The 908837-nt window shown below is 72.4% G+C and carries 764 protein-coding genes, 9 tRNA genes, 6 rRNA genes, 67 pseudogenes and 4 riboswitches (2 of these 850 running past the window's edge); of the genes and pseudogenes, 317 read left to right on the top strand and 529 right to left on the bottom strand.

Going from position 1 to position 908837, the window contains the following annotated elements; genetic code table 11:
• On the top strand, nt 1-742 hold the 3' portion of the coding sequence (locus NEH16_RS27900; protein WP_073969044.1) for an acyl-CoA thioesterase. It extends 143 nt beyond the left edge of the window; 742 of the gene's 885 nt are visible here — the last part of the coding sequence; its start codon lies beyond the left edge, outside the window; its stop codon occupies nt 740-742.
• Nucleotides 743-803: 61 nt separating this feature from the next.
• Complete coding sequence (locus NEH16_RS27895) at nt 804-1502, top strand: hypothetical protein (protein ID WP_265545677.1); 699 nt, start codon at nt 804-806, stop codon at nt 1500-1502.
• A gap of 9 nt (nt 1503-1511) precedes the next feature.
• On the opposite strand, the gene NEH16_RS27890 is transcribed toward NEH16_RS27895, so the two are convergent.
• Nucleotides 1512-2522 carry a hypothetical protein gene (locus NEH16_RS27890; protein ID WP_265545675.1) on the bottom strand — a complete coding sequence of 337 codons (1011 nt, stop codon included), beginning with the start codon at nt 2520-2522 and terminating at the stop codon, nt 1512-1514.
• Between the two features lie 118 nt (nt 2523-2640).
• Between NEH16_RS27890 and NEH16_RS27885 the strand changes: the two genes are divergently transcribed.
• Both NEH16_RS27885 and NEH16_RS27880 read left to right on the top strand, forming a co-directional pair.
• Entirely contained in the window at nt 2641-3285 is a 645-nt protein-coding gene (locus tag NEH16_RS27885; RefSeq protein ID WP_265545673.1) for a TetR/AcrR family transcriptional regulator, read from the top strand.
• A gap of 131 nt (nt 3286-3416) precedes the next feature.
• Nucleotides 3417-5168 carry a cation:proton antiporter gene (locus tag NEH16_RS27880; protein WP_265545671.1) on the top strand — a complete coding sequence of 584 codons (1752 nt, stop codon included), beginning with the start codon at nt 3417-3419 and terminating at the stop codon, nt 5166-5168.
• 7 nt (nt 5169-5175) lie between these two features.
• On the opposite strand, the gene NEH16_RS27875 is transcribed toward NEH16_RS27880, so the two are convergent.
• Complete coding sequence (locus NEH16_RS27875; RefSeq protein ID WP_265545670.1) at nt 5176-5607, bottom strand: DUF7144 family membrane protein; 432 nt, start codon at nt 5605-5607, stop codon at nt 5176-5178.
• A 214-nt stretch (nt 5608-5821) separates the two neighbouring features.
• Between NEH16_RS27875 and NEH16_RS27870 the strand changes: the two genes are divergently transcribed.
• Entirely contained in the window at nt 5822-6364 is a 543-nt protein-coding gene (locus tag NEH16_RS27870; protein ID WP_073968909.1) for a GNAT family N-acetyltransferase, read from the top strand.
• Between the two features lie 35 nt (nt 6365-6399).
• Nucleotides 6400-6891 (top strand): glutathione peroxidase, encoded by a 492-nt coding sequence (locus NEH16_RS27865; RefSeq protein WP_265545668.1) that lies wholly within the window; start codon nt 6400-6402, stop codon nt 6889-6891.
• 13 nt (nt 6892-6904) lie between these two features.
• On the opposite strand, the gene NEH16_RS27860 is transcribed toward NEH16_RS27865, so the two are convergent.
• Complete coding sequence (locus NEH16_RS27860; protein ID WP_265545666.1) at nt 6905-7303, bottom strand: hypothetical protein; 399 nt, start codon at nt 7301-7303, stop codon at nt 6905-6907.
• 140 nt (nt 7304-7443) lie between these two features.
• Nucleotides 7444-8670 carry an acyl-CoA dehydrogenase family protein gene (locus NEH16_RS27855; protein WP_073968911.1) on the bottom strand — a complete coding sequence of 409 codons (1227 nt, stop codon included), beginning with the start codon at nt 8668-8670 and terminating at the stop codon, nt 7444-7446.
• A 171-nt stretch (nt 8671-8841) separates the two neighbouring features.
• Here NEH16_RS27855 and NEH16_RS27850 point away from each other — a divergent pair.
• Nucleotides 8842-9490 (top strand): annotated as a pseudogene (locus NEH16_RS27850) (TetR family transcriptional regulator).
• Between the two features lie 7 nt (nt 9491-9497).
• Here the strand turns inward: NEH16_RS27850 and def are convergent.
• Nucleotides 9498-10043 carry a peptide deformylase gene (gene def, locus NEH16_RS27845; protein ID WP_265545664.1) on the bottom strand — a complete coding sequence of 182 codons (546 nt, stop codon included), beginning with the start codon at nt 10041-10043 and terminating at the stop codon, nt 9498-9500.
• A gap of 168 nt (nt 10044-10211) precedes the next feature.
• Here def and NEH16_RS27840 point away from each other — a divergent pair, with 168 nt between their 5' ends.
• Together NEH16_RS27840 and NEH16_RS27835 are read left to right on the top strand one after the other, a co-directional pair.
• The gene (locus NEH16_RS27840; RefSeq protein WP_265545662.1) at nt 10212-10889 is read left to right on the top strand and encodes a 2-phosphosulfolactate phosphatase; all 678 of its coding nucleotides are present in this window, start codon (nt 10212-10214) and stop codon (nt 10887-10889) included.
• Nucleotides 10890-11035: 146 nt separating this feature from the next.
• Nucleotides 11036-12241, top strand: a complete 1206-nt coding sequence (locus NEH16_RS27835) for a right-handed parallel beta-helix repeat-containing protein (protein ID WP_265545661.1) — start codon at nt 11036-11038, stop codon at nt 12239-12241.
• A gap of 40 nt (nt 12242-12281) precedes the next feature.
• Here NEH16_RS27835 and NEH16_RS27830 read toward each other — a convergent pair whose 3' ends face one another.
• A complete protein-coding gene (locus NEH16_RS27830) occupies nt 12282-13448 on the bottom strand; it encodes an alanine--tRNA ligase-related protein (RefSeq protein WP_265545659.1) in 1167 nt (388 codons plus the stop codon).
• 389 nt (nt 13449-13837) lie between these two features.
• Between NEH16_RS27830 and NEH16_RS27825 the strand changes: the two genes are divergently transcribed.
• The 5 genes from NEH16_RS27825 to NEH16_RS27805 all read left to right on the top strand — a co-directional run bounded on the left by NEH16_RS27825 (nt 13838) and on the right by NEH16_RS27805 (nt 18326).
• A complete protein-coding gene (locus tag NEH16_RS27825) occupies nt 13838-15076 on the top strand; it encodes a Mur ligase family protein (RefSeq protein WP_073968916.1) in 1239 nt (412 codons plus the stop codon).
• A gap of 34 nt (nt 15077-15110) precedes the next feature.
• Entirely contained in the window at nt 15111-15839 is a 729-nt protein-coding gene (locus tag NEH16_RS27820; protein WP_073968917.1) for a type 1 glutamine amidotransferase, read from the top strand.
• A gap of 167 nt (nt 15840-16006) precedes the next feature.
• Nucleotides 16007-17032, top strand: a complete 1026-nt coding sequence (locus tag NEH16_RS27815; protein WP_073968918.1) for a 6-phosphofructokinase — start codon at nt 16007-16009, stop codon at nt 17030-17032.
• Between the two features lie 118 nt (nt 17033-17150).
• The gene (locus NEH16_RS27810) at nt 17151-18101 is read left to right on the top strand and encodes a cytochrome c oxidase assembly protein (protein WP_265545656.1); all 951 of its coding nucleotides are present in this window, start codon (nt 17151-17153) and stop codon (nt 18099-18101) included.
• Between the two features lie 66 nt (nt 18102-18167).
• Entirely contained in the window at nt 18168-18326 is a 159-nt protein-coding gene (locus NEH16_RS27805) for a hypothetical protein (protein ID WP_185992839.1), read from the top strand.
• On the opposite strand, the gene NEH16_RS27800 is transcribed toward NEH16_RS27805, so the two are convergent.
• Nucleotides 18310-18789, bottom strand: a complete 480-nt coding sequence (locus NEH16_RS27800) for an HIT family protein (protein ID WP_265545654.1) — start codon at nt 18787-18789, stop codon at nt 18310-18312. The two genes, NEH16_RS27805 and NEH16_RS27800, sit on opposite strands and share 17 nt — an antisense overlap.
• Before the next feature lie 776 nt (nt 18790-19565).
• Between NEH16_RS27800 and NEH16_RS27795 the strand changes: the two genes are divergently transcribed.
• From NEH16_RS27795 to NEH16_RS27770, 6 genes and pseudogenes are all read left to right on the top strand, one after another.
• A complete protein-coding gene (locus NEH16_RS27795; RefSeq protein ID WP_265545652.1) occupies nt 19566-21119 on the top strand; it encodes an endo-1,4-beta-xylanase in 1554 nt (517 codons plus the stop codon).
• A gap of 192 nt (nt 21120-21311) precedes the next feature.
• Entirely contained in the window at nt 21312-24074 is a 2763-nt protein-coding gene (locus NEH16_RS27790; RefSeq protein ID WP_265547406.1) for a glycoside hydrolase family 48 protein, read from the top strand.
• A 165-nt stretch (nt 24075-24239) separates the two neighbouring features.
• On the top strand, nt 24240-26366 hold the full coding sequence (locus NEH16_RS27785; protein WP_276103596.1) for a glycoside hydrolase family 6 protein: 2127 nt from the start codon (nt 24240-24242) through the stop codon (nt 26364-26366).
• A gap of 192 nt (nt 26367-26558) precedes the next feature.
• Nucleotides 26559-28156: pseudogene (locus NEH16_RS27780) on the top strand (sigma-70 family RNA polymerase sigma factor).
• Between the two features lie 78 nt (nt 28157-28234).
• Nucleotides 28235-28969 (top strand): lysophospholipid acyltransferase family protein, encoded by a 735-nt coding sequence (locus NEH16_RS27775; protein WP_265545650.1) that lies wholly within the window; start codon nt 28235-28237, stop codon nt 28967-28969.
• A 42-nt stretch (nt 28970-29011) separates the two neighbouring features.
• Nucleotides 29012-30061, top strand: coding sequence for an NAD-dependent epimerase/dehydratase family protein (locus NEH16_RS27770; protein WP_265545648.1), 1050 nt, complete (start codon nt 29012-29014; stop codon nt 30059-30061).
• An 11-nt stretch (nt 30062-30072) separates the two neighbouring features.
• Here NEH16_RS27770 and NEH16_RS27765 read toward each other — a convergent pair whose 3' ends face one another.
• Nucleotides 30073-30702, bottom strand: coding sequence for a TetR/AcrR family transcriptional regulator (locus NEH16_RS27765; protein ID WP_265545646.1), 630 nt, complete (start codon nt 30700-30702; stop codon nt 30073-30075).
• A gap of 128 nt (nt 30703-30830) precedes the next feature.
• On the opposite strand from NEH16_RS27765, the gene NEH16_RS27760 reads away from it, so the two are divergent.
• The gene (locus NEH16_RS27760) at nt 30831-31820 is read left to right on the top strand and encodes an ABC transporter permease (RefSeq protein WP_265545645.1); all 990 of its coding nucleotides are present in this window, start codon (nt 30831-30833) and stop codon (nt 31818-31820) included.
• A 59-nt stretch (nt 31821-31879) separates the two neighbouring features.
• Here the strand turns inward: NEH16_RS27760 and NEH16_RS27755 are convergent, their stop codons facing one another.
• The gene (locus NEH16_RS27755) at nt 31880-32167 is read right to left on the bottom strand and encodes a type II toxin-antitoxin system Phd/YefM family antitoxin (protein ID WP_265545643.1); all 288 of its coding nucleotides are present in this window, start codon (nt 32165-32167) and stop codon (nt 31880-31882) included.
• A 96-nt stretch (nt 32168-32263) separates the two neighbouring features.
• Here NEH16_RS27755 and NEH16_RS27750 point away from each other — a divergent pair, with 96 nt between their 5' ends.
• The 3 genes and pseudogenes from NEH16_RS27750 (at nt 32264) to NEH16_RS27740 (ending at nt 34191) form a co-directional block, all read left to right on the top strand.
• Entirely contained in the window at nt 32264-32896 is a 633-nt protein-coding gene (locus NEH16_RS27750; protein ID WP_265545641.1) for an ATP-dependent Clp protease proteolytic subunit, read from the top strand.
• Nucleotides 32897-32903: 7 nt separating this feature from the next.
• Nucleotides 32904-33212 carry a hypothetical protein gene (locus NEH16_RS27745; protein WP_265545640.1) on the top strand — a complete coding sequence of 103 codons (309 nt, stop codon included), beginning with the start codon at nt 32904-32906 and terminating at the stop codon, nt 33210-33212.
• Between the two features lie 338 nt (nt 33213-33550).
• Nucleotides 33551-33715: riboswitch (cyclic di-AMP (ydaO/yuaA leader) on the top strand.
• 135 nt (nt 33716-33850) lie between these two features.
• Nucleotides 33851-34191 (top strand): annotated as a pseudogene (locus NEH16_RS27740) (C40 family peptidase).
• Between the two features lie 10 nt (nt 34192-34201).
• Here the strand turns inward: NEH16_RS27740 and NEH16_RS27735 are convergent.
• Nucleotides 34202-34633, bottom strand: coding sequence for an ATP-binding protein (locus NEH16_RS27735; protein ID WP_073968933.1), 432 nt, complete (start codon nt 34631-34633; stop codon nt 34202-34204).
• A 205-nt stretch (nt 34634-34838) separates the two neighbouring features.
• On the opposite strand from NEH16_RS27735, the pseudogene NEH16_RS27730 reads away from it, so the two are divergent.
• Both NEH16_RS27730 and NEH16_RS27725 read left to right on the top strand, forming a co-directional pair.
• Nucleotides 34839-35697: pseudogene (locus NEH16_RS27730) on the top strand (helix-turn-helix domain-containing protein).
• Between the two features lie 25 nt (nt 35698-35722).
• Nucleotides 35723-35920 (top strand): DUF397 domain-containing protein, encoded by a 198-nt coding sequence (locus NEH16_RS27725; protein WP_073968935.1) that lies wholly within the window; start codon nt 35723-35725, stop codon nt 35918-35920.
• A gap of 14 nt (nt 35921-35934) precedes the next feature.
• On the opposite strand, the gene NEH16_RS27720 is transcribed toward NEH16_RS27725, so the two are convergent.
• Nucleotides 35935-37077 carry an 8-amino-7-oxononanoate synthase gene (locus NEH16_RS27720; protein WP_265545638.1) on the bottom strand — a complete coding sequence of 381 codons (1143 nt, stop codon included), beginning with the start codon at nt 37075-37077 and terminating at the stop codon, nt 35935-35937.
• Nucleotides 37078-37219: 142 nt separating this feature from the next.
• On the opposite strand from NEH16_RS27720, the gene bioB reads away from it, so the two are divergent.
• The 11 genes and pseudogenes from bioB to mug all read left to right on the top strand — a co-directional run bounded on the left by bioB (nt 37220) and on the right by mug (nt 48744).
• A complete protein-coding gene (gene bioB / locus NEH16_RS27715; protein WP_265545636.1) occupies nt 37220-38422 on the top strand; it encodes a biotin synthase BioB in 1203 nt (400 codons plus the stop codon).
• A pseudogene (locus tag NEH16_RS27710) lies at nt 38415-39718 on the top strand (adenosylmethionine--8-amino-7-oxononanoate transaminase). Before bioB ends, NEH16_RS27710 begins: the two are co-directional and overlap by 8 nt.
• A gap of 3 nt (nt 39719-39721) precedes the next feature.
• The gene (bioD, locus tag NEH16_RS27705; RefSeq protein ID WP_265545633.1) at nt 39722-40411 is read left to right on the top strand and encodes a dethiobiotin synthase; all 690 of its coding nucleotides are present in this window, start codon (nt 39722-39724) and stop codon (nt 40409-40411) included.
• Between the two features lie 123 nt (nt 40412-40534).
• Complete coding sequence (locus NEH16_RS27700; RefSeq protein ID WP_265547402.1) at nt 40535-41146, top strand: class I SAM-dependent methyltransferase; 612 nt, start codon at nt 40535-40537, stop codon at nt 41144-41146.
• A gap of 201 nt (nt 41147-41347) precedes the next feature.
• A pseudogene (locus NEH16_RS27695) lies at nt 41348-42630 on the top strand (cytochrome P450).
• A 64-nt stretch (nt 42631-42694) separates the two neighbouring features.
• A complete protein-coding gene (locus NEH16_RS27690) occupies nt 42695-43135 on the top strand; it encodes a GNAT family N-acetyltransferase (protein ID WP_073968942.1) in 441 nt (146 codons plus the stop codon).
• Nucleotides 43136-43300: 165 nt separating this feature from the next.
• Nucleotides 43301-44638 carry a hemolysin family protein gene (locus NEH16_RS27685; RefSeq protein WP_073968943.1) on the top strand — a complete coding sequence of 446 codons (1338 nt, stop codon included), beginning with the start codon at nt 43301-43303 and terminating at the stop codon, nt 44636-44638.
• A complete protein-coding gene (locus tag NEH16_RS27680) occupies nt 44635-45654 on the top strand; it encodes a hemolysin family protein (RefSeq protein WP_265545631.1) in 1020 nt (339 codons plus the stop codon). Before NEH16_RS27685 ends, NEH16_RS27680 begins: the two co-directional genes overlap by 4 nt.
• 82 nt (nt 45655-45736) lie before the next feature.
• Nucleotides 45737-46606 carry an SGNH/GDSL hydrolase family protein gene (locus NEH16_RS27675; RefSeq protein WP_265545629.1) on the top strand — a complete coding sequence of 290 codons (870 nt, stop codon included), beginning with the start codon at nt 45737-45739 and terminating at the stop codon, nt 46604-46606.
• A 59-nt stretch (nt 46607-46665) separates the two neighbouring features.
• Nucleotides 46666-48108 carry an adenylosuccinate lyase gene (gene purB / locus NEH16_RS27670; protein WP_199879196.1) on the top strand — a complete coding sequence of 481 codons (1443 nt, stop codon included), beginning with the start codon at nt 46666-46668 and terminating at the stop codon, nt 48106-48108.
• 27 nt (nt 48109-48135) lie between these two features.
• Entirely contained in the window at nt 48136-48744 is a 609-nt protein-coding gene (gene mug, locus NEH16_RS27665) for a G/U mismatch-specific DNA glycosylase (protein ID WP_073968947.1), read from the top strand.
• Here mug and NEH16_RS27660 read toward each other — a convergent pair.
• Nucleotides 48678-49112, bottom strand: a complete 435-nt coding sequence (locus tag NEH16_RS27660) for a hypothetical protein (protein WP_265545627.1) — start codon at nt 49110-49112, stop codon at nt 48678-48680. The two genes, mug and NEH16_RS27660, sit on opposite strands and share 67 nt — an antisense overlap.
• Before the next feature lie 281 nt (nt 49113-49393).
• Here NEH16_RS27660 and NEH16_RS27655 point away from each other — a divergent pair, with 281 nt between their 5' ends.
• Nucleotides 49394-50551 (top strand): ROK family protein, encoded by a 1158-nt coding sequence (locus NEH16_RS27655; RefSeq protein WP_073968949.1) that lies wholly within the window; start codon nt 49394-49396, stop codon nt 50549-50551.
• 37 nt (nt 50552-50588) lie between these two features.
• Here the strand turns inward: NEH16_RS27655 and NEH16_RS27650 are convergent, their stop codons facing one another.
• Together NEH16_RS27650 and NEH16_RS27645 are read right to left on the bottom strand one after the other, a co-directional pair.
• Nucleotides 50589-51356, bottom strand: coding sequence for a GntR family transcriptional regulator (locus NEH16_RS27650; protein WP_265545624.1), 768 nt, complete (start codon nt 51354-51356; stop codon nt 50589-50591).
• Between the two features lie 152 nt (nt 51357-51508).
• The gene (locus NEH16_RS27645; protein WP_265545622.1) at nt 51509-52480 is read right to left on the bottom strand and encodes a DMT family transporter; all 972 of its coding nucleotides are present in this window, start codon (nt 52478-52480) and stop codon (nt 51509-51511) included.
• 47 nt (nt 52481-52527) lie between these two features.
• On the opposite strand from NEH16_RS27645, the pseudogene NEH16_RS27640 reads away from it, so the two are divergent.
• From NEH16_RS27640 to NEH16_RS27625, 5 genes and pseudogenes are all read left to right on the top strand, one after another.
• Nucleotides 52528-53974 (top strand): annotated as a pseudogene (locus tag NEH16_RS27640) (PLP-dependent aminotransferase family protein).
• A gap of 55 nt (nt 53975-54029) precedes the next feature.
• Complete coding sequence (locus tag NEH16_RS27635; protein ID WP_265545621.1) at nt 54030-55403, top strand: SWIM zinc finger family protein; 1374 nt, start codon at nt 54030-54032, stop codon at nt 55401-55403.
• Nucleotides 55400-57757 carry a DUF6493 family protein gene (locus tag NEH16_RS27630; protein WP_343299523.1) on the top strand — a complete coding sequence of 786 codons (2358 nt, stop codon included), beginning with the start codon at nt 55400-55402 and terminating at the stop codon, nt 57755-57757. The genes NEH16_RS27635 and NEH16_RS27630 overlap by 4 nt, the downstream gene beginning before the upstream one ends.
• A complete protein-coding gene (locus NEH16_RS33740) occupies nt 57682-58062 on the top strand; it encodes a hypothetical protein (protein WP_343299522.1) in 381 nt (126 codons plus the stop codon). The genes NEH16_RS27630 and NEH16_RS33740 overlap by 76 nt, the downstream gene beginning before the upstream one ends.
• Before the next feature lie 157 nt (nt 58063-58219).
• The gene (locus NEH16_RS27625) at nt 58220-59602 is read left to right on the top strand and encodes a GNAT family N-acetyltransferase (RefSeq protein ID WP_374215635.1); all 1383 of its coding nucleotides are present in this window, start codon (nt 58220-58222) and stop codon (nt 59600-59602) included.
• Here NEH16_RS27625 and NEH16_RS27620 read toward each other — a convergent pair.
• Nucleotides 59529-60776 carry a trans-sulfuration enzyme family protein gene (locus NEH16_RS27620; protein WP_265545619.1) on the bottom strand — a complete coding sequence of 416 codons (1248 nt, stop codon included), beginning with the start codon at nt 60774-60776 and terminating at the stop codon, nt 59529-59531. The genes NEH16_RS27625 and NEH16_RS27620 overlap by 74 nt on opposite strands.
• Nucleotides 60777-60835: 59 nt before the next feature.
• On the opposite strand from NEH16_RS27620, the gene NEH16_RS27615 reads away from it, so the two are divergent.
• Together NEH16_RS27615 and NEH16_RS27610 are read left to right on the top strand one after the other, a co-directional pair.
• Entirely contained in the window at nt 60836-61354 is a 519-nt protein-coding gene (locus NEH16_RS27615) for an Lrp/AsnC family transcriptional regulator (protein WP_073968956.1), read from the top strand.
• 38 nt (nt 61355-61392) lie between these two features.
• Entirely contained in the window at nt 61393-63078 is a 1686-nt protein-coding gene (locus tag NEH16_RS27610; RefSeq protein WP_265545618.1) for a DUF885 domain-containing protein, read from the top strand.
• Nucleotides 63079-63124: 46 nt separating this feature from the next.
• Here NEH16_RS27610 and NEH16_RS27605 read toward each other — a convergent pair whose 3' ends face one another.
• The gene (locus NEH16_RS27605) at nt 63125-63613 is read right to left on the bottom strand and encodes a rhodanese-like domain-containing protein (RefSeq protein WP_265545616.1); all 489 of its coding nucleotides are present in this window, start codon (nt 63611-63613) and stop codon (nt 63125-63127) included.
• 93 nt (nt 63614-63706) lie between these two features.
• On the opposite strand from NEH16_RS27605, the gene NEH16_RS27600 reads away from it, so the two are divergent.
• Nucleotides 63707-64153: an Lrp/AsnC family transcriptional regulator gene (locus NEH16_RS27600; protein ID WP_265545614.1), complete on the top strand. Its 447-nt coding sequence runs from the start codon at nt 63707-63709 to the stop codon at nt 64151-64153.
• On the opposite strand, the pseudogene NEH16_RS27595 reads toward NEH16_RS27600, so the two are convergent.
• The 3 genes and pseudogenes from NEH16_RS27595 to NEH16_RS27585 form a co-directional block, all read right to left on the bottom strand.
• Nucleotides 64143-67339: pseudogene (locus NEH16_RS27595) on the bottom strand (AAA family ATPase). The gene NEH16_RS27600 and the pseudogene NEH16_RS27595 sit on opposite strands and share 11 nt — an antisense overlap.
• Nucleotides 67336-68502: an exonuclease SbcCD subunit D gene (locus NEH16_RS27590; RefSeq protein ID WP_265545611.1), complete on the bottom strand. Its 1167-nt coding sequence runs from the start codon at nt 68500-68502 to the stop codon at nt 67336-67338. Before NEH16_RS27590 ends, NEH16_RS27595 begins: the two are co-directional and overlap by 4 nt.
• Nucleotides 68503-68652: 150 nt before the next feature.
• Nucleotides 68653-69279, bottom strand: a complete 627-nt coding sequence (locus NEH16_RS27585; RefSeq protein ID WP_265545609.1) for a YigZ family protein — start codon at nt 69277-69279, stop codon at nt 68653-68655.
• Nucleotides 69280-69338: 59 nt separating this feature from the next.
• Here NEH16_RS27585 and NEH16_RS27580 point away from each other — a divergent pair, with 59 nt between their 5' ends.
• The gene (locus tag NEH16_RS27580) at nt 69339-69746 is read left to right on the top strand and encodes a CoA-binding protein (RefSeq protein WP_265545608.1); all 408 of its coding nucleotides are present in this window, start codon (nt 69339-69341) and stop codon (nt 69744-69746) included.
• Here NEH16_RS27580 and NEH16_RS27575 read toward each other — a convergent pair.
• Nucleotides 69743-70315, bottom strand: coding sequence for a YbaK/EbsC family protein (locus NEH16_RS27575; RefSeq protein WP_265545607.1), 573 nt, complete (start codon nt 70313-70315; stop codon nt 69743-69745). The genes NEH16_RS27580 and NEH16_RS27575 overlap by 4 nt on opposite strands.
• 43 nt (nt 70316-70358) lie before the next feature.
• Complete coding sequence (locus tag NEH16_RS27570) at nt 70359-70931, bottom strand: helix-turn-helix domain-containing protein (RefSeq protein ID WP_265545605.1); 573 nt, start codon at nt 70929-70931, stop codon at nt 70359-70361.
• 92 nt (nt 70932-71023) lie between these two features.
• Here NEH16_RS27570 and NEH16_RS27565 point away from each other — a divergent pair, with 92 nt between their 5' ends.
• Entirely contained in the window at nt 71024-71890 is an 867-nt protein-coding gene (locus tag NEH16_RS27565; protein WP_265545603.1) for an EamA family transporter, read from the top strand.
• Nucleotides 71891-71895: 5 nt separating this feature from the next.
• Here the strand turns inward: NEH16_RS27565 and NEH16_RS27560 are convergent, their stop codons facing one another.
• Nucleotides 71896-72633, bottom strand: a complete 738-nt coding sequence (locus NEH16_RS27560) for an acyltransferase (RefSeq protein ID WP_265545601.1) — start codon at nt 72631-72633, stop codon at nt 71896-71898.
• Nucleotides 72634-72772: 139 nt separating this feature from the next.
• Here NEH16_RS27560 and NEH16_RS27555 point away from each other — a divergent pair, with 139 nt between their 5' ends.
• Nucleotides 72773-73303, top strand: coding sequence for a gamma carbonic anhydrase family protein (locus NEH16_RS27555; RefSeq protein WP_073968967.1), 531 nt, complete (start codon nt 72773-72775; stop codon nt 73301-73303).
• A 7-nt stretch (nt 73304-73310) separates the two neighbouring features.
• On the opposite strand, the gene NEH16_RS27550 is transcribed toward NEH16_RS27555, so the two are convergent.
• Nucleotides 73311-73976: a DedA family protein gene (locus NEH16_RS27550; protein WP_265545599.1), complete on the bottom strand. Its 666-nt coding sequence runs from the start codon at nt 73974-73976 to the stop codon at nt 73311-73313.
• A gap of 134 nt (nt 73977-74110) precedes the next feature.
• On the bottom strand, nt 74111-74548 hold the full coding sequence (locus tag NEH16_RS27545; protein ID WP_073968969.1) for a DUF4442 domain-containing protein: 438 nt from the start codon (nt 74546-74548) through the stop codon (nt 74111-74113).
• Between the two features lie 155 nt (nt 74549-74703).
• On the opposite strand from NEH16_RS27545, the gene NEH16_RS27540 reads away from it, so the two are divergent.
• A complete protein-coding gene (locus tag NEH16_RS27540; protein ID WP_265545597.1) occupies nt 74704-75795 on the top strand; it encodes a hypothetical protein in 1092 nt (363 codons plus the stop codon).
• A 54-nt stretch (nt 75796-75849) separates the two neighbouring features.
• Nucleotides 75850-77163, top strand: a complete 1314-nt coding sequence (locus tag NEH16_RS27535; protein WP_265545595.1) for an MFS transporter — start codon at nt 75850-75852, stop codon at nt 77161-77163.
• Here the strand turns inward: NEH16_RS27535 and NEH16_RS27530 are convergent.
• Together NEH16_RS27530 and tuf are read right to left on the bottom strand one after the other, a co-directional pair.
• Nucleotides 77125-77970: a spermidine synthase gene (locus NEH16_RS27530; protein WP_265545593.1), complete on the bottom strand. Its 846-nt coding sequence runs from the start codon at nt 77968-77970 to the stop codon at nt 77125-77127. The genes NEH16_RS27535 and NEH16_RS27530 overlap by 39 nt on opposite strands.
• 79 nt (nt 77971-78049) lie before the next feature.
• Nucleotides 78050-79219, bottom strand: a complete 1170-nt coding sequence (tuf, locus tag NEH16_RS27525) for an elongation factor Tu (protein WP_265545592.1) — start codon at nt 79217-79219, stop codon at nt 78050-78052.
• 365 nt (nt 79220-79584) lie between these two features.
• On the opposite strand from tuf, the pseudogene NEH16_RS27520 reads away from it, so the two are divergent.
• Together NEH16_RS27520 and NEH16_RS27515 are read left to right on the top strand one after the other, a co-directional pair.
• A pseudogene (locus tag NEH16_RS27520) lies at nt 79585-80294 on the top strand (TVP38/TMEM64 family protein).
• A 187-nt stretch (nt 80295-80481) separates the two neighbouring features.
• On the top strand, nt 80482-81354 hold the full coding sequence (locus tag NEH16_RS27515) for an undecaprenyl-diphosphate phosphatase (RefSeq protein ID WP_073968975.1): 873 nt from the start codon (nt 80482-80484) through the stop codon (nt 81352-81354).
• Between the two features lie 47 nt (nt 81355-81401).
• Here the strand turns inward: NEH16_RS27515 and NEH16_RS27510 are convergent, their stop codons facing one another.
• A complete protein-coding gene (locus NEH16_RS27510; RefSeq protein ID WP_199879199.1) occupies nt 81402-81779 on the bottom strand; it encodes a hypothetical protein in 378 nt (125 codons plus the stop codon).
• A 151-nt stretch (nt 81780-81930) separates the two neighbouring features.
• Here NEH16_RS27510 and NEH16_RS27505 point away from each other — a divergent pair.
• Both NEH16_RS27505 and lnt read left to right on the top strand, forming a co-directional pair.
• Nucleotides 81931-82799: pseudogene (locus tag NEH16_RS27505) on the top strand (universal stress protein).
• A gap of 108 nt (nt 82800-82907) precedes the next feature.
• Nucleotides 82908-84488 (top strand): apolipoprotein N-acyltransferase, encoded by a 1581-nt coding sequence (lnt, locus tag NEH16_RS27500; RefSeq protein WP_265545590.1) that lies wholly within the window; start codon nt 82908-82910, stop codon nt 84486-84488.
• On the opposite strand, the gene NEH16_RS27495 is transcribed toward lnt, so the two are convergent.
• Both NEH16_RS27495 and NEH16_RS27490 read right to left on the bottom strand, forming a co-directional pair.
• On the bottom strand, nt 84485-85384 hold the full coding sequence (locus NEH16_RS27495; protein ID WP_265545588.1) for a Gfo/Idh/MocA family protein: 900 nt from the start codon (nt 85382-85384) through the stop codon (nt 84485-84487). The genes lnt and NEH16_RS27495 overlap by 4 nt on opposite strands.
• Before the next feature lie 19 nt (nt 85385-85403).
• Nucleotides 85404-86618 carry an FAD-dependent monooxygenase gene (locus tag NEH16_RS27490; protein WP_265545586.1) on the bottom strand — a complete coding sequence of 405 codons (1215 nt, stop codon included), beginning with the start codon at nt 86616-86618 and terminating at the stop codon, nt 85404-85406.
• Nucleotides 86619-86711: 93 nt separating this feature from the next.
• Between NEH16_RS27490 and NEH16_RS27485 the strand changes: the two genes are divergently transcribed.
• Both NEH16_RS27485 and NEH16_RS27480 read left to right on the top strand, forming a co-directional pair.
• Nucleotides 86712-87299: a TetR/AcrR family transcriptional regulator gene (locus NEH16_RS27485; protein ID WP_265545584.1), complete on the top strand. Its 588-nt coding sequence runs from the start codon at nt 86712-86714 to the stop codon at nt 87297-87299.
• Nucleotides 87300-87397: 98 nt separating this feature from the next.
• Entirely contained in the window at nt 87398-87859 is a 462-nt protein-coding gene (locus NEH16_RS27480) for a hypothetical protein (RefSeq protein WP_430523772.1), read from the top strand.
• A 22-nt stretch (nt 87860-87881) separates the two neighbouring features.
• On the opposite strand, the gene NEH16_RS27475 is transcribed toward NEH16_RS27480, so the two are convergent.
• The 7 genes from NEH16_RS27475 to NEH16_RS27445 form a co-directional block, all read right to left on the bottom strand.
• The gene (locus NEH16_RS27475) at nt 87882-88367 is read right to left on the bottom strand and encodes a hypothetical protein (RefSeq protein ID WP_265545582.1); all 486 of its coding nucleotides are present in this window, start codon (nt 88365-88367) and stop codon (nt 87882-87884) included.
• 93 nt (nt 88368-88460) lie between these two features.
• Nucleotides 88461-89144, bottom strand: a complete 684-nt coding sequence (locus NEH16_RS27470) for a uracil-DNA glycosylase (RefSeq protein ID WP_073968984.1) — start codon at nt 89142-89144, stop codon at nt 88461-88463.
• A gap of 81 nt (nt 89145-89225) precedes the next feature.
• On the bottom strand, nt 89226-90818 hold the full coding sequence (locus NEH16_RS27465; RefSeq protein ID WP_265547398.1) for an ABC transporter substrate-binding protein: 1593 nt from the start codon (nt 90816-90818) through the stop codon (nt 89226-89228).
• A gap of 117 nt (nt 90819-90935) precedes the next feature.
• Entirely contained in the window at nt 90936-91691 is a 756-nt protein-coding gene (locus NEH16_RS27460; RefSeq protein ID WP_073968986.1) for an SDR family oxidoreductase, read from the bottom strand.
• Nucleotides 91692-91711: 20 nt separating this feature from the next.
• Nucleotides 91712-92473 (bottom strand): 3-oxoacyl-ACP reductase FabG, encoded by a 762-nt coding sequence (fabG, locus tag NEH16_RS27455; RefSeq protein WP_073968987.1) that lies wholly within the window; start codon nt 92471-92473, stop codon nt 91712-91714.
• Between the two features lie 214 nt (nt 92474-92687).
• Nucleotides 92688-93071, bottom strand: a complete 384-nt coding sequence (locus tag NEH16_RS27450; protein ID WP_073968988.1) for a DUF3037 domain-containing protein — start codon at nt 93069-93071, stop codon at nt 92688-92690.
• Nucleotides 93068-93919, bottom strand: a complete 852-nt coding sequence (locus tag NEH16_RS27445) for a HipA family kinase (RefSeq protein ID WP_265545579.1) — start codon at nt 93917-93919, stop codon at nt 93068-93070. Before NEH16_RS27445 ends, NEH16_RS27450 begins: the two co-directional genes overlap by 4 nt.
• Nucleotides 93920-93980: 61 nt before the next feature.
• Here NEH16_RS27445 and NEH16_RS27440 point away from each other — a divergent pair, with 61 nt between their 5' ends.
• The 7 genes from NEH16_RS27440 to NEH16_RS27410 all read left to right on the top strand — a co-directional run bounded on the left by NEH16_RS27440 (nt 93981) and on the right by NEH16_RS27410 (nt 100634).
• Nucleotides 93981-94751 (top strand): GntR family transcriptional regulator, encoded by a 771-nt coding sequence (locus tag NEH16_RS27440; RefSeq protein WP_265545577.1) that lies wholly within the window; start codon nt 93981-93983, stop codon nt 94749-94751.
• A 146-nt stretch (nt 94752-94897) separates the two neighbouring features.
• The gene (locus tag NEH16_RS27435) at nt 94898-96022 is read left to right on the top strand and encodes a TIGR03364 family FAD-dependent oxidoreductase (RefSeq protein WP_265545575.1); all 1125 of its coding nucleotides are present in this window, start codon (nt 94898-94900) and stop codon (nt 96020-96022) included.
• A 2-nt stretch (nt 96023-96024) separates the two neighbouring features.
• Nucleotides 96025-96726, top strand: a complete 702-nt coding sequence (locus NEH16_RS27430) for a phosphonatase-like hydrolase (protein WP_073969048.1) — start codon at nt 96025-96027, stop codon at nt 96724-96726.
• On the top strand, nt 96723-97808 hold the full coding sequence (locus NEH16_RS27425; RefSeq protein WP_265545572.1) for an ABC transporter ATP-binding protein: 1086 nt from the start codon (nt 96723-96725) through the stop codon (nt 97806-97808). The genes NEH16_RS27430 and NEH16_RS27425 overlap by 4 nt, the downstream gene beginning before the upstream one ends.
• A complete protein-coding gene (locus NEH16_RS27420) occupies nt 97801-98721 on the top strand; it encodes a 2-aminoethylphosphonate ABC transporter permease subunit (protein ID WP_265545571.1) in 921 nt (306 codons plus the stop codon). Before NEH16_RS27425 ends, NEH16_RS27420 begins: the two co-directional genes overlap by 8 nt.
• A complete protein-coding gene (locus tag NEH16_RS27415; RefSeq protein ID WP_265545570.1) occupies nt 98708-99505 on the top strand; it encodes an ABC transporter permease in 798 nt (265 codons plus the stop codon). The genes NEH16_RS27420 and NEH16_RS27415 overlap by 14 nt, the downstream gene beginning before the upstream one ends.
• A gap of 73 nt (nt 99506-99578) precedes the next feature.
• Nucleotides 99579-100634, top strand: coding sequence for a 2-aminoethylphosphonate ABC transporter substrate-binding protein (locus tag NEH16_RS27410; protein ID WP_265545569.1), 1056 nt, complete (start codon nt 99579-99581; stop codon nt 100632-100634).
• 82 nt (nt 100635-100716) lie between these two features.
• Here NEH16_RS27410 and NEH16_RS27405 read toward each other — a convergent pair whose 3' ends face one another.
• The 4 genes from NEH16_RS27405 to NEH16_RS27390 all read right to left on the bottom strand — a co-directional run bounded on the left by NEH16_RS27405 (nt 100717) and on the right by NEH16_RS27390 (nt 105095).
• Nucleotides 100717-101637 carry an NAD-dependent epimerase/dehydratase family protein gene (locus NEH16_RS27405; protein ID WP_265545567.1) on the bottom strand — a complete coding sequence of 307 codons (921 nt, stop codon included), beginning with the start codon at nt 101635-101637 and terminating at the stop codon, nt 100717-100719.
• A 78-nt stretch (nt 101638-101715) separates the two neighbouring features.
• On the bottom strand, nt 101716-102432 hold the full coding sequence (locus NEH16_RS27400; protein WP_265545565.1) for a type 1 glutamine amidotransferase domain-containing protein: 717 nt from the start codon (nt 102430-102432) through the stop codon (nt 101716-101718).
• A gap of 111 nt (nt 102433-102543) precedes the next feature.
• Entirely contained in the window at nt 102544-104139 is a 1596-nt protein-coding gene (locus NEH16_RS27395) for a succinic semialdehyde dehydrogenase (protein ID WP_265545563.1), read from the bottom strand.
• 29 nt (nt 104140-104168) lie between these two features.
• Nucleotides 104169-105095: an acetoacetate decarboxylase family protein gene (locus tag NEH16_RS27390; protein ID WP_265545562.1), complete on the bottom strand. Its 927-nt coding sequence runs from the start codon at nt 105093-105095 to the stop codon at nt 104169-104171.
• Between the two features lie 174 nt (nt 105096-105269).
• On the opposite strand from NEH16_RS27390, the pseudogene NEH16_RS27385 reads away from it, so the two are divergent.
• A pseudogene (locus NEH16_RS27385) lies at nt 105270-105868 on the top strand (TetR/AcrR family transcriptional regulator).
• 197 nt (nt 105869-106065) lie between these two features.
• On the top strand, nt 106066-107055 hold the full coding sequence (locus NEH16_RS27380; protein ID WP_265545559.1) for a LacI family DNA-binding transcriptional regulator: 990 nt from the start codon (nt 106066-106068) through the stop codon (nt 107053-107055).
• Between the two features lie 4 nt (nt 107056-107059).
• On the opposite strand, the gene araD (NEH16_RS27375) is transcribed toward NEH16_RS27380, so the two are convergent.
• From araD (NEH16_RS27375) to araB, 3 genes are read right to left on the bottom strand one after another with little or no spacing between them, the layout of a single operon-like run.
• A complete protein-coding gene (gene araD / locus NEH16_RS27375) occupies nt 107060-107773 on the bottom strand; it encodes an L-ribulose-5-phosphate 4-epimerase AraD (RefSeq protein ID WP_265545558.1) in 714 nt (237 codons plus the stop codon).
• Between the two features lie 35 nt (nt 107774-107808).
• The gene (araA, locus tag NEH16_RS27370) at nt 107809-109317 is read right to left on the bottom strand and encodes an L-arabinose isomerase (RefSeq protein WP_265545557.1); all 1509 of its coding nucleotides are present in this window, start codon (nt 109315-109317) and stop codon (nt 107809-107811) included.
• 44 nt (nt 109318-109361) lie between these two features.
• Nucleotides 109362-111068 carry a ribulokinase gene (gene araB / locus NEH16_RS27365; protein WP_265545556.1) on the bottom strand — a complete coding sequence of 569 codons (1707 nt, stop codon included), beginning with the start codon at nt 111066-111068 and terminating at the stop codon, nt 109362-109364.
• 317 nt (nt 111069-111385) lie between these two features.
• Here araB and chvE point away from each other — a divergent pair, with 317 nt between their 5' ends.
• From chvE to NEH16_RS27330, 7 genes and pseudogenes are all read left to right on the top strand, one after another.
• Complete coding sequence (gene chvE / locus NEH16_RS27360; protein WP_073969051.1) at nt 111386-112495, top strand: multiple monosaccharide ABC transporter substrate-binding protein; 1110 nt, start codon at nt 111386-111388, stop codon at nt 112493-112495.
• Nucleotides 112496-112542: 47 nt separating this feature from the next.
• Complete coding sequence (gene mmsA / locus NEH16_RS27355; protein WP_276104315.1) at nt 112543-114090, top strand: multiple monosaccharide ABC transporter ATP-binding protein; 1548 nt, start codon at nt 112543-112545, stop codon at nt 114088-114090.
• Nucleotides 114087-115334, top strand: a complete 1248-nt coding sequence (gene mmsB, locus NEH16_RS27350) for a multiple monosaccharide ABC transporter permease (protein WP_265545554.1) — start codon at nt 114087-114089, stop codon at nt 115332-115334. Before mmsA ends, mmsB begins: the two co-directional genes overlap by 4 nt.
• 91 nt (nt 115335-115425) lie before the next feature.
• The gene (locus tag NEH16_RS27345; RefSeq protein ID WP_265545553.1) at nt 115426-116415 is read left to right on the top strand and encodes a DUF6215 domain-containing protein; all 990 of its coding nucleotides are present in this window, start codon (nt 115426-115428) and stop codon (nt 116413-116415) included.
• A 64-nt stretch (nt 116416-116479) separates the two neighbouring features.
• Entirely contained in the window at nt 116480-117082 is a 603-nt protein-coding gene (locus NEH16_RS27340) for a TetR family transcriptional regulator (protein WP_073969004.1), read from the top strand.
• 78 nt (nt 117083-117160) lie between these two features.
• Nucleotides 117161-118762 (top strand): MDR family MFS transporter, encoded by a 1602-nt coding sequence (locus tag NEH16_RS27335; protein ID WP_265545552.1) that lies wholly within the window; start codon nt 117161-117163, stop codon nt 118760-118762.
• Between the two features lie 68 nt (nt 118763-118830).
• A pseudogene (locus NEH16_RS27330) lies at nt 118831-120965 on the top strand (prolyl oligopeptidase family serine peptidase); the annotation flags it as partial.
• Between the two features lie 97 nt (nt 120966-121062).
• Here the strand turns inward: NEH16_RS27330 and NEH16_RS27325 are convergent.
• Entirely contained in the window at nt 121063-121986 is a 924-nt protein-coding gene (locus NEH16_RS27325; protein WP_265545551.1) for a LysR family transcriptional regulator, read from the bottom strand.
• A gap of 74 nt (nt 121987-122060) precedes the next feature.
• On the opposite strand from NEH16_RS27325, the gene NEH16_RS27320 reads away from it, so the two are divergent.
• The gene (locus tag NEH16_RS27320; RefSeq protein WP_265545549.1) at nt 122061-123038 is read left to right on the top strand and encodes a DMT family transporter; all 978 of its coding nucleotides are present in this window, start codon (nt 122061-122063) and stop codon (nt 123036-123038) included.
• A 52-nt stretch (nt 123039-123090) separates the two neighbouring features.
• Here NEH16_RS27320 and NEH16_RS27315 read toward each other — a convergent pair whose 3' ends face one another.
• Nucleotides 123091-124422, bottom strand: coding sequence for an aminotransferase class I/II-fold pyridoxal phosphate-dependent enzyme (locus NEH16_RS27315; protein ID WP_265545547.1), 1332 nt, complete (start codon nt 124420-124422; stop codon nt 123091-123093).
• Nucleotides 124423-124457: 35 nt separating this feature from the next.
• Here NEH16_RS27315 and NEH16_RS27310 point away from each other — a divergent pair, with 35 nt between their 5' ends.
• Nucleotides 124458-125150: a pyridoxamine 5'-phosphate oxidase family protein gene (locus NEH16_RS27310; RefSeq protein ID WP_265545546.1), complete on the top strand. Its 693-nt coding sequence runs from the start codon at nt 124458-124460 to the stop codon at nt 125148-125150.
• On the opposite strand, the gene NEH16_RS27305 is transcribed toward NEH16_RS27310, so the two are convergent.
• Nucleotides 125147-126124: an EamA family transporter gene (locus NEH16_RS27305; protein ID WP_265545543.1), complete on the bottom strand. Its 978-nt coding sequence runs from the start codon at nt 126122-126124 to the stop codon at nt 125147-125149. The two genes, NEH16_RS27310 and NEH16_RS27305, sit on opposite strands and share 4 nt — an antisense overlap.
• 146 nt (nt 126125-126270) lie before the next feature.
• On the opposite strand from NEH16_RS27305, the gene NEH16_RS27300 reads away from it, so the two are divergent.
• Entirely contained in the window at nt 126271-126459 is a 189-nt protein-coding gene (locus tag NEH16_RS27300) for a hypothetical protein (RefSeq protein ID WP_073969012.1), read from the top strand.
• 61 nt (nt 126460-126520) lie between these two features.
• On the opposite strand, the gene NEH16_RS27295 is transcribed toward NEH16_RS27300, so the two are convergent.
• Nucleotides 126521-127135 carry a PadR family transcriptional regulator gene (locus NEH16_RS27295; protein ID WP_265545541.1) on the bottom strand — a complete coding sequence of 205 codons (615 nt, stop codon included), beginning with the start codon at nt 127133-127135 and terminating at the stop codon, nt 126521-126523.
• 537 nt (nt 127136-127672) lie between these two features.
• Between NEH16_RS27295 and NEH16_RS27290 the strand changes: the two are divergent.
• The 3 genes and pseudogenes from NEH16_RS27290 to NEH16_RS27285 all read left to right on the top strand — a co-directional run.
• Nucleotides 127673-127768, top strand: a pseudogene (locus NEH16_RS27290) (ATP/GTP-binding protein); the annotation flags it as partial.
• Nucleotides 127769-127798: 30 nt separating this feature from the next.
• Complete coding sequence (locus NEH16_RS33970) at nt 127799-128218, top strand: DUF6188 family protein (protein ID WP_430523782.1); 420 nt, start codon at nt 127799-127801, stop codon at nt 128216-128218.
• Entirely contained in the window at nt 128175-128585 is a 411-nt protein-coding gene (locus tag NEH16_RS27285; RefSeq protein WP_265545540.1) for an Imm10 family immunity protein, read from the top strand. The genes NEH16_RS33970 and NEH16_RS27285 overlap by 44 nt, the downstream gene beginning before the upstream one ends.
• Before the next feature lie 545 nt (nt 128586-129130).
• On the opposite strand, the gene NEH16_RS27280 is transcribed toward NEH16_RS27285, so the two are convergent.
• Nucleotides 129131-129340 (bottom strand): hypothetical protein, encoded by a 210-nt coding sequence (locus NEH16_RS27280; RefSeq protein ID WP_265545538.1) that lies wholly within the window; start codon nt 129338-129340, stop codon nt 129131-129133.
• A gap of 180 nt (nt 129341-129520) precedes the next feature.
• Between NEH16_RS27280 and NEH16_RS27275 the strand changes: the two genes are divergently transcribed.
• The 3 genes and pseudogenes from NEH16_RS27275 (at nt 129521) to NEH16_RS27265 (ending at nt 131822) form a co-directional block, all read left to right on the top strand.
• Nucleotides 129521-130486, top strand: coding sequence for a DUF1152 domain-containing protein (locus tag NEH16_RS27275; protein ID WP_265545537.1), 966 nt, complete (start codon nt 129521-129523; stop codon nt 130484-130486).
• 38 nt (nt 130487-130524) lie between these two features.
• Nucleotides 130525-131310, top strand: a pseudogene (locus tag NEH16_RS27270) (aminoglycoside phosphotransferase family protein).
• 20 nt (nt 131311-131330) lie between these two features.
• A complete protein-coding gene (locus tag NEH16_RS27265) occupies nt 131331-131822 on the top strand; it encodes a hypothetical protein (RefSeq protein WP_308286002.1) in 492 nt (163 codons plus the stop codon).
• Here the strand turns inward: NEH16_RS27265 and NEH16_RS27260 are convergent.
• A complete protein-coding gene (locus tag NEH16_RS27260; protein ID WP_265545536.1) occupies nt 131723-132292 on the bottom strand; it encodes a TetR/AcrR family transcriptional regulator in 570 nt (189 codons plus the stop codon). The two genes, NEH16_RS27265 and NEH16_RS27260, sit on opposite strands and share 100 nt — an antisense overlap.
• Before the next feature lie 84 nt (nt 132293-132376).
• On the opposite strand from NEH16_RS27260, the gene NEH16_RS27255 reads away from it, so the two are divergent.
• Nucleotides 132377-132802 (top strand): nuclear transport factor 2 family protein, encoded by a 426-nt coding sequence (locus NEH16_RS27255; RefSeq protein WP_265545534.1) that lies wholly within the window; start codon nt 132377-132379, stop codon nt 132800-132802.
• A 12-nt stretch (nt 132803-132814) separates the two neighbouring features.
• Here NEH16_RS27255 and NEH16_RS27250 read toward each other — a convergent pair whose 3' ends face one another.
• Together NEH16_RS27250 and NEH16_RS27245 are read right to left on the bottom strand one after the other, a co-directional pair.
• Nucleotides 132815-133807: a MerR family transcriptional regulator gene (locus tag NEH16_RS27250; RefSeq protein ID WP_265545532.1), complete on the bottom strand. Its 993-nt coding sequence runs from the start codon at nt 133805-133807 to the stop codon at nt 132815-132817.
• 19 nt (nt 133808-133826) lie between these two features.
• Complete coding sequence (locus tag NEH16_RS27245; RefSeq protein WP_265545530.1) at nt 133827-134495, bottom strand: HEAT repeat domain-containing protein; 669 nt, start codon at nt 134493-134495, stop codon at nt 133827-133829.
• A 144-nt stretch (nt 134496-134639) separates the two neighbouring features.
• Here NEH16_RS27245 and NEH16_RS27240 point away from each other — a divergent pair, with 144 nt between their 5' ends.
• Complete coding sequence (locus NEH16_RS27240) at nt 134640-135458, top strand: PhzF family phenazine biosynthesis protein (RefSeq protein WP_265545529.1); 819 nt, start codon at nt 134640-134642, stop codon at nt 135456-135458.
• Nucleotides 135459-135467: 9 nt separating this feature from the next.
• Here the strand turns inward: NEH16_RS27240 and NEH16_RS27235 are convergent, their stop codons facing one another.
• Nucleotides 135468-136247: a CPBP family intramembrane glutamic endopeptidase gene (locus NEH16_RS27235; RefSeq protein ID WP_073969021.1), complete on the bottom strand. Its 780-nt coding sequence runs from the start codon at nt 136245-136247 to the stop codon at nt 135468-135470.
• Nucleotides 136248-136431: 184 nt separating this feature from the next.
• Here NEH16_RS27235 and NEH16_RS27230 point away from each other — a divergent pair, with 184 nt between their 5' ends.
• On the top strand, nt 136432-138216 hold the full coding sequence (locus NEH16_RS27230; RefSeq protein ID WP_265545526.1) for a VWA domain-containing protein: 1785 nt from the start codon (nt 136432-136434) through the stop codon (nt 138214-138216).
• 34 nt (nt 138217-138250) lie between these two features.
• Here the strand turns inward: NEH16_RS27230 and NEH16_RS27225 are convergent, their stop codons facing one another.
• Nucleotides 138251-139756 (bottom strand): glutamate-cysteine ligase family protein, encoded by a 1506-nt coding sequence (locus NEH16_RS27225; RefSeq protein ID WP_265545525.1) that lies wholly within the window; start codon nt 139754-139756, stop codon nt 138251-138253.
• Nucleotides 139757-140236: 480 nt separating this feature from the next.
• Between NEH16_RS27225 and NEH16_RS27220 the strand changes: the two genes are divergently transcribed.
• Both NEH16_RS27220 and NEH16_RS27215 read left to right on the top strand, forming a co-directional pair.
• Entirely contained in the window at nt 140237-140833 is a 597-nt protein-coding gene (locus NEH16_RS27220) for a hypothetical protein (RefSeq protein WP_073969023.1), read from the top strand.
• A gap of 321 nt (nt 140834-141154) precedes the next feature.
• A complete protein-coding gene (locus NEH16_RS27215; RefSeq protein ID WP_073969024.1) occupies nt 141155-141361 on the top strand; it encodes a DUF5999 family protein in 207 nt (68 codons plus the stop codon).
• A 72-nt stretch (nt 141362-141433) separates the two neighbouring features.
• Here NEH16_RS27215 and gcvP read toward each other — a convergent pair whose 3' ends face one another.
• Nucleotides 141434-144319 (bottom strand): aminomethyl-transferring glycine dehydrogenase, encoded by a 2886-nt coding sequence (gcvP, locus tag NEH16_RS27210; RefSeq protein ID WP_265545522.1) that lies wholly within the window; start codon nt 144317-144319, stop codon nt 141434-141436.
• Nucleotides 144320-144512: 193 nt separating this feature from the next.
• Nucleotides 144513-144610, bottom strand: a riboswitch (glycine riboswitch).
• Between the two features lie 116 nt (nt 144611-144726).
• Here gcvP and NEH16_RS27205 point away from each other — a divergent pair.
• Complete coding sequence (locus NEH16_RS27205) at nt 144727-145095, top strand: PRC-barrel domain-containing protein (RefSeq protein WP_073969026.1); 369 nt, start codon at nt 144727-144729, stop codon at nt 145093-145095.
• Here the strand turns inward: NEH16_RS27205 and NEH16_RS27200 are convergent.
• From NEH16_RS27200 to NEH16_RS27140, 13 genes and pseudogenes are all read right to left on the bottom strand, one after another.
• Nucleotides 145020-146486 carry a DNA polymerase IV gene (locus NEH16_RS27200; protein WP_265545520.1) on the bottom strand — a complete coding sequence of 489 codons (1467 nt, stop codon included), beginning with the start codon at nt 146484-146486 and terminating at the stop codon, nt 145020-145022. The two genes, NEH16_RS27205 and NEH16_RS27200, sit on opposite strands and share 76 nt — an antisense overlap.
• A 91-nt stretch (nt 146487-146577) precedes the next feature.
• On the bottom strand, nt 146578-147195 hold the full coding sequence (locus NEH16_RS27195; protein ID WP_265545519.1) for a MerR family transcriptional regulator: 618 nt from the start codon (nt 147193-147195) through the stop codon (nt 146578-146580).
• A gap of 167 nt (nt 147196-147362) precedes the next feature.
• The gene (locus NEH16_RS27190) at nt 147363-147839 is read right to left on the bottom strand and encodes a bifunctional nuclease family protein (protein WP_026171779.1); all 477 of its coding nucleotides are present in this window, start codon (nt 147837-147839) and stop codon (nt 147363-147365) included.
• A gap of 53 nt (nt 147840-147892) precedes the next feature.
• Complete coding sequence (locus NEH16_RS27185) at nt 147893-148633, bottom strand: MerR family transcriptional regulator (protein ID WP_265545517.1); 741 nt, start codon at nt 148631-148633, stop codon at nt 147893-147895.
• A gap of 44 nt (nt 148634-148677) precedes the next feature.
• A pseudogene (locus NEH16_RS27180) lies at nt 148678-149432 on the bottom strand (FHA domain-containing protein).
• Between the two features lie 190 nt (nt 149433-149622).
• Nucleotides 149623-150375 carry a DUF881 domain-containing protein gene (locus NEH16_RS27175; RefSeq protein WP_374215599.1) on the bottom strand — a complete coding sequence of 251 codons (753 nt, stop codon included), beginning with the start codon at nt 150373-150375 and terminating at the stop codon, nt 149623-149625.
• Nucleotides 150375-150707, bottom strand: a complete 333-nt coding sequence (locus tag NEH16_RS27170) for a small basic family protein (RefSeq protein ID WP_003970459.1) — start codon at nt 150705-150707, stop codon at nt 150375-150377. The genes NEH16_RS27175 and NEH16_RS27170 overlap by 1 nt, the downstream gene beginning before the upstream one ends.
• Complete coding sequence (locus NEH16_RS27165) at nt 150704-151606, bottom strand: DUF881 domain-containing protein (RefSeq protein ID WP_079193047.1); 903 nt, start codon at nt 151604-151606, stop codon at nt 150704-150706. The genes NEH16_RS27170 and NEH16_RS27165 overlap by 4 nt, the downstream gene beginning before the upstream one ends.
• Before the next feature lie 105 nt (nt 151607-151711).
• Nucleotides 151712-154207 carry a mannose-1-phosphate guanyltransferase gene (locus NEH16_RS27160; protein WP_073969034.1) on the bottom strand — a complete coding sequence of 832 codons (2496 nt, stop codon included), beginning with the start codon at nt 154205-154207 and terminating at the stop codon, nt 151712-151714.
• Nucleotides 154208-154319: 112 nt separating this feature from the next.
• Nucleotides 154320-154928, bottom strand: coding sequence for a CDP-alcohol phosphatidyltransferase family protein (locus NEH16_RS27155; RefSeq protein ID WP_018105069.1), 609 nt, complete (start codon nt 154926-154928; stop codon nt 154320-154322).
• 147 nt (nt 154929-155075) lie between these two features.
• Nucleotides 155076-155192: ribosomal RNA gene (rrf, locus tag NEH16_RS27150) — 5S ribosomal RNA — on the bottom strand.
• 79 nt (nt 155193-155271) lie between these two features.
• Nucleotides 155272-158397, bottom strand: a 23S ribosomal RNA gene (locus NEH16_RS27145).
• A gap of 302 nt (nt 158398-158699) precedes the next feature.
• A 16S ribosomal RNA gene (locus NEH16_RS27140) occupies nt 158700-160225 on the bottom strand.
• The 16S, 23S and 5S rRNA genes sit together here, the layout of an rRNA operon.
• Nucleotides 160226-160923: 698 nt before the next feature.
• Here NEH16_RS27140 and NEH16_RS27135 point away from each other — a divergent pair.
• Complete coding sequence (locus NEH16_RS27135; protein ID WP_265545485.1) at nt 160924-161373, top strand: PTS sugar transporter subunit IIA; 450 nt, start codon at nt 160924-160926, stop codon at nt 161371-161373.
• A gap of 79 nt (nt 161374-161452) precedes the next feature.
• Nucleotides 161453-163123, top strand: coding sequence for a phosphoenolpyruvate--protein phosphotransferase (ptsP, locus tag NEH16_RS27130; RefSeq protein ID WP_073967707.1), 1671 nt, complete (start codon nt 161453-161455; stop codon nt 163121-163123).
• 68 nt (nt 163124-163191) lie between these two features.
• Here the strand turns inward: ptsP and NEH16_RS27125 are convergent, their stop codons facing one another.
• Together NEH16_RS27125 and NEH16_RS27120 are read right to left on the bottom strand one after the other, a co-directional pair.
• On the bottom strand, nt 163192-164139 hold the full coding sequence (locus tag NEH16_RS27125) for a hypothetical protein (protein ID WP_265545484.1): 948 nt from the start codon (nt 164137-164139) through the stop codon (nt 163192-163194).
• 40 nt (nt 164140-164179) lie between these two features.
• A complete protein-coding gene (locus NEH16_RS27120; protein ID WP_265545483.1) occupies nt 164180-166156 on the bottom strand; it encodes an acetoacetate--CoA ligase in 1977 nt (658 codons plus the stop codon).
• A gap of 232 nt (nt 166157-166388) precedes the next feature.
• Between NEH16_RS27120 and NEH16_RS27115 the strand changes: the two genes are divergently transcribed.
• A complete protein-coding gene (locus tag NEH16_RS27115) occupies nt 166389-167828 on the top strand; it encodes a TIM-barrel domain-containing protein (protein WP_265545481.1) in 1440 nt (479 codons plus the stop codon).
• A 15-nt stretch (nt 167829-167843) separates the two neighbouring features.
• Here NEH16_RS27115 and NEH16_RS27110 read toward each other — a convergent pair whose 3' ends face one another.
• Nucleotides 167844-168419, bottom strand: a complete 576-nt coding sequence (locus NEH16_RS27110; RefSeq protein WP_265545478.1) for an NUDIX domain-containing protein — start codon at nt 168417-168419, stop codon at nt 167844-167846.
• 56 nt (nt 168420-168475) lie between these two features.
• On the opposite strand from NEH16_RS27110, the gene NEH16_RS27105 reads away from it, so the two are divergent.
• Nucleotides 168476-169282 carry a M15 family metallopeptidase gene (locus NEH16_RS27105; RefSeq protein ID WP_073968113.1) on the top strand — a complete coding sequence of 269 codons (807 nt, stop codon included), beginning with the start codon at nt 168476-168478 and terminating at the stop codon, nt 169280-169282.
• Nucleotides 169283-169402: 120 nt separating this feature from the next.
• The gene (locus NEH16_RS27100; RefSeq protein ID WP_265545476.1) at nt 169403-169753 is read left to right on the top strand and encodes a DUF962 domain-containing protein; all 351 of its coding nucleotides are present in this window, start codon (nt 169403-169405) and stop codon (nt 169751-169753) included.
• Here NEH16_RS27100 and NEH16_RS27095 read toward each other — a convergent pair.
• From NEH16_RS27095 to NEH16_RS27080, 4 genes are read right to left on the bottom strand one after another with little or no spacing between them, the layout of a single operon-like run.
• Nucleotides 169750-170355, bottom strand: coding sequence for a GTP-binding protein (locus tag NEH16_RS27095; RefSeq protein ID WP_265545474.1), 606 nt, complete (start codon nt 170353-170355; stop codon nt 169750-169752). The two genes, NEH16_RS27100 and NEH16_RS27095, sit on opposite strands and share 4 nt — an antisense overlap.
• Complete coding sequence (locus NEH16_RS27090; protein WP_073967714.1) at nt 170336-170758, bottom strand: DUF742 domain-containing protein; 423 nt, start codon at nt 170756-170758, stop codon at nt 170336-170338. Before NEH16_RS27090 ends, NEH16_RS27095 begins: the two co-directional genes overlap by 20 nt.
• A gap of 9 nt (nt 170759-170767) precedes the next feature.
• The gene (locus NEH16_RS27085) at nt 170768-171211 is read right to left on the bottom strand and encodes a roadblock/LC7 domain-containing protein (RefSeq protein WP_265545472.1); all 444 of its coding nucleotides are present in this window, start codon (nt 171209-171211) and stop codon (nt 170768-170770) included.
• Nucleotides 171208-173925, bottom strand: coding sequence for a sensor histidine kinase (locus NEH16_RS27080; RefSeq protein ID WP_265545470.1), 2718 nt, complete (start codon nt 173923-173925; stop codon nt 171208-171210). Before NEH16_RS27080 ends, NEH16_RS27085 begins: the two co-directional genes overlap by 4 nt.
• 399 nt (nt 173926-174324) lie before the next feature.
• Between NEH16_RS27080 and NEH16_RS27075 the strand changes: the two genes are divergently transcribed.
• Nucleotides 174325-174774, top strand: a complete 450-nt coding sequence (locus NEH16_RS27075; RefSeq protein ID WP_265545469.1) for a hypothetical protein — start codon at nt 174325-174327, stop codon at nt 174772-174774.
• Nucleotides 174775-174789: 15 nt separating this feature from the next.
• Here the strand turns inward: NEH16_RS27075 and NEH16_RS27070 are convergent, their stop codons facing one another.
• The 6 genes and pseudogenes from NEH16_RS27070 to NEH16_RS27045 form a co-directional block, all read right to left on the bottom strand.
• A complete protein-coding gene (locus NEH16_RS27070) occupies nt 174790-179574 on the bottom strand; it encodes a hypothetical protein (protein WP_265545468.1) in 4785 nt (1594 codons plus the stop codon).
• 57 nt (nt 179575-179631) lie between these two features.
• Entirely contained in the window at nt 179632-180552 is a 921-nt protein-coding gene (locus NEH16_RS27065; RefSeq protein WP_073967718.1) for a hypothetical protein, read from the bottom strand.
• Between the two features lie 58 nt (nt 180553-180610).
• Nucleotides 180611-182136, bottom strand: a pseudogene (locus NEH16_RS27060) (hypothetical protein).
• A gap of 70 nt (nt 182137-182206) precedes the next feature.
• The gene (locus tag NEH16_RS27055) at nt 182207-185836 is read right to left on the bottom strand and encodes a hydantoinase B/oxoprolinase family protein (RefSeq protein WP_265545465.1); all 3630 of its coding nucleotides are present in this window, start codon (nt 185834-185836) and stop codon (nt 182207-182209) included.
• Nucleotides 185837-185937: 101 nt separating this feature from the next.
• Nucleotides 185938-187359: a HEAT repeat domain-containing protein gene (locus tag NEH16_RS27050; protein WP_265545464.1), complete on the bottom strand. Its 1422-nt coding sequence runs from the start codon at nt 187357-187359 to the stop codon at nt 185938-185940.
• Between the two features lie 233 nt (nt 187360-187592).
• Nucleotides 187593-187985 (bottom strand): ankyrin repeat domain-containing protein, encoded by a 393-nt coding sequence (locus tag NEH16_RS27045; RefSeq protein ID WP_265545463.1) that lies wholly within the window; start codon nt 187983-187985, stop codon nt 187593-187595.
• A 243-nt stretch (nt 187986-188228) separates the two neighbouring features.
• Here NEH16_RS27045 and NEH16_RS27040 point away from each other — a divergent pair, with 243 nt between their 5' ends.
• Complete coding sequence (locus NEH16_RS27040; protein ID WP_018103962.1) at nt 188229-188423, top strand: hypothetical protein; 195 nt, start codon at nt 188229-188231, stop codon at nt 188421-188423.
• A gap of 37 nt (nt 188424-188460) precedes the next feature.
• Nucleotides 188461-190049 (top strand): annotated as a pseudogene (locus tag NEH16_RS27035) (hypothetical protein).
• A 55-nt stretch (nt 190050-190104) separates the two neighbouring features.
• On the opposite strand, the gene NEH16_RS27030 reads toward NEH16_RS27035, so the two are convergent.
• The gene (locus tag NEH16_RS27030) at nt 190105-191604 is read right to left on the bottom strand and encodes a PLP-dependent aminotransferase family protein (protein WP_265545459.1); all 1500 of its coding nucleotides are present in this window, start codon (nt 191602-191604) and stop codon (nt 190105-190107) included.
• 102 nt (nt 191605-191706) lie between these two features.
• On the opposite strand from NEH16_RS27030, the gene NEH16_RS27025 reads away from it, so the two are divergent.
• From NEH16_RS27025 to NEH16_RS27010, 4 genes are all read left to right on the top strand, one after another.
• The gene (locus tag NEH16_RS27025; protein ID WP_265545458.1) at nt 191707-192348 is read left to right on the top strand and encodes a YczE/YyaS/YitT family protein; all 642 of its coding nucleotides are present in this window, start codon (nt 191707-191709) and stop codon (nt 192346-192348) included.
• Nucleotides 192345-193109, top strand: a complete 765-nt coding sequence (locus tag NEH16_RS27020; RefSeq protein WP_265545456.1) for a glycerophosphodiester phosphodiesterase — start codon at nt 192345-192347, stop codon at nt 193107-193109. Before NEH16_RS27025 ends, NEH16_RS27020 begins: the two co-directional genes overlap by 4 nt.
• Before the next feature lie 51 nt (nt 193110-193160).
• Nucleotides 193161-194537: an MFS transporter gene (locus NEH16_RS27015; protein WP_265545455.1), complete on the top strand. Its 1377-nt coding sequence runs from the start codon at nt 193161-193163 to the stop codon at nt 194535-194537.
• 274 nt (nt 194538-194811) lie between these two features.
• Nucleotides 194812-195186, top strand: a complete 375-nt coding sequence (locus tag NEH16_RS27010) for an RNA polymerase-binding protein RbpA (protein ID WP_003959706.1) — start codon at nt 194812-194814, stop codon at nt 195184-195186.
• Between the two features lie 134 nt (nt 195187-195320).
• On the opposite strand, the gene fxsA is transcribed toward NEH16_RS27010, so the two are convergent.
• The 4 genes and pseudogenes from fxsA to NEH16_RS26990 form a co-directional block, all read right to left on the bottom strand.
• The gene (gene fxsA, locus NEH16_RS27005; protein ID WP_265545446.1) at nt 195321-195899 is read right to left on the bottom strand and encodes an FxsA family membrane protein; all 579 of its coding nucleotides are present in this window, start codon (nt 195897-195899) and stop codon (nt 195321-195323) included.
• Between the two features lie 61 nt (nt 195900-195960).
• Nucleotides 195961-196728: a polyprenol monophosphomannose synthase gene (locus NEH16_RS27000; RefSeq protein WP_073967729.1), complete on the bottom strand. Its 768-nt coding sequence runs from the start codon at nt 196726-196728 to the stop codon at nt 195961-195963.
• 527 nt (nt 196729-197255) lie between these two features.
• Nucleotides 197256-198895, bottom strand: a pseudogene (locus tag NEH16_RS26995) (amidohydrolase).
• Between the two features lie 46 nt (nt 198896-198941).
• Nucleotides 198942-199382, bottom strand: a complete 441-nt coding sequence (locus NEH16_RS26990) for an Lrp/AsnC family transcriptional regulator (protein WP_018103953.1) — start codon at nt 199380-199382, stop codon at nt 198942-198944.
• Nucleotides 199383-199583: 201 nt separating this feature from the next.
• Here NEH16_RS26990 and NEH16_RS26985 point away from each other — a divergent pair, with 201 nt between their 5' ends.
• Nucleotides 199584-199979 (top strand): hypothetical protein, encoded by a 396-nt coding sequence (locus tag NEH16_RS26985; protein ID WP_265545445.1) that lies wholly within the window; start codon nt 199584-199586, stop codon nt 199977-199979.
• 398 nt (nt 199980-200377) lie between these two features.
• Here NEH16_RS26985 and NEH16_RS26980 read toward each other — a convergent pair whose 3' ends face one another.
• Nucleotides 200378-201550 (bottom strand): acyl-CoA dehydrogenase family protein, encoded by a 1173-nt coding sequence (locus NEH16_RS26980; protein WP_265545444.1) that lies wholly within the window; start codon nt 201548-201550, stop codon nt 200378-200380.
• Between the two features lie 391 nt (nt 201551-201941).
• Here NEH16_RS26980 and NEH16_RS26975 point away from each other — a divergent pair, with 391 nt between their 5' ends.
• Nucleotides 201942-203216: a glycoside hydrolase family 18 protein gene (locus NEH16_RS26975; protein ID WP_265545442.1), complete on the top strand. Its 1275-nt coding sequence runs from the start codon at nt 201942-201944 to the stop codon at nt 203214-203216.
• A gap of 62 nt (nt 203217-203278) precedes the next feature.
• Here the strand turns inward: NEH16_RS26975 and NEH16_RS26970 are convergent, their stop codons facing one another.
• Complete coding sequence (locus tag NEH16_RS26970) at nt 203279-203428, bottom strand: SCO1431 family membrane protein (RefSeq protein WP_107426861.1); 150 nt, start codon at nt 203426-203428, stop codon at nt 203279-203281.
• 194 nt (nt 203429-203622) lie between these two features.
• Nucleotides 203623-207429, bottom strand: coding sequence for a S8 family serine peptidase (locus NEH16_RS26965; protein ID WP_265545440.1), 3807 nt, complete (start codon nt 207427-207429; stop codon nt 203623-203625).
• A gap of 206 nt (nt 207430-207635) precedes the next feature.
• Between NEH16_RS26965 and NEH16_RS26960 the strand changes: the two genes are divergently transcribed.
• Nucleotides 207636-208490, top strand: coding sequence for a helix-turn-helix transcriptional regulator (locus tag NEH16_RS26960; RefSeq protein ID WP_265545439.1), 855 nt, complete (start codon nt 207636-207638; stop codon nt 208488-208490).
• A 57-nt stretch (nt 208491-208547) separates the two neighbouring features.
• Here NEH16_RS26960 and NEH16_RS33965 read toward each other — a convergent pair whose 3' ends face one another.
• Nucleotides 208548-212642, bottom strand: coding sequence for a S8 family serine peptidase (locus NEH16_RS33965; protein ID WP_374215600.1), 4095 nt, complete (start codon nt 212640-212642; stop codon nt 208548-208550).
• A 341-nt stretch (nt 212643-212983) separates the two neighbouring features.
• Here NEH16_RS33965 and NEH16_RS26945 point away from each other — a divergent pair, with 341 nt between their 5' ends.
• The 3 genes from NEH16_RS26945 (at nt 212984) to NEH16_RS26935 (ending at nt 217814) form a co-directional block, all read left to right on the top strand.
• Nucleotides 212984-214852, top strand: a complete 1869-nt coding sequence (locus NEH16_RS26945) for a S8 family serine peptidase (protein WP_265545438.1) — start codon at nt 212984-212986, stop codon at nt 214850-214852.
• On the top strand, nt 214753-217266 hold the full coding sequence (locus NEH16_RS26940) for a pre-peptidase C-terminal domain-containing protein (RefSeq protein WP_265545436.1): 2514 nt from the start codon (nt 214753-214755) through the stop codon (nt 217264-217266). Before NEH16_RS26945 ends, NEH16_RS26940 begins: the two co-directional genes overlap by 100 nt.
• A gap of 83 nt (nt 217267-217349) precedes the next feature.
• On the top strand, nt 217350-217814 hold the full coding sequence (locus NEH16_RS26935; protein ID WP_265545434.1) for an MSMEG_6728 family protein: 465 nt from the start codon (nt 217350-217352) through the stop codon (nt 217812-217814).
• Here NEH16_RS26935 and NEH16_RS26930 read toward each other — a convergent pair.
• A complete protein-coding gene (locus NEH16_RS26930; protein ID WP_265545433.1) occupies nt 217811-219220 on the bottom strand; it encodes an FAD-dependent oxidoreductase in 1410 nt (469 codons plus the stop codon). The genes NEH16_RS26935 and NEH16_RS26930 overlap by 4 nt on opposite strands.
• Before the next feature lie 72 nt (nt 219221-219292).
• Here NEH16_RS26930 and NEH16_RS26925 point away from each other — a divergent pair, with 72 nt between their 5' ends.
• On the top strand, nt 219293-219943 hold the full coding sequence (locus NEH16_RS26925) for a TetR/AcrR family transcriptional regulator C-terminal domain-containing protein (RefSeq protein ID WP_265545432.1): 651 nt from the start codon (nt 219293-219295) through the stop codon (nt 219941-219943).
• Nucleotides 219944-219968: 25 nt separating this feature from the next.
• Here NEH16_RS26925 and NEH16_RS26920 read toward each other — a convergent pair whose 3' ends face one another.
• Both NEH16_RS26920 and NEH16_RS26915 read right to left on the bottom strand, forming a co-directional pair.
• On the bottom strand, nt 219969-221018 hold the full coding sequence (locus tag NEH16_RS26920) for a glucose 1-dehydrogenase (protein ID WP_265545430.1): 1050 nt from the start codon (nt 221016-221018) through the stop codon (nt 219969-219971).
• A gap of 24 nt (nt 221019-221042) precedes the next feature.
• Entirely contained in the window at nt 221043-222395 is a 1353-nt protein-coding gene (locus NEH16_RS26915) for a peptidase C39 family protein (protein ID WP_265545429.1), read from the bottom strand.
• Between the two features lie 193 nt (nt 222396-222588).
• On the opposite strand from NEH16_RS26915, the pseudogene NEH16_RS26910 reads away from it, so the two are divergent.
• Together NEH16_RS26910 and NEH16_RS26905 are read left to right on the top strand one after the other, a co-directional pair.
• Nucleotides 222589-223211 (top strand): annotated as a pseudogene (locus NEH16_RS26910) (uridine kinase family protein); the annotation flags it as partial.
• Nucleotides 223212-223577: 366 nt separating this feature from the next.
• Nucleotides 223578-225467, top strand: a complete 1890-nt coding sequence (locus NEH16_RS26905) for an AAA family ATPase (RefSeq protein ID WP_265545425.1) — start codon at nt 223578-223580, stop codon at nt 225465-225467.
• A gap of 46 nt (nt 225468-225513) precedes the next feature.
• Here NEH16_RS26905 and NEH16_RS26900 read toward each other — a convergent pair whose 3' ends face one another.
• From NEH16_RS26900 to ribD, 10 genes and pseudogenes are all read right to left on the bottom strand, one after another.
• The gene (locus tag NEH16_RS26900) at nt 225514-226605 is read right to left on the bottom strand and encodes a hemolysin family protein (protein ID WP_073967744.1); all 1092 of its coding nucleotides are present in this window, start codon (nt 226603-226605) and stop codon (nt 225514-225516) included.
• A pseudogene (locus NEH16_RS26895) lies at nt 226602-227947 on the bottom strand (hemolysin family protein). Before NEH16_RS26895 ends, NEH16_RS26900 begins: the two are co-directional and overlap by 4 nt.
• Nucleotides 227948-228147: 200 nt before the next feature.
• The gene (locus NEH16_RS26890) at nt 228148-228612 is read right to left on the bottom strand and encodes a PH domain-containing protein (RefSeq protein ID WP_265545424.1); all 465 of its coding nucleotides are present in this window, start codon (nt 228610-228612) and stop codon (nt 228148-228150) included.
• A gap of 25 nt (nt 228613-228637) precedes the next feature.
• Entirely contained in the window at nt 228638-229486 is an 849-nt protein-coding gene (gene hisG, locus NEH16_RS26885; RefSeq protein WP_073967747.1) for an ATP phosphoribosyltransferase, read from the bottom strand.
• A 61-nt stretch (nt 229487-229547) separates the two neighbouring features.
• Nucleotides 229548-229820: a phosphoribosyl-ATP diphosphatase gene (locus NEH16_RS26880; protein WP_073967748.1), complete on the bottom strand. Its 273-nt coding sequence runs from the start codon at nt 229818-229820 to the stop codon at nt 229548-229550.
• Nucleotides 229821-229854: 34 nt separating this feature from the next.
• A complete protein-coding gene (gene ribH, locus NEH16_RS26875) occupies nt 229855-230340 on the bottom strand; it encodes a 6,7-dimethyl-8-ribityllumazine synthase (protein WP_073967749.1) in 486 nt (161 codons plus the stop codon).
• A gap of 40 nt (nt 230341-230380) precedes the next feature.
• The gene (locus NEH16_RS26870; protein WP_265545423.1) at nt 230381-231679 is read right to left on the bottom strand and encodes a bifunctional 3,4-dihydroxy-2-butanone-4-phosphate synthase/GTP cyclohydrolase II; all 1299 of its coding nucleotides are present in this window, start codon (nt 231677-231679) and stop codon (nt 230381-230383) included.
• Nucleotides 231676-232320 carry a nicotinamide mononucleotide transporter family protein gene (locus NEH16_RS26865; RefSeq protein WP_018103934.1) on the bottom strand — a complete coding sequence of 215 codons (645 nt, stop codon included), beginning with the start codon at nt 232318-232320 and terminating at the stop codon, nt 231676-231678. The genes NEH16_RS26870 and NEH16_RS26865 overlap by 4 nt, the downstream gene beginning before the upstream one ends.
• Nucleotides 232317-232934, bottom strand: a complete 618-nt coding sequence (locus NEH16_RS26860) for a riboflavin synthase (RefSeq protein WP_265545420.1) — start codon at nt 232932-232934, stop codon at nt 232317-232319. The genes NEH16_RS26865 and NEH16_RS26860 overlap by 4 nt, the downstream gene beginning before the upstream one ends.
• Nucleotides 232935-234035: a bifunctional diaminohydroxyphosphoribosylaminopyrimidine deaminase/5-amino-6-(5-phosphoribosylamino)uracil reductase RibD gene (gene ribD / locus NEH16_RS26855; RefSeq protein WP_265545419.1), complete on the bottom strand. Its 1101-nt coding sequence runs from the start codon at nt 234033-234035 to the stop codon at nt 232935-232937. It lies immediately after the preceding gene.
• Between the two features lie 155 nt (nt 234036-234190).
• Nucleotides 234191-234321: riboswitch (FMN riboswitch) on the bottom strand.
• A gap of 286 nt (nt 234322-234607) precedes the next feature.
• Here ribD and NEH16_RS26850 point away from each other — a divergent pair.
• Nucleotides 234608-236923 carry a chitinase C-terminal domain-containing protein gene (locus NEH16_RS26850; RefSeq protein ID WP_265545417.1) on the top strand — a complete coding sequence of 772 codons (2316 nt, stop codon included), beginning with the start codon at nt 234608-234610 and terminating at the stop codon, nt 236921-236923.
• A 196-nt stretch (nt 236924-237119) separates the two neighbouring features.
• Here NEH16_RS26850 and NEH16_RS26845 read toward each other — a convergent pair whose 3' ends face one another.
• A complete protein-coding gene (locus NEH16_RS26845; RefSeq protein WP_265545415.1) occupies nt 237120-238295 on the bottom strand; it encodes an ROK family transcriptional regulator in 1176 nt (391 codons plus the stop codon).
• 122 nt (nt 238296-238417) lie between these two features.
• Between NEH16_RS26845 and NEH16_RS26840 the strand changes: the two genes are divergently transcribed.
• Together NEH16_RS26840 and NEH16_RS26835 are read left to right on the top strand one after the other, a co-directional pair.
• Complete coding sequence (locus tag NEH16_RS26840) at nt 238418-239644, top strand: MFS transporter (protein ID WP_265545414.1); 1227 nt, start codon at nt 238418-238420, stop codon at nt 239642-239644.
• Nucleotides 239645-239798: 154 nt separating this feature from the next.
• The gene (locus NEH16_RS26835; RefSeq protein ID WP_265545413.1) at nt 239799-241190 is read left to right on the top strand and encodes a uracil-xanthine permease family protein; all 1392 of its coding nucleotides are present in this window, start codon (nt 239799-239801) and stop codon (nt 241188-241190) included.
• 12 nt (nt 241191-241202) lie between these two features.
• On the opposite strand, the gene NEH16_RS26830 is transcribed toward NEH16_RS26835, so the two are convergent.
• The 4 genes from NEH16_RS26830 to NEH16_RS26815 all read right to left on the bottom strand — a co-directional run bounded on the left by NEH16_RS26830 (nt 241203) and on the right by NEH16_RS26815 (nt 246040).
• Nucleotides 241203-242903 carry a flavin monoamine oxidase family protein gene (locus NEH16_RS26830; RefSeq protein WP_265545412.1) on the bottom strand — a complete coding sequence of 567 codons (1701 nt, stop codon included), beginning with the start codon at nt 242901-242903 and terminating at the stop codon, nt 241203-241205.
• Between the two features lie 53 nt (nt 242904-242956).
• Nucleotides 242957-243754 (bottom strand): carbon-nitrogen hydrolase family protein, encoded by a 798-nt coding sequence (locus NEH16_RS26825; RefSeq protein ID WP_265545410.1) that lies wholly within the window; start codon nt 243752-243754, stop codon nt 242957-242959.
• Between the two features lie 234 nt (nt 243755-243988).
• On the bottom strand, nt 243989-244444 hold the full coding sequence (locus tag NEH16_RS26820; protein ID WP_073967758.1) for an Lrp/AsnC family transcriptional regulator: 456 nt from the start codon (nt 244442-244444) through the stop codon (nt 243989-243991).
• Nucleotides 244445-244573: 129 nt separating this feature from the next.
• A complete protein-coding gene (locus tag NEH16_RS26815; protein ID WP_073967759.1) occupies nt 244574-246040 on the bottom strand; it encodes a GuaB1 family IMP dehydrogenase-related protein in 1467 nt (488 codons plus the stop codon).
• Nucleotides 246041-246347: 307 nt separating this feature from the next.
• Between NEH16_RS26815 and NEH16_RS26810 the strand changes: the two genes are divergently transcribed.
• Entirely contained in the window at nt 246348-247370 is a 1023-nt protein-coding gene (locus tag NEH16_RS26810; protein WP_265545409.1) for a terpene synthase family protein, read from the top strand.
• A gap of 77 nt (nt 247371-247447) precedes the next feature.
• Here NEH16_RS26810 and NEH16_RS26805 read toward each other — a convergent pair whose 3' ends face one another.
• The 4 genes from NEH16_RS26805 to fmt form a co-directional block, all read right to left on the bottom strand.
• Nucleotides 247448-248464, bottom strand: coding sequence for a sugar-binding transcriptional regulator (locus NEH16_RS26805; protein ID WP_018524258.1), 1017 nt, complete (start codon nt 248462-248464; stop codon nt 247448-247450).
• 147 nt (nt 248465-248611) lie between these two features.
• Nucleotides 248612-249295, bottom strand: coding sequence for a ribulose-phosphate 3-epimerase (rpe, locus tag NEH16_RS26800; RefSeq protein ID WP_073967761.1), 684 nt, complete (start codon nt 249293-249295; stop codon nt 248612-248614).
• 114 nt (nt 249296-249409) lie between these two features.
• The gene (locus NEH16_RS26795) at nt 249410-250843 is read right to left on the bottom strand and encodes an RsmB/NOP family class I SAM-dependent RNA methyltransferase (protein ID WP_265545407.1); all 1434 of its coding nucleotides are present in this window, start codon (nt 250841-250843) and stop codon (nt 249410-249412) included.
• 66 nt (nt 250844-250909) lie between these two features.
• Nucleotides 250910-251842: a methionyl-tRNA formyltransferase gene (fmt, locus tag NEH16_RS26790; protein WP_161211038.1), complete on the bottom strand. Its 933-nt coding sequence runs from the start codon at nt 251840-251842 to the stop codon at nt 250910-250912.
• Between the two features lie 243 nt (nt 251843-252085).
• Here fmt and NEH16_RS26785 point away from each other — a divergent pair, with 243 nt between their 5' ends.
• A complete protein-coding gene (locus NEH16_RS26785) occupies nt 252086-252562 on the top strand; it encodes a hypothetical protein (RefSeq protein ID WP_073967764.1) in 477 nt (158 codons plus the stop codon).
• A gap of 161 nt (nt 252563-252723) precedes the next feature.
• On the opposite strand, the pseudogene NEH16_RS26780 reads toward NEH16_RS26785, so the two are convergent.
• From NEH16_RS26780 to pyrR, 14 genes and pseudogenes are all read right to left on the bottom strand, one after another.
• Nucleotides 252724-254853 (bottom strand): annotated as a pseudogene (locus NEH16_RS26780) (primosomal protein N').
• A gap of 128 nt (nt 254854-254981) precedes the next feature.
• Nucleotides 254982-256190, bottom strand: coding sequence for a methionine adenosyltransferase (metK, locus tag NEH16_RS26775; protein ID WP_073967766.1), 1209 nt, complete (start codon nt 256188-256190; stop codon nt 254982-254984).
• Between the two features lie 239 nt (nt 256191-256429).
• Nucleotides 256430-257632 carry a bifunctional phosphopantothenoylcysteine decarboxylase/phosphopantothenate--cysteine ligase CoaBC gene (gene coaBC, locus NEH16_RS26770; protein ID WP_073967767.1) on the bottom strand — a complete coding sequence of 401 codons (1203 nt, stop codon included), beginning with the start codon at nt 257630-257632 and terminating at the stop codon, nt 256430-256432.
• 135 nt (nt 257633-257767) lie between these two features.
• Nucleotides 257768-258040 carry a DNA-directed RNA polymerase subunit omega gene (gene rpoZ, locus NEH16_RS26765; protein WP_003970369.1) on the bottom strand — a complete coding sequence of 91 codons (273 nt, stop codon included), beginning with the start codon at nt 258038-258040 and terminating at the stop codon, nt 257768-257770.
• 82 nt (nt 258041-258122) lie between these two features.
• Nucleotides 258123-258631 (bottom strand): annotated as a pseudogene (gmk, locus tag NEH16_RS26760) (guanylate kinase).
• Nucleotides 258632-258775: 144 nt separating this feature from the next.
• Complete coding sequence (locus NEH16_RS26755; protein WP_018103912.1) at nt 258776-259099, bottom strand: integration host factor; 324 nt, start codon at nt 259097-259099, stop codon at nt 258776-258778.
• A 246-nt stretch (nt 259100-259345) separates the two neighbouring features.
• Entirely contained in the window at nt 259346-260185 is an 840-nt protein-coding gene (gene pyrF / locus NEH16_RS26750; protein WP_265545396.1) for an orotidine-5'-phosphate decarboxylase, read from the bottom strand.
• Nucleotides 260182-261290 (bottom strand): annotated as a pseudogene (locus NEH16_RS26745) (quinone-dependent dihydroorotate dehydrogenase). Before NEH16_RS26745 ends, pyrF begins: the two are co-directional and overlap by 4 nt.
• Nucleotides 261291-261350: 60 nt before the next feature.
• The gene (gene carB / locus NEH16_RS26740; RefSeq protein ID WP_265545393.1) at nt 261351-264659 is read right to left on the bottom strand and encodes a carbamoyl-phosphate synthase large subunit; all 3309 of its coding nucleotides are present in this window, start codon (nt 264657-264659) and stop codon (nt 261351-261353) included.
• Nucleotides 264652-265791, bottom strand: coding sequence for a glutamine-hydrolyzing carbamoyl-phosphate synthase small subunit (gene carA / locus NEH16_RS26735; RefSeq protein ID WP_265545391.1), 1140 nt, complete (start codon nt 265789-265791; stop codon nt 264652-264654). The genes carB and carA overlap by 8 nt, the downstream gene beginning before the upstream one ends.
• Nucleotides 265788-266363, bottom strand: a complete 576-nt coding sequence (locus NEH16_RS26730) for a hypothetical protein (RefSeq protein WP_265545389.1) — start codon at nt 266361-266363, stop codon at nt 265788-265790. The genes carA and NEH16_RS26730 overlap by 4 nt, the downstream gene beginning before the upstream one ends.
• The gene (locus NEH16_RS26725; RefSeq protein WP_265545388.1) at nt 266360-267646 is read right to left on the bottom strand and encodes a dihydroorotase; all 1287 of its coding nucleotides are present in this window, start codon (nt 267644-267646) and stop codon (nt 266360-266362) included. The genes NEH16_RS26730 and NEH16_RS26725 overlap by 4 nt, the downstream gene beginning before the upstream one ends.
• A gap of 2 nt (nt 267647-267648) precedes the next feature.
• A complete protein-coding gene (locus NEH16_RS26720) occupies nt 267649-268644 on the bottom strand; it encodes an aspartate carbamoyltransferase catalytic subunit (protein WP_073967774.1) in 996 nt (331 codons plus the stop codon).
• 85 nt (nt 268645-268729) lie between these two features.
• Nucleotides 268730-269313: pseudogene (pyrR, locus tag NEH16_RS26715) on the bottom strand (bifunctional pyr operon transcriptional regulator/uracil phosphoribosyltransferase PyrR).
• Nucleotides 269314-269534: 221 nt separating this feature from the next.
• Between pyrR and NEH16_RS26710 the strand changes: the two are divergent.
• Nucleotides 269535-270035, top strand: a complete 501-nt coding sequence (locus NEH16_RS26710) for a transcriptional regulator BldD (protein ID WP_018103903.1) — start codon at nt 269535-269537, stop codon at nt 270033-270035.
• Nucleotides 270036-270187: 152 nt separating this feature from the next.
• Here the strand turns inward: NEH16_RS26710 and nusB are convergent, their stop codons facing one another.
• The 14 genes and pseudogenes from nusB to NEH16_RS26640 form a co-directional block, all read right to left on the bottom strand.
• The gene (gene nusB / locus NEH16_RS26705) at nt 270188-270619 is read right to left on the bottom strand and encodes a transcription antitermination factor NusB (protein ID WP_073967776.1); all 432 of its coding nucleotides are present in this window, start codon (nt 270617-270619) and stop codon (nt 270188-270190) included.
• Nucleotides 270620-270621: 2 nt separating this feature from the next.
• Nucleotides 270622-271188: an elongation factor P gene (gene efp, locus NEH16_RS26700; RefSeq protein ID WP_073967777.1), complete on the bottom strand. Its 567-nt coding sequence runs from the start codon at nt 271186-271188 to the stop codon at nt 270622-270624.
• 51 nt (nt 271189-271239) lie between these two features.
• Nucleotides 271240-272345: pseudogene (locus NEH16_RS26695) on the bottom strand (aminopeptidase P family protein).
• Nucleotides 272346-272414: 69 nt separating this feature from the next.
• A complete protein-coding gene (locus tag NEH16_RS26690) occupies nt 272415-273266 on the bottom strand; it encodes a Pro-rich N-terminal domain-containing protein (RefSeq protein WP_265545383.1) in 852 nt (283 codons plus the stop codon).
• Nucleotides 273267-273391: 125 nt separating this feature from the next.
• Nucleotides 273392-273832: a type II 3-dehydroquinate dehydratase gene (aroQ, locus tag NEH16_RS26685; protein ID WP_018524238.1), complete on the bottom strand. Its 441-nt coding sequence runs from the start codon at nt 273830-273832 to the stop codon at nt 273392-273394.
• Nucleotides 273829-274923 (bottom strand): 3-dehydroquinate synthase, encoded by a 1095-nt coding sequence (aroB, locus tag NEH16_RS26680; RefSeq protein ID WP_073967780.1) that lies wholly within the window; start codon nt 274921-274923, stop codon nt 273829-273831. The genes aroQ and aroB overlap by 4 nt, the downstream gene beginning before the upstream one ends.
• Nucleotides 274920-275462 (bottom strand): shikimate kinase, encoded by a 543-nt coding sequence (locus NEH16_RS26675; RefSeq protein WP_073967781.1) that lies wholly within the window; start codon nt 275460-275462, stop codon nt 274920-274922. The genes aroB and NEH16_RS26675 overlap by 4 nt, the downstream gene beginning before the upstream one ends.
• On the bottom strand, nt 275459-276643 hold the full coding sequence (gene aroC / locus NEH16_RS26670) for a chorismate synthase (protein ID WP_026171627.1): 1185 nt from the start codon (nt 276641-276643) through the stop codon (nt 275459-275461). The genes NEH16_RS26675 and aroC overlap by 4 nt, the downstream gene beginning before the upstream one ends.
• Before the next feature lie 146 nt (nt 276644-276789).
• Nucleotides 276790-277626: a shikimate dehydrogenase gene (locus NEH16_RS26665; RefSeq protein ID WP_265545379.1), complete on the bottom strand. Its 837-nt coding sequence runs from the start codon at nt 277624-277626 to the stop codon at nt 276790-276792.
• Nucleotides 277613-279382, bottom strand: coding sequence for an endolytic transglycosylase MltG (gene mltG / locus NEH16_RS26660; protein WP_265545377.1), 1770 nt, complete (start codon nt 279380-279382; stop codon nt 277613-277615). The genes NEH16_RS26665 and mltG overlap by 14 nt, the downstream gene beginning before the upstream one ends.
• 95 nt (nt 279383-279477) lie before the next feature.
• Nucleotides 279478-279951 carry a Holliday junction resolvase RuvX gene (ruvX, locus tag NEH16_RS26655; protein WP_199879170.1) on the bottom strand — a complete coding sequence of 158 codons (474 nt, stop codon included), beginning with the start codon at nt 279949-279951 and terminating at the stop codon, nt 279478-279480.
• Between the two features lie 8 nt (nt 279952-279959).
• Entirely contained in the window at nt 279960-282629 is a 2670-nt protein-coding gene (alaS, locus tag NEH16_RS26650) for an alanine--tRNA ligase (RefSeq protein ID WP_265545375.1), read from the bottom strand.
• A complete protein-coding gene (locus NEH16_RS26645) occupies nt 282629-282982 on the bottom strand; it encodes a DUF6167 family protein (protein ID WP_265545374.1) in 354 nt (117 codons plus the stop codon). Before NEH16_RS26645 ends, alaS begins: the two co-directional genes overlap by 1 nt.
• Before the next feature lie 7 nt (nt 282983-282989).
• The gene (locus NEH16_RS26640) at nt 282990-283430 is read right to left on the bottom strand and encodes a DUF948 domain-containing protein (protein ID WP_018103889.1); all 441 of its coding nucleotides are present in this window, start codon (nt 283428-283430) and stop codon (nt 282990-282992) included.
• Nucleotides 283431-283646: 216 nt separating this feature from the next.
• On the opposite strand from NEH16_RS26640, the gene NEH16_RS26635 reads away from it, so the two are divergent.
• Nucleotides 283647-285791 carry an ATP-binding protein gene (locus NEH16_RS26635; RefSeq protein WP_265545372.1) on the top strand — a complete coding sequence of 715 codons (2145 nt, stop codon included), beginning with the start codon at nt 283647-283649 and terminating at the stop codon, nt 285789-285791.
• Here the strand turns inward: NEH16_RS26635 and rpsD are convergent.
• Nucleotides 285779-286393, bottom strand: a complete 615-nt coding sequence (gene rpsD, locus NEH16_RS26630; RefSeq protein ID WP_018524225.1) for a 30S ribosomal protein S4 — start codon at nt 286391-286393, stop codon at nt 285779-285781. The genes NEH16_RS26635 and rpsD overlap by 13 nt on opposite strands.
• A gap of 188 nt (nt 286394-286581) precedes the next feature.
• Between rpsD and NEH16_RS26625 the strand changes: the two genes are divergently transcribed.
• On the top strand, nt 286582-287283 hold the full coding sequence (locus NEH16_RS26625) for a DUF2470 domain-containing protein (protein ID WP_265545371.1): 702 nt from the start codon (nt 286582-286584) through the stop codon (nt 287281-287283).
• 16 nt (nt 287284-287299) lie between these two features.
• Here the strand turns inward: NEH16_RS26625 and NEH16_RS26620 are convergent, their stop codons facing one another.
• From NEH16_RS26620 to NEH16_RS26605, 4 genes are all read right to left on the bottom strand, one after another.
• Nucleotides 287300-288679, bottom strand: a complete 1380-nt coding sequence (locus NEH16_RS26620) for a replication-associated recombination protein A (protein WP_073967788.1) — start codon at nt 288677-288679, stop codon at nt 287300-287302.
• A 72-nt stretch (nt 288680-288751) separates the two neighbouring features.
• A complete protein-coding gene (locus tag NEH16_RS26615; protein ID WP_073967789.1) occupies nt 288752-289387 on the bottom strand; it encodes a vitamin K epoxide reductase family protein in 636 nt (211 codons plus the stop codon).
• A gap of 275 nt (nt 289388-289662) precedes the next feature.
• Nucleotides 289663-290925 (bottom strand): histidine--tRNA ligase, encoded by a 1263-nt coding sequence (gene hisS, locus NEH16_RS26610; RefSeq protein WP_265545369.1) that lies wholly within the window; start codon nt 290923-290925, stop codon nt 289663-289665.
• A 13-nt stretch (nt 290926-290938) separates the two neighbouring features.
• The gene (locus NEH16_RS26605; RefSeq protein ID WP_265545367.1) at nt 290939-291634 is read right to left on the bottom strand and encodes an MBL fold metallo-hydrolase; all 696 of its coding nucleotides are present in this window, start codon (nt 291632-291634) and stop codon (nt 290939-290941) included.
• A 149-nt stretch (nt 291635-291783) separates the two neighbouring features.
• On the opposite strand from NEH16_RS26605, the gene NEH16_RS26600 reads away from it, so the two are divergent.
• Together NEH16_RS26600 and NEH16_RS26595 are read left to right on the top strand one after the other, a co-directional pair.
• Nucleotides 291784-292578 (top strand): peptidylprolyl isomerase, encoded by a 795-nt coding sequence (locus tag NEH16_RS26600; protein ID WP_265545366.1) that lies wholly within the window; start codon nt 291784-291786, stop codon nt 292576-292578.
• A 172-nt stretch (nt 292579-292750) separates the two neighbouring features.
• Nucleotides 292751-293980: a DUF349 domain-containing protein gene (locus tag NEH16_RS26595; protein WP_265545365.1), complete on the top strand. Its 1230-nt coding sequence runs from the start codon at nt 292751-292753 to the stop codon at nt 293978-293980.
• A gap of 69 nt (nt 293981-294049) precedes the next feature.
• Here the strand turns inward: NEH16_RS26595 and NEH16_RS26590 are convergent.
• The 15 genes and pseudogenes from NEH16_RS26590 to pgsA all read right to left on the bottom strand — a co-directional run bounded on the left by NEH16_RS26590 (nt 294050) and on the right by pgsA (nt 309195).
• Nucleotides 294050-296607: pseudogene (locus tag NEH16_RS26590) on the bottom strand (RelA/SpoT family protein).
• A gap of 150 nt (nt 296608-296757) precedes the next feature.
• Nucleotides 296758-297309, bottom strand: coding sequence for an adenine phosphoribosyltransferase (locus NEH16_RS26585; protein ID WP_073967794.1), 552 nt, complete (start codon nt 297307-297309; stop codon nt 296758-296760).
• On the bottom strand, nt 297309-298403 hold the full coding sequence (gene secF, locus NEH16_RS26580) for a protein translocase subunit SecF (RefSeq protein WP_073967795.1): 1095 nt from the start codon (nt 298401-298403) through the stop codon (nt 297309-297311). The genes NEH16_RS26585 and secF overlap by 1 nt, the downstream gene beginning before the upstream one ends.
• A 1-nt stretch (nt 298404) precedes the next feature.
• The gene (gene secD / locus NEH16_RS26575; protein ID WP_265545364.1) at nt 298405-300147 is read right to left on the bottom strand and encodes a protein translocase subunit SecD; all 1743 of its coding nucleotides are present in this window, start codon (nt 300145-300147) and stop codon (nt 298405-298407) included.
• A gap of 147 nt (nt 300148-300294) precedes the next feature.
• On the bottom strand, nt 300295-300756 hold the full coding sequence (gene yajC, locus NEH16_RS26570; RefSeq protein ID WP_073967797.1) for a preprotein translocase subunit YajC: 462 nt from the start codon (nt 300754-300756) through the stop codon (nt 300295-300297).
• A gap of 165 nt (nt 300757-300921) precedes the next feature.
• Nucleotides 300922-301994, bottom strand: a pseudogene (ruvB, locus tag NEH16_RS26565) (Holliday junction branch migration DNA helicase RuvB).
• A 77-nt stretch (nt 301995-302071) separates the two neighbouring features.
• A complete protein-coding gene (ruvA, locus tag NEH16_RS26560) occupies nt 302072-302698 on the bottom strand; it encodes a Holliday junction branch migration protein RuvA (protein ID WP_265545362.1) in 627 nt (208 codons plus the stop codon).
• The gene (ruvC, locus tag NEH16_RS26555; protein WP_265547393.1) at nt 302695-303270 is read right to left on the bottom strand and encodes a crossover junction endodeoxyribonuclease RuvC; all 576 of its coding nucleotides are present in this window, start codon (nt 303268-303270) and stop codon (nt 302695-302697) included. The genes ruvA and ruvC overlap by 4 nt, the downstream gene beginning before the upstream one ends.
• 131 nt (nt 303271-303401) lie before the next feature.
• The gene (locus NEH16_RS26550; protein ID WP_265545361.1) at nt 303402-304154 is read right to left on the bottom strand and encodes a YebC/PmpR family DNA-binding transcriptional regulator; all 753 of its coding nucleotides are present in this window, start codon (nt 304152-304154) and stop codon (nt 303402-303404) included.
• Between the two features lie 61 nt (nt 304155-304215).
• A complete protein-coding gene (pdxT, locus tag NEH16_RS26545) occupies nt 304216-304809 on the bottom strand; it encodes a pyridoxal 5'-phosphate synthase glutaminase subunit PdxT (RefSeq protein WP_073967802.1) in 594 nt (197 codons plus the stop codon).
• A 6-nt stretch (nt 304810-304815) separates the two neighbouring features.
• Nucleotides 304816-305736, bottom strand: coding sequence for a pyridoxal 5'-phosphate synthase lyase subunit PdxS (pdxS, locus tag NEH16_RS26540; RefSeq protein WP_073967803.1), 921 nt, complete (start codon nt 305734-305736; stop codon nt 304816-304818).
• 133 nt (nt 305737-305869) lie between these two features.
• Nucleotides 305870-306412: a hypothetical protein gene (locus tag NEH16_RS26535; protein ID WP_265545359.1), complete on the bottom strand. Its 543-nt coding sequence runs from the start codon at nt 306410-306412 to the stop codon at nt 305870-305872.
• 37 nt (nt 306413-306449) lie between these two features.
• Nucleotides 306450-307610 carry a glycosyltransferase family 4 protein gene (locus NEH16_RS26530; protein ID WP_265545357.1) on the bottom strand — a complete coding sequence of 387 codons (1161 nt, stop codon included), beginning with the start codon at nt 307608-307610 and terminating at the stop codon, nt 306450-306452.
• A complete protein-coding gene (locus NEH16_RS26525) occupies nt 307607-308548 on the bottom strand; it encodes a phosphatidylinositol mannoside acyltransferase (protein ID WP_265545355.1) in 942 nt (313 codons plus the stop codon). Before NEH16_RS26525 ends, NEH16_RS26530 begins: the two co-directional genes overlap by 4 nt.
• On the bottom strand, nt 308545-309195 hold the full coding sequence (pgsA, locus tag NEH16_RS26520; protein ID WP_265545353.1) for a phosphatidylinositol phosphate synthase: 651 nt from the start codon (nt 309193-309195) through the stop codon (nt 308545-308547). Before pgsA ends, NEH16_RS26525 begins: the two co-directional genes overlap by 4 nt.
• A 363-nt stretch (nt 309196-309558) precedes the next feature.
• Between pgsA and NEH16_RS26515 the strand changes: the two genes are divergently transcribed.
• Nucleotides 309559-311769, top strand: coding sequence for an elongation factor G-like protein EF-G2 (locus NEH16_RS26515; RefSeq protein ID WP_265545351.1), 2211 nt, complete (start codon nt 309559-309561; stop codon nt 311767-311769).
• Nucleotides 311770-311923: 154 nt separating this feature from the next.
• Nucleotides 311924-313579 carry a hypothetical protein gene (locus NEH16_RS26510; protein ID WP_265545349.1) on the top strand — a complete coding sequence of 552 codons (1656 nt, stop codon included), beginning with the start codon at nt 311924-311926 and terminating at the stop codon, nt 313577-313579.
• Between the two features lie 78 nt (nt 313580-313657).
• Here the strand turns inward: NEH16_RS26510 and NEH16_RS26505 are convergent, their stop codons facing one another.
• Nucleotides 313658-314218 (bottom strand): HIT family protein, encoded by a 561-nt coding sequence (locus tag NEH16_RS26505; RefSeq protein WP_073967810.1) that lies wholly within the window; start codon nt 314216-314218, stop codon nt 313658-313660.
• Nucleotides 314219-314284: 66 nt separating this feature from the next.
• Here NEH16_RS26505 and NEH16_RS26500 point away from each other — a divergent pair, with 66 nt between their 5' ends.
• Nucleotides 314285-314962 carry a potassium channel family protein gene (locus tag NEH16_RS26500; RefSeq protein WP_073967811.1) on the top strand — a complete coding sequence of 226 codons (678 nt, stop codon included), beginning with the start codon at nt 314285-314287 and terminating at the stop codon, nt 314960-314962.
• A 31-nt stretch (nt 314963-314993) separates the two neighbouring features.
• Here NEH16_RS26500 and thrS read toward each other — a convergent pair whose 3' ends face one another.
• The 3 genes from thrS to NEH16_RS26485 all read right to left on the bottom strand — a co-directional run bounded on the left by thrS (nt 314994) and on the right by NEH16_RS26485 (nt 318815).
• The gene (gene thrS, locus NEH16_RS26495; protein WP_265545346.1) at nt 314994-316970 is read right to left on the bottom strand and encodes a threonine--tRNA ligase; all 1977 of its coding nucleotides are present in this window, start codon (nt 316968-316970) and stop codon (nt 314994-314996) included.
• A 91-nt stretch (nt 316971-317061) separates the two neighbouring features.
• Nucleotides 317062-318249 (bottom strand): hypothetical protein, encoded by a 1188-nt coding sequence (locus tag NEH16_RS26490; protein ID WP_265545345.1) that lies wholly within the window; start codon nt 318247-318249, stop codon nt 317062-317064.
• On the bottom strand, nt 318249-318815 hold the full coding sequence (locus NEH16_RS26485; protein WP_265545343.1) for a DUF4365 domain-containing protein: 567 nt from the start codon (nt 318813-318815) through the stop codon (nt 318249-318251). The genes NEH16_RS26490 and NEH16_RS26485 overlap by 1 nt, the downstream gene beginning before the upstream one ends.
• A 200-nt stretch (nt 318816-319015) precedes the next feature.
• Between NEH16_RS26485 and NEH16_RS26480 the strand changes: the two genes are divergently transcribed.
• Nucleotides 319016-319741, top strand: a complete 726-nt coding sequence (locus NEH16_RS26480) for a 3'-5' exonuclease (protein WP_073967815.1) — start codon at nt 319016-319018, stop codon at nt 319739-319741.
• A gap of 68 nt (nt 319742-319809) precedes the next feature.
• Here the strand turns inward: NEH16_RS26480 and NEH16_RS26475 are convergent.
• A tRNA-Val gene (locus NEH16_RS26475) sits at nt 319810-319881 on the bottom strand.
• Between the two features lie 39 nt (nt 319882-319920).
• Entirely contained in the window at nt 319921-320367 is a 447-nt protein-coding gene (locus NEH16_RS26470; RefSeq protein ID WP_265545341.1) for an SRPBCC family protein, read from the bottom strand.
• A 58-nt stretch (nt 320368-320425) separates the two neighbouring features.
• On the opposite strand from NEH16_RS26470, the pseudogene NEH16_RS26465 reads away from it, so the two are divergent.
• Nucleotides 320426-322910 (top strand): annotated as a pseudogene (locus NEH16_RS26465) (SCO7613 C-terminal domain-containing membrane protein).
• Nucleotides 322911-322971: 61 nt separating this feature from the next.
• Here NEH16_RS26465 and NEH16_RS26460 read toward each other — a convergent pair.
• A tRNA-Val gene (locus tag NEH16_RS26460) sits at nt 322972-323043 on the bottom strand.
• A 55-nt stretch (nt 323044-323098) separates the two neighbouring features.
• Complete coding sequence (locus tag NEH16_RS26455; protein ID WP_265545340.1) at nt 323099-323590, bottom strand: TIGR02611 family protein; 492 nt, start codon at nt 323588-323590, stop codon at nt 323099-323101.
• Nucleotides 323591-323780: 190 nt separating this feature from the next.
• Here NEH16_RS26455 and NEH16_RS26450 point away from each other — a divergent pair, with 190 nt between their 5' ends.
• Together NEH16_RS26450 and NEH16_RS26445 are read left to right on the top strand one after the other, a co-directional pair.
• Nucleotides 323781-324194, top strand: coding sequence for an SsgA family sporulation/cell division regulator (locus NEH16_RS26450; RefSeq protein WP_003987206.1), 414 nt, complete (start codon nt 323781-323783; stop codon nt 324192-324194).
• A 192-nt stretch (nt 324195-324386) separates the two neighbouring features.
• Nucleotides 324387-324962 carry a CGNR zinc finger domain-containing protein gene (locus NEH16_RS26445; RefSeq protein WP_073967819.1) on the top strand — a complete coding sequence of 192 codons (576 nt, stop codon included), beginning with the start codon at nt 324387-324389 and terminating at the stop codon, nt 324960-324962.
• Nucleotides 324963-325273: 311 nt separating this feature from the next.
• Here the strand turns inward: NEH16_RS26445 and NEH16_RS26440 are convergent, their stop codons facing one another.
• Both NEH16_RS26440 and NEH16_RS26435 read right to left on the bottom strand, forming a co-directional pair.
• Complete coding sequence (locus tag NEH16_RS26440) at nt 325274-326245, bottom strand: acetylxylan esterase (RefSeq protein WP_265545328.1); 972 nt, start codon at nt 326243-326245, stop codon at nt 325274-325276.
• 238 nt (nt 326246-326483) lie between these two features.
• Entirely contained in the window at nt 326484-326945 is a 462-nt protein-coding gene (locus NEH16_RS26435; RefSeq protein WP_265545327.1) for a hypothetical protein, read from the bottom strand.
• 157 nt (nt 326946-327102) lie between these two features.
• On the opposite strand from NEH16_RS26435, the gene NEH16_RS26430 reads away from it, so the two are divergent.
• On the top strand, nt 327103-327618 hold the full coding sequence (locus tag NEH16_RS26430; protein WP_265545326.1) for a DsbA family protein: 516 nt from the start codon (nt 327103-327105) through the stop codon (nt 327616-327618).
• 11 nt (nt 327619-327629) lie between these two features.
• Here the strand turns inward: NEH16_RS26430 and NEH16_RS26425 are convergent, their stop codons facing one another.
• The 3 genes from NEH16_RS26425 to NEH16_RS26415 form a co-directional block, all read right to left on the bottom strand.
• Complete coding sequence (locus NEH16_RS26425) at nt 327630-328466, bottom strand: GNAT family N-acetyltransferase (protein ID WP_265545324.1); 837 nt, start codon at nt 328464-328466, stop codon at nt 327630-327632.
• A 66-nt stretch (nt 328467-328532) separates the two neighbouring features.
• The gene (locus NEH16_RS26420) at nt 328533-329354 is read right to left on the bottom strand and encodes an aminotransferase class IV (RefSeq protein ID WP_265545323.1); all 822 of its coding nucleotides are present in this window, start codon (nt 329352-329354) and stop codon (nt 328533-328535) included.
• On the bottom strand, nt 329351-330388 hold the full coding sequence (locus NEH16_RS26415; RefSeq protein WP_073967825.1) for a chorismate-binding protein: 1038 nt from the start codon (nt 330386-330388) through the stop codon (nt 329351-329353). The genes NEH16_RS26420 and NEH16_RS26415 overlap by 4 nt, the downstream gene beginning before the upstream one ends.
• 163 nt (nt 330389-330551) lie before the next feature.
• Here NEH16_RS26415 and NEH16_RS26410 point away from each other — a divergent pair.
• From NEH16_RS26410 to NEH16_RS26390, 5 genes are all read left to right on the top strand, one after another.
• Nucleotides 330552-330624 (top strand) — tRNA-Gly (locus NEH16_RS26410).
• 38 nt (nt 330625-330662) lie between these two features.
• Nucleotides 330663-330736 (top strand) — tRNA-Cys (locus NEH16_RS26405).
• A gap of 1 nt (nt 330737) precedes the next feature.
• Nucleotides 330738-330809, top strand: a tRNA-Val gene (locus NEH16_RS26400).
• Between the two features lie 37 nt (nt 330810-330846).
• A tRNA-Val gene (locus tag NEH16_RS26395) sits at nt 330847-330918 on the top strand.
• Nucleotides 330919-330940: 22 nt separating this feature from the next.
• Nucleotides 330941-331012 (top strand) — tRNA-Val (locus NEH16_RS26390).
• A gap of 50 nt (nt 331013-331062) precedes the next feature.
• Here the strand turns inward: NEH16_RS26390 and NEH16_RS26385 are convergent.
• The 4 genes from NEH16_RS26385 to NEH16_RS26370 form a co-directional block, all read right to left on the bottom strand.
• The gene (locus NEH16_RS26385; RefSeq protein ID WP_073967826.1) at nt 331063-331341 is read right to left on the bottom strand and encodes a zf-TFIIB domain-containing protein; all 279 of its coding nucleotides are present in this window, start codon (nt 331339-331341) and stop codon (nt 331063-331065) included.
• Nucleotides 331342-331409: 68 nt separating this feature from the next.
• Nucleotides 331410-332366: a phosphotransferase enzyme family protein gene (locus NEH16_RS26380; protein ID WP_265545321.1), complete on the bottom strand. Its 957-nt coding sequence runs from the start codon at nt 332364-332366 to the stop codon at nt 331410-331412.
• Nucleotides 332367-332573: 207 nt separating this feature from the next.
• Nucleotides 332574-332765, bottom strand: a complete 192-nt coding sequence (locus tag NEH16_RS26375; protein ID WP_073967828.1) for a hypothetical protein — start codon at nt 332763-332765, stop codon at nt 332574-332576.
• 187 nt (nt 332766-332952) lie between these two features.
• Nucleotides 332953-333213 carry a hypothetical protein gene (locus tag NEH16_RS26370; RefSeq protein WP_073967829.1) on the bottom strand — a complete coding sequence of 87 codons (261 nt, stop codon included), beginning with the start codon at nt 333211-333213 and terminating at the stop codon, nt 332953-332955.
• 205 nt (nt 333214-333418) lie between these two features.
• Here NEH16_RS26370 and NEH16_RS26365 point away from each other — a divergent pair, with 205 nt between their 5' ends.
• Entirely contained in the window at nt 333419-334702 is a 1284-nt protein-coding gene (locus NEH16_RS26365; RefSeq protein WP_265545316.1) for a serine/threonine-protein kinase, read from the top strand.
• Here the strand turns inward: NEH16_RS26365 and NEH16_RS26360 are convergent, their stop codons facing one another.
• The 8 genes and pseudogenes from NEH16_RS26360 to NEH16_RS26325 all read right to left on the bottom strand — a co-directional run bounded on the left by NEH16_RS26360 (nt 334703) and on the right by NEH16_RS26325 (nt 345345).
• A complete protein-coding gene (locus NEH16_RS26360; protein WP_265545314.1) occupies nt 334703-335521 on the bottom strand; it encodes a TrmH family RNA methyltransferase in 819 nt (272 codons plus the stop codon).
• Complete coding sequence (gene cobA / locus NEH16_RS26355; protein WP_265545311.1) at nt 335514-336752, bottom strand: uroporphyrinogen-III C-methyltransferase; 1239 nt, start codon at nt 336750-336752, stop codon at nt 335514-335516. The genes NEH16_RS26360 and cobA overlap by 8 nt, the downstream gene beginning before the upstream one ends.
• 264 nt (nt 336753-337016) lie before the next feature.
• Nucleotides 337017-340249 (bottom strand): annotated as a pseudogene (gene cobT, locus NEH16_RS26350) (nicotinate-nucleotide--dimethylbenzimidazole phosphoribosyltransferase).
• Nucleotides 340250-340580: 331 nt separating this feature from the next.
• Nucleotides 340581-341819, bottom strand: coding sequence for a precorrin-6y C5,15-methyltransferase (decarboxylating) subunit CbiE (gene cbiE, locus NEH16_RS26345; RefSeq protein ID WP_265545309.1), 1239 nt, complete (start codon nt 341817-341819; stop codon nt 340581-340583).
• A gap of 108 nt (nt 341820-341927) precedes the next feature.
• Complete coding sequence (locus tag NEH16_RS26340; RefSeq protein ID WP_073967835.1) at nt 341928-342605, bottom strand: GNAT family N-acetyltransferase; 678 nt, start codon at nt 342603-342605, stop codon at nt 341928-341930.
• A 102-nt stretch (nt 342606-342707) separates the two neighbouring features.
• Entirely contained in the window at nt 342708-343556 is an 849-nt protein-coding gene (locus tag NEH16_RS26335) for a MetQ/NlpA family ABC transporter substrate-binding protein (RefSeq protein WP_073967836.1), read from the bottom strand.
• Between the two features lie 74 nt (nt 343557-343630).
• Nucleotides 343631-344299 carry a methionine ABC transporter permease gene (locus tag NEH16_RS26330; protein ID WP_265545308.1) on the bottom strand — a complete coding sequence of 223 codons (669 nt, stop codon included), beginning with the start codon at nt 344297-344299 and terminating at the stop codon, nt 343631-343633.
• Nucleotides 344296-345345 (bottom strand): methionine ABC transporter ATP-binding protein, encoded by a 1050-nt coding sequence (locus NEH16_RS26325; RefSeq protein ID WP_073967838.1) that lies wholly within the window; start codon nt 345343-345345, stop codon nt 344296-344298. Before NEH16_RS26325 ends, NEH16_RS26330 begins: the two co-directional genes overlap by 4 nt.
• A gap of 551 nt (nt 345346-345896) precedes the next feature.
• Here NEH16_RS26325 and NEH16_RS26320 point away from each other — a divergent pair.
• Nucleotides 345897-346256, top strand: coding sequence for a hypothetical protein (locus NEH16_RS26320; RefSeq protein WP_018103833.1), 360 nt, complete (start codon nt 345897-345899; stop codon nt 346254-346256).
• Nucleotides 346257-346258: 2 nt separating this feature from the next.
• Nucleotides 346259-346693, top strand: a complete 435-nt coding sequence (locus tag NEH16_RS26315) for a hypothetical protein (protein WP_073967839.1) — start codon at nt 346259-346261, stop codon at nt 346691-346693.
• A gap of 25 nt (nt 346694-346718) precedes the next feature.
• On the opposite strand, the gene NEH16_RS26310 is transcribed toward NEH16_RS26315, so the two are convergent.
• Both NEH16_RS26310 and NEH16_RS26305 read right to left on the bottom strand, forming a co-directional pair.
• On the bottom strand, nt 346719-347225 hold the full coding sequence (locus NEH16_RS26310; RefSeq protein ID WP_265545307.1) for a GNAT family N-acetyltransferase: 507 nt from the start codon (nt 347223-347225) through the stop codon (nt 346719-346721).
• A gap of 204 nt (nt 347226-347429) precedes the next feature.
• Nucleotides 347430-348596 carry a glycerophosphodiester phosphodiesterase gene (locus NEH16_RS26305; RefSeq protein WP_265545305.1) on the bottom strand — a complete coding sequence of 389 codons (1167 nt, stop codon included), beginning with the start codon at nt 348594-348596 and terminating at the stop codon, nt 347430-347432.
• Nucleotides 348597-348830: 234 nt separating this feature from the next.
• Between NEH16_RS26305 and NEH16_RS26300 the strand changes: the two genes are divergently transcribed.
• Complete coding sequence (locus NEH16_RS26300) at nt 348831-349502, top strand: lysophospholipid acyltransferase family protein (RefSeq protein ID WP_073967842.1); 672 nt, start codon at nt 348831-348833, stop codon at nt 349500-349502.
• Nucleotides 349503-349569: 67 nt separating this feature from the next.
• On the opposite strand, the gene NEH16_RS26295 is transcribed toward NEH16_RS26300, so the two are convergent.
• The 4 genes from NEH16_RS26295 to argH all read right to left on the bottom strand — a co-directional run bounded on the left by NEH16_RS26295 (nt 349570) and on the right by argH (nt 354235).
• Nucleotides 349570-351114, bottom strand: a complete 1545-nt coding sequence (locus NEH16_RS26295) for an MFS transporter (RefSeq protein WP_073967843.1) — start codon at nt 351112-351114, stop codon at nt 349570-349572.
• On the bottom strand, nt 351111-351662 hold the full coding sequence (locus NEH16_RS26290) for a TetR/AcrR family transcriptional regulator (RefSeq protein ID WP_265545303.1): 552 nt from the start codon (nt 351660-351662) through the stop codon (nt 351111-351113). Before NEH16_RS26290 ends, NEH16_RS26295 begins: the two co-directional genes overlap by 4 nt.
• Before the next feature lie 63 nt (nt 351663-351725).
• Complete coding sequence (locus NEH16_RS26285) at nt 351726-352697, bottom strand: aldo/keto reductase (RefSeq protein WP_265545302.1); 972 nt, start codon at nt 352695-352697, stop codon at nt 351726-351728.
• Between the two features lie 65 nt (nt 352698-352762).
• Nucleotides 352763-354235: an argininosuccinate lyase gene (gene argH, locus NEH16_RS26280; protein WP_265545301.1), complete on the bottom strand. Its 1473-nt coding sequence runs from the start codon at nt 354233-354235 to the stop codon at nt 352763-352765.
• Between the two features lie 91 nt (nt 354236-354326).
• On the opposite strand from argH, the gene NEH16_RS26275 reads away from it, so the two are divergent.
• Together NEH16_RS26275 and NEH16_RS26270 are read left to right on the top strand one after the other, a co-directional pair.
• Nucleotides 354327-355514: a HEAT repeat domain-containing protein gene (locus tag NEH16_RS26275; RefSeq protein WP_265545300.1), complete on the top strand. Its 1188-nt coding sequence runs from the start codon at nt 354327-354329 to the stop codon at nt 355512-355514.
• A gap of 49 nt (nt 355515-355563) precedes the next feature.
• On the top strand, nt 355564-356271 hold the full coding sequence (locus NEH16_RS26270) for a L,D-transpeptidase family protein (RefSeq protein ID WP_073967848.1): 708 nt from the start codon (nt 355564-355566) through the stop codon (nt 356269-356271).
• Here NEH16_RS26270 and NEH16_RS26265 read toward each other — a convergent pair.
• From NEH16_RS26265 to argC, 5 genes are read right to left on the bottom strand one after another with little or no spacing between them, the layout of a single operon-like run.
• Entirely contained in the window at nt 356268-356804 is a 537-nt protein-coding gene (locus NEH16_RS26265; RefSeq protein ID WP_073967849.1) for an arginine repressor, read from the bottom strand. The two genes, NEH16_RS26270 and NEH16_RS26265, sit on opposite strands and share 4 nt — an antisense overlap.
• Nucleotides 356805-356814: 10 nt before the next feature.
• Entirely contained in the window at nt 356815-358026 is a 1212-nt protein-coding gene (locus tag NEH16_RS26260; protein ID WP_265545297.1) for an acetylornithine transaminase, read from the bottom strand.
• On the bottom strand, nt 358023-358925 hold the full coding sequence (gene argB, locus NEH16_RS26255) for an acetylglutamate kinase (RefSeq protein WP_073967851.1): 903 nt from the start codon (nt 358923-358925) through the stop codon (nt 358023-358025). Before argB ends, NEH16_RS26260 begins: the two co-directional genes overlap by 4 nt.
• Entirely contained in the window at nt 358922-360076 is a 1155-nt protein-coding gene (argJ, locus tag NEH16_RS26250; protein ID WP_265545295.1) for a bifunctional glutamate N-acetyltransferase/amino-acid acetyltransferase ArgJ, read from the bottom strand. The genes argB and argJ overlap by 4 nt, the downstream gene beginning before the upstream one ends.
• Nucleotides 360073-361101 (bottom strand): N-acetyl-gamma-glutamyl-phosphate reductase, encoded by a 1029-nt coding sequence (gene argC, locus NEH16_RS26245; protein WP_265545293.1) that lies wholly within the window; start codon nt 361099-361101, stop codon nt 360073-360075. The genes argJ and argC overlap by 4 nt, the downstream gene beginning before the upstream one ends.
• 101 nt (nt 361102-361202) lie before the next feature.
• Between argC and NEH16_RS26240 the strand changes: the two genes are divergently transcribed.
• The 4 genes from NEH16_RS26240 to NEH16_RS26225 all read left to right on the top strand — a co-directional run bounded on the left by NEH16_RS26240 (nt 361203) and on the right by NEH16_RS26225 (nt 365421).
• Nucleotides 361203-361637 carry a VOC family protein gene (locus NEH16_RS26240; protein ID WP_265545291.1) on the top strand — a complete coding sequence of 145 codons (435 nt, stop codon included), beginning with the start codon at nt 361203-361205 and terminating at the stop codon, nt 361635-361637.
• Nucleotides 361637-362587 (top strand): GlxA family transcriptional regulator, encoded by a 951-nt coding sequence (locus NEH16_RS26235; protein WP_073967855.1) that lies wholly within the window; start codon nt 361637-361639, stop codon nt 362585-362587. Before NEH16_RS26240 ends, NEH16_RS26235 begins: the two co-directional genes overlap by 1 nt.
• Nucleotides 362588-362743: 156 nt before the next feature.
• Nucleotides 362744-363742, top strand: a complete 999-nt coding sequence (gene gap, locus NEH16_RS26230; RefSeq protein WP_265545289.1) for a type I glyceraldehyde-3-phosphate dehydrogenase — start codon at nt 362744-362746, stop codon at nt 363740-363742.
• A 185-nt stretch (nt 363743-363927) separates the two neighbouring features.
• Entirely contained in the window at nt 363928-365421 is a 1494-nt protein-coding gene (locus NEH16_RS26225) for an FG-GAP and VCBS repeat-containing protein (protein ID WP_265545287.1), read from the top strand.
• Nucleotides 365422-365481: 60 nt separating this feature from the next.
• Here NEH16_RS26225 and NEH16_RS26220 read toward each other — a convergent pair whose 3' ends face one another.
• On the bottom strand, nt 365482-365886 hold the full coding sequence (locus NEH16_RS26220; protein ID WP_073967858.1) for a DUF5997 family protein: 405 nt from the start codon (nt 365884-365886) through the stop codon (nt 365482-365484).
• 58 nt (nt 365887-365944) lie between these two features.
• Here NEH16_RS26220 and NEH16_RS26215 point away from each other — a divergent pair, with 58 nt between their 5' ends.
• The 4 genes from NEH16_RS26215 (at nt 365945) to NEH16_RS26200 (ending at nt 368709) form a co-directional block, all read left to right on the top strand.
• The gene (locus NEH16_RS26215) at nt 365945-366772 is read left to right on the top strand and encodes a LysR family transcriptional regulator substrate-binding protein (protein ID WP_430523771.1); all 828 of its coding nucleotides are present in this window, start codon (nt 365945-365947) and stop codon (nt 366770-366772) included.
• On the top strand, nt 366769-367281 hold the full coding sequence (locus NEH16_RS26210) for a DinB family protein (RefSeq protein WP_265545286.1): 513 nt from the start codon (nt 366769-366771) through the stop codon (nt 367279-367281). Before NEH16_RS26215 ends, NEH16_RS26210 begins: the two co-directional genes overlap by 4 nt.
• A 45-nt stretch (nt 367282-367326) precedes the next feature.
• Nucleotides 367327-367824 carry a peptidylprolyl isomerase gene (locus NEH16_RS26205; RefSeq protein ID WP_265545285.1) on the top strand — a complete coding sequence of 166 codons (498 nt, stop codon included), beginning with the start codon at nt 367327-367329 and terminating at the stop codon, nt 367822-367824.
• Nucleotides 367825-367953: 129 nt separating this feature from the next.
• Nucleotides 367954-368709 carry a Clp protease N-terminal domain-containing protein gene (locus NEH16_RS26200; RefSeq protein WP_073967862.1) on the top strand — a complete coding sequence of 252 codons (756 nt, stop codon included), beginning with the start codon at nt 367954-367956 and terminating at the stop codon, nt 368707-368709.
• Nucleotides 368710-368748: 39 nt separating this feature from the next.
• On the opposite strand, the gene NEH16_RS26195 is transcribed toward NEH16_RS26200, so the two are convergent.
• Together NEH16_RS26195 and NEH16_RS26190 are read right to left on the bottom strand one after the other, a co-directional pair.
• Nucleotides 368749-369312: a histidine phosphatase family protein gene (locus NEH16_RS26195; protein WP_265545283.1), complete on the bottom strand. Its 564-nt coding sequence runs from the start codon at nt 369310-369312 to the stop codon at nt 368749-368751.
• A gap of 54 nt (nt 369313-369366) precedes the next feature.
• Entirely contained in the window at nt 369367-370836 is a 1470-nt protein-coding gene (locus tag NEH16_RS26190) for a PLP-dependent aminotransferase family protein (RefSeq protein ID WP_265545281.1), read from the bottom strand.
• Between NEH16_RS26190 and NEH16_RS26185 the strand changes: the two genes are divergently transcribed.
• On the top strand, nt 370835-371791 hold the full coding sequence (locus NEH16_RS26185; RefSeq protein WP_265545280.1) for a DMT family transporter: 957 nt from the start codon (nt 370835-370837) through the stop codon (nt 371789-371791). The two genes, NEH16_RS26190 and NEH16_RS26185, sit on opposite strands and share 2 nt — an antisense overlap.
• 49 nt (nt 371792-371840) lie before the next feature.
• Nucleotides 371841-372056, top strand: a complete 216-nt coding sequence (locus NEH16_RS26180) for a DUF1918 domain-containing protein (RefSeq protein ID WP_265545279.1) — start codon at nt 371841-371843, stop codon at nt 372054-372056.
• A 3-nt stretch (nt 372057-372059) separates the two neighbouring features.
• Here the strand turns inward: NEH16_RS26180 and NEH16_RS26175 are convergent, their stop codons facing one another.
• The gene (locus NEH16_RS26175) at nt 372060-373310 is read right to left on the bottom strand and encodes a glycoside hydrolase family 10 protein (RefSeq protein ID WP_265545278.1); all 1251 of its coding nucleotides are present in this window, start codon (nt 373308-373310) and stop codon (nt 372060-372062) included.
• Between the two features lie 235 nt (nt 373311-373545).
• Between NEH16_RS26175 and NEH16_RS26170 the strand changes: the two genes are divergently transcribed.
• Entirely contained in the window at nt 373546-374406 is an 861-nt protein-coding gene (locus NEH16_RS26170) for a 3-hydroxybutyryl-CoA dehydrogenase (RefSeq protein ID WP_073967866.1), read from the top strand.
• Between the two features lie 56 nt (nt 374407-374462).
• Here the strand turns inward: NEH16_RS26170 and NEH16_RS26165 are convergent, their stop codons facing one another.
• The 9 genes from NEH16_RS26165 to infC all read right to left on the bottom strand — a co-directional run bounded on the left by NEH16_RS26165 (nt 374463) and on the right by infC (nt 384196).
• On the bottom strand, nt 374463-374993 hold the full coding sequence (locus tag NEH16_RS26165) for an NUDIX domain-containing protein (protein WP_265545277.1): 531 nt from the start codon (nt 374991-374993) through the stop codon (nt 374463-374465).
• A gap of 50 nt (nt 374994-375043) precedes the next feature.
• Complete coding sequence (locus NEH16_RS26160; protein ID WP_265545275.1) at nt 375044-376396, bottom strand: transcriptional regulator; 1353 nt, start codon at nt 376394-376396, stop codon at nt 375044-375046.
• Nucleotides 376397-376705: 309 nt separating this feature from the next.
• Nucleotides 376706-379216 (bottom strand): phenylalanine--tRNA ligase subunit beta, encoded by a 2511-nt coding sequence (gene pheT / locus NEH16_RS26155; RefSeq protein ID WP_265545273.1) that lies wholly within the window; start codon nt 379214-379216, stop codon nt 376706-376708.
• Nucleotides 379216-380343, bottom strand: coding sequence for a phenylalanine--tRNA ligase subunit alpha (pheS, locus tag NEH16_RS26150; RefSeq protein WP_073967872.1), 1128 nt, complete (start codon nt 380341-380343; stop codon nt 379216-379218). The genes pheT and pheS overlap by 1 nt, the downstream gene beginning before the upstream one ends.
• Nucleotides 380344-380498: 155 nt before the next feature.
• Entirely contained in the window at nt 380499-381605 is a 1107-nt protein-coding gene (locus NEH16_RS26145; protein ID WP_374215601.1) for a sensor histidine kinase, read from the bottom strand.
• A gap of 118 nt (nt 381606-381723) precedes the next feature.
• Complete coding sequence (locus NEH16_RS26140; RefSeq protein ID WP_073967875.1) at nt 381724-382566, bottom strand: TrmH family RNA methyltransferase; 843 nt, start codon at nt 382564-382566, stop codon at nt 381724-381726.
• A 112-nt stretch (nt 382567-382678) separates the two neighbouring features.
• Nucleotides 382679-383062 carry a 50S ribosomal protein L20 gene (gene rplT, locus NEH16_RS26135; RefSeq protein ID WP_018103794.1) on the bottom strand — a complete coding sequence of 128 codons (384 nt, stop codon included), beginning with the start codon at nt 383060-383062 and terminating at the stop codon, nt 382679-382681.
• A 107-nt stretch (nt 383063-383169) separates the two neighbouring features.
• A complete protein-coding gene (gene rpmI, locus NEH16_RS26130) occupies nt 383170-383364 on the bottom strand; it encodes a 50S ribosomal protein L35 (RefSeq protein ID WP_018103793.1) in 195 nt (64 codons plus the stop codon).
• Nucleotides 383365-383425: 61 nt separating this feature from the next.
• Nucleotides 383426-384196 (bottom strand): translation initiation factor IF-3, encoded by a 771-nt coding sequence (infC, locus tag NEH16_RS26125; RefSeq protein ID WP_343299521.1) that lies wholly within the window; start codon nt 384194-384196, stop codon nt 383426-383428.
• A 341-nt stretch (nt 384197-384537) separates the two neighbouring features.
• Between infC and NEH16_RS26120 the strand changes: the two genes are divergently transcribed.
• A complete protein-coding gene (locus tag NEH16_RS26120) occupies nt 384538-384900 on the top strand; it encodes a DUF1844 domain-containing protein (protein ID WP_073967877.1) in 363 nt (120 codons plus the stop codon).
• Between the two features lie 78 nt (nt 384901-384978).
• Here NEH16_RS26120 and NEH16_RS26115 read toward each other — a convergent pair whose 3' ends face one another.
• From NEH16_RS26115 to NEH16_RS26100, 4 genes are all read right to left on the bottom strand, one after another.
• The gene (locus NEH16_RS26115) at nt 384979-385686 is read right to left on the bottom strand and encodes an MIP family channel protein (RefSeq protein ID WP_073967878.1); all 708 of its coding nucleotides are present in this window, start codon (nt 385684-385686) and stop codon (nt 384979-384981) included.
• Nucleotides 385687-385770: 84 nt separating this feature from the next.
• Nucleotides 385771-386499: an SseB family protein gene (locus NEH16_RS26110; RefSeq protein WP_265545266.1), complete on the bottom strand. Its 729-nt coding sequence runs from the start codon at nt 386497-386499 to the stop codon at nt 385771-385773.
• Nucleotides 386500-386533: 34 nt separating this feature from the next.
• Nucleotides 386534-387706 carry a type VII secretion-associated serine protease mycosin gene (gene mycP / locus NEH16_RS26105; RefSeq protein WP_265545264.1) on the bottom strand — a complete coding sequence of 391 codons (1173 nt, stop codon included), beginning with the start codon at nt 387704-387706 and terminating at the stop codon, nt 386534-386536.
• Complete coding sequence (locus NEH16_RS26100) at nt 387703-388563, bottom strand: hypothetical protein (RefSeq protein WP_265545262.1); 861 nt, start codon at nt 388561-388563, stop codon at nt 387703-387705. The genes mycP and NEH16_RS26100 overlap by 4 nt, the downstream gene beginning before the upstream one ends.
• Nucleotides 388564-388746: 183 nt before the next feature.
• On the opposite strand from NEH16_RS26100, the gene NEH16_RS26095 reads away from it, so the two are divergent.
• A complete protein-coding gene (locus tag NEH16_RS26095) occupies nt 388747-389949 on the top strand; it encodes an amino acid deaminase/aldolase (RefSeq protein WP_073967884.1) in 1203 nt (400 codons plus the stop codon).
• Here the strand turns inward: NEH16_RS26095 and NEH16_RS26090 are convergent.
• The 4 genes from NEH16_RS26090 to NEH16_RS26075 form a co-directional block, all read right to left on the bottom strand.
• Nucleotides 389946-390857 carry a DUF2510 domain-containing protein gene (locus NEH16_RS26090; protein ID WP_265545260.1) on the bottom strand — a complete coding sequence of 304 codons (912 nt, stop codon included), beginning with the start codon at nt 390855-390857 and terminating at the stop codon, nt 389946-389948. The genes NEH16_RS26095 and NEH16_RS26090 overlap by 4 nt on opposite strands.
• Nucleotides 390858-390904: 47 nt before the next feature.
• Nucleotides 390905-391846 (bottom strand): aminoglycoside phosphotransferase family protein, encoded by a 942-nt coding sequence (locus NEH16_RS26085; protein WP_265545259.1) that lies wholly within the window; start codon nt 391844-391846, stop codon nt 390905-390907.
• Nucleotides 391843-392343 carry a GNAT family N-acetyltransferase gene (locus NEH16_RS26080; RefSeq protein WP_073967888.1) on the bottom strand — a complete coding sequence of 167 codons (501 nt, stop codon included), beginning with the start codon at nt 392341-392343 and terminating at the stop codon, nt 391843-391845. The genes NEH16_RS26085 and NEH16_RS26080 overlap by 4 nt, the downstream gene beginning before the upstream one ends.
• Before the next feature lie 198 nt (nt 392344-392541).
• Nucleotides 392542-393480: a LysR family transcriptional regulator gene (locus NEH16_RS26075; RefSeq protein WP_073967890.1), complete on the bottom strand. Its 939-nt coding sequence runs from the start codon at nt 393478-393480 to the stop codon at nt 392542-392544.
• A gap of 70 nt (nt 393481-393550) precedes the next feature.
• Between NEH16_RS26075 and NEH16_RS26070 the strand changes: the two genes are divergently transcribed.
• Nucleotides 393551-394699, top strand: a complete 1149-nt coding sequence (locus NEH16_RS26070) for a TDT family transporter (RefSeq protein WP_265545257.1) — start codon at nt 393551-393553, stop codon at nt 394697-394699.
• On the opposite strand, the gene NEH16_RS26065 is transcribed toward NEH16_RS26070, so the two are convergent.
• The 4 genes from NEH16_RS26065 to NEH16_RS26050 form a co-directional block, all read right to left on the bottom strand.
• Nucleotides 394638-395345, bottom strand: a complete 708-nt coding sequence (locus NEH16_RS26065; protein WP_265545256.1) for a helical backbone metal receptor — start codon at nt 395343-395345, stop codon at nt 394638-394640. The genes NEH16_RS26070 and NEH16_RS26065 overlap by 62 nt on opposite strands.
• A gap of 8 nt (nt 395346-395353) precedes the next feature.
• On the bottom strand, nt 395354-395899 hold the full coding sequence (locus tag NEH16_RS26060) for a helix-turn-helix domain-containing protein (RefSeq protein WP_073967895.1): 546 nt from the start codon (nt 395897-395899) through the stop codon (nt 395354-395356).
• Nucleotides 395900-396072: 173 nt separating this feature from the next.
• The gene (locus tag NEH16_RS26055; RefSeq protein WP_265545255.1) at nt 396073-398706 is read right to left on the bottom strand and encodes an ABC transporter permease/substrate binding protein; all 2634 of its coding nucleotides are present in this window, start codon (nt 398704-398706) and stop codon (nt 396073-396075) included.
• Nucleotides 398699-399763 (bottom strand): quaternary amine ABC transporter ATP-binding protein, encoded by a 1065-nt coding sequence (locus tag NEH16_RS26050; protein WP_073967897.1) that lies wholly within the window; start codon nt 399761-399763, stop codon nt 398699-398701. Before NEH16_RS26050 ends, NEH16_RS26055 begins: the two co-directional genes overlap by 8 nt.
• Before the next feature lie 320 nt (nt 399764-400083).
• Here NEH16_RS26050 and NEH16_RS26045 point away from each other — a divergent pair, with 320 nt between their 5' ends.
• Nucleotides 400084-400992, top strand: a complete 909-nt coding sequence (locus NEH16_RS26045) for a 5'-3' exonuclease (protein WP_265547391.1) — start codon at nt 400084-400086, stop codon at nt 400990-400992.
• Nucleotides 400993-401080: 88 nt separating this feature from the next.
• Complete coding sequence (locus tag NEH16_RS26040) at nt 401081-401923, top strand: siderophore-interacting protein (protein WP_265545253.1); 843 nt, start codon at nt 401081-401083, stop codon at nt 401921-401923.
• A gap of 67 nt (nt 401924-401990) precedes the next feature.
• On the opposite strand, the gene NEH16_RS26035 is transcribed toward NEH16_RS26040, so the two are convergent.
• From NEH16_RS26035 to NEH16_RS26025, 3 genes are all read right to left on the bottom strand, one after another.
• Nucleotides 401991-402770 (bottom strand): ABC transporter permease, encoded by a 780-nt coding sequence (locus tag NEH16_RS26035; protein ID WP_265545252.1) that lies wholly within the window; start codon nt 402768-402770, stop codon nt 401991-401993.
• Nucleotides 402767-403777: an ABC transporter ATP-binding protein gene (locus NEH16_RS26030; protein ID WP_265545251.1), complete on the bottom strand. Its 1011-nt coding sequence runs from the start codon at nt 403775-403777 to the stop codon at nt 402767-402769. The genes NEH16_RS26035 and NEH16_RS26030 overlap by 4 nt, the downstream gene beginning before the upstream one ends.
• A 194-nt stretch (nt 403778-403971) precedes the next feature.
• Nucleotides 403972-404607, bottom strand: a complete 636-nt coding sequence (locus NEH16_RS26025) for a PadR family transcriptional regulator (RefSeq protein WP_073967903.1) — start codon at nt 404605-404607, stop codon at nt 403972-403974.
• A 205-nt stretch (nt 404608-404812) separates the two neighbouring features.
• Between NEH16_RS26025 and NEH16_RS26020 the strand changes: the two genes are divergently transcribed.
• Together NEH16_RS26020 and NEH16_RS26015 are read left to right on the top strand one after the other, a co-directional pair.
• A complete protein-coding gene (locus NEH16_RS26020) occupies nt 404813-405397 on the top strand; it encodes a sigma-70 family RNA polymerase sigma factor (protein WP_073967905.1) in 585 nt (194 codons plus the stop codon).
• Nucleotides 405394-406154 (top strand): annotated as a pseudogene (locus tag NEH16_RS26015) (anti-sigma factor). The gene NEH16_RS26020 and the pseudogene NEH16_RS26015 overlap by 4 nt, the downstream one beginning before the upstream one ends.
• 36 nt (nt 406155-406190) lie before the next feature.
• Here the strand turns inward: NEH16_RS26015 and NEH16_RS26010 are convergent.
• From NEH16_RS26010 to NEH16_RS25990, 5 genes and pseudogenes are all read right to left on the bottom strand, one after another.
• Complete coding sequence (locus NEH16_RS26010; protein ID WP_265545249.1) at nt 406191-406994, bottom strand: DUF1295 domain-containing protein; 804 nt, start codon at nt 406992-406994, stop codon at nt 406191-406193.
• A pseudogene (locus tag NEH16_RS26005) lies at nt 406991-408321 on the bottom strand (class I SAM-dependent methyltransferase). Before NEH16_RS26005 ends, NEH16_RS26010 begins: the two are co-directional and overlap by 4 nt.
• A complete protein-coding gene (locus NEH16_RS26000; protein ID WP_265545247.1) occupies nt 408318-409601 on the bottom strand; it encodes a class I SAM-dependent methyltransferase in 1284 nt (427 codons plus the stop codon). Before NEH16_RS26000 ends, NEH16_RS26005 begins: the two are co-directional and overlap by 4 nt.
• Entirely contained in the window at nt 409598-410320 is a 723-nt protein-coding gene (locus tag NEH16_RS25995) for a DUF1365 domain-containing protein (protein WP_265545244.1), read from the bottom strand. Before NEH16_RS25995 ends, NEH16_RS26000 begins: the two co-directional genes overlap by 4 nt.
• A gap of 7 nt (nt 410321-410327) precedes the next feature.
• Nucleotides 410328-411590, bottom strand: a pseudogene (locus tag NEH16_RS25990) (NAD(P)/FAD-dependent oxidoreductase); the annotation flags it as partial.
• A gap of 230 nt (nt 411591-411820) precedes the next feature.
• On the opposite strand from NEH16_RS25990, the gene NEH16_RS25985 reads away from it, so the two are divergent.
• The 3 genes from NEH16_RS25985 (at nt 411821) to NEH16_RS25975 (ending at nt 414757) form a co-directional block, all read left to right on the top strand.
• Entirely contained in the window at nt 411821-413365 is a 1545-nt protein-coding gene (locus NEH16_RS25985) for a molybdopterin-dependent oxidoreductase (protein ID WP_265547390.1), read from the top strand.
• A 113-nt stretch (nt 413366-413478) separates the two neighbouring features.
• Nucleotides 413479-414126 (top strand): fasciclin domain-containing protein, encoded by a 648-nt coding sequence (locus tag NEH16_RS25980; RefSeq protein WP_073967913.1) that lies wholly within the window; start codon nt 413479-413481, stop codon nt 414124-414126.
• A 184-nt stretch (nt 414127-414310) separates the two neighbouring features.
• Nucleotides 414311-414757: an SPW repeat protein gene (locus tag NEH16_RS25975; RefSeq protein WP_199879164.1), complete on the top strand. Its 447-nt coding sequence runs from the start codon at nt 414311-414313 to the stop codon at nt 414755-414757.
• A 54-nt stretch (nt 414758-414811) separates the two neighbouring features.
• Here NEH16_RS25975 and NEH16_RS25970 read toward each other — a convergent pair whose 3' ends face one another.
• The 12 genes from NEH16_RS25970 to NEH16_RS25915 all read right to left on the bottom strand — a co-directional run bounded on the left by NEH16_RS25970 (nt 414812) and on the right by NEH16_RS25915 (nt 426821).
• Nucleotides 414812-417646: a DEAD/DEAH box helicase gene (locus tag NEH16_RS25970; protein ID WP_265545240.1), complete on the bottom strand. Its 2835-nt coding sequence runs from the start codon at nt 417644-417646 to the stop codon at nt 414812-414814.
• A 44-nt stretch (nt 417647-417690) separates the two neighbouring features.
• Nucleotides 417691-418599 carry a diacylglycerol kinase gene (locus tag NEH16_RS25965; protein WP_265545239.1) on the bottom strand — a complete coding sequence of 303 codons (909 nt, stop codon included), beginning with the start codon at nt 418597-418599 and terminating at the stop codon, nt 417691-417693.
• A 17-nt stretch (nt 418600-418616) separates the two neighbouring features.
• Nucleotides 418617-419567, bottom strand: a complete 951-nt coding sequence (tatC, locus tag NEH16_RS25960; RefSeq protein WP_073967916.1) for a twin-arginine translocase subunit TatC — start codon at nt 419565-419567, stop codon at nt 418617-418619.
• A 51-nt stretch (nt 419568-419618) separates the two neighbouring features.
• Nucleotides 419619-419903, bottom strand: coding sequence for a Sec-independent protein translocase subunit TatA (gene tatA / locus NEH16_RS25955; RefSeq protein ID WP_265545238.1), 285 nt, complete (start codon nt 419901-419903; stop codon nt 419619-419621).
• A gap of 222 nt (nt 419904-420125) precedes the next feature.
• The gene (locus tag NEH16_RS25950; RefSeq protein WP_073967919.1) at nt 420126-420323 is read right to left on the bottom strand and encodes a hypothetical protein; all 198 of its coding nucleotides are present in this window, start codon (nt 420321-420323) and stop codon (nt 420126-420128) included.
• A gap of 14 nt (nt 420324-420337) precedes the next feature.
• On the bottom strand, nt 420338-420616 hold the full coding sequence (locus tag NEH16_RS25945; protein WP_073967921.1) for a hypothetical protein: 279 nt from the start codon (nt 420614-420616) through the stop codon (nt 420338-420340).
• 16 nt (nt 420617-420632) lie between these two features.
• The gene (locus NEH16_RS25940) at nt 420633-421589 is read right to left on the bottom strand and encodes a helix-turn-helix transcriptional regulator (RefSeq protein WP_073967922.1); all 957 of its coding nucleotides are present in this window, start codon (nt 421587-421589) and stop codon (nt 420633-420635) included.
• Nucleotides 421590-421603: 14 nt separating this feature from the next.
• On the bottom strand, nt 421604-422557 hold the full coding sequence (locus tag NEH16_RS25935) for a helix-turn-helix transcriptional regulator (protein ID WP_018103750.1): 954 nt from the start codon (nt 422555-422557) through the stop codon (nt 421604-421606).
• Nucleotides 422558-422670: 113 nt separating this feature from the next.
• Entirely contained in the window at nt 422671-423045 is a 375-nt protein-coding gene (locus NEH16_RS25930) for an FKBP-type peptidyl-prolyl cis-trans isomerase (RefSeq protein ID WP_265545234.1), read from the bottom strand.
• A gap of 43 nt (nt 423046-423088) precedes the next feature.
• Nucleotides 423089-424048, bottom strand: coding sequence for an FKBP-type peptidyl-prolyl cis-trans isomerase (locus tag NEH16_RS25925; protein ID WP_073967927.1), 960 nt, complete (start codon nt 424046-424048; stop codon nt 423089-423091).
• Nucleotides 424049-424190: 142 nt separating this feature from the next.
• Complete coding sequence (gene pafA / locus NEH16_RS25920; RefSeq protein ID WP_073967929.1) at nt 424191-425552, bottom strand: Pup--protein ligase; 1362 nt, start codon at nt 425550-425552, stop codon at nt 424191-424193.
• A 9-nt stretch (nt 425553-425561) separates the two neighbouring features.
• Nucleotides 425562-426821 carry an MFS transporter gene (locus NEH16_RS25915; protein WP_265545232.1) on the bottom strand — a complete coding sequence of 420 codons (1260 nt, stop codon included), beginning with the start codon at nt 426819-426821 and terminating at the stop codon, nt 425562-425564.
• A 179-nt stretch (nt 426822-427000) separates the two neighbouring features.
• Here NEH16_RS25915 and NEH16_RS25910 point away from each other — a divergent pair.
• A pseudogene (locus NEH16_RS25910) lies at nt 427001-427977 on the top strand (LacI family DNA-binding transcriptional regulator).
• Nucleotides 427978-428025: 48 nt separating this feature from the next.
• Here NEH16_RS25910 and prcA read toward each other — a convergent pair.
• The 6 genes and pseudogenes from prcA to arc form a co-directional block, all read right to left on the bottom strand.
• Complete coding sequence (prcA, locus tag NEH16_RS25905; protein WP_265545231.1) at nt 428026-428868, bottom strand: proteasome subunit alpha; 843 nt, start codon at nt 428866-428868, stop codon at nt 428026-428028.
• A gap of 62 nt (nt 428869-428930) precedes the next feature.
• The gene (gene prcB, locus NEH16_RS25900; RefSeq protein WP_265545230.1) at nt 428931-429779 is read right to left on the bottom strand and encodes a proteasome subunit beta; all 849 of its coding nucleotides are present in this window, start codon (nt 429777-429779) and stop codon (nt 428931-428933) included.
• Nucleotides 429731-429875, bottom strand: a pseudogene (locus NEH16_RS25895) (endonuclease VII domain-containing protein); the annotation flags it as partial. The pseudogene NEH16_RS25895 and the gene prcB, both read right to left, overlap by 49 nt.
• A 106-nt stretch (nt 429876-429981) precedes the next feature.
• The gene (locus NEH16_RS25890; RefSeq protein WP_018103742.1) at nt 429982-430200 is read right to left on the bottom strand and encodes a ubiquitin-like protein Pup; all 219 of its coding nucleotides are present in this window, start codon (nt 430198-430200) and stop codon (nt 429982-429984) included.
• A gap of 130 nt (nt 430201-430330) precedes the next feature.
• On the bottom strand, nt 430331-431842 hold the full coding sequence (gene dop, locus NEH16_RS25885; RefSeq protein ID WP_073967935.1) for a depupylase/deamidase Dop: 1512 nt from the start codon (nt 431840-431842) through the stop codon (nt 430331-430333).
• Nucleotides 431843-432082: 240 nt separating this feature from the next.
• Nucleotides 432083-433849, bottom strand: a complete 1767-nt coding sequence (arc, locus tag NEH16_RS25880; RefSeq protein WP_073967936.1) for a proteasome ATPase — start codon at nt 433847-433849, stop codon at nt 432083-432085.
• 242 nt (nt 433850-434091) lie between these two features.
• On the opposite strand from arc, the gene NEH16_RS25875 reads away from it, so the two are divergent.
• Complete coding sequence (locus NEH16_RS25875; protein ID WP_073967938.1) at nt 434092-434403, top strand: ferredoxin; 312 nt, start codon at nt 434092-434094, stop codon at nt 434401-434403.
• Nucleotides 434404-434439: 36 nt separating this feature from the next.
• Here the strand turns inward: NEH16_RS25875 and NEH16_RS25870 are convergent, their stop codons facing one another.
• From NEH16_RS25870 to NEH16_RS25860, 3 genes are all read right to left on the bottom strand, one after another.
• A complete protein-coding gene (locus NEH16_RS25870; RefSeq protein WP_265545228.1) occupies nt 434440-435030 on the bottom strand; it encodes a hypothetical protein in 591 nt (196 codons plus the stop codon).
• 199 nt (nt 435031-435229) lie between these two features.
• Nucleotides 435230-436135: a tRNA (adenine-N1)-methyltransferase gene (locus NEH16_RS25865; protein ID WP_073967941.1), complete on the bottom strand. Its 906-nt coding sequence runs from the start codon at nt 436133-436135 to the stop codon at nt 435230-435232.
• Between the two features lie 71 nt (nt 436136-436206).
• Nucleotides 436207-437457: a site-2 protease family protein gene (locus NEH16_RS25860; RefSeq protein ID WP_073967942.1), complete on the bottom strand. Its 1251-nt coding sequence runs from the start codon at nt 437455-437457 to the stop codon at nt 436207-436209.
• A 183-nt stretch (nt 437458-437640) separates the two neighbouring features.
• Between NEH16_RS25860 and NEH16_RS25855 the strand changes: the two genes are divergently transcribed.
• Together NEH16_RS25855 and NEH16_RS25850 are read left to right on the top strand one after the other, a co-directional pair.
• Nucleotides 437641-438486, top strand: a complete 846-nt coding sequence (locus tag NEH16_RS25855; RefSeq protein WP_242442217.1) for a RecB family exonuclease — start codon at nt 437641-437643, stop codon at nt 438484-438486.
• 9 nt (nt 438487-438495) lie between these two features.
• Complete coding sequence (locus NEH16_RS25850) at nt 438496-439167, top strand: response regulator (RefSeq protein ID WP_018103734.1); 672 nt, start codon at nt 438496-438498, stop codon at nt 439165-439167.
• A 22-nt stretch (nt 439168-439189) separates the two neighbouring features.
• Here the strand turns inward: NEH16_RS25850 and NEH16_RS25845 are convergent, their stop codons facing one another.
• From NEH16_RS25845 to metH, 3 genes and pseudogenes are all read right to left on the bottom strand, one after another.
• Complete coding sequence (locus tag NEH16_RS25845) at nt 439190-440794, bottom strand: ABC transporter substrate-binding protein (protein ID WP_265545227.1); 1605 nt, start codon at nt 440792-440794, stop codon at nt 439190-439192.
• A gap of 157 nt (nt 440795-440951) precedes the next feature.
• The gene (locus NEH16_RS25840) at nt 440952-441644 is read right to left on the bottom strand and encodes an HAD family hydrolase (RefSeq protein ID WP_073967947.1); all 693 of its coding nucleotides are present in this window, start codon (nt 441642-441644) and stop codon (nt 440952-440954) included.
• Nucleotides 441645-441763: 119 nt separating this feature from the next.
• A pseudogene (metH, locus tag NEH16_RS25835) lies at nt 441764-445275 on the bottom strand (methionine synthase).
• Between the two features lie 238 nt (nt 445276-445513).
• Between metH and NEH16_RS25830 the strand changes: the two are divergent.
• From NEH16_RS25830 to NEH16_RS25810, 5 genes are all read left to right on the top strand, one after another.
• Nucleotides 445514-446278 carry an IclR family transcriptional regulator gene (locus NEH16_RS25830; RefSeq protein ID WP_265547388.1) on the top strand — a complete coding sequence of 255 codons (765 nt, stop codon included), beginning with the start codon at nt 445514-445516 and terminating at the stop codon, nt 446276-446278.
• 240 nt (nt 446279-446518) lie between these two features.
• Nucleotides 446519-447310, top strand: a complete 792-nt coding sequence (locus NEH16_RS25825; RefSeq protein ID WP_073967951.1) for an MIP/aquaporin family protein — start codon at nt 446519-446521, stop codon at nt 447308-447310.
• A gap of 42 nt (nt 447311-447352) precedes the next feature.
• A complete protein-coding gene (glpK, locus tag NEH16_RS25820) occupies nt 447353-448894 on the top strand; it encodes a glycerol kinase GlpK (RefSeq protein WP_073967953.1) in 1542 nt (513 codons plus the stop codon).
• A gap of 5 nt (nt 448895-448899) precedes the next feature.
• Nucleotides 448900-450513 (top strand): glycerol-3-phosphate dehydrogenase/oxidase, encoded by a 1614-nt coding sequence (locus NEH16_RS25815; protein WP_073967955.1) that lies wholly within the window; start codon nt 448900-448902, stop codon nt 450511-450513.
• A gap of 109 nt (nt 450514-450622) precedes the next feature.
• Entirely contained in the window at nt 450623-451294 is a 672-nt protein-coding gene (locus NEH16_RS25810; RefSeq protein WP_265545226.1) for a FadR/GntR family transcriptional regulator, read from the top strand.
• Between the two features lie 108 nt (nt 451295-451402).
• Here NEH16_RS25810 and NEH16_RS25805 read toward each other — a convergent pair whose 3' ends face one another.
• Genes NEH16_RS25805 through NEH16_RS25785 form a run of 5 tightly spaced genes read right to left on the bottom strand, consistent with a single transcriptional unit; the run spans nt 451403 to nt 457180 of the window.
• Nucleotides 451403-452455 carry an ABC transporter permease gene (locus tag NEH16_RS25805; protein ID WP_265545225.1) on the bottom strand — a complete coding sequence of 351 codons (1053 nt, stop codon included), beginning with the start codon at nt 452453-452455 and terminating at the stop codon, nt 451403-451405.
• Nucleotides 452452-453969, bottom strand: a complete 1518-nt coding sequence (locus NEH16_RS25800) for a sugar ABC transporter ATP-binding protein (protein ID WP_265545224.1) — start codon at nt 453967-453969, stop codon at nt 452452-452454. The genes NEH16_RS25805 and NEH16_RS25800 overlap by 4 nt, the downstream gene beginning before the upstream one ends.
• A gap of 2 nt (nt 453970-453971) precedes the next feature.
• The gene (locus NEH16_RS25795; RefSeq protein ID WP_265545222.1) at nt 453972-455012 is read right to left on the bottom strand and encodes a sugar ABC transporter substrate-binding protein; all 1041 of its coding nucleotides are present in this window, start codon (nt 455010-455012) and stop codon (nt 453972-453974) included.
• Nucleotides 455013-455066: 54 nt separating this feature from the next.
• A complete protein-coding gene (locus tag NEH16_RS25790; protein ID WP_265545221.1) occupies nt 455067-455846 on the bottom strand; it encodes an SDR family NAD(P)-dependent oxidoreductase in 780 nt (259 codons plus the stop codon).
• Nucleotides 455843-457180 (bottom strand): enolase C-terminal domain-like protein, encoded by a 1338-nt coding sequence (locus tag NEH16_RS25785; RefSeq protein ID WP_265545220.1) that lies wholly within the window; start codon nt 457178-457180, stop codon nt 455843-455845. The genes NEH16_RS25790 and NEH16_RS25785 overlap by 4 nt, the downstream gene beginning before the upstream one ends.
• A gap of 234 nt (nt 457181-457414) precedes the next feature.
• On the opposite strand from NEH16_RS25785, the gene NEH16_RS25780 reads away from it, so the two are divergent.
• Nucleotides 457415-458527: a PAC2 family protein gene (locus NEH16_RS25780; protein ID WP_265545218.1), complete on the top strand. Its 1113-nt coding sequence runs from the start codon at nt 457415-457417 to the stop codon at nt 458525-458527.
• A 60-nt stretch (nt 458528-458587) separates the two neighbouring features.
• On the opposite strand, the gene NEH16_RS25775 is transcribed toward NEH16_RS25780, so the two are convergent.
• The 5 genes from NEH16_RS25775 to NEH16_RS25755 form a co-directional block, all read right to left on the bottom strand.
• Nucleotides 458588-461638: an NPCBM/NEW2 domain-containing protein gene (locus NEH16_RS25775; protein ID WP_265545216.1), complete on the bottom strand. Its 3051-nt coding sequence runs from the start codon at nt 461636-461638 to the stop codon at nt 458588-458590.
• Between the two features lie 122 nt (nt 461639-461760).
• Nucleotides 461761-462990 carry a cysteine--1-D-myo-inosityl 2-amino-2-deoxy-alpha-D-glucopyranoside ligase gene (gene mshC / locus NEH16_RS25770; protein ID WP_073967966.1) on the bottom strand — a complete coding sequence of 410 codons (1230 nt, stop codon included), beginning with the start codon at nt 462988-462990 and terminating at the stop codon, nt 461761-461763.
• A gap of 111 nt (nt 462991-463101) precedes the next feature.
• Nucleotides 463102-463941 carry an SCO1664 family protein gene (locus NEH16_RS25765; protein WP_265545214.1) on the bottom strand — a complete coding sequence of 280 codons (840 nt, stop codon included), beginning with the start codon at nt 463939-463941 and terminating at the stop codon, nt 463102-463104.
• Nucleotides 463905-464495, bottom strand: a complete 591-nt coding sequence (locus NEH16_RS25760) for a DUF3090 domain-containing protein (protein ID WP_265545213.1) — start codon at nt 464493-464495, stop codon at nt 463905-463907. Before NEH16_RS25760 ends, NEH16_RS25765 begins: the two co-directional genes overlap by 37 nt.
• Before the next feature lie 93 nt (nt 464496-464588).
• A complete protein-coding gene (locus NEH16_RS25755; protein WP_265545212.1) occupies nt 464589-465287 on the bottom strand; it encodes a histidine phosphatase family protein in 699 nt (232 codons plus the stop codon).
• A 74-nt stretch (nt 465288-465361) separates the two neighbouring features.
• Here NEH16_RS25755 and NEH16_RS25750 point away from each other — a divergent pair, with 74 nt between their 5' ends.
• Entirely contained in the window at nt 465362-466357 is a 996-nt protein-coding gene (locus tag NEH16_RS25750) for a magnesium and cobalt transport protein CorA (RefSeq protein WP_073967973.1), read from the top strand.
• 15 nt (nt 466358-466372) lie between these two features.
• Here the strand turns inward: NEH16_RS25750 and NEH16_RS25745 are convergent, their stop codons facing one another.
• Both NEH16_RS25745 and NEH16_RS25740 read right to left on the bottom strand, forming a co-directional pair.
• A complete protein-coding gene (locus NEH16_RS25745) occupies nt 466373-467161 on the bottom strand; it encodes a ferritin-like domain-containing protein (RefSeq protein WP_265547387.1) in 789 nt (262 codons plus the stop codon).
• A 251-nt stretch (nt 467162-467412) separates the two neighbouring features.
• The gene (locus tag NEH16_RS25740) at nt 467413-468462 is read right to left on the bottom strand and encodes an LLM class F420-dependent oxidoreductase (protein WP_265545211.1); all 1050 of its coding nucleotides are present in this window, start codon (nt 468460-468462) and stop codon (nt 467413-467415) included.
• Nucleotides 468463-468568: 106 nt separating this feature from the next.
• Between NEH16_RS25740 and NEH16_RS25735 the strand changes: the two genes are divergently transcribed.
• Together NEH16_RS25735 and NEH16_RS25730 are read left to right on the top strand one after the other, a co-directional pair.
• A complete protein-coding gene (locus NEH16_RS25735; protein WP_073967978.1) occupies nt 468569-469552 on the top strand; it encodes an aldo/keto reductase in 984 nt (327 codons plus the stop codon).
• Entirely contained in the window at nt 469549-471951 is a 2403-nt protein-coding gene (locus tag NEH16_RS25730) for a helix-hairpin-helix domain-containing protein (RefSeq protein WP_265545210.1), read from the top strand. The genes NEH16_RS25735 and NEH16_RS25730 overlap by 4 nt, the downstream gene beginning before the upstream one ends.
• 65 nt (nt 471952-472016) lie before the next feature.
• Here the strand turns inward: NEH16_RS25730 and NEH16_RS25725 are convergent, their stop codons facing one another.
• The gene (locus NEH16_RS25725) at nt 472017-472676 is read right to left on the bottom strand and encodes a hypothetical protein (RefSeq protein ID WP_265545209.1); all 660 of its coding nucleotides are present in this window, start codon (nt 472674-472676) and stop codon (nt 472017-472019) included.
• A gap of 47 nt (nt 472677-472723) precedes the next feature.
• On the opposite strand from NEH16_RS25725, the gene NEH16_RS25720 reads away from it, so the two are divergent.
• Nucleotides 472724-472912 (top strand): DUF5703 family protein, encoded by a 189-nt coding sequence (locus NEH16_RS25720; protein WP_265545208.1) that lies wholly within the window; start codon nt 472724-472726, stop codon nt 472910-472912.
• Nucleotides 472913-473012: 100 nt separating this feature from the next.
• Here the strand turns inward: NEH16_RS25720 and NEH16_RS33580 are convergent, their stop codons facing one another.
• The 3 genes from NEH16_RS33580 to NEH16_RS25700 form a co-directional block, all read right to left on the bottom strand.
• Complete coding sequence (locus NEH16_RS33580; protein WP_073967983.1) at nt 473013-473771, bottom strand: chaplin; 759 nt, start codon at nt 473769-473771, stop codon at nt 473013-473015.
• A gap of 135 nt (nt 473772-473906) precedes the next feature.
• Nucleotides 473907-474140 carry a chaplin ChpH gene (gene chpH, locus NEH16_RS25705; protein WP_018103706.1) on the bottom strand — a complete coding sequence of 78 codons (234 nt, stop codon included), beginning with the start codon at nt 474138-474140 and terminating at the stop codon, nt 473907-473909.
• Nucleotides 474141-474284: 144 nt separating this feature from the next.
• Nucleotides 474285-475619: a M20/M25/M40 family metallo-hydrolase gene (locus tag NEH16_RS25700; RefSeq protein WP_073967984.1), complete on the bottom strand. Its 1335-nt coding sequence runs from the start codon at nt 475617-475619 to the stop codon at nt 474285-474287.
• Nucleotides 475620-475777: 158 nt separating this feature from the next.
• Here NEH16_RS25700 and NEH16_RS25695 point away from each other — a divergent pair.
• The 4 genes from NEH16_RS25695 to NEH16_RS25680 all read left to right on the top strand — a co-directional run bounded on the left by NEH16_RS25695 (nt 475778) and on the right by NEH16_RS25680 (nt 481277).
• Nucleotides 475778-475865: transfer RNA gene (locus NEH16_RS25695), tRNA-Leu, on the top strand.
• A 132-nt stretch (nt 475866-475997) separates the two neighbouring features.
• Complete coding sequence (locus NEH16_RS25690) at nt 475998-478889, top strand: glycoside hydrolase family 2 TIM barrel-domain containing protein (protein ID WP_265545205.1); 2892 nt, start codon at nt 475998-476000, stop codon at nt 478887-478889.
• 148 nt (nt 478890-479037) lie between these two features.
• Entirely contained in the window at nt 479038-480108 is a 1071-nt protein-coding gene (locus NEH16_RS25685; protein ID WP_265545203.1) for a hypothetical protein, read from the top strand.
• A 14-nt stretch (nt 480109-480122) separates the two neighbouring features.
• Nucleotides 480123-481277, top strand: a complete 1155-nt coding sequence (locus NEH16_RS25680) for a hypothetical protein (protein WP_265545201.1) — start codon at nt 480123-480125, stop codon at nt 481275-481277.
• Between the two features lie 30 nt (nt 481278-481307).
• Here NEH16_RS25680 and NEH16_RS25675 read toward each other — a convergent pair whose 3' ends face one another.
• The gene (locus NEH16_RS25675; protein WP_265545199.1) at nt 481308-481739 is read right to left on the bottom strand and encodes an NUDIX hydrolase; all 432 of its coding nucleotides are present in this window, start codon (nt 481737-481739) and stop codon (nt 481308-481310) included.
• A 98-nt stretch (nt 481740-481837) separates the two neighbouring features.
• On the bottom strand, nt 481838-482380 hold the full coding sequence (locus tag NEH16_RS25670) for a flavoprotein (protein WP_265545198.1): 543 nt from the start codon (nt 482378-482380) through the stop codon (nt 481838-481840).
• 144 nt (nt 482381-482524) lie between these two features.
• Here NEH16_RS25670 and NEH16_RS25665 point away from each other — a divergent pair, with 144 nt between their 5' ends.
• Entirely contained in the window at nt 482525-483460 is a 936-nt protein-coding gene (locus NEH16_RS25665; protein ID WP_265545196.1) for an RluA family pseudouridine synthase, read from the top strand.
• 4 nt (nt 483461-483464) lie between these two features.
• Here the strand turns inward: NEH16_RS25665 and NEH16_RS25660 are convergent, their stop codons facing one another.
• The 3 genes from NEH16_RS25660 to NEH16_RS25650 all read right to left on the bottom strand — a co-directional run bounded on the left by NEH16_RS25660 (nt 483465) and on the right by NEH16_RS25650 (nt 485987).
• Nucleotides 483465-484094 (bottom strand): MBL fold metallo-hydrolase, encoded by a 630-nt coding sequence (locus NEH16_RS25660; protein ID WP_265545195.1) that lies wholly within the window; start codon nt 484092-484094, stop codon nt 483465-483467.
• On the bottom strand, nt 484094-485179 hold the full coding sequence (locus tag NEH16_RS25655; RefSeq protein WP_265545193.1) for an S-(hydroxymethyl)mycothiol dehydrogenase: 1086 nt from the start codon (nt 485177-485179) through the stop codon (nt 484094-484096). Before NEH16_RS25655 ends, NEH16_RS25660 begins: the two co-directional genes overlap by 1 nt.
• Before the next feature lie 106 nt (nt 485180-485285).
• Nucleotides 485286-485987, bottom strand: coding sequence for a FadR/GntR family transcriptional regulator (locus tag NEH16_RS25650; protein WP_265545191.1), 702 nt, complete (start codon nt 485985-485987; stop codon nt 485286-485288).
• Nucleotides 485988-486129: 142 nt separating this feature from the next.
• On the opposite strand from NEH16_RS25650, the gene NEH16_RS25645 reads away from it, so the two are divergent.
• Both NEH16_RS25645 and NEH16_RS25640 read left to right on the top strand, forming a co-directional pair.
• Nucleotides 486130-486639 (top strand): gluconokinase, encoded by a 510-nt coding sequence (locus tag NEH16_RS25645; protein WP_073968014.1) that lies wholly within the window; start codon nt 486130-486132, stop codon nt 486637-486639.
• 11 nt (nt 486640-486650) lie between these two features.
• Nucleotides 486651-488048 carry a GntP family permease gene (locus NEH16_RS25640; protein ID WP_265545189.1) on the top strand — a complete coding sequence of 466 codons (1398 nt, stop codon included), beginning with the start codon at nt 486651-486653 and terminating at the stop codon, nt 488046-488048.
• On the opposite strand, the gene NEH16_RS25635 is transcribed toward NEH16_RS25640, so the two are convergent.
• Together NEH16_RS25635 and NEH16_RS25630 are read right to left on the bottom strand one after the other, a co-directional pair.
• Nucleotides 488034-488717: a cytochrome b/b6 domain-containing protein gene (locus NEH16_RS25635; protein ID WP_265545187.1), complete on the bottom strand. Its 684-nt coding sequence runs from the start codon at nt 488715-488717 to the stop codon at nt 488034-488036. The genes NEH16_RS25640 and NEH16_RS25635 overlap by 15 nt on opposite strands.
• Entirely contained in the window at nt 488659-489396 is a 738-nt protein-coding gene (locus NEH16_RS25630; RefSeq protein WP_374215602.1) for a molybdopterin-dependent oxidoreductase, read from the bottom strand. Before NEH16_RS25630 ends, NEH16_RS25635 begins: the two co-directional genes overlap by 59 nt.
• 111 nt (nt 489397-489507) lie before the next feature.
• Here NEH16_RS25630 and NEH16_RS25625 point away from each other — a divergent pair, with 111 nt between their 5' ends.
• Complete coding sequence (locus NEH16_RS25625) at nt 489508-489948, top strand: ASCH domain-containing protein (protein ID WP_265545185.1); 441 nt, start codon at nt 489508-489510, stop codon at nt 489946-489948.
• Nucleotides 489949-489955: 7 nt separating this feature from the next.
• Here NEH16_RS25625 and NEH16_RS25620 read toward each other — a convergent pair whose 3' ends face one another.
• Complete coding sequence (locus NEH16_RS25620; protein WP_265545184.1) at nt 489956-491197, bottom strand: FUSC family protein; 1242 nt, start codon at nt 491195-491197, stop codon at nt 489956-489958.
• A gap of 100 nt (nt 491198-491297) precedes the next feature.
• Complete coding sequence (locus NEH16_RS25615; RefSeq protein WP_265545183.1) at nt 491298-492953, bottom strand: FAD-binding dehydrogenase; 1656 nt, start codon at nt 492951-492953, stop codon at nt 491298-491300.
• Nucleotides 492954-493135: 182 nt separating this feature from the next.
• Between NEH16_RS25615 and NEH16_RS25610 the strand changes: the two genes are divergently transcribed.
• Genes NEH16_RS25610 through NEH16_RS25595 form a run of 4 tightly spaced genes read left to right on the top strand, consistent with a single transcriptional unit; the run spans nt 493136 to nt 495315 of the window.
• Nucleotides 493136-494026, top strand: a complete 891-nt coding sequence (locus tag NEH16_RS25610) for a DMT family transporter (protein ID WP_265545182.1) — start codon at nt 493136-493138, stop codon at nt 494024-494026.
• Between the two features lie 29 nt (nt 494027-494055).
• On the top strand, nt 494056-494568 hold the full coding sequence (locus NEH16_RS25605; RefSeq protein WP_073968123.1) for an NUDIX domain-containing protein: 513 nt from the start codon (nt 494056-494058) through the stop codon (nt 494566-494568).
• A 43-nt stretch (nt 494569-494611) separates the two neighbouring features.
• A complete protein-coding gene (locus NEH16_RS25600; RefSeq protein WP_073968021.1) occupies nt 494612-495007 on the top strand; it encodes a YidH family protein in 396 nt (131 codons plus the stop codon).
• Nucleotides 495004-495315 (top strand): DUF202 domain-containing protein, encoded by a 312-nt coding sequence (locus tag NEH16_RS25595; protein ID WP_073968027.1) that lies wholly within the window; start codon nt 495004-495006, stop codon nt 495313-495315. Before NEH16_RS25600 ends, NEH16_RS25595 begins: the two co-directional genes overlap by 4 nt.
• Here NEH16_RS25595 and NEH16_RS25590 read toward each other — a convergent pair.
• Together NEH16_RS25590 and NEH16_RS25585 are read right to left on the bottom strand one after the other, a co-directional pair.
• Nucleotides 495312-496244, bottom strand: a complete 933-nt coding sequence (locus tag NEH16_RS25590; RefSeq protein WP_265545179.1) for an NADP-dependent oxidoreductase — start codon at nt 496242-496244, stop codon at nt 495312-495314. The genes NEH16_RS25595 and NEH16_RS25590 overlap by 4 nt on opposite strands.
• A gap of 47 nt (nt 496245-496291) precedes the next feature.
• The gene (locus tag NEH16_RS25585) at nt 496292-497581 is read right to left on the bottom strand and encodes a glucarate dehydratase family protein (protein WP_265545178.1); all 1290 of its coding nucleotides are present in this window, start codon (nt 497579-497581) and stop codon (nt 496292-496294) included.
• A 152-nt stretch (nt 497582-497733) separates the two neighbouring features.
• Here NEH16_RS25585 and NEH16_RS25580 point away from each other — a divergent pair, with 152 nt between their 5' ends.
• Both NEH16_RS25580 and NEH16_RS25575 read left to right on the top strand, forming a co-directional pair.
• Nucleotides 497734-498756 carry a phosphotransferase family protein gene (locus tag NEH16_RS25580; protein WP_265545177.1) on the top strand — a complete coding sequence of 341 codons (1023 nt, stop codon included), beginning with the start codon at nt 497734-497736 and terminating at the stop codon, nt 498754-498756.
• Between the two features lie 7 nt (nt 498757-498763).
• Nucleotides 498764-499978 carry an acyl-CoA dehydrogenase family protein gene (locus tag NEH16_RS25575; protein ID WP_265545175.1) on the top strand — a complete coding sequence of 405 codons (1215 nt, stop codon included), beginning with the start codon at nt 498764-498766 and terminating at the stop codon, nt 499976-499978.
• Between the two features lie 4 nt (nt 499979-499982).
• On the opposite strand, the gene NEH16_RS25570 is transcribed toward NEH16_RS25575, so the two are convergent.
• Nucleotides 499983-500144 (bottom strand): hypothetical protein, encoded by a 162-nt coding sequence (locus tag NEH16_RS25570; protein ID WP_265545173.1) that lies wholly within the window; start codon nt 500142-500144, stop codon nt 499983-499985.
• A gap of 74 nt (nt 500145-500218) precedes the next feature.
• Here NEH16_RS25570 and NEH16_RS25565 point away from each other — a divergent pair, with 74 nt between their 5' ends.
• The gene (locus tag NEH16_RS25565) at nt 500219-501112 is read left to right on the top strand and encodes a LysR family transcriptional regulator (protein WP_265545172.1); all 894 of its coding nucleotides are present in this window, start codon (nt 500219-500221) and stop codon (nt 501110-501112) included.
• On the opposite strand, the gene NEH16_RS25560 is transcribed toward NEH16_RS25565, so the two are convergent.
• From NEH16_RS25560 to NEH16_RS25550, 3 genes are read right to left on the bottom strand one after another with little or no spacing between them, the layout of a single operon-like run.
• Nucleotides 501102-501695: a TetR/AcrR family transcriptional regulator gene (locus NEH16_RS25560; RefSeq protein ID WP_018103668.1), complete on the bottom strand. Its 594-nt coding sequence runs from the start codon at nt 501693-501695 to the stop codon at nt 501102-501104. The genes NEH16_RS25565 and NEH16_RS25560 overlap by 11 nt on opposite strands.
• Before the next feature lie 39 nt (nt 501696-501734).
• Nucleotides 501735-503393 (bottom strand): class I adenylate-forming enzyme family protein, encoded by a 1659-nt coding sequence (locus NEH16_RS25555; protein WP_265545171.1) that lies wholly within the window; start codon nt 503391-503393, stop codon nt 501735-501737.
• Nucleotides 503390-504154 (bottom strand): SDR family oxidoreductase, encoded by a 765-nt coding sequence (locus tag NEH16_RS25550; RefSeq protein ID WP_265545170.1) that lies wholly within the window; start codon nt 504152-504154, stop codon nt 503390-503392. Before NEH16_RS25550 ends, NEH16_RS25555 begins: the two co-directional genes overlap by 4 nt.
• A gap of 201 nt (nt 504155-504355) precedes the next feature.
• Here NEH16_RS25550 and NEH16_RS25545 point away from each other — a divergent pair, with 201 nt between their 5' ends.
• Nucleotides 504356-505648, top strand: coding sequence for an exo-beta-N-acetylmuramidase NamZ family protein (locus NEH16_RS25545; protein ID WP_265545169.1), 1293 nt, complete (start codon nt 504356-504358; stop codon nt 505646-505648).
• An 88-nt stretch (nt 505649-505736) separates the two neighbouring features.
• Here the strand turns inward: NEH16_RS25545 and NEH16_RS25540 are convergent.
• A pseudogene (locus tag NEH16_RS25540) lies at nt 505737-508573 on the bottom strand (penicillin acylase family protein).
• 229 nt (nt 508574-508802) lie between these two features.
• Here NEH16_RS25540 and NEH16_RS25535 point away from each other — a divergent pair.
• Nucleotides 508803-509414, top strand: coding sequence for a hypothetical protein (locus NEH16_RS25535; RefSeq protein WP_073968047.1), 612 nt, complete (start codon nt 508803-508805; stop codon nt 509412-509414).
• 48 nt (nt 509415-509462) lie between these two features.
• Here NEH16_RS25535 and soxR read toward each other — a convergent pair whose 3' ends face one another.
• Nucleotides 509463-509993 carry a redox-sensitive transcriptional activator SoxR gene (gene soxR, locus NEH16_RS25530; RefSeq protein ID WP_265545167.1) on the bottom strand — a complete coding sequence of 177 codons (531 nt, stop codon included), beginning with the start codon at nt 509991-509993 and terminating at the stop codon, nt 509463-509465.
• A 129-nt stretch (nt 509994-510122) separates the two neighbouring features.
• On the opposite strand from soxR, the gene NEH16_RS25525 reads away from it, so the two are divergent.
• Complete coding sequence (locus NEH16_RS25525) at nt 510123-510584, top strand: MaoC family dehydratase (RefSeq protein WP_073968049.1); 462 nt, start codon at nt 510123-510125, stop codon at nt 510582-510584.
• Between the two features lie 71 nt (nt 510585-510655).
• On the opposite strand, the gene NEH16_RS25520 is transcribed toward NEH16_RS25525, so the two are convergent.
• The 3 genes from NEH16_RS25520 to NEH16_RS25510 form a co-directional block, all read right to left on the bottom strand.
• Complete coding sequence (locus NEH16_RS25520; RefSeq protein WP_018103660.1) at nt 510656-511279, bottom strand: TetR/AcrR family transcriptional regulator; 624 nt, start codon at nt 511277-511279, stop codon at nt 510656-510658.
• An 82-nt stretch (nt 511280-511361) separates the two neighbouring features.
• On the bottom strand, nt 511362-511652 hold the full coding sequence (locus NEH16_RS25515; RefSeq protein WP_265545165.1) for a YiaA/YiaB family inner membrane protein: 291 nt from the start codon (nt 511650-511652) through the stop codon (nt 511362-511364).
• 59 nt (nt 511653-511711) lie between these two features.
• Nucleotides 511712-512863, bottom strand: coding sequence for an acyl-CoA dehydrogenase family protein (locus NEH16_RS25510; protein ID WP_265545163.1), 1152 nt, complete (start codon nt 512861-512863; stop codon nt 511712-511714).
• Nucleotides 512864-512928: 65 nt separating this feature from the next.
• Here NEH16_RS25510 and NEH16_RS25505 point away from each other — a divergent pair, with 65 nt between their 5' ends.
• On the top strand, nt 512929-513585 hold the full coding sequence (locus NEH16_RS25505) for a TetR/AcrR family transcriptional regulator (protein ID WP_265545161.1): 657 nt from the start codon (nt 512929-512931) through the stop codon (nt 513583-513585).
• Here NEH16_RS25505 and NEH16_RS25500 read toward each other — a convergent pair.
• The 7 genes from NEH16_RS25500 to NEH16_RS25470 form a co-directional block, all read right to left on the bottom strand.
• Nucleotides 513582-514661 (bottom strand): Zn-dependent alcohol dehydrogenase, encoded by a 1080-nt coding sequence (locus NEH16_RS25500; RefSeq protein WP_265545159.1) that lies wholly within the window; start codon nt 514659-514661, stop codon nt 513582-513584. The two genes, NEH16_RS25505 and NEH16_RS25500, sit on opposite strands and share 4 nt — an antisense overlap.
• Nucleotides 514662-514705: 44 nt before the next feature.
• Nucleotides 514706-516100 (bottom strand): aldehyde dehydrogenase family protein, encoded by a 1395-nt coding sequence (locus NEH16_RS25495; RefSeq protein WP_265545157.1) that lies wholly within the window; start codon nt 516098-516100, stop codon nt 514706-514708.
• A 106-nt stretch (nt 516101-516206) separates the two neighbouring features.
• Nucleotides 516207-517565 (bottom strand): ABC transporter ATP-binding protein, encoded by a 1359-nt coding sequence (locus NEH16_RS25490; RefSeq protein WP_265545156.1) that lies wholly within the window; start codon nt 517563-517565, stop codon nt 516207-516209.
• A gap of 137 nt (nt 517566-517702) precedes the next feature.
• Nucleotides 517703-518320 carry a TetR/AcrR family transcriptional regulator gene (locus NEH16_RS25485; protein ID WP_073968055.1) on the bottom strand — a complete coding sequence of 206 codons (618 nt, stop codon included), beginning with the start codon at nt 518318-518320 and terminating at the stop codon, nt 517703-517705.
• A gap of 40 nt (nt 518321-518360) precedes the next feature.
• On the bottom strand, nt 518361-519845 hold the full coding sequence (locus NEH16_RS25480) for a hypothetical protein (protein ID WP_265545154.1): 1485 nt from the start codon (nt 519843-519845) through the stop codon (nt 518361-518363).
• The gene (locus NEH16_RS25475; RefSeq protein ID WP_265545153.1) at nt 519842-520672 is read right to left on the bottom strand and encodes a hypothetical protein; all 831 of its coding nucleotides are present in this window, start codon (nt 520670-520672) and stop codon (nt 519842-519844) included. Before NEH16_RS25475 ends, NEH16_RS25480 begins: the two co-directional genes overlap by 4 nt.
• Nucleotides 520669-522807: a right-handed parallel beta-helix repeat-containing protein gene (locus NEH16_RS25470; RefSeq protein WP_265545152.1), complete on the bottom strand. Its 2139-nt coding sequence runs from the start codon at nt 522805-522807 to the stop codon at nt 520669-520671. The genes NEH16_RS25475 and NEH16_RS25470 overlap by 4 nt, the downstream gene beginning before the upstream one ends.
• A 119-nt stretch (nt 522808-522926) precedes the next feature.
• On the opposite strand from NEH16_RS25470, the gene hmgA reads away from it, so the two are divergent.
• Genes hmgA through NEH16_RS25455 form a run of 3 tightly spaced genes read left to right on the top strand, consistent with a single transcriptional unit; the run spans nt 522927 to nt 526373 of the window.
• A complete protein-coding gene (gene hmgA, locus NEH16_RS25465; protein ID WP_265545150.1) occupies nt 522927-524255 on the top strand; it encodes a homogentisate 1,2-dioxygenase in 1329 nt (442 codons plus the stop codon).
• 28 nt (nt 524256-524283) lie between these two features.
• Nucleotides 524284-525084, top strand: a complete 801-nt coding sequence (locus NEH16_RS25460; protein ID WP_073968060.1) for a GntR family transcriptional regulator — start codon at nt 524284-524286, stop codon at nt 525082-525084.
• Nucleotides 525085-525092: 8 nt separating this feature from the next.
• A complete protein-coding gene (locus tag NEH16_RS25455) occupies nt 525093-526373 on the top strand; it encodes a type ISP restriction/modification enzyme (RefSeq protein WP_430523770.1) in 1281 nt (426 codons plus the stop codon).
• Here NEH16_RS25455 and NEH16_RS25450 read toward each other — a convergent pair.
• The 4 genes from NEH16_RS25450 to NEH16_RS25435 all read right to left on the bottom strand — a co-directional run bounded on the left by NEH16_RS25450 (nt 526355) and on the right by NEH16_RS25435 (nt 528946).
• The gene (locus tag NEH16_RS25450; RefSeq protein ID WP_073968124.1) at nt 526355-526996 is read right to left on the bottom strand and encodes a TetR/AcrR family transcriptional regulator; all 642 of its coding nucleotides are present in this window, start codon (nt 526994-526996) and stop codon (nt 526355-526357) included. The genes NEH16_RS25455 and NEH16_RS25450 overlap by 19 nt on opposite strands.
• A gap of 166 nt (nt 526997-527162) precedes the next feature.
• Nucleotides 527163-527426, bottom strand: coding sequence for a hypothetical protein (locus tag NEH16_RS25445; protein ID WP_073968062.1), 264 nt, complete (start codon nt 527424-527426; stop codon nt 527163-527165).
• A gap of 195 nt (nt 527427-527621) precedes the next feature.
• Nucleotides 527622-528422, bottom strand: coding sequence for an SGNH/GDSL hydrolase family protein (locus NEH16_RS25440; RefSeq protein ID WP_265545145.1), 801 nt, complete (start codon nt 528420-528422; stop codon nt 527622-527624).
• A gap of 149 nt (nt 528423-528571) precedes the next feature.
• Entirely contained in the window at nt 528572-528946 is a 375-nt protein-coding gene (locus tag NEH16_RS25435; protein ID WP_265545143.1) for a GntR family transcriptional regulator, read from the bottom strand.
• 70 nt (nt 528947-529016) lie between these two features.
• On the opposite strand from NEH16_RS25435, the gene NEH16_RS25430 reads away from it, so the two are divergent.
• The gene (locus NEH16_RS25430; RefSeq protein WP_265545141.1) at nt 529017-529937 is read left to right on the top strand and encodes a GNAT family N-acetyltransferase; all 921 of its coding nucleotides are present in this window, start codon (nt 529017-529019) and stop codon (nt 529935-529937) included.
• Nucleotides 529918-530415, top strand: coding sequence for a DUF402 domain-containing protein (locus NEH16_RS25425; protein WP_265545140.1), 498 nt, complete (start codon nt 529918-529920; stop codon nt 530413-530415). The genes NEH16_RS25430 and NEH16_RS25425 overlap by 20 nt, the downstream gene beginning before the upstream one ends.
• A 57-nt stretch (nt 530416-530472) precedes the next feature.
• On the opposite strand, the pseudogene NEH16_RS25420 reads toward NEH16_RS25425, so the two are convergent.
• The 4 genes and pseudogenes from NEH16_RS25420 to NEH16_RS25405 all read right to left on the bottom strand — a co-directional run.
• Nucleotides 530473-531042, bottom strand: a pseudogene (locus NEH16_RS25420) (class I SAM-dependent methyltransferase); the annotation flags it as partial.
• Nucleotides 531043-531123: 81 nt separating this feature from the next.
• The gene (locus tag NEH16_RS25415) at nt 531124-532017 is read right to left on the bottom strand and encodes an esterase/lipase family protein (protein WP_265545139.1); all 894 of its coding nucleotides are present in this window, start codon (nt 532015-532017) and stop codon (nt 531124-531126) included.
• A 176-nt stretch (nt 532018-532193) separates the two neighbouring features.
• On the bottom strand, nt 532194-533234 hold the full coding sequence (locus tag NEH16_RS25410) for a DNA polymerase Y family protein (protein WP_265547382.1): 1041 nt from the start codon (nt 533232-533234) through the stop codon (nt 532194-532196).
• Nucleotides 533231-536755, bottom strand: coding sequence for a DNA polymerase III subunit alpha (locus NEH16_RS25405; RefSeq protein ID WP_265545138.1), 3525 nt, complete (start codon nt 536753-536755; stop codon nt 533231-533233). The genes NEH16_RS25410 and NEH16_RS25405 overlap by 4 nt, the downstream gene beginning before the upstream one ends.
• Nucleotides 536756-536884: 129 nt before the next feature.
• Here NEH16_RS25405 and NEH16_RS25400 point away from each other — a divergent pair.
• From NEH16_RS25400 to NEH16_RS25390, 3 genes and pseudogenes are all read left to right on the top strand, one after another.
• Nucleotides 536885-537909: pseudogene (locus tag NEH16_RS25400) on the top strand (DUF3533 domain-containing protein).
• An 11-nt stretch (nt 537910-537920) separates the two neighbouring features.
• Complete coding sequence (locus tag NEH16_RS25395) at nt 537921-538472, top strand: hypothetical protein (RefSeq protein WP_265545136.1); 552 nt, start codon at nt 537921-537923, stop codon at nt 538470-538472.
• A gap of 137 nt (nt 538473-538609) precedes the next feature.
• Nucleotides 538610-539095, top strand: a complete 486-nt coding sequence (locus NEH16_RS25390) for a phospholipase (protein ID WP_073968070.1) — start codon at nt 538610-538612, stop codon at nt 539093-539095.
• A 62-nt stretch (nt 539096-539157) separates the two neighbouring features.
• Here the strand turns inward: NEH16_RS25390 and NEH16_RS25385 are convergent, their stop codons facing one another.
• From NEH16_RS25385 to NEH16_RS25365, 5 genes are all read right to left on the bottom strand, one after another.
• On the bottom strand, nt 539158-540057 hold the full coding sequence (locus NEH16_RS25385) for a S1 family peptidase (protein WP_265545135.1): 900 nt from the start codon (nt 540055-540057) through the stop codon (nt 539158-539160).
• Between the two features lie 190 nt (nt 540058-540247).
• On the bottom strand, nt 540248-541048 hold the full coding sequence (locus NEH16_RS25380) for a DUF1684 domain-containing protein (protein ID WP_265545134.1): 801 nt from the start codon (nt 541046-541048) through the stop codon (nt 540248-540250).
• A 5-nt stretch (nt 541049-541053) separates the two neighbouring features.
• Nucleotides 541054-541977, bottom strand: a complete 924-nt coding sequence (locus NEH16_RS25375) for an LLM class flavin-dependent oxidoreductase (protein WP_265545132.1) — start codon at nt 541975-541977, stop codon at nt 541054-541056.
• Nucleotides 541974-542948: an LLM class flavin-dependent oxidoreductase gene (locus tag NEH16_RS25370; protein WP_265545130.1), complete on the bottom strand. Its 975-nt coding sequence runs from the start codon at nt 542946-542948 to the stop codon at nt 541974-541976. The genes NEH16_RS25375 and NEH16_RS25370 overlap by 4 nt, the downstream gene beginning before the upstream one ends.
• A gap of 437 nt (nt 542949-543385) precedes the next feature.
• Nucleotides 543386-544555: a DUF5685 family protein gene (locus tag NEH16_RS25365; protein WP_374215603.1), complete on the bottom strand. Its 1170-nt coding sequence runs from the start codon at nt 544553-544555 to the stop codon at nt 543386-543388.
• Between the two features lie 365 nt (nt 544556-544920).
• Here NEH16_RS25365 and NEH16_RS25360 point away from each other — a divergent pair, with 365 nt between their 5' ends.
• On the top strand, nt 544921-545364 hold the full coding sequence (locus NEH16_RS25360) for a cell division protein SepF (protein WP_073968076.1): 444 nt from the start codon (nt 544921-544923) through the stop codon (nt 545362-545364).
• A 15-nt stretch (nt 545365-545379) separates the two neighbouring features.
• Here NEH16_RS25360 and NEH16_RS25355 read toward each other — a convergent pair whose 3' ends face one another.
• Nucleotides 545380-546591: an acyl-CoA dehydrogenase family protein gene (locus NEH16_RS25355; RefSeq protein WP_073968077.1), complete on the bottom strand. Its 1212-nt coding sequence runs from the start codon at nt 546589-546591 to the stop codon at nt 545380-545382.
• Nucleotides 546592-546632: 41 nt separating this feature from the next.
• Complete coding sequence (locus NEH16_RS25350) at nt 546633-548357, bottom strand: MFS transporter (protein ID WP_265545126.1); 1725 nt, start codon at nt 548355-548357, stop codon at nt 546633-546635.
• Nucleotides 548358-548823: 466 nt separating this feature from the next.
• Between NEH16_RS25350 and NEH16_RS25345 the strand changes: the two genes are divergently transcribed.
• Nucleotides 548824-549861 (top strand): phosphatase PAP2 family protein, encoded by a 1038-nt coding sequence (locus NEH16_RS25345; protein ID WP_265545125.1) that lies wholly within the window; start codon nt 548824-548826, stop codon nt 549859-549861.
• Nucleotides 549862-549929: 68 nt separating this feature from the next.
• On the opposite strand, the gene NEH16_RS25340 is transcribed toward NEH16_RS25345, so the two are convergent.
• Complete coding sequence (locus NEH16_RS25340; protein WP_265545124.1) at nt 549930-550145, bottom strand: I78 family peptidase inhibitor; 216 nt, start codon at nt 550143-550145, stop codon at nt 549930-549932.
• Between the two features lie 622 nt (nt 550146-550767).
• Between NEH16_RS25340 and NEH16_RS25335 the strand changes: the two genes are divergently transcribed.
• Together NEH16_RS25335 and NEH16_RS25330 are read left to right on the top strand one after the other, a co-directional pair.
• On the top strand, nt 550768-551550 hold the full coding sequence (locus tag NEH16_RS25335; RefSeq protein ID WP_265545122.1) for a hypothetical protein: 783 nt from the start codon (nt 550768-550770) through the stop codon (nt 551548-551550).
• Nucleotides 551551-551702: 152 nt separating this feature from the next.
• Nucleotides 551703-552029, top strand: coding sequence for a hypothetical protein (locus NEH16_RS25330; protein ID WP_265545120.1), 327 nt, complete (start codon nt 551703-551705; stop codon nt 552027-552029).
• 77 nt (nt 552030-552106) lie between these two features.
• Here NEH16_RS25330 and der read toward each other — a convergent pair.
• The 5 genes and pseudogenes from der to aroH form a co-directional block, all read right to left on the bottom strand.
• Nucleotides 552107-553575 (bottom strand): annotated as a pseudogene (gene der / locus NEH16_RS25325) (ribosome biogenesis GTPase Der).
• A gap of 64 nt (nt 553576-553639) precedes the next feature.
• Nucleotides 553640-554302, bottom strand: coding sequence for a lysophospholipid acyltransferase family protein (locus tag NEH16_RS25320; RefSeq protein WP_073968084.1), 663 nt, complete (start codon nt 554300-554302; stop codon nt 553640-553642).
• A complete protein-coding gene (gene cmk / locus NEH16_RS25315; protein ID WP_073968085.1) occupies nt 554299-555015 on the bottom strand; it encodes a (d)CMP kinase in 717 nt (238 codons plus the stop codon). The genes NEH16_RS25320 and cmk overlap by 4 nt, the downstream gene beginning before the upstream one ends.
• Before the next feature lie 125 nt (nt 555016-555140).
• On the bottom strand, nt 555141-556226 hold the full coding sequence (locus NEH16_RS25310; RefSeq protein ID WP_073968086.1) for a prephenate dehydrogenase: 1086 nt from the start codon (nt 556224-556226) through the stop codon (nt 555141-555143).
• Nucleotides 556223-556585, bottom strand: coding sequence for a chorismate mutase (gene aroH / locus NEH16_RS25305; RefSeq protein WP_073968087.1), 363 nt, complete (start codon nt 556583-556585; stop codon nt 556223-556225). Before aroH ends, NEH16_RS25310 begins: the two co-directional genes overlap by 4 nt.
• Nucleotides 556586-556714: 129 nt before the next feature.
• Between aroH and NEH16_RS25300 the strand changes: the two genes are divergently transcribed.
• Nucleotides 556715-557416 (top strand): nucleotidyltransferase domain-containing protein, encoded by a 702-nt coding sequence (locus NEH16_RS25300; protein WP_265545116.1) that lies wholly within the window; start codon nt 556715-556717, stop codon nt 557414-557416.
• A 7-nt stretch (nt 557417-557423) separates the two neighbouring features.
• Here the strand turns inward: NEH16_RS25300 and NEH16_RS25295 are convergent, their stop codons facing one another.
• The 13 genes and pseudogenes from NEH16_RS25295 to NEH16_RS25235 all read right to left on the bottom strand — a co-directional run bounded on the left by NEH16_RS25295 (nt 557424) and on the right by NEH16_RS25235 (nt 571824).
• Nucleotides 557424-558440 (bottom strand): ADP-ribosylglycohydrolase family protein, encoded by a 1017-nt coding sequence (locus tag NEH16_RS25295; RefSeq protein WP_265545114.1) that lies wholly within the window; start codon nt 558438-558440, stop codon nt 557424-557426.
• Nucleotides 558437-559171 carry an NUDIX hydrolase gene (locus tag NEH16_RS25290; RefSeq protein WP_265545112.1) on the bottom strand — a complete coding sequence of 245 codons (735 nt, stop codon included), beginning with the start codon at nt 559169-559171 and terminating at the stop codon, nt 558437-558439. Before NEH16_RS25290 ends, NEH16_RS25295 begins: the two co-directional genes overlap by 4 nt.
• Nucleotides 559168-560247: an AAA family ATPase gene (locus tag NEH16_RS25285; protein WP_265545110.1), complete on the bottom strand. Its 1080-nt coding sequence runs from the start codon at nt 560245-560247 to the stop codon at nt 559168-559170. The genes NEH16_RS25290 and NEH16_RS25285 overlap by 4 nt, the downstream gene beginning before the upstream one ends.
• Nucleotides 560244-560897, bottom strand: a complete 654-nt coding sequence (gene pnuC / locus NEH16_RS25280) for a nicotinamide riboside transporter PnuC (protein ID WP_265545109.1) — start codon at nt 560895-560897, stop codon at nt 560244-560246. The genes NEH16_RS25285 and pnuC overlap by 4 nt, the downstream gene beginning before the upstream one ends.
• Nucleotides 560898-561023: 126 nt before the next feature.
• Nucleotides 561024-562183, bottom strand: a pseudogene (locus NEH16_RS25275) (pseudouridine synthase).
• Complete coding sequence (scpB, locus tag NEH16_RS25270) at nt 562183-562824, bottom strand: SMC-Scp complex subunit ScpB (RefSeq protein WP_265545108.1); 642 nt, start codon at nt 562822-562824, stop codon at nt 562183-562185. The pseudogene NEH16_RS25275 and the gene scpB overlap by 1 nt, the downstream one beginning before the upstream one ends.
• Nucleotides 562821-563766: pseudogene (locus NEH16_RS25265) on the bottom strand (segregation and condensation protein A). The gene scpB and the pseudogene NEH16_RS25265 overlap by 4 nt, the downstream one beginning before the upstream one ends.
• A gap of 76 nt (nt 563767-563842) precedes the next feature.
• Nucleotides 563843-564427 carry a hypothetical protein gene (locus NEH16_RS25260; protein ID WP_265547380.1) on the bottom strand — a complete coding sequence of 195 codons (585 nt, stop codon included), beginning with the start codon at nt 564425-564427 and terminating at the stop codon, nt 563843-563845.
• A complete protein-coding gene (locus NEH16_RS25255; protein ID WP_073968097.1) occupies nt 564424-565542 on the bottom strand; it encodes a ParA family protein in 1119 nt (372 codons plus the stop codon). Before NEH16_RS25255 ends, NEH16_RS25260 begins: the two co-directional genes overlap by 4 nt.
• 368 nt (nt 565543-565910) lie before the next feature.
• A complete protein-coding gene (gene ald / locus NEH16_RS25250) occupies nt 565911-567026 on the bottom strand; it encodes an alanine dehydrogenase (protein ID WP_073968126.1) in 1116 nt (371 codons plus the stop codon).
• Between the two features lie 142 nt (nt 567027-567168).
• Nucleotides 567169-569231 (bottom strand): annotated as a pseudogene (locus NEH16_RS25245) (tetratricopeptide repeat protein).
• Between the two features lie 205 nt (nt 569232-569436).
• Nucleotides 569437-570063, bottom strand: coding sequence for an NUDIX domain-containing protein (locus NEH16_RS25240; RefSeq protein WP_073968099.1), 627 nt, complete (start codon nt 570061-570063; stop codon nt 569437-569439).
• A 90-nt stretch (nt 570064-570153) separates the two neighbouring features.
• Nucleotides 570154-571824: a CTP synthase gene (locus tag NEH16_RS25235; protein ID WP_073968100.1), complete on the bottom strand. Its 1671-nt coding sequence runs from the start codon at nt 571822-571824 to the stop codon at nt 570154-570156.
• A 402-nt stretch (nt 571825-572226) separates the two neighbouring features.
• Here NEH16_RS25235 and NEH16_RS25230 point away from each other — a divergent pair, with 402 nt between their 5' ends.
• Nucleotides 572227-574029, top strand: a complete 1803-nt coding sequence (locus NEH16_RS25230) for a glycoside hydrolase family 15 protein (RefSeq protein ID WP_073968127.1) — start codon at nt 572227-572229, stop codon at nt 574027-574029.
• A 69-nt stretch (nt 574030-574098) separates the two neighbouring features.
• Here NEH16_RS25230 and NEH16_RS25225 read toward each other — a convergent pair whose 3' ends face one another.
• The 6 genes from NEH16_RS25225 to NEH16_RS25200 form a co-directional block, all read right to left on the bottom strand.
• Nucleotides 574099-574998, bottom strand: a complete 900-nt coding sequence (locus tag NEH16_RS25225) for a sulfurtransferase (protein WP_265545105.1) — start codon at nt 574996-574998, stop codon at nt 574099-574101.
• A gap of 68 nt (nt 574999-575066) precedes the next feature.
• Nucleotides 575067-576140 (bottom strand): glycosyltransferase family 4 protein, encoded by a 1074-nt coding sequence (locus NEH16_RS25220; RefSeq protein ID WP_265545103.1) that lies wholly within the window; start codon nt 576138-576140, stop codon nt 575067-575069.
• A 207-nt stretch (nt 576141-576347) separates the two neighbouring features.
• The gene (gene recN, locus NEH16_RS25215; protein ID WP_265545101.1) at nt 576348-578093 is read right to left on the bottom strand and encodes a DNA repair protein RecN; all 1746 of its coding nucleotides are present in this window, start codon (nt 578091-578093) and stop codon (nt 576348-576350) included.
• Nucleotides 578094-578134: 41 nt separating this feature from the next.
• A complete protein-coding gene (locus NEH16_RS25210) occupies nt 578135-579040 on the bottom strand; it encodes an NAD kinase (protein WP_073968104.1) in 906 nt (301 codons plus the stop codon).
• Entirely contained in the window at nt 579037-579852 is an 816-nt protein-coding gene (locus NEH16_RS25205) for a TlyA family RNA methyltransferase (RefSeq protein WP_265545099.1), read from the bottom strand. The genes NEH16_RS25210 and NEH16_RS25205 overlap by 4 nt, the downstream gene beginning before the upstream one ends.
• A 7-nt stretch (nt 579853-579859) precedes the next feature.
• Nucleotides 579860-580114: a hypothetical protein gene (locus NEH16_RS25200; RefSeq protein WP_265545097.1), complete on the bottom strand. Its 255-nt coding sequence runs from the start codon at nt 580112-580114 to the stop codon at nt 579860-579862.
• A gap of 42 nt (nt 580115-580156) precedes the next feature.
• Between NEH16_RS25200 and NEH16_RS25195 the strand changes: the two genes are divergently transcribed.
• Complete coding sequence (locus NEH16_RS25195) at nt 580157-580504, top strand: SCP2 sterol-binding domain-containing protein (RefSeq protein ID WP_026171585.1); 348 nt, start codon at nt 580157-580159, stop codon at nt 580502-580504.
• 14 nt (nt 580505-580518) lie between these two features.
• Here the strand turns inward: NEH16_RS25195 and NEH16_RS25190 are convergent, their stop codons facing one another.
• The 4 genes from NEH16_RS25190 to NEH16_RS25175 all read right to left on the bottom strand — a co-directional run bounded on the left by NEH16_RS25190 (nt 580519) and on the right by NEH16_RS25175 (nt 584631).
• Nucleotides 580519-581340, bottom strand: a complete 822-nt coding sequence (locus NEH16_RS25190; RefSeq protein WP_073968107.1) for an ABC transporter ATP-binding protein — start codon at nt 581338-581340, stop codon at nt 580519-580521.
• 83 nt (nt 581341-581423) lie between these two features.
• Entirely contained in the window at nt 581424-582497 is a 1074-nt protein-coding gene (locus NEH16_RS25185; RefSeq protein ID WP_265545095.1) for a FecCD family ABC transporter permease, read from the bottom strand.
• Nucleotides 582494-583453 carry a FecCD family ABC transporter permease gene (locus tag NEH16_RS25180; protein WP_265547377.1) on the bottom strand — a complete coding sequence of 320 codons (960 nt, stop codon included), beginning with the start codon at nt 583451-583453 and terminating at the stop codon, nt 582494-582496. The genes NEH16_RS25185 and NEH16_RS25180 overlap by 4 nt, the downstream gene beginning before the upstream one ends.
• A 149-nt stretch (nt 583454-583602) precedes the next feature.
• Nucleotides 583603-584631: an HAD hydrolase-like protein gene (locus NEH16_RS25175; protein WP_265545093.1), complete on the bottom strand. Its 1029-nt coding sequence runs from the start codon at nt 584629-584631 to the stop codon at nt 583603-583605.
• Nucleotides 584632-584702: 71 nt separating this feature from the next.
• Between NEH16_RS25175 and NEH16_RS25170 the strand changes: the two genes are divergently transcribed.
• Nucleotides 584703-585965, top strand: a complete 1263-nt coding sequence (locus NEH16_RS25170) for a DUF1015 domain-containing protein (protein WP_265545092.1) — start codon at nt 584703-584705, stop codon at nt 585963-585965.
• 49 nt (nt 585966-586014) lie between these two features.
• Here NEH16_RS25170 and NEH16_RS25165 read toward each other — a convergent pair whose 3' ends face one another.
• From NEH16_RS25165 to NEH16_RS25145, 5 genes and pseudogenes are all read right to left on the bottom strand, one after another.
• Nucleotides 586015-586707: a tetratricopeptide repeat protein gene (locus tag NEH16_RS25165; protein WP_265547375.1), complete on the bottom strand. Its 693-nt coding sequence runs from the start codon at nt 586705-586707 to the stop codon at nt 586015-586017.
• A 1441-nt stretch (nt 586708-588148) separates the two neighbouring features.
• Nucleotides 588149-588264, bottom strand: a 5S ribosomal RNA gene (gene rrf / locus NEH16_RS25160).
• A 136-nt stretch (nt 588265-588400) separates the two neighbouring features.
• Nucleotides 588401-591525, bottom strand: a 23S ribosomal RNA gene (locus NEH16_RS25155).
• A gap of 299 nt (nt 591526-591824) precedes the next feature.
• Nucleotides 591825-593349: ribosomal RNA gene (locus NEH16_RS25150) — 16S ribosomal RNA — on the bottom strand.
• 565 nt (nt 593350-593914) lie between these two features.
• Nucleotides 593915-594555: pseudogene (locus tag NEH16_RS25145) on the bottom strand (DNA-3-methyladenine glycosylase).
• Between the two features lie 73 nt (nt 594556-594628).
• On the opposite strand from NEH16_RS25145, the pseudogene NEH16_RS25140 reads away from it, so the two are divergent.
• The 3 genes and pseudogenes from NEH16_RS25140 (at nt 594629) to NEH16_RS25130 (ending at nt 596649) form a co-directional block, all read left to right on the top strand.
• Nucleotides 594629-595410 (top strand): annotated as a pseudogene (locus NEH16_RS25140) (sporulation protein).
• Nucleotides 595411-595453: 43 nt separating this feature from the next.
• Complete coding sequence (locus NEH16_RS25135) at nt 595454-595993, top strand: YbhB/YbcL family Raf kinase inhibitor-like protein (protein ID WP_073968444.1); 540 nt, start codon at nt 595454-595456, stop codon at nt 595991-595993.
• A 149-nt stretch (nt 595994-596142) separates the two neighbouring features.
• Nucleotides 596143-596649 carry an HNH endonuclease gene (locus tag NEH16_RS25130; RefSeq protein WP_265545090.1) on the top strand — a complete coding sequence of 169 codons (507 nt, stop codon included), beginning with the start codon at nt 596143-596145 and terminating at the stop codon, nt 596647-596649.
• Between the two features lie 62 nt (nt 596650-596711).
• Here NEH16_RS25130 and NEH16_RS25125 read toward each other — a convergent pair whose 3' ends face one another.
• The 4 genes from NEH16_RS25125 to NEH16_RS25110 all read right to left on the bottom strand — a co-directional run bounded on the left by NEH16_RS25125 (nt 596712) and on the right by NEH16_RS25110 (nt 599832).
• On the bottom strand, nt 596712-597479 hold the full coding sequence (locus tag NEH16_RS25125; RefSeq protein WP_073968442.1) for a sulfite exporter TauE/SafE family protein: 768 nt from the start codon (nt 597477-597479) through the stop codon (nt 596712-596714).
• Between the two features lie 61 nt (nt 597480-597540).
• Nucleotides 597541-598470, bottom strand: coding sequence for an SPFH domain-containing protein (locus NEH16_RS25120; RefSeq protein ID WP_073968441.1), 930 nt, complete (start codon nt 598468-598470; stop codon nt 597541-597543).
• 74 nt (nt 598471-598544) lie between these two features.
• Complete coding sequence (locus NEH16_RS25115) at nt 598545-598976, bottom strand: NfeD family protein (RefSeq protein ID WP_073968470.1); 432 nt, start codon at nt 598974-598976, stop codon at nt 598545-598547.
• Nucleotides 598977-599034: 58 nt separating this feature from the next.
• Nucleotides 599035-599832, bottom strand: a complete 798-nt coding sequence (locus NEH16_RS25110) for an ABC transporter ATP-binding protein (RefSeq protein ID WP_073968440.1) — start codon at nt 599830-599832, stop codon at nt 599035-599037.
• Between the two features lie 153 nt (nt 599833-599985).
• Here NEH16_RS25110 and NEH16_RS25105 point away from each other — a divergent pair, with 153 nt between their 5' ends.
• Nucleotides 599986-600765 (top strand): hypothetical protein, encoded by a 780-nt coding sequence (locus tag NEH16_RS25105; protein WP_265545084.1) that lies wholly within the window; start codon nt 599986-599988, stop codon nt 600763-600765.
• Nucleotides 600766-600963: 198 nt separating this feature from the next.
• On the opposite strand, the gene NEH16_RS25100 is transcribed toward NEH16_RS25105, so the two are convergent.
• Both NEH16_RS25100 and NEH16_RS25095 read right to left on the bottom strand, forming a co-directional pair.
• Nucleotides 600964-601608 (bottom strand): response regulator, encoded by a 645-nt coding sequence (locus NEH16_RS25100; RefSeq protein ID WP_073968438.1) that lies wholly within the window; start codon nt 601606-601608, stop codon nt 600964-600966.
• Entirely contained in the window at nt 601601-602746 is a 1146-nt protein-coding gene (locus NEH16_RS25095; RefSeq protein ID WP_073968437.1) for a GAF domain-containing sensor histidine kinase, read from the bottom strand. The genes NEH16_RS25100 and NEH16_RS25095 overlap by 8 nt, the downstream gene beginning before the upstream one ends.
• A 439-nt stretch (nt 602747-603185) precedes the next feature.
• On the opposite strand from NEH16_RS25095, the gene NEH16_RS25090 reads away from it, so the two are divergent.
• Complete coding sequence (locus NEH16_RS25090) at nt 603186-603941, top strand: transglycosylase SLT domain-containing protein (protein WP_265545081.1); 756 nt, start codon at nt 603186-603188, stop codon at nt 603939-603941.
• Between the two features lie 85 nt (nt 603942-604026).
• Here the strand turns inward: NEH16_RS25090 and NEH16_RS25085 are convergent, their stop codons facing one another.
• Entirely contained in the window at nt 604027-606603 is a 2577-nt protein-coding gene (locus NEH16_RS25085) for an FHA domain-containing protein (RefSeq protein ID WP_265545079.1), read from the bottom strand.
• A 228-nt stretch (nt 606604-606831) separates the two neighbouring features.
• Here NEH16_RS25085 and serB point away from each other — a divergent pair, with 228 nt between their 5' ends.
• Nucleotides 606832-608088 (top strand): phosphoserine phosphatase SerB, encoded by a 1257-nt coding sequence (gene serB, locus NEH16_RS25080; protein WP_073968434.1) that lies wholly within the window; start codon nt 606832-606834, stop codon nt 608086-608088.
• Nucleotides 608089-608166: 78 nt separating this feature from the next.
• On the opposite strand, the gene NEH16_RS25075 is transcribed toward serB, so the two are convergent.
• The 4 genes from NEH16_RS25075 to NEH16_RS25060 all read right to left on the bottom strand — a co-directional run bounded on the left by NEH16_RS25075 (nt 608167) and on the right by NEH16_RS25060 (nt 610536).
• Nucleotides 608167-608685, bottom strand: a complete 519-nt coding sequence (locus tag NEH16_RS25075; protein ID WP_265545077.1) for a SixA phosphatase family protein — start codon at nt 608683-608685, stop codon at nt 608167-608169.
• Nucleotides 608686-608758: 73 nt separating this feature from the next.
• Nucleotides 608759-608959, bottom strand: coding sequence for a hypothetical protein (locus NEH16_RS25070; RefSeq protein ID WP_073968432.1), 201 nt, complete (start codon nt 608957-608959; stop codon nt 608759-608761).
• Between the two features lie 189 nt (nt 608960-609148).
• A complete protein-coding gene (locus tag NEH16_RS25065; protein WP_265547374.1) occupies nt 609149-609223 on the bottom strand; it encodes an SGM_5486 family transporter-associated protein in 75 nt (24 codons plus the stop codon).
• A 17-nt stretch (nt 609224-609240) separates the two neighbouring features.
• Complete coding sequence (locus NEH16_RS25060; RefSeq protein ID WP_265545075.1) at nt 609241-610536, bottom strand: CynX/NimT family MFS transporter; 1296 nt, start codon at nt 610534-610536, stop codon at nt 609241-609243.
• 100 nt (nt 610537-610636) lie between these two features.
• Between NEH16_RS25060 and NEH16_RS25055 the strand changes: the two genes are divergently transcribed.
• Entirely contained in the window at nt 610637-611311 is a 675-nt protein-coding gene (locus tag NEH16_RS25055) for a FadR/GntR family transcriptional regulator (RefSeq protein ID WP_073968430.1), read from the top strand.
• A 5-nt stretch (nt 611312-611316) separates the two neighbouring features.
• Here NEH16_RS25055 and NEH16_RS25050 read toward each other — a convergent pair whose 3' ends face one another.
• The 3 genes from NEH16_RS25050 to fabG (NEH16_RS25040) form a co-directional block, all read right to left on the bottom strand.
• On the bottom strand, nt 611317-611697 hold the full coding sequence (locus tag NEH16_RS25050; RefSeq protein ID WP_265545073.1) for a hypothetical protein: 381 nt from the start codon (nt 611695-611697) through the stop codon (nt 611317-611319).
• Nucleotides 611698-611867: 170 nt separating this feature from the next.
• Nucleotides 611868-612635, bottom strand: coding sequence for an enoyl-ACP reductase FabI (gene fabI / locus NEH16_RS25045; RefSeq protein ID WP_073968428.1), 768 nt, complete (start codon nt 612633-612635; stop codon nt 611868-611870).
• A gap of 5 nt (nt 612636-612640) precedes the next feature.
• Nucleotides 612641-613360 carry a 3-oxoacyl-[acyl-carrier-protein] reductase gene (fabG, locus tag NEH16_RS25040; protein WP_073968427.1) on the bottom strand — a complete coding sequence of 240 codons (720 nt, stop codon included), beginning with the start codon at nt 613358-613360 and terminating at the stop codon, nt 612641-612643.
• Nucleotides 613361-613582: 222 nt separating this feature from the next.
• Here fabG (NEH16_RS25040) and NEH16_RS25035 point away from each other — a divergent pair, with 222 nt between their 5' ends.
• From NEH16_RS25035 to tyrS, 3 genes are read left to right on the top strand one after another with little or no spacing between them, the layout of a single operon-like run.
• A complete protein-coding gene (locus tag NEH16_RS25035) occupies nt 613583-615106 on the top strand; it encodes a TldD/PmbA family protein (protein ID WP_265545070.1) in 1524 nt (507 codons plus the stop codon).
• Complete coding sequence (locus NEH16_RS25030) at nt 615103-616497, top strand: metallopeptidase TldD-related protein (RefSeq protein WP_265545068.1); 1395 nt, start codon at nt 615103-615105, stop codon at nt 616495-616497. The genes NEH16_RS25035 and NEH16_RS25030 overlap by 4 nt, the downstream gene beginning before the upstream one ends.
• Nucleotides 616498-616547: 50 nt before the next feature.
• A complete protein-coding gene (gene tyrS, locus NEH16_RS25025) occupies nt 616548-617816 on the top strand; it encodes a tyrosine--tRNA ligase (RefSeq protein ID WP_265545066.1) in 1269 nt (422 codons plus the stop codon).
• Between the two features lie 75 nt (nt 617817-617891).
• Here the strand turns inward: tyrS and NEH16_RS25020 are convergent, their stop codons facing one another.
• Nucleotides 617892-618167, bottom strand: coding sequence for a GlsB/YeaQ/YmgE family stress response membrane protein (locus tag NEH16_RS25020; protein ID WP_073968422.1), 276 nt, complete (start codon nt 618165-618167; stop codon nt 617892-617894).
• A gap of 198 nt (nt 618168-618365) precedes the next feature.
• Here NEH16_RS25020 and NEH16_RS25015 point away from each other — a divergent pair, with 198 nt between their 5' ends.
• Nucleotides 618366-618734: a DUF3099 domain-containing protein gene (locus NEH16_RS25015; protein WP_265545063.1), complete on the top strand. Its 369-nt coding sequence runs from the start codon at nt 618366-618368 to the stop codon at nt 618732-618734.
• A gap of 197 nt (nt 618735-618931) precedes the next feature.
• Entirely contained in the window at nt 618932-619171 is a 240-nt protein-coding gene (locus NEH16_RS25010; RefSeq protein WP_265545061.1) for a hypothetical protein, read from the top strand.
• Between the two features lie 10 nt (nt 619172-619181).
• On the opposite strand, the pseudogene moaA reads toward NEH16_RS25010, so the two are convergent.
• From moaA to NEH16_RS24995, 3 genes and pseudogenes are all read right to left on the bottom strand, one after another.
• A pseudogene (moaA, locus tag NEH16_RS25005) lies at nt 619182-620170 on the bottom strand (GTP 3',8-cyclase MoaA).
• Between the two features lie 151 nt (nt 620171-620321).
• Nucleotides 620322-621953 (bottom strand): solute symporter family protein, encoded by a 1632-nt coding sequence (locus tag NEH16_RS25000; protein ID WP_073968418.1) that lies wholly within the window; start codon nt 621951-621953, stop codon nt 620322-620324.
• Complete coding sequence (locus NEH16_RS24995; protein WP_073968417.1) at nt 621950-622315, bottom strand: DUF485 domain-containing protein; 366 nt, start codon at nt 622313-622315, stop codon at nt 621950-621952. The genes NEH16_RS25000 and NEH16_RS24995 overlap by 4 nt, the downstream gene beginning before the upstream one ends.
• A 287-nt stretch (nt 622316-622602) precedes the next feature.
• Here NEH16_RS24995 and NEH16_RS24990 point away from each other — a divergent pair, with 287 nt between their 5' ends.
• Nucleotides 622603-624141 carry a S8 family peptidase gene (locus tag NEH16_RS24990; RefSeq protein WP_265545059.1) on the top strand — a complete coding sequence of 513 codons (1539 nt, stop codon included), beginning with the start codon at nt 622603-622605 and terminating at the stop codon, nt 624139-624141.
• A 46-nt stretch (nt 624142-624187) separates the two neighbouring features.
• Here NEH16_RS24990 and NEH16_RS24985 read toward each other — a convergent pair.
• The 4 genes and pseudogenes from NEH16_RS24985 to NEH16_RS24970 all read right to left on the bottom strand — a co-directional run bounded on the left by NEH16_RS24985 (nt 624188) and on the right by NEH16_RS24970 (nt 627695).
• A pseudogene (locus NEH16_RS24985) lies at nt 624188-625230 on the bottom strand (zinc-dependent alcohol dehydrogenase family protein).
• Between the two features lie 21 nt (nt 625231-625251).
• Nucleotides 625252-625911: a lysoplasmalogenase gene (locus tag NEH16_RS24980; RefSeq protein WP_265545056.1), complete on the bottom strand. Its 660-nt coding sequence runs from the start codon at nt 625909-625911 to the stop codon at nt 625252-625254.
• Nucleotides 625908-626807, bottom strand: coding sequence for a sterol desaturase family protein (locus NEH16_RS24975; protein ID WP_073968413.1), 900 nt, complete (start codon nt 626805-626807; stop codon nt 625908-625910). Before NEH16_RS24975 ends, NEH16_RS24980 begins: the two co-directional genes overlap by 4 nt.
• Before the next feature lie 174 nt (nt 626808-626981).
• Nucleotides 626982-627695 carry a VIT1/CCC1 transporter family protein gene (locus NEH16_RS24970; RefSeq protein WP_265545054.1) on the bottom strand — a complete coding sequence of 238 codons (714 nt, stop codon included), beginning with the start codon at nt 627693-627695 and terminating at the stop codon, nt 626982-626984.
• Nucleotides 627696-627777: 82 nt separating this feature from the next.
• Here NEH16_RS24970 and NEH16_RS24965 point away from each other — a divergent pair, with 82 nt between their 5' ends.
• The 5 genes and pseudogenes from NEH16_RS24965 (at nt 627778) to NEH16_RS24945 (ending at nt 632605) form a co-directional block, all read left to right on the top strand.
• Nucleotides 627778-628785, top strand: coding sequence for a DEDDh family exonuclease (locus NEH16_RS24965; RefSeq protein ID WP_073968408.1), 1008 nt, complete (start codon nt 627778-627780; stop codon nt 628783-628785).
• 63 nt (nt 628786-628848) lie between these two features.
• Nucleotides 628849-629082 (top strand): hypothetical protein, encoded by a 234-nt coding sequence (locus NEH16_RS24960; protein ID WP_026171732.1) that lies wholly within the window; start codon nt 628849-628851, stop codon nt 629080-629082.
• Between the two features lie 71 nt (nt 629083-629153).
• On the top strand, nt 629154-629957 hold the full coding sequence (locus tag NEH16_RS24955; protein WP_265545051.1) for an SURF1 family cytochrome oxidase biogenesis protein: 804 nt from the start codon (nt 629154-629156) through the stop codon (nt 629955-629957).
• Between the two features lie 62 nt (nt 629958-630019).
• Nucleotides 630020-631845 (top strand): annotated as a pseudogene (locus NEH16_RS24950) (glycoside hydrolase family 15 protein).
• A 4-nt stretch (nt 631846-631849) separates the two neighbouring features.
• On the top strand, nt 631850-632605 hold the full coding sequence (locus NEH16_RS24945; protein WP_073968405.1) for an SDR family oxidoreductase: 756 nt from the start codon (nt 631850-631852) through the stop codon (nt 632603-632605).
• 53 nt (nt 632606-632658) lie between these two features.
• On the opposite strand, the gene amaP is transcribed toward NEH16_RS24945, so the two are convergent.
• Genes amaP through NEH16_RS24920 form a run of 5 tightly spaced genes read right to left on the bottom strand, consistent with a single transcriptional unit; the run spans nt 632659 to nt 634992 of the window.
• Nucleotides 632659-633246: an alkaline shock response membrane anchor protein AmaP gene (gene amaP / locus NEH16_RS24940; RefSeq protein WP_073968404.1), complete on the bottom strand. Its 588-nt coding sequence runs from the start codon at nt 633244-633246 to the stop codon at nt 632659-632661.
• The gene (locus tag NEH16_RS24935; protein WP_073968403.1) at nt 633243-633929 is read right to left on the bottom strand and encodes a DUF6286 domain-containing protein; all 687 of its coding nucleotides are present in this window, start codon (nt 633927-633929) and stop codon (nt 633243-633245) included. Before NEH16_RS24935 ends, amaP begins: the two co-directional genes overlap by 4 nt.
• Nucleotides 633926-634288, bottom strand: a complete 363-nt coding sequence (locus NEH16_RS24930; RefSeq protein WP_073968402.1) for an Asp23/Gls24 family envelope stress response protein — start codon at nt 634286-634288, stop codon at nt 633926-633928. The genes NEH16_RS24935 and NEH16_RS24930 overlap by 4 nt, the downstream gene beginning before the upstream one ends.
• Nucleotides 634285-634476, bottom strand: a complete 192-nt coding sequence (locus NEH16_RS24925; protein WP_018104700.1) for a hypothetical protein — start codon at nt 634474-634476, stop codon at nt 634285-634287. Before NEH16_RS24925 ends, NEH16_RS24930 begins: the two co-directional genes overlap by 4 nt.
• A gap of 33 nt (nt 634477-634509) precedes the next feature.
• Entirely contained in the window at nt 634510-634992 is a 483-nt protein-coding gene (locus NEH16_RS24920; RefSeq protein ID WP_073968401.1) for an Asp23/Gls24 family envelope stress response protein, read from the bottom strand.
• A 93-nt stretch (nt 634993-635085) separates the two neighbouring features.
• Between NEH16_RS24920 and NEH16_RS24915 the strand changes: the two genes are divergently transcribed.
• Nucleotides 635086-635796, top strand: a complete 711-nt coding sequence (locus NEH16_RS24915; protein WP_265545049.1) for a hypothetical protein — start codon at nt 635086-635088, stop codon at nt 635794-635796.
• A gap of 56 nt (nt 635797-635852) precedes the next feature.
• Here the strand turns inward: NEH16_RS24915 and NEH16_RS24910 are convergent, their stop codons facing one another.
• The 3 genes from NEH16_RS24910 to NEH16_RS24900 all read right to left on the bottom strand — a co-directional run bounded on the left by NEH16_RS24910 (nt 635853) and on the right by NEH16_RS24900 (nt 638897).
• Nucleotides 635853-636644 carry an enoyl-CoA hydratase/isomerase family protein gene (locus NEH16_RS24910; protein WP_265545047.1) on the bottom strand — a complete coding sequence of 264 codons (792 nt, stop codon included), beginning with the start codon at nt 636642-636644 and terminating at the stop codon, nt 635853-635855.
• A 113-nt stretch (nt 636645-636757) separates the two neighbouring features.
• The gene (locus NEH16_RS24905; RefSeq protein ID WP_018518904.1) at nt 636758-636979 is read right to left on the bottom strand and encodes a helix-turn-helix domain-containing protein; all 222 of its coding nucleotides are present in this window, start codon (nt 636977-636979) and stop codon (nt 636758-636760) included.
• A gap of 319 nt (nt 636980-637298) precedes the next feature.
• Nucleotides 637299-638897, bottom strand: coding sequence for an ABC-F family ATP-binding cassette domain-containing protein (locus NEH16_RS24900; protein WP_073968398.1), 1599 nt, complete (start codon nt 638895-638897; stop codon nt 637299-637301).
• Nucleotides 638898-639142: 245 nt separating this feature from the next.
• On the opposite strand from NEH16_RS24900, the pseudogene ypfJ reads away from it, so the two are divergent.
• Nucleotides 639143-640029: pseudogene (ypfJ, locus tag NEH16_RS24895) on the top strand (KPN_02809 family neutral zinc metallopeptidase).
• A 72-nt stretch (nt 640030-640101) separates the two neighbouring features.
• Nucleotides 640102-640509: a VOC family protein gene (locus tag NEH16_RS24890; RefSeq protein WP_073968396.1), complete on the top strand. Its 408-nt coding sequence runs from the start codon at nt 640102-640104 to the stop codon at nt 640507-640509.
• Nucleotides 640510-640724: 215 nt separating this feature from the next.
• Here the strand turns inward: NEH16_RS24890 and NEH16_RS24885 are convergent, their stop codons facing one another.
• The 3 genes and pseudogenes from NEH16_RS24885 to NEH16_RS24875 all read right to left on the bottom strand — a co-directional run bounded on the left by NEH16_RS24885 (nt 640725) and on the right by NEH16_RS24875 (nt 644060).
• Nucleotides 640725-642029, bottom strand: a complete 1305-nt coding sequence (locus NEH16_RS24885; RefSeq protein ID WP_265547372.1) for a hypothetical protein — start codon at nt 642027-642029, stop codon at nt 640725-640727.
• Nucleotides 642030-642213: 184 nt separating this feature from the next.
• A pseudogene (locus tag NEH16_RS24880) lies at nt 642214-643340 on the bottom strand (alpha/beta hydrolase).
• A gap of 60 nt (nt 643341-643400) precedes the next feature.
• Nucleotides 643401-644060, bottom strand: a complete 660-nt coding sequence (locus NEH16_RS24875; RefSeq protein WP_265545042.1) for a class II aldolase/adducin family protein — start codon at nt 644058-644060, stop codon at nt 643401-643403.
• A 132-nt stretch (nt 644061-644192) separates the two neighbouring features.
• Here NEH16_RS24875 and NEH16_RS24870 point away from each other — a divergent pair, with 132 nt between their 5' ends.
• From NEH16_RS24870 to NEH16_RS24840, 7 genes are all read left to right on the top strand, one after another.
• A complete protein-coding gene (locus NEH16_RS24870; RefSeq protein ID WP_073968392.1) occupies nt 644193-645458 on the top strand; it encodes an inorganic phosphate transporter in 1266 nt (421 codons plus the stop codon).
• Between the two features lie 32 nt (nt 645459-645490).
• Nucleotides 645491-645724 (top strand): hypothetical protein, encoded by a 234-nt coding sequence (locus NEH16_RS24865; protein WP_073968391.1) that lies wholly within the window; start codon nt 645491-645493, stop codon nt 645722-645724.
• A 147-nt stretch (nt 645725-645871) separates the two neighbouring features.
• A riboswitch (cobalamin riboswitch) is annotated at nt 645872-645999 on the top strand.
• Between the two features lie 123 nt (nt 646000-646122).
• The gene (locus NEH16_RS24860; protein ID WP_265545040.1) at nt 646123-647106 is read left to right on the top strand and encodes a cobalamin biosynthesis protein; all 984 of its coding nucleotides are present in this window, start codon (nt 646123-646125) and stop codon (nt 647104-647106) included.
• Nucleotides 647103-648656 carry a cobyric acid synthase gene (locus NEH16_RS24855; protein WP_265545038.1) on the top strand — a complete coding sequence of 518 codons (1554 nt, stop codon included), beginning with the start codon at nt 647103-647105 and terminating at the stop codon, nt 648654-648656. The genes NEH16_RS24860 and NEH16_RS24855 overlap by 4 nt, the downstream gene beginning before the upstream one ends.
• A complete protein-coding gene (locus NEH16_RS24850; protein WP_265545037.1) occupies nt 648653-650680 on the top strand; it encodes a putative cobaltochelatase in 2028 nt (675 codons plus the stop codon). The genes NEH16_RS24855 and NEH16_RS24850 overlap by 4 nt, the downstream gene beginning before the upstream one ends.
• On the top strand, nt 650680-651279 hold the full coding sequence (gene cobO / locus NEH16_RS24845) for a cob(I)yrinic acid a,c-diamide adenosyltransferase (protein WP_018104683.1): 600 nt from the start codon (nt 650680-650682) through the stop codon (nt 651277-651279). Before NEH16_RS24850 ends, cobO begins: the two co-directional genes overlap by 1 nt.
• On the top strand, nt 651273-652715 hold the full coding sequence (locus NEH16_RS24840) for a cobyrinate a,c-diamide synthase (RefSeq protein ID WP_265545036.1): 1443 nt from the start codon (nt 651273-651275) through the stop codon (nt 652713-652715). The genes cobO and NEH16_RS24840 overlap by 7 nt, the downstream gene beginning before the upstream one ends.
• A 5-nt stretch (nt 652716-652720) precedes the next feature.
• Here the strand turns inward: NEH16_RS24840 and NEH16_RS24835 are convergent, their stop codons facing one another.
• A complete protein-coding gene (locus tag NEH16_RS24835) occupies nt 652721-653443 on the bottom strand; it encodes a ZIP family metal transporter (protein ID WP_073968386.1) in 723 nt (240 codons plus the stop codon).
• A 6-nt stretch (nt 653444-653449) separates the two neighbouring features.
• Between NEH16_RS24835 and cobC the strand changes: the two are divergent.
• Nucleotides 653450-655081, top strand: a pseudogene (gene cobC / locus NEH16_RS24825) (Rv2231c family pyridoxal phosphate-dependent protein CobC).
• A 179-nt stretch (nt 655082-655260) separates the two neighbouring features.
• On the opposite strand, the gene NEH16_RS24820 reads toward cobC, so the two are convergent.
• Both NEH16_RS24820 and NEH16_RS24815 read right to left on the bottom strand, forming a co-directional pair.
• Nucleotides 655261-656373: an SCO1860 family LAETG-anchored protein gene (locus tag NEH16_RS24820; protein WP_265545033.1), complete on the bottom strand. Its 1113-nt coding sequence runs from the start codon at nt 656371-656373 to the stop codon at nt 655261-655263.
• A 323-nt stretch (nt 656374-656696) separates the two neighbouring features.
• On the bottom strand, nt 656697-657797 hold the full coding sequence (locus NEH16_RS24815) for an amidohydrolase family protein (protein WP_265545032.1): 1101 nt from the start codon (nt 657795-657797) through the stop codon (nt 656697-656699).
• 133 nt (nt 657798-657930) lie between these two features.
• On the opposite strand from NEH16_RS24815, the gene NEH16_RS24810 reads away from it, so the two are divergent.
• The 6 genes from NEH16_RS24810 to NEH16_RS24785 all read left to right on the top strand — a co-directional run bounded on the left by NEH16_RS24810 (nt 657931) and on the right by NEH16_RS24785 (nt 663679).
• Nucleotides 657931-659037, top strand: coding sequence for a pyridoxal-phosphate-dependent aminotransferase family protein (locus NEH16_RS24810; RefSeq protein WP_265545030.1), 1107 nt, complete (start codon nt 657931-657933; stop codon nt 659035-659037).
• Nucleotides 659038-659355: 318 nt separating this feature from the next.
• A complete protein-coding gene (ectA, locus tag NEH16_RS24805; protein ID WP_276103818.1) occupies nt 659356-659886 on the top strand; it encodes a diaminobutyrate acetyltransferase in 531 nt (176 codons plus the stop codon).
• A gap of 69 nt (nt 659887-659955) precedes the next feature.
• Nucleotides 659956-661218, top strand: a complete 1263-nt coding sequence (gene ectB / locus NEH16_RS24800; RefSeq protein WP_073968380.1) for a diaminobutyrate--2-oxoglutarate transaminase — start codon at nt 659956-659958, stop codon at nt 661216-661218.
• 53 nt (nt 661219-661271) lie between these two features.
• Complete coding sequence (locus NEH16_RS24795) at nt 661272-661670, top strand: ectoine synthase (RefSeq protein ID WP_073968379.1); 399 nt, start codon at nt 661272-661274, stop codon at nt 661668-661670.
• Between the two features lie 4 nt (nt 661671-661674).
• Nucleotides 661675-662568, top strand: a complete 894-nt coding sequence (gene thpD, locus NEH16_RS24790; RefSeq protein WP_073968378.1) for an ectoine hydroxylase — start codon at nt 661675-661677, stop codon at nt 662566-662568.
• 91 nt (nt 662569-662659) lie between these two features.
• Nucleotides 662660-663679 (top strand): VOC family protein, encoded by a 1020-nt coding sequence (locus tag NEH16_RS24785; RefSeq protein ID WP_265545028.1) that lies wholly within the window; start codon nt 662660-662662, stop codon nt 663677-663679.
• 10 nt (nt 663680-663689) lie between these two features.
• Here NEH16_RS24785 and NEH16_RS24780 read toward each other — a convergent pair whose 3' ends face one another.
• From NEH16_RS24780 to NEH16_RS24755, 6 genes are all read right to left on the bottom strand, one after another.
• The gene (locus tag NEH16_RS24780; protein WP_265545026.1) at nt 663690-664751 is read right to left on the bottom strand and encodes an aminotransferase class V-fold PLP-dependent enzyme; all 1062 of its coding nucleotides are present in this window, start codon (nt 664749-664751) and stop codon (nt 663690-663692) included.
• A gap of 122 nt (nt 664752-664873) precedes the next feature.
• Nucleotides 664874-665593 carry a DsbA family oxidoreductase gene (locus NEH16_RS24775; RefSeq protein ID WP_265545025.1) on the bottom strand — a complete coding sequence of 240 codons (720 nt, stop codon included), beginning with the start codon at nt 665591-665593 and terminating at the stop codon, nt 664874-664876.
• Nucleotides 665594-665702: 109 nt separating this feature from the next.
• Nucleotides 665703-666194 carry a GNAT family N-acetyltransferase gene (locus tag NEH16_RS24770; protein ID WP_073968374.1) on the bottom strand — a complete coding sequence of 164 codons (492 nt, stop codon included), beginning with the start codon at nt 666192-666194 and terminating at the stop codon, nt 665703-665705.
• 37 nt (nt 666195-666231) lie between these two features.
• Nucleotides 666232-666960: a hypothetical protein gene (locus NEH16_RS24765; protein WP_265545024.1), complete on the bottom strand. Its 729-nt coding sequence runs from the start codon at nt 666958-666960 to the stop codon at nt 666232-666234.
• A 129-nt stretch (nt 666961-667089) separates the two neighbouring features.
• A complete protein-coding gene (locus NEH16_RS24760) occupies nt 667090-667695 on the bottom strand; it encodes a DUF1349 domain-containing protein (protein ID WP_265545023.1) in 606 nt (201 codons plus the stop codon).
• Nucleotides 667692-669212 carry an aldehyde dehydrogenase (NADP(+)) gene (locus NEH16_RS24755; protein WP_265545022.1) on the bottom strand — a complete coding sequence of 507 codons (1521 nt, stop codon included), beginning with the start codon at nt 669210-669212 and terminating at the stop codon, nt 667692-667694. Before NEH16_RS24755 ends, NEH16_RS24760 begins: the two co-directional genes overlap by 4 nt.
• Nucleotides 669213-669380: 168 nt before the next feature.
• Between NEH16_RS24755 and NEH16_RS24750 the strand changes: the two genes are divergently transcribed.
• From NEH16_RS24750 to NEH16_RS24735, 4 genes are all read left to right on the top strand, one after another.
• On the top strand, nt 669381-670151 hold the full coding sequence (locus NEH16_RS24750) for an IclR family transcriptional regulator (protein WP_265545021.1): 771 nt from the start codon (nt 669381-669383) through the stop codon (nt 670149-670151).
• Between the two features lie 157 nt (nt 670152-670308).
• Nucleotides 670309-671754: a peptidoglycan D,D-transpeptidase FtsI family protein gene (locus tag NEH16_RS24745; protein WP_073968370.1), complete on the top strand. Its 1446-nt coding sequence runs from the start codon at nt 670309-670311 to the stop codon at nt 671752-671754.
• 95 nt (nt 671755-671849) lie between these two features.
• Entirely contained in the window at nt 671850-672422 is a 573-nt protein-coding gene (locus tag NEH16_RS24740) for a SigE family RNA polymerase sigma factor (protein WP_265545019.1), read from the top strand.
• Nucleotides 672419-673180 carry a hypothetical protein gene (locus NEH16_RS24735; protein WP_265545017.1) on the top strand — a complete coding sequence of 254 codons (762 nt, stop codon included), beginning with the start codon at nt 672419-672421 and terminating at the stop codon, nt 673178-673180. The genes NEH16_RS24740 and NEH16_RS24735 overlap by 4 nt, the downstream gene beginning before the upstream one ends.
• Nucleotides 673181-673190: 10 nt before the next feature.
• Here the strand turns inward: NEH16_RS24735 and NEH16_RS24730 are convergent, their stop codons facing one another.
• The 11 genes from NEH16_RS24730 to NEH16_RS24680 form a co-directional block, all read right to left on the bottom strand.
• Nucleotides 673191-674276, bottom strand: a complete 1086-nt coding sequence (locus tag NEH16_RS24730; RefSeq protein ID WP_265545013.1) for a pectinesterase family protein — start codon at nt 674274-674276, stop codon at nt 673191-673193.
• Between the two features lie 73 nt (nt 674277-674349).
• Nucleotides 674350-675696, bottom strand: coding sequence for a pectate lyase family protein (locus NEH16_RS24725; RefSeq protein WP_265545012.1), 1347 nt, complete (start codon nt 675694-675696; stop codon nt 674350-674352).
• Nucleotides 675697-675811: 115 nt separating this feature from the next.
• Nucleotides 675812-677146: an ABC transporter substrate-binding protein gene (locus NEH16_RS24720; protein ID WP_265545010.1), complete on the bottom strand. Its 1335-nt coding sequence runs from the start codon at nt 677144-677146 to the stop codon at nt 675812-675814.
• Nucleotides 677143-678720: a glycoside hydrolase family 43 protein gene (locus NEH16_RS24715; RefSeq protein WP_265545008.1), complete on the bottom strand. Its 1578-nt coding sequence runs from the start codon at nt 678718-678720 to the stop codon at nt 677143-677145. The genes NEH16_RS24720 and NEH16_RS24715 overlap by 4 nt, the downstream gene beginning before the upstream one ends.
• A complete protein-coding gene (locus NEH16_RS24710) occupies nt 678717-679544 on the bottom strand; it encodes a PmoA family protein (RefSeq protein ID WP_265545006.1) in 828 nt (275 codons plus the stop codon). The genes NEH16_RS24715 and NEH16_RS24710 overlap by 4 nt, the downstream gene beginning before the upstream one ends.
• Nucleotides 679541-680704 (bottom strand): Gfo/Idh/MocA family protein, encoded by a 1164-nt coding sequence (locus NEH16_RS24705; RefSeq protein WP_265545005.1) that lies wholly within the window; start codon nt 680702-680704, stop codon nt 679541-679543. Before NEH16_RS24705 ends, NEH16_RS24710 begins: the two co-directional genes overlap by 4 nt.
• 5 nt (nt 680705-680709) lie before the next feature.
• The gene (locus tag NEH16_RS24700) at nt 680710-681627 is read right to left on the bottom strand and encodes a carbohydrate ABC transporter permease (protein WP_265545004.1); all 918 of its coding nucleotides are present in this window, start codon (nt 681625-681627) and stop codon (nt 680710-680712) included.
• Nucleotides 681624-682553, bottom strand: coding sequence for a carbohydrate ABC transporter permease (locus NEH16_RS24695; RefSeq protein ID WP_073968362.1), 930 nt, complete (start codon nt 682551-682553; stop codon nt 681624-681626). The genes NEH16_RS24700 and NEH16_RS24695 overlap by 4 nt, the downstream gene beginning before the upstream one ends.
• A gap of 89 nt (nt 682554-682642) precedes the next feature.
• Complete coding sequence (gene araD, locus NEH16_RS24690) at nt 682643-684370, bottom strand: L-arabinonate dehydratase (RefSeq protein WP_265545002.1); 1728 nt, start codon at nt 684368-684370, stop codon at nt 682643-682645.
• The gene (locus NEH16_RS24685) at nt 684367-685269 is read right to left on the bottom strand and encodes a dihydrodipicolinate synthase family protein (protein ID WP_265545000.1); all 903 of its coding nucleotides are present in this window, start codon (nt 685267-685269) and stop codon (nt 684367-684369) included. The genes araD (NEH16_RS24690) and NEH16_RS24685 overlap by 4 nt, the downstream gene beginning before the upstream one ends.
• A 29-nt stretch (nt 685270-685298) precedes the next feature.
• Nucleotides 685299-685955 carry a GntR family transcriptional regulator gene (locus tag NEH16_RS24680; RefSeq protein WP_073864716.1) on the bottom strand — a complete coding sequence of 219 codons (657 nt, stop codon included), beginning with the start codon at nt 685953-685955 and terminating at the stop codon, nt 685299-685301.
• 264 nt (nt 685956-686219) lie between these two features.
• Here NEH16_RS24680 and NEH16_RS24675 point away from each other — a divergent pair, with 264 nt between their 5' ends.
• The gene (locus NEH16_RS24675) at nt 686220-687440 is read left to right on the top strand and encodes an MFS transporter (protein ID WP_265547370.1); all 1221 of its coding nucleotides are present in this window, start codon (nt 686220-686222) and stop codon (nt 687438-687440) included.
• On the opposite strand, the gene NEH16_RS24670 is transcribed toward NEH16_RS24675, so the two are convergent.
• Together NEH16_RS24670 and NEH16_RS24665 are read right to left on the bottom strand one after the other, a co-directional pair.
• Entirely contained in the window at nt 687426-688607 is a 1182-nt protein-coding gene (locus NEH16_RS24670; RefSeq protein ID WP_265544999.1) for a hypothetical protein, read from the bottom strand. The genes NEH16_RS24675 and NEH16_RS24670 overlap by 15 nt on opposite strands.
• Nucleotides 688604-689548 carry a 5-dehydro-4-deoxyglucarate dehydratase gene (locus NEH16_RS24665; protein WP_265544998.1) on the bottom strand — a complete coding sequence of 315 codons (945 nt, stop codon included), beginning with the start codon at nt 689546-689548 and terminating at the stop codon, nt 688604-688606. The genes NEH16_RS24670 and NEH16_RS24665 overlap by 4 nt, the downstream gene beginning before the upstream one ends.
• 197 nt (nt 689549-689745) lie before the next feature.
• Here NEH16_RS24665 and NEH16_RS24660 point away from each other — a divergent pair, with 197 nt between their 5' ends.
• From NEH16_RS24660 to NEH16_RS24650, 3 genes are all read left to right on the top strand, one after another.
• Nucleotides 689746-690561 (top strand): NAD-dependent epimerase/dehydratase family protein, encoded by an 816-nt coding sequence (locus tag NEH16_RS24660; protein ID WP_265544997.1) that lies wholly within the window; start codon nt 689746-689748, stop codon nt 690559-690561.
• Between the two features lie 52 nt (nt 690562-690613).
• Nucleotides 690614-690832 (top strand): hypothetical protein, encoded by a 219-nt coding sequence (locus NEH16_RS24655; RefSeq protein ID WP_073968354.1) that lies wholly within the window; start codon nt 690614-690616, stop codon nt 690830-690832.
• Between the two features lie 99 nt (nt 690833-690931).
• Nucleotides 690932-692110 carry a TerD family protein gene (locus tag NEH16_RS24650; RefSeq protein WP_265544996.1) on the top strand — a complete coding sequence of 393 codons (1179 nt, stop codon included), beginning with the start codon at nt 690932-690934 and terminating at the stop codon, nt 692108-692110.
• A 70-nt stretch (nt 692111-692180) separates the two neighbouring features.
• Here the strand turns inward: NEH16_RS24650 and NEH16_RS24645 are convergent, their stop codons facing one another.
• The 3 genes from NEH16_RS24645 to NEH16_RS24635 all read right to left on the bottom strand — a co-directional run bounded on the left by NEH16_RS24645 (nt 692181) and on the right by NEH16_RS24635 (nt 695642).
• On the bottom strand, nt 692181-692411 hold the full coding sequence (locus NEH16_RS24645) for a CarD family transcriptional regulator (RefSeq protein ID WP_073968352.1): 231 nt from the start codon (nt 692409-692411) through the stop codon (nt 692181-692183).
• Nucleotides 692412-692479: 68 nt separating this feature from the next.
• The gene (locus NEH16_RS24640) at nt 692480-693967 is read right to left on the bottom strand and encodes an alkaline phosphatase PhoX (RefSeq protein ID WP_265544995.1); all 1488 of its coding nucleotides are present in this window, start codon (nt 693965-693967) and stop codon (nt 692480-692482) included.
• 145 nt (nt 693968-694112) lie between these two features.
• On the bottom strand, nt 694113-695642 hold the full coding sequence (locus NEH16_RS24635; protein ID WP_265544994.1) for a hypothetical protein: 1530 nt from the start codon (nt 695640-695642) through the stop codon (nt 694113-694115).
• Nucleotides 695643-695859: 217 nt separating this feature from the next.
• On the opposite strand from NEH16_RS24635, the gene NEH16_RS24630 reads away from it, so the two are divergent.
• Complete coding sequence (locus NEH16_RS24630) at nt 695860-696303, top strand: GNAT family N-acetyltransferase (protein ID WP_265544993.1); 444 nt, start codon at nt 695860-695862, stop codon at nt 696301-696303.
• 113 nt (nt 696304-696416) lie between these two features.
• Complete coding sequence (dapA, locus tag NEH16_RS24625) at nt 696417-697310, top strand: 4-hydroxy-tetrahydrodipicolinate synthase (RefSeq protein ID WP_265544991.1); 894 nt, start codon at nt 696417-696419, stop codon at nt 697308-697310.
• A gap of 173 nt (nt 697311-697483) precedes the next feature.
• Here dapA and dapD read toward each other — a convergent pair whose 3' ends face one another.
• Both dapD and NEH16_RS24615 read right to left on the bottom strand, forming a co-directional pair.
• Nucleotides 697484-698473, bottom strand: coding sequence for a 2,3,4,5-tetrahydropyridine-2,6-dicarboxylate N-succinyltransferase (gene dapD / locus NEH16_RS24620; RefSeq protein ID WP_073968347.1), 990 nt, complete (start codon nt 698471-698473; stop codon nt 697484-697486).
• A gap of 10 nt (nt 698474-698483) precedes the next feature.
• On the bottom strand, nt 698484-699731 hold the full coding sequence (locus tag NEH16_RS24615; protein WP_265544989.1) for an MFS transporter: 1248 nt from the start codon (nt 699729-699731) through the stop codon (nt 698484-698486).
• A 129-nt stretch (nt 699732-699860) separates the two neighbouring features.
• Here NEH16_RS24615 and NEH16_RS24610 point away from each other — a divergent pair, with 129 nt between their 5' ends.
• Entirely contained in the window at nt 699861-700733 is an 873-nt protein-coding gene (locus NEH16_RS24610) for a winged helix-turn-helix transcriptional regulator (RefSeq protein WP_265544987.1), read from the top strand.
• 7 nt (nt 700734-700740) lie between these two features.
• On the opposite strand, the gene NEH16_RS24605 is transcribed toward NEH16_RS24610, so the two are convergent.
• Both NEH16_RS24605 and NEH16_RS24600 read right to left on the bottom strand, forming a co-directional pair.
• On the bottom strand, nt 700741-701277 hold the full coding sequence (locus NEH16_RS24605) for a TetR/AcrR family transcriptional regulator (RefSeq protein ID WP_265544986.1): 537 nt from the start codon (nt 701275-701277) through the stop codon (nt 700741-700743).
• On the bottom strand, nt 701277-701597 hold the full coding sequence (locus tag NEH16_RS24600) for a DMT family transporter (RefSeq protein WP_073968343.1): 321 nt from the start codon (nt 701595-701597) through the stop codon (nt 701277-701279). Before NEH16_RS24600 ends, NEH16_RS24605 begins: the two co-directional genes overlap by 1 nt.
• A 77-nt stretch (nt 701598-701674) precedes the next feature.
• On the opposite strand from NEH16_RS24600, the gene NEH16_RS24595 reads away from it, so the two are divergent.
• Nucleotides 701675-702739, top strand: coding sequence for a hypothetical protein (locus NEH16_RS24595; RefSeq protein WP_265544985.1), 1065 nt, complete (start codon nt 701675-701677; stop codon nt 702737-702739).
• On the opposite strand, the gene NEH16_RS24590 is transcribed toward NEH16_RS24595, so the two are convergent.
• The 9 genes and pseudogenes from NEH16_RS24590 to NEH16_RS24550 form a co-directional block, all read right to left on the bottom strand.
• Nucleotides 702736-703101 (bottom strand): VOC family protein, encoded by a 366-nt coding sequence (locus tag NEH16_RS24590; protein ID WP_073968342.1) that lies wholly within the window; start codon nt 703099-703101, stop codon nt 702736-702738. The genes NEH16_RS24595 and NEH16_RS24590 overlap by 4 nt on opposite strands.
• Before the next feature lie 89 nt (nt 703102-703190).
• Nucleotides 703191-703529, bottom strand: a complete 339-nt coding sequence (locus tag NEH16_RS24585; RefSeq protein ID WP_018104628.1) for a metal-sulfur cluster assembly factor — start codon at nt 703527-703529, stop codon at nt 703191-703193.
• Nucleotides 703526-703981 (bottom strand): Fe-S cluster assembly sulfur transfer protein SufU, encoded by a 456-nt coding sequence (sufU, locus tag NEH16_RS24580; RefSeq protein WP_073968341.1) that lies wholly within the window; start codon nt 703979-703981, stop codon nt 703526-703528. The genes NEH16_RS24585 and sufU overlap by 4 nt, the downstream gene beginning before the upstream one ends.
• Nucleotides 703982-704002: 21 nt before the next feature.
• Entirely contained in the window at nt 704003-705259 is a 1257-nt protein-coding gene (locus tag NEH16_RS24575) for a cysteine desulfurase (protein ID WP_073968340.1), read from the bottom strand.
• Nucleotides 705256-706020: a Fe-S cluster assembly ATPase SufC gene (gene sufC / locus NEH16_RS24570; protein WP_073968339.1), complete on the bottom strand. Its 765-nt coding sequence runs from the start codon at nt 706018-706020 to the stop codon at nt 705256-705258. The genes NEH16_RS24575 and sufC overlap by 4 nt, the downstream gene beginning before the upstream one ends.
• Before the next feature lie 7 nt (nt 706021-706027).
• Nucleotides 706028-706345, bottom strand: coding sequence for a bifunctional 3-phenylpropionate/cinnamic acid dioxygenase ferredoxin subunit (locus NEH16_RS24565; protein ID WP_018555702.1), 318 nt, complete (start codon nt 706343-706345; stop codon nt 706028-706030).
• Nucleotides 706345-707525, bottom strand: a pseudogene (gene sufD, locus NEH16_RS24560) (Fe-S cluster assembly protein SufD). Before sufD ends, NEH16_RS24565 begins: the two are co-directional and overlap by 1 nt.
• Before the next feature lie 60 nt (nt 707526-707585).
• Nucleotides 707586-709007: a Fe-S cluster assembly protein SufB gene (gene sufB, locus NEH16_RS24555; protein WP_073968337.1), complete on the bottom strand. Its 1422-nt coding sequence runs from the start codon at nt 709005-709007 to the stop codon at nt 707586-707588.
• Nucleotides 709004-709744: a helix-turn-helix transcriptional regulator gene (locus tag NEH16_RS24550; protein ID WP_265544980.1), complete on the bottom strand. Its 741-nt coding sequence runs from the start codon at nt 709742-709744 to the stop codon at nt 709004-709006. The genes sufB and NEH16_RS24550 overlap by 4 nt, the downstream gene beginning before the upstream one ends.
• 136 nt (nt 709745-709880) lie before the next feature.
• Here NEH16_RS24550 and NEH16_RS24545 point away from each other — a divergent pair, with 136 nt between their 5' ends.
• From NEH16_RS24545 to NEH16_RS24535, 3 genes are all read left to right on the top strand, one after another.
• Nucleotides 709881-710813: an ABC transporter ATP-binding protein gene (locus tag NEH16_RS24545; RefSeq protein ID WP_265544979.1), complete on the top strand. Its 933-nt coding sequence runs from the start codon at nt 709881-709883 to the stop codon at nt 710811-710813.
• Nucleotides 710810-711577, top strand: coding sequence for an ABC transporter permease (locus tag NEH16_RS24540; RefSeq protein ID WP_265544978.1), 768 nt, complete (start codon nt 710810-710812; stop codon nt 711575-711577). The genes NEH16_RS24545 and NEH16_RS24540 overlap by 4 nt, the downstream gene beginning before the upstream one ends.
• Nucleotides 711578-711653: 76 nt before the next feature.
• Nucleotides 711654-712667 (top strand): COX15/CtaA family protein, encoded by a 1014-nt coding sequence (locus NEH16_RS24535; protein ID WP_265544976.1) that lies wholly within the window; start codon nt 711654-711656, stop codon nt 712665-712667.
• Between the two features lie 84 nt (nt 712668-712751).
• On the opposite strand, the gene NEH16_RS24530 is transcribed toward NEH16_RS24535, so the two are convergent.
• Together NEH16_RS24530 and NEH16_RS24525 are read right to left on the bottom strand one after the other, a co-directional pair.
• Complete coding sequence (locus tag NEH16_RS24530) at nt 712752-713114, bottom strand: hypothetical protein (protein WP_265544974.1); 363 nt, start codon at nt 713112-713114, stop codon at nt 712752-712754.
• Between the two features lie 92 nt (nt 713115-713206).
• The gene (locus NEH16_RS24525; protein WP_073968464.1) at nt 713207-714154 is read right to left on the bottom strand and encodes a heme o synthase; all 948 of its coding nucleotides are present in this window, start codon (nt 714152-714154) and stop codon (nt 713207-713209) included.
• A gap of 452 nt (nt 714155-714606) precedes the next feature.
• Here NEH16_RS24525 and tkt point away from each other — a divergent pair.
• The 6 genes and pseudogenes from tkt (at nt 714607) to NEH16_RS24495 (ending at nt 721636) form a co-directional block, all read left to right on the top strand.
• A pseudogene (tkt, locus tag NEH16_RS24520) lies at nt 714607-716691 on the top strand (transketolase).
• Nucleotides 716692-716725: 34 nt separating this feature from the next.
• Complete coding sequence (tal, locus tag NEH16_RS24515; protein ID WP_073968330.1) at nt 716726-717844, top strand: transaldolase; 1119 nt, start codon at nt 716726-716728, stop codon at nt 717842-717844.
• Nucleotides 717845-717849: 5 nt separating this feature from the next.
• The gene (gene zwf / locus NEH16_RS24510) at nt 717850-719382 is read left to right on the top strand and encodes a glucose-6-phosphate dehydrogenase (protein WP_073968329.1); all 1533 of its coding nucleotides are present in this window, start codon (nt 717850-717852) and stop codon (nt 719380-719382) included.
• Nucleotides 719379-720401, top strand: a complete 1023-nt coding sequence (gene opcA / locus NEH16_RS24505) for a glucose-6-phosphate dehydrogenase assembly protein OpcA (protein ID WP_265544970.1) — start codon at nt 719379-719381, stop codon at nt 720399-720401. The genes zwf and opcA overlap by 4 nt, the downstream gene beginning before the upstream one ends.
• Nucleotides 720398-721183, top strand: a complete 786-nt coding sequence (pgl, locus tag NEH16_RS24500; protein WP_018104611.1) for a 6-phosphogluconolactonase — start codon at nt 720398-720400, stop codon at nt 721181-721183. Before opcA ends, pgl begins: the two co-directional genes overlap by 4 nt.
• A gap of 96 nt (nt 721184-721279) precedes the next feature.
• On the top strand, nt 721280-721636 hold the full coding sequence (locus NEH16_RS24495) for a VOC family protein (protein WP_265544968.1): 357 nt from the start codon (nt 721280-721282) through the stop codon (nt 721634-721636).
• Between the two features lie 46 nt (nt 721637-721682).
• On the opposite strand, the gene pgi is transcribed toward NEH16_RS24495, so the two are convergent.
• The 12 genes and pseudogenes from pgi to NEH16_RS24435 all read right to left on the bottom strand — a co-directional run bounded on the left by pgi (nt 721683) and on the right by NEH16_RS24435 (nt 734290).
• A complete protein-coding gene (gene pgi, locus NEH16_RS24490) occupies nt 721683-723335 on the bottom strand; it encodes a glucose-6-phosphate isomerase (RefSeq protein ID WP_265544966.1) in 1653 nt (550 codons plus the stop codon).
• 150 nt (nt 723336-723485) lie between these two features.
• The gene (locus tag NEH16_RS24485; protein ID WP_073864697.1) at nt 723486-723821 is read right to left on the bottom strand and encodes an RNA polymerase-binding protein RbpA; all 336 of its coding nucleotides are present in this window, start codon (nt 723819-723821) and stop codon (nt 723486-723488) included.
• Nucleotides 723822-723930: 109 nt separating this feature from the next.
• A complete protein-coding gene (gene secG / locus NEH16_RS24480) occupies nt 723931-724167 on the bottom strand; it encodes a preprotein translocase subunit SecG (protein ID WP_018104607.1) in 237 nt (78 codons plus the stop codon).
• 110 nt (nt 724168-724277) lie between these two features.
• Nucleotides 724278-725066 (bottom strand): triose-phosphate isomerase, encoded by a 789-nt coding sequence (tpiA, locus tag NEH16_RS24475; RefSeq protein WP_073968326.1) that lies wholly within the window; start codon nt 725064-725066, stop codon nt 724278-724280.
• Between the two features lie 6 nt (nt 725067-725072).
• Nucleotides 725073-726284 carry a phosphoglycerate kinase gene (locus NEH16_RS24470; RefSeq protein ID WP_265544963.1) on the bottom strand — a complete coding sequence of 404 codons (1212 nt, stop codon included), beginning with the start codon at nt 726282-726284 and terminating at the stop codon, nt 725073-725075.
• Between the two features lie 110 nt (nt 726285-726394).
• Nucleotides 726395-727405, bottom strand: a complete 1011-nt coding sequence (gap, locus tag NEH16_RS24465; protein ID WP_073968324.1) for a type I glyceraldehyde-3-phosphate dehydrogenase — start codon at nt 727403-727405, stop codon at nt 726395-726397.
• A gap of 260 nt (nt 727406-727665) precedes the next feature.
• A pseudogene (gene whiA, locus NEH16_RS24460) lies at nt 727666-728654 on the bottom strand (DNA-binding protein WhiA).
• Entirely contained in the window at nt 728645-729679 is a 1035-nt protein-coding gene (locus tag NEH16_RS24455) for a gluconeogenesis factor YvcK family protein (RefSeq protein WP_265544961.1), read from the bottom strand. Before NEH16_RS24455 ends, whiA begins: the two are co-directional and overlap by 10 nt.
• Complete coding sequence (gene rapZ, locus NEH16_RS24450) at nt 729676-730641, bottom strand: RNase adapter RapZ (RefSeq protein ID WP_073968322.1); 966 nt, start codon at nt 730639-730641, stop codon at nt 729676-729678. The genes NEH16_RS24455 and rapZ overlap by 4 nt, the downstream gene beginning before the upstream one ends.
• Nucleotides 730638-732686, bottom strand: coding sequence for an excinuclease ABC subunit UvrC (uvrC, locus tag NEH16_RS24445; RefSeq protein ID WP_265544957.1), 2049 nt, complete (start codon nt 732684-732686; stop codon nt 730638-730640). Before uvrC ends, rapZ begins: the two co-directional genes overlap by 4 nt.
• Before the next feature lie 114 nt (nt 732687-732800).
• Nucleotides 732801-733637 (bottom strand): hypothetical protein, encoded by an 837-nt coding sequence (locus NEH16_RS24440; RefSeq protein WP_265547368.1) that lies wholly within the window; start codon nt 733635-733637, stop codon nt 732801-732803.
• Between the two features lie 5 nt (nt 733638-733642).
• The gene (locus NEH16_RS24435; protein ID WP_265544955.1) at nt 733643-734290 is read right to left on the bottom strand and encodes a papain-like cysteine protease family protein; all 648 of its coding nucleotides are present in this window, start codon (nt 734288-734290) and stop codon (nt 733643-733645) included.
• Nucleotides 734291-734515: 225 nt separating this feature from the next.
• On the opposite strand from NEH16_RS24435, the gene NEH16_RS24430 reads away from it, so the two are divergent.
• On the top strand, nt 734516-735442 hold the full coding sequence (locus NEH16_RS24430; RefSeq protein ID WP_073968319.1) for a hypothetical protein: 927 nt from the start codon (nt 734516-734518) through the stop codon (nt 735440-735442).
• 16 nt (nt 735443-735458) lie between these two features.
• Here NEH16_RS24430 and NEH16_RS24425 read toward each other — a convergent pair whose 3' ends face one another.
• Together NEH16_RS24425 and uvrA are read right to left on the bottom strand one after the other, a co-directional pair.
• Complete coding sequence (locus tag NEH16_RS24425) at nt 735459-735887, bottom strand: Rieske (2Fe-2S) protein (protein ID WP_073968318.1); 429 nt, start codon at nt 735885-735887, stop codon at nt 735459-735461.
• Nucleotides 735888-736111: 224 nt separating this feature from the next.
• Entirely contained in the window at nt 736112-739114 is a 3003-nt protein-coding gene (gene uvrA, locus NEH16_RS24420) for an excinuclease ABC subunit UvrA (protein ID WP_265544954.1), read from the bottom strand.
• Between the two features lie 176 nt (nt 739115-739290).
• On the opposite strand from uvrA, the gene NEH16_RS24415 reads away from it, so the two are divergent.
• A complete protein-coding gene (locus tag NEH16_RS24415) occupies nt 739291-739980 on the top strand; it encodes a maleylpyruvate isomerase family mycothiol-dependent enzyme (RefSeq protein WP_265544953.1) in 690 nt (229 codons plus the stop codon).
• Between the two features lie 29 nt (nt 739981-740009).
• On the top strand, nt 740010-740666 hold the full coding sequence (locus tag NEH16_RS24410; RefSeq protein WP_073968315.1) for an MBL fold metallo-hydrolase: 657 nt from the start codon (nt 740010-740012) through the stop codon (nt 740664-740666).
• 31 nt (nt 740667-740697) lie between these two features.
• Here the strand turns inward: NEH16_RS24410 and NEH16_RS24405 are convergent, their stop codons facing one another.
• From NEH16_RS24405 to NEH16_RS24385, 5 genes and pseudogenes are all read right to left on the bottom strand, one after another.
• Complete coding sequence (locus tag NEH16_RS24405; RefSeq protein ID WP_265544951.1) at nt 740698-741681, bottom strand: TerC family protein; 984 nt, start codon at nt 741679-741681, stop codon at nt 740698-740700.
• A 266-nt stretch (nt 741682-741947) separates the two neighbouring features.
• Nucleotides 741948-743902 (bottom strand): annotated as a pseudogene (locus NEH16_RS24400) (TerD family protein).
• Between the two features lie 146 nt (nt 743903-744048).
• Nucleotides 744049-744627, bottom strand: coding sequence for a TerD family protein (locus NEH16_RS24395; RefSeq protein ID WP_026171720.1), 579 nt, complete (start codon nt 744625-744627; stop codon nt 744049-744051).
• 128 nt (nt 744628-744755) lie between these two features.
• Nucleotides 744756-746924 (bottom strand): excinuclease ABC subunit UvrB, encoded by a 2169-nt coding sequence (gene uvrB / locus NEH16_RS24390; RefSeq protein ID WP_073968312.1) that lies wholly within the window; start codon nt 746922-746924, stop codon nt 744756-744758.
• Between the two features lie 39 nt (nt 746925-746963).
• Nucleotides 746964-747842: an MHYT domain-containing protein gene (locus NEH16_RS24385; protein ID WP_073968311.1), complete on the bottom strand. Its 879-nt coding sequence runs from the start codon at nt 747840-747842 to the stop codon at nt 746964-746966.
• Between the two features lie 221 nt (nt 747843-748063).
• On the opposite strand from NEH16_RS24385, the gene NEH16_RS24380 reads away from it, so the two are divergent.
• The 4 genes from NEH16_RS24380 to NEH16_RS24365 all read left to right on the top strand — a co-directional run bounded on the left by NEH16_RS24380 (nt 748064) and on the right by NEH16_RS24365 (nt 751516).
• Complete coding sequence (locus tag NEH16_RS24380) at nt 748064-749002, top strand: glycerophosphodiester phosphodiesterase (protein ID WP_265544946.1); 939 nt, start codon at nt 748064-748066, stop codon at nt 749000-749002.
• 45 nt (nt 749003-749047) lie between these two features.
• Complete coding sequence (locus NEH16_RS24375) at nt 749048-749590, top strand: methylated-DNA--[protein]-cysteine S-methyltransferase (RefSeq protein ID WP_265544944.1); 543 nt, start codon at nt 749048-749050, stop codon at nt 749588-749590.
• An 85-nt stretch (nt 749591-749675) separates the two neighbouring features.
• Nucleotides 749676-750617: a pseudouridine-5'-phosphate glycosidase gene (locus NEH16_RS24370; protein WP_265544942.1), complete on the top strand. Its 942-nt coding sequence runs from the start codon at nt 749676-749678 to the stop codon at nt 750615-750617.
• A complete protein-coding gene (locus NEH16_RS24365; protein WP_073968461.1) occupies nt 750614-751516 on the top strand; it encodes a carbohydrate kinase family protein in 903 nt (300 codons plus the stop codon). The genes NEH16_RS24370 and NEH16_RS24365 overlap by 4 nt, the downstream gene beginning before the upstream one ends.
• Nucleotides 751517-751587: 71 nt before the next feature.
• On the opposite strand, the gene NEH16_RS24360 is transcribed toward NEH16_RS24365, so the two are convergent.
• Nucleotides 751588-752226 carry a uridine kinase gene (locus tag NEH16_RS24360; RefSeq protein WP_265544939.1) on the bottom strand — a complete coding sequence of 213 codons (639 nt, stop codon included), beginning with the start codon at nt 752224-752226 and terminating at the stop codon, nt 751588-751590.
• An 84-nt stretch (nt 752227-752310) separates the two neighbouring features.
• On the opposite strand from NEH16_RS24360, the gene NEH16_RS24355 reads away from it, so the two are divergent.
• Complete coding sequence (locus NEH16_RS24355) at nt 752311-752676, top strand: nuclear transport factor 2 family protein (RefSeq protein ID WP_073968460.1); 366 nt, start codon at nt 752311-752313, stop codon at nt 752674-752676.
• Between the two features lie 34 nt (nt 752677-752710).
• Here NEH16_RS24355 and NEH16_RS24350 read toward each other — a convergent pair whose 3' ends face one another.
• A complete protein-coding gene (locus tag NEH16_RS24350; protein WP_265544938.1) occupies nt 752711-753199 on the bottom strand; it encodes a cupin domain-containing protein in 489 nt (162 codons plus the stop codon).
• A 107-nt stretch (nt 753200-753306) separates the two neighbouring features.
• Nucleotides 753307-753972 (bottom strand): winged helix-turn-helix transcriptional regulator, encoded by a 666-nt coding sequence (locus tag NEH16_RS24345; RefSeq protein WP_265544937.1) that lies wholly within the window; start codon nt 753970-753972, stop codon nt 753307-753309.
• A gap of 85 nt (nt 753973-754057) precedes the next feature.
• Between NEH16_RS24345 and NEH16_RS24340 the strand changes: the two genes are divergently transcribed.
• The gene (locus NEH16_RS24340) at nt 754058-755269 is read left to right on the top strand and encodes a pyridoxal phosphate-dependent aminotransferase (protein ID WP_265544935.1); all 1212 of its coding nucleotides are present in this window, start codon (nt 754058-754060) and stop codon (nt 755267-755269) included.
• Between the two features lie 365 nt (nt 755270-755634).
• Here the strand turns inward: NEH16_RS24340 and NEH16_RS24335 are convergent, their stop codons facing one another.
• Nucleotides 755635-756366 (bottom strand): hypothetical protein, encoded by a 732-nt coding sequence (locus tag NEH16_RS24335; protein ID WP_265544933.1) that lies wholly within the window; start codon nt 756364-756366, stop codon nt 755635-755637.
• Nucleotides 756367-756572: 206 nt separating this feature from the next.
• Here NEH16_RS24335 and NEH16_RS24330 point away from each other — a divergent pair, with 206 nt between their 5' ends.
• Entirely contained in the window at nt 756573-757103 is a 531-nt protein-coding gene (locus NEH16_RS24330) for a DUF3574 domain-containing protein (protein ID WP_265544932.1), read from the top strand.
• Nucleotides 757104-757154: 51 nt separating this feature from the next.
• On the opposite strand, the gene NEH16_RS24325 is transcribed toward NEH16_RS24330, so the two are convergent.
• Nucleotides 757155-757664, bottom strand: a complete 510-nt coding sequence (locus NEH16_RS24325; protein WP_265547366.1) for an HXXEE domain-containing protein — start codon at nt 757662-757664, stop codon at nt 757155-757157.
• A 124-nt stretch (nt 757665-757788) separates the two neighbouring features.
• Here NEH16_RS24325 and NEH16_RS24320 point away from each other — a divergent pair, with 124 nt between their 5' ends.
• Nucleotides 757789-758373 (top strand): TetR/AcrR family transcriptional regulator, encoded by a 585-nt coding sequence (locus NEH16_RS24320; protein ID WP_265544931.1) that lies wholly within the window; start codon nt 757789-757791, stop codon nt 758371-758373.
• Nucleotides 758374-758391: 18 nt separating this feature from the next.
• Here the strand turns inward: NEH16_RS24320 and NEH16_RS24315 are convergent, their stop codons facing one another.
• The 3 genes from NEH16_RS24315 to NEH16_RS24305 form a co-directional block, all read right to left on the bottom strand.
• Nucleotides 758392-759735, bottom strand: coding sequence for an SWIM zinc finger family protein (locus tag NEH16_RS24315; protein WP_265544930.1), 1344 nt, complete (start codon nt 759733-759735; stop codon nt 758392-758394).
• A complete protein-coding gene (locus NEH16_RS24310) occupies nt 759732-762599 on the bottom strand; it encodes a DEAD/DEAH box helicase (RefSeq protein ID WP_265544929.1) in 2868 nt (955 codons plus the stop codon). The genes NEH16_RS24315 and NEH16_RS24310 overlap by 4 nt, the downstream gene beginning before the upstream one ends.
• 177 nt (nt 762600-762776) lie before the next feature.
• The gene (locus NEH16_RS24305; RefSeq protein ID WP_265544927.1) at nt 762777-763706 is read right to left on the bottom strand and encodes a slipin family protein; all 930 of its coding nucleotides are present in this window, start codon (nt 763704-763706) and stop codon (nt 762777-762779) included.
• 237 nt (nt 763707-763943) lie between these two features.
• Between NEH16_RS24305 and NEH16_RS24300 the strand changes: the two genes are divergently transcribed.
• Nucleotides 763944-764291: a hypothetical protein gene (locus NEH16_RS24300; protein ID WP_073968457.1), complete on the top strand. Its 348-nt coding sequence runs from the start codon at nt 763944-763946 to the stop codon at nt 764289-764291.
• A gap of 14 nt (nt 764292-764305) precedes the next feature.
• Here NEH16_RS24300 and NEH16_RS24295 read toward each other — a convergent pair whose 3' ends face one another.
• Together NEH16_RS24295 and NEH16_RS24290 are read right to left on the bottom strand one after the other, a co-directional pair.
• On the bottom strand, nt 764306-765001 hold the full coding sequence (locus NEH16_RS24295) for a class I SAM-dependent methyltransferase (RefSeq protein ID WP_265544925.1): 696 nt from the start codon (nt 764999-765001) through the stop codon (nt 764306-764308).
• A 40-nt stretch (nt 765002-765041) separates the two neighbouring features.
• A complete protein-coding gene (locus NEH16_RS24290) occupies nt 765042-766277 on the bottom strand; it encodes a PucR family transcriptional regulator (protein ID WP_265547364.1) in 1236 nt (411 codons plus the stop codon).
• 151 nt (nt 766278-766428) lie between these two features.
• On the opposite strand from NEH16_RS24290, the gene NEH16_RS24285 reads away from it, so the two are divergent.
• The 4 genes from NEH16_RS24285 to NEH16_RS24270 all read left to right on the top strand — a co-directional run bounded on the left by NEH16_RS24285 (nt 766429) and on the right by NEH16_RS24270 (nt 770892).
• Nucleotides 766429-767331 (top strand): SGNH/GDSL hydrolase family protein, encoded by a 903-nt coding sequence (locus tag NEH16_RS24285; RefSeq protein ID WP_265544923.1) that lies wholly within the window; start codon nt 766429-766431, stop codon nt 767329-767331.
• 3 nt (nt 767332-767334) lie between these two features.
• Entirely contained in the window at nt 767335-769317 is a 1983-nt protein-coding gene (locus NEH16_RS24280; RefSeq protein ID WP_265544922.1) for a hypothetical protein, read from the top strand.
• Nucleotides 769318-769355: 38 nt separating this feature from the next.
• Nucleotides 769356-770435: a tyrosine-protein phosphatase gene (locus NEH16_RS24275; RefSeq protein ID WP_265544920.1), complete on the top strand. Its 1080-nt coding sequence runs from the start codon at nt 769356-769358 to the stop codon at nt 770433-770435.
• Between the two features lie 163 nt (nt 770436-770598).
• Nucleotides 770599-770892: a DUF6343 family protein gene (locus NEH16_RS24270; protein ID WP_265544919.1), complete on the top strand. Its 294-nt coding sequence runs from the start codon at nt 770599-770601 to the stop codon at nt 770890-770892.
• A 38-nt stretch (nt 770893-770930) separates the two neighbouring features.
• On the opposite strand, the gene NEH16_RS24265 is transcribed toward NEH16_RS24270, so the two are convergent.
• From NEH16_RS24265 to rpsA, 5 genes are all read right to left on the bottom strand, one after another.
• Nucleotides 770931-771293, bottom strand: a complete 363-nt coding sequence (locus NEH16_RS24265) for a tetratricopeptide repeat protein (protein ID WP_073968291.1) — start codon at nt 771291-771293, stop codon at nt 770931-770933.
• A gap of 74 nt (nt 771294-771367) precedes the next feature.
• Nucleotides 771368-771973, bottom strand: a complete 606-nt coding sequence (gene coaE, locus NEH16_RS24260) for a dephospho-CoA kinase (protein ID WP_265544917.1) — start codon at nt 771971-771973, stop codon at nt 771368-771370.
• Nucleotides 771974-772051: 78 nt separating this feature from the next.
• On the bottom strand, nt 772052-772990 hold the full coding sequence (locus NEH16_RS24255) for a PAC2 family protein (RefSeq protein ID WP_073864671.1): 939 nt from the start codon (nt 772988-772990) through the stop codon (nt 772052-772054).
• Between the two features lie 83 nt (nt 772991-773073).
• Nucleotides 773074-774597, bottom strand: coding sequence for a flavin monoamine oxidase family protein (locus tag NEH16_RS24250; RefSeq protein WP_265547362.1), 1524 nt, complete (start codon nt 774595-774597; stop codon nt 773074-773076).
• 291 nt (nt 774598-774888) lie between these two features.
• A complete protein-coding gene (gene rpsA / locus NEH16_RS24245) occupies nt 774889-776397 on the bottom strand; it encodes a 30S ribosomal protein S1 (protein WP_073968288.1) in 1509 nt (502 codons plus the stop codon).
• A 408-nt stretch (nt 776398-776805) separates the two neighbouring features.
• Between rpsA and NEH16_RS24240 the strand changes: the two are divergent.
• Nucleotides 776806-777605, top strand: a pseudogene (locus NEH16_RS24240) (class I SAM-dependent methyltransferase).
• A gap of 49 nt (nt 777606-777654) precedes the next feature.
• On the top strand, nt 777655-780162 hold the full coding sequence (gene hrpB / locus NEH16_RS24235; RefSeq protein ID WP_265544915.1) for an ATP-dependent helicase HrpB: 2508 nt from the start codon (nt 777655-777657) through the stop codon (nt 780160-780162).
• A 45-nt stretch (nt 780163-780207) separates the two neighbouring features.
• Here hrpB and NEH16_RS24230 read toward each other — a convergent pair whose 3' ends face one another.
• Nucleotides 780208-781926 carry a lytic murein transglycosylase gene (locus tag NEH16_RS24230; RefSeq protein WP_265544914.1) on the bottom strand — a complete coding sequence of 573 codons (1719 nt, stop codon included), beginning with the start codon at nt 781924-781926 and terminating at the stop codon, nt 780208-780210.
• 222 nt (nt 781927-782148) lie between these two features.
• Here NEH16_RS24230 and NEH16_RS24225 point away from each other — a divergent pair, with 222 nt between their 5' ends.
• The gene (locus tag NEH16_RS24225; protein ID WP_265544913.1) at nt 782149-783024 is read left to right on the top strand and encodes a DUF4184 family protein; all 876 of its coding nucleotides are present in this window, start codon (nt 782149-782151) and stop codon (nt 783022-783024) included.
• Here the strand turns inward: NEH16_RS24225 and polA are convergent.
• Nucleotides 783010-785721 (bottom strand): DNA polymerase I, encoded by a 2712-nt coding sequence (gene polA, locus NEH16_RS24220; RefSeq protein ID WP_265544911.1) that lies wholly within the window; start codon nt 785719-785721, stop codon nt 783010-783012. The genes NEH16_RS24225 and polA overlap by 15 nt on opposite strands.
• A 169-nt stretch (nt 785722-785890) precedes the next feature.
• On the opposite strand from polA, the gene NEH16_RS24215 reads away from it, so the two are divergent.
• From NEH16_RS24215 to NEH16_RS24185, 7 genes and pseudogenes are all read left to right on the top strand, one after another.
• On the top strand, nt 785891-788164 hold the full coding sequence (locus tag NEH16_RS24215) for an FdhF/YdeP family oxidoreductase (RefSeq protein ID WP_265544910.1): 2274 nt from the start codon (nt 785891-785893) through the stop codon (nt 788162-788164).
• A gap of 79 nt (nt 788165-788243) precedes the next feature.
• Complete coding sequence (locus tag NEH16_RS24210) at nt 788244-788714, top strand: PaaI family thioesterase (RefSeq protein ID WP_265544908.1); 471 nt, start codon at nt 788244-788246, stop codon at nt 788712-788714.
• A gap of 648 nt (nt 788715-789362) precedes the next feature.
• On the top strand, nt 789363-790580 hold the full coding sequence (locus tag NEH16_RS24205) for a branched-chain amino acid ABC transporter substrate-binding protein (protein WP_265547361.1): 1218 nt from the start codon (nt 789363-789365) through the stop codon (nt 790578-790580).
• Between the two features lie 99 nt (nt 790581-790679).
• Nucleotides 790680-791609: a branched-chain amino acid ABC transporter permease gene (locus NEH16_RS24200; RefSeq protein WP_073968279.1), complete on the top strand. Its 930-nt coding sequence runs from the start codon at nt 790680-790682 to the stop codon at nt 791607-791609.
• Between the two features lie 5 nt (nt 791610-791614).
• Nucleotides 791615-793393: a branched-chain amino acid ABC transporter permease gene (locus tag NEH16_RS24195; protein ID WP_265544906.1), complete on the top strand. Its 1779-nt coding sequence runs from the start codon at nt 791615-791617 to the stop codon at nt 793391-793393.
• Between the two features lie 4 nt (nt 793394-793397).
• On the top strand, nt 793398-794279 hold the full coding sequence (locus NEH16_RS24190; protein ID WP_265544904.1) for an ABC transporter ATP-binding protein: 882 nt from the start codon (nt 793398-793400) through the stop codon (nt 794277-794279).
• Nucleotides 794276-794991, top strand: a pseudogene (locus tag NEH16_RS24185) (ABC transporter ATP-binding protein). The gene NEH16_RS24190 and the pseudogene NEH16_RS24185 overlap by 4 nt, the downstream one beginning before the upstream one ends.
• Nucleotides 794992-795055: 64 nt before the next feature.
• On the opposite strand, the gene NEH16_RS24180 reads toward NEH16_RS24185, so the two are convergent.
• Nucleotides 795056-795706: an ANTAR domain-containing response regulator gene (locus NEH16_RS24180; protein WP_018518762.1), complete on the bottom strand. Its 651-nt coding sequence runs from the start codon at nt 795704-795706 to the stop codon at nt 795056-795058.
• A 98-nt stretch (nt 795707-795804) separates the two neighbouring features.
• Between NEH16_RS24180 and NEH16_RS24175 the strand changes: the two genes are divergently transcribed.
• Nucleotides 795805-795879, top strand: a tRNA-Leu gene (locus NEH16_RS24175).
• A 109-nt stretch (nt 795880-795988) separates the two neighbouring features.
• Nucleotides 795989-796771 (top strand): transcriptional regulator, encoded by a 783-nt coding sequence (locus NEH16_RS24170; RefSeq protein ID WP_265544902.1) that lies wholly within the window; start codon nt 795989-795991, stop codon nt 796769-796771.
• A gap of 6 nt (nt 796772-796777) precedes the next feature.
• Here NEH16_RS24170 and pyk read toward each other — a convergent pair whose 3' ends face one another.
• Together pyk and NEH16_RS24160 are read right to left on the bottom strand one after the other, a co-directional pair.
• Nucleotides 796778-798211, bottom strand: coding sequence for a pyruvate kinase (gene pyk / locus NEH16_RS24165; RefSeq protein WP_265544900.1), 1434 nt, complete (start codon nt 798209-798211; stop codon nt 796778-796780).
• Between the two features lie 146 nt (nt 798212-798357).
• Nucleotides 798358-799059, bottom strand: coding sequence for an SIMPL domain-containing protein (locus NEH16_RS24160; RefSeq protein WP_265544898.1), 702 nt, complete (start codon nt 799057-799059; stop codon nt 798358-798360).
• A gap of 192 nt (nt 799060-799251) precedes the next feature.
• Here NEH16_RS24160 and NEH16_RS24155 point away from each other — a divergent pair, with 192 nt between their 5' ends.
• Nucleotides 799252-801063: a bifunctional metallophosphatase/5'-nucleotidase gene (locus tag NEH16_RS24155; RefSeq protein ID WP_265544897.1), complete on the top strand. Its 1812-nt coding sequence runs from the start codon at nt 799252-799254 to the stop codon at nt 801061-801063.
• 71 nt (nt 801064-801134) lie between these two features.
• Here the strand turns inward: NEH16_RS24155 and NEH16_RS24150 are convergent.
• From NEH16_RS24150 to pepN, 3 pseudogenes are all read right to left on the bottom strand, one after another.
• Nucleotides 801135-802537 (bottom strand): annotated as a pseudogene (locus tag NEH16_RS24150) (lysine N(6)-hydroxylase/L-ornithine N(5)-oxygenase family protein).
• Nucleotides 802534-803936, bottom strand: a pseudogene (locus tag NEH16_RS24145) (pyridoxal phosphate-dependent decarboxylase family protein). Before NEH16_RS24145 ends, NEH16_RS24150 begins: the two co-directional pseudogenes overlap by 4 nt.
• 219 nt (nt 803937-804155) lie before the next feature.
• Nucleotides 804156-806656 (bottom strand): annotated as a pseudogene (gene pepN / locus NEH16_RS24140) (aminopeptidase N).
• A gap of 127 nt (nt 806657-806783) precedes the next feature.
• Between pepN and NEH16_RS24135 the strand changes: the two are divergent.
• Nucleotides 806784-807296, top strand: coding sequence for a MarR family winged helix-turn-helix transcriptional regulator (locus NEH16_RS24135; protein WP_073968269.1), 513 nt, complete (start codon nt 806784-806786; stop codon nt 807294-807296).
• Nucleotides 807297-807383: 87 nt separating this feature from the next.
• On the opposite strand, the gene NEH16_RS24130 is transcribed toward NEH16_RS24135, so the two are convergent.
• The 11 genes and pseudogenes from NEH16_RS24130 to NEH16_RS24080 form a co-directional block, all read right to left on the bottom strand.
• Nucleotides 807384-808430 (bottom strand): aromatic ring-hydroxylating oxygenase subunit alpha, encoded by a 1047-nt coding sequence (locus NEH16_RS24130; protein WP_265544895.1) that lies wholly within the window; start codon nt 808428-808430, stop codon nt 807384-807386.
• A 7-nt stretch (nt 808431-808437) separates the two neighbouring features.
• A complete protein-coding gene (locus NEH16_RS24125; protein ID WP_073968267.1) occupies nt 808438-808668 on the bottom strand; it encodes a recombinase-like helix-turn-helix domain-containing protein in 231 nt (76 codons plus the stop codon).
• Between the two features lie 20 nt (nt 808669-808688).
• Nucleotides 808689-809645 (bottom strand): PDR/VanB family oxidoreductase, encoded by a 957-nt coding sequence (locus tag NEH16_RS24120; RefSeq protein ID WP_265544892.1) that lies wholly within the window; start codon nt 809643-809645, stop codon nt 808689-808691.
• The gene (locus NEH16_RS24115; RefSeq protein ID WP_265544891.1) at nt 809642-811312 is read right to left on the bottom strand and encodes a thiamine pyrophosphate-binding protein; all 1671 of its coding nucleotides are present in this window, start codon (nt 811310-811312) and stop codon (nt 809642-809644) included. The genes NEH16_RS24120 and NEH16_RS24115 overlap by 4 nt, the downstream gene beginning before the upstream one ends.
• Nucleotides 811313-811344: 32 nt before the next feature.
• Entirely contained in the window at nt 811345-812139 is a 795-nt protein-coding gene (locus NEH16_RS24110; RefSeq protein ID WP_265544890.1) for an SDR family oxidoreductase, read from the bottom strand.
• 106 nt (nt 812140-812245) lie between these two features.
• A complete protein-coding gene (locus NEH16_RS24105) occupies nt 812246-813004 on the bottom strand; it encodes an SDR family oxidoreductase (RefSeq protein WP_265544889.1) in 759 nt (252 codons plus the stop codon).
• A complete protein-coding gene (locus NEH16_RS24100) occupies nt 813004-813525 on the bottom strand; it encodes a cupin domain-containing protein (RefSeq protein ID WP_073968262.1) in 522 nt (173 codons plus the stop codon). The genes NEH16_RS24105 and NEH16_RS24100 overlap by 1 nt, the downstream gene beginning before the upstream one ends.
• Nucleotides 813526-813568: 43 nt before the next feature.
• Nucleotides 813569-814353, bottom strand: a pseudogene (locus NEH16_RS24095) (alpha/beta fold hydrolase).
• Nucleotides 814350-815189: an aspartate dehydrogenase domain-containing protein gene (locus NEH16_RS24090; protein WP_265544888.1), complete on the bottom strand. Its 840-nt coding sequence runs from the start codon at nt 815187-815189 to the stop codon at nt 814350-814352. The pseudogene NEH16_RS24095 and the gene NEH16_RS24090 overlap by 4 nt, the downstream one beginning before the upstream one ends.
• Complete coding sequence (locus NEH16_RS24085) at nt 815186-816133, bottom strand: VOC family protein (protein ID WP_265544887.1); 948 nt, start codon at nt 816131-816133, stop codon at nt 815186-815188. Before NEH16_RS24085 ends, NEH16_RS24090 begins: the two co-directional genes overlap by 4 nt.
• A gap of 38 nt (nt 816134-816171) precedes the next feature.
• On the bottom strand, nt 816172-817656 hold the full coding sequence (locus tag NEH16_RS24080) for an aldehyde dehydrogenase (RefSeq protein ID WP_265544886.1): 1485 nt from the start codon (nt 817654-817656) through the stop codon (nt 816172-816174).
• A gap of 344 nt (nt 817657-818000) precedes the next feature.
• Here NEH16_RS24080 and NEH16_RS24075 point away from each other — a divergent pair, with 344 nt between their 5' ends.
• Nucleotides 818001-819425: an MFS transporter gene (locus NEH16_RS24075; RefSeq protein ID WP_265544884.1), complete on the top strand. Its 1425-nt coding sequence runs from the start codon at nt 818001-818003 to the stop codon at nt 819423-819425.
• A 36-nt stretch (nt 819426-819461) separates the two neighbouring features.
• Here the strand turns inward: NEH16_RS24075 and NEH16_RS24070 are convergent, their stop codons facing one another.
• On the bottom strand, nt 819462-819800 hold the full coding sequence (locus tag NEH16_RS24070; RefSeq protein WP_073968256.1) for a chorismate mutase: 339 nt from the start codon (nt 819798-819800) through the stop codon (nt 819462-819464).
• Nucleotides 819801-819819: 19 nt separating this feature from the next.
• The gene (locus NEH16_RS24065) at nt 819820-820698 is read right to left on the bottom strand and encodes a helix-turn-helix domain-containing protein (protein WP_073968255.1); all 879 of its coding nucleotides are present in this window, start codon (nt 820696-820698) and stop codon (nt 819820-819822) included.
• A gap of 124 nt (nt 820699-820822) precedes the next feature.
• Here NEH16_RS24065 and NEH16_RS24060 point away from each other — a divergent pair, with 124 nt between their 5' ends.
• Nucleotides 820823-822601 (top strand): glycoside hydrolase family 35 protein, encoded by a 1779-nt coding sequence (locus NEH16_RS24060; protein WP_265544881.1) that lies wholly within the window; start codon nt 820823-820825, stop codon nt 822599-822601.
• 72 nt (nt 822602-822673) lie between these two features.
• On the top strand, nt 822674-823558 hold the full coding sequence (locus NEH16_RS24055; protein WP_265544879.1) for a hypothetical protein: 885 nt from the start codon (nt 822674-822676) through the stop codon (nt 823556-823558).
• Nucleotides 823559-823583: 25 nt separating this feature from the next.
• Here NEH16_RS24055 and NEH16_RS24050 read toward each other — a convergent pair whose 3' ends face one another.
• From NEH16_RS24050 to NEH16_RS24040, 3 genes are all read right to left on the bottom strand, one after another.
• Nucleotides 823584-825215, bottom strand: a complete 1632-nt coding sequence (locus NEH16_RS24050; RefSeq protein WP_265544877.1) for a DEAD/DEAH box helicase — start codon at nt 825213-825215, stop codon at nt 823584-823586.
• An 88-nt stretch (nt 825216-825303) separates the two neighbouring features.
• On the bottom strand, nt 825304-825507 hold the full coding sequence (locus NEH16_RS24045) for a cold-shock protein (RefSeq protein ID WP_018104519.1): 204 nt from the start codon (nt 825505-825507) through the stop codon (nt 825304-825306).
• Nucleotides 825508-825713: 206 nt separating this feature from the next.
• The gene (locus NEH16_RS24040; protein ID WP_073968251.1) at nt 825714-826199 is read right to left on the bottom strand and encodes a pyridoxamine 5'-phosphate oxidase family protein; all 486 of its coding nucleotides are present in this window, start codon (nt 826197-826199) and stop codon (nt 825714-825716) included.
• Nucleotides 826200-826264: 65 nt separating this feature from the next.
• Between NEH16_RS24040 and NEH16_RS24035 the strand changes: the two are divergent.
• A pseudogene (locus tag NEH16_RS24035) lies at nt 826265-827484 on the top strand (SLC13 family permease).
• 118 nt (nt 827485-827602) lie between these two features.
• Here the strand turns inward: NEH16_RS24035 and NEH16_RS24030 are convergent.
• From NEH16_RS24030 to NEH16_RS24020, 3 genes and pseudogenes are all read right to left on the bottom strand, one after another.
• Nucleotides 827603-829063 (bottom strand): glutamate synthase subunit beta, encoded by a 1461-nt coding sequence (locus tag NEH16_RS24030; protein ID WP_073968249.1) that lies wholly within the window; start codon nt 829061-829063, stop codon nt 827603-827605.
• Nucleotides 829056-833614: pseudogene (gene gltB / locus NEH16_RS24025) on the bottom strand (glutamate synthase large subunit). Before gltB ends, NEH16_RS24030 begins: the two are co-directional and overlap by 8 nt.
• A 411-nt stretch (nt 833615-834025) precedes the next feature.
• The gene (locus NEH16_RS24020) at nt 834026-834760 is read right to left on the bottom strand and encodes a VIT1/CCC1 transporter family protein (protein WP_073968247.1); all 735 of its coding nucleotides are present in this window, start codon (nt 834758-834760) and stop codon (nt 834026-834028) included.
• A 281-nt stretch (nt 834761-835041) separates the two neighbouring features.
• Here NEH16_RS24020 and NEH16_RS24015 point away from each other — a divergent pair, with 281 nt between their 5' ends.
• From NEH16_RS24015 to NEH16_RS23985, 7 genes are read left to right on the top strand one after another with little or no spacing between them, the layout of a single operon-like run.
• On the top strand, nt 835042-836133 hold the full coding sequence (locus NEH16_RS24015) for an ADP-ribosylglycohydrolase family protein (protein ID WP_265544875.1): 1092 nt from the start codon (nt 835042-835044) through the stop codon (nt 836131-836133).
• Entirely contained in the window at nt 836130-837362 is a 1233-nt protein-coding gene (locus NEH16_RS24010; RefSeq protein WP_265544874.1) for an ADP-ribosylglycohydrolase family protein, read from the top strand. Before NEH16_RS24015 ends, NEH16_RS24010 begins: the two co-directional genes overlap by 4 nt.
• On the top strand, nt 837289-838491 hold the full coding sequence (locus tag NEH16_RS24005; protein ID WP_265544872.1) for an ADP-ribosylglycohydrolase family protein: 1203 nt from the start codon (nt 837289-837291) through the stop codon (nt 838489-838491). Before NEH16_RS24010 ends, NEH16_RS24005 begins: the two co-directional genes overlap by 74 nt.
• Nucleotides 838488-839867 carry an ADP-ribosylglycohydrolase family protein gene (locus NEH16_RS24000; RefSeq protein WP_265544871.1) on the top strand — a complete coding sequence of 460 codons (1380 nt, stop codon included), beginning with the start codon at nt 838488-838490 and terminating at the stop codon, nt 839865-839867. Before NEH16_RS24005 ends, NEH16_RS24000 begins: the two co-directional genes overlap by 4 nt.
• Complete coding sequence (gene rbsK / locus NEH16_RS23995; protein WP_265544870.1) at nt 839864-840748, top strand: ribokinase; 885 nt, start codon at nt 839864-839866, stop codon at nt 840746-840748. The genes NEH16_RS24000 and rbsK overlap by 4 nt, the downstream gene beginning before the upstream one ends.
• Nucleotides 840745-841944 (top strand): CaiB/BaiF CoA transferase family protein, encoded by a 1200-nt coding sequence (locus NEH16_RS23990; RefSeq protein WP_265544868.1) that lies wholly within the window; start codon nt 840745-840747, stop codon nt 841942-841944. The genes rbsK and NEH16_RS23990 overlap by 4 nt, the downstream gene beginning before the upstream one ends.
• The gene (locus tag NEH16_RS23985) at nt 841941-842753 is read left to right on the top strand and encodes an HpcH/HpaI aldolase/citrate lyase family protein (RefSeq protein ID WP_265544866.1); all 813 of its coding nucleotides are present in this window, start codon (nt 841941-841943) and stop codon (nt 842751-842753) included. Before NEH16_RS23990 ends, NEH16_RS23985 begins: the two co-directional genes overlap by 4 nt.
• Nucleotides 842754-842921: 168 nt before the next feature.
• Here NEH16_RS23985 and lgt read toward each other — a convergent pair whose 3' ends face one another.
• The 11 genes and pseudogenes from lgt to hisI form a co-directional block, all read right to left on the bottom strand.
• Nucleotides 842922-843854 (bottom strand): prolipoprotein diacylglyceryl transferase, encoded by a 933-nt coding sequence (lgt, locus tag NEH16_RS23980; RefSeq protein ID WP_265544864.1) that lies wholly within the window; start codon nt 843852-843854, stop codon nt 842922-842924.
• A 115-nt stretch (nt 843855-843969) separates the two neighbouring features.
• Nucleotides 843970-844788: a thioredoxin domain-containing protein gene (locus NEH16_RS23975; protein ID WP_265544862.1), complete on the bottom strand. Its 819-nt coding sequence runs from the start codon at nt 844786-844788 to the stop codon at nt 843970-843972.
• A gap of 75 nt (nt 844789-844863) precedes the next feature.
• Nucleotides 844864-845676, bottom strand: coding sequence for a tryptophan synthase subunit alpha (gene trpA / locus NEH16_RS23970; protein ID WP_265544861.1), 813 nt, complete (start codon nt 845674-845676; stop codon nt 844864-844866).
• The gene (gene trpB / locus NEH16_RS23965) at nt 845673-846959 is read right to left on the bottom strand and encodes a tryptophan synthase subunit beta (protein WP_073968236.1); all 1287 of its coding nucleotides are present in this window, start codon (nt 846957-846959) and stop codon (nt 845673-845675) included. The genes trpA and trpB overlap by 4 nt, the downstream gene beginning before the upstream one ends.
• Nucleotides 846960-847057: 98 nt before the next feature.
• On the bottom strand, nt 847058-847198 hold the full coding sequence (gene trpM, locus NEH16_RS23960) for a tryptophan biosynthesis modulator TrpM (protein WP_374215639.1): 141 nt from the start codon (nt 847196-847198) through the stop codon (nt 847058-847060).
• A gap of 31 nt (nt 847199-847229) precedes the next feature.
• On the bottom strand, nt 847230-848039 hold the full coding sequence (gene trpC / locus NEH16_RS23955; protein WP_073968235.1) for an indole-3-glycerol phosphate synthase TrpC: 810 nt from the start codon (nt 848037-848039) through the stop codon (nt 847230-847232).
• A gap of 127 nt (nt 848040-848166) precedes the next feature.
• Nucleotides 848167-848535: a DUF2752 domain-containing protein gene (locus NEH16_RS23950; RefSeq protein WP_430523769.1), complete on the bottom strand. Its 369-nt coding sequence runs from the start codon at nt 848533-848535 to the stop codon at nt 848167-848169.
• Nucleotides 848536-848746: 211 nt separating this feature from the next.
• Complete coding sequence (locus tag NEH16_RS23945; RefSeq protein ID WP_073968233.1) at nt 848747-848995, bottom strand: HGxxPAAW family protein; 249 nt, start codon at nt 848993-848995, stop codon at nt 848747-848749.
• 121 nt (nt 848996-849116) lie between these two features.
• Nucleotides 849117-849773: a TIGR02234 family membrane protein gene (locus tag NEH16_RS23940; protein WP_265544859.1), complete on the bottom strand. Its 657-nt coding sequence runs from the start codon at nt 849771-849773 to the stop codon at nt 849117-849119.
• A gap of 55 nt (nt 849774-849828) precedes the next feature.
• Nucleotides 849829-851336: pseudogene (locus tag NEH16_RS23935) on the bottom strand (anthranilate synthase component I).
• A gap of 11 nt (nt 851337-851347) precedes the next feature.
• Complete coding sequence (gene hisI / locus NEH16_RS23930) at nt 851348-851731, bottom strand: phosphoribosyl-AMP cyclohydrolase (protein WP_265544858.1); 384 nt, start codon at nt 851729-851731, stop codon at nt 851348-851350.
• 84 nt (nt 851732-851815) lie between these two features.
• On the opposite strand from hisI, the gene NEH16_RS23925 reads away from it, so the two are divergent.
• Entirely contained in the window at nt 851816-852448 is a 633-nt protein-coding gene (locus tag NEH16_RS23925; RefSeq protein ID WP_073968229.1) for a TIGR03085 family metal-binding protein, read from the top strand.
• Nucleotides 852449-852464: 16 nt separating this feature from the next.
• Here the strand turns inward: NEH16_RS23925 and NEH16_RS23920 are convergent, their stop codons facing one another.
• The 13 genes and pseudogenes from NEH16_RS23920 to hisD form a co-directional block, all read right to left on the bottom strand.
• The gene (locus tag NEH16_RS23920) at nt 852465-853700 is read right to left on the bottom strand and encodes an MFS transporter (RefSeq protein ID WP_265544857.1); all 1236 of its coding nucleotides are present in this window, start codon (nt 853698-853700) and stop codon (nt 852465-852467) included.
• Between the two features lie 25 nt (nt 853701-853725).
• The gene (locus NEH16_RS23915) at nt 853726-854313 is read right to left on the bottom strand and encodes an ArsR/SmtB family transcription factor (protein WP_265544855.1); all 588 of its coding nucleotides are present in this window, start codon (nt 854311-854313) and stop codon (nt 853726-853728) included.
• A 114-nt stretch (nt 854314-854427) separates the two neighbouring features.
• On the bottom strand, nt 854428-855717 hold the full coding sequence (locus tag NEH16_RS23910) for a PucR family transcriptional regulator (RefSeq protein ID WP_265544853.1): 1290 nt from the start codon (nt 855715-855717) through the stop codon (nt 854428-854430).
• 177 nt (nt 855718-855894) lie between these two features.
• Complete coding sequence (locus NEH16_RS23905) at nt 855895-858006, bottom strand: LuxR C-terminal-related transcriptional regulator (RefSeq protein ID WP_430523768.1); 2112 nt, start codon at nt 858004-858006, stop codon at nt 855895-855897.
• Between the two features lie 185 nt (nt 858007-858191).
• Nucleotides 858192-858569 (bottom strand): annotated as a pseudogene (locus tag NEH16_RS33960) (AAA family ATPase); the annotation flags it as partial.
• A 126-nt stretch (nt 858570-858695) separates the two neighbouring features.
• Nucleotides 858696-859451, bottom strand: a complete 756-nt coding sequence (gene hisF, locus NEH16_RS23900; protein ID WP_018104491.1) for an imidazole glycerol phosphate synthase subunit HisF — start codon at nt 859449-859451, stop codon at nt 858696-858698.
• On the bottom strand, nt 859448-859852 hold the full coding sequence (locus tag NEH16_RS23895) for a RidA family protein (protein WP_073968224.1): 405 nt from the start codon (nt 859850-859852) through the stop codon (nt 859448-859450). Before NEH16_RS23895 ends, hisF begins: the two co-directional genes overlap by 4 nt.
• Nucleotides 859849-860574: a bifunctional 1-(5-phosphoribosyl)-5-((5-phosphoribosylamino)methylideneamino)imidazole-4-carboxamide isomerase/phosphoribosylanthranilate isomerase PriA gene (priA, locus tag NEH16_RS23890; protein ID WP_073968223.1), complete on the bottom strand. Its 726-nt coding sequence runs from the start codon at nt 860572-860574 to the stop codon at nt 859849-859851. The genes NEH16_RS23895 and priA overlap by 4 nt, the downstream gene beginning before the upstream one ends.
• Entirely contained in the window at nt 860574-861215 is a 642-nt protein-coding gene (gene hisH / locus NEH16_RS23885; RefSeq protein ID WP_073968222.1) for an imidazole glycerol phosphate synthase subunit HisH, read from the bottom strand. Before hisH ends, priA begins: the two co-directional genes overlap by 1 nt.
• Nucleotides 861216-861227: 12 nt before the next feature.
• Nucleotides 861228-861395, bottom strand: a complete 168-nt coding sequence (locus NEH16_RS23880) for a hypothetical protein (protein WP_018104487.1) — start codon at nt 861393-861395, stop codon at nt 861228-861230.
• The gene (hisB, locus tag NEH16_RS23875; RefSeq protein WP_073968221.1) at nt 861392-861988 is read right to left on the bottom strand and encodes an imidazoleglycerol-phosphate dehydratase HisB; all 597 of its coding nucleotides are present in this window, start codon (nt 861986-861988) and stop codon (nt 861392-861394) included. The genes NEH16_RS23880 and hisB overlap by 4 nt, the downstream gene beginning before the upstream one ends.
• Complete coding sequence (locus NEH16_RS23870) at nt 861985-863121, bottom strand: histidinol-phosphate transaminase (protein WP_265544850.1); 1137 nt, start codon at nt 863119-863121, stop codon at nt 861985-861987. The genes hisB and NEH16_RS23870 overlap by 4 nt, the downstream gene beginning before the upstream one ends.
• Nucleotides 863118-864440 carry a histidinol dehydrogenase gene (hisD, locus tag NEH16_RS23865; RefSeq protein WP_265544848.1) on the bottom strand — a complete coding sequence of 441 codons (1323 nt, stop codon included), beginning with the start codon at nt 864438-864440 and terminating at the stop codon, nt 863118-863120. Before hisD ends, NEH16_RS23870 begins: the two co-directional genes overlap by 4 nt.
• A gap of 146 nt (nt 864441-864586) precedes the next feature.
• On the opposite strand from hisD, the gene NEH16_RS23860 reads away from it, so the two are divergent.
• The 4 genes from NEH16_RS23860 (at nt 864587) to ybaK (ending at nt 868705) form a co-directional block, all read left to right on the top strand.
• Nucleotides 864587-866188 carry an oxidoreductase gene (locus NEH16_RS23860; protein ID WP_265544847.1) on the top strand — a complete coding sequence of 534 codons (1602 nt, stop codon included), beginning with the start codon at nt 864587-864589 and terminating at the stop codon, nt 866186-866188.
• A gap of 234 nt (nt 866189-866422) precedes the next feature.
• The gene (locus NEH16_RS23855) at nt 866423-867451 is read left to right on the top strand and encodes a hypothetical protein (protein WP_374215605.1); all 1029 of its coding nucleotides are present in this window, start codon (nt 866423-866425) and stop codon (nt 867449-867451) included.
• A 5-nt stretch (nt 867452-867456) separates the two neighbouring features.
• The gene (locus NEH16_RS23850; RefSeq protein WP_073968216.1) at nt 867457-868200 is read left to right on the top strand and encodes an LON peptidase substrate-binding domain-containing protein; all 744 of its coding nucleotides are present in this window, start codon (nt 867457-867459) and stop codon (nt 868198-868200) included.
• Between the two features lie 4 nt (nt 868201-868204).
• Nucleotides 868205-868705 carry a Cys-tRNA(Pro) deacylase gene (gene ybaK / locus NEH16_RS23845; RefSeq protein ID WP_265544845.1) on the top strand — a complete coding sequence of 167 codons (501 nt, stop codon included), beginning with the start codon at nt 868205-868207 and terminating at the stop codon, nt 868703-868705.
• Between the two features lie 165 nt (nt 868706-868870).
• Here ybaK and NEH16_RS23840 read toward each other — a convergent pair.
• The 4 genes and pseudogenes from NEH16_RS23840 to NEH16_RS23825 form a co-directional block, all read right to left on the bottom strand.
• A pseudogene (locus NEH16_RS23840) lies at nt 868871-869568 on the bottom strand (ABC transporter permease).
• A gap of 34 nt (nt 869569-869602) precedes the next feature.
• A complete protein-coding gene (locus NEH16_RS23835; RefSeq protein WP_073968213.1) occupies nt 869603-870388 on the bottom strand; it encodes an ABC transporter permease in 786 nt (261 codons plus the stop codon).
• Complete coding sequence (locus NEH16_RS23830) at nt 870385-871359, bottom strand: ABC transporter ATP-binding protein (RefSeq protein WP_265547357.1); 975 nt, start codon at nt 871357-871359, stop codon at nt 870385-870387. Before NEH16_RS23830 ends, NEH16_RS23835 begins: the two co-directional genes overlap by 4 nt.
• Before the next feature lie 154 nt (nt 871360-871513).
• Complete coding sequence (locus tag NEH16_RS23825) at nt 871514-872836, bottom strand: NYN domain-containing protein (RefSeq protein ID WP_265544843.1); 1323 nt, start codon at nt 872834-872836, stop codon at nt 871514-871516.
• Between the two features lie 222 nt (nt 872837-873058).
• Between NEH16_RS23825 and NEH16_RS23820 the strand changes: the two genes are divergently transcribed.
• Nucleotides 873059-873238, top strand: coding sequence for a hypothetical protein (locus NEH16_RS23820; RefSeq protein ID WP_073968210.1), 180 nt, complete (start codon nt 873059-873061; stop codon nt 873236-873238).
• An 81-nt stretch (nt 873239-873319) separates the two neighbouring features.
• Here the strand turns inward: NEH16_RS23820 and dnaE are convergent, their stop codons facing one another.
• Nucleotides 873320-876856, bottom strand: a complete 3537-nt coding sequence (dnaE, locus tag NEH16_RS23815) for a DNA polymerase III subunit alpha (RefSeq protein WP_265544842.1) — start codon at nt 876854-876856, stop codon at nt 873320-873322.
• Between the two features lie 201 nt (nt 876857-877057).
• Here dnaE and NEH16_RS23810 point away from each other — a divergent pair, with 201 nt between their 5' ends.
• Genes NEH16_RS23810 through NEH16_RS23800 form a run of 3 tightly spaced genes read left to right on the top strand, consistent with a single transcriptional unit; the run spans nt 877058 to nt 880062 of the window.
• Entirely contained in the window at nt 877058-878383 is a 1326-nt protein-coding gene (locus tag NEH16_RS23810) for a DUF2252 domain-containing protein (RefSeq protein ID WP_073968208.1), read from the top strand.
• A 58-nt stretch (nt 878384-878441) separates the two neighbouring features.
• Nucleotides 878442-879161, top strand: a complete 720-nt coding sequence (locus NEH16_RS23805) for a hypothetical protein (RefSeq protein ID WP_265544840.1) — start codon at nt 878442-878444, stop codon at nt 879159-879161.
• A 49-nt stretch (nt 879162-879210) separates the two neighbouring features.
• Nucleotides 879211-880062, top strand: a complete 852-nt coding sequence (locus NEH16_RS23800) for a thioredoxin domain-containing protein (RefSeq protein WP_265544838.1) — start codon at nt 879211-879213, stop codon at nt 880060-880062.
• A gap of 52 nt (nt 880063-880114) precedes the next feature.
• Here the strand turns inward: NEH16_RS23800 and NEH16_RS23795 are convergent, their stop codons facing one another.
• Nucleotides 880115-880693 carry a dienelactone hydrolase family protein gene (locus NEH16_RS23795; RefSeq protein WP_073968453.1) on the bottom strand — a complete coding sequence of 193 codons (579 nt, stop codon included), beginning with the start codon at nt 880691-880693 and terminating at the stop codon, nt 880115-880117.
• A 37-nt stretch (nt 880694-880730) separates the two neighbouring features.
• Here NEH16_RS23795 and NEH16_RS23790 point away from each other — a divergent pair, with 37 nt between their 5' ends.
• Nucleotides 880731-881864 carry a mechanosensitive ion channel family protein gene (locus tag NEH16_RS23790; RefSeq protein WP_265544836.1) on the top strand — a complete coding sequence of 378 codons (1134 nt, stop codon included), beginning with the start codon at nt 880731-880733 and terminating at the stop codon, nt 881862-881864.
• A 6-nt stretch (nt 881865-881870) separates the two neighbouring features.
• On the opposite strand, the gene NEH16_RS23785 is transcribed toward NEH16_RS23790, so the two are convergent.
• The 5 genes from NEH16_RS23785 to NEH16_RS23765 all read right to left on the bottom strand — a co-directional run bounded on the left by NEH16_RS23785 (nt 881871) and on the right by NEH16_RS23765 (nt 886373).
• Complete coding sequence (locus NEH16_RS23785; RefSeq protein WP_265544835.1) at nt 881871-883457, bottom strand: Na+/H+ antiporter; 1587 nt, start codon at nt 883455-883457, stop codon at nt 881871-881873.
• A 109-nt stretch (nt 883458-883566) separates the two neighbouring features.
• Nucleotides 883567-884043, bottom strand: a complete 477-nt coding sequence (locus NEH16_RS23780) for a GNAT family N-acetyltransferase (protein WP_265544833.1) — start codon at nt 884041-884043, stop codon at nt 883567-883569.
• A complete protein-coding gene (locus NEH16_RS23775; RefSeq protein WP_073968203.1) occupies nt 884040-884981 on the bottom strand; it encodes an RluA family pseudouridine synthase in 942 nt (313 codons plus the stop codon). The genes NEH16_RS23780 and NEH16_RS23775 overlap by 4 nt, the downstream gene beginning before the upstream one ends.
• A gap of 23 nt (nt 884982-885004) precedes the next feature.
• A complete protein-coding gene (gene lspA / locus NEH16_RS23770; RefSeq protein ID WP_265544831.1) occupies nt 885005-885658 on the bottom strand; it encodes a signal peptidase II in 654 nt (217 codons plus the stop codon).
• A gap of 58 nt (nt 885659-885716) precedes the next feature.
• Nucleotides 885717-886373 (bottom strand): TraR/DksA family transcriptional regulator, encoded by a 657-nt coding sequence (locus NEH16_RS23765; RefSeq protein WP_265544829.1) that lies wholly within the window; start codon nt 886371-886373, stop codon nt 885717-885719.
• A 551-nt stretch (nt 886374-886924) separates the two neighbouring features.
• Here NEH16_RS23765 and ileS point away from each other — a divergent pair.
• The gene (ileS, locus tag NEH16_RS23760) at nt 886925-890068 is read left to right on the top strand and encodes an isoleucine--tRNA ligase (protein ID WP_265544828.1); all 3144 of its coding nucleotides are present in this window, start codon (nt 886925-886927) and stop codon (nt 890066-890068) included.
• Nucleotides 890069-890336: 268 nt separating this feature from the next.
• Here the strand turns inward: ileS and NEH16_RS23755 are convergent.
• The 16 genes and pseudogenes from NEH16_RS23755 to rsmH form a co-directional block, all read right to left on the bottom strand.
• Nucleotides 890337-891463, bottom strand: a pseudogene (locus NEH16_RS23755) (DivIVA domain-containing protein).
• Nucleotides 891464-891512: 49 nt separating this feature from the next.
• The gene (locus NEH16_RS23750; RefSeq protein ID WP_018104460.1) at nt 891513-891797 is read right to left on the bottom strand and encodes a YggT family protein; all 285 of its coding nucleotides are present in this window, start codon (nt 891795-891797) and stop codon (nt 891513-891515) included.
• A 72-nt stretch (nt 891798-891869) separates the two neighbouring features.
• On the bottom strand, nt 891870-892487 hold the full coding sequence (locus NEH16_RS23745) for a cell division protein SepF (protein ID WP_018104459.1): 618 nt from the start codon (nt 892485-892487) through the stop codon (nt 891870-891872).
• A gap of 124 nt (nt 892488-892611) precedes the next feature.
• Nucleotides 892612-893331 carry a YggS family pyridoxal phosphate-dependent enzyme gene (locus tag NEH16_RS23740; protein WP_265544826.1) on the bottom strand — a complete coding sequence of 240 codons (720 nt, stop codon included), beginning with the start codon at nt 893329-893331 and terminating at the stop codon, nt 892612-892614.
• 6 nt (nt 893332-893337) lie between these two features.
• Nucleotides 893338-894096 carry a peptidoglycan editing factor PgeF gene (gene pgeF, locus NEH16_RS23735; protein WP_374215606.1) on the bottom strand — a complete coding sequence of 253 codons (759 nt, stop codon included), beginning with the start codon at nt 894094-894096 and terminating at the stop codon, nt 893338-893340.
• The gene (gene ftsZ, locus NEH16_RS23730) at nt 894093-895319 is read right to left on the bottom strand and encodes a cell division protein FtsZ (RefSeq protein ID WP_073968196.1); all 1227 of its coding nucleotides are present in this window, start codon (nt 895317-895319) and stop codon (nt 894093-894095) included. The genes pgeF and ftsZ overlap by 4 nt, the downstream gene beginning before the upstream one ends.
• Nucleotides 895320-895595: 276 nt before the next feature.
• The gene (locus NEH16_RS23725) at nt 895596-896390 is read right to left on the bottom strand and encodes a cell division protein FtsQ/DivIB (RefSeq protein ID WP_265544823.1); all 795 of its coding nucleotides are present in this window, start codon (nt 896388-896390) and stop codon (nt 895596-895598) included.
• Between the two features lie 51 nt (nt 896391-896441).
• On the bottom strand, nt 896442-897536 hold the full coding sequence (gene murG, locus NEH16_RS23720) for an undecaprenyldiphospho-muramoylpentapeptide beta-N-acetylglucosaminyltransferase (RefSeq protein WP_018104454.1): 1095 nt from the start codon (nt 897534-897536) through the stop codon (nt 896442-896444).
• A gap of 6 nt (nt 897537-897542) precedes the next feature.
• Nucleotides 897543-898876 (bottom strand): annotated as a pseudogene (gene ftsW, locus NEH16_RS23715) (putative lipid II flippase FtsW).
• Nucleotides 898877-898925: 49 nt separating this feature from the next.
• Nucleotides 898926-900353: a UDP-N-acetylmuramoyl-L-alanine--D-glutamate ligase gene (murD, locus tag NEH16_RS23710; protein ID WP_265547355.1), complete on the bottom strand. Its 1428-nt coding sequence runs from the start codon at nt 900351-900353 to the stop codon at nt 898926-898928.
• Nucleotides 900350-901420 (bottom strand): phospho-N-acetylmuramoyl-pentapeptide-transferase, encoded by a 1071-nt coding sequence (gene mraY / locus NEH16_RS23705; RefSeq protein WP_073968191.1) that lies wholly within the window; start codon nt 901418-901420, stop codon nt 900350-900352. The genes murD and mraY overlap by 4 nt, the downstream gene beginning before the upstream one ends.
• Entirely contained in the window at nt 901417-902823 is a 1407-nt protein-coding gene (locus NEH16_RS23700) for a UDP-N-acetylmuramoyl-tripeptide--D-alanyl-D-alanine ligase (protein ID WP_073968190.1), read from the bottom strand. Before NEH16_RS23700 ends, mraY begins: the two co-directional genes overlap by 4 nt.
• A 4-nt stretch (nt 902824-902827) precedes the next feature.
• Entirely contained in the window at nt 902828-904546 is a 1719-nt protein-coding gene (locus NEH16_RS23695) for a UDP-N-acetylmuramoyl-L-alanyl-D-glutamate--2,6-diaminopimelate ligase (RefSeq protein ID WP_265544820.1), read from the bottom strand.
• A gap of 17 nt (nt 904547-904563) precedes the next feature.
• On the bottom strand, nt 904564-906537 hold the full coding sequence (locus NEH16_RS23690) for a peptidoglycan D,D-transpeptidase FtsI family protein (RefSeq protein ID WP_265544818.1): 1974 nt from the start codon (nt 906535-906537) through the stop codon (nt 904564-904566).
• 4 nt (nt 906538-906541) lie between these two features.
• Complete coding sequence (locus tag NEH16_RS23685; RefSeq protein ID WP_265547353.1) at nt 906542-907021, bottom strand: FtsB family cell division protein; 480 nt, start codon at nt 907019-907021, stop codon at nt 906542-906544.
• A gap of 94 nt (nt 907022-907115) precedes the next feature.
• Nucleotides 907116-908081, bottom strand: coding sequence for a 16S rRNA (cytosine(1402)-N(4))-methyltransferase RsmH (gene rsmH, locus NEH16_RS23680; RefSeq protein WP_018104446.1), 966 nt, complete (start codon nt 908079-908081; stop codon nt 907116-907118).
• A 377-nt stretch (nt 908082-908458) separates the two neighbouring features.
• On the opposite strand from rsmH, the gene NEH16_RS23675 reads away from it, so the two are divergent.
• On the top strand, nt 908459-908837 hold the 5' portion of the coding sequence (locus NEH16_RS23675; protein ID WP_073968186.1) for a beta-class carbonic anhydrase. It continues 152 nt past the right edge of the window; 379 of the gene's 531 nt are visible here — the first part of the coding sequence; it begins with the start codon at nt 908459-908461; its stop codon lies beyond the right edge, outside the window.

The following is a 908837-nucleotide window of genomic DNA, read 5'->3' as shown; positions in this document are numbered from 1 at the left end:
CCGCACCACGGACGGGGACCGGCCGGTCCACTCGCTGCACGCCTACTTCCTGCGGCCGGGGCGCCCCGGGGTGCCGATCGTGTACGACGTGGAGCGCGTCCGGGACGGCAGGTCGTTCACGACCCGCCGGGTGACGGCCGTGCAGCAGGGGCGGACGATCTTCAACCTGACGGCGTCGTTCCACCGCCCGGAGGAGGCCGGCTTCGAGCACCAGCTGCCGCCTGCCCGGGTGGTGCCGGATCCGGAGGAGCTGCCGACGGTCGCCGAGGAGGTGCGCGAGCACCTGGGCGGTCTGCCGGAGGCCCTGGAGCGGATGGCGCGGCGCCAGCCGTTCGACATCCGCTACGTGGACCGGCTGCGGTGGACGCGGGACGAGATCAAGGACGCGGATCCGCGCAGCGCGGTGTGGATGCGTGCGGTGGGGCCGCTGGGCGACGACCCGCTGGTGCACACCTGCGCGTTGACGTACGCGAGCGACATGACCCTGCTGGACGCGGTCCGCATCCCGGTGGAGCCGCTGTGGGGGCCGCGCGGCTTCGACATGGCGTCGCTGGACCACGCGATGTGGTTTCACAGACCGTTCCGGGCGGACGAGTGGTTCCTGTACGACCAGGAGTCGCCGATCGCGACGGGCGGGCGGGGTCTGGCGCGCGGCCGGATCTACGACCGGGCGGGCAATCTGCTGGTGTCGGTGGTGCAGGAGGGCCTGTTCCGGCGGCTGGACGGCGCCCCGTCCGCGTAACCCCCTCCGACGGTAGGGCTACTGTTCGACTTCCCTGTCGTCACAACGGAGGAGCGCGTACGTGGCCGCCGTCCTGCAAGTGAGTGCCGTCGCGACGGGGAGGAAGCCGCGCAAGGGCGCACCGGCGCCCGCGCCCGTCTCGCGCTTCAGCCATGTCGTCAAGGTCGCGGACGAGCCGGGCGCGGAGTCGCGGGTGCTGGCCCATCTGGAGCGGGAGCTGCCGCCGGGCGGCATACCGGCGTACCTCGCCGCCCGGAAGACCGGCGCCCGCTCCTTCGTGCTGTGGGCCGACCCGGAGCGCCGCGCCCGGCTGGCAACGGTCGTCACCGCGTCGGCCGGTGACGGGATTTCGACGTACCGGGTGCTGGGCGGTCACGGGGAGGTGCTGGGGACCGTCGTCCGCGAGAAGGCGTGCTCGGGCAAGGGCCTGCGCACCCGCTGGACGGTCACCCAGGCCGGCTGTCCCGAGGCCGTCGGCCTCAAGGGCCGGATCTTCTGGTGGTACGTGTGGTGGCTCCTGTTCCCGCTGTGGCTGGCGATCGGCGTGGGCAGCCTGGTGAGTGGCGGCGGGGACGTGCCGCGCGGGCCCCGGCGCATCCGCTGGCGGGCGGCGGGCGAGACCCCGTTCGAGTTCCATGCCGACGGCGAGGTCGTCGTCCACGCGCAGTGGACCGACCGGCGGCTGGCGGCGGCGCTGACGGCGCTGGTCACCTCGTTCGACAGCTGGCTGGGCACGCCCTGGGACGACAAGCGGGAGTAGCGCACCCGGTCACCCGCGATACCGCTGTGCCACTGCCGCGAAGGCGGCCTTGGGCTCCCACTCCATGTCGGGGTAGGTCCGTCCCCGGCGCCCTTCGAGGAGCTTGACGATGCCCAGCCCCGCCCGGTCCAGGTCGTCCCTGGGATCGCCGTCCGGGCGGTGCGGGTAGCCGGGCAGGGCGAACAGGAAGACGAACGCGCTGTCCACGCCCTCGGTTTCGAAGACCTCCAGGAGTTCGCTCAGGTACGCGGCCTGGCCGGGCTCGTCGCGCTCGTGGACGCCGTTCAGCCGTACGGGGTCCTTGGTCACCGGGTCGTGCTCGACCACGTCCAGGACCCGCCCGCCCCGGTCCCCCGCGCCGCGGTAGGCCGCGGTGCCGAATCCGGTGACGGCGAGCGGCTTCGGACCCCGGGCCAGGGTGCGGACCGCGTCGCGGAACCGGTCGGCGATCTCGGCGGAGCGGATCAGCTCGTACGTCACGATGTCGAAGGGCGCCCAGTCGACCTGCTCGAACTGGATGGCCGCGTAGGTGAGGGTGCCCCGGTAGTGCTCGCGGACGGCGGCCACGGCGTCACCGAGGAACGCGTTGACGCGCACGCCGAGTCCACGGATCTCCTCGGCCCGTCGTTCGGGGCGGCTCATCAGCCGGCCGACCCGTTCCTCGGGGCTCTCCCCCGGCAGGAAGCCCCGGTTCATCACGCTCAGCTCGACGCCCGCGACGAACACGACCGCGGCGCCCTCCCGACGGAGCCGTTCCGCCCGCGCGGCGCAGTCGCGGAAGAGCGTGAGGATCTGCTCGGGCTCCAATTCCAGCGGGTAGGGCGAGAACCAGACCTCCAGGCCGAGTGCGGCGGCGGCGACCGCGGCCTGTTCCAGCCGGTCCGGGTCGCCGCCGATGATCTGAACGGCGTTGCAGTGCAGGTCGTCGCGGATGATCGCGAGCTCCCGCCGGACCACCGCGAGGTCGAAGTGCTCGCGGGATGTGCGGCCGTGCAGCACGAATCCGGTGTCGTAGGTCATTCCTCTGGCCCGCATGGTGCGTCCTCTCCGTCGGTCCGTCCTGGTCGGGCCGAGGCTGGCAGGAAAAGTGCGTGCGCGCAAGTTTGCGTGCGCGCATCCTCTGTGGAACGCTGGCGCCGTGACGACACCACCGGGACTGCGGGAGCGCAAGAAGCAGGCCACCCGCGAGGCGCTGCGCGAGGCGGCGCTGCGGCTGGCCATCGAGCACGGGCCCGACCGGGTGCGGGTGGAGGACATCTCCGAGGCGGCCGGCGTCTCGCCGCGTACCTACAACAACTACTTCGCCAGCCGGGAGCAGGCGATCGTCTCGGCCGTCACCGCCGACCGGGAGGCGCGCGTCGCGGCGGCCGTCACGGCCAGACCGGCGGACGTCCGCCTGGCCGACGCCGTCACCGACGCGGTGGTCGAGCAGTACACGGACCCCGGTGCGCGCGGCCGGGAGGCGCTGCTGCTCGTCACCACCCGGCCCGCGCTGCGCGACGCCTTCCTCGACGCCACCGCCGGCGTCGAGCCGCCGCTCACCGCGGCGATCGCCGCGCGCCTGGACGACGCATCGGCGCCGACCGCCCGCGTTCTGGCGGCGAGTACGGCCGCCGCGATCCGCATCGCGCTCGAAGGCTGGCTCCGGCCCGCCGGGGACGCCGCGAGTCCGGGCGCCGGAGGACTGGTCGTGGCCGCGGGCTCCCCGGCCGGTCTGCTCCGCGCCGCGCTGGCCCCGCTCGCGCCCGCGTTCGACGCCGCCGAGGGGCGCCTCGGGCCGTGAGCGGATAGCCCTTCCGGGCGATCCCGGCCGCCGAGTACGCCTCCCGGCGCGAGCCCTCGCGGGCGCCGCGTGCGGCGGCACCGAAGGTGGTGACGCGCGCCGCCGTGGGGCGCGCCGGAGGAGGCGGGCCGATGACGGCGGACCAGGTGTACGTGGGGCTCGGGCTGATCGTGGTGCTCGCGGTCGGTTCGCAGTTGCTGGCGAGGCGGCTGCGGGTGCCGGCGCTGCTGGTGCTGCTGCCCGCCGGGTTCATCGCGGGGGCGCTCACCGACGACATCGATCCCGAGCGGCTGCTCGGACCCGCCTTCTCGCCGCTGGTGTCGCTGGCGGTGGCCGTGATCCTCTACGACGCCGGGCTCGGCCTGGACCTGAAGCGGCTCAGGGGGCACAACCGGCGGGTGGTGGTCCGGCTGCTGTGGCTGGGGGCCCTGCTGACGCTGGTGTCCGCCGCGCTCTTCGCCGTGCCGGTGCTGGACATGTCGGCGCAGGCGGCGGTGATGCTCGCGGCGATCCTCGTCGTGTCGGGCCCGACGGTGGTGGGGCCGTTGCTCGCCTTCGTACGGCCCACGGAGCGATTGCGGCGCATCCTCGTCTGGGAGGGGGCTCTGATCGACCCGGTCGGCGGCATCCTGGGGGCGCTCGTCTTCCACGGGGTCCTGGCGGGCGGCCGGCCGGAGTTCGGCAGCGGGCTCGGGCACTTCCTGGCCAGTGCGGGGGTGGGCGTGGGAGCGGGCGCGGCCGGTGCGGCGGTGCTGTGGCTGGTGCTGCGTCGGGTACGGCTCAGCGAGGAGCTGGAGACCTCGCTCCAGCTGGCCGCCGTGGTCGGGGTGGCGGCCGCCTGCGACGCGCTGCGCGACGACACGGGGCTGATCTCGGCGGTCGTCATGGGGATGGCCATGGCCAATCTGCCCGGCCTCGATCTGCCCACGCGCCGCCCGTTCTTCGAGACGCTGGTCTCGCTGGTCATCGGCCTGCTCTTCGTCTCCATCTCGGCGACGGTCACCCCGGCGTCGCTGCGGCACGTCGTGCTGCCCTCGCTGGCGCTGACCGCCCTCCTCGTCCTGGTGACCCGGCCGCTCATCGCCCACCTCGCGGCGGCCGGCACCGACGTGCCCGCGCGGGAGCGGTGGTTCATCGGCTGGATGGCGCCCCGGGGCATCGTCGCGGCGGCCACCGCCTCCACGTTCTCCTCGGAGCTGGCCGCGCACCACATCGGCGGTGCGGAGCGCATCCTGCCCGCGACCTTCGTGGTGATCGTGGCGACGGTGTCGCTCTACGGCCTGACCGCTTTCCCGGCGGCGCGGCGGCTCGGGGTGCTGCGGCCGGCCCGGTCCCGGCCGCTGCTGGTGGGCGGGGCGCCGTGGGCGGTGGACCTGGCGGGCGCGCTGAGCGGGGCGGGGCTCGACGTGCTGATGTGGGCGGGCGCGGACGAGGAGCGGGCGCGGATCAGGGCCGCGGGGCTGAAGCTGGCACCCGGTGAACTGTTCGCCTCGGCCACCGGGGCCGGTGCGGAGCTGGAGGGGATCACCTCGGTGCTGCTGCTCACCGGCGAGGACGACTTCAACGCGCTGGCGTCGCTCACGCTGCGGGAGAGCGTCGAGGGAGAGGTGGGCCGGCTCGCCCCGCCCTCCGCGAGCCACGGGGTGGTGGCCCCGTACACCGGTGGCGACGCCCTCTTCGGGCCCGGCCTCACCCGGCCCGAGCTCGCCCGGAAGTACGCGGCCGGGGCGCGGGTGGTGACGCGGTCGGCGGACGGGCCGCCGGCGCCCGGGGAGCACCTGCTGTTCGTGGTGCGGCCGGAGGGCCGGCTCGTCCCGGTCACACGGAGCGGTCGCCCGGAGCCGGGTCCGGGCGACACGCTCGTACTGCTGCGGGAGCCGTGAGGCCCCGTCAGGCTTTCGCGCGGTCGGGGCCCGCGCAGAGCGCCCAGATGATGAAGATGTCGATGGCGATGAGCACGATGGACCACAGCGGATAGTGCGGCAGCCACGCGAAGTTGGCCAGTGCGCCGAGCCCGGCGAGGACGACGCCCACCGCCCGTGCCCAGAAGGCCCCGGTGAACAGTGCGCAGCCGGCGAGGACGATCACGATTCCGAGGATGAGGTGGATCCAGCCCCAGCCCGTGAGGTTGAACTGGAAGACATAGTTGCGCGTGGCGACGAAGACGTCGTCCTTGGCGATGGCCGCGATGCCCTGGAAGATCGCCATGGCACCACCGAAGATCATCAGGACCGCGGCGAACGCGGTCCAGCCCGTGCGGGCGGGGTGGTGTGATCCGTCGGTGCCGCGTGGTGCCGCCGGTGCGCTGCCCGTGTTGGCCATGTCGGCCTCCTTTGCTGGCACGGTCGCCCGGCGCGGACCGGAGCCGAACCGGACGTTCCGCTTCCAGAGTGTCACGGGGACGCGTGTCCGGCAGTACGGCGGGCAGGGGCTCACGGACCGGACGGCCGCTGCCGGCGGACACCCGCTTAGGATCGCGTCGCAGCCGGTCCGCGCGGAGATGCGGACCGGCGTTCCACGGAAGGACCTGACCCCCATGACCGAGATCGTCCCGGTGTCCGGCCCCGAGCTGGTCACCTACGCCGACGAGCTGGCCGCCCTGCTCGTGGAGACCGTCGAGAACGGCTCGTCCGTCGGCTTCCTGGCGCCCCTGGACCGCGGCACCGCTGCCGAGTGGTGGCGCGCCCGGGCCGCGTCCGTGGAGGCGGGGCGGCTCCAGGCGTGGATCGCCCGGGACGGGGAACGCATCGCGGGCACGATCGGCCTGGTCCGGGCGCCGCTGCCGAACGCCCGCCACCGCGCGGAGGTGACCAAGCTGATGGTCCGCCCCTCGGCGCGCGGGCGCGGACTCGGCCGTGAGCTGCTGGCCGCGGCCGAGCGCACGGCGGCCGACGACGGCGTCACGCTCCTGGTCCTGGACACCGAGAGCGGCAGTCCGGCGGAGCGGCTGTACCGTGCGGCGGGGTGGACGGAGTGCGGTTCCGTTCCGGACTACGCGGCCGGTCCCGACGGGGTCCTGAAGCCGACGACCTTCTACTACAAGTCGGTCGGCCGCGTCGCCGACGCACCCCTGGGGTGAGAATGGGCCGGGAAGACACCGACGAGGAGACATCCATGACGCTGTACGACATTCCGCTGCGCACCCTCACCGGCGAGCCGACGTCGCTGGGCGACTACCGCGGCCGGGCGGTGCTGCTGGTGAACGTGGCATCGAAGTGCGGGCTGACCCCGCAGTACGCGGGCCTGGAGCGGCTCCAGAAGGAGTACGGGGACCGGGGTCTCACCGTGCTCGGTGTGCCGTGCAACCAGTTCGGCGGCCAGGAGCCGGGGACCGCCGAGGAGATCGAGACCTTCTGCTCGACGACGTACGGGGTGAGCTTCCCGCTGCTGGAGAAGACCGAGGTGAACGGAGCGAACCGGCACCCGCTGTACGCGGAGCTGACCCGGGTCGCGGACGCGGACGGCGAGGCCGGGGACGTCCAGTGGAACTTCGAGAAGTTCCTGATCTCCCCGGCGGGTGAGCCGGTCGCCCGCATCCGCCCCCGCACGGAGCCGGACGCGCCCGAACTGGTGAAGGCGATCGAGGCGCAGCTGCCCGCCGCCTGATGGAGAACACGCGCTAGGCGCGGCTGAGCAGTACGGAGCCCTTGGGGTAAGTGGCATCTCCGCCCACGTTCGCCACCTGGACGAGGACGGGGGTGCCCTCCTTGATGTTGCCGGTCTTCCACGGCGTGCAGTACGGCGAGGTGTGGCCGCGCGTGGTGGCGATGCGGTCCCAGGTGCCGTCCCGGCCGATGTCCAGCTTGACCTCGATGCTCCAGCCGTCGGCGTCGGTGTCGCAGGCGCGGATCGAGTCGCCGGGGGCGGTGCCGTAGGGGTCCGCGTTCCACTCCCCGTAACCGCCGAAGACCGCGTCGACCGTCCGGGGGTCGGCGTGCGCGGTCGTCTGCGCGGTCACCACGAGCCCGAAGGCCGCCGCCGCGGTCATCGCGATCCGCGCCGCTCCGGATCTCGCCATGCCCTGCTCCCTCCATCACCCGGTCACGATCTCCACCGGGAATCTACAGGTACATGGCAGGCGCACACCATCGTGAGCACCCCACGCGTACGGCCCCCGCCCCCGGCGTGTGCCGGGCGCGGGGGCCGTATGCGGTGCGGTCAGCGGATGGGCATGCCCGACAGGGTGCGGGCGATGACCAGGCGCTGGATCTCGCTGGTGCCCTCGAAGATCGTGTAGATCGCGGCGTCCCGGTGCATGCGCTCCACCGGGTACTCCCGCGTGAAGCCGTTGCCGCCCAGGATCTGGACGGCCTGCGCGGTGACCTTCTTGGCCGTCTCGCTCGCGTACAGCTTGGACATGGAGCCCTCGGCCGACTCGAACGGCTTGCCGGTGGTGGCCATCCAGGAGGCGCGCCAGACGAGCAGCCGGGCCGCGTCGATCGCGGTCCGCATGTCGGCGAGCTGGAAGGCGACGCCCTGGTTGTCGATGATCGGGCGGCCGAACTGGGTCCGCGTCTTCGCGTAGTCGAGCGCCACTTCGTACGCGGCCCGGGCGGTGCCGACCGCCATGGCGCCGACGGCCGGGCGGGACGCCTCGAAGGTGGCCATCGCGGCGTTCTTCACGCGCTCGCCACCGGTGGCGGCGCGCTCGCGGGCGCGGGCGAGGCGCTGGTCCAGCTTCTCCTTGCCGCCGAGCAGGCAGTGCCCGGGAACGCGCACGTCCTCCAGGACGACCTCGGCGGTGTGCGAGGCGCGGATGCCGTGCTTCTTGAACTTCTGGCCCTGGGAGAGCCCGGGGGTGTTCGGCGGCACGATGAAGGAGGCGTGGCCCTTGGAGCCGAGCTCCGGGTCGACCACCGCGACCACTACGTGGACGTTGGCGATGCCGCCGTTGGTCGCCCAGGTCTTGGTGCCGTTGAGCACCCACTCGTCCTTGGCCTGGTCGTACACCGCGCGGGTGCGCATGGAGGCGACGTCGGAACCGGCGTCGGGCTCGGAGGAGCAGAAGGCCGCGACCTTCACGTCGTCCGCGTCCCCGTACATCTGCGGGATCCAGGTGCCGATCTGCTCCTCGGTGCCGTTGGCGAGGACGCCGACGGCCGCCAGGCCCGTACCGACGATCGACAGGGCGATGCCGGCGTCGCCCCAGAACAGCTCCTCCATGGCCATCGGGATGCCGAGCCCCGTAGGATCGAAGAACTGCTGGGCGTAGAAGTCGAGGGAGTAGATCCCGACCTTCGCCGCCTCCTGGATGACGGGCCAGGGCGTCTCCTCACGCTCGTCCCACTCGGAAGCGGCCGGACGGATCACGTCCGCGGCGAAGCCGTGGAGCCAGTCGCGGACCTGCTTCTGGTCATCGTTGAGCTCAAGCGTGAACTCGGCCATGTTCCCCTCCACGTACTGCCGTCGAAACGCTTCGTTACTTGCGGTAACAACAGTCTGTTACTGGCAAGTAGCCTGTGTCAACCACATGAGACGCCATCCGCACCCCGCCGGACAGGGTGTTACGTTGCGCAGGCACGACGGACAGGCACGGTCAGGGGTGGGAGAGACGACATGGAGACCACACGACAGGCCGAGCGCCAGCGGACCACGGCCGAACGCCGCCGCCGGGAGCTGCTCGACGCCGCCGACCGCGTGGTGCTCAGGGACGGCCCCGGGGCCTCGATGAACGCCATCGCGGCGGAGGCCGGCATCACGAAGCCGATCCTCTACCGGCATTTCGGCGACAAGGGCGGGCTCTACCGGGCCCTCGCCAAGCGGCACACCGACGCACTGCTGAGCGCCCTGCGCGCCGCGCTCGACGCCCCCGCCGAACGGCGCGCCCGGGTCGAGTCGACGCTCGACACCTACCTCGCGGCGATCGAGGCCCGCCCCCAGGTGTACCGCTTCCTGATGCACCCGTCCGACGACTCGGCCCCCGCCCCGAGCAGGGCTTCGACGTCGGCCGGCACTCCGCCCCGCTGCTGCGCCGCCTGGGCGAGGAGCTGGCCATGGTGATCGCGGAGCGGGTGGACCTCGGCCCGGACAGCGAGGCGATGGCCCGGATCTGGGGCCACGGCATCGTCGGCATGATGCACGCGGCCGGTGACTGGTGGCTGGGCGAACGCCCCTGTCCCGCGAGCAGTTGGTCCGCAGCCTCGCCGACCTCCTCTGGGGCAGACTGGCCGCGGCGGGCGACCGCGCGGACGGGCCCGGCTTCTGACGAGCCGTCAGCCGTTACGCGCCCACGGCGCCCGGCGGGCCGCGCGCAGCACCCGGGCCCGGCGCAGCCCGGTCAGCCGGTCGGTGTAGACCCGGCCCTCCAGGTGGTCGCACTCGTGCTGGAGGCAGCGGGCGAAGAAGCCGGTGCCGTCGATCCGGACGGGCTCGCCGGTCATGGTGACGCCCTCGACCACCGCGTGGTCGAAGCGCGGGGTGCCGGCCTCCAGGCCGGGGAGCGAGAGGCAGCCCTCGGAGCCGCGCACGGTGACCCCGTCCGCCTCCACCAGGACCGGGTTCACCACATGTCCGAGGTGGCGCACGCCCTCGTCGTCGGGGCAGTCGAAGACGAACACCCGTGACCGCACACCGATCTGGTTGGCGGCGAGCCCGACGCCCCGCGCCTCGTACATCGTGGCGAACATGTCCTCGACGAGCCGGGCGAGCGAGGGGCCGAACTCCGTGACCGGTTCGCACGGCGCGTGCAGCACGGGGTCGCCGAGCAGGGTCATGGTGCGGACGATGCCGGAGCTGCCGGGGATCGGGCGGTTGCGCATGGCGGTCATCGTACGTTCCACGAGGTGGCGCCGGGGACGCCGGACTTCCCGGCCGCGGACCTGCGTCAACACTGTCGCCCCGGTCACCCGGGCGGCCTTTCACGGCAGCCGGCGTGATGCGCACCACTGTCCGGGCGGGCACGGACGGCCAGGGGTGATCATGGGCGGATGGACGCCCGTTTCCTCGGCATCGCCGAGCTCTCCGCGACCCCCTCCGTGGCGGTCGTCGTCGATGTCATGCGCGCATACACCGTGGCAGCCTGGGCCTTCGCCCGGGGCGCGGAGAAGATCGTGCTCGCCGGCTCACTGGACGAGGCGCTGGCGCTCAAGGGCCGTCACCCGGACTGGATGGCACTCAAGGACGGTGCCCTCGCGCCCGGGTTCGACGCCGTCAACTCGCCGGGGCAGCTGCGCTCACGGGACCTGGGCGGCCGGACCGTGGTGCAGAAGACCACGGCGGGGACGGTCGGCGCCCTCGCGGTGAAGGACGCGCCCCTGGTGCTGTGCGCCGGCTTCGTGGTGGCGGAGGCGACGGCGCGGCTACTGCGGGAGCGCGCGGGCGGGAACGTCACCTTCGTGGTCACCGGTGAGGACGGGCGCGCCGACGAGGACCTGGCGTGCGCCCAGTACGTCGCACGCCGCGCGGCCGGGGAGGCGGTGGACGCGGAGCCGTTCCTGCGCCGGGCGGGCGATTCACGCGCCGCTGCCGAGCTGGCGCAGGGGGTGCGCGCGGGGACCCACCCGGAGGACGTGGCGCTCTGCCTCGAACTCGACCGGTTCCCCTTCGCCATGGTCGCGACGCAGGAGGACTCCCTCATGGTGCTGCGCCCGTACACCTTCGCGTAGAGCCATCACGGCGTTCACATACTGGTCTGGCAAACACATGCATGACCATTGACGTGCCCATGGCGTCACTCTACGGTCGATAGAAAGCGCTTGCACCACTCCGGGCGGAAGCCCGTCCGGTTCACTCCCCCCACCTGGAGTCAAAGATGCAGCTCAAGCCTGTTCTCGCCTGTGCCGCCCTGCTGGCCGGTTCATTCGCCGTCCTGGGCACCACCGCACAGGCCGCCCCTGGTCAGGAAACCGGTCGGGAAAACGCTTCCCTCGCGGCCGCCGCACTGTACGTTGCACCGGACGGAAGCGCCGATGCGGCCGGTACCGAGGCGGACCCCACCACGCTCGCCTCGGCGATCAGCCGGGTGAACGCCGGCGGGACGATCTACCTGCGCGGCGGCACGTACCGGTACGGGCAGACGGTCACCATCCCGCCGGGCAACGACGGCACCTCGGGCGCCCGCACCACCATGGCCGCCTACCCGGGTGAGCAGCCGGTGCTGAACTTCTCGGAGATGAGCGAGGACCCGGCGGCCCGCGGGCTCGCCGTGAACGGCGACTACTGGCACATCGACGGGCTCACCGTCGAGCACGCCGGTGACAACGGCATCTTCGTGGGCGGCAGCGACAACGTCATCGAGCACGTCGTGACCCGCTTCAACCACGACTCGGGGCTCCAGATCTCCCGGATCTCCTCCGACACCCCCGACGACGAGTGGCCCGCGAACAACCTCGTCCTCAGCTCCGAGTCGCACGACAACGCGGACTCCGACGGCGAGGACGCGGACGGGTTCGCCGCCAAGCTCACCGCGGGACCGGGCAACGTCTTCCGCTACACCGTCTCGCACAACAACATCGACGACGGCTGGGACCTCTACACGAAGAAGGACACCGGCCCCATCGGCCCCGTGACCATCGAGGACTCCCTCAGCTACGACAACGGCACCCTCTCCGACGGCACCGTGAACGAGGACGGCGACCGCAACGGCTTCAAGCTCGGCGGCGACGGGATCAAGGTCGACCACATCGTGCGGCGCAACATCGCCTACCACAACGGCCACCACGGCTTCACGTACAACAGCAACCCCGGCTCGATGACCGTGTCCGACAACGTGGGCATCGACAACGAGGAGCGCAACTTCTCCTTCGACAAGGGCACTTCGGTGTTCCGGGACAACACCTCCTGCCGCGGCGGCGACGGCTCCAACGACAAGACCGTCGGCGACGCGGACGGCTCCAACCAGTTCTGGACCGGCGCGAACGGCTCCCGCTGCTCCGCGTACGACGGGGCCCTGGACTGGTCGTTCGCCTCCGACGGCCGCCTGGTCGTCTCCTTCGGCGGGACCGTGGTCACTCCGTAACGCCACGAGCGGTGCCGGGGCCCCCGGCACCGCTCCCGTCTCACCCCTCCCGCAAGCTCGTCACCAGGTCGCGCGGCAGCCCGTGGGTGTCGTGGAGGTAGCGCAGGTCCTCCTCCGTGAGCGGCCCCCGGAACCGGGGCCGGGCCAGCACCTGCCTGCCGCGTTCCAGGAGCCGGACGAACCGGCGCTCCTCGTCGGCCAGCACGCGCAGCACCTCGCCGGGGTCCACGTCCTGCCGGAAGTGGTCCAGGGTGTGCCGGACCGGCTCGGGCGGCAGATCGCCGAGCGTGCGCGAGGGGTCGTCGCGGCGGAGCACGGTCAGGGCCCGTCGCAGCAGTCGGCGCAGCACGTAACCGCGCCCGGTGGCGGCCGGGCGGACCCCGTCGCCGATGACCACGACGGCGGAGCGCAGATGGTCGCAGACCAGCCGCAGCGAGGGCTCGTCCAGCGGCCACAGGTCCGGTACGGCACGGCGCCAGGGATCGAAGACATCGCACTCGAACACCGACCGTTTGCCCTGGAGCAGCGAGGCCAGCCGCTCCAGACCGAGCCCGGTGTCGACATTGCGCTGCGGCAGGGGCACCAGCGACCCGTCGTCGAGCCTGCGGTGGCTCATCGTGACGTGGTTCCACACCTCCACCCAGCGGTCGTCCCCGGTGGGCGTGGACACGGGCGGCCCCTCGCCGCTCCACAGGAAGATCTCCGAGTCGGGTCCGCACGGCCCGGTCGGCCCGTTGGACCACCAGTTGTCCTCGACGGTCGGCTCCACCGGCAGGCCCAGCCCCTGCCACATCCGCAGCGAGGCGGTGTCGGGCTCGGTGCGCTCGTCCCCGGCGTACACCGTGGCGTGCAGCCGGGCGGGGTCGATGCCCAGGCCCTCGGTGAGCAGCCCGTACCCCCATTCCAGGCTGCGCGGGCCCTCGTAATCACCCAGCGACCAGCTGCCGAGCATCTCGAAGACGGTGAGGTGGGTGGCGTCGCCGACCTCGTCCAGGTCGGTGGTGCGCAGGCAGCGCTGCCGGTTGACCAGCCGGCGGCCCAGCGGATGCGGGCGGCCCTCCAGGTACGGGGTGAGGGGATGCATCCCGGATGTGGTGAAGAGCACGGGGTCGCCGGGCGGCGGCAGCAGGGTCGAGCCGGTGATGCGGCGGTGGCCGCGCTCCTCGAAGTACTCCAGGAAGGTACGGGCGAGCTGTTCGGTGTCCATGGGGACGGCTCCTTCGCGGGTGGCGGGAAGGCGCCGGAGAACGGGACCGTTCGGTCACCCGGCCGGGGAGGAATCTCCTCGGCAACCACCGACGGACCGTTTCCGGTCGCCGGGGGAAGGGAAAGTCAGACGGCGGCAACCGGCGAGCTGGTCGCTCGCGCGGTCGCGGTGGTGGTGATGCCGTTGACGTCCATACGCCGACGGTAACGCGTCCCCGGCCGCCCGTGCACCCGGATTACGTCGCCGGCGGGCCCCTGGAGAACGCGACGGCCCGCTCACGCGTCCTCCATTCCACCGGAAGTCCACGAGCCGGACGGTGCCGCCGTGCGGTCACAGTGCCGGACATCGATAGGCTGGGCGGCGGACCGATGCAAGGAGGATCTAGGACGATGGCAGGCAACACGGAGCCGTTGTCGCCGCGGGCCAAGCTGGCCGTGACGGCGGGCAAGGCCGCTGCGGCGGTGTCGCGGGCGGCCGGGCGGGGCAGCGGATCGGTGATCGGCGGCCGGGTGGCGCTCAAGCTCGACCCCGACCTGCTCGGGCGGCTGGCGCAGCACCTGGACGTGATCCTCGTCTCGGCGACGAACGGCAAGACGACCACCACACGGCTGATCGCCGAGGCGCTGCGCGCCGCGGGCCCGGTCGTGTCGAACGCGCTCGGCGCCAACATGCCCGCGGGCATCACATCGGCGCTGGCCGGCGGCTCCGACGCGCAGTACGGCGTGATCGAGGTCGACGAGAAGTACCTCGCCGGGGTGGCCCGCGACACGACGCCCAAGGTGATCGCGCTCCTCAACCTCTCGCGCGACCAGCTGGACCGGGCCGCGGAGACGCGGATGCTGGCCGAGAAGTGGCGCGAGGGTCTTTCCGGCTCGAAGTCCGTGATCGTCGCCAACGCCGACGACCCGCTGATCGTCTGGGCGGCCTCCTCCTCCCCCAACGTGGTGTGGGTCGCGGCCGGACAGGCGTGGAAGGACGACGCCTGGTCCTGCCCGTCCTGCGGCGGGGTCATGCAGCGCCCCGGCGACGACTGGTTCTGCGGCGAGTGCGGTTTCCGGCGTCCGCCGCCGAGCTGGGTGCTGCACGGCGACTACGTGCTCGACCCGCACGGTTCGGCGTGGCCGATCCACCTCCAGCTGCCCGGCCGGGCCAACAAGGCCAACGCCACGAGCTCGGCGGCCGTCGCCGCGGTCTTCGGGGTGCCGCCGCAGGTGGCCCTGGAGCGCATGTACCAGGTGCAGGCCGTCGCCGGCCGCTACGACGTGGTGAGCTTCCTCGGCCGTGAGCTTCGGCTGCTGCTGGCGAAGAACCCGGCGGGCTGGCTGGAGACCTTCTCGCTGATCGACCCGCCGCCGACCCCGGTGATCCTCTCCGTGAACGCGCGCGGCGCGGACGGCACGGACACCTCGTGGCTGTGGGACGTCGACTACACCCAGCTCGCGGGCCACCCGATCTTCGTGCTCGGCGACCGCAAGCTGGACCTCGCGGTCCGCCTCGAAGTGGCCGGACTCGACTTCCGGGTCTGCGAGAACCTGGACGAGGCCGTGCAGCAGGCTCCGCCCGGGCGCATCGAGGTCATCGCCAACTACACCGCCTTCCAGGACCTGCGCCGCCGTGTCGGCAACTGACCCCGGCCCCGGGCCCCTCCGGAGAGGACGAAGCATGAGCAACAACAGCCTGCGGCTGGTGTGGGTGTACCCGGACCTGCTGAGCACCTACGGCGACCAGGGCAACGCCCTCGTGGTGGAGCGCCGCGCCCGCCAGCGCGGCCTGGACGTGGCGCGCGTCGACGTGCGCAGCGACCAGCCGGTGCCCACGTCGGGCGACATCTATCTGATCGGCGGCGGTGAGGACCGGCCGCAGCGGCTCGCGGCGGAGCGGCTGCGCCGCGACGGCGGGCTCGCCCGGGCCGCGTCCAACGGCGCGATCATCTTCTCGGTCTGCGCCGGGTACCAGATCCTCGGCCACGAGTTCATCAACGACCTCGGTGAGCGCGAGCAGGGTCTCGGTCTGCTGGACGTGGTCTCGACGCGCGGCGAGGGCGCGCGGTGCGTCGGCGACGTGCTGGCGGACATCGATCCGCAGCTGGGCCTGCCGCCGCTGACCGGCTTCGAGAACCACCAGGGCGTCACGCATCTCGGGCCGACGGCGCGGCCGTTCGCCCGGGTGCGCTTCGGCCGGGGCAACGGCACGGGGGACGGCACCGAGGGCGCGTACAACGACACCGTGTTCGGCACGTACATGCACGGTCCGGTGATGGCGCGGAACCCCATGATCGCGGACCTGCTGCTCAAGCTGGCCCTCGATGTGAACGCGCTCCCGCCGACCGACGACCGGTGGTACGAGGCGCTGCGCGCGGAGCGCGTCGCGGCTGCCACACAGCCCGCCTGACCAGGCAATTCACTGGTTGTCCAATGAGTGGCGCAGGGCTCGGATGAGCGGCGTCCAGCAGGCGGACGCCCGGTTCGGTCCCGCCACCCTGCGCCGGTAGGGTGGCGGGGATCCAACCGGACGACGTGGTCCGGTCGTCGGCCCACGTTGCAAAGGTTTCCCGGGCAATGCGAATTGGTGTGCTCACCTCCGGCGGCGACTGCCCCGGCCTCAATGCCGTCATCCGGTCCGTCGTCCACCGCGCTGTGGTCGACCACGGCGACGAGGTCATCGGCTTCCACGACGGGTGGCGGGGCCTCCTGGAGTGCGACTACCGCAAGCTCGACCTGGACGCCGTGGGCGGCATCCTCGCCCGGGGCGGCACGATCCTCGGCTCCTCCCGGGTCCAGCCGGCGCATCTGCGCGGGGGCGTCGAGACGGCCCGGGGCCACGTCAGGGATCTCGGTCTCGACGCGATCATCCCGATCGGCGGCGAGGGCACCCTCAAGGCGGCGAACCTGCTGTCCGAGGCGGGCCTTCCGATCGTCGGGGTGCCGAAGACCATCGACAACGACATCGCGTCGACCGACGTGACCTTCGGCTTCGACACCGCCGTCGGCGTCGCCACCGAGGCGCTGGACCGGCTGAAGACCACCGCCGAGTCGCACCAGCGCGTCATGATCGTCGAGGTCATGGGCCGCCACACCGGCTGGATCGCCCTGCACTCCGGCATGGCGGCCGGCGCGCACGCCATCGTCGTCCCGGAGCGCCCCTTCGACATCGACGAGCTGACCGAGGTCGTGGGCCGACGCTTCTCGGCCGGCAAGAAGTTCGCGATCGTCGTCGTCGCGGAGGGCGCGAAGCCGCGCGAGGGCTCCATGGACTTCCAGTCGGGCGCCAAGGACATCTACGGCCACGAGCGCTTCACCGGCGTGGCGACCCAGCTCTCCGTCGAGCTGGAGCAGCGTCTCGGCAAGGAGGCCCGCCCGGTGATCCTGGGCCACGTCCAGCGCGGCGGCACGCCGACCGCGTACGACCGCGTCCTCGCGACCCGGTTCGGCTGGCACGCGGTGGAGGCGGCGCACCGCGGTGAGTTCGGCATGATGACGGCGCTGCGCGGCACGGACATCACGCTGGTGCCCCTCGCGCACGCGGTGGAGACCCTGAAGACGGTCCCGGCCGCCCGGTACGCCGAGGCGGAGTGCGTGCTCTGAGCGACACCCCGACACGAGACCGCCCCCGGCCGCATCCTCGGCCGGGGGCGGTTCTAGTCTGGTCGGGACAACCAGCACGAAACAGGGACGTCCCGGCGTTCCCGTCGGGAGTGAACAGATGGATCACAGCGGGCACGGCATGAACATGGACCTGCCGCCGTTCACGCTGGGACGCGGCCTCCACTTCTCCGCGGACCCGTTCTTCCTGATCGGCTGCGTCCTGGCGGTGCTGCTGTACGGGTACGGGGTGCTGCGGCTGCGGCGGCGCGGGGACGCGTGGCCGGTGGGGCGCACGGTCCTGTTCATGATCGGGGTGCTGACGATCGCGCTGGTGATGTGCACCCGGCTCAACGACTACGGCATGGTCATGTTCAGCGTGCACATGGTGCAGCACATGGTGATCAGCATGCTGTCGCCGATCCTGCTGCTGCTGGGCGCGCCGGTGACGCTCGCGCTGCGCGCGCTGCCGGTCGCGCCGCGTGGCACGAAGGGGCCGCGCGAGCTGCTGCTGATGCTGTTGCACAGCCGGTACATGAAGATCGTCACGCATCCGGCGTTCACGATCCCGCTGTTCATCGCCAGCCTCTACGGCCTGTACTTCACGCCGCTCTTCGACTACCTGATGGGCTCCACGACCGGGCACCTCGTGATGATGGTGCACTTCCTGGCGGTCGGCCTGTTCTTCTTCTGGCCCATCATGGGCGTCGACCCGGGGCCGCACCGCCCCGGCTATGTGATGCGGATGCTGGAACTGTTCGCCGGGATGCCGTTCCACGCGTTCTTCGGGATCGCCCTCATGATGGCCTCCACGCCGATGGTGGAGGTGTACAAGGACCCGCCGGGCTCGCTCGGCATCGACGCGCTGTCCGACCAGAGCGCGGCCGGTGGCATCGCGTGGGCGTTCAGCGAGATCCCCTCGGTGGTGGTCCTGGTGGCCCTGGTGTTCCAGTGGTACCGCTCGGAACAGCGGACGGCGAAGCGCTCGGACCGGGCGGCGGACCGCGACGGGGACCAGGAGCTCCAGGCGTACAACGCGTATCTCGCGTCGTTGCAGGCGCGCGGACAGTAGCGGCGGACCCTCCTTTCGGGTGACGATGGCCTTTACGGCCGCGCGGCCGATGAGGAGGGTGCGCGCATGTCCGGATCCACGAAGACGATGGGAATGCTCACCGCCGGCGCCCTGGTGGCGGTCACCGCGTACACGGTGGCGCTGGGGAGCAACGGCTGGCTCTGGTTCGGCTGGGTGATCCTGGGCCTGATCACGATCGGGATGGCGGCTACGCGGGAGACGTAAGCCGGTCCAGCTCCTCGCCGATCGCCTCGCGGAGGGCGGCGTGCCGAGGGCCGACCGCGTGGCGTCCGTCGCGCCACCGCTCGGCCGGGTACAGCCAGACGGGCCCGCCCACCAGCTCCGGCGGCTCCCAGTCGTACCGGGGCCATACGTGCGCGTGCAGGAACGGATCGGTGTTCCCGAGGATCTCCAGGTTGACCCGCCGGAAGGCGGGGTCCAGCCGTCGGCAGGTGCGTTCGACGGCCTCGCCGAGGGCGTCCATGCCGGCCAGGAACGCCTGGCGCCGGGCCCGGGGAAGCTCCGACAACCGCTCTACGGCGGGGTCGTCCACGAGCAGCACCGAGTATCCCGGCAGGAACTGAACGTCCCCGATCACGGCGAATCCCGCGTCCAGCCTCCGGAGCACCGTGGGATTCTCGCCTCGGAGCGCGGTGCCGATCCGGTCCTGCCGCCAGTCGTCCGTCATGGGCGACGACTGTAGCGGCGGCCGGGGCGGGGCGGGGTGGAGCGCTCCCATGCGATGTTCCCGGTTCTTCCGGCGGGCGGTCCCGGCCGCGTTACGCCGGGGTGAACCGGTGCATACGGTGACCGGCCGGAACCGGTTCCGTGCGGGGCGCTCGGCCGGGCCAGCGCCGCCGGGGCGCGTGCACCGTTGCGGCGTACACCTACCGACCCGGGTACGGCGATGCGAACGCCGCAAACGCTCCGGGCGGCAGTCGCCGCTCCCGTATCTTCCGTCACTCCCCGTCCGTTTCGACGCACGGGTGGCCGTGGTCGCGGGAGCGGCGCCCACCTCGCGGAGGCGCCGCTCACTCGCGCCGGACCCGCCGCTGCCCTGGCGGTTCACCGCCGCCCGACGCGCCGTGGAGCCCGTCACCGTACCGGGCGCACACCTCACCCCGGGTGACCGTGCGGACTCCCACCGCGTGGAGGGGTCCGGCCGCTCGCGCGGCCCCGCGCATGCGATTGCGAACGTCCCCGCGGGCGCGGCGAGGCGTCTCCCCGCGCCCGATCACCGGCGACCACCCGGTCGTCAACTCCCCCGCACGGGCGCTCCGTTCGACGTGTGGCCGCGTTCACACGGCCGCAAGCCAGTTGCGCTTTAACTCTTGACAGGTGCCTGTCGCCACGCCACCTTGGGAGCGCTCCCACAATCAAGACTTGCACACTCCACCCCCTCCCCCTTCTCCCCCAACGCCGTTGAGCCGCAAGGGCGTCACCCGGCAGAGGAAGGCGTTTGTCATGAGCTTGGTGAAGCGTTGTAGGCCCCACCGCTCCCCGGGGCTCCCGGTCCTCGTGGTCGGCGCGCTCGCCCTGGCCGCAGGCCTGGCGGGCGGGCCGGCGTCGGCCGCTTCGCAGGACACACTGCACGACCTCGCCTCGGCCCAGGGCAAGTACTTCGGCTCCGCCACCGACAACCCCGAGCTCCCCGACGCGGCCTACGCGGCGAAACTCGGCAGCGAGTTCGGGCAGATCACCCCCGGCAACTCCATGAAGTGGGACACCACCGAACCGACCCGGGGCCGGTTCGACTTCGCCAAGGGCGATGTGATCACCGACTTCGCCCAGGAGCACGGCCAGACCGTGCGCGGCCACACCCTGGTCTGGCACAGCCAGCTGCCCGGCTGGGTGGGCGCACTCCCCTCCACCGAGGTGGAGACGGCCATGACCGACCACATCACCGCGGAGGCCACCCACTACCGCGGCGAGGTGGCCGCGTGGGACGTGGTGAACGAGCCGTTCAACGAGGACGGGACCTTCCGCACCAGCCCGTTCTACAACGCGATGGGCAAGGACTACATCGCCAAGGCCCTGCGCGCGGCGCACGCAGCCGACCCGGACGCCAAGCTCTACATCAACGACTACAACGTCGAGGGCAAGGGCGCGAAGAGTGACGCGATGTACAACCTGGTGAGCGACCTGCTCGACGAGGGCGTGCCGCTCGACGGGGTCGGGATGCAGGCACACCTGGCGATCCAGTACGGCTTCCCGTACCAGATGCAGGCGAACATGCAGCGGTTCGCCGATCTGGGCCTGGACGTCGCCGTCACCGAACTTGACGTGCGCATGCAACTTCCAGCCGATGCCGCCAAGCTCGCCACCCAGTCCTCCTACTACGCGCAGGTGGTCGACGCCTGCCTCGCCGTCGAGCGCTGCGTGGGCATCACGGTCTGGGACTACACCGACAAGTACTCCTGGGTGCCGAGCACCTTCCCGGGCGAGGGTGCAGCCAACCTGTACGACGACGGCCTGGCCCCCAAGCCCGCCTACGCCGCCGTGCGCACCGCCCTGGGCGACGACGGCGACGACGACGGGGGTGACGACGGCGGCGACGGCGGTACCCCCGGCACGCTGAAGGCCCTGTACCGCGCCAACGACACCGCGGCCGGCGACAACCAGATCAAGCCCGGCCTCCAACTCGTGAACACCGGCACGGCCCCGGTCAGCCTCCCCGCGGTGACCGTCCGCTACTGGTTCTCCGGCGACAACGGCGCCACCACGTACGGCAGTTGGTGCGACTGGTCCCCGATCGGCTGCTCCACCATCACGCACCGTGTGGTGGCCGCGAGCAGCCCGAAGTCCGGCGCCGACCACTACCTCGAAGTCGGCTTCACGGGCGGCACCCTCGCCCCGGGCGCAGCGACCGGGGAGATGCAGCTGCGCCTCAGCAAGACGGACTGGTCGAACTTCAACGAGTCCGACGACTACAGCCACGGCACCGGCGCCTCGTACGCGGACGCCTCGAAGGTCACCGTCTACGTCGGCGGCGCACTGGTCTGGGGCATCGAGCCCTGATCCCGGGGCCCCGCTCAGGCCCCCGCTCCCCTTGCAACACCCTCGCGCGACCCCACCCGTAAACCCTCCCGCGCATCCGCCGCACCCCGTCCCCACCTCTTCCCCCTCCTCCCCTCCCCCTCGACGACACCCGCCACTGGAGGATTTGTGTCGATATCACGGAGAACGTTCAGCAGCGCCCTCGGCGGCAGCGTGCTGGCCGTCGGTCTGGCCCAGGGCACCGCGACCGCCCGGCCCGCCTCGGCACAGACCGGTACCGGCGCCCGCGCGGCCGCCGCCGGTGACGACCCGTACACGCAGGCGTTCCTCACCCAGTACGGCAAGATCAAGGACGCCGCGAACGGCTACTTCAGCCCGGACGGTCTCCCGTACCACTCGGTCGAGACCCTGATGGTCGAGGCGCCGGACCACGGCCACCAGACGACGTCGGAGGCCGTCAGCTTCTGGATGTGGCTGGAGGCCGCTTACGGCAGGGTGACCGGCAACTGGGCGCCGTTCAACGCGGCCTGGGCGGTGGCGGAGAAGACGATCATCCCGCAGCACGCCGACCAGTCCACCAGCGACTCGTACAACCCCTCGGCGCCCGCGACCTACGCCCCCGAGCACCCGCTGCCCAGTGGCTACCCCTCGGCGCTGGACGGCACGGTGCCGGTGGGCACCGACCCGCTGTCGGCCGAACTCGCCTCGTCCTACGGGACGATGGACGTCTACGGCATGCACTGGCTGATGGACTTGGACAACGTCTACGGCTACGGCAACAAGCCGGGCACCGGCGGCGAGTCCGGGCCGGGGGCCGGCGCCTCCTTCATCAACACCTACCAGCGCGGTGCGCAGGAATCGGTCTGGGAGACCGTCCCGCAGCCGACCACCGACCTCTTCAAGTACGGCGGCCCCAACGGGTATCTGGACCTGTTCGTCAAGGACTCCAGTTACGCCAAGCAGTGGAAGTACACCAACGCGCCGGACGCCGACGCCCGTGCGGTGCAGGCGGCCTACTGGGCGTACCGCTGGGCCTCCGAGCAGGGCAAGGGGAGCCAAATCGCGGCCTCGGTGGCGAAGGCCGCCAAGATGGGCGACTACCTCCGCTACGCCATGTTCGACAAGTACTTCAAGCGCATCGGCGGCTGCACCGACCCCAAATCCTGCCCCGCCGCCTCCGGCAGGGACTCCCAGCACTATCTGCTGTCCTGGTACTACGCCTGGGGCGGGGCCGCCGCGGGCAGCGGCGGCGGCTGGGCCTGGCGGATCGGGGACGGCGCCTCGCACCAGGGCTACCAGAACCCGCTCGCCGCCTGGGCGCTGTCCAACGTTCCCTCGCTCACCCCCAAGTCGGCGACGGCCAGATCGGACTGGTCCAAGAGCCTGACCCGGCAGCTGGAGTTCCTGACCTGGCTCCAGTCCAGCGAGGGCGCCCTCGCGGGCGGCTGCACCAACAGCTGGGAGGGCAGCTACAGCGCGCCCCCGGCCGGCACGCCCACCTTCTACGGGATGGCGTACGACTGGCAGCCGGTGTACCACGACCCGGCGAGCAACAACTGGTTCGGCTTCCAGGCGTGGGGCATGGAACGCGTCGCCGCGTACTACTACGTGACCGGCAACGCGACGGCCGAGGCGGTGCTCTCGAAGTGGGTCGCCTGGGCGTCGAGCGAGACGACCATCGGCTCCGACGGCAGCTTCCGCTTCCCCTCGACCCTCAACTGGACCGGGCAGCCCGACACCTGGAACGCCTCCTCGCCCGGTGACAACGCCGGTCTGCACGTATCCGTGGTGGACTACGCCAACGACGTCGGCGTGGGCGCCGCGTACGTGAAGACGCTCACCTACTACGCCGCCAAGTCGGGCGACGAGGACGCGGCGGCGCTCGCCAAGGCGCTGCTGGACGCGATGGCGCTGAACGCCACGGACAAGGGCATCTCGGTGCCGGAGACCCGGCTGGACTACAACCGGTTCGACGACGAGGTGTACATCCCGTCCGGCTGGACGGGCACCATGCCGGGTGGCGACCCGATCCGCTCCGGCTCGACGTTCATCTCCATCCGCAGCTGGTACAAGGACGACCCGGACTGGCCGAAGGTGCAGGCGTACCTGGACGGCGGGGACGCGCCCGTCTTCACGTACCACCGCTTCTGGGCGCAGGCCGCGCTCGCCCTGGCCTTCGCGATCTACGCGGAGCTGCTGGTGGAGGGCGGCGGCGGTGAGCCGGGCGGCGACACCGAGCCGCCGACCGCGCCGGGCGGGCTCACGGTGACCGCGACCACCAAGGACAGCGTCTCGCTCTCCTGGTCCGCGTCCACCGACAACACCGCGGTGACCGGCTACGACGTGTACCGCAACGGTGTGCTGGCGGGCAACGCGACCGGGCGGACGTTCACCGACACCGGGCTCGCCGCCGACACCGAGTACACCTACGCGGTCGCGGCGCGGGACGCGGGCGGCAACACCTCGGCGCTGTCCGACGCGGTCCTCGCGAAGACGAAGACGGGCGGCTCGACCGGTACCGGCGCGGTGAAGGTGCAGTACAAGAACAACGACTCCTCCGCGAGCGACAACCAGATCCGGATGGGCCTCCAGGTCGTGAACACCGGCAGCGCGCCGGTCGACCTGTCGACGGTGAAGGTGCGGTACTGGTTCACCGCGGACGGCGGACCGAGCACCTTCGGCACCTACTGCGACTACGCCGCACGCGGCTCGTCCACCATCACGCACACGGTGGTCGCCGTCTCCAGTCCGAGGACCGGCGCCGACCGCTACCTGGAGGTCGGTTTCACCGGCGGTGCGGGCACCTTGGCGGCCGGCGCGTCGACCGGTGAGATCCAGTTGCGGCTCAACAAGAGCGACTGGTCGAACTTCGACGAGAGCAACGACTACAGCCGGGCCACCAACACGTCCTACGCGGACTCCACCAAGGTCGGCGCCTATGTCGCCGGCGCGCTGGCCTGGGGAGTCGAGCCGTAACAGGCGCTCGGCACCTCCCCCGTGACCTGCCGGAGCGCCGGTCACCCCACCCACTCCCGATGGCGGGTCTACCACTCACCCCGCTGAACCCGCCATCGGGCAGCACCCCCATGAACCCGTCTGCGGGGAGTTTCCGCAGGCGTACGAGAGGAGCACGGAGCCGCAATGAGTACCAGAGGCACCATCAAGCAAGGTCTGCGCCGGAGGCTGGCCGCAGCCTCCGCCCTGGCCATGGGCGCGGCGCTGGCGGTGGCGATCCCCACCACCGCCGACGCGGCGGCGGCCCGGGTCGACAACCCGTACGTGGGCGCCAAGGCATATGTGAACCCGGACTGGTCCGCCAAGGCGGCGGCCGAGCCGGGCGGCGCGGCCATCGCCAACACCCCGGCCTTCGTCTGGATGGACCGCATCGCGGCCATCGGCGGCACCCCCGGGGCGATGAGCCTGCGCGAGCACCTGGACACCGCCCTCGACCAGGGCGCGAACCTCTTCCAGGTGGTCATCTACGACCTGCCGGGGCGCGACTGTGCGGCGCTGGCCTCCAACGGTGAGCTCGGCCCCACGGAGCTCGACCGGTACAAGAGCGACTACATCGACCCGATCTCCGAGATCCTCGCCGACCCGGCGTACGCGAACCTGCGGATCGTCACCATCATCGAGCCGGACTCGCTGCCCAACATCGTCACCAACGCGGGCGGCACGGCCGGTTCGACCGACGCCTGCGCGACGATGAAGGCGAACGGCAACTACGAGAAGGGCATCGGGTACGCGCTGCACACGCTGGGCGCGATCCCGAACGTCTACAACTACGTGGACGCCGCCCACCACGGCTGGCTGGGCTGGGACACCAACATGGCCCCGGCGGGCCTGGAGTTCAAGAAGGCCGCGACCTCCGAGGGCGCGACCGTGAACGACGTCGCCGGCTTCATCGTGAACACGGCCAACTACTCGGCCCTCAAGGAGCCGAACTTCAAGGTCACCGACTCGGTCAACGGCACCACCGTGCGCCAGTCCAAGTGGGTCGACTGGAACTACTACGTCGATGAGCTGTCGTTCGCCCAGGCGCTGCGCACCCAGCTGGTGGGCCAGGGCTTCAACTCGAACATCGGCATGCTGATCGACACCGCCCGCAACGGCTGGGGCGGCGCCGACCGGCCCACCTCGGCGGGCCCGCTGACCAGCGTGGACGCCTACGTCAACGGCGGCCGCGTCGACCGGCGCATCCACGCCGGCAACTGGTGCAACCAGAGCGGTGCCGGTATCGGTGAGCGTCCCACCACCGCCCCCGAGCCCGGGATCGACGCCTATGTGTGGGCGAAGCCCCCGGGGGAGTCGGACGGCAACAGCCAGCCCGAGGACAACGACGAGGGCAAGGGCTTCGACCGGATGTGCGACCCGACCTACGAGGGCAACGGGCGCAACGGCAACAGCAAGACGGGCGCACTGCCCAACGCCCCGCTCGCCGGCCACTGGTTCTCCGCGCAGTTCCAGGAGCTGGTCCGCAACGCCTACCCGCCGATCAACGGCGGTGGCGAGAACCCCGGCGGTGGCACCGACACCCAGGCGCCGACCGCGCCCACGGGCCTGACGTCCACGGCGAAGACCAGCAGCAGCGTCTCGCTGTCCTGGTCCGCGTCGAGCGACAACAAGGCGGTGACCGGCTACGACGTGTACCGGGGCGGCACCAAGGTGGGTTCGACGACCACCACCTCGTACACCGACACGGGTCTGTCGGCCTCGACCGCCTACAGCTACACCGTCAAGGCGAAGGACGCGGCCGGTAACGTCTCGGCGGCCTCCTCGGCCCTCTCCGTCACCACCTCCGCCGGGGGCGGCACCGGAACGGGCTCGCTGAAGGTCCAGTACAAGAACAACGACTCCTCCGCGACCGACAACCAGATCCGGTTCGGCCTCCAGCTGGTCAACACCGGCAGCACGGCGGTGGACCTGTCCACGGTGAAGCTGCGCTACTGGTTCACCCCCGAGTCCGGCTCCTCCACCTTCGGCACCTCGTGCGACTACGCGGTCCTGGGCTGCGGGAAGCTGAGCCTGGCGGTGAAGTCGGGCGGTACGGCGGCCGGGGCCAGCCACTACCTGGAGGTCTCCTTCGGCAGCGGCACCCTCGCGGCCGGCGCCTCCACCGGTGAGATGCAGCTGCGGCTGAACAAGAGCGACTGGTCCAACTTCAACGAGGCGGACGACTACAGCCACGGCACGGGCACCTCGTTCGCCGACGCGTCCAAGGTCGGCGTGTACACGGCCGGTGCGCTCTCCTGGGGCACCGCGCCCTGATCAGTGACCGGATGACCCGGTGACTCCGTCCGGCCCCGCCACCTGTGTGGTGGGGCCGGACTTCCTTGCACACACCGGGCCGGACATCTTTACGCACAAGTGAGCGACAGGTTTTTGTTATGGTCTCCGGCCGGGCGGCATCTCCCAGGTGTGCGTGAAGCCAGAACAGGACTCCGGAAGAGTGAGCACAGCATGGGCCAGGACCGCGAACGGGCGTTGATCAAGGCGGCACGGGCCGGTGACGCCGACGCCAAGGACCAACTCGTCGCGTCCTGTCTGCCGCTGCTCTACAACATCGTCGGACGCGCGCTGAACGGCCACGCGGACGTGGACGACGTCGTGCAGGAGACGGTCCTGCGCATGCTGCGCGCCCTGCCCGGCCTGCGGAATCCGGAGAGCTTCCGCTCCTGGCTGGTGGCCATCGCGATGAACGAGATACGCGGGCACTGGCGCGACCGGCAGTCCGCCGCGATCCCCGTGGAGCCCCTGGCCACCGGCCACGACCGGGTCGATCCGGCGGCGGACTTCGTGGACGTGACGATCCTGCGGCTCGGCCTGTCCGGGCAGCGCCGCCAGGTCGCCGAGGCGACCCGTTGGGTGGACGAGGACGACCGGGCGCTGCTCTCGCTGTGGTGGCTGGAGGCGGCGGGGCAGCTGACCCGGGCCGAGGTGGCCGCCGCCATGAACCTGTCGCCCGAGCACACCGCCGTACGCGTGCAGCGGATGAAGGCGCAGCTGGACACCGCCCGGGTGGTGGTGGGCGCGCTGGCCGCGCAGCCCCGGTGCATCCTGCTGGACGACATCCTGGCCGGCTGGGACGGGGCGCCCTCGCCGCTGTGGCGCAAGCGCATCGCGCGCCACGCGCGCGGCTGCACGGTCTGTTCGGGGTTCGGCTCCGGCCTGGTGCCGGCCGAGGGCCTGCTCGTGGGCCTCGCGCTGGTCCCGCTCGCGGTGGCCGGGGCGGGCCGGGATCCCCGGCTGACCGAGGTCGCGGCGGCCGCCCCCCTCGGCGCGTCCGCGCGGCCCGGCCGGGCGGCGCGGCGGCGGGACCAGGCGCGCCGCCGCCGGCGCAACGCCGTGGTGGCGTCCGTTCTCGCGGTGGGCGTGCTGGGGGCCGGGGCGCCGCCGTCCATCTGTCCACGGATGACGAGGGCGGCGACGAGGTCTCCGTCGCGACCGCCCCCGAGGCCGACGGCTCCGTCACCGCGACCGCTTCGGCCGAGGAGTCCGCCTCCGCGACGCCGTCCGCCTCGCCCTCGCACTCCGCCGGGAGCCCCAGCCCGAGCGCCACCAAGAAGAAGGACCGGGCGAAGCCGCGGAAGACGGCGCCCGCGACCACACGCCCTCCGGCGACGAAGGCCCCCTCGGCGACCCGGCCGGCCCCGGTCGAGCCCGCGCCGAGCCCGCCGTCGGACGCGGAACAGGTGCTGGCTCTCGTCAACACCGAGCGCGCGAAGGAGGGCTGCTCGCCGGTGACCGGGAACGACGAGCTGACGACCGCCGCGCAGCGGCACTCCGAGGACATGGCCGCGCAGGACTACTTCTCGCACACCTCGCAGGACGGCTCGGGCCCCGGCGAGCGGATCACGGCGGCCGGCTACCGGTGGAGCACGTACGGGGAGAACATAGCGAAGGGGCAGCGGACGCCGGCCGACGTGATGAACTCCTGGATGAACAGCCCGGGCCACCGGGCGAACATCCTGAACTGCTCGTTCAAGGAGCTGGGCGTGGGCATCCAGGACAGCCCCGGCGGCCTTGTCTGGACCCAGGACTTCGGCGCGCAGATGTGAGGGCGCGGCGTCGCCCGGCGGGCGCGGGGTATACGTCTCCATCATCGACCCGCTGATACACCGGACCGGGGAGAGACCGTGTTCTACTACGTCCTCAAGTACGTCGTTCTCGGGCCGGTGCTGCGGCTGCTGTTCCGGCCGGTCATCGAGGGAGCGGAGCACGTCCCGGACGACGGCGCCGCGATCGTCGCGGGCAACCACCTGTCGTTCTCCGACCACTTCCTGATGCCCGCGATCCTCAAGCGGCGGATCACCTTCCTGGCCAAGGCGGAGTACTTCACGGGACCCGGCGTGAAGGGCCGGCTGACGGCCGCCTTCTTCCGCAGCGCGGGCCAGATCCCGGTGGACCGGTCGGGCAAGGAGGCGGGTCAGGCCGCGATCCGCGAGGGCATCGGCGTGCTGGAGCGGGGCGAGCTGCTGGGCATCTACCCGGAGGGCACCCGCTCGCACGACGGGCGGCTCTACAAGGGGAAGGTCGGGGTGGCCGTGATGGCCATCCGGGCGCAGGTGCCGGTGGTGCCGTGCGCGATGGTCGGCACCTTCGAGATCCAGCCGCCCGGCCGGCGGCTCCCCCGCCTCAAGCCCGTCACCATCCGCTTCGGCGAACCGCTGGACTTCTCGCGCTACGCGGGCCTGGAGAACGAGAAGGCGGCCGTCCGCGCGGTGACCGACGAGATCATGTACGCGATCCTGCGGCTCTCCGGACAGGAGTACGTGGACGAGTACGCGGTGAAGGTCAAGCAGGCGGCCGACGGGAAGCAGCCGGGCAGGTTCCCGAAACGGCAACGCCGACAGCGGATTCGCGAGCGGTGAACGTCGCTGGTCGGAGGCGTGGGCCGGGCCTAGCGTTCGGGCATGAGCAAGGGACGCGCATGGGTGCTGGGAGCGACGGGACAGATAGGGCGGGCCGCCGTGCGCGCGCTGTCGGAGGACGGCTGGGAGGTGACGGCGGCCTCGCGCGGCGGAGGCCGTGACGAGAGCTGGGACGACGGGGTCGGGGCGGTCGCCCTGGACCGCGACGAGGAGGGCGCCCTCGCGGCGGCGCTCGGACCGGGATGCGACGTCCTGGTCGACATGGTGGCGTACGGGCGGCAGCACGCCCGGCAGCTGACCGGGCTCGCCGGCAGGATCGGCTCGGTGGTCGTCGTCTCCAGCGGCGTGGTGTACGAGGACGAGAAGGGCCGCAGCTTCGACACGATGGGCGAACCGGGCCGGGAACCGCGCTACCCGGTGCCTATCCGGGAGTCGCTGGGCACCGTGGAGCCGGGCGAGGACACGTACGCGACGCGCAAGATCCGGCTGGAGCGCGATCTCCTGGCGGCCGGCGACGCGCTGCCCGCCACATTGCTGCGGGCGGGTGCGGTGCACGGCCCGTACTGCCGCTCGCCGCGTGAGCTGTACTTCGTCAAGCGGGCGCTGGACGGCCGGACCCGGCGCGTGCTGGCGTACGGCGGGGCGTCCCGCTTCCATCCGGTCCACTCGGCGAACGTGGCGGAGCTGATCCAGCTGGCCGCCGCCCGGCCCGGATCCCGGGTGCTGAACGCCGCCGATCCGCAGGCGCCGACGGTCGCGGAGATCGGCGAGGCGGTGGACGCGGTGCTGGGCCGGAGCACGGAGACGGTGCTGATGCCCGGCGGCCCGACCCCGGAGGGCGTCGGCTCGACGCCGTGGAGCGCGCCGCACCCCATCGTGTACGACATGTCGGCCGCCGAGCGGGAACTCGGCTACCGGCCGGTGACGGGGTACGCCGAATCGCTGCCGGAGACCGTCGAGTGGATCGCCGGGCAGCTGGCCGGACGGGACTGGCGGGAGGCGTATCCGGCCATGCTCCGGTCGTACGGGACGGGCCTGTTCGACTACGCGGCGGAGGACGCCTGGCTGGCGGAGCACGACCGGAAGGGGTGAGGCCGGGCGGGTCAGCCCGCCTTCACCGGGTCCATCGACATCAGTCCGCGCAGCCCGTTCTCCAGGACCTCCGGGCCGGTGTCGCCGAACATGGCGAGCTGAGCGATGAACCCCTGGGCCGTCGCGATCAGGGCCCGGGCGACGTGCTCGTCGGGCACGTCCGCCCGGAGCACCCCGGCCTCCCGGTACAGCCCGACCAGCTCCGTCCAGGCCCCGCGCAGCCCGCCGAACGCCTCGGTGAGGGCGGCCGACAGCCGTTCGCTGCGCAGCGTCTCGGACCACACCTGGATGATCAGTCCCGCGTACGCCCGGGGTTCGAGCCCCCGCCCCGATTCGAGGCCGTCCGCGAACAGGCTTCGCGACACCCGGCCGATCAGGACGTCCGGGGCGGGGACGGGGGTGTCCCGGGCCGCGCCCTCGAAGGCCCGGCGCACCCCGTTCACGGCCTCGGTCGCGATGGCCTCGATCAGGTCCTCCTTGCCGCTGAAGTAGCGGTAGACCGCGCCGGCCGACAGACCGGCCTCCTTCAGCACGTCCTGCATCGAGGTGCCGTGGAAGCCGTCACGGGCGAAGCAGCGCGCGGCGCCGTCCAGGATCTGTCTGCGGCGGGCGTCGAGGTGCGCCTGGGATACACGGGCCATGCCGCCAACTTAAAACGAACATTCATTCTTGACAACCGCCGACCGCGAGCGCGACAGTGTCGGAGTCAGATAAAACGAACGATCCTTCTCTTTGAGGGTTCGTCCTCTCCGAAATCGAGGCCCTTCCCATGTCCCTCACCCCGAACCGCCGCCTGGTGGGGGTGGTCCTGCTGGTTCCGCTGGTGGTGACCCTCGCCCTGTGGGCCTTCGCCTGGCCCGCCGCCCGCACCGCACCGCGCGACCTGCCGGTCGCGATCGCCGGTACCGCGCCGGCCGCCGACCAGCTCCAGCAGCGGTTCGAGGAGCGCGACGGGGCCTTCGAGGTGCACCGCTACGCCTCCGAGGCCGAGGCCCGGGACGCGATCGAGGACCGGACCGTCTACGGCGCGGTCGTCGCGACCGCCAAGGGCCCCGAGCTGCTGACGGCGAGCGCGGGCAGCACGGTGGTCGCCCAGCTGCTGCGCGAGGCGGTGACCGCCGGGGCACCGGCCGGCTCCGAGGTGCCGGTCACCGACGTGGTGGCCGCGCCCGCCGCCGACCCGAGGGGCGCCGTGCTCGGCTCCAGCATCCTGCCACTGGCCATCGCGGGGGTCGCCGCCGGCGCGGCCGTGACCGTGCTGGGGCTGCGCGGGGCGCGGGCCGGGGTCGCCCTGCTCGGAGTGGCCGTCCTGGTGGGGCTCCTGGCCACCGCCGTGACGGACAGCTGGCTCGGCGCCCTCACCGGCGACTGGTGGAGCGAGGCCGGGACCGTCGCCCTGATCGTGCTCGCCATCGGCGCGCCGGTCGCGGGACTCGCCGCCCTGCTCGGCACACCGGGCATCGGGATCGGCGCGCTGCTCATGGTGCTGCTGGGCAACCCCTTCTCGGGAGTGACCAGCGCGCCCGAACTGCTCCCCCGCCCGATCGCCGTGATCGGTCAGCTGCTGCCGCCCGGGGCGGGCGGGTCCGCACTGCGCTCGGTGGCGTTCTTCGACGGCGCGGCGGCGGGCGTCCCCGTCCTGACGCTCGGCGTGTGGGCGGTGCTGGGGCTGGTCGCGGTGCTCGTCGGCGGGCGCCGCAGGCCGGCCGCGGACACCACGGCGCCGGCATCGGCGCGGGAGCCCGCACTGGCCGGCTGACCATGCTCAGGAGTGCGCCCCCGTCCTGGTGGACGGGGGCGCTTCGCTGTGTACGGGGGTCAGTCGTCCCGGCCGCGGTGGCCCCGGTGCTCCGCCGCGATGCCGAAGCGCTGCCGTTCGCCCGGAGCGGACGGGGTGGAGCCGATCGAGGAGACGGAGCTGATCACCTGCTCCTGCTCCGCCGCCGCCTCCTCCTTCTCCAGTCGTTCCAGGTCAGCGGCCGATACGAGGGCGACGAGCGGTTTGCCGTGCCGCGTGACGACCACGCGCTCGCCGCCGTAGACGACTCGGTTGATCAGTTCGGCGAGTTCAGCCCGGGCTTGCGTCACCGGAATCTCGTAAGCCATGCTCCCATCATAACCTTCTGTACGTCCTGTACATTTTTTACGGAAGCGTGCGCGGGCGCCCCGCTGTGCCCGCGCGACCGGAGGAGAGGCACCGCCGTGTACCGTCCCGTCGCCCGTCACGTCCTGCCCGAGTTCACCGAGCGCACCTCCCAGGGGTCCCGGACCCTCGACCCGTACTCCAAGCTGCTCGCCGAGCGCGTCGTCTTCCTCGGCACCGCCCTGGACGAGACGGCCGCCAACGATCTGGTGGCCCAGCTGATGTACCTGGAGCACGACGCGCCGGACCGGCCCGTCTCGCTGTACATCAACTCGCCGGGCGGCTCGTTCGGCGCGATGACGACCCTGTACGACACGATGAACTTCCTCGGCTGCGAGGTGGAGACCTACTGCCTGGGCCGGGCGGGGGCCGGGGCTGCGGTGCTGCTCGCCGCGGGCGCCCCGGGCCGGCGGCACATGCTGCCCGGCGCCAAGGTGGTCGTCAGCCAGCCCGCGCTGGACGAGCCGGTCCAGGGGCAGCCGTCCGACCTGGAGATCGAGGCACGGGAACTGGCCCGGATGCGCGACACGATGACCGCCATGCTGGCCCGGCACACGGGGCGCTCCGCCGAGCAGGTCACCGAGGACACCGAGCGCGATCTCGTCCTCGACGCGGAGGCAGCTCTGGCGTACGGGCTGGTGGACCACATCGTGCGGAACCGGCTCCCGGTGCCGCCGCGCTCCGGGTGGTGAACCGGGGATGCAGCCACCGGAGTTCTCGCCGCTGCCCGCCCTGACCCGGGCCGAGTCCGAGTTCATCGACCGCTATCTGCATGTGGTCGACCAGGTGGGCCGGATCAACCCGGCGCACGGGGACGACACCTACGCGGCCCTGCGCGCCGCCCAGGCGCTCGCCTCGCACGCGGCGGCCTTACGGGACGCGCTCGCGCTGATGCACCGGCGCGGCGAATCACGTATCCACAGCGCCACGTTGACCCGCGCGCTGCGGGCGCTGGACGGCGAGCGGCGGGCGGGCCGGGTCGCCCTGCCGCCCGCCCCGCCGGACTGACACCCCCGCAGGTCACCGACACGCCCGAGGGGTGCGCCGGATTTCCTCGCTCGTTCGGCGTAGGAGTTCCCTCTCACGAGCGACGGGCCGATTTGCCTTTTCCTGATGCGCGGGGGGCGGATTCCTTCGCGACGCCGCTGGTACGGCCGTGGCCGCGGGCGGCCGGCGGACCGCCGTACGGGTTTCCGTCCACCTGAACGGGCCATCCGTGACGGTCTTCACCGATGGCTGTTCCGGCTCGGAAATCCGGCCCGAGGTGAGTCAAGATCCGTGGGACGACAAGCCCCCGCCACCGCGGCGGGGCGGTCCGGGCGGACGCCGAGTCCTGCCGCCGCCCGGATGACTGGTCGACAGGAGTGGATCGGCAGGAGTGGAGGACCCGAGCACTACGGGACCGCCGGATCTCCGGTTGTCCCTCGGGGTGAAGCCGCGTCACGCGGCCGGGCGACTTCGCCAGCCCGAACCCGACAGGTCATCCTTCACAGGCGGCTGACGAAGGGTTGCGCATGAGTGCGCAGGTTCATGTCCCGTCTCTGCTCGCCCGGGCCACCACGGCCTCGGTCATGACTCTCGCCGCCGTCGGCGGCACGCTGTGCGTCCCAGGAGCCGCGCCCGAGGCGCAGGCGGCCGGCCACGCGATGAAGGCCCTGAAGATCGCCGCGTCGAAGAAGGGGGCGCCCTACCGCTGGGGCGCCACCGGGCCCGGCAGCTTCGACTGTTCGGGGCTGACGCTCTATTCGTTCAAGAAGGCCGGCAAGAAACTCCCCGGACGGCCCAGCAGCAGTACAACAGGACCAGGCACATCTCGGCGTCCAAGCGCCAACGAGGTGACCTGGTCTTCTTCCATTCCGGGCGCAGCGTCTACCACGTCGGCATCTACGCCGGCAGCGGGAAGATCTGGCACTCGCCGAAGACGGGCGCCGTGGTCCGCCTGGAGAAGATCTGGACGCGGAGCGTCTACTACGGCCGGGTCGCCTGACCCGGCCGCCTCAGGGCTGGACGGGGACCTGCCACGGGAGCGCCACCCAGACGGTCTTGCCGCCGTCGGCGGTGGGGGTGACGGCCAGCCGGCCGCCGTACTCCTTGGCCAGCGAGCGGATGATGACCATGCCGCGGCCGTTGTCCTGCTGGACGGCGGCGGGCAGCCGCTGCGGCCGGCGGGGGTGGCTGTCCGTCACCCCGAGGCGCAGTTCCTCGTCCCGTTCCAGGCGCAGGTCGACGGTGAAGGTGGGCGACTGCCCGAAGGTGTGCAGGACGGCGTTGGTGGCCAGCTCCGAGAGGATCAGGCGGACGGTGTCGGCCAGCTCCGCGTCCTCGGGCAGGCCCCACTCCGTCAGTACCCGGGCGACGAACCCGCGGGCCGCGGAGACCGAGACCGGCTCGCTCGGCAGGGTGACGCGTGCTTCCTGATGGTCTGCCATGGCGAGCCGTCCCTTTCCCACCCGATACCGGACCGGCGAGCGGTCCGGTTGTGCTTCGCGCCAGATTGCCACCGATGCTCCCCTCCGTGGCGGCGATCCACCAAGATATGCATATATCTGTCCCTCAAACCGGTGAACTCTCCCCACACGGGCCCGCTCGGGCGCCACACTGTCTGCTCGTCGGGCAGCGGGAGGGAGCCATCGGATGCAGCACGGCCCTGCGGTGCGGCGCCGCAAGCTGGGAGAGGAGCTGCGGAGCCTGCGTCACACGTCAGGTCTCACGAGCCGGGAGGCGGCGGCGCTGCTCGGCTGGCACCAGTCGAAGGTGAGCAGGATCGAGACAGGTGTCAGCGGGGTGCGGCCGGATGACGTGAACCGGCTTCTCGACGCGTACGGCATGGACGATCCGAAGCTCCGCGAGGTCCTGGGCGCGCTCGCCGGTTCGGCGGGCGGGGCGGCGCCGGCTGGTGGCACGCCTACCGGGGGCTCATCCCGCCCAGTACCGCGACTTCATCAGCCTGGAGTCGCAGGCGCGCACCGCCCGCACGCTGGAGACCACGGTGGTCCCGGGCCTGTTGCAGACGGCCGACTACGCCCGCGCGGTGACCCGGGCATCGCTGGACGGACTGCCGTCCGGCCAGCTGGACTCGCTGGTGGAGGTGCGGCTGACCCGGCAGGGGGTGCTGCGCAGCGATCCGCCGCTGCGGCTGAGCGCGGTCCTGGACGAGGCGGTGCTGCACCGGGAGGTGGGTGGCCGAAGAGTGATGCGGGAGCAGCTGCGCCATCTCGCCCGGGTGGCACAACTTCCCCATGTGCAACTCCAGTTGCTTCCGTTCTCGGTCGGCGGCTATGTCAGCCTCACCAGCCCTTTCGTTATCTTCTCCTTTCCGACCGCTTCCGACCTTGACGTGGTCGTTCTTGACCACTTGACGAGTAGCCTCTATCTGGAACGGAAAGAAGACCTTGCGGCGTACAGCTCGGCCTTCGAGACCCTTCAGACGCACGCGCTGTCGCCGGAGCACACGCTGGACCGGATCGCCGCGATCGACCGCGGCGACCGGTGACCCCCCACCGCCCGGAGGAAGCGTCATGTCCGAACACCTCGCCCGGCACGCCTCGCGCTGGCGAAGCAGCAGCTACAGCACGGGGATGAACAACTGCGTGGAGACCGCGCCGTCCGGGAGCGGCCGGCTGCTGGCCGTGCGCGACTCGAAGGACGTGGCCCGGACGCCCCTGGAGTTCTCCACGGCGGCCTGGACGTCCTTCGTCTCCGGCTTGAAACGCTGAGCCGGACCACCGCCTCAGCTCTGCGGTGCGGTCCTCCGCACCGTCTCCACCGCCCGCGCGATCTGTTCGTCCGTCAGATCCGCGCGGGCGGTCAGCCGGAGCCGCGAGATGCCGTCGGGCACGGACGGCGGCCGGAAGCAGCCCACCGCCGTCCCGGCCGTCCGGCAGTCGGCGGCCCAGCGCACGGCGGCGTCGGCCGAGGGCGCCCGGACCGAGACGACCGCCGCGTCGGGCCGCACCGCGGTCAGCCCGGCCGCCGTCAGCCCCTCGTACAGCGCGGTGGCGACCGTACGCGCCCTGAGCGCGCGCTCCGGTTCGCGGCGCAGCAGCCGGAGTCCGCCCAGGGCCGCGCCGACGGCGGCCGGGGCGAGCCCGGTGTCGAAGATGAACGTCCGCGCGGTGTTGACCAGGTGGTCGATGACCCGGGCAGGGCCGAGGACCGCGCCGCCCTGGCTGCCCAGGGACTTGGACAGGGTGAGCGTGGCGACGACGTCCGCGTCGCCCGCGAGCCCCGCCGCGTCGAGCGCGCCGCGTCCGCCCTCGCCGAGCACCCCGAGTCCGTGCGCGTCGTCCACCAGGAGCGCGGCGCCCTCCGCCCGGCAGACGGCGGCCAGCGCGGCGAGCGGCGCGGCGTCGCCGTCCACGGAGAACACCGAGTCGGTGACGGCCAGCTTCCGGCCCCCGTGCCCGCGCAGCGTCTTGCGGACGGCCTCCGGGTCGGCGTGCGGGACGACGGCGGTCTCGGCCCGGGAGAGCCGGCAGCCGTCCACGATGGAGGCGTGGTTGCCCGCGTCGGACGCGATGAGGGCGCCGCGTCCGGTGAGCGCGGTGAGGGCCGCGAGGTTGGCGGCGTAACCGGAGGAGAGGACGAGCGCGGCCTCGAAGCCGCAGAACGCGGCGAGTTCGCGTTCCAGCTCGGCGTGGAGCGCGGTCGAGCCGGTGACCAGGCGGGAGCCGGTCGCCCCGCCGCCCCAGCGGCGCGCCGCGTCCGCCGCTGCGGAGGTCACCTCCGGGTGCCGGGTGAGCCCGAGGTAGTCGTTGCTCGCGAGGTCCAGCGGCTCCGCCTCGGCCTCGCGGGGCCGCAGCCTGCGGACCAGGCCCGCGTCCGCGCGCCGGCGCGCCTCGTCGTCGATCCAGTCGAACGGGGTGGCGGGCATGGGCGGTCCCTTTTGTAGGCAGCTCACAGACCCTAACCGGGCTCATGCCGAGACACGGTGTGGCAATGCACACACCCCCTGTCAGCTCTGTTGTCCGGTTCCTCCTTGGCTCGGGGCGGTGCGGTGCGTCAGGATCATCGCCATGGACCTCCTGAACACGCTGGTGGACAAGGGGCTGCGGCGCGAGCTGCCGACCCGTGAAGAAGCGCTCGCCGTGCTGGCGACCCCGGACGACGCACTGCTCGACGTGGTGGCCGCGGCCGGCGAGGTGCGCCGTCAGTGGTTCGGACGGCGGGTGAAACTCAACTATCTGGTCAATCTGAAGTCCGGGCTCTGCCCCGAGGACTGCTCGTACTGTTCGCAGCGGCTCGGCTCCAAGGCCGAGATCCTCAAGTACACCTGGCTGAAGCCGGAGGAGGCGTCGAAGGCGGCGGCGGCCGGGGTGGCCGGCGGCGCCAAGCGCGTCTGCCTGGTGGCCAGCGGCCGGGGTCCGACGGACCGGGACGTCGACCGGGTCTCGCAGACCATCGAGGCCATCAAGGAGCAGAACGAGGGCGTCGAGGTGTGCGCCTGCCTCGGCCTGCTCTCCGAGGGCCAGGCCGACCGGCTGCGTTCGGCGGGCGCCGACGCGTACAACCACAACCTCAACACGTCCGAGGGGACGTACGGGGAGATCACGACCACCCACACCTACGCCGACCGCGTCGACACGGTGCAGCAGGCGCAGGCCGCCGGGCTCTCCGCCTGCTCGGGGCTGATCGCGGGCATGGGCGAGAGCGACGAGGACCTGGTCGACGTGGTCTTCTCGCTGCGCGAGCTGGACCCGGACTCGGTGCCGGTCAACTTCCTGATCCCGTTCGAGGGGACCCCGCTCGCCAAGGAGTGGAACCTGACGCCGCAGCGCTGTCTGCGGATCCTCGCGATGGTGCGGTTCGTCTGCCCCGACGTGGAGGTGCGGCTCGCGGGCGGGCGCGAGGTCCATCTGCGCTCGATGCAGCCGCTCGCCCTGCACCTGGTCAACTCCATCTTCCTGGGCGACTACCTGACCAGTGAGGGCCAGGCCGGGCAGGCGGATCTGGACATGATCGCGGACGCCGGTTTCGAGGTGGAGGGGGCGGGTACGACGACGCTCCCCCGGCACCGCGCGGACGCGGCGGCGGGCTGCGGCTCCCATGCGGCCGAGGGCTGCGGTTCGCACGCGGGCGGCGGTTGCGGGCCGTGCGGGGAGGGCGCGGAGGCGGAGGCCGTTCCCGCCGCCGAGGTGCCGGAGACGCCGGGCGCCCGCACGGACCTGGTGGCGGTCCGCCGCCGCGGCGCCGGTACGGACCTCGCGCCCAATGCCTGAGCCGCTCTCCCCCGCCGTACTCCGGGACCTGGACCGGGCGCACGTCTGGCATCCGTACGGCCCCATGCCGGGCCGGCAGGAACCGCTGGTCGTGGAGTCCGCGTCCGGGGTCCGGCTGCGGCTCGCCGAACCCGCCCACGGACAGCGCGAGTTGGTCGACGGGATGTCCTCCTGGTGGTCGGCCGTGCACGGCTACAACCACCCCGTGCTGAACGAGGCGGCACGCGGCCAGCTGGACCGGATGAGCCATGTGATGTTCGGCGGGCTCACTCACGAGCCCGCCGTCCGGCTGGCGGCCCGGCTGGTGGAGATCACCCCGGAACCGCTGCGCCACGTCTTCCTCGCCGACTCGGGCTCCGTGTCGGTCGAGGTGGCCGTGAAGATGTGCCTCCAGTACTGGCGGTCGGCCGGGCGGCCGGCCAAGAAGCGGCTGCTGACCTGGCGCGGCGGCTACCACGGGGACACCTGGCAGCCGATGTCGGTGTGCGACCCGGAGGGCGGGATGCACGAGCTGTGGTCCGGCGCGCTGCCCCGCCAGGTCTTCGCGGACGAACCGCCCGCCGGTTACGGTTCCGGGCCCGACCCCGCGTACGCGGCGCATCTGCGCGAGCTGATCGCGCTCCACGCCGACGAGCTGGCGGCGGTGATCGTGGAGCCGGTGGTCCAGGGGGCGGGCGGCATGCGCTTCCACTCCCCCGGCTATCTGCGCGTACTGCGCGAGGCGTGCGACGCGTACGGCGTGCTGCTCGTGTTCGACGAGATCGCGACGGGCTTCGGCCGTACGGGACAGCTCTTCGCCGCCGACCACGCGGGGGTCTCCCCCGACGTGATGTGCGTGGGCAAGGCGCTGACCGGCGGCTATCTGACGATGGCGGCGACGCTCTGCACCGGCGAGGTGGCCGAGGGCATCTCGCGCGGCGAGGTGCCCGTGCTCGCCCACGGCCCCACGTTCATGGGCAACCCGCTGGCCGCATCGGTGGCCTGCGCCTCCATCGACCTGCTGCTCGGCCAGGACTGGCAGCAGGAGGTCAAGCGGATCGAGGCCGGGCTGAACGAGGGCCTGGCGGCGGCGCGGGAGCTGCCCGGGGTCCGCGATGTGCGGGTGCTCGGCGCGATCGGGGTCGTGCAGTTGGACCACGAGGTGGACATGGCGGCGGCCACCGGTGCGGCGGTGCGCGAGGGGTGTGGCTGCGGCCGTTCCGGGACCTCGTCTACACCATGCCGCCGTACGTGACGGGTGACGACGACGTGGCACGGATCTGCCGCGCGGTGTGCGCTGCGGCGCGGGAGGGCTGAGCCATGAGCGTTCTGGTGGTGACCGGTACCGGTACGGAGATCGGCAAGACGATCGTGACGGCGGCCGTGGCGGCGGCCGCCGCGCACCGCCGCGTCGCCGTCCTCAAACCGGCCCAGACCGGCCTGGAGCCGGGCGAGCCCGGTGACGTGGCGGAGGTGGCGCGACTGGCTGGCGCCCATGTCACGGCGGTCGAACTCGCCCGTTACCCCGAGCCGTTGGCGCCCGCGACGGCCGCCCGCCGGGCCGGGATGGAGCCGGTGCGCCCGTACGAGGTCGCCGAGGCCGCCGGGAAGCTGGCCGCCGACCACGACCTGGTGCTGGTCGAGGGCGCCGGCGGGCTGCTCGTACGGTTCGACGACGAGGGCGCGACCCTGGCGGACGCGGCCCGGCTCCTCGCGGCCCCGGTCCTGGTGGTCGCCCCGGCCGGTCTGGGCACCCTGAACTCCACGGCCCTGACGGCGGAGGCGCTGCGGGCCCGGGAACTCGACTGCCTGGGGGTGGTCATCGGCAGCATGCCGGCCGCGCCCGATCTGGCGGAGCGCTGCAATGTGGCGGACCTCCCGGTGGCCGCCGGGTCGCCGCTGCTGGGCGTCGTCCCGGCGGGCGCCGGGTCGCTGGCGCCGACGGAGTTCCGGGCGCGGGCGGCGAGTTGGCTGGCCGCACCACTGGGCGGCGACCGGCCGCTGGGCTGAGCCCCGGAAAAGGGGCAGAATTGGAGGAGCCGGTCCGTCGAGGAGGTCCGCCATGCGGCTGCGGAACACGACCATCCCCCGGACGCGGTGCACCACCCGGTCTTCGCGCGCTGTTACGCGCGGATGAGCGTGGCCGCCGAGTCCGCCGCCGGTCTCGCCGCGATCCGGGCGGAACTGCTGGCCGGGCTCACCGGACGGGTCGTCGAGATCGGCGCCGGGAACGGCCTGAACTTCGCCCACTACCCGCTCGCGGTGTCGGAGGTGGTGGCGATCGAACCCGAACGCACCCTGCGCCGGCTGGCGGTGCGCTCGGCGCTGCGCGCGGGCATCCCGGTGGACGTGGTGCCGGGGACCGCGGAGGCGCTGCCGGTGAAGAGCGAGGCGTTCGACGGGGCCGTGGCCTCCCTGGTGCTGTGCACCGTGCGGGATGTGGAGCGGTCGCTCGCGGAGCTACGGCGGGTCCTGCGCCCAGGCGCCGAGCTGCGCTTCTTCGAGCATGTGCGGTCCGACGGGCGGGCCATGGCGGCGGCCCAGCGCGCCCTGGACCGCACCTTCTGGCCCCGCCTGGCCGGGGGCTGCCACACCGCGCGCGACACGCTCGCCGCCCTCGCGGCGGCCGGTTTCACGGTGGAGTCGTACCGGCGGGTCAGCCTGCCGGAGCGCGGGGTCCGGCTGCCCACCTCGTCCTGCGTGCTGGGTGTGGCGCGGCGGCCCGACGCGGCGGTGCGGCGGTAGGAGTCACAGGCTCCGGGGGCGCCCGCGCGTCCGTCCATCCGCGTATCCCGGACGGATTCCGTACCCCGGCCCCCCATCGGTCGAACACCTGGTCATAATTCCTGCTCAAGGCTCAGGTAGCCGAAGTCACCGCGGTCGGCCACGTCCTGGCGCCGCAGGCGCGCCGACCGACCCGTTCTCGCGACGACTCATGGAGTGACATTGAGTACGACGACGTTCCGTTCCCGCATCACGGCCCGTCTCGGGCGCGGCTACCTGGCCAGGATCCAGAAGCACGGATTCGGCTCGACCACGATGAAGCTCCTCCCGGAACAGCTGCTGATGCCGCTGCGCAGGGACGGGCTCGACCCGGTCCGCCGGCTCGCCGAGACCAGGGCGAGCGCCCCGGTGTCCCGGGTGGTGCTGCCGTTCGGCATGGACGCCTGGGTGGTCACCGGCTACGAGGAGTCCAAGGCCGTGCTCGGCTCCGCGGAGGGCTTCAGCACGGACTTCGCCCATCTCGCGGGCAACGCGGGCATAGCCGCCGAGCACAGCCCCGGCGGCCTGGGGTTCAGCGATCCGCCGGTGCACACGCGGCTGCGCCGCATCCTCACCCCGGAGTTCACGATGCGCCGGCTGCGCCGGCTGACGCCCCGGATCGACGCCATCGTCGCGGAGCGGCTGGACGCGATGGCGGCCGCGCCGGGGCCGGTCGATCTGGTGCACGCGTTCGCGCTGCCCGTGCCGTCGCTGACCATCTGCGAACTGCTCGGGGTGCCCTACGAGGACCGCGACGACTTCCAGAAGCTGGCCATGGACCGCTTCGACCTGTTCCGGGGGCCACGGCGCCGTTCGGCGCCATGTCGGAGTCGCTCGACTACTTCCGGGGCGTGGTCCGGGACCAGCGCCGCGCGCCGGGCGACGGCCTGCTCGGGATGATCGTGCGGGAGCACGGGGACAGCGTGGACGACGAGGAACTGGCGGGCCTGGCGGACGGGGTGCTCACCGGGGGCTTCGAGACGACCGCCAGCACGATCGCGCTCGGCGCCCTCGTACTGCTGCGGAACCACGGGGTGGCGGACCGGCTGCGGACGGACGACGCCGTGGCGGCACCCTTCGTGGAAGAGGTGCTGCGCTATCTGTCGGCCGTGCAGATGGCGTTCCCCCGGTTCGCCCGCGAGGACATCGAGATCGCGGGGGTGGTGATCCCGCGCGGCGACATGGTGCTCTGCTCGCTCAGCGGCGCCAACCGCGATCCGGCGTACGTCACGGACGACGGGCGGTTCGACGTGGACCGGGTCACCCCGGCCGGGCATCTCGCCTTCGGGTACGGCATCCACCGCTGCATCGGCGCGGAGCTGGCCCGTATGGAACTGCGCTCCGCCTTCCCGGCCCTGGTCCGGCGCTTTCCCGCGATGCGGCTCGCCGTACCCCCGCAGGACCTGGCCTTCCGCAAGCTGTCGATCGTGTACGGCGTCGACTCGCTGCCCGCACGACTGCGCTGAGCCGTCCCCGTACCGGCGGGGAAAGCGTTCGCCCGGATGTGCGGCCCTCTGATTGGCTCGCCCCATGAGCGATCTCTCCCTGCGCCCCGCCGCCTCCTCCGACATCGACCCCGTGCTGCTGTTCTGGCGGACGGCCGCCGAGGGCACCAGCATCAGCGACGACCACGACGGGGTGGCCCGGCTCATCGACCGCGACCCGGGGGCACTGCTCCTCGCGGAACGGGAGGGCGTGCTCGTGGGGACCGTCATCGCGGGCTTCGACGGCTGGCGGTGCTCCGCCTACCGGCTCGCCGTCCACCCGGACCACCGCCGACAGGGCATCGCGACCGCGCTCCTCGAAGCGGCGGAGCGGCGCTTCGCCGAGCTGGGCGGGCGGCGGGTGGACGCCATGGTGCTGGAGGAGAACGAGCGGGCCCACCACACCTGGCGGGCCGCCGGCTATCACCGCGAGGACCACTGGCGGCGGTGGGTGAAGCCGCTCGGTCCGGGCACAGGGGGAAGGTGACCGGCAGCACCGGCGACTTTGCTGATCCTTTACTATGGGGAGGCACTCCTGCCCCTCCGACGAAAGGTGTGAGCGTCCGCCCATGGGCGAGCCTCCCAGTCCCAGAAGCCACCGACATCGCGCGGTCCTCCGGTCCCTGTCCGATCATGGGACGGAGGTGAACCGATGACCGAAGTGCTTCTCCTGCTCGTTGCGGTACTGCTCTCGCTCGCCTGCGGCGCCTTCGTCGCGGCGGAGTTCTCCTTGACCACGGTGGAGCGCGGCCAGCTGGAACGGGCCGTCGAGCAGGGTGAGCGCGGAGCCGCGAGCGCCATGAAGGCGGTCCGCAGCCTCACCTTCCAGCTCTCCGGGGCGCAGCTCGGCATCACCGTCACCAACCTGGTCGTCGGCATGCTCTCCGAGCCGTCCATCGCCAAGCTGATCCGGGGTCCGGTGGAGGCCGTCGGGCTCTCGCCCGGTGTGGCCTCGTCCGTGGCGCTCGTCATCGGCACGGCGCTGTCCACGGTGTTCCTGATGGTCGTCGGCGAGCTGGTCCCGAAGAACTGGGCCATCTCCTCGCCGCTCGCGGTGGCGAAGACGGTCGCCACTCCGCAGCGGGCCTTCACGGCCGTCTTCCGGCCCTTCATCAGCCACCTCAACAACACCGCCAACCGGATCGTGCGCCGCTTCGGGCTCGAACCGGCCGAGGAGCTGGCCTCCGCACGCAGCCCGCAGGAGCTGGTGGCGCTGGCCCGGCACTCCGCCAAGGAGGGCGCGCTGGAGGCGGACACCGCCGAGCTGTTCGTCCGTACCCTCAACCTCCCGGAGCTCACCGCCGAGAACGTGATGACCCCGCGCGTGCAGGTCACGGCCCTGGAGGTCAGCGCGACCGCCGAGGACGTCGCCAACGCGACCCGGGCCACCGGCCTCTCCCGCTTCCCCGTCTACCGGGGCAGCCTCGACACCGTCGTCGGCGTCGCCCACATCAAGGACGTGCTGGCGATCCCGGCCGAGCAGCGGGCCCGCAAGCGCGTCTCCGAGATGCTGCGCGAGCCGGTGCTCGTCCCCGAGACACTGACCGTGGACCGGCTGCTCGACCGGCTCTCCGGCAAGCTGGCCATGGCGGTCGTGATCGACGAGTACGGCGGCACGGCGGGCGTCGTGACGCTGGAGGACATCGTCGAGGAAGTCGTCGGCGAGGTGCGCGACGAGCACGATCCGCACGAGACGCCGGACCTGGCTCCGGCCGGCGAGGACGCCGACGGGCGCGTCCTGTGGTCGGCGGACGGCGCCGCCCGCACGGACCAGCTGGAGACGATCGGGCTGCGGGTTCCGGACGGCCCCTACGAGACGCTGGCGGGCCTGATCGCCACGGAGATCGGCCGCATTCCGGCCGTGGGCGACTCGATCGAGCTGGCCGGCTGGCGGCTCGACGTGGTGGACGCCTCCGGGCGCCGCGCCGCCCGGGCGCTGCTGCACGCACCGCTGACCGGTTCCCACCAGCCGTCGGAGGACGAACGATGACCGCCGTACAGCTCTTCATCGGTCTGCTGACGCTGGTCGTGAACGCCTTCTTCGTCGGCGCGGAGTTCGCCCTGATCTCGGTGCGCCGCAGCCAGATCGAGCCGCAGGCCGAGCAGGGGAACCGGCGGGCGCGCAGCGTCATCTGGGGCCTCGAACACGTCTCGGCGCTGCTCGCGGCGGCGCAGCTGGGCATCACGCTGTGCACCCTGGTGCTCGGTATCGTCGCCGAGCCCGCGATCGCCCATCTGCTGGAGCCCGTCTTCGACGCGGTGGGCGTGCCGCACGGCCTGGTCCATCCGATCTCGTTCGTGATCGCGCTGACGGTGGCCACCTATCTGCACATGCTGCTGGGCGAGATGGTGCCCAAGAACATCGCGCTGGCCGAGCCGGTGCGGTCCGCGCTGCTGCTCGGCCCGCCGCTGGTGACGCTGGCCCGGGCGCTGCGCCCGGTGATCTTCGCGATCAACGCCTTCGCCAACGCCCTCCTGAAGCTGTTGCGGGTGGAGACGAAGGACGAGGTGGAGGCGACGTTCTCGGACGACGAGCTGGCGCGCCTGGTGAAGGACGCCGGTGACGCCGGGCTGGTGGACGACCGGGCGGCCGAGCGCCTGCACCACGCGCTGGAGCTGGGCCGCCGCCCGGTACGGGACGTGGTGCTGCCCGTCGACAAGGTGATGTACATCCGGGTCGGGGCGACACCGGAGGAGCTGGAGCGGCTGTCGTACGAGACGGGCTTCTCGCGCTTCCCGGTGATGGACGCGGAGCAGCGCATCCTCGGCTACCTCCATGTGAAGGACGCCCTGGACGCCGCCCCGCGCGACATGCCGTTCCCGGTGTCCTCGATGCGGCCGATCGCCCGGGTCCGGGCCGCGACACCGCTGGACGACGCGCTGACCGCGCTGCGGCGCAGCCGTACGCACCTGGCGGCGGTCCTGGACGAGGACGGCAGGCTCGCGGGCATGGTGACGATGGAGGACGTGCTCCGGGAGCTGGTGGGGCGGCCGCAGAGCCGCTGAGCCGCTGCGGTTCCGGGCCCCCGGTCCGGAGCCGCCCAGCGCCCCCCGGGGCCGTACGGCACCGCGATACGATCGCATCGCCATGGACATCAATGCCTCATACACCAGTTTGGTCGCGGTCGGCGACTCGTTCACCGAGGGCATGTCGGACCTGCTGCCCGACGGCTCGTACCGGGGCTGGGCCGATGTGCTCGCCGCCCGGCTCGCCGCCCGTACGCCGGGCTTCCGGTACGCCAATCTCGCGGTACGCGGGAAGCTCATCGCGCAGATCGTGGACGAGCAGGTGGAGGTGGCGGCGGCCATGCGGGCGGACGTCGTGACGCTGGTCGGCGGCCTCAACGACACCTTGCGCCCCAAGTGCGACATGGGCATGGTGCGCGGACGCCTGGAGGAGGCGGTGGAGCGCCTGGCGCCGTCCTGCGGGAAGCTGGTGCTGATGCGCAGCCCCGGCCGCAACGGGCCCGTGCTCGACCGGTTCCGGCCGCGCATGGAGGAGCTGTTCGCGCTGGTGGACGAGCTGGCCGCGCGGCACGGCGCGGTGGTGGTCGACCTGTACGGCGCTCCGGCGCTGGGTGACCCGCGCCTCTGGGACGTGGACCGGCTGCATCTGACCGCCGAGGGGCACCGCCGGGTCGCCGAGGCGGTCTGGCAGGCCCTGGGGCTGCCGCCGGAGAGCGACTGGCAGGCCCCGCTGCCCGTTTCGGCCCCGGCGCGCTGGGCCGCCCGGCGGGTGGAGGACGTGCGCTTCGCCCGGCAGCACCTGCTGCCCTGGATCGGCCGGCGGCTCACGGGGCGCTCGTCGGGCGACGGACGGGCCGGGGCGCAGTTCGACGCCGAGCTGGGGCGGGGCTTCTGGGTGACCCCGGAGGAGGACGGCTGGACGGCCCCGGTGGCGACGTGGCGGCAGGTGGAGTCCGGCGGGCGGGAGGCGCGGGACGCGTCCGGTTCGTAGTAACGCACAAACCGGACCTGGGGGCTGAGCTGCACAAACCGCCAGTAGAATCCATGGACGTGACTGCTGTGTCTGCGAAGCCTCGCATCCCCAATGTCCTGGCCGGCCGCTACGCCTCCACGGAGCTGGCCGTCCTCTGGTCCCCCGAGCAGAAGGTGAAGCTGGAACGCCGGCTGTGGCTGGCGGTGCTGCGCGCCCAGAAGGACCTCGGGATCGAGGTGCCCGACGCCGCCCTCGCCGATTACGAGCGCGTCCTCGACCAGGTCGACCTGGCCTCGATCGCCGAGCGCGAGAAGGTCACCCGGCACGACGTGAAGGCCCGGATCGAGGAGTTCAACGCCCTCGCCGGTCATGAGCACGTCCACAAGGGCATGACCTCGCGCGACCTCACCGAGAACGTCGAGCAGTTGCAGATCCGGCTCTCCCTGGAGCTGATGCGCGACCGCACCGTGGCCGTCCTGGCCCGCCTCGGCAAGCTGGCCGCCGAGTACCGCGAGCTGGTCGTCGCCGGGCGCTCCCACAACGTGGCCGCGCAGGCGACCACCCTCGGCAAGCGCTTCGCGACCGCGGCCGACGAGCTGCTGGTGGCGTACGGCCGCCTCGAGGACCTGCTCGGCCGCTACCCGCTGCGCGGCATCAAGGGCCCGGTCGGCACCGCGCAGGACATGCTGGACCTGCTGGGCGGCGACGCCGGGAAGCTGGCGGAGCTCGAGGAGCGCATCGCCGCGCACCTCGGTTTCGCGCACGCCTTCACCTCGGTCGGCCAGGTCTACCCCCGGTCGCTCGACTACGACGTGGTGACCGCGCTCGTCCAGCTCGCGGCGGCGCCCTCCTCGGTGGCGAAGACCATCCGGCTGATGGCCGGCCACGAGCTGGTCACCGAGGGCTTCAAGCCCGGTCAGGTCGGCTCGTCCGCGATGCCGCACAAGATGAACACCCGCTCCTGCGAGCGCGTCAACGGCCTGATGGTCATCCTGCGCGGCTACGCCTCGATGACCGGCGAGCTTGCGGGCGACCAGTGGAACGAGGGCGACGTCTCCTGCTCGGTGGTACGCCGGGTGGCCCTGCCGGACGCGTTCTTCGCGTTCGACGGGCTGGTCGAGACGTTCCTGACGGTGCTGGACGAGTTCGGCGCCTTCCCGGCCGTGGTGGCCCGCGAGCTGGACCGCTACCTGCCGTTCCTCGCCACGACCAAGGTCCTGATGGGCGCGGTGCGCGCCGGAGTCGGCCGCGAGGTCGCCCACGAGGCCATCAAGGAGAACGCCGTCGCCTCCGCCCTGGCCATGCGCGAGCAGGGCACCGAGCGCAACGAGCTGCTGGACAAGCTCGCGGCCGACGAGCGCATCCCGCTGGACCGCGCCCAGCTGGACGAGCTGATGGCGGACAAGCTGTCCTTCACCGGGGCGGCCGGCGACCAGGTCACCGCGCTCGTCGCGCGGATCGAGGAGATCACCAAGCAGCACCCCGAGGCCGCCGGCTACGCGCCCGGCTCCATCCTCTGACGGCGACCCGCCGAACCGTCCCCGCAGATGACGCCCGAAGAACTCCAGGCCGCCCGCGACCGCGTCGTTCCCGACGTGGTCGCGGGCGGCCTGCGCGTCCTGTTCTGCGGGATCAACCCGAGCCTGACGACGGCGGCGACGGGCCACCACTTCGCCTTCCCCGGCAACCGCTTCTGGCCGGTGCTCCATCTGTCGGGCTTCACCCCGCGCCGGCTGGCCCCCGCCGAGCAGGCCCAACTGCTCGACCACGGGCTCGGCATCACCAACGTGGTCGCCAGGGCCACCGCCAGGGCCGACGAGCTGTCCGCCGAGGAGTTCCGGGAGGGCGGGCGGATCCTGACCGCCAAGGTCGAGCGGCTGCGCCCGCGGTGGCTGGCCGTTGTCGGCATCACCGCGTACCGCACCGCGTTCGGTGAGCGCCGGGCCCGGATCGGGCCGCAGGAGCGGACGGTCGGCGGGGCCCGGGTCTGGGCGCTGCCCAACCCCAGCGGCCTCAACGCGCACTGGACGGCCGCCACCATGGCCGAGGAGTACGCGCGGCTGCGCGCGGCCGTGGAGGCCGACGGCCCTCAGGGCGGGTCGGTCTCCGTCACGACCACGCTCAGCTCGCAGCCGGAGCCGCCCTCCTCCAGATAGAGGGCCAGCGCTATCCAGCGCTCCTCGATGTACCAGAGGCGCAGGTACTCGCAGCCCGCGACCGTGTCCGCCCACGGCTGCGGTATCTCCTCACCGGCGAGCATCCGCTCCTGGGCGCTGAACAGACTGACCAGCTGCGGCTCGCCCCAGCGGCTGCCGAGCAGGGTGACCAGTGCCTCGTGGTCCGCGAGGCACTGGGCGCGGCGCTCCAGCCGGCCGGCCTCGTCCTCCTCCCAGACATCGTCCACGTACAGGAACGCCGTGTGGTAACCGGGACCGCTGACTCCCGAATCCGACCGGACGCGCTGCGCGGGGAACTCCCGGGTGCGCATCCCGTCGATGAGGCGGAGGTGATGTGCGGTGGTCATGCCGTCAGTAAACCTTCCCCCACTGACAATCGGGGCTCCGCTCCGTACTTTGAGATGATTTCAGCCACCTCGTTCCGGCTGGCACACCCCCAGTTGGCACCCGCCGGGCACCAACTGGACGGTGTGCCGCAGAAGATGGCACCGGTCGCCGCACCCGGGTCCGCGGCGACCGCGGCCGACCCGCCGCATGCCTTCCTAACGGCTTCGCATCCCTCGGTCGCCTCCCCCCTGAGCAGCGAGTACGATCCGCCTGACATGCGCACTAGCTGGGAGGACACACCGTGGGCCGGCTGACCGGCGGGGATCCCTCGCTGCTGCGGCGGATCAATTCCGCGGTGGTACTCCATGCCCTCAGGGGCGCTTCCTCCTCGACCCTCACGGACCTGACCCGGATCACGGGCCTCTCCCGCCCGACGGTAGAAGGCGTCGTGGAAGGGCTCTTCGAGGCGGGTCTGGTCGTGGAGTGCGCTCCGGAGGGGGCCGAAACCCGCCGCCAGGGCCGTCCCGCCCGCCGCTTCCGCTTCCGCGCCGAGGCCGGGCACCTGCTGGGTATCGAGATCGGCCCGCACCGCGTCTCCGCACTGCTCTCCGGGCTGGACGGCCGGATCATCGGCGCCGGCTCCCGCGAGGTGTCCGAGACCGCCGGTGCCGACGACCGCCTCGACCGGGTCCGGGCCGTCGTCGCCGACGTCCTGCGCCGTACCGGCGTGGCCCGCAGCAGCCTGCGCGCGGTCGGCGTGGGCAGTCCGGGCATCGTGGAGGCCGACGGGACCGTGCGGCTGGGCACCGCGCTGCCGGACTGGACCGGCCTGCCCCTGGGCGAGCGGCTGAGGCGCTCCTTCCGCTGCCCCGTCCTCGTGGAGAACGACGCCAACGCCGCCGCCGTCGCCGAGCACTGGAAGGGCGCGGCCACGGAGTCCGACGACATCGTGTTCGTCCTCGCGGGGCTGAGCCCGGGCGCCGGTTCCCTGATCGGAGGGCGGCTGCACCGGGGGTTCGGCGGGGCGGCCGGGGAGATCGGCGCGCTGCATCTGCTCGGCCGGGACGTGACGCCGGAGCACCTGCTGTCCACGACGGACACCCCGCTGGACCCGCTGGACGAGCAGGCGGTGGCCGCGGTCTTCGCGAAGGCGCGGCACGGGGACGAGCAGGCGCGGGCCGCGGTGGAGCGGTTCATCCAGCGCCTGGTGCACGACGTGGCGGCGCTGGTCCTGGCGCTCGACCCCGAGCTGGTGGTGGTCGGGGGCTGGGCCGCCGGGCTGGACGGGGTGCTGGACCCGCTGCGGAGCGAGCTGGCCCGCTACTGCCTGCGCCCGCCCCGGGTGTGCCTGTCGCTCCTCGGCGAGGCGGCGGTGGCGACCGGTGCGCTGCGGCTCGCGCTCGACCATGTGGAGGAGCAGCTGTTCGCCGTCGAGGGAACGGTGACGGCCCGCCGCTGAACGCGACGGGCCGTGGGTGCCGGCTTGTGCTCGGGGGTCAGGAAGCCTGACGCTCCTCGGCCGGGTGGCTGATCTCCAGGTCGCCCGAGTCGCCGAAGGTGAGCCGGCAGGTGTCGGCCCGGTACGTGGCGACCGAGACCGCCGCCGTGCCGCCGGCGGCGAGGTAGCGGGTGGTGACGACGAGGACGGGGGCACCGGGGAGCCGGTCCAGCTCCTTGGCGTCGTCGGCGCGGGCGGAGCCCAGCTCGACGGAGCGGTCCTGGCCGTCGAGGCCGAGGCGGTGCAGTTCGCGGACGACGTTGCGGGCGCGGGCCGCGCCGGACGGGGCGTCTATCCCGGACAGCTCCGGCACGGAGGAGGACGGCACGTAGAGCAGCTCGGCGGCGACCACCTGGCCGTGGCTGGTGCGGATGCGGCGCACGATGTGCACGGGCTCCTCGGCGCCGGCGTTCAGCGTCGCGGCGACGGCGGCCGGGGCGGGAGCGCTCTCGCAGTCCACCGGCTGCCAGGCCGTGTCTGCGCCGCCGTCGGTCCAGTCGTTGCGGGCGGTGGAGACGGCCACGCCGACGCGGGGCGGGGCGACGGTGGTCCCGACGCCCCGGCGGCGGTGCAGCCGGCCTTCGAGTTCGAGCTGTTCCAGGGCCTGCCGGAGCGTGGCCCGGGCGACGCCGAACCGGGCGGCGAGCTCACGCTCGTTGGGAAGGATCTCCCCCACCGCAAAGTCCGAGTCGAGTGCCTCACTGAGCACGGTCTTGAGGTGCCAGTACTTCGGCTCCTGCACCGTTTCCAGCTGCGTGGTCCCCACCCTGTCCTCCGCAATCGCCCAGCGGCTTATTCCGCGACGTTATTTATTAAAGGTTCCTGTCTTAACGTTGAGACCATAGGACGGCGCAACCCCTTGGTCAAGACCAATCCTGCGCCGGAGACCCTGTGAATGGACGGTGCGCCGCACAGCGTTCACAGGACGTTCGCGGACCGGCGCACCGCGCGCGGCCCGGCGTCCGCCTTCGGAGCGGGGGCTTCCGCCTGCGGGGCGGTCGCGCCGCGCCGCCCCAGCACGCCCGAGCCGATCGCCACCCCGAGGCCCACGAGGCAGGATCCGGCGGCCTGAGCGAGGCCGTAGGAACCGGTGCCGACGAGCGGGGCGGTGAGCGCGGCGGAGACGGGGATGAGGCCGGAGAAGAGGGTGGCGCGCTCGGCACCGATGCGCTGCATGCCCATGTACCAGCAGACGAAGCCGATGACCGTCACGACGGCCGCCTGCCAGACCAGCGCCAGCGCCTCGGCCCCGGTCGGCAGGCGCAGGAAGCCGCCGCCGTCCAGCACCAGGCCGAGGACGGTCGACTCGGCCGCCGCGATGGCGCACACGGTCGCGGACAGCAGCTTCGGACCCAGCGGGCGCAGCACCGGCACCGCGATCACGGCGAAGCCCACTTCACCGGCCAGCGCGCCGACGGAGCACAGGATGCCGCTCAGGTCGGTGCGCCCCCAGCCCTGGACCGTGAACGCCCCGGCGGCTACCAGCCCCGCCGCGTACAGCACGGGCCGGGTGGGCCTGCGTCCTTCAAGGAGGGGCACGAGGACGGCGACGAGGATCGGGGCGCAGCCGACGAAGACGCCCGGAACCGCGGGTTCCGCTGAGCGTTCGGCGGCCAGTACGGCGAAGTTGAAGCCGACCATGCCGACGGCGGCGAGGAGCGCGAGCCGCCCCCACTGCCGCCCGGTGAGCAGGCGGAGCGTGGCGGCGGGGCGGGGTTCCCCGGGGCGGTGGATCAGGGGCAGCAGGAGGAGCGCCGCGAGGCCGTAGCGAAGCGCCTGGCCGCCCGCGTAGGGGTAGTCGCCGAGGACGCTGTTGGCGGTGAAGGAGGCGCCGACGAGGACGCAGGCGAAGGCGGCGAGCAAGGCGCCGCGCAGAGAGATCGCGTTCATGGCACCGACGCTAGGGAGCGCGGTGGTTCGGTTTAAGGTCCACTTCCATGACGGCTTCGGGGACCAATTCGCCTTCCGGTGGCAGCGGTTCGGACCGCGCGTCCGCTTCGACGGCCTGGGAGTTGCTGCTTCCGGTGGCGTCGGCTCCGGCGCGCGGCCGTGGCCGGGCGCTCCAGTCGGCGCTGCGCGAGGCGGTCCGCTCCGGCCGCCTGGCGCCGGGGACGCGGCTGCCGTCCAGCCGTGAGCTGGCCGCCGATCTGAGGGTCTCGCGCGGTCTGGTGACCGAGGCGTACGAGCAGCTGACCGCGGAGAGCTATCTGCGCAGCGGGCGCGGCGCGGGACCTGGGTGAGCGGGTCGGCTCGGGCGGCGGCGGGCGGTGCGCGGGATCTGGCGCCGCGCGCTCTCAGGGTGCGGGTCGACTTCCGGCCGGGGACGCCGGATCTCTCCCTCTTCCCGCGCAGCGCCTGGGCCGCCGCGCACCGCTCGGTGCTCGGCCGGCTGCCGCACGGCGCGCTCGGCTACCCGGATCCGCGCGGTCTGCCGGAGCTGCGCGTGGCCCTGGCCGCGCTGCTGACGCGGCGGCGCGGGGTGGTCGCCGATCCGGAACGGCTGCTGGTGTGTTCCGGGGTCGCGCAGGCGACGACGCTGCTCGGGTTCGTCCTGCACGGGCGCGGGGTGCGCACGGTCGGGTGGAGGACCCCGGAAGCCCGGAGCACACGGCGCTCTTCGCCTCCGCCGGGGTGGCGACCGCCATGCTCCCGCTGGACGCGGAGGGCCTGGCCCTGGAGCCGCTGAAACGTTCCGGGGTGCGGGCCGCGGTGACGACTCCGGCCCACCAGTTCCCGACCGGAGTGGCGTATTCCGCAGCCCGGCGCAGCCGGCTCCTGGAGTGGGCGCGAGAGGTGGACGGGCTGCTGATCGAGGACGACTACGACGGTGACTTCCGGTACGACCGCGCCCCGGTCGGCGCCCTCCAGGGCCTCGATCCGGAATCCGTCGCGTACACCGGCTCGGTCAGCAAGTCGCTGGCTCCCGGGCTCCGGCTGGGCTGGCTGATCGCGCCCGCGTCGATGACCGACGAACTGGTGGAGCGGAAGCGGATGATGGACCTCGGCAACCCGTCCCTCGAACAGGCGGTGCTCGCCGACTTCGTGGAGGGCGGCGGCTACGACCGTCAGCTGAGGCGCTGTCAGCGCGCCTACCGGGAGCGCCGGGACGTACTCACGCGGGCCCTGTCCGAGCACATCCCGGGCACGGAGGTGAGCGGGGTCGCGGCGGGGCTGCACGCCATCGCGCGGCTCCCCGGACGCTGGGGCCCGGACGAGCAGTTCGCCGAGCGCGCGGCGGGTGCCGGGGTCGCGGTGCGGCTGCTGCGCGAGTACGGGACGGAGCGGCCGGCGGACGGCTGCGTACGCCTCGTCCTCGGTTACGCCCATCTGGCGCCGGCCGACATCGCGCGCGGGGTGCGGGCGCTGGCCGACCTTGCCCAATAGCGCTGCTGACCTGGGGTGATGACCGATTGTCAGTGGTGGGTTCTACGGTTTTTCCATGACCCGAACCGTGCAGGCCCTGGCCTACTCACGTCCTTCCGTCCTGGCCTCCTCGGGGGCCGGGCGATCGCTCGGCCTGGAGACGGCCGGCGGCTCCACACCGCAGGGCGCCGAGGCGCATCCCCGGTTCTTCTCCGGGTTCCTGGCCTCGCCGCAGATAGCGGCGCGGGGGCTGCTCGCGGTCGCGGACGTCGCCGCCGCGCGCTACTACCAGCGGACCCTGGCGGCCTCGCTGGACCCGGTGGTGACGGGCAACGGGGACCGGCTGCGCTTCGAGTCGTTCTCCGGCTGCTGCGGGGTGTACGCGCGGCTCGACGTGCTCGGCGAGGGTCTGGAGGGCGTGAAGACGGGCCACGGCACCACCAATGTGGACGTGAACCATCCGCTGCGGGAGGCGCTGTCCCGGATGGGCGGCGACGAGCCGCTGCATCTGCGGGTGGGCCCGGACGAGATGGCGGTGACCACGACGGGCGGTGCCGTCGTGGAGAAGAAGGTGCCGTTGCCGGACCGCTGGCTGCGGGGGTTCGCGGAGGCGCAGGTGGCGTCCGCCGCCTTCGACCTGCGGGCGGAGCTCCCGGCGGCGGAGGCCGTACGGTTCCTGAGGTCGCTGCCCACGTCCTCGGGGGCGGCCGCGCGCGGCGCCCGGTGGGTGGTCCCCGCCGGGCGGACGCTCCGGCCCACGACCAGGCCGGTGCCCGGTGCCGTCTGCCTTCCCGGACCGCAGCGGCTGACCGCCCTGCAACGGGTCCTGCGGTACGCGTCGGCGCTCCGCGTGTACGGGCCGCCGGCCGACGGCGCGGCCGCCGCGAGCGCCTGGGAGGTCGTGCTGCCCGGAATGCGGCTCACGCTGACGCTGTCGCCCGACGCCTCGCGCGGCTTCTCCGGCGAGGGCGGCGTCCTGGAGGCGCTGGCCACGGACGAAGCGGCGGCCGACGCGGAGCTGGTGTCGGTGCTGCTGGCGTGGGAGCCCCGGATCGAGCCGGACCGGCTGGCGGAGCAGGCGGGCCTTCCGGTGGAGCGGGTCCGGGCCGCCCTGGTCCGGCTGGGCACGGCCGGCCGGGTGGGCTACGACCTCGCGGACGCCGCGTACTTCCACCGCGAGCTGCCGTACGACGCGGACCGGGCCGAGCGGCACAATCCCCGGCTGGTCGCGGCGCGGCGGCTGGCCCGGGAGGGGGCGGTGGTCCTGGACGGCGAGCTGGCGGCGGTGCGTTCGGGCGACCGGCGCTACCAGGTCCGTGAGCGGTCGGGGGCGCTGAGCTGCACCTGCCAGTGGTGGGCGGACTACCGGGGCCGCCGGGGCCCGTGCAAGCACGCCCTCGCGGTCCGGATGGTCCGCCGTGGCGCGGCGGTCGCCGGGGGTGCGCGATGACCACCCTGCTGGACGCGGTCCGCGAGGGCCGCACGGACGACATCCGGCCCCTGCTGGCCCGGCTCGACCGGGGCGGACGCAAGGCGGCCCTGGAGGAGTTGAAGGCGCTGCGCAAGGAGGCCCGTGGCTGGCGCTGGGGCGAGCGCACCCGGGTCCGCAAGGCGATCCTGGTGGCCGGTGCGGGCTGCCACACCGGGGCGGCGGGCTGCGCGACCTGGCTCGGCGCCAGGGACATGCGGGACTGGGTGCACTCGCCGTACCCGTGGGTCCTGGAGGTGCTGGGCGACCGCGAGCCGGACTGGCTCGCCGATCTCGCCCGCCGGCTGGCCGCGCGCGCCGTGGAGTCCGAGGCGGAGTACCGGCTGGTCGAGGAGCTGGCCCGCCGGGCGGGCTGTCCGCTGCCCGTCTCGGACGGCATGGTCCGGGCGTGGGCGGAGCGGGTCAACAGCGCGCGATGGCACGGCGGCTCCGGTAAGCCCCTGCTCGATGTGTTGCGGGCGGACGCCCGTCTCGACGTCCTCGTGCCGCATCTCCTGACCATGCCGGAGCTGCCCTCGGTGGTGGCCTGGGTCGACAGCGGCTCCCCCGACGAGTACTGGCCGGCCGCGCTGACCGCGCTGGTGGCGGAGGGGCGGCTCGACCGGGCGGCCCTGCTCGACGGCTGCACCGCGCGGCTGCTGCGGGGCGGGAAGCCCACCGATCTCCGCTTCTGCCTGCTGGTCGTGCGGGGGCTCGCTCCGACCGCCGAGGAGGAGGCGGCGCGGGTCGCCGACTGGATGGCGATGGCGGCCGACGGGCCCTCCCCGGTGGCCGGACACGCCCAAGAGGTGCTGGCCCGGCTCGACGCGCGGGGGGCGCTGTCGGTCCGGCAGCTGGCGGAGGTCTCCGGTGGGGTGCTCTTCCGTACGGAGAAGAAGCTGGTGCGCGCCCAGTTGATCCACCTGGGCAAGGTGCTGCGCCGGGAGCCTTCGGCGGCGGACGAGCTGGTGCCGGTGATCGCGGACGCCTTCGGGCATCCGGACACCGACGCGCAGGAGCGGGCGCTCAAGCTGGCCGCCCGCGCCCTGCCCGCCGCCTCTCCGGAGGTCCGCGCGGAGGCGGCCGGGATGGCCTCGCTGCTGGCGCCGGTGCACCGGGAGACGGCGCGCGCGGTCTTCGGGGAGCTGCTGGAGGACGCGCCGGGGACCGCCGCCTACGAGGAGATCCTGCCGCCGCCCCCGGCCCCGCGCCCGCTCGGCCCGCCGGCGGCGTCCGTGGCCGAGCTCACCGAGGAGGTGACGGCGGTCCTGCTCCGGTCGGACCAGGAGGACGTCAGCGCGTTCGAACGGGCGCTGGACGGGCTGGTCCGGCAGGCCCACAGCGGCCGGGAGGAGCTGATCACCGCCCTGGAGTCCGCACTCGCCGGACAGTGGTGGGCCAAGGCCCCCCGGGACGACGTCGACCGGCGGATGCTGCGCGGCGGCGACGGCCTGCACCTCGTCGCGGCCTCGCTGCTCGGGCGGATCTCGCGGCGCGCCGTCCACGACGGACAGACCCGCGGGGAGGCGAAGGGCACCTGCTGCCACGCGGCTCTCGACGCGATCGTGTACGCCCGCCTGTGGGAGGCCGCCGCCGTGGTAGGGGCGGGCACGCTGCCGTATCTGCTGGCCACGCCCACCTGGCACACGGGGGCCATCGACGCCCCGGAGCTGGTGGAGCGGCTGCGCGGATACGGGGAGCTGGGCGTCAAGGCGGGGCCGGTGGACTTCGCGCAGGCCCTGCTGCGGGTGCGGCGCACCGGCGAGGAAAAGGCCGCGGAGCGGGCCGCCGCGCTGGGCACGGCGGAGGGCGACCGGCTGGCGGAATGGCTCCGGGCGGACCAGCCGGTGGCGACCGTGCTGCCCCAGCATGTGGAGACGGATGTGCCCGTAGCCCGGGACTGGCTGCGGCAGACGGTGACCACGGTGCGCCGGGTGCTGCTGTCCACCGACGGGAACCGCCTCGTCCAGCAGCGGCTTCCCCGGACCTTCCACTGGCTCGGCAGCCCGCACGCCCCGCTCAACCACCGCTGCTACCACTGGTTCGTGGAGTCGCCGCACTGGACCGCCGTCCTCCCGAGGACGGCGAGACCCTGGCGGCGTGGCTGCTGCCCACCGTCGCGTCGTGCGTGGACGAGCAGCGGGGCACCACCTGGCTGCTGCCCGCGCTCGCCGAGACCGGCGGACCCGCCGCCGGGGCGGTGCATCTGGCCCTGGCGTACGGGCTCGGCGCCCGGGACGCGGAGGACCGGCTCTCGGCGGTGGACGCCCTGCTGGTGCTGGCGGCCCGGGGCCGGCTGGACGCGGAGCTGCTCGGCGGCGAGCTGGCGCGGCTGATCCAGCGGGACTCGGTCAAGCCGGGGCGGCTGGCGGACGCGGCACGGACGGCTGCGGGGACCGGGGCGTACCGGACGGTCCTGTCCTTCCTGGTGCCGGTGCTGCCCGCGCTGCTGGCGCGGGAGCGGGCGCCCCGGGGGCTGAGCGATCTGCTCGCCGTGGCGGCGGAGTGCGCGGAGCGCTGCGGCCCTCCGAAGACCGGGCCGGTCCCGGGGCTCGCGGAGACGGCCGCGCGCGGCGGGACGACCCAGCTGGTGCGGCAGGCGATACGCCTGGAGACGGCCTGCCGGGCGGGGACCGGGTGAGACCCGTGCGGGGCGCCGCTCCCCGGGGCGCCCCGCGAAACGCCCCTCCAACGCCTTCGAAACCGACGACGGGAAGCCGGATCGCCCTTTAACCCATCGGTCACAAAGCGTTCGTGATCAGGCAACACCGTACGGTCACAGTGGATTCATGACTGATGTGACATCCGCGAAGAGTGCCCGCCGCCCCCACCACTGGCGGCGGGACGTGATCGAACTCGCCGCGCTGTTCACGGCGGTGGCGGTCGCCGACGCGATCGCCAACCTGATCGGGCACCAGCCGGACGGCCCCTACCTGCTCATCGCCTCGGCCGTGGCCCTGACCGCGACGGCCGCGTTCCACACCTGGTGGGCACGGCGCCACAGCCACGCGCCGCCTCCCGCACCGGCCACCGATACCACCGCCGCATCCGATGCCCACGACACCTCCGCCGCCCCCGGCGAGACCGTGCTGTGGCGGATGCGGACCACCGTGCGGGACGTCCCCGGGAGCCTGGCCGCGCTGTGCACGGTGCTGGCCCGGCACGGCATCGACATCCTCACGCTCCAGACGCACCCGCTGGCGCGGGGCACCGTGGACGAGTTCCTGCTGAGGGTGCCCGCGTCGCTGCCGGCCCGGGAGCTGTCGCGCGCGGTCGCCGCCGCCGGGGGCAGCTCCACCTGGACGGAGCGGGCCGACGCCCACGACCTGGTGGACGCCCCGACCCGGCTGCTCGGCCTCGCCACCCGTACCGCCCTGGACGCCGCCGAACTTCCGCTGGCTCTGCGTCAGTTGCTCGGGCGGTGCACGATCCACTCGCTGCCCGCCGTCTCCGTGACCGGGCGTGCCACCGGTGAGACCGCCCCGGTCGAAGGGGTGCTGGAGGAGACCGTGATGCGGCTGCGCGACCCGTCGGGCGGCGTCATCACCGTGGAGCGGCCCTATCTGCCGTTCACGCCCACGGAGTTCGCGCGGGCCCGTGCGCTGGTGGAGCTCGACGCCCGGCTCGGCCCCCGGGTCCCGCGCGGCGAGCAGGTGCTCAGGCTGCCCGAGGGCGACGAGATCACCGTGCGCCGGGCGGACCGGGCCGACCTCGACGCGGCCGTGGAGATGCACGGGCGGTGCTCCGAGCAGACCCTGCGGCTGCGCTACCACGGCCCGGTCCGGGACGCCGACCGCTATCTGGACCACCTGCTGAGCCCGCGCTTCGGCCGTACCCTCGCCGTGCAGACGGCGTCCGGGCGGATGGTCGCCCTCGGCCACCTGCTCTGGGACGGCGACGAGACCGAGGTGGCGCTCCTGGTCGAGGACGAGTGGCAGCGGCGCGGCATCGGCTCCGAGCTGCTGGCCCGCCTGGTGGCGCTGGCCGTCGAGGCCGGCTGCGAGAACGTCTACGCCGTCACCCAGGCGTCCAACACCGGGATGGTGGCCGCCATGCGCGCGCTCTCGCTGCCGCTCGACTACCAGATCGAGGAGGGCACGCTCGTGATCACCGCACGCCTCGCGGCGACCCCGGCGCGCCCCCTGCCGCAGCTGCCGCCGTACGAACAGGCCGAGCACTGACCCCACCGCGTACGGAATCGCCGCCGCCCAGCGCCTGGCACAGGTCGGCCCACAGGTCCTCGACGTCCTCCAGGCCCACCGACATCCGCAGCAGCCGGTCTCCGACGCCGGAGGCGTGCCGGTCTCCCTCGTCCACGATGCGGTGGCTGATGGAGGCCGGGTGCTGGATGAGGGTGTCCACGCTGCCGAGGCTGACGGCCGGGGTGATCAGCCGCACCCCCGCGATCACCTGGTGCGGGTCTCCGTACACCTCGAACGCGACCATGGCGCCGCCGATCTCCGGGTAGTGCACCCGCGCCACCCGGGGGTCGGCGGAGAGCCGGCGGGCGAGTTCGGCGGCGCTCGTGGAGGCGGCCCGGACCCGCACCGGCAGGGTGGACAGGCCCCGCAGCAGCAGATAGCCGGCCATCGGGTGCAGGACCCCGCCGGTGGCGAAGCGGATCCGGCGCAGCACGGCGGCGAACTCCTCGTCGCACGCGACGACTCCGCCCATCACGTCACCGTGCCCGCCCAGGTACTTCGTCGCGCTGTGCAGCACGATCCGCGCCCCGTGCTCGACGGGACGCTGGAGGACGGGCGTCGCGAAGGTGTTGTCGACCAGCAGCGGAACCGAACCGCAGGAGTGGGCGACGGCCCGGATGTCCACCTCGGCCAGGGTCGGGTTGGCCGGGGTCTCCACGATCACCAGACCCGTGTCGGGCCGGATCGCCTCCGCGATGCCCGCCGGGTCCGTCCAGGTCACCTCGGTGCCCAGCAGCCCGGCGCCCAGCAGGTGGTCGCTGCACCCGTACAGCGGCCGCACGGCCACCACATGGCGCAGTCCCACGCTCGCGCGGGCCAGCAGGACGGCGGTCAGCGCGGCCATGCCGCTGGCGAACGCCACCGCGCTCGCGGTGGATTCGAGCCGGGCGAGTGCCGTTTCGAAGCGGCCGGTGGTGGGGTTGTCGAGCCGTGCGTAGACCGGCGGGCCGTCCGGGCGGGCCCCGGTGGTGGCGAAGGCGTCGATCCGCTCGGCCTCGGCGCGGGAGTCGTACGAGGGGTAGGTGGTCGACAGGTCGATCGGTGCGGCGTGCAGGCCGAGGGCCGCGAGGTCGTCGCGTCCGGCGTGCACGGCTTCGGTGGCGAGCGCCCGGGACGGGGTGGTCGAGGGCGGCAGCACGGATTCGTTGTCCATGCGCGCACTCTGAACGCTCACCGGAAGGTGCGGCCCAAAGGCCGTGCTACGTTCGCCGAATGACTGAATCCGTCGCTCTCGACACGGTCGATCTGCACATTCTGCGGCTGTTGCAGAACGACGCCCGGACCACGTACCGGGAGCTGGCGGCCGAGGTCGGCGTGGCGCCCTCGACGTGTCTGGACCGGGTGGCCCGCCTGCGCCGCACCGGTGTCATCCTCGGTCACCAGCTGCGGCTGGATCCGGCCAGACTCGGCCGGGGTCTGGAGGCGCTGCTGTCCGTACAGGTACGGCCGCACCGACGGGAGCTGATCGGGCCGTTCGTGGAGCGGATCAGGTCGCTGCCGGAGTCCCGGGCCCTGTTCCATCTGACCGGCCCCGACGACTATCTGGTGCATGTGGCCGTGGCGGACACGGCCGATCTGCAACGGCTCGTGCTGGACGAGTTCACCTCGCGGCGCGAAGTGGCCCGGGTGGAGACGCGGTTGATCTTCCAGCAGTGGGAGTGCGGACCGCTGCTCCCACCGGTGCCGGGGGTGACGGTTCCGGCCCCCGGTCAGGTCCGTCCCGCCGATTGATAGTGACGCGAGGGCCCTCCCCGTACGAGGATGTACGCATGTCTGACTCTTCCAGCAGCGCACTGCCGCGCCAGATCGCCGACGCCTACGTCGACGCCTTCATCGAACTCGACCCGATCTCCGGCACCTACCTCGGTGTCGCGGCAAGTTCGCGCCGCCTTCCCGACTTCTCCCCCGCCGGCCAGGAACAACTGGCCGCGCTGGCCCGGGACACGCTCGCCCGGCTCGACCGCGCGGAGCAGCTGCCCGGGGCCGCCGAGGACGCCGAGCGCCGCTGCGGCCGGCTGCTGCGGGAGCGGCTGACGGCCGAACTCGCCGTGCACGAGGCGGACGAGGCGCTGCGGGCCGTCTCCAACCTGCACTCCCCCGCGCACTCGATCCGTGAGGTGTTCACGGTGACGCCGACCGAGACGGACGAGGACTGGGCGGCCGTCGTGGAGCGGCTGCGGGCCGTTCCGGCGGCGCTCGCCGGCTACCAGGAGTCCCTGGCGCTCGGTCTGGAACGCAAGCTGCACGGCGGTCCGCGTGCCACCGCCACGTTCCTCGGGCAGCTGGACGAGTGGGTCGGCGACGGCACGAACGGCTTCTTCCGGGACTTCGCGGCCGGCGGCCCGGACAGCCTGCGCGCGGAGCTGGACGAGGCCGCCGCGCAGGCCACCGGCGCGCTGGACGAGCTGCGCCACTGGATGCGCGAGGTGTACGCCCCCGGGATCGAGGGCGAGCCCGACACGGTGGGCCGTGAGCGGTACGCCCGCTGGTCGCGCTACTTCAACGGCACGGACCTGGATCTGGACGAGGCGTACGCGTACGGCTGGTCCGAATACCACCGGCTGCTCGCCGAGATGAAGACCGAGGCCGAGAAGGTGCTGCCGGGCGCGGGCCCCTGGGAGGCGCTGGCCCATCTCGATGTGCACGGCAAGCACATCGAGGGCGTGGACGAGGTCCAGGCGTGGCTCCAGGGCCTGATGGACGAGGCGATCGACGCGCTGGACGGGACGCACTTCGAACTGGCCGAGCGGGTGCGCCGGGTGGAGTCGCGGATCGCGCCGCCCGGCGGCGCCGCCGCCCCGTACTACACGGGCCCCTCCGAGGACTTCTCGCGGCCCGGCCGCACCTGGCTGCCGACCATGGGCGAGACCCGCTTCCCGGTGTACGACCTGGTGTCCACCTGGTACCACGAGGGCGTGCCCGGTCACCACCTCCAGCTCGCCCAGTGGGCGCACGTGGCGGAGAGCCTGTCGCGCTACCAGGCGTCGATCGGCATCGTCAGCGCCAACGCCGAGGGCTGGGCGCTGTACGCGGAGCGGCTGATGGACGAGCTGGGCTTCCTGCCCGACGCGGAGCGCCGGCTCGGCTATCTGGACGCGCAGATGATGCGCGCCTGCCGGGTGATCGTGGACATCGGCATGCATGTGGGCCTGGAGATCCCGGCCGACTCGCCGTTCCACCCGGGTGAGCGGTGGACGCCGGAGCTGGCGCAGGAGTTCTTCGGCAACCACAGCGGCCGGCCCGCCGACTTCGTGGAGAGCGAGCTGACCCGCTACCTCTCGATGCCGGGCCAGGCCATCGGCTACAAGCTGGGCGAGCGCGCCTGGCTGTTGGGCCGGGAGAACGCCCGGAAGGCGCACGGTGACGCCTTCGACCTCAAGGCGTGGCACATGGCGGCCCTGTCCCAGGGCCCGCTGGGTCTGGACGACCTGGTGGACGAGCTGTCGAAGCTCTGACCGGGTGCGGCCGGGCCCGGGGTGCCGTCCCCGGGCCCGGCCGCCGTCAGCAGCCGCAGTCGTCCGTGCCGGCCGGCGCGGTCAGCGGGTCGGCGGCGCGCCTCCCTTCCCCCTCCCAGGTCTCGTACGGGAATCCCTCGCGCGCCCAGTACTCGAAGCCGCCGAGCATCTCCTTGACCCGGTAACCGAGCCTGGCCAGGGCGAGGGCGGCGCGGGTGGCGCCGTTGCAGCCGGGTCCCCAGCAGTACGTGACCACCGGCACGGCCGGGTCGAGGAGCCGGGGTGCCTGCTCGGCGACGAGCGCGGTCGGCAGGTGCAGGGCGCCCGGGATGTGCCCCTGGTCCCAGGACTCGGTGGACCGGGAATCGAGCAGGACGAAGCCGGGGTCTCCCCCGGCGGCCAGGGCCGCCGCGACGTCCGAGACATCGGCGTGGAAGGCGAGCGAGGCTCCGAAGTAGGCGACGGCGTCGGCGGGTTCGGCGGGCGGCACGCTCAGGACCGGGTGGGCGGCGAGGGCGCCGGGCTGGGGAGTCATGCCTGAAAATCTATGATCGGCGCGCCAGGTCCGGAAGGCGAGATCCCCGGCAGCGGCCTTGACCTGCCGGGGATTCCACGGTTCTCTGCCCGAATGAGCGACTATTCCCCGGACGCCACCGACTGGCGCATTCTCGACGTGCTGCAACGCGAGGGCCGCGCCTCGTTCGCGGAGCTGGCGCGGGCGGTGGCCATGTCGCCGAGCGCCGTGACGGAGCGGGTCCGCCGGCTCGAGGAGACCGGGGTCATCAGCGGTTACGCGGCCGTGGTCGATCCGGAACGGCTCGGGCTGCCGATCCTCGCCTTCGTACGGCTGCGGTATCCGAACGGCAACTACAAGCCGTTCCACGACCTCCTCGACACCACGCCGGAGATCGTGGAGGCCCATCACGTCACCGGCGACGACTGCTTCGTGCTCAAGGTGACGGCCCGCTCGATGAGCCATCTGGAGACCGTCTCCGGGAAGATCGGCGCCCTGGGCTCCGTCACCACGAGCGTCGTCTACTCCTCGCCGCTGCCGGGGCGGCCGATCAGCCGCTGAGCCCGTCCGCCCCGGAGCGGAGCCGCACGGCCGAGCCGTGCCGCTCCTTCACCACCTCCAGCTGGGCGGGGATGCGGCGGCGCAGGTCCGCGACATGGCTGACGATGCCGACGCTGCGGTCCCGTTCGCGCAGCGAGTCGAGCACGTCGAGCACTTCGTCCAGCGTCTGGTCGTCCAGACTGCCGAACCCCTCGTCGATGAACAGGGTGTCCAGGCGTACGCCTCCGGCCTCGTCGGTCACGACGTCGGCGAGGCCGAGCGCCAGGGCCAGCGAGGCGAAGAACGTCTCGCCGCCGGAGAGCGTGGCGGTGTCGCGCTCGCGGCCGGTCCAGGCGTCGATGACGTGTAGGCCGAGCCCCGCCCTGCGGCCGCCGGTGCGGGCGTCGGAGTGGACGAGCTGGTAGCGGCCCGAGGACATCCGCCGCAACCGGGCGGTGGCCGCCGCCGCGACCTGTTCCAGCCGGGCCGCGAGCACGTAGGACTCCAGGCGCATCTTGCGCGCGTTGTCCGCCGAGGTGCCGGCGGTGAGCCCGGCGAGCCGGGCGACGCGTTCGTGCTCCTCGCGCACGGGGCCCAGCGCGCGCACCTCGTCCGCCACGCGGCGGGAGAGCCTGGCGAGTTCGGTACGGCGTTCCCGCGCCGCGTCCAGGCCGGCGGCGGCTTCGCGGAGCGCGCGCTCGGCCCGGTCGAAGTGCTCCCGGGCGGCTTCGGGGGCGGCGGGCGGGCGGTTCGCGGCGTCCCGGGCGTCGGTCTCGGCGAGCCGGTCGGCGACGGCGGCGGCCTCGGCCTGCCAGGCGTCGACGCGGTGCTGGAGCGTACGCTGCGCCGCGTCGTCCAGCAGGGTCGCGGCGGCGGCCTCCGGCGTCTCGAACCCGGCCCGGAAGGCGGCGTCCGCGAGCCGGTCGTCGGCCTCCTTCAGCCGTGCCGCCGCGCTCTCCTCCTCGCGCACCGCCCCGCCCGCCCCGGCGAGCAGGGCGACCCGTCGCTGAACCACGGCGGCGTGCTCGGCGACGCTCGGGTACCCCCGCGCGCCCGGTCCAGCGCGGCGTCGATGTCCGTCTGCTCCCGGTCCAGCGACTCGCGCCGCGAGGTCCGGGCGGCACCCCGCTGCCCGACCCGCTGCCGCTCCTCGGACCGCCGCCGGTGCTCCCGCTCGGCGCCGGCGAGCGCTTCCCGGGCGGAGTGCGCTCCGGCGGCGAGGCGGTACGCCTCGGCGTGCTCGGCGGCGAGGCCGGCCACGAGGTCGGCGAGCGCGGCGACGGTGGGGTCGCTCTCGGGGGCCGCGCCCCCGGTCGGCCGGGAATCGCCCGGCCGGGCGCCTGTGCCTGTGCCCCCGCCGGAGCCCGACGCCACATCGACGGCGGGAGCGGATGCGGGGGCGGTGTCGGAGGCGGCCGTGCCATCTGTCGGGGCGCCGGTGTCCGGGCGCGCCTCCGCGTCGGTAGCGGCGGCCCCCGCCGCCTCCGCGCGGGCCGTCGCGTGGCGTTCGCGTACCAGTGCCAGGGACTGCTCCGCCGTGGCGCGGGCCCGTTCCGCGTCGCGGTGGGCGCGTTCGGCGGCTTCCTCCGCCGCGCGGTCCACATGCCCGTCGCCGGGGCGGGCCGGGTCCGGGTGGTCCGTCGCGCCGCAGACCGCGCAGGCGGTGCCGTCGGCCAGCTGGGCGGCGAGTTCGGCGGCGATGTCGCGCAGGCGGCGCTCGCGCAGGTCGAGCCAGAACTCGTGGGCGGCGGCGGCGTGTTCCCGGGCGGCGGTCAGCGCCTGCCCGGCCGTGGCCGCCTCGGCGGCCAGTGCGTCGCGGCGGCGCGCCGCGTCGAGGCGGCGGCGGGCCGGGTCGAGCCGGCGGGCCAGGAGTTCGGTGCGGGTGGCGGCTTCGAGGGCGGCGTCCAGGCGGGCCTGGAGGTCCTGCCGGGTGGTCTCCCAGCCGGCGAGCCAGCCCTCCGCGTCCCGGACCAGCTCCTCGTCGGCCCTGGCCTGCCGGTCCAGGGCGGCGCGCTCCTCGGAGATCTCGGCCGCCCGCTGCTCGGCGCGCCGGGCCGACTCCAGGCCGCCCAGGTCCTCGCGGAGCCGGTGCTCCAGGGCCGCCAGCTGCTCGGCGCCCGCGTCGGCCAGGGTCTCGGGCAGCCGGGACCGGGCCCGGTCCCGCTCCTCGCGCGCCCGCCGGTACGCCCGCTCCGCGGCCTCGCGCAGATCGAGGGCCGGACCGACGAGGTCCGCCTTCCGGGCGCGCGCGAGGCGGTCCCGCGCCTCCTCGCAGGCGGCGCGGCCGGCCTCCACGGCGTCGGCGCGGCGCCGGGTCTCGGCGTACCGCTGCTGGAGCGCGGCGAGCTCCCGTTCGGCGTCCAGGGCGATGCGGGCGGCGGCGTGCCGGCGTTCCGCCGTGGCCAGGACCGACGCGGCGATGTCGCAGCGTTCGCCGGCACCGCTGCGGGCGGTCGCGGCCCACCCGAGGACCGCGTCCGCGAGGCCGGGGTCGCCGGGCTGGACGTCCGGCAGCGGGCACTCGCGGGCGGCGGGCCCGGCGGCCTGGGCGATGCGCTGGGCGAGCGCGAGGATCTGGTCGTCACCGGCCTTGACCTGCGCCTCGGCCGTCCGGCGCAGCTCGGCGAGGCGCTCCTCGACGGCCGCGAAGCGCCGGGTGTCGAAGAGCCGGCCGAGGAGCCGCCCGCGCGCCTCCGCGTCGGCGCGCAGGAAGCGGGCGAAGTCGCCCTGGGGCAGCAGGACCACCTGGCAGAACTGCTCGCGGCTCATGCCGACGAGCTGGGTGATCTCCTCGCCGATCTCCTGGTGCGACCGGCTGAGCGCCCGCCAGCCGTCCTCGGGGTCGTACTCGCGGAGCCAGCTCTGCGCCTTCTCCGTGGTGTGGCCGCCGCCCCGCTTCTTCGGGCGGGGCTGGGCCGGGCGGCGGGTGATCTCCAGGCGGCGCCCGCCGACGGTGAGGTCGAGCAGGACCTCGGTCGGCAGGTCCGCCGGGGCGTGGTCGCTGCGCAGCGAGGTGCCGGGGCTCTGCCGGGCGCCGGGCACGGCTCCGTAGAGGGCGTAGCAGACGGCGTCCAGGACGGAGGTCTTCCCGGCTCCGGTCGGTCCGTGGAGCAGGAAGAGGCCGGCGGCGGAGAGCGCGTCGAAGTCGATCTCCTGGGTGGCGCCGAAGGGGCCGAAGGCGGTGACGCGGAGGGTGTGGAGCCTCACCGGTTCACCTCGCGCAGGCCGTCGTCCACCCGGACGTGGTCGAAGGCGCCCCGCAGCACCGCCCGCTCCCGCTCGTCGGTCCCCGTGCCGCCGCGCACATGGGCCACGAAGTCCTCCGCGATGGTCTGGTCGTCGCGGCCGCGCAGCCGGCGGGCGTACGAGAGTTCCGGGTCGTCGGGTGCCCGGTCCGGTTCGAAGACGAGGGCGAGGGTGTGCGGGAAGCGCTCGGTGAGGCGGGCCATGGGGTCGGCGGGGCGGACCGGGTCGGTGAGGGTGGCCTCCACCCAGGCGTCCTCGTGGCGGTCGAGCGCGGGGTCGTCGAGGAGGTCGTCCAGCCGGCCGTGCAGCCGGGCGAGGCGGCGGGGCACCGGGCAGTCGATCCGTTCACCGGTGACCGCCCCGGAGGCGTCCAGGTCGATGAGCCACATGGTCTTGCGGTGGGTGGCCTCGGAGAACGAGTAGGCGAGCGGGGAGCCGGAGTACCGGACGCGGTCGGTGACGGCCTGGCAGCCGTGGAGGTGGCCGAGCGCCACGTAGTCGACGCCGTCGAAGACCGCGGCCGGGACCGCGGCGACGCCGCCGACGGTGATGTCGCGCTCGCTGTCGCTGGGCTCGCCGCCGGCGACGAAGGCGTGGGCGAGGACGACGGACCGGGTGGCGTCGGGCCGTTGGGCGAGGTCGGCGCGGACGCGGTCCATGGCGGCGGTGAGCACGGCCTCGTGCCCGGCGCGCTCGGCCTTGAAGACGTCCTTGACCAGGGCCGGTTCCAGGTAGGGCAGCCCGTAGAACGCCACGTCGCCGTGTGCGTCGGGGATGACGACGGGCGTCGCGCAGTGCGCGGGGTCGGTGCGCAGGTGGATGCCGGCCCGGCCGATGAGCCCGGCGCCGACGCCGAGGCGGCGGGCGGAGTCGTGGTTGCCGGAGATCATCACCGTGGGCACCCCGGCGGCGGCGAGCCGGTGCAGGGCGTCGTCGAAGAGTTTGACGGCGCTGAGCGGCGGTACCGCCCTGTCGTACACGTCACCCGCCACCACGACGACGTCGACCTCGCGCTCGGCGACGGTGGCGACCAGGTGGTCGAGGTAGGCGGCCTGGGCGTCGAGCAGGGGGACCCGGTGGAAGGACCGGCCGAGGTGCCAGTCCGATGTGTGCAGAATCCTCAAGACCCGGCTCCGGTCCGCATGCGCTTCCTCCGCCCCTGTGCCCTCACGCCCCACAGTCTCCCATCCCGCCGGGGAGCCACGGCCGCAACCGGGAAGTCCCGCCCGGCAGCGACGCGCGGCCAGACTCTCCGCCCCCGGCACCCGGCCGCGTCACGCGTCGTCGTACGCCTCGCCGCCCAGCTCCACCCGCGCCTCGCCCGCCGTCGCGTCGGCCAGCCAGCGGCGGAACGCCTCGACGTCGGCGTCCGGCAGCGCGATCTCGATGGTCACGTCGGCCCCGTACCGGACCTCGCGCACGGTCCGTCCGGTGGCGCGCAGTTCGTTCTCCAGCCGGCCGGCCCGCTGGTGGCCGACGGTGACCGCGGCGAGCCGGAAGCGGCGGCGGGTGCGGGTGCCGAGGGCGTCGAGGGCTTCCCCGACCACTCCCCCGTACGCCCTGATCAGCCCGCCGGCGCCGAGCTTCACGCCGCCGTAGTAGCGGGTGACGACGGCGACGGCGTAGCAGACCTCGCGGCGGGTGAGCATCTGGAGCATGGGGACTCCGGCGGTGCCGCCGGGCTCGCCGTCGTCGCTCGCCTTCTGTACGGAGGAGTCCGCGCCGATCACGTACGCGTAGCAGTTGTGCGTGGCGGTCGGGTGCTCCCTGCGGACGCGGGCGATGAACTCCTGCGCCTCCTCCTCGGTGGCCGCGGGAGCGAGCGCGCAGATGAAGCGTGACCGGTTGATCTCGCTCTCGTGCACGCCCGCGCGGGCGACGGTCCGGTACTCCTCCTGCATCCCGCCACCCTATGCGCACCTGCGGGAATGACCGGGGCGGGCCGCCGGTTGTGCGGTGCATGTACGCAGACACGGAGACGATCCGCAGGATCCTGGAAGACACCGGCGACACCTGGGCGGTCGTCGGCCTGTCCAACAACAGCTCGCGCGCGGCCTACGGGGTCGCCGAGGTGCTTCAGCGCTTCGGCAAGCGCGTGGTCCCGGTGCACCCGAAGGCGGAGCGGGTGCACGGCGAGGAGGGGTACGCCTCGCTGGCGGACATCCCGTTCCCGGTGGACGTGGTCGACGTCTTCGTCAACAGCGAGCTGGCGGGCGCGGTCGCCGACGAGGCGGTCGCCAAGGGCGCCCGGGCCGTCTGGTTCCAGCTCGGCGTGGTGGACGAGCAGGCGTACGAACGCACCCGGGCGGCCGGCCTGGACATGGTCATGGACCGCTGCCCCGCCATCGAGATCCCGAAGCTGGGCTAGGACGCTTCCGGGGCGCGCACGCCCAGGCCGTCGAGGATCACCGCGCCCGGCAGGGCGCCCAGCGCCTTGCCGGTCACGATCAGCTTGCCCCGGCGCGAGCCGCTGCCGATGAGGACCCACTCCTCGTCCACGACGGCGGAGTCGATCAGCAGCGGCCAGGCGGCGGGGAGCCCGATCGGCGTGATGCCGCCGTACTCCATGCCGGTCTCTCCGACCGCCGTGTCCATCGAGGCGAAGCGCGCCTTGCGCAGGCCGAGGTGCTTGCGGGCGACGCCGTTCACATCGACGCGGGAGTGCGAGAGGACCAGGCAGGCGGCGAGGGTGACGTCGGCGCCGCGCTTGCCGGACAGGACGACGCAGTTCGCCGAGTGGTCCAGCAGGTCCGCCCCGTGGTGGGCGACGAAGGCCGCGGTGTCCGCGATCTCCGGGTCGGTGTCGACGTGCAGGACCTGGTCGGGGGCGATGCCGCCCCAGCCCGTGCGCACCGCCTCGGCCACCGGTGCGGTGAGCAGGTCCTGACGGTCGACGGCGGGGCTGGCGTTCTCGAAGGAGCCGATGGGTGCGCGCATGCGCGTCACGCTAACAGCGCCGTACGCGGGGGCGTGCGGCGTCTCATCCAACGGGCGGAACGCTTACGGCCATGGTGAGTTCGACCGGTTCGGTGCCGTCGTTGCGGTAGCCGTGGGGGTGGTGCGCCTCGAAGGTGGCGGAGGTGCCGGCGCCCATCTCGTAGGGGGTGTCCGCGACGACGAGCGTGAGCGTTCCGGCGGTGACGTGGAGGAGTTCGACCGTGCCCTCGGGGTGCGGGTCGGAGCGGCTGCCCTCCCCGGGCATCAGCCGCCAGGCACAGAGTTCGAACGGGCCCCGGGCGTCCGTGCCGACCAGGAGCGTGGTCGAGCTGCCCGCGTCGGTGGACCAGAGGCGGACGGTCTGGTCCGGGGGGACGAGACGGACCGGGGAGCCCTGTTCGTAGTCGAGCAGGGTGGTGATGCTGACGCCGAGCGCGTCGGCGAGCTTGACCGTGGTGCCGACGCTGGGATTGGTGCGGGCCTGCTCGATCTGGATGATCATGCCGCGGCTGACTCCGGCACGGGCCGCCAACTGGTCCAGGGTGAAGCCCCGTTCACCGCGCCACCGCTTGAGATTGCGCGCGAGGGACTGGGTCAGCTGATCGAGGTCAGTCACATTCCGTCCAATATTCTGTATGACATAGTTCAGCATCCTGCACTACGGTGCGGTGTACCCACCCGTCCGCCGCACTGTACTGCGAGGCCCCCATGACCGCGTTGTTCGCCCTGGCCACCAGCCTCCTGTGGGGGCTGGCCGACTTCGGGGGCGGCCTGCTGACCCGGCGTACGCCCGCGCTCACCGTGGTCGTGGTCTCGCAGGTCATCACGGCCGCGGTACTGGGCGTGATCGTCACCGCCACGGGCGGCTGGAGCGAGGCGGGGCCCCGGCTCTGGTACGCGGTCGCGGCGGGGGTCGTCGGACCGGTGGCGATGCTCTGCTTCTACCAGGCGCTCGCCCTCGGCCCGATGGGCGTGGTCTCCCCGCTCGGCTCGCTCGGCGTGGCCGTTCCGGTGGGTGTCGGGCTGATCGCCGGGGAGCGCCCGGACCTCCTCCAGGGCGCCGGGGTCGCGGTGGCCGTCGCGGGTGTGGTGCTGGCGGGCGGCCCGCAGCTGCGCGGGGCGCCGGTGCAGCGGCGGGCGGTCCTGCTGACCCTGGTGGCGGCCTTCGGCTTCGGGGGCGTGATGTCGCTGATCGCCCATGCGTCGACCACGGTGACCGGGCTGTTCCTCGCCCTGTTCGTGCAGCGCGTCACCAACGTGGCGGTGGGCGGCGGGGCGTTGTACGTCTCCGTGCGGCGCGGCGGCCGGGCGCTGCCCGAGGCCGGGGGCGCCGCGGCGGTCCGGGCGGCGCTGCCGGCGCTGGCTTTCGTCGGCCTCGCGGACGTCGCGGCCAACGGCACGTACTCCCTGGCCGCCCAGCACGGCCCGGTCACCGTGGCCGCTGTGCTCGCCTCGCTCTACCCGGTGGTGACGGCGCTGGCCGCGCGCGGGTTCCTGAAGGAGCGGTTGCGGGGCGTCCAGGCGGCGGGGGCGGGGCTGGCCCTGGTGGGCACGGTGCTGCTCGCGACGGGGTAGGGCGGTCAGCCTTCGTCGAGCTGGGCCACGGCGAGGAGTTGTTCCGGGGTGACGCCCTCGGGGATCGGGACCGGGGCCGGCGTCCGCAGGGGCGGCTGCCAGCCCTTCTCCTCGTCCCAGCCGCGTACGACACGGGCGGGCGCTCCGGCCACCACCGCCCGGTCGGGCACCTCGCCCCGGACCACCGCCCCGGCGGCCACGACGACGTTCCGGCCGAGGCGGGCGCCGGGCAGGATCACCGCACCGGTGCCGATCCAGCAGCCGGGTCCGATGGAGACTGGCTCCATCCGGGGCCACTGCTTGCCGACCGGCTGGTGCGGGTCGTCGTAGCTGTGGTTGGTCGAGGTGATGTAGACGTACGGACCGCAGTACGTGTCCGCCCCTATGGTCACCGTCGTGTCGGCGACGACATGGCTGCCCCGGCCGAGGACGACACCGTCGCCCAGGGTGAGGATCGGGTCGGGCCCGAGGTCCAGGTCGGGCATGAGGCCCGCGGTGAGCGTGACCTGTTCGCCGATGACGCAGTGGTCGCCGAGCCGGATCCACGGCTCCCCGAAGACCGTGCCCTGCGGGAACGCCAGCCGCGTGCCCTCGCCGATCCGGGCGAACCGCAGCCCTCCGGGGTGCTCGGCGGTGACCGCGCCCGCCTCGCGCGCCCAGCGCCAGCAGCGGTGGACGGCCCCGGACAGGGCACGCCGCCGCCAGGCGGTCAGGGGGGCGAACGGGCTTCGGTTCTTCGGCACGCGCTCACCGTAAGCCGCACCCACCGGGCGGGCGGCGGGACCGGCCTGTGATCTTCACCCCAACAGGGGTCCTGCCCGCCGCGTCGCATACGGTTTCCCCGGCGGCGACCGACGGCACCGGAGCACGGAGGAACGGGCGATGGCGGAGCAGGCGATGATCATGGGCATCGGCGGCAAGGAGCCCGTCATCGACGCGGAGGCGTTCACCGCCCCGACGTCGGTGGCGATCGGCGACATCACCATGGCGGCGGGCTCCAGCCTCTGGTATCAGGCGGTGTTGCGCGCGGACTGCGGGCCCATCGTGATCGGCGCGGACTCCAACATCCAGGACAACTGCAGCGTCCACGTCGACCCCGGCTTCACGGTGACGGTCGGCGAGCGGGTCTCGGTCGGCCACAACGCGGTCCTGCACGGCTGCACCATCGAGGACGACGTCCTCATCGGCATGGGGGCCACCGTCCTCAACGGCGCGCACATCGGCGCGGGCTCGCTGGTCGCGGCGCAGGCCCTCGTACCGCAGGGGATGCGGGTGCCGCCGGGGTCGCTGGTCGCGGGCGTCCCGGCGAAGGTGAAGCGGCAGCTGACCGAGGAGGAGCTGGAGGGCGTCCGCTTCAACGCGGTGGGTTATGTGGAGCTGGCCAAGGCCCACCGCGAGGCCTGCGAGGGCTGAGGCCCGCTCAGTCCGCGACCGGTACGGTGTCCGGTTCGGGCTCGGCCGCCTCGGCGGCGGAGTGCGCGGCGGCGGCCTTCTTGGCACGGTTCTTCAGGATCAGCATGGAGGCGAGGCCGATCAGGACCGCGATGGCCAGGCCCAGGTAGGAGAAGCGCTTGAGCCATGCCTCGGCGACGACGCCCACGGAGTAGATGACGGCCGTCGTGCCGCCCGCCCAGGCGATCCCGCCGAGCACGTTGGCGATGAGGAACTTCCAGTACGGCATGTGCAGCACACCGGCCAGCGGACCGGCGAAGATGCGCAGCAGGGCGACGAAGCGGCCGAAGAACACGGCCCACATGCCCCACTTCTGGAAGGAGCGCTCGGCCAGGCCGATCTGGCTCTCACCGAAGTGCTTGGGGAACTTCCCGCCGAGCCAGGCCAGCAGCGGCCGCCCGCCCTTGCGGCCGATCGCGTAACCGATCGAGTCCCCGATCACGGCTCCGGCGGTGGCGCAGGCGCCGAGGATCCAGGGGTTGATGCCGTCGTGGCTCGCGGCCAGCAGCGCGGCGCTGACCAGGACGATCTCGCCGGGCAGCGGGATGCCCAGGCTCTCCAGCCCGATGACGGCGCCCACCAGGATGTAGACGCTGATCGCGGGGACGGTCTCCAGCCACTCCTGGATGTGCAACGCCGTTTCCTTACGTGTGATGGCCTGTCGCCCGCCGGACACTCATCGGCGCACCGCGGGAAGCCTACCCTCAGCCTCACGGAGGCGGACAGCGCGAAGGGCCGCCGATGGGGGCGGCCCTTCGCGTCGTACGGTCAGGAGTTGGGGCGCAGCGTCCAGATCACGGTCATCTCACCGGTCACGGCGCCGTCGCCGCGCCGGATCTCCACGGTCACCGGGAACTCGGGGCGCTCGCCCGCGTCGAGTTCGGCGACGACCTCGGCGGCGGGGCGGCCGAGGACGGCGGTCGCGGTGACCTCGCCCATGGCCAGCTTCCGGTAGCCGATCTCGGCGCTGACCGCGAGCGGTACGGCCCGGGAGAGCTGGTCGCCGAAGGCGGCGATGACGATGGCGCCGCTCGCCGACTCGGCCAGCGTGAACATCGCTCCGGCGTGCGGTCCGCCGACGTGGTTGTGGTAGTCGGCCTGGTCCGGCATGCGGACCACCGCGCGGTCGGCGGTGGACTCCAGGAATTCGAGGTTGAGGGTCCGGACCATGGGGACCGTCGCGGCCAGCATCTCGCCCGCGGTCATCTGTTCAGCGCTCATGAACGGGATGTTACTCATGGGTAGGCAGCTTTGGCCATGCCTCCGGGACACTCACCGGCCGGGCGGCGCCCGCTCCTTCACCGTTCGCACACGGGGGCGGACGTAGCACGCCGGGCGGGGCCCCTCTATCGTTACTCGCCATGTGGCCAGGACAGCAGCCGCCCGGGGGCGAGCAGAACCCGCAGGACCAGAACCAGAACCCGTACCAGCAGCCGGGATACCAGCAGCCGAACCCCTATCAGCAGCCGGGGTACCAGCAGCCGGGCCAGCCGGGCCAGCCGGGCCAGCCCGGTTACGGCTACCCGCAGCAGGGCGGGCAAGGGGGGTACGGGCAGCCCAACCCGTACCAGCAGCCGACGGTTCCGCAGTACGCGGTGCCCGGTCCTCCCGGCGACCCGCAGCCGGGCAACGACAAGAAGAAGACGACGGTCGTCGCCATCGTCGCGGCGACCGCGGTCGTGGTGGCCGCCGCGGTCACCGGTGTCGTCGTGCTGAACAAGGACGACGACAAGGACGGCAAGAACGTCGCCGACGACAAGAAGTCGTCCGCGCCCGCCAAGCCGTCCGCGTCCGCCTCCGCCTCGCCCGAGGACAACCCGCGCGGCGGCGAGGACGCCAAGCCGCAGATCGCGGGCTGGAAGGTCGTGACGAACCCCAAGTGGGGCACCCAGTTCGACGTGCCGGGCGACTGGGAGGTCTCCCCGCCCACCACGCAGTCCTTCTTCGAGGACGAGAAGAAGAACGACGGGCTGCCGCTCATCGGGTTCAGCGCGCCGGCGGACCTCAAGCAGGAGTGGTGCACCGACGACGCCGACAAGGACGGCACCAAGGACAGGTACAGCCTGGCCGGCACCGGCACCCGGGGCGCGCAGGGCGCCACGGACGCCGACGTGAACGCCCGTAACGAGGCGGGCACCTGGGCCTGGGCCGCGTTCGCGCAGCACATGCCGAAGAAGACCATCAAGATCAGCAAGGCCAAGCAGTACACCACCAAGTCGGGGCTGACCGGGAGCCTGGTCACGGCGACCGCGCCCAACGTCACCAAGCGCTCCAAGTGCAGCAGCGACGGCAAGACGTACGCCTTCACGTTCAAGAACAAGAAGAACGAGTTCGCCTCGTGGGTGCTGTACGCGGCGGCGGGCGTGGACGACGAGCTGCCGAACGCGACGATCGAGAAGATCCTCAGCACCGTGCGCCTGGTGCCCGTCGTCGACCCGGACGGCGATTCCTGACCCCGGTCCGGCAACTCATTTGCACAACGGGGCGGCGGCCGCGATAGTCCCTGGGTGACCGAAGCAGCCGCCCCCGCCCCCCGCACCACCCGACCCGTCCCGGCGGGCCGCAACTACCGGCTGCTGACCGCCGCCTCGATCATCACCGCCCTGGGCACCCACGGCGCGCTGATCGCGGCGGCGTTCGCGGTTCTCCAGGCGGGCGGCGACGGCGGTGACGTCGGTCTCGTCGCCGCGGCCAGGACGGTGCCGCTGGTGCTGTTCCTCCTCATCGGCGGGGCGATAGCCGACCGGTTGCCGCGCCACCGGGTGATGGTCGCGGCCAACACCCTCAACTGCGTCTCGCAGGGCCTCTTCGCCCTCCTGGTCCTGGCCGGCGACCCGAAGCTGTGGCAGATGATGCTGCTCACCGCGCTCTGCGGGACCGGGCAGGCGTTCTTCAGTCCGGCGGCCGAGGGCATGCTGATGTCGAGCGTCAGCGGCGAACAGGCGAGCCGGGCCTTCGCGCTCTTCCGGATGTCCACCCAGGGCGCCGCGATCGGCGGTGCCGCCCTCGGCGGGGCCATGATCGCGGCGATGGACCCCGGCTGGGTGCTCGCCGTCGACGCGGCGGCCTTCGCGGTCGCCGGAGCCCTGCGCGCCTTCCTCGACGTCAGCCACATCCCGGCCCGTGAGCCCGGCGGCGGGCTGCTCGCGGATCTGCGGGACGGCTGGAAGGAGTTCACGGGCCGCCCGTGGCTCTGGTCCATCGTCGCCCAGTTCTCCGTGGTGGTCGCCGCCGTCGGGGCCGCCGAGGCGGTCTACGGGCCGCTGGTCGCCCGCGACGAGCTGGGCGGCGCCCGGCCGTGGGGCTTCGCGCTCGCCGCGTTCGGCGTCGGCAACATCGCGGGGGCGCTGCTGATGATGCGGTGGAAGCCGCGCCGGCTGCTGCTGGCCGGGACGCTCTGCGTCTTCCCGCTGGCCCTGCCGTCGGCCGGGCTCGCGGTGCCGCTGTCGGCGAGCTGGCTCTGCCTGGTGATGTTCGTCAGCGGTACGGCGATCGAGGTGTTCGGCGTCTCCTGGATGACGGCCATGCACCAGGAGATCCCGGAGGAGAAGCTGTCGCGCGTCTCCGCCTACGACTGGTTCGGCTCGGTGGCCATGGTGCCGGTCGCCACCGCCCTCGCCGGACCGGTCGAGTCCCTGGTCGGGCGCTCCGAGGCGCTGTGGGGGTGCGCGGGCCTGGTGGTGCTCGTCACGGGTCTCGTGCTGTTCGTTCCGGATGTACGCAATCTGACCCGCCGGACCGAGACGGTCGAGGTGGCCGCCGCCCCGCTCCTGCCGCCCACCTCAGCCGATGCCGAAGGCGCCGTCGGGCGGCTCGGGTGAGCCCACCGCGTCCTCGTCCCCGACCGGCCGGGCGCCGTTGACGAACGCGGCCAGCGGATCGCCGTGCTCCACCCGCGCCGGGAACGCGTCCGCCGCGCACCGGCGGGCCAGCGCCGCCGTGTCGAACGGGGCCCGGGAGGCGACCAGGACCACATTGCCGAAGCGGCGTCCGCGCAGTACGCCCGGCTCCGCGATCAGCGCCAGCTCACCGAAGACCGCCGCGAAGGTGGCCAGCTGTGAGCGCAGGAAGCCGAACGGCGGCCCGTCGGCCAGGTTCGCGGCGTAGATCCCGTCCGGCCGCAGGGCCCGCGCCGCCGCCCGGGCGTACGGGACCGAGGTGAGGTGGGCGGGGACCCGGGACCCGCCGAAGACGTCCGCGATCAGCAGGTCCACCGAGCCGGGGGCGGTGTCCTCCAGCAGGGCGCGGGCGTCCGCCGCGTGCACGGTGATCCCGGAGTCGGCGGGCAGCGGCAGGTGCTCCGCGACGAGGCCGAGCAGCCCGCGGTCCGCGTCCGCCACCTCCTGCCGGGAGCCGGGGCGGGTGGCCGCGACATAGCGGGGCAGGGTGAGGCCGCCGCCGCCCAGGTGCAGGACGTCCAGCGGCTCGCCCGGGTCCGCCGCGCAGTCCACGACGTGGCCGAGCCGGCGGGCGTACTCGAATTCCAGGTGCTCGGGCGCGTCGAGGTCGACGTAGGACTGCGGGGCGCCGTCGACCGTGAGCAGCCAGGCCCGTTCCCGGTCCACGTCCGGGAGGAGGCGTGCGGTGCCGTGGTCCACGTCCCGGACGACGGGTATCGACTCGTTCACTCCCCCATTGTGCGGGCTCCCGGTGGACGGGCCCGCCTCCCCCGGGGTCGGGGAAGACGGGCCCCAAGGCCGGTACGGCTCAGAGCAGCTCCGTGACCGTGCCGGCGCCGACGGTGCGGCCGCCCTCGCGGATCGCGAAGCCGAGGCCCGGCTCCAGCGGGATGTCCCGGCCCAGCTCGACGGTCATGGTGACCGTGTCGCCGGGCCGCGCGACCGCCGCCTCGCCCAGGTCCACGTCCCCGACCACGTCGGCCGTGCGGATGTAGAACTGCGGCCGGTACCCGGTGGTGACCGGGGTGGTGCGGCCGCCCTCGCGCCCCGACAGCACGTACACCCGCGCGGTGAAGCGCCGGCTGGGGGTGACGCTGCCCGGCGCCGCGACGACGTGGCCGCGGCGCACCCGGTCGCGCTCGACGCCGCGCAGGAGCAGCGCGACGTTGTCGCCGGCCTCGGCGGACTCCATCGGCTTGCCGAAGGTCTCCAGGCCGGTGACGACCGTCTCGATGTCCGGGCCGAGCACCGCCACCCGGTCCCCGACGCGGACCGTGCCGCGCTCCACGGCGCCGGTGACGACCGTGCCCCGGCCGGTGATGGTCAGGACGTTCTCCACCGGCAGCAGGAACGGCGCGTCGGTGTAGCGCACCGGCATCGGCACATAGGTGTCGACGGCGTCGAGCAGCGCCTCCACGGCCCCCGTCCAGCGTGGGTCGCCCTCCAGCGCCCGCAGCCCCGACACTCGTACGACGGGCACCGTGTCGCCGCCGTAGCCGTGCGCGGACAGCAGCTCGCGGACCTCCAGCTCGACCAGGTCGGTCAGCTCGGGGTCGCCCATGTCCGCCTTGTTGAGCGCGACCACGATGTGGTCGACGCCCACCTGGCGGGCGAGCAGGACGTGCTCGGCGGTCTGCGGCATGATCCCTTCGACCGCGGAGACGACGAGGATCGCCCCGTCGAGCTGGGCGGCCCCGGTGACCATGTTCTTGATGTAGTCGGCGTGGCCGGGCATGTCGATGTGCGCGTAGTGCCGGGTGCCGGTCTCGTACTCGACGTGCGCGATGTTGATGGTGATGCCGCGCTGCGCCTCCTCGGGCGCGCGGTCGATGCGGTCGAAGGGGACGAAGGTGCCGGTGCCGCGGTCGCTGAGCACCTTGGTGATGGCGGCGGTCAGGGTCGTCTTGCCGTGGTCGACGTGGCCCATGGTGCCGATGTTGAGGTGCGGCTTGGTGCGCACGTATGCCGTCTTGGGCATGGGTTCATTCCTTGGGATGCGAAGCGTGACGTGAGGACCCCGGGGCCCGGCCGACCCTCCCCTCGCGGGGTCCGCCGGACAGTCGGGGGAGGGTCAGCTTCGGGCGCCGCCGAGGGGCGCTGCGGCAGCGGTGACCGCTGCGGCGACGACTGCTGCGAGTGCGCACACGGCAGCCTTCGGCGCGTCCGCGACTGCGGACGGCGCTGCGAGGAAGGCGTACCGGAACATGCGCCGATCATCTCCGAGGGGGCGCCCGCCGTCGAGCGAATTACGGCGGGCCGTACGGGGATTGGGCGCGGGTCGCCGGGGAGGTCGGCGGAGGCACATTACGGCGATCACACACCTTTGTCGGTTACTCTCCCCGAATGCTCGACGTCGTCCCCGACACCCGGCCCGCCCCCGCCTCGCCGTGCGCTGCACGCGGGTGCTGCTGTCGCCGTGGTCCCGGCTCTCACTGCTCGTCGCCGTGCTGCTGGCCGCCGCCACGGCCATGCTGCTGCTCGAACCGCAGCGGCTGCTGGCCTCCGGGAGACTCGGGGAGCTGAGCGGCGGTTCCATGGCGGTGGTGCTCTTCGGGCTCGCGTACAGCGTCTGCACGGTGGCGTTCGTGCCGCGTCCGCTGCTGAACCTCGCGGCGGGAGCCCTGTTCGGGGCGCAGGCGGGGCTCGCGGCGGCGATCGGCGGGACGGTGCTGGGCGCGGGGGTCTCCTTCATGCTCGGCCGGGTCCTGGGCCAGGAAGCGCTGCGGACCCTGGTGCGGGGGCGCTGGCTGCGGGCGGCGGACGGGCAGCTGAGCCGGCACGGCTTCCGCTCGATGCTGGCGCTGCGGCTCTTCCCCGGCGTGCCGTTCGCCGCCGCCAACTACTGCGCGGCCGTCTCGCGCATGGGCTATCCGCCGTTCCTGGTGGCGACGGGCCTGGGCTCGATCCCGAACACCGCCGCCTATGTGGTGGCGGGCAGCGAGGCGTCGTCGCCGACCTCGCCCGCGTTCCTGGCGGCGATGGGCTTCATCGTGCTGACGGGGGCCGGAGCCGCCGTGGTCGCCTGGCGCCGCCGTCACCGCCTGGGCGGCTGAGGGCGGCGACGGGGCGGGGCGCGCGGGGGGTGTCGCCGGTCGTTCACCCGGGGGCGATACGCTGCCCGCGACCGACAGACGAGACAGGGCCCGGCCGGGCCCTGTTCTCGCGTGACCGCAAACCGCACGCCGCCTGCGCCCGACGCCGGCGGCCGGTGCACGAGTATCCCGGGATGGCCCAAGCCCCATGAGCTGGTTCGAATCGTTCGTCCTCGGCCTCGTCCAGGGACTGACCGAGTTCCTGCCGATCTCCTCCAGCGCGCATCTGCGGCTCACCGCGGCGTTCGCCGACTGGCAGGACCCGGGCGCGGCCTTCACCGCGATCACCCAGATCGGCACGGAGGCCGCGGTCCTCATCTACTTCCGCAAGGACATCGCGCGGATCGTCTCGGCGTGGTTCCGGTCGCTGACGGACCGTTCGATGCGCGGCGACCACGACGCCAAGATGGGGTGGCTGGTCATCGTCGGCTCCATCCCGATCGGCGTGCTGGGCCTGGCGTTCCAGGACCAGATCGAGGGCCCGTTCCGCGATCTGCGGCTGATCGCCACCACCCTGATCGTGATGGGCATCGTGCTCGGCGTCGCGGACCGGATGGCCGCCCGCGACGAGAAGGGCGGCAGGCACCGGGCCGGCAAGCAGCGCAAGACCCTGCGCGAACTGGGCGTCAAGGACGGCCTGATCTACGGCTGCTGCCAGGCGATGGCCCTCGTCCCCGGCGTCTCGCGGTCCGGCGCCACGATCAGCGGCGGTCTGCTGATGGGCTACACCCGGGAGGCGGCGGCGCGTTACTCGTTCCTGCTGGCGGTCCCGGCGGTGCTCGCCTCGGGCGTCTTCGAGCTGAAGGACGCGGGCGAGGGGCACGTCGCGTGGGGCCCGACGATCTTCGCGACGGTCATCGCGTTCGGGGTGGGATACGCGGTCATCGCCTGGTTCATGAAGTTCATCACGACGAAGAGCTTCATGCCGTTCGTGATCTACCGGATCGTCCTGGGCGTGCTGCTCTTCATTCTCGTCGGCGCGGGCGCGCTGTCCCCGCACGCGGGCGAGTCCGCGGGCTGACGTGCGTACGGTGCCGCCCCGGCCGTGACCGGGGGCGGCACCCCGCGTCAGATCTCCGCGTCGCCGGGGCCCTCGGCGCCGAACTGCTCGGCGCGCAGGGCGAGGTCCTGAAGGACGTCCGCCGAGGTGACGTCCGTCTGCCCGGAGTCGTGGACCTGGGCCAGCATGGCGAACGCCAGGGTGAACGCCCCGACGAGCTGTTCCACCGCGCCGCCGACCTCGCGTCCGACGACCACCACCACGTCCTCGACGGTGGCGTCCTCCGGGATGGCGATCCGGGGCATGGTCTCGTTGAGTAGGGCGGTCACCACGGTCGAGTCGGTGTCGGCGTCTTCGCGGTCCGGGTTCTCCTCCAGCAGCCGGCGCATCTCCCCCGCTTCGGTGAGGATGCCGACCACACGCTTCACCACTTCGCTCTGCTCCATACCGCGAGCATAGGCGCAGCCGGACCGGCCCAGAGGGACAACGACGTGCGAGGTCATGCCGTGCCGGGGCCCGGACGGCCGCCTCCGCCTCGGCACCGGTGCCCGCGCCGCCGTACCGTACGGAGCAGGTCCGGACGGCGGAGAGGAACCCATGAGCGGCACCGAGCTTCCCGTGATCGCGGCGGTCGACGGCTCCTCGCACAGCTGGGACGCGCTGGACTGGGCGGCCCGTGAGGCGGTCGTACGAGGATGGCCGCTGCTCGTCGTGCATGTGCGGCAGCTGGCCCGGCGCACCGACCAGGAGGTGCAGGAGCGGGAGGCGGGCGAGCTGCTGGCCTCGGCCGTGCGCCGGGTCGCGCAGGCCGCTCCGGGGCTGCGGCCCTCGACGCTCGCCCCGCTCGACTTCCCGTCGGCGGCGCTGGTCTCGCTGAGCCGGGACGCCTCGCTGCTGGTGCTCGGCTCGCGGGGCCTCGGCGGTTTCCGGTCCCTGATGCTGGGGTCCAACAGCCTGGCGACGGCGTCCATGGCGAAGTGCCCCGTGGTGATCGTGCACGGCGGCCGGGACGACGAGGAGCCGGACGGGGAGGGGCGGGCGAGGTCTTCCCGGACATCGTCGCCGGGGTGGCCTCCGACGAGAGCAGCGAAGGGGTGCTGGACTTCGCCTTCGAGACGGCGGCGGCGCACCCGGGCGCCCGGCTGCGGATCGTGCACGGCTGGACGATGTTCTCGTCGATGCTGTCCGGCGGGCCGGTCTTCGACCGGGACGCGGCGGCGGACGCGGCCGAGCGGTCGCTGGCCGAGCTGACGGCCGGCTGGCGGGCTCGCTATCCGCAGGTCGAGGTCATGAAGGAGCCGGTCAACGGCTCCGCGACCCGCACGCTGGTCACCGCGTCCGCGACGGCGTCGCTGACCGTCATCGGGCGGCGCCGGGGCGGTGAGTCGCTGGGCCTCGGGCTGTCGCCGGTGGCGCACACGACACTCACGCACGCGATGGGCCCGGTGGCCGTCGTCCCCTGCTGACGGCCGGGCCGCGTCCGCTGCCGCACACTGGGCAGAAGATCGGGACCGGACGGCGGACGGACCTGCCGGCGGACGGACCTGCCGTCGGGCGGGGCGAGGAGGTGCGGCATGGATGCGTGGACCGGATGGCGCGAGCGGGGCGCGCGCGTGCTGGACCGGACCACGGGGCGCGCGGCCGCCGCGCTGGTGGCCGGTGCGCTGCCGGCCCTGGCGTTCCCCGCGCCCTCGCTGTGGTGGTTCGCCTACGTCTGCCTGGTCCCGCTGCTGTTGCTGGTCCGGTCCGCCGGGACGGGGCGCATGGCGGCGCGGGACGCGTGGCTGGGCGGCACGGGTTACATGATCGCCGTGCACCACTGGCTGATGCCGAGCCTGCATGTGTTCATCGTGATCCTCGCGGCGCTGCTCGGTCTGCTGTGGGCGCCGTGGGGGCTGCTGGCGCACCGGCTGCTGCGGGGGCCGGTGAACGGGTGGGCGGCGGGCGCGGCGGTGGTCGTGGTGCCGTGCGGCTGGCTGATGATCGAGCTGGTGCGGTCCTGGGAGGCGCTGGGCGGTCCGTGGGGGCTGCTGGGGGCGAGCCAGTGGCAGGTGGAACCGGCGCTCCGGCTGGCCTCGGTGGGCGGGGTGTGGCTGGTGAGCCTGCTGGTGGTGGCGGTGAACACGGCGGTCACCGTGCTGCTGGTGCACTCCGCCGCGCGTGTCGTGGCCGCCGTGTCGCTCCTGGTGGGCGCGCTGGTGGTCGGTGCGGCCTGGGTGTGGGCGCCGCAGCCGGAACGGACGGGGACGGCCAGGGTGGCCGTCGTGCAGCCCGGGATCGTGGAGGGACCGGGCAGCATTCAGCGGCGGTTCGCCCTCAGCGAGGAGCTGACCCGGTCGCTCACCGGCCAGGGCGTCGACCTGGTGGTGTGGGGCGAGAGCAGCGTCGGCGTCGATCCGGTCCGGCGGCCGGACGTCACGGCCCGGCTGGCGGCGCTGTCGAAGGCGGTGGGCGCGGACGTCCTGGTGAACGTGGACGCCCGGCAGACCGATGCGGCGGGGCGCACCGGGATCTTCAAGAGCGCCGTGCTGGTCGGGCCGCAAGGGCTCACCGGGGACCGGTACGACAAGATGCGGCTGGTGCCGTTCGGTGAGTACATCCCGGCGCGGTCGGCGCTCGGCTGGGCGACCTCGATGGGCCGGGCGGCGGGTGAGGACCGGCTGCGCGGCACGGGCCCGGTCACGATGCGGGTGCCCGGTGCGGACGGGCTGCGCATCGGCCCGCTGGTCTGCTTCGAGTCCGCGTTCCCGGACATGAGCCGGCGTCTGGTCCGGGACGGGGCGGGGCTCCTGGTCGCCCAGTCGTCCACCTCGTCCTTCCAGCACGGCTGGGCCCCGGGCCAGCACGCCTCGCTCGGGGCGCTGCGGGCGGCTGAGAGCGGCCGCCCGATGGTGCACGCCACCCTCACGGGGGTGAGCGCGGTGTACGGCCCGCACGGCGAGGCGGTCGGACCCCGGCTCGCCACGGACACCAGCGGGACCGCGGTCTACGGGGTGCCGCTGGCCCGGGGCACGACGCTCTACGTACGCCTGGGCGACTGGGCGTTGTACGGGGCGCTGGGGGTGCTGGCGGTCTTCTGCGCGGCGGAGGGCGTACGAGGGGTGCGTGCCCGGAGGCGCACGCGGCCGGTGAGAACCGCGACGCAGGCTTCCTAGGGCGTGTTCAGCTCACGCAGGACGCGTTCGCACAGTTCGTGGGTCTCCAGGGCGTCCCGGGCGCTCAGCGGGTGGCCCTCGCGTACGGCGTCCAGGAAGGCCAGGACGGCCTGCTCGATGCCGCGCTGACGGGCCACCGGCACCCAGTCGCCGCGCCGGCGCACGCTCGGCTGGCCCTTGTGGTCGATGACCTCCGCGAGGTTGAGGACCTCGCGCTTGGAGTCCTGGCCGGAGACTTCGAGCCGCTCCTCGGTCGAGCCGCTGAGCCGGTTCATCGCGCCGATCGCGGTGAAGCCGTCGCCGGAGAGCTGGAGCACCACATGGTGCAGCAGACCGTCCACCAGCCGGCCGCTCACCACGGTGCGCTCGACCGGGCCGGGCGCCAGAAAGCGCAGGGTGTCCACGACGTGGATGAAGTCGTCGTACACCATGGTCCGGGGCTCCTCGGGGAGCCCGACCCGGTTCTTCTGCAGGAGGATCAGCTCGCGCGGGTGCTCCGCGCACTGGGCGTAGCCCGGGGCCAGCCGGCGGTTGAAGCCGACGGCGAGGCCGGTGGAGCGCGCCTCGGCCAGCTCCACCAGGCGGGTGGACTCCTCCAGCGTGTACGCGAGCGGCTTGTCTACGTACGTGGGGACGCCCGCGTCGAGCAGTCGGCCCACGATCTCGGGGTGGGCTGCCGTCGAGGCGTGCACGAACGCGGCGTCGAGCCCCTGGGCGAGCAGCGAGTCCAGATCCTGGTGGCACCGGTCGGCCGGGATGCGGTGGGCGGCGGCGACCTCGTCCAGGGTGGCCCGGGTGCGCGTCTGGAGGTGGAGTTCGATGCCCGGCAGGGTGCCGAGCACCGGCAGGTACGCCTTCCGCGCGATGTCCCCGAGCCCGATGCAGCCGACCTTCACAGGGTGTTCCTCTCGCTGGTCAGCGCCGCGTGCCGGGCGCCTCCTCCGTCGTCCCGGCAGCATACGTGGCGCCCGGGGGCCGCCAGTCGGCGATCCCGTCGAAGGTGCGCAGGACGAGGCCGGGGCCGAGCCGCGAAACGGTGGACATGAGGAAGTCGCGTGCGGCGACGGCCGGGGCGCTGCTGAGGCTCATGAGCCGGGAGACGCGGTCGGCCTTGCGGACGACGGCGGACGTGCGCGGCAGCCGGTCGGCGGTGTACGCGGCGAGGCCGGCGCCCAGGTCCCGGGCGGGGGCCACATGGTGGGCGAGGACGACGCCGTCCTCGATGGCCTGGTTGCCGCCCTGGCCGAGGGTGGGGGCCATGGCGTGGGCGGAGTCCCCGAGCAGCGCGGTGCGGCCCCGGTGGAAGGCGGGGAGCGGGTCGGCCATCCGGTACACGTCGTTGCGGAGGATCTCCTCCGGTGCGGTGGCGGCGATGATCTCGGGGACCGGGTCGTGCCAGTCGCCGAAGCGGCGCAGGAGTTCGGCCTTCTCGTCGTCGGCCGCCCGGGCCCCGGCGGGGGCGGTCGCCGCCGCGTAGGCGTAGATCCGGCCGTCCTTGAGCGGCTGGGTGCCCCAGAGCGCGCCGCGCCCCCAGGTCTCGTGCGGCGGGAAGGGGCGGTCCGGGGCCGGGACGACGACGCGCCAGGTGGTGAAGCCCGCGTAGGAGGGGCCGGGGGCGTCCGGGAAGAGGGCGGTGCGGACGCCGGAGTGGATGCCGTCGGCGCCGACGACGAGTTCGGCCTCGATCGCCCCGGCCGGCGTGGCGACGACGGCGGGGGCGCCGCCCGCGGTGCCCGGGTCGGTCAGGCGGGCCGGGCAGCCGGTGCGGATGGCGGAGGCGGGGAGCCGGGCGGCGATGCGGTCGATGAGGACGGCGCGGTGCAGGAGGACCAGGGGGCCGCCGAACCGTTCGGCCGCGGCCGAGGCGTCGGTGCGCGAGAGCCAGCGGCCGGACGGGGCGCGCATCCCGCCCTCGCCCTGCCAGGCGGCCAGGGACCTGATCTCGTCGCCGAGGCCGACGACGTCGAGGGCGCGCTGGGCGTTGGGGGCGAGTCCGATGCCGGCGCCGACGGGCTCCAGGGAGTCGGCGCGTTCCAGCACGGTGACCTGCCAGCCGGATCGGTGCAGGGCGAGGGCGGCGGTGAGCCCGCCGACCCCGCTGCCGATGACGACCGCACGGCGCTTGTCCATGACTTTCCCTCCGGTCCGAGGCGCACGGCAACTACACCTGTAGTGCCACGGTCCAACGTACTACAGCTGTAGTCGCGACGGTAGGTTGACCCCATGGCCGCACGCCCCACCGGCTCCGACCGGGCCGAACTGATCGCCGACGCCGCCCTCGCCCTCCTCGCGGAGCGCGGCATGCGGGGGCTGACGCACCGCGCGGTGGACGAGCGGGCCGGGCTGCCCCAGGGCTCGACGTCGAACCACGCCCGGACCCGGCAGGCCCTCCTGGAGGCGGCGGTGCGACGGCTCGCGGAGCGGGAGGGGCGGGTCCTCGCGCCCGGCGGGCTCGGGGCGGGCGCGGACACCGGCGAGCTGGTCGCGGGGCTGGCCAGGGCTCTGCACCGCTATCTGACGCACCACCCCGAGCTGCTGGTCTGCCGGTACGAACTGGCGCTGGAGGCGACCCGCCGCCCCGAGCTGCGGGAGTTCTTCGACGCGACGGGCATGCAGTTCCGCGCCCCGCTGGTGGCGCTGATGACGGCGGCCGGGTCGCCGGAGCCGGAACGGCACACGCTGTCCCTGGTGGCCTGGTGCGAGGGGCTGATGTTCTCGTGCGCGGCCGGCTCCTACCACCGCTCCGTACCGAGCGAGGCGGAGCTGCGGACGGGCTTCGGCGAGCTGCTGCGCGGGATGCTGGGGCACTGACGCGCCGTTGCTGCGCCGTGCTGACCGGCGTCACTCGTGCGGGCGGATCGGGGGCGACGGCGGCCTGGACCGGTCACCGGCCCCGCAGAGTTGATCTCGTGCAACGAACGAGAACCGCCGTGAAACTCCTGGTCGGCCTCGCGGTCGCGGCCCTGTCCGGGTGCGTGTCCGTCCAGCCGCACCCGGCCGCCCCGCCGCGCCCGGGGGTCAGCCGGCCGGCCCATGACCTGGCCCCGCAGACCGCCGGGCCGCCGGTCCACGACACGCTGGAGGCCGTACCGAAGGCGAAGCCCTCCCGCCCGGCCTCGCCGTCCGCCGCGCACAAGCCGTCGCCGGGGCGCCCGGCCGCACGTCCCGCCGAACCGCGGCTTCCGCCGCCGCGCCGGGCCGCGCCCGCCCCGGACCTGCCGCTGCCGCGCCGGATCGCCCCGCCCGGCCCCGCGCCGGTCCTGCCCGCGCCCGGCGGCGGGTCCGGGGTGTGCGATCTCGGCCGGGGCTACGGCCACTGGCCGACGGGCAGCCCGCAGTCCCGGATCTGCGACCGCACCTACGGGCGGTGAGGCGGCGCTCCGAAGGCACCGGTCACCACTCGCGCAGCCGCCGTTCCAGCCGGCCGATCGCCGCCCGGACACCGCCCCCGTATCCGTCGTCCGTGCCGTCGTCGGCCAGCACCGCCGAGGCCGCCCGGGCCCGCTCCAGGTGGTCCCGGGCGGCGCCCGGGCGCTGGAGCTTCATGTAGTCCGCGGCGAGGTTGAGGTGCAGCGACGGGTAGAAGGCGCGCATCGCGAGCGCGTCCCGCTCGCCGGCCGCTCCCTCGTCGGCCAGGGCGCGGGCGGCGGTCAGCGCGCGCAGGTCCCAGGCCAGCTCGTCGGCCGGGTCGTCCTGCGTATCGGCCATGTAGTGCGCCAGGGTGCACCGGTGCAGGGCGTCGCCCTCGTCGCCGATCTCGGACCAGAGCACGGTGAAGCGGTTGCGGGCCTCCTCCCGGTCGCCTCCGTGCAGCAGCATGACCGCCTGGCCGATCCTGGTCATGAAGACGTCCTCCGACGCCTCCCGCTGCTCCGTCACCACGGCCTCCTCGCACCCGCCCGCCCGAACCGGCGGTCCGGCTTCCGACGCTAGCCGCCGGGACGGGCGGACACGCGGAGGCTCGGGCGCGGCTCAGCCCAGGTCGGGGATGCGCCAGTCGATGGGCTGGTGGCCCTGCTGGGCGACGGCCTCGTTTATCTGGGTGAAGGGGCGGGAGCCGAAGAACTTCTTCGCGGACAGCGGCGAGGGGTGGGCACCCTTCACCACCACATGGCGCTCGGTGTCGATCAGGGGGAGCTTCTTCTGCGCGTAGTTGCCCCAGAGGACGAAGACCGCCGGGTCGGGGCGGGCGGCGACGGCCCGGATCACCGCGTCGGTCACCTTCTCCCAGCCCTTGCCCTTGTGCGAGTTGGCCTCGCCCGCGCGGACGGTGAGCACGGCGTTGAGCAGCAGGACGCCCTGCTCGGCCCACGGCATCAGATAGCCGTTGTCCGGGACGGGCAGGCCCAGCTCCTCCTGCATCTCCTTGTAGATGTTGCGCAGCGAGGGCGGGGTCTTCACGCCCGGCCGCACGGAGAAGCAGAGGCCGTGCCCCTGGCCCTCGCCGTGGTAGGGGTCCTGCCCGAGGACCAGGACCTTCACCTTGTCGTACGGGGTCGCTTCGAGGGCCGCGAACACCTGCTCCCGGGGCGGGTAGACCGGTCCGGCGGCGCGCTCCTCCTCGACGAACTCGGTGAGCTCCTTGAAGTACGGCTTCTGCAGCTCTTCGCCGAGGACGCCGCGCCAGGACTCGGGCAGCAGGTCGGTGTCGGTCACAGTGAACAACCTCCGGTAGGCAATCCGTTCTTGATCCCAGAACCTACCGGGCGCCACTGACAACGCGGTCCGCGCGCGGTGTCACCAGCTGGCCTTGCGGTACAGCTCCCACATCTGCATGACGGTCTGCGGGTCCAGGGCGCGCTCGCCGCCGCCGATGTCCTCGCCCTCCGCCACGTACAGCTTGCCCTGCCACAGCGGCAGCAGCCGCACGTCGTCCACCAGGATCTTCTGGGCCCGCTCGAACTCCGCGGCGACGGCGCCCCGGTCGCTCTGCTTGCGGGAACGGGGCAGCAGCTGCTTGGTGATCTCGTCCTGCGCGTACGGCATGCCCGTGACGCTGTTCTTGCCCACGAAGGGGGCGATGAAGTTGTCCGGGTCCGGGAAGTCGGGGAACCAGCCCCGGCCGAAGACCGGGTACTCCCCCTTGGTGAAGCCCTCCTGGAAGGTCTTCCACGGCCGGTGCTTCAGGGTGATGCGGAAGAGTCCGGACTCCTCCAGCTGGCGCTTCAGTTCGCCGAACTCGGGCTCGGTCGAGGAGCCGTAGCGGTCGGTGGTGTACCAGAAGGTCACGGGGACGGGCGTGCTGATGTGCGCGTCGGCCAGGATCTGGCGGGCCTTGTCCTTGCTGGGGTTGCCGAAGGTGTCGAAGAAGCTGGTGGTGTGCGTGGCGATGCCCTTGGGGACCATCGAGTACAGCGGTTCGGCCGTGCCCCGGTAGACCTTGGCGACGAGTGCGTCCCGGTCGACCAGCTGGGCTATCGCCCGCCGGACGGCCGGTTTCCCGGCGGCGGGGTCGTCCGGGTTGAAGACCAGGAAGCGGATGTCGGCGCCGGTGGACTCCACGATCTGGAGGTCGTCGGCCTGCCCGTTGCCGCTGCTCTTGCTGTCCTCGATGCTGACGACGTCCTCGGCGGACAGGCCGCGGTAGGTGGCGTCGATCTCGTTGTTCCGGAGCGCCTTCACCATGGCGCCGGACTCCTTGAAGTACCGGATGGTCACGGCGTCGTTCTTGCGGTCGGCGAAGCCCTTGTAGTCGGGGTTCTTCACCAGTTCGGAGCGGTCGCCCTGCTGGTAGGAGTCCAGCAGGTAGGGGCCGGAACCGATGACCTTGCCGTCGTCGCGGATCTTGTGCTTCGAGTACGCGCTCGGCGCGACCAGGGACATGGCCGGGGTGGCCAGCACGAACGGGAAGGTGGCGTCGGGCTTCTTCAGGTTGAAGATGACGACGTCGTCGCCCTTGGTCTCGACCCGGTCGAGCGAGCCGAGCATGCCGACGGGTCCGCCCTTGACCCCGATCTCCGAGATCCGGTCGATGGAGTACTTCACGGCCGCCGCGTCCAGCTTGTCGCCGTTGGAGAACTTCAGCCCCTTGCGGAGCGTGCACCGGTAGGCGGTGCTGGTGCGGTCGGTGAACCTGCACTCCTCGGCCGCGTCCGGTTCGGGCTTCGTGCTGCCGGTGGGGAAGCTCACCAGCGTCTGGAAGACGTTCCGCATCAGCTCCCAGGAGCCGTCCCACGCCGCCGCCGGGTCGAGGGTCGACGGCTCACTGGTCGTCCCGACGGCGAGCTTCTGGTCCACCTCCGAGCCGCCGCCGGGCAACAGCCCGCAGCCGGCCAGCAAGGACAGGGACGCAAGGGCTGCAGCGGCTTGCAGACTGGCCCGGTAGAACACGTGCACGCTCCTCGATCAGCCATGGGTCGGCAGACCATACCGCAGCGCCCCGCCGGGTCAATCCGCAGGCCCGGCGGGGCACTTGAGGCAATCGGGGCCATATCGGCCCAGGCCGGATCAGCCGACTCCGGCATTCAGGAAAATGCCCCCGTCGACGACCAGGGTCTGGCCCGTGATCCACGCGGACTGGTCGGAGGTGAGGAACGCGGCGGCCCCGCCGATGTCCTCGGGCACCCCGAGCCGGCCGAGCGGGTAGGCGGCCGCGGCCTCCTCCTCGCGGCCCTCGTAGAGCGCCTGGGCGAAGCGGGTCTTGACGACCGCCGGGGCGATCGTGTTGACCCGGACCACCGGCGCGAACTCGTGCGCCAGTTGGAGGGTCAGGTTGACCATGGCCGCCTTGCTCATCCCGTACGCGCCGATGAACGGCGAGGCGGAGACACCGGCGACCGAGGCGATGTTGACGATCGCCCCGCCGTTCTCCTTCTGCCACGCCTTCCAGGTCTGCTGGGCGAAGCCGAGCGCCGAGACCACGTTGGTCTCGAAGACCTTGCGGGCGACGTTCAGGTCGAGCTCCGCGATCGGCCCGAAGACCGGGTTGGTGCCGGCGTTGTTGACCAGGAAGTCCACCCGGCCGAACGCCTCCATGGTGCGGGCGACGGCCACCGCCTGGTGCGCCTCGTCGTGCGCCTTGCCGGCGACGCCGATGACCCGGTCGGCGCCGAGCGTCTCGACGGCCTCCTTCAGGGCGTCCTCGTTGCGCCCGGTGATGCACACCCGGTCGCCGCGCTCCACGAGCGCCTGCGCGATGCCGTAGCCGATGCCCCGGCTCGCGCCGGTGATCAGCGCGACCTTGCCGCTGTCCTGCACAGTCATGTTGTCCGCAGCCCTTCGGGTCAGTTGAGCGGTCCGCCGGCCACGTACATGACCTGGCCGGAGACGAAGCCGGCGGCGTCGCCCGTGAAGAAGGCGATGGCGTTGGCGATGTCGTCGGGGACGCCGACGCGCTGGACCGGGATCTGCGTCGCGGCGGCCGCCTGGAACTCCTCGAAGCCCATGCCGACGCGGGCGGCGGTCTGCGCGGTCATCTCGGTGACGATGAAGCCGGGCGCGACGGCGTTGGCGGTGATGCCGAACTTGCCGAGCTCCTTGGCGAGCGTCTTGGTGAAGCCCTGGAGACCGGCCTTGACCGCCGAGTAGTTGGCCTGGCCGCGGTTGCCGAGCGCCGAGGAGGAGGACAGCGAGACGATACGGCCGAACTTGGCGTCCACCATGTGCTTCTGGACGGCCTTGGCCATCAGGAACGCGCCCTTGAGGTGCACGTTCATCACGGTGTCCCAGTCGGACTCGCTCATCTTGAAGAGCAGGTTGTCGCGGAGCACGCCCGCGTTGTTGACGAGGATGGTCGGGGCGCCGAGCTCGGCGGCGACCCGGGCGACGGCGGCCTCCACCTGGGCGCCGTCCGACACGTCGCAGCCGACGGCGAGGGCCTTGCCCCCGGCGGCGGTGATCTTCTCGACGGTGTCCTTGCAGGCCGCCTCGTCGAGGTCGAGTACGGCGACGGCGCGGCCCTCGGCCGCCAGACGTACCGCGGTGGCGGCACCGATGCCCCGGGCCGCTCCCGTCACGATGGCTACGCGCTGCTCGCTGGTCGACATGCTTGGCTCTCCTCGCCCTTGGATAGCGGCTCAGCGGACGTCGGGGGCTCCGGAGAGAAACCGCCCGATGACTGAGCAACCGCTTAGTACCTTCAGCAGACGAGACGCTAGAAGCCCTGGCACCCGGTGTCAACGGGCCACGGGCGCAGCGGCGCATGTCACACCCCGCCGGGCCGCCGTCACCCGGTGGGCGGACGGCGGCCCGGGGCGCGGATCAGCGCACCAGCAGGTCGAGCAGCCGCTCCACCTCGGCCTCGGGATCGGCGGTGAGGCCGCTGTGCACGGGCCCGGGCTGTACGACGGTGGAGCGCGGCGCGATCAGCCAGCGGAAGCGCCTGCCCGCGTCGTCGCCCGCGGCCTGGCCCGCGTCCGTACCGCCGCGGCAGATGCCCTCGACGGCGTGCAGCGCGGCCCGGACCCCGGTCACGTCGGCGCCGGGGTCGAGGGCCTTCAGCTTGGCCTCGTCCAGCTCGGTGCGGGCGGCCACGAAGCCCTTGGCGCGGCAGTAGACGACCACACCGGCGTTGAAGCACTCCCCGCGCTGGACGCGGGGGACGACGCGCAGCAGCGCGTACTCGAAGACATCGCGCCCGCTCATGCCCGGCCGCCCTTCTCGCCGGCCTCGGCGTGGCCGCGCGGTGCGAGGCGTTCGGTGATCCAGCCCGGGGCCTGGGACGGCTTGTCGGGGGTGGGCGCGTCCATGACGATCCGCTCGTGGATGGTGGCCGCGCGGGCAGCCAGCGCGTCCACGTACGCCTGCCGCAGCTCGTCCGTCGAGCCGAAGCCCGGTTCGTCCACCAGCCACTCGTCGGGGACGTCGGCGGCGGCCTCCGCGAGCAGCTCGGGCGTCACCAGCGGGGCGAGTTCGGCGGCGGCCGATGCGATGTCGGGCCGGAAGGGGGCGAGGGCGTGGTCGGAGGCGTTGTACGGCTTGGCGGCGGACGCCTGGGCGCCGGGCCAGTTGTGGTGCCAGATCATGGTGGCGCCGTGGTCGATGAGCCAGAGGTCGCCGTGCCAGACGAGCATGTTCGGGTTGCGCCAGGACCGGTCGACGTTGTTGATCAGCGCGTCGAACCAGACGATCCGCCCGGCCTCGCGCGGGTCGACCTCGTAGGCGAGCGCGTCGAAGCCGAGGGAGCCGGGCAGGAAGTCCATCCCGAGGTTCAGGCCGCCGCTGGCCTTCAGCAGCTCCTGCACCTCCTGGTCGGGCTCGGCGAGTCCGATGACCGGGTCGAGCTGGATCTGCACGAGCTCGGGCACCCGCAGCCCGAGCCGCCGCCCGAGCTGCCCGCAGATCACCTCCGCGACGAGGGTCTTGCGCCCCTGCCCGGCTCCGGTGAACTTCATGACGTACGTGCCGAGATCGTCGGCCTCGACGATCCCGGGGAGCGAGCCGCCTTCACGCAAGGGCGTGACATAGCGGGTCGCTGTTACCTCTGTCAGCATTTCGCCAGGCTACCCACTGCTCGACCGGAGCTCCGGCCCGCTCCCGTGCCACCATCGGCGGGTGGACTACCCGAACGATCAGGCACCCGGCGCCCCCGTGCGCTCCGGCATCCCGGAGCACGGCCGCATTCCGAAGTACTACGCGGTCAAGGCGCGACTCCTCTCCCTCATCGACGGCTTGGAGGAGGGAGACACGCTTCCCACCGAGCGCGACCTGGCGCTGCGCCACGAGGTGTCGCGGGAGACGGTCCGGCAGGCGCTGCGTGAACTCCTGCTGGAGGGGCGGCTGCGCCGGCAGGGGCGCGGGACCGTGGTGGCGGGGCCCAAGCTGGAACAGCCGCTCTCACTGGCCAGTTACACCGAGGGCGTACGCCGGCAGGGCCGGCGGCCGGGGCGGAATCTCATCGGTCTCGAACGCTTCCCCTGCCCGGCGGCGCTGGCCGCCGAGATCGAGGTGGAGGCCGGCGAACCGGTCTGGCACATGGAGCGGGTGCTGCTCGCCGACGACGAGCGGGTGGGGCTGGAGAGCACCTATGTCACGGTCGCCCGGGTGCCCGCCCTGGACACCGGGTTCGATCCGGACTCCTCCTTCTACGCGTACCTGACCGAGAAGCTCTCGCTCTCCTTCGGGGACGCGGACGAGCGGATCGAGACCGTCCTCGCGACGCCCCGCGAGGCGCTGCTCATCGGCACCCCGCCCGCTCTGCCGATGCTGCTGCTGCACCGCCTGTCGCGGGATGCCGAAGGCCGTCCGCTGGAGCGGGTCCGCACCCTCTTCCGGGGCGACCGGTTCTCCTTCCGTACGCACTTGGGTCACGCGCGACCGCACTGACCGGCCGGATGGCATGAGATGTGCCGTTCCTCCCGACTTTTTGGTCACGGAAACATAACGGGTCTAGTCCAAGCTTGCGGGTCCGTTTACCGTCTCGTCGCCCCGCAGACCGAAGAGAGTCACCGGACCCGAGGAGTGTTGCCGCCGTGAAGGTCATCGTCGTAGGAGCCGGCGTGGTGGGAACCATGCACGCCTGGCACGCAGTGAACCGCGGCCACGAGGTCGTACAGATCGAGCGCGAGAGTGAGGCGCGCGGGGCATCGCTCCGCAATTTCGGACAGATTTGGGTCAGCGGCCGGGCCGGTGGCGAGGAGCTGGATACGGCGCTGCGGGCGCGTGAGCTGTGGGAGGGCATCGGCGCCGAGGTGCCCGGTCTGGGTTTCCGCCCCTGCGGTTCGCTCACCCCGCTGCGCACCGGCCTCGAGGTCGCCGTCGCCGAGGCGGCCGTCGCCCGGGACGACGCCGCCGCCCGCGGCTACAAGCTGGTCACCGCCGACGAGGCCCGCGCGCTCAACCCCGCCCTGCGCGGCACGTTCGGCTCCGCCCTGTGGTGCGAACGGGACGCGGCCGTGGAGCCCCGCACCGCACAACTCGCCCTTAAGCAGGCGCTGCTGGCGTCCGGCCGGTACGCCTACCTCGGCGGCCGGGAGGTCCGCGAGGTGGTCGGTGCCGCATCGGTGCGTGACGACCACGGCGACGTCCACACCGGTGACGCCGTGATCCTGGCGACCGGCGCCTGGCTCGGCGGCCTCGTCCGTGAGCTGGCGGGACCCGGTCTGCCGGTGCGGCGGGTCCGTCTCCAGATGATGCAGACCGACCCGCTCGGCGAGAGGCTCACCACCTCGGTCGCGGACGCCGACAGCTTCCGCTACTACCCCGCGTACGGCGGCCCGGCGCTCGACGCCCTCAACGACGGGCAGCCGCAGGCCCCGACCGCGTCCGCGCACCGGATGCAGCTGCTGATGGTGCAGCGCCTGGACGGCGGGCTGACCATCGGGGACACCCACGAGTACGAGCACCCCTTCCCGTTCGACACCGTCGAGGAGCCGTACGAGCACCTCACCGGCGTCGTCGAGTCCTTCCTCGGCCGCCCGCTGCCGCGCATCCGGCACCGCTGGGCCGGGGTGTACGCCCAGTGCACCGACCCCGGCCGCGTCGTCCACCGCCGGCAGGTGGCCGACGGGGTCTGGCTCGTCACCGGGCCCGGGGGGCGGGGCATGACCTGCTCCCCCGCCATCGCCGAACAGACCGCCGACGAACTGGGCTGGTGAAGATGACCACGCAGGACCACTCCTACCGACTCGTCGTCCTGGACATGGCGGGCACCACGGTCGCCGACGGCGGCCTGGTCGAGCGGGCGTTCTCCGCCGCCGCCGGACGCCTCGGTGTCGAGGCCGGCTCCCCCGACCACGCCGAGAAGCTCGACTACGTCCGCGCCACCATGGGCGAGTCCAAGATCTCCGTCTTCCGGCACCTCTTCGGGGACGAGGCCACGGCGCAGCGCGCCAACGCCGCCTTCGAGGAGGCGTACGGCGAACTCGTCGACGGCGGCGCGATCGCGCCGGTCCCCGGCGCCCGCGAGGCCGTCGAGGAGCTGCGCGCCGCCGGCCGCACCGTCGTCCTGTCCACCGGCTTCGCCCGCGTCACCCAGGACGCCATCCTCGCCGCCCTCGGCTGGCAGGACCTGGCCGCGCTGACGCTCTGCCCGGCGGACGCGGGCGGCCGGGGCCGGCCCTACCCGGACATGGTGCTCGCCGCGCTGCTGCGCACCGGCGCCGTGGACGACGTGCGGCGGATCGCGGTCGCCGGGGACACCTCGTACGACATGCTCAGCGGGGTGCGCGCCGGGGCGGGCATCGTCGCGGGCGTCCTCACCGGCGCCCACGACCGGGACCAGCTGCTCCGGCACGGGGCCACGCATGTCCTCGGGTCCGTCGCCGAGCTACCCGGAGTGATCGCGGGGGCCGAGGCATGACGGCCGGGGCGGTCGGGCCGGGGATCCGGTTCGACCAGGTCACCGTCGCGTACGACGGCAACGTGGTCCTCGACCGGCTGGACCTCACCGTCGGGCCCGGCGAGGTCATGGCCCTGCTCGGCCCGTCCGGGTCGGGCAAGACCACCGCGCTGCGCGCCGTCGCCGGATTCGTGCGCCCCGTCTCCGGGCGGGTCCACCTCGGCGACCGGGACGTCACCGACCTGCCCCCGCACAAGCGGGGCATCGGCATGGTCGTCCAGCAGTACGCGCTCTTCCCGCACATGCGGGTCGAGGAGAACGTCGCCTTCGGCCTCAGGACGCGCAGGACAGCCAGGGCCGACATACCGGTGCGGGTCGGCGAGGCGCTGGAGATGACCGGCATGAGCGCCTACGCGAAGCGCTACCCACGGGAGCTCTCGGGCGGCCAGCAGCAGCGGGTCGCCATCGCCCGCGCCCTCGCGATCCGGCCCTCGGTACTGCTCCTGGACGAACCGCTGTCCGCCCTGGACGCGCAGCTGCGCTCGGGCATGCTGGCCGAACTCGCCAGGCTGCACAGGGAACTTCCCGAGGTGTCGATCCTCTACGTCACCCACGACCAGATCGAGGCGCTGACCCTGGCGGACCGGATCGCGGTCATGGACCGGGCGAGGCTCCAGGACTGCGGCACCCCCCAGGAGCTGTACCGGCGCCCGCGCACCGAGTTCACCGCGTCCTTCGTCGGCAGCGCCAACCTGCTGCCGGTGCGCGTCGGCCCGGGAGCGGACACGGTCGACTTCGCCGGGCAGCCGCTCGCCACCACCACCGGCGGCGCCCGCCCCGGGGAGGACGCCACGCTCTGCGTACGCCCGCACCGGGTCGGGATCGGGGCCGGCCCCAACGCCCTGACCGGTACCGTCGCCGAGGTCCAGTGGCGCGGGGACACCCACCGTCTCGGCGTCGACGTGTCGGGGCACCGCCTCACCGCCGATGTGCGCGAACTGCGCGAGACCCCGGCGCTCGGCGACCGGCTCACCCTCCACTTCGCCGCCGAGGACGCCGTGCTGCTCCCGGCTGCCGGGCCGTCCGGAGGGTCCGATGTCTAGCGCCTCGCCCATCCGCGTACGGGAGTCCGCCGCGGTGCCGGCCGGCCCCCGGCCCTCGCCGCCCGCCACCGGGCCCGGGCCGCGTCAGCCGCGGCGCGCGCCGGCGTTCCTCTGGGCGCTGCCCCCGGTCGTCGCGCTGGCGCTGGTCTTCCTCTATCCGCTCTTCCTCGTCGTCCGGCAGTCCGTCAGCCCGGACGGGGGCGGCCTCTCGTTCGCGCCGTACGCCGAGGTCTTCGGCTCCGCGTCCTTCCGCTCGGCGCTCGTCACCACGGTCTGGCTCTCGGCGGGCTCCGCGGCCGGCTGTCTCGTCCTCGGCTTCGTCCTGGCCCTGGTGATCGCCTTCGTCCCGTTCCCCGGCGGGGGTCTCGTCGCCAGGTTCATCGACGTCTTCCTCTCGTTCCCGTCCTTCCTCATCACCCTGGCGCTGCTCTTCGTCTACGGGAACGCCGGGATGGCGAACGGTGTCTGGACCGACCTCTCGGGGGCGGCCGAAGGGCCCTTCCACTTCCTGGGCACGCCCTGGGGAGTGCTGCTCGCCGAGATCACCTACTTCACCCCGTTCGTGATGCGCCCGCTGCTCGCCGCGTTCTCGCAGCTGGACACCGCGCAGATCGAGGTCGCCTCCTCGCTCGGTGCCGGGCCGCTGCGCATCGTGCGCCGGGTGATCCTCCCCGAGGCGCTGCCCGCGCTCGCGGCGGGCGGCAGCCTCGTCCTGGTGATGTGCCTCAACGAGTTCGGCATCGTGCTCTTCACCGGGGCGAAGGGCGTCACCACCCTGCCGATGCTCGAGTACAGCGAGGCGATCCTGGAGTCCGACTACCCGGCCGCCTGCGTCGTCGCCGTCGTCAACATCGCGATCTCCGTGGGCCTGTACGGCCTGTACCGGGTGGTGAGCCGACGTGCTGGTGCATAGCAGGGCCGCCCGGTGGGCGATCCGCCTCGTCTTCTTCCTGCTCTTCCTGCCGCTCTTCGCGGTGCCGCTGCTGGTGATCCTGGCCGCGTCGTTCGCCACCCACTGGTCCGGCGCCTTTCCCTCCGGTCCCACGGTCGCGCACTACGCCGCCGCCACCGGCGGGGATGCGCTGCGGGCGCTGACCACCAGCCTGGTCACCGCCGTCACCGCCGGTCTGCTCGCCCTGCTCGTCGGCGCCTGGGCGGCGATCGCCGGCGCCTCACTCGGCGGACGGGGCAAGCGGTTCATGGACGCCCTGTTCGTCCTGCCGGTCGCCGTGCCGTCCGTGGTCGTGGGCCTGTCGGTCCTCGTCGCCTTCAGCCGGCCGCCGCTGCTCCTGAACGGGACGCCGTGGATCGTCATCCTGGCGCACACCGTGCTCGTCACGGCCTTCGCCCACCAGTCGGTCTCGGCGGCCCTCGTGCGGCTAGACCCCGGGTACGCGCAAGCGGCGGCGAGTCTCGGCGCCGGACCCGCGTACACACTGTGGCGGATCAGGCTGCCGCTCCTGCTGCCGTCGCTCACGGCCGCCGCGGGGCTCTGCTTCGCCCTCTCCATGGGGGAGCTGAGCGCCACGATGATGCTCTACCCGCCGGACTGGACACCGCTGCCGGTCGAGGTCTTCGCCGCGACCGACCGCGGCTCGCTCTTCACCGGCGCGGCCGTCGCCACCGTCCTCATGGCCTCGACGCTGCTCGTGCTGCTCGGCGTCTCCCGTATCCGGACCAGGGCCTCCTACCGCTGATCCGCGTAGCCGGCCCGCCGGTGAACCCCCGTGGCACCCACCCTCGTTCCCACCCACCAGGAGTCACCCACCCATGCGCAACCACCTCAGGTCCCTCGCCGCCGTCACCGGCTGTCTGGCCCTCGCCGCCTCGCTCTCCGGCTGCGGTTCCTCCTCCGCTTCGGACCGGAAGACCGTGACCGTCTACAGCGCGGACGGCCTCAAGGGCGAGAACAACGACGGCTGGTACGACAAGGTCTTCGCCGACTTCGAGAAGAAGACCGGCATCAAGGTCAAGTACGTCGAGGGCGGCTCGGGCGAGATGGTCCAGCGCGCCCAGCGCGAGCGGACCAACACCCAGGCCGACGTCCTCGTCACACTGCCGCCCTTCATCCAGCAGGCCGACAGCAAAGGGCTGCTGGCGACGTACGCACCCGCCGGCTCCGACCGGGTCGACGGCGCGGACAAGGCGCGGGACTCCACCTGGACCTCGGTCGTCAACAACTACTTCGGCTTCATCTACAACAAGAAGGAGCTGAAGACCGCGCCGAAGTCCTGGGAGGACCTGCTGGACTCCTCGTACAAGGAGAAGGTGCAGTACTCCACCCCGGGCGTGGCCGGTGACGGCACCGCCGTGCTCATCAAGGCGATGCACGACTTCGGCGGCGAGGAGCCGGCGATGGCGTACCTGAAGAAGCTCCAGGCCAACAACGTCGGCCCCTCGGCCTCCACCGGCAAGCTCGCCCCCAAGGTGGACAAGGGCGAACTGCTCGCCGCCAACGGCGACGTACAGATGAACTACGCCCAGTCCAAGGACATGCCGAACCTCGGCATCTGGTTCCCGGCGAAGGGCGACGGCCGGCCGACCACCTTCGCCCTCCCGTACGCCGCCGGTCTCGTCGCCAAGGCGCCGCACCCGGAGAACGGAAAGAAGCTGCTCGACTTCATGCTCTCCGAGGAGGCGCAGAAGAACGTCAGCGCCATCGGCGGCGGATTCTCGCCCCGCACGGATGTCGAGGCCACCGACGCCAACGCCGAGGCGCTGGCACAACTGATGAAGGGCGTCGACGTCTTCGAGCCGGACTGGTCGGAGATCGGCACCGGACTCGACTCCTACGTGGACGCCTGGAAGACGGCAACCGGCAGCTGAACGGCGGGAGTTGCCCACCGCGGAGGTAGGGACCCGCGACGCGTTGTCGCGAAGTGACAACGGGTCCGGTCCCGAGTCGGTGTCACGACACCAGGATCCCGGCGATTCCCTCGCGGTAGGAGGTGACCGGGAAATCGGGGAAGCGGGTCGCGAACTTCGTGGTGTCGAAGATGTTGTCGCCCCGGTAGCGCGGCAACAGCTCCCGTGTCTCTCCCAGTTGGCCGATGAACCGGCCGCCGATCCGGAAGACGGCCTCGGGCAGCACCGTGTACCGGATCCGGCGGCCGGTGATCTCCCCGGCCGCCTCGACCAGCTCGGCGTAGGTGAGGCGGTCCGGGTCGACGGGCAGGTGCCAGGTCTGGCCGTAGGCGTCCGGGGTGTTGCCGATCAGGGCCATGGCGCGACTGGCGTCCGGCGTCCAGATGAGGGAGCGGGCCGTGTGCGCGCTGACGGGGACGAGCGGCCGTTTCCCCGCCTTGATCCGGTCGAAGACGAGCGAGTTGGTGAGGCTCTTGGTTTTGCCCGGCCCGTAGAACTCCGGAGCGCGGCAGATGACGGCCTCGACGGACTTGTCGGCCATCGCGTCGAGCAGCGTCGTGGCGATCCGCGCGCGTACCCGGCCCTTGCGGCCGTTGGGCTCGAAGCCGGTCGTCTCGGTCTGCGGGGTGGTCGTCCCCGGATACATGTAGGTGTTGTCGAAGAACACGAGCTTCGTGCCGTACTTGGCGCAGGAGTCGATGACGTTGCGCATCATCGCGGGGAACTGACGCTCCCACAGCGCGGAGTCCATCGGCAGGCCCACGGTGAGGTAGGCGACCTCGCTGCCCTCGACGGCGCGGTCGGTGGCCTCGGGGTCGGTCAGGTCGGCCGCGACGAGCCGGTCGGTGTCGTGGATCTTCGCGGGTTTCCGGCTGACCAGCCGGATGTCCTGTGTGAAGGTGCGGTGCAGCTCGCGGGTGAGCTCCTCGCCGATCGGTCCGTTGGCGCCCAGGACTGTGTGCATGGGAAGTGTCGCTCTTTCTTGTCTCTTGACGTCCGGGGCCCGTCCGGGCCGTCCGGTGTTCGTTTACGGGGCCCGCGGCTAACCGGTCCGCCGCGCCGCTCCGACGTCGGCGACGAGGCGTTCCGCGAGGCGTTCGGAGGAGGAGGGGTTCTGCCCCGTGTACAGATTGCGGTCGACGACCACGTACGGGCGCAGCGGCAGAAGGGCCTTGGAGTACGCCGCGCCGCTCTCCCGCAGCCGGTCCTCCAGCAGCCAGACGGCCTTGCGGCCGAAGCTGTTGAACTTCTCCTCCAGGTTGGACAGGCCCGTCATCCGGTAGCCGGCGAACGGCCAGGATCCGTCTTCGCCGCGCGCCGCGAACGCCGCCGCCGGTGCGTGGCAGAGCAGCGCCAGCGGCTTGCCGGAGGCGAGCACCCGGGTCAGCAGCGCACCGGAGACGGGGTCGACGGACAGGTCCTCCATGGGCCCGTGCCCACCGGGGTAGAACACGACGTCGAAGTCGTCCGGATCGATGTCGCCGAGGTTCCGGGGGTTGTGCAGATCGCCCCGGATGAATTCCAGATAGGCGGCGACCTCGCGGAGCTTCGACGGGCGCCCGGCCGTCCGGGACATGCTCAGCCGGTCCAGGGTCGGGACCTTCCCGCCCGGGGTCGCGAGGGTGATCTCCCACCCGGCCCGGGAGAAGATCTTGTGCGGCATCGCGAGTTCCTCGCCCCAGAAGCCCGACGGGTGCACCTCCCCGTCCCGCAGGGTCCACCGGTCTGCCGCGGACACGACGAACAACACCCTGGTCACGACGGGCCTCCTTCTGCCTCGGAATATCCCCGGATATCCGATGGAATCGGTACGAAACCATGATCTGCCCCGGGCCGGGGAGGCGCCATGGGGCACGGCCGGTGCGGGGTCCTAGCGGACACCGAGCGCCTTGAGGGCCCTGAGTCCTCCGGTGAGGAGGGCGGCCCAGGTCCGGGGGGCGATGCGGCTGGGCGGGCTGAAGCCCTGGAGGCGCTGGTGGGCGATGGTCTGGGGTTCGGTGTACTTGAGGATGCCCTCGGCTCCGTGGCGGCGGCCGAGTCCGGAGTCGCCCATGCCGCCCATGGGGGCGTCGACGCTGCCCCAGGCGGCCGCGAACGCCTCGTTGACGTTGACGGTCCCGGCGTGGACGCGGGCGGCGACGGCCCGGCCGCGCCTGCCGTCGCGCGACCAGACACTCGCGTTGAGGCCGTACGCGGTGGCGTTCGCCTGTTCCACGGCGTCGTCCACGTCGCGGAAGGAGTAGACGGAGACGACCGGCCCGAAGGTCTCCTGGGAGTGCAGGGTCATGTCGGGGGTGACGTCCGTGAGGATCGTCGGCTCGTGGAAGAGCGGGCCGAGATCCGGGCGCGCCCTGCCACCGGGCAGGACGGTGGCGCCCTTGGCCACGGCGTCGGCGACGTGCTCGGTGACGGTCTTCAGCTGGGCGGGGGTGGTGAGACTGCCGACGTCGGCGCCGTAGTCGTACGCCGCGCCGATACGGAGCCGCTTGGTACGGGCGGTGAACGCGGCGAGGAACGCGTCCCGGACCGACTCGGCCACGTACAGGCGCTCGACGGAGACGCACAGCTGTCCGGCCGAGGGGAAGCAGGCCGCGACGGCCCCCTCCGCCGCCTTCTCGATGTCGGCGTCGTCCAGGACGATCATCGGGTTCTTGCCGCCCAGCTCCAGGGAGGCGCCGATCAGGCGCTTTCCGGCGTCGCTCGCGATCGCGCGCCCGGTGGCGGTGGAGCCGGTGAACATCATGTAGTCGGCGTTGTCCATCAGCGCGCCGCCGATGGAGCTGCCCCTGCCGATCACCATCTGCCAGACGCCCTCGGGCAGCCCGGCCTCGTACATCAGCTCCATCGACCACAGGGCGGTGAGCGCGGTCTGGGGGTCGGGCTTCTGGACGACCGCGTTCCCGGCCGCCAGGGCGGCGAGGGTGTCGCTCGCGGCCATGCTCAGCGGATAGTTCCAGGGCGAGACCACCGCGACGACGCCTTTGGGGTGGCGGATCTCGGTGGTGTGGGTGAGCAGCGGGATCGCGCCGCGACGGCGCTTGGGGGCGAGGTACCTGGCCGCGTTCCGGGCGTAGTAGCGGGAGACGATGGCGATGTCCACGACTTCCAGGAAGGCGTCGCGGCGGGTCTTGCCGTTCTCGGCCTGCATCAGGTCCAGGGCCTCGTCCTGGCGGGCCAGGACCAGGTCGTGGTAGCGCAGCAGGATCTTCCTGCGCTCGGCGAGCGGGGTCGCGGCCCAGGTCCGCTGCGCGATCCGGGCGCGGGCGAACGCGTCCTCGACGTCCGCGGGGGTGGAGACGGGCAGGTCGGCGAGGGGGACGCCGGTGTAGGGGGCGCTGGTCGTGACCCGCGTGGCGTCCGGCGACGCCGAGACGCGGCCGGCGAGGCGCCGGAGCACGGCCGGGGTGAGGGACGCGGGGAGGCGGGGGCCGCGGGCGGTCGTGGGGCGGGCTGGTGCGGTGGCCATGGCGGGGGCTCCTTTGTCGCGGGGTCCGGCTACGCGGTCCGGCCGCGGACCGAGGTGGGCACCGGCATGTGCAGGGCGGCCTGGCCCTCGGTCATCACGTCGAACTGGATGATCCGCTTGGGCCTCAGCGACCGCAGGTCGTCGGACATCCGGCCCTCGCCGAGCCGGAGGCCGATGCCACGGGTGCGGCGCGTCGTGCCGGCGCTCAGCACGTTGGTCTGGTTGAGGGTGGAGTGCCAGGCGCCGCCGATCGTCGTGTACGAGGTCAGCGAGCCGACGCGCTCCCCGCTCGGGTACGCCTGCTGGGCCGGGGTGTCCGCGAGGAGGGACAGGTCCGTCCCGCCGGACGCGTTGGCCACGCGCGCGGTCGTCCGGGTGCGGTCGATGGCGACATCGAGGCCGGTCACCCACTTGGGGAAGCCGTAGCCGTCGTGGCCGCGGACCTGGGCGATGTCCGAACTCACCGGCAGGGACAGGACGTAGGAGTCCAGGCTCTCGTTCTTCAGGCCGGAGACGAGGTCGAAGAGCCCGAGCCCGCCGTGGCGCGCGGGCTTCACGGCGATCCCGACGGCGGCCTCGGTGTAGAAGTCGATGTCGCACACGTCGTACCGGAAGAACATCACCGAGACCAGGCCGAGGCCGGGCACGATCTCCAGCGGCGCCAGCTCCTCGGGCAGCCGGGCGCGGATCGCGCGGGAGGGCGCCGCCATGGTGAGCCGGGCGGTCGAGAGCGCGTAGTAGAAGTTCGGGGTGAGCGTGGGCCCGACCGGTGAGTCGACCCGGACCTTGGGGAGCTTCCGGAAGAAGTCGACGCCGCTGACGCGGGGGTCCCGGGCGATCACGTCCAGGTCGGGATTCATCCGGTACCTGTCGTACAGGCCGTCCTGGGGAACACGGACCTCGCGGCCTCCCAGGTCGACCGCGACGGTGTTCTGCTGCGGGGCTGACGGAGACATGACGGTGCGCCTCACTCTCATGTAAGCGGTGTACACATGACTGTACGACCCAATGTAAGCACCGTCAACAATGGAGCGGCCGGCCCCTTCGGTACCTCCTCACCCACACCGGTCACCTAGGATGTATGCACCATTTACATCGATTGCGCGGCACCGGAAGAGCAGGTAGGACCCATGGCCCGGAACGGCACGTATCATCACGGCGATCTGCGCGCCGCCTGCCTGCGGGCGGCCCGCGAACTGCTGGAGGAGGACGGCAGCGCGGCCCTGTCCATGCGCGCGGTCGCCCGCCGGGCCGGCGTCTCGCCCACGGCCCCTACCGCCATTACGCGGACCGCGAGGCGCTTGTCTCGGCGGTCGCCGCGGAGGGGTACCGCGAACTCGCCGTCGCCCTGACGGCCGCCGACCCCGCGCCCTCGACCCCGGACGGCATGGCGGCCGTCGCCGTCGCCTATGTGCGGTTCGCCCTGGAGCACCCGGCCCTCTTCCGGGCGATGTTCGCCGAGCCCTGCGACCCGGCGAGCGAGGAGCGTGTCGCCGCGACGGCCGCCATCTCCGCGTACGTGCGCGACATCGTGCGCGCCGCCTTCCCCGGCGTGGACCCGGACGCCCTGTCGACCGCGGTGTGGGCCCTGGTCCACGGGCTGGCGTTCCTGCACCTGGACGGCAAGCTGGACGCGTCCACCCCCGAAGTGGTCGCCGCGCAGGTCACCGCCGCCGTCCGGGCCCTGTTCACGGCCTCCCCCGTGCTCGGGGCGACGACGAGCCACTGAGGGGCGCAGGCCGCCCCGCGGCGGACGAGGACGAGGCCGCTCTCCGCGAGGGCCGTAGCTCGGCCGGGCGTAGATTGAGCGTTCAATGCGGATCACCCGCGGCCGCCGGCGGACAGCCGGGTCGGGGCGGTCACCGGCAGGAGGAGATGGGTGTGGAGGACGCCACGGCGACCGGTCCAGTGGTGCGGGAACCGGCGATGACCGATGTCGCACGGCTCGCGGGCGTGTCCCATCAGACGGTGTCCCGGGTCCTCAACAGCCACCCGAATGTGCGCGAGCAGACCCGGCTGCGGGTGCTCGCGGCGGTGAAGGAGCTGGGCTACCGGCCCAACCGCGCGGCGCGCGCCCTGGTGACGGGGCGCTCGCAGCTGATCGGCGTGATCGCGCAGAACTCCACGCTGTACGGACCCTCCTCGCTCCTGGCCGCCTTCGAGATCGCCGCCGCCCGCCAGGGCTTCGCGGTGAGCGTGCACCGGGTGCCCGAGCTGGGGCAGTCCTCGATCACCGCCGCCGTCGAGCGCCACCGCGACGAGCGGGTGGCCGGGATCGTGGTCATCGCGCCCACCGCCTCGGCCGACGCCGCGCTGGCCGGGGTGCCCGCCGAGGTCCCCCTGGTCACCATCGACGGCGACCCCGAGCGCGGCGCGCCGGTGGTGGCCGTCGACCAGGAGCAGGGCGCGTACGAGGCCACGAAGCACCTGCTGGAGGCGGGCCACGAGACGGTGTGGCACATCTCGGGCCCGCCGGACTGGTTCGACGCGGCGGGCCGCATCCGCGGCTGGCGCCGGGCGCTCCAGGAGGCCGGGGCGGAGGTGCCGCCGGTCAGCACGGGCGACTGGTCCGCCGCCTCCGGATACCGGGCGGGGCAGATGCTGGCCCGGATGCCCGAGGTCACCGCGGTCTTCGCGGCCAACGACCACCAGGCGCTCGGCGCCCTGCGCGCCATGACCGAGCGGGGGCGTTCGGTCCCGGACCAGGTGAGCATCGTCGGGTTCGACGACGTGCCCGAGTCGGCGTACTACTCGCCGCCGCTGACCACCGTGCGCCAGGACTTCGGCGCGGTCGCCACCACGACGCTCGACCTGCTGCTCGGGCTGATCAGCGGTGCCGAGCCGAAGGGCGCGCAGCCCGTCATCAGCCCGGAGCTGGTCCGGCGGGAGAGCGTACGGGCGCCCGCCGGCCCCTGAAGGCTCACGCGGCTCCGGGGTTCCCGTAGTAGGCGTCCGGGCCGTGTTTGCGGGTGAAGTGGCGGTCCAGCAGGTGCTGCGGGGGTTCCACCGCGCCCAGGGCGATGGTGTGCAGGGCCATCTCCGCGACCGCCTCGCAGATGATGGCGTGCTCCAGGGACTTGGTGGCGTCGGTTCCCCAGGTGAACGGACCGTGGTGCGCGACCAGGGCGCCGGGCACCTCACCGGCCCGGGTGTCGTCGCCCTCCAGGAGGTCCACGATGACCTGCCCGGTGTTGTACTCGTAGTGCTTGGCGCACTGCTCGGGCGTCAGCGCGGCGGTGACCGGGACGGGCCCGTTGAAGGTGTCGGCGTGGGTGGTGCCGAGCACCGGGATCGGGCGCCTGGCCTGGGCGAAGGCGACGGCGTGGGTGGAGTGGGTGTGGGTCACCCCGCCGATCGAGGGGAACGCCAGGTAGAGGCTGCGGTGCGTCTCGGTGTCGGTGGACGGGCGCAGCCGGCCCTCCACGACGCTCCCGTCGGCCAGCGAGACGACGACGAGGTCGTCGGCGCCCAGCGCGTCGTAGGAGACCCCGGACGGCTTGATGACGAAGACGCCGGCCTCCCGGTCGACGCCGCTCACATTGCCCCAGGTCAGGGTGGCGAGCCCGGCCCGGGGGATGCGGAGGTTGGCTTCGAGCACGTCTCGGCGCAGCTCGTTCGATACGGTCCCGGCCACGGAGGGCTCCGTCCTGGTGGAGGTGTCGGCGGCGGTCACAGGCTCTGGGCCAGCCGGTGGTACGCCTGGTTCCAGCGCAGTTCGCGGGTGAAGCGCCGGACGGTGGTGTCCCGGTCGATGACGGCGAGTTCGGTGCGCAGCATCTCGGCGAGGTCTTCCAGCTCCTCGCCGCCGAGCGCGGTGGTGAGGACGGTGTGGTGCGGTGCCCCGGCCGTCAGCCAGGCCTCGGTGGAGGTGCGCAGATCGGGGCTGGGCCGCCACACGGCGCGGGCCACCGGCAGTTTCGGCAGCGGCTCCGGCGGGGTGACGACGTCGATGTGGTTGGCGACGAGCCGGAAGCGGTCGCCCATGTCCGCGAGCCCGACGACCACGGCGGGGCCGGGGGCCGCGTCGAAGACGAGCCGGACCGGGTCCTCCCGGCCGCCGATGGACAGCGGGTGGATCTCGCAGCTGGGGGTCGCCGTGGTCAGCGAGGGGCACACCTCCAGCATGTGGGCGCCGAGGATCAGTTCCTGGCCGGGCGTCAGGTCGTAGGTGTAGTCCTCCATGAACGACGTGCCGCCGGGCAGCCCGTGCGCCATGGCCTTGAGGGTGCGCAGCAGGACGGAGGTCTTCCAGTCGCCCTCCCCGCCGAAGCCGTAGCCGTCGGCCATCAGGCGCTGGACGGCGAGCCCGGGGAGCTGGCGCAGACCGCCGAGGTCCTCGAAGTTCGTGGTGAAGGCGCGGAAGCCGCCCTCGGTGAGGAACGCGCGCAGTCCGGCCTCGATGCGGGCGGCATAGCGCAGGGAGTCGTGGCGCTCGCCGCCCGGCCGCAGCTCGGGGGCGAGGGCGTAGAGGTCCTGGTACTCCTTGACGAGCGCGGTGACGGTGTCCTCGTCGGCGGCGTCGACGGCGGTGACCAGGTCGTTGACGCCGTAGGTGTTGACCGAGACGCCGAACCGCAGCTGGGCCTCGACCTTGTCGCCCTCGGTGACGGCGACGTCGCGCATGTTGTCGCCGAACCGGGCGAGCCTGAGGCCGGACAGTTCGGCGCGGCCCGCGGCGGCGCGCGCCCAGCCGGCGATGCGGTCGACCACCTCGGGGGTGGTGACATGGCCGGCGACGGTCTTGCGGGGGACGCCGAGGCGGGTCTGCACGAAGCCGAACTCGCGGTCGCCGTGGGCGGCCTGGTTCAGGTTCATGAAGTCCATGTCGATGGTGGACCAGGGCAGTCGGCGGTTGGCCTGGGTGTGCAGGTGGAGCAGTGGTTTGCTGAGCGCGTCGAGGCCGGCGATCCACATCTTGGCCGGGGAGAAGGTGTGCATCCAGGCGATGAGGCCGATGCACCGGTCGTCGGCGTTCGCGTCGAGACAGACCCTGCGGATGGCGGCCGCGTCGGTGAGGACGGGCTTCCAGACCACGCGCACCGTCAGCTGCGGCTGGTCCGCGAGGGTGTCGCGGATGACCCGTGACTGGTCGGCGACCTGGGCCAGGGTCTCGTCGCCGTAGAGGGACTGGCTCCCGGTGAGGAACCAGATCTCACGGTCGGGCTGGGCGAGCGTCATGTCGGGTGTGCTCCTCGTGGTACGGGAAAGGAAGGTCTTGCCGGTCAGCCGGCGGTGGCGGTGCGCGCGGTGTTGCGGATGCGGCGCAGGCGGTGCAGGAGGAGGTCGGCGCCGGTGCCGAAGTGGTCGTGCAGGGCGCGGTATTCGCGGAACAGCGCGTCGTAGGCGTCCGCCCGGCCGGGGTCCGGGGTGTACGCGTGCCGCTGGACGCTGCCCATCGCGGCGGCGGCGGTCCGGACGTCCGGGTGGGCGCCCGCGGCGACGGCGGCGTGGATGGCGGAGCCGAGGGCGGGCCCCTGCTCGGAGGTGCCGAGGGAGACGGGGCGGCGCAGGACGTCGGCGTAGATCTGCATGAGGAGGGCGTTCTTCCTCAGCCCGCCGGTGACGATGAACTCCTCGACGGGGATTCCGCCGGCCTCGAACGCCTCCACGATCACCCGGGTGCCGTACGCGGTGGATTCGAGGAGGGCGAGGTAGACGTCCTCGGGCCGGGTGTCGAGGGTGAGCCCGGCGACGACCCCGGAGAGGTGGTGGTCGACCAGGGTGGAGCGGTTGCCGTTCATCCAGTCGAGGGCGACCAGTCCGTGCGCTCCGACCGGCTGTCCGGCGGCCTTGCGGGTCAGAAGCTGGTGCAGGTCCTCGCCGGTGTCCCTGGCCTCGGTGCGGTAGTCGTCCGGTACGCCCTGCCGGAGCCACCAGGCGAAGATGTCGCCGACCGCGCTCTGCCCGGCCTCGTAGCCGTAGGCGCCGTCCACGATGCCGCCTTCGACGACCCCGCAGATGCCGGGGACGTCGGCGAGGGTGGCGCCGTTGAGGACATGGCAGGTGGAGGTGCCCATGATGGCGAGCAGCCGCCCGTTCTCGACGGCTCTGGCGGCGGGGGCCGCCACATGCGCGTCCACGTTGCCCGCGGCCACGGCGATGCCCTCGGGCAGACCGGTCCAGGCGGCGGCGCAGCTGCTCAGGCCGCCGACGCGGGAGCCCAGGGGCGCGAGCGGGTGGTCGAGGCGGGTGGCGGGGAAGTCCGCGAAGTCGGGGTGCAGTCGGCCGAGGTAGTCGGGTGACGGGTAGGCGCCGTCCTGGTGGATGCCCTTGTAGCCGGCGGTGCAGGTGTTGCGCGATTCGGCACCGGTGAGCTGCCAGACGATCCAGTCGGCCGCCTCGATCCAGCGCGCGCAGGCGGCGTAGACAGCGGGGTCCTCCTCCAGCACCTGGAGGGCCTTGGCGAACTGCCACTCGGAGGAGATCCGGCCCCCGTACCGGCTGATCCACTTCTCGCCCCGGTCGTGCGCGAGGGCGTTGATGCGGTCGGCCTGCTCCTGCGCGGCGTGGTGCTTCCACAGCTTCGGCCAGGCGTGCGGGCGGTCGGACCATGCGGGGAGCAGGGCGAGCGGGATGCCCTCGGCGGTGGCCGGCAGGACCGTGCAGGCGGTGAAGTCGGTGGCGATGCCGATGACGCGGGCCGGGTCGATTCCGGCTGCCTCGACCGCCGCCGGGACCGCGGTGCGGAGCACGTCGCGCCAGTCCTCGGGGTGTTGCAACGCCCAGTCGGGGGGCAGCGGTACGCCGGTGAGCGGGAGGCGGTCCTCGATGACGGCGTGGCGGTAGTCGTGGACCGCCGAGCCGAGTTCGGCGCCGTCGCGGACCCTGACCACCACGGCGCGCCCGGAAAGGGTCCCGAAGTCCACTCCGACCGTGCAGGCGTCGGGATGGTGACGTTCGGCGGGGCCGGAGGAGGCGTGTGGCGTCACGATGCGGTCTCTCTCGTCAGGGGTGAGCGGGGCGACAACGGCCCCTGGTGATTGTTAGCGCTCACAATCTCTGGGGGCAAGAGGTGTGTGCGCTTTTGCCGTGCCGGGCCGGCCCGGCGATGACACCCGACTCCGCGCGTAGCGCGGGCGACCGGTTGAACCTTCGGGATGCGCCACGATTACCTCCCTTTCCTCCGGTTACGGCCGCGCGGCGGCGCAAGAAAAGACGCGAAGGCCCCTTGCACGGCCTAGATGCGAGCGCTAACAATCGAGCTCCACCAAGGCCACCGCCACGACGGGATTGTCAGGTCATGCCCATGAAGAACTTCCGAGCCGCGTCCGCCCTCGTGGCGGTGACCACCGGCTGCGCCCTGCTCCTCACCGCCTGCGGACAGGACAGCGAAGGAGGGAGCCAGGAGAAGAAGGACAAGAAGGACGTCACCATCGGCATAGCCATGCCCACCAAGTCCTCCGAGCGGTGGATCGCCGACGGCAAGAACATGACCGCGAGCCTCAAGAAGGCCGGGTTCGCCACCACACTCCAGTACGGCGAGGACGATCCCGACCAGCAGGTCGCCCAGATCGAGAACATGATCACGCAGGGCGTCGACGCGCTGGTCGTGGCCGCCATCAACGGCGAGGCCCTGTCCAACGTCCTCCAGCAGGCCGCGGACGCCGACATCCCCGTGATCTCGTACGACCGGCTCATCCTGGGCTCCCCGCACGTCGACTACTACGCCTCCTTCGACAACGAGAAGGTCGGCGAGCTCCAGGCCACGTACATCGTCGACAAGCTGGGGCTGAAGAGCGGCGCGAAGAAGGGCCCGTTCAACATCGAGCTGTTCGCCGGGTCCAACGACGACAACAACACGAAGTACTTCTTCAACGGCGCCATGAAGGTGCTGAAGCCCTACTTCGACAAGAAGCAGCTGGTCGTGCGCTCCAAGCAGACCCGGCTCAACCAGGTCACCACGCTGCGCTGGGACGGCGGCACCGCGCAGAAGCGCATGGACGACCTGCTGACCTCCGCGTACTCCACCGCACACGTCGACGCGGTGCTCTCCCCGTACGACGGCATCTCCATCGGCATCCTGTCCGCCCTGAAGTCCGACGACTACGGCAGCAAGGCGAAGCCGCTCCCGGTCGTCACCGGTCAGGACGCGGAGGTCGCCTCGGTGAAGTCGATCATCGCGGGCCAGCAGACCCAGACCGTCTACAAGGACACCCGTGCCCTGGCCCAGGTCGCGGCGGACATGGTGACCGCGGTCCTCAACGGCAAGAAGCCCGAGGTCAACGACGAATCGACGTACAACAACGGCAAGAAGGTCGTGCCCGCCTTCCTGCTCGACCCGGTCAGCGTCGACAAGTCGAACTACCGGAAGATCCTGGTCGACTCCGGCTACATCGACGCCAAGGAGCTGGGGTGACGGCCGCCGCGCCCGACTCCCCCGCCGTGCCAGGACCGGTCCTCGACATGCGCTCCATCGTCAAGACGTTCCCCGGCGTCAGGGCGCTCTCCGAGGTGACCCTGTCCGTGCGGCGCGGCGAGGTGCACGCCCTGTGCGGGGAGAACGGCGCCGGCAAGTCGACGCTCATGAAGGTGCTCTCCGGCGTCCACCCGCACGGCTCGTACGAGGGCGAGATCCTCTTCGACGGCGAACCGTGCCGCTTCAAGGACATCCGGGCCAGCGAGCAGCGCGGGATCGTCATCATCCACCAGGAACTCGCGCTCGTCCCCCATCTGTCGATCGCCGAGAACGTCTTCCTGGGCAACGAGCCGGCCCGGCGCGGGATCATCGACTGGCGCGAGTCGCTGCGCCGGGCGTCCGCGCTACTCAAGCGGGTCGGCCTGGACGACCATCCGGAGACCCGGGTCGCCGACATCGGTGTCGGCAAGCAGCAGTTGGTGGAGATCGCGAAGGCGCTGGCGAAGGACGTCCGGCTGCTGATCCTGGACGAGCCGACCGCCGCGCTCAACGACGAGGACAGCGCGAAGCTGCTGCGGCTGATGCGGGAGCTGAAGGACCAGGGCATCACCTCGATCATCATCTCGCACAAGCTGAACGAGATCGCCCGGATCGCGGACTCCGTCACCATCCTGCGCGACGGGCGGTCCATCGAGACCCTGGACGTCAACGACCCGGCCACCACCGAGGAACGCATCATCCGCGGCATGGTGGGCCGGGACCTCGACAGCCGCTTCCCCGACCGCACCCCGTACACCGGCGAGACCGACGCCCAACCCGCCCTGGAGATCCGGGACTGGACGGTGCGTCATCCGCTCGACCGCACCCGCAAGGTGGTCGACGGGGTCTCGCTCCAGGTCCGGCGCGGCGAGATCGTGGGCATCGCCGGGCTGATGGGCGCCGGCCGGACCGAGCTGGCGATGAGCGTCTTCGGGCGCTCGTACGGGCATTACGAGCGGGGCTCCGTCCTCAGGGACGGCCGCGAGGTGCGTACCCGTACGGTGCCCGAGGCGGTCGCCCACGGCATCGCGTACGTCACCGAGGACCGCAAGCACTACGGCCTCGATCTCGGGGACTCGGTGGGCCGCAACATCTCGCTCGCCTCGCTCGGCGCGCTCGCCCGGCGCGGGGTGGTGGACGGCCACGAGGAACGCAAGGTGGCCGAGCGGTACCGGCGGAGCATGAACATCAAGACGCCGAACGTCCTCGAACCGGTCGGCCGGCTCTCCGGCGGCAACCAGCAGAAGGTCGTCCTCAGCAAGTGGATCCTCACCGGTCCGGACGTCCTCGTCCTGGACGAGCCCACGCGCGGTGTGGACGTGGGCGCCAAGTTCGAGATCTACACCGTGATCGACCGGCTCGCCGCCGAGGGCAAGGCGATCCTCTTCATCTCCTCCGAACTGCCCGAACTGCTCGGCATGTGCGACCGCGTGTACACCATGGCCGCCGGCCGGCTGACCGGCGAGGTCGCCCGCGCGGACGCAACCCAGGAAGTGCTGATGCGGCACATGACCCAGGACACCACCTCCGTACCACCCGAAGGACAGCAGTCATGAGCACCGACGTCAGCACGCACACGAAAGCCACACCACCGTCGGGCGAGGGCGGGGCACCGCCGACGGGGGTCCCGGTCGTCCGGGTGCTCCTGGACGGCGTACGGCGGAACATGCGCCAGTACGGCATGCTCTTCGCGCTCGGCCTGATCGTGCTGCTGTTCCAGGTGTGGACGGGGGGCGACCTGCTGCTGCCGCGCAACGTCTCCAACCTGGTGCTCCAGAACAGCTACATCCTGATCCTGGCCATCGGCATGATGATCGTCATCATCTCGGGGCACATCGACCTGTCGGTGGGCTCCCTGATGGCGCTGGTCGGGGGCGTCGGGGCGGTGCTCATGGTCGAGCACCATGTGGCCTGGCCGGTCGCCGTAGTCCTCACCCTGCTGCTCGGGGCCGTCGCGGGAGCGCTCCAGGGCTTCTTCATCGCGTACGTCGGCATCCCGTCGTTCATCGTGACGCTCGCGGGCATGCTGCTGTTCCGGGGGCTGACGGAGATCTTCCTCAAGGGCCAGACGCTCGGCCCGTTCCCTGAGGGCATGCAGCGGGTCGCCAACGGCTTCCTGCCCGAGGTGGGACCGGAGACCAACTACCACAACATCACCCTGCTGCTGGGCCTGGGGCTGGCCGCGTATGTGGTGTTCCAGGAGCTGCGGGACCGCCGGCGGCAGCGCGAGTTCACCTTGGAGACCCTGCCGACGAGCCTGTTCACGCTGAAGGTGACGGCGCTGGTCGCCGCCGTGCTGGTCACCACCCTGCTGCTGGCGAGCTACAAGGGCGCGCCGGTGGTGCTGCTGATCCTGGCCGTGCTGCTGGTCGGCTTCGGATACGTGATGCGGAACGCGGTCATCGGCCGCCATGTGTACGCGATCGGCGGCAACCTGCCGGCCGCGAAGCTGTCCGGGGTCAAGGACCGCAAGGTGACCTTCGCGGTCTTCCTCAACATGGGGATGCTCGCGGCGCTGGCCGGTCTCGTCTTCGCGGCGCGCTTCAACGCGGCCTCGCCGAAGGCGGGCGTGAACTTCGAACTGGAGGCCATCGCCGCCGCGTTCATCGGCGGGGCCTCGATGAGCGGCGGTGTGGGCACCGTGCTGGGCGCCATCATCGGCGGCCTGGTCCTCGGTGTGCTCAACAACGGCATGAACCTGGTGGGCGTCGGCACCGACTGGCAGCAGGTCATCAAGGGCCTGGTGCTGCTGGCCGCGGTCGGCTTCGACGTGTGGAACAAGCGGAGGGCGGGCGCCTGACCTTCCGGGACCGGTGGTGCCGCCGGGCCGGCGGGACCACCGGTCCCGGAACTCCATTGCGCAGCTGATCACACTCTGGTGAGATCACCGGATGCTCGGTCTCATACTCCGCGTTCTGCCCTTCTGGGTACGCGAACCTCTGCTCATCCTGGGCGGCTCCCTCTTCGGGGTGGGCATCACGATCCGCGCCGCGTACGAGACCAACTGGCTCATGGCGGGTCTCGGCCTGGCCGTCCTCGCCTTCACCGCGTTCCGCATCCAAACGGTGCGCCACGCCTGGCGCGCCCGCAGGAGCGCGGTGGCGGCCGCCCCGGCGCCGCAGCCCGGACCGGCCGGCCCCGCGCCGGCCGTTGCTCCCGCGCCCGCTCCGCCGGCGCCGGAGAAGAAGGAACCCAACGCCGCCGCCCAGGTCTTCGTGGCACTGGCCCTGGTCGGGGCCCTCGTGGGCGCGGTGTGGCTGGCTCCCCGCGTCACGGGGGACGGCAGCGCCACCGCCGGGGAGAAGCCCGCCACCTGCTCGGACCACGCCGCCGGGAAGAAGCTGCCGAAGGCGTACGCCCTGACGCCGGGGGCGGTCACCGGCGGCGACCTGTGCAAGGCGCTCAACCGCTCCGACCTGGCGACCCTCCTCGGCACGCCCGGTGAAGCACCGCTGGTGGCGTACGGAAACAGCGGCACCGCGTCCCTGACCGCCGACAAGGTCGCCGAATCGGAGGCCCGGGTCCAGTTCGACACGTACACCGTGGAGTTGTCGGCCACGTACAACGAGATGACGGTCGCCCTGTACACGAAGGTGCTGGCGCCCCAGACGCTGGACCACCGGGCGGACAAGGTCCTCGGCCGGCCCGCGGTCTTCACCTCGGACCACCTCATGCAGTTCCGCATCGGCGGCGAGGGGTCGAGCGGACCCGCCACGGAAGGCCCTCTGGCGAGGACGCTGACCGTGGCCCTCGACCGGAAGGACCCGGGCGGCACCTTCGACTTCACCGTGTGGAGCGAGTCCGGGGCGGTCCTGCCCGAGGACGACGTCATCCTCGGCATCGTGGAGAAGATCCTCCCGACGCTCCCGGCCTCCCGGTAGGCCCTCCCGCAGGCGCCGTCCTGAAATTTTGCCCAGCCTGCAAAATTGCATAGCATGCACCTTCATGAGCGACGACCCGCCCCTGGGGCTGCGTGAACGCAAGAAGCGCGCCACGCGTGACGCCCTGGCGGGCGCGGCGCTGCGCATGGCCGCGGACCGGGGCTTCGAGCAGGTGACCGTGGAAGCGGTCACGGCTGCCGTCGGGGTCTCCGTGCGCACGTTCTTCAACTACTTCCCGTGCCTGGAGGACGCGATCACGCGCCCCGTCCAGGAGACCGCCGAGCGGACCCGCCGGGCCGTGCTCAACGCGCCCGAGCACCTGACCGCGCTCGACGCCCTCAGCGAGGCCATCGCGCAGGAGCTCGCCTCCATCGAGGAGGACCACGAGCGCTGGGAGCTCCAGCTGGAGGTGCTGAAGAAGAGCCCGGCGCTGCTCCCCAACTTCCTGGCCGCCCGGGGCGCCGACGAGACCGCGATGGTCGCCGTCGTCGCCGAACGCCTCGGCCAGGACCCCGAGACCGACCTGTATCCCCGGCTCCTCGCGCATGCGGCCGTCGCCGCCGTGCGGGCCGCGGTCGAGGTCTGGGTGGCCACGGGCCGTACCCGCACCTTCCAGAGCCTGTACCGCGAGGCGTTCGCCTCGCTGGCCGCCGGTCTGAAGGGCTGAGCCGCCCCACCGCACCACCCTCCGCGCGCGCACCACCGGGCGCGGAGCCAGTCACCAGAGAATGAGGAACGTCAGCCGATGACCGCTGCCGTCACACCCGAAACCGGCGCCGCCGGTACGACCGAGGGGGCCGCGTCAGGCATGACGCGCCGCCAGATACTCCAGGCCATGTCGGGCCTGATGGCCGGCATGTTCGTCGCCATCCTGGCTTCCACGGTCGTCTCCAACGCCCTGCCCCGGATCATCGCCGACCTGCACGGCACCCAGTCCTCGTACACCTGGGTGGTCACGGCCGAACTGCTCGCCATGACGGCGACCGTGCCGATCTGGGGCAAGCTCTCCGACCTGTACGACAAGAAGCTGCTCATCCAGCTCTCGCTGTCGATGTTTGTCGTCGGTTCGCTCGTCGCCGGCTTCTCGCACAGTGTCGGACTGCTCATCGTCAGCCGTGTCGTGCAGGGCATCGGCGCGGGCGGTCTCACCGCGCTCGCCCAGGTCGTGATGGCGGCGATCATCCCGCCGCGCGAACTCGGCCGATACTCCGGCATCTTCGGCGCCGTCTTCGCCGTCGGGACGGTCGCGGGCCCGCTGATCGGAGGGGTCCTGGTGGACACCTCCTGGCTGGGCTGGCGCTGGTGCTTCTTCATCGGTGTGCCGTTCGCACTGCTCGCGATCGTGCTGCTCCAGCTGACCCTGAAGCTGCCGACGATCCGCCGCGAGGTGAGGATCGACTACGTCGGCGCCGTGCTCATCATGAGCGGCGTCAGCTCGCTGCTGCTGTGGGTGACCCTCGCGGGCAACAACTTCGACTGGGCGTCCTGGCAGACCGCCGCGCTCGTCTCCGCCGGTGTGGTCCTGCTGGCCGCCGCGGTGTGGGTCGAGTCCCGGGTGGCCGAGCCGATCATCCCGCTGGACATCTTCCGCAACCGCACGGTGGCGCTGACGACCGTGGCGAGCCTGCTGGTCGGTGTCGCCATGTTCGGCGGCACGGTGTTCCTCTCGCAGTACTTCCAGATCTCGCTGGGCAAGTCCCCGACGATCGCGGGCCTGATGAGCCTGCCGATGATCCTCGGTCTGATGATCTCGACCACCGTGGCCGGCCAGATCATCTCCGCGCGGGGCAAGTGGAAGGGCTTCCTCATCGCGGGCGGCGTCATCATGACCGCGGGCATGGGCCTGCTCTCCACGATCGGCGCCGACTCCTCGTTCGCCCTGCTCAGCGTCTACATGGTGGTCCTCGGCGTCGGCGTCGGCATGCTGATGCAGAACCTCGTCCTGGCCGCCCAGAACGACGTGCCCGCCTCCGAACTCGGTGCGGCCACCTCGGTCCTGTCGTTCTTCCGCAGCCTCGGCGGCGCCATCGGTACGAGCGCGCTCGGTGCGGTCCTCGGCCACCGGGTGGCCGAGGAGCTGGAGAAGGGCTTCGGCGGGGCGGCCGGCGGCGGCACCGGCGGCGGTGTCCCCGAACTCAGCAAGCTGCCGGAGCCGGCGCGCGTCATCGTGGAGAACGCGTACGGCGTCGCCACCGCCGACGTCTTCCTGATCGGCGCCCCCTTCGCCTTCCTGGCGCTCGTCGCGGTCCTCTTCATCAAGGAGAAGCCGCTGCGCACCCAGAGCGGCATGGAGCGCCTGGCGGAGGAGACGGCGGCGGCCCAGCAGGCCGCGCCCGCCGCGCACTGATCGCGGCCGTCCGGGGCCCGGCGGGCCCCGGACGGCTTCCGCGCCGCACCACCTGTCATGGTGTCGAGATGACAGCCCCCTCCGGCTCGCCCGCCGACCTCTTCCCCGACCAGTTCGCCCGCACCCGGCGCTTCTCGCTGGGCGTGCCCCGGCAGTTCACCGTCTCCCCGGACGGCGAACGGGTCCTGTTCGTCCGGGGCACCTCGGGCACCGACCCGGTGAGCCGGCTCTGGCTGTACGAGAACGGCGAGGAGCGGCTGCTCGCCGACCCGCTCGGACCGGGCTTCGCGCAGGAGGCCCCCGGCGAGGTCCCGCCGGAGGAGCGGGCCCGGCGCGAACGCGCCCACGAGACATCGTCCGGCGTCGTCTCGTACGCCACCGACGCCTCGGTGCGCCTGGCGGCCCTCGCCCTCGCGGGCACCCTCTGGGTGGTCCCCCTCGATGGCTCCGCGCCCCGCCGGCTGCCGACGGCCGGACCAGCCGTGGATCCCCGCCCCTCCCCCGACGGCTCGCTGATCGCGTACGTCTCCGGCGGCGCGCTGCGTACGGTACGGGCGGACGGCACCGGCGACCGCGCGCTCGCCGGACCGGACGGGGAGCACATCACCTTCGGCCTGTCCGACTACGTCTCGCAGGAGTCCATCGGCCGTACGCGCGGCTACTGGTGGTCCCCGCGCGGCGACGCCCTCCTGGTCGCCCGCACCGACACCTCCGGCGTCCGGCGCCGCTTCCTCACCGACCCCGCGCACCCCGAGCGCCCGCCCGCGAACTGGCGTACCCGGCCGCCGGGACCCCCAACGCGAAGGTCTCGCTGCACCTCGTGCGGCTCTCCGGCGCGCGCACCCCCGTCCGGCTCCCCGAGGCGGCGGGCGACGGGCACCCCGAAGGCGCCTGGACGGACCGGGCGTTCGAGTACGTGGTGGCGGCGGACTGGGACGACCGGGGGCCCCTGGTCTCCGTGCAGACCCGGGACCAGCGCACCGTGCGCGTCCTGGCGGTGGACGAGGCGACCGGGGACACGACGACCGTGCACCGCGCCCACGACTCGGCCTGGGTGGCCCTGCGCCCGGGCACCCCGCTGCGCCTGCCGTCCGGGGCGCTCGTCGTACCCGCCCATCCCGGCGGCGACACCCAGGGCCTGGACATCGGCGGCGTTCCGACGCCCCCGGGCCTGGAGGTGCGCGAGGTGCTCGGGGCGGCGGACGGGCGGGTGTACTTCACGGGCGGCGACGAGCCCACCGAGGTCCACGTCTGGTCCTGGGACGGGACCGGGGGCGGCCCGGCCCGGGTCTCCGACGCACCCGGTGTGCACACCGCGGCGGTCGGCGGCCCGGTGGTGGTCCTCGACAGCCGGACGCCGGACGGCCATACGGTGACCGTGCTGCGGGACGGCGCGGAGGCGGGCCGGATCGCCGTCCTGGCCGAGGAACCGCTCGTCACCCCGCGCCCGCTGGCCCTGAGCCTCGGCGCGCGCGAGCTGCGCAGCCGCCTCTACCTGCCGTCCTGGCACGGGCCCGGCCACGGACCGCTCCCGGTGCTGCTGAGCCCGTACGCCGGTCACGGCATGCAGGTCGTGCTGAAGGTGCGGACGTGGTGGACGGCGGTGGCCCAGTGGTTCGCGGAGCAGGGGTTCGCGGTCCTCGTCACGGACGGACGGGGGACGCCGGGGCGCGGCGAGGCGTGGGAGAAGTCGGTGCACGGCGACCGCCTGACGGCCGTGCTGGAGGACCAGATCGACGCGTTGCACGCGGTGGCCGCCGTCCGCCCGGAGCTGGACCTGACCCGGGTGGCGATGCGCGGCTGGTCGTTCAGCGGGTATCTCGCGGCGGCGGCGGTCCTCCGGCACCCGGAGGTCTTCCACGCGGCGGTGGCGGGCGCTGCCCCGGCGGACCGGCGGCTCTACGACACCCACTGGGAGGAGCGCTTCCTGGGCCACCCGGACATGCTGCCGGAGAACTACGACCGCAACTCGCTGCTGAACGAGGCCGCTTCGCTGACCCGGCCGCTGATGCTGGTGCACGGGCTCGGCGACGACAACGTCACCGTGGCGCACACCCTGCGCCTCTCCTCGGCCCTGCTCGCCGCCGGCCGCCCGCACACGGTGCTGCCGCTGTCCGGGGCCGGCCATCTGGTGGGGCGTGACCGCACGGCGAGCGGGCTGCTGCACCTTGAGCGGGACTTCCTGCGGCAGTCGTTGGGGTCTGACGGCGGTACGGCGCGAGGGCGGGGCCCGACCGCGCAGGCCGGGCGGGACGGGCGGAACGGGCGGGCCGGGCAGACCGGTCAGGCCGGGCGGCCGGTCAGCTCTCCGGCCCCATGGGCTCCTCCAGCCCCCGCCCCGCCTCGCGCAGCGCCGCGACCGCCGCGCGGACCGAGGGGCGCCGGTCCGCGTCCGTCCGCCACACCGCGTGGACATGGCGGCGCATCCGCTGGCGCACCGGCACCAGCCGCACCCCGTCGGGCACCGGACCGCGCCCCAGCCGGGGCGCCACGCAGACTCCCATCCCGGCCGCGATCAGGGCGAGTTGTGTGTGGTGCTCGCCCGCGAGGTGCGCGATGCGCGGTTCGATGCCCTTGGAGCGGAGCGTGAACATCAGCCAGTCGTAACAGAATTCGCCCTCGGGCCAGGACACCCAGTCGTCGTCCGCGAAGTCCTCCAGGTCCACTTCGGAGCACCCGGCCAGCGGGTGGTCCGCCGGCATGGCGATGTCCGGGGCGTCGTCCAGCAGTTCGGCCCGGGTCAGGCCGCCGGGCACCGGGAGCCGTTTGTTGCTCCAGTCCAGGACCACCGCGAGATCGATGTCGCCTCGGAGCACCGCCCGGATCCCGGCCTCGGGCTCCAGCTCCAGGGTGCGCACCCGCAGTTCGGGGTGGCCGGTGCGCAGGGCGAGCAGCGTCGCGGGGAAGAGGCCGCGCGCGGCCGTGGGAAAGGCGCCGAGCCGGATCTCCCCCACGACCTCGCCGCGCTGGGCCTCGATGTCGGACTGGGCCAGCTCGACCTGCGAGAGGATGCGGGCCGCGTGGTCGGCGAGCAGTCGGCCGGCGTCGGTGAGCCGCACCCCGCGCCCGTTCCTGGCGAGGAGCTGCTGGCCGACCTCGCGCTCCAGCTTCGCCATCTGCTGCGAGACGGCCGACGTCGTGACGTGCAGCCCTTCGGCGGCGCCGCTGACCGAACCGAGTCTGGCCAGGGCGTCGAGGGTGCGCAGGCGCTCCAGGTTCAACATGTAAGCGATGCTACGCGAAGACGCGCACAAATTCTCACTTGTGCTACGAGGTAAGGGCGGCGATCGTTGTCACCATGAGCGCCACGACCGCCCCGAGAGCCACCCCCGAGCCGTGCCCGGCACCGTCCGCACCGCCGCCCTCCGCCACCACCCCCACCGACGCCCCCGCCCGGCGGCCCGCCCTGGACTGGCGGCTGCGTTTCGCGGCGCTCTCGCTGATCTGGGGCTTCAGCTTCCTCCTGATCAAGGTGGGGACCAACGCCTACGCCCCGTTCCAAGTGACCCTGGGGCGGCTCCTGTCGGGCACGGCGGTCCTGGCGGTGGTCATGGTGGTGAAGCGGGAGCGGCTGCCGCGTTCGGCCCGGACCTGGGGCCACCTGGCGGTGGCGGCGTTCTTCCTGAACGCGCTGCCGTTCTCCCTGTTCGCCTACGCCGAGCTGTCCATCCCGTCCACGCTGGCGGGCATCTGCAACGCGACCTCGCCGCTCTGGGGCATGGCGCTGTCGCTCGTCGCCCTCTCGGAGGACCGGCCGACCCGCCGCCGCGTCGCCGGTCTCGGCCTCGGCTTCCTCGGCGTCCTGACGGTGCTCGGCGCCTGGCAGGGCTTCTCCGGGCTGGACTTCAGCGGCACGGCGATGGCGCTCCTGGCCTCGCTGAGCTATCCGATCGGCTGGATCTACGTGCGCCGGACGCTGGCCGGCAGCGGCGCGTCGACCCTCGCGCTCACCGGCAGCCAGCTCTTCCTGGGCGCCGCGCAACTCGCGGTCGTCACACCGCTGTTCACCACCGTCCCCGGAAGCTTCCCGATCCTGCCCACCCTGGCCGTCGTCGCGCTCGGGGCGCTGGGCACGGGCCTCGCGGTGCTGCTCCAGTACGGCCTGGTCAACGAGGTCGGGCCGACGACCGCGCAGATGGTCACCTACTTCATCCCGGTCATCGCCACGGCGGCCGGAGTGGCCGTGCTCGGGGAGCAGTTGAGCTGGAACACCCCCGTCGGCGCGCTCGTCGTCCTGGCCGGTGCCGCGCTCACCCAGAGCAGACGGCGCGCCTGAGGGGCCGATGCCTCATCCGTAAAGCCGGATCCTCACCCGTCACGCCCGGCCCTCACCCGTAGCTCAGCGGCCTGGCCGGGCCCGCCGCCTCCGCCACCGCGTCGGCCAGCGGCGCGATATCGGCGTCGGTGAGCGGGGAGACGGTGATCCGGACCGCCTGGGGTGCGGCGATACGGAACCTGGCCCCGGGCGCCACCGCCCAGCCCGCCTGCAACAGCCGGGCCACCGCCCCCGTCTCGTCGCTCACCGGCACCCACACGTTCATCCCGCTGCGGCCGTACGCCGGAACCCCGCGCTCCGCCAGCGCGCGGACGAGGGCGTCCCGGCGGCGGGCGTAGGACCGGGCCACCTCGCGCGAGTCCACCGCGCCGGTGCTCCACAGGTGCACGACGGTCCGTTGCAGCAGGCGGCTGACCCAGCCGGGCCCGAGCCGCTGGCGGCCGGCCACCCGGTCGACCGTGACCGCGTCCCCGGTCAGCACCGCGACCCGCAGGTCCGGCCCGTACGCCTTGGCCACCGAGCGGACGAACGCCCACCGGCCCGTGGACCCGGCCAGCGGGTACAGCGGCTGGTCCACGATGGCGTGGCCGTGGTCGTCCTCGATGAGCAGGACGTCCGGGTGCCGGGCGAGGACCGCCCGCAGCCGCCCCGCCCGGTCCGCGGAGACCGTGGCCCCGGTCGGGTTCTGCGCCCGATCCGTGATAACGACCGCCCGCGCGCCCGCCTGGAGCGCCGCTTCGAGCGCGTCCGGCAACGGCCCGTCCTCGTCCAGCGCCATCGGCACGGGCCGCATGCCGAGCGCGGGCACCAAGTCCAGGAGCCCGCCCCAGCCGGGGTCCTCGACCGCGACCTGGTCGCCGGGTCTGAGGTGGGCGGTGAGCACCCGCTCGATCGCGTCCAGCGAACCGGAGGCGGCGGCCACCGGCCCGGCAGGCACCCCGTCGGCGTCCATCGCGGCGCGCGCGAGTGCGGCGAACTCCGCGTCCACGGCCGCCTGCCCGTACAGCCCCGGTTCGCGCGCGTACGCCTCGGCGACGGACGCGAACGCCTCGCCCAGGCGCGGGAGCAGCGCCGGATCGGGGCTGCCGTCGCCCAGGTCCCGCACCCCGGGCGGCGCCTCGACCCGCATCGAACCGCGCGCGGTGCTCGCGGGGCGCGGCCTGATCCGGCTGCCCCGGCGCCCGGCCGTCTCGATCACCCCGCGCTCGCGCAGGGTGCGGTAGGCCGCCGCGACGGTGTTCGGATTCACCTCCAGGCGGGCCGCCAGCTCCCGCATGGGAGGCAGCACATGCCCCGGCGGCAGCTCACCCGAACCGACCCCGCGCTCGACGCTGGCGGCAATTTCCTGTGCACGCCGTCCACTGATCCGATACTCTCCTAGCACAAACAACAGTATGCACTAGTGCAATGGAGAACGCAATGCCGGAGACCGCTTCCCCGCAGACCACGTCCCCGGACGCCTCTTCTTCCGGATACGAGCCGACGGACCGCACCGTACCCACCCGGTCGCGGGACCGCGCCGCGTACGACCGGGAGACGGTCCACTCGATACTCGACGCCGCCTACCTCTGCCACCTCGGCTTCGTGCGCGACGGCGCCCCGGTCGTGCTGCCGACGCTCTTCGGCCGGGTCGGCGAGCGGCTGTACGTGCACGGCTCGACCGGCTCGCGACCGCTGCGGACGGCCGGGCGCAGCGAGGAGGGGCTGCCGGTGTGCCTGACGGTGACCCATGTGGACGGCCTGGTGCTGGCCCGCTCGGCCTTCCACCACTCGCTCAACTACCGCTCGGTGGTCGTCCACGGCACCGCGTACACCGTGACCGATCCGGAGGAGCGGCGCGTCGCCCTGGACGCGATCGTGGACCAGGTGGTGCCGGGCCGCTCGAAGGACTCGCGCCCGGCCGACGGCAAGGAGCTGGCCGCCACCGCCGTCGTCCGGCTGGATCTGCGGGAGGTCTCGGCCAAGATCCGCACGGGCGGCCCGAACGACGACCCCCGGGACCTCGGCCTGCCGTACTGGTCCGGCGTCGTCCCCGTCGCCCCGGCCTACGGCACCCCGGTCCCGGCGGACGACCTGGACCCGTCGATCGGCGTACCGGCGTACCTGCCCTAGAGACGGGCGTCGGCGCGCTCCCCGACGACGTCCGGCGCCCCCGCCCCCGCGGCCACCGGCCCGGAGGGCGGGCGGGGTGTGGACGACTGCGCGATGAGGGCGCCGGCCAGGACGAGCGCGCCGCCGACGAGCTGCGGGGCGGCCAGGTGCTCGCCGAGGAGGACCCAGGCGAGCACGGTCGCGATGACCGCTTCCAGGCAGGCGACGACGCCCGCGACGGCCGGTGAGAGCAGGCGTACGGAGATCACCCCGGTGACGTACGCGATGACGGTGGCCAGCAGCACGATCCAGACGAGCAGCAGCCAGGCCGGCACCGCGGCGCCGTCCATGGCCGTGTCGCCGCCGAGCACCGACCAGTCCATGCCCCAGGGGCGGGCGATCACGGTGAGCACGAGGGCGCCGATCAGCAGTCCGTACGCGATGACGCCGACCGGGTGCGGGGGTTCGGCCCCGCCGCCCTGGTCGGAGAGGACGAAGTAGCCGACCTGGCAGCAGGCCGCGCCCAGCGCGAGGACCAGCCCGACCACGTCGAAGCTCAGCCCGGCCCATACTTCGACCACGCAGGCGAGTCCGCCGACCGCGAGGACGACCCCGAGGGCCGCCGCCCGCGTGACCGGGCGCCGCTGCACGAAGCGCACCCAGCCGAGGACGAGCGCCGGGGCGAGGTATTCCACGAGGAGCGCGACGCCCACCGGGATACGGGAGATGGCGGCGAAATAGCAGGCTTGCACGCCCGCGACGGCGAGCAGTCCGAAGCCGAGCAGCAGCACGGGCCGGCTCCGCACGAGCGCCCGGTGGCGCCAGGCCACCGGCAGCATGACGAGCGCGGCGCCCGCGACGCGCAGCCAGACGACGTGGAGCGGGTCGAGTCCCGCCTCGATCAGCGGCTTGGCCGCCACTCCAGAACCACCGAATGCGAAGGCCGAGGCGAGGGCGAGTCCCAGGCCGGCGCTTCTCCCCTGAGACGCGTGCATCGGCACATCATGACAGTTGCGGTCAGGAGCGTCATCCCGGTGACACCTGACGCGATGAGTGCTCCCCGGGACGGGGCAACCGACGCACCGCCCGTACACGTCCCACAGCACGGAGCGGTTGTTCGCGGCGGCGGGAGGGGGCCGGGGTGAGCTGGCTGGTGTCCCTGCCGGCGCTGGACGGGCGCGAGTACGTCTACCGGGTCCACGCGCCGCTGGACGCCCTGCCCGCGGACCTCTTCTGGTGCGCCTTCCACTGCCACGACGACGGCCCGCACCCCCGCGCGTCCGACCGCTTCGACGCGGCACGGATCTGGCCGATCACCACGGAGGCGTGAACAGCGAGGAGCCCGGCGGCCTGAGGCCACCGGGCTCCGTCACACCGGCCCACGGCGGGGCTCAGTGCTCATCGGCGAGGATGAGGTACAGCTTCTTGCGGGCCTCGTTGATGACGGCGACCGCCTTGTCGCGCTGGTCGGCGGAGCCGGTCTTCCAGACCTGGCCGAACGCCTCCATCAGACCGAACCCGGCCTGCCGGACCTCGTTCATGCCCTCCCAGTCGACCCCGCGCCCGGCCTCTTCCCAGGGCGCCTCGGGACCGGTCTCGGCCTCGGTGCGGCCGGTGTCGGTGAGCGTGAACAGCTTCTTGCCGCCCTCGCTCGCGCTGGTGATCAGCCCTTCGTCCTCCAGCAGCTGAAGGGTCGGGTACACCGAGCCGGGACTGGGCCGCCAGGCCCCTCCGCTGCGCTCGCCGATCTCCTGGATCATCTCGTACCCGTGCATCGGCCGGTCCTTGAGCAGCGCCAGGATCGACGCGCGCACATCACCGCGCCGCGCCCTCCCCCGGCCGCCACCCCGGCCCCGTCCACCACCGAACGGCCCACCGCCGAACGGCGGCCCGAACGGCCCGAACGCCGCCCGCTGCCCCTCAAAACCCCCACGTCGCCCCTCGGGGCCGTACGGGCCGCGCCCGTGACCATGTGCATGTCCATGCTCGAATCCATGTGAACGCATGACGCACTCCTCTGCTTACGTTGATCTTTCGTCTATCGCTGTACTGTCGCGATGTCTCAACGATATATCGGAACCGATCGCATGACAACCGCTACCCGGAAACAGGCCGCTGCCCTGTCTCACTCAACCGAGTCGTTGGGGCTCCTGCCTCAGCGAACCTGGTCGCGCGGTTGAGTGCACGGGGGGTGCTGGGCGGCTGTACCGGCTGGGGTGGATCGGGCAGCGACGTGCGTCGAGTCGTCGTACGTCGACGCGGTGCACGGGCGTCGCCGGCGTCCGCCGCGGGACTGTGTGACGAGCCGGTTCGAGGGTGCCGATCCGGTCCGTACGTTCTGCTGGTCGCGCGGCGAGCGTCACTTCCCGGGCTGGTACTGGGCGGCGACGACCGGGCGACACCTCGGCTTCGAGTCGCGACTGGAGCGGGAGCGTCGACACGCTTGCCGCCCGATGCTCCGGAAGGGACCAAGCCGCGGCCGGAGTTCGATCCAGAACGCTGTTCGCTGGCCGAGCGCGAACGGGTCGAGGCTGCCGAGCTGACGGCGGCCGGGCGCAGACCGCATTCCCGTGCTCTGCATCACCGTTCCGCCAGCTGCGTCCGCCCGCATGGTTGCAGCAGAGTTCGCCCGCCTCTTGGCCTTCGAATGTCAGATCAGCCAGGGTGCAGTGGTGAGCGCTGAAGAGAGCCCCCGTCGAACACGAGGACCCGTGGGTCCTGAACCTTCGCGGGATGAGCGTCACCAGGATCACCGTGGACTTCCGGCTCGTGCTGGCCTCGACTCGAACGGGGAAGTCGCGTTGGAAGCACCCGTCGACCTCTCGCACGGTACAGCGCGCGCCAACCCGTCCGTGCTCCTGAATCCGGAGTCGCAGGACGTCGCGGGGGCACTCGCACTCTTCGGGGCGAATGTCCTGTCGGCGGTCGCGTTCAAGTCCGGCACCCTGTGTCTCGTCTTCGACACAGGCCACCATCTGACCTGCTCGTCCGATCCGTCTTGCCCCCGTCTGAAGCCTCAGGGGGCCGTACTGGTAGAACGCCGTCATGACGTACCGATTCACCGCCCGTACCGCCAGAACCGAGATTGATCCCGACGGCTACTTCACTGAAGCTGCGCTTGCCGAGCGAGTGGATGGCAGCGGCTTCATCCTGATGTTCATGGCGGGTGAGGACGATCCGGACGACCAGGAGATCGCTCTGGGGATGGACACGCACTGCCTGGTCACAGCTGGCCAGGGGACCGCGTACGGATGTGTGCGTGAAGCCGTTCTGGCGGGCAACGTCCTGCACGTCTCACTGGACCCTGGCGCTCTGGATGACCTGCGATTGGAGGACAGCGAGATCGAGGCCGTCATCGAAGCACCAGCCGAAGACATCGTCCAGTTCCGCGAAGTCCTTGCCCAGGTGCTCAACTACGGCCGTGCAGACGCAGTGCCCAGCCGCCTCGCCGTCTGATCCGCTCCCCCCGCTGGCTGCCCAAGCGGGAAGGCGGAGGAGAGGCCCCGCACTTGGCTGCCGCCAACAGCGATTTCGCGACGGCGGCGGGCTTTCTGCCGGCAGTTCCTCGAGCACCATCGACGCGCTCTGCCGTGCCTATCCCTCGATGAGGTCGTGGAAGAGCTCGAAGGTTCGAATTCTGCAAGGAGCTGGGTCGAGGCCGCGGCGGGCTCGTTGACCGCAGAGGATGGACTGTTCGGGTGATGGAGTCGGCTCCATCGGCGGGCGTGCTGCCGACGGGTCGCTGAGCACGTCTGGCGGTGCGGTCGAGAGCCCGAAAGCAGCGGTTCTTCGCAGGCTATGCGGCGACGCTCTTCTCGGTGGGGAGGATCATCGTTGACGCTCGGCCCCGTCGATGAAGCGTCTCCCTGTTGACGTTGGAGGCAGGCGGTGCGTCGGCATGCAGGTGGACAGAGCCGGTGGCGGCGGCCGGCCGCGGCGGGCCGCCGATGCCGAGACAGCCAGCGGACGTTGGCCATGAACACCGGCTCGGGCCGCCCGGCCTACTCAAACTCCCAGCGCACGGCCCGGCAGGCATGTTTGGTCGCGTCGAACGTCTCCCGCGTCGCCTCGTCCATCTCGTCCTCGGCCCGGACGTCAACGACGCGGGCACCACCGTCGGACAGCCGGACGAAGTAGTCGGGAGCGTACCGGCGCTTGCGGGTGCCGTCGTGCCAGTGCAGCCAGAACGACTGCGAGACAATCGCGTCCATGGGTGGATCGCGGTCCAGCAGAGTCAGCCGGCCCCGCTTCAGCCAGGCTCGTAGCCCACATGGTCCCGGGCCGTCGCCGCGTAGTAGCAATCGATCAGGGGTAACTGGCACAGGTCAGCCGCGATGTCCGCTCTCACCACATCGCCCGGTGCCGACTCGCCCTCCTGGTAGCGTCATCCGGTGATTTCTCTGGGGGAACCCGCGTTCTTCACCCGCCTGCGCGACGCGCAACGGGTGCTCATCGCCGGTGCGGGCGGCGGTTTCGACGTGTACGCCGGGCTGCCGCTCGCCTTCGCGCTGCGGTCGGCGGGCAAGGAGGTGCACCTCGCCAACCTGTCCTTCGCCGATCTGTACGGCCTGGACCTCGATGTGTGGGTGGACCAGGACGTCGCGGCCATCGGGCCCGACACCCCCCTGCGCGGCGACTACTTCCCTGAACGGACGCTCGCGCGATGGCTGGTGACGCAGGAGCTGCCGCCGACCGTGTACGCCTTCCCGAGCATCGGGGTCGTGCCGCTGCGGACGGCCTACCGGGCGCTGATCGAGCACCTCGGTGGTGTCGACGCGATCGTGCTGGTGGACGGCGGCACCGACATCCTGATGCGCGGCGACGAGCACGGTCTCGGCACCCCGGAGGAGGACATGGCGAGCCTCGCCGCCGTGAGCGGACTCGACGAGGTCGCGCACCGGCTGGTGGCCTGCCTCGGCTTCGGGGTGGACGCGTATCACGGCGTGAACCACTCGCTCGTACTGGAGAACCTGGCCGCTCTGGACCGGGACGGCTCCTATCTCGGCGCCTTCTCGCTGCTCGGGGCGGGACGCGAGGGCGCGCTGTATCTCGACGCGGTGGCGCACGCCCAGCGCCACACCGCGAGCCACCCGAGCATCGTGAACGGATCCGTGGCCGCTGCCGTGCGCGGTGACTTCGGCAACGTCCGGTTCACGGAGAGGACCAAGGACAGCGAGTTGTTCGTCAACCCGCTGATGGCGATGTACTTCTGTGTGGACCTGCCTGGCCTGGCCCGCCGCAATCTCTATCTCGGCCTGCTGGAACGGACTCACCTGATGCGGCAGGTGAGTACCGTGATCGAGGAGTTCCGCACCGCGCTGCCCCGCCAGCGTCCGCCGAGAACGTTCCCGCACTGAACCTTGGGCGCGCTCCGGTGCTGGTTAGCGTGACCCCCATGACGGCTGAGGACCAGGCACTGGTCGGCGGTATGGCGAACCGCCGAGGTGACCTGGTGAAGCGGCCGGCCCCGCGCCCCACGCGCGGCACTCCACGCCTGTCTCCGCGCGCTGAAGCGGCACGGCTTCGACGCGGCGCCGACCCCCGTCGGTCTCACCGCGGACGGCCGTGAGCAGCTGACGTTCATCCCCGGCGACGTGGCTCTGCCGCCGTTCCCGGAGTGGGCGCTGACGGATTCCGCCCTCGCATCGGTGGGGAGCCTGCTGCGGCGGGTCCACGAGGCCGGCGCGGCCGTCCCGGTCGACACCCGCGCCGCGTGGCCCACGGATCTCGCCGCCCCGGAGGGCGGGACGACGATGTGCCACAACGATGTGTGCCCGGACAACGTCGTCTTCCGCGACGGCCGCGCCGCGGCCCTGATCGATTTCGACCTGGCGGCCCCGGGCCGCCCCCTCTGGGACGTCGCCATGACCGCCCGCTACTGGGCGCCCATACTCGACCCCGAATCCGCGGCCGCCCTCCATCCCCCGGCCTCGACGCGACCGCACGGCTGCGGATCCTCGCCAACGGTTACGGCCTCCCGGCGGAGGACCGCGCCGAGTTGCCCGGCGTCATCGAGCAGGCCACGGAGGTCTGCCGGGCCTTCGGCGCGCGCCGCGTGGCCGACGGGGACCCCGTCTACCTCCGGGCGTTGGCCGAGCGCGGCGGATGGGAACGCTGGGACCGGATCCGGACCTGGCTGGCGGACCACCGCCGGACGTTCGCGGCCGCCCTGCTGGACTGACCGGCGCGTACGCTCGGCCCATGCCCCGCAACGCGAAGAAGGCCCGGCGGCTGGTCGTCGGCGGGCGCACGTATCTGTGGACGCTGCGCCACCGGCACACCGACGGTGGGAACTGCCGCCAGATCCTCACGCTGCGCCCCGGCTCGGGCGGATCCCTCCGCATCGTCTTCGCCGAGGCCCCGGACCGGTACGTCCCGGGCGGCGCCCCCCTGGGCTCCGCAGACGTGGGCCACGTCGGGGGCGCGTCGCTCAACCTGCACGAACCGGGGGCCGTCCGCGCCCTGCTCGACGTGGCGACGGCCCACGGATGGCAGCCGTCGGAGCGGCGTCGGCAGGAGATGGACGGCTGGCCGCTGCTGGAGGAAGCCGCCGCCCTCCGGGAGGGGAACACCGGCGGGGCACCGCACCCCGTTCACGGCGCGGGCTCGGCCAGCGCGTTGAGCGCCGGCCGGAGCAGCGCGGCGATGCGGTCGGGCGACGCCTCGCGCAAGGCGGACAGCCCCAGCAGCTGATGACCGATGGTCACACCGAGCAGCGTGGTGACCGCCAGGGCGGCGCGCAGTTCGCGGTCGTCAGGGGCCGGGACGGCGGCACCGGCGTCGGCGATCTGACCGCCGAGCGCGGCGCGTACGTGCTCGGCGGCCGCCGGATCGGTGAGCATCGACCGCAGCACCGCGAGCGTCCCCTCGGGCAGACCGCCCAGCTTCAGGCCCAGCGTGGCCAGCATGCGGTCCGCGAACGCGTCCGCGCCCGCACCCTCCGGCGGGGGTGCGGCGAACACCTGCACGGCCCGGCCGAACAGCTCACGCTTCGAGCCGAAGTACTGCATGACCAGGGCCGGGTCCACACCGGCCGCGCCCGCGACCGCGCGGATGGTGGTCCGGTCGAACCCCTTGGCGGCGAACTCCTCCCGGGCCTTCTCCAGGATGCGCGCCTCGGTGGCGCGGCGGCGGTCGGCGCGGGTCTCCCGAGGCGTGGTCACGCCGCGACTCTACAGCCGTTGACCGAACCCCTCCTCCGGGCCTACGGTCACGCTCAACAAGCGTTGAGCGAATGGAGCCGTACCGTGCCGCACCCGGAAACCGCCCGCGTCCGTACCCCCCGTGAGGCCCTGGCCGCTTACCACCAGGCCATGCTCGACAAGTCCGCGGACGGTCTCGCGGATCTGTACGCGGCCGACGCGGTGCACGAGTTCCCCTTCACCGCCCCCGGCTTCCCGCCGCGCTACGAGGGCCGCGAGGCCGTACGCACCGGTTACCGGGCGGTCTGGGGCGCGAGCCCCGTACGGATCGACGAGGTCAGGACGGTGTCCGCGTACGAGACGGACGACCCGGAGGTGATCGTCGCCGAGCATGTGGTGGCGGGGACGCTGCCGGCCACGGGCGCCGTCTTCACCGTCCCCGGCCTGCTCGTGCTCCGGGTCCGCGACGGCCTGATCACCCAGGTCCGCGACTACATGGACACCGCGGCCCTCGCCGCGGCCAGGGGCTGACACCGGCCGGGCTCACCCCTCGCGCAACCCCAGCAGGTACACCGCCGTCACCGCCACCCCCCGGTCCCCGTCCTCCGCCAGCTCCCCGAGCGCCCGTGTCGCCGTCGGCCCCAGGATGTCGGCCAGCGCCTGGGTGAGGCGGCGGCGGGCGGGCGCGTCGAGCGCGGGGTCGGCGAGGCGGCCGACGAGCGCGGAGGCGATCCGCTCGGCGGTCTCCGGATCAGCGGCCAGTGCGCCGAGCGCGTCGGCCGCGTCCACGTCCCGCACCGCCTCCGCGACCATGCCGATCAGCGTCGGGACCGCCTCGGCCACCCCGCGCGCACCGAGCGCCGGCGCCGCGTACCGGCGTACCGCGACATCGGGATGACCGAGGGCATCCCGCAGCAGCGCGCTCGCCGCCTCGCCCGGAATCCCGGCGACCGCCCGCACCGCCCGGGCGCGCACCGCCGCGACGGGCGAGTCCAGGCCCTCCGCCAACAGGTCGAGCCCGCCGCCCGCCCGCGCCAGGGCCCACCGCAGCGCACCGGCCACGCTCGGATCCCGCTCGCTGAGCACCGCCTCGACCAGGGCCTCCACGGGAGCCTCGCCGCCCGAGGACAGCGCGGCCCGCTGCCGGGTTCCGGGGCTGCTGGAGCCGAGGTCCTGGAGGAGGGCGACGGTGCGCAGGACGCCTTCCCAGTCCTCCGGCCCGGCGGCGCCGATCCGGCTGAGCCGGGTCAGCAGCTCCGTCTCGCTCGCGATGCGTTCCCGGGTCCGCCGGACGAGGTCGTCCACCAGACCGGCCGGGCTGAAGCCGGGATCGTCCAGGGCGCGCCCCACCTCGCGCAGCGACAGGCCGAGGGACCGCAGGCTCTCGATGTGGAAGATGCGCCGGACGTCCTCGCCGGAGTACTCCCGGTATCCGACGTCGTTGCGCCCCGTGGGCCGCACCAGCCCCAGCGACTCGTAGTGCCGGAGCATCCGCGCGCTGACCCCGGACCGCCGCGCCACCTCACCGATCAACACTTCCGGCCTTTCGTTGGGATCAGGCCGGATCACCGTAAGCCCCGAGGGCCACCCTCCGCTTCGCCTCCTCGATCGCCAGGTCGAACCCGGCGTCCGGGTCGCGCCGCAGCTCCTCGGTGGCGAGTGCGTGCTCGCGGACCCGGGGCTCGGGGTGCGCGGCGGCGGCGTCCAGTGCGGGCGCGGCCGGGGCGCCGAGGGCGATCAGCGCCCGGCTGAGGCTCAGCCGCGTCTCGCGTCCGCCGCGCCCGAGCTGCCCGGTCAGCACCGCGGCGAGCGCGGGCGCCTCGTCCTCGGGGACGAGGAGGACCGCGGTGCGCCAGGCCGCGCGCGCCACCTCGTCGTCGGGGTCGGTGAGCAGGGCCGGGGTGATCGCCGGCCAGGCCCGCCGGTCGCCGGTCTTGGACAGCGTGTGCAGCGCCTGGCTACGGGCCTGCGGGCGCTCCGAGCGCAGCTCGCCGACGAGCCTGGGCACCGTCAGGTCCCGCGGATGCCGGGTGAGCGCCCAGGTCAGCATCTCCCGTACGGAGAAGTCCGGCTCGGCCGCGCACCGCTCCACGAGCCGGTCCACCAGCCGCGCGTCCGGCGCCGATCCGACCGCCAGCGCGGTCCGCAACCGCACCGACGCGTCACCGTGCTCCAGCCCGCGCAGCGCCCGCGCGACGGCCGTCTCCTCGTTCGCCGTGGTCATGGGGGACCACCTCCTCGCGGCCGAGTGAAGCGGTTGTCACCGTGACAAGGTCAAGCCCGGCGCGGTGCCGGACAGCCCTCAAGGAGGCCACCGGTCCGCGATTGGCCTTGGTTCCGGGCCGGGACGGAGACCTACGGTCGGCCCATGAGGATTCGTACCGTAGACGCGTTCACCGACCGCCCCTTCGCCGGCAACCCCGCCGGCGTCCTGCTGTTCGGCCCCGAGGGCTTTCCCGAGGACGCCTTCCTCCAGCGGGTCGCCGCCGAGCTGAATCTCTCCGAGACCGCGTTCGCCCACCCGCTGCCACCGGGCGGTGACGCGGACTGGGCGCTGCGGTGGTTCACCCCGGTCACCGAGGTGGACATGTGCGGCCACGCCACCCTCGCCACGGCCCATGTCCTGCACACCACGGGCACCGCCACCGGCTCGGTCCGCTTCGCCGCCCGGTGCGGCACGCTGGCGTCGACCGCGCACCCGGACGGTTCGCTGACGCTGGACTTCCCGACCGCCCCGCTGACCCCGGAGCCCGCGCCGGCCGGCCTGGCGGAGGCCCTGGGCGCGGAGCCGCTGTCCGTGCACGACACCGGTGCGCAGGTCGGGGACCTGCTGGTGGAGCTGAAGGACGAGGCGGCCGTACGGGGTCTGGCCCCGGACTTCGCGGCGCTGGCCGCCCTCTCGCGGCGCGGTGTCATCGCCACAGCCGCCGCGACGCCGATGCGTGCGTACGACTATGTCTCGCGCGGCTTCTTCCCGGCCGTGGGCATCGACGAGGACCCGGTGACGGGCAGCGCGCACACCGCCCTGGCCCCGTTCTGGTCGGCCCGGCTCGGCCGCGAGGAGCTGACCGGGCTCCAGGCGTCCGCGCGCTCGGGTCTCGTAAGGACCTCGCTGCGCGGCGCGCGCACCCTGCTGACGGGCCGCGCGGTCACGGTGCTGGACGGCGAACTGCTCGTCGGACCGTGACCCCGGGGCTCACGGGGTGGGCAGCCAGCCCACCTTCCCGGCGAGCAGCGCGTAACCGACGAACGCGCCGATGTCCAGCAGCGCGTGCGCCGCGACCAGCGGGCCCACCCGCTGCCAGCGCCGGTAGAGCAGCACGAAGACGACGCCCATCACCATGTTGCCGATGAACCCGCCGATGCCCTGGTAGAGGTGGTACGAGCCGCGCAGCACCGAGCTGGCCAGCAGCGCGGCCATCGGCGTCCAGCCCAGCTGCCCGAGCCTGCGCAGCAGATAGCCGACGACGATCACCTCCTCCAGCACGGCGTTCTGGAGGGCCGACAGGATGAGCACGGGGAACTTCCACCACACGTCGGGCAGTGACTCGGGCACGACGGTGAGGTTGAAGCCGGCGGCCCTGGCCACCAGGTAGAAGGCCAGCCCGGCGCTGCCGATGCCCGCCGCGACGAACGCGCCCCGTGCCACGTCCTGCCCCGGCCGGGTGCGGTCGAAGCCGAGGACGCGCAGCCCGGTCCCTTCCCGGATGAGCAGATGCGCGACGAGTGCGACGGGCACCAGCGCGGTCGCGATACCGAAGAGCTGCCAGGCGAGATCCAGCCAAGGGCGGCCGGGGGCGGCGGAGCTGTTGAGGGTCGCCGCCTGATCCTTCAAACCCCCTGGTTTCGTCAGCGATCCGACAAAGCTGATAAGGGCGGACACGCCGCTGGCCCCCAGCGAGAGCGCCAGCACCAGCACCGTCTCGGACCGGAGAATCCGTTGTGACACGGCCTCCTGGGGAAAAGAATCAGCCACGCGCCCCGCCTCCACCTGTACACCTGCCCTCAGTTGTGCATTCGCGTCCCACGCCTCTCGCCGCCCCGCTAGGGTCTCGAATGCAGGTACGAAGATCATGCGCGACTGGCCGGGGGACGAGCGCCATTGCCGATGGTGTGGTCCCCCTTTTCCTTGTACATCCTCAAGGAGGGGCACCACCGACATGGGACGTCACAGCTTGCCCGATGACCGCGCGGCGGCCGGAGGCGGGGACCGTCCACCGCGCCGCCTCCGGACCGTGGCCATCGCCACCGTGCTCGTCCTCGCCGTGGCGGGAGGCGCGGCGGTCGCGGTGCAGGGCGGCCTGCTCTCGTTCTCGAAGTCCTGCGAGGAGGACGCCGTCCATCTGTCGATGGTGGCCTCCCCGGACATCGCCCCCGCCGTACGTGCCATCGCCGACCGGGCACGTACGGACGAGGTGCGCTCGGACGGACGCTGTGTCGACGTGAACGTGGTGGCCCGTGACTCGTACAAGGTGGCGGACGCCCTCGCGAGCGGAGCCCGCCCCGACTACCAGATGTGGCTGCCCGACTCGGACCTGTGGCTGACCAGGGCCAAGGGCGCCGGGGACGGCACCGCCATCACCCCCGGCGGCTCCGTCGCCACCTCACCGGTCACGCTCGCCGCGGTCCCCCGGGCCGCCGAGCACCTGCGCTGGCCGAAGAAGACGTACACCTGGGCCGAGTTGACGGGCGCGGCCATGGAGTCCGGCCGGGTACGTCTCGGCTCCGCCGACCCGGCGCGCTCGGCGACCGGCCTGCTGGCCCTCAACAGCATCGGCGCCTCCGCCCGGAAGCAGGGAGGCGACAGCGACACCCGGGTCGCGGCCACCGCCAAGCTGCTCGCCCAGCGGATGTCCGACGGGGACACCCAGGTCGTGGCGACCCTGCCGCAGGACGGCTCGGGCGCCGAGGCGGGCAACCCGGCGCGCAACCAGGTGGTGCTCCTCTCCGAGCAGGCCGCCTTCGCCCACAACGCCGAATCGGCGGCCGACGGCAAGCTCGACCTCTTCTATCCGGAGGACGGCACCCCGCTGCTCAACTACCCGCTCACGATGGTGGACGAGCGCCACCAGTCCACGGACGAGAGCCGGGCCGCGCTGCGGTTCACCATCCTCCTCTCCGAGGACAGCTCCCTGCGCACCTTCCGGGAGCACGGCTTCCGGACCACGTACGGCGCGGCGGACGAGAAGGTGGTCGCGGCGGCGGGCGGCCGGTCGCCCCAGCCGTACGACGCGACGCAGCCGCCCGCCCCGACTGACGAGGCGCTCCAGGAGACGCTCGGCTTGTGGACGATCACCGTGCAGAGCGCGCGGCTCACCACCGTGGTCGACGCCTCCGGCTCCATGGCCGCGACGGTACCGGGCCGCAACCAGTCCCGGATGGACGTCACCAAGGCATCGCTGATCCAGGCGCTCGACCAGTTCACCCCGAACGACGAGATCGGGCTCTGGGAGTTCGCGACCAGGCTCGACGGGGACAAGGACTACCGGCAACTGGTGACGACCGCCGGACTAGGCGACCCGGTGAAGGGCGGCGGCACCCACCGGGAGAAGCTGGCCGCCGCGTTCGCCGCGCTGCGCCCGGTGCCGGACGGCGCCACCGGTCTGTACGACACCGCGCTGGCGGCGTACAAGGAGGCGCAGCGTACGTATGTGAAGGGCAAGTTCAACGCGGTGGTGATCCTCACGGACGGGTCGAACCAGGACGAGCGGTCCATCTCGCGCTCCGCCCTCGTGGAGGAGCTGAAGTCCATCGCCGACCCGACGCGCCCGGTCCCGCTGCTGGCCATCGCCGTCGGGCCGGAGGCGGACCGTGAGGAGCTGGACGAGATCGCCAAGGCCACCGGGGGCGGCGGCTACCAGGTGAACGACCCGGCCGAGATCCAGGCGGTGATCCTCCAGGCGGTGATGACGGCGGGCCAGGGCGCCCGCGCGGCCGGGGAATAGGGGGGCCGGTCCGCAGCACGGACCGGCTCGCCCGTCACGGCGCCGGGACGCCCGCCGGCCAGGTGTGCACGGGGTCCCCGCCCTGCATCAGCTCGCCGTAGCGCCGGGTCATCGCGGCGAGCGCGGCGCCCCGGTCGAGGCCCGCCTCGCGCGCCCGGTGATAGGTGTCCGCCTGCCAGGACGCGCCGTTCGTCCGCCGCTTGCAGCGCCCGTCGATGATCCCGAGGTAGTGGTCCCGGTCCGCCGGCTCGATGTTCCAGCCGTCGAGCCCGGCGGCGGCGAGCGGCAGGAGCTCGTCGCGCACCAGCTTCGTCACGGGCACCCGGGTCAGCCCGCCGGAGCGGCCGGGCCTGGGCCACAGCAGCTCGGCGTCGATGCCGTGGCGGCACGCGGTCTCGAAGTTCTCGGCGGCGGCGGAGAACGGCATCCGGGTCCACACCGGACGCGACTCCTCCGCCAGCGCCCGCACCAGGCCGTAGTAGAGCGCGGTGTTGGCGATGACGTCGGCGACGGTCGGGCCGGCGGGCAGCACCCGGTTCTCCACGCGCAGATGCGGGACGCCGTCGGCGATCCCGTACACCGGCCGGTTCCAGCGGTAGACCGTGCCGTTGTGGAGGACCAGCTCCTTCAGCTGGGGGACCCCGCCGTCGGCGAGGACGCGCAGCGGCTCCTCCTCGTCGCAGATGGGCAGGAGCGGCGGGAAGTACCGCACGTTCTCCTCGAAGAGTTCCTCGACCGAGCCGATCCACTTCTCCCCGAACCAGGTCCTGGGCCGCACGCCCTGGTTCTGCAGTTCGGGCGGCCGGGTGTCCGTGGCCTGCTCGAACAGCGGCGGGCGCGACTCGCGCCACACCTCCCGGCCGAAGAGGAACGGCGAGTTGGCCCCCAGGGCGACCTGCACTGCGGCGACGGCCTGCGCCGCGTTCCACACGTCGGCGAAGCGTTCCGGGGTGACCTGGAGATGCAGTTGCAGCGAGGTGCAGGCCGCCTCCGGGGTGATCGATCCGGCGGTCGCGACCAGCCGCTCGACGCCTTCGATATCGAGCGAGAAACTCTCGCCGCGCGCCGCCAGCATTTGATCGTTCAGAAGGGCGTAGCGGTCGACGTCGGAGAGATTGGACCGGACCATGTCGTCGCGGCCGAGCGTCGGCAGGATTCCGATCATCATGATCCCGGCATCGACTTCACCGGCCTTCCGGTCGGCATATCCGAGCCCGGTCCGCAGCTCCTCGGCCAACTGGTCCAGAACACGCCCCGACAGATGATGGGGGACTATGTTCACCTCAAGATTGAACATCCCCAGTTCCGTCTGGAAATCGTGACTCGCGATGCGCTCCAGTACCTGCCCATTCAACATCTTCGGCATGGCGTCGGCGCCCGTGAGATTCAGTTCGATCTCCATGCCCATGAGGTTGCGCGGCCGGTCGAACCGCCGCTCGGCCAGGAGCCCGGACAGCGCCTCCAGGCACTGGTGCAGCTTCCTCCGGTACCTCTGCCGGTCGGACAGGTCAAAGTCGCCCGCGACGACCTTCTCCCCCATCGAAGTGTCCTCCTCAAGTGGCCGGCACGCGGCCCGGGCCGCCCGCATCACGATCGATAATGCCCGCAGGACGTGATCCGTAACGCCCCGCGGACGGCGCACACACGCTAATCTGAGCGCCGGGGCCCCGGGCACATTCACTCGGCATGACGCATCGGGCCGTTTCCCCGTGCGGCGGGGCCGTAAAGCCCCGACGGGTTTCGGCCGACCGCGGTGCGGGAAAAACCCGAGGCGGCGGCTGCGCCGCTCGCGCCGAATCAGCACGATCTCCGCATAATAAAGTCCGGATACCGCCTTGCCGGCAATAGCCGTGGCGGCTAGTGGAAACCCCGCGTGAACACCTGTCGTATAAACTCCGCGGACGAGGCAGAGAGTTGACGCACCGGCTCAGTCACCGGCCTCCTCTGGCCCCGCACGCCGACAACGCCGTCCGCACCCGCCCGCGCACCACCGTGTCTCCGAAGTGAGAGGCGACCCACTATGCCGCTGCATGTTCCCCCGGCCCCCGCGCCCGCGCTGCGCAGCGTTCTCGCCGCGCTCGGTTCACCGACCGCGGTCCGCGAGGCCCGTACGCCCGCCCTGCGGTCCGCACAGGGACCGCTGAGCCCCGAACACCCGCTGCCCGTCCATGTGCTGGGCATCGCCCCGGGCGACCTCGCACCCGCCACCCGGCTCGCCGCCTGGCGCTTCCAGATCCGCAGCACGGAACGGGCGGTGGCGGCGGCGGACACCATGCTCACCGCGGACGGCTGGACCTTCTCGCACTTCTTCGAGGGCCCGTACATCGCCTCGACGGAACTGGCGCTGCGTCAGGCGGAGGGGATGAGCGGCCCCTACCAGCCGAGGCTGCTGTCCATTCCCGACCTGTACATGCTGGCCCTGTGGCTGCACGGCGACCCCACGGCGGACGCCTCCTGCGGCGCGCCCGGCCCGGACGACGTGCTCGTGCCGCTGTCCCCGGCGCCTCCCGGCTTCGCCGCCCACCGGCCGCACCGGGCCGCCGACCTGCTGCCGGTGATCACCACCCGGATCACGCCGGGCCCCGGTCCGCTGCTGGGCTCGCCGGCCCCGGCCTGAGCCGGCCGCCGTCCGCTCCGCGTGCTGTGCCCCGTCGCCCCGTCCGGCGGCGGGGCACAGCACGCGGTCGCGCGTACGACACCCCGCCCATCCGGACTAGTCCCATCCGGCCACCCCGAACCACCCGAAGTGACAGTGCAGTTGAGTTGAACCGTCCGGGCGGGTGACGCGTCATGGGAGGAGTGGAAGCGCTGCGGCGAAATCCCTGCGGATTGACGCCCGTGGGGCAACACTGGGATTCGACCGATCGATACGGGGGCGGTCATGAACACCTCTTCACACCGCAGGTCACTCAACTCGACGCAGCGAAAGAACCCATCCATGTGCCAGCATCAGCCACCCTGCCCGACAGCCGACTCAGCCGACCGGGAGGCCGCCCGCCAGGTGGCCCACCACCCGGAGCAGGGCTGGAGCCTGCTGTGCAACGGCGTCCTGCTCTTCGAGGACACCGGTGAGCTGCTTCCGGACGGGCAGATCATCGCCCCGCACAGGCCCCTGGCGGCGAGCCGGGTCGTCAAAGCCGCCTGAGCGGACCGTACGGAAAGAGAAGAAGGGGCCGGCCCGGAGAAGTCTCCGCACCGGCCCCGACGCATGTCCGCGTCAGTTGTCGTACTCGTCCAGGGGCGGGCACGAGCAGACGAGGTTGCGGTCACCGAACGCACCGTCGATCCGGCGCACCGGCGGCCAGTACTTGTCGGCGGCCGAGACACCGGCCGGGAAGACCGCGACCTCGCGGCTGTACGCGTGCTCCCACTCCCCGCCGAGCGCGGCGGCGGTGTGCGGGGCGTTGGCGAGCGGGTTGTCGTCCGCGCTCCACTCCCCCGAAGCGACCTTCTCGATCTCGGCGCGGATCGCGATCATCGTGTCGCAGAACCGGTCCAGCTCCGCGAGGTCCTCGCTCTCGGTCGGCTCGATCATCAGCGTCCCGGCGACCGGGAACGACATGGTCGGCGAGTGGAAGCCGTAGTCGATGAGCCGCTTGGCGACGTCGTCGATGCTGACGCCGGTCGCCTTGGAGATCGGGCGCAGGTCCACGATGCACTCGTGCGCCACGAGCCCGGCCGGGCCGTTGTACAGGATCGGGTAGTGCGGTTCGAGACGCTTGGCGATGTAGTTGGCCGCGAGTACGGCGACCTGCGTCGCGCGCTTCAGCCCCTCGCCGCCCATCAGGCGTACGTACGCCCACGAGATGGGGAGGATGCCGGCGGAGCCCCACGGGGCCGCCGAGATCGGACCGACACCGGTCTCCGGGCCCGCCGCGGGCTGGAGCGGGTGGTTGGGCAGGTACGGCGCCAGGTGCGCGCGCACACCGACCGGGCCGACGCCGGGGCCGCCGCCGCCGTGCGGGATGCAGAAGGTCTTGTGCAGGTTGAGGTGCGAGACATCGCCGCCGAACCGGCCGGGCTTGGCCAGGCCGACCAGCGCGTTGAGGTTGGCGCCGTCGACGTAGACCTGGCCGCCGGCGTCGTGCACCTCGGCGCAGATGTCGGCGACGTGCTCCTCGAAGACGCCGTGCGTCGACGGGTAGGTGATCATGAGCACGGCCAGCTCGTCGCGGTACTGCGCGATCTTGGCGCGCAGGTCCTCGATGTCGACCTCGCCGTCGTCGGCGGTCTTGACGACGACGACCTTCATACCGGCCATCACGGCGCTCGCGGCGTTGGTGCCGTGCGCGGAGGACGGGATCAGACAGACGGTCCGGTTCTCGTCGCCGTTGGCGCGGTGGTACGCGCGGACGGCCAGCAGCCCCGCGAACTCGCCCTGCGATCCGGCGTTCGGCTGGAGGGACACCGCGTCGTAACCGGTGACCTCGGCCAGCCGCTCCTCCAGCTCGCGGATCAGCGTCAGGAAGCCCTGGGCCTGCTCGGCGGGCGCGAACGGGTGCAGCGCGCCGAACTCGGGCCAGGTGATGGACTCCATCTCGGCGGTCGCGTTCAGCTTCATCGTGCAGGAGCCGAGCGGGATCATGCCGCGGTCCAGCGCGTAGTCGCGGTCGGCGAGCTTGCGCAGGTAGCGCAGCATCGCGGTCTCGGACCGGTGCTGGTGGAAGACCGGGTGGGTGAGGATCGTGTCGGTGCGCAGCAGCGCCTCGGGCAGCGCGTCCTCGGTCGTGGCGTCCAGCGCCTCGACGTCCCCGTCGGCGCCGAAGGCGGCCCAGACGGCGGCGACCTGGGTACGGGTCGTGGTCTCGTCGCAGGCCAGCGAGACGGTGTCGGCGTCGACCAGGCGCAGGTTGACCCCGCGCTCCCGGGCGTCGGCGACGACCTCGCCCGCCCTGCCGGGGACGCGGACGGTGAGCGTGTCGAAGTAGGAGCCGGTCACCACGTCGACCCCGGCGGCGCGCAGGCCCTCGGCGAGGATCGCGGCGTAGCGGTGGGTGCGCCGGGCGATCGTGCGCAGCCCCTCGGGGCCGTGGTAGACGGCGTACATGCCGGCCATGACGGCGAGCAGCACCTGGGCGGTGCAGATGTTGCTGGTGGCCTTCTCGCGGCGGATGTGCTGCTCGCGGGTCTGGAGGGCCAGGCGGTACGCCTTGTTGCCGTCGGCGTCCACGGAGACGCCGACCAGGCGGCCGGGCAGGCTGCGGGCGAACGTGTCGCGGACCGCCATGTAGCCGGCGTGCGGGCCGCCGAAGCCCATCGGGACGCCGAAGCGCTGCGTGGTGCCGACGGCGATGTCGGCGCCCAGCTCGCCGGGCGAGGTGAGCAGCGTGAGGGCCAGCAGGTCGGCGGCGACGGTGACGATCGCGCCCAGCTCGTGCGCCCGGTCGATCACGGGCTTGAGGTCCCGGACGGCCCCGGAGGCGCCGGGGTACTGGAGGAGCACGCCGAAGACGCCGCGCTCGGCGGCCTCGGCCGGGATGCCCTCGGTGAGGTCGGCGACGACGACCTCGACGCCGGTCGGCTCGGCGCGGGTCTCGATGACGGCGACGGTCTGCGGCAGGGTGTCGGCGTCGACCAGGAAGACGCCGTTCTTGACCTTGCCGACGCGCCGGGCGAGCGCCATGGCCTCGGCGGCGGCGGTGCCCTCGTCGAGCAGCGAGGCGCCGGAGGTGGGCAGGCCGGTCAGCTCGGCGACCATGGTCTGGAAGTTCAGGAGGGCTTCGAGGCGGCCCTGCGAGATCTCGGGCTGGTACGGCGTGTAGGCCGTGTACCAGGCGGGGTTCTCCATGACGTTGCGCAGGATCACCGGCGGGGTGAAGGTGCCGTAGTAGCCGAGCCCGATCATCGGGGCGAGGACCTGGTTGCGGTCGGCGAGCCCGCGGAGTTCGGCCAGCACCTCGGCCTCGGTCCGGCCCTCCGGCAGGGCCAGCGCCTCGGCGCTCTTGATCACGTCGGGCACGGCGGCCGCGGTCAGCTCGTCCAGCGAGCCGTAACCGACCTGGGCGAGCATCTTCGCCTGCGCCTCGGCGTCGGGGCCGATGTGGCGCTGCTCGAAGGGAATGCCCTGTTCCAGCTGCGTGAGCGGGGTGCGACGGGGGGTCATGGTGGAGGCCTCCTGGTCTGTCACGACCTGCGAGGGGCACCGCGGCGTCGGGTGCCCTGACGGCCTCCCCCTCTGTCATCTCAACCTGAGAGCTTCACCGGCGCCACACGGGCGCCGGCTTTCACCGTCGGTGAGGGAGAGGCTCCTTGCGGCCCATCGGCCGCGCGCAACCCGCCCTGCTTTCCAGAGTGACCTCGTCCGTGCGGTACGGGGGCCTGAGAGATTCCGGGGAGGATTTGCTCCTTCGGCGTCCTCCGGATGGGCTCCGGACGACTCTCCCGCACGGGGTCAGCAGCCATGACCAGCCTACCAGCGGGGTACACGACGAGAATTCTCGAGTGGCCAAGAGCACGGAACTGCATTTCTGTAGTCCCTGTGGACCAGCCGCGACCAGTGTGGGAGGGACCGTGCAGACCGACATCGACCCGCGCAGCCTGATCGGCCGCAAGGCCTTCGACCGCAAGGGCACCAAGATCGGGACCGTGGACGAGGTGTACCTCGACGATGCGACCGGGGTCCCCGAATGGGCGGCCGTGCGCACCGGCCTCTTCAGCCGTGACGCCTTCGTCCCGCTGGAGCCGAGCGAGTTCGTGGAGGACACGCTGCGCGTCCCCTTCGACCGGGCGCTGATCAAGGACGCGCCCGACTTCGGCGTGGGCCGCCACCTCTCCCCCGAGCAGGAGCTCCAGCTCTACCGGCACTACGGCCTGGACGCCGCCCCCGGCGCCCCGGCCCCGGACCGCGACTTCGGCCGGCTGGCGGGCCAGGAGGAGTAGTCCGGCGGGTCCGGGACGAGCGGCAGGGGGTTGGCGGCCCGCAACGCGGGGTCGTCCACGCGGAACGTGCGCACCCTCCCGGGCGCCCGGGCCCCCGGTTCCTCGAACCGGACCGTCACCCGCCCGACCCCGCTCCCCTGCACCCAGCCGTGTCCGTGGATCTCGTGGTGCACATCGTGCCCGGCCGGCCAGCGGCGCGCCGCGAGCTGCTCGGCGGCCTCCTCCGGCCCCGCCCCGGGCTCTGCGGGTCCCGCTCGACCGCCCGGGTCCTCCGGCGGTACGTCGCCGTCCTCCGGCGGGGCTGCCGCCGCCCGCTCACCGGCGGCCTGGGCGAACAGGTCCTCCTGGGTGTAGTCGGCGAGCCCGGTGACGCCCACGCCCAGCAGCCGCACCCCGCCGGTGGTGTCCACGGCCTCCAGGAGCCGGGCGGCGGCCTCCCTGACGACCGCGGGGTCGTCCGTGGGGCCGCGCAGCGTCTCGGAGCGGGTCAGCGTGGAGAAGTCGTACCGGCGCACCTTGAGCACCACCGTGCGCCCCGAGCGCCCGGCGCCGCGCAGGCGCTGGACGCACCGGTCGGCCAGCCGCTCCACCTCGGTGCGGACCCGGACGCGGTCGTGCAGGTCCACCTCGAAGGTGTCCTCGACGGAGACGGATTTCGCGTCGCGCTCCGCGACCACGGGCCGGTCGTCGAAGCCGGAGGCCATCCGGTGCAGCGCGGCCCCGTGCGCCTTGCCCAGCAGCCGTATCAGCTCCGCCTCGCCCGCCTCGGCGAGGTCGTTCACCGTCGTCATCCCGGCGCGGCGCAGATGGTCCGCCGTGGCGGGGCCGACGCCGGGCAGGGTACGCACCGGCATGGGCGCGAGGTGCGCCCGCTCGGTGCCGGGCTCGATGAGGCGTATGCCGTCGGGCTTGGCCTCCTCGGAGGCGATCTTGGCGAGCATCTTGGAGCCGGCGAGCCCGACGGACCCGCTCAGTCCGGTGACCGCCTGGATGGCCTCGCGCAGTTCCCGGCCGATCTCCAGGGCGGAGGCGGTGTCGTCGGCGGTGCCGCCCGCTTCGAGGTCCACGAACGCCTCGTCCAGGCTGAGCGGTTCCACCAGCGGCGAGAGCCGGCCGAGCAGCTCCATGACCTGGTCGCTCACCGCGCGGTACAGCGTGAAGCGCGGGACCAGGTAGGCGGCGTTCGGCGCGAGCCGTCTGGCCTGGGCCATCGGCATCGCCGAGTGCACCCCGAAGCGCCGTGCCTCGTACGAGGCGGTCGCGACGACCCCGCGCGTCCCGAGCCCGCCCACCACGACCGGTTTGCCGCGCAGGCTGGGCTTCGCCGCCTGCTCCGCGGAGGCGTAGAAGGCATCCATGTCCAGATGCAGGATGGTGGGCGCGGCTCTCACACCAGCCGATGCTGCCCTACGGCACTGACAATCGCCGCCCGATCAGGCCCGGGTTCCCGCGATTCCCGCCCCTGGGCGCCCTCTCGGAAGCTCAGACGGCCCGGTTGCGGCGCCGCGCGAGCTCGTCGGCCGGGTTGTGCCCGATCAGCGTCTCACCGGTGTCCACGCGCTCCCCGTGCAGCTGCGACAGGGCGGCGTCCACGTCCCGCCACACGACGCCGACGGCGATCCCGAAGACGCCCTGGCCGCCTTGGAGCAGATCGACCACCTCGGCGGGCGAGGAGCACTCGTAGACCGTGGCCCCGTCGCTCATCAACGTCATCCGCTCCAGGTCCTGGAAGCCCCGGGCCCGCAGGTGCTGGACGGTGGTCCGGATGTTCTGGAGCGCCACTCCGGTGTCGAGGAAGCGCTTCACGATCTTCAGCAGGACGACGTCCCGGAAGCTGTAGAGCCTCTGGGTGCCCGATCCGTACGCCGGTCGGACGCTCGGCTCCACGAGGCCGGTGCGCGCCCAGTAGTCCAGTTGCCGGTACGTGATCCCCGCCGCCGCGCACGCCGTGGGCCCGCGGTAACCGATGTCGTCGGCCGATGCCATGCCGTCCCCCGCCACCGCAGCCGGTGCCGCCGACTGCCTGATGGTCCGGTCGGCCGTACTCCCCTGCTGCGGATACGGCGCACCCGCTGCCGTACCGTCGCCGCTGCTTCTCACGCCGACCTCCGTCCTTGACCTGCCCACTCGAAGGTAGGCAGTCACCCGGGGTGCGTCAACGATCGCCACACTCGGCACGCCGAGTGATAATCACCCTGAGGGTGGTTTCGCGTGACCGTTGACGGGGAAAGGCTCATCGGATGTGCCGGTGGCCGCGGCCGAAGACGTCACTGGCTGTTGTTCGTCCCGAAGTCCTCCGGAGAGATCTGGTCGAGGAACTCGCGGAATTTCTCCACCTCGTCCTCCTGCTCGTCGGGGATCGCGATCCCCGCGTCGTCCAGCACCCCGTCACTGCCGTAGATCGGCGTGCCGGTCCGCAGGGCGAGGGCTATGGCGTCGGAGGGCCGCGCGCTCACCTCGACACCGCCGGCGAAGACCAGCTCCGCGTAGAAGACCCCTTCGCGGAGGTCCGTGATCCGGACCTCGGTGAGCTCCTGGCCGACGGCCTCGAGCACATCCTTGAAGAGATCATGGGTCAGCGGCCTGGCCGGAGCCATGCCCTGCTGGGCGAAGGCGATCGCGGTCGCCTCACCAGGACCGATCCAAATGGGGAGGTACCGGTCGCCTCCCACTTCACGCAGGAGCACGATCGGCTGGTTGGAGGGCATTTCCACCCGGACACCCACAACGTCGAGCTCGTTCACACAGCAACCCTAGGACGTGCCCGGCAGGTTTGGGTAGTCGGGCTGGTCCGCCTTCAGCGCAGCCGTACCCGCAAGGCGGTCTGTACGAGCGCGGAGTGCAGCCGTACGGACAGCTCCGCCAGCTCCTTCGCGGTCGCCTCGGCATGCGCTCTGGTCTGCGGATTCCGGTGCCGGCGCAGCGGTGCGACCATCTGCTCGATGAGCCCGGCCTCCCGGTCGGCGGCGGCCCGCACGGCCCTCAGATGACGAGGTTCCAGACCGAATCGCCCCAGTTCCGCCACAAGCCTGGCGACGGTCACCATGTCGGCGTCGTATCCGCCGTCCGCCGCGGGGACGACCAGGCCGTACGACTCCCAGTCGTCCAGTTCGCTCTCGGTGACCTCGGCGGCGACCAGGAGCTCGGCGCGCCCGATCCGGGCTGCCGTGGCCCGGCCCGGCAGCCCGGCCTGTTCGCCGTCCGCCTGCCGCGGCTCCCCGTCGGGGGACGGCAGGGCCACCTGCTCGCCGCGGGCGAGGGCGTCCAGATGCTCGCGGATGACCTTCAGCGGCAGATAGTGGTCCCGCTGCATCCGGAGCACCTGGGCGAGCCGCTCGACGTCCGCGGCGACGAATTTGCGGTAACCGGAAGGGGTCCGCTGCGGTTCGACCAGCCCTTCGGCCTCCAGGAAGCGGATCTTGGAGATGGTGACCTCGGGGAACTCCTCCTGCAGCTGCAGGAGCACCGTGCCGATGCTCATCGGCCGGCCGTCGGCGGCGGTGCCTTGTCGGGCACCGCCGCTCGGTGTTCTCAGCATGGACCTTCCTGGGGTGTTCCCCCCGGACGGTGTCCGGGGGCGGGTCAGATGCCCCGCTGGCTCGCGTAGAAGACCAGCCGGTACTTGCCGATCTGCACTTCGTCCCCGTTGGACAGGGCGACGGAGTCGATCCGCTCACGGTTGACATAGGTGCCGTTGAGGCTGCCGACGTCCCCGACCGTGAAGCTGCCGTCGGCGCCCCGGCGGAACTCCACATGACGGCGCGAGACCGTCACGTCGTCCAGGAAGATGTCGCTCTGCGGGTGGCGGCCGGCCGTGGTCAGCTCGCCGTCCAGCAGGAAGCGGCTGCCGCTGTTCGGACCGCGGCGCACCACGAGGAGCGCCGAGCCGAGCGGCAGGGCGTCGACGGCGGCCTGCGCCTCGGGCGACAGCGACGGCACGGCGGTCTGGCCGGTGGCCTCCGCCTCGTACGCCTCGAGGCCCGAGATCGAGATGGTCGACGTCGTCTCCGAGGCGCGCTCCGGGACCCCGCCGCGCAGCGGGGCGCCGCAGTTGGAGCAGAAACGGCTGGCCTCGGCGTTGCGGTGGCCGCACCTCGTACACACCGGCATGGACGAAGCCTCCTGGCTCGGGGCTCCGAAACCTATGCGGCCGGGACCGGCAGGGTCAACGGACGACGCGCCGGGACCGCCCGGGTAGTCACCCCCTGGCCTGTCACCTGGTCACGGAAGAGCGGGCGCTCCGCGCTCTGCTCGTCGGGCTGACCATGGCGCGGCGCGCGATGACGTGCGTTCTCATCGCGGGCGCTCTTGCCGAACAACTTCCCAAACAACTTCACGGGCGATTCCCCTTGACCGAAACAGACCCGCCCGTGGGGCAGGACGAACCCTGAATGAACACACCTGCCGACCCGGACATCTTCACAACGTCCGTATCCACTCGACAGTTTCCACCACGCGCCACGATTACGATGCGGCGACCCCCCGCAACCGTCCGCTCGTGTTCCCCGACGCCCGGGCGCCCGGGGATCACTGGCCCGACGACCGAGCGTAGTCAGGCCGCTCCGCCGGTCGCAAGGCGTCCACGACAATGTCGTCGGCCCGCAGCACATGCACGGTGGCCTGCTCCTTCTCCAGCGTCTGCACCACACCCCCGGGGATGTTCAGCGCCGGTTCCAGATCCTGCGGCTTGCCGATGACCTTGAAGACGTACGGGGCGGTGATCTTGCGCCCGTCGACCTTCACGGCGCCCGCGTCACCGGAAAAGTACGTATTGGCCACCACACGGACCCCGTTGACCTCGACGGCCTCGGCGCCGGCCGCCCTGAGTTCCTGGAGGGCGTCGAGCAGCATGTCGGGCCGCACGGCGCCGCCGGGGTCGTTGACCGTCATGGTGATCCCGGGGCCGTGGGCCGCCACGGTCCCGGCGAGCACGCCGAGTTGCCGCTCCTTCTCGACCGTCTGCTTCCGGGCCTCCTCGGCCTGGTCGGAGCTGTTCTCCAGCTCCGTGCGCTGGGCGTCGAGACGCTGCTTCTCATCCTCCAGCCGCTGCGTGCGGTCGTCCACCTCGTCGAGGATGCGCACCAGGTCCTCCTGGCGCGCGCCGCGCAGGGCGTTGCTGTCGCTGTTGGACCGCACCTGGATGGCGAGCCCGAGGCCGAGGCCGAACAGCAGGAGGGCGACGATGAGTTGGGCGCGGGTCACCCGGGGCGGCCAGAGACCGGCGATCAGCCGCTGCCGCCCGGTGAACTCCTGCTTGAAGTCGTCGTTGCTCATCGGCATCAGGCCCGGAAGACGTGCCGGCGGATCGCCGCGGCGTTGGAGAAGATCCGGATGCCCAGCACGACCACCACACCCGTGGAGAGCTGGGCACCGACGCCCAGCTTGTCGCCCAGGAAGACGATGAGGGCCGCCACGACCACGTTCGAGAGGAACGAGACCACGAAGACCTTGTCGACGAAGATGCCGTCGAGCATGGCCCTCAGCCCGCCGAACACCGCGTCGAGCGCGGCGACGACGGCGATGGGGAGATAGGGCTCGACCACCGCCGGAACTTCGGGCCGGACCAACAGTCCGACCACGACTCCCACGACGAGGCCCAGTACGGCGATCACGATGTGCCCTTCCCTGTGTCTGCGGCCTTGTATGGCTCTGCTGTCCGTACGATCAGGCTCGGGGCGGCCGGAAGGCTCAGCTTCTCCTGGACCGAGATGGCGGTCCTGATGTCGAAGCTGTCCTTGAGCGCCTGCAGATAGCGGCCGTCGGCGCTGTCCTTGAAGGCCGCGGCCAGCTTCTTGCCGTCCCCCACCGCGAGCACCGAGTACGGGGGCACGAGCGGTTTGTTGTCGACCAGTATGGCGTCGCCCGCGGCCCGGATCGCCGACAGGGCGGTCAGCCGCTGTCCGTTGATCGCGATGGCCTCCGCGCCGGACTCCCACAGCCCGTTCACGACGCGCTGCATGTCACGGTCCCTGACCCGCCCGGTGTCGGAGAAGCCGCTGGTCTCGCGGGGTCCGCCGCCGCCCTGGTCGGTGTCCTCGGCGTCGTCCACGACGACCTTGAGCCCCGGCCCGTGCACGCTGGTGGCCCCGGAGAGCAGCGCCACCAGCTCGGCCTGGTCTCCCCCGTGTTCCTGGAGGGCCTTGCGCTGGCGGCTGCTGACGTCGTCGCGGACTTCCTCCACCTGGGATTCCAGGGTGTCGGCCGCGTCCGTCTCGGCGTCGATGCGGTCGATCAGCTCCTGCTTCTCCTTGGCGAGGACCGGCGCGGTGACCCGCGCCTGGGCCGCGCCGAGGGTGACGACCAGGGCGGCGAGGACGAGGCAGGCGGCGAGACCGAGTTTGGCCTTGAGCGTACGGGGCATGCCGGCACGCCCCTCGGCCTCCCGGCGGGCCGCCGCTTCGGCGTAGCCGTCGTCCAGGCTGTGCTCCATCACATTGGTCAGCAGCAACATGGACGCGTCGGGGCGCTTGGGCGGCGGATCCGTGGTCCGGCCTGGGGGCTGCTGCGACATGCCGCACATCGTCGCATGTCGCGGCGGCTTACGCCGAATGGCCCCACCGATGACGGCTCGGCCGCGGGGACGGGCGGTGCGCTCGCCCGTCCCCGCGGCCCGGCCTCAGTTGCCCGCGCTGTCCACGACCGCCGCCCACTCGTCGAGCAGGGCCTCGGCGGAGGCGTCGTCGGGCCCTTCGGCCCACAGGTGGGTGACGGCTTCCGCCGGGTCCGGCAGCACCATGACCCAGCGCCCGTCCGCCTCCACGACCCGTACGCCGTCCGTCGTGTCGACGTCCCGGTCGCCGGCCGCCTCCACGACCCGGCGCATGACCAGGCCCTTCACGGCCCACGGTGTCGCCAGGTCCCGGCGCAGGACGTGGGCGCGCGGGATGCGGGCGTCGATCTGGCTCAGCGTGAGCTGGGTCCGGGCGACGAGCCCGATGAGCCGCACGAACGCGGCCGTGCCGTCGAAGACACTGGCGAATTCGGGAACGATGAAGCCGCCGCGCCCGTCTCCTCCGAAGATGGTGCCTTCCTCACGCCCCACCCGGGTCAGGTCGTCCGGCGACGTGGTCGTCCACTCGACCTGCGTGCCGTGGTACGCGGCGACCTGCTCGGCGACCCTCGTCGTGGTGACCGGGAGCGCCACCCGCCCGCTGCGCCGCTCGGCGGCGACGAGGTCGAGCATGACGAGCAGAGCCCGGTCGTCCTCCACGATCCGGCCGCGTTCGTCCACCAGGGACAGCCGCTCGCCCACGGGGTCGAAGCGGACGCCGAAGGCCGCCCGCGCCGAGGAGACGATCTCGCCCAGGCGCACGAGCCCCTTGCGCCGGGCCTCTGCCGTCTCGGTCGGCCGGGATTCGTCGAGACCGGGGTTGATGGTGAGCGCGTCCACGCCCAGCCGTCCCAGCAGGCTGGGCAGCACCAGCCCCGCGCTGCCGTTGGAGGCGTCGACGACGACCTTCAGCTGGGCGTCGGCGATCCCGCTCGTGTCCACGTTGCGCAGGAGGGACCCGGTGTACGAGTCGAAGACGCTGGACGGGAAGTAGATGTCGCCGATCTCGCCGGGGAAGGCCCGCCGGTACTCCTGCCTGGCGTAGACGCGGTCCAGTTTCCGCTGCCGCGCCTGCGAGAGGTCCGCGCCGCGTTCGTCGAAGAACATGATGTCGACGGAGTCGGGCACGCCCTGCGACGTACGGATCATGATCCCGCCGGCACTGCCGCGCGCGGTCTGCTGGCGCGCGACGGGCAGCGGTACGTTCTCCAGGTCCCGTACGTCGATGGCGCTGGCCTGGAGCGCGGAGATCACGGCGCGCTTGAGCGCCCGGGCGCCTCGGGAGTGGTCCCGGGCGGTGGTGACGGTGGAACCCTTCTTGAGCGTCGTCGCGTAGGCACCGGCCAGCCTGACGGCCAGCTCGGGGGTGATTTCGACGTTCAGGATTCCGGAGACGCCGCGCGCCCCGAACAGATGCGCCTGACCGCGGGACTCCCAGATCACCGACGTGTTGACGAAGGCGCCGGCCTCGATGGTCTTGAAGGGGTAGACGCGGACGTTCCCCTGGATGATCGATTCCTCACCGACGAGGCATTCGTCGCCGATGACGGCGCCGTCCTCGATCCGGGAGGCGCGCATGATGTCGGTGTTCTTGCCGACGACGCAGCCGCGCAGGTTGCTGTGGTCGCCGATGTACACGTTGTCGTGGACCACGGCCTTGTGCAGGAAGGCGCCGCTCTTGACGACCACGTTCGAGCCGATGACCGTGTGCTCGCGGATTTCCACGCCGGCTTCGACCTTGGCGTAGTCCCCGATGTAGAGCGGCCCGCGCAGCACTGCGTCGGGGTGTACGTCGGCACCTTCGGCCACCCAGACCCCGGGCGAGATCTCGAAGCCGTCGATCTCGACGTCGACCTTGCGCTCCAGCACATCGGCCTGGGCCTTCACATAGCTCTCGTGAGTGCCCACGTCCTCCCAGTAGCCCTCGGCGACATAGCCGTAGATGGGCTTGCCTTCCTTCATGAGCTGCGGGAAGACGTCCCCGGACCAGTCCACGGAGGCGTCGGCCTCGACGTAGTTGAAGACCTCGGGCTCCATGACGTAAATGCCCGTGTTCACGGTGTCCGAGAAGACCTGGCCCCAGGTCGGCTTTTCCAGGAAGCGTTCGACCTGGCCCTGCTCGTCCACGATCGTGATCCCGAATTCCAGAGGATTGGGAACGCGGGTGAGGCAGACGGTGACCAGGCCGCCCTTCTCCTTGTGGAACGCGATGAGATCCGTGAGGTCGAAGTCGGTGAGGGCGTCGCCGGAAATGACGAGGAAGGTGTCGTCCTTCAGCGCCTCTTCGGCGTTCTTCACGCTGCCCGCGGTGCCGAGCGGCTTCTCCTCATTGGCATAGGTCAGCTCCATGCCGAGCTCTTCGCCGTCCCCGAAGTAATTCTTCACCAGGGAGGCGAGGAACTGGACGGTCACGACCGTCTCATTGAGCCCATGGCGTTTCAGCAGCCGGAGCACATGCTCCATGATCGGCCGGTTGGCCACAGGCAGGAGCGGCTTGGGCATGCTCGAGGTCATAGGGCGAAGACGAGTGCCTTCGCCGCCAGCCATCACGACGGCCTTCATGTCGGAAACGTCCTCCTTGAGAGACGACGGTCGAGCCGACTTCGCCCGTCAGGGCAGCTTCTGTGTCATCAACCGCGGGCCGGCATCGTTGCACGGCACCACATCAGAGAGCTCAATCGGCTACTGCATCCGCCTTGACCAGGCGGCGGACCTGAACCACGTACAAGATTCCTGCCCACCAATAGAGGGTTGTACCCCACCCTGCGAACGCCCATCCGAAAACAGTCGCCACCTCTGCCAGCCAACCATGCCCGTCGCTGAGCAGCAACAAGGGGAATGCGTACATGAGGTTGAACGTCGCGGCCTTGCCCAGGAAGTTCACCTGGGGCGGCGGATAGCCGTGCCGGCGCAGGATTCCCACCATCACGAGGAGCATGAGCTCGCGGGCGAGCAGAGCGATGGTCAGCCAGAGCGGCAGGATCTCGCGCCAGGTGAGTCCGACGAGGGTGGAGAGAATGTAGAGCCGGTCGGCGGCGGGGTCGAGAAGCCGTCCGAGGCTGCTGATCTGGTTCCACCGGCGCGCGAGCTTGCCGTCGAGATAGTCACTGACCCCGCTGAACATCAGGACCAGCAAAGCCCAGCCATCGCTCTGGGGCCCGCCGAACTCGGGGCGGAGGATCAGCCACAGGAAGACAGGTACGCCGACCAGGCGCAACATGCTGAGGATGTTGGGGATGGTGAGTACCCGGTCCGTCTGAACGCGGGTCTCCTGGACCTCCACCCGGGGGCCTCCTGTGTCAAGAACGTGCCAATGATGCCCCCTGACCCTACCCTCAGCCCCGGCCGGCGGGTGCACAGGGGTGCCGGGCGCCCCCGGAAACGCGAAAAAGCCCCGTGCCACAAGGGCACGGGGCTCTTCCTAAAAGGAGTTCGGCGGCGTCCTACTCTCCCACAGGGTCCCCCCTGCAGTACCATCGGCGCTGAAAGGCTTAGCTTCCGGGTTCGGAATGTAACCGGGCGTTTCCCTAACGCAATGACCACCGAAACACTATGAAATTAACCAACACCGGGCAACAACACGGCTGTTCGTTATTTCAGAACTAACACAGTGGACGCGAGCAACTGAGGACAAGCCCTCGGCCTATTAGTACCAGTCAGCTCCACCCGTTACCGGGCTTCCACATCTGGCCTATCAACCCAGTCGTCTACTGGGAGCCTTAACCCTTCAAGAGGGTGGGAATACTCATCTCGAAGCAGGCTTCCCGCTTAGATGCTTTCAGCGGTTATCCTTTCCGAACGTAGCCAACCAGCCATGCCCTTGGCAGAACAACTGGCACACCAGAGGTTCGTCCGTCCCGGTCCTCTCGTACTAGGGACAGCCCTTCTCAATATTCCTACGCGCACAGCGGATAGGGACCGAACTGTCTCACGACGTTCTAAACCCAGCTCGCGTACCGCTTTAATGGGCGAACAGCCCAACCCTTGGGACCGACTCCAGCCCCAGGATGCGACGAGCCGACATCGAGGTGCCAAACCATCCCGTCGATATGGACTCTTGGGGAAGATCAGCCTGTTATCCCCGGGGTACCTTTTATCCGTTGAGCGACAGCGCTTCCACAAGCCACTGCCGGATCACTAGTCCCGACTTTCGTCCCTGCTCGACCCGTCGGTCTCACAGTCAAGCTCCCTTGTGCACTTACACTCAACACCTGATTGCCAACCAGGCTGAGGGAACCTTTGGGCGCCTCCGTTACCCTTTAGGAGGCAACCGCCCCAGTTAAACTACCCATCAGACACTGTCCCTGATCCGGATCACGGACCCAGGTTAGACATCCAGCACGACCAGAGTGGTATTTCAACGACGACTCCACAACCACTGGCGTGGCCGCTTCAAAGTCTCCCACCTATCCTACACAAGCCGAACCGAACACCAATATCAAACTATAGTAAAGGTCCCGGGGTCTTTCCGTCCTGCTGCGCGAAACGAGCATCTTTACTCGTAGTGCAATTTCACCGGGCCTATGGTTGAGACAGTCGAGAAGTCGTTACGCCATTCGTGCAGGTCGGAACTTACCCGACAAGGAATTTCGCTACCTTAGGATGGTTATAGTTACCACCGCCGTTTACTGGCGCTTAAGTTCTCAGCTTCGCCACCCCGAAGAGCAGCTAACCGGTCCCCTTAACGTTCCAGCACCGGGCAGGCGTCAGTCCGTATACATCGCCTTACGGCTTCGCACGGACCTGTGTTTTTAGTAAACAGTCGCTTCTCGCTGGTCTCTGCGGCCACCCCCAGCTCACCGAGTAAATCGGATCACCAGTGATGGCCCCCCTTCTCCCGAAGTTACGGGGGCATTTTGCCGAGTTCCTTAACCATAGTTCACCCGAACGCCTCGGTATTCTCTACCTGACCACCTGAGTCGGTTTAGGGTACGGGCCGCCATGAAACTCGCTAGAGGCTTTTCTCGACAGCATAGGATCATCCACTTCACCACAATCGGCTCGGCATCAGGTCTCAGACTTCATGCACGACGGATTTGCCTACCGTGCGTCCTACACCCTTACCCCGGGACAACCACCGCCCGGGCTGGACTACCTTCCTGCGTCACCCCATCGCTTACCTACTACAAGTCTGGTTCGTCGGCTCCACCACTACCCTCAACTCCGAAGAGATCGGGCCGGCTTCACGGACTAAGCATCGCCTGATTCAGTATTGGGCGTTTCAAAGCGGGTACCGGAATATCAACCGGTTGTCCATCGACTACGCCTGTCGGCCTCGCCTTAGGTCCCGACTTACCCTGGGCAGATCAGCTTGACCCAGGAACCCTTAGTCAATCGGCGCACACGTTTCTCACGTGTGTATCGCTACTCATGCCTGCATTCTCACTCGTGAACCGTCCACAACTCGCTTCCACGGCTGCTTCACCCGGCACACGACGCTCCCCTACCCATCCATACAGGCGTTGGCCCTATGTGTATGAATGACACGACTTCGGCGGTACGCTTGAGCCCCGCTACATTGTCGGCGCGGAATCACTTGACCAGTGAGCTATTACGCACTCTTTCAAGGGTGGCTGCTTCTAAGCCAACCTCCTGGTTGTCTCTGCGACTCCACATCCTTTCCCACTTAGCGTACGCTTAGGGGCCTTAGTCGATGCTCTGGGCTGTTTCCCTCTCGACCATGGAGCTTATCCCCCACAGTCTCACTGCCGCGCTCTCACTTACCGGCATTCGGAGTTTGGCTAAGGTCAGTAACCCGGTAGGGCCCATCGCCTATCCAGTGCTCTACCTCCGGCAAGAAACACACGACGCTGCACCTAAATGCATTTCGGGGAGAACCAGCTATCACGGAGTTTGATTGGCCTTTCACCCCTAACCACAGGTCATCCCCCAGGTTTTCAACCCTGGTGGGTTCGGTCCTCCACGAAGTCTTACCTCCGCTTCAACCTGCCCATGGCTAGATCACTCCGCTTCGGGTCTAGAGCGTGCAACTCAAATCGCCCTGTTCGGACTCGCTTTCGCTACGGCTTCCCCACACGGGTTAACCTCGCTACACACCGCTAACTCGCAGGCTCATTCTTCAAAAGGCACGCAGTCACGACGCACCGAGCAAGCTCGATGCGCGACGCTCCCACGGCTTGTAGGCACACGGTTTCAGGTACTATTTCACTCCGCTCCCGCGGTACTTTTCACCATTCCCTCACGGTACTATCCGCTATCGGTCACCAGGGAATATTTAGGCTTAACGGGTGGTCCCGCCAGATTCACACGGGATTTCTCGGGCCCCGTGCTACTTGGGTGTCTCTCAAACAAGCCGTTGATGTTTCAGCTACGGGGGTCTTACCCTCTACGCCGGACCTTTCGCATGTCCTTCGCCTACACCAACGGTTTCTGACTCGTCTCACGGCCGGCAGACCGCAAAAGAGAGATCCCACAACCCCGCATGCGCAACCCCTGCCGGGTATCACACGCATACGGTTTGGCCTCATCCGGTTTCGCTCGCCACTACTCCCGGAATCACGGTTGTTTTCTCTTCCTGAGGGTACTGAGATGTTTCACTTCCCCTCGTTCCCTCCACACTGCCTATGTGTTCAGCAGCGGGTGACAGCCCATGACGACTGCCGGGTTTCCCCATTCGGACACCCCCGGATCAAAGCTCGGTTGACAGCTCCCCGGGGCCTATCGTGGCCTCCCACGTCCTTCATCGGTTCCTGGTGCCAAGGCATCCACCGTGCGCCCTTAAAAACTTGGCCACAGATGCTCGCGTCCACTGTGCAGTTCTCAAACAACGACCAGCCACCCACCACCCCACCCATACCGGGCGAGTTCACTGGGGCCGGCAACCGAAGGACAGACTCAAACGAGCCCGTACCTTCAGATACCCAACAGCGTGCCCGACCCAGCCCATTCACCCTCACGTTCCACGCCGAAGCAGTACTAGTGAAGACTCATGTGCCGTGCCGAGTAGTCAACGTTCCACCCATGAGCTGACCACCGTCGAACATTTGCCGACGTAGTGGCTCTGGATTCCTTGCGGAATCTAGATGCTCCTTAGAAAGGAGGTGATCCAGCCGCACCTTCCGGTACGGCTACCTTGTTACGACTTCGTCCCAATCGCCAGTCCCACCTTCGACAGCTCCCTCCCACAAGGGGTTGGGCCACCGGCTTCGGGTGTTACCGACTTTCGTGACGTGACGGGCGGTGTGTACAAGGCCCGGGAACGTATTCACCGCAGCAATGCTGATCTGCGATTACTAGCAACTCCGACTTCATGGGGTCGAGTTGCAGACCCCAATCCGAACTGAGACCGGCTTTTTGAGATTCGCTCCGCCTCGCGGCATCGCAGCTCATTGTACCGGCCATTGTAGCACGTGTGCAGCCCAAGACATAAGGGGCATGATGACTTGACGTCGTCCCCACCTTCCTCCGAGTTGACCCCGGCAGTCTCCTGTGAGTCCCCATCACCCCGAAGGGCATGCTGGCAACACAGAACAAGGGTTGCGCTCGTTGCGGGACTTAACCCAACATCTCACGACACGAGCTGACGACAGCCATGCACCACCTGTACACCGACCACAAGGGGGGCACCATCTCTGATGCTTTCCGGTGTATGTCAAGCCTTGGTAAGGTTCTTCGCGTTGCGTCGAATTAAGCCACATGCTCCGCTGCTTGTGCGGGCCCCCGTCAATTCCTTTGAGTTTTAGCCTTGCGGCCGTACTCCCCAGGCGGGGAACTTAATGCGTTAGCTGCGGCACCGACGACGTGGAATGTCGCCAACACCTAGTTCCCAACGTTTACGGCGTGGACTACCAGGGTATCTAATCCTGTTCGCTCCCCACGCTTTCGCTCCTCAGCGTCAGTAATGGCCCAGAGATCCGCCTTCGCCACCGGTGTTCCTCCTGATATCTGCGCATTTCACCGCTACACCAGGAATTCCGATCTCCCCTACCACACTCTAGCCTGCCCGTATCGACTGCAGACCCGGGGTTAAGCCCCGGGCTTTCACAACCGACGTGACAAGCCGCCTACGAGCTCTTTACGCCCAATAATTCCGGACAACGCTTGCGCCCTACGTATTACCGCGGCTGCTGGCACGTAGTTAGCCGGCGCTTCTTCTGCAGGTACCGTCACTTTCGCTTCTTCCCTGCTGAAAGAGGTTTACAACCCGAAGGCCGTCATCCCTCACGCGGCGTCGCTGCATCAGGCTTTCGCCCATTGTGCAATATTCCCCACTGCTGCCTCCCGTAGGAGTCTGGGCCGTGTCTCAGTCCCAGTGTGGCCGGTCGCCCTCTCAGGCCGGCTACCCGTCGTCGCCTTGGTAGGCCATTACCCCACCAACTAGCTGATAGGCCGCGGGCTCATCCTTCACCGCCGGAGCTTTCAACCTTCTCCCAGGAGGAAGAAAGTATTATCCGGTATTAGACCCCGTTTCCAGGGCTTGTCCCAGAGTGAAGGGCAGATTGCCCACGTGTTACTCACCCGTTCGCCACTAATCCACCCCGAAGGGCTTCATCGTTCGACTTGCATGTGTTAAGCACGCCGCCAGCGTTCGTCCTGAGCCAGGATCAAACTCTCCGTGAATGTTTTCCCGTAATCGGGAGACACATCACGAGAGCGGAACAACCAGGTCGGAATATGACCCGTCGTCCACTGCGTCCTCGCTGTGTTTCGCCTACCCGGACCCGAAGGACCGTGCAGGACTTTTCAAAGGAACCACCAACCTGCTGAAGCAGGCCGGGGTATCAACATATCTGGCGTTGACTTTTGGCACGCTGTTGAGTTCTCAAGGAACGGACGCTTCCTTTGTACTCACCCGCAGAACATTTTCTGGGGCTTTCCTCCGGGCGCTTCCCTTCGGTCTTGCGTTTCCGACTCTATCAGACTCTTTCGTGTCCGATTCCCGGTCGAAGCGGGTCAAGCGATTTTCGCTTTCCAGTTCTTCGCTTTCGCGTTTCCCTTTCCGGCGGCTCAGACACTATCAAACCTTTCCGGCCCCCCTGACCGGCCCCCCGCAGACATGCGGGTGCCCGATTTCGGGTTAGGGTTTGGGCTCAATAGCCGCTGCCGACCCCCGACTCAAAGTCGCGTTGGGGCCAGGCAGGAGTACGACAGTACAGGCTGCCGGGAGTCGAGGCAAATCGTTTCCGGTGCGCCCCTAGGTCCTCGAACCGCCAGGACTCGGGCGGAACCGGGACTTCTTATGACTTACTCTGCTGAGCAGTACGCCGTCCTCCTATCAAGCCGTGGCGGCACCTTCGAAGCTCCACTGGGAGGCCCCCATGACCAACGTGACGTCCCCTCTTGCCGGACGTGCCATTGGGCTCGCTGCCGTACCCGACCCCGTCTTCTCCGGCGCGATGGTCGGCCCGGGCACCGCGATCGACCCCGACCGCAAGCCCTCCGAGGCGGTCGCGCCCGTCGACGGCATCGTCGTCTCCCTCCACCCGCACGCTTTCGTGGTGGTCGACAGCGAGGGGCACGGTGTGCTCACGCACCTGGGCATCGACACGGTCCAGCTCAACGGCGAGGGCTTCGAGCTGCTCGTGAGCAAGGGCGACACCGTCACCCGCGGCCAGGGCGTCGTCCGTTGGGACCCCTCCGCCGTCGAGAAGGCCGGCAAGTCGCCGATCTGCCCCATCGTGGCCCTGGAGGCGACCGCCGAATCCCTCTCCGCCGTGGCCGAGTCCGGCGAGGTGGCCGTCGGCGACTCCCTGTTCGGCTGGCAGTAACGCGATCGGCGCAGTGACAGCCGACTGGATATCCACCACCGCGGAGGCAACGGCCACCGCACGACCGGAGACGGGTGAAATGGAGACAACGCTGCGAGGCGTAGGCGTGAGCCACGGTGTGGCGATCGGCGAGGTACGGCACATGGGCACCGCGGTGCTCGAACCGCCGGCCAAGCAGATCCCGGCCGAGGAGGCCGAGCGCGAGCAGGGGCGGGCCCGCCAGGCCGTCGAGGCCGTGGCCGCCGACCTCATCGCGCGCGGCAACCTGGCCGGTGGCGAGGCACAGCATGTGCTGGAGGCCCAGGCCATGATGGCCCAGGACCCCGAGCTCATGGCCGATGTCGAACGCCGCATCGCCGTCGGGAGCACCGCCGAGCGCGGCGTGTACGACGCGTTCGCCTCGTACCGGGCGCTCCTCGCCGGTGCCGGCGAGTACCTGGCGGGCCGGGTCGCCGACCTCGACGACGTCCGCAACCGCATCGTGGCGCGGCTGCTCGGTGTGCCGATGCCCGGTGTGCCGGACAGCGACGAGCCCTACGTCCTGATCGCCCGGGACCTCGCCCCCGCCGACACAGCGCTGCTGGACCCCGCGTTGGTCCTCGGCTTCGTCACCGAGGAGGGCGGGCCGACCAGCCACAGCGCCATCCTGGCCCGGGCGCTCGGCGTCCCCGCCGTGGTGGCCCTGCCCGGCGCCGGTGAGCTGGCCGAGGGCACGCTCATCGCCGTGGACGGCAGCACCGGCGAGATCTTCGTGGACCCGAGCGACGCCAAGCGGGCGGAGCTGGAGAGCGCCGCCGCAGCGCGCAAGGCCGCGCTGACCGCCGCGACGGGCCCCGGTGCCACGTCGGACGGCCACAAGGTGCCGCTCCTCGCCAACGTCGGCGGTCCCGGTGACGTGCCGGCGGCCGTGGAGGCGGGTGCGGAGGGCGTCGGCCTGTTCCGTACGGAGTTCCTCTTCCTGGACGACAGCAAGCAGGCGCCGTCCGAGGAGAAGCAGATCGCGGCGTACCGCGCGGTGCTCGAGGCGTTCCCCGAGGGGCGTGTCGTGGTGCGTGTGCTGGACGCGGGCGCGGACAAGCCGCTCGACTTCCTGACCCCGGCGGACGAGCCGAACCCGGCGCTGGGCGTGCGTGGCCTGCGGAGCCTGCTGGACCACCCGGACGTGCTGCGTACCCAGCTGACCGCGCTGTCGAAGGCTGCCGAGGGGCTGCCCGTCTACCTCGAGGTCATGGCGCCCATGGTGGCCGACCGCGCGGACGCCAAGGCCTTCGCCGACGCCTGCCGCGAGGCCGGGCTGAACGCGAAGTTCGGCGCGATGGTCGAGATCCCGTCCGCCGCGCTGCGGGCGCGTTCCGTGCTCCAGGAGGTGGAGTTCCTGTCGCTGGGCACCAACGACCTGGCGCAGTACACCTTCGCCGCCGACCGTCAGGTCGGTGCCGTCTCCCGGCTTCAGGACCCGTGGCAGCCGGCGCTGCTGGATCTGGTCGCGCTGTCCGCCGAGGCGGCCAAGGCCGAGGGCAAGAGCTGTGGTGTGTGCGGTGAGGCGGCCTCCGATCCGCTGCTCGCCTGTGTGCTGACGGGTCTGGGTGTGACGTCCCTGTCGATGGGCGCGGCCTCCATTCCCTATGTACGCGCCACGCTGGCCAAGTACACGCTGGCGCAGTGCGAGCGGGCCGCTTCGGCCGCGCGCGCGGCGGACTCCGCCGAGGAGGCGCGCCGGGCGGCGCAGGCGGTGCTGTCGGGCGAGTAGTCCGGGAGCGGACGACGCGACGTGAAGGGGCTTTCCGCCGGGGACCGGCGGGAAGCCCCTTCACCGTGTCAGCGGTGTTCCTCCGGTTCGTCGGCGCCGATGTCGAAGCCCGCGCAGTACTCCACGCCGGACTCGGGGGCGACGGGTTCGCCCGTGTCCGCGTCGGTGCAGTAGGCGCTGAAGACCTCGCCGGCGGTGAGCGGGTCGAGGTTGCCCCGGCTCAGGCGCCAGCCGTGCACACGGTCCGGGGCGCCGGAGTTGCTCGTACGCAGGACGACTCCGCCGTGGCTCTCCAGGGCGATGGCGACGGCGAGGACGCTCACGAACTCGGCGCCCTCCGAGGTGTCGAGCAGGACGGACCCCGCGGTGGGGCGGTCGGTGTGCAGGGCGGCGAGCAGCTGGTCGTTCTCGGTGGGGGTGCTGCACACCAGGTGGTGCGTGCCGGGTCCGGCCGCCTCCAGGATGCGTTCCAGGAGGTGGGAGGCGCGGTCGAAGGCGGCGCTGCCGATGTCCCGGCCGCAGTCCGCGCAGTCGCCGAGGCCGGCCAGGAGCATGGTGGCGTACTCCCAGGTGGCCCGGCGGACCGCGCGGCCGACGAGGACCTGGATCAGGGCGTCCAGGGGCTGGCCTTCGTAGGTGACGGTGGCTCCGCAGGCGGCGATCTCCGCGGTGAAGCGGCTGCGGGCGGCCGGGGTGTCGGGGGCGATGCCGGTCTCCGCGCAGTACCGCGCGTACTCCAGCGGGTCGAAGAGGGCGACCGTCGTGTGCACGCCCTGGGCGGTGAGGGCCTTGAGGAGGGCCTCCACCTGTTCCAGGTAGACGCCGTGGTCGTCGAAGGTGAAGGTGCGGAAGCGGCGCATCGCCGCGAAGTCCTCCTCGTCGGCCAGCAGGCCGATGGTGGTGGGTGCTTCGCGGCGGAGCGTGCGTCGCATGGTGGTGGTGACGGTCCGTCCGTGGACGGTGGTCCGCTTGTTCCTTGTCTGCGCCATGATGTCCCCCAGTGCGCTGTCGATCATTGCTCACTCAGCGTAATCATGGGCACTGACAACGGGGCGGTCAGCGGCGTTCGCGGGCCAGCTTCTCGTAGAAGTGGAGGAGCTTCAGGTTGTCGATGGAGCCGGGGTTGACGGCCTTTTCCAGGGCTGTTCCCTGGAGGAGGCGCTTGACCGGAACCTCGATGCGCTTGCCGGTGAGGGTGTGCGGGATGCCGGGGACCTCGATGACCTCGTCGGGGACGTGGCGGGGTGAGAGGTTCTCGCGGATGGTGCGCTTGATGCTGTCGCGGAGGGCGTCGTCCAGGGTGGCGCCTTCGGCGAGGTGGACGAAGAGCGGCATCCAGTAGCCGCCGTCCGGTTCCTCCAGGCCGATGACGAGGGATTCGCGGATCTCGGGGAGGCGTTCGACGGCTTCGTAGATGTCGGCGGAGCCCATGCGGACGCCCTGCCGGTTGAGGGTGGAGTCGGAGCGGCCGTGGATGACGACGGAGCCGCGGTCGGTGATCGTGATCCAGTCGCCGTGGCGCCAGACGCCGGGGTACACGTCGAAGTAGCTGTCGTGGTAGCGGCTGCCGTCGGGGTCGTTCCAGAAGCGGACCGGCATGGAGGGCATCGGCTCGGTGACGACGAGTTCGCCGACCTCGCCGGTGAGCGGTTCGCCCGCGGGGTCCCAGGAGTGGAGGTCCGTGCCGAGGCTGGCGGCCTGGAGCTCGCCGATGTGGACGGGGAGGGTGGGCACCGCGCCCGCGAAGCAGCTGCAGACGTCGGTGCCGCCGCTGACGGAGGCGATCCACAGGTCGTCGGCGACCTCGTCGTGGAGCCAGCGGAAGCCGTCCGGCGGGAGCGGGGAGCCGGTGGTGGCGACGCACTGGACGCGGGAGAGGTCGAAGTCGCGTCCCGGGTGGATGCCGGCCTTGCGGCAGGCCATGACATAGGCGGCGGAGGTGCCGTAGAGGGTGGCGCCGGTCTGTTCGGCGACGCGCCACTGGGCGCTGACGTCCGGGTAGCCCGGGCTTCCGTCGTACAGCACGACGGTGGCGCCGGTGAGGAGGCCGGAGACGAGGAAGTTCCACATCATCCAGCCGGTGGAGGTGTACCAGAAGAAGCGGTCCTCGGGGCCGAGGTCGCAGTGGAGGCCGAGCTGCTTGAGGTGTTCGACCAGGATGCCGCCCTGCGACTGGACGATGGCCTTGGGCAGGCCGGTGGTGCCCGAGGAGTAGAGGACCCAGAGCGGGTGGTCGAAGGGGACCTGCTCGAAGACCGGTTCGGTGTCTGCGGCGGTCAGGGCGGCCCAGTCGAGGGCGCCCTCGGGGGCTTCGGTGCCGAGCAGCGGGATGTGCACGACGGCGCGCAGGGTGGGCAGTTCGCGGCGCAGTTCGGCGACGGTGTCGGCGCGGTGGTGTTCCTTGCCGCCGTAGCGGTAGCCGTCGACGGTGAACAGGACGACGGGTTCGACCTGTTGGAAGCGGTCGAGGACGCTGCGGGCGCCGAAGTCGGGGGCGCAGGAGGTCCAGATCCCGCCGACGGCCGCGGTGGCGAGGAAGGCGACGACGGCCTGCGGGATGTTGGGGAGGTAGCCGCTGACGCGGTCGCCGGGGGTGACGCCGAGGGCGCGGAGTTCGGCGGCGAGCGAGCCGACCTGGCGGCGCAGCTCAGACCAGGAGGTCGGGGCCTGGGTGTGGCTCTCGTCCACATGGAGAAGGGCGGGTGCCTCGGCGCGCAGGGGGTCCTCGGAGGCGCGCAGCGCGTGCTCGGCGTAGTTGAGGGTGGCGCCGGTGAACCAGGTGGCGCCGGGCATCGAGCGGTCGCCGATGACCTGTTCGTACGGGGTGGAGAAGCGGATGTCGAACCACTCGGCGACGGCCTTCCAGAAGGTGTCGAGTTCGTCGACGGACCAGCGGTGCAGACTGGCGTAGCCGCCCTCGGCGGGTGCGCCGTGGTGTTCGGCGGCCCAGCTCTGGAAGCGGGTGACGGCGGCGGCCGCGATGCGGTCGGGGCCGGGCTGCCACAGGGGGGCTTCGTCGGCTGCTGAGGTCATGGGGGCGGCTCCCTGGCTGGTGCGGGTACGCGGAGTGTGCGCAGGTCGCGCGCACGGGCGGGGGTGTGCGCGTGAGACGACGTCACGGACGATGCCATGTGATCGTCCTTCGCACCAGGGTTGCCCGTACATGCTGTCGTGTCCCGGTATGTGGTCCGGCCACGTCGGGTGCGGGATGAACGGAAGTTGAACGGCGCCTGTTCGCGGTCGGGCGGGTGGCAGGGTGAGCGGCATGAACGGTCGTGACCTGGTGCGCTCGGTGAAGTCGGTGGGTTCGAAGCGGGGGCTGCGCATGGTGCGCCGGGCGCGTGCGGACGCGTGGGCGCTGCCGGGGCGCGGGGCGGAGCGGGCGCGGGTGCCGGGGCCTGTGACGGGGGCTGAGCCGGGGCCGGGTGGCGGTGTGGTGCGGTTCGCGCGTTCGGAGTTGCGGATCCGGGTGGCGGTGGGCGGTGCGGTGTTCTGGGGGTGGGACGGGGCCGGGCCGGGGCCGTCGTACGCGGTGGACGGGGAGGCGCCCGCGGCGGATCTGCGGGCGGTGCTGGAGCCGGGTACGGACGGCGGTTGGCAGGTCGTGGCGGAGCGGCTGACGGTCGCGGTGTCGCGGCACGGGGCGGTGGAGCTGCGGACGCCGGGCGGGGTGGTGCTGCGCCGGGAACTGCCGCCGCGGTGGTGGGAGCCGGTGGCGGGCGGGGCGGCGCGGTGGGTGCAGCGTGCGGAGGTGGCGGCGGACGCGCGGTTCTTCGGGCTGGGTGGGCGGGCGGCGGGGCCTCGGCTGCGGGACGGGTCGTACGCGTTGGGGAGCACGGAACCGGGCGGGCGGTTCGGGCCGGGGGACGATCCGCTGTATCCGACGCCGCCGGTGCAGTTGGTGGTGGCGGACGCGGGGACGCACCTGGTGTTCTACGACAACTCCTGGTCGGGCCGGATGACGTTGCGGGAGGGGAGGGAGGGCGCGGGGTCCGGGCACGACCTGCTGGGCGCTTCGGAGGTGCGGGTGGACGGCGGGCCGTTGCGCTGCTGGGCGGTGGCGGGTACCCCGGCCCGGGTGCTGGCGGGATGGTCGGCGCTGACGGGGGCTGCCGCGGTGCCGCCGTCCGCCCGACACTGGGGCGAGCCATGGGAGTTCGAGCCGGAGGCGCTGGTGGAGCGGGAGCGGTTGCGGCCGTACGCGGTGACCTTGGCGCGGCTTGCGGCGCTGACGGGTGCGCCGTGCGTGCGCCCGCTGTGGTGGTCGGCGCCCGGGGACCGGGAGCTGCGGGACTGCGAGGACGCCTTCCTGCTCGGTGACGCCCTGCTGGTGGCGCCCGTGCTGGAGCCGGGGGCGGTGCGCCGGTCGGTGCCGCTGCCGCCGGGGCGCTGGTACGACACGGTGAGCGGGGCGGTGTACGAGGGGCCGGGGCGGGCGGTGGTGGAGGCGCCGCTGTCCCGGGTGCCGGTGCTGGCCCGGGCGGGGGCGGTGATTCCGGTGCGGGGTGCGGACGGCGGTCTGGAGCTGGAGGTGTGGGCGCCGGTGGCGGGGCGTCCGGGTGGCGGGACGGTGGTCCGGGACGCGGGTGACGGCCGGGAGCCGGTGGAGGTCGAGCGGTACACGTCCCGGCTGGAGGGCGGGCGGGTCGTGGTGGAGCGGGAGGGCGGGGCGGTGCACCTCCCGGTGCGGGTGCGGGGTGTGTGAGGGCGGCGCGCCTGCTCAGCGGTAGCGGCCGGCGAACCAGCGGTGGACGGCCTCGGTGTGGAGGGGGAAGGCCAGCGTGGCGGGGGCGGTGAGCAGGGTGTGGCCGGACGTCTCGTCGGTGGGGGCGGACGGCGGGAGCGCGGCGGCGGGCCGTTCGGGGAGCAGGCCGAAGAGGAGCAGGTGTCCGGCGGGTGAGCTGAGGGCGTCCGCGAGGCGGACCTCCTCGGGACGTGCCTCGATGCGGGTCTCCTCGCGCAGTTCCCGTACGACGGCGTGCTGCCAGTCCTCGGCGTGGTCGATGAAGCCGCCGGGCAGGGCGAGGCCGCCGCGTGCCGGTTCGATGGTGCGGGTGATGACGACGAGGCCGGTGGTGTCGCCGTCGGTGACGGGGAGCAGGGCGACGGCGACCGGGAGCGGGTTGCGGTAGGCGGTCTCGCCGCAGGCGGCGCAGGTGCGGGGCCAGGTGTCGGGGGCCGGGAGGCCGGTGTAGGCGGCTCCGCAGGCGGGGCAGTGGGAGAACGTCACGGGCTGCTCCGTTTCCTCGTGGGGCCGGCTCTCGTGGTGACCGGGCGGGGAACCGGTGGTGGACACGCGCGGACTGTACCGGATCACCTGTGCGGCGGGCGCGGACCGTGGAGGATGTGCTCATGACAGCCATCGCGACCGCATTCCGCGCCCTGGCGGCCACCGCCGCCGCCCTGCTCGCCGTGACCGTCACCGCGCCGGTGGCGCAGGCGGAGCCCGAGCCGAAGGCGCCCCGGGAGTTCGTCTCGCTGCGTTCGGTGGACCCCACGATCATCCAGGAGATGCGCTACCCCACCGCCCACGACTTCATGGGCGAGCCCGTGGACGGATACCGGCAGCCGCTGTGCATCCTGACCCGGCCGGCCGCCGAGGCCCTGCACCGCGCGCAGCTCCGGCTGCTGCGGCAGGGCTACTCGCTGAAGGTGTACGACTGCTACCGCCCGCAGCGGGCCGTCGACCACTTCGTGCGGTGGGCGAAGGATCTGGACGACGAGACGATGAAGGGCGAGTTCTATCCCCGGGTCGACAAGTCCCGGCTGTTCGCCGACGGTTACATCGCGGAGAAGTCCGGGCACAGCCGGGGCAGCACCGTGGACCTGACGCTCGTACGGCTGCCCGCGCTGCCGACCAGGCCGTACCGCCCGGGCGAGAAGCTGGTGCCGTGCTACGCGCCGCGGGCCGACCGTTTCCCGGACAACTCGGTGGACATGGGCACGGGTTTCGACTGCTTCGACACGCTCTCGCACACCGATGACCCCCGTATCCAGGGTGTGCAGCGCGCCAATCGGCAGTTCCTGAAGAAGACGCTCACCGAGGCCGGTTTCGTCAACCTGGCCGAGGAGTGGTGGCACTACACCTTCCAGCCCGAGACGTTCCCGGACACCTACTTCGACTTCCCGGTGGCCCGCAGGTCGGTCGCCGGACACTGAGCCGGCCGGCGCGAAGGAACGGGCGACCGGGACCACCCCCGTGGGTTCCGGCCGCCCGTTCTTCTTTCCGGACGCGGCGCAGCCGTTTCCGGTTGCCGGATCAGCCATTACGGTGCCGGTATGCCACAGCAGACGTTCGATTCGTACGAAGAGTTCTGGCCCTACTACGTCGCGATGCACTCGCGGGCGGCGACCCGCTGGGTGCATCTCACCGGCACCCTGACCGGTCTCGCCCTCAGCGCGTACGGGCTGGCGCGCGGCCGCAAGCGGTATCTGGCCGCGCTGCCGCTCATCGGATACGGCACGGCCTGGCCCGCGCACTTCCTGATCGAGAAGAACAACCCGGCCACCTTCGGCCACCCGGCGTGGTCGCTGCGCGGTGACGCGCAGATGATCCGCATGATGCTGGCGGGCCGCGACCACGAGCTGGCGCAGACCGCCGAGAAGTGGCTGGCGGAGAACGGCCGTTAGGTCGTGACGGGCTCGCGCGGGCGGTCCGCGCGGGCCAGGGCGTGTTCGACCACGGCCACCAGCACATCGCGTGCCGAGGCCCGGTCCCGCGCATCGCACATCAGGAGCAGCACCTGCGGGTCCAGGTCGAGCGCCGCCCGTACCGTCGCCTCCGGGAACACCTCCGCGCCCTCGAAGCGGTTGACGGCGACGGCGAACGGGATCTCGCGGCGCTCGAAGTAGTCGACGGCCGCGAAGCAGTCGGCCAAGCGCCGGGTGTCCGCGAGCACGACCGCGCCCAACGCCCCCTGCGCCAGCTCGTCCCAGAGGAACCAGAACCGGTCCTGTCCCGGCGTGCCGAAGAGGTACAGCACCAGGTCCTCGCGGAGCGTGATCCGCCCGAAGTCCATGGCCACGGTCGTCGTGGTCTTCGCCTCGACGCCGTCCAGGTCGTCCACCGGCCGGCCGGCCTCGGTCAGCCGTTCCTCCGTGCGCAGCGGCCTGATCTCGCTGACCGCGCCCACCAGCGTCGTCTTGCCCACGCCGAAGCCGCCCGCCACCAGGATCTTGAGGGTGACGGGCTCCACGGGCCGCCTGCTGCGGCTAGAGCGCCCGAAGGCCATTGATCACCTCACGGAGAATGTTCACGTCCGGCAGCTCGGCCGGCGGAACGGGACGGGTCACATGCACCAGCTCGTCGTCCACGAGATCGCCCACCAGCACCCGTACCACGCCCACGGGCAGGTCCAGGGAGGAGGCGAGTTCGGCGATCGACTGGGGCAGCTCACCGCAGAGTTCGAGGATCTCGACGTGTTCCGGGGTGAGCAGCTGGTCCCTGTCCGGGTCGTCGGCCGCGGGTTCGGGCACGACGATCGCGATCAGGTCGAGGCGGTGGCGGGACGCACTGCCGGTGCGTCCGCGGGTCATCGCGTAGGGGCGGACGACGGGCCCCGCGTCGTCGTCGTACCAGCGCGGGGTCCGCGGCCTTTCCGGGGTCTCCGGGGAGCCGGGCGATGCGGCGCTCATGGCGTCGGCTCACCCCCCGGAGGGCTGACCGGCCGTCCGGGGCGCGTTGGCCAGGTGGCTCCCCACGCGCTTGACCATGAGCGTCATCTCGTACGCCACCTGCCCCACGTCCGAGTCGGATTCGGCCAGGACGGCCAGACAGCTGCCGTCACCGGCCGCCGTGACGAAGAGGAACGCCTCGTCCAGCTCCACGACGGTCTGGCGGACCCTGCCCGCGTCGAAGTGGCGGCCGACGCCCTTGGCCAGGCTGTGGAAGCCGGAGGCGACGGCGGCCAGATGCTCGCTGTCCTCGCGCGTCAGGTCCTTGGAGGCGCCGGTGGGCAGCCCGTCGCTGGAGAGCACCAGCGCCTTGCGGATGCTGGCGACGCGCGCGACGAGTTCGTCGAGGAGCCAGTTGAGTTCGCCGGACCCCTGGCGTGTGGTGTCGGTTGCGGCGGCGTTCGGTGCGGTCATGGACCGTCCCCTCCCGGAGTGGTTCCTGCTGCGATGTCGCCGGGGCCCGTCGGGTCCTCGGCGTTCTCCTGGCGGCCGCGCTGCCAGCCGCGCTGGAGCGAAGCCATACGACTGCGTACCTCTTCGGCGTCCCGCTCGATGTCGTCGGCGCTCTCCACCGGGGCGGGCCGCGCCGTGCGGCTGTCCGGTCCCTCGCGCAGCTGCGGGGCGAGGCTGGCCTGCCGGACGCGGCGGGGCAGGCCGCCCACGGTGTCGGGGGCGGGTTCGGGCGTACGGGGCGCGGGGACGGCGGGGCGGTCCACCGGGCGGGCCGGCTCGCGGTCCTCGGACGCGGGGTGGGTGCGGCCTCCCCCGTCGACCCGGCGGCCGCGGTCGGTGACCAGCGTGGGCGGGCGGCGCCGACGGGGCAGCGGCCGGACGCCCTCGGGGTGCAGGGCCCGCACGCCGTCGTCGGGGGCCTGCTGGTGCTGCTCGCGGTCGCCTTCGCGGCGCAGGGCGCGGGCGCGGAAGATGCCGCCGCGTTCGCTCTCGGTGTCCTCCAGGTCGGAGACGCCGTCGAGCACGGAGTCGAGCCCCGGGCCCGTCACCGCTTCGAGGACCGGGTCGCGGGTGAAGTCCAGCGGCTCGTCGCCCTCCAGCTCGACGGGGCCGTTGAGCAGGGCCGGGTCGACGAGTCCGGTGGGCACCGGCGAGAGGCCGCTCGGCCGGCCCGGGACCGAGTCGTCCGCCTCCGGGCGCCGGGTGTCGCCGTCCGGCGTGCTGCCGGAGAGGGCCTTCTCGGCCCTGCGGTCGAGGCGGAAGCCGGTGCCGTGCGACTCGGGGGCGTCGGTGAGGAGGGCGGCCGGGATGAACACGACGGCGGTGGTGCCGCCGTACGGGGAGGTCTGGAGGGACACCCGGACGTTCTGCCGCTGGGCGAGCCGGCTGACCACGAAGAGGCCGAGGCGGTCGGTGTCGGACAGCTCGAACTCGGGGGTCTCGGCGAGCCGGAGGTTGGCGCCGAGCAGGACGTCGGGCGGCATGCCGAGGCCCCGGTCGTGGATTTCCAGGGTGAAGCCGTTGGCGACGCGCTCGCCGTGCACCTGGACCGCGGTGTGCGGGGGCGAGAACACCGTGGCGTTCTCCAGGAGTTCGGCGATCAGGTGGGTGAGGTCGGCGACGGCCGGGCCGCCCACGCCGATCCGGGGCAGCCGCCGGACCTCGATGCGTTCGTAGTCCTCGACCTCGGCGACGGCGGCCCGGACCACGTCCATCAGCTGGATGGGCTTGCGCCACTGCCGGGAGGGGGCGGCGCCGGAGAGGATGACCAGGCCCTCGGCGTGCCGGCGCATGCGGGTGGTGAGGTGGTCGAGGCGGAAGAGGTCGGCGAGTTCGTCGGTGTTCTCGGTGCGGCGCTCCATGGTGTCCAGCAGTGTGAGCTGGCGGTGGAGCAGGACCTGGTTGCGGCGGGCGAGGTTGACGAAGACCTCGGAGACGCCGCGGCGCATGTCGGCCTGTTTGACGGCGGCCTCGACCGCGGCGCGTTGCAGGGTGTTGAGGGCCTGGCCGACCTGGCCGATCTCGTCGCGCTCGTACTGGAGGTGCGGGGACTCGGTCTCCACGTCGACCTGTTCACCGGCGGCGAGGCGGCGCATCACGCTCGGCAGGCGGACGCCGGCGACCTCGTGGGCGTCCTTGCGGAGCCGGGTGAGGTCGCGGACGAGCTCGCGCCCGATGCGTACGGAGACGAAGACGGAGACGACGAGGGCGAGGAAGCCTAGGACGCCGGCGATGCCCGCCTTGATCAGGATGCCGTAGCCGGCGGGCTTGCCCCGGTCCTGGAAGCGGTTGTTCATCTCCGTCGAGTCGTTGGCCAGCCGTTCCAGGGCGGCCGGGGCGACCTCCTGCCAGCGGGCGGCGTCGGCGGTGCGCGGGCTGGTGGTGGGGCCCCGGGAGATGATCCCGTCCTCGGCGGAGCGCAGCGGTTCGCTGTCCGGGCCCTGCCAGTACTCCTGGACGCGGCGGCGTTCGGAGGCGGGGAGGAGGTCGAGGTTGGTCTCGTAGAGCAGGCCGCGTTGGGCGACGAGGTCGGATATCTGGCGGAGTTCGGGGGCGGTGAGGCGGCCGGCCAGGAGTCCGGAGGCGACCAGGGCGTCTTCCCGGGAAAGCATTTCGCGGGCGCGGGACAGGCCGGTCAGTGCCCGGACCTGCCGGTCCATGGAGACGTTCTCCATGGTGTGCAGACCGGACAGGAATCGGTAGCAGGGGTCGATCAGGCGGTTGTAGTACGCCATCGCCTTGAGCCGTCCGATGGTGCGTTTGTCGACGGAGTCGCGCAGGGCGTCGAGTCCTTCGACGGCGCCGAGTATCGAGCCGAGCTGGGTCTCGGCGGTCGGGCCGAGCGCGTCGCGGATGTCCTTCTGCCCGGCGCTCTCGCGTACCTCGGCCACGACCCGGTCGGTCGCGGCGCGCTGCCGGCGCAGCACGGGCAGGGCGTCGGAGGCGCGCGGGTCGGCGAGGAAGACGAGGGTCTGGCGGCGTTCGCTCTGGATGACCCGGACGGTGTCCTCCAGCGGGTGGCCGACCTTCTCCACGACGGTGCTCGCGCTGAGCAGTTTCCCGGCCTCGCGCCCGGTGAGATAGGTGGCGAATCCCCAGAGGGCGGTGAGCGATACGAGAGGCACCACGAGCAACGCCACGATCTTCCTGCGGATGGACTTTCCGCGAAAGCGCATGCCTCCCCCAGGTCATCCCCGCGGGACCGGGGACGGGTTTCGTCAACAAACGGCGCGAGCCTACTACCGACACACAGACAACTCGAAGGCATGTCCGGACGATTTTCGGCCGCCTTACCGGGAGTTGACCATGGCTTGTCCCGGTATTCCGGGAGATGAAATTCACGAAAGCGACAGAAGAGGCCCTGGGGCATGGCAGGTTCCTTCACGTCCCGGTTGGCTGGAATTCTTCGTTTCGTGACGCGTGGGAGGAATCTTCACCGCTGACCACTCGTCTGTCTGTACGGGGGTAGGGGGACCAACGGGGCACGCTCGGGCGGACGGGACGGACCGGCCGCGTAGAAAGGGTGTATGCCGGGCAGCAACCCTGAAGTCGGACAGCGGTGGGAGTGAAGGGCCTTGGACACACAGGAGCGTGAGGGCGCGGTGGAGCCGGTGGGGGATGTGAGCGAGCCGGGGCGGCAGCCTCTGTGGGTGGAGGAGCCGGCGACGCGCAGGCGCATGCCCGATCCGGTGCGGACGGCGGCGGTGCGTGCGGTGCTCGTCATGTCGTTGACGATGATCCTGGCGATGGTGGCGTTCCTGACCGCGATGGCCGGGTCCTGGCTCTCCTTCCCGATGGTGCTGACCGGGGTGGCGAGCACGGTGGTGGCGACCTGGGCCGTGCTGGACGTCTGGGTCACCCGCCAGGTCTGGAACCAGCGCAACGGCGTGGTCTCCGAACCCAGCAGCTCGGCCCGGCAGTTGCGCCGCGAGCGGCGCAGGGCGCGGCGTGAGGCCCGCGCCGCGCAGCGGGACGCTGCCCGGATAGGCCACCGGGGCGCGGACCGCCGCCTGTCGCGGGCCTGACCGCGCCCGGCGGCCTCAGGAGGTCCTGGCCTCCTCGACGGTCTCGGACGCGTCGGGGGTCCTCGGGGCCGGGGCGCCGCGCTTGAACATGCGGGTGGCGGTGATCTCGCCGTGCACCGTCTCGGCGCCGGGGTCCTGCTGCGGCAGCCCGGGGCGCAGGTGCTCCTCGACGCTGATGTACTTCAGCCCGGCGCGCAGGTCCGCGTCGTTGCGCAGCCGGATGACGAGCGGGAATTCCGCGAGGGCCGTCGTGTCGAACAGGCCGGTGGTGTACAGCAGTTGTACGCCCAGCGCGTCGGCCACCGCGCGCTGGAGCTCCAGCAGGTAGGTGGCGTTGGCCCGGCCGATCGGATTGTCCAGGAAGAGCGTGCCCGCGTGCCGGTGCTCCGCGCGGTCACGCCCCCGGTCGTTGCTGCGGAGGGCGGCCATCGTGCAGTACAGGGCGATGGCGGCGGTGAGCAGCTGGCCGCCGGAGAAGACGTCGCCCATCTGACCGACCGGTACGCGCTCGGCGCGCAGCACGGCGTCCGGCTTCAGGATCTCGACGGCGACGCCCTTGGGCTCCAGGGCCGCCTGGACCCCGCGCAGCAGCAGCGACATGCCGTCGCGGCGCAGGTCGGAATTCTTCCGGAGGGCCGCCCGCGTCGCCTCGTCGATGACCTCGCCGAGCCGGTCGGTCAGCGTTGCCTGGTCGGGCTCCTCGAAGCGGATACGGAGGAATTCCTGCCCGGACCACTCCCCCAGGCCCTCGGGGAGCCGGGAGAGCCGCTGGGCGGAGCGGAGCGTGGTCAGCGCGGACTCCACCAGCCCGCGCAGCCGGTCCACGATGGAGTCGCGGTTGCGCTCCAGCTGGGCCAGCTCGTCGGTGAGGACGCGCAGCCGGGGCGCGAAGGCGGCGGCCCACTTCTCGGCGTGCTCGGGGAGGGCCGCGGCGGGCAGTTCGCGGATCTGCTGCCGGGCCGGGGTGCGGACCTGCTCGTAGCGGGTCGAGTTGGCGTGCCGTACGAGGACGTCGCTCGCCTCCCGGACGGCCGCTTCGGCGGCGGAGAGGTCGGCGGCGCAGCCGCGCAGCGAGCGACGGGCCTCGGCGGCGGACTGCCGGGCCTCCTCCAGGCTGCCCGGGTACGGCTCGGGCTCCTCCGGGTCGTCGTCGGCGCCGTGGTCCCTGAGCAGGTCGCGCAGCAGGGCGGCCGTCTCGTCGAAGCCGCCCGCCGCGTCCTCGGCGGCGCGGTGGGCGTGCAGCAGCTCGGCGTGGGCGGCCCGGGCGGTGTCCAGCGCGGCGGTGGCGGCGGCCAGCTCGGCGGTGGCGGTGCGCAGCAGGGCCTGGGCCTGTTCGGCGTCGGCGGGCACCCGGTCGGCGGGCAGCTCGGTGTGCAGGCTCTCGCCGTCGGCGGGCGCCAGGCGTTCGGCCTCGCCGCGCAGTCGGCCCAGCTGCTCACTGGCGGCGGAGGCCCGGGTCTCCAGGAGCTGGACGAGGGATTCGGCGCGGGCGGCGGCGGCCTGCCGGGAGGGGCCGTCGGCGCCGTCGGTGCCCTCCAGGAGCTGGGCGGCCCGGGTGCGGACCTTGTTGGTGAGGCGGTCCAGCTCGGCGAGGGCGGCGCTCTCGTCGCTCTCGGCGCGGGCCTGCTCGGCGCGCAGGTCGGCGCCGACGCCCACCTTCTCGTACAGCTGGGACGCCGCCCGGTACGCCTCGCGCAGGGCGGGCAGGGCCTGGCGCGGGGCGTCCTCACCGAGGTCGGGGAGGTGTTCGGGGGCGCCGGCGATCTCGGCGCGTTCGGCGCGCAGGGCGCGGGCGGTGCGGCGGGCGTCGTCGGCGGCGCGCTGGGCGGCGCGGCGGTCCTCGTCGGCGGCGCGGGCGCGCTCCAGGAAGACGGTGGCGCGGGCCTCGCTCTCCGCCGCCTCGTCGGTCAGTTCGCGGAGCTTGGCCTGCCAGCCGGCCCGTTCGCGCAGCCGGAAGGCGAGTCCGGCGAGGGCGTCGGCGGCCCGGCGGGCGCGCTGAGCGGCCTCCTGGCGCTCCTCGCGGACCCGGGCGGTGTCGGCGGCGGCCTCGTCGGCCTCGGCGCGGACCGTGCGGGCCTCGGCGAGGGCGGCCTCGGCGGTCTCGGCGGCGGTGCGGGCGGTGGCGGCGGCTTCGGCCAGCTCGGCGAGCATGCCGGGCGGGCAGTCGGCGCGCCAGGAGCCGATGCGGGAGGCGAGCGCGCGGTCGGCGCTTAGGCGGGCGGCGAGCACCCGGATGTCCTCGTCGCGGGCGGCGGCCCGGCTGCGCAGCGCCTGACGCTCCTCGTCGGCGGCGTGCTCGTCGTGCATGGCCGGGTTCGGCGGGACGAGGAAGACGCTCTCGCCGGGCCCTGACGTGCCGGTGCCGGGGTCGGGCACGGGCGCGAGGAGGGCGGCGGCGGTGCCGACGGCGACGGCGGACCGGGGCAGCAGGGCGGCGGCGCCGAGGACGTCGCGGGCGCGGGCGTGCGCGTCGGGGTCGGTGATGACGACGCCGTCCACGAGCTCGGGCCGGGCGGCGAGGACGGCCGCGTGGTCGGCGGGGTCGACGGCCTGGGCGAGGTAGCGCCAGCCGGGGAGGGCGGGGATGCCCTGCTCGCCGAGGTATTCCACGGTGGCCAGGACGTCCGGGCTGGGCGGGAGGAGGCCGCCGTCCCCGAGCGCGCCGAGGATGCGGGCGTCGTCGGCGGCCGCGGTGCGCAGTTCGAACAGGCGCCGTTCGGCGGAGGCGACGCTCTGGTCGAGCAGTTCGCGCAGTTCGTCGGCGCTGCGGTCGAACTCGTCGGCGGTGAGGGCCTGTCCGGCGGGCCCGGGGAGGGCTGCGGTGGCGGAGGGCGCGCCGTGCGGGGCGGGTTCGGCTCCGTCCGGGGCGGCCGGTGCGGGGGCCGGCCCCTCGTCGTGCCCGTACGGGGCGTCGGCGGCGGCCTGCCGGGGGCGGGGCACCGCGCCGGTCCGGTCGGCGGACAGTCCGAGCAGTTCCGCGAGGCGGGGTTCGGCGGCGATCGAGTCGGCGGCCCTCAGCTCCGCCTCGTACGCCTGCTCGGCGGCGCGGGCGGCGTCGGCGGCGCGGGCGGCGGCCAGTTCGGCGCGGGACTCGTCGGCGGTGGCCTGGCGGGCCCGGTCGGCGGCGGCTCCGGCGGCCTCGCGGGCGGTGTCCCAGGCGGCGACGGCGTTCTGTTCGGCGTCGTTGGCGGCGAGGGCGGCCCTGGCCGGGTCGGCGTGCGGCGCGGTGTCGTCCAGCCAGCCGGCCCGGACGGCCTCGGCGGTCTCCTGCTCGACCTCGGCGAGGCGCTGGCGCAGGTGTCCGGCCTCGCTGCGGGCGCGCTGGGCCTCGGTGGCGGCGGTGGTGGCGTCCCGGTGCGCGGCCTCGCCGGCGCTCTGGAGGGCGTCGGAGCGCTCCTCCTCCTCGTTGGCCCGGCTCTCGCCCGCCTCGGCGGCGGTGTGCAGGGCTCGTACGAGGTCGGCGGCGGCGCTCGCGCGAGCGGCGAGGGCGGGGGCGGCGTCCCGCTCGGCCTCCCGGATCGCGGCGGCGACGCGGGCGGAGCGGTCGGCGGCGGCGCGGTGGCGCAGCACGGCCTCGGCGGCCTGCCAGGCGGAGTGCAGGGTGCGCGCGTCGCCCAGTTCGCGGCGCTGGGCGGCGGCGCTCCTCTCGGCGGCGGTGAGCGCCAGCGAGGCGTGCCGGTAGGCGAGTTCGGCGGCGATCAGGGCGCAGCGGCCGCGGGTCTCCTCGGCGCCGGTGACGGTGTGGGCGGCGGAGGTGACCTGCTGGGCCAGCTCGGCGGCCCGGCCGCGCTCCTCGCCGGCGCGGGCGGAGAGGCGGCGGGCGAGGGTGCGGGTGCGGCGCTCGGATCCGGCGTGGATGTCGCGGGCGCGGGCCCGGGTCCCGGCGGCCTCGACGATGCGGCCGAGGAGGTCGGCGGAGCCGGCGGTGAAGTCGCGTTCGGCGGTGAGTTCGGCGCGGCGGCCGAGCTTGTTGCCGAAGCCGCTGACGAGGTCGGCGAGGCCGTCCGTGTCGCGGGTGTCGGTGACGGCGCGCAGCAGCAGGTCGGTGAAGTCGGAGTCCTTCTTGACCGCGAAGAGGCCGGCCGCCTCGCCCTCGTCCGCGTTCATCTCGCGCTGGTAGCGGAAGAGTTCGGGGTCGAGGCCCAGGTCGCCCAGGTGCTCGTTCCAGCGGTCGTGGATCTCCTCCCAGTGCACGTCGAGGTGCTGGTAGAACTTCCCGGCCTCGGTGAGCGCGTCGCGGAAGCCCTTCATGGTGCGGCGGCGGCCGCGGGCGCCGGAGACGCCCTCGGCGGGGCGGCCGACGGCGGTGGACTCGGCGACGGGCAGCGAGTCCAGGCCGAGCCCGGGGCCGGGCCGGAACGAATACCACGCCTCGGCGAACTTCCGGGGGTCGTTGGAGACCTGGCGCCCGCGCCACTCGCTGACCTTGCCGACGACCACGCACTCGCCGGTCAGGGTGTGCTGCCATTCCAGGGCGACGTGCCCGCAGTCGTCGGCGAGCAGGAACTTGCGCAGCACGCCGGAGCTGGCGCCGCCGAGGGTGTTGCGGTGGCCCGGGAGCATCACCGAGAAGATCAGCTTCAGCAGGACGGACTTGCCGCCGCCGTTCTCCAGGAAGAGGACGCCCGCGGGGGCGGGGCGGCGCGGCGGGCCGACCGGCTCGTCCTCGAAGAACTCCGCCTGCGCCGGGGCGGGGCGGGGCACGGGCTCGCCGACTCCGCGCAGGTCGAGCACGGTGTCGGCGTAGCGTGCGCCGGCCGGCCCGATGGAGTAGAGGCGGACCCGGGACAGCTCGTACATGGCGGCGGACTCTCGTCGTTCTGGGAGCGGGGGGAGGGCGTCGGTGGCGGGCGGCGGTCAGCCGTGGAACGGCAGGCCCGCGTCGGCCACCAGTTCCAGGTCGTCGGGGTCCGGGGGCGGCAGCAGCGTGGCGCTCCCGTCGGTGACGGGGACGACGCCCAGGTCGAGGAGTTCGGCCATGGCGGCGCTGCCGGCCATGTCGCGGACCTGGAGCTGGTAGCGGGCGGTGGTGCGGTACGTGCCTCCGGCGTCGTCGCCGGTGCGCTGGAGGAAGCCGGAGTCGGTGAGGAAGGCGACGGCCTTGCCGATGATGCCGGTGGTGGATCCGGCGAGCCGGCGGGCGTCCTTGGTGGCGCCGGTGGCGCTGCGCCGGGCGTAGACGCGCCAGCCGGCCTCCAGGCCCGGGGCGTCACTGGCCGGGTCGGTGTTGTCGCCCTGCTCCTCGGCGCGCTGCTCCAGGCGGTCGCACGCCTGGCGTACGAAGGCGTCGACGCCGTTGACCGTGATCCGGCCGATGTAGGCGTCGTCGGCCAGGTCCTCGGGGCGCGGGAAGGCCATGGCGGCGACGGCGAGATGGGCGAGGCCGTGCAGGAAGCGGTCGGCGCTGTCCGAGGAGGCGCGGCGCGCGTAGTCGCCCATGCGGACGGCGAAGACGGAGTCCTCGCCCGCCGTGACGGCCATGCCGGCCCGGGGCGAGACCTCCAGGACGATGAGGCCGAGGCCGGTGGCGACGGCGTCGGCGAGCCGGGCGAAGGCGGGGTCGTCCCGGTAGCGGCGCAGCAGTTCGGCGTACTCCGCGTCGCGGGCGGGGAGCAGCTTGGGCTGGAGGCCGAAGGCGACGAGCCGGGCGGCGTCGGCCGCGTCCGCCGGGGTGACGGCGGCGGGTGCGGGCGCCGGGCGGTCGGGCTCGTAGGCGGGGGCGGGCCGGTCGGCGGGCTCGCTCCACGCGTCGGCGTGCTCTGCGCGGTGGTCGCTCACGACACTGGCTCCTCGGTGCGGATGGTGTTGCGGAAGGTGGTACGGGGGCCCGGGGCTGTCACGGCGCCTCCGTGCGGTCGGCGGCCATGCCGGCGGCGTCGAGCAGGGCCGTGCCGACGATCAGGTCGGCGCCGCCGAACTCCTCGTCGTCCAGCGGGGTGCCGTCGTCCACGGAGAACAGCAGGCGGCGCTCGCCCTGGCGGTAGGCGGTGCCGACCGGGGGGCTCGCGGCGTGCACGGCGAGCAGGGCGACGAGGTAGGGCAGGTCGGGGTCGCGGCGGCGGGCGTCGGCGAGGAGGCCGGAGAGGCGGCGCGGCGCGTCGTGCTCCAGGTCGAGCAGCTCCATCGCGGCGGCCAGCTGCTCCTCGCTGAAGCGGCTGTCGTCGGGGGTGGCGATCAGGTCCGGCTCGGGCATCTCGGCGCCGAGGTGTTCGCGGGCGGGGGCGGGCTGAGGAGCAGGTCGACCAGGTCGCCCACCCGGACGGAGACCGGGGTGCGCAGGCCGGTGCCGTGGGCGAAGAAGGCGTCGGTGGCGCGGCTCGCCTGCTCGACCGGGAGCGGCAGCAGCGGGCCGAGGAGCTGTCCGTACAGGTCGAGGCCGGAGCGGGCGGCGGGGGCGGCGAACGCCTGGCGGTCCTGCTCGGCGCGGAAGAGCGGTCCTGCTTCCAGGAGCCGGGACTGGAGCTGGGTGTGGCGGCGGATGCAGTCCTTGACGATGTCGACCAGCTCGGCGGCGCGGCGCTTGTGCTCGGGGTCCTCGGCCTCGTCGCGGGCCTTGCGGATGTTGGTGAGGATCGCGTTCTCGTGGCGGTAGCGGTCGGCGACGTGGTCCAGGGCCTCGGCGATCATGTCGGGCACGGCGTTGAGCCAGTCGACCGCGCGGACGTTGCGGCGGGTGGCGTCGAGCGTCTTGCGCAGCGTCTCCGCGTACTGCACGGTCCGGTAGCGGGCCTGTTCGGCGGCGAGCTGGGCGTCGGCGAGGCGGCCCCGGCTGATCAGGACCTCCAGCTTGACCTCGGCGGCGATCTGGGCGCTGGTGACGTCCGTGTCGAGGGCGCCGACCAGGACGTTGACCGCCTCGTCGGTGGCCCGCAGATAGACGCTGCCGCCGTGCCCGGGGACCTCCTCGATGAGCTTGAAGTCGTAGTCGCGGCGGACGTAGACGCCGTCGGGCCCGAAGGTGCCGTAGACCGCGCGGAATCCGCGGTCCACGCTGCCGACGTTGATCAGGTTCTCCAGGACCCAGCGGGCGACCCGTTCGTGCTCGGCGGCGGGGCGGGAGGGGGCCTGGGCGGCGACGCGCGGGAGGAGCCTGGTCACTATCTGGTCGTGGTCCGCGCCCGTGTCGAAGTCCATGTTGAGCGTGACGTGGTCGATGGCGGCGAGGGCGACCTCGGCCATCGCGTACCCGCTGTACTCACCGGCGAGGTTCGCCTTGCGCACGTCCAGGTCGTGCAGCGGCGCGGTGCAGGCGAGCGCGCGCAGCCGCCGCGACAGCCCCTCGTCGGCGGCCGGGCCCGGTGCGGGCCGCGGCCCCGCGCTGAGCTGGGGCGCAGCGTTGTCCGTGTAGGCAGGCGAAGTCACGGTGCACAGATTAGGTCCTCGCACTGACAACGGTCGAAACGGCGCAGAAGGGCCGCTCCCGGCGGACCGGTCAGGCCCCCGCGTTCTCCCCGCCCTCTTCCCCGTAACCGCCGCCCCCTGGCGTACGCAGCACCAGTACGTCGCCCGGTCCGGCGTCCGCGCTGTCGCAGGCGGCCAGCTCGGTGCGGCTGCCGTCGGCGCGTTCGATGTGCTGGCTGCCGAGGGCGCCGGGTCCGCCGCCCGCCATGCCGTACGGGGGCACGCGGCGGTGTCCGGTGAGCAGGGCCAGGGTGACCGGTTCGAGGAAGCGGATGCGGCGCTCGACCCCGCGCCCGCCCCGGTGCCGGCCCGCTCCCCCGCTGCCCTCGCGCACCCGGAAGCTCTCCAGCAGGACCGGGTAGCGCCACTCCAGGATCTCGGGGTCGGTGAGCCGGGAGTTGGTCATGTGGGTCTGGACGGCGTCGGTTCCGTCGAAGTCCTCGCCCGCGCCGGAGCCGCTGGCGACGGTCTCGTAGTACTGCACCCGGTCGTTGCCGAAGGTCAGGTTGTTCATGGTGCCGGAGCCCTCGGCCTGGACGCCCAGGGCCGCGTAGAGCGCGCCGGTCACCGCCTGCGAGGTCTCGACGTTGCCGGCGACGGTGGCGGCGGGCGGGACGGGCGCGAGCATGGAGCCCTCGGGGATGCGGATCTCCAGCGGGTTCAGGCAGCCGCTGTTGAGCGGGATGTCGTCGGCGACCAGGGTGCGGAAGACGTACAGCACGGCGGCCATGACCACGGACTTCGGGGCGTTGAAGTTGCCCGGCTGCTGCGGGGACGTACCGGTGAAGTCGATGACGGCGGCGCGGGCCTCGCGGTCCACGGTGACCGTCACCTCGATGACGGCGCCGTTGTCCGTCTCGTAGCGGTAGTGGCCGTCGTCGAGCCCGGCGACGATGCGGCGTACCGACTCCTCGGCGTTGGCCTGCACATGGCCCATGTAGGCGTCCACGACCTCGGTGCCGAACTGGTCGGTCACGGCGCGCAGTTCGGCGATCCCCTTCTCGTTGGCGGCGATCTGGGCGCGCAGGTCGGCGAGGTTGGTGCCGGGGTCGCGGGAGGGGTACGGGGCGGTGGTGAGGTGGTCGCGGGTGGCGTCCTCGCGGAAGGTGCCGTCCCGGACCAGGAGCCAGTTGTCGAAGAGGACGCCTTCCTCGTCCACGGTCCGGCTGAAGGCGGGCATGGAGCCGGGGGTGATGCCGCCGATCTCGGCGTGGTGGCCGCGCGAGGCCACCAGGAAGCGCAGCACCGGCCCGTCGGCTGTGGTGTCGAACACGGGTGTCACGACGGTGACGTCGGGCAGGTGGGTGCCGCCGTGGTACGGGTCGTTGATGGCGTAGACGTCGCCGGGGCGCATGGTGCCGGCGTTGCGCCGCAGCACTTCCTTGATCGACTCGCCCATGGAGCCGAGGTGGACGGGGATGTGGGGCGCGTTGGCGATCAGGTTGCCGTCGGCGTCGAACAGGGCGCAGGAGAAGTCGAGGCGCTCCTTGATGTTGACGGAGCGGGCGGTGTTCTCCAGGGTCACGCCCATCTGCTCGGCGATGGACATGAAGAGGTTGTTGAAGACCTCCAGCATCACCGGGTCGACCTGGGTGCCGACGGCCTGCCGGGCGGGGCGCGGGCGGGCGCGGGTGAGGACGAGGTGGCCGGTGGCGGCGAGTTCGGCCTGCCAGCCGGGGTCCACGACGGTGGTGGCGTCGGCCTCCGCGACGACGGCGGGGCCGGTGACGACGTCGGTGGCCCTGAGGTCGTCCCGGCGGTGGAGCGGGGCCTCCTGCCAGTGCCCTTCCGCGAACATGCGGGCGGTGTCGTGGGGGTGGGGTGTGGTGGGGGCGCCCTCGTCGCGTGCGGCGGGCCGGATCTCGGCGTGGCCGCCGGCGGTCCCGGTGGCCTCGACGGAGACGGTCTCCACGACGAGCCCCCGGTCGGCCGTGAAGCCGTAGCGGGCGCGGTGCTCGCGGGTGAAGGCGTCGGTCATGGCGGCGGCCGTGTCCAGGGCGACGGGCAGGCTCGCGTCGGTGCCCTCGTACCGCAGCAGGACGCGAGCGCGGGTGCTGATGGCGTCGGCGGGCACCCCGTCGGCGCGCAGGTCGTCGCTCGTACGGGCGGCGAGTTCGTCGCACAGCTCCCGCACCCGGCTCTCGGAGTCCGCGTCCAGGGCGGCTTCGAAGGACTGCTCGCGCATGGCGGTGGCGTCGGCGAGCCCGATTCCGTACGCGGACAGCACTCCGGCCAGCGGCGGGACGAGGACGGTGTCGATGCCGAGGGCGTCGGCGACGGCGCAGACGGCCTGGCCCCCGGCGCCGCCGAAGCCGGTGAGGGCGTAGCGGGTGATGTCGTGGCCGCGCTGTACGGAGATCTTCTTGACGGCGTTGGCCATGGAGAGGACCGCGATCTCCAGGAAGCCGGCCGCGGTCTCGGCGGCCGTCCGCTTGGTGCCGGTGGCCCGGGCGACCTCCTCGGCCAGCTCCTCGAAGCGTTCGCGCACGAGGTCCGCGTCGAGGGGCTGGTCGCCGTCCGGGCCGAAGACGGCGGGGAAGTGGGCGGGGCGGATGCGGCCCAGCATGACCTGGGCGTCGGTGACGGTCAGCGGCCCGCCCCGGCGGTAGCAGGCGGGGCCGGGGACCGCGCCGGCGGAGTCGGGGCCGACCCGGTAGCGACGGCCGTCGAAGTGGAGGACGGAGCCGCCGCCGGCCGCGACGGTGTGGATGTTCATCATGGGGACGCGCATCCGGGCGCCGGCGACCTCGGTGCCCAGTTCGCGTTCGAACTCGCCCGCGTAGTGCGAGACGTCGGTGGAGGTGCCGCCCATGTCGAAGCCGATGACCCGGTCGTGGCCGGCCCGGGCGGAGGTGCGGACCATGCCGACGACCCCGCCGGCGGGCCCGGAGAGCACGGCGTCCTTGCCGCGGAAGTGGGCGGCCTCGCGCAGGCCGCCGTTGGACTGCATGAACATGAGCCGGATGCCGGGGAGTTCGGCGGCGACCGAGTCGACGTAGCGGCGCAGGATCGGCGAGAGGTAGGCGTCCACGACGGTGGTGTCGCCGCGCGGGACGAGCTTGATCAGCGGGCTGACCTCGTGGGAGCAGCTGATCTGGGTGAAGCCGGCGGCCCGGGCCTCGGCGGCGACGGCCTGCTCGTGGGCCGGGTGGCGGTAGCCGTGCATCAGGACGACGGCCGCGCTGGTCAGCCCGTCGGCGCGGGCCTCTCGAAGCAGGCGGGCGACTTCGTCGCGGTCGAGCGGGGTGAGGGTGCGGCCGTGGGCGTCGATGCGCTCGGGGACCTCGACGACCCGGTCGTAGACGGCTTCCGGGAGCAGGATGCGGCGGTCGAAGAGGCGGGGGCGGTTCTGGTACGCGATGCGCAGGGCGTCCCGGAAGCCTTCGGTGATGACCAGGAGGGTCGGTTCGCCGCGCCGCTCCAGGAGGGCGTTGGTGGCGACGGTGGTGCCCATCTTGACGGCGGCGACCCGGTCGGCGGGGACCGGCTCTTCGGGTCCGAGGCCGAGCATCAGCCGGATGCCGGCGACGGCGGCGTCGCGGTAGCGGTCCGGGTCGTGCGAGAGGAGTTTGCGGGTGACGAGTTCTCCGTCGGGGCGCCTCCCCACCACGTCGGTGAAGGTGCCGCCTCGGTCGATCCAGAACTCCCAGCGCCCGGTCATGCCCCCATAGTGGCCCGCCGTCCGGTGATCGCGGAACAGGGCGGGGGCGGCGCGCCCCCGACGCGCTGCACTCCTGGGGTGTTACGGGGTGTTTCCGCCGGTCAGACCGCCGGGGCGTCCGGGCCGATCCTGCTGCGTACCGCGGACTGGACCTCGGCCTCCTCGGCGGGGTCGGCGGCCAGGCGGCGCAGCCGCTCGGCGACGCGGAGGTCACCGGTCTCGGCGTGGCGGGCGGCGACCTCGCGGGTCGTCTCCTCGCAGTCCCACAGGCACTCGACGGCGAACCCGGTGGCGAAGGACGGATCGGTGGCCGCGAGGGCCCGGGCGGTCCGGCCGCGCAGCTGCGAGGAGGACGTCTCCCGGTAGATGTGGCGCAGTACGGGTGCGGCGCAGGCGATGCCGAGGCGGCCGGCGCCGTCCACGAGCGCCCACAGCCGTGGCGCGTCGGGTCCGTCGCCGCGTACGGCGTCGCGCAGCGCGCCGAGCACCGCGGGGGCGTCCTGCGGGCCGCCGCGTCCGGCCAGCACGCCGGCGGCGGAGGCTCCGAGGGCGTCGGGCCTGCGGGCCCAGCGGCGGGCGCGCTCCACGGCGTCCTCGCCGCACATCCGCTCGAAGGCGGCGACGGCGGCGTCGGGGACGGTGCCCCGGGGTTCGGTGGCGGCGGCCTCGATCAGGTCGAGCACGGCGGGGTCGCGGACCTCGGCGGCCAGATAGTGGAGGGCGGCGCAGCGGGCGGCGTCGGGTCCGCTGCGGGCGGCCTCGACGATCTCGGGCCGGTCCTCGGGGCCCGCGACGGCGGCGAGGCAGCGGGCGGCGGGCACATGCAGCACGCTGCCGCGCTCCAGGCCCTGCCGGGCCCAGTCGAAGACCGCCTGGACGCTCCAGCCGGGCCGGGGGCCGCCGGGGCGCATCTGGCGCTGCCAGCGGTCGAAGGACCCCTGCTCGGACGCGGCCCGGACGCGGGCGCCGACCGCCTCGCGCGGGTCGTCGGCCCAGAGCCGCCAGGGGCGGGGCTCGTAGGCGTCCCGGACGGTCGCGGCCAGCTCGGCGCGGCCCTCGGGGTCGTCGGGGAAACGGGCGAGCACGGGCTCGGCGAGGGAGCGGAGTCCGGCGTCGTCGTCGCGCAGGGCCAGCTCGTCCAGGGCCCAGGCCCAGTTGGAGCCGGTCGCGGCGTAGCGCCGCAGGAGGACGAGGGCGTCGGCGCGCCCGTAGGAGGCGAGGTGGCCGAGGACGGACAGGGCGAGCCCGGTCCGCGAGTCCTCGGTGTCGAGGTGGTCCTCGGGGTCGGTCAGGTGCCGCTCGATCTCCTCGGTGCCGCCGTCGAGGTCGAGGTAGAGGCGCGCGTAGTACAGGGAGCGGTTCTCCACCTGCCAGTCGTGGCGCGGGTCGCTCAGGACGCAGTGGTTGAGGGCCGCCAGGGCCTCGGAGCGCGGTGCGGCGAGCGCGTGGAGGGTGCCGTCGCCGCGGCCTCTCTGGAGCAGCCCGAGCAGGGTGCCGCTCGGCGCTATGAACGGATCGAACATGGGGAAAGCCTCACATCAAGCTGTCGACACAACCGGGACTGTGCAGTTCCATGTGCTCCGGGACGAGCACTGGGGCGAGCCCTAGGCCGCGCAGCAACATGATTCGCCGACCGCCGTCTTCTGCCTGGTGTAGAGCATCTTCCTCTGCCTCTCGTCGGGTGGCCCGGATCGGGCCCGCGACGTCATGATGACCCAGTCATTTCGCCACCGCGACCACATTTACGGCGTACCCGTCAGCGGGCGCCGAAGAGTTCCAGCAGGTCGTCCTTGCCGAACATGCGTGCGGTGTCGACCGCGGAGGGTGTTCCGGCGGCCGGGTCGGCGCCCGCGTCGAGGAGGGCGCGGACGACCGCTTCCTCGCCCTTGAAGACGGCTCCGGCGAGGGGGGTCTGGCCCCGGTCGTTGGCCCGGCCCGGGTCGGCGCCGCGGGCGGCGAGGGCGGTGACCGCGGGGGCGTGCCCGTGGTAGGCGGCGAGCATCAGCAGCGAGTCGCCCCGGTCGTTGGTGAGGTTGGCGGGCACCCCGGCGTCCACATAGGCGGCGAGGGCGTCGGCGTCGCCGGCGCGTGCCAGGTCGAACACCTTGGAGGCCAGCTCCACGACCTCGGGATCGGGGACGTCGCTCATCGGGGTACCGCCTTCCTTGACCGTTCGGGCCGCCGTCGGCGGCCGGGACGTGCACGGCGGGGGCCGTGCGAGTGAACCGACAGGGTACTGCCCGGGCGGGTCCATGATCAGGCCCGGGTTTCCCCTCCGCCGATCGGGTGGATAATCACCCTTTTCACCCGATTACGCCTTTTATCTTATGGATACTTGGGGTGAGCCTGGAAGGACTCATGGTGACCGTCCCCTCCAACCAGGAGAACACTCATGATCCTTTCCATGTCCGGCGTCGTCATCCTCGGCATCATCGTCTTCCTCTTCTTCAGGAAGGACGGCCTCAAGGCGTCGCACGCCCTCGTCACCGCCCTGTTCGGCTTCTACCTGGCCGGGACCGCCATCGCACCGAGCATTACCGCGGGCGGAGCGAGCCTGGCCGGACTCCTGGGCGGGATCAAGTTCTGACCCTCCGCCTCCGCACCGACCCCTTCAGGAGACAGACGTGGCCAGGCGACCACTCCCCCGCATTCTGAGCAGCGGCAGCGCTTCGATCACTCGCAGTCGAGAGTTCGCGCGCACGGCCGCCGACAGCGCCACCGATGTGCTCCATCCGCTGATCACGCTCACGCGCGGTCTGCGGCTGCTGGCCGGCGCAGGACGGCAGAAGTGGGCCGCGACACCCAAGGACCGGCGTGGCCCCACGCTGTTCCTCGTCGCGGCCTGCGTACTCGTGGTCGCGCTCATCCCGTACGGGCCGGTGCTGGCCCTCGTCACGGTGATGGGCGCAGCCGCATGGATGGGACGCGACCGCACCCCCGTCAGGACCGGCCCCGACGAGGCGGAGACCGCGCGGCTGCGCTCCCTGTACGAAGCCCTCGTGCCGTACTTCTCGACGGCCGAGGACCCCGAGCCGCTGTTCAGCCACGGCGGCGACTGGGAGAAGGTCTTCAGCGGTTACGCGTTCGACGGCGACGGCCGCGTCTCGCGCCTCCAGGTCGCGTATCCCGCGTACTTCACCGACAGCGAGCCCGAGTCCCGGGCCCGGATCGAACAGCTGCTGCACGCCAAGTCGGGCCGCGGCCGGGAGTACCGGTTCAGCTGGGACGAGGAGGGCAACCGGCTCGTGATGAGCGTCCTGGACGCCCTGCCGACCTCGCTCACCGCCCAGCGCTTCGTCACCGCCCCGGCGAGACCGTCCTCGGCTTCACGGACGAGGACGCCGTACGGCGCACCCTGCCGGTGAGCGACGGCACCGGCACCCGGGACGCGCCCGGCGTCGTCTGGCGCACCGGCCCCCGCTCCACCGAGCCGCACCTGCTCGTCGCCGGGCAGCCCGGCAGCGGCACCACCACCCTGCTGCGGTCCATCGCCCTCCAGGCGCTCCAGCAGGGCGACGTCCTCATCGTGGAGGGCAGTGGCACCGGCGAGTACGCCTGCTTCACCGGCCGCGAAGGCGTCCTGGCCGTCGAGTGCGGGCCCGCCGGGGCGCTCTCCACCCTGGAGTGGGCGGCCAACGAGACGGAGCGCCGGCTGATCGAGGCGAACCGCGCCCGGCAGGCCGGGGACCCGGTCCCCGAGGACCTGACCCGGCCGCTCTGGATCCTGCTGGACCGGCCGAGCGCGCTCGCCCGCCCGTCCGGTGACGGCACGCCCGACGCGCAGGAACTGCTCCAGATCCCGCTGCGGCACGGCCGGGCCGCCCATGTCGTCGTGGTCCTGGCCGAGGCGTTCGACCACCTCGACGGCCTCGGCGAGACCGTCCGGACGCACACCAGGGCCCGGGTGGTCCTCGGCGAGTGCACCGCCGAGCAGGTCGCGTCGGTGCTCGGCACCGGACCGCACACCACCCCGCCGCCGGACGCCCCCGCCGGACGCGGCTACGCCCGGTTCGGCGCGGGGCCGGTCCTGCGCATCCAGGTCCCGGCCACGCCCGACCCGTACGACGACGCCACGAGCGAGGCGCAGCGCGCGGCGGTGCTCAGCCTGCTGCCGGAGCGGCGCACGGCGGTCGAGGCGGGGGCGCCGGAACCGGCGCCGGTCGAGGCCGTGGAGGCGCCGGTCGCGCTGGAGGCCGTGGCGGTCGGCGACTGAACGCGTGACAGCGGCGGAGGAGGGCCCGGCGGCGCGCCGGGCCCTCCTCCGTCTTTCACGCCACGAACGTACGCGGTGCCTCCACGCCCGCCCCGCCGCCCGCGCCGACCAGCCGGGCCGCCTGGGCGAGCCGCTGGGCCGCCTCGTCCGCGACCGGGCCGCCGACCGTGAACGGCAGCCGTACGTAGCCCTCGAAGGCGCCGTCGACCCCGAACCGGGGCCCGGACGGCACGCGGACCCCGACGCCTTCGCCGGCGACCGCGAGCCGGGAGCCGGAGAGGCCGCCGGTGCGCACCCAGAGCGTGAGCCCGCCGCCGGGCACGGAGAACTCCCACTCCGGCAGCTCCCGGCGCACGGCGGCGACGAGCGCGTCGCGGTTCTCCCGGGCCTGTTCCCGGCGCAGCCGTACGGCCTCCTGCCAGCCGCCGGTGCGCATCAGCCAGTTCACCGCCAGCTGTTCGAGGACGGGGGTGCCCATGTCGGCGTACGCGCGGGCGGCGACCAGGCTGCGGATCACGTCGGGCGCGGCCCGGACCCAGCCGATCCGCATACCGGCCCAGAACGCCTTGCTGGCCGACCCCACGGTCAGGACAGTGCTGCCCGCCGGGTCGAACGCGCAGACCGGGCGCGGCATCGCCACTTCCTCGTCGAGGTGCAGCTCCCTCATCGTCTCGTCCACGACGAGGACCGTGCCGGCCGAGCGGGCGGCGTCCACGAGGGCCCGGCGGCGCTCCTCGTCGGCCAGTGCCCCGGTCGGGTTGTGGAAGTCCGCGACGACGTAGCCGAGCCGGGGCGCGGCGTCCCGCAGGACCTGGCGCCACCGGTTCAGGTCCCAGCCGCCGAGCCCCTCCTCCATGGCGACCGGCACCAGCCGGGCCCCCGCCTCGCGCATCAGCTGGAGGATGTTGGCGTAGCTCGGGGACTCCACCGCGATGCGCTCGCCGCGTCCGGCGAAGAGGTGGCAGATGGCGTCGATGGCGCCCATCGCGCCGGTGGTGACCATGATCTGCTCGGGCATGGTCGGGATGCCGTCGGCGGTGTAGCGGTCGGCGATCATCTGGCGCAGGGCGGGCAGCCCGGCGGGGTAGTCGCCGTGGGTGTGGGCGTACGGGGGCAGCTCCTCCAGGGCGCCCTGGACGGCCCGGGTCAGCCAGGGCTCGGGGGCGGGCAGCGAGGCGCAGCCCAGGTCGATCATGGAGCCCAGGGCCTCGGGCGGCAGGGGCTCCAGGCCGCGAGCGGGCAGCGGGTTGCCCGCGGGGACCGCCGTCCAGCTGCCCGCGCCGCGCCGGGACTCCAGGAAGCCCTCGGCCCGCAGCGCCTCGTAGGCGGCGGCGACCGTGGTCCGGCTGACGGCGAGGGCGACGGCCAGCTCGCGTTCGGCCGGGAGGCGGGCGGCGACCGCGACCCGGCCCTCCAGGACGAGCAGCCGGATGCCGTCGGCGAGGGCGCGGTAGGCGGGCGGGCGGCGGCTGCCGGGGCCGGCCGGCCGCTGCTGCTGGGCCTGGAGCTGCCGGGCCAGCTGGGCCGCGCCGACCGCCGAAGTCCACTGCGCCATGAGAATCAGTCCACCTTCCTCGGATTGGCCATGGTTGGCGGCCAATCCCCTGCCACAGAGTGACACGGAGCAGTCCAACACCACCACACCAGGGGGCACCCCTTGTCCAAGATCCTCACTCGTCGGCTGGTCCAGCTGTACGCGGGGCTCGCGCTGTACGGGGCGAGCTCGGCCCTCCTGGTCGTCGCCGGTCTCGGCCTGGAGCCGTGGGGTGTGCTGCACCAGGGCCTCGCCGAGCGCACCGGGATCAGCATCGGGGTGGTCTCGATCATCATCGGCGCGATCGTGCTGCTGCTGTGGATCCCGCTGCGGCAGCGGCCGGGCCTGGGCACGGTGTCCAATGTGTTCGCCGTGGGCATCGCGATGGACGGCACGCTCGCTCTCGTCCCCGAGGCGCACGGCCCGATGGCGCGGGCCGGGGTGATGGCGGCGGGGATCGTGCTGAACGGTGCGGCGACCGGGCTGTACATCAGCGCCCGGTTCGGACCCGGCCCCCGGGACGGCCTGATGACCGGGCTGCACCGGCGGACCGGCCGGTCGATCCGGCTGGTCCGCACCGCGATCGAGATCGCGGTCGTGGTCACCGGATTCCTGCTCGGCGGCTCCCTGGGCATCGGCACGGTGCTGTACGCCCTGGCCATCGGCCCGCTCGCCCAGGTCTTCCTGCGGGTCTTCGCGATCCCCGGCGAAAGCGCCCCCTCGGCCGGGACGCCCGCGCCCCGGCGGTCCATACTGCGGCGGTGACCTCCGAACGCCACCCCTATCTGGACCACCCCGCTCCGCTCGCGTTCGCCCACCGGGGCGGGGCGGCGGACGGCGCCGAGAACACGGCGGCCGCCTTCCGCCGCGCCGCCGACGCCGGGTACCGCTACTTCGAGACCGATGTGCACGCCTCGGCGGACGGCCGGCTCGTCGCCTTCCACGACGCGACGCTGGACCGGGTGACGGACGCCCGGGGCCGCCTGGCCGAGCTTCCGTGGAGCGAGATACGCCGGGCCCGGGTCGCCGGGCGCGAGCCGCTGCCGCTGTTCGAGGAACTGCTGGAGACCTTCCCCGAGGCCCGGTGGAACGTGGACGTCAAGGCGGAGGCCGCCCTCGAACCGCTCCTGGAGCTGATCCGGGCGACGGGCGCCTGGGACCGGGTGTGCGTCGGCTCGTTCTCCGAGGCCCGGGTCGCCAGGGCGCACCGGCTGGGCGGCCCGCGCCTGGCCACCTCGTACGGCGTGCGCGGGGTGCTCGGCCTGCGGCTGCGCTCGTACGGCATCCCGGCGGCGCTGCGCGCCGGGGCGGTGTGCGCACAGGTGCCGGAGAGTCAGAACGGCATCCGGGTCGTCGACCGCCGCTTCGTGCGCGAGGCCCACGCGCGGGGGCTCCAGGTGCATGTGTGGACGGTGAACGAACCGGAGCGGATGGCCGCTCTCCTGGACCTCGGTGTGGATGGCATCATGACCGATCACATCGAGACGCTGCGCACGGTGCTGAGCGAGCGGGGGGCCTGGGCCTGACCCGCCGCCGGCCGGGCGGGCGTCTTCACGGGGAGATCTCCAGGGGGCGCCATGACGGCCGGGACCACAGACACCGCCGAGCCGGCCGAGGGCGCGGCCGGTCCGGACGGCCCGGCCGCGCGGCGCAGGGAGCAGCGCGGCTGGTACTTCTACGACTTCGCGTGCTCCGTCTACTCCACGAGCGTCGTCACGGTCTTCCTCGGCCCGTATCTGACCTCGGTCGCCAAGGCCGCCGCGGACCCCGACGGCTTCGTCCACCCGCTGGGCATCCCGGTGCGCGCCGGGTCGCTCTTCGCGTATGCGGTGTCGGCCTCGCTCGTCCTGGCGATCGTCCTGATGCCCGTGGTGGGCGCGGCGGCCGACCGTACGGGCCGCAAGAAGCCGCTCCTCGCGGCGACGGCGTACACCGGGGCCGCGGCGACGACCGCCATGTTCTTCCTGGCCGGGGACCGCTATCTGCTCGGCGCCTTCCTGCTCATCGTGGCGAACGCCGCGACGGCGGTGGCGATGATGGTCTACAACTCCTACCTGCCGCAGATCGCGGAGCCCGAGGAGCGCGACGACGTCTCCTCGCGCGGGTGGGCGTTCGGCTACACCTCCGGGGCGCTGGTCCTCGTACTGAATCTGGTCCTGTACTCGGGCCACGACTCCTTCGGCCTCTCCGAGTCCGAGGCGGTACGGATCTGTCTGGCGTCGGCGGGCCTGTGGTGGGGCGTCTTCACCGTCATCCCGCTGCGCCGGCTGCGCGACCGCCGGGTGGCGCCGGGCGGCGGCGGTGCGGCGACGGGCTCGGGGTGGCGGCAGCTGCGGGCCACGCTGGCGGACATGCGGCGCCATCCGCTGACCCTGTCCTTCCTGCTCGCCTACCTGGTCTACAACGACGGCGTGCAGACCGTGATCTCGCAGGCGTCGGTGTACGGCTCCGAGGAGCTGGACCTCGGCCAGTCGACGCTGATCACGGCGGTGCTGCTGGTGCAGGTGCTCGCGGTGGCCGGGGCACTGGCGATGGGCCGGGTGGCCCGGGTGTACGGGGCGAAGCGCACGATCCTGGGCTCGCTGGTGGTGTGGACGCTGATCCTGGTCGCCGGGTACTTCCTGCCGGCCGGCTCGCCCGTCTACTTCTATGTGCTGGCGGCGGCGATCGGTCTGGTCCTGGGCGGCAGCCAGGCGCTGTCGCGCTCCCTGTTCTCGCACCTGGTGCCGCGCGGCAAGGAGGCCGAGTACTTCTCGGCGTACGAGATGAGCGACCGCGGGCTGAGCTGGCTGGGGCCCCTGGTCTTCGGTCTGGCCTACCAGCTGACCGGCAGCTACCGGGACGCGATCATCTCGCTGGTGGTCTTCTTCGTCGTGGGCTCGGTACTGCTCGCGCGGGTCCCGCTCCGGCGTGCGGTGGCGGCGGCGGGAAACCCCGTACCGGAGCGGATTTAGACGTTGAAGTAAAAGGCCGGTAGTGTACGCCTTTGGCCTGCCCCGGGTGACCGTTACGGCGAGTGGAACTTCGCGAACCGTTGGGTGACAACTTCCGTCAAAGGTGACAAACCGGGTATGGGCGGGTACTTGAACCCTGGGAAACCTGAAAATCAGCGGTTCGACGGGCGACGCATGACCGGCAACGGGAATCTTTGCCGCCGACCGGACGTTGACCGATTGACGACGACAGCGACACCTGTCCTGTGGGCGACAAGCCCGGGAGGCACGATTCATGAGTGAGCGAGCTCTCCGCGGCACGCGACTCGTGGTTACCAGCTACGAGACGGACCGCGGCATCGATCTGGCCCCGCGCCAGGCGGTGGAGTACGCATGCCAGAACGGACATCGATTCGAGATGCCGTTCTCGGTAGAGGCGGAAATTCCGCCGGAGTGGGAGTGCAAGGCGTGTGGCGCCCAGGCACTCCTGGTGGACGGGGACGGCCCCGAGGAGAAGAAGGGCAAGCCCGCGCGTACGCACTGGGACATGCTCATGGAGCGGCGCACGCGCGAGGAGCTGGAGGAGGTGCTGGCCGAGCGGCTGGCCGTCCTGCGCTCCGGGGCGATGAACATTGCCGTGCATCCTCGGGACAGCAGGAAGTCTGCGTGACCCGCTAGCACGGTTCCGCGGCAGGCCGCGGGTTCGGTACGAATGTGTACCGGGCCCGCGGCTTTGTCGTTTGCCGCAGCCCGTCCCGGCCATCGTCAGGGATGGTCCTCAATCGCCGGACGGGCTTGAAAGGGTCACCGCGTCAGCGGCGGGCGGGGCTCGTCGTTCGGGCCGGAGGGCTCGTCGCGGATGACCTCGCCCTGGACCACCTTGCCGTCCGGGCGGTGGATGCGGGCCTGCTGGAAGGCGTCCGAGAAGCCGCCGGGGGCGGCCGTCCGCATGCGGCGGTCCAGCGAGCGTTCCGCGTAACGGCTGAGTGCCGTGCGCACCGGCGGGACGAGGAGCAGCAGCCCGGCCACGTCCGAGATCAGGCCGGGGATCATGATCAGCAGCCCGCCGAGCATCAGGAAGCCGTTGCCCCGGCCGCTCTCGGGGTCGGCGGGCGAGGAGCCGTCCGCGCCCGGCTGCCCCGGCATCCGCTGAAGCGTCTCCGTGAGATTGCGGAAGGCCCGGCGGCCCGCGCTCTTGATCACCGCGGCGCCGAGCACGATCCCGGCGGCCAGCAGGATCACGACGGTCAGCCCGCCCGCGGCGTCCGCCACCAGGATCAGCAGCCAGATCTCCAGCACCGCCCAGGCGGCGACGGCGAGGGGTACGAAGGTCCGGGCGCGCGAGCGTCTGCGGGCGGTCTGGGGCGGTGTGCCGGTCGTCATGCCCCCAGTGTGCCTGGCCACACGTCCGTACGCCGTAAGAGGGGCCCAGGCCCGGGCCGGCTCAGGGGGTACGGCGGCCGAGCACCTTGTTCGTCCGGCTGGTCACGCCCCAGGCGGTCACCCGCCAGAGCGCCTCGACCAGGATGTCCTTGCTCATCTTGGAGTCGCCGACCTCGCGGTCCACGAAGGTGATCGGCACCTCGACCACATGGAAGCCGGCCTCGATCGCGCGGCGGGCCAGGTCGACCTGGAAGCAGTAGCCCTGCGAGGCGACCTCGTCGAGCCCGATGCCCTTCAGGGTCTCGGCGCGGAAGGCCCGGTAGCCGCCGGTCACGTCCCGGGTCTGCAGGCCCAGCATGAGGCGGGAGTACGTGCTGCCGCCGCGCGAGATGAACTCGCGGGACTTGGGCCAGTTCACCACCCGGCCGCCGGGCACCCAGCGGGAGCCGAGGACCAGGTCCGCGCCCTTGAGCGCTGTGAGCAGCCGGGGCAGCTCCTCGGGCTGGTGGGAGCCGTCGGCGTCCATCTCGACCAGGACGCCGTAGTCGTGCTCCATGCCCCAGCGGAAGCCGGCGAGATAGGCCGCGCCGAGCCCTTCCTTGCCCTTGCGGTGCAGGACGTGGACGTGGTCGTCCTCCGCGGCCAGCTCGTCGGCGAGCTTGCCCGTCCCGTCGGGGCTGTTGTCGTCGGCGACGAGAATGTGGGCCTCCGGCACGGCGGCGCGCACCCGGCTCACGATCGGCTTGATGTTCTCGGCCTCGTCATAGGTCGGGATGATCACCAAGACACTGCCGAGCGGGCCGAATCGCCGCTGACCGCCGTCGTTCACTTACTGCCCCTCACGTCCGTACGCAGGTGCACACCATATCGAGCGCGGCGGCGCGGAATGCCGACCCGGTCGGGGTGGCGCGGGAGCCGCGGCGGACAGAAGAGCGGAATCGGGGACAGAAGTGCGGATCGGGGCCCGGTGTCCTTCGGGCCGACCTGGGACCCGCTGGCTGCGGGTCGACCTAGAGCCGTTGTCTACTGAACGTCCGGGCCCCACCCGGGTCGCACCCTCCGTCCGGCTGAAACCTTCCCTCGCCCCCGAGGCGCGGGCGCTGAACCTGGCTGTCAGTGGCGGTGCGCCGGTGCGGCACACCACCCCGTGACCCAGCGGCGTTCGACGACTGCGTGGAGGTTTCACCGGTCGGACGTCCTGTGGTGGACTCGGCCGAACCTACCGGCCGATGGCCGCATTCTGTCAATACTTGGCTGACCTGCGTCGATTACGGAGATTGCCTGGTCAGTCCCGAAGATCCCCAGGTAGCGGAAGAGCCGGCCCGACTTCGATCGGCGGACCGGAACGGCCGCACGTCACTCGTTCGGCCTTACGTAGACAGTTTGTCCGAGGACCACGGTGCGCAGGCAGACCGGCAGGTCGGCGCCGGGGCCGAGGTCGGGCAGCCCCGGCGTCCCGGACCGGGGGTCGGTCGACCAGCGCGCCACCCGGTCGTCCGGCGCCTGGACCACCAGCTGGTCGGTGCGCCAGACCGCGTAGTCGGCCGGGGCGCCGGGCACCAGGGTCCCCGCGTCGTCCCGCCCGAGGGCCCGCCAGCCGCCCCGGGTGTGCGCGGTGAAGGCGGCCCGGACCGAGACGCGGTGCTCCAGGGTCCGGTGGAAGGCGGCGGCCCGTACGGTCCCCCACGGGTCCAGCGGGGTGACCGGGCTGTCCGAGCCGAAGGCGAGCGGCACACCGGCCCGCAGCAGCGCCGCGTACGGGTTGAGGGTGGCGGCCCGGCCGGCGCCGAGGCGCTGGGCGTACATGCCCTCCTCGCCGCCCCACGCGGCGTCGAAGGCGGGCTGGACGGAAGCGGTGAGGCCCAGCTCCGCGAAGGCCGCGACGGTCTCGGGGGTGAGCATCTCCGCGTGCTCGACGCGATGCCGGGCGGCGCGGATCCGGGCGAGGCCCACCTTCTCGGCCGCTTCCCTGATGCCCTCGACGACCGCCGAGAGCGCCGCGTCCCCGATGGCGTGGAAGCCGGCCTGGAGCCCCGCCTCGGTGCAGGCGGCGACGTGGGCGGCGATCCGGGCGGCGTCCAGGTGGGCGGTGCCGGTGTGCGGGGCGTCGGCGTACGGCTCGTGCAGGCAGGCGGTGTGCGAGCCGAGCGAGCCGTCCACGAAGAGGTCGCCGGCCGCGCCGACGGCGCCGAGTTCCCGGATGCGCCGGGCGTCCTTCTCGTCGGCCACCTCCTGGGCCCAGTAGCCGAAGACCCGGGGGCCGGGCTGCTCGGCGGCCACCTTCAGGAGCCCGGTGAAGTCGTCCTCGTCGGAGATGTCGGGGCCGCCGCACTCGTGGAGCGAGCCGATGCCGAGGGAGGCGGCGTGGCGCAGCGCGGCACGCTGCGCCTCGGCGCGCTGGGCGGGCGTGACGGCGTCGTGGGCGGCCGCGCGCACGGCGTGGTGGGCGGCGGCGGTCAGCGGCCCGTCCGGGTGGTATCCGGGCATCGTGGTGACGCCGGGGACGAGGTCGAGCAGGGCGGTGCTCACGACGGCGGAGTGCACGTCGACCCGGGGCAGGTAGACGGGCCGGCCGGCCGCTGCCTCGTCCAGCTCGGCGCGCGAGGGCGGGCGCTGCTCGGGCCAGCGGGTGGCGTCCCAGCCGTGGCCGAGGACGACCCGGTCGGCGGGGTGGGCGGCGACGTGGGCGCGGACGCGGGCGAGGGCGTCCCGAGGGTGCGGGCGCCGGAGAGGTCGAGGCCGGTGAGGGCCAGACCGGTGGAGGTGGTGTGGACGTGGGCGTCGGTGAACGCGGGGGTGACCAGCGCCCCGTCGAGGTCGATCACCTCGTCGACGCCGCTCGCGAAGGCGTCGGCGGCGCCTTCGGAGCCCACCCAGGCGACATGGCCCCGTTCGACCACCATGGCGGTGGCGAAGGGGTCGGCGGGGCTGTGGACGTCTCCACCGCGCAGCAGCACGGTGCGGTGTTCGCTCTGGGGGGCGGTGCTCTCGGTCATGAGCACCAGTCTCCCGCCTGCCGGGGCGCCCGCCGTGCGCGACCCCCTAGATCTGCGGCGGGCGCGCCTCGTACGGGGTGGACAGGACGACCGTGGTGCGGGTGGAGACGCCCGCGAGGGAGCGGATGCGGGTGAGCAGGTTCTCCAGCTCCAGCGGGGTGGCCACGCGGACCTTGAGGATGTAGTTCTCGTCTCCGGCGACGCTGTGGCACGCCTCCAGCTCGGGGACGCCGGCGAGCCGTTCGGCGATGTCGTCCGGGGCGCTGGGGTCGAACGGCTTGACCGAGATGAACGCGGTCAGCGGCAGGCCGACCGCCTCCGGGTCCACGACCGCGGCGTAGCCGCGGATCACCCCGCGCTGCTCCAGCCTGCGGACGCGCTGATGAACCGCCGAGGTGGACAGGCCGGTGGCCTTGCCCAGGTCGGTGTAGCTCATCCGCCCGTCCTTGACGAGCAACTCCACGATGTGACGGTCCAGCTCCTCCATATGGATCAATCTATGGCCATGAGTCGTTCCCGGCACAGCTGCCCAGCCCTTGGGACGGCACCTGCGGCGGGCATGTGACCAACGCCACAGGTTTACGCGCCAGTAGTGGGACACGGAACGGTTACGGCCGATCGGTGGCGGGAAGTGCTTGCTGTGGCCGAGGCCACAGCGTCATGCCGGCCCATCCGAGGGGGATTTCCCATGCCACACCTGAAGCTCACCGGACGTACCGAACCGGAGCCCGTTGATCCGTTCGAGGACTCCGCTCCCGACGCGTACGACACCTTCGAGATGTACCGCGTCGTCTGCCCCGACTGCGCGCAGCCCATCGCGCTCCTGGCGGACGAGGACGTGCTCCCGGAGCACGCGCTGTGCCCGTCCCCGTGGAACCCGTTCGTGCTCACCGTGTGCCCCGGTACGGGGCGCGCCGCCGGGGACCGCCCCGCCGAGGCGGACGGGGTGCAGGAGCAGGAGACGGCGCTGCTGCTGACGCTCCCCCAGGGGCTGGACTGGCGGACGCAGCCCTTCTCGCACGCCGGCGGTGCCGGTTCCCGCCCGATCCGGGTGGCCCACCCGCTCCGGCGCCAGGCCGCCTGAGCCTCCTTCTTCCGAACGCGCGGCCGGGGTGCGTGAGCAACCCGGCAGCCGGGGAGAACCGGGTGAACACGCGCCCGAATCGAACAGCCAGTGACCCCAGCGCGTCCCACGGCGTTGGCCCGGTATGACCCCGCTGCATTCCACGGCCGGCCCCGGGCGCCGCCGGCTCGCCGCTCCGCCCTCCGAAGAATCGGTTCCGCAGGCCGGTTCCGTACCGGCGTCCCAGTCCGAACCGCCCCGGTCGGCGCCGCGCACGGTGCCCCATTCGAGCGATCCGCCGATCTACCGCGCGCTGCTGCGGCACTGGGAGAGCACGGGCCGGACCCTGCCGGGCCGTCATGACCAGGACTGGAACCGGATCATGACGACGCCCGTGTGGTCCGAGCGGCCGCTGCGGATCAGCGGGACTCAGGGCCCGCGAGGTGGCGCGCGATGACCATCCGCTGAATCTGGTTGGTGCCCTCCACGATCTGGAGCACCTTGGCCTCACGCATGAGGCGTTCGACGGGGAAGTCCTGCGTGTAGCCGTAGCCGCCGAGCACCTGGACGGCGTCGGTGGTCACCTGCATCGCGGCGTCCGTGCAGAAGAGCTTGGCCATGGCGGCCTGGCGGGAGAAGGGGCGGCCGGCGTCCCTGAGCCGGGCGGCTTCCAGATAGAGCGCGCGGCCGGCCTCGATGCGGGTCGCCATGTCGGCGAGCATGAACCGCAGGCCCTGGAAGTCCGCGATGGGGCGCCCGAACTGCTTGCGGCCGGTGGCGTAGCCGAGGGCCTCGTTCAGGGCGCCCTGGGCGACTCCGATGGCGCAGGCGGCGATGCCGAGGCGGCCGGAGTCGAGGGCGGAGAGGGCGATGGCGAAGCCCTGGCCCTCCTCGCCGATCCGGCGGGCGTCGGGGATGCGGACGCCGTCGAAGTGGAGCTGGGCGGTGGGCGAGCCCTTCATGCCCATCTTCTTCTCGGGGACGGCCGCGCTCAGCCCGGCGGCGTCACCGGGGACGAGGAAGGCGGTGATGCCCCGGGCGCCCTCGGCGCCGGTGCGGGCCAGCACGGTGTAGAAGTCCGCGATGCCGCCGTGCGTGATCCATGCCTTGGTGCCGGTGATCACCCAGTCGTCGCCGTCCCGTACGGCCTTGGTGCGCAGCGAGGCGGCGTCGGAGCCGGAGGCGGGTTCGGAGAGGCAGTAGGCACCGAGCAGGCCGCCGGAGAGCATCGACGGGAGGTGTTCGGCGCGCTGCTCCTTGGTGCCGTAGCCGGCGAGTCCGTGGCAGGCGAGGGAGTGGACGCTGACGCCGAGGCCGACGGTGAGCCGGGCGGCGCTCAGCTCTTCGAGGACCTGGAGGTAGACCTCGTACGGCTGGTCGCCGCCGCCGTGTTCGGAGTCGTAGGGCAGGCCGAGCAGGCCGGACTCGGAGAGCAGGGTGAAGATCTCGCGGGGGAAGCGGCCCGCTTCCTCCTCCTCGGCCGCCCCGGGGGCGATCTCCCGCTGGGCGATGTCCCGTACGAGGTCGATCAGTTGGACGGATTCCTCGGTGGGCAGACGGCGTTCGACCCACTGCGGGGCACGGTCGGACATGACGGCGCTCTCCTCCCTGTCGGGCGTTGCGGCGGTCGCGCGCGCGGGGTGTGCGCGGCGCCGCCGGGGGATCTCCGGGCGATGCCCGAAATCACTGCTGTCCAGCCGATGTTGCCCTCCCGGATTACGGGAGGCGCAGGCAGGCGGCTGTGGCGGGACGAGTATGCCCGATCGGATGGCATCCGTCACCGGTTGACCGAACATACGAATGAACGGACTCAGGGCACCGGCTCCGGGCGCCCGGAGATCATCGAGATTGGTCCGAACCATTGACCCAACTGGTCTAGTCCATCTACCGTTCCCGGCGAACCGGCTTTCCGCGTTCATGCCAAATTCGAGCGCCGGAAGCCGGTGGTCCACTGGCACGTCCCCTCCCCCACGAGGAGCAACCATGACCGGACTGCATCGCCCGGGAGCCCGTCTTCGGGCCCTCGCCGCTGCCGCGTGTACCGCCGCGCTGGGCGCAGCACTGCTCGGCGTCGCCGGCACCGGTTCCGCCGGCGCGGCCCCCACCGCGCCCCGGGCCGCCGCACCGGCAGCAGCACCCGCCGCCCCCACAGCGGCCGGTGACAAGGTGGTCGGATACTTCACCGAATGGGGTGTCTACGACCGGAATTACCACGTCAAGAACATCGAGACCTCGGGTTCGGCCGACAGGCTCACGCACATCAACTACGCCTTCGGGAACGTCCAGGGCGGCAAGTGCACGGTCGGCGACTCGTACGCGGATTACGAGAAGGCGTACACCGCCGACCAGTCCGTCGACGGGGTCGCCGACACCTGGGACCAGGAGCTGCGGGGCAACTTCAACCAGCTGCGCAAGCTGAAGAAGCTGCACCCGGACCTGAAGGTGCTGTGGTCCTTCGGCGGCTGGACCTGGTCCGGCGGCTTCGGTGAGGCCGCGCAGAACCCGGCCGCGTTCGCCGACTCCTGCTACAACCTGGTCGAGGACCCCCGGTGGGCCGATGTCTTCGACGGCATCGACATCGACTGGGAGTACCCCAACGCCTGCGGTCTCACCTGTGACACCAGCGGCCGGGACGCCTACGGCAAGCTGCTGTCGGCGCTCCGCTCGAAGTTCGGCGGCGACAACCTGGTCACCTCGGCGATCAGCGCGGACGGCTCCGAGGGCGGCAAGCTGGACGCCGTCGACTACGGCGGCGCCGCGCAGTACGTCGACTGGTACAACCCGATGACGTACGACTTCTTCGGCGCCTGGGACGCGAAGGGCCCGACCGCCCCGCACTCCCCGCTGACCTCCTACACGGGCATCCCGAAGGACGGCTTCGACAGCGAGGCGGCCATCGAGAAGCTGAAGGCGCAGGGCGTCCCGGCCTCGAAGCTGCTGCTCGGCATCGGCTTCTACGGACGCGGCTGGACCGGCGTCACGCAGGACGAGCCGGGCGGCACGGCGACCGGCGCGGCCCCGGGCACGTACGAGGCGGGCATCGAGGACTACAAGGTCCTCAAGAACACCTGCCCCGCCACGGGCACCGTCGCGGGCACGGCGTACGCGCACTGCGGCACCGACTGGTGGAGCTACGACACCCCCGCCACCATCGGCACCAAGATGGCGTACAAGAACCAGCAGGGCCTGGGCGGCACCTTCTTCTGGGAGCTGAGCGGTGACACCACCGACGGCGAGCTGATCAAGGCGATCGACTGACCCGGTGACGCGGTGAACGTCGGGGCGGGGAGCCTTCCGGACTCCCCGCCCCGACGTGCGTACTAGAGCAGGCCGAGCTGCGTGACGAGCATGGCGACCACGACCACGAGGGTCCAGCCCGCGATGTGCTCCAGCAGCTTGGGGCCGTCGTCGGGGCCGCCGGTACGGGCGCGGAGGCGGGCGGCGGTGAGGGTGGCGGCGTTCGCGCTCATGGCATCTCGTTCGGTCGGCCGGCAGGGGGTGTACCCAGCACCCGGCCGGGACGTGACCACGATGCCAGCCCGGCGGGTCCGGGGGTAGAGACGTCCGTCACTGGCCCCGGCGGTCGGCCCCGCCCACCTCCCCCACGACGTGCGGAAACCGTGCGAGGGACGGTGGCGGGTGTGCCGCAGACCACACCGCGCGATCAGCGCACCTCGTACGCCCTGATCATGGTCTGGCTCACCCGGGCGCCCTCCTTGTCCGTGAGCGTGACCTTCAGGTGGACGAACGTCCCGGCGGGCGCGTCGCCCGGGAGGCGGACCTGCCAACCGTCACGGGTGGCCGTGGCGCGGGCCTCGTGCCAGCCGGTGACCGATTCGACGGTGGCCCCGGTGCCGTACGCGTACTCCAGGCCGACCTTCCGCAGCGTGGCCGGCCGGGCCGAGTCGTCGGTGACAGCGCCGAGGCCGATCGTGGTCGGCTCCCCCGCCGGGCGGGAGTTGCGCAGGTCGGACGGTATGTCGAGGACCGGGATCAGCAGGTGCTGGGCGCCCTGGTCCGAGGGGTCCGTGGTGAAGACCCACTCGGTGGCGTAGGCGAGGCCGGTGCGGTCGAGCGTGCCGGCACGGCGCTGCCACTGCTGCTGGAAGGTGACCTCCGCCTTCTTGCCGGGCAGGTCGAAGGTGCCGGAGACCGCGGCCTGCGGTTCGCCGTCGATCAGGAGCCGCCGGGTGCCGGAGTCGGTCAGGGCGAGGGTGGAGTCGTGCCCGCCCGCGTCGCCGAACGGGGCGATCGTGTAGCCGAGGCGGTTGCTCTCGCGGTTCATCAGCGGCTGGGCGTAGGTGTTGCGGACGGGCCCGTAGGGCGACTTGTACCACTGGGACGTCGTACGGCCCTTGTCCAGCTCGCGCGGCCCGTCGTAGGCGGTGCCGCCGTACGGGCCGAGGTCCCGGCGCATCAGCGTGGTCCAGGTGACCCCGTCGCGGCCGGCCGGGGTGAAGTACTCGGTGCGCTGCTGGGGCGCGTGCAGCGGCAGGGTGGTGCCGCCGGCCCAGACCGCGGGGATGCCCGGCGCGCCGACCTTGACGTCCGACCAGTACGTCGCGTCGTCGGCGCCCTGTACGTGGTAGCGGGCGTCGGTGGCCGCGAGGTCGCGGTCGCGGACGCGCTGGGTACCGCTCGGGAGGGAACCGTGCCCCACGAGGGCGAGGTTGTAGACGTACGGGCTGCGGTCGGTCGCGGTGCCCGACCAGCTGAGCGAGACGTCGCCCTCGTCCAGCGCGGCCCGCACCGCCAGGGAGTCGGCCCAGGTGATGGTGGCCTGCGGCAGGCCCTCCGCGCCGGTCAGCTGGAACCGCCCCTCGCTGTCCGGGACGGCCGCCACGACGCCCACGGCACCGGCCCGCTTCGCGGCCTGGTCCCAGAGGAAGGCGTTGCCGCCGCCGGGGCCCGCGTCCACGAGTGCGATGCGGCCCTTGAGGTCGTGGGCGGCGAAGTTCGCGTCGGTGCCCTTGCCGATGTACGTCACCGGCGCGGAGCCCTTGCCGTCGAACTCGGTCCCCTTCTGCACCGGCAGCGAGTCGAGCACCCGGCCGCCGGTGACGGTGAGGGCGGCGCGCGGCGCGGTCTGCCGCGCGGAGGCGAGGAACGTCAGCCGGTCGTCACCGTGCGCCGGCTGGGCGTAGATCCCCTTGACGTACGACGGGACGGTGGTGAGGTAACCGGTCTGGAGGCTGCGCGAGTCGTCCAGGCCGAGGGCGAGGCCGATGGCGAATCCGGCGCTCTGGCTGGGGCGTTCGGTGTCCCAGGAGATGCGGCGCGCGTCGCGGGCGTCGAGGGTGACCTCGGTGTCGCCGGAGACCGCCAGCTTCTCGCGGTAGAGCTGGCTGACCGAGTCCACGCTGCCGATGTCGCCGGGCTCGTCGCGGGTCATGAGCAGGCCGCTCAGCGCGTAGGTGCCGAGGGGCACCCGGATCGTGGTGCTGCCGGGTTCGGGGTAGCCGAGGGTGTAGCGCTTCGCCGTGTCGCGGTGGTCGTCGAACAGCTGGAAGGCGGACGGGGACGACGCCGGGTCGCCGTGCCGGTCGAGCCCCTTGACGGTGAGGTCGGCCGACGGGACCTCCATGTGCACGCCGAACGGCACGGTGACGCGGACCCCGTGCGACCCGGTCGCGACGAGGCGGCCGGTGACCGTGCCGTACGCCCCGGCGGCCAGGCGGGTGCCCGGGTCGATGCGCACCGGCACCTCGGCGGTCCCCCGCGCCGGGACGGTGACCGTGGTGCGGGCCGGACGCGCGAAGCCGGAGAGGCGGCTGCCGTCGTCGCCCCGGACGTCCTCGACGCGCAGGCCGAGGCGGACGTCCTTGCCGGTGAGGTTGGTGAGGGTGACCGTCCTGTCGACCGGGTCGAGGTTCCGCTGCGGGTACGCGAAGTCGCCCAGGAGCGGCGCGGGCGGGGCGGTGACCGGCTGGGTCACGGCGCGGGCCACGTCCATCGGGCCCGCGCCCTGCTCCAGGACCGGCGCGTCGGTGGGCCGGGCCGACGAGGTGAGCAGGGCCTTGAGCCCGGCCGGGGTCAGCTCGGGGTGCTGCTGGAGGAGCAGGGCCGCGCCGCCCGCGACGTGCGGGGTGGCCATCGAGGTGCCGGACATCTCCTGGTACGCCTGGGCGCCCCGGCCACCGGAGTTGGCGGCGACGACGCCGACGCCCTGGGACGCGAGGTCCGGCTTGGCGCTCACGCCGTCGACGGAGGGGCCCCGGCTGGAGAAGGAGGCCGTGGCGTTCTTCCGGTCCACCGCGCCGACGGTGAGGGCGCTGGGGGCGCAGCCGGGCGTGGAGACGGTGCCGTGCAGCGAGGCGTTGCCGGCGGCTATGACGAACAGGGCCTTGTCGCCGAGGCGTTCCACCGCGTCGACGCCGGGTCCGGCGCAGGCGGTGTCGCCGTCGGAGCCGAGGGACATGGAGACGATTCGGGCGCCCTGGTCGACCGCCCATTCCATGCCGTTGACGATGCCGCTGATCGAGCCGGAGCCGTCGTCGTCGAGCACCTTGCCGATGAGCAGGTCCGCCTTGGGCGCCATGCCCGCGTAGGTGCCGTGCGACGCGGCGCCGGTGCCGGCCACGGTGGACGCGGTGTGGGTGCCGTGGCCGGTGCGGTCGTCGGTGGCCGGGGTGGTCACGAAGGTCTCGCTCGCGGCGACGCGGCCGGCGAGGTCGGGGTGGCCGGCGTCGACCCCGGTGTCCAGGACGGCGACCTTGACGCCGGAGCCGTCGAGCCCGGCCCGGTGCGCGGTGGTGGCGCCGGTGAGGGGCACGGTGGGGGTGCCGAGGCCGCTGACGGCGGTGCCCTTGACCTTGGCGTCGAGCCAGATCTTGCGGACGGTGCCGGTGGCGGCGGTGGCGGCGGTGGCGGCCGTTCGGGCCGTGGAGCGCTCGGTGGCCGGGGCGCTCGGGGCGCTCGGGGCGAGCTTCTGCCAGGCGTCGGCGGCGGACTCCTTGCTGACGGCGAGTCCGGCGCCGCCGATGGACTCCAGGGTCGCGGTGGTCCGGGTGCCGGGGACGGCGGCGGTGCGCAGGCCCCGGGCAGCGGCGCCGCCCGCGTACTCCACGACGACGGGCAGGGTGTCCGTGTGCGCGTCGTCGTAGCCGTCGGCGACGAGCCGCCCGATGTCGAAGAGCGCGTCGTCCACGAGCCCGGCGTCCACGAGGCGTTCGACGCCCTGCGGGAACACATAGGTCCGCTTGCCGTCCTGCCAGGTCGCGGCGGCGTGGTCGGTGCCCTGGCCGTCGGCGCCGCGCAGGGCCGCCGAGAGGACCCGGCCGGCGCCGTCCACCCGTGCCTCGACCACATCGCCGGTGATCAGGGTGACGGTGACCGCGCGGCCGGGGCTGTCGGTGAGCGGCCGGGTGGTGTCCGCCGGGGTGCCGGCGGACACGGCGGGGACGGCCGCCGCGAGCAGGGCGGCGGTGGCCAGCCCGGCGGCTGTCCGGCGCCATGGCCTCGTACGTCTCATCGTGGGTCTCCAGGAGGAAGGTGTCCGGTGTCCTCGGAGGGAGGGGCCCGGTGAGCAGCAGCGTGGCCAACGCCGCTGCCCTGTGGGGGGCTTGGGACTGGCGAGTGGCTGCCATGACGTAATCCCGACACCGGCGCGGAGCCGGTCGCCGGCACCGCGCGGGGGGTCCGTTGCCAGGCCGCTTCGCAGGTGGCGACACTTGTGCCATGTCGCCCCGTCCAGAAGTGCCCCCGTCCCCGTCGGCCGTGCCGCCGCCCGGGCCGCCCGCCGCCGCGCGCTCCTCCCTGATCCGGTTGCAGGAGGACCTGCGCAGAGCCGATGACTCGCTGGTGCGGCTGCTCGCGGCGTGGCGGCCCGACGGCCGTGAGGTGCCCGGGCAGTTCGTGGAGTTCTGGGAGGGGCGCGAGGCCCAGGCCCGTCGGCTGTACGAGCTGGAGTACGGGGCCCGGACGTCGCTGCTGGGGTTCCAGTCGGGGGCCAACACGGTCGCCCCGGTCCCGTCCACGCTGGCGGACCCGGCGGACGGGGCCCCGGAGGAGGCGGAGGGGGAAGAGGGGGCGCGGGACGCCGAGGCGGAGCCCCCGTTGCGCAAGGACGGCAATCCCCACGCCGCGTACCGCGTGGTCGTGGACCGGGCCTTCCTCACCGAGCCGGAGGCGCTGCGGGCGCTGGACGAGCGGCTGGCGGCCGGTCATCAGGTGCGGGTGGTGGACCAGCCCCTGATCAAGCTCCTCATAGCGGACGAGGAGACCGCCATGGTCCAGCTGGAGGCGGGCCGTTCGATGATTCTCGGGCCGCCTCTGGTGCGGCTGGCGGTCGAGCTGTTCGAGTCCGTGTGGCAGCGCTCTCGGCCGTATCTGCGGGAGGACGGCGACCTCGACCCGGCCGACCGGCGGCTGCTCCAGCTGATGCTGTCCGGGCTGACGGACGCGGCGACGGCCCACCAGCTCGGCACGTCGCCCCGTACGGTCCAGCGCAGGCTGCGCGCCCTGATGGACGCGGCCTCGGTCTCCTCGCGCGTCCAGCTCGGCTGGTACGCGATGCGCAACAACTGGGTGTGAGCGGTCCGCCCGGGGCACGCGCGGCACCCCGGGCGGCGGGTCGTCACACCCGGGTCGTCACATCCGGGCGGTGTAGTACTCCAGCGTCCTGCCGTGCAGGCGCTTCACCGGGTCGGTGTACCGGTCCGCCATGGTGTTCTGCTGGGAGTAGTTGGTCACCACCCAGGTGAGGTCCTTCCCGTCGACCGTTCCGTCATGGTTGATGTCGGCGGAGCGCTTCGAGGTGCCCCGGGCGTCGTACACGGCGGCGGCGTCGCGTACGTCGATGACGTCGTCGCCGTTGACGTCACCGGCGACCAGGGCCGCCACCGACGAACCGGTCGTCCCGGACACGGCCCCGGAGCCGGAGAGGCCGAGGTCGATGTCCTCGTTCCAGGTGAAGTGCCCCGGCACCCGGATCTCCAGGCGGTAGGGCCGCACGGCGGGCGCGAGGCCGCTCGCCGAGACCCGGGCGGCCGCGTCGGCCGTCAGGGTGTGCCGGGTGCCGTCCGGCGCGGTCAGCTCGGTGCGGATGCCGTCGAGGCTGTAGTCGCGCGTGGTGTCGTAGCCGTAGTCCTTGGTCAGCAGCGCCTCGGCGGCGGGCCGGGCGTTGAAGGTGGACTCGTCGTTCAGCATCCGGACGGAGCCGTAGAACTGGATGTTCAGCGGCACCTTGGTGCCGGTGGTGTCCGTGGCGCTCGTGGTCCCCGTGGTGAGTCCCGCCGATGCCGTCCAGTGCCCGCCCATCACCTCGTACGTCACCTTGAGCAGCGGCATCGAGTCGCCGCTCAGGCCCTCCGCGTCCGAGACGTCGAAGCTGAGCGTGGAGTACGAGGAGGCCCCGGCCGACACGTCGGTCCTGGTGATCTCCGACGGGCCGTGCGCGGCCAGTTCGGCGGTCGGCTCGATGCCTGTGATGCGGATGTTGCGGTCGTCGTAGCGGATCTGGGAGCTGAAGGACTTCCAGTGCTTCAGGTCGTGCGCGGTGAGGGTGTAGGTGACCCGGTCGCCCGCGCGGGCTGCGGGCCGGTCGGCGTCGGCGACGACGTAGGGCATGCCCTCCTTGATCAGGTTCAGCACGCGTACGTCTCCGATGTTCCCGGCGGCGTCCGTGGGCCACATCTTGACGTAGGCGGTCGGCGGGCCCGCAGAGATGGGGATCGTGAGGTCGACGTTGCCCTTGGAGTCGGCATTGACGTGGCCGGTGGGGGCGTTGGGGCTGTAGTTGGAGTAGTAGAGGGCGTTGTCCTCCGGTCCGATGGCCAGCCCGGCCTTCCGGATCGCGTCCGTCTCGCCGTCGCGCAGCGCGCCCCTGAAGGTGAACGAGGTCGCGTCCGCAGGGCGTTCGACCACGACGGGGCGGGACGGGTCCCAAGCACCGTACGGGTCCTCGTACGCCGGGGCATGCGAGTCGACGTAGATGTCGCGCAGCACCGAGTCGGTGCCGCCGAAGGCATCGGTGCCCACGATCCGCAGCTTGTAGTGGCCGTCCTCGATCCAGCGGCCGCGCGGGTCGAACGGGGTGGCCTCGCGCCCGGTCACCGGGTGGTACCAGCCGCCGACGGTCGCGGTGCCGTACAGCACGCCCTCGCTGAGGCCGGTCGTGTTGATCCCGCCGATGTAGCCGAGGTCCCTGCCCCGGGTGTCGGAGAGGAAGACGTCGACGCTCGTCAGCTGCCCGGCCATGCGCAGGTCGAACGTGGCGGCGCCGCCGCCGACGGACCCGGCGTCGGAGAACTGGTTGGTCGACATGACCGGCTTCGTCATGTCGACCTCCGCGAAGCCGGACGCGGCGACGCGCAGCCCGAACGGCATGCGCAGGACGTGAAGCCCCTTGCCCTGTACGGGAGTCAGGGTGACGAAGCCCTCGTAGTAGCCGGCCGGGGCGTCGGCCGGAACCCGCAGGGTGGTGCGGACGGGCGTGCTGCCGTGCGGCTTGCTGGTCACCTGGCGGTCGGCGGACAGGGTGATACCGGCGGCGCGGGTGTCCCCGGACGCCCCGTTGCCCCGGGTGAACGCGACGCCGACTTCGTAACGGCCCTTGGAGCCGCTGTCGTTGACCAGGTCCAGCCGCTTCTCGACGCGGGTGGACCGGCGGACCGGGAGCACCCCGAGGTCGAGGGCGCCGGTGCGGTGGTCCAGCTCGGACCGGGTGCCGTCCAGGGAGACGTACGGGGTCTTCGCGGTGATCCGGAGGGAGGTCTCGGTGTGCACGGCGGCGTACGGGTCGACCGCGCCGGCGCCCGCGTCGAAGACGCTCACCTTGCCGGGCATCGGGCGGGCGGTGTTCATCAGCGCCGCCTTGACCCCGTCCGGCGTGAGCCGGTGGTCGTGCTGGAGCAGCAGCGCGGCGGCCCCGGCGACGTACGGCGAGGCCATGGAGGTGCCGCTGAGGCGGGCGTACGCGGCGGAGTAGTCGCCGGTCTCCGGCGCGACGGTGTCCGCCGGGACGGACGAGAGCACGCTGACGCCGGGCGCGGTGACCTCGGGCTTGATGGCGCCGGTGCCGTAGGCCGGGCCGCGCGAGCTGAAGTCCGCGAGCCCGCCGCTGCCGAGCACGAAGGTCCCGGACTCGGTGAACGTGACGCGGGCGGTGGCGTCGGCGGTCCCGGCGGCCAGCGCGGCACCCTCGGCTGCGGTGAGCGAGAAGGCCGGCACATAGGCGGGGCTCTCACCGATGTAGTTCGGGATGTGCCCCTCGTCCGCGTTGTCGTTGACGAGGAGGACGGCGACGGCGCCCATGGCGGCGGCGCGGCGCACCTTCTCGTCCAGGGTGATCCCGCCGCGCTTCACGAGGACGGCCCTGCCCTTGACGTCCTTGCCGCTGTAGCCGGCCGCGGTGCCGGTGCCGACGTCGGCGACGGGGTAGGTGCCCGCGGTCAGCTCGGAGAGCGCGTCGCCGAACGGCTGGGCGAGCAGCCGCCCGGTGGCGGTGGTGGTGCCCGCGCCGATGCGGAACTCCGGCAGGGTCATCGGCTCGTCGTGCGCGCCCACGGTGAGCGGGAGCGCGGCGGCGCCCGGCGTGCCCAGGGTGTTGGTGCCGGGGCCGCTGTTGCCGGCGGCGATGACGGTGGTGATCCCGGCGAGCACGAGGTTGTCGGCGGCTATCGCCTGCGGGCTCATCGGGTCGTTGACGGCCGCGCCGAGCGACATGTTGACGACGTCCATGCCGTCGTCCGCCGCCCGGTCCATCGCGGCCATGATGTCGCTCGTACGGCCGCTCCCGTACGGGCCGAGCACCCGGTACGCGTACACGGAGGCGCCGGGCGCGACGCCGTGCGCGGCGCGCTCCTTCGAGGTGTCACCCCGGCCCGCGACGATCCCGGCGACGTGCGTGCCGTGCTCGGTGTAGTAGGCCGAGCCCTGGTTGGTCTCGGCCTGCCCGGACGCCTTCCAGTCGGCGTAGGTGGTCTCCATCGGGTCGGCGTCGTCGTCCACGAAGTCGTAGCCGCCCTTGTACGCGGCCTCGAGGTCGGGGTGGTGGTAGTCGATGCCGGTGTCGATGATGCCGACCTTGACGCCCTTGCCGGTGACGCCCTCGGCGTGCAGCCGGGCCACGCCGTCGTCGCCGGTGGTCCCCGAGGGCCCGGGCGTCCCGCCGCCGTCGGCAGGCGCCGGGCGGTCGAGCGCCTTGACCGTGGTGTCCGGCCAGACGGCGGTGACCTCGTCGTTGTCGAGGAGTTCGGCGACGCGGTCGCCGGGGAGCCGGAGGCTGACCCCGTCGAAGCTGTGGGTGTAGGTGCGCCCGGGTTCGGGCGCCGCCGCCGTCCTGGCGCGGTTCTTGAACATGTCGTCCAGCCCGGCCCGGAAGCGCTGGTGCGCCTTCGTCACGGCGTCCTTCGCCGCGTCCTCGCCGACCGTGCGGCCCTCGGCCGCGGCGAGCAGGCGGGCGGTCCTGGCCGGCGGGGTCTTGAGCTGGACGATGACGTCGACGGGCTTGCTGCTGCGCAGCGCGGCCTTGTCGGTGAGGTGCAGGCCGCCCATGTCCAGGGCGGCCATGCGGTGCAGGGCACCCAGCTCCTGGTCGTCCAGGGAGGCGACCAGGTCGGCGGCGTCCGGCGCAGCGGACGGGGAGGGCGCGGCGAAGGCTGCGGGGGCGGTGGCCGCGAGGGTGGCGAGCACGGTTGCCGCCGCGGCCAGGGCGAGGTGTCTGCGCCCCGGGGCTTGCGTCATGATTCGTGGACTCCGCTCTGGGCAGGGACGGACGGTGTCCCCCTCACCTCGTGAGCTGTGGGGGACGGGCATCGCATGATCGTCGGCGCGTGGGCCTCCGGTGGGAATGGGAAGCCGGTGGCGAGATCACGCCTGTCGTCAAGTCGCCATCGCGGCCCGGTGGGTTCGGGATGTGGCGACAACACGTCGTGTCATGCATCCGCCACGCGGGTGTGCTGCGGGGCCCCGGCCTGGCTCGGTAGACCCGTGCCACGACCTTTCGCCGGTGCCCGGGGTTCCGGCGGGAGATCCCCGACGTGGTCCCGGTCCTGCCGAGGCCCCCGCCATGCGAAAGGGCACTCATGTCCCGCCCCATCACCACGCGCCGCAGACGCCGGTTCACCGCCGCCGTCCTGGCGGCCGGCCTGACCGGCTCGCTGATGAGCCTGTCGGCACCGCCCGCCCAAGCCGCCGACGTGCCGCACCCGTTGGGCACCGCCGTCCCGGACGCGCCCAAGAAGGCCCTGACCGCCCAGCGCGACAAGCTGGGCGCCCACGACCGTACCCTCCTCCAGAAGGCGGAGAGCAGGAAGGCCGGGACGGTCACCGTGCTGCTGGCCACCGGCGAGGGCGACACCGAGGCGCTGCGCAAGAAGGTCGCGGACCTCGGCGGCCGGGTCGCCAGGGCCGACGACAGGCTGGGCTACGTCCGCGCCACCGTGCCGACCGGCAAGGTCACCGCGCTCGCCGCCCTCTCCTCGGTCCGGGCCGTCGACCTCGACGAGACCTTCAAGATCCCCGACCCGTCACCGGTCACCAGCAGGGACAAGAAGGACACGAAGGACCACGGCGGCCACGGCCCCACCACGCCGAAGGCCCCCGGCCGCACCACCCCGGCCGACAACCCCTACCTGCCCGTGGCCGAGACCGGGTCCACCGGCTTCACCGAGGACCACCGCTCCTGGGACGGCCGGGGCGTGACCGTCGGCATCCTGGACACCGGGGTCGACCTCGCCCACCCGGCGCTCCGCACCACCACGACCGGACAGCCGAAGGTCGCGGACTGGGTCACCGCGACCGACCCGGTGACCGACAACGACCCGACCTGGCTGGAGATGCGGCTGAAGGTCACCGCGAAGGACGGCACCTTCCGCTACGGCGGGGTCGACTACAAGGCGCCGGACGGGGAGTACGAGTTCCAGCTCTTCGAGGAGTCCGGCACCTGGGGCGGCGAGCTGGAAGGGGACGTCAACCGGGACGGCGACTACAACGACACGTTCGGCGTCCTGTACCGCAAGACGGACCACCGGGTGTGGGTCGACGCGAACCTCGACCGGACCTTCGGCGACGCCGATGTGGTCGAGCCGTACGCGAAGTCCGGCAAGTGGGCCGCCTTCGGCAAGGACGACCCCGCGACGGCCGTCGCCGAGTCGATGCCGTTCACCGTGGAGTACCGCGACGACGTGGACCTTTCGGCACGGGGCGGCACGAGCGCCGGCAAGAAGGCGGACTTCGTCAGCATCGGTATCGTCTCCGGCGCCCACGCCACCCATGTCGCCGGAATCACCGCGGGCCACGGCCTGTTCGGCGGGAAGATGGACGGCGCCGCGCCCGGCACCCGCATCGTCTCCGAGCGCGTCTGCCTCTTCGCCGCCGGCTGCACCTCGTACGCCCTCACCGAGGGCATGATCGACGTCGTCGTGGACAAGCGGGTGGACGTCGTCAACCTCTCGATCGGCGGGCTGCCCGCGCTCAACGACGGCGCCAACGTCCGCTCGGTCCTCTACAACCGGCTGATCGACGAGTACGGCGTGCACATCGTCTCGTCGGCCGGCAACGACGGTCCCGGCATGAACACGGTGTCCGATCCGGCGGTGACGGACAAGGTCATCGCGGTCGGCGCCTCGGTCAGCAAGGACACCTGGTGGGCGGATTACGGCTCCGAGGTGCGGGACCGCCGGTCGCTGTTCCCGTTCTCCGCGCGCGGGCCGCGTGAGGACGGCGGGATGAAGCCGGAGATCGTCGCCCCGGGCGCCGCGGTCTCCTCCATCCCGACCTGGCTGCCCGGCGAGGGCGTGCCCCAGGCGGGCTACGAACTTCCCCGGGCTACGGCATGTTCAACGGTACGTCGATGGCCTCACCGCAGGCCGCGGGTGCCGTCGCCGTCCTGCTCTCGGCCGCGTCCGCCTCGCACGTCGAGGTGTCGCCGGCCGGGATGCGCTCCGCGCTGACCGGCTCGGCGACGTATCTGCCGGACCAGCCGGCGTACGCGCAGGGGGCCGGCCTCGTCTCCGTACCGGCGGCGTGGAAGCTGCTGGCGAAGGGCCCGAAGCCGACGTCGTACTCCGTCGAGGCACCGGTCTGCGGTGTCCTCGCGGCCATGCTGACCACTCCCAAATCCGGTACCGGCGTGTACAACCGCTGCTCCCCCGACGACGGCGGGCAGTCGCTGCACCGTCCGAAGAACTACACGGTGAAGCTCACCCGCACCGGCCCCGGCAGCCGTGAGGCCCGCCTCTCCTGGCTCGGCAACGACGGTACGTTCAGCGCCCCGCGCACGGTGCGGCTGGACCGGGGCAGGGCCACCTCCGTCACCGTCCGCGCCCGGGCGAAGTCCGCCGGGGCGCACTCGGCGCTGCTGCGCGTGGACGACCCGGCGACCCCGGGCGTCGACCGGCTGGTCCCGGTCACCGTCGTGGCCGCCGCCGACCCGGCGAAGCCGTCGTACGCGGTGTCCACCGGCGGCGCGGTGGACCGCAACGCCACCCGCTCGTTCTTCGTCTCCGTGCCCGAGGGCGCGGCGGCGCTGAAGGTGGACCTGTCCGGCGTCGCCCGGGACAGCCAGACCCGGTTCCTGGCGGTCGACCCGCAGGGCATGCCGGTCGAGGACACCGCCGTGAGCCGCTGCTACACCCACTTCTCGGACGAGGCGGACTGCGCCCCGGGCTCGCGCACGTACCGGCAGCCGATGCCGGGCGTCTGGGAGTTCGAGGTGGAGGCGCGCCGCACCTCGCCGCTGCTCACCAACCCGTACCGGCTGACCGCGACCGTGCAGGGCGCCACGCTCGACCCGGCGTCCTCGGTGATCGACCGGGCGGCGCTGCACGCGGCGACCGAGAAGAGCTTCACGGCCGTCAACCGGTTCGCGCCGGTGACCGCGCACGCGGTGGGCGGCGCCCTGGGCGCCCTCTCCGAGGCCCACCCGGCCGTCGCCGACCAGGACATGACCGGCAAGCAGGTCACGGTGCCCCGGGACGCGACGCGCTTCGAGGTGTCGATGGGCAACGCCTCCGACCCGGACGCGGACCTGGACCTGTATCTGGTGGCCCAGTCGGGGGCGCTCGTCGCGTCCTCCACCAACGGCGGCTCCCGTGAGTCGATCGTGATCGACAAGCCCACGCCCGGGTACTACCTGCTCTACATCGCCGGTACGGACGTGCCGTCGGGCAGCACCGAATTCGACATCCAGGACACGATGTTCTCCTCGTCGCTCGGTTCGGTGACCGTGGACCAGGACAAGCCGGTGCGCCTGGCGTCGGGCAGGTCGGTGAAGGTGAGCGGGCGTCTGGTGGCGGACACCGTGCCGCCGGCGGGCCGCCGCATGGTGGGCCGGTTCTCGCTGGCCTCCGACACGGGCACCCTGCTGGGCAGCGCCGATGTGCTGCTCGGCGAGGTCAGCACGCCGCACGCGGAGGTCACGTCCTCGTTCGGCCCGGCCCTCGCCTTCAGCCTGGACGACACCGGCCGGGTCGCGGGTTCCCGGCAGGTGTCCGGCAAGGGCCGGCCGATGCGCTGGGACGCGGAGAACGGCGTCACGCTGCTCGACAACGCGGACGCCCGTGACGGTCACGTCCTCGGCCAGAGCCCGACCAAGGGGTACGCCACCGGTCAGCTGACGCTCGCCGAGGGCACCCGGGCGGGCGTCTGGGACGCGGACGGCAAGCTCACCACGCTGCCGCTGCCCGACTGGGAGGACTACCGCTTCGCGCGCGGCTTCGCCGTCAACGACTCCGGCACGGTCGTCGGCAACGCCACGGGCACCATCACCGACCCGGCCACCGGCCGCAGCCTCGAAGTGAACGAGGGCTTCGTCTGGAGCGCGGCGGACGGCTTCCGCAAGCTGCCGCACCTCACCGACAGCCGCGGCCTGACCGAACCGATCGCCGTCAACAACGACGGCATCGTGGTCGGCCACTCCGCCAAGGACGGCAAGCGCCGTGCCGTCGAGTGGGACGCGGACGGGAGGATCACCGACCTGGGCACGCTGCCGGGCATGCCCGACAGCTACGCCGAGTCGGTCAACGCCTCCGGCACGGTCGTCGGCGCCAGCGGTGACGACGCGTTCGTCCTGAAGCCCGGTGGCACGATGACCCGGCTGCCCGACTTCGGCTTCGACGCCAAGGCACTGAAGGTGAACGACGCCGGCTGGATCATGGGCACCGCGCAGACCGCGCCGGACACGGAGACCGCGGTCGTGTGGGACCCGGAGGGCCGCATGTACGAGCTGTCGGCCATGACCGGCTCCTCGCGCTTCGTGCCACTGGAGGGCATCTCCCTCAACAACCGGGGCGAGGTGGCGTACTACGCCATGGACGTGGAGGACGGCGGCTCGACCAAGGTCGTCCTGGCCGAGCTGCCTTCCTGACGCTCCCCCGCCCGGCGGGGTCGCCCTCCCCGCCCAGGAGTCTCGGCGTCGCGGGACGCCGGCCGTGCGGGTAGACAGGTCGTATGCAGACCTTTCTCCCCTTCTCCGGCTTCACGGAGTCGGCCGGCGTCCTGGACGCCAGACGGCTCGGCAAGCAGCGGGTGGAGGCTCTGCAGGTGCTCCGCGGCCTGACCGTGCCGGGTTACGGGTGGCGCAGGCATCCGGCGGTCCGCATGTGGGCGGGATACGAGGAGGCGCTCGTCCGGTACGGGCTCGACGTCTGCGCGGTCTGGACGGCCGAGGGGCGCGCCGACACCTGCGCCGGCACCCTGGTCCACGACTTCCGGGCCCACACGGGCGGCGCGCCGGTCCGCTCCCAGCCCGAGCTGTCGGCGGAGGGGGAGCTTCCGCCGTGGCTGGGCGATCCGGAGTTCCATCGCAGCCATCAGTCGGCGCTGCTCCGCAAGGACCCGGAGCACTACCGGGGCCGGTTCCCGGGCGTGCCGGACGACCTGCCGTACGTGTGGCCGGCGTCGGACAGGTCCTAGGCGGTGGTGAAGCGGCGCAGGTAGCCGTCGAGCCCGTCCGGCGTGGTGCCGGCCCATCCGATGTACCCGTCCGGGCGTACGAGGAAGAGCCCGGTGCCGTAAGCCGCGGGGGCGCTCCCGCTCACCACCCGGGCGACCGGTCCGCCCGCGACGCCGGGTGCGTCGGTCCCGAGCGCGAGGAGCGTCCAGTGCGGTCCCCGGAAGGCGTCGAAGAGGCGGAGGCCGTCGACGGTCGCGTCGGGTGCGCGGTCGCCGGCCCGGAGCGCGTCCTCCGGGACCGCGTTCCGTGACTCCTCGGTGAGCGGCGACTCCCGGTATCCGAGCCCCAGTTGGCGGGTGGCGCCGCCTCGGCGGACCTCGCCGCGGTGGACGCCGGTGGACAGGTCGAGCATCTGCGCGGCGACCGGGCGGCGCTCCTCCTCGTAGCTGTCCAGGAGGGCGGCCGGGGCGCCGCCCGTCAGGACCGCCCCCAGCTTCCACCCCAGGTTGTAGGCGTCCTGGACGCTGGTGTTCAGGCCCTGGCCGCCCGCCGGGGAGTGGACGTGCGCGGCGTCCCCGGCGAGGAAGACCCGGCCCGCGCGGAAGCGGTCGGCCAGGGCGGCGCGGGGGCGGAAGTCGGAGGCCCAGCGCACCTCGGTCAGGGCATCGGCGGGGAGGTGGGTGCGCGCGGCGAGGACCTTGCGGATGGCGTCCGGGGTGAGGTCGACGTCGGTCCCCTCCGGGAAGCGGGCGGTCAGCTGGAAGTCCTCCGTGCCGGCCAGCGGGCAGACGGCGAGGAAGTCGCCGCCGTCGTGGGGCGGGAAGATGTGCCAGTTGTCGCGGTCCAGACCGGTGATCCGGACGTCCGCGACCAGCGTCGGGTTCGGGTCGACGGTCTCTCCGGTCATCCCGATGCCCAGCGCGCGGCGCACCGCCGAGCGGCCACCGTCGGCGGCGACCAGATAGCGGCCGCGCACCGCACCGCCGCCGGACAGCTGCGCGGTGACGCCCTCCGCGTCCTGCGTGAGGCCGACCACTTCCCGGCCGAAGGCGATCTCTCCGCCCAGCTCCGCGAGCCGCGCCGCCAGGATCTCCTGGGTGCGCCACTGCGGCACCATCCACGGCTTGTTGTACGGCGCGTCCTCGCTCGGCTCGACCGGGTCGAACATGTGGTGCTCGCCGACGCGCTCGCCGTTCCGCCAGACCATGCCGACCGGGTAGGTACCGCCCGCCGCGTGCATCGCGTCGACGACGCCGAGGTCGTCGAAGACCTCCATGGTGCGGGGCTGGAGGCCCTTGCCCCGGGAGCCGGGGAACAGCGCCTCCGCGCGTTCCAGGACGGGCGCGCGCACGCCGCGCCGGGCCAGGTCCACGCCGAGGGCGAGTCCGGTGGGGCCCGCGCCGACGATCAGGACATCCACGTCCATGACGATTCTCCTTAACGCTGTTAAGTGCTCGGTGGTTCCGAGAGTGCCCTTAACGGCGTTAAGCTGTCAAGCGTGAGTACCGAACGACGCGCCCCCCTCGACCGCCGACGGGTCGCGGACACGGCGTTGCGGCTGCTGAACGAGGTCGGCCTGGACGGGCTGACCCTGCGCGCCATCGCGAAGGAGCTGGACGTCAAGGCGCCCGCCCTGTACTGGCACTTCAAGGACAAGCAGGCGCTGCTGGACGAGATGGCGACGGAGATGTACCGGCGCATGCTGGCCGGCACCCCGCTCGACCCGGCCGACACCTGGCGGGAGCTGCTGCGGAAGTCCAACCACGCCCTGCGCACGTCGCTGCTCGGCTACCGGGACGGCGCGAAGGTCTTCAGCGGTTCGCGCTTCACCGGCGCGGTGCACGCCGAGCAGATGGAGGAGAGCCTGCGCCTGCTCACCGCCGCCGGGTTCACCCTGGCCCAGGCGGTGCGGGCGGCCACCACGACGTACATGTTCACGCTCGGTTTCGTCATCGAGCAGCAGGGCGCCGAGCCCCTGCCGGGCCTGCGCCGGGAAGGCTTCGACGTGGACGAGCGGGCGCGGATGCTCGCCGCCTACCCGCTCACCGCCGCGGCGGGCGCGGAGATCTTCGCGGACTACGAGCAGCACTACGGGGAAGCGCTCGACCTGGTGATCGCGGGCATCGCGGCGGCCTACGGCGTCGACTGACGGCGCCCGCCGCGCCCGGGCGGGGTCACTCCAGGTCGATGACGACCTTGATGTCGCCGTCCCGCGCGGTGAACGCCTCGGCGGCGTCCCGCAGCGGCACCCGCCGGGTGATCATCCGCTCCAGCCAGGCCGGATCGGCGCGCCGGAGGGCTTCGGCGCCCGCCCGGTAGTGGCGCGCATTGGCATTGACGGACCCCACCACGGCGGTGTTCCCCCGCACCAGCGCGTTGTTGAGCGCGCCCGCCTCCACCGGCAGCCGGTGGGCCTCGGGCGACACGCCTATCAGGCAGACGATCCCGTAGCTCGCGGTCCCCCGCATCGCCCCGAGGACCACGTCTCCGGCGCCCGTCGCCTCGATCACCACGTCGGGCCGGAGGGCGGCGGCCACCTCGTCGACGGAGCCGCTGTGGTACGTGGCGCCCAGGCCGGCCACCAGAGCGGGCTTCGGCCCCGAGGTCACCCGGTCGAGCACATGGACATCCAGCCCGCGCTGCCGGCCGAGGAGCGCGGCGAGCAGGCCGATCGGTCCGGCGCCGGTCACCAGGACCCGCTCCGGCTCGAACCAGGAGCGCGCGCCGATCCGTTCGACCTGCTCCCACGCCTTGGCCAGCACGGTGGCCGGTTCGAGCAGGACACCGACGCGCTCCAGGGACGGGTCGAGCCGGACCGCGTAATCGCTCTCAACGGTCCAGAACCGGCTGGCGTAGCCGTGCCGTTCCCTGATCCCGCGCTCCGTGTAGCGCCCGTTGCGGCACATGTCGAACTCGCCCCGGGCGCAGGCGCCGCACGGTTCCGGATCGGGGCGCCGCACGATGCCCACGACCAGGTCCCCGGCGGCGAAGCCGCTCCCCGCGGGCGCCTGCCGCACCCGGCCCAGCGACTCGTGCCCGATGATCAGCCGCTCCTCGCCCTTCGGCGCCCGCCCGAGCCCACCGGCCACGATCTCCCTGTCCGTGCCGCAGACCCCCACGGAGATCCCGTCGACCAGCAGCTCCCCCGCACCCGGCACCGGGTCGGGCACCTCGCAGACCTCAAGGCTCTTCGCGGCCGAGGGCCGGACGGTCACGGCACGCACAGGCACTCCCTTCGAGCAGCGGGCTCAGATCAGCCCGAACGAGCGCAGCGCCCACCGCTGCGCCGGCGTCGGATGCGCGGGCCAGTAGACGTAGCACACCCCGCCGGTACCGCTCTTGACGTTGCCACTGGCGTCGTACCGCTTCGTCCGCAGCCAGATGGTCTCCCACTCGTGGCGCTTGTAGACGTGGCGGACGGCGTCGTCGTTCGGCGATGCGGGGTCGTTGGCGATGACGTCGCCCTCGGCGGTGAAGCCGATGACCGTCATCAGGTGGCCCGACGTGCCGTAGCCCGCGCCGGTCAGCTCCTCCTTCAGGAAGGACTGGGAGGTGATGACGGGGATGCCCGCGCGGACCAGGGTCTCCACGTCGCTCAGGGAGCCGAGCCGGGTCACGGCGGCGCTCATGTCGCGGTACGTCGCCGCGTAGGCCGCGTTGAACGGCCAGTTGCCGCAGCCCTCGTACTGGTTGTCGTACGTGAAGCGGGCGGCGTGGCAGACCGAGGGATCCTGTATGCCGGGCTCCACCCAGGAGAGGTCATCGGCGGAGGGCTTGCGGCCCCAGTACTCGATGATCATCTGCGAGGAGGTGGGGCTGCACCACGCCTCGCCGCCGTTGTCGTACTCCGGGTACTGCCCGACGTGGACGTTCTGCGAGTAGCGCGGCACCGGCAGCTCGCGGACCAGGCCCGGGGTGCTCGCGGGCACGGTGAAGCGGTCCGGGATGTCCGAGGCCATCGCGCCGATGCGCCACACCGTCGGGGTGAGGCGGCTGCCCGGCGTGCGGTACAGGGTCAGCCGGAGGCGGTACGACAGCAGCCGCAGCCCGCTCGCCGCGTCGTCCACCGAGAAGGTGTCGGTCCAGATGGAGCTCTTGCCGTCGCTCTGGTCGTCCACCGAGGTGCGGCGGATGTCCGCGTCACCGGCGGCCCAGCGCCCCATCACGTACCACGGGGTCTCGGTGCCGTCCGAGTAGCGGCCGCACAGCTCGATCCGGATCCAGGTCCCGGCCGGGGTCTCCGCGTTCCAGGAGGCGATCACCTCGGTCGCGGGGACGGTCGAGCGGTGCACCGGCGAGGTCCAGGTCGCGTACTCCCAGGCGGCGGTGGTGCCGGTGTGCGGGTCGGTGTAGTCCGTACGGCCCAGCGGGTGGGCGATGACCAGACCGGCCCGGCGGCCGGCGACCGCACGGGTCCCGGCGCGGTCGCCGCAGCGCCAGTCGGTGTACGTGGTCCAGGCGTGGTTGTCCACCGAGGGCGGCGCGGGCCGGGCGCGGCGCGGGGCCGCCGCCGCGGAGGCGGCGGACGACAGCGTTCCGGCACCGGCGGCCGCCACGACGGCGGCGGCGAGGACGGTGCGGCGTGAGGTGGGACTGGGCATGGGCGAGACCCCCGGTCGTCGTCTGCGGATTGGGGCTGCGGTGCACGACAGTGGGGCAACTATCGCGGGTCGCGTCCCCGTTCGGCCAGCGATTCGACCCGCGCCGATCAACCAATATTGGTCTCTACCACTGGCGTGACCTGCGGCTGGGCCGAACGGCCTACGGCCCGCCCCGGCTCGTAGGCTGGGCCGCATGAACGATCTCGCGCCCCACGCCGCGCGGCTCTCCGCCCTCCCGCCGTCCTGCGGGCCGGTGCGCCTGGTCGCCGTCGACGGCCATGCGGGGTCGGGCAAGAGCACCTTCGCCGGCCGGCTCGCGGAAGCGCTCGGCGGGGCGCCCGTGCTGCACCTGGACGACCTCGCCACGCACGAGGAGCTGTTCGGCTGGACCGACCGGATGCGCGTACAGGTGACGGGCCCGCTGTCGCGCGGCGAGCCCGCGCGCTACGCGCCGTACGACTGGACGGCACGGGCCTTCGGTCCCGTCAGGACCCTGGAGCCCGCGCCCGTCGTCCTGATCGAGGGCGTCGGGGCCGGCCGGCGCGCCCTGCGGCCGCTGCTGGCGCGGCTGTTGTGGATGGACCTGCCCGCCGAGGAGTCCTGGGCGCGCGGCCGGCGGCGCGACGGTCCCGCGCTGCGCTCCTTCTGGGATGGCTGGACGGCGGCGGAGACCGCGCATTTCGCGGCCGATCCGTCGCGCCCTTCGGCGGACGTTCTGGTACGGCAGTTGCCCCTGGGGTACGAGTGGCTGGAGGGACCCGGACGACAGCGGCGCTGAACCGTTTCGTCACCCGGTGTGACCGGCTCGCGCCACCCTCTCGCGCCGCCGGAAAACGGCTCGGAAGTACCTCAACTCCGCTTGACCCGGGGGCGGTACAGGTCTTACGTTCTCAATGTGCGGCTTTTCGGAGCCCCCAACAGACGCGAAGCCCCCGGTTGTTCCCCCGTGACCGGGGGCTTCGTCCTGTGCTCCCGCGCCTCTTCACCCGCCTCGCCCTTACCCTCGGTCACGGCGCGTCTTCGGCCTGCGGCACCCTTCGTCGGATACGCACCGCACAGGTACGATGCCTCTCGGTGCGGTCAATTCCCGTCCACGGCACAGCGATTCGGCGCGCCTGCGGCAGGCCCTGGGCGCGCTTTCGGGCGGCGGGACATCCTGGGGGCACGTTTGTGGGGGACCTGATGGACTTCGGTACGCAGGGCGCGCAGGCCCCGGCCGACCTCGCCTGGCTGCGGGGCGTGGACGCCTACACGATGGGCGCGTATCCGCAGGCCGAGGAGGAGTTCCGGGCGGCCGTGGGCCAGGATCCGGGCATGGCGGACGCCTGGCTGGGCCTGCACGCGCTGCGCGTCGACACCGCATCGGCGCTGCTGCACATGCACCGCCACCGCGACCGCTTCGGCGAACAGCGCACCCGCTACCGGCGCACGCTCAACTCCTGGTACTGGCTGGGCTGGTGGGTGCAGCCGGTGCTGGAGAGCCCGCGCGATCTGCTGCTCGCGCACGCCTCGCACTGGCTGGACGGCCGCCATGTCGCCGAGCTGGACCGGGCGCTGGCTGCCCTGCCGCCGGTGGAGACCGACCCCCAGGTCCGCTTCCTGCACGCCTGCCGCTCCTACCTGGTCAAGGACTGGGAGCAGCTCGTACGCCACACCGAGCAGCTGATCGACGACCCCCTGCTGGGCATCGAGGCGGGGCTGTTCGGCGGGATGGCCCGGGTGCGCCTCGAGATGTACGGGCAGGCGGAGCCGATGCTCGCGACGGCCCTGATGCGGTGCCGCAGCGAGCAGCCGCAGCGCAAGGAGCTTCGCTACTGGCTGGCCCGCGCCCACGAGGGCACCGGCCGCAGCGCCGCGGCGCTCCCCCTCTACCGCGCCGTGCACCGCATCGACCCGGCCTTCATGGACACCTCCGCGCGCCTCGCGGCCATCGCGGACTACGACGGGCTCGACGGCTCCGACGAGGTGCCGGACCTCGCGTCCGTCTCCCTGACCGGCATGGAGGCGGACGCGCTCTACGCCGAGGGCGCCGCGCCGCCGGGCGCCGACCCGGCGGACGGGCGGGAGCTGCCGCCCGGCGGTGATCCGCAGGACGTGCCCGGTGCCGGGGGCGCCCCGCGGCCCGGCAAGGTGCGGGCGAAGTCCCCGGCGGCGCAGCCGTTCCCGGCCGGGCCCAGCGACCCGGCGCTGCTGGCCGAGGCGCTGGCCGAGCTGGAGCGGATGGTCGGCCTGGAACCGGTGAAGCGCCAGGTCAAGGCCCTTTCGGCGCAGCTCAACATGGCGCGCCTCCGGGCGGGCCAGGGGCTCCCCGTACAACCGCCGAAGCGGCACTTCGTGTTCTCCGGGCCGTCCGGCACCGGCAAGACGACCGTGGCCCGCATCCTGGGCCGGGTCTTCTACGCGCTGGGCCTGCTCGGCGGCGACCACCTCGTGGAGGCGCAACGGTCGGACCTGGTCGGCGAGTTCCTGGGCCAGACCGCCGTGAAGGCGAACGAGCTGATCGATTCGGCGCTGGGCGGGGTGCTGTTCGTGGACGAGGCGTACAGCCTGTCCAACACCGGGTACAGCAAGGGCGACGCGTACGGCGACGAGGCGCTTCAGGTGCTGCTCAAGCGGGCCGAGGACAATCGGGACCACCTGGTCGTCATCCTGGCCGGCTATCCGGAGGGCATGGACCGGCTGCTGTCCACCAACCCCGGGCTCTCCTCGCGCTTCACGACCCGGGTGGACTTCCCCAGCTACCGGCCCCTCGAACTCACCGCGATCGGTGAGGTGCTGGCCGCCGAGAACGGCGATGGGTGGGACGAGGAGTCGCTGGAGGAGCTGCGCTCGATCAGCGGCCATGTGGTGGACCAGGGCTGGCTGGACGAGCTGGGCAACGGCCGCTTCCTGCGGACGCTGTACGAGAAGAGCTGCGCCTACCGCGATCTGCGGCTCTCCGGCTGCACGACGATGCCCACCAGGGACGACCTGGCCACGCTGCGGCTGCCGGACCTGATGCAGGCGTACGGCGAGGTCCTGTCCGGGCGCGGCCCGGTGGGCCGGGGGCAGCAGGAGCCGCCGGCGCTGTGAGCCGTGCGGCCGGCCACCGGGGCGTTCCCCGGTGACCGGGCCGGGCTCAGCCCACCAGGGCCCCGTCCGGGTCCGTCGTCCGCTCCTCCGTGCGGCGCGGCTCCGCCACCCGGTGCGCGGGGTCGCGGACCTCGCCGACCAGCGTCTCCAGGACGTCCTCCATCGCGACCAGGCCGAGCACCCGGCCGGACGCGTCCGCGACCTGGGCGAGGTGCGTGGCGGCGCGGCGCATCACGGTGAGGGCGTCGTCCAGCGGGAGTTCGGCCCGTACGGTGGCCATCGGGCGCCACAGCTGCTGCGGCACCGCGCGCTCCCGGTCCTCCAGGTCGAGGACGTCCTTGACGTGCAGGTAGCCCATGAACGGGCCGCCGCCCTCGGCGCAGACCGGGAAGCGCGAGAAGCCCGTGCGGACCGTCAGCTCCTCGATGCGGCGCGGGGTGACCGAGGGGTCCACGGTCACCAGGGACGCCCGGCGCAGCAGGACGTCGGTGACCGGGCGGCTGCCCAGCTCCAAGGCGTCCTCCAGGCGTTCCTGCGCCTCGGGTTCGATGAGGCCGGCCTGCCCGGAGTCCTCCACGAGGCGGTTGAGCTGCTCGCTGGTGAAGACGGCCTCCACCTCGTCCTTCGGCTCGACGCCGAAGAGGCGCAGCACCAGCCGGGCGCAGGCGCCGAGCGCCGCGGTGACCGGGCGGCAGAGCCGGGCGAAGCCGACGAGGCCGGGGCTCAGCCAGAGCGCGGTCTTCTCGGGCGCGGCCATCGCCAGGTTCTTCGGGACCATCTCGCCGATGACGAGGTGGAGGAAGACGACGAGGACGAGCGCGAGGACGTAACCGAGCGGGTGGATCAGCCCCTCGGGCAGGTGCACGGCGGCGAACACCGGCTCCAGGAGGTGGGCGACGGTGGGTTCGGCGACGGCGCCCAGGGTCAGGGAGCAGACGGTGATGCCGAACTGGGCCGCCGCCATCATCTGCGGCAGGTTCTCCAGGCCGTACAGCACCTGGCGGGCGCGGCCGGAACCGGCCGCGGCGAGGGGGTCGATCTGGCTGCGGCGGACGGAGACGAGGGAGAACTCGGCGCCGACGAAGAAGCCGTTCGCGAGGACCAGGAGTCCGGCGAAGACCAGCTGGACGAGGCTCATCGCGCCGCCTCCAGGACCGCGGGCTCGGAGGCGTCCGTACCGGCGGCACCGGCCACCCGGACGAAGCGGACCTTCTCGGCCCGGTAGTGGCCGACCTGGCGGACCGCGATCCGCCAGCCGGGGAGTTCGGCCCGGTCGCCGGGGCGGGGATGCGGCCCAGCAGATCGGCGACGAGCCCGGCGACCGTCTCGTACGGGCCGTCGGGCACGTCGAGTCCTATGCGGCGCAGGGTGAGGACCCGGCAGCTGCCCTCGGCGTCCCAGGCGGGGCTGCCGTCCTCGGGCGGGGCGGGGGCCAGCTCGGGGCGGTCGGCGCCCTCGGCGTCGTGCTCGTCGCGGACCTCGCCGACCAGTTCCTCGATGATGTCCTCCAGGGTGACGACCCCGGCGGTGCCGCCGTACTCGTCGACCACGACGGCGATCGGCTGCTCCTTGCGGAGCCGCTGGAGAAGTTGTTCGACGGGCAGCGTCTCGGGCACCAGGAGCGGCGGCACGGCGATCCGTCCGGCCGTGGTGCGCAGCCGGTCGGGGGCCGGGACGGCCAGGGCGTCCTTGAGGTGGATCATGCCGACGACCTCGTCGATGCGTTCCCGGTAGACGGGGAAGCGGGACAGGCCGGTGGCGCGGGTGAGGTTGAGGACGTCCTCCGCGGTGGCGGAGGTCTGGAGGGCGCTGACCTTCACGCGCGGGGTCATGACGTGCTGGGCGGTGAGCCCGGCGAGCGACAGGGTCCGCACGAAGAGGTCGGCGGTGTCCTGTTCGAGGGTGCCCGCCTCGGCGGAGTGCCGGGCGAGGGAGACCAGCTCGCCGGGGGTGCGGGCGGAGGCCAGCTCCTCGGTGGGCTCGACGCCGAGGAGGCGTACGAGCCGGTTGGCCGCGGTGTTCAGGGCGCCGATCACCGGCCGGAAGAGGCGGGTGAAGCGGGCCTGCGGTCCGGCGACGAACCGGGCGACGGTGAGCGGGCGGGAGACCGCCCAGTTCTTCGGGACGAGTTCGCCGATGACCATCTGGACGGCGGCGGCGAGCAGCATGCCGGTGACCACGCTGACGGTGGGCACGGCGCCGTCGGGCAGCCCGGTCAGGGCGAGGGGGCCGTCCAGCAGCTGGGCGAGCGCCGGTTCGGCGAGCATGCCGACCACCAGGGAGGTGATGGTGATGCCGAGCTGGGTGCCGGAGAGCTGGAAGGAGAGCTCGCGCAGGGCGTCGGTGACGGTGCGGGCCCGCCGGTCGCCCTCGGCGGCGGCGCGCTCGGCGTCCGCGCGTTCCACGGTGACGAGACCGAATTCGGCCGCCACGAAGAAGCCGTTGGCGAGGATGAGAAGGAATGCCGCGCTGAGCAGCAACAGGGGGTTGTCATGCCGCCGCCTCCACGGAGGGGGCGGCGCAGGTACTACCGGACGATCCGTCCATTGCTGGAGGGAGTCACTCCTCGGGTCGCAGGAAAATCCCCGCCGGCCGCGTGGGCCTTCGGGCGGGGCGGGGCGCGCACGGGGCGCCACCGCCCTCCAGAGTAATCAACGGGAGGCCGTGCGGGGCAGGGGGCTCAGCCGTTGTCCGTGCCCGTGCCGTGGCTTTCGGCGAGGGCGCGCAGGGCCCGGGCGTCCTGGATGGCGCGCTGCTTGGCGATGCCGGGCTGGATGCCGAGGGCGGGCATGCTGGTGCCGTCGCTGAGGTCCAGGAAGACCCACGGGTCGCCCACCCGCAGGTTGACGCGGACGATTTCGGCCCAGGAGAGGCGGCGGCTGCGCGTGAGGTTGACCACCGTCACGCCCTCCTCGTCCGCGACGACCTTGGGGCGGCTGAGCAGCGCCAGGACGCCGAAGAAGAGCAGCGCGGTGAAGACGAAGCTGACCCGCTCGCCCCCGCTGAGCTGTTCGAGGGTGAAGGCGACGACGGTGATGACGGCGAACATCACCGCGCCGACGGTCAGCAGGACCACCCGGGTGCGGGTCGGCCGGAAGGTGACCGGCAGGGCCGGCGGGCCGGGCGGGGGTGCGGGGGCTGACATCGTGCTCTTCTTCCGTCTCCCGCCGTCAGAGACGGCAGGCGTGGATCGCGGTGGTGAGGATGGCGCGGGCGCCGAGGTCGTACAGGTCGTCCATGATCCGCTGCGCCTCGGCGGCGGCGACCATGGAGCGGACGGCGACCCAGCCCTCGTGGTGCAGCGGGGAGATGGTCGGCGACTCCAGGCCCGGGGTGAGGGCGACGGCGCGCTCCAGGTGCTCGACGCGGCAGTCGTAGTCCATCATCACGTAGCTGCGGGCCACCAGGACGCCCTGGAGGCGGCGCAGGAACTGCTGGACCTTGGGGTCGTCCGCTGGGGCGCCGGTGCGCCGGATGACGACGGCCTCGGAGGTCATGATGGGCTCGCCGATGACCTCGAGACCGGCGTTGCGCAGGCTGGTGCCGGTCTCCACGACGTCCGCGATGACCTGGGCGACGCCGAGTTCGATGGCGGTCTCGACGGCGCCGTCGAGGTGGACGACGGAGGCGTTGACGCCTGCCTCGGCGAGGTGCTTGGCGACGATGCCCTCGTAGGAGGTGGCGATCGTCAGGCCGTCGAAGCCCTCGGGGCCCGCGACGGTCCCGGGCTTGGTGGCGTAGCGGAACGTGGAGCGGGCGAAGCCGAGCTGGAGGATCTCCTCGGCCTCGGCGCCGGAGTCCAGCAGCAGGTCGCGGCCGGTGATGCCGATGTCGAGCCGGCCCGAGCTGACGTAGATCGCGATGTCGCGGGGGCGCAGGTAGAAGAACTCGACCTCGTTGGCGGGGTCCACCAGGACGAGTTCCTTCGACTCCTTGCGCTGCTTGTAGCCCGCCTCATGGAGCATCGCCATCGCAGGCCCGGAGATAGCACCCTTGTTGGGGACGGCGATGCGCAGCATGAGGTCGGGTTTCCTTTGCGAAAGGTGTGGCGGGATGACGTACGGGGGGTGCGGGCCTGGCTCAGAGGTGGGCGTAGACGTCGTCCAGGGAGATCCCGCGCGCGACCATCATCACCTGGACGTGGTACAGCAGCTGCGAGATCTCCTCGGCGGCGGCGTCCTTGCTCTCGTGCTCGGCGGCCATCCAGACTTCGGCGGCCTCCTCGACGACCTTCTTGCCGATGGCATGGACCCCCTTCTCCACCAGTTCGGCGGTGCGGGAGGTGGAGGGGTCGCCGTTGGCGGCCTTGAGCTTCAGCTCGGCGAAGAGCTCTTCGAAGGTTTTGTTCGCCATGATGTGCTCAGAATACGGGGTGCCGCGCCCGCACTCAGCGCCAGGGTTCGCTGACCGAGCGCAGTGTGGCGGCGGTGGCGACCGCGGCGGTGACCGCTTCGTGCCCCTTGTCCTCGTTGGACCCTTCGAGACCGGCGCGGTCGAGCGCCTGCTCCTCGTTGTCGCATGTGAGTACGCCGAAGCCGACCGGGACGCCGGTGTCGACGGCCACCTGGGTCAGCCCGTTGGTGACGCCGTGGGACACGTATTCGAAGTGCGGGGTGCCGCCGCGGATGATCACGCCGAGGGCGACGATCGCGTCGTACCCGCGCCCGGCCAGCACCTTCGCGACGACCGGGAGCTCGAAGCTGCCCGGGACCCGGAGCAGGGTCGGCTCGTCGATGCCCAGCTCGTGCAGGGCGCGCAGGGCGCCGTCGACGAGCCCGTCCATGACCTTCTCGTGCCACTGCGCGGCGACGACCGCCACACGGAGGTCGCCGCAGTTGCGTACGGACAGTTCGGGTGCGCCCTTGCCGCTCATGTCTCTCCTGGCTTTTCTGTACGGGTGTCTGCTGGTGGTGCTACTGGTTGCCGCAGGCGGACGCGGGGACCGCGTCGAGCCAGGGCAGGTCGTGTCCCATGCGGTCGCGCTTGGTGCGCAGGTACCGCAGGTTGTGCTCGCCGGCCTGGACGGGCATCGGCTCGCGCCCGGTGACGGTCAGGCCGTGCCGGGTGAGCGCGGCGGTCTTGTCCGGGTTGTTCGTCATCAGGCGCAGGCTGCGCACGCCGAGGTCCGCGAGGATCTGGGCGCCCGCCGCGTAGTCCCGGGCGTCGGCGGGCAGGCCGAGTTCCAGGTTGGCGTCGAGCGTGTCGACGCCGCGCTCCTGGAGCTCGTACGCGCGGAGCTTGGAGAGCAGGCCGATGCCCCGGCCCTCGTGGCCGCGGAGATAGACGACGACGCCGCGCCCCTCGTCCGTGATCCGCTCCATGGAGGCGTGCAGTTGGGGGCCGCAGTCGCAGCGCTCGGAGGCGAAGATGTCGCCGGTCAGGCACTCGGAGTGGACCCGGACCAGGACGTCCTCGCCGTCCCCGATCTCGCCGTGCACCAGCGCGACGTGCTCGACGCCGTCCACGGTGGAGCGGTAGCCGTACGCGGTGAACGCGCCGAAGCGGGTGGGGAGCCGCACCTCGGCCTCGCGGCGGACGGTGGGCTCGTTGCTGCGGCGGTACGCGATCAGGTCCTCGATGGAGATGATCGTGAGGCCGTGCTTGCGGGCGAACGGCACCAGCTGGGGCAGCCGCAGCATGACGCCGTCCTCGCCGGCGATCTCCACGATCGCGCCGGCGGGCCGGAGTCCGGCGAGCCGGGCGAGGTCGACGGCGGCCTCGGTGTGGCCGTTGCGCGCGAGGACCCCACCGGAGCGGGCGCGCAGCGGGAAGACGTGGCCGGGGCGCACGAAGTCGCCGGGCCCGGCCGAGCCGCCCGCGAGCAGCCGGAGCGTGGTGGCGCGGTCGGCGGCGGAGATGCCGGTGGAGACGCCGTGGGCGGCCGTGGCGTCGACGGAGACGGTGAAGGCGGTCTTCATCGACTCGGTGTTGTGGTCCACCATCTGGGGCAGTTCGAGCCGTTCCAGCTCGTCGCTCTCCATGGGCGCGCAGATCAGTCCGCGGCACTCGCTCATCATGAACGCGACGATCTCGGGCGTGGCCTTCTCGGCGGCGATGACGAGGTCGCCCTCGTTCTCGCGGTCCTCGTCGTCCACGACCACGACGGGCCGGCCGGCCGCGATGTCGCGGATGGCCTGCTCGACGGGGTCCAGGGCCAGGTCCTCGACGGGGACTTCGTGGTCCCGGTGCAACCAGGTGGGCTGGGCAGTCATGCCGTGGCTCCTTCCAGAGCGGGTGTCCGCGTACGCAGCCACCAGTCGCGCATGCCCCACAGGACGAGGGCGCCGTAGACGACGTAGATGAGACCGGAGAAGGCGAGCCCGCTGTGGAAGTTCAGCGGGACGCCGACCAGGTCGACCAGGAGCCAGGCGAACCAGAACTCGACCATGCCGCGCGCCTGGGCGAGCATCGCGACCAGCGTGCCCGCGAAGATGTACGCGTCCGCCCACGGGCTCCAGGAGAGCGAGGGGAAGGCGGTGAACAGGCCGCCGACCGCGAGGGTGCCGAGGGCCGCCCCGCCGACCAGGTAGCCGCGTTCGCGCCAGGTGGCGAACCGGACCGCTATGGAGCCGTCCTGGGCCTGCTGCCGCCCGCGGGTCCACTGCTGCCAGCCCCAGACGGCGACCGCGATGACGATGACCTGCTTGCCGACGCTGCCCGCCTGCTGGACGGAGACATTGGCGGCGACCAGCACGACGCCGGACAGGAGCTGGGCGGGCCAGGTCCAGATCGAGCGCAGCCAGCCGAGCGCGAGGGCGATCAGGCCGACGGTGTTGCCGATCATGTCGGACCAGATGATGTGCTGGTCGAGGACGGTGAACGCCTCGGAGTTCAGCCAGTGCAGGGCGCTCACTTCGCTTCCTCCGCGGTCTCCGGCGCGCCGTTGCCGAGCAGCCGCTCGACGTACTTCGCGATGACGTCCACTTCGAGGTTGACCGGGTCGCCGGGCCCCTTGATGCCGAGCGTGGTCAGCGCCAGGGTGGTGGGGATGAGGCTGATGGTGAAGAAGTCGGGTCCGGCGTCCACCACGGTCAGGCTGACGCCGTCGACGGTGATCGAGCCCTTCTCCACCACGTACCGGGTGAGGGCGGCCGGGAGCGAGATCTTGACGATCTCCCAGTTCTCGGAGGGGCGGCGCTCCAGGATGTGCCCGGTGCCGTCGACGTGGCCCTGGACGATGTGGCCGCCGAGCCGTCCGCCGAGCGCCATGGGGCGTTCGAGGTTGACGCGGGAGCCGGTCGTCAGGGCGCCGAGGCTGGAGCGGTTCAGCGTCTCGGCCATCACATCGGCGGTGAACTCGTGCTCGCCGAGGTCCACCACGGTCAGGCAGACGCCGTTCACGGCGATGGAGTCGCCGTGCTTGGCGCCCTCGGTGACGACGGGTCCGCGCAGGCGGAAGCGGGAGGCGTCGTCCAGTTGCTCGACGGCGGTGACCTCGCCCAGTTCTTCGACGATTCCGGTGAACATTCAGTTCTCCTTCCGGGCGGGGCCGGGGACGGCGGTGACGCGCAGATCGGGGCCGATGCGGACGGTCTCCGTCACGTCGAGGCGCAACGCCTCGGTGATCGTGGAGATTCCGGCGTCGGCGAGGGCGGCGGGGCCCGCGCCGATGAGGACGGGGGCGAGATAGCCGACGACCTTGTCGACGAGTCCCGCGGCGACGAAGGCGCCGGCCAGGACCGGGCCGCCTTCGAGGAGTACGGAGCGGACGCCGCGCCCGTGGAGGGCGGCGAGCAGGGCGGCCGGGTCGAGCCCGGGCCCGTCGGCCGCGCGGGGCAGCCGCAGGACCAGCTCGTCGGGCAGGTGGCCGGTCTCCGCGTCCTCGGCGACCGCGACCAGGGTGGGCGCGGTGGCGTCGAGGACCCGGGCGCCGGGGTGTACGGCGGTGGCGCGGGTGTCCATGACGACGCGCAGGGGCTGGACCGCGCCGTCGATGCCGCGCACCCCGAGCTGGGGGTCGTCGGCGCGGGCGGTGCCGGAGCCGACGAGGACCGCGTCGGCCTCGGCGCGCAGCCGGTGCACGTCGGCGCGGGACTCGGCGGAGCTGATCCAGCGGCTGGTGCCGTCGGCGGCGGCGACCCGGCCGTCCAGGCTCGCGGCGTACTTCCAGGTGACGTGCGGGCGGCCCAGCCGGACGGAGGTGAGCCAGGCGGCGTTGCCCGCCTCGGCCTCGTCGGCGAGGAGGCCCGCCTCGGCCCGGACGCCGGCGGCGCGGAGCGTGTCGGCGCCTCCGGTGGCCTGCGGGTTCGGGTCGCCGACCGCGTACACGACACGGGCGATCCCGGCCTCGACGAGCGCCCGGGCGCAGGGGCCGGTGCGGCCGGTGTGGTTACACGGTTCGAGGGTGACGTAGGCGGTCCCGCCCCGGGCCCGGTCGCCGGCCGCGCGCAGGGCGTGGATCTCGGCGTGCGGGCCGCCGGCGCGCTGGTGGAAGCCCTCGCCCGCGGTCTCGCCGGCGGCGTCGAGGACGACGCATCCCACGACCGGGTTGGGGCTGGTGGAGCCGAGGCCGCGGGCGGCGAGCGCGATGGCTCGGCGCATGGCGGTGATGTCGGCTGCGGTGTCCACCGGGTCCTCCTGCCTCTTCGGGCACGGACTCCGGGGCCTGTCGATGACGACAGAAGAAGCGGAACGCACGACAGGGACGCCTGAAGCCGGAAAACACGGAGGGGTCCGGTGATCCGGAACCTCCGCCGACGGCGGCGTACCCGCGAAACGGCCCGCCGCGCACTGCCTCCCATCCGGACTTTAACCGTCGGTCCAGGAATTTCACCTGGTCAACCGGCCGCTGGATGCGGACGGGTCGCGGACTGTAACCGCCGGTTCGGAATTGCACCGACCCCGGAGTGCGCTGCTGCTGGTACACGATCAGTGTGCCACGACCCGGCAGGGGCCAACCGGGTGAACGCTGTGGAGTGGCTCACAGACAGCACGTAACAAGAACTCTTTCGGACATCCGCACAGGAATGAACCGCGCGGGAACGTTATTGGTCCAGACCTATTGACGCACTGGTCTAGTCCTCTTAATCTCTGCGTCACCTCCGAGGAGCGGTCCCACGGTGTGCGCACGCCCGGGACCAGGCACGACCCACCCCCTTTGTTCAGTTGTGTTCTGCCGACCTCCCCAGGAGGAACCGAACGTGCTGTCCCCCACCCGTGCGAGAGCCTCGCTCCTCGCCGCCGGCGCGGGCATCGCCGCGCTGCTGATCGGCTCGCTCTCCGCGACCCCCTCGCAAGCCGCCGACCAGGAGTCCTGTCGCCCCGACGGGCTCTACGAGACGCCGGGCGTCGCCGTCCCCTACTGCTCCGTGTACGACTCCGAGGGCCGCGAGAAGATGGGCGCCGACCACCCCCGGCGCGTCATCGGCTACTTCACCAACTGGCGGACCGGCAAGGACGGCAAGCCCGCCTACCTGGCCTCCGACATCCCCTGGGACAAGGTCACCCACCTCAACTACGCCTTCGCGCACGTCGACGGGGCCAACAAGCTCTCCGTGGGCGCGGACGGGCCGGAAAACGCCTCCACCGGCATGACCTGGCCGGGCGTCAAGGGCGCCGAGATGGACCCGGACCTCCCCTACAAGGGCCACTTCAACCTGCTGAGCAAGTTCAAGAAGCAGTACCCGAACGTGAAGACGATGGTCTCCGTCGGCGGCTGGGCCGAGACCGGCGGCTACTTCGGCGACGACGGGGAGCGGGTCGGCTCGGGCGGCTTCTACGCGATGGCCACCAACGCCGACGGCTCGGTCAACCAGGCCGGGATCGACACCTTCGCGGACTCGGCGGTCGACTTCGTCCGGAAGTACGGCTTCAACGGCGTCGACATCGACTACGAGTACCCGACGACCATGAAGGACGCGGGCAACCCGCTGGACTGGACGCTGTCCAACGCCCGCCGCGCCGGCCTGGTCAAGGGCTACGCCGCGCTGATGAAGACCCTGCGCGAGAAGCTGGACCGGGCCTCCGCCGCCGACGGCCACCACTACCTGCTCAGCGTCGCCGCCCCCTCTTCGGGCTATCTGCTGCGCGGCATGGAGACGTTCCAGGTCCAGAAGTACCTGGACTACGTCAACATCATGTCGTACGACCTGCACGGCGCCTGGAACGAGTACGTCGGCCCCAACGCCGCGCTCTACGACGACGGCAAGGACGCGGAGCTGGCCCAGGCGAGCGTCTACTCCACCTCGCAGTACGGCGGCACCGGCTACCTCAACACGGACTGGGCCTACCACTACTTCCGCGGTTCGATGCCGTCCGGCCGTATCAACATCGGCCTGCCGTACTACACCCGCGGCTTCAAGAACGTGCAGGGCGGCACCAACGGCCTGTGGGGCAAGGCGGCTTCGACCGACTGCCCGGCCGGTGCGGGGCTGACCAAGTGCGGTGACGGTGCCGTCGGCATCGACAACCTCTGGCACGACCTGGACACCAACGGCAAGGAGTCGCCGGCCGGGTCCAACCCGATGTGGCACGCCAAGAACCTGGAGAAGGGCATCGTCGGCGACTACGTCACGGACTACGGGTTCCCCGCGGACACGAAGCTGACCGGCAGCTACGTCCGCAACTACGACTCGACGCTGGTCGCGCCGTGGCTGTGGAACGCCCAGAAGAAGGTCTTCCTCTCCACCGAGGACGAGCAGTCCGTGCGGGCCAAGGCGGACTACGTGGCCGACAAGGGCATCGGCGGCACGATGATCTGGGAGCTGGCCGGCGACTACGGATGGAACGCGGCCAAGGGTCAGTACGAGCCCGGCTCGACGCTCACCTCGACCATGTACGACACCTTCAAGAAGGCGGCGCCGTACGGGGCGAAGCGCTCCACCATCGACCTGCCGGCGCAGGCGCTGGACATCGACGTCTCCTTCGGCCAGTTCCCGCTGGGCGACTCCAACTACCCGATCAGCCCCAAGCTGACGATCACCAACCACACGAAGGCGACGCTGCCGGGCGGCACGGAGTTCCGGTTCGACTACTCCACCTCGGCGCCGGCCAACGCCAAGGACCAGTCGGGCTTCGGCACGACGATCGTGCGCAGCGACCACACCGCCGCGAACAACATCGGCGGACTGAAGGGCGACTACAACCGCGTCTCGCTGAAGCTGCCGTCCTGGCAGAGCCTGGCGCCCGGCGCGTCGGTCCAGGTCGACTTCGTGTACTACCTGCCGACGTCCACGCCGTCCAACTGGACGGTGACCTTCGGCGGCACGTCCTACGCGCTGGCGGCGGACCTGGCCCGGGGCACGACGGTGGTCGAGCCGGGCACGGGCTCGACCCCGACGCCCGACCCGTCGGGCGGCACCTGCGCAGCGGGGGCGTGGAGCGCGGGCGCGGAGTACGGCGCCGGTACGACGGTGAGCCAGGACGGCCACCAGTGGAAGGCGAAGTGGTGGACGAAGGGCGAGAAGCCCGGCTCCACGGGCGAATGGGGCGTCTGGCAGGACCTGGGCGCCTGCTGAGTTCCGGGGCGGGCCCGTACGCGGGCCCGCCCCGGCAAACCAAGCCCGTCCGGCGATTGAGGACGGAACCGGCTCGCCGGTCCGGGGCGGGTGCGCGTGCGGCCCGCCCCGGACCACCCAAGCCCGTCCGGCGTTTGAGGACGGAACCGGCTCGCCGGTCCGGGGCAACTCGCGGGGGCCCGGACCGGGACACGGATCAAGCGCCCGGCGCGAAAATCGCCTCCTGCGCCGCATCCCGCGCCGCGAGCAACGCCCCCCGGCGCACCGCCGTGCCGCCCAGCAGCCCCGCCCGGACCTCCGTGCGCAGCGGGGACATCGCGGCCAGCCGCTCCTCGACACGGGCGGCCAAGGCGTCGCCCCCCGCGTGGCCCACCTCGCCGGAGAGCAGGACGAGCCCCGGGTCGAGGACCGACGCCACCGCGGCGGCGCCCAGCGCGATCCGGTCGGCCAGGGCGGCGAGGAAGCCCTCGCCGTCGCCCTCCCCCGCGAGCGCCGCCCGGACGGCCGCCGCCGCACCGGGCTCCTGCCCCTCATCCGCGACGGCGATCCCGTACCGCGCGGCCAGCTCGCAGAGCGGCGCCGAACTGGCCAGCGAGTGGAAGCCCCCGTCGCAGTTGACGGCCGAGGGCGTGCCCGCCGTGCCCGGGACCGGCAGGAAGCCGAGTTCCCCCGCGCCGCCCGAGGCCCCCCGGCGCACCTTCCCGTCGAGCATGACCGCCGCCCCCACCCCGTGGCCGAGCCAGATCAGGACGAACGTGTCGTGGCCGCGGGCCGCGCCGACGCGGTGCTCGGCGACGGCGGCGAGGTTCGTCTCGTTGTCGACCAGCACCGTCGCCGGCAGCCGCTCCTGGAGCGCCCGGACCAGGCTGCGGTGCCAGGACGGCAGCCCGCTGCTGTCCCGCAGCTCCCCCGTGACCGGGTCGATCAGGCCGGGTGCGCCGATGCCGACGCTGTGCAGGGGCGCGCTCCCCGCGTTGCGGACGGTGGCCGCCAGCAGCGCGACGGCCCGCTCCACGGCGTCGTCCCCCTCCGTCTCACCGACCGGCAGCGTCGCCTCGGCCAGCGTGGCGCCCAGCAGATCGGCGATGACGACGGCGACGCTGTCGGTGCGCACGTCGAGCCCGGCCAGCAGCGCGCGGTCCGCGACGATGCCGTAGAGCCGGGCGTTGGGGCCCCTGCGGTCGGCCCCGGTCTCGCCGACGACATGGATCAGACCCGCGCCCTGGAGGCGTTCCACGAGGTCCGCGACGGTGGGCCGGGAGAGCCCGGTCAGGGTCTTCAACTGCGTGGCCGTCAGGGGGCCGTCCTGCTGGAGGAGCCGCAGGGCGAGCCGGTCGTTGATGGCCCGGGCGGTGCTCGGTGATGCGGGCATGCCGGAATCCTTCCAGATCACCGCCGAACCGGAGACGTACGGACGGTCTATTTATCAGGCAGGGTTCCTGATAGTTTATCGCCCGCATCGTGGAACAGGACTCCAGGGGAGGGCACGGCGGTATGACAACCACATCCACGGCTACGGTCTTCGGCACCAAGGAGGTGCGGCGGGCCAGGTACGCCATCGCGGCGGTCTTCACCGTGCACGGGTCGGTGACCGGCAGCTTCGCCACCCGGGTCCCCTGGATCCAGGACCACGCGGGAGTGAGCGCGGGCCAGCTGGGCCTGGCGCTGGCCTTCCCCGCGATCGGCGCCTCGGTCGCGATGCCGCTGGCCGGCGCCGTGAGCCACCGCTTCGGCGCGCGGACCGCGCTGCGCGGCCTGCTGGCCCTGTGGACACTGTCCCTGGTCCTGCCCGCCCTGGCCCCCAACCTGCTCACCCTGTGCGCGGCGCTGTTCGTGTACGGGGCCTCGTCCGGCATGTCCGACGTGGCGATGAACGCGCTCGGGGTCGAGGTGGAGAACCGCCTCGACAAGTCGATCATGTCCGGGCTGCACGGCATGTGGAGCGTGGGCGCCCTGCTGGGTTCGGCGGCGGGCACGGTGGCCGCCCACGCGGGCACGGACGCCCGGCTGCACCATGTGATAGCCGCCGGGGTGCTGACCCTGCTCGGGCTGACCGCCTGCCAGTGGGTGTTCGACCTGCGCAGCGAGCCGGACGAGGAGCCGCCGCCGCGCTTCGCGCTGCCGCCCAGGTCGGCCCTGATCATCGGTGCGGTGGGCTTCTGCGCGGTCTTCGCCGAGGGGGCCAGCCTCGACTGGTCGGCGGTCTACCTCCGCGACACGCTGGACAGCTCGGCCGGTCTCGCGGCGGTGGCCACCACCGCGTTCGCGCTGACGATGGCGGTCGCCCGGATCGCCGGGGACCGGGTCGTGGACCGCTTCGGCGCGGTGCGCACGGTACGGGCCGGAGGCGTCCTGGCGACGGTCGGCGGGGTCCTCGTGGTCACCGCCCCGCATGTGGCGCTCGCGATGTGCGGCTTCGGGCTGATGGGGCTCGGCATCGCCGTGGTGGTCCCGCTCGCCTTCGCGGCGGCCGGGCGCAGCGGGCCCAAGCCGGCCCAGGCCATCGCGGGCGTCGCGACGATCACCTACACCTCCGGGCTCATCGCCCCGTCGGCGATCGGTTCGCTGGCCGAGGCGACCTCGCTGGTCGTGTCGTTCGGCCTGGTGACGGTGCTGGCGTTCGGCCTGGTCCTGGGGGCGGGGGTGCTGCGGGCCGGTGACCGCAAACCGGTGGCCGGGGGCGCGGTACGGGACGCGGCGGCGGCCGAGCCCCGCGCCTGACCCCTCCCCGGGCGTCGCGGAACCGGCGAAGCGGAATAGGTGGGTCCGGCCGGGGCGCGCGGGCCGGGCACCACTACCATGGCGCTGATCTTTTCCGCGACGAGCGCCGTGGCCGGCCGGCACGGGCTCGCGCACCTACACACAGGGAGCAACCATGGGCCTCGGCGTGCGCTGGACCTTGCACGGCGACGGGAAGACGCCCGCACCGGGAGCGGTGGTCCGCCCCGACGAGCGGCTCTCCTGGCCCCGCACCTTCGGGCTGGGCGCCCAGCACGTGGTCGCCATGTTCGGCGCGTCGTTCGTCTCGCCGGTCCTGATGGGGCTCGACCCCAACCTGGCGATCATGATGTCCGGTGTCGCGACGGCCATCTTCCTGCTGGCCACGCGCGGCCAGGTGCCGAGCTATCTGGGCTGTTCGCTCTCGTTCGTCGGGGTCGCCGCGACGATCCGGGCGAGCGGCGGCGACAGCGCGGTGGTGACCGGCGCGGTCTTCGTGGTCGGCGCGGTGCTGTTCCTGGCCGGTCTCGCGGTGCAGCGGTTCGGCGCGCGGATCATCCACGCGGCGATGCCGCCGGTGGTGACCGGCGCGGTGGTCATGCTCATCGGGTTCAACCTGGCGCCGGTGACCGCGTCGACGTACTGGCCGCAGGACCAGTGGACGGCCCTCCTCGTGATGCTGTTCACCGGTCTGGCCGTGGTGTGCCTGCGCGGCTTCTTCTCGCGGATCGCGATCTTCCTGGGGCTGGTCTTCGGTTACGTCCTGTCCTGGCTGCTCGACCTGGTCTTCGGGAAGATCCACTCCCCCGCCGGCGGCACCGAGTCGGTGGACCACTGGCGCCTGGACCTGTCGGGCGTCGGCAAGGCCGACTGGATCGGGCTGCCGTCCTTCCACGCGCCCAGCTTCGAGTGGTCGGCGATCCTGGTCGCCCTGCCCGTCGTCATCGCCCTGATCGCGGAGAACGCCGGGCATGTGAAGGCGGTCGGCGAGATGACCGGCCGCTCGCTGGACGGCAAGCTGGGCACCGCCATCGCGGCGGACGGCGCCGCCTCGATGCTGTCGACGGCGGTGGGCGGCCCGCCGAACACCACGTACTCCGAGAACATCGGCGTGATGGCCGCGACCCGGGTGTACTCCACCGCCGCCTACTGGGCCGCCGCCTGCTTCGCCCTGCTCTTCGGCCTCTGCCCGAAGTTCGGCGCGGTCGTGGCGGCGATCCCGGGCGGGGTGCTCGGCGGCATCACGGTCATCCTGTACGGCATGATCGGCCTGCTCGGCGCCCAGATCTGGCTGAACGCCAAGGTGGACCTGCGCAATCCGCTGAACCTGGTGCCGGCCGCGGCGGGCATCATCATCGGCGTCGGCGGGGTCAGCCTGAAGATCACGGACAACTTCGAGCTGAGCGGGATCGCCCTCGGCACCATCGTCGTGATCACCGGCTACCACGTCCTGCGCGCCTTCGCCCCGGCGCACCTGAAGACGCAGGAGCCGCTGCTCGACTCGGGCACGTCGGCGTACGACAAGGAGCCCCCGGCCACGGACGCGTGACCGGGGTCCCGGTCAGTCCTCCGGGAGTTCGACCGGGGCCAGCTCGTCGAAGCGGTCGCCGGGGCCGGGGTTGGTCGCGTCGGTCGCGCCGCCGAAGTGGGTCATCACGCCCCACACGGCGTTCAACGCGGTCTGCACGGCACCCTCGGCCCAGCCGGCCGTCCAGGAGATGTCGTCACCGGCCAGGAACAGGCCCCGCTTGTCGGCGGGCAGCCGGTCCTGCATGAAGTGCGTGAACAGCCGCCGCTGGTAGCGGTAGTGGCCCGGCAGGTTGGCCTTGAACGCGCCCATGAACCAGGGCTCGTTCTCCCAGGAGACGGTGACCGGGTTGCCGGTGATGTGGCTGCGGATGTCGACGTTCGGGTAGATCTCGCCGAGCGACTTCAGCATCACGTCCATCCGCTCGGTCGCGGAGAGCGGCAGCCACTTCAGGCTGTCGTCGCACCAGGTGTACGAGAGGCAGATGCTGGCCGGCCGGTCCGGCCCGTCGTCCAGCAGGTAGGTGCCCCGGGTCATCCGGTCCGTCAGTGTCATGGACATCGTGTCGCGGCCGGTGGTCTCGTCCTTGTCCAGCCAGAACGGCCGGTCGACGGGCACGAACAGCTTGGACGACTCCATGTAGTGGGTGCGCTCCATCGCCGTCCAGTGGTCGATCGGGAAGAGCGCGTCGTCGCAGGCGATCTTGGAGAGCAGCAGCCAGGACTGCCCGGTGAAGACGGCCGCCCGGAAGGTGCGGATGTCGCCCGAGGCGTCGGTGACGGTGATCCGGTTGCCGGCCGTGCGGTTGAGCCGGGTGACGGCCCCGCGCGGCTCGCCGCCGTGCAGCGAGGACAGCGAGGTGCCGAGCGGCCAGTGCGTGATCTTCCGCGGCTCCCGCTCCCACAGGCGCAGCGGGAGCTGCTGGCTGCCGCCGACGATGGAGCGGTGGTGGTCGTCCGCCTCGGTGTAGACGACCCGCAGGATCTCCAGGATGGAGTTGGGGAAGTCGGTGTCCCAGCCGCCGGTGCCGAAGCCGACCTGCCCGAAGATCTCGCGGTGCCGGAAGGACTTGAAGGCGTCGGAATCGCAGAGGAAGCCGTAGAAGGTCTGGTTGTCCAGCTTCTCGACCAGCCGGGACCAGATCTCCCTGATCCGGTCCACGTCGCGCTCGCGCATCGCCCGGTTCATGTCGGAGAAGTCGGCGCCCTCCTCCAGGCAGCGGTTCCAGGCGTCCATCACATCGCGGTAGACCTGCGGGAGTTCGTCGATGGTCCTGGCGTAGTGCGACTCGCCCTTGAGGTCGACCACGGTCGAAGGGGTCGCCGGGCAGAGCGGGTTGGGGAACGGCTTCGTCTCCAGGCCCACGAGGTCGATGTAGTGCTGGAGGGCGGTCGAGGAGGGCGGGAAGCGCATCGCGCCCATCTCGGCGGTGAGGCGTTCGCCGTCGGTGGCGCAGCCCTCGAACTCGACGGTGCGCAGCCGTCCGCCGATGCGGTCGGCCTCGTAGACGACGGGCTTGAGGCCCATCTTCATCAGTTCGTACGCGGTGATGATGCCGGAGAGCCCGCCGCCGATGACGGCCACCTCGGTGCCGTGCTCGGTCGCCGGTATCTGCCCGAGCCCCGCCGGGTGGGCGAGGAAGTCGTCGTACGCGTACGGGAAGTCCGGCCCGAACATGGTGATCGGCGGGGCCGCTTCCTCGGTGTGCTGGACGGCGGGGGGCACGGCGGTCATGGGGTACGGGCTCCTAGCGGACGGGCGAAGACGTGGACGGGGGCGGTGCGGGCTCAGACGAGGGAGCCGTACAGACCGGGGCGGCGGTCGCGGAGATACGGATTGGCGGCCCGGGAGTCCGCGAGGAGAGCGAGGTCGACGTCGGCGGTGACCAGCTCCTCGCCGCGCCCCGCACGGGCCCGGACGATGCCGTCGGGTCCGGCCAGGCAGCTCAGCCCGGTGAAGTCGAACTCGCCTTCCGGGCCGGTCCGGTTGACGTACGCGAGGTAGAGCTGGCTCTCGAAGGCGCGGACCGGGACGAGGGATTCCGCCACGAACGAGAAGGGGTGCATCAGCGCGGTCGGGACCAGCAGGAGATCGGTCCCGGCCAGGGCGTGCGCCCGTACGTTCTCCGGGAACTCGACGTCGTAGCAGGTCAGCAGGCCGATGCGGACCCCGTCCAGCTCGGCCTGGACCACGGGCTGCCCGCCCGGGGTGAACCAGCGCTGCTCGAAGTCCCCGAAGAGGTGGGTCTTGCGGTAGTTGGCGAGCGTGGTGCCGTCGGGGCCGATGAGCTGCGCGGAGTTGTACAGGGTGTCGCCCTCGCGCTCCGGGTAGCCGTAGTGGACGGCGATCCCGTGCCGCACGGCGATCTCGGCGACGGCACGGGCGGCGGGCCCGTCGGCGGCCTCGGCGAGCCGGGGGACGTCGTCACCGATGGCGTACCCGGTGAGATACAGCTCGGGGCAGACCAGAAGCCGGGCCCCGGTGGCGGCGGCGCGGCGGGCGGCATCCGCCAGCAGCTCGACGGACCCGGCAACCGAGCCGGGACGCCCGGAGCTCTGGAGCAGGGCGGTGCGCAACGGCGGCATGGCTGACCTCGGACGATACGGGCGGGGCGGGGACGTAGAAACGGTACGTTCAGCCGTTCGGCCCGAACAAGACGCGACCGTTGCGCACCGACGCCCGATCCGTTGCGCGGATCGCACGGGCCGCGGCGATTCATTGCGCCGCTCCGGCCCGACCCGCGGCCGGCCCACTCCAGCCCGTCCGGCGTTTGACGACGGAACCCTCGCCGGAGGGCCCGGCCCACCCGGCGGACGGCCCTACCCCGGGGACCCGGAGGAGAAGCGCCGCAGCAGCGGCGAAAGCACCAGCACGGACTTCGTCCGTTCCACGTACGGCTCCCCCGCGATCCGCTCGAGCACCTGCTCGAAATGCCGCATGTCCGCCGCGAAGACCTGCACCAGCGCATCCGCGTCGCCGGTGACCGTGGACGCGGAGGCGACCTCGGGATAGCGGGCGAGGCCCTGCTTGATCGACTCCGGGGACGTGTTGCGGCTGCAGTAGATCTCGATGTACCCCTCGGTCTCCCAGCCGAGCGCCGCCGGGTCGACCCGCACGGTGAACCCGGTGATGGCCCCCTCGGCGCGCAGCCGGTCGACCCGGCGTTTCACGGCGGGCGCGGACAGGCCGATGATCGAGCCGATGTCGGCGTAGGAGCGGCGGGCGTCCTCGGCCAGGGCGTGGACGATGCGTTCGTCGAGGTCGTTCAGTCGCACGTCGTACGGGTCACTTCTCTGCGAGGCACGGACGGAGCCGGGCATGACTGTGCCGGGGAGCGGCAGATGCCACCCCCGGCAGTAGACCACGGCTCGCACCCGGCCGGTCGAATCCCGGCCGGACAGGCCCTAGCTCCAGCTGGCGTGCAGCGGCTTGCCCTCCGCGTAGCCGGCCGCGCTCTGGACGCCGACGACGGCCTTCTCGGCGAACTCCGCGAGCGAGGCCGCGCCCGCGTAGGTGCAGGAGGAGCGGACGCCCGCGATGATCGAGTCGATCAGGTCCTCGACGCCGGGGCGCGTCGGGTCCAGGAACATCCGCGAGGTGGAGATGCCCTCCTCGAAGAGCGCCTTGCGGGCCCGGTCGTACGCGGACTCGTCGGAGGTGCGGTTCTTCACGGCGCGCGCGGACGCCATGCCGAAGGACTCCTTGTAGAAGCGCCCGTCGGCGCTCTGCTGAAGGTCGCCCGGGGACTCGTAGGTCCCGGCGAACCAGGAGCCGATCATCACGTTGGACGCCCCGGCCGCGAGCGCCATGGCCACGTCGCGCGGGTGGCGGACGCCGCCGTCGGCCCAGACGTGCTTGCCGTACTTCTTCGCCTCGGCGGCGCACTCCAGCACGGCGGAGAACTGGGGGCGGCCCACTCCGGTCATCATGCGGGTGGTGCACATGGCGCCCGGTCCGACGCCGACCTTGATGACGTCCGCGCCGGCCTCGATGAGGTCGCGCACGCCCTCGGCGGCGACGATGTTGCCCGCCACGATCGGCACCTGCGGGTCCAGCGCCCGGACCGCGCGCACCGCGCTGATCATGGACTCCTGGTGGCCGTGCGCCGTGTCCACGACCAGGGTGTCCACACCGGCGTCGAGCAGCTGCTTGGCCTTGCCGGCCACGTCGCCGTTGATGCCGACGGCGGCGGCGATGCGCAGCTTGCCGGCCGCGTCGGTGGCGGGGGTGTAGAGCGTGGCCCGCAGAGCGCCCTTGCGGGTGAGGATGCCGACGAGCCGGCCGTCCGCGTCGACGGCGGGGGCGAGCTTGCGGTTGGCGCCGTCCAGCTTGTTGAAGGCGTCGCGCGGGTCGATGTCCGCGTCCAGGACGACCAGGTCCTTGGACATGACCTCGGAGAGCTGGGTGAAGCGGTCCACACCGGACAGGTCGTGGTCGGTGACCACACCGACGGGCCGGCGGTCCGCGTCCACGACGACCCCGGCACCGTGCGCGCGCTTGTGCAGCAGCGACAACGCGTCGGCGACGGTCTGGCCCGGCGACAGCTCGATGGGCGTGTCGAGCACCAGGTGGCGCGTCTTCACCCAGGAGATGACCTCGGTGACGACCTCGATCGGAATGTCCTGCGGGATCACGACGAGGCCGCCGCGGCGGGCGACGGTCTCGGCCATCCGGCGGCCCGCGATGGCGGTCATGTTCGCGACGACCAGGGGGATGGTGGTGCCGCTGCCGTCGGGCGACGACAGGTCGACACCCTGGCGCGATCCGACCGCCGACCGGCCCGGGACCATGAAGACGTCGTCGTACGTGAGGTCGTACGGGACCGAGGGGGACTCTGTATAGCGACCGGTGCCGGGCTCAAGAAAACGCATAACACTCATTTTTTCATACGAAATGGCGCAGGTCGCTTCCACGAAGACACAGCAAATGACCCCCACGCTCGTATGTTCCTACGAAAGGAGCGCTGCGGGAGTCCCGGGCAAGTGCCACCTGCCTTACCCCCGGACCTTACCCGAACAGCTTTCAACCATTCCCGATCATCTGCCCTGGACCTGGTGACAGGGGGTCAGGTAGCTTCAAACCCGCAGGTCCCGTGGGTCACCACAACGCCCCGGATGAACGGACGGATCGTGCTCAACTTCCGTCACCCGTACGACCGGAGAGGATCACGACCCGCCCGTGGAGAACGAACTGCCGGACATCTACTGCCCGTTCCCCCAGCGGACGAACCCGCACGTCGCCCACGTACGGGAGCATCTGGATTCCTGGACCCGCAACACCGGCCTGGTGCACCGGGATTCGGCCAGGGAGCGCTTCGAGCAGGCGGACTTCGGCGCGTTCGTCGGGATGGTCTACCCGACCGCCGACAGTGAGACCCTGGACCTCGTCGCCGACTGGTTCGTCTGGCTCTTCCTCGTCGACGACCAGCTGGACGACGGCCACCTCGGCCGGAGCCCGGAGCGCGTGCGGGACGTCGTCGCCCTGATGCTGGCGGTGGTCGAGGGCACCCGCACCGGCGTGCTGGAGAACGAGGAGCTGCCCGCCGCCGTGGTGGCCCTCATCGACCTGTGGCAACGTACGACGCCGACCGCGGCGGTGCACTGGCGGCGCAGGTTCGCCTGGCACCTGAAGAAGTACCTCACCACCGCCACCACCTGGGAGGCCGGGAACCGGGCGGCGGGCATCGTGCCGTCGGAGGAGCTCTACATAGAGAAGCGCCGCCACACCGGCGCGATCATCGTCTGCATGGACCTGATAGAGATCGTCGCGGGCATCGAGGCGCCCTCCTCGATCCACAACGACCCCCGGTTCATCACCGCGCTCGAAGCGTCCTGCAACCACGTCTGCTGGGCCAATGACGTGTACTCGTACGAGAAGGAGCAGGTGCTCGGCGAGATCCACAACCTCGTCCACCTGGTCCGCCACCACCGCGGCTACGGCAAGCAGGAGGCGCTGGAGCACGTCTGCGCGGAGATCGCCGTCGAGACCGAGCGCTTCCTGGCGGCGGAGACCGAGCTGCTCGAGGCGTATCCGCAGCTGACGCCGATGCTGGAGCCGTACCTCGACGGCATGCGCAGCTGGATGCGCGGCAATCTCGACTGGTCCCGGCAGACGCCCCGGTACAACCCGGCCGACGTCAGTCAGTACGAGCAGCCGGAGCAGTATCTGGAGTCCACGGTCCTGGGCGTCCCCCAGGACTGAGCACCGGAGCCACGGGAGAGGGGCGGGCGGTCCGTGACCGCCCGCCCCTCTCCGCTGTGCCCGTGTGCCCGTACGTCTCAGTCGCCGTCCGGGTCCGCGCGCTCCAGGGCCGGCCGGCGCGGGGCGGCGGACTCGGTGAGGAGGTAGTCGGCGGCGGCGGTGTCCGTGACCAGACTGGTGACCAGGCCGGACCGCAGCACCGCGCCGATCGCGGCGGCCTTGCGCTGCCCGCCCGCGATGGCGACGACCTCGGGGATCCGGCGCAGCCGGTCCGCCTCGACGGTGATGCACCGCTCGCCGAGGTCCCGGCCGACCCGGCGGCCCTCCGCGTCGAAGAGGTGGGCCGACATCTCGGCGGCGACGCCGAGCGAGGCGTAGTGCCGGCGCTCCTCGTCGGAGAGCATGTCGTGCACGGTCGAGATGCCCGGCTCCCAGGACCCGATGGAGACGGCCGCGACCGTCACCTTGTCGAAGTACTCGAAGGCCCGGGCGATCCCCGTCTGGTGGCGCAGCGCGGCGGCCGTCGCCGGGTCGGGCAGCAGCATCGGCGCGTAGATCGGGTGGGCCTCGCCGCCGGAGACCTGGGCGGCGCGCCGCACCGCCTCCACCGAACCGCGCTCGGCGGTGCCCGCGTCGTACACCCCGGTGAGCTGCACGACCGTGCACGGGGGCAGCCGGTCGAGGGCGGCGGCCATGTGGATGGTCGAGCGGCCCCAGGCGAGCCCGAGCACATCGCCCTCGGTCACCAGTTCGCCGAGCAGGTCGGCCGCGACCTCGCCCAGGTTCTCCGGGTCCGCCGCGTCGTCCTGCTCCTCCGCCGGGGACTCCACGACGACCGCGTGGCGCAGTCCGTAGCGGGCCCGGAGCGCGTCGGAGCGCTCGGCGTCCAGCTCCGCGGGGACCCGGATCTCGATGCGTACGAGGTCGCGCTCCAGGGCGGTCTCCAGGACCCGGGCGACCTTGAAGCGGCTGACGCCGAACTCCTCGGCGATCTGGATCTTGGACTTGCCCTCGAGGTAGAAGCGGCGGGCCATGGCCGCCGCCTGCACCAGCTCCGCGGGCCCCATCCGCAGGGCGGACCGGCCCGCCGACATTGCAGACACCGCGTTCTCCTCACTGCTGTTCACGCTCTTGATACGCCGTTCATCCTGTCAGATACGACGCTCCCTGACCGGTCCCGTCGGACCCCGTTCATCTGCCCTTGGCCCGGGTGACGCTCGCCCGCCCCGGCCGCCCCGGACTCAGTGCGCGCAGGCCCAGCCGGCCGCGCCGATGGCCCCGTCGGCCTTGGCGCGCAGGGCGCGCACCGCGGCGGCCGGGTCCTCGGCGCCGTAGACCGCCGAGCCGGCGACGAAGACGTCGGCGCCGGCCTCGGCGCACCGCTCGATGGTGGACTCGGAGACGCCGCCGTCGACCTGGAGCCACAGATCGAGCCCGTGCTTGGAGATCAGCTCACGGGTGCGGCGGATCTTCGGCAGCATGATGTCCAGGAACGCCTGGCCGCCGAAGCCCGGCTCCACGGTCATGATCAGCAGCATGTCGAGCTCGGGGAGCAGGTCCTCGTACGGCTCGATGGGCGTCGCCGGCTTGAGCGCCATGGAGGCGCGGGCGCCCTTGGCGCGGATCTCCCGGGCCAGCCGGACGGGGGCGGCGGCGGCCTCGGCGTGGAAGGTGACCGACCCGGCGCCCGCCTCGACGTACTGCGGTGCCCAGCGGTCGGCGTCCTCGATCATCAGATGGCAGTCCAGCGGCGTGTCCGTGGCCCTGGCGAGCGATTCCACGATCGGCACGCCGAGGGTCAGATTGGGCACGAAGTGGTTGTCCATGACATCGACATGGAGCCAGTCGGCACCTTCGACGGCCTTGGCCTCATCGGCGAGGCGCGCGAAGTCGGCGGAGAGAATACTCGGGTTGATCTGGGCCATGGGCCAAGCCTGCCATGTTCTGCGTCACTTCCCGGCCTCGGTGCGCTCCAAAGGCTCACGGGATCATTACGGTTCGCGCATTCCCGGCGTTTCGCCCCGGTGAGGGGCGTGCGGTCAGGCGGTACGACGGAGCAGCGCCAGATACATCGCGTCGGTGCCGTGCAGATGCGGCCAGAGCTGGACGTCGGGCCCGTCGCCCAGCGCGGGCACGCCCGGCAGCAGCGGACGGGCGTCGATCCACTCCGCCTCCACGGGCGCCCCGCCGCGCCCCTTGAGCACGTCCTCCACGACGACCCGGGTCTCCGCGAGGTGCGGCGAGCAGGTCGCGTACCCGACGACACCGCCGACGCGTACGGCCTTCAGCGCCTCGCGGAGCAGCCCGCGCTGGAGCGGGGCGAAGCCCTCCAGGTCCTCCTTGCGGCGGCGCCAGCGGGCCTCGGGGCGGCGGCGGAGGGCGCCGAGCCCGGAGCACGGCACGTCCACCAGGACCCGGTCGAAGCTGCCGGGGAGCCAGGGCGGGCGGGTGCCGTCGGCGGTGATCACCTGGTAGGGGCCGGGGTTGCCGGCCAGCGCGCGTTCCACGAGGCGGGCGCGGTGCGGCTGCTTCTCGGCGGCGAGCAGGGCGGCGCCGCGGTCGGCGGCGAGGGCGGCGAGCAGAGCGGCCTTGCCGCCGGGGCCCGCGCAGCCGTCCAGCCAGCGGGCGTCGCCGCCCTCCAGCGGGGCGTTGGCCAGGGCGGCGGCGACGAGCTGGCTGCCCTCGTCCTGGACCCCGGCCCGGCCCTCGCGCACGGCGGTCAGGGCGCCGGGCTCGCCGCCCTCGGCCATCCGCACGGCGTAGGGCGACCAGCGGCCCGGGAGCGAGTTGTCCGCGCCCAGCTCCTCGGTGAGTTCGTCCGTGGTGGACCGGCCGGGGCGGGCGACGAGGGTGACCTCGGGGCGCTCGTTGTCCGCGTCGAGCAGGTCCTCGATCCCGGCGCGGCCGCCGCCGAGCGCGTCCCAGAGCGCGGAGACGATCCAGCGCGGGTGCGAGTGGACGACCGCGAGGTGGTCCTCGGCGTCGTCCTCGTAGGCCGGGGCCACCTTCGCGACCCAGCCGTCGAGGTCGTCGGCGGACACCTTGCGCAGGACGGCGTTGACGAACTTGGCGCGCCCCTCCCCCAGCACCACCCGGGCCAGCTCCACGCTCGCGGAGACCGCCGCGTGGGTCGGGATACGGGTGCCGAGGAGCTGGTGCACGCCCATGTTGAGCACGTCCAGGACCGGCGGGTCGACCTCGCGCAGCGGCCGGTCGATGCAGGCGGCGACGATCGCGTCGTACGTCCCCTGGCGGCGCAGCGTCCCGTAGACCAGCTCGGTCGCCAGGGCGGCGTCGCGGTGGTCGAAGTCGCCCTTGGCCCTGGCCTTCTTCAGCAGCGGGGGCAGGACGAGGTTCGCGTACGCGTCGCGCTCGTCCACGGCCCGCAGGACCTCGAAGGCGAGGAAGCGGACCGGGTCCTTCTGGGGACGGCGGTGCGGCTTGGCGGGACGGCGACGCGGCTGGTCGTTCACGGTGAAAGGTGCTCCGCTGGAGATGAGAGGACGAACCCTCCCAGCCTACGTCCCCGCCCCGGGGGATCAGCTCCCGACCAGCTCGCCGGGGACGATGCGCACCCCGCGCGCCCAGTCGGCGGCGCGCATCGGCTTCTTGCCCTGCGGCTGCACCCACAGCAGCTCGACCGCGTGCGACCCGGTGCCGACGAACACGTTGTTCTTGCCGACCGACAGCTCACCGGGCGCCAGCTCGGACCGGTCGACTGCGGGGGTGGCCTGGACGAGCTTCAGACGCTCGCCCCGGAACAGCGTCCAGGCGCCGGGGGCGGGGGTGCAGGCGCGGATGACCCGGTCGACGCGGAGGGCGGGCGCGGACCACTGGACCTGGGCGTCCTCGACGGTGATCTTCGGCGCGAGGGTGACCCCGTCGGCGGGCTGCGGCACGGCGTGCAGGGTGCCGTCCTCGATGCCGTCCATGGTGGCGGCCAGCAGCCCGGAGCCGGCGAACGCCAGCCGGGTCAGCAGGTCGCCGCTGGTGTCGGTCGGGCGGACCTCCTCGGTCAGGACGCCGTAGACGGGCCCGGAGTCGAGGCCCTCCTCGATCAGGAAGGTGGACGCCCCCGTCACCTCGTCGCCGGACATCACCGCGTGCTGCACCGGGGCGGCGCCGCGCCAGGCGGGCAGCAGCGAGAAGTGCAGGTTGACCCAGCCCTTCGCCGGGATGTCGAGGGCCGCCTTCGGCAGCAGCGCACCGTACGCGACGACCGGGCAGCAGTCCGGCGCGATCTCCCGCAGCCGCGCGAGGAAGTCCTCGTCCCGGGGCCTGGCGGGCTTCAGCACCTCGATCCCGGCCTCCTCGGCGCGCTCGGCGACCGGGCTGGCCACCAGCCGCCGGCCACGCCCCGCGGGCGCGTCGGGCCGGGTCACGACGGCGGCCACCTCGTGCCGGCCGGAGGCGATCAGGGCGTCGAGTGCGGGGACGGCTACCTCGGGGGTGCCGGCGAAGACGAGCTTCATGGGTGGCTGACTGCCTCTCAGGCCGGACTCTCAGGCCGAAACGTTACGGTGACGAGCAACGCACAAGTCTATGGGGCGGCGGGCCGGGGGGCGTACGCACAGTCGCGCGCCCCTCGCTGGTGCGCATACGCCCCCCGAGCGTGACCAGATCCCCCGGTGCGGCGTTGGTCAAGAGAGATTGACCGAAGCGAGCCGCCCTGGTGCGGCCCGATCCCTTTCAACGCCGGTTCGAGAGGCTTCTTCATGGCCGACCACGCAACCCACGACGCCCAAGCGCGGGCCAGCCTGCATCTCCTGGTGCGGGACATCGAGCGGGTCCGGCGGCAGGTGGACGCACTGCGCACGCTCACCGCACAGCTGGGCAACGTCTACCGTCCGCGCCGCACCGGCCCCTCCGCGGGCTTCGTCGTATACGGCAGGGCCCCGGCCCCCACCGTGAGACTGGCCCAGGAACTGCGGGACAGCGTCGAGACCCTGGTCACGGCGGCCGTGGACTTCGACCGCTCACTGGGCTTCTCCTGGGACGCGGTGGGCTCCGCGCTCGGGGTCACCAAGCAGGCCGTACACCGCCGCTACGGCTCCCGCCGCACCGCCCCGCAGCCCACGTCCCCGGAGCCCGCGGAGGTGGTCCCCCAACGCACCCCCACGGTCCCCGCGGCCCGGGCCCCCCAACCCCCGACGGACCGCCCCAACCCGTTCCCGGGCCCCCGCAACGGCTGACCAGGGCTGAGTTTCGCCGCCCCTCGCACCCACGAGGGGCGGCGAAATCACGCGGAAAATCCAGCCCGGGCGCTTGAGGACAAGACCCCGGCCGAGACGCGCCCGCACAAAACCGAGCCCGTCGGCACATCAAGCCCGTCCGGCGCTTGAGGACAAAGACCTCAGCCGATGTCCACCGGATCCACCCGCACCCGCACCGCCCCCCACCCCGCTCCACGCGCGCAGCGCGCAACGCCGCGGCCAACGCCGCCCCGCTCCCGGGCGGCACCCGCACCAACGCCCGCTCCCAGACCTCCCCGCAGGCGCCTCGAACGCCCGCCGGGGCCGCCCCGGCTCCGCGGCCGGCACCGGCACGGGTCCCAGCACCTCCGCGTCCGAAGGCAACCGCGCCACCGCGAAGAACGCGGCCAGCGCCTCCGGCTCCCCCGTCACCGACGCCATCCGGGACACCGGCGGAAAGCCCAGCTCCGCCCGCTCCGCCAGCTCCCGCCGGGCGTGCCCGACCGGGTCCCACCGGACCAGCGCCTGCACCGGCCGCAGCGTCGGCTCGGCGACGACGACCACCGTGCCGCCCTCCGGCCGCCCCCGGACCAGCGCCGCTGCCGCCGTCCACCGGCGCAGCGCCTCCTCCCCGGCGCGCAGGTCGGGCCGCCCGACCATCGCCCAGCCGTCGAGCAGGAGCGCCGCCGCGTATCCGCCCTCGGCGACCGGCTCGGCGCCCGGCGTGCTGACAACCAGCGCGGGCTGGTCCGGCACCGAGTCGAGGACGTGGTCGCGCCCGGACGTCCGCACCGGCACCGCCGGGAACGCCCGGCCCAGCTCCTCCGCCGTGCGCCGGGCCCCCACGATCTGGGCGCGCAGCCGCCGCCCGCCGCAGGCCACGCAGTGCCAGGACGTCTCGGCCCGCCCGCACCACGCGCAGTTCAGGTCCTGCTGGTCCGGCGCCTCCAGCGGCCCCGCGCACTGCCGGCACCGGGCGGGCTCCCGGCAGCGCTCGCAGGCGAGCCGGGGGGCGTAACCGCGCCGGGGCACCTGGACCAGCACCGGACCGGTGCGCAGCCCGTCCCGGACGGTCTGCCAGGCGAGGCTGGGCAGCCGGGCGGTCCGGGCCGCCCCGTCCCGCGCGAGCTCGCCGTCGCCCACGGTGCGGATGACGGGCGCCGCCACCCGCACCTGCTCCCGGTCGGCGCGCAGCGGCAGCGCCCACCCGCTCTCCACGAGCTGCGCGGCCTCCACGGTGCAGCTGACGGAGCCGAGCAGGAAGGCGCACCGCCCGTGCGTGGCCCGCAGCTCCAGGACCTCGCGGACGTGCGGGAAGGGGGCGCGGTCGTCGCTGTGGCTGGAGTCCCCGTCGTCCCAGACGACGACGAGCCCGAGGTCGGCGACGGGCGCGAACATCGCCGCCCTGGTCCCCACGACGGCCCGGACGGAGCCGCGCCGCACGGCGAGCCATTCCCGGTAGCGCTTCCCGGGCCCGGAGCCGGCGGTGAGCAGCGCGTGCCGCCCCTCGCCGAGCAGGGCGGTGAGCGCGGCGTCGACCCGGGCGGCGGTCCGCCCGTCGGGGACGACGACGAGGGCGCCGCGCCCGGAGGACAGGGTCGCGGCGACGGCCGTGGCGATCTCGGCGGGCCAGTGCGGTCCGGGGAGCGCGGTCCAGACGGCCCGGGGGGCGCCACCGCCCGCCAGCGCGGAGAGGAACGCGGGCCCCTGCGCGTACCGCTCCCAGCTCCCGGGGGCGGGGGGCGCGGGGGCGGGCAGCGGCGCGGGTGACGGCTTGGACTCGGCCTGCGCGTTGCGCGGGGGACGGCGAGCTGGAGGACGTCGGCGAGGCTGCCCGCGTACCGGTCGGCGACGGCGCGGGCGAGGGCGAGGAGGCCGGGGCCGAGGACGGGCTCGGGCGAGACGACGGAGGCGAGCGCGGCGAGCGCCCCGTTGTAATCGGACTCGGCCAGCCGCTCGACGAGGAAGCCGTCCACGAGCCCGCCGCCCTCGCGCCGGCCGCCGCGCACCTGGCGGCCCCCGGCGCCGAAGCGGACCCGGACGCGCACCCCGGGCTGTGCGTCGGCGTCCAGCTCCTCGGGGACGGCGTAGTCGAAGTACTGGTCGAGGTGGAGCGCGCCCTTGTTGACGAGGACGCGGGCCACGGGCAGCTCCTTGGCGAGGGCGGCGCCGCGCCAGGTGCGCGGTTTGGCGCGCGGCACATCGGCCCGGCGGACGGCCTCCCGGATCAGCGCAAGCTGTTCCGGCGCCCCCGCCCCGGGCTCGTCGGACCGCTCGTTCTCGCTGCTCACAGCTCCATCCCTACCAGACGCCTCGGACAACGGCGCCGCCCTGCCCCGTAACCCCCGGGCACCGCAACGCCGGAGCCCGGACACCGCAACGGCGTCCGGGCTCCGGCGGGAAACTGCCTGGGCCGTCCTTACAGACCGGCGGCGGCGCGCAGCGCGTCCACCCGGTCCGTGCGCTCCCAGGTGAAGTCGGGCAGCTCGCGGCCGAAGTGACCGTACGCGGCGGTCTGGGCGTAGATCGGGCGCAGCAGGTCGAGGTCGCGGATGATCGCGGCCGGGCGGAGGTCGAAGACCTCGCCGATGGCGTGCTCGATCTTCTCGGTCTCGACCGCGGCGGTGCCGAAGGTCTCCACGAAGAGGCCCACCGGCTCGGCCTTGCCGATCGCGTAGGCGACCTGGACCTCGCAGCGGGCGGCGAGGCCCGCGGCGACGACGTTCTTGGCGACCCAGCGCATGGCGTAGGCGGCCGAGCGGTCCACCTTCGACGGGTCCTTGCCGGAGAAGGCGCCGCCGCCGTGGCGGGCCATGCCCCCGTAGGTGTCGATGATGATCTTGCGGCCGGTGAGGCCGGCGTCGCCCATCGGGCCGCCGATCTCGAAGCGGCCGGTCGGGTTGACCAGGAGGCGGTAGCCCTCGGTGTCGAGCTTGATGCCGTCTTCGATGAGCTGGTTCAGGACGTGCTCGACCACGAACTCGCGGATGTCGGGCGCGAGCAGCGAGTCGAGGTCGATGTCGCTGGCGTGCTGCGAGGAGACGACGACGGTGTCGAGGCGGACGGCCTTGTCGCCGTCGTACTCGATGGTGACCTGGGTCTTGCCGTCGGGGCGCAGGTACGGGATGGTCCCGTTCTTTCGGACCTCGGACAGCCGGCGGGAGAGCCGGTGCGCGAGGAAGATCGGCAGCGGCATGAGCTCGGGGGTCTCGTCGCAGGCGTAGCCGAACATCAGGCCCTGGTCGCCGGCGCCCTGCTTGTCGAGCTCGTCCTCGTCGCCCTCGACCCGCTTCTCGTACGCGGTGTCGACGCCCTGGGCGATGTCCGGGGACTGGGCCCCGATGGACACCGAGACGCCGCAGGAGGCGCCGTCGAAGCCCTTCTTCGAGGAGTCGTAGCCGATCTCCAGGACCTTGTTGCGGACCAGCGTCGGAATGTCGGCGTACGCCTTGGTCGTGACCTCACCCGCGACGTGCACGAGACCGGTGGTGATCAGGGTCTCGACGGCGACGCGGGAGGACGGGTCCTCGCGCAGGAGCGCGTCGAGAATGGTGTCGCTGATCTGGTCGGCGATCTTGTCGGGGTGGCCCTCGGTCACGGACTCCGAGGTGAAGAGACGGCGGGACACATCGCTCCCTGAGGTTGCAGCGGCTGCTGGCTGATCATTGGCCGGACGGTCCGGGAGCTGCGCCCGGCACGGTCCAGGGAGCAGTTTATCGGTCGGCTCCGTCGGTCGGACAACGTGTCTCGCCCTTTGGCCGCCCTGTGACGCGTTCCACCAGGGCCGGAAGCCCCCGGAAGCCCGCTGCCACAAGGCCCCCGACCGTGTCGCGGGGGCGCTCCCGGCCCCGGCGTGTCACCTGGAATTCATCCGAGGCGCGCCGCGACGAGGTCCCACACCGTGTCGGCCAGGGCCTCCTTGGGCCCGTACGGGACGGGGGTCTCGGTGCCGTCGGCTCCGAGCACCACGGCCTCGTTCTCCTCGGAGCCGAAGGTCTTGCGCTCCCCGACCTCGTTGACCACGAGCAGGTCGCAGCCCTTGCGGCGCAGCTTCTGGCGGCCGTTGGCCAGGACGTCGTCGGTCTCGGCGGCGAATCCGACGACGATCTGCCCGGGCGTGGCGCGCTCGGCGGAGACCTCGGCCAGGATGTCCGGGTTGCGGACGAGCGCGATCGGGGCGGGCTCCTGGCCGTCCTTCTTCTTGATCTTGCCGGTGGCGTACTCGGCGGGCCGGAAGTCGGCGACGGCGGCGGCCATGACCACGACGTCGGCGTCCCGGGCCGCCTTCAGCACGGCCTCGCGCAGCTGCGTCGCGGTGCCGGCGCGGACGACGTCGGCGCCGGACGGGTCGGGCAGCCCGGTGTTGGCCTCGACCAGGGTGACCCGGGCGCCGCGCGCGACGGCGGTGCGGGCGAGGGCGTAGCCCTGCTTGCCGGAGGAGCGGTTGCCGAGGTAGCGGACCGGATCGAGGGGTTCCCTCGTACCGCCGGCGCTGATCACCACGTGCCGGCCCGCGAGGTCGGGGGCGGCCGTGCCCCGGGCGAGGACCCGGCGGCAGACCTCGTAGATCTCGCCCGGGTCGGGGAGCCGGCCCTTGCCGGTGTCGACGCCGGTGAGGCGGCCGACGGCGGGCTCGATGACGACGGCGCCCCGGCGGCGCAGCGTCGCGACGTTCTCCTGGGTGGCCGGGTGCTCCCACATCTCGGTGTGCATGGCCGGGGCGAAGACGACCGGACAGCGGGCGGTGAGCAGGGTGTTGGTGAGCAGGTCGTCGGCGAGGCCGTGGGCGGCCTTGGCGAGCATGTCGGCGGTGGCGGGGGCGACGACGACGAGGTCGGCGTGCTGCCCGATCCGGACGTGCGGGACCTCGTGGACGTCGTTCCAGACCTCGGTGGAGACGGGGTGGCCGGAGAGCGCCGACCAGGTGGCGGCGCCGACGAAGTGGAGGGCGGACGCGGTGGGGACGACCCGTACGTCGTGGCCGGACTCGGTCAGCCGGCGCAGCAGCTCGCACGCCTTGTACGCGGCGATGCCGCCGCTGACCCCCAGAACGACCTTCGGCTTGTCCACTGCGTCTCCCCGCACTCGGTTGCGTACGCCTCCATGCTGCCTCACGGGTACCCGCCCCGGACGGTCGCCCCGGACACACCTCGGGCCCGGCGGATGATCCGCCGGGCCCGAGGTGAAACGGTGCGTCGTCGCTGCTTACTGCGCGGGGCCCTCGATGGCCTCGGACGTGAGCAGGCCCGCGTTGATCTCGCGGAGCGCGATCGAGAGCGGCTTCTCGTGGACGTGGGTGTCGACGAGCGGACCGACGTACTCGAGGAGGCCCTCACCGAGCTGCGAGTAGTACGCGTTGATCTGGCGCGCGCGCTTGGCGGCGTAGATCACGAGGCTGTACTTCGAGTCGGTTGCTTCGAGGAGCTCATCAATCGGCGGGTTGATGATGCCCTCGGGCGTGGTGATGGAAGAGGACACGCTCTGCCTTCCGAAGGGGATGAAGATCAAAGAATTCTTTGACAGTCAGGGGCCTTGGTGCCGGGCCCCCGCTGCCGGTGTTTCACTCGCCGGCAGCGCGGTGGCCGGAAGCCTCCAGCATCAAGGCTAGCAGCTCACGCGCCACGTCCTCGACGGAGGTGTTGACGAGCGTCGTATCGAACTCCGCCTCGGCCGCCAGTTCCACCTTGGCGGCGCCGAGCCGGCGCTCGATCACCTCGGGCGCCTCGGTCCCCGGCCGGTGAGCCGGCGGACCAGCTCCTCCCAGCTCGGCGGGGCGAGGAAGACCAGCTGGGCGTCGGCCATGGACTGGCGGACCAGCCGGGCGCCCTGGAGGTCGATCTCCAGGAGCACCGGCTCCCCCGCCTCCAGCCGCTCCTGCACGGCGCGGCGCGGCGTGCCGTAGCGGTTGCCGGCGAACTCGGCCCACTCCAGCAGCTCACCGTTGGCGATCAGCTTGTCGAACTCCTCGTCGTCCACGAAGAAGTAGTGGACGCCGTTGCGTTCGCCGGGGCGGGGCTTGCGGGTCGTCGCCGACACCGAGAGCCACACCTCGGGGTGGACCTTGCGCATATGCGCGACGACCGTGCTCTTGCCGACCCCCGAGGGGCCGGAGAGCACGGTCAGCCGCGGACGTACGTCCGGGGTACGGGGGACGTCCCCCGGGATGTTGCAGCCATGGAGCGATTATCCAGGTTCTCAGGGGTGCCTGAGAACTCAGGCGGCGGTGCCGCCGAACTCGCGCTCCAGGGATGCGATCTGGTTGGAGCCAAGACCGCGCACACGACGGCTCTCGGAGATGCCGAGCCGCTCCATGATCTGCTTGGCACGGACCTTGCCCACACCGGGCAGGGACTCCAGCAGGGCGGAGACCTTCATCTTGCCGATGACGTCGTTCTCCTGGCCCGACTTGATGACCTCGTGGAGGGAGGCGCCGGAGTGCTTGAGTCGATTCTTGACCTCGGCCCGCTCCCGGCGAGCCGCGGCGGCCTTTTCGAGCGCGGCTGCGCGCTGTTCAGGGGTAAGGGGCGGAAGAGCCACGCCTACGTCACCTCGGATGTCGATCTGTCGGATACGGACCGGTGAGGCGGCGGGATCGCCCCTCACCTGCTGAGCCGCGAACACCCCGTGCGCGTCGGCTCTCGACGGAGACTAGCGGCCAAGGCCGCCGGAGTCAGCGAGAACAGACGAAAAGTCCTGGTCAGCCTCTGCCGACCAGGACTTTTCAGGCATAACCACCGAGTTTTTTCGTCAGGGTTCCGTCAACACACGGTAGACATGTCGGCGTCAGCGGGCCGCGACGGCCGCGCGGACCTCGTCCGCGAACCGTTCCGCGGCCCCGCGCAGCCCCGCCACGTCCGGACCGCGGCGCAGCACGCCCCGGCTCACGCTGGGCACCACATTGCCGACCGCGTCGCCGAAGACGCCCGGCAGATCCGCCGGGGTCGCCCCCTGCGCGCCGATGCCCGGGGCGAGCAGCGGTCCGTTGATCGCGAGGTCCACGCCCGCGTCGCCCAGCGTGGCGCCGACGACCGCGCCGACCGAGCCGAGCGGTTCGGCGCCCGCGTTCTCGGCGGCCATGTGGTCGAGCATCAGCTGGGCCAGCGGACGGCCGTCGGCGGCCGTGGCGCGCTGCACCTCGGCGCCCTCCGGGTTGGAGGTCAGCGCGAGGACGAAGACGCCGGCGCCGGAGACCGCCGCCGCGTCGAGCGCGGGCCGCAGCGAGCCGAAGCCGAGGTACGGCGAGACGGTGACCGCGTCCGAGAACAGCGGCGAGTCCTTGTCCAGGTAGGTCGCCGCGTAGGCGCCCATGGTCGAGCCGATGTCGCCGCGCTTGGCGTCCATCAGGACCAGGGCGCCGGCCGCGCGGGCCTCCTCGACGGCCTTCTCCAGGACGGCGATGCCGCGCGAGCCGAACCGCTCGAAGAACGCGGACTGCGGCTTGAGCACGGCGACCCGGTCGGCCAGCGCCTCGACGACCGTACGGGTGAAGCGCTCCAGGCCCGCGATGTCGTCGCTGAGGCCCCAGGCGGTGAGCAGCGAGGCGTGCGGGTCGATGCCGACGCAGAGCGGGCCTCGGGTGTCCATGGCGTGGCGCAGCCGGGCGCCGAAGGGTTCCAGGGTCATTTCGCTGCCTTCCGGGATTCCGCGCCGACGGCGTCGGCGAGCGTGGCGTACGGGGAGGCGGCCAGGCGCGCGGCCAGGCCCTTGTGGATCGCGCGGGCGTAGAACGGGCCCTCGTAGATGAAGGCGCTGTAGCCCTGGACGAGGGTGGCGCCCGCCAGGATGCGCTGCCAGGCGTCCTCGGCGTTCTCGACGCCGCCGACGCCCACCAGGGTGACCCGGTCCCCCACGCGCCGGTACAGGCGGCTCAGGACCTCCAGGGAGCGTTCCTTGAGGGGGCGCCGGACAGGCCGCCGGTCTCCTTCACCAGGGCCGCCGGGGACTTCAGGCCCAGGCCCTCGCGGGCGATGGTGGTGTTGGTGGCGATGATGCCGTCCAGGCCCAGCTCGACGGCCAGGTCGGCGACCGCGTCGACGTCCTCGTCCGCGAGGTCCGGGGCGATCTTGACGAGCAGCGGGACGCGGCGGTGGGTGACGGTGCGGTCGGCGGCCTCGCGCACGGCGGTGAGCAGCGGGCGCAGCGACTCGGTGGCCTGGAGGTTGCGCAGGCCGGGGGTGTTGGGCGAGGAGACGTTGACGACGAGGTAGTCGGCGTGGGCGGCCAGGCGCTCGGTGGACTTCACGTAGTCGGCGGCGGCGTCGGCCTCGGGGACGACCTTGGTCTTGCCGATGTTGACGCCGACGGTGGTGCGGAAGACCGGGTTGCGGGCGGCGAGGCGGGCGGCGACGGCGGCCGAGCCCTCGTTGTTGAAGCCCATGCGGTTGATCAGCGCGCGGTCCGCGACCAGGCGGAACAGCCGCTGCTTCGGGTTGCCGGGCTGCGGTTCGCCGGTGACGGTGCCGATCTCGACGTGGTCGAAGCCGAGCATCGCCATGCCGTCGATCGCGACCGCGTTCTTGTCGAAGCCGGCGGCGAGCCCGAAGGGGCCGTGCATCCGCAGGCCCAGGGCCTCGGTGCGCAGCTCCTTGTACCGGGGGGCGAGGGCGGCGGCCAGGAAGGTGCGCAGCACGGGGACGCGGGCGGCGAGGCGGATCCAGCGGAAGGCCAGGTAGTGGGCGCGCTCGGGGTCCATGCGCTTGAAGACCAGCTGGAAGAAGAACTTGTACATCAGGTGTCACGGTCCTCATGAAGAGGGGGACACCGTTTCCGGTGTCCCCCTGTGGGCTGCCTAGTCGCGGGCCGCGGTCAAGTGTTCCGCGTGTTCCTGGAGGGAACGGACGCCGACGTCCCCGCCGTTGAGGGCGTCGATGCCCTGGACGGCCGCGGCGAGCGCCTGGACCGTGGTGAGGCAGGGCACGGAGCGGGCGACGGCCGCGGTGCGGATCTCGTAGCCGTCGAGCCGGCCGCCGGTCCCGTACGGGGTGTTGACGATGAGGTCGACACCGCCCTCGTGGATCAGCTTGACGATGGTGGGCTCGCCGTTCGGGCCCTCGCCCTCGGACTGCTTGCGCACGACCGTGGCGTTGATGCCGTTGCGCTTGAGGACCTCGGCGGTGCCGGAGGTGGCCAGCAGCTCGAAGCCGTGGGCGACCAGCTCGCGGGCCGGGAAGATCATCGAGCGCTTGTCGCGGTTGGCGACCGAGATGAAGGCGCGGCCCTTGGTGGGCAGCGGCCCGTAGGCGCCGGCCTGCGACTTGGCGTACGCGGTGCCGAAGACCGAGTCGATGCCCATGACCTCGCCGGTGGAGCGCATCTCCGGGCCGAGGATGGTGTCGACGCCCCGGCCGTGGATGTCGCGGAACCGCGACCACGGCATGACGGCCTCCTTGACGGAGATCGGCGCGTCCAGCGGCAGCGTGCCGCCGTCGCCGGTCTTCGGCAGCAGGCCCTCCTCGCGCAGCTCGGCGACGGTCGCGCCCAGCGAGATCCGGGCGGCGGCCTTGGCCAGCGGGACCGCGGTCGCCTTCGAGGTGAAGGGCACGGTCCGGGAGGCGCGCGGGTTGGCCTCCAGGACGTAGAGGATGTCGCCGGAGAGCGCGAACTGGATGTTGATCAGGCCGCGGACGCCGACGCCCTTGGCGATGGCCTCCGTGGAGGCGCGCAGCCGCTTGACGTCGTGGCCGCCGAGGGTGATCGGGGGCAGCGCGCAGGCGGAGTCGCCGGAGTGGATGCCGGCCTCCTCGATGTGCTCCATGACGCCGCCGAGGTACAGCTCGGTGCCGTCGTAGAGGGCGTCGACGTCGATCTCGATGGCGTCGTCGAGGAAGCGGTCGACCAGGACCGGCCGGGTGGGGCTGATCTCGGTGGACTCGGCGATGTACGCGGAGAGCCGGGTCTCGTCGTACACGATCTCCATGCCGCGCCCGCCGAGCACGTACGACGGGCGTACGAGGACGGGGTAGCCGATCTCGTCGGCGATCTCCTTGGCCGCGGCGAAGGTGGTGGCGGTGCCGTGCTTGGGGGCGGGCAGGCCGGCCTCGGCCAGGACGCGGCCGAAGGCGCCGCGGTCCTCGGCGGCGTGGATCGCCTCCGGGGAGGTGCCGACGACGGGCACGCCGTTGTCCTTGAGCGCCTGCGACAGGCCCAGCGGGGTCTGGCCGCCGAGCTGGACGACGACGCCCGCGATCGGGCCCGCCAGGGACTCCGCGTGCACGATCTCCAGCACGTCTTCCAGCGTCAGCGGCTCGAAGTACAGGCGGTCGGAGGTGTCGTAGTCGGTGGAGACCGTCTCCGGGTTGCAGTTGACCATCACGGTCTCGTAGCCGGCGTCGCTGAGCGCGAAGGAGGCGTGGACGCAGGAGTAGTCGAACTCGATGCCCTGGCCGATGCGGTTGGGGCCGGAGCCCAGGATGATCACCGCGGGCCGGGTGCGGGGCGCGACCTCGGTCTCCTCGTCGTACGAGGAGTAGAAGTACGGGGTCTTCGCGGCGAACTCGGCGGCGCAGGTGTCGACGGTCTTGTAGACCGGGCGGATGCCGAGCGCGTGGCGGACCTCGCGGACGACGTCCTCGCGCAGGTCGCGGATCTCGGCGATCTGGACGTCCGAGAAGCCGTGCCGCTTGGCCTCGGCCAGCAGCTCGGGGCCGAGCTTGTCGGCGGCGGCCAGCTCGTCGGCGATCTCCTTGATCAGGAAGAGCTGGTCCACGAACCAGGGGTCGATCTTCGTGGCGTCGAAGACCTCCTCCTGGGTGGCGCCGGCCCGGATCGCCTGCATGACGGCGTTGATGCGGCCGTCGGTCGGGCGGACCGCCTCGGCCAGCAGCTCGGCCTTGTCGCCGGGGTCGCCGGTGAAGGTGAACTGCGAGCCCTTCTTCTCCAGGGAGCGCAGCGCCTTCTGGAGGGCCTCGGTGAAGTTCCGGCCGATCGCCATGGCCTCGCCCACCGACTTCATGGTGGTGGTGAGGGTGGAGTCGGCGGAGGGGAACTTCTCGAAGGCGAACCGCGGGGCCTTGACGACGACGTAGTCGAGGGTCGGCTCGAAGGAGGCCGGGGTCTTCTCGGTGATGTCGTTCGGGATCTCGTCCAGCGTGTAGCCGACGGCCAGCTTGGCGGCGATCTTGGCGATCGGGAAGCCGGTGGCCTTGGAGGCGAGCGCCGAGGAGCGGGAGACGCGCGGGTTCATCTCGATGACGATGACGCGCCCGTCGGCGGGGTCGATCGCGAACTGGATGTTGCAGCCGCCGGTGTCGACGCCGACCTCGCGGATGATCGCGATGCCGATGTCGCGCAGCCGCTGGTACTCGCGGTCGGTGAGCGTCATCGCCGGGGCGACGGTGATCGAGTCACCGGTGTGGACGCCCATCGGGTCGAAGTTCTCGATGGAGCAGACGACCACGACGTTGTCGTTGCGGTCGCGCATCAGCTCCAGCTCGTACTCCTTCCAGCCGAGGATGGACTCCTCCAGCAGGACCTCGGTGGTCGGGGAGAGCGTGAGGCCCTGACCGGCGATGCGGCGCAGCTCCTCCTCGTCGTGGGCGAAGCCGGAGCCGGCGCCGCCCATCGTGAAGGAGGGGCGGACGACGACGGGGTAGCCGCCGAGCGTGTCGACGCCGGCGAGGACGTCGTCCATGGAGTGGCAGATGACCGAGCGGGCGGACTCGCCGTAGCCGATCTTCTCCTTGACGGCCTCCACGACGCCCTTGAAGAGGTCGCGGTCCTCGCCCTTGTTGATGGCCTCGACGTTGGCGCCGATGAGCTCGACGCCGTACTTCTCCAGCACACCGTTCTCGTGCATGGAGATCGCGGTGTTCAGCGCGGTCTGGCCGCCCAGGGTGGGCAGCAGCGCGTCGGGGCGCTCCTTGGCGATGATCTTCTCGACGAACTCGGGGGTGATCGGCTCGACGTAGGTGGCGTCGGCGATCTCCGGGTCGGTCATGATCGTCGCCGGGTTGGAGTTCACCAGGATGACGCGCAGGCCCTCGGCCTTGAGCACGCGGCACGCCTGGGTGCCGGAGTAGTCGAACTCGGCGGCCTGCCCGATGACGATCGGGCCGGAGCCGATGACCAGGACGGACTGGATATCGGAGCGCTTAGGCACGCTGGCCCTCCATCAGGGAAACGAAGCGGTCGAAGAGGTACGCGGCGTCGTGCGGGCCGGCGGCCGCCTCGGGGTGGTACTGGACGCTGAAGGCCGGCCGGTCGAGCAGCTGAAGGCCCTCGACCACCTGGTCGTTCAGGCAGACGTGGGAGACCTCGGCGCGCCCGTAGGCGGTGTCGGAGACCTTGTCGAGGGGGGCGTCGACGGCGAAGCCGTGGTTGTGCGCGGTGACCTCGACCTTGCCGGTCGAGCGGTCCTGCACGGGCTGGTTGATGCCGCGGTGGCCGTACTTCAGCTTGTACGTGCCGAAGCCGAGCGCGCGGCCCAGGATCTGGTTGCCGAAGCAGATGCCGAAGAGCGGGGTCTTCCGCTCCAGGACGCCCTGCATCAGCGCGACGGGGTGGTCGGCGGTGGACGGGTCGCCGGGGCCGTTGGAGAAGAAGACGCCGTCGGGGGCGACCGCGTAGATCTCCTCCAGGGTGGCGGTGGCGGGCAGGACGTGGACCTCGATGCCGCGCTCGGCCATCCGGTGCGGGGTCATGCCCTTGATGCCGAGGTCGACCGCGGCGACCGTGAACTTCCTGGTGCCGATCGCGGGGACGACGTACGCCTCCTTGGTGGCGACCTCCGCGGACAGGTCGGCGCCCTTCATCTCGGGGGCCTCCTGGACGCGGGCCAGCATCGCGGCCTCGTCGGTGACCGCGTCGCCGGAGAAGATGCCGACGCGCATGGCGCCGCGCTCGCGCAGGTGGCGGGTGAGGGCGCGGGTGTCGACGCCGCTGATGCCGACGACGCCCTGGGTGGCCAGCTCCTCGTCGAGGGTGCGGCGGGAGCGCCAGTTGGAGGGGGTGCGGGCGGGGTCGCGGACGACGTAGCCGGAGACCCAGATCCGCTTCGACTCGGGGTCCTCGTCGTTGACGCCGGTGTTGCCGACGTGCGGGGCGGTCATCACGACGACCTGGCGGTGGTACGAGGGGTCGGTCAGCGTCTCCTGGTAGCCGGTCATGCCGGTGGAGAAGACCGCCTCGCCGAAGGTCTCCCCCACAGCCCCGTAGGCGCGGCCGCGGAAGGTGCGGCCGTCCTCCAGGACGAGTACGGCGGGAGCCTGGGCTCCCCGGGTGGAGGTCGTCATCGTGAGATGCCTTCCGTAGTGCTGGTGAGGTGGTTGACGGCGTCGACCCAGGCGGGGTGTTCGGCCGAGTGGTCGGAGCGGAATCCGGAGTCGATCAGCCGGTCGCCGAGCGCCCAGGTGATGACGAGGAGTCCGCCCTCGGGCAGGACCTTGCCCGCCAGTGCCTTTTCGGTGCGGGCGCCGCGCAGGTCGGCGGCCGGGACGAAGAAGTCCGCGGCGCCGGGTCGTACGACGTCCAGGCCCTCGGCGGTGAGGGTCAGCTCGACGCGGCTGCGGGTGCCGAGGCCGTGGGCGACGATCCGGTCGAGCCACTGCCCGGCCGTGGTCGACGCGTGGTAGCGGCCGGAGAGGGTGAGCAGCTTCTCGCAGTCCGCGAAGCCCTCCGGCGCGGTGGCCGGGGCGGGCAGGTCGGACTGGAGGTTTCCGCGCCACTTCCAGCCCTGGCGCATCAGCCAGTAGACGAACGCGACGAGGACGAGGAGTCCGATCACCCAGCTGATCCGGGCGGACCAGTCGGTCACTTCCGCCGACTTCTGCTCGGCGGCGAGTTGGTACAGGGTCTGTGTTGTCACGCGAGCTTCCCGTCGACGACCGTGGCACGGCCCCGCAGGAAGGTGTGGGTCACTCGGCCCGGCAGCTCGCGCCCCTCGTACGGGGTGTTGCGGCTGCGGGAGGCGAAGCCCGCGGGGTCCACCTCTCCACGGTATGCCGGATCGACCAGCGTGAGGTTGGCAGGCTCACCGGCCGAGACGGGGCGGCCGTGTCCTTCGAGCCGTCCGATGGCCGCGGGGCGCGCCGACATGCGGTCGGCGACGCCGGCCCAGTCGAGCAGCCCGGTCTCGACCATCGTCTGCTGGACGACGGAGAGCGCGGTCTCCAGGCCCACCATGCCCATGGCGGCCGCGGCCCACTCGCAGTCCTTGTCCTCGTGCGGGTGCGGGGCGTGGTCGGTGGCGACGCAGTCGATGGTGCCGTCGGCGAGCGCCTCGCGCAGGGCCATGACGTCGGCCTCGGTGCGCAGCGGCGGGTTCACCTTGTAGACCGGGTTGTAGGACCGGACCAGCTCGTCGGTGAGGAGCAGGTGGTGCGGGGTGACCTCGGCGGTGACGTTCCAGCCCTTGGACTTGGCCCAGCGCACGATCTCCACGGAGCCCGCGGTCGACAGGTGGCAGATGTGGACCCGGGAGCCGACGTGCGCGGCGAGCAGGACGTCGCGGGCGATGATCGACTCCTCGGCGACGGCGGGCCAGCCGCCGAGGCCCAGCTCGGCCGAGACGACGCCCTCGTTCATCTGGGCGCCCTCGGTGAGGCGGGGCTCCTGGGCGTGCTGGGCGACGACGCCGTCGAACGCCTTCACGTACTCCAGGGCGCGGCGCATGATGACCGCGTCGTCCACGCACTTGCCGTCGTCGGAGAAGACCTTCACGCCGGCGGCGGAGTCGTGCATGGCGCCGAGTTCGGCGAGCTGCTTGCCCTCCAGGCCGACGGTGACGGCGCCGACGGGCTGCACGTCGCAGTAGCCGGACTCCTTGCCGAGGCGCCAGACCTGCTCGACCACACCGGCGGTGTCGGCGACGGGGAAGGTGTTGGCCATGGCGTGGACGGCGGTGAAGCCGCCGGCCGCGGCGGCCCTGGTGCCGGTGAGGACGGTCTCGGAGTCCTCGCGGCCGGGCTCGCGCAGGTGGGTGTGGAGGTCGACCAGGCCGGGCAGCAGGACCTGTCCGGCCGCCTCGATCACGGTGGCGTCGCCGGCGTCGAGGCCGGTGCCGACGGCGGCGATGGTCTCGCCGTCGATGAGGACGTCCTGCGCGTCGCCGCCGAGTACCTTCGCACCGCGGATAAGGATCTTGCTCATGGTTACTTGTTCTCCTCGGTACGGGCGGCGGTGGGGGCGGAAGAGGGGGCTGCGGACTCGTAGCCGCCGAGCAGCAGGTAGAGCACGGCCATGCGGATGGAGACGCCGTTGGCGACCTGCTCCACGACCGTGCAGCGGTCGGAGTCGGCGACCTCGGCGGTGATCTCCATGCCGCGGACCATGGGTCCGGGGTGCATGACGACGGCGTGCTCGGGCATCTTGGCCATCCGCTCGCCGTCCAGGCCGTAGCGGCGCGAGTACTCGCGCTCGGTCGGGAAGTAGGCGGCGTTCATCCGCTCGCGCTGCACACGGAGCATCATCACGGCGTCGGACTGGGGCAGCACCTCGTCCAGGCCGTAGCTGACGTCGCAGGGCCACTGCTCGACGCCGACCGGGACCAGGGTGGGCGGGGCGACGAGGGTGACGTGGGCGCCGAGCGTGTTCAGCAGGTGCACGTTGGAGCGGGCGACCCGGCTGTGCAGGATGTCGCCGACGATGGTGATCCGGCGGCCGTCGAGGTCCTTGCCGAGCCCGGCGTCGGCCCCGACGAGCCTGCGGCGCATCGTGAAGGCGTCCAGCAGGGCCTGGGTGGGGTGCTCGTGGGTGCCGTCGCCGGCGTTGACGACGGCGCCGTCGATCCAGCCGGAGGTGGCCAGCCGGTACGGGGCTCCGGAGGCGCCGTGCCGGATGACGACGGCGTCGGCGCCCATCGCCTCCAGGGTCAGGGCGGTGTCCTTGAGGGATTCGCCCTTGGAGACGGACGAGCCCTTCGCGGAGAAGTTGATGACGTCGGCGGACAGCCGCTTGGCGGCCGCCTCGAAGGAGATGCGGGTACGGGTCGAGTCCTCGAAGAAGAGGTTGACCACGGTCCGGCCGCGCAGGGTCGGGAGCTTCTTGATCGGCCGGTCCGCGACCCTGGCCATCTCCTCGGCGGTGTCGAGGATCAGGACGGCGTCGTCGCGGGTGAGGTCGGCGGCCGAGATGAGGTGGCGCTTCATCTGGGTGTTCTCCGGGTGGCTGGAGGTTTCAGGCATGCGGGCGCGCGGAAGCCGCCGCACGGCGGGCGGCCGTACGGAGGGGCAGCTAGCGCTCGACCGCGGGGGCGGCCTGCTCGACCCCGAGCAGCACGGCGTCGCGGCCGTCCTCCTCGGCGAGCTGGACCTTGACCGTCTCCCGCAGCGACGTGGGGAGGTTCTTGCCGACGTAGTCGGCGCGGATCGGCAGTTCGCGGTGGCCGCGGTCCACGAGGACCGCGAGCTGCACCGCGCGGGGCCGGCCGAGGTCGCCGAGCGCGTCGAGGGCGGCGCGGATCGTGCGGCCGGAGAACAGGACGTCGTCCACGAGGACGACCAGGCGGCCCTCGATGTCGTCACCGGGGATCTCGGTGCGGGCCAGGGCGCGCGCGGGACGCAGCCTCAGGTCGTCGCGGTACATCGTGGTGTCGAGGGAGCCGACCGGCATCGTGCGGCCGGTGATCTCTTCGAGCTTGGCGGCGAGCCGGCGGGCGAGGAAGACCCGCGGGTCGGGATGCCGAGGAGCACCACGTCGTCGGCGCCCTTGGCGCGTTCGACGATCTCGTGGGCGATGCGGGTCAGGACCCGGGCGATGTCGGGAGCCTCCAGAACGGGGCGTGCCGCATTGCCGGTGGCGTCGTGCTGTGCGTCCATAAGAAACGGACCTCCTTCTCCGCCTCACGGGACGGACCTTAAAGGACGTCGAAATTGCGTCGTCCACGATACCAGGGCCCCTGCCGGAGTTCGCCCGCACCCCCGGGGAAAGCCGGTACGGACCATCTCAGCTTGACGCGACCAAGTAACGCTGCGTAACCTCACAGTGAGTTACCAGCCACGCGGCCCAGCCGCGTACGTTCCAGCGTCCGGGGAGCCTTATGTCCAGCGAATACGCAAAACAGCTCGGGGCCAAGCTCCGTGCCATCCGCACCCAGCAGGGCCTCTCCCTCCACGGCGTGGAGGAGAAGTCCCAGGGCCGCTGGAAGGCCGTCGTGGTCGGCTCGTACGAGCGCGGCGACCGTGCCGTGACCGTGCAGCGCCTTGCCGAGCTGGCGGACTTCTACGGCGTTCCGGTCCAGGAGCTCCTGCCGGGCACGACGCCCGGCGGTGCCGCCGAGCCGCCGCCGAAGCTGGTCCTCCAGCTGGAGCGCCTGGCGCACGTACCGCCGGAGAAGGCCGGTCCCCTCCAGCGTTACGCGGCGACGATCCAGAGCCAGCGCGGCGACTACAACGGCAAGGTGCTGTCGATCCGCCAGGACGACCTGCGCACGCTGGCCGTGATCTACGACCAGTCGCCTTCGGTGCTGACGGAGCAGCTGATCAGCTGGGGCGTGCTCGACGCGGACGCGCGCCGCGCCGTCGCCCACGACGAGGGCTGAGCAGCCCCTCGGAGAAACGTGCCGCCGGGTTCGGCGGGGCCCCGCACGGGTGCCCCGCCGGGCCCGGCTTTTTCTCGTACGCGGTTCGCGCGAACATGCCGAAGGGCCCACGGCGTCAGCCATGGGCCCTTCGTCGGCGGAACGCCGCCGGGTCACTGCTCCCGGCGGAGATTCGGCTTGAGGTCCTTGAAACGGGCCAGCAGGCCGTTCACGAAGGACGGGGAGTCGTCGGTGGAGAACTCCTTGGCGATCTGCACCGCCTCGTCGATGACCACCGCGTCCGGGGTCGCGTCGACCCAGATCAGCTCGTAGGCACCGAGCCGCAGGATGTTCCGGTCGGCGACCGGCATGCGGTCGAGCTCCCAGTCCACGGCGTAGGTGACGATGAGGTCGTCGATGCGGTCCGCGTACTGCGCGTACCCCTCCACGAGCTCCATCGTGTACTCGGTGACCGGCGGCTGGCGGGTGTCGGACCGCGAGTGCCGTACCCAGTCCGCGAGGACCGTCAGCACGGACTCGTCGCGCTGGTCGGCCTCGAAGAGGATCTGGAAGGCGCGCTTGCGCGCCGTGTTGCGAGCAGCCACGACTACTTGTTCACCCGGCTGATGTACTCGCCGGAGCGGGTGTCGACCTTGATCGTCTCACCCGTGGTGATGAAGAGCGGGACGCCGATCTCGTAACCGGTCTCCAGGGTGGCCGGCTTGGTGCCGCCGGTGGAGCGGTCGCCCTGGACGCCCGGGTCCGTGTGCTGGACCTTCAGCTCGACGGCGGCCGGCAGCTCGACGTACAGCACCTCGCCGTCGTGCTGGGCGACGGAGGCGGTGAAGCCCTCGATCAGGAAGTTGGCGGTGTCGCCGACGGCCTTGCGGTCGACCATCAGCTGGTCGTACGTGTCCATGTCCATGAAGACGAAGTAGTCGCCGTCCATGTACGAGAACTGCATGTCGCGCCGGTCGACGGTGGCCGTCTCGACCTTGATGCCTGCGTTGAAGGTCTTGTCCACGACCTTGCCGGAGAGCACGTTCTTGAGCTTGGTGCGCACGAAGGCCGGGCCCTTGCCGGGCTTGACGTGCTGGAACTCGACTACGGACCAGAGCTGGCCCCCGTCGAGCTTGAGCACCATGCCGTTCTTGAGGTCGTTCGTGGAAGCCACGGTTGCGGAATCTCCTGGGCTGAAGCTGGTGGAACGACCGAGGTACGCGCGCTAGAGCGCGAGCAGCTCCTTGGTCGTAATGGTGAGTAGCTCGGGTCCGCCGTCCGCCTCGGGGCGCACGACGAGCGTGTCATCGATCCGGACCCCGCCCCGGCCCGGGAGGTGGACCCCCGGTTCGACGGTGACCGGCACACAAGCGTCCAGTTTACCCATGGCCGCGGGTGCCAGCTGCGGGTCCTCGTCGATTTCGAGCCCCACCCCGTGGCCGGTGTAGGGCGCCAGGCCCTCGCCGTGGCCCGCGGAGTCCAGGAGATGGCGGGCGGCCCGGTCCACGTCGCGGTACTCGGCGCCGGGCAGCAGGGCCTCGCGGCCGGCCCGCTGAGCGGCGAAAACCAGCTCGTACAGCTCGATCTGCCAGTCGGCGGGCGCCGTTCCGATGACGAAGGTCCGGCCGATCTCGCAGCGGTAGCCGCGGTAGTTGGCGCCCAGGCAGACCGAGAGGAAATCTCCTTCCTCGACCCGCCGGTCCGAGGGCCGGTGGCGGCCCCGGCCGGAGTTGGGGCCGGTGGCGACGGAGGTCGCGAAGGCGGGGCCGTCGGCGCCGTGGTCCACGAGCCGGCGTTCCAGTTCCAGGGCCAGGTGCCGTTCGGTGCGGCCGACGAGGATCGATTCGAGGAGTTCGCCCAGGGCCTGGTCGGTGATCTCGGCCGCGATCCGCAGGCAGCCGATCTCCTCCTCGTCCTTGACGATGCGCAACTGCTCGACCGTCGCGCCCAGATCGGCCAGCCGCAGCCTGGGGGCGACCGAGGCCATGGCCCGGTGCCGGGCGACCGTCAGGTCGTGCTCCTCGACGGCCAGCGACTCCGCGCCGGCCGCCGCGGCCAGGTCGGCGGCGGCGACCACGGGGTCCCGCCCGCCACCGGCAGCGCGTCGACCCGTACGTGTTCGTCGGTGCGCCCGTCGGCCGGGTCACCGGTGGGCGGCCGGGGGCAGAGCAGGACGTCCTCGCCGGGGCCGAGCAGCAGCACGGCACCCGGGGGCGCTCCCCCGGCCAGGTAGCGGACGTTGGCGGGGCGGGAGACCAGGGCGGCCGCGGATCCGACTGCGGCGCACCGGTCGCGGAGCAGCCCGCGTCGGACGGCGTACACCTCTGACATGCGTCGAGCGTACGAGCGCGGCGGCGCGCCCGCCCGGCGGGCGCATCCGACCGGGGGCGGGCGGCCCGGCTACCAGGACGGGGGGCTGGCCAGGGAGCGGGCGAGTATGTCGTCCAGGACCCGGGCGGTGGTCTCCACGTCGTACGTCGAGTTGTCGATGATCGGGAGCCCGGAGCCGTACCAGCCGGCCATCCGGCCGTGGATGCGGGCGACCTCCTCGTCGGAGAGGCGGCGGTTGCCGCTGCGCTCCGCGTTGCGCTCCAGGACGATCTCCAGGCCGGGCAGCAGCACGACGGGCAGCAGTCCGGGGCCGACGTGCCGCTTCCAGCCGCCGAGGCCGACGACCGGCCGGTCCGGGAAGACCGCGTCGTCCAGGATGCAGGAGATCCCGTTGGCCAGGAAGTTGCGGGCGGCGAAGCCGCAGGTGCGGCGGGCCAGGCGGTACTGGGCCTCCGACTGGTCGTTCCACCCGGCCTGCGGGTCCGCGAAGCCGGAGCAGACCCACTCCCGGACGTCGTCCAGGCTGACATGGGCGGTGGGCACCCGGCGGCGGGCCGCCCAGAGCCGGGCCACGGTGGTCTTGCCGGCGCCCGCCGGGCCGATGAGGAGCACCGCGAGCGTGGCGTTGCCCGTGCCGGGCTCGGCGGGCGGCGCGGGCAGCGGGACGGGTCTGCCGGGCGGCAGCTGGATGTGCCCGGTGGTCTCGCGGGAGACCGGGGCCGGGGCCTGCTGCGGCGCCGGTCCGCTCCAGCCGTGGCCCTGCGGCGGGCCCGCGGGCGGCGGCGGCCCGGGGTGCCCGGCGGGCGGGCCGGCCGGGGGCTGGTGCGGCGGGCCGGGGTGCTGGGCCTGGGGCGGCCAGCCGACGGGGCCGTTTCCGGGACCCTGGGGCGGAGGCAGCGGGGCCCCCACTGCGTGCTGCATCCGGTGCAACTCCGTCTCGTACAGGCAACTGGCGCTGGTGCAACGGCAACCGTACCTTCCCCGGCCGCCGCTCGGACAACGGCCGGGGAGGGTCTGGAGTGCCCGCGGGCCTGTACGGGCCCTGCTCAGTCGGTGAGTTCGTCCGCCAGGGCGCGCAGGGCGAGACGGTAGGAGCCGATGCCGAATCCGGCCACGGTCCCGGTGGCGACCGGGGCGATCACCGAGGTGTGGCGGAATTCCTCCCGTGCGTACGGGTTCGAGATGTGCACCTCGATCAGCGGGGCGGTGCGCTGGGCGGCCGCGTCCCGCATCCCGTACGAGTAGTGCGTGAAGGCGCCCGGGTTGATGACGACCGGAATCGATCCGTCGGCGGCCTCGTGGAGCCAGCGGATCAGCTCGCCCTCGTCGTTGGTCTCGCGCACGTCGGCGTCGAAGCCGAGCTCCTTGCCGAGGGTGCGGCACGCCTCCACGAGCCCGGCGTACGAGGTGGAGCCGTAGACGTCGGGCTCGCGGGAGCCGAGGCGGCCGAGGTTGGGGCCGTTGAGCACGAGGACCCGGCGGGTCATGCCGAGACCTCCCCGTAGGCGGCGAGCAGGACGGCCGGGTCGGGGCCCTCCAGGACGGCGGGCTTGCCGAGGCCGTCCAGGACGATGAAGCGCAGCAGGTCGCCGCGCGACTTCTTGTCGACCTTCATGTTCTCGAGGAGCTTCGGCCACTGGTCGCCCCGGTAGGTGAGCGGCAGCCCGACGGACTCCAGGATCGCGCGGTGCCGGTCGGCGGTGGCGTCGTCCAGGCGGCCGGCCAGCCGGCCCAGTTCGGCGGCGAAGACCATGCCGACGGAGACGGCGGCGCCGTGGCGCCACTTGTAGCGCTCGTTCTTCTCGATCGCGTGGCCCAGGGTGTGGCCGTAGTTCAGGATCTCGCGGAGCCCGGACTCCTTGAGGTCGCTGGAGACGACCTCGGCCTTGACCCGGATCGAGCGCTCGATCAGCTCGGCGGTGTGCGGTCCGGCGGGCGTACGGGCGGCCTGCGGGTCCTCCTCGATCAGGTCGAGGATCACCGGGTCGGCGATGAAACCGGCCTTGATGATCTCGGCCATGCCCGAGACGTAGTCGTGGACCGGCAGCGAGTCCAGGGCGGCCAGGTCGCAGAGGACCCCGGCCGGCGGGTGGAAGGCGCCGACGAGGTTCTTGCCCTCGGCGGTGTTGATGCCGGTCTTGCCGCCGACGGCCGCGTCGACCATGCCGAGCACGGTCGTCGGTACGGCGATCCAGCGCACTCCGCGCAGCCAGGACGCGGCGACGAAGCCCGCCACGTCGGTGGTGGCGCCGCCGCCGACGCCGACGATGACGTCGGTGCGGGTGAAGCCGGTCTGGCCGAGCGCCTTCCAGCAGTAGGCGGCGACCTCGACGGTCTTGGCCTCCTCGGCGTTGGGCAGCTGGATCGCGATGGCCTCGTAGCCCTGGGCGGCGAGGTCCTGGCGGACCGCCTCGCCGGTCTCGGCGAGCGCCTCGGGGTGGAGGACCGCGACGCGCTTGGCCCGCTCACCGATGAGCCCGGGCAGCTCGCCGAGGAGCTGCCGGCCGATCAGTACCTCGTACGGGTCGGTGCCCGCGCTGCCGGCGATGCGGACGCGGGTGGGTGCCTGCTGGGTCATGGTGTGTTCTCCCGGCCGGACGGGGCTCCGTCCGGCAGCTCCAGTGCGTCGAGGACCGCCTGGGCGACCTCTTCGGGTGTGCGCTCGTCGGTGGCGACGACCGTGCGGGCGACCTCGGTGTAGAGGTGCCGGCGGGCCTCCATCAGCTCGCGCCACTGCCGGCGCGGGTTGACCGCGAGCAGCGGGCGGGCGGTGTTGAGCCCGACCCGCTTGACGGCCTCGTCCACGTCCATCGAGAGGTAGACGACCGGGTGGCCGGCGAGCAGCGCGCGGGTCGACTCGTCCAGGACGGCCCCGCCGCCGAGCGAGAGGACGCCGGTGTGTTCCGCGACGGCGGCCCGGACGGCCGCCCGCTCCAGCGCGCGGAAGTGGTCCTCGCCCTCGTCGTAGAAGATCTCCGCGATGGGCTTGCCGGCCGTCGCGACGACGTCCGCGTCGGTGTCCCGGTAGCCGGTGCCCAGCCGGCCGGCGAGCAGCTCGCCGACCGTGGACTTGCCGACGCCCATGGGGCCGACCAGGACGACCAGGGGTCCGGTCATCGGATCTGGAGGTGGTCGAGGTACGACGTCACGTTGCGGCGGGTCTCGGTGACGCTGTCGCCGCCGAACTTCTCCGCCACGGCGTCGGCCAGGACCAGGGCGACCATCGCCTCGGCGACGATGCCGGCGGCCGGGACGGCGCAGACATCGGAGCGCTGGTGGTGGGCCTTAGCGGGCTCACCGGTCACCACGTCGACGGTGGCCAGGGCGCGCGGCACGGTGGCGATCGGCTTCATGGCGGCGCGGACGCGCAGCAGCTCACCGGTGGTGAGGCCGCCCTCGGTGCCGCCGGCCCGGCCGGAGGCGCGCTTGATGCCGTCCTCGGTCACCAGGATCTCGTCGTGCGCCTTGGACCCGGGCACCCGGGCGAGGTCGAAGCCGTCGCCGACCTCGACGCCCTTGATGGCCTGGATGCCCATGAGCGCGCCGGCGAGGCGGGCGTCGAGCCGGCGGTCCCAGTGGACGTGCGAGCCGAGGCCGACGGGCACGCCGTACGCCAGCACCTCGACGACGCCGCCGAGGGTGTCGCCGTCCTTGTGGGCCTGGTCGATCTCGGCGACCATCGCCTTGCTCGCGTCGGCGTCGAGGCAGCGGACCGGGTCGGCGTCGAGCCGCTCCACGTCGGAGGGGACCGGGTAGACCCCGTACGGCGCCTTGGCGGCGGCCAGCTCCACGACGTGGCTGACGATCTCGATGCCCGCAGTCTCCTTGAGGTAGGACCGGGCGACGGCACCGAGGGCGACGCGGGCCGCGGTCTCCCGGGCGCTGGCGCGCTCCAGGACCGGGCGGGCCTCGTCGAAGCCGTACTTCTGCATGCCGGCGAGGTCGGCGTGGCCGGGGCGGGGCCGGGTCAGCGGGGCGTTGCGGGCCTGCTCGGCCAGCACCTGGGGGTCGACCGGGTCGGCCGACATGACCTGCTCCCACTTGGGCCACTCGGTGTTGCCGACCATGACGGCGACCGGGGAGCCCATGGTGAGGCCGTGCCGGACACCGCCGAGAAAGGTGACCTCGTCCTGCTCGAACTTCATCCGCGCACCGCGGCCGTAACCGAGCCGCCGCCGGGCGAGCGCGTCCGCCACCATCTCCGTGGTGACCGGGACGCCGGCGGGAAGGCCCTCCAGCGTCGCCACCAGTGCGGGGCCGTGCGACTCCCCCGCGGTCAGCCAGCGCAACCTGCTCAACGGTGCTCCTCATGCTCGCGCCTGAAAATCCAGCGGCGCGACCGGGTGCGCGGCCCTGGCCCGCCGCCCCCGATCCTCCCACGGACGGGGCCCCGGCCCCGCCGCCGGTCCAGCAGACGGACGGTTCGGGCGGTGCCGGGCGGGCGTCAGCGCGCGGCCAGCGCCTCTTCGCCGGCCTTGCGCATGGCGGCGAGCGGGGCGGGCGAGCGGCCCGTCATCTGCTCGACCTGGAGGACCGCCTGGTGCACGAGGAGGTCGAGACCTCCGACGACTGCGCCACCCTGGTCGGTCCAGGCGGAGGCGAGCCGGGTCGGCCACGGCTCGTACAGCACGTCGAAGAGCGTGCCGGGGCACTCCGGCACGGCCCCGGCCAGCGCGTCCGCCGCCCCTGCGGGGGTGGTCGCGACGACGAGGGGCGCGGTGAGCGCCCGGTCGGCCTCGGCCCAGTCGGCGATACGGATGTCGACGCCGAGCCGTTCGCCCCAGCCGCGCATCTCGTCGGCGCGGGCCGCGCTGCGGACGTACGCGGTGACGGGTCCGGCGCAGATGCCGGACAGGGCTGCCAGCGCGGAGGACGCGGTGGCGCCGGCGCCGAGGACCGCGGCGGACTCGACCTTCTCGACGCCGCGTTCGCGCAGGGCCGCGATCATGCCGGGGATGTCGGTGTTGTCGCCGGTGCGGCGGCCGTCCGCGCCGAGGACCACGGTGTTGACGGCCTCGACGGAGGCGGCGGTGTCGGTGACCCCGTCGAGCAGCGGGATGACGGCCCGCTTGAGCGGCATGGTCAGCGAGAGCCCGGCCCAGCTCCCGTCCAGCCCCTCGATGAACCCGGGCAACGCCTGCTCGTCGACCTCGAACCGGCCGTACGACCAGTCGTCGAGGCCGAGTTCGGCGTACGCGGCCCGGTGCAGGACCGGGGAGAGCGAGTGGGCGATGGGCGAGCCGAGGACGGCGGCGCGGTGCGGCCGCTCATTGGAGGCCATGCTGTTCCTTGAACTTCTCGTTGAGCTTCTCGTGCTCGGCCGCCGTCTTGGTGAACTGGGTCTTCTTGCCGTCGAGCGAGATGAAGAACATCCAGCCGTCGCCCGTGGGACTGAGTGTCGCGCGCAGAGCCTCGTCGCCGGGGTTGCTGATGGGGCCGGGCGGCAGACCGGGGTGGTAATAGGTGTTGTACGGATCCGGGTTGGTGCGGATCTCGTTCGAACCGATCTTGATCTTGCTCTGGTTCTTGAGGTAGTTGAACGCGGAGTCGAACTCGAGCTTCCGGTTCGTGATCGTGTTGTTCGGCTTCAGCCGGTTGTAGACGACCTCGGCCATCTTGCGGAAGTCGTCGTGCGTCAGGCCCTCCGCCTGGACCAGGCTCGCCACCGTGAGCACCTGCCACGGACCGTCCAGCTTGTACTTCTTCGCCGTTCCCGTGAGGTCGAGCTTCTTGTACTCCTCGTTGGACCGTTCGACCATCTTCTTCAGGAGCGCCTCCGGCTTCGTCTCCTTCGTCAACGGATACGCGGCCGGATAGAGGAAGCCTTCGAGCGGGTCCTTGATGTCCTTGTTCTTGCTCGCCCAGTCGGGCAGACCCAATTCGCCGCTCCTGGACTTCGCGACGTCCTTGGTCGTGCCCTTCTTGAGGCCGAGCCGTTTGTCCACGAGCGCGTAGACGGCGGCGTTCCGGTAGCCCTCCGGAATCACCAGAAGATTCTGGCTCTTCGGGTCCACCATCATCTTCACGGCCTCGGACGCCGACATCTGCGAGTGCAGGAGGTAGACCCCCGCCTGGATGCCCTTGCCCTTCGGGTTCTCGTTCTGGGCCGAGACGAAGGCGTCGACGCTCTTCACGACGCCGGCCTTCTTCAGGATGTTGCCGATGTCGTACCCGAACGCGCCCTTCGGGATCTCCACCTCGACCGAGCCCGAGCCGCTGCCCGAGTAGTCCGGGGCGGGGCCGAAGCGGTCCTTGTAGAAGGAGTAGCCGTAGTAGCCCGCGCCGCCGACGCCGGCGACCAGGACGAGGGAGACGACCAGGCAGGCGCAGCCGCTGCGGCCCTTCTTCTTCTTGCCCTTGCCCCGGCGCTCGCCGCCCCCGCCGCTGTCGCGGTCGTCGTCCTCGTCGTCGTAGTCGTCGTCCCGGGGCTTCTTCCGGTCGTCCTTCTCGTCCACGCCCGTGAAGAAGGGGTGGGTCTCCTCCGGCGGCTCCTCCGGGTCCCAGTCCGGGGTCGTCTCCGGAGCCGGGGCCGGTCCGGCCTCGCGGCGGCCCGGGGGCTGCGGGGGCGGGTACGCCTCAGGGGTGCCGTAGTAGTCGTTCGTCTCGCCGTAGCCGTACGTGGCCACGGGCTGGCCCTCGTACGGCGGCACCGCCTGCTGGCCCGTGTCCCAGCCGGTGTCGTAGCCGGGCTGCGGCTGCTGGGGCTGCTGCCCGTACGGGTCCTGCGGGTGCTGGTTCCCGTACGCCTGCTGCTGGTACTGCTGCTGCGCGTACGGGTCCTGCTGCGGCTGCTGCGCGTACGGGTCCTGCTGGTACTGCTGGCCGTACGGGTCCTGCGGCTGCTGCTGGTACGGGTCGTACTGGCCCTGCGGGTACTGCTGCTGGGCGCCGTACGGGGTCGTGCCGTCGTACTGGTTCTGGCCGTCGTACTGGGCCTGGCCGTGGGCAGGCTGCTGGCCGCCCCACCCCTGGTCCCCGTACAAGGGGTCCTCGGGATGCCACGGTTCGGAGCCGGGGCCCCGGCCATACTCAGTCATCGATCCCCTTGAGCCGCGAGACGATGTTCCGCCTCTTTGCTGTGCGGTGTTTGTTCGAACACCGCCGCATCGCGCGGAACGTTACCGTATTGCGATCAGACCACTACTTCGACGGCCTCGCCCGGCGGATTGCCCGAAGCGCGCTCCGACTCCAGAGCGTTTTGCAGGATCACCACAGCGGCAGCCTGGTCGATGACGGATCGGCCCTTTTTGGACTTCACGCCCGAGGCGCGCAGCCCCTGGGTGGCCGTCACTGTGGTCATCCTCTCGTCCAACAGGCGCACCGGAATGGGTGCGACCGCTCGGGCGAGCACATCCGCGAAGGCGCGGACCTTGGCGGCGGCCGGGCCCTCGCCGCCGCCCAGGGAGCGCGGCAGCCCGACGACGACCTCGATCGGTTCGTACTCCGCGACGATCTGTCCCAGCCGCCGGTGGGCGGCCGGGACATCGCGTCCCGGCACGGTCTCCACCGGCGTCGCGAGGATCCCGTCGGGGTCGCACGAGGCGACCCCGATCCGGGCGTCCCCGACGTCGATCGCCAGCCGGCGACCGCGGCGCATCTGCGTCATGCCCGGCGTCACGCCGTCTCGGTGACGAGGCGTTCGACGGCGGCGACGGCGTCGCCGATCGCCTCCGGGTTCTGGCCGCCGCCCTGGGCGACGTCCGGCTTGCCGCCGCCACCGCCGCCGAGGGTCTTGGCGGCGGTACGGACGAGGTCGCCGGCCTTGAGACCGCGCTCGCGGGCCGCCTCGTTGGTCGCGATGACGGTCAGCGGGCGCCCGTTGGCCGTCGTGAACAGCGCGACGACGGCCGGGCGGCCGCCCTGGATGCGGCCGCGCACGTCGAGGACGAGCTTGCGCAGGTCGTCGGCGGAGGTGCCGTCCGGCACCTGACCGGTGACCAGGGCGACGCCCCGCACGTCGATCGCGGAGTCCACGAGACCGGCGGCGGCCGCGAGGACCTTCTCCGCGCGGAACTTCTCGATCTCCTTCTCGGCGTCCTTCAGCTTGCCGAGCATGCCCGCGATCTTCTCCGGCAGCTCCTCGGAGCGGCCCTTGACCAGCTCCTGGAGCTGGGCGACGACCGTGTGCTCCCGGGCCAGGAAGTTGTACGCGTCCACGCCGACCAGGGCCTCGATGCGGCGTACGCCGGACCCGATGGAGGACTCGCCGAGCAGCTTGACCAGGCCGAGCTGGGCGGTGTTGTGGACGTGCGTACCGCCGCAGAGTTCCTTGGAGAAGTCCCCGATGGTGACGACCCGGACCCGCTCGCCGTACTTCTCGCCGAACTCCGCGATGGCGCCCTGCTTCTTCGCCTCGTCGATCGACATGACCTCGGCCTGCACGTCGAGTTCGCGGGCCAGGACCTCGTTGATCTTCTGCTCGACGTCGGTGAGGACCGTGCCCGGAACGGCGGCCGGCGAGCCGAAGTCGAAGCGGAAGCGGCCCGGGGAGTTCTCCGAACCGGCCTGGGCGGCCGTGGGGCCGAGCGCGTCGCGCAGCGCCTGGTGCGTGAGGTGCGTGGCGCTGTGGGCGCGGGCGATGGCGCGGCGGCGGGTGGAGTCGATGCTCGCGTACGCGGACGCGCCGACCGTGACCTCACCGACCTGGACGGAGCCCTTGTGCACGGAGACGCCCGGGACCGGCTGCTGGACGTCGCGGACCACGATGACGGCGCCGCTGTCGAGCCGGATGCGGCCCTGGTCCGCGAGCTGGCCGCCGCCCTCGGCGTAGAACGGGGTGCGGTCGAGGACGACCTCGATCTCGTCGCCCTCGGTGGCGGCGGGCGAGGGGACACCGTCCACGAGGAGGCCGACGATCGTCGACTCGCCCTCGGTCATGGTGTAGCCGGTGAACTCGGTGACGCCGGAGTTGTCGGCGACCTCGCGGTAGGCGGAGAGGTCGGCGTGGCCGGTCTTCTTGGCCTTGGCGTCGGCCTTGGCCTTGGCCCGCTGCTCCTGCATGAGGCGGCGGAACCCGTCCTCGTCCACGGAGAGCCCCTGCTCGGCGGCCATCTCCAGGGTGAGGTCGATCGGGAAGCCCCAGGTGTCGTGGAGCAGGAACGCCTTGTCTCCGGCGAGGACCGTGCCGCCGGCGGCCTTGGTCTCGGTGACGGCCGTCTCCAGGATGTTGGTGCCGCCCTTGAGGGCCTTGAGGAACGCGGCCTCCTCCGCGAGCGCGACGGTCTCGATGCGCTTGCGGTCGGTGATCAGCTCCGGGTACTGCTGCCCCATCGTGTTGACCACGACGTCGACCAGCTCGCGGACGACGGAGCCGGTGGCGCCCATCAGGCGCATGTTGCGGATGGCGCGGCGCATGATGCGGCGCAGCACATAGCCGCGGCCCTCGTTGCCGGGGGTGACGCCGTCGCCGATGAGCATCACGGAGGTGCGGATGTGGTCGGCGACCACGCGCAGCGAGACGTCGGTGGACTCGGCGGCGCCGTAGCGCACCCCGGTCAGCTCGGTGGCGCGGTCCATGACGACGCGCAGGGTGTCGGTCTCGTACATGTTCTGCACGCCCTGCAGGATCATCGCGAGGCGTTCGAGGCCGAGACCGGTGTCGATGTTCTTGGAGGGCAGGTCGCCGAGGATCGGGAAGTCGTCCTTGCCCTCGCCGGCGCCGCGCTCGTACTGCATGAAGACCAGGTTCCAGATCTCCACGTACCGCTCGTCGTTGACGGCCGGGCCGCCCTCGACGCCGAACTCGGGGCCGCGGTCGTAGTTGATCTCGGAGCACGGGCCGCACGGGCCGGGGACGCCCATGGACCAGAAGTTGTCCTTCTTGCCCAGGCGCTGGATGCGCTCGGCCGGGACACCGATCCTGTCGCGCCAGATGGCCTCGGCCTCGTCGTCGTCCAGGTAGACGGTGATCCACAGGCGCTCGGGGTCGAGCCCGAAGCCGCCGTCCGCCACGGAACTGGTCAGCAGCTCCCAGGCGTACTCGATGGCGCCTTCCTTGAAGTAGTCGCCGAACGAGAAGTTGCCGCACATCTGGAAGAAGGTGCCGTGCCGGGTGGTCTTGCCGACCTCCTCGATGTCCGGCGTACGCACGCACTTCTGCACGCTGGTGACGCGCGGCGCGGGCGGCTTGACCTCACCGAGGAAGTAGGGCTTGAACGGCACCATGCCGGCGGGGACCAGCAGCAGAGTCGGGTCGTCCGCGATGAGCGACGCCGAAGGGACAACGGTGTGACCGCGCTCCTCGTAGAAGCTCAGCCAGCGGCGACGAATTTCTGCCGACTCCATCAGTGGTCCTCATTCCGGTTGTACGAGTGGTAGGGGAGCTTGCGGTAGGGGGCGGGGGCCGGGTGCGGGTCCGCGTCGGCCGCCTCGACGGCCGGGCGGCGGGCCGGGGGCAGTTCGCGCGGGTCCGCCGCTTCGAGGCCCAGCGCCTCGCCGAGTTCGGCCTCGCGCCTGACCATGCCCTCGCGGACGTCCAGCGCGAAGTCCTTGAGCTTGTGACCGGCCACGATCGCCTTGTCGGCGGCCTGCGCCGCGAGGCTTTCCGGGGTCAGCTGCTTGATCTTCCGGTTGACCTTGGTGGTGGCCCATACCCCGGCGGCTGCGCCGGCGGTGAACCAGAACGTACGGCGGAACATCGCTGCGTCAGTCCTTAGATCCGCGGGAATTTCGGCCGCCGCGCTTCCTGCCGCGCGCGGACGGGACGGTCCGGCCGACGATCACCGAGCGCCGGGAACGTGCCTCCGGTTCCGGGGCGGACCGGCGGCCGATGGCCTGCCGGACCCCGTAGCCGAACGCCGCGACCTTGACCAGGGGACCGCCGAAGGTGGAGGCGACCGTGGTGGAGAGCGCGGAGGCGTTGGAGGTGACCTCCTGCACGTCCGTCGCGATGGCGTCGACCTTGTCGAGCTGGGTCTGCGCGGAGCGCACGGTCGCGGAGGCGTCCGCGAGCAGGGGGACGGCCTGTTCGGTCACGTCCGCCACGAGTTTGGTGGTCGCCCTGAGCGTCTGGGCGAGCCTCACCAGCACGACGGCGAGGAACGAAACCAGGATCGCCCAGAAGACGGCCACGATGATCCCGGCCACCTCACCACCGGACACAGTGCACCGCGCTCTCTGGCTTGTCGTCAGTCTCTGTCTTGTTCTCCTGCTCTGCGGTGAGGGCCGTCAGGGCGGCCGGTCACCTTCCCCCGAGCCTATCGCGCCGGGGCTCACGCCCCGCACCGCATGACCGGGCGGCCACCGGGGATCCGAACGGCGAGATTGTACGGAGCGCTTTCAAGCCAGTACTCTGCGTGTCTCATGCGACGCCCTCAGAATCCGCGCCCGGGCAATCTGCCCGCCGAGCTGAACGACTTCGTGGGCCGGGAGAGCGAGCTGGACGCTCTCGCCCGCTCCCTCGACGAATCCCGGCTCGTCACCGTGACCGGGGTGGGCGGCGTCGGCAAGTCCCGCCTGGTCACCAGAGCGGCAGCGCTGTTGGAGAAACGGTACTGCGACGGGGTCTGGCTGGTGGAGCTGTCCGCCGTCCACGACCCCGGGCTGCTGGAGCACGCCGTGGCCGAGGCGCTGGGGCTCACCGACCACACCGCCCGGCCGCCCCGCGCCGCGATCGTGGAGCACTGCGCGGACCGCCGCCTCCTGCTGGTGATCGACGGCTTCGAGCACCTGGTGGACGACTGCGCCGCGCTGGTACGGGAGCTGCTGCGCCGCGCCCCGCGGCTGCGGGTCCTCGCGGCGGGCCGACTGCCGCTGGAGCTGGCGGGCGAGGCGGTCCACCCGCTCGCGACCATGACCGACGAGGACGCCCTCCGGCTGTTCGCCGAGCGGGCCGCAGGCGTGCGCCCCGACTTCCGGCTGACCGGGCACGGCCGCGGCCACGCCCTGGAGCTGTGCCGCCGGCTCGACGGCATCCCGCTGGCCCTGGAGCTGGCGGCGGGGCGGCTGCGGGCCCTGTCGACCGAGCAGGTGCTGCAACGGCTGGACGACCGCTTCCGGCTGCTGACCGGGGGAACCCGGGGCGCCCTGGAGCGGCACCAGACGCTGCGGACGGCCATCGGCTGGAGCCATGAGCTGTGCGCGCCGCCGCAGCGGCTGCTGTGGGCCCGGCTCTCGGTCTTCGCGGGGCAGTTCGACCTGGAGGCCGTCGAGTACATCTGCAGCGGGCCCGACCTGCCCGCCGACTCGGTGCTCGACGTGCTGTCCGGGCTGCTGGCCCAGTCCGTGGTGCTGCGCGAGGACTCCCCCGCCGGCACCCGCTACCGGATGCTGGACACCGTGCGCGAGTACGGCGCCGAGTGGCTGGCCGCCACCGGGGACACCGACCGGCTGCGCCGACGGCACCGCGACTGGTTCCTGGGCCTGGCGACCTGGTGCGAGCTGGACTGGTTCAGCCCCCGGCAGGCGGAGGTGGCCGCCCGGGCCGAGAGCGAGCTGCCGAATCTGCGCCGGGCCATGGAGTGCTCGCTGGAGAGCCCGCAGGAGGCGCACCTGGCGCAGTATCTGGCGGGCACGCTGTGGTTCCTGTGGGTCGGCTGCGGGCGCCTCTCGGAGGGCCGGCACTGGCTGGAGCACGTACTGGAGGAGGAGACCCCGTACGACTCCTCGCGGCTGAAGGCCCTGTGGGTGCTGGGTTACGTGGCCGTCCTCCAGGGGGACCCGGTGGGGGCGATCTCCGCGCTGACCGAGTGCCGGGAGGAGGCCGAGGCGGCGGGCGACGCCACCGCGGCCGCGTACGCCGTGCACCGCACCGGGTGCCTGGCGCTGGTCACCGACGACATGGAGCGCGCCCGGGGCCTCCTGGACGACGCGCTCGGCCGCTACCGGGAGCTGGGCGAGCTGAACAGCAACGTCCTGATGGCCCAGGTCGAGCTGGCCATGGCCACCGGATTCCTGGGGGACGCGGAGCGGGCCGTCGCGATCTGCGAGGAGGTCCGGGACATCTGCGAGGACCACGGCGAGCGCTGGGCCCTGAGCTACGCGCTGTACGTCCTGGCCTACGCCGCCCTGGAGCGGGGCGACCCGGAGCGGGCCCGGCGGCTGCTCCTCGAATCGCTCGCCATCAGCCACGGCTTCCACGACCTGCTCGGCACGGTCCTGGCCCTCGAACTGCTGGCCCTGGTCACGGTCACCGAGGGGGACGCGGCCGAGGCGGCGCTGCTCCAGGGGGCCGCCGACCGGATCTGGCCGTCGGTGGGGCTGCCGCTGTTCGGCTCGGTGTACTACGGGGCGCCGAGGGCTCGCTGCGAGGAGCTGGCGCTGCGGGAGTTGGGCGGGGCGCGGTACGCGGCGGCGCTCGGCGCGGGCGGGGAGCTGGCGCCGGACGCGGCGGTCGCCCGGGCGCTCCGGACGCGGGAGAACGCGAAAGCCCGCCGCCTCCCCGGAGAACGGGAAGGGGCGGGCCTGAGCGCCGGTGAAGAGCGGCTACGCCTGGATCAGCGGGCGTAGTACTCGACGACGAGCTGCTCGTCGCAGATCACGGGGATTTCCTTGCGGTTCGGGTCCCGGTCAAGGCGGAAGGCCAGGGCCTTCAGGTTCACCTGCAGGTAGCGCGGGGTCTCGCCGTCGGTGTCGTAACCACCCTCGCGGGCCACCTGGAAGGGGACCTTGGAGCGGCTGCGCTCGCGGACCTGGACGACGTCGTCGGGGCGGACGCGGAACGACGGCTTGTCGACCTTGCCACCGTTGACCTCGATGTGGCCGTGGACGACCATCTGGCGGGCCTGGTAGATGGTCCGGGCGATGCCCGAACGCAGGACCAGCGCGTCGAGGCGGCGCTCGAGCTCGACGACCAGCGCCTCGCCCGTCTTGCCCTCGGCCTTCTTGGCGCGGTCGTAGGCACGCGCCATCTGGCGCTCGCTGATGTCGTACTGCGCGCGCAGACGCTGCTTCTCCAGCAGACGGACCTTGTAGTCCGAGTTCTGCTTGCGGCCGCGGCCGTGCTCGCCCGGCGGGTAGGGGCGGGCCTCGAAGTACTTGACCGCCTTCGGCGTCAGCGCGATGCCGAGCGCGCGGCTCTTCTTGACCTTGGGACGCGACTGATTAGGCACGTTCTCCAGACCTCCGTTGTAGGTTAGGTTAGGCTCACCTTACTCAAGGAGATCGCATGTCTCGCCCTGGGAACACCACACACGTCACGGACAGCACAGACAGCATCGACGCGCCTGATGGCGTCGAGATGACGGAGGACCGATCAGATCGTGGTCAGCCGCGTCCCAGCGGGCTTGAAATCACACGGATGCCGTCAGCAGCCGAGCGCACACGAACTCTCGTACAGAGTACCTGCTCCGCGGTACTGCTCGTTCCCGGGCTCGAAGCGGCGGGCTCGGACCAGCTGATGCCGCTGTCCCGGGGCGTGGGCCCGGACGGCGACCTGTTCCTGGAGTTCCCCGCGGATTCCCCGGCCGTACGGGCCGCGACGCACGCCCAGGACGACGAGCTGCCGGCCGTGCTGGAGATCACGGACGTCGCGCCGGTCTCCGTACCCCACCGTATCCGGGGCCGGGCCCGGGTCAGCGGCTGGCTGACCGCCGTCCCCGGGATGGCGGGCCCCGGCCGGACGATGCTGCGCCTGGAGACGGACGAGGCGCACATCGACGACCTGTGGGGCGTGGAGGAGGTCGAGGCCGAGAGCTTCCGCGACGCCGCCGCCGACCCGCTCGCCCTCCACGAGGCCGAGCTGCTCCAGCACCTCTACTCCTCGCACACGGAGGAGCTGGCGTCGCTGTGCGAGCTGCTCGGTGAGCGGGCCGTGTGCTCCTGCCCCGAGCACCGGCCGGCCGTGGTGCCGCTGGTGCTGGACCGGTTCGGGCTGCGGGTGCGCTTCTGCGAGCGGGAGGGCGGCTGCTTCGACGCCCGGTTCGAGTTCCCCGAGCCGGTGCGGGACGTGGTGGAACTCAGCCACGCCATGCACACGCTCTTCGCGGCCGCCGCCCGCTGAGGAGCGCGCGCGGGGCTCAGGCCGTACCGCCCGTCCCGTCCTCGTCGTCCGTCCGGCCGAGCCGCTCCCTGACCCGGTCCACCACGTCCGCGTACCGCGCCTCGGCGCCGTAGCGGGTGGGGCGGTAGTACTGCTTGTCGCTCACCGCGTCCGGTGCGTACTGCTGGGCGGCGATGCCGCCGGGCACGTCGTGCGGGTAGACGTAGCCCTGGGCGTGGCCCAGCTTGGCCGCGCCCTTGTAGTGGCCGTCGCGCAGATGGGCCGGGACCGGGCCGGCCAGCCCCTTGCGGATGTCCTCGCGGGCGGCGGAGATCGCCAGCGTCGCCGCGTTGGACTTGGGGGCGAGGGCCAGGGCGATGGTGGCGTGGCTGAGGGTGAGCGCCGCTTCGGGGAAGCCGATCAGGGCCACCGCCTGGGCGGCCGCGACCGCGGTGGGCAGCGCCGTCGGGTCGGCGAGGCCGATGTCCTCGCTGGCGGAGATCATCAGCCGCCGGGCGATGAACCTCGGGTCCTCCCCCGCCTCGATCATGCGGGCCAGGTAATGCAGGGCCGCGTCGACGTCGGAGCCCCGGATCGACTTGATCAGGGCGCTGGCCACGTCGTAGTGCTGGTCGCCGTCCCGGTCGTACTTCACGGCCGCCCGGTCGACGGTCTCCTCCAGGGTGAGGAGCGTGATCTCCTCCTCCTGCTTGGACAGCGCGGCCCCGGCCGCGGCCTCCAGGGCCGTCAACGCGCGGCGGGCGTCGCCCCCGGCGATGCGCAGCAGGTGCTCCTCGGCCTCCTCCGGGAGGCTCACCGCTCCACCGAGGCCGCGTTCGTCGGTGAGGGCGCGGTGCAGCAGGCCGCGCAGGTCGTCATCGGTCAGGGGCTCCAGCGTCAGCAGCAGCGAGCGCGAGAGGAGCGGGGAGATGACGGAGAAGTACGGATTTTCCGTGGTCGCGGCGATCAGGGTGACCCAGCGGTTCTCGACGGCGGGGAGCAGGGAGTCCTGCTGGGCCTTGGAGAAGCGGTGGATCTCGTCCAGGAAGAGGACGGTCTCCTTGCCGTAGCCCCCGGTGGCGCGGCGGGCACCCTCGATCACGGCGCGGACTTCCTTGACGCCCGCGGTGATCGCGGAGAGCTCGACGAATCGTTTGTTCGTCGCCTTGCTGACCACGTACGCGAGGGTGGTCTTGCCGGTGCCGGGCGGGCCCCAGAGGATGACCGAGGAGGGGCCGGCCGGTCCACCGCCGCTCTCGCCGACCAGGCGGCGCAGGGGCGAGCCCGGCTTGAGCAGATGCTGCTGGCCGACGACCTCGTCCAGCGTACGCGGACGCATCCGGACGGCCAGCGGGCTGCTGGACGGATCCTTCTCCTGGCGGTCTTCGGCAGCGGCGGTAAAGAGGTCGGGCTCCACGTCTCGAAGCCTATGCCACCCCACTGACAACGGTGCCGGGCCGGTGGTCCGGCCCGGCGGCGCGGGGGCGGGTCAGCTGGTCCAGAAGTCCCACCAGCGGGTCAGGATCAGCATGCCGATGATGCCGATCCAGAGCACCGGGGGCACCCAGTGGAACTCGGTGAGGCCGTTGCGCAGCCAGGAGGGCGCGGGGATGATCCCGTGCCGGATGTTGTGCGTGGTGATGTAGCAGAACATCAGGATGGTGGCGACCCAGGCCAGGCAGCACCACAGGCAGAGCGAGTTGATGTTGTACAGCGACTGGTACTGGAGCCAGGTGCAGAAACCGACGCCGAAGAGCGTGCCCGCGTTCATGCCGAGCCAGTACCAGGGGCGGAAGCGGGCCCCGGCCAGCAGGGCCAGGCCGATGCCGATGATCACCGGGTAGGTGACCATGCCCAGCCACGGGTTGGGGAAGCCGAAGGCGGACGCCTGCTCGCTCTTCATGATGTTGCCGCAGGCGACCACGGGGTTGAGGCTGCACCCGGGGACGAAGGAGGGGTCCTCCATCATCTTGAGCTTGTCCAGCGTGATGACCCAGGCGGCGAGCGTTCCGGCGGCGCCCGTGATCATCAGCAGGATGGCCAGCGCGCGGCTGCCGCCGATGGTCCGCTTCCCGCTCCTCTCGTCCTGGTCGGAGGAGGGATGGTCAACCGCTGCAGTCGTCATATCGCCGTTTCCGTCACTGAGTAGCCTGCTGGGGCAGGGTCATTGTGCCGCACGGCTCGGCCGCTCTTCCGTTCGATGCACATAAAGACGTACGCAGCGCAGCGGGCCTGTCCGGAAGCGGATCCCGGGCCCCGCAGCCGCGACGAGGCGGATCACGCCCCGCGCACCCCTCCCCGCGCGTCACATCGCGCACGGACGGAATCACCGCCCGGTGTGAATCCGCGCCCACGACGTTGACGCGAGGGGGCGGGCGGACCGCCCGCCCCCGGCACGTCTCACGCCAGGCGCGTCCGGACCGCCTCGACCACGTCGGAGACGGGGACCGGCGTCTGCTCGCCGGACTCCATGTCCTTGAGCTGGACGTGGCCCTCGGCCAGATCGCGCTCGCCGGCCACGATCGTGAACCGGGCGCCCGAACGGTTGGCGCTCTTCATCGCGCCCTTCAGCCCCCGGCCGCCGAACGCGAAGTCCGCGGCCACGCCCTCCCGGCGCAGCTGGGTGACGACGCCGAACAGGACCCGGCGCGCCTCCTCGCCGAGCGGGACCGCGAAGACGCTGGTGGTGGAGGGCAGGTCCAGCTCGATGCCCTCGGCCTCCAGGGCGAGGACCGTGCGGTCCACGCCGAGCGCCCAGCCGACCGACGGGAGCGCCGGGCCGCCGATCATCTCGGAGAGCCCGTCGTAGCGGCCGCCGCCGCCCACCGCCGACTGCGAGCCGAGACCGTCGTGGACGAACTCGAAAGTGGTGCGGGTGTAGTAGTCGAGGCCGCGGACCAGCTTCTCGTCGTCCTCGTAGATCACGCCCGCCTCGTTGAGCAGGTCGCGGACCTGCTCGTGGTACGCCTTGCACGCGTCGCAGAGGAAGTCGCGCAGCACCGGGGCGCCGGTGAGCTGCTTCTGGACCTCGGGGCGCTTGTCGTCCAGGACGCGGAGCGGGTTGATCTCGATGCGCCGCCGGGTCTCCTCGTCCAGGTCCAGCTCGCGCAGGAAGCCCTGGAGCGCGTCGCGGTAGACGGGGCGGCACTCCTTGTCGCCCAGCGAGTTCAGCAGGATGCGGAACTCGCGCAGGCCCAGTGCGCGGTACGCCTGGTCGGCCAGGATGATCAGCTCGGCGTCGAGCGCCGGGTCCTCGGCGCCGATGGCCTCGGCCCCGACCTGCGAGAAGTGGCGGTAGCGGCCCTTCTGCGGGCGCTCGTAGCGGTAGTACGAGCCGGAGTACCAGAGCTTGACCGGCAGGTTGCCGAGCTTGTGGAGGTTGGCCTCCAGCGCGGCGCGAAGCACGGACGCGGTGCCCTCGGGGCGCAGGGCGAGCTGGGAGCCGCCCTTGGTGGTGAGGGTGTACATCTCCTTGGTCACGATGTCGGTGGACTCGCCCACACCGCGCGAGAAGAGGGCCACGTCCTCGAAGCCGGGGGTCTCGATGTAGCCGTAGCCGGAGTTCTTCAGCGGTGCGGCGATCGCCTCGCGCACCGCGAGGTACTTCGCGGAGTCCGGCGGGGTCAGGTCGTACGTGCCCTTGGGGGCCTTGAAGGTGCTCACGATTCCGCTCTCGTCACATTCCTCGCCGGGGCGCGTCCACACCGTTCATTCCGGTCAGGAACGGGTTGGTGGCGCGCTCGCGGCCGATGGTCGTCTGGGGGCCGTGGCCGGACAGCACCACGGTCGAGTCGTCGAGCGGCAGGCACACACGGGCCAGCGACTCGAGGAGCTCGGCGTGGTCGCCGCCGGGCAGGTCGGTGCGTCCGACGGAGCCGGCGAAGAGCAGGTCGCCCGAGAAGAGGACCGGCGGGACCTCCGGGGTCTCGGGCATCCTGAACGTCACCGACCCCTTGGTATGGCCGGGCGCGTGCGAGACGCCGAACTCCATGCCCGCGAGGCGCAGCCGGGCGCCGTCGGTCAGCTCCTGGACGTCGTCCGGCTCCCCCACCGTCAGCTCGCCCATGAGCGGCATCCCGATGGAGCGGCCGAGCGCCTTCTCCGGGTCGCTCATCATGTAGCGGTCCTCGGGGTGGATCCAGGCCGGGACGTCGTGCGCGCCGCACACCGGGACGACCGAGGCGACGTGGTCGATGTGGCCGTGCGTCAGGACGACGGCGACGGGCTTGAGCCGATGCTTCTTCAGCGTCTCCTCGACTCCGGCGGCGGCCTGGTGGCCCGGGTCGATGATCACGCACTCCTCACCCGCGGCGGGGGCGACCAGGTAACAGTTGGTCCCCCAGGCCCCGGCGGGGAACCCGGCAATCAGCACGATCGTCCTCAATCGGTAGTCCTGCACGGAAGAGCGACCGCGAGGTCACAGCAGTTCAGAGCCTACCGGCGCTCCTCATTCCACAGCTAACCCATATACGGTACGGGGCGACCCAGGCCCGAACACACGACGTACAAGGAGAACACCCGGTGGTCACCAGCGATCAGCGGCGGCGGCAGCTCGCCCGGGAGAAGTACGAGCGGCAGCAGCGGCGCCGGGAGGAGGCCCGCCGGCGTACCAGGCGGCTGACGCTCGCCATCACTTCGGCGGTCGCCGTGGTGGCGGTCATCGCGGGCGCGACGTACCTCGCCACCAGCGGGGACGACGACAAGGACAAGACGGACGCGGCGGCGAGCCAGAGCCCGTCGGCCGAGGCGTCGCCCTCGCCCACGGAGGAGGCGAAGCCGGAGCCGGCGATGAAGATCGACAAGAAGGCCGAGTACACGATGTCGCTCAAGACGAGCCAGGGCGACATCGCGTTCACCATGGACGCGTCGAAGACCCCGCACACGACGAACTCCTTCAAGTCGCTGGCCGACAAGAAGTTCTTCGACGGCACCAAGTGCCACCGGCTGACCACGGAGAACATCTACGTGCTCCAGTGCGGCGACCCCAAGGGCGACGGCACCGGCGGTCCGGGCTACACCATCCCCGACGAGAACCTGACCGCGCTGGGCAAGGCGGGCACGGACGGCTCGGTGACGTACCCGGCGGGCACGGTGGCGATGGCCAATACCGGCCAGCCGCACACCGGCGGCAGCCAGTTCTTCCTGGTCTACAAGGACAGCAAGCTGCCGCCCACGTACACGCCGTTCGGCACGATGGACGCGAAGTCGCTGAAGGCCGTCGAGGCCGTCGGCAAGGCCGGAGTGGACGGCGGCGGGCCCGACGGTGCGCCGAAGAAGGCCGTGAACATCTCGAAGCTGACCGTCGACAAGGTGTGATCCCGGGGGCGGGCCCGCCGGGCGGCGAATAAATCCGGCCGTGCGGAGTGCGGACAGCCGGGCGGCCCGTCGCCTAGATTGGCGTCGTGCAGGGCGGGCGGTGCCCGCCCCAGGAAACTGTGGACGATGCCAGGGGGGTGACCCCTCACGGGCATCAGGTGGAGGAGGCGCTGTGAGCAGCGACCCGTGGGGCCGTGTCGATGAGACGGGCACCGTGTACGTGCGTACAGCCGACGGCGAGCAGGTCGTCGGATCGTGGCAGGCCGGTTCGCCGGCGGAGGCGCTGGCCTACTTCGAGCGCAAGTACGAGGGCATTGTGGTCGAGATCGGCCTCCTCGAACGGCGGGTGAAGACCACCGATCTGTCCGCTAAGGACGCGACGACCGCCATCGAGCACCTGCGCACCCAGGTCGACGAGCACCACGCCGTCGGCGACCTGGACGCGCTGCGCAAGCGGCTGGACGCGCTCGTCGCGACGGTCGAGTCGCGGCGCGAGGAGCGCAAGGCCCAGAAGGCGAAGCAGGCCGACGAGGCGAAGCACGCCAAGGAGGCCCTGGTCGCCGAGGCCGAGGAGCTGGCGCAGAGCGAGCAGTGGCGCTCCGCGGGCGAGCGGCTGCGCGCCCTGGTGGACACCTGGAAGGGCCTGCCCAGGCTCGACCGCAAGTCCGACGACGAGCTGTGGCACCGCTTCTCGCACGCCCGCTCGGCGTTCTCCAAGCGCCGCAAGGCCCACTTCGCCTCGCTGGACGCCCAGCGCGAGGAGGCCCGCAAGGTCAAGGAGAAGCTGGTCGTGGAGGCCGAGGCGCTCTCCGGGTCCACGGACTGGGGGACGACGGCCGCCCGCTACCGCGACCTGATGACCCAGTGGAAGGCGGCGGGCCGCGCCCAGCGCGAGGCCGAGGACGAGCTGTGGAACCGTTTCCGCGGTGCCCAGGACGTCTTCTTCGCCGCCCGCGGCGAGGTCTTCGCGGAGCGCGACGCGGAGCAGGGCGAGAACCTCAAGCTGAAGGAGGAGCTCGCCGACGAGGCCGAGAAGCTGGTGCCGGTGACGGACCTGAAGGCGGCCAGGGCCGCGTTCCGGGGCATCAACGAGCGCTGGGAGGCCGTCGGCCACGTACCGCGTGACGCCCGTCCGAAGGTCGAGGGACGGATGCAGGCGGTGGAGCGGGCGCTCCAGGAGGCCGAGGAGGCCGAGTGGCGCCGGACGAACCCGGAGGCGCGGGCCCGCGCCGCGGGTCTGACCGGTCAGCTCCAGGCTGCCGTGGACAAGCTGCGCGGCCAGATCGACGCGGCCCGCGCCTCGGGCAACAACGCCCGCGCGGACAAGCTGGCCCGTGAGCTGGAGGGCCGGCAGGCCCTGCTCGACCAGGCGCTCAAGGGCCTGGAGGAGTTCGGCGGCTGATCCGGTCCCGTGCCAGACGAAGAGGGGCCCTTCCGCACCAGGCGGAAGGGCCCCTCTTCGTCCGCGTGGCTACGGCCGGCGGGCCGAGGTGACCCGGTAGACGTCGTAGACGCCCTCCACGCCCCGTACCGCCTTCAGGACGTGGCCGAGGTGCTTCGGGTCGCCCATCTCGAACGTGAAGCGCGAGGTGGCCACCCGGTCGCGGGAGGTCTGCACGGCCGCGGACAGGATGTTGACGTGCTGGTCCGAGAGGACCCGGGTGACGTCCGACAGGAGCCGGGAGCGGTCCAGCGCCTCGACCTGGATGGCGACCAGGAAGACCGAGGACTGGGTGGGCGCCCACTCGACGTCCAGGATCCGTTCCGGCTGCTGGGAGAGCGAGTCGACGTTCACGCAGTCCGCGCGGTGCACGGAGACGCCGCTGCCCCGGGTGACGAAGCCGATGATGGGGTCGCCGGGCACGGGCGTGCAACAGCGGGCGAGCTTGACCCAGACGTCCTCGACGCCCTTGACGACGACCCCGGGGTCGGCGTTGGAGCGGCGCTTGGTGCGGCTGCGGGAGGGCGGGGTGCTCTCCTCCAGGTCCTCGTTGGCCGCGTCCTCGCCGCCGAGGGCCTGGACCAGCTTCTGCACGACCCCGGCGGCGGCGACGTGGCCCTCGCCGATCGCGGCGTACAGGGACGAGATGTCGGGGTAGCGCATCTCGTGCGCCAGGGTGACCAGCGAGTCGCCGGTCAGGATGCGCTGGATCGGCAGGTTCTGCTTGCGCATGGCCCGCGCGATGGCGTCCTTGCCCTGCTCGATCGCCTCGTCGCGGCGCTCCTTGGAGAACCAGGCGCGGATCTTGTTGCGGGCCCGGGGCGACTTGACGAAGCCGAGCCAGTCGCGGGAGGGCCCGGCGCCGGCCGCCTTCGAGGTGAAGACCTCGACCAGGTCGCCGTTGTCGAGCGTGGACTCCAGCGGCACGAGGCGGCCGTTGACCCGTGCTCCTATCGTGCGGTGGCCGACCTCGGTGTGGACGGCGTACGCGAAGTCGACGGGGGTGGCCCCGGCCGGGAGCGCTATGACGTCGCCCTTGGGCGTGAAGACGAAGACCTCGTTGCGCGAGAGGTCGAAGCGCAGGGACTCCAGGAACTCGCTGGGGTCCTCGGTCTCCTTCTGCCAGTCCAGGAGCTGGCGCAGCCACGCCATGTCGTTGACGGTGTCCTGGCCGCGCCCGGTGTTCTTGGGGACGTCGGTGCGGACCTTGGAGGCACCCGCCACGGCCTCCTGCTTGTACTTCCAGTGGGCGGCGATGCCGTATTCGGCGCGGCGGTGCATGTCGAACGTACGGATCTGGAGCTCGACGGGCTTGCCGCTGGGGCCGATCACCGTGGTGTGCAGCGACTGGTACATGTTGAACTTGGGCATCGCGATGTAGTCCTTGAACCGGCCGGGGACCGGGTTCCATCGCGCGTGCACGGTGCCGAGCGCCGCGTAGCAGTCGCGGACGGTGTCCACGAGGACGCGGATGCCCACCAGGTCGTAGATCTCGGCGAAGTCGCGGCCCCGCACGATCATCTTCTGGTAGACGCTGTAGTAGTGCTTGGGCCGTCCGGTGACGGTGGCCTTGATGCGGGCGGCGCGCAGGTCGGCCTGGACCTCGTCGGTGACGATGGCGAGGTATTCGTCGCGCTTGGGCGCGCGCTCGGCGACCAGCCGCACGATCTCGTCGTACATCTTGGGGTAGAGGATCGCGAAGGCGAGGTCCTCCAGCTCCCACTTGATGGTGTTCATGCCCAGGCGGTGGGCGAGCGGGGCGTAGATCTCCAGCGTCTCGCGGGCCTTCTTCTCCTGCTTCTCCCGCTTGAGGTACCGCATGGTGCGCATGTTGTGCAGCCGGTCGGCGAGCTTGATGACCAGGACGCGCGGGTCCTTGGCCATGGCGACGACCATCTTGCGCACGGTCTCGGCCTGGGCGGCCTCGCCGAACTTGACCTTGTCCAGCTTGGTGACGCCGTCGACCAGCAGGGCGACCTGGTCGCCGAAGTCGCGGCGCAGGGTGTCCAGGCCGTACTCGGTGTCCTCGACCGTGTCGTGCAGCAGCCCGGCCATCAGGGTGGCCGGATCCATGCCCAGCTCGGCGAGGATCGTCGTCACGGCGAGCGGGTGTGTGATGTACGGGTCGCCGCTCTTGCGCTTCTGGCCGCGGTGCCAGCGCTCGGCGACCTGGTAGGCCCGCTCGATCTGGCGCAGCGTGGAGGTCTCGGTCTTGGCGTCGTTGCCGCGGACGATCCGCAGCAGCGGTTCGAGGACCGGGTTGTACGGGCTGGAGCGCTGGACGCCGAGACGGGCGAGGCGGGCCCGGACGCGGTTGGAGGAGCCGCCGGAGCGGGACGCCGGGCCGGTGGGCGAGGCGGAGCCGGTGGCGGGCTTCGCGGGGGCTTGGGCGCGGTCGGGGCGGGCGCGGCCGGCTGGGCGGGCGAAGCGGGCGCGGGGCCGTTGGCCTCGGCGGACGCCGGGCCCGTGCCGGGCTGGGGCGCCGGAGGCTTCGGCTTCTCCGCGGCCTGCTGCTTCGCGGGCGCGGCGGAGCCCGCCTCGGGCTTGTCGGGCTGCGGGGCGGCGACTGGCTGGGCCTCGTCTGGCAAGAGCGCTCCTCGTGCGGATCCGGACACACCCGGAAGGGCCATCGTAACGACCCGGCGGCCGGTCCTCCCCCGGGGACCGTGAGAGCCCTGACAACGCCGACGGGCACCCGGTTGTTCCCGGGTGCCCGTCGGCGTCGGTGCGGCCGGTCCTCAGACCGTGATCAGGGCCTCCAGCGGGGCCCCGCGCAGGCTGTCGGCCAGGCGGGCCCGGCCGGCCAGGAAGCCCAGCTCCATGAGGACGGCGACCCCGGCGACCTGGGCACCGGCCCGGCGGATGAGCTCCAGGGAGGCGTCGGCGGTGCCGCCGGTGGCGAGCACGTCGTCGATGACCATGATCCGGTCGTCGGCGGACAGGTCCTCCGCGTGGATCTCGATCTCGGCGGTGCCGTACTCCAGCTCGTACGCCTGGCTGAGCGTGGCACCCGGCAGCTTCCCGGCCTTGCGGACCGGTACGAAGCCGAGGCCGGCCCGGACCGCGACGGGCGCGGCCAGGATGAAGCCGCGGGCCTCCAGGCCGACGATCTTCGTGGCGCCGTGCCGCAGGCACAGCTCCGCGAGGGCGTCGGTGAGGGCCGTGAAGGCGACCGGGTCCGCGAGCAGCGGGGTGATGTCCTTGAACATCACGCCCGGCTTCGGGTAGTCCGCCACGTCACGGATGCGGCTGAGCAGGAGCTCCCTGGTGCTGTCGGTGGTGCTGGTCATCAGCGCTTCCCCGGGGTCCGGCCGTGGCCCCTCGGCTCGCGACGCTGACCGACGACCGCACCGGCGGGGGCGGCGTCCTCGTGGTCGCCCTCGCCTCGGTCGTCCTCCTCGGTGTCGCCCTTTGCGGCGGCGGCCGCGCGCTTGGCGAGGACCCGCTTCTTCAGGGCCTTCATCTGCGGCTCGCGTTCCTTGAGGTCGGCGACCAGCGGGGTGGCGATGAAGATCGAGGAGTACGCACCGGCCGCGAGGCCGACGAAGAGGGCGAGCGAGATGTCGTTCAGCATGCCGGCGCCGAGGACGCCGCCGCCGATGAACAGCAGACCGGCGACCGGCAGCAGCGCGACGACGGTGGTGTTGATCGAGCGGACCAGCGTGCTGTTGATGGAGCGGTTGGCGACGTCGCTGTACGTCCACCGGGTCTGCTTGGTGATCCCCTTCGTGCCCTCCTTGAGGCTGTCGAAGACGACGACCGTGTCGTAGAGGGAGTAACCGAGGATGGTCAGCAGACCGATCACGGTGCCCGGGGTGACCTCGAAGCCGACCAGGGCGTAGACACCCACCGTGATGGTGATGTCGTGGACCAGCGCGACGAGGGCCGCGACCGCCATCCGCCACTCGAAGGCGATGGCCAGGTAGATCACGACCAGGATCATGAAGACGCCGAGGCCGGTCCACGCCTTGTTGGCGATCTGCTCGCCCCAGCTGGGACCGACGAGGTCGGCCGCGATCTTCTCGCGCGGGACGTCGAGGTCCTTGGCGAGCTTGTCCTGGATCTCGTCGGACTTCTGGGTGTCGACCTCGGTGATCTGGATGCGCAGACCGCCGTTGCCGAGCTTCTGGACGATGGCCTGGTGGCCGGAGGCGTCCGAGGCGAAGTCCTCCGCCTCGGAGACGGACACGCTCGTCTTCGGGGTGGTGAAGACGGCACCGCCCTTGAACTCGATGCCCATGTTCAGGCCGCTGACCACCAGGCCGAGGATGGCCGTGATGGTGATCAGGACGGAGACGCCGTACCAGATCTTGCGCTTGCCGATGAAGTCGTAGCCGACCTCGCCTCGGTAGAGACGGGCGCCGAGATTCCCGAGTCGCGACATCTCACGCCTCCTTCGGTTCGGTGGGGGCGTTGACACGACGGGAGCGGCGCAGCGGCGGCTTGGCACCGAGGCGCTTCGGGTCCAGACCGGACCACGGGTGGCCGCCGGCGAAGAACTTCTTGCGCGCCATGATCGTCATGAGCGGCTTGGTGAAGAAGAACACCACGACGACGTCGAGCAGGGTGGTGAGACCCAGCGTGAACGCGAAGCCCTGGACCTTGCCGACGGTCACCACGAAGAGGACGGCGGCGGCGAGGAACGACACGAAGTCGGAGACCAGGATGGTGCGCCGGGCGCGCGGCCAGCCGCGTTCCACGGCGGGACGCAGCGTACGGCCCTCGCGGATCTCGTCCCGTACGCGTTCGAAGTACACGATGAAGGAGTCGGCGGTGATACCGATGGCCACGATGGCACCGCAGACGGCCGGCAGGTTCAGCGCGAAGCCGATGGCCGGGCCGAGCAGCGACATGATCGTGTAGCTGAGGATGCCGGAGACCAGGAGGCTCAGCAGGGCGATGAACGCCAGACCGCGGTAGTAGGCCACCAGGTAGACGACCACGAGGGCGAGGCCGATGGCGCCGGCGATGAGCCCGGCCTTCAGCTGCTCGCCGCCGAGCGCGGCGGTGACGGTGGTGACGCTCTGCTCCTTGAAGGAGAGCGGGAGCGCACCGTAGGAGAGCTGGTTGGCCAGGGCCTCGGCGCTCTGCTGGTTGAAGCTGCCGGAGATCTCGGCGCTGCCGCTCAGCTGCTCGCTGACGCGGGGGGCGGAGACGACCTCGCCGTCCAGCGCGATGGCGAACTGGTTCTGCGGCTCCTGCTGCGTGGAGAGCTTCTTGGTGATCGCCTGGAACTGCTTGGAGCCCTTGCCGGAGAACTCCATCTGGACGATCCACATGCCGCGCTGCTGGTCGAAGGCGGCCTTGGCGGTCTTGACCTCGGTGCCGGACACCTCGGCCGGGCCGAGGACGTACTTGGCGTCGCCTTCCTGGCTGCACGCCACGACCGTGTCGCCGGCCTTGCTGCCCTGGGCGGCCTTGGAGCGGGACGCCTTGCTGGAGCAGTCGAGCGACTCGAACTGCTTCTGGAGCTTGGCGGCGGCGGCCTGGTCCTCGGCGGACGCGGACTCACTGGCCTTCGGCGTGGCGCTGGCCTTCGGCGACGGCGAGGAGTCGGCCTTCAGGGCGCCGGTGACCGCGCGGCCCTGGGTGGTGGCGGACGGGGACGGGCTGCCGGCCTTGTCGCCGTCCGTCGCCTTCTCGGAGGCGGACGCCTTCGGCGAGGGCGAGCCGCTGGCCTTGCCGGAGGGCGAGGCGCTGGGCTCCGGGGTGGGCGCGCCCTGGGCGACGGTCAGCACCGGCCGGAAGTACAGCTTGGCGGTGGTGCCGACCTGCTCCCTGGCCTCGGCGGAGTTCGTGCCCTTGGGGATGTTGACGATGATGTTGCGATTGCCCTGGGTCTGGACCTCGGCCTCGCTGACACCAAGACCGTTGACACGGCGGTTCATGATGTCGACCGCGGTGTCCATGTTGGTCTTGTTGATGGCCTTTTCCTGGCCGGGCTCGGCCTTGGCCTCCAGCGTGATGGAGGTGCCGCCCGCCAGGTCGATGCCGAGTCGCGGCGTCGGCTGGTGGGCCAGGAACATCCCGCCCGTGAGGGCGATCATGGCGATCAGGATCAGCGCCAGGGAACGCCCTGGGTTCCCCTGACCGCCGGCCGCGCCTCGGCCCTTCTTCGGTGCTGCCACCTTGTCGTTTCTCCCTGTCCAACCGCCCCGCGCCGGGTATGCGCCCAAGCGGCCACGAAGTTTAGTGGGGACCCGCCCCCGCGAAGGCACGCACGGACCGGGGTGCCGGACGCCTGTGGGCTCACGGCATCCCCGGGTCGCGGTGTGTTACTTCGCGTCGGCCTCGCCGTCGGCCTTGCCCTCGGACTTCTTGTCGTCCGCGGCCTCGGCTTCGGCGTCGGCGTCCGAGTCGGTCTTCTTGACCAGGTCGGTCTTCGCGTGGTCGGCCTCGGTGAGCGAGGAGGCGTCGTCGGGCACGACCGCGCCGTCGACGTCGAGCTCGGGGTCGTCGCCGTGGACGATGCGGTTGTACTCCGCGTCGTCCAGGACGGCGCCGATCGCGTTCTTCGCGTACACGGCGTGGACGCCGGGGGCGACCTCGAGGAGGACCGTGTCGTCGTGAAGCTCCTTGACGGTGGCGTACATGCCCCCGATCGTGCGGACGCCGGTGCCGGGCTGCATTTCATTGCGCATGGCCGCAGCCGCCGCCTGCTTCTTCTTGGCGGACCGCGTCATCAGGAACATGGCCCCGATGAGCACGATGAAGGGGAGGAGAGTCACGGGATTCACGGGACGAATTTCCTTCGCACGACCGCACTGGAGAACGGCCTGGTCTACGGGGGTGGGTACACCGACCCGTTACGGGCGGCATCGGCGGAGTCTAAGCGAGTCCGCATCGATGGAACAACGCCCAGCATGGCACCGTGGTTCCGCTTCCGGTCAACCTGTGACGCATCACGCCCCGAACAGGCCCTGTTGTCCCGTTACGCCGTGCTGCGGCGGGACCAGTCCCAGGTGGGCCCAGGCGGCCGGGGTGGCGACCCGTCCGCGCGGCGTCCTGGCCAGCAGTCCTTCCCGTACGAGGAAGGGCTCGGCGACCTCCTCGACGGTCTCGCGCTCCTCCCCCACGGCGACCGCGAGCGTGGACAGGCCCACCGGACCGCCGCCGAACAGCTTGAGCAGCGCCCCGAGCACCGCCCGGTCCAGCCGGTCCAGCCCCCGGGCGTCCACCTCGTACACCCCGAGGGCCGCCGACGCGATCTCCCGGTCGATCCGGCCGTCGGCCTTGACCTGGGCGTAGTCCCGTACGCGGCGCAGCAGCCGGTTGGCGATGCGGGGCGTGCCCCGGGAGCGTCCGGCGATCTCGGCGGCGCCCTCGGCGTCCAGCTCGACGTCGAGCAGGCGGGCGGAGCGGTGGATCACCCGCTCCAGTTCGGCGGGGGCGTAGAACTCCATGTGCCCGGTGAAGCCGAAGCGGTCGCGCAGCGGGGGCGGCAGCAGCCCGGCCCGGGTGGTGGCGCCGACCAGCGTGAAGGGGGCAGTTCCAGCGGGATCGCGGTGGCGCCGGGGCCCTTGCCGACGATGACGTCGACCCGGAAGTCCTCCATGGCCATGTACAGCATCTCCTCGGCGGGCCGGGACATGCGGTGGATCTCGTCCAGGAACAGCACCTCGCCCTCCTGGAGCGAGGAGAGGATCGCCGCGAGGTCGCCGGCGTGCTGGATGGCGGGGCCGGAGGTGATCCGGATCGGGGCGTTCATCTCCGCCGCGATGATCATCGAAAGGGTGGTCTTGCCGAGGCCCGGCGCGCCGGAGAGCAGGACGTGGTCGGCGGTGGCGCCGCGGGCGCGGGCGGCCTTGAGGACCAGGTCGAGCTGTTCGCGGACCTTCTCCTGGCCGACGAACTCGTCCAGGTCCTTGGGGCGCAGCGCCGCCTCGACGGCGGTGTCGTCGCCGTCCGCGCCGGCGTCGACCAGCCGTTCGTCCAGCCGGTCGTCCGTGCCGGCTCCGGTGTCGTCCCAGTTCATCTCGTCCTGTCCCGCCTCGGATGTCTCGGTGCCCCGCCGCAGGTGCCCGGCCGGGTCTGAAGGGTGGCCCGCGCCGCTCAGCGCGCCCGGTTGAGCGTTTGCAGGGCGGCGCGCAGCAGCTGCGGCACGGGTGCCTGGCCCCCGGCGGCGAGGGCTTCCTCGGCCTGGGGCGCGACGGCGGCGACCGCCTCGTCGGCCTCGCGGGTGGCGTAGCCGAGGCCGATCAGGGCGGCCTGGAGCTGGTCGCGCCAGGAGGCGGAGACGGCGGCGCCGATGCCCTGGCCGGGGGCGTGGGTGCCGATCGGCTCGCCGAGCCGGTCCTTCAGCTCCAGCAGCAGCTTCTGGGCGCCCTTCTTGCCGATGCCGGAGACGGCGGTGAGCGCCTTCTCGTCACCGGTGGCCACGGCGAGCCGCAGGGCGTCCGGGGTGTGCGTGGCCAGCATGGCCTGGGCGAGCCGGGGGCCGACGCCGCTGGCGGTCTGGAGCAGCTCGAAGACCTGCCGCTCGTCGTCGTCGGCGAAGCCGTAGAGGGTCAGCGAGTCCTCGCGGACGACGAGTGAGGTGGCGAGCCTGGCCTCCTGGCCGATGCGCAGGGCGGCCAGGGTGTTGGGCGCGCACTGGACGGCCATGCCGATGCCGCCGACCTCGATGACGGCCGTGGTCGGGGCGAGCGCGGCGACGGGGCCGGTGACGAAGGCGATCATCGGGGGACCTTCCGGACGGGTACGGCTGCGGTGCGCGGGACGCGCGGGGTGGCGCGGGCGGCGGTGGCCGCCGCGTGCGCCTGCTGGAGGCGGTTGGCGGCGGGGGCGCGCCAGATGTGGCAGATGGCGAGGGCCAGGGCGTCCGCGGCGTCGGCCGGCTTGGGCGGGGCGTCCAGCCGCAGGAGCCGGGTGACCATGGCGCCGACCTGCGCCTTGTCGGCGCGTCCGCTGCCGGAGACGGCGGCCTTGACCTCGCTGGGGGTGTGCAGGGCGACGGGGAGGCCGCGCCGGGCCGCGCAGAGCATCGCGACGGCGCTGGCCTGGGCGGTGCCCATCACCGTACGCACGTTGTGCTGGGCGAAGACCCGCTCCACGGCGACGCAGTCGGGGCGGTGCTCGTCCAGCCATTGTTCGATGCCGCGCTCGATCGCCACGAGCCGGTCGCCCAGCTCCGCGTCGGCCGGGGTGCGCACGACGCCCACGCCGCGCATGGTGAGCGGGCGGCCCGCGACGCCCTCGACCACGCCGACCCCGCACCTGGTCAGTCCCGGGTCCACGCCGAGCACGCGCACGGTCGCCCCTCCCTGCCGATCGGTCAACTGTTCCAGTGTTTCAGCAGGCTATCGGTCGGCACCGACAATGCGGCGGGCCGACGGGGTGTGTCCCCCGCCGGCCCGTCCACAACGGCTGTGTCAGACGCGGCTCAGGCGTCGACCTTCGCCATGACCTCGTCGCTGACGTCGAAGTTGGCGAAGACGTTCTGCACGTCGTCGCTGTCCTCCAGCGCGTCGATCAGCTTGAAGATCTTGCGCGCGCCCTCCTCGTCGAGGTCGACCTGCATGGTGGGCAGGAAGTTGGCCTCGGCCGAGTCGTAGTCGATTTCCGCCTGCTGGAGCGCGGTGCGGACCGCGACCATGTCGGTGGCCTCGCTGACGACCTCGAAGGAGTCACCGAGGTCGTTGACCTCCTCGGCGCCCGCTTCGAGGACGGCACCGAGCACGTCGTCCTCGGTCAGGTCGCCCTTGGGGACGATGACGACGCCCTTGCGGTTGAAGAGGTACGCGACGGAACCCGGGTCGGCCATCGAGCCGCCGTTGCGGGTCATGGCGACCCGGACGTCGGACGCGGCACGGTTGCGGTTGTCGGTGAGGCACTCGATGAGCACCGCGACACCGTTGGGGCCGTAACCCTCGTACATGATCGTCTGGTAGTCGACGCCGCCCGCTTCGAGACCGCCACCGCGCTTGACCGCGGAGTCGATGTTCTTGTTCGGGACCGAACTCTTCTTCGCCTTCTGGATCGCGTCCACGAGGGTCGGGTTGCCCTCGGGGTCCACACCGCCGGTGCGGGCCGCGACCTCGATGTTCTTGATCAGCTTCGCGAAGAGCTTGCCGCGCTTGGCGTCAATCACGGCCTTCTTGTGCTTCGTCGTAGCCCATTTAGAGTGGCCGGACATCTGCCTTCTCCTTCGCGTCACCAAATTCCGTACGAACCCGAGAGATCCTACCGGGATCGAGTCACCCGGCCGCGCGCACCATCTCGGTGAAGTACGCGTGGAGCCGGTGGTCCCCGGTCAGTTCCGGGTGGAACGAGGTGGCGAGGGCGTTGTCCTGCCGTACGGCCACGATGTGACCGCCGTGCTCGGCGACGACCTTCGCCCCGGCGCCCACGGACTCCACCCAGGGGGCCCGGATGAAGACGCCCTCGACCGGCCCGCCGTCGATCCCGGCGACGTCGACGGCCGCCTCGAAGGACTCGTTCTGCCGCCCGAAAGCGTTACGGCGCACGATCATGTCGATGCCGCCCAGCGTCTCCTGGCCGGACCGGGGGTCGAGGATCTTGTCGGCGAGCATGATCATCCCGGCGCAGGTGCCGTACACCGGCATGCCGGCCGCGATCCGCTCGCGCAGCGGTTCCAGCATGCCGAAGAGGGCGGCCAGCTTGGACATGGTGGTGGACTCGCCGCCGGGCAGGACCAGGCCGTCCACCTCGGCCAGCTCCTCGGGACGCCGGACCGGCCTGGCCAGGGCGTCCGCCGAGGCCAGGGCGACCAGGTGTTCCCGTACGTCGCCCTGGAGGGCCAGGACTCCGATCACAGGGGTGTCGTTCATCGGTGGCTACCAGCCGCGGTTGGCGTAGCGCTCGGCCTCGGGCAGCGTGTCGCAGTTGATGCCGACCATGGCCTCGCCCAGGTTCCGGGAGGCGTCCGCGATGATCTTCGGGTCGTCGTAGAAGGTGGTCGCCTTCACGATGGCCGCGGCGCGCTTGGCCGGGTCGCCGGACTTGAAGATCCCGGAGCCGACGAAGACGCCCTCGGCACCGAGCTGACGCATCAGCGCCGCGTCGGCCGGGGTGGCGACGCCGCCCGCGGAGAACAGCACGACGGGCAGCTTGCCCAGCTCCGCGACCTCCTTGACCAGCTCGTAGGGGGCGCGGAGGTCCTTGGCGGCGGCGTACAGCTCGTTGTTGTCGAAGCCGCGCAGCCGGGCGATCTCGTTCTTGATCTGGCGCAGGTGGCGGACGGCCTCCACGACGTTGCCCGTACCGGCCTCGCCCTTGGAGCGGATCATGGCCGCGCCCTCGGCGATGCGGCGCAGCGCCTCGCCCAGGTTGGTGGCGCCGCAGACGAAGGGGGTGGTGAAGGCGAACTTGTCGCTGTGGTTGACCTCGTCGGCCGGGGTCAGGACCTCGGACTCGTCGATGTAGTCGACGCCGAGGGACTGGAGGACCTGAGCCTCCACGAAGTGGCCGATGCGGGACTTGGCCATCACCGGGATGGACACCGACTCGATGATCTCCTCGATCATGTTCGGGTCGGACATCCGGGCCACGCCGCCGTCCTTGCGGATGTCCGCCGGCACCCGCTCCAGGGCCATGACGGCCACCGCGCCCGCGTCCTCGGCGATCTTCGCCTGCTCGGCGTTGACGACGTCCATGATCACGCCGCCCTTGAGCTGCTCGGCCATGCCGCGCTTGACGCGGGCGGTGCCGGTGGCCGGGGCGTCGGCGGACTGCGGGGTGCTGGGAAGCGTGGACACGGATGACCTCACTGGGGGGAGCGGATGCGGACGCGCCGAATGACGCGGTCCCGAGCAAACTCCCCCGCACCAGTCCACAGCAAGGGCCAATAGGAGGCCGGTGGATCGTTTTCGCCCCAGGGGGTCTTGTCGATCAGGGCCGGTCCGCCAGGGCCACCGGCGGCTCGTCGTCCATCTCGAAGGCCAGTGGGAACGGCGCGTGCCCCGCCAGCCGGAACCACCGCACCGTGCGGTGCCGGCGCAGCGCCCGCGCGGCCCGGACCGCGTCGTTGTGGAAGCGGCGCGCCATCGGCACCCGCCGCACCGCCGCCGCCAGCTCGGACGCCGCCTCCTGGCCCCCGGGGATCTCCCGTACCGCCTCCACCTGCGCACTCTCACCGAACACGGCGCGCAGGGCGGTGCTCAGCTCGCTCTCGGCGACCTCGCGGTGGTCCTCCGGCGACTGCCTCGCGGCGTGCGCGGCCTCGTAGAGCACGATCGACGCGGCCGGGTCGAGGACGCCGGAGGTGGCGAGCTCCTGGGTGACCGACGCCCGGCGCAGCAGTTGCGCGTCGAGGGCGGCCCGGGCCGCGTCGATCCGGGTGTGCAGCCGGTCGAGGCGCCCGGCGGTCCAGCTGAGGTACAGGCCGATCGCGACGAGCACCACGACGGCCCAGATGATGAGGGTTACGGTCACGGGCGGCAAGGCTACCGGGGCGCGGGGCCCCGGCCGGTCACTCCCGGGCCAGCCCGAACCGGGCGCGCAGCCCCGTGCGTTCGTCGGCCGCCACCGAGGCGGCCCCGTCCGTCACCGTCTCGTACACCGCGAGGATGTCCGCCCCGACCGTCGACCAGTCGAAGCGCCGCACATGGGCGCTCCCCCGCTCGCGCAGCCCGGCGCGCCGCTCCGGGTCGCCCAGCAGCCGGACCGCCGCCTCGGCCAGCGCGTCCGCGTTCTCGTTGGCGAACAGCTCGCCCGCCGCACCCTGGTCCAGGACCTGCGCGAAGGCGTCCAGATCGCTGGCGAGGACCGGCGCGCCCGCCGACATGGCCTCGACCAGGATGATCCCGAAGCTCTCGCCCCCGGTGTTGGGCGCCACGTACAGATCGACGCTGCGCAGCAGCCGCGCCTTGTCCTCGTCGCTCACCATGCCCAGGAACTCCACCCGCGAGCGCATCTCCTTGGGCAGCGAGGCGACGGCCTCCTCCTCGTCGCCCCGGCCGGCCACCAGCAGCCGGGTCTCCGGGCGGGCGGCGAGGATCGCGGGGAGCGCGCGCATCAGCACGGGCAGGCCCTTGCGGGGTTCGTCGATGCGGCCGATGAAGCCGATCGTGCCGCCCTGCCACTCGGGGCGGGGCTCGGCCCGCGCGAAGAAGTCGACGTCCACCCCGTTCGGGATGACCACGGCGTCGCCGCCCAGGTGCTCGACCAGGGTCCGGCGGGCGTACTCGCTGACCGCGATCCGCGCGCTGATCTTCTCCAGCGCGGCCTGGAGGATCGCGTACGCGGCGATCATCGCCCGGGAGCGCGGGTTGGACGTGTGGAAGGTGGCGACGATCGGCCCTTGCGCCGCCCAGCAGGTCAGCAGCCCCAGCGACGGCGAGGTCGGCTCGTGGATGTGGATGACGTCGAACGTGCCCTCGTGCAGCCAGCGCCGTACCCGGGCCGCCGACAGGAACCCGAAGTTCAGCCGGGCCACCGAGCCGTTGTACGGGACCGGCACGGCCCGGCCCGCGGAGACCACGTACGGCGGCAGCGGCGTCTCGTCGTCGGCCGGGGCCAGCACGGACACCTCGTGGCCGAGCCGGATCAGATGCTCGGCCAGGTCGCGGATGTGGAACTGCACACCGCCCGGAACGTCCCAGGAGTACGGGCAGACGATGCCGATCTTCACGTCGGGTCTCCGCTCCGGTCTCCACGGGGTTCGAGGTCGGCGATCCAGAGCCGTTGCAGCATGTGCCAGTCCTCCGGGTGAGCGGCGATGCCCACGGCGAACGCGTCGGCCAGGGCCTGTGTCATCACGGACGTCCTCGCGGCCCGGTCACCTGACTCCGGCACCTCGACCGGCGGATGGACGCGCGCCTTCATCACCGGTGTGTCGTCGTACGAGAGGGTCACCGGCAGCAGCAGCGCGCCGGTCTGCTGGGCCAGCAGCGCGGGCCCCGCCGGCATCCGGGCCGTGTCGCCGAAGAACGACACCTCGATGCCCGACGAGGACAGGTCGCGGTCGGCGACCAGGCAGACCAGACCGCCCGACCGCAGCCGCCGGGCCAGCGTCCCGAACGCGGCGCCGCCGGTGTGCGGCAGCACCTCCATGCCCAGGCCCTCGCGGTAGGCGACGAACCGGTCGTACAGCGATTCCGGCTTCAGCCGCTCGGCGACCGTGGTGAAGGGCACCTTCAGGTCCGTGGTGACCCACGCCCCGGCCAGGTCCCAGTTCCCCAGGTGCGGCAGGGCGAGGATCACCCCGCGCCCGGAGTCGAGCCCGTCCGTCAGCCGGTGCGCGTCCGTGACGTCGATCGACGCCTTGATCCGCTCCGGGCTCCAGGTGGGCAGCCGGAACGACTCCATCCAGTAGCGCATGTACGAACGCATGCCGGCCCGCGACAGGGCGGCCAGCCGGGCCGGATCGGCGTCCGGCACGACCCGCTTCAGGTTCGCCTCCAGGCGCAGCACGCTCTTGCCGCGCCGCTTCCACACCTGGTCGGCGAGGGTACGGAACAGGGCCCGGGCGGCCGGTTCGGGCAGCGTCTTGACCGCCGCCCAGCCCAGCCCGTACAGCGCGTCGCTCAGCCGCTCCTTCGGGCCGGGCCGCGCTTCGGCGCCGCTCACTGCCCCGCCGCGTCCGCCGCGTCCGCCTCCGCCGCCTCCCGGCGCACGGTGACGACCCGCTGGACCAGCGTCACCAGGCTGCCGACGGCGACGATCCACAGCGCGATCGGCAGCAGCACCTGGATGCCCGGCACCCCGAACTTGTGCAGACCCGCGAAACCGGCCGCGACCAGCGAGATCACCAGGCGCTCGGCACGCTCCACGAGCCCGTTGACCGCCACCGGCAGCCCGATCGCCTCACCGCGCGCCTTGGTGTACGAGACCACCTGGCCGCTCGCCAGGCAGAAGATCGCGACCGCGCACAGGATGTTGTCGTCCCCGCTGCCCGCGTACCAGAGGGCGAAGCCGCCGAAGATCGCACCGTCGGCGACCCGGTCGAGCGTGGAGTCCAGGAACGCGCCCCACCGGCTGGAGATGCCCGCCTGGCGCGCCATGTTCCCGTCGACGAGGTCCGAGAACACGAAGATCGTGATGACGATCGTGCCCCAGAAGAACTCCCCCATCGGGAAGAAGACCAGCGCACCGGCCATCACCCCGGCCGTGCCGATCAGGGTGACCGCGTCCGGGCTCACGCCGAGACGGAGGAGCAGTGCGGCGAACGGCGTGAGGACACGCGTGAAAAAGGCACGCGCGTACTTGTTCAGCATGGCCTTCCCGAGGGGTAGCTGGGCCGCGTGACCCCGTCGGCCACCGGCTGGAGGGTGCTGAAGGCCCTGGCCGGATCAGGGAGCGGTGGCCGGTGCGTGCGGCTGCAAGGCGCCGGAGCGTCTCCATGGCGGAGCCATGAAGGCGTTTCGGCAACGCCGCAGACGTGCGTGCCGGGCGCCGCGAGCCCGGCCAGGGCCTTCAGCACCCTCCGCGCCCATCGTAGTCACGCGTTACGCCGTCCACTGTCCGGGCACCCCGGACTCCCCTGTGGACGCGGCCCCGAGGCGGTGCCAAGCTCGAAATACCGCGGGCGTCGCCGCCCCTCGGCGCGTGCCCGTGCGCCACCGACGGGAGGCATGATCATGGGCGACAAGGCACACGCACGCACCGGAGCCGCCGGAGGGGCACCGGCGGCCGGCCGCCACCCCCGCGCCCTGCGCAACGTGGCGCTGGTCGGCCACAGCGGCTCCGGCAAGACCACGCTGGTCGAGGCGCTCGCGCAGACCGCGGGCGCCCTCGGCCGGGCCGGCCGGGTCGAGGACGGCACGACCGTCTCCGACCACGAGGAGATCGAGCACCGCCAGAACCGGTCCGTCCAGCTCTCCCTGGTCCCCGTGGACTGGGACGGGCACCGCGTCAACCTGCTGGACACCCCCGGGTACGCCGACTTCGTCGGAGAGGTACGGGCCGGGCTGCGCGCGGCGGACGCGGCCCTCTTCGTGGTCTCGGCGGCCCAGGAGGCCGAGGCCGTCGCCGCGACCACCCGCGCCCTGTGGGAGGAGTGCGCCGCCGTCGGCATGCCCCGCGCCCTCGTGGTCACCCACCTCGACACCGCCCGCACCCCGTTCGACGCGATGACCCGGATCTGCGGGGAGCTGTTCGGGGGCGACGACCCCGACGCCGTACTCCCCCTCTACCTGCCCGTGCTCGGCCCCGAGGCCGCCGACGGGCACGCCCCGCTCACCGGCCTCACCGGCCTGCTCACCCAGCGGATCTTCGACTACTCCGGCGGCGAACGCGCCGAGCACCCGCCGTCCGGCGACGAGCGGGCCCCGCTGGCCGAGGCCCGCGCCCGGCTCATCGAGGGGATCATCGCGGAGAGCGAGGACGAGACCCTGATGGACCGCTACCTCGGCGGCGAGGCCATCGACACCGCCACCCTGATCACCGACCTCGAACGCGCCGTGGCCCGCGGCACCTTCCACCCCGTCCTCGCCGCCGCCCCCGCCGCCGAGGGCGCCCGCCAGGGCATCGGCACCGTCGAACTCCTCGACCTGATCACCGGCGGCTTCCCGACCCCCCTCGAACACCCGCTGCCCGCCGTCACCACCCCCGACGGCTCCCCGCTCCCCGCCCTGGACGGCGACCCCGAAGGCCCCCTGGTCGCGGAGGTCGTCAAGACGTCCTCCGACCCCTACGTCGGCCGGCTCTCCCTCGTCCGCGTCTTCTCCGGCACCCTGCGCCCCGACGACACCGTGCACGTCTACGGCCACGGCCTCGGCTCCCCCACCCACGAGGACCGCCCCTGCCACGAGGCGCGCACCCGGGTCGGCGCCCTCACCTCACCCTTCGGCAAGCAGCAGCGGCCCCTCGACGCGTGCGTCGCCGGCGACCTGGCCTGCGTCGCCCGGCTGGAGACGGCCGAGACCGGCGACACCCTCTCCGGCACCGGGCACCCCCTCCTCCTCGCACCCTGGACCACCCCCGACCCCCTGCTCCCGCTCGCGGTCCGGGCCCACGGCAAGGCCGACGAGGACAAGCTCTCCCACAGCCTGGCCCGCCTCGTCGCCGAGGACCCGGCCATCCGCCTCGAACAGAACCCGGACACCGGACAGCTCGTCCTGTGGTGCCTGGGCGAGGCCCACCTGGACGTCGCCCTGGACCGGCTGCGCGACCACTACGGCGTCCAGGTCGACACCGTCCCGCACCGCGTCGCCCTCCGCGAGACCTTCGCCGGACCGGCCACCGGACGCGGCCGCCACGTCAAGCAGTCCGGCGGCCACGGCCAGTACGCGGTCTGCGAGATCGACGTCGAACCCCTGCCCCCGGGCTCCGGCGTCGAATTCGTGGACCGGGTCGTCGGCGGCGCCGTCCCCCGCCCGTTCATCGCCTCCGTCGAGAAGGGCGTCCGCGCCCAGGCCGCCCGGGGCGTCGCCGCCGGGCACCCCCTGGTCGACATCCGGGTCGTCCTGCGCGACGGCAAGGCGCACTCCGTGGACTCCTCGGACGCCGCCTTCCAGACCGCCGGCGCCCTGGCCCTGCGCGAGGCCGCCGCCGAGGCGCACGTCCGGCTCCTGGAACCCGTCGCCGAGGTCGGCGTCCTGGTGCCCGACGACTACGTCGGGCCGGTCATGAGCGACCTCTCGGGCCGCCGGGGCCGGGTCACCGGCACCGAGCAGTCCGGCTCCGGACGCACCCTCGTCCGCGCCGACGTGCCCGAACTGGAGATCGGCCGGTACGCGGTGGAGCTGCGCGCCCTCACCCACGGCACCGGACGCTTCGACCGCTCGTACGCCCGCCACGAACCCATGCCCCCACAGCTCGCCGACCGCGTCCTCGCCCGGCGGGGGTGACGCGAAAGCACCCGCTCCCCCGAACGTTGTCCACAGGGCCGGACGGCGGACGTATCCGGACGATACGCTGAGACCCCAGCTCAGAAAGTGTGCCGGGCACGGCAGTTGGGAAACAGCCGCAGGAGCGGTTCCTCGGTGGCGAGTGGGGGCGACAGTGGCCAGCAACGGATTCGATTTCTCACCCGGAGCGCAGATTCCGCTCCAGGGTTCGGGAGGCGCGGCGGTGGCGACCAACGCCCTCGCCTCCGCGGCGTACCGCGACAGCCCGGTGGAGGAGATCCTCAAAGCCAACAGCGAGTGGCACAAGTCCGATGTGAAGAAGGGCCGCTCCGACTACTTCAAGCCGAACCTCGGCGAGGCGTTCGCCCGCGCCGTACAGGAGCGCATGCTCGGCGGCGCCCGCAAGGACCTCATCCAGTCCTTCGGCACCGACCCGCAGACCGTGGTCGAGCACTGCCTCTCCGCCAACAGCCTCCGCAAGGCACGGGACACCCGGCTCACCGCCGTCACCGTGCTGTTCGGCTTCCTGTTCCTGCCCGGCATGCTGCTGTGGGTCATCGTCTTCTGGCTGCGCGACAGCTTCGCCAAGACCAAGGACCGGCTCCTCACCATCCTCGGCAACAGCCTGCTGCCCCTCGTCGGCATCGGCATCGTCTTCCTGATGATCCGACTGCCGCTGACCGGGCTCCTCGGCCTCTACCTGCGCGCGATGTTCGTCGCCCCGGTCATCGGCTGGTACATCGCCAAACGGATCGCGGAGAAGTCCGCCCAGGACATGCGCGCCCGCTGGGAGGGCCTGCTCTCCGGCGGCGGGGTCACCGCCAAGATCCCCGAGACGGTCCCGAAGAACCCCAGCGAGACCGCCCGCGAGGCCCTGCGCCAGGGCCTGGAGAAGCTCTCCGCCGAGCAGCAGTCCAACTCCGTCTTCTACGCGGGCCCCAAGGGCATCCTCGGCATGGGCACCCGCTGGGGCAGCTGGCACCTCGCCGAGGACCTCGTCCCCAAGGAGCCCGGCAAGGAGATCCACCAGTTCCGCAGCTGGGACGTCATCCGCGTCATCCACGACCAGCTCAAACTGCTGGAACGCGGCCCGCTGAACACCGGCGGATTCCCCACCCCGTCCGTCAACCACTGGATCGTGACCCCCATCGGCGAGAACGCCGACGCCGTCACCCGCCCCCAGGGCGAGGACGTCGCCACCTACCAGATCAAGCCCCACGAGATACAGCGGATCTGCAACCACCAGCAGTTCGGCGGCGGCAACCGGCACTACCTCGGCGTGCAGTTCACCCTCTGGGACGGCCAGCTCGTCATCACCATGATGATCACCGTCACCGTCCTCTACGAGACCCTGCGCATCGAGGTCACCGGACACGCCCTCGGCCCCGTCCACTCCCTCTTCACCTCCAAGCCCGCCGCGAAGACCCGGACCGTCAACAAGACCGTCCGGTTCTGGGAGACCCGCGACATCACCCTCTCCCTGGTCGACGCCCACGAGGTCACCCGCCTCGCCCTGCGCGCCCCCTTCACCTGGTATCCGCCGCTCCTGGACCACCTCGGCGGCAAGATCGCCCTGCCCGAACCCTTCGGCCTCCGCCACGCCTGGGCCGAGAAGCCCTGGCGCCACCGCTTCATGGCCGACGACGCCATGCGCGCCGCGACCCCCGTCCTGCGCGTCGTGCACAACGCCGCCATCAAGGTCCTGGAGGAGCACGGCGTGGACACCGAGCGCTTCAACAGCCGCTCCTCGGTCCTCAGCGGCCTCGTCCAGCAGCCCACCCCCGGCAAGGCCGACCTCTACGACGCGTAACGAGGCCCGGGTACGCGAACGGGGCGCCCCGGAAGGAATCCGGAGCGCCCCGCACGGCGAGCAGGAAGCAAGGAAAGATCAAGCGGCCGGCCAGGCGTCCGCCAGCATCTTCCGGGTGTCCGCCAGCAGCTGCGGCAGCACCCGGGTGTGCCCCACCACCGGCATGAAGTTGGCGTCCCCACCCCACCGGGGCACCAGATGCTGGTGCAGATGCGCGGCGATGCCCGCCCCCGCCACCGCACCCTGGTTCATCCCGATGTTGAAACCGTGCGCACCCGAGGCCGCCCGCAGCGCGCGCATCGCCCGCTTCGTGAAATCGGCCAGCTCCGCCGTCTCCGGACCGTCCAGCTCCGTGTAGTCCGCGACATGCCGGTACGGCACCACCATCAGGTGCCCCCCGTTGTACGGGTACAGATTCAGCACGGCGTACACCTGCGCACCGCGCGCGACGACGAGCCCGTCCTCGTCCGACTTCTCCGGAATCCCGCAGAACGGACAGCCGTCCCCCGCCTCCGGGCCGGTCGGCTTGTTCTCGCCCTGGATGTACGCCATCCGGTGGGGCGTCCACAGGCGCTGGAACGCGTCGGGCGTCCCCACTCCGATCTGCTGCTCCGGCTCACTCGTCATGCCGGCCAGCATATTGCTTCACCTGTGCGGAGCGTGTCGCCGGGGCTGATCCCGTACACGCACCGCGATGCTGGGCCGATGAGCGCGCGCACCCCGGCCCCGCCCCCTCCCGCCCTCACCCGCTGGGAGCGGCGCACGGAGGTCCCGCTCCTCGCCGCCTCCCTGGTCTTCCTCGCCGGCTACGCGTTCCGCGTCCTCGCCCCGTACGACGCGCAGCCCTGGCACGACATCTCCCTCGCCCTCGTCGGCGCGACCTGGCTGCTCTTCGTCCTGGACTACGCGGTACGCCTCCGGCTCAGCGGCCTCGGCCCCCGCTTCGTCCGGGTGCACTGGCTCGACACCCTCGTCCTGGTGCTGCCGCTGCTGCGCCCGCTGCGCATGGTGCAGGTCTACACGGCGGTCCAGGAGAAGCGGGACCGCCCGCGCCTCGGCCTGTACGCGCGGGTGATCTCGTACGCCGGCCTGACCGCCGTGCTCCTCGGCGTCTCGGCGGCCCTCAGCGTGTACCACTGGGAGCACGACGCCCCGGGCGCCTCGATCCGCACGTTCGGGGACGCGGTCTGGTGGGCGTGCGAGACGCTGACGACGGTGGGTTACGGGGACGCCGTGCCGGTGACGGCGGGCGGCCGGATCATCGCGGCGGGCCTGATGGCGTGCGGCCTGGCGCTGCTGGGGGCGGTGACGGGCGCGTTCTCGTCGTGGCTGATCCAGGTGTTCCGGAGGCAGGACGAGCAGGAGCCCCCGGCGAGCGGGTAGCTCGGGCCGGGGGCTCCTGGAAAGGCTCGGGTCAGACCTGGACGCGGTCCTCGACGGCCTTGGCGATCTTGGCGATGGCCTCGTCGACCGGGATGCCGTTCTCCTGCGAACCGTCGCGGTAACGGAAGGAGACGGCACCGTTGGCCATGTCCTCATCACCCGCGATGATCATGAACGGGACCTTGTTCCGCTGCTGGTTCCTGATCTTCTTCTGCATGCGGTCCGAGGAGGCGTCCACGTCCACCCGCAGCCCCTGCTTGCGGGCCTTGGCCGCGAACTCCTGGAGGTACGGGATGTGGGTGTCGCCGATCGGGATGCCGACCGCCTGGACCGGGGCCAGCCAGACCGGGAACGCGCCCGCGTAGTGCTCCAGGAGCACCGCGAAGAAGCGCTCGATGGAGCCGAACAGGGCACGGTGGATCATGACCGGGCGCTGCTTGGAGCCGTCCGGACCCGTGTACTCCAGGTCGAACCGCTCCGGCAGGTTGAAGTCGAGCTGAATGGTCGACATCTGCCAGGTCCGGCCGATGGCGTCCTTGCACTGCACCGAGATCTTCGGGCCGTAGAACGCGGCCCCGCCCGGGTCCGGGACCAGGGGCAGGCCCTGCTTCTCGGCGACCTGGCGCAGGGTCTCGGTGGCCTCTTCCCAGGTCTCGTCGGAGCCGACGTACTTCTCCGGGTCCTTGGTGGACAGCTCCAGGTAGAAGTCGGTGAGCCCGTAGTCGCGGAGCAGGTTCAGGACGAAGGTGAGGGTCCGGTCCAGCTCCTCCGCCATCTGCTCACGGGTGCAGTAGATGTGCGCGTCGTCCTGCGTGAAGCCGCGCGAGCGGGTCAGGCCGTGCACGACGCCCGACTTCTCGTACCGGTACACCGTGCCGAACTCGAAGAGGCGCAGGGGCAGTTCACGGTACGAACGGCCGCGCGCGTCGAAGATCAGGTTGTGCATCGGGCAGTTCATCGGCTTGAGGTAGTAGTCCACCCCGTCGTCGAGCTGCATGGGCGGGTACATGCCGTCGGCGTACCAGTCCAGGTGGCCGGACTTCTCGAAGAGCTTGCCCTTGGTGGCGTGCGGCGAGTAGACGAACTCGTAGCCCTCCTCCTCGTGCCGGCGGCGCGAGTAGTCCTCCATGGCCCGGCGGATGACGCCGCCCTTGGGGTGGAAGACGGCGAGGCCGGGGCCGATCTCGTCCGGGAAGGAGAAGAGGTCCAGCTCGTTGCCGAGCTTGCGGTGGTCGCGCTTGGCGGCCTCCTCCAGGAACTCCAGGTGCGCCTTCAGCTCGTCCTTGGTCGGCCAGGCGGTGCCGTAGATGCGCTGGAGCATCGGGTTCTTCTCGCTGCCCCGCCAGTACGCGGCGGCGTTCCGCATCAGCTTGAAGGCCGGGATGAACCGGGTGGTCGGCAGGTGCGGGCCCCGGCAGAGGTCCTTCCAGCACAGCTCGCCGGTCTTCGGGTCGAGGTTGTCGTAGATGGTCAGCTCGCCGCCGCCCACCTCGACGTCCGCGCCGTCGTCCGAGGAGGCGGAGCCCTTGATGCCGATGAGCTCCAGCTTGTACGGCTCGTCGGCCAGCTCCTCGCGGGCGGCCTCGTCCGTCACGACCCGGCGGGAGAACCGCTGGCCCCGCTTCTGGATCTCCTGCATCTTCTTCTCGATGGCCTTGAGGTCCTCGGGCGTGAACGGCTTCTCGACGTCGAAGTCGTAGTAGAAGCCGTCCTTGACCGGCGGGCCGATGCCGAGCTTGGCCTCGGGGTGCAGCTCCTGCACGGCCTGGGCCATGACGTGCGCGGTGGAGTGGCGCAGGATGTTGAGGCCGTCCTCGGAGGAGATCTCCACGGGCTCGACGGTCTCGCCGTCCTGGAGCTCGTACGCGAGGTCCTTCAGCTCGCCGCCGACGCGGGCCGCGACGATGGTGCGCTCACCGGGGAAGAGCTCGGCAGCCGTAGTGCCCGTCGTCACCACGCGCTCTTCCCGCTCGGAATCGCGTTGGATGGTCACACGGACATCTGACACCGGTCTCTCCTGACTCAGGGGATGCACCCGCGTTTCTATTGCAAGTGCACTAGGAATCGTACCGAGCCCGGGGCCCCCATTGCGAAAGGCCCTACTCCCCCGTGCACGCCTCCTCGAAGAAGTCCACGTTCTCCTGGAGCGACTTCATCAGCCGGTCCCGCTCCTCGTCGTCCACCTGTACGGGGACGACCTGCGAGGCCCCGGTCAGCCGCCGGAAGCCGCCCCGGCTCTCCAGCCGTCCCTCCACCCGGACCGGCAGCCCGACCAGGTGGGCCTGGCCCGCGATCCGGTACGCCTCCTCGTCCAGCTCGATCCGGACGTGCGGCACCTCGGCCCCGGCCAGCACCCGCAGCCGTACGATCCCGGCTCCGCGCGGCCCGGACCGCCGCAGCCGGACGACGGCCCCGGTGATCCGTACCGTGACGGCGGGCTCGTCGCGCAGGTAGCGCGCCCCGGCCCGGCGCAGCGCGGGCAGGTCGCCCGGGGAGAACTCGACGGGCTCGGGGCGTGCTGGGCAGCCGGCGGGCGTTCCGGCGGCGGGCGCCCAGTCCAGCGCGATCGCGGCGCCCTCGGAGCCCCGGACGAGGGCGACGACGGCCTCCGTCAGCTCGCGGCTGACGCCCGCAGCGACGGCGTTGTCGAAGGCTTCCATGCCGCCGGTGGCCCGCTGGTAGTCCACCGCCTCGCGGGTGGCGTGCAGGGCGTGGTGGAGCCGGACGGCGACGGGGCGGCCCGGGTCGACGGGAACGAAGGCGGTGAGTGACCGGCCGCCGGGTCCTGGGCCGGTCAGGACGGGGCCGAGGGCGGCGAGGGCGCGGCTGCGGCGGCGGGCGCCGTGGTAGCCGGCCGGGCCCCGGACGGCGAGCGCACCGGCCAGCAGGATCTGGCGGGCGGCGCCGTGCAGCTGCTCCGCGCCGAGCCAGTCGGCGGCCCCGGCGGCGGGTTCGGGGACCCCTCGGTGCCAGCGGATCTCGTCGCTGGGGACGGTGAGGGCGACCAGGATCTCCCGGGCGGAGGGCTCGGCGCTGCGGGCGAGCGCGGTCAGGGCCTCGGTCAGCAGGTCCTCGCTGTCGGGGAAGGTCCTGGTGCGGGGTACGAGGAGGCTGGCGGTGGAGCCGGGCGGGGTCCAGCGGCTGTAGGGGCCGGTGCCCGGGCCGCGCCGCCGCCAGCCGTGCCGGGTGAGCAGGGCGCCGAGGACGGCGGGGTCGACGCGGGCGGGGTCGGGCAGGCCCCAGGAGGGCGGGGCGGCCTCGCCGCGGGTGCGTACGGACTCGTGCATCAGGGTCTCCCTCCCGCCCCGACGCGGGTCATGATCTCGCAGAGCGCACGGTCGTCGAAGACGCGCGAGGTCAGGAGCCGCACGGTGGTCCGGTGGCGGCCGGTCACGGGGTGGCCGGCCAGGTTGGTCCAGTAACAGCAGTGCCGCAGGTCGAGGCTGTCCGGGCCGGCCCGCAGCCAGTCGTCCTGGCTGCGCGGCACGAGCATCACGACCAGGATCTTGTGCACCGAGACGGGCGTCCGGGCGAGCTTCACCAGGTGGGCGTTGTCCAGCGTGAAGGCGAAGGTCGGGCCGGGCGGCCGGGCCGGTATCTGGTAGGTGCACTTCAGCTGGACCTTGATGGTCACCTCGTCGTCCACGAGATGGCCGGGGGAACCGTGGCTGACGTGCCAGTCGATGCCGTTGTCGGGGAAGGGCTGCGACAGCGAGCAGCCCGCCGCCGCGGCGACGGCGTGGAGGTAGCCCACCTGGAGGGTCTCCATGCAGGCGGTGGTGGCGAGTCCGCCGCGCAGCGGTGCGGTCCGCTGGGGCAGCAGCCCGCTCGGTTCGGGCTGCGCGAGCGCCATGGCTCCGTAAGCCTTCCGGGCCGTACCGATGGGGATGAGAGGGGGATGCGAAGTGCCGGGCGGTCAACTTCCGCTGCCGGTACTTGTGTTGTCACCGCACGGGACCGTGCGCAAACGGCGTATCAGGCAAAGGGTGCGGGTATCACCGAACCGGGCGGAGCAATCCCGCCATCTGCCGTGCGTGCGCGAGGAGTTCGGGGATGACTCATTGGTACGAAGGGCCGCTGGCCGCTTTCGACACGGAGACGACGGGTGTGGACGTCGAGGAGGACCGGATCGTCTCGGCCGCCCTGGTGATCCAGGACCGGGCGGACGGCCCGGTGCGCGTCACCCGCTGGCTGGTGAATCCGGGGGTGCCGGTCCCCCCGGGGGCGACGGAGATCCATGGGCTGACCGACGACCACCTCCAGCGCAACGGCCGCTGGCCGGCGCCGGCGGTGGAGGAGATGGCGCGGGCGCTGGCCGAGCAGTGCGCGGCGGGGCGGCCGCTCGTCGTGATGAACGCGCCGTTCGATCTGACGCTGCTGGACCGGGAGTTGAAGCGGCACCGGGCGTCGTCGCTGGGGGCGTACCTGGAGCGCTCGGCGCTGTGCGTGCTGGACCCCCGGGTGCTGGACAAGCACCTGGACCGCTACCGCAAGGGCCGGCGCACGCTCACGGACCTGTGCGAGCTGTACGGCGTGCTGCTGGACGGGGCGCACGACGCGGCGGCGGACGCGGCGGCCTCGCTGGAGCTGGTCCGGGCGGTGGGGCGGCGCTTCTCGGCGCGGCTCGAACGGCTGACCCCGGCGGAGCTGCACACGCTCCAGGCGGTGTGGCACGCCGCCCAGGCGCGGGGGCTCCAGGCGTGGTTCGCGCGGAGCGGGACGCCGGAGACGGTGGACCCGGCCTGGCCGCTGCGCCCGGAGCTGCGCACCGCCGCGTGAGGGGCGGAAGCGGTCGGACATGCAGAGGCCGGTCCGTCGGTGGTGCTGACGGACCGGCCTCTCCGGGGTGGGCGATACTGGGTTCGAACCAGTGACCTCTTCGGTGTGAACGAAGCGCTCTCCCACTGAGCTAATCGCCCGGGAACGGGTTGAACCATACAGGGCCGGGCGGCCCTGGTTCAAACCGCTTCCAGCCGGGCCGCGAGCCCGCGTCGCCCGGCTCGCATCATCAGGGCGTGGTTGGCGCGGAACACCGGCCGGCAGGGCAGCGCGAGGACCCGCATCAGCGTCCGGCGCACCTCGACCTCCTGCTCGTAGACGACGCGGGTGCCGGAGCCGCGGGGCGCGACCGTCCAGCGGACCCAGCCTTCGAGATCGCCGCCGAGCGCGGCTTCGAGGACGCCGTGCGCCGGGTCACGGCGCTGTTCGCGCACGGTCGTGACGAGGTCGTACGGCAGGACGGAGCGGATGCGGGTGGTGCCGGAGCCGCTGCCGGACCGGGTGGCCTCGCGGACCTGCGGCCACCACCGCGGGTAGTGCTCGACGCGTTCGAGTTCGGCGTACACGGCCTCGGGCGGCGCCCGGAACTCCCATACGCTGACGAATCGGTAGTGGTTCCAGTTCATCTCCCCAGGATGCGCCCCGGACGCGCGTACTCAGGCGGGTATCTGAGTACGCGGACGCATGTTCGGCCGCGTGGCGCGCAGCACACTCGCGTCCATGGAACATGTGCCGCCGCCCGCCGAGGAATTGGCGCTCCTCGATAGTGAACTGGCCCGGCTGGACGCCCGCCGGGCGCAGCTGCTGACCCGACGCGCCTGGCTGCTGCGGGCGCTGGAAGCCACCGGGCCCGCTCCCTGGGGCCCGGGCCCCGGCGGGTTCGCCCCGGCGCGTCCGGCGTCGAAGCGCAGTGCGCAGAACGTACTGCTGGTCCTCGGCGGGCTGCTCCTCGCGGTCGCCGCCCTGGCGTTCACCCTGGTCAGCTGGGGCGACCTGGGCATCGGCGGGCGCAGCGCGGCGCTGACCGCGGTGACGGCCGGGGCGCTGGCCGCTCCGGTGGCGCTGCTGCGCCGGGGCCTGGCCGCGACCGCGGAGGCGCTGGTGGCGGTGGCGTCGTTGCTGATGGTGCTCGACGCGTACGCGGTGTACGTGGCGGCACTGCTGGGCACGGACGGTGCCGCGTACGCGGGGACGGCGGCGGCGGTGCTCGCGCTGCTGTGGACGGCCTACGGGCTGCTCCTGGGCAAGCTGCGGCTGCCGCTGCCGCTGGCGGTCGTCGCGGCGCAGCTGCCGCTGGTGCTGTGGGTGTGGGCGGCGGACGGCGGGCCGCTGTGGTTCTCGGGGGCGCTGCTGGTGACGGCCGCGCTGGACGGCGCGGTGGCGCTGACCGTCGGACGGACGTCGGTACGGGTCATGGCGTGCGTCGCCCTGTGCGCGACGGGCGGGACGGGGCTGCTGCTGGCGCTGGCGGAGTCGCTGACGGCGGCCGGGCCCGCCGGTGCGGTGGTGCCGGGGCGCTGCTGCTGGCCGGTGCGGTGCTCGCCCTGGCGGGGGCGCGCCGGGCTCCGGTGGCGTTCGCGGCGGCGGGCGGTGTGGTGGCCGGTCTCGCGGCCGTGGCGGCGGTGGGCGGGGTGTTCGCGGCCGGGGTGCCGGACGGCTGGCGGGTCCTGGCGTACGTGCTGTGCGCCGGGGCGCTGCTGTTCTCCGTACGGGCTCCGCTGGGCGTCGCCGCGGCGCGGGGCCTCGGGTGGGCGTCGGCGGTCGTGGCAGCCGGCGCGGTGCTGGTGTCGCTGGCGCCGGTGGCGGTGGTCGCGGCGGGACCGGTGACGCGGCTGGGCGCGGTGTGGTCCGGTGCGCCGCGCGGCGGGGCCCGGGGCGCGGTGGGTGCGACGGATCTGCCGTGGGACGCGATGGCGTCCGCCCCGGCGGTGCTGCTGCTGGTGGCCGTGGCGCTCGGTGCCGCGTACCGCTGGTGGGAGGGGCTGCACCGGTGGGCGGCCGGGTCGGTTCCGGCGCCCGGGCCCGCCTGGCGGGGTGCGGTGGGGTCGGCCGCGGTGGTGCTGGGCTGGGCGGGGCTGATGGTGCTGCCGGCCGCGCTGGGCCTGTCCTTCGCGGCGGCCCAGGCGGGGCAGCTGGTCCTGGCCGTGGCGGCGTTCGGCCTGGTGGTGGCCGGGCTGCGGGCCGGCGCCCGGGGTGTGGCGGTGACGGCCGGTGCGGTCGGGGCGGCCGGTGCGGTGGGCGCGGCGCTGCTGTCGCTGGCGACGGAGGCGGCCACGTACACGGCTTTCGGTCTGCTGGTGGTGGTGTTCGTGGCGCTGGCGGTGGCCCTGGACCGGCAGGAGGGCGCCGCGCCCGTGGTGGTGTCGGCGGCGGCCTGTGCGGCGGTGGTGTGCGCGGTGGTGCCGATGGCCGCGCTGGGGCCTCGCTGGGCTTCGCGGCGCACGAGGCGGCTCTGCCGGTGCTCGTGGTCCCGGCGGCGACGGCGCTGGCGGGGGCGCGGCTGAAGGGCCACCCGGCGGCGGTGCCGGTCGAGGTGACCGGGGCGGCGGCGGGCGGGGTGGCGGTCGCCATGGCGGCGGGCGACGCGCGGTTCCTGGCGCTGGTGCTGGCGCTGTGCGGGGTGCTCGCGGCGGGGACGGCGCTGCGCCCCGAGCGGCGGGTGTGCGCGGGGTACCTCGCGACGGCGCTGTTCGTCTCGGCGGCGTGGGTGCGGCTCGCGGTGTCGGGGGTGTCGGCCCCGGAGGCGTACACCCTGCCGGTGACGGTGCCGGCGCTGGTGGTAGGGGTGCTGCGCCGGCGCCGCGATCCGTCGGCCTCCTCGTGGACGGCGTACGGGGCGGGGCTCGCGGTGACGCTGGTGCCGTCGCTGGGCGCGGCCTGGACGGACCCGCACTGGGCGCGCCCGCTGCTGCTGGGGCTGGCGGCCCTGGCGATCACGCTGGCGGGTGCGCGGCTGCGGCTCCAGGCGCTGCTGGTGCTGGGCGGTGCGGTGCTGGCGCTGGACGCGCTGCACGAGCTGGCGCCGTATGTGGTGCAGGTGGCGGGGGCGCTGCCGCGGTGGGTGGTGCCGGCGCTGGCCGGGTTGCTGCTGCTGGCGGTGGGGGCGACGTACGAGAAGCGGCTGCGGGACGCCCGGCGGCTGAAGGAGGCGCTGGGGCGGATGCGGTGAGGTGAGCGCGGGAACGCCGAAGGCCCGGAAGCTCTTGGAGCTTCCGGGCCTTCGGTCCGGGTGGGCGATACTGGGTTCGAACCAGTGACCTCTTCGGTGTGAACGAAGCGCTCTCCCACTGAGCTAATCGCCCGGGCGCACGGCCAACATTACCCCATGTCAGCGGCGCCCTCCGACCACCTGCCGGGTCACTCGTGGATCTTCCAGGGCATGACTATCCCGAACTTCCACACGTAGATCCCGACGAGCACCGCGATGATCACGAGTCCGATCACCGTGAGGATGATGTTGCGTCGGCGGACCTTGGGGTCGAGCGCCCGCTGGGCGGCCTCGGTGACCTTGCGCCGGGTCCAGCGCAGCACCAGCTGGGCCCAGACGAACTCGGTCGCCCAGATCGCCATGCCGCCGAAGATCACCAGCCAGCCGGGGCCCGGCAGCGGCAGCATGATGATGCCGGCCACGACGACGGCGAGGCCGACGACGAAGACGCCGACCTGCCAGCTGATGTGCAGTGGCCGGGACGCCTTGATGAAGCCGGGCGCTCTGGAGCCGAGCGCCGGTTCCTCCTTGGTCACTCCCGGTATGACGTCCCCCGTCGCGTCGCGGGGCGCTTCCCCCGCGGCGGGAGCCGGTGTCTTCGCCGCGGCGGCACCGTCCCGCTCGTCACTCTCCGCATTCATGGATCCAACCTACCGGACCGGCTCGCGTTCACTTGAATGGCCGCATGACGCAAAGTTACACACCGCTGTACGAGCTACCCGAAGCATCTCAAAACGGTCAGAGGGGTTTACAACGCCACCGTAGGTGGCATGTCGATTTCGCCGACGTGCGAATCCCCGAGCGCACACTGAGCGAAAGGCCCTGGCGCTTATGAACACCACGGTCAGCTGCGAGCTGCACCTGCGCCTCGTTGTGTCGAGCGAGTCCTCACTGCCTGTACCCGCGGGCCTGCGGTATGACACGGCCGATCCCTATGCCGTGCACGCCACCTTCCACACCGGAGCGGAGGAGACGGTCGAGTGGGTTTTCGCCCGCGACCTCCTTGCCGAGGGGCTGCACCGGCCCACCGGCACCGGAGACGTACGTGTCTGGCCATCCCGGAGTCACGGCCAGGGCGTCGTCTGCATCGCGCTGAGCTCCCCAGAGGGCGAAGCACTGCTCGAGGCCCCGGCACGGGCCCTGGAGTCGTTCCTGAAGCGGACCGACGCCGCGGTTCCACCGGGCACCGAACACCGCCACTTCGACCTCGATACGGAGCTCTCACACATCCTGGCCGAGAACTGAGCCAGGCCGAGAGCTGCGAGACGCCGTCCGACTCGGGGAGACGGCGTCGCGCGGACAACCTCATACGGCTGACACCGGCGCCGGTGCCACGGATCCACCGTGGCGACCGGCGCCGGTCCGCGTCGCGGCCGAGCCAGTAGAGTCGTCCGGCATCGGCGGGCGCCCGCACGCCGGAGGCCAGGGAGCGAAAGCGTGCTGATCCCCCACGACACCCGGATCGCCCTCGACCTAGTGGTCGATCTGGTGAACACCGCGCCGGAGAGCGAGCCGGAAGGGGGCGGGGCGCCGGCCGACGGACTCGCCGACGTCGCGGCGCTCCACGCGTTCGCCGTACGCCACCGCGTGAGCGGGATCGGCGTGCTCGACCAGCGGGACCTGAAGGCCGTGCACGACGTACGCGCCCGGTTCGCCGAGGTCTTCGCCGCCGGGGACGCGCGCACCGCGGCCGGACTGGTGAACGCCCTGGTGGCCGCGGCGGGCACGACGCCGCAGCTCACCGCCCACGACGGCTACGACTGGCATGTGCACTACTTCTCGCCCGACGCCTCGATCGCCGACCACCTGGCGGCCGACTGCGGCATGGCGCTCGCCTTCATCATCGTGGCGGGCGAGACGGAGCGGCTGCGGCGGTGCGAGGCGCCGGACTGCCGGAACGCCTTCGTGGACCTCTCGCGCAACCGCTCCCGCCGCTACTGCTCCAGCCGCACCTGCGGTAACCGCCTGCATGTGGCCGCGTACCGGGCGCGCCGCCGGGAAGCGGCCGGCTGACCGCTCACAGCAGGAAGAGATCGTGCAACGCGGCCATCAGCAGCAGGGTGCCGATGACCGAGAGGAAGATCATCAGAGGGGCTGGGAAAGCGCGAAGAGGCAGCCGCGCGGCTCTTCGGCAGGGGGTGCGGGGGCGTCGCCCCGAGAGGTGTCCACCATTTCGGGACGATCATGACGCAGTCCGGAGGGTGCTCCGTACCAACCTGCCTCTTCACGACGGGAGTTCACCCGTCATGGGGGGTTCGTTAATCGCTCCCGCGTGCGAGCGTCCGGCACATTTCCTAGCCCCCGCACCCTGCGGGCCCGTCGGCTCAGCGCAGCTCGCGCAGCATCCGCAGCTGGACCTGGCGGTGGACCCCGGTGCCGCCCTCGTGGCCGTTCCAGGGGTAGATCTCGATCTCCTTGGGCCCGGCCCAGCGGTTGTAGGCGGCGAAGACCGTGGAGGGCGGGCAGACCGCGTCCATGAGGGCGACCGAGTAGAGCGCGGGCACGGTCGCGCGGGCCGCGAAGCTGACGCCGTCGAAGTACGACAGGGTGCGGAAGACCTGGGTGTCCGCGCGGTGCTGGGTGGCGAGGAAGTGGACGATCTCCTGGTACGGGTCCTTGTCGGTGATCTCGACGGCCCGCCGGAAGTGCGTCAGGAACGGCACGTCCACGAACGCGGCCTTCACCTGCGGGCTGAGGGCCGCCACGGCCTGGGCGATACCGCCGCCCTGGCTGGCGCCGTTCACGACGATGCGGGCGGGGTCGACGGCCGGGTGGCTGCGGGCGACCTCGACGGCGCGCACCGCGTCCGTGAAGACCCGGCGGTAGTAGTACGTCTCCGGGTCGAGGATGCCGTTGGTCATGAAGCCGGGCGCCTGCGAGTTGGCGGCGCCGTACGGGTCCGGGGTGGCGCCCGCCGAGTGGTGGTTGACCGCGCCCTGGCCCCGGGTGTCCACGATCAGCGCGGCCCAGCCGGCCGAGGGCCACACCAGGTGGTCGTGGGGCAGCCCGCGCCCGCCGCCGTAGCCGAGGTAGTGCACCACGGTCGGCAGGGGGCCCTCGGCGCCCGCGGGGACGTTGAGCCAGGCGCGTATCCGGTGCCCGCCCCAGCCGGCGAACGACACGTCGTACGAGTCGACCGCGGCGAGCGCGCCGTCGTAGGGCGCGAACTCGGCGTCCAGCGGGTGGGCGGCGGCCTCGTCCAGGGTGAGCTGCCAGAAGGCGTCGAAGTCCTCCGGCTCGTCGGGGTCGGGCCGGTAGCCGCGCAGCTGGTCCAGGGGCAGGTCGAACAGGGCCATCGGTTCTCCGTTTCGGGCACGCGGAAGGGGGCGGCGTCCGCCGCACAGGTCCACGAGTCCCGCCCCCGGTTTCATGGGCCCGAACGCATACGTTCACGGCCCAGCGGGACGCTATGCGGCGCCGCCGGGCAGGGTCAAGGAATCCCGGGCGACCCGGGCGGAGCGATTCACCTGGTGAGACGGGGCGGGCCCCGCCGCGTGGTGCGGCGGGACCCGGGGGTCCGGACGGCTTCCGGTCTCAGATGCCGTGCTTCTTCAGGATGGCCTCGATGTCGCTGAAGTCCTCGCCGGTCCCCGCCGAGCCGGACTGCTTGCCCTGCTTGCCGCGCGTGCGCGCGGCCTCCGGCGAGGAACCCGCGCCGAGCGAGGGGGCCGACGCGGCCGGCTCCACGGCCTCGCCCCGGGCGGCCCGGGCGGCGGCCCGCCGCTCCTTGCGGCTGCCGCCGCCCCGGCGTTCGACCGCGCGCGTGATCATGAAGAGCAGCCAGGCCACGCCCAGCAGGCCGAAGCCCAGCCAGACGCTCGGCTTGAAGGCGATGTCCGACACCCACTTCACGACGCCCGTCAGCACCAGGCCGACCGGCACCAGCGCGTAGGCGGCGATCCTCGTCGCGGTGAGGAACCGCTTGCGGTACGCGGTGACGGCCGCGATGCCCAGGCCCGCCGCGGACACCGCGGAACAAATGGTCTCGGCAAGCATCGGTGCCTCCTGGCGCAGGGGGATACGTCCCTTCCATCCTGCACCGGCCACCGGGCGGGCGGCCATGCCCCGTGCCCGTATCAGGGACATCTCAGGGCCGGGCTCCTCCCCAGGTGCCGGGCGGCCGGCCTGCCGTGCACCCTGCGAGACTGGCCCCATGAGCGATTCCACCCCCGCCGCGCCGGTCGTCCTCGACGTCTGGTGCGAGCTCCAGTGCCCCGACTGCCACCACGCCCTCACCGATGTGCACGCCCTGCGGGCCCGGTACGGGGACCGGCTGGACATCCGGCTGCGGCACTTCCCCCTGGAGAAGCACAAGCACGCCTACGCCGCCGCCCAGGCCGCCGAGGAGGCCGTGTCCCAGGGCAGCGGCTGGCCGTACATCGAGGCGGTGCTCGCGCGCACCGGTGACCTCGGGGACCGGGGCGAGAAGCTGCTGGTCGAGGTGGCCGGGGAGCTGGGTCTTGACGCGGAGGAGTTCGACACCGCGCTCATCGACGGCCGGCACATGCTGATCGTGGACGCGGACCAGGCCGAGGGCAAGGCGATCGGGGTGACCGGCACGCCGACGTACGTGATCGGCGGGGAGCGCCTGGACGGCGGCAAGAGCCAGGACGGGCTGCGCGAGCGCATCGAGGTGATCGCCGACCGGCTCCTGGCCGAACAGGGCTGAGGGGGCCGGGCCTACAGCGGCTTCGCCAGGTTGTGCTGGGTCGGCTCGTAGCCCAGCGATTCGTACAGCCGCAGGGCCGGGGTGTTGGCCGTGACGACGTGCAGGCCGATCCGCGTCTCCCCCGCCGCCAGCGCGATCCGCTCGGCCTGGAGCATCAGGGCACGCCCGTAGCCGCGTCCCCGGTACGGCTCCGCCACCTCCACGTCGAACACGTAACCGACGCGCATGCCGGGGTGCATCTCGAACGGCGCCTCCCAGACATGGCCCACCGTCTCGCCCCCGTGGCGCAGGTGGTCCAGCCGCGCCCCCTCGGTGGCGAGGCCGTCCGGCAGGTGGCGGGCGTGGGAGGCGCGGGCCGCGGCCGGCGCCGCCTCGCGCGGGACGCCCCGGCTCACCAGGTTCTCCGTGTAGGCGGCGATCGCGTCGCGCTCCCAGGCGGCGAACTCCTCGGGTGTCATCGGGTGTGCGGTGAGCCCGTCCGGGAGGGCCGGGGGCTCCTCGGGCAGCGTCTTGACCATGTTGCGGCTGCGCTCGGTGTAGCCGAGCGCGGCGGCGAGCCGCTGCCCCGCGGTGTCCCCGGCGGCCACCTCCGTACAGACCTGGGCGCAGCCCCAGCCGCGCAGGATCTCCTCGGAGGCCAGCGCGGCGATGGTGCCCCGGCCGCGCCGGCGGACGGCCTCGTCGATCCGCAGGGCTCTGATCAGGCCCGTCGCCCCGCCCACGCCCGGCTCCACGGCGAGTGCGACGGAGCCGACGGGGCGTCCGTTGTCGCACACGTCGTACGCGCGCCGCTGTGCGCCGTCGGCGCCTGACTGGATCGGCCCGGCCGGCCGCAGTGTCGTCGTCATCAGGTGGTTTCTATCCCCTGCGCGGGGGCCCGTCACCCGCATTTACGCGGACGGGTCGGTCCCCGGTCACGGGTCCAGGTCGTCGGCCGCGCGCTCCTCGAAGATCCGCATCGCCTTGGCCGTCACCGGTCCCGGTGCGCCCGGCAGCTCCCGGCCGTCGACCCGGTGGACGGCCTGCACGTCACGGAGGGTGGAGGTCAGGAAGACCTCGTCGGCCCGGTCCAGGACGTCGAACGGCAGGTCGGTCTCCTGCGCGCCGGTCCACTCCACGGTGAGCGCCCGGGTGATGCCGGCCAGGCAGCCGGAGGCGACGGGCGGGGTGTGGAGCTGCCCGTCCAGGACGACGAAGACATTGGACCCGGTCCCCTCGCAGAGCCGGTCCGCGGTGTTGGCGAACAGCGCCTCGGACGCGCCCTGCTCGTGGGCGCGGGCGAGGGCGACGACGTTCTCCGCGTACGAGGTGGTCTTGAGGCCGGTGAGCGCGGAGCGTTCGTTGCGGGTCCAGGGCACGGTGACGACGGCCGTGGTGTCGGGGCGTCGGCTCACCTCGCCGAGGGCGACGACGAGGCCGGGTCCCTCGTTGCCGCGGTCGGAGCCGAGGGGCGAGATGCCGCCGGTGTACGTGATCCGCAGCCGGCCGAGCCCGACCGGATTGGCCTCCACGACGGCGGCGCAGGCGCGGCGCACCTCGTCCAGGTCCGGGTCGGGCAGGCCGAGGCCCCGGGCGGAGCGGGTCAGGCGGTCGAGATGGCGGGTGAGGGCGAAGGGGCGGCCCTGGGAGACCCGGAGCGTCTCGAAGACGCCGTCGCCGACGGTGAGCCCGTGGTCGAGCACGGACACCCGGGCGTCGTCGGCGGGGCGCAGCTCGCCGTTGACCCAGATCCTCATGGTGCGGTCCTTCCGGTTGCTTCGTATGCGCCCGACGCTACAGCGAGCAGCCTGGACGCCTTGAGTTCGGTCTCGTCCCATTCGCGTTCCGGATCGGAGCCCCAGGTGATGCCGGCGCCGGTGCCGAAGCGCAGCAGGGGTGCGGGTCCGGTGCGGTCGGCCCAGAAGGTCCTGATGCCGACGGCGAGCGAGGCGGTCCTCCGGTCGGCGTCCACCCAGCCGATGCCGCCGCAGTACGGGCCGCGCGGGGCGGTCTCCAGTTCGCCGATGATCCGCAGCGCGCTGGACTTGGGGGCGCCGGTGACCGAGCCGGGTGGGAAGGCCGCGGCGAGGATCTCCGGCCAGCCGGCGCCCTCGGCGAGGCGGCCGCGCACGGTGGAGACGAGGTGGACGAGGCCGGGGTGCTTCTCGACGGCGCAGAGGTCGGGGACGGTGACCGATCCGGTGGCGCAGACCCGGCCCAGGTCGTTGCGGACCAGGTCCACGATCATCACGTTCTCCGCGTGGTCCTTCTCCAGCAGGTCCGCCTCGGTGCGGCCGGTGCCCTTGATGGGCCCGGACTCGACCGTGCGGCCGTCCCTGCGCAGGAAGAGCTCGGGGGACGCGGTGGCGATCTCGACGCCGTGCGCGGGGAGCCGAATCGTTCCTGCGTACGGGGCCGGGTTGCCGCGCGCCAGCAGCGCGGTGAGGGCGTCCACGTCGGCCGGTCCCGGCCCCGGCAGCGGCGCGGTCAGCACGCGGCAGAGGTTGGCCTGGTAGACCTCGCCGGTCGCGATGTACGCGCGGATGCGGCGTACGCCTTCGGTGTACGCCGCCCGGTCGAGCGAGGAGGTCCAGTCCCCGGCCGCCGGGCCGCGCCAGGCGCCGGGGACCGGGGCGGGCACGGGAGCGGGGCGCACGGTGTCGAAGCGGGCGCAGGTCAGGGAGCCTTCGAAGCCCGCGCAGACGGCCCAGAAGCCGGACGAGTCGAGGGCGGCGGGATCACTGGTCACATCCCGCAGACCGGAGGCGACGAGGCCGCCGAAGCGGGCCATGGGAGCGAGGTCGTGCACGTCCGCGAGTGTAGGACGGCGCGGGGTGACCCGCGCCGGGGCGAGCGCACCTCAGCACGCTGCACAAACGCGTTTTTGTACTGGCCCGGGAATCCGCTAGAGTTCAACACGTCGCCGGGACGCGCAAGCGGACCGGGAAAGACAAGCGGACGTAGCTCAGTTGGTAGAGCGCAACCTTGCCAAGGTTGAGGTCGCCAGTTCGAACCTGGTCGTCCGCTCGCAGAAGGCGGGGGATTCTTCCCGGACTCCCGCCCCTGGTGGAGTGGCCGAGAGGCGAGGCAACGGCCTGCAAAGCCGTCTACACGGGTTCAAATCCCGTCTCCACCTCCAAGGACGATTAGCTCAGCGGGAGAGCGCTTCCCTGACACGGAAGAGGTCACTGGTTCAATCCCAGTATCGTCCACTGATCCGCAAGGATCACCGGTCCGTATGGATCACCCGCGCGATTAGCTCAGCGGGAGAGCGCTTCCCTGACACGGAAGAGGTCACTGGTTCAATCCCAGTATCGCGCACGCAGTACACGCGGGTTCACCTGCGCGATTAGCTCAGCGGGAGAGCGCTTCCCTGACACGGAAGAGGTCACTGGTTCAATCCCAGTATCGCGCACTGTCACGAAGCCCCGGTCGTCTCGGCGACCGGGGCTTCGTCGTGCTCGGTCAGGAGGAGAAGAGCATGCGGCCGAAGCTCTTCTGCCGGTAGTGACCGTGGTGGCCACCGTGGTGCGGGGCGCCCCAGGCGGGCGCGGGGGCGGCGGGGTACGCCTGCGGCGGAGCGGCCGGCGGCGGGGCCTGCTGGGCCCACTGGGACTCGATGCGGGTCAGCGTCTCCAGCTCGCCGTAGTCCAGGAATATCCCCCGGCAGCCGCTGCACTGCTCGATCTGGATGCCGTTGCGGTTGTACGTGTGCATCTGCGCGTGGCACTTGGGACACTGCATGTTCGGGCTCACTCCTCGCCGTTGGTTCGCCGTCGCCGGAATGCATGCCCGCCGACGGTCGGTTCACCCTACGACGTGTGTTCGGCCGCCAACTCGGGCGGGAGCGAGGCGATTCGGGCGCAGGCGTCGATCATCACCTGTTCCACCTCATCCGGAGCCCGGCCCTCCGCCGCCGACTTGGCCCAGGCGAGCGCGGCGGTCTGTACGGTCAGCGCGCGGGCCGCGACGTCGAGGGCGGGCCAGGGGTCGCCGTCGGGAGGTACGGCGGGGCCCCCGCCGGCCCGGTAGGCGTCCAGGAAGCGGAGCCAGACGTCCGGCGGGAGCAGCCCGGCGGCGTACCAGGCGGCGGGGCGGGCGAGGTCCCAGGCGGGGTCGCCGAGGCCGGCGTCGTCCACGTCGATGAGCAGCCAGGGGCCGTGCGGGGCGGGGTGGCGCACGAGCTGGCCCAGGTGGAGGTCGCCGTGGCAGAGGTACGCGCCCCGGCCGGCCGGAGGCGGTGCCTCGCCCCGCGCCCAGCCCGGCAGCCCGCGCCAGGCCGCGAGCACCGGCGCGACGGCCGGGTCGCCGGGGCGGGCGGCGCGCATCCGGTCGACGGCGAGCGCGGCTTTCGCGGGCCCGCGCATGGCGGGGAGCGGCCCCTGGGTCCCGGTCCGGTGCAGCCGGGCCAGGAGCGCCCCGGCCTCCTCCCAGGGCGCCGCGTCCGGGTCGCCGGGGTCGACGGGCTCGCCGTGGGGCCAGAGGGTGACGGGGCGGCCGTGCAGTTCGGTGAGGTGCGCCCCGTGCAGGGGCGCGAGCAGGGTGTCCGCCCGCCCCGGACCGGCGGCCAGGCGCAGCCGGGCGGCGAGGTCGGCGGTGTCCGTACCGGCGGCGTGCGCCTTGGCGACGACGGACCCGCTGCGGACGACGGTCCCGTCGTCGCGCTCGGCGAGCACGACGGCCGGCGGACAGACGCGCGTGCCGCAGCCGGCCGGGTGGACCGCCCGGTGGGCGAGGTCCCCCAGCGCGCGCACGAGTGCGGTGGTCACGGTCTCTCCCGGTGTCGCGGACGGGCTGTGGCGGTCACGCCCCGGCAGAGCGTACGCGGAGGGGAGGCGCCGGGGTCCGGGCAGCGCGATGTCCGGTCAGCTCCCCAGCTGACCGGACAAACGCTGCCGTCCGCCGCACCCCCGTCCCCACGGGGCTGTTGGCCGGATGTCCCGGTCCGGACCGCTCTTCCGGACCCGGGGCGCCGCTCAGCGCCCCAGCATCACGCCCACGGACGACGCCTGTGTGACCACTGCTTCCCAGCCGCCGAAGACGACGACGAGCAGGGCCGCCAGGGGAAGGACCATGACGGTCGCCACCAGCGGGTGGCGGCGGCCGGACGCGGCGTACGAGTCGCGTGTCCGCGTGCGGACCACCGTCCGTGCTGCCGTGTCAGCCATGGTTCCTCTCCTGACCCGATGTGGGGCGACGGGCGTTTGACCTCGGGGGACGAGTGCGACGCCCGCCGCTTGGACTCAACATTAGGGATCCGGGGGGGCGGGCGGCGTCATGCCCGCGTACCGAATCCCGGGCCTCCCGGAGGATGAGCCGTGCTCGGTCGGCGTACTCCCCTGGGTGGAGACCGGACTACGCGGGCTTGGGGTCTTCCCGGAGGGGACGCTCGGAGCTGTCCTCCCTGGGGACCGGCTGTTCGACCAGGGCGAGGACCCTGGTCGCCATGAAGCGGGCCGTGCGCACCACGGACCCGTTCCGGGTGACTTCACTCACTTCGACCACGCCCCGGCGGACCGCGGTCTCCACCCGGCGGCCTGCCCGGGAGGCCACCACCTCGTAGGTCCGGGTGCTGTCCCCGGCGTCCACGACTATCTCGACTCGATCGCCCTTCATTGATCCAATCCCCCTTCTGCGACGGACCTTTGAGATCTCGCACGGGCCGGGGCGCCTGGATCCGCGGCTCCCTGACCACTCCTCAAGTCTCCCACCCGCCACTGACAATCGGATCCCCGTTGAGGGCGCGGCCTCTGAGCGCCCCGGGCGGCGGGTACGTAAGCTGTGCCTCGTCAGGCGTACCAGGCAGCGGGGATGGGCAGACATGGCGATGATGCGGCTCCGGCGCGAGGACCCGCGTGTCGTCGGCTCGTTCAGGCTGCACCGGCGGCTCGGGGCCGGCGGGATGGGTGTCGTCTACCTGGGTTCGGACCGGCGGGGCCAGCGCGTCGCGCTGAAGGTGATCCGCCCGGACCTGGCGGAGGATCAGGAGTTCCGTTCGCGGTTCGCGCGCGAGGTGTCCGCGGCCCGGCGGATCCGCGGCGGGTGTACGGCCCGGCTGGTCGCCGCCGATCTGGAGGCGGACCGCCCCTGGTTCGCCACGCAGTACGTTCCGGGGCCCTCGCTGCACGACAAGGTGGCCGAGGAGGGCCCGCTGTCGGCCGCGGAGGTGGCCTCGATCGGGGCGGCGCTCTCCGAGGGCCTGGTCGCGGTGCACGAGGCCGGGGTGGTCCACCGGGACCTGAAGCCTTCGAACATCCTCCTCTCCCCCAAGGGCCCCCGGATCATCGACTTCGGAATCGCCTGGTCGACGGGCGCGTCCACGCTGACGCACGTCGGTACGGCGGTGGGCTCGCCCGGCTTCCTCGCGCCCGAGCAGGTGCGCGGGGCGGCGGTGACGCCGGCGACGGACGTGTTCTCGCTCGGGGCGACGCTGGCGTATGCGGCGATGGCCGACTCGCCCTTCGGGCACGGCAGTTCCGAGGTGATGCTGTATCGCGTGGTGCACGAGGAGCCCCAGCTCTTCGATGTGCACGACGCGCTGGCGCCGCTGGTGAGCGCCTGCCTGGCGAAGGACCCGGAGGAGCGGCCGAGCACGCTCCAGCTGTCGATGCGGCTGAAGGAGATCGCGGCGCGCGAGGCGCAGGGGCTGCACGAGAGCCGGCCGCCCGTCCAGCGTTCGGCCCAGGAGGCGGACCGCCCGACCGGCCGGCTGGACGGCCCGTACACCGAGCAGCAGACCCGCCGGGCGGCCGGTCCGGCGCCCGGGTCGCGCCCGCAGAACCGGCCGTCGGCGGCGCGTTCCGCCCCCGCCCGCACCGGGGGCGGCCGGCCGGCGCAGCAGCAGCCGCCGCGCGGGACGGCGCGGCCGGCGAGGCGTCCGCAGGGCACCAACGGGACGAACGGCAGGCCGGGCACCCGGCCCGGCACCCGGACCACCTCGACGGGACGGCGCCCGGCCAACCCGAAGCTGCTGCGGCAGCGGCTCGTCGTCTTCGTGGTGGTGACGCTGCTGGTGGCGCTGGGGATCGCGGCGGCGCAGGGCTGCCAGGGCCCGGCCCGGGGGCTGGGCGTGGACCTGGGGCACGGTCCGAGCCAGAGCCAGTAATCAGCTCTCGGGGCGACCCGTGGCCACCGCGTAGAACGCGACCGCGGCCGCCGCGCCGACGTTCAGCGAGTCCACTCCGTGGGCCATCGGGATGCGCACCCACCGGTCGGCGGCGGCGAGGGCCCGGGCGGAGAGGCCGTCGCCCTCGGCGCCGAGCATCAGGGCGACCCGGTCCATCCGGTGCGGCGCCGCCTCCTCGATGCTGACGGCCTTCTCGGCGGGCGTCAGCGCGAGCACCGTGAACCCGGCCTCGCGTACGGCTTCCAGCCCCTGCGGCCAGGCGTCGAGACGGGCGTACGGCACGGAGAACACCGCGCCCATCGAGACCTTGACGGAGCGCCGGTAGAGCGGGTCGGCGCAGTCCGGCGAGAGCAGGACGGCGTCCATCCCGAGGGCGGCGGCGCTGCGGAAGATCGCGCCGATGTTCGTATGGTCGTTGACGGCCTCCATGACGGCCACGCGGCGGGCCGTGCGGAGGACTTCGGCTGCGGTCGGGAGGGGCTTGCGCTGCATGGACGCGAGGGCGCCCCGGTGGACGTGGTAGCCGGTGACGCGTTCTGCGAGGTCCGGGGCGACCGTGTAGACGGGGGCGTCGGTCTCCTCGATGACGTCCCGCATCCGGTCGGCCCACTTCGCCGAGAGCAGCATGGAGCGCATCTCGTACCCGGCCTGGCGGGCGCGGCGGATGACCTTCTCGCCCTCGGCGATGAAGAGGCCCTCGGCGGGCTCCTTCCTGCGCCGGAGTTCCACGTCGGTGAGGCTGACGTAGTCGGCGAGGCGGGGGTCGTCGGGGGTGTCGACGGTGAGGGCTTCAGCCATGGTTGACGCCGACCTCCACGACGGCGCCGATGACGATGACGGCGGGCGGGCGGACGTCCTCGGCGGCCACCCGCTCGGCCACCGTCGCGAGGGTCGCGTCGACGCGGCGCTGGGCGGCCGTGGTGCCCTCCTGGACGAGGGCGACCGGGGTCTCGGGCGCGCGGCCGTGCTCCACGAGCGTACGGGCGATGGCGCCGATCTTGTCGACGGCCATCAGGAGCACCAGGGTGCCGCGCAGCTTGGCGAGGGCGGCCCAGTCGACGAGGGAGCGTGCGTCGTCGGGGGCGACGTGCCCGCTGACCACGGTGAACTCGTGGGCGACGCCCCGGTGGGTGACGGGGATGCCGGCCGCGCCGGGGACCGAGATGGAGCTGGAGATGCCGGGCACGACGGTGCACGGGATGCCCTCGGCGGCGAGCGCCTGGGCCTCCTCCATGCCCCGGCCGAAGACGAACGGGTCGCCGCCCTTGAGCCGGACGACCGCCTTGCCTGCCTTGGCGTGCTCGATCAGCGCGTTGTTGATGGCCTCCTGGGCCATGTAGCGGCCGTACGGGATCTTCGCGGCGTCGATGACCTCGACGTGCGGCGGGAGCTCGTCCAGGAGGTCGCGGGGGCCGAGGCGGTCGGCGATGACGACGTCCGCCTCGGCGAGGAGGCGGCGGCCCCGGACGGTGATGAGGTCCGGGTCGCCGGGGCCGCCGCCGACCAGGGCGACGCCGGCGGTCCGGGTGCGGTGGTGCGGGGCGGCGATGCTGCCGTCGCGCAGGCCCTCCACGATCGCGTCGCGGACGGCGGCGGAGTGGCGCGGGTCGCGGCCGTGGGCGCCGGCGGTGAGCACGGCGACGGTGACGCCCTCGCTGCGGCCGGTGGCGGGCGTCCAGGCGGTGGCCGCCTCGGCGTCGTCGCTGCGGACGCACCAGGTGCGGGTGCGTTCGGCCTCGGCGGACGCGGCCTCGTTGGCGGCGTCGTCGTCGGTCGCGATGAGCGCGTACCAGGTGTCGGTGAGGTCGCCTTCGGCGTACCTGCGGCGCTCCCAGCGGATCTCGCCGGCGTCCGCCATCGCCTCGACGGAGGGGGTGGCGGACGGCGACACGAGGGTGACGTCGGCGCCGGCCGCGATGAGGGCGGGGAGGCGGCGCTGCGCGACTTGGCCGCCGCCGACGACGACTACGCGGCGCCCGTTGAGGCGCAGTCCGACGGGGTAGGCGGGGCGATCGGCGTGCTCGGCCATGGTGGTGCGGGCTCCTCGGGGCGGTGCGGAAGCGCGGGCCGCTGCGGCGATGGAGCGGCGAGGTGGGTGGTGTTCACGATACGGGGTGGGAGGGGTGCGCCTGCGGCGGGCCTTGCCCCCTCCCCGCCCCTTCCCGAAACCGGGGCGCCGCCCCGGACCCCGCGCCTCGAACGCCGGTGGGGCTGAGAGTGGCCGCGCCAAATCAAGCCCCTGCGGCGATTGAGGAGCGGGGGTACGGGGGCAGGGCCCCCGCAACGTGCCGCGCTACTTCTCCGTGACGCCCGCCGAGTCGAACGTCGCCACCTCGTGCATCGCGCGCGCAGCGCTCTGCACGATCGGAAGGGCGAGCAACGCGCCCGTGCCCTCGCCGAGGCGCAGGTCCAGGTCGACCAGCGGGCGCAGGCCCAGCTTGTTGAGCGCGGCCACATGGCCCGGCTCCGCGCTGCGGTGGCCGGCGATGCACGCGGCCAGGGCCTCCGGGGCGATCGCCCGGGCCACCAGGGCTGCCGCGCCCGCGCTCACGCCGTCCAGGATGACCGGCGTACGGAGCGAAGCGCCGCCCAGCAGGAAGCCGGCCATCGCCGCGTGCTCCAGGCCGCCGACGGCCGCCAGGACGCCGATCGGGTCCGCCGGGTCGGGCTGGTGGAGTTCCAGGGCGCGCCGCACCACGTCGATCTTGCGGGCGTGCATCTCGTCGTTGATCCCGGTGCCCCGGCCCGTGATCTCGGCCGGGTCCATCCCCGTGTACACGCAGATCAGGGCGGCCGACGCCGTCGTGTTCGCGATGCCCATCTCGCCGGTCAGCAGGCCCTTGTTGCCCGCCGCCACCAGGTCGCGGGCGGTCTCGATGCCGACCTCGATCGCCGCGTGGACCTCCTCGCGGGTAAGCGCCGGGCCCGTGGTGAAGTCCGCCGTGCCCGCCCGTACCTTGCGGGGCAGCAGGCCCGGCATCGGGGGCAGTTCCGCGACCGCGCCCACGTCGACCACGCACACCTCGGCGCCGACCTGGGACGCGAAGGCGTTGCACACCGCGCCGCCGCCGAGCATGTTGGCGATCATCTGGCCGGTGACCTCCTGGGGCCACGCCGTGACACCCTGCGCGTGCACCCCGTGGTCGCCCGCGAACACCGCGACGGCCGCCGGCTCCGGGATCGGCGGCGGGCACATCCGGGAGAGCCCGGCCAGCTGCGCCGAGATGATCTCCAGCATGCCGAGCGCACCGGCCGGCTTGGTCATCCGCTTCTGGCGCTCCCACGCCTCGCCGAGCGCCTTGGCGTCCAGCGGGCGGATGTTGGAGATCGTCTCCTGGAGCAGGTCGTGCGGCGCCTCGCCGGGCAGGGCGCGGCGGCCGTACGTCTCCTCGTGGACGACCCAGGACAGCGGACGCCGCTTCGACCAGCCCGCCTGCATCAGCTCCGGGTCCTCGGGGAACTCGTCCACGTACCCCACGCAGAGGTACGCCACGATCTCCAGGTGCTCCGGCAGGCCCAGCGCGCGCACCATCTCGCGCTCGTCGAAGAAGCTGACCCAGCCGACGCCCAGGCCCTCGGCGCGCGCCGCCAGCCAGAGATTCTCGACGGCGAGCGCCGACGAGTACGGGGCCATCTGCGGCTGTGTGTGCCGGCCGAGCGTGTGGCGGCCGCCGCGCGTCGGGTCGGCGGTCACGACGATGTTGACCGGGGTGTCGAGGATCGCCTCGATCTTCAGTTCCTTGAACTGCTTCGCCCGTGCCTTCGGCAGGGACTTGGCGTACGCCTCCCGCTGCTGCTGCGCCAGCTCGTGCATCGAGCGGCGCGTCTCGGCGGACCGGATGACCACGAAGTCCCACGGCTGCGAGTGGCCCACGCTGGGCGCCGTGTGCGCGGCCTCCAGGACGCGCAGCAGCACCTCGTGCGGGATGGGGTCGCTGCGGAAGCCGTTGCGGATGTCGCGGCGCTCCCGCATGACCCGCAGGACCGCTTCGCGCTCGGCGTCGTCGTAGCCGGGTGCGGGGGGCGCCGTGGGCGCCAGTTCGGGGGCCTCGGCCGTTGCGGGCTCCGCCTCGTCGCTCAGGTCCGGGGTCTCGATGACCTCGGGGCCGGGCTCGGGCTCGGAGACGGGAGCGAGTGCCTCCGGCTGTATCGGCTGTTCGGCAACGGCCTCCGGCGCGGGGGCGGCTTCCGGCTCGGGGGCCGGTGCGGGCTCGGCCACGGCCTCGGGCTGCGGCTCGGGTGCCGGTGCGGGCTGCGGCTCGGGAGCCGGTGCGGGCTGCGCCTGGGGGCCTGTACGGGCTCCGCCACGGCCACCGGCTCCGGCGCGGCAGCCGGGACCGGCTGCGCCTCGGGGGCCGTTACGGGCTCCGCCACCGCGACGGGCTCCGGCTCGGCAGCCGGGACCAGCTGCGGCTCGGGGGCCGCAACGGGCTCCGCCACGGCCACCGGCTCCGGCTCGGCGGCCGGTGCGGGCTGCGGCTCAGGGGCCTGTACGGGGTCCGCCACGGCCACCGGCTCCGGCTCGGCGGCCGGGACGGGCTCCGCGACCGCGACGAACTGCGGCGCGGCGGCCGGAGCGGGTTCCGGCTGCGGCTCGGCGGCTGACTCGGCCTGCGGCTCGGCGGGCGCCTCGGCTGCCGGTGCGAGCTGTGGCTCGGGGGCCGGTACGGGCTCCGCCACGGCCACCGGCTCCGGCTCGGCGGCCGGCACGGGCTCCGCGACCGGTGCCGGTGCGGCCACCTCGGCGACCGGAGCCGTCTCGGGCTCCGCCACGGCGACGGGATCCGGTGCCGCGACCTCGGCCGGGGCCGCCACGGGCTCCGCGACCGGCTGCTCGGCAACCGGCGCCTCCGGCGTCCACTGGTGGGCGGTCTGCGGCGGGATCTCGCCGAGCTGGGGGCCCGGGAGGGGCTGGTCCGCCGGCTGGGGGTCGAAGTACTCGGGTTCGGCCGTCGCCGGGCCCGCGTGGCGGGCGGGGGGCGCGCCGGCCGGGCCGCGGTCGGCCAGGGAGCGGACGACGCCGGCCCCCGACGTACCGCCGTAGGACGGCTCGGGCGAGGCCGGGCCGCGGTGCAGCGGGCGGCGTACGGGGGTCTGCGCGGCGGCGGGGATGCGGACGGCGCCGAGGTCGACGGAGCCGGAGTCGCGGCCTCCGGACTCGTGCGCGCCGGGGCCGGTCTCGGGCAGCGGCGCGGGGGCGGCCTGGTGCATGGCGTACGCGGGGGCCTGCTCCTGGAGCTGGACGGGGCCCTGGGCGTGGGCCGGGTCGGCGGGCTGGGGCTGGAAGTGCGGCTGGTAGGCGCCCTGCGCGGCGGGGTCGGCGTAGGGGTCCGCAGGCTGAGCCGTCGGCTGGGGTTCGCCCCAGGCGCCCTGGGCGCTCGGCATCAGGAGGAGGTCGTCGTCCTCGGGGGTGTGCGCGGAGGGTTCGAGGTAGGTGTAGGAGTCGGGCGCGGGGACGCCCGGCTGCTCCACCGTGCCCGTGTTCTCCGGCAGTCCCTCGCCCGGGATCCGGCCGGTGTCACTCATGCGTTCCCCTCGCCCATCGTCAGTGCTCCTTCGGCCCTTCGCCCGGGACGCCCGGACACGGCACGCGGTGCTCGTCCGGTGGAACGAGCGGGCGCACCGCGCGGCACGAATCGGTCGCGGACATCCTGCATTCTCGCGGTCGTTCGCCGCCGCGGCAGCTCATTTCGCCACGGCCCGCTGTGGACTGCGCCACGTTGCGCGTCCCAGGGTGTTGCCGTACCACAACGGGGACCAAAACGGTCCCCTTTTCCGGACATTGACGAACGAAGCGACGAACGTCCGGGAGCGGTGCGACGATCGGCCAGCCTACCTCGCACCGCTTGCCGACGGGTCAGGGGGCAAGGTCCGAACGAAGTGCGGAAAGCAGAAAGACGACCGTGCGTTCGCGCTCCGACCAGGCGGTCGTGTCGAGTTCCACGGACTGGAGGAGCGAGCAGTCGACCGTGTAGCCGTTTCCGGCCAGTGCGGCACCGAGTGCCTCGGCCTCGTCGCGGGTGGAGGCGTGCGTGACGATGCGCTCCGGGCGGCGGTCCGCGACGGCGGTGGCGACGGGGACTCCGCCGCCCCCGATGCGTACGACATCGGGCTCGGGCAGCCGTTCCAGTACGTGCGGGGCGCGGCCCTCGACGACCTGGAGCTGGACGCCGAAGGCGCGGGCGGCGGCCGTGGTACGGGCGCAGGCGTCGGGGTCGCTGTCCACCGCGAGGACCGCCGCGCCGAAGCGGGCCGCCTCGACGGCCAGCGCGCCGCCCCCGGAGCCGATGTCCCAGACGAGGTCGCCGGTGCGGGGGCCGAGGTGGGCGAGCTGGGCGGCGCGCAGGACGGGGCCCTCGCCCTCGCCGCTCTCCCCGGTCGGGCGGGCGCCCGGGTCCGGGTAGGCCCCGGCGGGCAGGGCCCATCCCCGTACGCCCTGCGGGTAGGCGGGGTGGCGGCCGGCGATCCAGGCGCCCTCGGCCTGCTGTTCGGGGCTGCCGCCGATGACGATGACGACGTTGGGGTCGCGCCAGACGTGGTCGGCGGCGGTGTCCGAGGTGACGACGGTGACCTGTTCGCGGTCGGTGCCCAGCTCCTCGCAGATGACGAACGTGCGGTGGACGCCTTCGAGGAGCAGGGCCAGTTCGACGGGCCCGGCGCCGGGCGAGGTGAGGACGGCGACCTTGTGGTGGGCGCGGCAGACGTTCACGGCGCGGCGCAGGGTGCGGGGGTGGGCGACGACCGTCTGGGCGTCCTCCCAGGGCATGCCGGCGCGGGCGAAGGCGGTGGCGACGGAGGAGACGGCCGGGACGACCTCGACCTCCAGGCCGTGCTGCGGGGCGCGCAGGGTGCGGACGACGCCGAAGAAGCCCGGGTCGCCGTCGGCGAGGACGACGGCGCTGCCGCGGTGGCCCGCGATGCGGCGGGCGGCGAGGTCGACGGAGCCGAGGCGGATGCGTTCGGCGGTCCGGGGGACTTCGGGCAGCGCGAGGTGGTGGGCGGCTCCGGCGACCAGGGTGGCGGCCGAGAGCGCTGCGGTGGCCGCTCTGGTCAGCGGCGAGCCGTCCCAGCCGATCACTGTGACCCGGTCGGCCATCTTGGTGTCATTCTCCTGGAGTCGTCGCAGGCGGGGCGGGTGGCCCGGGGGCGGGCAGGGTGAGGTTACCGGGTCCCCTCCGGCGGGCTGCCGGGGCCCCGTCGCCGGTCAGTTCCAGTCGTTGTAGGTGCCGTAGCCGCCGGCGTCGGCGAGCTGTTCGGCGACGCCTTCGAGGTCTTCGGGGAGCAGGCCCCAGACGATGAGGTCGGTGCGGATGTCGGTCCATCCGCCGTCCTCCGTCTGGGAGCGCGCTATGCGGGCGTTGCGCAGGACGCCCTCGCTGATGCAGCCGAGTTTCTGGGCGACCTGCTGGGAGGCGGTGTTGTCGGCGGCGGTGCGCAGTTCGATGCGCTCGAAGCCCTGGTCGCGGAAGAGCCACTGGGCGACGGCAAGCACGGATTCGGTGGCGTAGCCCTCGCCGCGGGCCCAGGGGGCGGTGATGTAGGCGGCCTCGGTGGAGAGGGTGCGCCAGTCGGTGTTGCGGAGCCGTACGGAGCCGACGAGGCGCTGGGTGAGGAACTCGGTGACGGCGAGGGCGATCCCGTCGCCCTTGGTCCGGTGTGCCGGAGCGATTCTGCGCACCCAGCGTTCGGCGTCGACCTGGGTGTAGGGGTGGGGTGCGTCGGTCCAGGCGGTGACCAGTTCGTCGTTCATCATCTCGATGTACGCGGGGATGTCCGCCATGTCGAATGGGCGCAGCACCAGCCGGTCCGTGCTGATGGAGATGTCCGGGAAGGTGGAAGTCATGCGCAGCTCCATGCCGAAGACCGTGTAAATGCACAGCATGCAGCATCGCCGGGGGCGCGTGCATGGCCGGGTCGGTACGGCGGAGCCCCGCACCCCCCGGGCGGGGTGTGCGGGGCTCCTCGGGCAAGTGCCGCGTACGGGTCAGGACTTGGCGTCACCGAAGGCCGGGACGACCGAGCCCTGGTAGGTGTCCTCGATGAACTTCTTGACCTCGTCGGAGTGGAGGAGCTTCACGAGCTTCTGGACGCGGGGGTCCTTCTCGTTGCCCTTCTTGACGGCGACGATGTTGGCGTACGGGTTGCCGTCGGCCTTCTCCAGGACGAGGGCGTCCTTGGCGGGCTTGAGCTTGGCCTCGATGGCGTAGTTGCCGTTGATGACGGCGGCGTCCACGTCGTTCAGGGCGCGCGGGACCGTGGCGGCCTCCAGCTCCTTGAACTTCAGGCCCTTCTTGTCGGTGATGTCGCTCAGCTTGGCGCTGGTGCCGACACCCGCCTTGAGGGTGATGAGGTGGTTCTCGGCGAGCAGCTGGAGCGCGCGGCCCTCGTTGGTGGTGTCGTTGGGGACGGCGATGGTCTGGCCGGCCTTGATGGCGTCGAGGCTCTTGGCCTTCTTGGAGTAGAGGCCGAGGGGTTCGAGGTGGACGGTGCCGACGGAGACCAGGTGGGTGTCGTTCTTCTTGTTGAAGTCGTCCAGGTAGGGCTGGTGCTGGAAGAAGTTGGCGTCGACCTGGCCGGTCTCGGTGGCGGTGTTCGGCAGGACGTAGTCCGTGAACTCCTTGACCTCCAGCTTGAGGCCGGCCTTCTCGGCGAGGTTCTTCTTGACGAAGCCGAGGATGTCGGCGTGCGGCGTCGGGGACGCGGCGACGACGAGCGCCTTGGAGGTGTCGCCGCTCTTGGACGACGGGTCGGAGTCCGTGCCGCAGGCGGTGAGGCCGAGGGCGAGGGCGGTGGTGGCCGCGGCGGCGGCGGTGATCTTGATGCTGGTACGCACGAAAAGTGCCTCTTTCAGGTGGTGATGGTGGTGCGCCCGGACAAGGAGTGCGGGCTTGGTGGGGAGAGGAAGTCTCAGGTGGTGCGGCCTCGGCGGGCCAGCAGGCGGACGGCGAGGTCGCCGATCAGCTGGACGAGGGTCACTATGACGATCAGCAGCGCGACCGTGATCAGCATGAACCGGTTGTCGAAGCGCTGGAATCCGTAGGTGACGGCCTTGGAGCCGAGCCCTTCGCCACCGACCGCGCCGGCCATCGCGGAGTAGCCGATGAGCACGATGACGGTGGTGGTGATGCCGGAGACCAGGGACGGCAGGGCCTGCGGGAGGAGGACCTTGCGGACGATCGTCGGGATGGAACCGCCCATCGACTGGACCGCCTCCACGAGCCCGTGGTCGACCTCGCGCACCGCCGTCTCGACCAGCCGGGCGAAGAACGGGATGGCGCCGACGGCGAGCGGCACGATCATCGCGGTGGGGCCGATGAAGGTGCCGACGACCCAGGTGGTGAACGGGATCAGGGCGATCAGCAGGATGATGAACGGCAGCGAGCGGCCGATGTTCACGATCACGCCGACGACCTTGTTCACCGGGGTGTTCTGGAGCAGTCCGCCCTTGTCGGTGAGGACGAGCAGGACGCCGAGGGGCAGTCCGACCAGGACGGTGACGAGGGCGGACCACAGCACCATGTAGAGGGTGTCGACGGTGCCCTGCGTCAGCAGTGGCTGCATTTCGGACCAGGTCACTTCGCCACCTCCTTGGTGAGCGGTGCGGGTACGGAGACGGGTGCGGCGTCCACCAGCTCGGCCTGGAGGCCCTGTTCGCGCAGGAAGCCGATCGGGACGACGTTCTCCTCGAACGGGCCGGGCAGTTCGATGCGCATGCGCCCGATCTGCTTGCCGCCGACGGTGTCCATGGCGGCGCCCAGGATCGAGATGTCGATGTTGTACGTACGGGAGAGCTGCGAGATCACCGGGCGGGCGGCGGCCTCGCCGTGGAAGGTGACGTCCACGACGGTGCGGTCGGGCGCGGAGGCGGTGCCGCCCACGGGGAACAGCTCGTGGGCCAGCTCGGAGCCGGGGGTGGCGAGCAGTTCGCCGACGGTGCCGGACTCCACGATCCTGCCTCCCCGCATCAGCGCGGCGGAGTCGCAGACGGTCTTGACGACGTCCATCTCGTGCGTGATGAGCAGGACGGTGAGCCCGAGCTGCTGGTTGAGGTCGCGCAGCAGCTGGAGGATGGAGCGGGTGGTCTCGGGGTCCAGGGCGGAGGTCGCCTCGTCGGACAGGAGCACCTTGGGGTCGCCGGCGAGGGCGCGGGCGATGCCGACGCGCTGCTTCTGGCCGCCGGAGAGCTGGCCGGGGTAGGACTTGGCCTTGTCGGCGAGGCCGACGAGGTCGAGGAGTTCGAGGGCCTTGCGGGAGCGCTCGCGGCCGGTGACGCCGAGGATCTCCAGCGGGAGTTCGACGTTGCGCTGCACGGTGCGGGAGGCCAGCAGGTTGAAGTGCTGGAAGACCATGCCGATGCGGCTGCGCGCCTCGCGCAGCTCCTTGCCGGCCCGGCGGCCCCGGCCCGCGAGCGCGGTGAGGTCCTGGCCGGCCACGGTCACGGTGCCGGAGGTGGGGCGCTCCAGGAGGTTGACGCAGCGGATGAGGGACGACTTGCCGGCGCCGCTGCGGCCGATGACGCCGTACACCTCGCCCTCGCGTACGTGGAGGTCGACGCCGTCCAGGGCGGTGACCTCGCGGTCGCGCGAACGGTAGACCTTCGTGAGGCCCGTCGTGGTGATCACAGGGGTTTCCGTCACTGTCGAGTGCGCGGCGCGGTGTCCGCCGGGCACGGGGCATGCGTCCGGGGGTGATCCGGACGTTTTCGATCGGACGTTCCGAGCGGGTTCCCGGGGCGTCCGGGCGCGGCGGTCACCGCGGGCCGGGGCCCGTACGGGCGGCCGGGAAGGATCTCGCTTCGGGGCGCGAGGCTCGGTCGTGGGCCCTCAGAAGGCGCGCATTCGACCCATACAACGAGCACCGGGCGTCGTGATCGCCTCGGTCGCAAGGGTGCGGCTGCTCGTCGTGGTCATGGGCACAAGTAAAACAGACGTGAGTTCGCCGCCGGACCGGTTGTCCGGATAGCGGACAGTCGTGGATGGGTCGCCGCGACGGCCTCGTATCGGCCGAACCTTTCCAGCCATACGGCTCTGACCTGCGGCGATGTGTCCGCAACGACCCCGGATGTGCCACTCCCCCGATGCCCGGGTCCAGCGCACCCTGTGGTCAAGGCCACGATCCCCGGCGAACCGGGGGCGAGGGCGGCGGGCCCGGCGCGCCGTAATACCCTCGGCTCATGCTCGACGCCCTGACGGTCGCGGTCGCCGTGGCCGCCCTCGCCCTCGCCGCCTGGTGCGGATACGCCGCCTACCGGGACCAGCCCACCAAGGACTGGCACTTCATCGGCATGGCCGTCGTCTCGCTGCTGGCCCTGGCGCAGCTGGTGACGGGGATCGTGCAGCTGGCCCGGGGCGAGCGGCCCGAGCAGGGCATGACCATCTTCATCGCGTACCTCGCCGGGGCGTTCCTCGCCGTGCCGGCGGCGGGGTTCCTGTCGCTGAGCGAGCGGACCCGCTGGGGCTCGGTGACGGTGGCGGCGGGCGCGGTGGTCCTGGCCGTCCTCGAAGTACGGCTCTACGACATCTGGGGAAGCTGACCGTGACCGACACCGACACCACGCAGGCGGCGGCCGGCGAGAAGCGGCCCTTCGACCTCGGCACCGGTCCCGGCCGGGTCCTCGTCTGGTTCTACGGCGTGTTCACCGTGGCGGCGGCTTCCCGTTCGATCGTCCAGATGATCCTGGACTTCGGCCGCGCGCCCCTGGCCTACGTGCTGTCGGCGGTCGCCGCGCTCGTCTACGGCTTCATCACGTACTCGCTGGTGCGCGGCGGCGAGCGGGCGCGCCGGACGGCGCTGGTGTGCTGCGCGGCCGAGCTGGCCGGGGTGCTGATCGTGGGGACGTGGACGCTGGTGGAGCCGTCCGCATTCGCCGACGCGACCGTGTGGTCGTACTGCGGCCGGGACTATCTGTTCATCCCGGTGATCCTGCCGGTGACCGGGATGATGTGGCTGCGCCGCGCCCGGACCGCGTGACGGTGGGGGCGCGGCGCTCGTACGGCTAGGCGCTGGCCACGTACGCGGACGGCGCCGGGGCCTCCTTCTCCAGCAGGATCATCATGACCCCGTCGCTGCCCGGGGCGTTGCCCACGGCGGCGTAGCCCGCGCGCTGATAGAGCCTCAGGTTGGCCTCGCTGCGGTGGCCGGTGTGCAGCCGGAAGCGGGTGGCGGCGCGCTCGTCGGCGAGGCCGGCCTCCGCCGCGCGCAGCAGCCGGGCGCCGAGGCCGTGGCCCCGGAGGCGGGGGTGGACGCAGAGCCGGCCGATCTGGCCGGTGCCCTCCTCGTCGGTCGAGCCCCGCACCGAGCCGACGACCTGGTCGCCGAGCCGTGCCACGTAGACCAGGTTCTCCGCGATCTCGGCGCGTACCGAGTCGAGGGTCTGGACGAGCGGGTCGATGCGGTAATTGCCGTACAGCTCCGCCTCGCTCTGGAAACAGAGGTACTGCAGCTTCAGAATCTCTTCGGCGTCCCGCACGTCCGCCGCCGAGATGGTCACGCTCATGCCCATGTGCGCATGCCTCCCGCTCACCTGATCCGCCGGTTGTCTCCCGCTCCTTTCCCACGGTTCAGGAGCGACAACCTCCGCCGCGAGCATTCTGCGCAGACATCCAAGGCATCGGGAACGGATGGGGCCCAAACTCCCCTGTGACATAGCCAACTCCCCTGCGATGTGACGGGAGCGGGGTGCTGACGGGGAGTCGGGCCCACAGTGCTACTTCTTCGCCGTGAAGTCCGCCGCCGCGAGGAGGGCGGTGTCCGGGTTGTCGGAGAAGATGCCGTCGATCCCGGTCGCGAAGTACGCGGCGAACGCGCCGAACGCGTCCCCGTACGCGTTCGGGTCGCTGCCGCGCCGGAAGTCGGCGGGCAGGAAGGTGTTCTCGTTGCGCATCGTGTACGGGTGGAGGACGAGGCCCTGCGCGTGGGCGTCGCGCACCAGGGTGGTGGGCTCGGCCAGCCGGCCGGCGGCGTCCTTGGGGATGATCAGGTCCAGGGTGGGGCCGATGCCCTGGGCGAAGGAGGCCATCCACTTGAGGCCGGCCGGCTTCACCAGGTCGTCCGTGGTGCGCGGGTCGCCGGACACCTCGAAGTCCCAGGGCTTGGTGCCCGTGCCGGAGAGCAGGACGATGCGCGGGGTCGCGACGAGCCGGGCCAGGCGCTGGACGCTGCCGGGCTCGAACGACTGGAGGATGACCGGGGACTGGGCGCGGTGGCGTCCGTAGCGGCGCAGCAGCTTGGCGAGGGGTTCCTCCAGGCCGAGCCCGATCCCCCGGAAGTAGGTGGGGTGCTTGGTCTCGACGTACAGCCAGACGGGCTTGCCGCGGCGGCGGCCCTCGCGGTCGGCCCAACGCAGGACCTCCTCGAAGGTGGGGACCTCCCAGCGGCCGTCGTAGAGCGTGTTCTTCTGGCGGTTGGCCGGGATGCGCTCCTTGGCGCGGAGCGTCTTGAGCTCGGCGAGGGTGAAGTCCTCGGTGAACCAGCCGGTGAGGGAGACGCCGTCGACGGTCTTGGTGGTCCGCCGGTTCGCGAACTCGGGGTGCGCGGAGACGTCGGTGGTGGCGGTGATGTCGTTCTCGTGGCGGCAGACGAGGTGGCCGTCGCGGGTGGGGACGAGGTCCTGCTCGATGATGTGCGCGCCCATGTCCAGGGCGAGCTGGTAGGAGCCCAGCGTGTGTTCGGGGCGGTAGCCGCTGGTGCCCCGGTGGCCGATGACGGTCGGGACGGGCAGGTCGAGGCGGTGGCCGCCGCGGCCTCCGTGTCCGCCGTTGCGGTCGGCCGCCTGCGCCGTTGCGGTGACGCCCAGGGCGGCGGTTCCGAGGACGGCCGCCCCCGCTCCGATGACGGTCCGGCGTCCCGGCGCTCCCTGCGCACGCTCTGTCATGAATGCTCCTCGCATGTGATGTACGGCACCTGTCGAGCGAGGATCGAGCGTAGGCAGGGGCACGGTCCTGGGGGCGGCACCTGGACGAACATGGCGCGAACACATGTCAACACGGCGTATCCGTTGCGTGAACCCGATGTGCGATCGGCCGGTACCCGCGAGTATCGTCCTCACCTGCATGGACCTTTACAATCCGTCGCCCCGGCCGGCCCGGCCACTACACCGGAGGAAGCGTTGTCCCGTCTCGCACTCATCAAGGCAGTGCTCGGACCGATCCTGCGCCTGATGTTCCGTCCCCGGATGGAGGGCATCGAGAACATTCCGGGCAGCGGGCCGGTGATCCTGGCGGGCAACCACCTGACGTTCATCGACTCGATGATCATGCCGATCTGCTGCGACCGTCCGGTGTTCTTCATCGGCAAGGACGAGTACGTGACGGGCAAGGGGCTCAAGGGCCGGCTGATGGCCTGGTTCTTCACGGGCGTCGGCATGATCCCGGTCGACCGGGACGGCGGGCGCGGCGGTGTCGCGGCGCTGATGACGGGGCGCCGGATCCTGGAGGAGGGCAAGGCGTTCGCGATCTACCCGGAGGGCACCCGCTCCCCCGACGGCCGCCTCTACCGGGGCCGTACGGGCATCGCGCGGCTGACGCTGATGACGGGCGCGCCGGTGGTGCCGTTCGCGATGATCGGCACGGACAAGCTCCAGCCGGGCGGTTCGGGTCTGCCCCGTCCCGGCAAGGTGACCGTGCGCTTCGGTGAGCCGATGGAGTTCTCCCGGTACGAGGGCATGGACCGCGACCGCTATGTGCTGCGGGCGGTGACCGACTCCGTGATGGCCGAGGTGATGCGGCTGTCCGGCCAGGAGTACGTGGACATGTACGCGACCAAGGCGAAGGCCGCCTGATCCGGCGGAACGTACGAGAGGGCCCGCTTCCCCCGGTCCGGGGGGAGCGGGCCCTCTCGTACGCGCCCTACTCGTGCACGATGCCCTCCTCCAGCTCCTGACCGCGCAGCAGGAACCAGGCGACGGCGGCCGTCGCGACGAGGACGACGGCGCCGACGACCGAGGCGAGGTGCAGCCCGTCCACGAACGCGTCCTGGGCCGAGGAGACCAGCTCGTGCGCCTCGGGCGGCGGCAGCAGGTGCGAGGACTCCACGGCGCCGCCGAGCGATTCGTGCGCCGCGTCCGAGACGGCGGGCGGGGTGCCGGGCGGAGCCTGGAAGCTCTTGTAGGCCCCGGTCACGATGGAGCCGAGCAGCGCGATGCCGAGGGCGGCGCCCAGTTCGTACGCCGTCTCGGAGACCGCGGATGCGGCGCCCGCGTGCTCCTTGGGGACGCTGGAGAGGATGACGTCGGACGTCACGGTGAACGCGAAGCCCGCGCCGACGCCGACGATCAGGAGCAGCGCGCCGATGAGCGGGTAGGCCGTGTCCCGGTGGACGGCGGCGACCGCGGCCAGCGCCAGGCCGATGGCGCCGAGCCCGCCGGAGACCACCGTCCGTACGGTGAACCGCCGGGCGACCGTGCCCGCCAGCAGGCCCGCGGTGACGGCGCCGACGGCGGCGGGCAGTTCGGCGAGCCCGGCCTCCAGGGGGCCGCGGCCCTGGACCAGCTGGAGGAACTGGGAGAGGAAGAAGACGATCCCGGACAGGCCGAGGATGGTCAGCAGGTCGGCGAGGACCGCGCCGGAGAAGCCCCGGTGGTGGAAGAGCCGCATGTCCAGCAGCGGGGCGGGGAGCCGGAACTGACGGCGTACGAACCAGACCAGCGCCAGCAGCCCGGCGACGCCCACCAGGGCGGAGGTCCAGCTCACGCCGTGCGCGGCCATCTCCTTGATGGCGTAGACGACCCCGATCATGCCGACCAGCGAGAGGCCCACGCTCGGCAGGTCCCACGGTCCGGGCGCCGGGTTCTTCGACTCGGGGATCATCTTGATGCCGACCGCCACGAGCACCGCCATGACGGGCAGGTTGATCAGGAAGACCGAGCCCCACCAGAAGTGTTCGAGGAGGAATCCGCCGACCACAGGTCCGACGGCGGCACCGGCCGAGGCCATCGCGCCCCAGATGCCGATGGCGAGGCTGCGCTCGCGGGGGTCGTGGAAGAGGTTGCGGATCAGGGCCAGGGTGGACGGCATCAGGGTGGCGCCCGCGACGCCGAGCAGGGCGCGCGCCACGATCATCATCTCGGGCGTGTGCGCGTAGGCGTTGAGCACCGAGACCGCACCGAAGGCGGTGGCGCCGCACAGCAGCAGCTTCTTGCGGCCGATCCGGTCACCGAGGCTGCCCATGGAGACCAGGAGCCCGGCGATGACGAAGGAGTAGACGTCACCGATCCAGAGCAGCTGGGTGCCGGTCGGCTCCAGGTCCTCGCTGAGGAACGGGGTCGCCAGGCCGAGCACGGTCGCGTCGACGGCCACGAGGAGCACGGCGAGGACGAGGACGGCCAGCGCGATCCACCGCCCGGGGCGGTACGGATCGACGGGGGGCTCCGGGTGCTCTTCGACGCTGCTCATTGCTCCACGCTCCGGCGTGCGCCGCCGAGCAGCAACTCGACGATCATGTACGGGAAGTCCCGGGCGGCCACCCGGCCCGCCTGAACGGCCCACGCCCCGCTGCCGATGAGCCCGTACAGCGCCTCGGTCAGCCAGGCCGGGGTGAGGTCGATGCGGAATTCGCCGCGCTCCTGGCCGCGCCGGAAGAAGGCGGCGACGCGGGCGTCCAGCCGGTCCCAGCCGGCGTTCTGCTCGCCGCCCTCCCAGAGCTGGTTCTCCGTCACGAGGAACGAGAGCAGCCCGGCGCTCGGCTCCACCGCGTGGACGAACCGGCGCAGCGCGTCCTCGCTGGTGCCCTCGTCCATCGCGGCGGCGTCGAGCGCGGCCTCGAACTCCCGGATGCCCAGCTCCTCCAGCGCCCTGACCAGGGCGTCCCGCCCGGCGAAGTGCCGGTGCAGGGTGGCGCGCCCGATCCCGGCCGCCTTGGCGACCTCGTCCATGGTCGCGGTGGATTTACGGGTCAGCAGGGCGGCGGCACTGCGCAGCACCTGCTCACGATCAAGAGTCATGAGACGACACTAACCCGAATGAGACGTTGGTGTCTCATTCGGGTGAGTGTCGTCCCGCCGGTGTCAGCTCCAGGGCAGCGAGGCCCGGTGCCGCCAGTACGCCTCCGGCTCCTCCACCAGCGCCTCCAGCCTGGCCCGGCGTTCCTCGTCGAGTACGGGGACGGCCGCGTGGAGGTTGCCGGAGAGCTGGGCGACGGTGGCCGCACCGGAGAGCACGACGCCGGCCCACGGCTGGTGGAGCACCAGGGCGAGGGCGACCGCGTCGGCCCCAAGCCCCTCCTCGTCCGCGATCTCCCGCACGACGGCGGGCACCTGGTCGCCGGCGAGCCTGCCGTTGGCCATGCCCTCCTTGACGATGACGGTCAGCCCGGCCGCGTGCGCCTCGGCGAGCGCGGGGCCCGCCGAGGTCTCCAGCGCGTTGTAGGTGGCCTGGACCGTACGGAAGAGGGGGGCGCCGTCGACCGTGACGGCGAGGGCGGCGAGGATCGCCTCGGCCTGGGCGGGGCCGCTGGTGGAGATGCCGACGCTGACGCCCTGCGCGGCCAGTTCGGCGAGGCGGGCGTGCAGCTCCTTGTCGGTGAGCGCCGGGCTGTCCGGGGTGACCGAGTGGATCTGGTAGAGGTCCAGCCGGTCGCCCAGCAGGGCGGCGGTCTCGGCGCGCTGGCGTTCGAACGCGGCGAGGCTGTGGTCCTTGACCTCGTGCGTCTCCGCGTCGAGGCCCCAGTCGGCGGTGTAGGTGTAGCCCCATTTGCTGCCGACGACGACGTCGTCCGCCTCGGGGTGCGCGGCCAGCCAGCCGGCCAGGAACTCCTCGGCGCGCCCGTAGGAGCGGGCTGCGTCGAAATAGCGGACGCCCTGCGCGTAGGCGGCGTCGAGGAGTTCGTGCGTACGGTCGCGCAGGGCGTCGGGCGAGCGGTCCTGGGGCAGGTCGCGGTCGCGGTGGAGGTTGATGTAGCCGGGCCGGCCGACGGCGGCCAGGCCGAGCCCGATGTGGGCGGTGGGGGTGGTCGCTTCGGACAGTCGGGCGAACGGCATCGCGGGCTCCTCGTCGTCGGGCAGGACGCGCCTACCCTTCAACGTAGCCCGCGATGCCTCTCCGGCTACTTACGCGCGTCCGCCCAGGCGTGCTGCACGGCGAGGTCGGCCTTGACCTCGGCCAGCTGGGCGGCGACGGCCGAGGGGGCGGTGCCGCCGCGCCCGCTGCGGGAGGCGAGGGCGCCGGCCACGTTGAGGACGGTGCGGACCTCCGGGGTCAGGTGCTCGGAGATCTTCGCGAACTGCTCGTCCGTCAGCTCGTCCAGCTCGATGCCGTGGTGCTCGCACTCCTTGACGCACTCACCGGCCACCTCGTGGGCGACGCGGAACGGCACGCCCTTCTTGACCAGCCACTCCGCGATGTCCGTGGCGAGCGAGAAGCCGGCCGGGGCCAGCTCCTCCATGCGCTCCCGGTTGACGGTGAGTGTCGCCATCATGCCGGTGAAGGCGGGGAGCAGGACCTCCAGCTGGTCGCAGGAGTCGAAGACCGGCTCCTTGTCCTCCTGGAGGTCGCGGTTGTACGCGAGCGGCAGGGCCTTGAGCGTGGCCATCAGGCCCGTGAGGTTGCCGATGAGCCGGCCCGACTTGCCCCGGGCGAGCTCGGCGATGTCCGGGTTCTTCTTCTGCGGCATGATCGAGGAGCCGGTCGAGAAGGCGTCGTGCAGGGTGACGAAGGAGAACTCCTTCGTGTTCCAGATGATGATCTCCTCGGCGATCCGGGAGAGGTTGACGCCGATCATCGCGGTGACGAAAGCGAACTCGGCGACGAAGTCCCGGGACGCCGTGCCGTCGATCGAGTTGCCCGCCGAGCCCCGCTCGAAGCCGAGGTCGGCCGCGACCGCCTCCGGGTCGAGCCCCAGCGAGGACCCGGCCAGCGCGCCGGAGCCGTACGGCGAGACCGCGGTGCGCTCGTCCCACTGCCGCAGCCGTTCCGCGTCCCGGGACAGGGACTGGACGTGGGCCAGGACGTGGTGGGCGAAGAGCACCGGCTGGGCGTGCTGGAGGTGCGTACGGCCGGGCATGGCGACGTCCGGGTGCGCCTCGGCGAGGCCGACCAGGGCGTCCTGGAGGTCGGCGATCAGGGAGCCGATGACGCGGGCGTGGTCGCGCAGGTACATCCGGAAGAGCGTGGCGATCTGGTCGTTCCGGGACCGGCCGGCGCGGAGCTTGCCGCCGAGGTCGGGGCCCAGCCGCTCCAGCAGACCGCGTTCCAGGGCGGTGTGGACGTCCTCGTCGGCGATGGTGCCGGTGAAGGAACCGTCCGCCACGTCCGCTTCGAGCTGGTCGAGCCCGGCGATCATCCGGTTCAGCTCGTCCTCGGTGAGCAGACCGGCCTTGTTGAGGACGCGGGCGTGGGCACGGGAGCCGGCGATGTCGTACGGCGCGAGGCGCCAGTCGAAGTGGACGGACGCGGACAGCCGGGCCAGCGCCTCGGCCGGTCCGTCGGCGAAGCGGGCGCCCCAGAGACGTACGTCGCCGTTGCCGTTGCCGTTGCTCACTACGTGCTCCTCGGAAGTGCCACGATGCTTGGTAGGCATAACTATGCAGAGGTCTGCATGCTTTGTCAAAGTGGATGCCGGGGCGTTCGGCCGCCGGTACGGTCGGCCTTCGGAACACCTGGGGGGGATCATGGACGACGCATGGACAGCGGTGCGGCGCCTCGCCGAGGGCCGGCCCCTGCGCGAAGCGCTCGGCGGTCGGGACTCCGCTGAGGACTGGGTGGCACTCGACCTGGCGGTGCGGTATCCGCCCTGGTACGCCCCGGACGGCTGGGATGCGTCGGCCCGGGACGCCGCACCGGCCGAACCCGCGACCGCGCTCGCCCTGTGCCACCCCAGCGGCCGGATCCGGGAGGCCGCGCTCGACCGGGTCTCCCGCTACCCGGATCTGCTGCCCCTCCTCGTCGTGCGGTGCGCGGACTGGGCGGCCCCGGTGCGCGAACGGGCCCGAGCCCTGCTCGCCGAGGCGCCCGCCGCCGGGCTCGTCGCGCGGGCGGAGCTGGTCCTGCTCCTGGGCCGGCGCGAGCGGGGCGGGTTCGCCGTGGAGCTGCTGGGCCGGGCGCTGCGCGAGGGCCCCACCGAGCACCTGCGCCCGCTGCTGGAGAGCGCCGACCGGGCGACGCTCCGGTTCGCCCACCGCGTCGCCGTCCAGCGCGGACTGGTGCCGCCGCTCCGGCTGGCCCGCATCGCCGCCCGGTCGGGGGACGCCGTCCTCCAGGACCTGTGCGCGGAGGCGGCCGTCGCCGCGGTGCGCGGGACGGGCCGCGACGACGGCGTACTCGACCTCCTGCTGACCGGCCGCTCGGGCCGTGTCCGGGCCGCCGGAGTCACCGCGCTGCGGCGCGCCGGACGGTACGAGGAGGCGCGGGCCCACCTGACGGACCGTTCGGGCGTGGTGCGGGCCTGCGCCCGGTACGTGGTGCGCCAGGGCGGGACCGACCCGCTGCCCCTGTACCGGGAGCTGTGCACCCGCGAGGCCGTCGCCCCGGGCGCCGCCGCCGGGCTCGGCGAGTGCGGCGACCGGAAGGCGGACGCGGACACGCTGTGGGCCCTGGTCCGGCACCCGGACCCGGCCGTGCGCGCCCAGGCGGTGAACGGGCTGCGGGCGCTGGACGCGGTGCGGCGGGAGGGGCTGATGCCGCTGCTGGACGACCCGTCATCCGCCGTCGTACGAGCGGCCACCCGGGCCCTGCTCCCCCACGCGGCCGAGTTCCCGGTGGCGTGGCTGCGCGGGCGCGACAGCCCGGAGTCGCGCCGGGCGGTGCGGGTGGGGGCGCGACGGCTGCTGCGGGCGGCGGGTTGGCCGTGCGTCAGCTGACGGGGCGTTTGGGGGGCGGCCGAACGGTGAGGCGCCTAAAGTCCCTGGCATGCGAAGACTTATGACCACCGCCGCCGTTCTGCTCGCCCTCGGCACCGTCGTCGGGGCCGGCCGGCCCCCGCTGGCCACCGCCCCGCTGCCCCATCGGCTCGCCGACACGGGCGGCGGCACCCAGCTGATCACCGCCATGGCGGATTCCACCTCGTCCACCGCCGGCACCCTCACCTGGTGGGACCTGCGGGACGGGAAGTGGGTCGCCGCCGGGACCGCCGCCGCCCGGTTCGGCTCGAAGGGGCTCACCGAGGGCAGCACCCGGCAGCAGAGCACGTACACGACGCCGACCGGCCTCTACGACCTGCCGTACGCCTTCGGGGTCAAGGCCGCGCCCGCCGGCACGCGCTACTCGTACCGGCAGGCCACCACCAAGTCCTGGTGGTGCGAGGACAACGAGGCCGCCGCCTACAACCGCTGGGTCGAGCCGCTGCCCTCGGACTGCCGGGCCTCGGAGTCCGAGCAGATCACCGCGTACCCCACGCAGTACGCCCGCGCGCTCGTCATCGGCTTCAACTACGACAAGCCGGTACGCGGCCGGGGCGCCGGGATCTTCCTGCACGTCAACGGGTCCGGGGCGACCGCCGGTTGCGTCTCCGTACCGGCGGACGCGATGGACCGCATCCTGGCCTGGGCCGACCCGGCCCGCAGCCCGCACATCGCGATCGGCACCGTCGCCGGCGCCACCGCGATCACCAACTACTAACGCTCGTTCTGCGCGAGCCGCAGCAGATGGTCGGCGAGCGCCTGCCCGCCGGCCGGATCGCGGCTGATCAGCATGAGCGTGTCGTCGCCCGCGATGGTGCCGAGGATGTCGTGCAGTTCGGCCTGGTCGATGGCCGAGGCGAGGAACTGCGCGGCGCCCGGCGGCGTACGCAGCACCACCAGGTTGGCCGAGGCCTCCGCCGAGATCAGCAGCTCGGCGGAGAGCCTGCGCATCCGCTCCTCCTTGGCGGAGCCGCCGAGCGGCGCCTGCGGGGTGCGGAAACCGCCCTCGCTGGGCACCGCGTAGATCAGCTCGCCGCCGGTGTTGCGGATCTTCACCGCGCCCAGCTCGTCCAGGTCCCGGGAGAGCGTCGCCTGAGTGACGCTCAGCCCGTCGTCGCTGAGGAGCTTGGCCAGCTGGCTCTGCGAGCGCACCGGCTGCCGGTTGAGGATGTCCACGATCCGGCGGTGGCGCGCCGTGCGGGTCTGCGGCACCGAAGGCCCGCCGAACTCGGAATCCTGCGCCTCGGTCATCGTCGTCGCCTCATTCTCCGGAGTGCTTCTCTCCGGATCGTCCGTCCCCGTATGCCGCGTCGAGGGCACCCGGCAGCGCCCGGAGGAACGCGTCCACCTCCGCGTCGCCGATGGTCAGCGGCGGCATCAGCCGCAGGACATCGGGCGCGGGCGCGTTCACCAGGAGGCCGGCCCCCTGAGCCGCCTGTTGCGCCTGGGGCGCGAGGGGCTCGGTGAGCACGATACCCAGCAGCAGCCCGGAGCCCCGGACATGGGAGACCAGCGGGTGGTTCAGCGCCTCCACGCCCTCCCGGATGCGCTCGCCGAGCCGCTTGACCTGGTCGAGGGCGCCGTCGGCGGCCAGGGTGTCCAGGACCGCGAGGCCGGCGGCGCAGGCGACCGGGTTGCCGCCGAACGTCGTACCGTGCTGGCCGGGTTCGAGCAGGTCGGCCGCCGCGCCGAAGGCGACCGTGGCGCCGATCGGGAGTCCGGCGCCGAGCCCCTTGGCGAGGGTCACGACGTCGGGCTCGACGCCCTGGTGGGCCTGGTGCTCGAACCACGTACCGCACCGGCCGATGCCGGTCTGGACCTCGTCGAGGACGAGCAGGGTGCCGGTGGCCCGGGTGATCTCCCGGGCCGCCTCCAGATAGCCCTTGGGCGGGACGACGACGCCGTTCTCGCCCTGCACCGGCTCGATGATCACCAGCGCGGTCTCGGTGGTGACGGCGGACCGCAGCGCCTCCACGTCCCCGTACGGCACATGGGTGACGTCGCCGGGGAGCGGGGTGAACGCCTCGCGCTTCTTGGGCTGGCCGGTGAGCGCGAGGGCGCCCATGGTCCGGCCGTGGAAGCCGCCGTCGGTGGCGACCATGTGGGTGCGCCCGGTCAGCCGGCCGATCTTGAAGGCGGCCTCGTTGGCCTCGGCGCCCGAGTTGCAGAAGTAGACCTTGCCGGTCCGGCCGAAGAGCGCGAGGAGCCGTTCGGCGAGCGCGACGGGGGGTTCGGCGATGTACAGGTTGGAGACGTGGCCGAGGGTGGAGATCTGGGCGGTGACCGCCTCCACCACGGCCGGGTGGGCGTGACCCAGGGCGTTGACCGCGATGCCGCCGACGAAGTCGAGGTACTCGGTGCCGTCCGCGTCCCAGACGCGGGCGCCCTCGCCGCGCACGAGGGACAGCTTCGGGGTGCCGTAGTTGTCCATCAGTGCGTGCTGCCACCGCCGCGAAAGCTCGGCGTTGCTCATGACTCCCCCTGTGCGTCGGGCACGACCATCGTGCCGATTCCCTCGTCGGTGAAGATCTCCAGCAGGATCGAGTGCTGGACCCGGCCGTCGATGACGCGGGCGGTCTCCACTCCGTTGCGTACGGCGTGCAGGCAGCCCTGCATCTTGGGCACCATGCCGCTGGACAGCTCGGGCAGCAGCTTCTCCAGCTCGGTGGCGGTGAGCCGGCTGATCACGTCGTCGCTGTTGGGCCAGTCCTCGTACAGGCCCTCGACGTCGGTGAGGACCATCAGCGTCTCGGCGTTCAGCGCGGCGGCGAGTGCGGCGGCCGCGGTGTCGGCGTTGACGTTGTAGACGTGGTTGTCGTCGGCGGACCGGGCGATGGAGGAGATGACCGGGATGCGGCCGTCGTCCAGCAGGGCCTGGATGGCGCCGGTGTCGATGGCGGTGATCTCGCCGACCCGGCCGATGTCGACGAGCTCGCCGTCGATGGTGGGCCGGTGCTGTATGGCGGTGATGGTGTGGGCGTCCTCGCCGGTCATGCCGACGGCGAGCGGCCCGTGCTGGTTGAGCAGGCCGACCAGCTCGCGCTGGACCTGGCCGGCGAGCACCATGCGGACGACGTCCATCGCCTCGGGCGTGGTGACGCGCAGGCCGGCCTTGAACTCGCTGACCAGGCCCTGCTTGTCGAGCTGGGCGCTGATCTGGGGGCCGCCGCCGTGCACGACGACGGGCTTGAGGCCGGCGTGCCGCAGGAAGACGACGTCCTGGGCGAAGGCGGCCTTCAGCTCCTCGTCGATCATGGCGTTGCCGCCGAACTTGATGACGACGGTCTTGCCGTTGTGCCGGGTCAGCCAGGGCAGGGCCTCGATGAGGATCTGCGCCTTCGGGAGTGCGGTGTGCTTCCGCGCCGTCGTCATGAGCTGTACGCGCTGTTCTCGTGGACGTAGTCCGCGGTGAGGTCGTTGGCCCAGATGACGGCGGACTCGGTGCCCGCGGCGAGGTCGGCGGTGATCCGGACCTCCCGGAAGCGCATGTCGACCAGGTCGCGGTCCTCGCCGACCGAACCGCCCCGGCAGACCCAGACGTCGTTGATGGCGACGTTGAGCGCGTCCGGCTCGAAGGCGGCCTTCGTGGTGCCGATGGCGGAGAGCACCCGGCCCCAGTTGGGGTCCTCGCCGTGGATGGCGCACTTGAGGAGGTTGTTACGGGCGATGGAGCGGCCCACCTCGACGGCGTCGTCCTCGGTCGCGGCGTTGACGACCTCGATGCGGATGTCCTTGGAGGCGCCCTCGGCGTCCCCGATGAGCTGCCGGGCCAGGTCGTCGCAGACGGTCCGGACCGCCTCGGCGAACTCCTTCTGCTCCGGGGCGATCCCGCTGGCGCCGGAGGCCAGCAGCAGCACGGTGTCGTTGGTGGACATGCAGCCGTCGGAGTCGACCCGGTCGAAGGTGGTGCGGGTCGCGTCGCGCAGGGCGGCGTCGAGCCCGGCGGCGTCGATATCGGCGTCGGTGGTGAGCACGACGAGCATGGTGGCCAGGCCCGGGGCGAGCATGCCGGCGCCCTTGGCCATGCCGCCGACGGTCCAGCCCTCGCCGCCGGCGACGGCGGTCTTGTGCACGGTGTCGGTGGTCTTGATGGCGATGGCGGCCTTCTCGCCGCCGTGCTCGCTCAGGGCCGCCGCGGCCTTCTCGATGCCGGGGAGCAGCTTGTCCATGGGGAGCAGGATGCCGATGAGCCCGGTGGAGGCGACGGCGATCTCGCCCGCGCTGTGGCCCTGGAGGACCTCGGCGGCCTTCTCGGCGGTGGCGTGGGTGTCCTGGAAGCCCTGCGGACCCGTACAGGCGTTGGCGCCGCCGGAGTTGAGGACGACGGCGGAGACCTCGCCGCCCTTGAGGACCTGCTCGGACCAGAGGACCGGCGCGGCCTTGACGCGGTTGGAGGTGAAGACGCCCGCGGCGGCGCGGCGCGGACCGTTGTTGACCACGAGGGCCAGGTCCGGGTTGCCGTTCTCCTTGATTCCGGCGGCGATGCCCGCCGCCGAGAATCCCTGTGCTGCCGTGACGCTCACGGTGCGACTCCGATCGTGGAAAGACCTGTGTCCTCGGGCAGACCGAGGGCGATGTTCATGGACTGCAGGGCCCCGCCCGCGGTGCCCTTGGCGAGGTTGTCGATGGCGCTGATCACGATGATCCGGCCGGCCGCCTCGTCGTACGCGACCTGGACCTGCACGGCGTTGGAGCCGTAGACGGCGGCGGTGGCGGGCCACTGCCCCTCGGGCAGCAGGTCCACGAACGGCTCGTCCGCGTACGCCTTCTCATAGGCGGCGCGTACGCTCTCGGCGCTCGCCCCGGGCTTCGCCTTCGCGCTGCACGTCGCGAGGATGCCGCGCGGCATGGGCGCGAGGGTCGGCGTGAACGATACGGTGACCGGCTCGCCGGCGGCGGCGCTGAGGTTCTGGATCATCTCGGGCGTGTGGCGGTGGACGCCGCCCACGCCGTACGGCGACATGTTGCCCATCACCTCGGAGCCGAGCAGGTGCGGCTTGGCCGCCTTCCCGGCGCCGGAGGTCCCGGACGCGGCGACGATCACGGCCTCGGGCTCGGCGAGCTGCGCCGCGTACGCCGGGTACAGCGCGAGCGACACGGCGGTCGGGTAGCACCCCGGCACCGCGATCCGCTTGGTCCCGGCGAGGGCGGCGCGGCCGCCGGGCAGTTCGGGCAGTCCGTAGGGCCAGGTGCCGGCGTGCGGCGAGCCGTAGAATTTCTCCCAGTCGCCGGCGTCCCGGAGGCGGAAGTCGGCGCCCATGTCCACCACCAGGACCTCGTCGCCGAGCTGTTCGGCCACGGCGGCGGACTGGCCGTGCGGCAGGGCCAGGAAGACGACGTCGTGCCCGGCGAGCACGTCGGCGGTGGTGGGCTGGAGGATGCGGTCCGCCAGGGGGCGCAGGTGCGGTTGGAGGGCGCCGAGGGGCTGGCCCGCGTTGGAGTTGGCGGTGAGTGCGCCGATCTCCACCCCGGGGTGGGCGAGCAGCAGACGGAGCAGTTCCCCGCCCGCGTAACCACTCGCTCCTGCCACTGCTGCGCGTACCGCCATCGAAAGCCTCCTAGTCGATGGCATGACTATACGCAGTGATGCACTTTTATGCAAAGAATTCGCTTGGATCGCCGCGGGGACCCGCGGTCTAGGGTGGCCCCATGGCAACGATCAAGAAGTTCCAGGTGACCTTCGACTGTGCGGACCCCGAGCGTGTGGGGCGTTTCTGGTGTGAGGTGCTGGGGTACGTCGCGCCGGAGCCGCCGGAGGGGTTCGACTCCTGGGACGCGTACAACGCCTCGCTGCCGGTGGCGGAGCGGAATACCTGGTTCGCGGCCTCCGACCCCACCGGGGCCGGTCCGCGCATGTACTTCCAGAAGGTTCCGGAGGGCAAGGCCGCCAAGAACCGGGTGCACCTCGATGTCCGGGTGGGCGTCGGGCTCAAGGGCGAGGAGCGGCTTGCCGTGCTGGAGGCCGAGTGCGCGCGGCTCCTCCCGCTCGGCGCGGTGCGCGGGAAGCTGCTGACGGCCGACGAGGAGAACGAGTCCTGCCTCAACATGCAGGACGTCGAGGGCAACGAGTTCTGCCTCGACTGATGGAGCGGCTGCACCGCGTCGCCGTCCTCGTCCTCGACGGGGCCAAGCCGCTCGATGTGGGCATCCCGGCCCAGGTGTTCACGACCCGGGCGAGCATGCCGTACGAGGTACGGGTCTGCGGGGCGGCCCCCGGGCTCGTAACCGGCGGCGACGGTCTCGCGTACCACGTCACGCACGGGCTCGCCGCGCTGGCCTGGGCGGACATCGTCTTCGTACCCGGGTACCGGCAGCCGGACCGGGAGGATCCGCCCCGGGCCGTGATCGAGGCGCTGGTCGCCGCCCACGCGCGCGGGGCGCGGCTCGCCGCCATCTCGACCGGGGCGTTCGCGCTCGCCGCGACCGGCCTGCTCGACGGCCGCCGGGCCACCACGCACTGGCACTACACGCGCGCGCTCGCCGCGAAGTACCCGTTGGTCCGGGTGGACGAGAACGTGCTGTTCGTCGACGAGGGCAGCGTCCTCACCTCGGCCGGCGCCGCGTCCGGGATCGACCTCTGCCTGCACGTCCTCCGCGGCGACCTCGGCATCGCCGCGTCCAACCACGCGGCCCGGCGGCTCGTCGCGGCCCCGTACCGCAGCGGCGGGCAGGCGCAGTACGTGCCGCGCAGCGTGCCCGAGCCGCTGGGCGAGCGGTTCGCGGCCACCCGGGAATGGGCGCTGCACCGGCTCGGCGAGCCGCTGACCCTGGACACGCTGGCCCGGCACGCGGCGGTCTCGCCCCGCACGTTCTCGCGGCGGTTCGCGGAGGACACCGGGTACACCCCGATGCAGTGGGTGATGCGGGCCCGCGTCGACATGGCCCGCGAGCTCCTCGAACGCTCGGAGCGGGCCGTCGAGCAGATCGCCGCCGACGTGGGGCTCGGGACCGGCGCGAACCTGCGACTGCACTTCCAGCGCATCCTGGGCACCACCCCGAGCGAATACCGGCGCACCTTCGCCCGGGGCGAATAGAAGGTACGGCCGCCCGGGGGCACATCGAGGGCGAAGGGGGGCATACCCGCGCCGCTCCCGGCTGGCGGGATCCTTGCGGACCGTGGCGATCACGCCGCTGTCCGGGGCGCGCGGCGAGCGCGATCGTGGAGGGCGAAGAGAGAAGGGACATCTCACATGACTCGCATCGCCATCAACGGATTCGGCCGCATCGGGCGCAACGTGCTGCGCGCGCTGCTCGAACGCGACAGCGACCTCGACCTGGTCGCCGTCAACGACCTCTCCGAGCCCGCCACCCTCGCCCGGCTGCTGGCGTTCGACACCACCGCGGGCCGGCTGGGCCGCCCGGTCACCGTGGACGGGGACACCCTCGTCGTGGACGGCCGGCGCATCAAGGTGCTCGCCGAGCGGGAGCCCGCGCGGCTGCCCTGGGCGGAGCTGGGCGTCGACATCGCCGTGGAGGCCACCGGCCGCTTCACCTCGGCGAAGGCCGCCCGCGCCCACCTGGACGCCGGAGCGAAGCGGGTGCTGGTCGCCGCTCCCTCGGACGGGGCGGACGTGACGCTCGCGTACGGCGTCAACAGCGACGCGTACGACCCCGAGCTGCACACGATCGTGTCGAACGCCTCCTGCACCACCAACGCGCTCGCCCCGCTGGCCAAGGTCCTGGACGACCTCGCCGGGATCGAGCACGGCTTCATGACGACCGTGCACGCCTACACCCAGGAGCAGAACCTCCAGGACGGCCCGCACCGCGACGCCCGCCGCGCCCGTGCCGCCGGCGTGAACATCGTGCCGACCACGACCGGTGCCGCGAAGGCCATCGGGCTCGTGCTGCCCCGGCTGGACGGCAAGCTGTCGGGCGACTCCATCCGGGTGCCGGTCCCGGTGGGGTCGATCGTGGAGCTGAACACCACCGTGGCACGGGACGTGACGCGGGATCAGGTGCTCGACGCCTACCGGACCGCGGCCGAGGGCCCGCTCGCGGGCGTACTCGAATACTCCGAGGACCCGCTCGTGTCGGCCGACATCACCGGCAACCCGGCGTCCTCCATCTTCGACTCGGAGCTCACCCGGGTCGACGGACGCCACATCAAGGTGTCCGCGTGGTACGACAACGAGTGGGGCTTCTCCAACCGGGTGATCGACACGCTCACCCTGCTGGCCGGCCGCTAGGAACGGCCGGGCGGCCGCTGGAAACGGGCGGGGGGCGGTCACCGACCGCCCCCCGACTCCCTTGGCACCGGGCCGAGTTCACCTTCCGTTCGCCGTGCAACCTTCTCCGCGTCGTACGTGTCTCCTATGCGAGCCCTCACACCTCGTACGCCATTGGCTCCACGTACGCGACCAAGGAGAATTTTGTGGGCATTCGCACCATGCTGACCGTGGCCGTATGTGCCGCCACGGCGCTGACCGGCGGCGTGGCCGTCGCGGCGCCGGGGGGCGCGCAGGCGGGCACGGCCGGGGGAACGGCGACCACCACCGTCCGCGAGGACTTCAACGGGGACGGGTACCAGGATGTCGCCGTCGGGTCCCCCCAGGCGACGGTGGACGGGCAGCTCTACGCCGGTTACATCACCATCGCGTACGGCTCCGCCCAGGGCCTCGGCCCCGCGCGCACGACGACCATCGACCAGAACACCCCGGGCGTGCCGGGCGAAGCCGGCGAGGGCAACGGCCTCGGCTTCCAGATGGTCCCGGCCGACCTGGACCACGACGGGCTGACCGACCTCGCGCTGTACTCCAACGAATGGCTGCCCGAGCTGAGCAACTACGGCTCCGTGATCGTCCTGTGGGGCCGCACCGGCGGCATGACGGGCAAGGACTCGGTCCGCATTCCCGGCCCCGAGAGCGGCGAGATGGGGAACAACCTGATCGCCGGCGACTTCAACGGCGACGGCAAAGCGGACCTGATGATGGCGCACGGCTCGCAGGACGAGTACCTCGACCAGCGGAGCGTGCTCTACGGGCCGTTCAACCGGTCCGGGAAGCCCGCGCGCGAACAGTTCGTGCCCATGTTCGATTCGGACAGCCGCATGGACACCCCCGCCAAGGGCGACTTCAACGGTGACGGCATCGACGACCTCATCACCTTCTACGGGTGGGAGGGGAACGTCGAGGACACCCGGCTGTGGCTCGGCACCCCTCAGGGCCTGTCCACCACCTACACCCGGCTGCCCAGCGGCAGGGTCCCCGCCGTCGGTGACTTCGACCACGACGGCAAGGACGACCTGGCCCTCCGGCTGGTCCCGAACGGCAACGAGGAGGACTACCCCACCGACCCGGGCACCATCCGGATCCTCTACGGCTCCGCGAGCGGTCCGGGCACCACCCGGTCCCGGATCATCACGCAGGACACGGCGGGCGTCCCCGGGGTCAGCGAGAAGGGCGACCAGTTCGGTGCCCGGATGAGCGCGGGCGACGTCAACGGCGACGGCTACGACGACCTGGCGGTGGGCGTGCCGTTCGAGGCCCTGGAGTCCAAGGCGGGCGCGGGCGCGGTGGTCCTGCTGAAGGGCGGGCCCGGCGGGCTGAGCGGCACCGGCGCCAAGTCGTTCCACCAGGACACGGCGGGCGTGCCCGGGGTGGCGGAGAAGAGCGACCACTTCGGCGGTTCGGTGCGGCTGCTGGACGTGAACAAGGACGGGAAGGCCGACCTGACGGCCGGCGCCCCCGGCGAGGACCTGGAGGCGGTCGCGGACGGCGGTGCGGTGTGGTCGCTGCGCGGCGCCTCGACGGGGCTGACGACGACCGGCGCCCTCGCGTTCAACCCGGTCGACCTGGGGCTCCTGGCGAAGAAGTCCGGCTTCGGCCAGAACCTGGCCGGCGACAACGGACCCAGCCTCAACGGCTGACGTACGAGGGGGCCCCTTCCGCCGTCGCGGAAGGGGCCCCCTCGTCTGCGCTCTCCGGCGTCAGGCGCGCTCGTCGCGTGCCTTCGCCTCGCGCTCGGCGTTCCGCTCCTTGATGCGGACGTTCTCCTTGCGGACGTCCGCCTGGGTGGCGCGCTCCTTCCGCAGCCACTCGGGGTTCTCCTGCTTGAGGGCGTCGATCTGCTCGGTGGTCAGCGCCTCGGTGACCCCGCCGCGGGCCAGGCCCGAGATCGAGACGCCCAGCTTGGACGCGACGACCGGGCGGGGGTGCGGGCCGTTGTTCCGCAGGTCGCGCAGCCACTGGGGCGGATCGGCCTGGAGGGCCGCCAGCTCGGCGCGCGAGACGACGCCCTCCTGGAATTCGGCGGGGGTGGCGTCGAGGTACACACCCAGCTTCTTCGCCGCGGTCGCGGGCTTCATCGTCTGGGCGGTCTGGTGGGACTTCATGGGGTCAAGGGTATCCAGCGCGTGCGGCGCCCTCGACCACGGCCGGTAACCTGGCGGGGTGACAGGCCCCGGAGCAACCCCCTCGTTCCGGCTGGCGTACGTCCCCGGAGTGACCCCCGCCAAATGGGTGCGGATCTGGAACGAGCGCCTGCCGGACATCCCCCTGGAACTCGTCCAGGTCCCCGCCCACGGCGCCCAGGAGCTGCTGCGCGCCCAGGGCGCCGACGCCGCGTTCCTCCGGCTGCCGGTGGAGGGCACGGATCTCAGCGCGATCCCGCTGTACACGGAGACCACGGTCGTCGTGGTCCCGAAGGACCACCTGATAGCGGCGGTGGACGAGCTGTCGGTCGCGGAGCTGGCCGACGAGATCGTGCTCCACCCGATGGACGACGCCCTGCCCTGGGAGCAGCTGCCCGGCCGCCCGGCGCTGGAGCGGCCGGCGAGCACGGCGGACGCGATCGAGCTGGTCGCGGCGGGCATCGGCGTCCTCGTGGTCCCCCAGTCGCTGGCCCGGCTGCACCACCGCAAGGACCTGACGTACCGGACGCTGACGGACGCGCCGGAGTCGCGCGTCGCGCTGTCCTGGCCGCAGGAGAGGACCACCGACCAGGTGGAGGACTTCATCGGCATCGTCCGCGGCCGTACGGTGAACAGCTCGCGCGGCCGGGCGGGCGCGGCGCCCGCCGCCCAGCCGAAGGCCAAGGACAAGGCCAAGCCGAAGCGCCCGTCCGGTACGGGGGCGGGCAAGGGCTCCGGGGGCGGCGCGGGGGCTCCGGCTCCAAGGCCGGCAAGGGCGCCCGCGGCGCCGCAGCCAAGCGCGGGAAGCCCCGCCGGAGGCCGTAGCGGCCCCGTTGTCAGTGCCGCCTGGCAGCATCGGGGGGCATGACGCACACCGAACGCCCGATGCCGCCCCTCGACGCCGACGAGCGCACCGGCCTGGAGAGCTGGCTCGACTTCTACCGGGCCACCGTGGCCCAAAAGTGCGAGGACCTCACCGACGAGCAGGCGCGCAGCGCCTCCGTACCGCCGTCGTCGCTGACGCCGATGGGGCTCGTCCAGCACCTCGCGGAGGTCGAGCGGACCTGGTTCCGGCGGATCCTGAACCGTGAGGACGTGCCGCCGCTGCACGGCCCGCCGGCCGGTCCGGGGGTGCACAGCGGGGGGTTCGACCTCCCCGCGGATGCCACCTTCGCCGGTGCGCTCGCGGCCTGGCAGGAGGAGATCGCCGTGTCCCGCACGGTCTGCGCCGGGCGCTCCCTGGAGGACTCGGCGCCCTTCATGGGCGGCGAGGTGAGGCTCCGCTGGATCTACCACCACATGATCGGCGAGTACGCCCGCCACAGCGGTCACGTCGATCTGCTCCGCGAGCGGATCGACGGGAGCACCGGTGTCTGACGGCCCGGGCGTCAGGGCCATTCGGGTGGATGTCAGGATAGTCGTATGACGAGCCAGGTTTACTTCGACATCACCATCAACGACGCTCCCGCCGGGCGGATCGTCTTCAATCTGTTCGACGAGATAGTTCCCAAGACCGCCGAGAACTTCCGCCAGCTGGCGACCGGCCAGAACGGCTTCGGTTACAAGGGCTCCTCCTTCCACCGCGTCATCCCGCAGTTCATGCTCCAGGGCGGCGACTTCACGCGCGGCGACGGCACGGGCGGCAAGAGCATCTACGGCAACAAGTTCCCCGACGAGAACTTCGAGCTGGCGCACACCAAGCCGGGCCTGCTCTCGATGGCCAACGCCGGTCCGAACTCGAACGGTTCGCAGTTCTTCATCACCACGATCGTGACGTCCTGGCTGGACGGCAAGCACGTCGTCTTCGGCGAGGTCGCCGACGAGGACAGCATGATCCTGGTCAAGCAGATCGAGGGCCTCGGCTCGCAGAGCGGCCGCACCCAGGCGAAGATCACCATCGCGGACTCCGGCATCCTCTGATCCCGGATCCCCGGCAGACCTGACGCGCCGCCCGACGCTTCCCGTCGGACGGCGCGTTTCCGCATTCGGAGACGCGTGCACTGTCAACCGATAGTTGACACTCCAGGACTGTCAACTTACGGTTGACACATGACGAATCCCGTAGTCCCGTCGCAGCCCGTCCGTCTCGACGACCTGATCGACGCCATCAAGAAGGTCCACTCCGACGCCCTCGAACAGCTCCAGGACGCCGTCATCGCCGCCGACCACCTCGGCGACGTCGCCGACCACCTGATCGGCCACTTCGTCGACCAGGCGCGCCGCTCCGGCGCCTCCTGGACCGACATCGGCAAGAGCATGGGCGTGACCCGCCAGGCCGCCCAGAAGCGCTTCGTCGCCAAGGCCCCCGGCGAGGGCACCGACCTCGACCCGAGCCAGGGCTTCGGCCGCTTCACCGCGCGCGCCAAGAACGTGGTGATGGCCGCCCAGAACGAGGCACGGGCCGCCGGCAACCCCGAGATCGGCACCGAGCACCTCGTCCTCGGCCTGCTCAGCGAGCCCGAAGGACTCGCGGCCGCGTTCATCAAGGCCCAGGGCGTGGTCCTGGACGCCGTCCGCCAGGCGGCCACCGAGGCGCTCCCCCCGGCCACCGAGGGCGAGATCCCCGAGCTGATCCCGTACAACGGGGACGCGCGCAAGGCGCTGGAGCTGACCTTCCGCGAGGCCCTGCGCATGGGGCACAACTACATCGGCACCGAGCACATCCTGCTCGCCCTGCTGGAGCACGAGGACGGCTCCGGCGTACTCAGCGGTCTCGGCATCGACAAGGCCGCCGCCGAGCGAGCCATCGCCGAGGCGCTGTCGCTCCTCACGGCCGGCAGGGAGACGCCCGCCCAGGAGGGGTGACCTCGGTACGGCGGAACGGCACAGGCGGCCGTGATGCCGCTACTCCAGGCGCAGGCTCCAGCGGCGGGAGCGCCCGGTGAGGGTGACGGTGGCGAGCGGGCCGACGTCGACGTTCCAGTACGTGGCCGGCGGGGCCTTCAGCGCGTAGACGAGGGCCGCGCGGACCACGGCCGGCTCGGCGACGGCGACGATCGCGCCGTCACAGGCGGGGCGGGTGTCCAGCCAGCCGCCTATCCGCGAGATGAACGCGAGCAGCGGTTCCCCGCCGTGCGGCGCGGAGCGCGGGTCCGCCAGCCAGGCGTCCACGGCCGCCGGTTCGAGGGCGGTGACCTCCGCGAGCGTACGGCCCCGCCAGCGCCCCATGTCGCAGTCGCGCAGGGCCGGTTGCACCAACGGGCGGAAGCCCAGGGCCTCACCGGTGGCGCGGCTGCGCGGGGTCGGTGAGCAGTAGCGCAGCTCGGCGGAGGCCAGGGGCGCCAGGGCCGGGGCGGCGAACTGGACCGCGTACCAACCGGCCTCGTCGAGCGGCCGGTCGTCATCGAAGCGCTCGCCGAGCAGGGCGGAGCCGCGCGCCGCGGCGAGGAGCGTGACCCGAACACTCATGGCCGCGATCGTGAGGGGCAACGCGACGCGGGTCAAGACGACTTTCGGGCACACCTACGCCGGAGTAGGGGTCAGGGCTGCGGGCGTGCCCTCCCAGGCCGTACGCAGTCGGCGCACGCCCTCCGTGATCTCGGGCGGCCCGGCGACCGAGGCGAAGCTCAGGCGGATGTGCGGGGCCGGGGGTTCGGCCGAGAAGTACGGGCGCCCCGGGGCGACGGCCACCCCCGCGCGCAGGGCCGACTGGACCATCGCGGCCTCGTCCGTGCCCGCCTCGGAGCCGGGCAGGGTCAGCCAGAGGTAGCCGCCGCCGGACGGCACCCGGGCCAGCCCGAGGCCCGGCAGGGCCGTCCGCAGCGCCGCCGTCATCGCCGTACGACGGGCGCCCAGCTCGGCGGACACGGCGCGCAGGTGGCGGGACCAGGCGGGCGAGCCGACCAGTTCGAGCGCGGCCTCCTGGAGCGGCCGGGGTACGAAGAAGCTGTCCACGATCTGGATGGAGCGCAGCCGCTCCAGGGCCGGGCCCCGGGCTGCCAGCGCGCCCACCCGCAGGCTGGGCGAGGCGGCCTTGGTGAGCGAGCGGGTGTGGACGACGACGCCGTCGGGGTCGTCGGCGGCGAGCGGCACCGGCAGCGGGCCCGCGTCGTCGTGCGCGAGGAGGCGGGCGAAGTCGTCCTCGACGACGAAGGCCCCCGCCTCCCGGGCGATCCGGACGACCTCGGGGCGCCGGGCCTCGGAGAGCACCGTGCCCGTCGGGTTCTGGAAGAGCGGCTGGCAGACGAAGACGCGGGCCCCGGTCGCCCCGAAGGCGGCGGCGAGCAGGTCGGGCCGGACCCCCTCGGAGTCCACCGGGACCGGCATCGGCCGCAGACCGGCCGCGCGGGCGGCGGCCAGCATGCCGGGGTAGGTGGGCGACTCGACCAGCACGGGCGCGCCGGGCGGGGCGAGGGCGCGCAGCGCGGTGGCCAGGGCGCTCTGCCCGCCCGCGGTGATCAGCACGTCGGCGGCGCCGAGCGAGGGCCCGATGTCCCGGGCGAACCAGGCGCGCAGCTCGGTGAGCCCGTCGACCGGTGGGCGGCTCCAGGCGCCCGGGCGGCGGCCGGCCCGGGCCAGGGCGGCGGCCAGGGCCCGTTCGGGCTGGAGCGAGGCGTGCAGATAGCCGCCGTTGAGTTCGATGACCCCGGTGGGCGGGGGGACGAGGCTGACCAGGAGGCCGGACGCGTCGACGGTGCGGGGCACCGCCTCCGGGGAGCCGTCGCCGCTGAGCGAGACCTCCTGCCAGGAGGTGTCACCGGCCGGGGGCGCCGGACGGGCGGACGGCTGCGCGCGGTAGGCGCCGGCCCCGGGGCGGGTCACCACGAGCCCTTCGGCGGCGAGCTGGGCGACGGCCCGCGAGACGGTCACGGGGCCGGCCCGGAAGCGCTCGACCAGGGCCCGGCTCGACGGCAGCTTCTCACCCGGGGAGTAGCGGTCCAGCTCGGATCGCAGGGCTGTGACCAGTTCCGCCACGCTGCTACGCTCATGCATGAGAGCAGAGAGTAGCGCTACTGCGCCGAACACGATAGCGGTCGCCCCCGCCGAGGACCGCCCGCGCCCGTCCGCTCCGGCTTCCGCCCCGGTCCGCCGGGGCACGCTGCTCGCGCTGCTGGGCGTGGTGACGTTCTCGCTGACCTTCCCCTCCACCGCCTGGGGCCTGGAGAGCTTCGGCCCCTGGTCCCTGGTCGCGCTGCGCAGCCTGCTCGCGGCGGTGCTGTCCGGCGGCTTCCTCCTCGCGGCCCGGATCCGGCTGCCGGCCCGGGAGCACTGGGCCGGGCTCGCCGTCGTGGCCGGCGGGGTGGTGGTCGGCTTCCCGCTGCTGACGACGCTGGCGCTGCGGACGTCCACGACCTCGCACGCCGCGGTGGTCGTCGGGCTGCTTCCGCTGACCACGGCGGTCTTCTCCTCGCTGCGGACCGGTGTGCGCCCGCCCCGCGCCTTCTGGGCGGCGGCGGTGGCCGGGGCGGCCGTGGTGATCGCCTTCACCGTGGCGCAGAGCGGCGGGGCGCTGTCGGCCGGGGACCTGTACCTGTTCGGGGCGCTGCTGGTGTGCGCGGCCGGGTACACGGAGGGCGGCAGGCTGGCGAAGGTGATGCCGGGCTGGCAGGTGACCGGCTGGGCGCTGATCCTCACGCTGCCGCTGAATATCGCGGGCGCCGCCGTCGCGCTGGCGTACGAGCCGGTGCGGCTCGGCGTGCACGGGGTCGTCGGTCTGGTCTGGGTGGCGGCCGGCTCCACGTTCCTGGGCCTGTACGTCTGGTACCGGGGCATGGCCGAGATCGGGGTCGCCCGGGCCAGCCAGCTCCAGCTCGCCCAGCCGCTGCTGACGCTGTTCTGGTCGTTCTTCCTGCTGGGCGAGGAGGTCGCGGCGGCGGCCCCGGTGGCGGCCGTAGCGGTCCTGGTCTGCATCGCGCTCACCCAGCGCGCGTCGCGCACCCGGTCCTAGACTGGTCAGCAGCACGGCACGCACGCCACCCGCGAGGAGGTCACTCCCGATGGAGGCACACAAGGGCGACCGGCTGCTGACGCACGGCAGGACCGTGGGGCAGCACGACCGGGTCGCGGAGATCGTGGAAGTGCTCGGAGACCGGGGCACTCCCCCGTACCGCGTCCGCTTCGACGACGGACACGAACATCTGCTCGCGCCGGGCCCCGACACCGTCGTCCAGCACACGGGCTGCACGGCGGGCCGGGACGCGGACATCACGTAACCCTCAGCGCGGCGGCCTCGCGCGCGAGCGGTAGTGGTCGGCGACCACGCGGTCCATCGCGCCGATCCGGTCCGCCGCCACGCTCTTCGCCGAGAAGTACGCGTGGCCGCGGACCTGGTCGTGCCCGGCCGCGAAGTCGACGTGGCGGGACAGCTCCGCCGGGTCCTGCCAGGCGGCGGGCTGGGCCGGGTCGCCGCACTTGTACAGTGCCTCGCCGATGAACAGGTCGACGCCCGTCCCGCGTACCGTGTCGGACCACCACGGCACCAGCTCCGCGTAGTCGGCGGCGGCGTTGCCGATGTGCCAGTAGAGCTGCGGGACCACGTAGTCCAGCCAGCCCTTCCTGATCCAGCCGCGCGTGTCCGCGTACAGATCGTCGTACGTCTGCACCCCCGCCCTCGTCCGCGAGCCCGCCGGGTCCGTGTCCGCGTTGCGCCAGACGCCGAAGGGGCTGACGCCGAAGCGGACGCCGGGCTTCAGCGCCTTGACGCGCTCGGACATCTCGCGCACGAGCCGGTCCGTGTTGTCACGGCGCCAGGCCGCCCGGTCCGGGAAGCCGGCGCCGTACTTCTCGTAGGCGTCGCCGTCCGCGAAGCTCTGGCCGGCCACCGGGTACGGGTAGAAGTAGTCGTCCCAGTGCACGGCGTCGACGTCGTAGCGGCGGACCGCGTCGAGCATCGCGTCCTGGACGAAGGCGCGGACCTCGGGCAGGCCGGGGTTGTAGTAGAGCTTTCCGCCGTACGGGAGCACCCAGCCGGGATTGCGGCGCGCGGGGTGGTCGGCGGTCAGGCGGGACGGGTCGGTGTGGTTGGCGACCCGGTACGGGTTGAACCAGGCGTGCAGCTCCAGGCCCCGGTCGTGCGCCTCCCGGACGGCGGTGCCCAGCGGGTCCCAGCCGGGGTCCTTGCCCTGTGTGCCGGTCAGGCACTCGGCCCACGGCTCGTACGCGGAGGGCCACAGCGCGTCGGCGGTCGGGCGGACCTGGAGGATCACCGCGTTCAGCTTCCGCTCCACGGCCCGGTCGAGGAGGGCGGTCAGCTCGTCCCGCTGCGCGGCGGCCGGCAGGCCCGGCTTCGACGGCCAGTCCGTGTTGGCGACGGTCGCCACCCACACGCCGCGCAGCTCGCGCCGCACCACATCGCGTCCGGCGGCCGGGCCGGGCAGGGCCGGCGCCCGCCCGGGCCGGGCGACCGCGTCACCGGCCACCGCCGCCGCTCCCACCACCCCGGCGACCGCCCCGGCCGCACCGGTCACGAACCCTCTCCGGGCCATCCCTCGCATCGCGTCGCACCCGCTCTCTCTCCGTACACGTCGAAGCCCCGCCGTATCCGCGCAATCCGGGCACCGGGGGTGTCCAGAGCCGAGCATGCACGCCCCGGGCTGCTATCCCTGGTAAGGCGCGGAGTAACGTCGGGGAGTCGTGGTGGAGCCCGGAACCAGACGGAAGCCGCCGAACGGGAACAGCGAAAGGCACGAGGTGACGGACTCTATGGCCGACATTGCACGCGTCGGAGTGGTGGGCTGCGGCCAGATGGGCGCGGGCATCGCGGAGGTGTGCGCGCGCAGCGGCCTCGACGTCAAGGTGGCCGAGACGACCGGCGAGGCGCTGGAGATCGGCCGGACCCGGCTCCACAACTCCCTGTCGAAGGCCGCCGAGCGCGGCAAGATCACGGCGGAGGAGCGCGACGAGACCCTGGCCCGGCTCAGCTTCACCACGGACCTCGGCGAGTTCGCCGACCGCGACCTCGTCATCGAGGCCGTCGTGGAGAACGAGCAGGTCAAGACCGAGATCTTCCAGGTGCTCGACCAGGTGGTGACCCGCCCGGACGCGATCCTGGCCTCCAACACCTCCTCGATCCCGCTGGTGAAGCTGGCCGTCGCGACCTCCCGCCCGGACCAGGTCATCGGCATCCACTTCTTCAACCCGGCGCCGGTGCAGCGGCTCGTGGAGCTGATCCCCGCGCTGACCACATCGGACGAGACCATCAAGCGCTCGGAGGCCGTGGTCCAGGACATACTGGGCAAGCACCCGATCCGCGCCCAGGACCGCTCCGGCTTCGTCGTCAACGCGCTGCTGATCCCGTACCTCCTCTCGGCGATCCGGATGTTCGAGTCGGGCATCGCCAGCCGTGAGGACATCGACAACGGCATGGAGATGGGCTGCGCCCACCCGATGGGCCCGCTCAAGCTCGCGGACCTCATCGGCCTGGACACGGTCGCCTCGGTCGCCGACTCCATGTACGCCGAGTACAAGGAGCCCCTGTACGCCGCTCCCCCGCTCCTCCAGCGCATGGTCGACGCGGGCCGCCTGGGCCGGAAGTCCGGGTCGGGGTTCTACCCGTACGCGTGACGGCTCGGGCCCGTACGCGCGGGGGCCGGGGAGCCCTCGCGCGTACGGGACACGGCTCAGCCCAGTCGTAAGTGGTGCAGCATCATCAGGGCGGCCGCCATGCCCGCCGCCGGGATCTCGCCGCCGGCTATCAGGTCGGGGACCAGCTTCAGGGGGACCCACTCGCGGCGTGAGGATTCGAAGGCGTCCTGCGGGTCGCCCGTCCGGTCCGCCTCCTCGCCCCAGTAGAAGTGGTGCCGGGCGTCGGTGAGGCCGTTGGACGGTTCCACGGTCAGGAGCGGGTGGAGCGGGCCGGGGCGCCAGCCGGTCTCCTCCTCCATCTCGCGGGCGGCCGCCGCCGGCAGGGACTCGCCGTCCTCCACCACGCCCGCCGCCAGCTCCCAGCCCCAGCTGTCGGTGATGAAGCGGTGCCGCCACAGCAGCAGCACCTCGTTCGCCGCGTTGACGACCGTGGCCGCCGCCACCGGGCGCAGCCGGATCACGAAGTGGTCGAGCCGGCCGCCGTCGGGGAGTTCGACATCGGCCAGGTTGACCCGGAACCACGGATTCTCGTACACGGGTTGTTCGTTCAGGTTCGTCCACTGCACGGTTCTGCCACCTTTCGATCGCTGGTGGCGGTATCGCAGCAGACTTCGGCTCACAGCGGTACGCGCAGTGCCCCCTCCACGCGTTCGGCGGCCCGTTCCGCGTCGGCGCTCCCGCTGGCGGCCAGGTCCGCCCGGACCGCCCGCAGCCGGTCGCGCAGCCGCTGCGACTCCATGCCCCGGGCCCGGTCCGCCATCTCGACCGCCGTGGCCGCGGCCCGGTCCGCCTCGCCCCGGCGCAGGTCGACCGTGGTGAGCATGGCCAGGCGGTGGACCCGGCCCCGGTCGTGGGCGGGGGTCCGGACCGCGGCCACCGCGTGCTCCCGGGCCGCCGGCAGGTCCCCGAGGCTGAGCAGCGCCTCCGCCACCTGCACGTCGACCAGGCCCGGCTGCACATAACCCGTCTCGTCGGGCTCCCGGCCCGGCCGGATGCGGGCGGCCTCGGACTCGGCGCGGCCGATGCACGCCAGCGCGCTGGACCGGTCGCCGAGCCTCGCGTACGCCTTGGCCTGCATCGCGTGCAGGTCGGCGGCGAGCGCGGGCGTGATCTCGCGCCCGGCCGCGCGCAGGGCCGCCTCCGCGAAGGCGACGGACTGGCGGAACTCGGCGAGGAACAGCGACTGGTTGACCAGCAGGGCGATCACATAGCCGCCGAGCGCACGGTCCCCGCTCGCCTTGGCCAGCCGCAGCGCCTGGTGGAAGTAGCGCTGGGCGAGACCGTGCGCGTCGGAGTCGTAGGCGCAGATGCCCGCGACGGCCACCAGCGCGCCCGTCGCGCGGTGCAGCTGACGGCCCGTCGCATCGCTGTAGCCGCCGCGCAGCAGCGGGGCGGCCCCGGCGTTGAGGAAGCCGACGACGCGCGCCCGCGTCGCGATGCCGCCCGCCCTGCGGTACATCAGTTCGTAGTGGTCACGGGCGGCCCGCAGGGTTGCCAGGTCGGCCGCGCCGACCCCGGTCGGCCCGGTCCGTGACACATCGGCGTCCTCCGGCGGGTTCTCCCACTCCCAGACGGGCATCACGGCACCCGTCCCGGTGACGGACGGGGCGGCGACCACATGCGGGCGCTGCTGGGCGTCGCAGCGCCACACCGCGGTGGCCCGTTCCACGAAGCCGGTGAGCGAGGAGCCCTGGGCCGGCGGGTGGCCCGCGTCGGGGCCCGCCATGCCGATGTCGTCCAGCGAAACGGCCCGGCGCAGGCGGTTTCCCAGCACCTCGCAGATCAGGTCGGGCACCTGGCCGCGCGGGCGCTGGCCCTTCAGCCAGCGGGCGACGGCGGTGTGTTCGTAACGCAGTCCGAGACCGCGTGCGCGGCCGGCCCGGTTCACATGGGCGGCCAGTCCCGCCCGGGAGACGCCGGCCTCCTCGATCAGGGCCTCCAGCGCGGTGTTGGGCTCCCTTGGCCCCATGTCCCCCTCCGGTGGTTCGGCACGCCAGGACGTGTCGCCCCAGTGGAGCACGATTCACACGGGGTGTGAACGGAATGCCCGAACCGTCCCGCCGCGCACGCTGCCGCACCGGCCCCGGGCTCGCTTGAATGAATGCCCTCGCAGGGCGCGGACGGGCCGTCTGCTCCCCCTCGTACAGCAGGGCGGCCCGCATTCGCGCAGTCCACCCCGCCGGCCTGCCCGACACTCCACGGCGGGGACGGACGGCGAGCACACAGGAGGGGCGTATCCGGTGGCCGGATACGCCCCTCCTTCGCACAGCTGTACGGGCTACGCTCCGCGCAGCACCGCGCCCGTACGCTCGGCGGCCAGGGCCACCGCCGCGTCGCGGGCGGCGCTCGCCTCGTCGACCGTCAGGGTGCGGTCGGCAGCGCGGAAGCGCAGCGCGTACGCCAGGGACTTGCTGCCCTCGCCGATCTGCTCGCCCGTGAAGACGTCGAACAGCCGCAGCGACTCCAGGAGTTCGCCCGCGCCCTCGCGGAGCGCGCGCTCCACGTCGGCGGCGGGCACGTCCTGGCCGACGACCAGCGCGACGTCCTGGGTCGCCACCGGGAAGGTGGAGATCCGCGGCGCCCGCAGGACGCCGTCGACGGCCTGCTCCAGGATGTCGAGGTCGACCTCCATGGCGCAGGTGCGCTCGGGCAGGTGGAGCTCCTTGATGACGCGCGGGTGCAGCTCGCCCGCGTGTCCGAACAGGGTCTCCTCGCCGGCCACCGTGACGTACAGCGCGGCGCAGCGGCCCGGGTGCCAGGGCTCGTGCCGGTCGGCGCGGACGATGACCTCGACCCCGGCCTCGCGGGCGACGGTACGCGCGGCCTCGACGGAGTCCGCCCAGTCGGCCGGGCGGCCCTTGCCCCACCAGCCGGCCTGCTCGCGGGCGCCCGCGAGGACGACGGCGGCGCGGCGCGGCTGACGCGGGAGCGCGGCGTTGAGCGAGGCGATGTCCTGCTCCGAGGGGCGCCGGTCGACGGGCAGCCGGACGGGCTTGGTCTCGTCGCCGGTGGGCCGGAAGACGAGGCCGGTCTCGAAGAGCGCGAGGTCGTGGCTGCCGCGGCCGTCGTTGCGCCGCAGTGCGCCGAGGAGGCCCGGCAGCAGCGTGGTGCGCAGCGAGGGCTCCTCGTCGGAGAGCGGGTTGACGAGCTTCACGGTGCGGCGGCGGTCGTCGTCCGCCTCCAGGCCGAGCTGGTCGAGGACCGCCTCGCCGATGAACGGGTAGTTCAGCGCCTCGACGTAGCCCGCGCCCGCGAGGGCCCGGCCGACGCGGCGGTGCAGCCGCTGGCGGTCGGTGAGGCCGCGGCCGGAGGGCGGCGTCGGGAGCGTGGAGGGCAGGTTCTCGTAGCCCTCCAGGCGGATGACCTCTTCGGCCAGGTCGTTCGGCTCGGTGAGGTCGGGGCGCCAGGACGGCGTGGTGACCAGGAGCTCGTCCTGCCCGTAGACGTCGCAGCCGACCTCCTGGAGGCGGCGGACGACGGTCTCGCGGCCGTAGGCGACACCGGCGACCTTGTCGGGGTGGTCGGCCGGCATCGTGATGGTGCGGGGCGCGGACGGGGCGGTGACCTCGGTGACGCCCGCCTCGGCGGTGCCGCCGGCCAGGAGGACCAGCAGGTCGACGGTGCGCTGCGCGGCAGCGGCGGCGGCCTGCGGGTCGACGCCGCGCTCGAAGCGCTTGGACGCCTCGGAGGGCAGCTTGTGGCGGCGCGCGGTGCGGGCGATCGAGATCGCGTCGAAGTGCGCGGCCTCGATGACGACCTCGGCGGTGTGCGCGCCCTCGGCGGCGTCGGCGATCTCCGTGTCGGCGCCGCCCATGACGCCCGCGAGGCCGATGGGGCCGCGGTTGTCGGTGATGACGAGGTCGCCGGAGTCGAGGACGCGGACCGCGCCGTCGAGCGTGGTGAGCTTCTCGCCCTGCTCGGCACGGCGGACGCCGATCGGTCCGTCGATGCGGGTCCGGTCGTAGGCGTGCAGCGGCTGGCCGAGTTCGAGCATCACGTAGTTGGTGATGTCCACGGCGAGCGAGATCGGGCGCATGCCCGCCTTCTGGAGCCGGCGCTGCATCCAGATCGGGGTGCGGGCCTCGGGCTGGAGTCCGGTGACGGTGCGCGCGGTGAAGCGGGAGCAGCCGATCGGGTCGGAGACCTTGACCGGGTAGCCGTACGCGTTGGGCGCGGGCACGTCCAGGAGCGCCGGGTCGCGCAGCGGCAGGCCGTAGGCGATGGCGGTCTCGCGGGCGACGCCGCGCATGGACAGGCAGTAGCCGCGGTCGGGCGTGACGGCGATGTCCAGGACCTCGTCGCGGAGCTCCAGGAGCTCGATGGCGTCGGTGCCCACCTCGTACTCGGGCGGGAGCACGATGATGCCGTGGGTGCCGTCGTCGCCCATGCCCAGCTCGTCGGCGGAGCAGATCATGCCGTGCGAGGTCTTGCCGTACGTCTTGCGGGCGGCGATCGCGAAGTCGCCGGGGAGCACGGCGCCGGGCAGGACCACGACGACCTTGTCGCCGACGGCGAAGTTACGGGCGCCGCAGACGATCTCCTGCGGCTCGCCCGTGCCGTTGGCGGTGCCGACGTCGACCGTGCAGAAGCGGATCGGCTTCTTGAAGCCCTCCAGCTCCTCGATGGTCAGCACCTGTCCGACGACCAGCGGGCCGGTGAGGCCGGCGCCGGTCTGCTCGACCGTCTCGACCTCCAGGCCGACGGCGACCAGCTTGGCCTGCACGTCACGGCCGGTCTCGGTGGCCGGCAGGTCGACGTATTCCCGCAGCCAGGAAAGCGGGACGCGCATCAGATCTCCATCCCGAAGGGCCGGGTGAACCGGACGTCACCTTCGACCATGTCTCGCATGTCTTCGACGTTGTGGCGGAACATCAGCATCCGTTCGATGCCGAACCCGAAGGCGAATCCGCTGTACTTCTGGGGGTCGACGCCACAGGCGGTGAGCACCTTGGGGTTGACCATGCCGCAGCCGCCGAGCTCGATCCAGCCCTCGCTGCCGCAGGTGCGGCAGGGGCGGTCCGGGTTGCCGACGGACGCGCCGCGGCAGACGTAGCAGACCATGTCCATCTCGGCGGACGGCTCGGTGAACGGGAAGAAGTTCGGCCGCAGCCGGGTCTTCATGTCCGGGCCGAAGAGCGCCTGGACCATGTGGTCGAGGGTGCCCTTCAGGTCGGCCATGGTCAGGCCCTCGTCCACGGCGAGCAGCTCGATCTGGTGGAAGACCGGGGTGTGCGTGGCGTCGAGCTCGTCGGTGCGGTAGACGCGGCCGGGGCAGACGACGTAGACCGGGGGCTCGCGGTCGAGCAGGGTGCGGGCCTGGACCGGGGAGGTGTGCGTACGCAGCACGACGCCGGACTCGTCGTTCTTCGCGCCGTCGGGGCCCTGGACGAAGAAGGTGTCCTGCATCTGCCGGGCCGGGTGGTCGGGCACGAAGTTGAGGGCGTCGAAGTTGAACCACTCGGCCTCGGCCTCGGGGCCCTCGGCGATCTCGTAGCCCATGGCCACGAAGACGTCGGCGACGCGCTCCATGAAGGTCGTCAGGGGGTGGCGGGCGCCGGCCGGGGTGCGGTCGTAGGGCAGGGTGACGTCCACCGCCTCCTCGACCAGGACGCGGGCGTCACGCTCGGCCTCCAGCTCCGCCTGGCGGGCCGCGAGGGCGCGGCCCACGGCGGCGCGGGCCTGGCCGACGCGCTTGCCGGCCTCGGCCTTGGCCTGCGGGGGCAGTGCGCCGATCTCGCGGTTGGCGAGCGACAGGGGCGAGGTGCCACCGGTGTGCGCCGTCTTCGCGTGGGCGAGCGCTTCGAGGTCGCCCGCGGCGGCGAAGGCGGCGAGCGCCTCGTCCCGGATGCGCTCGATCTCTTCCGGTTTCAGTGCCTCGACCTCGACTGGGTCGTACGACTTGTTCGGTGCCGACATCTCTTCCCGTACTTCCGATTGGCTGAGTGCTGCGCTTACCGGGGGATACTCCCGGACCCCCGTGACCTCGCTCGAAGACCGGAGGACGCAAAGGTGCCAAGGGTCGAGTCTAAGGGTCGCGGGGCGGGTGGGGCGCCCGTGGGCCGCTCGGGGCCTCAGCTGAGATAGGCCGGCGTGCTCACGGGCAGCATAAATCGGAACTCCGCGCCGCCTCCGGGGCCGCGGCCGACCGTGATGGTGCCGCCGTGGGCCTCGACGATGCCCTTGACGATGTAGAGGCCCAGGCCCGTGCCGCCGCGCTTGCTGCCCCGCCAGAAGCGGGTGAAGACGCGGCTCATCGACTCCTCGGGGATGCCGGGACCTTCGTCGCTCACGGTGACGGCCGCTCCCCTCTCGTCGCTCTTCGCCGGTGCGGGTGCCACGTCGATGGTGACAGTTCCCTCGCCGTGCCGCACCGCGTTTTCGAGCAGGTTGCCCAGCACCTGGTCGACCTTGTCCGGGTCGGCCCACACCGCGGGCAGCGGCTGCCGGGTGCGGACGAGGAAGCGGCCGGGGTCCTGGCCGGCCGCGGTGTGCGCCTGGACATGGCGCTCGACGGCGGCGGACAGGTCGACGGGCTGGCGGCGCAGCTCCAGGCGCCCGGAGTCGATCCGGGAGATGTCCAGGAGTTCGGTGATGAGGCGGGTGACCCGGTTGGCGTCGGCGTACACCGTCTCCAGCATCAGGCGCTTCTGGTCGTCGGTGAACCGCTCCCACTTGGCCAGGAGCGTCGCCGTGAAGCCCTTGACCGAGGTCAGCGGCGAGCGCAGTTCGTGGGCGACGGTCGCGATGAGTTCGGCGTTGCTGCGCTCGGTGCGGCGGCGGGCCTCGGTGCCGCGCAGGCTGACGACCAGGCGGCGGACCGGTCCGGTCGGGCTCTCGCGCACATAGCGGGCGGAGACCAGGACCTCGCGCCCGCCGGGCAGCAGCAGGTTGCGCTCGGGCTGGCCGGTCCGGGTGGCGAGGCCGCCGTAGGGGTCGGTCAGCTCCCACCAGCGGCGGCCCTTGAGGTCCTCCAGCGGCAGCACCTGCGCCACCGGGCGGCCGAGTGCGGCGGCCTCCGGCACGGCGGTGATGCGGACGGCGGCGGCGTTGAAGCAGATGATCCGGCCGGTCCCGTCCGCGACGACGAGCCCGTCGGGCAGGTCGTCCGGGTCCAGCCCGAGGCCGCCCGCCGCGGTGTCCGCTTGCGCAGCGCGCGGCCCACTCATGCCGACAGCCATTCTTACCCCACTCTCGAACCGGTGCAGTGGGCCCCCGAGTCCGTCACCCTACTAGTCGTCGGTGACGCAGCGACACCCTGTGGCGGCTCTCCGTCGAAGTGAGGGCGTACGGAGGGGCTCAGGCGGGGGTGCGGCGGGGGCGTTGGGCGCGTGCGGAGGCGTAGAGGCAGACGGCGGCGGCGGTGGCGAGGTTCAGGCTCTCCGCCTTGCCGTGGATCGGCACCCGGACCACGGCGTCGGCCAGGGCGCGGGTCTCCTCCGGCAGGCCCCACGCCTCGTTGCCGAAGACCCAGGCGGTGGGCCCGCCCATCGTCCCGGCGTCCAGCTCGTCGTCCAGGTCGTCCGCGCCCGCGCCGTCGGCGGCCAGGATGCGGACGCCCGCCTCGCGCAGCCCGCGTACCGCCTGTTCGACGGGGACGCCCACGGCGACCGGCAGGTGGAAGAGCGAACCGACCGAGGCGCGCACCGACTTGGGGTTGTACAGGTCGACGGAGGCGTCGGTCAGGACGACCGCGTCGGCGCCCGCCGCGTCGGCGCAGCGCAGCACCGTGCCGGCGTTGCCGGGGTCGCGGACATGGGCCAGGACGGCGACCAGCTTGGGCCGGGCGGCGAGGATCGCGTCGAAGGGCGAGTCGAGGAAGCGGCAGACCCCGATGAGGCCCTGCGGGGTGACGGTCTGGGAGACGTCGGCCAGGACGTCGGCGCCGGCGAGGTGGACCCGGGCACCGGCCGCGTGGGCGGCGTCGATGATCGCGGTGTAGCGCTCGGCGGCCTCGACGGTGGCGAAGAGTTCGACCAGGGTCGGTTCGCCGTCGTCGCCCCGGTGCTCGGCGGCCTCGCGCACGGCCTGCGGCCCCTCGGCGATGAACCTGCGCTCCTTGCCGCGGAAGTTGCGCCGGGCCAGCCGCCGGGCGGCGGCGACTCGGGGCGATCGCGGGGAGATCAGTTCGGGGGTGCCCATGTCGGCGGCGAGCCTCTCTGCGTTACGAAAAGGTCCTGGTGGTACAACGCACCGGACCCGCAGACGGCGGGCGCCTGCGGGTCCGGCGGGGAAGCCGAGAAGTGCGCCTGGGTCAGGCGGCCTTCGGGGCGTTGACGTCGCTCGGGAGGGCCTTCTGGGCGACCTCGACGAGGGCGGCGAACGCGTTGGCGTCGTTGACCGCGAGCTCGGCCAGGATCTTGCGGTCCACCTCGATGTTGGCGGCCTTCAGACCCTGGATGAGGCGGTTGTACGTCATGCCGTTCTGGCGGGCAGCCGCGTTGATGCGCTGGATCCAGAGCTGACGGAAGTCGCCCTTGCGCTTCTTGCGGTCGTTGTAGTTGTAGACCAGGGAGTGGGTGACCTGCTCCTTGGCCTTGCGGTACAGGCGCGAACGCTGACCGCGGTAACCGCTGGCCTGCTCGAGGATCGCCCGGCGCTTCTTGTGGGCGTTGACTGCCCGCTTGACGCGTGCCACTTGTTAACTCCTTGTAGCGGGGCCGTGGTCGTACTCACACGGCCCGGAAACGAATTGGTCCCGGTCGGATCGAGGGCGCGTCCCCGGGCTCACCGGGGACTACGGCCTCACTTGCCGAGAAGCTTCTTGACCTTCTTGGCGTCGGCCGGAGCCGCGACGACCGTGCCGGTCAGCGAACGCGTCTTCTTGGACGACTTGTGCTCGAGCAGGTGGCGCTTGCCGGCCCTCTCGCGCAGCACCTTGCCGGAGCCGGTGATCTTGAAGCGCTTGCTGGCACCGCTGTGCGTCTTGTTCTTCGGCATCGCGCCGTTATCTCCTCGTCAGTGGCGCCCCTCTCGGTGCGGGCACCGGACTGCAGGGGCGTCAGATCTTGATGGGGGTTCCGGGGGACCCGGGGGTGCCTGGATGGCACCCCCCGCGGTCACGCCTCGGAAGGTGTCTCGGCCTCGGCCTCGGGCGCCGCCTCGGCCGGAGCCTCGGGGCCTTCTCCGCGGGCGCGGCGTCGGGGGTGTTGTTCCCCTGGCGCTCCGCCTTGCGGGCGGCCTGGGCCTCGCGGGCCTCGGCCATGGCTTCGGTCTTCTTCTTGTGCGGGCCCAGAACCATGATCATGTTCCGGCCGTCCTGCTTCGGGTTGGACTCGATGAAGCCGAGTTCCTCCACGTCCGAAGCGAGCCGCTGGAGCAGTCGGAAGCCCAGCTCGGGGCGGGACTGCTCACGACCGCGGAACATGATCGTGATCTTGACCTTGTCGCCCTGCTTGAGGAACCGAACGACGTGACCCTTCTTGGTGTCATAGTCGTGCGGGTCGATCTTCGGCCGGAGCTTCATCTCCTTGATGACCGTGTGCGCCTGGTTCTTGCGCGCCTCACGGGCCTTCATGGCCGACTCGTACTTGAACTTCCCGTAGTCCATGAGCTTGCACACGGGCGGACGGGCGGTTGCCGCCACCTCGACCAGGTCGAGGTCGTACTCCTGTGCGAGTTCCAGGGCCTTGGCAAGCGGCACAATCCCGACCTGCTCGCCGCTGGGACCGACAAGTCGCACCTCGGGCACGCGAATCCGGTCGTTGATGCGGGGCTCGGCGCTGATGGATCCTCCTCGGTAGCACCACGCGACCGCCTGGCGGACAGCCACGTAACGTCTGTTTCAGACAGACCAACCGCATCGGAGCAAGAAAAATGCCCCGGACGGGACACAGGCGGGGCTCCTGGAAAACCGGAACACCGCCACGGTGAACCGCGGGGCGCATCGGGCGGTTCCATCGTCCGTACGGAACGATGGGGACCGCCTGACCGGTGACCCGCCGCCCTGAGGGCGGTCAGGTGGGAGAACGGAGCCTCCACTTGTGGGCCGGGCACATAGCTGTCCGGCCGGTCGTTACACAAGGTTAGCAGCTCGGCCGAGCGGGCACCAACCGACTGTCTCACCGACTCCCGCGGACGGAGGGCCGGAGCCGTGGGCCTATCGTAAGGCGCATGAGTGACGCGACCCCCAGCAGTGATTCCCCCGGCTTCGACGAGATGGCCCGCGACATCGCGGAGGTACCCGCCGTCGAGGTGATCGTGACGGTCGCCGTCAACCTGATGAGCGCCGCCGCCGTCAAGCTCGGCCTGACCGAGGACGGCGACGCGCACAAGGACCTGGACGAGGCCCGCAAGCTGGTCCACGCGCTGGCCGGTCTGCTGGACGCGAGCACCACCGAGATCAGCTCCTTCCACGCCGCCCCGCTGCGCGACGGCCTGAAGTCCCTCCAGCTGGCCTTCCGCGAGGCGTCGCTCGTCCCGGACGAGCCGGGCCAAGGCCCGGGCGAGAAGTACACCGGCCCGGTCTTCGGCTGAGCCCCCTCCCCCTCCTTCGTACGTGAACGAGCCCCCGCCGGTCCTTCCGGCGGGGGCTCTTCGCTTCGCGGGTGCGGGTCAGACCTCCGCGGCCGTCTCGCCGCCCCGCATGGACGGGTGGGTCAGCCGGTGGGCGAGCGCCGCGAGGATGCCGCCGACCAGCGGGGCCACGATGAACAGCCACAGCTGGGAGAGGGCCGCCCCGCCCGCGAACAGGGCCGGGCCGAGGCTCCGGGCCGGGTTGACGGAGGTGCCGGTGAGCGGGATGCCGACCAGGTGGATCACCGCGAGCGAGATGCCGATGGGCAGCCCGTCGAAGCCGACGACCGCCACCTTGTGGGTCACCGCGAGGACCACGAAGACCAGCAGGAAGGTGAGCACCACCTCGGCCAGGAAGGCGCCGCCGAGGTTGATGTGCACGTCCGAGCGGTCGCCGTAGCCGTTGCTGCCGAACTTGCCGCTCGTCTTCAGCCCCGGCACCTGCTTGGCCAGCAGGAACAGCAGCGCCGCACCGGCGATGCCGCCGAGGAACTGCGCGATCCAGTACGTCACGGCCGTGCGCACGTCGATCCGCCGGGCCATCAGCATGCCGAGGGTGACCGCCGGGTTGATGTGGCAGCCGGAGATCGGGCCGAGGGCGTAGGCGAGTGCGAGGAGCACGAAACCGAAGGCCAGGGCGATGCCCAGGGTTCCGATGTAATCGACGCACAGCACCGCCGCTCCCACGGCGAAGAAGACCAGCAGCAGGGTGCCGAGGAACTCCGACACGGCTGTCCGCGTCTGCATACAACCACCTCGCGAAGATCGTTCCCTTTTCTTCGCAATTCTCCGGCTGTGTACAGCTTTGCGCGCGCCGAGCCGTGCGGGCAATCAGCGCGTGAACAGCGGCTCACCCGGTGTGTTCGCCCCGGCCGGGAGCAGCGCGAGGTCCAGGCCCCGGACCAGCCGGGCGCGCAGCACCTCGTCGGCCGCCAGCGCGCGGGCGACCCGGCCCGCCGCCTCGGCCGGGTCGGCCTCGGGGGCGAGGACCAGGGCGAGGGTGCCGTCGGCGCTGCCGGGGCCGAGGTGGGCGCGGAGCACGGCGGGCTCGGCGGCGACCGCCGCGCGGACGGCGGCGGTGACGGCCGGGTCGTCCAGCGGGTCCGCGCTGGTACGGCCCTCGGCGAGGGCGCGCAGGGCGGCCCCGGTCAGCTCGAAGGCCACCGGCCCCGCGAGGTCGAGCACCACCGTGTCGGCCTTCTCGTGCGCGGCGGCCTGGAGCGCCTGGTGCAGGGGTACGGCGACGGGGCGGGCCTGCGGGTCCCAGCGGGCCAGCGACGCGGTGGAGGTGAAGGCGGGCAGGGCGCGGCGGTCCCCGGCCTGGAGGGTGGGCACCGCCATGTCACTGGTCTTCTCGCGCCGGAGTCCGTTCTCGTCTTCTTCCACCTCGCCGAGGACGGCCACGACGGGTACGAGCAGCCGGGCGCCCTTCAGCGCTTCGAGGACCGGTGCGACGGCGGTGCGGTCCTCGGCCCAGGCGGCGAGCGCCGAGGCCAGGGCGGGGTCGGCGGTGCCGTCGTCGTCGGAGAAACCGGGGTCCGGGATGTTCTTCTGCGCCACAGGGCGAGCGTAGTGCCTGGCCGGCGGGGCCCGGTCAGCGGTTCCGGGTGAACGGGGAGCGGCCGCGCCACAGCAGCACGCCCGCCGCGAGCAGCAGGACGCCGAGGCCACCGGCCGCCGGGGCGAGCCAGCCGGCCGGTCCGTCGTCCTCGGGCTCGGGCGTGGGCCCGGCGCCGAAGTACCGCTTGCGGTAGCCCGCCGGGGCGGAGTCGCCGCGCGCGTCGGCGGAGCGCAGGGCGCCGCCCGCCTCGATGGCCGCGGCCGGGTCGACGATTCCGTAGCCGCGCGCGTCGTCGCGGCCTTCGGCGGGGGCGTCGCGGGCGGTGTCGGTGAGCAGCGTCCTGATCTGCGCGGGCGTGAGCCCGGGGTGCGCGGACTTCACGAGGGCCACCGCGCCGGAGACGAACGCGGCGGCGGCGGACGTGCCCCACTCCACGTAGTACTTGTGGTCCGGTGCCGGTACGACGATGTCGTCGCCGGGAGCGCTCACGGTGGCGTACCAGCGGCGGGTGGAGAACGAGGCGTGGGTGCCGTACCGGTCCACGGCGGCGGCGGCGATGACCCCGGGGTAGGCGGCGGGGTACGAGATGTGGTCGCCCTTCTCGCCGCCGTTGCCGGCCGAGGCGACGACGACGGCGCCCTTCTTCAGCGCGTACTGGACTGCTGCGTCCTCGCCGGGCTCGGGGTGGGCGGACTCGCTGTCGTCGCCGAGGGAGAGGTTGATGACGTCGGCGCCGTGGTCGGCGGCCCAGCGGATGCCGTCGGCGAGCGCGGTGCCCCGGGTCCTGCGGGCCTCGGCGCGGTCCGGGTCGCTCGCTTCGAGGATGACGCGGACCGGGAGGATCTTCGCCTCGGGCGCGATGCCGAGGACGCCGTCGGCGCGTCCGCTGCCGTGGCCCCGGCCCGCGATGATCCCGGCCATGGCGGTGCCGTGCCTGGCCCATGCCTTGTCGCCGCGCCCGGCGCCGAAGCCGATGAGGTCCTTGCCGGGCAGGACCTGGCCCGCGAGGTCGGGCAGGCTGCCGTCGACGCCGGTGTCGACCACGGCGACGGTGACGCCCTTGCCGCGGGTGGTCTCCCAGGCCCGGTCGGTGTGCATGGCGGCCAGGCCCCACTGCTGGGCCCGGATGGTGTCGGCCCCGGCGGGGGTGGCGGGGAGCAGGGCGAGGGCGGTGGCCGCGCAGAGGACGCCCAGGGTGTGCTTCATCGTGGCTGCTCCATGAGGTCGGCCACATGGGTGCGCAGCGCGCGTTCGACGCCGTCGGACAGGCCCTTGGCCTCGTGGCCGAGTCCGGCCTGGGCGGCGGGGGTGGTGGCGCCGGTGGCCATGGCCCGGTCGGCGGGCTGGGGCGGGGTGCTCACGCGTCCGTCGGCGAATCCGGTCACGGCGAAGGCGACGACCGGTATCCCGGTCAGTACGCGGACGGACCAGCTGGCGCGCTGCCGGGCGCCGAAGGAGGCGGCCGGGCTGTCCTTCACGGGGTAGGTGCGGGGCAGCAGGTCGGTGCGGCGGTCGAGGTGCCTGTCTGCGAACCGGGCGCCGAGGGCCCGCATCGCGTCGGTGTCGGCCTCGGTGAAGGCCAGCCCGACGGTGGTGACACTGCTGGCGGTCGCGTCGGTGTACGTGGCGCGCAGGACGTGGGCGCAGCCGACCGTACGCAGGGTCTTGGCGAGGAGCGGGTCGAACGCGTCGGCGCAGCCGCTGTCGGGGGCGACGGCGAGCCTGGTCCAGACGCGGTCGGCGCCGCCGGGTCCGGTGCCGTCGCCCTTCAGGGTGCGCGGGAAGAGGGTGTCCACGGGGATGCTGTGCCAGGCTTCGCGGCTCACGGTGTACGCGCTGCGGGCGGCGGGATCGTCGTCGGGGCCACCGGTGAGCCAGTGGCCGGCGGCGGCCCCGGCGATCAGCCCGAGCCCGAGGACGGCGCAGACCGCGGCGGCGACGGCCCGGCGGGGGCGGGCGGGGGGCTCGGGGGGTGGCCGGTCGGCGGGTGACGGGGCGGGCTCGTACGGCGGCGGTGCCGTCGGGCGGGGTGGTACGGGGGAGCGCCGCGCTTCGGTGCTCATCCGCCCCCCTGGTCCGTTCCGTACCGCGCGTACCTCCCGCCCGCGTGGGCGGACCCCGTTCGCCGCGTGGGCGTCACTCTACGGGCTGGGGAGACCCTGGTGGGAGCGGGCCGTACGCGCACCGGCCGATCTGCACGGATCTTCCCCCTACCCAGCGGTAGAACCGTCTGGCAAGCTGCGGCCATGACTGCCCGAGCCACTGACCGGGCCCGTTACGACCGGGCCACCGCCCATCTCGACGCCCCCGTCGCCGTCGTGGATCTGGAGGCGTTCGACGCCAACGCGGACGATCTCGTCCGCCGGGCAGCGGGCAAGCCGATCCGGGTGGCGAGCAAGTCGGTGCGCTGCCGGGCCCTGCTGGAACGGGTGCTGGCCCGGCCCGGTTTCGCGGGGATCATGTCGTTCACGCTCGCGGAGTCGCTGTGGCTGGCCCGGGCCGGCTTCGACGACGTGCTGCTGGCGTACCCGTCCGCCGACCGCCCGGCGTACGCGGAGCTGGCCGCCGATCCGAAGCTCGCCGCGGCGGTGACGGTGATGGTGGACGACCACGCCCAGCTGGACCTGATCGACGCGGCGCGGGCGGGCGGCACCCAGGAGATCCGGGTCTGCCTGGAGCTGGACACCTCGCTGCGGATGCTCGGCGGCCGGGTCCGGATCGGTGCCCTGCGCTCGCCGCTGCGCTCCCCCGCCCAGCTGGCCGACCTGGCGAGGTCCGTGGTCCGGCGGCCCGGTTTCCGGCTGGTCGGGCTGATGGCCTACGAGGGGCACATCGCGGGGGTCGGGGACTCGGTGGCGGGGCGTCCGCTGCGGTCCCGGGCGATCCGGCTGATGCAGGCCACGGCCCGCAAGGAGCTGGCGGCCCGGCGGGCCGAGGTGGTGCGGGCGGTCCGTGCCGTGGCGCCGGAGCTGGAGTTCGTGAACGGCGGCGGCACGGGCAGCGTGCAGCACACGGCGGCGGAGGACGCGGTGACGGAGATCGCCGCCGGTTCGGGGCTGTACGTGCCGCGCCTGTTCGACAACTACACCTCGTTCACGGCCCGTCCGGCGGCCCTGTTCGCGCAGCCCGTGGTGCGGCGGCCGGGCGTGGGCGTGGTGACGGTGCTCGGCGGCGGTTATCCGGCGTCGGGCGCGGCCGGGGCGGACCGGCTGCCGGTCCCGTACCTCCCGGAGGGGCTGCGCTACGACCCGCAGGAGGGGCCGGGCGAGGTGCAGACCCCGCTGCTGGGCGCCCCGGCCGACGATCTGCTGATCGGTGACAAGGTGTGGTTCCGGCACGCGAAGGCCGGTGAGCTGTGCGAGCGGTTCGACGCGCTGCACCTGATCGAGGGCGACCGCGTGACGGCGACGGTTCCGACGTACCGGGGTGAAGGGCGGACGTTCCTCTAGGGCGTGTGCTCGACCGCGCTGCCCACGCCGCCGTCCGTCGCCTCCGCGCCGATCGGGCGGATGCCCTTCGTGAGGGTGTCCATGAGGGCCAGGGGCGGTCCGTCGTGTCCGGCGTCGAAGGCGTACCGCACGATGACGGGCGACTCGCTGCCGTTGGGTGAGGGGAAGACCAGCGTCTGCACATAGCCGCCGGGGCCCTTTCCGGTGACGACTCGCCAGCGCACCTGGTATCCGGTGCGCCCGGCCACGCTGACCGCGCCTGCGGAGAGCTGACGGTGCGACATGATGCCGCCGTGGAGTGAGCGGCCGATGAGGTCCTCCTCGTACGCGAGGTCGGCCGCCTCGACGATGTCCTTCTTGGCTATCTCCTCGGGTGTGGTGAGGTCGGTGCGGGTTGCGGTGCGGATGGTCACTGCGCCGTGGTCGCACACCGCGGAGCGGTTGGTGGGGCACAAGTACCCCTCGTCCTGGGCGGTGCGCATCGTGAGCGCTTCTTCCAAGGGGTGCTCGATCCGTTCCCAGCCGTCGGGAATCGGCAGGGTGATGCCGTTGAGCTGATCCACGAGCACGTTCGGGTCCTGCTTGGCCGGTGTGCCGTCCGGTGAGGGGCGGCCGGTGCTGCTCCGCGCGGGTTTCGGCGAGGCGTGGGCGGTCGGGGCCTCCGGGTCGTCGTTCCGGGTCAGGAGCACGGCCCCGGTCACGACGGCGCCGACGACGACCGCCCCGGCCGCCACGAGCGCGACGGCCCGGGCGCTTCCGCCGCGCTGCGGAGCCGGAGCCGGGACCGGGGCGGGGACGGGCGCGGCGGGCGCCCGGGTGTGGGCGGTCCATGCCGTCCCGTCCCACCAGCGCTCCAGGCCGGGCGCGGAGGTGTCCGGATACCAGCCGGGCGGCGTCGGATAGCTCATCGCTCCACTCTAGGCGCGGTACGGGGTCTGCTGGAGGCGGTGGGGGCTCAGAACCTCTGCCTCAGCCAGGTCAGGGCGGCGGCGCCCTGGGCGGCCTGGAACGCGCGGAGCGTCGGCAGGCCGGGCGGGTCGGGGCGCAGCGCGTGCTCCGCGAAGTACCCGGCGACGGCGGCGAGTACGGCGGTCACGGCGTCCGGGTCCGCGTCCCGGCCGAGCGGGTGGGCGGTGAACAGCGCGTCCGGGTCGGGGCCGCCCTGGGCCGCCACGCACGGGAGCATCACCAGCAGGTCGAACCAGGGCGCGGCGCGCACCGCGTGCGGCCAGTCCACGAAGACGGTCCGGTCCCGGGTGAGCAGGATGTTGTCGGCGCGCAGGTCGCCGTGGGCGAGGGTGTCCCCGGCGGCGGCCTCGGCCCAGCGGGACTCCAGCTCCGCGAGGGCGGCGAGGCGGCCGGCGGCCCAGGGGTGGAGGCGGGCGTCGCCGCCGGCGGCGTGCAGGGTGCGCCAGCCGGTGAACATCCGGGCCTTCAGGCCGGCGACGGCGGGCACCTCGGCCGGGGCCGGGGTGAGGATCCGGGCGAGGTCCCCCACCGCCGCCAGGACCCGGTCCAGCTCGGTCCGGTCCCAGGGCACCCGGGGCTGGCGGCCGTCGATGTCCTCCAGCACGAGGGCGACGCAGGTCCCGTCGTCGTACGAGCCGAGCAGCCGGGGCACCGGGGCGTGCGCCGGCAGCGAGGCCGTGACGCGGGCCTCGGCGCGGTGCAGGTCCGGGCTGTCCGCGTTCACCTCGGCGCTCACCGCCTTGACGAAGGCCCGGCCGCCGTTCGCGAGGCGGAGCCGGGCGGCGACTCCGGGCGAGAAGCCGCCGCTCTGGCTGCGGGCCTCGGTGACGGGCGCGCCGAGGATGTCCTCGACGGCCGCGCGGACGGGGGCGGGCAGGCCGGACCAGGGGTGGCGGACGCCCTGTGCGGGCGGTGCGGTGGCGGTCATCGGCGCGTGCCTCCCGGTGTGTCCGGCGCGGTGGCGGCCGTCCAGGTCAGCGGGGTGGGTCCGGTGGGGTCTCCGTAACCCAGCGAGCGGTACAGGCCCTCGCCCTCGGGCGACGCGGTCAGGTTGATCCGGGAGCACCCGGCCTCGACCAGGTGGTCGTGGACGGCCCGGAAGGTCAGGCGGGCGTACCCCCGCCGCCGGTGGGCGGGGTCGGTGGCGACCGAGGCGATGTGCCCGACGTACGGGGCGCGGTCCGGCCGGGGCAGCGACCACATGTACTGGCCGACCGTGCTGGACAGCAGCCGGTCCCCGGCGTCGATCACATAGGCGACGAAGTGCGGGTCGGTGGCGAGCCGTTCGCGGAAGTACGCCTCGCACACCGGGGTCCAGTCGGCTTCCGGGACGACTCCGGCGGAGGCGAGCATGATCCGGCGCAGCCGGGTGACCTCGGCGGCGTCGTCCGCGCCGGCCCTTCTCAGGTACGGCGAAGTGCTCATCGATCGTCCTTTCGCTGGGATGCCGTGCCCTGCAAGGGTGTCGTGCACGGGCCCGGCACGTCGCCCCGTTTTTCTCGGGCCCGGCCCGGGCGGACCATGAGGCCGATGCCGGTCAGCGGCATCACCGCGGGGGTCGCGGCGCGGACGGCGTACGCGGTCGCCTTCGGCCCACCGCGACGCCTACGACGAGGAGCGGCCCTAGGCCGTGCCCCCGGAGGGCTCCGACCGGGTCAGTGCGAGCAGGTCGCGGGCCGGGCCCGTGGGGCGGTGCCCCGAGGGCCAGACCGCGCGCAGCTGGCGGCGCAGCCGGGCCCCGGCGATCGGGACCTTGACCAGGCGGCGGGCCGACAGCTCCTCGCCGAGCGCCAGTTCGCTCAGGACGCAGGGGCCCGCGCCGCTCTCCGCCGCGCCCTTGAGCGCGGTGGTCGAGGAGAGCTCCAGGAGCGGCGGGGCCAGCGGGCCGTGGACGGCGAGCGCCGCGTCCAGGACCTGGCGGGTGCCGGAGCCGTGCTCGCGCAGGATCAGCGGCGTCGCGGCCAGTTCGCCCGGGGTCAGCGGGGTGCGGCGGCGGGCCCACGGATGGGCGGGGGCGACCACGACGACGAGGCGGTCGTGGGCGATGACCGTGCCGTCGAGCCCGGCCGGGACGGACAGGCCCTCCACGAAGCCCAGGTCCGCCTCGCCGCTCAGCAGCCGCTCGGCGACCACCGCGGAGTTCCCGGCGAGCAGTGAGACGGCGGTGCCGGGGCGTTCGGCGCGCAGGGCGATGAGCCAGCCGGGGAGCAGGTATTCGGCGATGGTCATGGAGGCGGCGACCCGCAGCCGGGAGTCGCGGCGGTCGCGCAGCGCCTGGGCGCCCGCGTCGAACGCCTCGGCGGCCTCCACGACCCGGCGCGCCCAGTCGGTGACCAGGGCGCCGGCGTCGGTGAGCCGGGAGCCCCGGGGTGAGCGGTCGAGGAGGGCGAGGCCGAGCTGCCGTTCCATGGAGCGGACCCGGCTGCTGGCGGCGGGCTGGGTGATCCCGACGTCCCGGGCGGCCCGGCCGAGGCTGCCGTGCCGGGCGACGGCGAGGAGCAGTTCCAGCGCGCCCAGGTCGGGCACCCGGTGGGACAGGGGGGCGGGCGGTTCGCTGGACATAAGTCCACTTTATGACCTCATAGGGCGGTGCTCCCTGGTGGGGTCCCGCCGCGCCGCAGAGGATCGTGGCATGGCCATCTATCTGCGGACCCGCACCTCTCCCCCGTACTCCGGCACCCTCCGGCGGCCCGCGCTGCGGCACTTCGGGCCCAACTGGTACGCCACGGTGATGGGCACCGCGATCGTCGCGAGCGCCGGTGCCGCGCTGCCGGTGCATGTGCCGGGGCTGCGGGGCGCCTGCACGGTGGTCTGGCTGTGCTCGGCGCTGCTGCTCGCCGCCGTGCTGGCCGCCCGCGCCGGGCACTGGGCGGCCCACCGCGACCAGGCGCGCGCCCATCTCGCGGACCAGGCCGTCGCGCCGTTCTACGGCTGCCTGTCGATGGCGCTGCTGGCCGTCGGGGGCTCCGGCATGACCGTGGGCCAGGACCTCATCGGGCACCGGGCGGCGCTCGCGCTGGACGTGGTCCTGTACACGGCCGGCACGGTGACCGGACTGGTGGCGGCCGTGGCGGTCCCGTATCTCATGATCACGCGCCACCGGCCGGAGCCGGGCACCGCGTCCCCGGTGTGGCTGCTGCCCGTAGTGGCGCCGATGGTGTCCGCCGCGCTCGGCCCGCTGCTCGTGGCGGAGCTGCCCCCGGGGCAGGGGCGCGAGGCGCTGCTGCTCGGCTGCTACGCGATGTTCGGGCTGAGCCTGCTGGCGACGCTGGTCATGCTGCCGCTGGTCTTCGGGCGGCTGGTGCACGGGGGCCCGCTGCCGCTCGCCCTGACGCCCACCCTGTTCCTGGTGCTCGGTCCGCTCGGCCAGTCCACGACCGCGGTCAACGCGCTGGCCGATGTGGCTCCGGGCGCCATCGGGAGCCCGTACGCCTCGGCGCTGCGGGCCTTCGCGGTGCTGTACGGGGTGCCGGTGATGGGCTTCGCCCTGATGTGGCTGGCGCTGGCCGCGGCGCTGGTGGTGCGGGCGGTCCGGGGCGGGATGACGTTCTCGATGACCTGGTGGGGCTTCACGTTCCCCGTCGGCACCTGTGTGACGGGCGCGGCGGGCCTGGCCCGGTACACCGGACTGACCGCGTTCAGCTGGCTGGCCGTCGCGCTGTACGTGCTGCTGGTGTCGGCGTGGGCGGTGGCGGGCGTGCGCACGGTGCGCGGGCTCGTCAGCGGAGTGCTGCTCGCAGCGCCTCGGGGGCCCGTACCAGCGACGGCCCGTACCAGGTGAGGTACCGCCCGTCCACGAGGGCGGCGGGCAGGCCGGGGAAGGCTTCGGGTCCGTCGTCCCGGGTGAAGCGGTAGGGCTCGTCGGGCAGGACCACCAGGTCGGCGCCTGCCGCGTTCAGCTCGTCGAGCGGGATGCGCGGGTAGCGCTCGGCGTGGTCCGCGTACACGTTGGCCACGCCGAGCCGGGCGAGCAGGTCGCCGGCGAAGGTGTCGCGGCCCAGCACCATCCAGGGCCTGCGCCAGACCGGGACGATCGCGCGGCGCGGCGGGCCGGGCGGCGGGAGGGACGCCCAGGCCGCCTCGGCCTCGTCCAGCCAGCGCGGGCGGGGCAGCCCGCAGGCGCCGGTCAGCAGCCGGTCCAGCTCGCCGAAGGCGTCGTCCAGGGTGCGGACGGTGGTGACGAGGACGTCCGCACCGGCGTCCCGCAGGGCGGCGAGGTCGGGGGCCCGGTTCTCCTCCTCGTTGGCCACCACCAGGTCCGGGCGCAGGGCCAGGACCGCTTCGACGTCGGGGTTCTTGGTGCCGCCGACGCGGGCGGCGCCGAGCCCGGGCGGGTGGGTGCACCAGTCGGTGACGCCGACGAGCAGGCCGGGGGCCGTCCCGGCGACGGCCTCGGTGAGGGAGGGGACCAGGGAGACGACGCGCACGGCGGCCCTCAGCGCCGGGGGTCGGACGTGGCGTCGATGTGTTCGGCGACCGCGACGCACAGCAGCCGGGTGCCGGGGAGGGTGGCCCGCCAGCGGTGGCGGACGCCGCCGGACAGGAACAGCGTGTCGCCCTGGACCAGCCGGTAGGCGCGGCCCTCCGCCTCCACTTCGGCGGCGCCCTCGGCCACGTACAGGAGCTCGTCGTTGCGGTGCTGGAACTCGCGCCCGAGGTCCAGCTCACCGCTGAATTCCAGGGCGCTGAGCTGGTGGCGTCCCCGGACCACCCGGTGCACCCCGTCCTGCTCGGCGGCGCGCACGACGTCGACCGCGCGTGCGGAGTCCGCGGCGGCGCGCAGCCGGGCGGTGGTGGTCTCCAGAGCCTCGGCGACCCGGTCGAGCGACCGGGCGCTGGGTCTGGCGCGCTCGTTCTCGATCTGGCTGAGGAACGGCACGGAAAGGCCGCTGCGCGAAGCCACGGCGGCCAGGGTGAGTCCCAGGGATCTGCGCTGTCGGCGGACGGCGGCGCCCACCCGAAGTGTTTCCTTCTCGTCCATGTCCGGCTCCCTCCCGAGACGCCATCCTTCCGGTTGTGGGCCCGTCGCGCACACCGTTAGGCCAGGACGGCCCGGAAAGTGAGCATTCCGGAACGCCGGAAGGGGTGGGCCGCGCCGTCGGCGCGACCCACCCCTTCACGGGCTGCGGCCCTGGTGGGGGCCGGTGACGGCTCCTACTGGGGAGCCATCTTGTCCGCGATGCCCGGGTTCTTCTCCATCCAGGCCTTCACGGCTTCCTCTTCGTGCCCTGTACCGAGCTTCTGGATCTGGTTCTCCAGGACGGCGAGCTGGTCCTCGCTCAGCTTGAAGTCCTTGAACCACTTCGTCAGCTGCGGGTAGTTCTTCGGGAACTCCTTGGAGGCGATGGTGTGCAGCCGGTCGCCCTCGCCGAACGCCTTCTTCGGGTCCTGGAGCTTGGTCATCCCGTACTCGCTGTACGCCCAGTGCGGGGTCCACAGCAGGACGGCGATGGGCTCCTTCTTGGCGTACGCCCGCTTCAGCTCGGCGAGCATGCCGGGCGTCGAGGAGTCGACCACCTTGTACTCGTCGTCCAGGCCGTAGGCCGGGAGCACGTTCTTCTTCAGGTTCTCCATCGTGGCGGTGCCGGGCTCGATGCCGACGATCCGGCCCTTGAACTTCGAGCCCTTGCCCTTGAGGTCGGCCAGGGACTTCACGTCCTTGACGTAGTCGGGCACCGCGACCTCGATGGAGGTCGGGCCGTACCAGGAGCCGATGTCCGTCAGCTTGGAGCCGTACTTGTCCCAGTAGTTCTTCTGGGTGAAAGGGAGCCAGCCGTCGAACTGCACGTCGATCTGGCCGCGCGACATCGCGGTGTACATCGGACCGACCTCGAACTGCTTGAGGTTGATCTTGTAGCCGCGCTCCTCCAGGACGGCCTTCCACAGGTACGTGGCGGCGATGTCCTCCTCCCAGGGGAACCAGGCCATCTCGACCGGGCGGTCGCGCTCGTCCTTGCCGTTCGCACCCTTGGCCGGGGCGGACTTCTTGACCGGGGTCCACTTGTCGGCGACGTCCGGGTTGGCCTTCAGCCAGGTGCGGACGGCCTCCTGCTCCTTGCCGGAGCCGCTCTTCTGGATCTGGGCCTCAAGGCTGGTGAGCTGGTCCTCGCTCATCTTGAAGTCCTTGAGCCACTTGCCGACCTCGGGGTTGTCCCCGGCGAAGCCCTTGCGGGTCAGCGTGTGGATGCCGTCGCCCTTGCCCCAGAGGTTCTTGGGGTCCTTGAGCTTGGTCAGCTCGAACTGGTTGTACGCCCAGTGCGGCGACCAGAGCGGGACGACGATCGGTTCCTTCTTGGCGTACGCGCGCTTCAGCTCGGCCAGCATGGACGGCGTGGAGCCGTCGACGACCTTGTACTCCTTGTCCAGGCCGTACCCCGGCAGGATCTTGTCCTTGAGCAGGCCCATCTCACCGGCGCTCGGCTCGATGCCCACGATCCGGCCCTTGAAGTCGGACGCCTTGCCCTTGAGGTCGGTCAGGGACTTCACGTCCTTGACGTAGCTGGGGACGGCCAGCTCCAGCGAGGTGGGGCCGTACCAGGAGCCCATGTCCTCCAGGCGGTCCTTGTACTTCTTCCAGTACGAGGCGTGGGTGACGGGCAGCCAGGAGTCGGTCTCGAAGTCGATCTGGCCGCTCGCCATGCCGGTGTACAGCGCACCGGCCTCGTACTGCTTGACGTCGACCTCGAAGCCGCGCCGCTCCAGCAGCTCCTTCCACAGGAAGGTGGAGGCGATGCCCTCGTCCCACGGGATGTAACCCATGCTGATCTTCTTGCCGGCACCGATCTTCGCCGTGTCCGAGGCGGTGGCGGAGTCGTCGTCCGAGGAGCCGAAGATCCCCATGCCGCCGGCGACGAGCGCCAGGGCGACGACGCCCGCGACGGCGACGACGGGCTGCGGGCGGTGGTGCCAGATCTTCAGGCCGCCGGCCATCGACTGCGCCTTGGCGAGCGCGCGGCGGGCGAGCGGGGAGACCTCGCGGCCCAGGGCGCTGGTCATCCGGTCCAGGTACATGGCCAGGATGACGATGGAGACACCGGCCTCGAAGCCCAGGCCGACGTCGACGTTGCCGATGGCCCGGTAGACGGAGCCGCCGAGGCCGCCGCCGCCGACCATGCCGGCGATGACCACCATGGACAGGCCCAGCATGATGACCTGGTTGATGCCCGCCATGATCGTGGGCAGCGCCAGCGGCAGCTGGACCCGCAGCAGGGTGTTGCGGGAGGTGGTGCCGAACGCCTCGGCCGCCTCGACCAGCTCGCCGTCGACCTGGCGGATGCCGAGTTCGGTCATCCGGACGCCCGGGGGCAGCGCGAAGATGATGGTGGCGATGATGCCGGGAACGACACCGACGCCGAAGAAGATCACGCCGGGGATCAGGTAGACCATGGCGGGCATGGTCTGCATGAAGTCCAGGACCGGCCGGGTCACCGCGCTCACCGTCTTGGAGCGGGAGGCCCAGATGCCGAGCGGCACGGCCAGCACCAGCGTCACGATCGTCGCGACGAGCACCAGCGTGAGCGTGTCCATCGCCTCGTCCCACAACTCGACCGAGTCGATGAGGGCGAAGCCGACGAACGCGAGGATTCCGGCGAGCAGACCGCGCAGCCACCACGCGATGACGGCGACGATGCCCGCGAAGAGCAGGGGCGCGGGAGCGGAGAGCACGGCGGCGATGCCGTCGAACATGCCGCTCACCACGGAGCTGATGAAGTCGAAGAGCCAGGAGAGGTGGGTCTGGAGCCAGTCGACCGCGGAGTCGACCCAGTCGCCGAGATGGAGCCTAAACACCGGCCACCTTCTTCAGCGTCGTCGCGGCGTCCTGGGGAGCCTGGGCGGGGGTCATCGGCTCACCGAGCACGGCGAGCAGCCGCTCGCGGGGCACGACACCGAGGACCTTGCCCTTGTCGTCGGTCACGGCGACCGCGACCCGGCTCTGCGAGCACGGTGTGAACAGCTCGATGATCGGCGTGGACTCGGTGACGGTGGCCGGGGTGGCCGCCAGCACGTCGTCGGTGTTCCGGATCTCCTTGCCCCGGTCGCAGAGCGTGCCGATGACGGTGTCCGTCTCGGCCATGATCGCGCCGGCGGTCAGCACCCGGGCGCGGTCCACGTCCTGGGTGAAGGAGGCGACGTAGTCGTTGGCCGGGGTGACGAGTATGTCCTCGGCGGTGCCGAGCTGGACTATCTCGCCGTCGCGCATCACGGCGATGCGGTCACCGAGGCGCATGGCCTCGTTGAGGTCGTGGGTGATGAAGACGATGGTCTTCTTCAGCCGCTTCTGGAGCTCCAGGAGCTGGTCCTGCATGTCGCGGCGGATCAGCGGGTCGAGCGCGCTGAAGGACTCGTCCATCAGGAGCAGGTCGGCGTCGGTGGCGAGCGCGCGGGCCAGGCCCACGCGCTGCTGCATGCCGCCGGACAGCTCGTCGGGCCAGGACTTCTCCCAGCCGGCCAGGCCGGTCAGCTCCAGGGCCTCGGTGGCGCGGCGGTTGCGCTCGGCGCGCGGGACGCCCTGCACCTCCAGGCCGTACGCGGCGTTCTCCAGGACGCTCCGGTGCGGGAACAGCGCGAAGTGCTGGAACACCATGCTGATCTTGGTGGAGCGGACGCGGCGGAGCTCGGCGGGGCTCAGGGCGGTCAGGTCCTGGCCGTCGAAGAGCACCTGGCCGGAGGTGGGCTCCAGCAGACCGTTGAGCATCCGCAGCAGCGTGGACTTGCCCGAGCCGGACAGACCCATCACGACGAAGATCTGGCCCGGTTCGACGGTGAACGATGCGTCGATCACCGCTGCGGTGGTTCCGTCGGCGCGCAGCGCGTCGCGGCCGGTGCCGCTCCGCAGCTTCTGCACGGCTTGATCGGGTCGTCTGCCGAACACTTTGTACAAGTGCTCGGCTTGCAGCCTGGACACATACACCTCACGCGTTGAACCGAGAACGGTCTGCCACCCCCGCCGGCAGACCGTGGAGCGGCGCGGATTCCGTCCGCATGGCACATGCACTAGTTGAAAATGCGACGTGGGCCGCTCCGATGGCGCGCCTGCCCGCACTTACCCGGAGCAAACACAAGAGTGACCTGGATCACATGGGGCGACCCGGTTTTCCGGGAACCGCGTCCGCGGCAGTCGCTGTCGGTGCCGTGCGGCATCATCGGCGTGTGACGCGACGCCTGATGCTCCTCGACACCGCCTCCCTCTACTTCCGCGCCTACTTCGGCGTGCCCGACTCGGTGCGCGCGCCGGACGGCACCCCGGTCAACGCCGTACGCGGGCTGCTGGACTTCATCGGCCGCCTGGTGCAGGACCACCGGCCGGACGACCTCGTCGCCTGCTGGGACGCGGACTGGCGGCCGCAGTGGCGGGTCGACCTCATCCCGACGTACAAGGCGCACCGGGTGGCCGTAGAGACCGGGGCGGGCGAGCCCGACGAGGAGGAGACGCCGGACACGCTGGCCCCGCAGGTCCCGGTCATCGCGGACGTGCTGGACGCGCTGGGCATCGCCCGGGTCGGCGCCGAGGGGTACGAGGCGGACGACGTGATCGGCACGCTGACCGGGCGCGCGACGGGCCCGGTCGACATCGTCACCGGCGACCGGGACCTGTACCAGCTGGTGGACGACGCCCGCGGGGTGCGGGTGCTCTACCCGCTGAAGGGGGTCGGCACGCTCCAGGTGACGGACGAGGCGTGGCTGCGCGAGAAGTACGGGGTGGACGGCCCCGGGTACGTGGACCTGGCGCTGCTGCGCGGCGACCCGAGCGACGGGCTGCCGGGCGTGCCCGGGATCGGCGAGAAGACGGCGGCGAAGCTGCTGGACGCCTTCGGCGACCTGGCCGGGATCATGGCGGCGGTGGACGATCCGGCGGCGAAGCTGACGCCCTCGCAGCGCAAGCGGCTCGACGAGGCCCGCGCCTATGTGGCCGTCGCGCCGAAGGTGGTGCGGGTCGCCGGCGACGTACCGCTGCCGGACTTCGACCCGGCGCTGCCCGCCGCGCCGCGCGATCCGGCCGCCCTGGACGCGCTCGCGACCCGGTGGGGCCTGGGCGGGGCACTTCAGCGCCTCCACTCCGCTCTGCGATCCTGAGGTGTTAAGTTAGGTAACCCTAAGGCCGATGTCGGCAGCGGGGCATCGGTCGGCGGTTTTCCAATTCCGGCAGCAGGGAGCAGACCTCGTGGCAGAACGACCGGAGCGGCGGGCACCGAAGGCTCAGGGGGCGCAGGTCCTGCGCACCGAGCGGATCACCCCGCACATGGTCCGGGTGGTGCTCGGCGGCGACGGTCTCGCCGAGTTCGCGCTCGACGGCTTCACCGACCATTACGTCAAGCTGTGCTTCGCCCCCGAGGGCGCGGACTACAGCCACCCCTTCGACATGGTCCGCATCCGCGAGGAGTACCCCCGCGAGCTGTGGCCCACCACCCGTACCTACACGGTGCGTTCCTGGGACCCGGCCGCCCGCGAGCTGGTGATCGACTTCGTTGTGCACGGCGACGAGGGTCTGGCCGGGCCCTGGGCGGCGGGCGCGCGGCCGGGCGACCAGGTGACGTTCCTGGGCCCCGGCGGGGGTTACGCCCCCGACGCCTCGGCGGACTGGCACCTGCTGGCGGGCGACGAGAGCGCGCTGCCGGCCGTCGCCGCCGCGTTGGAGCAGATGCCGGCGGGTGCGGTGGTGCACGCGTACGTCGAGGTGGCGGACGCGGCGGAAGAGCAGAAGATCGCCACGCCGGACGGCGTCGCGGTCACCTGGCTGCACCGGGCGGGCCGCCCGGTCGGCGAGGCGCTCACCGAAGCCGTCACGGGGCTGGAGTTCCCGCCCGGCCGGGTCCAGGCGTTCGTGCACGGCGAGGCGGGCTTCGTCAAGGAGATCCGCCGCCATCTGCGCCTGGAGCGCGAGATCCCGGCCTCCCAGCTGTCGATCTCGGGCTACTGGCGGCTCGGCCACGACGACGAGGCGTGGCGCTCCGTCAAGCGCCAGTGGAACGAGCAGGTGGAGCGCGAGCAGGAGAGCGCGGCCTGACCTCCCGTACGCGCGGCTGTGCCCCGGTCCGACGGACCGGGGCACAGCCGTATCGCGGGCCCGTGCCTCAGACGGACTTCTGGTACGAGCGGAACGTACGGGTCGACAGCGCGACGGCGGCCGCGGCGAGCAGCAGCAGGCCGCCGCAACGGGTGCCGACCAGCTGCCAGTCGGGATCGGCGCCGAGCGCGGAACGTCCGGCCACCATGGCCCAGTTGACCGGGTTGAAGGCGGCGATGTCCCGCATCCAGCCGGGCATCTGACTCGGCGCCATGAAGGACGTGGACAGGAAGGTGAGCGGCATCAGCAGGAAGGTGTTGATGCCGATGATCGACTCCCGCTCCCGCACGATCATGCCCACGGCGTTCGAGAGCGCCCCGAAGACGGTGCCGAGCAGCACCGAGGCGGCGACCAGGATCAGCAGACCGGCCGCCCCGCCCGGATAGCCGGCCCCGGCCGCCCAGCCGAGCAGCAGGATGGCCACGGACTGGGCCGTGTTGGCGATGCCGTTCTGCACGACGTTGGCGTTCATCAGGGCGTTCCGGCTGACCGGCGTGGTCAGGAAGCGGTTGAGCGTGCCGCGCTCGATCTCCTCCAGGGTGCCCATACCGGCCCACATGCTCGACCCGAGGGCGCTCATCACGACGATGCCGGGAACGAGGTAGTCCAGGTAGGAGGTGGTCCCGAAGCCGCCGAGCTCGACCACCTTCCGGAACAGGTTGCCGAAGAGGAAGAGCCAGATCACGGGCTGGATCAGGGCCATCGCCAGGAAGACGGGCTGCCTCAGGATCGCCATCAGCTGGCGTTGCGTCATGTACCAGGTGTGCGCGAGGACCTGACCGCTCATCGGGCACCTCCCGCGAGGGCAGGCTCGGGGGCGGTCGCCGCGCCCTCGGACTCCGCGTCCTGGAAGCGGCGGCCGGCGTACCGGAGATAGACGTCGTCCAGCGAGGGGCGGGCGACGGTGGCCGCCGCGACAGTGGCCCCCGCCCGTTCGAGGGCGGCCAGCAGCACCGGTACGGCGGCGGCGCCGTCCTCGGCCCGGACGCTGACCCGGCGCCCCTCGGCCACCGCCTCGTGCACCCCGGGCAGCCCGGCGAGCGCGGTGACGGCCTCCGGACCGGCCTCCGCGCGCAGCTCCACATGGACGGCGTCGCCGCGCAGTTCGCCCTTGAGCTCGTCGGGCGTGCCCTCGACCACGATCCGGCCGCGGTCGACGATCGCGATGCGTTCCGCGAGGCGGTCCGCCTCCTCCAGGTAGTGCGTGGTGAGGACGATGGTCAGGCCCTCGTCGCCGGCCAGCCGGGATATCTCGTCCCACATCGCCGTACGAGCCTCCGGGTCGAGCCCGGTCGTCGGCTCGTCCAGGAACAGCACCTCCGGGCGGTGCATCAGCCCGAGCGCCACGTCCAGGCGGCGCAGCATGCCGCCGGAGTACCCCTTGACCAGCCGCTTTCCGGCGTCGGCGAGGGTGAACCGTTCCAGCAGCTCATCGGCGCGGCGCTGCACGGCGGCGCCCCGCATCCCGTACAGCCGGCCCTGGAGGAGCAGGTTCTCGCGGCCGGTGGCGACCGGGTCGGCGCCGGACTTCTGGGCGACGACGCCGATCGCGCGGCGCACCCGGTCCGGGTGGGCGAGGACGTCGTGCCCGGCGACGGAGGCGGTCCCGGAGTCGGGGCGGGCGAGGGTGGTGAGGATCTTGACGGTGGTGGACTTCCCGGCGCCGTTGGGCCCGAGGAGCCCGAAGACGGTGCCGGCGGTGACGGTGAGGTCCATGCCGCGCAGTGCGGTGACCCCTCCCGGATAGGTCTTGACGAGTTGTCGCGCCTCGACAGCGGGCGCACGGGTGCTCATGACGGAGCTCTCCTGTGGTCGGCCGGGCGCCCGGTTCTCCGGGCGCCCGGGGGCCGGTCCGTGCGAGGAGTGCCGGGCTATCCTGGGTGTGCCGCACCTCGATCGCCCGGGCCGCCTCCACGGTGGTCCGGCTTTGGGGTTCGAGACCCCGGCGCGGACCGCTGCAACGGCCCCCGCCGGGGTCTTTTTTCTGCCTACTCCCGGTCTTCGAGGTCCTGCCAGTCCTGCGGGACCTCGCCGGTCTCGTGGAACGACCTCCACTCCTCGATGCCGCTGATGGCGGCCTCGCCGATCTCCTTGCGGAAGGTACGGATCCACTCCAGCTGCGCCTCCAGCATGTGGAGCTGGTACTCCGTCTCCACGACGAAGACGCGGGGCACCGAGTCCCCGAGCTGGGCGAGCACCCCGCGCAGCGCCGCGGCCCGCACGATCTGCGCCTGCTCGCGGTCCGCGAGGAGCTCGTCCACCTCCTCCGGGGGCAGCGCGGGGAGCAGGGCCAGCGCGGTGTCGAAGACCGGGTACTCCTCGGCCGGCACCGCGATCAGGTCGGACAGCCAGTGCAGCATCTCGGCGCGCCCGGCCTCGGTGAGCCCGTACAGCGTGCGCTCCGGGCGGTTGCCCTGCCGCTGCACGCCCGCCACCTCGACGTAGCCGTGCTTCTCCAGGTTCTGGACGACGGTGTACAGCGAGCCGAAGTTGATCTTCACGCTGTGCTGCTTGCCGCGCCTGCGGAGGGTCTGGGCGATCTCGTACGGATGCATGGACCGCTCGGCGAGCAGCACCATCACCGTGAGCGCCAGCGGGTTGCTGAGCTTGCGCCGCTTGGCCACCGCCGCCCCTCCGTATGTTCCCTCGTCCCCGAATACTCGTGGCCGAACATAGCTCGATTTCCGAGGACGCGTCAACCACGATGTATCGCGTTTTCCGGCCGGTCCTCCGGGAAGGCGTGGAAGGATCTCCGACTTCCGGCCAATCCGCCCGGTCACCGGCTCCGAATCACCCCCGGAGAGCGATGACCACCGAAGGGAACCCCGCGTGAAAGAAGCCGTGTACATCAGCGGAACGGCCTCGGCGGGGCCGGATCTCCAGGAGCTGATGGGACGGGTCGCCCGGGGCGACCAGGACGCCTTCGCCCAGGTCTACGACGCGGTGAGCGGCCCGGTGCTCGGGCTCGTCCGCAGCGTGCTGCGCGACCCCGCCCAGTCGGAGGAGGTCGCCCAGGAGGTCCTGGTGGAGGTCTGGCGCACCGCGTCCCGCTTCCAGGCAGCCCGGGGCAGCGCCATGAACTGGGTGCTGACCCTCGCCCACCGCCGCGCCGTCGACCGGGTCCGCTCGGCGCAGGCGTCGGCCGCCCGCGAGCACAAGGCCGCCCTCCTCGAACGCACCCCCGCCTTCGACGAGGTCACCGAACAGGTCGAGACCCGGCTCGAACGCGAGCAGGTGCGCCGCTGCATGCGGACGCTGTCCGAGCTCCAGCGGGAGTCCGTCACCCTGGCGTACTACCGGGGGCTCACCTATCGCGAGGTGGCCGAACTGCTGGCGGTGCCGCTCGGCACGATCAAGACTCGACTGCGCGACGGGCTGATCCGGATGCGCGACTGCCTGGGGGTGACCTCATGACCGACGCCGGACTGCACACACTGACGGGCGCCTACGCCCTGCACGCGCTGCCGGACACCGAGCGCCGCGACTTCGAACGGCACCTCGGCGACTGCGAGGCCTGCTCCATCGAGGTGCGCGAACTCTCCGAGACCGCGACGCGGCTCGGCCTCGCCGTCGCCGCCCCGGCCCCCGGGAGCTGCGGGAGCGGGTGCTGCGGGAGATCACGACCGTACGCCAGGAGCCGCCGGCCGTCTCCCGCCGCGGGCGTACGTCGGACCGGCGGTCGGGGGCTGCGAGATGGTCCCGGTTCGCGCTCGCCGCCTGCCTGGCCGGGGCGGTGGGACTCGGCGGGATCGCCGTGTGGCAGCACCAGGAGGCGGAAGACGCCCAGCGGCAGGCGGACGCCACCCGCCGCCAGGCCGATCAGGTGGCCCGGGTGCTGGCCGCCCCCGACGCGAAGACCTCGTCCGGCACGCTGGAGGACGGGGCGAAGGCCACGGTGGTGGTCTCCCGGAGCGAGGACCGCGCGGTGTTCCTGGCCACCGGGCTGGCCGGCGCCCCGAGCGGCAAGGTGTACCAGCTGTGGTTCGACGACGGCGGCACGATGCGTTCGGCGGGCCTGATGCGGGCTTCCGGCCCGTCCTCGACCACGTACACCACCCTGCTGGACGGCCCGGTCGACGGGGCGACGGGCATGGGCATCACCGTCGAGCCGGCGGGCGGTTCGGCGCGGCCGACCTCGGACCCGGTGGCGCTGATGGAGCTGCCGGCGTGAGGCGTGTGCCCGGGAGTGGTCCCCCGGGCACACGGTTCAGCCCCGGCGCGGCGGGCGCGGGAAGAAGCCGCTGGTGCGCGCGGCGTACGCGGCGAAGCCCGGGCGGTCGGCCATGTGCCGTTCCAGGAGGGCCTTGCCGCTGCCGCCGATGAGCAGATACGTCATCAGGGCGGGCGCCACCAGCGTGGCAGCGGCGGCGGCCGGGGCCTGGCAGACGATCAGGAACAGGCCCCACCAGACGCAGAAGTCCCCGAAGTAGTTCGGGTGCCGGGTCCAGGACCACAGCCCCCGGTCCATGATCCTGCCCCGGTTGTCCGGGTCGGCCTTGAACCGGGCCAGCTGGTGGTCGCCCACCGCCTCGAAGAACATGCCGACCGCCCAGAGCGCGGTCCCGGCCCAGGCGAGGGCGTTCACCGGCCCGGTGAGGTATCCGGCCGCCTGCACGGGCAGCGAGATCAGCCAGACCAGGGCGCCCTGGAGGAGGTACACCTTCCGCAGGGCGTACAGGTCCGGGTTGCCCGGCGCCTTGGCGAGCATCTTCTCGTAGCGCGGGTCCTCGCCGTGGCCGCGTCCGCGCCGGGCGATGTGCCACGCCAGGCGCACCCCCCAGACCGCGGTGAGCACCGTGACGAGGAGCCTGCGGGTGGCGTCCCCCTCCCCCGCCGACAGGCCGTACGAGACGAGGGCGACGGCGGCGAAGCCCAGCCCCCAGGCGACGTCCACGCCCCGGTGCATGCCCCGGCGCACCCCGGCCGCGAACGCGACGAGCAGGACGACCAGCGCGGCGCCCGCGCAGGGCGCAAGGCCCCGCGCGAACGCCTCCCAGGCGAAGCCGCTCATGACGCGTCCCCGGCCGTGCGCAGCGCCTCGCGGGTGGCCGGCATCCCGGACTCCCCGTCACCGCCGGGCCGTACGGCGAGGATCTGGTCCACGCCCATCCGCCGCTCCGCGAAGGCGAGTGCCCCGCCCGCCAGGTACAGCCGCCACACCCGTACGGTCTCCTCCCCCACCAGGTCCGTGAACCGCGCCTCGTTCTCCTCCAGGGTCCGGCGCCAGGCGTCGACGGTCCGGACGTAGTGCTCCCGCAGCCCGTGGACGTCGCGCACCTCAAGACCGGCGCCCTCGAGCAGCGCGACGGTCTCGCCGAGCGGCCGCATGTGCATGTCGGGCGCGATGTACGCCTCGATGAACGCGCCGCCGCCCGGCGCGTTCCGCCCGCGCGACATCTGCTGGACGAGCACCCGGCCGCGCGGCCGGACCATGCCGTGCAGGGTCGCCGCGAAGGCCGGGTACTGGGCGTCCCCGACGTGCTCGCCCATCTCGATGGTCGAAACCGCGTCGTAGCCGCCCTCGTGGTCCGGGGCGTCCGCGATGTCCCGGTAGTCGCGGCAGCGCACCTCGACCAGGTCGTCCAGGCCGCGTTCGGTCACCTGGCGGCGCACATGCGCGGCCTGCTCGGCGGCGAGAGTGACCGCGGTGACCCGGACGCCGTGCCGCTGGGCCGCGTACAACGTCAGCGAGCCCCAGCCGCAGCCGATGTCCAGCAGCCGCGCGCCGGGGCGCAGCCCCAGCTTCCCGCAGATCAGCTCCAGCTTGTCGCGCTGCGCGTCGGCGGGGCCGTACGCCGGGTCGTCGCTGGTCCAGTAGCCGCAGGAGTACGCCATCGTGTCGTCCAAGAGGAGGGCGTAGAAGGCGTTGGAGAGGTCGTAGTGGTGGCTGATCGCGGCCCGGTCGCGGGCCTTGCTGTGCAGGGCGCCGTCGAGTCCGGTGGCGCGGGCGGCGGGCACGGGCGGCCGGGGCCCGGCGGCGCCCAGGCGCAGGGCGGTGCCGGCCGCCCGGAGCCGGTCGGCGAGACGGGGCCGGGGTGCGGCGAGCCCGCGCTCGCGCACCGCGCGGCGCACCGCCCGCAGGCCCTCGGCGAGGTCGCCCTCGATGTCGATGTCCCCGGTGATGTACGCCTCCGCGAGGCCGAGTTCGCCCGGTTCCCACAGCAGGCGGCGCAGGGCGCGGCGGCCCCGGACGTGGATCAGGGGCCGTCGGCGGCGCCGGTCTCGCTGCCGTCCCACATGCGCACCCGGACCGGGAGCCGGCCGCCGAGCAGCTGCTCGGCCAGGGGTTCGATGCGCTGGGCGGCCCCGTGGGCGGGGCGCTTGTCCGTGAGTGTCATGCCGTTTCCTGTTCCTGACGGGTCAGCAGCAGCTGCCGCACATCGAGGTAGCCGGAGCGGAAGCCCGCTTCGGAGTAGGCGAGGTAGAGGGTCCACATGCGGCGGAAGGTGTCGTCGAAGCCGAGGGCGTCGACGGCTTCCGCCTCTCCGGTGAAGCGTTCGCGCCACAGCCTGAGCGTTTCGGCGTAGTGCGTGCCGAAGCCGTCGGAACGCTCCACGCGCAGCCCGGTGTGGGCGCTCGTCACCCGGTCGATGGCCTCGGTGGACGGCAGCTGGCCGCCCGGGAAGATGTACTTCTGGATCCAGGTGAAGGTGGACCGGCCGGCCCGCATGCGGTCGTCGGGCATGGTGATGGCCTGGAGCGCGATCCGGCCGCCGGGGCCGAGCAGCCGGTCCAGGGTGCGGAAGTAGACGGGCCAGAACTCCGCGCCGACCGCCTCGATCATCTCGACGCTGACGATCGCGTCGTAGCTCCCCCCGATGTCCCGGTAGTCGCACAGCCGGACGTCGACCCGGTCCGCGTGGCCCGCCGCCGCGATCCGCCGGAGCGCCAGGTCGCGCTGTTCCCGGGAGAGGGTGACGGAGACGACGTGGGCGCCGCGCGCGGCGGCGCGGATCGCGAGTTCGCCCCAGCCGGTGCCGATCTCCAGGAGCCGGGTGCCGGGGCCGACGGCGGCGAGGTCGAGCAGCCGGTCGATCTTGCGGTGCTGGGCGGCGGGAAGGAGGGCCGGTTCGGCGGGGAAGCCGCGGAAGAGCGCGGAGGAGTAGCTGAGCGTCTCGTCCAGGAAGAGCGCGAACAGGTCGTTGGACAGGTCGTAGTGGTGGCTGATGTTGGTCCGGGCCCCTTCGCGGGTTCCGGTCTGGGCCTCCGGGTGGCGGCGCGCCCACAGTCCGCGCAGCCGTTGCAGGGGCCGCGGGACCAGGGTGGCGACCTCTCCCGCCAGGACCGTCAGAACGCCGACGGGGTCGGGCGCGTCCCATTCCCCCGCCATGTACGACTCGCCGAAGCCGATGAGCCCGGCCGCGCCGATCCTGCGGAAGAAGGCGTCGGGGTCGCGGACGTCCATCAGCGGCCCGCCGAGCCCGATGTCCTCGCGCCCGCCGAGCCGGACGCGCAGCGGCAGCCGGGCCAGGGCGCGCCGGACGATCCGCTCGGCGACGGCCGTCCGCAGCCGGGAGGCGCGGGGCGGGGTCACGACGTCCGGCCAGCGTGCCGGGTCGATGCCGGGGCCCGTGGCGGGGGCGGGCACGGCCGGGGTGCGGAACGTGGAGGCGGTCATCGCATGCCTTCCTGGGTGCGGTGGTGGGGGCGGGGCCGGACGGGCAGCCCGCGCAGGTAGAGGCGTATGCCGTGCAGCCGGATGGCGGCGGAGACGACGGCCGTGGACCAGGGGTGCCGCAGGGCGAGGGCGAGCAGGACGCGGGCGGTCGCGGGGCGCCGTTCACCCCGGACGGTCGCGGTGAACGGGCGGGTTCCCGCGCGCTCCAGGTGGACCGTCAGGCGCAGTTCGGGGCCGGGTTCCGGCAGCCGCATCCAGTACCCGCCGTCGGTGCCGAAGAACGGCGATACGTAGAACTCCTTGCTGGTGACCGCCCGCCCCCGGTCGTCGGGGCGCAGCAGATAGCAGTGGCGTTCGCCGTACGTGTTGTGGACCTCCGCGACCGTGCACAGCGGGGTGCCGTCGGCGCGCCGGCACCAGTAGACGGTCAGCGGGTTGAAGACGTAGCCGAGGACCCGGGCCTGGCTCAGCATGAGGACGGTGCCGTCCGCGAGGTCGATGCCGCGCGCGGCCAGGAAGCGGACGAGTCCGGCCCGGATGGTCGGGGCGGTGCCGCCGAAGTGGTCGCGGGCGTCGAAGCGGGCGAGGAAGCGCAGGGCGGGCGGCAGCGGCGGGGGCCCGTCGGGGTCCGTCAGCCACAGGTAGGTGCGGTGGTGGAAGCCGTACCGGCTGGGCGCGGTCCGTATGTGGGTGATCGTGCACGGGTAGAGGGCGTTCACCAGTCCACCCCAGGGCCGCCGCGGCCTCGGCGCCCGAGCGGCAGCCGTCCTCGTGGAACCCCCAGCCGTGGTAGGCGCCCGCGTAGGCGGTGACCGGCCCGGACAGGGCGGGGAGGCGGGCCTGGGCGGCCACGGACTCCGGGGTGTAGACGGGGTGTTCGTAGAGCATGCGGGCCCGGACGAGTCCGGGGGCGACGCGATCGGCGCCGTTCAGCGTGACGACGAAGGTCTCCGGGGCGTCGAGGCGCTGGAGCCGGTTCATGTCGTAGCTGACGGTGACGTGGGAGGCGTCGGCGGCGCAGTCCGGCATCAGGTAGTTCCAGGAGGCGCGGGCTCCGGGCGCCGTGGGCAGCAGCCGGGTGTCGGTGTGCAGCAGGGTCGCGTTGCGGGAGTAGCGGAAGGCGCCCAGGGTGCGGGTCTCGTCCTCGGTCGGGTCGGCGAGGAGGCGGAGGGCCTGGTCGGGGTGGGTGGCGACGACGACGTGGTCGAAGGGTTCGGCGGTGCCGTCGTCCGTGGTGATCTCGACGCCGTCGGCGTGCCGGCGGACGCTGCGGACCGGGGTGGCGGTGCGGACGGCGGAGAGCTGTTTGGCCACCCGCTCCACGTAGGCGCGGGAGCCTCCGGTGACGGTGCGCCAGACCGGGGAGCCGCCGATCGCGAGCATGCCGTGGTGGTCGAGGAAGCGGAAGAGGTAGCGGGCCGGGTAGCGCATCGCGGTCACCGGGTCGCAGGACCAGACCGCCGCCACCACGGGCGTCAGGAAGTGCGCGGTGAAGTACGGCGAGAAGCGCCCGCGCGCCGCGAACTCCCCCAGCGTCAGCGTGTCCGCGTCCGGTCCGCCGTCCCGCAGCAGCCGCCGGGCCAGCCGGTGGAAGCGGGGCACGGCGGCGAGCATCCGCGGGTAGGCGGGGTCGCGGAGGGACGCCGGGCGGGCGAGGAGACCGGCCGGGCCGCGGGCCCCCGCGTACTCCAGGCCGCATCCCTCGCACCGGACGGACATGCTCATCTCCGACTCCTGCGTGGGCACGCCGAGTTCCGCGAAGAGCCGCAGCAGGTGGGGGTAGGTGCGCCGGTTGTGCACGATGAAGCCGGAGTCGACCCGGTGGACGCGGCCGTCGGCCCCGGGCAGGTCGTGGGTGTGCGCGTGGCCGCCCACCCGGTCGTCCGCCTCGAACAGCGTCACGTCGTGGGCTCTGCGCAGGATGTGGGCGGCTGTCAGCCCGGCCACCCCGCTGCCCACGACGGCCGTGCGTCGCCGCCTGTCGCTCATCGCGCTCCTTCCGGATTGGCCCCGACGCCCTTCCCCGAGGACGGAGGGGGCGGCGGATGCCTCTTTGGAAAGTGATTCGTTGCCGGTCATTGGTCGGATTGGCGGAACCCTGCGTTCATCCGATCGGGTGACAGACCAATCCGCTCGGCACCCGGCGCCGAATCCCCGTCGTGAGTGAAGAGCGGAACGATCCGGAGACCGGGGCCACCGAGCCCCGGCGGTCCCGAGCGCTGCGTGCGGCCTGTGCCGCGCTCAGCGGGGTGATCGCCGGCTTCAGCGCGCTCGCCGTCGCCGAGCTGGCGGCGGCGGTCGTACGGCCCGAGGCGGGTCCGGTGACGGCGGTGGGCAGTGCGGTGATCGACCGCACTCCCCCGGCGCTCAAGGACTTCGCCGTACGGAACTTCGGGACCAACGACAAGCTGGTCCTGGAGCTCGGCATCCTGGCGATCCTGGCGCTGTTCGCCGTGGCCGTCGGGCTGCTGGCGCTCCGCCACCGGATCGCCGGCTCGGCGGCCGTGCTGGTCTTCGGCGCGGTCGGGGCGGTGGCGGCGGTCGGACGGCCCGAGGGCCGGGTCTCGGACGCGCTGCCCTCCGTGGTGGGCGCGCTGGCCGGTGCCGGGGTGCTGTATCTGCTGTCCGGGCGGCTGTACCCGGCCCGCTCGTACGGGGAGCGGCCGGCCGGGGGCTTCGACCGGCGCGGGTTCGTCGTCGCGGCGGGCGTCGCGGCGGTGGCCTCCGCCGGGGCCGGGCTGCTGGGGCGGCGGCTCACCTCGGCCGTGCAGGCCGGGGCGGAGGCGTCCCGGCGCGATCTGAAGCTCCCCGCGCCCGCCTCGCCCGCCCCCGCCGTGCCGGCCGGCGCGGAGCTGGGGATCCGGGGGCTGAGCCCGTTCGTCACGCCCAACAAGGACTTCTACCGCGTCGACACGGCCCTGGTCGTGCCGCGGGTGGACGCCGGGGCGTGGCGGCTGCGGATCCACGGGAAAGGCGTGTCCCGGCCCGTGACGCTCAGTCTGCGGGAACTGATGGGCCGCGGGGCCGTCGAGCGCGACATCACGCTGACCTGCGTCTCGAACGAGGTGGGCGGTCCGTACGTCGGCAACGCCCGGTGGCTCGGCGTGCGCCTCGCCGACCTGCTGCGCGAGGCCGGGGTGCGGCCGCCGTCCGAGGGCGGACGGGCCGACCAGCTCGTGGCGCGTTCGGTGGACGGCATGACGATCGGCACCCCGGTCGAGGACGTCATGGACGGCCGCGAGGCCCTGCTCGCCTTCGGCATGAACGGGGAGCCGCTGCCCTTCACGCACGGCTTCCCGGTCCGGATGGTCGTACCCGGCCTGTACGGATATGTGTCGGCCTGCAAGTGGATCAAGGACATCGAGCTGACCACCTTCGACGCGTACGACGCGTACTGGGTGAAGCGGTCCTGGTCCCGGCGGGCGCCCATCAAGACCCAGGCCCGCATCGACACCCCGCGCCCCTTCGCGTCCCCGAAGGCGGGCACGGTGCCGGTCGCCGGGGTCGCCTGGGCCCAGCACCGCGGGATCACCCGGGTCGAGGTCCGGGTGGACGGCGGCCCGTGGCATCCGGCGCGGCTCGCGCCGGGGGCCGGCCGGGACGTCTGGCGCCAGTGGGTGTGGGAGTGGCCGGCCACCCCGGGCAGCCACACCCTGGAGGTCCGGGCGACCGACGGGGCCGGCGCCACCCAGACCGCCCGGCGCGCCGGCACCGTGCCGGACGGCGCCACCGGATGGCACTCGGTGGTGGTCGACGTGACCTGATCCCGGGCGGGCCCGCCGCCTCCCCCGCGACGTGCGCCTCGTCCGCCCGGACCTCGCGCACCCCCACTCAACTACCGTACGCAATCAATCAGTTACCCAAACAGGAGAACACCATGAAGGTCATCCACGCCCGCCGCGCCGCCGTCGCGCTGTCCGCCGCGCTCGTCCTGCCGCTGGCCCTGACGGCCTGCTCCGACGACTCCAAGGACAGCGCGTCCGGATCGAGCGCCAGCTCCGCGAAGGCCCCCGCCTCGCCGTCCGCCGAGAAGTCCATGGACACGGACAAGCCCTTCGGCCCCGCCTGCGCCTCGGTCCCGAAGAGCGGCGCGGGCTCCTTCAGCGGCATGGCGAAGGACCCGGTGGCCACGGCGGCCTCGCACAACCCGGCCCTGTCCACCCTGGTCACCGCGGTCAAGAAGGCCGGCCTGGTCGACACGCTCAACAACGCGCAGAACATCACCGTGTTCGCGCCGACCAACGACGCCTTCGCCAAGGTCCCGAAGGCCGACCTCGACAAGCTCCTCGCCGACAAGGCCGCGCTCACCAAGGTCCTCACGTACCACGTCGTGGGCCAGAAGCTGACGCCGAAGCAGCTGGAGAAGGGCTCCTTCGAGACCCTGGAGAAGGGCGAGCTGACGACCTCGGGCTCGGACATGGCGTACACCGTGAACGACTCCTCGAAGGTCGTCTGCGGCAACGTCCCCACGGCCAACGCCACGGTCTACATCGTCGACACGGTCCTGATGCCGCCCGCCGCCTGATCGCGCCCCTCGCGGTGGGCCACCGGGCCCACCGCGAGGCCCCGCCCGGCCGGTGCGCATCCTGCGGACATCACGTCGCCTTGAACCTACACATAAGCGACGGATAAGAGCAGAATGGACAGTGCGGGCCACTTCCCGCGTGTGGCGGTAACCGGGTCCGCATGATCCGAAGGGGACGAAACTGATGTCAAACGTCTCGCACGTCGGCCACGACATGGCCGGACACCCCGATGCACCGGAAATGAGCGACCGCTACGCACGCGTGATGGGCGGTCGCGACGTGGCGCTGGTGGACGCGCCGGTCTTCCTGGTCGGCCTCTACTGCGCCGTCTCTCCGTGGGTGCTGCACTTCACCACCTCGCAGTCCGCGCTGGTGACGCACAACCTGGTCATGGGCATCGCGATCGCCGTGCTCGGCCTCGGGTTCACCGCGATGCCGCAGCGGATGTACGGCCTGAGCTGGGCCATCTGCGCCATGGGCGCCTGGATGATCATCTCGCCCTGGGTGGTCGGCAGCAGCCCGGACACCGGCGTCATCCTCAACAACGTCATCATCGGCGGACTGACCGCACTGCTCGGACTGGTCTGCGCGGGCGCGTCGATGAAAATGAGCCGAGGCGGCCGGTCCTAGGAAAGAAGCCGCACAGAAGCCGACCGGACCGCGCCCGGCCGGCTTCCGCGTGTCTCAGCCCAGGGAGCTGTACGCGACAACGCCCCGCAGCACCTCGTCGACCGCCTTGCGGGCGCTCCGGGCCACCGTGCTGTTCTCGCGCGGCGCGGCGGCGGCCACCTGGCCCAGCACGTCGATGACCTGCTTGCACCAGCGCACGAAGTCGCCGGCCGGCATGTCCGCCTCGCGCAGCACCTCGTCCAGCGAGCGGCCGGACGCCCACATGTACACCGCCCAGGCGAAGCCGAGATCGGGCTCGCGCTGGCCGACCCCCTCCGCCTGGTTGATCTTGAAATCCTCCTCCAGGGAGTCGAGCCGGCCCCAGATGCGGACCATCTCGCCCAGCGCGGTCCTCGCGGGCCCCGACGGCAGCTTCGGCGCCACCGCGTCGTCGGCCTGCCGCGCCTCGTACACCAGGGCGGAGACGCACGCCGCGAGCTCCGCCGCGTTCAGCCCCTCCCAGACTCCGGCGCGCAGGCACTCGCTGGCCAGCAGGTCCAGCTCGCCGTAGAGCCTGGCCAGCCGCTTCCCGTGCTCGGTGACCTCGCTGCCGCGCAGGTAGTCCAGCTCGGTGAGCAGGGCGACGATCCGGTCGAAGGTGCGGGCGATGGTGTTGGTGCGCCCCTCGATGCGGCGCTCCAGCTGCCGGGTGTCGCGCTGGAGCCGGTGGAAGCGCTCGGCCCAGCGGGCGTGGTCCTCGCGCTCGTCGCACCCGTGGCAGGGGTGGGCGCGCAGCTCGGCCCGCAGGCGCGCGATCTCGCGGTCGTCGGCGGCGGGGGCGCGCCCCCGGCGGTGCCGGTCCGGGACGATGTGCCCGGCCTTGGACCGCAGCGCGGAGGCCAGGTCCCGGCGGGACTGCGGCGAGCGCGGGTTGAACGACTTCGGCACCCGCATCCGCTCCACGGCCTCCACCGGCACCGGGAAGTCGATCGAGGCGAGCCGCTTCACCTGCCGCTCGGCGGTCAGCACCAGCGGGCGGGGCCCGTCGTGGTACTCCATGCCGCGGTGCCCGTGCCCGTTGGTGCGCCCGGCCGGGAGACCCGGGTCGAGCACGAGCGCGAGGCCGGCGAACTTGCCGGTCGGCACATGGATGACGTCACCGGGCTTCAGCTTCTCCAGGGAGGCCGCGGCGGCGGCCCGGCGCTGGGACGCGCCCTGCTTGGCCAGCTCCGTCTCCCGGTCCTTGAGGTCGCGGCGCAGCCGCGCGTACTCCTCGAAGTCGCCGAGATGGCAGGTCATGCCCTCCCGGTAGCCCTCCAGGCCCTCCTCGTTGCGCTGGACCTGGCGGGAGATCCCGACGACCGACCGGTCCGCCTGGAACTGCGCGAAGGAGGTCTCGAGGAGTTCGCGCGAGCGGTGCCGCCCGAACTGCTGGACCAGATTCACGGCCATGTTGTACGAGGGGCGGAAGCTGGAGCGCAGCGGATACGTGCGCGTACCGGCGAGTCCGGCGAGGGCGCCCGGGTCCATGCCGCGCTGCCAGAGCACCACGGCGTGGCCCTCGACGTCGATCCCGCGCCGCCCGGCCCGGCCGGTGAGCTGGGTGTACTCGCCGGGGGTGATGTCCGCGTGCTGCTCGCCGTTCCACTTGACGAGCTTCTCCAGGACCACCGAGCGGGCGGGCATGTTGATGCCGAGCGCCAGGGTCTCGGTGGCGAAGACGGCCTTGACGAGACCGCGGACGAACAGTTCCTCGACGATCTCCTTGAACCTGGGGAGCATCCCGGCGTGGTGCGCGGCGATGCCCCGCTCCAGGCCCTCCAGCCACTCGTAGTAGCCCAGGACGTGCAGGTCCTCGGAGGGGATGGACGCCGTCCGCTCCTCCACGATCTCCCGGACCAGGCGGCGCTTGTCGTCGTCGTTGAGCCGGAGCCCGGCGTGCAGGCACTGCTGGACGGCGGCCTCGCAGGCGGCCCGGCTGAAGATGAACGTGATCGCGGGGAGCAGCCCCTCGGCGTCCAGCCGGTCGATGACCTCGGGGCGGGAGGGCGTCCAGATCCGGCTGCGCTGGCGCCGCTCGCGCTCGCGGTCCGCCTCGCGGATCATCTTGCCGCGGCGGCGGTCGCGGGGGTTGTACCCGCGCTGGTTCTCCATGCGGGCCAGGCGGACGAGGTCGGGGTTGACCTCGCGGCGGCCGGTGCCGCGGCCGCCGTGGTCGGTCTCCTCCTCGAAGAGGTCGTACATCCGGCGCCCGGCCAGAACGTGCTGCCAGAGCGGGACGGGCCGCTGCTCGGAGACGATCACCTCGGTGTCGCCGCGCACGGTGTCCAGCCAGTCGCCGAACTCCTCCGCGTTGGACACGGTCGCCGACAGGGAGACCAGGGTGACCGACTCGGGGAGGTGGATGATCACCTCTTCCCAGACGGCGCCCCGGAAGCGGTCGGAGAGGTAGTGCACCTCGTCCATGACCACGTATCCGAGGCCGTTCAGCGCCTGGGAGCCGGCGTACAGCATGTTCCGCAGGACCTCGGTGGTCATGACGACGACCGGGGCGTCCGCGTTGACGCTGTTGTCACCGGTGAGCAGGCCGACCTTGTCGGAGCCGTAGCGCCGGACCAGGTCGGCGAACTTCTGGTTCGACAGGGCCTTGATCGGCGTGGTGTAGAAACACTTGCGGCCCTGCTCCAGGGCGAGGTGCACGGCGAATTCGCCGACGATCGTCTTGCCCGAGCCGGTGGGGGCGGCGACGAGCACGCCCTTCCCGGCCTCCAGGGCCTTGCACGCCTCGATCTGATACGGGTCGAGACCGAAGTCGTACATCTCGCGGAACGGCCCGAGAGCGGTCGCCTGCTCGGCCGCCCGGAGCCGGGAAGCCTGGTAGCGCTCAGCTGGTGAGAGGTCCTCTGTCATCTTGCTGTCGAGCCTACCCGCCACCTCTGACAGTGACGCGATCTTTAATCGCCCATGGTCCGGGCTCCGAGAATCCGTACCGCCTTCGGCACGCAGGTGGCGGTCACCGGGAGTGCGCCGACACATTCGCCGTCCGCGTAGGCGGTGACGCCGACGGCTTCGAGGGTGACCGACGAGGCCCGGTGCACGGTGACGACGGGGTGGCCGAGGTGCGTCCCCTTGTACACCCGGGGGAAGACCTTGAGCAGGGTCGTACGGCTGCACTCCCCGACCACCGTGATGTCGAAGAGGCCGTCGTCCATGACCGCGTCGGCGCACATCCGCATGCCGCCGCCGTACGAGGTCCCGTTGCCGACCGCGACGAGCGTCGCCTCCAGCTCCCGGGGCGGTCCGTCGTCCAGCGCCATGCGGTACCTGACCGGCTTGAAGGCGGCCAGCTCGGCGAGGATCGCCAGGTCGTACTTGAAGCGGCCGCCCACCCAGCGCATCCGGTTGCCCCGGTCGTTGACCCGGGAGTCGAAGCCGGAGGCGAGCACGGAGCCGAACCAGCGCTCCCCGACCCGCCCGAGGTCGGTCTCGCGCACCGGCGCCCGCCCCTTGAGCGCGTCGGCGGCGAGCCGCCCCGCCGCCTCCGGGTCGCGTATCGGCAGGCCCAGGGCGCGCGCGAAGTCGTTGCCGGTCCCCACCGCCACCACGCCGAGCGGGGTGAGCGTCCCGGCGACCGCCTGGAGGGCCAGCGACATGAGCCCGTCCCCGCCGACGGCTATGAGCGCGCCCGTCCCCGCCGCCACCGCGTCCCGCGCCCGGCGCAGCGCGTCACCGGCGTCCTCGCCGAGGACCGTGCGTACGGAGAAACCGGCCTCCCGCAACGCGGAAGCGGCCGGCTGCGCGGCTCGCGCGCCCCGGCCGCGTCCCGCGGTGGGATTGACGAAGAGGGTGATCTCGCTGGTCACCCGGGGACCCTACAAGGTCAGGTGATGTCGTCGTAACCGTCTCGCGCGGAGGACCGTCCGCCGTCGGACTGGCCGGGCAGTGTCGGTGACGCCGAGACATGCTCCATGTCGCCGATGTCCTCGGGGGTGAGGTCCAGCTCCGACGCCTCGTCGTCGTCGAGGTCGGCGTCGGGGTTGTTCCGCTTCCGGCGCCGGTCGTTGGCCATGCAGATGCCGAGCGCGAGGAAGTACAGCAGCACGATGGGCGCGGCCAGCGTGATCATCGTGAGCGGGTCACCGGTCGGGGTCGCCACGGCGGCGAAGATCGTGATGCCCATGACCATCCAGCGCCACCAGGAGCCGAGCCGCTTGGCCGTGAGCACCCCGGTGAAGTTCAGCAGGATGAGCAGCAGGGGCAGCTCGAAGGCGAGGCCGAACACGACCACCATGCGCGTGATGATGTTGAGGTAGTCGTCGATGGGCAGCAGGGGCTTCGTGTTGTCCGGGGTGAATTCCTGCAGCACGGACACGGTCTGCGGCATCAGGAGGTAGGCGAGAGCGGCGCCCACCAGGAAGAGCGGGACACCGACGCCGACGAAGCCGAGCGCGTACCGCTTCTCGTGCTTGTGCAGACCGGGGGCGAGGAAGGCCCACAGCTGGTACAGCCAGACCGGGGTGGAGAACACCACGCCCGCCATGAGGGAGACCTTGAGGGCGATGGAGAAGGGCGCGACGATACCCTGCACCGTCATCTCGGCACACGGGTTGCCGTTGGCCTGCTTGCTCTCACCGTGGGCGCAACCGACCGACTCCAGGACCGGGCGGATCAGGAAGTTGATCAGTTCGTTGTAGAAGAAGGCCGTGATCACCGTGATCACGAGAATCCCCACAACGGCGATCAACAGTCGGTTACGCAACTCTCGCAGGTGATCAGCGAGAGGCATCCGCCCCTCGCTGTCCTTCTCCTGCTTGCGGGCAGACTTGAGCAACCCACTTCCCTCGTCTCGTGCGGCGGCTGACGGAAGCGTCCGTCAGCGCGGTCAGCTCTGGGTGGTGGGCTTCGCTTCGCTCACCGGGCGGGAGCTCGTGACGTCCCCGGGCGCGGCCTGGATCGTACGGGCGGCCTGCTGGGCGGCCGGGTCGGCGGCGGCGTCCGTGGTGGTGACCGTCGGCTCGTCGTCCTTCTTCATGGCCTTGGCCTCGCTCTTGAGGATGCGGGCCGACTTGCCGAGCGAACGGGCCATGTCGGGAAGCTTCTTGGCGCCGAACAACAGCAGGATGACAGCGATGATCAGTACGATCTCGAGAGGCTTCAGATTGCCCATGGTGTGTTTCCTTCTGGCTGAGGCGGCTGGAGGTGGGCTCGCTGCCCTTGAGTGGCGGATACACATCCGACGATTCGCCGGCAGCGATCGTAACCCGCGGGAGTAAACGCGAGGCAATGCCCGTGCATACTTTCGATTGCGGCCCGCACCTCCCTGCCTGGGCCGTCTTGCAGCAGCGTACCTCCCGTGCCCCCGAAACAGGAGGCTGCGTCTACGGGCCCTCTAGGGCAGGGTCTTCCCCGTCGCGGCGAGCCGTTCGGCCGCGCGCTCCAGGTCGTCGGCGGCGCGGTTGATGCGCTCCGTGGTACGGGTCACCTGGTGGCCGAGGCGCTGGGCCTCGACGAACACCCTGATGGCCAGCGTGCCGAGCACGGCGATTCCGAGGAATCCCAGGGCGATGGCGAGCATGGGCCAGAACATGCGCGAGGAGCCTTTCAGGAGCCGGTGTGCAGACGCAGCGTGCGGACGCCGCCGTCGGTGAGGAGCTCCACTATCCGCTCCCCCGCCGGCTTGCGGACGCACGCGGCGCAGTCGGGGCAGGTGAAGGAGTAGAACGTGGTGCGGCTGGTCGCGCCGACCACCAGCCGGAACTCCGCCGCCGCCAGCTCGAACCGCGCGCGGCAGTCCGGGCAGGCGGCCTTGAAGCGCGCCGACTCCGGCACCGCCGCGGTGGGTACGGCGGCGCGGCCCGGCAGCGCGGACAGGTGGCCCATCTCTACCGCCGCCCCTTCAGGCCGTGCCGTCGTACGCGGCGAGCGCCGCCCGCGCCGCGCTCCGCGCGCTCTCGGCCAGCTCGGGGGGCGAGACGATGCGCCCCTCCCGGCCGAGCCGCAGCGCGAGCCGGCGCAGCGAGGCCGGGTCCGGGGTGCGCAGGGTGATCCGCAGGCCGCCGTCGGGCTGTTCCTCCGCCCGGTCGTGCGGGTAGTACTCGGCGACCCAGCGCCCGCCGGGGCCGACCTCGATCACGACTTCCGGGTCCTCGGCGGCCGGCTGGACCAGCCCCTCGGACAGGTCCCGCAGCTCCAGCTCGGGCGGGGCGGCGGGCTCGTCGAGGAGCCGGATCTCGGCGACCCGGTCGAGCCGGAAGGTGCGCCGGTCCTCGGAGGAGCGGCACCACGCCTCCATATAGGTGTGCCCGACGGCGAAGAGCCGGATCGGGTCCACCTCGCGCTCGGTGAGCTCGTCGCGGGCGGGCGAGTAGTAGCGCAGCCAGAGCCTGCGCCGCTCCGAGATCGCCCGGTCCACCTCGGCGAAGACGCCGCCCTCGGACTCGAAGGTGACCGAGAGCCGGGAGCTGGCGGCGCCCACCTCTCCGGCGGCGGTCTCCAGCTTGGCGGTGGCCCGCAGCAGCGCCTGCCGGTCGCTCTCGCGCAGCCCGGGCAGGGTCGCCACGGCGCGGGCGGCGACCAGCAGGGCCGTCGCCTCGTCGGCGGCGAGCCGCAGCGGTTCGGCGACGTCGTCCGCGTTGTGCCACCAGATGCGGTCGCCGTCGGTGTCGATGTCGAGCAGGTCGCCGCCCCGGAAGCTGGTGCCGCACATGGGCAGCACGTCCAGGTCGGAGATCAGCTCGTCCTCGGTGATCCCGAAGGCCCGGGCGACGTCCTGGACGTGGGCGCCGGGGCGCTCGCGCAGGTACGTCACCAGGGAGAGCATCCGGCGCGTCTGGTCGATGGCGTTCGTGGCCATGGAAAACGGTCCCCTCAGTCCTTGGCCACGGCGCGCAGCCGGTCCACCACGTCGGCCCGCAGGTCCTCGGGCCCGGTGACGACGACGTCGGGCCCGAACTCCACGAGCCAGGCGTCCAGGCCGTGTCCGTACGGGATCTCCAACTCGTCCCACCCGTTCCCGAGTTCCCGGACCGACAGGGCGCGGGCGCGCAGCGGGTAGCCGGAGTCGGTGCGGAGCCGGATCAGGGCGGTCCGGGTGGCCGTCTCACCGGCCCAGCTCTCCACGGTCTCGCGGACGGTGACCACGTCGGGCACCTCGGCGGTGAAGGCGCCGGCCCGGGAGCGGACCTTGCCGGTGATCCGGGAGAGCCGGAAGACGCGCTCGGCGCCGCGCTCCCGGTCCCAGCCGGCGAGATACCAGTGGCCGCGCCAGCATTCCAGGGTCCACGGCTCGACCTGGCGCTGCTCGGGCTGGGCGGCGTTCGCCTTGCGGTAGTCGAAGGTCACCGGGCGGCGGTCGCGGCAGGCCAGCATCAGGGGTTCGAACGCGGCCTCGTGGACGGGGATGCGGGGTTCGAGAGCGCTGTGCACCTCGTAGGCGTCCTCGGTCTCGGGCATCCCGGCCGCCCGCAGTTTCTGCAGGGCCCCGCTGGCCGCGCCGGCGAGGCGGGCCTGCTGCCAGACCTTGGCGGCCAGGCCGAGCGCGGCGGCCTCCTCGGCGTCCAGCGTGATGGGCGGCAGCCGGTTGCTGTCGCGGCGGGCGAGGTAGCCGGTGTCGCCGTCCAGGTTCTCCACGGTCTCGATGACCAGGCCGAGTTCGCGCAGGTCGTCCTTGTCGCGCTCGAACATCCGGTTGAAGGCGTCGTCGGAAGCCGCTTCGAGGTAGGCCTCGATGGAGCCGCGCAGCTCGCGCTTGCTGAGCGGGCGCCGGGTCCCCAGCAGACACAGCGCCAGGTTCATCAGCCGCTCGGCCTTGGCAATCGCCATCGGCGCCCTTTCCCTCGTGCTCTACGACGCTCGACCGTACCGCCCCGGGGTGTCCGGACAAAAGCGAGGGCCCGCACCTCGCGGTGCGGGCCCTCGTGCTGCTACGCGCGGGATCAGACGGCGACCAGGTCGCAGACGAAGATCAGCGTCTCGCCGGGGGCGATCGCACCGCCGCCGGCGCCGCGGTCACCGTAGGCGAGGTGCGCGGGGATGGTCAGCTGGCGGCGGCCGCCGACCTTCATGCCCTGCACGCCCTTGTCCCAGCCCGCGATGACCTGGCCGGCACCGAGCTGGAACTGCAGCGGCTTGCCGCGGTTCCACGAGGCGTCGAACTCCTCGCCGGTGGAGAAGGCGACACCCACGTAGTGGACGGAGACGAACTGGCCGGCCTTGGCCTCCTCGCCGTCGCCCTCCCAGATGTCCTTGATCTCCAGATCGGCCGGCGGCTCGCCACCCGGGAAGTCGACCTCGGGCTTGTCGATGCTCACTGACTTGCTCCTCTTACAGATGAACTGGGCAACCGGGACAGTCTTACATCTTCGCGAGGATGTCCACCGCGAAGACCAGCGTGGAGTTGGCGGGGACGCCCGACTGCTCCTTGTCGCCGAGGCCCTGGTCCGGCGGCACGACCAGCAGGACGCGGCTGCCGATCTTCTTGCCGACCAGGCCGTCCTTCAGACCCTTGAGGGTGACCTGCGCCAGCGGGAAGGTCTGCGTCTTGCCCGTGGTGTACGTGTTGTCGAACTCCTTGCCGTCCTTCCAGAGCTTGGCCACGTAGTTCACGACGACCGAGTCGGTCTCCTTGACCACGTCGCCCTTGGACTCCAGCACGTAGTTGGAGACCAGCTTCTTCGGCGGGGCGGACTTGCTGGGGATGGTCAGGCTCGGCGCCTTGCCGTCGGTGTTGGTGCCCACCTTCGGCAGGTCCATGTTGTCCTGGGCGACGGCGGTGCCCTTGGCCGAGGCCGGGATCTGCTTCGCCTTCAGGATGTCCACGACGAAGACCAGGGTGGCGTTCGGCTTGATGTCGCCCTGGCCCTGGGCCCCGTAACCGAGGTCCGGCGGGATGACCAGCTGGACCCTGCTGCCGACCTTCTGGCCGACCAGGCCCTTCTCCCAGCCCTGGATGACCATGCCAGCGCCGAGCGTCAGGTCGAACGGCTGCTTGCGGTCGAAGCTGTTGTCGAACGGCTTGGTGGAGTCGTACGCCTGGCCGAGGTAGTTGACCTGGGTCACGTCGCCGTTCTTCAGCTTCGCGCCGTCGCCCTCGCTGATGACCTTGGTCTTCAGCTCCTTGGGCGGCGTACCCGTGCCCTTGGCCAGGGTGGGCTTCTCGCCGAACTTCGCGCCCGCGGTGATGGCGGGGAAACCGCCCTTGGAGGGGGCGGACGCGGAGGCGGAAGCGGAGTCGGAGCCCTTGTCGTCGCTGCCGCAGGCCGCTGACGACAACAGCAGCAGGGGGACGACGAGAAGGCCGGCAAGTCGGCGCACTGGTTCCTCAGATCTCAGACGGCATATGTGGGGGACACGCCCCGGGGGTCCCGGGACCCCGCCACTCTAGGCCGTACGAAGGGCCCCGTACGAGGAACGTACGGGGCCCGAGTCGCACCGGCGCCGGAGCGTATCCTGCGCCTCACATACCCGCGATCAGCTTCTCCACCCGGTCGTCCACCGACCGGAACGGGTCCTTGCAGAGCACCGTGCGCTGCGCCTGGTCGTTGAGCTTGAGGTGGACCCAGTCGACGGTGAAGTCCCGCCGCTGCTCCTGGGCCCGCCGGATGAAGTCGCCGCGCAGCCGCGCCCTGGTCGTCTGCGGGGGCACCGACTTGCCCTCGAAGATCTTCAGGTCGTTGCAGATGCGGGCGGCCTGGCCCTTGCGCTCCAGCAGGTAGTACAGCCCCCGCCGGCGGTGGATGTCGTGGTAGGCGAGGTCTATCTGGGCGACCCGCGGATTCGACATGGTCATGTTGTGCTTGGCCCGGTACCGCTCGATGAGCTTGTACTTCATGACCCAGTCGATCTCGGTGTCGATCCGGTCGAGGTCCTCGGCCTCGATCGCGTCGAGCGTGCGGCCCCACAGTTCGAGGACGCGCTCGACGTTGCCCGTACGGATGCCGCGGCGGTCCACGAAGTCCACGGCCTTCTCGTAGTACTCGCGCTGCACCTCTATGGCCGAAGCCTCCCGGCCACTGGCGAGGCGGACCTTGCGCTGCCCGGTGGTGTCGTGGCTGACCTCGCGGATCGCCCGGATCGGGTTCTCCAGGGTCAGGTCGCGCATCACCGTGCCCGCCTCGATCATGCGGAGCACCAGGTCGGTCGCGCCGACCTTGAGCAGCATGGTCGTCTCGGACATGTTGGAGTCCCCGACGATGACGTGGAGGCGGCGGTAGCGCTCCGCGTCCGCGTGCGGTTCGTCGCGGGTGTTGATGATCGGGCGGGAGCGCGTCGTCGCGGAGCTGACGCCCTCCCAGATGTGCTCGGCACGCTGGCTGACGCAGTAGACCGCGCCCCGGGGGGTCTGGAGCACCTTGCCGGCGCCGCAGATCAGCTGCCTGGTGACGAGGAAGGGAATGAGGATGTCCGCGAGGCGTGAGAATTCCCCGTGCCGGGCGACGAGGTAGTTCTCGTGGCAGCCGTAGGAGTTTCCCGCGGAGTCGGTGTTGTTCTTGAAGAGATAGACGTCGCCGGCGATTCCCTCCTCGTGCAGGCGGCGTTCGGCGTCGACGAGCAGGCCCTCGAGAATGCGCTCGCCGGACTTGTCGTGGGTGACCAGCTCGGTCAGGTTGTCGCATTCGGGGGTTGCATATTCCGGATGCGATCCCACGTCGAGGTAGAGGCGGGCGCCGTTCCGCAGAAAGACATTGCTGCTGCGGCCCCATGACACAACACGGCGGAAGAGGTAGCGCGCCACTTCATCAGGAGACAGTCGGCGCTGTCCCCTGAACGTGCACGTGACGCCGTACTCGTTCTCCAGCCCGAAAATGCGGCGGTCCATGACTGAACATTACGCCTGATGGCCCGAGCTGAAACCGGGTTCGACGGCACCGTTTCGATCATTTTCCGATCCTCGCACCGCTACGGCGGTACGCGGCGGAGCCCCCAGCACCTTCCCGGTGGCCAGCAGGACGAGCAGCGCCGCCACTCCACCGGCCCCCGCGACCGCGAAGCTCCACGCCGTCCCGCCCAGCTCGACGGCCGGACCGGCCACCGCGGTCCCCACGGCCGCCCCGACCCCGAAGGTCGTCACGAGCCACGAGAACGCCTCCGTCACCGTGCCACGGGGCGCGTGCCGGTCGACCACGATGAACGAGCAGGCGACGGCCGGCGCGAGGAACACCCCGGAGACGGCCGCGAGCACGGTCATCGCGACCGGTCCCGGCGTCAGCACCAGCGGCAGGTAGCCCAGCGCGAGCAGCCCCACGATGACCCGCAGCCGCCGCTCCGGCGCCCCCGCCCACTGCCGCGCCCCGTACACCGCCCCGCCGATCAGGGCGCCGAGCCCGAGCGCCGCCATCAGCCAGCCGTACACCGACTCCCGGCCCAGGTCGTCGGCGTACGCCATCGCGGCCACGGTGATGGAGCCCAGCGCCAGGCCCACGAAGAAGAACGAGCCGAGGAGCGCCAGCAGCCCGGGCGAGCGCAGCGCGCCCAGCCAGTGCGCCTCGCGCGGGGCGGAGCGCCAGGCCCGCGAGGGCTCCGAGACCACCACCGACAGCGCGCCGAGCACCCCGATCGCGTTGATGACCAGCAGCGCCGTGGCGGGCGACCAGAGGGCGACCAGGAGCGTCACGAGCAGCGGCCCCGCGGTGAACATGACCTCCTGCGCGACGGCGTCCATGGCGTAGGCCCGGTGCACCCGCTCCTCACCGCCCAGCACGCTCGGCCACAGCGCCCGCAGACCGCCCTCCAGCGGGGGCGTGAAGAGCCCGGCCACGGCCACCGCCGCGTAGGCGAGCGGCAGCGAGCCGGTCCCGGCCAGGGCGAGCACGGCCATGCCGAGCGCGGAGACGACGGCGGCGGGCAGCTGGACGCGCGGCTGCCCGTACAGGTCGACCGCCCGGCCGAGCAGCGGCTGCCCGACCGCCGTGGCCAGTCCGTACACCGCCGCGAGCGCGCCCGCGACGCTGTAGCTGCCGCCCTCGGCCCGGACGAACAGCACGATCGCGATGCTCGCCGTGCCGTTGGGCAGCCGTCCCACCAGGGTGCCGGTCAGCAGCCTGGCGGCGTGCCGCGCCCGGAGGATGTCCAGATATCCCGCGGCCATGTCCCGCCCCTCTCCCTCGGGTGCCTGTGCGGGCCTGCGAGGTTTTACGTATAACTTCCGGGTTCATACGTACCATGAGCCCGTCCGCAGGTCCACCTCACGGGCCTGAACCGAATGGCCCGGAGGCCCGCGTGACCAGCCCCGCACCACCCGGCCCGCCCCGGCCCACCAGCCGCGACGTGGCCCGGGCCGCCGGCGTCTCCCAGGCCACGGTCTCGCTGGTGCTCGGCGAGAAATGGCGGGGCCGGGTCTCCGAGTCCACCGCGGACCGGGTCCGCGATGCCGCCCGGGGCCTGGGCTACCGGCCCAATCTCGCCGCCCGCAATCTGCGCCTCGGCCGCACCCGGACGGCCCTCCTGGTCGTCCCGGCCCTCACCAACGAGTTCTTCGCCCGGGTGTACACCGGGGCCGCCGCGGTCGCCGCCGAGCACGGCTTCGGGGTCGTCCTCTACCCCTCCCCGACGGCACGGGCCCGGCCCGCGACCCGTTCCCGTCGGCCCGGGCCGCGCTGGACGGGGTCATCGCCTCCTCCATGGCCGCCGACGCGCTCGACGCCCTGCACGGGGCCGACGTCCCCCTCGTGATGCTGGACAGCGACCCCTCGGCGCCCGGGCCCGCCGCCCGGGTCAACCTGGACATCGCGGACGGGATGCGCCAGGTGGCCCGCCATCTGCTCGCCCTCGGCCACCGGCGCTTCCTCCACCTCGCCTCGGCCGTCGACACCTGGACCTTCGCCTGCCGGGCGGACGCCCTGCACGAGGAGCTGCCCGGGACGCCCGGCACCGAGGTCCGTACGGTGACCGCAGCGCTGGACGTACGGGCGGGGCGGGACGCGGCGGAGCGCGCGCTCGGGGAGCCGGGGTTCCGGCCCACCGCGATCGTCTGCGACGACGACATCCTGGCGGCGGGCGCGTGCAAGGCGGCCCGCCGGTTCGGGCTGCGGGTGCCGGACGACGTCTCGGTCACCGGCTTCGACGACCTGGCCCTGGCCACGGCCGTGGAACCGGAGCTGACCACGGTCCGGCTGCCCGCCGTGCAGGTCGGCGAGCGCGGCATGGCCGCCCTGCTCGCGGTCCTGGACGGCCGCCCCGCCGAGCCGGGCAGCCTGCCGGTGCGGCTGGTGGCCCGGGGTTCCACCGCCCCGCCGCCGGCATGACGGAGCCCCGGTCCGCCTGGGCGGGCCGGGGCTCGGCGGGGGGAGCCGTTACTCCACGTCGCCGCCGGAATCCGTCGTGTCGGTGCCCTTCGGGTCCGTCGTAGCCTTCGGGTCCGTCGTGGCCGTCGGGGTGTCCGTGGACTCGCCGTCCTCCGCGTCGGACGGGGCGTCCGTCGGGGTCGACGCGGCGGCCTCCGCTTCGAGGAGCCGGGCCAGCTGCCGGCCGACGATCCGCTTGAACTTGCGCTGCTGCGGCCGTGTGCGGTCCAGGACCGCGACCTCCAGCCGGTCGGCGGGGATCTCCCGCTCGTTGCCGTTGGCCTCACGGGAGAGCGCCTGCACCGCCAGCTTCAGCGCCTCGGCGAGGGACATCCCGTCGCGATGGCGCTGGTCCAGGAAGGTGCTGATCTGCTCCGCGTTGCCGCCGACCGCGACCGAGCCGTGCTCGTCCACGATCGAGCCGTCGTGCGGCAGCCGGTAGATCTGGTCGCCCTCGGGCTCGGTGCCCACCTCGGCGACCACCAGCTCCACCTCGTACGGCTTCTCGGCCGCACTGGAGAAAATGGTGCCGAGCGTCTGCGCGTAGACGTTCGCCAGTCCACGGGCCGTCACATCGTCGCGGTCATAGGTGTAACCGCGCAGATCGGCATAGCGGACTCCGCCGATGCGGAGGTTCTCGTACTCGTTGTACTTACCGGCGGCAGCGAAACCGATCCGGTCGTAGATCTCGCTGAACTTGTGCAGCGCACGGGACGGGTTCTCGCCGACGAACACGATTCCGTCGGCGTACTGCAGCACAACCAGGCTGCGACCGCGGGCGATGCCCTTCCGGGCGTATTCCGCCCGGTCGGCCATGGCTTGCTGAGGTGAGACATAGAACGGCGTCGACACCGGCTATCCGTCCCTTTCTGTCAGTGGCGGGAGCATCGAAGAAGCTGGATACGAACGCGGGCTCAGAGCAGCGCGGCGCGCGGGCCGTCGGGCTGTTCCAGTCGGCGTTCCAGAATCGAGCGGGCGATCTCGGAGGATTCCGCGTCGGTCAGCTTCCGGAAGCCCTCGTCCGTGATGACGGTGACGATCGGATAGATACGGCGGCCCACGTCCGGGCCACCCGTCGCCGAGTCGTCGTCCGCCGCGTCGTACAGCGCCTGCACGACCAGCGTCAGCGTCTCCTCCTCCGTCAGGTCGTCGCGGTAGAGCTTCTTCATGGAGCCCCGGGCGAAGATGGAACCGGAACCCGTGGACGCGTAGCCGACGTGCTCCTCGGAGCGCCCGCCGGTGACGTCGTAGCTGAAGATGCGTCCGCGCTCGCGGTCGATGTCGTAACCGGCGAAGAGCGGGACGACGGCGAGGCCCTGCATGGCCATCGCCAGGTTGCTCCGGATCATCGTGGAGAGCCGGTTGGCCTTGCCCTCCAGGGAGAGCTGGGCGCCCTCCACCTTCTCGAAGTGCTCCAGCTCCAGCTGGAAGAGCTTCACCATCTCCACGGCGAGACCCGCCGTACCGGCGATGCCCACCGCCGAGTATTCGTCGGCCGGGAAGACCTTCTCGATGTCGCGCTGGGCGATCATGTTGCCCATGGTCGCCCGCCGGTCGCCGGCCAGGACGACACCGCCGGGGAAGGTCGCGGCCACGATCGTGGTGCCGTGCGGCGCCTCGACGGCACCCTTCAGCGGCGGCATCTGGCGGTTGCCCGGCAGCATGTCCGGCGCCTGGTCGGACAGGAAGTCCATGAAGGAGGACGACCCCGGCGTCAGGAAGGCAGCCGGCAGACGCCCGGTGCTACGAGTGTTGGCTTCCACGCGTTTCCCTCCAGGTTTGCGATGGCCCTGCGCCGCATTGCAGTTGAAGCACGTTACGCCCCGGACCCTACCCGCCCCGCGGCGGTGATCCACATAGAAGACGCAGGCAATCGGACGGGGAGCGCGGTCCGTGCCCGCGAGGTGCGGCACGGGCGGTCCGCCCGTGCCGCACACCCGCCGCCGGCCTCCGGCGCGGGGCCGGTTACTCGCCGCCCTTTTGTACGAATGACCTGACGAAGTCCTCGGCATTCGACTCCAGGACGTCGTCGATCTCGTCGAGGACGTCGTCCACGTCGTCGCTCAGCTTCTCCTGGCGTTCCTTGAGGTCCTCAGAAGCCTGCGCGTCCTGCGCCTGCTCCTCGACCTCCTCGGTGGAGCGCGTCGCCTTCTGCTGTCCGCCGCCGGTGTCCTTGGTCGCCATCTAGCTCACCCCGCTCGGTTCGAAGCACTTGATCAGACCCTACCTACGGGGTCCGACATTGGCCCGGTACTTGTCTCAACGTCCGGAGGTCATCGGAATGATTCCCAGCCGGGAGCCCTTTCAGGCGCTTTCAGCGGCCCGAGAGGACGTCGACCAGCTCCTGCGCCGTACGGCACCGGTCCAGGAGCGATTTCACATGCTCCCGGGTGCCGCGCAGCGGCTCCATCGTGGGCACCCGCTGGAGGGAGTCCTGGCCCGGCAGATCGAAGATCACCGAATCCCAGGAGGCCGCGGCCACGTCGTCCGCGTACTGTTCGAGGCAGCGGCCGCGGAAGTACGCCCTGGTGTCCTCGGGCGGCGCCGTACGGGCCCGCTCGACGTCGCGCTCGTCCAGGAGGCGCTTCATCCGGCCGCGCGCCACCAGACGGTTGTACAGCCCCTTGTCCTGCCGTACGTCCGCGTACTGGAGGTCCACCAGATGCAGCCGGGCGGCGTCCCAGTCCAGGCCGTCGCGGCGCCGGTAGCCCTCCATGAGCTGCCGCTTCGCCACCCAGTCCAGCTCGCCGGCCAGGCTCATCGGGTCGTTCTCCAGCCGGTTCAGGGTGTCCTCCCACCGGCTGAGGATGTCCTTGGTCTGCTCGTCCGCGTCCGCGCCGTAGCGTTCCTCGACGTATTTGCGGCCCAGCTCGAAGTACTCCATCTGGAGCTGCACCGCGGTGAGTGTCCGGCCGCTGCGCAGCGTGATCAGCTGCTGGAGCCCGGGGTCGTGGGAGACCTGGTGCAGCGTGCGCACCGGCTGGTCGACGGCCAGGTCGACGTTGATGAAGCCGTCCTCGATCATGGACAGGACGAGCGAGGTGGTGCCCAGCTTCAGATACGTCGAGATCTCGGAGAGGTTCGCGTCGCCGATGATCACATGGAGCCGGCGGTACTTGTCTGCGTCCGAGTGCGGTTCGTCGCGGGTGTTGATGATGGGGCGCTTGAGCGTGGTCTCCAGGCCGACCTCGACCTCGAAGTAGTCGGCGCGCTGGCTGAGCTGGAAGCCGTGCTCGCCGCCGTCCTGGCCGATCCCGACCCGTCCGGCGCCGGTGACCACCTGGCGCGAGACGAAGAACGGCGTCAGGTGGCGCACGATGTCCGAGAACGGGGTCTCCCGCTTCATCAGGTAGTTCTCGTGCGTCCCGTAGGAGGCGCCCTTGTTGTCGGTGTTGTTCTTGTAGAGGTGGATCGGCTGGGCGCCCGGGAGCTGCGCCGCGCGCTCGGCCGCCTCGGCCATGATCCGTTCGCCGGCCTTGTCCCACAGGACCGCGTCCCTGGGGTTGGTGATCTCCGGCGAGCTGTACTCGGGGTGCGCGTGGTCGACGTAGAGCCGGGCCCCGTTGGTGAGGATGACATTGGCCAGGCCGATGTCCTCGTCCGTGAGCTGGCTGGAGTCGGCGGTCTCGCGGGCGAGGTCGAAGCCTCGCGCGTCCCGCAGCGGATTCTCCTCCTCGAAGTCCCAGCGGGCGCGGCGCGCCCGGTGCATCGCCGCCGCGTACGCGTTGACGATCTGGGACGAGGTGAGCATGGCATTGGCGTTGGGGTGTCCGGGGACGGAGATCCCGTACTCCGTCTCGATGCCCATTACTCGCCGTACGGTCATGCGGCCCTCCTTGCCCGGCGGCGCTCCCTTCCGGGGGCGGCGCTCAAGTACCGCTGCTTGTTCGGTGCGTGCGCGGTCTGCCCGTCCCGCGCTGCGTGAACGGGCGGTACGCCTGAGCCTAGAACGCCCGCGTGCCGGTGGGGAGATCAATTGCGTCGTCATTGCCGCGGTGTCGCCGCGGGTGGCCGGAAAGCAACCGGCTGCGGATGCCCGGCGGGCATCCGCAGCCGGTTCGGCCTTCTACAGGTACTGACCGGTGTTGGCCACCGTGTCGATGGAGCGGCCGGTGTCCGCGCCCTGCTTTCCGGTGACGAGCGTGCGGATGAAGACGATCCGCTCGCCCTTCTTGCCGGAGATACGGGCCCAGTCGTCCGGGTTGGTGGTGTTCGGCAGGTCCTCGTTCTCCTTGAACTCGTCCACGCATGCCTGGAGGAGGTGGGAGACGCGAAGGCCCTTCTGGCCGTGGTCGAGGAAGGCCTTGATGGCCATCTTCTTGGCCCGGTCCACGATGTTCTGGATCATGGCGCCGGAGTTGAAGTCCTTGAAGTACAGGACCTCCTTGTCGCCGTTGGCGTACGTGACCTCGAGGAAGCGGTTCTCCTCGGACTCGGTGTACATCCGCTCGACGACCGACTGGATCATGGCGTGCGCGGCGGCTTCCTTGGACCCGGTGTGCTCGGCCAGGTCGTCGGCGTGCAGCGGCAGCGAAGGCGTGAGGTACTTCGCGAAGATGTCCTTCGCGGCCTCCGCGTCGGGGCGCTCGATCTTGATCTTGACGTCGAGCCGGCCCGGCCGCAGGATCGCCGGGTCGATCATGTCCTCGCGGTTGGAGGCGCCGATGACGATGACGTTCTCCAGGCCCTCCACACCGTCGATCTCGGCGAGCAGCTGCGGGACGATGGTGTTCTCCACGTCCGAGCTGACGCCCGATCCACGGGTGCGGAAGAGCGACTCCATCTCGTCGAAGAAGACGATGACGGGGGTGCCCTCGCTCGCCTTCTCGCGGGCACGCTGGAAGACCAGGCGGATGTGGCGCTCGGTCTCGCCGACGTACTTGTTGAGGAGTTCGGGGCCCTTGATGTTGAGGAAGTAGCTCTTGCCGGCGGGCTGTCCGGTGACTTCGGCGACCTTCTTCGCCAGGGAGTTGGCGACGGCCTTGGCGATGAGCGTCTTGCCGCAGCCGGGCGGACCGTAGAGCAGGATGCCCTTCGGCGGGCGGAGCTCGTGCTCCTTGAAGAGGTCGGGGTGGAGATAGGGGAGCTCGACCGCGTCGCGGATCAGCTCGATCTGGTCGCCCAGACCGCCGATCTTGTCGTAGTCGATGTCGGGCACTTCTTCGAGGACGAGTTCTTCGACCTCGCTCTTGGGCACGACTTCGTAGACGTAGCCGGACCTGGGTTCGAGCAGCAGGGCGTCGCCGGGGCGGATGGTGATGTCCAGCAGCGGCTCGGCGAGCCTCACCACCCTTTCCTCGTCGGTGTGCCCGATGACCAGGGCGCGTTCGCCGTCCTCAAGGATCTCCTTGAGGGTGACGATGTCCCCGGCACGCTCGAATTCCATGGCGTCGACCACGTTGAGCGCTTCGTTGAGCATGACCTCCTGGCCGCGCCTGAGGTCTTCGAGTTCGACGCTGGGACTTACGTTCACCCGGAGCTTGCGGCCCCCGGTGAAGATGTCGCAGGTGCCGTCCTCGTTCGCCTGCAGGAACACCCCGAAGCCGGCCGGCGGCTGTGCGAGCCGGTCGACCTCCTCCTTGAGGGCCACGATCTGGTCGCGGGCCTCGCGGAGCGTGCTGGCGAGCCGCTCGTTCTGGGCGGACACGCCTGCGAGGTTGGTCTGCAGTTCGACGATCCGCTCTTCGAGAATCCTCGTATGACGCGGAGAGTCGGCGAGCTTACGTCGCAGGACGGCGATTTCCTGCTCGAGATAGGCGACCTGGCCGGCTGGGTCGTCGGACCCCCGCCCGGGCCGGATGCCGCGGTTGATGTCGTCGTCGTGGGCTGCCACGGTCCTCACCTCCTCCAAGGGGAGCTGGACGCTTCCTGACCCTACCTGCGTGGGTGGTGATTGAAACCCCTAGATCACAAAGACTGTGAGGTGTGTCCGATCTTCACCCTTGCGCTCTCCCCCGTCCCAGGGGGATACCCACCGTTCAACATCGGAAAGCGGCCGGTTGTATCGTCAAAGCGTTCAACACCCGTCAGGGCTGGCTCTTTCCCGGTCCGGCTACGCAGGAAACGGCAGGCGACATGACCGTGCGGCAGGACTCTCCCAACGGTGGCGAGACGCAGGACCTGGAGGTCTGGATCGACCAGGACCTGTGCACGGGGGACGGCATCTGCGTGCAGTACGCGCCCGAGGTGTTCGAGCTGGACATCGACGGTCTGGCGTATGTGAAGAGCGAGGACGACGAGCTGCTGCAGGACAAGGGCGCGACCACGCCGGTGCCGCTGCCGCTGCTCCAGGACGTCGTGGATTCGGCCAAGGAGTGCCCGGGCGACTGCATTCATGTACGTCGCGTTTCGGACAGGGTCGAGGTGTACGGCCCCGAGGCGGCTTGATCCTCCCGGGCCCCGGGCGGCGCTGCCCGGCCGGGGTCAGACGCCCGCGCCGGCGTCCCTGTCCGTGTCGCCGCTGCGCATGAAGGCGCCGTTCTGCCACTTCCAGGTGACCTTCTCCTGCTGGTCGGGGCAGCACGAGGGCACCGAGGACGAGGAGTAGCCGAGAAGCGTGGCGGAGATGACGCGGTCGCGGACCGTGAAGTCGCCGATGGTCAGCTGCTGGGCGGGGTCCACCAGGGTCGCGACGATCCTGGGCGCGGCCCCGCCCGCCTGGGTGAGGACGTAGACGCCGCTGGGCGGGGTGCCCGATCCGGCCGCGCAGTGGACGACCGCGACGGTCTCGGGCCTGCCGTCCCCGTCGAGGTCGCCGGGGGCCTGCTTGGCCACGGTGGTGCCGACGTTGCCGCAGTCCAGCGGGAAGTCCGCCTTGGCCGGGTCCGGGGCGACGGCCGCTTCCTCGTGCTGCTGCTGGGCCGTGGTGCGGTGCCGGGTGGAGGCCGAGGCGCTGCTGTCGGGCTGGAGCAGACCGGCTGCCGCGACGACGGCGGCCATGGCCGCCGCGGTGGCGAGCCAGTGCATGGGCCGGGTGTCGGTGTGCGCGAGGTCCGGGAGCGCGGAGGTCTGCACGCGGGCTGTCTCCTGTGGTTCCTGTGGTGCGGCCGTCGGCGTCGGCGGTACGGGGGTGGCCAGCATCGTGCCACACCTCACACGGCAGCGGAACGGTGGGGTGCGCGAGGATGGCGCGCCGCTTGCGGAGAAGGCGCCGCCGCCGGGCTCCCGGGTCGGTCCGGGAACTCGGCGGCGGCGCCGGTGCGTTGCCGCGGGGTCAGTCGCGGGAGGCGCCGCTCCGGCCGCCCGGGCCGTCGTAGTCCTCGCCGTAGGCGCCCTTGGAGGGGCGGCGACGGCGGGCCGGGGCCTCGACGCCGTCGGCGAGCCGGCGGGCGGTGACGAGGAAGCCGGTGTGGCCGATCATGCGGTGGTCCGGGCGCACGGCCAGGCCCTCCACGTGCCAGTTGCGGATCATCGACTCCCAGGGCTGCGGCTCGGCGAAGCAGCCGATCTCACGGATGGACTCGACCGTCCGGGAGAGCTGGGTGGTGGTGGCGACGTACGCGCAGAGGATGCCGCCGGGGACGAGCGCCTTGGAGACGACGTCCAGGCACTCCCAGGGCGCCAGCATGTCCAGCACGACGCGGTCCACGTCGGTGTCCGTGAGGTTGTCCTGGAGGTCGCCGACCGTGAGCTGCCAGGCGGGGTGGGGGCTGCCGAAGTAGCGCTCCACGTTCTGCTGGGCGATCTCGGCGAAGTCCTCGCGGCGCTCGTACGAGTGCAGCATGCCCTGTTCGCCGATGGCGCGGAGCAGGAAGGTGGAGAGCGCGCCCGAGCCGACGCCCGCTTCCACGACGCGGGCGCCGGGGAAGATGTCGCCGAAGGCGAGGATCTGGCCCGCGTCCTTCGGGTAGACCACGGCGGCGCCGCGGGGCATGGACAGGACGTAGTCGGGGAGCAGGGGGCGCAGCGCGAGGTAGGCGACGTTTCCCGTGGTACGGACCACACTGCCCTCGGGGGCACCGATCAGCTCGTCGTGCGGGAAAGAACCCTTGTGGGTGTGGAAGTTCTTTCCGGCTTCGAGCGTGAAGGTGTGGTGGCGTCCCTTGGGATCGGTGAGCTGGACCTGGTCCCCGACCTTGAAGGGCCCGCGTCGGCGGGCGGCACCGGTCGGTTCAGACATGTGACCAGCGTACCGGTGTTTCGGGGGCCGCCGACCGCCGCCCGTACGGATGTACGGGGATGCGGGGGGTGTCAGGCGGCGGGGCGGGCCATGGCGGCGACGAAGGCGCGCTCGACGTCGGCGGTGGAGAGGACGCCGTAGATCTCGCCGGTCTCCTCCACCACGAGGTATTCGGTGGCGGGGGTGGCCTTGAGGCGGTCCAGGAGGGCTTCGCCGGCGAGTTCGGCGGGGACCCTCATGCCGTCGGTGAGGTCCTGGGCGAGGCCGCTGACGGCGACCCAGGGGCGGCGGTGCTCGGGGACGGCGACGATGGCCGTCTCCCGGACGAGGGCCTTGGGCTCGCCGGTGCCGTCCACGACGACCAGGGCGCGGGCGCCGGCCTCGTTGGCCCGGCGCAGCGCCTCGGAGAGCGGGGTGGCGGGCTCGACGGGGACGGCGCGGCGGGTGAGGCTGCGGGCGCGGAGGCCGGGCAGGTGCTCGCGGAGCCGGGCCATGCGCAGGCTGTTGCCGGCGCCGGTCCAGATGATGGCGGCGAGAATCGCGGCGAGCAGGGCGTCGGTGACGGTGTCCATGCCGCTGATCTCGCCGGCGTCGTTGCCCAGGGAGCCGCTGCGGGTGAGGAGCGGGAGGCCGACAAGGGTGCCGACGGCGAGCGCGCGGCCGACCCAGGCGGCGGCGACCGTGCCGCTCATCGGCTTGCCGGTGATCTTCCAGACGACGGCCCTGAGCATGCGGCCGCCGTCGAGCGGGAGGCCGGGCAGCAGGTTGAAGGCGGCGACGATGAGGTTGGAGATCATCAGCCCGCCGAGCAGGACGGCGGGGACGGTGCCGCGTTCCACGAAGCGCAGGGGTACGTAGAAGAGCCCGCCCAGGACGAGGGAGAGCAGCGGTCCGACGAAGGCGAGGACGAATTCGCGGCCGGGGGTCTCCGTCTCCTTCTCGATCTCCGAGACGCCGCCGAAGAACTGGAGCTGGATGCGCCGTACGGGGAGCTTGTAGCGCAGGGCGGCGATCGTGTGGGCGAGTTCGTGGACGAGGACGGAGGCGTAGAAGGCGATCGCGAAGAAGAGCGCGACGAGGTAGCGCGCGGCGCCGAGGTCGGGCAGCACCCGGTCGAGCTGGCCGCCGAAGACCCAGGTGATCAGGGCCGCCACCAGGAACCAGCTGGGGGCGACGTAGACGGGTACACCGAAGGGGCGGCCCATGAGGATGCCGCCTCCGGGCTCGTCCCGGCGCGGGGGCGCGTCCTTGCCGGGGCCGTCTCCGGGGCCGGGGGCCGCCGGGCCGGGCTGCGGTCGCCGGCCGTCGCCGCTCTCGTCCACGAGGTCCCTTCGGTTCGGTGCCTTTCGGCACGATGATGCGGTGTTCGAGGGTCTGTGGTCGATGGTATGCCGGTTGGTGTCAGTGGCGGGTCGTAGGGTCTTCGCATGACCTCCGTTCCGCCGCCGTCCCAGCCGGTGCCGCAGCCGCCTTCCTCGCTCTCCCCTTCGCGGGCGAGCGATTTCATGCAGTGCCCCCTGCTGTACCGCTTCCGTGTGATCGACAAGCTGCCGCAGAAGCCCAGCGAGGCGGCTACCCGGGGGACGCTGGTCCATGCGGTGCTTGAGCGGCTGTTCGACAACCCCGCGGCGGAGCGCACGCCGGGCCGGGCGACGGCACTGATTCCGGGGCAGTGGGACCGGCTGCTGGAGTCGAAGCCGGAGCTGGGCGAGCTGTTCGCGGAGGATCCGGGGGGCGAGCGGCTGGCGGGGTGGCTGGCCCAGGCGGAGCGGCTGGTGGAGCGCTGGTTCTCGCTGGAGGACCCGACGCGTCTGGAGCCGGCGGAGCGCGAGCTGTTCGTGGAGACGGAGCTGGAGTCGGGGCTGCGGCTGCGCGGGGTGATCGACCGCATCGACGTGGCGCCGACGGGCGACGTCCGGATCGTGGACTACAAGACGGGGAAGGCGCCGCGTCCGGAGTACGCGGAGGGCGCGCTGTTCCAGATGAAGTTCTACGCGCTGGTGATCTGGCGGCTGAAGGGCGTGGTGCCGCGCCGGCTCCAGCTGGTCTATCTGGGCAGCGGTGACGTGCTGACGTACGACCCGGTGGTGGCGGACCTGGAGCGGGTGGAGCGCAAGCTGCTGGCGCTGTGGGAGGCGATCTCGCTGGCGACGCGGACGGGCGAGTGGCGGCCGCGTCCGACGAAGCTGTGCGGCTGGTGCGACCACCAGGCGCTCTGTCCGGAATTCGGCGGGACTCCCCCGGTGTATCCGCTGACGGTCCGCCCGGCCGGTGCGGCGGAGGATGACCAGGGCAGAATGGAGCCGGTCCGGGCCGAGGCCGGCCGGCCTGTGGCCCTCGACGGGCATTGAGGAGATCTGGTGGCTATCCGCGTCCTTCTGGTCGACGACCAACCGCTGCTGCGCACGGGCTTCCGGATGATCCTGGAGGCCGAGGGCGATCTGGCGGTGGTGGGTGAGGCCGGTGACGGTCTCCAGGCTCTGGACCAGGTGCGCGCGCTCCAGCCCGATGTGGTGCTGATGGACATCCGGATGCCGCGCATGGACGGCGTCGAGGCGACCCGGCAGATCACCGGTCCCGGCCGGGACGGTCCGGCGAAGGTGCTGGTGCTGACCACCTTCGACCTGGACGAGTACGTGGTGGAGGCGCTGCGCGCCGGGGCGAGCGGCTTCCTGCTGAAGGACGCGCCGGCCGATGAGCTGGTGCAGGCGATCCGGGTGGTGGCGGGCGGTGAGGCGATGCTCGCCCCGAGCGTGACGCGCCGGCTGCTCGACAAGTACGCGGACCACCTGCCGTCGGGCGAGGAGCCCGTGCCGGACACGCTGCACACGCTGACGGACCGCGAGGTCGAGGTGCTGAAGCTGGTGGCGCGCGGCCTGTCGAACGCGGAGATCGCCGCCGACCTGTTCGTCAGCGAGACGACGGTGAAGACCCATGTGGGCCATGTGCTGACGAAGCTGGGCCTGCGCGACCGGGTCCAGGCCGCGGTGTACGCGTACGAGAGCGGCCTGGTGCGCCCCGGCGCGCAGTGACACCGGGGCGCCAGGGCCTGTCCTAGTCGGTGCCCCGGCCCAGTTCCCAGAGGTGGAGGTCGGCGCCCGAGTCGACGGCCCATTCGACGCCGCTCAGCTCCTCGCGGGAGGCGACGTACTGCTTGCCCTGCCAGAGCGGGAGGACGGGTACGTCCCGGGCGACGATGTCCTGGAGCCGTTCGAAGGCGGGCGCGGCGTCGCTCCGGTCGGCCTGTCGGCGGGAGTGCGCGATGAGGTCCCGGGCCTCGGTGGAGGTGTAGGGCGAGCCGAGGAAGTTGTCCGGGCCGAGGAAGGGCGCCGTGTAGTTGTCCGGGTCCGGGAAGTCGGGGAACCAGCCCATGCCGTAGGCGGCGTAGTCACCGCGGAGTTCGGCGGGGCGGTAGCGGGTCCAGGGGGTGCCCTCGACGGTGACGTCGAAGAGCCCGGTGTCGTTGAGCTGCTTCTTCAGCGCCTGGAACTCGGTGGCGGTGTCCCGGCCGTAGTGGTCGTCGGTGTAGTGCAGGGTGAAGCGCACGGGGGTCCGGATCCCGGCCTTCCTGAGGAGGGCGGCGGCCTTGGCGGCGCTGGGTTCGCCGTAGGTGCTGTAGAACGCGTTGTCGTGGGCGGTGATCCCGCTCGGGATGAGTGAGTAGAGCGGTTCGACGGTGGTGCCGTAGACCTCGCTCGCGATCCTGCCCCGGTCGACCACCTGGGCGATGGCCTGGCGGACGGCCTTGTTCCGGAGGGCGGGTTCCTCGGTGTCGAAGCCGAGGTAGCTGATGGCGAGTCCGGGCATCTCGGTGAGCCGGATCCCGTTCTCGGGCTTGGCCAGCATCTTCTGGGCCCGGTCGGTGGAGATGGTGCGGGCCATCATGCCGATCTTCTCGGCGTCGAACGCCTTGCCCATCGCGGTGGCGTCGGGAAAGAGATCGAGTTCGACGGATCCGCTGCGCACCTCGTAGCTCCCCCGGTAATGGGGATTCCTGGTGAAGGCGATTTTCACAACCCGCCCGGATTTCACTTCCGGTTTCATGGTGTACGGCCCCGAGCCGTCCACCTGGAATCCCCTGCGGGCGGAATTCGCGGGGTACCGGTCGCGCGGAACGATTCCGGCGGGCGGGGTGGCGAGCTTGTACGGGAAGGTGGCGTCGGGCGTCTTGAGGTGGAAGACGACCTCGCGGGCACCGGCGGTCTCGACGGTGTCGATGTTCTCCAGGAGGGCGGCGGGCCCGTTCGCGGACTTGATGCGCCGGACCCGGTCGAGGGAGTACTTGACGTCGTCGGCGGTGACGGGGGTGCCGTCCGCGAAGGTGAGTCCGGCGCGCAGCCGGCAGCGGTAGCTCTCGCTCTCGCGGTCCGTGAAGCCGCAGCTCTCGGCCGCCTCGGGGACCGGGAGGCCGCCGCCGCGCGGGGTGGCCATCAGGGTCTGCACGGTCTGCCGCAGCACGTTCCAGACGCCCGCCTCGTAGCCGACGGCCGGGTCGAGGGGGGCGGGCGCTTCGGCGGAGGCGGCGATCCGGTCCGTGGTGCCGACGACGATGCCGTCGCTGCCGCTCCCCGTGGTGCCGCCGCCCGCCGTACCGCAGCCGGCGAGCACGGGCGCCAGGAGGCCCGCGACAGCCGGCAGCACCAGGGTCTTGCGTTTCATGATGGGCCGTTCTCCCTCATCGGTTCAGGGAGAAATACATTAGCGGGCGCGTTCCGGAATATGGGACGGGGGTCGCGCGCGGAATTCTTTCGCACGGCCACCGCGAGAGCTTTTCCTTTCATTCACAGGAATACTCTCGGTGCCCGCGCCGGCGCATTCAGTTGATGAGGTTCCGGAGGAATGTGAGATTCACTTCCTCCAGCGATCCCACGACCACCCGGCCCTCGGCGGGGGCGATCGGGGAGACCGAGGGCACGGCGACCACCCGGCAGCCGGCGGCCTCGGCGGCGGCCACCCCGGTCGCGGTGTCCTCGATGACGGCGCACATCCGGGGGTCGGCGCCGAAGCCGCGCGCGGCGGTGAGGTAAGGCTCGGGGTGCGGCTTGGTGCGGGTGACCTCGTCGCCGGCGACGGTGAGCGCGAAGTGGTGGTGGCCCACCGAGTCCAGGACCCGGTCGATGATGCGGCGGTGCGAGGCGGAGACGAGGGCGGTGGGGATCTCGTGCCGGCGCAGTTCGGCGAGGAGGCGGGCGGCGCCGGGCATCAGCGGCACCCCGTTGCCGATGCGCTTCTCGAAGCGGTCGTTGAGCAGTACGGCGGCCTCGTCGAGGGTGATGTCCGCGCCGGTCGCCTCGATGAGGTACCCGGTGCTGCGCGACATGGGCCCGCCGACGACCACGTCGCGCCATGCCTCGTCCAGCCGGTGGCCGAGGCCGGCGAAGACCTCGACCTCGACGTCCCACCAGAAGCCCTCGGTGTCGACCAGGGTGCCGTCCATGTCGAGAAAGACGGCCTGGAGGGCAGCGCCCTCCGCCGTGCGGGTCAGGGACGCGGGAACCGTACTGGTCATCCGGCACACCTTCCATCAGGGACGAGAAGGCCGGCCACCCGTCCCGGAGGATGGGCGACCGGCCTGCGCTGGACCGACCAGTGTACGACGTGATCGGCTACGACGCGTCGAACGGACTCTTACCGCGCGTTGAAGTACTTCGCCTCGGGGTGGTGGATGACGATCGCGTCGGTCGACTGCTCGGGGTGCAGCTGGAACTCCTCGGAGAGGTGGACGCCGATCCGCTCCGGCTGGAGCAGGTCCGCGATCTTGGCGCGGTCCTCCAGGTCCGGGCAGGCGCCGTAGCCGAGCGAGAAGCGCGCGCCCCGGTACTTCAGGGCGAACATGTCCTCGACCTCCGCCGGGTCCTCCCCCGCGAAGCCCAGCTCCGAGCGGACCCGGGCGTGCCAGTACTCGGCCAGCGCCTCGGCGAGCTGGACGGAGAGGCCGTGCAGCTCCAGGTAGTCGCGGTAGGCGTTGGCCTCGAAGAGCTTGGCGGTCTCGCCGCCGATCCTGGAGCCGACGGTGACGACCTGGAGGCCGACGACGTCCGTCTCGCCGGACTCCTCGGGGCGGAAGAAGTCCGCCAGGCAGAGGCGGCGGCCGCGGCGCTGGCGCGGGAAGGTGAAGCGGGTGCGCTCGGAGCCGTCCTCGTGGAGCAGGATCAGGTCGTCGCCCTTGGAGACGCAGGGGTAGTAGCCGTAGACGACGGCCGCTTCGAGCAGGTTCTCCGTCTGGAGGCGGTCGAGGAGGCCGCGCAGCCGCGGGCGTCCCTCGCTCTCGGCCAGCTCCTCGTACGTGGGTCCGTCGCCGGCCCTGGCCTGCTTGAGGCCCCACTGGCCCTTGAAGAGGGCGCCCTCGTCCAGCCAGGAGGCGTACTCCTTGAGCTGGATGCCCTTGACGACCCGGCTGCCCCAGAACGGCGGGGAGGGGACCGGGTTGGTGACGGAGACGTCGGAGCGGACGCCCTCCTCCGGCTCGGCCACCTCCAGGACGGCGGTGTCCCGCTTGGGGACGCGGCGCTGCTTCAGCTCGGGCAGCGTGGCGCCGGGCACGCCGCGCTTGACGGCGATGAGCGCGTCCATCAGGCGCAGGCCCTCGAAGGCGTCGCGCGCGTAGCGCACCTCGCCCTCGTAGATCTCGTGCAGGTCCTGCTCCACATAGGCGCGGGTGAGTGCGGCCCCGCCGAGGATGACCGGGTAGTCGGCGGCCAGCTTGCGCTGGTTCAGCTCCTCCAGGTTCTCCTTCATGATCACCGTGGACTTGACGAGGAGGCCGGACATCCCGATGACGTCGGCCTTGTGCTCCTCGGCGGCCTCCAGGATCGCGGAGACGGGCTGCTTGATGCCGATGTTGACGACGTTGAACCCGTTGTTGGAGAGGATGATGTCGACGAGGTTCTTGCCGATGTCGTGGACGTCGCCGCGGACGGTGGCCAGGACGATGGTGCCCTTGCCCTCGGCGTCCGACTTCTCCATGTGCGGTTCGAGGTAGGCGACCGCGCTCTTCATGACCTCGGCGGACTGGAGGACGAACGGCAGCTGCATCTGGCCGGAGCCGAACAGCTCACCGACGACCTTCATGCCCTCCAGGAGGGTGTTGTTGACGATGTCGAGCGCCGGCGTGTCCTTCAGCGCCTCGGAGAGGTCGTCCTCCAGGCCGTTCTTCTCGCCGTCGATGATCCGGCGCTGAAGCCGCTCGTCCAGCGGCAGGGCGGCCAGCTCCTCGGCCTTGCCCTCCTTGAGCGACTTCATGTTGACGCCCTCGAACAGCTCCATGAGCCTCTGGAGGGGTCGTAGCCCTCGGCGCGCCGGTCGTAGATCAGGTCCAGCGCGACCTTGACCTGCTCCTCCTCGAGGCGCGCGATCGGCAGGATCTTCGAGGCGTGCACGATCGCGGAGTCCAGCCCGGCCTTCACGCACTCGTCCAGGAAGACCGAGTTCAGCACGACGCGGGCGGCCGGGTTGAGGCCGAAGGAGATGTTGGAGAGGCCGAGCGTGGTCTGCACGTCCGGGTGGCGCTTCTTCAGCTCGCGGATCGCCTCGATGGTGGCGATGCCGTCCTTGCGGGACTCCTCCTGACCGGTGCAGATGGTGAAGGTCAGGGTGTCGATGAGGATGTCCGACTCCTGGATGCCCCAGGTGCCGGTCAGGTCCGCGATGAGCCGTTCGGCGATGGCGACCTTGTGCTCGGCCGTACGGGCCTGGCCCTCCTCGTCGATGGTCAGCGCGATGAGCGCCGCGCCGTGCTCGGCGGCCAGCTGGGTGACCTTGGCGAAGCGGGACTCGGGGCCGTCCCCGTCCTCGTAGTTGACGGAGTTGAGGACCGCGCGGCCGCCCAGCTTCTCCAGGCCCGCCCGGAGCACGGGCAGTTCCGTGGAGTCCAGGACGATCGGCAGGGTGGAGGCGGTGGCGAAGCGGCCGGCCAGCTCGTCCATGTCGGCGACGCCGTCGCGGCCCACGTAGTCGACGCACAGGTCGAGCATGTGCGCGCCCTCGCGGATCTGGTCGCGGGCCATCTCCACGCAGTCGTCCCAGCGGGCCTCCAGCATGGCCTCGCGGAACTTCTTGGACCCGTTGGCGTTCGTACGCTCACCGATCGCCAGGTACGCGGTGTCCTGGCGGAACGGGATGGTCTGGTAGAGCGAGGCGGCGCCGGGCTCGGGGCGCGGGTCGCGGGCGCCCGGGGCCGTGCCGCGTACCCGCTCGACGACCTGGCGCAGGTGCTCCGGGGTCGTCCCGCAGCAGCCGCCGACCAGCGAGAGGCCGTACTCCTGGACGAAGGTCTCCTGCGCGTCGGCCAGACCCTCGGCGTCGAGCGGGAAGTGCGCGCCGTCCTTGGTGAGGACCGGCAGTCCGGCGTTGGGCATGCAGAGCAGCGGGATGCGGGAGTGCCGGGTGAGGTAGCGCAGGTGCTCGCTCATCTCGTCCGGACCGGTCGAGCAGTTCAGGCCGATCATGTCGATGCCGAGGGGTTCCAGGGCGGTCAGGGCCGCGCCGATCTCGGAGCCGAGGAGCATGGTGCCGGTCGTCTCGAAGGCCAGGGAGCACAGCAGCGGGAGGTCGCTGCCGAGGGCGTCGAGGGCGCGGCGGGCGCCGAGGACGGCGGCCTTGGTCTGGAGGAGGTCCTGCGTCGTCTCCACGATCAGCGCGTCGGCGCCGCCGGCGATCAGGCCCTCGGCGTTCGCCTGGAAGCCGTCGCGGACGGTGGCGTACGCGATGTGGCCGAGGGTCGGCAGCTTGGTGCCGGGGCCCATGGAGCCGAGCACCCAGCGCTGCTCGCCGGTGGAGGAGGTGTACGCGTCGGCGACCTCGCGGGCGATGCGCGCACCGGCCTCGGACAGCTCGTGGACCCGCTCGGGAATGTCGTACTCACCGAGCGCCGCCGTGTTGGCCCCGAAGGTGTTGGTCTCGACGCAGTCCACGCCGACGGCGAAATACGCCTCGTGGACCGAGCGCACGATGTCCGGCCGGGTGAGGTTGAGGATCTCGTTGCAGCCTTCGAGGTTCTCGAAGTCCGCGAGCGTGGGGTCCTGGGCCTGGAGCATGGTGCCCATGGCGCCGTCGGCCACCACCACACGGGTGGCGAGCGCCTCACGGAGGGCTGCGGTTCGGTTCCGGCTGTCGGCGGAAGGGGTCGGCGACGAGGCCATGGATGTACTCCCTGGAATGCGACGGCTGTCGGCTTTGCGTCTTCGGCGGAAGGCGCACCCGGCCAGGGTAGCCGGGCCGCGACCTGGGCCGTCACTCTGTCCCACGAGCCGGACGGCATCCTGATGACGGGGGGATCCGGTGTCGCGGGGTGCTGCGGACTTCTCCCGCGGTCGAGCGCGGGTCGGCATCGGCCGATAGTGTTCAGCATTGTCGAACAAGGTGGAGGGGTACGGCGCGATGGCCAAGAACATCCAGTCGCTGGAGCGGGCGGCCGCGATGCTGCGCCTGCTGGCAGGCGGCGAGCGGCGGCTCGGGCTGTCCGACATCGCCTCCTCACTGGGCCTGGCCAAGGGCACCGCGCACGGCATCCTGCGCACCCTCCAGCACGAGGGCTTCGTGGAGCAGGACACCGCCTCCGGCCGCTACCAGCTGGGCGCGGAGCTGCTCCGCCTGGGCAACAGCTACCTCGACGTCCACGAGCTGCGGGCCAGGGCCCTGGTCTGGACGGACGACCTGGCCCGGTCCAGCGGCGAGAGCGTCCATCTCGGCGTGCTCCACCAACAGGGTGTCCTCATCGTCCACCACGTCTTCCGCCCCGACGACAGCCGCCAGGTCCTGGAGGTGGGCGCGATGCAGCCGCTGCACTCCACGGCCCTGGGCAAGGTGCTGTCCGCGTACGACCCGGTGGCGCACACCGAGGCGATGGAGGCGGAGCGGCAGCCGTTCACGCCCCGGACGGTGACCGGCGCCGAGGAGTTCGAGGGGGTGCTCGACCTGGTGCGGGCCCGGGGCTGGGGGTCCGACGTGGAGGAGACCTGGGAGGGCGTGGCCGCGGTGGCCGCGCCGATCCACGACCGGCGCCGGATGCCGGTGGGGGCCATAGCCGTCACGGGTGCGGTGGAGCGGGTCTGCAAGGACGGCGAGCTGCGTCCGGAGCTGGTCGCGGCGGTCCGCGACTGCGCCCGAGCGGTCTCGCGGGACCTGGGCGCCCGCCGCTTCTGAGCCGCCCGCGGACCCGGCCGGCTTCCCTCGTAACGATCGATTCGTACGTCACATCCCTCTTGACGCTGCCTTCACCCGGGAGAAACACTGCCGTTCACCGGTCGGCATTGTCGAACACTTAACGGATATTCGCGTTAGGGTGTGACGGTGCCCAGGGCCGGCCAAGCCCTCACACGAGGGCGCGGACCACCGGTGGGACCCGGGGTTCGGCTTCCTGGACGAAGGACAAAGGAGTCGCGGGTGTCCAGCTCCGACATCTTCATCGGCGAGACCATCGGTACCGCCGTACTCATCCTGCTCGGCGGCGGTGTCTGTGCCGCCGTCACGCTCAAGCACTCGAAGGCGCAGAACGCCGGCTGGGTCGCCATCACCTTCGGGTGGGGCTTCGCGGTACTGACCGGCGCGTATCTCGCCGGCGGCGTGTCGGGGGCGCATCTCAACCCGGCCGTCACCATCGGCCTGGCGATCGAGGGCGGCACCAAGTGGGGCGACGTACCGCTCTACCTCGCCTCCCAGCTCCTCGGCGCCATGATCGGCGCGGTGCTGGTGTGGCTCACCTACTACGGACAGTTCCGGGCGCACCTCACGGATCAGGACGTCCTGCGCGCCCACTCGGGTGAAGAGGGCATGGTCGACCAGGCCGCGGCCCCCAAGGCGGGGCCGGTCCTCGGTGTCTTCTCGACGGGCCCCGAGATCCGCAACGCGGTGCAGAACGTCCTCACCGAGGTCATCGCCACGGTCGTACTGGTGCTCGCCATCCTCACCCAGGGCCTCAACGACGACGGCAACGGGCTCGGCACGCTGGGCGCGCTGATCACCGCCCTGGTCGTCGTCGGCATCGGCCTGTCGCTCGGCGGGCCGACGGGGTACGCGATCAACCCGGTGCGCGACCTCGGTCCGCGTATCGTGCACGCGCTGCTTCCGCTGCCGAACAAGGGCGGCTCCGACTGGGGCTACGCATGGGTCCCGATCGTCGGCCCCCTGATCGGCGGCGCGCTCGCGGGCGGCCTCTACAACCTCGCGTTCGCCTGATCCGCCCCCACACCACACCGCACAGACCTCCGGGAGCACACCGTGACCGACGCACACACCACCGGCAGCCACGGCGCAGGGCCGTTCATCGCGGCCATCGACCAAGGCACGACCTCCAGCCGCTGCATCGTCTTCGACAAGGACGGGCGGATCGTCTCCGTCGACCAGAAGGAGCACGAGCAGATCTTTCCCAAGCCGGGCTGGGTCGAACACGACGCGGCCGAGATCTGGACGAACGTCCAGGAAGTCGTCGCCGGGGCGATCTCCAAGGCCGGCATCACCGCCGCCGACGTCAAGGCGATCGGCATCACCAACCAGCGCGAGACCACCCTGCTGTGGGACAAGCACACCGGTGAGCCCGTCCACAACGCCATCGTCTGGCAGGACACCCGCACGGACGCGCTCTGCAAGGAGCTCGGGCGCAACGTCGGCGCGGACCGCTTCCGCCGCGAGACCGGGCTGCCGCTCTCCTCGTACTTCGCCGGGCCGAAGGCGCGCTGGCTGCTCGACCACGTCGACGGGCTGCGCGAGCGGGCCGAGCGGGGCGACATCCTCTTCGGCACCATGGACTCCTGGGTCATCTGGAACCTGACCGGCGGCACCGACGGCGGCGTCCACGTCACCGACGTCACCAACGCCTCGCGGACGCTCCTGATGAACCTGCACACCATGCAGTGGGACGAGAAGATCTGTTCCTCCATCGGCGTGCCGACGGCCGTGCTGCCCGAGATCCGGTCCTCCTCCGAGGTCTACGGCACCACCAAGGGCGGCGTGCTCGACGGGGTGCCGGTGGCCTCCGCGCTGGGCGACCAGCAGGCGGCGCTGTTCGGCCAGACCTGCTACTCCGAGGGCGAGGCCAAGTCCACGTACGGCACCGGCACCTTCATGCTGATCAACACCGGTGAGACGCCCGTCAACTCGTACAACGGGCTGCTGACGACGGTCGGCTACCGGATCGGCGACCAGAAGGCGGTGTACGCCCTGGAGGGGTCGATCGCCGTCACCGGTTCGCTGGTGCAGTGGATGCGCGACCAGATGGGGCTGATCCAGTCCGCGGCCGAGATCGAGACGCTGGCCTCCTCGGTGGAGGACAACGGCGGCGCGTACTTCGTGCCCGCGTTCTCCGGCCTGTTCGCCCCGTACTGGCGCCCCGACGCCCGCGGTGTGATCGCCGGCCTCACCCGCTACGTCACCAAGGCGCACATCGCCCGCGCCGTGCTCGAAGCCACCGCCTGGCAGACCCGTGAGATCAGCGACGCCATGACGAAGGACTCCGGCGTCGAGCTGACCGCGCTCAAGGTCGACGGCGGCATGACCTCCAACAACCTGCTGATGCAGACGCTCGCCGACTTCCTGGACGCGCCCGTGGTGCGGCCGATGGTCGCCGAGACCACCTGCCTCGGCGCCGCCTACGCCGCCGGCCTGGCCGTCGGCTTCTGGCCGGACACCGACGCGCTGCGCGCCAACTGGCGCCGCGCCGCCGAGTGGACCCCCCGCATGGACGCGGACACCCGCGCCCGCGAGTACAAGAGCTGGCTCAAGGCCGTGGAACGCACCATGGGCTGGCTCGAAGACGAGGAGTAGAGAACATGACCACTCTGCAGAGCGTCCCCGCACTCGGGACGCATCCGGCCTCCGGCTCCCTCCCGAGCCGCGCCGAGACCCGGGAGCAGCTCTCCAAGGCGACGTACGACCTCCTGGTGATCGGCGGCGGCATCCTGGGCATCTCCACCGCCTGGCACGCCGCGCAGTCCGGGCTGCGGGTGGCCCTGGTGGACGCCGGTGACTTCGCCGGCGCCACCTCCTCCGCCTCCTCCAAGCTGCTCCACGGCGGTCTGCGCTACCTCCAGACCGGTGCGGTGAAGCTGGTGGCGGAGAACCACTTCGAGCGCCGTGCGGTCTCCCGCCAGGTCGCCCCGCACCTGGCCAACCCGCTCACCTTCTACCTGCCGGTGTACAAGGGCGGGCCGCACGGCGCGGCGAAGCTCGGCGCGGGCGTGTTCGCGTACTCGGCGCTGTCCGCCTTCGGCGACGGCGTCGGCCATGTGATCAGCCCGGCGCGGGCGGCGCGCGATGTGCCGGAGCTGCGTACCGAGAACCTGCGCGCGGTCGCGGTGTACGGCGACGACCAGATGAACGACGCGCGGATGGCGCTGATGACGGTCCGGGCGGCCGTCGACGCGGGCGCCGTGGTGCTGAACCACGCGGCGGTGACCGGGCTGCGGTTCACCCGGGGCCGGGTGACGGGCGCGGAGCTGCGGGACTCCATGGACGGTACGGAGTTCGGGGTGACCGCCCGCCTGGTACTGAACGCGACCGGGCCGTGGGTGGACCACCTGCGGAAGATGGAGGACCCGAACGCGGCGCCCTCCATACGCCTGTCCAAGGGCGCCCACCTGGTGCTGAAGCGGACCCGGCCGTGGAAGGCCGCGCTGGCCACGCCGATCGACAAGTACCGCATCACGTTCGCCCTGCCGTGGGAGGACATGCTGCTCCTCGGCACGACGGACGAGGAGTACGAGGGCGACCCGGCGGATGTCGCGGTGACCGAGAAGGACACCGCGCAGATCCTGGACGAGGCCGCGTTCTCGGTCCGCGACCAGCAGCTCTCCCGGGACCTGATCACGTACTCCTTCGCCGGTCTGCGGGTGCTGCCCGGCGGGCCCGGGGACACCTCGAAGGCCAAGCGCGAGACGGTCGTGACGGAGGGCCGGGGCGGGATGCTGTCGGTGGCCGGCGGCAAGTGGACGACCTTCCGCCACATCGGCCGTACGGTGATGAACAAGCTGGCCGCGCTGCCCGGGCACCCGTTGGCGGAGGACATGGAGCCGATGGCCCGGCTGCCCAGGAAGCTGCCGCTGCCCGGGATCGCCTCGCCGAACGCGGTGGCGCACCGGCTGCTGGTGGACGGCGGGACGCCCGGTCCCCGGATGGCCGCCGACACGGCGCGCCATCTGGCCACGCACTACGGTTCGCTCGCGTTCGACATCGCCCGGCTGGCCAACGAGAACCCGGCGCTGGCCGAGCGGATCCACCCGGACGCGCCGGAGGTCTGGGCGCAGGTCGCCTACGCCCGGGACCACGAGTGGGCCGAGACCGCGGACGACGTGCTGCGGCGGCGGACGACGCTGACGATCCGGGGCCTGGCGACGGACGAGGTCCGGGCCGGTGTGGAGAAGATGCTCGGCGAGCGGCGCGGCTGAGCGGAGACGGGCCGGGCGGCCGGGCGGACCGTGAGACGGTCCGACGGTCGTACCGGCCTTCTTCGTGCCCGCATAATGGGGCGATACATCGGATGTATGGAGGTCGCCCATGGCTGTCACCGACGAGGCCATCGAGAAGATCAAGGGAATGATCGTCTCGGGTGCGCTTCGGCCCGGCGATCGTCTCCCCAAGGAGAGCGAACTCGCCTCGGAGCTGGGGCTTTCCCGCAACTCGCTGCGGGAGGCGGTGCGCGCGCTGTCACTGATCCGCATTCTCGACGTCCGCCAGGGCGACGGCACGTATGTGACGAGCCTCGACCCGCAGCTGCTCCTGGAGGCGCTGAGCTTCGTCGTGGACTTCCACCGGGACGACACCGTGCTGGAGTTCCTGGCGGTGCGCCGGATCCTGGAGCCCGCCGCGACGGCGATGGCGGCGAGCCGGATCAGCGAGGAGCAGTTGGACGTGCTGAGCGCGCAGCTCGACGCGCTGGGCGAGCATCCTTCGGTGGAGGAGCTGGTCGCCTGCGACCTGGACTTCCACCGGGGCATCGTGCAGTCGTCGGGCAATTCGGTGCTGTGCTCGCTGCTGGACGGGCTCTCGGGGCCGACGACGCGGGCGCGGGTGTGGCGGGGGCTGACGCAGGAGGACGCGGTGAGCCGGACGCTGCATGAGCATCGGGCGATTCTGGCGGCGTTGCGGGATCGGGACGCGGAGGCGGCTCGGGCTTGGGCGACGGTGCATGTGGCGAGCGTGGAGCAGTGGCTGCGGTCCACGCTGTGACCGTGTCGGGGCTCCGCCCCGGACCCCGCTCCTCAATCGCCGGAGGGGCTTGAAAAGAAGCGCCGGACGGGCTGGAGGAGCCCGTCCGGCGCTTGAGGACCAAGAGGTTCAGTCCTGCTTCTCGCCGCTCGCGAAGCGGGAGATGATCAGGGCGACGATGATGATCGCGCCGTTCAGGAACTGGTTCCAGAGGGCCGGGACGCCGCCCAGGGTCATGACGTTGACGACCAGTTGGAGCGTCAGTACGCCGGTGAGGGCGCCGAACAGCGTGCCCCGGCCGCCCTTGAGGCTGATGCCGCCGATCACCGCGGCGGCGAACACCTGGAAGATCCAGCCGTCGCCCTGGGTGGCCGCGACCGCCCCGTAGTGGCCGGTGTAGAGGATGCCGGCGAAGGCGGCGAGCAGGCCGCCGATGGCGAGGACGATCCAGGTGACCCGGTCGACGCGGATGCCGGCCGCGCGGGCCGCCTCCGGGTTGCCCCCGATCGCGTACAGCGCGCGTCCGTGGCGCAGCCAGGCGAGCGCGGCGCCGCCGATCGCGAAGAGGACCAGGCAGATCCAGACGGCGGCCGGGACCCCGAACCACTCGCTCTTGCCGAGGTAGCGGAAGGACTCCGGCACATCGGTGATGGACTTGCCCTCGGTGATGCCGATGTGCAGGCCGCGCAGCATCGTGAGCATGCCGAGCGTGGCGATGAAGCCGTTGACCCGGAGCTTCAGCATCAGGAAGCCGTTGACGGCGCCGATCGCCAGCCCGACCAGCAGGCAGAGCGGGATGGCGGACCAGGTCGGGAGCAGCCCGAGGCCGGCGAAGCGGCCGCCCTCGGTGGGCAGCACCAGCCACATGGCGACGACCGGCGCGATGCCGATCGTGGACTCCAGCGAGAGGTCCATCCGTCCGCAGATGAGGATCAGGGCCTGGCCGAGGACGAGCAGGCTCAGCTCGGACGACTGCTGGACGACGCTGATCAGGTTGTCGGAGGTGAGGAAGACCGGCGAGACGATGAAGCCGATCAGCATCAGCACCAGGATCACCGGCACCAGCGAGAAGTCGCTCCACCGGATCAGCTTGAGCCTGCTCAGCGGGGTGTCCCCGCCCGGGGAGCCCTTGAGCGCCGTGTCGAAGTCGTCGGCCGTGGACGGCCGTACCGTGCCGGTCATTCCCTCTCCCCCACACCTTCCATGGCGGCGACGAGTTCCCCGTCGGTCCACCCGCTGTCGAACGTTGCGACGACCCGCCCGTGGAAGAGGGCGAGGACCCGGTCGCAGACCCGTAGGTCGTCCAGTTCGTCCGAGACGACGACGGCCGCGTTGCCCGCGTCGGCGACCCGGCGTACGACTCCGAGGAGCGCGTCCTTGGACTTGACGTCCACGCCCGCCGTGGGCCGGACCGCCACGAGCACGCTGGGGTCGCGGGCCAGCGCGCGGCCGACGACGACCTTCTGCTGGTTGCCGCCGGAGAGCCCGGAGACCGGCTGTTCGGGGCCCTGGGTCTTGATGTCGAGCGAGGCGATCATGGACCGGGCGAACTGCCGGGTACGGGAGGGCAGGACGGTTCCCCAGGGGCCCAGCTGGTCCGCGACCGTCAGCGTGGCGTTCTCCGCGACGCTGCGCTCCGGGACGAGCCCCTGGTCGTGCCGGTCCTCCGGGATGTAGCCGATCCCGGCGGCCAGCGCGTCCGGCACGCTGCCCGCGCGTACGGCCCTGCCGCGCACCCGGACCGTGCCGCCGCCCGCCTTGCGCATCCCGGCCAGCACCTCACCGACGGCGGTGTTGCCGCTGGCCGCCGCCCCGGCCAGGCCCAGCACCTCGCCGGGGCGCACCTGGAGGTCCAGGGGCTCGAACCGGCCGGGGAGGCTCAGCTGTTCGGTGGTCAGGACGGGTTCGGCGGTCGCGTCGGGGGCCGTTTCGCCGGCCGCGTGCCAGGCGGTGGCACCGGCCGCCCGCTCGCCGGTCATCGCGGCGACCAGGTCCTCCTTGGCGACCTCGGTGACGGGGGCGGTCAGGACGTGGCGGGCGTCGCGGTAGACGGTGACCGCGGTGCACAGCTCGTACACCTCCTGGAGGTGGTGCGAGATGAAGAGGAACGCCACACCCTGGCCCTGGAGTTCCCGGAGCTTGTCGAAGAGCCGCGCGATGCCCCGGGCGTCCAGCTGGGCGGTCGGCTCGTCCAGGACGATGAGCCGGGCGCCGAAGGACAGCGCGCGGGCGATCTCCACGAACTGCCGCTGCTCGACCGCGAGGTCGCGCGCCCGGGTGTTCGGGTCGACCTCGACGCCGTACGCGGCGAGCAGCCGTTCGGCCCGCTTGCGGAGCCTGCCCCAGCTGATCCAGCGGGCGTTCTCCTCGAACCGGTTGAGGAAGAGGTTCTCGGCGACGGTGAGGTCGGGGACGACCATGGACTTCTGGTAGACGCAGGCGACCCGGGACTGCCAGGCCGTGGTGTCCCCGAAGGCGGGGGCGGGCTCGCCGCCGAAGGTGACGGTGCCGGCGTCCGCCTTGTGGAGGCCGGTGAGGACGCCGACCAGGGTCGACTTGCCGGCGCCGTTGCGGCCGACGAGCGCGTGGGACTCGCCGGGCCGCACGGTGAGCTTCACCCCGTCGAGCGCCACGGTCGGCCCGAAGCGCTTGACGACGCCTTCCGCCTGTACGGCGGGTGGTGCTGCCTGGTCCATGGCTAGCTCTTCTTCTCCAGCTGGTTGGCCCACAGCTTCGGGTCGTCCACGTTCTCCTTGGTCACCAGGGGTGCGGGGAGCTGGTCCTCGTAGCCGTTGGGGATCTTGATGATGGTGGAGTCGTGGTCCGTGGGGCCCTCCTTGAACGTCTTGCCGTCGAGGGCCGCCTTCGCGTAGTACAGCGCGTACTTCGCGTACAGGTCGGCGGGCTGGGAGATGGTGGCGTCGATCTTCCCGGCGCGGATGGCGTCGAACTCCTCGGGGATGCCGTCGTTGGAGATGATGGTGATGTGGCCGTCCGTGCCGGCGGGCTTCAGCAGCTTCTTCTGTTCCAGGAGCGCCAGGGTGGGCTGGAGGAAGACGCCGCCGGCCTGCATGTAGATGCCGTCGATGTCGGGGTGGGCGGCCAGCGTGGACTGGAGCTTCGCGGAGGCGACGTCGCCCTTCCAGTCGGTGGCCAGCTCGAACACCTGGATGTCCGGGTAGTCCTTGTCCATGCACGCCTTGAACGCCTCGGAGCGGTCGCGGCCGTTGATGGAGGACAGGTCGCCCTGGAACTCGACCACCTTGCCCTTGCCCTTCAGCTGCTCGCCTAGGTACTTGCAGGCGTTGGTGCCGTACGCCTTGTTGTCGGCGCGCACCACCATGTAGATGTCGCCCTTGTCCGGGCGGGTGTCGACACTGACGACGGGGATCTTCTTCTCGTTGAGCGTGTTGAGCGATTCGGCTATCGCTCCGGTGTCCTGGGGGGCCATCACGACGGCCTTGGCGCCCTGGTCGGTGAAGGTCTGGACGTTGGCGACGAGCTTGCCGATGTCGTTCTGCGAGTTGGTCAGCGGGAGCGCGGAGACCTCGCCGTCCTTGACGCCCTTCTTGATGTAGTTCTGGTAGGAGTTCCAGAAGTCGCTGTCGCTGCGCGGCAGGTCGATGCCGACCTTGCCGCCGCCCGCGCCGCCGTCCGACGACTCGCGGTTGCAGCCCGCGAGGGCGGTCACGGCCAGCAGTACGGCACAGGCTGCCGCACTCCTCGTACGCACTCTCATTGGTGTCCCGTTCCTTTGTGGGGTCGCGGCTCGGTCGGCATTCGCGGTGCGGGTTCAGTTGTCCGCGGGGCGCAGGCGCAGGCCCTGCATCCCGCCGTCGACGGCCAGGGCGGTGCCCGTCACGGAGGCCGCGGCGGGGCTCGCGAGGTAGCCGATCGCGGCGGCCACCTCGTCGGCGGAGACCAGCCGGCCCAGCGGCTGGCGGGCGTTCAGCGCGGCGCGTTCGGCGGCCGGGTCGTCCGCCCGGTCCAGCAGCCGCCCGATCCACGGGGTGTCGGCGGTGCCCGGGTTGACGCAGTTGACGCGGACGCCCTCGCGGACGTGGTCGGCGGCCATGGCGAGGGTGAGCGCGAGGACGGCGCCCTTGCTCGCGCTGTACAGGGCGCGCTGGGGCAGCCCGGCGGTCGCGGCGATGGAGCAGGTGTGCGTGATGGATACGGCTCCGGGGCGCTCGGCGGCCGCCCGGCGCAGGTGGGGCAGGGCGTGCCGGGCGGCGCGGACCATGCCGAGCACGTTGATGTCGAGGACCCGGGCCCATTCGGCGTCGTCGTTGTCCGTGACGGTGCCGATGGCGCCGATGCCCGCGTTGGAGACGAGGGTGTGCAGGGAGCCCATGGTGGCGGCGGCCCGGTCCACCCCGGCGCGCACGGCGGCGTCGTCGGTGACGTCGGCCTCGACGGCGAGGGCGCCGGCGGGGGTGCCCGTGGTGTCCCGGTCGAGGACGGCGACCTGCGCGCCGCGCTCCAGGAGCAGGGCGGTGACGGCGGCCCCGATGCCGGAGGCGCCGCCGGTCACCAGGGCGTTCATCCCCTCGAAGTCGCGTGTGCCGGTCATCGGCTCTCCTCCTTCTCGTGGCGCCGGGCCTGCCAGACGGGGCCCTGCGGGTAGCGGTGTGCGGCGATGGACTCGGGGCGCATCCCGGCCGAGAAGCCGGGGGCCGCCGGGGCGGTGTAGCGGCCGTTCACGAGGACGACCGGGTCGGTGAAGTGCTCGTGGAGGTGGTCGACGTACTCGATCACCCGGTCCTCGCGGGTGCCGGAGACGGCCACGTAGTCGAACATCGAGAGGTGCTGGACGAGTTCGCAGAGCCCGACGCCGCCCGCGTGCGGGCAGACCGGGATGCCGTACTTGGCGGCGAGCAGCAGGATCGCCAGGTTCTCGTTGACCCCGGCGACGCGTGCGGCGTCGATCTGGACGAAGTCGACGGCCCCGGCCTGGAGGAGCTGCTTGAACACGACCCGGTTGGCGACGTGTTCGCCGGTGGCGACCTTCACCGGCTGTCCGGCGCGCACGGCGGCGTGGCCGAGTACGTCGTCGGGGCTGGTGGGCTCCTCGATCCAGTGCGGGTCGTAGGGGGCGAGCGCGGTCATCCAGGCGACGGCGTCGGCCACGTCCCAGCGCTGGTTGGCGTCGACGGCGATCCGGACACCGGGTCCGACCGCCTCGCGGGCGAGCGCCATGCGGCGGACGTCGTCCTCGACCCGGCCGCCGACCTTGAGCTTGATCTGGGTGAAGCCGTCGGCGACGGCCTGCTTGGCGAGCCGGACCAGCTTGTCGTCGGAGTAGCCGAGCCAGCCGGGCGAGGTGGTGTACGCGGGGTAGCCCTCGGCGCGCAGCCGGGCCGCGCGTTCGGCGCGTCCCGGTTCGGCGGCGCGCAGGACGGCCAGCGCCTCGTCGGGGGTGAGGGCGTCGGTGAGGTAGCGGAAGTCCACGAGCGAGACCAGCTCCTCCGGGGTCATTCCGGCCAGGAACTCCCAGACGGGTCTGCCCGCCAGCTTGGCCGCCAGGTCCCAGGCGGCGTTGACCACCGCACCGGCCGCCATGTGCATCACGCCCTTCTCGGGGCCGAGCCACCGGAGTTGGGAGTCGTGCGTGAGGTCCCGGTACAGGGCGCCGAGGTCGGCGGCCGTACGGGGCACGGGGCGCCCGGACAGATAGGGGCGCAGGGCCTCGATCGCGGCAGCCATGACCTCGTTGCCGCGGCCGATGGTGAAGCAGAAGCCGTGGCCCTCGACCGGCTCGCCGTCCGCGTCGGCGGCGTCGGTCCGCAGGACGACATAGGCGGCCGAGTAGTCGGGGTCGGGGTTCATGGCGTCCGAGCCGTCCAGTTGTTCCGAGGTCGGAAAACGGATGTCGTGCACCTCGAAATCCGTGACGGTCTGACTCATGCGCGCCCCCAGGAGGAAATAACATCGGACCTCTGTTCCGGTCATCCGATGTATAGCCGCCTCCGAGCCCACAAGTCCAGAGAGAGACGCGAATTTTCCGCCGACAGCTCGGATGTATAGAGCGTGTGGTTGCCCTACCGCATGACCACCCGGCCGTGCACGGGGGCTGCGGTCCGGGAGGCCGCAGGCCGTAAGGTTGGTCCGTACGCAAGGGAACTTCGGAAGGAGGCTGGGGTGATCGAGCTCGAGGGCGTGCCCGAGCTGATCGACCCGGTCATGGTGGCCGCGTTCGAGGGGTGGAACGACGCCGGTGACGCCGCCTCCACAGCGGTCGCGCATCTGGACCGGGAGTGGAAGGGCGAGGTGTTCGCGGCGCTGGACGCCGAGGACTACTACGACTTCCAGGTCAACCGCCCGACGGTGTGGCTGGACAACGGGGTACGCAAGATCACCTGGCCGACGACCCGGCTCTCCGTGGTCCGCGTCGGCGGGGACAAGCCCCGCGATCTGGTCCTGGTCCGGGGCATCGAACCGTCCATGCGCTGGCGCTCGTTCTGCAACGAGCTGCTGGGCTTCGCGCACGAGCTGGGCGTCGAGATGGTGGTGGTGCTCGGTGCGCTGCTCGGCGACACCCCGCACACCCGCCCGGTCCCGGTCAGCGGGGTGACGTCCGACCCCGATCTGGCGCGCACCATGGACCTGGAGGAGACCAGGTACGAGGGCCCGACCGGCATCGTCGGCATCCTCCAGGAGGCGTGCACGCATGCCGGGGTGCCCGCGGTGAGCCTGTGGGCCGCGGTGCCGCACTATGTGTCGCAGCCGCCCAACCCCAAGGCGACCCTGGCCCTGCTGAACCGTCTCGAGGACCTGCTCGGGCTGCGCATCCCGCTCGGCGAGCTGCCGGAGGACGCGCGGGCGTGGCAGGTCGGCGTCGACCAACTGGCCGCCGAGGACAGCGAGGTGGCCGAGTACGTGCAGACCCTCGAGGAGGCCCGGGACACCGCCGAGCTGCCCGAGGCGAGCGGCGAGGCGATCGCCCGGGAGTTCGAGCGCTATCTGCGCCGCCGCGACCCCGGCCCCGGGCAGCCGCCCGGCGGCCATGCCACGGAGAGCGGGGACGCGACGTACCTCCGGGACACGTCGAGCGGCCGGACGAGACCGCCGAAGCCGGTGCGGCCGGAGGCCGGTCCCGGGCAGCCGGGCGGTCCGGGGCAGCCGGGCGGTCCGGGGCAGCCGGGTCCCGTACGGCCGCCGTCCGAGGGGCCCGAGGACGGCGCGGAGGACAGCCGTACGGACGACAGCGATCCGCGCACGGGCGACGACGGGTCCGACGACTCCCAGGACTGAGCGCGGCACGGAGCCGGGCGGGTGCGAACCCGCCCGGCTCCCGCGCTGTGCGACCGTCATTCAGGAGCAGACGAAGCGCGCCGCGCCCCAGTCGCCGTGGTCACCGGTCTTGGACCCGTTCGTGTCCGTGACCTTCAGGCGTACGTGCCGCGCCCCGTCGAGCGCCACGTCGACCGGTACGGTCTCCGACGCCCCGGTCACCTTCGGCGAGGTCCACAGCACCTTGCCGTCGGCCTCCACGGAGAACGCGACCTCGCCGTACCCGTTGATCTCGTCGTCGATTCCGGCGTCCGCGGTGAACCGGGAGCACTTGCCGCCGAGGTAGACCTCGATGTCGGAGTCGGCGTGGGTGCCGATCCCCTTCTCGTACGTCTTCCCGGCCAGCGTGAGCGGGTGCCCGTCCGCCGCGCCCGACTCGCCGTTGCTGCGGTCGCGTTCGGCGGGGCCGTAGCCGTTGGTCGCGGTCAGCCACTCCATGTCGCTCGCCCAGGTCTCACCGGTGGGCGGGGCCGGCATGACGGAGACCGCCAGCCGCTCGGTGGCGGTGCGGGACTCGCCGGCCGCCCGGTACCGCGCGAGGGCGGTCAGCCGCTGCTCGCCCGCCTCGGCGTCCTTCGCCGGGGTGACCCGGATCTCGACGCGGCGGGTGGTGCCCGCCGGTATCCGCTTCACGGGCGCGGCGGGGGTGGCCTGCCAGCCCTTCGGGACGTCGAGCGTGACGGACGCGTCCGTGACGTCGGCCTTGCCCGCGGTGACGTCGACGGCGACGGTGCTCGGGGCGCCCGCGCCGGTCTCCTGGCCGCGCGGGGCGGTGACGGAGGCCGTGGCGGCGGCGTTCCGGCCGCCGACCGCGCTGGTGTGCTTGAGCTTCACGGAGAACTTCCGGTCCGTGGGCAGCGGTGCGGTCTTGATCTTCACCACGCCGCCCCGGTCGTCCCGGTCGTAGAACCAGCCCTGCTTCGCCTTCGCGTACGCGGCGGCCGAGCTGAGCCGGGGCAGCTTGCCCTTCAGCTGGACCGCGCTCGGCTCCGAGCCGGTGTGCACGGTGAACTCGTACGGGCGGCTGCTCTGCTTGCCCTGGAACGTGCCCTTGCTCGCGCCGATGTCCACGGTCACGTCGCCCGAGCCCCGGGAGGGGGCGCGGACGTCGGCGGTCTGGGTGGCGTACGCGCCGTCGCGGTGCTCACGGGTGACGCCGTCGTCCTCGTACAGCGTGAACGAGGAGCGGCCCTGCGGGTAGATGTCCCAGGCCAGCGGGGAGGAGGCGGTGCGGTCGGTGTACGAGCGGATGCCCGGCCACATCGGCACGCTCGCCCCGGCCTTCACGAACAGCGGCAGGGTGTCGAGCGGGGCGCTGTAGTCGTCGAGGGTGACGGGGCCCTGGTAGGTGCGCCCGGTCCAGTAGTCGGTCCAGGTGCCCTTCGGCAGGTAGATGCCGTCGCGCTCGGTGCTGTCCTGGTAGACCGGGGCGACGAGGAAGTCCTCGCCCGACATGAACTCGTACTTCGCGGCGTCGGTCGCGGCCTTCGGGTCGTCCGGGTACTCCAGGACCAGCGGGCGGACCATGCCGACGCCGGTCTTCGTCGCCTCGTGGGCGTAGGAGTACTGGTAGGGCAGCAGCGACTCCTTGAGCTTGAGGTAGTCGCGGTTGATGGAGGTGTACGGCTCGCCGTAGCGGAAGGGCTGCTTGTCGCTGGCCGCCCAGCCGTCCATGGTCATCGTGGTCCCCAGGAACATCTTCCACTGGAGGTCGCGGGTGTACGTCTTGGCGCTGCCGCCGAAGATGCCGTCGACGTCGCCCGTGGTGTAGGCGAGGCCGGACATCGTGGCGCCCGCGTAGGTCGGGATCTGCCAGCGGATGTAGTCCCAGGTGCCGTACTGGTCGCCGGACCACTGGACGCCGCAGCGCTGTGCGCCGGACCAGCTCTCAGGGGCGTAGGTGAAGCCGCGTGCGTCGCTGTTGGCCTCGATGCCCGCGTAGGCGTCCTTGCAGCCGTCGAGCGCGAACTTGTAGCCGTCGCCCACCCAGGCGACGTCCAGCTTGGCCACGCGCTGCCCGGCCTTCACCTGGTCGGCCAGCTTGTCGATGCCGTCCTCGGTCCAGAGGCCGGCCTGCATGCCCCGGTCCTGGAGGCCCTTCGCGGTCTCGGCGAGATTCTCGTAACCGCAGCCGTAGCCGTCGTTGACGAGCATCCAGCCGTTGGGCATGTCGTTCTCGAGGTAGCCGTCGGCGACCTTCAGCGCGTCCAGAGTGTGGCGCTCGCCCCGGTTGGCGTTGTGCAGATAGCAGTCGGCGTCACCGATCTCCATGCCGTAGACGGGCGGCAGGAAGGGCTTCCCGGTGAGCTGCGTGTACTGGCCGATGACGTCCTTGGCGCTGTCACCGGCGAAGTAGTACGCGTCGAAGCGCCGCTCCTTCTCGCTGGTGGTCACCGGGTCGTTGAAGGCGTAGGTGCCGGGCGCGAAGGTGTTGCGGAAGACGCCGTAGCCGGCCGACGAGAGGTAGAACGGCACCGAGTTGGGGTGGCCGCCGTCGTCCCAGTTGTAGTCGACGCCCACCTCGACGGTCTTGCCGCGGTGCGAGGTGTTGCCCCGGCCGTTCTGCATGCCGGCGCCGTAGAACTGCTCGTCGGCGCCGCGCGCCAGGGTCTGGGTGGTCTGCTCGGCGTCCCAGCTGAGCCCCTTGGCCTCGGACCAGACCCGGCTGCCGTCGGCCCGGTACAGGGCGAACCGCAGAGGCGACTTGTAGACACGGAGGGTGACGCTCCGGGTGGACAGCTCGTAGCGGTCGCCGCGCTCCTTCCAGCGGGTGCGGGGCGGGGTGCCCTGCGGGAGCACGATGGCGTCGCCGGCCGGGTCCTCGAAGGTGCCGTCGGGGGCGAGTTCGATGCGGAAGGTCTCCTCGGAGACGAAGCTGACCCGGGCCTTCGCCGCCCCCGCCGTCAGGCGGTACACGGCCCCGTCGGCCGCGAAGCCGGTGAGGTCCCCGACCGTCGTCCCGGCGGGCTCCGCCGTGTCGTCGGCGCGGGCGGCGCCCGGTCCGGTGAGTGCGGCGAGGAGTCCCAGCAGCGCTGCAACTACCGCCGATCTGATGCGCGTTGATGATTGCATAGAGCGCTTTTAGCGCAGCACCGAGCATTTGACCATGGACAAAACGGAACCGGCCCCGAACTTCATGAAGAAGTCCGGGGCCGGTGAAGTCGGCTGCTACGACGGAGAGTTACGAGAAAGAGCTACAGGGCCACGCCGAGAAGGGCGTCCACGGTACGGGAGACGAGGCCGGGCGCCCCCTCGTCCGTACCGCCCTCGGCACTCTGCCGCTCGGCCCAGCGGTCCACGGCGGCCAGCGCAGCCGGGGCATCCAGGTCGTCGGCGAGGGCCGCGCGGACCTCCTCGACCAGGGCGTCGGCGGACACCCCATCGGGGCGGGAGACGGCGGCGCGCCAGCGGTCGAGCCGGGCCACCGCGTCGGCGAGCACCTGGTCGGTCCACTCCCAGTCGGAGCGGTAGTGGTGGGCGAGGAGGGCCAGACGGATCGCGGCCGGGTCCACACCGTCGCGGCGGAGCGCGGAGACGAAGACGAGGTTGCCCTTGGACTTGGACATCTTCTCGCCGTCCAGGGCGACCATGCCGGCGTGCACGTACGCCTGGGCGAAGGGGTGCTCGCCGGTCAGCACCTGGGCGTGCGAGGCGCCCATCTCGTGGTGCGGGAAGGCCAGGTCGGAGCCGCCGCCCTGGACGTCGAAGCCCATGCCGAGGTGGTCGAGGGCGATGGCCACGCACTCGATGTGCCAGCCGGGCCGGCCGGCGCCGAGGGAGCCGCCGTCCCAGCTGGGCTCGCCCTCGCGGGCGGCCATCCAGAGCATGGGGTCGAGCGGGTTCTTCTTGCCGGGGCGCTCCGGGTCGCCGCCGCGTTCGGCGGAGAGCAGGCGCATGGCCTCGGCGTCGAGGTTCGACACCTCGCCGAAGTGCGGGTCGGTGTCGACGGAGAAGTAGATGTCGCCGTCGAGCTCGTAGGCGGCGCCCGCGTCGCGGAGCCGTTCGACGAGCGGCACGATGCCGGGTATCGCCTCGACGGCGCCGATGTAGTGGCGCGGCGGGAGCATGCGGAGCGCGGTCATGTCCTCGCGGAACAGGGCCGTCTCGCGCTCCGCGAGCTCGGTCCAGTCCTGTCCGTCGCGCACGGCCCGCTCCAGCAGCGGGTCGTCCACGTCCGTCACGTTCTGGACGTAGTGAACCTGCCGCTTGGTGTCGAGCCACACGCGCTGCACGAGGTCGAACGCGTTGTAGGTCGCCGCATGACCCATGTGGGTCGCGTCGTACGGCGTGATGCCGCAGACGTAGATGCGGGCGACGGGACCGGGGTCAAGGGTGATCCGTCCGCCGGTCGCGGTGTCGTGGATCCGAAGGTCGCGGCCCTTGCCGGGCAGGGCGGGGACCTCAGAAGCGGGCCAGGCATGCATGCCACGAGCGTAACCGGATGCGGCTTCCGGATACGAACCGGAGGGGTGATCCTGACCGAAGAGGCACTCTTGCGCGGCCGCGCCCGGCGTGCATCGGGGCGGACCCGGCCGTCAGACGGGCGGCCAGGGGATGGCGGGCCACTCGCCGCTGGGCTCCCGGTGCAGCCCGGTCTCCCGCAGACCGGCCACCCGGGCCCGCAGGGCCTCGATCTCGGCCGCCGTGATGAGTTCGGCCAGCCGGGTGACCAGCGGGGCCCCGGGCTCCAGGGCGGCGGCCAGCCGGTCCAGGACCTCGACGGCCTCGGGGGTCAGGGGCTCGCCCGCCCAGCCCCAGAGCAGGGTGCGCAGCTTGTCGTCGGCGTTGAAGGTCACCCCGTGGTCGATGCCGTAGAGCCGGCCGCCGGGCGCGGGCAGCAGGTGGCCGCCCTTGCGGTCGCCGTTGTTGATGACGGCGTCCAGCACGGCGAGCCGCCGCAGCCGGGGGTCGTCCGCGTGCACCAGCAGGGCGGTCCTCCCCTCCCCCACCTCGGCGAACGCGACGGCCTTCCAGCCCTCGCCGGGCTCCTCGTCCTCGACCAGCGCGAGCAGCCCGGGCTCGTCCTCGCCCGGCTCCTCGGCCTCGATCCACAGCTGGCACATGCCCTGGCCGTACGGCCCGTCCCGCAGCACGGTCGGCGGGATCAGCCCCCAGCCCATGGCCTCGGAGACCTCGTAGGCGGCCACCTCGCGCTGGGCGAGGGTGCCGTCGGGGAAGTCCCAGAGCGGCTGCTCGCCGGCCACCGGCTTGTACACGCAGTACGCCTCCTCGCCCTCGTGGGCGACGGAGCAGTACAGCACCGCGTTGGAGGCGCCGCGGACCTGTCCGAGAACGGTGAGCGTGCCCTCGGCCAGCAGGGCGGTCTGCTCCGCGTCGGTCAGGCGCCCCGGCGGTATCCGTTCTGGCGCGGGCATACGTGTCCTTCCGGGTCGAGCGGCAGGCTGCACAGCGGGCAGGGCGGGCGGCCGGCGTTGACCACGTCCAGGGCGCGCTTGGCGAAGGCGCGGGCCTGGGCGCCGGTGAGCCGGACGCGGAGCATCGGCGGGCCGTTCTCCTCGTCCTGGAGCAGCCGCTCCTCGGCCTCGGCCAGGTCCTCGACGGAGTCGGCGTCCAGCTCGACCAGGGCCTGCGCCTCCACGATCATGCGCTGCTCCTCGCCGTCCCAGGCGAGCGCCATGGTGCCGACGCGGAACTCCTCCTCGACGGGGACGTCGAGCGGCGCGGTGTCCGTGACGTCCGTCGGGGCGACCGCGGGCACCGGCGAGTTGCCGCCGGTGCGGCGTACGACCTCGTCGAGCAGTTCGTCGACGCGCTCGGCGAGCGCGGCGACCTGGGTCTTCTCCAGGGCCACGCTGGTGACACGTCCGCCTGAGGATGCCTGCAGGAAGAACGTACGGCGTCCAGGCAGCCCGACCGTGCCGGCCACGAAGCGGTCCGGGGGGTCGTAGAGGAACACCTGAAGGGACACGTCCTGTCTCCCTTGAGAGTCGACGGGCAGATGGGGATGGGCCGGAGCCTCGGAAAGCGTTCTACGGCGCGTCCACCCTACTGCGCGCGGCGATCACGGTGCCCCAGCGCCGCCCCCTACCGCCGCGTCCCCGGCGGCACCGGCGTCCGGGGACGGTTCGCGCGGCGCGAGTCCGGCGAGGTCGCCGGTGTCTCCGAGGCGCACCAGATAGGGCCGGAGCCTCGTGTAGCGGATCGCGGTGACCGAGCAGGGGTCGGCGTGGACGCGCTGGAAGAGGTCGAGGTGCATGCCGAGCGCGTCGGCGACCAGGGACTTGATGATGTCGCCGTGCGAGCACATGACGTACGCGGCGTTCTCGCCGTGCTCCGCCTCGATCCGCGCGTTCCACTCCCGTACGGCGTCGACGGCGCGGGCCTGCATCGCGCGCATCGACTCGCCGCCGGGGAAGGCGGCGGCGGAGGGGTGCTGCTGGACCACGGTCATCAGCGGTTCGTCGGTCAGCTCGGCGAGCTTGCGGCCCGACCAGTCGCCGTAGTCGCACTCGCTGATCCGGTCCTCGATGTGCAGCGGCAGGTCCGGGCGGGCGGCCAGCAGGGGTTCCAGGGTCTCCCGGCAGCGTTGCAGGGGGCTGCTGACGGCGGCGGCGAGCGGCAGTGCGGCCAGCCGGCCGGGGAGCGCGGCGGCCTGCGCGGCGCCGCGCTCGTCGAGGGCGACGCCGGGGGTCCGGCCCGCGAGCACCCCGGCGGTGTTGGCGGTGGAGCGTCCGTGGCGTACGAGGATCAGGGTGGGCATGCCGTCCAGCGTACGGGCGGCGCCCGGTTTCCCCGCGGGGCCAAAGGTGCATACCGGGCCGGAAGCAGGGAAGAATGCGCGCCGTGATTGTCGACTGCGCCATCTACCGCGACGGACGCCGGACCGAGGGCCCCGCCGATTTCTCCGACGCGCTCGCCGAGGCGCGGGAGTCCGGCGACGCGTTCCTCTGGATCGGCCTGCACGAACCGACGGAGAAGGAGTTCGACCTCGTCAGCAGCGAGTTCGGACTGCACCCGTTGGCGGTGGAGGACGCCCTCTCCGCCCATCAGCGGCCGAAGCTGGAGGTGTACGACGACTCGCTGTTCGCGGTGATCAAACCGGTCCTGTACGACCACGACAGCGACGCGGTCACCACGCACGAGCTGATGGTGTTCATGGGCGACTCGTTCGTCGTGACCGTGCGGCACGGCGAGGGCGCGCCGCTGGCGGCCGTACGCCGCCGCCTGGAGGCCGATCCTGAGGTGCTGAAGCACGGGCCGACGGCGGTCCTGTACGCGGTGAGCGACGCGATCGTGGACCACTACATAGACGTGGCGGGCGAGCTCCAGGTCGACCTGGAGGAGCTGGAGACGCAGGTCTTCGCGCCGAGCGGTACGGACGACTCCAAGAACACCGCGGCGCGCATCTACACCTTCAAGCGCCAGGTGCTGGAATTCCGCCGGGCGACCGTCCCGCTCTCCGGTCCGATGGCCCGGCTGGCGAGCGCCGGGGTCCCGTTCGTGCAGGAGCACGCGCAGCCGTTCTTCCGTGACGTGCAGGACCATCTGACCCGGGCCAACGAGCAGGTGGAGGGTCTCGACCGGCTGCTGTCCGACATCCTGTCCGCGCATCTCGCGCAGATGGGGGTGCGGCAGAACGACGACATGCGCAAGATCTCCGCCTGGGCGGCGATGGCCGCCGTGCCGACGATGGTCGCGGGGATCTACGGGATGAACTTCGAGCACATGCCGGAGCTGCGGTGGGTCGGCTCCTACCCGGTGGTGCTGCTGCTGATGGCGGGGGCGGTCGTGGGCCTGTACCGCCAGTTCAAGCGGCGCGGCTGGCTCTGACGGCCCCCGCGCGGCTCAGGCGAACTCGGGCGCGGGCGTCGCGGGGCCGCCGAGGGCGTCGCGCCGGGCGGGCGGTGCCAGGCTGACCATGCGCCGCCAGCCGCCGAGGCGTTCGTACGCGTACATGGCGTGGATGCCCGCGGCGAGCACGGCGGCCTTCGCCCGGGACCAGCCGAGGACCCGGCCCATGTGGTCCATGACGGCGAGGCTGACGTCGCGGTAGATCCTGATCTCGGCGAGCGCGCACTCGCGCAGGATGCGCTGGATCGTGCGGCCGTGCCCGGCCCGCGCGAAGCGCAGCAGCTCCTCGTGGCAGTACGCGAGGTGGTTGTCCTCGTCGTTGGAGATCATCCGGACCGCGCGCCCCAGCTCGGGGTGGTCCGCGAAGTACTTGTTCAGCAGCTGCATCTGCTCGGACGCGCGCTGCTCGGTGACCCGGCTGTGGGCCAGGTACGTGATGATGTCGCGCTCGGTCAGGGGCTCGTCGCGGCCCAGCTGCTCGTGCGCGAGCCCGATGCCGTGGCGCTCCAGGAGCATCGTGTAGTCGGTGTCCGGGGGGACGGGCCCGGGGGCCAGGCCGCGCTTCTTGAGCAGGGCGTTGAAGATCCGGCCGTGCTTGTCCTCGTCGGCCCCGTGCCGGGCGATCTTGGGCGCCAGCGGGCGCTGGCTCGCGGGGACGAGGGCCGCGATGCGGCCGTTCTCCCAGCCGCCCTGGGACTCGCCGCTGGCCGCGATGGAGCAGAACAGCCGGAACGAGTCGTCGTTGTCGAGGATCTCCTGGAACAGGTTCTTTGCCGAGAGCATCACTGCCACCTCCGTGCCGGCGTCGCCGAGCGCCAGTCAAATGCGCGGGGCCGGGGCGGGCAACAGGAGGGGGCGGGGGCTGGGCCGAACAGGTGGCGCCGGGGCGGCGGGGCGGGGCTGCGGTGGGGCTGCGGCGGGCGAACCGTTTTTGCGTGGAGCCGTAACCCCGCCGCGCCGCCCGCGTTGTTCCCCGTGACGGCCGTGGCGGGGAGGACCCCCGAGCCCCCACCACGGCCGCAGAGACCCCCTGGTTACGCGAGCCCGGCCCGCTCCAGCGCGTCCGTGCCGGCCCGGAGCGCGGCGATCCGCTCGTCGAGCGTGAAGCCGGCCGGCGCCAGGGTCAGGGTCGTGACCCCCACCTCCGCGTACGCCTGCATGCGCTCGGAGATGCGCTCCACGGAGCCGAGCAGCGTGGTCTGGTCGATCAGCTGGTGCGGTACGGCGGCCGCCGCGCCGCTCTTGTCGCCGGAGAGGTACTTCTCCTGGATCTCGGCGGCCTCCTTCTCGTACCCCATGCGCTGGGCGAGCCGGTTGTAGAAGTTCTGCTCGGCGCTGCCCATGCCGCCGACGTACAGCGCGGTGTAGGGGCGGAACATGTCCGCGAGGCCGGGGATGTCCTCGCCGATGGCGAGCGGGACGGTGGGGCAGACGTCGAAGCCCTCCATCGTCTTCCCCGCCTTCTCCCGGCCGGCCCGCAGGTGGCTGATCGCGGTCTCCTCCAGGTGCTCGGCCGAGGGGAAGATCAGCAGGGCGCCGTCCGCGATCTCGCCGGTCTGCTCCAGGTTCTTCGGGCCGATCGCGGCGATGTAGAGCGGGATGTGCTCGCGCTGCGGGTGCACGGTCAGCTTGAGCGGCTTGCCCGGGCCGCCCGGCAGCGGGAGCGTCCAGTGCTCGCCCTCGTACGACAGGCGCTCGCGGGTCATCGCCTTGCGGACGATGTCCACGTACTCGCGGGTGCGGGCCAGCGGCTTGTCGAACTTGACGCCGTACCAGCCCTCGGAGACCTGCGGGCCCGACACGCCGAGGCCGAGGCGGAACCGGCCGCCGGACAGGGAGTCCAGCGTGGCCGCCGTCATGGCCGCCATCGCGGGCTGGCGCGCCGGGATCTGGAGGATGGCGGAGCCGACGTCGATGGACTCCGTCTGCGCGGCGACCCAGGCCAGCACGGTCGGCGCGTCGGAGCCGTACGCCTCGGCCGCCCAGCAGACGTCGTAGCCGAGCCGGTCGGCCTCCTGTGCGACGGCGAGATTGTCGCCGTCCATCCCCGCGCCCCAGTAGCCGAGATTGATGCCGAGCCGCATAGCCGAACCCCTTACCGATCAGTAACGTCCCTGAGTTCCGGACTCTAGCGCGCGGGAAGTTGATCCGGCAGGGGGCCGCCCCACGCCGGTTGTAATCTCAGCGCCCATGGAGCAGAGGCATCTGGGCCGCACCGGCCTCCGTGTGTCCAGGATCGGGCTCGGCACCCTCACCTGGGGCCGGGACACCGACGAGCACGACGCTGCGGAGCAGCTGAAGGTGTTCTGGGAGGCGGGCGGCACGCTGGTCGACACGGCCGATGTGTACGGGGGCGGCGAGGCCGAATACCTGCTCGGGCGGCTGGTGGACGGCCTGGTGCCGAGGCGCGATCTGGTCATCGCGACCAAGGCGGGCAGCGTCGCCGACCCGTACCGCAGGGTCGACGCCTCGCGCGGGCACCTGCTGGCGGCCCTCGACGCCTCGCTGAGCCGGCTCGGCACGGATTACGTGGACCTGTGGCAGCTCCACGCGTTCGACCCGGAGACCCCGCTGGAGGAGACGCTCCAGGCGCTGGACCTCGCGGTGTCCTCCGGGCGCGCCCGCTATGCCGGGGTGTCCGGCTTCTGCGGCTGGCAGCTCGCGAAGGCGGCGACCTGGCAGCTCGCCGCGCCCGGGGCGCGGACCCGGCTGGCCGCGACGCAGATGGAGTACTCGCTGCTCCAGCGCGGCGTGGAGCGCGAGGTGCTGCCCGCCGCGCTGGACCTCGGCGTCGGGCTGCTGCCCTCGTCGCCGCTGGGCCGGGGCGTGCTGACGGGCAAGTACCGCACGGGGACTCCGTCCGACTCGCGCGGCGCGTCCGAACTGCTCGCCCCCTTCGTCGAGCCGTATCTGGACGACGCGGCGAGCCGGGTCGTGGACGCGGTGTCGACCGCCGCCGACGGGCTGGCCACCACGCCCGTCCAGGTCGCCCTGGCCTGGGTCCGGGACCGGCCCGGGGTCGCGGCCCCGATCGTCGGCGCGCGCAACGCGCAGCAGCTGACGGAGGCGTTGTCAGTGGAGACGCTTAGTCTTCCTGACGAGATCTGCCAGGCGCTGGACGACGTGTCGGCGCCCGTGCACCGCTATCCCGACCAGGACTGGAGCACGCTGTGACCGCGCTACCCCGGGGAGAATCCCCCGGCCCCCCGGCCACCGAAGAAACCGCGCCCGCCACTGACGAGGCAAGCGAGGCGGAATCCGTCCCGGCGCCCGACGCCGTGGCCCCGGCGGGCGAAGCGCCGAAGGGCGGCCCCGCCGCGAGGGCCGACGCCTCGGCGGGTACGGCCGACGACGTGTCCGGGGCGGCGCCGGGCGGCGGTGACGCGCACGCCGGCCCCGGCGCGGGCGCTTCGGACGGCGAGGAGGCCGGGCCTTCGGCCGACGGGAGCGCGGCGGTCGGCGGGGGCGCGCCCGCTGACCCGGTGGGTGCGCCGGGGGCCGGGGCGGCGGCTCGCGACAACGCGGGTGCGGGTCCCGGGGCGGAAGTCGGCGCCGAAGGCGCCCCCGCGCTTTCCGAGGTCGAGGCCGAGATCGCCGCTCAGCGGGAGTTGCGGGAGCGGATCGAGAAGCGGAAGGCCGAGAAGGGCGGGCCCATCGAGGCCGGGGGGAAGCTGAGCGGGACCGCCGCCGATCTGCTGGCGGCCGTCCGGGCCGTGGAGGGCGGGCAGAAGCCCGCCACGGCGTTCTACGACTCGCCCGCACCGGCGCCCGCCCGCCGGACGACGGCCCCCGCACCGGTCCCGGTACGGGAGCAGGCCCCCGCGCCCCGGGCCGCCTCGCCCGAGAGCGTCGCCGCCGTGGCGGCCGTACTGTCCGCCGGTGGGGCCCCCGCCGCCCTGGACCGGCCCGCCGCCGCGCTGCTCGGGGACCGGGCCGCCGAGGTCCTGCGCGAGGACCCCTGGCAGCTGCTGGCCCTGCCCGGCGTCGGACCCGAGCAGGCGGACGGCTTCGCCCGGGCGCTGCTCGGCGCGGCGGCCGGCCCGGACGACGAGCGCCGCACCGCCGCCCTGACCGGCTGGGTCCTGGAGCAGGCCGCGCTCCGGGGCCACACCGCGCTGGACGCGGACCGGGTGCGCGAGGCGCTGGCCGGCCGCGGCGTGAGCGACCCCGCGGCGGCCGTGCAGCACGCCGTCGCGGAGGGCGCCGTGCTGGTCTTCCAGGACGGCCCGGGGGACGAGGAGGACCGGGAGGACCAGGACGACGAGGCGGCGGCCGAGGCGGCCCCGCCCGGCCCCGTGCTCCTCGGCCTCGACCGGTACGCCCTGGCGGAGGAGAGCCTCGCCGACGGGCTGGCCCGGCTGGTCAGCGGCGGCGACAAGGAGGCGGACTGGTCGGAGGCGGCCGCCGCCGCACCCTCCCCGTCGGCCGCCGAGCTGATCCGCGCGGCCGCCGCCCACGGCCTCGTCGCGCACACGGGCGGCGAGGCGGCCCGGACCGAGCCGGCCGCCCTGATCGCCGCCGCCCGAGGGCTCGGCCTGCGCGCCCTGGGCGCCGCGCACAGCGTGGACGGCCGTCGGCGGCTCGCCGACGACATCGGCGCCCCGGAGGCGGCCGTCACGCTCGCCGGGCTGCTGTCGGGCGCCGAGGGGCCGGGGCGGGACGAGGAGGGGGCGCTCGCGCTCGACCTGCTCGTCGTGCTGGACGCGCCCCAGCTGGACGTGGAGACCGGCGCGATGCTGGTGGAGTCCCTGGCCGACGGCGTCCGCCTGGTGCTCAGCGGCGACCCGGGCGTGCTCGGCTCGGCGGGCGCCGGGCAGGTGTTCGCCGATGTGCTGGCCGCCCGTGCCTGCCCCCGCGTCGTCTCCCGCACCCCGGACGCCGGACCGATCGGCGAGCTGGTCTCGGGCATCGGCATCGGGGAGCTGAACCAGGTGGCGGCGCCCGGCAAGGAGGTCGTCATCGTCCCGGTCCGGGAAGCGGGCGAGGCGGTGCACCGCACGGTGCAGCTCGTCGCCGACTCGGTGCCGCGCGCCATCGGGGTGCCGTCCGAGGACACCCAGGTCATCACGGTGGGCCACGGCGGCGCCGCGGGCACCCGGGCGCTGAACGAGGCCCTGAAGCAGCGGCTCAACCCGGGCCCCGGCCGCTTCGGCGGGTTCGACCCGGGCGACCGGGTCGCCCATGTCCCCGCGCCGGGGCGGACGGTGCCCGGCACGGTCGTGTCGGCGGACGCGGAGGGGCTGCACCTGGACTGTGCGGGGGCCCCCGTCGTCGTACCGCAAGAGCGGGTGGCGGACTCCGTGCGCCACGCGTGGGCGCTCAGTGCCCATCAGGCGGCCGGGATGCGGTGGCCGGCGGTCGTCGTGGTGCTGCCGGGCGACGCGGCGCGCGGGCTGAGCCGGCCGTGGGTCTACACCGCGTTCGGCCGGGGCGAGCGGCACCTGTCCGTGGTGCACGGCGTCGACCAGGCCCTGCCGCGCGCGGTGGCCGAGGTGCCCGCGCAGGAGCGGACCACCCGCCTGCGGGGCCTGCTGGAGGCGTCCCAGGAGTCCCAGGAATCCCCGGAGCAGTAGGAGAGACCGGAAGGGCCCCCGCGTACGCCTGGCGCGTCCGTGGGGCCCTCCGGGGGCTGCGGCGGTCAGCCGGCGGGGTGCCCCGGTCCCTCCACGTCGTCATCGACGTCGTCGTCGTCGAAGACCGCACTGACGTCGAAGCGGCAGACCACCAGCTCGGGGTCGGCGTCCTCGAACGGTGCGGCCAGCCACTCCCCCGGTTCGGGGAGGTCGTCCGCCGCCGTGACCCAGAGCGTGGAGTCGCCCTCCTCCAGGCCGAACTCGGCGTGCCGGGAGGCGATCTCGTCGGCCTCGTACTCCCCGAAGAGCACCCCGAGGGCCGCGTGCACGCTGGTGCCCACGACCGCCGCCCCGGCGTCCTCCCGCTCGTCCGGGTCGGCGTCGGCGAGGCGCTGGGCCTGGGCCAGCAGCCGCTGGGGTTCCACCACCGCGTAGTCGCGGCGGATCAGCACGCTGAGCGCGTGCGGCTCGTCGGGTCCGTTGTAGGGCGGGAGAGCGTCCTGCTCCCCCGGGATCTCGAACGGGGTGACCTCGTCGTGGCGGTCGTAGAGGAGTTCGTCGTAGACCTCGGCGGCGGCGGCCAGTGCGTTGAACGCGTCGTAGACAGCGGGATCATCGTCCCCCGACCGGCGTTCGACCGCCGCGAGGTGGTGGTCGATCGCGGCTTTGACCGCATCGGCGGCGGCGCGTACCTCGGCAGCGGTGGGCTGCGCAGCATCAGACATGGGGCAGACGCTATCCGTACCGGGCCCTTGCCCGCACAATGGATTCGATGCTGGAATACGAATTTGTCGATGTGTACGTGCCACGCGGGGTGTCCCGGAAGGACACGGCCCGCCTGTTGACCGACCATGCCGAGTACGGGCACTGGGAGCTGGACCGTCTGACGCTGCGCCGGGACGGCAGCCGCCGCGTGCGGCTGCGCCGCCGGATCATCCGTCAGCTACGGGCTACGTGGTGAGCCGGAAGGACCGGCCACAGACCGTCCGAGCACGCGAAACGGGCCCCGCGATCGCGGGGCCCGTTTCCTTCTCTGCGTGCTCGCCGGTGCGGCGCTGCCGTCAGGCGGCGGCCTTCGCGCGGCGGTAGAGCACCGTGCCCACGCCGGCCAGCAGCATCCCCGCGCCGGCCGGGATGAGCAGGTCGAGCCCGCCCGCTCCGGTGTGGGCGAGCTGCGGCGCCTCCGGCACCGTCTGCGGCTCCGGCGTGTTCGGAGTGGGCTTCTCGGGCGTCGGCGGCGTGACGTGGCGGACCGGGGGTTCCGGAACGTCGACCGGCGGCGTGCTGTCGTTCTCGCACTCGTTGCCGAACGCGGGGTTCAGCAGGCCGACGACGTCGATGCTGTTGCCGCAAACGTTCACGGGAATGTCGATGGGCGCCTGGATCTGGTTGCCCGAGAGCAGACCGGGTGATCCGTGCGTGTACCCCTCCGCGGTGGCCCCGCCCCCGTTGTCGCCGGAGGCCCGGTGCTTGCCGGTGCCCCCGTTCGCCCCCTGGCCGCGCTCGACGGCCCGGTTCCCGGCGTGGTTGCCGGACGTGCCCGAAGCGGAGCCACCCCGGCCGGCGGTCGCGCCGTCCGAGCCGTTACGGCAGGTGTTGCCGAAGGACGGGTTGAGCAGCCCGACGACGTCCACGGAGTTTCCGCAGACGTTGACCGGCACGTTGACCGGAATCTGCACCGAATTCCCTGAAAGCACCCCCGGGGAATTCGAGGCGCCGCCGGACGCTCCCGCGTCGGCGTGCGCGTAACCGCCGCCGAGGGCGAGAACGCCGCCCGCGGCCGCCATGGTGATCAGGCCTTTTCGCGTGACCTGTCGCATAGGTGTTTCCTGCCTTCTACCTTCCGGAGTACCCCCGGACTACCGTGCGGAGGCAAAGGACCCGACGGCCCCGGAGCGCATGGAGTGCGCTCCGGGGCCGAGCGGGCTCAAACCCTTACGGGTTGACGCGCAACGTCAGTCGTTGACGCAGACGTTGCCGAAGGCCGGGTTCAGCAGCCCGATCACGTTGATCGTGTTGCCGCACACGTTCACCGGAACGTGGACGGGAACCTGGATGACGTTGCCCGAGATGACGCCGGGGCTGCCGATGGCGGCACCCTGGGCACCCGAGTCGGCAACGGCCATGCCGGCGCCGGCGAGCACGAGGCCACTGGTGACGGCCGCGGCGGCGGCAATCTTCTTGATCATGTTTCCTCCTAGTTGGCAAAGCGCGGTCCCAGCCGCGGACCGCACCACCTGTAACGAGGAGGGGGTGACGGGGCTACGAGCCAAAGGCTCCATTCACTCGTTCCGGTTAGAGGCGTACACCCTGGCGATTTACGCTTTCGCGGGTCAGCTGTGGTCGATGAAACGGTCCAGGACCCGGGCGCCGAACTTCAGCCCCTCGACCGGAACGCGCTCGTCCACGCCGTGGAACATGCCCGCGAAGTCGAGCTCCGGCGGGAGCTTCAGCGGGGCGAAGCCGAAGCAGCGGATGCCCAGGTCGTCGAAGGACTTGGCGTCCGTGCCGCCGGAGAGCATGTACGGCACGGCGCGGGCGATCGGGTCCTCGGCCTTCAGGGCGATCTGCATGGCGTCCACCAGGGCACCGTCGAAGTCGGTCTCCAGCGCCTTGTCGCCGTGCACGTCCTCGCGCCGGACGCGCGGACCGAGGATGCGGTCGAGGTCGGCCAGGAACTCCTCCTCGTAACCCGGCAGGAAGCGTCCGTCGACGTGGGCGGTGGCCTGTCCGGGGATCACGTTGACCTTGTAGCCGGCGCCGAGCATGGTGGGGGCGGCGGAGTTGCGCAGGGTGGCGCCGACCATCTTGGCGATGCCGCCCAGCTTGGCGAGGGTGGCCTCCATGTCCTCCGGGTCCAGCGGGGTGCCGAGCGCGTCCGACAGCTCGTCCAGGAAGGACCGCACGGTCTTGGTCACCCGGACCGGCCAGGTGTGCCGGCCGAGCCGGCCGACCGCCTCGCACAGCTCGGTGATCGCGTTGTCGTCGTTGGTCATGGAGCCGTGGCCCGCCGTGCCGTCCACGGTCAGGCGCATCCAGTGCATGCCCTTCTGCGCCGTCTCCACGAGGTACAGCCGCAGGTTCTCGTTGACGGTGAAGGAGAAGCCGCCGACCTCGCCGATCGCCTCGGTGACGCCCTCGAACAGGTCGGGGTGCTTGTCCACGAGGTAGCGGGCGCCGTACGTGCCGCCCGCCTCCTCGTCCGCCAGGAAGGCGAGCACGATGTCGCGCGGGGGCTTGCGGCCGCTGCGCATGCGCTCGCGCACCACCGCCAGCGTCATCGCGTCCATGTCCTTCATGTCGACCGCGCCCCGGCCCCAGACGCAGCCGTCCGCGATCTCGCCGGAGAACGGGTGGTGCGTCCAGTCGTGCGCGTTGGCCGGGACGACGTCGGTGTGGCCGTGGATCAGCAGGGCCGGGCGGGACGGGTCCTCGCCCTCGATCCGCGCCACGGTGGACGCGCGGCCCTTGTGGGATTCGAAGATCTTCGGTTCGAGCCCGACCTCGGCCAGCTTCTCGGCCACGTACTCGGCGGCCGCCCGCTCGCCGGGCCCGGAGTGGTCGCCGTAATTGCTGGTGTCGATCCGGATCAGGTCGCGACAGAGGTCCACCACCTCGTTCTCGGCGGTCTCGCCCGAGCCGCTCCGGGCCGCATTGCTCTCGCTCACGCTGGTTCCTTCCCTGTCGCCGTGGTGCTCCCTCCCATCCTCCATCGCCGGGCCCGCGCGCCCAAGGCCCCCACGGGACCGGGCGTGATCGAGCACCCTCCAATGTTTGCTATGGTTTTCCACGTCGGAACGGGCGAGGCCCGCGAGACAGACACCTTGTCCGGGTGGCGGAATGGCAGACGCGCTAGCTTGAGGTGCTAGTGCCCTTTATCGGGCGTGGGGGTTCAAGTCCCCCCTCGGACACCAGCCACAGGCCCACGATTCCCCAGGAATCGTGGGCCTGTGCCGTTGTGCGGCCCCTCTCTCCGACCGCCCATGGTGAACCGGTTCTTCGCTCATTAGCGTGATCGCGGAAGGTCCCGCCGACCGAGGAGACGCATGAGCCGCACCGACACCGCCTCGCTCGCCTGGTACGAGAGTCCGTCCCCCGGCACCGGCTGTCTGCCGCCGCGTGCCTGGTACGCGGAGTCAGACGCCCGGCGGCTGTCGCTGAACGGCCGCTGGGCCTTCCGCCTCTCGCCGCGCGCGGACGGCGAGGACACCTCGTTCGTACAGCCGGATTTCGACGCCTCGGACTGGGCGACGGTCGCCGTGCCGGGGCACTGGGTGCTTCAGGGCGCGGGCGGGGCACCCGCGTACACCAATGTCGTCTATCCGTTCCCGGTCGATCCGCCGAGGGTGCCGTCGGAGAATCCGACCGGCGACCATCTGCGGCTCTTCGAGCTGCCCGGCGACTGGCCGGGCGGCGGCGGGAGCGTGCTGCGGTTCGACGGGGTGGAGTCGGCCGCCCGGGTGTGGCTGAACGGGGTGGAGCTGGGCGATTTCAAGGGCTCGCGGCTGCCGCACGAGTTCGCGGTGGGCGAGCTGCTGCGGCCCGGTGCCAACGTCCTCGCGGTACGGGTGCACGCCTGGTCGTCCGGAAGCTATCTGGAGGACCAGGACCAGTGGTGGCTGCCCGGGATCTTCCGGGACGTGACGCTGCTGCACCGCCCGGCGGGGGCGCCCGGCGACTTCTTCGTGCACGCCGGTTACGACCACCGCACCGGCTCGGGGACCCTGCGCGTGGAGTGCGAGGGTGCGGAGGGCCGCGTCCTGGTGCCCGGGCTCGGCCTGGACATCGCGGCGGGCGAGACGGTGACGCTGCCGGTCGAGCCGTGGACCGCCGAGACGCCCCGGCTGTACGAAGGGGAGCTGGTGACGCCCGGCGAGCGCGTCCCGCTGCGCATCGGCTTCCGTACGGTCGCCGTGGCGGACGGCGTCCTCAGGGTCAACGGCCGGCGGCTGCTGTTCCGGGGCGTGAACCGGCACGAGTTCCACCCGGAGACGGGCCGGACGGTCGACGCGGAGACCATGCGGCGCGATCTGGTCCTGATGAAGCGGCACAACGTCAACTCCGTACGCACCAGCCACTATCCGCCGCACCCCGCCTTCCTGGACCTCTGCGACGAGCTGGGCCTCTGGGTGATCGACGAGTGCGACCTGGAGACCCACGGCTTCGCGGAGGCGGACTGGCGGAACAACCCGGTGGACGACCCGCGCTGGACGCCCGCGCTGCTCGACCGGGCGGCCCGGATGGTCGAGCGGGACAAGAACCACCCCTCGGTGATCGTCTGGTCGCTGGGCAACGAGTGCGGCACGGGCGCCGGTCTGGGCGCGATGGCCCGGTGGATGCGGCAGCGCGACCCGGACCGCCCGCTGCACTACGAGGGCGACCCGTCGTGCGCGGACATCGATCTGTACTCGCGGATGTACGCCTCGCACGCCGAGGTGGAACTCATCGGGCGACGCGCCGAGGAGCCGCTGGAGGACCCGGAGCTGGACGCGCGGCGGCGCGCGATGCCGTTCGTGCTCTGCGAGTACGCGCACGCGATGGGCAACGGGCCGGGCGGGCTGAGCGAGTACCAGCGGCTGTTCGAGCGGTACGAGCGCTGCCAGGGCGGCTTCGTCTGGGAGTGGATCGACCACGGCCTCGCCCACCCGGAGCTGGGCTTCGCCTACGGGGGCGACTTCGGCGAGGAACTGCACGACGGGAACTTCGTGTGCGACGGGCTGCTCTTCCCGGACCGCACCCCGTCCCCCGGTCTCGCCGAGTACAAGAAGGTCGTCGAGCCGGTGCGCATCGCCCCGGGCAGCGCGCCCGGCGCGTTCACCGTGACCAACACCTACGACTTTACGGACCTGGACCACCTGGAGTTCCGCTGGTCGCAGGAGGCGGACGGCGTCCTCGTCGCCTCGGGCACCCTCGCCGTGCCCCCGCTCGCCCCGGGCGCCTCGGCCGAGGTGGCGGCGGACGCCCCGCCCGGCGACGGGCTGTGGACGCTGCGGGCGGTCCTCGCCGAGGCGACGGACTGGGCCGGGCGCGGCCACCTGGTCGCCTGGGGCCAGAGCGAGGCGGGCACCCCGGCCGCCCCGCGCCCGGCCACCGGGGCGCGCCCGCGCGTCTCCGGCTCCACGGTCGCGCTCGGCCCGGGCACCTTCGACGCGGCGACCGGGGTGCTGCTGCGCATCGGGGACATCCCGGTGGAGGGGCTGCGTCTCGACGTGTGGCGGGCGCCCACCGACAACGACAACGGGGCCGCGTGGCAGCCGGACGAGCGGTACGGGCGGCTCTGGCGGGAGTGGGGGCTGCACCGGATGCGCCACCGCCTGGACGCGGTGGAGGCGGGCGCGGACGCGCTGACCGTGCGCACCCGGGTGGCTCCGGCGGGCCGGGACGTGGGGCTGCGGACCGTGTACCGGTGGACGGCCGACGGGGACCGGCTCGGGCTGACGGTGTCGGTGGAGCCGGAGGGCGACTGGCGGGTGCCGCTGCCCCGGCTCGGTGTGCGGTTCGCGCTGCCCTCCGCGTACGACGCGGTGCGGTGGTTCGGCGGCGGTCCGGGCGAGGCGTATCCGGACACCCGGGCGGCCGCGATGCTCGGGCGGTGGGCCAGGGGCGTGGACGAGTTGCAGACCCCGTACGTCCGGCCGCAGGAGAACGGGGCGCGGGCCGGGGTGCGCTGGGTGGAGCTGGCCGACGCGGGCGGGGGCGGGCTGCGCGCGGAGGGCGGGGCGCCGTTCTCGTTCACGGCGCGCCGCTGGACGGGCGAGGAGCTGGACGCGGCGGAGCACCTGACGGATCTGGTGGCCGGGGACCGGGTCCAGGTGGGCCTGGACCACGCGGTGCAGGGCATCGGCTCGGGGTCGTGCGGGCCGGGCGTGCTGCCCGCGTACCGGCTGGACACGGCACCGGCGGAGTTCTCCTTCGTGTTCTCGGCGCGGGGCCGATAGGTCCGGGGCGGGCCCGGTGCCGTACGGAATCGGCGACCGGGTCCGTTCTGTCCCGGGCCGGGCCCGCAACCCCCTTCCGCGGGGCGGCCGGTGACGTCGTAGCATCGGCGCTTTGCGCGATCTTTACCGCTTCACAAGGGGGAATGTGATGGGCGTCGGGAGGCGACGGGCCCCGGTCATCGCCGGGGTGGTGGCCGGGGCGGTGCTGGCGACGGGCATCGTCCTGTGGGCGACGGACAGCGGGCCGTTCCGGGACAGTTACTGCTGGGGCGCGTGGGAGCAGAACAGCGGGCCGTCCTTCCTCGGGGACGAGGCGCTGGAGAAGTCCGGCTCCGAGCGCGGCTCCACCGAGTCCGCGGCGCCCTCGGCGGCCCGCCCGCACGGCACCTGCACGGTGTCCGTCACCTCATCGGTCGAGGACGACGACTCGGACGAGCCGCTGACCTTCGAGGAGTCGGTGACCCTGGAGTACGGGCAGGTGCCCGCCGGGGCGAAGGAGCGGGGGGCCTGGCTGGCGCACTTCTTCCACGGCTCCGCGTCGCCGCTGCCGGACGGGCTCGACGGCCTCGTGGGTGGGGACCGGGGCATGCTGGTGCTGCCCTCGTCCTGCGACAGGGACGGCGCGCCGTCCGTGGTGACGATCCGCAGCGAGAGCACGGGCGACGGCCATCTCGGCAAGGTCCCCATGCCGTTCACGATCGCCACGCGGACCGATGTGGTCCGGATGCTGCTCGCCGCCGCCAACTCCGGTATGGAGAAGACGGGATGCGCGCCGGCGCAGCCGCTGCGCAGTGGCTCCCCGCTGGTGACGGTGGCCGAGGACGAGGAGTCCGCCGCGTCCCCGCTGTGCCGGATACCGGGGATGACCTTCGACTACGGCGAGGGCTCGCGCTACCGGCAGCAGGTGGGCGCGGTCACCGACCGGCTCCAGACGTGCTCGGTGGTGTGGAAGCAGCTGCGGATGCCGGAGGAGCCGTCCGCGCAGTACGTGATGGCGAGCGGAAACCGTCTGGCCGCCCTTTTCGACGGCCTGCCGGAGGGCGCGGAGCAGGGGCTGCTGCGCCGCAGCTGCGACGGGCGGCAGACCGTGTTCTACGGGCGGGTGGAGGCGGGTCTCCAGGACCGGGGACGCCCCTCCGACCGGCAGGTGTTCAACCGCTTCGTCGAGTCGGTCGGCAAGCGCATCGGGTGCGGAAGCGGAAGCGGTGAGGACGCGTGAGCGAGGAGAACGCCGTGACGGACACGGAGACCCCGGCCGCGCCGGAGGCCCCCGAGGCCCCCCGGCCCCCGCTGGTCCGCCGTCTGCTGCGCAGCCGTACGGTCCGGGCCGCGACCGCCGCCGCGCTGGCCGGGGCCCTGCTGGGCGCGGGTACGGTCGCCTGGCGCACGGACACGCTGCCGCTGCTCGGGCCCTCCCCCTGCTGGGACTCGCTGGGTTCCGGTTCCATGGACGCCCTGTTCGGGGACCGCCGGACGGAGGTGGAGGAGCAGGCGCTGCACAACGACCCGATGGGCGACACCGGTTCGTACGGCCAGTGCCGCGTCACGAGCTACGACGGCGACCGGGCCCGCCGCCAGGTGACGGTGAACGTGCGCCGGCTGGACGGGCTGCGGGGCACCGACTCGCAGGACTGGCCGAGGGAGTTCCTGTCCTCCGGGATGGTGCCGCTCGGCGACGGGCTGCCCGGCATGACCTCGTCCTCGCGCGCCTGGATCGCGCTGCCGCAGGCGTGCACCGGCCGCGACGACTTCACCGGGCCCACGGTGGTGGACATCGGCATGGGCCGGGCGGACTTCGAGGTGTCGTCGGAGTACACGCTGCGGGACCGGGCGGCCCTGACCGGGGCGCTGCTCGACGCGGTCAACGGCGTCATCGACGACTTCGGCTGCTCCGGCACGTACCGGGAGCCGCGCGATCTGCCTGCCCCGGTCGAGTGGGACACCACCCGGCCTTCCACCTTCTGCGGGATCAAGGGCCTCGCCCTGCCGGCGGCGTACCGAAAGGACCTCCGTGAGACCCGCGTCAGCGGCGAGGGCGGCCCGGCCCGGATCTGCGAGGCCGGGTACGACTCCGCCGAGAAGGCCGTGCGCCTGACGACGGTCACCGATCCGGTGCTGGCCGAGATCTACTCGTCGGACGCACTCCACTCGGGCGCACCCGTCAAGGGGACCCGGGGCTACGGAAAGGTGGGCGGGAACCGCGCGGTGTACCGGGCGGTCTGCCAGACGGGCCAGGTGATGTTCGTACTGGAACAACTACGCCCAGCGGGCCCGGGCACCCGCTTCACCTTCACCCACGACCTGCTCCCGGCATACGTGGCAGCGGAGTCCGAGCGCATCGGCTGCGGCCCGCAGAAGGTTACGTTCCCCAAGTCCTCGGCGTCCTGAGCGCCAAGCAACCGACACGTAGCGACGCCCTCAGGGCCGACCCACCTCGGAGTCGGCCCTGATGGCTCCCCGTAGGACATGGACGATGTCCTCGGGCTTGAGGTCGATGGCGTCGAGGCCCTCCAGGGTCAGCGGGATCTCCTCCAACGCGTACTCGCCGCGGCCTTCGGCGCTGAACTCGGGGCCGGTGCGGTCTTCGAAGGACCAGGTCGTGATGCGGGCGAGGTAGAAGAGCTGACGCTCGTCGTCGGACTCCATCGTGTGCAGCAGACGGACGATGTCGGCCTTCCCCGCGATCTCCTCGTGGATCTCTCGGTGGAGGGCAGCCTCGCGTGACTCGTCGCTGGGTTCGACACCGCCACCGGGCAGGACCCAGTACACGGGGATGCCGGGCCTGGTGCGGCGGATGACCAGCATCGTGTGATCCGGGGTGACGAGTACGGCACGGACTCGTTCGATCATTTCGGCTCGTCTCCTTGCTTGTTGACAGTGCTCAGTGGAGCAGCCAGCCGCCGTCGACGTGGACGGACTGCCCCGTGATGAACGCAGCGGAGTGGCGATCACCTTCTGGGAGAATCGGCAATCTTGTCCTCCAACAGTTCCAACGCCTCCTCCCAGCAGAATCGGTCCGCTCCGCCTCCTGTCTTCGGCCAGTGGGGCTCATAGGACCCGATCAATACGCCCATCCCCCGAAGCTGGTCCAGGCTCCGGCCGTACGCCGGGTGGGCGGCCATGGCCGTGTTCACGTACGGGAGGACGGCGGTCGGGATGCCCATCCCATACGCCTCGCACAGGATGCCGAGGGCCAGGGTGTCGGCGATGCCGGCCGTCCATTTGTTGATCGTGTTGAAGGTGGCGGGCGCGACGGCGATGGCGTCGGCGGGTGGCAGCGGACGTGGGTCGCCGGGACTGCGCCAGGCCGAGCGGATCGGGTAGCCGGTCTGGGCCTCTATCGCTTCCGTGTCGAGGAAGCTGAGCCCTTGGGGTGTGGCTACGACCCCGACGCCCCAGCCCTTGTCCTGTGCGGCGGTGATCAGCTTGTGGGCGTCGTCCGCGATCCCGGCTGCGCAGACGACGACGTACAGGAAGGGTTGTGTCGTCACGCTGGGGCTCCCAGTCGTCGGCTCGGGCGGTGGAGTTCGGGCAGCGTACGTCGCCGGTCGCGGGCGGCCAGGCCCCCAGCTCCGTGAAAGGATGCCCCGCACCATGAGAACCATCAGCTTTTCGGTGCCGGGCCGGGGCCCCCGGTGAGGGGGCGGGCTAAGCCGCCGGTGGCGCCGCTGCCTCAGCGTGACGGTGTCGACCCCGTCCGGGTTCGGCTTCCCGCCGATCCGGAGGGGCGGTGGGCGACCGTCGGGGACCATCTCCTCGACCGGTTCGCCGGGGCGATCGGGGCGGAGCGGGTTCGGGCGCTGCTCGCGGACGGGCGGTTCGTGGCCGTGGAGGGGCCGGTCCTCGGTGACGAGCCGTACAGGGCGGGGCTCTATCTCTGGTTCCACCGGGACTTCGCGCCGGAGGAGCCCGTGCCGTTCCCGGTGGGGGTCGTGTACCGCGACGCGCATCTGGTCGTCGCGGACAAGCCGCACTTCCTGGCGACGATGCCCCGTGGCCGGCACATCACGGAGACGGCGGTGGCCCGGCTCCGCCGCGGGCTGGACCTGCCGCAGCTCCAGCCCGCGCACCGGCTGGACCGGATGACGGCGGGGCTGGTGCTGTTCGTGGTGCGGCCCGAGGAGCGCGGGGCGTATCAGACGCTCTTCCGGGACCGGCTGGTGCGCAAGGAGTACGAGGCGGTGGCGCCGTACGATCCCGGGCTCGACCTGCCTCGTACGGTGCGCAGCCGCATCGTGAAGGAGCGCGGGGTGCTCGCGGCGCGCGAGGAGCCCGGGGAGCCGAACAGCGAGAGCCGGATCGAGTTGCTGGAGCACCGGGGCGGGCTCGGCCGTTACCGGCTGCTGCCCGCCACGGGGCGTACGCACCAGCTGCGGGTGCACATGAACAGCCTGGGGCTGCCGCTGGTCAACGATCCGGTCTATCCGGTGACAGAGCCGGACGCGGCGCCCGGTGATTTCTCGCGCCCGCTGCAACTACTCGCCCAGGTGCTGGAGTTCACCGATCCGGTCACGGGAGAGCCGCGCCGCTTCGAGAGCGGGCTACGGCTCTCCGCGTGGCCGGATCAGTAGAGCCTCAGTGGCCCCTCGCGATCCACTCGTCCAGGTGCGGGGCCTCCGCGCCGATCGTGGTGGAGTCGCCGTGGCCGGTGCGCACCTCGGTCGCCGGGTCCAGGGTGAGCAGCCGGTCCCGGATGGAGTCCACGATCACCGGGAACGACGAGAAGGACCGGCCGGTGGCGCCCGGGCCGCCCTGGAAGAGCGTGTCGCCGGTGAAGACCGTGGCCAGCTCGGGGGCGTACAGGCAGACCGCGCCGGGGGCGTGGCCCGGGGTGTGCAGGACGGTCAGCGTGGTCCCGGCGACGGTGATCTCCTGGCCGTCGGCCAGTTCGCCGTCGGGCGCCCGGTCCGGGTGGGTCTGCTTCCACAGCGGCAGGTCGTCCGGGTGGAGCAGGATCGGCGCACCGGTGGCGTCCGCGAGCGCGGGCGCGGCGTCGATGTGGTCGTTGTGCGCGTGGGTGCAGATGATGGCGCGCAGCGTACGGCCGCCGAGGGCGTCCTCGATGGCGGCGGCGTCGTGGGCGGCGTCGATGACGACGGCCTCGGAGTCGTCACCGACGATCCAGACGTTGTTGTCGACGTCCCACTCGCCGCCGTCGAGCGCGAAGGTGCCGGAGGTGACGAGCTGGTCGATGCGGGCGGCCATCAGAACACCACCACCGAGCGCAGCACGTCGCCGTCGTGCATCCGGCCGAACGCCTGCTCGATGTCACCGAGGCCGATGGTCTCGGTGACGAACGCGGCGAGGTCGAGCCGGCCCTGCTGGTGGAGGTCGATCAGCATCGGGAAGTCGCGGGACGGCAGGCAGTCCCCGTACCAGGAGGACTTGAGCGAGCCGCCGCGGCCGAAGACGTCGAGCAGCGGGAGTTCGAGCTGCATCTCGGGGGTGGGGACGCCGACGAGGACGACGGTGCCGGCGAGGTCGCGGGCGTAGAACGCCTGCTTGTACGTCTCCGGGCGGCCGACGGCCTCGATGACGACGTCGGCGCCGTTGCCGCCGGTCAGTTCGCGGATGGCCTCGACGGGGTCGGTGGAGCGGGAGTTGACGGTGTGCGTGGCGCCCATCGACTTCGCCGTCTCCAGCTTGCGGTCGTCGATGTCCACGGCGATGATCCGGGCCGCGCCGGCCAGCCGGGCGCCCGCGATCGCCGCGTCACCGACGCCGCCGCAGCCGATGACGGCGACCGAGTCGCCGCGGCCGACCTGGCCGGTGTTGATGGCAGCGCCGATGCCCGCCATGACGCCGCAGCCGAGGAGCCCGGCGACCTCGGGGGCGACCTCCGGGTCGACCTTGGTGCACTGGCCGGAGGCGACGAGGGTCTTCTCGGCGAAGGCGCCGATGCCCAGGGCCGGGGACAGCTCGGTGCCGTCGAGGAGGGTCATCTTCTGCTTCGCGTTGTGCGTGTCGAAGCAGTACCAGGGGCGTCCGCGCAGACAGGCACGGCACTGGCCGCACACCGCGCGCCAGTTGAGGATCACGAAGTCGCCCGGGGCCACGTCGGTGACGCCCTCGCCGACGGACTCCACGACGCCCGCGGCCTCGTGGCCGAGGAGGAAGGGGAACTCGTCGTTGATCCCGCCCTGCTTGTAGTGCAGGTCGGTGTGGCAGACGCCGCACGCCTGGACCTTGACCACGGCCTCACCGGGTCCGGGGTCCGGGATGACGATCGTCTCGACGCGGACCGGTTCGTTCTTCCCCGGTGCGATGACCCCTTGTACGTGCTGCGGCATTCCCGTGGACTCCCTTATCCCGACTCTTCGCTGAGACCGGTGCTCCCGGTTCGTGGCCGGGAATCGATCACGGGCAACGGTACGCGGTGCCGGGCGGCGGGCGGTCTCAGGGCGCGAGTACGTCCAGCTCGTGCAGGGCGCCGACGGCGATCTCCTTCGTCAGGCGCTCGGCCTCGGCCGCGTCCCCGGCGCGTACGGCCTCGGCGAGGCGGACGTGCAGGGTGACGGCCGCCGGGTCGGGGTCCTCGAACATCACCTGGTGGTGGGTGCGGCCCGCCAGGACCTCGGCGACCACGTCGCCCAGGCGCGCGAACATCTCGTTGCCGGAGGCGTTGAGGACGATGCGGTGGAAGGCGATGTCGTGTGCGAGGTAGCCCTCCAGCTGCTGGCCGCGTGAGGTGGCGACCATGCCGAGGGCGCGCTCGGTCAGCTCGGCGCACTGCTCCGGGGTGGCGTGGCGGGCGGCGAGCGAGGCGGCGACCGGTTCGATCGCGGACCGCAGCACGGTGAGGGAGCGCAGCTGGCGGGGGCGGTCGGCGCCGGCCAGCCGCCACCGGATGACCTGGGGGTCGTACACGTTCCACGCCTCGGCCGGCCGTACGGTCACGCCGACGCGGCGGCGGGACTCGACCAGGTGCATGGACTCCAGGACCCGGACCACCTCGCGGACCACCGTGCGCGAGACGTCGAAGCGCTGGGCCAGCTCGTCCGTGCGCAGCACCTGGCCCGGCGGGTGCTGCCCCGCGGCGATCTCCAGGCCCAGGGCGTCCAGGACATGCGTGTGGAGCCCCTGGGCAGGTGTGGTCATGGCCCCAGGGTACGGGGCGGCCTCCAGGGGCATTAAGTACGACGTTTATGTCACACCCTCTTGAATAAGTCGTACGTATGGGTTTCAGTGGCGCGACGGACCGATGTCGAGGGAGACATCGAAGAGACAGCGAGGCACCGCTATGAGCACCCCCCACGTCGTCGTGGTGATGGGCGTCGCAGGGACCGGCAAGACCACGATCGGTCCCCTGCTCGCCGACGCACTGGGCGTCCCGTACGCCGAGGGCGACGACTTCCATCCCCCCGCGAACATCGCCAAGATGTCGGCCGGCACCCCGCTGGACGACGCGGACCGGTGGCCCTGGCTCGACGCGATCGGGCAGTGGGCGCACGGCCGGGCGGGGCTTGGCGGGGTCGTCAGCAGCTCCGCGCTCAAGCGCGCCTACCGGGACCGGCTGCGCGCCGAGGCCCCGGGCGCGGTCTTCCTGCACCTGACCGGTGACCGGTCCCTGATCGAGGAGCGGATGGCGGGCCGCAAGGGCCACTTCATGCCGACCGCGCTCCTCGACTCGCAGTTCGCCACCCTCCAGCCGCTGGAGGACGACGAGGCCGGCGTCTCCGTGGACGTCTCCGGCACCCCCGAAGAAATCACCCAGCGAGCCGTCGCCGCGTTGCGCCGGCTCGACAGCTAAGGACCACCACCGTGACCAGTCTCAGCGTCGAGACGCTGGCAGCGGACGCCGCCGAACCGATCACCTCGGCCGGCAACGCGCAGTTGGGCATCGCCGTCCTGGCGGGCATCGCCGTCATCGTCCTGCTCATCACCAAGTTCAAGATGCACGCGTTCCTCGCGCTCACCATCGGCTCGCTGGCGCTCGGCTCCTTCGCCGGTGCCGCGCCGGCGAAGACGATAGCGAGCTTCACCGCGGGCCTCGGCTCCACCGTCGCGGGCGTCGGCGTCCTGATCGCGCTCGGCGCGATCCTGGGCAAGCTGCTCGCGGACTCCGGCGGCGCCGACCAGATCGTGGACACGATCCTGGCGCGGACGAGCCAGCGGGCCATGCCGTGGGCGATGGTCCTCATCGCCTCGATCATCGGCCTGCCGCTGTTCTTCGAGGTCGGGATCGTCCTGCTGATCCCGGTCGTGCTGCTCGTCGCCAAGCGCGGCAACTACTCCCTGATGCGCATCGGCATCCCGGCCCTGGCCGGCCTGTCCGTGATGCACGGCCTCATCCCGCCGCACCCCGGCCCGCTCGTCGCGATCGACGCGCTGGACGCCAACCTCGGCGTCACGCTGGCCCTCGGGGTGGTCGTCGCGATCCCGACGGTGATCCTGGCCGGACCGGTCTTCTCGCGTTACGCCGCCCGCTGGGTGGACATCAAGGCGCCGGAGAAGATGATCCCGCAGCGCCCCTCCGAGGACCTGGAGCGCCGCCCCGGCTTCGGCGCCACCCTCGCCACGATCCTGCTGCCCGTGGTGCTGATGCTGATCAAGGCGCTCGTGGACATCGTGGTGGACGACCCGGAGCAGGGGCTCCAGAAGGTCACCGATGTGATCGGCTCCCCGCTGATCGCGCTGCTGGCGGCCGTGATCGTCGGCATGTTCACGCTGGGCCGGGCGGCCGGCTTCACCAGGGCGCGGCTCTCCACCACGGTGGAGAAGTCCCTCGCCCCGATCGCCGGTGTGCTGCTCATCGTGGGCGCGGGCGGCGGCTTCAAGCAGACGCTGATCGACGCGGGCGTGGGCCAGATGATCCTGGACTTCTCCGAGGACTGGTCGATCCCCGCGCTGCTGCTCGGCTGGCTGATCGCCGTGGCGATCCGGCTGGCGACCGGCTCGGCGACCGTGGCGACGATCTCGGCGGCCGGTCTGGTCGCCCCGCTCGCGGCCGACATGTCGACCTCGCACGCGGCGCTGCTGGTCCTCGCCGTCGGCGCGGGCTCGCTCTTCTTCAGCCATGTCAACGACGCCGGCTTCTGGCTGGTGAAGGAGTACTTCGGCATGGACGTGGGCCAGACGGTGAAGACCTGGTCGGTGATGGAGACCATCATCTCCGTGGCCTCGCTGGTCTTCATCCTGCTGCTGTCACTCGTCCTCTAGCCGGTCCCCCGCTCCGGGCGCCCACAGCGGGTGCTCGCGGCGGGCCCACTCCCGGCTCACCGACCCGGAGCGCATGCCGCGGCGTGCCTCCGGGTCGGCGTACGCCATGGCGATGTGGCCGGCCAGCACCAGCCCCGCCGCGAGGGCCAGCCAGTCGTGGACGAAGGTCGCGGCGGTGCGCCACACCAGCGGGGCGAAGCCGGTGAACCACATCAGCAGCCCGGTGCCCGCCATGACGAGCACCGCCCCGGCGATCCACGCGGCGTACAGCTTCTGCCCGGCGTTGAACTTCCCGGCCTCCCGCGCCCCGGGCCGCCGGTCTCGCCGCAGCGCCGCCAGCAGCCACCGCCGGTCGTGCGGCCCGAAGCGGTTGAGCCGCCGCAGGTCCGCCCGCAGCGGCCGCGCCGCGAGACCCGCGAGCGGCGGTACGGGGATGAGCAGCCCGGACCACTCGTGCACGGTGACCACGAGGTGGCGGCGGCCGACGAGTTCGGCGAGCTGCGGCACGTACAGGCAGGCGGCCGAGGCCACGCACAGCAGCGTCAGCGCGGCCGTGGCCCGGTGCACCAGGCGTACCGGGCGGGCGAACCGGTGGATTCGGCCGGCCGGTTCAGACCGTGGGGGCGTCGTCGCGGCCGTTGGACCGGCCGACCCAGGCGTCGACGTCATAACCGAGCTTCTCCCAGTAGCCGGGGCGCACGGAGTCCGTGACGGTGATCCCGGAGAGCCATTTCGCGGACTTGTAGAAGTACATCGGGGCCACGTACAGCCGCACCGGCCCGCCATGGGCGTGGGACACGGGCTTGCCGTCCATCCGCAGCGCCACGAGCACATCGGCGCGGCGGGCCTGGTCGAGCGTCAGGCTCTCGCTGTAGGTCCCGTCGAAGCAGGTGAAGCGGACGGCCTTGGCCCCCGGCCGCACCCCGGCCGCGTCCAGCAGGGCGGAGAGCCGCACGCCCTCGAAGGCGGTCTCCGGGACCCGCCAGCCGGTGACGCACTGGACGTCCCGGACGGTACGGGTCTGCCGCATCCCGCGCAGCGCGTCCAGCGTGTACGTGGCCGGGCGGTCGACGAGCCCGTCCACCTTCAGCCGGTAGTCCGCGGCGCCCTTGGCCGGTACGGAGGAGGCGACCGAGTAGTAGCGGAAGCCGCCGCCGTTGGGCAGCAGCCCGGTGAGCCCGGTGGGGTCCTTGCCGGCGACCGCGCCCAGGCCCGATTCCAGGGTCCGTTGCAGCACGGGCGCGGCGACGAGCCCGGCGGCGCCGAGGCCCAGCATGGCCAGGACCACGCGGCGGCCGACGGGGGCGCCGACACCGTCCGGCCCGTCGTCGGGTGGGGAACTGTTCACCCCACGATTCGAGCACCCGGGGCGCCCGGACGCCAGGGGCGGCGGCGGGCCGTCACCGTCCCGTCAGATTTACCGCGCGCAGCGAAGGGGCCCGGTGCCAGACTGGCGCCCATGCCGAACCGTGAAGCGCTCAAGCCCTTCCTGCTCGCCTTTCCCGGGCCGCTGCGCGACCAGCTGGTCGCCGCGGTCCTGGACGGGCGGAAGGTGTCGACGTCCGGCCTGCTGGTGGAGTACGAGATCGAGCAGGAGGAGCTGCCTCCGGTCGGTGAGCGGTCCGCCCTCATCGACTCGGACGGCCGGGAGATCGCCGTAATCGAGGTGACCGAGGTACGGGTGCTGCCGCTGGCGGACGTGGACCTCCAGCACGCGCTGGACGAGGGCGAGGGCCATGCGTCGGTCGCCGAGTGGCGGGCGGCGCACGAGCGGTTCTGGCACAGCGAGGAGATGCGGGACGCGCTCGGCGACCCGGACTTCACGGTGGACGACCGGACGATGATCGTCGCCGAGCGGTTCCGGGTGGTCGAGCGCATCGATCCGGACGTGGACGGCTGAGCGGCCCCTAGGCCTCCGCCCGCTCCTTCCGGTCCGCGCCCTTCACCAGGCCCAGGCGGCGGCGGAACGCGAGCAGCCGGGGGTGGCGTTCGTGCAGCACGGCCGAGCGGCGGTCGAGTTCCTGGCCCAGGCGCTCGGCGCGCTTCTCGATGTCCAGCTCGTCCAGGATGCGGTCCACCTCGGCGAGCAGCGCCCCGTGCAGCTGCCACTTCCGGGGGTGCTCCTGGACGGCGGCCAGCAGCATGTCCGCCACCAGGTCGCGGGTCCGCCGGCTGGCGTCGAGCGCCTCGGTGAGCCGGTCCTCGGCCTCCTCGGCGCTGGCGGCGACCGGGGTCGTGATGAGCACCGAGAAGCTCTCGATGGCCCCCGCCATCTGCTCGAACAGCTCCGTCATATGGGCGGCGACCTCGGCCGGGAACTGAGGTGCGTCGCCCCGGTCCTTGGCGAGGTCGGTCAAGGTCCTGGACAGCACCCGGAGGACGACGGCGCAGATCTCCAGCGTGTCCAGACCGGTCCGCAGCACCACGCGGTGCAGCAGGCCCTGCCGCACCCGCGGGTTGTACATGAGGCTTTCCTCGGCCTGCCGCAGGGAGGCGTCCACCTCCACGATGTCGTGGTCGAGCCGGCGGGCCCGGTGCAGCCGCTCGGCCGCCTCCGGGACGGTGACCGGGCGGGCGAGGTCGCTGCCCAGATCGCGGAACATCTGCCCCATCTCGCGGGCCAGCCCGTCGATGGAGGCGCCTGCGGTCTGCACCCAGACGGGCGGGGCGAACAGCAGGTTGAACAGCAGACCCACACCGGCGCCGATCAGCGTCTCGTACACGCGCTCCCACGCCATGCTGGACCGCGCGGACTGCGAGGTGACGCCGAGCACCAGCATGGCGCTGATCGCCACCTCGGGGACGAACTCGTCCACCCGGACCAGTCTGCCGATGATCAGCGCCGTGAAGATGGTCAGCCCGAGGCTCCACCAGGAAATGCCGACCAGGGCGCTGAAGCCGCTCGCGATGAGGACACCGACGACGACGGCCACCACACGCTTCACCGACATGTTGACGGTGGCGTAGAGGGTGACCTGGACGACGAGCAGCGCGGTCAGCGGTGCGGTCAGGGGGGCGGGCTCGGTCAGGGTCGCGGTCGCCACGGCATAGGCGATGACCGCGGCGCCCGTGGAGCGCAGGGTCTGCGCCGCCACGGGCTCCGTGGTGCGCCGGACGAGGTTGATGACGGGTTCGGCTACTCCTGGCATCTTCTTCCCATGCCCGGATAGCGGCGTCTCCCCACGGTTCCGCCCCCGGAACCCCACCGGACGGACGCGCCCGGGGCGGGAAACCCTCGGCCGACCGCCCTCAGCCGACCGCCTTCGCCGCCGCCCGGCCCGCCGCGCGGCCGGAGAAGATGCAGCCGCCCAGGAAGGTGCCCTCCAGCGAGCGGTAGCCGTGCACCCCGCCGCCGCCGAAACCGGCCGCCTCCCCGGCCGCGTACACCCCGGGCAGCGGGGTGCCGTCGCCGGTCAGGACGCGCGAGGACAGGTCGGTCTCGAGCCCGCCGAGCGACTTGCGGGTCAGGATGTTCAGCCGTACGGCGATGAGCGGCCCGGCCTTCGGGTCGAGGATGCGGTGGGGCGCCGCCGTGCGGATCAGCTTGTCGCCCAGGTAGCTGCGGGCGCCCCGGATCGCGGTGATCTGCAGGTCCTTCGTGAAGGGGTTGGCGATCTCCCGGTCGCGGGCGGTGATCTCGCGGCGCAGCGCGTCCTCGTCGATGAGGCCGTCCCCGGTGAGCGCGTTCATGCCGCGTACGAGGGCGCCGAGGTCCTTCTCCACGACGAAGTCCGCCCCGTTGTCCATGAACGCCTTCACGGGGGCCGGGACGTCGGCGCGGGCGCGGCCGATCACGCCGCGGACGGACTTGCCGGTCAGGTCGGGGTTCTGCTCGGAGCCGGAGAGCGCGAACTCCTTGCCGATGATCTTCTGGTCGAGCACGAACCAGGTGTAGTCGTGGCCGGTGCGCATGATGTGTTCGAGGGTGCCCAGCGTGTCGAAGCCGGGGAAGAGCGGGACGGGCAGCCGCTTGCCGGTGGCGTCCAGCCAGAGCGAGGACGGACCGGGCAGGATGCGGATGGCGTGCTTGTCCCAGATGGGGTTCCAGTTCTCGATGCCCTCGGTGTAGTGCCACATCCGGTCGCGGTTGATGTGGTGGGCGCCCGCCTTCTCGGCGACGCCGAGCATCAGCCCGTCGACGTGCGCGGGGACGCCGGAGAGCAGCTTGGCCGGCGGGGTGCCGAGCCGTTGTGGCCACTGGGCGCGTACGAGGTCGTGGTTGCCGCCGATGCCGCCCGAGGTGACGATCACCGCCTGGGCCCTCAGCTCGAAGGCGCCCGCGGTCTCCCGGCCGCTGGCGGTCCCGCGTGGCGCGGCGCTCGGTTCCAGGACCTCGCCGGTCACCGTGTCGACGGCGCCGCCGGTGCGGGCGAGGCCGGTGACCCGGTGGCGGAAGCGGAAGGTGACGAGGCCCTTGGCGACGCCCTCGCGGACCCGGCGCTCGAAGGGGGCGACGACGCCGGGGCCGGTCCCCCAGGTGATGTGGAAGCGGGGGACGGAGTTGCCGTGGCCGTTCGCGTCGTAGCCGCCGCGCTCCGCCCAGCCGACGACGGGGAAGAACCGCATGCCCTGGGCGTGCAGCCAGGAACGTTTCTCCCCGGCCGCGAAGTCGACGTACGCCTCGGCCCACTTGCGCGGCCAGTGGTCCTCCTCGCGGTCGAAACCGGCGGTGCCCAGCCAGTCCTGGAGGGCCAGCTCATGGCTGTCCTTGATGCGCATCCGGCGCTGTTCGGGCGAGTCCACGAGGAAGAGGCCGCCGAAGGACCAGTGCGCCTGGCCGCCGAGCGACTGCTCGGGCTCCTGGTCGAGCACGAGGACCGAGCGTCCCGCGTCCACCAGCTCCGCGGTGGCCACGAGCCCGGCGAGCCCCGCCCCGATCACGATCACATCAGCGTCGTACGCCATGGTTTCCATCCTTGTCGGGGCTCGCGAAGTTACTCGTGCGTCAGATCTTGGGCACCGCCCGTCCCCGCGTCAACCGCCCGGTCATCCGCCCCGGTCGGCCGCGCCGTCGCCGCACCGGCCGGGGCGGGCGGTTATCGTCGGAACACATCACCCTCCTCCGGCCTGACGTGGGGTGGACAAGCGTGTCGGTGCTGGTCCTCGTGCTCGCCGTGACGGCCGCCTGCTGCCTGGGCTTCGGCTTCGTGTTCCAGCAGGCCGCCGCCGCCCACGCGCCCAAGCGCGACTATCTGACGTTCCGGCTGCTGCTCGACCTGATGAAGGTGCGCAGCTGGCTGGCGGGCATCGGGCTGATGGTGTGCGGCATGGTGCTGGGTGCGCTGGCGCTCGGCAAGGGCGAGGTCTCCGTCGTCGAGCCGCTGCTGGCGACGAACCTGCTCTTCGCGATGGCCCTGTCCCGGCACCGCACCGGCCAGCGGCTCGGCCGCCAGGGCTGGGCGGGGCTCTGGCTGCTGGCCCTCGGGGTCGCCGCCTTCCTGGTGGCGGGCGAGCCGAAGGGCGGCGAGGCGGTGTCGAGCCCGCTGCGGCACTGGCTGGTCGTCGGGGTGGTGGCCGGGCTCGCCCTGCTGCTGACCGCGGTCGCCAAGCGGCGCAGGTCGCGGTCGTCCCCGGCGCTGCTCGCGGTGGCGGCCGGGCTGCTCTACGGCTTGCAGGACGCGCTGACCCGGGTCAGCGGCGAGCGCTTCTCGGAGGGCGGCTGGTCGGGTCTGCTGACGTCCTGGCAGCCGTACGCGGTGCTGGTGCTCGGGGTGACCGGCCTGCTGCTGGTGCAGAGCGCCTTCGAGACGGGGCCGCTGCGGATGTCGCTGCCCGCGCTCACGGCGGCCCAGCCGCTGGCCGGGATCGCCTGCGGGATCGGCTTCCTGGGCGACCAGGTGCGGACGGACACGGGCGCGCTGGCCTGGCAGGCCGCCGGGCTCGCGGCGATCGTGACGGGCATCGTGCTGCTGGGGCTGCATCCGGCGATGCCGGAGGGCCCGGTGCGGCGCGGTACGCACAGCCTCCAGCGGCACTGAGTACGAGGCGGTGCTGTTGGATGGCCCGCATGAACCCTTCTGACGAGATCCTGGACATCGTCGACGAGAACGACGTGGTCGTGGGGCAGGCCCCGCGCGGCGAGGCGACCGCCCGGGGGCTGCGCCACCGGTGCGTGTTCATCGAGGCGCGGGACGCCGAGGGCCGGGTCTTCGTGCACCGCAGGACCGCGAGCAAGCTGGTGTTCCCCTCGCACTACGACATGTTCGTCGGCGGGGTGGTCGGCGCGGGTGAGAGCTACGACGAGGCGGCGCTCCGGGAGGCCGAGGAGGAGCTGGGCGTCTCGGGGCTGCCGCGCCCGGAGCCGCTGTTCAAGTTCCTGTACGAGGACGGCCGGCACGCCTGGTGGTCGTCGGTCTACCGGGTCCGGTGCGAGCTGCCGGTGAATCCGCAGGCGGAGGAGGTCGCCTGGCACACCTTCCTGGACGACGCGGAGCTGGAGCGGCGGCTCGGCGACTGGCTGTGGGTGCCGGACGGGCTGGACTGCTACCGGCGGCTGCGGGCGTTCCGGGAAACCGCCTGAGCCGGTCGGAAGCGAACGGAAAAGCGGCGGATAAGGTCCACGCGTGAACGAATTCGTACAGAGCCTGCGGCTGTGGTTCGCGCCGGAGCGCGTCCGCTCCGAGGGCGAGACCCCCGACTACCGCTTCTCGCTGGCCAACGAGCGGACCTTCCTGGCCTGGATCCGGACGGCGCTGGCCCTGATCGGCGGAGGCTTCGCGGTCGACCAGTTCCTGCCGGAGCTGTCCTGGGGGGTCCGCACGGGTCTGGCGCTCGCGCTGCTGGCGGCGGGGGTGCTGTGCGCGCTGCGCGCGGTGAACCACTGGGTGCGGTGCGAGCGGGCGATGCGGCGCGGCGAGGACCTGCCGGTCTCGCGTTTCCCGACGCTGCTGAGCATCGCGGTCGCCGTGGTGGCGGTGGCGATGGTGGTGGTGGTCCTCTTCGGCTGGGAGGGCCGGTGACCGCCGAGGAGCGCGATCCGGGGCTCCAGCCGGAGCGGACCCGGCTGGCGTGGCGGCGTACGACGCTGTCGTGCACGGTGGCCGCGGTGCTGGCCGTGCGGCAGACGCTGCACGGCGGGGCGACGAAGGCGGCGGTCATCGCGCTGTCGCTGAGCGCCCTGGCCTGGCTGGGGTTCCTGTGGGTCGCGAACCGCCGGGTGCAGTCCATGGGGGGCGCCCGCCCGCAGCCGATGGCGGCGGCGGCCGCGATCACCGCCGCCGCGTGCACGGTGGCGCTGGCGGTGTTCGCGGCGGCGATGCTGGTCTAGGACCAGTCCACGGTGACGATGATCTTGCCGCGGGTCCGGCCCTCCGCGTTGAGCCGCTGGGCCGCCGCCGTCTCGGCGAGCGGGAAGACCCGGTCGACGTGGACCGTGACGATGCCCTGCTCGGCCAGTTCCGCGAGGTGCGCGAGGTCGTCGGCGTCGGGCCGGACGAACGCGTACCGGCCGCCGTACGAGAAGACCTCGGTGTCCACGATGGAGGCGAGGCGTCCATCGGGGGCCAGGGTCTCTGCGGAGGCGCGCAGGGCGTCCCCGCCCACCGTGTCGAAGGCGGCGTCGATGCCCTCGGGGGCCAGCTCCCGCAGCCGGTCCGCCAGCCCGTCCCCGTACGCCACGGGCTCCGCGCCGAGCGTGCGCAGGTGGTCGTGGTTGCGTTCGCTGGCGGTGCCGATGACGCGGCAGCCGGCGTGCCGGGCGAGCTGGACGGCGAGCGAGCCGACACCGCCCGCCGCCGCGTGGACGAGGACGGTTTCGCCCTCCTGGACGCGCAGGGTGCGGTGGAGCACCTGGTAGGCGGTGAGCCCGGCCAGCGGCAGGCCCGCCGCCTCCTCGAAGCTCAGGCGCAGCGGCTTGCGCGCGAGGGTGCGCACGGGCGCGGCCACGTATTCGGCGAAGGTCCCCCGGCTCAGGAAGTCCTCCCGTACGTAGCCGATGACCTCGTCGCCGACCGCGAACTCGTCCACGGCGACGCCGGGCTGGACGACGACCCCGGAGACGTCCCAGCCGGGGATCACCGGGAAGGCCGTGTCCAGCATGCCGTCCAGACTGCCTTCGCGGGCCTGCCGGTCGACCGGGTTCACGGCGGCGGCCCGGACCTTGACCAGGACGGTGTCGGGGCCCACCTTCGGGTCGGGCCGCTCGCCGTACTCCAGGACGTCCTCGTCGCCGAACCTGCTGTAGCTGATCGCCTTCATGCTCCGACCCTCGCGGCGGTCCGGGGCTCCCGCAACTCAGCCGGGGGTCACCAGCGCGGGATCGACGGGGTCCGCCACTCCGGCTCGGCCTTGCGCATCGCGGCGGCGTCGTCGCGCTCGCGCATCGTGCCGTCGTCGTCCAGCCAGCGGCGGTGCAGTGCGGCGAGCCGGTCCCGGTCGAGTTCGACGCCGAGGCCGGGGGCGTCCGGGACGGTGAGGCGGCCGTCCTCGAAGACGTGGCGGGTGGTGATGACGTCCTCGGTCTGCCAGGGGTAGTGGCTGTCGCAGGCGTAGTCCAGGTTGGGCACGGTGGCCGCGACGTGCGTCATCGCGGCGAGGCTGATGCCCAGGTGGGTGTTGGAGTGCATCGAGAGCCCGACGCCGTGCAGGCGGCAGATCGCGGCGAGCTCGCGGGTGCGGTGCAGCCCGCCCCAGTAGTGGTGGTCGGACAGGACGACCTGGACGGCGTCCCGGGCGAACGCCTCGGGGACCTCGGCGAGCGTGGTGACGCACATGTTGGTGGCCAGCGGCACGTCCGTGCCCGCCGAGACGGCGGCCATCGCGTCGGTGCCGCTCGCCGGGTCCTCCAGGTATTCGAGGACGTCCTTCAGCTGCTCGGCGACGTACAGCGAGGTCTCCGCGGACCAGGCGCCGTTGGGGTCCAGGCGCAGCGGCTGCCCGGGGAACGCCTCGGCGAGCGCGCGGACGGCGGCGATCTCCTCGTCGGGCGGGAAGACGCCGCCCTTGAGCTTGAAGGAGGAGAAGCCGTGGTCGCGGGAGAAGCGGCGGGCCTGGGCGACGACCCCGGCCGGGTCGAGCGCCGCGCCCCAGTCGTCGCGCTCGCCGCCCGCCGGGTGCTCGGCCCAGCGGTAGAAGAGGTACGCGCTGTACTCGACCCGGTCGCGGACCTTCCCGCCGAGCAGCGCGTGCACCGGGAGCCCGACGGCCTTGCCGAGCGCGTCCAGGCAGGCCACCTCGAAGCCGGAGACGACCGAGAGCCGCAGCTTGTCCGCGGTCTGGACGCCGCGCAGCCCGCCCGCGTCGACCCGCTCGTCGGCCGCCCGTGAGTCGCCGCACACCTCGTCGGCGAGGGCGAACAGTCCGTTCACATCGCTGACCGGCCGTCCGGGCAGGGCGGCGGCCAGCGGCCTCGCGAGTTCGAGGTACTTGCCGTCGCCGTAGGTCTCCCCGATCCCGGTGACCCCGCCCCGGGTGACGACCTCCACGACGAGCCGGGGCGTGTACGGCTGGTGGACGCCCTGGGTGTTGAGCAGGGGCGGGTCGGCGATGAGGATCGGGGTGAGCCGGACTTCGTCGATGAGCAGCGCGGTATCCATACGTGAACCCTATTCAGGGATGCGACCGAATACCAGAGGCCGGCGGTACCGGGACCGGAGACTCCGCATCCGGTTCCGGGGACGCACTGGACGACATACCGACTGGTCGGCATCATGAGAGCGACCGTTCGCCCACTCCGGAGGTACGCACGATGAGCCACGTCCATCCGCCAGGTCTCGACCTCGACCGGCTGCGCGGACACCTGGACCGCGAGCGCCCGGGCCTGGTGGGCGGACCGCTCGACGCCCGCGTCGTGGAGGGCGGCCGGTCGAACCTGACGTACGTCGTCACCGACGGCACCGCCCAGTGGGTCGTCCGGCGGCCCCCGCTCGGGCACGTCCTGGCCACCGCGCACGACATGAAGCGCGAGCACCGGGTGATCAGCGCCCTGCACCCGACGGCGGTACCGGTCCCCGAACCGCTCCTGCTCTGCGAGGACGACGCGGTCATCGGCGCGCCCTTCTACGTCATGGAGTACGTGGAGGGCACCCCGTACCGCACGGCCGAGCAGCTGGTCCCGCTCGGCCCCGAGCGCACCCGCGCCGCGGTGCTCGCCCTGGTCGACACGCTGGTCGAGCTGCACGCCGTGGACCCCGAGGCGGTCGGGCTCGGCGACTTCGGGCGGCCCGAGGGCTTCCTCGACCGGCAGCTGCGCCGCTGGGGCAAGCAGCTGGCCGCCTCCCGCAACCGCGAACTGCCCGGCATCGAGGAGCTGCACGCGGCGCTCGGCCGCGCGCTGCCCGTCTCCCCCGCGCCCACCGTGGTGCACGGCGACTACCGCCTGGACAACGCGCTGATCGGCGCCGACGACGAGATCAAGGCCGTCCTCGACTGGGAGATGTCCACGCTCGGCGACCCGCTCACCGACCTCGGGCTGCTCGTCATGTACAGCTCCGACCTGGGGCTGCCGGAGTCGCCGGTCTCCACGACCAGCGGCGCGCCCGGCCACCCGGCGCCCGCCGAGCTGATCGAGCGCTACGCGGCCCGGTCCGGCCGCGACACCTCCGCCCTCTCCTGGTACACGGCCTTCGCCTGGTTCAAGCTCGCCGTGATCCTGGAGGGCATCCACTACCGCTACACGCTGGGCCAGACGGTCGGCGGCGGCTTCGACCGCATCGGCGATCTCGTCCCCGTCTTCATCGAGCACGGCCTCACCACCCTCCAGGAAGGCTGAACCCCCCATGGACTTCGCATTCGACGCCCGCACCGAGGAGCTGCGCACCCGGCTCCTCGCCTTCATGGACGAGCACGTCTACCCGGCCGAGCGGATCGCGGACGAGCAGCGCGACGGGCTGGACTCGCCCTGGCAGACCCCGCAGGTCGTGGAGGACCTGAAGGCGGAGGCCCGCCGGCAGGGCCTGTGGAACCTCTTCCTGCCGGGCACGGAGCACGGGGCCGGTCTGAGCAACCTCCAGTACGCGCCGCTGGCGGAGATCCTGGGCCGCTCGCCGCGTCTGGCGCCGACCGCGACGAACTGCGCGGCGCCGGACACCGGGAACATGGAGGTGCTGGCCGAGTTCGGCACGGACGAGCAGAAGAAGCGGTGGCTGGAGCCGCTGCTGGCCGGGGAGATCCGGTCGGCCTTCGCGATGACGGAGCCGGAGGTCGCCTCCTCGGACGCGACCAACATCGAGACCCGGATCACCCGCGACGGCGGTGACTACGTCATCAACGGCCGCAAGTGGTACATCTCCGGGGCGATGAACCCGGACTGCGAGGTCTTCATCGTGATGGGCAAGACGGACCCGGACGGCGCGGACATCCGCCGCCAGCAGTCGCAGATCCTGGTGCCCCGGGACACCCCCGGTCTGACGGTGAAGCGCGCCATGCGGGTGTACGGCTACGAGGACCACTGGCACGGCGGCCACGCGGAGGTCGTCTTCGAGGACGTGCGCGTGCCGGCGTCGAACCTGATCGGCGAGGAGGGCGGCGGCTTCGCCATCGCCCAGGCCCGGCTGGGTCCGGGGCGCATCCACCACTGCATGCGGCTCATCGGCATGGCGGAGCGCGCGATCGAGCTGATGTGCCGGCGCGCGGTCTCCCGTACCGCCTTCGGCAAGCCGCTGGCCCAGCAGGGCGTCGTACAGAACTGGATCGCGGACGCCCGGGTCACCGTCGAGCAGCTGCGGCTGCTGGTGCTGAAGACGGCCTGGCTGATGGACACCGTCGGCAACCGGGGCGCGCACACCGAGATCCAGTCCATCAAGATCGCCACCCCGCGCGCGGTGGTCGCCATCCTCGACCAGGCGGTGCAGCTGCACGGCGCGGGCGGGGTGAGCCAGGACTTCCCGCTGGCCGAGCTGTGGGCCTCGGCCCGGACGCTGCGGCTCGCGGACGGCCCGGACGAGGTCCACCAGCGCTCGCTGGCCCGGCGGGAGATCAAGAAGTACCTGTAGCGGTTCAATAGCCCCCGGTCGGTACGTGATCGGCCAGGGCCAGTTCGCGGGCGAAGGCCCGTACCCGCAGCAGGGTGCGGGCCAGCAGCCGGACCGGGAGGGGGCGGCGGCCGTAGGCCGCGGTCCACAGGGCGGGGATGCGGGTGGAGCTCTGGATGTGCGCCATGAATCCAGCTTGGCGCCGGTCCCGGAGGCGGTCCAACAGATGGATTCGCTGCGAGCCATCGATAATGTAGATGCATGGAGATTCGCCAGCTCCGCCACTTCATGGCGGTGGTGACGCACGGCAGCTTCACCGCCGCCGCCCGCGCCGAACTCATCGTGCAGTCGGCGCTGAGCACGTCCGTGCGCAACCTGGAACGGGAGCTGGGCGCCGAACTCTTCGACCGCACCGGCCGCCGGGTCGTCCTCACCGAGGCGGGCCGGGCGCTGCTGCCCGCCGCGCGCACCGTGCTCGCGGGTACGGACGCCGCCCGGGACGCGGTCGCGGCCGTCTCGGGGCTGGCCACCGGGCGGGTCCGGGTCGGCACGATCCAGACGCTGACCTGCGTCGACCTGGCCGCCGAGCTGGCCGCGTTCCACCGGCTGTGGCCCGGGGTGCAGATCTCCCTGCGCGAGGCGACGACACCGGAGCTGGTGGCGGCGGTGCGCGCCGGGGAGCTGGACCTCGCCTATCTGGCGCCGGACACCGCCGACCTGCCCGAGGGCATCACCGCCTTCGCCACCTGGCACGAGGAGCTGGTGCTGATCACCGCGCCCGGGCACCCCCTCGCGACGGCCGGTCGCACCCTGATCAAGGACCTCGCCGACGAGCCGTTCGTGGACTTCCGGGCGGGTACGGGCCTGGAGACGGCGGTGCGCCGGCTGGCCGCGCACTGCGGTCTGGAACGCCGGATCACCTGTGACGTCACGCAGATCCGGCTGCTGGTCGACCTCGTCCGGGCGGGCATCGGGGTGGCGATCGTGCCGCGCCGGATCGGCCAGGACGCGGGGCTGCCGTGCGTGACCATCCGGCAGCCCGAGCCGGGCCGGACGGTGCTGCTGGTGGGCCGGGCGCCCCGGCCGCGCAACCCGGCGGCGGAAGCGCTGCTCGGGCAGCTGTGCGGCGAGGAGCCCGTCCCCGTTACGGTCTGAGCGCCCGGAGCAGCAGGTCGGCCAGGTGGTCCGCGACCTCCTGCGGGGTGAGGGGGCCGTCCGGCCGGTACCAGGTCGACAGGTGGTGGACCGAGCCGAAGTGGTAGTCCACGATGAGGTCCGCCGGGGTGGCCGTGGAGAAGACCCCGCTGCGCTGGCCCTCCTCGACCAGGGCGCGGAAGCGCTCGTGGTAGCGCCGCCGCTCGCCCCGTACCTGCTTGTTCTTCTCCGGGCTCAGGTGGTGCATGGAGCGGAAGAAGATCGAGGCGTCGTCCAGGTTCTCGATGGTGGTGACGACCACGTCGGCCGCGGCGTCCCGCAGCCGCTGCTCGATCGGCGCCTCGGCGTTCGCGAAGGCGTCGAGCCGCTCCTGCTGGAGGCGCAGCACCCGGGCGTACACCTCCTGGAGCAGGTCCTCCTTGGAGCCGAAGTAGTGGTACAGCGCCCCCTTGGTGACGCCGGCCGCCTCCACGATCTCCTGCACCGAGGTGCGGTCGTAGCCCTGCTCGGCGAAGAGCCGGGTGGCGGCGGCCAGCAGTCGCTGCGGGACGGGGGTGCCGCTCCCGTCCGTCTCCTTGGCCATAGCCGCCGCCTTCCTTCCGTGCGTACGCGTATGTCTGTTCTAGCGGGCTGAACGCAGTTCCCGCCTGAGGATCTTCCCACTTGCCGTCTTGGGCAGCTCGGCCAGGATCTCGACCTCGCGCGGGTACTTGTACGCGGCGAGCCGTTCCTTGCAGTACGCGCCCAGCTCGTCCGGTTCCACGGACGCGCCCGGGCGCAGGCTGACGTAGGCCCGGACGGTCTCGCCCCGGTAGGCGTCGGGCACGCCGACGACGGCGGCCTCGCGGACGGCCGGGTGCGTGTAGAGGACGTCCTCCACCTCGCGGGGCCACACCTTGAAGCCGGAGGCGTTGATCATGTCCTTCTTGCGGTCGACCACGTAGAGCCAGCCCTCGCGGTCCATGAAGCCGATGTCGCCGGTGCGCAGCTCGCCGTCGGGGAAGGCGGCCGCGGTGGCCTCGGGGAGTCCCCAGTAGCCGGAGACGACCTGCGGGCCGCGCACCGCGATCTCGCCCTGCTCCCCGAAGGGCACCTCGGCGCCGTTCTCGTCCAGGATCCGTACGACGGTGTCGGGTCCCGGCACGCCGACCGAGAGGGTGCCGGAGACCGGGTCGACGGGCGCCTCGCGCTCCGGGGGCACGGAGGCGCAGGGGGCGGTGCACTCAGTGAGGCCGTAGCCGTTGCGTATGTACGGGCCGAAGCCCTCCCGGAACTGCTCCACCAGCGCGGGCGGCAGCGGGGCGCCGCCGGAGGAGATGACCTGGAAGGACGCGAAGTGCTCGGGCGTCACGCCGGGCGTGGCGGCCAGCGCCATGAAGGCGGTGGAGGGCCCGACGGTGTACGCGGGGCGGTGCTCGGCGAAGGCGTCGAGGACGACCCCGGGGTGGAAGCGGTAGGCGAGGACGAGGGTGCCGCCGTTGGTGAGGCAGGCGGCCAGCTGGCAGACCATGCCGGTGATGTGGAAGAGCGGGGCGAGCGCGAAGTAGGCGGCGCCCTCGGGGACGGAGTGGCCGGTGCGCTGGCGTTCGGCGTTGACCATGATGTTGCCGTGGGAGTTCAGGGCGCCCTTGGGGGTGCCGCTGGTCCCGGAGGTGTAGCTGATCAGCGCGGTGTCGGCGGCGGTGAGCTGCCGTCCGGCGGGGGCGGCGAGGCCCTGCCGGGCTACGGCGACCAGGTCGTCGGCGTCCCCGGCGACGGGCAGCCGCTCGAAGTTCAGGACCCGCTCGTCGTTCTCCGTCTGGAGGTCCAGCTCGCAGGCGGTGAGCGCGATCCGGACGCCGGGCGCGGCCGCGGCGGTGTCCCGGAGGTACGCCTCCCAGGCCCGGTCGGCGCAGATCAGGGCGGTGACCTGGGCGTCCTTGAGTACGTGCCCGACCTCGGCGGACTTGTACATCGGGTTGAGCGGGACGACGGTGGCGCCGGCCTTCCAGGCGCCGAGGAGCGCGAGGACGAACTGCGGGGAGTTCTGGAGCATGATCGCGACCCGGTCGCCGCGCTCCAGGCCCCGGGCGGCGAGGTGGCCGGCCACGGAGTCGGACAGCTCGTCCGTCTCGCGGTAGGTGAGGCGGCCGTCGAAGTAGGCGAGCGCCGGATGGCCCGGGGTGCGGTCCACGGACTCACGGAAGGCGTGCACCAGGGTCTCGGCGGGGTGGACGGGGGCCCGCTGGGCCTCGCTGAGCAGCGGGAGCCAGGGCTTCGCCGCGTAGATGGACTCGGTCATGCTCCGGTCTCCTCCCAGGTGCGCTGGAGGCGGTTCATCCCACGGATCCAGCGGTCGGTGTCGGCGGCCCTGGCTTCGTAGTAGCCGGCGACCTCGGGGTGCGGCAGGACCAGGAAGCGGTCCTCGGCCATGGCGTCGAACAGGGCGTCCGCGACGGCCTCGGGCTCGATGGCGCCGGGGGCGAGGACGAGTTCGCCGGCCGATCCGGCGGCGGTGAGCATGTCCGTACGCACGCCCTGCGGGCAGATGGCGTGGACCTTCACGCCCCGGTGCCGGTAGGTCAGCGACAGCCACTCCGCGAAGGCGACCGCGCCGTGCTTGGTGACGCTGTACGGGGCCGCGCCGATCATGGTGAGCAGCCCGGCGGCGGACGCGGTGGCGACGAACCGGCCGCTGCCGCGCTCCAGCCAGTCCGGGAGCAGCGCGCGGGCCGCCCGGACGTGGGCCATCACGTTGACGTCCCAGGCCGCGGCCCAGACCTCCTCGTCGGCCATCGGGTCGCCGGGCGAGGCGAGGCCCGCGTTGGCGCAGTACACGTCGACGGTGCCGTCCAGGGCGTCCCGGGCGGTGTCCACGATCCGGGAGGCGTCCCCGGCGACGGCGGTGGCGCCGATCTCGTCGGCCAGCGCCTCGATCCGGGACGCGTCGAGGTCGTTGACGACGACCCGTGCGCCCTCGGCGGCGAATCTGCGGGCGAGGGCGGCGCCGATGCCGCCTCCGGCCCCGGTGACCACCACGCCCGCGCCCTGCACCGTACTCATCGCTCTCGCACCTCTCAGCCGACTACACCGGCAGACTAACCAGTCGGTATGTCGTGTGGGAAGGGGTGTCGTGCGGGAAGGGGTGGCGGCGTCCCATCGGCCACTCCCGGCGCGGCAGGCCCGTCCGACACGTTCCCCCGGGCCGCTCGGCGCGCTAGCGTGCGTGGCCATGACACTCGTCGCGATCTTGGAGGTAGCCGAATGAGCCTGTCCAGGCGTGGTTTGCTGACCGCCGGCGGTGCGATGGGAGCCCTCGCGGCCACGGCCGCATCGGCCGGCCCCGCGGCCGCCGGTGCGTCGCACGGCAAGGGCCACGGGCACGGGAACGGCCACGGGGGCGGGCAGCGGGTCCGTACCGGCTTCGACCGGCTGGCTGCGGACGGCTACGCCCTGCTGAAGGGGCAGCGCGTCGGCATCGTCACCAACCCGACCGGGATCACGTCCGACGTCCGGCACATCGTGGACGTGATGCACCCGGACGACCGGGTGAACCTCACCGCCGTCTTCGGCCCCGAGCACGGCTTCCGGGGCACCGCGCAGGCGGGCGGCTCGGAGGGGCGTTACGACGACCCGGCGACCGGGCTCCCGGTCTACGACACGTACCTGAAGAGCGGTCAGGCGCTCGCGGACATCTTCACCGCGTCCGGTGTGGACACCATCGTCTTCGACATCCAGGACGCGGGTGCCCGCTTCTACACGTACATCTGGACGCTGTACGACTGCATGGAGGCCGCCGCGCTCGCGGGCAAGAAGTTCGTCGTGCTCGACCGGCCGAACCCGGTGACCGGGCGGGCGGCGCTCGGGCCGGTCCTGGACCCGGCGTTCGGCACGTTCGTGGGCCGCCGGGAGATCTCCCAGGCGCACGGGATGACCGTGACCGAGCTGGCGCTGCTGTTCAACGGGGAGTTCCTGAAGGCCCGCCCGGCCGAGCTGGAGATCGTGAAGATGTCGGGCTGGTCGCGCTCCGACTTCTTCGACGCGACGGGCCTGCCGTGGGTGCCGCCGAGCCCCAACATGCCGACGCCCGACACGGCGCTCGTCTACTCCGGCACCTGCATGTTCGAGGGGACGAACCTCTCCGAGGGGCGCGGCACGACCCGCCCGTTCGAACTGCTGGGCGCGGAGGGCATCGACCACAAGTGGGCGGACGCGGCCAACGCGCTGGAACTGCCCGGAGTGGCGTTCCGCGAGGCGTACTTCGCGCCGACGTTCTCGAAGTTCCAGGGCGTCACGGTGGGCGGGGTGCAGCTGCACGTCCTGGACCGCGAGGTCTTCGACCCGGTGCGTACGGGGATCGCGCTGCTGATCACCGCGAAGCGGACGTGGAGCGGGTTCGCGTGGCGGTCGGACAACTGGATCGACAAGCTGACGGGGAACACGCGGGTGCGGACGATGATCGATGCGGGGGCGGACGTGGACGAGGTGGTCGGCGCGTGGGCGTCGGACCTCGCGAAGTTCCGGGCCGTGCGGAAGCGGTATCTGCAGTACCGGTGAGGGTCGGGCGGGCCCGCGTGGAGCGGTGATGCGGGTGCGGGCCCGCCCTGCGCAGTGGTTCCGTCCTCGAACGCCGGACGGGCTGGGTTTACCGGTGGCTCGGGAACTCCACCACCTGCTGGTACGTCGGGCGGTTCTGCCAGTGGATGGCCTTCTGGGCGATGCCGCCCAGCGCACGGTGGATGATCGAGTCCGTGCACCACTGGTCGCCGGCCTTGCAGCTGTCGTCGGCCGGGTAGACCTCGGCCGCCGGCACCGCCGCCGCCTCCTTGAGCGAGTTCAGCAGCGCCGTACGGCAGGCGCTCAGGTCGCCGCCGCCGCAGTACGACTTGGCCAGCGGGCCCTTGACCGGCTGCCCGAGCACCTGGCGCAGGTCCTTGTCGGCGAAGCCCCACCAGCCGTACTGGAAGGCCGATCCGCTGTGCGCCCCGCTCGGCCCGTGGCTGGCGGCCGGGGACTCGTCGGTGGCGAGGTTCGCGGTGAGCGCCCCGTACAGGTCGTCACCGAGCCCCGGGCGGAACTCCGCCTCGATCAGCCTCGGCCACCACGCGTCCATGATCCGGACCGCGTCGGCGTGGGCGTACGCGTGCGAACCGGGGCTCGTCTCCTTGCGCTGGGCGCCCGCCGCGCGCCAGGAGTCCAGCTGCTGGACCGCCGCGTTCAGGTCCGGGTCGGTGACCGGCTGGGAGCGGATGACCTTCAGCAGCTCGGGCAGCAACTGCTCGCCGCGCAGGTCGGTGAGGGCCGCGTCCGCCATGGCCCGGGTGAGCGAGGCGCGGGTCACGCCGCCCTCGGCGACGAGGGCCGAGACCCGGTCGTCCAGCAGGTCGCCGCGGTGCACCGCGCTGAGCCCGAAGCCCGAAGCGGCGTACCCCTCGGCCTGCTTGTTGTTCCAGGAGATGTAGTAGTCCTGGCCGCTGGAGTGCGGGTGCTCGGCGAAGGCGGTGTACGAGGCGGTGTTGGCGCCCGGCTCGTAGCCCTGCCACTCGTACGCCTTCTCGGCGCGGATCGGGAGCGCCGGGTCGACGCCGGACGGGCGCACCGGGTTCATGCCGCTGTTGTAGTAGGCGGCGGTGCGGGAGTCGGCGTAGAACCAGTTGAAGGCGTAGTCGATGTTGCTCGCCGCCCGCTGGAAGGAGGCCGCGTCGGTGACGTACGCCGGGTCGTTCAGCATCTGGAAGCCGATGATCGAGTCGGCCTCGTGGCGGTACGTCGAGCGGAGCGTGGTGTACGCGACGGGCTTGCCGCCCACGGTGGCGCGGTGGGTGACGATGCCGTAGTTCGTGCGCCAGACCTGCATGCGGTACGAGCCCTTGGCGGTGGAGTCCGCGACGGTCGGCTTCCAGGAGTTGGTCTTCTCCATCTTCTCCATCGCGGTGCAGGTGCCCCGGTAGAGGTAGTGCGTGGAGTCCTTGGTGGGCGTGGAGCCGTCGGGCTCGCAGAGGTCGATCGCGTACGTGTCGGTGATGTCCTGGCCCGCCGAGGTGGCGCTCCAGGCGTAGTCCTGGCCCCGGCCCATCTGGATGTACATGCCGACACCGGCGAAGGAGACGCCGCGCGCGCTGATGCCGGGGCCCTGGAGCTCCTGGAGCATCATCAGCTGCGGGGCGAAGTAGCCGGTCTGCGGCCCGAACACGGCGATCGGGTGTCCGCTCGCGGTGCTCTTGCCGGACACCACCAGGGCGTTGGACATCCCGCGCTTCTGGGCGCCGGAGCCGGACCCGGGCAGCGAGCCCTCCGGGATGACGCCGTTGTCGAAGATGCCCTGCGCCTTCTTGAGCGTGGAGGGCGCCTTGACCGGGGCCTTCACGCCCGTGCCCGCGGAGCCGGTGCGGTCGTAAATGAGGGGCTCGGCGGTGACGGAACCCCGGTCCGGGAGGGCCGTGCCGACGGCGTTCTCGGGCTTGTTGGCGTACGGGAAGGAGGTGCCGTCGTGGATCGTGAGCACGGCCTCGGGGTCGTTGCGCTGGCGGAACGACTCCCAGACCTTCGTGCCCTCGGCGACGCCGTACTTCTGCTGCGCGGAGAGCAGCGACAGGGCCGCCTGGACCTCGCCGCCGCCCCCGCCGCCGAACTGGCCGCCGACGACCGAGGCGATGGAGATCAGGTCGGTCAGCTTGAACGGCTGGATCTCGCCGATGTTCGTGATGGCGTCGATCTTGCCGGTCAGGACGTACTCGCCGGGGAAGTAGCGGCCGTCCTTGGACTTCTTGCGGTAGGCGTTGATGCCGTCGACGTACGCCTGCGCGTCCGCCATGGCCTGTTCGCCCCTGGCCCCCTCATGGGTCCTGATGTAGTCGACCTGGGCCTCCAGATCGGCTTCGGTGTACGGGGCCTGCGGCCAGAACTGCTGCTCCAGGCCCTGGTTGGCGAGGGCCCCGCCGGCGAACGAGGTCAGCTCGCCGCGCCCGATGTGCCGGAAGAGGTCCATCAGCCACAGCCGGTCCTGCCCGGCCGCGTACCCGGCGCCGAACTCGGTGCCGTAGCGCGTCGTGCCCTTGATGTGCGGGACGCCGGAGGACTTGTCGCGGGTGATGGTGACGTCGTCGCGCGGCGAGGTGACGGACTCGACCTGGTCCTTCGGGACGCCGAACGAGGCGTCGTTGAAGAAGTCGGTGAGCTTCTGGTCGGTGAGCCCGGTGTGCCCGGCGACCAGCCCGTTGTAGCGGTCGAGCTGGTCGTCGCTGTGCGCGGGATGGGTGCCGAACGCCTTGTTGCCCAGGATCTCCACCAGGGTGGCGTTGCCGTTCTCGCCGGGCGGCAGGATGTCGTCGCACTGGCCCTGGCAGTAGTCGGGGACGGGGTCCGCCTCCGCGGCGCCCGCGTGGGGGCGGCGGCGAGCAGGGACGTGCCGAGGGCGAGAGCCGCGGCGAGGGCGGCGGCTCTGGTGGTACCGGTGCGGGTCATACGGGTGCGTGGGGGCATGCGTACTCCTCCGAGAGGCCGATGCGCCGCAGGTTACTGGCGGTATGACCGGCCGGTAAGATGAACATCGGTCACCTTTTCCGAATCGCCACATGCCGCCGGATTCTGTGCGGCGTCTCATCTTTCGGACGGTTCGGCCTTTGGATGGAGCCGATCCGGGCAGGCGTACGTCCATCCCCTGACGCCGAAGTACGGGCGACGGAGTACGAGCGACGGAGGTGGCGGCTCAATGGCCGGTTTCCGGAGTCTGGCGAGACAGGTCCGCGACCCGAGAAGCGATCTGGCGCTGCGGCGGTACTCGCTGCGCAAGTGCCTGGAACGCTTCGCCCCCTATGGGCACCGGGCGACCTGGGACCATCTGTGCGCACGGCACGGCATAGCCCCCGAGGACCGGGCCCCGGACCCGGTGCGACTGGTGCGGGCACTGGACGAGCTGGAACGGGCCCGCACGGTCTGGCTCGGTTACGAGGCGGGGTTCGCGGAGCGCCGCAGGCGCGAGAAGCACCGGGGGCTGCGTCGGCCCGGTGCCTTCGACGACTGGCACCGGCGCACCTGGGGCGGCAACGGCGTCGCGCGCTGCGACGACCCGGCGGTCCACCCCTCGGCCCCGCTCGCCGAGGTGCTGGCCCGGCTGATCTCGGCCCTGGAGGCGGAGCCCGGGGCCGGCTGCCCGGTGTGCGGCAAGACCGGGATCACCTGGCGGCACGACCTGGACAGCGAGCCGTGGTCGGGCCCGGTCTGCACGGGGTGCGGGATCGTGGTGCCGCAGCCCGTGCTCACCCCGGCGGCCCTGGCGCGGGCCCGCCGGGACCGGGCGGGCGATCTGGCGACGGTGGCCTGAGGGACGGACGGGCGGCCCGCCGCGCGCGGACCGCCCGGCACGCGTCGGTCAGCAGCAGCCCTCGGCGCTCTCCGCCGGTTCACGCTTCGCCGGTGCGCGGTCGGCCGGTGCGCGGTCCGCCGCCTTGCGCTCCGGCATCAGGCGCGAGCCGCTGATCTTCTCGCCGCTGATGTCGTCCGGGTTGGACAGGACGCAGGTCTCCAGCGAGAGGCAGCCGCAGCCGATGCAGTCGGTGAGGTGGTCGCGGAGCCGGCCCAGCTGCTTGATCCGGTCGTCCAGCTCGGAGCGCCAGGCGTGCGAGAGCCGCGCCCAGTCGTCGCGGTTCGGGGTGCGCTCCTCGGGGAGTTCGGCCAGCGCCTCGCGGATGGTGGCCAGCGGGATGCCCACCCGCTGTGCCGCGCGGACGAAGGCGACCCGGCGCAGCGCGTCCCTGCTGTAGCGGCGCTGGTTGCCGCTGGTGCGGCGGCTGCTGATCAGGCCCTTGGCCTCGTAGAAGTGCAGGGCCGACACGGCGGCGCCGCTGCGCGCGGAGAGCTGGCCGACGGTGAGTTCGTGAAGTGTCTGCGGGATCTGGGGCACCCGTCGAAGCCTACGTCCCCCGCCCGGCCGCCGGTCCGTCGTTGACAGGAACGCACCTGAGCACAATGCTGAGCAAGCGCTTAGACAGCGTGGACGATCAGGAGAGTGTGAAGGGCAGGGAGCAGGGACATGGCTGAGCCGAGGGTCTTCGAGTCCGCGCAGGAGCTGCGGGACGGCGTGGGCGAGCAGCTGGGGTACAGCGACTGGCTGGAGGTCGACCAGAAGCGGATCGACCTGTTCGCCGACGCCACCGGCGACCACCAGTGGATCCATGTGGACCCGGAGAAGGCGGCGGCCGGCCCGTTCGGGAAGACCATCGCGCACGGCTATCTGACGCTGTCGCTGCTGCCGGTGCTCGTCCCGCAGGTGATGGCGGTCGAGGGCGCGAAGATGGGCATCAACTACGGCACCAACAAGGTCCGCTTCCCCTCCCCCGTGCCCGTCGGCTCGCGGGTGCGCGCGACGGCCGTCCTGAAGAGCGTCGAGGAGGCGGGCGGCGGCGTGCAGATCACCGCCGTCGTGACGGTCGAGCGCGAGGGCGGCGACAAGCCGGCCTGCGTCGCCGAGTCGGTGTCGCGCTACTACTTCTGAGCCCGCGCCCGCCCGCGTACGTACGCGAACGCCCCCGGCCCCATAAGGGGACCGGGGGCGTTCGGCCGTGCTCAGCGCCCGGCGGCGACCATCCGCAGCACCAGACCGGCGTACAGCTCGGCGACCTCGTCGGGGGTCCGGCTGCCCTGCGCGTTGAACCAGCGCGCCACGTCGATGCAGAGCGACAGCACCGCGAGCGTGGTGCCCGGCACGTCCGGCACGTCGAACTCGCCGGAGGCGACGCCCTCACCGATGATCCGGCGCACCACCGCGTCGGTCCTGCGGCGCAGCGCGATGATCTCGGTGCGGTGCTCCTCGCCGAGCGCGTCCAGCTCGTACTGGACCACGCGGGCGGTGGTGTGCCGTTCGGCGTGCCAGCGGACGAAGGAGCGTACGGCGGTGGCGAGCCGTTCGGCGGCCGTGCCGTCGCCGTCGGCGGCGGCCTCCAGCACGGCCAGGGCCCGGTCGTGGCCGATCCGGCTGATCCGGTGGAGCAGCTCTTCCTTCGTCTTGTAGTGGATGTAGAGCGCGGCGGGGCTCATTCCGGCGCGGCCCGCGATGTCCCGGGTGGTGGTCGCGTGGTACCCGCGCTCGGCGAAGGCGTCGACGGCCGCGACGAGGAGCCGCCGGGCGGCCTCGGGCGTCACCTCGGCCCACGGCGGGTCCTCGGCGTCGGTCTCCTGCGCCGTGCTCATCTCGCTCGCCCCTCTCAGTCCAGGACGCACACCATACCCCGATCCTGAGCAAGCGCTTAGGGAGACGTTGCGCGGAAGGGCGTCAGAGCTTCTGGAAGGGGTCGTGCTCGGCGAGGATCTTCTCCAGCCGGGCCTGGTCGACCCGGCTGACGAACTGGCCCGCCTCCTGCCGGTCCCGGATGACCTTGGCCAGGGTGAAGCAGGACGTGACCAGGTAGAGGACGCCGATGGCGAGGAAGGCCCGCACCCAGGCGTCGGCGTCGAGGAAGTAGATTCCGAGGGTCACCGCGGCCATCGCGATCCCGAAGGACGCGACGGCCTGCCCGAAGTAGGCGCCGGTGGTCTGCTGTTTGACCGGTGTCGTCTCACTCATGGCGCCCAGCATCCGACGGTATGACGCACACCACATCGGTTCGGATACTCAGACGGTACTCAGAACGCCGAAACCCCGGTCAGGGCGCGGCCGATGATCAGCTTCTGGATCTGGCTGGTGCCCTCGTAGAGCGTCATCACGCGGGCGTCCCGGAGCAGCTTGCCGACCGGGTACTCGTCGATGTAGCCGTAGCCGCCGAAGACCTGGAGCGCGTTGTTGGCGGCGCGGACGGCGGCCTCGGAGGCGAAGAGCTTGGCCCGGGACGCGGCGGTGGCGAAGTCCTGGCCCCGGTCGATGAGGTCGGCGACCCGCCAGGTGAGCAGGCGCGCCGCCTCGACGTCCACGGAGATGTCGCTGATGAGCTCCTGGACGAGCTGGTAGCCCGCGATGGGCCTGCCGAACTGCTCGCGCTCACCGGCGTATCCGACGGCCGCGTCCAGGGCCGCCTGGGCGATGCCGACGCAGCCGGCCGCCACCGACATCCGGCCCTTGGCCAGGGCCGACATGGCGATCGAGAAGCCCTTGCCCTCGGGGCCCAGCAGGGCGCTCGCGGGCACCCGGACGTCCTCCAGGACCAGTTCGGCGGTGGCCTGGCCGCGCAGGCCGAGCTTGCCGTGGATGGTGCGGCGGGTGAGGCCGGGGGTGTCGGCGGGGACCAGGAAGGCGGAGACGCCCTTGTGGCCGGGGGTGTCGTTGGTGCGGGCGAAGAGCAGCACCACGTCGGCCCAGGTGCCGTTGGTGATGAACATCTTGCTGCCGTTGATCACGTAGTCGGCGCCGTCCCGCACGGCCCGGGTCGCCAGGCTGCCCGCGTCCGAGCCGGTGCCGGGTTCGGTGAGCCCGAAGCAGCCGACCGCGTCGCCCGAGGTGAGCCGGGGCAGCCACGCGCGCTTCTGCTCCTCGTCGCCCCAGGCCGCGACGGTCTTGGCGACCAGGCCGAGGGAGACCGAGACGATCCCGCGCACCGAGGAGTCGCCCCGGCCCAGCTCCTCGGTCACCAGGCAGTACGCGAGGTGGTCGCCGCCCGAGCCGCCGCACTCCTCGGGGACGGTCAGGCCGAGGAAGCCGAGGGCGCCGAGCTTCTTGACGATCGACTTGTCGACGTTCTCGGACCGGTCCCACTCGGCCGCGTACGGGGCGACATCGCGGGCCACGAAGTCCCGCGCGAGCTGCCGGACGGCTTCCTGCTCCTCGCTCAGCTCCAGGTTCATCGGCCGCACCCTCCGCTTTAATTAGCACTGCTAGTTTTTGGATCGCAGGGCCTACTATGTGCGGCATGGCCCGCCCGCGCAAGCCCCTCCTGAGCAGAGAACGCATCGTCGAGACGGCGAGCGCCCTCGTGGACGCCGAAGGGCTCGACGCGGTGTCGACCCGTCGGCTGGCGGCCGAGCTGGGGGTCAGCGGGCCCTCGCTGTACAACCACTTCCGCAACAAGGACGAGATCCTGGACGCGGTCGCCGACGCTGTCTCGGCGCAGGTCGACCTGTCGATGTTCGAGGAGTCCGATCCCCGGGACTGGCGGGCCGCGCTGCACGACTGGGCGGTCTCCTACCGGGCCGCGCTGGCCGCGCATCCGCACATCGTCCCGGTGCTCGCCCAGGGCCCCGGGCGCCGCCCGGCCGGTCTGCGGGTCGCGGACGCCGTGTTCGGGGCCATGGTGCGTGCGGGGTGGCCGCCGGCGCAGGCCACGTACATCGGGGCGCTGATGCGTTACTTCATCACCGGCTCGGCGCTCGGCTCCTTCGCGCGGGGCTTCGTGGACGACGAGACGGCGTACGACCCCGCCGACTACCCGCACCTGGGCCAGGCGCACCTGCTGGCCGAGCGGCGGCAGCAGGTGGACGAGGGGGCCTTCGAGACCGGGCTGCGGGCGCTGGTGGACGGGCTGGAGACGCAGTACGCGCAGCTGGAGCCCGCCCGCAAGCGCGCCTAGAACACCACCAGCGCCCGGCCGCCCCTGCCCGCGATCATGTGGTCGAAGGCGGCCGGGATGCCGTCCAGGCCGATGCGTTCGGTGACCATCATGGAGAGGTCGAAGCGGCCCGCGCGGATGTGGTCCGCGAGCACCGGCAGATCGCGGGCCGGGTCGCTGTTCCCGTAGACGCAGCCGGTCAGGGTGCGGCCCCAGTGGAAGATCTCCAGGGCGTTGAAGGTGACCTGCTGGTCCTTGCCGCCGATGCCGACGACCGTGGTGCGGCCGCCCCTGCGGGTGGACTCCCAGGCGCTCCGGATGGTGGCCGCCCGCCCCACGCACTCCACGGCCACGTCCGCGCCCTGGCCCCCGGTCAGCTTCCGGACGTCCCGGGGCGTGGTCTCCGAGGCGATGACGAAGTCCGTGGCGCCCGCCCGGCGGGCCAGCTCCTCCTTCTCCGGGGAGACGTCGACCGCGATGACCTGCGAGGCGCCCGCGATCCGGGCGGACTGGAGCACGGCGAGCCCGACGCCGCCGATGCCGAACACCACGACGGACTCCCCCGCGCGGACCCGGGCGCTGTGGTGGACCGCGCCGTAGCCGGTGAGCACCGCGCAGCCCAGGAGCGCCGCGTCGGTGAGCGGGATGCCGTCCGGGGCGGGCAGCACGCAGTTCCCGGCGACGACGGTCTCCTCCGCGAAGGCGGCGACGTTGAGCCCGGGGTGCAGGTCGGTGCCGTCGGCGGTGCGGGCGTGCAGGTCGGCCGCACCGGCCAGGGCGTTCGCGCAGAGCCACACCTCGCCGATGCCGCAGTGGTGGCAGCTGCCGCAGGAGGGCGCCCAGTTGAGGACGACGCCGTCCCCCGGGGCGACATGGCTGACGCCCTCACCGACCGCGACGACGGTACCGGCGCCCTCGTGGCCGAGGACCGCGGGGACGGGCACCCGCATGGTGCCGTTGGACAGCGAGAGGTCGGAGTGGCAGACCCCGGCGGCCGCGAGGCGGACGCGCACCCGGCCGGGGGCGGGCTCCGGCAGGACGATGTCGGTGATCTCCAGCGGAGCTCCGACGGCGGGCAGTACGGCGGCGCGGACCACGGACTGGCTCCTTGCTGATCGGTGGCTGGTGGGCGGTACGGGGCTCAGAACTGGAGGGACTTGGTCTGGAGGTATTCGGCCAGGCCGTGCGCGCCGAGTTCGCGGCCGACGCCGGACTGCTTGTAGCCGCCGAAGGGCGCGAGCGGGTTGAAGCGGCCGCCGTTGATGTCGACCTGCCCGGTGTCCATCCGGCGGGCGAAGGCCACGGCCGTCTCGTCGCCGGCGGCCCAGACCGCGCCCGCGAGCCCGTAGACCGTGCCGTTGGCGATGCGGAGCGCGTCGTCCTCGTCCTCGTACTTCAGGATCGAGACGACGGGCCCGAAGATCTCCTCCTGGGCGATCGTCATCTCCGGGGTGACGTCGGCGAAGACCGTGGGGCTGACGTAGTAGCCGGTGGCGAGCGGGGCCTCGGGGCCGCCGGCGACGAGGCGGGCGCCCTCCTCGACGCCCTTCTCGATGTAACCGCGCACCCGGGCCTGCTGCTTGGCGTTGACGAGCGGGCCGACCCGGTCCCCCGGCACGTACTTGGCGACGGCCGCCGCCGCGAGCGCCACGGCCTCCTCGTACCGCTCCGCGTCCACCAGCATCCGGGTCCAGGCGCTGCACGTCTGCCCGGAGTTGGACATCACGTTGGCCACGCCCACGTTGACCGCCTTGGCGAGGTCGGCGCCGGGGAGGATGACGTTGGCGGACTTGCCGCCCAGCTCCAGCGCGACGCGCTTGACGGCGGCGCCGGCCGTGGCGCCGATCTGCCGTCCGACCGCGGTGGACCCGGTGAAGGAGACGAGGTCGACGTCCTCGTGCGCGGCGAGGGCCTGTCCGGCGACCGGGCCGAGGCCGGTGACCAGGTTGAACACGCCCGCGGGCAGCCCGGCCTCGGCGACCGCCTCGGCGAAGAGCTGGGCGGTGAGCGGGGTGTCCTCGGCGGGCTTGAGGACGACCGTGCAGCCGGCGGCCAGCGCGGGGGCCACCTTGGCGACGATCTGGTGCAGCGGGTAGTTCCACGGGGTGATCGCGCCGACGACCCCGACGGGCTCCAGGTAGACCGTCGAGTTGCCGTGCCGCTCCTCAAAGGAGTACGTGGCGGCCAGCTCGGCGTACGTTCCGGCGACCAGGACCGGGAGGCCCGCGTGCACGGAGACGGCGAGCGCGGGCGGGGCGCCCAGTTCGGCGGTGACCGTCTCCGCGATCTCCTCCACGCGGACGCCCAGCACGTCGCGGAGCGCGGCGATGCGGGCGGCGCGCTCGGCGGGCGGGGTGGCGGCCCAGCCGGGGAAGGCGGCGCGGGCGGCCCGTACCGCGGCGTCGACGTCCTCGGCGGTGCCGGCCGGGACGTGGCCGATGACCTGCTCGTCCGCCGGGTTCACGACCGCGATCGTGTCCGTTCCCGCGGCGGGCCGCCAGGCGCCGCCGATGTACATGCCGTCGTGGGCCTTCATCGCTGTTCCTCCCGGGCGCGGTGACGGACGGGATCGTCCGGAGCCCAAACTAGCGCTGTTAGTTTTCAGGCGCCAGAGACCCCCGTCACGTACCGGGCCGCCCCGTCTACATGTCCAGCCCCGGCACGTCCTTCGGCAGCGGGCAGATGCGGCGGCCCTGGTGGTCGAAGACGTACAGGTGGGCGAGATCGACCAGCAGGGGCACCTGGCCGCCGGTGCGCAGCATCATGTCGGGCCCGGTCCGCACGACCAGGTCGCTCGCGGTGACGGCGGGGCGGTCCGGGCTGTGCATGCCCGATGGCAGGTCGTCGGCCTCCGGCGCGTCCAGCACGGCGACGGACCCGCCGACGTAGGCGCCGGCGCGCTCCCTGATCCGCTCCAGCACCCCCGTACCGCCCTGGCCGCCGCGCCGCCTGCGCACGGGTCCCCGGTCGGTGCGGGCCGATTCCAGCTCGGGGACCACGGCGGGCCGGGAGCCGGTGTTGAGGTGGACCAGCGCCTCGTGGCCCTGGTATTCGACGTGCTCCACGATGCCGCTGAGCGCGACCTCGCCCGGGCGGGCGTGGCTGGGCGGGGCGATCCGGACCGCCTCCGAGCGGAGGCCGACGATGATCGGGCGGCCCTGCTGGATGCGCAGGAGCTGGTGGTCGGGGCTGAGCGGTTCGGGCAGCGGGAGGCGCTGGCGGCCCAGGTCGATGGACATCCGGCCCTCCAGGGGCGCGTGCACCACGGCCTGGAGGAGGTTGATCCGGGGCGTCCCGATGAACGCGGCGACGAACACGTTCTCCGGCAGGGCGTACACCTCGCGCGGCGGGCTGACCTGCTGGAGGACGCCGCCGCGCATGACGGCGACCCGGTGGCCGAGCGACATGGCCTCGGCCTGGTCGTGGGTCACGTACACGGTGGTGACGCCGAGTTCCTTGGTGAGCTGGGCTATCTCGGCACGCAGGTGGTTGCGGAGCTTGGCGTCGAGGTTGGACAGCGGCTCGTCCATGAGGAAGGCGGAGGGCTGGCGCGAGATGGCCCGGCCCATGGCGACCCGCTGGCGCTCGCCGCCGGAGAGCTGGCCGGGGAGGCGGTCCAGGATGCGCTCGATCCCGAGCATCCTGGCCGTGTTCTCGATGCGCTCGTTGTGGTCGGCGCGCGGGTTCTCCAGCTTCAGCGGGAAGCCGATGTTGGCCCGGTTGGTCATCGTCGGGTACAGCGCGAAGTTCTGGAAGACCATGGCCATCCCGCGTTCGCGCGGGGTGAGGTGGTTGGCCGGTTCGCCGTCGAGGAGGATCTCGCCCTCGCTGGTGTCCTCCAGGCCGGCGATCATGCGGAGCACGGTCGACTTGCCGCAGCCGGAGGGGCCCAGCAGGACGACGAACTCGCCCGGGTCGATGGAGAGCGAGAGACGGTCGACGGCGCGCGGGGACCGTCCGTACGCCTTGCTGACGTTGTTCAGGGTGATGGCGCGAGTCATGTGTTCCGCCCGGGAGGGATGGTGATGGAGCGGTGGGGAGCGGCAGCAGTGGCCCGAAATTAGCCCACTGCGCCCGGTGAGGGAATGACTCGCGCAAAGTTGGGTACGCCCCGGCCGCATTCACAGCCGCGGGGAGGTCAGTCGAGCCTCCGGGCCAGGTAGGCGTGGATGAGTTCGCGGGTCTCGGCGACGAGGGCGTCGTCGCCGGACGGGTCGGTGCGGAAGGCGAGTTTGAGCAGGGCGTCGGCCGCCTCCACGCAGACCAGGATCGCGCGCAGCAGGTCGGCGTCGGCCTCCCGGCCGAGCTGTCCCGCGAGGAGTCCGGTGAGCCGGGACGCGACGCGCTGGTTGGCGTCGTCGGCCGGGTCCTCGTCGGGTGCGGGGGCGCCGAAGTCGACCAGGGCGAAGCCGGGGACGGTGCGCTTCATCGCCAGGTACTCGTCCAGGACGGCGTCGATCGCGCCGCGCCAGTCGGCGGTCTCGATGGCGGTCAGCCGGGCGGTGATGCGCTCGGCGTAGCTGTCCAGGTTGCGGCGGGCCAGCGCGTCGGCCAGGGCCCGCTTGTTGGAGAAGAAGCGGTAGACGGAGCCGATGGGCACCCCGGCCCGCTGGGCCACGGCCCGGGTGGTCAGCTGCTCGTAGCCGATCTCGTCCAGGAGTCCGGCGCAGGCGTCGAGGATCCGGGCGAGGCGTTCGGCGCTGCGCTGCTGCACCGGGGCGCGGCGGAGGTTGTTCGTGTGGGGCACGCCTTCCATGATGCCGTGGGCCTCCTGAGGCGTCGGCGGGAGCCCGGGCTCAGGCGATGAGCAGGGCGAGGCCGCCCACGGTGTACGCGATCATCAGGACGAGCAGCGGGAGTTGGCCGATGACGGCGCGCCGGGGCGGCATGAGCCGGACGGACCTGTCGTGCGCGGCGACGACCCCGAGGACGTGGCCGGTGACGATGGCGAAGACCTGGAGCGTCGCGACCCCGCCCGGTCCCAGGGGCGGTTCGGGCACGGTGGGCCGGTCCGCGCCGGCCGCCAGCGCGAGGGTGTGCGGGCCCTCGGTGGCGAAGAGCGTGAAGTAGTGGGCGACGAGGTAGCCGAGGGCGATCGGCACCAGTGAGTGGGCGAACGCGGTGAGCGGGTGGGCCGGCGTTCCGCAGACGAGCCGGGTGGCGCCGGCGCAGAGCCCGTACAGGGCGGCGACGAGGGCGACGGCGCCGAGCAGCCCCAGGGTGGCGGTGGTGGTGCGGCCCAGCTCCGAGGTCTGCACGGTGGTGATCCAGCGCGGCGCGTCGGAGAAGCCGTCGTACGCGGTGGAGCCGAGCATCACGCAGACGGTGGCGACGAGTCCGGGGAGCCGGGGCGTGGCGTCGAGCCCGTTGAACGGCGAGCGGACGACGAGGCGGCCGTCGGCGGGGCGGCGGCGGCCGTGTCCGTGAAGTCCCGTCGTACGCCCGTAGGGCGTGGCCCGCGGCGTCTGGTGCGTGCTCTCGGCGTGCCGGCCGACATCCCTCGTACTGGACGTACTTGGGATGTTGGCCGGTGCGGCGAGAGGGCGTGCCGGGCGTCGCGGGCCAGACGGGACTTCACGGACACGGCCGAACGGGGAGAGCCTGCCGAGGAGGCCGGAGTACACCTCGAAGGCGTCGGCGTGGTCGAACCAGGGGGCGCCGTAGGCCGCAGCGCCCGCGAGGTGGACGGCCGCGTAGACGCCGAGGAACACCAGCAGGGCGGTGGGCGATGCGGGGTCGGGGGCGACGAGTTCCAGCCAGGTGAAGGCGAGGAGCCCGGCCGCGGCGGGCCACATGCCGAGGCGTACGGGGAGGGGTCGGCCGGTCTCCGGGTCGCGGCCGAGCGCCCGGCAGGCGAGGAGGTGCAGGGTGCGCAGGGGGTTGAGCGGGCGCCAGACGGGGCCGAGGAGCAGGGACGCGGGGACGAGCCCGACCCACAGGAGGACGTAGACCGCGCCGGGCGCCGGATTTCGGTCCGGGTCGGCGGGCCCGAGGAGCAGCCACAGCACGACGGAGAGCGCGGCGGCCAGGCCGAGCGCGCCGAGGACGAGCCGGGTGGCGCGGGCGTCCGCCAGGCGCTGGACGGCGGCCGGGAGCGGGCGGCCCGCCGTGTCGCCCGTGAACCGCGAGTCCGACCAGAGCAGGCCGAGCGCGAGGAACGAGACGAAGAGCGCGGCGAAGGCCCCGGCGAACGCGTAGAACGGCGAGAGGGGCAGGTCGTGCTGGGCCCCGATGCCGTGGGCGAGGACGCGCACGGCACCGGGGGCGGGGGCGCCCGTCACCGGACGGCGAGCTGGGTCAGCAGGAGGTCCGACTCATGGGTCTCGACCTCGAAGAGGCCGGTGCGGTCGGCGGTGAAGGTGACCGTGACGGTCCGTCCGGCGGGGAGCTTCGCCTCCCGGTCGTAGCCGTGGACGTGCAGGACGTCGTCCCGGTCGCTGCGGACCCGCAGGCGCACGGTGCGGCCCTTCTCGATCTCGGTGCGGCCGGGGGCGGGGCTCACCTTGCCGTCCTTGATGGCCAACTCGATCGTGGTGACGTCGGGATCGGGGCTCGCGGAGGCGTCGCCGAGCGTGGCGGCGGCCCGGACCGGGGCGGAGCCGACGGCCCAGGCGGTGTGGTCGTCCGCGTAGAGCCCCGCGGTGAGGCGGGTGCCGCCCCCGGCCGCCCGGAGCAGCGATGCGGGGAGGTGGAACCAGGCCCCGTAGACCCGGGCGAGCGGGTGGCCGTCCAGGAAGAGCCGGGCGTGGCCGCGTCCGGCGAGCGCGCCGCCGCCCACGCTGTCCGGGGTGAAGCGGAAGTGGCGCACGGTGAGGTGGACGTTCCAGCCGTCCTCCGAGTCGGGCCGGACGGCGAGGTCCACCTCGGGGGCGCCGTCGGCGTCGACCTGGCGGAGCCGGTGGCCGTCGCCGTCGTCGGCCTTCAGGAGCCGTCCGTTGCTGCCGGTGTCCTCGGCGTGGCTGGTGCCGGGCTTGTGGTGGGTGGTGGCCCTGCCCCCGCAGGCGCCCGCGCCGAGGACGAGGACGGCGGCGGTGAGCAGGGCGAGGGCGGGGCGGGCGCGGCCGGGACGGGCGCGGCCGGGACGGGCGGCAGGGCGGGCGCGGGTCATGAGGGGTCGCCTTCCGAAGCGGTGGCGTCGGGCTTCGCGGAGGGGGCGGGCGCGGCAGGCGCGGGCGTGGAGGGGGCGGCAGACACGGGCTCCGGCGCGTCGGAGCCCTCCGCACCCCCGTCCCCGTCCGCGCCTTCGGCGCGGACACCGTGCCGGGCGGCGGCCACGACGGCCCAGACGACCCAGACCAGGCCGAGCAGCCCCCGTACCCAGGCCGGGCTGAGCGGGATCCACGGGATCATGAACACGCCCTTGTCCAGCGCGTCGAGCAGCGTCAGCGCGCCCAGGACCACGGTCACCCAGCCGAACACCGGCCGCGCCGGGCGCAGCGCCAGGCCGATGCCGGTCCACCAGAGCCCGGTCAGGAGCAGCGCGACGGCGGGGACGTAGGTGGCGGCGAGGCCCATGGTGGACCCGGCCACGTCCAGGCCGAGGCCGATGACACCGAGGACGGACGCGACCGTGGCGAGCCGGCTGGTGCGGAGCCGCCGCCACCACAGCACCCCGCCGACGAGCAGGAGGACCACGGCGATGCCCAGGGCGGCCTGGACCTCGATGCGGGCGATGCCGCGTGCCCCGTACCAGTCGCAGCCGGCCGGCAGCCGCCGGGCGCGTACGTCGTAGTCGGCGCAGACCAGCAGCTGGGCGAGCTTGACGGGCTCGCCCACGAGCCGGTCGGTGGAGCCGGAGACATCGCCCCGCTCGGCGCCGCAGCTCGGCAGGGAGCGCGGGGTCGAGGCACCCGCGTCGGACTGCCAGCAGTTGCCGTCGCCCTGGCCGTCCCACCAGACGTCGGTGGCGTTGGGGCGGGACTTTCCGTTCTTGTCCTTGCCCAGGTGGTTGCCGGAGTAGCGGTTGTGGTGCGAGGTGTCGGTCTGCTTGCCGAGGGCGTTCTCGCCGCGGATGAACGCGGGGACGGCGCTCAGGAAGAACGCGGCGCGGTTCTGGCCGTAGATCCAGTTGTCCTCGTAGCGGTTCCAGTTGCCGCCCGCGGTGATGATGCCGGTGCCCGGGGGCATGGAGATCTGCGGGCAGACGACGCCGTCCTCGTAACCCCGCTCGGCGGGCGGCTTGGCGCAGGTGCCGTCGGCGACGTAGCGGTAGTAGTCGGCGTTGTTGTCGTGGATCAGGTTGCGCTCGAAGCGGGCGTGGTTCTGCGGGAGTCCGGGGTGGCCGGGGAAGGCGCTGTCCATCGAGGCGCCGCCCATGTTGTGGTCGAACTCGTTGTCGTGGACGTAGACGGAGTCGCCCGCCGTGCCGGAGTAGCCGACCATGCTGTGGTGGCTGCGGCAGCCGGTGATCTCGATGGAGTAGCGCGGTACGTCGTAGCCGTAGCCGTCGTTGATGTCGGAGGCGCTGCCGGGGTAGATGCCGGAGTCGCCGTTGCCGTAGGACTCGCAGTTCTTGTACAGGCCGTGGTCGCTGGCGAAGGTCAGGAAGCCGTACTCGTCGTTCCAGCGGGTCAGCACGTCGTCGATGACGAAGCCGTCCTGGGCGAGGACGTAGAGCGAGTTGAAGGTGGTGCGCTGGGCCGTGAAGTTCCGGAAGTAGATCCCGTCCGACTTGTCCGAGCGGATCGCGTTGAGCTTGCGGTACTTGGCGTCGATGACGACGTCGGTGCGGGCGGCGCCGGTGCCCTCGATCTGGAGGTCCTTCTTGCCGAGGATCGCCACCAGGTTCTGGTTGTGCGGGCACTGGGCCTGCTGCTCGTAGCTGAGGATCTGGTAGCCCAGCTTGGAGTCGGGCGCCTTGAGGCGGGCGCACTCCCCCTTCGGCGCGGGGAGCGAGGGCTCCTCCTCGTACAGGCCGGGCAGGATCGCGATGTTCTTCCCGGGGCCGTCGACCGCGTCGACCGCCTGCTGGAGGTGGCGGTAGCCGGAGGTGCGGCACCGCTCGAAGAGCGTGAGGTTGCGCGCCTTCAGGGCTTCCGGGAAGCCGGAGATGCGGCGCTCGAAGTCGGCCCGGTCGGTCTTGCACACCAGGAGGTCGGGCTCGCCGGTGCGGTACACGGGGACGCTGCCGGTGCCGTCGGGCAGGGTGACCGGCCGTTCCTCGTGCGCCTGGGCGGCGGGGGCCGCGAGCAGTGCGGCGGCGAGCACCGCCAGAACCGCCAAAAGTCTTCGTGTCCACGACATGTGCGGGAGAGTAGAGCATTGTTCAGCTTTTTGAACCCCTTCTGCACGACGAATGGCGTTGACGCGCCACGCTTCCATTCCTACGGTTGTGCATAGGATTCCTTCGGACGGGAGCGCACATGGGCGGCATCGAGCAGGCGAGGAAGACGGCGGAGGGGCTTGAGTACTCCTCCGGGTTCGGGAATCAGCACAGCTCGGAGGCGGTGCCGGGAGCGCTCCCGCACGGACGCAACTCGCCCCAGCGCGCCCCGCTGGGGCTGTACGCGGAGCAGCTGAGTGGGTCCGCGTTCACCGAGCCCCGCGCCCACAACCACCGCAGCTGGCTGTACCGCATCCGCCCCTCGGCGGCCCATCCCCCGTTCGTCCGCACGGACAACGGCGCGCTGCGCACCGCCCCCTTCACCGAGACCGTGCCCGACCCGAACCGGCTGCGCTGGGACCCGCTCCCCGAGCCCGCCCCCGGTACGGACTTCGTGGCCGGCCTGTGGACGCTCGGCGGCAACGGCGACGCGGCCCAGCGCACCGGCATGGCCGTGCACCTGTACAGCGCCAACGCGGCGATGACGGACCGGGTGTTCAGCGACAGCGACGGCGAGCTGCTGATCGTCCCCCAGTACGGCGGGCTGCTGCTCCGCACCGAACTGGGCCTGCTGCGCGCCGAACCCGGCCATGTCGCCCTGATCCCGCGCGGCGTCCGCTTCCGGGTCGAGCTGCTGGACGAGACCGCCCGGGGTTACGTCTGCGAGAACTACGGCCGCCCGTTCACCCTCCCGGACCTCGGCCCGATCGGCGCCAACGGCCTCGCCAACGCGCGGGACTTCCTGGCCCCGGTCGCCGCGTACGAGGACGTGGAGCGCCCGGTCGAGGTGATCAACAAGTACTGCGGCAACCTCTGGACGGCGACCTACGACCACTCCCCGCTCGACGTCGTCGCCTGGCACGGCAACCACGCCCCGTACGTCTACGACCTGCGCCGGTTCAACGTCATCGGCTCGATCAGCTACGACCACCCGGACCCGTCGATCTTCACGGTGCTGACCTCGCCCTCGGACACACCGGGCCTGGCCGGGGTCGACTTCGTGGTGTTCGCGCCGCGCTGGCTGGTCGGCGAGGACACCTTCCGGCCGCCGTACTTCCACCGCAACGTGATGAGCGAGTACATGGGCCTGATCGAGGGCGCGTACGACGCCAAGACGGCCGGAAAGGGCGGCTTCGTACCCGGCGGCGGCTCGCTGCACACCATGATGTCCGCGCACGGGCCGGACCGGGAGACCTTCGACAAGGCGAGCGCGGCGGAGCTGAAGCCGCAGAAGATCGACGACGGCCTCGCCTTCATGTTCGAGACCCGCTGGCCGGTCATCACGACCGCGCAGGCCGCGACGGCGGACCACCTTCAGCAGGGCTACGACGACGTATGGCAGGGTCTGAGCCGCAACTTCAGGCCGTGACGCGCCCTCCCGGGCCCGGCGACGACGCATGCAGGAGGACCAGGTGCCGCAGCCCGCTGCGAACAGCCCCGCGCCCCGGGGCACCGCCTTCGCGCCCGACTCGCTGGTCCTGAACCGCAAGCTGCCCCTGTGGTACCAGGTCTCGCAGTCGCTGCGGGCGTCCATACTGGGCCGCGCCCCGGACGCCACGCTGCGGCTGCCCACCGAGGAGCAGCTCGCGGCGCACTACGGGGTCAGTGTCCTGACCATGCGGCAGGCGCTCAAGGAGCTGGAGGCGGAGGGCCTGATCAGCCGGCACCGGCGGCGCGGCACGTTCATCGAGCCGCACGCCCGCCGGGGCTCCCCGGTCCGGCTGCTCGGCTCGATCGACGCGATCGTGGCCCAGCAGTCGGGCGAGCGCTCCACCCTGCTCGGCCACGGCCCGGTCCCGGTCCCGGGCGAGGTGGCCGAGCACTTCCCGGGCTGCGCGGAGGTCGTCGGCTACCGCCGGCTGCGGTGCGACGGGACGACCGGCGAGCCGACCAACTGGGCGCAGAACTGGGTGCACCCGGAGGTCGCGGCGGACCTGGACCCGGCGGACCTCGACCGGTGGCCGATGACCAAGGTGCTGCGGGACCGGGTCGGCGTCCCGATCTCCCGGATCACCGACACGGTCGAGGCCCGCCTCGCCGACCCGGCCACGGCGGAACTGCTGGGCGTCCCGCTGCTGAGCCCGATCCTCTACTACACGGGCATCACCTACGACGAGGGCGGCCGGGTGGTCGACGTGGCCCGGATCCACTACCGGGGCGACCGGTTCTCGTTCTCGGTGACGGTGGAGGCCCACTGAGTCCTACGATGCCAGGGAAGGCGGCAGGCGGGGAGGAAGAAACGGTGGCAGCACCGGCAGCGGCCGGGTCCGGCGAGGGCCCGCGCGGCCCCCTCCTGGACGACCTCATGCCCTGGTCCGTACGGCCGCTGCGCACCGGCCGCACCTGGGTGACCGCCCCGGACGCGGCCTGTCTGCGGGCCCGCTGGGACCGCCTCGTGCGGGCGTCGGGCGAGGAGCGCGAGCGACTGTTCGCCCCGACCCGCGCCCGTACGCAGCAGAGCGCCGTGGCCGCCCTGCCCGGCCGGTCCGGCGCCTCCGGCCGCTTCGCCCGGGAGACGGGCCCCTGCCCGGAGCCGGTACGGATCCTGCACGGGCCGTACGACGAACAGTGGCTGCTGCCCGACCACCGCCTGATCGACGTGGCCAGGCCCGAGCTGTGGCGGGTCGCCGACGACCACCAGCTCTTCCTGGTCGAGCACGGCCGGGTGCCGAACGATCCGGGCCCGGCCGTGTCGGTGACGACGCTGCTGCCCGACGGCCACTCCCCCGCCGGCCGCCCCGGCCGGGTCCGCCCGCTCCACCGCCGCCCCGGCGGCCTCGAACCCAACCTCGCCCCGGGCCTGCTCCCCGTGCTGCGCGCCCGGTACGGGGACGCGGTCACCGCCGAGTCGGTGCTCGCCTGGATCCTGGCGGCGGCCCGCCCCTCACCGGCAGGCTGCGTGGTCCCGCTCCCGGAGGACACCGCGACCTGGGCGGAGGGGGTCGAGCTGGGCCGCGAGCTGCTGCGGCTCCAGCTGCGCGGGGCGCGCGGGGCGGAGCGCCCCCGGCTGCCGGGCGGGCAGCGCCCCTATGTGCGGGCGGCCGTCCCGCCCGTGCCGGCGTCCCTGTCGTACGAGGCCGAGGAGCGGGTGCTCGCGCTCGGCACCGGCCGCGTCTCACCGGTGCCCGCCGGTGCCTGGGAGTTCCGGGTGAGCGGGGTGCGGGTCCTCGATCTGTGGTTCGAGCGCCGGGCGGCGGCGTGCGGGGCGCCGGGGGCGGAGGCGGCGGGGCTCGACGCGGTCCGGCCGCGCGCCTGGCCGCAGGAGTGGACCTCGGAGCTGCTGGACCTGGTGACGCTCCTCGCGCTCCTCGCCGAGCTGCGGCCCCGTCAGGAGGCGCTGGCCGAGGCGCTGGCGGCGGGCCCGGGGAGCGGTGAGGAGGAGCTGCGGGCGGCGGGGGTGCTGCCGGTCGGGGAGGCGGCGCGGCGGCCCGCTTCGGTCCTGGACCATCAGGAGGAGGGGCCGGACGGTCAGTTCGCGCTGCTGTGAGCGGGGGCACCGCGCTGTTCGGCCAGGGCGGCCGGCCGGTCGAGGTCGCCGAGGAGGCGGACGAAGGCCGTTTCCAGGAAGGCGCGGAGTTCGTCCAGGGCGTCCGGCTCGTCCGGCGGCCAGCCGGTGACCGCCTCCTCGGCGAAGGCGAGCCAGGCCCGGGCGGCCAGGGTGAGCCGGGGCGACGGCGCCATCCCGAGGCGGCGCTGCCCCTCCACGACCCGGCGGGCGAGGGTGGCGCGGGTGGCCTCCACGATGTCGCCGGCGGCGGGGTGGCTGCCGGCGGCACCCCGGACGAGGGCGCGGTAGATCTTGCGGCGCCCGGTCACGTACGCGACGAAACCGGCGATGAACGCGCGCATCCAGGCGACCGGGTCCAGCGAGGGGTCCGGGTCGGTGGCGGCGGCGAAGTCGTCGCACTCCTGGCGCACCACGGACCGGTAGAAGTCGCGTTTGGAGTCGAAATAGTGGAAGAGCAGGCCGCGCGATATGCCGGCCCGCCGGGCCACGGCATCGGTGGAGAGCTCGTCCAGGGAGCACTCGGCGAGCATGTCCACGCCAATCGCCACCAACTGCGCCCTTCGCTCGTCGGGGCGCAGACGCGCGGCTCGCTTCTCGGGCATGGGCACAGTGTAGAAGTAGTTCGGCACCGAATTACCTCGGCACCCATGCGGGCCCGTCGGACACAGTGTGTGACCGGGTACGGACACGGCGACGCGCCACTGCCGGCTCCGGGGATGACGGAAGAGCGGGCAGCAGCGCGCTGCGGGAGTCGGGACCGCGGTCGGGTCAGTGGCGGCTGCCGAAGAGCGAGCGCCGCAGTCGGCGCAGTGGCGCGAAGAGCGACACCCGCGCACTTCTGCTGCGCCGGGCGTGTCCGGCGTCGCGCGAGGTCAGCTCGCGCATCAGCAGCGTCGCTTCCGCCGCCTCGCGCTGCGGCACGACGGGACCGCCGAGCACCGCGAGATGGCGGTCGAGGCGCGAACTCGTCGCGCTGCTCCCGCATGTAATGGCAGGCACGCGCGCCCTGCTGCGCACCGTTATCTGTTCCATGTCACTCCCCACCCGTACGAGGGCACTCGGCCCGGGCAGGTTAACCCTATCGCCTGCCACCGACACTCGTGTATCCCGGGAGCGGGATTGCGCACACATATACGGAGGTTGACGATCCGTCGGTGAATCTGCCCGATTCCGGGGCGAGTTGGCCGACCGCCGCACGGCGCGCCCCTCGCGAGGCGCGCCTTCACCCTAGTCGAGCGCGTTCAGGACGGGCAGGTAGCCGCCGGACTGCCCGGCGGCGAAGGGGTGGTACGACTCGCCGATGTTCAGCCAGTTGAGACTGTGCAGCCAGGCGCTTCCGGAGCAGATCTCGTGCCCGGTGAAGGCGCTGGTGACGTCACCGAAGCTGAAGCCGTGGTCGGCGGCGCGCTTGGCGGTGGCCGCGTTGAGGTAGTCGGCGGCACCGTTGATGGCGCTGCGCACCTTGTCGCTCAGCCCGACGACGCAACTGCCGCCGATCTTGTAGAAGCGCGGGTAGCCGAGCACGACGACATGGGCGGAGGGGGCCTTGGCCTGGATCGCGTCGTACACCGAGTTCAGCTTGCCGGGCAGCGTGGTGTCCACGTAGCTGCGGGCGGTGGCGATGCGGTTGAGGCAGGTGGACTCCGACTGGAGGACGCAGGTCGTCATGACGTCGGAGAAGCCGGCGTCGTTGCCGCCGATGGAGATCGAGACGAGGTCGGTCGAGGAGTTGAGCGGCCCGAGCTGATTGGCAATCACATCGCCCGTGCGCGCCCCGGAGCAGGCCGTGAAGGAGAAGGACGCGGGCGAGTGGGCGGAGGCCCAGAGGGAGGGGTAGGCGAGAGTACTGCGCTTGCAGTCGCCGCTGGAGCCGATGTAACTCCCGGAGCCGACACCCGAGGAGTACGAGTCCCCGAGGGCGACGTAGTCGACGGACGGTGCGGCATTCGCGGTGGCCGCCCCGGTCAGGGCGATGACGGCGCCGAGCAGGAGCGAGGACGAGAATGCCACGAGTCTGGACAATTTCACGGAATCTCCCTTGGACCGACCGGCAGGATCTCTGCCTACTCAGTGGTAGCAGCGCGGACGGCCATTCCGGAAGTGTTCATGCCAAGTCAAACCGATGAGCTTTTACCGAAGGCGTGGTGACGGGCCGTCACCCAGTGACCGCCTGGCTGTCAGTCGGAGAAGACCGCGCGCACCGCGTCCTCGGCGAGTTCCAGGGCGCGGGCGCCGGAGAGGCCGAGGCGGCGGGTCTGTTCCGCGTACGCGCGGGCCGCGGCGGCGGCGCCGCGGTCGGCGGTGTCTCCGGCGGCGGCGACGAACGTGCCGTTGCGGCCGCGGGTCTCGATGACGCCGTCCGCCTCCAGCGCCCGGTACGCCTTGGCGACCGTGTTGGCGGCGAGGCCCAGCTCCTCGGCGAAGCCGCGTACCGTCGGGAGCCGGTAGCCGACCGGCAGCACGCCGGAGCGGGCCTGTTCGGAGATCTGGGTGCGCAGCTGCTCGTACGGGGCGATGCCGGAGTCCGGGTCCACAGCGATCTTCAGGGTCACGGGCCGATTGTCCCCCCGTCGGCGGAAAATGGGAGGCGTTCGGGTCCGGGGCGTGGATAGCGTCCGGCGCATGACTGTCCTCGTACGCGACTTCCGGCCCGACGACGCCGAGGGGTGGGTGCGGGTACGGCGCGCCGCCCTGCCGTACATGATCACCACACCGGAGCAGACCGTGGCCGAGCTCACCGGGGCCCCGGCGGGGCGGCGGTACCGGATGCTGGTCGCCGAGGAGGACGGCGAGATCATCGGGACGGCGCAGGTGGGCCTGGCCCATGAGAGCCCGGAGCCGGGGCAGGGGTTCTGCAATCCGTACACCCACCCGGAGCGCACCGGCCGGGGCGCGGGCACCCTGCTGCTGCGGACCGCCGAGGAGTATCTGGCCCTGGCCGGGGCGGCCTCGGTGCACACCTGGGTCCTGGACACGCCCGGCAACCGGGCGTTCGCCGCGAAGCACGGCTACACACCGCGCCGGTCGGCCCACTTCCTCCATCTGGACCTGGCGAAAGGCTCGCTGCCGCCCCGTCAGGAGCTGCCCGCCGGGATCGAGCTGCGTACGGGGGCCGACTTCGCCGACGATCCGCGCCCGCTCTTCGAGGCGGACGCCGAGGCCACGGCGGACGAGCCCAGCGACACACCGGCCCGGCTCGACGACTACGCGGAATGGCTCGCGGAGACCTGGCACGACCCCGGTCTCGACCGCCACCTCACCTCGGTCGTACTGGCCGGCGGCGAGGTGGCGGCCTTCAGCGCCGCCCGGACCGACGGGGTGAGCCGCTACGGCTCCGGGATGACGGGCACCCGGCGGGCGCACCGGGGCCGCGGCCTCGCCAAGCTCGCGAAGAACGACTCGCTGCACCGGGCGCGCGCCGCCGGGTACACCGACGCCTACACCGGCAACGACGCCGGGAACGGTCCGATGCTGGCGGTCAACCGCTGGTTCGGCTACGAGATCTGTGCCACGGAGGTACGCCATGCCCGCAGGCTCGGCTGACGCCGGTGTGACCGTCGTCCTGGTCAAGGCCGGGAAGACCAAGATCAGGTATCCGGCGGCCCTGGTCGCCGACGACGGCACCCGGGTGACCGTGCGGGCCCCCTGGGCCGCCCCCGGCGTCCGGGACTTCGGCTTCGTCCGCTTCGAGCCGGGTGACGTCTTCACCGAGCACTACTGGCGGGACGCCTGGTTCGCGGTGAAGGAGGTCCGCACCGGCACGGGCGAACTCAAGGGCTGGTACTGCGACGTGACCCGCCCGGCCGTGCTCCGGGACGGCGAACTGGTCGTGGAGGACCTGGACCTCGACCTGTGGGTGTCGGCCGACCGCTCGGAGATCCTGCGCCTGGACGAGGACGAGTTCGCCGCGAGCGGCCTGACCGCACGCGACCCGGACGCGGCGAAGGCCGCGCTGGCGGCCCTGGACGAGCTGGACCGCCTGGCCCGCTCGGCGGACGGGCTCGCCCCGCTGCTGAGCTGAGCGGTCCGCCCTCACCCCTCACTCACCGGCGGCACCACCGCCCGTCCCGCGCACGGGGGCGACCAGCGCGTACCGCTCGTCGTCCACGTCCTTGCCCCACAGATCGCGGTCGCCGGAGAGCCGTTCGTGGTGGACGCGCTCGGTGAGCGGGGCGAGCAGCGCGGTGAGGCGTTCGGCGGGGATTCCGGTCCCGTTCCACACGCCCTCGACCAGGACCAGCCTGCCGCCGGGGCGCAGGAGCCCCGCCCAGTGGCGCAGGACGGCAGCCGGGTCGGCCAGCAGCCACACCACATGCCGGGCGAGGACCACGTCGAACCCCCGGTCGCCCACGGGCGGCCGGGCCGCGTCCCCCACCAGCACCTCGGCGCCCGTCCCGGCGAGCTTGGCGCGGGCCCGCTCCACCATGCGCGGCGAACTGTCCACGCCGGTGAGCCGATGGCCCTGCCCGGCCGCGAGCAGCGCCAGGCTCCCCGTACCGCAGCCGAGGTCGAGCACATCGGCCGGGCCTGCGGGCAGCCAGCTCTCCAGCCGCCGGGCCCAGGCGTCGCGGACCACCGGGTCGAGCAGCCCGTGGTCGGCCTCCTGGTCGAAGGTGGCGGCGAGGGAGTCCCAGTCATTCGTCATCATGATCCGATCCTGCCAGCCGCCACTGACAACGCCCCCGTCCCGGCGAGGAGGGACCTCACCGGAACGGGGGCGCAAGGGGCTCTAGCCGATGACCGAGCCGCAGTCGGTCCGGGTGGCGTGCGACGGGTCCAGGGCGTTCGCCACCTCGTGGTAGGCGATCCGGTCGACGGTCCCGATGGCGACGTGCTCGGAGAGGTCGACCGGGCACAGGTCCTGGAGCAGGACGTTGCGCACGTCCGGCCCGTCCAGGAACTGGGTCCGGTACGGGGTCACCACCTCGTCGTACCGGGTCGCGATCACGGTGTAGTGGACTCCGGGCACGGTGTCGGGCACGGAGTTGAGCTTCTTGATGAAGGGCGATCCGGCCACCTGGTCGGCGAGTCCGGGCGTACCGGCGTTGAGCAGGTCACCGACGCCGGGGAAGTACGGCAGGAGCTTGGTCAGGCCGAGCAGCGTGGTGCCGTGGTTGTCGGGCGCGAGCCCGATCATGGCGTTCACCTTGGCCGCCCCGCCGAGGAACTTCAGGTAGTAGTTCGGCATCATGCCGCCCTGCGAGTGGCCCACGATGTCCGCCTTGGCGGCGCCGGTGGAGGCGAGCACCTTGTCGACGAAGGTCGCGAGCTGGCCTGCCGACTTGTCGATCGGGCCGAGCCCGTTGAAGACCGGCACACCGGGCAGCTGGCCGTAGTCCAGCGAGTAGACGCAGTAGCCCCGGTTGACCAGGTAGGGGGCGAGGACGAGCCAGTTGTCGACGGAGTTCCCGAAGGTCCCGTGGACCAGGACGACCGGGCGGGGGTGGGCGGCGGAGGGCTTGCAGGAGTAGTCGTTCCAGCCGCGCGAAGTGGCGGCCGTCGCGGCGGCGGGGGCTGCCGCCGCGGTCGCGGCGGGGGTGGCGACCGCTGCGACGGCGAGGAGCAGGGCGGCGAGCGTCCGGCGAGCGCGTGGGGAACGCGACGCACGGGTCCAGGGCAGCATCGTGGGGTCTCCTTGCGGCTCAAGGGAGTTGCGATGTCTGTGCACCCTGCGGCCCGGACCACAAGTTTCCGCTGATGTTCTGCGTGCTCATGCCAAATTACGCATGAGTAGGGTTCGCTGGGAAGTTACGCGTCGGTAAAAAGTGCGCGGGCCACGCGGCGGGGGCGGGCCCGCGCTCAGGCCGCCAGCCGCCCCGGCATCACGGCCCGGGGGCCGAACCGCTCCCGCAGCCGGTCCGCGACCGCCTCGATCCGCCGGGCCCGCTCGTCCACCGGGTCGAAGCTCAGCTGCCGGGCCGCCCGTTCGGCCTCGCCCAGCCCCTCCGCGCGCAGCCCGATCCCCCGCACCCGGGCCCGTTGCAGCCCGAACGAGTCGTGGATGCGGTACGCGAGCGCGGTGAGCTCCGCGGAGTGGGCGGTGGGCTCGCGGAGCGTACGGCTCCGGGTCAGCGTCGAGTAGCCGGTGCGGTCGGCGTAGCGCACGGAGACCGCGAGCGCGCGGCACACCTGCCCCTCGCCGCGCATCCGCGCCCCCAGCTCCTCGGTGAGCGACAGGAGCGCGCGGCGCTGCCGCTCCCGGTCCAGCTCGTCGCGCGGGAAGGTGCGCTCGGCGGCGACCGAGCGGGCGGCGGCGTTCGGCCGGACGGCGGTGCGGTCGATGCCGTGCGCCCGCTCCCACAGGTCGCGCCCGGTCCGCGTCCCGGTGATCCGTTGCAGGGTGCCGAGCGGGGCCGCCGCGATCCGGCCGACGGAGTCGAGCCCGTACCCGCACAGCGTCCGGGCCGTCGCCGCCCCGACGCCGTCCAGCGCGGCGGCCGGCCGGTCCGCGAGGAAGGCGGCCACCCCGTCGGCGGGCACCACGAAGGTCGTCCCGGGCGCGGCCTGCCGCAGCGCCATCCGGGCCAGCATCGGGTTCGGGGCGGCCCCGATCGCGCAGTCCACCCCGTGCAGGGCCAGCGCGCGGACCCGGATCACCGAGGCCAGGCCCCGCACGTCGCGCCCGAAGTAGCGCAGCGCGCCGCGCACATCGGCGAGCGCCCCGTCCGGCGGGGCCGCCTCCACGACCGGGGTGAACGAGCCGAGCAGGGCGAGCAGCCCCGCGTACCCGGCGGCGTCCGGGAGCCCGCCGCCGACCCGCCGGAACCGCAGGCAGAGAATGTCCGCCCCGGAGGCTCCGGCCGCCTCGGAGGCCCCGGCCGACCCGGCCGCCCCGGTCATCCCGCGCTCCCCGGGCTCTGGTGCCACAGCTTCCTTCCGGTGGGCAGTCCTTCTCCGGGCGGCTTGAGGTCGGCCCAGGGGTTCATCTCGTAACCGGTGGGCATCCGGATGCGCCGCCCGCCGTCACCGGCCGGAGACTCGTCCGACGGCGGATCCCCGGCCTCCGCTTCCGGCTCCGGCACCCGCGCCAGCCGCTCCGCGACCGCGTCGAGTCCGCCGGTGCGCCGCAGCTCGGCCAGCTCCGCCAGGTTCCAGGCCGCCGCGCCGACCACGCTCAGACTGCGCGCCCCGCGCCGCTGCACCACCCCGCGCACAAGGAGCAGCCAGGAGTGGAAGACGGTGTGCGCGCAGGCGGCGTGGCTGTCGTCGAAGAAGGCCAGGTCGACCAGGCCCGTACCGTCGTCCAGGGTGGTGAAGACGACCCGGCGGCCGGAGCGGATGGGCGGGGTCTGGGTCGCCGCCTTGGCGCCCGCGACCAGCACGGTCTCCCCGTGCCGCGCCTCCCGCAGCCGCTTGGCCGAGACCGCCCCCAGCTCCTTCAGAAAGGCGTGGTGATCGCTCATCAGATGGCGCGAGACGTCCATGCTCAGCACGCCCAGCTCGGCGCTGAGCCGTTCCGCCTCGTTGAGGTCGGGCAGCCCGACGGACGCGGTGCGGTGCCCGCCGCCGAGCGGGAGCTGCGCGCCGGAGCCCGCGCCGCGCTGGGCGCGGTGCAGCTCGGACAGGTGCAGCAGCAGGTCGCGCCGGTTGGCCCCGAACGCGTCGAGCGCGCCGACCTGGGCCAGCCGTTCGGCGGCCGGCTTTCCCGGCCGGGCCCGCTGCCAGAAGTCCAGCAGGGAGCTGTAGGGCTGACCGGCCTCGATCCGGGCGACCTCGGCCTCACTGATGCCGTGCACGTCGGAGAGCGCGAGCCGCAGCCCCCAGCGCTCCGCCCTCTCCCCCTCGTCAGACACCAGTTCGATTCGATGGGCGGCCGCCGACCGGTTCACGTCCAACGGCAGCACGGGCACCCCGCGCCGCCGGGCGTCGGCGAGCAGCAGCCGCTTCGGGTACATCCCGGGGTCGTGGGTGAGCAGCCCGGCGTAGAAGGCCGCCGGGTGGTGCGCCTTCAGCCAGGCCGACTGGTACGTGGGCACGGCGAAGGCCACCGCGTGCGCCTTGCAGAAGCCGTAGCTGCCGAACGCCTCGATGATCTCCCAGGCGCGCGCGATGACCTCCGCGTCGTACTTGCGCGCCGCCGCGTGCTGGGCGAACCAGACCCTGATCAGGGGCTGGGACTCGGGGTGGGAGAGCCCGCGCCTGACCCGGTCGGCCTCGTCGCGGCCGCAGCCGGTCATGATGTCGACCATCTGGATGATCTGCTCGTGGAAGACCACCACGCCGTACGTCTCGCGCAGCGGGGCCTCCAGGTCGGGGTGCGGATAGCGGACCGGCGCGCGGCCGTGCCGGGCCTCGATGAACGGGCGGACCATGTCGGCGGAGACCGGACCCGGCCGGAACAGCGAGATGTCGACCACCAGATCGTGGAAGTTCTCCGGCTGGAGCCTGCCGACCAGGTCGCGCTGGCCGGGCGACTCGATCTGGAAGCAGCCCAGCGTCTCGGCCGTCCTGATCAGCTGGTACGTGCGCGGGTCGCCCGGCTCCACGGCGTCCAGGTCCACCTCGCGCCCCGAGGCCCGCTTCACCTCGGCGACCGCGTGCGCCATCGCCGACTGCATCCGCACGCCCAGCACGTCCAGCTTGAGCAGCCCGAGGTGCTCCACGTCCTCCTTGTCGAACTGGGACATCGGGAAGCCCTCGCCGCTGGTGGGCATGACGGGGGTGCGGCGCAGCAGCGAGGCGTCCGAGAGGAGGACCCCGCACGGGTGCATGGCGACGCCGCGCGGCAGTGCGTCCAGCGCCTCCACCAGCTCCCACAGCCTCCCGTACGCCTCCTTGGTCTTCGCGACCTCGCGCAGCTCGGGCAGTTCCTCCATGGCCGCGCGGGCGTCGCGGGCCCGGATGTGCGGGAACGCCTTGGCGAGCCGGTCGGTCTCGGCCGGGTTCATGGAGAGCGCGGCGCCGACGTCGCGGATGGCGTGGCGCACCCGGTAGGTCTCGGGCATGGCGACGGTGGCGACCCGCTCGGCGCCGAAGCGGTCGATGATCGCGCGGTAGACGTCGAGGCGGCGGGCCGACTCCACGTCGATGTCGATGTCGGGCAGCACGAAGCGGCGCTTGGACAGGAAGCGCTCCATCAGCAGCCCGTGCTCGACCGGGTCGGCGTGGGCGATGCCGAGGAGGTGGTTGACCAGCGAACCGGCCCCGGAGCCCCGGGCGGCCACCCGCACCTTCATCGCGCGTACGTCGTCCACCACCTGGGCGACCGTCAGGAAGTACGAGGCGAAGCCGTGGTGGGCGATGATGTCCAGCTCGTGGTGCATCCGGTCCCAGTACTCCGGCCTGCGGTCGTAGCCGCGCAGGACCATGCCGGCGGCGGCGCGGGAGGCCAGCACCCGCTGGGCGGTGCGCCGGCCCGCGCCGACGAGGCCGGGTTCGGGGAAGTGGACGGAGCCGAGTCCGATGTCGCCCCCGGGGTCCACCACGCACGCCTCGGCGGTGTCCCGGGTCTCCGCGAGCAGCCGCGCCCCGGCACCGGCGCCGAGCCCGGCGGCGGAGGTGACCCGCTCGGCGGTCTCCGCCATCGCGCGGGCGTCCTTGAGCCAGCGCTCACCGCTGTCGAGCGGGGCGCGGCGCGGGTCGACGGGGACGAGGCGGCGGGCGGCGTCGAGCACGTCGGCGACCGGGCCCTGTCCCGGGTCGGCGTACCGGACGGCGTTGGTCAGGACGGCCCGTACGCCCTGCTCGGCGGCGAGGCCGACGGTACGGGCGGCGAGCCGCAGCGAACCGGGCCCGGTGCCGGTCCGCCCGTGGTGGACGGCTTCGAGGCGCAGGCCGTCGCCGTACAGCTCGCGCCAGGGGGCGAGGAGGGCGGCGGCCAGGTCGGGGCGGCCCGCCGACAGGGCCCGGCCCACGTCGGAGGCGGGGCCGAGCAGCACGGTGAGCCCTTCGGCGGGCAGGGCGGTCCGGTCGAGCAGGGGCCGGCCGCCCTCGGGGACGGCGGCGTGGGCGGCGGTGACCAGCCGGCACAGCTCGGCCCAGCCCAGGGCGCCGTCGCGGGCGAGGAAGGTGACCCGGGGTGCCGATTCATCGACAAAGACACCCCCACGGGCGGGGGTGCGGGGGCGCCGGACGGGCCCGCCCTCCCCCGACGGCCCCACCGCGAGGTCCGCCCCGAACAGCGGGCGCACCCCTTCCCGCTCGCAGGCCCGGGCGAACCGGACCGCCCCGGCCAGGGTGTCCCGGTCGGTCAGCGCGAGGGCGTCCAGGCCGCGCTCGGCGGCGCGCTCCGCCAGCCGCTCCGGGTGCGAGGCCCCGTACCGCAGGGAGAACCCGGAGGCGGTATGCAGATGCGTGAACCCTGGCACCTGCACCTCCTGAACCGATTCGTACGCGCTGGCCACCCCCTCGCTCTCCACCATAAACCAAGTTTCGAACACTCGTACGATACTCGGCGTCCGCCCGATCTCCCCCGGTCAGGCAGCCCTCCGCTTCCGCCGTTCGGCCGCGCCCCGACTGCGCGCGCGAGGGGCAGCCCGGAGCGTGGGGGCATGACTTTCGCCGACGAGGTGCGGAACGCCGTCACACCCCGAGCCGCTCTGCTCGTCATCGGGGTGCTGGCGCTCCAGCTGCTGTTCATCGCGTCCTACATCGGAGCGCTGCACCACCCGAAGCCGACGGACGTCCCCTTCGGCGTCGTCGCGCCCCAGCAGGCGTCCGCCCGGCTCGTCGCCCAGCTGGACGGCCTCCCCGGCGGCCCGCTCGACCCGCGTACGGTCTCCGACGAGGCGACCGCCCGTCGGCAGATCCTCGACCGCGAGCTCGACGGCGCCCTGATCGTGGACCCCCGGGGCGCGAGGGACACCGTGCTGGTCGCCTCCGGCGGGGGCACCGTCCTGGCCACCTCGCTCACGAAGATCGTCAAGGAGGCGGAGGCGGCCGAGCGGCGCACCGTGCGCGCCGTCGACGTGGCCCCGGCCTCGCGCCAGGACTTCGACGGGCTGTCCGCGTTCTACCTGGCGGTGGGCTGGTGCGTCGGCGGCTATCTGTGCGCCTCGATCCTGGCGATCAGCGCGGGCACCCGCCCCGCCAACCGGCAGCGCGCGCTGATCCGGACCGGGGTCATGGCGCTGTACGCGATCGCGGGCGGCATCGGCGGCGCGCTCGTCATCGGCCCGATCCTCGACGCGCTGCCCGGCAGCTTCTGGGGGCTGTCGGGCCTGGGCGCGCTGACCGTCTTCGCGGTCGGCATGATCACCCTCGCCCTGGAGGGGCTGACCGGCATCGTCGGCATCGGCCTGGCCGTCCTGCTCGTGGTCATCGCGGGCAACCCGAGCGCGGGCGGCGCCTTCCCGCTCCCGATGCTCCCGGACTTCTGGCGCGCGATCGGCCCCGCCCTGCCCCGGGCGCCTCGACCTGGACGGCCCGCTCGATCGCGTACTTCCACGGCAACGCGGTGACCGGCCCCCTGCTGGTCCTGTCCGCCTGGGCGGTGGCGGGCACGGCCGGCACGCTGCTGACGGCGATGCGCAAAAAGCCGAACCGACCGGCGACGGCGGAGGCGTCCCCCGGTTAGCATCGGCGCCCATGATCACACTGGCCGTCACCGTCGGGCTCGCGTTCGCCGGCTATGCCCTCACCTATCTCAACGGGCTGCGCCTCTCGCAGCGCCAGGAACGCCTCGCCCGGGTGAACCGCCAGCTCGGCGACTTCTACGGCCCCCTGTTGGCCCTCACCGAGGCCAACAGCCGCATCTTCGCCGCGTTCCTGGAGCACAACGCCCGCCCCGACGGCAGATCCCCCTTCGTCCACGAGACGCCACCCACCGAGGAGGAACTCGCCGAGTGGCGGCTGTGGGTCACGAGCGTCTTCCTCCCGAACATCCGGGCCATGCGCGATCTCGTCCTCGCCCACGCCGACCTCCTGAGCGAGCCGGTGATGCCGCCCCTCCTGCTCCAGCTGTGCGCCCATGTCTCGGGTTACGAGATCACGGCCGCCCGGTGGTCGCGGGGCAATCATGAACAGCACCTCTCGGTCGTACCGTTCCCCAGTCAGGAGATAGCCGTGTACGCGCGGCGGGGATTCGCCGAACTGAAGAAGGAGCAGGCCCGCCTGCTGGGGCGGCGGCGCGCCCGCTGATGCGTACCCGGTACGGCGCACGACACCGGACAGCCACCGCACGCCCCTAGGCGTGACAGGTGCATGGCGGCATCCTGGTGCGATCTCGCGCATCCGCGCGTTCGCACCAACCGCCCCTCACCCCACGGAGGTTGCCCATGCGCCGTCGCGTCGCCACCCTGCTCGCCGCCCTCGGCCTCTCGCTCCCGCTCACCCTGCTGCCCACCGCCTCCGCCTCGGCGGCCCCCGCGGACAAGCCCCAGGTCCTCAGTTCCTGGACGCAGACGAGCGCGTCCAGCTACAACGCGTGGAACTCCGCCCGCAACAACAAGGGCGCCTGGTCCGCGTACGGCTTCGACTGGTCGACGGACTACTGCAGTACCTCGCCCGACAACCCCTTCGGCTTCCCGTTCCAGACGGCCTGCGCCCGCCATGACTTCGGGTACCGGAACTACAAGGCCGCCGGCACCTTCTCCGCCAACAAGGCCCGGCTCGACAACGCGCTCTACGCGGACCTCAAGCGCGTGTGCGCCGCCTACTCCGGCGCCAAGCGGACCTCGTGCGACGCCACGGCCTGGACGTACTACCACGCGGTGGACATCTTCGGCGTGGCACCGGCCGGGGCGGGCGCGGGCAGAGGCTGATCCCCTCGCACGCACATGGCCCCCGGCGGACCGGGGGCCATGTGTCCGTACGGGACCGGGCGTCAGTTCAGGGTGACGCCGTACGCGCTCAGCGCCTCGGTGACCGGCTGGAAGAACGTCGTACCGCCGGAGCTGCAGTTGCCGCTGCCGCCGGAGGTCAGGCCGATGGCCTTGCTGCCGGAGTAGAGCGGACCGCCCGAGTCGCCGCCCTCGGCGCACACGTTGGTCTTGATCATGCCGTAGACGACGTCACCGTTGCCGTAGTTGACCGTGGCGTTGAGCCCGGTGACGGTGCCGCTGTGGATGCCGGTCGTGGAGCCCCGGCGGGTCACCGACATGCCGACCGTGGCGTTGGCCGCGCCGGTGATGGTGACGCTGCCGACCTTGCCCGGGTGGGCGAGCGAGGTGTTGTCGTAGCGCACGATTCCGTAGTCGTTGGTCGGGAAGCTGGAGCCGACCGTCGGGCCTATGTAGGTGCTGTTCGAGGAGTTGGTGTACCAGGGCGGGTTGCCGTCGGTGCAGTGGCCGGCGGTCAGGAAGTAGTACGTGCTGCCGCTGTGGACGTTGAACCCGAGGGAACAGCGCCAGCCGGGGGCGTAGATCGCGTCACCGCCGGCGATCAGCTTGTTGAACTTGCCCGGGGTGTGCTCGATGCGCAGGGCGCCCGCGTTGCCGCCCGCGGAGTCCTTGATCTGCTTGATCTCCGCCGCGGAGACCGTGCTGTCGACCGTGACCACGACCTTCCCGGTCTTCTGGTCGACGCTCCACGCGGTGCCCGCGATGTCGGCACCGAGCACGGCGTCACTGGCGGCGGCGAGCTGGTTGGCGCTGTACGTTCCGGTGGAGTTCGCCTGGGCGGTGGGGGCGGCCAGGGCGCCTACGGCCACCAGGCCCGCCGCGATGGCGACGGCCCGAGTGCGTCTGGCGGTACCGCTGAGGGGGGTGGTGCGCTTGATCCTCACTGTCATTCCTCCCGAGGGGAATATCGGGGGCCCGCCTGTGGGGTGGTCGGGCCCGTGAGGCGCAGTCAGGGCACACGGCGATCCGTCCGCATTCCGGATACGCCGTGCCCCTGACAAGCGCTGCTCGGGAGTATTCAAGGCGTCAACTTCGCGCGCAAGGGTGCCTTTTGGCCTGAGCCCGCGAAAGAACTCAGCCGTCGGCCCGCTGCCGCTCCCCCGCCGCCACGGCCACCGGAAGGGTGTTGCCCGGCGGCGGGAAGGGGCAGATGAAGTGGTCGGCGAAGGCGCACGGCGGCAGCAGCGCGCGGTTGAAGTCGACGGTCACCGCACCCTCGGCGTCCGGTGCGGCGGGCCGCAGGAACCGGAAGCGGTAACTGCTGTTTCCGCTGGTGGCGTCGGCGAAGACGGCCCAGAGCGAACCGTCCGGCTCGACGGCGACCTGGAGCGTGTGCCCGGCCCCGTCCAGCTCGAAGGCGATCTCCCCGGCGAGCCCGAGCCCGCGTTCGACACCGTCGGCGTTCTCGACCCGGACGGTGCGCGCGTCCGGGTACGGCCGGAAGGTGCCCGGCACCGCCCAGCGCGGCTCGTACGGGGTCGCCTCGATCGCCCGGAAGGCGCGCCGCGCGGGCGATTCGGGGTCGAAGACCCGGACCGCCCACAGGCCCTCGCGGCTGAGCACGACGAGCCTTCGTCCCTCGTGCGCGGCCCGGGACGCGTCGACCGGCCCCCGGTCGGCACCGAGCCGGACCTCCCCCGCGAAGGGCTTCCCGTCGACGGTCAGCCCGTCCTCCGGGGCCGCGTCGAGCACCAGGGCGCCGCCCTCCTCGCGCCACCGGCCCGGGACGGCCGGAATTCGCCCCTCCGGGTAGTCCGCGAGCCAGTGGGTCCCGGTGAGGGAGAGCGGACCGTACGGCGCCGAGACCGTGGCGGTCCGCTCCTCGTGCCAGCGCTCCCACTCCCGCGCTGCCTGCTGCTGTGCGTGCGTGCTCATGGTGGTCAACCCTTCCATACCGGTGCGGCGATCCCGAGATGCGACCGCAGCGTCGAGCCGTTGTACGTACGGCGGAACGCCCCCCGGTCCTGGAGGAGCGGAACGACCCGGTCCACGAAGTCGTCGAGGCCGCCGGGGCCGTGCGCGACGAGGACGAAGCCGTCGGCGGCGTCCTCGGCCACGTACTCGGTGAGCAGCGCGGCGAGGGCGTCCGGGCCGCCGGTGAACGGTTCCCGCGCGTCGTTGATGTCGTTGTCGTCGTTGTCGCCGAGTACGAGGGCGACGCGGAGCAGGACCTTCAGCTCGTCGTGCGCCCGGCCGTGGGCCGCGAGCCGCCCCTTCACCTCCGCGTAGCGGGCGCGGGCCTCGTCGAACGTGGTGTGCGGGACGAGGACGACGTCGGCGGTGGACGCGGCGAGTTCCCGGTCCTCCGGGGAGTCGCCCGCCAGGACGGTGACGGGATGCCCCTGCGGACAGCGCTCCACGGTGAACTCCCCCTCCACCGCGAAGTACCGCCCGCGATGGGAGACGGGGCGCGGGCTGCCGTCGGGCGTCCAGGAGTCCCAGAGCGCACGGGCGGCGGCGGCGAACTCGGCGGCGCGCGGGTGCCCGCCGGCCGGGGGGTGCGCGTGCCAGGCGGCCCGGCCGGCGCTGAGGTGGTCGAGGGTGGCGAGGCGGCGGGCCGGTTCGCAGGGCTCCCCGGAGGCGGTGCTCGCGGCGAGGCCGAGCCGGTCGGTGCCGGCGGCGAGGGCGGCCAGCACGGTGAGCGCGTCGGGGCCGTGGGCGTCCCCCTCCGCGACGAGGAGGAAGTCGAACAGCCCCCGCTCCGCCGTCCGCGCGAGCCGTTCGTACCAGGCGAACCCGGCCCGCTCGCCGGCGCCGGGGACGTACGCGGCGAGGTGCATCCGCCGGGGCGGCGCGGCCGTCATACGCCCGCTCCGGCCCGTGCGTACCGGCGGGCGGGCCGGGCCAGGCCCAGGTGCTCGCGCAGGGTGCCGCCCGGGTAGAACGTCCGGAACAGGCTGCGGTGCTGGAGCAGGGCCACCGTGCCGTTGACGATCCGTTCGAGGTCGCGCCCGGGGGTGATCGGGGTGAGGTGGAAGCCGTCGACCGCGCCGGCCCGGTACCACCGGGTGATCAGCGCGGCCAGGTCGACCGGGCCGCCCCGGTAGTAGGTCCCCCGGTCGGCCGGTGGCGGCTCGTCGGCCAGCCCCGGTTCCGGTGCCGTCTCGGCGTCGCCGAGGTCGACGGTGAGCGCGGCGAACACCAGCAGCGCGTCGGGGTCCCGGCCGTGCGCGGCTGCGCGGCGGCGCACGTCGTCGCGGATCGCGGCGGTCCGCTCGGGGGTGGCGGCCCGTACGAGGACGACGTCGGCGTGGCGGGCGGCGGCGGCCCTGGCCGGTTCCGGCGTGCCGTCGATGACGACGACGGGGTGGCCCTGGGGCGGTTCCCAGTGGTCCCAGCTCCGGGCGCAGACCTCGGCACACTCCCCGGCCCCGTCCCACAGGTCCTCGGCGGACGCGGCGGGGCGGCGGCCGAAGAGCCGGGCCTCGGCCTCCGTCGCGGACACGCCGACCCGCCAGCCCGCCCGGCCCCGGCTGACCCAGTCCAGGGTGGCCACGGCGGACGAGAGGCGGGAGGGCTCGGTGTGGGTGGCGGTGACCGTCGGCACGAGGCCGATGCGGCGGGTGGCGGGGGCCACCCGGGCGAGGACGGCGAGCGCGTCGGGCCCCGGTCTGGCGAAGGAGTCGCCGAGGGTGACGAAGTCGAGCGCGCCGCCCTCCGCGAGCCGGGCGAGGCCGGTGTGGTGGGCGGCGTCGTACCGGGGCGGGCCGCCGATCTCGGCGGCCAGGTGGAGGGGCCGGAGGGCGGGACGGGGTGCGGATGTGCGCGGGGGCATGCGGAGGCTCCGTGGATACGGTGATCGAACACGGGGCGCGCCCTCGGCGCGAAAACGCGGAATCGCAGCAGCGTGAAGCACGGCGGACGGGGCCCCTCAGCCCGGTCCTCCCCCGAGACAAGCGGTGCCGGGGGCGGGCTGTCAAGCCTGTCCACACTGTGAGCTGTACGTCTCAAGGCAGTTGACGGGACATCGGACGACTGTTCCACTGGGGCCATGCAATCGCAGCAGTGGCTGGTCAAGCGCTCCCACATCGACTTCGGTCGCGTGTGGTCCTGTTCCTGTTGAGCCGACGCCCTGCTCTCCGCGCCCGCCCCACCCTTGTCCAGGCGCGCCCTCGCACGTCCGGTTCGGCAGCACACCCTCCCCTCGCTCCGTCCCGCTCCGCCCTGCCGCGGAGCGGGACGTACGCGTGAGCGCGTACAGGTGACACCGCCTCAGCAGTCGCACCCGCAGTCACAGCCGTCGCAGCAGCTGCAACAGTCGCAGCAGTTGCTGCACGCGTCGCAACCGTCACAGCAGTCCCCGCAGTCGCACTGGCTGCACAGCCCCTCCCGCCGCTGACGCGACCAGGGGTCCTCGAAGGTGCCGCAGCACATCTGGCAGGTGCAGGCGAGCCCGGCCCACACCAGGCAGCCCATGACGAGCCCGCGCCGGTCGCGCGGCGGCTCGGGCGGCCGGGGCCCGGAGGGCCCGCCCGGCCCCGTGGGCGCGTACGGATTGCCCGGCGGCGGCCCGAAGGAGCCCGTGGGCACCGTTCCTGACGGTGCGCCGGATACGGTCAGCGGCCCGCCGGACCGGTGGGAGCAGACGTCCGTGGCGAAGGCCCGGTCCACCGAGCGCCGCAGTTCGTGGGTCAGCAGCACATGGGCGAGCCGGCCGTCGGTGAACTCCGCGTCCGCCAGCGCCAGCCGTACGCCCTTCAGCGCGTCGTCGGCCAGCCGCCGGGCCTCGGCGCGCGAGGTGCCGGTCGCGGTGAGCGGGTTCCAGGCGCCCGAGGCGGCGTCGGCCTCCTGGTCCTCCACGGCGTCCAGCAGGTGCGCGAGGCGTCCGAAGAGGCGTCCTGCCTCGGCGAGCGGTTCGGCGTTCTCCGGCCGGCCCGCGAGGATCGCGGTGTGCGCGAAGGCCGCGGCGGTGGCGGTCTCGGTGGGCTCGGTGACCGTCAGCAGCGGGGTGCCGGGTCCGGCGAGGAGTTCGATGCCGGTCTGCCGGTCGACGGCGTCGACCAGGACCGCGGTGTCGAAGCCGAGCCGGGCGCCGGTGCGGGCCCCGGCCCGGTCCCAGCTCGCCGCGACCTTGCGGGCCGCCGCGGCGACCGGGCGGCGCGCCAACAGGCCGTCCCGGTCGGCGACGTGGTCCCGCACCTTCGCCGAGGCGAGCACCAGCGAGACGGCGGCGGCCAGCCGGGCGCCCTCGCCGCGCGCGACGGGCGCGGTGCGCATGGAGCGCAGGGGGCACGGCCCGGCGGTGCGGCGCTGGGCGGGGGTGCGCTCGGCCTGAGCCTCCGTCAGGACCGAGACGATCAGGCCGTCGTAATTGGTCACGACCCGGGCGAACTGCCCGTGGTCGGAGCGGAGCGCGAGGCAGAGCCCGCAGAGATGGGCCATCCACTCGGTCTTGAGCCTCTCGGAGAGGCGATGCGTACAGGGCCTGACTATTCCGAACACGGCCGTCCCCCGGTTTTCGTTCGCGTGTGTGCCGCGCTCGGGCGCGGATGCGACGGCATCGTACCGAGCGGCCCGTTCACCCGTACGTCCCCCATGTCACCCGTACGGCCCGGACTTCATATTTTCTTTCTTCAGGCCCCCTTACCCGTACGAAGCCTGACGAATCGCCACATCCTCTGCACCAGTACCGTCACGAATGCCCTGCGCGCCGCCTATCCCCTTGGCGCACGATCCGCATCATGGACGACCATAGGGATACGAAAGAGATGCGGAACACCAAGGAACCGCGGTGAGAGGAGGCGTCCATGGGATCGGTGCGCAAGGCGAGTGCCTGGCTGGGCCTCGTAGAGGACAACGACGAGCGGTACTACGACGACGACGAGTACGCCGAGGGTGCACGGACCGGTACCGGTCAGGCGTGGGTGACCGATCCCCGGGTGCGGGTGGCCTCCGAGACCGCCGAGGAGACGGGCCGCCGGATCGCCACCGTGACCCCGGACAGCTTCCGGGACGCCCGCGCCATCGGCGAGCTGTTCCGGGACGGCGTCCCGGTGATCATGAACCTCACGTCCATGGACTCCGCCGACGCCAAGCGCGTGGTGGACTTCGCCGCGGGCCTGATCTTCGGACTGCGCGGGTCGATCGACCGCGTCGCCACCCGCGTCTTCCTGCTGACCCCCGCCGACACCCAGGTGATGAACGGCGAAGCCGTCGGCCGGCCGGCCGACGGCTTCTTCAACCAGAGCTGACCGCCCTCCGGGCGCTCATCGGAACGCGTCCAGGCCGGTGAGCGCCTTCCCCAGGACCAGCTGGTGCATCTCCACGGTCCCCTCGTAGGTGAGGACCGACTCCAGATTGGTCGCGTGCCGCATCACCGGGTACTCCAGCGAGATCCCGTTGGCGCCGAGGATCGTGCGCGAGGTGCGGCAGATCTCGATGGCCTCCCGCACGTTGTTCAGCTTCCCGAAACTGACCTGCTCCGGGCGCAGCCGCCCGGCGTCCATCCGCTGCCCGAGGTGGTGGGCGAGCAGGATGCCCTTGTGCAGCTCGACGGCCATGTCGGCCAGCTTGGCCTGGGTGAGCTGGAAGCCGCCGATCGGCTTCCCGAACTGCTCCCGGGTGCGCGCGTAGTCGACGGCCGCCTCGAAGCTGGACCGGGCCGCGCCCATGGCGCCCCAGACGATGCCGTAGCGGGCGTGGCTGAGACAGCTGAGCGGTCCGCGCAGCCCGGTGACCCCGGGCAGGACGGCGTCGGCGGGCAGCCGCACCTCGTCCAGGACCAGTTCGCTGGTGACCGAGGCGCGCAGCGACCATTTGTGCCGGATCTCGGGCGCGGAGAAGCCCGGCGCGTCGGTCGGGACGACGAAGCCCCGGATGCCGGTACCGGCCGGGCCCTCGTCGGTCTGCGCCCAGACGACCGCGACCCCGGCGACCGAGCCGTTGGTGATCCACATCTTGCGGCCGCTGAGCACCCAGTCCTCGCCGTCGCGCTTGGCGTACGTGCGCATGGCGGCCGGGTCCGATCCGTGGTCGGGCTCGGTGAGGCCGAAGCAGCCGATGGTCTCGCCCGCCGCCATGCCCGGCAGCCACCGCTGCTTCTGCTCCTCGGAGCCGTAGCGGTGGATCGCGTACATGGCGAGTGAGCCCTGTACGGAGACGAGCGAGCGGATGCCGGAGTCGGCCGCCTCCAGCTCCAGGCAGGCCAGCCCGTACTGGACGGCCGTCGCGCCGGCGCAGCCGTAGCCCTGGAGCGACATGCCGAGCGCGCCGAGGGCACCCAGCTCACGGGCCAGCTCGCGGATGCCGGGCAGCTCGCCGTTCTCGTACCACTCGGCGATGTGGGGCAGGACGCGGTCGGCGGCCCAGGTCCGGACGGTGTCGCGGATCGCGAGGTCCTCGGGGCCCAGCAGATCGTCGACGCCGATCGGGTCGCGGGGGTCGAAGGGCGGGAGCTTCGAGGTGGGGGCGGTGGACATGAGGGTGTGCCTCCGGCGGGTGTGCTCGAAAACTAGCAGCGTTAGTTACGGTGCCGTGCCGACGTTACGACCCGGTGTGCCGGACGTCCAGGGTGTCCGGAGCCCGCCCCGCCCGGCCGACGGCGCGCGGGCACCCGGGGCTGCGCGGCCGGCCGGTCCACGGCCTCGCGCGGCGGCGCGTCGGCCGGGCGCTCCGCCGGGTCCCGGGGTTCGCAGAGCTTCGGGGCGCACTCCATCGCCCGGGGCAGCCGCAGCGCGGCGAGCGCCCCGAGCAGCAGGAGCCCCGCGCTGACCAGCAGCGTCACATGCAGCCCGGCGATGAAGGCGTCCCGGGCCGTGGTGCGCAGGACGGCGCCGAGCGGTCCGCCCAGGTGCGCGGCCTGCTGGTACGCCTCGCCGAGCGAGCGGGCGGCTCCGGCTGCTGCGGACGCGGGGACGCCGTCGGCGTGCAGCCCCGCGAGGCCGGGCGTATAGGCGGCGTTCATCACGCTGCCGAGGAGCGCTATCCCCATGCCGGCGCCCAGCTGGTAGGAGGTCTCCCCGATCGCCGCCGCCCCGCCCGCCCGGTCGGCGGGGGCCTCGCTGAGCATCGATTCGTACGCACCGAACAGCGTGGACTGGAGGCCGAAACCGAGGGCCACGAAGGCGGCGGCCAGCAGGACGGGCCGGTCGTCGCGGCCCATCACGGTCAGCGTCAGCACCGAGGCGGCCGTCAGGACGAAGCCCCAGCCGACCATCCGGCGCGGCCCGAACCGGCGCAGCGTGTGGGAGCCGGTGGCGCCCGCGGCCATCGCGGCGAAGGTGAGCGGCAGCAGCCTGAGGCCGGTCTCCAGGGGGCTGAGGCCCAGGACGAGCTGGAGGTACTGGACGGCGACGAGCTCCAGGCCGACCAGGGCGAGCATGGCCAGGACGATGCAGCCGACGGCGGTCGAGAAGGCGGGCCGGGTGAACATGCCGATGTCGATCAGCGGGTGGGCGCGCCGTTTCTGGCGGCGCACGAAGGCGGTGAGCAGGACGGCCCCGAGCAGCAGCGGCACCAGGGTCGCCGGGCCGGCCAGGCCCTCGCCGGTGCCGGCCCGCTTCACGCCGAGGACCACGCCGAGCACCCCGGCGGCGGCCATCAGCGCGCCGAGCACGTCCCAGGGTCCGTCGTCGTTGCCCCGGGACTCAGGGAGCAGCAGCCGGCCGACCGGGAGGATCAGGGCCATCAGCGGGATGTTGATCAGGAAGACCGAGCCCCACCAGAAGTGCTCGACGAGGAAACCGCCGATGACGGGTCCGGTGGCGGCGCCGACGGCGGCCACGGCGGACCAGACGCCGATCGCCACGGCCCGTTCGCGCCGGTCGGGGAAGACCTGGCGCAGGATCGAGAGGGTGGCGGGCATGATCATCGCCCCGCCGACGCCGAGCAGGGCCCGCGCCGCGATGAGCACGCCCGCGCTGTCGGCCAGGGCGGCGACGGCCGAGGCGGCGCCGAAGAGGGCGTAACCGAGCAGCAGGACGCGCCGGCGTCCGACCCGGTCGCCGAGGGTGCCGAAGAGGATCAGCAGCGAGGCGCAGACGAGCGGGTAGGCGTCCACGATCCACAGCAGTCCGGCGGCGCTGGGCCGCAGGTCCTCGGTGACGGCGGGGACGGCCACGTGCAGCACGGTCGCGTCGAGCGCGACGAGCAGCAGGCTGAGGCAGAGGACGACGAGGACGACCCAGCGATTGGCACCGTCGGCGGCTGCGCGCAGGCGGATTCGGGCGGTGGGCGTCCCGGTCATGCATCTACCTCCCAGATGGTCCCTCGCTCTCGGCGGGCCCACGGGACTCGGTGGTCCGGGCCCGGCATCGACGGGCGAGTGATCCGTCAGCGTACGCGAGTTCGGCTGGGCCACGCGTGGCCCATCTCATACCGTCCGGCCCGGCGGAGTGTGGCGTACGCCACTGCGCACGCCGCCCGGCACCACCGTCCGAGGGCCCGCCCGAAGCCGTACGGTAACCGGACTGCCACCCTCCGTTCCGCTCCGCCGCACCGTGGACAAACACACTTCGAGCTCCCCGGAATTCTTCGCAGGCGCCAGCGAATTACTTGTCGAACAGGTATCGCATAACGGGTCGAAAAGAATAGGGGAGTTATTCAGGCACCCTGAAAAACCCCGGTGGCTGAGACATACTCCACATCACATCGTCATCACAAAGCGCCCGGATCGACAGGCGCGCCCACTCACTCGCTGTAACGTCGATTGGGTGCGTACCGACATCTTCGCCCGGCTGGACCGGGAGCCGGAACCGCCGAAGATAGAGACACCGCGGATGAGCCGTCACCGCATCGCTCTCTTCGGCGGGACGTTGGCGTTCTATCTGGCCATCGTCGTTGCCGTGCTCATGTCGTCCTGGCTGGTGGCCCTGGACTGGAAGGTCATGCTCTTCCGGCCCTACCAGCAGTGGCCCGAAATCCACGCCGCCCTCGACTACTACGTGGTCCTCGGCCAGCGCGGGCCCACCGCGGTCATGGTCGCCTGCTGGCTCGGCTGGCGCTCCTGGCGGCAGCACACCCTGCGTCCGCTGCTGACGCTCGGCGCCTCGCTGCTGCTGCTCAACCTGACGGTGGGCGCGGTCAAGATCGGCCTCGGCCGGCTCGGCCCGCACTACGCGACCAGGATCGGATCGGCCGAGCTCTTCGCCGGCGGCGATATATTTCCCTCCGGCCACACCGCCAACGCCGTCGTGACCTGGGGAATCCTCGCCTACCTGGCCGCCACCCCGAGGGCCAGGCGCTATCTGTCGGCCATGTCCGCGATCGTCTCGCTCGGCGTCGGCCTGACGACGGTCTACCTCGGTACGCACTGGCTGAGCGATGTGCTCCTCGGCTGGGCCGCGGGCCTGCTGATCCTGCTCGGCCTGCCCTGGGTGGAGCCGCTGATCACCCGCGCCGAGGACTGGATCTTCGCCGCCCGTGCCCGGCTCGGCGCCCCCGGCAGCCGTCCCGCGGCCCCGGTGCCCGCCGACGACGCCCCGGCGCCCGTGCCGGCCGTGCAGCCGGCCGCACAGCCCGCCGTACAGCCGCCCGCGGAGGAGCCGGCGGCGCAGGGCCCGGCGCGCGGCCAGGCCGGGCGCCCACCGGCCGCGAACGGCCGCCCGCGCCCCCATCCCGCTCCGGCCACGGCCCACGCGGTGCGCTCCGAGCGGTCCCCGGTGACGCCGGCCGGCAGCCGGCGCCCGCCGCACGCGGACCGCGCGCCGCGCGGGGGCACGGCTCCGGCCCGGCCGGTCGCCGGCGGCTGATCCCCGCGTACGTGTGAGGGGCCCCGACCGCGTTCGGTCGGGGCCCCTCACACGTACGCGGGGCGGTCTCAGCCGGTCCAGCAGCGCCTGACGACGCCGCCGTCGACCTCGAAGTTGATCCGGCCGGCCTGGAACTCCATGGTGATGACCGTGCCCGGCGCGAGGGCCCGTACGGTGGACCAGCCGCGCTCCCGGGCCCGCTGCTCGGCGGTCTCCGCGGAGAGCCCCACATACGCGCCGGTGGAGTCGTCGGGCTGGGCGGGAGGAGTCGGTATGGGTGCCATACCTCTCACCGTAGGCGCCCGGGTACGGAGGCGGTAGCGGGGCCGCGCGCGGGCACACGGCATCCTCATGTCCCTCACCGGTCACACTTGTGTCACAGGATCCCGACACCTGTTCCCCGGGACCCCCTTCACCCGAACGTGCGATTCACGACCGGACGCACAGTAATCGCACAGGCCGGTGAACGATCTTCGGAACGACGGGAAAACGACGAGGATTTCCGTCCCGGGGCGAGGTGGAATTCCCGGCGGGAAAACGTTCCGCAAAGGCGGGCTGCGCCGGTAATTCACCCTCCCTTATCGCACCCTTATCCCCGGGACCGACAGGCATACCATCGGACGGGCCCTCCCGTGGCGGGCGGACCGTATAGCGGACAACCCGGTTCCGCGCATTCCGACGCGCGGGCGGAGGGCCGTCCCCATCGCGCGTCTACCCCGCGCCCGCCCCTCCACACCCGTCCACGGCGGGCGGTTTCCTCCCCCTTTGTCGGACGGTCCCGCACCCTCGCGGCGCGCCCGGGCCCTATTACGTACGGCTTCCCGCGTGACCCCGGCCACGGCTCGCCCGTTGTCATCTCTGAGCCGGGAACCGCCCGGCGCACGTACCGAGTTCGAGGAGCCACCCGTGCCGCGCATGCTCGACGTCAGCGAGGACGTACGCGCCGAGATCGGCGACGCCGAAGCCGACCGGCTGCTCGTCGGCGACAACGCCCCCGGCAGTTACGACTGCACCTCCTGCCGCACCCCCGGCGACTCCGAGCAGGAGCGCACCAGCACGGTGCTGTTCGTCGGCGACGAGACCGCCGTGCTCGCCTTCGCGCACGCCAGCTGCATCCCCTCGCAGGTGGTCCAGGTCGCCGAGGAGCAGCTTCAGGGCGCCGTCCGCAGCATCACCGGCGGCGAGCAGGGGGAGCCGGAGCGGATCGTCCCCGAGCAGGCCGTCCTCGGCATCACCAGCGGCCTCGTCCTGATCGACGACGAGCTGCACCCGGCCCTGGTCGTCGAGCCGACCGGCGCGATCGCCCGCCCCGGGACGGACGGCCGGGACGGCGACCAGTTCCTCCAGCTCCTCCTGGAGCAGGGCTTCCAGCCGGTCCACCGCATGGAGCAGGTGCCGGAGGTGCTGCACGGCTGGTCGATCCTGCTCGCCATGGGCCAGCTGCACGCCGTGCTCCAGCCCGGTACGGGGGGCGGCACCCCGGTCGCCTGGTGGCAGGCGCACGCGCCGCTCCAGGTCACCGAGGGCTGGCGGACCGCCGCCAACAAGTCGCAGACCGTGCTGGTCTACGCCGCCCCGGCGGGCTCCATCGGCCAGCAGCCCCGCGAGGACCTGCTGCGCGACGCGCTGGAGAAGGCGTCGGCCGCCGGGCTGCTGGTCGCCGCCGCCATGCCGCTGGCCGGGACCTGACCGTGACCGCGCATCCGGAGCGCCGGCGGCGAACAGTTGTCTGCCCGACGGGTGTTTCCCCGGCGGGCCCGCATCCGACGGCCGCCGAGGTCGTTGGCACCTACGTGCACTCATACGACCCCTCCCACCAGCGTCCGAGCCCGATCCCTGCCATGCGTCCCGCGCAGGACCCCTCGGGCGGCCCGTCCCACACCCCGATCTACGACGCGCTGTACTCCGAGTACCGCCGCTCGTTCCGGGCGTTGCCGGGTGACCGGACCGGCGAGGAGAGTCTGGGCCTCCAGGCCCTCGGCCTCTTCGGCTCACGCGCCCCGCTGCGCGGCCACTCGGGCCACTCCTCGCCCGGCGGTACGGGGGCGGCGACGGGCGACCGCTCCACGGGCACCCGCTCCGGGAGCCTCGGCGGCTGGCAGCGGGTGGGCCGCCACGCGGGGCGCACCAGGCCCGCGGCCCTGCCGCCCGGCTCACGGGACGCCTGACCTCCCGCACGACGCAGCCCCGGACCGCTCGGTGACCGAGCGCTCCGGGGCTGTCGCGCACGCCTTCGTACGAGGGGCTACTTCTTGCGGCCCCGCTTCTCGCGGACCCGGACCGAGATGTGGATCGGGGTGCCCTCGAAGCCGAACTCCTCGCGCAGGCGGCGCTCCACGAAGCGCCGGTAGCCGTGCTCCAGGAAGCCGGAGGCGAAGAGGACGAAGCGCGGCGGCTTGGTGCCCGCCTGGGTGCCGAACAGGATGCGGGGCTGCTTGCCGCCCCGGACCGGGTGCGGGTGGGCGGCGACGATCTCGCCCAGGAAGGCGTTGAGCCGGCCGGTCGGGACGCGGGTCTCCCAGCCGTCGAGCGCGGTCTCGATCGCCGGGACCAGCTTCTCCATGTGGCGGCCGGTGCGGGCCGAGACGTTGACCCGGGGGCCCAGGCGACCTGCGCGAGCTCGGTCTCGATCTCGCGCTCCAGGTAGTAGCGGCGCTCCTCGTCCAGCGTGTCCCACTTGTTGAAGGCGAGCACGACGGCGCGGCCCGCCTCCACGGCCATGGTCACGATGCGCTGGTCCTGGACGCTGATCGTCTCGCTGGAGTCGATCAGGATGACCGCGACCTCGGCCTTCTCCAGGGCGGCGGCGGTGCGCAGCGAGGCGTAGTAGTCCGCGCCCTCCTGGAGGTGGACGCGGCGGCGGATGCCGGCCGTGTCGATGAACTTCCAGGTGACGCCGCCCAGCTCGATCAGCTCGTCGACCGGGTCACGGGTGGTACCCGCCAGCTCGTTGACGACGACGCGGTCCTCGTTGGCGACCTTGTTCAGCAGCGAGGACTTGCCGACGTTCGGGCGGCCGATGAGCGCGATGCGGCGCGGGCCGCCGACCGCCGTGCCGAAGGACTGCGGCGGGGCCTCGGGCAGGGCCTCCAGGACGGCGTCGAGCATGTCGCCGGTGCCGCGGCCGTGCAGCGAGGAGACCGGGTGCGGTTCGCCGAGGCCGAGCGACCACAGGGACGTGGCGTCGGCCTCGCCGCTCTGCCCGTCGACCTTGTTGGCGCAGAGCACGACGGGCTTGCCGGCCCGGCGCAGCAGCTTGACGACGGCCTCGTCGGTGTCGGTGGCGCCGACGGTGGAGTCCACCACGAAGACGACCGCGTCGGCCGTCTCGATCGCGTACTCCGCCTGGGCGGCGACGGAGGCGTCCAGACCGAGGACGTCCTGCTCCCAGCCGCCGGTGTCGACGACCTTGAAGCGGCGGCCGGCCCACTCGGCCTCGTAGGTGACGCGGTCGCGGGTGACGCCCGGCTTGTCCTGGACGACGGCCTCGCGGCGGCCGATGATCCGGTTCACCAGGGTCGACTTGCCGACGTTGGGGCGGCCGACGACGGCGAGGACGGGGAGCGGTCCGTGACCGGCCTCGTCCAGCGCGCCCTCGACCTCCTCGGGGTCGAAGCCTTCCTGCGCGGCGAGCTCCATGAACTCCGCGTACTCGGCATCGCCAAGCTCTCCGTGCTCGTGGTCCGAGCCGCCGGAGTGAATCTGGTCGTTCATGAAGTCCGTTCCTCTTTGCATCATCATCGATGGACCACGCAGCGCGCGGTCCACTACTCAAGTCTTACCCGGTGCGCCCGGTGAGGCGCCCGGCGTGCTCCAGGTGGCCGGTCAGCCGGGCCCGGATGCGCAGCGTGGCCTCGTCCAGCGCCTTGCGCGTACGCCTGCCGCTTCCGTCGCCCGCCTCGAAGGCGTCCCCGAAGACGACGTCCACGCGGCTGCGCAGCGGCGGCAGTGCCGATATCAACCGTCCGCGGCGCTCGGTGCTTCCCAGGACGGCCACGGGGACGATCGGCGCCCCGCTGCGTACCGCGAAGTACGCGAGCCCGGCGCGCAGCGAGGCGAAGTCTCCTTCGCCCCTGGTGCCCTCGGGGAAGATCCCGAGCACCCCGCCGTCCTCCAGCACGCCGAGCGCGCGGGTGATGGCGGTGCGGTCGGCGGTCGTACGGTCCACCTCCAGCTGCCCGATTCCGCGCAGGAACGGGTCCAGGGGGCCGACGAACGCCTCTTTCTTGATCAGGAAGTGGACGGGCCGGGGCGCGGTGCCCATCAGCATCGGCCCGTCGATGTTGTGCGAGTGGTTCACCGCGAGTATGACGGGTCCGGAGGCCGGGACCCGCCAGGCACCGAGGACGCGGGGCCGGAAGAGCCCGTACATCAGCCCGATCCCGATGCCGCGCCCGACCGCCGCACCACGCGGCGAGGGCGCGCTCGTGGCGTCGGTCACTTCGCGGCCCGCTTCTCCCCGACGAGGGTGACGACGCACTCGATGACCTGCTGGAGCGTCAGCTCGGTGGTGTCCACCTCGACCGCGTCGGCCGCCTTGGCGAGCGGGGAGGTCTTGCGGCCGGAGTCGGCCGCGTCCCGCTTGATCAGCGCCTCCTTGGTGGCGGCGAGATCGGAGCCCTTGACCTCGCCGCTGCGGCGGGCGGCGCGGGCCTCCGGCGACGCGGTGAGGAAGATCTTGATGTCGGCGTCCGGCAGCACGGTGGTGCCGATGTCGCGGCCCTCGACCACGATGCCCTTCTCGGCCTCGGCGGCGATGGTGCGCTGGAGCTCGGTGATCAGGGTGCGCACCTCGGGCACGGCGCTGACGGCGCTGACCTTGGAGGTGACCTCCTGGGTGCGGATCGGGCCGGACGCGTCCTCGCCGTCGACGGTGATCGTCGGGCCGGCCGGGTCGGTGCCGGAGACGATGACGGGCTTGGCGGCGGCGGTCGCGACCTGGGCGGGGTCGTGCACGTCGATGCCGTTGTTCAGCATCCACCAGGTGATGGCGCGGTACTGGGCGCCGGTGTCCAGGTAGCTGAGGCCGAGCTGGGCGGCGACGGCCTTGGAGGTGCTGGACTTGCCGGTGCCGGAGGGGCCGTCGATGGCGACGATCACTGCGGCCGGGGCGGTCCGGACGGCGGCGCTTACGGTTTCCACGGTGGTGGACACCTTCCTGGTGCTCGGGGCGGGCGGGACGGGACGCGTGAACCCGCCCCGCACAAGGTTACCGAGTGCGGGGACGGGCCCGGTCACCCCTGTGGACAAGTGTGCGACCGGTTAGTGTCCCATGGGTCCTACTGACGGATCGACCAGCCCCGCTCGCGGAGGGCCGCCGCCAGGACGGGGGCGGCGCTCGGTTCGACCATGAGCTGGACGAGTCCGGCCTGCTGGCCGCTGGCGTGCTCGATGCGCACGTCCTCGATGTTGACCCCGGACCGGCCCGCGTCGGCGAAGATGGCGGCCAGCTCGCCGGGCCGGTCGCTGATCAGGACGGCGACCGTCTCGTACGAGGCCGGGGCGGCGCCGTGCTTGCCGGGCACCCGGACCCGGCCCGCGTTGCCCCGGCTCAGCACATCGCGGATGCCCTCGGTGCCCGCGCGCCGCTTCTCCTCGTCGGCGGACTGGAGCCCGCGCAGCGCGGTGACCGTCTCTTCCAGGTCGGCGGCGACGCCCGCGAGGACGTCGGCGACGGGACCGGGGTTGGCGGACAGGATCTCGACCCACATGCGCGGGTCGGAGGCGGCGATCCGGGTCACGTCCCTGATCCCCTGCCCGCACAGCCGTACCGCGCTCTCGTCGGCGTCCTCCAGGCGCGCCGCGACCATCGAGGAGATCAGCTGCGGGGTGTGCGAGACGAGCGCGACGGCCCGGTCGTGGGCGTCGGCGTCCATGACGACCGGGACAGCCCGGCAGAGCGCGACCAGCTCCAGGGCGAGGTTCAGCACCTCGGTGTCGGTGTCCCGGGTCGGGGTGAGCACCCAGGGCCGCCCCTCGAAGAGGTCGGCGGTCGCGGCGAGCGGCCCGGAGCGCTCCTTGCCGGCCATGGGGTGCGTGCCGATGTACGGGGTGAGGTCGGCCCCCAGCGCCTCCAGCTCGCGGCGCGGGCCGCCCTTGACGCTGGCGACGTCGAGGTAGCCCCGGGCGACCCCGTCGCGCATGGCGGCGGCGAGCACGGTCGCGGTGTGGGCGGGCGGCACGGCGACGACCGCCAGGTCGACCCGGCCCTCGGGCGGCTCGTCCGTACCGGCGCCGAGCGCGGCGGCGGTCCTGGCGGACTCGGGGTCGTGGTCGACCAGGTGGACGGTGACGCCCCGGCCCGCGAGGGCGAGGGCCGCAGAGGTCCCGACGAGGCCGGTACCGATGACGACGGCGGTTCTCACTGGGCGATGTCCTTGCGCAGGGCGGCGGTGGCGCCGAGGTAGACGTGGTTGATCTCGGCCTTGGACAGATAGGTCTCGACGTGCGCCAGGACGCGGACCACCCGGGGCATGGCCCCCTCGATGTCCAGTTCCTGGGCGCAGATCAGCGGTACGTCCACGATCCCGAGGGAGCGCGCGGCGGCGGCCGGGAAGTCGCTGTGCAGGTCGGGTGTGGCCGTGAACCAGATGCTGATCAGGTCGTCCGCGACGAGTTCGTTGCGCTCCAGCACGGCGGTGAGCAGGGCACCGACCTGCTCGTGCAGGTGCCCGGTCTCGTCCCGGTCCAGCTGGACTGCGCCCCGGACCGCTCGTACCGCCACGTCGTGCTCCTTGCTCGTTCCGTACCGCTTGCCTCGTATGCGATCAGCGTAGAGGGGCGGCGGGGTCCCGTGCCCGCCCGCCCTTTTTATGAGACGCGCCCGCGCCCGGTCCTCGCGTAGCCTCCCGGCATGATCACGCCGACCGACGAGGACCTGGTGCGCCGCCACACGGTGTACTCCTGTGTGATGGGGTCGCGTGCCTTCGGTCTCGCCACCGAGACCAGCGACACCGACCGGCGGGGCGTGTTCCTGGCACCGACCCCGCTGTTCTGGCGCTTCGAGAAGCCGCCCACGCACATCGAGGGCCCGGCGGACGAGCAGTTCTCCTGGGAGCTGGAACGCTTCTGCGAGCTGGCCCTGCGGGCCAACCCGAACGTGCTGGAGTGCCTGCACTCGCCGCTCGTGGATCAGGTGGACGACACCGGCCGGGAGCTGCTGGCCCTGCGCGGCGCCTTCCTCTCCCGCCGGGCGCACGACTCGTTCGTACGCTATGCCCTGGCCCAGCGCCGCAAGCTGGAGGCGGACGTCCGCCAGTACGGCGCCCCGCGCTGGAAGCACGCGATGCACCTGCTGCGCCTGCTGGCGAGCTGCCGGGACCTGCTGCGCACCGGCGAACTGACGATCGAGGTGGGCGGGGCCCGCGAAGCGCTCCTCGCGGTCAGGCGCGGCGAGGTGCCCTGGCCGGAGGTCGAACGCCGCATGACCCGCCTCGCCGTCGAGAACGACGAGGCGGCCGACACCTCCCCCCTGCCGCCCGAGCCGGACCGGGCCCGGATCGAGGACTTCCTCGTCCGCACGCGCCGGGCGTCGGCCCTGGCGTCCGCCGGCTGAGCGCGGCTCAGGCGTCCCAGAGCGCCCCCAGCTCCAGCAGCTCGTCCCGGTATTCGATGCGCTCCACCCACGCCGCCGGCCATGCGTCCGGGCCCAGATGGGCACCGGCCAGCGCGCCCGCCAGGCACGCGATGGAGTCCGAGTCGCCCCGGGTGCAGGCGGCGCGGCGCAGGGCGGTGACGGGTTCGTCCGGGAAGAGCAGGAAGCAGTGCAGGGCGGTGGCGAGGGCGTGCTCGGCGATCCAGCCGTCCCCCGTCCGCTCGCAGGGGTCGGTCTCCGGCGAGGGGGCGCGCAGGGCGTCCTGGACGGTCTCCAGGGCGGCCAGGCACTCGTCCCAGCCCCGGCTGATGTACGCCTCGGGCGAGGCGTCGTGCGTGTGGCGCCAGAGGTCGCCGAGCCACCGGTCGAGGTAGCGCTCGCGGTTCTCGTACGCGTACGAGCGCAACTGGCCGATCAGGCCGAGCGGCTCGGTCCCCCGGGCCAGCAGATACACCGCCCGGGCGGTCAGGTCGGAGGCGGCGAGCGCGGTCGGGTGGCCGTGGGTGAGGGCCGACTGGAGCTGAGCGGCGCCGGAGCGCTGCTCGTCGGTGAGGCCGGGCGCGAGGCCGATGGGCGCGACGCGCATGTTGGCGCCGCAGCCCTTGGAGCCGGTCCGGCTGGCCTCCTGCCAGGGGCGGTCGCCGTCGAGCAGGTGGCAGGCTTCCAGGCAGGTGCGGCCGGGGGCGCGGTTGTTGTCGGGCGAGTGGTACCAGTCGACGTACTCCTCGCGCACCGGGCGGGCCAGCCGCAGCCCGGTGAGCAGGCCCCGGTCCATGGCGGTGCGCAGGCCCCGGCCCAGCGCCAGGGTCATCTGGGTGTCGTCGGTGACGAAGGCCGGCTTCGGCAGCTCCATCTCCCGCCAGGGCCCGCACTTGGCGAGGATCGACGGCACGTCGTTGAACTCGGTGGGGAATCCCAGCGCGTCGCCGAGCGCGAGCCCGAGCAGCGCGCCGGTCGCGGCCTTCTTCGTGCGGGTCGTCGTCATGCTTGCCGTCCTTCCGGTCGCAGGAGCGGGGGGTGGAGCGCGGTGGCGTCGCCCGCGCGGTAGAGGGCGGCCGGTTTGCCGCGGCCGCCGGTGCGGCGCGGGGCGCCCTCCGCGGGCCGCACGAAGCCCGGAGTGGCGAGGACCTTGCGGCGGAAGTTGGGGCGGTCGAGCTCGACGCCCCAGACCGTCTCGTAGACCTGTTGCAGCTCGCCCAGGGTGAAGTGCGGCGGGCAGAACGCGGTGGCCAGGCAGGTGTACTCCAGCTTGGCGCCGACGCGGTCGCGGGCGTCCGCGAGGATGCGGTCGTGGTCGAAGGCGAGCGGGCCCGTCCGGGCCGCGTCCCACCAGCGCGCGCCCGCCGCGTCGCCGCCGCCGCGCGGCTCGGGCAGGTCCGGGACGAGGGCGGTGTGGGCGACGGAGACGACGCGCATCCGAGGATCGCGGTCCGGTTCGCTGTAGGTGCGCAGCTGCTCCAGGTGGAGCCCGGAGACCGTGTCGTCGCTCAGCCCGGTCTCCTCGGCCAGCTCGCGGCGCGCGGCGGCCCCGGCGGACTCGCGGGGCAGCAGGAAGCCGCCGGGGAGCGCCCAGTGGCCCTGGTACGGCTCCGCGCCGCGTTCGACCAGCAGGACGTGCAGCCGGGACTCGCGGACCGTGAAGACCGCCAGGTCCACGGTGACCGCGAACGGCTCGAAGGCGCTCGGGTCGTAGCCCTCGGGCGCGGCGGCGCTCACCGGTGCTCCGGGAGGGGCGCGGCGAAGTCCCAGCCCTCGGCGAGCAGCGCGTCGACGGCCTCGACCGCGCGGGCGAGGCGCGCCTCACGGCTGCCGGTCACCTCGATGAAGTTCCGGCCGGTACGGGTCAGCTCGGCCCGGAAGCGGTCGGTCATCCAGGGCCGCAGCTCCTCGCCGTCGCGCAGCCCGTCGTCCTCGAAGGCGACGCCCTCGTGGTCGGTGAGCAGCCAGAGGTGGTGGCGGGCCCGGTCCGCGATGCGCTCGACCAGGGGGTTGCGCCCGCCCACGTACCGCTCGTGCCAGACGGTCGTCGCGAAGGAGTCCGTGTCGCAGAAGAGCACCGGGGAGCCGGTGCGGGCGGCCTCCTCCTCGCGGGCGTTCTGGACCTCGGCGATGTGCGGGAAGTCGTGGGTGGCGAGGGTGACGTCCTCCCACTGGGCCCGGGGCCACCGCTCGCGCAGCTCGGCCAGTTTCCGTTCGCTGAACTCGCGCCCGTACTCGGCCACGTACCCCGTGTGCGCCCAGATCCCGCCGCGCTGCCGGTAGTGGGCGGCGAGCGCGCGGGCCAGTGTGGTGGTGCCGGTGGACTCCGCGCCGAGGACGACAACGCGGCGGGCGAGCGCCGCCCGCACCGGCGCTTCGAGAAAGCCCCAGCAGCCGGCCGGGTCCGCGCGGACGGCGGTGCCGGAGACGGGGTACGCGGTGCGGTCGGGGTCGACGCAGACGGACTCGGCGCCGAAGCGGCGGGCCAGTTCGTCCCCGTACGACTCCGAGGTGAAGACGGCGTCCACCCGCTCGGGCACCGCGGCGGTGAAGACGGCCATGTGGGCGTCCCAGATCGCCGGGTCGTGGAGGTCCATGCGGGTGTCGTCCACGGCGCCGACCACGGTCACGTCGGGGTGCGCCTCACGCATCCAGGCAACCCGGTCCGCGAGCGGGACGGACTCCACGGACGCGGCGCAGACGAGGACGGTGAGCCGGTCGCAGCGGGCGGCGGCGGTACGGACGAGGTGGTGGTGGCCGGCGTGCGGCGGGTAGAACTTGCCGAGCACGAGTCCGTGCGGGTAGCGCTTCATGCCAGGGTCTCCGCAGGTCGCGGGGCGGACGTGGTGAGGTCGCGGCGCCAGTTGCGCAGGCCGATCAGGCACAGCGTCAGGAAGCCGATGTACAGCAGCGAGGTCAGGTACAGCTCCTTGTACGCGTACAGCGGGATGTACACGAGGTCGGCGGCGATCCACAGCCACCAGGACTCGACCAGCTTGCGGCACTGCCCGTAGGTCGCCGCGAGCGAGAGCGCGGTCGTCAGCGCGTCCCAGAACGGCACGGTCGAGTCGGTCGCCCTGTCCAGCAGGACGGTCAGCCCCGCGGTCCCCACCGCCCCCGCCACGAGCAGCCAGGTCCACTCGGTGCGCGTGGTGCGGCGCACCGGCAGCCCGTCGGTCCCCGGTCCACCCCCGTGGGTCCAGGTCCACCAGCCGTACGCGGCGAGGGCGATGAAGACGATCTGGAGTCCGGCGTCGGCGTACAGGCCGGACTGCGTGAACAGCAGGATGAAGAAGACGTTGTTGGCGATGCCGATCGGCCAGTTGGCGAGGTGCTGGCGGGCCACGAGCCAGACGCACAGCGCGCCGCTGCCGAAGCCCAGCACCTCGGTCCAGCTGACCGGGGTGTCCAGGACCGTCACGAGGGGCTGTTGCAGGGGATCGAGTATGTCCGCGAGACTCACGCCCGCCTCCTTAATAGTCACTGTGACTATAAAGGCTCGGCGGGACACGCGAAAGGCCCGCGGCCGGTTCCTTCCGGAGAATTCCGGGGAACCGGCCGCGGGCCTTCGAGCGCTACGGGGGCGGGGCTACAGGCCGACCTCGCGCATCAGCATGCCCACCTCGGTGTTGGTGAGCCGGCGCAGCCAGCCCGACTTCTGGTCGCCGAGCGCGATCGGGCCGAAACCGGTGCGCACCAGCCGGTCGACGGGGAAGCCCGCCTCGGCCAGCATGCGGCGCACGATGTGCTTGCGGCCCTCGTGCAGGGTCACCTCGACCAGGTAGTTCTTGCCGGTGTTCTCCACCACGCGGAAGTGGTCGGCGCGGGCGTAGCCGTCCTCCAGCTGGATGCCGTCCTTGAGCCGCTTGCCCAGGTCGCGCGGGAGGGGCCCTGGATGGCCGCCAGGTACGTCTTCTTCACGCCGTACTTGGGGTGGGTGAGACGGTGGGCCAGCTCGCCGTGGTTGGTGAGCATGATGATGCCCTCGGTCTCGGTGTCCAGCCGGCCGACGTGGAAGAGCCGCGTCTCGCGGTTGGTGACGTAGTCGCCGAGGCACTGGCGCCCGTCCGGGTCCTCCATGGAGGCGACGACCCCGGCCGGCTTGTTCAGCGCGAAGAACAGGTAGGACTGGGTGGCGACGGTCAGCCCGTCGACCTTGATCTCGTCCTTGTGCACGTCGACGCGCATGCCCTGCTCGATGACGATCTCGCCGTTCACCTCGACCCTGCCCTGGTCGATCAGCTCCTCGCAGGCGCGGCGCGAGCCCATGCCGGCGCGGGCCAGGACCTTCTGCAGCCGCTCGCCCTCCTGCTCGGCGCCCGGGTGCGTCTTGGGGGTCCTGATCTCGGGCTTGTTCGCGTACCGGTCGCGGTTGCGCTGCTCGATCTTGGCGTCCAGCTCGCGCGGGCGCGCCGGGGCGCCGTACGGGCCGCGCCGGGCGCCGCCCTTCGCGCCGCCGCCCTGCGGGCTCTTGGGGCCGCCCTTGGCACCGCCCCGGGCCGCCGCGCCGCGCCCCTTGCGGACGCCGTCGGTGCCGGGCTTGTCGGAGCCCACGTCGTAGCGGCGCTCCTCGGGCCTGGGCTTGCGGGGGCGCTCCTCGTTGCGGCGGTCCTCGCGCTCCGAGCGGGGGGTCCGCGCGTTCGGGTTGCTGTTCCTGCCGGTGCCGCTGTTGTTCCTGCCGCTCCGGCCCCCGCCGCTGCCGCCGCTCCTGCCGCCGCCGCTTCCGCTGTTCCTGCCACTGCTTCGCATCAAAAGTCCGTCTTGTCGTCTGCGTGAGTTTCCGGGGTGTCCGGTGCGTCCGGATCGAACGACGGCACACCCTCTGGCGTCTCGGCCTCGATCGCGTCCGCCTCGGGGAGGAAGGGCGCGAGCTCCGGGAGCTCATCCAGGCCACGCAGGCCCATCCGCTCCAGAAAGTAGTTCGTCGTCCTGTACAGGATCGCACCTGTTTCGGGTTCCGTGCCCGCCTCCTCGACCAGGCCCCTCTGGAGCAGGGTCCGCATGACCCCGTCGCAGTTCACCCCGCGCACCGCCGAGACCCGCGACCGGCTCACCGGCTGCCGGTACGCGACGACCGCCAGGGTCTCCAGGGCCGCCTGGGTCAGCCGGGCGTGCTGGCCGTCCAGGACGAAGCCCTCGACCGCCGCCGCGTACTCGGGCCGGGTGTAGAACCGCCAGCCGCCCGCGACGAGCCGGAGGTCGAAGCCGCGCCGCTGCGCGGTGTACTCGTCGGCCAGCTCCCGCAGCGCGGCGGCCACGGCCCGCCGGGGGCGCTCCAGCACCTTGGCCAGGTGCTCCTCGGTGGCGGGCTCGTCCACGACCATCAGAACGGCCTCCAGGGCGGGCTTGAGGTCGAGGCCCGCGACCGCGGAGCCGGCGGGGTCCGTCATGGCGTCTCCTCGGGGGGTGCGGAGGCGTCCGGCGCCTCCTGGTCGAATTCGTCCGTCACGACGGGCTCGGCCCCCGCCTCACCGGCCCAGCGCACCATCAGCTCGCCGAGTGCCACGTCCTGGTCCAGGGCGACCGCCTTCTCCCGGTACAGCTCCAGCAGGGCGAGGAAGCGGGCGACGACGGTGAGGGTGTCCGGGGCGTCCTCGGTCAGCGCCCGGAAGCTCATCTCACCGGCCTCGCGGACCCGGGCGACCACGATGCCCGCCTGCTCCCGGACGCTGACCAGGGGGCGTGGATGTGGTCGACGTACACCTGCGGCGCGGGCTTCGGCTGCATCGCCTTCACGGCCAGCCGGGCGAAGCCCTCGGCGCCGATGCTGATGACGACGTCCGGCAGCAGTTCGGCGTGGTGCGGTTCGAGGCCGACGGTACGGGGGAAGCGGCGGCTCTCCGCGTCGAGCCGGCCGCTGAAGATGTCGGCGACGCGCTTGTACGCGCGGTACTGGAGGAGCCGCGCGAAGAGCAGGTCCCTGGCCTCCAGGAGCGCGAGGTCCGCCTCGTCCTCCACCTCGGCGGCGGGGAGCAACCGGGCGGCCTTCAGATCGAGGAGGGTCGCGGCGACCACCAGGAACTCGGTCGTCTGGTCCAGGTCCCAGTCGGGGCCCATCGCCCGGATGTGGGCCATGAACTCGTCGGTGACCTTGGACAGGGCGACCTCGGTCACATCCAGCTTGTGCTTGGAGATCAGCTGGAGGAGCAGGTCGAAGGGGCCCTCGAAGTTCGCCAGCCGGACCTTGAACCGGCCGTCGTCGGGAGCGGGTGCTTCGGGGGCGGCCTCGGGGACCTCTTCCGGCGCGGGCTCCGCCACGGGCACGCCCCCGCCCCCGGCCCGCGCCCCAGGGGGCGGCGGGCGGTGCGGGCGGGCTCGTCGGATGTCGGCATGGAGGTCCAGGGTGCGCGGGGCAGGATGCGGCGGCGGGCGGGGGCCTGTACGGGCAGGCTACCGGCGCCGTACCGGTCAGCGGCCGCGCAGCCGTCGTACGAGGATGCTCGCGTCGCCGCGCGACTCCAGGTCCGCCAGGACGACGGCGACCGCCTCGCGGACGATCCGGCCCCGGTCCACGGCGAGGCCGTGCTCGCCGCGCAGGACGAGGCGCGCGTGCTCCAGGTCCATCAGCTCCTCGGCGGAGACGTAGACCGTGATCTTCTCGTCGTGGCGCTCGCGCCCGCTGGGCCGCCGGTTCGCGCCGCGTCCGCCGCCGCGCCTGCGCTGCTGCTGCACGACGGGTGCCGGGGCGGGTTCGGCGGGCTGCTGCGGGCGGCGGCCGGTCTGGGCGGCGACGGCGACCCGGTCGGCGTCGGCGGTGCGGCTGCGCGAGTCGCCCGCGTCGGCGCCGGCCGCCGCGTGCTCCGGGCGGGCGGGCCCGGTGCCGGTGTCCGGGGCGGCCTCCCCCGGCGCCTCGCCCCCCGGTTCGCTCTCACCGGCCGGGGCCGGGACCCGGGCCTCGCCGTTCGCCTTGCGCCTGCGCTCCGCGGGCGACGAGGACTGGAGCCCCATCCCCCCGGTCGTACGGAACAGTTCGTCGGCCCCGGGCAGACTCACTCGGCGTGACACCGGGCGAGCACCTCCCTGGCGAGCTGGCGATAGGCGGCGGCACCGACCGAGTTGGAGGCGTACGTGGTGATGGGCTCACCGGCGACCGTGGTCTCCGGGAAGCGGACCGTGCGCCCGATGACCGTGTGGTAGACGTGGTCGTCGAACGCCTCGACCACCCGCGCCAGGACCTCGCGGCTGTGCACCGTACGGGAGTCGTACATGGTGGCGAGGATGCCGTCGAGCTCCAGCTCCGGGTTCAGCCGCTCCTGGACCTTCTCGATCGTCTCGGTGAGCAGCGCCACCCCGCGCAGCGCGAAGAACTCGCACTCGAGCGGGACTATCACCTTGTGCGCGGCGGTCAGCGCGTTCACCGTGAGCAGGCCGAGCGAGGGCTGACAGTCGATCACGATGTAGTCGTAGTCGGCCATCAGCGGCTTCAGGGCGCGCTGGAGCGTGGACTCGCGGGCCACCTCGCTGACGAGCTGCACCTCGGCGGCGGAGAGGTCGATGTTGCTGGGCAGCAGGTCCATGTTGGGGACCGCGGTCTTCAGCAGGACCTCGTCGGCCGCCATGCCCCGCTCCATGAGCAGGTTGTAGACCGTGAGGTCGAGCTCCATCGGGTTGACCCCGAGGCCGACCGAGAGGGCGCCCTGCGGGTCGAAGTCGACCAGCAGGACACGCCGTCCGTACTCGGCGAGCGCGGCACCCAGGTTGATGGTCGACGTGGTCTTGCCGACGCCGCCCTTCTGGTTGCACATCGCGATGATCTTCGCGGGGCCGTGGTCGGTCAGCGGGCCCGGGATCGGGAAGTAGGGCAGGGGGCGGCCGGTCGGGCCGATCCGCTCGCGGCGCTGCCGGGCGGCGTCCGGCGCCAGCGTGGCCGCGTACTCCGGGTCGGGCTCGTACTCGGCGTCGGGGTCGTAGAAATGCGCCTGGGGCGTCTCGGCGAAGTCGGCGAGGGGGGCGGTGTCCCGGCCACTCTCGTTGCCGGCCATGGCGTTCACGTGTAGGCCGTCCATCATCTGGGGGGCTGTCGTCATGTGCTGGTGGGTGGCGAAGGTGCGGACAGCGACGGAGCCGACAGCCTCCAGCCCGTTCGGGCTCTGGCCCCGTGCAGGCATCCCTGGTTGAACACCCCCGGGAGTAATTGTCGACTCATTCACAAGTCGTCTTACCTCCTTGGACGTGACCAGGAAACTTATCGATAGGTCAGCGTGGCACCATGCCGACGATTGGCGACTCTATGGCGTGTCCCCTGTCCGCAGCAACACAATCCGCCGGACCCGGCCCGTTGTGTCGGCAATCGAACGCCCCGCTGTCAAGGGCGCGCAACCCTCGGTACACACTTTTCCCGAGTGTACGAAACGGTTAAAGGGTTACGTTCGAGACGAGTTGCTCGGGGGCGCGCGCGGTCCCGGCATGCGTCCGGCCGGACCTTGACAGCAAGGTCCGGCCGGACGCACGGAGTTGACGAAGGGGTTGACCCGGGTCAGCCGATGAGCGTGTTCAGGTCGACGTGGTCAAGGCCGTGCGCCTCGGCCACCTCGCGGTAAACGACCTGTCCGTCATGGGTGTTGAGGCCCTTGGCGAGTGCGGCGTCACGGCGCAGCGCCTCCACCCAGCCCCGGTTCGCGAGCTCCACGATGTAGGGCAGCGTCGCGTTGGTGAGGGCGTACGTCGAGGTGTTGGGCACCGCGCCGGGCATGTTGGCGACGCAGTAGAAGACCGAGTCGTGGACCTGGAAGGTCGGCTCGGCGTGCGTCGTGGGGTGCGAGTCCTCGAAGCAGCCGCCCTGATCAATTGCAATGTCGACAAGTACACTTCCGGGCTTCATCTTGGCGACCAGCTCGTTGGTGACCAGCTTCGGGGCCTTGGCGCCGGGGATCAGCACGGCACCGACGACGAGGTCGGCCTCGACCACGGCCTTCTCCAGCTCGAAGGCGTTGGAGACGACGGTCTGCACCTTGGTGCCGAAGACCTTGTCCGCCTCGCGGAGCTTGTTGATGTCCTTGTCGAGCAGCGTGACGTGGAAGCCGAGGCCCACGGCGATCTGGGTGGCGTTCCAGCCGGAGACGCCGCCGCCGATGACGACGGCGCGCCCGGCCGCCGTACCCGGGACCCCGCCCGGCAGCACGCCGCGCCCGCCGGCCGAGCGCATCAGGTGGTACGCGCCGACCTGCGGGGCCAGCCGGCCCGCGACCTCGGACATCGGGGCGAGCAGCGGCAGCGCGCGGTTGGCCGTCTCGACGGTCTCGTACGCGATGGCGGTGGTGCCCGACTCCAGGAGCGCGTCGGTGCACGCGCGGGAGGCGGCGAGGTGCAGGTAGGTGAAGAGGGTCTGACCCTTGCGGAGGCGGTGGTACTCCTCGGCGACCGGCTCCTTGACCTTGAGCAGCAGGTCGGCGGCGGCCCAGACCTCGTCGGCCGTGGGCAGGATCTCCGCCCCGGCCGCGACGTACTCCTCGTCCGTGATGGAGGAGCCGGCACCGGCGTTCCGCTCGACGACGACCCGGTGGCCGTGGCGGACGAGCTCGTGCACACCGGCAGGCGTGATCGCCACGCGGAACTCGTTGTTCTTCACTTCGCGGGGGATGCCGACCTTCATGTCGATCACGGTCCTTGGCTCAGAGGATAATCCGGGCACAGCGATGCAAAAAGGGTAGATGCATCACATGTGAAGGCACCGCGAACGGCCGCGGTACAGCCAGTCTAATGAAGGGCTTCCCGCTGTCTAGCCTTGCAAAGCATTATTTTTCCGAGGAAGCACCGCCGGTTTCGCAGGTCGCGCCCGGTTCGCCCAGCAATCTGTCGGCCGCGCCCCGGTGCAGCCCCGCCGCTGCCGGGTCCCCGAGCCGGTCCAGGGTGTCCGCGAGCCGCAGCTCCAGCGCCGCCTGAAGCCGTACGTCCTTGGCCCGCCGCGCCCACTCCACGGCTTCCCGGCAGGTGCGCAGCGACTCCTGCGGCCGGCCCGCGTACTCCTGGACCCGGGCCATCTCGCTGAGCGCCCGCGCCTGGGCCGCGAGGTCGCCGAGCCTGCGGTGGCCCGCCGCCGCGGCCCGCCAGTTCCGCAGCGCCTCGCCGTACCGCCCGGCGTAGGTGTGGACGGCCCCGAGCCGCCCGTAGAGGCGCGCCGCCTCGACCGGCTCGCCCTGGGTGAGGCGCTGGGCGAGCGCCCGCCCGTACCAGTCGGCGGCGCGGTGGTAGTCGCCCAGCTCCGCGTAGGCGCCACCGACGGACTCCATGGCCCGCCCGGTGGCGTACGGGTCCTTCGCGGCCCGCCCGGCGTCCAGCGCTTCCCGGTAGCGGGCCAGCGCCTCCCTGGTGCGGCCGGTCCCGGCGTCCAGATCGGCCAGGTTGAGCAGGGCAGCCGCCCGCTCGCGGGGCAGGTCGCGGCGCTCCGCGACGGCCAGCACCAGGCCGTGCAGGGCGTAGAGGTCAGGGGCGGCGGCGTCGGTGCCCTCGTGCGCGGCGAGCGCCCGCACCAGCGCGGCGACCAGCCGGCGGGCCAGCGTGTCCAGCTCCCCGTCCTCGACGGCGATCCGGGCGGCGGCGAGCAGGGCGGGCCTGCGGGCGCGCAGCCAGGCGGCGGCGGTCTCCGGGTTCGGGAAGCGCAGGGTGCGCGGGAGGCCGGCCAGCTTGCGCCGGGACGGCGAGCCCTCGGGGTCCGTGACGGCGCGGCAGGACTGGAGGAGGCGCACGGTGCGCTCCAGCATCCTGGCCCGGGCGAGCTGGATCTCGGCGGGGCGGTCCCGGTCCGCCAGGAGCGCCCGCAGCAGCCCGGCGAGGCAGCCCGGCACCTCGTACTGCGGTTCGTCGGTGCCCTCCCGGCGCAGCAGGCCGAGGGTCACGAAGTCGTCCAGGGTGGTCCGGGCGGCCGAGACGGAGCAGCCGGCCAGCGCGGAGGCGGTGTGGGCGTCGACGAGGCCGCCGGGGCGAGGGAGAGGAGTCGCAGTATCCGGGCGGGGGTGGCCGACAGGGAGTCGTGGACGAGGCGGAAGGCGCGGGTCAGCGGGCGCGTCGCGGCGGGCAGGTCGGGGTCGTCCGGCAGCTCGCGCAGCTGCCGTCCGGCGTCGGCCACCGAGGTGGTCGGGCGGGAGGCGAGCCAGCCGCCGATGAGGACGAGGGCGGCCGGCTGACCGCCGCACTCCTCGGCCAGGGTCTGGGCGGTGAGCGGGTCGACGGTGATCCTGACCTGGCCGGTGGCGCGGCCGAGCAGTTCGACGGCGGAGCCCGCGTCCAGGCCGCCGATGGTGCAGGGCCGGACGCCGGGGATACCGGTGAGCGGGCCCTCGGAGGTGGCGACGACGAGGCAGTCCGGGTTGTCGGGGAGGAGCGGGTCGACCTGCTCCGCGTCGGCCGCGTCGTCCAGGAGGAGCAGCACCCGGCGGACGGCCAGGGCCTCGCGGACCATCTCGGACAGCTCGTCGGCGTCGGCGCCGGGCGGTCCGGTCAGGCCGAGCCGGCCGAGGAGGTCGCGGGCGGCGCGCTCCGGGGGGACGGGGCCGACACCGGTCTCGGCGAGCCGGACGCGGATCAGCCCGTCGGGGTAGTCGCCGGTCTCCAGGAGGCGGCGGGCGAGTTCGGAGGCGAGCGCGGTGCGGCCGGAGCCGGGGCGTCCGGCGATCAGGAGGACCCGGGCGCGGGCGCTGCGGCGGCCTGCCATGGTGTCGAGTCCGGCGCGCTCGATGTCGTCGCGCAGTTCCTTCAACTCGCGTTCGCGGCCGAAGAATCGGGCTGGTTCCGGCGCGGGCGGCTCCTCGGTCCCCGCTGCCTCGGCCGGGCCGCTGGTGTCCACCGCCTGATCCGTCACGGGCCACGCTCCACTTCGCTGCACGCGTCGCCCTGCGGGACTCCGGTCAGGGCATTCGAAGCGTAGTTCAGGCGGGTGTCCGGAGAGGGGGGAGCGCGACCCGGGCATCCCCCGATCGGATCAGCATTTCTTACGATCGGGGGATGCGCGCGAGTGACCGTACGAGGGCGCTCATCGACTGCCCCGCACGGTTTCAGACGGCCCGTCAGGCTTCGAAGGGGCGGGCCGGCCAGGGCGCGTCGGCGGGGCGCAGCGCGTCGACGCCGTCGCCCGCGAGGGCCGCGGTGAGCGCGAGCACGCCCACGACCAGGCAGCTGTTGTGCAGGTCGCCGGCGAGGACCTTGCGCACGAGGTCCTGGAGCGGCACCCGGGCCAGCTCCATGTCGGCCTCCTCCTCGGCGACCTCGAAGCGCTCGCCCTCCGCCTCGGAGACGTCCCGGGCGAGGAAGATCCGTACGGCCTCGTCGGAGCCGCCGGGCGAGGTGTAGATGTCGGTGAGCACCCGCCAGTCCTCGGCCTTGACGTGCGCCTCCTCGTACAGCTCGCGCTGCGCGGCGTGCAGCGGGTTCTCGCCGGGCACGTCGAGCAGCCCGGCGGGGATCTCCCACAGCTTGTGGCGGACCGGGTGGCGGTACTGGCGCAGGACGAGGACGCGGCCCTCGTCGTCCAGCGCGAGCACGGCGACCGAGCCGGGGTGCACCTGGTAGTCGCGGTGCGCGACCGTACCGTCGGGCATCTCGACGTCGTCGGCGCGGACGCTGGTCTTCTTGCCCCGGAACGGGGTCGCGCTCTCGGTGACCCGCCATTCCTCGGGCGTGTCCTGGAAACCCATCTGCGTCCTCCCACGAAAAACGGTGACCGGGGCCCGCGTCCCTGCTCGGACGCGCGCCCCGGTCAACCGTAACGCCTGCGGAGGTGCCGCTTACTTGCCCTGCTCGCCCCCGGCGGCGCCCGTCTTGCGGGCGACGGCCGCCTTCACCAGGCCGGCGAAGAGCGGGTGCGGACGGGTCGGCCGGGAGCGCAGCTCCGGGTGCGCCTGGGTGGCGACGAGGTACGGGTGGACCTCGCGCGGGTACTCGACGTACTCGACGAGCTTGTTGTCCGGCGAGGTGCCCGAGAAGACCAGGCCGGCCTTCTTCTCCAGCTCGGCGCGGTAGGCGTTGTTGACCTCGTAGCGGTGGCGGTGGCGCTCCTCCACGTACGGCTGGTCGTCGTACGCCTCGCGGACCAGCGAGCCCTCGGCGAGCTTCGCCGGGTAGAGGCCGAGCCGCATGGTGCCGCCCAGGTCACCGGCGCCTTCGACGTACGCGAGCTGCTCCTCCATGGTCGAGATGACCGGGTGGCCGGTCGCGGCGTCGAACTCGGTGGAGTTGGCGTCGGGGATCTCGGCGAGGTTGCGGGCCGCCTCGATCACGATGCACTGGAGGCCCAGGCAGAGGCCGAGCAGCGGCACCTTGTTCTCGCGGGCGTACTGGATCGCGCCGACCTTGCCGACCACGCCGCGCTCGCCGAAGCCGCCGGGGATGCAGATCGCGTCCACACCGGCGAGGGCCTTCTGCGCGCCGGCCGGGGTCTTGCAGTCGTCGGAGGCGACCCACTCGACCTTGACCCGGGCCTTGTTGGCGAAGCCGCCGGCCCGGATGGCCTCGGTGACCGAGAGGTAGGCGTCGGGCAGGTCGATGTACTTGCCGACCAGGGCGACGGTGACCTCGTGGTCGGGGTTGTGGACGCGGTCCAGCAGGTCGTCCCAGGTGGTCCAGTCGACGTCGCGGAACGGCAGGTCCAGCTTGCGCACGACGTAGGCGTCCAGGCCCTCGGTGTGCAGCACCTTGGGGATGTCGTAGATCGACTTGGCGTCGACGCAGGCGACCACGGCGGCCTCGTCGACGTCGCACATCAGGGAGATCTTGCGCTTGATGGCGGTCGGCACGTCGCGGTCGGCGCGCAGCACGATCGCGTCCGGCTGGATACCGATGTTGCGCAGGGCGGCCACGGAGTGCTGGGTGGGCTTGGTCTTCAGCTCGCCGGAGGGGCCGATGTAGGGCAGCAGCGAGATGTGCACGACGAAGACGTTGTCCCGGCCGACCTCGTGGCGGACCTGGCGGACGGTCTCCAGGAACGGCAGCGACTCGATGTCGCCGACGGTGCCGCCGACCTCGGTGATGACCACGTCGACGTCGTCGGTGGCCATGCGCCGGATGCGGTGCTTGATCTCGTTGGTGATGTGCGGGATGACCTGCACCGTGTCGCCCAGGTACTCGCCGCGCCGCTCCTTGGCGATGACCTGCGAGTAGACCTGGCCCGTGGTGACGTTGGCCGAGCCGTCGAGGTCCACGTCGAGGAAGCGCTCGTAGTGGCCGATGTCGAGGTCCGTCTCCGCACCGTCGTTGGTCACGAAGACCTCGCCGTGCTGGAACGGGTTCATCGTGCCCGGGTCGACGTTCAGGTACGGGTCGAGCTTCTGCATGGTGACCCGGAGACCGCGCGCCTTGAGCAGGGCGCCGAGGCTGGAGGCAGTCAGACCCTTGCCGAGGGAAGAGGCGACACCCCCGGTGACGAAGATGTGCTTGGTCGTCGTGGATGTGGGCTGCATAGCCAAAGGGGGCTCCCGTGGTCGCGATCATGAGGTGCGTACCGGCTTGCCGTCCGGAGATTCCGGAGATGCCGTCGCTGCGGTTCGGGGGCCTCGTCTGCTCTCGCCGACGACCACCGGTCCACGGGCTACCAGGGTATCAGCGACAGGGGGAGACTGCTTCCGGCCACCGCCGCGCAAGTGCGGCGCAAGGCGCATATGCCACTCGCACCCCACTAGATCGGACCACTCCGGTTGGCAAGAGGGTCGCGCGGATCACCCGGCTGCGTCGTATCCTGCTCGGACACTCGCTCGGGCGAGGCCGGAAGTTCGCAGGTCCCCCCACACCAACCCCTTGCGACAACCTCTTGACCCGCAGTAAGCGCCCCACGGGGCGACATGGCCGTTCGACTGGAGATGCACGTGGCCGGGCGCATCGAGGATTACGCACTCATCGGAGACATGCAGACCGCAGCCCTGGTCTGCCGGGACGGCACAGCCGACTGGCTGTGCCTGCCCCGCTTCGATTCACACGCCATTTTCGCGGGCCTCCTGGGCACCGAGGAACACGGCTTCTGGCGACTGGGGCCGGCCCGCCCCGAGGGCACGGAGCCGCCCGCGGCCGACCGCCGCCGCTACCGCGGGGATTCCCTCATCCTCGAATCGGAGTGGGACACGCCGCGCGGCACGGTCAGAGTGACCGACTTCATGCCGCCGCGCGACGGCGCGCCGCAGCTCATCCGGATCGTGGAGGGCGTCAGCGGCCGGGTGCCGATGCGCTCGGAGCTGCGCATGCGGTTCAGCTACGGCCGCGTCACCCCCTGGGTGCACAAGGTGGACACACGTACGGTCGCCGTCGCCGGCCCGGACTCGGTCTGGCTGGACACGCCCGTCGACACCTACGGCGAGAACCTGACGACGTACTCCGACTTCACCGTCGCCCCGGGTGACCGGATCGCGTTCACGATCAGCTGGCAGCCCTCGCACCACGAGCCGCCCGCGCTCCCGGACCCGGACGGCTCGCTGGAGGCGACCGCGGACTTCTGGCGCGAGTGGGTCGAGCAGTGCACGTACCACGGGCCGTACCGGGAGGCCGTGGTCCGCTCGCTGATCACGCTGAAGGCCCTGACGTACGCGCCGACCGGCGGCATCGTCGCGGCCCCGACCACCTCGCTGCCCGAGGACATCGGCGGCTCCCGGAACTGGGACTACCGCTACACCTGGCTGCGCGACGCCGCGATCACCCTCTCCTCGCTGCTGCGCACCGGCTACCGCGAGGAGGCCCGCGCCTGGCGCGAGTGGCTGCTGCGCGCGGTGGCCGGCGACCCGGAGAACCTCCAGATCATGTACGGGATCGCGGGCGAACGGGAGCTGGGCGAGGCGGAGCTGGAGTGGCTGCCGGGTTACGAGAACTCCGCCCCGGTCCGCGTCGGCAACGGCGCGGCGGGCCAGCTCCAGCTGGACGTGTACGGCGAGGTCACCGAGGCGCTGCACCTGGCGCACATGACGGGCCTGGCCCGCAACGACTACGCCACCGGGCTCCAGCTCAAGCTGATCGAGTACCTGGAGAAGCACTGGAACGAGCCGGACGAGGGCATCTGGGAGGTGCGCGGCCCGCGCCGCCACTTCGTGCACTCCAAGGTGATGGCCTGGGTCGCCGTCGACCGGACGATCAAGCTCATCGAGTCCGGCGACGCGGAGGGCCCGGTCGAGCGGCTGCACGAGCTGCGCGACGAGATCCACCGGGACGTCTGCGAGCGGGGTTACGACCCCGAGCGCAACACCTTCACCCAGTCCTACGGGTCGAAGGAGCTGGACGCCTCCCTGCTGCTGATCCCGCAGATGGGCTTCCTGCCCCCCGACGACAAGCGGGTCATCGGCACCATCGAGGCGATCCAGCGGGAGCTGTCCACGGAGGACGGCTTCGTCCTGCGCTACCCGACCGCGGGCGACGACGCGGGCGTGGACGGCTTGGAGGGCGACGAGGGCGCGTTCCTGGCCTGCTCGTTCTGGCTGGCGGACGACCTCGCGATGATCGGCCGGGTCGACGAGGCCCGCCGGCTCTTCGAACGGCTGCTGGCCCTCCGCAACGACCTGGGCCTGCTGGCCGAGGAGTGGGACGCCCGGCTCCAGCGCCAGGTGGGCAACTTCCCGCAGGCGTTCAGCCACGTCCCGCTGATCGACACGGCCCTGCGCCTGACGGCGAGCGGGGCGTACGTGGGCTGACGGACGCGGTCCGTTCCTCTCCGCCCGGCTGCCGGACCCCGGCAGCCGGGCGGAGCCGTGTCAGGGCTGCTACGGGCCCGTCACGACCGGCCGGTCCGCAGGCTCCGCCGGGTCCGCCGGGGCCGCCGGGTCCGCCGGGGGCAGCCCCCACTCGCTCCACGATCCGTCGTACACGGTCAGGTCCCGGTATCCGGCCAGCTCGGCCCCCAGCGCGAGGACGCAGGCGGTCACGCCCGAGCCGCAGCTGAAGTACAGCCGCTCGCGGTCACCGGCCGCACCGGCGAACACCGCGCGCAGTTCGTCGGGCGGCAGCATGCGCCCCTGGTCCTGGAGCCGCCCGAACGGCAGGCTGACGGCCCCCGGCATATGGCCGCCGCGCAGCCCGGCACGCGGCTCGGGCTCCGTGCCCTCGAACCGCCCCCGGGTCCTGGCGTCGAGCACCACCGCGTCCGGGGCGGCCAGCGCCTGGGCCACCTCACCGGCGCCGACGAGGAGTCCGGGCCGGGGCCGGGCCGTGAAGTCCCCGCGCCGGGCGGCCGGTTCGGGCGCGTCCTGGGTAACCGGCAGTCCGGCGGCGGTCCAGGCGGGCAGTCCCCCGTCGAGGACGGCGGCCCGGTCGAAGCCCATGGCGCGGAGCATCCACCAGGCCCGGGCGCTGGAGTAGATGCCGGCGGCGTCGTACACGACCACGGTGTCCGTGTCGTTCAGGCCGAGCGCCCGCATCTCCTCGGTGAACCGGGCGGCGTCCGGCATGGTGTGGGGCACCGGCGCCGCGTGGTCGGAGAGCGCGCCGTCGATGTCGAAGACCCCGGCGCCCGCGATCCGCGTCCCGCTCCCCCGGTGCGCGCCGACGGACGCGTCGAGCACCAGCAGCCCGGGGGCACCGAGGCGTGCGGCGAGCCAGTCGGCGGAGACGAGGGGCCCGGGGGGCGCGCCCCCGTCCCCGTACGCCTGCGTGCCCTCGCCCATACGCCCTCCCCAGCTGCCCGGTCCGATTTTTCAAGATCGCAGCAGGTCGGGGCGCTGTCAACGTGGTGTCAGCGGGCCAGCTCGTCGTAGACCGCGAGCACCTGGGCCACCGTGTCGTCCTCGGTCGGCCAACTCGCCGCCTGCCGCAGGCCCTCGGCGGCCAGCCGGTCCCGTTCGGCCGGGTCACCGAGCAGCCGGGCCACCTCGGCGGCCAGCGCCTCGGCGTCCTCGTACGGCACCAGGACGGCAGCATCTCCCACGAGTTCGGGCGTGCCGCCGACCGCCGTGGCGACCAGCGGCACCCCGGACCGCAGCGCCTGCTGAGCCGTCGTCGAGCGGGACTCCCAGCGGCTGGGCAGGACGGCGACATCGGCGGCGGCCAGCAGGGCGGCGGCGTCGGTCCGGTCGCCGAGCAGTTCGACGGGCAGGCCCTCGGCCGTGATCCGCCGCCGCAGGGCCGCCCGCTCCCGCCCCTCGCCGACGACGGCCACCAGCGGCACGGGGTCGAGCAGACGCCACGCGGCCGCCGCGTCGAGCAGGGTGCCGTAGCCGTGATGCGGTACGAGAGTGCCGAGCGCCACGATCAACGGCCGCTCGACCGCCCCGAGTTCGGCGCGGACCTTGTCGACGGGCGGTCCGGGCGGACGCGGCATCCGGGGGGCGGCGACGGGTGCGAGCCGGGCGTCGCGGGCGCCCCGGGCGCGCGCCCGGTCGACCAGGTCGGACGAGGTGGCGAGCACCACGGCCGCCGCGCGCACCGCCCTTCGCTCCAGGAGGTGCAGCAGCCGACGGCGGGCCCCTTCCGCGTGGGCCCGGGTGTGCCAGGTGACGACCAGGGGGATGGGCCGGCAGCCGATCGCCAGGGCCGCCCGCACGGCCGCGTGCAGTCCGTGCGCGTGGACGACGTCCGCGTCGGCGCAGGCGGCGCGCAGGGCGGCGACGGCCGCCGGGTCGCTGCGCCGGGGCACGGGCGCGAAGTGGGCGCCGCTGGCGGCGAAGTCGTGGGTGCGGTCGAGCGCGGCCGGTGCGCAGACGGTGACCCGCACGCCCCGGGCGACCAGCCCGGCGGCCAGCGAACCGGCGTGCGTGCTGCTGCCGGCGCTGCCGCCGCCGACTACCTGGACCGTGCGCAGCTGTGACACGTCGATTGGCTCCCGGGGCTCCCGAGTCGGGGGTACGAACACGGCCAAGGATGCCAGTCCGTACGCACGTTCCGGCACGACGGAACCGTTACTCCGGGGCTCACCACGACAAATCGGGCACCGCACACCACCCGCACGGGTGAAAGCGTGTGCGGCGCCGCGACACCCGTACGGCCGGGGCGCGCGGACGCGCCCCGGCCGTCACCACTATCCGTCGGCGCGGGCCGTGGCGAGGAGTTCCTCCGCGTGGGCGCGGGCCGTCTCGGAGTCCTCCTGGCCCGCGAGCATCCGGGACAGCTCCCGCACCCGGTCCTCGCCCTCCAGGACGGTGACCCCGCTGCTGGTCACCGAGCCGTCCACGGTCTTCTCGACCAGCAGCTGCCGGTCCGCGAACGCGGCCACCTGGGGCAGGTGCGTGACGACCACGACCTGGGCGGATTTCGCCAGCTTGGCGAGCCGCCGCCCGACCTCCACGGCCGCCTTGCCGCCGACGCCCGCGTCGACCTCGTCGAAGAGGTACGTGGGTACGGGGTCGGAGCCCGCGAAGACCACCTCGACCGCGAGCATCACCCGGGACAGCTCACCGCCCGACGCGCCCTTGGCGATCGGCCGGGGCTGGGCGCCGGGGTGCGGGGCGAGCAGCAGTTCGACCTCGTCCGCGCCGGACGGGCCGTAGGCCACATTCCGGCCGCCGTTCTCGATGCCGGACGCCTCGTCCGCCGCCTCGGTCTGCCGGATGTCGAAGGACACCCGCGCGTGCGGCATGGCGAGCGACGCCAGCTCCTCGGTCACCGCCTCCGCGAAGGACGCGGCGGCGGCCGTCCGGGCATCGGTCAAGGCCTGCCCGAGGTCCGAGAGTTCGGCGCGCAGCGCGTCCCGCTCGGCGGTCAGCTCCCCGATCCGGTCGTCGTCGCCCTCCAGCTCGGTGAGCCGGGCCGCACCCTCCTGCGCCCAGGCGAGTACGGCGGTGATGTCCTCGCCGTACTTGCGGGTGAGCGCGGTGAGCGCGGCGCGCCGCTCCTCGACCGCGGCGAGCCGCAACGGGTCGGCGTCCAGCTGGTCCGCGTAACCGGACAGTTCGCCGGAGACGTCCGCGAGCAGGATGGAGATCTCGCCGACCCGGTCGGCCAGCGAGGCGAGCGCCGGGTCGTGCGAGCGCACCCCGTCGAGGGCCTGCCGGGCGGCGGCCACCACGGTCGTGGCGTCCAGGGCCTCCGGGTCCTCCGGGTTGCCGGCCAGCGCGGTGTGCGCGAGGGCGGCGGCGGAGGCGAGCGCGTCGGCGTGGCCGAGCCGCTGGGCCTCGGCGGCCAGCTCGGTGTCCTCGCCGGGCAGGGGTTCGACGGCGGCGATCTCGTTGAGCCCGAAGCGCAGGAGGTCGGCCTCCTGGGCGCGTTCGCGGGCGCGCGTCGTCAGCTCGTCCAGCTCCGCCGCGACGTCCCGCAGCCGCCGGTAGGCCGCCGCGTACTTGGCGAGCGGCCCGGCGACGCCGTCGCCCGCGTACCGGTCGAGGGCCTGCCGCTGCCGGGCGGGCTTGAGCAGACCCTGCTGGTCGGTCTGGCCGTGCACGGCGACGAGTTCGTCGGCCAGCTCGGACAGCACGCCCACGGGCACGGATCTGCCGCCGAGGTGCGCCCGGGAGCGCCCTTCGGCGGAGACGGTGCGGCTGATGAGCAGCGCCCCGTCCTCGATCTCGGCCCCGGCCTCCTCGGCGCGCAGCGCCACCGCGTCGCCGTCGGCCACCGTGATCCGGCCCTCGACGACCGCGGCCTTGGCGCCGATCCGTACCAGGGCGGGGTCGGCACGCCCGCCGAGCAGCAGCCCCAGGCTGGTGACGACCATGGTCTTGCCGGCGCCGGTCTCACCCGTCACCGCGGTGAAGCCGGGTGACAGCTCCACCACCGCGTCGTCGATGACCCCGAGCGACCGTATCCGCATCTCCTCCAACACGGACATGACCATACGAGGTTTCCCGGCCCGCGTGCACACGGGCGGGGTCAGTGGGGCGCGCCCCGCCACCCCGAGACGGGCAGGGCGAACTTGGCGACGAGGCGGTCGGTGAACGACGCCTGGTGCAGTCGGGCGAGCCGGACGGGCACGGCACCGCGCCGCACCTCGACGCGCGCCCCGGAGGGCAGCTCGACGGTCCTGCGCCCGTCGCACCACAGCACTCCGTGCGGGGTGTGCGGCTGGACCTCGACGGCGAGCACCGACGTGGGCGAGGTCACGAGCGGCTTGGCGAAGAGGGCGTGGGCGCTGATCGGGACCATCAGCAGCGCCTCGACCTCCGGCCAGACGACGGGCCCGCCGGCCGAGAAGGCGTACGCGGTCGAGCCGGTGGGCGTCGCGCACACGATGCCGTCGCAGCCGAAGCCGGTCACCGGGCGGCCGTCGATCTCCAGGACGACTTCGAGCATCCGCTCGGCCGACATCTTCTGCACGGCCGCCTCGTTGAGCGCCCAGTCGGTGTGGACGACCTCGCCGTTGCTGTGCACCAGGACATCGATCGTCATGCGCTCCTCGACCGTGTACGCCCGGGTGACGACCCGGTCGACCACCTTGTCGAGGTCGTCGCGCTCGGCCTCGGCGAGGAAGCCGACCCGGCCGAGGTTGACGCCGAGCATGGGCACGCCGGAGGCGCGGGAGAGTTCGGCGCCGCGCAGCAGCGTCCCGTCGCCGCCGAGGACGATCAGCAGCTCACAGCCGTTGAGCACCTCGGGCGTGGCGTCGGTGACCGTCTTCACGGCAGCGGGCAGGGGCAGGTCGGCCGCCTCGGTGGCGAGGACCCGCACGCCCAGGCCGTTGCGCAGCAGCCCCTGCACGACGAGCTCGGCGCTGCGGATCGCGGCCGGGCGGCCGGTGTGCGCGAGAAGAAAGACTGTACGTGCCGCATTCGTCGTCAACGGGGCCCCTCCGCCACTGCACGGTCGACATCCGCGGGATCGAGTTCCGGTGCCCCGGCCCGCAGCCACAGAAAGTACTCGACGTTCCCGGAGGGCCCCGGCAGCGGGCTGGCCGTCACGCCCCGGACCCCGAGGCCCAGCGCCCATGCCCGGCGGGCCACTTCCCGTACCGCCTCGGCGCGCAGCTCGGGGCTGCGCACCACACCGCCGCTGCCGAGCCGTTCCTTGCCGACCTCGAACTGCGGCTTGACCATGAGGACCAGGTCGGCGCCGGGGGCCGTGCAGCGGACCAGGGCCGGCAGCACGAGCCCGAGCGGGATGAACGACAGGTCGCCCACCACCAGGTCGGCCGGCTCGCCGTCGATGGCCTCCAGGGTCAGTTCCCGGACGTTGGTGCGGTCCTTGACGACGACGCGCTCGTCGGACTGGAGCGACCAGGCGAGCTGCCCGTAGCCGACGTCCACCGCCACCACCTGGGCGGCCCCGGCGCGCAGCAGCACATCGGTGAACCCGCCGGTCGAGGCGCCCGCGTCCAGCGCCCGGCGGCCCTCCACCTCCAGCCCGAGCGGGACGAAGGCGGCGAGGGCGCCGGCCAGCTTGTGGCCGCCGCGCGAGACGTAATCGGGGTCGCTGTCGTCCTTGGTGACCACGACGGCGGCGCTGGTCTCGACCTGGGTGGCCGATTTGGTCGCGGTGTTGCCGCCGACGGTCACCCGGCCCGCCGCGATCAGCTGGCCGGCGTGCTCGCGCGACCGGGCCAGCTTGCGGCGTACCAGCTCGGCGTCGAGACGGCGACGGGCGACTCCTGCCACGTTCGGTTCAGCTCCTGTGGTTGTACGGGGGCACCGGTACGGGTGGTCCCGGTGCGGGGGCGGGCCCGGCGTCCAGCGCGCTCAGCGCCTCGCGCAGGCCCCGGTGTACATCCTCGTACACCTCGGTGTGTCCGTCCGCCGCGAGGTGGTCGGCGTCGGCCAGCCGCTCCAGCAGGCCGTCCACCTCGGCGTTGCCGGTGGGCGTCCGTACGACTCCGAGGGGCGCGGGCTCCGTCACGGTGTCGGGCATCGGGTCGCTCATGCGGAAACGCTACCGCGAAGCGCTGGGGTACCGTCGATCACGATGGCGACCATGGCGGAGTGCCGCAGCGCACTCGACAGACTTTCCGACAACCTCGCGGGGGCCGACGGCGACGTGCGCCGCGCCGCCGACCTGGACCGCTCGCTGAGCTGCCACATCCGCGACCTGGACATCACGTTCACCGGCCGCCTGTCCGGCGGCCGCATCCGGGTCCTGGACACGCTGGAGGGCCCACCCCGCGAAAAGGCCGAGATCCGCCTGGCGATGACCGGCGACGACCTGGTCGCCATGGTCGACGGCGACCTGAACTTCGCGAAGGCGTGGGCCTCGGGCCGGGTCCGCCTGGAGGCGGGCTTCAGAGACCTACTGAAACTGAAGTCACTGCTGTGACGGCATCAGCCACATCAAGCCCGTCCGGCGATTGAGGACGTCTTTTCGGCCCCGCGCACCCGAGCCGCCGGCACGACCAACGGCGTCCCCGTCTCCGGATCCGGAATCACCTGACACCGCAGCCCGAACACCCGCTCCACCAGCTCCGCCGTGACGATCTCCCCCGGCGCCCCCTCCGCGACGATCTCCCCGCCCCGCATCGCGATCAGATGCGTGGCGTACCGCGCCGCGTGGTTCAGATCGTGCAGGACGGCCACCAGGGTCCGCCCCTGCGTCTCGTGCAGCTCGGCGCACAGGTCGAGCACATCGATCTGGTGCTGGATGTCGAGGTACGTCGTCGGCTCGTCCAGCAGCAGCAGCGGCGTCTGCTGGGCGAGGGCCATCGCGATCCAGACCCGCTGGCGCTGACCGCCGGACAGTTCGTCGACATAGCGGTCGGCCAGCTCACCGACGCCCGTCGCCTCCATCGACTCCTGGACGACCCGCTCGTCCTCCGGCGACCACTGCCGCAGCAGCCCCTGGTGCGGGTACCGCCCCCGCGCCACGAGGTCCGCGACCGTGATGCCCTCAGGCGCGATCGAGGACTGCGGCAGCAGGCCCAGCGTCCTGGCGACCTTCTTCGCGGGCAGCCCGTGGATCGACTGCCCGTCGAGCAGCACCTGGCCCCGGCTCGGCTTCAGCATCCGGGAGAGCGCCCGGAGCAGCGTCGACTTGCCGCAGGCGTTGGGGCCGACGATCACGGTGAACGAGTGGTCGGGTATCTCGACCGAAAGGTTCTCCGCGATGACCCGCTGGTCGTATCCGAGGGTCACCGAGTCCGCGGTGAGGCGCTGCATGGTCGTACTCCGGGGGTCGGACGGTCGGCTGTCGGACGGTCGGCTGTCGGTCGGTTGAAAAGGGGCGGCGGGACGACGGGACTTCATATGCGCCCCGCCTTGCGCTCGGTCACCAGCAGCCACACCAGATAGCAGCCGCCGAGCACCCCGGTGACGACACCCACCGGCAGCTGGCGGTCGCCGAACGCGTCGAGCGCGACCCAGTCCGCGACGAGCAGGAGCGCCGCGCCCATGAAGGTCGAGGCCACCAGGTTCGGGCCGGTGGACCGGGTCAGCCGGCGCGCCAGCTGCGGGGCGCTCAGCGAGACGAAGGCGATCGGCCCGGCGGCGGCCGTGGCGACGGCGACGAGCAGCACGGCGGCGCCCATGAGAAGCAGGCGGGTGCGTTCCACCCGCACCCCGAGCGCGTACGCCGCGTCGTCGCCCATCTCCATGACGCGCAGGGCCGGCCCGTGTCCGTACACCAGCGGGAGCAGCACGGCGCAGACGACCAGCAGCGGCCAGACCTGCGCCCAGTCGCGGCCGTCGAGCGAGCCGGTCATCCAGACGACGGCGCGCGTCGCGTCGACCAGGTTCGCCTTGGTGATCAGGTACTGGGTGGCGGCGGTCAGCATGGCCGCCGCCCCGATCCCCACCAGCACCAGCCGGAAGCCGTGCACCCCGCGCTTCCACGCCAGCAGGTACACGGCGAGACCGGTCAGCAGGCCGCCGACGACCGCACCGGCCGCGACCTCGTTCGCGCCGCCCTGGAAGAGGACGATCACGGTGAGCGCGCCGACCGTGGCGCCCTGCCCGAAGCCGAGCACGTCGGGGCTGCCGAGCGGGTTGCGGGAGATGGTCTGGAAGACGGCGCCCCCGGCACCGAGCGCCCCGCCGACGAGGAGCCCGACGAGGACCCGCGGCAGCCGCAGGTCCTTGACGATGAACTCCTGCTGGAAGGTGCCGTGGCCGAAGAGCGTGGTCAGGACCTCGTCGGGCGTCATCGAGAAGTCGCCGCTGCCGATGAGGACGATCGCCGCGCCCGCCGCCACGACGGCCAGGAGCAGGACGACCAGGGCCGCCCGCACGTTCATCCGGAACGAGTACCCGCCGACCGTCCGCACGGCCCGTACCGGACGGACGGCGCGTGCCGTCTCCTTCGTGGTCGTGGCCTTCACAGCTGGGACATCCTCTTGCGTCGTACGAGGTAGATGAAGACGGGCCCGCCGATCAGCGCGGTGACGATGCCGACCTGGAGCTCCGAGGGCCGGGCGATGACCCGGCCGACCACGTCCGCGCCGAGCAGCAGCACCGGGGAGAGCACCGCCGCGTACGGCAGGATCCACCGCAGGTCGGGACCGGTGAGGGTGCGCACCAGGTGCGGGATCATCAGCCCGATGAAGACGATCGGCCCGCACGCGGCGGTCGCCGCCCCGCAGAGCAGCGTCACCGCGAGCATCGCGAGCACCCGGGTCCGGGTCAGGTTCGCGCCCAGCGACCTGGCCGTGTCGTCGCCCATCTCCAGGGCGTTGAGCGGGCGCGCGATGAACACGGTCAGCAGGACGCCCGCCGCGATGAACGGCCACACCTTGCCGACGGTCTCCGTGTTCGCGGAGGCCAGCGAGCCGACCGTCCAGAACCGCAGCCGGTCCAGCGCCGCCGAGTCCAGCAGCTGTACGGCGTTGACGTACCCGTACAGCGCGGCCGTGACAGCCGTCCCGGCGAGCGCGAGCCGCACCGGGGTGGAGGACCGGCTTCCGCCGAGGAAGTACACGGCGACCGACACGATCGCGGCGCCCGCGAAGGCGAACCACACATAGCCGGTCAGCGAGGTCACGCCGAAGAAGCTGATGGCGGAGACGACGGCGGCCGAGGCCCCCGCGTTGACACCGAGGATGCCCGGCTCGGCGAGCGGGTTGCGGGTCAGCGCCTGCATCACCGCCCCGGCGAGCCCCAGCGCGGCACCCACGAGGAGCCCCAGCACGGTGCGCGGGACGCGGACCTCGCGTACGAGGACGTCGTCGCCGCTACCCGCGTAGTGGAACAGGCCGTGCCACACGTCGGAGAACGGCAGCGCCTTGGCGCCGATCCCGATGGACGCGAGACACACCAGCACGAGGACGGCCACGGCCACCAGGAGCCCCGCCGCTCTCGCCGCATGACGTCTGCGGGGAGCGGCGGCCTGGTCCGGCGCGGCTATCGGGCCGGAACTGGAATCCGGGGGGCTCTCAACCAACACCCGGTTAGGTTAGCCTACCCAGCCCCCGGGCCCCGGGCCCGCCCTCACAGCTTCAGCCGGGCCACGGCCTTGTCCGCGTCCAGGTCACAGGCCCCGTCCCCGGCGTGCGACCAGGCCGCCGCGCACAGCGCCCGCAGCCCGTCGAGGGCGTCGCCGTCGCCCTCCAGCACGAGCGCACCGTCCCCGGCGGAGGCCGTCCAGCCGCCGCAGCAGAATCCCCCGCCGTCCTCGGTCACCTCGGGCTGTCCGGTGAGCAGCCCGCGCAGGTCCGCGTCGATGTACGTCGGCCGGTGCTCGGGGACGGCGGCCACCAGCTGGGCCGCGTCGGTCACCCCGGTGAGCACGAGCAGCGAGTCGACGTCGCCGTTGAACGCTCCCTCGATGTCGGTGTCCAGCCGGTCACCGACGACGAGCGGCCGTTCGGCGCCGGTGCGCAGCACGGTCTCGCGGTGCATCGGCGGGAGCGGCTTCCCGGCGACCTGCGGTTCGGCGCCGGTGGCGATACGGACGACCTCGACGGCCGCCCCGTTGCCCGGCGCGATGCCCCGGGCGCCCGGGATCGTCAGGTCGGTGTTGGACGCGAACCACGGCAGCCCGCGGTTGACCGCGTACGACGCCTCCGCGAAGCGGCCCCACGGCAGGTCGGGGCCGCCGTATCCCTGGACCACGGCGACCGGGTCGTCGTCGGCGGACTCCACGGGTTCGAGGCCGCGTTCGCGGAGCGCGACGCGCAGTCCCTCGCCGCCGATGACCAGGACCCGGGCCCCGGCGGGCAGCTGGTCGGCCATCAGCCGGGCCACCGCCTGCGCCGAGGTGATCACGTCGGTCGCCTCGGCCGGGACGCCCAGCTCGGTCAGGTGCTCGGCGACGGCGGCCGGGGTGCGCAGCGCGTTGTTGGTGACGTACGCCAGGTGCATCCCGCCGTCCCGGGCCGTGCCGAGCGCCTCGACGGCGTGGTCGATCGCCTGCCCGCCCGCGTACACGACACCGTCGAGGTCGAGCAGCGCCGTGTCGTACGCCTCACTCAGCGCGGTGCTGCTGCCGCTCGGCCTGGTCCTGCTCGTCCCGCTCATGTTCCGCGCTCCTCTTCGACTGCTTCTCCCCCGATCATCGCGCATCCGTGCAGCCCACATACGATGCGTGGATGAACCAGGGACTGCGTCTGCTTCCGTTCCGTGGCCTGCGGTACGTCCCCGAGCGGGTCGGCAGCCTCGCCGCGGTGACGTCTCCCCCGTACGACGTGGTCGTGCGGCCCGACGGGCTGCTGCACCTGGAGTCGGCGGACCCGCACAACATCGTCCGGCTGATCCTGCCGCAGGCCGGCACGGTCGCCGCCCGCAACGCCCGGGCCGCCGCCACCCTGGACGACTGGCTCGCGGAGGGCGTCCTCGCCCCGGACCCCGAGCCCGCCCTGTACGTGTACGAGCAGCGCGACGACGAGATCCTGCAACGGGGCGTCATCGGCGCCCTGGCCCTGTCGGGGCCGGCCGAGGGCGTGGTGCTTCCGCACGAGGACGTCATGGCGCATGTGGTCGAGGACCGGGCCGACCTGATGCGCGCCACCGCAGCCCACCTGGAACCGCTGCTGCTGACGTACCGGGGTGACGAGGACACGGCGACGGGGGCGACCGCGGTGGTCGAGCGGACCGTCGAGCGGGAGCCGCTGCTCTGCACGACCACGGAGGACGGCTTCCGCCACCGGCTGTGGGCGGTCACCGATCCCGCCGAACGCGCGCAGATCCAGGCGGACCTGGCCCGGCACCAGGCGCTCATCGCGGACGGCCACCACCGCTGGGCCACCTATCTCAGGCTCCGGGAGGAGCACACGGACCCGGGCCCCTGGGACTACGGCCTGGTCCTCCTGGTGGACACCGCCCGCTACCCGCTCCGGGTCCGCGCCATCCACCGCCTGCTGCGCGGACTGCCCGTCGCGGACGCGCTGGCCGCGCTGACCGGCCTGTTCCGGATACGGGAGGTGGCGGGGCCGCTTCCGGAGGCGATGGAGGCCCTGGCCGGGGCGGCCGCCGAGGGCAACGCCTTCCTGCTCGCGGGCGACGGGGGCTTCCATCTGGTCGACCGCCCGGACGAGGCGCTGCTGGCCCGCACGGTCCCGGCGGACCGCCCGGCCGCCTGGCGCACCCTCGACGCGACGGTCCTGCACTCGGCGCTGCTCGACCGGGTGTGGCGCATCCCGGACGACCCGGCGCACATCGCGTACATCCACGACACCGCCGCCGCCGTGGAGCAGGCCGAGCGGAACGGTTCGACGGCGGTGCTGATGCATCCGGTGCGCGAGGAACTCGTCCGGGACCTGGCCCGCCAGGGCGTCACCATGCCCCGCAAGTCGACGTCGTTCGGCCCGAAGCCGGCGACGGGCCTGGTCCTGCGCAGCCTGAACCTGGGCTGAACGCGAAAGAGGGCGGCACCCGCGCCGGGTGCCGCCCTCTTCTCATGCCTTACGCCTGGGACGTGCCGTCCTCGTCGGCGTCGTCCCGGTCCGCGTCGGCGGCGACGGGCTCGTCCTCGTCGTCGTCCAGCACGTCCACGAACTCGACACCGTCCAGCTCGGCGAGGCGGTCGGACGCGTCGGTGGCGCCGTCCTTGTCGGCCTCCAGGGCCTTGCCGAACCACTCGCGCGCCTCGTCCTCGCGGCCCGCTTCGAGCAGCGCGTCCGCGTACGCGTAGCGCAGGCGCGGGGTCCACGGGTGCACGGCGTTCGAGGCCAGCTCGGGGCTCTGGAGCGTGACGATGGCGGCGTCGAGCTGCCCCATGTCCCGCCGGGCCCCGGCGGCGACGAGACGCATCTCGACCTGGCCGGCCTTGTCCAGCTTCTGCACCTCGGGCTCACCGGCCATCGCCATGGCCTTCTCGGGCCGGCCGAGACCGCGCTCGCAGTCGGCCATGACCGGCCACAGCTCCACGGACCCGGTCATCCGCCGGGCCGCCCGGAACTCCGCCAGCGCCTCCGCGTACTTCTGGGTCGCGTAGGCGGCGAAACCGGCGGCCTCGCGGACGGCGGCGACACGCGAGGCGAGCCGGAGGGCGATGCGCGAGTACGCGTACGCCTGCTCGGGGTCCTCGTCGATGAGCCGGGCCACCATGACCAGGTTCCGCGCGACGTCCTCGGCCAGCGTCTTGGGCAGGCTCAGCAGCTCCTGGCGGACGTCCTGGTCGATCTCGTGGCCGGTGACGTCGTCCGGGATGGGCAGCCGCTTGATGGGCGCGCGGTCGCGGTCGCGGTCGTCCCGGCGCTCGTAGCCGCCCGGCCGGCCGCCGCGGTCGTCGCGGCCCCGGTAGCCACCCCGGTCGTCGCGACGGTCGTCCCGCTGGCCGCGGTAGCCGCCGCCCCGGTTGTCGTCGCGGCGGGGGCCACGGTCGCGGTCGCGGTCCCGGTCGTCACGGCGGAACCCGCCACCGGCCGGACGGCTGTCGTCCCGGCGGGGGCCGCGGGGGCGGTCGTCACGCCGGTCATCGCGACGGTCATCGCGCCGCTCGTATCCGTAGCCGCCGGAACGGCCACCGCGGTCGTCGTCGCGGCGGGGGGCGCGGTCGCGGTCCCGGTCATCACGGCGGAAGCCGCCACGGTCGTCGTCGCGGCGCGGGGCACGGTCGTCGCGACGGAAACCGCCACCACGGTTGTCATAGCCGCCACCACGGTCATCACGACGGAACCCACCACCGGAGTTGCCGCCCCGGTCATCACGACGGAAGCCGCCACCGGCGTTGCCACCTCGGTCGTCGCGGCGGAAGCCACCGCCACGGTTGTCGTCGTCCCGGCGGGGGCCGCGGGGGCGGTCGTCACGACGGTCGTCGCGGCGCTCGTACCCACCCGGTCGGCCACCACGGTCGTCGTCGCGGCGCGGGGCACGGTCATCGCGATGGAAACCGCCACCACGGTTGTCGTGGCCGCCACCCCGGTCATCGCGACGGAAGCCACCACCGGAGTTGCCGCCCCGGTCATCACGACGGAAACCGCCACCGGAGGGACGGTCGTCACGGCGGAAACCGCCACCGGAGTTGCCGCCCCGGTCGTCGCGGCGGAAGCCACCGCCACGGTTGTCGTCATCGCGACGGGGCCCACGGGGCCGGTCGTCGCGGCGGTCGTACCCACCCGGCCGGCCACCACGGTCGTCGTCGCGGCGCGGGGCACGGTCGTCACGACGGAACCCGCCACCACGGTTGTCATAGCCGCCACCACGGTCATCGCGACGGAAGCCACCACCGGACGAACCGCCCCGGTCATCACGGCGGAAACCGCCGGAGGGACGGTCGTCCCGGCGCGGACCACGGTCCCGGTCACGGTCCCGGTCGTCGCGGCGGAAGCCGCCCCCGGAGGGACGGTCGTCGCGGCGCGGGCCGCGCGAGCGGTCGTCGCGACCGCCGCCGAAGCCGCCCCGGTCACCGCCGTCCCGGCGACGCGGCTCGCGCTCCGAACGATCGTCGGGAGAGTTGGTGGACATGGGTGGAGCTCCTGTCATCGGGGTACTACAGACATTCTTGCGCAGCCGGACACCCGACGCGCTTCGGGCAAAACAAAAAGGACCCTTGGTCCCAGCGCTGAACGCTGGGACCAAGGGTCCTTCAAAAATTGTTCGGCGGCGTCCTACTCTCCCACAGGGTCCCCCTGCAGTACCATCGGCGCTGAAAGGCTTAGCTTCCGGGTTCGGAATGTAACCGGGCGTTTCCCTAACGCAATGACCACCGAAACACTATCGGCCACTCCCCAAAAAGGCGGAGTATCGGCACTTAGCGAACAAGCACACTTTTCAATTTAATGAATGACGCTGTTCAACCAGCACGACTGTTCGTGGCCTGGGAACAACACAGTGGACGCGAGCAACTGAGGACAAGCCCTCGGCCTATTAGTACCAGTCAGCTCCACCCGTTACCGGGCTTCCACATCTGGCCTATCAACCCAGTCGTCTACTGGGAGCCTTAACCCTTCAAGAGGGTGGGAATACTCATCTCGAAGCAGGCTTCCCGCTTAGATGCTTTCAGCGGTTATCCTTTCCGAACGTAGCCAACCAGCCATGCCCTTGGCAGAACAACTGGCACACCAGAGGTTCGTCCGTCCCGGTCCTCTCGTACTAGGGACAGCCCTTCTCAATATTCCTACGCGCACAGCGGATAGGGACCGAACTGTCTCACGACGTTCTAAACCCAGCTCGCGTACCGCTTTAATGGGCGAACAGCCCAACCCTTGGGACCGACTCCAGCCCCAGGATGCGACGAGCCGACATCGAGGTGCCAAACCATCCCGTCGATATGGACTCTTGGGGAAGATCAGCCTGTTATCCCCGGGGTACCTTTTATCCGTTGAGCGACAGCGCTTCCACAAGCCACTGCCGGATCACTAGTCCCGACTTTCGTCCCTGCTCGACCCGTCGGTCTCACAGTCAAGCTCCCTTGTGCACTTACACTCAACACCTGATTGCCAACCAGGCTGAGGGAACCTTTGGGCGCCTCCGTTACCCTTTAGGAGGCAACCGCCCCAGTTAAACTACCCATCAGACACTGTCCCTGATCCGGATCACGGACCCAGGTTAGACATCCAGCACGACCAGAGTGGTATTTCAACGACGACTCCACAACCACTGGCGTGGCCGCTTCAAAGTCTCCCACCTATCCTACACAAGCCGAACCGAACACCAATATCAAACTATAGTAAAGGTCCCGGGGTCTTTCCGTCCTGCTGCGCGAAACGAGCATCTTTACTCGTAGTGCAATTTCACCGGGCCTATGGTTGAGACAGTCGAGAAGTCGTTACGCCATTCGTGCAGGTCGGAACTTACCCGACAAGGAATTTCGCTACCTTAGGATGGTTATAGTTACCACCGCCGTTTACTGGCGCTTAAGTTCTCAGCTTCGCCACCCCGAAGAGCAGCTAACCGGTCCCCTTAACGTTCCAGCACCGGGCAGGCGTCAGTCCGTATACATCGCCTTACGGCTTCGCACGGACCTGTGTTTTTAGTAAACAGTCGCTTCTCGCTGGTCTCTGCGGCCACCCCCAGCTCACCGAGTAAACCGGATCACCAGTGATGGCCCCCCTTCTCCCGAAGTTACGGGGGCATTTTGCCGAGTTCCTTAACCATAGTTCACCCGAACGCCTCGGTATTCTCTACCTGACCACCTGAGTCGGTTTAGGGTACGGGCCGCCATGAAACTCGCTAGAGGCTTTTCTCGACAGCATAGGATCATCCACTTCACCACAATCGGCTCGGCATCAGGTCTCAGACTTCATGCACGACGGATTTGCCTACCGTGCGTCCTACACCCTTACCCCGGGACAACCACCGCCCGGGCTGGACTACCTTCCTGCGTCACCCCATCGCTTACCTACTACAAGTCTGGTTCGTCGGCTCCACCACTACCCTCAACTCCGAAGAGATCGGGCCGGCTTCACGGACTAAGCATCGCCTGATTCAGTATTGGGCGTTTCAAAGCGGGTACCGGAATATCAACCGGTTGTCCATCGACTACGCCTGTCGGCCTCGCCTTAGGTCCCGACTTACCCTGGGCAGATCAGCTTGACCCAGGAACCCTTAGTCAATCGGCGCACACGTTTCTCACGTGTGTATCGCTACTCATGCCTGCATTCTCACTCGTGAACCGTCCACAACTCGCTTCCACGGCTGCTTCACCCGGCACACGACGCTCCCCTACCCATCCCAGCAGGCGTTGGCCCTTAATGCTGGAATGACACGACTTCGGCGGTACGCTTGAGCCCCGCTACATTGTCGGCGCGGAATCACTTGACCAGTGAGCTATTACGCACTCTTTCAAGGGTGGCTGCTTCTAAGCCAACCTCCTGGTTGTCTCTGCGACTCCACATCCTTTCCCACTTAGCGTACGCTTAGGGGCCTTAGTCGATGCTCTGGGCTGTTTCCCTCTCGACCATGGAGCTTATCCCCCACAGTCTCACTGCCGCGCTCTCACTTACCGGCATTCGGAGTTTGGCTAAGGTCAGTAACCCGGTAGGGCCCATCGCCTATCCAGTGCTCTACCTCCGGCAAGAAACACACGACGCTGCACCTAAATGCATTTCGGGGAGAACCAGCTATCACGGAGTTTGATTGGCCTTTCACCCCTAACCACAGGTCATCCCCCAGGTTTTCAACCCTGGTGGGTTCGGTCCTCCACGAAGTCTTACCTCCGCTTCAACCTGCCCATGGCTAGATCACTCCGCTTCGGGTCTAGAGCGTGCAACTCAAACGCCCTGTTCGGACTCGCTTTCGCTACGGCTTCCCCACACGGGTTAACCTCGCTACACACCGCTAACTCGCAGGCTCATTCTTCAAAAGGCACGCAGTCACGACGCACCGAGCAAGCTCGATGCGCGACGCTCCCACGGCTTGTAGGCACACGGTTTCAGGTACTATTTCACTCCGCTCCCGCGGTACTTTTCACCATTCCCTCACGGTACTATCCGCTATCGGTCACCAGGGAATATTTAGGCTTAACGGGTGGTCCCGCCAGATTCACACGGGATTTCTCGGGCCCCGTGCTACTTGGGTGTCTCTCAAACAAGCCGTTGATGTTTCAGCTACGGGGGTCTTACCCTCTACGCCGGACCTTTCGCATGTCCTTCGCCTACACCAACGGTTTCTGACTCGTCTCACGGCCGGCAGACCGCAAAAGAGAGATCCCACAACCCCGCATGCGCAACCCCTGCCGGGTATCACACGCATACGGTTTGGCCTCATCCGGTTTCGCTCGCCACTACTCCCGGAATCACGGTTGTTTTCTCTTCCTGAGGGTACTGAGATGTTTCACTTCCCCTCGTTCCCTCCACACTGCCTATGTGTTCAGCAGCGGGTGACAGCCCATGACGACTGCCGGGTTTCCCCATTCGGACACCCCCGGATCAAAGCTCGGTTGACAGCTCCCCGGGGCCTATCGTGGCCTCCCACGTCCTTCATCGGTTCCTGGTGCCAAGGCATCCACCGTGCGCCCTTAAAAACTTGGCCACAGATGCTCGCGTCCACTGTGCAGTTCTCAAACAACGACCAGCCACCCACCACCCCACCCTTACCGGGCGAGTTCACTGGGGCCGGCAACCGAAGGACGACCATGACGGCCGCACCTTCAGATACCCAACAGCGTGCCCGACCCGACCCATCAGTTCCCACGTTCCACGCCGAAGCAGTACTAGTGAAGACTCATGTGCCGTGCCGAGTAGTCAACGTTCCACCCATGAGCTGACCACCGTCGAACATTTGCCGACGTAGTGGCTCTGGATTCCTTGCGGAATCTAGATGCTCCTTAGAAAGGAGGTGATCCAGCCGCACCTTCCGGTACGGCTACCTTGTTACGACTTCGTCCCAATCGCCAGTCCCACCTTCGACAGCTCCCTCCCACAAGGGGTTGGGCCACCGGCTTCGGGTGTTACCGACTTTCGTGACGTGACGGGCGGTGTGTACAAGGCCCGGGAACGTATTCACCGCAGCAATGCTGATCTGCGATTACTAGCAACTCCGACTTCATGGGGTCGAGTTGCAGACCCCAATCCGAACTGAGACCGGCTTTTTGAGATTCGCTCCGCCTCGCGGCATCGCAGCTCATTGTACCGGCCATTGTAGCACGTGTGCAGCCCAAGACATAAGGGGCATGATGACTTGACGTCGTCCCCACCTTCCTCCGAGTTGACCCCGGCAGTCTCCTGTGAGTCCCCATCACCCCGAAGGGCATGCTGGCAACACAGAACAAGGGTTGCGCTCGTTGCGGGACTTAACCCAACATCTCACGACACGAGCTGACGACAGCCATGCACCACCTGTACACCGACCACAAGGGGGCACCATCTCTGATGCTTTCCGGTGTATGTCAAGCCTTGGTAAGGTTCTTCGCGTTGCGTCGAATTAAGCCACATGCTCCGCTGCTTGTGCGGGCCCCCGTCAATTCCTTTGAGTTTTAGCCTTGCGGCCGTACTCCCCAGGCGGGGAACTTAATGCGTTAGCTGCGGCACCGACGACGTGGAATGTCGCCAACACCTAGTTCCCAACGTTTACGGCGTGGACTACCAGGGTATCTAATCCTGTTCGCTCCCCACGCTTTCGCTCCTCAGCGTCAGTAATGGCCCAGAGATCCGCCTTCGCCACCGGTGTTCCTCCTGATATCTGCGCATTTCACCGCTACACCAGGAATTCCGATCTCCCCTACCACACTCTAGCCTGCCCGTATCGACTGCAGACCCGGGGTTAAGCCCCGGGCTTTCACAACCGACGTGACAAGCCGCCTACGAGCTCTTTACGCCCAATAATTCCGGACAACGCTTGCGCCCTACGTATTACCGCGGCTGCTGGCACGTAGTTAGCCGGCGCTTCTTCTGCAGGTACCGTCACTTTCGCTTCTTCCCTGCTGAAAGAGGTTTACAACCCGAAGGCCGTCATCCCTCACGCGGCGTCGCTGCATCAGGCTTTCGCCCATTGTGCAATATTCCCCACTGCTGCCTCCCGTAGGAGTCTGGGCCGTGTCTCAGTCCCAGTGTGGCCGGTCGCCCTCTCAGGCCGGCTACCCGTCGTCGCCTTGGTAGGCCATTACCCCACCAACTAGCTGATAGGCCGCGGGCTCATCCTTCACCGCCGGAGCTTTCAACCTTCTCCCAGGAGGAAGAAAGTATTATCCGGTATTAGACCCCGTTTCCAGGGCTTGTCCCAGAGTGAAGGGCAGATTGCCCACGTGTTACTCACCCGTTCGCCACTAATCCACCCCGAAGGGCTTCATCGTTCGACTTGCATGTGTTAAGCACGCCGCCAGCGTTCGTCCTGAGCCAGGATCAAACTCTCCGTGAATGTTTTCCCGTAATCGGGAGACACATCACGAGAGCGGAACAACCAGGTCGGAATATGACCCGTCGTCCACTGCGTCCTCGCTGTGTTGTGCCTACCCGATCCAATGGATCCGGCAGGACTTTTCAAAGGAACCACCAACCTGCCGAAGCAGGCCGGGGTATCAACATATCTGGCGTTGACTTTTGGCACGCTGTTGAGTTCTCAAGGAACGGACGCTTCCTTTGTACTCACCCTCTCGGGCTTTCCTCCGGGCGCTTCCCTTCGGTCTTGCGTTTCCGACTCTATCAGACTCTTTCGTGTCCGAATTCCCGGTCGAAGCGGGTCTTTCTTTTTGCCTTTCGGCTGCCTTTCGGCGTGTCCACTACTTTAGCGGATTCTCCCGGTTACTCATAATCGAGTCAGTGGGTCTGAATTCCGGGCATGCCGAAACTCGTACCCTCTGGGGTGAGTCGTAGGTAGTGGTTGGCCGCTTCAGGTCTGCGCGGCTCACGATCCGATGGACCGAACCAACAGCTATACCCGTGTCAAGCGACTCGGACAACATTAGGGGCCCCATCCGGGCGAGTCAAGTTGACCTGCGCCGCGGCACATGGGCGCGGTACGGGCTCACCGTGGGGTCCCCGTCGATCCAGAACCGCCAGGGGTGGACCGCCCCGTCTCCGCCCACTCCGGTCCGCGGTCCGTTCCGCACCTGGTCACGAGGGGTGGGGTGCCGTGGAGCACGGAGAGTTCGGCCCCCTCGTGGGCGATGGCGTCGGTGCCGTCCAATGCGCGGCCGATGTCCAGGGCGGTCGCGAGGCGGGCCGGGCCTTTGGCCAGTTCTCGGTCATTGCGGGCCGAAACTCGACGTTTACGCGTCAGCTCGGCGCCCTCGAAGATCTCGCCGGCCCGCAGCAGCACCCCGCTCGCCCTGCCCTCGGGGCCGCACACCAGGTTCATGCAGTGCCACATGCCATACGTGAAGTAGACGTACGCGTGGCCGGGCGGCCCGTACATCGCGTCGTTCCGCCGTGTCCGGCCCCGGAAGGCATGCGAACCCGGGTCGATCTCGCCGGCGTACGCCTCCACCTCCGTGAGGCGCAGGGCGATCGGGCCCTCCGGGGTGCTGCGCACCAGGGTGCGGCCGAGGAGGTCGGGCGCCACCTCCAGTACGGGGCGGTCGAAGAAGTCCCGCGTCAGCGGCGTACGGTCCGGGCCATCGATCATGAGGTTCGAGGTTACTGGGAACCGACTACGGTCGTCGCGCGTATGTAGGGGTCAGGACCTAGGAGGAGAAAACATGGGCTTCAAGCGGCTGCTCGCGAGCATGGGTGCCGGCGGCGCCTCGGTGGAGACCGAGCTGAGCGAGGTCAACGTCGTCCCGGGCGGGGTCGTCCAGGGCGAGGTGCGGATCCAGGGGGCTCCGTCGACCAGCAGATCGAGGGGCTCTCCGTGGGCCTCCAGGCCCGGGTCGAGGTCGAGGGCCAGGACCAGGAGACCAAGCAGGACATCGAGTTCACCAAGCTGCGCGTCGGCGGCGCCTTCCAGGTGCAGGCGGGGGCGGTGCATGTGGTGCCGTTCGGCCTGGAGATCCCCTGGGAGACGCCGATCACCATGTTCGCCGGCCAGCACCTGCACGGCATGAACATCGGCGTGACGACCGAGCTGGAGATCGCGCGGGCGCTGGACTCCGGCGACCTCGACCCGATCAACGTGCACCCGCTGCCGGCCCAGGAGGCCATCCTCGACGCCTTCGGCCGGCTGGGCTTCAGCTTCCGCAGCGCCGACATGGAGCGCGGCCACATCCGCGGTACGCGGCAGCGGCTGCCGTTCTACCAGGAGATCGAGTTCCACCCGCCGCAGCAGTACCGGGGGCTGAACCAGGTGGAGCTGTCGTTCGTCGCGGACGACCGCGAGATGGACGTCATCCTGGAGATGGACAAGAAGGCGGGTCTGTTCAGCGAGGGCAGCGACTCGTACCGCGCCTTCAAGGTCGGTCTGCACAACTTCCAGGAGACCGACTGGGCGGCTTATCTGAACCAGTGGCTGGCGCAGGTCGGCGGGCAGCGCAACTGGCTCTAGGGTCGGAGGCGTCATCCGACGGAGCCGACAGAGAGGTGCTGACGTGACCGAGCCGAAGAGGGCGCCGCTGCCGCACGACTTCCATCCGGAGGTTCCCTCGTTCACCGTGGTGAGCGAGGACATCGCCCCGGGGGCCGTGCTCGCCGACGCGCAGGTGTACGCGGCGGGGAACACCTCGCCGCAGCTGCGGTGGGAGGGTTTCCCGGCGGAGACGAAGAGCTTCGCCGTGACGTGCTTCGACCCCGACGCGCCCACGGGCAGCGGATTCTGGCACTGGGTGCTCTTCGACATCCCGGCGTCGGTCACGGAGCTGCCGGCCGGCGCGGGCGGCGGGAAGTTCGAGGGGCTGCCCGCCGGTGCCGTGCACGCGCGCAACGACTACGGGACGAAGGACTTCGGCGGTGCCGCGCCGCCGGCCGGCGAGAACCACCGCTATGTGTTCACCGTGTACGCGGTCGATACCGAGAAGCTCGGTCCCGACAGCGACACCCCGCCGGCGGCGGTCGGCTTCAACCTCCGGTTCCACACCCTGGGCCGGGCCCAGCTGGTCGCCGAGTACGCGGAGCCCGCCGAGAACGCCTGAGTACCAAAACTTCCGCATCCGTTTGCCCTGCCCTGGTCTTGGAGAGACCAGGGCAGGGCATTTTTTAATGCGTTGTCCATCACGGCGTGCCGGGGCCAGAGTTGATCCGGGCTTGCCAGGGGGCGGCCGGCACACGGGAGGTGGGCGAGATGCGGGACACGCTGGTACTGAACGCGAGCTTCGAGCCGCTGTCGACGGTGACGCTGAACCGTGCGGTGGTGCTGATCCTTCAGGACAAGGCCGTCGTCGAGCAGTCCCACCCCGGCCTCCGGATGCGCGGCGCCGACGTGGACATCCCGGTGCCCCGCGTGATCAGGCTCTGCCGGTACGTACGGGTGCCGTTCCGAAGACAGGCCCCGTGGTCCAGGAGGGGCGTCCTGGTCCGGGACCAGTACCGGTGCGCGTACTGCGGGAAGCGGGCGAGCACCGTCGACCATGTGGTGCCGCGGGCGCAGGGCGGGCAGGACACCTGGCTGAACACGGTGGCCTCCTGCGCGGAGGACAACCACCGCAAGGCGGACCGTACGCCGGAGCAGGCGGGGATGCCGCTGCTGCGGAAGCCCTTCGTGCCCTCCCCCGCAGAGGCGATGCTGCTGGCGCTGGGGGCGGGCGACCGCTCGGCGCTGCCGGAGTGGCTGGCGCGGTCCGCGGCGTAGCCGCCGTACGCCTCATGACGTCACCGGAGCCCGCCTCCCCCGGGGAGGCGGGCTCCGGTCGTTCAGCGCAGCAGCAGCTGGACGATGGCGGCCGTGCCGACCGTGACGATGAGGGCGCGCAGCAGGGTGGGGCTGAGGCGGCGGCCGACCTTGGCGCCGATCTGGCCGCCGATGGCGGAGCCCACCGCGATCAGGACGACGGCGGTCCAGTCGAAGTCGGCGACGAAGAGGAAGAACAGCGCGGCGATGCTGTTGACGACGGCGGCGAGGACGTTCTTGACGGCGTTGAGGCGCTGGATGGTGTCGTCCACCAGCATGCCCATGAGGGAGAGGTAGATGATCCCCTGGGCCGCCGTGAAGTAGCCGCCGTAGACGCTGGCGAGGGTCAGGCCGATGTAGAGGAGCGGGCCGCCGTCGGGGTGGGCGGGGGTGCCGGTGCGGGCGCGCCGGTCCTGGACGGCCTTGCTGATGCGCGGTTGCAGGACGACCAGGACGAGGGCCAGGGCGACCAGGACCGGGACGATGGTCTCGAAGGCCGTCGAGGGCAGGGCCAGGAGCAGGGTGGCGCCGGTGAGGCCGCCGACGAGGGCGCCCACGGTGAGCTTGAGGACGCGGGAGCGCTGGCCTTCGAGTTCCTTGCGGTAGCCGATCGCGCCGCTGATGGAGCCGGGGATCAGGCCGAGCGCGTTGGAGACGGTGGCGGTGACCGGGGGCAGCCCGGTGGCGAGCAGCACGGGGAAGGTGATGAGCGTCCCGGAGCCGACGATCGTGTTGATCGTGCCGGCGCTGATCCCCGCGGCGAAGACGGCGAGCATCTCCCAGATGGACATGGCGTATCCCCCGTGCATGAGCGGTGCGTGGTGCACCGATCATGCACGGGGGATGTACACGTCAGTCGACCGGGGGTTCCTCGCGTCGTTCCTTGCCGGTGTTGAAGCCGGGCGCGCCGCCGCCGAGGTTGCCGAAGGCGCCGCTGAGGCCCTTGAGCGCGTCGCCGATCTCGCTGGGCACGATCCAGAGCTTGTTGGCGTCGCCCTCGGCGATCTTCGGCAGCATCTGGAGGTACTGGTAGGACAGGAGCTTCTGGTCCGGGTCGCCCGCGTGGATGGACTCGAAGACCGTACGGATGGCCTGGGCCTCGCCCTCCGCGCGCAGGGCGGCGGCCTTGGCCTCACCCTCGGCGCGCAGGATCGCGGACTGCTTCTCGCCCTCGGCGGTGAGGATCGCGGACTGCCGGGTGCCCTCGGCCTGGAGGATGGCGGCGCGCTTGTCGCGGTCGGCGCGCATCTGCTTCTCCATCGAGTCCTGGATGGAGGTGGGCGGCTCGATCGCCTTGAGCTCGACACGGTTGACGCGGATGCCCCACTTGCCGGTGGCCTCGTCCAGGACGCCGCGCAGGGCCGCGTTGATCTCCTCGCGGGAGGTGAGGGTCCGTTCCAGGTCCATGCCGCCGATGATGTTGCGGAGGGTGGTGACGGTGAGCTGCTCGATGGCCTGGATGTAGCTGGCGACCTCGTACGTCGCCGCCCGGGCGTCGGTCACCTGGTAGTAGATGACGGTGTCGATGTTGACGACCAGGTTGTCCTGGGTGATGACGGGCTGCGGCGGGAAGGGCACGACCTGCTCGCGCAGGTCGATCCGGTTGCGGATCGAGTCGATGAACGGGACGACGATGTTCAGGCCCGCGTTGAGGGTGCGGGTGTAGCGGCCGAAGCGTTCCACGATGGCGGCGCTGGCCTGCGGGATGACCTGGATCGTCTTGATCAGGGCGATGAAGACGAGCACCACCAGAATGATCAGGACGATGATGATCGGTTGCATCGTTTCCTCGTGCCCTTCGGTTGATGATCGTCATCGAGTCTGACAGAACGGGCCTTGGTGTGGGGGCAGTTCGGTCACATGACGACGGCCGTCGCCCCGTCGATGTCCACGACGTCGACCTGTTGGCCGGGCTCGTAGCTGAATCCGGGGTCGAAGGCGCGCGCCGACCAGACCTCGCCCGCCAGCTTGATGCGGCCACCGCCGCCGTCCACCCGTTCCAGGACGACGGCCTGACGGCCCTTCAGGGCATCGATGCCGGTGGCGTGCACGGGCGCCCGGTCCGCGCGTTGCCGCCCCGCGATCACGCGTACCACGGCCGTCAGCGCCACCGAGACGATGACGAAGACCAAGACCTGGGCGACGATTCCGCCGCCGAGGGCCGCGACGACCGCGGCGGCGACGGCACCCACCGCGAACATGCCGAACTCGGGCATCGCGGTCAGGACGAGCGGAATGCCCAGTCCCACCGCGCCGATCAGCCACCACACCCACGCGTCGATGTCCACGGGGTCATCGTAGGTCCGCATGCACCCTTGCGAACAGGGCGCAACCGGGCAACAACGCCTAGCCGAGCGGCAGTCCGCGGGCGGTGTAGCGGTCGCCCTGGTGCTCGACCACGAGGGGCAGGCCGAAGCAGAGGGAGAGGTTGCGGGAGGTGAGCTCGGTCTCCATGGGGCCGGCGGCGAGCACCTTGCCCTGGCGGATCATCAGGACGTGGGTGAAGCCGGGGGCGATCTCCTCGACGTGGTGGGTCACCATGATCATGGAGGGCGCGTACGGGTCGCGGGCCAGCCGGCCGAGGCGGCGGACCAGGTCCTCCCGGCCGCCGAGGTCGAGTCCCGCGGCGGGCTCGTCCAGGAGGAGGAGTTCGGGGTCGGTCATCATGGCGCGGGCGATCAGGGTGCGCTTGCGCTCGCCCTCGGAGAGGGTGCCGAACTTGCGGTCGAGGTACTCGGTCATGCCGAGCCGGTCGAGGAAGGCGCGGGCGCGGTCCTCGTCCACCTTGTCGTAGTTCTCGTTCCAGGTGGCGGTCATGCCGTAGGCGGCGGTGAGCACCGTCTGGAGGACCGTCTGGCGGCGGGGCAGCTTGTCGGCCAGGGCGACGCCCGCGATGCCGATGCGGGGGCGGAGGTCGAAGACGTCGGTGCCGACGCCGCCGAGCTTCTCACCGAGGACGCTGACGCTGCCCTTGGTGGGGAAGAGGTAGCTGGACGCGATGTTGAGCAGGGTGGTCTTGCCGGCGCCGTTGGGGCCGAGGATGACCCAGCGCTCCCCCTCCTTGACCGACCAGGAGACGTCGTCCACCAGAGCGCGTCCGTCGCGGACCACGGATACGTCCACCAGCTCCAGTACATCGCTCATGAGCGCGTTGTCTCCCCATGCAGTGTCGAGATCGTCGCGTGCCTGTGGGCACAGCTCCCAGGGAAAACCTACGCCACCGCGCGAGTGCGGGCGGCGCTGGGCCCGCCGTCGCGGGCCCGGCCCCGAGCCACAGGGGACCCCTAGGCTGTCCGCATGCTTTCGGAACCACGTTCAGGGCTGCTGGCCGCCTGGGGGAACGCGTTGCTGGCGGGGCTCGTGTCGCCGGACGACGCGGCGCTCGCCATCGTCGGGGAGGACGCGGTGCACCGCGTCGAGGGGCTGCCGGGTGAGGCCGGACCGGTCGGGCTGACGTTCGCCCTGGGGCGGCTGCGGGCGCTGGGGGTGAGCGGCTTCCGGGTCGCGCTTCCGGTGCCGGGGCATCCGCTGGGGCTGAGCGGTCCGGCCGATTTCAACGCCCGGGCCCTGGAGGCGGAGGAGGCGGTCGTCACATTCGGCGCCCCGTACGGGCTGGTGCCCGAGGTGCGCGAGGCGGGCCCGGCGGGCGATGTGCACGTCGATGTGGTGTGGCACTGCCTGGCGGTACGGGAGGCTCCGCCGGCCGACGTGCCCTCGCTGGGCGAGGCGGAACGGGAGCTGGCCGAGGCGCTGCGGGACGCGACGGCGGTGCTGTCCCGGCTCGACGTGGCCGGTTCGGGGCCGGTGGCCGAGGCGGCGGTGGACGCGTACCGGGCACGGGCGGAGCGGGGTCGCGAGGTGCTGGCCCCGGGCTATCCGCCGAGGGCGGTGCGGGTCCTCGAGCTGGCCCAGCGGGTCGGGCTGCTGATCTCGGTGGCGTACGAGAACGGGCACGGCGGCGCGGTGAGCGCGTCGGAGATGGCGGCGCGGGGCGAGGCGCTGCGCCCGGTGGAGCGGGTGGCACGGCGGGCGCAGGTGGCGGCGTACAACGCGTATGTGGAGGAGCGGGCGCGGTAGGGGCGCGAGCGCCCCGGGCCCGCCGGAGCGGCAGCGCGTACGGGGCGGGGCCCCGGAGCGGCAGCGCGTACGGAGCGGGGCCCCGGAGCGGCAGCGCGTACGGAGCGGGGGCCCCGGAGCGGAAGCGAGCGGGGCGGGCCCGAGGGGCGGCGGCTGGGTGCCGGGCTCTGGGGGCGGGCCGCCGGTCCCGGCTTCCCCTCAGCCCGCCGCTCCGTGGCGGACCGCCCAGAGCGCCGCCTGGGTGCGGTCGGCCAGGTCGAGCTTCATGAGGATGTTCGAGACGTGGGTCTTGACCGTCTTCTCGGACAGGACCAGGGCCCGCGCGATCTCGCGGTTGGACCGGCCGTCGGCGATCAGGCCGAGCACTTCCCGCTCGCGCTCGGTGAGGGTGCTCCCCCGCCCGGTGCCCGTGCCCGGCTCGTCCTGGGCGAGCAGCGCCCCGGCCACCTCGGGCTGGAGCAGGACGTGCCCGGCGTGCACGGAGCGGATGGCGCCGGCCAGCGCGTCCGGGTCGACGTCCTTGTACACGTAACCGGAGGCGCCCGCGCGCAGGGCGGGGACGACCGTGCGCTGCTCGGTGAAGCTGGTGACGATCAGCACCTTGGCCGGGTTCTCCAGCTCGCGGAGGCGGCGCAGCGCCTCGATGCCGTCGGTGCCGGGCATCTTGATGTCCATCAGTACGACGTCGGGCCGCAGCTCCTCCGTCCTGGCCACGCCCTCCGCGCCGTCGGCGGCCTCGCCGACGACCTCGATGTCGTCCTGGATCTCCAGGAACGTGCGCAGGCCGCGGCGGACGACCTGGTGGTCGTCGACGAGCAGCACCCTGATGATCCTGTCAGCCACCGGGGATCTCCATCTCGATCGTGGTGCCCTTGCCGGGCTCGGATTCAACGGTGAGGCGGCCGCCGACGCCGCTGGCGCGGTCCCGCATCGAGACCAGGCCCAGGTGGCGCCCGGCCCGGCGGGTGGCGGTGGGTTCGAAGCCCCGGCCGTCGTCGGTGATCCGCAGCACCGTGGCGCCGTCGCGGCGGGCGAGGGTGACGTCGACGTGGTCCGCGTCGGCGTGGCGCAGGGCGTTGTGCAGGGCCTCTTGCGTGACCCGGAGCAGCGCTTCCTCCTGGGCTGCGGGCAGGGCCCGGACGCCGGTGCTGCCGAAGGTGACCCGGGCGGTGTGGGCCCGGTCGAGGACCTGGACCTGGGTGCGGAGGGTGGCGACGAGGCCGTCCTCGTCCAGGGCGGCCGGGCGGAGTTCCACGACGGCGGCGCGCAGTTCGTCCACGGCTTCGGCGGCGAGGGCGGCGACCTGCTGGAGCTCGCCCTTGGCGCGGACCGGGTCGCGGTCGACCAGGGCGGCGGCAGCCTGGGCGGTGAGCCGGAGCGAGAAGAGCTTCTGGCTGACCGCGTCGTGCAGCTCGTGGGCGAGGCGGGAGCGCTCCTCGGCGATGGTGAGCTCGCGGCTGCGTTCGTAGAGGCGGGCGTTGGTGAGGGCGATGGCCGCGTGCTGGGCGAGGATCGAGAGCAGTTCCTCGTCCTCGGCGTCGAAGCCGCAGACGCCCTCGGGCTTGGGGCACCTCTTGTTGGCGAGGAAGAGGGCGCCGATGGTCTCGTCGCCGTCCCGGACGGGCAGGCCGAGGAAGTCGGACATGTCGGGGTGGGCGCTGGGCCAGCCCTCGAAGCGGGGGTCCTTGCGGACGTCGGCGAGGCGCTCGGTCTTCCCGCCGTGGAGCATCGCGGCCAGGATGCCGTGCTGCCGGGGCAGCGGGCCGATGGCCTTCCACTGTTCGTCGCTGACGCCGTCCACGACGAACTGGGCGAAGCCGCCGTCGTCGTCGGGGACCCCGAGGGCGGCGTATTCGGCGTCCAGGAGTTCGCGGGCCGAGGCGACGATCGTCTTCAGGACGTCCCGTACCTCCAGGTGGCGGCTCATGGCGAGCAGCGCTGCGCTGACGGCGGCGAGGCCGGAGGGGGGTCGGTGGCTCATGCGCCTCACCGTACCGGCGGGTTCCGGCCCCCGTATCGGACCGGAGGCGGCCGGGGACCGGGGCCGAGGGACTAGGACCTGCGGCCGGTGCGCCGTGCGCGCGGCCGGAAGCGGCTGCCCCACGCCCCTCCGGAACGTCGCATTCCGCATTGCTACAGCAACACATGGTGAAGCTGTTACCCGCCCGATGTGAGGCCGGGCATAGGGCCCACGTCACTTACGAAGCTGCCTAGTGGACCGAAAAGGGCGATTTGGGGCGCGATGACCTGGGGGCGAAACGGGCAAACCGCCTGCCATTCCACTACCCGGCTTCGTACGTCACACCTTTGCCACGGCATTTTGCCGCCGCTAAGAATTGAGCTCGTCCCCGACGGAGATGCGTAGTCGCTCCCGTCTTCGTCCTCCGTGAGGACCCCCGAATTCGAAGAGGTAAGCCTGTATGTCCGCGTCCCGCTTCACCGGCCGTCTCCGTAACCTGAACAAGACCCAGAAGCTCTCCGCCGCCGGCGTCTCCGCCGTCGCCGCCGCTGCACTCTCCTTGTCCCTGGTGCCCGGTCACGCCGAGGCCGAGACCGAACCGCAGGCCCTGTCCGCCTCCCCGGTCATCTTCGACTCCGCGAGCTCCAAGCAGGCCCGGGCGATCCAGGACAGCGTCATCCAGCAGCACTCGACCGCCGAGAAGCTGGTCAAGGCCTCCGACGCCGCCAAGGCCAAGAAGGCCGCCGCGGTGAAGGAGAAGGCCGAGGCCAAGGCGGAGAAGGCCGAGAAGAAGGCCGAGCTGAAGAAGAAGGCGAAGGCCAAGGCCCACTCCAAGGCCAAGTCCCACAAGTCCGAGTCGCGCTCCAGCCGCTCCTCCGCCCGTACGCACATGTACGCGAACAACCTGGACGGCTGGATCCGGGAGTCCCTCGACATCATGCACAAGAAGGGCATCCCGGGCACGTACGAGGGCCTGCACCGCAACATCATCCGCGAGTCCAGCGGCAACCCGAACGCCATCAACGACTGGGACATCAACGCCCAGAACGGCGTGCCGTCGATCGGTCTGCTCCAGATCATCAAGCCGACCTTCGACTACTACCACGTCTCCGGCACCCCGCACACGCAGTACGACCCGGTCGCCAACATCACCGCGTCGGCCAACTACGCCGCCGACAAGTACGGCTCGATCGACAACGTCAACAGCGCGTACTGATCCACCGCGATCCGTACCGCAGCCGGCAGACGCCGAAGGGCGGCACCCGCAGGGGGTGCCGCCCTTCGGCGCGTGTCCGGGCCGGTTACTTGCGCATGACCTCGGGCTCGTGGCGGCGCAGCAGCCGCGCGACCGCGAAGCCGCAGACGACGCCGAGCGCCAGCAGCACGGTGATGTTGATCCCCCACTGCCCGACCGAGTGCTCCCAGAGCGGGTCGAGGTCCGTGGGGTTCTTCTGGTCCCACGGCGGCATCAGATGGGCGAGGTCGAGCGTGGAGCCCGCGCCCGCGATGGCCCAGCGGGACGGCATCAGCCAGGCGAACTGCTCCAGGCCGGGCGATCCGTACACCTGGAACAGGATGCCGGTGAAGACGACCTGGACGATCGCGAACATGACCAGCAGCGGCATGGTCTTCTCGGCGGTCTTCACCAGCGAGGAGATCACCAGGCCGAACATCATCGAGGTGAAGCCGAGCGCGATGATCGTCACGCAGAGTTCGACGGCCGGCGGCATGATCAGGCCCTCTTCGGGCAGATCGCGGGTGGCGAAGCCGATGCCGCAGATGATGACGCCCTGGAGGGCCGTGATCAGGCCGAGCACGATCACCTTGGACATCAGGTAGGCCGAGCGGGAGAGGCCGGTGGCCCGTTCCCGTTCGTAGATGACACGTTCCTTGATCAGTTCTCGTACGGAGTTGGCCGCCGCGGAGAACGTCATGCCGATCACCAGGATCAGCATGATCGTTCCGGCATCGCCGTTGAACCGGGACGGCGGCTTCGGCGGGGCGAGACCGAAGTCCGCGGGGATGACCACGCTGACGACGCCGAGCACCGCGGGCAGGATCACCATCAGGCCCATGAAGCCCTTGTCGGAGCCGATCACCGAGAGGTAGCGGCGCATCAGCGTCCACAGCTGCGTGCCCCAGGCCTGCGGCTTCGGCGGGCGCATCTGCTGCGGCGGCGGCATGTGGACGGACTGCACGGCGGCGGCGTCGATGTCGGCGGCGTACATCTGGTAGTGCTGCGAACCGCGCCAGCGGCCCGACCAGTCGTAGTCGCGGTAGTTCTCGAACGCCGAGAAGACGTCGGCCCAGGTGGTGTAGCCGAAGAAGTTCAGCGCCTCGTCCGGCGGGCCGAAGTAGGCCACGGCGCCGCCCGGCGCCATCACCAGGAGCTTGTCGCAGATGGCCAGCTCGGCCACCGAGTGCGTCACGACCAGGACGGTACGGCCGTCGTCGGCCAGACCGCGCAGCAGCTGCATGACGTCGCGGTCCATGCCCGGGTCGAGGCCGGAGGTCGGCTCGTCCAGGAAGATCAGCGACGGCTTGGTGAGCAGCTCCAGGGCCACCGAGACGCGCTTACGCTGGCCGCCGGAGAGCGAGGTGACCTTCTTGTCCTTGTGGACGTCGAGCTTGAGCTCGGCCAGGACCTCGTGTATCCGCGCCTGGCGCTCGGCCTCGGTGGTGTCCGCGGGGAAGCGGAGCTTGGCCGCGTACTTGAGGGCGCGGGTGACGGTCAGTTCCTTGTGCAGGATGTCGTCCTGCGGGACCAGACCGATGCGCTGGCGCAGCTCGGCGAACTGCTTGTAGAGGTTCCGGTTGTCGTAGAGGACGTCGCCCTGGTTGGCGGGCCGGTAGCCGGTGAGCGCCTTGAGCAGGGTGGACTTTCCGGAGCCGGACGGGCCGATGACGCCGATGAGCGACTTCTCGGGGACGCCGAACGAGACGTCCTTGAGGATCTGCTTGCCGCCGTCGACCGTGACCGTGAGGTGGCGGGCCGCGAAGGAGACCTCACCGGTGTCGACGAACTCTTCCAGCCGGTCGCCGACGAGCCGGAACGTCGAGTGACCGACGCCGACGGTGTCGTTCGGGCCGATGAGCGCGGAGCCGGACTTGGCGAGCGGCTGGCCGTTGACGTACGTGCCGTTGTGCGAGCCGAGGTCGCGGATCTCGAAGCGGCCGTCGGGCGTCGCGTGGAACTCGGCGTGGTTGCGGGAGACCTGGAGGTCCGAGACCACCAGGTCGTTCTCCAGGGCACGACCGATCCGCATCACCCGGCCGAGCGCCAGCTGGTGGAACGTGGTCGGGCTGCGGTCCCCGTAGACCGGCGGCGCTCCCGCCGGGCCGGCGCCGGGGCCGGGCGGTGCCGGGGCCTTGCCCTGCTGCGGCACATGCGGCTGCTGCGGCGCGGGCTGCTGCCAGCCCTGCTGCTGCGGCGGCACGGGCTGCTGAGGTGCCTGCTGCTGGTGTGCCTGCTGCTGGGGCGCCGGCTGCTGCCAGCCGGGTCCGCCCTGCTGGGGCTGGTGCGGCGGGGTCTGCTGCGGCTGCGCCGGACCGGCGGCCCGGCCGCTGTAGACGTCCGCGGCGCTCAGGCTCAGGCGGGGTCCGTCGGTGGCGTTGCCCAGGTTCACGGTGGAGCCGGCCGCGATCTCCATCTGGTGGATCCGCTGGCCGTGCACGTACGTGCCGTTGGTGCTGCCGTGGTCCTCGATGAACCAACTGCGCCCGTTCCAGGCGATCGTGGCGTGCCGCCACGAAACTCTGGCGTCGTCGATCGTCATGTCCCCCTGCGGATCACGCCCCAGGGTGTACGCCCTGGACGGATCGAGCGTCCAGGTCCTGCCATTCAATTCCAGTACGAGTTCCGGCACTCCGCGCCCCACTAGTTGTCCCCCGTGTTACCCCCGTCGCAGGGAGTCTAGGGATGCTGAACATCGTGGGGAACTATTCCAGGACCAGTCCCGGATACGAAAGCCGGGCGGCCGAGGGTGACCTCACCGAGACCTCCGCGGCCAGGCGAAAAGGGACGGACCGGGTGGGGGCGGCCGGGATGTCCGGCACTCGGGACGGGCTGCCTGCGAGCGCTCGGAGACCGATACGGTGGGAGCACCATGAGCGTATCCCGGCCTCCTGAGCCCGCCCTGTCTCCCGAGCCCGCCGCGTCCCGGCAGGGTCCGGACGTACCCACCCTTCTGGTGAAGATCTTCGGGAAGGACCGCCCCGGGATCACCGCGGGCCTCTTCGACACCCTCGCCGCCTACTCGGTCGACGTGGTCGACATCGAGCAGGTCGTGACCCGGGGCCGTATCGTCCTGTGCGCGCTGGTCACCGCCCCGACCGCGGGCGGGACCACCGAGGGTGAGCTGCGGGCGACCGTGCACAGCTGGGCGGAGTCGCTGAAGCTCCAGGCCGAGATCATCTCGGGCACCGGCGACAACCGGCCGCGCGGCGTCGGCCGTTCCCATGTCACGGTGCTGGGGCACCCGCTGACGGCGGAGTCCACGGCGGCCATAGCGGCCCGGATCACCTCGACCGGCGGGAACATCGACCGCATCTTCCGGCTGGCGAAGTACCCCGTCACGGCGGTCGAGTTCGCGGTGTCCGGTACGGGGACCGAGGAGCTGCGCACCGCGCTGGCGCCGGAGGCCGCGGGCATCGGCGTGGACGTGGCGGTCGTCTCGGCGGGGCTGAGCCGCCGGGCGCAGCGGCTCGTCGTCATGGACGTCGACTCGACGCTGATCCAGGACGAGGTCATCGAGCTGTTCGCGGCGCACGCGGGCTGCGAGGCCGAGGTCGCCGAGGTGACCGAGCGGGCGATGCGGGGCGAGCTGGACTTCGAGCAGTCGCTGCACGCCCGGGTGGCGCTGCTGGCGGGTCTCGACGTGTCCGTGGTGGAGAAGGTCCGCGCCGAGGTCCGGCTGACGCCGGGGGCCCGGACGCTGATCCGTACGCTGAAGCGGCTCGGCTACCAAGTGGGCGTGGTCTCGGGCGGTTTCACTCAGGTGACCGACGATCTGAAGGAGCGCCTGGGCCTCGACTTCGCCTCCGCCAACACGCTGGAAGTGGTGGACGGGAAGCTCACGGGCCGGGTGACCGGGGACATCGTGGACCGGGCGGGCAAGGCCCGGCTGCTGCGGAGCTTCGCCGCCGAGGCGGGAGTGCCGCTGGCGCAGACGGTGGCGATCGGTGACGGGGCCAATGACCTGGACATGCTGAACACCGCGGGGCTGGGGGTCGCGTTCAACGCGAAGCCGGTGGTCCGCGAGGCCGCGCACACCGCGGTGAACGTGCCGTTCCTGGACACCGTGCTCTATCTGCTCGGCGTGACCCGCGAGGAGGTCGAGGCGGCCGACGGCCTCGTGGAGTAGGTTCCGCCGCTGCTACGGGAAGGGCCCCGGCGCGCACCTCGCGGTGTGTGCCGGGGCCCTTCCCGTACGGGCGGCGGGTCAGTCGTTGGGGGTCCAGTACTCCGCGAGCCGGCCGACGCCGTGCTCGACGCTCTTCCAGGGGCCGGTGAACCCGACCACGGCGAAGGCGGCGGTCGGGAAGCCGCCGCGCGACATCCGGGCGAGCGCGTCGCCCTCGCCGGTGCCGGAGAGGGCGTCCGCGAGCGCGTGCGTGCCGGGGTTGTGGCCGATGACCAGCAGGTCGGCCACGTCGTCCGGGGTCTCGTTCACCAGGGCGATCAGCTCGCCGAGCGATGCCTCGTAGAGCCGCTCCTCGTACACGGTCCGCGGGCGCTCGGGCATCTCGTGCACGGCCAGTTTCCACGTCTCACGCGTTCTGACGGCGGTCGAGCAGAGGGCCAGGTCGAAGGCGATCCCGGAATCGGCGAGCTTGCGGCCCACCGTGGGGGCCTCCATGCGGCCGCGCTCGGCCAGCGGCCGCTCGTGGTCGGACTCCTGCGACCATTCCGCCTTGGCATGCCTGAGAAGGACGATCCTGCGAGATGTATCGGCGCTCATACACCTCAGCTTCGCATGAAACGCGCCAGCTGGCGCAGGGTGTTGGAGGCTTCGTGCCCCCGGACGCCGGAGGTCAGCGGGTCACCAGCTCCACGACGTGGTGCAGCAGCCGGCCGGTCGCCGACTCACCGGTGGCGGCCTGCGCCTGACCCGGTCCGGCGATCAGCAGCAGGAGCACGGCGAAGGCGACGGCGGGCAGCGCGACGGCCCACCACGGCAGCCGTACGTCGACGCCGCTCGGCTCCGGGCGGGTGGTGTGCGTACGGGCCGGCATGTCCGCCTCCGGGGGTGGTCGGTTCTGGTACTCAGAACCTACGGAGGCGGGGGCGCCGTTCCCATCCGGTGACCCACCCACTTCACCCTGACCCTGGCCCCCTAGGGGGAGGTGGTGCTAGCCCCACCCCGGCGGGGGCGGGGCGTCACGGGGACGCGATGGCGGCGATGACGCCGACGACGACCGTGATCAGCAGCATGGCCCGAAGACGAGGAGCAGCTTCTTCTGACCGTTCTGGGGATTCGGATCGAGCACAGGTGACATGGCCCCAGTCTCGCATCTCAGGATTCGTCCTCGATCGTCCGGTCCCGGCCGGCCAGGACGCCCATGACCATCTGCGGCACCATCAGCGCGGCCATCAGCGCGATCGGCACGCCCCAGCCGCCGCTGTGCTGGTAGAGCACGCCGACCAGGAGCGGGCCGGGGATCGAGATCAGGTAGCCGGTGGACTGGGCGAACGCGGAGAGCCGGACCACACCGGCGCCGCTGCGGGCCCGCATGCCGATCATCGTGAGGGCGAGCGGGAACGCGCAGTTCGAGATGCCGAGCAGCAGCGCCCAGGCCCAGGCGCCGCCGGAGGGGGCCAGGTAGAGGCCCGCGTAGCCGGTGAGGCCGCAGGCGCCGAGGAAGACGACGATCGGGCCCTGGGTGCGCATCCGGGCGGCGACGCGCGGGATCACGAAGGCGAGCGGGACGCCCATGGCCATGGTGACCGCGAGCAGGACGCCCGCGGTGCCGGCGGAGACCCCGGCGTCCCGGAAGATCTGGGGCATCCAGCCCATGGTGATGTACGCGGCGGTGGCCTGGAGGCCGAAGAAGCAGGCGAGGGCCCAGGCGGTCCGGCTGCGGGTGATCCGCAGCTCCGGGGCCTGCGGCTGCGCGGCGGCGGCCGGGCCGGGCTCGTCGTGGGCGGTGGCCCGGGCCCGGAGCAGCGGGAGCCAGGGCAGGATCGCGGCGGCGGCCAGGACGGCCCAGATGCCGAGCCCGGCCTTCCAGCTGCCGCCCATCGCGTCGGTCAGGGGCACGGTGACGGCGGCGGCGAGCGAGGTGCCGAGGGCCAGGGCCATGGAGTAGAGCCCGGTCATGGAGCCGACGCGGTCGGGGAACCAGCGCTTGACGATCACCGGCATCAGGACGTTGCTGACGGCGATGCCCATGAGGGCCAGGGCGCTGGCGGCGAGGAAGCCCGCGGTGCCGCCGATCAGGGGCCGGATCACCAGGCCCGCCGTGATGGCGACCATGCCCGCGCAGACCACCGCGCCGGGTCCGAAGCGGCGGGCGAGGCGGGGTGCCATGACGCCGAAGACCGCGAAGCAGAGCGGGGGCACGGAGGTGAGCACCCCGGCCACGCTGCCGCTCATGTGCAGCCCGTCCCGGACCTCTTCGAGGAGGGCGCCGAGGCTGGTGATCGCGGGGCGGAGGTTGAGCGCGGTGAGGACGAGCCCGATGGCGACCAGGCGCAGCGTCCACGGCGAGGGGCCGGTCCGCGGTGCGGGGGCGGCGGCACGGCTGGCCGCCGGGGCGCCGGGGGTCAGGGTCCCGGTCGCGGTCTGGGGTGTCGTCTCTTCGTCACGCATGAGGCCATCATAGAATCATGGGATGATTGGTTGTCCATTCCGTCCGCCCACCGGACCCTGAGAGGATCGGGCCCATGAGCAGTTGCGACCGAGGAGCACCATGGCGCTGACGTCCCCGAGGCGTTCGGCACTCGCCGACCAGGTGATTGCCCAGCTGAGGAACCAGATCACCACGGGCGAGTGGCCGGTGGGTTCCCGTATCCCGACCGAACCCGAGCTGGTGGAGCAGCTGGGAGTGGCCCGCAACACGGTCCGTGAGGCGGTCCGGGCGCTCGCGCACAACGGGCTGCTGGACATCCGGCAGGGCTCGGGCACCTATGTGGTCGCCACCAGCGAGCTGGCCGGGGTGATGCACCGCCGGTTCGCCTCGGCGGACCCGCGCCACATCGCGGAGCTGCGGTCGACCCTGGAGTCCTCGGCGGCGCGGCTCGCGGCGGTCCGGCGCACCGACCGGGACCTGAAGCAGCTGGACGCGCTGATGCGGCGGCGCGAGGAGACCTGGGCGGCCGGTGACGCGGAGGCGTTCGTGGCCGCCGACGCGACGCTGCACCTGGCCGTGGTGGCCGCTTCCCACAACGACGTGCTGACCGGGCTCTACGCGGACCTGGGTGACCTGCTGCGGGACTACCTGCGCGGCGACGTCGGCCAGGAGCTGCGGCCGGAGAACCACATGGACCACAGCCGCCTGGTCGAGGCGATCCGGGCGGGCGACGCGGAGACGGCGGCGACGGAGGCCGCGGGCCACGCGTTCAACTGCCTGGCGGACCGGGTCTGAGGCTCCTACTCTCGGGGCGCCGCGCTGTGGGTGACCCAGGCGGAGGCGACTTCCTTCCAGCAGCGGTCGGCCAGGCGCACCGTACTCCCCGGCTTGACCGTCACCGGCTCGGCGTCCGCGTCCACGTCCCACCAGCGGGCGCACTCGGTGTGCAGCTGGACGCGGTCGGCCGAGGGGTACGGGTTGTGGCAGTACGCGACGACCCGGGAGCTCTCGATCGACGTACGGCACTCGGAGCCGGCCGGTTCCGGGCTGGGCGCGGGCGGCGCGGCCGCACCGGCGGCTCCGACGTGCCCGGCGGCGTACAGACCGGCCGGGACGAGCAGCGCGGCGACGGCCGCGCCGGAGGCCAGCAGGGACCGGGTTCGGCGAGGTGTGCGACGCACGGCGATCTCCTCCCCTGCGGCCGGAAGTCCGGTTCCTCCACATTCTGCGGTGGATCGTCCGGCTTTTCGACCTGAGCGCCGCCGAGGCGTACGCCGGGGGAGAAACGACCGCGCACCGCCTCCGGGGACTCCGGGGACGGTGCGCGGTCGGAACGTACGGGACCGGGAGGTCAGGCGCCCATCATGTGCACGCCGCTGTCGACGTGGATGATCTCGCCGGTGGTCCGCGGGAAGAAGTCGGAGAGCAGCGCGACGACGCCGCGACCGGCCGGCTCCGGGTCCTTCATGTCCCAGGCCAGCGGCGCGCGGGTGTTCCACACGTCGGCGAGCCCGTCGAAGCCCGGGATGGACTTGGCGGCCATGGAGCCGAGCGGCCCGGCCGAGATCAGGTTGCAGCGGATGCCGTCCGGGCCCAGGTCGCGGGCCAGGTAGCGGGAGGTGGCCTCCAGGGCGGCCTTGGCCGGGCCCATCCAGTCGTACTGCGGCCAGGCGAACTGCGCGTCGAAGGTGAGGCCGACGATCGAGCCGCCCTCGCTCATCAGCGGCTTGCACGCCATGGCGAGCGACTTCAGCGAGAACGCCGAGACGTGCATCGCCGTGGAGACCGACTCGAACGGGGTGTTGAGGAAGTTGCCGCCGAGCGCGTCCTGCGGCGCGAAGCCGATGGAGTGCACGACGCCGTCCAGCGAGCCCAGCTCGTCCCGGACCAGGCCGGCGAGGCGGTCCAGGTGCTCCTGGTTGGTCACGTCCAGCTCGATGACCTTGGCGGGCTTGGGGAGCTTCTTGGCGATGCGCTCGGTCAGGGTGGGCCGCGGGAACGCGGTCAGGATGACCTCCGCGCCCTGCTCCTGCGCCACCTTGGCGGTGTGGAACGCGATGGACGACTCCATCAGCACACCCGTGACGAGGATGCGCTTGCCGTCGAGAATTCCGCTCATGGTGATCAGTGACCCATGCCCAATCCGCCGTCAACGGGGATGACGGCTCCAGTGATGTACGACGCGTCGTCGGAGGCGAGGAAGCGCACCGCGGCGGCGATCTCCTCGGGCTGCGCGTAGCGCGCGAGCGGCACCTGGGCCACGATGCCCTTGCGCTGCTCCTCGGTGAGCACCTGCGTCATGTCGGTGTCCACGAAGCCGGGCGCGACGACGTTGAAAGTGATGTTCCGCGAGCCCAGCTCGCGCGCCAGGGACCGGGCGAATCCGACCAGACCGGCCTTGGACGCCGCGTAGTTGGCCTGGCCGGCCGAGCCGAGGAGGCCGACGACCGAGGAGATCAGGACGACGCGGCCCTTCTTCGCGCGCAGCATGCCGCGGTTGGCGCGCTTGACGACCCGGAAGGTGCCGGTGAGGTTGGTGTCGAGTACGGACGTGAAGTCCTCCTCGGACATGCGCATCAGCAACTGGTCCTTGGTGATACCGGCGTTGGCGACCAGCACCTCCACGTTGCCGTGCTTCTCCTCGATCTCCTTGTAGCCCTGCTCCACCTGCTCGGGGTCCGTGATGTCGCAACGGACCGCGAGAACACCGGCGTCGATCAGCTCGGCGGGCGGCTCGCCGGAACGATAGGTGATCGCGACCTTGTCGCCGTTGTCGGCGAAAGCGCGGGCGATGGCGAGGCCGATGCCCCGGTTTCCTCCGGTGACGAGAACCGAGCGGCTCAACGGATCACCCTTTCGTTAGCGGTCTGGTACCTCGGAAACCTATCGGTACCGTCCGCGCGGCGAGGAATCGGCCCCTGACAGCGCCTCTGGCCGGGCACTGTCGGGTTCCTACAGTCCGAGGTCCTGCCCCGCCCCGGCAATTCGGCCGCGACGGTGCGCGGGCCGTGCTTCACTGCCTCGTAAACGATCCGAGGGTATGTGACCGCGAAGGAGAGGCCGCCCGTGCCCCATGAGGTAGATCAGTCGTTCCTGGCGCTTCCGCTACGGGCTCTCGCCGACGCGGCGCTCGCCCGGGCGCGGGCGCTCGGGGCGGCGCACGCCGACTTCCGGTTCGAGCGGGTGCGCAGTGCCACCTGGCGGTTGCGGGACGCCCGGCCCGCCGGGGGCTCCGACACCACCGACCTCGGTTACGCGGTCCGCGTCGTGCACGGCGGGGCCTGGGGGTTCGCCTCGGGCGTCGATCTGACGATGGACGCGGCGGCGCGGGTCGCCTCGCAGGCCGTCGCGATGGCGAAGCTGTCGGCGAAGGTGATCGCGGCTGCGGGTTCCGACGAGAGGGTGGAGCTGGCGGACGAGCCCTCGCACGGGGAGCGGACCTGGGTCTCGGCCTACGAGGTCGACCCCTTCGACGTGCCCGCCGGGGAGAAGGCCGGGCTGCTCGCCGAGTGGAGCGCGCGGCTGCTGGCGGCCGAGGGCGTGGCGCATGTGGACGCCTCGCTGATGACCGTGCACGAGAACAAGTTCTACGCGGACACGGCGGGCACGGTCACCACGCAGCAGCGGGTCCGGCTGCACCCGGAGTTCACGGCCGTGGCGGTGGACTCCGCGACCGGCGAGTTCGACTCGATGCGGACCATCGCGCCGCCGGTGGGGCGCGGCTGGGAGTACCTGACCGGGACCGGCTGGGACTGGGCCGACGAGCTGGAGCGCATCCCCGGGCTGCTGGCCGAGAAGATGCGGGCGCCGAGCGTGGAGGCGGGGACGTACGACCTGGTCGTCGACCCGTCCAACCTCTGGCTGACCATCCACGAGTCGATCGGCCATGCCACGGAGCTGGACCGGGCGCTGGGTTACGAGGCGGCCTACGCGGGAACGTCGTTCGCCACGTTCGACCAGCTGGGCAAGCTGGCGTACGGCTCGCCCGTGATGAACGTGACGGGCGACCGCACCGCCGAGCACGGGCTCGCGACGATCGGCTACGACGACGAGGGCGTCGAGGCGCAGTCCTGGGACCTGGTGAAGGACGGGACGCTGGTGGGCTACCAGACGGACCGCCGCATCGCGAAGCTCACGGGCCTGGGCCGGTCCAACGGGTGCGCCTACGCGGACTCCCCCGGCCATGTCCCCGTACAGCGCATGGCGAACGTGTCGCTGCGGCCGGACCCGGGCGGGCTCTCCACGGAGGATCTGATCGGCGGGGTGGAGCGCGGGATCTACGTGGTCGGGGACCGGTCGTGGTCCATCGACATGCAGCGGTACAACTTCCAGTTCACCGGGCAGCGGTTCTTCCGCATCGAGAACGGCAAGCTGGCCGGGCAGTTGCGCGATGTCGCGTACCAGGCGACGACGACGGACTTCTGGGGCTCGATGGAGAAGGTCGGCGGCCCGCAGACGTACGTGCTGGGCGGCGCCTTCAACTGCGGCAAGGCCCAGCCGGGCCAGGTCGCGGCGGTCTCCCACGGCTGCCCCTCCGCCCTGTTCCGGGGCGTGAACATCCTCAACACGACGCAGGAGGCCGGGCGATGAGCCGCGTCAGCAAGCCGTACGAGATCGTCGAGCGGGCGCTCGAACTGTCCACCGCCGACGGCTGTGTGGTCATCGCGGACGAGGAGTCGTCGGCCAACCTGCGCTGGGCCGGCAACGCGCTGACCACCAACGGGGTCACCCGGGGCCGGACCCTGACCGTCGTCGCCACGGTCGACGGGGCCGAGGGCACCGCGTCCGGTGTGGTGTCCCGGGCCGCCGTCACCGCGGACGACCTGGAGCCGCTGGTCCGGGCCGCCGAGGCCGCCGCGCGCTCCGCGGGACCGGCCGAGGACGCCCAGCCGCTGGTCACCGGGGTGCCCGCGTCGCCCGACTTCACGGACGCGCCCGCCGAGACGGACTCCGAGGTGTTCGCCGCGTTCGCGCCGGCCCTCGGGGACGCCTTCGCCCGCGCCCGGTCCGGGGGGCGCGAGCTGTACGGCTTCGCCCACCACCAGATGACCTCCACCTACCTGGGCACCTCCACGGGGCTGCGGCTGCGCCACGACCAGCCGAACGGCACGCTGGAGCTGAACGCCAAGTCGCCCGACCGCACCCGTTCGGCGTGGGCGGGCCGCTCCACGCGGGACTTCAAGGACGTCGACCCGGCGGAGCTGGACGCGGAGCTGGCGCGGCGGCTCGGCTGGGCGGAGCGCCGGATCGAGCTGCCCGCCGGGCGGTACGAGACGCTGCTGCCGCCGACTGCGGTCGCCGACCTGCTGATCTACCAGCTCTGGTCGTCCACGGCGCGGGACGCGGCGGAGGGCCGGACGGTGTTCTCCAAGCCGGGCGGCGGTACCCGGCTCGGCGAGACGCTGTCCCCGCTGCCGCTGACCCTGCGCAGCGACCCGCACGCGCCGGGCCTGGAGTCGGCGCCCTTCGTCATCGCCCACTCCTCCGGCGACGGCGGCTCGGTCTTCGACAACGGGCTGCCGCTGGCCCGGACCGACTGGATCGCCGGCGGCCGCCTGGAGCGGCTGACGACGACCCGGCACACCGCGGCCCTGACGGAGCAGCCGCTCGCCCCGGCGATCGACAACCTCCTCCTGGAGGGCGGGGGCGAACGGTCGCTGGAGGAGATGGTCGCCGCCACGACCGGCCGCGCGCTGCTGCTCACCTGCCTCTGGTACATCCGCGAGGTGGACCCGGCCACGCTGCTGCTGACCGGGCTGACCCGGGACGGGGTCTATCTGGTGGAGGACGGCGAGGTGGTGGGCGAGGTGAACAACTTCCGGTTCAACGAGTCACCCGTCGACCTGCTCTCCCGGGCCACCGAGGCGGGCCGCACGGAGAAGACGCTGCCGCGCGAGTGGGGCGACTGGTTCACGCGGGCCGCGATGCCCGCGCTGCGCATCCCGGACTTCAATATGAGCTCGGTCAGCCGGGGCGTCTGACCCGCCTAGACTGGCTCGTACAACTCACTGCCGTAAGGAGCACAGGAACCGTGACGGACATCGTCGACGAGCTGAAGTGGCGCGGGCTGTTCGCCCAGTCCACCGACGAGGACGCATTGCGCAAGGCTCTCGCGGACGGTCCCGTCACGTTCTATTGCGGGTTCGACCCGACCGCGGCGAGTCTGCACGTAGGTCACCTGGTGCAGGTGCTCACCGTGCGCCGGCTGCAGCAGGCCGGGCACCGGCCGCTCGCCCTGGTCGGCGGGGCCACCGGCCAGATCGGTGACCCGCGGCCGACCGCCGAGCGGACGCTGAACGCCCCGGAGACGGTCGCGAACTGGGTGACGCGACTGCGTTCCCAGATCGAGCCGTTCCTCTCCTTCGAGGGCGAGAACGCCGCGGTCATGGTGAACAACCTGGACTGGACCGCGGGCCTGTCCGCGATCGAGTTCCTGCGGGACATCGGCAAGCACTTCCGGGTCAACAAGATGCTGACCAAGGACTCGGTCGCCCGTCGGCTGGAGTCCCAGGAGGGCATCAGCTACACGGAGTTCAGCTACCAGCTGCTGCAGGGCATGGACTTCCTGGAGCTGTACCGGCGCTACGGCTGCACCCTCCAGCAGGGCGGCAGCGACCAGTGGGGCAACCTCACCGCGGGCATCGACCTGATCCACCGCCTGGAGCCGGGCGCCGAGGTGCACGCACTGGCCACGCCGCTCATGGTGAAGGCGGACGGCACCAAGTTCGGCAAGTCCGAGAGCGGGGCCGTCTGGCTCGACCCGGAGATGACGACGCCGTACGCGTTCTACCAGTTCTGGCTGAACGTGGACGACCGGGACATCTCGCGCTACATGCGCATCCTCAGCTTCCGGACCCCGGCCGAGCTGGAGGAGCTGGAGAAGGTCACGGAGGAGCGCCCGCAGGCGCGGACGGCGCAGCGCGCGCTGGCCGAGGAGCTGACGACGCTGGTGCACGGGGCGGACCAGTGCGCCGCGGTCGTCGCCGCGTCGAAGGCCCTGTTCGGCCAGGGTGAGCTGGGCGAGCTGGACGAGGCGACGCTGGGCGCCGCCCTGTCCGAGGTGCCGCACGCCCGGGTCACCGAGCTGGGCCCGCTGGTGGACCTGCTGGTGGAGGCCGGTCTGGCGCCGAGCAAGTCGGGGGCGCGGCGCACGGTCAAGGAGGGCGGCGCGTACGTGAACAACGTGAAGGCCGTCGACGGCGAGGCGGCCCCGGCCCGCGAGGAGCTGCTGCACGGGCGCTGGCTGGTGCTGCGCCGGGGCAAGAAGAACCTGGCGGCGATCGAGGTCACGGCCGGCTGAGCCGTATCCGTACCGCATGACGGCGGCCGGGCGCGCGTGGTGCGTGCCCGGCCGCCGTCATCGGTTCCGGCGGATTCAGGTGCGCTGTCTGTTGCCCCGCAGCGAGGCCCACAGCATGTCGCCCACGCCGACCACGACCACCGCTCCGATGAGCTGGAGCACATGACGCGTCCAGTCGATGCCCTTGGTGTCATTGACGCCGATCCACGTCGCGACAGCGTTCCCGAGGACGCTGCCGATCATGCCGAAGATGACCGTCAGCCAGAGCGGGATCTGCTGCTTGCCCGGCAGGATCGCCTTGGCGATCAGTCCGAGCACCAGGCCCACGATGATTGCCCACAACCAGCCCATGTGCTGCCTCCTTGTGCGACGCCGTGTCGCGCATGTCCCGCCCAGTCTCGGCGCTGCGGCGGCCCGCCGCACGTCGGGCGGGTCCGGGCGGGCGAGAGGCGGTATGTACGCAATTGGCGTGCCCCGGTCTCGTACGCGGCGGAGGCCGGGCGTAGCGTAGGTGCGGCCGGTCCGGGTCCGGAGAAGGTTGGTGGGGACGTGGTGCGCAAACAGGGTGGTGCGGAGGTCTTCCGGATCACGGGGGCCCGCCAGGGGCTCGCCGAGGACGTGCGCGGCAGACAGCGCCGCTATGTGATCTCGATGAGCGTGCGCACGGTGTCGGTGGTGGCCGCGGCGGTCCTGTGGAACGTGGAGCGGCACATCGCGTTCGTGGCGCTCGGTCTCGGGGTGCTGCTGCCGTACGTGGCCGTGGTCATCGCCAACGCGGGCCGCGAGACGAGCCCCGCGCTGCCGTCCACGTTCGTCCTGCCGCCCCAGTCGTACCCGGCGCTGGAAGCCGGTACGGCGGCTCCCTCACCGCAGTCCGGACGCGGTTTCCGGTCTTCGGATGGGCCGGAGCACGACTGAGCCCACGACGGGCCCAAGCTCAGGAAAAGCTCAGATCAATCATGAAGTTCCGGTGCACCGCGGCAGGGTGTGCGTGACATACTTTGTAGGCGCTCCGCATCCCCCGTCGGAGCGACGGACCGACGCCGGGCAGCTCCCCCCGTGGCTGCCCGGCGTCGCCTTTTCCCTCTCGGGGAGCGCGTCTTAGGGTTGAGTCCGTGAACTCCCCCGAATCCGCCGAGAATCCCGCCCCCGTGTGTTCGGCCAAGGGCTGCCGGGCCGACGCCGTCTGGGTGCTGGCCTGGAACAACCCGAAGCTGCACACGCCGGAGCGCCGCAAGACATGGCTGGCCTGCGAGGAGCACCGGGAGCACCTGTCCTCGTTCCTCGGGGTGCGGGGCTTCCTCAAGGACGTGGTGACGCTGGCCGAGTGGGAGTCGCGCCCCACGTCCCCGTGACCGGGCGGGGTCAGCCGCCGATCGCGGACATCGGGCGGTCGGGCTGGAGGAACGTCGGGTCGTCAAGGCCGGATCCGGCCTTCTTGCCCCACATCGCCTGCTCCCAGAGGCGGGCGATCTCCTCGTCGGGCGCCTCGGAGCGCAGCGCCCCGCGCAGGTCGGTCTCCTCGCGGGCGAAGAGGCAGGTGCGGACCTGCCCGTCGGCGGTGAGCCGGGTGCGGTCGCAGGCCCGGCAGAAGGGGCGGGTGACGGAGGCGATGACGCCGACCCGGTGCGGTCCGCCGTCGACGGTCCAGCGCTCGGCGGGGCGGAGCCGCGCTCGCCGTCCTCCTCGGGGGCGAGGTCGAAGCGGGTGCGCAGCGAGGCGAGGATGTCGCCCGCAGTAATCATGCCGTCGCGCTTCCAGCCGTGCTGGGCGTCCAGCGGCATCTGCTCGATGAAGCGGAGCTCGTAACCGTGCTCGACGGCCCAGGCGAGCAGGTCGGGGGCCTCGTCGTCGTTGAGCCCCGGCATCAGGACGGTGTTGACCTTGACGGGGGTGAGCCCGGCCTCGTGGGCGGCCTCCAGGCCGGCCAGCACGTCGTGGTGGCGGTCGCGGCGGGTGAGGGTCTTGAACACGTCGGGCCGCAGGGTGTCGAGCGAGACGTTGACCCGGTCGAGGCCGGCGTCCTTGAGGGCGGCGGCGGTCCGCTTGAGTCCGATGCCGTTGGTGGTGAGGGACATCCTCGGGCGGGGGTCCAGCTCGGCGCACCGCTGGACGATGGAGACGAGGCCGGGGCGCAGCAGCGGTTCGCCGCCGGTGAAGCGGACCTCGGTGACGCCGAGCCGGGTGACGGCGATGCGGACGAGCCGGACGATCTCGTCGTCGGTGAGCAGGTCGGGCTTGCCGAGCCACTGCAGCCCTTCTTCGGGCATGCAGTAGGTGCAGCGCAGGTTGCACCGGTCGGTGAGCGAGACGCGCAGGTCGGTGGCGACCCGGTCGTAGGTGTCGATGAGCATGGTGGGCCCCCTCCCCCGGTGACTTCCCGGTCGCGGTATCTGACTCTTTCGAGCCTACGCGAGACCGGTGGCGGCGGAGGGGCCCGTTTGGCACGAGGTGCGGCGAGGCCGCGTCGTAGGACCCTACGACGCGGCCTCGTACGGGCACGGGTCAGTGCGCTCCGATGCCGGTGAGGGACTTGACCTCCAGTTCGGCGTACTTGCCCTTGTCCGGCTCCTCCTTGGACAGGAGCGAGCCGATCCAGCCGAGCAGGAAGCCGAGCGGGATGGAGATGAGGCCGGGGTTCTCCAGCGGGAACCAGGCGAAGTCGACGCCCTTGAACATCGAGGACTTCTCGTTGCCCGAGACGACCGGCGAGAACAGCACCAGGATCACGGAGGAGGCCAGGCCGCCGTAGATCGACCAGAGCGCGCCCCGGGTGGTGAAGCGCTTCCAGAAGAGGCTGTAGAGGATCGTCGGCAGGTTGGCGGAGGCGGCGACGGCGAAGGCGAGGGCGACGAGTCCGGCGACGTTCATGTCGCGGGCGAAGACGCCGAGGACGATCGCGGCGGCGCCGATGAAGACGGTGGACCAGCGGGCGGCCTTCATCTCCTCCTGCTCGGTGGCCTGCCCCTTGCGGATGACGTTGGCGTAGATGTCGTGCGCGAAGGAGGACGAGGAGGCGAGGGTCAGTCCGGCGACGACGGCGAGGATGGTGGCGAAGGCGACGGCGGAGATGACGGCGAGCATGATCGCGCCGCCGGTGGTGCCGACGCCGCCGAGGTATTCGGCGAGTTGCGGGGCGGCGGTGTTGCCGGGCGCGGCGATGTTCTTCGGGCCGATCAGCGCGGCGGCGCCGAAGCCCAGGGCGATGGTCATCAGGTAGAAGGCGCCGATGATGCCGATGGCCCAGTTGACGGACTTACGGGCGGCCTTGGCGGTGGGCACCGTGTAGAAGCGGATCAGGATGTGCGGGAGGCCCGCGGTGCCGAGGACGAGGGCGAGGCCGAGGGAGAGGAAGTCCAGCTTCGAGGTGCCGGTGGCGCCGTACTTCAGTCCGGGCTCCAGGAAGGCGGAGCCGTGGCCGCTCTTCTCGGCGGCGGTGCCCAGCAGGTCGGAGACGTTGAAGTCGAACTTCCACAGCACCATGAGGGTCATCAGGAGGGCGCCTGCGATGAGCAGGACGGCCTTGACCATCTGGACCCAGGTGGTGCCCTTCATGCCGCCGATGGTGACGTAGACGATCATCAGTACGCCGACCAGCGCAACGATGAGGATCTTTCCGCCGTCGCTGCTGATGCCGAGGAGCAGGGTGACCAGTGCTCCGGCGCCCGCCATCTGTGCCAGCAGGTAGAAGATCGACACGATGATGGTGGAGACGCCCGCCGCGGTGCGCACCGGGCGCTGGCGCATCCGGTAGGCGAGGACGTCGCCCATGGTGTACCGGCCCGAGTTGCGCAGGGGTTCGGCGACGAGCAGGAGCGCCACCAGCCAGGCGACGAGGAAGCCGATGGAGTAGAGGAAGCCGTCGTAGCCGAAGAGGGCGATGGCACCGGCGATGCCAAGGAAGGACGCGGCGGACATGTAGTCGCCGGAGACCGCGAGTCCGTTCTGGAAGGCGGTGAACTGCCGCCCGCCCGCGTAGAAGTCGGAGGCGCTGCGGGTCTGGCGGCCGGCCCAGACGGTGATGCCGAGGGTGGCGGCGACGAAGACCGCGAACAGCGTGATGATGAGCGGCCGGTGCTCGCTGGTGGACGAGGCGGCGAGGGTGACGGCGGTGTGGGAGTGGTACGCGGCGCTCATGCGTCGGCCTCCATGCGGTCCTTGATGGCCTCGGCCTTCGGGTCCAGCTTCGCGTTGGCGTGGCGCGAGTAGAACCAGGCGATGAGGAAGGTGGTGACGAACTGGGCGAGGCCGAAGACGAAGGCCACGTTGATGTTGCTGAAGACCTTGGTGCCCATGAAGCCGCCCGCGTAGTTGGAGAGCAGCACGTACAGCAGGTACCAGAGGACGAAGGCGACGGTCAGCGGGAAGGCGAACGAGCGGTAGGAGCGGCGCAGTTCGCCGAACTCCGCGCTGCCTTGCTCCGCGAGGAACGCCTCGGTCGTGGGCTGGGCAGGGCTCTTCTCCGTACCGCCCTCGGGCGGCGGTGCATCGGTAGCCACGGATTCTCCTCGCGACGCGGGTGCGGTGGTGGGGACGATCGGTTGCACTGGGGACCTCGTGTTCGGGGGTGGTGGTGCGCTTCCCCTGACAACGGCACGCAACGCGCGGCGAAGCGGTTCACTTGGGTTCGCCCCTTCTCTCCGTCACCCCTTCGGGGGGTCCGATGTGCACATGTTCGTGCGAATCGATTGATGTGCCGGGATGATCGGCGCTAGCTTCACTGGTCATGTACGCGACCGGACACGCCTCGTGTCCGGTCGGCTGACACGGATGAAGTGGAGACCCCATGGCTCATCTGGGATCCGGACGGACGCGCGCACTGACGCTGCCCGTCGGATTGGCCCTCACCGCCTCGCTCGGCTTCCTGCCGGCGGGTGCCGCCTCCGCCGCCCCGGCGGGGCACGGTGCCCCCGCGGCGGCGGTACCGGCGGACGGACCCGAACTGTCGTACGTGGTCAACACCCAGGGCGGTCCGGGGACCGTCAAGCAGGTGCGCAAGGCGGTGGAACGGGCCGGCGGCACGGTGGTGATCGCCTACGACCGGATCGGCGTCATCGTCGTCCACTCGAAGAACCCGGACTTCGCGAAGACGGTCCGGAAGGTCAGGGGCGTCCAGTCGGCGGGCGCCACGCGCACCAATCCGATCGTGCCCCAGGCCACCAAGGACATCGGGGTCGAGCAGCCCCTGACGGCCGCGCAGGAGAAGGCCGCGGCGGCGAAGGCGACGGCGGACCAGGACCCGATGGAGCCCTTGCAGTGGGACCTGCCGGCCATCAAGGCGGACAAGGCCCACCAGAAGTCGCTGGGCAGCTCCCGGGTGACGGTCGCGGTCATCGACACCGGGGTGGACGACACCCACCCGGACCTCGCGCCCAACTTCGACCGGGCGGCCTCCGCGAACTGCGTGTCGGGCGCCCCGGACACCACGGAGGGCGCCTGGCGTCCGAACCCCGGCGAGAGCGACCACGGCACCCATGTCGCCGGCACCATCGCGGCGGCGAAGAACGGCATCGGTGTGACGGGCGTGGCGCCGGGCGTGAAGGTGTCCGGCATCAAGGTCGCCAACCCGGACGGCTTCTTCTACACCGAGTCCATCGTCTGCGGCTTCGTCTGGGCGGCCGACCACGGGGTCGACGTCACCAACAACAGCTATTTCACCGACCCGTGGATGTACAACTGCAAGAACGACCCGGACCAGGGCGCCCTGGTCGAGGCCGTGTACCGGGCCTCCCGGTACGCCGAGGTGAAGGGCGCGGTCAACGTCGCGGCCGCCGGGAACTCCGCCGAGGACCTGGCGGCGGACTCCATCGAGGACACGACCAGCCCGAACGACTCCACCCCGGGCGGCCGGACCGTCGACCCGCGCCAGTGCCTGGACATCCCGACGATGCTCCCGGGCGTCGTCACCGTCTCGGCGACGGGCGCGAAGGGTCTGAAGGCGTCGTACTCCAACTACGGGAACGGGGTCATCGACGTGGCCGCGCCCGGCGGGGACTCGACGATCTACCAGACGCCCGAGCCCCCGGCGACGAGCGGCCTCATCCTCTCGACGCTGCCGGGCGGCAAGTACGGCTACAAGGCCGGTACGTCGATGGCGTCCCCGCACGTCGCCGGCGTCGTGGCCCTGATCAAGTCGAAGCACCCGTACGCGCCGCCCGCCGCCATCAAGGCGCTGCTGACGCTGGAGGCGGACGCGAAGGCGTGCGACGCGCCGTACGACATCGACGGCGACGGCACGGCCGACGCGGTCTGCGAGGGCGGCAAGAACCGCAACGGCTTCTACGGGGCCGGTGTGGTCGACGCGCTGGACGCCGTGCGCTGGTGACACGGGGGTCCGGGGGCGCCCGCGCGGCCGCCCCCGGACCGCCGGATCACGGCTTGATGAGGACCTTCAGCGCCGTGCGCCCGTCCATCGCCTTGTAGCCGGCTGGTACGCCGTCGAGCCCGACGGACAGGTCGAAGACGGGCGAGGGGTCGATGGTGCCGTCCAGCACGTCGGGCAGCAGCTCCGGGATGTACGTGCGCACGGGGGCGACCCCGCCGCGCAGCGCGATGTTCCGGTTGAACATGTCGCCGAGGTCGAGCCCGGTGCCGCTGCCGTGCGGGACGCCGACGTAACCGATCGCCCCGCCGTCCCGGGTGATGCCGACGGCGGTGCGCATCGACTGCTCGGTGCCCACGGCCTCGATCACACTGTGCGCGCCCTCGCCGCCGAGCAGCTCCCGTACGGCCGCGACCGCCGCGTCGCCGCGCTCGGCGACGACGTCGGTGGCGCCGAAGTCCCGGGCGATGTCCGTGCGCGCCGCGTGCCGGCCGAGCGCGATGATCCGCTCGGCGCCGAGCCGCTTGGCGGCCATCACGCCGCACAGCCCGACGGCCCCGTCCCCGACGACGGCGACGGTCGAGCCGGCCCGTACGCCCGCGCCGACCGCCGCGTGGTGGCCGGTGCCGAGCACGTCGGAGAGGGCCAGCAGCCCGGTGAGCAGCCGGTCGTCGGAGGCCGCTGCGGCGGGCAGGGCGACCAGGGTGCCGTCGGCGAAGGGGACGCGGACGGCCTCGCCCTGCCCGCCGTCGGAGCCCACGGAGCCCCAGAAGCCGCCCTGCGGGCAGGAGGTGGTCAGACCCTCGGCGCAGTACGCGCAGGTGCCGTCGGACCAGACGAACGGGGCGACGACCAGGTCCCCGGCGGAGAAGCCGCGCACCTCGGCCCCGGCCTCCTCGACGATCCCGAGGAACTCGTGGCCGATGCGCTGCCCCGGCTGCCGCGCGGACTCACCCCGGTAGGCCCACAGGTCGCTGCCGCAGATGCAGGCCCGCAGGACCCTCAGCACCACGTCGGTGGGCTGCTGGATCACCGGGTCGGGCACCTCCTCCACGCGGATGTCGTGGGGGCGTGGATAACGGTGGCGCGCATGCGTGGGGGTCCTTGCCGATCTCAGATGCTGATACTCCTTTCACGGTACGCCCCCGGGCCGGCTTCCTGCCGGGCCGGGCCCAGCACCCCCAGGGTGAGCAGGAGCTGCGCGGCGACGTACGTGAGCATCACCCAGAAGCCGGAGGCCGGGAGCTGCGGCCAGTCCGCGATGCCGGTGGCGATGAGCGCGTCGGAGAGCAGGAAGAGGGCCCCGCCGGTCGCCGCGTACCGGCCGAGGACGCCGGAGCGGTACGCCATGGCGGTCAGCAGCAGGCTGTACCCGGCCACCGGGATCCGCAGCCCGCCCGGCAGCCCGTCCCAGATCAGCGCGACGAAGACGACGAGCACGACGGCGTACACGAGCGCCGGGACCAGCGCCCCGCGCGCCCGGCCGAACAGCACCAGGTAGCAGACGTGCCCGGCGGCGAACCCGGCCATCCCGACGAGGAACGCCGGGTCGGAGTCGATCAGCAGGAACACATCGCCCGCCCAGCCGCACAGCAGCGCCGCGATCAGCAGCCCCGGCCCGCGCCGGGCGAACGCGTACCCGGCGAGCAGCGGCATCAGGAGCGGCTTGGCGCCGAGGTGGAGCCAGTCGGGGCCGGTGAGTACGCCGACGAGGTCGACGGCGCACGCGACGAGGAAGGCGACGAGCAGGGGCCGGGCGTACCGCTCGTTCATGCGGTGCCCTCCGGGGCGGGCGCGACCACGGGGGCGGGGGCGGGGGCCGGGGCGGTCCGGGTCTCGGCCGGCCTCCAGCCCGGGCCGCGGAAGATCCGCCCGGCCCGCTCGCCCCAGCCGCCCGCCGCGCGGACGTCCCGGGCGATGGCGGCGTACTCGTGGGTGGCGACGCGCAGCGGGTTGTACGTGTGGATGTTCTTGGTGAGCCCGTAGACCGGCCGCACCGTCTCCTCGGCGTACGAGCCGAACCAGCGGTCCCACACGATGAGGATGCCGCCGAAGTTGCGGTCGAGGTAGCCGCCCTGCGAGGCGTGGTGCACGCGGTGGTGCGAAGGCGTGTTGAGCACGTACTCGAAGGGCCGGGGCAGCTTGTCGATCCGCTCGGTGTGCACCCAGAACTGGTAGACGAGGTTGGCCGACGAGCAGAACGCGAGCGCCGCCGGGTGCACCCCGCACGCGATGAGCGGCAGATAGAACGGCCAGGAGGTCAGCGAGGTCCAGGGCTGGCGCAGCGCGGTGGAGAGGTTGAACTTCTCGCTGGAGTGGTGGACGACGTGGCAGGCCCACAGGATGCGGATGACGTGGTGGCCGCGGTGGGACCAGTAGTAGAAGAAGTCCTGCGCGAGCAGCATCAGCGGGACCGTCCACCACAGGACCGGGACGCGCAGCGGCGTCAGCTCGTACACCGCGGTGTAGAGGGCGACGATGGGCACTTTCCACATCAGGTCGAAGACCAGACTGCCCAGCCCCATGGTGATGCTGGTGGCGGCGTCCTTCGCCTCGTACCCGGCGGCGTCCTCGTCGGGATGGAAGTGGTGCAGCGCCATCTCCAGGACGGTGAGCAGGACGAAGGCCGGTATGGACCAGAGCACTACGTCGGGCAGGTTCGTCGGCATGCCTGCACGGTAGGGCCGGGGTCGGCCGGGGGCCAGATGTTGTTACCAACAAGTATGCGAGACCTGCGGCCAGCGCTCTTTGGCGACTTCCGACAGGGCGGGAGAAACTACCGTGCAGGGATTGGAAGTTGCGTTGCTTCGCGCCCTACCCGACCCTGATCCGCCGGACAGGCCCTAGACCCCCGCCGCCCCCAGCAGATGTCCCGCCACGTACGTCACCGCCATGGCCACCGCTCCCCCGCCCATGTTGCGCAGCACCGCCCGGCCCGGGGCCGCCGCGCCCAGGCGGGCGCTCCACCAGCCCGTCACCGCCAGCACCACGAGGACTGAGAGCACGGTCACCGGCACCCGTGCGGTGGCCGGGGGCAGCACGATCGCCAGCAGCGGCAGCAGGGCGCCGACCGTGAACGCGAGGAAGCTGGCGCCCGCCGCGTGCCAGGGGTTGGTGAGGTCGTCCGGGTCGATGCCGAGTTCGACCTCCGCGTGGGCGCGCAGCGCATCGCGCTCGGTGAGCTGGACGGCGGCCTCCCGGGCCACGTCATGACTCAGCCCCTTGCCCTCCAACAGGCCGGTCAGCTCGGCGAGTTCCGCCTCCGGGGTCTCCTGGAGCTCCCGCCGCTCCATGGCCAGCGCGGCCTTCTCCGAATCGCGCTGGGTGGACACCGAGACGTACTCCCCGGCCGCCATCGACAGCGACCCGGCGAGCAGCCCGGCCAGCCCGGCCGTCAACAGGGCGCCCCGGTCGTCGGTGGCGCCGGCGACACCGACGACGAGCCCGGCGGTGGACACCACACCGTCATTCGCCCCGAGCACGGCGGCCCGCAGCCAGTTGAGCCGGGCACCCAGCCCGGCACCGTGGGGTTCGTCGTGCTCCGGCGCTCGCGTCATCCCGGGATGGTCTCACCTCGCGCCGCCACCGGGCGCGCGCGCACACCGAATAGGGGACTGTCCGACACGGCCCGTATTCTCTGTGACCATGCTCGACGACCCGCAGACCGCAGCACCGTGGCCCGCCGCCTACCCGCAGGGGTACGCGGTTGTCGACGTGGAGACCACCGGGCTCGCCCGGGACGACCGGATAGTGTCCGCTGCCGTCTACCGCCTGGACGCGCGGGGCGAGGTCGAGGACCACTGGTACACGCTGGTCAATCCGGAGCGCGATCCGGGTCCGGTGTGGATCCACGGGCTGACGAGTGACGTGCTGGAAGGGGCGCCGCTGTTCCCGGAGATCGCCGCCGAGCTGTCCGAACGGCTCGCGGACCGGGTGCTCGTCGCGCACAACGCCGCGTTCGACTGGTCGATGCTGGCGCGGGAGTACGCGCGCGCCTCGGTCACCGCCCCGGTGCGGCAGCGGCTGTGCACCATCGCGCTGGCCAAGGAGCTGCGGCTGCCGCTGGCCAACCACAAGCTGGCGTCCCTCGCGGAGCACTTCGGCGTGGTCCAGCAGCACGCGCACCACGCGCTGGACGACGCGCGGGTGCTGGCCGAGGCGTTCCGCCCGAGCCTGCACGCGGCGGCGCGGGACGGGGTGCGGCTGCCGCTCCTCGAGTGCCGGCCGCTGACCGAGTGGTCCCACTCGCCGGTGACGCCGCGGACCGGCTCCTCGTCCTCGTACGGGGGACACGGCACCTGGCGCGCCTCGCGGAAGCGTCCGGCGTGCCCGTATCCGAACCCGGGACGGTACGAGAAGGACAAACCGCTCAAGCAGGGCATGCGGGTGGCGTTCTCCGGGGACACCTCGGTCGACCGCGAACTGCTGGAGGACCGGGCCGTGGAGGCGGGGCTGCACGTCGCGACCAGCGTCTCCCGGCTGACCAGCCTGCTCGTCACCAACGACCCGGACTCGGCGACGTCGAAGACGGTGAAGGCGAAGGCGTTCGGCACTCCGATCCTGGACGAGAGCGCCTTCACGCATCTCCTGCGGGACGTCGCCCCGGCCGTCGCGAAGGTGCCGGCGCCCACGCCGTCATCGGAGTGAACCGGGGGCGACTCGCCGCCCGCCGACCGCCCGCCGCCGCCTCCGCGTCCCACCCTGTGGCGCATGGCACGTTGTGAGGTCTGCGGAAACGACTACGGGATGTCCTTCGAGGTGCACGCGCAGGGCGCGGTGCACGTCTTCGACTGCTTCGCCTGCGCCATCCACCGCATGGCGCCCATCTGCGAGCACTGCCGGGTCCAGGTCATCGGCCAGGGCGTCGAGGTCGACGGGCACTGGTTCTGCGGCGGGCACTGCGCCCGCGCGGAGGGGAAGGTGGGCATCGTGGACCGCGTCTGAGGGCACCGGGCGGCCACCCCTTCGGCCACCCCGTGCGCGAGACACCCCGCGGCCGGTTGTACCGTCGTGGGGTGTACCGCTTCCTGATGACCCGGCAGTGGCTGATCCTCGCCCTCCTCTCGCTCGTCCTCATCCCCACGATGATCGAGCTGGGTTTCTGGCAGCTGCACCGGCACGAGCACAAGGTCGCGCAGAACGCCCTGATCTCGCGCAATCTGAAGGCGGACCCGGTCGCCGTGTCCGCGCTCACCTCCCCCGGCCACACCGTTCCGCGCTCGGACTACTGGCGCACCGTGACGGCCACCGGGACCTTCGACGAGAAGCACGAGGTCGTCGTCCGCCGCAGGACCGCCACCGACGGCTCCATCGGCGTCCACGTACTCGTCCCGTTCGACCTCAAGGGCGGCGGGACGGTCCTGATCAACCGGGGCTGGGTCCCCTCCGCCGACGACCAGCACGCCTTCCCCGACGTACCGGCCGCCCCGAAGGGCGAGGTGACCGTCACCGGGCGACTCAAGGCCGACGAGACGACCGGCGCGAGCGGCATCAAGGACATCTCGGACCTTCCGGACCGTCAGGTGATGCTCATCAACAGCGCCCAGCAGGCCCGGCTGCTCGACCGCCCGGTGCTCGGCGGCTACATCGAGCTGACCTCCCCGGCCCCGAAGAACGGCTCGCCCGAGCCGATCGAGGCCCCCGACGACAGCTCCATCGGCCCGCACATGGCCTACGCCGTGCAGTGGTGGCTGTTCGCCGCCGGGGTCCCGGTGGGCTTCGTGGTCCTGGCCCGGCGCGAGAAGCGCGACCGGGTCGCGGCGGCACAGGCGGCCGCGGCCGAGGACGCGGCACCGGACCCCGAGCCCGCCCAGGCGTGACTCCCGCCTCTCCCGGCACACGGTCTGCTTAACGGGGGCCGGGTTCGGGAAGACGCCTGAACGTGACACCACGCATCGAGGACTACGCCCTCATCGGCGATCTCCAGACCGCGGCCCTGGTCGGCAAAAACGGTTCTGTCGACTGGTTGTGCCTGCCCCGCTTCGACTCGGGCGCCTGCTTCGCCGCGCTGCTCGGCGACGAGGACAACGGCCACTGGCGGATCGCGCCCAAGGGCGCGGACACCTGCACCCGGCGTGGCTACGTGGGCGACTCCCTCGTCCTGGAGACGTACTGGGAGACGCGCACCGGCACCGTCAAGGTCATCGACTTCATGCCGCAGCGCGACAAGGAGCCGGACGTGATGCGGATCGTCGAGGGAGTCAGCGGCACCGTCGACATGTCGTCCGTGATCCGGCTGCGCTTCGACTTCGGGTCCATCGTGCCCTGGATGCGCCGCTCGGACGGCCACCGGGTCGCCGTCGCCGGGCCGGACTCCGCCTGGCTGCGCAGCGAACCGCCGGTCAAGACGTGGGGCCAGCAGTTCTCCACCTGTTCGTCCTTCACCGTGTCCGAGGGCGAGAAGGTGGCCTTCGTGCTGACCTGGCACCCCTCGCACTCGCCCCGGCCCAAGCTGGTCGACCCGTACCAGGCGCTGGAGAACTCCCTGACCGACTGGACGGAGTGGTCCGCCCACTGCAAGTACGAGGGGCCGTACCGGGATGCCGTGATCCGCTCGCTGATCACCCTCAAGGCGCTCACCTTCGGCCCGACCGGCGGCATCGTGGCGGCCCCGACCACCTCGCTCCCGGAGGAGATCGGCGGCGTACGGAACTGGGACTACCGCTTCTGCTGGCTGCGGGACTCCACGCTCACCCTCGGAGCGCTGATCTCGGCCGGTTATCTGGAGGAGGCCGCCGCCTGGCGGGACTGGCTGCTGCGCGCGGTCGCCGGGGACCCGGCGGACCTCCAGATCATGTACGGGCTGGCCGGCGAGCGCAGGCTCCCCGAGTCCGAGCTGCCGTGGCTGCGCGGCTACGAGAACTCCGCCCCGGTCCGCATCGGCAACGCGGCGGTGCGCCAGCGCCAGCTGGACGTGTACGGGGAGGTCATCGACTCGCTCCGGCTGGCCCGGGACGCGGGCCTGGACGACAAGCCGCACGCCTGGAGCCTCCAGCTCAGCCTGCTGGGGTTCCTGGAGTCCACCTGGCGCGAACCGGACGAGGGCCTGTGGGAGATCCGCGGGCAGCGGCGCCACTTCGTGCACTCCAAGGTGATGGCCTGGGTCGCGGCCGACCGGGCGGTGCGCAGCCTGGAGGAGGACCCCTCGCTGGCCGGGGACGCCGACCGCTGGCGCGCCATGCGGGACGCCGTGCACCGGGAGGTGTGCGAGAAGGGCTACGACCCGGTGCGCAACACCTTCACCCAGTCGTACGGCTCCCGGGAGCTGGACGCCGCGACGCTCCTGATCCCCCGGACCGGCTTCCTCCCCCGGACGACCCCCGGGTGATCGGCACGGTGGACGCGGTGCGCGAGGAGCTGGGCAGCGGCGGCCTGGTGCGCCGCTACAGCACGGACGGCGGCTCGATCGACGGGCTGCCGGGCGGCGAGGGCGCCTTCCTGGCCTGCTCGTTCTGGCTGGCGGACGCCCTGCGGATGACCGGGCGCGCCGAGGAGGCCACGGAGCTGTTCGAGCGGCTGCTCGCCCTGCGCAACGACGTGGGCCTGCTGGCCGAGGAGTACGACACGGCGGGCGGGCGCCAGCTCGGCAACTTCCCGCAGGCGTTCAGCCACATCGGCCTGGTCGGCACGGCGGTCGCGCTCGCCGAGGCGCAGCCGGCCGAAGCACGGGCCGCCGAGGAGGATGCCGGGGGCGGCACGGCAGGATAGGGCCATGGATCTTGGACTGAAGGACCGTGTGTACATCGTCACCGGAGCGACGCGCGGGCTCGGCTACGCCACCGCGCGGGCCCTGGTGGCGGACGGCGCGAAAGTGGTCATCACCGGCCGGGACGAGCGGCGCGCCCAGCAGGCCGCCGCCGACCTGGGCCCGGACGCCGTCGGTCTGGCCGCCGACAACGCCGACCCGGCGTCGGCCGAACGGCTGGTGGAGGCCGCCCGGGAGGGCCTGGGCCGGCTCGACGGCATCCTCATCAGCGTCGGCGGTCCGCCGCCGGGCGGGATCGCGGACAACACCGACGAGCAGTGGCAGGCGGGCTTCGAGTCCGTCTTCCTGGGCGCGGTACGGCTGGCCAGGGCGGCCGCCGCGGCGCTCGGCGAGGGCGGGGTCATCGGCTTCGTGCTCTCCGGCTCCGTGCACGAGCCGATTCCCGGGCTGACCATCTCGAACGGGCTGCGCCCCGGCCTGGCCGGTGTCGCCAAGTCGATGGCAGACGAGCTGGGCCCGCGCGGCATCCGGGTGGTGGGCCTGCTGCCGGCCCGGATCGACACGGACCGGGTGCGGGAGCTGGACGCGCTGTCGGGCGACGCGGAGAAGGCGCGTACCGCCAACGAGGCGAACATCCCGCTGCGCCGCTACGGCACCCCGGAGGAGTTCGGCCGCACGGCCGCGTTCCTGCTCTCCCCCGCCGCCTCGTATCTGACGGGCATCATGGTGCCGGTCGACGGCGGCCACCGGCACGGCTTCTGAGCCCCACCCGGTGATACGGCGGTGGCGCGGGGACCCGCGCCACCGCACCGCCGTCAGCTCACCCGCGCGGCCCGGTGCTTGACGGCCTTGAGCCGGACCTCGGCGGGCAGCCGGGCCAGCCCCGCGGAGTCCCGGGCGTGGGCCAGCGCCTCGTCGCTCAGCCGCCTCAGCGCCTCGTCGGGGGCGGCGTGCGGCTCCATCAGCATCCGGACCCGGGCGGCCGGGGCGGAGCGCTTGCCGGTCAGGGTGACCTGGGCGCGGGCGACCCCGTCCAGGGCGTCCGCCTCCCCGGCGAGCACCCCCTCCAGGGCGCGGCCGCGCAGCAGGGCGCCCTCGCCGTCGCCGCTGTCCACCAGCACCTCGTTCAGCCGGGCGCGGCGGAACTGTGCGAGGAGCCACCACAGGGCGAGGACCACGAGGACGGCGAGGACCGCGATCACGGTCGGCCACCACCAGCCCTCGCCGCGCCAGCGGTCCCGGTCCGCCTCGCTGAGCAGCACGTCGTTCTTGCCGTACCAGGGCCACCAGGACGGCACGGAGAGGCCCGCCGCCGCGGCGAGCACCCCGCCGCCCACGCAGAGCAGCACCAGTCCGGCCAGCCCCAGCAGTACCCGGTTGACGGTCCTGAGCACGCCGTTCACCCCTTCTTCGCCGGCCGGCGGACCTGGACCGACAGGCGCGGCTGCCTGGCGAGTCCGAGTTCCCGGATGCCTGTGGAGAGCACGGTGTCCAGGTCGGCCCGCACGTCGTCCAGTTCCCGGAAGTGCGAGAGGGCACGCACTCCCACCTTGCTCCGGCCCATGCGGACCCGGACCGACTGGACGCCGGCCACCTCGACGGCCCGGTCGCGCAGCACCATGGCCGCCGCCGTCCGGTCGAGCGCGGCGCGCACGTCGGTGTGTTCGCGGCGCATCGGCAGCAGGTCGCGCAGCCCGGGGGTGAGCGCGAGGAGCAGCAGCCAGAGCCCGAGGGCGGCCGCGACGGAGGCGCCGGTCAGCACCCAGACGTCGTCGAGCTTCCGCGTGGCGAGTTCGTCCGCCAGGGTGCGGCGCCATTGCATCGCGGGGTGTCCGGCGCGGACCGCGGACACGTCGTAGAGGAGCAGGCCGCTCGCGCCGAGGACCACCGCGGCGACGATGCCCGCGGGGATGCGGCGGGCGGACCAGAAGCGCCCCGCGCCGCCCTCGGGCCGTTCCTTGTCGGGCACGGGGTCGTAGGCCGCGGAGGAAGCCGACTGGTCGAGCGCGAGGACACTGCCGTGTTCCACCGCCCCGGCCTCCGGTGGTCGCCGCGTGCCGTCGTCCGGGTCGTGGGGCTCGGTCATCGAATCCTCCCCTGTGCCGCCAGGCTCGCTCCGGTGGGATGCAGGCGTTCGACCTGGACGGCCACTTCGGGCACCTCCATCCCCGCCAACGCCTTTACCCGCTCGGCGACCCGCCGACGCACGGCACCGCACTGGTGGCCGATGTCCGTGGGATATCCCAGCTCCAGACTCACCCGTACGCGGGCGGTGTCGCGGTGCACGGTGACCGTGGCACGCGGCGACGCCGCCTCCTTCGGGGCGGCGTCGACCGCCTCCTTGGCCGCCTGCGCGGCGATCTTCGCGACCACCCGGTCGGCGATCCGCGTCTCTCCGCGCTCCCCGGCCGCGACCGGGCCGCTCGCCCCCGACACCGCCGTCACCGCCGTCGGTCGCCGCGCTCGCGACTGCGGAAGAAGTCGCCGGGTTCCAGGTCGCCGTCGACGAAGCGGCCGGCGACGAAGCCGACCGCTCCGAGGGCGGCCACCAGCACAAAGGCTCCGAACCCGCCGAAGTATCCGGCGAATCCGAGTGCCATGCCGGCCAGCAGACCGGCCACAGCCATGCTCATCGTGTGCTCCTCAACCGCTCGGGGACGCCGGGACTACTGGACGCGGGACTCTGACTCGTCGTCATCGTCGTCCTCGTCGGGCAGCTTCACGTCGCTGACGGCGATGTTGACCTCGACCACTTCCAGGCCGGTCATGCGCTCGACGGCGGCGACGACGTTCTCCCGTACATCGCGGGCGACGTCGGAGATCGACACGCCGTAGTCCACGACGATCTCCAGGTCCAGCGCGGTCTGGGTCTCGCCGACCTCGGCCTTGACGCCCCGGGTGACGGACTTGGAGCCGCCGGGGACCCGGTCGCGGACCGCGCCGAACGTGCGGGACAGGCCGCTGCCCATCGCGTGCACCCCGACGACGTCGCGTGCGGCCATTCCGGCGATCTTCTCGACCACTCCGTCCGCGATGGTCGTACGGCCGCGGGTGCCGGGGTCGCCTCCGCCGCGCTTGGTGAGGCTGCTGCCGCCCGAGGCGTTGCTGTCGGAATTCTCGGGCCGGTTCCGCTGTGGGGTCTCGGTCATCGCCGCTCTTCCCTTCGGGGCAGATGTGACTACTTCGCCCACATTAAGGGCGCTTGCCCCGACTCGCGCCGTGGATACGGCAGTCTGGTGGTCATGACGACGGCTGACGGCCCGCACAGGGCCCACGCGTGGACGGCTGCGGTACGGCAACGGCTTTCGCTGGGCCGGTTGCTCCCTCTGGGCGGCCCGGCGGACGGCGCCTGGATCGCGGAGCGGGCGGCGGTCGCGGTGCTGCGCCGGGCGGTGGCGGGTCCGGAGCCCGGCGCGGTCCTCGGCGCGCTGCGGATCGCCGTGGCCGACCCGGACTCGGCCCCCGCCGCACAGGTGCCCCCGCCCCCGAGCGCACTGGCGCCGGGACCCCTACGAATCGAGGCGACGATGACCGCGACGGCCGACCGGCCCCTGCCCGCAGCCGCCGACGCGTTGCGCGCGGCCCTTCTGTCGGCCGCCGCGCGCCGGCTCGGCCTGGTGGTGTCCGAGGTGGACCTGCGGGTGACGGGGCTGCTCGACGGCTCGCCCGAACGGGTGGAACCGGAGCCGGCGGAGGTGCGCCCGGTGGACCCGGAGAACGCGGCGGGGCGGGCCGCCGCCTCGGTGCCCGGCGTTGCGGCCCTGACCGGGGTGCTGGGCCCGGCGGTGCGGACGGGCGAGGACCATGTGCGCGTCGAGCTGGCGACGGAGAGCGGTCACCGCGCGCTGGACGTGGCCCGGGCGGTGCGGGCGGCGGTGACGGAGGCGGCCGAGGGGCGTCCCCCGGTCGCGGTGCTGGTCACGGCGGTCGCGGAGGACGGCACGGCGGACTGAGCCCCTGGTACGGAGACGGGCCGGAGGGCGCGTCGCGGCTCCGGCCCGCCCGTACGTCAGCCGAGGGCGCTCGCCAGATCGCGGAGGCGGCGGCCCTGCGCGGCCCGTTCGGCGGCGCGCTGCTCCTCGTACGTACACGAGACGGCACCGCCGAGCAGGGCCTTGGTCTCGATGACGGCGTCGCGCGGGGCCGCCAGCAGGGCGCCGGCCAGGTCGCGCGCGGCGCCTTCGAGCTCGGCGGCGGGCACGACGAGGTTGGCCAGGCCGGTGCGCTCCGCCTCATCGGCGTGGACGTAGCGGCCGGTGGCGCAGACTTCCAGCGCCCGGGCGTACCCGACGAGGTGCACCAGGGGGTGCGTGCCGGTGAGGTCGGGCACCAGGCCGAGGCTGGTCTCGCGCATGGCGAACTGGACGTCATCGGCGACGATGCGCAGGTCACAGGCGAGGGCCAGCTGGAAGCCCGCACCGATGGCGTGGCCCTGGACGGCCGCGATCGACACGATGTCGTTGCGGCGCCACCAGGTGAACGCCTCCTGGTACTCGGCGATCAGCGCGTCGAGCTCTCCCTCCGGGCCGCGCCCCATGTCGAGGAACGACGGCTCGCCGTCGAATCCCTCGGGGGTGAACGCCTGGCGGTCGAGCCCGGCGGAGAACGACACGCCTTCGGCGCGCAGCACGACGACCCGCACATTGCCGGGCAGGGCCCGTCCGGCCTCGGTCAACGCCCGCCACAGAGCGGGAGACTGGGCGTTGCGCTTCGCCGGGTTGGTGAGGGTCACCGTGGCAACCGCGTCGTCGACGGTGAGTCGTACGCCGTCCTGGTCGAGCACGGAGTCGAGCGAGGTCATACGGGGCCTCCGGTTCGGGTGCAGTCAGCACATGAAGCTAAGTGACTGAACAGTAACCACCGGATCGGCGCTGCGGCCGACCGGGTGGGCGCACCCGGACCAGGGAACTCCCGTCAGGCCGTCGCGGCCTTCTTGCCTCGTGTGGCGCCGCCGCGTCCGCGGAGCGTCACGCCGGATTCGCTGAGCATCCGGTGGACGAATCCGTAGGAGCGGCCCGTTTCCTCGGCCAGCGCCCGGATGCTCGCACCGGAGTCGTACTTCTTCTTCAGGTCTGCCGCGAGCTTGTCGCGCGCGGCGCCGGTCACCCGGCTGCCCTTCTTCAGAGTCTCGGCCACCCGTGCCTCCTCATGGGAAGTGCGCTCTGGACTCTCATGATCACCCCTCGGACGCTTCCTGGCCACCCATTCGGCAAGGTCTCTGCGACCGGATTCGCGCCCCGGGAGTGCGCCGGTGCGACCGGAATGCCTCATTCCAACAGGTCGGGAGGGGCGTCGGGCGAGCGCCCGGGGAGGAACGTCCAGGTCAGGGCCCGCACGGGCAGGGGGGCGTAAATGGGTGCGCCCGGCAGCTATCTGCCGGGCGCCGCGCCGAGGTATGAGACGTACTCACACAGATGACGGATCTCGGGTAGGCCGAATGATCCAGTCCGGGGGATCAGGCCAGGGCGACCAGGTCCCGGTAGTCCGCACCCCACAGGTCCTCGATGCCGTCCGGGAGCAGGATGATCCGCTCCGGCTGAAGGGCCTCGACCGCGCCCTCGTCGTGCGTGACGAGAACGACCGCGCCCTTGTACGTGCGCAGCGCGCCGAGGATCTCCTCGCGGCTGGCCGGGTCCAGGTTGTTGGTGGGCTCGTCGAGCAGGAGCACGTTGGCGGAGGAGACGACCAGGGTCGCCAGGGCCAGCCGGGTCTTCTCGCCGCCGGAGAGCACCCCGGCCGGCTTGTCCACGTCGTCCCCGGAGAAGAGGAACGAGCCGAGCGTCTTGCGGACGGCGACGAGGTCCAGGTCGGGCGCGGCGGAGCGCATGTTCTCCAGGACCGTGCGGTCCGGGTCCAGGGTCTCGTGCTCCTGGGCGTAATAGCCGAGCTTGAGGCCGTGGCCCTCCACGACGCGGCCGGTGTCGGGCTTCTCGGCGCCGCCGAGGAGCCGCAGCAGCGTGGTCTTGCCGGCGCCGTTGAGGCCGAGGATGACGACGCGGGAGCCCTTGTCGATGGCCAGGTCGACGTCGGTGAAGATCTCCAACGAGCCGTAGGACTTGGAGAGCCCTTCGGCCATCAGGGGGGTCTTGCCGCACGGCGAGGGGTCGGGGAAGCGCAGCTTGGCGACCTTGTCGGCGACCCGGACCTCGTCCAGGCCGGACAGCAGCCGGTCGGCGCGCTTGGCCATGTTCTGCGCGGCGACGGTCTTGGTCGCCTTGGCGCGCATCTTGTCCGCCTGCGCGTTGAGGGCGGCGGCCTTCTTCTCGGCGTTCTGGCGCTCGCGCTTGCGGCGCTTCTCGTCGGCCTCGCGCTGCTGCTGGTAGAGCTTCCAGCCCATGTTGTAGACGTCGATCTGGGAGCGGTTGGCGTCGAGGTAGAACACCTTGTTGACGACGGTCTCGACCAGCTCGACGTCGTGGGAGATCACGACGAAGCCGCCGCGGTAGGTCTTGAGGTAGTCGCGCAGCCAGACGATCGAGTCCGCGTCGAGGTGGTTGGTCGGCTCGTCCAGGAGCAGCGTGTCGGCGTCCGAGAAGAGGATGCGGGCCAGCTCGACGCGGCGGCGCTGACCGCCGGAGAGGGTGTGCAGCGGCTGGCCGAGGACCCGGTCGGGCAGGCTGAGCGCGGCGGCGATGGTGGCGGCCTCGGCCTCGGCGGCGTAACCGCCCTTGGTGAGGAACTCCGTCTCCAGGCGCTCGTACTTCTTCATCGCCTTCTCGCGGGTGGCGCCCTTGCCGTTCGCCATCCGGTCCTCGTTCTCCCGCATCTTGCGCAGGATCTCGTCGAGGCCGCGGGCGGACAGGACCCGGTCCCGGGCCAGGACGTCGAGGTCCCCGGTGCGGGGGTCCTGCGGGAGGTAGCCCACCTCGCCGGAGCGGGTGATGGTGCCGGCGGCGGGGACGCCCTCACCCGCGAGGCACTTGGTGAGGGTGGTCTTGCCGGCTCCGTTGCGGCCGACGAGGCCGATGCGGTCGCCCTTGGCGATGCGGAAGCTGGCGGATTCGATGAGCAGACGGGCGCCGGCGCGCAGCTCGATGCCGGAGGCGGTGATCACGGGGAGGTACTCCAGGGCGGAAGGGAGGGCGGAGGAACGACGGGTGGTGACGGATCGACGCCGCTACTCACGCACACGCACAAGGAGAACTGCCATGGAAACCAGTCTACTGGCGGTGTCCAACGACTTTTCCGCGTGCTCCCGTACCGGGGCGCCCGCACGGGCGCAGGACGTGAACAGGGCATGACGGGGCGTATGACCGGATACTCGGCGGAGGGACCGTGATCCGTGGCGGAGGGTGTGCGATGCAGTTCGACGACGACGCCGGTCTGGACACGTCGGAGGTCAGGGACGCACGCGGCAGCCGCCTCCCGGGCGGCCGGGCCACGGTGGGCGGGGGCATCGCCGGGGTGATCGCGCTGATCCTGGGCCTCTTCTTCGGGGTGGGCCCGGATCAGCTCGGGCTCTCGTCGGGCGACTCGCCGACGGCGACCGCCTCCTCGGCGGGGCAGGTGGCGCGGGAGTGCCGGACCGGGCGGGACGCCAACACGAAGGACGACTGCCGGATCGTCGCGGTGGTCAACAGCGTGCAGGACTACTGGGACCAGGAGTTCACCCGGCGCGACGCGCGGTACGCGACGGCGCGGACCGTCCTGTTCACCGACCGGGTCGGCACGGCGTGCGGCTCCGCGACCTCGGCCGTGGGGCCGTTCTACTGCCCCGGTGACCGGCAGGTCTACCTCGACCTGGGGTTCTTCGACGAGCTGCGGACGAAGTTCGGGTCGAGCGGCGGGCCGTTCGCGCAGGCGTACGTCGTCGCCCACGAGTACGGCCACCACGTCCAGAACCAGCTGGGGACGCTGGGCCGGACCCAGGACGGGCGGACCGGCGAGAACAGCAACGCGGTCCGGGTGGAGCTCCAGGCGGACTGCTACGCGGGGTCTGGGCGCACCACGCGACGACCACGCCGGACGAGTCGACCGGGCGGCCGCTGATCACCGAGGTCACCCGGGCGGACATCCGGGACGGCCTGGACGCGGCGGCGTCGGTCGGGGACGACCGGATCCAGGAGCGGTTCCAGGGGCGGGTCACGCCGGAGTCCTGGACGCACGGGTCCGCGGCGCAGCGGCAGGAGTGGTTCACCACGGGGTTCCGGAGCGGGGACATGGGGGATTGCGACACGTTCCGCTGAGCTGTTGTCGGTGGCCGGTGCGAAAATGAGACCTGGATCACACAAGTCGTACGTACGAAGGGGCTGAGCGCGATGGCGGAGACGGGTGTGGCGACGGTGTACCCGACGCTCCTCTACGACGACGCGAAGGGCGCGATCCGGTTGCTGACGGAGGGGCTGGGGTTCGTCGCGGAGGCGGTGTACGAGGGGGACGACGGCTCGGTGGTGCATGCGGAGCTGTCGTGCGGGAACGGCAGGGTGATGCTGGGGTCGCGGGGGCGGGAGGGGGTGTTCGCCCGGGCGATGGCCGGGGCGGGGCCTGCGGGGGTGTACGTGGTGGTGGGGGACGTGGATGCGCATCATGCGCGGGCGGTTGAGTTCGGGGTGGAGATCTTGATGCCGCCGACGGATCAGTCGTACGGGTCTCGGGACTACATGGCGCGGGACGGGGAGGGGAACGTGTGGAGCTTCGGCACGTATGCGCCGGGGGCGGCAGGCTGAGGCGGGGCGCCTGCGGCGGGCCTTGTCCCCTACCCGCCCCTTCCCGAACCGGGGCTCCGCCCCGGACCCCGCGCCTCAAACGCCGGCGGGGCTGGGTTTCGCGCCGCCTCATGCGCTGGCGGGGCTGGGTTTTCGTCGCGGGTGTGCGACGGCAGCGGCAGAATCAAGCCCCTCCGGCGATTGAGGAGCGGGGGTGCGGGGGCAGCGCCCCCGCGTTACGAGCCGCCCGTGTGGACCTGGAAGGCCGCCTTGCGGACCGCCTTGGCCAGGGCCGGGTCCGGGTGGGCCGCGGCCAGGGCCACCAGGACCTGGACCGTGCGGGGGTGGCCGACGGCGCGGACCTCGTCCAGGAGGGCCGGGACCGTGCCCTGGACCGCCGAGTCGAGGTGGCGGACCAGGAGGCCCGTCTCACCGTGGTCGGCGACGGCCGCCGCCGTGTCGACCCAGAGCCATGTCGCCTCCTCGCGGCTGAGGACCTCCTGAGCGTCCTCGGGGTCCCTGCCGTCGTACTCGGCGAGCCACAGCAGCGCGTACGGGCGCAGTGACGGGTCCGTCAGGACGGCCCGGACCTCGGGCTCCGCGGGGGCGCCGACCACGCGCAGGGCCTCGAAGGCGAGCCCGCGCAGCAACGCGTCCTCGCCCCGGGCGACGTCGAGCAGTTCGGCGACGGCGCTCCCGACGGGGCGGGCGGCCAGCCAGGCCCGGTACTCGGCGCGGGCGGGTCCGGGGGTGAGGCGGGCGCAGCCGAGGAGCATGTCGGCGGCGGCCTGCTCGATGTTGCCGGCAGGGCTCTGCGCGGCGACGCAGATCTGTTCCAGCTTGACCCAGACCGCCCAGTTGCCGAGCGGCGTCAGCGTGGCCTGGCCCGTGCCGAGGGTGAGCGCCCCGACGTCGGCCAGGCCCTCCAGGGCCCAGTCGAGCAGCCGGGCGACGAGCGCCGGGGGGTGCGCGGTGGGCGCCGGTTCGGCGGGGGCGGGCAGCGGCTCGGGGCCGTACGGCACCTCGCAGCGCTCCTCGTGGAGCTCGGCGACGCGCTGGCCGAGGAGGTCGAGGAGTGCCGGCACGGTGACCGGGCCGGCCGAGAGCTGGAGCAGCGAGAGGACCTGGGGCACCGCCTCGACCGCTTCCGCGACGGCGGTGGACTCGATGCCCCGGGGCGCGGGGTGCACGAGCGACCAGGCGTCGAAGAGGGCGACCCAGCCGCGCAGCACCGCGGAGTCGTCCCGGTCCCAGGCGCGCAGCCGCCAGCCGGGCCGCGCGGTGTCGCCGTGGAGTTCGACCAGCCCGGCGAGCCGGGCCCGGTCCCAGCCGGAGCGCACCTGCTCCGGGGAGATGTCCAGCGCGGCGGCGGCGTGTTCGAGGGCGGCCGGCGGTGTGGTGCCGGGGGCCGCCCCGTCGGCCGCCCAGCGGGCGATGCGTACGGCGTCGGCGAGGACCGTCCGGGCCTGGCGGGCCAGCTCCGCCCGGGGTGGGGTGCCCTCGGGCGGGCGCGGCGCGGGCCTGGTGCGCCGGGTGGTCACGGCCCTTCGGGCGGTGGCGAGGGGTCGCGGGCGGACAAGACGCAGCCTGGAGTCGCGCGGGGTACGGGACGTCACGGGAGCAGTCTTGCCCCTGACGGCCCGAAAGCCCAAACGGAACCCGGGTCAACGGCGTTGGCGGGCCCGCGCGGCGCCGGGGACCAATCGGCCGAACCGGCGCATCACCTCACATCAGGGGCGTGAGGAAGCGGCGCAGGGTCTCCTCGTAGCGGGCCGGGTCGGCGTTCCACATCGCCGCATGCGGAGCGCGGTCCACGGTGTGCAGGGCGACCAGGTCGGGGCGGGCGGCGGCGAGCCGGCGGGAGTGGATCCAGGGGCCAGGGTGTCGTCGGGGCCGTGCACCACGAGCGTGGGGACGTGCAGGGTCACCGGGACCGAGGTGTCCAGGAGAGAGGTGCCGTGCAGTCCGGTCTGCCCCTGGGCGGCGCGCACGGCCAGCGGCAGCAGCGCGGCGGGGACCCCGCGTGCGGCGGCCAGGCCGCGCAGCGTGTCGGACCAGTCCAGCACGGGCGAGTCGAGGACGAGGCCGGAGATCCGGTCGCGGAGCGCGGAGCCGACGCAGGCGTGCAGCGCCATGGACGCGCCGGTGGACCAGCCGTACAGGATGACCTGCTCGGCGCCGCCCCGGACGGCGAAGCGGATCGCGGCGTCCAGGTCGCGCCACTCGGACTCGCCGAGGTGGCCGAGCCCGTCCGGGGAGCGGGGGGCGCCCGGGTCGCCCCGGTAGGCGAGGTCGAGCACGGGCAGCTGCTGGCCGTGCAGGAAGCCGAGGAGGTTCAGCGGGTGCTCGCGGGTGGCGCCGATGCCGTGGACGGTGATGACCCAGGTGGGCCGGGGCGCCGGGACGTACCAGGCGGGCAGTTCGCCGAGTTCGCCGGGGATCCGCACCTCGCGGAAGGCCAGGCCCAGCGCGCTGCCGGGGTCGCCGCTGTACACCTGGGGCGTGAGGCGGACCTTGTCGCCGGGGGCGAGGATGCCGTGGTCCACGCGTTCCAGTCGGCGCACGACGGTGTCGGCGGCCTGGTGGGCCCGGTCGAGGACGGGGCCGACGACGGCGTGGACGTCCTTGCCGGTCAGCCCGTACGTGCCGGGGCGCAGCGAGGTGAGGGACCGGGTCAGGGTGACCTGCCCGGCGGCCGTCGCGTGGACGGTGAGTTCGCGGTCGGCGGGGAGCGGTCGTCCGGGCGGCGTCTTGAGGGCGACGTCGCCGGCGAACCGGCCGGCCGCGACCGCTGCCGCGCCGGCGCCGATGAGTGTGGTGACGGCCGCTGCCGTCGCGGTAACCGGGCGCACACGAACAGTCTCGCGGTCCGGGCGCCGCGATGCCAGTGGGCGGGGCCGTACGGTGCCGCCTCAGCCGTGCTGCCCGTAGCCCTTCAGCGCCTCCCGGACCTCGCCGAGCTGGGTCTCCGAGAGCAGGGCCGGGGTGCGGCCGGGCACGGCGCTCGCGGTGAGCCAGACGTGGCAGAGCCATTCGAGCTGGGCGGTGCGGTCGTATGCCTGGTCGAGGGTGGTGCCGTAGGTGACGGTGCCGTGGTTGGCGAGCAGGCAGCCGGTGCGGTCGCGGAGGGCGGCGAGCATGTTCGCGGCGAGTTCGGGCGTGCCGTACCGGGCGTAGGGGGCGACGCGGACCGTGCCGCCGAGCATCGCGGCGGCGTAGTGGACCGGGGGGACCTCGGCGACGAGGGTGGAGACGGCGGTGGCGTGGACCGCGTGGGTGTGCACGACAGCCCTCGCGTCGGTGTTCCGGTAGACGGCGAGGTGGAGGGGAAGTTCGCTGGTGGGGGCCAGTGTTCCGAAGGTCTGGTTGCCTTCCGCATCGACGCCGGTCAGGTCCTCGGGGCGCAGCCGGTCGTACGGCACTCCGCTGGGTGTGACCAGCACCGTGTCGCCGACCCGCAGCGAGACGTTTCCGGAGGTTCCGACGACCAGTCCCTCGGCCGCGGTGCGGCGTGCCGTGGCGACGACCGCCTCCCATCCACGGGCGATCGCGTCGTGCCGTCCGTCACTCATCCCAAGATCCTTTCCGGGCCCCGCCCGGCCGCCGCCCAGGGGGTCACCGCAGCGCCCTGCTCAGTTCATCTTCCGTTCACTCAAGTTGCCTACGTTCCACCTGCCAATGACGTCGAACGATTGCCTGGGTAAATGGAACACATCACGCTGCTGCTCGCGATAGTGATCGTGACAGCTCTAGTGTTCGATTTCACGAACGGTTTCCACGACACCGCCAACGCGATGGCCACGACCATCTCGACCGGCGCACTCAAACCCAAGACGGCGGTCGCGATGTCCGCCGTTCTCAATCTGGTCGGCGCGTTCCTGTCCGTGGAGGTCGCCAAGACGATCTCCGGCGGGATCGTCAACGAGGACGGCCTCAGAACCGAGGTCATCTTCGCGGCGCTCGTCGGCGCCATCCTGTGGAATCTTCTGACCTGGCTGGTCGGGCTTCCGTCCAGCTCCTCCCACGCACTGTTCGGCGGCCTCATCGGCGCCGCGGTGATGTCCGCCGGCTGGTCGTCGGTCAACGGCGGCACCGTCGTCACCAAGGTGCTGCTGCCCGCCGTCGCCGCCCCGATCGTGGCCGGTGTGGCCGCGCTCCTGGCCACCAGGCTCACGTACCGGATCGGCGGGAAGATCCGTAACGACGCCCAGGAGAAGGCCACCGCCAAGGGCTACCGGGCGGGGCAGATCGCCTCGGCCGGGCTCGTCTCGCTCGCGCACGGCACCAACGACGCGCAGAAGACGATGGGCATCATCACCCTGGCCCTGGTCACCGGCGGCGTCCTCTCCCCCGGCTCCAACCCGCCGGTCTGGGTCATCGTCAGCGCCGGCCTGGCCATCGCGCTCGGCACGTACCTCGGCGGCTGGCGGATCATCCGCACCATGGGCAGCGGCCTGACCGAGCTGAAGCCCCCGCAGGGCTTCGCCGCCCAGACCAGCGCGGCCACCGTCATCCTGGCCTCCTCGCACCTCGGCTTCTCCCTCTCCACCACGCAGTCCTGCTCCGGGGCCGTGATGGGCGCGGGCCTCGGCCGGTCCGGGGGCGTGGTCCGCTGGTCCACCGCCACCCGGATGTTCGTCGCCTGGGGCCTGACCCTGCCGGCCGCCGGTCTGGTCGGGGCGGGCGCCGAGTTCCTGACGAAGCAGGGCACCTGGGGCGTCGTGGTCGTCGCGGCCCTCCTGGTCGCCGGCTCGGGGGCGATCTGGGTGCTGTCGCGCCGCAAGCCCGTCGGCCACGGCGATGTCGCGCCCGGCACCGAGGACACGGCCCCGGCCGAGCCCGCGGGCGTCGTCACCCAGGCCATCGCGGCCGTGAGCCCGCCGCCCACCGTGGCGCACGACCTCGCCGCCACCATTCCGGCGCCCGCCGCATCCGTCGCCGCCGATCCGGCCCGACCCGCCACGGTCTGACAGACCCCGGTACTCCGCTAAGGACACCCCGTATGAACATCGACTGGGCAGCTCTGGGCACCGTCTTCGGCGTCTCCCTCGTCACCACCGTCGCCCTGGTGGGCCTCTTCACGCTCGGCATCGTCGGCCTCTCCAAGCAGCCGGAAACGGCCGCCGGGGGCGGTCCGGCGGGCGGATCGGTCCTGCTGGCGCGGGCCGGGGCGTACGTCTGCTTCGGGCTGTGCGCGGCGGCGGTCGCGTACGGCATCTATCTCATCGTCGCCTGACGCATCACCGCCCCATCGGGCCGGACGCACCCCGTGTGCGCCCGGCCCGATGTGCGTCCGCCCACACCGTGCCGTCGCAGGTCAACGGCGAGTTGACGGGCGTTCGCGGGGCGTGGTGGACTGCCGGAGCCATTACGGCGACAGCAGAGGAAGCCGGTGCGAATCCGGCGCGGTCCCGCCACTGTCACCGGGGAGCGGTCCCCCACCGCACGTCACGGCCCGCGCGAGCGGGCTGGAAGACCGGGGGAATCCGCCGATCCGGAAGCCAGGAGACTCCTGTCGCCGTCACGTCGAACCAGGGCGCGGACCCTGAGTGAGGACATACCGCCATGCCCGGCTGCCGTGCGCCCCTCTCCCCACAGCCCCTGTCGGCGGACTCCGGTACGGCCGGCTGAACCGTGCGTGCCGATCGCATCTTCGCGTACGGCGCCACCGCCGGCCTGATCGGCGACCTGCTGCTCGGTGACCCCCGCAGGGGCCACCCGGTCGCCGCCTTCGGGCGGGCCGCCGCGGCCGTCGAGGACCGGCTCTGGCGCGACCACCGCGGCCGGGGCGCCCTGCACACCCTGATCTGCGCCGGGGGCGCCGCCGGGTCCGCCGCGCTCGCCGCCCGCGCCCTGCGCCGCCACCCCGCCGCGTCCGTGGCCCTGACCGCCGCCGCCACCTGGTCCGTCCTCGGCGGTACGTCGCTGGGGCGCGAGGCCCGGGCCATCGGCGGCGCGCTCGCCGCCGGGGACGTCGAGTCGGCCCGGGAGCGGCTGCCGCACCTGTGCGGGCGCGACCCGCAGGCGCTGGACGGCCCCGGGATCGCGCGCGCCGTGGTGGAGTCCGTCGCCGAGAACACCTCGGACGCCGTGGTCGGCGCCCTCGTCTGGGGCGCCCTCGCCGGGGTCCCCGGGCTCGTCGGCTTCCGCGCCGCCAATACGCTCGACGCGATGGTCGGCCACAAGTCGCCCCGCTACCTGCGGTACGGCTGGGCATCGGCCCGGCTCGACGACCTCGCGGGCTGGCCCGGCGCCCGCCTCACCGCGCTGCTCGCCGTGGCCTCCGGCGGCCGGCCCCGGGAGGCCGTACGGGCCTGGCGGGCGGACGCCGCGAAGCACCCGAGCCCCAACGCGGGGCCCGTGGAGGCCGCGTTCGCCGGGGCGCTCGGCGTACGGCTCGGCGGGACCCTCGCCTACGGCGGGCGCGTCGAGCACCGGCCCGTGCTCAACGGGGAGGCCGGGCGGGCGGTGGAGACCGGCGACATCGAGCGCGCGGTGCGGCTCTCGCGCCGGGTGGGCGTGCTCGCCCTCGGCGTCGGCGTGGCCGCCCGGCTGGGCGCGGGGGCGGTCGCACGCCGGGCCCGCAGACCTCGTACACCTGGACGGAGAGCGATATGAGCGGCGGACTGCTGGTCGCCGGGACCACATCGGACGCGGGCAAGAGCGTCGTCACGGCGGGCATCTGCCGCTGGCTCGTACGCCAGGGGGTGAAGGTCGCCCCGTTCAAGGCGCAGAACATGTCGCTGAACTCCTTCGTCACCCGCGAGGGCGCCGAGATCGGCCGGGCCCAGGCCATGCAGGCCCAGGCCGCCCGCGTCGAGCCGACCGCCCTGATGAACCCGGTGCTGCTCAAGCCCGGCGGCGACCGCTCCAGCCAGGTCGTCCTGATGGGGCGGCCGGTCGGCGAGATGAGCGCCCGCGGCTACCACGGCGGGCGGCAGGAAAAGCTGCTGTCCACCGTCACGGACTGCCTGGAGCAGCTGCGGAGCACGTACGACGCGGTGATCTGCGAGGGCGCGGGCTCGCCCGCCGAGATCAACCTCCGCCGCACGGACATCGTGAACATGGGCATCGCCCGCGCCGCGCGCTTCCCGGTCGTGGTGGTCGGGGACATCGACCGGGGCGGCGTCTTCGCCTCGTTCTTCGGGACGACCGCGCTGCTCGCGCCGGAGGACCAGGAGCTGATCGCGGGGTACCTGGTCAACAAGTTCCGGGGTGACGTCTCGCTCCTTGAGCCGGGGCTCGACATGCTGCGGGAGCTGACGGGCCGTCCCACCTACGGGGTGCTGCCCTTCGCGCACGGGCTCGGCATCGACGAGGAGGACGGCCTCAGGGTGTCGCTGCGCGGCACCGTACGGGAGTCGACGGTCGCCCCGCCGCACGGCGAGGACGTCCTGCGCGTCGCCGTGTGCGCGATCCCGCTGATGTCGAACTTCACCGATGTGGACGCGCTGGCCGCCGAACCGGGCGTCGTCGTGCGGTTCGTGGACCGGCCCGAGGAGCTGGCCGACGCGGACCTCGTCATCGTGCCGGGCACCCGGGGCACCGTGAAGGCGCTCGCCTGGCTGCGCGAACGCGGGCTCGCCGGCGCCCTGCGGCGGCGCGCCGCCGAGGGCCGGCCGGTGCTCGGGATCTGCGGCGGCTACCAGATCCTCGGCGAGCACATCGAGGACGAGGTCGAGTCGCGCGCCGGGCAGGTCGACGCGCTCGGCCTGCTGCCCGTGCGGGTCCGCTTCGACCGCGAGAAGACGCTCGCCCGGCCGACCGGCGAGGCGCTCGGCGAGCCCGTCGAGGGGTACGAGATCCATCACGGCGTCGCCGATGTGCACGGCGGCGAGCCGTTCCTGACGGACGGCCGGGGCACCCCGCTGGACGGCTGCCGGTCGGGTGCCGTCTGGGGCACGCACTGGCACGGCTCGCTGGAGAGCGACGCCTTCCGCCGCCGGTTCCTGGCCGAGACCGCCCGGCTCACCGGCCGCCGCTTCGTGCCCGCGCCCGACACCTGCTTCGCCGCTCTGCGCGAGGAACAGCTCGACCGCCTCGGTGACCTGATCGAGGAACACGCGGACACCGACGCGCTGTGGCGGCTCATCGAGTCGGGCGCGCCGTCCGGTCTGCCGTTCATCCCGCCGGGAGCGCCCGCCATGCCCGTCAAGGAGGCCCTGTGAGTACGCCCTACCCCTTCACCGCCATCGTCGGCCAGGACGACCTGCGGCTCGGGCTGCTGCTCAACGCGGTCAGCCCGGCCGTGGGCGGGGTCCTGGTCCGTGGCGAGAAGGGCACCGCCAAGTCGACCGCCGTACGCGCGCTGGCCGCGCTGATGCCGGAGGTCGCCGTCGTGCCGGGGTGCCGGTTCTCGTGCGACCCCGCCTCGCCCGACCCGGCGTGTCCGGACGGCCCGCACGAGGACGCGGCCGGCGTGTCGCGGGCGGCGCGGACCGTGGAGCTTCCGGTCGGCGCCTCCGAGGACCGGCTCGTCGGGGCGCTCGACATCGAACGGGCCCTGGCGGAGGGCGTGAAGGCGTTCGAACCGGGGCTGCTCGCGGACGCGCACCGCGGCATCCTGTACGTGGACGAGGTCAACCTGCTCCACGACCATCTGGTGGACCTGCTGCTGGACGCGGCGGCCATGGGTGCCTCGTACGTGGAGCGCGAGGGCGTCTCCGTACGGCACGCGGCGCGGTTCCTGCTCGTGGGGACGATGAACCCGGAAGAGGGCGAGCTGCGGCCCCAGTTGCTCGACCGCTTCGGGCTGACCGTCGAGGTCGCGGCCTCCCGGGAGACGGACCAGCGGGTGGAGGTGGTGCGGCGGCGGCTCGCTTACGAGGACGACCCGGCGGCGTTCGCGGCGCGCTGGGCCGACGAGGAAGCGGAGTTGCGGGACCGGATCACGACCGCGCGTGCGCTGCTGCCCGAAGTGGTGCTCGGTGACCAGGCGTTGCGGCAGATCGCGGCGACCTGCGCGGCCTTCGAGGTCGACGGGATGCGCGCGGACATCGTCATGGCCAGGACGGCGACCGCGCTGGCCGCGTGGGCGGGGCGCACCGACGTATGCGCCGAGGACGTCCGGCAGGCGGCGCTGCTCGCGCTCCCCCACCGGAGGCGGCGCAACCCCTTCGACGCGCCGGGGCTCGACGAGGACAAGCTGGACGACACGCTGGAGCGGAACGGCGGCGGGGACGACGAGCCGGAGCCGGACGGGCCCGGTGACGGCGGTGGCGGCGGAGGTGGCGGCGGGCTGCCGCCGCAGGGGGACGCGCCCGACACGCCGTCCTCGCCCGCCGACGGGGCGGACGACACGCCCGATCCGGGGGCGCCCGTGCCCGGGCAGGGCGGTGAGCAGCGGCCCGTACGGGCCGGGGAGCCGTTCCGTACGAAGATGCTCAGCGTTCCCGGGCTCGGCGAGGGCGCGGCGGGGCGGCGGTCCCGGGCGCGCACCGAGCACGGGCGGACGACCGGGGCGCGGCGGCCCGAGGGCGCGCTGACCAAGCTGCATCTGGCCGCGACGGTCCTGGCCGCCGCCCCGCACCAGCGGGCGCGGGGCCGGTCCGGGCGGGGGCTCGTGGTGCGGCGGGACGATCTGCGGCAGGCGACGCGGGAGGGGCGCGAGGGCAATCTCGTGCTGTTCGTCGTGGACGCCTCCGGGTCGATGGCCGCCCGGCAGCGCATGGGCGCCGTGAAGGGCGCGGTGCTGTCCCTGCTGATGGACGCGTACCAGCGGCGCGACAAGGTCGGTCTGGTCACCTTCCGGGGCCGGGACGCGGAGGTGGCGCTGCCGCCGACCTCGTCGGTGGACGCGGCTGCGGCCCGGCTCGAATCGCTGCCGACGGGCGGGCGGACCCCGGTGGCCGCCGGGCTGCTGAAGGCGCACGACGTGCTGCGGGTGGAGCGGCTGCGCGACCCGTCCCGGCGGGCCCTGCTCGTCGTGGTGACCGACGGACGGGCGACCGGCGGGCCGGACCCGGTGGCGCTGGCCGCGCGGGCCGCCCGGCTGCACGCGGCCGAGGGCACGGCGTCGGTCGTCGTGGACTGCGAGACGGGGCCGGTCCGGCTGGGGCTCGCGGCGAACCTCGCGGCCGACCTGGGCGGCACCGCCGTCACGCTGGACGAGCTGCGCGCCGAATCGATCGCCGGGCTGGTCAAGGACGTCCGGGGCGCGGGCCTCGGGCACACCGACAGGAGGGTCGCGTAATGCCGCAGGGACAGCCGGAGAGCGTGCCGGACGACGGACTCACCACCCGGCAGCGGCGCAACCGGCCGCTGCTGATGGTGCACACCGGCATCGGCAAGGGGAAGTCGACGGCGGCCTTCGGGCTCGCGCTGCGCGCCTGGAACCAGGGGTGGCCCATCGGGGTCTTCCAGTTCGTCAAGTCGGCGAAGTGGAAGGTCGGCGAGGAGAACGCGCTGAAGGTCCTCGGCGCGAGCGGCGAGGGCGGGTCCGTCGCCTGGCACAAGATGGGCGAGGGCTGGTCCTGGGTCCAGCGCGACGACCAGACGGACAACGAGGCGAAGGCCCGGGAGGGCTGGGAGCAGGTCAAGCGCGATCTGGCCGCCGAGACGTACCGGCTGTACGTGCTGGACGAGTTCGCCTATCCGCTGCACTGGGGGTGGATCGACACCGACGAGGTCGTCTCCGTCCTGCGCGACCGCCCCGGTACGCAGCACGTCGTCATCACCGGCCGCAACGCGCCCGCCGCGCTGCTGGACGCGGCGGACCTGGTGACGGACATGTCGAAGGTCAAGCACCCGATGGACGCCGGGCAGAAGGGCCAGAGGGGCATCGAGTGGTGAACATCCCCCGCCTGGTCGTCGCCGCGCCCTCATCCGGGAGCGGCAAGACGACCGTCGCCACGGGGCTGATGGCCGCGTTCGCCGCGCGGGGGCTCGCCGTGTCCGGGCACAAGGTGGGCCCCGACTACATCGACCCCGGCTTCCACACGCTGGCGACCGGGCGCCCGGGGCGCAACCTCGACGCGTACATGTGCGGGCCCGAGCTGATCGCGCCGCTCTTCGCGCACGGCGCGCGGGGGTGCGGGCTGGCCGTGGTCGAGGGCGTGATGGGGCTGTACGACGGGGCCTCGGGGCTCGGTGAGCTGGCGTCCACCGCGCATGTGGCGAAGCTGCTGCGGGCACCGGTGGTGCTCGTCGTGGACGCGTCGTCGCAGTCGCGGTCGGTGGCGGCGCTGGTGCACGGGTTCGCGTCGTGGGACGCGGAGGTGCGGATCGGTGGGGTGATCCTGAACAAGGTGGGCTCCGACCGGCACGAGGCGTTGTTGCGGGAGGCGTTGGAGGAGTCGGGGGTGCCGGTGCTCGGTGCCTTGCGGCGGGCGGAGGGGGTCTCCGTGCCGTCGCGGCATCTGGGGTTGGTGCCGGTGGCGGAGCGGCGGGCCGATGCGGTGGCCGCTGTCGCGGCGATGGCTGGGCAGGTGGCTGCGGGGTGCGACCTGGAGGGGTTGTTGGCTTTGGCGCGGTCGGCACCTGCGGTGCCCGATGCGGAGTGGTCTGCGGGTGAGGCGGTGGGGGGCGCCTTCGGCGGGGGTGTTCCCCTACCCGCCCCTTCCCGTAACCGGGGCTCCGCCCCGGACCCCGCTCCTCAAGCGCCGGAGGGGCTTGATTCGGCGGGCGTCAAGCCCGTCGTTGCTGTTGCTGGTGGGGCCGCCTTTACGTTTTCGTATGCCGAGAACACCGAGTTGCTCGCCGCCGCCGGAGCTGACGTCGTTTCCTTTGATCCGCTGCGGGACGAGGGTCTGCCGCTCGGGACCCGGGGTGTCGTCATCGGGGGTGGGTTTCCCGAGGTGTACGCCCCCGAGTTGTCGGCCAACGAGGCGTTGCGGAAGGCCGTGGCGGCGTTGGCGCTCTCCGGGGCGCCGGTGGCTGCCGAGTGTGCCGGGTTGTTGTATCTGGCGCGATCGTTGGACGGGCTGCCGATGTGCGGGGTGCTCGACGCCGATGCGCGGATGACCAAGCGGCTGACGCTCGGGTACCGGGACGCCGTGGCGCTCTCCGACAACGTGCTGGCGCCCGCCGGGGCGCGGCTGCGGGGGCACGAGTTCCACCGGACCGTCATCGAGCCGGGGGCGGGCGACGAGCCCGCCTGGGGCATGCACCGGCCCGAGCGGCGCGTCGAGGGGTTCGTCCGGGGCAACGTACACGCGAGTTATCTGCACACCCACTGGGCCGCGTCGCCCGGGACGGCCGCGCGGTTCGTGGCGCGGTGCCGGGGGTGACGGGGTCACTGGGCGAGGCCCACCACCAGCCAGATGAAGCACACTCCGGCCACCGTGCACAGCAGCGTGGAACGGGCCGGGTGGTCGTGGTGGGCCTCGGGCAGGATCTCGGCGGCGGCGAGGTAGAGCAGCGCGCCGCCGAAGAAGCCGAGATAGCAGCCGAGCAGTTCCTCCGGCAGGGTGAACAGCAGCGTCGTCGCCGCCCCGACGACGGGCGCCGCCGCGTCCGCGAAGAGCATCGTGAGGGCCCTGCGGCGGGCGTTCCCGTACAGGCTGGTGATCGTGTACGTGTTGAAGCCGTCCGCGAAGTCGTGCGTGATCACGGCGAGCGCGACGGCCGCCCCCATCCCGCCGCCGACCTGGAAGGCCGCCCCGAGCGCCACTCCGTCCATCAGGCTGTGGCCGACCATCGCGGCCGCCGCCGTCAGCCCGACCTGCGGGACCCGCTCCTCGGCGGCCCCGTGCGCCGCCTGGCGCACCGCGAGCAGCCGCTCGACGAGGTGGGCGACGAGGAAGCCGCCGACGAACAGCAGCAGCGCCGCCGGGACGCCGAAGACCAGGCCGCCCGCCGCCTCCACCGCCTCGGGCAGCAGGTCCAGGCCGACCACGCCGAGCATCAGCCCGCCGGCCAGGCCGAGGACCAGGTGGCGGCGGTCGCTGACGCGCTGGGCGACCCAGCCGCCCGCCAGGGTCATCAGGAACGCGCCGAGCGCGACGAACACCGCCATGGCCTCTTGCTAGCCGATGCACCCCGCTCCGCGCATCTCGGCGCGCTCGTCGTCGGCGTCGGCGCCTCCCGGGGTGTCTCCGCCGACGAGGTCGCCGGGCTGGTCCTGGAGGTGCTGCGGGAGGCGGGGCTCACGGGGATCGCCGAGTTGGTCACCGTCACGGCGAAGGCCCGGGAGCCGGGGGTTGTGGGCGCTGCCGCCCGGCTCGGTGTTCCGCTGCGCGCGTACCCGGCGGACGTGCTCGCCCGAGTGCCCGTGCCGCACCCCTCCGGGGCGGCGCTCGCCGCCCTCGGCACCCCCTCGGTGGCCGAGGCCGCCGCCCTCGCCGGGGGCGGTCAACTCCTCGTACCCAAAAGGAAGTCACGGCCGCGCGACGGGCGTCCGTCGATGGCCACCTGCGCGCTCGCCCGCCGGCCGGTCGGGACCGTCGCGTGAAACGTCTGGACCGTTGCGTGAAAGAGGGTGCGGGGCGCATAGTCATCCTGCCGGAGTCCACCCAGGCCACGGCGCACACCCCCACACCACACCCCCACCACGGCGGTCATGCACACTCCCACTGAGAGTCCCGACGCGACAGGCGCGGGCACCCACGATCTGCGTCACCACGGAGACGCGGAAGTACGCGGACGGGGCCGGGATCTGACCGATCTCGCCGTCAACGTACGGGCCGGCACCCCACCGGCCTGGCTGCAGGAACGTATAGCCGGCTCCCTGGGCACGCTCGGCGCGTACCCGGACGACCGCGAGGCCCGCGAGGCCGTCGCCGCGCGGCACGAACTTCCTCCCGAGCGGGTGCTGTTGACGGCGGGCGCGGCGGAGGCGTTCGTCCTGATCGCCCGCGCGCTGCCCGCCCGGCGGCCCTACGTGGTGCACCCTCAGTTCACCGAGCCGGAGGCGGCGCTGCGCGCGGCCGGGCACGAGGTGGGACGCGTGCTGCTGCGGGCCGCCGACGACTTCCGGCTCGACCCGGCGGACGTGCCCGACGAGGCGGACCTGGTGGTCGTCGGCAACCCGACCAACCCGACGTCCGTCCTCCACCCCGCCGCCGTCCTCGAACGCCTGGCGCGTCCCGGCCGGACCCTGGTGGTGGACGAGGCGTTCATGGACGCGGTGCCGGGCGAGCGCGAGGCGCTGTGCGGCCGTACGGACATCCCCGGGCTCGTCGTCCTGCGCAGCCTCACCAAGACCTGGGGGCTCGCCGGGCTGCGCATCGGTTACGTGGCGGCCGACCCGGAGACCATCCGCGCCCTGGAGGAGGCGCAGCCGCTGTGGCCGGTGTCGTCGCCCGCGCTGGCGGCGGCGGAGGCGTGCGTGGAGCCGCGCGCGCTGGCGGAGGCCGCCGGTGCGGCGGACCGGATCGTGGTGGACCGGGCGCATCTGGTGGCCGGGCTGCGGGAGTTCTCCGAGGTCCGGGTGGTGGAGCCGGCCGAGGGGCCGTTCGTGCTGATCCGCCTCGACGGGGCCGCCGAGATAAGGGAGCGGCTGCGGATGCTGGGGTTCGCGGCGCGGCGAGGAGATACGTTTCCGGGGCTCGGGGACGGCTGGCTGCGGCTGGCGGTACGCGACCGGACGACGACCAACCGCTTCCTTCAGGCGCTGGACCTGGCGCTCCAGGCGCTGACGGTGGTGGGGCGGTAGGGGCGCGCTCCGTTCGGTGAGCGGTGCTCTGGACCGTGAGCGGTGCTCTGGGTCGTGAGCGGCCCTCCGGGGGTGAGCGCCGCTCTGGCCAGCGAGCGGTGTCCCAATAGGTGAGCGGTGCTCCCCCCTCGGAGCACCGCTCACCACCCCTCCCCCCGGGGTTTCCTCCCCTCGGGCCGTCAGCCTCGGGCGCGGCGGCGGGTCAGGACCATGGCGCCCGCGCCGGCCGCCAGCAGCAGTGCCGCGCCGCCCGCGATGTACGGGGTGCTGGAGCTGCTGCCCGTCTCGGCCAGGTCCGCGTCGGTGGCGGCCGGGGCCTGGTCCGTACCCGTCTGGGTCTTCACGTCGCCGCCGCCCCCGGTGGAGCCGGCCTGGTCGCCGCCGCTCGTGGACCCGCCGTTCCCGGAACCGCCGTCCGTCGAACCGCCCCCGGTCGCGCCGCCGTTGTCATTGCCCCCGTTGTCACCGCCCCCGTTCTCGTTCCCGCCGTTCTCGTTCCCCCCGTTCTCATTGCCCCCGTTGTCGCCGCCGCCGTTGTGGCCGCCGCCGTTGTCGCCGCCGCCCGTGTGGCCGCCGTGGCCCTTCGGGGTTTCGCAGGTGGCCTCCGCGAGCGTGACCTCGCCCTTGACGTCCGCGACGTTCAGGTCGAGCGGGTTGACCGAGACCTTCAGCTGGAGTGCCACGGCGGCGGCCGTGCGCGAGGTGGTTTCCGTCTTCGACAGGTCGAGCGTCACCTCGCCGACCTTCGGCACCGCGACCCGCGTGGTGCCGCCGGCCGTCAGCGTGACGCGCTTGCCGAGGACCGACACGTACCCGAGCACATTGGCCTCGGCGACCGGCCGGCTGCCCGCCTCGCAGACCGCCTTGGAGGTGACCTTCTCGACCTTGAGCAGCGGGAACATCGTGAGCCCGGGGAGGCTCACCCGGGCGTTGGCGAGATTGCTGTAGCCGGCGGCGCGGTGCTTGTCGGCGGTGGCCTTCGCGGTGGCCACGTCGGCCTTGAGGACGTTGACCGGCTTTCCGTGGTCCACCCCGTCGAGCCGCACGCTGAGCGCGGTCTGCTCGGCGCTGCGCGGCGCCTGCACCTCGTTGAGGGTGACCTTCAACGGCACGTCGACCGTCTTGTTGAGGAGGGAGACGTCGAGTGCGGTACGGAGCACGACCGCGCTCGCCTTCCCGCCGCCGGTCGTGGTGGTCGTCGCGGGGGCGGCCTGGGCCGGGACCGCGACCAGGGCGGCGACGGGGGCGGCGGCGACCGCCAGGGCGGCGAGACGGAAGGTGTTGCTGTTCAAGATGGTGGAACCCCCACAGGAGACATGGAGCCACCGGTGCGCCGTCCAATGGGGGACATCGCGGGCACCGGTGGCCTCGACTCCGTGAATCTTTACGCACAGAGGGTGAACTGGCGGACAGCTGACGCCAGTTCACTCCAAAGGGGGGTTTCCGCGCCTGTATTCGAATATTTCGGCACGCGCGTTCCTCGGGTTCACCCGTTTCACTGAACGCCGGGGCGTTTCGGACCGCGCGAGGGCCGCCCGTACCGTGGGCTCTCCGCAGACGCGGAAAAGTTCAACGAGCCGGCCGCCCTCCGGTCACTGCTGGTCAACGCGGCGTGTCAGCCGATCACGCGCCCGTTCAGGACGACCCGGCGCGGCCCGGCCAGCACCCGTACGTCCGCCCGCGGGTCCTCGTCGTACACCACGAGGTCGGCCGGCGCCCCCTCGTCCAGCCCCGGCCTGCCGAGCCAGGCCCTCGCCCCCCAGGTCGTCGCGGACAGCGCCGCCAGCGGCGGGATGCCCGCCTTGACCAGCTCCGCGACCTCGTCGGCCACCAGACCGTGCGCGAGGACCCCGCCCGCGTCGGTGCCGACGAAGACCGGCACCCCGGCGTCGTAGGCGGAGCGCACGGTGTCGTAACGGCGTTCGTGCAGGCGCCGCATATGGGCGGACCAGCGCGGGAACTTCGCCTCGCCGCTCTGCGCGAGCGAGGGGAAGGTGGCGATGTTGACCAGCGTCGGGACGATCGCCACACCGCGTTCCGCGAAGAGCGGGATGGTGTCCTCGGTGAGGCCCGTGGCGTGCTCGATGCAGTCGATCCCGGCCTCGACCAGGTCGCGCAGCGAGTCCTCCGCGAAGCAGTGCGCGGTGACGCGGGCGCCCAGCCGGTGTGCCTCCGCGATGGCCGCCCCGACCGCCTCGCGCGGCCAGAGCGCCGTCAGGTCGCCCACCTCGCGGTCGATCCAGTCGCCGACGAGCTTCACCCAGCCGTCGCCCCGGCGCGCCTCCTGGGCCACATGGGCGACGAGTTCGTCGGGCTCGATCTCCCAGGCGTAGTTACGGGTGTAGCGGCGGGGCCGGGCGATGTGGCGGCCGGCCCGGATGATCTTCGGCAGGTCCTCGCGGTCGTCGATCCACCGGGTGTCGGCGGGCGAGCCCGCGTCCCGCAGGAGCAGCGCCCCGGCCTCCCGGTCGTCCAGGGCCTGCTTCTCACTGGTCGCGGCGTCCACCGCGCCGTGGTGGTCGAGCCCGACGTGGCAGTGGGCGTCGACCAGGCCGGGCAGGGCCCAGCCGGTGACGGTGACGGCGTCGTCCGCGCCGGGCGGCCGCTCGTAGGTGATCCGGCCGCCGACCGCCCAGAGCTCGTCCCTGACCTCCTCGGGTCCGACGAGCACCCGCCCCTTCACATGCAGCACCCGCGATGCCTCGTGATCACTCATGCACAGCACTGTACGAGGGGCCCACCGCGTGCGACATGCCCTGTCCCGGCCCGTCCGGAGGGTGCTGGGTACTCTCGAAGGCGCCCGGTCAGCAGGCCGGAGCCCGCCGACCGAAACCGAAGAGAGCACCGCCGTGACGCACCCCTTCCTCGACCTCGCTCCGCTGACCGCCGCGCACTTCGCGGCGATCGAGCGGCGGGTGGCCGGTCTGCTGGCCACCGAGCAGGACGTCGTCATCATGCAGGGCGAGGCGCTGCTGCCCCTGGAGGGCTGCATCCGGGGCGGCGCCCGGCCCGGCTCGACGGCGCTGAACGTGGTGACCGGCCCGTACGGGCAGACCTTCGGGAACTGGCTGCGCGACTGCGGGGCCGAGGTCGTCGACCTGGAGGTGCCGTTCCACACGGCCGTCACCGCGGACCAGGTCGCCGAGGCGCTGGCCGCGCACCCGGAGATCGACTTCGTCTCGCTGGTCCACGCCGAGGCGGCGACCGGGAACACCAACCCGGTCGCGGAGATCGGCGAGGTGGTGCGGGCGCACGGCGCGCTGTTCATGCTGGACGCGGTCGCCTCGGTCGGCGCCGAGCCGCTGCTGCCGGACGCCTGGGGCGTCGACCTGTGCGTGATCGGGGCGCAGAAGGCGATGGGCGGGCCCGCCGGGGTCTCGGCGGTGTCGGTGAGCGCGCGGGCCTGGGAGCGGATCGCCGCCAACCCGCGGGCGCCGCGCCGGTCCTACCTGTCGCTCCTCGACTGGAAGGAGCGCTGGATCGACGGCGGCCGCAAGGCGCTGCTGCACGCCCCGGCCCAGCTGGAGATGCTGGCCCTGGAAGCGTGCGTGGAGCGGATCGAGGCGGAGGGCCCGGAGGCGGTCATGGCCCGGCACGCGGCGGCCGCGGCGGCCACCCGGGCCGGTGCGGTGGCGCTGGGCGGCGGCCTGACCCCGTACGTCCACGAGGCGCGGGACGCGGCGCCGGTGGCGACGACGCTGCGCACGCCGGAGGGCGTGGACGCGTCCGCGCTGGTGGCGCGGGCGCTCGCGGGTGAGCCCTCGCTGCCGCTGATCGCGGGCGGGGGCGCGCTGGCCAAGGAGATGATCCGGGTCAATCACTACGGGGTGGATGCGACGCGGGGCGCGGTGCTCTCCTCGCTCGCGGCTCTGGGGTCGGCGCTGGCCGAGGCCGGCCGGCAGGTCGATCTGGAGGCTGCCCGGAAGGCCGTTTCGGAAACCTGGCCCAGCGCATAAAAGCGCATCCGATAAACAATGCGGGGAGCTGCCTGATCCAGAGCAGCTCCCCGCATTCTTATGCCCGCTTGCCCCGGGGCTAAACGCCCCAGTTATCAAGCTGTTTCCGGACCCCGTTTCGGTTGTGTGTGGAGAGAGTTATGGCCTTGTGACCGACTCCACACAGTCGGAGATTTGCCCGATAAATACCGGACAGAACGACAGAAAACGAAGACGACTCGCGCCGGTGCGCGCACCCGCCTGATAACACAGATGCCTGCTCCACCCAACCCTTTGCGTCGATGCAATTCGACGACTTGCTAGGTAAATTCAAATGCCATGACCGCCGCACCAGCAGATTTTGCAAGTGCCCGAAGCGAATTCCTTACGATCGACAGGCCACGAGTGGAGGACGGAGCCGCGATCTGGCGTATCGCCCGCGACTCCGAGGTCCTGGACCTCAACTCCTCGTACAGCTACCTGCTGTGGTGTCGTGACTTCGCGGCGACCTCCGTGGTCGCCCGCGACGAGACCGGCGCCCCGGTCGCCTTCGTGACGGGGTACATCAGGCCGGACCGCCCCGAGACGCTCGTCGTCTGGCAGGTGGCCGTCGACCACGGCCACCGCGGTACGGGCCTGGCGGCGAAGCTGCTGGACTCCCTGACCGCGCGGGTCGCCGCCGAACAGGGCCTGGCCTCGGTCGAGACGACCGTCACCCCGGACAACACCGCGTCGGACCGCCTGTTCACCTCTTACGCGCAGCGCCACGACGTGGCCCTGGAGCGCGAGGTGCTCTTCGACGGCGGACTGTTCCCCGAAGGCACCCATCTGCCGGAAGTGCTGTACCGCATCGGCCCGTTCCACGCCTGAGCGCGCCCTTCCGCCCACCGCAGCTTCCTTCAACGCCGCCCGTCACACCCCTCACGCAGGAGACCCGCTGTGACCATCACCCCGCCTGCCCTCAGTGTCTTCGAGACCCTGGAATCCGAGGTCCGGAGCTACTGCCGCGGCTGGCCCGCCGTGTTCGACCGCGCCCAGGGCGCCCGGCTGACCGACGAGGACGGCCACACCTACCTGGACTTCTTCGCCGGCGCGGGCTCGCTCAACTACGGCCACAACAACCCGGTGCTCAAGCGCGCGCTGATCGACTACATCGAACGCGACGGCATCACGCACGGCCTCGACATGGCGACCACCGCCAAACGGGCCTTCCTGGACACCTTCCAGAACGTCGTGCTGCGCCCCCGCGACCTTCCGTACAAGGTGATGTTCCCCGGCCCGACGGGCACCAACGCCGTCGAGGCGGCGCTGAAGCTGGCCCGTAAGGTCAAGGGGCGCGAGTCCGTCGTCTCGTTCACCAACGCCTTCCACGGCATGTCGCTCGGCTCGCTGGCCGTGACCGGCAACGCGTTCAAGCGGGCCGGTGCCGGCATCCCGCTGGTGCACGGCACGCCGATGCCGTTCGACAACTACTTCGACGGCCAGGTCCCCGACTTCCTCTGGTTCGAGCGGCTCCTGGAGGACCAGGGCTCCGGGCTCAACCACCCGGCCGCCGTGATCGTGGAGACGGTCCAGGGCGAGGGCGGCATCAACGTGGCCCGCGCCGAGTGGCTGCGCGCCCTCCAGGACCTGTGCCACCGCCAGGACATGCTGCTGATCGTCGACGACATCCAGATGGGCTGCGGCCGTACCGGCGGCTTCTTCTCCTTCGAGGAGGCCGGCATCACGCCGGACATCGTGACGCTGTCGAAGTCCATCAGCGGCTACGGACTGCCCATGTCGCTCTGCCTGTTCAAACCGGAGCTGGACGTCTGGGAGCCGGGCGAGCACAACGGCACCTTCCGCGGCAACAACCCCGCGTTCGTCACCGCCGCCGCCGCGCTGGACGCCTACTGGGCCGACGGCCAGATGGAGAAGCAGACGCTGGCCAGGGGCGAGCAGATCGAGCAGACGATGCTGGCCATCTGCGGCGAGCACGACAGCGCCCGGTTCCGGGGCCGCGGCCTGGTCTGGGGCCTGGAGTTCGACGACCCGGCGCGCGCCTCCGCGGTCTGCGCCCGCGCCTTCCAGCTGGGGCTGCTCCTGGAGACCTCCGGCCCGCAGAGCGAGGTCGTGAAGCTGCTGCCGCCGCTCACCATCACGCCCGAGGAGCTGGACGAGGGCCTGCGCACGCTGGCCCGCGCCGTCCGCGAGACCGCCTGAACCGCACCACCCCCGACGCACCGCCGTCGTAGAGAGAAAGGCACCGAACCACCGTGATCGTCCGATCGTTCGCCGACGTCGAGAACACCGACCGGCACATCAAGGCCGCCTCCGGCACCTGGGAGAGCAAGCGCATCGTGCTCGCCGAGGAGAAGGTCGGCTTCTCGCTCCACGAGACCATCATGTACGCGGGTACCGAGACGTCGATGTGGTACGCGAACCACATCGAGGCGGTCCTGTGCGTCGAGGGCGAGGCCGAGCTGACCAACGACGAGACCGGTGAGAAGCACTGGATCACGCCGGGGACCATGTATCTGCTCAACGGCCACGAGCGCCACACGATGCGGCCCAAGTCCGACTTCCGCTGCGTCTGCGTCTTCAACCCGCCGGTCACCGGACGGGAGGAGCACGACGAGAACGGTGTCTATCCACTGCTGACCGAGGAGGGCTGAACCCATGACCACCGACGTACGCACCGATCTGTACCCCTCGCGCGGCGCCGCCGAGATGACCACTCCCCGCCAGGACCCGGTCATCTGGTCCGCGCCGGGCGCACCGGGTCCGATCAGCGCCAAGGAGCTCCAGGGCTACGAGCACGACGGCTTCCTGACCGTCGAGCAGCTGATCACCCCCGACGAGGTGGCCGGCTACCACGCCGAGCTGGAGCGGCTGATCACCGACCCGGCCGTCCGCGCCGACGAGCGCTCCATCATCGAGCCCAAGTCGCAGTCCGTCCGGTCGGTCTTCGAGGTCCACCGGATCAGCGAGGTCTTCGCCCGGCTGGTCGCCGACGAGCGGGTGGTGGGCCGGGCCCGCCAGATCCTCGGTTCGGACGTCTACGTCCACCAGTCGCGGATCAACGTCAAGCCCGGGTTCGGGGCCTCGGGGTTCTACTGGCACTCGGACTTCGAGACCTGGCACGCGGAGGACGGTCTGCCGAACATGCGGACGGTGTCCGTGTCGATCGCGCTGACCGAGAACCACGACACCAACGGCGGGCTGATGATCATGCCCGGCTCGCACAAGTCGTTCCTCGGCTGCGCGGGTGAGACGCCGAAGGACAACTACAAGAAGTCGCTCCAGATGCAGGACGCGGGCACGCCGTCCGACGAGGCGCTGACGAAGATGGCCGACCGCCACGGCATCAGGCTCTTCACGGGCAAGCCCGGTTCGGCGACCTGGTTCGACTGCAACGCGATGCACGGTTCGGGCGACAACATCACGCCGTACCCGCGCAGCAATGTGTTCATCGTGTTCAACAGCGTGGAGAACGCCGCGCAGGAGCCGTTCGCGGCGCCGGTCCGCCGCCCGGAGTTCATCGGGGCGCGCGACTTCACCCCGGTGAAGTAGGGCCTCTGGAGGGGGTGGTACGGGGAGACCCGGCCACCCCCTCCGGCATATCTCGGTGGACCCGGGCGGGGGCGGCGGGAACAGTGGGCGCATGACATCCCACGTACAGCACATCACCATCGACTGCGCCGACGCCTACACCCTGGGCACCTTCTGGGCGGCCGTGCTCGGTGCCCCGCTCTCCGACGAGGACTTCCCCGGCGACCCCGAGGCCCTGGTCGAAGCGCCGGGCGCCGCCCTCCTGTTCGTCACCGTGCCGGACCGGAAGCAGACCAAGAACCGCGTGCACCTGGACATCAGGCCCGAGGACCGCACCCGGGACGAGGAGGTCGAACGGCTGCTGGCCCTCGGCGCGACCCTGGTCGCCGACCACCGCAAGCCGAACGGACGGGGCTGGGCGACCCTGGCCGATCCGGAGGGCAACGAGTTCTGCGTGGAGTGCGGTGCGGCCGAGCGGGCCGCGCTCACCGGTACGCGGCTGCCGGTCACCGCGGACGATGTGACCGAGGCGGTCCGGCTCGCGGTCGACACGCTCGCCGCCGCCCCGGACGCCGACTGGCGCGTCCCGGCCGGAACCCTGACGTGGGACTGCTGGGAGACCGCGGAGCACCTGAGCGACGACCTCTTCGCGTACGCCGTCCAGCTCGGCCCGCGCACGCCGTCGCTGGAGACCGAGGTGCCCTACCACTGGGCTCCCCGGCGCGAGGGCGGCCCGTGGAACGCGGTCTTCGCCGATCCGGAGGCGGGCGTGGCCGACCTGCTCCGAACCGTGGAGGCGAGCGGCGCGCTGCTGGCCTCGATGGTCCGTACGGCCTCGCCGGCCCTTCGCTCGTACCACGGCTACGGGGTCTCCGACCCGGAGGGCTTCGCGGCCATGGGCGTCGTGGAGACCCTGGTGCACGCCCATGACATCGCCTCGGCCCTGGGCGTCTCCTGGGAGCCGCCCGCCGCCCTGTGCGACCGGGCGCTGGCCCGGCTCTTCCCCGACGCGCCGGACGACAAGGACCGGTGGGCCGTGCTGCTCTGGTCCACCGGTCGCGGCGAGCTGCCCGGGCGCGAGCGTGTGACGTCCTGGAAGTGGCGGAGCGCCCCGCTGGACGCCCAGGACTAGGAAGCCAGGGCTAGGACCCCAGCACCTCCAGCGCGCGGTCCACGTCCGCCTCGGTGTTGTAGAGGTGGAAGGACGCGCGCAGGTTGCCGGCCCGGCCGGCGACCAGCACCCCGGCCCGCTGGAGCTCCGGTGCGCGGTCGCCGAGCCCGGGCACCGCGACGACGACGGTGTCCGCCGCCACGGGCTCGTGCCCGAGGGCCGTCACCCCGGCGCGGAAGCGGTCGGCCAGCGCGAGGGCGTGGTCGTGCAGGGCGTCGACGCCGACCTCGTGGAGCAGGGCGAGGGAGTGCTCGGCGCCGTGGTACGCGAGGTAGACGGGCGGCTCGTCGTAGCGGTGGGCGTCGGAGGCGAGCTTGGTGACCGGTCCGTACACGCTGCCCCACGGGTCCTCGGAGGCGGCCATGCCCGCGTCGACCGGCTTCACGTCCTCCTGCGCCTCCTCGGTGACGGTGAGGAACGACGTGCCGCGCGGGCAGAGCAGGTACTTGAAGCCGCCGGTGACCGTGTAGTCGTAGGCCCCCGCGTCGAGCGGCAGCCAGCCGGCGGACTGGGTGGCGTCCAGCAGGGTGCGGGCGCCATGGGCGGCCGCGGCGGCCCGGACCGCGTCCAGGTCGGCGCGGCGGCCGTCCGCCGACTGCACCGAGGAGAAGGCGACGAGCGCGGTGGAGGGGCGCACGGCCCCGGCCAGCTCGGCGAGCGGCACATAGCGCATGTCGAGGTCGCCGCGGACCGCGAAGGGGCTGACGACCGAGCTGAACTCGCCTTCGGGGGCGAGCACTTCGGCCCCCGGGGGCAGCGAGGCCGCGATCAGCCCGACGTGGGCGACGACCGAGCTGCCGACGGCGACCCGGTCCGCTCCGACGCCGACGAGCCGGGCGAAGCCGTCCCGGGCGCGGTCCACCGCCTCGAAGTCGCCCGAACCGTTGCGGCGGCCGGAGGCGTTCTCCTCGGCGAGGGCCTTCACCGCGTCGACGGTGCGGCGGGGCAGCAGCCCGCAGGTGGAGGTGTTGAGGTAGGTGGTCTCGGGCGCGAACTCGGCGGCGACGGCACGGCTGAGCGGAGAGATCGTCATGCGCTCAGCGTGAACCTTCGCCGACCTGGGGTCAATTGACAAAAACTCACGGTCGACCCCAAGCGATGCTTATGCGTCGGGCGCCGATCGCGCGGGCCGCCGGGAACGGCCCGCGCACCGGGTCAGGCGTTCCGGGCCGCCGCTCCGGGGACCTCGCAGGCCCCGTCGGCGTCGCAGGCCGCCGCGTCCCCGGCGGCGGTCACCGGGCGGTCCTTCCACGCCTGCTCCAGCGCCTGGGCGAAGACCTCGGCGGGCTGGCCGCCGGAGATGCCGTAACGCCGGTCGAACACGAAGAACGGCACCGCGTTGGCGCCCAGCTCGGCCGCCTCCCGCTCGTCGGCGCGCACCTCGTCGGCGTACGCCTCCGGGTCGGCGAGCACCGCCCGCGCCTCCTCGGCGTCGAGCCCCGACTCGACGGCCAGGTCCAGCAGGACGGAGTCGTCGAAGACGGACCGCTCCTCGGCGAAGTTGGCCCGGTAGGCGCGGGTCAGCAGCTCGTCCTGGCGGCCTCGGGCCTTGGCCAGGTGCAGCAGGCGGTGGATGTCGAACGTGCTGCCGTGGTCGCGGCCCTCGGCGAGGTAGCCGAGCCCTTCGGCCTGGGCGTTGGCCGCGACGTTGGCCTCCATCGCGCGGACCTCATCGGGGCTGCGCCCGTACTTACGCGCCAGCATGTCGGTGACCAGCTCGGTGTCGTCCTTGGCGCGGCCGGGGTCGAGCTCGAAGGAGCGGTGCACCACCTCGACGTCGTCGCGGTGGGCGAAGCCGGCGAGGCCCTTCTCGAAACGGGCCTTTCCGACATAACACCAGGGGCAGGCGATGTCGCTCCAGATCTCGACGCGCATGACTCTTCTTCTCTCCGGGACGTTCCGAGGGGGCCGCTCACGCAGCGCGGAGGCACCCTCCGCTCCCTGCGCCAACGCCTGCCGGGCCGGTGCCATTCCCGGGCCCCGCTCAGCTCCGAGGGGGCCTGGGGAGGGCGAGGCGCAGCACGAGGTGGTCGCCGTGCCGGGGCTGGTCGGGGTCGGGGACCCAGCCGCAGGCGGAGTAGAAGGCCTGGGCGCGCTTGTTGGGCTCGAAGACCTCCAGGCGGACGGTGGTCACGCCGCGCCGCTCCCAGTCGGCGACGCAGGCGAGGTGCAGGGCACTGCCGACGCCCTCGCGCCAGCGGGCCGGGGAGACGTGGAACTGGCTGAGGGTCATGACGCCGTCGCGTACGGAGTAGGCGGCGACGCCCGCGAGGGCGCCGTCCTCGTCCGCCTCGGCGCAGAGCACGGTGGCGTCCTCGCGGTCCACGGCGCGGGCCCACCCCTCCCGGCTGCGGGCCACCTCGGCCTCGCCCGCGTACTCCTCCTCGGGGAGGTGGTCGCGGTAGTAGGTGGCCCTGGCCTCGGTGTGCAGGACGGATATCGCGTCGAGGTCGTCTTGCGTCGCTTTACGGATCATGGTGGGGAGGACGTAGCTGCGGGACGCCCGGTTCCCTTCAGAGGGCGAGCCGGTCCCCCGCGCGCAGGGCGCGTACGACGACGGCGCCGGGTTCGTCCGCACGCCGCACCAGCCGCGCCCGACCCGTCCCCGCCACCACCGCCCGCCCGTCGGGCGCGACGGTCAGCAGGGTGTTCTCGTCGAGGGCGACGGCGCACTCCGCGTCCCCGCGTGCCACCGCCGCGGCCGGGCGGCCGAGCGTCCCCCAGGCCGAGGTGTGCACGTCCACGGTGTACGGGACGAGCCCGAGGCCGTCGCGGACCTCGATCTCCTCCAGGTCCTCCGCCGCGTCGTCCGGGCAGACCGGGACTCCCCGGTCCAGCCGCCCGCCGACGAGGGCGCGGCGGGCGGCGACGACGGCCCCTGCGGAAAAGCCCGCGTACGGCAGGCCGCGCTCGGCGACGATCCGCGCCACGGCTTCGCGTACCGGGGCGAGGGCGGCCTGATAGGCGGGGGTCAGTCCGCCGCCGACCAGCAGTCCGTCCAGCCCGGCCAGCTCCCCGGGGTCGAACACCCCGCCCTCGGGCACGAGCAGCGGGACCGGCCGGACGCCCGGGGCCACCCGGCGCAGCACGGTCGCGTAGCGGATGAACTGCTCGGGCCCGTCGCCCTCGTGGACGAGCAGGCAGCCCACGGTCGCCTCGGCCCCCGCCTCGGCGAGGAAGGGCCCGTAGACGAGCGGGGCGGCGGCCTCGTCCCAGCCGCCTCCGATCAGATGCACACCCATGACGGCCTCTCCCCCGCTGTCGGCCCGGCTCCCGGACCGTCGGGCAGGCTCTCACGGGCGGGCGGCGGAGCGGTACGGGATTTCGCCGCGTGCCGTCCGCCGCGTGCCGTCCGCAGCGTCCCCGGTCCGTCAGCTGCCGTCGCGGAGGTCCGCCAGGCCCTCCGGCCGGAAGGCGATCCGGTCGAAGGCCACCTCGCAGCCCTCGCCGGTGGGCGACTGGGCGAGGAAGCCGACGGATGCGGTGGCCGCCTGCTCCGGGGTGCCGAGGGTGAAGACGCGGACGAAGGTCCACTTCTCGCCGTCGGCCGAGGCGTGGAACGCGAAGGCGTGCCCCGTACGGCTCAGGCGCAGCCAGTACGTGTCGCCGTCCACGACGGAGGAGTTGACGTCGTCCGAGTGGCCCCGGGTGACCACCGTGCAGATGGTCGGGCGCTCCGGGGACAGCTCCAGGCAGAGCTTGGCCCACTCCCGGTCGCCGGTGTGGAGGTAGAGCACGCCCGCGTCGAAGGCGGCGGCGAAGCCCACCTTCACCCGGGCGACGAGCTGGAAGTCGCCCGCCGGGGCGGCGCCGAGCAGCCGGGGCGCGTCGCTCGCCGGTTCCAGGGTGTCGCCGCCCGGCGGGACGAAGCGGTCCTGGCGGGCGCCGGCGCGGCCGGTGAGCGTGCCGTTCTCGTACGTCCAGCCGCCCTCGGGACCGTACGGCCGGAGCGCGAAGGGGAGTTCGGGGAGGTTCACGCGGGGCGTCCGTTCACTCGGCGGGGCAGGCCCAGCGGGTTGTCCTCGCGCAGCTCCGGCGGGAGGAGCGCGTCGGGGGTGGTCTGGTAGCTGACCGGGCGCAGCCAGCGCTCGATGGCGGTGGCGCCGACCGAGGTGGAGGTGGAGGTGGTGGCCGGGTAGGGGCCGCCGTGGTGCTGGGCGGGGGCGACGGCGACGCCGGTCGGCCAGCCGTTGACGAGGACCCGCCCGGCGAGCGGGGTGAGCGCGGCGAGGAGGTCCGCAGCGGCGCCCCCGGCCTCCTCGGTGGCGATGTGGAGGGTGGCGGTGAGGTTGCCGGGGAGGCGGGTGAGGACGGCGGTGATCTCGTCCTCGGAGGCGTAGCGGGCGACGACGGTGACCGGGCCGAAGCACTCCTCCAGGAGCGCGTCGTGCGGGCCCTCGGCGGTGAGCTCGCGGGCCGGGACGGTCAGGAAGCCGGCCGCGACGGTGTGCTCGCCGCCCGCGCCGGGGGTGACGGGCGCCTCGACCCCGGGGAGCGCGGCGCGCTCGGTGACCCCGGCGAGGAAGGCGTCGCGCATGCGGTGGTCGAGGAGGACCCCGGCCTCGGTGTCGCTGACGGCCTCGGTGAGCGCCTTGAGGAGGCGGTCGCCGCCCTCGCCCTCGGGGACCAGGACGAATCCGGGCTTGGTGCAGAACTGGCCGGCGCCCATGGTCATCGAGCCGGCCAGGCCCGCGCCGATCTCCTCGCCGCGCTCGGCGGCTGCGGCCTCGGTGACGACGACGGGGTTGAGGGAGCCCAGCTCGCCGTGGAAGGGGATGGGCGCGGGGCGGGCGGCGGCCGCGTCGAACAGGGCGCGCCCGCCGCGCACCGAGCCGGTGAATCCGGCGGCGGCGACGAGCGGGTGCCGGACGAGGGCGACGCCCGCCTCGAAGCCGTGGACGAGGGTGACGACGTCCTCGGGCAGCCCGGTGCGCGCGGCGGCCCGGCGCAGGACGGAGGCGCACAGTTCGGAGGTCGCCGGGTGGTCCGGGTGGGCCTTGACGACGACGGGGCAGCCGGCCGCGAGGGCGCTGGCGGTGTCGCCGCCGGGCACGGAGAAGGCGAGCGGGAAGTTGCTGGCGGCGTAGACCGCGACGACGCCGAGCGGGATCTTGTAGCGGCGCAGGTCGGGCCAGGGCGGGGTGCGGGTGGCGTCCGCGTGGTCGATGTGGATGTCGAGGAAGGCGCCCTCGTCGACGACCTCCGCGAAGGCCCGCAACTGGGCCGCGGTGCGGGCGAGTTCGCCGGTCAGCCGGGCCGGGCCGAGGGCGGTCTCGGCGTCGGCGGCCTCGATGACGTGGTCCCCGGCCTCGGTGAGCAGTTCGGCGGCCGTACGCAGGAACGCGGCGCGCTTCGTGCGGTGGGCGAGGGAGTCGCGTACCGCGTGGGCGGCGCGGACCGCGCGGTCGACCTCCTCCGCTGTGGCCTCCACCGCAACCTGCTCGCGCGGGTTCCCGGTGCGGGGGTCGACGCTCCAGACTGGTGCTGCTGCCACCGTGTTTCCTTCCGCTTTACTGCCGCACATCAGAAGTCGTCCGGTATAAGCTGTTCGGTATTCTGAACAGCGTTCCTGAACGTGAATGTGAAGCGACTCTATTTCCGGGCGTTCGGTGTTGGCAAGAAGTCGCAGGGTTTCGTCGGCGGGGTGAAAGGGGTCAGGGCGATGTCGGTTCCCGAGTCGGGTGGGGCGCAGGTCAAGTCCGCGGTACGGACGGTCGAGCTGCTGGAGTACTTCGCCGGACGGCCCGGCATGCACTCGCTCGCCGCGGTCCAGGAGGCCGTCGGCTACCCGAAGTCCAGCCTCTACATGCTGCTGCGCACCCTGGTGGAGCTGGGCTGGGTGGAGACCGACGCGACCGGCACGCGGTACGGGATCGGCGTACGGGCCCTCCTGGTCGGGACCTCGTACATCGACGGCGACGAGGTCGTCGCCGCGGCCCGCCCCACGCTCGACCGGCTCTCCGACGACACCACGGAGACCATCCACCTGGCCCGGCTCGACGGCACCAACGTGGTCTACCTCGCCACCCGCCAGTCCCAGCACTACCTGCGCCCCTTCACCCGGGTCGGCCGCCGGCTGCCCGCGCACTCCACCTCGCTCGGCAAGGCGCTGCTGGCCACCTACACCGACGAGCAGGTCCGCAAGATGCTGCCCGAGACGCTGCCCGCGCTCACCGAGCACACCCTGACGGACCGGGAGAAGCTCATCGAGGAGCTGCACCAGATCCGCGAGCAGGGGTACGCGGTGGACCGCGAGGAGAACACGCTGGGGCTGCGCTGCTTCGGCGTCGCCGTCCCGTACCGCACGCCGGCCAGGGACGCCATCAGCTGCTCGGTGCCGGTCGCCCGGCTGACGCCCGCGCACGAACAGCTGGTCAAGGACGCGCTGTTCGACGCGCGCGACCGGCTGACGCTCGCCACCCGCAGACTCTGACCCCCCGGCCAGGCGGTGATCACGGCGTACGAGTCGGGATTCGCCAAGCCGGGCTGAGCCCGTACGGCCGTGCACGGCGTGGTCACCGTATGAGGAATCGGTGAGAAGCGGCACAACCGGGAACGCTCCGCCGGACGCCGCTCGTCCCTCAAGCGGGATGAACAAGACGATCAGGCGCGCCTCGGTCTTCTGCCTGCTGCTGGTCCTCGCCCTCCTCGGGCGGGCGACCTGGGTGCAGGCGTACCAGGCGAAGGCGCTCGCAGAAGACGACCACAACCGGCGGAACACCATCGCGCAGTACGCGCAGCCGCTGGGCGACATCATCGTGGCCGGTTCGCCGGTCACGGGCTCGAAGCGGACGGAGGGCAGCGATCTCGCATACAAGCGCACCTACAAACAGGGCGACCTCTACTCGTCCGTGACCGGCTACAGCTCGCAGGCGTACGGCTCGACGCAGCTCGAAGGGATCTACAGCCATGTGCTGGACGGCACCGACGACCGGCTGAAGAGCCCGCTGGGCGCGATCACGGGGAAGCGGTCCGCGCCCGGTGACGTGGTGACGACGATCGACCCGGACGTCCAGAAGGCGGCGAGCGACGCACTCGGCGACGACAAGGGCGCGGCCGTGGCGATCGACCCGCGGAGCGGGCAGATCCTGGGCATGGTCTCCTCGCCGTCGTACGACCCGTCGGGCATCAGCGGCACGAACGACGGCGACACCTGGTCGAAGCTGCTCGCCGACAAGGACAAGCCGCTGGTCAACCGGGCGATGCGGCAGCCGCTCGCGCCCGGCTCGACGTTCAAGCTGGTCGTGGCGTCGGCCGCGCTGGAGAACGGGCTGTACGACTCCGTGGACGAGCCGACGAAGAGCCCGGTGCCGTACACGCTGCCGGGGACCAGCACTCCGCTGCGGAACGAGAGCGCGTCCGCCCCCTGCGAGAACGCCTCGCTGCGCGTCGCCCTCCAGTACTCGTGCAACAACGTCTTCGGCAAGGTCGCCGCCGACCTGGGCCAGGACAAGGTACGGGCGATGGCGGAGAAGTTCGGCTTCAACGAGGAGAAGCTGGACGTCCCGGTGCGGGCGTCCAAGAGCGTGTATCCGGAGGACATGGACAAGCCGCAGACCGCGCTGTCGGGCATCGGCCAGTTCGAGGTGACCGCGACCCCGCTCCAGATGGCGATGGTCTCCGCCGCCCTGGCCAACGGCGGTGAGCTGGCCGCCCCGCACATGGTGTCGAAGGTGACCGACGGGGACGGCGGCACGCTGGAGGACTTCGCGGACGGCGACACGAAGCGGATCGTCTCCGAGGACACCGCGAAGCAGCTGCGCAGCGCCATGGTGACCGTGGTGGAGAAGGGCACCGGCACCAACGCCCGGATCGCCGGGGCCGAGGTCGGCGGCAAGACGGGCACCGCCGAGAACGGCGTGGACAACAGCAACACCCCGTACGCCTGGTTCACCTCGTACGCCAAGTCCGGCGGCCAGGAGGTCGCGGTGGCCGTGATCGTGGAGGACTCCGGTTCGACCGCGTCCGAGGTCAGCGGCAACGGGCTGGCGGCGCCGGTCGCCAGGAAGATGATGGAGGCGGCGCTGCGGCGGTAGCCCCCTCCTGTTGTCGAAGCGCTTGCGGTACGCTCACGCCCCGGCGGGGGCGTACCGGGCGGGCCGGGCGTGCGGGCGCAGGGGACGAGGTAGCCGTGGGCACAGCAGTCGACGATGCCGCCGCCGCCGAGTTCCACGCGTTCTTCGAGGCCCATTACGCGGAACTGGCCCGCCTCGCCCATCTGCTGACCGGTGAGGCGGATGCCGCCGACGATCTCGCGGCCGATGCCCTGCTCGCGCTCTGGCACCGCTGGGACCGGGTCCGCGAGGCCGGGAACCCGGTGGCGTACGCGCGGGGCGTGGTCGCCAATCTGGCCAGGACGCGCATCCGCAGCGCGGTCCGCGAGCGGCGCCGGATCGCGCTGTTCTGGGCGCCGCGCGGCGGCGGGGACGACGGGGCGGCCGAGGGCCCCGATGTGCCGGCGGTGGTGGACGTGCGGGAGGCGCTGCGCAGGCTGCCGTTCCGCAAGCGGGCCTGTGTGGTGCTGCGGCACGCCTTCGACCTCTCGGAGCGGGACACCTCGCTGGTGCTGGGGATCTCGGTGGGTACGGTGAAGAGCCAGACCTCGCGCGCCGTCGCCGAACTCCAGCGGCTGCTGGGGCCGGAGACGCCCGCCGCGCGGGTCCGGCTCGCCGTCGCGGCGCAGCGCGGTGGAGGAGAGCGGTGAAGGACGAGGAGCTGTCGGGGCGGCTGCGGGAGGCCGCCGAGGCGCACCGCCCCGACCGGGCCCGGATGCTGGCCCGGATCGAGCGCGGGATGGCGGGCGACCGCCCGGCACCCCGGTCCGTGCGCCCGCCGCGCGCGGTCCGCCCGTGGCTGCGGGTGGCCGGGGCGACGGCAGCGGTCTGCGGGGTGCTGGCGGCCGGAGCGTTCGCGGTCACCTCGGCGGCCGACGACGACCGGGCGCGCGGTGGGCAGGTGGCGTCGGCGCCGTCCGCCACCGCGAAGGCCCCGTCCGCCACCGCGTCGGCCCCGTCCGCCACCGCGAAGGCGCCGGACTCCCCCGTCGCGAAGGCCCCGCTGCGGCCCGAGGACGGACCGCTGTGGACCGGCGGCGTGGTCGACCCGCACAGCAACGCGTACTGGGCGCAGAGCAACGTCACCCTGCGGACCACCGAGCCGCTGTCCGCGCTCACCGTGGAGCTGCGGGTGGCCCAGACCGGCGGGGTGAACAGCACCGGCTCCTGGCGCTCGCTGCCCGAGCCGGACTTCACCGTGTCGGTGGACGAGAGCGGCGGCTTCCTGGTCTACCGGTGGACGCTGCGCCCCGGCCGGACCGTCCCGGCCGGCACGCACACGTTCGCCGGGCAGTACAACCACGCGGAGGGCGACCGGGACGCCACCGGCGACACGGTGACCGCGCACGCGGTCCGCGCCTCGGGCGGGAAGGCGGCGGTGGGCGACCGCTTCGGGCGGGCGCGCTGACCAGCTCCCGTCAGGGCCTCCAGTCGCCCAGCCAGGCGGCGGGGGTGTGCTGCCGCGCCTCGTACGCCGTGAGCTGGGGCCGGTTGGCCGGGACCGTGACGCGTGCGCCCGGCCCCGTGTTGCGGTACTCCGCGAACCGCTGCTCCTGCCACGGGAAGCCCGCCGACATCGTGCCGTACGGCTCGTCCGTGTCGATGCCCGCGCCGAGGTGGCTGTCGCGCACGGTGAGCATGGGGTGCGCGGTGAGGTCCGAGGACGGGACCCAGGGGCGGGCCAGCTTGAAGTACCCGTCGGGGGCGGTGCTGGTGACCCGGGAGCGCAGGACCAGGAAGCCGTGCGGGTCGGCCCCGGCGGTGCTCGGCGCGAAGACGAAGCCGTGGGGCGGTCCGGTCAGGTCGGTGCGGGCCAGGGTGCGGAAGTGGCAGTGGTCCAGGACTGCCGACGCCCGGCCGAAGACGAAGTCCACGTCCCCTTCCACGTAGCAGTCGCGGTAGTACTGCCGGGCGAAGTCGGTGAGCGACGCGGAGTCCGCGTACAGCGTGTCCTGGTGGCCCAGGAAGCGGCAGTTGTGGAACGCCGAGCGGTCGCCGGTCACCTTGACGGCGACGGCCTGGGTGCCGGCGTAGTCGGGGTGGTCGGCGCGCAGCCAGTCGTTGGCGAAGGTCAGGTCGCGGGCGGTGAGTCCGGCGGGCCGGGCGGTGACCGTGGCGGACCCGCTGGTGCCGTAGGTGCCCGAACCGTCGGGGCGCGGGGTGCCGTTGGCGTTGTCGTACACGATCACCGTGTCGCGCGGGTCGCCGCTCGCGCCGATGAGGGTGAGGCCGGTCCGGTCGGCGGGGATGTCCACGGTCTCCCGGTAGGTGCCGGGGGCGAGCACCAGGGTGCGCCCGGTGCCGGTGGCCGCGTCCACGGCGGCCTGGACGGTGGTGTGGTCGCCCCGGCCACGCGCGTCGACGTACAGGGTCGCGTGGTCGCGGCGGCGGGCGGGCGAGCCGTGGCGGCCGAAAGGGCGGGCGTGCGCGACGGCGGGCGAGGCGGTGCCGAGGGCGAGGGCGGAGGAGGCGAAGAGGGCCAGGGCGGTGCGTCGGGTGGGCATGGGGGCTCCTTTGCGGGGGCGGCCTCCTCCGCCGGCGCCGCGGCGGGCGCCGGCGGAGGAAAGGGGCGGCTGGTCAGGCGCCGGGCAGCCGGCCCGCGCCCGCGCCGAGGCCCACGACGAGCGGCACCAGCAGCGGGTGGTCGACCCGGTTGCGGAGGGTCGGGGTCCAGCCGGCGCCCGTGGTCAGCTGCTCCTCGGGCACGCCCGCGTTGTGGACGGCGATCAGGTCGGTGCGGCGGCCGTTGACCCAGTTGTCGGCGGCCGTGAGCGAGGACTCCGACCACTTCTTGAGGATCTTCGCCTGGTCGAACTCACCGCTGAGCGTGAACGCGTTGTGCTCGGCGACGAGGTGGGACTCGGCGCCGATCCCGTACGAGTAGCCGTAGACGCTGCCCTTCGTGGCGACGAAGTGGTTGTTGTACGAGTCGACCTGGCCGAAGCGGACGCGGGGCGCCCGCTCGTTGACGTCCTTGAAGAGGTTGTGGTGCAGGGTGACGCGGAGCTTGCCCCGGTCGGTGTCCCCGGCCTTGTCGCTGTTGCCGAGGAGCATGGTCTTGTCGTGGTCCTTGAGGACGTTCCAGGAGGCGGTCACCAGGTCGGCGCCCTTGACGATGTCGAAGAGCCCGTCGTGCTGCTGGTACAGCTCGTTGAAGTACCGGGGCTGGTCGGCGTCGGGGCGGTCGCCGTCGCTGAAGGTGTTGTGGTCGACCCAGACGTGGTCGGAGCCGTAGACGACGAGGTTGTCGTACTCGGAGTTCCAGTGGCCGGTGTCGCCGTCGGTCGGGTCCCACTGCGGGAAGCAGTCGTAGGTGTCCTCGAAGGAGATGTTGCGGACGATGACGTTGGAGACGTTCTGGATCTGGATCGAGGCGCCGATGACCGTGGCGTCCCGGCCGGTGCCGATCAGCGTGGTGTTGGACGGGACGTAGACGTTGACGGCGGCCTTCTGGAGCTTGGCGGAGGCGAGCCGGGCGTCCTCCAGCGGCCCGGACGGGACCTCCTCGCGGCCCCAGGTGCCGGGGTCGTAGGCGGCGAGGTACTTGTCCAGGGTGTAGCCGTCGGTCTGGTACGCCTCGCAGTCGATCGGGTTGCCCTCGGCGTCGGCGTTGCCGTGCACGGTCCCGGCGATCCGGACGATCTTCGGGGCGTCGCCCGCGTCCTCGAAGGCGGCGATGAGTTCGGCGCGGTTGTGCACGGTGTAGACGTGGTCGGGCGTCGCGGCGGCGCCACCGGTGGTGGAGCCCTCGGCGGAGGCCCAGCCGTCGCCCTTCGCGAGGACGGCGCGCTCGGCGCTCTTCGTGCCGTGGGGCTGCGGGGCGGCCTGCGCGGGGAGGCTCAGGGCGAGGGCCAGCGAGGCGCAGCCCATCGTGACGGCGATGGCACGGGCGTGGTTTCTGCGGACAGAAATGCGTGTGGACATGACAAATCCTCGGTTCTGGTGCGGGACCTGTGGAAGGGAGAGGAAGGGGGGTGGCGGGGCGGGGCGGGCCGTCCGTGCGACGGGCTCGCGCCCGGCCCCGCGCCGGAGGGCCGGATCAGCCGTTGCCGCGCTCCTTCCACTCCTTCTGGGCCGCGTTGAGCTCGTCGGCCATCTTGTCCAGGAACGCCTTGGCCGTGACCTTGCCGAGCAGCAGCTTCTGGAACTCCGGCTCGTTGTCGGCCTTGCTGATGTTGTTCCAGTCGGGCAGGTAGTACGGCAGCTGCACGATCTTGGTGGAGCCGTCGGTGAGGGCCTTCGCGGCCAGCTCGGTCGGGGCGGCCTCGCTGATCCACGGGTCCTTGGCGGCCTCGGTGTTGGCGGGGATGGCGCCCGCGGACTCGTTCCACTTGCTGTTCGACTCGTGCGAGGCGGCGAACTCGATGAACTTCCAGGCGGCGGTCTTGTTCTTGCTCGCCTTGAACAGGCCGAGGCCGTCGACCGGGTTGGAGACCTGGACGCGGGTGCCGCCGTCGCCGACCGGGTTGGGTATGCCGGCGAACTTGTCCTTGCCGAGGGCCTTCAGGTGGTCCTGGTAGGAGCCGAGGTTGTGGCTCAGCATCCCGATGGTGCCGGTGTCGAACTGGGCGACCATCTTGGTGAAGTCGTTGTTGACGTCGGCGGACGGCGTCGTCTTCTTGTAGAGGGCGGCGTACTTCTCCAGCGCCGCCACGTTCTTGGGATCGTTGAGGGTGGTCTTGTCACCGTTCCAGAACTCGGTGATGCCCGACTGCCCGTACGCCGCGTCGAGGGCCTGGGCGATGGAGCCGGCGCCGCCGCGGATGGTGTAGCCGAACTTGTTCTTCTTGGCGTCGGTCAGCTTCTCGGCGGCCTCGTAGAACGTGGCCCAGCTGGTGGGCGCTTCCAGTCCGGCCGCCTTGAAGAGGTCGGTGCGGTACCAGAGCGCGCCGTTGTTCGCGGAGGTCGGCACGGTGTACATCTCGTCGTCCCGCCCGGCCGCGTCCTTGACGCTCTCGACCATGCCCTCGACCAGCTTGCCGTTGAGCGAGGAGTCCTTGATCCGGTCGCCCAGCGGTTCCAGGGCGTCCTGCGAGACCATGTTGGCCAGGTAGGCGGTGCCGACACCGCCGACGTCCGGCACTCCGCCGCCCGCGATGGCCGTGTCGTACTTGGACTGCACGTCGGCGATCGGGATCGGCACGTACTTCACCTCGATGTCCGGGTACTTCTTCTCGAAGTCCTGGATGATCTCCTTCCAGACGGCGGTGCGCGGGCCGCCGTTGTTGTCCCAGAAGGTGATCTCGCCCTTGCCGCTGCCCTCGCCGCCGCTCGCGCTGCCGTCGTCGCCGCACGCGGTCGCCGTCAGGGCGAGCACCGCCGCGAGGGAGACGGCGGCCGTGGCGCGCCCCCGCTGCGTCTTCGAGATGTTCATGATCGGCTCTTCTCTCTCGGTTCGGTTGCGTGTGACGCGGTTACGTGGAAGCCGGTGAAGCGGGCGGTCCCGGTCGGGCCCGCCCCGGGCGGCGCGGTGGCGAACAGCCCGAGCAGCGCGCCGACCCAGCGCCACGGGGTGGCGGCGAAGACCTGCCCGGAGGGCCGGAACCCGGCCCCGTCCCCGGTGTCGGCGAGGAAGCGGCAGCGGGCGCCCGGGGCGACCTCGATCCGAAGCCGGGCCGCCCCCGAGGGCGCCGGCCCGGCGTGCCCCGCGTCGCGCTCGGCGTCGGCGGTCGCCTCGGCGAACCGGTGCACGAGCCGCACCCCGCCCTCCGCCTGCCGTTCGAGGCCGATCCAGGAGTAGGCGTCCCCGAGCACGGCAAGCCCCGCCCTCGCCCCGGGCGCCTCGCTTTCGAGGGCGAGTTCGACCTCGGCGGTGAACGTCTCGGCGGGCAGCCGCTGGACCAGTACGTGGGGCAGGAGCCTCAGGTCGTGCGCGTGCTCCGCCGGTACGCAGCTCAGCCGCAGCCCGTCCCCGGCGTGCTCGACGGTCCACCCGGGGCGCGGGTTCGCCGTCCACTGCCACTGCCTGCCGTGGCGGCCGCCCGGGAAGCCGTCGTCGCAGGCCGGGGCCTCGACGGGCTGGGCGGGCAGGGCGGGCTTGCGGTGCATGGCGACGGGTTCGCCGGCGTCGCCGATGACCGGCCAGCCGTCACCGTCCCAGCGCATCGGCTGGAGGTGCACCACGCGGCCGTACGCCCCGCGCTCCTGGAAGTGCAGGAACCAGTCCTCACCGGCCGGGGTGTCCACCCAGGCGCCCTGGTGCGGCCCGTTGACCCCGCTCCGGCCCTGGGCGAGGACGACGCGCTCCTCGTACGGGCCGAAGAAGTCGCGCGAGCGGAACGCGCCCTGCCAGCCCGTCGCGACCCCGCCCGCCGGGGCGAAGATCCAGAACTCGCCGTTCCGGCGGTGCAGCTTGGGGCCCTCCAGGGTGAACCAGCCGGGCAGCGTGTCGGCGTCGATCAGGGTCTTGCCCTCGTCGAGCAGTTCCCGCCCGTCCGGGCTCATCCGGTGTCCGGTGAGCCGGTTCTTGATCCCGGAGCGGGACTTGGCCCAGGCGTGCACGAGGTACGCCTCGCCGGTCTCCTCGTCCCACAGCGGGCACGGGTCGATCAGCCCCCGTCCCGCCTTGACCAGGTGCGGCGCGGTCCACGGGCCCCGGATGTCCTCGGCGCTGATCTGCTGGATGCCGTGGTCGGGGTCGCCCCAGAAGATCCAGAACCGCCCGGCGTGGTGCCGCAGCGCGGGCGCCCACACCCCGCAGTCGTGCCGGGGCGCGGCGAACTCGGCGGCGGGCTCCAGGCGGTCCAGGGCGTGCCCGGTCAGCGTCCAGTTGACGAGGTCGCGGGAGTGGAGCAGCGGCAGCCCGGGGGCGCGGCCGAAGCTGGAGGCGGTGAGGTAGAAGTCGTCGCCGACGCGGATCACGTCCGGGTCCGACCAGTCGGCGTTGAGGACCGGGTTGCGGTAGGTGCCGTCGCCGAGGTCGGCGGTCCAGGGGCGGGTGGCGTTCACGCGGTCACCGCCCGGCGGACGAGGGCGGCGGCGCCGGCCCGGTCGAGGCGGCCGTCCGCGACGACGGTGACGATCCGGCGTACGACCGTGGCCCCGGCGGGTACGGGCAGCCGTTCGGCGGCGGCGAGCGAGGAGCCGACGCCCGGGTACTCGGTGGTGCGCACGAACCACGGGTCGCGGCGGGTCTCCTCGGTCGCCCCGGCGAAGACCAGCGACCAGCCGTCGCCGCAGAGCGCGACCCAGTCGGCGGCCCGCCCGTGCACCGCCTCCTCGCCGTCCGCCGCCGGGCCGAACACGGCGGGCGGGGACCCCTCCTTGGGGGCGCGCCAGAAGAAGCCGCCGTATCCGGCGCCGGGGCGGCCGTTGGTGGCGGGGCTGCCGATCGACAGGTCGCCGGGGCCGGGGTTGGTGAGCGAGAAGGAGAGGTCGAGCGCCCAGGCGGTGTCCGAGAGGGGCGTGGCGGCCACCGTGCGGTGCTCGCGCAGCAGTTCGCCGCCGCCGGCCTCCCAACCGAGCTCCTCCACGAAGCCGTCCGGGTCGCACAGCTTCCAGCCGAGGTGGCGCTGGGTGCCGTGGTTGTCGAGCACGGTGGGCCCTTGGCCCCGGACGAAGGTGCGGCCGCCCCAGAAGTTGTGCCCGGAGACGTCCGGGACGGCGACGGAGGCGCCCAGGTGGTGGACGTGGTCGGCCGGGCGCTCCTCGGTGACGGGCACGCCGGCCAGGGTGGTGACCGGGTGGAGGTAGGGGCGGCCCGCGTCGGCGGGGAGGTAGGTGTAGCGGCCGACGGGGCGGTCGGCGCAGCTGAGCAGGGCGGTGTTCGTCATGGGGAGGTCACCTCGCTGCGGGCCCAGGGGGCGCCGAGTTCGGAGAAGAGGGCGAGGGTTTCGGCGCCGGACGCGACCAGGGCGTCGATGCCGCGCACCACCCGGCGGGTGGCCCCGGTGCCGGGCACGGGCGCGGTGTGCCAGGCGTCGGACGGCAGGGGACGCGGTTCGGGCGCGGTCCGTACGGCCTCCACGACCTCCATGAAGGCGCCGGTGCGCTCCGGCGGTACGAGGAGCGGGGCGCCTTCCGTCAGGTGGGCGACCAGGTTCTCCAGGAGGTCGGTGCGGCCGTGCACGGTCTCCAGGGGGCCGTGTCCGGCGCGCTGGACGAGGACGCGGTCCTGCTTGTACCAGAAGGTGATCCGGCCGCGGTCGCCGTGGACGATGACGTACGGCTCCCCCGCCTGTTCCGCGCAGAGGGTGACGGCGGCGGTGACGGGCGGCCCGGACGCGGTGGTGACGCGTACGCAGGAGGTGTCGTCGGCCTCGATGTCGTGGGCCCGGAAGAGCTCGGTGTCGATGGCGGTGATGTCCTCGGCGGTGGTCCCGGCGAGTTCGAGGGCCGTGGCGACGGCGTGGGCGAGCGGGTTGGTGAGGACGCCGTCGACCACGTCGGTGTCCCCGATGCGGCGCCGGCCGGCCCAGGGCGCCCGCCCGTAATAGGCGTCGTCGCGGACCCAGGCGCCCGCCGCCGCGTAGCCCCGTACGGTGCCGACGGCGCCGGTGGCGACGAGCTCCCGGATGGCGGGGACGGCGTGCGAGCCGAAGGACTGGAAGCCCACCTGGCAGGCGGTGCCCGCGTCGCGCACCCCGGCGCGGATGCGGTCGAAGTCGGCGCGGGTGGCGGCGGGCGGCTTCTCCAGGAGGAGGTGCACGCCGCGTCCGGCGGCGGTCAGGGCGAGGGCGGTGTGGGTCTGGATGGGGGTGCAGATCACCGCGGCGCGGGCGCCGGTGGAGTCCAGGAGGGCGCCGAAGTCGGCGGACTGCTCGGGGGATTCGTCCGCGAAGCCGGCCAGCTCGGTGGCGTCGAGCGGGGTGAGTTCGCAGATGCCGGCGAGGCGGACGAGGCCCTGGTGCTGGAGGCGGCGGATGTTGGCGAGGTGCCAGCGACCGTGGCCCCGGGCGCCCGCGAGGACGATCGGGAGGGGCAGCGAGGTCATGTCCGTCACCCCTTCACGGCGCCGGCGCTGAAGCCGGTGATCAGCCACTTCTGGATGAAGGCGAAGACGATCACCACGGGCACCGCGGCGATCACCCCGCCCGCGGCGAGCGCGCCCAGGTCGACGCTGTCCGCGCCGATCAGGGTGTTCAGGCCGACCGGGATCGTCTGCTTGTCCTGCTCGCTGAGGAACATCAGCGCGAACAGGAAGTGGTTCCAGCTGTGCACGAAGGCGAAGGAGCCGACGGCGATGAGCCCGGGGCGCAGCAGCGGCAGCACGACCGCGCAGAAGGCCCGGAAGCGCGAGCAGCCGTCCACCCAGGCGGCCTCCTCCAGCGAAGGGGGCACGTTCTTGATGAATCCGCTGATCAGGATGATGGAGAGCGGCAGCTGGAAGACCGTCTCGGCGATGACCACGCTCCCCAGGGAGTTGATCATCTGGAGGTTCTTGAAGATCTCGAAGAGCGGGACGAGCATCAGCGCGCCGGGGATGAACTGCGAGCAGAGCAGCGCCAGCATGAAGCCGTTCTTGATCCTGAAGTCGAACCGGGCGAGGGCGTAGCCGCCGGCCAGCGCGACGAGGGTCGTGGCGAGCAGGGTGCAGACGCCGACGATCATGCTGTTCTGGAAGAAGACGGCGAAGCTGCGCTCGTTCCAGACCTTGGAGAAGTGCTCCCCGGTCATCGGCCACGGCACCAGCGAGGTGGACCCCGCGGGCCGGACGGCGAAGAGGAACATCCAGTAGAACGGAACGAGCGTGAAGACCAGGTAGACGCCCAGCGGTACGTAGATCTGCCAGCGCGGCACGTCGTCGAAGGCGCGTTCGCGGCCGGACCCGCGGCGGGGCGCGGCGGGCGGCGGGCCTTCGGGGGCGGCCGGGCGTGCGGCGCGGGTGCCGTTCTTCTCGGCGAGTGCGGCAGTCACTTGTGGTCGCCTCCGAACTTGCTCAGGCGCAGATAGACGATCGAGCAGAAGAGGAGGATCACGAAGGCGACGGTGGTGAGCGCGGAGGCGTAGCCGAAGTCGTGGCCCTCGATGCCGGTGTTGGCGACGTAGAGCGGCAGGGTGGTGGTCTCGCCGGCCGGTCCGCCGCCGGTGAGGGTGTAGAGCAGGTCGACGTTGTTGAACTCCCAGACCCCGCGCAGCAGCGTCGACAGGATGATCGCGTCGCGCAGGTGGGGCAGGGTGATGTGGAAGAACTGCCGCAGCCGTCCGGCGCCGTCCACGGCGGCCGCCTCGTACAGCTCCTTGGAGACGGACTGGAGGTCGGCGAGGATGAGGATGGCGAAGAAGGGGACGCCGCGCCAGAGTTCGGCGACGGTCGCGGCCCAGAAGACGGTGCCGGTGTCGGAGAGCACCGAGGTGCCGTACTCACCGATCCCGGCGTCCGCGAGGTAGCGGCTGAAGCCGGTCGAGGAGTTGTAGAGCAGGATCCAGATGGTGCTGGTCAGCACCCCGGAGACGGCCCAGGGCGAGAAGACCATGGCGCGGGAGATGCCCCGGCCGATGAAGGTCTGGTTGACGATCAGGGCCAGCGCGAGCCCCAGCGTGAGCTGGAGCGCGACCTGCACGAAGACCCACTGGGCGCTGAAGCCGAGGGTCGTCCAGAACTGGTCGTCCTCGGTGAAGATCCGGGTGAAGTTGTCGAGGCCCGCGAAGCCGTTCCGCCACGGCTTGGTGACGTTGTAGTTCTGGAGGCTGTAGTAGAAGACGCTGACCACCGGATAGGCGATGAAGCCGAGCATCAGCAGCCCCGCGGGGGCGATCAGCAGATACGGCAGCCGGCGGGGGCTCGCGGAGCGGCGCCGGGGCACCTTGGGCGGTGTGGCCGCGGCGGAGGCTTGGGCCATGACACGTCTCCGTTCTCTCTGTACGGGGTGCAAGCGCTTTCCATTTGGGGTTCGGTGTCCCAAGGGGCGCCGGAATTCTGAGGGGCCGTTCAGCCTGCGTACGGGTCGGGCACTGCTCCCGGCCGGGCCAGGAAGGCGAAGTCGCAGCCGGTGTCGGCCTGGGTGATCTGGTCCTGGTAGAGCGCCTGGTAGCCGCGCTCGTACCGGACCGGCGGCGGGGTCCACTCGGCGCGGCGGCGCGCCAGTTCCTCGTCGGGCACGTCGAGGTTCAGCAGCCGCGCCCCGACGTCCAGGGTGACGAGGTCACCGGTGCGGACGAGGGCGAGCGGCCCGCCGACGTACGACTCGGGCGCGATGTGCAGCACGCACGCCCCGTAGCTGGTGCCGCTCATCCGGGCGTCGGAGAGCCGGACCATGTCCCGTACGCCCTGCTTGAGCAGGTAGTCGGGGATCGGGAGCATGCCGTACTCGGGCATCCCGGGGCCGCCCTTGGGGCCCGCGTTGCGCAGGACCAGCACATGGTCGGGGGTGAGCGCGAGCGCCGGGTCGTTGATGGTGCGCTGCATCTCCTTGTAGTCGTCGAAGACGACCGCGGGTCCGGTGTGGCGCAGCAGGTGCGGTTCGGCGGCGATGTGCTTGATGACGGCGCCGTCCGGGCAGAGGTTGCCGCGCAGCACCGCCACGCCGCCCTCCTCGGCGAGGGCGTTGGAGCGCTCCCGTATGACGTCGTCGTTGTGTACGAGCGCCCCGTCGAGCTGTTCGCGCAGGGTGTCGTGGGCGACCGTGGGGCGGTCCAGGTGCAGGACGTCGGTGAGGCGGGCCAGGAAGCCGGGGAGCCCGCCGGCGAAGTGGAAGTCCTCCATCAGGTACTTCCCGCCGGGGCGCAGGTTGGCGAGGACCGGGACGGTGCGGGCGATGCGGTCGAAGTCGTCCAGGGTGAGCTTGATCCCGGAGCGGCCGGCCATCGCGATGAGGTGGATGACGGCGTTGGTGGAGCCGCCGAGCGCGAGGACGGTCGCGACGGCGTCCTCGTACGCCTCCGCCGTGAGGATCTGCGACAGCTTCCGCTGCTGCCACACCAGTTCGACGATGCGGAGGCCGGAGGCGGCGGCCATCCGGTCGTGGCCGGAGTCGACGGCGGGGATCGAGGAGGCGCCGGGGACGGTGACGCCGAGCGCTTCGGCGGCCGCGGTGAGGGTGGACGCGGTGCCCATGGTCATGCAGTGGCCGGGCGAGCGGGCGAGGCCGTTCTCCAGCTCGCCCATCTCGCAGTCGCCGATGAGCCCGGCGCGCTTGTCGTCCCAGTACTTCCACATGTCGGTGCCGGAGCCCAGGACCTCGTCGCGCCAGTGCCCCGGCAGCATCGGCCCGGCCGGTACGAAGACGGCCGGCAGGTCCACGGACGCGGCGCCCATCAGCAGGGCCGGGGTGGACTTGTCGCAGCCGCCGAGCAGGACCGCCCCGTCGACCGGGTAGGAGCGCAGCAGCTCCTCGGTCTCCATCGCCAGCATGTTCCGGTAGAGCATCGGGGTCGGCTTCTGGAAGGTCTCCGAGAGCGTGGAGACCGGGAACTCCAGCGGGAAGCCGCCCGCCTGCCAGACCCCGCGCTTCACGGCCTGCGCCCGGTCGCGCAGGTGGACGTGGCAGGGGTTGATGTCCGACCAGGTGTTGAGGATCGCCACGACCGGCTTGCCCAGGTGCTCCTCGGGGAGGTAGCCGAGCTGGCGGGTGCGGGCGCGGTGGCTGAAGGAGCGGAGCCCGTCGGTGCCGTACCACTGGTGGCTGCGCAGCTCCTCGGGGGCGATGCGGGCGGTCATATGGACCACCCGGCGATCTGGTCGGCGACCTCGGCGCGCTGTGCCTCGGGCAGCACCCGGCTGGGCGGGCGCACCGCGCGGTCGCACAGCCCGAGGGCGGCCAGGGCCTCCTTGACGACGGTGACGTTGTTGGCGGACTGCCGGTCGGCGCGCAGCTCCTCGAAGCGGCGGATCTGCTCCCAGACCTTCATGGCCGCCGGGTGGTCGCCGGCCCGCAGCGCCTCCAGCATGGCCAGCGAGACGCCGGGCGCCACGTTGACGAGCCCGGAGGTGAAGCCGGTGGCGCCCGCGGAGAAGTAGGCCGGGGCGTACAGCTCGGCGAGCCCGGCGACCCAGACGAAGCGGTCAAGACCGGCGTCGCGGGCGAAGGCGGCGAAGCGGGCCGCGTCCGGCACCGCGTACTTGACGCCGATGACGTTGGGGCAGCTGTCGGCGAGCACGGCCAGGCAGCCGCCGTCCAGGTGCGGGTTGCGGATGTACGGGACGACCCCGAGCCCGGGCACGGCCTCGGCGATGGCCCGGTGGTAGTCGATCCAGCCGTCCTGCGAGACGTACGGGTGGACGGGCTGGTGGATCATCACCATCTCGGCACCGGCGTCCCGGGCGTGCTCGGCGGCGGCGACGGCGGTCGGCACGTCGTGTCCCACGCCCACCAGGACCGCGGCCCGGCCGCCGGCCTCCTCGACGGTCAGCTCGGTGACGGCGCGCCGCTCCTCGGGGGTGAGCGCGTAGAACTCCCCGGTGTTGCCGTTCGGGGTGACGATGCGCACGCCGCCGTCGAGCAGTCTCCGCAGCAGGGCGCGGTGCGCCGTCGTGTCGATGGACCCGTCCCCGGCGAACGGGGTCACCGGGATCGCCACGACATCTGCGAGGGCCGCCTTCAGCGGGGTGAGGTCCATGCGGACTGGCCTTTCTTCGGTGTGCCGGTTCACGCCGCGCCGCCCCCGTCCTCGTCGTCGGGGAAGGCGCGGCGGACGAACGACGCGATGTGGTCGTGCAGGGCCCCGGCCGCCGCGTCCGCGTCGTCGGCGAGCGCGAGCCGCAGGATCTCCCGGTGCTCGGCCGCCTCCCGCTCCCAGGACGGGATCGCCGACCAGGCGACGGTGGAGACCAGCGCCGCCTGGTCGCGGACCTCGTCGAGCATCCGGGCGAGCAGCGGGTTGCCGCAGGGCAGGTAGAGCGCCCGGTGGAAGTCCCGGTTGGCGAGCGAGCGGTCGGCCTTGTCGCCCGCCGAGTCCGCCCGCTCCAGGGCCTCCTGGGCCGCGTCGAGGGACGCCTTGCGGGTGATCGAGCGGCGCAGCGCCTCCGGTTCGAGCAGCAGCCGTACGTCGTACACCTCGCGGGCCATGGCCGCGTCGACCAGCCGGACGGTGGCACCCTTGTACTGGCTCATGACGACGAGTCCGGTGCCGGCGAGGGTCTTCAGCGCCTCGCGGACGGGGGTCTTGGAGACCCCGAACTGCGCGGCGAGCTCGGTCTCCACGAGCGCCTGCCCCGGCCTCAGTTGTGCCGTGAGGATCGCGTGCTTGATCGCCTCCAGCACGTACTGGGTGCGGGACGGAATCGGGGTGGGCGCAAAGGTCATGGGTGAAGGGCTCTCACATCTCGCGTATCGCGTCTCATATATGACGTACGGAGTACGACGCGATGAAGCTAGGGCCGCCGCAAATGTTTCGTCAACGCTTCTGACAGAAGAACTTCGTGGGACTTGGACATGTGCCGTACACGGATTCCGGTCCTCCGCACGGGGGTTCCCGGGGTAGGGCATCTGCCCGATGCCGCGCCGGGGCCTCAGCCGCCAGCCTGACCGCAGGACGAACGCGCAGGTCGGAAAGGTGCGGTGGGTGTGATGGCGGTGGGTCGGGTGCTGCGGAACCGGACGGCGGGGCTGTTCCTCGCGGCGGTCGTGGTCTCCGGGTTCGGCAGTTCGGCGATGCGACTGGCGGCCGGGATCTGGGTCAAGTCGCTGACGGGCTCGGACGCGCTGGCGGCGCTCGCCCTGTTCGCGGTCTGGCTGCCGGTCCTGTTCGGCCCGCTGCTCGGGGCGGTGGCGGACCGCCTGCCCCGCAAGCCGCTCCTGGTGGGCACGAACGTCGTCCTGGCGGCCCTGATGGCGATGCTCGCGGCAGTGGGCGCGGAGGGGCGCGTCTGGCTGCTGTTCGCGGTGTTCGTGCTGTACGGGTGTCTCTCGGTGCTGATGGACTCGGCGGAGTCGGCCGTGGTGGCGGGGGCGGTCCCGGCCGAGTTGCTGGGCGACTTCAACGGCCTGCGGATGATGGCGAACGAGAGCATGAAGCTGGTCGCCCCGCTGACCGGCGCCGGGCTCTTCGCCCGCTTCGGCGGCGGCGCGGTGGCGCTCCTGGACGCGGTCTCGTTCGCCCTGGCGGCCGGTCTCTACGCGCTGTTGCGGATACGGCGGACGGCCCGGCCCGCGCCGATGGGTGCGGGCGGCTGGGCGGCCGGGCTGCGGCAGCTGTGGGGGTCGCCGGTGCTGCGGCCCCTGGTCCTCGCGGCCTCGGCCACGATGCTCTGCGCCGGGCTCAACGGGGCGACGCTGTACGCCGTCGTGGACGACGTCCTCGGCCACTCCCCCGCGTACGCGGGTGTGCTGTCGGTCGCCCAGGGGCTCGGGTCCGTCGCGGTCGGGCTGTGCGCGGGCGCGCTGATGCGCCGGCTGCCGGAGCGGGTGTTCGCGGCGGCCGGGATCGCGGTGTTCGGGGCCGCGGTGGGGCTGCGGGCCGTGCCGTCCGACGCGACGGCGCTCGCCGCGTGCGCGCTGATCGGGGTGGGCCTGCCGTGCGTGCTGATCGCCGCGCTGACGGCGGTGCAGCGGGAGACCCCGGACGCGGTCCTGGGCCGGACGGCGGCGACCGCCGACACGCTGATCATGTCGCCGAACGCGGTGGCGCTGGGGATCGGCGCGGGCCTGGTGGCGCGGGTGGACGTGACGGTGCTGCTGCCGCTGGTGGGCGCGGGGGCGGTCCTGACGGCGGGGCTGCTGCTGACGGCGGGCCGCCGGGAACGGGTGGTCCCCGGCGGCCCGGCGGTCCCGACCTCAGCCGAGGCGTGACAGCGCCGCCGCCACCGCCGCCAGGTCCGGGTCCGATGCCAGGCCCGCGTGGTACAGGCGGAGTTGGTTCGCGCCGAGCGAGGCGGCGTGCGCGGCGTCCCGTTCCAGCGTGTCCGGGCTGCCGCCCATGCCGCGCACCACGGTGAGGTTGGCCGCGACGACCGCGTCGTCCGCCCGCCCGGCGAACGGCCCGAGCACCGCCTCCCGCGCCGCGTCGGCCCCGGTGCACGGCAGCACCACGCCGTCCGCCACGGAGAGGATGTGCCCGGGGTCGACGCCCACATTGGCCCCGCAGCGGTACGGGGCGGGGTCGGCGTGCAGCAGCACCTGGAAGCCGGGCGCCGCCGCGGCCCGCACCGCGCCGGTCACCGCTTCCTGGAGGCTCCGGGCCACCTCGGTGCGCCACCGCAGCGTCGCCTCCGCGAGTCCGGCGCCGAGCAGCTTGCCCACGGCGTCCCAGCCCGCGTCCGGCGATCCGGGCCCGGACCAGACCGGGGCCAGCGCGCTCCGCACGGCCGCGCGCAGCTCCTCGGGATCGAGGCCCTGCCCGGCGTAACCGGCCCGGCAGACGGCGCAGAAGCAGAGCGACATCAGGTACTGCGCCGCGTCCCCGAGCCCGACGCCCGCCACCTTGTCGTGGGCGTGGAGGTGGGCGAAGCCGTACCAGCCGCAGGACTCCAGCTCGGTGCCCCGCGCCCCGTCGCGCACCGCCGCCTCCGCCGCCAGGTCCACCAGGTAGGCGCGGACCTCCGGGCGTGCGATGCAGGGCGCCCACGGGTAGCGGTCCCCGTAGGCGTTGACCACCGAGGTGTCCGGGTGGTCGGCGCCCAGGCGTGAGCTGTGCGCGAGGACCACCCAGCTGTGCACGTCGAGACCGGCCCCGGACAGCGCCTCGGCGGCCTCCGCGAAGGGGTCGTCGGAGGGCATCCACGCCTGCCGGTACGGGCGGAGCCCCCGCCCGGCCCAGCGGCCTTCGTCCGGCGGGTACAGGACCGCCGCGTACTCGGCCGTGACGATGCGGTGGCCCGGGTGGCGGGGGGTCAGCGCCCGGGTCGAGTGGTAGGCGGCGGCGAGCGTCACCTGCTGGACGCCGAGGTCCGCGATGCGGGTAGGGGCGTCCGGGTCGCCGACGACGTCCCAGGGGTAGAGGAAGGCGGACGTCCTCATCCGCGCCCCTCCAGCAGCGCGCGCCCGGCGGCGACGATCTCCGTCAGCTCCTTGATGTGGGCGGCAGGCGGCTCGGTGAGCGGGCTGCGCACCGGCCCGACGTCCAGGCCGTGGAGCCGGACGCCCGCCTTGACCAGGGAGACGGCGTAGCCGCGGCCCTGGGCCCGGAGCTCGACGAGCGGCCGGTAGAAGGAGTCGAGCAGCGCGTTGACCAGGGCGTCGTCGCCGGAGTCCAGGGCGCGGTAGAAGGCGAGCGCGATGTCGGGGGCGAAGGCGAAGACGGCCGAGGAGTACAGCGTGACGCCGATGCCCCGGTAGGCGAGGCCGGTGAGTTCGGCGGTGGGCAGCCCGTTGAAGTAGAGGAAGTCCCACCCGGGCAGCCCGGTGCGCACCGCACTCACGATGCGCTGCATGAGGTCCAGGTCCCCGTAGCCGTCCTTCAGGCCGATGATCCCGGGGGTCTGCGCCAGGGCGAGCACGGTCTCCGGGGTGAAGACGGCGTTGTCGCGCTGGTAGACGATGGTCTCCAGGCCGGTCGCCCCGGCCAGCGCGGTGTAGTGGGCCAGCAGCCCTTCCTGGTCCGCGTGGACCAGGTACGGGGGCATGGCGAGGAGTCCGTCCGCACCGGCCTCCTCGGCGAGCCGGGCGAACTGGACGGCCAGCGCGGTGCCGTATCCGGCGCCCGCGACGACCGGCACCTGCCCGGCGGTCTCCTCCACCGCGGCGGCGACGACGCTCCGGAACTCCTCCGGGGCCAGGGCGTGGAACTCCCCGGTGCCGCAGCACGCGAAGACGGCCGCCGCGCCCGCGTCGATGCCCTGGCGGACATGCGCCCGGAAGACGTCCAGGTCGACGGCGCCGGCCGCATCGTACGCGGTGACGGGGAAGAAGAGCGGCCCGGCAACGGCGGTGAGCCGGGCGGCCAGCGGGTCTGAGCTCACGGGCGCCTCCTGAGGCGTGCGCATCTCTGATTGGTGTCCATATTTATGAACGATGCCTAAGCTAGGCCCGGCGAGGCTCCGGGGTCAAGGCGACGACGCCCCGGTCCGGACCAACCCTCCGCAGACTCCCTTGACGCCCTCCGGGCCCCCGCATACCTTGTCCACGCATGTGAACCTGATCCAAGAGGAGACCCCGCATGCCCGCCGAAAAGCCCCGCACCGTCCTGCTCACCGGCGCCGCCGGCGGCCTCGGCACGCTGATGCGCGAGCTGCTGCCCGCCCACGGCTACACACTGCGCCTGTTCGACATGGTGCCGATCGAGGGCGAGCCGGACGCGATCACCGCCGACCTCGGGGACCGGGAGGCGCTGCGCGCGGCGGTGACCGGGGTCGACGCGATCATCCACCTCGCGGGCATCTCCCTGGAAGCCTCCTTCGACAAGATCCTCCGGGCGAACATCGAGGGCACGTACAACCTCTACGAGGCCGCGCGCGAGGCCGGCGTCCGGCGCGTCGTGTTCGCCTCGTCCAACCACGCGGTGGGCTTCACCCAGCGCCCGCTCCCGGGCGATCCGCTGATCCCGGTGGAGACCCCGCGCCGCCCCGACACCTTCTACGGCCTCTCCAAGTCGTTCGGCGAGGACCTTGCCCAGCTGTACTGGGACCTGCACGGCGTGGAGACGGTCTCCGTCCGCATCGGCTCCTGCTTCCCGGAGCCGACCTCGGTCCGGATGCTCTCGGTCTGGATGAGCCCGGCGGACGGGGCCCGGCTCTTCGACGCGGCACTGACCGCCGAGAACGTCGGGCACACCGTCGTGTACGGCTCCTCGGACAACACCCGGCTGTGGTGGGACCTCACCTCGGCCCGCGCGCTGGGTTACGAGCCGCAGGACGACTCGGAGCCGTACGCGGCGAAGCTCGTCGCGGAACACGGCGAGCTGGACCCGGCCAACCCGGACCACGCCCACCTCGGCGGCCACTTCTGCACCAACCCGCCGATCTGGCCGCACTGAGGCCGTGAAAATGCCTTCGTCCCCGGGCGCGTCGGCGCGGCATGATGCGGTCATGGCGAGACCTTCGGGATTCCGGTACGAGCAGCACGGCGACGCGAGCGTCACCGTCACCCACCACGGCCGTCCGGCGGGCACCCTGCGCGGCGGCCGGGCGGCGAAGTTCCTGGCCGAGGTGGAGGCGGGCGACGCCCAGCTGGTGATGGCCCGCTGGACCGGGGCGTACAAGCACGGCAACGAGCGCACCGCGCGCAACCACCCGCGCAACCGCTGACGGGAGCGGGCCGCCGGGCGGAACGGAGGCTTCCGCCGTACGGGCGAAGCTGCCGAAAGGTAAGGGAACGGCAAAGCCGGGTCGTTCGTTCATCCGGACATGACCGCTATGACACCCGGCTCGAACCTCCCGCTCAACGCCGTCCGCGTGGCGGTGGACGTCGCCGCGCCCGTGCGGCTCGACGTCTCGGGCCTGCTGCTCACCGCCGACGGCAAGGTGCGCTCCGACGACGACTTCATCTTCTACAACCAGCCCACCGGCCCCGGCGTGAGCTACCGCTCGGGCGGCGGCAGCGCGCCGGACGCCGTCGTCGTGGACACCGCGTCGGTGCCCGCCGGCATCGAGAAGATCGTCGTCACGGCGAGCCCGGACGAGGCCGGCCGGACCTTCCAGGGCGTCGAGCCGACCGCCACCGTGCGCAACGCGGACGACGGCGCCGTGCTCGCGTCCTTCACCCCGCCCCAGTTGGGCGCCGAGACCGCGCTCGTGATCCTGGAGGTCTACCGGCGCGGCGGCGCCTGGAAGGTCCGCGCGGTCGGCCAGGGTTACGCGAACGGCCTGGCGGGCATCGCCACGGACTTCGGCGTCACGGTCGAGGAACCGGCCGCCCCGCCCGCCGCCCCGGCGGTCACCGCCCCCGCTCCCCCGCCGCCGGTCGCCGCCCCGGCACCGGCCGCGGCCCCCGCACCGGCCGCCCCCGGCCGGATCAACCTGGACAAGGGGCGGGTCAGCCTCCGGAAGAACGAGACGGTCTCGCTGATCAAGGCGGGGCGCCCGCTGCTCTCCCGGGTCAAGATGGGCCTCGGCTGGGAGCCCGCCTTCCGGGGCAAGGACATCGACCTGGACGCCTCGGTCATCGCGTACGGGCCCCAGCGCAACCACCTGGACAGCTGCTACTTCGGCAAGCTGTCCATCCTGAACGGCGCGATCAAGCACTCCGGGGACAACCTCACCGGTGAGGGCGCGGGGGACGACGAGGTGATCACCGTCGACCTGGGGCAGATCCCCGCCGAGGCGACCGGCCTGATGTTCACGGTCAACTCGTTCACCGGCCAGAAGTTCACCGAGGTGGCCAAGGCGTACTGCCGACTGGTGGACGCCGCCACCGACGAGGAGCTGGTCCGCTTCGACCTGACCGGGGCCGAGCCGCAGACCGGCGTGATGATGGCCAAGCTGATCAAGCAGTTCTCCGGCGAGTGGGAGATGACCGCGATGGGCGACTTCGTGAAGTCTCGGACCGTCAGGGGCATGGTCAAGCCGGCCGCCCAGGCGCTGTAGGACCCGGGCACGGGCCCGGGCACGGCACAGGGGCCGTCCGCGCGGCTGGCGGACGGCCCCTGTGGCGGCCTCAGAGCTTGGTGAGCTTGGAGTACGGGCTCATGATGCGGCCCTGGCGGCCCGCGAAGTCGATGAGCACCGCGTCGTTGTCGCCCTCGACGGCGAGGACGCGCCCGAGACCGAACTGGTCGTGCGAGACCCGGTCACCCACGTCGAACAACTCGACCGGTGGGGTCGCCTGGGCCGGGCGGTTGAAGGGACTGGACGGCAGGTGGCGGCGGGAGCCGGCTGACTGTTTCATTGCTTTGAGTATGCGCCCCCGGCGGGCCCGACGCCATGCCCCGCAGCTAAGAGCCTGTCCGGCGGGCTCTAGCGGCTGGGCTGACGCTTCCACGGACCGGTGATCGCGACCATGATCCCCGGGGTCTGGATGTTGGCGAACAGCGTCCGCCCGTCCGGCGAGAACGTGACCCCGGTGAACTCGCTGTACTCCGGCTCCTCGGCGCTGCCGATGTTCAGCTCGTTGCGCGCGATCGGGTACGTACGGCCGCTCTCGGTGGCCCCGAAGAGGTGCTGGACGCCCTCGCCGTCCTCGGCGATGACCAGGCCGCCGTACGGCGAGACGGTGATGTTGTCCGGGCCGTCGAACGCGCCGTCCTTCGACGGGTCCGGGTTGACGCCGAGGAGCACCTTCAGGGTCAGCGTGCGGCGCTTCGGGTCGTAGAACCAGACCTGGCCGTCGTGCTGGACGGGGCTCTCGTCACGGGCGAAGGAGGACACGACGTACGCGCCGCCGTCGGCCCACCACATGCCCTCCAGCTTGCGGGCGCGGGTGACCGTGCCGTCCGCGAACTGCTTGCGCACCGAGACGGACTTGGCGTCGCGGTCCGGCACGTCCACCCAGTCCACGCCGTACACGGTGCCGGTCTTCGTGGCCCGGGAGAGGTCATCGACGAACTTGCCGTTCTTGTCGAAGCACTTGAACGCCTGGAGCACGCCCGCGTCGTCGGCGAGGGTGCGCAGCTTGCCCCGGCCGTGCCGGAAGCCGTGCGGCGGCACCCAGCGGTAGAGCAGGCCGTTGGGGCCCGAGGCGTCCTCGGTGAGGTAGGCGTGGCCCTGCTTGGGGTCGATGACGACCGCCTCGTGCGCGTACCGGCCGAACGCCTTGATGGGGCGCGGCGAGCGGTTGGCGCGCCGGTCGTACGGGTCGACCTCGAAGACGTAGCCGTGGTCCTTCAGGAGGCCGTTCTTGCCGGCCTTGTCCTCGGTCTCCTCGCAGGTGAGCCAGGTGTTCCACGGGGTGGCGCCGCCCGCGCAGTTGGTGGAGGTGCCCGCGATGCCGACCCACTCGGCGGTGCGGCCGTCGCGGCGGGTCTCCACGACGGTGCAGCCGCCCGCCGCGACCGGGTCGTAGACCAGGCCGTCGGTGAGGGGGACGGGGTGCTCCCAGCCCTCCCGGGTGCCGGCCAGCTCGTGGTTGTTGACCAGGAGGGTCACCCCGCGCGGGCCCTCGAAGGCGGCCGTGCCGTCGTGGTTGGACGGCGTGTACTCGCCGCTGTCCAGCTTGGTGACCCCGCAGTGCGTGACGATCCGGTACGAGAATCCGGCGGGCAGCGCGAGTATGCCCTTCGGGTCGGAGCGCAGCGGGCCGTACCCGGGACCGCGGTCGTGGCCGTGGTCGTGGCCGTGACCGTCGTGCCCGTGTCCGTGGCCGTGGTCGTCGTGGCCGTGACCGTGGGAGTCCCCGGCGGCGAGGGCGCCGGGCGCGGTGGCCAGCGCGGCGACGGTTCCGGTGAGGGCGATGCCCGCGCCGGTGAGGGCGGACTGTCTGGTGAATTCCCTGCGCGTGAAGGCCATCACGTACTCCTGGTGCTGCGGGGGCGTGCTGTTGACGGCCCTCACCGTTCCGCCCGTTCCCCAACACCAGTTGAACCGGCGACGACTTCGGGGCGACCCGTTCGGTGAACTTCGGCCGCCCCTCACCCCGTCGCGGTACGCCCGCTCAGTCGGCCGATCCGCCGCGCGAGCGCGCCTTGAACGCGGCCTTGCGGGCGTCCTTGGCCTGCTTCTTGTCGCTGTGCAGCCGCCCCATCGCCTCCAGGACGTCCGCCGTGGCCGGGTGGTCGACGCGCCACGCCTCCTCGAAGAAGCCGCTGTGCTGGCCGGACAGCCCCTCGACCAGGCCCTGGAGCTCTTCGAGGTCGCCGGCGGCCTCCAGCTGGGCCGCGATCGTGTCGATGGCGAGCCAGAAGATCATCGCTTCCGAGGGCGCCGGGACGCCTTCCGCGCCGCGCTCGGCGAGCCAGACCCGGGCCAGGCCGCCGAGTTCCGGATCGTCCAGGACCGCGCGCACGGCGGGCTCCGCCTCGGCGCCGACCAGGGCGAGCGCCTGCTGGCAGTGCAGTCGGCGCAGCGGGCCCAGCTCGTCCGTGCCCCGTGCGGCGTCCAGGAGTTCGGCGGCGGCGCCGTCCGGGCCCCGGCGGGTCAGCCACAGCTGGATCTCGGCGCGCGCGGCGGCCTCCGGGTAGTGGGCGACGCCGCCGAGGAGCGCGTCGGCGCCCTTGTCCGCGAGGTCGCCGATCGCCGGGGCGTCCACCCCGGCGTCCAGCATGCGGGCGCGGATGCCGTAGAGGCCGAGCGGGGTCAGCCGGACCATGCCGTAGCGGGTGACGTCCTCCTCGTCGCCCGGGGAGAGCGCGTCCTCGCCCTCCTCGACCAGCAGCGCCTCGTCCACCGGCTGGTACTCGACGATCCCGATGGGTTCGAGGACCCGGAACTGGTCGTCCAGCCGCATCATCGCGTCCGAGACCTGCTCCAGGACGTCGTCGGTGGGCTCGCCCATGTCGTCGGGGACGATCATCGAGGCGGCGAGCGCGGGCAGCGGCACGGGCGCCCCGTCCGCCCCTTCTCCGACGGTGAGCAGGTACAGGTTGCCGAGGACCCCGTCCAGGAACTCCGTCTCGGTCTCCGGGTCCCAGTCGAGCGCGTCGAAGTCGACCGAGCCGTCCTCACCGATGAGGTCCGCGAAGTCGTCGAAGGCGGGCGCGGTGGCGTCGGCGTACGCGGCCTCCAGGCCGTCGAGCCAGATCGCGAGAACGTCCGCCGGTGAACCCCCGGTCAGCAGCGCCAGGTTCTCGCCGGGCGTGACGGTCCCGGCCGGCTCCTCGCCCCCGCCCCCGGCCCCGGGCTCGTCGTCCTCGTCGAAGCCGTCCGCCCCGGCGAAGCCGCCGTCCGGGTCGCCCGTCTCGTCGGCGGGGTCCTCGATGTCCACGAGGCCGGTGTCCACGGCGAGCCGCCACGCCTCGCTGGCCTCGGCCGCGCCGTCCTCGTCCGGGGTGAGGCCGAGGAGTTCGGCGGCGGCGGGCAGCTGCGCGTCGACCAGTTCGCCGCCGGCGCCGACCCTGGTGTCCGGACCGGCCCAGCGGGCGAGCCGGGCGGCACGGGCGAGCAGCGGCGCGGCCAGCGCGTCCCGTGCCAGCTCGGCCTCGGAGTGCAGCCGGACCGGCGGCAGGGTCGGGCGCTCTGCGGACATCAGGGGGTCTCCTCGGAACGTACGGGGGTGTCGGCCGCCGGGCCGGATAAGCCGGGGCTCGGAACGTGCTCCGCGCCGCCCGGCACGGGGCCGCATATCCGGAACACGCCCCAAGCCTAGACGTATTTCGCCGCGCGCCGACCGGAACGGGGGCATGGGCCCCGGGACCCGGGACCGGCCTGCCGGGCACCGGGGCGCCCGTGCCAGAATCCGGGGCGTGCATCTGCGTATCGCGACCCGCTCCGACCTGCCCGCCGTCCTCGCGCTGCTCGCCGACGAGGACGCGGTGACCGACCCCGCCTCGGTCGTCGTGGGCGAGGCGTACGAGAAGGCGTTCGCCGACATCGCGGCCGACGCGCGCAACGAGATCCTGGTGCTCGACGTGGACGGGACGGTGGTGGGCTGCCTTCAGGCCACGTACATCCCGGGGCTCGGCAAGGGCGGTGCCGAGCGGGCGCTGATCGAGGCCGTGCGGATCCGGGCGGACCGCCGGGGCGGCGGCCTCGGACGGCGGTTGATGGAGCTCGCGGTCGAGCGGGCCCGGCTGCGCGGCTGCGCGCTGGTGCAGCTCACCAGCAACCGGAGCCGGACGGACGCGCACCGCTTCTACGTCTCGCTGGGGTTCACCGCGAGCCACGAGGGATTCAAGCTCGCCCTCTGAGCGCCCGGGCCGCCCCGGGAGGCCCCGCCCCCGCGATGATTGAGCTTCGCTTCACCTTCACCCGCAGCAGATCTAAGTAGACCTTCATGGTCCGGCGGGCCGACACTGCTGGAATGACGCCTTCCGCACCTGCCCGCCCCCGCCCCTTCGGCCGCGCCCTCTGCGCCATGATCACGCCGTTCACCGCCGACGGCGCCCTCGACCGGGAGGCCGCCGCCGCGCACGCCGCGGCGCTGGTGGCGGGCGGCTGCGACGGGCTGGTGCTCAGCGGCACGACCGGTGAGTCCCCGACCACCTCCGACGCGGAGAAGGCGGAGCTGGTGCGCGCGGTGCGCGAGGCGGTCGGCCCGGGCGTGCCGCTGGTGGCGGGCGTCGGCACGGCGGACACCCGGCACACGATCGAGCTGGCGCACCAGGCGGAACGGGCGGGCGCGGACGGGCTCCTGGTGGTGACCCCGTACTACAGCAGGCCCCCGCAGGCGGCCGTGGAGGCGCACTTCCGGCGGATCGCGGACGCGGTGGGGCTGCCGGTGATGCTGTACGACATCCCGGGCCGCACCGGCACCCGCATCGAGCCGGAGACGATGCTCGCCCTCGCGGAGCACCCGCGCATCGTGGCGGTGAAGGACTGCTCGCAGGACCTGCTGACGGCGACCCGGGTGATCGCGGCCGGCGGGCTCGCCTACTACTCGGGCTGCGAGGAGCTGAATCTGCCGCTGTACGCGGTGGGCGGCGCCGGGTACGTCAGCACGGTCGCCAATGTGGTGCCGGGCCGGATGCGGGCGGTGCTGGACGCGTTCGACGCCGGGGACACCGACGGGGCCGCGCGGCTGAACGCGCGGCTCGCCCCGCTGACCGCGCTGATGATGGCGTCCGGGCTGCCCGGCACGGTGACCGCGAAGGCGCTGCTGGCGGCGGGCCCGGTCCGGGAACCGCTGCAGCCCGCCGGGCGCGAGGCGTCCGACGGGCTGCGTGCGGCGTACGAGGAACTCCTCGTCCCGGCCTAGGCCCTGTCGTCAAATTCCCGTCTGCCGGGCGACGCCATGCACGCACTCTCGCCGCACCGGCCCCAGACCCCGGTACATCCAGTACAGGGGTCTGGGGCCGGCACGCCGAGAGCACGCACCTGACGCCGCCCGGCCCGCCCTCCGGGCGGACGACGGCAATTTGACGACAGGGCCTAGTCGTTGCTGTGCAGGACGTCGTTGAGGCCGTCCCAGACCGCGTTGTTCGGGCGGGCCTCGACGGCTCCGGTGACCGAGTTGCGGCGGAAGAGGATGTTCGAGGCGCCGGAGAGCTCGCGGGCCTTGACCACCTGGCCGTCCGGCATGGTGACGCGCGTGCCGGCGGTGACGTACAGACCGGCCTCGACGACGCACTCGTCGCCGAGCGCGATGCCGACCCCGGCCTCCGCGCCGACCAGGCAGCGCTCGCCGATCACGATGCGCTCCTTGCCGCCGCCGGAGAGCGTGCCCATCGTGGAGGCCCCGCCGCCGATGTCCGAGCCGTCACCGATGACGACGCCGGCCGAGATGCGGCCCTCGACCATCGACGTGCCGAGCGTGCCGGCGTTGAAGTTGACGAAGCCCTCGTGCATCACGGTCGTGCCGGAGGCGAGGTGCGCGCCGAGGCGCACCCGGTCGGCGTCCGCGATCCGGACGCCCTTGGGCGCCACGTAGTCCGTCATGCGCGGGAACTTGTCGACGGAGGTGACCTGGAGGTGCAGGCCCTCGGCGCGGGCGTTGAGCCGCACCTTCTCCAGGTCGTCCACGGCGACCGGGCCGAGCGAGGTCCAGGCGACGTTGGCGAGGTGGCCGAAGATGCCGTCCAGGTTCTGCCCGTGCGGCTGGACCAGGCGGTGCGAGAGCAGGTGCAGGCGCAGGTAGACGTCGTGGGCGTCGAGCGGCTTGTCGTCCAGCGAGCCGATGACCGTGCGCACGGCGACGACCTCGACCCCGCGGCGGGCGTCCACGCCGATGGCCTTGGCGGCGCCCTCGCCGAGCAGGTTGACGGCCTGGTCCGGGCCGAGCCGCTCGGTTCCGGCGGGGCCGGGCTCGGCGGTCAGCTCGGGGGCGGGGAACCAGGTGTCGAGGACGGAACCGTCGCCGGCGATGGTGGCGAGGCCGGCGGCGACGGCGCCGGTGGTACGGGTGGAAGTCGTGTCGGTCATGACCAGAAACCTAACCGGACCGGGGCCGCGCGGGCGAACCGGTCTCAGCGTCCGGGCGACGCGCCGCCGGTACCGGGATCACCGCGACCGGCACCGGCAGCCGCCGGGCCGCGAGCACCGCGCACCCGGCCAGCCCCGCCAGGACCGCGCAGGCCGGCCAGAGCAGCGCGGGCGCGGCGGTGTAGAGGGCACCGCCCAGCGGCGGGGCCAGGACCTGGCCGCTGATCGAGGCGCCCGCGTACAGGCTCTGGAAGCGGCCCTGCGCGTGGGCGGGCGCCTGGTCGGCGACGTAGGCCGTGGCGGGGGTCTTGTACAGGATCTCGCCGAGGGTGAGGGAGACCATCATCAGGACGGCGTACCCGGCCCCGGCGCCCGGGATCAGCAGCGCGTACCCGGCCGCGACCAGCAGCAGTCCGGCGCCGATGATGCCGAGCGGGGCGCGGGCGCGCAGGGCGTGGGCGGCGGGCAGTTCCAGGCAGAGGATCACCCCGCCGTTCACGGCGATGAGCCAGCCGTAGAACGCGGTGGAGTGGCCGTGGTCCGCGAGGAAGACGGGCAGGGTGGAGTACTGCTGGCGGTAGACGAGGTCCACGCAGACGATCGCGGCGAGCAGGACCGGCACGGCGGGCCTGGACCGCAGTTCGCGCCGGAGCCCCGGGGCGCCGGGCGGCGGGGGCGCGGGGCGGGAGTGCGCGGTGCCCCGGGCGGGGAGGATGCGGGCCGCGTAGCAGGCGAAGAGCAGGGTGCCCGCGCCGTCGGCGAGAAACAGCCAGTCGTACGAGAAGCGGGCGGCGATCAGCGCTCCGGCGGGCGGGCCGAGCGTGAAGCCGCCGTTGGAGGCGAAGCGGGTCAGGGCGAAGCTCTGGCGCCGGCCGCCCTCCGGGACGGAGACGGCGACCAGCGCGGAGTTCGCGGCGCGGACGACGCCGCTCGCGTACTGGGCGAGCGGCAGCGCGGCGTACAGCGCGGCGAGCGGCAGCAGCGGCAGGGCGACGAGCACCGCACCGCTCACGCAGGAGCCGAGCAGCAGCATCCGGCGGTGTCCGTAGTGGTCGCCGAACCAGCCGCCGGTGAAGTTCCCCGCGACCAGACCGACGCCGCCGATGCCGGTGAGCAGCCCGGCCTGGGCGACCGAGAGCCCGCGCGGGCCGGTCAGATAGACGAAGAGGTAGACGAAGGTGAAGCTCACCACCGCGTTGAAGAACACCCCGAAGGCCAGCAGCCGCACCGTGCGCGGAACGCCCGTCAGCATCCCCATCCGAACACCCCTCCCCCGAACGGAACCCGAGTGAGTTCCTTTTGGGAACTGACTATGGCAGCATGGATTCCGCAGGTCAACGCGGACCGATGGAGTTGAATGGCAGCCCCGGACCACCGAGGAGGCCCCATGCCCCAGCGCATCAGCCAGGCCGATGCCGACTGCGCCATCGCGCAGGCGCTCGACGTGGTCGGCGACTGGTGGACCCTGCTGATCGTGCGGGACACCGCGCGCGGCGTGCACCGGTTCGACGCCCTCCAGCGCGAACTGGGCGTCTCGCGCAAGGTCCTGACCGAACGGCTGCGGCTCCTGGTCGACGCGGGGGTGCTCTCCCGCGAGCCGTACCAGGAGCGGCCGGTGCGGTACGAGTACCGGCTGACCCCGCGCGGCCGCGCCCTGCTGCCGGTACTGATCGCGCTCCAGGACTGGGGCGACACCTGGGTGATGGGAGACGGGGAGACGATGGCGACCACGGAGGAGTCCTCGCGGGAGGCCGCACGCGTGCACGCGCTGCGCGGGACGCGCGTGCCGGAGCTGACCCTGCCGGGGGCCGACGGCGAGCGCCGGGACCCGGTGGCGGACACCCCGTACACCGTCCTGTACTTCTTCCCCGGCGCCTACGCCCGCCAGGAGTCCTACCCCCCGGGCTGGTCCGGCATCCCCGGCGCCCGCGGCTGCACGCTCGAATCCTGCACCTACCGCGACCAGCTGGCCGACTTCACGGCGGCGGGCGCGAGCGTGCACGGCGTCTCCACCCAACGCCCCGACGAACAGGCGGCGTTCGCCGAGGCGGAGCACCTGCGCTTCCCGCTCCTCTCCGACGCGGACCTGGAGCTGACCGCCGCCCTGCGCCTGCCGACGTTCCGGGCCGGCGGCATCGTCCGCGCCAAGCGGCTGACCCTGGTGGTGGACCGGGACCGCACGGTCCGCGAGGTGCTGTACCCGGTCACCGACATCGAGGACAGCGTGCGGGCGGCCCTGGCGGCGGTGTCCCGGCCCTGACGGGCCCTCAGCCCGCGACCCGGCCCAGCATCTCGCGGGCGTACGCCTCGTCGTACGCGCCGCCCGTGAGCAGCACCTGGATGCAGATGCCGTCCATCAGGGCGACCAGGGCGCGCGCGGTGGCCGGGTCGGTGCGCGGCCGGAGCAGGGCGGTCACGCCGTCGGTCCACTCGGCGGCGACCGGGCGCAGCGCGGGCCTGCGCACGGCGGCGAGATACAGCTCGTACTCCAGCTCGGCCCGGCCGCGCCCGCCCGCGAAGAACTCCCCGAGCAGCCGGGCGAGTTCGGCGGCGAGGTCGGCCTCCGGGTCGGCGAGGGCGGGGCTCTCGCGCAGGACGGCGGCGAAGTTCTCGTTGGTCCGGCGCAGGGCGGCGATCAGCAGTTCGTCCAGCGAGGCGAAGTGGTAGGTGGTCGAGCCCAGCGGCACATCGGCCTCGGCCGCGACGGAGCGGTGGCTCAGCCCGGCGATCCCGCGCCCGCCGACCACCCGGATCGCCGCGTCGATGATCCGGTCGCGCCGCTCGGGGTCGTACCGCCGCGCCATCAGTGCGCCCCGCCCAGGTTGAGCACCACCACACCGGCGATGACCAGCAGCACGCCGAGCGCCTTGAGCGGACTCGCGGACTCCCCCAGGAAGAACATCCCGATGAGCGCCACGGCCGCGGTGCCGACGCCCGCCCAGATCGCGTAGGCGGTGCCGACGGAGAGGGTCTTGAGGGTCTGGGCGAGCAGGGAGAAGGCGAGCAGATAGCCGGCGACGGTGATCAGGGAGGGCCAGAGCCGGGTGAATCCCTCGCTGTATTTCATGGCGGTCGTCCCCGCCACCTCCGCCGCGATGGCCGCGGCGAGCAGTCCGTATCCCATGTGTACAAGTGTACGCAACGGCTTGCCGCTACCGTGGTCCGTTCAGTACGTGATCGAACAGACGGGCGGGAGCAGCAGTGGCGCAGGACGCAGGGTGGGGCGGCTGGGGCGGCGGTGGCTGGGCGCCGCCGAAGCCGGGGGTCATACCCCTGGGGCCGTTGAAGCTCGGGGACATATTCAACGGCGCCTTCTCGACGCTGGGCCGCTACTGGAAGCAGCTCCTCGCGGTGGGCGCGACGCTGTACGGCGGGGCGCTGGTGCTGGTGGGTGTGGCGGTCGCCGTCGCGTACGGGGCGGTCTCGGACCATCTGGACCGGCTGTTCGCGCTGGAGGACGGCGAGAGCGCCCCCGCGGGGGACGTGGTCCCGGTGGTCGTCGCGTTCGGCGTGATCGTGCTGCTCGGCATCCTCGCGATGGTGCTCGCCTCGGCCGTGGTCTACGCGGCGGTGCCGGCGGTCCTCCAGGACGCGGTGCTGGGCCGGCCGACGACCTTCTCGGCGGTCTGGCGGCGGGCCTGGGCGCGGACGCCCGCGGTGATCGGCACGCTCCTGCTGGTCGGGCTGATCACCATGGTGCCGATGGTGCTGGCGGTGGGCGCGCTCACCGCGGGCATCATCGCCGCGGTCGCCACGGACGGCGGCGGGAGCGCGGTGGCGCTGATCGTCGTGGGCGCGGTCTGCTTCCTCGCCTTCGTCCCGCTGGTCCTCTGGCTCTGGGTGCGGCTCGCGCTCGCCCCCGCGACCGCCGTCTTCGAGAACCAGGGCCCGATGGCCTCGCTGCGCCGCTCCGCCCTGCTGGTGCGCGGCGACTGGTGGCGGATCTTCGGCATCATGCTGCTCGCGAGCGTCATCGCCTCCACGGTCGGCTACATCATCCAGCTGCCGTTCAACCTGCTCGGCATGTTCACCGGCGCACTGGGCACCACCACCGTGGACGAGCACACGCACCCGGCCGCGATCATCACCGCCCTCGGCGGCTACCTGGTCCTCGCGGCACTCGGCCAGCTCGTGGGCCAGCTGGTCGTCGCCGTGTTCCCGCCGCTGGTGACGGGCCTGCTGTACGTGGACCGCCGCATCCGCACCGAAAACCTGGCCCCGGTCCTCGCCGAGGCCGCCTCCGTACCTCCGCCGGACAGGCCCTAGTCGGTCAGCGTCTTCTTCGGGCGCAGTACGCAGAACTCGTTGCCCTCCGGGTCGGCCAGCACCACCCAGGTCACGTCGGACGGCTGGCCGACCTCGATGCGCCGGGCGCCGAGCCCGATCAGCCGCTCGACCTCGGCCGCCTGGTCGTCCGGGGAGAGGTCGATGTGCAGCCGGTTCTTGACCGCCTTGTCCTCGGGCACGGGCAGGAAGCAGATGCCGGGGAGCGCGGTCTCGTCGGCCCCGATGACGATCTCGTCCTCGTCCTCGTAGAGCACCCGCCAGTCCAGGGCGGCACACCAGAAGCGGGCCTGGGCGGGCAGATCGTGGGCATCGACGGCGAGCTGGTAGAAGCGAAGAGCCATGGGCGACAGTCTGCCCGGCGGGCCGTGCGCCCACAACGCCGAAACGGCCCCGGCGGGAAGCCGGGGCCGTTTCGGGTGGTACGCGGATCTCAGACGTTGAAGCCCAGCGCGCGCAGCTGCTCGCGGCCGTCGTCCGTGATCTTGTCGGGGCCCCACGGCGGCATCCAGACCCAGTTGATCCGGAGCTCGTTGACGATGCCGTCCGTCGCGGACTTCGCCTGGTCCTCGATGACATCGGTCAGCGGACAGGCCGCGGACGTCAGGGTCATGTCGAGGGTGGCGATGTTGGCGTCGTCGATGTGGATGCCGTAGATCAGCCCCAGGTTGACGACGTCGATGCCCAGCTCGGGGTCGACCACGTCGTACAGCGCTTCGCGGACCTCCTCCTCGGAGGCCGGCTTGGTCGTCACGGTCTCGTTGTCGCTCATGCGGTCTTCCCTTCGGACAGCGCCTGCGCCGTCGCGTCCTTCCACGCCATCCAGCTCAGCAGCGCGCATTTCACCCGGGCCGGGTACTTGGAGACACCGGCGAACGCGACCGCGTCCTCCAGCACCTCTTCCATCGCGTCGTCGGGCTCCAGCTGCCCCTTCGACTGCATCAGTTCCAGGAACGCGGCCTGGATCTTCTGCGCCTCGCCCAGTTCCTTGCCGACCAGCAGCTCGTTCAGCACGGAGGCGCTGGCCTGGCTGATGGAGCAGCCCTGGCCCTCGTAACTCACGTCGGCGATGGTCTCGCCGTCGTACCGCACCCGCAGCGTGATCTCGTCACCACACGTCGGATTGACGTGGTGCACCTCGGCGTCGCCGTCCCGCAGACCGCGCCCGTGGGGGTGCTTGTAGTGGTCCAGGATCACTTCCTGGTACATGGAATCCAGCTTCACGAGTTCAATCCCCAGCCGCGTCTAGGCGAAAAAATTCCGGACGTGTTCCAGGCCGTCCACCAGGGCGTCGACCTCGGCGGGCGTGGAGTACAGATAGAACGACGCTCGCGTCGTCGCAGGAATTCCGTACCGCAGGCAGACCGGGCGGGCGCAGTGGTGGCCGACCCGGACCGCGATGCCCTGTTCGTCCAGCACCTGCCCCACGTCGTGCGGATGGATGTCGCCGAGCGTGAAGGAGATCGTCGCGCCGCGGTCCTCCGCGGTGGCCGGGCCGATGATCCTGAGGTCCGGCACCTCCAGGAGCCGCTTCACCGCGTAGGCGGTGATGGCCTGCTCATGGCGGTGGATGTTCTCCATGCCGATCGAGGAGAGGTAGTCCACGGCCGCGCCGAGGCCGACGGCCTGGGCGATCGGGGGCGTACCGGCCTCGAACTTGTGCGGCGCGGGGGCGTAGGTCGAGGAGTGCATCGACACGGTCTCGATCATCTCGCCGCCGCCCAGGAACGGCGGCAGGTCCTCCAGGAGCTCCTGCCGTCCCCAGAGCACGCCGATGCCGGTCGGGCCCACCATCTTGTGACCGGTGAAGGCCACGAAGTCGGCCTGGAGCGCCTGCACGTCGAGCACCATGTGCGGGGCCGCCTGGGAGGCGTCGACGCAGACGAGCGCACCGACCTCCTGGGCGCGGCGGACGATCCGCTCGACCGGGTTGTGCGTGCCCATGATGTTCGAGACCAGCGTGAAGGAGACGATCTTCGTCTTCTCGGTGATGATCTCGTCGATGTTGGACAGGTCGAGCCGGCCGTCGTCGGTGATGCCGAACCACTTCAGCTTCGCGCCCGTGCGCTGCGAGAGCAGCTGCCAGGGAACGATGTTGGAGTGGTGCTCCATCTCCGTGGTGACGATCTCGGTCTCGTGGTCGACCCGGTAGGGCTCGTCGGCCCAGCCGAGCATGTTGGCCACGAGGTTCAGCGACTCCGAGGCGTTCTTCGTGAAGATGACCTCGTCGCGGCTGGGCGCGTTGATGAAGGCGGCGACCTTGTCACGGGCGCCCTCGTACAGCGCCGTGGCCTCCTCCGCGATCGTGTACACCCCGCGGTGCACGTTGGCGTTGTGCCGCTCGTAGTACTCGTTCAGGGCGTCGAGGACCTGGCGCGGCTTCTGCGAGGTCGCCGCGCTGTCCAGGTACACGATCTTCTTGCCGTCGTGGACCGTGCGGTCCAGGAGGGGGAAGTCCTTGCGGATCGCCTCGGTGTCGAGGAGGCCCGGCAGATATGTCACGCGGCAGCGCCACCCTTCACGTATGCCTCGTAGCCCTCGTTCTCCAGCTTGTCGGCGAGCTCGGCGCCGCCGGACTCGGCGATCCGGCCGTTGGCGAAGACGTGCACGAAGTCGGGCTTGATGTACCGGAGGATCCGGGTGTAGTGCGTGATCAGCAGGGTGCCGACCTCGCCGGTCTCGCGGACCCGGTTGACGCCCTCGGAGACGATGCGCAGGGCGTCGACGTCCAGGCCGGAGTCGGTCTCGTCCAGGATGGCGACCTTCGGCTTGAGGAGCTCCAGCTGAAGGATCTCGTGGCGCTTCTTCTCACCGCCGGAGAAGCCCTCGTTGACGTTGCGCTCGGCGAAGGCCGGGTCCATCTGGAGCTGGGCCATCGTCTCCTTGACCTCCTTCACCCAGGTACGCAGCTTGGGTGCCTCGCCGCGGACGGCGGTGGCGGAGGTACGCAGGAAGTTGGAGACCGAGACACCGGGGATCTCGACCGGGTACTGCATGGCGAGGAACAGGCCGGCACGGGCCCGCTCGTCCACGGACATCTCCAGGACGTCCTCGCCGTCCAGGGTCACCGTGCCGCTGGTGATCGTGTACTTGGGGTGGCCTGCGAGGGAGTACGCGAGGGTGGACTTGCCGGACCCGTTGGGGCCCATGATGGCGTGGGTCTCGCCCTGCTTCACGGTCAGGTCGACGCCCTTGAGGATCTCCTTCGTGGCGTTGTCGGCCTCGACGGAGACGTGCAGGTCGCGGATTTCAAGCGTTGCCATGGGTGACTCAGGACTCCTGGGTGACGGAGACGAGCACATCGTCCCCTTCGATCTTGACGGGGTATACGGGGACGGGGCGCGTCGCGGGAAGGCCGGACGGCTTGCCGGTGCGCAGGTCGAAGCTCGATCCGTGCAGCCAGCACTCGATCGAACAGTCCTCGACCTCGCCCTCGGACAGCGAGACGTTCGCGTGCGAGCAGATGTCGTTGATCGCGAACACCTCGCCCTCGGTGCGGACGACGGAGACCGGCGTGCCGTCGAGCTCCACCCGTTTGGGGGTGTCGTCCTCCAGCTCGCTCAGCGCACAGGCTTTGACGAAGGCCATCAGACCGACGCCTCCAGCTCGGCCTCGATCTTGTCGAGCAGCCGGGCCTCGACGTCCGGCAGACCGATCTGCTGGACCAGCTCGGCGAAGAAGCCGCGCACGACGAGGCGGCGGGCCTCCTCGGCCGGGATGCCGCGGGACTGGAGGTAGAACAGCTGCTCGTCGTCGAAGCGGCCGGTCGCGGAGGCGTGGCCGGCGCCGACGATCTCGCCGGTCTCGATCTCCAGGTTCGGCACGGAGTCGACCCGCGCGCCGTCCGTGAGGACCAGGTTGCGGTTCATCTCGTAGGTGTCGGTGCCCTCGGCGGCGGCCTGGATGAGCACGTCGCCGATCCACACCGCGTGCGCCTCGTCGCCCTGGAGCGCGCCCTTGTAGGCCACGTTGGACTTGCAGTGCGGGGTGTTGTGGTCGACCAGGAGGCGGTGCTCCTGGTGCTGGCCCTTGTCGGTGAAGTACAGGCCGAACAGCTCGGCCTCGCCGCCGGTTCCCGCGTACGCGACCCGGGGGTGCAGCCGGACCACGTCGCCGCCGAAGGTGACGACGACGGACTTGAACGAGGCGTCCCGGCCGACCAGCGCGTTGTGCTGGCCGACGTGGACCGCGCGCTCGTCCCAGTCCTGCACGGAGACGACGGTCAGCTTGGCGCCGTCGCCCAGGACGTAGTCGACGTTGGCGGCGAGCACCGCGTCACCGGTGTGGTCGATGACGACGACGGCCTCGGCGAAGGGGCCCAGCTCCACGACCTGGTGGCCGTAGGCGACACCGCCCTCGCCGTGCACGGCGATCCGGATCGGCTCGGTCAGCACGGCCTCCTTGGGGACCGTGACGACGTGGGCCTGCTCGAAGGACGAGTACGCCTGCGCGGCCACCCGGTCGACCGGCTTGCCGGCCTTGCCCAGCCGGGCGTCGTCACGGCCGACGGTCTCGACCGTGACGCCCTCGGGGCCTCGATGGCGACCTTCACACCGCTGCCGGTGGCGGCGGCGGTGCCGTCGTGCAGGCCGCGCAGCCGCTCCAGCGGGGTGAACCGCCACTCCTCCTCGCGGCCGTGCGGGACGGGGAAGTCCGCGACGTCGAAGGACGGGGGGGCGCTCATGCGCGTGGCGACGGTCGACTCCGCGGCCACCGCGATGGAACCGGCGGTGGTGGACCCCGCGGGGATGTTCTGAGCCTCAGCCATGGCTGTCGTAGTGCTCGCTTTCTCAGTCAAGAACTCTTCGAGGACGCGTTCGGCGGCGTATCAGCCGACGGAACCCTCCATCTGCAGCTCGATCAGCCGGTTGAGCTCCAGGGCGTACTCCATCGGGAGCTCCTTGGCGATCGGCTCGACGAAGCCGCGCACGATCATCGCCATGGCCTCGAACTCGGTCATGCCGCGGCTCATCAGGTAGAAGAGCTGGTCCTCGGAGACCTTGGAGACGGTCGCCTCGTGGCCCATCGACACGTCGTCCTCGCGGACGTCGACGTACGGGTAGGTGTCGGACCGGGAGATCGTGTCCACGAGCAGCGCGTCGCAGAGGACGTTGGACTTCGCGCCCGGCGCGCCCTCGCCGATCTCGATCAGACCGCGGTAGGAGGTGCGGCCGCCGCCTCGCGCCACCGACTTGGAGACGATGTTGGAGGAGGTGTTCGGGGCCATGTGGACCATCTTGGCGCCGGCGTCCTGGTGCTGGCCCTCGCCCGCGAAGGCGATGGACAGGGTCTCGCCCTTGGCGTGCTCGCCCATCAGGTAGACGGCCGGGTACTTCATGGTGACCTTGGAGCCGATGTTGCCGTCGACCCACTCCATGGTCGCGCCCTCGTAGGCCACGGCGCGCTTGGTGACCAGGTTGTAGACGTTGTTCGACCAGTTCTGGATCGTCGTGTAGCGGCAGCGGCCGCCCTTCTTCACGATGATCTCGACGACCGCGGAGTGCAGCGAGTCGGAGGAGTAGATCGGGGCGGTGCAGCCCTCGACGTAGTGGACGTAGGCGTCCTCGTCCACGATGATCAGCGTGCGCTCGAACTGGCCCATGTTCTCCGTGTTGATACGGAAGTAGGCCTGGAGCGGGATGTCGACGTGGACACCCTTGGGCACGTAGATGAAGGAACCGCCGGACCACACGGCCGTGTTCAGCGACGCGAACTTGTTGTCGCCGACCGGGATGACGGTGCCGAAGTACTCCTTGAAGAGTTCCTCGTGCTCCTTCAGCGCGGTGTCGGTGTCGACGAAGATGACGCCCTGCTCCTCCAGGTCCTCACGGATCTGGTGGTAGACGACCTCGGACTCGTACTGCGCGGCGACACCGGCGACGAGGCGCTGCTTCTCCGCCTCGGGGATGCCGAGCTTGTCGTACGTGTTCTTGATGTCCTCGGGCAGGTCGTCCCAGGACGCGGCCTGCTTCTCCGTCGAGCGGACGAAGTACTTGATGTTGTCGAAGTCGATGCCCGACAGGTCCGAGCCCCAGTTCGGCATCGGCTTCTTGTCGAAGAGCCGCAGGCCCTTGAGCCGCAGCTTCAGCATCCACTCGGGCTCGTTCTTCTTCTCCGAGATGTCGCGGACGACGGCCTCGGAGAGGCCGCGCTTGGCCGCCGCGCCTGCCGCGTCGGAGTCGGCCCAGCCGAATTCGTACGTGCCCAGGCCCTCGAGCTCAGGGTGGGCAGTCTCCGTGGGGAGCGTCATGCGGGGTTCCTCCCGGCCGTGCTTGCAGATGCTGAATCGGTGGTCTGTGGGGTGGGGTGTCCGCTGCGCGGAATGTACGTCGTGCACACCCCGTCGCCGTGGGCGATGGTGGCCAGACGCTGCACATGGGTCCCCAGGAGGCTGGAGAAGATCTCCGTCTCCGCCTCGCACAGCTGCGGGTACTGCTCGGCGACGTGCGCGACCGGGCAGTGGTGCTGGCACAGCTGCTCACCCTGCTGCGGGCCCGGCGCGCTGCGCGCCGTAGCAGCGTACCCGTCGGCGGACAGCGCCTTGGCCAGCGCCTCCGTGCGTGCCTCGGGGTCCGCGGCCTCGATCGCCGCGCGGTATGCCGCCGACTGCTCGGCGGTCCTGGCCCTGGCGAACGCCATGACCGCTTCGTCGCCCGCGGTCTCGGCGATCCAGCGCAGGGCGTCCGCGGCGAGCGTGTCGTAGGACTGGTCGAAGGCGTCCCGGCCGCAGTCGGTGAGGGCGAAGACCTTGGCCGGACGGCCCCGGGTCCGCGCCCCGTAGACCCGCTGCTCGCGCGCCTCCACGACGCCGTCGCAGGTGAGCGCGTCGAGATGGCGACGGACAGCGGCCTGGGTGAGCCCCAGCCGCTTCGCCAGCTCCGCGACGGTGGACGGGCCGTGGTCCAGGATGGACCGCGCGACGCGGTTGCGCGTCGAGCGCTCACCGGTCGCGAGTTCCTCCTGAGGAGCCTCGCCCGCGTATTTCACAACGCCATTGTTGCGTAATTCCTCCGGCCCTGACAACCACGGTCCGAAACGATCAACGGTGCTTTCCATCACTTAGGGTTACCTAATCAAGCCCCGGGGCCGGGCATTCCCGGGGCGCTGCCTACACTCGTTTGCCATGAACAGCGAGCCCCGCCCGGCCGTCCGGATCAGCGGCCTGGTGAAGCGGTACGGCGACAAGACCGCGGTGGACGGCCTCGACCTGGAGATCCCGGCCGGTGCGGTCACGGCCGTGCTCGGCCCCAACGGCGCCGGCAAGACCACCACCATCGAGACCTGCGAGGGCTACCGCCGCCCGGACGGCGGAACGGTCCGGGTCCTCGGCCTCGACCCCGTCGCCGACGCCGCGCGGCTGCGCCCCCGGATCGGCGTGATGCTCCAGTCCGGCGGGATCTACTCCGGCGCCCGCGCCGACGAGATGCTCCGCCACACGGCCAAGCTGCACGCCCACCCGCTCGACGTCGACGCCCTGATCGAGCGCCTCGGCCTCGGCTCCTGCGGCCGCACCGCCTACCGCAGGCTCTCCGGCGGCCAGCAGCAGCGGCTCGCCCTGGCGATGGCGGTCGTCGGCCGGCCCGAGCTGGTCTTCCTGGACGAGCCGACCGCGGGGCTCGACCCGCAGGCCCGCCGCTCCACCTGGGACCTGGTCCGGGAGCTGCGCGCCGACGGCGTGAGCACCGTGCTCACCACCCACTTCATGGACGAGGCCGAGGAACTGGCCGACGAGGTCGCCGTCATCGACGCCGGCCGGATCGTCGCCCAGGGCTCCCCCGAGGCGCTGTGCCGGGGCGGCGCCGAGAACACCCTGCGCTTCACCGGCCGCCCCGGGCTCGACCTCGGCTCGCTGCTCAAGGCGCTGCCGGACGGCACCCAGGCGGACGAGCTGAGCTCCGGCGCGTACCGCATCACCGGCGGGATCGACCCGCAGCTGCTGGCCACCGTCACCTCCTGGTGCGCGCAGCACGGCGTGATGCCCTCCGGCATCTCCGTGGAGCGCCACACCCTGGAGGACGTCTTCCTCGAACTGACCGGCAAGGAGCTGCGCGCATGAGCGCCGGTACGTACACCCCCCGGCCGGGCGCCGCCCCGCTGCCGCGCATGATCGCCGCGCAGACCGCGCTGGAGACGCGGATGCTGCTGCGCAACGGCGAGCAGCTGCTGCTGACCGTGGTCATCCCGACGCTGCTCCTCGTGCTCTTCAGCTCCGTGGACATCGTGGACACCGGCGCGGGCGAGCCGGTCGACTTCCTGACGCCCGGCGTGCTGGCGCTGGCCGTGATGTCGACCGCCTTCACCGGACAGGCCATCGCCACCGGCTTCGAACGGCGCTACGGGGTGCTCAAGCGGCTCGGCGCGTCACCGCTGCCCCGCTGGGCGCTGATGACCGCGAAGACCCTGTCCGTGCTGGTCACCGAGGTCCTTCAGGTGGTCCTGCTGACGGTGATCGCCTTCGCGCTCGGCTGGTCGCCGCACGGCAACCCGTTCGCGGTGCTGCTGCTCCTGGTGCTGGGGACCGCCGCCTTCTCGGGGCTCGGGCTGCTGATGGCGGGGACGCTGAAGGCGGAGGCGACGCTCGCCGCGGCCAACCTGGTCTTCCTGCTGCTCCTGGTGGGCGGCGGGGTGATCGTGCCGCTGGAGAAGTTCCCGGACGCGGTGCAGTCGGTGCTGGGCCTGCTGCCCATCGCGGCCCTCTCGGACGGGCTGCGGGACGTCCTCCAGCACGGTGCCGGGATGCCGTGGGGCGACCTGGGCATCCTCGCGGTCTGGACGGTGCTGGGACTCGGCGCGGCGGCCCGCTTCTTCCGCTGGGAGTGAGCCCCCAGACGCGCTCCGTCGCCGTTTTCAGGCAACTCGTCCCCCTCGTGAAAGCTTGCACAAGCGGCGGCCTACCATGGTGCGCGTGCCCAAGCTGACCCGAGCCGACGTCGCTCAAGCCCTGCGCAATCCGCTGCTGTACATCGCCGAGCGCTGGACGCCCCAGCCCCGGACGGTGCGCCGCGCGGCCATGTCCGCGGTCGTGATGGCCGTCGTCATCGTCGTGACCGGCGGCGCCGTCCGGCTGACCGGCTCCGGCCTCGGCTGCCCGACCTGGCCCAAGTGCACCGACGAGAGCCTGACGGCGACGAGCGCGATGGGCTTCCACGGCGCCATCGAGTTCGGCAACCGCATGCTCACGTACGTCCTGTGCGCGGCCGTCGGGTGGGCGATCATCGCGGCCCGGTCCGCGAAGCCCTGGCGGCGCGGCGTCACCCGGCTCGGCTGGGTCCAGTTCTGGATCGTGATGGGCAACGCGGTGCTCGGCGGCATCGTCGTGCTCGTCGGGCTGAACCCGTACACCGTCGCCGCGCACTTCCTGCTGTCCACCGCGCTGCTCACGGTCGCCCTGGTGACCTGGCAGCGGATCCGTGAGGGCGACGAGGCGCCGCGCCCGCTGGTCGGCAAGGCGGTCGCTCAGCTGGCCTGGCTGCTGGCCGTCGCGGCGGGGCTCCTGATCGCCGTGGGCACGGTGGTCACGGGCGCCGGACGGCACGCGGGCGACTCCAGCGACGTCCACCGCATCCCGATCGACTGGAAGATGGTCGCCCAGCTGCACGCGGACCTGGCCTGGGTCGTGGTGGCGCTGACCGTCGCGCTCTGGTTCGTCCTGAAGGCCGTGGACGCGCCGGTCGGGCCGCTGCACCGGACGCGTGAGCTGTTCCTGATCCTGATGGCCCAGGGCGTCATCGGCTATGTGCAGTACTTCACCGATACGCCGGAGATCCTGGTCGGCGTCCACATGTTCGGCTCGTGCCTGGTGTGGATCGGGGTCGTACGCGTCCTGCTGTCGCTGCGGGAGCGGCCGGTCGCCGTCGCCGGGGTGCCGGCACCGGCGGTCGAGCAGGCGGAGCCCGCCGCGGCCGGCTGACCCGGGCACACACGCAGAACGGACCGGGGCTCCCGCTCCACGGCTGTACGCCGTCGGAGCGGGAGCCCCGGTCCGTTCGTGGTGTCAGGCCGCGTTGGACGGGCCGCCGACCTGGATGCCGGCCATCCGGGACCACTCGTACGGGCCCGTCCGCACCTTCGCCGCGAACTCGCCGTCGAAGGACTCGTGGAGCGTGATCCCGGACTTCCGCACGGCGCTCTCGGCGATCTCGTACGAGGGGGCGACCAGATCGCCCCACTCGCCGTCCTCGCCCACCAGGACGATGCGGGCGCCCATCTGCCCGAGGTAGGCGACCTGCCCCTCGGCGCCGCCGTGCGCCTTCGCGAAGGCGCCGATCTGCTTGGCCAGCCGGGCCGCCCCGCGCTCCGCGCGCGCCGCCCGCCTGCCGTCCACCTGCTGGGTCTCAGCCTCTGCCGTCTCTGCCATGGACAGGATGCTACCGGCGGGTAGATCAACCGGCGACGGGCGGGGAGCGTGGCATCGGCCACGCTCCCCGCCCGTCGGACGGAGCTGGGGTCCTACCGCAGGAAGGGGTCCACCGCCACGGCCACGAAGAGCAGCGAGACATAGGTGATGGACCAGTGGAACAGCCGCATCTCCTTGAGCTTCGCGCCCGTCACCCCGGCCTTGGCCCGGCTGAGCAGCGCGTGCGCCTCCCAGAGCCAGAAGCCGCCGGTGAGCAGCGCCACGGCCGTGTAGAACCAGCCGGTGTAGCCCAGCGGGGTGAGGAGCAGCGACACGGCGACCATCACCCAGCTGTAGGCGACGATCTGGCGGGCGACCACCCGGTTGGACGCGATGACCGGGAGCATCGGGACGCCGACCCGGGCGTAGTCGTCCTTGACCTTCATGGAGAGCGGCCAGTAGTGCGGCGGCGTCCAGAAGAAGATGACGGCGAAGAGGATCACCGCGGCCCAGGACATCTCGTTGGTCACGGCGGACCAGCCGATGAGGACCGGCATGCAGCCCGCGATGCCGCCCCAGACGATGTTCTGCGCGGTGCGGCGCTTCAGCAGCATCGTGTAGATCACGACGTAGAAGAGCAGGGCGCCCAGCGACAGCGCCGCCGACAGCCAGTTGACCAGCAGCCCGAACCAGACCGTCGAGACCACCGCGAGGGTGATGCCGAAGGCCAGGCACTCGCGCGGGCTCACCATGCCGGTGACCAGCGGGCGCTGCGACGTACGGTCCATCAGCGCGTCGATGTCGCGGTCGATGTACATGTTCAGTGCATTGGCACCGCCGGCGGACAGATAGCCGCCGATGGTGGTAGTGAGCACGAGCCACAGGTCGGGTACACCCTGAGCGGCCAGGAACATCACCGGAACAGTGGTGATCAGCAACAGCTCGATGATCCGAGGCTTGGTCAGTGCCACGAATGCCTTGACACGGGCCCCGAATGGGCGTTGGCCCCCTGGGCTCGGAGTCAAGGCGACCCCTGCGGGTCGGGACTCGACGGCCGTCACGCACACCCCTGACAGAGAAATCCCAGCAAGCTCCGGGCGTGAGGGCCCAGTAAAGACTTGCGCGAACCCGACCACTGTAGACGTTGGGGACAGGCCGCCCTTCGCGGGGGTGGGGTCGTGTTGATGTGGCGCGGACGGCCGCCCCGGCCCGGCCGCGAGCCCTCTCGTACGCACGAGTGACGCACTGGTGTCGCAGGGTCCGCGCGACCCGCTTCCGGGGCCTTCGCAACCGCGCTCGGGACCGCTCTTCGGAGCGCCCAGGAGTGGGTCTCCGCGCTCATCGGAGAAGCCCATCGGTGAGCCCTTCCGCTCATACGGGAGGCGGATTCCGCGGGCCGCCCGCACCCTGGTAGGAGCCGGAAAACACGGGTACGGACGGGGGTAGGCTCGACAGCATCCGGTGCGGTCACAGTCACCGGTCTACAACAGTTGGAGAGGAGCCCTGACTCAGGGTGAGCACCAAGCCGACCACCACAGACCTCCAGTGGACCGAATTGGACCAGCGGGCCGTGGACACCGTCCGCGTCCTCGCCGCGGACGCCGTACAGAAAGTCGGAAACGGCCACCCGGGCACGGCGATGAGCCTGGCTCCCGCCGCGTACACCATCTTCCAGAAGGTGATGCGGCACGACCCGGCGGACGCGGACTGGACCGGCCGCGACCGGTTCGTGCTCTCGGCGGGCCACAGCAGCCTGACCCTGTACATCCAGCTCTACCTGGCCGGCTACGGCCTGGAGCTGGCGGACCTGGAGTCGTTCCGCACCTGGGGCTCCAAGACCCCGGGCCACCCGGAGTACGGCCACACCACCGGCGTCGAGACGACGACCGGCCCGCTGGGCCAGGGTGTCGCCAACGCGGTGGGCATGGCCATGGCCGCCCGCTACGAGCGCGGTCTGTTCGACCCGGAGGCGGCTCCCGGCACCTCCCCGTTCGACCACATGGTGTGGGTCGTCGCCGGTGACGGCTGCCTCCAGGAGGGCATCTCGGCCGAGGCTTCCTCGCTGGCCGGCCACCAGAAGCTGGGCAACCTGGTCCTGCTGTGGGACGACAACCACATCTCCATCGAGGGCGACACGGAGACCGCGGTCTCCGAGGACACCGTCAAGCGCTACGAGGCGTACGGCTGGCACGTCCAGCGCGTCGACCAGCTGCCCAACGGCGACCTGGACCCGAGGGCCTCTACAACGCGCTGCTGGCCGCCAAGGCCGAGACCGAGCGCCCCTCCTTCATCGCGGCCCGCTCGATCATCGCCTGGCCCGCCCGCACGCCCAGAACACCGAGGCGTCGCACGGCTCGGCGCTCGGCGACGACGAGGTCGCCGCGACCAAGAAGGTGCTCGGCTTCGACCCGGAGAAGTCCTTCGACGTCGCCGACGAGGTCATCGCGCACACCCGCCGCGCCCTGGACCGGGGCCGCGAGGCGAAGGCCGAGTGGCAGAAGGGCTTCGACGCCTGGCGCGCCGCCAACCCGAGCGCGCCGCCGACTTCGACCGGATCGCCGCGGGCGAACTGCCCAAGGGCTGGGAGGACAGCCTCCCGGTCTTCGAGACCGGCACGGGCGTCGCCACGCGCGCCGCGTCCGGCAAGGTGCTCCAGGCGCTCGGCGGGATCATCCCCGAGCTGTGGGGCGGCTCCGCCGACCTGGCCGGTTCGAACAACACCACGATCGACAAGACGTCGTCGTTCCTCCCCGCGGGCAACCCGCTGCCGGAGGCCGACCCGTACGGCCGCACGATCCACTTCGGCATCCGCGAGCACGCCATGGCCGCCGCCATGAACGGCATCGCGCTGCACGGCAACACCCGCATCTACGGCGGCACCTTCCTGGTGTTCTCCGACTACATGCGCAACGCCGTGCGCCTGTCCGCGCTGATGCACCTGCCGGTGACCTACGTGTGGACGCACGACTCGATCGGCCTCGGCGAGGACGGCCCGACCCACCAGCCGGTCGAGCACCTGGCCTCGCTGCGCGCCATCCCGGGCCTCAACGTCGTGCGCCCGGCCGACGCCAACGAGACCGCCATCGTCTGGCGCGAGATCCTGCGCCGCTACACCAAGGTGTTCGGCAAGGGCGCCCCGCACGGCCTGGCGCTGACCCGCCAGGGCGTGCCGACGTACGAGGCGAACGAGGACGCGGCCAAGGGCGGCTACGTGCTCTTCGAGGCCGAGGGCGGCGAGCCGCAGGTCGTGCTGATCGGTACGGGCTCCGAGGTCCAGCTCGCCGTCGAGGCGCGCGAGGAGCTCCAGGCGGCCGGAATTCCGACCCGCGTGGTCTCGATGCCGTGTGTCGAGTGGTTCGAGGAGCAGGATCAGGGTTACAAGGACTCCGTCCTGCCGCCGTCGGTGAAGGCGCGCGTGGCCGTCGAGGCGGGCATCGCCCTGACCTGGTACCGGTACGTGGGGGACGCCGGCCGGATCGTCTCGCTGGAGCACTTCGGCGCTTCGGCGGACGCGAAGGTCCTGTTCCGCGAGTTCGGCTTCACCGGCGAGAACGTCGCCGCCGCCGCCCGGGAATCCCTCGCCGCCGCCACGCGCTGACGCCGATATACGACTAGTAGGAGATGCATTTCTCATGACAGACGCACTCAAGCGCCTCTCCGACGAGGGCGTGGCGATCTGGCTCGACGACCTCTCGCGCAAGCGGATCACCTCGGGCAACCTCGCCGAGCTGATCGACGAGAGCCACGTCGTGGGGGTCACGACCAACCCCTCGATCTTCCAGAAGGCCATCTCGCAGGGCGACGGTTACGACCAGCAGCTCGCCGACCTCGCGGCCCGCAAGGTGACCGTGGAGGAGGCGATCCGCATGATCACCACCGCGGACGTCCGCGACGCGGCCGACATCCTGCGCCCGGTCTTCGACGCGACGGACGGCCAGGACGGCCGGGTCTCCATCGAGGTCGACCCGCGCCTGGCGCACGACACGGTGGCCACGGTCGCCGAGGCGAAGCAGCTGGCCTGGCTGGTGGACCGCCCGAACACCCTGATCAAGATCCCGGCGACCAAGGCGGGCCTGCCCGCGATCACCGAGACGATCGGCCGGGGCATCAGCGTCAACGTCACGCTGATCTTCTCGCTGGAGCGCTACCGCGCGGTCATGGACGCCTACCTGGCGGGCCTGGAGAAGGCGAAGGCCGCGGGCCTGGACCTCTCCAAGATCCACTCGGTGGCGTCGTTCTTCGTGTCCCGCGTGGACACCGAGATCGACAAGCGCCTGGACGCCATCGGCGGCGACGAGGCGAAGGCCGCGAAGGGCAAGTCCGCCCTGGCCAACGCCCGGCTCGCCTACGAGGCGTACGAGGAGGTCTTCGCCGGTGAGCGCTGGGCCGCCCTGGACAAGGCGCACGCCAACAAGCAGCGTCCGCTGTGGGCCTCGACCGGCGTGAAGGACCCGGCCCTCAAGGACACCCTGTACGTGGTGGACCTCGTCGCGCCGAACACGGTCAACACCATGCCGGAGGCGACTCTGGACGCGGTGGCGGACCACGGCGAGGTCACCGGCAACACCGTCGCCGGTGCGTACGACCAGGCTCGCGCCGACCTCGACGCGATCAAGAAGCTCGGCGTCGACTACGACGACGTCGTGCAGGTGCTGGAGGACGAGGGCGTCGAGAAGTTCGAGACGTCCTGGAACGACCTGCTCAAGTCGACCGAGGCGGAGCTTCAGCGCCTCGCTCCCTCGAAGGGCTGACCACTTTGTCTGGTGTTCCCGGAGCCAACCCGCTCCGTGACGCCCAGGACCGACGGCTCCCGCGCATCGCGGGGCCGTCGGGCCTGGTCATCTTTGGCGTCACGGGCGATTTGTCCCGTAAAAAGCTGATGCCCGCCGTGTACGACCTGGCCAACCGCGGCCTGCTTCCGCCGGGCTTCTCGCTCATCGGTTTCGCGCGCCGCGACTGGGAGGACGAGGACTTCGCCCAGGTCGTCCACGACGCCGTCAAGGAGCATTCCCGTACGCCCTTCCGCGAAGAGGTCTGGCAGCAGCTCAGCCAGGGCATGCGCTTCGTGCAGGGCAACTTCGACGACGACGTGGCCTTCGAGACCCTGAGGGCCACGATCGAGGAGCTGGACAAGGCGCAGGGCACGGGCGGCAACTTCGCCTTCTACCTGTCCGTCCCGCCGAAGTTCTTCCCCAAGGTCGTCCAGCAGCTCAAGAAGCACGGGCTGGCCGACCAGAAGGAAGGCAGCTGGCGGCGCGCCGTCATCGAGAAGCCGTTCGGCCACGACCTGAAGAGCGCGCAGGAGCTCAACCAGATCGTGCACGACGTCTTCCCGCCGAACGAGGTCTTCCGGATCGACCACTACCTCGGCAAGGAGACCGTCCAGAACATCCTGGCGCTCCGCTTCGCCAACACGATGTTCGAGCCGATCTGGAACCGCAGTTACGTCGACCATGTGCAGATCACGATGGCCGAGGACATCGGGATCGGCGGCCGGGCCGGCTACTACGACGGCATCGGCGCCGCCCGTGACGTCATCCAGAACCACCTGCTCCAGCTGCTCGCGCTGACCGCGATGGAGGAGCCCGGCTCCTTCCACCCGAAGGCCCTGGTCGCCGAGAAGCTCAAGGTGCTCACGGCGGTGGAGCTGCCCGAGGACCTGGGCAAGCACACCGTGCGCGGCCAGTACACGCACGCCTGGCAGGGCGGCGAGGAGGCCGTCGGCTATCTGGAGGAGGACGGCATCGACCCCAAGTCGAAGACCGACACCTTCGCCGCGATCAAGCTGACGATCAACAACCGCCGCTGGGCGGACGTCCCCTTCTACCTGCGCACCGGCAAGCGGCTCGGCCGCCGGGTCACGGAGATCGCGGTCGTCTTCAAGCGCGCCCCGTACCTGCCCTTCGAGTCCGGGGCGACGGAGGAGCTGGGCGGCAACGCCCTGGTCATCCGGGTGCAGCCGGACGAGGGCGTCACCGTGCGGTTCGGCTCCAAGGTGCCCGGCACCTCGATGGAGGTCCGGGACGTCACGATGGACTTCGCCTACGGCGAGTCCTTCACGGAGTCCAGCCCGGAGGCGTACGAGCGGCTCATCCTCGACGTCCTGCTCGGCGACGCCAACCTCTTCCCGCGCCACCAGGAGGTCGAGCTCTCCTGGAACATCCTCGACCCGATCGAGGAGTACTGGGACAAGCACGGCAAGCCCGCCCAGTACCCGGCCGGCACCTGGGGTCCGGCCGAGGCGGACGAGATGCTCGCACGCGACGGACGGAGCTGGCGCCGGCCATGAAGATCGATCTCACGGAAACCACGTCCAGCAAGATCAACCAGGCGCTCATCTCGGCCCGGCGCGCGGTCGGCGCCCCGGCGATCGGGATGGTCCTCACCCTCGTCATCGTCACCGACGAGGAGAACGCCTACGACGCGCTGAAGGCGGCAAGCGACTCCTCGCGGGAGCACCCCTCGCGGATCATCGCCGTCATCAAGCGGCTCAGCCGTTCGCCGCGCACCCGCCGCGACGCGCGGCTCGACGCCGAGATCCGGGTCGGCTCCGACTCGGGCTCCGGCGAGACCGTGGTGCTCCGGCTCCACGGCGAGCTGGCCAACCACGCCCAGTCGGTCGTCCTGCCGCTGCTGCTGCCGGACGCCCCGGTGGTGGTGTGGTGGCCGCAGGACTCCCCCGCCGACCCGGCGAAGGACGCGCTCGGTGCGCTGGCCCAGCGCCGGATCACCGACACCTACTCGGCCGAGCACCCGCTCGACGAGCTGGCGGTGCGCGCCGACACCTACCGGCCCGGTGACACGGACCTGGCGTGGACGCGCATCACGCCGTGGCGTTCGATGCTGGCCGCCGCGCTCGACCAGCAGCCGGCGGAGGTCGTCTCGGCCACGGTCGAGGGCGAGTCGGACAACCCGAGCTGCGAGCTGCTCGCCATGTGGCTGGCGGACCGGCTGGGGGTCCCGGTGGAGCGCACCACGTCCGGCGGCCCCGGTCTGACTGCCGTCCGGATGGCCACCAAGAACGGCGACATCGTCCTGGACCGGGCCGACGGCTCGCTCGCCACGCTCTGCATGGTGGGCCAGCCGGACCGCGCGGTGGCGCTCAAGCGCCGCGAGACGGCGGAACTCCTCGCGGAGGAGCTGCGGCGTCTCGACCCGGACAACATCTACGAGTCGACCGTGAAGTTCGGCGTGGACCGCCTCCACCAGGCGGGCTCGGGCGAGTCGGCCAAGGCCCCCGCCCCGGCCTCCGACAAGGCCCCCGCCGCGAAGAAGGCCGCCCCGGCCAAGAAGGCGGCGGCGAAGTGACCGGAGTCCCGCAGCTCGTCGTGCACCGCGACAAGGAGCTGATGGCGCAGGCCGCGGCGGCCCGGCTGATCACGAAGATCGTGGACGCCCAGGCCGCGCGCGGCGACGCCTCGGTGGTGCTCACCGGCGGGCGCAACGGCAACGGCCTCCTGGCCGCGCTCGCCGCCGCGCCCGCCCGGGACGCGGTCGACTGGTCGCGCCTGGACCTGTGGTGGGGCGACGAGCGGTTCCTGCCGGAGGGCGACCCGGAGCGCAATGTCACGCAGGCCCGCGAGGCCCTGCTGGACGCCGTGCCCCTGGACCCTTCGCGGGTGCACGTCATGCCGGCCTCGGACGGCCCCTACGGCCCGGATGCCGACGCCGCGGCCGCCGGGTACGCGGCGGAGCTGGCAGCCGCCTCGGCGCCGCAGGACCACGGCCCGGTGCCGGAGTTCGACGTGCTGATGCTGGGCGTCGGCCCGGACACGCACGTCGCCTCGCTCTTCCCGGAACTGCCCGGGGTGCGCGAGACCGAGCGCACCGTCGTCGGTGTGCACGGTGCGCCCAAGCCGCCGCCGGTCCGGGTCTCGCTGACGCTGCCCGCCATCCGGGCGGCGCGCGAGGTGTGGCTGCTGGCCGCGGGCGAGGACAAGGCGGAGGCGGTCGCCATCGCCCTGTCCGGGGCCGGCGAGATCCAGGCGCCGGCGGCCGGTGCGTACGGCCGGGCCCGCACGCTGTGGCTGCTCGACGCGGCGGCGGCCTCCCGCCTCCCCCGCGCCCTGTACCCGCCGGCTTCGGCCTGACCGGCCGTCAGCGGGCTTTCCGCCGGGCCCGGTTCGCTCCTCGGAGCGGACCGGGCCCGCCGCGTTTCCGGGGCCGGTCCGTGAAAGGCTCACCCCATGCATATCGGAACCGTGGTGATGGGCGCGTCGGACGTGGCGCGCGCGGCGGCCTTCTGGAAGGCGGCCCTGGGTTACGTGGAGCGGGAGCCGGCCCGGGACGACTGGGTGGTCCTGGTCCCCGCCGAGGGGCCCGGGCCCGGCCTCGCGCTCGGCCGCAGCGACTCCCCGGTGCAGGAGGTGCCCCGGGTCCACCTCGACCTGTACACGGAGGAGCAGGACGCCGAGGTGGCCCGGCTGCTCGCGCTGGGCGCGGCGGAGGTCGACTGGGAGCTGTATCCGGAGGACCCGGACTTCGTGGTGCTGGCGGACCCGGAGGGCAACCGCTTCTGCGTCATCGACACGACGCACGGCTGAGGGGCCGAGAGGCCCCGCAGCTCCGGCGGGGCCTCTCACGCGGGGCTCAGCGCCCCCGCAGCTCGCGGTAGGTCGAGACGAGCGCGGCGGTCGAGCTGTCCAGCTGCTCGCCGCCCTGGCCCTCGGTCAGGACGGGCTCGATCTTCTTGGCGAGGACCTTGCCCAGCTCGACGCCCCACTGGTCGAAGGAGTCGATGTTCCAGACGGCGCCCTGGACGAAGACCTTGTGCTCGTACAGGGCGATCAGCTGGCCGAGCACGGACGGGGTGAGCCGGTCGGCGAGGATCGTCGTCGTGGGGTGGTTGCCCCGGAACGTCTTGTGTGCCACCAGCTCCTCGGGGACGCCCTCGGCGCGCACCTCGTCCGGCGTCTTGCCGAAGGCGAGGGCCTGGGTCTGGGCGAAGAAGTTGGCCATCAGCAGGTCGTGCTGGGCGACCAGCCCGGGCAGCAGGTCCTCGACCGGCTGCGCGAAGCCGATGAAGTCGGCCGGGATCACCTTCGTACCCTGGTGGATCAGCTGGTAGTAGGCGTGCTGGCCGTTGGTGCCGGGGGTGCCCCAGACGACCGGTCCGGTCTGCCAGTCGACGGGGTTGCCGTCGCGGTCCACGGACTTGCCGTTGGACTCCATGTCCAGCTGCTGGAGGTACGCGGTGAACTTGGACAGGTAGTGGCTGTAGGGCAGCACCGCGTGCGACTGGGCGTCGAAGAACGCGCCGTACCAGACGCCCAGCAGGCCGAGCAGGAGCGGGGCGTTCTCCTCGGCGGGGGCGGTGCGGAAGTGCTCGTCCACGAGGTGGAAGCCGTCGAGCATCTCGCGGAACCGGTCCGGGCCGATGGCGATCATCAGCGAGAGGCCGATGGCGGAGTCGTACGAGTAGCGGCCGCCGACCCAGTCCCAGAACTCGAACATGTTGTCCGTGTCGATGCCGAAGTCCGCGACCTTCCCGGCGTTGGTCGACAGCGCCACGAAGTGCTTGGCGACGGCCTCCTGACCGGCCCTCAGGCCGGTGAGCAGCCAGTCGCGGGCGGAGGTGGCGTTGGTGATCGTCTCGATCGTGGTGAAGGTCTTCGAGGCGATGATGAACAGCGTCTCGGCCGGGTCGAGGTCGCGGACGGCCTCGTGCAGGTCGGCGCCGTCCACGTTGGAGACGAAGCGGAAGGTGAGCGAGCGGTCCGTGAAGGAGCGCAGCACCTCGTACGCCATGGCGGGGCCCAGGTCGGAGCCGCCGATGCCGATGTTGACGATGTTCTTGATCGGCTTGCCGGTGTGGCCGGTCCACTCCCCCGACCTGACCCGGTCGGAGAAGGCCGCCATCTTGTCGAGCACCGCGTGCACGGCCGGCACCACGTTCTCGCCGTCGACCTCGATGACGGCCTCGCGCGGGGCGCGCAGCGCGGTGTGCAGGACCGCCCGGTCCTCGGTGGTGTTGATCTTGTCGCCGCGGAACATGGCGTCCCGCAGCCCGAACACGTCGGTGGCCGCGGCGAGTTCGCGCAGGAGCGTCAGCGTCTCGTCGGTGACGAGGTGCTTGGAGTAGTCGAGGTGCAGGTCGCCGACCCGCAGGGTGTACCCGGTGCCGCGCTCCGGGTCGTCCGCGAACAGCTGGCGCAGATGGCTCGACCCGAGCTGCTCACGGTGCTTTCCCAGCGCCGCCCATTCCGGCGTCTGGTTGAGCCTGGTACGGCTTGTTGCGTTCATCCCGGACATCAGCCCACTTCTCTCGTAACCGCAGTTCCCCGCTGCCCCTCCAACCTAATTGATCAGACGGCCGGACGCGGCAGCGGCGGGCTGCGGCGCGAAGGAAGCACTCCGGCCGGACACCCGAGGGGGTCCGGCCGGTGAACGTCTCTAGATCTCGCCGCGCAGTTTCGCCAGGGCCTCGGCGAGGATCGCCTCGCCGTCGGCGTCGCTGCGGCGCTCCCGTACGTACGCGAGGTGCGTCTTGTACGGTTCGGTGCGCGGCGGGTCGGGCGGGCTCTCCGGGTCCTGGCCGGCCGGGAAACCGCAGCGCGGGCAGTCCCAGGTGTCCGGTACCTGCGCGTCATGGGCGAAGCTGGGCTGCGTCTCGTGCCCGTTCGAGCACCAGAAGGAGATGCGGAGCCGTGGCGCGGACTCGCCGCGCTCGGCCTCCCCCATCGGCCCCGCCCCGACCCGGCTTCCCCGGATCGCGTTGCCACTTGCCACGGTCGTAACTCCCTGCGTGATGGTGCTCGAGGATGCCCCAGTCTACGTAAGGCCCAACGCGCGTCCAGTGAAAGGAGTTACACCGTCACCGGGAAACGCGTACGACGGGTCAGTTGTCCAGCTTGATGAGCAGACCAAGCACCACGATGCACGCGAACCAGCCCAGACCGACCACGACGGTGATGCGGTCGAGGTTGCGCTCGGCGACCGAGGAGCCGCCGACGGAGGACTGCATGCCGCCGCCGAACATGTCGGAGAGACCGCCGCCCTTGCCCTTGTGCATGAGCACCAGCAGCATCAGCAGCAGGCTGAAGACGATCAGGGCGATCTCGAACCCCAGAATCACGGCTGGTCCCTACTTTCCGGAAATACCGACTGCTAGTGCGAACTACGGGGGCCGGGAGGCTGCCCTCCCCGGCCCCCGCAAGGGTACGACGGATCCGCGCTACCGCATACTCACTGGTCGCGGAAGCGGACGATCTTGACGAACTCGTCCGCGTCGAGCGCCGCGCCGCCGATCAGGGCGCCGTCGACGTCGGGCTGGGCCATGATCGCGGCCACGTTGCCGGACTTCACCGAGCCGCCGTACTGGATGCGGACCGCGTCGGCCAGCTCCTGCGAGTACAGCTCGGCGAGGCGGACGCGGATCGCACCGCAGACCTCCTGCGCGTCCTCCGGGGTGGCGACCTCGCCGGTGCCGATGGCCCAGACCGGCTCGTAGGCGACCACGATGGACTCGGCCTGCTCGGCCGGGATGTCCTTCAGGGCGCCGTCGAGCTGCGCGAGGGTGTACGCGACCTGCTCGCCGGCCTTGCGGACGTCCAGGCCCTCGCCGACGCAGAGGATCGGGGTCAGGCCGTGCTTGTACGCGGCCTTCACCTTGGCGTTGCAGACCTCGTCGCTCTCGCCGTGGTACTGGCGGCGCTCGCTGTGGCCGATGGCGACGAAGGTGCACTTCAGCTTGGCGAGCATGGGGCCGGAGATCTCACCGGTGTACGCGCCGGAGTCGTGCGCCGAGATGTCCTGGGCGCCGTACTTGATCTTCAGCTTGTCCCCGTCGACCAGCGTCTGCACGGAGCGCAGGTCGGTGAAGGGCGGCAGGACGGCGACCTCGACGGCGTCGTAGTCCTTGTCGGCCAGGGCGAAGGCGAGCTTCTGGACGTGGGCGATGGCCTCGAGGTGGTTGAGGTTCATCTTCCAGTTGCCCGCCATCAGCGGGGTCCGGCCTTGGGCAGTAGCAGTCATGAAAGGTCAGTCCTCCAGAGCGGCGAGGCCGGGAAGCGTCTTGCCCTCGAGGTATTCGAGGCTGGCACCGCCACCGGTCGAGATGTGTCCGAACGCGTTCTCGTCGAAGCCCAGGATGCGGACCGCGGCGGCGGAGTCGCCACCGCCGACCACGCTGAAGCCCGAGGAGTCGACGAGGGCCTGGGCGACGGCCCGGGTGCCCTCGGCGAAGTCGGGGTGCTCGAAGACGCCCATCGGGCCGTTCCAGAAGACGGTGGCCGCGTCGGCGAGCTTCGAGGCGTAGAGCTTGTTGGTCTCCGGACCGTTGTCCAGGCCCATCTGCCCGGCCGGCATGGCGTCGGCGGGGACGGTCTCCGGGTGGGCCGGGGCCTTGGTCTTCAGGTCCGGGAAGGAGGGGGCGACGACGACGTCGACGGGGAGCACGAACTCCACGCCCTTCGCCTCGGCGCGCCGCAGGTACTCCTGGACCGCCGGGATCTGGTCCTCCTGGAGCAGCGAGCTGCCGACCTCGTGGCCCTGGGCCTTGAGGAAGGTGTACGCCATGCCGCCGCCGATGAGGATGCGGTCGGCGCGCTCAAGGAGGTGGTCGATGACGCCGAGCTTGTCGGAGACCTTGGCGCCGCCGAGGACCACCGCGTAGGGGCGCTGGACGTCCTCGGTGAGCTTCTTCAGGACGCCGACCTCGGTGGCGATGAGGTCGCCGGCCGCGTGCGGGAGGCGGGCCGGGAGGTCGAAGACCGAGGCGTGCTTGCGGTGGACGGCGCCGAAGCCGTCGCCCACGTACAGGTCGGCCAGCTCGGCGAGCTGGTCCGCGAAGGCGCCGCGCTCGGCGTCGTCCTTGGAGGTCTCGCCGGGGTTGAAGCGGAGGTTCTCGACGACCGCGACCTGGCCGTCGGTGAGCGCGGCGACGGTGGCGCGGGCGGACTCGCCGACCGTGTCGGTCGCGAACGCCACATCGGCGCCGAGCAGTTCACCGAGCCGGGTGGCGGCGGGGGCCAGCGAGAACGCCGGGTCCGGGGCGCCCTTGGGGCGGCCCAGGTGCGAGGCGACGACGACCCGGGCGCCGGCCTCGGCCAGCTTGCGGACGGTCGGGGTGACGGCGCGGATGCGGCCATCGTCGGTGATGGTGGTGCCGCTCAGCGGCACGTTGAGGTCGGCGCGGACGAATACCCGCTTGCCGGCGACCCCTTCGGCGAGAAGTGCGTCGATCGTCTTCATCTTCTGGACTCCTTGGAGGACGAGTGAGCATGCGAGGGGGCTCGAACAGCGCAGCGTCGCGCTGTTCGAGCCCCGTGCTCACATCGAGATGCCTGCCGGTGCGGCGGTGCTCAGAGCTGGCCGCCGACGAAGACGGTGAGGTCCACGAGACGGTTCGAGTAGCCCCACTCGTTGTCGTACCAGCCGAGGATCTTCACCGTGTTGCCCTCCTGGACCATCGTCAGGGAGGAGTCGAAGGTGCAGGACGCCGGGTCGCTGACGATGTCCGAGGACACGATCGGGTCCTCGGTGTAGTACAGGATGCCCTTGAGGTCGCCGTCGTCGGCGGCCTTCTTGAACGCGGCGTTGACCTCGTCCTTGGTGACCTCGCGCTGGAGGGTCACGACCAGGTCGGTGGCCGAGCCGGTCGGGACCGGGACGCGCATCGCGATGCCGTCGAGCTTGCCCTTGAGCTGCGGCAGGACCAGGGCGGTCGCCTTGGCGGCGCCCGTCGTGGTCGGGATGATGTTCTCGGCGGCGGCGCGGGCGCGGCGCAGGTCCGAGTGCGGGAAGTCCAGGATGCGCTGGTCGTTGGTGTACGCGTGGACCGTCGTCATGAGGCCCTTGACGATGCCGAAGTTCTCGTCCAGAACCTTGGCCATCGGGGCGACACAGTTGGTCGTGCAGGACGCGTTGGAGATGACGTGGTGGTTGGCCGCGTCGTACTTGTCCTGGTTGACGCCCATCACGATGGTGATGTCCTCGTCCTTGGCCGGAGCCGAGATGAGGACCTTCTTCGCGCCACCGGCGATGTGCTTCTCGGCGTCGGCCTTCTTGGTGAAGATGCCGGTCGACTCGATGACGATGTCGACGCCCAGCTCACCCCAGGGGATGTCGGCCGGGTTGCGCTCGGAGAGCACCTTGATGGTGTGGCCGTCGACGGTGATGGTGTCGGCGGTGTGGCTGACCTCGGCCTTCAGACGACCCAGGATGGTGTCGTACTTCAGCAGGTGGGCCGTGGTCGCAGTGTCACCCAGGTCGTTGACAGCCACGATCTCGATGTCCGCACCCTGCTCCAGCAGCGCGCGGAAGTAGTTACGACCGATGCGGCCAAAGCCGTTGATGCCTACGCGGATCGTCACGAACCGATCTCCTCGTTAGGTACGCCGGTTTTCGACGCCGGCGAGTTGTATTGGGATGTCCCCGACCGCCTACGACCCTACCTCTCCGGAGCCGCCGGGGTGACATCGAGCGGGGCCGTAAGAACGCGGTAAGCCCGTACTCCCCAGTAGGAATACGGGCTTCCGAGTGCCGTGCGGCGCTCCGCGCGGCGATTACGCAGCGTCAACGGCCGCGCTCCTGCGGGCCGTTCCCCTCGCGGGGCGCGTACCGCGGGTACGGCTCAGCCGACCAGGCCGTCGGCCAGCTCTTCGCTGAGAGTGGATTCCGTGCCGGGGATGCCCAGGTCCTGGGCCCGCTTGTCGGCCATCGCGAGGAGCCGGCGGATGCGGCCCGCGACCGCGTCCTTGGTCAGCGGCGGGTCGGCGAGGGCGCCCAGCTCCTCCAGCGACGCCTGCTTGTGCTCCATGCGCAGCCGCCCGGCGGCCGCCAGGTGCTCCGGGACCTCCTCGCCCAGGATCTCCAGGGCGCGGCCGACCCGGGCGCCCGCGGCGACCGCGGCCCGGGCGGAGCGGCGCAGGTTGGCGTCGTCGAAGTTGGCGAGGCGGTTGGCGGTGGCCCGGACCTCGCGGCGCATCCGGCGCTCCTCCCAGGCCAGCACCGATTCATGGGCGCCGAGCCGGGTGAGCAGGGCGCCGATCGCGTCGCCGTCGCGGACGACGACCCGGTCCACGCCGCGCACCTCGCGGGCCTTGGCCGCGATGGAGAGCCGGCGGGCGGCGCCGACCAGGGCGAGCGCGGCCTCCGGGCCGGGGCAGGTGACCTCCAGGGAGGAGGAGCGGCCGGGCTCGGTGAGCGAGCCGTGCGCCAGGAACGCCCCGCGCCAGGCGGCCTCGGCGTCGCAGGTGGCCCCCGAGACCACCTGCGGGGGAGGCCGCGGATGGGGCGGCCCCGGCCGTCGACGAGCCCGGTCTGGCGCGCCAGCTGGTCGCCGCCCGCCACCACCCGTACGACGTAGCGCGAGCCGCGCCGCAGGCCGCCGGGGGCCATCACGATCAGCTCCGAGCTGTGCCCGAAGATCTCCAGGATGTCCCGCTTGAGCCGGCGCGCCGCCATCGCGGTGTCCAGCTCCGCCTCGATCACGATCCGGCCGCTCACCAGGTGGAGCCCGCCCGCGAACCGGAGAATCGCCGAGACCTCTGCCTTCCTGCAGCAGGTCCGGGTCACGGGAAGCCGGGAGACTTCGTCCTTCACCGCCGGCGTCATCGCCATGGGCCGATCCTTCCATGCATCCGAAAAATACGGTCGTACGCGGCGGCCAACAGCTCCGGATCATGGATCGGAACGCCGTCGGGTGAGGCCACGGGCGCCAGCTCGACCGCGGCACCGAGCCGTTTGGCTGCGTCGGCGAGGGACTCGCGGTCGGGCACGGCGGCCTCGTCGGCCAGCACCACGTCCAGGGCGAGTTTAGGGGCGTGTCGTCCCAAAACCTCCAAATGACGCTGCGGTGAGAAGCCTTCTGTTTCACCGGGCTGCGGTGCGAGGTTCAGCGAAAGGACCTTGCGGGCCTTCGTCTCGATCAGTGCGTCCAGCAGTTCGGGGACGAGCAGGTGCGGGATGACCGAGGAGAACCAGGAGCCCGGACCGAGGACCACCCAGTCCGCGTCCCGGACGGCGGCGACCGCCTCGGGGACGGCCGGCGGGTCGGCCGGGACCAGGTGCACGGACTGCACCTCGCCCGGGGTGAGGGCGACGGTGGCCTGGCCGCGCACGGTGTCCACGTCCTCCGGGCGGTCCGGGTCGTGGCCCTTGACGAGGGCCTGGAGCTCCAGCGGCACGGCGGACATGGGCAGCACCCGGCCGTGCGCGCCGAGCAGCTTGCCGACCAGGTCCAGGGCCTGGACGTGGTCGCCGAGCTGCTCCCAGAGGGCGACGATCAGCAGATTGCCGACCGCGTGCTCGTGCAGGTCGCCCTGGGACTGGAAGCGGTGCTGGATGACCTGGGCCCAGGTCTGGCCCCACTCGTCGTCGCCGCACAGGGCGGCCAGCGCCTTGCGCAGGTCGCCGGGGGGCAGGACGCCCAGCTCCTCGCGCAGCCGCCCGCTGGAGCCGCCGTCGTCGGCGACGGTGACCACGGCGGTCAGATCGCCGGTGATCCGGCGCAGCGCGGTGAGGGAGGCCGAGAGGCCCCGGCCGCCGCCGAGGGCGACGACCTTGGGCTGGGCGCCGCGCTTGCGCACGGAGAGCGCGGGCGCCGTGCCCCGCAGCCGGCGCAGGCGCAGATTGCGACTGGTCACTCGCGCCCCATGTCCCTGTGAACGAGCACGGTCTCGATCCCCTCCGTGGCGAGCCGGGCCGCCAGCTTCTCGGACATGGCCACCGAGCGGTGCTTGCCGCCCGTGCAGCCCACCGCGATGGTCACATAGCGCTTGCCCTCGCGGCGGTAGCCCGCGGCGACGAGCTGGAGCAGTTCCGTGTACTGGTTGAGGAATTCCTTGGCGCCGGGCTGGTCGAAGACGTACGAGGAGACCTCCTCGTTGAGCCCGGTGAAGGGGCGCAGCTCCGGGACCCAGTGCGGGTTCGGCAGGAAGCGGCAGTCGACCACCAGGTCGGCGTCGACGGGCAGGCCGTACTTGAAGCCGAAGGACATCACGGTGGCGCGCAGCTCCGGCTCCTCGTCGCCGGCGAACTGGGCGTCCATCTTGGCGCGCAGCTCGTGGACGTTGAGGCTGGAGGTGTCGATCACCAGGTCGGCGTCGCCGCGCAGCTCGCGCAGCAGGTCGCGCTCGGCGGCGATGCCGTCCACGATACGGCCGTCGCCCTGGAGCGGGTGGGGGCGGCGGACCGACTCGAAGCGGCGGACCAGCGCGTCGTCGGAGGACTCCAGGAAGACCACCCGGCGGGTGACGCCCTTGGCGTCCAGGTCGGCGAGGGATTCGCGCAGGTTGTCGAAGAAGCGGCGGCCCCGCACGTCGACCACGACGGCGATCCGGGCCACGTTGCCCTGGGAGCGGGCGCCGAGCTCCACCATGGTGGGGATCAGCGCGGGCGGCAGGTTGTCCACGACGAACCAGCCGAGGTCCTCCAGACACTTGGCCGCGGTGCTGCGTCCGGCGCCGGACATGCCGGAGATGATCACCAGCTCCGGGATGGCCGTCGCGGCGTCGCCCGTCTCGGTCGGGGTGCCCGTACTCACGTGTGCTGCTCCGTCTGCTCGATCCGTGCGGTCGTGCCCGTGTTCGTGTTCGTGCTCGGTCATGTCGTGCTGCCCCCGTCGTCCTCTTCCATGATCTCTCCTGTGGCCGTGTTCACGGCGGGTGCGGCCGGGGCGGCCGCCGCGAGGGCGACGGCCACGGACTCCGCTGTCCTGCGGCCTATCCCGGGAACCTCGCAGATCTCTTCGATTGTCGCCTGCCGCAGCTTCTTGACGGAGCCGAAATGCTTGATCAGGGCCTGTTTCCGGGTGTCCCCGAGGCCGGGGACGGCGTCCAGCGGACTGGTGCGGATGCGCTTGGCCCGCTTGGCGCGCTGGTAGGTGATGGCGAAGCGGTGCGCCTCGTCGCGGATGCGCTGGAGGAGGTACAGGCCCTCGCTGGAGCGGGGCAGGACCACCGGGTCGTCGTCATCGGGCAGCCAGACCTCTTCGAGGCGCTTGGCGAGGCCGCAGACGGCGATGTCGTCGATGCCCAGCTCGTCCAGAGCCCGCTTGGCGGCGGCGACCTGCGGCTGCCCGCCGTCCACGACGAGGAGCTGCGGCGGGTACGCGAACCGCTTGGGGCGGCCGTCGTCCTCGCGGGGCTCCCCGGCGGCCGGGGAGTCACCGTCGGCCGGGGAGTCACCGTCGGCCGGGACCGCCGGGACGGGGCCGGTGGGCGCCGGGGCCTCCTCCCACTCCCCCGTGCGCTCCTTCTCCTGGAGGTAGCGGCGGAAGCGGCGGCTGATCACCTCGTGCATCGAGCGGACGTCGTCCTGGCCCTCGAAGCCCTTGATCTGGAAGCGGCGGTACTCCCCCTTGCGGGCGAGGCCGTCCTCGAAGACCACCATGGACGCGACGACGTCGTCGCCCTGGAGGTGGGAGATGTCGAAGCACTCGATGCGCAGCGGCGCGGTGTCCAGGTCCAGGGCCCCGGCGATCTCCTCCAGGGCCCGGGAGCGGGTGGTGAGGTCGGACGCCCGCTTGGTCTTGTGCAGTCCGAGCGCCTGCTGCGCGTTGCGCTGGACGGTGACCATCAGGTCCTTCTTGTCGCCGCGCTGCGGGATGCGCAGGCTGACCTGGGAGCCGCGCCGGTCCGCGAGCCACTGGGAGACCGCTGCCGGGTCCTCGGGCAGGGCCGGGACCAGGACCTCCTTGGGGACGGCGTCGCCGCTCTCCTCCCCGTACAGCTGCTGGAGGGCGTGCTCCACGAGGCCGGAGGTGTCGACGTTCTCCACCTTGTCGGTGACCCAGCCGCGCTGGCCGCGGACCCGGCCGCCGCGGACGTGGAAGATCTGGACGGCGGCCTCCAGCTCGTCCTCGGCGACCGCGATGAGGTCGGCGTCGGTGGCGTCGGCGAGGACGACGGCGCTCTTCTCCATCGCCCGCTTCAGCGCCCCGACGTCGTCGCGCAGCCGCGCGGCCCGCTCGTACTCCATGTCCTCGGCCGCCGCCATCATGTCCTTCTCCAGGCGGCGGATGTACGTGCCGGTGCGGCCGGCCATGAAGTCGCAGAAGTCGTCGGCCAGTTCGCGGTGCTCCTCGGGGGTGACGCGGCCGACGCAGGGGGCCGAGCACTTGCCGATGTAGCCGAGGAGGCAGGGGCGGCCGGTGCGCGCGGCGTTCTTGAAGACCCCGGCGGAGCAGGTGCGGACGGGGAAGACGCGGAGCATCAGGTCGACCGTCTCGCGGATCGCCCAGGCGTGCCCGTACGGACCGAAGTAGCGGACGCCCTTCTTCTTGGCGCCGCGCATCACCTGGACGCGGGGGAACTCCTCGTTGAGCGTGACCGCGAGGTAGGGATAGCTCTTGTCGTCGCGGTACTTGACGTTGAACCGGGGGTCGAACTCCTTGATCCAGGAGTACTCCAGCTGGAGCGCCTCGACCTCGGTGGCGACGACCGTCCACTCCACGGAGGCGGCCGTGGTCACCATCGTGCGCGTACGCGGGTGGAGGCCGGAGAGGTCCTGGAAGTAGTTGGCCAGGCGCTGGCGCAGGCTCTTGGCCTTCCCGACGTAGATCACCCGGCGGTGCTCGTCGCGGAATTTGTAGACCCCCGGGGAGTCGGGGATCTGTCCCGGCTTGGGGCGGTAGCTGGAGGGGTCTGCCATGCTCCCCACCCTACTTGCGGCCGGTGACAGCGCGGGGGGCGCGGATGGCGCCGCGCTCCGGGGCAGGGGTGGGGAGCACCTGTCCCGGAGCGCGGGGTCGTGGGGCCGGGCGGGTCACCCGGTCCGGCGGCGGCTCCTGAGGCGCAGGGCGGTGACGCCGCACAGGGCGAGTACGGCGACGGCGCCCCCGGCGGCCGCGGTGGAGCCGGCGGTCAGGGCGGTCTCGGTGCCGGACGCCGCCGCTATGGCGGGCCCGGAGCGCGCCTTCGGCCCGTAGCCGCCGGCCTCGCCCTTGCGGGCGTACGCGGAGCCGGGGAGCTTGTCCGCGTAGGCGGCGTGGACGCGGGTACGGTAGGCGGAGAGCGTCGTCCCCTGCTTGCCGACCGCTCTCACGGCGTCCTGGTCGAGCGGGAGGACGCGGTCGCCCTTCTGCACGTACCAGGCGTCGATCTGGGGCTCGTGGAAGACGGTGCCGCCGGGCAGCTTGCGGGCGCCCGCCTCGGTATAGCGGGCCTCGTCGTCGCCGGTGGCGATGTTCACCACCTGCCAGTCGCCGCCCTTGCCGGGCTCGGGCAGCGTCCAGAGCGACGCCTTCTGGCCGTCCGACGAGACGGCGGTGCTCGCCAGGTAGTCGAGGGAGGCGACGGGGGCGCCCGGCTCGCCCGCGACGAACGCGGCGGACAGGGTGCGCACGGGCACGGCCTCGCCCTGGATGCGGGGTGCGGCGGCCTTCTCGGTGACGGCGCCCTCGCGGGCGAAGAACCGGGACAGGGTGTTCAGGGTGGTGGCGTCGGTGGCCGCCTCGTGGGCCGCGGCCAGGGCGGCGGGACCGGCCTGGGGGCCGTCGGCGGCGGCCGCCCGCGGGGCCGCGGTGAGGAGGGCGGTGCCGGCGAGGACACCGGCGGCGGCCAGGGCGGCGGCGAGGGGGCGGCGGGAGCTGATGGCGGTCATGGCGGTCACGCCCCGATCCGGTAGAGCGAGTGGGTCCAGGAGAACTCGCTGTTGTTCACGTACCAGGAGTGCGAGGCCCAGTTGTACCGGTTGCTGGAGGGCCAGGGGTCGCCCCAGTAGACGAGGCTGTTGGCGTCGTCGTAGCCGTACAGGACGTGCATGTGGCCACCGCCCGATGACCACTGGATGCGGGTCTCGACCGGGCGTCCGGCGGCTATCTCGCTCTGCACGGTGGAGTAGCGCAGCCAGCCGCTGACGTACGAGCCCGGGTTGATGCCCGCCCAGTTCAGGGCGTTCTGCACGTTGTCGAGGGCGGCCTGCGAGTTGGGGCAGTCGTAGCCCTGGGCGCGGCCGAAGGCGGCGTTGCAGAACTGGTTCTGGCTGTAGCTGCGCCCGTACCAGGTGGCGATGGTGTTGCCGGAGGCGGCCCAGCACCAGTTGGTCTTCTGCTGGGCCTGCATGGTGATGTTCAGCCGCTTGGTGGCGGCGAGGGCGGCCGTCGGGGCGGACGCGGTCCGGTCGGCGGCCCGGACCGAGGCGGTGGCGGTGCGGGGCTGGTCGGCGGTGGCGGTCGCCGTGGGGACGGCGAGCAGCAGGGCGGCCAGTACGGCTGTCACCGACAGCCGGGCCGGCCTGGTACCTGGGTTGCGCATGGCGTTCCTCCCGGGCGGGGGGTGGGGGTTCCGAGGAGCGCGTCCGGACGCTGTGGAGGAGCATCAACCGTTGTCGAGGACGGGTCAACACGCTTGAATGCGGGTGAACACCGCGGTGTGAACGCCCGGGGCCGAGGTGTGAACGCGCGCCCCGGCTACCTGCGGACCGGCACCCGCCGGCGCGGCCCCGGGCCCGGCCGGCGTGAACGTTCACCTGGAGGACCCATGCGGCACACCGAGGCCGAACTGGCGCAGGTGCTGCACACCGGACCGTTCCACCTGGCCCTGCGCACCGCGCTGTCGGTGCGCGGGCTGCCGCTCCAGCGGGTCCGGCACCATCTGGCGCACCGGGGGATCAAGCTCGGCGTGACCAGCCTGAGTTACTGGCAGCAGGGCGCCCGCCGCCCGCAGCGCCCGGAGTCGCTGCGGGCTGTGAAGGCCCTGGAGGAGGTCCTCGCCCTGCCGCCGAACTCGCTGCTCGGCCTCCTGGATGCCGAGGAGCCCCGCCCGGACACCGAGCGCCCGCCCGCGCGCACGTACCGCTCGCTGGTGGAGACGTCCGGGGTCGTGGAGCGGCTGCTCGCGGACATGGAGTCACCGGCGGACGGCGGGCTGCACACGGTGGGCCATCAGGAGCGGGTACGGGTGGGGCCGGGGCGCCAGATGCAGCAGCGGGCATCGCAGCATGTGGTGCGCGCCCACCGGGACGGCATCGACCGCTATCTCGCGGTGTACGTGGGGGATCCGGGCTGCGATCCGGCGCGGGTCGAGGTGCGGGCCCGGGAGAACTGCCGGACGGGCCGGGTCCGCTGGGACCGGGAGACGGGGGTGCTGGTCGCCGAGCTGCTGTTCGACACCCGGCTGCGGGCGGGCGACACGTACCTCTTCGGCTACGGCTTCGAGGACGGCACGGGCGGGCCCTGCGGCGAGTACATGCGCGGCTTCACCTTCGGCGGCGGGCAGTACGTGCTCCAGGTCGGCTTCGCCGAGGAGGCGCTGCCGGTACGGTGCCGGAGCTTCGCCCAGGCGTCGGCGGGCGCGCCCCGGGGCGCGCGGGCGGAGCTGACGCTGACCGGCCGGCACCGGACCGTGCATCTGGTGGAGCAGGGGGTGCGGCCGGGGCTGGTGGGGATCGACTGGGACTGGGAGTAGGCCGCGGGCCGGGTGGTCAGGCGTCGGGGCCCGCGATCAGCCTTCCGCCCTCGACGCGGACCGGGACGGCGGGCAGCGGCACGGTCGCCGGGCCGTGCACGGCCTTGCCGGTCGTGGTGTCGAAGCGGCTGCCGTGGCAGGGGCAGTGGCCCTCGTTCTTCTCGACCTTGTCCAGCAGGCAGCCGGCGTGGGTGCACTGGGCGCTGAACGCCTTGAACTCCCCCTTGGCCGGGCAGGTCACGACGACGCGCTGCTCGCGGTAGAGCTTGGACTCGCCTACGGGGATCTCGTCGGGCGCGCCGAGCTCGACGGGGGCGGTGGGGGTCGGCGTCTGGGCGTGGCCGAGCTTCGAGTCGGTCGAGCAGGCGGCGGCTCCCAGCCCGGCGACGCCCGCGAGAGCGGCGCCCTTCAGCACGGTGCGGCGGGCGGCGGGCTGGCCGGACATGCGGTCTCCACGGGTCGGGCGGTCAGATGGGAACCGTGCCGGAGCTGCCCGGGGCGGCCGCGGCATCGGTGACGTAACCGACGATACCGGCGGAGACGGGCGCCCCCGCGCGGGGGCCGGTCGTGGCGGTCGCGGCCGGTCGGAGGCGGCGGGGGCAGCCGGGAACGCGGCGAGGCGGCGGCCCCCGTCGGCAGGGGCCGCCGCCTCGCACCGGGTGTCCGGTGTCAGCCCTTGCGGGCGCGGGCCGTCTTCTTGGCGGCCGTCTTCTTCGCCGTCTTGGCCGTCGCCGTCTTGGCCGTTGCCGTCTTCGCGGCGGCCGTCTTCTTCGCGGCCTTCCTGGCCACCGGCTTGCGCGCGGCCGGCACGGCCGCCTCGCTGACCCGGTCGGTGTCCAGGATGTCCTGGAGGAACTTCCCGGTGTGGCTGGCGGGGACGCCCGCCACGTACTCCGGGGTGCCCTCGGCGATGACCAGGCCGCCGCCGCTGCCGCCCTCGGGGCCCATGTCCACGACCCAGTCGGCGGTCTTGATGACGTCGAGGTTGTGCTCGATGACGATCACCGAGTTCCCCTTGTCGACCAGGCCGGAGAGCACCTTGATCAGCTTGGAGATGTCCTCGAAGTGCAGACCGGTGGTCGGCTCGTCCAGGACGTAGACCGTGCGGCCGGTGGAGCGCTTCTGGAGCTCGCTGGCGAGCTTGACCCGCTGGGCCTCACCGCCGGAGAGCGTCGGCGCGGACTGGCCGAGCCGCACGTAACCGAGGCCGACCTCGTTGAGCGTGCGCAGGTGGCGGGCGATCGTGGGGACGGCCTCGAAGAACTCCAGGCCCTCCTCGATCGGCATGTCCAGCACCTCGGCGATGGACTTGCCCTTGTAGTGGACCTCCAGGGTCTCCCGGTTGTAGCGCGCACCGTGGCAGACCTCGCACGGGACGTACACGTCGGGCAGGAAGTTCATCTCGATCTTGATCGTGCCGTCGCCGGAGCAGTTCTCGCAGCGGCCGCCCTTGACGTTGAAGGAGAACCGGCCCGGCAGATAGCCGCGGACCTTCGCCTCCATCGTCTCCGCGAAGAGCTTGCGGACGTGGTCGAAGACGCCGGTGTACGTGGCCGGGTTGGACCGGGGCGTACGGCCGATGGGCGACTGGTCGACGTGGACCACCTTGTCGACCAGGTCGTCGCCCTCGACCCGGGTGTGCCGGCCGGGCACCGACTTGGCGCCGTTCAGCTCGCGGGCCAGGTGGGTGTAGAGGATGTCGTTGACCAGCGTCGACTTGCCGGAGCCGGAGACGCCGGTGACGGCGGTCAGCACGCCGAGCGGGAAGGAGACGTCGATGTCCTGGAGGTTGTTCTCCCGGGCGCCGTGCACCGTGAGCAGCCGCGAGGGATCCACGGGCCGCCGCACGTCGGGCACCGGGATGGACCGCTTGCCCGTGAGGTACTGGCCGGTGACGGACTTGTCGTTGGCCAGCAGCTCCTTGAGCGAGCCGGAGTGGACGACCTTGCCGCCGTGCTCGCCGGCGCCGGGGCCGATGTCCACGACCCAGTCGGCGACCTTGATGGTGTCCTCGTCGTGCTCCACGACGATGAGCGTGTTGCCCATGTCGCGGAGGCGGACCAGGGTCTCGATCAGCCGGTGGTTGTCGCGCTGGTGCAGCCCGATGGAGGGCTCGTCCAGGACGTAGAGCACGCCGACGAGGCCGGAGCCGATCTGTGTGGCGAGCCGGATGCGCTGGGCCTCGCCGCCGGACAGGGTGCCGGCCGCGCGGTTCAGCGAGAGGTAGTCCAGGCCGACGTCGACCAGGAACTTCAGCCGCTCGTTGACCTCCTTGAGGACCCGCTCGGCGATCTTCTTGTCGCGGGCGTTCAGCTTGAGGCGGCCGAGGAATTCGGCGCACTCGCTGATGGACATCGCGGAGACCTCGGCGATGGACTTCTCCATCACGGTGACCGCGAGGACGATCGGCTTCAGCCGGGTGCCCTCACAGGTCGGGCAGGGCACCTCGCGCATGTACCCCTCGAAGCGCTCCCGGCTGGAGTCGCTCTCGGCCTCGGAGTGCCGCCGCTTGACGAACTGGACGGCGCCCTCGAAGGACGGGGTGGTGTAGGCGCGCTCGCGCCCGTAGCGGTTGCGGTAGCGGACCTCGGTCTGGATCTTGTGGCCGTGCAGCAGGGCCTTCTTGGCGCGCTGCGGCAGCCCGGCCCAGGGGATGTCCGTACGGAAGCCGAGGGCTTCGGCCAGGGCGTTGATCTGGCGGCCGAAGTACTCCTTGGTGTGGCCGTGGGACCAGGGGTGGATGGCGCCCTCGTCCAGGGACTTCTCCTCGTCCGGGACGATCAGCTCCGGGTCGACCTCCATGCGCGTACCGATGCCGGTGCAGTCGGGGCAGGCGCCGAACGGGGAGTTGAAGGAGAAGGAGCGCGGCTCCAGCTCCTCGAAGGAGAGGTCGTCGTACGGGCAGTAGAGGTGCTCCGAGTACATCCGCTCGCGCTCGGGGTCGTCCTCGGGGAGGTCCACGAAGTCGAGCACGACCATGCCGCCGGAGAGGCCGAGCGCGGTCTCGACGGAGTCCGTCAGCCGGCGCTTGGCGCTGTCCTTCACGGTGAGGCGGTCGATGACGACCTCGATGGTGTGCTTCTCCTGCTTCTTGAGCGTGGGCGGCTCGGAGAGCTGGATCGTGGCGCCGTCCACCCGGGCGCGGCTGTAGCCCTTGGTCTGGAGGTCGGAGAACAGGTCCACGAACTCGCCCTTGCGCTCGCGCACCAGCGGCGAGAGCACCTGGAAGCGGCTGCCCTCGGGCAGGCCGAGGACCTTGTCCACGATGGCCTGCGGCGACTGGCGCGAGATCGGGCGGTGGCACTCGGGGCAGTGCGGCTTGCCGATCCGGGCGAAGAGCAGCCGGAGGTAGTCGTAGACCTCGGTGATGGTGCCGACCGTCGAGCGCGGGTTGCGCGAGGTCGACTTCTGGTCGATGGAGACGGCGGGCGACAGGCCCTCGATGAAGTCGACGTCCGGCTTGTCCATCTGGCCGAGGAACTGCCGGGCGTACGAGGAGAGCGACTCCACGTAGCGCCGCTGGCCCTCGGCGAAGATCGTGTCGAACGCGAGCGACGACTTGCCCGACCCGGAGAGCCCGGTGAAGACGATGAGGGAGTCGCGGGGGAGGTCGAGCGAGACGTTCTTGAGGTTGTGCTCGCGAGCGCCACGGACGATGAGACGGTCGGCCACGCCGGTCCGCACCTTTCTAGAGAGAAGCGGGGGAACTGAGCCCCTGGCCCAGGGTATGGGGGGCGCCACAGCGGTGTACGAAGCTTTCGACTTCGAGCGTATAGCACGCACATTCGAATTGCGGACGGCTGAGAACTCCTTCACCCGAACGAGTGGCCGAGGCTAGGCTCGGCCCCATGACTGATCATGCGCACGACCTGGCAGCACTCCGGGAAGCGACGGACCGGCTGCTGGGAGCCACCGGAAAACTGGACGACGCGGCGCTGTCCGAGCCGTCACGTCTGCCGGGCTGGAGCCGCGGTCATGTCATCGCGCACCTCTCCCGTAACGCCGACGCGCTCGCAAATGTTCTCCGCGGGCTGCCGATGTACGCAGACAGCGAAACCCGGGACCGCGACATCGAGCGGGACGCCCCCCGGTCCCATGCGGCACAGCTGGCCGACCTGACCGCCACCGCGGCCCGCTTCGTCGAGGCGGCGGCCGAGCCCGCGGACTGGTCGCGCACGGTGACCCTGCGCAACGGGGTGACGGACTCCGCCTCCCTCGTGCCGTTCCGGCGCCGGGGCGAGGTCGAGCTGCACCACGTCGACCTGGGCATCGGCTACGAGCTGGAGGACCTTCCGGACGAGTTCACCGCGCGGGAGATCGACTTCCTGGCCGAGCGGTTCGCCGGGCACCCGGAGGTCGTGCCGGTGTCGCTGGCCGACGACACCGGGCGGGTGTGGACGACCGGCGGCGGCGCGGAGGGCGGGCCCGTCGCGGTGCGGGGCACGGCGCCCGAGCTGCTGGGCTGGCTCAGCGGGCGGCGCGACGGCTCGGCGCTGACGGTCGAGGGCGGCACGCTTCCGGCACTGCCCCCGCTGTAGGCCGCCGCCCCCGCTATAGGCTGAGGAACATGACGTACAGCGGAGCGGTCAGGGTCGGCGGGCCCGCCGATGTGCACGAACTGACGGATCTGATGATCTCGAAGGTCGCCGTCGGCCCGATGGACAACAACGCCTATCTGCTGCGCTGCCGGGCCACCGGCGAGCAGCTGCTGATCGACGCGGCCGACGAGGCCGGGACGCTGCTGCGGCTGATCGGTGACGACTCGATCCTGTCCGTCGTCACCACCCACCGGCACCGCGACCACTGGCGGGCGCTGGGCGAGGTCGTCGCGGCGACCGGGGCGCGCACCTACGCGGGCCGGTTCGACGCCGAGGGCATCGAGGTGCCGACGGAGGTCCTGGTCGAGGACGGCGACACGATCCGGGTGGGCGAGGTGGCGCTCACCGCCCGCCATCTGACCGGGCACACCCCGGGGTCGATCTCGCTCCTGTACGACGACCCGCACGGGGCGCCGCACCTGTTCACCGGGGACTGCCTCTTCCCCGGCGGCGTGGGCAACACGCACAAGGACCCCGAGGCGTTCGCGAGCCTGCTGCACGACGTGGAGACCAAGCTCTTCGCGCCGCTGCCGGACGAGACCTGGGTCTATCCGGGCCACGGGCGCGACACCACGCTGGGGGACGAACGGCCCCACCTGCCCGAGTGGCGCGCCCGGGGCTGGTGAGGCGGGGCCGTCCGTCCCCGTACCGCGGCGGCTAGACGCGGTCGCCGGTCTTCGCCTCGTGGGACTCGGCCTCGGCCTTCTTCTTGTTGGCCATGAGGCTGGTGATCGTGGTGATGATCAGCACTCCGCAGATCACGCCGAGCGAGACCGGGATGGAGATCTCGGGGACGTGCACCCCGGACTCGTGCAGCGCGTGCAGCACCAGCTTGACGCCGATGAAGCCGAGGATCACCGACAGCCCGTAGCTGAGGTGGACCAGCTTCTCCAGCAGACCGCCGATCAGGAAGTACAGCTGGCGCAGGCCCATCAGGGCGAAGGCGTTGGCGGTGAAGACGATGTACGGGTCCTGGGTGAGGCCGAAGATCGCGGGGATGGAGTCCAGCGCGAACAGCACGTCGGTGGTGCCGATGGCGAGCATGACGACCATCAGCGGGGTCATGACGCGCTTGCCGTTGTTGCGGATGAAGAGCTTGGTGCCGTGGTACCGGTCGGAGACGCCGAAGCGGCGCTCGATGCTCTTCAGGAGGCGGTTCTCCTCGAACTCCTCGTCCTCGTCGTCGGCCCGCGCCTCCTGGATGAGCTTCCAGGCGGTGTAGATCAGGAACGCGCCGAAGATGTAGAAGATCCACGAGAAGTTGGCGATGACCGCGGCGCCCGCGGCGATGAAGATCGCCCGCAGCACCAGTGCGATCAGCACGCCGATCAGCAGCACCCGCTGCTGGAGGTGGGAGGGCACCGAGAACTTCGCCATGATCAGCACGAAGACGAAGAGGTTGTCGACGCTGAGCGACTTCTCGGTGATGTAGCCGGCGAAGAACTCGCCCGATGCCTGGCTCTCGCCGAAGACGAGCAGCCCGAGGCCGAAGAGGGCGGCCAGCACGATCCAGACGATCGTCCAGATCCCGGCTTCCTTGGTCGACACGTCATGGGGCTTGCGCCCGATGAAGAAGTCGACGGCGATGAGGGCGCACAGACCAATGATGGTCAGCGCCCAGAGGGTCCATGAAACGTCCACTGCGCCTCCGGCAGTTCGCTACGGGCTACTGATCAGCGTCGTCGCTGCCGGAGGTCTCTTCCACCCGGGCGCGCGGGATGCGCACCGGGGCCGACGCCCCGGGACCGGTCACAGTCCGTACTGACGGGAACGCCGCGTATGGGAGTACTCCCCTCCGCTCCATGAACGGTACAGGAAATACCAAGGAAAGGTAAAGAGGAACCTAAAGGATCTCCAAAAGTGCAGGTCAGGGGCGGTTTACCAAAGGCGTTACGGGGCCCGGCGGCTCAGCGGGAACCGGTGCGGCGGGCGTGCGCCACCCGCTCCAGCACCTGGTCCAGGACCGCGCTCCCCGGCGGCGTCCTGGGCGGCTCGTACGTCCACGCGTGGCCGACCCAGGGGTCGGCCAGATGGTCGTCGGCGACCGGGGTGACCCGCAGCAGCGAGCGCCACAGCGGGTCCAGGATCGGGCCGTACTCGGACGCCTCCTCCCGGTCCGCGACCATCATCAGGTGCACGCCCACCGAGGGCCCCTCGTCGGCGAGGTAGCGCAGCTGGGTCACCGCGCGGTCGTCGAAGCCGTGCGGGAAGTCGTTCACGATCAGCAGCTGCTCGGCCGGGTCCAGGTCCGGCGGCAGCGAGTCGGCGGCACCGGCCCGGATCGCCATCTGCACCAGGTCCACCCGCCGGGTGAGGTGGGCGAGGACCGAGGAGACGCCCTGCGCCCCGGCGGCGGGCGGCGAGGGCAGCACCCCGGAGCGGACCAGCGGGGCGAGCGCCCCGGCGGCCGATCCGGCCGGGTCGATGACATGGACCGTGAACTCGTTCGGCGGGTAGACCGCGAGCAGCCGGGCCGCGTGGAGCACGGCGGTCTCCATCGCGAGCCTGCGCAGCTGGTCCGGGCCGGTCAGCGCGGCGGCCTCGGAGGCGGTGCGCCCGCTGTCGATCCACATGCCGCGCTCCAGCGGCAGCCGGACGAGGAGCGGGATGCGCAGGTCGGCGCGCTCCGGGAGGTGGAGGTCGCCGATGCGCAGCGCCATGGGGATCTCCATCGGCACCCGGTAGCCGTGCCACACGGGGTTGTCCCAGCCCGCGTAGGGGCGGGGAGCGCGGGCTCCACGACGGCGGACTCGGCGTCGAGCTGGGCGAGGTCGCGGTCCAGGGACGCGCGGGCGCGGGCGGTCAGCTCGTCGCGCTTGGCGCGGGCCTCCTCGCGGGCCCGGTCGCCGGCGCCCCCGATCCGGCTGCGCGGGTCGGACAGGGTGCGCTCCAGCTCCTGGTCCATCCGGGACTCCGCGAAGTCGACGGCGCTGCGGTAGGCGGCGACGGCCCGGGCCAGGTCCTCGAACATGCCCCACACCTGGTTGTACAGGCGCTCGTCCATGGACCAGCCGGTGGCGTCCCCGGCGACGGGCTGGGCGGGCTGCCCCGGCTGGGCGGGCGGCGCGGCCGGGGGCGGCGGCGGGGGCGCGGTGGACTGGCGGCGCGGGTGCGCGTAGTTGATCGGGCCGCCCGGCGCGGTCGGCTCCGCCAGGGGCTCGGGCTGCGCGGGCGCGACCGGCTGGGGCGTGGCGGGCGGGGGCGGCGGGACGGGCGGCTGCCCGTTGCCCGGGGCGGGGGCCGGGGTGGGCGCGTGCCTGACCCGGTCGCCCTCCGGGGTGCGGGGCGGCGGCGGGGCCACCGAGCGGGCGAGGCCCCGGGCGACGGCCTCCTGGATGGTCCCGGCCAGCTCGGCGGCGCGGTCCACGCCCTGGTCGGCGAGCATGGCGGCGAGGCCGCCCGCGTAGCCCTGGCCGACCGCGCGGACCTTCCAGGCGCCCTGGCGGCGGTACAGCTCCAGGGCGGCGACCGCGGACTCGCTGTCGAGGCCGGTCAGCGTGAAGGTGGCGATCTCGGTGCCGTCGAGGGCGGTGACCGCGACGAAGGGCGAGGCGACGGCGCCGAAGCGGGTCGGGCCGCCGGCGCCGAGCGGGAGGGCCAGGAGCACCGTGACCCGGTGGACCCCGTCGGGCAGGGCGTCGAGGTCGACGGCGAGGCGGTGGTCGGCGGCGGCCTGGCGGGAGACTTCCAGGCCGTGCAGCTGCGGCGATCCGGGGTGGGCGATCCACTCGATGCCGGCCACCCTGCCGTGCTCGTCACCGAGCGTGGCACCGGCCACGACGGGCGCCCCGGCCGATATCCGGATCTCCAGACGGGTCTGGGGCAAGGTGTGGTTCTGCCCCCGGACCAGCTCGGCCGTCATTGCCCTGTCCCCTCGACGTATTACCGCTGGTGGTGGTGAAGCTGTGCGTGGTGGTGCGGTGTGCCGCGATGCGGGCAGCTCCCGGCGGCCGATGCCGCCGGGAGCTGCGCGTACCGCATGCGGACCTCTCGGTCCGGTGGGCCGTTCTACAGGTGCGGCAGGATCGCCGGCATGAGGTCCTGGAAGGTGCGGCCGTTGGCCGGGGTGCCGATGGCGGTCATCTTCCAGGCGTTGCCCGCGCGGTGCACCTTCGCCATGATCTGCGCGGTGTACTGCCCGCCGCCGTCCAGCGTGTAGCGGGCGAGCTCCTGGCCGTTGGTCTCGTCCACGATGCGGCAGAAGGCGTTCTGCACCTCCTGGAACGTCTGGCCGGTGAAGGAGTTCACCGTGAAGACGATCTGGTCGATGTGGACCGGCACCCGCTGGAGGTCCACGAGGATCGCCTCGTCGTCGCCGCCGGAGCCGGCGCCGCCCACGAGGTTGTCCCCGGTGTGCCGGACCGAGCCGTCGTCGCTGGTGAGGTGCCGGAAGAAGACGACGTCGACCGGCTGCTTGTCGGCGAACAGGACGGCCGACGCGTCCAGGTCGATCTCCCGGGTGCGCGAGCCGAACAGACCGCGGCGCGGTGCCGCCTGCCAGCCGAGCCCCATCCGTACCGCGGTCAGGGTCCCCCCGTCGCTCTTCTGCAGGCTGATGGCCTGACCCTTGGTCATATTGACCGTCACGCGCTGTCCCCTCTCCGCATTCCCCGCAACCGTCCTTGTGCGGTTTCCCAGCACCCTACGCAGTGGTGTCACCGGCGCGGAGGGCCTGGGCCGTTTTGTGTCGGTCCTGCAACATGCCGCCCGGCCGGTCAGGCCAGACCGGCCTCGCGCATCTGGCGCAGCTCCTTCTTCAGCTCGCCCACCTCGTCGCGCAGCCGGGCGGCGACCTCGAACTGGAGGTCGGCGGCGGCGGCGCGCATCCGGTCCGTCATCTCCTCGATGATCCCGGCCAGTTCGGTCGCCGGGCGGTCGGTGACCGCCGCCGCGTCCCGGCCGGCCCTGCCCGCCTTGCCGGCCTTCGCGGACTTCCCGGCGGTCGCCGCCTTGCCGTCGCCCGGGACGGCGTGCTTGCCGAGGGCGGGCACCGGGGCCTTGCCCTCCTTGCCCTGGCGGTAGCCGGTGCCGAGCAGTTGCTCGGTGTCGATCTCCTCGCGCGCGATGGTGGCGACGATGTCGTTGATCTTCTTGCGCAGCGGCTGCGGGTCGATGCCGCGCTCGGTGTTGTACGCGATCTGCTTCTCGCGGCGGCGGTTGGTCTCGTCGATGGCCTGCGCCATGGCCGGGGTGACCTTGTCCGCGTACATGTGGACCTGGCCCGAGACGTTGCGCGCCGCGCGGCCGATGGTCTGGATCAGCGAGGTGCCCGAGCGCAGGAAGCCCTGTTTGTCGGCGTCGAGGATGGCCACGAGCGACACCTCGGGCAGGTCCAGGCCCTCGCGCAGGAGGTTGATCCCGACCAGGACGTCGTACTCGCCGGAGCGCAGCTCGCGCAGCAGCTCGATGCGGCGCAGCGTGTCGACGTCGCTGTGGAGATAGCGGACCTGGATGCCGAGCTCCAGGAAGTAGTCGGTCAGGTCCTCCGCCATCTTCTTGGTGAGGGTGGTGACCAGGACCCGTTCGTCGCGCTCGGTGCGCAGTCGGATCTCGTGCACCAGGTCGTCGATCTGGCCCTCGGTGGGCTTGACGACGACCTCGGGGTCGACCAGGCCGGTCGGGCGGATGATCTGCTCCACGAAGCCGTCGCTGCGGGACATCTCGTAGTTGCCCGGGGTGGCGGAGAGGTAGACCGTCTGGTTGATCCGCTGAAGGAACTCCTCCCACTTGAGCGGGCGGTTGTCCAGGGCGGACGGCAGCCGGAAGCCGTGGTCGACCAGGGTCCTCTTGCGGGAGGCGTCGCCCTCGTACATGGCGCCGATCTGCGGGACCGTGACGTGCGACTCGTCCAGCACCAGGAGGAAGTCCTCCGGGAAGTAGTCGAGGAGGGTGTTGGGGGCGGTGCCGGGGGAACGGCCGTCGAAGTGCATCGAGTAGTTCTCGACGCCGGAGCAGGTGCCGATCTGGCGGAGCATCTCGATGTCGTACGTCGTACGCATGCGGAGCCGCTGGGCCTCCAGCATCTTGCCCTGCTTCTCCAGCTCGGCCAGGCGCTCCTCCAGCTCGCGTTCGATGCCGCTGACGGCCTTCTCCATGCGCTCGGGCCCCGCCACGTAGTGGCTGGCGGGGAAGACGTGGAGGGACTGGTCCTCGCTGATGACCTCGCCGGTCAGCGGGTGCAGCGTGGACAGGGCCTCGATCTCGTCGCCGAACATCTCGATGCGGACGGCGAGCTCCTCGTAGACCGGGAAGATCTCGATGGTGTCGCCGCGCACCCGGAAGGTGCCCCGTGTGAAGGCCAGGTCGTTGCGCGTGTACTGGATCTCCACGAAGCGGCGCAGCAGCGCGTCGCGGTCGATCTCCTCGCCCACCTTGAGCTGGACCATGCGGTCCACGTACTCCTGCGGCGTACCGAGGCCGTAGATGCAGGAGACGGAGGCGACCACGACGACGTCGCGCCGGGTGAGCAGCGAGTTGGTCGCGGAGTGGCGCAGCCGTTCGACCTCCTCGTTGATCGAGGAGTCCTTCTCGATGTAGGTGTCCGACTGCGGGACGTACGCCTCGGGCTGGTAGTAGTCGTAGTACGAGACGAAGTACTCGACGGCGTTGTTGGGCAGGAGCTCGCGGAACTCGTTGGCCAGCTGGGCGGCGAGCGTCTTGTTCGGCGCCATGACCAGCGTGGGGCGCTGGAGCTTCTCGATCATCCACGCGGTGGTCGCGGATTTGCCGGTGCCGGTCGCGCCGAGGAGCACGACGTCCTTCTCACCTGCGCGGACGCGCTTCTCCAGCTCGGCGATGGCCGTGGGCTGGTCGCCGCTGGGCTGGTAGGGGCTGACGACCTCGAAAGGCGCCACCGTACGTTCGATCTTCGAGACTGGCCGCATGCAACCACCGTACGACCCGCCACTGACAACGGGCCGGGTTCACCAGTCGACGGGCCCCACGGCGTCGCGCGGACGGGAGTGGAAGGAGGCCGGGTCGGCGTAGGTGCCGAAGCGCGGGACCTGGCGCTGGGCCGGGATTCCGGGGGTCCGCGCGGCCCGCGGGTCGTCCCAGTCGGGCGTGCCCATGACCACCAGCGGGTCGAACATCACCACGACGGCGGCCAGCAGCAGGAAGCAGGCGGGGCCGAGCAGCATGGGCACCAGGAGCGAGCCCGCGCTGTCGCCGGGGGCGTGGGCGGCGGTCGGCGCGGAGGGGTGCAGATGGACCCGGAGCGCGGCCATGCCGGTGTAGTGCATGCCGCTGACGGCGACGCCCATCACGACGCTCGCGCCGAGGCTGGGCAGGAAGCCGTGGATGGAGACGGCGGCCCACAGCGCGGCGGTCGACGCGACGACGGCGATGACCACGGAGAGCGACACGGTCACCGTGTCGTACTCGAACTGCCCATCAAGGCGCATTCCGGCCATGCCGAGGTAATGCATGGAGGCCACGCCGAGTCCGGTGATCGTGCCTCCCGTCACCAGGGCCATGCGGGTGGCGCCCCGGTACCCGACCAGGAAGATCCCGATGCCGACCATGACGATCGCGACGGCGAGGCTGGCGAAGGTGATCGGTTTGTCGTAGCCGATCGGCACCTCTTCGACGGAGAAGCCCGTCATCGCGATGAAGTGCATGGTCCAGATGCCCGAACCTATGGAGGTCGCCCCGAGAGCCAGCCAGCCGGCCCGGAAGGAACGCTCGGTACGCAGTGACCGCGTGGTGCAGCGCAGGCCCAGCGCCGCACCGAGGCACGCCATGAGGAACGCCGCAGCGGGGGTCACCGCCCCGTAGCTGAAGCCGTCGATTGTGCCCTGCATCCTTGTACGCCCTTCGCAGCAGCAAGCCCGGGTCAGGACGATCCCAGGGCCTGTCGTCCGGACGCAAGGCCCGGCAGACACAACAGAAGTGCCGCATCTTATCGACCGCGCCGACAGCGGGTGACGCGGTCCCTTCACACAGTGGCCATCCTGCGCCTGCCCCGTGTTCGGGGCCGGCTGGGACGCTCGGGCCGTCCGTAACTCTGACGCAAGGAGTTCACGTGTACGCAGGCACCGCTACCGCCTCCGTCGCCGTCGCCGCCTTCCTGGGCGCCGGTACGTTGCTGATGCCGAATCCGGGCACCCCGGTCGCGGACACCCCGCTGACCCGGCACCCGGTCCAGCAGGTCGCCCCGGTCCGCCGGGCCGCCGACGCCGCGGCGGACCATCCGCGCGTCTACGCCCACCGGGGCGCGTCGGCGTACGCCCCCGAGAACACGCTCGCCGCCGTGGACAGGGCGGACGCGCTGGGCTTCGACTGGGTGGAGAACGACGTCCAGCTCACCCGGGACGGGGTGGTGGTCGTCATGCACGACACCGACCTCAGGCGGACGACGAACGCCGAGGAGCTGTTCCCGGACCGCGCGCCCTGGGCGGTCAAGGACTTCACGGCCGCCGAGATCTCCCGGCTGGACGCGGGCAGCTGGTTCGGGCCCGCGTACGCCGGGACCCGGGTGCCGACCCTGCGCCAGTATCTGAAGCGGCTCGGCCGCAACGGCCAGAACCTCCTGCTGGAGATCAAGAGCCCGGAGAGCTACCCGGGGATCGAGCGGGCGACCCTCCGGGTGCTGGACGAGGAGGGCTGGCTGGACCGGAGCCATGTCCGGGGCCGCCTGGTGATCCAGAGCTTCGGTGCCGACAGCGTGCGTACGGTGCACGCGCTGCGCCCGGACGTGGTCACCGGCTTCCTCGGCGCCCCGACCGTCTCCGAGCTGCCCGCGTACGCCGCGTTCGCGGACCAGATCAACCCCTCGTACACCGGTCTGTCGGGCGGGTACGTGACGGCGGTGCACGCCCTGAAGGGCCCGCACGGCAAGGCGCTCCAGGTGAACTCCTGGACGGTGAACGACGCTGCGGCCGCGCGCCGGGTCGAGGCCATGGGGGTGGACGGGATCATCACGAACGCCCCCGACGTGGTGCGCGCGGCCACCCGGGGCTGAGTCCGGGCGGAGCCCGTTGTCAGTGGGCCGCCGTACGGTGGTGGCATGGACAGCAACGGGGTCGTCGAGTGGGCCGTGGTCGAGAGCGACATCGGTCCGTTGATGCTGGCCGCGACGGAGACCGGACTGGTCGGCGTGGTCTTCCACGCCCGCCCGGAGATACGGGACAGGGCGCTGGACCAGCTGCGCGACCGGCTCGGCGCGGAGCCGGTGGAGGCCCCCGGCTCCGCGCGGCTAACCGAGCCGATACGCCAGCTCGCGGCGTACTTCGCGGGGACGCTGCGGGAGTTCTCGCTCGACCTGGACTGGTCGCTGACCGCCGGCTTCAACCGCCAGGTGCTCCAGGAGCTGGCGCGGGGCGTGCCGTACGGGGCGGTCGCCGGTTACGGGGAGCTGGCCGAGCGGGTCGGACAGCCGGGCGCGGCCCAGGCGGTCGGCGCGGCGATGGGGTCCAATCCTCTCCCCCTGGTGGTGCCGTGCCACCGGGTGGTGGAGAGCGACGGCGGGATAGGCGGCTTCGGCGGCGGCCTGGAGACCAAGCGGCAGCTGCTGGCGCTGGAGGGGGTGCTGCCGGAGCCGCTGTTCTGAGCGGTGCCGTGCCACCGGAAGGTTTCGCGCCACCCGGCGGCCTGCTCACGTTTGAGTGCCGCCCACCCGCGACAGGGATGTGGACATGTCACTCAACGCGCCCCTCGACGCCACCCCTTACGCGCCGGTCCTCTCCGCCGAGGTGCGGGCCGCCCTCGCCGCGCACCGGCCGGTCGTCGCCCTGGAGTCGACGATCATCGCCCACGGCCTCCCCCGCCCCCGCAACCTGCGGGTCGCCGGGGAGCTGGAAGGGCTCGTGCGGTCCGCCGGGGCCGTGCCCGCGACCGTGGCGGTGCTGGACGGGCGGGCCAGGGTCGGTCTCGACAAGGCCGAGCTGGAACGGGTGGCCGAGGACCCGGGGATGCGGAAGCTGGGCCACCGCGACCTCGCCCCGGCGCTGGCGTCCGGGGCGAGCGGGGCGACGACCGTGTCCGCGACCGCCTTCCTCGCGGCCCGGGCCGGGCTGCGGGTCTTCGCGACCGGCGGGCTGGGCGGGGTGCACCGGGGCTGGACCGAGACGCAGGACGAGTCGGCGGACCTGCGGCTGCTGGCACGGACCGGGATCACCGTGGTCTGCGCGGGCGTGAAGTCGATCCTGGACGTCCCGGCCACGCTGCAACGGCTTGAGACGCTGGGGGTCGGGGTGCTCGGCTACGGCACGGACACGTTCCCCGGCTTCTACCTGAGCAGTTCGGGCGAGCCGGTGGACTGGACGGTGACCTCGCCCGAGCAGGTCGCGGAGGTGATGCGGGCGCAGGACGCGCTCGGCGGCCCCGAGACCGCGCTGATCGTGGCCAACCCCGTACCGGAGGCCGAGCAGCTGGACCCCGCTCTGCACGACCGGGTGCTCGCCGAGGCGCTGGCGGCCTGCCGGGAACAGGGGGTCACGGGGCAGGCGGTCACGCCGTTCCTGCTGGACCAGCTGGTGCGGCACACCGGGGGCGCCTCGCTGGAGGCCAACCTCGCCGCGGTCCGGGGCAATGTGGCGCTCGCCGCCCGTATCGCCACCGCCTGGACGGTGCGGTGAGCGGCGGCCTCCTCGTCGTCGGGGACGTGGTCACCGATGTGGTGGCCCGGCACGGGTCGGCGCTGGCCCACGGCACGGACACGGCCGCCGTGATCCGGACCCGGGCGGGCGGTGCGGGGGCCAACGTGGCGTGCTGGGCGGCGCGTTCGGGCTGCCGGGACGTGCGGCTGCTGGCCCGGGTGGGCGCGGACTCGGCGGACTGGCACCGGGACCTGCTGCGCCGGGCGGGGGTGCGCGGGCTGCTCGCGGTGGACGAGGAGGCGCCGACCGCGACGGTCGTCGCACTGGTGGACGCCGCCGCCGAGCGCACCTTCCTCACCGACAGCGGCGCGGTGCTGCGGCTCGCCCCCGAGGACTGGTCGCCCGCGCTGCTCGACGGGGTCGCCCACCTCCATCTGTCGGGCTATCTGCTGTTCGCCGCGACGAGCCGGGCGACGGCCCTGCTCGCCCTGCGGGAGGCCGTACGGCGGAAGGTGCCGGTGAGCGTGGACCCCGCGTCGGCGGGCTTCCTGGCCGGTCTCGGCGTCGACCGGTTCCTCGCCCTGACCGAGCGGGCGGATCTGCTGCTGCCCAACGCGGACGAGGCCCGGCTGCTCACCGGCCTGCCGGACCCGGCGGACGCCGCCGCGAAGTTGAGCATGCCCGACCGCCGGGTCGTCGTGACGCTCGGCGAGGGCGGGGCGCTGCTCGCCGCCGGGGGCGCGGTGACCGGCCGGGTCCCGGCGGAGCCGGTGCGGGCTGCGGTGGACTCGACCGGGGCGGGCGACGCGTTCACCGGGGGCTTCCTCGCGGCGCGGCTGGCGGGCGCGGACGACGCGGCGGCGGCTGCGGCGGGGTGCCGGGCGGGGGCGGAGGCCGTCGCGACGGTGGGCGGGCGGCCGCCGTTGCCGGGCGAGTAGCGGGACTCGAACCCGCGCTCCTCACCGCAGCCCGGACACCCGCACGCCGCACCCCGCCCCGGGCCCCACGCTCACCGCAGCCCCGTCCACGCCGGATGCCCCGGGTCGTCCGCGCGCACCACCGCGTCCGCGCTGTCGGCGGGCGCCACCTCGTCCTCGTACCGCTCGAAGGCGGGCAGGGTCCACAGCTCGTCCTCCTCCGTACGCCGCCGCAGCGCACCCGCCGAGAGCCGCAGGTGGACGGTGAGGTCGAAGGGGAACCAGTGCCCGAGCAGCAGCGGGCCGTGCAGGATCAGCACCCCGCCCTCGGGCAGCCGCCGGTACGGGCTGCGGGTGGCCCGGTCCGTCACCGGGTCCCACAGGTCGGGCAGCACCCGGCCGCTGCCGCCCGGTTCCAGGGGGCCGAACACCTCGCGCCACAGGGCGCCGGTGTCGAACCAGCTGCCGAAGTACGAGTCCGGGTCCTGCTTCCCGTACTCGTACCGCAGGCTCGCGGGTCGCAGGAATCCGGCGGTGGAGACGGGGAGCACGGCGCGGCCCCGGAGCCGTAGCGCATCCGCGACGGATTCGGCCAGGTCGGCGGGGCGGGCGGCCGGGGCGCCGTCGACGGCGATCTTCAGCCAGGGCCCGCCGTCGGCCGGTTCCAGCGCGTCGGCGTGCGCGGCGAGCGCGTCCGTCAGCCGGTCCCGGGTGATCGCTTCGAATCGCACCCGTCCATCATCGCGCGTCCCGGCCGGTGGCCGGATGCCGGAATACCGGCGCCGGAATCCGCCGCGAGGATTACGGTCGTGGCCATGGATCTTGAATTCGCTCGTGAGTTCGCGGCGCGCTGGCAGGACGACTGGAACTCCCACGACCTGGAACGCATCCTGACGCACTATCACGAGGACGTGACCTTCAGCTCACCGATGATCGCGCGCTTCACCGGCGATCCCTCCGGGACCGTGCGCGGCAAGGACGCCCTGCGCGCGTACTGGAGGCGCGGGCTCGAACTCATCCCGGACCTGGAGTTCGAGGTGATGGACGTCCGGGCGAGCGTCGACACGCTGGTGATCGACTACCGCAACCAGATCGGCGGCCGGGTGTACGAGGTGCTGACCCTCCGCGACGGGCTGGTGATCGCCGGGCTCGGCGCGTACGGGGAGACACTCGCCCGCTGACCTCGGCGGGCGGTGTCCCCGGAACCGGAAGGTGTCACTCCCCCGGCCCGCACTGCACCGCGTCGGCGTCGTCGGAGAGTTCGCTGCCCTCGGGCAGCAGATACGTCACCCAGAGGACCACGGGCTCGCTGCCCAGGTTGCGTCCGATGTGGCGGTGCTTCTTCCCCGACGGCTCGATGAACGAGGTACCCGCCGGGGACACCTCCACCGAGCAGTCGTCCAGGGTGCGGGTGAGCGTGCCGGACTTGACGACGGCGATCAGCTGGCCGCTGTGGGTGTGCCAGCCGGTGGAACCGCCCGGCTCGATGGTGATGGTGCGGAAGGTGACGTCCGCCCGGCCCTTCGGCGCCTTCACCTTCAGCTTGCCCACCGAGGTGCCCTTGGCCACGACGGTCGCGGTCACCCCGCTGCCGGGCGTGGCACCGGCCGCCGTGGGCACGAACGCGAGCGCGGCCACGCACCCCGCGACGACGAACCCCCTGCCCAGACGGCTCTGCCGCACCCGCTGTACGCCGTTCCGCATGGCTCTCTCCTGTCTCGGGTGTCACGGACATCTCAAATGCCCGGACGCTACCCGGAAGAGGACCGCCGGAATCACGCCACCGGCATCCGGCCCAGCCCCGCCGGACGTCAGGCGCCGCGCAGCTCCTCGGCCAGCGCGCCGTCCCCGTACACCTCGATCCGGCCGTCCTCGACCGCCTGCGCGAACGTCGGCTCGCCGCGTCCGAGCGCGAGGCACAGCTCCGCGTCGAGGACGACGCGCGCGTCGGCGTCGGCGGCCGGCCCGTCCCCGTACACCGGCTCACCGGCGGCCACCTCGCCCGTACGGAGATGGAACGAGCCCTCGTCCAGCTGGACGTCGAGCACGCCCGTGGCCGCCCCCTTCAGCGCGCCCAGCAGCGGGAGCGCGAACCAGTGCGCCCGGACCGCGTCCGTGGGGCGCCGCTCGGCCAGCGCGGGGGCGCCCCACTCGGCGAGCGCGGCGAGGACCGGCAGGAGTCCGTGGCCGCGTGCGGTGAGCGCGTACACCGTGGCGGCGGCCGGGGGCGGGAGTTTGCGGCGGGTGGCGAGGCCGCCCTGCTCCATGTCCTTGAGCCGGGAGGCCAGCACGTCGGTGCTGACGCCGGGCAGGTCGGCGTGGAGATCGGTGTAGCGGCGGGGACCGGCCAGCAGTTCACGGACGATCAGCAACGTCCACCGGTCGCCGACAGCGTCCAGGGCGCGGGCGCCGGCGCAGAACTGGTCGTAACTCCGGCGGCGGGCCGGGCGGGTGGCCGGCTGTGTCTGACGTGGCATGCGACGCAGTCTAGACATGTTGTTGGACTTTCCAAGCCCGAGCTTGGTAAAACCAAGTATCGCAATCGGGTCGGGGAGGCACCGCATGGAATTCCGCCAGTCCAGCAAGCTCAACGAGGTCTGTTACGAGATCCGGGGCCCCGTCATCGAGCACGCCAACGCCCTGGAGGAGGCGGGCCACAGCGTGCTCCGGCTCAACACGGGCAACCCGGCCCTCTTCGGCTTCGAGGCGCCGGAGGAGATCGTCCAGGACATGATCCGGATGCTCCCTCAGGCCCACGGCTACACGGACTCGCGCGGCATCCTGTCCGCCCGGCGCGCCGTGGTGCAGCGCTACCAGGCGATGGGCCTGACCGAGGTCGGCGTGGACGACGTCTTCCTCGGCAACGGGGTATCCGAGCTGATCTCGATGGCCGTCCAGGGTCTCCTGGAGGACGGCGACGAGGTGCTGATCCCGTCCCCGGACTACCCGCTGTGGACGGCCGTCACGACGCTGGCCGGCGGCAAGGCCGTGCACTACACCTGCGACGAGGCGTCCGACTGGAACCCGGACGTCGCCGACATGGCCTCGAAGATCACCGACCGCACCCGGGCCGTCGTGATCATCAACCCCAACAACCCGACCGGGGCCGTCTATCCGCGCGAGGTCCTCTCGGACATCCTCGACCTGGCCCGCAGGCACGGTCTGATGGTGTTCGCGGACGAGATCTACGACCAGATCCTGTACGACGACGCCGAGCACCACAGCGTGGCGGTGCTCGCCCCGGACCTGGTCTGCCTCACCTTCAGCGGTCTGTCGAAGACGTACCGGGTGGCCGGATTCCGCTCCGGCTGGATGGTGGTGTCGGGCCCGAAGCAGCACGCCCGGAGCTATCTGGAGGGGCTGACGATGCTGGCCTCGATGCGGCTGTGCCCCAACGCCCCCGCCCAGTACGCGATTCAGGCCGCGCTCGGCGGCCGGCAGTCGATCCGGGACCTGGTGGTGCCCGGGGGCAGGCTGTACGAGCAGCGCGACCGCGCCTGGCAGAAGCTGAACGAGATCCCGGGCGTCTCCTGCGTGAAGCCGAAGGGCGCGCTGTACGCCTTCCCGCGCATCGACCCGAAGGTGCACCCGATCGCGGACGACGAGAAGTTCGTCCTGGACCTGCTGCTGCGCGAGAAGATCCAGGTCGTCCAGGGCACCGGCTTCAACTACCCGCGCCCCGACCACTTCCGCATCCTGACCCTGCCGCACGCGGACGATCTGGACGCCGCGATCAGCCGGATCGGGCGGTTCCTGGCGGGGTACCGGCAGTGAGGTCCCAGGGCCCCGAATGAGGAGCGGGCCCGGGGGCGTAGCCGGCCCCCGAGCCCTGTGATTGCCGCCTGCATGACACGCCGGCACGTTTAAGGTCCCGCATCAGTTTCATGTCGTCGCGTCCTGCCTTTAGACGACCGCGGACCGAAGCTCCACGGGCCGGAGTCGAACCGGCATCTCGACGCCCACGGGCGCGGGCCCGTTTGATCCGGCGATAGGCGGCGCATGCTGAGCCTGGAGCGAGAGTCTGAGATTGATCACGGTCTCCACCGGAGAGCCGCTTCGTCACGACAAACTTCAGTTTCAGCTTTGCGCTCCTCGCGCACCCCGACGGCTTCGACGGCCGCCGGGGAATCCATGGTCGGTCACCCGAAGAGGTAACCGAAGACGGCGTCACCCACCCTCTGGTCCGTGACGTCCACGCCGTTGGCCTCCTCGCGGGCGAACTTGACCGCCTGCTGGAGCTTCTCGACCCGGTCGAGCAGTTCGTTGACCCGGCGCGCGGGCAGCGCCCCGGAGAACTTCACGGTCGTCCAGTAGCCGATCGGCACGTCCTCGTAGTACACCTCGACCTGCGCCGGGTGCTTCTCGGTGGCCTCCGCCTTGACGTGGTTGCGGGGCACCTTCTTGGTACGCAGGGTGCGCACCGGCTCGGTCTTCCAGGCGTCGGTGGACGGGTCCTGGGTCCACGCCTCGGCGGCGTCGAGCACCGGCAGCTTGCGGACGAAGGTGTTGAGGTCGACGAGCTGCTTCTCCAGGAAGAGCAGGTAGGACACCGGTACGTCACTCACCAGGGCCCGGCCGTCGACCGTCACGTCGGCGCGGGCCGCGCAGTTCGCCCAGTCCTTCGTGGCGGTCACGTCGAAGAGGCGGGTGAGGGTCTTCGCGGTCTCCCGCAGCACGTCCTCGGCCTTGACCTGCACCGGCGTCGACTCGGGCGGCAGCTGCTCGCCCTCCTCGTCCTTCGGCTGGTAGGTCCGGGAGATCCCGGCCAGGAGTCCGGCCTTCTGGAGGCCGTGATGCGCCGCCGTCAGGTCCTGGTGTGCCTTGGACTTGACGCCCTTCTCCACTGCGATGATCTGATTGAGTTTCGCCACGTCCAGGAAGCTAGCAGCGCCAACAGTGCCTGGGCCAAAGGTTTTTCCGGCGGTCCGGTGCCCGTCCGCGCGCCGGTGCGCGCCCGCCCGATCGGGTGGTTTCCCGGTGCCGCCCGGCTTCCGCCGCCCTGTGCCGGGGCCCGCTTGCGACAGTGAGGCCCGCGCGTCCGCGCGCCTCCCCCGTCTCCGGACCGAAGGGCTCCCCCATGCCTCTCCTGTTCCGCACCGCCGCCGCGAGTGAGCCGGCCGGTTCGCCCGACAGCCGCCACCCGCGCCGGCGGACCGCGCTCGTCGCCGCCACGGCAGGGCTCGCCGTCCTGGCGGTGGGCACACCCGTCGCGTACGCGACGCTCGGCTCGGGCGCCTCGCCGGAGCCACGCCCGGCGGTGGCGGGGGCCGTGCGGGGGAAGGACTACATCGAGACCCGGCTGCTCTTCGGCACCGAACGCCCGGACGGCGGGCCGGAGGTGACCGACCGGCAGTTCCTCGCGTTCATCGACGAGGAGGTCACCCCGCGCTTCCCGAACGGCCTCACCATCCAGGACGGCCGGGGCCAGTGGCGCGACTCCCACGGCGTCATCGAGCGCGAGCGCAGCTACGAGCTGACCCTGCTCTACCCGGCCTCCGAGGCCCGGCTGCGCGGCCGCCAGATCGAGCGCATCCGCGACGCGTACGAGAAGGAGTACGCCCAGGACTCGGTGGGGCGGCTGGAGGAGCGGGTGACGGCCGACTTCTGAGGGCCGGACCGTTCCGGCGGCGGTGGTACGGGCCCGGCCCGCCCGGTCCCGTCATGCGCCGGTTCCACGGGGCCGGGCCAGCACCCGGGCCGCCGCGTGCGCGCCCGCCACGGCGGCCGGGAGGAGCGCCAGTCCGGCCGCCGCCTCGCGGGCGCCGCCGACCGGGATGCCCGCCGCCCGCAGCCGGCGCAGCGCCCAGAGCGAGTACGGGATGACGACGGTCGGCGAGGTGGCCACGCCCGGGGTGTAGCCGCCGTACGCCGCCGACTGCGCGAGGTGCACCACGCCGTGGAGCCCGAATCCGGCCAGGACCGTACGGAAGAAGGGGCTGCGGCCGCCCGTGCGCGCCCCGTCGGCTGCGGCCGCCGCAATGAGCACGCCCATCAGGCCGATGGCCGTGTTCACCTCGCGCTGCGAGAGGTGCGCCCGGTCCCACACCCGGTCGGGCACCCAGGGCAGCCGCTTCCCGAGCCTCGGCCGTGCGGTGCGGAGCCAGCCCGCCATGGTGGCGATCTCCTCCAGGTCGTTGGCCGCCCAGGCGGCGAGCAGCCCCCAGGTCACCGCTCCGGAGACCCCGGCGTCCCGGTCGTCCTTCATGAGCATCCCCCTGTGTGTCGTGTTCCGGTGATCGGCCGCAGCCTATAATGCAACGCAACGTTGCGTTGCACTTTTCTCCGGAGCCGCCATGTCCGCCCCCTCCCCGCACCCCCGCCCCGAGAAGGGCCCCCGCGCCGCCGAGGCGATCTTCGACGCCACGCTGCGGCTGCTCGCCGAGCGCGGGTACGCGGGGCTCACGATCGAGGCCGTCGCCCAGGAGGCGGGGGTCAACAAGACGACGATCTACCGCTGGTGGCCGTCGAAGGCGGCGCTGCTGCGGGCGGCGCTGCTCCGGGCCCGGGTGCTGGACATCGACGTTCCCGACACCGGTTCGCTGCGCGGGGACCTGGTCGCCCTCGCGGAGCAGGTGACCGCCCTGGTCACCGGCGTACGGACCCGGGCCGTGGTGCGGGCCCTGGCCTCGGGGACGGGGCTGGCCGACGACGAACTCGCCGCGCTGGCCCGGGACTTCTTCGCGGACCGGTTCGCGCGCGAGCAGCCGGTGTTCGCCCGGGCCGCCGCACGCGGCGAGCTGCCGCCGGGGGCCGACCCGAAGCTGCTGCTCGACCTGATCGCCGGGGCGGTGTGGGTGCGGGCGGTGCTCAGGAACGAGCCCGTACCGCCCGGGTTCGCGGCCACCGTGGTCGACGCGGTGCTGCCCGGGACCGGCTGAACGGGGCCTCGCGCTTCCTCAGCCGCCGGTCAGCTCCAGGAGGGCGCCGACCGGGTCGTGGTCCGGGGCGGCACGCGGCCACCACTCATCCGCCCCCGGGTCCGACTCGTAGCCGTACCAGCGGCCGTCGCGGCCGAAGCGGAGCTGGAGGGCGCCGCCGGGGTGCGTGAGGTGGTTGCGCCAGGGCTGGAAGCGGGGGAACCCGGCGGCGGCGAGGGCCGGGCGGGCGCGGTCGAACGGCCCGGCCGGGGGATCCCACGGGGTCTCCAGGACCGCCAGGCCCTCGGCCTCGCCCTGCCGCCAGGCGGCCACCGCGCGGGCCAGGTCCGTGGTGTTGCGGCCGGTGGCGGAGGCCAGCTCCCGGTAGAGGGCGCGGGTGGTCGCGGTGAGCCCTGCGGTGGGTCCGGCGGCGGCGAGACGGACGGCGTCCTGCCAGGTGGTAAGCCCGGCGAGCGGGTCGTGGCCGGTCGTCAGCAGGGCGTGGGCGCGGGCCGCCGCGTCGGTGGCGAGCTGGTCCAGGGCGAGCGGGTCCCGGGCCCCGGGGAGGACGGGGTAGGCGGGCGGGCGGCCCGGGTGCGGGTCGACGGGGAAGGGCGCGGGCAGCGGGGGCAGGAAGCGGTCGGCCAGCGCCTCTTCGGCGGGGACGGACGGGGTGTCGGGGGCGGGGGGCCGCTCCCGGGCGGAGTGCGCGGCGTTGCGCCGGGCCAGCTCCTCCAGCAGCTCGCGCTCGCCCCGGCCGCGCAGCAGGAGCAGGACGAACGGGTCGGTGTCCAGCAGGAGGGCCATCTGATAGCTGAGGGCCGCGACGTGCTTGCAGGGCCTGCCCCGGTCGGGGCAGGTGCAGGCGGGGTCCAGGTCGCCCGGGGCGGGCAGCAGGGTCATGCCGGCGTCGGTCGCCGTGTCGGCCAGGGAGTGCGGCATCTCCTTGGCGAGGAGCGCGGCGAGGTGGCCGGGGCGGGCGGCGACCGCGTCGAGCAGGGTGTCCCAGTCGGGGTCGGTGAAGGTGCGCAGCCGCAGCTCCGCGCGGTACGGGCGGGGGCGGCTGCCGTGGACGTAGGCGACGACGTGCCCCGGTGTCACGGTGATCGCGGCGACGTGGCCGCCGTCCGCGTAGTCCCGGCCCCGGGCGAGGCGGGGGCCGTCCATCGACAGGGATTCGAGCGCCGCCACCCAGGCCCGGCCCCACCAGCTCTCCGCGAACGGCTCGCCCTCCCCGGAGGTGCGCACCGGCACCGCCTCGAAGGTGCGCCGCAGATCGTCGGGGCCGGGCCGGGAGCGGGCTCCCGGGCGGGTGTCGCGGCGGGCGGCGAGCGGGCCGGTGGTGGGGCGGGGTGCGCCGGACCGGCGGGCGGCGGGGCTCATGACGGCCTCCGGAGGGAGACGAGGTCGGCCAGGTCGCGGTCGCTCAGCTCGGTGAGCGCGCTCTCGCCGCTGCCGAGGACGGCGTCGGCCAGCGCCCGCTTGGCGAGCAGCATCTCGCCGATCCGGTCCTCCACCGTGCCCTCGGCGATCAGCCGGTGCACCTGGACGGGCTGGGTCTGGCCGATGCGGTAGGCCCGGTCCGTGGCCTGCTCCTCGACCGCCGGGTTCCACCAGCGGTCGTAGTGGATGACATGGGCGGCCCGGGTGAGGTTGAGCCCGGTCCCGGCCGCCTTGAGGGAGAGCAGGAAGACCGGGACCTCGCCGGACTGGAAGCGATCCACCATCCGTTCCCGCTCGGCCACCGGGGTGCCGCCGTGCAGGAGTTGGGAGGGGATCGCGCGGGCGGTCAGATGGGCGGAGAGCAGCCGGGCCATCGTCACGTACTGCGTGAAGACCAGCACGGAGCCGTCCTCGGCGAGGATCGTGTCGAGCAGTTCGTCCAGGAGGGCGAGCTTTCCGGAGCGTCCGGTGAGCCGGGCGGCGTCCTCCTTCAGATACTGCGCCGGGTGGTTGCAGATCTGCTTGAGCGAGGCCAGCAGCTTCATGATCAGGCCGCGCCGGGCGATGCCCTCGGACGCCTCGATGTACGCCATGGTCTCGCGCACCGTGGCCTCGTACAGCGTGGCCTGCTCGCGGGTGAGGAAGACCGGGTGGTCGGTCTCCGTCTTGGGCGGCAGCTCGGGCGCGATCCCCGGGTCGGACTTCTTGCGGCGCAGCAGGAACGGCCGGACCAGCCGGGACAGCCGCTCCACCGCCTCGTCGTTGCCGAGGCCGGCCGCCGTGCCGGTGTTCTCCACGATCCTGGCGTGGCGGGCCCGGAACGCCTTGAGCGGGCCGAGCAGTCCGGGCGTCGTCCAGTCGAGCAGCGCCCACAGCTCGGAGAGGTTGTTCTCGACGGGGGTGCCGGTGAGGGCGACGCGCGCCGGGGACGGGATGGTGCGCAGGGCCTTCGCGGTGGAGGAGTGGGGGTTCTTGACGTGCTGCGCCTCGTCGGCGACGACCAGCCCCCAGCCGTGGGCGGCCAGCTCGGCGGCGCTGGAGCGCATCGTGCCGTACGTGGTGAGGACGAAGCCCCGGTCCGCTCCGGCGAGGGTGCGGCCGGTGCCGTGGAACCGGCGCACGGGGACGCCGGGGGCGAAGCGGTTGATCTCGCGGTGCCAGTTGCCCAGCAGGGACGCGGGGCAGATGACCAGCGTGGGCGCGGGGTGGTCCCGGTGGAGGTGGAGGGCGATCAGGGTGATCGTCTTGCCGAGGCCCATGTCGTCGGCGAGGCAGCCGCCGAGGCCGAGGGAGGTCATCCGGTCCAGCCAGGCGAGGCCGCGCAGCTGGTAGTCGCGGAGCGTGGCGTGGAGTCCGGGCGGCGGGGCGAGCGCGGTGTCCTCCGTGAGGAGGCGGGTGCGCAGCTCGGCGAGCGCTCCGGCGGGCACCGCCTCGACCTGCTCGCCGTCCACCTCGGCGCTGCCGGTGAGGGCGACGGCCAGGGCGTCCACCGGGTCGAGCAGGCCCAGCTCCCGCTTGCGGGCCTTGCGGACGAGCGCGGGGTCCACGACGACCCACTGGTCCCGCAGCCGCACCACGGGGCGGTGGGCCTCGGCGAGCACGTCCATCTCGGCCTCGGTGAGCCGTTCGTCGCCGAGCGAGAGCTGCCAGTCGAACGCGAAGAGCTGTTCGGCGTCGAAGAACGCGGTGCCGTCCGTGGCCGTGCCGGGCGCGGGCCTGACCACGGCGGCGGCGGTCAGGGTGCGGGCCAGCTCCCTGGGCCAGTGGACGCTCACCCCGGCGGCGGCCAGCCGGCTCCCGGCGTCGCCCAGCAGCTCGTACAGCTCGTCCTCGCCGAGGGCCAGTACATCGGGGACCGGCTGGTCCAGGAGCCGTTCGAGCGGGGCCCAGACGCGGGCCGCGCGGCGCAGGGCGAGCGCGGTGTCGACCCGGGCCCGGGGCCCGAAGGGCTCGCCCGCCTCGCCGGCCCACAGGGCGGCGGCGTCGACCACGTAGGTGGGGTCGGCGAGGCTGTGCACCTGGGTGATCGCGGCGGCGGCGTGCCGCTCGGGGGTGCCCGCCGTCTCGTCCTCGTCGGGGCCGGTCGTGTCGAAGAGTTCGTACGCCGAGAGGTCCAGGCGGAGCGAGACCCGGACTCCGGCGTCCAGGCCCGAGGCGACCTCGACGGCCCATTCCCGGGCGCCGGGCAGGTGCTGGGGCTCGGCCGCCGCGAAGGGGGCGCCCACGGCGAACGCGGCGGCGGGCGTCCGGGGCAGCGTGTCGGCGACGGCGTCGAGGAAGGCGCCGATCAGTGCCTCCGGGTCCGGCAGCCGGGGCGGGCTCCGGTCGGGCAGCGGGACGGCGTGTCCCTCCCAGGGCAGGGCGGCGGCCACCGCGCGCAGGTGGGCGACGTCCCCGGCGTCGCGCGGGCCCGCCCGCCAGGCGTCCTGGTCGTCGGCGGTCAGCCCGGGGAGCATGCGGCCGCCGGCCACCAGGTGCAGCGCGTGCAGGGCGGCGGCGCCCCAGGCGCGGGTGGCCGGGTGGGCGGAGCGGAGGTGGCGGGCGCGGGCGAGCAGGGGCAGGGCGTCGGCGACGGTGAGCAGGAGCGCGGGCACGGTCCGCGGGCGGACCTCGCCCTCGGTGCCGTACGGCCGGACGACCGTGATCTCCTCGCTCCGGGCGCCTTCGGTCTCGGGGAGCGGGGCGTCGAGCGGGTCCCAGAAGGCGACGCGGCCCCGGCGCGGCGGCGTACCGGGCAGGAAGACGGCGGCGCAGCGCGCCAGGCGGCTGTCGTCCGCGTCCCGCGGCGGCGGTGCGGTGCCCATCGGTCCCTCCCCTCGCGCGTTTCGTCCCTGGTCAGCGGGGATCGTCCGTACCGGTCCCTCTGCCCGGCGAGTCTAGGCGGGGGGTCTGACAACGCCCCGGACAAGGGCCCGGCCGCCGCCGTCACCGCAGCTCGTACGGGTCGGACGACGGCCGGAGAGCGACCGCGCGGAACGGTGTCAGTGGTGCGCGTACGGCTTCGAGGACGCGTCCGAACGCGGGTCCGGCGCACCGGCGTCCGGGGCCCGTGCGCCGTCCGGAGCAGGCGTACCGGCGTCCCCGGGCCGCCCCACCGGTCCACCGGCATCCGGCGCCTGCGCGGTCTCCGGGGCGGGCGCCCCCGGCGCCCCCTGCTGGGCGCGTTCCAGGAATCGCAGCAGCTCCACCGGGAACGGCAGGACCAGCGTGGAGTTCTTCTCGGCCGCCACGGCCACCACGGTCTGGAGCAGTCGCAGCTGGAGGGCCGCCGGCTGGGCGGACATCTCGGAGGCCGCCTCGGCCAGCTTCCTGGACGCCTGGAGCTCCGCGTCCGCGTTGATGACCCGGGCGCGCCGCTCACGGTCGGCCTCGGCCTGGCGGGCCATGGAGCGTTTCATGGTCTCCGGCAGCGAGACGTCCTTGATCTCGACCCGGTCGATCTGGACGCCCCAGCCGACCGCGGGGCTGTCGATCATCAGCTCCAGGCCCTGGTTGAGCTTCTCGCGGTTGGAGAGGAGGTCGTCCAGGTCGCTCTTGCCGATGATGGAACGCAGCGACGTCTGCGCCATCTGCGAGACCGCGAAGCGGTAGTCCTCGACCTCCACGACCGCGCTCGCCGGGTCGACCACCTTGAAGTAGATGACGGCGTCCACCCGGACCGTGACGTTGTCCCTGGTGATCCCGTCCTGGGCCGGCACGGGCATGGTCACGATCTGCATGTTGACCTTGCGGAGCCGGTCGACGCCCGGCAGCACCATGGTGAACCCCGGCGGGCGCACCTCGTCGCGGAGCCGGCCCAGTCTGAGGACCACGCCCCGTTCGTACTGCCTGACGACCCTGGCGGCCGCCGCGAGATACAGGGCGCCCACCGCCGCTGCCGCGACCACCGCGATCACGAGGTCCTGGACCATGACGGCCCCCTGCCAGCCGGACAACCCCGACTCTCGGCACCGCACCTCTTCGTGCGCTATTACCACGGTATGCCCGGTTCCGCTCCGGGTCGAACCCCTTCGGGTACGCCGGGCGCGGGCGCGCTCCCCCGCCCGGCCGCTTCCCGGATGCCGGGGCCCGGGGAAGCGGGCAGGGTGAGCGGCACCGGCACGTACACCCGCGGTGTGCGTGGTGACGAGACAGACGAGGATCCGCCCATGCCCGTGATCGACCGCCGACGCCGCCGGCTCGGCATCGCCGCCCAGGCCGTGTTCCTGACCCTCACCGTCGCAGGCTGTTCGGGCCTCGGCCGGACCGCGGTCGGCCCGGTCATCTACACCACCGAGCGGGACGCCGTGATCGAGGTGAACAGCCCCTCGGTCAAGGGCTGCCACCGGCTCGCCCCGGCCGGCGCGAAGGAGGTGGCCAACGAGACCCTGGTCGACATCGTGCTGTACCGGACGCCCGACTGCACCGGCAAGGGCACCACGTACCTCGCGACCACCTTCTCGGACGTCAACGCGCCGAACGCGGGCCCCTGGCGCAGCTTCAGCACCATCCACTGACCGCCGGGCGGCGGCTACACGGGCACCGCCCGCACCCAGACCCCGTCGTCCGTGAGATAGCGGTCCACCTTCAGGCCCGCCGCCGCCAGGTGCCCCTCGAACGCCTCCTTCGTCAGCGGCCGGGCCCGGAAGGTCTGCGTCCACCGGGCGTCGTCGAACTCGTACTCCGCGCGCACCGAGCGCACCCCGTCGCCGACCGGCTCCGAGGAGACGATGCGCACGGTGTAGCCGGCGGGGTGCACGCGCTCGCGCGGGAGCCCGTCGTGGTAGTCCGCCCCCTCGCGCTGGATGAGCACCACGCCTCCGTCACGTACGTACCGGCGGCAGGTCCGCAGCAGCCCGTCGCGCACCTCGTGGTCGCCCGCGTGGACCAGGAACGACGCGAGCATGACGACGTCGAACGTCTCGTCGCCGAGGTCCAGCGACTCGATCGGGCCGCACACCGTCCGCGCGCCGCGCACCCGCTCCAGCATCTGCGGCGACTCGTCCACGGCGGTGATCCGGAAGCCTCTTCCGACCAGCGGATGCGTCACCCGGCCCGCCCCGCAGCCCAGTTCCAGGATGTGCGCGCCGGCGGGGACGGCCGCCTCGACCACGTCCGGTTCGTCGCCGACGGCCAGCCGGGTGTACAGCTCGACCGCGCAGCCGTCCGGGGTGATCGCACCCGGTCCGGTCCCCGCATAGCCCTCGCGTACCAGTTGTCCGCTCATGACTGCCGAACGACCGTACGGGGCCGGGCGTTCCCGCCCCTCAGACCGAGCGGCGCGCGACCAGGGCCGCGCTCAGGTGCTGGAGGTCGGCCGGGCGGGCCGGGGAGAGGCCGGTGAGGCGGTCGATGCGGCGGATGCGGTAGTCGACGGTGTTGGGGTGGACGTGCAGCGCCGCCGCCGCGGCCCGGCGGTCGAGGCCGTGTCCGAGGTACGTCTCCAGCGTGTGCAGCAGCTCCGGCTTGGCGTCCAGCGGGCTCAGCAGCCCGGCGAGCCCGCGCAGCGCCTCGCTGGGCCGGCTCAGCTGGTACTCCAGGAGCACGTCCGACAGCCGGTAGAGGCCGGGGGCCCGGCCGGTGCGGGCGACCAGGTCCACGATCTCGGCGTTCCGCGCCACCGCCGCCGGCACCCCGTCCGGCGACGCGGTCTCGGCGGCGGCCGTGACGGGGACCCCCGCCGCCCGGGTCGCCTCGGCGATCAGGTCGCGCAGCCCGCCGGGCCCGTCCCACGGCGGCGGCTCCGAGACGGGCAGCAGCACGGTGCCGCCGGACGCGTCCAGGGCGGTCAGCGCGGGCGTCCCGGCGAACCGGTCGAGGGCCGTCCGGATGCGCCGTATCTTCCGCCGGGCCGCCACGCCCGCGCCCGCCCCGGAGCCGGATGCCGCCCCCTGCGCCGGTCCCGCCCCCGCCTCGTCCGGGTGCGGGGCCAGCGCGAGGGTCATCGCCAGGTAGCGGGCGGCCGGGCGCAGGCCGGTGCGGCGGGTGAAGCCGTCCAGGTCCTCACCGGTCAGCAGCGCGGCCATCAGCGCGTGCCGGCCGCCGTGCTCCTGGCTGTCCAGGATCTGCCGGGCCTCCAGATAGGCGCCGCTCACCGCGGAGGTCAGCTGCTGCTGGAGGACGAGGACCCGGTCCATGATCTCCAGCACGGCGGGCAGGTCCCCGGGCCCGGCGTCCTGCGCGGTCTCCTCCCAGCACATCGCGACGCCCACCTGGTAGGCGGTGAGGATGGCGTCCAGCGGCACGCCCTCCTCGGCGCGCTGGGCCGCCGAGTCGCGCTGCTGGGCCAGTTCGCCGTCGGTGGCGGCCCTGCGGTGTTCGAGGACGTCCGCGAAGAGCCGCAGATTGTGCTGGACGATGTCCGCGATGTCCCCCGCGATCTCCTCGTGGGGCAGCTCCGCGTAGACCGGTAGGTCACTGAGAAGACGGGCGACCACCCGGGTGGTCAGAGCGGGGACGCGGGCCCGCAGCCGCACCGCCACCGGGCGTCCGGCGATGACCAACGGGCCCTGCCCGACGGGCAGTTCTTTGTCACGCGTCACAAAAGCCCCCGGCGAAGTCTGCGTTACCCACCAGTTAAACGACGGCGTTCGAGTCTGCATGATGACCGGCGACACCCGCCATGCCCCCACTCATAGCGCACCGGAGGTCGTCGTGAACTCGTCCAGGAACAAGACGTTCTGTCGTACTGTCAGAGGAGCCGCCACCGCCGCCGCCCTGGCCTCCCTGGCCGTCGGCACCACCGCCTCCGGCGCCTGGGCGGCGAGCGCCGACGATGCCGTGCAGTACGTGGCGCTCGGCGACTCGATGGCCTCCGGGCCGCTCATCCCGGGCATCACCGGACCGCTGGCCTGCGGCCGTTCCACGCACAACTACGCGCACGAGCTGGCGGCGAGCATCGGCGCCTCGCTGCGCGACGTCACATGCAGCGGGGCCCAGTCCAAGCACATGACGGAGAAGCAGTCCCTGTCGCTGCTCGACGTGCCCATGGGCTCGGCGGCGCCCCAGTTCGACGCGCTGCGCGCCGACACGGACCTGGTGACGCTCACCATCGGCGGCAACGACGCCGGGCTCGTCGGCATCGCACAGGACTGCATGCAGCTCGACCCGACCGCCATCCCGTGCAAGGACAAGCTGACCGAGGGCGGCGTCGACCAGGTGGCGCAGCGGATCGACGCCTTCGCGCCGCGCCTCGGAGCCGTACTGGACGGAATCCACCAGCGGTCACCGCACGCCAGGGTCCTCGTGACGGGATACGGGCTCTACATCAAGCCGGGCGGCTGCTGGCCGTTGCAGCCCGTGCTGCCGGTCGACGCCGACTTCCTCCAGGGCAGCGTCAACCGGATGAACGCGGTGATCGCCGAGCAGAGCGCCGCGCACGGCGCCGAGTACATCGACGTCGCCACGCCGAGCAAGGGCCACGACGCCTGCCAGGCCCCGTCCGACAAGTGGGTCGAGGGGTACGTGCCGACCGCTTCGGCCGCCCCGCTGCACCCGAACGCGCGGGGCGAGGCCGCCTACGCGCGGATCATCGGCGCCCACCTCCAGGGGAGCTGAGCCGTGCGGCAGCGGATACTCGACGGACTGCTGGTGATGACGCTCGGCGCCGCCGCGCTCCTCGCCCCGCCCGCCCACGCGGCCCCTCCCCCGGCGCGGGGCTGCGACCCGCTGGCACCCGCCGAGTGCCTGCTGCCGTTCCCCAGCGACTGGTACACCCGGCCGGACCCGCGCACCGACACGGGCCGCCGGGTGGCCTTCGACGCCTCAATGCTGCCCCGGCCCGCGACCGGGCAGGCCGTCGACCCGGCGGCCTGGAACCGGTCCGACGGCTTCTCCCCCGGCTCCACGCTCATCGCCCAGGTGCCGGGGCTCGACCTGGCCAGGACCGGCGCCGCCCCGCTCACCGACATCGGCCGGTCCCTGGACCGGGACGCGCCGGTCGTCCTGCTGGACACCACGACCGGTGAGCGGTGGCCGTACTGGGCGGAGCCGGACAGCAACGCCGCCGACCCCGCGCGCCGGGCCCTGCTGATCCACCCGGCCCGCAACTTCCGCGACGGCCACCACTACGCCGTGGCGCTGCGCCACCTCAAGGACGGGGCGGGCCGCACGATTCCGGCCGCCGCCCCCTTCGCCGCCGTCGCCGGAAAGCGGCTGCCCGCACACGATCCGCTGCGCGCCCGCCAGGACCGGCTGCGGCCCGCACTGAACGCGCTGCGCCGGGCGGGCGTCTCCACCCGTGGGCTCAATCTGGCCTGGGACTTCACGGTCGCCTCGACGCGCAGCCTCACCGGCGACCTGTTCACCCTCCGCGACGACGCGTTCCGCCGGCTCGGCGACCGCTCGCCCGCCTTCACGGTCACCGGGGTCACCGACCTCACGGAGGAGCAGGACGCCCGGATCGCCCGCGAGGTCACCGGCGAGATCACCGTCCCCGGCTACCTGGACGCGCCCGGCGGCCCGCCCGGCGCGGTGCTGAACCGCGACCGGAACGGCACCCCGCGCGCGCTTCCGGGCAGCGTCCAGACCGCCGCGTTCCGCTGCGAGATCCCCCGCGCCGCCTTCCGCAGACCGTCGCACCCCTCGCTGTACGGGCACGGGCTGCTCGGCTCCCGCAACGAGGTCGGCGCGGGCAACGTCAGGGACATGGCCGCCGAACACGACTTCACGTTCTGCGCGACGGACTGGATCGGCATGGCCAAGGACGACATCCCCGTCGTCCTGGCGGCGCTCGCCGACCCGAGCCTCTTCCCGGCCGTCCCCGAGCGCAGCGAACAGGGCATGCTCAACGCCCTGTTCCTCGGCCGCGCCCTGATCCACGCCCAGGGCCTCACCACCGATCCGGCGTTCCGCACCGCCGACGGGCGCCCGCTCCTCGACACCCGGCGCGGCCTCGCGTACGACGGGAACAGCCAGGGCGGCATCCTGGGCGGCGCGCTCGTCGCCGCCTCGCCCGACATCCGGCGCGGGGTGCTCGGCGTCACCGGCATGAACTACGGGCTCCTCCTCAACCGCAGCGCCGACTTCGCCCCGTTCCAGCAGGTCCTGGACGCCGCCTACCCGGACAAGCTGCACCAGCAACTGGTCCTCCAGCTCTTCCAGCTGGTCTGGGACCGGGGCGAGACCGACGCGTACGCCAACCACCTCACCGACCACCACCAGGTCCTGATGCACATCGCGTACGGCGACCACCAGGTCGCCAACGCGGCGGCCGACGTGGAGGCGCGCACCCTCGGCGCCCGGCTGCTCACCCCCGCACTCGCCGCCGGCCGCAGCCCGGACGCCGTCCCGTACTGGGGCATCCGGCGCATCGGCCCGCGCCAACTGCCGTACCGGGGTTCGGCGATGACCGTCTGGGACAGCGGTACGCCCACACCCCCGGTGACCAACACGCCGCCCGCCGGTCCCGCGTACGGGCACGACCCGCACGAAGATCCCCGCAACTCGCCCGCCGCACGTCAGCAGAAGGCCACCTTCCTGACCACTGGCCGGGTCATCAATGTCTGCGGCACCACCCCGTGCACCGCCACCCCGACCTCCTGACGCCTCCCCTGCACCGCAGGGCCACGACAAGGAGCACCATGCGTACGCACCGCATCGCCGGAGCCGTCCTCGCCACCGCCCTCCTCACCGGTACGGTCATGGCCCCGGCCGCCCTCGCCGCGCCGCCCGCGACCGCTTCGGCCGTCGCGCAGTCCGCCGTCCCGTTCACGGCGGCCACCGCCACCCGCACCGCCGACGGGGGCCACACCCTGTCCTGGGCCTCGCCCGCCGGATCGGTGACCGTCACCGCCGTCACCTCGCCCGACGCCACCACCGGCACCGCGCTCGGCACGGCCCCCGGGACCGGCTCGCTGACCGTCGCCCCGGGCACGCTCCCGGAGGCCGGGCGCTGGTACTTCCGGCTGGTCCCGGACAGCGGCAGCCCGCTCGTCGTCGCGGACCGCTCGCTGGGCCTGGCCTCGGCCCGCAACTTCCGGGACATCGGCGGCTACCGCACCGCGGACGGGCACTGGGTGCGCCCGGGCCTGGTCTACCGCTCCAACAAGCTGAGCGGTCTCACCGACGCCGAGCAGCAGCGGCTGGTCTCCCAGAAGCTGACGCTCGACGTGGACCTGCGCAACGCCCAGGAGCGCCGCGACGACCCGGACCGGCTGCCCGCCGGGGTGCGCTACCAGGTCGCGGACGTCGTCTCGCTCGCCCACGGCATCCGCTTCCACGACTCCGCCCTGATGACCCTCGCGGAGGCCGTCGCCGCCGGGCTCTTCTCCGGCTCATCGGACCTCGGCCAGTCCATCGGCTACCCGTTCATGGTCAACTTCGTGGGCGCGGACTACGCCTTCCGCGACCTCGTCACGGCGGTCGCCACGAACACCTCCGGCGCCACGGTGTTCCATTGCAGCGCGGGCAAGGACCGCACCGGCTGGGGCACGGCCGTCCTGCTCACCCTGCTCGGTGTCCCCCGGGCCACGGTCGAGGCGGACTTCCTGGCCAGCAACCAGTACACCGGCGACCCGAAGGCCGTCGAGCTGAGCTGGCTGCGCGCCGCGTACGCCGAGGTGGACCAGATCTACGGCGACTTCGACACGTACGTACGGGAGGGGCTGAAGCTCGACGCGGCGACGGTGGCGGCGCTGCGGGCGAAGCTGCTGACCGACTGACCGGGCGGCCCGTGGCCGGGATGCGGCAGCCCCGGTAGCAGCTCCACGGTGTGCGGCCCGGGCCCTGCGCACCGCGAGGTCAGCCCCTGTCGTCGTCACCGGCACCGTCGGCCCCCGCCGCATCCGCCCGGCCGTGGGTCCATGCTGGTAGGGAGGCGATGCCATGCGTACCGGCAATGAACCGACGACCGCCCGCAGCCCGCTGCGGATGCGGCTCTGGCTGAGTCTGTGGGGCCTGGCCTGGGCCGTCTTCGGGGTGACGGCCTTCGCCGTGAACGGCCGCACCGGCTGGGCGGCCGTCTGCGGGGTGCTGCTCGTGCTGGTCCTGGTGGACCTGTGCGTGGTCGTGCACCGGCTGCGCCAGGGCGCGCACTACCAGCCGGGCCGCTCCGTTCCCCCGTACGATCCCGACCACGGCCCACGCGGCGGCAAGGGCCCGCCGCCGGGCAGGCCCTAGGGCCCGCCGGACAGGCCCTAGGGCCCGCCGGGCAGGCCCTAGTCCTCGAAGCGGGCGGCCCGGAGGTACTCCGGCTTCGGGTCGAGCGCGGCCGCCAGCCGGAAGTGGCGGGTGGCGCGCTCGGGGTGGCCGGAGCGCTCGAAGGTGCGGGCGAGGGCGAAGTGCGCGAAGGCGTTGTCCGGCTCGCGCTCAAGCACCAGCTCGAATTCCAGCTCGGCGGGGCGCAGCTGCGCCGCCGCGAAGAAGGCGCGGGCGCGCAGCAGCCGGGCGGCGGTGTTCTCGGGGTGGGCGGCGATCACCGAGTCGAGCAGCCGCACGGCGCCCCGGGGATCGCGCGCGGCGAGCAGCTGCTCGGCCGCACGGAAGTCGATGACGTCGGTTTCCGGGGTCCTCTCGGGCACGGTGGCATCCTTCCCTGGTCCGTCCCCGGCGTGAACACGGGGGCGGCTGCGGGTATTCCGGTACGCCGGCGGCTTCAGCCCGCCTCCGCCGCGCGGCGGGTCAGCTCCGCCCAGACCTCGCGGACCCGGTCCGCCAGCTCCTCGACCGGTCCGTCGTTGCCGATGACCAGGTCGGCGATGGCGCGCCGCTGCTCGCGGGTGGCCTGGGCGGCCATCCGGGCGCGGGCGTCCTCCTCGGTCATGCCGCGCAGCCGGACGAGCCGGTCGAGCTGGGTCTCCGGGGCGGCGTCGACCACGACGACCAGGTCGTAGAGGGGGGCGAGGCCGTTCTCGGTGAGGAGGGGGACGTCGTGGACGACCACGGAGTCCGGTCCGGCGGCCTTCTCCAGTTCGGCGGAGCGGTCGCGGACCAGGGGGTGGACGATCGCGTTCAACGCGGCCAGGCGGTCCGGGTCGGCGAAGACGATCGCGCCGAGCGCGGGCCGGTCCAGGGTGCCGTCCGGGGCCAGGATGCCGGGGCCGAACTCCTCGACCACGGCGGCGAGTCCGGGAGTGCCGGGCTCGACCACCTCACGGGCGATGCGGTCCGAGTCGATGAGGACGGCACCGTGGCCCACGAGCAGCCGGGACACTTCGCTCTTACCGGCTCCGATGCCCCCGGTCAGGCCCACTCTCAGCATGCCCGGCAGCCTAATGCCCGCTGCCCGTGGCCCCCACAGGCGGGGCCACGGGCAGCGGGCACGGGAACGGGGCGACGCTCAGACGTCGCCCTCGCGCTCCGCGAGGAACTTCTCGAATTCGAGGCCGATCTCGTCCGCCGACGGCAGGTCCGCCGGTTCGGCGACCAGGTTGCCCCGGGTCTCCGCGCCCGCGACCGCGTCGTACTGGTGCTCGAGGCCCTCGACCAGCGAGACCAGTTCCTCGTCGCCCTGGCCGATCTGGCGGTCGATCTCCGTCTGGGTGCGGTGCGCCTCGGTGCGCAGGGCGTGCGCCACGGACGGCAGGACCAGGCCGGTCGCGGCCGTGATCGCCTCCAGCGCGGTGAGCGCCGCGTCCGGGTAGGCGGAGCGGGCGACGTAGTGCGGCACATGGGCGGCGACGCCGAGCACGTCGTGGCCCGCCTCCATCAGCCGGTACTCGACCAGCGCCTCGGCGGAGCCGGGGACCTGCGCCTCCTCGAAGGGACTGCGGTGGCCGGGGGTGAGGTCGGTGCGGTTGCCGTGCGGGGTGATGCCGACGGGGCGGGTGTGCGGGACGCCCATCGGGATGCCGTGGAAGTTGACCGCGAGGCGGACGCCCAGGCGCTCGACGACCTCCTCGACGGCGGCGGCGAACCTCTCCCACTCCACGTCCGGCTCGGGCCCGGACAGCAGCAGGAACGGGGCGCCCGTGGCGTCCTGGACGACGCGGACCTCCAGCGCGGGCGTCTCGTACGCCGCCCAGCGGTCGCGCTTGAACGTCAGCAGCGGACGCCGGGCGCGGTAGTCGATCAGGCGGTCGTGGTCGAAGCGGGCGACGACCTGGTGCGGCAGCGATTCGAGCAGGCCGTCCACGATCTGCTCGCCGGTCTCACCCGCGTCGATGTAGCCCTCGAAGTGGTAGAGCATGACCAGGCCGGCCGACTCCTGGGCGAGCGCCATGTCGACCACAGCCAGGCCCTTCGGCTCCCATTCGTACAAACTCTGCGGATCAGGCACGGTTACCGCTCCTCCTTGTGTTCCTGGAGAAGAACGCTCAGGGGGCATGGTCATTCCCTGTCCACGCCCCCTTCGTACGGTGTCTACCCAAGAACCCGCTCGTGCAGTGCCATGACGGCCTTGCGCGCCGAGGTGAACGCGCCGTGCTGCCAGGCGTCGGCGTAGCTCAGGTAGTCACCCGCGAAGTAGACGTGTCCCGCGGCGCGGTTGAGGGGCGCGAACACGGGGGCGTCCGGGCCGCCCGCCAGGGAGTGCCAGGACGCCTCCAGGTACGGGGTCTGACGCCAGTGGTGCGAGAACGACGTGGCGAGTTCCGTACGGTACTTCTCGCCGTGGATCTTCACGCCCTGGGCGATCGCGCGGGCCTCCCGCTCGGCGGGGGTGAGCGCGGCGTACGCGTCCGCGGCGGAGCCGGTGTTGTAGTAGCCGATGATCGTCCCGCGACGCCCCTGGTGACCGTAGGACGGGTACCAGATGTGGGCGAGGTCCATGTCCGTCTCGGTGATGCCGCCGTAGATCCGGTGGTCGCTCTCCCACCAGCGGCTGCGGTATTCGAGACCGATCTTCCCGGCCGACGAGGGCTTGCACGCCTCCAGGGCGGTCTGGACGGCCGGGCCAAGGTTGTGCGACGTCTTGGCCAGGATGTTGGGCGGCAGGGCGGCGACGCAGTAGTCCGCCTCGATGCGGCGGGTTCGGCCGGACTGGGTGTACGTGACGGTGACGCCGTGCGGGGTGTCGCTGATGTCCGTGACGGCGGCCCCGGTCCGGATGCGCCGTTCTCCGATGGCCCGGGTGAGGGCGGCGGGTATGCGGTCCATGCCGCCGACGGGCTGGAACATCAGCATGGCCTGGTCGTACTCGAACTCGAAGGCGAAGTAGCGTCCGACGCCGCTCGCGAAGACCTCGGAGGCGGAGGGGACGGAGCCGAGCAGTTCGCCCGGGGTGCCCGCGGCGGCCGGGTCGACGCGGTAGCCCCGGCGGGGGCTGCCGGTGTAGTCGAGCGTGTCGCCGATGTCCCCGAAGTCCTTGAGGAATTCGAGCAGCCGTTCCTGGTCGTCGGCGGTGATCTGCCGGTCGAGCGCGCCCTTGTCGGTGGCCTTGGAGAGCAGTTCCGAGACACAGCCGTATACGTCGGCCTTGGCGGTGCGGTAGCGCACCGGCGCCTTCATGCCCGCCTTCTCGTTGAAGATGTAGGCGTTGGCGTTCACGTTGGTGAACACCTCGATGGGGACGCCGAGCTCGCGGCAGTAGTCGAGGGTGACCATCCACTGCGGTATCCGGCCGGGCCCGGCGTTCATGTACTGCCCGTCGGAGAAGTGGGCGGTCTGCTTGACCCCGTGGATGTCGGTGGTGGAATCCCCGCCGCGCACGGTGAAGTTCCGGCCGCCGGTGCGGCCCCGGGCCTCCAGGACCGTACAGTCGTAGCCCGCCTTGCCCAGTTCGTAGGCGGTGGCGAGACCGGCGATGCCGCCGCCGACGACGACCACCTTGGCGGCGGCCCTGCCCTTGAGGTGGAAGTCGCCCTTGCTGGGAGCGCGGTAGGCGGGTTCGCGCCCTGCGGCCTGTGCGGTGGGGGCGAGCCCGAGCGCCCCCATGGTGGCGAACATGGCCCCGGCCCCGCCGGCGATTCCGACGTTGTGCAGGAAGGTGCGGCGGCTCGTGCCCGGTGTCGCGGGCGGCTGGTGCGAAGCGTGTGTCATGTCCCGGCTCCCCTTCGGATCTTGAGGTTGCCGGGATCCTGGCAAGCGTGTGTTACGAGCCCTCAGCTATTCGTGTATCCCACACGTTTCTCTGTGTTACGTCGGCGCGCGGAAACGCGTGAGGCCCGCTCCCCGAAGGGAGCGGGCCTCACGGTCACTTACCTACCGCAGCCGATGACCGGCCGGAGGGACAGAGCGTCAGCTCTGGCCGCCCGCCAGCTTCTCGCGGAGCGCGGCCAGGGCCTCGTCCGACGCCAGGGCGCCGGAGTTGTCCGAGGACTCCGAGGAGTAGGAGCCGCCGCTGCCGCCCGAGGCGGCCGGGGCGTTGCCGGCGGGGGCGGCAGCGCCCTCGGCGGCAGCGGCCTCGTCGGCCTCGCGGGACTTGATGACCTGGGCCTGGTGCTGCTCGAAGCGCTGCTGCGCCTCGGCGTACTGGGTCTCCCAGATCTCGCGCTGAGCCTCGAAGCCCTCGAGCCAGTCGTTGGTCTCGGGGTCGAAGCCCTCGGGGTAGATGTAGTTGCCCTGGTCGTCGTAGGACGCGGCCATGCCGTACAGGGTCGGGTCGAACTCGACCGAGGCCGGGTCGCCGCCGAACGCCTCGTTGGCCTGCTTCAGCGAGAGGCTGATGCGACGGCGCTCGAGGTCGATGTCGATGACCTTGACGAAGATCTCGTCGTTGACCTGGACGACCTGCTCCGGGATCTCCACGTGGCGCTCGGCCAGCTCGGAGATGTGGACCAGGCCCTCGATGCCCTCGTCCACGCGGACGAACGCACCGAACGGAACGAGCTTGGTGACCTTACCGGGGACGACCTGCCCGATCTGGTGCGTACGGGCGAACTGCTGCCACGGGTCTTCCTGCGTCGCCTTGAGCGACAGCGAGACGCGCTCGCGGTCCATGTCGACGTCGAGAACCTCGACGGTGACCTCCTGGCCGACCTCGACAACCTCGGAGGGGTGGTCGATGTGCTTCCAGGACAGCTCGGAGACGTGCACCAGACCGTCGACGCCACCCAGGTCCACGAAGGCACCGAAGTTGACGATCGAGGAGACGACGCCGGAGCGGACCTGACCCTTCTGGAGGGTCGTGAGGAACGTCTGGCGGACCTCGGACTGGGTCTGCTCGAGCCAGGCACGGCGGGACAGGACCACGTTGTTGCGGTTCTTGTCCAGCTCGATGATCTTGGCCTCGAGCTCCTTGCCCACGTACGGCTGGAGGTCGCGGACGCGACGCATCTCGACGAGCGACGCCGGGAGGAAGCCGCGGAGGCCGATGTCGAGGATGAGACCACCCTTGACGACCTCGATGACGGTACCGGTGACGATGCCGTCCTCTTCCTTGATCTTCTCGATGGTGCCCCAGGCACGCTCGTACTGAGCGCGCTTCTTCGAGAGGATCAGGCGGCCTTCCTTGTCCTCCTTCTGGAGAACCAGGGCCTCGATCTCGTCACCGACCTTGACGACCTCGTTCGGGTCGACGTCGTGCTTGATCGAGAGCTCGCGGCTCGGGATGACACCTTCGGTCTTGTAACCGATGTCGAGGAGAACCTCGTCCCGGTCAACCTTGACGATGACACCGTCAACGATGTCGCCGTCGTTGAAGTACTTGATCGTCTCGTCGATCGCCGCGAGGAACGCGTCCGCGTCGCCGATGTCGTTGACCGCAACCTGCGGAGTGGTGGCGGTGGTCTCGGTGCTGCTCGTCATGTGGGAAAGGGCTCCGGTACGGACAGTGAGTCGTAGGTACTGCTACGCCGAAAGCCCGTATCGCCTCTGCCTAAGCCGGACAGCCCGGGAAGCGCCAATTCCGTGACCGGAAGGCGCCTCGTGAACCGAGGGGACTAGCAACAGATGCGAGCGCGGCCTGCTAGGTCTGAGGAGCGCAGGCTCGCAGCGCAACTTGTAGCATACGGGGGCAGCAGGGCACGGTCAATGCGCGAAGGCGGACACCGCGGGCGGAAAGCCCCATATCCGGCACAACTCGGGTTCACCGAGGCCAGATCGTGTCCGGCAACGTCCGGACACACCGGTGCAGCGCCGCGCAGGCCCCCTTGGTACGTACCTCGTACGACGGGGTGAAGGCAAACTACAACGACGGACACGATGAGCCAAGAGATGTACGCCGCCGAACCCGAGGCGACCCGCCGCAGCGCCGGGACCGCCGAGAGCAGCCGGGCCAGCCGGGGCTGGTGGGACCGCAACGCCGACGAATACCAGAGCGACCACGGCGCGTTCCTCGGCGACGACCGCTTCGTCTGGGGCCCGAGGGCCTGGACGAGGAGACGGCCGGGCTGCTGGGCCCCGCCGCCGCGCTGAAGGGGCTCGACGTCCTGGAGATCGGCGCCGGCGCGGCGCAGTGCTCCCGCTGGCTGGCCGCGCGGGGCGCCCGCCCCGTCGCCCTGGACCTCTCCCACCGCCAGCTCCAGCACGCCCTGCGCATCGGCGAGGACGTCCCGCTGGTCGAGGCGGACGCCGGCCGGCTGCCGTTCCGCACCGCCTCCTTCGACCTGGCCTGCTCCGCATACGGCGCGGTGCCCTTCGTCGCCGACCCGGTCCAGGTCTTCCGCGAGGTCCACCGGGTGCTGCGCCCCGGCGGGCGCTGGGTCTTCTCCGTGACGCACCCGGTCCGCTGGGCCTTCCCGGACGAGCCGGGCCCCGAGGGCCTGTCGGTGGCCGCCTCCTACTTCGACCGCACCCCTTACGTGGAGCAGGACGAGCAGGGAAACGCGGTCTACGTCGAGCACCACCGCACGCTGGGCGACCGGGTCCGGGACGTGGTCGCGGGCGGCTTCCGGCTGGTGGACCTGGTCGAGCCGGAGTGGCCCGCCTGGAACGACCAGGAGTGGGGCGGCTGGTCCCCGCTGCGCGGCAACCTGATCCCGGGGACCGCGATCTTCGTCTGCGTACGGGACTGAGTCACCGGCCGGTGCGGGGCGCGGGCGCCCGCCGTACGAGACTGGGGGCGTGATCCGCACCGACGCCCTCGACCGGCTGCCCGTCCGCACCGCCGTCCCCGCCCTCCGGCAGGCGCTGGATGGCCACGGCACCGCAGTGCTCTGCGCGCCGCCCGGCACCGGCAAGACCACCCTCGTACCCCTCGCCCTGGCCGGGCTGACCGGCGAGGGCCCGGTGCGCCGGGTCGTCGTCGCCGAACCGCGCCGGATCGCCGCCCGCGCGGCGGCCCGGCGGATGGCGTGGCTGCTGGGCGAACGGACCGGGCAGCGCGTCGGGTTCACCGTGCGCGGCGAGCGGGTGGTGGGCCCGGAGACCGTGGTGGAGGTCGTCACCACCGGGGTGCTGCTCCAGCGGTTGCAGCGCGACCAGGAGCTGGCCGGGGTGGACGCGGTGATCATCGACGAGTGCCACGAGCGCCACCTCGACGCGGACACGGTGGCCGCGTTCCTGCTGGACGTGCGCGCCGCGCTCCGCCCGGACCTGCGCCTGGTGGCGGCGTCCGCGACGACGGACGCGGAGGGCTGGGCGCGGCTGCTCGGGGACGCCCCGGTGATCGAGGCGCAAGGGGTGTCGCATCCGGTGGAGGTGGTGTGGGCCCCGCCGTCCGTGCCGGTGCGGCCGCCGCACGGGATGAGGGTCGACCCGGCACTGCTGGGCCATGTCGCCGCCGTGGTGCGGCGGGCCCTCGCCGAGCGGGACGGCGACGTGCTGTGCTTCCTGCCCGGCGTCGGCGAGATCGGCCGGGTGGCGGGCCAGTTGGCGGGTGTCGGGGCGGAAGTGCTCCAGGTGCACGGGCGGGCCCCGGCGGCCGTGCAGGACGCGGTGCTGGCCGGGTCGTCCGAGGGGCGTCGGGTGGTCCTGGCGACCTCGGTGGCCGAGTCCTCGCTGACGGTCCCCGGGGTGCGGACGGTGGTCGACTCGGGGCTCGCCCGGGAGCCGCGCACCGATCACGCCCGGGGGCTGAGCGCGCTGGCGACCGTACGGGCCTCGCAGGCGGCGGGCCGGCAGCGCGCGGGGCGTGCGGGGCGCGAGGCTCCCGGGACGGTGTACCGCTGCTGGGACCAGGCCGAGGACGGTCGGCTGGCCCGCTTCCCCGCACCGGAGATCAGGGTGGCCGACCTGACGGCGTTCGCCCTCCAGGCGGCCTGCTGGGGCGACCCGGACGCCTCGGGGCTCGCCCTGCTCGACGCGCCGCCGGAGGGCGCGATGGCCGCCGCGCGCGACGTGCTCGGCGCGGTCGGCGCGGTCGGCCCGGACGGCCGGGTCACCGAGCGGGGCGTGCGGATGTCCCGGCTCGGACTGCACCCCCGGCTGGCCCGGGCGCTGCTGGACGGGGCGGCCGAGGTGGGCGGGCGCCGGGCCGCCGAGGTGGTGGCGCTGCTGAGCGAGGAACCGCCGCGCGCGTACGGGGACGATCTGGCGGCCGCGCTGCGCACCGCGCGCCGGGGCCAGGACGCCTACGCGGGCCGCTGGCGCCAGGAGGTGCGGCGCCTGTCGTCCGCGCTGAAGGGCGACGGCGGTTCCTCCGGCCGGAGCGTCGCCGACGACGCGGCCGTCGGTCTGGTGGCCGCCCTGGCGTTCCCGGAGCGGGTGGCGCGGGCGCGGGGCGGCGGGGCGTTCCTGATGGCGTCGGGCACGGGCGCGGAGCCGGGCGAGGGCTCGGGGCTGCGCGGGGCGCCCTGGCTGGCCGTGGCGGTCGCGGACCGGCCGGCGCACGCGGCCTCCGCCCGGGTGCGCCTGGCGGCCGTCATCGACGAGGACACCGCGCTCCTGGCGGCGGGGCCGCTGCGGTTCGCGGGCGAGGAGGTCCGCTGGGACGGCCGGGACGTGGTGGCCCGCCGGGTGGAGCGGCTGGGGGCGGTCGAGCTGGCCGCGCGCCCGCTGAAGCAGCCCGACCCGGGACTGGTCCGGGACGCGCTGGTGGCGGGGTTGCGGCGGGAGGGCCCGGGGCTGCTGCGGTGGAGCCGGGACGCGGGGCAGCTGCGGGAGCGGCTGGCCTTCCTGCACCGGGTGCTGGGTGGGCCGTGGCCGGACGTGTCGGACGGGGCGCTGCTCGCGGACCCCGGGGCCTGGCTGGAGCCCGAGCTGTCCCGGGCGCGGCGCCGCTCCGACCTGGCCGCGATCGACGCGGGGCAGGCGCTGCGGAGGCTGCTGCCGTGGGCGACGGGCGAGGCGGTCCGCCTGGACGAGCTGGCGCCGGAGCGGATCGAGGTGCCGAGCGGTTCGCGGATCCGGGTGGAGTACGGCGGGGACCAGCCGGTGCTCGCGGTGAAGCTCCAGGAGCTGTTCGGCCTCCAGGAGACCCCGCGGGTGGCGGGCGTACCGGTGCTGGTGCACCTGCTCTCCCCCGCCGGGCGGCCGGCGGCGGTGACGGCGGACCTGGCGTCGTTCTGGCGCGACGGCTACAAGGCGGTCCGGGCGGAGCTGCGCGGCCGCTACCCGAAGCACCCGTGGCCGGAGGACCCGACGACGGTGGAGGCGACCCGGTTCACGAAGGCGCGGCTGAAGCGGGAGTGAGCAGGCCACAGCCCCTCCGCCGGGCGGAGGGGCTGTGGCCTGGTGTCAGGAGGCGGCGGAGGCCGTGCGCTCCTCGACGGTCAGGTCGATGGTGACCGTGGCGCCGCCCTCGGTGGTGAGGCGCAGCTTGTACGTACCGGCCGGGCCGTCCGCGTAGAACTTCGGGAGCTTCAGGCTGCCGTCGGCCGCCGTGGTGAGCTCGATGGTGCGGACGGGGTTGCCGTCGTCGTCCGTGCAGTACGGGCCCTTGTCGTTGACGGCCGGGTCGTCGCCGTCGGTGATCATGGTGGCGGTGACGGCGACCTTGCCCGCGGCCTTGCCCTGGTAGGTGGCGGCGACGGTGATGTCGTCGAAGGTCTCACCGGCGACGGCGGTCAGCTCGGCGGTGCCGGTCCTGGTGATGGCGTCGGCCTGGCGGGCGGTGACGGTCGCCTTGACGGTGGTGGCCGCCGAGGTGCCGGACACGGTGGCCCGTACGGTGAACTCGCCGGTCTTCTCGCCCGCGCGGAGCACCGGCGAGGAGACCTTGCCGTCGGCGCCGGTGGCGAGGGTGACCGCCTTGAAGCCGCCGACGAACGCGGTGTCGGTGTCGCCGACGACGGTGAAGGTGACCTTCGCCTTGGCGACCGCCTTGCCGAGGCCGTCGCGGGCCCGCACCTTGACCGTTCCGCCGAACTCGTCGCCGGCCGTGGCGGTCAGCGTGCCGGTGCCGTCGTTCTGGAGCGCCGCCACCTGCTGGGAGGGGGTGGGCGCCGGGGTCGGGGTGTGCGTCGGGGGCTTCGGCTTCGAGGGCTGGGGGCTGGGCTCGGCCGGCTTCGTGGGCTTGGGGGACGTGCCCGGCTTCGGCGTCTTGGACGGCGAGGGCGTCGGCGTCGGGGACGGGGCCGGGGTGCTCGACGGGCCGCCGTCCGGCCGGCCGGGGCCCGGGGTCCGGCTGGTGGGGCCGGTCGGGAGGACGCCGGTGCCGTCGGGGACCTCGTGCGTGCCGCGGTTGTAGTACGTGAACCAGGAGCGGACCGTACGCAGGTACACGTCGGAGTGGTTGTAGCTCAGGACCGCCCGGTCCAGGTCGGTGGCGGTCGACAGGTCGCGGTCGCCGGCGCAGAGGTAGCGTCCGGCGGCGAGCGCGGCGTCGTAGACGTTGTTGGGGTCCTTGCGGCCGTCGCCGTTGCCGTCCTGGCCCCAGGTCGCCCAGGTGGACGGGATGAACTGCATCGGGCCGACCGCCCGGTCGTGCGTCCGGTCCCCGTCGTAGGCGCCGTTGTCGGTGTCCTTGATCAGGGCGAAGCCGTTGCCGTCGAGGGCGGGGCCGAGGATCGGCGAGAGCGTGGTGCCCTGCGCGTCGACCCGGCCGCCGCGGGCCTGGCCGGACTCGACCTTGCCGATCGCGGCGAGCAGCTGCCACGGCAGCCGGCAGCCGGCGTCCGTGCCCGCGACGGTGTCCTGGGCCTTCTTGTACGCCGCGAGGACGGAGGCGGGTATGCCGGACTCGGCGGGGCCGGTCACCGGCAGGTTGGCCGAACCGCCGGGCTTGTCCGGGGTGTTGAGCGGCGGCAGGTCCGTGTAGTACGGCGAGTCGCCGGAGACGCCGCCGCCCTGGTCGGCGGGGGTCGAGGAGCCGGCGGAGGGGTGCTCGCCGTCGGCCGCGACGAGCGGGGACGGGGCACCGGGGGCCTGCGAGGCGGAGAGTGCCGCCACGGCGACGGCAGCCACGGCGGTGGTGGCCGCTCCTCTGTACAGTCGGCGACCGAATTGCGCTGCCATGAAGTGTGGGCCCTCCCCCTCGTCACAGTCGGCGCTCCCCTGCGCCTGGACTCAGGCGACCCTACGGCAAGTCCTCCGGCGCGCACACAGCGGGCGGGCGGGTTCTTACCGCTTTCTCACCTTTCTGAACACAAGTTGTCCACGTCCGGACATTCCCGTGACGGACCTTCCTGCCCCACGGGCCACCCGTTCCTGCCCCTCCGGGTCACGCATACTGCCCGCATGCCCTTCACGCTCAGCCATGCCGCCGCCGTGCTCCCGGGTATCCGCCGGGACGGTGCGGGCCGCGGTCCGCTGCTCGCCTCGGCCCTGGTCGCCGGGTCGTTCGCCCCCGACCTGACGTACTTCGCGGACTCCGTGATTCCGGGCGCCATGGAGTTCGGCGAGGTGACCCACGCGGTGTGGGGTGTCGTCACGGTGGACGTCCTGATCACCGCGGTGGCGCTCGGCCTGTGGCTGCTGCTGCGCGATCCGCTGGTGGCGCTGCTGCCCGAGCGGTGGCGGGGGCGGGTGCATGCCTGGCTGCGGGGCGGCGGGGCCCCGACGGGCCCCGGACGGCGGGGACTCGGCGCCCGGGACGCCGGGTGGTTCGCGGTGTCGGCGGTGATCGGGTCCGCCACCCATGTCGTGTGGGACGCCTTCACCCACCACGACCGGTGGGGCGTACGGCTGGTGCCGGGGCTCGACGGCAGCGTGGCCGGGTATCCCGTCTTCACCCTCGTCCAGTACGGCACATCGGCCCCGGCCCTGCTGCTGCTCGCCTGGTTCACGGCGTCGGGGCTGCGGCGGACCGGGGACCGGCCGGTGCCCGCGTCCGTGCCGGTCCTGACCGGGTGGGTCCGGGGCTGGGCGCTCGCCTCGATCGGGCTGTGCGCCGTGCTGGGCACCGCCCATCGGTGCGCCCGCTGGTACGCGTACCACGGGCACATCGACACGCCGCTGGACATCATCCCGACGGCCTGCTTCGGCGCGGGCGCCGGGCTCGCGGCCGGACTCCTGCTGTACGCGGCGGCGGTGCGGCTCGCCCCCGTGCGGCGGGAGGCGGAACCGGCCGGGGTCCCCGCGGACCCCGGCCGGAAGCGGTCAGTGGGCCGCTGACTCCCAGTCGTCGCCGACGCCGACGGACACGTCCAGCGGGGCGCGCAGCCGCACCGCCGTGGACATCTCGTGGCGCAGGATGCGCTCGACCTGCTCCCGCTCGCCCGCGGCGATCTCCAGCACGATTTCGTCGTGCACCTGGAGCAGCATCCGGGACTTCAGCTCCGCCTCGGTCAGCGCCCGGTCGACGTGGAGCATGGCGACCTTGACGATGTCGGCGGCGGTGCCCTGGATCGGGGCGTTGAGCGCCATCCGCTCGGCGGTCTCGCGGCGCTGGCGGTTGTCGCTGTTCAGGTCGGGGAGGTAGCGGCGGCGGCCGAAGATCGTCTCCGTGTACCCGGTGGCCCGGGCCTCCTCGACCACGCGGCGCAGATAGTCCCGGACACCGCCGAACCGCTCGAAGTAGGTGTCCATCAGGACCCGGGCCTCGCCCGCCTCGATGTTCAGCTGCTGGGAGAGGCCGAAGGCGGAGAGCCCGTACGCGAGGCCGTAGCTCATGGCCTTGATCTTGCGCCGCATCTCCGGGTCGACCGCGGACTTCTCCACACCGAAGACCTGCGAGGCGACCGTGGTGTGCAGGTCCTCGCCGGAGGTGAACGCCTCGATCAGGCCCGCGTCCTCGGAGAGGTGGGCCATCACGCGCAGTTCGATCTGGCTGTAGTCGGCCGTCATCAGCGTCTCGAAGCCCTCGCCGACGACGAAGCCGCGGCGGATCGCCCGGCCCTCGTCCGTGCGGACGGGGATGTTCTGCAAGTTCGGGTCGGTGGAGGAGAGGCGGCCGGTCGCCGCCACCGTCTGGTTGAACGTGGTGTGGATGCGGCCGTCCGCCGCGATCGTCTTCACCAGGCCCTCGACCGTGACCCGCAGCTTCGCCTGCTCGCGGTGGCGGAGCATGAGCACCGGCAGCTCGTGCTCGGTCTGGGCGGCCAGCCAGGCCAGCGCGTCCGCGTCCGTCGTGTAACCGGTCTTGGTCTTCTTGGTCTTGGGCAGGCCCAGCTCGCCGAACAGCACCTCCTGGAGCTGCTTGGGCGAACCGAGGTTGAACTCCCGGCCCACCGACGCGTGCGCCTCCTTCACCGCCTGCTGGACGGCCCCGGCGAACTGCTGCTCCATGCCCTCCAGATGGGCCCGGTCCGCCGCGATGCCGTGCCGCTCCAGACGGGCGAGCAGGATCGACGTCGGGAGCTCCATGTCGTGCAGCAGCTCGGCCGCGCCGACCTCCTTCAGCCGCTCCGTGAACGCGTCGCCGAGGTCCAGGACCGCGCGGGCCTGCGCCATCAGGGCGTCGGCCTCCGCCCGGTCGTCGGCGCCGAACGCCAGCTGGCCGTCGGCCGCCGCGGCCGGGGCCAGCTCACGGCCCAGGTACTCCACGGCCAGCGCGTCCAGCGCGAAGGAGCGGCGGCCGGGCTTCACCAGATACGCGGCGAGCGCGGTGTCCATCGTGACGCCCCGGAGGTGCCAGCCGTGCTCCGGGAAGACCCGCATCGCGCTCTTCGCGTTGTGCATGACCTTGGGCCGGGCCGGGTCCGCGACCCAGGCGGCGAACGCCTGCTCGTCGGCCTCGTCCAGCTGCGCCGGGTCCAGCCAGGCGGCTGAGCCGTCGGCGGCGGCGAGGGCAATCTCGGTGACCGTGCCGACGCCGAGCGCCCAGGTGTCGACGGTCATGACGCCGAGCGGCTGCGCACCGTGCTCCGCCAGCCAGGGGCCGGCCTCGCCGGTGGAGAGCACGGTCCCGTCCAGGTCGATACCGGCGGCGGGCGCGGGCGGCTCGGCCTCCGCGGCGCCCGGGTCCACCGCGAGCAGCCGCTCGCGCAGGCTCGGGTTGCGGATCTCCAGTATGTCGAGGATGCCGGTGACCGCCGTGCGGTCGTAGGGGGCCCGCTCCAGGCCCTCCGGGGTCTTCGGCAGCTCCACGTCCCGGACCATCTCGGTCAGCACGCGGTTCATCTTCACCGCGTCCAGGTGGTCGCGGAGGTTCTGTCCGGCGACGCCCTTGACCTCGTCGGCCCGGGCGATCAGCTCGTCGAACGAACCGAACTGGTTGATCCACTTCGCGGCGGTCTTCTCGCCGACCTTGGGGATGCTCGGAAGGTTGTCCGACGGGTCACCGCGCAGCGCCGCGAAGTCCGGATACTGCCGGGGGGTGAGGCCGTACTTCTCCACGACCTTCTCCGGGGTGAACCGGGTCAGCTCGGAGACGCCCTTGGTGGGGTACAGCACGGTCACGTTGTCCGTGATCAGCTGGAACGAATCGCGGTCGCCGGTGACGATCAGGACCTCGAAGCCGGCCGCCTCGGCCTGGGTGGCCAGCGTCGCGATGACGTCGTCCGCCTCGAAGCCGTCCACCGCGAACCGGTCCGCGTGCATCGCGTCCAGCAGCTCGCCGATCAGCTCGACCTGCCCCTTGAACTCGTCCGGGGTCTTCGACCGGTTCGCCTTGTACTCGGGGAACTCCTGCGCCCGCCACGTCTTGCGGGACACGTCGAACGCCACCGCGAAGTGCGTCGGCGCCTCGTCACGCAACGTGTTCGCGAGCATCGACATGAAGCCGTACACCGCGTTCGTCGGCTGGCCCGCCGCCGTCGTGAAATTCTCCGCGGGCAGCGCAAAGAACGCCCGGTACGCCAGGGAGTGCCCGTCCATGAGGAGCAGGCGCGGTCGGTTGTCTGCCGTCTTCTTCGATGCCGTCTCAGCCACACCCCGATCCTGCCACGGCCCACTGACAATCCGGACCGGCCACCGCCCGCGCGGCCTCACCGGGCACCCGGCGCGGCCCCCGTGCCAGGATCAGAGGGAGAAGGAAACACCCACGGCGGACCCGCGAGACACCTCCCGGGGGCCCGCAGCCGGCTCGAAGGGGAGCACCATGGCCAGCAAGCCGCCCGCAGGAGACCCCGTCCAGGACGCCCCCCGGGTCGGACCGGCCCAGCACTCCGCCGCCGGGCTGCCCGCCGTCGCCCAGAGCCTGCGCGTCGCCCAGCAGCAGATGGGCCTGCGCCGCACCGCGCGGACCCTCCTCAAGGTGAACCAGAAGGACGGCTTCGACTGCCCCGGCTGCGCCTGGCCCGAGGGCGACAAGCGGCACACCGCCGAGTTCTGCGAGAACGGCGTGAAGGCCGTCGCCGAGGAGGCCACGCTCCGCCGGGTCACCCCGGACTTCTTCACCGAGCACCCCGTCTCCGACCTCGCCGGGCGCAGCGGCTACTGGCTCGGCCAGCAGGGCCGTATCACCCAGCCCGTCTACCTGCCGGAGGGCGCCGACCGCTACGAGGCCATCACCTGGGAGCGGGCCTTCGCCATCATGGCCGAGGAGCTGGGCGCCCTCGCATCGCCCGACGAGGCCGTCTTCTACACCTCCGGGCGCACCAGCAACGAGGCCGCGTTCCTGCTCCAGCTCTTCGCCCGCGAGTTCGGCACCAACAACCTGCCGGACTGCTCCAACATGTGCCACGAGTCCTCGGGCTCCGCGCTCACCGAGACGATCGGCGTCGGCAAGGGCTCGGTCTCCCTGGAGGACCTGCACCACGCCGACCTGATCATCATTGCCGGGCAGAACCCCGGCACCAACCACCCCCGGATGCTCTCCGCGCTGGAGCAGGCCAAGGCCGCCGGGGCGAAGATCATCTCGGTGAACCCGCTGCCCGAGGCCGGTCTCGAACGCTTCAAGAACCCCCAGACCCCGCAGGGCATGCTCAAGGGCACCCCGCTCAACGACCTCTTCCTCCAGATCCGGATCGGCGGCGACCAGGCCCTCTTCCGCCTCCTCAACAAGCTGATCCTGGAGACCGAGGGCGCCGTCGACCGGACCTTCGTCGCCGAACACACCCACGGCTACGAGGAGTTCGCCGCAGCAGCGGCCGAGGCGGACTGGGAGTCGACGCTCGCCGCGACCGGGCTCGACCGCACCGCCGTCGAAGAGGCCCTGGCGATGGTCCTGGCCTCGGAGCGCACCGTCGTCTGCTGGGCCATGGGCCTCACCCAGCACAAGCACTCCGTGCCCACCATCCGCGAGGTCGTCAACTTCCTCCTGCTGCGCGGCAACATCGGCCGCCCCGGCGCCGGCGTCTGCCCCGTGCGCGGCCACTCCAACGTCCAGGGCGACCGCACCATGGGCATCTTCGAACGGCCCGCGCCCGCCTTCCTCGACGCCCTCGACAAGGAGTTCGGGATCACCTCACCGCGCCACCACGGCTACGACGTGGTCCGCGCGATCCGCGCCCTGCGCGACGGCGAGGCCAAGGTCTTCTTCGCGATGGGCGGCAACTTCGTCGCCGCCACCCCCGACACCGAAGTCACCGAGGCCGCCATGCGCAACGCGCGCCTCACCGTCCACGTCTCCACCAAGCTCAACCGCTCCCACGCGGTCACCGGCGCCCGCGCGCTGATCCTGCCCACCCTCGGCCGTACCGACAAGGACGTCCAGGCGGGCGGCAAGCAGTTCGTCACCGTCGAGGACTCCATGAGCAAGGTCCACGCCTCGCGCGGCAACCTCACCCCCGCGAGCCCCCACCTGCTCTCCGAGCCCGCGATCGTCGCCCGTCTCGCGCGCGCCGTGCTCGGGCCCGAATCCGGCACGCCCTGGGAGGAGTTCGAGAAGGACTACGCGACGATCCGGGACCGCATCTCCCGGGTCGTCCCCGGCTTCGAGAACTTCAACGCGCGCATCGCGCACCCCGGCGGCTTCACCCTCCCGCACGGCCCCCGCGACTCCCGCCGCTTCCCCACCGCCACCGGCAAGGCCAACTTCACCGCCGCACCCGTCGAGTTCCCCGAGCTGCCCGAGGGCCGGCTGCTGCTCCAGACCCTGCGCTCGCACGACCAGTACAACACCACGATCTACGGCCTGGACGACCGCTACCGGGGCATCAAGGGCGGCCGCCGCGTCGTCCTCGTACACCCGGAGGACGCGGCGGCCCTCGGGCTGGCCGACGGGTCCTACACCGACCTGGTCAGCGAGTGGAAGGACGGGGTGGAGCGCCGCGCCCCCGGCTTCCGCGTCGTCCACTACCCCACCGCCCGGGGCTGCGCCGCCGCGTACTACCCGGAGACCAATGTGCTGGTCCCTCTCGACTCCACCGCCGACACCAGCAACACCCCCGCCTCCAAGTCCGTCGTGGTGCGCTTCGAGCCCGCGGGCTAAGCGCTCGCTCAGGCGTCTGATAAGAACGACGCATAAGAACGACGCGTACGAGCACCGCACCGAGACGAAAGGCGGACCCATGGGCGAGCACACCACCCCCACGTTCCCCCAGGAGATCATCGACGAGTACGCCGCGCTCGGCGTCGACCTGCCCGCCCTCTTCTCCGCCGGCCACCTCGGCGAGCGCATGGGCGTCCGCATCCTCGAAGCCTCCGCCGAGCGCGTCGTCGGCACCATGCCGGTCGAGGGCAACACCCAGCCGTACGGGCTCCTGCACGGCGGCGCCTCCGCCGTGCTCGCCGAGACCCTGGGCTCCGTCGGGTCGATGCTGCACGGCGGCCCCTCCAAGGTCGCCGTGGGCGTCGACCTGAACTGCACCCATCACCGAGGGGTACGGAGCGGCCTCATCACCGGCACCGCCACCCCCGTGCACCGCGGCCGCACCACCGCCACGTACGAGATCGTCCTCACCGACGAACACGACAAGCGGGTCTGCACCGCGCGCCTCACCTGCCTGCTGCGCGACGCCCCCACGCCCGAAGCCGTCTGACCCCGCACCACCGCACCGCCCCCCCTGCCCGGCCGTGACCCAAAACGGCCGGGCAGCGGCATATCCGGGCACAACCACCGGAGCGATCAAGGAAATTGAGCGGCGCACGACGTCAATCCCCTTGACCGGGCGCTCCGTTCCATGGCCCACTCATCTGCCACACCTCACCCGCCCCCACCACCACACCCCGTCGCCGCACCCCCGCCACCGTCACGCAGCGTGACCAACGCCCGAGGTGGAGCGCCCCGCCGCGACGCGATCAGCCCGGCCCCGCAGCCACCGGGCCCTTCGGCGCGCCCGCGCACCCCCGCACCGGGCCCCCGCCGGGCGACAGCAGCAAGATCACCTCAAGCCCCTTAGCAGAGCTGCGCGTTCTCACATTGCGGTCACTTCACGGTCCGGTAAAAAGCTGGACATGTCCGCCCAGCCACCTCAAGCCTTGCTCAAGGGCATAACAAGACAGTCACATCCTTGGCCGCTACCACTCCCGACCCCCACCGCTGCCCTTAGAGTCACGGCCAGTCACCGCGCCGCCGGGCGCGTCTGCAAGCACGGCCCTGTACCAACCCAGTACGGCCCGGCGAACGACACGGCACCTCAAGCGAGGAGGCCGCGCCAGGGAAAGGACCTTTCGTGCGACACCGTTCTTTGCTCATCCTCACCACAGTGCTCACCACCGGTGCACTGACGCTCACCGCCTGCGGGTCGCGCGACGACGACAACAAGAGCGACGGCAACGGCGGCAGCTCCAACACGACCGTCGTCATCGGCGTCGACGCGCCGCTCACCGGTGACCTCTCCGCCCTCGGCCTCGGCATCAAGAACTCCGCCGACCTCGCCGCCAAGACGGCGAACAAGGAGAAGACGGTCCCCGGCATCACCTTCGAGGTGCAGCCGCTCGACGACCAGGCCCAGCCCTCCGTCGGCCAGCAGAACGCCACGAAGTTCATCGACAACAAGAAGGTCGTCGGTGTCGTCGGCCCGCTGAACTCCGGCGTCTCCCAGTCGATGCAGAAGCCGCTCAACGACGCCGGCCTCACCCAGGTCTCGCCCGCCAACACCGGCACCGAGCTGACCCAGGGCGACAACTGGAAGACCGGCGACAAGAAGCGCCCCTTCAAGACCTACTTCCGCACCGCCACCACGGACCAGATCCAGGGCGCCTTCGCCGCGAAGTACCTGTACAACAACGCGAAGATCAAGCAGGTCTACCTCATCGACGACCAGAAGCCCTACGGCGCCGGTCTCGCCGCCTCCTTCAAGGCGACCTTCACCGACCTCGGCGGCAAGATCGTCGGCGCCGACCACGTCAACCCCGACGACCGCGACTTCAACGCCGTCGTCACCAAGGTCAAGAAGTCCGGCGCCAAGGCCGTCTACTACGGCGGCGAGTACCCCGCCGGCGCGCCCCTGAGCCAGCAGCTCAAGGACAGCGTCCAGATCCCGCTCATGGGCGGCGACGGCATGTACAGCGCCGACTTCATCAAGCTCAACAAGAAGGCCCAGGGCGACATCGCCACCTCCGTCGGCAAGCCCGTCGAAGAGCTCGACTCCGCCAAGAAGTTCATCGCGGACTACAAGACCGCCGGTTACAAGGACGCCTACGAGGCCTACGGGGGCGGCACCTACGACGCCACCTGGGCCATCATCGAGGCCGTCAAGCTCGCCGTCTCCGAGAACGACGGCAAGCTCCCCGACGACGCCCGCGCCAAGGTGCTCGACGCCATGGGCAAGGTCAAGTTCGACGGTGTGACCGGCCCGGTCTCCTTCGACCAGTACGGCGACACCACCAACACCATGATGACCGCCTACCAGGTCGACGGCGGCAAGTGGGTCTCCAAGCTCAGCGAGGCCTACAAGCCGTAACTCCCGGGCACGCCCCGACCGACGACCCCAGACCGCGCGGGAGCGCTACGAGCACTCCCGCGCGGTGCCATATCCGAACCACTCCACGGAGGCCCTGCGGTGCACGAACTGCCGCAACAGCTGGCCAATGGACTCATCCTCGGCGCGATGTACGGACTCATCGCGATCGGCTACACGATGGTCTACGGAATCATCCAGCTCATCAACTTCGCCCACGGCGAGATCTTCATGATCGGAGGCTTCGGAGCTCTCACCGTGTACCTCTGGATGCCGGCCGGCTCCAACCTCCTCGCTATCGTCCCCCTCATGATCATCGGCGGCGTCATATGCTCCGTCGCCGTCAGCGTCGCCGCCGAACGCTTCGCGTACCGGCCCCTGCGCAACGCCCCCCGGCTCGCCCCGCTGATCACCGCGATCGGGCTCTCCCTCGCCCTCCAGCAGGCCATCTGGAAGTGGTACCCGGACGCCACCAAGGACCACCCCTTCCCGCAGTTCAAGGGCGACGCCTTCGAGCTCTTCGGCGCCCACGTCCAGCGCGGTGACCTCTTCGTCCTCATCTCCGCCCCCGTCTGCATGATCGCCCTCGGGCTCTTCGTCTCCAAGACCCGCGCCGGCCGCGGCATGCAGGCCACCTCGCAGGACCCCGACACCGCCAAGCTCATGGGCATCAACACCGACCGCATCATCGTCATGGCCTTCGCCATCGGTGCCGCGTTCGCCGCCGTCGCCGCCGTCGCCTACGGGCTCAAGAACGGCCAGATCGGCTTCCGCATGGGCTTCCTCATGGGCCTCAAGGCCTTCACCGCCGCCGTACTCGGCGGCATCGGCAACATCTACGGCGCCATGCTCGGCGGCGTCGTCCTCGGCGTCGCCGAATCCCTCGCCACCGGCTACATGAGCGACGTCCCCGGCATGGAACTCTTCGGCGGCGGCGCCTGGAAGGACGTGTGGGCCTTCGCCCTCCTCATCGTCGTCCTGCTGCTGCGCCCCCAGGGCCTGCTCGGCGAACGCGTCGCGGACAGGGCGTGATACGGATGACCACCGCACTCCTTCCCGCCCCCGCACCCGCCGCCCGCATCGCCACCCTCGCCGGCGCCGCGGCCGCACTCGCCGGCACACTCCTCCCCTGGACCTGGACCTCCGAATTCCCCGGCGACCTCACCGTCACCGGCTACCCCGGCGGCCTCCAGGTCCTCACCCTCACCGGCGCGGTCCTCACCCTGCTCTTCGCCCTCACCGGCTACGGCATCCCCGGACTGCGCTGGCTCACCCCCGCCGGCACCAACAGCCCCGTCCGCCTCCTGGCCCTCGCCACCTTCGGCACCACCGGCTACGCCATGGGCGCCATCTCCTACGAGCTCGGCGGCGTCGTCAACCTCGAACCCGGAGCCTGGGTCAGCGGCATCGGCGCACTCGTCGCCGTCATCGCCTCCCTCGCCCTCCCCTACGACGTCCCGCTCTCCGAGGACGGCCCCGCACCGAACGCCTGGCAGCGCTTCCGCAACAGCCTCGCCGCCCCGTCGGCCCCCCGCGCCAAGGCCCTCCCGGGCTGGGCCGAAATCATCATCATCGCCGTCGCCTTCGGCCTCGGGCTGTACGTCTTCACCTACGGGATCGACATCCCCACCGAGGACTCCGAACAGTTCATCGGCTTCCTCATCACCGCGGGCTTCGCCGTCACCGCACTCAACCGCTCCGGACTCATCGCCCGGCTCACCGCGCTGACCACCAAACACCGCAACGTCACCCTCGCGGCCGCCCTCGTCGCCGCCCTCTGCTTCCCCTTCACCCAGGACACCGCGGAATACGCCCTCATCGGCGTCAACATCCTCATCTTCGCCACCGTCGCCCTGGGCCTCAACGTCGTCGTCGGCCTCGCCGGCCTCCTCGACCTCGGATACGTCGCCTTCCTCGGCGTCGGCGCCTACACCGCCGCCCTCGTCTCCGGCGCACCCCTCTCCGCGATCGGCGTCAAGTTCCCGTTCTGGGCCGCCGTCCTCACCGGAGCCGTCGTCTCGATGATCTTCGGCGTCCTCATCGGCGCCCCGACCCTGCGACTGCGCGGCGACTACCTCGCCATCGTCACGCTCGGCTTCGGAGAGATCTTCCGCGTCACCGTCAACGCCCTCAACGGCAACAGCGGCCCCGACCTCACCAACGGCTCCCAGGGCATCCCCAGCATCCCCGACCTCAACCTGTTCGGGATCGACTTCGCCCTCAGCCACGATGTCGGACCCTTCACCCTCAGCAGGCCGGCCAACTACTACCTGCTGATGCTCGTCTTCACCGCCGTCGTCGTCCTGGTCTTCCGCCGCTCCGGGGAATCCCGCATCGGCCGCGCCTGGGTCGCCATCCGCGAGGACGAGACCGCCGCCACCGCCATGGGCATCAACGCCTTCCGGCTCAAACTGCTCGCCTTCGCCCTCGGCGCCACGCTCGCCGGCCTCGCCGGCACCGTACAGGCACACGTCAACTACACCGTGACGCCCGAGCAGTACCAGTTCGCCGGCTCCGTGCCGCCGAACTCCGCGTTCCTCCTCGCCGCCGTCATCCTCGGCGGCATGGGAACCCTCAGCGGACCCTTCGTCGGCGCCGCACTGCTCTACCTCATCCCGGCCAAGCTCCAGTTCATGCAGGACTACCAGCTGTTCCTCTTCGGGATCGCGCTCGTCCTCCTGATGCGCTTCCGGCCCGAGGGCCTGGTCGCCGACCGCAGGAAGCAGCTCGAATTCCACGAGAACGACCAGCTCGACGTGCCCACACCCCGGAAGTCCGACGAGACGGACGCCGGCATCGCCAAGGCGGGGGCGTAACACCATGACCACCACCACCGAAACCGCCACCGGGACGACCGTCCTCGACGCCAGCGGGGTCACCATGCGCTTCGGCGGCCTCACCGCCGTCCGCGACGTCGACCTCCAGGTCAACAGCGGCGAGATCGTCGGCCTCATCGGCCCCAACGGCGCCGGCAAGACCACCTTCTTCAACTGCCTCACCGGCCTCTACGTCCCCACCGAGGGCAAGGTCAGCTACAAGGGCACCGTCCTGCCGCCCAAGCCCCACCTCGTCACCAAGGCCGGCATCGCCCGCACCTTCCAGAACATCCGGCTCTTCGCCAACATGACCGTCCTGGAGAACGTCCTCGTCGGACGCCACACCCGGACCAAGGAAGGGCTCTGGTCGGCACTGCTCCACCTCCCCGGCTACCACGCCGCGGAGACCGCCAGCCGCGCACGCGCCATGGAACTCCTGGAGTTCATCGGCCTCCAGGACAAGGCCGACCACCTCGCGCGCAACCTCCCCTACGGAGACCAGCGCAAGCTGGAGATCGCCCGCGCGCTCGCCAGCGACCCCGGCCTCCTCCTCCTGGACGAGCCCACCGCCGGCATGAACCCGCAGGAGACCCGCGTCACCGAAGAACTCATCTTCGCGATCCGGGACCAGGGCATCGCCGTCCTCGTCATCGAGCACGACATGCGCTTCATCTTCAACCTCTGCGACCGCGTCGCCTGCCTCGTCCAGGGCGAGAAGCTGGTCGAGGGCACCGCCTCCGAGGTCCAGAGCGACGAACGCGTCATCGCCGCCTACCTCGGCACCCCCTTCGAAGGCGCCCCCGGCGCGGACGAGGTCGCCGAGGTCGAGAAGGCCGAGGCGAGCGCCGCCACCACCACGACCACGGAAGAGGAGGACAACCGATGACCGCACTGCTGGAGGTCGAGGACCTCCGCGTCGCCTACGGCAAGATCGAAGCCGTCAAGGGCATCTCGTTCACCGTCGAAGCCGGCCAGGTGGTCACCCTCATCGGCACCAACGGCGCCGGCAAGACCACCACCCTGCGCACCCTCTCCGGGCTGCTCAAACCGCTGGGCGGCCGCATCCTCTTCGAGGGCAAACCTCTCACCAACATCCCCGCGCACAAGATCGTCTCCCTGGGCCTCGCCCACTCCCCGAGGGCCGCCACATCTTCCCCCGGCTGACGATCACGGAGAACCTGCTGCTCGGTGCGTACCTCCGCAACGACAAGGCGGGCATCGAGAAGGACGTCCAGCGCGCCTACGACCTCTTCCCCATCCTCGGGGAACGCCGGAAGCAGGCCGCCGGGACGCTCTCCGGCGGCGAGCAGCAGATGCTCGCCATGGGCAGGGCGATGATGTCCCAGCCCAAGCTGCTCATGCTCGACGAGCCCTCCATGGGCCTCTCGCCGATCATGATGCAGAAGATCATGGAGACCATCGTCGAACTCCGCGCCTCCGGCACGACGATCCTCCTGGTCGAGCAGAACGCCCAGGCCGCGCTGTCGCTGGCCGACCAGGGCCACGTCATGGAGATCGGCAAGATCGTCCTCTCCGGCACCGGGGCGGACCTCCTCCACGACGAGTCCGTCCGCAAGGCGTACCTGGGCGAGGACTGAGCGCCTACGCGTACGAGAAAGGCCCGCGCCTCCGTGGCGCGGGCCTTTCCTGTGCTGTACGGGGTTACTCGGCGGCCTTCTTCTTCTCCTCGGCGTCCGCGATCAGGGCCTCGGCGAGCTGCTGCATCGACAGCCGGCGGTCCATGGACGTCTTCTGGATCCAACGGAACGCCTCCGGCTCGGACAGCCCGTAGTCCGTCTGGAGGATGCTCTTCGCCCGGTCCACCAGCTTCCGGGTCTCCAGCCGCTGGGCGAGGTCCGCGACCTCGTTCTCCAGGGCCTTCAGCTCGGAGAACCGGGACACGGCCATCTCGATCGCCGGTACGACGTCGCTCTTGCTGAACGGCTTCACGAGGTACGCCATCGCCCCGGCGTCCCGGGCCCGCTCCACGAGGTCGCGCTGCGAGAAGGCGGTGAGCATGAGCACCGGCGCGATGGACTCCTCGGCGATCTTCTCGGCGGCGGAGATCCCGTCGAGCACGGGCATCTTCACATCGAGGATCACCAGATCCGGCTTGTGCTCCCGCGCCAGCTCGACGGCCTGCTGCCCGTCCCCGGCCTCCCCGACGACGGAGTACCCCTCCTCTTCGAGCATCTCCTTGAGATCGAGGCGGATGAGGGCCTCGTCCTCGGCGATGACGACACGGGTCGTCAGCGGCGGAACGTGCGACTTGTCGTCATCGGCGACGGGCTGGGGCGACTCGGGGGTGGTCACGGGGCTCCTTGGTCCAGGGCAGGTACAGCTCCCTTGAGCCTACCCAGCTGCGGTATGGTGGTCGCGCAGCGGGTCGGAGGAAACCTTCGATTCTGTCAGCCCCGGTAGCCCAATTGGCAGCAGGCGATGGATTCAAAACCCATACAGTGTCGGTTCGAGTCCGACCCGGGGCACTTTTCCTTCGATTCGAAGGTCGCAGAGAAATGCCGCTGATGCACACCATCGTGTGATTGCACCGCCATTCTTCCCCCAGAGCATCACGCTCCGACCAGGCTCGGCCGTGTGTACGACCTGGAAACACACAAGCACGCGCTCGCCCTCCTCGATCAGGGCCTCAGCCAGAACGCCGTGAGTAAGCAGACCGGCATTTCGCGGGCCGCGATACGCGCCTGGCTCACGCGCATCGAGCCGCTGCCCCGCATCGTGGGGCACGCCGAATGCCCCCGCTGTGCGCCCGTGCCCTTCCCGCCCAGTGACCCCGCCAACTACTCGTACCTACTGGGCCTGTACTTGGGCTACGGCTGTATCAGCGCGCACCCGCGAGGCCTCGGCTATTACTTGCGCATTGCCTGTGCCGACGCGTGGCCGGGTCTCATCGAAGAATGCCGCAACGCTATCGCGGCCATCCATCCGTCAGGCGCCGTGTATCTCGCGCAGAGGCAGGGGTGTGTCGCAGTGACCAGCTACAGCAGGCACTGGCCCTGCCTGTTCCCGCAGCATGGTCCCGGCAAGAAGCACGACCGCACCATCGCTCTGGCCCACTGGCAGCAGGAGATCGTGAACGCTCACCCGTGGGAATTCATCCGAGGGCTTGTCCACTCCGATGGCTGCCGCATCACCAACTGGGCCACCCGCCTCGTCCGAGGCGAACGGAAGCGCTACGAGTACCCGCGCTACTTCTTCAGCAACAAGTCGGACGACATCCGCAAGCTCTTCAGCGACACGCTCACCGCCGTAGGCGTCGAATGGACCAGGCTCGCCCGGGGCAGCGACCCGTTCAACATCTCCGTCGCCCGACGGGCGTCCGTCGCTCTCATGGACGCTCACGTCGGGCCGAAATACTGAGCCGCCCTACTTCGGGCTGTCGTCCTCGCCGATGTGGTGCACGCGCACCAGATTCGTGGAGCCCGCGACACCCGGCGGGGAGCCGGCCGTGATGACCACGACGTCGCCCTTCCGGCAGCGGCCGATCTTCAGGAGTTCCTCGTCGACCTGGGCGACCATCGCGTCCGTGGAGTCCACATGCGGGCCCAGGAACGTTTCGACGCCCCACGTCAGGTTCAGCTGGGAGCGCGTGGCCGGGTCCGGGGTGAAGGCCAGGAGCGGGATCGGGGAGCGGTAACGCGACAACCGCTTCACCGTGTCGCCGCTCTGCGTGAAGGCCACCAGGAACTTCGCGCCGAGGAAGTCGCCCATCTCCGCCGCCGCGCGGGCCACCGCGCCGCCCTGGGTGCGGGGTTTGTTCCGGTCCGTCAGCGGCGGGAGGCCCTTCGCGAGGATGTCCTCCTCGGCCGCCTCCACGATGCGGGCCATCGTGCGGACCGTCTCGATCGCGTACTTGCCGACGCTCGTCTCGCCGGAGAGCATCACCGCGTCCGTGCCGTCGATGATCGCGTTGGCGACGTCGGACGCCTCGGCGCGGGTGGGCCGGGAGTTGTCGATCATCGAGTCGAGCATCTGCGTCGCGACGATGACCGGCTTCGCGTTGCGCTTGGCGAGCTTGATCGCGCGCTTCTGGACGATCGGGACCTGCTCCAGCGGCATTTCGACGCCCAGGTCGCCGCGGGCGACCATGATCCCGTCGAAGGCGGCGACGATGTCCTCGATGTTCTCGACGGCCTGCGGCTTCTCGACCTTGGCGATGACCGGGAGGCGGCGGCCCTCCTCGTCCATGACGCGGTGGACGTCCTCGATGTCGCGGCCGCTGCGGACGAAGGAGAGGGCGATGATGTCGGCGCCCGTGCGAATCGCCCAGCGCAGGTCCTCGATGTCCTTCTCGGAGAGCGCGGGGACGGAGACGGCGACACCGGGGAGGTTGAGGCCCTTGTGGTCGGAGACCATGCCGCCCTCGACCACCGTGGTGCGGACGCGGGGGCCGTCGACTTCGGTGACCTCTAGGGTGACGCGGCCGTCGTCGATCAGGATGCGCTCACCGGGGGTGACGTCGGCGGCGAGGCCGCTGTACGTCGTACCGCAGCCGTTGCGGTCGCCGTCCATCGGCTCGACGGTGATGGTGAAGTCGTCGCCGCGTTCAAGGAGTACGGGTCCCTCACGGAAGCGCCCGAGGCGGATCTTCGGGCCTTGAAGGTCGGCGAGGACGCCCACGCTGCGGTGCGCCTCGTCGGACGCTTTGCGCACGCGGTGGTACCGCTCTTCGTGTTCGGCGTAACTGCCGTGGCTGAGGTTGAGGCGGGCGATGTCCATTCCCGCCTCGACCAGGGCCTTGATCTGGTCGTATGAGTCGGTTGCGGGTCCCAGGGTGCAAACGATTTTGGCTCGGCGCATGGTTCGAGCCTAGACCTTACCTATGGGTAGGTAATTGGCTCTGTATGACTGTCCAACCACCTTTGCATGAAGGGTTATTGACAAGTGTTGAATTGTGCGGCGGCGTGCTCGGATGAGCACGCGCCGGTGTCCCCGTAGCCGGGAATTCAGAGTTTCGGCGGGGTCATGGTGAAGCGGGCGTTCACCTGCGCGTACACGGTCTGGCGCTGCGGTTCGAGGTCGATGGCGGGCGGTCCTCCGGCGGCGGCGCCGGGCGCCTGGGGCGGGGCGCCGTAGCCGCCGGTCCTGGCGAACGCGACCGGCGGGGCGGCGTTCTCCGCGCCTATGTCGGCGAGTTCGACCAGGGCGGCGAGCTCCGCGCCGAGCGCCCCGGCGTATTCGCGGGCGCGCTGGACGGCTTCGCGGACGGCCTGGCGGCGGGCCTCGCCGTGGGCGGGCGAGGTGGGGCGCAGGGCCCACCAGGGGCCGCTGACCTGGGTCATCTCCAGGTCGCCGACGCGGGTGACGAATTCACCGAGTGCGGTGAAGTCGTTGAGGACGGCGGTGATGTAGACGCGTCCGTGGTAGGCGCGGATCTTCTCGTCGCGGCCGCGCTGGACGAGTTCGGGGTGGATGGAGAGCGCGCCGGTCTCGATCTTCTCGACGGCGTCTCCGTAGGTGCGGGCGAGTTCGAGGACGGTGGCGTTGCGCCGGGTGAGGTCTTCGAGGGCGGTGCGGCGGTCCTTGCCGCGGGCGGTGACGGTGATGGAGAGGCGGGCGATCTCGGGGTCGACTTCCAGGCGGGCTTCGCCGCGGACGGCGAGGCGGGGCTGGTCCGGGGTGCCGTAGGGCTGCGCGGTGTCGGTCATGGGTCCACTCTGGCATCCGGGTGTGACAGCCGGGGTGTGCACGGCCGGACGGCGTCCCGTCGATGTGTGGTCATGGAACGGAAACCTGCCGGGGGTGTTGCCGGGGGCGGTGCGTGGGTGATTATCTACGCGCGTTGTTGGACGGCGTACGACAGAACTTCGCACCAAGTGAACCGAAATGTGGGAGACGAGATGCCGCTGAACCGAAGGACGTTCCTGGGGACATCGGCCGCGGCCGGCGCGAGCGCGGTGGTGGTGGGCGGCGTCGCATCGCCCGCCGAGGCGCACGGGCGCGGGCACGGTCATGGTCACGGGCGTCCGCAGAAGCGGTACGCGTTCACCGTGATGGGGACGACGGACCTGCACGGGAACGTCTTCAACTGGGACTACTTCACGGACGCCGAGTTCGACGACAAGGACCACAACGACGTCGGTCTGGCGAAGATCTCGACGCTGGTGGAGCAGGTGCGGCGCGAGAAGGGCCGGCACAACACCCTGATGATCGACGCGGGTGACACGATCCAGGGCACGCAGCTCTCGTACTACTACGCGAAGATCGACCCGATCACGGCGAAGCGCGGTCCGGTGCACCCGATGGCGCAGGCGATGAACGCGATCGGCTATGACGCGGCGGCGCTGGGGAACCACGAGTTCAACTACGGCATTCCGGTGCTGCGGAAGTTCGAGGAGCAGTGCGACTTCCCGCTGCTGGGGGCGAACGCGCTGGACGCGAAGACGTTGCGGCCGGCGTTCGCGCCGTACGTGATCAAGAAGCTGCGTACGCCGCACGGGCGTGATGTGAAGGTGGCGATCCTGGGGCTGACGAACCCGGGGATCGCGATCTGGGACAAGGCGAATGTGAGCGGGAAGATGGTGTTCCCGGGTCTTGAGGAGCAGGCGGCGAAGTATGTGCCGCGGCTGCGTTCGATGGGTGCGGACGTGGTGATCGTGTCGGCGCACTCGGGGAACAGCGGGACGTCGTCGTACGGGGACCAGATCCCGTACGTGGAGAACGCGGCCGGTCTGGTGGCGGAGCAGGTGCCGGGGATCGACGCGATCCTGGTGGGCCACGCGCACCTGGAGATTCCCGAGTACTTCGTGGAGAACAAGGAGACCGGGAAGAAGGTCGTGCTCTCGGAGCCGTTGAAGTGGGGGCAGCGGCTGACGCTGTTCGACTTCGAGATGGTGTGGGAGAAGGGCCGCTGGGTGGTCGAGAAGGCCGGTTCGCGGGTGCTGAACTCGAACACGGCGGCCGAGGACCGGAAGATCACGAAGCTGCTGGCGGACGAGCACAAGAAGGTCGTGGCGTACGTCAACCAGGTGATCGGTACGGCGGCGTCGGAGATGACGACGGCGGAGGCGGCGTGGAAGGACGAGCCGATCATCGATCTGATCAACGTCGTCCAGGCGGAGACGGTGAAGGCGGCGCTGGCGGGCGGTGAGTACGCGGAGCTTCCGGTGCTGTCGCAGGCGTCGTGCTTCTCGCGTACGGCGCGGATTCCGGCCGGGAACGTGACGATCAAGGACGCGGCGGGTCTGTATCCGTTCGAGAACACGCTGGAGGCGCGTCTGGTGACGGGGGCTCAGATCCTGGACTACCTGGAGTTCTCGGCGAAGTACTACGTGCAGACGGCGGCGGGTGCGCCGGTGGATCCGGAGAAGCTGACGAACGCGGACAGCACTCCGGACTACAACTACGACGCGGTGTCGGGTCTGACGTATGAGATCGACATCGCGAAGCCGGTGGGTTCGCGGATCGTGAATCTGTCGTTCGAGGGGAAGCCGCTCGATCCGAAGGCGCAGTTCGTGCTGGCGGTGAACAACTACCGGGCGAGCGGGGGCGGCAATTTCCCGCATGTTCCGGCGGCGAAGCAGCTGTGGGCGAATTCGGAGGAGATCCGGAACACGATCATCGCCTGGGTGCAGGCGAAGGGTTCGGTGGACCCGGCGGGGTTCGCTTCGGTGGACTGGAAGCTGACGCGGGACGGGGTGCCGGTGTTCTAGGCGCGCGGTCGGTGCGGGCGGTCGTTCCGCCTCCCCTTTTCCGGGGAGGTGGGGCGGCCGCCCTTTGTGCGTCAGGGGCGGGTGAGGGGGACGAGGGTGGGTTGTTGGGCGGGGATGGCGGGGTGGGTGAGGCCGAAGGTGGTGAAGGCGGTGCGCTTCGGGAGGGGGTACGGGGTGGTGCCGGTGAGGTCGTTGAGGATGGTGGCGCTGCGCCAGGCGGCGAGGCCGAGGTCGGGGGCGCCGACGCCGTGGGTGTGGCGTTCGGCGTTCTGTACGTAGATGTGGCCGGTGACGGCGGGGCCGAGGTCGAGGCGGTGGTGGGCGTCGACGCGGGGGCGGCCGGCGGCGTCGCGGCGGAGGTGGGGGGCGAGGTGGTGGAGGAGGGTGTCGAGGGGGCGTTCGCGGTAGCCGGTGGCGAGGACGACGGCGTCGGTGGTGAGGCGGGTGCGGGTGGACTGCTGGGTGTGTTCGAGGTGGAGTTCGACGCGGGTGTTGGCGACGCGTCCGGCGGTGCGGACGGTGACGCCGGGGGTGAGGGTGGCGTCGGGCCAGCCGCCGTGGAGGGTGCGGCGGTAGAGCTCGTCGTGGATGGCGGCGATGGTGTCGTGGTCGATGCCCTTGTGGAGCTGCCACTGCTGGGGGACGAGGGTGTCGCGGACGGTTTCGGGGAGGTCGTGGAAGTAGCGGGTGTAGTCGGGGGTGAAGTGTTCGAGGCCGAGTTTGGAGTACTCCATGGGCGCGAAGGCGGGGGTGCGGGCGAGCCAGTGGAGCCCTTCGTTTCCGGTGGGGCGGGCGCGCAGGAGGTCGAGGAAGATCTCGGCGCCGGACTGGCCGGAGCCGATGACGGTGATGTGGCGGGCCTGGAGGAGGCGGTCGCGGTGGTGGAGGTAGTCGGCGGAGTGGATGACGGGGGCGGTGCCGGTGTCGGTGAGGGGTTTGAGGGCGTCGGGGATGTGGGGTTCGGTGCCGATGCCGAGGGCGATGTGGCGGGTGTGGGTGCGGCCGAGTGATGCGGCTTCGCCGTGGGCGTCGAGCTGGGTGTGGTCGACGTCGAAGCGGGCGGTCTGGGGGTCCCAGCGGATGGCGTCGACCTGGTGGCCGAAGTGGAGGCCGGGGAGCTGGGTGCTGACCCAGCGGCAGTAGGCGTCGTATTCGGCGCGGTGGATGTGGAAGCGCTCGGCGAAGTAGAAGGGGTAGAGGCGGTCCTGGGTGCGTTGGTAGTTGAGGAAGCTCCAGGGGCTGGTGGGGTCGGCGAGGGTGACGAGGTCGGCGAGGAAGGGGACTTGGAGGGTGGCGCCGTCGATGAGGAGGCCGGGGTGCCAGTGGAAGGCGGGGCGCTGTTCGTAGAAGGCGGTGGTGAGGGGGTGGGCAGGCCGTGGGCGAGGGCGGCGAGGGAGAGGTTGAAGGGGCCGATGCCGATGCCGGTGAGGTCGTGGGTGCGGTGGGGGTCGGGGGTGGCCGGGGCGGCGGTCATCGGAGGGTGCTGCCTTCCTTGAGTTCGGCGGTGAGCCGGGTGACGAGGGTGAGGAGGCGGTGGAGGTCGTCGGGGGTGGTGTGGGGGTTGAGGAGGGTGGCCTTGAGCCAGAGGCGGCCGTGGGCGTGGGTGCGGCCGAGTACGGCGTGGCCGCGGGTGAGGAGGGTGCGGCGGACGGTGGCGACGGTGTGGTCGTCGGCGCCGGTGGGGCGGAAGAGGACGGTGCTGATGGTGGGGCGGTCGTGGAGTTCGAGGCCGGGGGTGGCGGTGACGAGGTCGGCGAGGGTGTGCGCGGCGGCGCAGGTGCGGTCGACCAGGTCGGCGAGTCCGGTGCGGCCGAGGGCCCGGAGGGTGACGGCGATCTTGAGTACGTCGGGGCGGCGGGTGGTGCGCAGGGAGCGGCCGAGGAGGTCGGGGAGGCCGGCTTCGGTGTCGTCGTCGGCGTTGAGGTAGGGGGCTTGGTGGTGGAGGGCGTGGAGGTGGTGGCGGTCGGGGACGGCGAGGATGCCGGCGGAGGCGGGCTGCCAGCCGAGTTTGTGGAGGTCGAGGGTGACGCTGTCGGCGCGGTCGAGTCCGTCGAGTCGGTGGCGGTGGGCGGGGCTGAAGAGGAGGGGCCCGCCGTAGGCGGCGTCGATGTGGAGTTCGGCGCCGTGGCGGGCGCAGAGGTCGGCGATCTCGGTGAGGGGGTCGATCTGGCCGGTGTCGGTGGTGCCGGCGGTGGCGGTGACGAGGAGGGGGCCCCGCGCGTGGTGGCGGGCGAGGGTCTCGTGGAGTGCGGGGACGTCGATGGTGCCGTTCGGGGCGGGCACGGTGAGGGGTTCGGGGAGGCCGAGGAGCCAGGCGGCGCGGGTGAAGCTGTGGTGGGCGTTGGCGCCGGTGATGGTCTGGACGGGGCCGTGGCGTTCGCGGGCGAGGAGGAGGCCGAGTTGGTTGGCCTCGGTGCCGCCGGTGGTGACGAGGGCGTCGGGTGCGGGGTGGTGGGGGTAGACCTCGGCGGCGAGCGCGGCGGTGGTGTCGGCTTCGAGGGTGGAGGCGGCGGGGGCCTGGTCCCAGGAGTCCATGGAGGGGTTGAGGGCGGAGGCGGCGAGGTCGGCGGCGGCCGCGAGGGCGAGGGGCGGGGTGTGGAGGTGGGCGGCGCAGAGGGGGTCGGCGGGGTCGGCGGCGCCTTCGGTGAGGGCTTGGACGAGGGTGGCGAGGGCGTGGTGGGCGCCGGTGCCCCGGTCCGGGATGAGGGGGGTGAGGGCGGTGCGGGTGCGCGGGGTGACGGTGTCGGGTCCGCCTGCGGGAGGGGGCCGTCGCGGCGTCGGGCGCCTTCGGCGAGGGCGGTGAGGACGGTGTCGAGGAGGGGGCGCAGGGCGTCGGGTCCGGTGGTGGACCCGGCGAGGGGCGGTACGGGCATGGGGCGGGTGGTCCTTCGGGCGCGCGGGGACGGGGGCGGGCATGGGCATGGGTGTGCGTGCCAGCTTGTCCGGGTTTCGGGTGGCGCGGCCGGGGACCGGGTGATCTGAACTCGAAAGGGTGGCGGGGCGCGGGTGGGGGCGTGTTGCCAGGGGCTGCGGTGGTATGGGCGTGCCCGGCGCGCCCCTCGCGGTGAGGGGCGGGCCGGGCACGGGTGGGGTCAGTTGGCGTTGCGTACGTTCAGGGCGCGGCGCAGGTCGTCGATCTGGTCGATGAGCTTGCGGCGGAGGGCGGGGGTGAGGGCGGGGTCGTTCAGGGCTTCCTCGCCGGTGCGGAGGCTGTCGGCGTCGACGGCGTGGGCGGGGAAGGCGTGGCGGCCGGCGGCCTCGGCGATGGCGGGGCCCCGGCGGGCGGCGAGCTGGGCGGCCTCGGGATAGAAGCGGGGCACGTATGCGCGTACGAGGTCGGTCTGTTCGGGCTGCCAGAAGCCCTGGGCGGTGGCGGTGAAGAGGTAGTTGGAGAGGCTGTCGTCGTGGAACATCGCGTCCCAGGCGGCGGCCTTGGCCTCGGGGGTGGGCAGGGCGGCGCGGCAGCGGGCGGCGCCTTCCTGGCCGGTGGCGCTGGGGTCGTCCTCCAGGGCCGCGTCGATGGCGGTCTCGTCGGTGGCGCCGAGGACGGCGAGGCGGGTGAGGATGCGCCAGCGCAGTTCGGGGTCGAGTTCGGGTCCGCCGGGGACGGTGTCGTCGGCGAGCCAGCCCTGGATGGTGTCGGGCTGGGTGGCGGCGTCGATGAGGTGGCGTACGGCGGTGAGGCGGAGGCCGGGGTGGGTGCCGTCCTCGGTGCGGCGGATGAGGTCGCGGCAGAGGGAGGTGATCGTGGCGAGGGCGGCGGGGCGGTCCTCGGGGGCGGTGTAGCGGCCGGCGACCTGGGTGTCCGCGAAGGCGAGGACGCCTTGGAGGAGGGCGAGGTCGGTCTCGTACGGGAGGTGGGCGCGGGCGGCTTCGAGGTAGGTGCTGGGGGCGAGTTCGCCGTCGCGGACCATGTCGCGGGCGGAGTTCCAGACGACGGCGCGGGTGAGGGCGTCGGGGATGCCGGAGAGGCTGTCCAGGACGGTGTTCCAGGAGTGCGGGTCGAGCCGGACCTTGGCGTAGGTGAGGTCTTCGTCGTTGAGGACGACGAGGGCGGGGCGGCGGCCGGGGCGGGTGACGGGGGCTTCCTCGGGGATGCCGGCGTCGAAGCGTTCGCGCAGGACGAGGGGGGTGGGTCCGTGCTGGGTGTCGAGGCTGTGGTCGTAGGCGCCGACGCTGATGCGGTGGGGGCGGGTGCCCCGGTGGTCGACGGTGAGCGACCAGGTGGTGTCGGTCTCGGTGGTGTGTGCGGCGAGGGTGTCGACGCCGGTGGTGCGGAGCCACTGCTGGGCCCAGGCGTGGACGTCCCGGTCGGTGGCCGATGCGAGGTTGTCGATGAAGTCGGCGAGGGTGGCGTTGCCGAACTTGTGGCGGGCGAAGTGGGTGTTGATGCCCGCGAGGAAGTCCTTCTCGCCGAGCCAGGCGACGAGCTGGCGCAGGGCGGAGGCGCCCTTGGCGTAGGAGATGCCGTCGAAGTTGAGGAGCGCGGAGGCGGTGTCGGGGACGTCGGCCGGGTCGGGGGCGACGGGGTGGGTGGAGGGGCGCTGGTCGGCGTCGTATCCCCAGCCCTTGCGGGCGACGCCGAAGTCGACCCAGGTGTCGGTGAACCGGGTTGCTTCGGCGAGGGTCTGGTAGCCCATGTACTCGGCGAAGGACTCGTTGAGCCAGATGTCGTCCCACCAGGCGAGGGTGACGAGGTCGCCGAACCACATGTGGGCCATCTCGTGGGCGATGACCATGCCGCGGGTCTGGCGTTCGGTGTCGGTGACGGCGGAGCGGTAGATGAACTCGTCGCGGAAGGTGACGAGTCCGGGGTTCTCCATGGCGCCGGCGTTGAACTCGGGAACGAACGCCTGGTCGTACGAGTCGAAGGGGTACGGCTCGGTGAACTTCTCCTGGAACCGGTCGAAGCAGGCCCGGGTGATGTCGAGGATCTCGTCGGCGTCGGCGTCGAGGTGGGGGGCGAGCGAGCGGCGGCAGTGGATGCCGAAGGGCAGTCCGGCATGCTCGGTGGTCACGGAGTGCCAGGGGCCGGCCGCGACGGCGACGAGGTAGGTGGAGAGCGGCGGGGTGGGGGCGATGGTCCAGCGGCCGTCGCCGGTGTGCTCGGTGACGCCGTTGCCGAGGACGGTCCAGCCCTCGGGGCGGTGACGGTGAGCGCGAAGACCGCCTTGAGGTCGGGCTGGTCGAAGGCGGCGAAGACGCGCTGGACGTCCTCCATGAAGAGCTGGGTGTAGACGTACGTCTCGTTGTCGCTGGGGTCGGTGAAGCGGTGCATGCCCTCGCCGGTGCGGGAGTAGCGCATGGCGGCGTCGACGCGGATCTCGTGCGGTCCTTCGGTGAGGCCGGTGAGGGGGTACCGGTTCTCGGTGAGGTCCGCGGGGTCCAGCGGCTGCCCGTCGAGGCTGATCGAGCGCAGGGTGGCCGGCTTGAGCTCGATGAAGGTGTCACCGGCCGTGCGGGCGGTGAACTCGATCACGGTGCGGGAGTCGAAGGTCTCCTCCCCCGCGGTGAGATCGAGTTCGATGGTGTATCGCTGAACGTCGAGGATCTGGGCTCGGGCCTGCGCTTCATCGCGCGTCAGTACGGACATGGGGACATGCTGCCGTATCGGCCGGGCGGCGCGCAGGCGGGTTCCGCTGGGGGCGGACGGCCGTGCGGGGTCCTTTGAGGGCTAAGATTCTTACCCCATTGTGTACCCGCACGGAGGTGTGCCCGGGATGGCGGAGCAGGCGGACGCGGTGGCGTCGATCGTGGCGGACTGGCGGCGTGAGCGGCCGGAGCTGGATACGGCTCCGCTGGAGGTCTTCGGCCGGCTGCACCGGGCGTTCCTGCGGTACAGCACGGCGATCTCGCGGCCGGTGGAGCGCAAGGGGCTTTCGATGGCCGGCTTCGACGTGCTGACGGCGTTGCGCAGGGCGGGGGCGCCGTTCCGGCGCACGGCGGGCGAGCTGGCGGATTCCGGGCTGATCAGCTCGGCGGGCGTGACGCTGCGGATAGACCGGCTGGAGAAGGACGGGCTGATCCGGCGGGAGCGGGATCCGCAGGACCGGCGGGTGGTGCACTCGCGGCTGACGGACGAGGGGTTGTCGCTGATCGACGCGCTGTTCTCGGAGCATCTGGAGAACGAGCGGCGGATGCTGGCGGGGCTGTCGGAGGCGGAGTGCGTGGAGCTTGCGCGGTTGCTGGGGAAGCTGGAGCGGTCTGTGCTGTCGGCGGAGGGCGGTGAGTAGGCGCTCCGCGGGGGCGCCGGGATCCCGGCGCTGGGGTGTCCTCAATCGCCGGACGGGCTTGTTGTGGCCGGCGATTGAGGACGTCGGTCAGGCCGTCGCCTGCGACTCCGCCTCCGTGCGGTACATGCGGCGGACGCGGACCACGCCCAGGTCGTGCTGGTAGAGGTTCTCCGCCTGGTCGGCGTCGGCGCGCAGGTCCTCCAGCATGACGCGGTCCTGTTCGAGGACCTCCCAGTGGCGGTCCTCCAGGAGCGTCTTGTACAGGAAGCGCCAGGTGTCGCGCTCCCAGCCGGTGACCTTGCGGTAGCGCCAGAAGAAGACGGCGCAGCGGTCCTCGTCGATGGGGGTGGCCATGCCGACGATGCCGAAGGGTCCGCCGGGGCCGGCGGTCGGCGGGTAGGGGATGGTGAGGTCGACCCAGTCGACGCCGGTGCGGCAGAGTTCGACCCAGTCGAAGTTGACGCCGCTCTGGTCGGTCTTCTCGAAGAAGAAGCCGCGTTCGGTCTCGCGGATGCGGAAGCGGGCGGTGGTCTGGCCCTCGGCCATGCTGTGCGAGTCGCGGTGGAGGAACGAGCCGTGCATGGGGTCGAGCAGGTTCTCGACGGCGTAGCGCCAGTTGACGTTCCACTCGGCGTAGCAGAGGAACGCCGAGGTGCCGGGGTCGGTGAGGGGTTCGGGCAGGGTGAGCGGGACGGGTTCGGCGTGGGCGTGGTCGCCGAAGTAGGCGAGGACCGCGCCGCCGGTCTCGATGAGGTGGGGGGCGGCGACGAGTTGCTTGCCCTCCAGGTTGCAGCCGGGGAGGCCGGGGACGGCGGCGACGGTGCCGGTGCCGTCGACCTGGACGCCGTGGTACCAGCAGGCGATGCGGTCGCCGAGGTGTTTGCCGAGGGAGAGGCGGGCGCCGCGGTGGGGGCAGCGGTCCTCCAGCATGTGGAGGGTGCCGTCGGCGCGGCGGAAGAGGAGCCATTCCTCGCCGAGGAGGGTGAGCCGTTTCATGCCGCCGGCGGGCACGAAGTCCGAGGGGCAGACGGCGTACCACTGGTTGCGGATGCCGGTGGCGAAGAGGCGGTCGGCGGTGCGGTCGCCGGGGCGGGCGACCTCGGAGGGCCGGGTCGGGGTGGTGGCGGTGGTCATGGCTGTCTCACGCTCCCAGTCGGCGCATCTCGGCGCGGAAGGTGTCCTCGGTCCAGGGGCTGCCGTCGGGGGCGGGCAGGTCGCGGGCGTTGAGTCCGGCGACGAGTCCGGGCAGGTCGTGGGCCCCGCCGCCGAAGACCTCCTCGATCACGGCGGCGAGCTTCTTCTCGTACGGGGTGGGCTCGGCGGTGCGGGCCTGGTGCGGGTCGAGGTACTGCGGGCTGGTCGGGCCGGTCATGTCGGCTCCCTTCGGGCGGGTCAGAGGTCGAGTACGAGGCGGGGGGTGCGGGACCGGGAGACGCAGAGCATCATCGAGGCGCCGGCCGCGCGTTCGTCCTCGCTGAGGAGGAAGTCGCGGTGGTCGGGGGTGCCTTCGAGGACCTTGGTCTCGCAGGTGCCGCAGATCCCGTCGCGGCAGGAGGAGGCGACGGGGATGCCGGCGTTCTCCAGGGCGTCGAGCGCGGAGGTGCCGGGGGCGACCTCGACGGTGCGGCCGGTGCGGGAGCAGACGAGGTCGAAGCCGGTGTCCTCGCCGTCGCGGGGTGCGGCGGCGGGTGCGGCGAAGCGTTCGGTACGGGCGTCGGGGCGGCGTTCCTCGACGGCGGCGAGGAGGGGTTCGGGGCCGCAGCAGTAGACCTGGGTGCCGGGTGCGAGGCCGGTGAGGAGGGTGTCGAGGTCGGGGTGGCCCTGTTCGTCCTGGGGGATGAACTCGACGCTGCCGCCGGGCTGTGCGGCGAGGGCGGTGAGTTCGGCGGTGAAGGCCATGGAGGCGCGGGTGCGGCCGCCGTGGACGAGCCGCCAGGGGGTGCCGGTGCGGGCGGCCTCGCGGGCCATGGCCAGGAGCGGGGTGATGCCGATGCCGCCGGCGACGAAGAGGTAGCCGGGGGCGTCGGGGTCGAGCGCGAAGTGGTTGCGGGGGCCCTGGACGTGGACGGTCCGGCCGGGGCGGAGTTCGCTGTGGATGTGGGCGGAGCCGCCCCGGGAGGCGGGTTCGCGCAGGACGCCGATGCGCCAGCGGGTGGTGTCGGCGGGGTCGGAGCACAGGGAGTACTGGCGGACGTGGCCGCCGGTGTGGACGTCGATGTGGGCGCCGGGGCGCCAGGCGGGGAGGGGCTTGCCCTCGGGGTGGGTGAGTTCGATGCTCAGGACTCCGTCGGCCTCCCACGTCATGCGGTGGACGAGCAGGTCGAGCCGGGGCTCCTCGGCGGGTGTCATGACGGGTCGCCTCCTTCTGCGGGGGTGCCGGTGGCGGCGGCGGGGAGTTTGACGGGCGGGGTGAAGGGGGTGTTCATCGGGCCGAGCGCGGTGAGGTCGATCTCCACGAGGGTGGGGCCCGGGGTCGCGACGGCTTCCTTGATGACGGGTCCGGCGTCGGCCTCGGCGGCGATCCGGGCGTACGGGAGGCCGGTGGCGGCGGCGAGCAGGGTGAAGTCGGGGGTGGTGAGGTCGACGCCGGAGCGGCGGGGGAAGTGGTTGTCCTGCATGTTGCGCAGGACGCCGTAGCCGCCGTCGTTGAAGACGAGGAGGGTGAGGTCGGGCTTCTCCTGGGCGAGGGTGAGGAGTTCGCCGAGGTGGACGGCGAGGCCGCCGTCGCCGGCGATGACGACGGTGGGGGTGTCGGGGCGGCCGAGTGCGGCGCCGATGCCCATGGCGAGTCCCTGGCCGATGCCGCCGCCGCGCGGGAAGACGTTGGTGGCCGGGTCGGTGATCTCCAGGAGCCGGTTTCCCCAGGTGGAGGACGGGATGGTGACGTCCCGGGCGATGACGGACCCGGGCGGGCAGGCGTCGCGTATCGCGTCGTTGATCGCGGCCTGCGGGCCGATGGCGTGGCGCTGCGCGGCGCGGGCGGCGGTACGGGCCTCGCGTACGCGGCCGGGCCAGCTCGGCTCCGTACTCCCGCTGGTGACACGGCCGAGGAGGGCGGCGAGTACGGCGGAGGCGTCGCCGTGGAGGGCGACGGTCGCCGGGTGGACGCGGCCGGGGGCGGCCGGGTCCAGGTCGATCTGGATGTGTGTGGCGGGGAGTCCGAGGCTGTAGTCGGCGGTTTCGTTGGAGCGGAAGTGGGTGCCGATGGTGAGCAGGACGTCGGCCTCGGCGAGCAGGGCGCGGCCGGCCGGGGCGGTGGCGTAGTTGCCGAGGACCCGCTCGTCGGACTCGGGCACGGCGCCGCGTCCGGAGTTGGAGGTGACGAGCCCGGCGTTCAGGGCGTCGAGGAGTGCGGCGACCTCGGGGCGGGCGGTGTTGGCGCCGCCGCCGGCCCAGAGGAGGGGGCGGCGGGCGGCGGACAGCAGGGCGGCCGCCTCGTCCAGGAGCGCCGGGTCGGGCAGGGCCGGGGTGGCGGGCGCGGGGACGGGGGTGCCGGTGAGCCGCTGGGGGGCGAACTGGAGGTCGATGGGCCACTCGACGCTGACCGGGCCGTGCGGGGCGGTCAGGGCGCGGGCGGCGGCCTCGCGCAGGAGGTCGCCGGCGCTCTCGGCGTCGGTGACGGTGACGGCGTGCGCGGAGACCGCGCGGAGCATGCCGAGCTGGTCCTTGGTCTCGTGGATGAAGCCGCGCCCGGAGCCGAGGTAGGCGCTGTCGATCTGGCCGGTGACGTGCAGGACGGGGGTGCCGGAGCTGAGGGACTCGATGAGGGAGCCGGCCGCGTTGCCCGCTCCCGTACCGGTGCTGGTGAGGGCGCAGCCGAGCCGGCCGGTGGCGCGGGCGTAGCCGTCGGCGGCGTTGACCGCGGCGGCCTCGTGGCGGACGGGGACGAAGCGCAGGTCGCGGTCGACGGCTTCGACGAGCGGCAGGTTGTGCACGCTGACGATGCCGAACACCGTGTCGACGCCCAGTCCGCGTAGCGTCTCGACGAGCAGGTCGCCGCCGTTGGGTCGGGTCATGTCGGGTGCTCCTGAGGGGGTTGGGGGACGGGTTACGCGACCGCGCGGTTGACGCCGCCGCAGACGTCGACGGTGGTGCCGGTGATGTACGAGGCGCGGGGCGAGAGGAGGGCGGTGACGGCGTACGCGACTTCGTCGGCGTTGCCGAGGCGGCCGAGGGCGATGCCCCGGACGGCGGCGAGTTCCGCCTGCCAGGCGGGGTAGTCCAGCGGGGAGCCGGAGGCGGCGTACCGGCGTTCCCACTGCCCGGTGTCGATGAGGCCGAGGCAGACGGAGTTGACGCGGATGCCGTCGGGGGCCAGTTCCTTGGACAGCGAGGTGGAGAGGTTGAGGATGCCGGCGCGGGCGGCGCTGGTGGTCATCAGCCGGGTCTCGGGCTGCTTGGCGAGGACCGCGTTGATGTTGACGACGGAGGCGGCGCGGGCGGCGCCGGAGGCGCGGAGGTGGGGCAGGGCGGCGTGCAGCGGGTTGAGGACGCCGAAGAACTTGAGCTCCAGCTCCTCGCGCCAGTCGGCGGCGGTGGTCTCGGCGAAGGGTTTCATCCGGGAGGCGCCGGCGTTGTTGACGAGGCCGTCGAGTCCGCCGAAGTGGTCGGCGGCGGCGTCGGTGAAGGCGCGTACGGCGGCCTCGTCGGTGACGTCGCAGGGGGCGTGGTAGAGGGTGTCGGGTCCGGCGAGGCCGTCGAGGGCGGCGGCGAGGGCGTCGGGGCGGCGGCCGCAGGTGGCGACGCGGGCGCCCTCCGCGAGGAGCGCGCGGACGGTGGCGAGGCCGACGCCGGAGCTGCCGCCGGTGACGAGTAGGCGGTGGCCTTTCAGCTGGAGGTCCATGTGCGGCTCCTAGCGGGTGGGTGGGTGCGGGCGGTGGTGGGGTGTCCTCAATCGCCGGACGGGCTTGAACTGCCTTGTCCTCAATCGCCGGACGGGCTTTCGTTCGTCACTGCATCGTGAAGCCGCCGTTCACGGCGAACGTCTGGCCCGTGATGTAGCCGGACTCCTCGCCGATGAGGAAGGCGATGAGGCCGACCAGGTCGGACGGTTGCTGGGGGCGGGAGATCGCCCGGTTCAGCCGGTACAGCTCGTGGCGTTCGGCGGGGATGTCCACGGCGGACTCCCCCTCCGTGAGGCCGGGCGCCACCGCGTTGACGGTGATGCCGAGGTCGCCCGTCTCGCGGGCCATCGCCCGGGTCAGGGAGATCACGGCGCCCTTGGACGCGATGTAGTGGGCGAGCCGGGGTGAGCCGTAGAGCGCGGCGTCCGAGGCGAGGTTGACGATGCGTCCGACGCCGTGGGCCCGCATGAGCGGGAGGAGGGCGCGGGCGACGAGCCAGGGCCCGCGCGCGTTGACCGTCATGATGCGGTCCCACGCCTCGACGTCGATCTCGTGGAACGGCTTGCCGCCCACCGCGTTGGCCAGCCCGGCGTTGTTGACCAGCCCGTACAGCCGGCTGCCGTCACCGGCGAGGGTGTCGGCGAGGGCGGCGACGGAGTCCGGGTCGGCGACGTCGAGCGGGTGGTAGTCCGCGGTGATGCCGTCGGCGCGGAGCTTCCCGGCCGCCTGACGGCCGGTGGCCTCGTCCAGTTCGGCGATGACGACGCGGTGTCCGTCGCCGCCGATCCGGCGGGCCGCGGCCAGTCCGAGGCCGCGGCCGGCGCCGGTGACGACGACCGTGCGGGAGGTGTCGTCGGCGGCCATCAGTCGCGGGTGACGCCGTGCATCGGCGAGTGCTCGGGGTAGGTCGGCACCTGCGGCTTCCGGGTGCCGATGATGACGCAGAACAGGGCGTCGGTGTCGCCCTCGTTCTTCAGGGAGCGGGCCACCCCGGCGGGGACGACGATCATGTCCCGGTAGCCGAGCGTGCGGTACTCGGTCTCGTCGGCGCCCCGGTGGATGCCGACCCTGACCTGCCCCTCCAGGACGAAGAACGCCTCCTCCACGTCGTGGTGGGTGTGCTCGGGGCCCTCGGCGCCCGGCGGGAGCAGCATGTTGGAGAGGGTGAAGCCGCCCGAGGGCAGGATGCGGTTGTCGCTCTCGTGGTTGCCGGTGGCGCCGGAGCCGACGTACCGGATCTGGGCGCGGCGGTACTGGGCGCCGGCCTTCTCCTGGAAGGAGAGGGTGTCCCAGTCGGGTTCGCGGGAGTCCTTGGTGGCGATGAGCGAGTCGGTGAACTTCGCGAGGTCGCCGTTGTTCTCGTACGGGGTCTTGTCGATGGGCACGGGATGCTCCTGGGTTCGTTCGGGGTGGGTGGGGGGTTCGTCGTTACGCGGGTACGCGGGCGACGACGTGGAGGTGGGCGCGGACCCAGGCGTTGAACGCCTCGGGGCGTTCCTGGTTGGCGAGGTGTCCGGCGCCGGAGAGGGTGACGTAGACGGATTTCTCCAGGCCCCGGCGATGGCCTGGGACTCGGCGGTGCCGGTGACCGTGTCCTGTTCGCCGCAGAGCACGAGGGCCGGTGCGGTGATGGCGGGCAGGTCGTCGGTGAGGTCGGCGTCCGCCATGGCGTCGGCGGCGTAGCCGTAGCCGGGGCCGCGGACGGAGGCGGCCATGGTGGCGACGACGCGGGCGACGAGTTCGGGGGGTGCGCCGTCCGAGACGAGCCGGGGCCCCCGGGCGGCGGCGAACGCCTCGGGCCCTTCGGCGGCGAGCTGTTCGGCGCGCCCGCGCATGGCCTTCGCCCTGTCCGGGTCGGTGCCGGAGCCCCGGCTTGAGTCGGCGACGATCAGGGAGGCGACGAGGTCCGGGTGGCGGGCGGCGAGGCGGAGGGCGATGACGCCGCCCCAGGAGACGCCGAGGACGTGGGCGGGGCCGCCGCGTTCGCGGATGAGGGCGGCGGCGGTGTCCGCGTAGCCGTCGAGGCCGGGGGCGTGGTCCGGGTCGGCGGAGTCCGCGTAGCCGGGGGCGTCCCAGGCGACGACCCGTACCTGGTCGGCGAGCCCGTCGAGCTGGGGGGCGAAGGCGGCGGAGGAGGAGCCGATGCCGTGCAGGCAGAGCAGGAGCGGGGCGTCCGGGTCGCCGGCTTCGCGGGTGTGGATTCCGGCGGTCACAGGATCTGCCCCGCCCGTCCGACGACGGCGCCGAGGCTGCGGAGCACGGCGTGCGGGACGACCTGGCTGGTGGCGGGGTTGGCGGCGTCGGGGCGGTGGGCGACCTCGAAGCGGTAGCTGCCGTGCGGGCCCGCCGCCTCGATGACGTGCCGGGTGAGGGTGGCGTCCGGGTCCGCGACGACGACGACCTCCACCAGGTCCGGGTCGCCGGTGGCGAGGGCGACCGAGGCGGCGACGTTGGTCGACCTGGGGAACTTCACCGGGACGTCCCGGGCGGTGCCGCGCATGACCTCGACGGGTGCGGTGGTGGTGCGCAGCCGGTCCGTCAGTTCCTCGTCCATCCAGGGCTGGTGGAGGGTGGCGGGCAGCTTGGTGGTGGTGAGGGTGACGGAGGTGAGGGGGCCGAGGCCGCGGACGGCCTGGAGGAGGTCGAGCCCGCCGACGGCGCCCCCGGTGAAGTAGACGCGGCCGGGCCCTGCGGCGCGCAGCCGGGCGGTGAGTTTGGGGTCGACCAGGGCTCCGGTGGAGGCGATGAGCAGGTCGGCGCCGCTGGTGAGGACGCGCTCGGCCCATTCCCGTACGACGGCCTGGCCGGCGGCTTCGACCACGAGGTCGCAGACGGCGAGGGCGTCCTCGAAGGAGAGCTGGGGCGCGGGGGCGTCCACCAGGGGCCGGTTGTCGATGACGCAGGTGAGTTCGGCGCCGGGGACGCGGCCCTCGGCGAGGGCGGTGCCGACGACGCGGCCGATGGCGCCCCAGCCGACGAGGGCGACGCGGCGGACGGCGGGTCCGGGGCGGGCGGCGGTGTCCGGGCGGGGGTGGAGGACGGTGGTCACGCGGTCACCTCTTCCGGGGTGGTGGTGAGGGGGCCGGGGTCGGGGATACCGGCCATGTGGCGGCGGATGGCGGGGGACGGCGGTCCGGCGGTGCCCCAGAGGTCGGAGAGGTCGGGGGTGCGGCGCCAGACCTTGGCGATCCAGGCGTCCTCCACGATCTGGGCGACCTCGGAGGTGTATTCGCAGACGAGTCCGGCCGGATCGGTGAAGTAGGAGAAGGTGTTGTTGCCGGGGCCGTGCCGGCCGGGCCCCCACTGGGGGGTGATGCCGTGGTGGCGGAGCCGGCCGAGGCCGCGCATGAAGTGGTCGACGGACGGCATCTCGTACGCGACGTGGTTGAGGGACGCCCACTCGGCCTGGTTGAAGGCGATGCAGTGGTGGTCGGCGTTGCAGCGCAGGAAGGCCATCTGGTGCTCGGACCAGTCGGAGACGCGCAGTCCGAGGACGGAGGTGTAGAAGGCGACGGCGGCGTCGATGTCCGTGGTGTTGAGGACGGTGTGGGTGACGCCGACGGGGACGGCGCCGTCCCGGCCGCGCGGGGTGACGGCGTGGGTCTGGGCGCTGAGTTCGATCAGCCGGCCCTCGGGGTCGGTGAAGCGGAGTCCGTAGCCGCCGCCGACCTGGTCGAGGGGGCCGGGTCCGGCGACGGGGACGATGCCGCGGGCGAGGAGGCGGCGGGCGGCCTCGTCGATCTCGGCGGGGGTGGCGACGGCGAAGCTGATGCGGCCGAGGCCGTTGCGGTCGGCGCGGGTGAGGTGCAGGACGTGGTGTTCCTCGCCGGTGCCGCGCAGCCAGGTGGCGTCGGTGTCGCGCTCGACGGGTTCCAGGCCCCAGACCTCGGCGTAGAAGTCGGCGGACTCGGTGAGGGCGGGCGTGTGGAGTTCGACGGAGCGCAGGGCGCGGAGCCGGGCTATCGGCCGGTCGTGGGGGTGGTCGTGGGGCATGGGGTCCTCCCGCTCGGGTGGGTGGGGCGCGTGCGGTGTCAGTGGGCGGCGGCCCAGGGCAGCGGGGTGGTGTCGGTGGCCCAGTAGAGGGACTTCTGCCGTTGGTAGCCGCGGATGAGGTCGCGGCCCTTCTCGGTGCCGATGCCGCTGTCCTTCAGCCCGCCGAACGGGGTGGAGATGCTGAACTGCTTGTACGTGTTGATCCAGGCGGTGCCCGCGTCGATGCGGCGGGCGAGCCGCCAGGCACGGGCGTGGTCGCGGGTCCAGATGCCGCAGGCCAGGCCGTAGACGCTGTCGTTGGCCTGGGCGACGAGGTCGTCCTCGTCCTCGAAGGGCAGGGCGACCAGGACCGGTCCGAAGATCTCCTCCTGGCAGACCCTGGCGGTGTTCGGCAGGCCGTCCAGGACGGTGGGCAGGTAGTAGGCGCCGTCCCGGTAGCGCTCGCCCTCGGGGGCCGCTCCCCCGCAGCGGACGGTGGCGCCCTCCGCGCGGGCCAGGTCGACGTAGGCGGCGACGCTGTCGCGGTGGCGGTGGTGGACCAGCGGGGCGACCTGGGTGTCCGGGTCGGTGCCGGGGCCGACGCGCAGTTTCTCCGTACGGGCGACGAGTTCGCCGAGGAACTCCTCGTAGCGGGAGCGGTGCACGAAGAGGCGGGAACCGGCGATGCAGCTCTGCCCGCTGGACGAGAAGATCCCGTACATGACGCCGGCGAGGGCCTGTTCGAGGTCGGCGTCCTCCAGCACGATCGTCGGGGACTTGCCGCCGAGTTCGAGCGAGACCGGGATCAGCTTGTCGGCGGCGGCGTGGGCGAGGGTGCGGCCGGTCTCCGTGCCGCCGGTGAAGGTGACCTTGCCGACGGCCGGGTGACGGACGATCGCGTCGCCGATGACGCTGCCCCGGCCCGGCAGGACGGAGAGCAGGGCGGTCGGCAGTCCGGCCTCGGTGAGCGCCTGGTGGACCAGGCGGCCGAGCGCGAGGGCGACGAGCGGGGTCCACTCGGCGGGCTTGAGGAGGACCGCGTTTCCGGCGGCGAGGGCGGGGGCGAGCTTCTGGGCGTCGCTGGCGATCGGCGAGTTCCAGGGGGTGATCGCGCCGACGACGCCGATGGGTTCGTGGACGCTCATCGTGAGGTACGGGCCGCGGGCCGGGGTGAGCGCGTCCTCGGCGGTCTCCAGGGCGGCGGCGGTGTAGCGGAAGGTGCCGGCGGCGCTGAGCACGAGGGCCCGGGTCTCGGTGCGGCACTTGCCGGTGTCCGCGGTCTGGAGCGCGGAGAGCCGGTCGGCGTCCTGCTCGACGAGGTCCGCGACGCGGTGCAGCAGCCGGGCACGGAGGTGGGCGGGCAGCTCGCGCCAGGCGGGCTCCCGGGCGGCCCGGGTCGCCGCGGCGGCGGCCTCCTCGACGTCTTCGAGGGACGCGGCACGCACGGTGGCGATGACCTGGCCGGTGGCCGGGTCGACGGTCTCGATGGGGGCGCCCCGGCCCTGGCGCCACTGTCCGGCGACCAACACCTCGTCGGCAAGCATCGGTTGGCCTCCTGCGGTCGTGATCGGTTCCCGGTCCGGCCGGAGCCGGTACCTCAGGGCTAAAAAGCTAAGCACTTAAGTAATGGCCCGCAAGCCCCCCTGGACAAAAAGCTCGGGCAAAAAGTCTTTTGCTCCCCGACCCTTGACGGCCGCCACCCCCGGACCGATAGAACTTAAGCCCTAAGAAGCTAGGTGCTTACAGAGGTTCGTGGGCGATGTCACCGCCTCACGGGCACCGCGTACCGCTCCCCCACCCGTACGCTCGGCCCACCGCAGCCTCTGCATACACGTACACCTGGCTCCCCCAACCGCTCCGGGCCCCCGCGGAGCAGGAGGAACCCTGGATGAGCACCGACATCTCACAGGACGCCGCGCCGGGCCCCTCGCCCTCCGGCACCACCCGCACCGCCATAGCGGCCCGGTTCGAGCGGCTGCCGCCCTCCCGCTGGCACGTCACCGTCCGCCTGATCGTGGGCGTGGTCACCTTCTTCGAGGCGTTCGACCAGCTGCTGATCGCCTACGCGCTGCCGGAGCTGCGCGACGAGTGGCAGCTGAGCACCGGCGACGCCACGGCCGTCCTGACCGTCGGCTCGGTCGGCATGCTCGTCGGCGCCCTGCTGTCGGGGCGGCTGGCCGACCGCTACGGCCGGGTGAAGGTCATCGCGTACTGCATCGCCGTTTCGGGCCTGGTGAGCCTGGCCCTCACCGCCTGCACCTCGCTCACCCCGTTCCTGGCGCTGCGGTTCGCGCAGGGGCTGGCGATCGGCGGCGAGGTGCCGGTGGCGGCGGCCTTCATCAGCGAGATCACGCGCAGCTTCAAGCGCGGCCGCTTCGTCCTGCTGTACGAACTGGTCTTTCCGGCGGGCCTCACCGTCGGCGCGCTGGTCGCCGCCTGGGTCGTCCCGGCGGCGGGCTGGCGCACGATGTTCGTGGTCGCCGCCGTCCCCGGCCTGCTGGCCTTCCTGGTGCAGCGCCGCGTCCCGGAGTCCCCGCGCTGGCTCGCGGACCGGGGGCGGCTCGCGGAGGCGGAAGCGGTGATGGCCGGGATCGAGGCGAAGGTGGCGGCCGCGACGGGGCAGCCGCTGCCCGCGCCGCGCGCCGCGAGCACCCCGGAGAAGGCAACGGCCACCACCGACGCGGAGCGGGCGGCGACCGGCCTGCGCGGGCTGTTCACCGGCCGCTACCGGCGCCGCACGCTGGTCGTCGGCGCGATCTGGTTCACCGGCTACTTCGTGAACTACGGCGTGACGTCCTGGCTGCCGAGCATCTACAAGGACGAGTACGGCCTCGGCCTCTCCGACGCCCTGCTCTACTCCACGGTGACCTCGGTCGCCGGGCTGCTCGGCTGCCTGATCGTGGCGCTCACGGTGGACGTCCTGGGCCGCCGCAAGGTCTTCGCGATCTGCCTCGGCGCCTCGGCGGCCCTGCTGCTCACCCTGGCCGCGCTGGGCGCCGGCTCCCCGGTCCAGGTGCTGATCTGGACCTCGCTGTCGGCGGTCGGCTTCTTCGGCTCCAACATCTGCCTGTACCTGTACACGCCGGAGCTGTATCCGACCCGGATGCGGGCGCTCGGGTGCAGCGTCGGCGGCGCGGTCAACCGCCTGGGCGTGATCCTCGGCCCCATCCTGGTCGGCCTCGTCTACGCGGCGAACGACAGCGTCGTCGCGGTCTTCGTGATGCTCGCCGCGGTGGCGGTGCTCGGCGCGGTGGTCGCCGGCACCCTGGCGGAGGAGACGGCGAACCGGCCGCTGGAGGAGATCTCGCCCTGACGGGCGGGCGTGGGCGCGCGGAGGCGGCCGGGGAGGCTAGCGTCCCCCGGCCGCCTCCGTGCCGTTCGCGGACTCCTCCGCGATGCGTTCGTGGTGGCGGATGACCTCCGCGACGATGAAGTTGAGCAGCTTCTCGGCGAAGGCCGGGTCGAGGTGGGCGCTCTCCGCCAGCTCGCGGAGCCGGGCGATCTGACGGGCCTCGCGGGCCGGGTCGGCCGGGGGCAGCTGGTGGGCGGCCTTGAGGTGGCCGACCTGCTGGGTGCACTTGAAGCGTTCGGCCAGCATGTGGACGACGGCGGCGTCGATGTTGTCGATGCTCTGGCGCAGCCGGTCGAGTTCGACGCGTACGGAGGCGTCGATGTCGTTCGTGGTCATGGGCAGCGAGCTTACGGGGCTACGAGGAGATCGTCGGCGGGTGTTCGGGGTCCGGGACGCGGTCGCTCCAGCCGCCCGGGACCGTACGCCCCTGCTGTTCGCGGAAGCGGACCGGGGCGATGCCGACGCGCCGCGCGAAGAGCCGGGAGAAGTAGGCCGGGTCGTCGTAGCCGACGCGGCGGGCGACGGCCGCGACCGGCAGGTCGCTCGTGGCGAGGAGTTCCTTGGCGCGTCCCAGCCGGATGGTGAGGAGGTAGTCCTTCGGGCTGCATCCCGCGCCCCGGCGCACCGCCGTCCGCAGTTCGGCCGAGGTCATCCCGTGCCGGGCGGCGTGCTCGGCGACCGACAGCGGCTGGAAGGCGTCCCGGGCGAGCGCCTGGAGCACCGGGTCGCCGTCCGGGCCGACGTCGGCGCGGGCCCGGCGCAGGGCGACGAGGAGTTCGTGCACGGCGGCCCCGGTCTCGACCTCCAGGAGCGGGTTGCCGCGCCGGGCGGCCCGGACCATCCGGCCGATCGCGGCGCGCGGGGCGGCGGTGTCGGCGAGGGGGACCAGGGGGCGGTCGGGCTCGATGTAGCCGAGTTCGGTGTACGTGGCGGTGGCGGGCCCGGTGAAGTCGACGAAGCTCTCGTCCCAGCCGGTCGCGGGGTCGGCGCCGTAGTGGTGCGGGGTGCCCGGGGTCAGCCAGATGAGGCTGGGCGCGGTGACCGGGACCCGCCGCCCGTCCGGCCCGGCGAACCAGCCGCTGCCCGAGTGGACGACGACGGCCACATGGTGGTCCAGGGTGCGCGGCCCGACGGTCGGCAGGGTGCCGTGCTGGAGGCCGACGCCGAGGCAGACGAGGCCGAGGCGGTGGTGGAGCGGGCTGGGCGTGAAGAAGCGCATCCAGGTGTGGTACATGGGCTCCCTCTCTCCCGGTCCGGGCAACGCGCGTCCAAACAGCCAAGATCTTTGTCCATGGACCGGCCGCACGCCAGGGCTGAGGCTGGACCGAGACATTCCGCGCATCAGGAGAACGGGCACCATGGCTGACTTCACCGTCGGGGACGACGGCTTCCGGATCGACGGGAAGCCCGTACGGCTGCTGTCCGGGGCCCTGCACTACTTCCGGGTGCACGAGGGCCAGTGGGACCACCGGCTCGCGATGCTGCGGGCGATGGGCCTGAACTGCGTGGAGACGTACGTCCCGTGGAATCTCCACGAGCCCCGGCCCGGCCGCTTCCGGGACACCGGGGCGCTGGGCCGCTTCCTGGACGCGGCGCACCGGGCCGGCCTGTGGGCGATCGTGCGCCCGGGCCCGTACATCTGCGCGGAGTGGGAGAACGGCGGGCTGCCCGCCTGGGTGACCGGCCGGTTCGGGCGGCGGGTGCGGACCCGCGACGAGGGGTATCTCGACGCGGTCGGGACCTGGTTCGCGGAGCTGCTGCCGCAGGTCGCTGAGCGGCAGATCGGCCGCGGCGGCCCGGTGATCATGGTGCAGGCCGAGAACGAGTACGGGAGTTACGGCACCGACGCGGTCTATCTGCGCCGGGTGGCGGAGCTGCTGCGCGCGTACGGGGTGGACGTGCCGCTGTTCACCTCGGACGGGCCGGAGGACCACATGCTCACCGGCGGCTCGGTGCCCGGCCTGCTCGCCACCGCCAACTTCGGTTCGGGCGCCCGCGAGGCGTTCCGGGTGCTGCGCCGCCACCAGGCGTCGGGTCCGCTGATGTGCATGGAGTTCTGGTGCGGCTGGTTCGAGCACTGGGGCGCGCCGCCGGTCGTACGCGATCCGGCGCAGGCGGCCGGTGCGCTGGCGGAGATCCTGGAGTGCGGGGCGTCGGTGAACGTCTACATGGCGCACGGCGGCACCAACTTCGCGGGCTGGGCGGGCGCGAACCGCTCCGGGCCGCTCCAGGACGAGGAGCTGCTGCCGACGGTGACGTCGTACGACTACGACGCGCCGGTCGACGAGTACGGCCGGGCCACGGAGAAGTTCCGGCTGTTCCGGAAGGTCCTCGCCGGGTACGCGGACGGCCCGCTGCCCCCGCTGCCGCCGGAGCCGGCCGGGCTCGCCGCCCCGGTCCGGGCGGAGCTGACCGAGTGGGCGCCGCTGCACACGGTGCTGGAGGCGCTGGGCGACGAGGAGGCGGCGGAGTCCGGGGTGCCGCCGACGTTCGAGGAGCTGGGGGTGGACCGCGGCCTGGTCCGCTACCGGGTCGCCGTGCCGGGTCCGCGCCGCCCGTACACGCTGGCCGTCGCGGGACTGCGGGACCGTGCGGTGGTGTACGTGGACGGGGTGCGCCGGGGTGTCCTGAGCGAGGGGGCCGCCGCGCTGGCGGAGCCGGTGGCCGGGCCCGCCGATGTGGAGCTGTGGGTGGAGTCGCTGGGCCGGGTCAACTACGGGCCGCGCCTGGGCGAGCCGAAGGGCATCACCGGGGGCGTGCTCCACGAGCGCCAGTATCTGCACGGGGTGCGGGCGCGGGCGCTGCGGCTGGACGCGTTCGAGGAGCCGGGCGCGGTGGCGGGCGTGCCGTTCGCGCCGGTCGGCGGGGAGGGCGGGACGGGCCTGTACCGCGGCACGTTCGAACTGGCGGCCGGGGCGGACCACGCGGGGCTCGAACTCCCGGGTTGGACGCGGGGGTTCGTCTGGGTGAACGGATTCTGCCTGGGCCGGTACTGGGCGGCGGGCCCGCAGCACACGCTGTACGTGCCGGGTCCGGTGCTGCGGGACGGGGTCAACGAGGTGTGGGTGCTGGAGACGGAGGGCGCGGGCGCGCCGTTCGTGGAGCTGGGCCCGGGTCTGCCGGTGCGTACCGGCTGACAACCTCGGGACGCCCTGCCCGGTCTACATTGGTGAGGAGTCGGGCCCGGAGCGAGGAGCGGGGGTACGGACATGCCGGACGGCCTCCGCCGCAGCCCCGTCGAGCACGGTTTCCCGCATCTGGAGACGGTCCGCTCGGCGATCACCGCCCTGTACCGGAGGCTGTCGGCGGACGGCGTCCAGCGGTTCGCGACGAGCCTCGCCCCGGTCGACGCCGCGTTCGCCGACGCGGACGACCTGCACCTGGGCGCGCAGCGGGTGGCGCGGGCGATGGTGCACCACTACCGGCTGCCGGACGCCCGGGTGATCGTGGCGTTCCGGTCGATGGAGCACGCGGGCAGCGTCGAACTCGCGGCGGGGCCGGAGTACTTCGTGGAGCTGAACGACCGCTTCCGCACCCATCGCCGGGACATCGGCGCGGCCCTGTCGCACGAGGTGGCGCATGTCCTGCTGCACCGGCTGGGCCTGGAGTTCCCCGGCACCCGCGACAACGAGATCCTCACCGACACGGCGGCGGCCTACCTGGGCGCGGGGTGGCTGCTCCTCGACGCGTTCCGCGAGGACGCGACGTCCAGCCAGAAGCTGGGGTACCTGACGCCGGAGGAGTTCGGGTACGTGCTGGCCAAGCGGGCGCTGGTGTTCGGCGAGGACCCCTCGCCGTGGTTCACCAGTCCGCAGGCGTACACCGCGTACACGGAGGGCCGGGCGCGGGCCCTGCGCGATGCGGGGCAGCCGCCGCTGACGGCTGCGGGGTGGGCGGGGCGGCGGCGGTACGCCCGGGACCGGCGGGCCGCGTCCGGGGGCCCCGAGGGGTCGTACGCCTTCGAGGCGGCGGCGGACGGGCTGCGGGTGGCGTTCCCGTGCCCGGTCTGCCACCAGCGGAACCGGGTGCCCGTGCGCGGACGGGTGCGGGTGCGGTGCGCGCTGTGCCGCGCGGTGCTGGATTGCACGACGTGACCGGTCAGGCGCCGGAGGGGCCAAATCAAGCCCCTCCGACGTGACCGGTCGCCAAAATCAAGCCCCTCCGGCGATTGAGGAGCGGGGGTCCGGGGGCAGCGCCCCCGGAAGTGCTACGCGGCGCGGCGGCTGCGCTGCGCGGTGCCCCTGGACGCACCGGCGCCCCTGGAGGCACCGGCGCCCCGCGACGCACCGGCGCTGCGCGACGCCCCGGCCCCCGGCCCCGCCCGCGGCTGCCCGAGCGGGCTCCCGCCGGCCTCGGCTTCGGCTGGGTCGGCTGCGGGACCTCTATGACCACCGCGACGCCGGACGGCTCACGGGCGCCCGTGATGCGGGTCAGCTCCTCGTCGCTGGAGCGGATGCGCGTGGTGCGCGGGGCGATGCCCGCGTCGCGCATCAGCCGGGTCATGTCCCGCTTCTCGTCGGGCAGGACGAGGGTGACCACGCTGCCGGACTCCCCGGCCCGGGCGGTGCGGCCGCCCCGGTGCAGGTAGTCCTTGTGGTCGGTGGGCGGGTCCACGTTGACGACCAGGTCGAGGTCGTCGACATGGATGCCGCGCGCGGCCACGTTCGTCGCGACGAGAGCCGTGACCTGGCCGTTCTTGAACTGGTCCAGGGTCCGGTTGCGCTGCGGCTGCGAGCGCCCGCCGTGCAGCGCGGCAGCGCGTACCCCGCTGGCGAGCAGCCGCTTGGCGAAGCGGTCCGCGGCACGCTTGGTGTCCACGAACATGATCACGCGCCCCTCACGGGCGGCGATCCGCGTCGCGACGGCCTTCTTGTCGGTCTCGTCCAGGACGTGGAGGACGTGGTGCTCCATGGTGGTGACCGCACCGGCGGACGGGTCGACCGAGTGCACGACGGGGTCGGTCAGGAACATCTTGACCAGGCGGTCGATGTTCTTGTCCAGGGTCGCCGAGAACAGCATCCGCTGACCGTCGGCCTCGACCTGCTTGAGCAGGGCGGTGACCTGGGGCATGAAGCCCATGTCGGCCATCTGGTCGGCCTCGTCCAGGACGGTGATCGCGACCTGGTCCAGTCGGCAGTCGCCGCGCTCGATGAGGTCCTTGAGTCGGCCCGGGGTCGCGACCAGCACCTCGGCGCCGCGCCGCAGCGTGGCGGACTGCCGGGTGATCGACATGCCGCCGACGACGGTGGCCAGGCGCAGGTTGACCGAGGTGGCGTACGGGGTCAGCGCGTCGGTGACCTGCTGGGCGAGCTCGCGGGTCGGGACGAGCACGAGGGCCAGGGGGGCCTTCGGCTCGGCGCGGCGGCCGGCGGTGCGGGCCAGGAGCGCGAGGCCGAAGGCGAGGGTCTTGCCGGAGCCGGTGCGGCCCCGGCCGAGGATGTCACGGCCGGCCAGCGAGTTGGGCAGCGTGGCGCCCTGGATCGGGAACGGCTCGGTCACGCCCTGCGCGGCAAGGGTCTTCAGCAGGGCTGCGGGCATGTCCAGCTCGGCGAACGCCTCGACGGCGGGCAGTGCGGGGGTGATGGTCTCGGGCAGCGCGAATTCGCCCTGCGGCGGCGTGGCCCTGCGACGGGGCGACGCCTTTCCGGTTCCCTTGCCGGAACCCTGTGCGGTTGCCTGTGCCCGGTCCGTGCCGCGCGCCCTGGACGGGCGGTTGCGGGCGGGACGGTCCTGGCGTTCGGAGCGGGTCATATCGGGATTGTCCTCCTGGGACAGCACGAGCCGGGGCCCGCACCTTGACGGTGCGGGCCCCGGCTGCGAGGTACGCGTCCGGCGAAAATTAGGCCGGGACGATGTTCTCCGCCTGCGGGCCCTTCTGGCCCTGCGTGACGTCGAAGCTGACCTTCTGGCCCTCGACGAGCTCACGGAAGCCCTGGGCGTTGATGTTCGAGTAGTGGGCGAAGACGTCGGCGCCGCCGCCGTCCTGCTCGATGAAGCCGAAGCCCTTTTCAGAGTTGAACCACTTCACGGTTCCAGTAGCCATGTCGATCTCCTAAGGAGGTGCAGTGCCGGAAATTCGCACTTTACGAATTCCAAGTCGCCGCATTGAGCCCCATCCGGAGAAAGCCGGAAAACAATAAAGCGCCTGACGAAGCATTCCCGTCAGGCGCACATAAAGTTCATGGGTACCAAAACTGCAACACGACCACCGTAGCACGAGCTGCCGCCGGATGTCGGGAGGCGGTCCGGTCAGCCGTCGTTGCCCCGGCGGATCGTGCGCAGCGGGCGGCCCGGACGCCAGGTGCTGATGACGATGGTGTCGCCGCCCTCCAGGCCGACCCGCACCACCTCGGTGGGCTCGACGCGGAACAGGTGGAACGGCTCGGGCGGGGTGCGCTCCTCGATGAAACGGGCGAGGACGGCGGGGTCGGTGACCTCGACGGCGTGTCCGGAGATCCGGACGTCCCCGTCGGCCATCTCGGCGTCGGGGCCGGGGTTGGCGTGCACAGAGAAGCGGGGGTCGCGGCGCAGGTCGAGGGCCTTGCGGGAGTTCGGCATCATGCCGAGGTGCGGCTCGTCCTCCCAGAAGTCCACCTCCAGGCCGGTGAGCCGGGGCGATCCGTCCTTGCGGAGGGTGGCGAGGACATGGTGCTTGTACTGCGCGAACCTCCGCCGCACGGTGTCGGCGAAGTCGGGCTCGGCGGTGCGGAAGTCGGTCCAGGTGCTGGTGGTCATGGACTCATGGAACCGGAGAATCCCGTCATCCTCTGTCCGGTATTCGGGTCTGACACGATGAGCGCATGCGGAACGATCACTTCACGGAGCGCTCGCGTGCCCTGGTGCGGCGGCTGCATCCCCTGGACTGGCTGGCCGGAGGGCTGCTCCTGCTCGGGGTGGTCTTCGCGGCGACGGGGCTGCTGCCCTCCGGTCCGGCCGAGGACCAGCTGCGGCGGATCGGGCCGCTGCTGGCGTTCCTGGCGACGGTGATCGTGCTGGCGGAGCTGGCGGGACGGGCGCAGGTCTTCGACGTGGTCGCGGCGTGGGTGGCGCGGGCCGGGCGGGGGCGCTATCCGCTGCTGTTCGGGCTGTGCGTGGCGTTCGCCTCGCTGACCACGATCACCCTGAATCTGGACACGACGGCCGTGCTGCTCACCCCGGTGATGCTGGCGCTGGCCGGGCGGGTGGGCATCGCGGCGGTGCCGCTGGCGATGACGACGGTGTGGCTGGCCAACACGGCGAGCCTGCTGCTCCCCGTATCGAATCTGACCAATCTGCTGGCGGCGGACCGGGTGGCGCTGTCCCCGGCCGGTCTGGCCGGGGTGATGTGGCTGCCGCAGCTGGCCGCGATCGCGATGACGGCCCTGTGCCTGTGGGTCTTCTACTGGCGCCGGGGGCGGCGGGGCGCCGACACGTACACCCCGCCGCCGGTGCCCTCGCCCGAGGACCGGGTGCTGCTGGGGGTCTGCTCGGTGGCCTGTGCCGGGTTCCTGCTGGCGATCCTGGTGGTGGACGTGCCGCTGTGGTCGGCCTCGCTGGTGGCGATGGTGGTCGTGGTGGCGGCGTACGCGGTGCGGCGGCGCGAGGAGCTGCGGCTCTCGCTGATCCCGTGGCGGCTGCTGGTCCTGGTGCCGGGGATGTTCCTGGTGGTGGAGACGGTCAACGCGCACGGGCTGCACGAGCTGCTGGTGCGGGCGCTCGGCACGGACGACGGCCTCGCGGGCATGCTGCGCACCGCCGGGGTGGGCGCCGGGCTCGCCAACGTACTGAACAACCTCCCGGCGTACGTGGCGGGCGAGGCGGTCGTTCCGGCGGGCAACCACCATCAGCTGCTGGCCCTGCTGATCGGGGTCAACGCGGGCCCGCTGGTCACCCCTGGGGGTCGCTGGCGACGCTGCTGTGGTTCGAGCGGTGCCGGTTCCAGGGGACGCGCATCGGGGTACGGCGCTTCGCGCTGACCGGTCTGGTCCTCGCGGTGACGGCGACGGCGGCGGCGACCTGCGCGCTGGCGCTGACCGTCTGAGCCCCCGGCGCCACCTGTCCCAGGACGCGCCACGGCGCCTGCCGAATCGTCCGGTCGGGGACGGGCAGGCGCCGCGTTCAGTTCCGCACGCCGTTGTGCGGGACGTCTGGGTGCCGTATCAGACCGTCAGGGCACGGTCCGTCGGGCGGATCGGGGCCGGCAGGGCGCTGGCTCCGGTCAGGAAGCGGTCCACACCGCGTGCCGCGGAGCGGCCCTCGGCGATGGCCCACACGATGAGGGACTGGCCGCGGCCCGCGTCACCGGCGACGAAGACGCCGTCGACGTTGGTCGCGTAGTCCTGGTCGCGGGCGATGTTGCCGCGCTCGTCGAGCTCCAGGCCGAACTGCTGGACCAGACCGTTGGCCTGGTCGGTGCCGGTGAAGCCCATCGCGAGCGTGACCAGCTGCGCGGGGATGACCCGCTCGGTGCCGGGCTTCTGCTCCAGCTTACCGTCCTTGAACTCCACCTCGACCAGGTGGAGGGCCTGGACGTTGCCGTCCTCGTCGCCCTCGAAGTGGGTGGTCGAGACGGAGTAGACCCGCTCGCCGCCCTCCTCGTGCGCGGAGGTGACCTTGTAGAGCATGGGGAAGGTCGGCCAGGGCTGGTTGGCGTTCCGCTCCTCGCCCGGCCGGGGCATGATCTCCAGCTGGGTGACGGAGAGGGCGCCCTGGCGGTGCGCGGTGCCGACGCAGTCGGCGCCGGTGTCGCCGCCGCCGATGACGACGACGTGCTTGCCCTCGGCGGTGATCGGGGAGACCGTCAGGTCGCCCTCCTGCACCTTGTTGGCGAGCGGCAGGTACTCCATCGCGTAGTGCACGCCGTTCAGCTCCCGGCCCGGGACGGGCAGGTCGCGCGAGACGGTGGCACCGGCGGCGATGACCACGGCGTCGTAGCGGCGGCGCAGCTTCGCGGCGTCGATGTCCCGGCCGATCTCGGTCTCGGTGCGGAACTTGGTGCCCTCCGCGCGCATCTGCTCGATGCGGCGGTTGATGTGCGACTTCTCCATCTTGAACTCGGGGATGCCGTACCGGAGGAGGCCCCCGATGCGGTCCGCGCGCTCGTAGACGGCGACCGTGTGACCGGCCCGGGTCAGCTGCTGGGCGGCGGCGAGGCCGGCCGGGCCCGAGCCGATGACGGCGACGGTCTTGCCGGACAGGCGCTCCGGCGGCTGCGGGGTCACGTCACCGTTGCCCCACGCCTTGTCGATGATCGAGACCTCGACGTTCTTGATGGTGACGGCCGGCTGGTTGATGCCGAGCACGCACGCCGACTCGCAGGGCGCCGGGCACAGCCGCCCGGTGAACTCCGGGAAGTTGTTCGTGGCGTGCAGCCGCTCGGAGGCGGCGGCCCAGTCCTCGCGGTAGGCGTAGTCGTTCCACTCGGGGATGAGGTTTCCGAGCGGGCAGCCGTTGTGGCAGAACGGGATGCCGCAGTCCATGCAGCGGCCGGCCTGCTTGCTGATGATCGGGAGCAGCGAGCCGGGAACGTAGACCTCGTTCCAGTCCTTGACGCGCTCGCCGGCCGGGCGGGTCTGCGCGACCTCGCGGCCGGTGGTCAGGAAGCCCTTGGGGTCAGCCATTGGTCGCCGCCTCCATCATCTTCTCGGTGGTCTCCTGCTCGGAGAGACCGGCGAGCTCAGCGGCGTCCTTGGCGGCGAGCACTGCCTTGTAGGTGGACGGGATGATCTTGCTGAAGCGGGCCACCGCGGTGTCCCACTCGGCGAGGAGCTTCTCGGCGACGGTGGAGCCGGTCTCCTCCTGGTGGCGGCGCACGACGTCGTGCAGCCACTGCTTGTCGGTGTCGGTCAGCTCCTCGACCGCGCCGAGGTTGCCGGCGTTGACGTTGTCGCGGTCGAGGTCGATGACGTACGCGACGCCGCCGGACATGCCGGCCGCGAAGTTGCGCCCGGTCTCGCCGAGCACCACGGCGTGGCCGCCGGTCATGTACTCGCAGCCGTGGTCGCCCACGCCCTCGGAGACGACGGTGGCGCCGGAGTTGCGGACGCAGAAGCGCTCACCGGTGCGGCCGCGGAGGAACAGTTCGCCGCCGGTGGCACCGTAGGCGATGGTGTTGCCCGCGATGGTGGAGTACTCGGCGAGGTGGTCGGCGCCGCGGTCGGGGCGGACGACGACGCGCCCGCCGGACAGGCCCTTGCCGACGTAGTCGTTGGCGTCGCCCTCCAGGCGCAGCGTGACACCGCTGGGCAGGAAGGCGCCGAAGGACTGGCCCGCGGAGCCGGTGAAGGTGATGTCGATGGTGTCCTGGGGCAGGCCCGCACCGCCGAACTTCTTCGTGACCTCGTGGCCGAGCATCGTGCCGACGGTCCGGTTGATGTTCCGGATCGCGATCTGCGCGCGGACCGGCTGAGCGGCCTCGGGGCTGTCGGCCTTGAGGGCGTCGGCGGCGAGCTTGATCAGCTCGTTGTCGAGGGCCTTGTCGAGGGCGTGGTCCTGCTCGGTGTTCCGGTACCGGACCGCGCCTTCGGGCAGCTCGGGGACGTAGAACAGCGGGGCGAGGTCGAGGCCCTGCGCCTTCCAGTGGGTGACGGCGCGGTCGGTGTCCAGCAGCTCGGCGTGGCCGACGGCCTCCTCGATCGTGCGGAAGCCGAGCTCGGCGAGGAGCTCGCGGACCTCCTGCGCGATGAACTCGAAGAAGTTGACGACGTACTCGGCCTTGCCGGAGAAGCGGTCGCGCAGCACCGGGTTCTGGGTGGCGATGCCGACGGGGCAGGTGTCGAGGTGGCAGACGCGCATCATGACGCAGCCGGAGACGACGAGCGGCGCGGTCGCGAAACCGAACTCCTCGGCGCCGAGCAGCGCGGCGATGACGACGTCGCGGCCGGTCTTGAGCTGGCCGTCGGTCTGCACGACGATGCGGTCGCGCAGGCCGTTGAGCAGCAGGGTCTGCTGGGTCTCGGCGAGGCCCAGCTCCCAGGGGCCGCCCGCGTGCTTGAGGCTCGTCAGCGGGGACGCGCCCGTGCCGCCGTCGTGGCCGGAGATCAGGACCACGTCCGCGTGCGCCTTGGAGACGCCCGCCGCGACGGTGCCGACGCCGACCTCGGAGACCAGCTTGACGTGGATGCGGGCCTGCGGGTTGGCGTTCTTGAGGTCGTGGATCAGCTGAGCCAGGTCCTCGATGGAGTAGATGTCGTGGTGCGGCGGCGGGGAGATCAGGCCGACGCCCGGGGTGGAGTGCCGGGTCTTGGCGACCCACGGGTAGACCTTGTGGCCGGGCAGCTGGCCGCCCTCGCCGGGCTTGGCGCCCTGGGCCATCTTGATCTGGATGTCGTCCGCGTTGACCAGGTACTCGCTGGTGACACCGAAGCGGCCGGAGGCGACCTGCTTGATGGACGAGCGGCGGGCCGGGTCGTAGAGCCGGTCGGCGTCCTCGCCGCCCTCACCGGTGTTGGACTTGCCGCCCAGCTGGTTCATCGCGATGGCGAGGGTCTCGTGGGCCTCGCGCGAGATGGAGCCGTAGGACATGGCACCGGTGGAGAAGCGCTTGACGATCTCCGAGGCGGGCTCGACCTCCTCGATGTCGATCGAGGGGCGGTCCGACTTGAAGCCGAAGAGGCCGCGGAGCGTCATCAGCCGCTCGGACTGCTCGTTCACCCGGTCCGTGTACTTCTTGAAGATGTCGTACCGGCGGTTGCGGGTGGAGTGCTGGAGGCGGAAGACCGTCTCCGGGTCGAACAGGTGCGGCTCGCCCTCGCGGCGCCACTGGTACTCGCCGCCGATCTCCAGCGCCCGGTGCGAGGCGGAGATGCCGGAGGCCGGGTAGCCCTTGGTGTGCCGGGCGGCGACCTCCTTGGCGACGACATCGAGACCGGCGCCGCCGATCTTGGTGGCGGTGCCGTTGAAGTAGCGGTCCACGAACGCCTGGTCGAGGCCGACCGCCTCGAAGACCTGGGCGCCCCGGTAGGAGGCGACCGTGGAGATGCCCATCTTGGACATGACCTTGAGGACGCCCTTGCCCAGCGCGTAGATCAGGTTGCGGATGGCGTCCTCGGCCTCGATGCCCTCGATGAAGGTGCCGGCCCGGACCAGGTCCTCGACGGACTCCATGGCGAGGTACGGGTTGACCGCGGCGGCGCCGTAGCCGATCAGCAGCGCGACGTGGTGGACCTCGCGGACGTCCCCGGCCTCGACCAGCAGGCCCACCTGGGTGCGCTGCTTGGTGCGGATGAGGTGGTGGTGGACGGCGGAGGTGAGCAGCAGCGAGGGGATCGGCGCGTGCTCGGCGTCGGAGTGCCGGTCGGACAGGACGATCAGGCGGGCGCCGTCCTCGATGGCGGCGTCGACCTCGGTGCAGATCTCCTCGATCCGGGCGGCCAGGGCGTCGCCGCCGCCGTGCACCCGGTAGAGGCCGGAGAGCGTGGCGGCCTTCATGCCCGGCATGTCGCCGTCGGCGTTGATGTGTATGAGCTTGGCCAGCTCGTCGTTGTCGATCACCGGGAAGGGCAGCGCGACGCTGCGGCAGGACGCGGCGCCCGGCTCCAGGAGGTTGCCCGAGGGGCCGACCACGGAGCGCAGCGAGGTGACGAGCTCCTCGCGGATGGCGTCCAGCGGCGGGTTGGTGACCTGCGCGAACAGCTGGGTGAAGTAGTCGAACAGCAGCCGGGGGCGGGCCGAGAGCGCGGCGATCGGCGAGTCGGTGCCCATGGAGCCGAGCGGCTCGCCGCCGGTGCGGGCCATCGGGGCGAGGATGACGCGCAGCTCCTCCTCGGTGTACCCGAAGGTCTGCTGGCGGCGGGTGACGGAGGCGTGCGTGTGGACGATGTGCTCCCGCTCGGGGAGGTCCTCCAGCTCGATCTCGCCGCTCTCCAGCCACTCCTGGTAAGGGTGCTCGGCGGCGAGGGACGCCTTGATCTCGTCGTCCTCGATGATGCGGTGCTCGGCGGTGTCCACGAGGAACATGCGGCCGGGCTGGAGGCGGCCCTTGCGGACGACCTTGGCCGGGTCGATGTCCAGGACGCCGACCTCGGAGGACAGCACGACGAGGCCGTCGTCGGTGACCCAGTAGCGGCCGGGGCGCAGACCGTTGCGGTCGAGGACCGCGCCGACCTGGACGCCGTCGGTGAAGGTGACGCAGGCCGGGCCGTCCCAGGGCTCCATCATCGCGGAGTGGTACTGGTAGAACGCGCGGCGGGCCGGGTCCATGGAGTCGTGGTTCTCCCACGCCTCGGGGACCATCATCAGCACCGAGTGCGGCAGCGAGCGGCCGCCGAGGTGGAGCAGCTCCAGGACCTCGTCGAAGGACGCGGAGTCGGAGGCGTCCGGGGTGCAGACGGGGAAGATCCGGTCGAGCGGCGCGTCGCCGAAGAGGCCGGAGGCGAGCTGGGACTCGCGGGCCTTCATCCAGTTCCGGTTGCCCTTGACCGTGTTGATCTCGCCGTTGTGCGCGACGAAGCGGTACGGGTGTGCGAGCGGCCAGCTCGGGAAGGTGTTGGTCGAGAAGCGGGAGTGGACCAGGGCGACCGCGGTGGCGAAGCGGGGGTCGGAGAGGTCCGGGAAGAAGGGCTCCAGCTGACCGGTGGTGAGCATGCCCTTGTAGACGATGGTGCGGGCGGAGAGCGACGGGAAGTAGACCCCGGCCTCGCGCTCGGCGCGCTTGCGCAGCAGGAACGCCTTGCGGTCCAGGGCGATGCCGGAGCTCTCGCCGTCCGCGACGAAGAGCTGGCGGAACTCGGGCATGGTGGCGCGGGCGCCGTTGCCGAGGATGTCCGGGGTGACCGGGACCTCGCGCCAGCCGAGGACCGTCAGGCCCTCCTCGCCGGCGATCTTCTCCAGCTCGCGGACGGCGACGGCGGAGTCGTCGGCGGGCAGGAAGGCGATGCCGACGGCGTAGGCGCCGGCCTCGGGGAGCGCGAAGGGGACCTCGGCGCGCAGGAACGTGTCCGGGACCTGGAGCAGGATGCCGGCGCCGTCACCGGAGTCGGGCTCCGAGCCGGTCGCACCGCGGTGTTCGAGGTTGCGGAGCACGGTCAGCGCCTGCTCGACCATCTCGTGGCCGGGCACACCGGTCAGAGTGGCTACGAACCCCACGCCACAGGCGTCGTGCTCGTTGCGGGGGTCGTACATCCCCTGGGGGCGGGGCGACCGTCCATGGGCGACCAGGCGTCGGTGCGCATCGGCTCTCCCGTCGTCGTCGTGGCATATGCAGTGCCGAGGGACGACGTTGGCCCTCTGCGAAATTTCGTGCAGATTACATGATGGGGCGCTTCTCAAAAAGCGGATGAACCATTCCAACATGCGGACACCGTCGACGACGGTGGAGTGGGTCGCTGTCGGAGGATCGGCGCCCGGGAGACGCGGAGAGCAGGCGTCGTTGCCTGCGGTGTCTACGGCTCATGCCCGGTGGCGGAGAAAACGAAACCGCCGGGTAGTGGCTACTTATGTGCAGCCCTGCATAGGGACTCATTTTACGGTGCGCGGTGCGGCCGTGCCCAGGGGCGCGGGCCAAGACGTACGTCACACGCATGGCATACGCGTAACGGGCCGATTGCGTGAACCGGCCCGTTACGCGTACGAAGCAGGCGGGGTCAGCCGCCTACCGCCACGCCGAACAGGGCGCCCAGGCCGTACGTGATCGCGGCGGCAGCGCCGCCCAGGGCCAGCTGGCGCAGTCCGCTGAACCACCAGCTGCGGGCGGTCACCCGGGCCACGACGGCGCCGCAGCCGAACAGTCCGGCGAGCGCCAGCAGCACGGCCGGCCACAGCGCGCTCGCCCCCAGCAGGAACGGCAGCACGGGCAGCAGGGCGCCCAGCGCGAAGGCGCCGAACGAGGAGAAGGCGGCGACCAGGGGCGACGGCAGGTCGCCCGGGTCGATGCCCAGCTCCTCGCGGGCGTGTATCTCCAGGGCCTGCTCCGGGTCGCGGGAGAGCTGGCGGGCGACCTCGCGGGCGAGCGGGGGCTCGACGCCCCGGGAGACGTAGAGCGCGGCGAGCTCCCGCTCCTCGTCCACGGGGTGCTTGCGCAGCTCGCGCCGCTCGACGTCCAGCTCGGCCTCGACCAGCTCGCGCTGGGACGCGACGGAGGTGTACTCACCGGCCGCCATGGAGAAGGCGCCGGCGGCCAGTCCGGCGAGGCCGGTGATCACGATGGTGCGGTGCGAGACGTCGCCGCCGGCGACGCCGGTCATCAGGGCCAGGTTGGAGACGAGGCCGTCCATCGCACCGAAGACCGCGGGACGCAGCCAGCCGCCGTTGACGTCACGGTGGGTGTGGTTGTCCCGGTGCGCCTCGTGCAGTACGGCGTCCGTCTCGATGATGGCCACGGCTTATCCCTCTCCCCTGATCCGGGTGTTCCGGAGACGGGCCTCCTGCCCGCCCGCCCCCGCTCGACACCATCGAAAATACGCACGAAAAATCGCTCCTGCCAGCAAGGCAGGCCGTACTTACCACCCTGCGTAACCGGATAGGTACGGCTTCCCTTGCTGTCCGGAGGGTTTCATCCGAGTGGCCCTTTTGTGTGGATAACCGGCCTTCGTCGCGGCTCCGCGTGGAACGGATCCCACAGGCACGAGTACTGGCTCGGTACGAGCGAAGGGTCGACGCGATGGAGACGGTCGCAGGAAATCCGACGGCGCCGCGGGCGGGCGGCACACAGACGGCACCGCCTCCGGACGAACCGGCCCCGGGCGGGCCCCGCGACCGAGGCCGGGGCGCGATGCTCGGCCTCGCGGTCGGGGACGCGCTCGGCGCCCCGGCGGAGAACATGCGGCCCTCCGAGATCCGCCGCCGCTGGGGCCGGATCGAGGGCTTCGTCAGCGACGACCCGGCGGGCACCGACGACACGGAGTACGCGATCTTCTCCGGGCTGCTGCTGGCCCGGCACGGCTCGGAGCTCACCGTCACCGATGTCGAACGGGCCTGGCGGCTGTGGATCGCCGACCTGGACGAGGGGCCGTTCCGGGGCGCGGGCTTCAGCGAGCGCGGCACGCTGGAGAACCTGCGCCGGGGCCTGGCCGCGCCGATCTCCGCCCAGCACCGGCACGCCTGGAGCGACGGCCTGGCGATGCGGGCCGCGCCCTTCGGCGTCTTCGCGGCCGGCCGCCCCGCCGAGGCGGCCCGGCTGGTCGCGGTCGACGGCCGGGTCAGCCACGAGGGCGAGGGCATCTACGGCGGCCAGGCGGTGGCCGCCGGGGTGGCCGCCGCGATGACCGGCGCCTCGGTCACCTCGGTGATCGCCGCCGCGCTCTCGGTCGTCCCCATGGACTCCTGGACGGCCCGCTCCCTGCGCCGCGCGGTGACGGCGGCCCAGCGCCCGTACCCCGACCGCCTCACCGGCGAACGCGCGGTCCGCTCGGCCGTCGTGGTCGGCGGCTACCCCTGGACGGACCTGGCCCCGGAGGCGGTCGGCCTCGCCTTCGGCGCGTTCGCGGCGGCGCGCGGCGACTTCCGTACGGCGGTGCTGATGGCGGTCAACATGGGCCGCGACGCCGACACGACGGCCGCGGTGGCGGGTGCCCTCTCCGGCGCCCTGCACGGCGCGTCGGCGATCCCCCGCCTCTGGACGGACGCGATCGGCCCGGTACGCGGCAGCTGCCTGCCGTCGATGCGGGGATACCACGTAGCGGACGTGGCGGACCTGCTGGTGGCGGGGGCGGCGGACGGAGAACCCGGTGGCGAAGGGGCGGTGCGGCGATGAGCGGCACCCGGCGCGCCCGCGTCGAAGGGCTGCTCATCGGGCTGGCCGCCGGGGACGCCGCCGGCTGGCCCGCGGCCCGGCACCGGGCGGCGCGGATGCCGGAGTGGACCCGGCGGCTGACCCGGGAGCTGGACACCTTCGCCGAGCAGAACGCGACGACCACGCTCCCCGTGCCCATCGCGCTCAACCAGCCGCCCGAGCCGCTGCGGCTCGGGCCGTCGGACGACGCCGAGTGGGCGGCGTTCGCGGCGGGGACCGTGCTGGCGGCGGCCGGGCGGGCCCGGGCCGGGGCGGGCGCCGGCACCGCACCGCGCGACGCCCACGTCCGCGCCGCCGTCGCCGGGGCCTGGAACTCCCTCGCCGCCGAGGTCGCCGCCGCCGCGGCGCGCGCGACCGAGGTGGAGGCGGCCGTGCTGCCCCTGCGGGCACGGATCTCGGTGCGGGCCGGGCTCGGGAACCTCGCGGCCGGGCTGCGGCCGCCCGCCACCGGGCACGACAACCCGCACTACTTCGACGACGCGGCGTGCGTACGGGCGGCCGTGCTGGCGGTCGTCCACCCGGGCGACCCGCACGCGGCGGCGGAACTCGCGGAGTTCGACGCGCGCTTCACGCAGGACGGCGACGGGGTGCACGGGGCGCGGGCGATGGCCGCCGCGAGCGCCGAGGCGCTGGGCGGGGCGGACGTGGACACGGCGGTGACCGCCGCGCTCGCCCAGCTCCCGGACGGCACCGAGATCGCCCGCAACGCGGCCCACGCGGTGCGGATCGCCCGGGAGTTCGCCGGGGAACGGGCCGGGGCCTTCGCGCTCGTCCCGGTCCTGGAGCACCAGATCGTGGACCACGTCTACAGCTACGGGATCGCCGCCGCCGAAACCGTACCGGTCGCCCTCGCCCTGGCCACCGCGTCGCGGGGCGACATCGCGCAGGCCGTGCCCGCGGCGGCCTGCCTGTCCCGGGTCGCGGACTCCGCACCCGCCCTGGCCGGGGCGCTCACCGGGGCGCTGGGGACCATCGGCTCCGTGCCCGACGGCTGGCGCGAGACCTGCCGGACCCTGGCCGGCTGCGCACTGCCCCGGTTCGCCGGGACGGATCTGCTGGAACTCGCCGGGCGGCTGGCAGCCACGGAACCGGCCCCCACGGGTGGACAATTCGGACATGACTTCCACCGTGCCCCTGGCGCCCACGACGTCCCCCTCCCCCACGACAGCCACGACGCCCACGCTCGATGACCGGATCGCCGGCGCCCTCGTCGGGGCCGCCGTCGGCGACGCGCTGGGCGGCCCGGTCGAGGGCCGCTCCCCGGAGCAGATCACGGCCCGGCACGGCGGCCGGATCACCGGGATCGTCGGCCCCTGGGACGGCGACGACTGGCGGACCGCCCGCCCGATCGCCCCGTACCACAAGGGCGATGGGCACGTCACCGACGACACCCTGATGACGCACGCGCTGGTCCGGGTGTACGGGAAGGTGCGCGGCCACCTCGACGCGTACGCGGTCGCCGACCACCTCGTACCGGAGATGATCGGCGAACCGCGCTGGATTCCCGAGCTGGAGGCCGAGGCGCTGCCGCTCCAGCGGGTCTTCCTCGCGGAGAAGTGGATCGTCGCCCGGCTGCACTACGGGCACGTCGACCCGCGTGAGGCGGGCTCCGGAAACATCGTCAACTGCGGGGCGGCGATGTACATGGCCCCGGTCGGTCTGGTGAACGCCGCCCATCCGCGGGCGGCGTACGCCGAGGCGATCGACGTCGCGGGCGCCCACCAGTCGAGTTACGGCAGGGAGGCGGCGGGCGTCTTCGCGGCCGGGGTCGCCGCGGCCTGCGCGCCCGGGGCGACGCCCGCCACGGTCGTGGAGGCGTGCCTGGCCCTCGCCAAGGACGGTACCCGCGCCGCGATCGAGGCCGTCTGCGAGGCGGCATCCCGCCACCGGGACGTCGAGTCGGCGCTCGTCCCGCTGCGCGCGGCCGTCGCCCCCTTCGACACCGTCGGCCCGGACTACCGCGCGCCCTCGCTCGGCGCCCGCCGCCCGTCCCGGCTGCACGCCATCGAGGAACTGCCGGTCGCCCTCGGCATGCTGCTCGCCGCCGACGGGGACTACCGGCAGTCGGTGCTCGGCTCGGTCAACTACGGCCGCGACTGCGACTCGATCGCCACCATGAGCGGCGCGCTCGCGGGCGCCCTGCACGGCGAGAGCGCCGTCCCCGCCGACTGGGCGGCCACCGTCGCGGAGGCCAGCCGCCTCGATCTGCGCGCCCCGGCCCGGACCCTGGCCGAGGTGGCCCGCGAGGCGTTCGCCCGGGACACCGCCGCCCGCCGGGCCCACGAGGCCGCCTTCGCCGCGCTGGCGGGCACCCCGTGACCACGGCGGTGCGGGTGACCTGGGTGCAGCCGGAGGACCTGGTGGGCCACGAGCTGCGGCAGGCCGCCGAGGACGGCCGCGACGCGCGCGACATCGCCCGCCGGTGGTACGAGGCCGGCGGCTCCCCCGCCCCGGAGCGCGCCGGAGCCTCGTCCCCCGGCGCCCCGCCCGGGCTGCGCGCGGTCGCCGAACGGCTCCTGGACGAACTCGCCCTGATGGAGTCCCCGCTGGCCGGTGACGAGCCGGACGGCCTGGCCGAGATCAGGGCCGCCTGCCCGCAGTGGCCGCACGACCGGGACGTGCGGCCGGCCGGCCGGGACCGGCTGCACGCCGCCTGGCTGGGCCGCGCCGCCGGCTGCCTGCTGGGCAAACCGGTCGAGAAGCTGCCGCTGGAGGGCATCCGCGCCCTGGCCCGGGCCACCGGCAACTGGCCGCTGGACACCTGGTTCACCGCCCGGGGCCTGCCCGCCCCGCTGGCCGCCACCTATCCGTGGAACCGGCGCTCCGCGCCCACCTCGCTCGCCGAGAACATCGACGGGATGCCCGAGGACGACGACCTCAACCACCCCCTGCTCGCGCTGCTGCTGATCCAGCGTCACGGCACCTCGTTCACCACGGGGGACCTGGCCGAGCTGTGGCTGGACGAGCTGCCCGCGGGGCGTACGTTCACGGCCGAGCGGATCGCGTACCGCAATCTGCTCGACGGCATCGAGCCGCCGGACACGGCCCGGCACCGGAACCCGTTCCGGGAGTGGATCGGCGCGCAGATCCGGGCCGACGTGCACGGCTGGACCCGGCCGGGCGACCCGGCGGGCGCGGCGGAGCAGGCGTACCGCGACGCGGTCCTCACCCACACCGGGAACGGCGTGTACGGCGCGATGTTCACGGCGGCGGCACTGGCCGAGGCGGCCGCAGGCGAGACCGATGTGCACGGCTGCCTGGCCACCGGCCTGCGCGTGGTGCCGCCGCGCTCGCGGTTCGCGGCGGCGGTACGGGACGGTATCGCGGCGGCCCGCGAGGAGCGGGACTTCGATACGGTCGTGGACCGGCTGCACGCGGCGTACGGCAGGTATCACTGGGTGCATGTGCTGCCCAACGCGGCCCTGCTGGCCGCCGCCCTCACCCACGCCGACGGCGACTTCACCGGTTCCATCTGCAAGGCGGTGTCCGGCGGCTGGGACACCGACTCCAACGGCGCGACCGCCGGTTCGCTCGCCGGACTGCTCGCCGGGCGGCCGGACGCGCTGCCCGACCGGTGGACCACCCCGCTGAAGAACCGGCTCGCCACGTCCGTCCCCGGTTTCGACGGGACCGGCTTCGACACCCTGGCCGCCCTGACCCACCGGCTCACCCACGAGGAGGCACTCCGCCCATGACCAGAATCGCGGTGCTCGGCAGCACCAATATGGATCTTGTGGCCTACGTGGACCGCGCCCCGGAGCGCGGTCAGACCGTCACCGGACGGGAGTTCCGCACCATCCCCGGCGGCAAGGGCGCCAACCAGGCCGTCGCCGCATCCCGCGCGGGCGGTGACGTGCTGATGATCGGCGCGGTCGGCGACGACGAGTACGGCGTACGGATGCGGGAGAACCTGGAGCACTCCGGCGTCGACACCGATCTGCTGCACACCGCCGAGGGCCCCAGCGGCACCGCGCACATCGTGGTCGACGCCAAGGGCTCCAACGCGATCGTGGTCATCCCCGGCGCCAACGGCACCATGACCGCACTCGGACCGGGCGAGGTGGCCGCCATCGCCGAGGCGGACCTGCTGCTGCTCCAGTTGGAGCTGCCGATGTCCGCCGTGATCGAGGGCGCCCGCGCCAGCCACGCCCAGGGCGTACGGACCGTGCTCACCCCCTCCCCCGTACAGGAGCTGCCCTCCGAACTCCTGGACCACGTCGACCTGCTGGTCCCCAACGAGCACGAGGCCGCGGAGCTGTCCGGCTACGACGACCCGCACGCGGCGGCGGAGATCCTGCTCGGCCAGGTCCCCGCGGTGCTCATCACGCTCGGCTCGAAGGGCAGCCTGTACGCGGCCCGGGGCAGCCGCACCATCCACTTCCCGGCCCCGGACGTGACCGCCGTCGACACCACCGGCGCCGGGGACACCTTCGTCGGCACCCTCGCCGTGGCGCTCGGCGAGGGGCGCCCGATCCCGCAGGCCGTCGCCTGGGCCTCGGCCGCCGCCGCGCTCTGCGTACAGAAACCGGGCGCCTCGGTCTCCATGCCGTACCGCAGCGAAATCGACGGCGCGTGAGCGCCCCCGCGGCGCCGCCGCTCACCGGACTGCGGGTGGTCGATCTCGCCACGCTCTTCGCGGGCCCGCTCTGCGCGACCATGCTGGGCGACTTCGGCGCCGAGGTGATCAAGGTCGAGCATCCGGTCCGTCCCGACCCCTCGCGGGGGCACGGGCCCGCGAAGGACGGCGTGGGCCTGTGGTGGAAGCTGCTCGGCCGCAACAAGCGCAATCTGACGCTCGACCTCTCCGCCCCGGAGGGCCGCGACCTGCTGCTGCGGCTGGCGGCGGACACCGATGTGATCATCGAGAACTTCCGGCCGGGCACGCTGGAGCGGTGGGGCCTCGGCCCCGACGAGCTGCACGCGGTCAATCCCCGTCTGGTGCTGGTGCGCGTCACGGGCTTCGGCCAGTTCGGCCCGTACTCCCACCGGCCCGGCTTCGGGACGCTCGCCGAGGCGATGAGCGGCTTCGCGGCGATCACCGGGGAGCCGGACGGACCGCCGACCCTGCCGCCGTTCGGCCTCGCCGACTCGATCGCCGCGCTCGCCACGGCGTACGCGGTGATGGCCGCCCTCGCCGGGCGCGACCGGACCGGCGAGGGCCAGGTGGTCGACATGGCGATCATCGAGCCGATCCTGACCGTGCTCGGCCCGCAGCCGCTCTGGTACGACCAGCTCGGTTACGTACAGCCGCGCACCGGGAACCGGTCGCGCAACAACGCCCCGCGCAACACCTACCGCACCTCGGACGGGCAGTGGGTGGCCGTCTCCACCTCCGCGCAGTCCGTCGCGGAGCGGGTGATGCGGCTGGTCGGGCGGGCGGATCTGATCGAGGAGCCGTGGTTCGCCTCGGGCGCCACCCGCGCCGAGCACAGCGACGAGCTGGACGAGGCCGTGGGCCACTGGATCGCCCGGCACAGCCGGGAGGAGGCCCTGTCCGCGTTCGAGAAGGCGGAGGCCGCCATCGCGCCCATCCACGACGTACGGGACGTCATGGAGGACCCGCAGTACCGGGCGCTGGACACGGTCACCGAGGTGGACGACCCGGAGCTGGGCCCGCTGCGGATGCAGAACGTCCTCTTCCGGCTCTCCCGGACCCCGGGCGCGATCCGCTGGACGGGCCGCCCGCACGGGGCCGACACCGAGGAGATCCTGACCGAGCTGGGGCTGAGCGGGCCCGAGATCTCGGCGCTGCGGGCGGAGCGGGTGCTGTGAGCGCGGCGGCCCCCCTCACCCTGCTGTACGTGCCCGGTGACCGGCCGGACGTCGTGCGCAAGGCGGCCGCTTCGGGGGCGGACGTGGTGATCGTGGACCTGGAGGACGCGGTCGCCCCCGACCGCAAGGAGTACGCGCGTGCCGCGACGGTGGAGCTGCTGTCGGACCCGCCGGCCGGCACGGAGCCGCCGGTGCACGTCCGGGTCAACGACGAGGCGGACGTGCTGGCGCTGGCCGGGCTGCCGGGGCTCGGCGGGCTGCGGCTGCCGAAGATCACCCATGCCGCGTCCGTCCACCACATCGCGGCGCGGGCCCCCGGGGTGGCCCTGTGCCCGCTGCTGGAGTCGGCCCTCGGCATCGAGCACGCGTACTCGGTGGCCTCCGCCCACCCCCAGGTCCGCGCCATCGCCCTGGGCGAGGCGGACCTGCGCGCCGACCTCGGCGTACGGGAGGACGCGGGGCTCGACTGGTCGCGGAGCCGGGTGGTGGTCGCCGCCCGCGCGGCCGGCCTGGCCCCGCCGACGCAGTCCGTCTTCGCGGACGTCCGGGACCTGGACGGCCTCTGGTCCTCGTGCGCGCACGGCCGGGCCCTGGGCTTCCTGGGCCGGGCGGCGATCCATCCCCGCCAGCTCCCGGTGATCGAACGCGCCTACCGCCCGACGCCGCAGGAGGTCGAAGCGGCCTGGGAGATCGTGGAGGCGGCCCGCGACCAGGCAGGCGCCCAGGCCCTCCCGGACGGCCGCTTCGTGGACGCGGCCGTGGTTGCGCAGGCGCGGCGGACGCTGGCGCTGGCCCAGCGGAAGCGGTGACCCGGCGCTCCACCTGACCGCTGTGTCCTCAATCGCCGGACGGGCTGGTTTTCCCCCGCATCGACGGCGAGCGGCAAAATCAAGCCCGTCCGGCGATTGAGGACACCCAACGACGGCGAAGGGGCCGCCGAGAATCTCGGCAGCCCCTTACCCGGCTAGCGCGCGGCGTCAGCCCTTCGCGGCCTCGGCCGTACCGTCCGCCTTCGGCGCATCGGTGTCCGCCTCCGCGGCCTCCGGCTCGCCCGCCTCGACCTCGTCCGCCTTGTCCGCATCGTCCGCGGACTCCGGCGCCCGGGGCTCGACGATCTCCTCGCGGCCCGGGCGGACCTTCGCCGAGATCACGATGTACGTCACCGCGAGCACGAACACGATCAGCGCCGTCCACACGTTGAGCCGCAGGCCCAGGACGTGGTGGGCCTCGTCCACGCGCATGTACTCGATCCACGCGCGCCCCGCGCAGTACGCCGCGACGTACAGCGCGAATGCCCGCCCGTGGCCGAGCTTGAAGCGGCGGTCGGCCCAGACCACCAGGAGGGCCACGCCGACGCACCACAGCGACTCGTACAGGAAGGTCGGGTGGTAGGTGCCGGCCACCCGGTTCGGGCCCTCGCTGATCTTCAGCGCCCACGGCACGTCGGTCGCCTTGCCGTACAGCTCCTGGTTGAACCAGTTGCCCCAGCGGCCGCACGCCTGGGCGAGGGCGATGCCGGGAGCGAGGGCGTCGGCCCAGGCCGGCAGCGGGATCCCGCGGCGGCGGCAGCCGATCCACGCACCGACCGCACCCAGCGCGATCGCACCCCAGATGCCGAGGCCGCCTTGCCAGATCTTGAAGGCGTCGACCCAGTCCTCACCGTCGCTGAAGTACAGCTGGTAGTCGGTGATGACGTGGTAGAGCCGGCCGCCGACAAGCCCGAAGGGCACGGCCCAGACGGCGATGTCGGCAACGGTGCCGGCGGTGCCTCCTCGGGCGACCCAGCGCTTGTTGCCGAACCAGACGGCGACGAAGACACCGATGATGATGCAGAACGCGTAGCCGCGGAGCGGGATCGGTCCGAGATCGATCACGCCGGTCGACGGGCTGGGAATGTAGGCAAGGTTCATGGCAGCGTCGACGCTACCCTGCCGGGCGGGAGGTAGGACAACCCGCCCGGCAACGTCTGGGTAACGAGCGGGCCGTCGATTCCCCCGACCGGCCCCCTCGGCACCGCCGGCCGGGCTACGGCGTCGCCGTGGGGGTGGCCGGTTTCTTGCCCTTGTTGGCCTCGGCGACCCACTTCTTCAGATGGGCGACGGTGATCGGCTCGTCGCCCTTCTTCGGGAAGATCGACTCTCCGTTGAGGAGGGCCGTCGGGGTGCCCTGGAAGCCGCCGTCGCTGAAGGCCTTGTTGGACTTCTCCACCCACGCGTCGTGCTTGCCGTCCTCGACGCAGCCGCGGAATTCGGGCGTGTCCAGGCCGGGGACCTTCTTGGCGAGCTCGATCAGCTTGTCGTTGTCACCGAAGGCGTCGTCGGTCTCCGCCGGCTGGTTGCTGTACAGCACGTCGTGGTACGCGGAGAACTTGCCGGCGTCCTGCGCGCAGGCGGCCGCGTTGGCCGCCTTGAGGGAGCCGCTGCCGCCCATGTTGCCGTCGATGATCGTGGCGAGGTGGTAGTCGACCTTGATCTGGCCGTCACGCTCCATCTCGTGGATCGTGTCGCGGAACGCGGTCTCGAACTGGGCGCAGACCGGGCAGCGGAAGTCCTCCCAGATGGTGAGGGTGGACGGGGCCTCGTCCGCGCCGACCCGGATGGCCAGGGCGTCCTTGCCGGTCGCTCCGGACGGCGCGACGGCGGGTCCGGACGCCTTGGACTTGTCGCTCTTGCCGTCGGTGTTCGCCGCGATCACGCCGACGACGGCGGCCAGGCCCAGGACCCCCACCACGGCCGTGGACACGATCAGCGTGCGGCGCCGGCGGTCGCGCGCCTTCGCCTGCTCGCGCTGCTGGATCAGCCGGTCTCGCGCGGCCCTCTTACCCTGTTCGTTCTTCTCGCTCACACCGCGCAAACGACCCGGGGAGGCACTCGCGTGCCTCCCCGGGCCGAGGTCCACCCGTTCGGGTTACCCCAGGTGTCAGCGCTTTCGAACACCTTCGGCAAGCTCGGCCGCCAGTGAACGGACACCCGCGAGCCCGGCCGCCTCGTCGGGGGCGTCCAGCATCCGCTTGACGAAGGCCGAGCCGACGATGACCCCGTCGGCGAAGCCGGCGACCTCCGCTGCCTGGGCGGCGTCGGACACGCCGAGGCCGACGCAGACCGGCAGCTCGGTGGTGGCCCGGGTCCGCCGCACCAGGTCCTCGGCCTGCGCGCCGACGGAGGCGCGGGTGCCGGTGACGCCCATCAGGGACGCGGCGTAGACGAAGCCGGAGCCCGCGTCGGTGATGGTGGCGATCCGCTCGTCCTTGCTGCTGGGTGCGACGACGAAGACGGTGGCCAGGCCGTGCCGTCCCGCGTGCTCGCGCCACAGCGCGGACTCCTGGACCGGCAGGTCGGGCAGGATGCACCCGGCGCCGCCCGCCTCGGCCAGCTCGGCCGTGAACCGCTCGACGCCGTACCGGTCGATCGGGTTCCAGTACGTCATGACGAGGATCGGCGCCCCGGTGGCCTCGTGGGCCTCGCGCACCGTGCGCATCACGTCGGCGATCCGTACGCCGCCGCGCAGCGCGATGTCGTCGGCGGTCTGGATGACCGGGCCGTCGAGGACCGGGTCGCTGTGCGGCAGCCCCACCTCGACGACGTCGGCACCGCCCGCCACGACCGCCTTGACGGCCTCGATGCCGCCGTCGACGGTCGGGAAGCCGGCCGGCAGGTACGCGATGAGCGCGGCCCGGTCCTCGGCCCGCGCGGTGGCGAGCGTGCTGTTCAGCAGTTCGATGTTGCCGCTCACTGCGCGTCCCCCTCGATCTCCGCGTTCCCGCCGTCGGCGTCGGCCTCGACGGCCGCGTCGGTGTCGTACAGCCCGAAGTAGCGGGCCGCCGTGTCCATGTCCTTGTCGCCGCGCCCGGACAGGTTGACCAGGATCAGCCCGTCCTTGCCCAGCTCCCTGCCGACCTCCAGGGCCCCGGCCAGCGCGTGCGCGCTCTCGATGGCCGGGATGATGCCCTCGGTACGGGAGAGCAGGCGCAGCGCCTGCATCGCCGCGTCGTCGGTGACGGCGCGGTACTCGCCCCGGCCCACGTCCTTGAGGTAGGCGTGCTCGGGGCCGATGCCCGGGTAGTCCAGACCGGCCGAGATGGAGTACGGCTCGGTGATCTGGCCCTCGTCGTCCTGGAGGACGTAGCTGCGCGAGCCGTGCAGGATGCCGGGCTCGCCCGCGGTCAGGGTCGCCGCGTGCTCGCCGGTCTCCACGCCGTGTCCGGCGGGCTCGCAGCCGATGAGGCGGACGTCCGCGTCGGGCACGAAGGCGTGGAAGAGGCCGATGGCGTTGGAGCCGCCGCCGACGCACGCCACGGCGGCGTCCGGCAGCCGGCCGGCCTGCTCCAGGATCTGGCGTCTGGCCTCCACGCCGATGACGCGGTGGAAGTCGCGGACCATCGCCGGGAAGGGGTGCGGGCCGGCCACCGTACCGAAGAGGTAGTGGGTGCGGTCCACGTTGGCGACCCAGTCGCGGAACGCCTCGTTGATGGCGTCCTTGAGGGTGCGGGAGCCGGACTTCACGGCGATGACCTCGGCGCCCAGGATCCGCATGCGCGCCACGTTCAGCGCCTGGCGCTGGGTGTCGATCTCGCCCATGTAGATGGTGCAGTCGAGGCCGAAGAGGGCGCAGGCGGTCGCGGTGGCGACGCCGTGCTGTCCGGCGCCGGTCTCCGCGATCACGCGGGTCTTGCCCATGCGCCGGGTCAGCAGCGCCTGCCCCAGCACGTTGTTGATCTTGTGCGAGCCGGTGTGGTTCAGGTCCTCGCGCTTGAGGAAGACGCGGGCGCCGCCGGCGTGCTCGGCGAAGCGGGGCACCTCGGTGAGGGCGCTGGGCCGGCCGGTGTAGTGGACCATCAGCTCGCCCAGCTCGGCGGCGAACGCGGGGTCGGCCTTGGCCTTCTCGTACTCGACGGCGACCTCGTCCACGGCGGCGACCAGCGCCTCCGGGATGAACTTGCCGCCGTACGCGCCGAAGTAGCCCTCGGCGCTGGGGATCAGACCCTCCGGGTCCGGGATGAAGAAGTCGGAAGACATGCGGAACGTGCTCCTCGTCGTCACAGGGGTGGTCGCACCGTCTGCGCCGTGAGCGGAGCGCCGCCCCGGTCAGGGACCGGGGCGGTTTCGGGGCTCGGCTACAGCGCGCGCCCCGTGCGCCATCGCATGCCGTTGACCTGGCCGGGCTCGGCGCCGATCACGTACCGCACCCGCCGGCCGTGCACCCGGCGCGCGGGCGCCCGGCAGCCGCGGTGCCACGAGGGCAGGGCGCAGCTCATCGGCTCGGGGTGCGGGAGGGACACGGCCTGGTCAGCCCCGTCCGTGGCGCAGCGCCGGGTGGGCGCCGGCGGCGACGAGGTCGGCGACGGCGGTCCGCGGGTCGCGGCCGGTGACCAGGGACTCGCCGACCAGCACCGCGTCGGCGCCGGCGTTGGCGTAGGCGATCAGGTCGTGCGGGCCGCGGACGCCGGACTCGGCGACCTTGACGATGTGGTCCGGGATCTCGGGGGCGACGCGCTCGAAGGTGGAGCGGTCGACCTTGAGGTCCTTGAGGTTGCGCGCGTTGACGCCGATGATCCGGGCCCCGGCCTCGACGGCGCGCTCGGCCTCCTCCTCGTCGTGCGCCTCGACCAGCGGCGTGAGGCCGATGGACTCGGCGCGCTCGATGAGGGAGACCAGCGCCTCCTGTTCGAGGGCGGCGACGATCAGCAGCACGAGGTCGGCGCCGTAGGCGCGGGCCTCCCACAGCTGGTACGAGGTGACGATGAAGTCCTTGCGGAGGACCGGGATGTCGACCTTGGCGCGGACGGCCTCCAGGTCGGCCAGCGAGCCGCCGAAGCGGCGCTCCTCGGTGAGGACCGAGATGACGGAGGCCCCGCCGGCCTCGTAGTCCGCGGCGAGCGCGGCCGGGTCGGCGATGGCGGCCAGCGCGCCCTTGGAGGGGCTGGAGCGCTTGACCTCGCAGATGACGTGCACGCCCTCGCCGCGCAGCGCGGCGACGCCGTCCTTGGCCTGGGGGGCGCGGGCGGCGCGTTCCTTGAGCTCGTCGAGGCTGACGCGCGCCTGCCGCTCCGCGAGGTCGGCGCGGACGCCGTCGATGATCTCGTCGAGCACACTCACGCGAGCGGCCCCCTTCCGGAACGGTGACAAAAAAACGTAACAGGCCACAGGATCAGCCACTCCGATGGTATCCGCAGGAGGGCGCTGGGCCCGCATCCGGCCGCCGGCTGTCCCACTACCTGGGACTTCACGGGGCGAGCGCGGAGCCGAAGGGAAGGTTCCGGACGACGGTGAAGAGCAGCAGTACGGCGCCGATCGCCCACCAGTGCGCCGGGCGCAGTCCGATCCGCAGGGGCTTTCCGCGGGCCTCCCGGATCAGCCAGACGGCCCACAGCACGGCGAAGATCCCGTAGCCGACGACGGCGAGCGCGTTGGCGCCGAAGGCGGCGGCCAGGTCGCCGTGGGCGAAGTCGTGGGCGCTGCGGAGGCCGCCGCAGCCGGGGCAGTAGATGCCGGTGAACCGCAGCAGCGGGCAGACGGGGTAGTGGCCGGGCTCGTTCGGGTCGACGGTGGCGACGTATCCGAAGGCGCCGACGACGGCGGCGAGCACGCCCACCGGGACGGCGATCCGGCGCAGCCGCGAGGCGCCGGCGGGGGCCGTGGGGAAGAGGGGGCCCGCACGGGGGCGAAGGGCGGCGGGGCCGGGGCGGGGTCCGACGGGGCGGCGGAGGGGGTTGGCGTTGCGTCCACCCGGTGATTGTCGCCGCTGACGCGGAAAGGCGCAGCCCGGTCCGGGCCGCGCCTTTCCGGCGTACGTGGTGCGGGGGTCAGGAGGTCTGCGCCTGGCCGGCGCGCGCGCGGGCGGCGGTCAGCTCGGCCGACTCCTTCGGCATGCCGAGGCCCGCGGCCTTCATCGCGAGGCCGACGACACCACCGAGCAGGACGACGCCGATGCCGGCCCAGAAGCCGACCGGGTTGGCCGCGACCATGAAGACGCCCGCGACGCAGAAGCCGATGAAGGCGATGATGACACCGGTCCAGGCGGCCGGGGTGTGTCCGTGGCTGCTGCCCGCCATGAGTTGCTCCTCGTTGGTGTTGCGCTGTTGGAATCGCTCGGGTCGCTGTGCCCACGGCCCGTGCCGCTGTGCCAGCTCACCGTCATTGTCCCGTACGTGCGGGTAGGACGTGAGCTGGGGGTCATGCCTCGCGCGTCGGGTCCTCGCCGCGGTCCAGGGCCTTCCACAGATCCTCGGGCCGGTCCGGGTCGAGCGGGCGCGGGGCCTTGCGGGGGCGGGGGGTGCCGTCGCGCTCGTAGCGGCCGGACATCGTGGGCCACCGGCTGCCGTAGCGCAGGGCGAGCAGCCCGGCGAGCAGGATGAGCAGGCCGCCGACGGCCGTGACGTACGGCCAGGCGGTGTGGCTGAGGGCCGTGATGGTGGCCGCGCTGTCGCCGCTGGTCTGCGCGGCCTTCTCGTCCAGCGCCCCGCTGTCGGACGCGCCGATGAAGGCGCTGAGCGCGGCGCCGAGTCCGCTGAGCGCGAGGAGTCCGGCGACCACGCGCCGGCCGCCGCCGCGTACGGCGAAGACGGCGACGAGGGCGGCCAGGCCGACGATCGCGAGGGCGGCGGGGAGTCCGGTGACGTCCTGCCCGTCGGCGCTCAGCGGGAGGCTGCCGCCGCCGACGGGGGCCTTGCCCTCGGCCCAGGTCTGCCCGGAGGCGAGCAGGACGACGGTCGCGCCGGCCGCCCCGAGGAGCAGGCCGGCGGCCAGGGTGCGGCGGCTCCCCGCACTGTCGGGCGCGGCGGCGGCTTCGGTACGGGGCTGGGGTACGGGGACGGCACTCACGTACTCCACTATCCCTCACCGGCCCGGAACGCCCCACCGCGCCCCTGGCCGGGAGGCGCGGGCGTCAGGCTCGGGCGCCGCCGAGGCGGTTGGCGGTGTGGACGGCGCGCAGGACCGCCGCCGCCTTGTTGCGGCACTCGGTGTCCTCGGCGACCGGGTCGGAGTCGGCGACGACGCCCGCGCCCGCCTGGACGTACGCGGTGCCGTCGCGGAGCAGGGCGGTGCGGATGGCGATGGCGGTGTCGGAGTCCCCGGCGAAGTCGAGGTAGCCGACGCAGCCCCCGTACAGGCCCCGGCGGGTGGGTTCCAGTTCCTCGATGATCTGGAGGGCGCGGGGCTTGGGGGCGCCGGAGAGGGTGCCGGCGGGGAAGCAGGCGGTCAGCACGTCGAAGGCGGTGCGTCCTTCGGCGACCTTGCCGGTGACGGTGGAGACGATGTGCATCACGTGCGAGTAGCGCTCGATGGACATGAAGTCGACCACCTCGACGCTGCCCGGTTCGCAGACCCGGCCCAGGTCGTTGCGGCCGAGGTCCACGAGCATCAGGTGCTCGGCGCGCTCCTTGGGGTCCGCGAGGAGTTCGTCGGCGAGGGCCTGGTCCTCCTGCGGGGTGGCGCCGCGGTGCCGGGTCCCGGCGATGGGGTGGACCATGGCCCGGCCGTCCTCGACCTTGACCAGGGCCTCGGGGCTCGATCCGGCGACGTCGAAGCCGTCGAACCGGAAGAGGTACATGTACGGCGAGGGGTTGGTGGCGCGCAGCACCCGGTAGACGTCGAGGGCGCTCGCGGTGCACGGGGTCTCGAAGCGCTGGGAGGGCACCACCTGGAAGGCTTCGCCGGCCCGGATGCGCTCCTTCACGTCCTCGACGGCGTCCTGGTACGCCTCTCCGCCCCAGAGCGCGGTGTACGGGGGCAGCTCGGACGGGGGCAGCTCGGACGGGGCAGGGCGGCGGGGGCGTTCTCGACGGGGCGGCGCAGGTCGCGCTCCATCGCGTCGAGCCGGGCGACGGCGTCGGCGTACGCCTCGTCCACTCCGGTGGCCAGGTCGTTGTGGTTGATGGCGTTGGCGATGAGCAGGACGCTGCCGTCCCAGTGGTCCAGGACCGCCAGGTCGGAGGTGAGCAGCATGGTCAGCTCGGGCAGCTTCAGGTCGTCGCCGCCGCTCTCGCCGATCTTCTCCAGGCGGCGCACGATGTCGTAGCCGAGGTAGCCGACCATGCCGCCGGTGAAGGGCGGGAGGCCGGATTCCCGGTCGTGCGGGGTGTGCAGGGCCTCGATGGTGGCGCCCAGGGCGTGCAGCGGGTCGCCGTCGACGGGCACGCCGACCGGCGGGGTGCCGAGCCAGTGGGCCTCGCCGTCGCGGGTGGTGAGCGTGGCGGCGCTGCGTACGCCGATGAACGAGTAGCGCGACCAGGTGCGGCCGTTCTCGGCGGATTCCAGGAGGAAGGTGCCGGTGCGCTCGCCCGCGAGCTTGCGGTAGAGCCCGACGGGGGTGTCGCCGTCCGCGAGGAGGCGGCGGGTGACGGGGATGACGCGCCGGTCGACGGCCAGCTTGCGGAAGGTGTCGAGGTCCATGGCCGGAGACACTACTGGCCGAGAAACAGGACGTCGGCGTCGAAGCAGGTGCGGTCGCCCGTGTGGCAGGCGGCGCCGGTCTGGTCGACCTTGACGAGGACGGTGTCGGCGTCGCAGTCCAGGGCGACGGACTTGACCAGCTGGATGTGGCCCGAGGTGTCGCCCTTGACCCAGTACTCCTGACGGCTGCGGGACCAGTAGGTGCAGCGGCCGGTGGTGAGGGTGCGGTGCAGCGCCTCGTCGTCCATCCAGCCGAGCATGAGTACCTCGCCGGTGTCGTACTGCTGGGCGACGGCCGGGACCAGTCCGTCGGCGCCGCGCTTGAGGCGGGCGGCGATGGCGGGGTCGAGGTCGCTGGCGGTCCGGGGGGTGCCGGGCTGGGGCGTGCTGCTCATGGGCCCATTGTGCCGTGGCGGCGAGGGGTGTCCGGGCGGGCGTCCACTGGGCGGACGGGGCACGGCGGTCGTACGCTGGCGGGCATGTCGACCCATGCGAAGCGCGAACGTCTTCTGCTCGCCGACCTGTTGGAGGCGGCGGGCCCGCAGGCCCCGACCCTGTGCCAGGGCTGGACGGCCCGTGATCTCGCGGCCCATGTGGTGGTGCGCGAGCGGCGGCCGGACGCGGCGGCCGGGACGCTCATCGGGCCGCTGAAGGGCCGCCGGGACCGGGTCATGGCCGAGTTCACCGAGAAGCCGTACGAGGAGCTGATCCAGCTCATCCGGACCGGCCCGCCCCGGATGTCCCCGTTCGGCCTGAAGCAGCTGGACGAGGCGGCGAACACGGTGGAGTTCTACATCCACACGGAGGACGTGCGCCGGGCGCAGCCCGACTGGACGCCCCGTGAGCTGGACCCGGTCTTCGCGGACGCGCTGTGGGCGCGTACGGAGAAGGCGGCGCGGATGCTGGGCCGGAAGGCGCCCGTGGGCCTGGTGCTGCGCCGCCCGGACGGGCAGACCGCGGTGGCGCACCGGGGGACGCCGGTGGTGACGGTGACCGGTGAGCCGGGCGAGCTGCTGCTGTTCGCCTTCGGGCGGCAGGACGCGGCGCGGGTGGAGCTGGAGGGCGAGCCGGACGCGATCGGCCGGGTGACGACGGCGAAGCTGGGCATGTAGCCCGCGTACGCCCCGGTCAGCGCGGGAGTTCCGCCCGGCGGAGCGGGGCGAGGAGGAGGCCGGCGCCCGCGCCGGCCGCGCTCAGGGCGGCACTGGCGACGAAGACCGGGCCGGTGCCCCAGAGGGCGACCGCGGCTCCGGTGACGGGGTAGCTGAGCGGCGCGAGGGCGTGCGTGAAGAGCGTCGAGACCGAGGTGACGCGGCCCAGGTAGGCCGGGTCGGTGACGGTCTGCGTGAGCGCGCCGCACAGTGAGCCGCCGAGGCCGGCGAAGAGTCCGACGAGGACCGCGACGGCCGCGGCGAGCGGTACGGAGGGCACGTACGCCAGGGCCGCGATGGCGACGGCTCCGACGAGGACGGTCAGGCACATGACCAGTCCGGCCCTGGGCAGCCGGCCGCGTACGGCGAGCAGGAGGGCGGAGGCGCCCGCTCCGACGCCGAAGGCGGCGACGACCCAGCCCATGCCGGAGGCGCCCCAGCCGCGTTCGTCGCTGAGCAGGATGAGGCCGAGGTTGAGCGGCCCGACGAAGCCGAGTTCGCTGACGGCGACGACGAGCATCAGCGGCCCGAGGAGCGGGTGGCGGCGGATGTGGCGCAGCCCGTCGGCCAGTTCCCGCCAGGCCGTGCCGGTGGGGGCGGACGCCTCCGGCGCGGGCAGCGCGCGCATGCGTACGGCCAGCAGGAGCGGGAGCGACACGGCGAAGAGGATGCCGGCCGCGGCGAAGGCGAGGACCGGCCCGCCGAGGGCGACGGCCACGCCGCCGAGCGGGGCGCCGACGACGTTGGCGGTACGGGTGGCGAGGCCGCGCATGCCCTGGACGCGGGCGAGCTGGGACGGGGCGGTGATCCGGGGCGGCAGGGCGCCGACGGCGGGCAGGAAGAGGGCGTCGACGGCGCCGAAGACGAGCGCGACGGCGATCAGCGTCCACACCGCGGGCGAGGTGAGCAACAGGGCCCCGGCGAGGCCGAGGATCACCAGGCAGCGGGCGGTGTCGCTGGCGACGACCACGCGGCGCGGGCCGAGCCGGTCGGCGAGCACTCCCCCGCCGAGCAGGAGCACCGCCCGGGGTATGGAGCCCGCGGCGAGCACCAGGCCGGTCTGCGAGGCGTTGCCGGTGCGGGCGGCGGCCCAGGCGAGGGCCATGTAGTACACGCTGTCGCCGATCATGGACGCGGTGTACGCGCCGAGCCAGCGCAGGACGTTGCCGTCGCGGTGGGCCGGGCGGGCGGGGGCGGGCAGGGTGGCGGTCACGGTCGCGTCCTCTCGGGGGGCCGGGTCAGGTGCGGAACGGGAAGCCGTACACATGGAGCGCGACGTTCTCGCGGTTCTCGCTGTCGCCGGCCTCCTCGCGGGTGCGGCCCTGCTGCTCGTAGCGCTTGATGAGGTCGTTCATCTCGGACGCCAGCGCGGCGAGCTCGTCGGCGGTCAGCCGGGCGAGGAACTCGGAGCTGAACGCCGCGCGGCGCCACTCGGCGGGCCAGGTGCGGTTCGCGTCGAGGTGGCGGCGGTACATCTCGACGTGCTGGTCGAAGGAGAGCCGGGTGACGGCGGAGTGCGTCGCGGCCTTCTCGGGCGCGTCGCTGAAGTCCTCGTCGTGGAAGGTCAGCCCCTCCGACGCGGCCTGCCACCAGCGCTCGCGGCCGTCCCTGCCCTGCCGGTCGGCCTCCTCGATCAGCCCGTGGTCGGCGAGCTTGCGCAGGTGGTAGCTGACGAGCGAGACCGCCTCGTCCACCTGCTCGGCGAGCTGGGACGCGGTGGCCTGCCGGGCGATGTAGAGGGCCCGGTAGAGCTTCATCCGCAGGGGGTGCCCGAATGCCTTGAGGGTGCCGAGGTCGGAGACCCGGCGTGATGCGTCGCTTGCCATACCCAGAGCCTAGATAGAAAAGATTCCTTGCGCAATATTTATTGCGCAAGGAATCTTGCGAAAGGAATGCTGCGCGTCCTGGTACGCGGCCGGCCGGGCGGACCTCGCGCGGTCTCAGCCCGTCAGCAGGCGGCGGGCCGTCAGGGCCAGGGAGACCTCGGTCGCGTCGGAGGGGCGGGTCAGACAGCGGCCGGTGAGCTGTTCGAAGCGGCGGAGGCGATTGAGGACGGTGTTGCGGTGGCAGTAGAGGCGGGCGCCCGCCCGGGGCGCCGAGCCGTCCGCGTCGAACCAGGCGGTCAGCGTGTCGATGAGCACGTCCCGGTCGGCCGCGTCCAGCCGGTCCAGCGGACCGAGCACCCGGTCGGCGAGGGCCGCGCCGAGCCCCGGGGACGAGACGACCAGGGCGGCGGGCAGATGCTCGTCCAGCAGGACGGTCCCGCCGTCCGCCGGGCAGGCCCGCAGCGCCGTGTCCGCGAGGCGGCGGGCGTCCCCCACCGCCGCGAGACCGTCCACCGCCGAACCGATGCCGGCCCGGGCCCCGGGCGGCACGCACATCCCGGCGGCCAGCCCGGCGAGTCCGTCCGCCCGGTCCGCACCGCCCGGTCGGCCCAACGACAGGACGGCGTACTCCGCTTCGGGCCCCGCGTGCCACACCGCCTCCGTCCCGGCGGGCAGTTCGAGGGGCGGGTGGGCCGCGCCGTGCGGGGAGCGGCGGGCGTCGCGCAGCGCGAGCACCGCGTAGCGGCCGTCCTCCGGCAGGCCGAGGGCCGCCGCCGTGTCCGGGAGGTCGGCGACCCGGGCGGTGCCGTCGAGCAGCGCGGCGGTCATCAGGCGGTGCCGGTTCTCCCGGCGCCAGGCGAGGCGGCGTTCGGCACCGCGATAGGCGTCCGCGACGACCCCGCAGTGCTCGTCCACGAAGTTCCAGACGTCCGCGGCGACATGGACGAGCAGCCGGATGTCCTCGGGGTGGCGGCGGGCGGTCTCGTCCACCAGGTCCTGCCAGACCATCGCCCCGCCCATCCGGAACGCGTGCAGGACCGCGTCCAGCGGCACCCCCTGCTCGGCCCGGACCTCGCCGATCCGCCGCGAGGTGCGGTGCGCGGCCTCCCGGAACTCACGGGGCCGGATGAGCGAACCGACGTTGTGCCGCAGCGACTGGTGCACCTCCTGCCAGATCTCCGCCGGGTCGGCCTCGATCGCCGCGCGATAGGCGGGCTCGCGCTCCCGCAGCGCCTCCACCATCCGGTCCGTCAGCTCCGGGAGCGCCGCCACCAGCACCCGGGCGGCCCGGTGCAGGACGGCGACGGCCTCGCGGTCGGCCAGCGAACGGAAGCGGCGCGGGGCCGGGGCGACGGGCGGCGGCGCGTGCAGCGCCCTGACCCGTGAACGTACGACCTGCGGCATGGCGGCCTCCACCGGGATGCGGCCGGCTCGGTGCACGGCCGGTTCCGGCACGCCCCGCCCAGGACAGGGCCGCGGGCGCACCGAATGATCCTGACGCCCGCAGAATGGCATACCGCCCAGTCGGTACCTAGAGGTGTGCGGCCTCCTTCTCATCACGGTCCCGCAACTCCGGTGGCCTCAGAGCCCGTTGCCCAGCAGTCCGGCCAGCTCCGTCCGTGAGCGGACGCCCAGGGCGGCGAAGACGTTGCGCAGGTGGTGGTCGACGGTCCGGGTGCTCACCGAGAGCCGCCGTGCGACCTCCCGGTTGGTGGCCCCCTCGGCCACGCACCGGGCGATCCGGGCCTGTTGCGGGGTGAGCCCGGCCAGCGGCGCGCCCGCCCCGGACCGGCCCGGGGCCTCCACCGCCGCACCGGCGGCCCGCAGTTCGCCGCTCGCCCGGGCCGCCCAGGCCGGGGCCCCGCACCGCTCGAAGCCGACGAGGGCGTCCCGCAGCGGCTCGCGGGCCTCGCGGGTACGGCGGCGCCTGCGCAGCCAGGACCCGAACAGCAGCCGGGTCCTGGCCTGTTCGAAGTCGCCGCCGGCCCGCTCGTGGTGGGCGAGGGCCTCCTCGTACCGCTCGGCGGCCTCGCCGTCCGGTGCCAGCAGGGCCCGGCAGCGGGCGAGTTGGGCGGGAACCTGGGGGTCGGTGGTACGCGTCGCCCACACGGCGAACTCCGCCACCGCCTCGGCCACCGCTCCCCCGCCCCGGACCGCCGCGCGCCCGGCCGCCACGGACGCCTCGACATAGCAGGGCACGGCGAGCATCCGGGTGGCGAAGTGGCCGCGCCGGGGCCCGGGCCGGACCAGCGGGTCGAGCCGCGCCGCCGCCTCCGCCGGGCGCCCGGCCGCGAGATCGGCGCGGGCCGACGCCCAGGTGGCCAGGGTCTCCGCCTGGACGAGCCCGTGCGGTGCGGCGCCCGCCAGCGCGGCCCCGGCGTGTGCCGCGCACTCCCGCACCCCGGCCTCGACCGAGGCCGCGAGGGCGAGTACGGCGTGCAGATGGGCGGCGGTGTTGGGCCGCCCGGTACGGCGTGCGGCGCGCAGGCCGTCCAGCGCGTGGGCGCGGGCCCTGGCATGCCGCCCGGCGCGCAGCTCCGCGTAGGCCAGGTGTTCCAGGGCCTGCGGCAGCAGGGCGTCGGCGCCGCTCGCGCGTACGGCGGCGAGGGCACGGGTCCCGGCCCGGCAGGCGGCGTCGAGGTCGCCGAGGACGAGACCGGCCGCCCCGGCCCGTAACAGCGCCCCGGAGTCGCGGGCGCCGGAGTCGAGACAGCGGCGCAGCAGCAGGTGCCCCGCACCGGTCCGCCCGCGCAGCACGGCGCACATCCCGTCCCGGTAGTGGGCGAGGTCCCGGTCGGCGGCGTCGGCGGGGATACGGGTCAGCGCGTCGAGGTAGCCGAGGGCGTCGCCCGCCGCCCAGGCGGCTTCGGCGGCCCCGAGCAGGGCGTCCCGGGCGCGCCCGGGATCGTGCGGGGCGAGCAGGGCGGCGGCGGTGAGCAGGGTCTCGTGGGCGTCGGGGGCGGGTCCGTCGGCGAGGGCGAGCAGACCGCGGGTGTGGTGGGCGGGGCCGGTTGCGCGCCCCGCCCGTGCCAGCAGGGTGCGGGCCCGCCCCGGGTCCCCCGCGAGCCGGTACTGCTCGGCGGCCTCCGCGCACCGGGCGGTCCTCGCCGTCCCGTCCCGGGTCAGCGCGGCCGCGTGGGCGAGGGCGGTCGCGCGGTCGGCGTGCGGGCGGGGCGGGGCGGCGGCGGCCTCCAGCGCGGCGGCGAGCGGGGCGTCGGGGCCGGGGGACGCGCAGGCCCGCTGGATGAGGGCTGCGTAGCCGGGCGGGAGCAGACCGGCGAGCAGGGCGTGCACCGCGCGGCGGCGGTCCGGGGGCGCCCGGTGCAGGAGGGCGCGGCGCATCAGGGGCTCGTCGAAGTGGACGCGGTCGCCGGCCTGCCGGAGCGTGTGGGCCGTGAATCCCGGGGTGTGCGGGACGGCGGCCGAGGCGGCGGCCCGGCGTACGAGGGCGAGGTCGGCCCCCGTGCCCTCGGGCTCGTGCGCGTGGGCGGCGGCCGCGATCAGGAGCAGGGTCCGGGTGGCGGCGGGGAGGTGGCCGACGCGGTCGGCGTGGGCGGCCAGGATCTCGTCGCCGCCGGGCAGCGGGTGCGGCGGCGGGGTCCGGCCGGTGAGCTGGTCCGGGGTGAGGCGGGCGGTGAGCGCGGTGAGCAGCCCGGGATTCCCGGCCGCCTCCCGGAGCAGCTCGCCCCGCACGACCGGGTCGGCCCGGTCCGCTCCGGTGAGCCTTTCCAGGAGCGCGGCGGCCGCCTCGTCGTCCAGGGGCCGGGGCGGAGGGCGGGCAGCCCGGCGAAGCCGGCCTCGTCCCCGGCGGCGATCAGCACGGCGACCGGGGTGCCCGGTCCGAGCCGGCGGGCGGCGAAGGCGAGGGCGGCACGGGAGTCGGGGTCCCAGAGGTGGGCGTCGTCCACGCACACGAGGAGCGGCCGGCCGCCGCCGAGCCGCCGGAGCAGCGTGAGGAGGCCGTCGCGCGGCACGCGGGCGGGGTCGCCGGGCGCGGGACCCGCCGCGCACAGCAGTGCGTGCAGCCCGCTGTACGGCACCCATCGTTCGTCGGGGGCGCCGACGACGTGGAGGACGGGCCCGGCGCCCCGGTCGCGGTGCGCCGCGACGGCGTGGGCCAGGAGGGCCGTGCGGCCCGAGCCCGGCGGGCCCGTGAGGACCAGCGCGCCGCCGTCGCCGTCCTGGAGGCGCGTCAGCAGTGCTTTTAGGGAGGCGAGTTCACCGCTGCGGCCGAACAGCCGGAGCGGTCTGCGCACGGACGTGGGGGGAGTCACGCCCGGCACGCTAGGCCCGCGTGCCGGGGCCGTGAAGGTGCGCGTACGACGGTGGGGCGCCCTCCCAGGGAAGGGCGCCCCATGTCTGTGCACGCGCACAACGGCCGGTCAGCGCACCGGGTGGCCGGATTCCGCGAGTGCGCCCTTGACCTCGGAGATGCGCAGGTCCCCGAAGTGGAAGACGGACGCGGCCAGGACCGCGTCGGCCCCGGCGTCGATGGCCGGTGCGAAGTCCGCGAGCCGGCCGGCGCCGCCGGAGGCGATCACGGGGACGCGGACGTGCTTGCGGACGGCGGCGATCATCTCGGTGTCGTAGCCGTCCTTCGTGCCGTCGGCGTCCATCGAGTTGAGCAGGATCTCGCCGGCGCCCAGCTCCGCCGCCCGGTGGGCCCACTCGACGGCGTCGATGCCGGTGCCCCGGCGGCCGCCGTGCGTGGTGACCTCGAAGGTGCCCTCGGGGGTGCGTCGGGCGTCCACCGAGAGCACCAGGACCTGGCGGCCGAAGCGCTCGGCGATCTCCCGGATCAGCTCCGGACGGGCGATGGCCGCGGTGTTGACGCCCACCTTGTCCGCACCGGCCCGCAGCAGCTTGTCGACGTCGTCCGGGGTGCGGACGCCGCCGCCCACGGTGAGCGGGATGAAGACCTGCTCGGCGGTGCGGCGCACCACGTCGTAGGTGGTCTCCCGGTCGCCGCTGGACGCGGTGATGTCCAGGAAGGTCAGCTCGTCGGCGCCCTCGGCGTCGTACAGCTTCGCCATCTCGACGGGGTCGCCCGCGTCCCGCAGGTTCTGGAAGTTGACGCCCTTGACGACCCGGCCGTTGTCCACGTCGAGGCAGGGGATGACGCGTACCGCGAGGCTCATCGCGCACCCGCCCGGTAGGCCTCGACCTCGACCTCGACGACCAGGCCCGGGTCGACGAAGCCGGAGACCACGACCATGGTGGCGGCGGGGCGCACGGCGTCGAACAGCTCCTTGTGGGCGCGGCCGACCTCGTCGGTGTCCCGGGCGTGCATGACGTACATCCGGGTGCGGACGACGTCCTCGCGGCCGAGGCCCAGCTCCCTCAGCGCCTCGAAGGCGACGTTGAAGGCGGTGACGGTCTGGTCGTACGGGCCGCCCGCGGCGATCTCGCCGCCCACCACCGACGTACAGCCGGAGACCAGCACCAGGCCGCCCGGGAGTTCGACCGCGCGCGAGTAGCCGAACTTCTCCTCCCAGGGGGCGCCGGAGGAGACGCGGCGCACGGATGCGGAATCGGTCATACGGAGACCGCCTCCAGCGCCTCTTCGAGGGTGAACGCCTTCGCGTACAGGGCCTTGCCGACGATCGCGCCCTCGACGCCCGCCGGGACGAGCGAGGCGATGGCGCGCAGGTCGTCCAGCGAGGAGACGCCGCCGGAGGCGACGACGGGCTTGTCGGTGGCGGCGCAGACGTTCTTCAGGAGCTCCAGGTTGGGGCCCTGGAGCGTGCCGTCCTTGGCGATGTCGGTGACGACGTAGCGGGCGCAGCCCTCGGAGTCGAGGCGGGCCAGCGTCTCGTAGAGGTCGCCGCCGTCGCGGGTCCAGCCCCGGCCGCGCAGGGTGGTGCCGCGCACGTCGAGGCCGACGGCGATCTTGTCGCCGTGCTCGGCGATGACCTTGGCGACCCACTCCGGGGTCTCCAGGGCGGCGGTGCCGAGGTTGACGCGGCGGCAGCCGGTGGCGAGGGCGGCGGCGAGCGAGGCGTCGTCGCGGATGCCGCCGGACAGCTCGACCTTGATGTCCATGGCGCCGGCGACCTCGGCGATGAGGTCGCGGTTGTCGCCGGTGCCGAAGGCGGCGTCCAGGTCGACCAGGTGCAGCCACTCGGCGCCGGCGCGCTGCCAGGCGAGTGCGGCCTCCAGCGGGGAGCCGTAGGAGGTCTCGGAGCCGGACTCGCCGTGCACCAGGCGGACCGCCTGGCCGTCGCGGACGTCTACGGCGGGGAGCAGTTCAAGCTTCGGCATTACAGCGTCTCGATCCAGTTGGTCAGCAGCTGGGCGCCGGCATCGCCGGACTTCTCGGGGTGGAACTGGGTGGCCCACAGCGCGCCGTTCTCCACGGCGGCCACGAACCGTTCGCCGTGCGTGGCCCAGGTGACCCTGGGGGCACGGATCTTCGGGTTGGTGACTTCGAGGTCCCAGTCGTGCGCCGCGTACGAGTGCACGAAGTAGTACCGGGCATCGGCGTCGAGTCCGGCGAACAGCTGGGAGTCCTCGGGGGCTTCGACGGTGTTCCAGCCCATGTGCGGGACGACGTCGGCCTTCAGCGGGCCGACCGTGCCGGGCCACTCGTCCAGGCCCTCGGTCTCCACGCCGTGCTCGATGCCGCGCTCGAACAGGATCTGCATGCCGACGCAGATGCCCATGACCGGGCGTCCGCCGGCCAGCCTGCGGCCGATGACCCACTCGCCGCGGGCCTTCTTCAGCCCCTCCATGCACGCCGAGAACGCGCCGACGCCGGGCACGAGCAGCCCGTCCGCGTTCATCGCGGCGTCGAAGTCGCGGGTGATCTCGACGTCCGCGCCGACGTGGGCGAGGGCGCGTTCGGCGGAACGGACGTTGCCGAAGCCGTAGTCGAAGACGACGACCTTCTTCTTCGTATCCACGCTCGTCGCTTCCTAGTCCCAGAGACCTTGAATGCGCAGGACGCCCGCCACCAGACACATCAGCGATGCGATGGAGAGCAGGACGATGACGCCCTTGGGCATGCCCTGCTTGGAGAAGGAGTAGACCCCGCCGGCCAGGAACAGGCCGACCAGGATCAGGATGGTGTTGAGGCCGGTCACAGCGCGCCCTTCGTGGACGGAAGGATTCCGGCCGCGCGCGGGTCGCGCTCGCTGGCGTAGCGCAGGGCGCGGGCGAGCGCCTTGAACTGGCACTCCACGATGTGGTGCGCGTTGCGCCCGTACGGGACGTGGACGTGCAGGGCGATCTGCGCCTGGGCGACGAACGACTCCAGGATGTGCCGGGTCATCGTCGTGTCGTAGGCGCCGATCATCGGCGCCATGTTCTCGGGCTCGGTGTGCACCAGGTAGGGGCGGCCGGAGAGGTCGACGGTGACCTGGGCGAGCGATTCGTCCAGCGGGACGGTGCAGTTGCCGAAGCGGTAGATGCCGACCTTGTCGCCGAGCGCCTGCTTGAAGGCGGCGCCGAGCGCGAGGGCGGTGTCCTCGATGGTGTGGTGCGAGTCGATGTGCAGGTCGCCGTCGGTCTTGACGGTGAGGTCGAAGAGACCGTGCCGGCCGAGCTGGTCGAGCATGTGGTCGTAGAAGCCGACCCCGGTCGCGACATCGACCTTGCCGGTCCCGTCGAGGTTGATCTCGACCAGGACGGACGTCTCCTTCGTGGTGCGTTCCACGCGGCCTGTGCGGGGGTTCATGCGTCGTGCTCCTTCTTCAGTCCGCGCACCGCATCGAGGAACGCGTCGTTCTCTGCCGGGGTCCCCGCGGAGACCCGCAGCCATCCCGGTACGCCGTTGTCCCGGACCAGGACGCCCCGGTCGAGGATCTGCCGCCAGGCGGCGTGGCTGTCGGCGAAGCGGCCGAACTGGACGAAGTTGGCGTCCGATTCGGTGACGTCGAAGCCGAGGCCGCGCAGTTCGGTGACGATCCGGTCGCGCTCGCTCTTGAGCTGCGCGACGTACCCGAGGAGCGTATCGGTGTGCTCCAGGGCGGCGAGCGCGGTGGCCTGGGTGACGGAGGACAGGTGGTACGGCAGCCGGACCAGCTGCACCGCGTCGACCACGGCGGGGCCGGCGGCCAGGTAGCCGAGGCGGAGCCCGGCGGCGCCGAACGCCTTCGACATGGTGCGCGAGAGCACCAGGTGGGGGCGGCCCTCGATCAGCGGGAGCAGCGAGGGGTGGTGGCTGAATTCGCCGTACGCCTCGTCCACGACGACCATCGAGGGCCCCGCCGCCTGCGCGGCCTCGTACAGCGCGACGACGGTGCCGGCGTCCACGGCGGTGCCGGTCGGGTTGTTGGGCGAGGTGATGAAGACGACGTCCGGGCGGCGCTCGGCGATGACGGCGCACGCGGCGTCCACGTCGATGGTGAAGTCCTCGTTGCGCGGGCCGGAGATCCAGCCGGTGCCGGTGCCGCGCGCGATGAGGGCGTGCATCGAGTACGAGGGCTCGAAGCCGATCGCGGTGCGGCCGGGCCCGCCGAAGGTCTGGAGCAGCTGCTGAAGGACCTCGTTGGAGCCGTTGGCGGCCCAGACGTTGGCGGCCTCGACGCGGTGCCCGGCGGTGCGGGTGAGGTAGCGGGCCAGCTCGGTGCGCAGCTCGACGGCGTCCCGGTCGGGGTAGCGGTTGAGGTCGCGGGCGGCCTCGCGGACCCGTTCGGCGATGCGGTCGACCAGGGCGTCGGGCAGCGGGTAGGGGTTCTCGTTGGTGTTGAGCCGTACGGGGACGTCGAGCTGGGGCGCGCCGTACGGGGACTGGCCGCGCAGTTCGTCGCGGATGGGCAGGGCGTCCCAGGGGTTGGCCGTGGGACCGCCCGCGTTGTTCTTCGTCACTGCTGGGGAACCTTCCACCCGAACCTGGCCTTGAGCGCGGCGCCGTGGGCGGGGAGGTCCTCCGCCTCGGCGAGGGCCACTACGTGGTGGGTGACCTCGGCGAGCGCGTCGCGCGTGTAGTCGACGATGTGGATGCCGCGCAGGAAGGACTGCACGGACAGGCCCGAGGAGTGGCAGGCGCAGCCGCCGGTGGGCAGGACGTGGTTGGAGCCGGCGCAGTAGTCGCCGAGCGAGACGGGCGACCAGGGGCCGACGAAGACCGCTCCGGCGTTGCGGACGCGGTCGGCGAGCGCGGCGGCGTCGGCGGTCTGGATCTCCAGGTGCTCGGCGGCGTACGCGTTGACGACGGTGAGGCCGTCCTCCAGGTCGTTGACGAGGACGATCGCGGACTGCCGGCCGGCCAGGGCGGGCTCGATGCGCTCCTCGACGTGCTTGGTCGCGGCGACCTGGGTGACCAGCTCGGCCTCGGTGGCGGCGGCCAGCTCCTCGGAGTCGGTGACGAGGACGGCGGCGGCCATCGGGTCGTGCTCGGCCTGGCTGATCAGGTCGGCGGCGACGTGCACCGGGTCGGCGGTGGCGTCGGCCAGGATGGCGATCTCGGTGGGTCCGGCCTCGGCGTCGATGCCGATGCGGCCCTTGAGGAGGCGCTTGGCCGCGGCGACGTAGATGTTGCCGGGGCCGGTGACCAGGTCGACGGGCAGGCAGTCGTCGGTGCCGTACGCGAACATCGCGACGGCCTGGGCGCCGCCGGCGGCGTAGACCTCGTCCACGCCGAGGAGGGCGCAGGCGGCCAGGATCGTCGGGTGCGGCAGTCCGCCGAACTCGCGCTGGGGCGGCGAGGCGACGGCGAGGCCGGGGACGCCCGCCTCCTGGGCCGGGACGACGTTCATCACGACGGAGGACGGGTAGACCGCGCGGCCGCCCGGCACGTAGAGCCCGACGCGGTCGACGGGCACCCACTTCTCGGTGACCGTGCCGCCGGGGACGACCTGGGTGGTGTGCGTGGTGCGGCGCTGGGCGCGGTGGACGAGGCGGGCGCGGCGGATGGACTCGTCGAGGGCGGCGCGGACGGCCGGGTCGAGCTCGTCCAGCGCCCGGGCGAGGGCGGCGGCGGGCACCCGGACCGATTCCAGCCGGACGCCGTCGAACTTCTCCCCCCAGTCGATCACTGCCGCCGAGCCACGATGGCGTACGTCCTCGCAGATGGGCCGCACCGTCTCCAGGGCGGCTTCCACGTCGAACTCGGCACGGGGCAGCAGGTCGCGCAGGGCGCCGCCCTCGGGGAGGGCATCGCCGCGCAGATCGATTCGAGAGATCACACCGCAATTCTCGCAGACCGCCGCGCGCGGCCGGACGGCCGTATCACTGGCTGATACATGCCGGTGCTGTGACGGCTGACTATGTGCGTTCATTCCGTCACTCAGAGGGAATAACGGGATCACGCCTCCGAACGAAAGGGGCACCGGTGACGGAGCGGCACGACGATGATCTCCCGGACGGCCTCAGCGCGGCGGAGCTGGGCATGTGGCAGTCCTTCCGGAACGGCACGACCTACGACCTCCGGGCCCGCGACCGGGCCCTCGACGATCCGTTCGCCCCGCACGAGTGGGGCCCCGAGCGCAGTGTGGCGGCCCGGGTCGTCGCCCGGCTGCTGCTGAGCGGACCGGCGGCCCGGCCGGGCCGGGTGACGGCGCTGAAGCTCTGGGGCGTACGGATCACGGGGAAGCTGGACCTGGCGGGCGGGCGTGTCGATCCGTACGTGGAGCTGACCGGCTGCCGGTTCGACGAGGAGGTGGCGTTCCCGGAGTGCCACTTCACGACCCTGCGCCTGGTGGGGTGCGCGGTGCCCCGCTTCGAGGCGGCCCGGCTGCGCACCGAGGGCGATCTGCATCTGCCGCGCTGCCGGGTGGAGCGCGGCATCCGGCTCACGGACGCCCAGATCGGCACGGATCTGCTGGTCAACCAGATCGAGGTCGGCCCGGACCGGCAGGGGCGGGCGCTGCTCGGGGACGGGCTCGCGGTCGCCCAGGACCTCCAGGCCGAGATGGCCGACATGCTGGGCGAGCTGAGTCTGCGCGGGGCGAAGGTGGGCGGTTCGCTGAGCCTGCGCGGCAGCCGGCTGCGCGCGGCCCGGGGCCGCCGCGCGCTGAACGCCCCGCAGCTCAGCGTCGAGCGCACGCTGTACATGAGCGAGGCGTGGGTCAGCATCGACACGGGGAACCAGGGCACCACTCCCCCGTACGGCATCGCCACCTCGCCGACCCCGGCGCACGGCACCCGCTCGCAGGTGTTCCGCTGCCGGGGCGGGGTGCGGCTGGACGACGGCAGGTTCGGTGACGCGGTGGACCTGCACAAGGCGGTATTCGTGCTGGACACGCACGAGGAGCTGTCGCTGCGCCGGACGGTCACCCCGGAGCTGCGGTTCAACCCGGAGCGGCCGGTGCGCGGCCGGGTGGTGCTCAACGGCGCGAAGGTCGTCACGCTGATCGACGTCTCCACGAGCTGGCCGGGCCCGGGCGGGCTCGCGATGGGCGGCTTCGTGTACGAGAACCTCGTCCCGTACGGGCACTTCCCGCTCTCCCGGCGCCTGGAGTGGGTGGCTGCGGCGACCCCGGAGTACGTGCCGGAGCCGTACGAGCGGCTGGCGGCGGTGCTCCGCAGCTGCGGCGAGGACGCGGACGCGCGGGAGGTGCTGCTCGCCAAGCAGCGCCGCCGCCGCGAGACCCTGCCGCCGGCCGGGAAGCTGTGGGGCTACCTCCAGGACTGGACGGTGGCGTACGGGTACCGGCCGGGCCGGGCCGCGGTGTGGATGGCGGTGCTGTGGGCGGCGGGCACGCTGGCGTTCTCGCGGTACGACCCGGCCTCGATCAAGGGCGCGGAGCATCCGCAGTGGAACGCGGCGCTGTACGCGCTGGATCTGCTGGTCCCGGTGATCGATCTCGGCCAGCAGGGCTACTGGCGGCTGGAGGGCGGCTGGCAGTGGATGGCGGCCGGGCTGGTCCTGGTGGGGTGGATACTGGCCACCACGGTCGCGGCGGGCGCCTCCCGGCTGCTGCGCCGGGGCTGACTGCCGGGCGCCGGACGCGGGCCTCCCGCCCCGGGGCGGCGGGCCGCGCGGGCCCCTGTCGCCGCCGGGCAGACCACGGACCTTCTGCCCACCACCCACGAGAACCAGCCAGAAACCCCGGATTCCTTTACCGCACCTTGACCGGCCACCGGGCAACCCATCCGCTCGGCACAAATGCTTCACAGCGCACCCCCTGGCGCCCGCCTCCACCTGCGCTTTTGAATGGTCTGCACCATGCCTTTCCTCCGCGCTCTGCTCCGAACCGCGCGCGTGATCCGGCACACCCCGGTGCTCTCCACCGGGCTGCCCGCGGACCACGCGGTGCTGCTCGACGCCCCCGACGAACGGCTGTCCCCGGCGCTGGTGGCCGCCGCGGCCGGGGAGTACGAACCGGCCGCGAAGCTCCTGGCGACCACCCGGGACGCGGCCGAGTGGGAGAGCCGGGACCGCTATCTGAGACGGCTCGTCGCGTTCGCCCGCAACCGGGACGGCTGGCTCGCGGACTGGCTGGCCGCCGCGCCGCACGATCCGGACGCGCTGCTCGTCAAGGCCCAGCTCGCGGTCGACCGCGCCTGGGAGTCCCCGGCGCGCGCGGAGCAGCTGCGCGAGCTGGGGCCGCTGATCACGGCGGCCGCGGCCGGTGATCCGCGCGACCCGGTGCCCTGGCGCCTCGCCCTGGACCACGCCCGGGGCACGCAGGCCACGCACACCACGTTCGAGGCGCTGTGGGGGGAAGCCCTCCAGCGCTCCACGCACCACTACGGCTGCCATGTGGCCGCCCTCCAGTACCTGTCGGCCGCCTGGTACGGCTCGCACCGCGAGTGCTTCGACTTCGCCGAGCGGGCCGCCGAGGACTCGGTGCCCAGCTCCCTGGTGCAGGCGCTGCCGCTGCGCGCGGCGTTCGCGATGCTGACGGAGGGTCCCTGGGACGCCCGGTCGACCTCGGTGCAGCAGGAGCGGATCGACGCGGCGGCGGATCTGGCCATCTCGCTGTCGGCCTCCTTCGCCCCGGGCGACCCGTGGCCGGCCGAGGTCCGCAATCTGCTCGCGTACGTCCTGGTGGTACGGGGCCGGTGGGCGGAGGCGCTGGAGCAGTTCGGCCGGATCGGCCCGCACGCGTCCTCGTTCCCGTGGGCTTCGGTGTCCGGCGATCCGCTGGGCCGGTTCCTGGACGCGCGGGACAGCGCACGGCTCCGGGTGGCCTCCGCGACCCCGCTGAAGCAAGGCTCCGGACGAGGGCGGGCGCGCGGCCATTACGCTTGACCGCTGTGACCACCGCTCGCCTGCCTCTGTTTCCGCTGAACGCGGTGCTGTTCCCGGGCCTCGTGCTGCCCCTCAACGTCTTCGAGGAGCGATATCGCGCCATGATGCGTGAGCTCCTCACCATCGACGAGGACGAACCGCGCCGGTTCGCCGTGGTCGCCATCCGGGACGGCCGGGAGACCGCCGTGACGGGTCTCGGCATGCCGGAGGCGGTCCGCAAGCCCGTCGAACGCGGCCCGGCCGACGGCTTCGGACCCGATCCGCTCCAGTCGCTGCACCGGGTGGGCTGCGTCGCCGACGCCGCGACCATCCGGGAGCGCGCGGACGGCAGCTACGAGGTCCTGGCCACCGGCACCACCCGGGTCCGGCTCCTGTCCGTGGACGCCACCGGCCCCTTCCTCACGGCCGAGCTGGAGGAGCTGGAGGAGGACCCGGGCGACGAGGCGGACCCGCTCGCCGAGGGCGTCCTGCGGGCCTTCCGCGGCTACCAGAAGCGCCTGGCGGGCGCGAGCGAGCGCTCCCTCACCACGGGGGCGGACCTGCCGGACGACCCGTCGGTCGTCTCCTACCTGGTCGCCTCGACGGTGGTCCTGGACGTCCCCGCCAAGCAGCGGCTCCTCCAGGCCCCGGACACCGCGACCCGCCTCCGCGAGGAGCTGCGCATCCTCCGCGCGGAGACGGCGGTCATCCGGCACCTGCCGTCCCTCCCGGCGGTGGACCTGACCGTCGCCCCGACGCACCCCAACTGAGGCCATGGCCAAGAAGCAGAAGAAGTCCCCGTCCGGCGGCACCCCCGCCACGGTCGCCCTGACGGCGGCGGGCACGGCGTTCACGGTCCACGCGTACGAGCACGACCCGGCGTCGCCCTCGTACGGCGAGGAGGCGGCCCAGGCCCTGGGCGTCTCCCCCGACCGCGTCTTCAAGACCCTGGTGGCCGACGTGGACGGCCGCCTGACGGTGGCGGTCGTCCCGGTCGCCGGGAGCCTGGACCTGAAGGCCCTGGCCGCGGCGGCGGGCGGCAAACGCGCCACGATGGCGGACCCGGCCGCGGCGGAACGCACCACGGGCTACGTCCGGGGCGGCATCTCCCCCCTGGGCCAACGCAAACGCCTCCCCACGGTCCTGGACGCGTCGGCCCGCACCCACCCCACGATCTGCGTCTCGGCGGGCCGCCGGGGCCTGGAGGTGGAACTGTCCCCGGAGGACCTGGCGGCCCTGACGGACGCGGTATTCGCGGACATCGGCCGAGGTTGAGGTACAACCCAGCCCCGCCGGCGCTTGAGGCGCGGGGCCCGGGCGGAGCCCCGAAACCCACCCCCGCCGCGGAAATCAAGCCCCGCCGGCGTTTGAGGCGCGGGGTCCGGGGCGGAGCCCCGGTTTCGGGAAGGGGCGGGTAGGGGAAAGCCCCGCGCAGCGGCCCTACGCTCCGCCGGGCCCGGACGACGGCGCCGAAGGCGCCCCTGGTGCGCCGGGCCCCCACCCCCGTAGGACCCCCACTCCCCCTCAAAATCCCGCGGCCCCCAAGCCGCCGTCAACGCCAGATGCACCACCATCGCCGCCAGCCCCCAAGCCAACAGCACTCCATGCGCGTGCATCTCCAACGGCGCGTCGAACACAACCCCCTTGCCGACCTCCCGCGCATGCGCGACCACATCCGACGTCGGCCCGAGCCGCGTCCCGAGCTGCCACGCCAGCAGCGACCCGAGCACGCTGCCCACCGCGAGCCCCACCGTCAGCCAGATCCCGCCGCGCCGGTGGAACCAGAAGACGAGACCCGCCGAGACCGCCCCGAACGCCAGCCCGAGCAGGGCGAACGTGCCGTCGGCCCCGATCGCCTCCTCGCCCTCGCTGTCGTTGAGGAACACCGCGGTGTTGTCGGAGATCAGCGGCACCCGGGGCGCCAGCCACAGCCACAGCAGCCCCATCAGGACGCCCGCGACGGTCACCACGGCCGCGACGACACCCGCCCGCCGCAGATCGGCGCGCAGCTCCTCCCGGTCCACCACCGGCGAGGGCGCCGGGTGGGAGCCGTACACAGCGGCGGGACCGCCCGGCTTCTGCCAGTCGTGGTGGTCGTCGGGCGAGGGCCGGTTCGGCGGCGTCAGAGGTGCGGTCACCGTGCCATCGTGCCAGGCGCCCGCGAGCCGCGCCTCACCGGACCGCCGCCCTGCGGTACGCCCAGGTGGCGACGGCGAGCGAGACGACACCGACGACGGCGCAGACCGCGAGGTCGAGCGCGACGACCGCCCAGTCGGGGTGGGCGCCGAAGGACCGGGCCAGCGCCTCCACCCCGTACGTCGACGGCAGCAGATCGCGCGCCCAGTCCACCGGCTCCGGCAGCCGGTCGGCCGGCAGGACGCCCAGCAGGAGCGCGGCGGACATGCCGAGCTGCCCGAGCAGCGTGGCCAGCTCCTGGCGCGGCGCGAGCAGCCCCAGCGCGGCGCCGAGGCCCGAGAGCGCCGCCCCGGACAGCGGCACGACGGCCACGAGCACCCACAGATGCGCCATCGGCAGCCCGAACAGCACGCTGCCGGTCACCGCGGTGACGACGGTGCCGGGGACGGTGAAGGAGGCGTACGCCCCCGCCGCGCCGAGCACGACGGCGGCGGGCGGCACGGGCAGGGTGGCGTAGTGGTCGAGCCCGCCGCCCGCCCGGAGCTGCCCGAAGTACTGGGCCAGCAGGTTCAGCGCGACGAAGGCGACGACCAGGACGCTGGACCCGGCGACGACGGCCCGCGCCTCGGAGCCGCCGTCCACCACCCCGCGCATGAGGATCATGATCCCGACGGACTGGAAGGTCGCCACGAACAGCAGCGGGATGCGGGCCACCCGGGCCCGGGAGAGCTGGGCGCGGTAGACGGCCGCGAGAGAGGGGAACAGCCGGGCCCGGGGGGCGAGCGTCGCGGCCGCCCCGGCCACCGCACCGATTCCGCTCATGCCTTCACCAGTCCCTTGGTCGCGCCGCCGCCGAGCGCGAGGTAGACGTCCTCCAGGCTCGGCGTCGCCAGGCTGAAGTCGTCGAGCTGCGCGAAGGCCGCGCCCCCGGTCACCGCGGCCACCGCCGCCCGCGCCTCGTCGGGCGCGAGCCGCAGCGCCCAGCGCCGCCCGGACTCCTGGGCGCACGCGCGCAGGGCCGCGACCTCGGGGATGTCCAGCGGGGCGCGCTCCCGCCACATCAGCTCGACCCGCACCTCCCCGGCGACGCGCTCCTTGAGCCCGGCGGGGGTGTCGCAGGCGATGACCTTGCCGCGCTCGATGACGGCCACCCGGTCGAGGACGGTCTCCGCCTCGATGACGTTGTGCGTGACGAGCAGGACCGTGGCGCCGCGCTCGGCGCGCCGGCGGTCGACGGCGGCCCAGACGGCGCGCCGGGCCACCGGGTCCATGCCCGTTGTGGGCTCGTCCAGGACGAGCACGGGGCGCTCCCCGACGAGCGCGGCGGCGAAGCAGGCGAGGCGCCGCTGGCCGCCGGAGAGCTTCTTCAGCGGCCGGGCCGCGAGGTCGGTGAGGCCCAGCTCGTCCAGGACGGCGTCGCGCTCGGCCCGTGCCTCGCGCACGGGGAGCCCGCGCAGCCGCCCGGTGGTCTCGGCGGCGAGGGCGACGGTCAGCTCGTCCAGGGCGGTGGACTCCTGCCCGAGGTAGCCGATCAGCCGGGAGGCCCGCTCGGGGTGGCGCACGAGGTCGTGGCCGAGGACGTCGACGCTGCCGGAGTCGGGCCGCATCAGCCCGGTGAGCTGGCGTACGAGGGTGGACTTGCCGGCTCCGTTGGGCCCGAGCAGTCCGAAGATCTCACCGCGCCGGACGTCGAGGCTGATGCCGTCGGTGGCGCGTACTTCGGGGGTCGCGGGCGTGCCGCGGCGGCCCCGGGCCGGGGGATAGGTCTTCACCAGATCGCGCACCGCGCACACGGTGCCGCTCGCCGTCGGCGCCTGTACTGTCCCCGTACTCACGAGGTACGAGGGTACGGGGTCCGGGGACCGGCATTACGCCCGGGGCCGCACCGATCGGACATCGACGCCACCGACGGCGGCCGGGTCGAGCGGCCCTCGGGCCGATGTGGACTCAGTCTCCACCGGGCCCGGATTTCCCGGCCTTCTCCGCGGCCCGCTCGGCCGCCGGGGCGTGGTCGGCGGCGGCCCGTACGTCGATCTCGCGCCAGAAGCCCGCCCGGATCGCGTACCGGTCGTGCTCGTCGATCTGGTCGTCCTTGTGGGCGAGGAGGCCGAAGCGGGCCGCGTACCGCAGGAGTTCGCCGTCGATGCGGTGCGGGATGCGCGGGTAGAGCGCGGAGAGCTTCTGCAGGTGGCCGGTCTCCGGCAGCCGTTCCATCCAGCGCCGGGCGAAGACCTGGCCCACCTCGAAGGGGTCGCCGCCGACCGTGGTGATGTCCTCCTCGCGGTCGGCCCACCGCTGTTCGGCGCTGGTGAGCTGGGCGAGCGTCGGCAGGGACGCGGTCTCCGGGGGTTCGCCCAGCGGGCCGCCGCGCTCCACCCAGCCCCGGTCCGAGGACCAGCGCAGGGTCGCCGCGGGCTGCGGGGCGGGCTGCCGCTCGGCCGGTCCGGCGGGCCCGCGCAGGGTGCCGGCGAGGTCCTTCGGGGTGGGCACTCCCCTGGCGCCGTGCCCGTGCCCGTGCCCGTGCGCGGGCGGGGCGGGGGCGTCACCGGGCCGGGGGGCCGCCTCCTCGTCGTCGCGGGCCGCGTCGGCCTGCGCGGCAGCCCTGGACGCCCGCTCGGCGGAGGCGGCGATGGCCGACTCCGGCAGCGGGGCGGAGAGGATCGCGGCGATCTCGGGGCGCGGGGCGGGCGGCGGGGCGCAGGGGCCGCCGGTCTCCTTGGCGCGGACGGCCTGGGTGATCCAGGCCCGGTCGAGGACGCGGCGCTCGTCGGCCTCGGCGACCAGGTCCTCGGACTGGTTGTAGTCGCCGTCGGCGGCCTGGACGGCCCAGAGGTGGACGGCGACGCCGTGCTCCTTGGCGGACATCAGGCCGGGGAGCAGGTCGCCGTCGCCGGTCACCAGGACCACGTCGGAGCAGGCGCGGTTGCGGGCGAGCTCGGTCAGCTCGGCGTGCATCGCGGCGTCGACGCCCTTCTGCGCCCAGCGTCCGTCACTGCGGGTGAGGGCGCCCAGCCGAACGGTGACCCGGGGCATCACGCGCAGCCTGCGGTGCTCGGGCTGCGGGACGCGGTCGGGGGCGCCGTCGAACCAGTAGATCCGCAGCAGCGGCTGTGCGGTGTCGGCCTCGGCGCGTTCGCGCAGCTGCTGGATGAGGGCCGCGTGGTCGACGGTGATGCGGGACCGGGCGGGCTCTCCTGCCAGCAGACTCGCGGCTGCGCCCAGCAGATAGCCGGCGTCCACCAGGACGACGCAACGGTCCACGCGTTCCACCCTCTTCCAGGCATTCGGGATCGGGTTTTCTCAGGGTTCCTTCGAGTCTGCCCGACCGCACCGGGGTTAACGGCCGGAACTCGATCATCGGCGTGGCGGATCACGAAAAGCGCGCATCATACCCCGTCACTACGCACGGTAATGATCCGACATGCGATGTTTATCCGATTATGTGAATCTGACGGTGGTCCTGGCCCCGAGAGTCCTTATAGGAGGAACACCATGGCCAAGAACAAGAACCGCAAGCAGGGCAGCCAGCAGGACCGCGCTTCGCAGGCGGAGCGCGGTGCTCAGGAGGCACGCGCGACGGCCACCGAGGCGCGGAGCCCGATGGAGTCGCAGGCTCAGGGCAGCCCTGCCGATGTTGCGCGCAAGCATCAGCGGCGCTTCGGCCACAACTGACCGGACTCCCGGTAAGGCAGGCACACCGAGAGGGGCGACCCCGCGCAAGCGGAGCCGCCCCTCTCGTACGCGTAGGGGAGTTCAGCCCGCCAGGCAGGACGGGCCGAGCAGCACCTTCAGGTCGCCGAAGAGCGCCGGGTCCGGCTTCACCCGGTGCCGGTCGAGCCGGAGCACCGTGGTCTTGCGGGGGCCCTGGAGCCGGATGCGTACCTCGGTGTCGCCCCGGTGGCTGTTCAGCACCTCGCCGAGCCGGCTGACCATCGGCGGGGTGACCCGGACCGTGGGGATGGTCAGGACGACCGGTGCGTTGGTGCCGGCCGAGGAGAGGTCGGGGACCTGCATCTCCATCGCGACCAGGCGCGGCACGTCCTCGCGCTTGTCGAGGCGCCCCTTGACGAAGACGACGGTGTCCTCGACGAGCTGGGTGGAGACCAGCTGATAGGTCGCGGGGAAGAACATGCACTCGATGGAGCCCGCCAGGTCCTCCACGGTGGCGATGGCCCAGGCGTTGCCCTGCTTGGTCATCTTGCGCTGGAGGCCGGAGATGATGCCGCCCACCGTGACGATCGCGCCGTCGGCGTGCTCACCGCCGGTGAGCTGCGAGATCGCCGCGTCCGACTTGTCGGACAGGACGTGCTCCAGGCCGAACAGCGGGTGGTCGGAGACGTACAGCCCGAGCATCTCGCGCTCCTGGGCCAGCAGATAGGACTTCTCCCACTCGACGTCGGAGAACTCCACGTCGAGCCCGAAGCCCGGCTCGTCGCTGTCCTCCTCGCCGCCGCCGAAGAGGTCGAACTGCCCCTCGGCCTCCTTGCGCTTGACCTGCACCACGTTGTCGATCATGGGCTCGTGGTGGGCGACGAGCCCCTTGCGGGTGTGGCCCATCTCGTCGAAGGCGCCGGCCTTGATGAGGGATTCCACGGTCCGCTTGTTGCAGACGACGGCCTCGACCTTGTCCAGGAAGTCGGGGAAGGTGCTGTACTTCCCCTTGGCCTTGCGGCACCGGATGATCGAGTCCACGACGTTCTGGCCGACGTTGCGGACGGCCGTGAGCCCGAAGAGGATCACGTCGTCACCCTGGGCGGCGAAGTTGGACTCCGACTCGTTGACGTTCGGCGGGAGCACCTTGATGCCCATGCGCCGGCACTCGTTGAGGTAGACCGCGGACTTGTCCTTGTCGTCCTTGACCGAGGTCAGCAGGGCGGCCATGTACTCGGCGGGGTAGTTCGCCTTGAGGTACGCGGTCCAGTAGGTGACGAGCCCGTACGCGGAGGAGTGCGCCTTGTTGAACGCGTACCCGGCGAAGGGGACCAGGACGTCCCAGAGCGCCTTGATCGCCGCGTCCGAGAACCCCTTCTTCTTGGCGCCGGCCTCGAAGAGGACGAAGTTCTTCGCCAGCTCCTCGGGCTTCTTCTTGCCCATCACGCGGCGCAGGATGTCGGCCTCGCCGAGCGAGTACCCGGCGACGATCTGGGCGGCCTTCTGCACCTGCTCCTGGTACACGATCAGGCCGTAGGTGAGGCCCAGGACCTCCTTGAGCGGCTCCTCCAGCTCGGGGTGGATCGGGGTGATCTCCTGGCGGCCGTTCTTGCGCTCGGCGTAGTTCGTGTGCGAGTTCATGCCCATCGGGCCCGGCCGGTAGAGGGCCGAGACGGCGGAAATGTCCTCGAAGTTGTCGGGCTGCATCTGGCGCAGCAGCGAACGCATCGGCCCGCCGTCGAACTGGAACACGCCGAGCGTGTCACCGCGGCACAGCAGCTCGTAGGTCTTGGGGTCGTCGAGCGGGAGGGCGAGCATCTCCAGGTCGATGCCCTTGTTGGACTTCACCATCTTGATGGCGTCGTCCATGATCGTCAGGTTGCGCAGCCCCAGGAAGTCCATCTTGAGGAGGCCGAGCGATTCGCACTGCGGGTAGTCCCACTGCGTGATGGTGACGCCGTCGGTGTGCCGCACCCAGACCGGGGCGTGGTCCACGATCGGCTCGCTGGACATGATGACGCCGGCGGCGTGCACGCCCATCTGCCGGACCAGGCCCTCGACGCCCTTGGCGGTGTCGATGACCTTCTTGACGTCCGGCTCGTTCTCGTACATCCCCCGGATCTCGCCCGCCTCGCTGTAGCGCGGGTGGCTGGGGTCGGTGATGCCGTTGAGGTCGATGCCCTTGCCGAGGACGTCGGCGGGCATGGCCTTGGTGAGCCGGTCGCCCATGGCGTACGGGTAGCCGAGGACGCGGGCGGAGTCCTTGATCGCGTTCTTGGCCTTGATCTTGCCGTAGGTGCCGATCATGGCGACCTTGTCGGCGCCGTACTTCTCCGTCACGTACCGGATGACCTCGACGCGCCTGCGCTCGTCGAAGTCGATGTCGACGTCGGGCATGGAGACGCGCTCGGGGTTGAGGAACCGCTCGAAGATCAGCCCGTGCTCGATCGGGTCGAGGTCGGTGATGCCGAGTGCGTACGAGACGATCGAGCCGGCCGCGGAGCCTCGTCCCGGGCCGACCGCGATGCCGTTGTTCTTGGCCCACATGATGAAGTCGGCGACGACCAGGAAGTACCCCGGGAACCCCATCTGGATGATGATGTCCATCTCGTACTCGACCTGCTTCTGCCGGTCCTCCGGGACGCCGTTCGGGAAACGGCGGTTCATCCCCGTCCGGACCTCCTCCTGGAACCAGGTGATCTCCGTGTAGCCCTCGGGGATCTCGAACTTCGGCATGAGGTCGCGCTTCTCGAACATCCCGGTGGTGTCGATCTGCTGGGCGACCAGGAGGGTGTTGGCGCACCCCTCCTGCCAGGCGTCGGAGGAGTCGACGCCGTACATCTCGTCCGTGGTCTTCAGGTAGTAGCCGGTGCCGTCGAAGCGGAAGCGGTCCGGGTCGGAGAGGTTCTTGCCGGTCTGGATGCAGAGCAGGGCGTCGTGCGCGGTCGCCTCGGAGGCGTACGTGTAGTGCGAGTCGTTCGTCACGAGCGGCGGGATGCCGAGCTTCTTGCCGATCTCCAGGAGCCCGTCGCGGACCCGGCGCTCGATCTCGATGCCGTGGTCCATCAGCTCCAGGAAGTAGCGCCCCTCGCCGAAGATGTCCTTGTAGTCGGAGGCCGCCTTGAGCGCCTCGTCGAACTGGCCGAGCCGCAGCCGCGTCTGGACCTCGCCGGAGGGGCAGCCGGTGGACGCGATCAGGCCCTCGGACCACTGGGAGATGGTCTCCTTGTCCATACGCGGCCACTTCTGGAGCCAGCCCTCGGCGTAGGCGTCGGAGGACAGCTTGAAGAGGTTGTGCAGCCCCGTCCTGTTGGCCGCCCAGATCGTCTTGTGGGTGTAACCACCCGAACCGGAGACGTCGTCGCGCTTCTGGTGCGGCTGCCCCCACTGGATCTTCCGCTTGTGCTTGCGCGACTCGGGCGCGACGTACGCCTCGATGCCGATGATCGGCGTCACGCCCGCCTTCTGCGCCGAGTGGAAGAAGTCGTACGCCCCGTGCAGGTTGCCGTGGTCCGTCATCGCGATATGGGTCATGCCCATGTCGTTGCACGCGGTGAACATGTCCTTGAGCCGCGCGGCACCGTCCAGGAGCGAGTACTGGGTGTGGACGTGAAGGTGCGTGAAGGGCGGCTTGGTCACGGCGCTGTGCCTCCGGGGAAATGTGGATGACGGGACGGGTGACGTCTCGGGATGTCTGGGGGGACAGCGTGGAAGTCTACGTCTCCGAGGAGCGCGGCGACGGGCACTCCGCGATACGGTCGCGCGTTGGAAGGGCGGGACCACCCGTCCCTTTTGTCATGCACGTCATCAGCCAGGTCAGGTACCAGGAGGCAGTCACAGATGTCGGACACGCAGACCGGCGCGGAGCGGCGCGGGGAGCAGATTCTCGAGGTCTTCGACGCCGCCTTCGGGGAGCTGTTGGCCGCCGATCCGGCCGCCTTCCGGGTCAAGTTCCGCAAGATGGCGGGCTCGGCCTTCGCGTTCTACCGCGGCACGGCCTGCCTGTTCTACAACGACCTGGAGCACGAGCGGCACGGCGGCCCGTATCTGGACGAGCGCACCGGCCGGGTCTGGATCCACGGCGACCTGCACGCGGAGAACTTCGGCACCTACATGGACGCCAACGGCCGCCTCGTCTTCAACGTGAACGACTTCGACGAGGCGTACGTGGGCCCCTTCACCTGGGACCTCAAGCGCTTCGCCGCCTCGGTCGCCCTCCTCGGGTACGCGAAGGCGCTGGGCGACGAGCAGATCACCGAGCTGGTACGGATCTACGCGGCGGCCTACCGCGAGCGCATCCGCGCCCTGGCGACGGGCGCCAAGAACGACGAGGTCCCGCCGTTCACGCTCGACACCGCCGAAGGCCCCCTCCTGGGCGCGCTGCGCGTCGCCCGCTCGCTGACCCGGTTCTCGCTGCTCGACTCGATGACCGAGATCCGCGACTTCGAGCGCCGGTTCGCCGAGGGCGGCGGCGCGATCGACCTGGACGCGGCCACGCGGTACAAGGTGCTGGCCGCGTTCGACGGCTATCTGGAGACGCTGCCGGAGTCGAGCCTGACCCGGCCCGACTCCTACCGGGTCAAGGACGTCGTGGGCCGGCGCGGCATCGGCATCGGCTCGGCGGGCCTGCCCTCGTACAACATCCTCCTGGAGGGCAACAGCGACGCCCTGGAGAACGACGTCGTGATCTACCTCAAGCAGGCCCAGACCCCGGCCGTCTCCCGGCACATCACGGACCCGGCCGTACGCGGCTACTTCCAGCACGAGGGCCACCGGACGGTCATCTCGCAGCGCGCCCTCCAGGCCCACGCCGACCCGTGGCTCGGCTGGACCGAGCTGGACGGGGCCGGCCAGCTCGTCGCCGAGGTGTCGCCGTACGCGGTGGACCTGGACTGGTCCGACATCGACGAGCCCGACGAGATCGCGGCGCTCGTCGCCGACCTCGGCCGGGCCACGGCCACGATGCACTCGGCGGCGGACGACGAGAGCGGCCACTCCCTGGTGCCGTTCTCCACGGAGCGGGCGATCGACGCCGCCATCGCGGCCGACGAGGAGGGCTTCGGGGACCTCCTCGTGGACTTCGCCCACAGCTACGGCGCCCGGGCCCGCGCGGACCACCAGATCTTCGTGGACCTGTTCCGCAACGGCCGCATCCCGGGGCTGTAGGGCGCGAAACGGAACCTTTAGGGGTCGCTTACAGGTTCGCATGCGACACTCCTGGGCGATGGACATATCCGGGACGCAGCTCAGAGCGGCACGCGCGGCGCTTTTCACAGCGCTCGTCGTGACGCTCTCCGCCGCGTCCCACGTCCTGCTCTCGCAGGTCGCGCTGCCCCTGGTCCCCGTCGCCGTGCTGGCCGGGGCCGTCTTCGCGGCGGCATACGCCCTGGCCGGCCGCCAGCGCGGCTTCGGGGCCATCGCCGGGCTGCTGGTCCCCCTGGAGCTGGCCGCCGACACCTTCTTCACCACCGGCCAGCACCTCTGCTACGGGGCGGCGGGCGGCCCGATAGCGGGCCCCCTGCGCTCGGTGGGCGTCGACGTCCTGTGCGGCGGCGGCGACCTCGGGCCCGGCACCGCCCAGCTCGCCGACGTCGGCACCCCGCTCGCCTCGGTGACCGCGGGCGGCCAGGGCGCCGCCGCGCTGCTCGCCTCCCCCGGCCCGCTGGTCCCCTGGCTGCTGCTGGCCGCCCATGTCACGGTCGGGCTGCTCGCCGCCGCCTGGCTGCACCGCGGGGAGCTGGCGCTCGCCGGGCTGCTCCGGGCGGGCGCGCTGCTGGCGTTCCGGCCGCTGCTGATCGCGGTGGCCGTGGTGCGCACGGCGGGCCGCTCGCGGCGGACCGGGGCCCGCCCGGCCGCGTCCGGGCCGCTGCTGCCGGGCCGCGCGCTCCTCCTCGTGCACTCCGTGGGACGGAGGGGTCCGCCGCTCGGGGCCTGTGCCCTCTGAGCACGCGAGCCCCGCACCGTACGACCCCCACTCCACGGAGAACACCACCATGAGCAAGCGCAACAGCCAGGCCAACAAGTCCGCCGCCCGCGAGCGGCTGCGCGCGGAGCGCGAGCGCCAGGCGAAGAAGGACAGGGCCCGCCGGCAGGTCGTCGTCGGCGTCTCGGTCGTCGCCGGTCTCGCCGTCGTCGCGGGCATCAGCTACGCGGTGATGCAGCTGAACAAGCCGTCCCACTGGGACTCCCTCAAGGACGAGAAGACGGTCGTCGCGCCCAAGAACACCTCGGGCAAGGACGGCACCACCGTCGTCATCGGCAAGGACAGCGCGAAGAAGACCCTGAAGCTGTACGAGGACTCCCGCTGCCCGATCTGCGCCTCGTTCGAGCAGACCGTCGGCTCGACCGTCACCAAGGACGTCGCGGACGGCAAGTACAAGATCCAGTACATAGGCGCCTCGTTCATCGACGGCGACAGCCTCGGCGGCGACAACCCGTCCGTCGGCACCCGCGGCGAGGGCTCCAAGAACGCCCTGAGCGCGCTCGGCGCCGCCCTGAACGTGAGCACGGACGCCTTCCTGGAGTACAAGAGCGCGCTGTACTCGGCGGAGTTCCACCCGGACGAGGCGGACGACAAGTTCAAGGACGACAGCTACCTGATCAAGGTCGCCGACTCGGTGAAGGAGCTCAAGGGGAACAAGGCGTTCCAGAAGGCCGTCGAGGACGGCACGTACGACGCCTGGGCCCTGAAGATGTCCAAGAGCTTCGACGAGAACAAGGACGACGTGACCGGCACGCCGACCCTCGTCATGGACGGCAAGAAGATCACCGGCAGCGACGGCAAGAACGCGCCGATGACGGTCGAGGACTTCAACACGGCGATGACCGCCGCGCTGAAGGGCTGATCCGCACCCTTCGAAGGGCTCCGCGCGCCCGCCGCGCGGAGCCCTTCGCGCGTCACAGCGTGGCGAGGAACCCGATCGCGACCTTCCAGGCCAGCTCCGCCGCCTCCCGGTCGAAGTCGGGCAGCTCCGGGTCGGTGAAGAGGTGGCCGGCGCCCGGGTAGCGGTAGACCTCCACGTCCGCCCCGGTCCGCTGCATGTCCAGGTACCAGGAGTTCAGCCAGTCCGCCGTCTCGTACGGGTCGGGGTCGGCGACGTGCAGCTGCACGGGCAGCTCGTCCACCGAGGCGTTCTCGGCGATGTCCGAGGTGCCGTGCAGGAGCAGCAGCCCGCGCGCCTTCTCGTCGCCGAGCGCCAGCGTCTGGGCGACCGAGGCGCCGAGCGAGAAACCGGCGTAGACGAGGCCCTGGTCGGAGTAGGGCGCGGCGGCGAGCACGGCCCGCTTGAGCAGCTCCTCCTTACCGGTCTCCTCGCGGAACGCCTCCGCTTCCTCCACCGAATCAAAGGTGTGCCCCTCGAACAGATCGGGCACGCGCACCTCGTGCCCGGCGGCGCGCAGCCGGTCGGCTGCGGCGTGCACGGCGGGGCGCAGACCGTACATCGAGTGGAAAAGCATGATGTTCATGACGCCCATGGTGCCAGTTGCGTTCGAAGGGATGGAGAGCGACAGCATGGAGAGTGTTCTGCGGCCGCTGATCGTCCTCGGCGGTTCGGTGGTGATCACCCTGGCGGCGGGCTGGTTCTTCGACTTCCTGCTGAGGCGCGCCGACGCCAGACACCACGAGACCCCGCTGTGGGGCCTGCTGCGGCGCTGTCGCATCCCGTTCCAGCTGGTCATGTGCGCGGCGCTGCTGCGCGGTACGTACGCGAGGACGGGGCTCGGCCCGGTCCAGGACCACCGAGTGGGCATCGGGCGGCTGCTGACGCTCGTGCTGATCGGCGCTTCGGCCTGGCTGGTGGTGCGGATCGCCATCGCGATCGTGGACTCCGTGTACGCGCGGTACGCGGCGGCCCACAACCGGGACCCGGCGCGGGTGCGGCGGGTGCGGACGCAGGTGACGCTGATCCAGCGCGTGGTCATCGCCGTCGTGACGATCCTGGCCGTCGCGGCGATGCTGCTGACGTTCCCCGAGATGCAGGCGGTGGGCACCTCGATGCTGGCCTCGGCCGGTCTCGTCGGCATCGTCGCCGGTGTCGCCGCCCAGTCCACGCTGGGCAACCTCTTCGCCGGTCTCCAGATCGCGTTCGGCGACATGGTCCGCATCGGCGACACCGTGGTGGTGGACGGCGAGTGGGGCACGATCGAGGAGATCACGCTGACCTTCCTCGCGGTGCGTACGTGGGACGAGCGGCGGATCACGATGCCGGTCTCGTACTTCACGGGCAAGCCGTTCGAGAACTGGTCGCGCGGCGGGGCGCAGATGACCGGCTCGGTCTTCTTCCACCTGGACCACTCGGCGCCGATCGAGGCGATGCGCGACAAGCTGCGGGACATCCTCGGCGAGTGCGCCGCCTGGGACGGCCGGAACTGGTCCCTGGCGGTCACGGACACCACCCCGACGACGATCCAGGTGCGCGCGGTGGTGACCGCGAAGGACGCGGACGACATCTGGACGGCGCGCTGCGCGGTCCGGGAGCAGCTGATCGGCTGGCTGCGCGACCACCACCCGTACGCGCTGCCGCGGGTCGCGACGGCCCCCGCGGCGCTCCCGCCCGGCGACGCCTGGCCGTCGATGACCCTGAACGGCAGGGAGGAGAAGACCGCGAGCAGCTGGAACCGGACCCCGCGCACCGGCCGGGGCTGACCGCCCTCAGCGCAGGCTGCGTACGTCCAGCTGCCGCAGCACCCGGTCCACGACCTCCGGGTCCGAGCCGGGTTCGCTGCGCGCGGCGAGGACGGCGTGGCGGGCGGCCGACATCATCTCGCGCTGGATGCGGCTGACCGCCTGGAACCGCTCGACGCGCTTGGCGTAGGCGTCGCGCCGTTCGTCGTCGACCATCTCCGGGCTGATCCGCGCCCCCACGTCGTAGGCGAGCCGGTGCAGCCGCTCGGTGACCTCCTCGGGGAAGTCCTCGGTCTCCTCGATCTCCTTGAGCCGCTGCCGGGCCGCCTTGGCCGCCCGGATCGCGAGGTCCTTCTCCAGGGCCGCCTCGGCGTCCGTGTCCGCGCGCACCCCGAGCCTCCGCACCAGCCAGGGCAGCGTCAGCCCCTGGAAGACCAGGGTCACCATGATCACGGAGAACGCGATGAAGACGATCTCGTCGCGACCGGGGAACGGCTGGCCGTCGTCCGTCTCCAGCGGGATCGCCAGGGCCAGCGCGACGGAGGCCACCCCGCGCATCCCGGCCCACCACATGATCACGGTCTCCCGCCAGCTGGTGGGGATCTCCTCGCTGACGTCCCGCCGGGTGTGCAGCCGCTTGGCGAGCCAGGTGGCCGGCAGCAGATACAGCAGCCGTACGCCGACGACGACGGCGACGACCGCGAGGCCCCAGCCGGCCGTCTCCAGGAGGCGCCCGTCGGCCGTGCCGAACACGTTGTGCAGTTCGAGGCCGATGAGCCCGAAGGCGATCCCGGTGACGAGGGTGTCGACGATGTCCCAGAAGGTGCGTCCGGTGAGCCGGCCGAGGACGTCGTCGGCGTCCGCGGTGTGCTCCGCGAGGAACATCGCGGTCATCAGGACGGCGAGCACACCGGAGCCCATCAGCTCCTCGGCGAGCACGTAGCTGGCGAACGGCACCAGCAGGGTCAGGCCGACCTGGAGGGTGGCGTCGCCGAGCAGCCCCATCAGCTTGATGGTGAGCCAGCCGAGCGCGACGCCCACTACCACGGCGACCACCGCGGACAGCACGAGCAGCCCGAACGCCTCGGGCCACGAGAAGGTCCCGCTGACGGCCGCCGCGATGGCTACGTGGTACAGCACGATCGCGGTGACGTCGTTGAACAGCCCCTCGCCCTCCAGGATGGAGACGAGCCGCCGGGGCAGCCCGACCGACCCGGCGACGGCGGTCGCGGCGACCGGGTCGGGCGGGGCGACGAGCGCGCCGAGGGCGACGGCGGCGGCGAGCGGCAGCCCCGGCACGATCGCGTCGGCGACCGCGGCGACGGCGGCGGTCGTGAGGAAGACCAGGGCGACGGCCAGCAGGAAGATGGGCCGCTTGTTCGCGGCGAACTGCCGCCAGGAGGTGCGCTGCACCGAGGCGTAGAGCAGCGGCGGCAGCAGCGCGGGGAGGATGATCTCCGGCGGGATGTCCACGTTCGGCACGAAGCTGAGGAAGGCGAGCACGACGCCGAAGAGCGTCATCAGCACCGGCGCCGGCAGCCTCAGCCGGTCCCCCAGCGGGACCGTGACCACGGCCCCGAGCAGCAGCAGGAGCAGCAGTGACATCTGGTCCACGGGGTGCCTTCCGAAGCGCTCCGGCCGGGGCCCGGTCCCACGCCCGGCCGATGCCCCTCACCCTGCCATGCGCCCCCCGCCGCCCGGGGTCAGGGGGTGCGGCGGGGCGTCAGATCGTCCGGCGCATCGCCCGGTGCGGTATGCCCGCGTCCATGAACTCGGGGCCGTACGGCTCGTAGCCGAGGCGCTCGTAGAAGCCCAGGGCGTGCGTCTGGGCGTGCAGGTCGACGGCGGTGAGGCCGTGGCTCCGGGCCGCGTCCTCGATGGCCCGCACGAGCGCGGCGCCGACGCCGAGCCCCCGGGCCTCCTTGCTCACCGCGAGCCGGCCGAGCGAGCCGACGGCCGGGTCCCCGCCGGTGTGCGAGGCGGCGGCGGGGCCGTGCAGCAGTCGGCCGGTCCCGAGCGCGGTGCCGTCGGCGGCGATGGCTATGACGTGCAGCGCGTCCGCGTCGTGGGCGTCGTACTCCAGCTCCTCGGGCACGTTCTGCTCACCGACGAAGACCTCCTTGCGCACCTGGAAGCAGGCGGCGCGGTCCTGCTCGTCGGCGACGGGCCGGGTGGTGTACGCGAGGCGCCCGGCGCTCACTGGCTCTCCGCCGCGATGCGGTCCAGCGCCTGCTGGAGGTCGTCGGGGTAGGTGCTGGTGAACTCGACCCAGCTCCCGTCGGCGGGGTGCTCGAAGCCCAGCTTCACCGCGTGCAGCCACTGCCGGGTGAGGCCGAGGCGCTTGGCCATGGTGGGGTCGGCGCCGTAGGTGAGGTCGCCGACGCAGGGGTGGCGGTGGGCGGCCATGTGCACCCGGATCTGGTGGGTGCGCCCGGTCTCCAGCTTGATGTCGAGGAGGCTGGCCGCCCGGTACGCCTCGATGAGGTCGTAGTGCGTCACCGAGGGCTTGCCGTCCGCGACGACCGCCCACTTGTAGTCGTGGTTCGGGTGGCGGCCGATGGGGGCGTCGATGGTGCCGCTCATCGGGTCCGGGTGGCCCTGGACCAGCGCGTTGTACTTCTTCTCCACGACCCGGTCGCGGAACTGGGCCTTCAGCAGGGTGTAGGCGCGCTCGGACTTGGCGACGACCATCAGTCCGGAGGTGCCGACGTCGAGCCGGTGCACGATGCCCTGGCGCTCGGCGGCGCCGGAGGTCGAGATCCGGTACCCGGCGGCGGCGAGGCCGCCGATGACGGTGGTGCCGGTCCAGCCGGGGCTGGGGTGGGCGGCGACGCCGACGGGCTTCACGATCACCACGATGTCGTCGTCGTCGTGGACGATCTCCATGCCCTCGACGGGCTCGGCGACGATCTGCACCGGCGCGGGCGCCTGCGGCATCTCCACTTCGAGCCAGGCACCGCCGTGCACCCGCTCGGACTTCCCGACGACCGAGCCGTCCACCTGCACCTTGCCTGCGGCGGCCAGGTCGGCGGCCTTGGTGCGGGAGAAGCCGAACATCCGGGAGATGGCGGCGTCGACGCGCTCGCCCTCCAGGCCATCGGGGACGGGCAGGGTGCGGACCTCGGGTTGCGTACTCACCAGTCGAGTATGCCTTGCGTGCCTCAGTCCTTGTGCACGGTCCCGTCGGGGTCCAGGCCCTTGAAGGAGAGCAGCACGATCAGGATGCCGCCGCAGACGATCGCGGAGTCGGCCAGGTTGAAGACGGCGAAGTGGGCGGGGGCGATGAAGTCCACCACCGCGCCCTCGAAGACGCCCGGCGCGCGGAAGATGCGGTCGGTGAGGTTCCCGAGGGCCCCGCCGAGCAGCAGGCCGAGGGCGATGGCCCACGGCAGGCTGTACAGCTTGCGGGCCAGCCGCGCGATCACCACGATGACGGTCGCCGCGATGATCGTGAAGATGATCGTGAACGCCTCGCCGAAGCCGAACGCGGCCCCCGAGTTGCGCAGGGCGTCCAGCTTGAGCCAGTCGCCGATGAGCTCGACCGGCTCCTGGTGCTCCAGCTTCGCCACGACGAGCATCTTGCTGCCGAGGTCCAGCAGATACGCGACGACGGCGACGCAGAACAGCAGGATGACCCGGCGCCTGCGGGTGGCCGACGAGCGGTCGACGGCCGCGTCCGCCGCGGTGGCCCCGGTGTCCGGGGCCTCCGGCGCGACCGGGTCCGGGGAAGCGGCCGAGCCGTCCGGCCCGGTCTCTCCGCTTCCCTCAGCCCCGGTGATGTCCGGCGTACCGATGATGCGCTCCGCCTCTGCCAACGTGAGTCCCTCAACCTAGTTCCCGACTGAGGACGAGGGTACGGCACGCCCGTGCGAATCAGCCGCGTCGCTCCTGCTTCTGTTTGTCCTCGACACACAGCGTGGCCCGGGGGAACGCCTGCATCCGCGCCTTGCCGATCGGCTTGCCGCAGACCTCGCACAGCCCGTACGTGCCCGCCTCCAGACGGGCCAGGGCGCGCTCGGTCTGGTCCAGCATCTCCTGGGCGTTGGCGGCGAGCTGCATCTCGTGCTCGCGGGTGATGTTCTTGGTGCCGGTGTCGGCCTCGTCGTCGCCCGCCCCGTCGCCGGAGTCGCGCATCAGACCGGCCAGCGCGAGACCGGACGCCTCCAGCTCGTTGCGGAGGCGGGTGGCCTCGCCGGTCAGCCCGTCCCGTGCGGCGGTGACCTCCTCCGGCGTCCAGGGGTCCTCGCCCGGCCGTACGGCCAGGTCTCCCGGCGCCGTGGCGACCCGGGCGGGCGGCACGGGTGCCGCGTCCTCGCCCGCGGTCCGGGTACCGGCCGCGCTCTTCTTGGCTACCACCGTGTGGGCTCCCGTCTGATCGGCGGCCTCGGCCGCCCCCGTGGTCGCCGAGGCCGCGGTGGCCCCGGTCTTCTTCGGCGTGGTCTTCTTCGACACGGTCTTCTTCGACGCGGTCTTCCTGGCCGCCGCCTTCTTGGCGGAGGTCTCCTTGCCGGGCGCCTTCTTCTCCACCATGGCCGCGGCCCCTTCACACGCTGTGATCTTGCTCGCGAGTCGTGCTGGGACGATAAGTCGACCCCCGGCCCGCGGCAACGGGGCACGCCGCCGCATCCCGCCTCCCCGTGTCCGGATCACCGTGTGCCTGCATCCGTTGTGCCCAGCTCCCCGCGGGGTAATCCGGCTTTCCGCCGCGCGCCGGGCCGCGCTCCGGCCGAGTACGGCCCGTATGGCCATTCGGGTCACGCCCGGCCCCTCCGTAAACCGGTCGGACGCCGTGCCCCGGGGCCCGTACACTGGCCTCAGCGAGAGGCGTGGATGGGACGAGTAGCGTCGTACGCAGCCAGCAGCGACCCGGGGACGGTGGGAGCCCGGGGGCGAGCGCGTCGTGAAGATCACCCCGGAGCCGCCGGAAGAAAGCCCCCGAGGGGCCAGTAGAACCGGCATCGCACCCCAATGAGGGGGCCCGGGGCGCACGCCCGGGGCCAAGGAGGGTGGTACCGCGGGGACCGGCTCGGTTCTCGTCCCTCCGACGGAAGTGGAAGACGTCCGCCGGAGGAAGCCCGCACATGACATCGCCGCAGTACCGCCAGGTGCCCGCCCAGGTCGACCTGCCCGCCCTTGAGCACGCCGTGCTCGACTTCTGGCGCGAGAACAAGGTCTTCGACAAGAGCCTCGACCAGTCCGAGGGCCGCCCCGAGTGGGTGTTCTACGAGGGCCCGCCGACCGCCAACGGCATGCCCGGCGCCCACCACATCGAGGCCCGCGTCTTCAAGGACGTCTTCCCCCGCTTCCGGACCATGCAGGGCTACCACGTCGCCCGCAAGGCCGGCTGGGACTGCCACGGCCTGCCGGTCGAGCTGGCGGTCGAGAAGGAGCTGGGCTTCAACGGCAAGAAGGACATCGAGGCGTACGGCATCGCCGAGTTCAACGCCAGGTGCCGCGAGTCCGTGACCCGGCACACCGACGCCTTCGCCGAACTCACGACCCGCATGGGGTACTGGGTCGACCTGGACGACGCGTACCGCACGATGGACCCCGAGTACGTCGAGTCCGTGTGGTGGTCGCTGAAGGAGATCTTCAACAAGGGCCTGCTGGTCCAGGACCACCGCGTCGCCCCCTGGTGCCCGCGCTGCGGCACCGGCCTCTCCGACCACGAGCTGGCGCAGGGCTACGAGACGGTCGTCGACCCCTCGGTCTTCGTGCGCTTCCCGCTCACCTCCGGCCCGCTGGCCGGCGAGGCGGCGCTCCTGGTCTGGACGACGACCCCGTGGACCCTGGTCTCCAACACCGCCGTCGCCGCGCACCCCGAGGTCACCTACGTCGTCGCGACGAACGGCGAGGAGAAGCTCGTCGTCGCGCAGCCGCTGGTCGAGAAGGCGCTCGGCGAGGGCTGGGAGCTCACCGGCCAGTCGTTCACCGGCCGCGAGATGGAGCGCTGGACGTACGAGCGCCCGTTCGCGCTGCTCGACTTCCCGGCCGAGGCGCACTACGTCGTCAACGCCGAGTACGTGACGACCGAGGACGGTACGGGTCTGGTCCACCAGTCCCCCGCCTTCGGCGCCGACGACCTCCTGGTCTGCAAGGCGTACGGCCTGCCGGTGGTCAACCCGGTCCGCCCCGACGGCACCTTCGAGGAGGACCTGCCGCTGGTCGGCGGGGTCTTCTTCAAGAAGGCCGACGAGGCGCTGACCGAGGACCTGAAGGACCGCGGCCTGCTCTTCCGCCACGTCCCGTACGAGCACAGCTACCCGCACTGCTGGCGCTGCCACACCGCGCTGCTGTACTACGCGCAGCCGTCCTGGTACATCCGCACCACGGCGGTCAAGGAGCGGCTGCTCCAGGAGAACGAGAAGACCAACTGGTTCCCGGACTCCGTCAAGCACGGCCGCTTCGGCGACTGGCTGACCAACAACGTCGACTGGGCGCTGTCCCGCAACCGCTACTGGGGCACCCCGCTGCCCATCTGGCGCTGCGAGGAGGGCCACCTCACCTGCGTCGGCTCGCGCGCCGAGCTGGGCGAGCTGTCCGGCACGGACCTCTCCGGCCTGGACCCGCACCGCCCGTTCATCGACGACGTCGTCTTCGCCTGTACGCACGAGGGCTGCGGCCTGGAGGCGCGCCGCGTCCCCGAGGTCATCGACGCCTGGTACGACTCGGGCTCGATGCCGTTCGCACAGTGGGGCTACCCGTACAAGAACAAGGAGATCTTCGAGAGCCGCTACCCGGCGCAGTTCATCTCGGAGGCCATCGACCAGACCCGCGGCTGGTTCTACACGCTGATGGCCGTCGGCACGCTGGTCTTCGACAAGTCGTCGTACGAGAACGTCGTCTGCCTGGGCCACATCCTCGCCGAGGACGGCCGGAAGATGTCCAAGCACCTGGGCAACATCCTCCAGCCGATCCCGCTCATGGACCAGCACGGCGCGGACGCGGTGCGCTGGTTCATGGCGGCGGGCGGCTCCCCCTGGGCGGCCCGGCGCGTGGGCCACGGCACGATCCAGGAGGTCGTCCGCAAGACGCTCCTCACGTACTGGAACACGGTGGCCTTCCAGGCCCTGTACGCCCGTACGTCGAGCTGGGCGCCCTCGGCCGCGGACCCGGCGCCCGCCGACCGCACGGTCCTGGACCGCTGGCTGCTCGGCGAGCTGAACACGCTGGTCGACCAGGTCACGCAGGCGCTGGAGGGCTACGACACCCAGCGCGCCGGCAAGCTGCTCTCCGCGTTCGTGGACGACCTGTCCAACTGGTACGTGCGCCGCTCCCGGCGCCGCTTCTGGCAGGGCGACAAGGCGGCGCTGCGCACGCTGCACGAGGTGGTGGAGACCGTCACGCGGCTGATGGCCCCGCTGACCCCGTTCATCACCGAGCGGGTCTGGCAGGACCTGGTCGCGCCGGTCACCCCGGACGCGCCGGAGTCGGTCCACCTGTCGTCCTGGCCGAAGGCGGACCCGGCGGCGATCGACCCCGCGCTCTCGGCGCAGATGGCGCTGGTACGGCGCCTGGTCGAGCTGGGCCGGGCCACGCGTGCGGAGTCGGGCGTCAAGACCCGCCAGCCGCTGTCCCGGGCGCTGGTCGCGGCCTCGGGCTTCGAGGCCCTGTCCGCGGAGCTGCGCGCCCAGATCACGGAGGAGCTGAACGTCTCCTCGCTCGCCTCCCTGTCCGAGGTGGGCGGCTCGCTGGTCGACACCACGGCCAAGGCGAACTTCCGGGCGCTCGGCAAGCGCTTCGGCAAGGGCGTCCAGGCGGTGGCCAAGGCGGTCGCGAACGCGGACGCGGCGGCCCTGTCGCTGGCCCTGCGCGAGGGCACGGCGTCGGTGGAGGTGGACGGCGAGACGGTCACCCTCTCCCCCGACGAGGTCATCATCACGGAGACCCCGCGCGAGGGCTGGTCCGTCGCCTCGGACTCGGGCGCGACGGTCGCCCTTGACCTGGAGATCACCCCGGAGCTGCGGCGCGCGGGCCTGGCCCGTGACGCGATCCGCCTGATCCAGGAGGCCCGCAAGAACAGCGGCCTGGACGTCGCGGACCGCATCGCCGTCCGCTGGACCGCCACGTCCGCCGCGACGACGGAGGCCCTCACCGAGCACGCGACGCTGATCGCGGACGAGGTGCTGGCCGTGGACTACGCGGAGTCCGAGCCGGACACCACGTACGGCCCCCCCTTCGAGGACGAGGGCCTGTCCCTGACGTTCCACCTCCGCAAGGCGTAGCCGTAACCCGAGGGGCCCGGCCGGACGTTCCGGCCGGGCCCTTCGCTGTCCCCCACGGGGGCTCCGCCGCCATCTTCAGCCTCGCCGGCGTTTGAGGCGCGGGGTCCGGGGCGGAGCCCCGGTTACGGGAAGGGACGGGGAGCGGAACAAGCCCCCGCAGCGGCGGCCCCGCCCGTCGGCGGACACGCAAAAGGGCCGGGCCCGGGGAAAACCCCGGGGCCCGGCCCTTTGCCTGCCGACGGCTACGCGCTCACCGCGCGAAAGCCCGTCAGTTGTCGTCCTCGTCGATCAGAAACCCACGCATCGGCGACGGCGCCTGCTGCATCGGCTGCGGCGCCTGCGGCCGCACCGGCGCCATCGGCTGCGTCATCGCCGGCGACATCTGCTGCTGACCGCCGTACGACGGGCCACCGCCCATGGACGGGTTGCCGCCGCCCATCTGCTGGCCGCCGTGGTTGCCGCCCATCGTGTGCCCCATGGCACCCGCACCGGCCGGAGCCAGCGAGGGCGACGGCGGCAGCGACGCGGCGGCCGGGGTGCGCGGCGGAGCCAGCGAGTCGTCCGCCTGGGTCTCCAGCTGACGCAGCTGGCTCTCCAGGTAGGACTTCAGACGCGTCCGGTACTCGCGCTCGAAGCCCCGCAGGTCCTCGACCTTGCGCTCCAGCGTCGCGCGGGCCGACTCCAGCGAGCCCATCGCCACGCGGTGCTTCTCCTGCGCGTCCCGCTCCAGCGCGTCCGCCTTGGCGCGGGCGTCCCGCTCCAGGCCCTCGGCGCGGCTGCGCGCCTCGCCGACGATCTTGTTGGCCTCGGAACGGGCCTCCGCGATCGCCTGGTCGGCGGTCTGCTGGGCCAGGGACAGGACACGGGCGGCGCTGTCGCCACCGGGGCCCTGCTGCTGCATCTGCGGCGGGGGCTGCATCTGCTGCATCTGCTGCTGCGGGTTGTGACCGCCCATGGGACCGCCCATCGGGCCGCCCATGGGACCACCCTGCATCGGGCCGGGACCGTGCGGGCCCTGCGGACCGGGGCCGTGCGGGCCCTGGGGGCCGTGACCGCTGGGACCGGCGGGCAGCTGCGGAGCACCACCGGGCAGCTGGGGGGACCCATCTGCGGGGGCTGCTGCTGGACCGGCGGGCCCGATATGGCGGCGGGCACCGGGGCACCCGGCCGGTCCTGCTGCTCCGGCGGCTTGCGCATACCCTGCTGCTGGTTCTGCGCAGCGGCACGCGTGGCGGCGGCCAGCTTGGCACGCAGGTCCTCGTTCTCACGGAGCAGGCGGGTCAGCTCCGACTCGACCTCGTCGAGGAAGGCATCGACCTCGTCCTCGTCGTAGCCCTCTCGGAGGCGGACCGTCGTGAACTGCTTGTTCCGCACATCCTCGGGAGTCAGCGGCATCTCTTCTTCACCTCTACGTAGTCGTCGGCAGTCGGCAAGACCGTATCGCTCACAGCCTGACCACGATGCTGATCAGGATGGAAACGATGATCATCAGAACGAAGAAGGACAGGTCGAGTGCCACGCCCCCGAGACGCAGCGGCGGGATGAACCGCCGCAGGAGCTTGAGCGGTGGATCGGTGACCGTGTAGGTCGTCTCCAGGACGACCACCATCGGCTTGCCCGGCTGCCATGAACGTGCGAACTGGAAGACGTAGTCCATGACGAGCCGGAAGATCAGCACGATGAGGAAACACATCAACGCGATGTAGACAACACTTTGTGCGACGCCCATCTCTCGCGCTTCCCTCTCCCCTGGCTCTCGTAGCACCGGCCTCTCGGCCGGGTTGTTCCCGGTGTCGTGTTCTCAGCTCTGGTTGAAGAATCCGCCCTCTGCGATGCGGGCCTTGTCCTCCGCCGTGACATCGACGTTAGCAGGCGACAACAGGAACACCTTCTGTGTCACTCGCTCAATGCTGCCATGGAGACCGAAGACGAGTCCCGCGGCAAAGTCGACAAGTCGCTTTGCGTCCGTATCGTCCATCTCCGTGAGATTCATGATCACCGGAGTGCCCTCACGGAAGTGTTCCCCGATGGTACGGGCCTCGTTGTACGTCCTGGGGTGCAGCGTCGTGATCCGGTAGGGCTCGCGCTCGGACACGACCTTGGGCATGATCACCGGTGCGTTCTTCTCCATGTTCGGACGTTCAGGTGTGATGGATGCCACGGGTGCGATCCGGGCGGGTCGCTCACGCTCCGCGGGGATCTGGACCGGCTCCCGCTGCGCCGGCGGCTGGACCGCGCGGACCGGTTCGTCGCGCTCGCGGTCCCGCTCCACCTGATGCGCGGGCTGGTGCCGGCGCCGGTCGCGCTCGGGCTCCGGCTCGGGTTCGAATTCGTCGTCGGGGTCGAACCCCGGGCCGTCGTACCCATCGTCCTCCACGAGGCCGAGGTAGACCGCCATCTTGCGCATCGCGCCGGCCATGCTCTGAGTCCTCCGCTCTGTGGTGGATCGGCATCTGTCACCAAGTGCCCGCGATCCACTCCGGCCTACCCGCTCTGGGCGGTAATGACCATATTTTCTGCTGTGGTCCGACTTCTTGGCGACGTTACCCGAGCCCGGGTCGGACTCCGAGTACCGCAGTACCGACGCGCACATGTGTCGCTCCGGCCGCGATCGCGTCCTCGAGGTCCGCACTCATCCCCGCAGAGACCATGTTCGCAGCCGGATGGTTCCCGCGCAGCCGGGATGCGAATTCCATCAGCCGGTCGAACGCGGCCCGTTGCCGCCCGGCGAAGGGGCCGGCGAGCGGCGCGACGGTCATCAGTCCGTCGAGCCGGAGCCCGGGCGCGGCGGCGACCGCGTCCGCCAACTCCTCGATCCCGTCGGGCGCGACACCTCCGCGGGACCCCCGCTCGCCGCTCTCCGCGTCGAGCGCGACCTGGATGAGGCAGCCGAGTTCGCGCTCGCGGCGCTCGGCGGCGGTCGAGAGCGCGGCCACCAGCTTCGTACGGTCCACGGACTGCACGACATCGGCGTAACCGGCCACGGAACGGACCTTGTTGGTCTGCAACTGGCCGACAAAGTGCCAGGAGAGCGACAGATCTGCGCATTCCGCAGCCTTGGGGGCGGCGTCCTGGTCACGGTTCTCCGCGACCTGACGCACACCGAGTCCGTGCAGAATCCGCACATCGCTCGCGGGGTAGGTCTTGGTGACCACGATCAGGGTCACCTCCTCCCGCTTGCGCCCGGCCGCGGCGCAGGCCGAAGCGATCCGCTCCTCCACCCGCGCCAGATTCGCGGCGAGTTGTTCCTTGCGTTCCGTCATGCCCTATCAGTCCAGCCAGACATATCCGGCGAGCCGCCCGGTGGTGCGGTCGCGTCGGTACGAGAAGTGGTCGCCCGATTCCAGGGTGCAGAAGGGCGACGCCTGCCGGTCGGTGACGCCGAGCCCGGCGAGCTGGGCGTGCACCCCGCCGGTGACGTCCACCGCGGGGGTGCCCCAGCTGGTCTCGGACCAGGAGCCGGGCACGCGTGCGGCGACCTCGTCCCGCATCGCCGCCGGGACCTCGTAGCACCGGCCGCAGACGGCCGGCCCGGTCCGGGCGGTGATCCGGGAGACCTCCGCGCCGAGCCGGACCATGGCCTCGACCGCGGCCGGCACGACCCCGGCGACCAGCCCCGGCCGCCCGGCGTGCGCCGCCGCGACGACGCCGGCCTCCGGGTCGGCGAGCAGGACGGGGGTGCAGTCGGCGGTCAGCACGGCGAGCGCGAGCCCGCGCCGCGCGGTGACCAGCGCGTCCACGGCGGGGATCTCCGCCGCCTCGCCCCAGGGTCCGTCGACCACGGCCACGTCCCGGCCGTGGACCTGGTTCATCCAGACGACCCGCGCCGGGTCGAGCCCCCGGGCGCGCGCGGCCCGCTCGCGGTTGGCGAGCACGGCGGCGGGGTCGTCGCCGACCGCGCCGCCGAGGTTGAGCTCCGCGTACGGGGCGGCGCTCACTCCGCCCCACCTGTCGGTGAAGGAGAAATGAGCGCCGCCCCGCGAAAAGACAGAGACCGTCGGGTTCACTGCGTCATGCGGACCTATCACTTCAAGAAGTCCGGTACGTCCAGCTCCTCGGCCTGGGAGTCCGAGTAGGGCCGGGCCGGCGGGACGTGCGGCGGCGAGACGACCGGCGGAAGGTGGGTCTCACCCGACACCGGAGCCGGCTCGGCCTGGGCCGGCGGCTCCTCGCGCGGCGGCACGGACCCGAGTCCGCCGGACGACTGGCGCACCGGCTCGGGCGCGGACCGGACCGGCGTCGGGGCCGGCTCCTCGCGCTTGGCGCTGTTCGCGCCGAGGACGTTCTCCCGCCGGGCCGGCGGCTGTCCGCCGTCGAAGCCCGCCGCGATGACGGTGACCCGCACCTCGTCGCCGAGGGCGTCGTCGATGACCGCGCCGAAGATGATGTTCGCCTCCGGGTGGGCCGCCTCGCTCACCAGCTGGGCGGCCTCGTTGATCTCGAAGAGACCGAGGTCGCTGCCGCCGGAGATGGAGAGCAGCACACCGCGGGCGCCGTCGATGGACGCCTCCAGGAGCGGCGAGGAGATCGCCATCTCCGCGGCGGCCACCGCGCGGTCGTCGCCGCGGGCGGAGCCGATGCCCATGAGCGCCGAACCGGCCTCGGACATGACCGACTTGACGTCGGCGAAGTCCAGGTTGATCAGGCCCGGCGTGGTGATGAGGTCGGTGATGCCCTGGACACCCGAGAGCAGGACCTGGTCGGCCGACTTGAAGGCGTCGAGCACGCTGACCTGGCGGTCCGAGATGGACAGCAGCCGGTCGTTGGGGATGACGATGAGGGTGTCGACCTCTTCGCGGAGCTCGGCGATGCCGTCCTCCGCCTGATTGGCGCGGCGCCGGCCCTCGAAGGTGAACGGGCGGGTGACCACACCGATCGTCAGGGCGCCGAGCGAGCGCGCGATGTTGGCGACGACGGGTGCGCCACCGGTGCCGGTGCCGCCGCCTTCGCCTGCGGTGACGAAGACCATGTCGGCCCCCTTGAGGACCTCCTCGATCTCCTCACGGTGGTCCTCTGCCGCCTTACGACCGACGGCCGGGTTCGCCCCGGCGCCGAGGCCGCGGGTGAGTTCGCGGCCGACGTCGAGCTTGACGTCGGCGTCGCTCATCAACAGGGCTTGCGCATCCGTGTTGATCGCGATGAACTCGACGCCCTTGAGACCGACCTCGATCATTCGGTTGATGGCATTGACACCACCGCCGCCGACACCGATGACCTTGATGACTGCGAGGTAGTTCTGCGGTGCTGCCACGTCGAAGGCCTCTCGCCTCGAGTTACGTGTCGTCGCTTCGCGGTGATCCCGCCGCGACGACGGATGCCGATTGGGACGGTCCGAACGCCGACCCAAACCCTAACGTTCAAGTTTAGGGTTACCAGTGTGTCTGCTTCATGGACTCTTCCGAACAGGACACTAAGTCGACAAGTGGCGCACGTTCAACGAACACGCCGAACCTCCCGTTTTTCTTTTCACCCTATGTGATCACCCGTAGCGCTGACCAACCAGGGTGCTGGCCAGGCCAAATGTGCGTCAACCACCCGACACCGCGGGGGCGGTGGGGGCACTCACGTCGAAGTGTCCCGCTTTGGGGGCGGCCTTCATGAGAGCGGTGAGGACTTTCGCCTTCGCCGCGCCCGCTCCGCTGCTTCCCCACATCACCGTGCGATCCCCGCCGAGTTCCAGGGAGATGGCGTCGTACGAGTCGACCCGGACGACCCGGGTGTCCTCGGCGACGCCGTCCGGGAGGTCACCCGCGACCCGGACCGCTTCCCGCACCAGCCGGTCACTGCCGAAGCGGCGCAGACTCGCGGAACGGCCCGTGGCCATTTCCAGCAGAGGCACATGCCCGGGCGACTTGTCCACCGTCGCGAAGTGCACGCCCTCGTCGTCCACTTCGATGAACTTTCCGCCCTTTTTCACCAACAGGACCGGCTTTCGTTCGGTCACCTTAAGTCCGATGCCGTGCGGCCATGACCGAACGACATCCACCTCGTCGATACGAGGCAACTTCTGGCGCAACCTCTTCTCGATGGCGCCGGTGTCCGCGGAGACGAGCGGGGCGCCCATTGGCACCGCCGCGGCCCGTTCCACCTCGGCCGGCGTCAGCACCCGGACGCCGGTGATCCTGACCTGTTCGACCCGCAGCCAGGAGGAGCCGTACAGCGCCCAGATGACGCCGGAGCCGAGCAGCAGCACGGCTCCGGCGATCAGGAGCAGCAGCCGGCGCCGGGAGACGCGGCGCCCCTCGGGGCCTGGGCGCGGCGGCCGGTCCGGGGCGTCCTCCTGCTTCCCTGCACCGCGCTGGGCGGTCGTCGGTCCGGCCACGCTCGCTCCTTAAGCCGGGTCCGGGGGCCACCGCCCCCGGACCCGTCCGCCTCACGCGTTACGGCGTGCGGCAATCGCCTCGTACACCATGCCGACCAGCAGATCGTCGGCGTCCCGGCGGCCGAACTCGGCGGCGGCCCGGGACATTTCATACAACCGGTGCGGATCGGACAGCACCGGGAGGACGTTGCCCTGCACCCACTCGGGGGTGAGCGCGGCGTCGTCCACCAGCAGACCGCCGCCGGCGTTGACCACCGGCTGGGCGTTGAGCCGCTGTTCGCCGTTGCCGATGGGCAACGGGACGTAGGCGGCGGGCAGTCCGACGGCGGAGAGTTCGGCGACGGTCATCGCGCCCGCACGGCAGAGCATCATGTCGGCCGCGGCGTACGCGAGATCCATCCGGTCCACGTACGGTACCGGGATGTAGGGGGGCATCCCGGGCATGTTGTCCACGCGCGGCAGTTCGTTCTTCGGCCCGACCACGTGCAGGATCTGGATGCCGGAGCGCTGGAGCAGCGGAGCAACACGCTGCACCACCTCGTTGAGGTGGCGGGCGCCCTGCGAGCCGCCGGAGACCAGCAGCGTCGGCAGGTTGGGGTCGAGGCCGAACGCCGCGCGCGCCTCGGGGCGGACCCGGGCCCGGTCGAGGGTGGCGATGGTGCGGCGGAGCGGGATGCCGATGTAGCGGGCGCCGCGCAGCTTGCTGTCGGGCGTGGAGACGGCGACGCCGTGCGCGTACCGCGAGCCGATCTTGTTGGCCAGGCCGGGGCGGGCGTTGGCCTCGTGGACCACGATCGGGACGCCGGCGCGCTTGGCGGCGAGGTAGCCCGGCAGGGCCACGTAGCCGCCGAAGCCGACCACGCAGTCGGCCCTGGTGCGTTCCAGGATCTGCTCGGCGGCCTTGATGGTGCCGCGCAGCCGGCCCGGGACGGTGATGAGTTCGGGGGTCGGCTTGCGCGGCAGCGGTACGGCCGGGATCAGCGCCAGCTCGTATCCCCGCTCGGGTACGAGTCTGGTCTCGAGTCCGCGCTCCGTGCCGAGAGCGGTGATCCCCACGCTCGGGTCCTGCCTGCGCAGGGCGTCCGCGAGGGCAAGCGCGGGCTCGATGTGGCCGGCGGTCCCCCCGCCGGCGAGTACGACATGCACCGAATTTCACCGCTCTCCGGACGGACGCTTCTTGACGCGCCGTCTCATCGTCTTCCATCTCACCCCGGGCCTCCGCACGGCCAGGGCCGCCTTCGCGGCGGGCTCGTCCCGCGCGAACGCGATCAGCAGCCCGACGGCGAACATGGTCGGCAGCAGGGCCGACCCCCGTAGGAGAACAGCGGGAGCGGGACACCGGCGATCGGCAGCAGGCCGAGCACCGCACCGATGTTGATCACGGCCTGCGCCGTGATCCAGGTGGTCACACCTCCCGCTGCGTACCTCACGAAGGGGTCCTCCGTGCGTCCGGCCACGCGGATACCCGCATAGCCTAGAGCCGCGAAGAGGGCGAGCACCGACAGCGTCCCCGCCAGCCCCAGTTCCTCCCCGGTGATGGCGAAGATGAAGTCGGTGTGCGGTTCGGGAAGTTGGCCCCATTTTTCCACACTCGCGCCGAGGCCGGAACCGAACCATCCGCCTGACGCCAGAGCATAGATGCCGTGCACGGCCTGCCAGCAGGAGCCTCCCGGCCCCGGCTCGCTGGCCCCCATGCAGTCCAGCCTGGACATGCGGTTGGGGCTGGTCTTGATCAGCAGGAATCCGATGAGCCCGGCGGTGGCGAGCACGCCGGCGAACAGCCGGGTGGGCGCCCCGGCCAGCCAGAGCAGGCCGAAGAGGATGGCCGTGAGAATGATCGCAGTGCCCATGTCGCCGCCGAGCATGATGAGCCCGAGCAGCATGAAGGCGACCGGCACCAGCGGCACCAGCATGTGCTTCCACTGGGTCAGCAGCCGCTTGTCCTGTTTACGGGCGAGCAGGTCGGCCCCCCACAGCACGAGCGCCATCTTGCCGAACTCGCTGGGCTGGAGCTGGAAGGGCCCGCCCAGATAGAGCCAGTTGCGGTTGCCGTTGACCGACATCCCTATCCCGGGCACCTGGACCAGGACCATCAGGAAGACGGCGCCCATGAGCAGCGGGTAGGACAGCGCGCGGTGCAGCTTCACCGGCATCCGGGCGGCCAGCGCCATCAGCCCGGCCCCGATCACGGCGGCCAGGAACTGCTTGCGGAAGAAGTAGGTGCCGGGCTTGCCCAGCTCCAGCGCCTTGATCATCGAGGCGGAGTAGACCATCACAAGGCCGAGCACGGTGATCAGCAGTCCGGCGCCCAGGATCACGTAGTACGCCGTCAGCGGGCGGTCCCAGGCCCGCCGGGCCCGCTCGTACAGCCGCCGTACTCCGCCGCCGCGCGGGCTGCGCGGGCTGCCGGTGCTCCGGACCCGCACCGACGCGGGCCGCCGGACCTTGGCAGCGGGCCTGACCCGCACGCTCTCTTCGGCCGGCATGTCCCTGTCCCCTCCACTGCTCGTGCCCGGGGCGCGGCGGCCGGGCCCGTCAGACGCTCTCGGCGGCGCGCGCGCGGACGGCGTCCGCGAATGCCTCGCCCCGCTTGTTGTAGTTGACGAACATGTCCATGGAGGCGCAGGCCGGGGCCATCAGTACGGTGTCGCCCGGCCGGGCGAGCCGTGCGGCTTCGCGGACCGCCTCGGACATCGCCCCAGTGTCGGTCCGGTCGAGGTCGACCACGGGTACCTCGGGGGCGTGTCGCGCGAGGGCTTCGCGGATCAGGGCCCGGTCCGCGCCCATCAGCACGACGCCCCGGAGCCGCTTGGCGCACCCGGTCACCAGCTCGTCGAAGGTGGCGCCCTTGGCGAGGCCGCCGGCGATCCAGACGATGGAGTCGTAGGCGGCGAGCGAGGCTTCGGCGGCGTGCGTGTTGGTGGCCTTGGAGTCGTCCACGTACGCGACCCCGGCCACGTCCGCGACGTGCTCGATGCGGTGCGGGTCGGGGCGGAAGTTCCGCAGCCCGTCCCGCACGGCGGCGGGCGCGACACCGTAGGCGCGGGCCAGGGCCGCGGCGGCCAGGGCGTTGGCGATGTTGTGCGGGGCCGGCGGATTCACGTCCGCGACCTCGGCCAGCTCCTGGGCCTGCTTCTGGCGGTTCTGCACGAACGCCCGGTCGACCAGGATGCCGTCCACCACGCCGAGTTGCGAGGGCCCCGGCGTACCGAGGGTGAAGCCGATGGCCCGGCAGCCCTCCTCGACGTCCGCCTCGCGCACCAGGTCCTCGGTGGCCGGGTCGGCCGCGTTGTACACGCAGGCGATCCGGTTGCCCTCGTAGATCCGGCCCTTGTCGGCGGCGTACGCCTCCATGGAGCCGTGCCAGTCGAGGTGGTCGGGGGCCAGGTTGAGCACGGCGGCGGAGTGGGCGCGCAGCGAGGGCGCCCAGTGCAGCTGGTAGCTGGAGAGTTCGACGGCGAGTACGTCGTACGCCTCCTCGCCGAGGACGGCGTCCAGCAGGGAGACGCCGATGTTGCCGACGGCGGCGGTGCGCAGCCCGGCGGCCTCCAGGATGGAGGCGAGCATCCGTACGGTCGTGGTCTTGCCGTTGGTGCCGGTGACCGCGAGCCAGGGGGCCGGTTCGCGGCCGTCCTGGCCGCGCAGCCGCCAGGCGAGTTCGACGTCGCCCCAGACCGGGACGCCCGCCTCGGCGGCCGCGGCGAACAGCGGCTTGCCGGGCTTCCAGCCGGGGGCGGTGACGATCAGCTCGGTGGACTCGGGCAGGGTGTCGCCGTCGCCGAGGCGCACGGCGATGCCCTGCGCCTCCAGCTCGGCCGCCTGGGCGCGGGAGCGCTCGTCGTCGCCGTCGTTGACCACGGTGACGACGGCGCCGAGGCCGTGCAGCACCCGGGCCGCCGGGATTCCGGAGACCCCGAGCCCGGCGACCGTGACGTGCTTGCCCTGCCAGTCCACGTTGCTCACTTCTTGGCTGCCCATCCTGCGTAGAAGAGGCCGAGTCCGACGATCACGCACATGCCCTGGATGATCCAGAAGCGGACCACGACAAGGACTTCGGACCAGCCCTTGAGTTCGAAGTGGTGCTGGAGCGGGGCCATCCGGAAGACCCGCTTGCCGGTCATCTTGAACGAGCCGACCTGGATGACGACGGACATCGTGATCATCACGAAGAGGCCGCCGAGGATGGCCATCAGGAATTCGGTGCGCGAGCAGATCGCCAGGCCGGCGAGCGCGCCGCCGAGGGCGAGCGAGCCGGTGTCCCCCATGAAGATCTTGGCCGGCGAGGTGTTCCACCACAGGAAGCCGAAGCAGGAGCCCATCAGCGCGGAGGCCACGACCGCGAGGTCGAGCGGGTCGCGCACTTCGAAACAGGCGCTCGGGTTCGTGAGGGTGCCGGCGTTGGCGCAGGACTCCTGGAACTGCCAGAGCCCGATGAAGGTGTACGCGCCGAAGACCATCACCGACGCGCCGGTGGCCAGGCCGTCCAGACCGTCCGTCAGGTTCACGCCGTTGGACATGGCGAGGATCATGAACAGCGCCCAGACGACGAACAGCACCGGGCCGATCGACCAGCCGAAGTCCTCGACGAACGAGAGCTTGTCGGAGGCCGGGGTGTTGCCGCGGGCGTCGGCGAACTGGAGCGAGAGCACCGCGAAGGCGATCCCGACTATCAGCTGGCCGGCCATCTTCGCCTTGGCGCGCAGACCGAGCGAGCGCTGCTTGACGATCTTGATGTAGTCGTCCAGGAAGCCGACGAGTCCCATGCCGGCCATCAGGAAGAGGACCAGCACACCGGAGAAGCGCATCTCCTCGCCGGTGATCACCTTCGCCAGGAAGTACGCGATGAGCGTCGCCAGGATGAAGGCGATGCCGCCCATCGTGGGCGTGCCCTTCTTGGACCCGTGGGTACGCGGGCCGTCGTCGCGGATGAACTGCCCGTATCCCTTGCGGGCCAGGAGCTTGATCAGCAGCGGCGTGCCGACCAGGGTCAGGAAGAGCCCGATGGCTCCCGCGAAGAGGATCTGCCTCATCGGCCCGCGACCTCGCCCTCGGTCGCGTTCTCCAGCAGTGCTGTGACGACCTGCTCGAGGCCGACCGACCGGGACGCCTTCACCAGCACCACGTCTCCCGGGCGCAGTTCCCTGCGCAACAGGTCGACGGCAGCCTGTGCGTCGGACACGTGCACCGACTCCTCACCCCACGAACCCTCGTTGTATGCGCCCAGTTGCAGCCAGGAGGCTTCTCTGCCCCCGACCGCGACGAGCTTGCTGACGTTGAGTCGGACGGCGAGCCGTCCGACCGCGTCGTGCTCGGCGAGCGAGGCGTCGCCCAGCTCGGCCATGAGGCCGAGCACCGCCCACGTACGACGCCCCTTCCCCATGGCGACCAGCGCGCGGAGCGCTGCCTTCATGGATTCGGGGTTGGCGTTGTAGGCGTCATTGACGAACGTCACGCCGTCCGGACGCTCGGTGACCTCCATACGCCAGCGGGAGAGGGAGCCCGCCTCGGAGAGCCCTTCGGCGATCTCGTCTGCGGACAGGCCCAGCTCATGGGCGACGGCGGCCGCGGCGAGCGCGTTCGACACGTGGTGCTCACCGTACAGGCGCATGGTCACCTCGCTGCACCCGGTGGGTGTTCGGAGGCGGAACGCGGGGCGTCCGTCGTCGGTGAGGTGCACGTCTTCACCCCGTACGTCCGCATCCGCGCCCTCTCCGAAGAGGACGACGCGGGCCTTGGTACGGGAGGACATGGCGCGTACGAGAGGGTCGTCGGCGTTGAGCACGGCGATGCCGTCCTCGGGGAGCGACTCGACCATCTCGCCCTTGGCCTGGGCGATCTGCTCCTTGCCGCCGAACTCGCCGATGTGCGCGCTGCCGACGTTGAGCACGAGGCCGATGCGCGGCGGGACGAGTCCGGTGAGGTAGCGGATGTCCCCGATGTAGCGGGCGCCCATTTCGAGGACCAGGTGCTTGGTCTCGTCGGTGGCGCGCAGCGCGGTGAGCGGCAGGCCGATCTCGTTGTTGAGGTTGCCCTCCGGGTAGACGGTGGGCCCCTTGCGCTCCAGGAGTTGCGCGATGAGGTCCTTGGTGGAGGTCTTGCCCGCGGAGCCGGTGAGGGCCACGACGGTGGCGCCGAGGCGGCCGACGACGGCGCGGGAGAGCGCCCCGAGGGCGGCCACGACGTCGTCCACGACGATCGCGGGCACGCCGACGGGCCGGGTGGCCAGGACGAGGGCCGCGCCCGCCTCGACGGCGCGCTCGGCGTAGTCGTGGCCGTCGGCCCGTTCGCCGGCGAAGGCGACGAAGAGGCTGCCGGGGGTCACCTTGCGGGAGTCGATGACGACCGGTCCGCTGACGGTTACTGCCGGATCCGGTATGTCGTGCGTCTGCCCGCCGACGATTTCGGCGATCTCGGCGAGGGAAAGGGCGATCACTTGGTCATCCCTGACTGTTGTTCTCGTGGTGGGAGGCACGGGGCCCGGCGCCTTCGTGCCCCAGGGAGCGCTCGATGGCCTCGCGCAGGACGATCCGGTCGTCGAAGGGGCGGACGACGCCGTGGACGTCCTGGCCCTGCTCGTGGCCCTTGCCGGCGACGAGCACGGTGTCGCCGGGCTCGGCCCGGGCCACCGCGGCGGCGACGGCCGCGGCGCGGTCGGCGTCGACCAGGACGTCGCCGCGCTCGTGGACGGGCACCTCGGCGGCGCCCGCGAGCATCGCGGCGAGGATGCCGAGGGGGTCCTCGGAGCGGGGGTTGTCGGAGGTCAGTACGGCGGTGTCGGCGAGCCGGGCCGCCGCCGCGCCCATCGGGCCGCGCTTGGTGGTGTCGCGGTCGCCGCCGCAGCCGAGGACGATGTGCAGCCGGCCCTTGGTGACCTTGCGCAGGGACCGCAGCACGGACTCGACGGCGTCGGTCTTGTGCGCGTAGTCGACCAGGGCGAGGTAGGGCTGTCCGGCGTCGATCCGCTCCAGCCGGCCGGGCACCCCGGGGACGGTCGCGATGCCGTCCGCCGCGGTCTGCGGGTCGATGCCGGCGACGGCGAGGGCGACGATCGCGGCCAGTGTGTTGGCGACGTTGAACGGGCCGGGCAGCGGGGCCTTGGCGGTGGCCCGTGCGCCGTCCGGACCGACGACGGTGAAGGTGGAGCCGAGCTGGCCGACGACGACGTCCTCGGCGCGCCAGTCGGCGTCCGGGTGGCCCTCGGCGGAGAAGGTCGTGATGGGCACCGTCGCCTCGGTGACGAGCCTGCGGCCGTACTCGTCGTCGTAGTTGACGACGCCCCGCCTGCTGCGCTGCGGGGTGAAGAGCTGGGCCTTGGCCTGGAAGTAGTCCTCCATGCCGGAGTGGAACTCCATGTGCTCCGGGCTGAGGTTGTTGAAGACGGCGACGTCGAAGACGCAGCCGTCGACCCGGCCGAGGACCAGCGCGTGGCTGGAGACCTCCATGGTGACGGCGTCGGCGCCGCGTTCGCGCATGACGGCGAACAGGGCCTGGAGATCGGTGGCTTCGGGCGTGGTGCGCTCGGACTTGATGCGCTCGTCGCCGATCCGCATCTCCACCGTGCCGATGAGCCCGGTGGCGCGTCCGGCGCCGCGGAAGCCGCCCTCGACCAGGTAGGCGGTGGTGGTCTTGCCGGAGGTGCCGGTGATGCCGATCTGGAGGAGGTCGGTGCCGGGGTGGCCGTAGATCTCGGCGGCGAGTTCGCCCATCCGGGCGCGCGGGTTCTCGGTGACCAGGACCGGCACGCCGGTGGCCCGGGCGCGGTCGGCGCCGGAGGGGTCGGTGAGGATGGCCGCCGCGCCGAGGCCGGCCGCCTGGGTGGCGAAGTCGGCGCCGTGCAGGCGGGCGCCGGGCAGGGCCGCGTACAGGTCTCCGGGGCGCACCGCACGGGAGTCGTGGGTGATGCCGGTGATGTCGCCGGTGCCCGGCGGTTCAAGTCCGAGCCGCTCTGCCAGCGTGACCAGGGAGGTGGGCCGCAGGCGGTCCGGGCGAGGCGCTCCCGGGTAGTTCACAGGTGCGTCCTTCTGGGTCGTTCGGGACTGTTCGGCGTGGGGCACGGCGGTGAGCGTACCGGGCTCACCCGGCCTCTCGCGAAGTGAGGGGCCGGGCGAACGGAGGTTCTCGTTCCGGTTCCCGGGGTCGGGGGTGATGGTTGTCACTGGTGGTCTCCGCGCGTTCACTCGCCGGTTCCGAAGAACACCGGCAGCTTGGCCGGCTCGCGGCCGGACGGGGGTGTCTGGAGCGTCTTGAGGGCGAATTCCATGACCTGCTTGTAGATGGGCCCGCAGGTCTGGCCGCCGAAGTGGCTGCCCCTGGTGGGGTTCTGGATCGCGCAGTAGACGGTGACCTGGGGGTCGTCGGCGGGCGCGAAACCGGCGAAGGACGCGGTGTAGCCGTGGTAGCCGCCGCGCACCGGGTCGACGCGGTTGGCGGTGCCGGTCTTGCCCGCGACCCGGTAGCCGGGGATCTGGGCCTTGGTGCCGGTGCCCTCCTGGTCGGCGACCACCGATTCGAGCATGGTGGCGAGCGTCTTCGCGGTCTTCTCGCTGACCACGCGCGTCTGTTCGGGAGCCTCGGCCGGGGTGAAGCGGCCGTCCGGGCCCCTGGTGCCGCGTACCAGCGTCGGCTGGATCCGTACGCCGCCGTTGGCGATGGTCGAGTAGATCGAGGCGGCCTGCATGGCGTTGAGGGAGAGACCCTGGCCGAACGGGATCGTGTACTGCTGCGAGGTGGACCAGTCCTGCGGCTTGGCGAGGAGGCCGGGCGTCTCGCCGGGGTAGTCGAGCCCGGTGGGCGATCCGATGCCGAATTTCCTCAGATAGGAGTACAGCACCTTGTTCGCCTGGGGCTGCGTCTTGCCCAGTTGGCCGGTGGCCATGATGGTGCCGATGTTGCTGGACTTGGCGAGCACGCCGTTGAGCGTGAGCTGCCAGGTGGCGTGGTCGATGTCGTCCTTGAAGAGTCGGTCGCCCCGGTGCAGCCGGTTGGGGACCGTGACGTGCGTGAGGGGCGTGGCGGCGCCCTCTTCGAGGACGGCGGCCATGGACATCACCTTGCTGGTGGAGCCGGGCTCGTAGACGTCCTGGAGGGCGGCGTTGCCGAGCGAGGCGGCGTCGGCCTGCGAGAGGTCGTTGGGGTCGAAGCCGGGGGCGTTGGCCATGGCGAGGACCTCGCCGGTGCGGGTGTTCTGCACGATGACGTAGCCGCGGTCGGCCTTGGACTTCGACACCTGCTCGGAGATGGCCTTCTGGGCGGCCCACTGGATGTCGCGGTCGATGGTCAGCTCGATGTCGGAGCCGGGGACCGCGGGGACCTCCTTGGTGCCCGCCGTGGGCACCCTGCGGCCGCCGGACTGGGCGTACTTGATGGTGCCGTCCTCGCCCGCGAGCTGCTTGTTCAGCTGGGATTCGAGGCCGCCGGCGCCCTTGCCCTCGGCGTTGACGTAACCCAGTATCCCGGCGGCCAGGGTGCCGTTGGGGTAGACCCGCTTGGTGGTGGACTCCTGGAAGACGCCCGCCAGCACATTGGCGCCGGGCCCGCCGGCCGCCTTGTCCTTGGCGGCCTTCTCGGCGAAGACGGACTTGAGGTCCTTGATCTGCTTCCAGACCTGCGGGGTCTGCCTCCGCGCCAGGACCGCGTACCTGCTCTTGGGCTTGGAGAGCTTCTTGACGAGGCCGTCCGCGTCGACGCCGAGGATCGGCGCGAGCAGGGCGGCGGCCTGCTGGGGGGCGTCGGGCGCCTTGCTGTCGGCCGGCGTGAACATCTTCGGGTCGGCCGTGATGTCGTACGCGTCCACGCTGGTGGCCAGCGCGATGCCGCTGCGGTCGGTGATCTCCCCGCGTTCCGCGGCGACCGTGTAGCTCAGGTAGCGGTTCGTCTCGGCCTTCGCGGCGTACGCGTGCGCGTCGACGGCCTGGACCTGGAGGAGCCGTACGACGAACGCGATCATGACGAGCGTCAGGGCGAGGCTGACCAGCCGCAGCCGGGGGCGCGGGCTGCCCAGCCGCAGCGGCCGCCGGGCGCGGGCGCGCTGCGCGGCGGGCGACGGCCGCCGGCGCTGCTGGGGCCGGGGACGGCCGGATGCCGGGGAGGCGTTACGGGGACGCGCGGGGCCGGGTACCCGGCGGCGCGGCGGTTCCTTGGGGGGCACTGCGTCACCTGCCGGGGCTCGTGGAGGGCTGTGCTGCCGGTGTGCCGGAGGGCGTGGACCCGGTGGGCCCGGGCGCCGGAGTGGTGGCGGCCGGGCCGGCGGGGGTGGGCGTCGGCGTCGGCGTCGGCGTGGGCGTCGGTGTGCTGGGCGGGGGCGCGACGACCGGGGCCGGAGCGGCCTTGGACGGGACGCCCCGGACCTTGCCGTCCGGGCCGAGGAAGGCGGGGCTGCCGCCGGGGACCATGCCCAGCTCACGGGCGCGCCGGGCCAGCGCGTCGGGCTCGAAGGAGGCGTCGACGTCGTGCTGGAGGGCCTGCTGCTCGTCGGTGAGTTCGGTGGTCCGCTTCTTCAGCTCGCTCAGCTCGAAGGAGCCTTCGTTGAGCGCGGAGTTGAGCAGCAACAGCGTGATCAGGCCGCCGCCGAGGAGCACCACGACCAGCAGGACGAACGGGGTCCGGGCCGCGCTGCTCGGCCCGGCGGGCATCAGCCGGGTGAGCCGTGCGACGCGGCCCTTGGGCTGCCCGGCCGGTTTGCTCACCGCGCCGCTCCGTCCCCGGCGCGCGCGGCGGTCCGCCGGCTCACCGCTCGTCCTCGCGGATGCGCTGGGCGCCGCGCAGCCGGGCGGGGGCGGCGCGCCGGTTCTCGGCGACCTCCTCCTCGGTGGGGAGTTCGGCGCCCCGGGTGAGGAGCTTCAGCCGGGGCTGGTAGCGCTCGGGGACGACGGGCAGGCCGGGCGGGGCGGTGTTGGCGGCGCCCGCCGCGAGGACCTGCTTCACGAGCCGGTCCTCCAGGGACTGGTACGAGAGGACCGCGATGCGCCCGCCGACGGCGAGGGCGGCGACGGCGGCGGGGATGGCCCGCTCCAGGACGGTGAGCTCGCCGTTGACCTCGATGCGCAGGGCCTGGAAGGTGCGCTTGGCGGGGTTGCCCCCGGTGCGCATGGCGGCCTGCGGCAGGGCCTCGCGGATGAGTTCGACCAGCCGGGCGCTGTTGGTGAACGGCTCCTTCTCGCGCTCGCGCACGACGGCGGAGACGATGCGCTTGGCCTGCTTCTCCTCCCCGTACGCGCGCAGGATGCGCACCAGTTCGCCCGGCGGGTAGGTGTTGAGGACCTCGGCGGCGCTCACGCCGGTCGTCTGGTCCATGCGCATGTCGAGCGGTGCGTCACGGGCGTAGGCGAAGCCCCGGTCGGACTCGTCCAGCTGCATCGAGGAGACGCCGAGGTCGAACAGGATGCCCTGCACCTTGGGGATGCCGAGCCGGTCGAGCACCTCGGGCAGTTCGTCGTAGACGGCGTGCACCAGGGTCGCGCGGTCGCCGTAGGGGGCGAGCCGTTCGCCGGAGAGGCGCAGCGCCTCCTTGTCCCGGTCGAGGGCGATCAGCCGGGCGGTGGGGAAGGCGGAGAGCAGCGCCTCGCTGTGGCCGCCGAGGCCGAGGGTGCAGTCGACGACCACGGGGGGCTGCGGGCCCGGGGCCTCCAGAGCCGGTGCCAACAGGTCCAGGCATCGCTGGAGCATCACCGGGACGTGTCGGGTCTGGCTCATGCGCCCTCTCAGGCTCAGCTCCCGGTGGCGGGACGTACGGCCTGGTCCCCGCCCGCTCGCGAAGGGGAGGTCCGCCGGCGCCGGGGAAGGGGCGTCAGCCGACCGGCGAGCGGGAGAGGGCCGGGCCGTACGTACGCCGCGCACACGGGTAAAAGTTCGAAATGTGCAGGGTGTCGGTAACTTCCCGTCACTTTAGTCCACCCTGCCACTCGATCGATTCCCGATCAATCAACCCGACAGCGCGTCGGCCGTCGCGTGTTCACCCGCACGGGTGGCGGAAGGCGGGCCTGTGGATTACCTCACAACAAGCACTGTTGACGTTTTTTGTCCGCTTCCCTCTCGCCCGGGGGTGGGGGGCGAAGGCTAACGTCTTGAGCATGTCGACTTCCGCGCACTCCCCCGCCTCCGCCCCCACCGTCACCGACCGCCTGGTCGAGGCGAACGGCCGTTACGCAGCAGACTTCAAGGACCCCGGCATGGACGCCAAGCCGGTGCTCCAGGTCGCCGTGGTCGCCTGCATGGACGCCCGTCTCGACCTGCACAAGGCGCTCGGCCTCTCGCTCGGTGACTGCCACACCATCCGCAACGCGGGCGGCGTGGTCACCGACGACGTCATCCGGTCGCTGGCGATCAGTCAGCGGGCGCTGGGCACCCGCAGCATCGTCCTGATCCACCACACCGGCTGCGGCATGGAGTCGATCACGGAGGACTTCCGCCAGGAGCTGGAGCACGAGGTCGGGCAGCGGCCGTCCTGGG

Source organism: Streptomyces drozdowiczii (assembly GCF_026167665.1).
In the GTDB taxonomy this organism is placed as follows: Bacteria; Actinomycetota; Actinomycetes; order Streptomycetales; family Streptomycetaceae; genus Streptomyces; species Streptomyces drozdowiczii_A.
This window is presented reverse-complemented; position numbering and strand designations above follow the sequence as displayed.

Excerpts from the sequence above, each read along its gene's own strand:
- NEH16_RS24030 (WP_073968249.1), bottom strand. The coding sequence starts at position 829,063 with ATGGCTGACCCCAAGGGCTTCCTGACCACCGGCCGCGAGGTCGCGCAG.
- scpB (WP_265545108.1), bottom strand. The coding sequence starts at position 562,824 with ATGACGGACCCCGCCGGCTCCGCGGTCGCGGGCCTCGACCTCAAGCCC.
- NEH16_RS25615 (WP_265545183.1), bottom strand. The coding sequence starts at position 492,953 with ATGGCGTACGACGCTGATGTGATCGTGATCGGGGCGGGGCTCGCCGGG.
- NEH16_RS26440 (WP_265545328.1), bottom strand. The coding sequence starts at position 326,245 with ATGGCCCTGTTCGACCTGCCCCTGGACCAGCTGCGCGGCTACCGGCCC.
- NEH16_RS26940 (WP_265545436.1), top strand. The coding sequence starts at position 214,753 with ATGGCCTCACCGCAGGCCGCGGGTGCCGTCGCCGTCCTGCTCTCGGCC.
- NEH16_RS25605 (WP_073968123.1), top strand. The coding sequence starts at position 494,056 with ATGAACCCTTCTGACGAGATCCTGGACATCGTCGACGAGAACGACGTG.
- NEH16_RS26960 (WP_265545439.1), top strand. The coding sequence starts at position 207,636 with ATGTCGCCCCGTCCAGAAGTGCCCCCGTCCCCGTCGGCCGTGCCGCCG.
- NEH16_RS27510 (WP_199879199.1), bottom strand. The coding sequence starts at position 81,779 with ATGGAGCAGAGCGAAGTGGTGAAGCGTGTGGTCGGCATCCTCACCGAA.
- NEH16_RS26265 (WP_073967849.1), bottom strand. The coding sequence starts at position 356,804 with ATGACCGAGGCGCAGGATTCCGAGTTCGGCGGGCCTTCGGTGCCGCAG.
- NEH16_RS24075 (WP_265544884.1), top strand. The coding sequence starts at position 818,001 with ATGAGCACCGACATCTCACAGGACGCCGCGCCGGGCCCCTCGCCCTCC.
- dapD (WP_073968347.1), bottom strand. The coding sequence starts at position 698,473 with ATGACCGACACGACTTCCACCCGTACCACCGGCGCCGTCGCCGCCGGC.
- NEH16_RS26420 (WP_265545323.1), bottom strand. The coding sequence starts at position 329,354 with ATGAGGATCTGGGTCAACGGCGAGCTGCGCCCCGCCGACGACGCCCGG.
- NEH16_RS24230 (WP_265544914.1), bottom strand. The coding sequence starts at position 781,926 with ATGGCAGCGCAATTCGGTCGCCGACTGTACAGAGGAGCGGCCACCACC.
- NEH16_RS27305 (WP_265545543.1), bottom strand. The coding sequence starts at position 126,124 with ATGCACGCGTCTCAGGGGAGAAGCGCCGGCCTGGGACTCGCCCTCGCC.
- NEH16_RS26035 (WP_265545252.1), bottom strand. The coding sequence starts at position 402,770 with ATGAGCGGTCAGGTCCTCGCGCACACCTGGTACATGACGCAACGCCAG.
- lnt (WP_265545590.1), top strand. The coding sequence starts at position 82,908 with ATGGATGCGTGGACCGGATGGCGCGAGCGGGGCGCGCGCGTGCTGGAC.
- NEH16_RS26900 (WP_073967744.1), bottom strand. The coding sequence starts at position 226,605 with ATGAGCCTCGTCCAGCTGGTCTTCGCCGGACTCCTGGTCCTCGCGAAC.
- NEH16_RS25340 (WP_265545124.1), bottom strand. The coding sequence starts at position 550,145 with ATGGCACCCATACCGACTCCTCCCGCCCAGCCCGACGACTCCACCGGC.
- NEH16_RS27055 (WP_265545465.1), bottom strand. The coding sequence starts at position 185,836 with ATGACCGGGCGCTGGGAGTTCTGGATCGACCGAGGCGGCACCTTCACC.
- NEH16_RS27720 (WP_265545638.1), bottom strand. The coding sequence starts at position 37,077 with ATGCCCGCCACCCCGTTCGACTGGATCGACGACGAGGCGCGCCGGCGC.
- NEH16_RS27045 (WP_265545463.1), bottom strand. The coding sequence starts at position 187,985 with ATGAGCGACGTCCCCGATCCCGAGGTCGTGGAGCTGGCCTCCAAGGTG.
- NEH16_RS27220 (WP_073969023.1), top strand. The coding sequence starts at position 140,237 with ATGCCGCTGCATGTTCCCCCGGCCCCCGCGCCCGCGCTGCGCAGCGTT.
- NEH16_RS24340 (WP_265544935.1), top strand. The coding sequence starts at position 754,058 with ATGGAATTCCGCCAGTCCAGCAAGCTCAACGAGGTCTGTTACGAGATC.
- cobA (WP_265545311.1), bottom strand. The coding sequence starts at position 336,752 with ATGGCCGAGCACGCCGATCGCCCCGCCTACCCCGTCGGACTGCGCCTC.
- NEH16_RS23765 (WP_265544829.1), bottom strand. The coding sequence starts at position 886,373 with ATGGTGGAGAAGAAGGCGCCCGGCAAGGAGACCTCCGCCAAGAAGGCG.
- NEH16_RS25645 (WP_073968014.1), top strand. The coding sequence starts at position 486,130 with ATGAGCACCCCCCACGTCGTCGTGGTGATGGGCGTCGCAGGGACCGGC.
- NEH16_RS27580 (WP_265545608.1), top strand. The coding sequence starts at position 69,339 with ATGTACGCAGACACGGAGACGATCCGCAGGATCCTGGAAGACACCGGC.
- NEH16_RS25525 (WP_073968049.1), top strand. The coding sequence starts at position 510,123 with ATGGCTGAGCCGAGGGTCTTCGAGTCCGCGCAGGAGCTGCGGGACGGC.
- tuf (WP_265545592.1), bottom strand. The coding sequence starts at position 79,219 with ATGCCCAAGACGGCATACGTGCGCACCAAGCCGCACCTCAACATCGGC.
- NEH16_RS24160 (WP_265544898.1), bottom strand. The coding sequence starts at position 799,059 with ATGACCGACACCGCGCAGCCCTACGGCACCCCGGACCAGCCCCGCCTC.
- NEH16_RS24745 (WP_073968370.1), top strand. The coding sequence starts at position 670,309 with ATGAACAAGACGATCAGGCGCGCCTCGGTCTTCTGCCTGCTGCTGGTC.
- NEH16_RS24610 (WP_265544987.1), top strand. The coding sequence starts at position 699,861 with ATGCCCCAGCGCATCAGCCAGGCCGATGCCGACTGCGCCATCGCGCAG.
- NEH16_RS26500 (WP_073967811.1), top strand. The coding sequence starts at position 314,285 with ATGAGCGCGCGCACCCCGGCCCCGCCCCCTCCCGCCCTCACCCGCTGG.
- NEH16_RS26615 (WP_073967789.1), bottom strand. The coding sequence starts at position 289,387 with ATGACGACTGCAGCGGTTGACCATCCCTCCTCCGACCAGGACGAGAGG.
- NEH16_RS25395 (WP_265545136.1), top strand. The coding sequence starts at position 537,921 with ATGATCACACTGGCCGTCACCGTCGGGCTCGCGTTCGCCGGCTATGCC.
- NEH16_RS24440 (WP_265547368.1), bottom strand. The coding sequence starts at position 733,637 with ATGACCGCCATCAGCTCCCGCCGCCCCCTCGCCGCCGCCCTGGCCGCC.
- NEH16_RS27575 (WP_265545607.1), bottom strand. The coding sequence starts at position 70,315 with ATGCGCGCACCCATCGGCTCCTTCGAGAACGCCAGCCCCGCCGTCGAC.
- NEH16_RS26240 (WP_265545291.1), top strand. The coding sequence starts at position 361,203 with ATGGCAACGATCAAGAAGTTCCAGGTGACCTTCGACTGTGCGGACCCC.
- trpM (WP_374215639.1), bottom strand. The coding sequence starts at position 847,198 with ATGAGCTGCGCCCTGCCCTCGTGGCACCGCGGCTGCCGGGCGCCCGCG.
- NEH16_RS27820 (WP_073968917.1), top strand. The coding sequence starts at position 15,111 with ATGAGCAACAACAGCCTGCGGCTGGTGTGGGTGTACCCGGACCTGCTG.
- NEH16_RS24415 (WP_265544953.1), top strand. The coding sequence starts at position 739,291 with ATGACTGATCATGCGCACGACCTGGCAGCACTCCGGGAAGCGACGGAC.
- NEH16_RS24660 (WP_265544997.1), top strand. The coding sequence starts at position 689,746 with ATGCCCGCCGAAAAGCCCCGCACCGTCCTGCTCACCGGCGCCGCCGGC.
- NEH16_RS24010 (WP_265544874.1), top strand. The coding sequence starts at position 836,130 with ATGAGCGGCACCCGGCGCGCCCGCGTCGAAGGGCTGCTCATCGGGCTG.
- NEH16_RS27675 (WP_265545629.1), top strand. The coding sequence starts at position 45,737 with ATGGACATCAATGCCTCATACACCAGTTTGGTCGCGGTCGGCGACTCG.
- NEH16_RS24430 (WP_073968319.1), top strand. The coding sequence starts at position 734,516 with ATGCGGCACACCGAGGCCGAACTGGCGCAGGTGCTGCACACCGGACCG.
- NEH16_RS25060 (WP_265545075.1), bottom strand. The coding sequence starts at position 610,536 with ATGCGTGACGAAGAGACGACACCCCAGACCGCGACCGGGACCCTGACC.
- NEH16_RS26045 (WP_265547391.1), top strand. The coding sequence starts at position 400,084 with ATGCTCCTCGACACCGCCTCCCTCTACTTCCGCGCCTACTTCGGCGTG.
- NEH16_RS24615 (WP_265544989.1), bottom strand. The coding sequence starts at position 699,731 with ATGGGGATGCTGACGGGCGTTCCGCGCACGGTGCGGCTGCTGGCCTTC.
- priA (WP_073968223.1), bottom strand. The coding sequence starts at position 860,574 with ATGCCGAAGCTTGAACTGCTCCCCGCCGTAGACGTCCGCGACGGCCAG.
- NEH16_RS27320 (WP_265545549.1), top strand. The coding sequence starts at position 122,061 with ATGAGCGCCACGACCGCCCCGAGAGCCACCCCCGAGCCGTGCCCGGCA.
- NEH16_RS25375 (WP_265545132.1), bottom strand. The coding sequence starts at position 541,977 with ATGACGGCCGCGCCGCCCCGGCGGATGCACCTCGCCGCGTACGTCCCC.
- NEH16_RS27605 (WP_265545616.1), bottom strand. The coding sequence starts at position 63,613 with ATGACTCCCCAGCCCGGCGCCCTCGCCGCCCACCCGGTCCTGAGCGTG.
- NEH16_RS27865 (WP_265545668.1), top strand. The coding sequence starts at position 6,400 with ATGACGCTGTACGACATTCCGCTGCGCACCCTCACCGGCGAGCCGACG.
- NEH16_RS26480 (WP_073967815.1), top strand. The coding sequence starts at position 319,016 with ATGACTCATTGGTACGAAGGGCCGCTGGCCGCTTTCGACACGGAGACG.
- mraY (WP_073968191.1), bottom strand. The coding sequence starts at position 901,420 with ATGAGGCAGATCCTCTTCGCGGGAGCCATCGGGCTCTTCCTGACCCTG.
- NEH16_RS26120 (WP_073967877.1), top strand. The coding sequence starts at position 384,538 with ATGAGTGACGCGACCCCCAGCAGTGATTCCCCCGGCTTCGACGAGATG.
- NEH16_RS24195 (WP_265544906.1), top strand. The coding sequence starts at position 791,615 with ATGACCACCGCACTCCTTCCCGCCCCCGCACCCGCCGCCCGCATCGCC.
- NEH16_RS27050 (WP_265545464.1), bottom strand. The coding sequence starts at position 187,359 with ATGTTCGATCCGTTCATAGCGCCGAGCGGCACCCTGCTCGGGCTGCTC.
- NEH16_RS26320 (WP_018103833.1), top strand. The coding sequence starts at position 345,897 with ATGCTCGACGCCCTGACGGTCGCGGTCGCCGTGGCCGCCCTCGCCCTC.
- NEH16_RS26490 (WP_265545345.1), bottom strand. The coding sequence starts at position 318,249 with ATGCACGAGTCCGTACGCACCCGCGGCGAGGCCGCCCCGCCCTCCTGG.
- NEH16_RS25120 (WP_073968441.1), bottom strand. The coding sequence starts at position 598,470 with ATGCAACCGATCATCATCGTCCTGATCATTCTGGTGGTGCTCGTCTTC.
- gcvP (WP_265545522.1), bottom strand. The coding sequence starts at position 144,319 with ATGACCCCCCGTCGCACCCCGCTCACGCAGCTGGAACAGGGCATTCCC.
- NEH16_RS24190 (WP_265544904.1), top strand. The coding sequence starts at position 793,398 with ATGACCACCACCACCGAAACCGCCACCGGGACGACCGTCCTCGACGCC.
- NEH16_RS25720 (WP_265545208.1), top strand. The coding sequence starts at position 472,724 with ATGCTGGAATACGAATTTGTCGATGTGTACGTGCCACGCGGGGTGTCC.
- NEH16_RS27785 (WP_276103596.1), top strand. The coding sequence starts at position 24,240 with ATGAGTACCAGAGGCACCATCAAGCAAGGTCTGCGCCGGAGGCTGGCC.
- cbiE (WP_265545309.1), bottom strand. The coding sequence starts at position 341,819 with ATGGCCGACCGGGTCACAGTGATCGGCTGGGACGGCTCGCCGCTGACC.
- NEH16_RS27285 (WP_265545540.1), top strand. The coding sequence starts at position 128,175 with ATGACGTACCGATTCACCGCCCGTACCGCCAGAACCGAGATTGATCCC.
- NEH16_RS27490 (WP_265545586.1), bottom strand. The coding sequence starts at position 86,618 with ATGGACAAGCGCCGTGCGGTCGTCATCGGCAGCGGGGTCGGCGGGCTC.
- NEH16_RS27175 (WP_374215599.1), bottom strand. The coding sequence starts at position 150,375 with ATGCCGATGAGCAACGACGACTTCAAGCAGGAGTTCACCGGGCGGCAG.
- fabI (WP_073968428.1), bottom strand. The coding sequence starts at position 612,635 with ATGAGCGGAATTCTCGACGGCAAGCGCATCCTCGTCACGGGTGTGCTG.
- NEH16_RS26095 (WP_073967884.1), top strand. The coding sequence starts at position 388,747 with ATGACTGCCCGAGCCACTGACCGGGCCCGTTACGACCGGGCCACCGCC.
- NEH16_RS27225 (WP_265545525.1), bottom strand. The coding sequence starts at position 139,756 with ATGGGGGAGAAGGTCGTCGCGGGCGACTTTGACCTGTCCGACCGGCAG.
- NEH16_RS25855 (WP_242442217.1), top strand. The coding sequence starts at position 437,641 with ATGCAGTGCCCCCTGCTGTACCGCTTCCGTGTGATCGACAAGCTGCCG.
- NEH16_RS25425 (WP_265545140.1), top strand. The coding sequence starts at position 529,918 with ATGCCCGCAGGCTCGGCTGACGCCGGTGTGACCGTCGTCCTGGTCAAG.
- NEH16_RS25195 (WP_026171585.1), top strand. The coding sequence starts at position 580,157 with ATGGCGACCATGGCGGAGTGCCGCAGCGCACTCGACAGACTTTCCGAC.
- NEH16_RS26360 (WP_265545314.1), bottom strand. The coding sequence starts at position 335,521 with ATGGCTGAAGCCCTCACCGTCGACACCCCCGACGACCCCCGCCTCGCC.
- NEH16_RS24080 (WP_265544886.1), bottom strand. The coding sequence starts at position 817,656 with ATGCTTGCCGACGAGGTGTTGGTCGCCGGACAGTGGCGCCAGGGCCGG.
- NEH16_RS25330 (WP_265545120.1), top strand. The coding sequence starts at position 551,703 with ATGCGTCCCGCGCAGGACCCCTCGGGCGGCCCGTCCCACACCCCGATC.
- NEH16_RS26140 (WP_073967875.1), bottom strand. The coding sequence starts at position 382,566 with ATGGGCACCCCCGAACTGATCTCCCCGCGATCGCCCCGAGTCGCCGCC.
- NEH16_RS27615 (WP_073968956.1), top strand. The coding sequence starts at position 60,836 with ATGACTGAATCCGTCGCTCTCGACACGGTCGATCTGCACATTCTGCGG.
- NEH16_RS25515 (WP_265545165.1), bottom strand. The coding sequence starts at position 511,652 with ATGAGTGAGACGACACCGGTCAAACAGCAGACCACCGGCGCCTACTTC.
- NEH16_RS26930 (WP_265545433.1), bottom strand. The coding sequence starts at position 219,220 with ATGGACGTGGATGTCCTGATCGTCGGCGCGGGCCCCACCGGACTCGCC.
- NEH16_RS26505 (WP_073967810.1), bottom strand. The coding sequence starts at position 314,218 with ATGCTGGCCGGCATGACGAGTGAGCCGGAGCAGCAGATCGGAGTGGGG.
- NEH16_RS25485 (WP_073968055.1), bottom strand. The coding sequence starts at position 518,320 with ATGGAAGGCGTGCCCCACACGAACAACCTCCGCCGCGCCCCGGTGCAG.
- NEH16_RS24370 (WP_265544942.1), top strand. The coding sequence starts at position 749,676 with ATGTCACTCAACGCGCCCCTCGACGCCACCCCTTACGCGCCGGTCCTC.
- NEH16_RS24680 (WP_073864716.1), bottom strand. The coding sequence starts at position 685,955 with ATGACCTTTGCGCCCACCCCGATTCCGTCCCGCACCCAGTACGTGCTG.
- NEH16_RS24275 (WP_265544920.1), top strand. The coding sequence starts at position 769,356 with ATGCGTACGCACCGCATCGCCGGAGCCGTCCTCGCCACCGCCCTCCTC.
- NEH16_RS26365 (WP_265545316.1), top strand. The coding sequence starts at position 333,419 with ATGGCGATGATGCGGCTCCGGCGCGAGGACCCGCGTGTCGTCGGCTCG.
- NEH16_RS24215 (WP_265544910.1), top strand. The coding sequence starts at position 785,891 with ATGGCCAGCAAGCCGCCCGCAGGAGACCCCGTCCAGGACGCCCCCCGG.
- NEH16_RS27090 (WP_073967714.1), bottom strand. The coding sequence starts at position 170,758 with ATGAGCGCCGCATCGCCCGGCTCCCCGGAGACCCCGGAAAGGCCGCGG.
- NEH16_RS27755 (WP_265545643.1), bottom strand. The coding sequence starts at position 32,167 with ATGGCTTACGAGATTCCGGTGACGCAAGCCCGGGCTGAACTCGCCGAA.
- NEH16_RS26965 (WP_265545440.1), bottom strand. The coding sequence starts at position 207,429 with ATGAGACGTACGAGGCCATGGCGCCGGACAGCCGCCGGGCTGGCCACC.
- NEH16_RS26455 (WP_265545340.1), bottom strand. The coding sequence starts at position 323,590 with ATGAATGCGGAGAGTGACGAGCGGGACGGTGCCGCCGCGGCGAAGACA.
- NEH16_RS27095 (WP_265545474.1), bottom strand. The coding sequence starts at position 170,355 with ATGGCCTTCGGGCGCTCTAGCCGCAGCAGGCGGCCCGTGGAGCCCGTC.
- NEH16_RS24110 (WP_265544890.1), bottom strand. The coding sequence starts at position 812,139 with ATGGACCTCCAGCTGAAAGGCCACCGCCTACTCGTCACCGGCGGCAGC.
- NEH16_RS26100 (WP_265545262.1), bottom strand. The coding sequence starts at position 388,563 with ATGAGCACCGAAGCGCGGCGCTCCCCCGTACCACCCCGCCCGACGGCA.
- mycP (WP_265545264.1), bottom strand. The coding sequence starts at position 387,706 with ATGAAGCACACCCTGGGCGTCCTCTGCGCGGCCACCGCCCTCGCCCTG.
- NEH16_RS27555 (WP_073968967.1), top strand. The coding sequence starts at position 72,773 with ATGGCGGAGCAGGCGATGATCATGGGCATCGGCGGCAAGGAGCCCGTC.
- NEH16_RS25350 (WP_265545126.1), bottom strand. The coding sequence starts at position 548,357 with ATGACCGGGACGCCCACCGCCCGAATCCGCCTGCGCGCAGCCGCCGAC.
- NEH16_RS27830 (WP_265545659.1), bottom strand. The coding sequence starts at position 13,448 with ATGGACACCGAACAGCTCGCCCGTACCTTCCTGGAGTACTTCGAGGAG.
- NEH16_RS25830 (WP_265547388.1), top strand. The coding sequence starts at position 445,514 with ATGGCCAAGAACATCCAGTCGCTGGAGCGGGCGGCCGCGATGCTGCGC.
- NEH16_RS25055 (WP_073968430.1), top strand. The coding sequence starts at position 610,637 with ATGGCGCTGACGTCCCCGAGGCGTTCGGCACTCGCCGACCAGGTGATT.
- NEH16_RS27230 (WP_265545526.1), top strand. The coding sequence starts at position 136,432 with ATGGGACGTCACAGCTTGCCCGATGACCGCGCGGCGGCCGGAGGCGGG.
- NEH16_RS26070 (WP_265545257.1), top strand. The coding sequence starts at position 393,551 with ATGGCCATCTATCTGCGGACCCGCACCTCTCCCCCGTACTCCGGCACC.
- NEH16_RS26180 (WP_265545279.1), top strand. The coding sequence starts at position 371,841 with ATGGAGGCACACAAGGGCGACCGGCTGCTGACGCACGGCAGGACCGTG.
- NEH16_RS25360 (WP_073968076.1), top strand. The coding sequence starts at position 544,921 with ATGGGATCGGTGCGCAAGGCGAGTGCCTGGCTGGGCCTCGTAGAGGAC.
- NEH16_RS26340 (WP_073967835.1), bottom strand. The coding sequence starts at position 342,605 with ATGCTGTGCATTTACACGGTCTTCGGCATGGAGCTGCGCATGACTTCC.
- NEH16_RS24640 (WP_265544995.1), bottom strand. The coding sequence starts at position 693,967 with ATGGCCTTCACGCGCAGGGAATTCACCAGACAGTCCGCCCTCACCGGC.
- NEH16_RS23810 (WP_073968208.1), top strand. The coding sequence starts at position 877,058 with ATGTCGGACACGCAGACCGGCGCGGAGCGGCGCGGGGAGCAGATTCTC.
- chvE (WP_073969051.1), top strand. The coding sequence starts at position 111,386 with ATGAAGAACTTCCGAGCCGCGTCCGCCCTCGTGGCGGTGACCACCGGC.
- NEH16_RS24605 (WP_265544986.1), bottom strand. The coding sequence starts at position 701,277 with ATGGCGCGGCGGTACGACCCCGAGCGGCGCGACCGGATCATCGACGCG.
- NEH16_RS24155 (WP_265544897.1), top strand. The coding sequence starts at position 799,252 with ATGCCGCTGAACCGAAGGACGTTCCTGGGGACATCGGCCGCGGCCGGC.
- NEH16_RS25975 (WP_199879164.1), top strand. The coding sequence starts at position 414,311 with ATGTCAAACGTCTCGCACGTCGGCCACGACATGGCCGGACACCCCGAT.
- NEH16_RS25810 (WP_265545226.1), top strand. The coding sequence starts at position 450,623 with ATGGCTGTCACCGACGAGGCCATCGAGAAGATCAAGGGAATGATCGTC.
- NEH16_RS24730 (WP_265545013.1), bottom strand. The coding sequence starts at position 674,276 with ATGCCCACCCGACGCACCGCCCTGGCCCTCTTCGCCTCCTCCGCCCTC.
- NEH16_RS25970 (WP_265545240.1), bottom strand. The coding sequence starts at position 417,646 with ATGACAGAGGACCTCTCACCAGCTGAGCGCTACCAGGCTTCCCGGCTC.
- rapZ (WP_073968322.1), bottom strand. The coding sequence starts at position 730,641 with ATGACCGAGCACGAACACGAACACGGGCACGACCGCACGGATCGAGCA.
- NEH16_RS26825 (WP_265545410.1), bottom strand. The coding sequence starts at position 243,754 with ATGCCGCCGTTGCGCACCGCCCTGCTCCAGAGCTCCGGGCGTCCCGGC.
- NEH16_RS25725 (WP_265545209.1), bottom strand. The coding sequence starts at position 472,676 with ATGTCTGATGCTGCGCAGCCCACCGCTGCCGAGGTACGCGCCGCCGCC.
- NEH16_RS24920 (WP_073968401.1), bottom strand. The coding sequence starts at position 634,992 with ATGACCGAGACCCCACAGCGGAACCGGCCCGAGAATTCCGACAGCAAC.
- fmt (WP_161211038.1), bottom strand. The coding sequence starts at position 251,842 with ATGAAGCTCGTCTTCGCCGGCACCCCCGAGGTAGCCGTCCCCGCACTC.
- NEH16_RS25445 (WP_073968062.1), bottom strand. The coding sequence starts at position 527,426 with ATGGAACAGATAACGGTGCGCAGCAGGGCGCGCGTGCCTGCCATTACA.
- NEH16_RS25070 (WP_073968432.1), bottom strand. The coding sequence starts at position 608,959 with ATGCCGGCCCGTACGCACACCACCCGCCCGGAGCCGAGCGGCGTCGAC.
- NEH16_RS25175 (WP_265545093.1), bottom strand. The coding sequence starts at position 584,631 with ATGAGCGGGACGAGCAGGACCAGGCCGAGCGGCAGCAGCACCGCGCTG.
- NEH16_RS24345 (WP_265544937.1), bottom strand. The coding sequence starts at position 753,972 with ATGCCACGTCAGACACAGCCGGCCACCCGCCCGGCCCGCCGCCGGAGT.
- NEH16_RS26185 (WP_265545280.1), top strand. The coding sequence starts at position 370,835 with ATGAGAGCAGAGAGTAGCGCTACTGCGCCGAACACGATAGCGGTCGCC.
- NEH16_RS26860 (WP_265545420.1), bottom strand. The coding sequence starts at position 232,934 with ATGTTCACCGGAATCGTCGAAGAACTGGGCGAGGTCACCGCCGTCGAG.
- NEH16_RS27635 (WP_265545621.1), top strand. The coding sequence starts at position 54,030 with ATGACCCGAACCGTGCAGGCCCTGGCCTACTCACGTCCTTCCGTCCTG.
- NEH16_RS24270 (WP_265544919.1), top strand. The coding sequence starts at position 770,599 with ATGCGTACCGGCAATGAACCGACGACCGCCCGCAGCCCGCTGCGGATG.
- ruvX (WP_199879170.1), bottom strand. The coding sequence starts at position 279,951 with ATGACGCAGATGCGCCGCGGTCGCCGGCTGGCGATCGACGTCGGGGAC.
- NEH16_RS24115 (WP_265544891.1), bottom strand. The coding sequence starts at position 811,312 with ATGACCCGACCCAACGGCGGCGACCTGCTCGTCGAGACGCTACGCGGA.
- NEH16_RS26285 (WP_265545302.1), bottom strand. The coding sequence starts at position 352,697 with ATGCCGTTCGCCCGACTGTCCGAAGCGACCACCCCCACCGCCCACATC.
- NEH16_RS26145 (WP_374215601.1), bottom strand. The coding sequence starts at position 381,605 with ATGGCTGTCGGCATGAGTGGGCCGCGCGCTGCGCAAGCGGACACCGCG.
- NEH16_RS27450 (WP_073968988.1), bottom strand. The coding sequence starts at position 93,071 with ATGAGCGGGCGCGATGTCTTCGAGTACGCGCTGCTGCGCGTCGTCCCC.
- NEH16_RS24705 (WP_265545005.1), bottom strand. The coding sequence starts at position 680,704 with ATGACCTCGCTGCCCCTCCCGATCGTCCTCGCGGGCGCCCGGGGCCAC.
- NEH16_RS27630 (WP_343299523.1), top strand. The coding sequence starts at position 55,400 with ATGACCACCCTGCTGGACGCGGTCCGCGAGGGCCGCACGGACGACATC.
- NEH16_RS25510 (WP_265545163.1), bottom strand. The coding sequence starts at position 512,863 with ATGAACCTGGAGCTGAGCGAGGAGCAGGAAGCCGTCCGGCAGCTCGCG.
- NEH16_RS25790 (WP_265545221.1), bottom strand. The coding sequence starts at position 455,846 with ATGACCGGCACACGCGACTTCGAGGGGATGAACGCCCTGGTGACCGGC.
- NEH16_RS25660 (WP_265545195.1), bottom strand. The coding sequence starts at position 484,094 with ATGGCCGCCCGCATCGACCAGCTCGTCACCTCCGGCACCTTCGCGCTC.
- rpe (WP_073967761.1), bottom strand. The coding sequence starts at position 249,295 with ATGGCCCAGATCAACCCGAGTATTCTCTCCGCCGACTTCGCGCGCCTC.
- NEH16_RS25405 (WP_265545138.1), bottom strand. The coding sequence starts at position 536,755 with ATGGTGGAGAGCGAGGGGGTGGCCAGCGCGTACGAATCGGTTCAGGAG.
- NEH16_RS25090 (WP_265545081.1), top strand. The coding sequence starts at position 603,186 with ATGTCCGCGTCCCGCTTCACCGGCCGTCTCCGTAACCTGAACAAGACC.
- rpsA (WP_073968288.1), bottom strand. The coding sequence starts at position 776,397 with ATGACGAGCAGCACCGAGACCACCGCCACCACTCCGCAGGTTGCGGTC.
- NEH16_RS25410 (WP_265547382.1), bottom strand. The coding sequence starts at position 533,234 with ATGACCGGGGCGGCCGGGTCGGCCGGGGCCTCCGAGGCGGCCGGAGCC.
- NEH16_RS25235 (WP_073968100.1), bottom strand. The coding sequence starts at position 571,824 with ATGCAGCCCACATCCACGACGACCAAGCACATCTTCGTCACCGGGGGT.
- NEH16_RS27040 (WP_018103962.1), top strand. The coding sequence starts at position 188,229 with ATGATCCTTTCCATGTCCGGCGTCGTCATCCTCGGCATCATCGTCTTC.
- carA (WP_265545391.1), bottom strand. The coding sequence starts at position 265,791 with ATGACGACCTCCACCCGGGGAGCCCAGGCTCCCGCCGTACTCGTCCTG.
- lgt (WP_265544864.1), bottom strand. The coding sequence starts at position 843,854 with ATGAACCTTGCCTACATTCCCAGCCCGTCGACCGGCGTGATCGATCTC.
- NEH16_RS26170 (WP_073967866.1), top strand. The coding sequence starts at position 373,546 with ATGGCCGACATTGCACGCGTCGGAGTGGTGGGCTGCGGCCAGATGGGC.
- coaE (WP_265544917.1), bottom strand. The coding sequence starts at position 771,973 with ATGCTGAGAGTGGGCCTGACCGGGGGCATCGGAGCCGGTAAGAGCGAA.
- NEH16_RS26515 (WP_265545351.1), top strand. The coding sequence starts at position 309,559 with ATGGGCGACAAGGCACACGCACGCACCGGAGCCGCCGGAGGGGCACCG.
- NEH16_RS27840 (WP_265545662.1), top strand. The coding sequence starts at position 10,212 with ATGGACGCCCGTTTCCTCGGCATCGCCGAGCTCTCCGCGACCCCCTCC.
- NEH16_RS24060 (WP_265544881.1), top strand. The coding sequence starts at position 820,823 with ATGGCTGACTTCACCGTCGGGGACGACGGCTTCCGGATCGACGGGAAG.
- NEH16_RS26990 (WP_018103953.1), bottom strand. The coding sequence starts at position 199,382 with ATGGAGGAGCTGGACCGTCACATCGTGGAGTTGCTCGTCAAGGACGGG.
- hisI (WP_265544858.1), bottom strand. The coding sequence starts at position 851,731 with ATGAGCAGCACGCCCCAGCCCGGCACCCCCCGGACCGCCAGCGACCTC.
- NEH16_RS24355 (WP_073968460.1), top strand. The coding sequence starts at position 752,311 with ATGGATCTTGAATTCGCTCGTGAGTTCGCGGCGCGCTGGCAGGACGAC.
- NEH16_RS24425 (WP_073968318.1), bottom strand. The coding sequence starts at position 735,887 with ATGTCCGGCCAGCCCGCCGCCCGCCGCACCGTGCTGAAGGGCGCCGCT.
- NEH16_RS23835 (WP_073968213.1), bottom strand. The coding sequence starts at position 870,388 with ATGAGCGGAATCGGTGCGGTGGCCGGGGCGGCCGCGACGCTCGCCCCC.
- argC (WP_265545293.1), bottom strand. The coding sequence starts at position 361,101 with ATGGCGGTACGCGCAGCAGTGGCAGGAGCGAGTGGTTACGCGGGCGGG.
- NEH16_RS23895 (WP_073968224.1), bottom strand. The coding sequence starts at position 859,852 with ATGACCGATTCCGCATCCGTGCGCCGCGTCTCCTCCGGCGCCCCCTGG.
- NEH16_RS24005 (WP_265544872.1), top strand. The coding sequence starts at position 837,289 with ATGACTTCCACCGTGCCCCTGGCGCCCACGACGTCCCCCTCCCCCACG.
- NEH16_RS27310 (WP_265545546.1), top strand. The coding sequence starts at position 124,458 with ATGCCGGAGACCGCTTCCCCGCAGACCACGTCCCCGGACGCCTCTTCT.
- NEH16_RS26305 (WP_265545305.1), bottom strand. The coding sequence starts at position 348,596 with ATGACAGAGCGTGCGCAGGGAGCGCCGGGACGCCGGACCGTCATCGGA.
- NEH16_RS26690 (WP_265545383.1), bottom strand. The coding sequence starts at position 273,266 with ATGCAGCACGCAGTGGGGGCCCCGCTGCCTCCGCCCCAGGGTCCCGGA.
- NEH16_RS25030 (WP_265545068.1), top strand. The coding sequence starts at position 615,103 with ATGAGCCGCGTCAGCAAGCCGTACGAGATCGTCGAGCGGGCGCTCGAA.
- NEH16_RS25020 (WP_073968422.1), bottom strand. The coding sequence starts at position 618,167 with ATGGGCTGGTTGTGGGCAATCATCGTGGGCCTGGTGCTCGGACTGATC.
- NEH16_RS23855 (WP_374215605.1), top strand. The coding sequence starts at position 866,423 with ATGCCTTTCCTCCGCGCTCTGCTCCGAACCGCGCGCGTGATCCGGCAC.
- tpiA (WP_073968326.1), bottom strand. The coding sequence starts at position 725,066 with ATGACTGCTACTGCCCAAGGCCGGACCCCGCTGATGGCGGGCAACTGG.
- ileS (WP_265544828.1), top strand. The coding sequence starts at position 886,925 with ATGACATCGCCGCAGTACCGCCAGGTGCCCGCCCAGGTCGACCTGCCC.
- NEH16_RS25130 (WP_265545090.1), top strand. The coding sequence starts at position 596,143 with ATGCGGGACACGCTGGTACTGAACGCGAGCTTCGAGCCGCTGTCGACG.
- pgsA (WP_265545353.1), bottom strand. The coding sequence starts at position 309,195 with ATGCTGAACAAGTACGCGCGTGCCTTTTTCACGCGTGTCCTCACGCCG.
- NEH16_RS25545 (WP_265545169.1), top strand. The coding sequence starts at position 504,356 with ATGAGCCTGTCCAGGCGTGGTTTGCTGACCGCCGGCGGTGCGATGGGA.
- NEH16_RS24210 (WP_265544908.1), top strand. The coding sequence starts at position 788,244 with ATGGGCGAGCACACCACCCCCACGTTCCCCCAGGAGATCATCGACGAG.
- def (WP_265545664.1), bottom strand. The coding sequence starts at position 10,043 with ATGCGCAACCGCCCGATCCCCGGCAGCTCCGGCATCGTCCGCACCATG.
- NEH16_RS24015 (WP_265544875.1), top strand. The coding sequence starts at position 835,042 with ATGGAGACGGTCGCAGGAAATCCGACGGCGCCGCGGGCGGGCGGCACA.
- NEH16_RS24945 (WP_073968405.1), top strand. The coding sequence starts at position 631,850 with ATGGATCTTGGACTGAAGGACCGTGTGTACATCGTCACCGGAGCGACG.
- NEH16_RS27815 (WP_073968918.1), top strand. The coding sequence starts at position 16,007 with ATGCGAATTGGTGTGCTCACCTCCGGCGGCGACTGCCCCGGCCTCAAT.
- NEH16_RS26080 (WP_073967888.1), bottom strand. The coding sequence starts at position 392,343 with ATGAGCACTTCGCCGTACCTGAGAAGGGCCGGCGCGGACGACGCCGCC.
- NEH16_RS25750 (WP_073967973.1), top strand. The coding sequence starts at position 465,362 with ATGCGCGCCGTGATTGTCGACTGCGCCATCTACCGCGACGGACGCCGG.
- NEH16_RS26235 (WP_073967855.1), top strand. The coding sequence starts at position 361,637 with ATGGAGCGGCTGCACCGCGTCGCCGTCCTCGTCCTCGACGGGGCCAAG.
- NEH16_RS26980 (WP_265545444.1), bottom strand. The coding sequence starts at position 201,550 with ATGTCCGACCGTGCCCCGCAGTGGGTCGAACGCCGTCTGCCCACCGAG.
- NEH16_RS24045 (WP_018104519.1), bottom strand. The coding sequence starts at position 825,507 with ATGGCTACTGGAACCGTGAAGTGGTTCAACTCTGAAAAGGGCTTCGGC.
- NEH16_RS25800 (WP_265545224.1), bottom strand. The coding sequence starts at position 453,969 with ATGGACCAGGCAGCACCACCCGCCGTACAGGCGGAAGGCGTCGTCAAG.
- NEH16_RS25365 (WP_374215603.1), bottom strand. The coding sequence starts at position 544,555 with ATGGCCCATCTCTGCGGGCTCTGCCTCGCGCTCCGCTCCGACCACGGG.
- NEH16_RS27335 (WP_265545552.1), top strand. The coding sequence starts at position 117,161 with ATGACCGCTGCCGTCACACCCGAAACCGGCGCCGCCGGTACGACCGAG.
- NEH16_RS27565 (WP_265545603.1), top strand. The coding sequence starts at position 71,024 with ATGACCGCGTTGTTCGCCCTGGCCACCAGCCTCCTGTGGGGGCTGGCC.
- NEH16_RS26385 (WP_073967826.1), bottom strand. The coding sequence starts at position 331,341 with ATGCAGTGTCCCAAGTGCCACGCGCAGATGCACACGTACAACCGCAAC.
- NEH16_RS25655 (WP_265545193.1), bottom strand. The coding sequence starts at position 485,179 with ATGCCGCAGCACGTACAAGGGGTCATCGCACCGGGGAAGAACGAACCG.
- NEH16_RS24310 (WP_265544929.1), bottom strand. The coding sequence starts at position 762,599 with ATGGGCACCGCACCGCCGCCGCGGGACGCGGACGACAGCCGCCTGGCG.
- NEH16_RS25815 (WP_073967955.1), top strand. The coding sequence starts at position 448,900 with ATGACCACTCTGCAGAGCGTCCCCGCACTCGGGACGCATCCGGCCTCC.
- NEH16_RS24780 (WP_265545026.1), bottom strand. The coding sequence starts at position 664,751 with ATGACGATCTCTCCGCTCAGCCGTGCCGTCGCCGCCGAGTTCGCGCCC.
- NEH16_RS25415 (WP_265545139.1), bottom strand. The coding sequence starts at position 532,017 with ATGCTGCCCTGGACCCGTGCGTCGCGTTCCCCACGCGCTCGCCGGACG.
- ribH (WP_073967749.1), bottom strand. The coding sequence starts at position 230,340 with ATGAGCGGCAAGGGCGCACCCGAACTGTCCGTACGCAACTGCGGCGAC.
- rbsK (WP_265544870.1), top strand. The coding sequence starts at position 839,864 with ATGACCAGAATCGCGGTGCTCGGCAGCACCAATATGGATCTTGTGGCC.
- NEH16_RS24130 (WP_265544895.1), bottom strand. The coding sequence starts at position 808,430 with ATGACCACCGCCACCACCCCGACCCGGCCCTCCGAGGTCGCCCGCCCC.
- NEH16_RS27805 (WP_185992839.1), top strand. The coding sequence starts at position 18,168 with ATGTCCGGATCCACGAAGACGATGGGAATGCTCACCGCCGGCGCCCTG.
- NEH16_RS33965 (WP_374215600.1), bottom strand. The coding sequence starts at position 212,642 with ATGACGCAAGCCCCGGGGCGCAGACACCTCGCCCTGGCCGCGGCGGCA.
- NEH16_RS24645 (WP_073968352.1), bottom strand. The coding sequence starts at position 692,411 with ATGAAACAGTCAGCCGGCTCCCGCCGCCACCTGCCGTCCAGTCCCTTC.
- argH (WP_265545301.1), bottom strand. The coding sequence starts at position 354,235 with ATGCCTACCAAGCATCGTGGCACTTCCGAGGAGCACGTAGTGAGCAAC.
- NEH16_RS25575 (WP_265545175.1), top strand. The coding sequence starts at position 498,764 with ATGGACTTCGCATTCGACGCCCGCACCGAGGAGCTGCGCACCCGGCTC.
- NEH16_RS25765 (WP_265545214.1), bottom strand. The coding sequence starts at position 463,941 with ATGCCCGCGCCAGAACGGATACCGCCGGGGCGCCTGACCGACGCGGAG.
- NEH16_RS27390 (WP_265545562.1), bottom strand. The coding sequence starts at position 105,095 with ATGTCTCCGTCAGCCCCGCAGCAGAACACCGTCGCGGTCGACCTGGGA.
- NEH16_RS24720 (WP_265545010.1), bottom strand. The coding sequence starts at position 677,146 with ATGAACATCTCGAAGACGCAGCGGGGGCGCGCCACGGCCGCCGTCTCC.
- NEH16_RS27295 (WP_265545541.1), bottom strand. The coding sequence starts at position 127,135 with ATGCGTTCACATGGATTCGAGCATGGACATGCACATGGTCACGGGCGC.
- NEH16_RS26435 (WP_265545327.1), bottom strand. The coding sequence starts at position 326,945 with ATGCTTGCCGAGACCATTTGTTCCGCGGTGTCCGCGGCGGGCCTGGGC.
- NEH16_RS24535 (WP_265544976.1), top strand. The coding sequence starts at position 711,654 with ATGGTGCGCGTGCCCAAGCTGACCCGAGCCGACGTCGCTCAAGCCCTG.
- NEH16_RS26585 (WP_073967794.1), bottom strand. The coding sequence starts at position 297,309 with ATGACCAGCACCACCGACAGCACCAGGGAGCTCCTGCTCAGCCGCATC.
- NEH16_RS26295 (WP_073967843.1), bottom strand. The coding sequence starts at position 351,114 with ATGAGCAGCGTCGAAGAGCACCCGGAGCCCCCCGTCGATCCGTACCGC.
- NEH16_RS24070 (WP_073968256.1), bottom strand. The coding sequence starts at position 819,800 with ATGACCACGAACGACATCGACGCCTCCGTACGCGTCGAACTCGACCGG.
- NEH16_RS26220 (WP_073967858.1), bottom strand. The coding sequence starts at position 365,886 with ATGAAGTCCCACCAGACCGCCCAGACGATGAAGCCCGCGACCGCGGCG.
- NEH16_RS26115 (WP_073967878.1), bottom strand. The coding sequence starts at position 385,686 with ATGCAGACGCGGACAGCCGTGTCGGAGTTCCTCGGCACCCTGCTGCTG.
- NEH16_RS25505 (WP_265545161.1), top strand. The coding sequence starts at position 512,929 with ATGGCCCGCCCGCGCAAGCCCCTCCTGAGCAGAGAACGCATCGTCGAG.
- NEH16_RS24435 (WP_265544955.1), bottom strand. The coding sequence starts at position 734,290 with ATGCGCAACCCAGGTACCAGGCCGGCCCGGCTGTCGGTGACAGCCGTA.
- NEH16_RS23800 (WP_265544838.1), top strand. The coding sequence starts at position 879,211 with ATGAGCAAGCGCAACAGCCAGGCCAACAAGTCCGCCGCCCGCGAGCGG.
- NEH16_RS24250 (WP_265547362.1), bottom strand. The coding sequence starts at position 774,597 with ATGTTCGCCACCATGGGGGCGCTCGGGCTCGCCCCCACCGCACAGGCC.
- NEH16_RS24980 (WP_265545056.1), bottom strand. The coding sequence starts at position 625,911 with ATGAACGAGCGGTACGCCCGGCCCCTGCTCGTCGCCTTCCTCGTCGCG.
- NEH16_RS27835 (WP_265545661.1), top strand. The coding sequence starts at position 11,036 with ATGCAGCTCAAGCCTGTTCTCGCCTGTGCCGCCCTGCTGGCCGGTTCA.
- NEH16_RS27340 (WP_073969004.1), top strand. The coding sequence starts at position 116,480 with ATGAGCGACGACCCGCCCCTGGGGCTGCGTGAACGCAAGAAGCGCGCC.
- NEH16_RS24315 (WP_265544930.1), bottom strand. The coding sequence starts at position 759,735 with ATGAGCCCCGCCGCCCGCCGGTCCGGCGCACCCCGCCCCACCACCGGC.
- NEH16_RS25785 (WP_265545220.1), bottom strand. The coding sequence starts at position 457,180 with ATGAGTCAGACCGTCACGGATTTCGAGGTGCACGACATCCGTTTTCCG.
- NEH16_RS26880 (WP_073967748.1), bottom strand. The coding sequence starts at position 229,820 with ATGGCGAACAAAACCTTCGAAGAGCTCTTCGCCGAGCTGAAGCTCAAG.
- NEH16_RS24865 (WP_073968391.1), top strand. The coding sequence starts at position 645,491 with ATGAACATCGACTGGGCAGCTCTGGGCACCGTCTTCGGCGTCTCCCTC.
- NEH16_RS27010 (WP_003959706.1), top strand. The coding sequence starts at position 194,812 with ATGAGTGAGCGAGCTCTCCGCGGCACGCGACTCGTGGTTACCAGCTAC.
- NEH16_RS25635 (WP_265545187.1), bottom strand. The coding sequence starts at position 488,717 with ATGACGTCGACGCCTGGGTCGGCCGGTCCAACGGCCGCGACGACGCCC.
- NEH16_RS23805 (WP_265544840.1), top strand. The coding sequence starts at position 878,442 with ATGGACATATCCGGGACGCAGCTCAGAGCGGCACGCGCGGCGCTTTTC.
- NEH16_RS25560 (WP_018103668.1), bottom strand. The coding sequence starts at position 501,695 with ATGGCCAAGGAGACGGACGGGAGCGGCACCCCCGTCCCGCAGCGACTG.
- NEH16_RS27690 (WP_073968942.1), top strand. The coding sequence starts at position 42,695 with ATGAGCGATCTCTCCCTGCGCCCCGCCGCCTCCTCCGACATCGACCCC.
- NEH16_RS25950 (WP_073967919.1), bottom strand. The coding sequence starts at position 420,323 with ATGTTCTGGCCCATGCTCGCCATCGCCCTGGGATTCCTCGGAATCGCC.
- NEH16_RS24635 (WP_265544994.1), bottom strand. The coding sequence starts at position 695,642 with ATGTCCGCAGAGCGCCCGACCCTGCCGCCGGTCCGGCTGCACTCCGAG.
- NEH16_RS25450 (WP_073968124.1), bottom strand. The coding sequence starts at position 526,996 with ATGCCCGAGAAGCGAGCCGCGCGTCTGCGCCCCGACGAGCGAAGGGCG.
- mshC (WP_073967966.1), bottom strand. The coding sequence starts at position 462,990 with ATGCATGCCTGGCCCGCTTCTGAGGTCCCCGCCCTGCCCGGCAAGGGC.
- trpB (WP_073968236.1), bottom strand. The coding sequence starts at position 846,959 with ATGTCTTCCGACTTCTTCATCCCGGACCCGGAGGGTCTGATCCCCAGC.
- NEH16_RS27080 (WP_265545470.1), bottom strand. The coding sequence starts at position 173,925 with ATGCGCTTTCGCGGAAAGTCCATCCGCAGGAAGATCGTGGCGTTGCTC.
- NEH16_RS24970 (WP_265545054.1), bottom strand. The coding sequence starts at position 627,695 with ATGACGCGAGCGCCGGAGCACGACGAACCCCACGGTGCCGGGCTGGGT.
- NEH16_RS27325 (WP_265545551.1), bottom strand. The coding sequence starts at position 121,986 with ATGTTGAACCTGGAGCGCCTGCGCACCCTCGACGCCCTGGCCAGACTC.
- NEH16_RS27085 (WP_265545472.1), bottom strand. The coding sequence starts at position 171,211 with ATGACCGCACCGAACGCCGCCGCAACCGACACCACACGCCAGGGGTCC.
- hmgA (WP_265545150.1), top strand. The coding sequence starts at position 522,927 with ATGGGCGGCATCGAGCAGGCGAGGAAGACGGCGGAGGGGCTTGAGTAC.
- NEH16_RS24105 (WP_265544889.1), bottom strand. The coding sequence starts at position 813,004 with ATGGCCGCCGACGACACCTCCCGCACGGTCGTCGTCACCGGCGCCGGC.
- opcA (WP_265544970.1), top strand. The coding sequence starts at position 719,379 with ATGAAGATCGATCTCACGGAAACCACGTCCAGCAAGATCAACCAGGCG.
- NEH16_RS27160 (WP_073969034.1), bottom strand. The coding sequence starts at position 154,207 with ATGAAGGCCGTCGTGATGGCTGGCGGCGAAGGCACTCGTCTTCGCCCT.
- NEH16_RS25805 (WP_265545225.1), bottom strand. The coding sequence starts at position 452,455 with ATGACCGGCACGGTACGGCCGTCCACGGCCGACGACTTCGACACGGCG.
- NEH16_RS27485 (WP_265545584.1), top strand. The coding sequence starts at position 86,712 with ATGGCCGCACGCCCCACCGGCTCCGACCGGGCCGAACTGATCGCCGAC.
- NEH16_RS26985 (WP_265545445.1), top strand. The coding sequence starts at position 199,584 with ATGCCACACCTGAAGCTCACCGGACGTACCGAACCGGAGCCCGTTGAT.
- NEH16_RS24870 (WP_073968392.1), top strand. The coding sequence starts at position 644,193 with ATGGAACACATCACGCTGCTGCTCGCGATAGTGATCGTGACAGCTCTA.
- NEH16_RS27115 (WP_265545481.1), top strand. The coding sequence starts at position 166,389 with ATGAACGGTCGTGACCTGGTGCGCTCGGTGAAGTCGGTGGGTTCGAAG.
- NEH16_RS27735 (WP_073968933.1), bottom strand. The coding sequence starts at position 34,633 with ATGGCAGACCATCAGGAAGCACGCGTCACCCTGCCGAGCGAGCCGGTC.
- NEH16_RS26915 (WP_265545429.1), bottom strand. The coding sequence starts at position 222,395 with ATGCCCAGTCCCACCTCACGCCGCACCGTCCTCGCCGCCGCCGTCGTG.
- mmsA (WP_276104315.1), top strand. The coding sequence starts at position 112,543 with ATGCGCTCCATCGTCAAGACGTTCCCCGGCGTCAGGGCGCTCTCCGAG.
- NEH16_RS25430 (WP_265545141.1), top strand. The coding sequence starts at position 529,017 with ATGACTGTCCTCGTACGCGACTTCCGGCCCGACGACGCCGAGGGGTGG.
- araA (WP_265545557.1), bottom strand. The coding sequence starts at position 109,317 with ATGACGCTCGCCCAGCCCGACCGTGAGATCTGGTTCCTCACCGGGAGC.
- NEH16_RS27215 (WP_073969024.1), top strand. The coding sequence starts at position 141,155 with ATGTGCCAGCATCAGCCACCCTGCCCGACAGCCGACTCAGCCGACCGG.
- NEH16_RS27860 (WP_265545666.1), bottom strand. The coding sequence starts at position 7,303 with ATGGCGAGATCCGGAGCGGCGCGGATCGCGATGACCGCGGCGGCGGCC.
- NEH16_RS25650 (WP_265545191.1), bottom strand. The coding sequence starts at position 485,987 with ATGACCACACCTGCCCAGGGGCTCCACACGCATGTCCTGGACGCCCTG.
- mmsB (WP_265545554.1), top strand. The coding sequence starts at position 114,087 with ATGAGCACCGACGTCAGCACGCACACGAAAGCCACACCACCGTCGGGC.
- NEH16_RS25945 (WP_073967921.1), bottom strand. The coding sequence starts at position 420,616 with ATGGGCCACCTGTCCGCGCTGCCGGGCCGCGCCGCCGTACCCACCGCG.
- ectA (WP_276103818.1), top strand. The coding sequence starts at position 659,356 with ATGACCGCCGCACCAGCAGATTTTGCAAGTGCCCGAAGCGAATTCCTT.
- NEH16_RS27445 (WP_265545579.1), bottom strand. The coding sequence starts at position 93,919 with ATGCTGACAGAGGTAACAGCGACCCGCTATGTCACGCCCTTGCGTGAA.
- NEH16_RS26195 (WP_265545283.1), bottom strand. The coding sequence starts at position 369,312 with ATGAGTGTTCGGGTCACGCTCCTCGCCGCGGCGCGCGGCTCCGCCCTG.
- NEH16_RS24655 (WP_073968354.1), top strand. The coding sequence starts at position 690,614 with ATGGCGAGACCTTCGGGATTCCGGTACGAGCAGCACGGCGACGCGAGC.
- NEH16_RS25745 (WP_265547387.1), bottom strand. The coding sequence starts at position 467,161 with ATGCTCTCGGCAAAGAACCTGTTCCAGGAGATCCTCGACAACGACGAC.
- NEH16_RS26205 (WP_265545285.1), top strand. The coding sequence starts at position 367,327 with ATGACGAGCCAGGTTTACTTCGACATCACCATCAACGACGCTCCCGCC.
- NEH16_RS26830 (WP_265545412.1), bottom strand. The coding sequence starts at position 242,903 with ATGACCGCCGTGCCCCCCGCCGTCCAGCACACCGAGGAAGCGGCCCCG.
- NEH16_RS27420 (WP_265545571.1), top strand. The coding sequence starts at position 97,801 with ATGTCTAGCGCCTCGCCCATCCGCGTACGGGAGTCCGCCGCGGTGCCG.
- NEH16_RS27585 (WP_265545609.1), bottom strand. The coding sequence starts at position 69,279 with ATGCAGGAGGAGTACCGGACCGTCGCCCGCGCGGGCGTGCACGAGAGC.
- NEH16_RS26160 (WP_265545275.1), bottom strand. The coding sequence starts at position 376,396 with ATGGGGCCAAGGGAGCCCAACACCGCGCTGGAGGCCCTGATCGAGGAG.
- NEH16_RS27880 (WP_265545671.1), top strand. The coding sequence starts at position 3,417 with ATGACGGCGGACCAGGTGTACGTGGGGCTCGGGCTGATCGTGGTGCTC.
- NEH16_RS25755 (WP_265545212.1), bottom strand. The coding sequence starts at position 465,287 with ATGCCCACCCTGATCCTCGTACGCCACGGACGCTCCACCGCCAACACC.
- NEH16_RS25455 (WP_430523770.1), top strand. The coding sequence starts at position 525,093 with ATGCCAGGGAAGGCGGCAGGCGGGGAGGAAGAAACGGTGGCAGCACCG.
- NEH16_RS25490 (WP_265545156.1), bottom strand. The coding sequence starts at position 517,565 with ATGACTCGCGCCATCACCCTGAACAACGTCAGCAAGGCGTACGGACGG.
- NEH16_RS23925 (WP_073968229.1), top strand. The coding sequence starts at position 851,816 with ATGTCGACCCATGCGAAGCGCGAACGTCTTCTGCTCGCCGACCTGTTG.
- NEH16_RS26275 (WP_265545300.1), top strand. The coding sequence starts at position 354,327 with ATGGACGACGCATGGACAGCGGTGCGGCGCCTCGCCGAGGGCCGGCCC.
- NEH16_RS26085 (WP_265545259.1), bottom strand. The coding sequence starts at position 391,846 with ATGACCGCCACCGCACCGCCCGCACAGGGCGTCCGCCACCCCTGGTCC.
- NEH16_RS27725 (WP_073968935.1), top strand. The coding sequence starts at position 35,723 with ATGTCCGAACACCTCGCCCGGCACGCCTCGCGCTGGCGAAGCAGCAGC.
- pdxT (WP_073967802.1), bottom strand. The coding sequence starts at position 304,809 with ATGAACGACACCCCTGTGATCGGAGTCCTGGCCCTCCAGGGCGACGTA.
- NEH16_RS26030 (WP_265545251.1), bottom strand. The coding sequence starts at position 403,777 with ATGAGCACCCGTGCGCCCGCTGTCGAGGCGCGACAACTCGTCAAGACC.
- NEH16_RS24710 (WP_265545006.1), bottom strand. The coding sequence starts at position 679,544 with ATGACGAACACCGCCCTGCTCAGCTGCGCCGACCGCCCCGTCGGCCGC.
- NEH16_RS27280 (WP_265545538.1), bottom strand. The coding sequence starts at position 129,340 with ATGGACGCGATTGTCTCGCAGTCGTTCTGGCTGCACTGGCACGACGGC.
- NEH16_RS25690 (WP_265545205.1), top strand. The coding sequence starts at position 475,998 with ATGAGCCGCACCGACACCGCCTCGCTCGCCTGGTACGAGAGTCCGTCC.
- NEH16_RS24975 (WP_073968413.1), bottom strand. The coding sequence starts at position 626,807 with ATGCCGACGAACCTGCCCGACGTAGTGCTCTGGTCCATACCGGCCTTC.
- NEH16_RS27645 (WP_265545622.1), bottom strand. The coding sequence starts at position 52,480 with ATGAACGCGATCTCTCTGCGCGGCGCCTTGCTCGCCGCCTTCGCCTGC.
- NEH16_RS25475 (WP_265545153.1), bottom strand. The coding sequence starts at position 520,672 with ATGACCCGCGCCCGCCCTGCCGCCCGTCCCGGCCGCGCCCGTCCCGGC.
- hisG (WP_073967747.1), bottom strand. The coding sequence starts at position 229,486 with ATGCTGCGCATCGCCGTCCCCAACAAGGGTGCTATCTCCGGGCCTGCG.
- NEH16_RS25795 (WP_265545222.1), bottom strand. The coding sequence starts at position 455,012 with ATGAGAGTGCGTACGAGGAGTGCGGCAGCCTGTGCCGTACTGCTGGCC.
- NEH16_RS27405 (WP_265545567.1), bottom strand. The coding sequence starts at position 101,637 with ATGCACACAGTCCTGGGCGCCAACGGACCGATCGGCGAGGAGCTCACC.
- NEH16_RS26010 (WP_265545249.1), bottom strand. The coding sequence starts at position 406,994 with ATGAGCGGCTTCGCCTGGGAGGCGTTCGCGCGGGGCCTTGCGCCCTGC.
- NEH16_RS24750 (WP_265545021.1), top strand. The coding sequence starts at position 669,381 with ATGTCGGTTCCCGAGTCGGGTGGGGCGCAGGTCAAGTCCGCGGTACGG.
- NEH16_RS24375 (WP_265544944.1), top strand. The coding sequence starts at position 749,048 with ATGGACAGCAACGGGGTCGTCGAGTGGGCCGTGGTCGAGAGCGACATC.
- NEH16_RS26710 (WP_018103903.1), top strand. The coding sequence starts at position 269,535 with ATGTCCAGCGAATACGCAAAACAGCTCGGGGCCAAGCTCCGTGCCATC.
- hisF (WP_018104491.1), bottom strand. The coding sequence starts at position 859,451 with ATGAGCCTCGCGGTACGCGTCATCCCCTGCCTCGACGTGGACAACGGC.
- NEH16_RS25170 (WP_265545092.1), top strand. The coding sequence starts at position 584,703 with ATGAACCAGGGACTGCGTCTGCTTCCGTTCCGTGGCCTGCGGTACGTC.
- ybaK (WP_265544845.1), top strand. The coding sequence starts at position 868,205 with ATGGCCAAGAAGCAGAAGAAGTCCCCGTCCGGCGGCACCCCCGCCACG.
- NEH16_RS25225 (WP_265545105.1), bottom strand. The coding sequence starts at position 574,998 with ATGGGCGAGGGCACGCAGGCGTACGGGGACGGGGGCGCGCCCCCCGGG.
- NEH16_RS24990 (WP_265545059.1), top strand. The coding sequence starts at position 622,603 with ATGGCTCATCTGGGATCCGGACGGACGCGCGCACTGACGCTGCCCGTC.
- NEH16_RS27515 (WP_073968975.1), top strand. The coding sequence starts at position 80,482 with ATGAGCTGGTTCGAATCGTTCGTCCTCGGCCTCGTCCAGGGACTGACC.
- NEH16_RS25570 (WP_265545173.1), bottom strand. The coding sequence starts at position 500,144 with ATGGCGCACATCCAGAGCTCCACCCGCATCCCCGCCCTGTGGACCGCG.
- NEH16_RS27015 (WP_265545455.1), top strand. The coding sequence starts at position 193,161 with ATGACGGCCGGGACCACAGACACCGCCGAGCCGGCCGAGGGCGCGGCC.
- NEH16_RS27380 (WP_265545559.1), top strand. The coding sequence starts at position 106,066 with ATGACCGATGTCGCACGGCTCGCGGGCGTGTCCCATCAGACGGTGTCC.
- NEH16_RS27125 (WP_265545484.1), bottom strand. The coding sequence starts at position 164,139 with ATGATCGACAGCGCACTGGGGGACATCATGGCGCAGACAAGGAACAAG.
- NEH16_RS25105 (WP_265545084.1), top strand. The coding sequence starts at position 599,986 with ATGCTTTCGGAACCACGTTCAGGGCTGCTGGCCGCCTGGGGGAACGCG.
- NEH16_RS25095 (WP_073968437.1), bottom strand. The coding sequence starts at position 602,746 with ATGAGCCACCGACCCCCCTCCGGCCTCGCCGCCGTCAGCGCAGCGCTG.
- NEH16_RS25620 (WP_265545184.1), bottom strand. The coding sequence starts at position 491,197 with ATGCCAGGAGTAGCCGAACCCGTCATCAACCTCGTCCGGCGCACCACG.
- NEH16_RS23745 (WP_018104459.1), bottom strand. The coding sequence starts at position 892,487 with ATGGCCGGCGCGATGCGCAAGATGGCGGTCTACCTCGGCCTCGTGGAG.
- NEH16_RS27875 (WP_265545670.1), bottom strand. The coding sequence starts at position 5,607 with ATGGCCAACACGGGCAGCGCACCGGCGGCACCACGCGGCACCGACGGA.
- NEH16_RS26870 (WP_265545423.1), bottom strand. The coding sequence starts at position 231,679 with ATGACTGCCCAGCCCACCTGGTTGCACCGGGACCACGAAGTCCCCGTC.
- NEH16_RS27105 (WP_073968113.1), top strand. The coding sequence starts at position 168,476 with ATGACAGCCATCGCGACCGCATTCCGCGCCCTGGCGGCCACCGCCGCC.
- NEH16_RS27745 (WP_265545640.1), top strand. The coding sequence starts at position 32,904 with ATGCAGCCACCGGAGTTCTCGCCGCTGCCCGCCCTGACCCGGGCCGAG.
- NEH16_RS23685 (WP_265547353.1), bottom strand. The coding sequence starts at position 907,021 with ATGCCCGCCGGGCCGAGCAGCGCGGCCCGGACCCCGTTCGTCCTGCTG.
- bioD (WP_265545633.1), top strand. The coding sequence starts at position 39,722 with ATGAGCGTTCTGGTGGTGACCGGTACCGGTACGGAGATCGGCAAGACG.
- uvrC (WP_265544957.1), bottom strand. The coding sequence starts at position 732,686 with ATGGCAGACCCCTCCAGCTACCGCCCCAAGCCGGGACAGATCCCCGAC.
- serB (WP_073968434.1), top strand. The coding sequence starts at position 606,832 with ATGAGCGTATCCCGGCCTCCTGAGCCCGCCCTGTCTCCCGAGCCCGCC.
- NEH16_RS27660 (WP_265545627.1), bottom strand. The coding sequence starts at position 49,112 with ATGACCACCGCACATCACCTCCGCCTCATCGACGGGATGCGCACCCGG.
- NEH16_RS25535 (WP_073968047.1), top strand. The coding sequence starts at position 508,803 with ATGGCCGGTTTCCGGAGTCTGGCGAGACAGGTCCGCGACCCGAGAAGC.
- chpH (WP_018103706.1), bottom strand. The coding sequence starts at position 474,140 with ATGATCAAGAAGATTGCCGCCGCCGCGGCCGTCACCAGTGGCCTCGTG.
- NEH16_RS24545 (WP_265544979.1), top strand. The coding sequence starts at position 709,881 with ATGAACAGCGAGCCCCGCCCGGCCGTCCGGATCAGCGGCCTGGTGAAG.
- NEH16_RS24410 (WP_073968315.1), top strand. The coding sequence starts at position 740,010 with ATGACGTACAGCGGAGCGGTCAGGGTCGGCGGGCCCGCCGATGTGCAC.
- NEH16_RS26785 (WP_073967764.1), top strand. The coding sequence starts at position 252,086 with ATGGCCGACCACGCAACCCACGACGCCCAAGCGCGGGCCAGCCTGCAT.
- NEH16_RS25075 (WP_265545077.1), bottom strand. The coding sequence starts at position 608,685 with ATGAGCGCCGATACATCTCGCAGGATCGTCCTTCTCAGGCATGCCAAG.
- rpmI (WP_018103793.1), bottom strand. The coding sequence starts at position 383,364 with ATGCCGAAGAACAAGACGCACAGCGGTGCCAGCAAGCGCTTCAAGATC.
- NEH16_RS27765 (WP_265545646.1), bottom strand. The coding sequence starts at position 30,702 with ATGGCCCGTGTATCCCAGGCGCACCTCGACGCCCGCCGCAGACAGATC.
- NEH16_RS24120 (WP_265544892.1), bottom strand. The coding sequence starts at position 809,645 with ATGACACCCGCCGAGGAGCCCCGGCTCGACCTGCTCGTCCACCGCATG.
- NEH16_RS26840 (WP_265545414.1), top strand. The coding sequence starts at position 238,418 with ATGACAACCACATCCACGGCTACGGTCTTCGGCACCAAGGAGGTGCGG.
- NEH16_RS24530 (WP_265544974.1), bottom strand. The coding sequence starts at position 713,114 with ATGGCAGAGACGGCAGAGGCTGAGACCCAGCAGGTGGACGGCAGGCGG.
- NEH16_RS25935 (WP_018103750.1), bottom strand. The coding sequence starts at position 422,557 with ATGGCGATTGCCAAGGCCGAGCGGCTGATGAACCTGGCGCTGTGTCTG.
- NEH16_RS26375 (WP_073967828.1), bottom strand. The coding sequence starts at position 332,765 with ATGGCTGACACGGCAGCACGGACGGTGGTCCGCACGCGGACACGCGAC.
- NEH16_RS26835 (WP_265545413.1), top strand. The coding sequence starts at position 239,799 with ATGGGCCTCGGCGTGCGCTGGACCTTGCACGGCGACGGGAAGACGCCC.
- NEH16_RS26815 (WP_073967759.1), bottom strand. The coding sequence starts at position 246,040 with ATGCGTTTTCTTGAGCCCGGCACCGGTCGCTATACAGAGTCCCCCTCG.
- NEH16_RS27685 (WP_073968943.1), top strand. The coding sequence starts at position 43,301 with ATGACCGAAGTGCTTCTCCTGCTCGTTGCGGTACTGCTCTCGCTCGCC.
- pafA (WP_073967929.1), bottom strand. The coding sequence starts at position 425,552 with ATGGACCGCCGCATTTTCGGGCTGGAGAACGAGTACGGCGTCACGTGC.
- NEH16_RS24540 (WP_265544978.1), top strand. The coding sequence starts at position 710,810 with ATGAGCGCCGGTACGTACACCCCCCGGCCGGGCGCCGCCCCGCTGCCG.
- sufC (WP_073968339.1), bottom strand. The coding sequence starts at position 706,020 with ATGGCAACGCTTGAAATCCGCGACCTGCACGTCTCCGTCGAGGCCGAC.
- NEH16_RS24330 (WP_265544932.1), top strand. The coding sequence starts at position 756,573 with ATGCCTCTCCTGTTCCGCACCGCCGCCGCGAGTGAGCCGGCCGGTTCG.
- pyk (WP_265544900.1), bottom strand. The coding sequence starts at position 798,211 with ATGCGCCGAGCCAAAATCGTTTGCACCCTGGGACCCGCAACCGACTCA.
- NEH16_RS24910 (WP_265545047.1), bottom strand. The coding sequence starts at position 636,644 with ATGACCTCGCTCGACTCCGTGCTCGACCAGGACGGCGTACGACTCACC.
- NEH16_RS25300 (WP_265545116.1), top strand. The coding sequence starts at position 556,715 with ATGATCACGCCGACCGACGAGGACCTGGTGCGCCGCCACACGGTGTAC.
- aroB (WP_073967780.1), bottom strand. The coding sequence starts at position 274,923 with ATGACCCAGCAGGCACCCACCCGCGTCCGCATCGCCGGCAGCGCGGGC.
- NEH16_RS25110 (WP_073968440.1), bottom strand. The coding sequence starts at position 599,832 with ATGAGCGATGTACTGGAGCTGGTGGACGTATCCGTGGTCCGCGACGGA.
- NEH16_RS27890 (WP_265545675.1), bottom strand. The coding sequence starts at position 2,522 with ATGACCTACGACACCGGATTCGTGCTGCACGGCCGCACATCCCGCGAG.
- ptsP (WP_073967707.1), top strand. The coding sequence starts at position 161,453 with ATGGAGACAACGCTGCGAGGCGTAGGCGTGAGCCACGGTGTGGCGATC.
- NEH16_RS24125 (WP_073968267.1), bottom strand. The coding sequence starts at position 808,668 with ATGACCGGCCCGACCAGCCCGCAGTACCTCGACCCGCACCAGGCCCGC.
- NEH16_RS24300 (WP_073968457.1), top strand. The coding sequence starts at position 763,944 with ATGCCCGTGATCGACCGCCGACGCCGCCGGCTCGGCATCGCCGCCCAG.
- NEH16_RS27680 (WP_265545631.1), top strand. The coding sequence starts at position 44,635 with ATGACCGCCGTACAGCTCTTCATCGGTCTGCTGACGCTGGTCGTGAAC.
- NEH16_RS24875 (WP_265545042.1), bottom strand. The coding sequence starts at position 644,060 with ATGAGTGACGGACGGCACGACGCGATCGCCCGTGGATGGGAGGCGGTC.
- NEH16_RS27425 (WP_265545572.1), top strand. The coding sequence starts at position 96,723 with ATGACGGCCGGGGCGGTCGGGCCGGGGATCCGGTTCGACCAGGTCACC.
- NEH16_RS24695 (WP_073968362.1), bottom strand. The coding sequence starts at position 682,553 with ATGGCCCAAGCCTCCGCCGCGGCCACACCGCCCAAGGTGCCCCGGCGC.
- NEH16_RS25585 (WP_265545178.1), bottom strand. The coding sequence starts at position 497,581 with ATGGATACCGCGCTGCTCATCGACGAAGTCCGGCTCACCCCGATCCTC.
- mug (WP_073968947.1), top strand. The coding sequence starts at position 48,136 with ATGACGCCCGAAGAACTCCAGGCCGCCCGCGACCGCGTCGTTCCCGAC.
- rsmH (WP_018104446.1), bottom strand. The coding sequence starts at position 908,081 with ATGAGCCAGACCCGACACGTCCCGGTGATGCTCCAGCGATGCCTGGAC.
- NEH16_RS25285 (WP_265545110.1), bottom strand. The coding sequence starts at position 560,247 with ATGAAGCGCTACCCGCACGGACTCGTGCTCGGCAAGTTCTACCCGCCG.
- aroQ (WP_018524238.1), bottom strand. The coding sequence starts at position 273,832 with ATGACCCGCCGGGTCCTCGTGCTCAACGGCCCCAACCTCGGCCGCCTC.
- NEH16_RS33580 (WP_073967983.1), bottom strand. The coding sequence starts at position 473,771 with ATGCGACAGGTCACGCGAAAAGGCCTGATCACCATGGCGGCCGCGGGC.
- NEH16_RS26000 (WP_265545247.1), bottom strand. The coding sequence starts at position 409,601 with ATGACCGCCTCCACGTTCCGCACCCCGGCCGTGCCCGCCCCCGCCACG.
- NEH16_RS27810 (WP_265545656.1), top strand. The coding sequence starts at position 17,151 with ATGGATCACAGCGGGCACGGCATGAACATGGACCTGCCGCCGTTCACG.
- NEH16_RS26625 (WP_265545371.1), top strand. The coding sequence starts at position 286,582 with ATGCCGTCAGCAGCCGAGCGCACACGAACTCTCGTACAGAGTACCTGC.
- NEH16_RS24135 (WP_073968269.1), top strand. The coding sequence starts at position 806,784 with ATGGCGGAGCAGGCGGACGCGGTGGCGTCGATCGTGGCGGACTGGCGG.
- NEH16_RS27855 (WP_073968911.1), bottom strand. The coding sequence starts at position 8,670 with ATGGCCGAGTTCACGCTTGAGCTCAACGATGACCAGAAGCAGGTCCGC.
- NEH16_RS24295 (WP_265544925.1), bottom strand. The coding sequence starts at position 765,001 with ATGAGCGGACAACTGGTACGCGAGGGCTATGCGGGGACCGGACCGGGT.
- NEH16_RS25675 (WP_265545199.1), bottom strand. The coding sequence starts at position 481,739 with ATGATCGAACGAGTCCGTGCCGTACTCGTCACCCCGGATCACACGATG.
- NEH16_RS27265 (WP_308286002.1), top strand. The coding sequence starts at position 131,331 with ATGCCCCGCAACGCGAAGAAGGCCCGGCGGCTGGTCGTCGGCGGGCGC.
- NEH16_RS23790 (WP_265544836.1), top strand. The coding sequence starts at position 880,731 with ATGGAGAGTGTTCTGCGGCCGCTGATCGTCCTCGGCGGTTCGGTGGTG.
- NEH16_RS25775 (WP_265545216.1), bottom strand. The coding sequence starts at position 461,638 with ATGCAATCATCAACGCGCATCAGATCGGCGGTAGTTGCAGCGCTGCTG.
- pgi (WP_265544966.1), bottom strand. The coding sequence starts at position 723,335 with ATGAACGCAACAAGCCGTACCAGGCTCAACCAGACGCCGGAATGGGCG.
- NEH16_RS26425 (WP_265545324.1), bottom strand. The coding sequence starts at position 328,466 with ATGACGACGACACTGCGGCCGGCCGGGCCGATCCAGTCAGGCGCCGAC.
- NEH16_RS27410 (WP_265545569.1), top strand. The coding sequence starts at position 99,579 with ATGCGCAACCACCTCAGGTCCCTCGCCGCCGTCACCGGCTGTCTGGCC.
- NEH16_RS24765 (WP_265545024.1), bottom strand. The coding sequence starts at position 666,960 with ATGGGTGTGCATCTGATCGGAGGCGGCTGGGACGAGGCCGCCGCCCCG.
- thpD (WP_073968378.1), top strand. The coding sequence starts at position 661,675 with ATGACCACCGACGTACGCACCGATCTGTACCCCTCGCGCGGCGCCGCC.
- NEH16_RS24935 (WP_073968403.1), bottom strand. The coding sequence starts at position 633,929 with ATGACCGAGCCCCACGACCCGGACGACGGCACGCGGCGACCACCGGAG.
- NEH16_RS24775 (WP_265545025.1), bottom strand. The coding sequence starts at position 665,593 with ATGCGCGTCGAGATCTGGAGCGACATCGCCTGCCCCTGGTGTTATGTC.
- NEH16_RS26675 (WP_073967781.1), bottom strand. The coding sequence starts at position 275,462 with ATGACCGGACCCCTGGTCGTCCTGGTCGGCCCCATGGGCGTCGGCAAG.
- mltG (WP_265545377.1), bottom strand. The coding sequence starts at position 279,382 with ATGACTGAGTATGGCCGGGGCCCCGGCTCCGAACCGTGGCATCCCGAG.
- NEH16_RS26725 (WP_265545388.1), bottom strand. The coding sequence starts at position 267,646 with ATGAGCAAGATCCTTATCCGCGGTGCGAAGGTACTCGGCGGCGACGCG.
- NEH16_RS26975 (WP_265545442.1), top strand. The coding sequence starts at position 201,942 with ATGACCGGACTGCATCGCCCGGGAGCCCGTCTTCGGGCCCTCGCCGCT.
- fxsA (WP_265545446.1), bottom strand. The coding sequence starts at position 195,899 with ATGACGACCGGCACACCGCCCCAGACCGCCCGCAGACGCTCGCGCGCC.
- NEH16_RS26450 (WP_003987206.1), top strand. The coding sequence starts at position 323,781 with ATGAACACCACGGTCAGCTGCGAGCTGCACCTGCGCCTCGTTGTGTCG.
- NEH16_RS24305 (WP_265544927.1), bottom strand. The coding sequence starts at position 763,706 with ATGGTCCAGGACCTCGTGATCGCGGTGGTCGCGGCAGCGGCGGTGGGC.
- NEH16_RS24925 (WP_018104700.1), bottom strand. The coding sequence starts at position 634,476 with ATGAGCATGGCTGTGGCCGGTCTGCTGGCCGGCATGGCACTCGGATTC.
- NEH16_RS27700 (WP_265547402.1), top strand. The coding sequence starts at position 40,535 with ATGAGCGTGGCCGCCGAGTCCGCCGCCGGTCTCGCCGCGATCCGGGCG.
- NEH16_RS26260 (WP_265545297.1), bottom strand. The coding sequence starts at position 358,026 with ATGAGCAACGCCGAGCTTTCGCGGCGGTGGCAGCACGCACTGATGGAC.
- NEH16_RS26645 (WP_265545374.1), bottom strand. The coding sequence starts at position 282,982 with ATGTTCCGCCGTACGTTCTGGTTCACCGCCGGCGCAGCCGCCGGGGTA.
- NEH16_RS25735 (WP_073967978.1), top strand. The coding sequence starts at position 468,569 with ATGGAGCAGAGGCATCTGGGCCGCACCGGCCTCCGTGTGTCCAGGATC.
- NEH16_RS25875 (WP_073967938.1), top strand. The coding sequence starts at position 434,092 with ATGACCGTGCGGCAGGACTCTCCCAACGGTGGCGAGACGCAGGACCTG.
- NEH16_RS26550 (WP_265545361.1), bottom strand. The coding sequence starts at position 304,154 with ATGTCCGGCCACTCTAAATGGGCTACGACGAAGCACAAGAAGGCCGTG.
- NEH16_RS25940 (WP_073967922.1), bottom strand. The coding sequence starts at position 421,589 with ATGGCCACGAACGCCATCGACCAGACGCGCCGGATGCTCTCCCTGGTG.
- NEH16_RS24085 (WP_265544887.1), bottom strand. The coding sequence starts at position 816,133 with ATGCCCCACGACCACCCCCACGACCGGCCGATAGCCCGGCTCCGCGCC.
- NEH16_RS23945 (WP_073968233.1), bottom strand. The coding sequence starts at position 848,995 with ATGGCGGGCAGCAGCCACGGACACACCCCGGCCGCCTGGACCGGTGTC.
- sufB (WP_073968337.1), bottom strand. The coding sequence starts at position 709,007 with ATGACGCTCCCCACGGAGACTGCCCACCCTGAGCTCGAGGGCCTGGGC.
- NEH16_RS24225 (WP_265544913.1), top strand. The coding sequence starts at position 782,149 with ATGCCCTTCACGCTCAGCCATGCCGCCGCCGTGCTCCCGGGTATCCGC.
- bioB (WP_265545636.1), top strand. The coding sequence starts at position 37,220 with ATGGACCTCCTGAACACGCTGGTGGACAAGGGGCTGCGGCGCGAGCTG.
- NEH16_RS25240 (WP_073968099.1), bottom strand. The coding sequence starts at position 570,063 with ATGGGTTTCCAGGACACGCCCGAGGAATGGCGGGTCACCGAGAGCGCG.
- NEH16_RS24065 (WP_073968255.1), bottom strand. The coding sequence starts at position 820,698 with ATGTACCACACCTGGATGCGCTTCTTCACGCCCAGCCCGCTCCACCAC.
- NEH16_RS27030 (WP_265545459.1), bottom strand. The coding sequence starts at position 191,604 with ATGGCGCAGTGGACTTCGGCGGTCGGCGCGGCCCAGCTGGCCCGGCAG.
- NEH16_RS27165 (WP_079193047.1), bottom strand. The coding sequence starts at position 151,606 with ATGTCGCAGCAGCCCCCAGGCCGGACCACGGATCCGCCGCCCAAGCGC.
- NEH16_RS26310 (WP_265545307.1), bottom strand. The coding sequence starts at position 347,225 with ATGGGCATGAGCGTGACCATCTCGGCGGCGGACGTGCGGGACGCCGAA.
- NEH16_RS25590 (WP_265545179.1), bottom strand. The coding sequence starts at position 496,244 with ATGAAGGCGATCAGCTACAGCAGGTTCGGCGACGAGGACGTCCTGGAG.
- NEH16_RS25200 (WP_265545097.1), bottom strand. The coding sequence starts at position 580,114 with ATGAGCGACCCGATGCCCGACACCGTGACGGAGCCCGCGCCCCTCGGA.
- NEH16_RS25550 (WP_265545170.1), bottom strand. The coding sequence starts at position 504,154 with ATGAGTACGGTGCAGGGCGCGGGCGTGGTGGTCACCGGGGCCGGAGGC.
- NEH16_RS24650 (WP_265544996.1), top strand. The coding sequence starts at position 690,932 with ATGACCGCTATGACACCCGGCTCGAACCTCCCGCTCAACGCCGTCCGC.
- NEH16_RS25685 (WP_265545203.1), top strand. The coding sequence starts at position 479,038 with ATGGGCGTCGGGAGGCGACGGGCCCCGGTCATCGCCGGGGTGGTGGCC.
- NEH16_RS26970 (WP_107426861.1), bottom strand. The coding sequence starts at position 203,428 with ATGAGCGCGAACGCCGCCACCCTCACCGCCGCCCGCCTCCGCGCCCGT.
- NEH16_RS26665 (WP_265545379.1), bottom strand. The coding sequence starts at position 277,626 with ATGGCCTCCAATGAGCGGCCGCACCGCGCCGCCGTCCTCGGCTCGCCC.
- NEH16_RS24350 (WP_265544938.1), bottom strand. The coding sequence starts at position 753,199 with ATGCGGAACGGCGTACAGCGGGTGCGGCAGAGCCGTCTGGGCAGGGGG.
- NEH16_RS24585 (WP_018104628.1), bottom strand. The coding sequence starts at position 703,529 with ATGAGCGACAACGAGACCGTGACGACCAAGCCGGCCTCCGAGGAGGAG.
- pheT (WP_265545273.1), bottom strand. The coding sequence starts at position 379,216 with ATGCGCGTCCCGCTTTCCTGGCTGCGGGAATACGTCGACCTGCCGGCC.
- NEH16_RS24815 (WP_265545032.1), bottom strand. The coding sequence starts at position 657,797 with ATGAGTGATCACGAGGCATCGCGGGTGCTGCATGTGAAGGGGCGGGTG.
- NEH16_RS26090 (WP_265545260.1), bottom strand. The coding sequence starts at position 390,857 with ATGAGCTATCCGACGCCGCCCGGCTGGTATCCGGACACCTCCGCGCCC.
- NEH16_RS23910 (WP_265544853.1), bottom strand. The coding sequence starts at position 855,717 with ATGCCGCAGGTCGTACGTTCACGGGTCAGGGCGCTGCACGCGCCGCCG.
- NEH16_RS26415 (WP_073967825.1), bottom strand. The coding sequence starts at position 330,388 with ATGGCCCGCTTCGGCGGCCTCGTCGCCTCCGGTCTGCGGGATGTGACC.
- NEH16_RS26075 (WP_073967890.1), bottom strand. The coding sequence starts at position 393,480 with ATGTCCAGCGAACCGCCCGCCCCCCTGTCCCACCGGGTGCCCGACCTG.
- NEH16_RS26470 (WP_265545341.1), bottom strand. The coding sequence starts at position 320,367 with ATGAACTGGAACCACTACCGATTCGTCAGCGTATGGGAGTTCCGGGCG.
- NEH16_RS27395 (WP_265545563.1), bottom strand. The coding sequence starts at position 104,139 with ATGGCCACCGCACCAGCCCGCCCCACGACCGCCCGCGGCCCCCGCCTC.
- NEH16_RS24495 (WP_265544968.1), top strand. The coding sequence starts at position 721,280 with ATGCATATCGGAACCGTGGTGATGGGCGCGTCGGACGTGGCGCGCGCG.
- NEH16_RS27540 (WP_265545597.1), top strand. The coding sequence starts at position 74,704 with ATGTGGCCAGGACAGCAGCCGCCCGGGGGCGAGCAGAACCCGCAGGAC.
- NEH16_RS24050 (WP_265544877.1), bottom strand. The coding sequence starts at position 825,215 with ATGACCCGCTCCGAACGCCAGGACCGTCCCGCCCGCAACCGCCCGTCC.
- NEH16_RS27600 (WP_265545614.1), top strand. The coding sequence starts at position 63,707 with ATGAGCGACTATTCCCCGGACGCCACCGACTGGCGCATTCTCGACGTG.
- NEH16_RS27070 (WP_265545468.1), bottom strand. The coding sequence starts at position 179,574 with ATGTACGAGCTGTCCCGGGTCCGCCTCTACTCCATCGGGCCGGCCGGC.
- NEH16_RS24785 (WP_265545028.1), top strand. The coding sequence starts at position 662,660 with ATGACATCCCACGTACAGCACATCACCATCGACTGCGCCGACGCCTAC.
- NEH16_RS24590 (WP_073968342.1), bottom strand. The coding sequence starts at position 703,101 with ATGGCTCTTCGCTTCTACCAGCTCGCCGTCGATGCCCACGATCTGCCC.
- dop (WP_073967935.1), bottom strand. The coding sequence starts at position 431,842 with ATGACCGTACGGCGAGTAATGGGCATCGAGACGGAGTACGGGATCTCC.
- NEH16_RS25625 (WP_265545185.1), top strand. The coding sequence starts at position 489,508 with ATGCCGAACCGTGAAGCGCTCAAGCCCTTCCTGCTCGCCTTTCCCGGG.
- NEH16_RS25495 (WP_265545157.1), bottom strand. The coding sequence starts at position 516,100 with ATGAAGGCCCACGACGGCATGTACATCGGCGGCGCCTGGCGGCCCGCC.
- NEH16_RS26290 (WP_265545303.1), bottom strand. The coding sequence starts at position 351,662 with ATGACTCTTGATCGTGAGCAGGTGCTGCGCAGTGCCGCCGCCCTGCTG.
- NEH16_RS24565 (WP_018555702.1), bottom strand. The coding sequence starts at position 706,345 with ATGGCCTTCGTCAAAGCCTGTGCGCTGAGCGAGCTGGAGGACGACACC.
- ald (WP_073968126.1), bottom strand. The coding sequence starts at position 567,026 with ATGAAGGTCGGCATCCCCCGCGAAGTGAAGAACAACGAGTTCCGCGTG.
- NEH16_RS26485 (WP_265545343.1), bottom strand. The coding sequence starts at position 318,815 with ATGGCGCTCGCGCAGCCCGAACCGAGCGGGCTGCTGCCCCAGCGGACC.
- fabG (WP_073968987.1), bottom strand. The coding sequence starts at position 92,473 with ATGTCGACCAGCGAGCAGCGCGTAGCCATCGTGACGGGAGCGGCCCGG.
- NEH16_RS26200 (WP_073967862.1), top strand. The coding sequence starts at position 367,954 with ATGACGAATCCCGTAGTCCCGTCGCAGCCCGTCCGTCTCGACGACCTG.
- NEH16_RS25470 (WP_265545152.1), bottom strand. The coding sequence starts at position 522,807 with ATGTCGTGGACACGAAGACTTTTGGCGGTTCTGGCGGTGCTCGCCGCC.
- NEH16_RS26805 (WP_018524258.1), bottom strand. The coding sequence starts at position 248,464 with ATGTCGGCGGGCCGGTCCGCCCTGCGGATGGGGCCCGCGGAGCTGGTG.
- NEH16_RS27460 (WP_073968986.1), bottom strand. The coding sequence starts at position 91,691 with ATGACTGTGCAGGACAGCGGCAAGGTCGCGCTGATCACCGGCGCGAGC.
- uvrB (WP_073968312.1), bottom strand. The coding sequence starts at position 746,924 with ATGCGGCCAGTCTCGAAGATCGAACGTACGGTGGCGCCTTTCGAGGTC.
- NEH16_RS25125 (WP_073968442.1), bottom strand. The coding sequence starts at position 597,479 with ATGTCCATCTGGGAGATGCTCGCCGTCTTCGCCGCGGGGATCAGCGCC.
- NEH16_RS24040 (WP_073968251.1), bottom strand. The coding sequence starts at position 826,199 with ATGACCACCAGCACCTGGACCGACTTCCGCACCGCCGAGCCCGACTTC.
- NEH16_RS25370 (WP_265545130.1), bottom strand. The coding sequence starts at position 542,948 with ATGCCCCCGCGCACATCCGCACCCCGTCCCGCCCTCCGGCCCCTCCAC.
- NEH16_RS24600 (WP_073968343.1), bottom strand. The coding sequence starts at position 701,597 with ATGGGATACGGACTGCTCGCCGCGGCCATCGCGGCGGAGGTGGCGGGG.
- NEH16_RS25845 (WP_265545227.1), bottom strand. The coding sequence starts at position 440,794 with ATGAAACGCAAGACCCTGGTGCTGCCGGCTGTCGCGGGCCTCCTGGCG.
- alaS (WP_265545375.1), bottom strand. The coding sequence starts at position 282,629 with ATGGAGTCGGCAGAAATTCGTCGCCGCTGGCTGAGCTTCTACGAGGAG.
- NEH16_RS25580 (WP_265545177.1), top strand. The coding sequence starts at position 497,734 with ATGAGCCACGTCCATCCGCCAGGTCTCGACCTCGACCGGCTGCGCGGA.
- tatA (WP_265545238.1), bottom strand. The coding sequence starts at position 419,903 with ATGGGCAATCTGAAGCCTCTCGAGATCGTACTGATCATCGCTGTCATC.
- NEH16_RS25255 (WP_073968097.1), bottom strand. The coding sequence starts at position 565,542 with ATGCCTGCACGGGGCCAGAGCCCGAACGGGCTGGAGGCTGTCGGCTCC.
- NEH16_RS25520 (WP_018103660.1), bottom strand. The coding sequence starts at position 511,279 with ATGAGCACGGCGCAGGAGACCGACGCCGAGGACCCGCCGTGGGCCGAG.
- NEH16_RS24685 (WP_265545000.1), bottom strand. The coding sequence starts at position 685,269 with ATGGACCTCACCCCGCTGAAGGCGGCCCTCGCAGATGTCGTGGCGATC.
- NEH16_RS26720 (WP_073967774.1), bottom strand. The coding sequence starts at position 268,644 with ATGAAGCGCCACCTCATCTCGGCCGCCGACCTCACCCGCGACGACGCC.
- NEH16_RS27120 (WP_265545483.1), bottom strand. The coding sequence starts at position 166,156 with ATGACCTCAGCAGCCGACGAAGCCCCCCTGTGGCAGCCCGGCCCCGAC.
- NEH16_RS27135 (WP_265545485.1), top strand. The coding sequence starts at position 160,924 with ATGACCAACGTGACGTCCCCTCTTGCCGGACGTGCCATTGGGCTCGCT.
- secF (WP_073967795.1), bottom strand. The coding sequence starts at position 298,403 with ATGTCGCGACTCGGGAATCTCGGCGCCCGTCTCTACCGAGGCGAGGTC.
- araD (WP_265545002.1), bottom strand. The coding sequence starts at position 684,370 with ATGACCGCCCGCATCGCCCCCGAGGAGCTGCGCAGCCACCAGTGGTAC.
- NEH16_RS27345 (WP_265545553.1), top strand. The coding sequence starts at position 115,426 with ATGCTCGGTCTCATACTCCGCGTTCTGCCCTTCTGGGTACGCGAACCT.
- NEH16_RS27100 (WP_265545476.1), top strand. The coding sequence starts at position 169,403 with ATGCCACAGCAGACGTTCGATTCGTACGAAGAGTTCTGGCCCTACTAC.
- NEH16_RS26210 (WP_265545286.1), top strand. The coding sequence starts at position 366,769 with ATGACGCACACCGAACGCCCGATGCCGCCCCTCGACGCCGACGAGCGC.
- NEH16_RS25000 (WP_073968418.1), bottom strand. The coding sequence starts at position 621,953 with ATGAGCGCCGCGTACCACTCCCACACCGCCGTCACCCTCGCCGCCTCG.
- NEH16_RS24320 (WP_265544931.1), top strand. The coding sequence starts at position 757,789 with ATGTCCGCCCCCTCCCCGCACCCCCGCCCCGAGAAGGGCCCCCGCGCC.
- NEH16_RS26935 (WP_265545434.1), top strand. The coding sequence starts at position 217,350 with ATGCAGACCTTTCTCCCCTTCTCCGGCTTCACGGAGTCGGCCGGCGTC.
- pyrF (WP_265545396.1), bottom strand. The coding sequence starts at position 260,185 with ATGACCCTGGAACCCTTCGGCGCCCGGCTGCGCCACGCCATGGACACC.
- NEH16_RS24670 (WP_265544999.1), bottom strand. The coding sequence starts at position 688,607 with ATGAGGACGTCCGCCTTCCTCTACCCCTGGGACGTCGTCGGCGACCCG.
- NEH16_RS26060 (WP_073967895.1), bottom strand. The coding sequence starts at position 395,899 with ATGGACGAGAAGGAAACACTTCGGGTGGGCGCCGCCGTCCGCCGACAG.
- NEH16_RS24855 (WP_265545038.1), top strand. The coding sequence starts at position 647,103 with ATGAGCGGCGGACTGCTGGTCGCCGGGACCACATCGGACGCGGGCAAG.
- NEH16_RS27430 (WP_073969048.1), top strand. The coding sequence starts at position 96,025 with ATGACCACGCAGGACCACTCCTACCGACTCGTCGTCCTGGACATGGCG.
- NEH16_RS26430 (WP_265545326.1), top strand. The coding sequence starts at position 327,103 with ATGAGCGATTCCACCCCCGCCGCGCCGGTCGTCCTCGACGTCTGGTGC.
- NEH16_RS23740 (WP_265544826.1), bottom strand. The coding sequence starts at position 893,331 with ATGACGGAACGCAAGGAACAACTCGCCGCGAATCTGGCGCGGGTGGAG.
- NEH16_RS27610 (WP_265545618.1), top strand. The coding sequence starts at position 61,393 with ATGTCTGACTCTTCCAGCAGCGCACTGCCGCGCCAGATCGCCGACGCC.
- NEH16_RS25890 (WP_018103742.1), bottom strand. The coding sequence starts at position 430,200 with ATGGCGACCAAGGACACCGGCGGCGGACAGCAGAAGGCGACGCGCTCC.
- NEH16_RS25460 (WP_073968060.1), top strand. The coding sequence starts at position 524,284 with ATGCAGGAGGACCAGGTGCCGCAGCCCGCTGCGAACAGCCCCGCGCCC.
- NEH16_RS25980 (WP_073967913.1), top strand. The coding sequence starts at position 413,479 with ATGAAGGTCATCCACGCCCGCCGCGCCGCCGTCGCGCTGTCCGCCGCG.
- NEH16_RS24675 (WP_265547370.1), top strand. The coding sequence starts at position 686,220 with ATGGCGGTGGGTCGGGTGCTGCGGAACCGGACGGCGGGGCTGTTCCTC.
- NEH16_RS27825 (WP_073968916.1), top strand. The coding sequence starts at position 13,838 with ATGGCAGGCAACACGGAGCCGTTGTCGCCGCGGGCCAAGCTGGCCGTG.
- NEH16_RS25565 (WP_265545172.1), top strand. The coding sequence starts at position 500,219 with ATGGAGATTCGCCAGCTCCGCCACTTCATGGCGGTGGTGACGCACGGC.
- NEH16_RS26905 (WP_265545425.1), top strand. The coding sequence starts at position 223,578 with ATGGACTTCGGTACGCAGGGCGCGCAGGCCCCGGCCGACCTCGCCTGG.
- NEH16_RS27245 (WP_265545530.1), bottom strand. The coding sequence starts at position 134,495 with ATGACCACGGCGAACGAGGAGACGGCCGTCGCGCGGGCGCTGCGCGGG.
- NEH16_RS24960 (WP_026171732.1), top strand. The coding sequence starts at position 628,849 with ATGGCACGTTGTGAGGTCTGCGGAAACGACTACGGGATGTCCTTCGAG.
- tal (WP_073968330.1), top strand. The coding sequence starts at position 716,726 with ATGACAGACGCACTCAAGCGCCTCTCCGACGAGGGCGTGGCGATCTGG.
- NEH16_RS24470 (WP_265544963.1), bottom strand. The coding sequence starts at position 726,284 with ATGAAGACGATCGACGCACTTCTCGCCGAAGGGGTCGCCGGCAAGCGG.
- NEH16_RS24915 (WP_265545049.1), top strand. The coding sequence starts at position 635,086 with ATGACGACGGCTGACGGCCCGCACAGGGCCCACGCGTGGACGGCTGCG.
- NEH16_RS27240 (WP_265545529.1), top strand. The coding sequence starts at position 134,640 with ATGAGGATTCGTACCGTAGACGCGTTCACCGACCGCCCCTTCGCCGGC.
- NEH16_RS26945 (WP_265545438.1), top strand. The coding sequence starts at position 212,984 with ATGTCCCGCCCCATCACCACGCGCCGCAGACGCCGGTTCACCGCCGCC.
- NEH16_RS24385 (WP_073968311.1), bottom strand. The coding sequence starts at position 747,842 with ATGCAGGGCACAATCGACGGCTTCAGCTACGGGGCGGTGACCCCCGCT.
- NEH16_RS24055 (WP_265544879.1), top strand. The coding sequence starts at position 822,674 with ATGCCGGACGGCCTCCGCCGCAGCCCCGTCGAGCACGGTTTCCCGCAT.
- argB (WP_073967851.1), bottom strand. The coding sequence starts at position 358,925 with ATGACGACGGCGCGGAAGCACACCGCACTCCCGAAGGCGCAGATCCTC.
- NEH16_RS27620 (WP_265545619.1), bottom strand. The coding sequence starts at position 60,776 with ATGGACAACGAATCCGTGCTGCCGCCCTCGACCACCCCGTCCCGGGCG.
- NEH16_RS25355 (WP_073968077.1), bottom strand. The coding sequence starts at position 546,591 with ATGTCCACCGCCCCCACCTCGAAGCTCCCGCCCTTCGACCCCCGCGAC.
- NEH16_RS24725 (WP_265545012.1), bottom strand. The coding sequence starts at position 675,696 with ATGTCCACACGCATTTCTGTCCGCAGAAACCACGCCCGTGCCATCGCC.
- hisB (WP_073968221.1), bottom strand. The coding sequence starts at position 861,988 with ATGAACCCCCGCACAGGCCGCGTGGAACGCACCACGAAGGAGACGTCC.
- NEH16_RS27185 (WP_265545517.1), bottom strand. The coding sequence starts at position 148,633 with ATGCTGAGAACACCGAGCGGCGGTGCCCGACAAGGCACCGCCGCCGAC.
- recN (WP_265545101.1), bottom strand. The coding sequence starts at position 578,093 with ATGTCCGTGTTGGAGGAGATGCGGATACGGTCGCTCGGGGTCATCGAC.
- NEH16_RS24770 (WP_073968374.1), bottom strand. The coding sequence starts at position 666,194 with ATGATCCGTAAAGCGACGCAAGACGACCTCGACGCGATATCCGTCCTG.
- NEH16_RS23915 (WP_265544855.1), bottom strand. The coding sequence starts at position 854,313 with ATGGCAAGCGACGCATCACGCCGGGTCTCCGACCTCGGCACCCTCAAG.
- NEH16_RS26190 (WP_265545281.1), bottom strand. The coding sequence starts at position 370,836 with ATGCATGAGCGTAGCAGCGTGGCGGAACTGGTCACAGCCCTGCGATCC.
- gap (WP_265545289.1), top strand. The coding sequence starts at position 362,744 with ATGACTCGCATCGCCATCAACGGATTCGGCCGCATCGGGCGCAACGTG.
- NEH16_RS25865 (WP_073967941.1), bottom strand. The coding sequence starts at position 436,135 with ATGTCTGAACCGACCGGTGCCGCCCGCCGACGCGGGCCCTTCAAGGTC.
- NEH16_RS26890 (WP_265545424.1), bottom strand. The coding sequence starts at position 228,612 with ATGTCAGCCCCCGCACCCCCGCCCGGCCCGCCGGCCCTGCCGGTCACC.
- pheS (WP_073967872.1), bottom strand. The coding sequence starts at position 380,343 with ATGTCGGCACCGAACAAGTCGTACGACCCAGTCGAGGTCGAGGCACTG.
- NEH16_RS25190 (WP_073968107.1), bottom strand. The coding sequence starts at position 581,340 with ATGCAGCGCCTCACCGCGGACTCGGTGACCCTCGGATACGACCAGCGG.
- NEH16_RS27770 (WP_265545648.1), top strand. The coding sequence starts at position 29,012 with ATGAGCAAGGGACGCGCATGGGTGCTGGGAGCGACGGGACAGATAGGG.
- NEH16_RS24890 (WP_073968396.1), top strand. The coding sequence starts at position 640,102 with ATGGCGGAGACGGGTGTGGCGACGGTGTACCCGACGCTCCTCTACGAC.
- NEH16_RS25555 (WP_265545171.1), bottom strand. The coding sequence starts at position 503,393 with ATGACCGAGTCCATCTACGCGGCGAAGCCCTGGCTCCCGCTGCTCAGC.
- NEH16_RS25840 (WP_073967947.1), bottom strand. The coding sequence starts at position 441,644 with ATGACCAGTACGGTTCCCGCGTCCCTGACCCGCACGGCGGAGGGCGCT.
- NEH16_RS24835 (WP_073968386.1), bottom strand. The coding sequence starts at position 653,443 with ATGGCGGTGTTCGTCGCGCTCGGCGCGTTCCTGATGACCCTGGCGGGC.
- NEH16_RS23820 (WP_073968210.1), top strand. The coding sequence starts at position 873,059 with ATGGCCAAGAACAAGAACCGCAAGCAGGGCAGCCAGCAGGACCGCGCT.
- ruvA (WP_265545362.1), bottom strand. The coding sequence starts at position 302,698 with ATGATCGCCTTCGTCACCGGCCCCGTCGCCGCGCTCGCCCCGACCACG.
- NEH16_RS25740 (WP_265545211.1), bottom strand. The coding sequence starts at position 468,462 with ATGCGGCTCGGCATCAATCTCGGCTACTGGGGCGCGGGGATGGACGGC.
- NEH16_RS26270 (WP_073967848.1), top strand. The coding sequence starts at position 355,564 with ATGCGAAGACTTATGACCACCGCCGCCGTTCTGCTCGCCCTCGGCACC.
- cobO (WP_018104683.1), top strand. The coding sequence starts at position 650,680 with ATGCCGCAGGGACAGCCGGAGAGCGTGCCGGACGACGGACTCACCACC.
- NEH16_RS27800 (WP_265545654.1), bottom strand. The coding sequence starts at position 18,789 with ATGACGGACGACTGGCGGCAGGACCGGATCGGCACCGCGCTCCGAGGC.
- dapA (WP_265544991.1), top strand. The coding sequence starts at position 696,417 with ATGACGCCTTCCGCACCTGCCCGCCCCCGCCCCTTCGGCCGCGCCCTC.
- NEH16_RS25380 (WP_265545134.1), bottom strand. The coding sequence starts at position 541,048 with ATGAGCACGCACGCACAGCAGCAGGCAGCGCGGGAGTGGGAGCGCTGG.
- NEH16_RS23750 (WP_018104460.1), bottom strand. The coding sequence starts at position 891,797 with ATGGGCGTCGCACAAAGTGTTGTCTACATCGCGTTGATGTGTTTCCTC.
- NEH16_RS23795 (WP_073968453.1), bottom strand. The coding sequence starts at position 880,693 with ATGGGCGTCATGAACATCATGCTTTTCCACTCGATGTACGGTCTGCGC.
- NEH16_RS25390 (WP_073968070.1), top strand. The coding sequence starts at position 538,610 with ATGCGCCGTCGCGTCGCCACCCTGCTCGCCGCCCTCGGCCTCTCGCTC.
- NEH16_RS25915 (WP_265545232.1), bottom strand. The coding sequence starts at position 426,821 with ATGGCCGCGGGATATCTGGACATCCTCCGGGCGCGGCACGCCGCCAGG.
- NEH16_RS27760 (WP_265545645.1), top strand. The coding sequence starts at position 30,831 with ATGTCCCTCACCCCGAACCGCCGCCTGGTGGGGGTGGTCCTGCTGGTT.
- NEH16_RS27545 (WP_073968969.1), bottom strand. The coding sequence starts at position 74,548 with ATGACCGCGGGCGAGATGCTGGCCGCGACGGTCCCCATGGTCCGGACC.
- NEH16_RS26370 (WP_073967829.1), bottom strand. The coding sequence starts at position 333,213 with ATGAAGGGCGATCGAGTCGAGATAGTCGTGGACGCCGGGGACAGCACC.
- NEH16_RS26845 (WP_265545415.1), bottom strand. The coding sequence starts at position 238,295 with ATGCCCGCATCACCGAGCACCGCCCGGGCCATCAACGACCGGCTCGCC.
- NEH16_RS27870 (WP_073968909.1), top strand. The coding sequence starts at position 5,822 with ATGACCGAGATCGTCCCGGTGTCCGGCCCCGAGCTGGTCACCTACGCC.
- NEH16_RS25295 (WP_265545114.1), bottom strand. The coding sequence starts at position 558,440 with ATGACGACGACCCGCACGAAGAAGGCCGCGACCGGCGCGCTGCTCGGG.
- NEH16_RS27795 (WP_265545652.1), top strand. The coding sequence starts at position 19,566 with ATGAGCTTGGTGAAGCGTTGTAGGCCCCACCGCTCCCCGGGGCTCCCG.
- NEH16_RS26635 (WP_265545372.1), top strand. The coding sequence starts at position 283,647 with ATGCGACGCCCTCAGAATCCGCGCCCGGGCAATCTGCCCGCCGAGCTG.